The organism is Methylococcus sp. EFPC2 (assembly GCF_016925495.1).
GTDB lineage: Bacteria > Pseudomonadota > Gammaproteobacteria > Methylococcales > Methylococcaceae > EFPC2.
This window is the reverse complement of the sequence record NZ_CP070491.1, coordinates 402334-1325079: the sequence shown is the minus strand read 5'-3', so window position 1 is coordinate 1325079 and position 922746 is coordinate 402334. Positions and strand designations below refer to the sequence as shown.

Genomic DNA, 922746 nt, shown 5'->3' with positions numbered 1-922746 from the left:
GCCATCCCTGGACCTTGTCCATCCACGCCGAACCTGGCTTTCAGTCCCGCATCGGCCGGACCAAGCCGCTACTCATTGCCGGCACGGGCATAGCCTTCAGCGCTTTGTTGACGCTACTGGTCTGGCAATTCATGGCCCGCGGCCGGGCCTTGGCCCTGGCGGCGGAACGCGCCCAAAAATTCCAAGAAAGCGAAGCCCGCTTCCGCTTGATGGCGAATTCGGCTCCGGTGTTGATATGGCTGGCGCGCGCCGACCACCAGGCCGTGTGGTTCAACAAAAGGTGGCTGAACTTTACCGGCCGCACCATGGTGCAGGAGTTGGGGCAAGGCTGGTTAAGCAACGTGCATCCGGAAGACATGGAAATCGTGCGTAACTGCTATGCCTGGCATTTCGAGCATCGTCTCCCGTTCAATGTCGACTATCGCTACCGACGTCACGACGGAGAGTATCGCTGGATGGCCAATACCGGCGTACCGCGATTCGATAAAGCCGGTGACTTCGTCGGATTCATAGGCACCTGCATAGACATCACGGACCATAAGCTCATGGAGGCGGAATTATTGGAATTGGCCACCACGGACGCCCTGACCGGTTTTCTGAATCGCCGCTATTTTCTGATCCGGCTGCAGGAGGAGTTTGCACGGCTGCAACGTCACCCGGAGTTCCAGACTTCCGTGTTGATGCTGGACCTGGACCACTTCAAGCACGTCAACGACACCTATGGCCACGCCACCGGCGATGCGCTGCTGAAGCATTTTGCCAGGATCGTCCGCACTCAACAGCGCAAGACCGATCTCGTCGGCCGCATGGGCGGCGAGGAATTCGCCATCGCCCTGCCGGGCACCGGGCTGGACGAAGCCGGTGTTTTTGCGGAACGTTTACGCCAGCATGTTGCCGATACCTTGCTGCAAACCGATCGGCACAGTATCGCCATCACCGTGAGCATAGGCATCGCCTTGATGAACTCGGCCAGCATCAGTCCCGATGGCGTTTTAACCCTTGCCGACCACGCGCTCTATGCGGCCAAGAATGCCGGGCGAAATCGGGTTCACGTCGGCAATGCCGCATGAGGCGGTTTTGCCTTCGCTCGCTTTTCCCGGACGGATGATTACGGCTGCGGCCTGGACTCGGGCACGGCAAATGGACGTATCCGGTTCATCAATTGATGCGCGGTGATAAGCGGCATGAACCCCATGGGGTAAGCGCCCGCCTCCAGGGCCCGCGCGGTCCACGCGTTGCAGGTATTGAGCAGGCTGAAATGCCCCCGGGCGGGATAAAAATAACTATTGCGGATCAGACCGGGGCCTATCGGTCCGACCCGCGCCGCGCCCTCCCGAACGAAGCTTTGATGGATGTAGTCCGCAAGGCCGGCATACCCTTGCGCCGTCAGCGACAGCCGCACGATGTCCCGGCCTCCGTAGTGCTGACGTATCGAACCGTACACGCCGATCACGTGCAGCACGCTGGCGTCGGACCAGAAAGCGGCTTGCAACATGGCCCCGAAACCGGGATCGTCCGCCCGGTAATAATCCCGGTCGCCCCAGCCCAATTCCAGATAGTCGGCGTTCGGAAAGTCCGCGCTTTCCGGCATTTTGCCGGCAGGCAGGTCCGCCGGATCGATCACCAAACCGCTGTGATAACCGTGATTTACGACGTAGACCGAGGCGTAGGGCTCAGCCTGGACGCGACCGGTGTCTGTCGGCCCGGCGCAGGCCATGGGCAACAGTCCGAGGGCGATGACAAACAGCGCAAAACGGCCGTTCATCGGCATGAGCTTGCCGCGGTCTTCGGGAGGATTGCTGGAGGTGTCATCGCCTGGTCATGTCTGTCGCCGAGGAATTTGGATCTGGGCGCGGCAGGACGTTGCGGCGAGGGGTCAAGGGCGATGCCACCACCGCCTTTCGGTCTTCGCCCGGACGGGGGTGATTTGGCGCACCTGACCGCCTTACTGCCGGATGAAGCGCACACCGGAAAACTCCAAAAACTCCGCGCCGTTCGCGCTTCGTTCGGCGCGCAAGGTCTCCCCCATGTCGTTCCATGCCCCCAAGACCAGGGCTTCGGTATCGGACACCGGTTTGATCGCCAGGCGCAGGGGCCGGTCCGGCTGCTGGACGAGGCGCACCTCCAGGAAGCCCATGCCGTTCTCAAAACCGGCATGGACCGACCGCACCAGGGGGCCATCCCGTGCGGTATCGCTGGGAACGTAATCGCCCTGCCGGACTAGCCAGGCTGCAGGCAAGGGAACCGGCTCGATCTTTTCCCCCAGCATCAGTTCCTGCCCGTTCCGGTGGGCGATCAGGATGTCGCGGCCCGCGACATGGTCCAGGGAAAACCCGATGGCATCCAGGGCATCGAGCTTGAAGGGGATCAGCCCCAGCAGGCGATACTTCAGCGCCAGCCGTCCATCGGTCCTCGGAACCAGGCGAAAAGTCCGGCCCAGGGCCTCCGCCTGCAACTGGTCGCCGTCGGCATATACGCGCACCGGTCCCATTTGGGTGGTGTAGTAGCCCGCGTAGGCTTGCCGGTCCGCCGGACTCAAGGGCGTGCGGGCGAGTTCCACCGGCTCGGCTACCGGTTGCCGTATGCCCGCCTTGATCTCCAGCGCCTGCGCCAGGGTCTCGGTCGCCAGCTTGTTGACGGTTCCGCGGGCACTATTCGAATTGGCCAGGACCACCACGCCCAGCTTATGTTCCGGCAGCGCGACCAGTTGGGAATGGAACGATACGGTGTCGCCGGCATGATGAGCCACGGTGCCGGCACCTCGAAGATCGATGTCGCCGGTGCCGCTCAACATCCAGCCCAAACCGATGCGTAAACTACGATCCAGTTCGACCCCCTGGTTTTGCGGGCTAAACATCGCATCCAGGGTCTCGGGGCGCAATATCCGGGTATCGCCGACCCGGCCTCCGGCAAAGACCATGGACAGGAACCGACTCATCTCGGTCGCGCTGGAAACCAGTCCGCCGGCGGGGATGTCGCGCAAGGCGGGATCGGCGGTCTCTTCGCCCTTGCGGTAACTGCGCGACATCAGCGGATGCGAAACCGGCGCGGCAGCCAGCGACGAACGGGTCATGCCCAGGGGCTGTAGCAGCCTCTGCTCCAGATGGGCCGCATACGGCGTTTGCGCCAGCCGTTCGATGACATTGCCGAGCAGGGAAACGCCCAGGTTGGAATAGGAGAAAACGCGATCCGGCGGCGCCACCAGCTCGATTCCTCGTATGGCCCGGATCAGGGAATCTGGATTGGAGTTCGGCGTCCACAGGCCTTGCAAATAATCGCGCGGCAGGCCCGAATGATGGTTCATCAGATTGCGCGGTGTGATGACCACCGGCCCGGCGTAGCGGGAACGTACCGAGAGCTCCGGCAGATAGCGTTGCAGGGGGCGGTCGATGTCGAGTTTTCCCTGCTCGGCCAACTGCATCGCGGCTGCGGCGGTGAACAGTTCGGTCATCGAGCCGAGCCGAAACAGGGTCTCCGGCGTGGCCGGCAAGCCTTTGGACTTATCGGCATGACCGAAGCCCCGGGCCCACACGACCCGCTGATCGTCGACCAGCGCAATGCTCAAACCCACGACATCGTGAGCGGCCATTTCCTTCTCGGCCAGTTGACTCACGTTTTGGATGAGTTGGGAGTAATCGGCGCGTACCGAGGCGGACGGCGGCGCGGCGGCCGCGCATGCGCCGGAGGCCACGAGCGCGAGCGCGGCAAAGAGACTCGTGCGGCGATCGATTTTTCGCGCGATGGCGGCGAGAGCATGCCGGTGCGGCTCGAGCGCCGGCGAACGCCCGGAAAGTCGCAGAGCCAGCCAGATGTTCATGTATTACTCCTTGGCGGCCACGCATCGGACCGCTGGTCGAATGGAATGCCTAGCCGCTTGCCTCCGGCTGAGGCGTCTGCCCCATCAGCAGGCAACACCCTATTTCGTTTCACGCCCATCAAAAGCGCGCCGGCCGGCGCCGTCAAGCGTACGTCACCGAGCTGGGTCTGCGCGACCGTACGGCAGACGGCATGCGCGCTTCCTTATCCGCTTGCCGCGCGGGCGGACCCGGTGGTCGGCGGCACGAGACCAGAGCCGGCGATACCGGCCTCAGCAAGGTTTGTCGTCTTTGGTAGCCATGCTATCCTGCTCCGGCTTCCGTCTTGTTTTGATACGCTACCTTCACATCGACTGTTGCACCGCACGAGCCGACCAAGCCGCCTCCTCCAAGGACTCAGCCCTAAGACCCGACGATGCAGACCCTAAGCCTGATCCTGTGGGCCCCCGCCGTGGGCTCGCTGCTCGCCGCCTTGATACCGGATAATCGAGCCCACCTGGTCCGCAGCCTGGCGTATGGCGTGTCGCTACTCACCCTGGTCCTGGCCTGGAGCCTGCCCTTCCGTTTCGACACCGCGTCCGGCGACCTGCAGTTCCAGGAATTGCATCCCTGGAACCCCGAACTCGGCAGTTTTTATGCGTTGGGGGTGGACGGCATTTCGCTGCCTATGGTGCTGCTGTCCACCTTGCTGTCGGTGATCGCCCTGCTCGCCTCCCATAGCGTCAAGACCCGCGTCAAGGGATACCACGTGTGCCTGCTGATGCTCGAATTCGGCATGCTGGGCGTCTTCATGGCTCAGGACTGGGCCTTGTTCTACGTGTTCTGGGAAGTCACTCTGATTCCACTTTTTTTCCTCATCGACCAGTGGGGCGGCGCGCGCCGGCATACCGCCAGTCTGAATTTCGTGCTCTACACCATGGGCGGCTCGATATTCATGTTGATTGGCCTGTTGATGATCTACGGCGGGTCGGAGGCACATTCCACCGCCATGCCGGCCATGAGCGAAGCCGCCAAGACCCTGCCCGTCGACAAGCAAATCCTGATTTTCCTGGGGCTCTTGATCGGCTTCGGCGTGAAGATGCCCAGCTTTCCACTGCACGGCTGGCTGCCCTTGGCCCATGTCGAGGCGCCGAGCCCGGTCAGCATCCTGCTTTCCGGCGTATTGCTCAAGATGGGCGCGTTCGGCTTGATCCGTTCGGTCGGCATGCTGCCGGAGGCCGCCCTGGCACTGCAACCCCTGCTCGCCGCGCTGGCCTTGATCAGCCTGGTCTACGGCGCGCTGCTGGCCTGGCGGCAAAGCGACCTCAAGGCCATGATCGCCTACTCCTCCATCAGCCACATGGGCATCGTGCTGCTGGGCATCGCAACCCTGAGCGAGACCGGCCTGCTGGGCGCCGCCCTGCAGATGAGCGCTCACGGTCTGATCGCCGCGGCACTGTTCCTGGTCGTCGGCCTGCTGTACGAACGCACGCACAGCCGCGAGACCGCCGATTACGCTTCCTTGATCAGCCGCGCGCCCCGCTTTGCCTTGTTCTTCACCCTGGCTCTGCTGGCGGGGCTGGGCTTGCCCGGCCTGGCGGGGTTTCCCGCCGAACTCCACGCCCTCGTCGCCGGTTTCGACCGCTTCGGCGGCTGGACCGTTTTCGCCAGCCTCGGGATCCTGATCGGCGTCGCCTATGCCATCCGCACCATCGCCACCCTGCTGAGCGGCCCCGCACCGACGAACAGGCGCGAATTCTCGGACCTGCGCGGTTTCGAACTGGCCGCCGCCAGCACCCTGGCCGCGGGCATCATTTTTCTGGGTCTGCTTCCCACCCCCGCCCTCAAGCTGATCGGCGCCTCGGTAGCGCAATTGAGCGCGGACCTGACTACAGGCGGAAATGGAGGCCAGCCATGAGCGCCGCGCTGGAGGAAAAGGACCCGGCCGATCCCCGCACTCGACTGATCGAGGCGGTGAGCTATCTGGATCACGTGCTGCCCGGCCAGGCGCCGCTGCTCGATTTCGTACACCACAACACCTTGCACGGTTATCAGCACCTGCCTTTCCCGGAAGCGCTGGCAGCGGCGGAAAGGCTGACCGGCAACCGCGCCTATCTGCCCGAAGAGGAATTCCGCCGTTACTACCGGCAAGGCCGCATCAACGACGCCGATCTCGCCTCCGCGCTGGATCGCGAACAGGCTGCCCGCGGCGCTGAAATCGTCGCCCGGGTTGCCGGTCGTGACATCGCGCGGCGCGAAATCTGGCTCACCGCCCTGATTCATGGCGTCGACGCCGGCAGCGCCCAGGAGCTCGACTGGCAGATAGCGGAATTGCAGGCCCTCGAGACCTTCCAGGCCGACGTGCCCGAAGAGATCCGCCGACGTTTCATGGGCTCGGCGCAAACCGAAGTCGTCGCGGAAGCCATAGCCGCGTGCTGGGCGACCTGCAGTGAGCGCTGCGACGTGGAGGTGGACTCCGTCCCCGGGCCGTCCGCCACGGATTACTTCGCCGACGTCGGAGACCGTCTGAGCCTGCGCGGCGCGCTCGCCGACCTGACCGGAGAGGACATCCTCGACGAGGTTCGCCCCGCCCTGATCCGCCTCTGCGCCTCGCACCTGGACGAAGGCATCGCCTCCTGGCACGCACCGGACCGACCGGACGGCCTTTATGCCGCCTGGAAAGCCTGCGCCGACCATGATGCCGGTCCGGCCCTGCAGGAACTCCCGGGCTGGCGCGCCGCCTGGGCCGAACTGCCCGAAGAGCCGGTCGATGCGGTGATGCTGGCGCTGCAGCGTCTGGGCATACCGGAACCGCGCTGGAGCGCTTATCTGCGCCGGCTGGCGCTGGAATTGCCGGGCTGGTCGGGGCTGTTCAACTGGCGCCAGCACAAGCCGGCCTATCCGGCGAATCGTATCGCCCCCGTGGCCTTGATGGACTATCTGGCGCTCCGGTTGTTGCTCGACGGACTCCGCATCGAGCGCCTCTGCCGTTCGACCTGGGGCCTGCCCGGCCGGCTGGACGCGTTGCAGGAACATTTCACCCGGCGCGAATCCGAATTCACGATCCGCCTGGCCCTGTTTGCCGGTAAATTGCCCGAAGATCTCGCCGTCGACACCCGCCAACTGATCGTAGACGGACGGCAGGGCGATGCGTTGCGGGCACGCTGGGATGAACTGCACGAACGCATGGTGAACCGCCGGGCGGCTGCGGAACGGTCCACCCCGCGTAAAGCCTGGCGCCTATTCCGCCTGGCCCAGCATCTGGGCCTGTCCGGTCCGGATATCGCCGCACTACAGGACGCCGAGCTTCATGGCCTACTCTCCGCCCTGGACGAGCTGGACGGCGGCCAGCGCGGCTATCTCTGGCTTTGCGCCTATGAGCACCATTACCGCAACGACTTGTTCGCCGCGCTCGCGCAAAACCACGGCCGCGGGCCTTGGGCCACGCGGGAGGGACGTCCGGATGCCCAGGTGATCTTTTGCATGGACGACCGCGAAGAAAGCCTGCGCCGCCACCTGGAGGAGTCGAACCCGGCGATCGAAACCCTGGGTGCCGCCGGCTTCTTCGGCGTGCCCATGAACTGGCGCGGACTGGACGACAAAAAGCTGACCCCGCTCTGCCCGGTCGTCGTCACGCCGGCTCACGAAGTGCGGGAAATTGCGCGTCCGGGAGCGGAATCCCGGCACGAGAGCCATGGCCGCAGGCTGGGCTTGAAAGCCCGGCTCGAACGGGTATTGAACCAGGAAATCCGCCGCAATCTGATCAGCTCCGAATTGCTGATAGGCCTGCTCGGCCCCCTCACCCTGGGCGCTCTGGCCGGCAAGATTTTCTTTCCCTTGAGGCACGCCAGATGGGCCCGTCATCTGAGCGATGCCTACGATCCGCCGGTGCCGACACGGCTGCATTTCGAGGCCTCGGCCGACAGCCCCGCCGCCACGCCCGAGCGGCCCCGGCTGGGCTTTACCGATGGCGAGCAGGCCGACCGGGTCGGCGCCTTCCTGCGCAACGTCGGCCTGACGGCCGGCTTCGCCCGCTTGGTCGTGATTGCCGGCCACGGCTCCATCAGCCAGAACAATCCGCATCTGGCCGCCTACGATTGCGGCGCCTGTTCCGGCCGCCACGGCGGACCGAATGCGCGGACCTTCGCCGCCATGGCCAATCGCCCGGAGATACGCGCCCTGCTCAAGGAGCGCGGTATCGATATCCCGCCCGACACCTGGTTTTTGGGCTGCGAACACAATACCGCCAACGAGGACTTCATCTGGTTCGACCTCGAAGACCTGCCCGCGGTATTTGAACCGGCGCTGCGACGCTTGCGCGCCGAACTCGACCACGCCCTGCACCTCTCCGCCCACGAGCGCTGCCGCCGGCTCGCCTCGGCGCCGCGCAAACCCAGCCTGAAACTAGCCATGAACCACATCGTCGGCCGCACCGTCGATTTCAGCCAGGCTAGGCCGGAACTGGGCCATGCGACCAACGCGGCGGCGGTGATCGGCCGGCGTTCGGTCACCCGCGGCGCTTTTTTCGACCGCCGCGTATTCCTGATCTCCTACGACCCGACCCAAGACCCGGACGGCCGCATTCTGGAGGGCATCCTGCTGGCAGCCGGACCTGTGGGCGCGGGCATCAACCTGGAATACTACTTCTCCACGGTCGACAACGAGCGTTACGGCTGCGGCTCCAAGGTGCCGCACAACGTCACCGGCCTCAACGCCGTGATGGAAGGCGCCAGCAGCGATCTGCGCACCGGCCTGCCGCGCCAGATGGTGGAAATCCACGAAGCCATGCGTTTGCAACTGGTGGTCGAGGCGAAGACGGAGGTCCTGGTCGAGATCTATAAACGCCAGCCCCCTTTGCGGGAGCTGATAGGCAACCGCTGGCTGTTGCTTAGCGCCATTGCCCCGGATACCGGCACCCTCAGCGTATTCGAACCCGAACGAGGCTTCGTGCCCTGGCAAGCGCCACACCAACCCCTGCCGCGCGTGGCGCGTTCGACGGACTGGTACGCCGGCCACAGCGCCCCGCGTCCGCCGGCGCTAATCGCCACCCCGGAGGACACGGCGCATGCTGCCTGAGAGCATCATCCTGCCGCCTTTCGCGGCGGCCCTGATATTGGGACTGGGCCAGCTCAGCGGACGCATAGCGGGCGAAGCCAGCGAGCGCTTCACCCGCCGCCTGTCCCTGTCGGCGGGTCTGCTGTCCTTGCTGGCGGTAGCGGCGGCCGTCCTCCTGTTTCTGCGCGGCGAACTGGCTGAATCGATGGTGCTGGGAGCCTGGCTGGAAAGCGGGCGCTACCGCATCCGCATCGAGTTCGGCTTCGACGCGCTCAACCTGATCATGTCCAGCCTGATCGCCCTCCTGTCGCTGATGGTGTTGCGTTTCTCGGTAAACTACATGCACCGCGAGGCCGGATTTCACCGTTTTTTCATGGTGCTGTCGCTGTTCGTGGGCGCGATGCAGCTGCTGGCGCTGGGCGGCAACGCGGTGCTGACCTTCGCCGGCTGGGAACTGGCGGGCGTGTCGTCCTTACTGCTGATCGCTTACGCCTACGACCGGCCCACGGCCGCGGCCAACGCGACCCGCGCCTTCGTCACCAACCGCATCGGCGATGCGGGCTTCGTGCTGGGCATCTTTCTGGCTTTTGCCTGGATCGGCGCCATCGACTGGCCCAGCATCACGGCCGCGACCGGGCAGTTGAGCGAGTGGCAGGCGGCTACCCTGGCCTGTGCATTTTTGCTGGCGGCTGTGGCCAAATCGGCCCAAGTGCCCCTGGCACCCTGGCTCGCCCGAGCGATGGAGGGGCCGACGCCGTCCAGCGCAATATTTTACGGTGCCTTAATGGTACATGCCGGGGTTTTTCTGGTACTGCGCTTGCAGCCCGTGTTCGACCAGGCTCCGCTGGCCCAGGCCTTGCTGGTCGCCGTGGGCCTGCTCACCGCACTGTACGGATGGTATTGCGGGCTGACCCAAAGCGACGTCAAAAGCGCGCTGATTTTTTCGACCTCGGCCCAGGTCGGGTTGATGTTCCTGGAGGCGGGCCTGGGCTGGTGGGATCTGGCGCTGTGGCATCTGTGCGCCCACGCCGGGTTCCGCGCCTATCAGTTCCTCTCCGCGCCTTCGCTGATGCACCAGATCGCCGGCAGTCCCGCTCGGCCGCCGACGGCCTCGCTGGCCCAGCGGCGCGGCCTTTATCTGGCCTCGCTGCACAGGCTGTGGCTGGAGCACCTGGGCGACGCGCTGGTCGTCCGGCCGACACAAAAATTGGCCCGGGATCTCGAGCGCTTCGACCGCCAGGCGATCCAGCGCGCCGCCGGCCTGCCCCTGGATGCGCTGCCTGAGCAAGCCGGCAAGCGCCCCGACGATACCGTGCGGGTCAGTGGCCTGGCCGGCGGCCTGGTCGCCGCGCTGGCCTCCTTGTCGTTCTGGTTCGAAGACCGCCTGGTCCTGCGCGGAATCGGCAGCGGATTGCAACGCGCCGGCCGCCGCCTGGGCTCCCGGCTGAATCATTTCGAAGGCTTGCTGAACCAGCCGCGCTATCTGGTGGTTTTCGTGCTCGCCACCCTGCTGGCGGTATTCTAGGAGTCGGCGGGCGATGAACGAGATTCCCTGGTTCGTGCAGGCCGGCGGCCCGGTCCTGACCTTGCTCCTCGCCATTCCCCTGACGGGCATGGCCCTCGCCTGGCTGGTCCGCTCCGCACGCCAGGCCTATCTGCTCGGCCTGGCCGGCAGCGGACTGGAGCTGGCCCTAGCCGGCTGGATCGCCGGCCATTTCCGCCACGGCACGGCCAATCTGCAATTCGTCGAGCATATCCCGCTGACGCCCTTCCTCTCCTACCACCTGGGCGTCGACGGCATATCCCTGCTGTTCGTCTTGCTCACGGCCTTGCTCACCCTGCTGGTGATACTGTACGGGGAGATCGTGCACGAACGCCCGGCCGGACTCTACATCGCCAGTGTGTTCGCATTCGAAGCCACCCTGATGGGCTTATTCCTCAGCATCGACGTACTGGAATTCTGGATCGTGTCGGTGTTGGAACTGATACCGGCAAGCTTCATCCTGACGCGCTGGGGACTCGCTTCCTCCCGGCGCCTGGCCGCCTTGCGCTATCTCCAGCATGCCGGCCTGGGACTGGGGCTCACGCTGGTCGCGGTGCTGCTGTTGGGCTGGCGGCAGGCCGCATCGACGGGAGACTGGTCTTTCGCGCTGACCGATCTGCTCGCACACCCGCTGCACAAGGACCAGCAAGCGCTGATTTTCGTGCTGCTCCTGCTCGGACTGGCACCGCGCCTGGCGCTCTTTCCGTTCCACGCCTGGCTGCCCGCGGTAGCCCAGCACGGTCCCCTGGCGACGCTTTGCGTATTCCTGGTGGGATTGAAGGTGGGCATTTACGCCCTGTTCCGCTTTGTGCTGCCGCTGGCACCCCATGCCTCGGATGCCTGGAAGGAATTCGTCGTGACCCTGGCCATCCTGGGGATTTTTTACGGCGCCCTGCTGGCCCTGATGCAAATCAATCTGCGCCGACTGCTCGCCTACGCCGCGGTCAGCCATGCCGGCATGCTGACCGTAGGGGTGTTTTGCCTGAACCGTGAAGGCCTGCAGGGCAGCCTGATCCTGACCGTCAATTTCGGCATGGCCGCCGCGGGATTGCTGTTCGCCACCGGCGTCCTGTTCCGGGCCACCCGCACCGCCCTGCTGCCGCGACTGGGGGGGTTGTTCGACGCCTTTCCCCTGCTCGGCCTGACCTTTCTTCTGGCCGCCTTGAGCACCATGGCCATGCCCGGCACCCCCGGATTCGACGCCGCCCACTTGATGCTGGAAGGCGCGATCGCGACTCACCCCTGGGCCGTGGCGGTGGCCGTGGCTTCCGGCAGCGTCGCTTCGGCCGCCTTCCTGCTTTGGGCCTTCCAGCGCGCCTTTCTGGCCAGACGACGAGACCGGGCCTTGCATCCGACGAAGATACGCCTGAACGCGGCCGAATTCGTCCTGGCCGGCACGGTCTGCGCCGTGCTGCTGGTCGTCGGCTTCTACACCCAGCCGTGGCTGGAACTGGTCGACGGCTCGCTCACCCACCTGGCCGGCAAACTCGATCGCCGTTAATGGAACAGGCCGTCATCGCCCAAACACGTCACGCCTTCTGAGAACCCCGCACTTGCATACATCACACCTTCCCGTCCTCAGTCTGCTGATCTTCCTGCCCATCGCGGCGGGTGCCGGCCTGCTGGCCTTGCGGGATCAAAAGCTGGCCCGCACGGCTGCCCTGGCCGCCGCCGCCGTCGAGCTTCTGCTCAGCATCCTGGCCTGTGGGCTTTTCGATGCCGACCTGACGGGCATGCAGCTGATCGAGCGCCAGACCTGGATACCGACGCTGCATATCGATTACTTCCTCGGCGTGGACGGCGTTTCGCTGCCCTTTCTTCCGCTGAATGCCCTGCTGACGGTCGGCGTGATAGCGGCGTCGTGGACCGGCACCCAGCAACGGTCACGGGCTTATTTCGCGCTATTGCTGGTGCTGGAAGGCATCACCCAGGGGATTTATTGCTCGCTCGATCTGGGGCTGTTTTTCATGTTCTGGGAACTGACCCTGGTGCCGCTGTTCTTCCTCATTTCCCTCTGGGGCGTGGGCCCCAGGCGCCGCCATGCGGCGACCCAATATGTGCTGTTCATGCTGGCCGGCGGCGTTCCCCTGCTGGTCGCCTTCATCCTGCTGGCTCTGAACAACGCGAGCGAGGCCGGATCGCCCGCTCGGCTGGGGCTCTCGTTCGATTATCTGAACCTGTTGCAAACGCCGATCCCCCTGGAACAGCAAACGGTGATCTTCCTCCTGCTGTTGCTGGGCTTCGGCATCAAAGCTCCGTTTTTCCCGTTCCATGTCTGGCTGCCCAACGTGGCGTTGGAAGGTCCGGTGGGAGTGAGCGCCCTGCTGATGGGGCTGAAACTGGGCCTGTTCGGCATCCTCCGTTACGCCGTGCCCTTGGCTCCGCAAGCGGCCAACCACTGCCGCGGATTATTGATCGCCCTGGGTGTCGCGGGCGCCTTGTACGGCGCCTTGCTGGCGCTGCGGCAAAGCAATCTGAGACGGTTGCTCGCCTATTCGGGCGTGAGCCATGTCGGCTTCGTCATGATAGGCGTCGCCGCGCTGAATCTGCAGGGATTGCAAGGGGCGGTCTTTCAACTGGTCAATTTCGGCATCGTCTCCAGCGGGCTCATGTTGATCGCGGGCTTCCTCCAGCGCCGTCTCGGTTCCACCGACCTGGCTAGCCTGGGCGGCATCGCCAGGCCCATGCCCAGGCTGGCCGCCTTGTTTTTCGTGCTGGGGCTCGCCAGCCTGGGGGTGCCGGGCACCAACGGTTTCGCCGCGGAACACCTGATCCTCATCGGCGCGTTCAGGTCACAGACCGGGCTGGGCCTGGCCGGCCTACTGGCCGTCATACTGGGGGCGGCCTATTTCTTGGATTATTACCGCCGGGCTTTCCTGGGCCCGGTCGTCCGGCCGGGTGTGGCAAACGCAGCCGATCTGCTCCCGCGGGAACTCTGGCTGGCCGGCACCTTGGCCGTGATGTCCCTGCTGCTCGGACTGTTTCCGCTAGGTCTGCTCAGGCTCAGCGAGCAGCCGTTGACCACCCTGGTGGCACGCCTCGAAACGGGTACGCCGATTACCCTGGCCGACGCCATTCAAGACAGGGGCCACCCGACCTTAAAGCCTTGATGAAGCCATGTCTGTCCGTCTAGCTCTTGCGCGTGGAGAACCATGCGAAAGGGATGGCGAAAGGCCCGAAAAACAGCCCCATGCTGGTCCAAAAGACCACGTCGCGAGCACCGCGCGAGCGCGCGATTTCGTGGCAGGCGACCGCGCCGACCAAAGACAGGATGATAATCGCAGCGCCCATGTAGACCTCTTGAGTTGTTGTGAACGGATACGGCCCGAGCCGGGGGGGCTGAGGCCCCCCGGCTCGGGATAGTGATAGTAGTGATCTATTAACGGGTCGTGGTGGGATGGGCCTTCAGGCCGCAATCTTCGCGGGCTTAAAGCCCGCTCCCACAGTTCTGGCCAGGGATCCCGGACCACCTTAATAGTCGAATACGGCCCACCAGACCGCCAGCCAGAACGCGACGGCGACGGCCAGCTTGGGCAGGAACCGCGTTCCATCGGCTTTGGCGTAGAACAGACTCAACAGCCCCACGGCCACGCCGCCGACGGGAACTATCAGGAAAACGCGCACACCCGCCAGCGGGTAAAGCGTGCCGATCGGAGCTACCCCGAGCAGGCAGAACCCACCGATCAGCACCAGCAGGTCGGCGGTCAATTGTATGCCCTCCCCTATGCCCAACGCGGCCAGCAGCGGACACATCGGAGAGCGCTCCGCACGCAGAGTCAGCTCCAGCCCGGCGACCTGGAATATCACCGGGACCAGGCCGGCCAATAACAGGCCCGCCGCCACGTGCGGCTGAAATCCGATGGCCTCCCAGGCCGTCCCGAACCAGGTGAGCGCGCCGACATAGGCCACCAGCGCCAGGCGGGTGGGCAACTGGCTCCATTGCGTCAGCGCCAGGATGGCTATCGTTGCCAGATTCAATACCGGCGGCAGCCGCTCGCCAATACGGCTGCCTTGCCAAGCGGAGCCCGACTTCAACAGCGTGCCCCAGGTCCCGCGATCGCGCAGACGCAATGCAGCGAGCGGACCTGCGACGAATAGAACAGGCGCGACGATATGCCCAAGCTCGGAACACAGGGCCAGCACGGCGAACAACGACGTCGCGGCGACGATCGCCGCGGCCGGAGACCCGCGCAGCACGAGCTGTTGGAGTAGCGGCCACTGAACGGCCAGGGCCAGGGCGAGCCCTGCGTTTTGCGATACGGCCCCGCCCGAAATCGCCAGCGCGATCCCATAGGCCACGAAGGGCAGCATCAGTATCAAGTCGGCGACCAGCAGTAGCGCGAAGTCGAGCGCGGTTTCCAGGCCCGCGATCCCCGGCAGCGTGCGCAAATAGCCCCAGGGCGCACCACCGCGCAAGGCGTCCGCCTGCACGGCGGTCCAGGCGACCGCCACCAGCGACATCGTCAACCAAGCGGCGACCGAATAGCTGGCGCTGCCGCCTTCGACGATCTTGCGCACCGGCGTGCCAGCAGCCTGAATTTGCACGGCCAATGGCATGGAAGCCGGAGAAAAAATCAAGGACGCGAATAACCAGGTCTGCCAGCGGCGGAGCAAGAGCTTCAGGGTCGCCGCGGCGTAATAACGCAGTCGCCAGCGCAGCAGACGGAAGAACAGACCGGATCTGGAGATGGATTCGGGGCCGAAATTCAAGCTATTCCCCGTCAAGACAGCGTCACGGTTTTTTCCGCCGTAATGCCCAAGGCCGCGTGTTGCGACGCCTCGTGGCAGGACAGGACGATCAGCCGCGTCCGCGCGAGCGTACGGACCGTGGCCTGCAAGGCCTCGAGCGAAGCGTCGTCGAGCGCATTGGTGGGTTCGTCCAGGATGTAAACCTCGGCGTCCGCTGCCAGGGTGGCGACCAGCATGAATTTCCTGGCCGTGCCCAGCGACAGGCGGTCGAATTTCGTGTCCAGGTAAGCCGGGAGTCCGAACGCCGCTATCAGCTCATCCATGAGCCCCCCGTTCCAGCCTCCGCGTACCGAGCGGACGAAGGCCAGCCACTCCCTCCCGCTGAGGAAGGGAAACACCGGACAATCGGCCGGGCAATAGCTCAGCCCCCTCAGCGCGCCGCTTCGCGACGTTTTCAGCGCTTCGCCGCCCACGCTCACCTCGCCCGCATCGGGTGCCAAGGCGCCCGAGAGCATGGCCAGCAGGGTCGACTTGCCCGCCCCGTTGGCACCAGCGATCCGGTGGACGCCGGGCTCGGACCAGGCGCAGGACCAGTCGTCGATGACCGCCCGTCCGCCGTAGCGCTTGGATAAGCCGACTGCTTTCAACATCCGTCGTGAGGCTTGCAGGGGGCTATTTCTTTGCGGCCGGGGTGGAAGTGGCAGGGCCTATGCCGACGATCTGCAGGATGGTGTCACCGTCCTTGGCTCCATCGTAATGGACTTCGTTGCCGTAATGGGTCACGAAGCTGCCCGCCGGCACCGGCTTGAGCTCGTCAGGCTTGTAGTCGCTACCCGTGCCCACCCACCAGGTGCCCGAGATCACGGTGATGAAGCGGTCGTTGGGATGGGAATGGGGCTTGCTGTTATGGTGGGCCTTCCATTTATTCAAGACCACGTAGAGACCCGGTTTCGACAGATCACCGACCAGTACGGCGGATTCCGAGCCGCTGGGATTGGCCACCCAGTTGATGTGTTCCGGCAGTTTGATGTTGATGGCCTTGGGGTCCAGCTCCTCGGCCGAGGCCTGAGCGAAACACGAGGCAAGCCCTAGCGCGAATGCGATACGCGCTATCCCTTGGATATTGAACAAGCGAGACATTATTCCTCCAGTGATCGAAATCATAATAAAGCCGGATGCCTGGCGACACCCCAACCGCCGGCATCCGCAACGGACGCCCACCGCATGATGCATGCACATGCCGGGCCAAAGCGGCGGTCCTTTCCCATCAAGGCGTTAGCGCCCAAATTCAAACATCCAGTGTTGGGTGAGCAACAGCGGATACCCTAGACTGCTGCCTGGCACGCAGCTTGGTGATCGAGAGAGCAGCAGGGAGAAGCCGGGGCTGATAATGCGACCGCCGCGCGCTGACGCGGATCCGTAACATTTCCGGGTTATCGTGGCTCGGCCTTCGCCCATAGCCCGATATCCCGATGCGCCTTGCCCGTTTGTCGCTCTGCACCGCCTTGTGCTTGCTCGTGCCTAGCGCGCGGGCCGCCGATCTTTGGTCCGGAGCCGAACTGAAATCCTTGTGCGAACGCCTGGAACCAGTTAATCCTGCAGCGCTGAGCCGGGCACTCGGTCCCTACCTGACTACCTTGCACGATATCGACCGTCTCTCCATCGGGAAGATGCGTACCCTGCCGCACGCCGAACTGGATGCCTTGCTGGCCCGCGCGTCACAATCCCGCCTGAGCGTGTTGGAGATATTCAGCCAGGCGGCTTTCGCGGCGCCGGACGGATGCGCGTTGTTCATGGACAAACAGACTCTGGCCGAGGCGAACAAGCGATACGATCTGCACGGCGTATGGCAACTCGCCGCCACATTGGCGGAAGATCCGACGCAGACTATGGCTATGGACTATATGATCGTCGGCCTGGGCCGGTTGGTGGTCGGCTATCCCAAGGCCGCGACCGTCGCCATCTCAGATGGCGAGGCCGTGACGGGAAACTACGATTACGCGCCGTATTTTTCCGCGCGCATCGTCAACTCCACGACGGACAGGGGGGTGGTCGGCATCCGCGCATTGACCGAACCCGGCGGGGATTTCAGCCCGTTCGTCGGGCCTTACGGGGCGGAGATACGCGACTTGATGCTGAAAGACGGCGCTATCCTGGTGAAATTCACCCTGGGGTTGGAACAGGAACGCCGCGCCCGCAATGTCGCCATCACGGTCCGCCGGCTGGTGGCCGTGGCTCCGTGAATTCGGCCGGCCCGGAAATTCCCGCGAAATCGCACGGGCCGCAAGGCGGCCGCAGCGGCGCGCGCGCCTTGCCGGAACTGCGCGAGCTGCTGTTCGTGGCCGATCACCTGGGCGGTCACGCCCGCGTCGAAACTCTTGCCACCCTGGAACACGGCGGCTTCGATTTTCCCTTAGTGGCCATTCATCTCGGACCGAACGACCCCCGCTGTCCCGCGCTCGCACTGTTCGGCGGCGTGCACGGCTTGGAGCGCATCGGCACCCGCGTGGTCACCGCCTATCTGCAGACCCTGGCGCAACTGGCAAACTGGGATCGCGGCACGCAGGCCCTGCTGGAAAGCACCCGGGTATTGTTGATTCCGCTGGTCAATCCGGTCGGGATGTATTTGCAGCGACGGGCCAATGGCAACTCCGTGGACCTGATGCGCAACGCGCCGGTCGATGCGGAGGATATGTCGCCGTGGCATTTGTTCGGCGGTCATCGCATCAGCCCTCGCCTGCCCTGGTACCGAGGAGCGACCGGCGCGCCGATGGAAACCGAGGCACAAGCGGTCTGCGACTGGGTGCGGCGGGAAATTTTTCCCAGCCGGGTGGCTCTCGCCGTGGACGTACATTCAGGCTACGGCAATCTGGACCGTCTGTGGTTTCCGTATGCCCGCAGCCGCACGCCGCTGGCCACGCTACCGGAAATCATGGCGCTCAAGAAACTGCTGGACCGTACCCATGCCCATCACGTTTATCGGATCGAGCCGCAGTCGTGCGAATACCTGGCGCATGGGGATCTGTGGGATTATCTCTACGACGAATACCGGGTGGCGCAACCGGAGGGTGTATTCACGCCCTTGACTCTGGAACTCGGCTCCTGGATCTGGGTGAAGAAAAACTGGCGGCAGGCGTTTTCGCCTTTGGGTATATTCAATCCCCGCTTGCCGCACCGGGAACGGCGTACCCTGCGCCGGCATATTTTCCTGTTCGAGTTCCTTCTGCGCGCAGTACGTTCGCCCTCGGCCTGGGCGGAGTTGTCTGCCGAACGGCGGGAGCGCTTGCTTAGCCAGGGATTGGCGTTGTGGTATGACTGAACCACACGATTGGCTGTTCTTGCGCGGCCTGGGGCGCGAATCGGCGCACTGGGACGATTTTCCCCAGTCCTTCGCCCAAGGTATCCCCGCTGCGCGCGTTCATTTGATCGACCTCCCCGGAAACGGGAGATTCCGGCATTTGGACAGCCCGGTTTCCATCCGCGAAATGCTTACCTTCGTACGCCGGGAGGCGCTGGCGGCTTCTCCCCTCCGGCGCCCATTCTTCCTCTTCGCGATTTCCCTGGGCGGCATGCTGGCGTGGGAATGGGCGCAGTCCTATCCCGAAGAATTGGCGGGCCTGGTGCTGGTCAACACCAGTCTGCGCGGTTTCAACCCATGGTATCGGCGTCTGGCCCCGGAGTGCTGGACCCGACTCGCCAGGATACTGGCATGCCGAGACGACAGGCGACGGGAGCGTTTGATCCTCGATCTGACCGCGCGGCCTCACATCGCCACGCCCGAACGCCTCGCCACACGGAGGCTGATCGCCCAGCGGCACCCGGTCAGCGCCGGCAACGTAGTCCGCCAACTCCTGGCGGCCGCCCTGTATCGTCCCAGCCCGGCCGCACCACTCGCGCCATTCCTGCTGCTGAACAGCCTGGGCGACCGCATGGTGGACCCCGCTTGTTCGCAAACGATCTCTGCCCGCCTGGGGGCACCGCTGGCCACCCACCCCGAAGCCGGCCACGATTTGCCCCTGGACGACCCCCTATGGGTCATCGCCCAGATCCGGCACTGGCTGGACAAAGGCAATTCGACATAAAGCGTCCCGGTCGCCTGGCCCCGCCTTAAACCGTACCAGCCTCCCGGGGCGCCCAGCAAATGACCCGAGCAGTGTTCAGGTCCTGGCTTACCGGATGGAACAAACGGAGGTTGCCACCCGTATCGCCAAATCTAGAAAGCTCGATCTTCTTCTATACCGATACGATATTTAAATTTCTTTTTTTATTCTTATTAATTTTTTGATTATTAGGTAAAGTATTAGGCATGTGAGTTCCCGATCGCGCACCGAAGAGCAGCAGGTTTTTTCGAGCTTCCGGTTGCGAGTAGCACGGCCCGATTCGGAACTTGGCCATTAGGCTTGAAAACAGGTGCTTAACCGACATGGAAACATCCACAGCAGATCCACAAATCGAGCATCCTCCGCTCTACCAGCGCGGGACCTTGTTGACGTTCGAGGAGCCGCGCTCGTTATCTTTGTCCGTCAGGGCCAGCGCGCTGGTTTTCGAGGACCCGGAATCCAAGCAATTGCTGGAACAGATCGAACGCATCGCGCCCAGCGATGCCACCGTATTGATCATCGGCGAAACGGGTACCGGCAAGGAGCTCATCGCCCGCCACATTCATGCTCTGAGTAAACGCGGACATGCGACTTTCGGCGCCCTGAACTGCGCCGCCCTGAGCGAGAATCTCATCGAAAGCGAGCTTTTCGGCCATGAACGAGGTTCGTTCACCGGCGCCTTGACCACCAAGGACGGCTGGTTCGAGACGGCTCACAAGGGCAGCCTGTTCCTGGACGAAATCGGCGATCTTCCGCTGGGCCTGCAAGCTAAACTGCTCCGCGTGCTGCAGGAGCGCGAAGTCGTCAAGGTCGGCGCGAGGAAACCCACACCGGTGGACGTCAGGGTGATCGCGGCCACCAACGTGAATCTGGAAGAAGCCGTTGCCGCCGGCCACTTCAGAGCCGACTTGTACTATCGCTTCAACGTGGCGACCGTGCGTTTGACACCCTTGCGCGAACGTCCCGGCGACATCCTGCCCCTGGCCCACCATTTTCTGAAAATCTACGGCGATCGCCTGGGTTATGCGGAGGCCAGCCTCAGCCCCGAGGCGGAACGTCTGCTGCTGCAATATGACTGGCCGGGCAACATCCGGGAACTGGAAAACGCGATCCATCGTGCGCTCCTGATATGCCCCGGCACCCGCTTACGGCCGGAAGATTTCAAACTGTCCGGCGTCAGGGTTCAAACGGCCGCACCGGTGGCCCCGACGACTTCCCTGCTGGAAACCGCACTGCGTCAGTTGTGCGAACGCTCGCCGTCCAAACTCTTCGAGCTGGTCGAAGAAACGCTCATCCGCACGGCATACGATTTCTGCGAACACAATCAGGTTCAGACGGCGCGGCTGCTGGACATCAGCCGCAACGTATTGCGCCACCGGCTGGCGGTATACGGCATGCTCTCGCCCACCCATGGCAACGGAAAGACTTTCGGCGCAAAAAGCCCGGGCCTCAGCTTAATTTCCGCTGCGGACGAGTGAGCCGCGAAATTCGCTGACGGTCTTGCGCGCATAAAAAAGGCCGGCGGCCCGATGGCTCGCCGGCCTTATTCATCACGTCCTTCAGCGCCGTAGATTGTAGGATCCACCCTGGATGCGCGAGACGGCCCGAGCCAACGCGTCGATCTCCTCGCAGGTGTTGTAAAACGCCAGCGAGGGACGGACGGTACTTTCCAAACCGAAACGCCGCAATATGGGCTGGGCACAATGATGGCCCGAACGCACCGCGATGCCTTCCCTGTTCAGGGCCTCTCCAACCTCTTCGGTGCGGAAGCCGTCGAGCACGAAAGACAATACGCCCGCCTTCTCGGCGGCCGTGCCGATGAGCCGCAAACCCGGTATGGCCGACAGCGCGGCCGTGGCGTAAAGCAACAGGCCGTGCTCGTAACGGGCGATATTCTCCATGCCCAGCCGCTCCACATAGTCCAGAGCCGCACCCAGCCCCACCGCGTCGGCGATGTTACCGGTCCCGGCTTCGAAACGGGCCGGCGCCGCCTGGTAGATCGTGCGTTCGAAGGTCACGTCCTGGATCATGTTGCCGCCGCCCTGCCAGGGTGGCGTGGCGTTCAACAAGTCCAGCTTGCCGTAGACCACGCCTATGCCGGTGGGTCCGAAGACCTTGTGACCGGAAAACACATACCAGTCGCAATCCAGCACTTGCACGTCCACGGGCATGTGCGACACGGCCTGTGCACCGTCCACCAGCACGCGGGCACCGTAACGGTGGGCTATCTCCACCATTTCCTTGGCCGGGGTGATGGTGCCCAAGGCGTTCGACACCTGGGTGAACGAAACCAGCTTGGTCCTGGCGTTGAACAGCTTTTCGTATTCCTCAAGCAGTATCTGGCCGCGATCGTCCACCGGCGCGACGCGCAGCTTCGCGCCTTTTTCCGCACAGAGCTGTTGCCAGGGCACAATGTTGGCGTGATGCTCCAGCCAGGAGACGATGATTTCGTCGCCCTCCGCGATGTTGCGGCCCCCCCAGGATTTGGCTATCAAGTTGATGGCCTCGGTGGTTCCGCGCACGAACACGATCTCATCGCTGGACGAGGCGTGCAGGAAACGTGCGGCCTTGTCGCGCGCCGCCTCGTAGGCATCGGTGGCACGCGCGGCCAGTTCGTGAGCGGCCCGGTGGATGTTGGAGTTTTCGTGGCTGTAGAAATACGTGAGCCTGTCGATCACCGCCTGCGGCTTTTGCGTCGTGGCGGCATTATCCAGCCAGATCAATGGCTTGCCGTGAACCTTCTCCTGGAGTATCGGGAAATCTCGGCGCACCAAGTTGATGTCGAAGCCCGGATGCAAGGAGCCGTTCCCGGCATCGACGTCGGCCGGACGGCGCTCGCTGGATTCGATGTGCGTCTCCCTGGGCGACCCGGCCACTGATCGCGACTCGCCCAGAAAATAGTAGGCGACGCTCGCCCCCTCGCCCGCCGACGTCTGCGGCGATCCCGCGTATCCCGCATCACGGGGCACTGCCTGCGGAGCCGCCGGAGCGGGCTGCGAAGCCGGAACGCTGGGCGGTTGGCCGGGCGCCGAAACCGCGCCCAAATCCGGATAAACCAATCCCAGGTCGGCCGGAGACAGTCTCAAATCGGCCGGGCGCACCTGTGCGAGATCGAGAAAATACAGCGACGACCCCTGATCGGCGGACGACTTCGGAGTGGCGCTGGCGGTGGGGCTCACCGGCCGCGGCTCGGCATTGGTGCCGAAGGCCGAGGCCGGCGGCACATGCCCCGCGACCGGCAAGGAACCGACTTCCACCGGTTGCGTGTAGGGCGGAGTCGAACCCAGATGTTCCCCCGGTACGCTGGAGCGCCCCGGCAAGGCCCTGGGACCGGCGGTCGACACGGCATTGGCCGGCGCCGAGCTCAAGGTCGGATCGATGCCTTGCGGATCGGGCCGCCAGGACGGCAATACGCCCGGCGTGCTCGGCTGTCCCGCCGCAAGAAAGTAGTAAGGCGTCGCCTCATCGACCGGAGCCGGCGGCGTCAGGAAAGTTTCCGGCCGCTGACCGGTCGCGCCGGCCAGCAAGGCGGGAATGCCGTGCAAGGCCGACTCGTCCGGATAGTTCGGCACCGCCGACTGGTTGACCGCCGGTGCGGGCGTGGGCAAGGTGGATAAACCCAAGCTACCCGACTCGCGCGGCAAGGCGGAGAAAAACGCGTTCGCCAACCCCGCCAAGGTTGCCGGGTCAGGCAGGCCGGCGGGAACCTCCGCCTGGCCGGCATCAAACCCTGCACCCCGCTCGGGCTGCGGCAGCTCCGTGGCCAGATTACTTGTACTGGGGCTTGTAGTCATGGTACTTGCCTACGTCCACGTTTTCGAGCACGGCCAAGGCATCTTCCGTCAGCACGGCGAGCGAGCAATACAGCGATACCAGGTAGGAGGCGATGGCCTTGCGGCTGATACCCATGAACTTCACTGACAGCCCCAGGCCCTGCTCGCCGGGCAAACCGGGCTGGAACAAGCCCACCACGCCCTGGCGGCTTTCGCCGGTACGCAGCAGCAAGATCTTGGTCTTGCCGTTCTCGATGCCGATCTTGTCGGTCGGGATCAAGGGGATGCCGCGCCAGGTGAGGAACGGCGAACCGAACAGGGTAGCCGTCGGTGGCGGTACGCCGCGGCGGGTGCACTCCCGGCCGAAGGCCGCGATGGCCTTGGGATGCGCCAGGAAGAAGGCCGGCTCTTTCCATACCTTGGTGATCAGTTCGTCCAGGTCGTCCGGGGTCGGCGGGCCGTCCAGCGACTGGATGCGTTGCCCCGGCGCCACGTTGTTCAACAAACCGTATTCCTTGTTGTTGAGCAACTCATTTTCCTGCCGTTCCTTGATGGTCTCGACGGTGAGGCGCAACTGCTCCTTGATCTGGTCGTGAGGACTGCTGTAGAGGTCGGACACGCGGGTGTGGATGTCCACCACGGTGGTCACGGCACTGAGGAAGTACTCGCGCGGATTTTCTTCGTAATCGACGAAGGTTTCCGGCAGGTCGCGTTCGTCCCTCTGGGAACACGCTGTCAGCACTCGGGTAGCGTCCTTGACCTTGTTCAACCGGTAGATGCCGGCTTCGACGCCGACCCAGGGCAGCAGGTGCACCAGCCAGCGAGGTGAGATGGTCGCCAACTGGGGGACGGTCTTGGTGGCATTGGCGAGCTGGCGGGCCGCCGCGTCGCCTAGAGCCAATTGGGTGTCTTGTATATCAGCCATGAAATTCTCCTCACAAAGAGTAATTAAGGAACAAAGACGCTACGGGTCTTCTAGTTATGCCCCCTTGGCAGTTTAGCCCGGAAACAGGCGATCAGATTCCCGCCCCGCCGTCGAAGATTTCGCTGCGCGTCTGGGCCTGGGAAACATGACTGTTGGCCGGCACGCTGCGCGTCAGCCAGACATTGCCGCCTATGGTGGATCCCGCGCCTATGGTGATGCGACCTAGTATGGTAGCACCGGCGTAGATAACCACATCGTCCTCTACGATGGGATGGCGGGCGTTGCCCTTGATCAGGACGCCGTTCTCGTCGGCCGGGAAGCGCTTGGCGCCCAGCGTGACGGCCTGGTATAGCCGGACGCGCTGACCGATGACGGCGGTCTCGCCGATCACCACGCCCGTCCCGTGGTCGATGAAAAAACTCGGCCCGATCTGTGCCCCCGGGTGGATGTCTATGCCCGTGTTGGAATGGGCAATCTCGGCGATGACGCGAGCCGTCAATGGCGCTCCCAAGCGGTGCAGTTGATGCGCGATGCGATGATACAGGGTGGCGCTGATGCCGGGATAACAGACCAGTACCTCGTCCACGCTCAAGGCTGCCGGGTCGCCCTCGTAGGCCGCGACGATATCGCTGTCGAGCAGCACGCGTATGTCGGGCAGCCGCGAGACGAAAGCGCGTACGATATTTTCCGCCCTTTCATCGATGCCGTCCACCGGGCTTCCCGCCTGCTCCGCGGAAAATTGCAACTCCCTCCGCACCTGCTGCTCCAGCACGCGGAAGCATTTGTCCAAGGTATAGCCGACGAAAAAGTCTATACCTTCGTCATCCAGTTCGTCCGCCCCCAGACGATGGGGAAACAAGGCGGCGGCGAGCTCCTCGACGACGGCGCCCAGCGCCTTGCGGGACGGCAGCCGGGGCGGGTTATTGATCCGTCGGCGGCTTTGCAGCGAGCGGACGCGCAATTCGCGCAAGGCGTCGACGACGGAAGCGATGTCGCTGGGACTGAGTCCTTGTGAGGTCATAAAGCCTGTCCATTGCTGTCGAAGATGCCTTCGAACAATACGGTGCTCAAATAGCGCTCGCCCGAGTCGGGCAGCACGACAACGATAGTCTTACCCTTGTTTTCCGGACGCTTGGCGAGGCGCGAGGCCACGGCCACGGCCGCGCCGCAGGAAATGCCGGCCAGTATGCCCTCCTCCCTCGCGAGGCGGCGGGCGTATTGCACCGCCTCTTCGTTGCTCACCTGTTCGATCTCGTCGACCAGGGACAAATCGAGGACGCCCGGCACGAAGCCGGCGCCTATGCCCTGGATCTTGTGCGGTCCGGGCTTCAACGGCTCGCCCTTGCGGGTCTGCGTGAGTACCGGGCTGGCTTCCGGCTCAACGGCTACCGAGACGATGGGTTTGCCCTGCGTGTGTTTGATATACCGCGACACGCCGGTGATGGTGCCGCCGGTGCCCACGCCGGATACCAGGATGTCGATCGCGCCATCGGTATCGTCCCAGATCTCGGGACCGGTGGTTTGTTCGTGGATGGCCGGATTCGCCGGATTGCTGAACTGCTGCAACAGCACGTACTGATCCGGCTTGGACGCGACGATCTCCTCGGCCTTGGCTACCGCGCCAGCCATGCCGCGCGCGCCCTCCGTCAGCACCAGCTTGGCCCCGTAGGCGACCAGCAGCTTGCGCCGCTCAACGCTCATGGTTTCCGGCATGGTCAAGGTGAGCGGGATATTGCGGGCCGCGGCGACGAAGGCGAGCGCGATGCCGGTATTGCCGCTGGTGGGCTCCACGATTTCCTTGCCGGGCCCCAGCAGGCCGCGCTTTTCGGCATCCCAGACCATGGCGGCACCGATGCGGCATTTCACCGAATAAGCGGGATTGCGGCCTTCGATCTTGGCAAGCACGGTCGCCGGGGCGCCATCGGTCACCCAATTGAGCCTGACCAGGGGGGTGCGCCCTACGGACAGGGAGTTGTCTTCGAACCAACGTGTCATGCGAATCTCCGGTCGGCCAGTATTAAGTGTGCGCCAGCGCTGCGATGGCTTATCGAGATTGGCTTGGCGTATGCTTAACAGTGTCTTCGTCTGCCCTACATCCGTCAATCCTCAGCATAGCGTTCTTGCTTACCATCAGAACTCGTAGGCCATGCGGAAATCCACGCGCTGCTGCCCCGGATCGACCGTTCCCTGACGGTAGAACGGATACCCCCAGTCGAACTCGCCGACGAAATGCTTGAGGATCTGCATGCGCAAGCCCATGCCGGCCGAGGCCAGGCGGTAGGCACCGGGATTGCCGGGCAATGGATCGAGTACCCACAAATAGCCCCAGTCGACGAATACCAGCAGCCGCAGATTCTGCACCGCCTCCCAGGCGTCCGGCGTGTGTTTGGGACTCTGCAGTTCCAGCGAGAGGTTGAGGCCATCGTCGCCCAATTGCTGGGTTTGATGGTAGCCGCGCACGCTCTGGGATCCACCCAGGGCGAATTGTTCGTTGCTGATGAGCGGCGATTCGGCGGCCTGCGCCGAAGCGCGGACCAACAAGCGGAAATCCACGGGTAGTTTCTGCTGGTGCTTCAGATCGGCGGAGAAATAGAAATAATTGGGCCGTGCCTTGTAGCGCCGGTCTTCGAACTCCTGCGCATCGTTGCCCAATCCGCGCACGGAAAAATGGGCCGCCAAGCTGAGGCTGCTGACGAACTCCTCCATGCGCCAGGTACCATCATAACCGATCGTGAACGGCGCGTAGGCAATGGGCGTAGACGTGAGATCCTGGCCCGCCACCGAGACTGCCTGATCGAAGCTCTTGTAGTCGAACCCCAGGCTCAGGCTGTGCAGATAGCTCTCGCGCTCGGGTAGTGGCTTGAGCAGACGCAGGCCGTAAATTGAGCCTGCACCCACCACCGCGGTGCCGCCGACGCTGGCACCCAACTGGGTACTGGAACTGATGCCTATGCCATAGAACGCCAACCGAGTGTCGGCCCAGCCGGTGGGCATGACATAGGTTCCAGACCACACGTCCACCTCGTCGGGACTTTCCGCAGAAACCTGGTATTGCAGGGAGGCACTGTGGAACTTCTGCCAAAGATTGTCATAGCGGATCGAGCCGATGACCCGGGTGCGCGTGGTGTTTTCGGTGTTGCGGCCGTTGACTTCCACACTGCCGTGCAGGGGAAGCTGGTCGGCGATTTTCAGCTCTACCTCCATCTTGCCGGGCGTCGATCCTGCCCGGAAGATAGGAGTCAGCTGGCGGTCCACCGACTCCTGGGCCAGGGCGTTGATCTGCTTCTGCACCGTCGGCATATGCGGAACCTGGCCCGCGGCAAGCGCCGGCACGCCCTCGCGTATCTTGCCCAAGGCGTAATAGCGCGACCCCGTGATGTGCAGGTATTCCACGCTGCCTTCGGTAATTTCCAGCCTCACCCTGCCCCCTTCCACGTCCTGTTCCGGTATGGACACCACCACCGTCGGGTAACCCGCCTGCCGGTAGGCGCCTTCAAGCGTCTGCCGGGCCAGCTCGACGTCGTCAATGCCCTTGCCCGGGCCAAGATGGGGATAAACCGCCTTTTCCACCGTCTCGACGTCCAGCACGGTATTGCCGTCTATCTGAAAGTCCAGGATATCGAACCGGGCCTGCTGCGTACCCGCTGCCGCCGCGCCGTCGGCGTCTTGCACGGGCGCCGTACCGTTCGGCCCGGCCCCATGGGCGCAAGACGCAGCCAGCAGGCCGAGCGGGATCAGCCACTTGGCGGCCGTCACGGCGCTTGCTCCTCATCCTCCTCGCCCTCTACAGCGGGTGGCGACTGGGCGGTTGTTTCCCGGGCCGGCCGGCTATCCTGGAACGGCGTGATCTTGAGGCTTTCCAGCTTGTAGCGGTATTCCTCGACGGCGTTTTCGGTGCTTACCTTGCCTATGCCGGTGAAGGGCTCGAGTTCGGCCAGTTCGTCCCAGAGCCCTTTTTCCTGATACTTGTCGACCACCTCGCCGACGACGTGGCGTAAAGTCCTGTTGCGTTCCCCGCACAGTTCCATCCATTGCTCGCGCTCCTTCACCACCTGTATCAGCAACTGATTGTCGGACCGCATGGCCTTGGCCTTGCCGACCACATCCCGGTACTTCGCCGTCAGAGATCGCTCCCGCTCCCGACCTTGAGAAATCTGCGCCTCCAGCCGGCCCTGAGTCGATGTCAGACGCTCGACTTCGCCCGGCAAAGCTTGCAGCTTGCGCAAGGCTTCTTCCAGCCCCTTCACCCGGTTTTCGAGCCCCGCCTTGTCGCTGGCCAACGCGGTATTCTCGGCTTCCAGTGCGGCTTTTTCCTGGACGATCTGGCGCAATACGCCCTGGGTCTTCTTCAAGGCCTGCACGGCCGCCGCATCCTGTGACTTGGGCTCTGCGCAAACCGTCTGTCCCGCCATCAGCACGGGCCCTATCAAAGCCAAGAAGCTGCGCGAGATACGGCCGGGGTTAGTAGACTTCATGACATCCCCTCAGAAACGGGCATTCAGGTCCAGGTTGACGGTGTCGATGCTGTAAGTCGGGCCGTCGATCACGTCCGTGCTGAGCCAGCGCAGGTTGAGCCAGGTGTTGGTGGCCAGGCCGTATTGCGCGCCGAAGACCCAGCCCTTCGCATTGGTGCCGCCCTGGTGGAAGATGGAATCGGTAAAGGCATCCAGCACCGCATCGGCCTCCACGTAGCGATAGGCGAACGAGACGTTCCAGTCCTTGAAGTGCTTGATCTGGGCCCTGCCCACGTCCAGACGGACCTGATAGGCATGGGTCCGCGGCTTGTTGCTCTCGTAGTTGAGAACGCCGGATACGAACTGGCGGTCGATGTAGTCCTGGTCGTAGCCGAGATTCTTGGCGTAGTCGGCGGTGAGCAGGACGTGCGTCGGGGCAAAACCGGCGTAATCGAACAGGGCCGTGGCATTGAATAGTTTGAAACCCGACGCCAGGCCGAAAAGACAGCCGCCGGGCTCGTTGCCGAAATAACAACGGGCCGTGGGATCGGTATTCTGGGCCGGCACGATCGCCACGATGGAATTGCCTTTCTGCATGAATTCCGGCGCGGTCCAGTCGTATTCGAAGCTGTTGAGCTCGTTCTGCCGGGCACGGACGTTCTTGTAGCTGTAATAGGACGTCGCAAGCTTCAGGCGCGATTCGTCGAACACCAGCCAGTCGGCGCCGATCTGGCCGCCGAACATCCACTTGTCGGAGGTGGATAGATTGACCTCCTGGATGGGAAATACGCCCAGGGTCGCAAACACGGAATCCGGCGTTTGCGGGCCCTGGTTGAGCCCGAAACGCGCCGTGGAATCGGGGGCGTGATAGCTGTGGACTTTCGGGTCTTCGCGGTTGAATCCCAGCCGGAATGTCCCGGCTACACCCTCGAAGCTCAGATCCGGATCGAACACCACGTCGGTGGATACGAAAGGATTGGCGAAACGCCCGCCCCACAGGGTGAACCAATCCCGCCCCTTGCCGTCGATGAAGTCGTATTCCAGGAAGGATCGGTCTATGGCGAACTGATAGGTCCGGCCGGTATTGCCCAGGGTCTGGTCGTTGGACACCGGGTTGTACAGATTGCTCGTGGCGAAACGGAAACCGGCCTTGATCGAGTCGGTGATCTGCGCGTCGAAGCCCAGGCGGAAGCGTTCGCGCAGTCGCAACCGGTCTTTCTGGTTGTTGAGGAAAGCCTGGTTCTTGGTGTAGGCGGCGCTGATACCTCCGTGCTCATTGATTTGCAGCCAGTCGTAGGCCAACGGGTTATTGAAACCGCCGAAATTGCCGGACCCGAAGAACTCGTCGGCCAGCCGGATACGCATGTCGAAATAGGGGTAGATATTGCCGACCCATGAGGGCAAAGCGGCCGGGATGCCCCATTTTTCCGCCTTGGCCTCGGCCTTCACATCCTTCACCACCTCGGTCTTCAATTCGGCGCGCACCTGGTCGCGGATTTCCTTCTTGATGAATTCCGGCACGTAGCTGACGTGCTGAGTCCTGCCGCCCTTCCCCGTCTGGGGCGATGGAGCTTCCGCCGCTTGTGCAGGCTGCGCGCCATGGTCGTACGGCGATTTCGAGATTGATGCCTCTCGCCGTTTTTCCTCCGCGGCGGCCTCTTCCGTGGCGGCCGAGACCAGCCCGTCGCCCTCCTGTTTGTCGATCACGCCGCGCTGCACCAGCAAATCGACCAGATTGACGAAGGTGGATTTTTTCACCTTGAGGATTTCCTCGCCTTGCGACGCTGCCGCCGTTGTGGCGAGGGTAGCGGCGAACACGGTCGTCAAGGGCTTGATCAGGGATTTCATGAGTATCGTCGCTGGCTTTTAAACTCAGATTCGCGAGCTCACGCGTATGCGTATCGGCTGCGGCATGTTCTCGGGCGGCGTCCTGCCCAATCCGAAACTCAAGCCGGGCAAGGCATCCTTGATGGACTTATCCACCTCGACCCTGCCGCTGCCGGACGACAATTCGGCCCGGCTGACCCGTCCGTCCGTACCTACCCACACCGCCACCACCACCGAATAACCGGCCCTGCGCGCCGGCGTGTCGGCCAGCAGGTTCTGCAACTCGATCTCCAACTGGCGCTGCACCTGCTGGCCATACCAGATGATGGCGTTGCCGCCGCCTCCGCCGATCAGGCCGCGACCGCCTTTCTTGCCGACCAGGCCGAAGCCGTCGGCGCCCGCTGTGCCTTCGGCATCCACACCCAGGTCCTCGGCCGGCGGCGCTTCGGCCGGCTGCTCGGGCTCCGGCTCGGGCTCCGGTTCCGGCTCTTCGATCTTTTCTTCCTTGACCTCGGGCGGCGGGGGCGGTTGCTCCGGCGGCGGGGGTGGAGGGGGCGGCGGCTGGATGACGGTGATCTGCTGCACCGTCTTCTTGGTCTGCGCGGGCTTTTCGAACAGGTCGCGGAAATACCAGACCGCCAAGGCGACGAGCAAAATCAATACGACGCCGATGGCCACCGGCAGGTGGCGCAGCAGACGGTGCTTGGGCGTCATCACTTCACCAGCTTTTGCGTGACCAGTCCGAGCTGGCTGATCTGCAACCGGGTGACGACGTCGAGCACTTCGATGACCTTTTCGTATTGGATGGCGGCGTCGGCCTTGAGCACCACCGGGAGATCCGGGGTGGCCGCCTTGTATTGGCTCAGCCGCGTCTCCAGCTCCTGGATCGAGACCGGATAGGTGTCGAGGTAGACGGTGCCGTCCTGGGTGATGGAGATGGCCTTGGTCTTCGGTTTCGACAGCGACGGCGTGGAACTGGCCTTGGGCAGGTTGACGCTGATGCCCTGTACGGTGGCGGTGGTCATGATGATGAAGATGAGCAACAACACATAGGCCACGTCGAGCATGGGCGTGATGTTGATGTCGTCGTAGACCTTGCCTTCTTCTTCGACTTTCATGGTTAGGCCAGCGTCAAAAATTGTTCTGTGAATCCGAAGGTGTATGCGGGTACCCAAACCAAGATGCACTTGGTTGAGTTCGCTACGCGAAAGCGGTTTGAATCCGGTTCTCGCACCGGATGGCGAGATACTTTCTTTTGCTTGGCCAAAAGAAAGTATCCAAAGAAAAGGCCACCCGGCAGCCGCAACTTGCCGCGCTCCGCAGTCCTGCTGCGCTTGCAAGCCCAGGGCAAACCATCCAGGGTTCGCCCGCTCGCCTTGCGGCTCGCCCCTTGCGCTTCTCGCTTACCGGTCGGGGTCGGCAGAAGGGGCTCCTGCCCCTCTGCCGACGCGCCGCATCCGTGCGGCACCCCGTTGGGCTGTTCCGCCCGGCAAGCTGCGATGCTCAGTGCGGCTGAACGGGGCGTGGGTCCCAAGAGCAAACGGCAAAATCGGGATGGCTTCCTGCTCAATGGCTTAACCCCGCTGCCGGTCGGCGATGCGTTCCTCGATGGTGGCGAGGAATTCGTCGGTGAACACGCGCATGTCGGCGGTGACGTCCTTGATCTGGGTGAGCAGGTAGTTGTAGGCAAACAGCGCGGGGATGGCGACGGCGAGGCCGGCGACGGTGGCGAGCAGGGCGCCGGAGATGCCGGGGGCGATGGAGTTAATGTTGACATCGCCGGTGGCGGCGATCACCGCGAAGGTGATCATGACGCCGAGCACGGTGCCGAGCAGGCCTAAGAACGGTCCGCCGGAGATGGCGATGGTGAGCAGCACCATGTTTTTGTTGAGCTTTTGCCCTTCGCGCACCACCGCGGCATCGAGCCGGGTGCGCACGACGTTGAGGGCCTCGGTGCTCAGATGGGTGGTGTCGGCGGTGTGGCTCAGGCGTTTCTTCAACTCGGCCACCCCGGCGTGGTAGACGTGGTAGATGGGCGAGCTTTGGAAGTGGTCGTGGTTGCCGACCAAGGCTTCGAGAAAGGCGGAGTCGGCGATTTCCTGTTCTTCTTCGGTTTCTTCCTGATCGAGCGTGGCGATGTCGCTGCTCGCGCCCATGCCGCGGTATTGCGCGAGGAAGGCGTCGTTGTCCTGGCGCGCGCGCTTGAGGCTTAAGCCCTTGGTGACGATGACCAGGGAGCTGATGACGAACATGACGCCGCACAAGGCGATGACCACCCAGCCGTCGACCGTGAGGCTTTGCAGGATGATGAGGAAGTAGTTGGGGCCGCCGGCGCTGCCCTTGCTTTCGTCCTGGCCGTAGGCGAGGACGTTGAAGTCGGGGCTTTGGCTGCGGAAAGCAAGCTTGATCCAGTCGGCGGGCCGGGCCAGGTTGGCGACCTGGATTTCGTCGAGCGAGCCGGTCAAACCCTGACCGAAGCTGAGGGCCGGATTGAGCGCGGCGAGATTGATGGGCACGCTGCCGGTGTTCACCCCGTCGACATAGAGTTCGAGCTTATCCTTGCGGGCGATCAGGGCGACGTGCTGCCACTTGGCCGAAGTGAGGTTGGCGGCCGGGGTTTGCGCCGCGGCACCCGTCCCCTGATAACGCGCGACCAGAGCCGTGCCCTGCACCGCGAGTTCCAGCGCGGAAGCACCGTCCTTGGCTTGCGCCAGCACGGCGTTGCCCTGCGCCGCATCGAGCTTGACCCAGGCCGAGAGCGTGTAGCCCTTCTCGGGCGTCAGGGCGAACTGCGGGGCGGCCGGCACGCTGATGCCGCCGGCGCCGCTGAACTTGGCCGCCGCGCCGATCCAGCCGGCCGCATCGACCGTGGCCTTGGAATCGGCGGCATGGGAGGCATAGGCCGTGGCGTCCTGCGGCAGGGTCTCGCCTTCGGCGAAGTGGTAGACCAAAGCCTGGTTGACGTCGTACAGACCCTTGGAATCGGAGCCTTCGGCCGCATTGGCGTTGCCGTAGTAGAGCCAGAAGCCGTCGGTGCTGACCCCGCCGCGCACCGTGGGCAACTTCACCCACACCAGGCCCAGTTCGTTGAGCGCGTCGACCTTCTCGATGCTGTGCTTCAGCGGCGTCTTGTCGTCCAGCATGAAACGGAGGTCCTTGCCGTTCTCCGCCAACTCGGCGAAATAGCCGAAATTGCCCGTGTGCAACCGCACCAGCAGGGGAAACTCGCTCAAGGTCTCCTGAATGTCCGCCCCCGTCACCCCCGCATCCACCGTCGCCTGACGACGCGAACTCCAGTCGTCGTTCCACCAGGCAAAACTCAGGCTAGGTAGCAATACGAGATATATGCCCCACTTAAGCGATTTGATCCGCATTATTTTCCCAAACGATCCCATGATTTGTATGTAAACGACCTGACGAACGAAGCTTGCCGGCGCCCGGCCCATACCGTCCCGACCGTCGGCCATGCGGCCAAAGCCGGTATACCCTTGCCGCGAGCATTTTTATATCGTTACGGATATAACGTAATGGAAGGCATTAAGCGCTGTCAATTTCCCAAGCAAGGCCATCTCGCAGCTCCAGCACGGGAGCGTAACCGGTTGAACAGCCCGGAATACGGCACATCCAATCGCAGATCGCCCCAAGCCTGTCATGCCCAGGAAATATTCATTTCGATATATAAAACAGATAGCGGTAAACGCCAAGGCATGAGCTCAAGACGCCCGTGCCTAGCTAGGCAGGGATCACTTGCCTAAGCACCGCACCGGACTTTGGCGTCCCTTGCGTCGACGAAGCTGCTGTTGCCATAGCTTCGCCATGCTGTCGGCGCCGCTCAAAGTTGAGGCGTTTGAAGGGGAGCCGCTTATGGGAAAGCGACGAGAGAAATTTCGTTCCAAAAAAAACCGGCAGCGCGAACGCTGCCGGTTACAAGTGTCCCCGCGAGATTAGCCGCGGGGACCATCGAGGGGAAAGTGGGAGCGCGACAGCGCGCGCCTCGCCGGTATGGGTTATTTCAAACGCCCCTTGATGCCGGTCGCCAGGGTTTCGATCTTGTAGGCGGCTCCGCGCCCGACGGCGTACAGTGTCTTCTTGTCTTCACCGGCAAAAGCAATGTTTTGCGGCTTCTTCGGCAAGGGGATCACGCCCAGCCCTTCGCCTTTATCGCTAAAGACTTCGATGCCGGCATTGGATGCGACGTAGAGGCGCCCGTTGTCGTCGGTCGCCAGGCCGTCCGCCCCGCTGGACCAGCCGCCTTCGCCGTTCGTCCAGCCTTTGAGCTTGGCAAAGTTTTTCTTCTCGCCGACCTTGCCCTCGCCCGTAACGTCGTAACTCAAGATGTATTCGCCCTGGGTGTTGGCGACGTACAGCGTTTTTTCGTCCTTGCTCAATTGGATGCCGTTGGGACGTTCGATATCGTTGGCCAAACGGACAAGTTTGCCGGCCGCGGTAATGTAATAAACGCCGGGAGTGGACGCCGGCGGAGTGGGATTTTCCTTGCTCGGGCGCGTGCCGCTGTCGGTGAAATAGACGCCGCCCTGCTTGTCGACGACCAGATCGTTGGGACGCTGGAAAGCCTGTCCTTCGTAATTCTCGGCAAAGACTTTTTCTTTCGCCGCCGGATAGATAATGCCGACCTTGGGCTTAAGCGTCTGCACGGCGATCAGTTCCCCGGCCGCGTTGAAACCCAGGCCGTTAGCACCGTTGGTATTTTCCAGGAAGGTCGAAACGTTGTTTTCGGTCGAAATCCGCACGATACGGTTGGCCTGGGTTTCGGTAAACAGCAGACTTCCATCGGTAAGACCGATCGGACCTTCGGTGCCGTTGAATCCTTCTTTGATCAGGGTGACTTTCGTGTTGGCCGCAATGACGCCGGGAATGGCCGGCGCGACGGTGTCTTCCGCCTGGGCCGCACCGGCCAGGGCGATGGCGCCGACGAGGGGCAGCAGATTTCTTAACGAGGATTTGAAGAGCATATTTTTCTCCATGAACAGACAACAGGGTTACTCGCATGTCGACGCGGGAACGTCGATGGACAACGGTATCGAGCGGCGGGGGGATCGACGGCGAGATACTTGGCAGACGGCTACGGCGCTGGGCACCGCGATTCCGATTCGGCCCAGGCCGTCGCACTCCGGGGCCGAACTCCCGCGCTCCTGGACGCAAGCCACTACAGCAGATAATGTGCCGGCCCAAACTCATCGTGTTTGTCGGCCCGGGACGGCCTGGGCGGACCCACCGACATACAGACATTTCCCCTGGTTTACCGGTCATACGGTAGCGCTCGCCAGGCAAAAAAGCCGGCAAGCGGACGATGGCCGGGACTCGATAGCTGTTGATTAAGCAACTAGGGTGTTTTATCGCTGTTGCGCAGCAAGCACCATCCGAGTGAAATCGCCTGGGGGAAGAGGCGAGCTCGAAGAACGAATGGCCGCTCGTCGGCTTGCTTCATCACGGCAATTTGGTAGACCGCAACATAAAGTCGCAAAATGCCGGAACACTCATTTGATCGCTGCAATGAATACTCTCAGGCACATTAATCCGGGCATCTGGTTTGTCGCCCCGGCGCTGACGCTGATCGTCCTGTTTTTCTTCCTGCCGGTCGCCGCCGCGCTGGTCTTGAGCTTCAGCGATTTCGACATCTACGCGCTGGGTGACCCGGACACCCTGCGCTGGATAGGCCTGGACAACTACACGCACCTGTTGGCCGACCCGCTGTTCTGGGTGGCGTTGAAAAACACCCTCTATTTCGTGATTGCCGGCGGCCCGCTGTCGGTGGCCGTATCGCTCGGAGCCGCCCTGCTGGTCAATCACAGGTTGACGCGCTTCAAAGGCCTGTTCCGCACCCTGCTCTTTCTGCCCGTGGTCACCACCCTGGTGGCCGTGGCCGTGGTCTGGCGCTATCTCTACCACCCACGTTACGGCTTTCTCAACTACGCACTGGGTCTGATCGGGGTCGCTCCCATCGATTGGCTGGGCGACCCAGACTGGGCGATGCCGTCCCTCATACTGATGGCGATCTGGAAGAATTTCGGCTTTAACATGATCATCCTGGTCGCCGGTCTGCAGAACATTCCGGCGAGACTGTACGAAGCCGCGGTGCTAGACGGCGCCAGCAATTGGCGGCAATTCCGCTACATCACACTGCCCATGCTGGCCCCCACCTTTCTGTTCGTGACCGTCATCACCATGATCGGCTACTTCCAGTTGTTCGCCGAACCCTATGTGATGACTCAGGGCGGCCCCGCTAACAGCACCCTGAGCCTAGGCCTTTTGATGTTCCAGGAAGGCTTCCGCTGGTGGAACATGGGCTACGCCTCCGCAGCCGCCTTCGTTCTTTTCGCCATCGTTCTGGCCGCCACCATGGCGCAACTGAAACTGCGCCGGTAGACCGCGCGCGGCCATTCCATGGCTGCCGCGGCTAACTAGAGCGAAAACCTCAGACGGGCACGCTGGCGCGCAGAGAATCGATGTGCGGAGCGTGGAAGGGCTGGGCGATTTCGAAGGCCCGCGCCGCCCGTAGCACGAGGGCGTCGGCGTGTGGAGGGCCGACGATGTGCAAGCCGACCGGCAGGCCGTTGAGGTCCACGCTGGCCGGTACCGAAGCGGCGGGTTGCTGGGTCAGGTTGAACGGCGACAGGAAAGGCGCGGCCGGAGCCGTGCCGACGCGGGGCACCGGTTGCGAGGTGACTGGGGTCACCAGCAAATCGTATTTCTGATGGAATCGCCGCAACTGCACCGCCAGCGCCCAGCGGCGCTCGTTGGCTTCCACCACGTCGGCGAGGGTGTGTCGCTCCGCGCGTTCGACCGACTCGCGGATTTTGGGATCGATCAGCGCCAGGCCGGCGTCGCCGATCTCCTTCCGCAGCCGGATCGCCCGCTCGGCCGCCAGGGCTTCGAGTATCGGAGACGGATCGCTGATGCCGGGATCCGCCTCCTCGACGATCGCGCCCAGATCGGCCAGCCGCGCCACCGCCTTGGCTACGATGGCGGCGATGCCGGGATCGACCTGCAGATAACCCAGGTTCTTGCTGTAGGCGATGCGCAATCCCTTGATGCCACCTTCGAGGTCGGCGGTCCAGTCGCGGTTGTCATAGGGCAGCGCGGTCCAGTCGCGCACGTCCGGGGCCGAAATGACGTTGAGCGCCAGAGCGGCATCCGTCACCGTGCGGGTCAGAGGCCCCAGGTGGAACAGATTGCCGTTGTGCGCCGGCGGAAAGCCGGGCACCCGGCCGTAGCTGGGCTTGAAACCGAACACACCGTTCACCGAAGCGGGCTGGCGGATGGACCCGCCGCCGTCCGTGCCGATCTGCAAGGGTCCCAGGCCCAGCGCGGCGGACACCGCCGCGCCGCCACTGCTGCCGCCGCTGGCGTAGTCGCTGTCCCAGGCATTACGGGTGACGCCGCCGAGCTCGGTCTCCGTCAGGCCTTTCCAGCCGAACTCGGCGGTCTGCGTCTTGCCCAGGATCACAGCCCCTGACTCCCGCAAGCGTGCCGCCGCCGGCGAATCTTCCGCTTGTGGTCTTTCCTGGGTTGCGACGCTGCCCTTGCGGGTAGGGAATCCCTTCACATGCAGCAAATCCTTGAAAGCCACCGGCACGCCGTCCAGCGACCCCAGCGGCTCTCCGCGCCGCCAGCGTGTTTCCGAGGCTTTCGCCTCGATCAGCGCGCCTTCGGCATTGACGACCCGATAGGCGTTGAAACGCGGCTGCAGCGCCTCGATACGCGCCAGCACGGCCTTGGTCACTTCGACAGGTGAAGCCGCCTTGCGGCGGTAAAGCGCGACCAGTTCGGCGGCGCTGTGTTGGGTCAGATCGTCGGACATGTTTGGACTCCTTGGTCAGATGTCCAGACAGGGCTAGCAATAATCGACCCAAATCCGTCAACCGAACCGAGGAGCTCGATAAAATCCTTAGATCGGCTCGGCCATTTCTCGTGCGGCTTTTTTCCCATGCCGGGCCCAAGCTAGGGATGAGTTCGAACCGTGTCAACGCCCGGCCGGCAAGGCCTATCCCCCAACCTCATACCATCCGGTTAAACCTGAGTCGATGAGGGGAAACAACGAGTATAAAACTAAATTTTAGGCCCCGTTCAATTATTCACGCTAAGCGCAATACAAGATCACGGGGAATTCAAGGCAAAATGAAATAGTTAAAAAAGATATTTCTCATATCTTCAGACTGATTAACTGATAACAGCCTTATACGATATTTTTCTTCAAATTCGACTGATTTTAAAGCCAGTCCTATAAGGGTGTAAGTTTGCCGCTCGGCGAGCTTTGCCGGAAGATCTCCGAGACGGATGGAAACGGTCGACTGATTTTGGGCCCGAGCGGGAATTACATAATTCCTGATACAATACTCCCAAATAATATTCTGCAAACTCAGAGATTTATTGTGAATTCGTATCTCGAGCAAATCATGATGCGTATCCTGAACCATTTTGGCACTCTCCCGCATTTTTATCGAACCACCAGCTCGTGCAACGATATCTATAATAATATATATACTGCGACCGAGTTTCATCAAAAACCGTTACGAGCGACACCCTTATAATCTGCACCCTTCACCGATGACCCCAAGTCGTTCGACTTGCCGATTCATCCGGCCCTCCCGGCTCTGTACAACTTTTTATACGGACGATGCTTCCAGCGGAGTGAACTTAAGCGCAGCAAGGACACACTCACTGAGGTGGCTCATGTCGGCATCCTTGTTTTTGATCGAAGGTTGGCTTATCGGCAGCCAAAAACTGTGAATAAGTTCACAGTTTTGTGGGATACCGTGAACGCGTTCACACTTTATGACTCATCAAAAACGGTCTCTTGCCCGCTCTCAGCGGGAAATGGGATTCGAAGTCAGCTCACGATGCGTGGAAATAATGCGTGAGTTTGTCGGGGTCGAATCGGTCGACCATGAAATAGGGCTCTCGCCCGTAAGGGGCGAAAAGTCGGGCGAGTTCCTCCCTGCGCTGCGTATAGCTTAGACGGATGTTTTCGCGTAGCGCCGGGCGCAGGAACAGGCGCCGGCGTCGGCCGGTTTCGGGATCCCGCAACTCCGCCAGGCCCCAGCGCGGCAGTTTCTCGTATTCGGCACTGTCCCATAACACCACCGGCACCAGGTCGTGTCCGGCATAGGCTTCCAGCAGTCCACGCAGTTCGGTGTCGGGCAGGTGAAAATCCGATACCAGGAAGATCAATGACTTCTCGCGGCTCATGTCATTCGGCACTTCCGCCAAACTGCGGGCATCAGACGCGGACGGGCGGAATCGGCGCAAGCGGTCGAACAAATCCTCGTCCAATCCTTTGTACGCCCTCAACGGCAGACTCAGATCCGGACGGATGCCATGGTCGCAGGCATACAAACCGAAATAGTCGCCGCTGCGCCAGGCCGACCAGGCGAGCGAGCGGGCAAATTCGGCGATCAGCTCCATCTTAGGCTGCGTGCCCGAAAATCCCATGGAGGCCGAGAGGTCGGCGACCAGATAGACCGGGATGGCCGCACGCTGTCGGTATCGTCTAACCATCAACTGCCCTGCGGGATCGGCCAGGGTGGCGCGGATGTCCAGGTGGCGCGGGTCGGGATGGTCGATCAGCGGGACATGCCCAAGGAAATCGAAGCCAGCGCCCGACTGCACGCCGGGATGCCTTCCCGGTCGGCTGCCGCGCGCGCGCCAGCCGACCCGGTAATAAAACTCCGCGGTCAAGGGGCCGCAACCTTGTCGAGGATGGCATCCACCAGCGGACCTATCAGGCCATCCCGGCGCATCTCGTAAGCCGGCGTGAAAAATATCCGGTGCGCGACCGTGGTGCGGAACACCGCACGGATATCCTCCGGCACGAGGTAGTCCCGGCCGTCCAGCCAGGCCGTCACGCGGGCGGCGCGCATCAGCATGCTCATGCCGCGCGCGCTCGCTCCGGCCAGGATCAGCCGGTTCATGTCCACGCCATCCAGCCCCACGCCGTAATCCTGCGGCCGGCGGGTCGCCAACCACAGATTGAGGGCATAAAGCTGGAGCGTATCGCTGGCCTGCACCTCGTGCTGGATGGCGCGGGCGATCTCGGCCAAGCCGGCGTAGGGCAGCACGTCCGGCTCGATGGTGTTGATGAGCCGATCCACATCGTGGAAGCGCGCATCGAACATGAGACGGCGCTGCAAATCGGGGTCTGTCGGGGTCGCGATGTGGACTTCCATGAGGAAGCGGTCGCGCGCCGCCGAGGGCATCTCGAAGGTTTCTTCGCGTTCCACCCGGTTGCGGTCGGCAAAGACCTGCAGGTGCGGAAAATGGTATTCGCGGTTGAAGGCGTTGACGCTGCGCTCCGCCATCACCCGCAGCAGGAGCGCATGCACTTGAGGGCGGGCACGGTTGACCTCGTTGAAGAAAAAGACCGACAAGTCTTCGCCGTGCTTGAGGATAGGGCCGGGGTCGACCTGGGGTTTGCCCGCCTCGTTGATATAGGTGTGATAGATGAGGTCGTTGGGCATCAGGTCCACCGTACCTTCGATACGCTCGTAGGCACCACCCAGGCCACGCGCCACGGCGCGCAGCAGCGTGGTCTTGCCGACCCCCACGTCGCCTTCCAGCATGACGTGGCCGCGCGCGAACACGGCGACGGTGAGGGCGCGCACCGCGTCTTCCAGGCCCAATACGACTTTGTTGATCTCGCGCTCAAAGTGTCCGGCGCGCTGGCGCCAATCGGCCAGCAACTGGCCACGATCGGTAATAATGGGTTTATTCATGCTTCGCCAGCCTCTGGTCCAACTCCCGCAAACGCGCTTCGGTGCCTATGTCCATCCAAAATCCGCCGTACAATTCTCCGCTCACCTGCCCGTCCGCCATGGCTGACCGGAGCAACGGCGCCAGGGGAAACCTGCCGGACCGGCGGCCGGCGAAAAGATCCGGGTGATAAACACCTATGCCGGCGTAGGTGCGACGCGGCTCCCCCTCGCTGCTCAAACGCCCTGCGTCCAAGGCAAAATCGCCGGCCGGATGGTGGCCGGGATTTTCGACCATCACCAGGTGCGCGAGAGAATCAGGATGCGCGCGAAGTCGGGCATAGGGGTAATCGCTGGCGATATCGCCGTTGACCACCAGAAACGGCCCATCGCCCAACAGCGGCAGCGCCTTATGGATGCCACCCGCGGTTTCCAGGGCCTCCTCGCCCTCGTCGGAATAGTCGATGTGGGCGCCCCAGCGGGCGCCATCGCCCAGATACTCGCGAATCTGGACGCCCCGGTAGGCCAGGTTGATGATGATTTCGTGGTAACCCTGCCCGACCAGGGCCATCAGGGTATGTTCGATCAGGGGCCGTCCGCCGGCATTCAACAAAGGCTTGGGCGTATGGTCGGTGAGCGGGCGCAGGCGCTCGCCCCTGCCCGCTGCCAGTATCATCGCTCTCATGCCGTATGCCCGCCGAGCGCCTCGCGCGCAGGCTCCAGCACGCGCCCCAACAGAAAATCACGAAAGCCGGCCAGTTCCGGATGGCGGGCACTCGCGCCGGTCACGTAATCCATCGTCCTGGGGATGTCACCGAGATAACCCGGCTTGCCGTCGCGCAGCTTCAAACGGGCGAAGATTCCTATGGCCTTGAGGTGGCGCTGCACGCCCATCAGATCGAACCAGCGCAGGAAACGCTGGGGCGCTGAGTTCGCCAGCACGCCTTCCGCGACCATCCTGTCGTGATAGGCCAGCGCCCAGCCGTCCACTCGGGCGCGTGGCCAGGCGATGTAGCAGTCGCGCAGCAGGGACACCAAATCGTAGGTAACGGGCCCTATCACCGCGTCCTGAAAATCCAGTACGCCCGGATTATCGCTCTCGGTCACCATGAGGTTGCGCGAATGGTAATCCCGGTGCACGCAGACCTTGGGCTGCTCCAGGGCGGAGTCGACGAGCAAACGCCACGTCTCGTCCAGAAGAGCCGCCTCGCCCGTCGTGAGTTCTAATCCGACCAGGCGTTCGAGAAACCAGTCCTTGAACAAATCCATTTCCCGCCGCAGCAGGGCTTCGTCGTAAGCGGGCAGTTCTGCCGCGCCGACGTCTACCCCCGTCTGCAGGCGTGCCAGAGCGTCGAGTGCGTCGCCATAGAGCCGTTCGACGCTTTCCTCGCTGAGGCGGTCCAGGTAGCTTGCGCTGCCGAAATCGTCCAGCAGCAGGAAACCACGGTCTTCGTCGGCGGCGTGCACCGCCGGTGTGTTCACCCCGGCCCGGCTCAACAGTTCCGCCGCCTTAAGAAAGGGACGCACGTCCTCGTGAGCGGGCGGCGCATCCATGGCGATGAAGCTGGCATCGGGCAGGGTCAGGCGGAAATAGCGACGGAAGCTCGCGTCGCTGGAAGCCGGCCGGAGCGCGCCGGCCGTGTGACCGAGCTCGCGGCTCAGCCAATCGGACAAGGCGGAAAGCCGCTCGTCCGGGACAGTCGTACACATGGGTCGCGGGGTCCTCGTCGAAAAAAGCTCGTAGAACTGGGAGCTTGCGGTAAAATGGCGACATTCTATCTCAATCAGCACCATTACCCATGCCCTCACGCCCTTGCAGCTCGAATTCCGCCGCGGCCTCTCCGCGCGCGGTGCAGCGAGCCCGGCCCTACTCCACTCCTACACGCTGAATGTCCTCGCCGATCATCCGCCGCAGCACTCTGGCCCTGTTGCTTAGCCCTTGGGCGGGCAGCGCTTTGGCAGCCACCGGTTGGGATTGTCAGCGCGGCGGAGCCGACGGCAAGGAATGGGTGTGTGTCACCGGGAAGAAAAAAGCCGAGACGCCGGCACCCGGCGCGGAAACCGAACGCACGCCAGTGGAACCCGTGCGCCGGGCCGAGACGCCCCGCGCCGTGGCCCGTCCGGAGCCGCCACCCGCCCCCGCCGCGGCGCCAACACCGACTCCACCGGCGAAGTCCGAGCCTCGGATCGCCGCGCCGGTTCGGCCGGTCGAAAAACCGGCCGAACCGGTCAAACGCCTGTCCGGCGTGACGGCCCCGCCCCTACCCGCCACGGTCGGCACCAAGCCCGCATCGGCGGAAAAACCGGGTTGGACCTGCAAGGCCAGCCCCGATCGCGCCTGGGAATGCGGGCTGGTAGGCGCCGATCCGCGCGGCCAGGCCCACCGGGTCGGCGAGGCCGGTGAGGCGAGCGAGAACTGGGCGGCGGCGGAAACCATGACCGACCAGGACGAGCTTCGCTTCAAAAGCATCATGGCTCGCCTGCCGGAGGATCCCTGGCGTTTGAGTTGCGGCAAGCACAAATCGGAAATCACGCCGTCCACCCTGTTCCTGATGACGGAAGAAGACCGCCTGCTGCGCGAATCCACGCCGTTGGAAATCGAATCCGACGCCGCCGAACTGGTCGGTGGCGAAGTCTCCAACTTCAAGGGTTCGGCCGACCTGCTGCGCGCCGATCAGCGCCTGTCCGGCGACTTCGTCACCCATAACAACGCATCCGGCGCGCTCAGCGCCCAGGGCAATGTGCTTTACCGGGAAAAAGGCCTGTCTTTCGCCGCCGACACGGCCTACATGAAAATGAAGACCGACGAGGGCGTGCTGCGCAACTCCCAGTTCGTGATCGAAACCGTTCCGGCACGGGGCACCTCACGGCTGACCCATATCGACAGCAAGACCGTTTCGCGCTACGACACGGTCAGCTACACGACCTGCCCGCCGGGCGATCAGTCCTGGATGATACATGCCGATAAGGCCGAGATAGACAAGGGCTCGGGCCGCGGCCTGGCCCGAAATGCCTGGCTGGAATTCAAGGGCGTTCCCATCCTTTGGACGCCGGTGATGAGCTTCCCCGTCGACGACCGCAGACAATCGGGCTTCCTGACGCCGAACTTCGCCTACACCAAGGTGGGCGGCTTCGACTTCTCCATCCCGTATTACCTCAACCTGTCGCCCAACTACGACGCCACCGTCTGGCTGCGCGAGATCACCAACCGCGGGCAATTGGTCCGCGGCGAGTTCCGCTATCTGACCGAAATGACACGGGGTGTGGTCGGCGGCGAGTACATGCCCCACGACGACGTCCGGCAAAGCAGCCGCGGCTTGTTCACCCTCAAGAACCAGACCCAATTCAACGAAAGCATTTCCTCGCTGGTGGATTTGAACTATGTCACCGACCCGCGCTATCTGAGCGAGTTGGGCAACGTACTGCACGTGCAGAACAGCCGCTTCATGCGCAGCAACGGAAGCGTGACCTATCAGGGCGAAGGCTACGCGGCGACGGCTTCCGCCGACCACTACCTCAGCATCGATCCCCTGGTCACCCAGGCGGCGAGCCCGTATTCGCGCCTACCCCAACTGACTTTCAATTCCGGTCACGGGGTCTTCGACACGGGACTCATCTTCGAAACCCAGGCCGAAGTTGTAAACTTCGCCCACCGCGCGGCGGAAGACCGGGTCACCGCGCAACGCCTCAACCTGCGCCCGCGGCTCTACTATCCCTTGCGTGGTGCCGCCGGCTACATCACGCCCAGCTTCGCGCTGCAGTACACCCAGTACTGGATGTCCTGGCCGGACACCGGTAGCGTCGCCGCCACTGAAATCGACAGGCTCAAGGCGCTAAACGGCGTGGCCTCGATACGCAACGACGTGAGCCGCACCGCCCCGGTATTTTCCGTGGACAGCGGGCTTTATTTCGACCGCGAGTTCGACCTGGCGGAAAAAGCCTGGACCCAGACACTGGAGCCCCGGCTGTTCTACCTTTATCGGCCGAAGATCGACCAAACCGACATACCGATCTTCGACTCGGCCGAATACGATTTCAATTTCTACCAGTTGTTCCGCGACAACGGATTCGCCGGCACCGACCGCTTGTCCGACGCCAATCAGATTACTCCGGCCGTAACCACCCGTTTCATCGACCACGAGAGCGGCCTGGAGCGCCTCAAGCTCAGTGTCGGCGAAGTGTTCTATTTCCGTGACCGGGAGGTCAACCTGCTTCCCACCACGACGGCGAAAACATCCGGGCGGTCGAATCTGGTGGGTGAATTGTCGTCCGCGCTGACCGACGTCTGGCGGCTGCGCACCACCGGGCAATGGAATCCCACGCGCAGCGCCATCGATCGCAGCGAGTTGAGCCTGCAATACAACGATCGCCGCAACCAGTTGCTGAATCTTTCCTACCGCTACCGGCGCGATCCCAATCTGGACCTGGTGCGGGTCGAGCAGACCGATGCCTCTTTCCGCCTGCCGTTCGCCGAAGGCTGGAACGTAATCGGCCGCTGGCAATACTCCCTGCTCAACCAGGTCACTACGGAAACCTTTTTCGGGGTGGAGCGCGAAACTTGTTGCTGGCGTTTCAGTCTCATCGGCCTGCGCTATCTGAACGGCAGCAGTACCGGTTCCGTGACCTCGGATGCACAGGTCAACAATGGCATATTCTTCCAGCTCGAATTCAAGGGCCTGACTCGGCTGGGCAACGAAGTCGACCAGTTCCTGTCTCGCAGCATCACCGGCTACCGCCTGGAAAACGAGTTTTAAGCCCATGTCCCACCGCCACCTCACTCTCCCGAATACCATGCCTAGCTTGCCCGGTTTATTGCTCACCCTGACGCTGGGCGTGTTCGCCCTGACTGCACAGGCCGAGCGCCCCGTGGACCGCATCGTCGCCGTGGTCGACGACGGGGTGATACTGGAAAGCGAGTTGCTGCAGAAACTCGACGGCGTCAAACGCAGCCTGAGGCAGGGCAATACCGCCCTCCCGCCCGACAGCGTACTGGCGCGACAGGTACTGGAACGCCTGATCGTCGACAAACTGCAGGCCCAGATGGCCGAAAAGGCCGGCGTACGGGTCGACGAAGAAACCCTGCGTACCGCCGTGCAGCAGATCGCCCAGCGCAACAACATGAGCGTGGAGGAGTTTCGCGAGTCATTGCGCCAGGAAGACATCGACTATGCCGACTTCGTCGATCAGATCCGCAACGAGATCGCCGTCAGCCGCTTGCGCAGCAGCCAGATCAATAGCCAGATCAAGATCAGCGACCGGGAAATTCAAAACTACCTGGAAACCCAAAATCCATCGGGCGCCAGTTCCGACACCCAATACCTGCTGGCCCATATTTTGATCGCCACTCCGCAGGCGGCATCCCCGGCCCAGGTGCAGAAGGCCAAGGAAAAAGCCGACAAACTGCTGGAAGACATACGCGCCGGGCTGGACTTCAAGCAGGCCTCGCTCAGCGCGTCCGACAGCGAGCAAGCCTTGAAAGGCGGCGAATTGGGCTGGCGCAAGAAGAGCGAAATTCCCAGCTTGTTCGCGGATCTGGTCGATCACATGAAAGAAGGCGGCGTGGAAGGCCCCATACGCAGCTCCAGCGGCTATCACCTCATCAAGCTGATCGGCGTCAAGGGTGGGGATCAGCACCTGATGACCAAGACCCGCGTCCGCCATATCCTCATCAAGCCCAACGAAGTGCTGTCCGACGACGACGCGAAGAAAAAACTGCTGGCGCTGAAAAGCCGCATCGAGAACGGCGACGACTTCGGCAGCCTGGCGCGCGGCCACTCCGACGACAAGGGATCGGCCATCAAGGCCGGCGAACTGGGTTGGGTACAGCCGGGAGCCCTGGTTCCGCCGTTCGAGGAGGCCATGAACAAGCTGGAAATCAACCAGTTGAGCGAGCCTGTGCAAACCCAGTTCGGCTGGCATCTCATACAAGTTCTGGAACGCCAGCAATCCGACGACGGCGACGAGTTCCGCAAAAACCGGGCGCGCGAGGAGCTATTCAAGCGCAAGGCCGACGAAGAAACCGAACTCTGGCTGCGCCGCATACGCGACGAAGCCTATGTGGAAATCCGCCTGGAGAGCGAATAGCCGGCCCGAGGAAGCTTGCCTCACCCTAGCAAGGACACGACCCCCGGATAATCCAACTTGCCGGTCGCCAGCAGGGGCAGCTTCTCGACGTACACGACCTCGCGCGGCAGATGCAGTTCACTAAGTCCGGACAGCCGCGCCTGTCCGGCCAACTGCACGCGGTCGGCATCCCGGTGTTCGGTCGCCAGCACGACAATCTCGCCTTTACGGGCATCCGGCAGGGCGATCGCCGCGTGCAGGGCACCGGGCCAGACCTGGCCGGCCAATTCCTCCACCGCGGCCAGTGAGATCATTTCACCGCCTACCTTGGCAAAACGCTTGATGCGTCCCTTGATGGCCACGTAGCCGTCCTCGTCCACCGCCACCACGTCGCCTGTGTCGTACCAGCCTGCGCCCTCCGATGACGCAGGCGGAACCAGTTCGCCGGGATGATCGACCAGCAGATAGCCCAGCATGACGTTGGCGCCGGCCACATGTAAACGGCCCCCCGGGCTCACGCCCGGCACGGGCTCCAGCCGGTAGCGGATCCCCGGCATCAGGCGACCCACGGTACCGGCGCGGCAGTGCATGGGCGTATTCGCGGCCAATATCGGACTGGTCTCCGTCGCGCCGTAGCCTTCCAGCACGCGCAGGCCGAATTTTTCCGACCAGATCCGGCGGGTGTCCTCCTGCAGTTTTTCCGCGCCGGCGAAGACATAACGCAGGCTGTAGAAGTCGTACGGGTGGGCGTGCTTGGCGTAACCGGCCAGAAAGGTATTGGTGCCGAACAGTATGGTGGCGTTCAGGTCGTAGGCCAGTTCGGGAATGATGCGGTAATGCAGCGGCGACGGATAAAGAAAGGTCTGCAAGCCGGACATCAGGGGCAGCAGGGTGCCGGCCGTCAGCCCAAAGGAATGGAACAGCGGCAGTACGTTGAGCACCCGGTCTTGGGCGTTGAAATCCAGCCGCGCGGCTATCTGGGCTCGGTTGGCCAGCAGATTGGCGTGCGACAGCACCACGCCCTTGGGCGTACCCTCGGTGCCCGAGGTGAACAAAATCACCGCGGCACCATCCGGATCGCCGTGGCCGCTGCGGCTAAGGTCGAGCAGCATGGCCCGCAGCCAAGCCCCTATCTTGTCCCAGAGGCCCAATTCGCTCGCCAAGTCCTCCAGATAAACCAGGCGCACCTGCATGGCGAGTTCGGCCAAATCGGCCTCCAGCTTGGCGATTTCCACGAAGCGCCGGGAAGTCAGGACGGTACCGACACAGGCCGCCTTACAGGCGGATTGCAGGGCGCGAATTCCGGCGCTGTAGTTCAGCAAGGCCGGAACACGGCCCCGCACCTGCAAACCGAGCAACGCGGCCACCGTGTTGTTGACGCTGGGCAACAGCAGACCGACCGCTTCACCCGGCGCCGTGATGCCGGCCAGCATGTCACCCAAGGCCAGCGTTCGGGCGATCAGGTGATTGTACGACCAAGGAGTGCGTTGCATGTCTTCCAGCACGCGCCGCCCGCCCCCATGAATCTTGCGTGCATCGAGCAAGGCCTGAAACAGCGTGCTGCGGTGGGACGTGGTGGCGAAGACCATTTCCGTCATCAGATCTTCCAGTTGCGTGCCCAGATGCTTGCGGCGCCGGTCGCCGCGCAGGTCCGCGGGGGCATCGAGTCGACGCGGCGGCAGCAGGTTGATCGAAATCTTGGGAAACCAGCGCAGGCGCAAGACGCCGCGCAGACGCGAGAAAGGCGTGTATTGGGCGCCATCGATACGTGCCGGCAACACCGTGGCCTCCGCCTTGTCGGCCACCAATCCCGCCCCATCGTAGATCTTCATCAGCGCGCCGGTGACCGTGATACGGCCTTCCGGAAAAATCACGGCCTTGCGGTCCTGCCGCAAATAGTGGGTGAGCGCCTTGACCGAAAGCGGTTGAGTGGGATCCATGGCGAAGGTGCGTACCCATTTCAGAGCCGGACGTACCCAGAACTGGCGGGCAATATGGGTATTGATCGCGAAAGTTACTTCTTCCGGCAGGAACGCCCACAACAGGATGGGGTCGAGGAATGAAGCATGGTTCGCGACGATGAGCGTGCGTTTGCCGGCCGCGGCGAAATGTTCCAGCCCGGAGATTTCAACCCGGTAGATCAGGCTGAGCAGCCAGCGTATGAAGATACGTGTCATGGGACGGCACCCGTTCATGATTAATTGAACAGTGTTCAATATATCACATCGACACGATTTGCCAAGCGCCGAAACGCTAAAGGCGGATAGAATGTACGACGTTCTCTGCCACCCTCGCGATGACCATGACATTCCGCGGCTTCGCCCGTTATGCCCGTACCGTTCTGCTGGTCATGCCGCTGCTAGCCTGCGGCCAAGCTCCGATTCGCTCCGGTCCCGCGGCGCGGCAGCCCGTCTTGGCCAGAGCCCATTTCGTCGCCTCCGACGGGGCGGTGCTGCCGGTGCGCGCTTGGCTGCCCAACGGCCCGGCCCGTGCGGCCCTGGTGGCCTTGCACGGTTTCAACGACTACAGCCGCTTCTTCGCTTCAACGGGCGAATTTCTCGCGCGCCACGGAGTGGCCAGCTACGCCTACGATCAGCGGGGATTCGGCCTCGCGCCCGGAAACGGTTCGTGGGCCGGAACCCCGATCTACACCCGGGATTTGAAGGAGTTCACCGACCAGGTGCGGCTACGTCATCCCGGCGTTCCGCTGCAGATACTCGGAGAAAGCATGGGCGCCGCCGTGGCCATCGCGGCGATGACCTCGCAGGATCCGCCTGCGGCCGACGGATTAATACTTTCCGCTCCTGCGGTATGGGGTCGACAAACCATGCCCTGGTATCAGAAGTGGGCCCTGGAACTGCTGGTGCGCCTGGCTCCCGGCCTGCGTCTGACCGGCGAAGGCCTGCACATCCGGCCGTCGGACAATCTGGATATGCTCAGGCACCTCGGGCGCGACCCGCTGGTCATCAAAGCCACACGTCTGGATGCGATTTACGGCTTGGCCGATTTGATGGGCCAGGCGCTGGATCAGGCGAAAAAACTCGAGGGGCCGGTCCTGATCCTATACGGCGAGCGGGACGAGGTGGTTCCCCGCGATCCCATTCGGCGCATGCTGGCGCGACTGCCGCCCACGGCACGGCACAAGCTGGCCTTGTACGAGGAGGGTTATCACCTCTTGTTGCGCGATTTGCACGCGGACCGTCCCAGAGAGGACATCTTGGCCTGGCTATTTAACCGCGGTGCGGAATTGCCATCGGGAGCCGACCGGCGGATGCTGGATAAGGCGGGCTGAGCAAAAAAGCAGCCCCGAGCCGGGGAGGATTCGGGGCTACGCCGTTCCTTCAGGAACGAATCAAGCGGCTTGAACGGGAATGGTATGTCCGATGCGAACGATCTGGTTGCTTTCGTTGACGTAAACCAGATTGGGATGGAAGTTCGCCAACTCTGCCTGGCTCAATATGGCGTAAGCGCAGATGATGACGATGTCGTTCGATGCGGCAAGACGAGCCGCCGCGCCGTTGACAGAAATGATGCCGGATCCGTCCTGCGCACGGATGGCATAGGTGGTGAAACGGGCGCCGTTATTGACGTTGTAGATGTGTATCTGTTCGTACTCCCTTATGCCCGCGCGATCCAGCAGATGGCCGTCGATGGCGCAGGAGCCTTCATACTCCAGCTCCGAGTGCGTCACCCGCGCCCGGTGTATCTTGGCCTTCAATAGGGTAGTCTGCATGAAATTAACCTAGTTTTCAGGGGAGCGGAATTATGCCGTAAGCCTCATGGCCGTCGCAACAAGCGGAGCGGAAAAGCCCATCTCGGCCGGTTTTTCTCAAATCCTGACCTGCAAATTGTCGATCAAACGGGTTTTCCCGAGCTTGGCCGCCGCCAGCACCACCCAAGCCTGCTCGTCGGTGTCCGGCAGGCCCAGATCCGGCACTCGCCGGATGGCGAAATAATCGGGTAGAAAACCGACTGATTCGAGCGCCCTCGCCTGCTCAGTCTCGATGGCCGCGTAATCCCGCCGGCCCCGCCGCAAGAACTCGCCCGCTGCCTGCAGGCAGCGATAGAGCGAGGCCGCCCGATGCTTCTCCTCTTCGGAGAGATAGCCGTTGCGCGAACTCAAGGCCAGGCCGCTTTCCTCACGCACCGTAGGCACCCCGACGACATCGAGGCTCATGTTCAGATCGGCGACCATGCGGCGGATGACGGCCAACTGCTGATAGTCCTTCTCACCGAACAAGGCCACATCGGGCTGCACGAGATTGAACAGCTTGCAGACCACCGTCGCGACGCCGCGGAAATGTCCCGGCCGAAAGCGGCCGCAAAGCTCCTCGGACAAGCCCGGCACGTCCACATAACTCAATCCTTCCAGACCGGCCGGATAGAGCTCGGCCGGCGCGGGCAGGAACAGCAGGTCGGCCTGCGCCGCACGCAATTTTTCGGCGTCTTCGGCGGGCGTGCGCGGGTAGGCCGCGAAGTCTTCGCCGGGACCGAACTGCGTGGGATTGACGAAAATGCTGACCACCACGCGGGTCGCGGCCTTCCTGCCCTCCTCCACCAGTCTCAAGTGGCCGGCATGCAAATTGCCCATAGTCGGAACGAAAGCGATCGTTTCGCCGTGTTTGCGCCAGTCCCGCAATACGGTACGCAACTCGGCCACGGAGTTCACGGTTTGCATGGGACGGGGTATCAGTAGCCGTGTTCCGCGGCGGGGAACTCGCCGCTGCGGACCGCGTCCACATAGGCATGTATCGCGGTGGATATGCCGGACGCCCCGGCCAGGAAGTTCTTGACGAAGCGGGGCTTATTCTCCGAACCCAAACCCAGCATGTCCTGCAACACCAGCACCTGGCCGTCGCAGCCGGCGCCGGCGCCTATGCCTATGACCGGTATCGTCAGCGCGCGGCTGACTTCCTCGCCCAGCAGGGCCGGCACGCATTCCAGCACCAACAGGCTCGCACCCGCCCCCTGGAGTATCAATGCGTCTTCCAGCAGCGTACGCGCGGAAGCTTCGTCGGTGGCCTGGGCGGCGTAGCCGCCCAGTTTGTGTATGGATTGCGGCAGCAGGCCCAGATGCCCGCAGACCGGTATGTTCTGGTCGACCAGAAACCGCACGATGGCTTCGCGCTGCCGGCCGCCTTCCAGCTTGACCATGCGGGCGCCGCCTTCGCGGATCAGCCGGGCGGCGCCTTCGGCCGCCGCGATCGGCGTGGGATAGCTCATGAACGGCAGATCGGCGATCAGCAAGGCGCGCCGGAGACCTCGTGCTACACAGCGGCTGTGATAAATCATGTGCTCCAGCGTGACCGGCAGGGTCGTCGCCTCGCCCTGCATCACCATGCCCAGGGAGTCGCCGACCAGAACGGCATCCACGCCGGCTTCGTCGAGTTCGCGGGCGAAACTCGCATCGTAGGCGGTGAGAACCGCGATCTTCTCGCCCCGCGCTTTCATCGCCGCCAAGGCCGGTACGGTCAACGGACGAAGGCGATCAGTCATCGGCGATCACCGCGAGGCCTCTGAGCGGACATCCGTCCAGCAAATCGGCGAGGCGCCCGTATCCGGGAATGTCCAGATCGGCGGGAGCGATCTCCGCCAGCGGATAGAGCACGAATTCGCGCTGCGCGATGCCGACATGCGGCACCGTCAAGCGGTCGGTGCAGATGACGCGATCGCCGTACAACAGAATGTCCAGGTCGAGGGTACGCGCGCCCCAGCGCTCGCCGGCCTTGCGCACCCTTCCCTGCGCCGCCTCGATGGCCTGCAGGGCGCAAAGCAAGGCTTCGGGTTCGAGCGTCGTCTGGACCGCCAGGACGGCATTGACGTAATCGGGCTGATCGGCCGGTCCCATGGGTGCGCTCCGGTAATAACGGGAACACGCGAACTCCCGGGTCTGCGGCAGTGCGGCGACGGCGGCACGCGCGTTACGCAATTGGCGCAAGGGATCGTCCAGGTTGCTGCCCAATCCCAAGTAGGCGATGACGCCTTCCGAACTCACCATGGTCTCCGCTTAAGCGCTGCCGGCGGATGCGCCACCTTTCCGGCGCCGGCGCGCCCGGCCGGAACGCCTGCGCCCGCCACCCTCACGGGTCATGGCTTTCTGCTCGGCATCGTCCGCCCGCTGGAACCGCGTCCACCAATCGGCCAGATCCGGATCAGCCTCGCCGGTTTCCGCCCGCAGAACCAGGAAATCGTAGGCCGCCCGAAAACGCGGGTGACCGAGCAAACGATAAGGACGGACGCCCTTGATGCGTTCGAAGCGCGGCTGCAAGGCCCAAATCTCGCGCATGGGCTGACCAATGGTGCGCGGAATGGCGATATAGCGCACTTGGCGAGAAATCACTTCGGCGGCCACTTCCTGATAAGCGAACACATCGTTGTCGCCCGACCGGATACGCTCCTGGGCCTGCGTCCTCACCGGCTCCCACAACAGGGCGGCGAACAGAAAAAACGGTGCCACCGACTTGTCTTCCTGTATGCGGTCGTCGGTCCGCTCCAGGGCCTTGGCCAGGAAAGTCAGGGGAAAGCCTTCGGGTTCGCGAGCCAGACAGGCTTCGGTCTCCGGGAACAGCGCGCCGAATAAGCGGTAATGGCGCAACTGCTCGAAGGTCTGCGCGGCATAGCCCGACATCAACAGCTTGACGACTTCTTCATAAAGCCTGGCCGGCGGGATGGAATTGAGCAGATAAGCCAGCTTGGGGATAGGCTCCGCGCAACTCGGGTGTATCGTGAAGCCCAGCTTCACGGCGAAACGGACCGCGCGCAGCATGCGCACCGGATCCTCCCGGTAGCGCCGGTCCGGATCGCCGATCAGGCGCAGCACGCTGGCCTGGTGGTCCTGCATGCCGCCGACATAGTCGACCACCGAAAAATCGTTGATATCGTAATAGAGGGCATTGACGGTGAAGTCGCGCCGCCAGGCGTCTTCTTCTATGGAACCGTAGACATTGTCCCGCAGTATCCGGCCGTCCCGCTCCAGCACCCGTTCGCCTTCGCCCTCCTCGTGATTGAGCGCGCGGAAGGTCGCCACCTCGATGATTTCCTGACCGAAATGCACGTGGGCCAGGCGAAAGCGTCGACCGATCAAGCGACAGTTGCGGAACACGCCCCTCACCTGCTCGGGATGAGCGTCGGTCACCACGTCGAAATCCTTGGGTTCGCGCCCCAACAGCAGATCGCGCACGCAACCGCCGACCAGATAGGCCTGAAATCCCGCCTTGCGCAAGCGATAAAGCACCTTCAAGGCGTTATCGCTGATCTGAGCGCGCGATATATTGTGGGCCGAACGGGGGTAGATGCGCGCCGACGAATCCGCAGACCTGACCGGCGGCAAGACTTCACCGCGTTCGCTGGGCCGGGCGGCACTAATTAACTTCTTGAAAAAATCGAGGATGGACAGAGGAATTACGCGGGGTGGTTAATTAAAGGGAACTGTGCCGCATATTACTCCAGCGTGGATGCCGGCTCAAATCGAGCTGGGCATTTCGCAGACATTTGAAAACGGCACCGTGGAGCCGGCGGGGGCTCCACGGTCGAACGTGTCAACCCAAGGTGCGTTGCAGCAGTTCGTTGAGCTTGCGCACGAAGGCGGACGGATCGTCCAGCTGCCCGCCCTCGCTGAGCACGGCCTGATCGAACAGGATGCCGGTCAGGTCGGCGAAACGCGGCTCGTCACCTTCGTCCTTCAAGCGTTGGATCAACGGGTGGTTGGGATTGATCTCGAAGATCGGCTTGGAAGCGGGCGCCTGCTGGCCGGCCGCTTTCATGATGCGCTCCATGGTGCGGCTCATGCCGTAGACCTCGCTGACCAGACAGGCCGGCGAGTCGGTCAGGCGGTGGCTGACGCGGACGCTGGCGATCTTGTCACCCAGAGCATTCTGGATACGCTCGACCAGGCCCTCGAAGTCCTTGGCCGTTTCCTCGATCTCCTTCTTGTCTTCCTCGTTTTCCAGGGTGCCCAGGTCGAGATCGCCCTTGGCCACCGATTGCAGGTGCTTGCCTTCGTAATCGGTGAGGTAGCCGACCAGCCATTCGTCCACGCGGTCGGACAGCAGCAGCACCTCGATGCCCTTCTTGCGGAAGATTTCCAGATGCGGACTGTTCTTCGCCGCGGCGTGGCTCTCGGCCGTGATGTAGTAGATCTTGTCCTGGCCTTCCGGCATGCGGGCGATGTAGTCGTCCAAGGACACGGTCTGCTCGTCGCTGCTCGTCGAGGCGAAGCGCAACAGCTTGGCGATGCGCTCCTTGTTCTTGAAGTCCTCGATGGGGCCTTCCTTCAACACTTGGCCAAATTCTTTCCAGAAGTCCCGGTATTTTTCCGGCTCGTTCTTGGCCAAATCCTCGAACAGGCCCAGCACTTTCTTGACTGCGCCGGAACGGATTTTTTCCAGCTGCTTGTTCTCCTGCAGGATCTCGCGCGAGACATTCAGGGGCAGCGAGTCGGAATCGATCACTCCACGGATGAAGCGCAGATAGCGCGGCATGAGTTTGTCGGCATCGTCCATGATGAAGACCTTGCGCACGTAGAGCTTGATGCCGTGCTTGGTATCTTTTTCCCACAGATCGAACGGCGCGTGGGTGGGCACGTAAAGCAGCAAGGTATATTCGTTAGTGCCCTCGACCCGACTGTGGATGCGCGCCAAGGGCTCCTGGAAGTCGTGCGAGACGTGCTTGTAGAACTCGGTGTACTGCTCGTCGGTAATGTCCTCGCGCGATTTGGACCAAAGGGCGGACGCGCTGTTGACCGTCTCATATTCCTCGGTCTTTTCTTCTTCCTCGCCGTAGTGCTCCTTCTTCATCTCGATGGGCAGAGAGATGTGGTCGGAGAACTTGCGGATGACCGAGCGCAGCCGCCAGCCGTCCAGGAAATCGTCCTCGCCCTCGCGGAGGTGGAGGGTCACCCGGGTACCGCGCTCGGGTTTCACGAAGCTTTCCAGGGTGTAATCGCCCTCGCCCTCGGACTCCCAGCGCACGCCGTGCTCGGCGCTGTCCCCGGCCTTGCGGGTTTCCAGCGTGACCTTGTCGGCGACGATGAAGGAGGAATAAAAGCCCACGCCGAACTGGCCGATCAACTGGCTGTCCTTGGCCTGATCGCCGGTGAGCGACTCGAAGAAATGCCGGGTGCCGGAACGGGCGATGGAGCCGATGTTGTGCTGAACCTCTTCACGCGTCATGCCGATACCGTTGTCGGTGATCGTCACGGTGCGCTTGTCCTTATCGAACTCGACCCGTATCTTCAGCTCGCTATCGCCCTCATACAGCGCATCATCGCTCAACGCGCTGAAGCGCAGCTTGTCGGCGGCATCCGAGGCATTGGAGATCAGTTCGCGCAGAAAAATTTCCTTGTTGCTATACAAGGAATGAATCATCAGTTGAAGCAGATGTTTGACTTCGGCTTCGAAGCCCAGGGTGACTTTGTTTTCGGCGACTGTCATAGCGTTAAAGATTCCTGTGAAGACGTTGGTAAACTGTGAATCTGCTGGGTCGATGCCAGCTCAGGCCAAATATGGGGCGCATGGCGTGATTTCAAGAGCACATCGCCCGATACAGGCAAATTACACCTCACTGGCCATGGTCCGAACTTGGAGCTTCCGTTCCGGTCTTAGGGCGCAGTGCCCGATGCTAATGAGCATGCTAGGCTCGCATACCCGATGCAATCCCTCATCTTTTAATCGTGGGGGCTTGTATGATAGCCTGCTAATGTTTGGTCATAACTTCCCGCTCTTCCCGTGATGCTGGCGCGGAAGGGAGGGGCGCGGCACCCTACGGCGCTAAGGGCCACTACTCTCGCTCATCCCGAGATACCATAATTATCAACCACATAAAAATGAGGGAAGAGATATGCTTAATTCAAGACTCGCCAAACTCCTGCTGCTGACCCTGAGCCTGCTCGCCACCCTGGCACCGGTCTCCAAGACCTGGGCTCATGGCGGCGCCAGCGTGGATGCCGATACCTGCCGCATCCTGGTGGGACCGCACATCGTCCACTTCACCGCCTATCAGCCTCAGATCAGTGGCACCACCGAATACTGCGACAAGATCCCCGATCTCGGGCAGGCCACCATCGTGTTCGACTACGAAGGCAAAGCCCTGCGCAACATGACGGTGGAAGTCGAGATTACCAAGGAGCCGGGCGGCACCCGCTTCTTCTACATCCCGCCGTCGACCCATTCGACCGGCAGCTTCAACACCACCCTTAACTTCACCGAGACGGGCTCCTACCTGACTCACGTGACCTTGATCAACGAAGGTCAGAAAATCGACGCCCACATTCCGTTCAAAGTCGGAAGTGCCTCGACCGAGCTCTCCAGCACCACCATCCTGGTGATCGTTGTCGTGCTGGGCGCCATCGGATACATCTTCTACCTGTCCAACGCCGGCTTCAAAGCGCTCATCGACCGCCTGATCGGCAATAAATCCAAAGCCTAAAGCCTGACCCGAAGCGGCCGCGGACTGTCCGTGGCCGCTTTTTCATGCCCGCCCTAGTCCACGGCTCAACGGTAGTTACGATGCATAAAAATTCGCTCGCTTTTCTGGTAAGCGCCGCCCTGACCGCAGTTTCCACCGGTGCGGGTGCGGTGTATTCGCCGCCTCCCAGCACCAAGGTCGAAATAGGCCAGGCAGAACCTTTCTGCAACAGCGGCGTACCGCCGGAATGGCGCGACGCGCAGTCACTGGAAGGTGTGGAGATCCAGGAATCGCGGATATGCAATCCCGACAATCCGGCCGACATTGCCGTGTTCGTCAAGGGCACCAACAATGTCTCCATGCAGACCTTGATGGACACCAATCTGGCCGCCGACGCCATCACCATGTCCAACGACATAGACGGCGACGGCGATCCGGACCATTACATCATCAAGCTGGAAGTCATGGAGCTCAACGGCCACTCCCCGGATTTCGCGGGCGTGGTACCGACCTTCGACATCGCGCCAGGCATACAGCCCGGATTCTGGGTATTCACCCCCAAGACGCGCGACATGTCCACCCGCAGCTTCGCCAGCGCGGAAGCCAACCCGCTGCTGCGTCTGCCGGCACCGGTGATCCGCGTGGAACAGGGTGACATCGTTTGGATCGTGCTGGAAAACACCCATTATTTCCCCCATTCCATTCACCTGCACGGGGTCGACCACCCCTACATGGACCATAGCGGCGAAGGCAACGACGGCGTCGGCCAGACCGGCCAGATGGACGTCATGCCGGGACAGAGCAAGACCTACGTCATCAAGCCGCGTCAGCCCGGCACCATGTATTACCACTGCCACGTGCAGCCGCACACCCATATCCCCATGGGATTGGCGGGCTTGTTCGTCGTCGAGGAAAACCGCCCCAACAACTGGGTGCAGGTGTTCAATGTCGGCGCCGGCCAGGTTCGCCATCCGTCCGTGGCCGTCAAGGAAAAATACAGCCAGGAATATGACATCCACTACCAGTCCGTGGACAAGGAACTCCACCAGCTCGTGCAAAGCGCCAACGATCCCCGCTTGATCGCCAAGGCGATGAACAATGAGTACGACATCACTGACGCCACCGACGATTACTATCTGCTCAATGGCCGCGCATTCCCCTACACGCTCAGGGAATCGCTGGTCGTCGTGCAGCCCAACGAAAAGATCAAACTGCGCATCCTGAACGGCCACACCGAACCGCTGGCCCTGCACACCCACGGCCACAAGGCCACCGAGACCCATTACGACGGCGTGTTGCAGAATCCGAGCGCGCAGATCACCCGCGACGTCTACTCCATCGCACCGGCGCAACGCCTGGATTTGGAACTGAACACGACCGACGACGGCCTGCACAGTTACGGCTCGGGCCTGTGGATGTTCCACGACCACACCGAAAAGGCGTTCACCACTGACGGCCAGGGTGAAGGCGGCAGCATCAGCCTGATCGCCTACAAGCAGTACCTCGACGAGAGGGGTACGCCCAAGACCCACGGCATGGATCTGAGCCCCTATTTCACCAAGGAATACTGGCAGCGCAAGCTGCCCGCCTGGCAGAACTGGGCCGACGATTGGGGCAGCCTGGGCGAACCGAGTTCGGGCGCGAAACCGGCCAAGTCCGCAGCGACGACCGGCAAAACGACGCCGCCTCCTGTGGCCCCGACGGAAGGCACACCCGGCTTCTGGGGGCCACTGTTCAAAGGCTTGCTGCTCGGCGTACTGGCTTATTTCGGCTATCAGCATCGGGAAAAGATCATAGCGACCGTCAAAGCGCTGATTTCCCGGTTTAAAGGCGACAAGTGAGGCTCGCGACCATGACTAAATTATTACCTGCTCTGGTATTGGCCCTGGCCGCGATCCAACCCGCGCTCGCCCAACAAGACAAAATCGTCGAACACAATGCCATGATGGACCATGGCGACGGCCACCTCATGGACATGGATGGCGCCATGGTCATGGGGCAGAACAAGGACAAGCTGCCCGCCGGCTGCGACCGCATCTCTGAAGATGTTCAGATCACCGTGCACGGCGGCCACAAATACAGCAAAAAGTTCCCAGGCACGATGTTCGCGTTCGACGACCAGGAGTGGCGAATCAAGCCTTGCACGCGTCTGACCGTCAATTTCATCAACGAGGACAACGTCCGTCACCAGTGGATGATGCACGGCTTGCCGAAATTCCTCTACGACAAGGGCATGTTCCATCTGGAAGTGAGCGGCCCCGGCAAGGTCAGCGGTACGCTCATCCTGCCCAACGAGGACAAGACCTATCTGGTGCATTGCGACCTCGCTCAGCACATGGAAAAAGGCATGAAAGCGCAGTTGGTCGTGGGCAAAGGAAGCGGGGTGTTTCCCAGCATACCCGGCCTGACCGACCCCGTTATCCCCGACGACTACGCCACCGGCAAAGCCAAGGAAGTCGAGATCGCCGCCGTCCCGGCCGGCACCAAGGACATCGGCTCTACGCTCGGTTCGGGGACGCCGACCGGGGGGGGCTCCGCGCCTTCCTCCCAATCTTCTTTCCTGAGCGGCTCGCTGGTGCTCGGGCTGGTGCTTGGCCTGTTCGGCACCCCATTCGCGATCCGTGCCGCTGGCGACCGTTTCAAGGGCAAAAGCACCGGCGAAGTACTGGCCTCCGGCCTGGAACTGCTGGGTGAATTGGCGAAACTGCTCTTGCGCTTCGTCCACTGGATCTACCGCCTTATCACTCGCCAGCGTTTTCTGCCCAAGCAATAACGACTGACCCGCGGAAATGGGTCGCCCTATCCCGGGCGGCCCAATAGACAAAGCTGCCTCCCCTGAATAAGGCCATGGACAGATCGATTTCGTTCATGGTTCTGCCAGCTCACAGCGCCGGGATGCTAGCTGCCGGCGATCGCCCTGAATAAGCCCCTCCCGTAAATTTCTAAGCTCGTTCGCGACGACGCGTATTCCGGGTTCGATGTAACCCATTCGTAATAAACATCCGCTACTTTTGGCAGGCCGCGCGAACCGTGCGCAACGACCGCCTTGTCCAATGTCCATACCACGCATCCAACGTGCGCCATCCCCCCGCGACTCGGCGTGCCTGACGCCCAGTGCGCGCACACTCTGCGATGTCGGCAAAGAGCATAGTGTCGGACAGATCCTCCAATACGTTCGCCCCATACGCTACGACGAAAACTGTCTGAAAGTGCTCGATCGCTTCCTGCACGACGACGAGCTTTACGCCACCGCCGTGATAGACAGTTGGATGAAACCGGTAGGGCTGATAGAACGGGGGCGGCTCATCGAGCTCTTCGTACGGCCCTACACACGCGACCTCCACCGGCGCAAGCCCATCGATCAGCTGATGGACACCGCTCCGGTCATCGTCGACATCGACACCGCCATTGACGATCTCGCCCGCATCATCCTCGACGCCGGCATGCGCCACATGGAAAACGGCTTCATCATCATCGAGGACGGGCGCTACGTCGGCATGGGCACAGGCCGGGCACTGCTGCAGCAAATCACCGAGCGCAAGCAGAAGAAGCTTTTCCACCTCGCACACTACGACCAGCTTACCGGCCTGGCCAACCGACTCCTGTTCGACGACCGGCTCCGCCAGGCCTGCCAACGCGCGGAAAGGCAGCAAACCTCGGCCGCCCTGCTATTCGTCGATCTGGACCGTTTCAAATATGTAAACGACACCTTGGGCCATGCCATAGGCGACAGCCTGCTGCGCGCGGTTGGGCACCGCCTGATGTCCTATGTGCGTGAAAGCGACACGGTAGCGCGTCTGGGGGGCGACGAATTCGTGATCATCATTGAGCGTATCCGCGACATCGCCGATACGGCGAAGCTGTGCGAGTCCATCGCCGCGGGCTTAGGCCAGCCGTTCATCATCCAGGACCATGAAATCCGGATCGGCGCCAGTATCGGCGTCGCAGTCTTTCCGCAGCACGATCCGACGCCGGAAGGCCTCGTGCGTAATGCCGACGCCGCCATGTACGAAGCCAAGCAAAATGGCCGCGGACGTCATGTCGTGTATTCGGAAAACCTGAGCCGCGCCGTGCTTGAGCGTTTGTCGCTGGAAAGTGAACTCCGCCATGCTATGGAAAGAACCGAGCTGAGCCTGTTTTATCAGCCGCAGATCCAGATCACCGATGGACGTATCGTCGGGGTGGAAGCTCTGATGCGCTGGCGCCATCCCACCCTGGGCTCGGTATCGCCGGCCAAATTCATTCCTGTCGCGGAGGAAACCGGCCTGATCGTCCCGCTGGGAACCTGGGCATTGCGGGAAGCCTGCAAGCAGCATCGTGCCTGGCTAGAGCAAGGCCTGCCGCCCATCCGCGTGGCCATCAACATTTCGGCTTTGCAATTCCGGCAGAAACAGTTTTTCGACCATGTCAAAGCCGTAATCGAAGAAACCGGTATCGACCCTCAATACATCGAACTCGAGCTCACGGAAAGCATGGTCATGAAGGATGCCGAACACACCGTCAGCGCATTGGCCGAACTGCGTACCTTGGGCGTCAAGCTGGCAATAGACGACTTCGGCACCGGCTATTCCAGCTTGAGCTATCTGCGCAAATTTCCGCTCGATCGCATCAAGATCGACCAGTCCTTCATCCGCGATATGCGCGAAATCCCGGCCAATCAAGCCATCGTGCGGGCCATCATCGCCCTTTGCGACAGTCTCGGTATCGAGACCATCGCCGAAGGCGTGGAAACCGAGGGCGACCTGGCGTGCCTTAAGTGCTATGCCTGCGAAGAAGCACAAGGCTACCATTTTGCCCGTCCAATGCCCGCTGCGGATTTCGAAGCCTGGTACAAGGGGCGCGCCGAACCCATCCCACCCAGTGAGCCTTGGCGACTCGACGTTCAGGAAACAGCCTGCCCCGAAGCCTGTTGTTGCCACGGCGAATGAAACCGGCGAGCGCCCAGGGCAGCGAACGCGAATCCGGCGGAGTAGAATTCCGGCACATCTCTTTCGGACATAGCCGCCATGGTTCAACTGCTGTTACTGGGTCTACTACTCCTGTTCGTGTTTTACGGAATGAACGCTTTCTTCCGCCGCGTCTCGCGGCAAACGGCAGCGGCATTGCGCCGCAGCATGTGGTGGGGAGTCTTGTTCATCCTGTTGATCCTGGCCGCGACCGGACGACTGAATTGGCTGGTCCCCGCCATAGGCGCGCTGGTCGCAGCGGCCACACGGCTCGGACCTTTGCTCTTACAGTTTGCACCGGTACTTCAGAAGCTGTTTCGCCAAACCCAGGCGGAGGAAAAGGACGGCGCGGGCGGGTACCGGCCGACATCGACGGGGAGGATGACCCGCGAGGAGGCCTATGAAGTACTCGGCTTGTCGAGTGGCGCCACGCGCGAAGAAATCATCGCGGCTCATCGCCGTCTCATGCAGAAACTACACCCGGACCGCGGTGGCTCGGACTTTCTGGCGGCGCAAATCAACAAGGCCAAGGACACGCTGCTCAACGCCTGACCCCCGCGTATCCGACCCTGGAGCGGGCTGCCCACGGAGGACTCGGCTCGCTCTCGGCACTCTCCCCACACGGCGTAAAGCCTCCGCCTACACCGCCGCGGGAAACTCCGTTCGCCGCCCCCGAGCGGGAGAATGAAAAATTTGTTTATGGTCTACACTAGGCCGCGGTCAATCGGAACGGCAACCCTTCTCACCTCGAAAACTACCAGACGCCTTGCTCAGACGCCGTGTTAAGGAACAGAAGACCTAGCGGAACACGGCCCCGACTTAGGCATTCGATACGGCTACGACAGAAACTGCGGGCCCAGCTCAACGTAGCGCCGCTGCGTTTGTATCGAGATGAGGGATGATATTTGAAAACATCTTTAAAAAAGCCTCTAAAGTATCGTGAAGAAAAGTCGCTATTCCTCGCAAGGCTATTGTTTGTATGCGTTTGAGTTAACCAGGCAGCACCGTTCTCAAACTCATCGGTCTAATTCAAGCAACCGCTTTCAACATCATCACTCATAGATTTATGGAGAACCAGGATGTCTGAGCTAGCCATAGACGCATTGTCTCCCTCTCTCGAGCACTCAGCCTTCGACGAGGCCGCGCCTTTCATCGCCGACCTCGAAGCCGAAACTGAATTCGCCGAAGAATTGGAAGAGGAAGAGATCGAAGAGCCATCCGGCGAATGGAATGAATCGGAGATGGGTGCCGCAGCCCCCGACTTCAATTACGACGCCACCCGGCTTTACTTGAAGGAATTAAGCTCCTCACACCTGTTGACCGCGGACGAGGAAAAGCACTATGGCCGCCTCGCGCAGCAAGGCGATGCGAGTGCGCGCAAGAAGATGATCGAGTGCAATTTGCGCTTGGTCGTCAAGATCGCCCGGCGTTATCTCAATCGCGGACTCCCCTTGCTGGACCTGATCGAAGAAGGCAACCTCGGACTGATTCGCGCGGTGGAGAAATTTGAGCCCGATCGCGGTTTCCGTTTTTCCACCTATGCGACCTGGTGGATAAGGCAAACGATAGAGCGCGCGATCATGAACCAGACCCGCACGATCCGACTGCCGATCCACGTCGTTAAGGAAATGAACGTATACCTGCGGGCATTCCGGCAACTCGCCAATCAACTGGACCGCGACCCCAGCGCCAACGACGTCGCCCGTCACCTGGACAAGCCGGTCAAAACGGTCGAGAAAATGCTCAAGCTCAACGAGCGCGTCACCTCGGTGGATGTTCCGATCAAGAAAGATTCCGAGAAATCTTTGATCGACTCCATCTCCGACGAAGACATCCCCTCCCTGACCGATGCGCTGCAAAACGAACGCATCGCCCGCAGCCTGTCCGGCTGGCTGGAGCAGTTGACCGAAAAGCAGCGCGAAGTGGTATCGCGCCGTTACGGATTGCGAGGATACGAAAGCTCCACCCTGGAAGAAGTCGCCAACGAAATGGGAGTTACCCGTGAGCGGGTCCGGCAGATCCAGATGGAAGGCATCAAACGGCTGCGTGAAATACTCGAAGTGGAGGGTATCACCGTGGACGCCGTGTTCCATTGACACTGGCATGAGCTGACGCTACTCATCACCGAACCATACGACGAGCAGTAAGGCCGACCGCCACAAGCGGTCGGCCTTTTGCGCTTTCAGGGCAAGCCAACTCGAACGAAAGCCGTTTTTTTGTAAAAATACCGACCGCCGCGCACTCTCATAAGGAAACTCATAACGATGTCAGCCGACAAGATCTACGAGGTTCCCCCGGAAATCGCCTCCAGTGCACAAATCGACGAAGCGAAGTACCGGGAAATGTACGACCGCTCGATCAGACAGCCGGAAGCCTTCTGGTCGGAACAGGCCGAGAAATTCCTCACCTGGATCAAACCATGGGAAAAGGTGCAGGACTGCGACTTCCACACAGGGCGCATACATTGGTTCCAAGGCGGCAAGCTCAATGTCAGCTTCAACTGTCTGGATCGTCACCTGGCCGAGAGAAGCGAACAGACGGCCATCCTCTGGGAAGGCGACGACCCAAGCGTCGACCGGAAGATCAGCTACCGGGAATTGCACGAGCAGGTCTGTCGTTTCGCCAATACGCTCAAGTCCCACGGGGTCGGTAAAGGGGATAGGGTATGCATCTACATGCCCATGGTGCCGGAAGCCGCCATTGCCATGCTGGCCTGCGCGCGGATAGGCGCCATCCACTCCATCGTTTTCGGCGGCTTTTCGTCGGAAGCGTTGAAAGACCGCATCCAGGATGCGGATTGCCGATACGCCGTCTGTGCCGACGAGGGCAGACGCGGCGGCAAGCACGTCCCGCTTAAGGCTAATCTGGACCATGCCTTGGAATCCTGCCCGAACGTGCAAACCGTATTCGTCGTCCGCGTCACCGGGGCACCTATCGATTGGGTCGAAAATCGTGATGTCTGGTATCACGAGGCGGTCGAACAGGCCTCAAGCGACTGTCCGCCCGAAGAAATGGATGCGGAAGACCCCTTGTTCATCCTCTACACCTCGGGCTCGACCGGCAAACCCAAGGGTGTGCTGCATACCACGGGTGGCTACCTGCTCTACACGGCGATGACCCATCGCTACGTTTTCGATTACCGGGACGGAGAAATCTACTGGTGTACCGCCGATGTCGGCTGGGTCACGGGTCATTCCTATATCGTGTATGGCCCTTTGTGCAACGGAGCGACCACGCTCATGTACGAAGGCGTACCGACTTACCCGAAGCCCGACCGCTTCTGGCAAATCATAGACAAACACCGGGTCAACATCTTCTACACGGCCCCGACGGCAATACGCGCCCTCATGGGGTTGGGCGACGACCTGGTTCGACACACCAGCCGGGCAAGCCTGCGCATCCTGGGTTCGGTCGGCGAGCCGATCAATCCCGAGGCCTGGGAGTGGTATTACCACGTCGTGGGTGATGGTCGCTGCCCTGTCGTCGACACCTGGTGGCAAACCGAAACCGGCGGCATACTCATCACCCCCTTGCCCGGAGCCACCCGCTTGAAGCCCGGCTCGGCCACCCTGCCCTTTTTTGGCATTAAGCCCGGCATCTTCGATGCGCAAGGCAATGAATTGGAAGGCGTGACCGAAGGCGTGCTGGTTCTCGATACCTCCTGGCCGGGCCAGGCACGCACGGTTTACGGCAATCATCAGCGCTTCGTTGAAACGTATTTTTCCACTTATCCGGGCAAGTATTTCACCGGCGACGGCGCCCGCCGCGACCAGGACGGCTATTACTGGATCACCGGCCGGGTGGACGATGTGTTGAACGTGTCCGGCCACCGCATGGGAACCGCCGAAATCGAAAGTGCGCTGGTGCTGCACGATGCCGTTGCAGAGGCGGCCGTGGTCGGCTATCCCCACGACATCAAGGGACAGGGGATATACGCCTATGTGACCCTGGTAAGCGGGATAAAACCCAGCGACGAGCTAAAAAAGGAATTGATACAACTCGTGCGTCAGGAAATAGGTCCCATCGCCACGCCCGACTATATCCAGTGGGCTCCTAACCTACCTAAAACGCGTTCAGGTAAAATCATGCGCCGTATCCTGCGCAAGGTAGCGGCGAACGACGTCGACAACCTGGGAGACACCTCCACGCTGGCCGACCCCGGCGTGGTGGACGACATCATCCATAATAGGGTCCGGCCCAATTAATGAAACCGAAGGAGCTACCTCATGAAGTTAATCACTGCGATCATCAAACCCTTTAAACTGGACGACGTGCGCGAAGCCCTGTCGGACATCGGCATCAGCGGCGTGACGGTCACCGAGGTCAAGGGATTCGGTCGCCAGAAGGGTCATACCGAGCTCTACCGTGGCGCCGAATACGTCGTCGACTTTCTGCCCAAGGTAAAAATCGAGATCGCGGTGACCGACGATGCGGCCGATCAGGCTGTGGACGCGATCATCAAAGCCGCCAACACCGGCAAGATCGGCGACGGCAAGATTTTTATCAGCAACCTGGAACAAGTCATCCGCATTCGCACCGGCGAAACGGGCGAACAAGCCATCTAAGACCGGCCATACCCGACGGGATATCCTTTTTTAGCCTTCAATCGGGTTTTCTGCGCCAACGCGGCCCGCTCAGCTTCCCAGCATGGACTTGAGCTGGGCCAGCGAGGCGCGCCCGCGCTCCTTTTTCACTTCGGGATCGACCGGATTACGGTCCGGCCATTCCAATTCTTCCGCGGGCAATTCGTCCAGAAACCGGCTCGGCCGGCAATCGGCCATCTCGCCATAGCGCTTGCGGTGGGTGCAATAGCTGATGCTGAGCTGCTTCTGCGCGCGGGTGATGCCCACATAAGCCAGCCGGCGTTCTTCTTCTATGGTGTTTTCCTCGATGCTGGTCTGGTGCGGCAACAGGTTTTCCTCGGCACCGACCAGATAGACATAGGGAAACTCCAGCCCTTTTGCCGCATGCAGAGTCATGAGGCTGACCCGGTCGCCGCTGTTTTCTTCTTCCTGGCGATCCAGGATATCCAGCAGCATGATGCGGGCGACGGTTTCCGCCAGCGACTTGTCCTGTCCCTCGTCGTCCTTGCCTATGCGTCTGAGCCAATCCAGCAATTCCCGCACATTGCCCATGCGGCGGTCCGCCTGGGCATCGCTGGTGCTGACCTCGCGTAGCCAGTCCTCGTAGCCCAGCGCTTCGATGAACTCGTCCAAAACGGCAAAGGTATCGCCACGACCGGCGCGATCGCCCACATCCGTCAGCCATTCGCCGAAGTGGCGCAGCCGTTGGACCGCATTTTCCGGTAACACCTGCCCCAAGCCCAGTTCGAAGCAGGCGGCGAACAGACTCACTTGGCGCCGGTTCGCGTATAGGCTGAGTTTTTCCAAGGTGGTCGGACCGATCTCGCGGCGCGGGGTGTTGACCACGCGCAGGAAAGCCGCGTCGTCGTCCGGATTGACCAGCAGGCGCAGATAGGCGAGCACGTCCTTGATCTCGGCATTGGCGAAGAAGGACGCCCCGCCGCTGATGAAATAAGGCACGCTATGTTCGCGCAAGGTGCGCTCGAACAGGCGCGATTGATGATTGCCGCGATACAGGATGGCGTAATCGGCAAAGGCGGTATTGTGGCGGAACTTGTGATGGACGATATCGGAAACCACCTGGCGCGCTTCCGCGATCTCGTCCCTGGCCTTGAGTATGCGCACGGGGTCGCCGTGTCCCAAGGCGCTCCATAGGCGCTTCTCGAATACGTGCGGATTGTTGGCGATGAGTTGGTTGGCGACCTTCAGGATGCGGCCGGTGGAACGGTAGTTCTGCTCCAGTTTGACCACTTCCAGGCGCGGATAATCGCGCTGCAGCTGGGCCAGATTCTCCGGCTGTGCGCCGCGCCAGGCATAAATGGACTGGTCGTCGTCGCCCACCACGGTGAATCGCCCCAACGTCCCGGTGAGCAGTTTGACCATCTGGTATTGAGTCAAATTGGTGTCTTGATATTCGTCCACCAGCAGATAGCGGATCTGCCTGCGCCACTTCTCCAGTACCTCGGGCTGATCCTGGAACAGCAGCACCGGCTGGAAGATCAGGTCGTCGAAATCAACCGCGTTATAGGCACGTATCTGGCGGACGTAATCGGCATAAATCCGGGCGGCGATCGCCTCGTCCGGCAACAAGTCGCCCAGGCTCGAGGCCTGCTCGGGGGTCAGAAACAGATTCTTCCAGCGACTGATACGCTGGGCGTAGAAATCCACCTTGTCGATGTCGTAGGCGGCGGGCCCGTGCTGGATCAGCTCCTTGAGCAATACCGTACGGTCGTGCTCGTCGAAGATGGAAATGGCCGGTTTGAATCCGAGCGCCTTATGCTCACGGCGCACGATGTCCAGCCCGAGCGCGTGGAACGTGGAAACACGCAGGCCGCGCGCGTCCTTGTCCGGCACCAGTTTGCTTACGCGCTGCTTCATTTCCCGCGCCGCCTTGTTGGTGAACGTCACCGCGGCGATATGCCGGGCGGGTGTGCCCTGACGGATGAGGTAGGCGATCTTTTCGGTGATCACCCGCGTCTTGCCGCTGCCAGCACCGGCCAGAACCAGCAGCGGATGCTCGATTTGGCGGACGGCGGCGAGTTGTTGGGGGTTTAAGGTATGGTGATTAGACATGTGGCGATACGCGCGCCCAATGAAGGCCCGCGGCTGGGCAAAGCGCGCCCCGGACCCAATCCTTAGGGACCATCATCCCGACCGCTGGCTTCGATGTTTACAGACTAAGGGCGTAAGCGCAAGTCTCCGCTTCCCCGAGAAGGGGGGCGGCCTCAGGCGCAAAGGGGGCAAAACGGGCTCGAACCCTTGATGTGCGTTTTTCCAGCTTACCCTACTTGCCGCCCCAAGGCATCACCGGTACGGTGGACAGACTGCTGGCAGGTGCGCCTTCGATGATCTTCTGGCTGACCGCGAGATAGACCAGGGTGTTGTTCCTGGCGTCGAACAGGCGGATCACATCGGTGGTCTTGAAGAAGACCGAGGTATCTTCCGAGAACACCTTTTCCCCGCTCCTCAGGCCGGCCGGCAAGCTGATGGGACCCGTCTGCCGGCAAGCCAGGCTGAACTTCGACGGGTCTTCCGCCAGGCCCACCGCGCCTGCGATCCCGCCGGTGCGGGCCTGGCTGATATGGCAAGTGACCCCCGGAATCTTGGGATCGGAGAAGGCGTCCACGCAGATCTTGTGGTTGGCGCCTATCAGCTTCCATGCCGTCGTGACGCAGCCGATTTCTTCGGCGCCGGCCGCGGTGGAAAACAGCAGCGCACACAAAAGGTGTTTATTCATGGAACTTGGCCTGTTATGAATGTCGAACCGAAGGTCGCGCCGCGTGCGCGGCGTTCGGTTCATAATTCGAATTGTCATGGGAACTCACGTGTCGAACAAGTCTATCGGTCTGGATGACGCACTTTACAACTACCTGCTGTCGGTGTCCTTGCGCGAACCAGAACCCTTGCGCCGTCTGAGGGACGAAACCGCAGGACTGCCGCAGGCCAACATGCAGATCGCGCCGGAACAGGGGCAGTTCATGGCGCTGCTGGTGCGCCTGACTGGCGCCAAGCGCATCCTGGAAGTGGGCGTATTCACGGGCTACAGCTCGTTGGCCATGGCCTTGGCCCTGCCTGAAGGCGGCCAGATCACCGCCTGCGACATCCACGAAGCCTGGACCACGATTGCGCGCCGGTATTGGGAGGAAGCCGGCGTGGCCGACAAAATAGAACTCCGCTTGGCACCCGCCCTGGACACGCTGGACGGACTCCTCGGGGACGGCCAAGCGGGGCGCTACGACCTCGCCTTTATCGACGCCGACAAGGTCAACTATGACGGCTATTACGAGCGCAGCCTCAAGCTTTTGCGCCCGGGCGGACTCCTGCTGATCGACAACCTGCTGTGGGACGGCCGCGTAGCCGACCCGAAAGCGAACGACCCGGACACGGCCGCCATCCGCGCGCTCAACGAAAAAATCCACCGCGACGAACGGGTCCACAGCAGCCTGTTACCGGTGGCGGACGGTCTGGGGCTGGTCATCAAGGCGTGATGCACCCTACCGATACGGGGCAGGGGCAGAGTCAAGCCCGCTCCCCGCGCCCGCGCCATCGAGAAAGTCAGCGGATTTTATTTCAGGTTCAAAATCCAGTTCGCCAGTTGCTTGGCTTCCTCGGGTTTCACAGCGGGATTCGGCGGCATGGGCAGAGTGCCCCAAGCCCCGGCTCCTCCTTGCACGATCTTGTCGCCCAACCTGGCAGCGGCATCCGCTTGCCCTTCGTATTTCTTCGCGACCTCCCGGTAAGCCGGTCCGACCTTCTTAACGTCGATCGCATGACAATTCAAACAGCCCTTGGCTTTTGCAAGCTCTTCGTTGGCGTAAGCCGTTCCGGCGCAAGCGAACACCAGAACACCGAGCATCAAACCGGTATTTTTCATAGCCAAACTCCTGCATTGATTGGGGATTCCGCAAACACAACATTGGCGCGTCGTCGCGACCCGCTCCTTAAGCGCCCGACCGTCGCGCTACCGGCCTTTCTACGACCAAACCGGCGGACTGGCAATAGCGCCTCGGCAACTTACCGGGTACGGCCGTTGCGCCATGCGGGTCCGAGCGTGGCGCGACTTGACACTCATCGGCCGTTACCTCATTCTCCGGTGCGCGCAGACCCCGGAGTCTGCGAGACTGAACACCACTGCCACCGGCACCCCCCGTCCAGCCGGCGCAAAGACCGACTAACCGAGTGTGGCGCATACCCTTACCGCAGATCCAGGGCGCCCGATTCCGATACTTCATCGATGAGTTTATTTCGCTTGCACCCACGCCTTCCCCACTACTTGAAGGCCGTGCTCTTACTCGTGCCGCTCGGGTCTCATCCGGTCTTGGCCGATTACGGTATCGCCCAATACGGCAAACTCAAATATCCGGCCGGATTCCATCATTTCGACTATCTGAATCCCGACGCCCCCAAAGAAGGGACTCTGGTGCTTCCAAATCCGGACCGGCGCACCAGTTTCGACAAGTTCAACCCCTTCACCCTCAAGGGAAACCCGGCGCCGGGCGTCTCGGAACTGATGTTCGAAAGCCTGGCGGTCGGCAGCAGCGATGAAATCGGCAGCGCCTATGGCCTGCTGGCGGAAGACATAGCGGTCGCGCCGAACAAGCTGTCGGTCCGCTTCCGCCTGAATCCGCAGGCGCGGTTTTCCAACGGCGACCCGGTGCTGGCTCAGGACGTCAAATATTCGTTTGACACGCTGGTGAGCCCGCTGGCGAGCCCGGCTTATCGCAGCTATTTCAGTGACGTGACGGCTGCCGTGGTGGAATCGGAACGGGTGGTGCGTTTCGACTTCAAGCAGGAGAATAGCGAACTCCCACTGATCGTTGCGACCGGGCTGCCCGTATTCAGTCCCAAATGGGGACTCAAGGCCGATGGTAGCGTCACGCCCTTCGACACGCTTGCGTTCGAACCTCCAATCGGCAGCGGCCCCTATGTGATCGAAAAGTACGACGGCGGCCGCAACATCAGTTTCAGGCGCAACCCCGACTGGTGGGCCAAGGATCTCAACGTGCGCCGCGGAATGTTCAATTTCGCGACCGTCACCTTCCATTTGTACAAGGACGACATAGCGCGGCTGGAAGCCTTCAAGGCCGGCGAATTCGACGCCGTCGTGGAAAACCGGGCCAAGAGCTGGGTGCGTCGCTATGAAGGTTCCCGATTCCGCAGCGGCGAACTTCTGAAACGCGAGTTTCCGCAACACAACGGTGCCGGCATGCAGGGCTTCATCATGAATCTGCGCCGCCCCCTTTTCGCCGATGTCCGGGTACGGAAGGCACTGATCCTCGCCATGGATTTCGAGTGGCTGAACAGGCAATTGTTTTTCGACCGCTACACGCGACTGGACAGCTACTTCGCCAATACGGAAATGGCGGCGAGTTCCACGCCCGGGCGCCTGCCGGATGCCGGGGAACTGGCCGTGCTGGAGCCTTTGCGTGGCCAATTGCCGCCTGAGGTGTTCGGGCCCCTGCCACCTCCGCCGTCCACGGCGCCCCCGGGCAGCCTGCGCGACAATCTGCGCCAGGCCCGCGAGCTCCTCGCGGAAGCCGGCTGGACCTATCGCGACGGTGCCTTGCGCGATGCCCAGGGTCGCCCGTTAGAATTTGAAATCCTGGAAGATGATGCTTCCATGTCGCGCATTACCGCGGCCTTGATCCGGAATTGGGAAAAACTGGGCGTGCGCGTCACCGAGCGGCTCACCGATTTCGCACTCTACGGCAAGCGTCTGGACAGCTTCGATTTCGACATGACGAGCCTGCGCTATCCGGACGTACAGAGCCCGGGTAACGAGCAAGTGGGACGCTTCGGCAGCGAGGCCGCCAAACAGCCCGGGTCGGAAAACTATCTCGGCGTGCAGTCACCCGCCGTGGACGCGCTGATCGACCGCCTGCTCCGGGCCGCCTCGAGAGACGAACAGGTGACCATCGCCCGCGCCCTCGACCGGGTGCTGATGCACGGTCACTACGTCATCCCGGACTGGTACCTGCCTACCCATTGGGTCGCCTATCGTCGCACTCTCGGATTTGCCGAAACCCTCCCGCTTTATTATGCGGCTGGCGACTGGATACTCACCACTTGGTGGCGTCAGCCCGAATCTACGAGCCAGCCCTGATATGTGGACTTATCTGCTCCGACGTTTGTTGTTGATGATCCCCACCCTGCTGGGAGTCATCGCCCTGACCTTCACCGTGATCCAGTTCGTCCCCGGCGGCCCGGTCGAACAATTGGTGCAGGAGCTAAGAGCCGCCCAGACCGGTCCAGGCGGCGGCGGTCCCGGGCTCTACAAAGGGCGGCAGGGTCTGGATCCGGAAAAACTCGAGGAACTGAAGGCTTTCTACGGTTTCGACAAGCCGCCGCTGGAACGATTCTGGCTGACGCTCAAACGCTTCGCGGTGTTCGACCTGGGCGAAAGCTACTACCAGCACCGCAGCGTGTGGGAGCTCATCCGCTCCAAACTGCCGGTATCCATCAGCCTGGGGCTGTGGACCTTCGTGCTCACTTATCTTATTTCGGTACCCCTGGGCATCGCCAAGGCGGTGCGTGCCGGCAGCCGCTTCGACGCGCTCACCAGCCTGGTGGTCCTGGTTGGCTACGCCATCCCCGGATTCGTGCTCGGCGTGGCCTTGCTGGTGCTGTTCGGCGGCGGCAGTTTCTTGCAGTGGTTTCCCCTGCGCGGCCTGACTTCGGACAACTGGGAGCAGTTCAGCCTAACGGGCAAGGTATTGGATTATCTATGGCATATCACCCTGCCCGTCACCGCGGAAGTGGTCGGCAGTTTCGCGGTGATCACCCTGTTGACCAAAAACGCCTTCCTGGAAGAAATCCGCAAGCAGTATGTGCTGACGGCGCGCGCCAAGGGCTTGTCAGAACGGACCGTGCTTTGGCGCCACGTCTTTCGCAATGCGCTGATTCCCCTGGTGACGGGGTTTCCGGCTGCCTTCATCGGCGCTTTCTTCACCGGCTCATTGCTGATCGAGACCCTGTTTTCCCTGGACGGCCTGGGCCTGCTTTCCTATGAATCGGTCATACGCCGCGATTACCCGGTGGTCTTGGGCTCCCTCTATCTTTTTACGCTGATCGGACTGGTCACCAAACTGATTTCCGATCTTTGTTATGTATGGGTAGACCCGCGCATCCATTTTGACTCCTTGGACTAAGTCCCGTGAACGCCCCCGTTTCCTCCCCGACCCCGGATATCAGACTGTCGCCCGGCGCCCGTGCTTGGCTCCGCTTTCGCCGCCACCGCCTGGGCTACTGGAGCCTGATCGCTTTTATCGTCCTGTTCGGCATCAGTCTGCTGGCCAACCTCATCAGCAACGATACCCCTTTGGTCGTGCGCTATGAGGGACAGTGGTATTTTCCTCTGGTCCATGATTATCCGGAAACGGTGTTCGGTGGCGATTTCCCCACCCCGGCCGACTATCTCGACCCGTTTATAAGGGAGCGCCTCGCCGAACCCGGCAACTTCGCGCTTTACCCGCTCAACCATTATTCCTACAACACCCTCAATTATTTCACCCCGTCGCCCAATCCGGCACCGCCCTCGGCGGAAAACTGGCTGGGCACCGACGACCGGGGTCGGGACGTGTTGGCGCGGCTGCTCTACGGTTTCCGGCTGTCGATCCTGTTCGGCTTGGCGCTGACCGCCATCGGCATAGCCATAGGCGTGTTCACCGGAGCCCTGATGGGCTTTTTCGGCGGGCGATTCGACCTGGTGGCCCAGCGCCTGATCGAAATCTGGAGTTCCATGCCCGAGCTTTACCTGCTCATCATCTTCGCCTCCATCTTCGATCCCAGCCTCTGGTTGTTAATCGTCCTGTTGTCGGCATTCGGCTGGATGGGTCTCTCCGACTACGTGCGCGCCGAGTTCTACCGCAACCGCACCCTCGAGTATGTGCGCGCCGCGCGTGCCTTGGGCTTGGGTAATGTTCAGATCATGTGGCGCCACATACTGCCCAACAGCCTGACCCCGGTGATAACCTTTCTCCCGTTTCGGATGAGCGCCGCCATCCTGGCGCTGACCAGCCTGGACTTTCTCGGCCTGGGCGTGCCGCCCTCGGTACCCAGCCTGGGCGAGTTGCTTTCGCAGGGCAAAGCCAATCTCGACGCCTGGTGGATCTCGCTGTCCACCTTCGCGGTGCTGGTGATCACCCTGCTCCTGCTCACCTTCATGGGCGAAGCCCTGCGCGACGCGCTCGATACCCGCAAGGCGGACGGCTTATGAGTACGCCTTTGCTGGAAATACGGCAGCTGAGCGTCGGCTTCAGCAGCGGCCAACACGCCTTCGAAGCCGTGCGCGAGGTGAGCTTGTCCATCCGGGCCGGCGAACGTTTCGCACTGGTGGGCGAATCGGGCTCGGGCAAGAGCGTCACGGCCCTGAGCATACTGCGCCTGGTGGCCAACGCGCGTACCAGGGGAGAGATCCTCTGGGCCGGCGAAAACCTGCTGGAAAAAAGCGAGCGCGACATGCAGGCCCTACGCGGTGCCGACATCGCGATGATATTCCAGGAGCCGATGACGGCCCTAAATCCGCTTTACCCGGTAGGCAAGCAAATCGTCGAAGCCCTGGAGCTTCATGAGGGACTAAGCCGCCGCGACGCCGTACAGCGCGCCATCGCCCTGCTGGCCCGGACCGGAATTCCGGAGGCTGCGCACAAATTCGACAGCTACCCGCACCAGTTGTCGGGCGGACAGCGGCAAAGAGCCATGATCGCCATGGCGTTAGCCTGCAAGCCCAAGTTATTGCTCGCCGACGAGCCGACCACCGCGCTGGATGTCACCATCCGGGCGCAGATCGTGGACCTGTTGCGCGATCTGCAGGAAGAATACGGCCTGGCCATCATGCTCATCACCCACGACCTCAATCTGGTGCGCTCGTTTGCGACCCGGGTCGGCGTGATGGAGCGCGGCCGGCTGATCGAATGTGAAGACACCGAGCGCTTGTTTGCCTCGCCCCAGCAAGCTTATACCCGCATGCTGATCGAAAGCCGGCCGCGCCGGGAGATCGTCTCCGTACGCCCGGACGCGCCCACGCTGCTGGAAGCACGCGGCGTGGAGGTCAGCTTCGCACGCAAACTCGATGGCATCAGGAACTGGTTCAAGAGCGGGAGTGTTCCCGTCGTCCGCGGCGTCGACCTCAAGCTGGGCCAGGGTGAAACCTTGGGCATCATCGGCGAATCCGGTTCGGGCAAGACCACCCTGGCCATGGCATTGCTGGGACTGCAGAAAACATCCAGCGGCTCCGTGACTTTTCGGGGACGGAAGATCGCCGCGTTGAGCGGTGCCGAAAGGCGCGCATTGAGATCCAGAGTTCAGGTGGTATTCCAGGATCCTTTCGGTTCCCTTTCGCCGCGCATGACCGTCGCGGAAATCGTCGCCGAGGGTTTGGCCCTGCATCAGCCCGAACTTTCGCCGGAAGCCCGGGAGCAGCGGGTGATCGACGTATTGGCCGAGGTGGGTCTGGATCCCGGCGCAATGCGACGTTATCCGCACGAATTTTCCGGCGGCCAGCGGCAGCGTATCGCCATTGCCAGGGTCCTGATTCTCAAACCCGAGATCGTGATCCTGGACGAGCCGACCTCCGCGCTGGACGTGTCCATCCAGCAGCAGGTGCTTCAACTCCTGTCCGGATTGCAGCAAAAATACGGCCTGTCCTATTTATTCATCAGCCACGACCTGGCCGTGGTGCGCGCCATGTCGCATCGCATCCTGGTGCTGAAGGACGGCTTCCTCATCGAGGTCGGTGAGACCGAGGCCTTGGTCGCCCATCCCAGCCACCCTTATACGCGTGCCTTGTTCGACGCGGCCGATTTGGCCAACCCTGGCCACGACTCCACCCCGCATTCCGTCCTCTGAATACCCGGCAAGCGGCCCCGGCTGCTAGACGCAGGACCGGCGGGATTTCAATACGCGCCAGAGCCGGTAAAATGGAGGGCTCCATACCCTAATGGGGACAGGGGCCATCCCTCCGCGCTGCCTCCAACCACCGGACTCATCCCGCCCCTTCATAACAAGTCAACCAGGAGAAATCATGGGATTCTTACAAGGTAAAAAGGTATTGGTCGTCGGCGTGGCGAGCAACCGCTCCATAGCCTACGGCATCGCCGACGCCATGAAGCGCGAAGGCGCCGAACTGGCGTTCACCTATCAGGGAGAAAAACTCAAGGAACGCGTGGAAAAACTGGCAGCTGAACTCAATTCGTCCATCGTGCTGCCATGCGACGTCGCCAGCGACGCCGAGATCGAGGCGGTGTTCACCGACCTGGAAAAATACTGGGACGGCCTGGACTGCATCGTCCATTCGGTCGCCTATGCGCCCCGGGATGCACTGGAAGGCTCCTATGTGGACGCCACCACGCGGGAAAACTTCCGTATCGCCCACGACATCAGCTCCTATAGCTTCACCGCCTTGGCGAAAGCCGGCCGCAAGCTGATGGCCGGCCGCAATGGTTCGCTGCTGACCCTGAGCTATCTGGGCGCGGAACGGGCCATCCCCAACTACAACGTCATGGGCGTAGCCAAGGCCAGCCTGGAAGCCAATGTGCGCTACATGGCGGTATCGCTGGGACCGGAAGGCACCCGCGTGAACGCGATTTCGGCCGGCCCGATTCGCACCTTGGCCGCGTCGGGCATCAACAACTTCCGTGAGATGCTGAGTAAGGCGGAACATGCCGCCCCGCTGCGCAAGAATGTCACGATAGAGGAAGTCGGTAATGCCGCGGCATTCATGGCCTCCGACTTGGCTTCCGGCATTACTGGAGAAATCTTGTATGTCGACGCCGGTTATAACATTGTCGGCTTGGCGAGCATCTGAACGACGGGCCCCATTATCGGGCAACAAAAAAGGGCGGTATGAACCGCCCTTTTGTTAACTGCCGTGGAGTTCAGCGAAAGGCTGATAACCCCGCCGCTTAATTTGCGCCGGGATTAGACTTCGAACTCTTCGAGATTGCGTCCTTGATCGATCAACTCGCGCAGCCATTTGGGTTTCATGCCGCGGCCGGTCCACTTGTCTGCCGGGTTCGCGGGATTTCTGTACTTAACGGGGACTCGCCCGCCTTTTCTCGATGCCGGCTTGCCGCCTTCGATGATTTCGACGCCGACATTGATGGAGGCCGCCAATTCGCGAATCTGGGCGATTACTTCCTTTCTTTTACCTTCCTGTTTGTCCTTGAGCGCTTTCTTGGCATTTTCGATTACGGCGGCCAGCTCGGACTCAGAAAGTTGGGATAAGTTATCGGTCATGGATTTCCTCAAGTTTATTGCTTAAACGGATACGGATGCAGACATCACGTGCATTAGTATAAGCAATACTTTGGATTCTTGAAAGAACCCTACCTATTAAAACCCAGACGGATCATCCAGTCGTTTACGTCGAGAAAAAACAATCCGGGAAGACAAAGCCGCCGACCCGGAACCGTAAATGGAGATTTACCAGGCCCGACGACACCCAGCCCGCACTGATAACACAATAACCTTTGTTCCACCCCTGAAGCGGATAAGCAGAATGCTCATAAAGAATCAAGCGCCGACGGATCAAGCAATTCATGACGCCTTACTGCGTACACGCGGTAAGGCCCGAGAATATTCGGGCCTCTGCTTCTGTCCCCAGATGCTTTTTCCCCTGCAAAAATAAGGGCCTCCCTCGGGTAAAATGGTGCTTGAACGACACCGGCCTTATTTGACTCCTGTTTCAACGATCCACGAGACGACAACCATGATCACTCCTCAAGAGCGCGATCTCCTCACGCAGTTTCTTAATCAACTCAAAGCCGCGCCCGCGCCGCAAAAAGAGAGCGAAGCCGACAGCCTGATACGCGAGGCAATTGCCCAACAGCCGGATGCCGCCTATCTCCTGGTGCAAAGGTCGCTTTTGCTGGAACAGGCTCTCGATGGCGCCAAGGCCCAAATCGCCGAACTCCAGGCTCAGGTACAGGCGGTTCAATCCGGACAAAATCGCGGTTTTCTCGGCAATAACCCCTGGGCCGGCCCGGCAAATACAGCTAATAGCACGAACTCCGTTCCCGGTTCCGGCCAATATCAAATACCTCGTTTCCAGCAAGCCTATGGCGGCGCGCAGGGAAGTACCGGCGGCGGTGCGGGATTCCTGGGAAATATCGCTTCAACCGCCGCAGGCGTCGTGGCCGGCTCGTTTCTATTTCAAGGTATAGAAAACCTATTGGGCCACCATACAGGCGGAGGGTTCCCCGGTAACGGCGATTATCCGCAACACGCCGGTGGCGATACGATTATCAACAATTATTACGAAACTCCACCCGACGACACATGGGCACGGAGCGACGGCGATAATGACTTTCTTGCCAGCGATAACGACGTCACCCCAGATGACGGCGACGACACCACATGGACATGATTGCACGCGGTTCATCACTCTTGGACAACTTCATATTCAGCCATCCCCGCTCTTCATCATGAGTAGCCCCAACGCGCCACCTCTATCCGATCTCCCCATTCCGACTAAGCCCGGCGAGCACACGAGCTGGCGCGGCCTATACGGCTGCGGCGACACGCTTGCGCTCGCCCAGGCCGTGCAAGCGCGGCCAGGCTTGTTCCTGGTGATAGCCCCGGACATGCAGAGTGTCCTCAGGCTGGAGCACGAACTGCGTTTCTTCCTACCCGATACCCTGCCCGTACTCCAGTTCCCGGACTGGGAAACCCTGCCGTACGACGTGTTTTCACCGCTGCCGGAAATCGTCTCGCAACGCATTCGCACCCTGGCCCTTCTGCCCGAAGTCAAGCGGGGCGTACTGGTGCTGACCGCCGCGACGCTGATGCAACGCATAGCGCCGCGCGGCCACATCCTGGCGCGCACCTTCGCCTTGACCGTGGGAGGGCGTCTCAGCCTGGAAACGACACGGCAACGGCTGGAGGCCGTCGGCTATCAATGCGTATCCCAGGTGATGGAACACGCGGAATTTGCCATCCGCGGATCCATCATCGACATCTATCCCATGGGCAGCCAGACGCCCTATCGGATCGAATTATTCGACGAAGACATCGAGTCGATCCGCACCTTCGACCCGGAAAGCCAGCGCTCGCTGGACAAGGTCGACAAGATAGCGCTCTATCCGGCGCGCGAGTTTCCATTCGACGAAGACAGCATCAAGCATTTCCGTCGTGCCTATCGCGCCCAATTCCCCGACCTGCCCACCGGCAGCGGCCTCTACCAGGACATCAGCAAAGGCATCCCGGCGGGCGGCATCGAGTATTACCTGCCGCTGTTCGTCGAGCATACGGAAACCCTGTTCGATTACCTGCCTGACAATGCCACGCTGGTACGGCATCGTGACGTCGACGCCGCCGCAGCCGAGTTCTACGAAGAAAGCCTGAATCGTTTCGCGCTGCGCAAAGGCAATATCGACCGCCCTGCCCTGCCGGTCGAGATGCTTTTTCTCGATCCTGCATCGCTCAATCAGCGCTTGCAGGGCTATGCGGGCATCCATATCGCGGAGAGCGCCGTGGAACCGCTAGGCGAAGCCAAGTCCACCTTAGCCTGCCGGCCCCTCCCCGAACTGGCCATCGATCCCAAACAGAAGCAGCCGGCGGCCGCGCTGCAAAACTTTTTGACCGAATTCGACGGCAAACTGCTCTTCGTCGCGGAAACCACTGGCCACCGCGAAGCGTTGTTGGATTCCCTGGGCAAACTGAGCATACGTCCACGCGTAATCGAACGCTGGAACGATTTCCTCGCCACCGATAACAAGCTGTCGCTGCTGGTAGCACCGCTCGACCACGGGCTGTGGCTGACCGACCCGCCGCTGGCCATCGTCACCGAGACCCAGCTCTCCGGCGACAAGGTCCAGCAGCGCCGACGCCGCCGCAAGACGATGGAGCGCGATCTCAGCGCGCTGATGCGCAATCTGGAGGAACTGGAGATAGGCTCGCCCGTCGTGCATCAGGATCACGGTGTGGGCCGCTATCTGGGCCTGCAACGGCTCAACGTGGGAGGCATGGACGCGGAATTCCTCGCCCTGGAATACGCCAATAACGATAAGCTCTACGTGCCGGTCTCCTCGCTGCACCTGATCAGCCGTTACAGCGGCTCGAGCGAGGAGACCGCGCCGCTGCACAAACTGGGCGGCGAAGCCTGGCAGAAAGCCAAGCGCAGGGCGATGGAGAAAGCGCGCGACGTGGCCGCCGAACTACTGGACATCTACGCCCGCCGCGAGGCCAAGCAAGGCCATGCCTTCCAGGCGCTGACCGACGACTATGCCGCGTTTGCCGCCGGTTTCCCCTTCGAGGAAACCCCGGACCAGGAAAACGCCATCCTCGACGTCATCAAAGACATGAGCTCGCCGCGCCCCATGGATCGCGTGGTCTGCGGCGACGTGGGCTTCGGCAAGACCGAGGTGGCCATGCGCGCGGCCTTCATCGCCGCGCACAATGGCCGCCAGGTCGCGGTGCTGGTACCGACCACCCTGCTGGCCCAGCAGCATTACCAGAACTTCCGTGACCGCTTCGCCGACTGGCCCATCCGCATCGAGGTCATGTCGCGCTTCGTCGGCAAGAAGCAGCAGGACGAATTCGCCCGAGCCGCCGCCGAAGGCAAGGTCGACATCCTGATCGGGACGCACAAGCTGCTGCAGAAAGACATCCAGTTCAAGAACCTGGGGCTGGTCATCATCGACGAGGAACACCGTTTCGGCGTCGCTCAGAAAGAGCACTTCAAGAAGCTGCGCAGCGAGCTGGACATCCTCACCCTGACCGCCACGCCGATACCGCGCACGCTCAACATGGCGCTGGGCGGTTTGCGCGACATTTCCATCATCGCCACCCCGCCGCCCAACCGCCATGCCATCCAGACCTTCGTGAGCGAGTGGAGCGATTCGCTGACCCAGGAAGCCATCACCCGTGAAATCAAGCGCGGCGGACAGGTCTATTTCCTGCACAACAAGGTCGAAACCATAGAGAAGATGGTGCGCGAGCTGGAAGCCTTGGTTCCGGCCGCGCGTATCCAGCATGCCCACGGCCAGATGCCGGAGCGCGAATTGGAGCGCATCATGCTGGACTTCTACCATCAGCGCTTCAACGTACTGGTGGCCACCACCATCATCGAATCCGGCATCGACGTGCCCAGCGCCAACACCATCCTCATCAACCGCGCCGACCAGCTCGGACTGGCCCAGCTACATCAGTTGCGCGGTCGTGTAGGACGCTCGCACCATCGCGCCTACGCCTATCTCCTAGTGCCTTCGAAGAAGCTCATGACCGCCGACGCCATCAAGCGCCTGGAGGCCATCGAAGCCTCCGGCGAACTGGGTGCCGGTTTCCTGATTTCTTCCCACGACATGGAGATACGCGGCGCCGGCGAATTGCTGGGCGGGGAGCAGAGCGGGCAGATCGAGGAGATCGGCTTCACCCTGTACTCAGAGCTGCTGGAACGCGCCGTGGCGGCGTTGAAATCCGGTAAGCAGCCCGAACTCGACGCGCCCCTGGACGGCGGTCCGGAAGTGGATTTGCGCGTGCCCGCGCTGATACCGGACGACTATCTGCCCGACGTGCATGCGCGCCTGGTGTTGTACAAGCGCATCGCCAGCGCCCGCAGCGACGAGGACTTGCGTGCCTTGCAAGTGGAAATGATCGACCGCTTCGGCCTGCTGCCACCGGCCACCAAAAACCTGTTCGCCTCCACCGAGCTGAAGCTTAGGGCGGAAAAACTGCGCGCTCGCAAGATCGAGGTGGGTGACACGGGCGGCCACATCCTGTTCAAGCCTCAGCCAAGGATCGATCCCGTCCAGGTCATCATGCTGATACAAACGCAATCCAGCGTTTACCGCATGGACGGCCCGGAAAAAATCCGCTTCATGCAGAAATTCGAAACGCCGGAAAACAAGATCGAGTTTGTGCGGGAGCTGCTGGAAAAACTCGCGGAAAAGGACGACTAAAGCCATCCCGGAAAATTCGGCAAAACGGCGCGCGCCGGCTCATGCCGGCACGCGCACCCATCTTCGAGCCAGCCAGGCGTCGAACCAGGCCAGGCGCGCCAGCGGCGGAACGAAGGAAAAGGCCAGGCCCAGCACGACTCCCAGGCTGTTGGCCAGCATGTCGTAAGGGTCATAGTGGCGCAGTCCGCTCCAGCCCTGAAGGAATTCCAGCCCCACACCCAGGGAGATCAGGCACACCGGCCAGCGCCAATGGCGAGCGAACGCCTGCCCGTACCAGAACATCAACACGCCGTAAGCGAGAAAATGCTGGGCCTTGTCCCATGTCAGAAATACGGGCGGCTCCGGTGGTGCCGGTGTGAGGCTGAGCCAGCAGACCAGAGCCACCAGCAGCCAGCCTATCGCCTGCCAAGTTCGAGTGAAATTGAGCGTAGGTATCATCGGGTAAGGAACCGCTTCTAATGTTCGTGTGGGGAAAATGCGCCCTGGGCATCTTGCAGCAAGTCCGGTGACGACGATGCGGCGTCCCTCACGAGCGAAAACATCCGACACAGGCTTGTTCCGATAGCCTCAAGCGGACGAATAATCCGGGCTTGACCGTATCGGCATCCTCTTCCCCGGCTTATTCTTTGGCTCCGTCGAGGCATAGCGCCAGCGCCTCCCGCCAGTCGGGCAGTCGCAATCCATAGTGGGCAGACAAGCGGTCGTTGGACAAAACCGAATAGGCGGGGCGTCGCGCCGGCGTCGGATATTCCGCACTCGAGATGGCTTCCAATCGCGCGCAGTTGTCCGACAGCAGTCCCTGGGCGATTCCGCGCTCGCGTATGGCCTGGGCGAAATCATGCCAGGAGGTCTGGCCGGCACAGCTCAGATGGTAGATTCCGTCGCGCCCCCCCGTGGCGAATCGTTCGCCTTCGCTTGCCTGGGCTATCAACAACGCGGTGGCTTCGGCGATCAGGCGGCTCCAGGTAGGCGCGCCGAACTGGTCGTTCACCACCCGTAGCACTTCTCGCTCCTTCATCAGGCGCAGCATGGTCAGCAGAAAATTATGCCCGCGCATGCCGTAAACCCAGGCGGTACGCAGGATCACGTGGGACGCTCCGACCTGGGCGATGGCGGTTTCGCCGGCCAGCTTGCTGCGGCCGTAAACCGACTGCGGGCCGGTGGCGTCGGTCTCGCGGTGAGGCTCATGTACATCGCCGGGAAATACATAATCGGTGGAGTAGTGGATCAAACCGGCATTCAGAGCCTTGGCCTGTTCGGCCAGCACCCCGGGTGCGACGGCGTTGACCGCGTAAGCCAGGGCCTGGTCGCCCTCGGCGCGGTCGACAGCGGTGTAGGCCGCGGCGTTGACGATGAGATCGGGCTTCACTTCCGCGCAGGCGGCCCGCAGGCTAGCGGCATCGGCGAGATCGACCGCCAGAGGATGCGAGTGGCGATCCAGGGCGACGACCTCGCCCAGGCAAGCCAGGGTGCGGCGCAACTCCCAGGCGACTTGGCCTTCACGGCCGATCAATAAAATTTTCACGGCACGTAAAGCGGCAGTTTGTCGACGGGGAAGTCTTTCAAGTTCACGGCCGCCTGATCCTTGGCCGAGAGCACCGGCGGGACGTCCAAAGGCCAATCGATGCCGAGGCCCGGATCGTCGTAACGCAGGCTATATTCAAACTCGGGCGCGTAAGGGCCGGTGCACTTGTAGGCGAACAACGCCATCTCGCTGAGTACGTAGAAGCCGTGCGCAAAGCCCTCGGGCACATACATTTGCAGATGATTTTCGGACGACAGCCGGGTGCCGAACCAGCGGCCGAAATGGGGCGACCCGTGCCGGATGTCCACCGCGACGTCGTAGACTTCGCCCTGCAGCACCTGAACCAGCTTGCCTTGCGGTTGCGGATTCTGGAAGTGCAGACCACGCAGTATGCCGCGACCGGAGTAGGAAAGATTGTCCTGTACGAAGTCGAGGTTGAGTCCGTGCTCGGCGAAAACGCGCCGGTTCCAGCTTTCCTTGAAATAGCCGCGGTGATCGCCGAACACCTTGGGCCGGATCAATAGAACGCCCGGCAGCGCTGTGTTTTCGACGATCATGACGGCCGCCCGACTTGCAGCAGGCGCCGCAGATAGGCCCCGTAAGCGCTCTTGTTGAGTGAGTCGGCCAGGACCGCCAGTTGTTCGCTGTCGATCCAGCCCTGGCTCCAGGCGATTTCTTCCGGACACGCCACCTTGAGGCCCTGGCGTTCTTCTATGGTCTGGATGAAGTTGGAGGCCTGCATCAGGGAGGTATGCGTGCCGGTGTCCAGCCAGGCGATACCCCGTCCGAGCTTGTCCACGCGCAACTGGCCCTGATCGAGATAGAGGCTGTTGATGTCGGTGATTTCCAGTTCGCCGCGGGCCGATGGCTTGAGGTGTCGCGCCATGTCCACGACCTGACCGTCATAGAAATAAAGACCGGTGATCGCGTAGTGCGAAGGCGGGTTGAGCGGCTTTTCCTGCAAGCTGGTGACCCGGCCTTCCGCGTCGAAACCGGCCACGCCGTAACGTTCCGGGTCGCTCACCCAATAACCGAATACGGTCGCTCCCTGTTCCCGACTCGCCGCGTCCATCAGATAATTTTGGAATCCGTGGCCATAAAAGATGTTGTCGCCCAGGATCAGGCAACTGGGGTGGCCGTCGACGAAATGCTCGCCGATGACGTAGGCCTGCGCCAGACCCTCCGGTTTGGGCTGTACGGCGTAATGGATGTCCATGCCCCATTGACCGCCGTCGCCCAGCAGGCTTTGAAACAGGGGGGCGTCCTGTGGGGTGGTGATGATCAGCACCTCGCGTATCCCGGCCAGCATGAGGACCGATAAGGGATAGTAAATCATCGGCTTGTCGTAGACCGGCAGCAACTGCTTGCTGACCACATGGGTCAGCGGGTGCAGACGCGTCCCGGAGCCCCCCGCGAGTATCAGTCCTTTACGCCCTTTCACGCTCATATGGCATCACCTTCCAGTCCCAGTCGCTCGCCACGATAACTGCCGTCCATCACCCGCTGCGCCCACCCGCGGTTGTCCAGGTACCAGGTCACCGTCTTGCGCAATCCGGTTTCGAAGGTTTCCTCGGGCTCCCAGCCCAGTTCGCGCCGGATCTTGCCGGCATCGATCGCATAACGCAGGTCGTGGCCGGGCCGATCAGTGACGAAACTGATGAGTTGACGATGCGGCTTGTGCGGCGATTCCGGCAACAACTCGTCGAGTAGATCGCAGAGGGTGTGCACCACGTCGAGATTGGTCTTCTCATTGTTGCCGCCGACGTTATAGACCTCGCCCGGCGTCCCCCCCTCCAGCACGCGTTCGATGGCCCGGCAATGATCTTCCACGTAAAGCCAGTCGCGGATGTTGGCGCCCTGGCCATAGACCGGCAGCGGCTTGCCGGCCAGCGCGTTCTGTATCATCAAGGGAATGAGTTTTTCCGGGAACTGGTAAGGCCCGTAATTGTTGGAGCAGTTGGTGGTCAGGGTCGGCAGGCCGTAGGTATGGAAATAAGCGCGCACCAGATGGTCGGAGCCGGCCTTGGACGCCGAGTAGGGAGAATTGGGCTGATAGGGCGTGGTTTCCGTGAACTTGCCGGTGGGGCCCAGGCTGCCGTAGACCTCGTCGGTGGAGACGTGCAGAAAGCGGAACTTTTCGGCCCGTTCCTGCGGCAAGGCTCGCCAGTAGTGCCGGCTGGCTTCGAGCAGATGGAAGGTGCCGAGCACGTTGGTCTGTACGAAGGCTTCGGGCGAGTCGATCGAGCGGTCGACATGGCTTTCCGCCGCGAAATTGACGATGGCATCCGGCTGATAACGGTCCAGCAGATAATCCAGCAGCGACCGGTCGCCGATCGAACCGAGCACGAAATGGTGGTCAGGGTGATTTTCTATCCGGCTCAAGGTATCCAGATTGCCGGCGTAAGTGAGCGCGTCCAGGTTGACGATTTGTGCGTCGCCGCGCGCGATTTGCCGCAACACGAAGTTGCCGCCGATGAAACCGGCACCGCCGGTAACCAGCCAGGTTTTCGAAGTCATTCTTATAGTCCGCCGCCTTTGCGTTGCATCATGCCTTTGGAAGGATTGTAACCGACGATGGCCGCCGCCAGGAAAATGGCCAGCGCGGCCGAGGTATAAGCGCAGGCGTACGGATCGAACTGTTCGTACAAGGCGAAGCGGATCAGTTCCACCGCCTGCGAAAAGGGGTTGTAGTGGGCCAGGGCATGCAGCAGTGCGCTGGATTCCTCGATTTTCCACAGCGGATAAAGCGCCGTGGACAGGAAGAACAAAGGGAAGATGACGAAATTCATCACCCCGGCGAAGTTCTCCAGTTGCTTGATGAAGGACGACAGCAGCAGCCCGAGTGCGCCCAGCATCAGTCCGGACAACAGCAGCGCCGGCAAGAGGGTGAGATAGCCGGCTGGCGGTGCTTGCACGTCGTAGAACCAGGCGATGGCCAGAAACACGTAGGCCTGCAGGACCGAGACGAGCACCCCGGCCAGCAGCTTGGCCACCAGCAGGAACCAGCGCGGCAAGGGGCTGACCAGCAGGGTGCGCATGCTGCCCATCTCGCGGTCGTAGACCATGGACAACGAACTCTGCATGCCGTTGAAGAGCTGGATCATGCCCAGCAGGCCGGGGGTAATGTAGACCTCGTAGAGCACGTAGGTCTCGTAGGGCGGGATGATGGCAACGCCCAAAGCGGCGCGGAATCCGGCGGCGAAGATGAATAGCCAGACTAACGGACGTACCAGGGCCGAGACGAAGCGCTCGCGCTGATGGACGAAGCGGAACAGCTCACGGGCCACGATGCCTTTGAGGGCGCGAAGATAATGCAGGATGCTCATGCGACCTCCCGCGTCAGGGCTTGAAACGCGCCGGCGATGTCGTCCGCATCCGTCAGCGCCAGCACCTCCGAAACCGTACCGAGGGCACGAATGCGGCCGCGGTGCAGCATGATAAGCTTGTCGCTCGCAGCGATCTCGTCGATCAAATGGCTGGCCCAAAGCACGGCAATGGAGCGTTCCTGGCACAACGCGTGGACATAGTCGACGATGGCCCGCCTGCTGGGGACGTCGAGGCCCACCGTCGGCTCGTCGAGCAGCAGCACTTGCGGGTTGTGCAGCAAGGCGCGGGCGATCTCCACCCGCCTCCGGTGGCCGCCGTTGAGTTGACGCACCTTTTCGCCGCGCCGCTCATACATGGCTTGCCGCTCCAGTTCTTCCTGGATGCGCGCCTGGGCCTGCCTGCCGCTCAGGCCGTGCAGGGCGGCGTGATAGCGGAGGTTTTGCTCCACGCTCAGATCCAGGTCCAGTGTCGGCTGCTGAAACACCACGCCCAGCCGGCTCAGGGCGCGCAGAGACTGGCGCTTGATGTCGAAGCCGGCGATGTCGATGTGGCCGTCCGGGCTTTCGTAGAGACGGGTGATCAGGGCGAACAAGGTGCTTTTGCCGGCGCCGTTCGGCCCCAGCAAGATGGCGCATTCGCCGGGCATGACCGTAAAGCCCACGCCATCCAGGGCTTTACGGGGACCATAGGCATAACTGAGATGATTAACCGCAAGGGCCGGATGATGATGATTCATTGAAGACAGGTTCGAGCCCGCGCGAGGGTATCGCGGGCGGTTGATGGTTCAGGGTTTGACGGCCACGCCCCAAGGATATTGGCCGACGGCGACCGACTTGAGCACCTTGTGCTTTTCCAGGTCGATGATGGAAATGTCGTTGCTCACGCCGTTGGTGGTATACAGCCGTTTGTAGTCCGGCGAAAACGCCAGGTTCCACACGCGCTGCCCCACCAGCAGGTAGTCGATCACTTCCAGCTTCTGCGCGTCGATGACCGCGACGCGGTTGGCCGGCCCCAGAGCCACATAGGCGTAACGGCGTTGCGGATCAATCTGGATGCCGACCGGCTGGATCTTTTCCTGGGTGACACCGGGTATCTTGAAGCCCAGCTTTTTCACCAACTGCCGGCTGGCCGTATCGATCACCGAAAGATTCCCGGCGATTTCCGAACTGACCCATAGCTGTTGGCTGTCGGCCGTGAACGAAGCCGAGCGCGGGCGCGGGTCGACCAGGGTGTTGTCGACGATATCCAGCGTCGCGCGATCGATCCAGTGCGCCATGTTGGTGGTTTCACTGGTGCTGACGACCCAGCGCCCGTCCGGGCTGACCGCGATGCCTTCCGGCTCCACGCCGACCGGGATCTGCTTGACCTGCTTGCTCTTGGCGATGTCGATGACGGTAACTAGGTTGTCGTCCTCGTTCGAAACGTATAGACGCTCGCCGGCCGGGTCGATGGCGAAAGTCTCCGGATCCTTGTCCGAAGGCAATTTGCCGACCACTTTCAGGCTAGCGGTGTCGATCACCTGGATGGTGTTGTCGTCGCTGACCGCCACGTAGAGATGCTTGCCGTCCTTGCCCAGCACGATGCCGCGTGGACGCTTGCCGATCTTCACGGTCTTGCTCAGTTTGCCGCTGGCGCCGTCGACGACGGCCAAGGCGTTGTCCTTTTCCAAGGTGATGTAAAGCGTCTCGGCCTGGGCGGACGCGACCAAGCCGCCGGCCAAAACCAGCCATAGCGCCGGGATCATTTTCATCTAGGTTTCCTGTGACGAAGTAGGAGCGGATGCAAGGGATATCAGGCCCTTATTTCACCATATCGGCGGCGGCGGCGGGAAACCGCGTGCGCGTGCCCCGCTTCGTTTCCACGCGTTCGGGAGTTTTTCCCGAAGCGGGCGGACCGGGCTCAAGGCCTGTTACGGCATAGTGTTTCGGGCTGATCATAACCCAGGGTGTCCAGCTCGTTCTTGGGATGCAGAAAACCCTCTATGGGCGCGACCGCCACGAGGGAACGCGGGCTCGCCAGCAAAATGGGCTGGCGCAGCTGGCCGTCCCAGGCACGGAATGAGAGCGGCACGCCCTTGAAGCCCGCCAGCGAAAATTCCGCGCCGGCGAAATAAGCCTTGATCTTGTCGAAATCCACCGACCGGGTACGGCTGGCCGCCTCGCCGATCGCGCGTACCGCCAGCCAGGCCGCATAATCCTGGTCGTTCATCGTGCGTCCGGTTTGTTCCCTGAAGCGATTCTGCAACTGCAGCGCTCCCCACATCTCGTGGGTGTAGTGCCAGGCGCTGGGAACCAAGCCTTGGCTGCCGACCACCGGTCTGGGCGACCAGGTCCGGTACGGAAGGTAATCGCCAAATAAACCGGCTTCGTCGGCCACCACCAGGACGTCGTGATCGGGACCCTGGGTAAACACCGGCACCTCGGACTCCGGCGTGCGACGCTCGTCGAAGCTATGCTGCCAGGTCTTTTCCGCCACGACCTTCAACCCGAAGCGTTGCGCCGAACGCTTGATGGCCGAAGCATAGAGGCGGTCGCCCTCGCCAGGCCCCACCGCGAGGAATATTTTCTGCCAGCGTTTCTTGTTCAGATACTGGGCCAAGGCGTCGGCCAGCATGGCCCGGCTGGGCAAGAGATGAAGCAGATTCGCCGCACAGCCTTCCGAGCGCAGACTGTCGTCGGCGCTGCCGACGTTGTAGATCAACACGCCTTGAGCCTCGGGTAGACGAGACAGCTCGACGACCCGGGTGCCCGGCAAATCGACCAGGATGTGGCGATAGCCCTCCGTGACCAATTGTTTGAACGCGACCACGACGTCGCCTTCGGACGGGAGTTGTATCTCCTTGAGCGCGTAAGTCTGGCGGGTAAAACGACCCGTGGTGTTATCGTCGACGATACCCAGACGCGCGCCTTGCGCGCCCCGATCCGTCGGCGCTTGCAGATAGAACGGCAACACCGGCGAATCGGCCGGGGCTTGTGACAGGTAGGCGATGCCGAGCTTATCGGTGGAAGGTGCCGGAGTGCTAGCCGCGGGTGGTTTGCTTGCCGGCGGTTTCTTGGTGGCCGCCAAGCCGAACGGCGTGTGGATCGAGCAGAGCAGGCCAAGGATGAGATATAAGGGCGGTCTGAACATGGCGCGGTGCGTTGTGGTGGTCTACGGGGCGGGAAGTCTGCCCGATTTTTGCCGGCGGAGGGAACCCGGGCGATCGGTCTGGCCGAAGACTGTAACGGTAACATAACGGTATCCGCCGTCGATCGCCAAACTCATGTCGGGCTCAGAACCAAGCTCCCCGCACATCCGTCCCTCCGCCGCCCGGCCAGGTCCATCGACGGTGCAGGCGGCGAGCAACCTAGCCGGCGCTTACCTCGACGGGGTCGTTCTAGGAGACCGCGACCCGATTACGCCCCATGCTCTTGGCCTTGTACATCGCCTGATCCGCGCGCTTCAGCAAGTCGTCCTGGCCCTCCCCTGCCGTCAGCGTTGCGACGCCCATACTCGCGGTGAGCCGCAGAGGCGGCTGCGTACCGACACGTACCAGAGTGCTTTCCAGCGACGACCGTATACGTTCGGCCAGCAGCGCCGCCCCGTCTTCCGCCGTGTTGCTGAGCAGGATGACGAATTCCTCCCCGCCGTAGCGGAACACGATGTCGCTGTCACGCACCGAATCCTTGATCGCGCCGGCAATGGCTTTCAGGACGGCGTCGCCGGCGTCGTGGCCGTGGTTATCGTTGACCGACTTGAAATGATCGATATCCAGCATGATGACCGACAAGGGCGAACCATGGCGGGAGGCGAGCTTCCATTCCCGGCGAAAGGTGCCCAGCAGCGCCGTCCGGTTACGGGTATTGGTGAGAGGGTCCACATAGGCGGACTGTAAGGCTTGACGATAGAGCAAAGCGTTGCGTAGCGGATACAGTATCCGGCACAAATAGGCCTCGATCGTCGCCAATTCCGTTTCGCTGTAGCGTTTCGCCCGCGCCAGCCGAATCTCGCCCAGCACGTCGTTTTCGAGCGTCAGGGTATACGCACAGGTATGCCGCCCTCCTTTGCCGGCGCGCCATTCCAGGTCCACGATCTTGCCGAAGAAAACATAGCTGTCGTGCGCCACGGCCGGCTGCAGATGTATGCTGAACAGATCGAGCAATTCATCCACCTGTAAGGTGGTCTGCAAAGCCAGCGTCATCTCATGCAAGGGATGGTCCAGCAGCTCGATTTTCTTTTCCGTCCTTATGTGGGAGAGCACCGCCAGATTGCCGTTTTTGGAGTTCATGTTCTTCTCGCGTCTGAGGGTCGGCTGGAGCCGTCACCTACTCTCAAGCGAATTTTGTGCCATAACAAAAACTATGAAATATCATTAGGATAATTCAAACTGGACCCGGCCCCGATCACGATTTGCCGGAAATTTGACTGCCGGCGGTGAATTTTTGCCGGCTGAAGCCAGGCCACTCGCGCGCTTCCCCAAGCCGAGTCAAGGTATGAGGGCTTGCTCGCTGTCGGCATTCCCCAAATTGTCCACCCAGCTGACCTTGACGGTCTCGCCGCTGAGCCCGCCCCGGAGCCGAACCGAAAGGTAGGGATCGCGGGAAACCGCCGTGCTGAACGTGCAGTCGGCGACGACGCGGCCCGCATGCTCGATTTTCACCGTACGGATGAAATGGGCGGGAACGGGCAGGCCGGTATCCTGATCGCGCCTGCGGCCGGTTTCCATCGGATGGCTGATCAGCAAGCGTATGAGCACCCCCGCATCGAGGCGTTTAATACGTATTTTTATACTGGACATAAACTCCCGCGCACCGATAATGGTTGAGCGCCCCAAGGCAGGTTAGCGGCCCGTGGCCAGGTACACAAGCGGAGACGATCTTCATGAGATTCACACGGCGAAGGTTTCTGGACAACGCCTGCAAATGCTTGGCCTTGGCCGGCGTGACCGGCGTTCCGGCCGGCTGGGCTGCCACGCGCGCAATCATCGGGAAGCCGCAAATCCCGTCCGCCGATCTCGAGGCGGCGTTCGCCCTGGAAACCGGCGGGCAGGCCTTGGTCGAAAGCGAACGCATCGTTCTGGATGCACCGGAAGTCGCCGAGAACGGCGCCATCGTTCCTCTCAGCGTGGAAACCTCCCTCCCGGACGTCAGATCCCTGGCCCTGTTCGTCGAAAAGAATCCCGCGCCCCTGGCCGCACGATTCGAGATAACGCCGGAGCTGGATCCCTTCGTATCCTTGCGCATCAAGATGAACGAAAGCTGCGACGTGATCGCGGTGATTCGTTCCGCTGACAAATACTACGCAACACGCAGAAAAGTCAGAGTGGTAATCGGCGGTTGCGGCTGACTCCGATCCCCATGCCTGTAGCGCATCCCCACCGTCTAGGGTACGACCGCCGTTTCCGGCGTACGCCCGCTTAATCATAAGCCACGGGATTGGTACAATTCTTACCGAGCCATTTACTTCAGCGCGCGTGCAGGGCGGCTCTTACCATATTCCTGCCGCGATCGAGTACGCGGAATATGAGGATGTGCGGCTCGGGCAAGGATTCTTACGGTCGCTTGCCGAATTCGGCTATGGCGCCGGAAAACGGCGTACCCCTGAATGACGACATAGCCACCATGAAACCTCAGTTCACCATTACCAGCGGCTCTCCCATCCCTCACGGCGTCTATCTATACAAGGGCGGCATCAACTTCACCTTGTTCAGCCGGCACGCGACCCGCGTGTCTCTCTTGCTGTTCGCTTCGCCGGCCGACACCGCCCCATGCCAGGTTATCGAACTGGACCCGCGCCATCACCGTACTGGCGACATCTGGCACGTGTGCGTCCAGGGCGCCAGCCGCGGCCAAGCCTACGCCTACAAGGTCGATGGACCGCACGAACCCAGCAAGGGGCATCGGTTCGCACCGCACCTGACCCTACTGGACCCCTACTCCACGGCCTTGAGCAGCCCGGAAGACTGGGACTTCTCGGCCAACTGCCTGGACTCGGAAGAAGACTCCGGCACCGTCGCCAAGGGCCTGGTCATCGCCAACGGCTTCGACTGGGAGGAAGACCGCCCGCTCAAACGCCCCTGGTCGGAACTGGTCATCTACGAAACCCATGTCCGCGGTCTGACCCTACATCCGTCCTCGCGGGTACGGGAGCCCGGCACCTTTTTGGGTCTGATCGAAAAAATCCCTTATTTCAAGGAACTGGGGATCAATGCGCTCGAATTGATGCCCTTGCAGGCCTTCAACCCCCGCGAGCTCACCGCGACGGATCCATTCACCGGCGAGCAACTGGTGAATTACTGGGGATACAACACCATCGGATTTTTCGCTCCCCACGAGGGTTACGGCAGCCGGCGTTATCCCGGTTGTCAGGTGGACGAATTCAGGACTATGGTGAAAGCACTGCACGATGCCGGCATCGAAGTGTTGCTGGACGTGGTCTTCAATCACACGGCGGAAGGCGACGAAACCGGCCCGACCCTCAACTTCCGGGGTCTGGACAACAGCATCTACTACCTGCTGGAAGAAGACAAAAAGCGCTACAAGAATTATTCGGGCTGCGGCAACACGCTCAACTGCAACCACCCGGTGGTGCGCAACTACATACTCGATTGCCTGCGCTACTGGGTGGTCGAGATGCATGTGGACGGTTTCCGCTTCGACCTGGCCTCGATACTCGGCCGCGACCGCAGCGGTCAGCTGCTGGCCAACCCGCCGTTGCTGGAGTCGATCGCGGAAGACCCCATCCTGCGCGAGGTCAAGCTCATCGCCGAGGCCTGGGACGCCGGTGGTGCCTTCCTGGTGGGGCGCTTTCCGGGCGAACGTTGGTCGGAATGGAACGGCCATTTCCGCGACGACGTGCGCCGCTACTGGCGGGGAGACCAGGGGCTGGCAGGCGCCATTGCCAGCCGGCTGTGCGGCAGCGCCGATGTCTACGAACATAGCGGCAAGGCGCCGATCAACAGCGTCAATTTCGTCACCTGCCACGACGGCTTCACCCTGAACGACCTGGTCAGCTATCAGTACAAACACAACCTGGCCAACGGGGAAGAAAACCGCGACGGCTCGGACGATAACCACAGTGCCAACCACGGTTGGGAAGGTCCCACCGACAACCCGGAGATCAACCGCCTGCGTTTGAAGCAACGCAAAAACATGCTCGCGACGCTTTTCCTCTCGCGCGGCGTGCCCATGCTGCTGGGCGGCGACGAATTCGGCCGGACCCAGCGGGGCAACAACAATGCCTATTGCCAGGACAACGAGATTTCCTGGTTCGACTGGTCGCTGCTGGATCGGAACCGCGAGCTGTTCGACTTCACCCGCGGGCTCATCGCCTTTCGCAGCAAGCACAAGCTGCTTTCACGCGAGCAGTTTTACCGCGCCGACGAGATCACCTGGTTCAGTCCGACGGGCCATGTGCCGGACTGGAGCGAGGAATCCGCCCTGGGATGCCACATCCACACCGGTCAGGCAGACGACGCCCAGATCTGCCTGCTTATCAACCCTAACGCCCATAACGTCGATTTTCCGCTTCCCGCAACACCGCGCGACCATGTCTGGCACAAAGCAATCGACACCAGCGCCGCCGCGGGGGACGACCTGTACGTCCACACCCCGGGACGTCCGCTATTGGGGCAACATTCCGTCGTAGTGCAAAGTCACACCCTGACCGTATTGCTGGCCGCCCGACTCTGAGCGCGCCGGTTTGCCGGCCGCTCAGAGGCTGCGCAGCCGATTGGCATTGCTCACCACGGTCACCGAGGACAAGGCCATGGCCGCGCCGGCTATCATGGGATTGAGCAGCAAGCCGAAGGCGGGATAAAGCAGGCCGGCGGCGACCGGTATGCTCAAGGTGTTGTAAATGAATGCGCCGAACAGATTTTGTTTGATGTTGCGCACCGTCGCCTTCGACAGCGCCATGGTATCCGTCACCTTGTGCAGTGAACCGCGCATGATGACGACATCGCCGCTCTCGATGGCGATGTCGGATCCGGCGCCGATGGCGAAGCCCACGTCGGCCTGGGCCAGGGCCGGCGCGTCGTTGATGCCGTCGCCCACCATGCCCACGACCTCGCCCTGAGCCTGCAGGGCGCGCACGACCTCGGCCTTGTCCTGCGGCAACACCTGCGCCCTGACCTCGGTTATGCCCGCCTCGCGGGCGATGGCCCTGGCGGTGATTTCATTGTCGCCGGTCACCATCAGCACCCGAACGCCTTGTTCGAGCAAACGGGCGACCGCGGCGCGCGAGTCGGCCTTGATCGGATCGGCGATGGCTATAATGCCCACGGCCTGGTCGTCGATCGCCAGCAAGACCGGCGTCTGCCCCCCTGCCGCCAGTTCGTCGATGCGGCCGTCCAGCGCGCCCGCCGCCACGCCGGCTTCCGCCAGATAGGCCCGGTTGCCCAAGCGCACGCTGTGGCCGTCGATACGACCGTACACTCCGCGCCCCGCCACCGCCTGGAAGTCTTCCACCGATTTGAGCGCCAAGCCCCGGGTTTCGATCTCGGACAGGATGGCACCCGCCAGCGGATGCTCGGAGCCCGATTCCAGACTGCCGGCCAATACCAGCACCTCGTCATCGTTCAGGCCTTGCCCGGCGACCACCGTCGCCACGCGCGGGCGGCCCTCGGTGACCGTGCCGGTCTTGTCCAACACCACGCAGGTCAGGCGGCCGGCGGCCTGCAAGGCATCGCCGTTGCGTATCAGTATGCCTTTCTGCGCCGCGCGCCCCACCGCGACCATGACCGAAATGGGCGTGGCCAAACCCAGGGCGCAGGGACAGGCGATGACCAGCACAGTCATCGCAGTGACGAAGGCATAGCCCAAGGCCGGCGTGGGCCCGAAAACCCACCACACCAGAAAGGTGAAAGCCGAGATTGCCACCACGACGGGCACGAAGACCGCCGCGACCCTGTCCGCCAACCTCGCGATGGCGGGCTTGCTGGACTGCGCCTGACGCACACTGGCGATGATATGGGCCAGGACGGTGTCGCGTCCTATGCGGGTCGCCTTGAACAGAAAGGTGCCGGACTGGTTGAGCGTGCCGGCGATGACCTCGTCGCCCACACTTTTTTCCACCGGTATGGACTCGCCGGTCAGCATCGCTTCATCGATGCTGGAATGCCCTTCCAACACCGTGCCGTCCACCGGGACTTTCTCGCCCGGCCGCACGCGCAGGGTTTCCTCCAGACCGATGTCGGCGATGGGCACGTCCAGTTCCCGGCCATCGCGTACCACGCGGGCGGTGCGCGGCTGCAGCCCGATCAACTGGCGGATGGCCGACGACGTCTTGCCGCGGGCGCGCATTTCCAGTGCCGATCCCAGATTGATGAAGGCCAATATGACGGCGGCCGCCTCGAAATAGGCGTGCTGGGACCCGGCGGGGAGTATGGACGAGAAATCGATGGCCACCGTCGAATAAAACCATGCGGCGCCCGTGCCCAGGGCGATGAGCGTATCCATGTTGGCCTGCCGCAGCCTGAGCAGCTTGATCGCGCCGCTGTAGAAATGCCCGCCGGCGTAATACAGCACCGCCAGCGTCAGCAGCGACACCACGGACCAGAACCGGCTGCCGGACGCGCTACCCAGGAGCGGAAACCAGCCCAGGTGCGCACCCAGCATCAGCGGCAAACCCAGCGCGCCGGCGACGCCCGCCTTGTTCAGCAGCACGCGATAGCGCTTCTCTTCCTGCTCTTCCTGCCCGCTCAAGTCTTCCAGTCCCTCCATGACGGCGGCATCATAGCCGGCCTCCTGCACCGCCTTCTTCAACGACTCGGGTTCGACGCTACCCTGAACCAGCGCGGTATGGTCGGCGAAGTTCACGTCCGCCGAAATCACTCCCGGCACCTCGCGCAAGGCCGTTTCCACCGCAGAAACGCAGCCGGCGCAACGCATGCCCAACACCGAAAGACGGATCGAGGTTGCTTGCTCGTTCATGGGTACACTCGTTCGATAGCCTGCAAAATGCCCAACCGGATTATCCGCAAGCAGCTCGCTCGCGGAAGCACCCATCGGGGCCGCTTGAAATAGTTAGAACCGCAAGCGGCGAAGAGGTTCGCGCGCCGGCGCGGCGACCGAGCTAGGCTGCCTCGGCGGGCGCCAGCAGGAGTTCCAGCGCGGAACGGTCCAGCAACTGCTTGTCGGCTTTGATATAGGCCACGCCGTCTTCGGCCACCACGACCGCTTCGGCCACCCCGGCGACGCCCAGCAACTGCTCGGACAACAGGCGGGCCTGATCCTCCGCCATGGCACCGACCCGCACCAGCAGCGTGCTGACATGGCGCGGCGCCCGCATGCCAGAAGCCAGCACCAGCCAGAGGCCGGCGACCGCCGCACCCAGTATGAATACCGCGTTCAGGCCGTAATGACCGTATATCCAGCCCCCGGAGGTTCCGCCGACGAAAGCGCCGAGAAACTGGGCTGTGGAGTAAACCCCCATGGCGGTCCCCTTCAGATCGGCCGGTGCGACCTTGGATATCATCGACGGCAAGGTCGCTTCCAGCAAATTGAAGCCGGTGAAAAACACGAAGAGCAGGAAGCCTATCCCGAACAGGCTGTCGTCCAGCACCACCAGGCCCGCTTCGGCCACAGCGATCAGGCCGATGAAGCTCAGGAATACCGCCTTCATCTTGCGCTTCTTTTCCGCCATGACGACGAAAGGCACCATGGCCAGCAAGGATAAGACGAATACCGGCAGATACAGATAACCGTGCTGCGGCGTTTCCAGATGCACGAAATCGCGCAACACCAGCGGCAAAACCACGAAGGTGGCCGTGAGTATCAGATGCAGGGAGAAGATGCCGAAATCCAGCCGCAGCAGTTCCGGCTCACGCAGCACCGTCAAGAACTGCGCCGGCAGCGCCTGGGTATCGCGATGAAAAACGCTCTCGGCCGGATTGGGCACCACCCAGTACAGTACGGCCAAACCCGAAAGCGCCAGGGCGCCGATCAACCAGAACAAGCCTTGCACGCCGATCCAGCCGGTGATGATGGGCCCGGCCACCATGGAAACCGCGAACGAGATGCCTATGCTGACGCCGATCAGCGCCATGGCCTTGACGCGGTGTTCCTCGCGGGTCAGATCGGCCGCCAAGGCCATCACGACGGCCGCGACCGCACCGGCGCCCTGGATGGATCGGCCGGCGATCACGCCGTAAATGGAATCGGCCAAGGCGGCGACCACGCTGCCGCCGGCAAACATCAGCAAACCGAAGGCGATGACCGGTTTCCGGCCCACCCGGTCCGACCACATGCCGAACGGGATGCCGAAGATCGCTTGGGTCAGGCCGTAGGCGCTGATCGCCAGGCCAATCAACAACGGCGTCGAACCGGCCAGGTCGCGGGCGTAGAGCGAGAACACCGGCAGTATCATGAACAGCCCCAACATGCGCAGCATATAGATCCCGGCCAGCGACAAGCTGGCGCGCAGTTCGGCGCGCGTCATGGGGGTATCGATTTCCAAGGCCGGCTTCAAGACAGCTACTCCTTAAATTTGTGTTGAGGCGTTTATGGTATCAGTTGGAGGCCGGCTACGCCTGAGCGGCGGAGCGACCTTGAGTTAACAGGCTGTTGCCCCGCAACCTGGCGAGCGGATCAGACGAGAGGCTCGAGAGGGCGGGCCCAGCCGGCGAGGAAACAGGCTATCAGGGTTTCCGCCAGTTTTTCCACATGGTCGGAGCCCGCCACTTCGAGGCTCTCCGTCGCCGCCAGGGTGCAGATGCCGTGCACGCCGCTCCACAGAGCGCGGGCGGCGAGGCGCACGTCTTCCTCGCTTTGCCGGCCGTCGAGCCGTCGCAATTGTATTTCGACCCGTTCGAACAAGGCCCGGACCTGGCCGCGGTACGATTCCGGCAAATTGTCCATTTCCTGGTCACGGCGGCGGAACAGCAGCGCCCAGCGCGCCGGATGGCGGGCCGCGTAGCGCAGATAGGCCCGCCCCAGGGCCACGATGCGACCGGTCGGCGCGGCATCGCGTTCCGCCGACGCGTCCAGTTCCCGGCCCAGACGCGCCAGGGTGCGAGCGTTCAGCTGCACGAACAGATCGTCCAGATTGGTGAACACCAGATACAGGCTGCCTGCGGTGTAACCGATCTCGCCGGCGATCCGGCGAGCGGTCAGCGCTTCCACCCCGTCTCTTTCCACGATGCTTTCCGCAGCGTCGAGCGCCAAGTCGCGCAACTCGTCGCGGCTGTGATCGCTACGCCGGGCCATGAGCGGCCGGGCATGATGGCGTGTTCTGTAATATCATGAGGAGGTCATCAACCCGTCCGCAAACCGAGGGAGCGTTCAACATGTCACGCATTATCGCATCGTTGCTGTTGGTTTATGCCGCCCAGGCCGGCGCAGTGGAAAAATCCCCCGCAGACCGGCTGGAGCCGCTGCCGGAAGTCCCCGATCTGCCGCCGCAGGTGCAAAGCGGCGAGAATATGGAGCCGGACGTGACCATTATCCGCAAGGGCAAGGATCTCATCGAGGAATACCGCGTCCATGGCCATCTCTATATGGTGAAGATCAAGCCCAGCATCGGCCCGGCCTATTACCTCGTCGACACCGACGGCGACGGCAACCTGGAAACGCGCCGGCGTGACGTCGAAAAACAGATGCAAGTGCCGCAATGGGTCCTGTTCAGTTGGTAGCGCTCCTGCCGGCGACGGCGCCCTCCGCCTTGTTATAATCGCCCGCCCGGAACCCCGCCCCGTCACAGCGACTCGGATTTTTATCACTTGAACATCAACATCGATCACCGCCTGGGCCTGTTAGCCCAGGCCGGACAACTGCATTTATTGAACGGTGGACTGAAGGGGTTGGAAAAGGAGAGCCTGCGCATTACGCCCGAAGGTCGCGTCGCCCAGACCCCTCATCCGCACGATCTGGGCGCGGCCCTCACTCATCCGTGGATCACCACCGACTATTCGGAAGCGCTGATCGAGCTGATCACCCCCCCCTTCGCCGACGCGGCCGACACGCTGGACTTCATGGCCGAACTGCACCGCTTCGTCTACCGCCACATCGGCGACGAAAGCCTGCTGGCCACGTCCATGCCCTGCGAAATCGACGGCGATGCCAGCATACCGATCGCCGAATACGGCCGCTCCAACATCGGCAAACTGAAACGCGTCTACCGGCAGGGCCTGCAATGGCGCTACGGGCGGGCCATGCAGGCGATCGCCGGCATCCATTTCAACTATTCGGTCAACGAAGCGCTCTGGCCGGCACTGCGCGAAGCCCTCGGAATCAAACAATCGCTGGAGCATTTCGTTTCCGACCAGTATTTCGGCCTGATCCGCAACATACACCGGCACGGCTGGTTGATACTCTACCTGTACGGCGCCTCGCCGGCCTTCTGCGCGTCCTTCTTCAAGGGACGTGAAACCCTGGCCCAGGGCTTTCCCACCCTCGGTCCGGCCACGCTCTTCCGGCCCCATGCCACCTCGCTACGCATGAGCGACATCGGCTACCGCAACGACAGCCAGGCCGGCCTGGAAATCTGCTTCAACCACCTGGAGGCCTATGTCGCCAGCCTGAGCCGGGCGATCCACACGCCCTACCCCGCTTACGAAAAGATCGGCGTGAAAGTCGACGGCGAATACCGCCAGCTCAACGGCAACATTCTGCAGATCGAGAACGAATATTACAGCCCGGTGAGGCCCAAGCAGATCGCGCTGTCCGGCGAGAAACCCACGGCCGCCTTGCGGCGGCGCGGCATACGCTACGTCGAACTGCGCTCGGTCGACCTCGATTGCTACGCGCCGGCCGGCGCCAGCGCCGACCAGTTGCGCCTGCTGGAAGTGTTCCTGCTGACCTGTTTGCTCCTCGAAAGCCCAGCGCTGAGCCATGAAGAAAAGTCCGTCTGCGACCGTAACGCCCTCTCGGTCGCCTGCTGTGGACGCACCCCCGGCTTCACCCTGCAGCGGCGCGGCGGCCCGGTGGGCTTGAAAAGCTGGGCCGGGGAGCTCGCCGCGGCGATGACGGCCGTAGCCCATGCCATGGACGACGGCAAGGACACCAAGCCCTATGTAGACAGCCTGCGCCGGCTGAACGAGGTGCTGGCCGACGACGAAAACACCCCGTCGGCGCGGGTGCTGGCGGATTTGCAGCGGGAAAAACTGTCGTTCGGCGAATACGCGCTGAATCTGTCCAAGGGACACGCCGCAGGCTTTCGCGCCCAGGTGCCCCGCGACGAATTCTGCGAGAAGCTCCGGCAAGAAGCGCGGGAATCATGGGACGAGCAAGCCCGCATCGAGGCCGCGGACGACGTGGATTTCGACACATTTCTGCACCGCTATCTCGCGCAACCTTAAGAGGCATGCCCATGAGCGATCCCTCCTTCGACCTTGCCGGCCTGCAAACCGAACTTTCCGGCGCCAGTCCACGCGCCATCCTGAAGGCGGCGTTCGCCCGTTTCGAAAACATCGCCATATCCTTCAGCGGCGCCGAGGACGTGGCGCTGGTGGACCTGGCCTCCCGCCTCAAGCCGGGCGTCAGGGTCTTCACACTGGACACCGGACGGCTGTACCCGGAGACCTACCGGTTCATCGAAACGGTGCGCGAGCGCTATGACATCCGCCTGGAAGTGCTCTGCCCGGACGCCGTGGCCCTGAGCCGCCTGGTCGACGAGAAAGGCCTGTTCAGCTTCTACCGCGACGGCCACCACGAATGCTGCGGCATCCGCAAGGTCGAGCCGCTGAAACGGCGGCTCGCCACCCTGGATGCCTGGATCACCGGCCAGCGCAGGGATCAGAACCCGACCCGGGCCGAAGTCCGTGAAGTGGAGTTGGACAGCAGCTTTTCATCCCCCGAGAAACCGCTCTACAAGTTCAATCCGCTGGCCGGCTGGAGCTCTTCCCAGGTGTGGAATTATCTGAGCGCCGGTGAAGTGCCCACCAACGAACTGCATCTGAAGGGCTATGTCAGCATAGGCTGCGAGCCCTGCACCCGGCCCGTGCTGCCGCACCAGCACGAACGCGAAGGGCGCTGGTGGTGGGAGGAGGCGGCCGAGAAGGAATGCGGCCTGCACGCGGGCAACCTGGAAAACGGCGGCTGAGACCGTCCGGCCCATTCGACGATGTCCGACGATTTTCGCCGCCAACTGTCCGCCGCCCAGGCCTGGGCGCGGAAAACCCACGCGGAAGGCTGGCTGGACGCGGGCGCCGTCGGCGCTCTCGACGCCCTGACCGATCAGTCGCCGGCCAGCCTGTTCGACGACGCCAGCCACCGCCCCCTGGTCGTGGCCTTGTTCGGCGGGACCGGCGCGGGCAAGAGCACCCTGATCAACCGCCTCGCCGGCCAGGCCATCGCGCGCACGGGCGTGGAGCGCCCCACCTCGCGGGAAGTCTCGCTCTATCTGCACGACAGCCTGGACCTCAAACGCCTGCCGGAGCATTTCCCGCTAGAACGCGTCCGCACCGCCCGGCACCACGACGAAAGCCTGCGGCCGGTGCTGTGGATAGACATGCCCGATGTCGACAGCATCGAAACCGGCAACCGCGACACCGTGCTGGCCTGGCTGCCCCATATCGATCTGCTGATCTACGTGGTCAGTCCGGAACGCTATCGCGACGACCGCGGCTGGCGGATCCTGCTGGAGCAGGTGCAAAGCCACGCCTGGCTGTTCGTCATGAACCACTGGGATCACGGCCATCCGCAACAGCTCGAAGACTTCGGCCGATTGCTGCGGCAAGGCGGTTTCGAGCAGCCCATCCTGTTCCGCACCGACAGCCGGGAACCCGCCGAGCGGCGCCGGCCGGACGATTTCACCGAACTGGCCGACCAGGTGAAATCCCTGGCCGACCGCCACGTCATCGACCAGTTGGCGCAACGCAACCTGGCGCTGCGCCGCGCCAAGCTGACCGCCGCCCTGCACGGCGCGCTGGCCGGCCTGGGCGCCGAAGAGCGGATCGATGCCTTGCCCGAGCGCTGGGCGAAAATCTGGCGGGAGACGGCGAAAAGCCTGCGCGCCGGTCTGGAATGGCCGGTTCAGGAAGTGGCGCGCGGTTTCGTCGCGCGCGAGGCCAGTGCGCTCGACAAGCGCATCAGCCTGGACGAACCTCCGGCGGATCGTCCCGAACCCGACGGCGTCTTATGGGACGAATGGGCCGGCATGGAGTTGCAGGATGCGCTCGACCGGCTGGTGCTGGAATCGGCCGGCGAGCTTCCCGTTGCACCGCTGCGTACGCGTCTGAGCGAAATCGCCCCGAAGGCCCGGCGCCTGGTGCTGGGCGAAGCGCGGCGCGGCTTGCGCCACGCCCTGGCGCGACCCGGCGGCAACCTCAGGCGATTCTGCCTGCGTCTGTCCGGTCTGAGCGCTTGGCTGCTGCCGCTCGCGGCGATCGGCTGGGTGAGCTGGGACGTGGTGAACGCGTTCTACCAAAGCGAAAAGACCCACAGCGGCTATCTCGGCACCGATTTCGCCATTCATGCCGGCCTGCTCATCGCCATCACCTGGCTGCTGCCCTGGTTCGTACATCAGCGGCTCAAGCCTTCGGCGGAAAAGACGGCGTTGCAAGGCCTGCGGGCGGGCGTCGAAGCTGGCTTGCTGGCCGTGGAACTGGCCGTCCGCGACGCGCTCGACCGTTATGTCGAGGACTGGCGGACCCGCGCCCGGGAAGGAACATCGCTTTTACCGGCGGACGAAGCAAAACTCCCGGCACCGGAATCGGCCAGCCTCGCTCGGCTGATCCCGAAAGCCGGGCGGGCCGGCGACTATCGCCCGAGCCACTCCGCTTCCAGGTAATCGCCGCTTTCCGCCAAGCCGGTCAGACATGCGTCGCCGATACGCTTGCTGGGGTCGTATCCCGGCGGAAACCAGGCTTCCACCTTCAGATAATTGCTCGTATAGCCCGCATACCGTCCCCGGCCGTCCGCCAGGCTTTCCCGCCGGTGCTCCCACAGCACCGGGAGCTCGCGGCCGACGAAACGGGCGAGCGTGTCCCGCTTGTGGCGCTCGGCCAGTTCGTGCAAAACCCGGGCGCGCGCCTTCTTCACCGCGCCGTCGACCTGGCCGGGCAGGGTCGCGGCCTTGGTCCCCTCGCGGATGGAATAGGTGAAAACATGGACATGGCCGAAGCGCATGGCTTCGATGAATGCAAGGCTTTCTTCCCACTCTTGTTCCGTCTCGCCCGGAAAACCGACGATGATGTCGGTGGTGATGTTGAGATCCGGGACGGCGGCGCGAGCCTTGGCCGCCAGTTCGGCGAACTCCTGCGTGCGACAGCGCCGGGCCATGCGGCGCAACACCGCGTCCGAGCCGCTCTGCAAAGGCAGATGGAGATGCGGCATCAGGCGGGAATGGGCGAGCAGCTCGAACAATCCGTCGGACAATTCCCAGGGTTCCACCGAACCCAGCCGTATGCGGGGAATGCCGGTCCGCTCCAGCAAAGCCCTGACCAGGTCTTCCAGATTCAAACCGTAATCCGCGCCCCAGCCGCCCAGGTGCACGCCGGTCAGCACGACTTCCTGGATGCCTTGCGCCTCCAATGCGGCAACCTCACGCACGATTTCGTCGATAGGCCGGCTGCTCTCCTCCCCCCGCGCCACCGTGACGATGCAGAAGGTGCAGCGGTAGCGGCAGCCATCCTGCACCTTGACGAAGGCGCGCTGGCGACCGATGGCGAACAGCGAGGCTTCGCCCGGTTCGGTCGAATAGGCCGGCATCGCACGCAGGTCCAGTTTTTCCTTGGCGATGTCGATGAGCCGCGCCTTATCGGCATTGCTCACGACCAAATCGACGCCCAGTGCTTGGGTGATTGCATCCGGATCGAGGGTCGCGTAGCACCCGCTCACCACCAGCTTGGCCTGAGGATGCGCCCGGTGAACCCGGCGTATCAGGTTGCGCGATTTGCGCACCGCGTCCTGGGTCACCGCGCAGGTATTCAATACCACCAAATCGGCTTCGCCGTTCTCCGGCACGATGTGATGGCCTTCGGCTTGTAATTGAAGCGCCCAGGTTTCCAGTTCCGCCTCGTTGAGACGGCAACCCAAGGTCTTGAGATGTACGCGCATTAGAAATTTCCGAATCGAACGGCGGTATTGTAAATGAGGCGCGCGGTTTGCTTATATCCCGGCTTTCGGCGATGCGGGATAATGCGCCACCGCGCCAACCAACCCCCACGAAACCTCGCCATGTCCCTTCCACACTATTTCATCGGACTGATGTCGGGCACCAGTCTGGACGGCATCGATGCCGTCCTGGTCAGCTTCACGGACGAGCGCCCCGAAGTGCACGCGACGTATTACCGGGCTTACGAGCCCGAATTGCGGCAGGCGCTGGCCAGGCTTTGTTACGCCGAAAAGGTCGAAATGCGGGCACTGGGCGAAGCGGACGCCCGACTGGGACTGCTGTTCGGGGCTTGCGTGACACAATTGCTGGAGGAGGCCGGCATTGGCCGCGATCAAGTCGCGGCCATCGGCAGTCACGGTCAAACCGTGTTCCATCACCCCCAGGGTCCCCATGCATTCAGCCTGCAGATCGGTGATCCCAGCCGCATCGCGCAAACCACAGGCATCACCACGATCGCCGATTTCCGCCGCCGCGACATCGCCGCCGGCGGCCAGGGCGCGCCCCTCGCGCCCGCCTTTCATCGCGCCGTGTTCCAAAGCCGCGAGGAAGAGCGCGTCATCGTCAACCTGGGCGGTATCGCCAATCTCACAGTGCTGCCCAAGACCGGAGACGGTCCGGTGTTCGGCTTCGATTCCGGGCCCGGCAACACCCTGATGGACGGCTGGGTCGCGGAGCATTTGGGGCATCCGCGCGACGACGACGGGACCTGGGCGCGCAGCGGCCGGGTGGACGTTGCGTTGTTGCAAGCCCTGCTGAGCGATCCGTATTTTGATCGTCCTCCGCCCAAGAGCACGGGACAGGAGTATTTCTCCCGCCGCTGGCTGCATGAGCATTTGGCGGAACGGAGTCTGCGGTCGGAAGACGTGCAAGCGACCCTGTGCGAACTGACCGCGTCGAGCGTAACGCAAGCGATCTCGCGTTATGCGCCGGACGCCGGCCGGATCCTGTTGTGCGGCGGCGGGGTACATAACGGGTATCTGCGGGAACGCATCGCCGGCCTGGCGCACGGGCCGGTCGCATCGACCGCAAGCCTGGGCCTGCATCCGGATTGGGTCGAAGCCGTGGCCTTCGCCTGGCTGGCCCGGCAAACCTTGAACGGCCTGCCGGGCAATCTGCCCGAAGTCACCGGTGCCGGACAGCCCGTGGTATTGGGCGGGATCTACCGTCCCTGAATCAGACCGAGAACGAAGAGCCGCAGCCGCAGGTGGTCGAGGCGTTGGGATTGCGGATGACGAACTGGGCTCCGGACAAATCGTCCTTGTAATCGATCTCCGCGCCGGTCAGGTATTGTATGCTCATCGAATCGATCAACACGGTCACGCCATTCTTCTCGACGCAGGTGTCGTCGTCGTTGACGGTTTCCTCCAGGGTAAAACCATACTGGAATCCGGAACAGCCGCCGCCCTGCACATAAACGCGCAGTTTCAGGTCGGCGTTGTGTTCATCGGCGATGATTTCGCTGACCTTGGCGGCGGCGCTGTCGGTGAAATGGATGGGATCTTGTGTGGTGCTCATGGATTACTTGCTCACTGGCGAGAAAAAGACCGAAGAATTATGTTTATCCCCAGCTTATTGGTCAAGAATTAAGCCAACCGGAATTCGGCGCGAGGAGTCGCATGAAAACGCATTACGGAATTTTGCTGATGGCATTGTGCATGCTTACCCAAGAAGCCTGGGCCTTGCGCTGCGATCGGGAGCTGGTCCTGGCGGGCGACGCCAAGATACAGGTACTGCGCAAGTGCGGCGAACCGGCCCTCACCGAGCACCGGGTGGAATACCGCTCGTACCGGCAGAGAGGCTCCGGCTTGCAGCAGCCGGGACTCGATTTCGAATATCAAGTGCCGGTGAACATCGACGAATGGACCTATAACTTCGGCCCGCATCGGTTCATGCAGCGTCTGATTTTCGAAAACGGTCGCTTGGTGAAAATCGAGGATCTGGATTACGGCTTTTGATGCGGGAATCCGGTCAGGAATCGCCCAACTGGACGATTTCGAATTGGACCATGGCGACACCCGCCCCGACGAAGCGGAGTTCGCTCGCTGCGCGACGGGAAAGATCAAGAACCCGCCCTCCCCGCAAGCGATGGCGGTCATTGACCCTGACCTCGACGCTGCGATGATTTTGCAGATTGGTCACCCGGAGCACCGTGCCGAACGGCAGGAAGGGGTGATCCGCGGTAAGTGCGTTGCGGTCGTATCGCTCGCCGCTGGCGGTGCGCCGACCGTGAAATTTATCGCTGTAATACGATGCTTTGCCGATTCGTTTGCCTTCTGAAAGGCCTTCGGGACCTGCCGTTCTGGCATGACCTAACGTACAGAAAGACGCCAAACCGATAGTCAGTAGGCTGTGAGCCAACCATCTACGTTTATGCATCCGTCACCTCCGTTTTGGTTGTTTGGAACATAAAGCGGTTCCGATAATAACCGAAGGCAGCAGGAACGCAAAATTTTTATATCGCAACAATATAAAGATTTCGCTAAGGAATACGCCGGAGCCCTTGTATTGCTAGCAGGAATACCAACAGCAGCGAGACGACCGGCCAATCGCCGTAGTGGACGTAAGGCGTGGCCCCTTGCCGGGGCTGGATTTCGGCGGAGACGGCGGTGCGCTCGAACAAGGGGGCCTGAGCGACGATGGTTCCGTTTGGGCCGATGACCGCCGTCACGCCGGTGTTGGTGGCGCGCAACAGGTAGCGCCCGCTTTCCAAAGCCCGCATGCGCGCCATCTGCACATGCTGATAAGGCGCGATGGAAGTGCCGAACCAGGCGTCGTTGGTGACGTTGACCAGATAGGTAGCCTCAGGCAAGCCCGCACGGGACTCGTGACCGAATATGTCCTCATAACAGACGGAAGCGACCAGCGGGTGGCCTGCGGCCGTCAACAGAGGCTGATCCTCGGCTCCGCGCGAAAAATCCGCCAGTGGGATCTGCAGCCACTCCAGCACGAATCCCAATACGGGCCGCAGCGGCAGAAATTCGCCGAAAGGCACCAGATGGCGCTTGAAATACATGTCCCCGCGGCTCAGGCCGACCAGGGCGTTGTAATACTGGCCGCTTTCGGGATTCAGCACCGGCATGCCGATCAACAAATCGGTACCGTGGGTTGCCGCCTCGGCCTTGAGTTCCTTCAGCCAGGTATCCTTCACCTGATGGAAGAAGGCCGGCACCGCGGTTTCCGGCCAAATGACGAGACGGGCGTCCCAATGCTCGCGCGTCTGGGCGATGTAATTTTCCAGGGTCGCCCGCTGAAAAGCAGGCACCCATTTCTGGTCCTGGGCAATATTGCCCTGCAAGAGCGCGACCTTGAACGGCTCGCCGGCGGCCTGGGTCCAATCCACCCGCTCGGACCAGGCACCGACCACAAAGATCGAGGCCATTCCCACCAGCGCGCCACGCCGCCGCCAGTGGCGGCGATCGATCAACAGTATCGCCAGAGCCGCCAGCACCGCGACCGCCAGTCCCACGCCGAAAACGCCCGCAACGGGCGCTATGCCGTTCCCCAAGGGAGTGTCGGTCTGGCTGGAACCAAATTGCAGCCAGGGAAAACCGCTGAGGAACCAGCCTCTAAACCACTCCATGAGCACCCAGACGGCCGCGTAGACCGACACGCGGCTTCGCCCCAGGCGCGCCGGGCTCAGACGCACCGCCAACCATCCGGCCACAGCCGGATAAAGGGCCAGAAACAGGACAAACAAGAGCGTAAGAAGGCTGGCTTCGGCGACGCTGGCGCCCCCAAAGTCGTGCATGCTGAGGTACACCCAGGACACCCCGAAGCCGAACTGCCCCAAGCCAAAGAGATATCCGCGCGCGGCCGCCTGGGCCGGCGTGGCTGCGAGCCAGGATATGAACAACAAGGCGAGGGAAACTAAGGCCAGATAAGGCCAGTCGAACGGCGAAAACGCCAGGGGCGCGATCAGGCCGCCGGCCAGCGCCAATACTTCGAACAACACGGGCAGGATCCGGTCTGAATTAGGGTTTAATCGGGTCGCCGTCGGTATCGGACTGCACCGACAGCTTCAGCGAATGTACACGGCGGCTGTCTGCCTGCAGGACGGTGAAGCGGAATGCCCCGATATCCACCCGTTCGCCGCGGTGCGGCAGATGGCCGAGATGGTGGACGATCAGCCCGCCTATGGTATCGAACTCTTCATCGCTCAGGTCGGAACCGAAGAATTCGTTGAAATCGTCTATGGGCGTCAATGCCTTCAGGGTATAGTCCTGCTCGCTCTTGCGGAAGATGTATTCTTCCTCGCCGAAGTCGTGCTCGTCTTCGATATCGCCGACGATCTGCTCCAGCACGTCCTCGATGGTCACCAGTCCGGCGGCCGCGCCATATTCGTCGACCACGATGGCCATGTGGCTGCGGGTGGCGCGAAAATCGCGCAGTAGGACGTTGAGCCGCTTGCTTTCCGGCACGAACTGCGCCTGTCGCATGACGTCGCGCACCAGCAAGGACTTGCTCTTCAGGCCATGGGCGAGCAAGTCCTTCACGAGCAGTATGCCCACCACTTCGGCACGGTCTTCGCCGATCACCGGATAACGCGAATGGGCGGATTCGGTCACCAGCGGCAAGATCGTCTCCAGTTCGGCATCCTGCGGCACCACCACCATCTGGGCGCGGGGAATCATGATGTCGCGCACCCGCAGTTCGGAAAACTGCATCACGCCTTCTATCATCGCCAGCGCTTCCGGGTCGATGACGTGGCGCTTCTGTGCGTCGCGCAGGAAAACCAGCAAATCCTCCCGGTCCTCCGGCTCGCCAGTCAGGAAGTGACCCAGGCGTTCCAGCCAGGAGCGGTGCTCATTCGCATGCTCGTCGCTCATGCTTCCTCCGCTTCCTCGTACGGGTTTCCGTAGCCCAGGCCGCGCAATAGGGCGACTTCCTCGGCCTCCATGCGCTCGGCCTCCGCTTCTTCGATATGATCGTAACCCTGCAAATGCAGAACGCCATGGACCACCATGTGAGCCCAATGGGCCGCGGGCGTCTTGCCCTGCTCTCCGGCTTCGCGCTCGACCACCGGCGCGCAGATCACCAGATCGCCCAGGATGTCGGTATCGACACCCGGCGGCGCCTCGAAAGGGAAACTCAACACATTGGTCGGGCCGGCCTTGTGGCGGTATTGCTCGTTCAACTCGGCGCTCTCGTCCTCGTCGACGACGCGGATGACGATTTCGGCCGCATCCCGCTGCACCGCCGTAGCCGCCCAACGCCGGAACTCGTCCTCCGACGGTACATCGGCCGAGGCGCTGGCATTTTGGATTTCCACCTCGATCATGAGGACGGATGGGCGCGTTCGTGCGCTTCGTAGGCTGAAACGATGCGCTGCACCAACGGGTGGCGCACGACGTCCTTGGCCGTGAAGAAGGTGAAGCTGATGCCCTCGACCTCGCGCAAGACTTCCAGCACGTGGCGTAGCCCCGACTCCTTGCTGCGCGGCAGGTCGATCTGGGTGATGTCGCCGGTCACCACGGCTTTCGAGCCGAAGCCCACGCGGGTGAGGAACATCTTGATCTGCTCGATGGTGGTGTTCTGCGCTTCGTCCAGGATGATGAAGGAATCGTTGAGCGTGCGCCCGCGCATGAAGGCCAGGGGCGCGACCTCGATCACGTTGCGCTCGATCAGCTTGGCCACCCGCTCGAATCCCAGCATCTCGTAGAGTGCGTCATACAAGGGGCGCAAATAGGGGTCGACCTTCTGCGCCATGTCGCCGGGCAGGAAGCCCAGCTTCTCCCCGGCTTCCACCGCCGGCCGGGCCAGAATGAGACGGCGCACCTGCTCGCGCTCCAACGCCTCGACGGCGCAGGCCACGGCCAGATAAGTCTTGCCGGTGCCGGCCGGACCGATGCCGAAATTGATGTCGTTATGCTGGATGCTCTTGAGATAAAGCTGCTGGTTGGCTCCTCGCGCCTTGATCACCCCGCGTTTGGTGCGTATCAGTCCGGCCTCGTCTTCCACCGGCACGGACGGGGATTCCAGCAAGCTCGCGATATTGGCGTCCTGCAAGGCGAGATGGACGCGCTCGGGGGTGAGAACCTCGGTCACGGATGCCTGGAACAGGCTTTCCAGCAGTTTGTGCGCCGCTTGGGCCGGGCGCGCGGAACCGATGATCTGGAAACGGTTGCCCCGGTTGGCGATTTCGACGCCCAGCCGGCGTTCGATCTGGCGCAGATGCTCGTCGAACTGGCCGCAAAGGCTGGCGAGCCTCTCGTTGTCGTCGGGTTCCAGGGTGAATTGAAGCTGATTGGGATGTGTGGACAAGTTAAAGCGAGGCGGTTTTTGAAAAAGAAGTATGCAGCAGGTCGTTTGCGGATTCGTCCAGCAAGCGACCGCGCAGGGAATTGGGCAGCGCTTCGGTGATCAGCACGTCGACGAACTGGCCGACCATTTTCGGATGCCCGGCGAAATTCACCACCCGGTTATTTTCGGTGCGTCCGCTCATCTGCGCATAATCCTTGCGCGAAACGCCTTCGACCAGGACGCGCTGCGTGGTGCCCACCATGCCGCGCGAGATGGCCGAGGCCATATCCAGGATACGCGTCTGCAAACGGGACAGACGCTCGCGCTTGCGTTCCAGCGGCGTGTCGTCGGCCATTTCGGCGGCCGGGGTGCCGGGTCGGGCGCTATAGATGAAGCTGAATGAATGGTCGAAGCCCAGGGTTTCGATCAGATCCATGGTCTGCTCGAAATCCTCGTCGGTCTCGCCGGGGAAGCCGATGATAAAATCCGACGACAGGCTGATGTTCGGCCGTATCTGGCGCAGGCGGCGAATCTTGGCCATGTAGTCGGCGCGGTTGTGGCCGCGCTTCATCAGGGCGAGTATGCGATCGCTGCCGCTTTGCACCGGCAGATGCAGATGGTCGACCAGCTTGGGCAGCTCGGCATAAGCCTCGATCAGGCTGTCGGAAAACTCGACCGGATGGGAGGTCGTGTAACGGATGCGCTCTATGCCGTCGATCGCCGAGACGTAATAAAGCAACAGCGCCAGATCGGCGGTCTCCCCGTCCTCTGTCTCGCCGCGGTAAGCGTTGACGTTCTGGCCCAGCAGATTGACCTCGCGCACGCCCTGGGCGGCCAACGCGGTAATCTCGGCCACCACATCCGCCACCGGCCGGCTGATTTCCTCGCCGCGGGTGTAGGGCACGACGCAGAAAGTGCAGTATTTGCTACAGCCCTCCATCACGGAGACGAACGCCTTTGGGCCTTCCGCACGGGGTTCGGGCAGCGAATCGAATTTCTCGATCTCGGGGAATGAAACGTCCAGCACGGGGCGGTGGTTGGCCCTGACCTCATCGAGCAACTGCGGCAGGCGATGCAGCGTCTGCGGCCCGAACACCATGTCGACGAAAGGCGCGCGCTTCTGCAAGGCCTCGCCTTCCTGACTGGCGACGCAACCACCCACGCCTATCATGACGTCGGGGCGCTTCTCTTTCAGGGGGCGCCAGCGGCCGAGTTCGGAAAAAACCTTTTCCTGGGCTTTTTCGCGGATCGAGCAGGTGTTGAGCAAGAGCACGTCGGCCTGCTCGGGATCGGATGTCAGTTCATAGCCGTGGGAGGCCTGCAACACGTCCCGCATCTTGGCGGAATCGTATTCGTTCATCTGACAACCGAAGGTTTCGATGTACAGCTTTTTGGACATGGAGTGGGTGCAAGACCCGGGTGTTGACTGGGGATGGACCGCATTCTACCAGAATGTCTTCCCAAGCTTTACATTCCGGACAGCGTATGGCGGAAAACACGCGGGCTCGAAAATCCACTTTGGCGTAAGGCTTCCCGCCGACTTAGCCTGGTGGGCACAGTCCCACAGAACGAAACAGCCGTATGCGATGGCCGTCTGCGGACAAGTCTTATTGCGGCAAAATCGAATGGAATGCGATCCATCGCGGTATCGCTTTGCCGGGTACGCTCGGGTGGGTCATCCCTCTCCGACCCCTTTTCAGCAGGCAACAAAAAACCGTCTCAGGCCAGTTTCTCGCACACAAGTTTCCGACTAGTCTCCGATTTCGTTTAATCTCACCAAACGCTCCAACCAGCGTGGCGGAGTTCTCGCCTCGCCGTAGTAGGCGCCGGCGATCTGTCCGCAAATGGCGGCAGTGGTTTACGGAAGCGGTCGTCGCGGGACTGGGGCGCAATTTTGGTCATACTGTCGCGATCGAATCCCGCGATGGCGAAGAAGTGCTGCGTAATTCGGCTTATCTGCCGACACGGAAAGCACTTTAGAACGTCATGCCTCACCGGCGCGAGACCCGCCGCGGGTCTCGCGTACGTTTGGCGGCGATTGCTCGACAGTTGGGGTGTAAGCGCGGAAAACGAATCCCCACCTCGGAATCGCGTTGCGATAGGCCGCCCACTCTCGGCCAAATAGGCGCTCCATCTGTTTTTCTTCGTAAATCACTACGCGAAGGTGGAAGATGAGCGGAATCAGGACGGCATAGCCATAATTCCATGGGCTGCCCGTGCAGAGCGCCCACCCGATCACCACCCATGTAACCCCGACATACATGGGATTCCGGTTGAACCGGTAAAGGTCTTGAACCACCAAGTGCCGCGGCGGATCCCAGGGAGCGAGTGTTCCTCGACCGCGACGGTAGAACGAAACGACCGACGCAAGCAGAATGGCGGTGCCGAACACCATCAAGGCGGCCCCCCAATCCGTCCGGAAGATGATGACCGCTGGAATCCGCGAGATGAACCAGGGGAATACCCCCGCCACCAGGGCGGGCAAGGACAGAAACGCCAGAATTGCTCGCAGTAACATAGAGCCTCCGGTGATGTTGTTGGGCCATGTCGTAGCGTCGCTGAGCGACTTCCAGGAGCGGGCACGCCGGAATGGATAGCCGCGTTACTCATGCGGCGGTTTCCGATAATGAGCGGGCCGAAGACGCGCGGAGTCCCCCGACGAACCGCGCCAGCGCCGCGCCGATTTCGTTGGGCGCGTCTTCCTGCAGGTAATGGATGCCCGGCACGGTGATTTCGGTCTGGTTCGGCCATTGCCGACAGAATTGGCGGGCACGTTCCCCCAGTAAAGCCCCCGGCTCGGCGTTGACGAACAGCTTAGGAATATCACTGGCCGTAAGCCAAGCGCCGTAGTCCTCGACCACTTCGGTGACGTCCGCCGGTTCCCCTTCGATGGGCAGTTCGCGGGCCCAGGCCAGCGTCGGCAGCCGGGACTCCTGTGTACGGAAGGGGGCCCGGTAGGCCGCCATTTCCTCCTCGGTCAAACTCCGCAAGACGCTTTTCGGCAGCACGGTCTCGACGAAAAAATTCTCTTCCGCCACCATGCGGGCGCCGTCGTCCGATCGCAGAACGCGGAACAGATGCTCCCGCGGCGGGGGGAAATCGGACCACAACCGCACCTGCACCAGGGCCTCCAGGTAGGCGATGCCTTGTACCCGGTCCGGATGGCGGCGAGCCCAATGGAAGCCCAGGGCCGAACCCCAATCGTGGACCACCAGGACCACCCGGGGGCCGATGCCCACGGCCTCGAACCAGGCGTCCAGATACTTCACATGGTCGAAGAAACGGTAGCCCGACCCCGGCCCGGACTGGCCCATGCCCACCAGATCCGGGGCCAGGCAGCGGCCGAGATCCCGGACATGAGGGATGATGTTGCGCCAGAGATAGGACCAGGTCGGGTTGCCGTGCAGGAAGACGATGGGATCGCCTGCGCCGACGTCGACGTAGCTCATCTCGGTATCCAGGACCGGCACGCGCTTCCTGGGGTGATGATCGGCAGCGGAAATCGTGGAGACGGACATGATCGGTACTCCTGATTAGTGACCCAGATCGAGTGGGACGAGGCCTTGCTCGGCACAGGCTCGGCGGTATTCCTCGGCGTTGCTGGCGGCCGTTTCCCGGCGCAGGACGGAGCCGTCCGCGGCCAGATACTCCACGGCGCCACGCACGAAGAACAGGCTCACGAAGGCTTGATCGCCTGATGCGGTCCAGGTGTCGACGTGACCAGCCGGCTCGTATTCGTAATCGCCGGGACCGAGTAGTCGTCCTTCCGGTTCGAGGCGCCGGCCTCCGCTCAGTAGGTAGCCGTGAACTTCGCCCTGGTGCCTATGCAGGGGGATGCGCGCTCCCGGCTCCAGGCGCAGCAGCGTGACCCATTCCCCCCGCTCGGGGAACAGGGCCAGCAGCTTCTTGGATATGCCGGGACCGACCGGAATCCACGGCAGCTGCGGATTGCCGGCGACGGCGGGTATGAGCGGTGCGGTAGCGGACATGCGATGCTCCTTTTCTGGTGATGTGACGGTGCTGGCACAATAGGGCGGCGACTGACGCCCGAAAAGGACCACAAATGGCAAAAATCAGGGAGCCACTTTTCGATCTGCCCATCACCCTGCCGCCCAAGGCTTCCCGTGATCGGCTGCGCGCCGTGCACGCCCAACTGCGGGCAGCGATCCTCGACGGCCGGCTCCAGCCCGACACCCGGCTGCCTTCGACGCGGGGCTTTGCCGCAGCCCTCGGGGTTTCCCGCAATACCGCGCTGGCGGTCTACGACTTATTGTTGAGCGAGGGCTATCTGGTCGTACGGCCGAGTTCCGGAACCTATGTGGCGGCCATCTCGCCGCGCCCGGCCCGGCGTCCGCCCGGCGAATCCGAAGCGGACGGCCGGCTGAGTGCAGCCTGGCGCCGGGCTCAACCGGTACTGCCTGCGGTCGACGGATCTTTCCGCTTCGACTTCAGGCTCGGGCTCCCCGACAAATCGGCCTTTCCCTTTCCGGTCTGGGGGCGCCTGTCCGCCAGGGCACTGAGGGCCTGGTCTAAGACAGCGGCAGCCTACGATCATCCGCAGGGCCGCCCGGCGCTGCGGGCGGCGATCGCCAAGCACGTTTCCTACGCCCGGGCGGTTTCCTGCTCGCCGGAGGACATCGTGGTCACGGCAGGCGCCCAGCAGGCCTTCGACTTGCTGGCCCGCATCCTGGTCACGCCGGGCCGGACGGTGGTCGCGGTGGAGGAACCGGGCTATCCGCCGCTGCGGGACGCTTTCACCGCCGCCGGTGCCAAACTGGCCGCCGTCCCGGTCGACGAGGAAGGCTTAAGGGTCGATCGCCTGCCGGCCGACGCCCGGATGATCTGCGTCACACCTTCCCACCAGTTTCCACTCGGCATTACCCTGTCCGCCCGGCGCCGCGTCGCCCTGCTCGAATTCGCGCAGGAGAGGGGCGTGGTCATTGTGGAGGACGATTACGACGGCGAATTTCGCCTGGGTGGCCGCCCCTTGGACGCATTGCAAACGCTGGACCGGGCCGGTTCGGTCTGCTACGTCGGAACCTTCTCCAAGAGCCTGTTTCCGGAACTGCGCCTGGGCTTCGTGGTGGCGCCACCCTGGGCACACGACGCCCTGGTCGCCGCCAAGGCCTGCGCCGACTGGTATTGCCCGACGCCGTCCCAGGACACCCTGGCGGCCTTCATCGACGAGGGTCATTTGGTGCGCCATGTGCGCAAGATGGGCAAGGTCTACGGGGAGCGGCGTGGTGCGTTGCTTCGAGCCTTGTCGCGATACGGCGGCGAGCGCTTGCAGCCCATCGGCGACGCGGTGGGCTTGCATCTGGCGGTGAAGCTGAGCGAGGAAATTCCAGCCGACGAATTGGTAAGCTCAGCGGCAGCAGACGGCATCCGACTCCATGCCCTCGAACGATACGCGCTCGGGAGGCCGGCGCCCAACGGCTTGGCTTTGGGCTACGGTATGATCCCATCGGAGCAGATCGACGCCGCCGTTGCGCGACTGGGGCAGATCATGAGCCGCCTCGGATGACGGCTGCTGCCGAGCGTCAAGGCCGGCTACCGCCGGTTATGCCCATCGTGCGCTGCAACGGCGTCAAACGCTGAGCGCGCCGCTTGTGTGCATGCGCCGGCCTAGGCCCCTCTCGAAAGCGGAACCTAGGCCGGCGAGTACACGGCCGGCTATGCGGGCCCATCCGATCTTCACCTTCTAGGCGCGTAGAATGGCGCTTATTGCCGGTGGAGCGTGGTTTTCATGGAGTGCCCTGCCCCGAAAGTAAGGTGAGGGTATAGCCGATGCTCTGCGCCCCGGCGAACCGGTTGAAGCGCAGACTTTCCACAATACTTTGGCCTGGGCGAAGCACGCCGTCGGTCAGGTAGATCCGGCGATAGGGTTCCCCCGCTTGGGTGATGCCGTCGCCGTTCACCAGGCGAACCTGTCCGGGGAGACCCTTGGCGACCAGGAGCAGGTGGGTGTCAATCGGCGAGGAGCCGCTATTGGTGATCCTGTACACGTCCTCCCGCCGGTTGTCGCCAAGGCGTTTCGAGGGGAGCCGTGCAATCTGCACATCGGCAGTCACATCCAGGAACTCCAATCCCCTATCACGTCTGGATAGCGGGTCGTCGTTGTCCTCGGCCCGGCCGCTCAAAGTGAGGCCGTCGGTGGCGCCCAGCGCCGCGAGATCCGGCCGGTAGACCGAGTACTGGACGTCTGGCGGGCTCAGCTGGAACATCCGGGTTGGCGACTTGGGATCGTAGTGGACGAATGCGGGATCGTAGAGGCCGTTCTCCAGAAAGTCGGCGAGGTCGTCCACTTGGTCGGCGCTCAAGCCCAGGCCATCGGGCCAACCTGGCCCGCGCGGATGGGTGAACCGCGGCGTGAGCGTACCGGCCGCGGCAGCCTCGGCGTCCTGCGGCACGCCGGCGTTGAAATACCGCACCACGTCCTTGACGCTGGTGAGCAGGCCATTGTGGAAAAAGAAACGGGCGTCTTTGAGCTGGCGCAGCGTCAATACCCGGAACTTGAAGGCATCGCTGTCACGGCCCGTGATTTCCCGCCTTCCATCATCGCGGAAGTCGGGCTGATTCCGCCCCACCTTGTTCAGGGCCTGGAGCGGGTGGTCGGCAAGACCCAGGTTGTAGAAATTCTCTTCCACGAACTGACCAACGCCGGCCACATCGGGGTCGTTCACCTGCTTGTTGAGCATCGGGCCGCTATGGCAGGCGTAGCAACCGGCGCCGCCCTTGCCATCGCTGGCAGGGGTGAAGAATAACCTAGCCCCTCGTCGCTGCGCGGGCGTCAGCGCACCGTTATCGCCGGCCAGGAACCGGTCCCAGGGGGTGTCCCGCGTGACGGTGGTGCGCAGAAAGGTCGCCGTTGCCCGCAAAACGGTGACGTCGTTAATGAGGGCATCACAACTTCCAGGCGCGGGAGGAGATTGGGGCGAACAATCGGGCGCCTGGGCGGCTTCCGCGGGAAACGCGTCCTGGAACAGCTTTACAAAGGCAGGGACCTTTTGCAGTTCAGCCGACTGGTCTTCCAACATCCGATGGGCATCCAGCAGCAGCAGGGCGACGTTTTCCTGCGCCGGATGCCCGAACGGATTGAGGCCGCCGGGCGACGCGTCAGGCTCGCCTGCAAACCCACCCAGCAAGAGCCGGTTGTTGTAGGCGGCACCGATCACACCCGGTGCATTACGCGCGACGCTGTCCAAGGCGTCCAGCCGACCGGTCGCCAGCAAGCGCCCGGGGTCCGGAAGTTTACGACCCCGCGCGGGACTACCTACCGCGAATTCGTAGATGTCCGTAAGAGTAGGCAGTTGGTCCACCAACTCATCACCGGGGAAAAGCGGGGTGGTCCTCAGGACCGGCAGGATATCGGTGCGCGGCCGGCGACGTGGAATGAAGTTGCCTTTGGCATCCGTATAGTGCCTGCCCTCGCCGCCCACGGCGAAATTCAGCAGCGTGCCGGCCTTGGACGCCGATTCGCCCTGGTGACAACTCCCGCACGAGGCGGTCTGCCGGGTGTCGAGGACGCCTCCGAATTCCTGCCGAATCCTGGCCGTTCGCACGGGGTCGTGAAACAGCATTTTCCCAAGGTAGCGCTTCGCTTCAGTGGTCTGAAAGTAGGGATCGGGCTTCCCGTCGGCAAGCCGGGGTTGGGGCAGGTCGGCGTCGTTCGCTGGAACCGTCAGCTTCTCGATGCCGCCGACCTGCCGGGCAATGAAGCGGCGCAACTCGCCGGCATCGTTGCCGTGGGCGGCAGCGACGGTGCCGTAGAGCAGTAAGACACTCAGGACGGCGCCCATGGGTAGCTTCCGGAGCGCTCGTCTCACAAGCGGATTACCGGGCTGGAAACGGCGTGTTGAACTGCCGAGGCCAGCCAACTGCCGGCCCTCACCCTTTATAGGTTCATCGTTGTTCATGTTCATTTGCCTCCTCAGGTTGCTGATGGCTGCGTTTTCTACGGATCATTCGGAACGAAGCCCGGCAGCCGTTGCCGAAACGACGACCGGTCGGTCCCTTGCTTGTGGTCGGATCACACGAACACGGCTTGAGTGCGGCGACGGTGACGAGAAGCAAAATACAGCCACCATGCCAAAACCTCGCATGGGGTCTAAGGAATTGAATTTACTGGGATAGAAATGAAATTCTTGGACGGGAGCGGACGACTTCGGGACTATGGGGCCACGAATTTCAACGGGAAGCCACAACTATTGGTGGTCACCTGCGGAGGGATGACGGGCGGCGGTTTTCCTGCTTGACGATGTGTCCGGTCATGGAACCGTCCAAACGTTGGGTGGTGTGCGTATCGAGGTTGGTCGCTGCCAAATTTTGATATTGCAACGCTTTTCTTGGCACCCGTCTTCCTTAGGCGGCCATTCGAGCTTCAAAGTCACAGGGTAACAGGTAGTCGCGCGTCGAATGCCGCCGTTTCCGGTTATAGCAAGACTCGATGTATTCGAACACGGCCTTCGCCTCTCCCCGAGTGGCGCAGCTCTTTCGCTCGGTCTGCTCGACCGTGAGGGAGTGGAAGAAGCTCTCCCATTGCCGCATCATCGCAGCAATCTCTCCGTTGCGGCTCACGCTGCCCAGGAAGCCATGGCGATTCAGCAATCGCTAGTCGTCTCTGGAGGCATACTGACTGCCTCGGTCGGCATCGGCGATGAGGCCTTGCTGAAATGCATCCGCCCAGTACTCATCACAACGCGCAGGGACGGTCCGTTCTCATTCGACCAGCAACGCCGAGCGGGCGAAACGGCGCAGCGTTTCGTCCAGCGCCGTTTCCAGTATCCGATCGAGCGCGGCCGTTTCCTTTACGGGATTTCCCTGCTGTCGAAAAGCCAACTCGCCGGCCTCGACGCGGCATCGGAGCGCAGTGAGCAGTTGGCTCCGGTCGCGGCTGCCATCCAGCAGAATGCCGAGCTCGCGGGCAAATACGTCGAGCTCGCCCGCTTCGTGCCGCTGATTGATGATCGAACTCCCCCGGGTGGCTTGATAAGCGGCGATGCGACTGATCCTGGGGCGCTCGCCTACGCGCGTCGTGAAGTCGGCTTGCCAGGTATGCAGCTCGAGGGCATTCGAGACATAGCATTGGAGCAGATCGCCCAGCAACAAGGCGCGTTCGTCCTCGCTACCCTCGCCGTATCCGGTATCGCCCAGACGCCGTCCGGCCTCGGCATACAAATAATCCAGTTCCAGGGCGCGCGGCCAGTGGTCGCCCAGCGCCACGAGCGCCGCCTTGGTCAGAGGGAAATCGGTGCTGATGACCTTGCCCTCGGGCATGCGGAATCCCTGCTTTACGCCGGGCGACAAATCGGCGGCGTCCGTATCCGGGCGGAGAGCCGAAGCGAAGAGAAAACCTTCCATGTTGGAAGCACCCAGCGCACGTTTGGGAACGAGGTTGTCATGGCACAGCAGGGTCTGGCGGAAAAAACGGTTGCGCAGGAAGTCCATATACTGCTCGGTCCGTATGATGTTGGGACTGATCTGCTTCAGCGTCCTGGCGGTCTCCTCGGGAAAGCCGCTCGTCAACATGGTCGAGAAATCGGATTCGGCCAGATACTGCAGGCCTTTTTGTCCGGCACGCTCGATGAACTGGTAAAAATAGATGGGGACGTTGACGAGCTCGAGATGGTCATGGAATAGATACCAGTCGGGATGTTCCTGGATGTTGTCGAGCTCCCGTTTGAGCAGCGATCCGTAGTAATCATTGGTGGATACGGAGTTCGCCAGAAAATCGACCAGGGCTCTGGCCTGACCTATCTGCCGCGCGGTATCCTCGAACTGGTCCGCGTGGTAGCGCATCATATGGCGGAGCATTTCGCGCATATGCCAGCCGGGATAGGTGTTGTAGCTCACATAAGCGATGCCGTGCGGCGCCAGATTCTCTGCCGATACCGCGAGTATCTTGTCCTGGACCTCGCCAGGTACCCAGGAATAGACGCCGTGGCAGATGATGTAGTCGAAACTCCCCCAGGAGGCATCGATATCCAGAATCGAGGCATGCATGATGCGGATATTGCGCAAGCCCAAATCGCCTATAGTCTCGTGCGCCATTTCCACTTGCCGCCGGGAGGTATCGACGCCGACGAATTCGCTGCCCGGCAGCTGAAATGCCATGGGAATGAGATTGCCGCCGCTGGCGCAGCCGAGTTCCAGCACGCGGCAGGCGGTGACCGGTGCAGGGCTCAGGCCAAACAATCTCGCCAGGCTGGCCAGGCGGTCGGGATGGGTGTCGGCGAAAGGCTGGCTCTCGTAGGGTAATTCGTCGTAGGTGTTCCTGCTGGGCGATTCAACTCTGGCCATGGCCGCGCTTCGACTCCGGATCGATAATGAAAGAAGACCGTTTCCACATGAAATCGGCCCGGCGCTCATTCAGCATGAACTACCGAAAGCGCCGAAATAGACGGTGAGAAAATCCCTTCCCTGCCGGTCGGTACCGCCGGACAGATGACCCACGATTTGGTCCTGAGCCCAAGCAAACGCGGCATCGGCATCATCCAGTGGAATGCGGAAATATTCAGCCATTTCCATCAGGATATCGCGCAGCTCGCTTACCCTCATGTTGGCCCTGTATAGGTTGATGTCGTAGGAATGCCTCGGGTTTCCGTCCTCGAGGACCTCGGCGTAGATAAACTCGTACTCGCCCACCCGCTCCGCCGCGCGCGCTATGAGCTTGCGGGCGATCGTCGCCAGTCTGTCCCGTCCCTCGCCATAAAACGCCGTCAACCTGTCCTGTATGGCCTGCATGGAAAGCAGCGGATGACAGGTATAACGGGCGATGGATGACCTGCGGTTATCGAATGCATCCCACTTGTAGCCCGCATGGATCTGGAAGGGCACAGGATTTTCCAGGGACATATTTTTAAGGTTACCGCCGAATTCTAGATAGGCCTTGTAGAGACAGGTCGTTTCATTTTCTTCGAACCCGAACAGCACGATATTGGCCGCACCGATTTGCGCTGCAAAAGCCTCTATCGATTCCTGTGGCATGTCCAGCCGTCTGCACAAATCGCATAAGGCCTCATGCAAGCCGGCGGCGCCGGCGTCCACCCGGAATCCGACGAGCAAGCGATTGCGCAGTAGCCTTTTGTCCAGCAACTTATAGGAATGCTCCAAGCCATAGGGGAGGCCCAGACCCTGCACCTCGGCCAGCCATAGCCGGGCCTTTTCGGCGCCGCCTTCGATGGCCGAAGGCAAGGGCAGTGCGCCATGCGGAGACGTCGCCCCGCTTAATCCTTGCGATGGCGAGCCGGCCGGCTCGGCAAGCGCCTCGCCGAGCCGTGCGTGCAAGGCTTCGGCGAGTTCGCGCGTCAACACGATGCGATCGGTCACGGGCAGACTCCGGCCACATTCGGCGCCCGGCTGCCGGGCGCCGAATAATACGCTGACAGTCTCGGCGTCTGCCGACACCTTGAACGCATCGGCGCGGATATCTTTCATCGAATCTGGCCTCTGTTCGCCCTATGCTCGGCCCACCGCGTCAATTGCCGATTCGGCTGACGACAGGATGCAGGCTGTCCTGCTCCAAGCCGTATTTGCCGACATAGGCGGTATTCAGCCCCAGGCACTCCTTCGAGCCGCATCGTTCCCGATGAACGCATTGATAAAAACCGTTGCGGCCGAATTCCTTCCAGAACGCGGGATCGATGAACAGTTGCGGCTGCGTGTTGACCAGGGCCTCACCCTCCTCGCCGAGCAGACATTCCGGGAAGTTCTTGACTTCCACGTCGCGGCCATACCCGCGGGCCTTGGCGATCGCCTGTCTGAGATAGGGGAGCACGTCCGCGTGCCGGGCGATCAGATCCTTTTCATCCCGTTCGCTCATGGGCCAATACAGCCAGTATTCCATCTGCGTCAGCCGCTTGAGATGCGCGAGGCGATCGACCACGGCGGGCAGAAGCCGGTAGCTTTTCGCCGTGACCACGGTATTGGTGATGGAATGTACATGCTCGTAGGCTTCGAGGTTTTCCAACCCCCGCAGCATCCGGGTAAAGGAACCCGCCACGCCGGTGATCTCATCGTGACTCTCCTCGTCCGGCCCGGCGACGCTCACGAAAAATTCGTCGACCCCGGCCTCGACCAGCTTGCGGCAATAGCTTTCCTGGGCCAGGTGCATGCCGTGTGTCTGAATGCGCACGTGCTGAAAACCGGCCTCTCTCGCCATGCGGGCCATGTCGGGGAGATCGTGGTTCAGGGTGATCTCCGAACCGGTCATGATGAGTCCTTTCCACGCCCGGTGCTGGGCATTGTATTGCAGCAGCGCCTGGAACCGGTCCTGCGATTCGGGCTGCAGGCGATCCATGGTCCCTTCTATCATGCAATGCACGCATTTCAGGTTGCAGCGGAACTCCAGCGTCATCGAGACATACTGGCTATGGTCATAACGTCCCATGAGGCATCACCTCCCCAGGCGCCCGGTGCGGACCGGACGGAAATCAAAAAACGCCATACCAGCTGCTCTTCAATACCCTGATCCCGCCCTGCTCCATCACATAATCGAAGGCGACATCGTAGCGCATGTGATCGAGACGATGCCGATTGGCCTCGGCGTAGGCGACCAGTGCGGGCGGATAGTCCATACGCTTTAGAAACCCTATCAGTTGTCCGATGTCCACCCTGGAAAAATAGATTCCGTCGTTGAATTTCTTGTTCGCCACGACGACGGTCTTGCAGCGGGTCAGCTCCGGCCAGAAAATTTCGCGTGTATCCAGAGCGACCGGGTCCAGATAGACCGAGCAAAGGGCTTTTTCGATGGCCTTATCGAGTTCCGTCGCGGCATCGAAGAAGAAATAGAAGTTGTCCAGCGCCAAACCGCCCGCGGTCAGGGAATAGCAAATGCCGGATGACACCGTGCTGCCGGGATTCCCCAGGTAGACGTTGATCTCGTCCAGCTCCCCTGCCCCGCCTATCAAAGCGGGATCCAGATCGATGGAAAACATGAAATAAGGATGCTGGCCGGGGTAATCCAGGCCGCATTTCACATAGGGCGACAAGAGGGCCGTCATCCGCTCGATGGAGACTTCCCGGTTCAACCGCTTGTAATCGTAAAAATAGAACTCCCAGCTCAGTTTGTCGGCAATTTTTTTCACGCCCCAGACTGTTCTCCACGGGCCTATACCGTCCCGTATGGCCCGGCAGATTTCGACGATCCCGGGGTCGACGCCTGCGACCTCGAACGATTTGTAAAGCAGGTTGACCGAGCGGTATTTGCCTTCGGGAGACGACAGCGGCTGATACTCCCACAGGCAGAAATCGTAATAGCGATCGTCAGGCGCGCTGAACTCCAGAAGCTTATCGGCCGATATCATGCGATGCCTGCTGCCGTTCGCCCAAACCCGATGTCGCCGCGAAACCGCGAATTGAGCCTAGGGAACATGTCGTCTTACGCCGTAGTAGAGGGTACAAAACTCATGGCCGTTGCGCCCCACCCCGCCCGAAAAGTGTCCCAGTTTTTCCTGCCGGATCGGCGCTATGAGCCGTCCGAGCTCGTCGTCGGCCAGCTTGAAATAGCGCCCCAGCGCCAGAATTTCCGGCTCGGTTTCGGCCAGGGTGAAACCGGCATCGTAGACGCAAAGATCGAAGGACGCGCGCGGATTATCGTCCTCCTCGACGGTCAGGAAAAACAGCGATTCCGCAGGCACCCTCGCGACCGCCTTTTCCAGCAAGCCTGCTGCGAATCGACGGGCCGCCGAGCCGGGACTATCGGCATAGAGCTCGGCCAATCTTCCCTGCATTTCGCCGACACCCCATCCCGGATTGCCGGTATAGCGGGCGATCGTGTGCAGGCCCCCTTCCCGCGGCTCCCATTTGAACGCCAGGTGCAGCAGCGGCGGGCGGCATGATGCGCCGGCGCTTCCGAGTGCCTGCCTGAACTTCCGGGCGAACTCCAGATAGAGCTTGTAAACGCACGTGCCGGCGCCCTCCTCCACCCCGAGATGGAGGTTGTCCGCCTCGTGCAGGTGCGCGGCTATCGCCTTGCGATGAGCGGCCGGGACGGCGAGCGTGTCGCAGATATGCGCCAGCAGGGATGACGGATCGGGTCCGAGGTGGGCCATGCGTAGGCTGATCAGCAAGCGTTGATCGTAAAGCGCGTGGTCGGCCAGCTTGAACGAACGCTCGTACAGATACGGCGCGTTCAAATCGTTCGCCAGGCGCAGTATTTCTTCTGTCAAACTCAGTACCCGACTCGGTGTATCGCGGGGCTCATCCGTGTCGGCGCTTCGTCGCCGTGACCAGATTAAAAGGCATTTCCAGCTCGATTTCCTTGATTTCGACCGACTCGAATCCCAGTCTTTTCAGGCATTCGCCGTAGACGCGCGGATCGCGGAAGAAATGCAGAAACAGGAGATTGGGTATCATCGAATAAGGCATGCCCGCCTGGTTCACGCGCAGCGATGCCCGCTCGAAGATCACCATCGTCCCGCCGGGACGCAAGGCCTCAGCCGCCTTGGCGAGAAACTGCAGGGCCAGGCTTTCCGGCCAGTCGTGCAGAAATGATTTGAACGTGACGGCATCCTGCCCGCCGGGCAGCGGATCGCAACGCAGGTCGCCCTTCACGAAGTTCACGCGCCCGGCCGCATTCAGCCCCTTGAGATGTTCCGCGCCGATGTCGCATACCAGAGGCAGATCGAACACCGTGGCTTCGATGTCCGGATGCTGCTCGCAGATGCGAAATGCAAACTCCCCGCTGTTGCCGCCGATATCCAGCAGCCGCCGGTAGGGGGAAAAGTCGTGGTTGCGCAGGCAGGCCCGGGCCTCGTAACGGGTCAGCGCCGTCGTGTAGCGCATCCAGTTCCGGGTCGCATGGTAGTTGTCCGGACTGGGGTCGAAACAGCGGTCGTAGCGGAACAGATTGAAGGTGCGCGAACGGCGCATGAACTGTTCGGGCCGGGCGATCAGCAGCGTGAACAGCTCGGCGAAGTCGGGCAGCACCGTACCGGCGAAATCCAGTTTCGTCTCCAGCAGCTCGCGGAACTCCAGCGCGCCCATGAAGCGCCCGCTCAGTCGCACCCGGCCATCCTCCTCCTGCTCGATGACGCCGGCGACGCTCAGCAGATCCAGCAGGAACGCGAGCCCCGCCGGCCGCGTGTCCAGCCGGGCGGCCAGTTCGGTCGGGGTCGCACGGCTTTTCAGCAAGGCGTCGATGACACCCAGTTCGAATGCGCTTTGCAAGGCTCGGGCATCCACCAGGGTTTGCATGAATTCGTCGACGCAAAGATATCGCCGCACATCCTCCTCGACGATGGTCACGGACTCCATCCATGCCCATCGTCTATCCGGTTCGGCGATATCGTCCGGCAAGTCATACGCTTCAGCGCGACTTGTCCCACTGTATCCCCGCCTTGGACACCGCGCCCTTGCGTCGACCCGCCTGATACTCCTCCGACTGCTCGTACTGGGCCCAAAACAAGTCCTCGCTCGTATCTTCCAGGTCGAAGCGTTTGCTTGCCGGCTGATCGTGGCTGCCGGACAGCATCACGAACTCGTCGTCCTCGCCCCTGGCCCCGGCGTGAGCCGGTGCCACCGGATGGAACCCTCCCTGTACGGGGTCGAAGTAGCTCACGCTTACCGTCCGATCGAGCGCTTCGGGCAACAGTCGGGTACCGGCATCCAGGACCCCGTCCATGAGCTCGTGGCTAGCATTTTCCGCACTGTGATCGTAGCCCAGCACGTGGCCGATCTCATGAGCCACCGCCGTCAGCAAGTCGATTTTGCCGAAGGCGGCGGATTCGGTCCCGGCCGTCAAGCCGTTCGTGCCCGCATCGACGAACTCTTCGTTGGTGGTGGGCGTGGGATCGACGAACCAGCCCCAGCCGGCGGCATCGTTATCCAGCGTGATCACATTGCCCTCGGCCTGCCCCAGGCGCAGGCTGCCCTGCGGTCCAAGATCGGCCACCTGCACGCGCACACCGTCCAGTTCCGCGGCACTCGCCAGCCCCGAGGCCAGCCACTGCTTCTTCGCTTCCTGAACCACCGCGTCCAGCGACTGGGTGCCGACCAGGGCCACGCCCCGCTTCGAGCTGGCCGGAGCCGCCGCCAGCAGAGGCTGGGCGATGAAGGCCGTGTCGTTGGTCTTGACCGTGACGTTGTCGAAGCTGCTGCCGGTGCTCCCCCTGGTAAACAGGCCGAAACGCCCGTTCACCGTCGCCGCGTTGAACGCGTTGCCCAGCACCGTCTGCGAATTGAGGGTCAGGCTGACCGTCGTCCCGCGCAGCACCACACCGAGCGTGTAGTCGACGCCGGCGGCTATGGCCCTGGACACCGCCTGATCTGTGACCCAACCGCTTTTCACGGTGTAATGCCCGATGACCACCTGGTCGGCTGCGGCATCGATCGCCGCGAACTTGAAGTTGCCGGCGTCGTCCTGGTCGAAAATGAAGCCCGCCCGTGTCGCCGTGTTCACCACGGCGGTCAGGTCGAGCACCGAATTGACCTGGATGTTGTCCACGCCGGGCAGCTGGATCAGCCGGTACGCCAGGCTATTTCCCACAGCCGGCGCACCGGTATAACGGCCGTTCTGGACCTTCCAGTCGCCCGAGCCGCCGGCAGTGAACAGATCGGCTGTGCCGTCGGCGAAGTCCTCGGTATTCTGGTAGGTGATCTGCGGCGGCAGCACCTGCACCGCGATATTGTCCAAACCGCCCCGCGAGTTGTCCGAACCGAAGCCGATCAAGCCCCAGTTGAGCCCGTAGCTATAGCCGTCCACGACACGCGCCGCGTAGGTCTGGCTGAACACCGTCGTGTTGTTCACGAGCAAGCTGGCCGTCAGGCCATTCACCGCCAGCAGGAGGTTGTAATTGGTCCCGAATTTCGCACTGAACGGACTCTGCTTGTCGACGATCCATCCGGTCGCATCGCGGTGCCCCATGACCAGCTTGTTGGTGGAAATATCCAGGCCGGCGAACTTGAAGTCATGGGCTCCCTGATAGTCGAAAATGACATAGGAGTTCGCCTTCCAGCCGGCCGTGGGCTTGATCACGTTGATCGTAGCCTGGACCTCGAAGTAGCCCGGCAGCGGCTCCCCGGTGGCATAGACCGCTACCGCGTCGCCATGCAGCGAGGTCGCCGATACCTGCATGGCGCCATTCTGCACCTGCCAGGTACCGCTGTCTGGCGCGAAAGCCTGCATCTGGCCGTCATTAAAGCTCGACGAGCGCAACACGTCGCGCGAACCGCCCGGGATATTGCCCGGCTGGGGATCGGCCGGCGCCCCGGTCTGATCCCGCCAGGCGAAATCCTGCTGGCGAACCAAGCCCAGCTCGCCTTCCGGCTCGCCGTTGCGCAGCGGATCGGCGCCGGTATCGGCGGCCCGGGTGGGATCGGCGCCATCGCTGGCCGACAAGGCATACAGGAACTCGGCCAACTGGGGTTGCAGGGAGCGGCTCACCGTGCCCAGCCCGAAAGGCGCGAACGGCACGATGTAGCTGTTGAACTCGCCGGCCCAGTCGATCAGCCGGTCGCCACCGGTGTTGCCGATCAGCACATCGCGGCCCGCACCGCCGAAGGCCCGGTCCTCATAGGACGGGTGGGTATCGGGGGAATTGTTGAGCCCGCCGTCGGTGTCCTGGTTGTCGTCCGCGTTGAGCAAGTCGTCGCCCCAGCCGCCGTACAGGTTGTCCCTCCCCGTTCCGCCCACCAGCCAGTCGTTGCCGAGATCGCCGAACAGCTTGTCGTCGCCGTCGGACTTGACCGTGCCATAGGTGCTGCTGACCTGGTCGACGCCTTCCGTCGCGCTGAAGTTCAGCAGGAAGTCCACGATCTTGGTGCGCGGATTGTATTCGTCATAGGCCGCGAACTCGCCCGTGGCCGGGTTGTAACCCAGCACATTGCCCGGGTTGACCGGCTTCGCGTAGAAACCCGCCAAGGCTTCGCCACCCGAGACGGCGTCGTCGCCCGAACCGCCATGCAGACTGTCGTTGCCCAGGCCGCCATAGACGATGTCGTCTGCCTGAGCCGGACGGTACAGCGGATTCTGCCCCTCGGTGTTGGGATCCACATTGAAGGGCGTCAGGTCGACCGTCTTCTTCAACTGCCCCGTCACATTCAAGTCGGCCTGCTGTACATCGCCCGGCGTGCTGATGAAGCTCTGAGTCGTGGCAACGACGCCGTACAAAGGCTCGGCCTTGCCGTTGCGGCTGGTGTAGATGCGTCCGTCGTCGCCGAGCACGCCGTCGTCGCCGGTGCCGCCGGATATCCAGTCATTGCCCCAGCCGCCGATCAAGTCGTCGTCCTGCCCCTCGCCGAACAACACATCGTTGCCGGTCATGCCGTAGACGAAGTCGTCACCGGATTCGCCGTGCAATTCGTCCGCCGCCCCCTTGTCAGTCAGGGCCACGGTACTGTAGTCCGGACCGCCCGGTGTGTAGTCGAGCAATGCCGCGGCACGCACGACGATCTTGCTCTGCGTGCCGCTTCCGGAGTTGTAGTCGTCGTAGTTGTAGCCGAGCAACTGGCCGCTGTCGGCCCGATTGGTGCCCACGAGACGATAGATGTTGCCGTTGTCGCCGAGGATAGTGTCGGAGTCGCGGGCATGACCGGTGACCGAGACATCGCCGGCATCGTTGCGGCCGATGTCGGTTCCCGCGCCGCCGAAGATCAAGTCGGCACCATCGTTGCGCTGGCCGGCGCTCGCCAGACCGAAGAGGCTGGAATTGCCGCCGACGATGTCATCCTGACCCAGGTTGCCGAATAGCGTATCGGCTTCGCCGCCGCCCTCGATGTAGTCGTCGCCGTCCGTTGCGGCCTCGGCGGACGCGCGGACGACCAGGTTGCCCGCGGCGTCGCGGTAGGCGCCCACACCCGAGCCGCCGTTGAGCCGGCTGAGGATGGAGCCGTCGCCCTGGACGGTGTCGTTGCCGCGCTGGCCGAACAGCGTGTCGTCCTGCGCGCCGCCGGCGATATAGTCGTCGCCGTAGAGGCCATCCAGACCGTCGCCGACCGTGAGGGTCCAGTTGCTCCATTTCGGCACGCCGGCTGCCGGTCCGCCGAACTGCTGGCTGATGTCCACCAAGGGCTCGCCTGCGTTCGAATAGAGCAGTGTGCCCTGCAGCGCCCGGTATCTCGGGTTGGTGTTCACCCCGTCGGCGCGGCTGGTCAAGGTACCGTTATCGCCCAGGACCAGGTCACGCCCGCTATTGCCGTCGACGATATCGCCCCCCACGCCGCCGAGCAGCACGTCGTCGTCTTCGTTGCCCTCCAGCGTGTCGCCGGCGCCGGTGCTATTGACGGTATCCGTGGTGCGCACACTGGCGGCCCGCAAGCCGGACAGGCGCACGACATCGGCGATTTCGCCGTTGTCGCCGATCAACAGGTCGGCATCACTCACCGTGATTGCCGTGCCGGAAGAGCCGTTGCCGCCGTACAGCTTATCGGCACCGTATCCGCCCAGGACCAGATCGTCGCCGGCGTTGCCGTAGACGGTGTCGTTGCCGCCCAAGGCAGGATGGGTCGTGCGCACGAAGTCCAGCGAGGCGGGATCGGGCGCACCGGCCGCATCGAACACCAGCTCGCCGTTGTCGCCGATGCCGATGTCGTTGCCCGCCCCCAAGGCCAGCGTATCGCCCGCGAAACCGCCCAGCACGATGTCGTTGCCGATGCCGGTGGTGATGCCGTCGCCGCCACCGTCTCCCGCTTCGACCGTTTCGATTCGGCCCAGCGTGATCGGCTGGCCGCCCGGCTGCGGCGCATTGACGATGGCCGCCATGATCCGCCCGCTGTCGCCGATCACCCAGTTGACGCCGTCGCCGGCGTTGATGGTGTCGTCGTAGCGCCCGCCGATGACGATGTCGCCGCCGCCGTTGGCGGTGATGGTGTCGCTGCCGCCGCCCGCCGCCGTCGAGGTACTCGCTATCAGGTCGATGTCCGAGCGATCGCCATCCGCTATGACGTAGTCGATGACGCCGTCGTCGCCGAACACGATGTTGTGATCCGCTCCCGCATCGATCCGGTCGCCGCCCCGGCCGCCGAAGATGCGATCGTTACCGGCGCCACCGTCGAGGATGTCGTCGTCGCCATTGAGGAAAACGTCACTCGCGATACGCGTCACGTTGCCGGTGTTTATCAGGCGCAGCGTGCCTGGGGCTTGAGCGATGATGCCGTGGTCGCCGAAGACGATGTCGTCTCCGTCTCCGCCGTAGATGGTATCGCGGCCGGCCAGCAGACCGTCGCGCGTCGCCGCCGTCGCGGTATCGACGGTCGGTACGGTCAGCAGGCGGGCGACGACCGCCGCATCGCTAGTATCCTTCCTGATGTCGAAGGCGAGGTTGAAGCCGGAATCGCCGTAGATGTGGTCGCCGCCGCCGTTGCCATAGATGCTGTCGTCGCCCGAGCCGCCGGCCAGATGATCTGCGGTCTGGCTGCCGCGGATCGTGTCGTTGCCCGCGCCGCCGTAGATCGTCACCGTCTGGCCGATCGCGCTGGCGTCGATGACATCGTTGCCGGCGTTGGCGTAGTGGAGCGCGTTGCCGGTGAAGATGCCCAGATCCGGCCGCGCATCGTAGCGGCGTCCGTCCTGCGCCGTATCGCCGTAGATCACGAGCGGGGAAGCTACCCCGCCGCCACCGGTGACGGTGATCGTGTCGCCGCCCATCGTGCCATCGGCCAAGCGCTTATTGCCGCCGCCGTGCACCACGGTGACGAGCTTGTCGCCCGCACCGGGCGTGCCGGTGCTGGTCGCGGCGATATTGAACCGATCATTGCCCTGGCCCAGTAGGATCTCGGTGACTTCGATGTCGTCGAAGGTGATGCCGCCGGGAATGATGATGTTGCCGCTGCCGTCCTGATTTTCGCTGATGTCGACCACCAGGTCGGCGCTTCTGCCGTCGGCGCCGGGCCGCATGCCCAGGCCCGACAGATTGATGGGACGCACCTCGTTGGCAAGGTCGGCGTCGCCGAGCTTGACCACGTCGTTGCGCAACTCCACCGCGCTCATCCAGCCGCTATCGTCGGCGGTGCTGGAATCGTTGAACACGTTCAGGCGGTCGGCCTGCTGCGTCTCGTCGGTCGCGTTGCTGATGTCAAGCGGCAGCGCGGCATGCTCGGTCGGCAGCATCACCGCCGCACGGACCGAGCGATCCTTGCCTTCGGCCACGCCGCCCTCGATGATCAGCGGGCCAGCAATGCGGTTGACCACATGCTCGCGTACCGGCTCGTTGCGGACGAACTGGCTGGCGGCATCCGCTACGAAGTCGGAATCCGCGGCCACGGACACCCTCACCTCCTGCGCCCAGTTGGCCGAATCGAACCGGACCGCGTAGGTCATGCGCTGCAGGGTCACCGATACGCCGTTGGCGTCGGTCACGGTTCCTGCGGTAGTCAAGGTGATCGTGCTGCTGATCACGCCGTCGCCGCTCGTCACGTCCGTGATGCCGTTGACCTTGTATAGCGTGTTACCGCCGTCCATCTTGAACAGCGTGCCCACCCGGAAACCGTCGTCCGCCCAGCTCGCGCCGCTGCGGGTGATCGTGTCCGCCGCCGTGCCGTGGCTGGCGAGGTCCACCGTGTAGGTCTGGGCCGTGCCGAGATCGCGCAGCAGCAGGCGGAAGTCCGCCTGTCCGACGGTGTTGGCGCCGGTGAATACCGTCTGGCCGTCGCCGTAGAGATTGACGAAAACCTCCGCGCCGGGGTTGCTCACCAGACGCAGGCTGTAGTCGTCGCCGGCACCGTCCTTGACCACCCGGGTATCGCCGTTGCTCTCGGTGACCAGCACGCGCGCCGACTCGTTGTCGAACACATGCACTTCGAGTTCGGCAGTGTCCGCGTCGGCGAAGACCGGATCGCTGGTGCTGAAGCTGTGGCGCACGGTGACCACGCCGGTGTTTTCGTCCGCCGCGTCGTCCACCGCCTTGACGATGAGGGTGCGCCAGTCGTTGTTGCCCGGTCCGAAAGTCAGGCGGGTGATGGCCACGTTCGGATCCGCCGCGTCGAAGATCTGGACCTGGCCCAGCACGCTGAAGTCCAGATCGACGCTTACCGCCTCGGTGGGATCGACCGAGAGCTTGACCTGGTAGGTGTCGACGATCGCACTCTGGGCGTCGCCTTCCAGCACACGGGTGGCGTTATCGCTCTCGCGGATCAGCAAGGCCCCCGCGTCGTCGTCGAGCAGGCGCACTTCCACGTTCGGGATGGCCACGCCGTCGAACAAGGCCTTATCGGCCGCGCTGGTGCCCACCACCAGCAAGCTGTGGCTGATCATGACCTTGCGCTCGCCCTCGCGCGCATCGTCGTGAGCTGCCTTGACCAGCACCGTCTGCGGCGTTGCCCAGTCGGAAGCCGTGAACTTCAGCACCGCGGCGTGGACCCAGGTGGCGCCGTTGTCGATCGACACCAGGACCGAATCGGCCTCGTGCGGGCCGCCGTCGGCGGTGTTGCGTTGCGCCAGCCTGCGATCGTAAGTCGACGAGACACCCGCCGACACCGTCAAATACGCCACCGTATTCGAGTCCAGCGTGCCGGGATCGAATAGCGAGATCTGGTAGGCATCGGTGGCACCGGCATCTTCCAGCAGTTCGGTGTAGCCGTCGCTTTCGCCAATGACCACCTTGCCCTGGGTTTGATCGGCGATGCTCACCGCCACGCCGTCGACCAGCAGTTTGTCGTAAGGATTGCCGGCCGTGCTGCTGGTCCCCTGGTTGATGATCGCGCTGCGGCCGTTCAGATCCTGGCTGATGACCGTCTGGGTGACGTCGCCGGCGACGTTGAAGGTATCGCTGCCCAGACCGCCGATGACCGTGGTCACCACGTCGCTGCGCGTGCCGAGCACGAAGAAGGTATCGTCGCCTTCCAGGCCGTCGACCTCGACCGCTTCTTCCACGCCGTCCAGCCGGATGTTCAGGCCGGCGCCGAAGATGCCGTCTTCGGTGACGATGAAGGCGTCGTTGCGCTCGGTGCCGATCGCGACCACGCTATCGAAACCGAGCCCGCCGTTGATGCTGACCGGCGCGTTGATGTTGTATTCGAACTTGTCGTCGTCGCCGCCGCCGTTGGCGATGATGGCGTCTTCGGCGATGAAGGCGCGGATCACGAAGTTGTCGTTGCCCGATTCACCCTCCAGCCTCAGCACCGCCTTGTTGCTGTAGACATTGAAGGTATCGTTGCCTTCGCCGCCGGCCGCCGTCAGCGCATAGCCGATGCCCTGGCTCAACCAGCCGCGCGTGATGCGCAGCAGCTCGATGTCGTCCCGGTCGGAGCTCAGGTCGATGTTCTGCGTATCGTCGGCCACCACACGGATGTCGTCGGGCCGGTCACCCGGCGGATAATCGTAGCCGTTCGGGTTGGAGCCGAAGACCTGGCCGATCTGGAACAGGTCCTTGCCCAACCCGCCATCCAGGGTGGTGATGGTGCTGTTGTCGTCGGCGTAGAACTGATCGTCGCCGTCGCCGCTGCTCACCACCAGCCGGCCGTTGATGCTGCCGTCGTAGTTGATGCGTTCGACCTCACTCGCGAAGATCGGCCGGCCGCTCGCATCGGTGCCGGTCTGCTCCAGCGAGGCGACGAAGTGCTGACGCAGCAGGAATACGTCGTTGCCGGCCGTGCCGTTGATCGTCAGCGTATCGGCCCCCCGGTCGGGCGCTCCGCTGTCAACCACGTTGATCAGCGTGCTGGTCAGGCCGTCGCCCACCACGTTGACGATCACCGCGTCGGTGAGGTCGCCGCCGTCGATGTCCAGGGTGTCGCGCACCGCGCCATCGCTACCGTTCGCCAGCAGGTGATACGGCCGGTTGTGGCTGGTGGTCAGCGTCGGCTGGCGGTCGATGATGACGAGGTCTTCACCGCCCAAGCCGAGTATGCGGGTGTGTCCGACCAGCCCGACCATCTGGCGCAGTTCGATGCGGTCGGCTTCGCCGTTGCCCTGGATGACCACGTTCTGGCCTTCCACGATGCCTTCAATCAGGATGCTGGTGCCCTGAGCATCGGCATCGCCGCCCGTATCGCCCTCGATACGGACGTAGTTGAGACGGTCACCGCCGACGTAGTCGCTGTCGAGCGCGCGGACGATGCCGGTGCGCGACAGGTAGACATCGTCGCCGGCACGCAGCAGGACGTCGCCGGTATCGGCCGTGACGCGGGACACACCGGTAGCGGAATCGATGACGAGGCTGTCGCCGGCGATCAGGGACAGGTCGATCCTCGCGCCGATGCTGCTGCGGTCGAGCACCGACACATCCGCTAAGGCCTGCCCGCTCACCGAGCCGGTCAACGCGGTGACCGCGGCATCGTCTGCCACCGTCAAGGCGCCCGTCTGCGCCGTCAGCTCGACATCGGTATACGCCTCGACCAGCGATAAATCGGCCACATCGATGTTCGTCTTCGCGCTGCCCCGGACGTTCAGTCCGCGCGCGCGCACGGTCGAATTACGGGTCACGCTGAGCGCACCGTTGTTCGCGGTCAGCAACACGGCGCCGCCCGCCGTCATGGTCGACGCCAGATCGACCGTGACGGCGGTGCCGGCCTCGCCGGTCACGTCGCCGGTGTTGGCATCGACCTCGGCGTGGTCGCGCAAGGTGATCGCATCCGCGAGGGCGGTCAGGTCGACGAAGGTTTCGGCCCGCAGGAAGGAAATCTGCTCGACCAGAATGTCCGTCGCCGCGTCCACGGCGATGTACTGCGTATCCGCCGTGACGCCCGTCTGGTTCAAGACCTGCACCTGGCCGGCGATCGCGTCGATGTCGACGTAGGTGTGCGCCCTCACGTCGGTTTGATTGCGCAGTATCACATCGGTGCCGGCCGTCAGCTTGACGAAGCCGCCGCTCGCATGCAGCGTGGCGTGGTCTTCCGTCAGACTGCCGGACGCGGCTGCCGTAATCGAGCCGCCGCTGCTCAGCGTGGACCTGATCAAATTCAACTGGCCGCCGCTGGCGGTCACATTGATCGAGCCCGCCGTCGCCGTCAGCGACGAGTCGGCCACCGTCAGATTGGCGCCTGCCGTCAGGGTCAGATCGGCTCCCGCCGTGAGCAAGGAAGCGGTCTGCACGACGATATTGGCGGATGCGGTGCCGGTGATCGAGGCGCCGGCGGTCAGCGTAGCCGTAGTCAGCGTCAAGGCCCCGCCGTTGGCGGCCAGGTCTATCGAGCCTGCCGTCGCCGTCAGCGACGAGTTGGCCACCGTCAGATCGGCGCCGGCCGTCAGGCTCAGGTTCGTGCCGGCCGTAACCGACGAAGCCTGCACCGACACTTCGCCGGTCGCGCTTCCCGTGACCTCGGTGCCGGCGGCTAGGGTCGCGCCAGTCACGGCGATGGAGGCCGTGGCCGCATCGACATCCGGCCCGCCCGATGCATGACCGGCGATGTCGCCCTGCCAATCGGCGGCCAATTCGATGAAGGTCACCGCCTGGACCACAGCACCGGCTTCGAGGCTGAGATCGTCGCCGGCCAGCAGCCGGACGCTGGATCCGGTGCTGATGATGCGGATGTTGCTCCTGACGATCAGGAAGTCGGCATCGTCGTCCACGCCGGGCGTGGCCGTGCCGTCGGCATCGCTGTCCAGGTTGTCGTCGTGGGCGACGACCAGGATGGCACCCGCCGCCTGCTGGTTTTCCGTGACGGTGATCGGACTGGAAGCGGACAGCGTGATGGAACCGCCCGCCGTCATGCCGGCGGGATTGTCGACCGCAGGGACGACGCCGCCGACCGTCAGCGCGCCGAAATTGCTCACCCAGGTGCCGCCCGCTTTCGACCAGGACTCGATGTTGCCGATGACCGTGGTGATGGACGCCGTGACGGAGCCGATATCCTGCGCCGCGACCAAATAGGTCATGCCGCCGGTGATGTTGGCGCCATTGGGGTCGCTGTTGCCGTCCAGGATGCTGCCGCCCGGCACGGTGACGAAGGCGGTCTTGCCGGCGCCCGTGCCGATCTGGTTGAGATACAGATCGCCGGCGGTTTCGATGATATAGGCATTTTCGGCGCTGCTGGCCGTGAGCACGCCGGTCGCGGACGAGTGGCGGCTGTCGATGTCCAGATCGTTTCCACTCAGGCCGATGAAACCGGCGATTGCCGTTAGGGTGATGCTGTTGCCGATGATGTCGGCCGCAGGCAGGTTCGCCGGACCGCTTGCTTCGGCACTGGTTTCCGGATGGTAGGGATCAACCAGATCGACGGCATCCAGGATGCTTACCTGCGCCTTCAGGTCGACGTCGCCGGTCTGGGACAACACGTTGCGGACGTTCAGGTCGCCGAAGGTCTCGGCGATCCAGATGCTGCCGTTCGCGGTCGCGGTGAGGTTGGAGCCCGGGTTTTCGACGCCGGCGCCTATGGTATCGATTTCCAGATAGTTCGGAACGCCGCCGGTACCGGCATCGCCTATGCTTCCGCCCGCATTCAGCACGATGACATTGGCCTGGATCTTGGTGAAATCGCTGTTCAGCGCGTCGAGGATGGAACCTTGCGCTTCCAGGAAAGCGCCGCCCGCCTTGACATAGACCGATTCGATGTTCATGTCGCCGGACTGTTCCAGGAGATAAACCCCGGTCTTGGCCCGCGCCGTCAGGCTAGCGCCGTCCGCCAAATCGATGACGAAGACCTTGCTCGCGGTGCCGATGGAACCCTCCCCCGCCTCCAGGATCAGGTCGCCGCTGACCACATTGGCCACACCTGCGCCAGCGGCATTGAAGATGCTGCCCGAGGTCTTGATGCGGACATCGCCGCCCGCCACCACCTGATCCACATCGAGGTCGGATTCCGAACCCAGGTAGGCCTTGCCGCCGGCCTCGACGCGGACGACGCCGCTGATCTCGACATCCACGTCCTCGCGTTCGTTGATCTGGATCGCGCTGACGTTGGAGACGATCTGGTCGACGGTGATCCGTTTGCCCGTTTCTGCGACCAGGGCCACGCCATCCAGGGTGATTTGCGTGTCGCTGACCGCGGTGATGGTGCGATAGGCGGTGCCCGCCGTGGCATTGGCGGTATCGCCGATCAGGGCCACGGCCATGCCGACCCGATAGCCGTCGTCGAGCCAGCTGCCGGGCGCCGCGCGGGTGACCGTGTTGCCGCCGAAATCGACCGTCGTGGTGATATCGATGCCGCGCGGATCGAGGATGACTTGCCTGATCGTGACACTGCTGCCCGACTCATTCGCCAGATTCACCGGCGCGCTGAGGGTGAGGACATTGCCGGCCACGCTCTCGATGCGATAGGAGACGCCGTCCTCGGTGAGGTTGGCCGTGCCGCCTTCGATCAGGATGTTCATGCCCGCCGAGAAACCGGTCCAGTTGCCGTCGGTGCGGGTAATGGTGCGTGTGGCGGCGTCGAAGTTCACCACCGCCGCGGCCTGGGCGCTGCCCAGGTAGACGATGTCGTCCCGTTCGGCCGCCGCCAGTTTGACCCGTTCTTCCGGCGACAGGCCGGTCGTCGGCAGGGTGATGTAGGACTGACCCTCGGTCTTGCCCACGTTGCCGGAAACCGTCAACTCGAGGCTGGCGCCGACGATGTTGGGATCTTCGATGGTGGTGGTGGTGTCCGATACCGCCTTGAACAGGCCCGCGCCTATCAGGTTGAGCAATTCCTGCTCGCTCCATTTCTTGAAGATGCCGTTCTGGCTGAACCGGGTTTGTTCCTCGGTCGTCAGGGTATAGGCGAAGCTGGCGTTGTAGGTGTTGCCGTACTGCCCGTACTGGCCGTGCAAGGTGTGGTATTGCAGGGTACGCGAAGCCTCCAGGGTATCGATGGCGTTCTGCACGAAGGTATCCAGTTCCGCGCCCGATTTACCCTGCGCCGTCCCCTGAACGGTGTAGAACTCGGTGTAATAAGCCAGTTCATCGACCGAAAGATTCAGGGTGTGGTTGGCGTCGTAGACCGCCGGATTGGCCTGGGTGTTGCGGTACTGCCAGTAGGTCCGGTACTCCGCCTGCTTGGCGGCCTTGTAGGCCGCGATGGTGTCCGCGACCTTCTGGTCGAATGCCGTGCCGGTCAGTTGCAGATCGCTCCAGACCCCGGCCCGCAGTTCTTCCACGGTGCGCTCGTCGACTTCCTGGACGAGGTTGCCGTCGAGCAGATTGCCCGCGCTGACGGTGATATCCACCACGCCGCCGGCGGTGATAGTTTCCGCGCGCAAATCCCCTACCCGCTCGCGCACATGGATTTCGCCCGCCGCGGTGATATTGACCTTGTCCGCGGTCAGATCGCCGGAATCGAGCACCAGCGGGGTCCCCGCCACACCGACGCTGCCGCCGGCGACCAGATCGAGGGAACCGCCCTGAATAAGGCCAAGCTTGCCCTGCGCGACCCGGATGTCGCCCTGGGCGCCGATGATCACGTCGTTGCCCTGACCGGCGACGACCTGGCCGATGGCGAGATCGTCGACGATCTCTTCGATATAGATGTCCCCTGCCACCGTGCTGGCGTCGAGGTAGGCACCGGCCTTATCGGCCTGATCCGTCAACAGTTCCTGACCTTCGCCGCCTATGCCCAATCCGGCGATCAGCTCGATGCCGGCGCCGCCCACATAGGCGCCATCGTTCAACTGCTCGATGCGGGCATTGGTCTCCAGATGCGTGACACCGGTGTCGTTGAGGATGGGACCGCCGAGCAGGATGCTGCCGCCCTGGTTGGACTTCACCGACACGCCGCCCTGCTCGTAACCGATGAAATTGACGGTGATGGGATAGTCGGCCTTGATGGTGTGGACGTGATGCACCTCCTGGCCTTCCTCCGACTGGATCAGGCTCTTGTAGGTCGTGGTGCCGTACCAGGTGGTTTCCTCATCGTGCCACACCTCCACCGGCGTGGTTTTTTCGGAGGTGATGTCGGTGCTGGTGGAATAGATGTAGGGATCCGTCGCGTGGGCCGCGTCGAGGAAGTAATAAGGCCCTTCGTCCGACAGCGTCGGTATGCCCTGAACCTCCACGCTATCCCACTCGATGTTGCCGGGATCGGCGGCCAAGGCATCGATGCCGATCCATGCGCTGCTCTGCAAGAGCTTGCTGTAGATCACCTTCTGCTGCACATCCACCTGCCAGCCATAGCGCCATCCCGAAGTCGTGGCATATTGCTTGTTGGCCGACGTATTGAAACTGGCCAAGTCGTTATACGTGCTGCTGCTTGCAGTGCCCCCGTTGTCTCTGGTCACGGTCACGCGACCGTCGGCGCCGACCTGATAAAGCGTCACGTAAACATCCAGCAACTGCCACTTGGTGACGTCGCCGTAGTCCTCGGTTCTCAGATTCAGGGTGGTGGTGAGCGGACTGGGCGCTGCATCCGTGCCGCCGTGGGCGACATATTGGTAATAAGCGCCCGGCTTGCCCTTGCTGGCGTCGTAGTTGGTGGCGAGCTTGACGATGTCGCCCGTCGTCACCGACCGCGATCCATCGCCGGACTGGAAGTCCGCGGCCGGCGGCTGGGCCTGGAACTTGGCCCTGTCCTTGATGAGCAATACGCCCGCGCCGCGCTCGGCGACGTCCAGGCGCTTCACCAGGATGTCATAGTTCGTGTCGTTGACGATGTCGATCTTGCCGTAGCCGCCCAGTACGCGGATCTCGCCCTTGGCGGTGTTCATGACACGGCCTTCCAGTTCGATGTGGCCGCCGCTGACCCGCACTTCCTCCACCTCGATACGGCGGGTGGCGGTGTTGAAGCGCACCAGGAACTGGCCGGTGCTGACGCTGTTGAGTATCAGCTTTCCGCTCTTGCCGGCGGCGAGATAGCCGTCGATCTCGGCTTGCGCCGCTGCATTCAGGGTCAGCGTGTAGTCCTGCTCGCCGCTCTGCATGATGCCGCCGACATTGATGTATTCGGCGCGGATATCGATGTTGTCGGCCAGGATGCTGACGCCCGAGGGCAACTGCGCCAGCGCGGCGCTCACCGCCCCCGGTTTGCTGTCGGCGTCGGCGACATAAGGCGCATAAGTGGGGCTTACGGTGCCGGTGTAGGAGCCGGTGGTCGCATCGGCCCAGCGGCCGTAGCCGTCCCCGCCGACCGACTGCTCCGTGACTCCATCGACGAAGAAGGTGTCGCCGGCGATCACGTTGAAGTGCTTGGAACGGACAGTGCTTTGGATGACGACGTCTCCGCCGGCCTGGCCTCCACCGTACGGAGCGATGATGAAACTGACGGTGCCGTTGATATTGCTCACCCTCCCGGCGACCGTGATGTCCGGCGGCGGGTAATCGCCCGCACGCGGATCGTTGGCACCCAGCTCAGCCTCGGTATGCAACAAGGCATTGAAATCGTTGGTAATGGTAATGGTCGGCCCGGGACCATTGCTATCCGTGGCGGCGACCTGGGTAATCTGGGCAAAGGCGGCAGTTTCCTTGATGAATGGGGAAAGCCCCTCCGCACTCAGCAGGCTGTTGTCGAGACTCAGGTTGGCCGCATTCAGTCCGTCGATGGCGGAATTAAGCGTTAGATGGGTGGCGTCGAGCAGAGCATCGCCCAGCTTCACGCCATTGAAGAACGTACTGCCGTTGGTCTCCGGTATGGTGATGCCCAAGAGCTTGAGGAAGGCCGGCGTGTGGTTGACGATGGTGACACTGGCGTCGCCCGGTGCGTCGAACACGCCATTGCCCTGCAACTGGTCGGCGCGCACGTCGATGTAGCCGGCCTCGGCCCAGGTCGGATCGACGGTGACGGTGATGACGGTCTGACTGACGGCGTCCTGACCTTCCACCAGTCCCGTGTTCGGGTTCAACCTGTCGTTCAGGAAGCCTTCGGCCTTGAGTTCCGCCTGGATGCGGGCGATCTCGCTTTCGTAATAGGTCTTGAGGGTGGTGTTGTTGCTGAATTCGGCCAGATTCTCCTGCGCACGTCGCAGTTCCTGAACCAGATCGTTCTCGATCAGTTCGGGGGCGGCGGTGAAGGTGATGCCGTTCGCGTCGTAGTCAGTAATGGTGCCGGTGGTCCGATCCCAGCCCGAGGCGATGCCCGTAGTCGTGTCCACCGAGCCGAGGATCAGCGACTTGTGGCGATCGAGGCCGGTGCGCACCGTGCCGTCCATGTCCACTATGCCTTGGGATACGGCCAGCAGATCGCCGGAATACTGTTCCAGGCCGGTGCCCCCGCCGAACAGGGAATTGATGGCGTCGCGCACCGCGCTGACCCAGCTCACCGCCTTGGCCTGGGCCTCCATTTCCACCGGTATGCCCAGGCGCTCGGCATGCAGCCTGGCCTTGCGGGCGGTCTCCAGTTCCGCGCCGCTTTCTACGGCGATGGTGTTGGTCTGGATCAGATAGCCCCGGGCCAGCAGGTCGTCTATGGGTATCAGCGATCCGGCGAAGGTGTCGATGCGGCTATGGATGCGGTACTCGTCCCGCTGGAATGCCGTGTCGGTTCCGGCGGAGAGGTTGAGGTCGCCGTCGGCATGCAGGGTGGCGTCGCCGATGACGACCCGGTTGTCCGGCCGCAACTCGACGATGGCCTCGCCCAGGGCGACGGTGCCTATGCCGTAGGTTTCGGCATAGGCCTTGAGGTCGACGTCGGCCTGGCCACGCGCGGAGATATCGAGATCGCCCACGCTCTTCAGGACCGCGCCGTCGCCGATTTCGACCTTGGCCAGCTCGTTGGTGGTGCGGATGTCGGCGTAGGCACCCGCCCCGGACAGGGCACCGGCGGTGAGCAGCTTGATCTTCTCGTGCAGATCCAGATCGTTCAGCGCGCGCAGCTCGAAGATTTCCGGCGCGGCCAGGCGGTTTCTGACTTCCAGATGGGCGTGGTCGCCGACCGTCACCCGGGTGGTGAAGTTGATGCGGATCTCGCTATCCGCGCTGGCGCCGCTGACCAGGCCGCCGGTGGTGCCGTCGATGTTCTGAGCGCTCAGCTCGGGCTTGTCGGCCCGGTTGACGGCGTCGACGGCGATGTCCTTGGCATAGACCACGGCATGGCTGCCGATGGCCGCCTCGACCGTGGAAATGACGTCGTGGTCGCTCTCGGCCCCTGCGCCGGCTATCAGGCCGACAGAGGTGGCCCTTACCTTGGTGTTGAAGGTCGCGGTATGTTCCGCCGAGACATCCAGCGTACCCGCTCCCCGCGTGCTGAGTTCCACGGTCGTCGGCGTGGCCGCGCTGCTCTTGATCTCCGCAATAGTGCTGCTGCTGTTGCTGGTCCACGGCCGGGCCGATGTGCCGGTGACGATGCCGCCGGAACCGGGGGTGGTTTCGGCGTAGTTGTTGTCTTTCCCGTTCGCCGTGATGCTCAGGCTGGAACCGGTGAAATGGACGCCCTCGCCCAGATAGGCATGGGTGAGGGTATTGGAAGACGCCGACGCGCTGGTGGCGCCCACCGCCACCAGCAGTCCGACGGTGACGCTGTCGGAAACGGCTTTCTGGCGTGTATCGCCGAGCGCGGAAATGGCAGTGGCGCCGGCGATGTCGAGCGTCGTGCCGCCGGCGACGTAACTGCGGACCTGGGCGTTGTTGGACACTTCGGTCACGGTGGCGTCGACGCCGATCAACAGCCCGCCGGTAGAACCGGTGGCCTTCGCGTTCGCAGAGTCGCCGACGCTCGGCAGACTGTTCCTGGCCTCGACGGTCAAGGCGTTGGCCGTGATGGTCTTGCCGGCGCCGCCGAAATAGGCGTTCACCGTGGGTGTCACGGTCGCCGTAGCCTTGGAGACGCCCACCGACACGCCGGTGCTGACGGTCAGGCTCTGGGCCTCGACGGTCGCCTTGGGCCTGGCTTGGGCGCTGATGGCGATCACGTCCGCCGTGACGTCTGACCGGCCGACATAGGCCTCCACCGTGGGCGTCACGGTGGCGGTGGCCACCGAGCCCGATGCTGCGACGGCGATCACGCCGATGCTGACCGAGTTGGCCCTCACCCTGGCGGTGGCGGTCGTGGTGCTCTGCGCGTCCACCGAGAGGTCGTCGCCCAGATGCAGCGTGCTCTGGTCGACATAGGCACGGGTGGTGGTCCGAACCGTGGCGTTGGCGGCCGCGCCGCCGCCCGACAGGGTGACGCCCAGGCTCACGCTGGCGGCGACCGCGGTCGCCCCGGAACTGGCGTCGATGGTGGCGTTTTCGAGGGCCTTGACGCGCAGATCGCCGGTGGTGGTATTTACCGTCGCCGACAGCACATAGGCCTCGACCACGTTGGCGATGGTGTTGTCGGCCAAGCCCACGCCGATGGCAACGGCCCCGCCGACGAGTCCCACCGACCCGGCCACCGAAGCCGCGACGACCTCGGCGCCGATATGGGACGTGTCCTGGGCCTGCACGGCGATGTCGCGCGTCGCAGCGACGTCGCTGCCGGCGATATAGGCTCTCACCGCCACGGCCGACTGGTTGTTTACGTCCGCGCCGGCGCCGCTGGCCGAAACCCCTACCAGGCCGCCGCTGAGCGCCACCGAAACGGCGTCGATTTGCGCCGTAATGGTGTCGTTGGCCATCGCGCTCAGGCTGAGGTCGCGACCGGCGTCGACGCTGGAACCCTGGATGTAGGCGTCCACTTCGGCCAGAGGCTGGCCGTTGGGCGCAGTATTCCAGCCGATCCGGTTGCTGGCCGTCGCCGCGCCGATGGACACGCCCACGCCCACGATACCGCCGCCCACGCTGGCCGACACGCCCACCACCTCGGCGTCTATGGTCGCGCCGCTGCTGGCCGTGACCGCCACGTCACGCGCCGCATCCAGCGTGCTGTCCGCCACATAGGCCTTGGTCTTGGTATTGATGATGTTGTGCGCATCCGCGCCGGCGCCGCTCACGCTGACACCCGCCCACAAGCCGCCGCCGACGGCGGCGGAAGCGGCGACGCTGACCGCATGGATATTGGCCGTCTCGCTCGCGGTGACCACGATGTTGCCGCTGGTACTGCCGGTGCGGAACACCTTGAACGCACTGCCCTGCTTTTCCAGGGCATAGGTCTGGCTGTTGCCGAGGTCCGTGATCGTCCAGACCGATCCAGCCACCACGGTAGCGAGCCTCAGCTCGCCCGCGACGGCAATCGACCGGGCCTGGAACTGATTCTTCAGCGCCTGGAGCAGGAAGAAATCACTCGCAGCGTCGATGGTGGTCTCGTTGGCGCCGTAAGAGTCGTTGACATTGGCGTCGAGTACCGCGGCATCGTCGAATGCCGAGCCGTTGAATGCCGGCGTGGCGGTCGCGGTGTAGTTCGCCGGCAGGTCGACCAGGAAGGTATCGGTGCCGCCGACTCGGGTATAAAGCTTGAGCGTCGGCCCCGTTTCCTTGATGGCGAACACCGCATCCGGCGTCGGCACGCGGTCGGTGACCGTCCACACGCGGCTGCCCGGCGTGCCGTTCTCGATGGCTATCGTCAGCTTGTCGGAGACGGTCTTGCCGTTGGCGGCCAGCACGCCCCGCAATGCGTTGAGCACCTGACCGTCGCCCTGGGCGTCAAGCCTGTCGCCCACTGTCGTCGCCGCCGCATCGTCCAGCGCATCCGCCGACAGAGGGGTCGTCACGGAGGCCGAACCGCTCGCGGGCAGGTCGAACAGATGGCCGGCCGTCACGCCGCTGTCTGGATTTTTGATATAGGACTCGACGATGTTCTCGATCCGGTTTTCGGTCAGGGCCACGCCTATCGAAACCGCGGCGCCCGCCGCGCCGATGCCTATGCCCACCGCCAGCGAGGCGCTGCCGACGGTGGCGTCGATCCTGGATTTGTCGGTCGCGGACAGACTCACATTGTCGGCCAGGATGCCGCGCGGCCCCGTAGCGTCGTTGCCCGGATCGTCGCCGTCGATATACGAGCGCACCGCGACCTCGATCCGGTTGGTGGCGCTGCCGCCGGCGCCGCTGAGGCCGACGCCCACCTGGCCGCCGCCGGACACGGCGACCGAGCCGGCGAAGACGAAGGCGTCTATGGTCTGCTGGTCGGTGGTAGCCACCAGGTTCAGGTCGCCGCGGGCGAGGATGCTGGAATCCAGCACATAGGCCTGCACCTCGCTCAAGGGTTGGCCGCTGGCGTTCCAGCCGATCTCGTTGCGGGCGACTGCGGCGCCGATGGAGGCGCCGACCCCGGCGGTGCTGCCGCCGATGGCGACGGCGAAGGACGCGCTGACGATGGTCGCGCGGATTTCCGACGCATTGGCCGCGCGGATGACCACGTCGTCGGCGCTGTTGAGCACGCTGTCCGAAACGTAGGCATTGGTCCCGGTCCGGATGATGTTGGTCGCCTCGGCCCCCGCACCGCTGAGGCCCACGGCGATATTGCCGCTGAAGCTCGCGGAGAAGCTTGCCGCGGCGGAAACGGCTTTGATCTTGGCTCGTTCGCCGGCGCTCACGGTGATGTCGCCGACGGTCGTCTCACCGCCGTCGTCGACGTTGGCGATATAGGCGGCAACATCGCTGGTGATGGTGTTCCGGGCCACGGATGCCGCGATGGACAGACTCACGCCGGCAGTCCCACCGCCGAAGGCGACGGCCAGCGAGGCCGCGCCCGCCGTGGCCGAGATGGTCGAATTGTCCAGCGCCGTCAGGGTGATGCGATCGGCCTTGAGACCGCTGGTTTCGCCGTTGCCGATGGCGGTATCACCATCGATATAGGCTTGGACATCCATGCCGATCTTGTTTTCGGTCGACACGCCCGAACCGCTGGCGCCTATGCCTATGCCCGCCCCGCCCACGCCCACGCCGACCGAGCCGGCGAAGACCAGCGCACTGACGGTTTGCGTGGCGGTGGCGGTCTGGGTGATGTCGCCGCCGGCATCGACGCCGACGTTCTCCATGTAGGCCCGCACCTGGGCGCGGGGCTCGCTGCCGTCGGGCGCGTAGCCGATAAGATTGTCGGCCACCGCCACACCGATGGATACGCCGGCGCCGGTCTGGCCGCTGCCGCCGATGCCGAGGGAAACCGCGACCACGGTGGAACTGATGGCCGAGGTGCTGGCGGCGGTGACCGTCACGTCCGCCGGGGTCTGCAGCCGGCTGTCTTCGACATGGGCGTTGGTGTCGGTGAGAATCACGTTGCGCGCCACCGCGCCGGCGCCGCTGACGGCGACGCCGATCTGGCCACCGAAGCTGGCGGCCAGCGAAGCCGCCGCGGAAACCGCGTTGATATTGGTCTGCGAAACTTTGAGCCGGCTGGCGTCGGCCGGATCCAGTTTCAGGATGTAGGACTTGCCTTCGCCGTCCACGGCCAGCCAGCCCGCACCTTCGCCGAGACTGGAGATCCTCAGCGCCGGCACCTTGCGCCAGAGCGAAGCGTCGGTGAAATTCGCGGTCTTCAGATCGACCGCCACCTCATCCACGGAACCGCGATAACGGAATACGCTGCCGTCGGCCAGCCGCACGGTGTCGCCGCGCTGCACGTCCTGCTGCCCGTCTTCGACGGTGAAGGTGGACGCGCCGGAGACGGCGTTGTAATCCGCCAGTTGCACGCCCAATGCGCCTTCGATGGCGTCCTGGATCTTGTTCAGGATGTCGGCATCGGCGTCGGCGTCGGTGCGGGCTTCATCCGCATCGCTGTCGGGATCGTCCTGGTCGGCCTTGACCGCATCGTCCAGCGCGGCGACGCTAAGACCCGCCGTGCTCAGGCTCAGGCTGTGGGCCGCCTTGCCCTGCGAGGTCGCACCGATCGTGATGTCGCCGGCGGTAGCGGTGATGCCCTGGTCGGCGTTCCTGATATAGACGTCGACGTCGTTGCCGATTTCGTTCAATGCGATCGACAGACCGATGGATACGGAGACGCCCAGGTTGCCGCCGCTGATCGATCCGGCCAGGGCGGCGGCGGCGGTGATCGCCGAAATGGACGAAGAGTCGTCCGCGTTCAGGCTCACGCGGTCGGCGCTGATGCCGTCGGTGGCCGTATCCAGGCCGTCGCCGTCGATGTAGGCCTTGATGTCGGCGTTGACCTTGTTCTCGGAATACGAACCGGCGCCGCTGACCGCGACGCCGGTGTTGGTGCCGCCCGCCAAGCCCACGGCGACGGCCACCACCTTGGCGTCGATGCTCTGATCGGCGACGGCGTCCGCCGTCAAGTCACCGCTTGCGGTGATGGCGGAATTTTCGACATAGGCCTGCACCTGGGCGGCCGAGTCGGTCAGGTTCACCTGCTTCCACAGGCTGGGGTCGGAGTAGTCCTCGGTGCGCAGATCCATGCTCACCACTTTCCAGTCGGACGTGTTGAAATCGGCCGCCGCCAGATCGATGGAAGCCGCCGATCCCAGGTATTCGTAAATGCTGCCGACGTTGCCGCTGGCGCCGGCGTAGCCGGGCTTGACCTCGATGCGGTCGCCCGGATTCACGAACCGGACCTTGGTCGTCTGGCCGGACGCCAGTTCCGTGGTGTCGGTGGCCGTGGGTTGGGTCCGGTTCGGCCCGAGGTATTCGTAGACGTCGCCCGCTCTCGCCCCTTCGGCGATCTTGACCTTGTCGTGCGTATGCAGCGTCTGCCCCTGGGCGAGGCCGGTGTCGGTCGCGTAGTCGGACGGGGTCGATTCGTTGACCTCCACGCCGATGAAATTGCGCGCGACCGACACGCCGATGGCGACGCCCGCGCCGGTGGTCGTACCGAGGCTCAGCGAGGCCGAAGCCGCGGCGATGGTGGCGTCGACGACGGAGGTATTGCGCGCGTCCAGATCCACGTCGGCTACCTGGGTGACGCTGCTGCCGGCGATAAACGCGTTGATTCTGCCCGTGACCTGGTTGGTCGATACGCCGCCGCCGCCGCTCACGCCCACGCTGGTGGTTCCCTGGCTGGAGGAAAGGGTCGCGGCGACCGCCGTCGCCTTGATGCTGTCCTGGGCGAGGGCTGAAACGAGCACGTCGCCCGCTTCCACCTTCACCAGCGGCGAGTTCTCGATGGCCGCAGTGACGTCGTTGTCGATCTCGTTGAGGGACAGCGAGACGCCGACCGCAATAGCCGCCCCGGTGCCGCCGCCCGACTGGGCGAGGGCGATAGCGGCGCCGATGGAGTGGGCGGTGATGGTCGAGGTGTCACTGGCATCGATATCGAGGTTGCCGCTCTTTACCGTGATGCGGCTATTTCTGGCTTGCGCGCCGACGTTCGTGCGTATGATGTTGACGCCGGCCACGCCCGCGCCCGCCAAGGCGCCGGTGAAACCGCCCGAGCCCTGCGTGCCGGACAGCGCGCCGCCGATGGCCAGGGCGTCGATGGTCGCGGTGGACACCGCCGTGATGGCCAGGTCACCCGAGCCGACTTCGAGGGTCGCGTTGTCGGCGTAGGCCAGCACCTTGCGCGGGGCATCGCCGCCGATGTCGTTGATCGCGATCGAGGCGCCGATGGAGCCCGAAACCTTGGCGCCACCGCTGCCGCCGGTCGATACGGCGATGGCGAAACCGCCCGCGTCGGCGGTGATCCGGGTGCCGTCGGTGGCGCTGAGCGTGAGTTTGCCGCCGGTCCTGATGCCCGGGCCGCGGGTATCGGCGGTGCTGTTGGCGACATAGGCCTCGACGCCACCGCTGATGGTGTTCACGGAAACGGCACCGGCCACGGCCACGGAGGCCTTGCCGCTGCCGCCCGCGCCGGCTCCGCCGATGGCGACGGACTTGATGACGGCGGTGTCCGTGGCCGTCACGCTCGCGTCGACCGTGGCGTCGACATCGGCGCTGTCGATGTAGGCCCGGGTGGTGCTGGCTATTGTGTTGAGGGAAACCGAACCGGTCGCCGAAATGGCGGCGGTGCCACTGGGACTGGTGAGCGCGGCCACCGCGACGCCCACGCTCACGGCGAAGATGTCGCCGTCCCGGTTTGCGTTCACGGAGACGTTTTTGACCCCTTCCACATCGGCCCCGGCGAGGAAGGCCTCGGTCGTCATGTTCAGCTCGTTGATACCGATCGCCCCCGCGACGCTGGCCGCGACCTTCTGGCTCGCACTGGGCTTCACGGGAACGACGAAGGCGGCCGCGCCGGACACGGCGAACACGGACGTGTGATTTTGGCTGTCGATGCTGAGATTGTCGCCCAGCGTGATCTTGCCCCGGTCGTTGACGTAGGCCTGGGTGTTGTCGGTGACGAGGTTTTCGTTGTAGACGCCGGCGATGCCGATGCCGAACTTGTTCTGGCTCTTGTTCTTGGTCTGGACGGACAGGAAGGGAATGTCCGACACCACGGCGGCGGCCACCCCTATCCCCATGATGCGTCCGTCGTTGCTGGCGTCCAGCGTGAGGCTGGCGGCGTCGATGACCGTGCCGTTGTCGCCTATCGTGGCATCGGTCTTGGTGCGGCGTTTGCCGACCACGGCCTCGGTGCTGCGCACGACCTCGGAGCTGCCGACGCTGACGCCGATGCCGACGCCTTTGGCCAGCTGAACCGCGCCGACCAGGTTGATGTAGTTCACCACGCTGTTCGCGTCGACCGTGATGGGACCCCCTTCGTGCCGGAGACCGCTATCGACCTGGGCTAGCGTCTCGCTGAGCTGATCGGCGAACGAGAAGCTGCCGCTGACGCCGATGTTGCCGGAGTTACCGCCGGCCTGGGCAAAATCGAGCGACCAGATGTCCTCGGCGGCGGTCACCGACAGTGCGCCGTTGACCAAGGTAGGCTGGGTGGAACCTTCGATCTTGGCGATGGTGTGGTTTTCGACGGACTGAACCAACACCGACCCGCCTATGCCCAGCATGCCGGCCTCGTTGCCGAACAGCGAGAAGGGCAAACTCTTGCTCTTGGCCAGTTGCTTGAGGTTTTCCGGCCGCATGTCGAGCTGAATGATGCCGGCGACATTGACCAGTTCCATCGTGGTCTTGGCATCGACGGTGACCGACTGGTTCGAATTCTGGTAGGCCGCCTTCTGATTGATCTTGGTGCCCGCGCCTATGATGGCCTCGGATCGATTCGTATAGGAGGTGACGCCGATGGAGCCGGTGATCGTCAGCTTTTGCGACTGTTTTCCCTTGGCATCGGAAATCCTGCCCTTGGTGGACGCCCAGACATTCATCATGTTGTTCAGGCCCAGCTTGCCGTTCAGGGCGGAAGCCAACTCGTCAATGACGCTGCCTTCCGACGGATCGCTGAGATCGAAACGATCCTGATGGAACGGCAGCGAATCGACCAGCAAGGGATAGGTGATGTCCGAGCTCACCGCAATCTCGCCCCGGGCGTCGAGCTGGGCGCCGCCCTGAACCAGGGCCTGCACGGTGCTGTCGTAGGTGCCCGTGGCCACGGCGATGGACATGGACCCCAGTTTTCCTTTCCCCTTCTTGATGGCCTCGCTCGTCACCGTGCCTTCCGCGCTGACTTGCACCGACTGCTCGGCCGAGGCGTTGACGGTGATGTTGGCGCCGGACTCCAATTCCGCGGTCGATCCGACCTGGGCGAGCACGTCGTGATCGAACGCCGCCACGGCGACCGACGCGGACAAGCTGAACTTGGCCGCCTTTTTCACGTCGAGGAATTTCCCGCCGCCGGCAGCGATGGCCTTGGCGGTTTTCGGATCCTGCGCCACGTTGGCGGTGAGGAAGTCCGCCAGAGTCGGCGTACCGCCGATACGGGTTTGGGCAATGGCGCGGTTTTCCGACTCCAGGCCGGCGATCACGTTGATGCCGGCTTCCTCGCCGGGGGCCTGGAGGGTGTGGGTCAGCGTGAGATCGTTATCCGAGGGCGCGCGAAGGTCGACCGGCAAGGCCGCCTGGGCCGTCAGCGGGGACTCGGACAAGCGAATGGTGTGGTCGTCCACCTTGGTGACGAAATAGATCTGGCCGTCGATCAAGCCACCGATGGCGGTGTCGCCGTGCACGGCCGTGGATGCCCGTTCGAATCCGTGCCGGTCGCCGGTGGCCACGCCGGCCGTGAGGGCAACGACGGTCAATTCGGACAGCGGCTTGGGCGTGTTGGGATCGCCATTCAGCCAGTTGGCGGAAAGCGTCGCATCGGCGAGCTGGAAGCTGCTCTCCCCGGTGGGTATGACGAAATAGTCCCGGCCGTTCACCAGGCCGCCGATGGCGGTACCGCCGCCGGCCAGATAAGTCACCCGTTCGCCCGGTTTGAAGCGGTGCTCTCCTGTTAGCTGGATGGAGTCGTTGGCGTCGTCGACCGCGGGTATCGGGGTCGGGTCGAACGTGGCGATTTTGCTGCCGTCCGCCGTCTCCAGGGAATGCGGGCTCAGTCCGGTCGTGGCGCCGGCCGTCAGGTCGAGCACATAGACGGTCTGGTCGCCGTTGACCGTATGGGATTCCGCGGTGGCGCCGGTAGCGTTCTGGTCGGTCGTGGCCAGCTTGACATGATTGGCGTCGACCACGACGACGACGTAGGTGTTGCCGGCCTGCAGTCCGCCGATGGCATCGCCGTCTCCGCTGGAATAAATGACGCTTTCGCCGTCGACCAAGCCGTGCCCGGTGATTTCGATGGCGTTGGCGGTCAGGTCGACGGCCGGCGCGGTGCGCCCGCCGTCGAACAGCATCACGACGGTGTCGCTCATCAGGCTGTGGGTGCCGGTGGCGCCGGCGCCCGCGATCAGATTGACGGCCGTTCCCGTCAGGGCGTTGGCTCGGGTCGTGGCCAGCTTCAGCAGGTTGTCGCTGACGCGGATGACGTAGTAATCGGTCTGCGCCGTCAGGTTGCCGACCGCCGTTCCGCCGTCGGTGAGATAGGTGATCTTCTGCCCCGTTTCGTAGCCGTGACCGGTGCTGACGATGAGATCGTCCGTCAGATCGACGGGATTGGATGTCAGGCTGTGGGCGCTGCCCGAGCCGGTGGACGTCAGGGCGATGGCCGTGCCGGCCAGCGCATTCGCCCGGCTGCTGGCCAATTGTATCCGGTCGTCGGCGACCGCGATGACATAGTAATCGGTGTTGTCGACCAGCCCGCCCAGGGCGTTGCCACCGCCACTGGAATAGTGGATCCGCTGGCCGGTCACGTAGTCGTGTAGGCCACCGAACACGATGGCATCCTTGATGTCGTCGTCGGCATCCTCCAGGATCATGTCGATGACGGGTTCGTCGTCGGCCGTGAGGCCGCCCGGATTGAAGCTGACGGTGGTATTGCCCGGCGCGAAATTCGCGTAGCGGGTCATGCCGACTTCGTGGCGGATGGTCGGATCGAGGCGATACACCACCGCATCGCCGGTTTGCAGGCCATGGGGCTGGGTGAACGTCAGATTGCCCGAGCCGTCATCGGCCACCGCATCCGCCGGCTTGAACGAAATCGGCGGTTCGTCGTAGCTCAACACATGGATGTGCTGCGCGGTGAGGCTGTGCTGGCTGCCCGTACCCGTCGCGGTAAGGTTAATCGCGGTCCCGGCCAGGGCATTGGCCTCGGACGCCGCGAGTTGCACCCGGTCGGCCCGGCCGGCCACCCGGATGACGTAGTAATCGGTGTTGTCGGTCAGGCCGCCGATCCCCACATTGGCGCTGTCCCCTTTGGAATAACTGACTTTCTGGCCGGTCACCAGATCTTCGGCCGCGATTTGCAGGGTATCGGCCGACAGGTCGACGACCGCTTCGTCGCCCACCGTGGCGGCGGGATCGAAATCCAGCGTGGTCGAAGTGCTGCCCGTCAGCGACAAATCGATCACGTGGAGCGTCAGTGCGCCGACGGTACGGGTTTCCCCGGTGAGGAACTCCGCCGTCGCATCGGTCGTCGCCAGCTTGATGTGCGTCGCATCCACCTTGACGGCGTAATAGCTTGCGCCGCTGGTCAGGCCGCCGATGGCGGCGCCGTCGCTGGTGCCGACCAGATAGTCCAGCACTTGGCCGTCCACGAAGCCGTGCGGCTGAGCGAAGGCGAGGGTGTCGTTGGCCGCGTTGACCGCGGTGGCCGGATCCAGGCTCTTGAGCTCCCGCCGGCTCAGGGTCTGCGTGGCATCCGGGTCGGCCCGCGCGGCGTCCAGCTCGATGGTCGAACCCCGCGTCAACTGGATGTGATCCTTGTCGACCACGATCACCCGGTAGGCTTCGCCGCTCTCCAGTCCCAGGATCGAGTTCAGCGCCGTATCGGGCGCGCTCGGGTCCGCCGCCAGGTACAGCAGTTCCTGCCCCGGAGCCAGGCCATGATCGAGGATTTCTATCGTGTCCGTGGCGTAGTCGATATCGCTCAGCTTGAGATCCAGGGCCTTGGACTGGACCGCCTTGGCGGTGATCTTGCCGTCCACCACGGATTGAACGTCCGTCTTGTCGGTGCCGACCGCCACGCCTATGCTGCCGCTGCCATCGATGAAGACCGCCACGCCGGCATTGGCTCCGTTGGAAACCTCGCCGGTCGCGTTGACGTTGACCGTACCTTCGGCCGTGATCGTCACGCCCTGGCCGACGAGGGTCTTGGCGACGGTGATGGAATCGGTGATGGCAACGGCGACCCCGATGGCCTCGTTCGGGTTCTTGATGATCTTGGCCCCCTTGCTGCTTTTCGGGGCCGAGTTCAACACCGTGCTGGCCGCCACCTCGGCGGTCGTCGAACTGGTCGATTCGATGGTGACGTCGTTGCCGGCGGAAATCGTGGTCGTGCCGCTCACGTTGATCTGGGCCGAACCGTCCGCCTTGGCGTACCCTGCACTGTAGGGGGTGTATTCGATGGGATTTTTCTTGTAGCCGCCCTTCTTGCCGGGATCCATGCCACCGGCCGCCGAAGCCAAACTCTGCACGGTGGTATTGGACGTGATGCTCACATCGCCGCTGCTGACGATGCTGGCGTCCGTCAAATCGATCGAGGTATCGGCCGTCCGCGTAACCACCGAAACGGCCTGCAGCACGGGAGGAATGCCCAGCAGGGTCGCCACGTCGAAGAAATTAAATGCCGGCTGGAGCCCGTAGCTGTTGAACAGCGCGGCATCTTCCTCGAGGATGTTTTCGTCGGCGGCTTCCGCCTCGATGGTGACCGAGCTGCCTTCGATGGTGGCACCTGTGATCGAGACGGTAGCCGACTTCGACTGCACGCTGACCAGGGTTATGGGCAAAATCGCCGTCTGACTGGTCTTCTGGGCGGATACACTGATCTCCGCGCCCTTGATGAGCGCGCCCGCGGCGACCGTGATGCTCACGTCCGGCGTCGGGATGACGTCGATGGGCAAGGCGCCGGAGAGATCCTTGACCTCGACGGCCAGGCTGATGTCGCCGGCCAGATAAGTGCTGCCGACATCGACCTCGGCGAGTAATTGGGCATTGGCCCCGACGGATATAGCTTGGGCGGAAAAGTCGATCTTGCCCGAATCGCCTGCGGTATGACCGCCGGCATTGACGTTGCGGGTCGAGACCACGGCGTCGCCGTTCACCGTAATGGTTTCGGCAGCCGCGGTCAGATTGTGCCCTTCCAGGTCGATGTTGCCGGCAAACTTGATTTCGTCCGACCCATCCAGAAACCACGCATCGCTCTCGTAGCCGCCGTAGGCGTATACGTCGGCACCCACATCCAGATCGCGCACCGTCAGGGTATCGTTACCCAGGCCCAGGTAAACCTTGTAAACCTGGGCGCTATCGACCACGGCCCATGAGCGGGAATCGTCCGCCTTCCTGATCTCAAGCTGGCTGGCATCCTTCCTGTCCAGCACGAGATCATCATTTCCAAGACTGGCGACGAATACCTGGGTATTGGCATCCCCGACCCAAAAGCCGTTGAACGTGTCCAGCAAGTTCCTGATCTCGCTGATCGTTTGATCGGCTATGGCGCTGATGCCCGCGGCGGCGTCTGCCGCCCAGCCCTCCACCTGGGCGAAAAACTCGCTCACACCGCCGAACTCGTCCTGGAGTATGACCAGGGGATCGATATCGAGGCTGGAGTAGGTGAGCGTCTGGGTACCGTTGAGCAGCACGCTGCCGCTGTCCGGGCTGGTGGGACTGTAATCTACCGAGCTGTAGCCGTTGAGCGTGAGTGTATCCGTGCCTGCGCCGCCCGCAATGTCCAGCCCCCCGGCCCAGCCATTGATCGTGAAGGCGTTGTCGCCGCTGTCACCTTCCAGCTTGGCACTCTCGAATCCGCCGATCCCGAAGGCATCGCCACCTACGGTGAGGGAAGCGGCCGAGAGCGTTAAATCGGCGCCCGTCTGCGATGGTGGCGCCTTGGCGACCAGGCTGTCGTTGCCGCCGCCTGACAGGTTGATGCCGAGGGACGGCAGACTGAGGGCGTCCAAGGCGGTTCCCAGGCTGGCGATATCCAGCGTCAGGGTATCGTTACCTCCCGTGCCCGTGATCGTAACTCCGCCGCTGGCCGCGTCTGCCACCAGGTCACTGGAAATGACATTGTTGGCGGCATCGACCAGTTGGAAATTGGTGCCGGCCGCATCCAGGGTCAACGTCAATTCGCTCGCCGCTCCCTGACCGGCGCCGTAAGACAAGTCCGCCGACAACAACACGCGCGGCTCCAGCGTTTCGAACAGGAAAGACCTCGGCTCGGCTGCGCCCGTTGGACGCACTATCTTGGGGCCACCCCCTCCCAAAACAGACTTGGCTTTATCCCACCAGCGCAAAACCGGCTTCTGACTCTTGCGATGGGCGAGGTCTTTCTTGATCTGCTCGAATGGGTAGGCCATGGCTGGATACTCCTGTAAGAGCACTCGGGGCCGCTCATGTCGTCAGCGGAACTCGACGTGTTCTTGGCTTTCGAAAACGGAAGTCGGCGGGCACAAAAAAAGCCTGGCTGCTTCCCTCCACATATAGAGGTGGCAACCCGGCTTTCTTAATCCGCACGGAGGATACAAGATCGGCACGACTCCGAAGCGGATCGAGTGGCGACTATCAAACGCCTCGTTCCAGTTCGGCCACAGCGCGTTCTTCTTCGTCCCATTGCGTGGTAAGACCCGTGGCTTTCCGTCCCTGCCTCACGACAGGTTTGGCGAACGCTCCGAAATAGCCAAGGACAAAACCGCACACGCGAACCTGCCTGCATCCGATGTCCCCGTCCCCTGGCATGGCGAAAGAAAAACTTCCTACTCCGGCGCTGTGTAATGGCACCATAAGCAACCCCCGTTTGCAAGAATTCTTATCACTCGGTTTTGTCCCTTGAGCCGAAGTTTTCCTGCCCGATTTGCGCCCACGGAAACCCCGAATTCCGCCCGCCTTGCCTGGCTGGCCGCAGCTTTTCGTGCTAGGTTTCCACGCGCTCGGCTCCCTCCGCCCCGTTCAAGCTCTCATCCTCGAGGAACAATCGCTTATGGCTACGCAATTGCTGATATACGAAACCGCCGTTCCGGTCACCCAGACAAGACACGGGCAGTGGTCCGTAGACACAGCGGGCGGTTTCGCTTTCTGCCGCAAGGTGAACTCGGTGCCGCTGATGACGGTCGAGTTTCCTCGCACCGCGGCCGAATATCCCATCGTTTTTGCCGGCAATGGAGAACACGTGATGCCTGCCGTGATCCTCGGGCTGCGGGCCGGCGAGAACCTATTCCTGACCGAGCAAGGCGGCTGGGATGGCAAATACATCCCGGCCTTCGTGCGCCGCTATCCCTTCGTCTTCTCGAGCAGCAGCGACGGCACCACGTTTTCCCTGTGCATCGACGAGGCCTATGCGGGCTGCAATCAGGAAGGCCGAGGACAGCAGTTGTTCGACGACAACGGCAAGCCGACGAACTATGTGCAGGATGTGCTTCGCTTCCTTCAGGGGTATCAGGCCGAATTCCAGCGCACCCAGACGTTTTGCAAGAAACTCAAAGAACTGAACTTGCTCGAACCGATGCAGGCCCAGATCACTCTGGATTCAGGGCAGATCGTATCCCTCACCGGTTTCCTGGGCGTGAACAAGGACAGGCTGAAGGCACTCTCGGGCGACACCCTAGCCGATCTGGCGCAAGCCGACGAATTGGAGTGGGTGTTCCTGCATCTTCTATCCTTGCAGCATTTCGAAAGCCTGAAGGAACGCCTCGCCGGCACGGCCACCGGCGAAGCGCTGTCGGTCAAGAAAAAAGGCAACGGCGCATCGGGCGCGTAAGCGCTGCGTCATGAACGATGCGTTAAGCCGTTGTTGATGTAGTCGTAACGCGTCTGCGCGAAATCCAACTTGGCGCGATGCAGATTGCGCGGGGTGGCGAGCACGTCGACCACGGTGCGGGTCCCACCCGCAAGCCCTCCTCCGCCGCGACCCGCGGGATGTCTCATCTTGGCGGCAAACCTGCCGTTGGGGCACCTCAGTATGGATATCGGGTGAGCATTGCACAGTGAGCGCCGGCTTATGCTGAGAAGGTCTCCACGCCATGTCCGGATGGCGACGCATCACCGCCCGGATCGGGCCGAGGATGGAGGCCGCTTATAAGCGCTTCCAGCTCATCGATATAGTCCAGAAGTATTTTGTTGAGGTCGATGCAAGCGAGGATGGATTTTCGGGTTTCCCAGTCGACGGCCGGGTCGGCCGTGAGTTGGCGAGCCGAATTTTCGAGTGCGCTCAGCAATGGCCTGCCGTCGGGTGGTGGCGCGGCGGGGTGCTCGCACACGTGCTGCGCCAGGGAGAGCAGCCGCTCGCAGCAGGCGTTGTCGAGCCCCCGTTGCTGTTCCAGAAGCACTTCCGTCCGGGACCGGAAATTCCGTTCCCGATAATAATGGTGGCGCGCCTGCGTCACTCGCGCGACGCCGTGCACGGCGCCTATGATCAAATCCAGCGCGAGGATGCGCGCGGCGGCGTCCGGCCGGCCGGTGCCCGGTTCTAAGGCGGCGTGCTCCCGCAAACCCGCGGCTTTTTGCAGTTCGCCGTCTATGGCGCGCATCAGGTCGGGGTCCGAGCGGGTGTTGCCGACCCCCGCTGCGTCGAGCATGACGAAACGGCTCAGCATGCGCAGGCTAATGGCGAGGCGGTTCATCGCCAATTGCTCGGAGCGTTGCGGCCAGAGAGCATAATCGATGACGCCGATGATGATGATGCCGATGAGGATGCCGAACACACGGTCCCAGGCGATGTCCAGGTTGATCGCCGGCCCGTAGCCGGGCAGCACCGCGTTGGCGAACGAGAAACCGATTTGCGTGCCCACATAGGCGATGCGGGGGCTGCCCGATCCCACCCAGGCGGCGAGCCAGCACACCGGGGCGATGGCCAGCATGAAGCCGGCGACCGTTTCCAGCGCCGGTTGCAGCACGATGATGAACACGTAGGCCAGCAGGCCGCCCAATGTGGCGCCCAGGATGCGCAATAGCGAGATGCGGTAACTGGCACCCAGGCTCGGTTGAGCGACGATCACGCAGGTCAGAATGGCGGTGGCGATTTCCGGCCAATGCAGGGCCTGGACCAGAAACAGGCTGATCACGACGGCCATCGCGTACTTCATGCCGTAATGCAGCGAATCGATGTTGTCGAGCCAATAGTCCTTCCGCACATAGGTGCGCCAAAACGCCGTTGCGCCGGCCGGCTCGGTCGTCGGACTGGAAATCTCAAGCGGCGACACGGGGCCGTATACGCCGGCCAGGGTTTTCCGGATCCTCAGCGCGGCGTCGTCCAGCCGGTGCAGAAAATGGGCGACCGGCGGGTCCGTATCGATGGGGGACCGGCCGTCTTCGGCCGGTCTTAGATCCGATAGGGCCGGCGGCTGGCGGGCAGCCAGAAAATCCGCGCGCAAGGCCCGGCATTCGGCCAGGTTGGTCTGCAGCCTCGCAAATTCGCTGCCGCTGAAACGGCGCCGGGCATCCGTCCGGGCCATGAGGCGCGTCAAGGCCGCGGTGTTGTTGAACCAGGTGTCCACCTCCGCGATAAGGTCCACCCATTCCAAATGCTTGAGCCTCAGTTCCGGATGGGCCAGTTCGGCGTTAGTGAGCAGGTGGAAATGGCGGGACACGGCGCCGGGATAAGGCCGCTCGCCGCTGTCCGCTCTTGTCTCCGAATCCGCGCCCCGTTCCACCAGGCTTTCCAGCATGCGGATGATGGCCTCGAAGCGCTGGGCGATATGCGCGTGCAGCACGGCCAAGGGATCCTGGCGCCACAGCACCAGGTGGGCCAGCACGGCGGTGCCGTAGGTCAACAGCACCAGGGTCGGGAACAGCCACAAGGCGCCGTAGACGTTCTGCACCGGCTGCTCCGGCTTGAACAGCACCACGGCGACATAAAGCACGGCGGCGATGGCCGGAGTACCGTTGACCCGCGCGTAGAAGAGCAGCAGCGTGATCAGCGTGAACGACCAGGGCACCAGGAACCAGGGCTGGTCGCCCCATAAACCGAGGCTGACGACGCTGAGCCCGATGGCGAGGAGCACCAGTTTTACCAATTGCAGCGCGGTGAGCAGGGTCATCGTGTAGTCGGTCATGGCCGCGCCGAGCATCATCACGAAGGCGAAACTCAAAGCCACCGTGGCCGGCGGGCGCAGGGTGACGCTGACCAGGCTGATGACCATCAGGATGACGAACAGGCGGACCGTCAGGATTCGGCGCGCGGGCGTCCAGCGCAGCTCGGCGCGCAGGAATTCCGCAGGCGGCAGGCCCAGCCAAAACTTGTTCCACAAATCCCGCATGGCTCAATCCGCGCCTGGGATGGTGACTCGGGTGGCTGGCTCAGACATTCACGGCCGTTGCCTGGGGTCGGCAGCGGGTTCGCCCGCAAACCCCAGGACGGTGGTGAACGCTGTCATGCCCATGCGGAAGGGATACTGCGGGTCGCGCTCCAGCAGCTTGATGCGCACCGGGAAGCGGGAGGCCAGCACCACCCAGTTCAGCGTCCTTTCCACGGTCGGCAGCGAACCCTGCTCCTTGATGTTGTCTGGATAGTTGGCCCAACTGATGCCCTGCACTTCGCCGCGGAAACGCTTGCCCGGATAGGGGGCGAGAAACACGTCCACCGCCATGCCCGGCTTGATGTCCCGCAGATAGGTTTCCTTGTAATCGGCGATCACGTACCAGGTCCGGTCGTCGACCAGCGCGAACAGTTTCTGCCCGGGCTGCACGTATTGTCCGACCGAGATGTTCAAGTTGGTCACATAGGCATCGAAGGGCGCGTAAACCGAGCAGTATTCCACATCCAGTTCGGCACTCTGCACCTCGGCGCGGGCGGCTTCGATCTTGGCATAGACGTCGCCGAACTGCGCCAGCTTGGCCTCCTCCTGCAGATGTTCCTTGTGGGCGAAGTCGACACCCATGGTCGCCGCGCGCTGCCGGGCCAGCGCGTCTTTGACCGCCGCCGCCGAGGCATCCCGTGCCGCCGTCGCCTCGTTGACCTTGTTGGCGGTGACGAATTCTTGCTTTAGCAGCGGCTGGATGCGTTGCAGATAGCTTTGGTCGTACTCCGCCTTGGCCTTCATCCGGGCGATTTCCGCGTCGGCGGCGGCCTGTTCGTGCTCTGCCTGTTTCACCTTGGCGTGGCTGGCCTCGATGGACGCGTGGTCGGCCTCCACCTCCTTCTCGGCCAGCTGCAGCCTGGCCCTGGCCCGGGCGAGGGCCGCCTGATAAGGGCGCGGGTCGATGACGTAGAGCAGCTCGCCCTTTTTGACCCACTGGTTGTCGGCGACATGCAGTTCGCTGATGCGGCCGCTGACGTGCTGGGGCATGATGTCCACGATATTGGCCCGTACCATGGCGTCGTTGGTGCGGGGGTGCGCGATGTTTTCATTCCACACCACAAGCCCTGTCAGAACGGCGCCGAGAGCGATGGCTCCCCCGAGCAGACGGCCTAACAGGATTTTCGTTTGTTCATTCATCGCCGCTTGCCAAGGTCGTTCGGAGGGGCTATTGGGCATAACCGATCAGCCAGGTGCTGAACGTCAGCAAGGCCCACAGGCAGGTATAAACGATCACGGGGTGGCCCAGATACGGGTCTATCCGGATTGTCGTGAAAACCAGGGACATCGCGGTCGTCAGCACCATGCCGGATACGATGCAAACGATCCAGGGCGGCCAGAACGAACCCTGTATGGTCAACAGGGGGTCGCAGGCACTGAGCAGGAAAGTCTGCAGGGCCAGGAGGCCGAAAAGGGCGAGCCGTTTCATGATCATGGGTATCCGAAGGGCTGAAAACGTCGCTGAAATGATGGCAGGTCTCGGCGCGAGGCCCGCAAGGCCGGAATCCGCGCGGCGCAGCCTGTCGCTCCGCGCCTATTGCCTGTCGTTTGAGTCGCCGGATGCATAAACCAGCGCCGCCGCGGCCTGCAGCAAGGCCGTGCGGCTTTCGATTTCGGTGTCGCGAGCACTGCTCAGGTTACGCTCCGCGGTCAGCAGTTCGATGACGGTGGAAAGCCCGTTCGCATAGCTTGCCTTGAGGGCATAGTAGGACTGCTCCGCGGCCTGCAACAGGGCGATGGCGAATTCGCGCTTGCGCAAGGCGGTTTTGACATCGGCATAGCTTTTCCACACGTCCTTGATGATCTGCAATTGCAGCGCGTCGAACTCCGCCTGAGCCTCCCCGCGTTTGGCCGTGGCTTGGCGGACGGCGTTGGTGCTGGCCCAGCCCTCGAACAGATTCCACTCGAAGCTGATGCCGGCCCCATAGTCCAGATAGCCCGCCCGAATGTTATTGGGCAAAGGCGCCGGGCCGGAGAGGTATTGGTAGTCGAAAATGGTCGAACCGGCCTTGGCATTCAGCGACACGGTGGGCCAGAACGCCGCCTCCGCTTTCCTGATTTCCGCTTCCCTGGCCCTAAGTTCCGCCAGGCGGGCGGACAGGTCGGGGCGCTGGCTCAGGGCCTGGTCGATCAGGCCGTCGGCGGTGGGCTCTATGGTTTCCGGCAGGGGTAGCGCTTCTATCCTTGCCACTTTCAGCTCGATGTCGGGCGTGATGCCCAAGCTCTCCGCCAATTCCGCACGACTATGCGACAGTTTACCCCGCGCCGCCTGCAGTTCGTAGTCGGCCTTGGCCTTGTCCTGCACGGCAAGCAGCCATTCCGGCCGGGTCGCCAGGCCGTTCGCCAACTGGGCCCGCACGGATACGGCGTTTTTCTCCGTCTGCCGCACCGTGGCCTCGGCGGCATCGATCTCGGCCTGGGTGGCGACATAGGCAAAATAGGCGCGCTGCACCTCGTAGGCGACCTTCTGGTGGGTGCGGTTGAAGTTGAAATCGGCGGCCACGAGCCGCTGCGCGGCCTGATCGATCTTGGCCGGGCGCCCGAAGTCGAATAGCGTCCAGGAAAGTCCCAGGCTGGGGGTGGTGGTAAAGCCGCGAAACAGGAACACCGCCTCGGTCTGCTGACCGTAGCCGGCATTGGCTTTAGCCGTCAAGACGGGAAGCCAGGCCGCCTCGGCCATGCCCAAACCGGCCGCCGCCGCCCTGGCCTGCTCCCATGCCGAGCGGGTAGCAGGATTGGCGCGCAGCCCGAGATCGACCAGATCGGCCAAGCCGTATTCTTTCTTCGGATCGACCAGGGCCCGCCCCACCGCTGCCGCATCGGTCTTGTCCACCGGTGAGTCATCCGGTTCGATCGTCCTGGGGCGCCATCTGCTGTGGCGCGTGGCCGGAGCGGCCTGTTGCGGGGCCAGGACGTCCCCGACTTCCGGTTTATAAGGCGGCAGCGCGCAAGCGGCCATGGACAGAACGACGGTGAACAGGCTGGCCCATACCGCCAACCGTGTGGACCAGAGCATGGGATCAGCGACTATTTCCGGAAAACGGTTCAGCGGTCGGTGCGGTTCGGTTTTAGGCATGGGGAAACGGTGCCTGAGCTCGGCTAGGGACGAACGGCACTTCCCCTGTAGTGTCTCGCAACGAACGGATATCGGCCGCCGCGCCTGATAACCCAGTCATCAAAAGCACGGGGACTTATCCGCGGGCTTGCCGAGTGAGCCTCTGTAGGAAAGCATGAATGTTCAGTATCGGCACGGGCTAGCCTCTCCGCACATGAAGTCATCGCCCGCCGCACACGTCGAGCGTGGCATCCTAAGTTAAGACATAGGGCACCCCGGCCGCAAGGTCCAAGACGGCAGCCCGCATTCTATATGAAGACTCTGATTAACGGTCGTGTCTGCGATGCCGGCAGTTTCTGGAGTCCTATCAATCAAAAAGAGAACCTTCCGATCGACGGTAGGGGAGGTCTACGGCCATACTTGCGCCAGTTTACGGGGGATCGAGCTGCTGACAGGCTCCGTTGGTCGAAGGGGCGCAGCCGCTTTGGTATTGCGTGAGATATCAGCGGTTGGCAGCTCTCCATTGGCAGGAATGAGCGCACGCCGGGATATCGGACCCGGAGTTAGTAGATCCCGGATCGATCCGGCCTTCCGCGCCGATTTTTCGCCGGGAATCCCCGCGATTTTTGCGTCTGGAATAAAAGAATTAAGCCGGTGGTCAACTGCCGGATTGGGGCTGACCGAACTCCTGTCCGCAGGCTTTGCAGCGAAGCCGGGCAAACCTTATCCCATCGGCCGATGCTTGGGTTTCGGTGGGCTCCCACTCTGTGGAACCGCAGGCGGGACAGGGCCGTGTCAGGGAAGCGCCCGACAGTTCCTCATCCAGCGCCGACAATCTGGTCATCAAGACATCGACCCCGCCCCGCTGCCGGGCGATTTTGTTAGCCAGCCTGATGCAAGCCAGGACCGTTTTGAATCTGCGGTAACTGTCCATCAGCGTCCACTCCGAGAAAATAACCGGATCGATATAGGTACCCTAGACTTCGCCGATCGCCGTTTCCATGACGGCCGGGCGGCAGCCGTTTTAACGGTTTCGCGCGAACGTATAGACATCCACCTCGTTCGCGAGCGCCTGCAGCAGTGCGGCGACGTGAAGCGGGTAAGGGGGCGCGGCTTCCAATGTCCTCAGAGGCTCGGGCAGCGCCGCGATCTGCGCCGCGGCGGACTCGCGTATCTCGCTCAGTGCAAGCGCCGGCGACAGGCGTCGACCGCTTTTCATCATCGGCTGCAACAAGGGCGCGCCTGGCTGAACATCGCCGGCGGTGGTCAGCACGTCGCCGAGCATCGTCCCGTCATCGTCCCATTGCCGGTACACCTGCTTGCGGCCCGGCCAGTTGATCTTCCCCTCCGAGCGCTTGCGCTTGGGTTTGCCGGCATAGTCCTGCAGTTTGTAGGCGCAGTCCAGATAGGGCGCGTCCGCGGAGGTATTCATCCGCGTGCCTATGCCGTATCCATCGATTGGAGCCCGAGCCACCAGATCGGCGAGTCTGAATTCGTCCAGATCGCCGCTGGCGAATATCTGCATATCCCCCAATCCTCCGGCGTCCAGGATGTGGCGCACCTGCCTAGCGTGCTGTCCCAGATCACCACTGTCGATGCGTACGCCGCTGACCCGGATCCCGCGTTCGCGCAAGGCCTGCGCCAGCGGTACCAGCTTGGCCGCTGCATGCTCCGTGTCGTAGGTGTCGATCAGCCAGGTGCAGGCGTCGGGGAAGGACAGGGCAAAATGTTCGAACGCCTCCAGTTCCGTGTCGTGCGCCTGTACATAGGAATGGGCCATGGTGCCGTAGAGCGGAATGCCCCACAGCTTGCCCGCCAGCACCGTAGCAGTCCCCGATAGGCCCGTGAGGAAACCCGCGCGCGCCGCCAGCAGTCCCGCCTCGGCGCCATGCGAACGGCGCAGGCCGAAGTCGACCAGCAGTTTGCCCGGCGCGGCCAGGGCCATGCGCGCCGCCTTGGACGCGACCATGGTTTGATACTGCAATAAGTTGATCAGCCGGGTTTCGACCAATTGCGCCTCGCGGATCGGCGCCTCCACGCGCAGCAGGGGTTCGTCCGGAAAACAAACCGTTCCCTCCGGCATGGCATAGACGTCGCCGGTAAATGCGAAGTTCGCCAGCGTTTCCACGAAATCCCCGCGGAACAAGCCGCAGCCGGCCAGCCAATCCAGTTCTTCCGCGGTGAAACGCAAGGTTTCCAGGTATTCGAGTACTTGTTCCAGCCCCGCCGCGACCAGAAAGTTGCGCTTGATCGGAAGTTTCCGCACGAAAAACTCGAAAGCGGCCCGTTCGTTCTGGCCGTGGTCGTAGTAAGCCTGCAGCATGGTGAGCTGGTAAACGTCGGTGAGGAGCGCGCTGGCGGCCGGCAGCATGCTCAAGCTCCCACGTCGGCGATGGCGATAGGGAGCGCACCCGCCTCACACATCCGTTCCAGCGCCGCGGCACCGTCGCCGGGATGTACATTCAGCGCGGCGATGGCATCGGTGAGCACAAAAACGCCATAGCCCAAGGCGAGGGCCTGGATGACCGTGTGCAACACACAGTAATCCGTGGCGATGCCTCCTATGAACAGCCGGTCGACGCCGGCATTTTTGAGACGGCAATCCAGGTCGGTGCCGTCGAAAACCGAATACGCCTCCCTGTCCCGCGCATACGCCTTGTCGAGAAAGATCGCACCATCCGGCCAGCGCAGGCCGGGCGGGAACCTAGCGCCCGGTGTACCCGCCACGCAATGAACAGGCCAGGGGCCACCGTGGGAGCGGAACGAACAGTGATCGGACGGATGCCAGTCGCGGCTCGCGAAGACCGGGAGCCGATGGGAACGGAAGCGGTCGAGCCAAGCGTTCGCCGCTTCCACGACCGGCACCGACTCGGATACCGGCAAGGCGCCGCCCGGAAGAAAGTCGTTCTGCAAGTCGATCAGCAACAATGCGTCGCGGCGACCTAGCTCGAGCGGAAAACTCATCACACAGCCTCCTCGGTTCTGGTTGAACTCGACGACGCGTTCCGCGCTGATAAGCAGCTGCGGAACAAGATTCGCCACGATCGCACGGCTGTCCTTACTCTGTGGTTTTAGACATGAATATCGGGCATATATCCCTGGCGCTTGCCATATGCGAATCAAGCTCGAGTCCGATGAACAGGCCGCGGGTGAGTCTGATCGGTCTGATGGGAGGCAATCGCTAGCGATCAGCCGAAATGAGGAGCGCAACCGGAAAATGGCTCAATACCTCGCCGATGCGTAACAGACGCCTGCCATCCTGCGCCATCGTCGTCACATGCCGGTCACTTAGCACCTCTTTGAAGACCGTGCCCCCGGCGCCATCGGGCAGGGGGATAAAAGTGTCGCCCCACACCGCCGTTCCGAGGGGAAGACCATCCCGCCCAAGCAACAGGCGGGCGAACCAGCGGGCGGCGATGACCAGGATCGTGATTTGCTCCCGGCGGCGCGCGAAAGAGCACAAATGCTCGGCCTTTTCGCCAACGGACTCTAGGGGCAGGTAATCGCCCCAGGCGAAGACATCCGGGTAATCCCGCCTCAGCGCGAGCGTTTTGCGGATCAGATGGAGCTTTGCTCGACCCTCTTCGAGACGCTCGATCAGGCTGCGCAAGTGATCGGGCGCGACGTCCGTATCCCTCAGGCTGCGCAAGGTCCGCTCACGCAGATTGAAATCCACCGGGCCCCGGTTGTCGGGATCGACCAAAGTAAAACTCCACAATTCCGTCCCTTGATAGATATCCGGCACGCCGGGCGACGTCAGTTTCAGGAGCGTCGCGGAGAGACTGTTGTACAAACCGAAGCGCGCCACGCGCTGCTGGAAGGGCAGAAAATCCGCCAGGAATGCCTTACCCGCGGAGGCATCCAGCAGTCCACGCACGAATGCCGTGACGGCCGCTTCGTAAGCCTCGTTCGGGTTGATCCAGGAGGTATGGATCTTCGCCTCCCTGAGCGCCTTCAGCATGTAAGCCTCGATCCGCGCGCGGAATTGCTCCAGCCCCGATGCGTCCAGGGGTTCGACGGGCCAGGTGCCGAGTAGGGTTTGGTAGAGCAGGTATTCGTCGTTGCGGGACGGCGCCGGCGCATCGTCCACCGGCCGTTTCTTGCGCCGGTTCAACCGGCTCCAACGGGTGAGCATCTGAGGCCACTCGTCGACGAGTTCGCTGATCACGTCGAGGCGGGCGCGCACGTCCTCACCGCGCTTGCTGTCGTGCGTGGAGGTGTTGAGCATCGCCCGCGGCCAGTGCCGCAAGCGCTGCTGATTGGTCGTGTGGAACGCGGCGGGACTCACCCCGAAACGGCGCGGGTCGCCGCCCACCTCGTTCAGCGCAACCAGGCGGTTGTACACATAAAAAGCGGTGTCCTCCATGCCCTTGGCATTCACCGGCGCCGTGTATTGCTGAAAGCGCATGGCGAAGCGCAGCACCCGGCCTCGATAGTCGGCCTCCCGGTTTTCGAGCTTGCTCAGCAGCAGAATGTCGCGGATGAAATCGAAGACCGAAGTGTCCGCCGCGGGGCTGCGCCGCTTCGCCTGCGCCACCGCCCAGTCGACGAAGCGGCGATCGTCCTCGCTGACGGATTCGGGCGTGACATAGGTGCGATAGACCGGAAAGCAGGCCACCACCTCGGTGAGCGCCTCGCGCAGGCCGTTCAGCGTGTAGTCGCGCGTATCCCGACCGGCCTGGGCGATGCCGTCGAGCAGGTTGGCCAGCACGGTCAGTTCGCTGGAAAGCTGGGAGCGGATGATCTCCCGTTTGCGGTCGTACCACACCTCGTCGAACGTGCTGCGGATGCCGGTGAAGCGCGCGTACAGCCGGGTCAACTCGCGTTCGGACCCCGGGTAGATGAACAATCCGTTGACGAGGTTGGCGTACGCATAACCCGTGTCGCCGTCGATGGCCCAGTCCTCCGGCAGATGCTCGTAGCCGGCGAGGATCTTCTCCGCCACCAGATAGAGCGGCTTGTCTTCCCGGGGCGTCGCCGTACCGGGAAGACAGTCCCTGCCCCGGCAGGCCTCGTCCTGCAGCCGCCGGAAGTAGGCCCGGGGATCGTGCAATCCGTCCGGGTGGTCGACGCGCAAGCCATCCACGCTGCCGTCGGCGATCAGCGCGAATAACAGTCTGTGGGTGGCATCGAAGACCTCGGAATTTTCCTGGCGCAGGCAGACCAGTTCGTTGACGTCGAAAAACCGCCGGTAGTTGATCTCGTCGGCCGCCACGCGCCAGTAGGCCAGCCGGAACGACTGCTGCTCGAGCAGGCCGTGCAGCAGGTCGAAGGATCCCTGATGCCCCGCAGCACCGTTGTAGACGGCAATTTTTTCCTCGATGAACGCGCGCACCGACGGCGACCGCTCGAACAGCGCGGCCAGGCACTGCTTGCAGGCGGCGCTGGCGCGCAACCGTTCGGTCGGTACGCCGCGGGCGGCGCGGAGCCGCTCGAAATCCGCGACCAGGCCGTGCCATTCCGTCATCGCGTGGCTTTCTTCCGCGGCGCGCGCGGCGAGACTGTCCATTTCGTGGGCAAGAATGACCGGGTAGGTTTCCGGATCGAGCGGAAAACGGTGGTCGTAATAACGTATGGCGAATTCGCCGCGCCGGCTGTCGAAGGCGAGCGTGAGCTCGCCCCTTTCCAGAACCTCACCGTATTGAGCGCCCAGCACGGGCAGCAGCACCTTGCTACGCAAGGCCTCCTTCACCGGATGCCAGTCGATGTCGAAATAGGCGGCGTAGGCCGAGGACTGGCCATGCTCCAGGACGTCCAGCCACCAGGTATTTTCCCCGCCGGCGATGCCCAAATGATTCGGCACGATATCCAGGATCAAGCCCATGCCGTGGTCGTGTAGCGTATCGACGAAATGCTCGAATTCCTCGCGACTGCCGATTTCCGGGTTGAAGGCATTATGGTCGACGATGTCATAACCGTGCAGGCTGCCGGCACGTGCCTTGAGGCATGGCGACGCATAGACATGACTGATGCCCAGCGCGGCGAGGTAAGGCACCCGGCGTGTCGCCTCCACGAAGGTGAAGTTCCGGTTGAATTGCAGCCGGTAGGTCGCGCGCGGCGTGACTTTTTCGTTCATGTATCCGGCACTTCCCGTATGAACCAGGCCACCGACCAGCCCGGTAGGCCAAGAAGGGGCGATGGGGTGGCCAGCGCTTCCGGCAGAGCGAACAAAAGCCGCCCCTCGGGCCATTCGATGGCGGGCGTCGCATCGGGCCCCAGATTGGCGAGCAGCACCAGTTGCGAGTCGTCGCCGAGCAGCCATCGTACGAGCAAGCTCCGCTCGCCGAACGCGCGAAAGTCCGCCGCATTCCCCCGGATGCCGGCGAGACGGGGGACGATTTCCAGGCGGCGCAGGCTCAGTAGCTCACGGTGCCAAGCCAACCATTGCCGGCCTTCGGTGGTTTCCGCCGTTTGCCAATCGAGCGTGGAGTCCCGGAAGGTTTCCTCGGCGGAAGGGTCGGGGATCGAATCCAGCGAGACCGGGTCGCGGAATTGAGGAAGCCCGGCGAATTCCCGCCGGCGTCCTTCGGTCACCTGTTCCGCCAATGCCGGCTCGAAGTGGCAAAAAAAGGCGAACGGTTGGCGGCTGCCCCATTCCTGTCCCATGAACAGGAGCGGCGGCGAGGGCGCCAGGAGCAGTATGGCCATCGCGGCCCGCACCGATTCGGCGGATGCAAGCTGGGTGATGCGCTCGCCGAATGCGCGATTGCCGATCTGGTCATGGTTCTGCAGGAAGCTCACGAAAGCCGTCGGCGGGAGATGCCGGCTCGGCTCGCCGCGCCGGTTGCCATTTCTGTGAGGCGAGGGCTCGCCCTGATACGCGAATCCCTCGCTGAGACAGCGCCCCAATTGATCCATGGGACGATCCGAATAATCCCGGTAGTAGCCGCCCGCTTCGCCCGTCAGGAGCACATGCAGGGCATGGTGGATGTCGTCGTTCCATTGCGCCTGGTAGCGGCGCGCACATCCGCTTTCATCGCGTTCGAGATAAGCGGCGATGTTATCGTCGTTCTCCAGCACCAGATGGACGGTTCGATTGCCGCCGATGCGCTGCCGCACCGCATCGGCGATTTCCTCCACGATGCCCGGCTGCGAATCGTCGTGGATCGCGTGTACGGCATCCAGACGGAGTCCGTCCAGATGGTATTCCTCGAGCCAGTAGAGGGCGTTGTGGACGAAGAAGCTTCTGACCCAATGGCTGCCCTCGCCGTCGAAATTGATGGCATCGCCCCAAGGCGTCCTAGGCTCCCGGCTAAAGAACGCCGGCACATAGAGATGGAGGTAATTGCCTTCCGGTCCGAAGTGGTTGTACACGGCATCCAGGAAGACCATCAGGCCCAGCTCATGGGCCGTTTGCACCAGCTCTTTCAGATCATCCGGGCCGCCGTAGGCGCTTTCCACCGCGAACTTGAGGGCGCCGTCGTAGCCCCAGTTACGCCGGCCCGGAAATTCGGCGACCGGCATCAGCTGGATCGCCGTTACGCCCAACTGGTGCAGACGATCAAGCCGCCGACTGGTAGCCTGAAACGTCCCCTCCGAGGTGAAGGTCCCCACGTGCAGCTCGTAAAATACGGTCTCCTCCCATGGCCGTCCTCGCCAGCCGTCGTCGGACCATGCAAACGCGGCCGGATCGACGACCCGGCTGGAACCGTGCACGTCCTCCAGCTGAAAGCGCGAGGCCGGGTCGGGCACCCGGTGCCCGCCGTCGATGCGGAACAGGTAAGCTGTGTCGCGGGTCGCCTGGTCGGTGGTCACCTGGCGCCAGCCTTCCGCTTCCGACGCCATGGATATGATCGCTTCGGGATTTCGGTCCACCAGGCACAGATCCACCCGTTGCGCTTCGGGCGCCCAGAGCCGGAAGCGCACGCGCCCGTCGGGAAGCACTTCGGCCCCGAAGGGCATGGGGTGATATCGACGCACCATCTTCCTTCTCCTGGCGCAAAGACGCTGCTCAAAATAGTTCGATCCTATCCCGCCCCCCGTTGAGGAGTATCAGCATCATCGTCAGGTGCTCGCGCAGTTGTCGCGTGATGAGAAAGTTTTCGCGCACGAACTCCCTGGCCTTCTCCCCCATTTTCGCCAGCTTTTCCGGCTGGGCCAGGAGATAGCGGATGCGCAGGGCCGCGCCTTCCGGCGTGTTGACCAGGAAGCCGGTGTGATAATTGACGACCTGCAGACGTATGCCCCCCACGTTCCCGCCGATAACCGGCTTGCCTTTCCATAAGGCTTCCGTCACCGTGAGGCCGAAGCCTTCCTTGACGGATTTTTGTATGACGAGGCTCGCGGCCCGCTGCAATGCGTTGATGGTCCGATGGGCGTCGGGCGCCAATAACAGCACATGGATGTCGGAGTCTTCCGCCGCGGCGGCACGAACCTCCTGCAAAACCGCTTCCCCTTCCGGATCGTCGGTCGCACTACCGCCCGCCAGTACCAGCTGGATTCCGGGCAGGAATCGCTTGGTCAACTCGTAGGCGCGGATTACCCCGACCGGATCCTTGAACCGGTCAAACCGCGACACCTGCACCAGCAGCGGCCGCTCGGGGTCCAGCCCAAAGTCCTGAAAGACCGGCTCGATCTCCGACCGAGACAGCTCAACGTTCTTTTCCGCCAGTGGATCGATGCTCGGAGGAATGATGTACTGGGGGTGCGGCAGGGTCTGGGCAAAGGCCGCGAGGGAAAAGATACTGGCGTCGTACTGCGCGACGTGATCGCGCAAATACTTCCATACCGGACGGTAGGGATGGCTGGCATCGATGTGGCAGCGCCAGATCCATTTCCCCTTGCGATCGGGGCAATGCCCGATCAGCGCCGCCGGTTGAGGGTCGTGCACGATCACGAAGTCTGCATCCTGCAAAACCGGGCGCAGGCGATCGGCATTGGCGGCGTTCGTTTCTTCGTAAACCTTGAGCAGGCCTTCGCCTATTCTTGCGCGATTCCCTTGCAATGCGTTGTGCATGCCCTTGGTGCATTCGAAGAATTCGCTTTCGCCGGTAATGACTTCCCAACTGGCGTCGATGTCCAACGCCTGGGTTAGTGGCACCAGCTTGGTCAGTATCTCTGCGACCCCGCCGCCCACTCGCGTCGAATTCACATGTGCGATCCGCTTGCCGCGCAGCGGCCTCGCCAACTGGTACAAGTGGTCGACCACGTCTTCGCCGGCCGTCTGTGCATAATCGTCGAGCAGACCCATTACCCTCCCTCCCCGAAGTAAGCGCTCAGCATGTTTGCGAGCCGCTGCCGCAATTCGCCCAGACTGCCGAAGTAGGGATCGACACCGGCAAGCTGCCGGGCCAGATCGTCAAACCGACCGCCGAACGCGGCCAGCCAGGCGCTGAAATCGTCGACCCTGATCGGAGATCGACGGCGGGCATCGATGAAGTGGTAAAACACGGTGCCGATGGAAAGATGAAGCATCAGCTGGGCCAATGCCTTCGGCTCGGCCACCCGCGTGCGGGTATCAAATACGATGATTTGGGACTGGAGGAACTCGAAGGGACGGTTCGCCACCAGCCACGTCAAGCGCTCGCTCTCGTCGAGACGTTCCTCGATGATCTCGATGAGTTCCCTTCTCAAGTCTTCCAGGGGTTCGAAATCGGTGGGATCAACGGCGGCCAGGCGTTCTCCCAGCACCGCATCGTGCAACCCGTGTTGGGCCCAGGCGGCAAAATCGTTGTTGTATTCCCGTTCTTCGAACCGCGATTGCAGGAGTCCGCCCCAGAAGTGGTAATAGATGCTGCCGGGGTGGATTACCTGGAGTCCGTCCCGAAATTCCTTTAACGTCGCCGCCTTCGTACCCGTCGCGATGGCGATGAGCGTGCAGTCCCGGACTTGAAAGACATTTTCATCCGTCGAAACGTCCACGGTCGATACGCTTTCGGCAGGCATGATAGAACCCTCCCAACGATTACGGTGACCCCGCTTACCATCCTGTTTCAGACTGGGCTCCTGCCAAACCTCGCCGCCTTGGTTCAGGGCTTTCAGCCGTCCGGATGCAGGCTAGCCTGCCAAGCTCCCTTACCTCTCCTCGATCTGTATGAGCAAGGCCAAGGAACGGCCCTTGAGCGGATAACTCCCCCCGCTCGGGTAATTCGCGGCAATTTTCTTCCCGACCGGATAACCGGTATCCAGCACTACTTCCCAGCGGCTATCCGACCGATAGCCCGGAAGTACGAAGACAATTTCGCCGTCATGCGCGTTCATCAGGAGCAGGAAATCGTCATCCAGGATCGGCTCGTTATGCTCATCGCGATCCTCCAGCGCCTCGCCGGCGAGATACATTCCCAAGCAACGGGCGAAAGACTGTTGCCATTCCTCGTCGTTCATCTCGCCGCCATCCGGGTTGAGCCAAACGATGTCCTTGACACCTACCCCCTTGATCGAGCGCCCCTGGAAGAAATGACGCCGGCGAAAGACGGGATGCTGTTTGCGGCACTGGATCATCCGCCGCACGAAGGCGAGCAGCGCCTGATCTTCCGCCTGTAAATCCCAGCTCACCCAGCTGATCGCGCTGTCCTGGCAATAGGCGTTGTTATTGCCCTGTTGGCTGCGGCCCATCTCGTCGCCCGCCAGCAGCATCGGGACTCCTTGGGAAAGCAGCAGCGTGGCCAGGACATTGCGCTTTTGCCGGGCGCGTAGGGCATTGATTTCCGGTTCGTCAGTGGGGCCTTCCACGCCACAATTCCAGCTGCGACTATCCTGGGCCCCGTCCCGGCCGTTTTCCCCATTGGTTTCGTTGTGTTTTTCGTTGTAGCTCACCAGGTCGTGCAGGGTGAAGCCGTCGTGCGCGGTGACGAAGTTGACGCTGGAATAAGGTCTACGGCCGCTGCGCTCGTAGAGGTCGCTCGAACCGGTCAGACGGTAGGCCAAGTCGTCGATCAATCCGCCCTCGCCTTTCCAGTAGGCGCGGACGACATCGCGGTATTTATCGTTCCATTCGACCCAGCCGATCGGAAAATTGCCCACCTGATATCCCCCCTCTCCCAGGTCCCAGGGCTCGGCGATGAGCTTGACCTGGGACAGCACGGGATCCTGGTGGATGATGTCGAAGAAGGCGCCGAGTCGATCGACCTCATGCAGTTCGCGCGCGAGCGCCGAGGCGAGATCGAAGCGGAAGCCGTCCACGTGCATCTCCAGCACCCAGTAGCGCAGACTGTCCATGATCAACTGCAAAACGCGCGGATGAGTCATGTTGAGGGTATTTCCGCAACCCGTGTAATCCATGTAAAAGCGCGGATTGTCCGGCGTCAGTCGATAGTAGGCCGCGTTGTCGATACCCCGGAACGACAGGGTGGGGCCCAGATGGCTGCCCTCGGCGGTATGGTTGTAGACCACATCCAGGATCACCTCGATGCCGCTGGCGTGCAGGGTCTTCACCAGCGTCTTGAACTCGCTCACCGGGTCACCGGACGCATAACGCCCTTCCGGGGCCAGGAAGCCGATGGAGTTGTATCCCCAGTAATTGCGGAGGCCCTTCTCCACCAAATGGCGGTCGTCGACGAAGGCGTGCACCGGCATCAACTCCACCGTCGTCGCGCCCAGCTTCCTCAGGTGCGCGACCACGGGAACCGTCGCCAGGCCGGCGTAGGTACCGCGCAAGGCAGGCGGGACCTTGGGATGCTGCATGGTATAACCTCGCACATGCAGCTCGTAGATGATCGTGTCATGCCAGGGAATGGCGGGCGGGCGGTCATCGCCCCAGGCAAAAGCCGGATTGATGACCTGGCATTTCGGCATCCCGGCGGCGCTATCGCGGCGGTCAAAGGACAGATCTTCCCGCTTGTGCCCGATTTTGTAGCCGAACGGGGCGTCGCTCCAGCGCAGGGTTCCAAAGATCGCCTTGGCGTAGGGATCGAGCAGCAATTTGTGGGGATTGAAACGAAGTCCCCGTTCGGGATCATAGGCGCCGTAAACACGGTAACCGTAAAGTAAACCGGGACGCACCTCGGGCAGATAGCAATGCCAGACCTGGTCGGTCTGCTCTTGCAGCGTGACGCGCTGCATCTCGCGCCGGCCTTTGGCGTCGAACAGGCAGAGTTCCACCTTCTCGGCACGCTCCGAAAACAGGGCGAAGTTCACGCCCTCGCCATCCCAAACCGCTCCCAGGGGGTAGGGTTTGCCCGGCCAGACGGTCGTCATCGACTCGGCCATGGGATGTTGTTCCTGGCTGAGTGATGGGCCTAGCGTAACCCCAGGATGCCCGTGACGATCAAATAGATCGCCACGATGTATTCAGCCAGACGGGACGCACGAGGATGAGGACGCCCGCGGTGATGGATAGGATGGCATGCAGACTCACGTACATGGCCGATCTCCCAAGGCGATGGTGGCAACGGACGGTAAGCCGTTGACACTTGGGCAAAGTGAGCGGTCGCTCACTGGTTCTTGCGGTCTATGACAGGCAGACGATGGACCTGTGGCGGTGCGCTGTCAAGGAATCGCCCCTCGAGCCAACCGATTCCGCTGCACCACGAATCCCGCTCCTTCATGACCGTATGACTTGCATCAGACGGCGCGCGGCTTCGGGATGCACCTAATGGGGGAATTACCCCCGGACGCACCGAGGAGCCTACCCGACAAAGCCGAAGCGAGCCGTGCCCGACGCGGGCAGCACAAATGCGATACCTCCTGATTTATGGACTCCAGCCGGTCTGCGGGGAAAGGCTTGAAGTGTGCCTTTGGCTTGCTCGCACCCAATTAATCAGGCCGCCCGCCAAGACCGTTTCGACCTGGCGCTTGGTCATCCTATGCTCCGCTTCATAGGTCTCGTTTTTCGTTCGATTGATCACCTTTACCCTGTTTCCCTGACGGATGGAATCGCGAAGCTCGGGAATAGAAAGCACGTCGCCTTGCGCGATTCGCTCCCAATCATCCGGACTGGAAAAAAGCAGCGGAAGGATGCCGAAGTTGCTGAGATTCTGCAGGTGTATCCTGGCAAAGCTTTTCGCGATGACCGCCTTAAGGCCCAGATAACGCGGGGCCAAAGCCGCATGTTCCCGGCTCGAGCCCTGGCCGTAATTGGCCCCGGCCACGACGAACGAACCCTGGCTGCGGCAGGCCATGGCCCTGTCGTAATAAGTCTCGTCAATCGGGCTGAAAACAAACTTGCTGATGGCCGGTATATTGCTGCGGAAAGGTAATACCTTAGCCCCGGCCGGCATGATTTCGTCGGTTGAAATAGCATCCCCCACCTTCAATAGAACCGGCCCTTCAAGTCGATCGGGCAGGGGTTCCAATGGGGGCAGCGGTTTGATATTGGGGCCCTTCTCCAGTTCATACGATTGATCTTCCGCAGCCGGGGGCACCAGCATCTCGGTATTGAGGCGAAGGGTCTCGGGCTCGTTGTAGCGCGGGTACTTCATGCCCAGCGTGCGCGGGTCGGTTATCACCCCGGTCAGGGCCGAAGCGGCGGCGGTTTCCGGACTGCACAGATAGACCAGATCGTCCTTGACGCCCGAGCGGCCGGGGAAATTCCGTGGAACGGTGCGTAGGCTGATACGTCCGGTGGCCGGAGCCTGTCCCATGCCGATGCAGCCACCGCACCCCGCCTGGTGGAGCCGGGCCCCTGCATGGATGAGTTTGCCGAGCAGGCCCGATTCGACCAGGTTTTCCAGGATTTGCCGGGAAGTGGGGTTGATGTCGAATGACACCCGGTCGTGTACCTGTTTGCCGTCCACGATCAGCGCTGCGATGGCAAAATCCCTCAGCCCCGGGTTGGCGGACGATCCGATATAAGACTGGTAGATTTCCCGGCCGGCGACTTCGCGGACCGGCACCACATTTCCCGGGCTGCTGGGCAGCGCAATCAGCGGTTCGATCTCAGCAAGGTCGATTTCCTCGTATTCGTCGTAGCGCGCATCCTCGTCCGCAACGATTTCCTGCCAAACGTCCTCCCGTCCCTGACTTTTCAGAAATAACCTGACCGCCTCGTCGGAGGGAAAAACGGTCGTGGTGGCGCCGAGTTCGGCCCCCATGTTGGCGATCACATGGCGGTCCATGGCGCTCAGGCCCTTCAATCCGGGTCCGTAATACTCGATGATCTTGCCGAGCCCCCCGTCCACATCGTGGCGACGCAGCATTTCCAGGATCACGTCCTTGGCGCTCACCCACTCGGGCAGTTCTCCAAGCAGTCGTACACCCCAGATTTTCGGCATATCGACGTAAAAGGGCTCGCCCGCCATGGCCATGGTCACTTCCAGTCCGCCCGCCCCGATGGCCAGCATACCCAAGGAACCGGCGGAACAGGTGTGGCTGTCCGAACCGAGCAGGGTTTTTCCCGGCATGCCGAAGCGCTCCATGTGAACGGGATGGCTTACACCGTTGCCGGGGCGGCTGTACCAAAGACCGAATTTCTTGCAGGCGCTACGCAAAAAAAGATGGTCGTCGGGGTTTTTAAAGTCTTCCTGGAGGAGGTTATGGTCCACATACTGGGCGGAAATCTCGGTGCGGACTCGGGGAATGCCGAGCGCTTCGAATTCCAGCATAACCAGAGTGCCCGTCGCGTCCTGAGTCAAGGTTTGATCGATTTTTAAACCGATCTCCTCCCCCGGATTCATACGGCCTTCGACCAGGTGACTTTCGATCAATTTCTGCGTCACGTTTTTGACCATGGCCGTTTCCCCCTGGATAGAATGGGATCAGATAGTCTGAGACCTATCACCGCTGCTTGGATCGGTGACGCCATGCTCCGGTTCCGCGTTGCAGCAGGCCTGGCCGCGGAGCGCCGCTCGGGCGACCGGGGTCAATTACGCACTTTCAGTTTCCTGATCTCGGCCGGCGCGGCTCTTCCTTGCGACGATACCTTGTCGTAGACCTCATCGTAGGCCTGCCTGCAATAAGGCAGTTGCTCCCTCAACCGGTCATAGTCCTTGTGATCGAACATGGTTCTGAAGTCCTCCCGGCTCAGGGTCGTTTGCGCGTACAAGGCCTGATAGCCGTGGTTCTCGATCACGAATTTTTCGAGCAAGGGCAAGGCGGCCCGATTGTCGAAATCCGCTTTGCGTGGCACCCCGTAGACGCCGATATCGACGAATAATTCGTCCACGGCGCCGTCCTCGTCCCGGTAGGGATGTATGAAGCCGAGTTGCCGCTCGTTGTCGTAAACCGCCATGGGCGACAGCCACAAGGGATAAATGGCGTAATGCTCGGCGAAGTATTGGAGTGATTTTTTTAGATGCCGTATGGGCATCAGCATGTCCTGGACGACGTGCAGCCTTTCCCTCAGCCGCCGGGTCGTCTCGGTTTCCGTGTACTTCAGCAGTGCGATGCTCGGCGGCAAGGCCCAGCCCAAAAGAGCTCGGTACAAGGGATGATTGCCGAAGGGTATGATTTCCTCCATCGCCCAGAAGTAGCTGCGCGTGTGCCGATGCAAATAATCCCGCAAGGGCAGGTATTCGATACCGCTGCGGCGCTCCCTGAGATAGCTTGCGGCGTGGCGGTAGAACCAGGGCTTGAACCATCGCCCCAAGGCATTGATCGGCCCATCGGACGCGGGTTCGTCGATCAGGGTGCCGCGTAGGATGACCGCAGTATCCTGGCTGTATACCAGGCCTTCGACGAAATCGTATTGCCCGGGTTCTCTGCACGATTTCTCGAAGACATCCACCATCTCGGCCAGCGTATAGACCGGTTGATAGTGGAGCCTGACGTATTGACGCGCCGGGATGATTTTCAACTCGGCAGCCACCAGGAAACCCAAGGTCCCGTGGCTCCAGGGAATCAGATAATAAAGCTCGGCATTCTCCGTTTTGCTGCACCGGAGCAGCTTGCCTTCGGCCGTGACGATTTCGAAGGACTCGCAGATATGCTGTATCAGTCCGTATTTGTGGCTGCTGGTTTCCACCCCGAAACCCATGATCAGCCCGCCCACCGTCAAGTCGTCCAGTTCCGGCACAACCGGCAGTATCCAACCTTGCGGAATCAGGCTGCGCGAGAGTTGTCCCATGGAAACCTGGGGCTCCACCCTGATCGTGCCGCGCTGCTCGTCCAGTTCGAGGATGTCGTACATCCCCAAGGCTATCCGGTGGTGGGTGAGCTTGTATTTCGGCACCAGTTCGCTCATGGATTTCCAGCCCGATCGCGCCGTACACAATTTTTCCCGGCAGCCTTGATCCTGCCAATCCTTGATTTGCCGTACCACTTTCGCGACCCGGCGCGCGTGTTGGCTCGGCGCGCGCCCGAAGCGCCAGGCCAGTTGGCGGCGGACCGTCCTGTACGCGTCGTACACAGCCGAAACCGGCAGCAGGACGATGGTGGCGAACAAGCCGCGGTGATGGGTGAGGATGTATTCAAACCAGTTCGATGTCATCGCGATCTCCCGTTTCACTCAAGGCCGGCCGGGCCCTCCATGGGCCCCCTGCCCTGCCGAAGCCGCTCAGTCCTTGCCGACGATGCTGATAGCCCGCGCTGGACAGAATTTCTCGGCCGATCTTGCCTTTTCGAGGAGCTCCGACGGGATGTCTTCGCCTGCCGGCAGCGTGAGCCGGCCTTTTTCGTCGACCAGGAATAGCTCCGGGGCTTCCGCCGCGCAGTTTCCATGGCCCTTGCAAAGATCCCAGTCGACTTGCACACGGAATGTCCGATCGCCCTTTTCCGGCCGAAGCGCTTGCTCATCGAACTTGCCGGCCGCGGCGCGCAGGTCCTGCCGTTTGCGGTAGCGGATGGTGCAGGGCGAAGCCGGCTCGATCACCATTTTCTGGTAGTCGTCGCGGTAGCTGTCCGACGGCAAGGCCAGCTCGAATTCGTAGCGCCGCAGCAAGACGCAGAAAATCGCCTTGATCTGGAACAGGGCGAAGGCGTTGCCTGAGCATTTGTGCCGTCCGCCGCCGAAGGCCTGCCAACCGTATAGATTCTTGTCCTCGCCACGCTCCTCGGTATAGCGGTCGGGATCGAAGGCCGTGGGGTTGGGAAAGAGTTCGCCGATGCGGTGGGTGACCGAAGGCGCCGCGCAGACGAACTTGCCGGCCTTGATGACAGAGTCCTTGACCCGGAAATCCTGCATCACCTTGCGCATCAGGATGATCAGCGGCGGATGCAAACGCAGCACTTCCTTGATGGCGTTCTCCAGCTTGGGTAGTTGGCGCAGGGATTCGAAACTGACCTCGCCGTCGGGTCCGAAGCGTTCGTCGATTTCCGCCTGCACCGCTCTCAGGCGTTCCGGATGGCGCAGCAATTCGATCAACACCCAGGCGGTGGTTCCGGAACTGGTGTGATGACCGGCGAAGACGGCGGCGATGAGCATACCGGTGATTTCGTGGGCGCTGAGTTTGCTGCCGTCTTCGTAGCGGGCATCGATGAGCGCTTGGAACACATTGGCCTTGTTGTCCGTCTGCCCTGCCCGCTTCTCCATGATGTTCGTGACCAGTTCCACGAGGCGCACGCGCGCCTTGTCGCGGCGGCGGAATACCGGCAGGGGCAGATAGGGAAACACATAGGCGATGGGCTGGATGCCTTGCTCCAGGTCGTGATAGATGTCTACGAACCGGGCGTTCAGCTCGTAGCGGAACTCGGGACCGAGCAGGCAATGGCTGGAGGTGTAGAGGGTCAGCTCCTTGGTGAATTCCAGGAGATCGATTTCGCCTTCCCCGCCCCAGTTCCCGATCAGGCTTTCCACTTCACGGACGATGATGTCGGAATAGGTCCGCATGGACTTGTCGCGCAAGGCCGGCATCAGCATCTGCAGTTGTTCGTTCTTGCGCCGTATGGGCGCGTCGAACACCACCCCCTCGCCGAAGATCGGCGTCATGATCTTGTAGGCCGGGCCCTGATCGAGCACCTCGTCGGGCGCGCGATAAAACGCTTCGCTGGCCTCGGCGCCGGTCAGCAACACCATGTCCTGATGGAATAGCTTGAATTCGGCGACATCGCCCAGTTCCTCGCGCAGCCGCATCATGAAGGCGTGGGGGTTCTTGCCGAAACCGAGGATATGTCCGACCAGCGGCAGCGCGCCGGGCAGTCTGGGCGGTTGCTTGAAATTGGTGAGGGCCATGCGGTGTGTTCGCTCCCCGGCGAAGTCATCCGCCGACTGAAAAGGTTATGATGATGCTGCGTCGAAGCACTCATGAGAACATCTTTTCTCGCAGCCTTAAACCTCTCCCGCAACAAACCCAGGAATCCCCATGCCCGCTTATCCCCGAGCCGAACTGCAGGAAATGATCGATCGCTGGCTCGCCGCCAACCGCAGGGCCGAGACGGAAGGCGACTGGATCAAGCACCTCGGTCCCATGTATGCCGAAGATGCCGAATACTCCTGGAACATGGGTCCCAACCGGGAATTCATCGCGCGGAGCAGGAAGGAGATCGAAGACTGGGCTTTGGGAACCCACATGGAAGGTTTCGAGAAATGGCGCTACCCCTACGAGAAGATACTAATCGACGAGGAACAGGGCGAAGTGATCGGCATCTGGCGGCAGGTCGCGCCGGTGAAGCGAGCCGACGGCAGTGATTACGAGGTCGCGGGCGTCGGCGGTTCCTGGTTCCGTTATGGCGGCGACTACCGGTGGCAGTGGCAGCGGGACTTTTTCGACCTGGGCAACGTTAAGTCGATGTTCATGGAATTGGCCGCCGACGACAAACTGGAGCCGCCCGTCAAACACCGGCTCGCCAGGCTCGCACGAGGCCAGCAACTGCCCGGCGTCTACCCGATACATGCCAAGCTCGGCTTGGCTCGTCAACTCAAAGGCCTCCTCGCCATGTTGCGCATCGTTCTGCTGGGGAAGTAAGGAGGCCAGTCGGACCCGACAAGGCATGCGAAGCTGGACGGCGCGACGAGGTTCCCACAAAATGGCGCCATCTTGGCGGAAAAAGGGCTGCTACTCCTTAGCGGACCATCCCAGCTGGACGTATGCCGCGTCGAGGCCGGCGCAGATACCCTCTTTGGCCGCCGGCATGGGCGGCCCGCATGACAGTGAGCTGATTGCCTAAGCGACCGGCCTTCCTGCCGCCATTTCGTTCCGCATGCGTCCGGGCACATCCGGCGCAGCGGTTTGTTCAAACACCGCTGAGCTATCGATCGACGCGTCCCTTGAAACCCCAAGAAAATATTGCTTACGGCGGAAACCGCAATCCAGCGCCCGCCGATCGGGACGCGCAGACATCCAGCGAACGGGCTTTGCTCCACCTTATCGGTCTGCAGCGTGCCGGCGGTGATTGGGAAGGGGAAATGGTGTGGTGCACCATGATCCTGGCCCAGGCGGTCATCGCCCGCACGGTGGTTGGCCGGCCCTATGGCGAAGCCGAGAAAGCGGGCATCCTCAAGCATTTCCGGTACTACCAAAGGCCGGATGGTTCTTGGGGCATGCACCCCGAATCGCCCGGCTATGTCTTTTTCACCACCCTGGCCTATGTGGCGCTGCGGCTGCTGGGTACGCCGTCCGATGAGCCGATGCTGGCCCGGACCCGGGATTGGCTGCATTCCCAACCCGGCGGAGTGAAAGGCATCCCCAGTTGGGGCAAGTTCTGGCTGGCCATGCTGGGACTTTATGAATACGAGGGACTCAACGGCATCCCTCCAGAGATATTCCTGTTGCCCGAGTGGCTGCCTTTCCATCCCCGCCGCTATTACTGCCACACCCGTCAGATCTACTTGGGCCTTGCCTTCCTTTACGGCAAGCGTTTTAAAGCGACCTTGCCAGATGGTTTGCGCGATTCCCTACGCGGGGAACTCTACCCGGAAGCTTATGTAGCTATCGATTTCCCGGCGCTGCGCAACTTCATCGCGCCGGGGGATGTGTATGTCCCCGTCAGTGTCTGGCTGCGCCTGGCCTACCGCTTGCTGTCGGCCTACGAGAAAGTCCATAGTACCGCATTGCGCGAGAAAGCCCTCGGCGTCTGCCTGGAGCGCATCGTCTACGAACAGCGGATCAGCCGTTATCAGGGCGTCTCGCCGGTCAGCGGACTGCTCAACTGCCTCGCCCTGTACGCCCACGACCCCCACCACCCGGATTTGGGACCCAGCCTGGACGGCGTCGAAGCCTGGCGCTGGGAGGACGAGGAAGAAGGAATCCGCTATGTCGGTGCCCGTTCCAACACCTGGGATACCGCGTTCGCCATTCAGGCCCTCGTTGAATCGCCGGCGCCCGTCGCAGGCTCGGAACTCGCGCTGGAAAAGGCCCAGGCATTTCTCAAGTCTGCGCAAATGACGGAGGAACTGCCCGGTGGCCGCGCGGCTTGGCGCGATATCGCCCTCGGCGGCTGGTGTTTTTCCGACGGGCAACATCGATGGCCCGTGAGCGACTGTGCGGCCGAGGCGCTGAGTGCACTGCTCGCGATCGCGGATCATCCGGGCTACGCCGCCGCGGTGGCACCCGAACGCTTGAGTCTGGCCGTGGATTTCATCCTGTCGCGGCAAAACCGCGACGGCGGCTTCGGCACCTACGAGCGCCGGCGCGGCGGCAAACTACTGGAGTTCATCAATCCGTCGGAGATGTTCGGCCAGTGCATGACCGAACTTTCCTACATCGAATGTACCGGTTCGGCACTCGGGGCGCTGGCCCATTACCGCAAACACCATCCGGACCGGTCAGACGGAAGCATCGATAGCGCGATAGAGCGGGCCGTCGCTTTTCTGCGTGGCGGCCAGTTGGACGATGGATCCTTTCCGGGCTTCTGGGGCATCAATTACACCTATGCCATCTTCCACGTCGCCAAAGGATTACGCATGGCCGGCATTCCGGCGGCGGACTCGGCCCTGCAAAGCGCCGCCCGCTGGCTTATAGCCAAGCAGCGCGGCGACGGCGGCTGGGGCGAGCATTACACCGGTTGTCTCGAAGCTCGCTATGTGGAACACGGCGAGAGCCAGGTCGTCATGACCAGTTGGGCACTGCTGGCCCTGTTGGACATCCTGCCGCCCGACCTGGACGAAATTCGACGCGGCATTCGGTGGTTGATGAGCCGCCAGCAGGCGGATGGCGGTTGGCCCCGGCAGGCGGTCAACGGCGTCTTTTTCGGCGCTGCCATGCTGGATTACCGCCTCTATCACACTTATTTTCCGGCATGGGCGATGGCTCGCTATGCCCGACTGGTCGGTGCGTCTCAGGACGGCCGTGAATGAATCGGAAGGTCCTGGGCGGCATCCCCCGCCTTGGGCCGCATTCCCTCACTAAGGGCATGGGATTATGCAAGAGCACATGAATGACCGGAACAACGTGGACGTCTTGATCGCCGGCGGCGGAGTGGCCGGAGTGGCTGCCGCCGCGGCACTTTCGCAACTGGGGCTGCATGTCCTCATCGTCGAGCCCCTGCCCGCACAGGGCCGGCGCCTGGCGGGCGAACTGATCCACCCTCCGGGCATCGAGGGTCTGCGCGAACTGGGCCTGTTGGACGACGAACTGGGTGCCGTGGTCAAGGGCTTCGCCATCTTCCCGGGCGTGTTCAGGGACGATCCGAACCCTATGCTGCTGCCTTACGCCTCGAGCGGCGACACCGACCATTGCGGCCGGGCTATCGAGCACCAGGTTCTGAAGGAGCATCTGCTGGACAAGGCCCGCCGCCTGCCGGGTGTCGACTCGTGGCTCGGTGCGCGGGTCACCGGGATGGAAGGCGGGGCCGACCGGCCATTTACCGCGCTGGTGCAATACGAAGGCCGCGAACAGCGCGTGAGCGCGCGCTTGATCCTGGGGGCCGACGGCCCTATGTCGCAGGTGAGGAAGATGGTCGGCATCGGTCACCGGACCCAACGCTATTCGGGGATGATGGGGGTGGAGGTCGAGGACACCCATCTGCCCCATGCGGAGTACGGCAACATTTTTCTAAATCCGGCCGGCGTCGCCTACGCCTACGGCATCGGCGGCGGACGGGCGAGAGTCATGCTCGAGGTACTCAAAGATGCCGATTCCAGGGAATCCATCCGGTCCCACCTGAGCTTCTTCCCGGAGGTCTTTTGCAAGGACATAGAGCGGGTCCTGGCCGCGGGCAAACCCCTGGCGGCAGCCAATTACTGCATCATTCCGGAAGCCAGCGTCAGAGGCAATTTCGCATTGATAGGCGACGCACGCGGCTGCTGCCATCCGCTCACCGCCTCCGGCATCACCGCCGCCGTGAAGGATGCGTTGATCCTGAGGGACGCGCTGCGCGAGAGCCGACTCGACGTGCGTGCCGCGCTGCAGCGTTATTCCCGCGTTTGCGGACGATTGGAACTGACCCGAAGGACCCTGGCGGAAGAACTGCGCGAGGCCTTCCTGGCGCAGACCCCCGAGGATCTGCTGCTGCACCAGTGCATTTTTTCTTACTGGCGCACCAGCCCCCAGGGACGTGTGCGTTCTATGGCCCTGCTGTCCACCCTCGACAGCAGCATCTTCTCGCTAGCGGCGCAATACACCATGGTGGCGCTGCATGCTTTTCGCCTGTTGCCTCGCTGGCTTCGCCGTAAGGCCCTGGGCAACTGGAACCGAGGAATGCTCAAGCTATTGCTCAAGAGCCTCGTCTTCCAACAAACGGCCATCAGCCAATGGTTCAAGGAGCATTACGCGAAGCTCGGAGCACCTGGATGATTCCCCGGAATCGCAAAGACCGGGCCTGCTGCGCCAAGACTTGCAACTTCCCGGTTGCACATGCCTCCACCGGAGGCCAGCCTACCGGTTATGCGCTTGGGATGACAAACCCCGACGCCTCGTAGCTAGGGACTTCGGAGGCCAGAATCCGGGCTTTGAGGGGCGTTGGGCAACAAAAAACCCGCTAAGACTTAACATCCTAGCGGGTTTCAGCTCGTCTTAGACAGACTGGAATTTGGTGCCGAGGAGAGGACTTGAACCTCCACGAGTCGCCTCACATGTACCTGAAACATGCGTGTCTACCAATTTCACCACCTCGGCAGAGAGTGTGTGACGCTGTACCCTGACAGCACGAGCATTATGCTGGCAGCAACTAAGCATGTCAAGCGTTATCCACCCGATATCGGCGATGACCCGATGACTCGTCCAGCGGACGCCGACGAAGTCTAGCTATGCCCGGGGGTCTTCAGCCTTGTGACCACACCGGACCCGACCGCCTCATCGCCCACTGAAGACGGCAAATCCCGCATCATGCCAAATGGCCTGGGCTCGCCCAAGGCATAGCCCTGAGCGTAGTCGACGCCAATTTCCTTCAGCATGCTGATTATGCTTTGGGACTCTACAAATTCCGCTATCGTTTTGATGCCCATGACATGGCCGACGCTATGGATGGCTTCGACCATGGCATGGTTGATGGGGTCGCGAACCATATCTTTTACGAAACACCCATCGATCTTCAAGAAATCGACGGGTAAATCTTTCAGATAGCGAAAGGAACTGAGGCCGCTGCCGAAATCGTCCAAGGCAAAACGGCAACCGCCGGGTTTAAGCGCCGCGAAAAAGCGCCTGGCGTGGCTCAAATTGCTGATCGCCGCGGTTTCCGTGATCTCGAAGCATATCCGATCGAGCGGAACTGCGTGATTTTCGACTTCGTCGGAAACGTACTGAAGAAATTGCGGATCCCCCAGCGACTGGCCGGACAGATTGATCGCCAAGCAAACCGAGTGCGGAACGATACCCGGATCGCAGAGCGCCGCGAACACATTTCTCACGACCCAGCGATCGATCGCCTGCATCTGGTTATAACGCTCGGCCGCGGGAATGAATACAGACGGCGGCGCCAGACTGCCTTCTCGGTTGACCAGCCGCAAGAGTACCTCGCAATGCATCTGGTCCGCCCGGTTAAGGGGGACTATGGGCTGAAAAAACAGCATGAACCGATTCTCGGCCAAGGCTTCCTGTATCCTCGGCACCCATTGCATCTGGCCATGCCGTTGGGCGAGCTCCTGGTCACCGGTCTGGAAAACATGGACCCGGTTGCGGCCCTGCTCCTTGGCCGCGTAGCACGCACTATCGGCGGCCCGCAACACGGAAGCCAGATTGTCGTTGCCGGGCCGGATCGGCACCACGCCTATGCTTACGCCGACGGAAAAGCTCCTGTTTTCCCAGACGAAGCGGAAATTATGCATCGCCGTGCGCAATTTATCGGCAATCACCAGTGACTGATCCGGGACACAATGCTCCAGCAAGACGCCAAACTCGTCGCCGCCCAAACGCGCCAGCGTGTCCCGTTTTTGCACCTCTGGCCCGAGCACCAGACTAATTTGCCGCAGCAACTCGTCGCCAGCGGCATGCCCGCAGGTATCGTTGACGATCTTAAATTGATCCAGATCCAGGTAAAGCAGCGCGTGCGACTCTTCCGCCGTTGCTGTACTCAGCACGCGCTCGAGACGCCGCTCAAACTCCTGGCGGTTGACCAAACCGGTCAGCGGGTCGTGAGACGCCTGATAGCTCAAGCGTTTGGTGGCCTGCCGGATGTCGGTGACATCGCGGCAAACCAATACGGCCCCTCGCACCCTCGCGGCGCGATCGGATATCGGGGCGGCGGAAAGATCTATGGAGCGTTCCGGCCCGTTACCGCCGATCGCCAAGGCGCAATTGGCGACTTCGATGACCGTGCGATCCCTGATGCACTGGGCCACCGGATCTTGTGCCGGGAGGCCCGTGTTCTCATCGATAAAAGCGAAAGTTTCCGCCAGAGTAGAGCCGATCACCCGTTCCTTGGGCCGTCCGGCGAGCATTTCGGCGCTCCGGTTGAGATATTCGATGCGTCCGCTAACGTCGGTCGTGATCACCGCATCGCCGATAGACGCCAATGTGACCTGGATGCGTTCCTTTTCGTGAAACAGGGCCCGTTGCGTCCGCCGTCGCTTGCCGATCTCGGTTTGCAGTTTTGCGACCATGCGTGCCAGTTCAGCCGTTCGCGACGCGACGCTGCGCTCCAGGTGACGCTGCGTTCCGGCAACCTCCGTCGCCATTTGATCGAAAGCCCGTCCCAGATGCGCCACTTCGTCTTTGCCACGCAAGTTGGCGCGCGCGTTGAGATCACCCGCGGCAAATCGGGTCGTCGCCTTGACCAGGAGACCGAGGCGGCGACTGACGAAAAAATGAACCAGAACACCCAGCGTCAGCGCCAAGCTCGCCAACATTGCCACCATTTCGGCCGTGTGCTGCGCGATGGCTCCCCGCGCGCGCGCGAGATCCCTGGCAAGATCCTTTTGCACCACCAGTACGCCCACCCGGTCGGGCCCCAGTACCACTGGATAGGCCCCCACCACATAACGCCCCTCGGCGATAACATGGACCTCTCCCCCCGCCTGCGCTCGCACGCGGTCCAGTAGAATCCCCACGGGTTCGTTGCGAAAAACGGCCAACTGCGTTGCACTCAAGCTATACAAGGGTTGGCCGACCCATTCCCGACTGGTGGCCGCCAGCACTTGCGAGTCGTCTCCGGCCAGCAGCGCTTGCTGGGCTTCGCCCTCGCCCGCGATCAAGGCGATATCGTCCATGATACGGCCTCGGTTCCCCTGGGCCCACGCGTCGCTGACCCGCTTCTGCAGTTCCCCCATGCGATTGATCATGTAGCTTACCGCTTCGCCGCGTACCACCGCTTCTGCGGAGGCCCGGTCGCGGTGCACCGTGTAGGCCGCGAGAGCCGCCGTAAAAGAAATAATCAGAAGCGGGATTCCATAGCGTAGGGACACCACCGGACGCCTCGCCGCCGATTGAACGGTGTCGACCGGCCGGCTTATCGGCTAAAGCACCTCCTGGTCCCGTTGATGACCGTGCAGTAGTAGGAGTCGGGATCCCTGCCGAGTTGCACTTCCACCGGTAGAAACTGCAAATTCCCCTTGGTGCAAGCAGCCGGGGTTCCCGGCGGCACTTCCGTTCCCGTTCTAAGGTTAGGGTCGCAGGCGGTAAAGCTGGCGCCTTCGCAACTGCACGTGGTGACCTGCCAGTTTTGCGTGTTGTCCGCGGGCTCGTCGAACTTGGTCACGATACGTGCCTGGACCGAGGCCGGATCCTGGTCGCACAAACGGACATCGCAGGTGGGCAAAGCGGTGGGCGGCGTCGGGACGAAAGGCCCCGACAATCCATAGCAGAAAGAGACGGCGACGATATTGGCCGGCGCGGTGTCGTCGGTTTCGTTGGTGTCGCTGTACACGCCTGGATTGCTGAAATAGAAGGCATGACCGCCGGCGCTTCCGGCTTCCTTTGCTATGACGAAATTGACCGGCTTGGCCGTGCCTAAACTGGGGTCCGGACCGCTGACGCTCCATACGGCAATCTTTTTGGCATCGTTCGGATCCAATTTGTACGTAAATATCTGCCCATCGGGGCCCGTTACGTGATCGTAACCGCTGGCGTCGGGCACATAGGAAGTGTCCTTGGCCTGCAGCACGGAATTGACCGAAAGCGAACTGCAGGTGGCGTTGCCCTCCACGTCGATGGCGGCGACGCTGTTGCTGGCCAGAACAGGAAAGACCGGCGCCAGCACGAGCAGCGCGAATGCAACTAAACGGTGATGACAGGTTTTCATTTTTGTACACCTCTTGGCTAGTGTGGGGAACGGTGATCTCACGGTTCCGTCAGAAATTGAGGACTATGCGCCCCATAACGATCCGGTCCGGAAAATAAGGCCCGGTGGCGGGCTCATCCCTGAATTCCCGATAGCTGTCGTCCTGATAGCGAAAGCGCGAGTCGAGCAGATTCTTGACCCCGACGCTCACGGCACCCAGTCGCCGTGGCAGGCGATAGCCAAGGTCCGCATCCATCAGGAAGAAACTGTCGTTGCCGGAAATCTGGGGCGCGGTCGCGGCGCGCAACACCCGCTGATGCACGAAGCTGCCGCCAAGCCGGCCGAAAAAGCCGGTCGGGTGGAAATAGCTCAAGGTAACGGGCGCGGACAAGGTTTCGGAAAGCTGAGGGATTTGGCCACTGTCCGTCACGACACCGGGTTCGCTGCGGTAGCGGTCGTACACGAACTGGGCCTTTACCGCCCACCGCTCCTCGGGCGTCCAGAATAGATAGAGGCTGTGAACCTCTTCTCGGCGATCCTCGAGATCGGCGGCTTGGCCGCCGTCCGGAGTGAATTTGAGTACGGGATCGTCGAGATGACGCCAGCTGATTTCGCCGCCCAGGAATAAGCCTCGGGTGAGTCGCCAGTCGAAGCCACCGGCATAACTGGTGGACTTCGTCCCATTGATGTCGTCGATAAACTGGTTGAAGCCGGCGACTTGGGTGGGCTCGATCGTGCGGTTATTAACCAACGCGGGCTTGACCGTGGTGAACGTCGCTGCGCGTAAGCGAAAATCCTCGCTGAGGTCCCACCGAACGCCGAATTTTGGATTGAAATTCGATACCGACACCAGTCCTTCCTGGTAGTCGGCATAGTTGAAACCCAAGGTCCAGGTGATCGGCGACGGAAACCTGAAGTGGCCGTACAAATAGCCGCTCGTATATCGGATTTCTCCTACGGAATCGAAGCTGTTGACGATGGGCTCGGGAAAGGTGGTATCAAAGAATGTCACAGCGCCATCAGCACGCTGAGCGACCAGACTATGCGCGAATCCGGCGACCACATTGAGGCGCTCGCGCTGATAAAGATATTGCCCTTCGTACTGATCACCCACGTCATTCCCTCGTTGGTTGGAGGAAAGCGTGGTGGTGGGATCGATCGGCACCGCGTCCACTTGCTCGCGCTGAGTCCGGTCGCTGTGTATGTAGGAGAACAGGAAATTGGAGTTCTTCTCCGGCGTGTAACGCAGGCCCAAGCGGGTCGTGTCCTGCTCCCGGTGGTTGGTTTTATCACGTAGAAACTCAGCGGGATCGAAATTGAAGGCGAGGTCTCCTTCTTTCGATACCCGACGTCGAAACTCGACCTGAACGTTGAATTCCGGACTAAGCGCTGTCTGGGCAAAAATGTCGTAGACCTGCTGGTTCAAACCATTGTTGGGGCGCCAGCCGTCCGATTGGTAATGGAAAGCGCCGGCGCCGAAAGAAAAGCGGTCATAGAGCGCCGTCACCGAACCTTCCCCGCCATAAGTACCATTGCTCCCCCCGAATCCCGAGGTATCGAGCTTGACGCTATTGCGCTCGAAAAGCGGTGTGAACTCGTTAAAGCCGACCGCGGCGGGCCCGCCAAAACTGATGATGTTCAGATTGGTTTCGGCCAGACTGGGCTGGATCGGATTGAGGTTCACGTCCTGCATGAGCTGGGCTTGCAGCAACTCGCTGACACGCGAGATTTCCCGGCGGCGGACGCCTTGATAGGAATCCGATAAAAAACGGTGCGCGGCCGCGCTGTCGGGCTCCAGATCCAGTGAACGGCCGGCTTCTCGCAGACCCAGCTCGGTGAAGCCCAGATCCCGGTAAGCCCGCGCCAGACTGGCTCCGCGCGCCGCGCGATCCTTATCGAGCAGCAAACGCCCACGATAGACGGCCCGATAGTCATTGCGGTCGATCGAGGCCTGCAGGTCGCGCAAAGCTTCCACCGGCCGGTTCTCGGTCTGTTTGCGGATGCCGTCATATAGATAGGCCGTGGGATCCAGCTCATCCAGCGATTTCGCCAGCTGCAACTGGGTCGCGTCCAGCGGTGCCCGTTTCTCGGTGAAATAGGCCTTGCCCAGATAAGCCCGGAGCAAGGCGCTATTCGAGTCGAGGGCGACGGCGATTTCGATCTCCCTCCGTCCCTCGACCAATTCACCGTCGCTGATTTTGGCTAGACCCAAGCCCAGATGTGCCAAGGGCTCCGCAGAATCGAGCGCGATCGCCCGGGCAAACGATGCCTTGGCTTCGCTACGCCGGAATTCCGCCAAGGCGCTGAACCCCAGAACCAAATGCGCGCGCGCCGAATTTGGCGACAAGGCGACCGCCTTGTGAACGGCCTCCAGCGAGGACCGGCGATTCCCGAGCATAAGATCCAGCTCGCCCAAGCGGGCCCAGGCCAAGGATGCATCGGGATAGGTCCGTACCGCGGCGGACAGTTCGTCGCGTGCGGCCTCGAGTTGGAAATCCGCCTGCAGCGCGTACGACAAGGCGATCTTGGTGGCGACACTGGAAGCGAGCCCATCCGCCCGACGGGCGTCTTCTAGCGCTTGTTTTTTCCGGTTTTGTACAACTGCGATGAGCGCGCGCAAGGCATAGGCGAGAGCGGAATCGCCATCCCGCCGCAGGGCTTCGCGAATATCCGCGGCACTTTCCGCCGCACGCCCTACCGAGAGTTGCAACGCCGCCCTATAGAGGAAGAAACGGCCATCGCGCTCGCTGAGCGGGAGTTGCGCCAGTGTCTTGAACGCCGATGCGGTGTCGCCCACGCCGGCTTGCTCGACAGCCTTAGCTAAGAAAGCCGGCAAATCTTTTGGTAAATGTCCGCCGTGGCCATCGAGAACTGCGAACAAGGGGGGATAGTAGAGCGCCCACTGCACGGCGTCGCGTGGATGAACCACCGTGCGCAACCGGGGCTTGGCACCGTTTTCCGCGACGACCTCGCTTCCCGGCATGGCCATCACTGCGCCCTGCTCATTGGAGACCTGCACGCTCCCTTCCAATACCGACAGGTACGAGCGCTCGTCTTCCGCGCGCACATAGAATTCGGTCCCCTTGATAAGCGCCATCAGACTGCGCGTGATCACCTTCAGCCGCTGGGGCTGGCGGCTGAAAGTGTAAATGGCGCCTTTGCTCAGATCTACCCAGGAAATTTCCTCACTATTGGTGGCGATATTGACCAAACGAACCTGAGTGTCTTGGTCTATGCGCAACACCGTGTTATTGACCAGCAACACCGCCACGCGGCCATTCAAGCCCACTTGTATGGTGTCTCCTTCACAGAGCGGCGCGTCCGGATCCCCTGGATGCCAACTGCCGCCCGCCTCACGCAAAACCTCGACTTCTCCCTCTATGCTGGCAAATCTTCCCGCCGTCTCTTCGCACTGTTCGAGCGCGCTGCCGTCAGGAGCCCAGGCAATAAGCACCGAGGCCAGGAGGAATAGGGGCCCGCAACGAAAAAATCTCATGACAAGATGCTCCAGCAAGTGCCAGATCCGACCGGCGTACGCAAGATGAAAAATCCTGGCGGGTCCCACCTTGATTTAATCCGCAACATCCAAATGCTTGGCTTATAGCGCGGCACTACCTCTGCCCCTAAACGCAGGTCCGCGAGGCGTAGTCCGCAACGGTCACGGAGCATCCCCTCACCAGCCATTCCCGCAGGTTTTCGTCCGCCGACGCCACCCCGGTTAGCGACACCCGGCGCCGGTCGCAAGGATTTTGCAACCGCTATCATCGACCTATTCCGAGCGCGGCATAAGGTCTTGCGCCCGAAACCATGTTTTAACTCATCCATATTGCAGAACTGGCGGGATTATCGGACGGGCGCCCGGTCCAGGCGCCGATAGGCGATGGCCTCGCTCAAGTGGGGCAGCGCTATCGCCTCGGCGCCGGCCAGGTCGGCAATGGTACGGGCGACTTTGAGTATGCGGTGGTAGGCGCGGTGTGAAAGACCAAGCTTGCTCACGGCCTGCTCCAGAACGCGCTGGCAACCGTCGTCCAGCCGGCAATATTGCTTGATCAGCGGCGGCGTCAGCCAAGCGTTGGCGCGGCCGGTTCGTGCCAAGGCCCGGCTGCGCGCCTCGACGACACGGGCACGTATCATTTCGCTGGACTCCTCTCCGCCCGGCGTGCCGTCGCGCAGCATTTCCTGGGAAACCCGCGGCACTTCGAGATGCATGTCGATACGATCCAGCAAGGGCCCCGAAATCCGGGCCCGATAGCGCTGCACCTGTTCGGACGTGCAATGGCAGCGACCCGAAGCGTCGCCCAGATAACCGCAGGGACAGGGATTCATCGCCGCGATCAACTGGAAGCGGGCGGGGAAATCCGCCTGGCGGGCGGCACGGGAGATGGTGATGACGCCGGTTTCCAGCGGCTCCCGCAAGACTTCGAGCACCTTGCGGTCGAATTCCGGCAATTCGTCCAGAAACAGCACGCCATGGTGGGCCAGCGAAACCTCGCCGGGGCGTGGATTGCCTCCACCTCCGACCAAAGCCGGCGCCGATGCGGAATGGTGCGGCGAGCGAAACGGCGGTTGCCGGAACAATCGGGGGTCGAAACTCAGATCGCTGACGGAAGTCACGGCCGCGCGCTCCAAAGCCTCCTGGTCGGTCAGTGGAGGAAGTATGCCGGGCAGGCGCGAGGCGAGCATGGATTTGCCGGTCCCCGGCGGGCCCAGCATGAGGAGGTTATGGCGTCCGGCGGCGGCAATTTCCAGCGCGCGCTTGGCCTGATAATGGCCATGGACGTCGGCGAAATCGGGCAGTTCTACCGAAGTGGGGGAATCGAAACCGGACGTGTCGGGCTCGAAAACGATGGCCTTCTGGCCATTGAGATGAGCGCAGATTTCCAGCAGATGGCCCGCGGGAATAATCTCCGTGCCCTCGACGAGTCTCGCCTCCCCCGCATTGGCGCGGGGCAGAATCAAACCGCGGCCGGCCTCACGCGCCTGCATGGCAACCGGCAGGGCACCGGTGACGGGTCGGATTTCACCACCCAGCGACAATTCGCCGAGCACTTCGACCGACTCCAGGGATTTTGGGCTGAGCTGTCCCGAAGCGGCGAGTATGCCGAGGGCGACGGCCAGGTCGAAACGCCCGCCCTCCTTGGGCAGATCCGCCGGCGCCAGATTGACGGTGATGCGCTGGGCTGGAAATTCGAATTGGCAGTTGAGCAATGCACCCCGTACGCGGTCCTTGCTTTCCTTCACCGCCGTTTCAGGCAAGCCAACGATGGAGAGGGCCGGTAGCCCGTTGCTGATGTGCACTTCCACCGTCACCAGCGGGGCATCGATGCCTTGCCGGGCCCGGCTGTAAACGACCGCGAGCGTCATGGCATCCTGCCCGCCGGAGAACTATTCGCCCGAGAGGCGCTTTTCCAGTTCGGCAACCCGGGTTTCGAGTTGTTCCAGCTTGGCGCGGGTTTTGGTCAGCACGGCGCGCTGCACCTCGAATTCTTCCCGGCTTACCAAGTCCATTTTTTCGAATCCGGCTTGGAGTATGCCGCGGAAAGTTTTTTCGAGATCGGCTCCCAGCCCGCTCAATCCGGGAGGGACGGCGGCGCTCAGGTGGCGGGTGATTTCGTCGAGATTGAATTTGTCGATCATGCGAACAGGATAGCCGAACGCCGACCTCGACGTCCATTCTCCGAATTCGCGCCGAGTTGGTGCAGCGTATATTAAGCGCACTCCGATGGGGCGAAATTCTCGGTCGGATCGCGGCTTGTATCCTTACAAACCACGGTTTATGGGCGCTAGGAAACGCTGGCACAGCTTCTGCTCTTTGGGATACGAGTCGTTTCAACTTCACCTATTCCGGAAGAGGACCCTGCAATGAAATTAGTGACCGCCATACTCAAGCCCTTCAAGCTGGACGATGTCCGCGAAGCCCTGTCGGAACTGGGCGTCTCCGGCATCACCGTGACCGAAGTCAAGGGCTTCGGCCGGCAGAAAGGGCATACCGAACTTTATCGCGGCGCCGAATATGTCGTCGACTTCCTGCCCAAAGTGAAACTAGAAGTCGCGGTAACCGATACCCAACTCGATGCCGTCATCGACGCCATCGTGAAAGCGGCCAACACCGGCAAGATCGGCGACGGCAAGATCTTCGTCACCAATTTGGAACAGGTGATACGTATCCGTACCGGCGAAACCGGACCTGAAGCACTCTGAGGAGCCCCTGATGAAATCCCTAAAACACTTTGCATTGAGCTTGATGCTGACCAGTTTCAGCGGACTCGCGGCGGCCGAACAAGCCGCGGCGCCCGTCCCCAACAAGGGCGATGTCGCCTGGATGATCGTCGCGACCGTGCTGGTGATCCTGATGATCATACCCGGCCTGGCCTTGTTCTACGGCGGCATGGTGCGTTCCAAGAACATGCTGTCGGTGTTGATGCAGGTCTTCGTGATCTTCGCCCTGACCGCCGTGCTGTGGGCGGTCTATGGCTACAGCCTGGCCTTCACCGAAGGCAGCGCCTTTTTCGGCGGCCTCAGCAAGATTTTCCTGAAAGGCGTGACGCCCGAATCGGTGGCGGCCACCTTCAGCAAAGGCGTCGTGGTGCCGGAATACATCTATATCGTGTTCCAGCTCACTTTCGCAGGCATCACTCCGGCGCTGATCGTCGGTGCGTTTGCCGAGCGGGTCAAATTCTCGGCCGTATTGGCCTTCATCGTGTTGTGGTTCACCTTCGCTTACCTGCCGATAGCCCACATGGTCTGGTATTGGGCCGGTCCCGATGCTTATACCAGCGCCGAGGCGGGTGCCGCGGCGGGCGCCACCGCGGGCTTCATCTTCCAGAAAGGCGCTTTGGACTTCGCCGGCGGCACCGTGGTGCACATCAACGCGGGCATCGCCGGCCTGATCGGCGCTCTGCTGATCGGCAAACGCATCGGTTACGGCCGCGAGGTCTTGAAACCGCACAGCGTGACTTTGACCATGGTCGGCGCATCCCTGCTGTGGGTGGGCTGGTTCGGCTTCAACGTGGGCTCCAATCTGGAAGCCAACGGCGTCGCCGCCCTGGTGTTCGCCAACACCCTGCTCGCCACGGCCGCCGCGACCTTGTCCTGGGTCGCCGCCGAATGGCTGGCCCGCGGCAAGCCCTCGATGCTGGGCGCCGCGTCCGGGGCCATCGCCGGCCTCGTGGCCATCACGCCGGCCTGCGGTTTCGTCGGTCCCATGGGTTCCATCGCGCTCGGCCTCATCGCCGGCGCCCTGTGTTTCTGGGCGGTTTCCGTCCTGAAAAACAAGCTGGGTTACGACGATTCGCTGGACGTATTCGGCGTACATGGCGTCGGCGGGATATTGGGCGCCCTGGGGACCGGCGTGTTCGCCTCCCCTGCCCTGGGCGGCACCGGAGTCTACGACTATGTAGCCAATGCGGTCGGCGAATTCGACATATTGGCCCAGGTCACCAGCCAGGCTTGGGGCGTCGGCGTCACCATCGTCTGGACCAGCATCGTCTCGCTGGTCGCCTACAAGATCGTGGACGTCACCATAGGCCTTAGGGTGCCGGAAGAATCCGAGCGCGAAGGACTGGACATCCGCGAACACGGCGAGACGGCCTACCATCTCTGATTCCGGATCGATGCGACAGAGGAAAACGGGCGCCCAGGCGCCCGTTTTTCATTCAGCTTTGAAAAGGCCCGCCCGCCTGATACATGGGCTGGTCGCGGGCAAGGTTGGACCAGCCCTGCGCGATGCGGTAAATCATCCAGATCACGTCAGCGATCACGATGAAATAGCCGACGCCCCAGAATAGGGTGAAGCCGCCGACGAAACCCCACAGCAGGCTGTACCAGAACGTGTTGATCTGCCACTGGAAATGCGATTCCAGCCAGGTGCCGGCGACTACGGGCCGCTGCAGATAATTGATCAATATCCCTATGAAATAGGTGAAACCCAGCAGGAAAGAGGCTGCCTGCAAGGCATACACCGTCGTCACGATTTTTTTCTCCCCGCTCAAATCATGTTCCGGCACTGTCGAAGAACGGGATGTAAAAGCGTTCATCTCACACCTCCTCGAAACGACGAAAAAACCGCGTCATCGAAACCCGCCCGCACTCTCGCGCCAGGCGACTAGAACCGGCGCCGCAGGCACCAGATACGCTAACACTATGGACCAATAAATCGAACACTTGTTGCGCTCATGGCGGCCGGATAAGCTTCGGCCCAAACACCTCGCAGCATTCCGCGCGATTCGATCATAGGCACTCGGCAGCGACGTCCGCATGCCGATGAATGGCCGCGAATAGGCCAACTTGGCCAAACGGCGGACGATGCGGTATAGAACCCTTCAGGAGCAGAACATGCGTATTTCGACAGCCGGTGCGCTAATACTCGCTTGCGGCCTCATCGCCTGCGGCAAACAGGATCACGCGCAGGTGACGGCGGCAAGCGCCGACCAGTTCATCAAGACAGTCAATGCCGAACTGCTGACCAAGCGGCCCTTGTGGAACGCCGCGGGCTGGGTGGCAGCAACCTATATCACCGAAGACACCCAACGCCTGTCGGCCGCGGCCACCGAAGAGGGCTTGGCGTTCGACAGCCGCAACATCGAAGAAGCCAAACGGTATAACTCGGTCACGGGGCTTGCGCCTGACACCGCGCGCTCCCTGCTGCTCATCAAGCTGGGCTCGTCCATGCCCGCGCCCAAGGATGCGGCCAAACGCGCGGAATTGGCCAAGATCGCCACAAAAATGGAGGCCAATTACGGTTCGGCCAAGTGGTGCGCCCCGGACAAGTCAGATAACGCCCGCTGCCTGACTTTGCAGGAAATCGAAAAAATCATCGACAACAGCGATTTTTCGCACAGTCCGAAGGAAATCGCCACAGCCTGGAGCGGCTGGCATGCCACCGCCAAGCCCATACGCGCGGATTACCGGCGTTTCGTCGAGCTGATGAACGAAGGCGCGAAAGAGATCGGTTTTGCCGATACCGGCGAGTTATGGCGGGGCGGTTACGACATGACGCCCGCCGAATTCGACCGCGAAGTCGAGCGTCTCTGGTCCCAGGTGCAGCCGCTGTACGAACAGTTGCACTGCACCGTCCGCGCCAAGCTCAACGAAAAATACGGCGACGACGTGGTACCCGAGCACGGACCGATACCGGCGCATTTGCTCGGCAATATGTGGGCGCAGCAATGGGGCCATCTCTATCCGCTGCTGGAGCCGTATAAAAGCGTGGCGAACACCGACATATCGAGCAGTCTGAAAGCCTTGCGCGATGCGGACTATCAGCAGCGGCTCAAGGCCTACAAAGGCAAGCCGAGCGCCATCGAGCAATCCGACATGGCGCACGCCGCGGATGGCGTGGTGGCGGAAAAGATGACGCACATCGCCGAGGACTTTTATACCTCGTTAGGCCTGCCCCATCTGCCGGACAGTTTCTGGAAAAAATCCTTGCTGGTGCGGCCGCGCGACCGCGACGTGCAATGCCATGCCAGCGCCTGGGATCTGGATCTGAACACGGCGGACGTGCGCATCAAGCAATGCATCGAGCCGACCGAAGCGCAGCTCACCACCATCCACCATGAGCTCGGCCACATCTTTTATTATCTCGCCTACAAGGATCAGACGCCTTTGTTCCAGCGCGGCGCGCACGACGGTTTCCATGAAGCCATCGGCGACACCGTGACGCTATCGCTGACGCCGGCCCATCTGCAAAAGATCGGCCTGGTGAAGGAGGCCCGGACGGATGAGCGCGCCCTCATCAATTCGCAGATGAAGCTGGCCTTGGACAAGATCGTGTTTCTGCCTTGGGGCAAACTGGTGGACCAATGGCGCTGGAAAGTGTTTTCCGGCGAAATCCGGCCCGAGCAATACAACAAAGCCTGGTGGGCCCTGCGCGAGAAATACCAGGGTGTGGCCGCGCCGGTCGCCCGCGGCCCCGAGGACTTCGATCCCGGAGCCAAATACCACGTGGCCGGCAACACGCCTTACACGCGTTATTTCCTGGCTTTTGTGCTGCAGTTCCAATTCCACAAGGCGCTGTGCGAGGCGGCTGGCCACCACGGGCCGCTGGCGCAGTGCGACATCTACGGCAACAAGGCAGCCGGTGAGAAATTCCAGGCGATGCTGGCGGCGGGCGGCTCGCAGCCTTGGCAGGATACCTTGGAAAAACTCACCGGCAGCCGCCAAATGGATGCCTCGGCCATCATCGAATATTTCCAGCCGCTGATGAGCTATCTGGCGCAGCAGAATCAAGGCCGGAGCTGCGGTTGGGACGTGAAAAGCGGGATCTGAACATCGCGCACGAAGCCGTCAGGGCAAACTCCGCGCCGGCCCGGGTGCTCCACCGAACATCGCCCTATTTACATCGCGCGCCAAAAGATTGACATTACGGATCGTGCCCTTTTGCCGGCACGCGAGAGCCCGGTTCACAAGCGTGGTGCGAACACACGCCAAGAACTGCTCGGCGCTAGTCGAGTATGCCGTCAGGCTCTTGTGCTTCCAATGTTCTTAACAATAAAGACCAAGGAGACGAGACGATGAAACAGTACAGCGCTGAATTTCTGGGTACGTTCTGGTTGGTTCTGGGCGGTTGCGGCAGCGCGGTGCTCGCCGCCGCATTCCCGCAGGTCGGCATCGGCTTGCACGGCGTAGCACTGGCCTTCGGCCTGACCGTGCTCACTCAGGCCTACGCCTTCGGGCACATTTCCGGTGCCCATTTCAACCCCGCCGTATCCATAGGCTTGTGGGCCGGAGGACGTTTTCCCGCGAGCAAACTCGCTCCCTACATCGCCGCCCAGGTCGTGGGGGCGATCGCCGCCGCCGGCGTGCTCTATGTCATAGCCAGCGGCGCGGAGGGATTCGACGTCGCCAAGGGTTTCGCCTCCAACGGCTACGGCGAGCATTCGCCCGGCCATTATTCGCTGCTGGCCGCCCTGGTCACCGAAGTCGTGTTGACCGCGTTCTTCCTGATCATCATCCTCGGAGCCACCGACAGACGCGCGCCCGCCGGCTTCGCGCCCATCGCCATCGGTCTGGGCCTCACGCTCATCCATCTGATCAGCATTCCGGTCACCAACACCTCGGTGAATCCCGCCCGCAGTACCGGCGTGGCCTTGTTCGTCGGCGACTGGGCCGTCGCCCAGCTTTGGCTGTTCTGGTTCGCGCCCATCGTCGGCGCGGTGGTGGGCGCTTACGCTTACCGCTTCGTCGGCGGCGAGGAAAAATGACGCTTCTACGCGGCAGACCCGCTTAAACGCATCTGCCGCGCCTTCGCTCGCCTAGCTCATGGGCTCACTTAACCAGGCTGCGCGTAAACAACGCAGCCGGTCGTAGTCGTACTGACCGTTCAAGGCCTCGTACAGGGGCTTGAGCGCCATCTTCTGTTCTTCAGGCAGGGCGCGCCAGGCCGCTTCTATCTTTCGGGCCTCGTCCCGGCTCAATCTGGCCACCTCAGCCGCATCGGCCTGACCGCGGGCGATGGCGTGGGTCAGATGGCCATAGACCGTGGTCGGCTTCAGTCCACGCCGCGCCGCGATCTGTTCCACGCGCAAGCCTAGCCGGAACAGGTCCAGGCTTTCTTCGGCAGTCGCCGTATCCTGGGTTTCCCCGCTGCCGCCCTGCCCCTCATGCTCCGCTATCACGGCGAGAAACTCGTCGCCGTACAAGGCCAGCTTGCGCTCGCCTATGCCGGGTATGTGCCCCAGTTGCCTATGATCACGCGGGCGGCGCTGGACCATTTCCATCAGGACCGCATCATGCAGGATGACATAGGGCGGCACGTCCTGATCGTCGGCCAATCGTTTGCGCAATGCCCGCAAGGCCTGGAACAGGGCTTCGTCGGCCGGATCGGCAAAGCGGACGGCCCCGCGCCGAGCCTCGCGCGGGGATTTGACCGGCGCCTCGGCGTCCAGGCGCAGATGCAGGGAGCGCTCACCGCGCAGTATGGGCCGACAGGATTCCGCCAGCCGCAAAGCGCCGTGCGCCTCCCAGTCCACCTGGAGAAATCCTTGGGTGACGAGTTGGCGAAATACCGACAGCCACTGGGTCTCCTTCAGTTCCTTGCCGATGCCGAAGGTGCTGAGCTTGTCATGGCCATAGCTGAGGACCTTCTCATTGGACTTGCCCTGCAGCACCTCGATGAGATGACGCGCGCCGAAGCGCTGGCCGGTGCGAAACACGCAGGACAAGGCCTTGCGCGCCGCCTCGGTGGCGTCCCAGGTCTGCACCGGTTGCAGACAGTTGTCGCAGTTGCCGCAAGGCTCATCCAGCACATCGCCGAAATAGCCCAGCAGCGTCTGGCGCCGGCAGGAGGTGAGTTCGCAATAACCCAGCGTGGCGTCCAGCTTGTGGCGTTCCACCTGCTTGTGTAATTCGTCCGCCTCGGACGATTCCACCATGCCCCGCCGGGTGATGACATCTTGCAGACCATAGACCATCCAGGCGTCGGCCGGCAGCCCGTCGCGCCCGGCGCGGCCGGTTTCCTGATAATAGGCCTCGATGCTGCTGGGCAGGTCCAGATGGGCTACGAAGCGCACGTTGGGCTTGTCTATGCCCATGCCGAAGGCGATGGTCGCCACCACGATGACGCCCTCCTCCTGCAGGAAACGGTGCTGATTGCGCTGCTTTACCTCCGACGGCAACCCGGCATGATAAGGCAAGGCGGTGAGCCCCTTGCTGCCGAGCCATTCCGCGGTTTCTTCCACTTTCTTGCGCGACAGGCAATAGACGATACCGGCATCGCCGTCGTGCTCGCGGCGGATGAAGTCCAGCAATTGCTGGCGGGCGTTATGCTTGAGCGTAATCGCATAACGGATGTTGGGCCGGTCGAAACCACCGCAGTATTGACTAGCCTCCTGCAGCCCCAGGCGTTCGGCGATTTCCTGCCGGGTGCGCTCGTCGGCGGTGGCGGTGAGCGCGATGCGGGGGACCTGGGGGAAACGCTCGTGCAGCAGCGAAAGCTGCCAGTAATCGGCGCGGAAATCGTGGCCCCATTGAGATACGCAATGCGCCTCGTCGATGGCGAACAGGCTGACCCTGGCCCGGTCCAGCCGGCTCAGGAAACGCTCGGTCAGCAGGCGTTCGGGGGCGACGTAGAGCAGATCCAGTTCGCCGGCCATGAAGCGGTTTTCCACCTCGCGCTGTTCGTCCAGACCGAGCGAAGAATTGAGAAAGGCGGCCTTCACACCCAACTGGAGCAATGCGCTGACCTGATCCTGCATCAAGGCGATGAGGGGCGAAATCACCACGGCGGTGCCGGGCCGCAGCAAGGCCGGAATCTGGTAGCAAAGCGACTTGCCGCCGCCGGTCGGCATCAGCACCAGCGCATCGCCGCCGCTCGCGACCTGTTCGATGATGTCCGCCTGCAGGCCGCGGAAGCGCTCGTAACCGAATACGGTGCGGAGTATCTGGAGGGCGGGGTTGGAAGAGTCGGTCATGCGGCTGTGACAAGGTCCGCGGCAAAGCGGACGGGAAAGTCCGGCATTGTCCCGGCGTATCCGGCGCCGTTCAAGCCCTATCCGGCGAATGGTATGCTTTGCGGTCACTCACTCGATACGCCCGGAACCGCCATGACCGACCCGAATGCCAGCCTCCGTTTCCGCCGCCTGGCCATCCTGACCCTCGCCGCCGTCTATCTCGTCATCCTGGCCGGCAGCATCGTGCGGGCCTCCGGCGCCGGCATGGGCTGCCCCGACTGGCCGACCTGCTTCGGCCAACTGATCCCGCCCACCAGTGAGTCCCAGTTGCCGGCCGATTACCACGCCATCTATGCGGCGCGCGGCTATGCCAACACCGATTTCAATCCCGTAAAAACCTGGACCGAATACGGCAACCGGCTGATCGGCGCCACCACCGGCATCCTGGTATTCCTGACCCTGCTGCGGTCGCGCATCTTTCTGAAATCCGACCGCGCGATATTCTGGCTGTCCTTATCCGTGTTCCTGCTGATCGGCTTCCAGGGCTGGCTGGGCTCGGCGGTGGTCGCCAGCAATCTCAGGCCGGCCATGATCACCGCCCATATGGTCATAGCCTTCGTCCTCGTCTGCCTGCTGATCTACACGATCGCCCGCTCGCAGAGGGAATCCCTGATCGGCGTCGATACCCGCGGGCTGCCGCCTCGATTCAAGACCGTCCTGCTGGCCGCCCTGGGCATGACCCTGATCCAGATCGCAATGGGTACACAAATTCGCGAAGCGGTAGATGTGATTGCCGGTCAATTCGAAGGCGAACGTTCGATTTGGCGCGAGCACTTCCCCATCATCTTCTACGTGCATCGCTCGTTTTCTTCCATCATCCTGTTCACCAATCTCTGGCTGGCCTGGAAGGTGGTGAAGCATGTCGCCCGCGACACGCTGATCTTCCGTTTCGCGCTCATCGTCGCGGCGCTGGTGGTCACCGCCATTCTCACCGGCGTCACCCTGGACCGGCTGGGCTTCCCCGCCTTCGTGCAGCCCGCCCATCTGTTGCTGGCCAACCTGATCTTCGGCGCACAATTCTTCCTGTACATCGGCTATCGCTATGCTGCTTGACTCACGACACTACTTCACCTGCGCAAAGAGCAGATCGACCGGATGGGCGATCCGTTGTTGGCCTTAGAGACCCACATCGACTTTGCCGCCTTCGCCGCGGCAGTGGATCCGGTGGCCCCCCGGTAAGCCCGCAAGGTGGCCGCCCGCCGTTTCCCACCGAGACCATGGTACGTATCCTGTTTCTCAAGCGGGTCAACGACCTTTCGGACGATAAAGACGGAATACCAACTGCTGGACCGGATGAGTTACCAGCGTTTCTGTGGCCTGAGCGAGTCGGCCAGTATTCCGACCACACCACAGTGTGAACGTTCGAGAACCGTATCGGGGAGGCCGGCTCATAAGCGCTGTTCGACGGGATCGAACGGCAGTTGCTCAAACGCAGCTACATCGCCCGCGGCGGTCGCATCATGGATGCCACCCTGGTCCCTGCGCTGAAGTAGCAGTTCAACAAAGACGATAAGGTATGCAGCTCAAGCAAAACGCCATGCCGGCAGATTGGAGCCCGGCGAAGCGCCGGCATAAGGACCTGGAGCCAACCTGGGCCCAGAAACATGCTAAGAGCCACCACGGCTACAAGCTCTCCTTCAACGTGAACAAGCGCCACAAGCTCATCCGTAAGATCGAGACCGGCACCGCCGCCACCCATGACGGCCAGGATTTCGAAACCGTGTTGAACGCCAGTAATACCAGCCGGGATGTCCATGCAGACACGGGTTACCCGAGTGCGGAGCGGGAAGCCCAGCTCAAGGAAGCTGGTTGCCGGCTCTCGTAACCACATCCACAGCAAGGGCCAGCGCGATCACCCTCTTTCGGAATGTCAGAAGCAGCGCAACCGGAGAATTTCCCAGGTCCGTGCGCAGGTCGAGCACCCGTTTGCCGCCATTGCCCAAATGGGCGGCAAGTTCATTCGTACCATCTATCAGGCACGGGCCAACTTCGCGACGACCCTAATGGCCGCGAGCTACAATCTGAAACGGCTGGTTTACCTAAAACAGGCAGGTGTGACGGCCGTTTAAGGCCATGCCTTCCCCGAAAAGCCCCCAATGAGCGGCAAATCGGGCGACAACCCCAAAGGGAATCTCCACTGAATGTTGAGGAAGTCGGGCTGGTAATTTCAGCCCGACTTCCATGAAAACCGCGGTTTTTCGATGTGCCCTAAAAACCTGGACGGTACTTTTAAGATTCCAGCACATTACCCCGGGGAAGTCCCTCCAAGGACTTTTCATCCCTGACTCTGCTCAAATGGCGGCGCCAGGGTCTACTAATAGGTCTAGCCGGGGCCTCCTCGGCGATTTAGCAAGCTTATAAAAGTGGTGACCAGACCACCCATCCAAATCCAGTTGGATCGGAGCCCACTCTATTAACCAGCTTTATGCTGAACGCAACGTCCGAGATAAACCCAACGAAGCAACGTTTCCCGAATAAAACTTATAGTTTAACCACAACAGAGTCTTTTGAAAACTTGGGCAGAAATATCGCTGCTTTCACTTCGGCATTTTACATCTACGCCTTGTCAACACCGATGGAAACAGCAATCCTGACAATAGTAATCCTATCGTTTGCGGTATCGGTACCGCCGTCATGGAAAAGGAGAAGTTGGATCCAACCGTAACACCCGCCCCATGATCACTCGCTACACCGTAGAGCAACTCATAGGCACCTGCTGGTAATGCCATGCGGAGGTCTGCTGCGCCGGGCGGAGAAATAAATTGGATACCGTCGTATACATCATTCGGGTCAAGGGTATTATCGCACTCCCCAGTACCATACCCGTTACAAGCAACCATAGCATGTCCGGTAGCGTCCCTAATAAGCAAATAAGCATTGATGGGCGACCACGACGCTGCCCCTCCCACGCGCCAGGACAGGTCGAACAAACCTGGGCTGTCGAGCGTAAAAGAGGTCGTTCCCCGCACCGAAGGTTGCGACCAGGTTTCAAACACGCTATCTAAACGCGGTTCGGTATAACTGAAATAGCCATAACCGAGCGCCCGAGCCACGATAGAAATACTCAAGGGCGAATAAAGGATATTTTGCTCAGTTCGCCCTACCTCGGCGTTATCATTGAAAGTAAATTCTTCATTTACAAACCCTGACACCTTATCCCTAATCAATGTAGTTTCAGAGTAAGACCCATAGCCATGAAACGGACCATTGAAAGACACGCTAGTAGGTATAATTGCGGCATAGGCAGTCGGCGCTGCACACAAAACAATGGCAACCCCCCCAGCGGAAATCCAGCGCATGAACCATGCGCGAAGCGATGACGCCCTGTAAGCAAACTGATAAAACACATCTTTTTGAACGTTCATTTATACCTCCATTATTTAACATAACTCCACGCCTGTCGAGCGGTATTGCTACTATCATACTACTCCTAATTGTTTCAAGAACTGACTAAACAAGCACAGCCTAGCTACTGGTGCCTATTTTTTAATCAGATTTGTCCGGAACATTTGAGCGTCTATATCTCGAAAGGCCATAGAGACCAATCGAACACATTCCAAACAGCCAGATACTTGCAGGGATAGGAACGATAGCAAGCTGAAAAGAAAACTCTCCTGGAAAATTTAATCCCATGCCATGACCAGCACTTACATCTGCGACAAACTGATAATTCCCAGCAGGAAGCGCCAAAGTGCCTGACGACGGACCTAAATACTTATCTCCGCCATTGATTCCGCAGGATGCGTTGCTATAAAATTTTATACATTCTAACTCTATACCCTCTGTGAAATTTTTTTTAAAAACAGCAATGGACGCGTCGCTATCTTCTCCTATATTACCTGACCAAGTGAACCTGACCGAACTCGTCGCAGTTAAATCGAAGCCGATTTCTGCATGCGCGCTACCGAGAATATAGCTTTCGTAGGACGGAGGAGCAGTGAAAAACGAAGCACCATCAGCGCGACCTGTGACCAAGATAAAGCTTGGGCGAATTTCGCTCGAAAGTCTTGAAAGATCTCTCGATACGAGCTCTGGTATTGGGTAATGTTCGGCGTCAACTGCGGCAAACTGATACGTACCAGTCACAGTGTAATTTCCATATCCTGAATTGATCGGAACAGTAGATAAATTTGCAGAAATGGCTCCCCCCGTCGGAATTATCACCGCCGCCTCCGAATTATTAAAAGGCAGCAGTACTGCAACGTATAAAGCTGTAGTCATAAGTCGCACCATCGCCATGACTCCTTCGTAATTTTAACGCGTGATTGAAATTAACATTTTATGATTCGCCGCCAAACAATTAGAGATACGTTTATTTGGTACAAAAATAACGTATGCCACTCCACATGCACCAAGGATTATTAGTAGTCAAGCAAGCACTGTTCGTGCGAGTAATTGAATCTCATAAACACATATAAAATCTTGGACTCTACTCTATAAATCATCGTGTCACTTTTCTTGGGCTGTTGCAATAAGTCAGCATGTTATGGAGCCGGAGTTATACCAGTAAAATACCTCATCTACTTTTTAAGGCTCTTCCGTAGAAGACGTTACTAAAGCTGTTGGTTCAGTTACATCAGCCTAGAGGGGCGGATACTAAGAAATTCCTCCTCTGCATAAGCTGCGGCTGTCAGTCGATGCCGCGCTGGACTCCCTATCAATTGAGTTCAACGCATGACGCAAAACTTACCCGGAAGCGCGGCTTCACAAAAAATGCGAATCCACCGAGGCCAAGGTGCTCTGCCCCACCCATACAATTGCCAACAGTTGTACCGTCCGAGGCACGGTCGGTGCCGACAAGGGCTACAATCAGGCGGCTTTTACGATTAACTTTGAAAGACCGAAGCGTCAATCCGCGGGACGGTGCAAGAAGAACGGCAGCGCCGTCGACAGGCGACCTGCCGGGGGCCTATTAGCTGAACTTAAGGTGTCGTAAGACGACCGAAGACGCCGTTGGCTGGAGCAAGACTGTCAGTAGTGCGCAAAACTGCGCCAGCGTGGTTTCGCCAAAGTGTTCGGCCAAGTGCTGTTCCGTTTTACTGCTTACAACCTCGCGTCGCTCATTAGCCTGTTACGGCTAACAAAGCTCAAGCGTTAGGTTCAGGCGGCCTGATGCCGAGATCTACCCTGAGCCGCCCGTAAAGAGCCGGGGTAATTCGAGCCCCAAGAACGGGCTAGCAAGGAGCAAGAATGCCTACGAACCCGTCGGATTTCGGCTTGAAAATATTTTCCGGCGATGGGGAAGCAGAATATAGGGGATATTTTTCTTCGTTCTGCTAATGCGACGATCAGCCACTCAGTGTATCAACCGGGATTCTGCCCATGACCCATCGGCACTCCGTCAACCTGACGGAACCCTTAATCGACCGAGTTGTTGCCGCATCAGATCGGCGCTTGCTTCTTAAGGGCCCGTGGAATCTGCGCGGATTAGCCGTGGCGCCCTATCTGGCGCGCAAGTTGGCTTCTTTTGCGGGAGAAGAAAGCTTACTTTGGGACTTGCGCGAGACATCGACCCTCGACAGCGCCGGCGCCTACCTGCTGTGGCGTGCCTGGGGCGAGCGGCTACCGACGAATGTGCACATCTCGCCGGAACAGGCGCTCTTGTTCGAAAGGCTGGAAAACCGCACCATCCGCGAGCTGCCGCCACCGCGCCCCTACCCGCCGCTTCCGCAACGTCTCCTCGGCGCCCTGAAACGCGGGTTCGATCATCTGCTCGGCGCGGTCATCCTGCTCGGTCAGCTCTTGCTGGACCTATTCCATCTGATACGCCATCCGTCGGACATCCCCTGGCGTGAGATCTCCTCCCACATCCACGAGACCGGCGGCCGCGCGCTGGGCATCACCGCCCTGGTCGGCTTTCTGATCGGCATCGTGGTCAGCTATCTGTCCTCGCTGCAATTGCAGACGCTGGGCGCGCAGATCTACATCGTCAACATCTTGGGCATGAGCATCATCCGTGAGCTGGGGCCGCTGCTAGCCGCCATCCTGGTGGCCGGGCGCTCGGGCTCGGCGATGACCGCCCGGCTGGGCGTGATGCGCGTGACGCAGGAGCTGGACGCCCTGGAAGCGATGGGCATTTCCCGCTCGCTGCGGCTGATCCTGCCCAAGGTGGTCGCCCTGGTGCTCGCCCTGCCACTGCTGGTGGTATGGACCGACATCATCGCCCTGTTGGGCGGGGCGATCTCCGCGCGGGTGGAGATGGACATCAGCTATCTGCAATTCATCCTGAAACTGCCGGGGGCCGTGCCGGTTGCCAATTATGTGATCGGCCTGGCCAAGGGCGCCGTGTTCGGGCTGCTTATCGCCCTCGTGGCCTGCCATTTCGGCCTGCGCATCAAGCCGGACACGGAGAGCCTGGGCAACGAAACCACCAATTCGGTGGTCGCGGCCATCACCTTGGTGATACTCAGCGACGCGGTCTTCGCCATCCTCTTCCGCGGCGTGGGCATGCCATGAGCGAACCCGTCATCCGCCTGGAGCACGTCTGGACCCGCTTCGGCGAGCATGTGGTGCACAGCGACATCAGCCTGGTCTTGAATCCGGGGGAAATCCTCGGGCTGGCCGGCGTATCCGGCAGCGGCAAGACCGTACTCATGCGCGAAATGATAGGCTTGCAGATACCCAGCGAAGGCCAGGTCTTTCTGTTCGGCGAACCTTTGCTTGAACTCACCGAAGAGCGCCGCCAGCAATTGCGTAACCGCTGCGGGATGCTGTTTCAAAACGGGGCCTTGTTCAGCGCCTTGAGCGTTTTCGACAACATCGCCTTCCCCTTGCGCGAATTGCGTTGCCTGGACGAAGACGCGATCCGCCAGCTCGTGCTTTTGAAGCTGACCATGGTGGGCCTCAGGGCAGAAGATGCTACGCTGATGCCGGCCGAGCTTTCCGGCGGCATGGTGCGCCGCGCCGCCCTCGCCCGCGCCCTGATCCTGGAGCCGGAGTTGCTTTTTCTGGACGAGCCGACCTCCGGCCTCGACCCCGTTTTGAGCGAGGAATTCGTCAACCTGCTGGGTGAACTGCACCGGCAACTGGGATTTACCGTGGTCATGATTACCCACGATCTGCATGTCTTGAACGATTTGTGTAGCGAAATCGCCTTGTTGGCCGACCAGCGTCTGATCGCTTACGGCGATCTGGCGACGGTCATGGCCTGCGAGCACCCGTTTGCCCGCAGCTTCCTGCACGGCAAGCGCGCATTGCGTGTGCTCGAGGGAGCGGACCGCCATGGGTAGGGAAAGCCATGCTCTGCTGGCCGGCCTGTTCGTGGTGGTCCTGGGCACCGCGCTGGTGCTGATCGGCATCTGGCTGGGCAACGTGGGCAACGAATACGACACCTATGTGGTGACCACCCGCTATGCGGTTTCCGGTTTGCGTCCCGAATCGACCGTCTATTTCCGCGGTGTGGAGGCCGGCAAGGTGTCGGGCATAGAAATCGATCCCGCCGACCCGCAAAACATCCGGGTGTTCACCCATTTGAATAAGGGCTTGCCCATCACCGACCATACCTACGCCAAACTCAGGGTCCAGGCCCTCACCGGCCTGGCCCAGGTGGAACTGGACAACGCGCCGGGCGACGCCGAAGCGCTGCCGACCCGCGAGAAAGAGCCCGCCGTGATACCCATGCACCCTTCCCTGCTGGATCAGCTCGCCGGCACCGGGGAGGATCTGTTGGGCCAGGCGCAACAACTCCTCATCCATTTCAACGAATTGTTCAACCAGGAAAACCGCGACCGGCTGCAGCAGATCGCAGCCAATCTGGGAAGCGCATCGGCCCGGCTGATCACCCTGGAAGACCGCCTGGACCGCGCGCTGGCCGAAGTGCCGGCGGTGAGCGCCGACGCACGCAAGACCCTGGCGCGCATCGACGGCTTGACCGGCGACATCAAGACATTGTCGCGGCGCATGAGCGAATTGACGGAGGATGCGCGCGGCCTGGTCGCGACGGGCAGGACAGCCGGCGATGCGCTGAGCAAGCACACCCTGCCGCGTCTCGACACCCTGCTGGAAGAAATGCAGTCCGCCGCGACCCGCGTGAAACGCCTGTCCACCCAGTTGGACGAGGATCCGCAATCGCTGTTGCGGGGAGCGGCTCCGGAAGAGCCCGGCCCCGGCGAAGCCGGTTATCGGGAGCCCCAATGAAATCTTCGGCCATTTTCGCAATGCTGCTGAGCGCGGCCGTCGTCGGATGCAGTCCTCTCTCCCGTCACCCGGCACCGGCGCTTCACGACTTCGGCCCGACATCCGCACAAACCGGGATGCCCGTCACGTCCGTCGCGGTGGAAGCGCCGGACTGGCTGAAAGATCCGCGCATCCATTATCGGCTGCTCTACGCCGACCCCACCCGGGTACGCTTCTACGCCGACAACCGCTGGCTGGCGCCACCGCCGGACCTGCTGGCGCAACGGCTGGCAGCGGCCGGCGCAGGTCGGCCTTATCGTTTGCGCATCCGCCTCAGGGAATTCGAACAGGTTTTCGATACGCCGGACCGCGCCCGCATCGTCCTGGGTATTGTCGCCAGGGCCGAGTCGCTCGAGCATGGGGAATTCGTTGCGGAACGCCGCTTCGATTTTGCCCTCTCCACGTCCAGCCCGGACGCGCAAGGTGCGGTGCAAGCCTTCTCTACTGCGGTGGACCAGGCGGCCGGCGAAATCGGGGCGTGGCTGGAATCGCTCGCCAACCGGCCTGGACAGCCCGCCAGTCCCGCGCCCTAAACCATGGCGGAGTCATCGAAGCGCGCTTACTCCTTCCCCGAGGCACGAATTCGTGGCGTGCTGCACAGTCTGAAAAAATGGCTGCACGTCCTGATGCGCGAGTTCGACGAAGGCGGGCTCAAGCATCGGGCGATGAGCCTGGTGTACACCACCCTGCTCTCGCTGGCGCCGGTGCTGGCTGTGAGTTTCTCCATCCTCAAGGGGTTCGGCGTGCATAACCAGATACAGCCCCTGCTCCTCCAGGCGCTGGCCCCGCTGGGGCCCAAAGCCGGGGAGCTCACGGCCAACATCATCGCCTTCGTCGAAAACATCCAGGTCGGCGTGCTCGGTTTCCTCGGCTTCCTAATGCTGTTTTACACCGTCGTCTCGCTGCTGGAGCAGGTGGAAGACTGCTTCAATCACATCTGGCGTATCGCCAAGCCGCGCTCCCTTTATCGCCGCTTCAGCGACTACCTCAGTATCGTCCTGATCGGCCCGGTGCTGCTGTTTTCCGCCGTGGGCATCGCGGCCTCGATGAGAAACGCGGCCATCGTGCAAGACCTCATCGCATTGGAGCCCTTCGGCACCGCCTATTACCTGGCCGGAAACATCCTGCCTTACCTGCTGGTGGTCGCAGCGTTCACCTTCGCGTATTCCTTCATTCCCAACACCCCGGTGAAATTGCGCCCCGCGCTGGTCGGCGGGCTGTTCGCCGGCCTGACCTGGAAGGCCACCGGCTGGCTGTTCACCCGTTTCATGGCCGATTCCGCCCAGTACAGCGCCATCTACTCGGGCTTCGCCGTCATCCTGCTCTCCATGATATGGCTGTATATCAGTTGGCTCATCCTGCTGTTCGGCGCCGTCGTCGCCTTTCATGTCCAGCATCCACGCTACCTCGGCTACGGCAGCCGGCGCCCGCATCTGAGCATCCAAACGCAGGAGCGACTCGGCCTGTTGCTCATGGTTTCGATCGGACGGCACCACGCCCACGGCGAGGCCGCCTGCATCCTGCAAGTCCTCGCTGAAGAATTGAACCTGCCCTGGGAACCGGTCGCGGAACTGCTGGAGTGTCTGAAGCGTAGTGGCCTCTTGGTGACGCTCGATGGCGAGGTGAAAGCCTATGTCCCGGCGCGCGACACCGATCAGATCCTGCTGCGCGACATCGTCCAGGCCATACGCTCCGCAGGCGACAGCCCGACATTGGCCGTGGACCGCGTGGAACCGGGAATGCTCACGGATTTATTGGGCGCCTTGGACGAAAGCCCGGCCAGGACGCTGGAGGACCATACCCTACGGGACGTCCTCATGGCGGAAGCGCCGCCTGCCTGATCGGGATGCTCATCGACGCCGTTCAGACACCCCGTCTGCAAGAGCGGCTTTCAGTCCGCGATCTTCGTGGGCTAAGGCCCGCTCCCGCCGAGGGGCAACTCAGGTATGCGCCCGTATGGCATTGCTCAGGACATAGCCGAGATCGGCGAATGCCAGGCCGATCAGGGTAAAAATCGTCACCTGCATGCCCGCTATCCGGTAGCGTAGGTTTTCGGTCAGCAAACCTCTGGCGTGCGAGATTCGGCCTGCGAGCAGCGCGATGCCGCCGAGATGTACAAGGGCCACATGCCCGCCGTTGAATTCCAGGAAAAAGAGCAGGATCAGCGAGATGGGCAGATATTCGGTGGCGTTGCCTTGAGCCCGGATCGCGCCCTTGAGTTCGGCGTCATCACCATCACCGAGGCGAATACTCTTGATACGGCGCAGTTTGATGACCCGAAGAGACAACCAGACGATGAGCAGGGCCGCGAGCGCGGCGTAGACGGTACTGATCATGTTTCTTCCCTGATTTGGGTTATGGGGTGGAAATACGGCAGCGCCCCTGGAACAGGTTAGTTCGGAACGACAGGCTTACCGCCTCGCAGCAGGGGATAATCCGAGCAGGTAGTCTCTCAGCGCCACCGCCTGGTTGCAATCGACATCGCGGGCCGAATACAAAAGCGTCAGCCGCCCTTCCCTCGCCAGCTCACGGAGCCTCTCCACCGGCCCAGATTCAACGCCAAGTTCCAGAAAGTAACGGCTCCTGAATTCCTCCCACTTCGCCCGATCATGCCCGAACCATTGGCGCAAGCTCGTGCTCGGAGCGACCTCCTTCAACCACAGCCCGGCAGCCACTTGCCCCTTGGTCAGTCCCCGTGGCCATACCCGGTCCACCAGGACGCGAAACCCATCCTGCGGATCGGCCGGCTCGTAAACCCGTTTGGTGCGTATGTCCATCGTAGTGATCCATTCGACCGGCGTAAGAGTAACCATAGTTTGGGAGACATGATCCCTCCGCATCGGATTATGCCTGCGGGGTCAAAATAACGTCAGGCTAAACAGATTATGTGAAGGAAGCGCCGAAAAGAGCGATCTTGCCTGTCATAGACTCCCGAAGTGATCAGTTCAGGCATACGTTCTCACTGTAATTGCAAGGTAGCGGTCCGCCCCAAGTTCACACATTGTTTTCCCCACATGCCTAGGGCTGGACTCGAACCAGTAAGAGACGTAGATTGGAATTAACGATGGGAAAACCAACGAACAGTCAGAGCAAGCTGGAATTCACTTTCACTTACTCCAGCTACGGGGTCTTCCACAAAGTTTTTGGAGTTAATCCATTGACTGCCAACCAATATTTAAACCGCTCTAGCTTTTCTGTGTATACGAGGGCGTACAGAGTTTGTTGATACAAACTAAATAATAAGGAGCTATCGCCACGCTGTGATCCTTTATGTAAGCGTGTTACAAAACCATACATGAGAAGTTCATCACCGAGATCAGGCCGGGGGCGTCAGAATTTCTGTGTGTGAGGCGTGAGTGAGCCTGTCAGAAATTTTGTGTGTGAGGCATAACATGTTGTTAAGGAGCATGTATGCCAAGCAAGACGAGCAAGAAGAAACCGGCAGCGGCGCTGCCCAGCATTCCGAAAGAACTCATAGACCAGATGGTCAGTGGCCCGATGGACGCCGAGGCGATCAATGCCGCCTCGATGGCGTTCAAGAAGGCGCTGATCGAACGTGCACTGGGCGCCGAACTCAGCCATCACCTGGGTTACCCACCCGGCGCCGACAAGCCCGGCGAGGTGGGCAATCACCGCAACGGGGTGACCGGCAAGACGGTGCTGACCGAAGACGGGCCGCTTCGGATCGACATCCCGCGCGACCGTCAGGGCAGCTTCGAACCCCTGCTTATCCCTAAGCACGAGCGGCGCTTCACCGGTTTCGATGACAAGATCGTGGCCATGTACGCCCGGGGCATGACGGTGCGCGAGATTCAGGGCTTCCTGGCCGAGCAGTACGGCACCGAGGTTTCACCGGAATTCATCAGTTCAGTCACCGATGCGGTGATGGCCGAGGTCACCGCCTGGCAGTCACGCCCGCTCGAAGCCATGTATCCGGTGGTGTTCTTCGATGCTCTGCGGGTCAAGATTCGCGAGGAGGCGGTGGTCCGCAACAAGGCGATCTACCTGGCCTTGGCTGTTCTGCCAGACGGCACGCGCGACATCCTCGGGTTGTGGATCGAGAACACCGAGGGCGCCAAGTTCTGGATGAAGGTCTTCAATGACCTCAAGACGCGCGGTGTGGTCGACATCCTGATCGCCGTCACCGACGGCCTGAAGGGCATGCCCGAGGCCTTGGCCGCCGTTTTCCCAGCGACCACGCTGCAGACCTGTATCGTGCATCTGATTCGCAACAGCCTCGACTACGCGAGTTGGAAGGACCGTAAGGCACTGGCGGCAGCGATCAAGCCGATCTACACCGCGCCCAGCGCCGAAGCCGCGCTGGCCGAACTCGACGCGTTCGAGCAAGGCCTCTGGGGTGAGAAATTCCCGACCGTGGTCGCCGCCTGGCGGCGGGCCTGGGACCGGGTGATTCCCTTCTTTGCCTTCCCGCCCGCCATCCGCCGGGTGATCTACACGACCAATGCCATCGAGAGCATCAACGCCCGACTGCGCAAGATCCTCAAGACGCGTGGCCATTTCCCGAGCGACGATGCTGCCAGCAAGCTGATCTGGCTGGCCTTGCGCAACATTACGGCCGACTGGGGACGGGCGGCCAAGGATTGGAAGGACGCCATGAACCAATTCGCCATCCTCTACGCTGAACGCTTTGAAGCGGCTCGCGGATAAAATGACCACCGACTTTGCCACCGCGCCCTCTGCCTACGGTCTGAACGGACCTTCGGCAGCCGTCACCGTGGAAAAGTCTACTCACGCCTCACACACAGAAATTCTGACGCCCCCAAGTCAGCTGTCATTCCCGATCGCGTGATACCAGCGACTAGCTTGGGAGTGAAACGGCGCCGAACTTTCCCGGTAATCTGCGTGCCGAAGGTCTTTGAGCACATGGATAAACTATTGATCGAACACGATCATCATGGCCGAAACGGGTAATTTCCGGCTCTGACGTTGGAAAAACTTCCACGCTGCTCAACACGAGAATTCTGAAAATATCGACAACACGTCCAGAAAACTCTTTTCCGGCTCAGTTTTCAAATACAGTCTCTCACCGCTGACCGGGTGCCGGAAAATGATTTCGGTGGCCGCCAACATCAACCGGCCTTGGCCGAAGCGTTCGGCAAAATAGCGGTTGTGGCGGCCTCGTCCGTGGTTGGCATCGCCGATGATGGGGTGGCTGATGTGCTTCATGTGCCGGCGTAGCTGGTGTTTCCGGCCGGTTTCGGGATACAGCTCGGCCAGACTGTAGCGGCTGGTGGGATGACCTTCGATGGCGACGGGAATTTCAGTGGTCGCCAGGCGCCTATAGCGGGTGCGGGCTTCGCGCACCCGCTGCGGCTCGCCCTTGCGCCGCCGGTCGTCCGGCTCATCGCGAAGCGGGTGGTCGATCAGTCCTTGTTCCGGCAACCAACCTCGTACCATCGCCAGATAGGTTTTGCTCACCTCGCCGGCCATCATCGCGTTGCCCAATGTGCTGGCGGTTTGCGGATCACGGGCAAAGACCAACACGCCGGATGTTGGCCGGTCCAGTCGATGGACCGGGTACACATGCCCACCGCCATTCATCGCCCGGGCATATTGCAGGGCAAACTCGGTTTCATGCTTGTCTATTGGGCTGCGATGAACCAGCAACCCCGCTGGCTTGTGAACCACCAACAGCCACTGGTCGCGATAAACTTCCGTGAGCGGGTTCTCCGCCGGCACAGAGCGACTCTCCTTTTGATCATGACTTGACATCAATACACCTTGAAAGACACCGAGAAAATTCGCGAGCCGGTTGCGAACTTTCGATCAAACTAAAAAGCTGGCCGGTAAAAGTTCAGGTGTATTTTGCAAGGGCTAGTTTGAGCATGGCGATGCGAATCATGTTTTCGGCGCTGGTAGTGAGGATTTCGACATCCCTGGTGAGGCGGCGGAACATACCAAGCCAGGCGAACGTGCGCTCAACCACCAACGCTTGGGCAAGACCGCAAAGCCGTCTTTGATCTTCTCGGAAACATGCAGCGTCAACCCCAACGTCCCGTCGACAAACCGAACGGCCGTGCCGCGATACCCTGCATCGCCGGAAAAGGCCTGTAGGCTCGGATGCTTTTCCGCGGCGCGACGCAGGACTTCGCAGGCGCCGACCGTGTCGTGGAGGTTGGTGGCATGAACCTGAACGGCGTTCCCTACGCCGCACGGCCGCACTTGCGGGACGGTTATTGCCTTCGGCGCCCCAGCCGTCCCCCGTCGACTCGCTCCAGCGACCTTAGAGCCGTCGCCTCCGCATCGCTCCGAGATGACTCTACGGCCTGTTCGGGATACCTTGCAGGTCACCGTGCGCCTGCGGTGCCCCGCCCGACCATGGGCCTTCTGGGGGGCATGGAAAACATCCCGGTCTACCCGTTGCGCGGCTGACCTTTGTTTTCCAGCTTTACTCCCACAAAAAAAGCCGCATAGAGCGGCCTTTTAGATTTGCTGCGTGCTGACGGGGGCGAAAGCCCTTCGCCTAATGGCCACCGATACGGCCATCCATTTCAGACATTCACACTTTTGCGGTTAGCTGAGCGCCGATGATATCTCGTAACTCATTGATTTGGCGGAGAGGGAGGGATTCGAACCCTCGTGCCGCATTTCTGCGACCATCCGATTTCGAGTCGCGTGTAATAGCATATCCGACGATCTCAGGATGTTCAATGTGTTTCATAATACATTGATACATAAACATATGCACCTTGTCGTTGAGTCTCATATTGCACATAAAGTCCTCTTTGGCGCATAGTGCCATGCACTACAGCATGCACTACGGATGAGGTCATATGGCTGCGTTCTCAGATAAAAATATCAAAAGCTTGGTGATCACAGGTGTCAATTATCGGCGTTACGAAGGGGGCAGTGATCCCGGTTTCGGTGTTCAGGTTACCGCCGCCGGCGTGAAGACGTTTTTTTATCAATACACGCACGATGGGCGCAGGCGTTTTCTGCGCCTAGGCACGTACCCTGATACAACACTTGCAGAAGCAAGGCAGCGTGCCAGGGCTGCCAGATCCCAGGTTGACCAAGGGGTCGATCCCCAAGAAGACGTTAAGAAACGTGTCCGCGAGGCAAAGTCTCGGGGCTCCGTGCAGCAATTGACAGACGCTTTCATTGAACACATGAAGGCGAATGGCCGCCGATCCGCCGACGAGGTGAAGCGCTGCCTTGAAAAGGACGTACTGCCGCATATCGGAGCCATGGCCGCCCGCGACGTCTCACCGGCACATATTCGGGAAATTCTCTATCGGCTTATCAGCCGAAAGGCAGCAGTTCAAGCGAACAGGGTCCGTTCCTACCTGCACACGATGTTCAAATACGGCATCCATCATGATAACGATCCACGAAGTCTGGGAGCAGAAGTCCTGTTTGGAATTGCCCATAATCCCGTCGAGGCGGTACCGAAGAACGCCGCTGTGGAAAACGCCCATGATCGGAATCTATCGTGGGACGAGATCCGGACGATTTGGAATACGGAGGGCATTCATTTGCCTTATCGCCTGGCTATTCGTCTGTTGCTGGCCACTGGTGGACAGCGTTCGGGCGAAGTCACTCGTGCTGCCTGGTCAGAATTCGATCTCGACGCAGGCCTCTGGCTACTTCCCGCGGCCAGGGTAAAAAATAAACGGGATCATCTAATTCCCCTGACGAGTCTGGCCGTCGACATTCTGAATGAGCTGCGGGGCATCTATCCAGGAAGCAAGTGGCTATTTCCTGGTCGCCACAATCCGTTGGCATTGAAGCCCTGGAACGAATCGACTTTGCCACACGCCGTTCAGGACTACTGCACGGAAACCGGGATGGTCCCTTGGACGCCCAAGGACCTTCGACGCACTGTAAAGACGCGGATGGGCGAGTTGGGTATCGATAAACTGGTACGCGACCGAATCCAGAACCACGCGTTAAATGACGTTTCAGCGAAGCACTATGATCGCTATGACTATGTCGCGGAAAAACGCGCAGCGCTCGAAATTTGGTGTCGTCAGCTTGGCCAACTGACGTCGAGCGAATGCATGCGACCAAATTTGTCGGACAGCCCTGATAGACTATATCTGCGCAAAGTCTCAAGTTGAGAATGTTCGCGTACGCAAAAGAGGGGCGACGACCTCATTTCCATTTTCGGGTGGACCACTTGTTCGTAGCCCGCAACATAGCGTCAAGCCCGCCACGAGTCCTACATTAAGGAGTTGGATCACGGAATGTCAGTACAAAACAACACCGTCGTCAGCTTGATCGTCCACAAACTGGTGAAGGAACCACATGGACCAGCAAGCATTGAGCTGCGCGATGCGGTCGTCGCGATTAACCCGTCATCTCAACGGCTGATCGATCACTTGCATAAGCTTTACTCCGAACGGCCAGGGAAAGGCTATGGGAAATTCGAAAATGACGAAAACAACTTCCCAATGCGGAGATACGTCCGGCAGCATTTCCTCGACAAGGAGATCGACTTTCTTTATCTGAGCCGATTGATGATGGAGCATCTCCAGGCACGGGCTACTACGGAACAGCTGGCTACCGGTGGCTATGTGCTGATCGCACACGTGAACAACGGAGCGACTGACTTTCTATTGGCAGCCATTGTCACCGAAGTGATAGGAACGGCAATTACCGACGGATTGGAAATTGTCGACAGCGTTCATCTCGATATGAACCATCTTCGGGTCGCTGGAAGAATTGACTTGACGGCATGGCAAGCCGCCGCCGATAGGTACATCAGCTTCTTGAAGGGGCGCGGTGAAGTCTCCAACTACTTTAAGCTGTTCCTGGGATGCAATGATGTACTCATTGCATTGCGCGAGACACAGAAGCTCGTCGAAGGCTTCGAACAGTTTGCCGACGCTCAAAATCTTGAGCCATCGGTTCGTGACAACCTGTTTGAGCAGGCATTTGGTTACCTGGATGACCTTGGGCGAAATAATAGTCCGATAAGCCTAGAAGCAGTCGCCAACCGCCTTTGGCCTGAGTCTCCGAACGCTTTGCTCGAAGCCCTCACGGATGAGAGCTTAGAGCTTTCCGATGGTTTTGTTCCAGATCGCCGCGCAATCAAGAAGCTGGTGAAGTTCAAGGGGACTTCCAAGCATTGGAAGATTGAGTTTGACCGCGGTGCATTACGATGCGGGGACGTGCAGTACGACCGCGAAAACGACACGCTGATACTAGCGAATATCCCAAAAGCGTTGCGTGCTGAGCTATTAGCAGAGCTAGACGATGGATAACGTTGGGTTCGACCAACTGGTTACCCTGTGCCGCGCTATCGAGTTCAAAGAGAACTCCCGTGAGGGGTTGCTCACAATTGCTGATGACACGCAACGTCAATTATTGGACTCGCTTATCGCGGACGGAGGCGAAGAATTCGGCTTAAGCCTTCGGTCGGGAGATCCGTACACCTCATCAATCGGGGATACGATTGAATTGGAAGTGGGGGATCCCCGAATTCGCCTCGGCATTATCGCTACTGATCTGGATAATCTTCTAATCGCTCCCAAGGCTCAACTGAGAGAACCAAAACGTTACTTTCTCATTGACAGTAAATTTAGTAATTCAGACGAAACTGTTCCTGACGCAATAATCCGCTATCGCCAAGTTCTAGCACTGATACGCCTGCTCAAGGAAGCAGCCGCTTTTTTGGATGAGGAAGCCGGTGATTTTATTTTTGTCGATGATGGCAAGTTCCAGTTGCCTATTCGGTACACCAAGAACGACTTGCAGCAGATAGACATAATAGTAATCGAGCGTTTACTGGAATCTTTCGGGAACGATACGCACCGCGAGCAAAAAATAGCAATTTTGGCCAAGTCCGTACGAACAGTCTGCGGCTCTGCAATTCCAAACGAGAGATTCAGTACGCTACTGAGGCATCTGTCAGACTTGCAAAAAAGTTTCTCAGAAGGTTATCGCCTCTTTGTTGCAGATTTTTCTTACGACAAGATTGCCAACCAGTTAGAGACGGCGAAGCTTGAAGAGATAACCAAGATCCACAAGACATTCTCGGATATTCAAAATCAAATTCTCGGCATTCCGGTTGCCACCGTCGTTGTTGCCACGCAGATGAAGCAGGTAACTGGTATTGGTTATGAATTCTGGGTTAATACAGCTGTCTTAATCGGTTGCTGGGTCTTCGTTGTATTGAGCGCGCTTATGCTTAGAAACCAACTGCATACGCTTTCGGCGATCGGTGATGAGATCGACCGTAAGAAGACTCAGATGTTGACAGAGTACCAATCCATCGCGGACCTGATTACTCGAAGCTTTCCATTTCTTCAAAAGCGCTTACGAGTGCAGCGATTTGCCTTTTATGTCGTCGCTGCAATATTGGGCGTTGGGTTGGTCGTTGCACATGTGGTTTATTTCATGATCACCATTCCTGCAAAAGAAAGACTTGAGCATCTGCTTTCATATTTCGCCTGTTTATCACCATAACCACTCCGCGTTAGCAAGGTCACCGAAATTCCCGGTTTGATCTGATGCGGATGGATTGATATTAGCCAAATTGTGTTGGCTAAAGAAATTCTATGATCGGTTTTAATACACCACAAAGGCAGGAGTTGAATTTTCGATGACACGCTACCGCCGCCGTTATTCGCGAAACCGGCGCTCTGGAATGATTCAAGACACTGTGGAAGTCGCCAACAAGCTACCGTGGTGGGGTGCTGCCTTTTTAGGGGTGGTCTTCTTCAGTCTCTTCTATTGGGTGCTTCCGGCCTGGATGCACTCAAAAATGGACGAGCTCCAAGGGAATATGTTTCGTCCGCTTGTGGAAGCTATCTTCATCAGGCGGACGCATTGGGTGCAGTGGACGGGCATTGCCATCGGAACGGTGTGCGCGTTCTTCGCTATCCGTAACTATTTTGCCATACGGCAACTTGACCGCAGAGAACAGCAAAACATCGGTTGGCTTGCCCGACTTTTGGCTAGGTTTCTAGACTGATGAATGCCTTGGAAAGTTTGCCGATGTTTCAAATCGCTGGATGAACGGTTTCCCTTGTTTACAACGAAAATGCAAAGAGTATAGCGAAGCATATTTGCCAACTTTCAGAGATGAATGGGATGTTGAATCTTGATAAGCAGCAACTTGAATTCCAATGCCCATATTGTAAGTTCTGGAATCCTTTTTTCTACAAAGAGGCCCGACTGCGTGACGTCGTTATTTGTCGAGGGTGCAAAAACAATGTCAGGCTGGATGACAATATGAATACTTGCCGCAAGGCTAGGCGTTCTATGAATCGTGCACTTGCTGAGTTTGAGAATGCTCTGAAAGGTCTTTCAACCAAGATCACCATAAAAATTTAGTAAATCATGGACAGCGATTATTTACAGAATCTCCGTTATAAATTGCAGAAAAGGGTTAGGCGATTAAATTCCGCCGATCACACAATATTCCCGGTCTTGCTGAAGCAGTGGTGGGGGTTTCTTCAGCAAAATTCATTTTTTCAGGGACTGAAGGACAAGCTAGCATCAGAGGCTGAGCGAGTAAATCATGAAGTCCAAAATATGTTGCAGAGCTCGTATGTACAACATATCCCTGGTTTCGATGATGAATTATCACATGTCTTAATGAGCTATATAGTGTTGAAGGCTTGCGCTCAACAGCCTGATCAAGCTCAAAGTATTGTGCTGAAATTCCGGGGCCTTTCTCATGGTTCCAACAAAGTAAATGATACCTTAGATGCGTTCAGGGAAATGTTCCTCGAACCATTTTATGACTACCTCGACGAAGGCTTGGATGATGCTGCCGCAGTATTGGGGTATCTGAAGCGCTATAAACATCGCTGCGAGTGGTTCCGACGGGAGGAACTCTACAATCTTTGGACTTCTGATAGTAAGCGCGGCGAAAAGCATCTCGCACTCGATCTTTATGAATATCTGTTCGAACAAGGCATCGACTTTAGTATTGAGCCTACTTCCGCTTCCGGGGAAGCGGATTTGGTGTCTTCACAGCAGGGGGAGAACAGGCTGATAGCTGACGCCAAGATATTCAACCCGGAAAAAGGCAAGGATAAACGTTATTTAATCAGCGGGTTTAATCAAATATATACCTATACCCTGGATTTCAATGAGTCGGTGGGATATTTGATCATCTTCAAGACCTGTGGAGCCGATCTAAAATTAGCGGTTTCGGAAAGCACCTCGCATATCCCATTCATTACACACAATAATAAAGTAATCTTTCTTCTGGTCATCGATATATTTCCGTATGAAGAGTCCGCTTCGAAACGTGGTGCGCTCAAGACCATAGAAATAACCGAGACAGATTTTGTCCAGCTCATGGCTGGATCGGGTGAGGAATAATCCCCATGGCCAAACTCGCCGACCTGATCTGGAAAAATGCCGAACTGCTGCGCGGCGCCTACAAAGAGAACGAATACCGCAAGGTCATCCTCCCGTTTACCGTGCTGCGCCGGCTGGATTGCGTTCTTGAATCGACCAAGGACAAGGTGCTTGAGCAGTGGGAGACAGTTTCCGACCGAGGCTACAGCCGAGAGATGCAGGATGCTTTTATGACGAAGGCTTCGGGGTACAGTTTTTACAACACTTCTCGCTTCACCCTGGCTAAGGTACTGGAGGATCCGACGGGCGACGTGGTCCGCGACAACCTGGAGAACTACGTCAACGGCTTTTCGAAGAACGTCCGGGACATTTTCGAGAAATTCGGTTTCATCCAGGTCATCGACAAGCTTTTGGAAAAGCGGCGGCTTTATCTGGTGCTGCAGCGTTTCGTGGAAACCGACCTCCATCCGGATGTCGTCAGCAATATCGACATGGGGCAGGCTTTCGAGGAATTGTTGCGCCGTTTCAACGACGTGTCCCCGGCCGGTGAGCAATACACCCCGCGCGATGCCATCAAGCTCATGATCAACATCCTGATGGATCCGGACGACGAGGCTTTGTCGGTACCTGGAGTGGTTCGCAGGTTTTATGATCCGACCGCCGGCACCGGCGGCATCCTGTCGGTGGGCGAGGAACACATCAAGCAGCTCAATCCCCGCGCCAAGGTCACTTTGTTCGGGCAGGAACTGGAGGATGAGACCTACGCCATTTGCAAGGCGGACATGCTGATCCGCGGCCAGGACCCGGCCAACATCGCGCTGGGAGACACCCTGGCATCCGATCATCACGCCGGCCAGCGCTTCGACTACATGGGCGCCAATCCACCCTATGGCGTTGAGTGGAAGGCGGCCGAGGATGTCGTCAAAGCCGAGCACAAGAAGCGCGGCTACGGTGGTCGTTTTGGGCCCGGCCTTCCGGCGATTCGCGACGGGCAAATGCTATTCACCTTGCACCTGCTTTCCAAAATGCAGCCGGTCGTCGACGGCAAAGGCGGCAGCCGCATCAGCGTGGTCCACAACGGTTCGCCGCTGTTCACCGGCGATGCCGGCGGCGGAGAGTCGGAAATTCGCCGCTGGATCCTGGAAAACGACTATCTCGAATGCATCGTCGCCCTGCCGACGGACATGTTCTACAACACCAACATCGCGACCTATCTGTGGTTCCTGACCAACCGGAAGGAAGCGCACCGCAAGGGCAAGGTTCAGCTCATCGATGCCACCGATCTGTTTCAGCGCTTGCCCAAGACGCTCGGCAAGAAACGCAATGAACTTTCCGAAGATCACATCGCCGAGGTCACTCGCATCTATCACGATTTCAAGCCGGGACCGCGGTCGAAGATTTTTGAGAACCGCGATTTCTTCTACCGCAAGGTCACCATCGAAAGGCCGCTGCGTCTTCGCTTCGAAGTAACGCCGGAACGCATCGAATTGCTTCAGTCTGACAACGCTTTCAGGAAGCTCAAGCCGGATGTCGCCCAAGCTCTCGTCGATACCTTGCATGTCCTCGTCGATCGAGGGGCTTGGTTCAGCGCCGAGGAATTCCGCGCATCGCTTCAGACTGCTGCCAAGAGCCGGGGCAACAAGCCCCTGAGCAATCCCCTATTGGCAATGGCGCGGAAATACATGGGCGAGAAGGACGAGAACGCGGAACCGGCCACCGACGAAAAAGGTGAACGGTTGCCGGATGTAGCCTTGCGCGACGCCGAATACGTGCCGTTCGGCAGGGACATCTACCGCCACTTCGAGCGGGAAGTCTTGCCGCACTGGCCGGATGCCTGGATCGACGAGACCACCCGCGACGAGAAGGACGGTCAAATCGGTATCGTCGGCACGGAAATCAACTTCAACCGCTACTTCTACAAATATCAGCCGCCCCGCAAGCTGAAGGACATCCATGCGGACATCGTGAAGATGGAGGAGAAGTTCACGGAGCTACTCAGGCGGGTAGCGCAATGAAGCATTATCCGGAATACAGAAACAGCGGCATCGATTGGCTGGGCGAAGTCCCCGAAGCTTGGCCGGTGAAACGGCTGAAGTTCGAGGCGACTTTGAATCCTTCCCGTCAGTCGATCGCCCACATGGACCGAGACGAGCAGGTTTCCTTTCTTCCCATGGAGGCCATCGGCGATGACGGATCACTGCGGCTTGACGAGACTCGACCGATTTCCGAGGTAGAAAACGGCTACACGTTTTTCCAGGACAGTGACGTCACCATCGCGAAGATCACCCCCTGCTTCGAGAATGGCAAGGGTGCGCACATGCGAGGGCTGGCGAACGGTGCCGGATTCGGAACAACCGAACTCATCGTGGTCAGATCCGGCAAGCGATGCCGACCGGATTTCCTCTACTACCTGACCCAAGCGTCCCATTTCCGGAAGCGTGGAGAGGGCTTCATGTACGGGACGGGCGGGCAAAAACGTGTGCCGGACGACTATGTCAGAGATTTTCCCGTAGCCTGGCCATCACCGGATGAGCAAGTCGATATTGCAGATTTCCTGGCTGACCAGACGCGGGAAGTCGATGCACTGATTGCCGAGAAAGAAGAACTACTCAGACTCATGGCTGAGTTTAGGGCCACCGGTACAACTGAGATTCTGACCAAAGGACTCAATCACGAAGCGCCAATGCGAAAATGCGATTTGCCGGGTTTAGAGGAAATTCCCGCGCACTGGTCCGTCTTGCGTCTGAAGTTTCTAGCCGAAGTTCAATCAGGAATTGCGAAGGGCAAGGATGTCGATGGTATCGATACGGTCTCCATGCCGTATCTCCGGGTAGCGAACGTGCAGGACGGCCATCTCAATTTGGAGGAAATATCCTACCTGCCAGTTGCGAAATCCGAGGTTTCCCGCTATCTGCTGAAGCCATTCGACGTGCTCATGAATGAAGGCGGTGACTATGACAAACTCGGACGAGGAACAATCTGGCATGGGGAAATTGAGCCCTGCATCCATCAGAACCATGTGTTTGCCGTTCGCTCTCATGAAAAAGAAGACGCCTATTGGCTTGCGGCAATTTCCCGGACCAGCTATGCAAAGTTCTACTTTATGGGACGAGCCAAGCAGAGCACCAATCTGGCATCAATCTCACAAAGGAATATCGTCGAGTTTCCAGTTTTGCTGCCGCCGAGGGAGGAACGAAATGAACTTCTCAGAGCGGTCACTGACCATGAAGCGAAGGTTGACGCTCTTGTCGAGCATGTAAAGGAACACATCGAACTTCTCCGCGAATACAAATCTGCCCTGATTTCCGAGGCCGTCACCGGCCAGATCGACGTGCGCGGTTATGCCGCGACCTCTTCCGAAGCTTCCTTTGAGGGGCAGGCAGCCTGATCCAGCCGAGGACAGTAATTACCAAAAGCCGCTAGGGCGTATATACTACTGTCTATATCCATGAGATGAGAGAGCAGCTATGCCCGAAACGCGCATTGCCAAGTTGTTCAAGAACGGCGCCAGCCAGGCGGTTCGACTGCCCGCCGAATTCCGCTTCGAGGGGGATGAGGTTTACGCTACCCGGGACGAAGCGACCGGAGACGTGGTCTTGTCTTCCCGTCCCGGCGCAAAGACTTGGGGCGATTTTTTCGAGATGTTGCATTCCATCGAAGTCCCCGAGGATTTCATGGAGGATCGGCCCATGAACGCCGTGCCCGTCGAGCGTGACGTATTCGGAGACGAAGAGCCGTGAGCGTGCTGCACATGCTGGATACGGATATCGCGAGCTATGTAATCAAAGGCCGCTCCCCCGTCGTCGAAGCGAAACTGATGGCGATCGTGCCGTCCATGGTTTGCATTTCGGCGGTGACCCGCGCCGAACTCATGTACGGTCTGAAACGCCTTCCTGCCGGCCACCGTCTCCAGCTGGCGGTGCGCCAATTTCTAAAGATCGTGCGCGTTCTGTCCTGGGATGCCGAAGCGGCGGACTACTACGCGGACATCCGGCATCAACTGGTTTCCAGCGGCCAGCCCATCGGTGAGATGGACATGATGATCGCAGCCCATTCACTGTCCGCCGGCTCCGTGCTGGTGACCAACAATGTCCGCCATTACAGCCGGATCGAGGCGCCGTTGACGCTGGTCAACTGGGCTTAACCCGAGGGAAGACAAGAACCGTGGCGGACATACACACCGAAAGCGTCTTCGAAGTCGAAATCTGCGCACATCTGGCCGGGCACGGCTGGCTCCACCGGAACGAAAAGCCCTTCGACCTGGGTTTTGACAGACGCCTGGCACTGTTTCCGGGAGACGCGCTCGCCTGGGTGAAAGATACCCAGCCTGACGCCTGGGCCAAGTTCGAGGCCAATCACAAGTCCAATCCGGATGCGGTATTCCTGAAGCGTCTGGCGGAGGAACTGGATCGCGTGGGCGCGCTGGATGTGTTGCGCAAGGGATTCAAGGACATCAACGCCACGTTCAAGATGGCCCAGTTCGCCCCGGCGAACGCCCTCAATCCAAAGACGACCGAGGACTACAGGAAGAACCGGTTGCGGGTGGTTCGCCAACTGCATTACTCGGAGCACAACGAGAACTGCATCGACCTGGTGCTGTTCCTCAACGGCATCCCCGTCGCCACCCTGGAACTCAAGACCGATACCACCCAGCCGGTCTGGAATGCCATCCGCCAGTACAAATACGACCGTCTGCCGGTCGATCCGAAGAGCCGGGAGAAGGAACCGCTACTCCAGTTCGGCCGCCGGGCCCTGGTACATTTCGCGACCTCGTGCGACGAGGTTTACATGGCCACCAAGCTGGAAGGGAAAAAGACCTTCTTCCTGCCGTTCAACCGCGGCCGCGACGGCGGTGCCGGAAACCCCGCCAATACCAACGGCTACGCCACCAGCTACCTTTGGGAGGAGATTTTCCGCAAGGATGTTTGGATGCTGATCCTGGGGCGCTATCTGCATCTGGAGCGCAAGGAGACGGTCGATTCCATAACCGGCAAGAAATCGACCAAGGAAACGCTGATCTTTCCGCGCTTCCATCAGCTCGACGCCGTTCGCGCCTTGCTGGCCCAGACCAAGTTCGAGGGTGTCGGCGGAACCTTTCTGATCCAGCACTCGGCCGGCTCGGGCAAGTCCAATACCATCGCCTGGTCGGCACACCATCTCGCCAGTCTGCACGATGCCGAGAACCGCAAGATTTTCGGATCGGTCATCGTCATCACCGATCGCAAGGTGCTGGACTCTCAGCTGCAGGACACCATTTACCAGTTCGAGCATCAGCATGGCGTCGTTCAAAAGATCGACGACAACTCCCAGCAACTCGCCGATGCCTTGAACGCCGGCAAGCCCATCATCATCACGACCATCCAGAAATTTCCCTACGTGCTGGAAAAGGTCGCCGGGCTCAAGGACCGCAAGTTCGCGCTGATCATCGACGAGGCGCACTCCAGCCAATCCGGCAAGGCCGCCCACAAACTGCGGGAAGTGCTGACTTCGGAAGCCATCGAGACGCTGAAGAAAGAGGAAGGCACCGAGCAGGAAGAGGATCTCAGCATCGAGGACATCCTCAATCAGGTGGTCGCCTCGCGCAAACGTCCGGCCAACGTCACCTACTACGCTTTCACCGCCACGCCTAAGGCCAAGACCATCGAGCTATTCGGGCGGCCGGAACCGGACGGCAAGCCGGCGCCGTTTCACGTCTATTCCATGCGCCAGGCCATCGAGGAGGGTTTCATTCTCGACGTGCTCAAGCACTACACCACCTATGACGTGTTCTGGAAACTCTCGCAGGTCGGTGACGACAAGCTTGTGGAATCCGGCAAGGCAAGGAAGCAGATTGCCCGCTACGTGAAGCTGCATCCAACCAATATCGCCCAGAAGGTCTCCATCATCGTCGAGCATTTCCGGGAAAAGGTCATGGCCAAGATCGGCGGTCGGGCCAAGGCCATGGTGGTGACGGATTCGCGCCTCGCGGCCGTGCGGTACAAGAGGGGGCTCGACGATTACCTCAAGAAAAACGGCTACGCCGACTGCAAGGCGCTGATCGCTTATTCCGGCGTGATTACGGACAAGGAAACCGGAACCGACAAAGCCAGTGAGGGTGACCTGAACGATAAGGGCCAGAAGGACGACCGCATCAAAGAGGATTTCGCTACCGACGAATACCGCATCTTGCTGGTGGCGAATAAATTCCAGACCGGATTCGATCAACCCTTGCTGCACACCATGTATGTCGACAAGAAGCTTTCAGGGGTGTTGGCGGTACAGACCCTGTCGCGATTGAACCGGACCTGCCTCGGCAAGGAGGACACGTTCATCCTGGACTTTGTGAACAAGGCGGAGGACATACTCGAGGCCTTTCGCCCGTATTACCGGACGGCGGCGCTGTCCGACGTGACTGATCCGAATCTCGTGCATCGCGTCAAGGCGAAGCTGGATGCCACCGGCGTCTATCTGCAATCCGAAGTGGATGCCTTGGCCAAGGCATTCTTTGCCAAGAACGGTAGCCAGGCAGCCCTTCAGGCGCAACTCAAGCCCGCAGCAGACCGCTACAAGTGCCTTACCGAAGAGAAGCAAGAGCTTTTCCGCAAAGACCTGGGCACCTTCGTGAGGGCCTACGAGTTCCTCTCGCAAATCGCGCCTTATGAGGACATCGAGTTGGAAAAGCTCTACGTCTACGGCCGCTGCCTGTTGCCGCGATTGGCCCACCAAGACGACGGCGACGATTGGCAGGTGGACGACAGTATCAACCTGACCCACCTGCGAGTCCAAAAGCGTGGGGAACAGGCCATCAAGCTTGAGACCAGTGAAGTCAAGGAGCTCAAGCCGCTTTACGAGGCCGGGAGCGGCAAGGCGCACCCCGGCGAAGAGGAACCGCTATCGGCCATCGTCAAGAAGATGAACGAGCTGTTTTCCGGCAACCTTACGGATGCCGACAAGCTCGGTTACGTCACTCATCTGGTCGGAAAGATGCTCGAAAGCGAAACCTTGCAGGAACAGGCCCAGGCGAACGACAGCATGCATCAGTTCGCCAACGGGGATTACAAAACTGTCCTCAAGGATTCCGTCATCGATGCCATGACCAGTCATACGGCGATGGCAGATCAAGCATTGCGGGATGAAAAGGTGCTGGCTGGCTTGGCAGAACTGCTTTTGCCGGTGGTGTATAAGCGATTGCGGCTCGCCGGTGGTCAACCAACGCCGCCGATGTAGCAGATAGAAGCTTGGGGTAGCTGATGAGGGCCTGCACCCAATGTGGCAAATGCTGCACCAAGTATGGCGATGCGGGGCTCGGTTCTGCTTCAGACGAAGAGGTCAGAATGTGGCGCCGGCATCGACCGGACGTTTTGCGCTACACGGACGCCTTGGGCGACTTGTGGCTTAGCCCAACGACTGGGGAGGAAATGCCGCGTTGTCCCTGGTTGCGCAAACTGCCTCGGCAAGAGAAATACATCTGTAGGATTCATGAGTTTCGCCCGGATTGCTGCCATGGCTATCCCGTGAATATTGATCAGATGATCAGGGATGGCTGCGAAATGCTCGAGCCGGGTGATCTCAATCGTCCTATAGAAGATTTGCAACGAGACCTCCAGGCTTTACGCGGATCCAGTGATCCTCCGTCGGCACAATATGGAAGGCGGCAAATTCGAGGAAACGGCAGACGCTAGGTGCCAGTCAGTATGCCCATATTCGCGTGATGACGCGAATTCTTCGGCCCACCAAAATCTTTCCGAACACTCCCTCGCGATAAAGCCAAGATAATCGCCCAATGAATCGGCGATCCTGGCTCCTGTGTTTTTCCTACCTGCTGTTGGCACCCCACTTGGCCAGGGGATCGGACTTCGGTTCGGCTCCTGAGCCTCCTTTTTTCATCGACAAAGAGCGGGGATGGTTTTGGCGGGAAATCGAGCCTGAACCCAGGAAGCAAGCCAACACCAAACCGACACCCGAAATCAAGTCTCCCCTTCCAGATTCACCCCCAATCACTTCGACAAAATCCACCAAACCGGAACCAGCCGCGCTAACCGCCGAATGGTTCCGCAAAAACCTCGAACGTTATCGGGACAAGGCTATCGACGATCCGTCCCCGGAAAACGTCGCGGCTTACTACTACCTGCAGCGCGTCATGATGGACAAGGCCCAGCGGTTCACCGATGTGGCCCGGCACGTGGTTATGTCCGATCCGCTGTTGGACGAGAACCAGCGCCGGCCCATCGCCACCTTTGCCGCCAATGAGGCCAACCATCAGGCGGGGCGGGCCAGCGAACAGGCACTGGGCTTGATCGCTCGGCAGGCCGGCATCCTGTTTTTCTTCCGCTCCGACTGTCCCTATTGTCATATTCAGGCGCCGCTCCTTTCGCTGCTGGAGAAGCGCTTTGGTTTCAAGGTTTACGCGGTTTCCCTCGATGGAAAACCCATGCCGGGCGGACTCTATGCTGACTTCCACATTGACCGAGGCCAAGCCCATTTGCTGGGTGTGGTGTCCACACCGGCCCTGTTCATGATGAAGCCGCCGGCGGAGATCGTTCAGTTATCCCAAGGCACGCTTTCCCTGGATGATCTGTCCGGGCGCATTCTCCTGGCCGCCAAGGATTCCGGCTGGATCGACGAGGCGACGTTCGAGGCGACCCGCGGCGAGCGGACGGTTCCAGCCATCATGCCGCCGTCTTCCATCATCACGGCCGAGGCCATGAAAAGTCCTGCGGACCTCATCAGCACCTTGCAATGGCAAGCGGGGCTGCCGTCCAGTGACTGGTCGCAATTCCCCGTGTTCGGGAGTCCATGATGCGTTCTCGTCCGATCCTGCGAATCGCTGTTCTCCTCGTGGCCATCCTGTTGTCGGCGGAAGCCTTCGCCGATCTGCAGCAGGAAATGGATGCCATGTTCGGCACGATGACCAATGTCACGTCGCCTACCGCCCATCTCGGGCAGCGCCGCGGCGTGATCACCGGGGGTTCCATGGTGGCGCGCAATCGGGTCATGAGTGCCAACATGGTGTCCTTCGTTCCACCCTCGTTCAGCGCCGGTTGCGGCGGCATCGACCTGTTCAGCGGCTCGTTCTCGTTCATCAACATGAACCAGTTTGTCGATCTGATGCGGGCGGTGGCGGCCAATGCCGCCGGCTATGCCTTCCAGTTGGCCATCAACGCCATGTGTCCGGACTGCGGCAACATCATGTCGGACCTGCAGAAGAAGGTGCAGCAGCTCAACCAACTGTTCTCCAATTCCTGCCAACTGGCCCAGGGCCTGGTGAACGACGCCGCCAGTGTACTGCCGGGGAAAGTACAGAACGACATGAAGATGTCGACCATCTCCTTCTCGAAAGGCGTGACCGATGTCTTCGGCGCATTGACCAATTCCAGCTCCCAGGGAGATCCGGTCCAGCAGGTGAAAACCAACGCCGCCACGGACATGGAGAAGGTGATCCAGGGCAACCTGGTCTGGCGATCATTGAATCAGAACAGCGCCGGCAGCTGGTTCAAATTCGGCGGCAATGAATTCCTGCAGGCGGCAATGAGCGTCACCGGTTCCGTGATCGTCAAGCCGCCGGAGGCGGCGCCGGACGGCAAGGGCGAGAGCAATCCGGTCATCACCCTTCCGGACCTGCTGCGGATCAAGGATCTGCTGAACGGCTCGGGCAGCTCCGAGTACCAGACGGTCAACATCTACGAGTGCGACACCACCGACGTCGACGGCTGCCTGAACCCGACTTCGAAGAGCGTCACCCTCGTCGGGCTGAAGAAGCGGGTGCGCGACATTCTGGTCGGCACCGGCGGTGGCGACGGTCTGATCTACAAGTTCGCCACCAACACCGGCCCGCTGACCGCGGATGAAATGGCCTTCATGGAACTGGTACCCGGCGCCATCAGCGCCATGATCCGCAACCTGGCCCGCGAGGATTACGGCATGGCCCGGCTATTCGCCGACGAGGGATCGCCGGTGATCGCCCTGGAGATGGCCCAGCTGATGATCCAGGGCATGCTGGACGCGGTGCGGCAAGCCAGCTCCCTACAGGATCACGCCTACGCCACCAAGCTGGCGGACACCCTCGACAAGGCTCGGCTCGACCTTCAGTCCGAGTCGGCGGAACTGTCCGGCCGCTACGGCAATCCGCAAACCCTGATGCAGTTCTACACCAACTTCATGACCGGCTCAAAGGCCAGGGACTACGGCTCCTTCACCCAGACGCCGGGTTCCCAGGCTGCTTATCCGGTGCCCTGAACTTCCCTGTATGGTCTTCGAGATCTTTTCCATCGGCGATTCGGCGTTCCTCGCCGCCATCCTCAATGCCATCGCGATGATCGCCGGCACCGGCCACTACACCATGGCCGCCGGCATCGGCGCGGTGCTGGGCGTCATCATGACCCTGGTGCGTGGACTCACCCAGTACGACGCCCGTGGCATCCGTTACCAGGACATGATGGCCTCGATCCTGATCTATCTGATCCTGTTCGCCCCCGGCGTGAAAGTCACCGTCGAGGATGCCTACACCGGCCAGGTGCAGGTGGTAGACAACGTGCCCATGGGCCCGGCGGTGGCGGGCTCCATCCTATCCAACCTGGGCTATCGGCTCACCCGCCTGTTCGAGCAGGGGTTCTCCACACCCAGCATGACCGAGCACGGCTTTGCCGATACCCTCCAGGTCATGACCCTGGTTCGCAAGAACCTGCTGTCCCGGGTGGAACTGGGCAAGGCAAACTCGCCCAATGCCGGCGGCGATCTGGAAAACTCCCTGGTCAACTACCTCAAGGAATGCACGCTCACCGGCGTGGACCTGGGGCTGCTGACGTTGGATGGGATCATGCGCCAGGCCCAGGTTCTCGACGCCATCAAGTTCGACTCCAACGTCTACACCACGGAGATCCATGTCGGCGGCGCCCCGAAGATACAGGACTGCACCGATGCCTGGGCGACGCTGGACACCTACGTGAAGACCCTGGTGGTGCCGGAGGTGGAAAATGTCCTGAAGGAAGCGCTGAAAGTCGCACTGCCGGACGACGTGCAACCGCGGATCGACGATGCCCTGACGGTGCTGACCGGCGGCAGCGTGAGCGCGCTGGACTACATGCTGGCCTCGCTGATCACGCCCATGTTCGAGAAAGGCGTGGTGGGGCGTCATGAAGACGGCATGAAGTGGAACAAGGCAGCCATGGTCGAACAGGCCATCCAGCAGCGCAACACCCAATGGGCCGGCGAGCAGAACCTGTTCACCCGCATCGTGCGGCCGATGATGACCTGGATCGAGGGCTTCAGCTATGCCATCACCCCGCTGATGGCCTTCGCCGTCATGCTGGGCGCGCAGGGCATCCGGATCACCGGCCAGTATTTCCTGATGTTGCTGTGGATCCAGCTCTGGATGCCGATCCTGGCGGTCGTGAACCTCTACATCACCATGGCCGCCGCCGGCAAAATGGCCGCGCTCGATGCCGCGCAGTTCAATCTGCCGTCGATCTACGGCATCTACCAGATGGACATGGCTATTCAGGAATGGCTGGGGGTGGGCGGCATGCTGGCCTCGTCGACACCGGCCATCGCCCTGATGCTGGTCTACGGTGGCTCGGTCACCGCCACCCATTTCCTGGGGCGCATGCAGGGCGGCGATTTCGTCAACGAAAAGATCGGCTCTCCGGACATCGTCAGTCCCGCGCCGGTGATGAACATGCAGCCGAACTATCAGCACGCCCCGCTGACCGGAGCGACTCTGTTCGGTGCGGAAAAGGTCCTGTCGTCCTTCCAGGCCGGCAAGGATCTCAGTGCTGCGGTTTCATCGGCATCCATGGCCATGCAGCAGGCCTCCAGCAGTTTCATGGAGAGTCTGTCGAACACTGCATCCCGATCCAGCGGACTGTCCCAAGAAGGCTTCGACGCGCACTCCGCAGGCAGCCGTATTGCCAGCAGTACCAGTCAGACCGACAAGTTCATGCGCGCCACCGGAGAGGACCTGGCGCAGCGTTACCGGGACACCGGCATGTCCGGCGACGATTTTGCCGCCGTGGTGGGCGGTTCTGCGGGGCTGCCGAAGGGTTGGTTGCCGCTGTCCGTGTCCGGGCAACTGCAGAACCAGTTCCGCGTCAGCCAATCACGGGCTGACGAGATCGCCTCCGACATTTCCCGACGAGTGACCGAGGACCATGGCTGGCAGACCGACCTGGCGCGCAGCGTAGCGGCCGACGCGCAATCGGGAACTCGGGAGGTGGCCTCTTTGGGGTTGCAGAAGCAGGACTTGTCGTCGCTGCAGAAAAGCGCCACGGACACGGTCTCGGCCACGGAGACCTACAACCAAACCGTATCGGCGCAGATGCGCTTTGGTGCTTCGGCGAGCTATGGCGCCGCCGAAACGGGACGGCGCTTCGCAGGCGATCGGAACCTGATGTCCGGGTTGGACGCGGCGCTGGACCGGTTCGGGCTTCGAGGGGATGCGCAACGTCTGGGCGCTGAGTGGCGGGCATCCGGCTTGATAGCGGATAAGGACCAGGCGTTTGCCGCCGCCGGCATGTCGCTGCTCGCGGGATACTCATCCCCCATGTTCAGGCGACTGGATGGGCACGAAGCGAGGTTGGCCGAGGCTACCGGCTATCAGCTATTGGGTGACGCCTGGAATGCGCCGTCACCTTCCGGCCAGACTCCCGAGCGAAACGCCGACCTGACTGCCCGATCTCCGGAATTTGGGACAATCCGGTCCCTCGTTGATCGGGCGGGGTTCCACGATCCAAGAAACGAAGCGGCAGGTTTGGATGGTCGCGTGACGGGCAGTATACAGGCGACCAACGGACGGGTTGCCGGCGGAGAGCGCATGGTCAATTCGGCCTATCAGACTGGACAGGGACAGGTTCATGGCGTATCGAACCTGGAATTCGCCGGCATGCATGCCGAAAAGGCCGAACACCTTCGAGCCGAGATCAGTAAAGCTGCCAACAGTCAGCAGTCGGCTGCAGAACTGGAATACGATGTGGTCGGCGGCAGCATCTACAACGCGGCCCAGAACATCTCGGGCATCGGCGCATCCGGCGCAGGTTCGGTCAAGGCATTCATCGACGAGTTCGACGCCGCGCGTGGGCATGGGCTATCCCTTGGCCAGGCTTTCCAGTCTGCGCTGAATGCTGCCCCTGAAGGTGGACAGAAAGCTTTGGATGCCTGGGCCGATCAGCGGGTGGCCGAAGCTGGAAGCCGGCTGACGCCGACGCAGCAGGCCTACTACCGCGCAGCCATGTTTGAGTCCTTCGCCGGGGTGTCGATGTCCGGGGACTACAATCCTTACGTCGGTCAATCAAACCAGTTGCACGAACAACTCCGAAATGAACATGGCGATTCAGTAGGTGCCGACATAGCCAGCCTGCTGCGCCGCGCGGCGGGTCAAAACCGGTCGGATCTCCTCAATCTGGTGAGTACTTACAACGCTGCCAATCAAATGAGGCGGTGAGCAATGAGTAGGCCAATATTGGGTGTTCCCCAGTTGTCACGTACCACAAGCGTTGCGTTATTCACCGCTTTCTTTTAGACACGCGCACGTGCCCGTTCACGCGCCTGCAACTGCGCGCGAATCTGCGTGTAAAGACGAGCTTCCTGGTTTTCCCGATCCGCTAGGCGAATGACCAAGGCGTAAGGTTCTTCTGTTTCCGTCAGGGCCATACCCCATCCATGGTCGTTCCGTGTCACCACTACATACAGCTTGGCATCACGACTCTGCTTGATTGTCCATGTGGAGGACTGGACGGTGCCGTAGGCCCGACGTTGGGCGCCGTATGTGCCCTTGTTGCACTTGAGTTCTTCGATGCTCTCCACCTCTTCCGCGGTCGCTTTGTCGAAAGCGGCTGCGGCTTCGTCCAACGAGGTCGCCTCGACCAAACGAAACTGAAATCGGCTCGCTTTGTAGTCGAGGCGCGTCGTTCTGACCGGCGGACAATACGCCAGGCTTACCGTGATCTCCCGCAATCGGCGCTTCTTGCCCCCGTAGAAGCTTTCTGGAATTGGTACTTCATAGAAGTGGTTGTGCTTGTCTATCAACGCCGATTCGGCGATCAGGAGCACCTGCTCCTCAGTGGAACGGTAGAGATGGGAGTCATCCACCATTCCATATCCCACAACTTGCGCCAGAAGTTCTTCCTTGCCGCTTAGCAAGTCATAGGTCGCCGCTGGTACCCTTCCATTAGCCACTAACAGTGCACGGAGTAGATTGGCGCTCGCGCTTGGAAATTCACCCAGTACCCTGGCCGCGGCATGGGCCACATGCGGGGCAGCAAAGCTGGTACCAATTTCTGACTTGAGCAATCGCCCTTCCGCAAAGTCCTTGCAAGTGGAAAGCTCACCAAGCCACCGATCCGTAACAGAGTCCGTATGCGGGTCTATGGAAAAGTTACCGCCATAAGCGACCAATTCGGGTTTAACCGCCCCTTTTACGGAACTACCGCAGCGAGTGAAAGGCGAAGGTTGGTCACGTTGCGCGACAGGGGTGTGAATGTCATTGGGGTGACGCCACGCGTTCGCACTACGATCCCAACGAGCTAGACTGCCGACCGTAAGCACGTTCAAGGCAGGGGCCGGATCGAGAAGCCTAGCCTCGTTTTTCAGAAGGTAATGGGGGTAGTCCTGTTTCAACCACTGCACCGGGGCATCGTGGAAATTCCCCGTGGGAACGACGAAGAGAACATCCAGTTCACGCGCCAGGCAGTCGAGGACGTAGGCCAAGCCACCAACGCGACCACCGAGAAAGGGTTTGTTGCAGTCGCCGTAGGATAGATTGAAGACTCGGCAGTTGTAAGCGTCATGGAAATAGCGAACTGCCTCATCGACAATGTTCGCCATGAATCTAGGATTAGCGCTGTTGTCAGCGTCGAACACCCGTCCGCTCAGAATTCTGAGCTGTGGGACGAATACTTTGGCCAGGGCGCAGGCCTCAACATCGCCATAGAGGGCGATTCCTGCCACCAACGTGCCATGGCCATGGGCATCGTGAGCTTCGCGATGGGGATCGACGAAACCTTGGGCATCACCTAAAGCCGGCCCGATTAGTGGATGGCCACCGGCGATGCCGCTATCGAGGATCGCCACTACAGGAGCATTACCAGGTGGTGGCGCCTGGTGGACGTCTTGGATATCGAGTTGCAGGACGCCTAGTTCGAGGCCTAGCTTCGGGGGCAGGTCTACGCTGCGCACGTCACGGTGGTTGAGCAGGTATTTCCCCATCTTCGGGGTAACCCGAAGTCGATAGGCGAGATAGTCACCCAAGCTGACACGATCGAGTGCCTGCACCCCCTCATGACTCAGCCAGGCCCCGAAGGAAGCAAGCATGGCGTCGCGCTCGTCTCGCCGTGCAAGCGGCCAAAGTTCGATATCGAGAACGAATTCGCCCTTGCGCGGAAGGCCGTCCCTTTTTAGCGCCCAGCCCATGCGGTCTTCTGGACGCCAGTGGTCGAAGGCCTCCAGGGCATAGAGGATGTTGGCGTACTTGGGCGTCTGGCCATCGGCCAATTGACTGAGTCTGGCCTCGAATTCGTCCAACGCGCGCTTGTCGGCGAACGCCAGAGCATACCCACCATCTTCCTGGCTCACCACTTCGATACCGGGAAACCCCTGCTCGATCTGTTCGGGGGGCAGGGTTCCGACCTTCAGCTTAAAAAGGGGGCGGTCGTCGAATCCGCCCAGATCTTTGCGCGCTTCCTCAATGGCCCTGGTTAGGCTCTGCTTTAGTCCACGCGCGTGGGCGGGAACGTCGGCGGGGATTTTGATGCGGGGAGGCTGGCCGGGGCGTTTCTGATTAATGGGTTGTTCACGCTCGATCCTGAGGTGTGGGTAGGCTTCCATTGCTCGTTATATCCCCGAAAACTGCTGCCTTCTGCTTGTTTCGCGTCGCTGGGCCTTTTCCAGATGACGGCATTGAAGGAACTCTTCGCCTTTCAGGATCATTTCCTTGATGGCGCGGCGCAGCACCCTTTCAACATCTGCATGGGACATCTCTGCAAGAAGCGAGAGTACCCGCTCATCGTCCCGCTCGAACTCCCTGCGCACGCCGCGCAGTTTGATGCTCAAGAGTTGAGACAACTGTTCTTTGTTAGGTGGGCCGAAAACGAGCACTTCTTCGAAACGCCGCCAAATGGCCGAATCGAGCATCCCCTCATGGTTTGTGGCAGCAATGATCAGGCTTCTGCCTTGATAAGCATCGAGCATCTGCAAGACGGCATTTATCACACGCTTCAATTCGCCATGCTCGCTCGTATCCGCCCGCTCCTTGCCCAACGCGTCGAACTCGTCAAACAAAGCAACCATCGGTGAAGACTCAATAAAGTCGAATACCTTGCGCAAATTGGCTGCGGTCTCGCCAAGATATGAAGAGACCACGCTGTCGAGACGGATCAATGCGAGCGGCAAGCTCAATTCCGTAGCTACTACTTCGGCAGTTAGCGTCTTGCCGCAACCCGGGGGGCCGCAGAACAGAACTTTGTCAGTCGGGCGAAGGCCGTAGCTCCGGAGCACCTCGGCCCGGCGGTGTTGTTCAAGGATATCTTCGACCACCTGTAGGGCCTCGGGGGTGAGTACAACCTCTTCCAGACCCCGCGATGGTTCGCGAAGGATTAGAAGTGGCAGGCCCCGTTCCTTGTCAACGGGGATGCGTTCCCGAAGCCCGAGGGTGGCATCCGAAGAGGCTTTGCGGGGCGTGCCGTAAAGGATCTGTTCTAGATCGTTCGCAAGTAGGTGGTGCTGCTTCTGGCGTTCTTCGCGAATGATGGCTTCCGAGGCTTGGAGAAAGGCTGCACTATCCCCAGTCGCGCCCGCTTTTACGATTTGTCTCAATACTTTGCCGCTAGCCATGGCGTTTTTTCGATCCGATTTTAGTTACTCTGCAGCCTCACTTCAGTAGGCTGACCGCCCAATGTTATGCGAATGGTGAAGTCGGGGTGAGTCGACGTCAACTGTGAGCATCGAGAATTCAAGGCGGTTCGGAAATAGTCCGCGGGAATTCCAAGCTATTCAAGGGGCCAAAAGGCACTATGGCAATGGCGGGCAGGAATGTTTCTTCGGTCACGAGCATGATCAATGAGGACATTACTGCACCTAAGTTGCCGATTTGGTCAGTTAGCCTCCGTTCGCCGAATTCCACTTGCCAGTCGCCGGGTACATTTCACGAGCTTGGCAACGGCCGGCGCCACGAGAATCATGCCCAGGATCATCGAGCCAATGTTGGAATCCCGCTGCTCCGTCATCAAGAAATAGAACCCGATCAATAACGTCATTACGTAGGCGGAGAAAAATGCGACCCGGATAATCATCTCCAGGAATATCCCTACAGGGCCCTCTCTGAAAAAGTTCCGAACTTCGCCGCCGCAATAGGGACAAAACGACCGATTCGGCCGGCCGTACCAAAATGTGATCCGAGGCACGATTAATTTGCTGCAATAGGGGCACGAAATCCGCCCATCCGAATAAGTGCGGCCGACTTCCAGCAGGGAATCGGGATTGAGACGGACGCCGACGGCACGGGGACCCTTGCGGTCTTGCCGGGGTTCGAAAAAAATGAAGTTGCCGGTTTTCGGCGAGAAGTCGCCCACCGTGTCCGCCACATGAAAAAATCGGCGAATGCCGTCATTGCCATCGATGAAGCCATAACCCTTTTCCTGCGAGAACCATTTGATCGTTCCCTTCTGGGTCTCTGCTTTCTGGTCCTGTCCGGTCGTCCATCTCATGGGAGTACCCTTAGCCGCGTCTATGCACCTGTGTACCGGCAGAGTACCCGCCGAATCCAGCTTGGCGTTCTCTGCGGCGTATAGGTTCTCACAAGGTTTTGTCTTGGCAAGTGGCAGCCTGAGATGGGAAGCACGACGATCATGATTTGATAGCGTGCCCGGAGTTAGACTCGCCGTCGACTCGCACGGCCAACGGCGAGAAATCACTGCGGAACATATCCTTACGGTCGCTGGTAACGTTGCTGCCGTCTGAAAGGCAGCCGATGCATAAAGGCAGCTTAGGTGGTCAGGCATTCACTTCCCGGGTGGTACTTGCGCTTGTCGACCGCTTGCGTACCAATGATGAACCCAGACCTTAAGCCGCGATGATCACAGTGGTTCTAGGTTCTCAAGGGTGAGACTACCGTTTCGGTCGTTGTTTCCTCGCCGTTTTCGAGAGGCCGCACTTGACCCCCTGCCCTGCCGCGAAGCAGATCGGACAGTTGGGCGGCAATCGGCAGTCGCCTGCCACCAGATAGGGCGAGCAACATTTCGAACAGCGGTGCATCCGCGCCGTCTTTGACCGCAGATCGCGTGCCACCACCCAAGCCTCCGTGGGATTGGCCGGGCGTTTGCGTGGCAGATGGACGGTCAGCGTCGAAAACAGGTCCCAAGCTTCCAGAACCGCATGGATGTCGATGTCCTGGAATACCTTCTTCCCGCCCACCCTCAGATACAGCGCGGCAAACAGCGACACGTAGATGTGACTGTTCCGGTTCGGAAGCAGCGTGGATACGGAAGGTAGAAGCCCGGCGCTGGGCGAGCGCCCGTGGATTTCCCGGTACCAGTCCCTGATGTCCGACAGCGGTATCTGGGTGTGCAGATGTATGATGGGTGTCCGCAGATTTCGCCGAATCAACTCCCGCGCCAGGGCGCGCCGCTCATGCTGCGCCGTGATCGTCGTCATGTCCCTGGCCTTCCGCAGCAATCATCAACAAGACCCGAGCCCTCACTAGCTCCTCGTCCATCTCGGTGTTCTCGAATTCCTTCCATAACTTGTCCGGCAGCCTCGATGTATAGCAAAGAGCACCCGACCGGGCCAAGGCCCTGATCTTCTCGAAGGACAAGCCCGGCAGACGCTTGACGTTATCCTGCGAGATCCCCATGACCAGGGACGCCGTTTGAGACTGTCCTTTGAGTGCCATCTCCCTTGCCTTGAGCAAATAGAACAGGTTCAGTTCATACAGATCCAAATCAATGTTCATTAACACACCTTATCGTCAGCCCCCTTGCGGGGATGTGAATAGTTCACTGAAACCGATGCCGGGCATCGATAACATTTCCCGTGAATTCAGCGACACATGGGCTCACGACAGGACGTTCGGATTGAGTGATTATGCAGGGGCCGTCCTGCAAGTAATCTTTTTCCGTATTCATCGTGAGATAGGCAAAGTTCGTACCTACTGCTCTTCGCCATCCCGAATGCAGGGCATGACTGGCTATCCATGGTCAAAGCAGCCATCGGAGTTGCTGGGCGACGGCCAACACACGCCGACCGTAACGGTAAGCGTCCGCATCGTTGCGCCACCCTGTGTGATATCGCCCAATGCCCAGGGTCAGGTCGCCGGGTGCCGAGTCAATTGCCTCAGTCAGCACGTCGGCGCCTACCCGTATGTTGGTTTCCGGATCCAGCAGATCGTCGGGGCGACTGACGCGATGACCGTTCCAGCGGACGTTCACTTGCATCAGGCCGACGTCGATGCCGCGGATACCCTTGCGCAGGGTGTCGTTGAGGATGCCCCTTGCTTCAAGCCGGGAGGATGGAATGATGGGACGGCCTTGCCTGTTGAGTGCCCAAGGCCAGGGTGTCGCCAGACGGCCGTTGATCTGGGCGGACTCGACCAAAGCCACCGCGTAGAGGATGTAAGGATCCAGCCCGCGTTCCGTGGCGATCTGCCACCAGGCTGTGCCTTGTAGGATGTCCCGGGGGATGGCCCGGCTTTGGGGAGCCGGTAAGGTCGTGTTGTCAGCGGTATTGGGTAAACTGTCTTCGCAGAAGCCAACCGAGGGCGACAGCAAGAGCGTGGCGGCAAGAGCAATGCCACGGCGCTGATTTTTGGATTTTGCTCCACCGATAAATGTCTTCACACGCCTCCAGTTCCTTGGTGGATCTGAACCGACGCGCTTGAAATGTTTTCCCCAGCCACTCATCCCAGCATTCCTTCCTTCAAGCGATCACGAACCTGGCGGAAGCCGCTGACCGTTGTGCTGGTCGGCCGGTCTTCGCCCAGGGCGCTCGCTCCAGCGGCAGGAGCACCAACGGTCCCCGAGCGCAGAACGGTCATCCCGAGGCTCGCAAGCAGTCTCACTCGTTCGGCACGCTCGCGAGGTGGGATCTGTTCGAGATCAGCCAGCAATTCGGCGTAGGCCCGGCTCGGAAACTTGACGACGATCCGCATCATTCCGCCCCGAAGTAATAGAAGCCACGGGCGTTGGCCAGCTCAGGGTGATCCGGAACGAAAATCGGATTGGACGGAAACAGGCTCTGGGCGACCGGTTCGTAAAGCGCCGCACCGCCGCCGGTCAGCAAGACCGCATCCACGCTGCCCGATTCCTTGCGCAGCGACTGACGCAACGCCTCAAGCGCTACCGGCGCCACGCGTTCAGCCGCCTTTTCGAGATAGGGTTGAAGGTCGACCGGTCGCCCGAAGAGCAGGACGCGGTCGCGGCGCGCTCGCAAGGCTTCTTCCAGGCGCTCCACCGGTGCGGTCCCGCCGTGCTCGTCGGCCATCAATCGGCTGGCGTGGTCCAGCAGTACCGACATGGCTTCGAGACTGGTACCGCTGGAGGACTTGCGGATGTCGCCTTCTTCGACCAGCACCCAATCGACCGAGAAGAATCCCGGGTCGATGATCAGTACCCTGCCTTCCTCCAGAACGCTTTCGCCCGGTCTGGACCAGAGCAGATCGAGATAGCCACCGATTGGCTGGGGTACCACCCTGACGGTAGCCACCTCCACTTCGCGTTTTGGAGTGACGCGGTGTCGTCCGGCCAGGTCGGCGACGATGGCTTCACGCCTTGAACGTTCCAGCCAGTGTGAAACCGGCAGCCCGGTGATCAGGCAGTCGACCGTATCGTGTTCGGCCAGCAGCAGCGAGGCATGGAACAAGGCCCGGTAGGAGGCGGTCTGGGCGTATTCCTGGTGTAGCGCCCGGTTCCACATCGCAAATTTCCCCGGATTCACGCAGGCCGCCCATAGGTCGTCGTCCACACTGACGCGCAGGGCGTCCTCCTCCTTGCCGATCGACTCGGGCAACCGGTCAACGGGTGCGGCGCCGGCCGGATACAGTGAGACCGCCGGTGGACTGCCCGACTCACCCATAGCCAATTTCAGATTCGAATATCCAATATCCATTCCCAATACAAACATCGTTTATCCACGCTCGGTTGTGACCGTTCAAACAAGAAAGCGGTATCCGGCAGGTCTGCTGGAGTAACCCTTATTGGCTGGTCAGTTGGATGGAATCAGGCCGGGTATTCAGCAGGCGCTCTGCAGGACCGAGGCGAGTCTATCAACGCGTTTATCGGGGCAGTGTCAAAAATGTTGGGCCAAATCGGCCATCTTTTCGGGCACCGGTGATGCCGGTTCGGTGCTAGATTGCGGCCGCTCTGGACGACAGGTGACAGGTGAAAGCCAATTCACGCCATGCGCTACGACACATCAGAAGGGATCGGCGATCCATCCCAACAGGAGTTGGGAATCGCATGGCGGATGCGCATGGGTACCCGGCTATTCCGGCGCCAGTGTGCGGAATACATGGAACCCATGGCGGTAGTGAATAGGTATTCCATTACCCGACGTAAATAGCCCGGTAAATCCCAACTTGAGGTTGGCATTTTTGGTAACGCCATTCCCTTGGGATTTGCGGTCGTCCAGATAGTTAAACCAGCGAGATCTTGGACAACCAAGCCGGTTGGGAATACGGGGTCTAATCCCAACAGATAGGTAATGGGGAAACAGCAATGGAAAAACCAGCAACGATAGAACCGCAAACAGCCGACCTGCCCGTAGTCTCAGTCCCGGTCTGCAAGTGGGTTGCAACCCGACTGCACGACTTGCAAACCGAGGCGAAGCTCCTGGTGGACGATTACTGGACGCGTCTGAAGCAGGGGCGGGCCGGTCAGAAGCGCTATGCTCGGGGCAAACTGGGCGTGAGGCTGCGTGCCCGCGACACCGGCGCCTTCAGCATCGAGTGGTATGAGATGGGGGTGTTGGGCGGCACTGGCCGCTCCATCGCCAGGAAACAACTCAACAAGGGGCGTGCTCACCGCTATGCACTGGATCAGACCCTGAAAAGCGAGCCCGAGTGGATTGCGAACCTGGTGCAGGAGGCGGAAGACGCCTTTGCCGAGATCCGCAAGCGCCAGGCCCTGCTGGTGGAGATCCGCGATGCCCTGGTCGCCTATGAGTCGGAAGTCAGCGGCAAGGCGGTGACGGCATCGATGATCGTCGGTCGCGGCCTTGATGCGGGCGGGAATGCGCCTGCGAGCCAGGAGGCACCATGAACGCGCAGCAGAATAAACGACAGAACCGCGCGGAGGCGATCGAATGCCTGGTGGTCCACGAAGCAGACGGGCAAACAGGCCCTTTCGAGCAATGGGTGGTCGCCAGCGAACTGTGTCGATTTCTGGCGCTGGATCGGGACTTTCCCGTCTGGATCGAGGATGCCATCAACGAGGGAGGCTTTCAGCAAGGCCGGGACTTCATCCCGGTTCCCGATGAATCCATGGAGACTTCTGCGGATTACCACCTCGGTCTGGACATGGCCTTGTTTGTGGCACTCAACCAATACAGCGGACACGGCCAACAGGCGGCGCGGTACATCGATGCTCGCCGCCGGCGATACGAAACGACCAGGCGGACAACCCTTATTGCGAAGGAAGACAGCATGAAAAGATCGATCGTACAAGGCGTGGTGGAGTCCGAGAAAGACCGCCGATCAAACGGCGATGTTCAATCTCCGACAGACGATAAGCATGACGATCAGGGAGAACCGCGAACGGGAGCCTTGCAGTCGGCGGCACAAGCCATCACCCTCGACTTTGGCGGGCGTCCCTTGCGGGTGGTCATGCGGGAGGGGGAGCCGTGGTTCGTCGCCAAGGACGTCTGCGATGCCCTGGAACTGGCGAACTCTCGGATGGCCATTCAGGCCTTGGACGATGATGAGAGGGGTGTCAGTTCAACTTACACCCCCTCCCGGAATCAGCATGGCGAACTGGAGAACCAGGAGCAAGCGGTGAACATCGTCTCCGAATCGGGGTTCTACGTCTTGGCGCTCCGCTGTCGGAATGCGATGAAGCCGGGGACCACCGCGTACCGGTTCCGCAAATGGGTCACCCGTGAGGTCCTGCCGGCGATCCATAGGCAAGGCCGCTGCGAAGCGAAACCCGAAGCCGCCACCGGCCCCGCGGAATCGCCATGGCTGTACGTGGGGTCGCCGGATAACCTGGACCTGAAGGTTCCGCGCATGCCCTACGTCGAAGGCGGCTACGTGTTCCTGCTGGAACTGTCCACCGGCGGCGTCATGTTGTGCGCCTCCAACGAACCGGGCGTCAACGCCCACAACATCGGGCGAAAGCTGGCGGAATTCGAGGTGGGCATCGTCGAGGTGGCCGTCACCCGGCCGCACCCGCAATACCTTCTGCTCAAGAACCGGATCCGGCAGGCGCTGTCGGACCTTCCTGCCCACCGCAGCACTTACACGGGCTTGGACATTCCCACGGTTCAGCTCCGAGCCGAACCCGTGTTGGCCGATGCGTTTGCGGGGCGGGTAAAAATCCTGGGATCTGCCGGTAGCAAGGAGGCGAAGCTCGATGACATGCTCGATGAGGCCTCACGGCTGCTGGACAGGCTCCGCAACGCGGTTGATGGTCCGGCACCGTGAAGACGGCTCCTCCCGGTGACGAACACTCAGGGAAGCTAACCTGACTCAAAAACGATGCTGGCCTAGAGCCGGGCGATTGCCGCGGTCGGCAGCCAGAGTGTCAGCGGAGAGTCCGGAAAACGCTCAAACTCGAAACGCTCATAATACCGCCTGGCGCGTTCGTGCTTGGCGTCGACCACGACGCCGACCATGCCGATTTCCTCCGAAAGTCGCAGACACCGGGAAAGTGCATCGGCGAGAAGCAGTTCGCCCAGTCCCTGCCTCTGATAGCGCTGGTCGACCGCCAAGCGGGCCAAGCGGGCGACCGGCAGGGGGTAGTTGGGGAACCGGGATTGATAGGCAACGGGCAGCTGGTCCTTCCGAATGGCCGACATCGCCAGGCTGTAATAGCCCAGGATCGTGGCGCCGTTCGCGGCGACATAGGTCCGGCTGACCTTGGCTGCCGCATGCTGGCGGGCAAATCGCTTGAGATAGCCGTCCAACTCTGAATCGCCGCAGGAAAAACTGCGGCGATCGTGGCGAGCGTCCAGCGTCTCGATCGCTTCCGGAAGACCGACCGTCACGAGGCATCACGTTCGGCTTGCCAGTCGCGATGTCGCTGCATGGCCGCGGCCAGCTTCGGCCGCGGCTTGTCAGTATGGTCCAGGGCGGCAAAGAAAGCGTCCCAGTCACGTGGCGACAGTGTCATCAATTCCGCCTCGCTGAGCACCTGTTTGGCGCGTTCCTGCGCGGCGCACAATAGAAACGCGCTGACGGACACGCCGGCAGTCGATGCGGCACGAACGATCAGCTCCTTGATTTCCGGAGACGTACGCAGGTCGATGCGCTCGTAAGGGGGGGTGGCAGTGGTCATGGTAATCTCAGTCACTGATACGGAAAACATACGGATCGAGTCTATAACATGCCAGCTGCATCAGCAAGGTTCCGTATGAATGCCGTATTCATTCCAGGCCATGTTCGACGGCCACGGTCAGTGGTGGCTGTCAATCGCCACCCAGGCAATGCGCCAACATGTGGCCTTTGGCCACGACCTCGCCGACCCCGTCACGCTCATAGAGATTACCCGATCGGGCCGCGTAAGCCGCGGGCGAAGGGAAATCCTCTCGGCGGTCATTCATGGCCTGAGCAAAGTGTTGACAGAACTTGGTGCTGAGTGAGACGACCTGAATTCCCGTGACCCGTTGCGTTTCACTATCGACCAGTACCGCGCTCAACAGCCAGCGCTGCGGCGGTAATGGCTCGGGGGGCACATAACCTTGCGCGGCTATGGGATGAACCGGGCATTCCTGCCAGCCGATGGCCTCGCGATGCTGCCACTTACCGTCGACTGTGACGGTCTATCCGAATCGGATGCAGACGAACGGGATGTTCTCCAACTCCACCAGGATGGCTTCGAACACGCCCTTCTGGAATCCCAGTCGTTCTCGCTCCGTTGGACGGTCGAAACCCATGATCAGTTCACACTGGGGAGCCAAGGCGCTATTGACGTCATCCACCGATGGGGCGTAGTTGAATTGGCAGCCCGTTTCGACCGGTCGGTAGAACGGTTGTCCGACCGTGACGGCTACCCAATCGGGTTCTGTGTCTGCGTGAAACATACGTTGCGTTACCTTGAGGTCTGGATGACTTCCTGGGCGATCAGGTCCACGATGCGCGCGGTGACCTTGCCGTTTGAGAAAATCAGCTCTCCCGCCGTAACCGGCAGCTTGAAGCGGCGCGGCCCCGCGCTGCCCGGATTCACGTAGAGCACGCCTTCCCGCTCCTCGATGCGCGGCCGGTGCGAGTGCCCCGACACCACGATGCGAAAGCCGGCGGCGCCTAGGTCGATGTCGAGCTCGGCGAGGTCATGCAGTACGTAGACGAAGTACTCGCCGACCTGCAACGCCTCAGTTTCCGGCAACGACTCGGCCCAGGCACCCTTGTCGTTGTTGCCGCGGACCGCGGTGACCGCAGCCAGGGCGCGAAGTTCATCGAGAATGCCTGCATTCCCGATGTCGCCACCATGGATGATGATATCGCTACCCTGGAGAAACCCGATGGCTTCGGGACGCAGGAGTCCATGCGTATCGGAGATGAGTCCCACACGAACCATTCAGGCTGTCAGCGTCCGGGTAACATCACTTCCACGCTCTTGCCACCATAGCCGTGCTTGAGGTCCCGCGCCTGCACGATCACCGACCGCACCCCTGCCGGTATGTCCACCCCGTACAGATTCCGCGTGAACGGTTGTTCATTGGTATGGTCATGAAGCAGTTGGCGTTCGCCATAGGTCCGGCCATCGGCACCGGAGACGCGGAAGGCATCGGCATAACGCTGCGGCGTATCGTAGGGCGAGGAGACCGTGACGTCGAAATCGAATCGTTGGTCGCCGCGCGCCTGGACCTTGACGTTCAAGACGTCCGGATACTGCGGAGTTGCCGAGTCTTGTGGCTGGGCGGATGCCAGTCCCGACACGAGGATGAGCGAGGCAGTGGCGATGGATATCAGATGACCTTGCATGACGACCTCCTCCTGTTGGGCTATTGGTTTCCGGGCTGAAAGTTATCCACAGAAACGCCATATATAAATATCTTTAGGGAGAAAGGGAAAAGATCTTTTAAGGGAAAAAGGGAGAGCTCGAAAACTGCCTAAAAAGCGCTTCTGAATCAGTTGGCTGCGAAAACGAGCGCGACCCAGAATCCCCACTTCCGCGACCTAGAGTACCTACCCGGGTTACTTCGGCGGTTTGACCGCGACCCAGAGTACCTACCTTTTCGGCCAAGTGCGACCTAGAGTACCTACCACCGCGACCCAGAGTACCCACCTTTTGGGGCAAGCGCGACCTAGAGTACCCACCCAAACCGGCGATTCTGCAGACCATCTGTGGATAACTTTGACGAGTGCGACCTAGAATCCCTACTTCCGCGACCCAGAGTACCTACCCGACGGTCTCATCCCCGGCCTTGCGATCCCGCTGCCGACGATTGGCCGCCACGACCTGTCGGACGAATTCAGCAGTCGGGTTCAGCGTGTAGCCCACATCCACGATGCGGCGTCCGTCGAGAACGGCCTGGCATTCGAAGGACCGGATGACCGGGAAGGCCGAATTCGAGAGTTCCTTGAGGGCGCTTTCCACCTCACGGCCGCGATCGCGAACCCGAGCATGGTTGAGCAAGCCGCTGTTTTCCTGGATGGCGGAGAGCAGGAGCTTGTACGGCTGGGTCATGCCGGCGTTGAGGTACACGGCCGCAAGGTGTTTGTGGAGCCAGCGCGCCAGCGAGGAGCGGTAGCCCATGGTGACTTCGTAGTCGTATTGGCGATAGGCCATCGCCGAAATACTGCTGGCCACCATGGGATGGAAGTGCGCCGCCCACAGGGTGAGCGGGTCTCTCAGGTAGTCCTCGCGGCTGATCGCGGTGAGGCTGGAGAGGATGGTATTGCGGTGCATCGCCGTGCGCCGATGTGCATAGGCGATCTCCACCATGCAGCCGGACATGATCAGCAGGGATTCCACCAGGGCCGCATGGCGGATGCCATGGCCGTAGCGGGACAATTCCCGGCGCAACAGACCTAAGGAGAACCGGACGCCGAAGATCGGCTGCTCCTCCAGGCTGCCCACGAACCCCAGTTGTTGCTGGACCGCGATCTTGCGCAGAGCATCCTCGATCAACTCCTCGCGGGCGGTGGGAAAGCGGTAGACATTCCGGCCGTTGCCATCCCTGATCAAGGCTGGGGCGACCGACACCCGAAACACGGTACCCTTGTAGCTGAAGGTCCGCTCCAGAAAAACGGCCGGGCAATCGGTGACGTCGGCGCGCCGGCAAGGCGTTGCATACTTGGGGGCGGCGTCCCAGATGTCGATGACATTGGACAGCCGGTCGCGGACCGGGGGCGAAGCGTAGAAAGTCTGGAACAGGGAAAGCTGACGCCGGGCAAGGGGTGTCGGTGACTGCAGGATCGGTGGTGCTGCGCCGGCTACCCCGTCCGCGCTTGGGTCATCCGGTTGATCATCGCGAGGCTCCGCCATGCTACTTCAGCAGATTCGCGGTATGGCAGTTGCCGAAGGCCCATACCGGAACCGGCGTATCCCGGATGATCTGCCGGTCGCGTTCGGTCATATCCAGCCGATTGCGGCAGAACTTGCGCCAAGCGCGTTCGACTTCATCGTTGGAATCGAACGGTGATGGGAGCGGGGATAGGGTCGGCGTTTCGGCAGAGGCAAGCGGTCCCTGGAGCAATTTCCGGTGTACGACATGCTCGAGGCCAGCGGAACGAATGGCCGCCCCACCCATTCCGCCGGGCAGCCACGCCGCACCGAGCCGCCAGGACGGCTCCGAATAGGGCTGAATCAGCGAGTTGATGACGGCTTGAGAAACGTCGGTCGGAATTCGTGGCGTTGCGCAGCCAGGCAGCAGCGCGGCGATGGCCAGGGAGGGCAGTAGCAGTCGGAAAGGAATCATGGCTAAGGGTTCCTGAGTTCAAGAAACAGGACACCTTAAAAGTCCCAAAAGGATGGTGGTGTGCGGAAAGGTTCGTCGGCGGAAGTATCTATTCGGCCGCAGAGAACTTCCGCGGATGGCACCCTATGCGGCGATGAAATCCTGGTTCTCCCTATTCAAGCCGCCTGCTATTCCGACCTTGGCAGCCGTCGCCGAATCGACGCCGTCACGGACGGACGAAGAGGACATTCCACGCTATCCCCCCTTCGCCAAAGGCCTGCCGGCCGCCTCCGTCGAGCGCATTCTCGCCACCCAGACCGAGTTGCTGGACGCCATTCGCCATACCCTGGCGCTGCCCGCCGAGGCGTTTCAGACCGTGGTCATGCCGGTCATCGCCCGCTATGCCGCCTTCACGCATCTGCTGCCGGCCTCGGAAGCCCACCATCACCGCGGCGCCGGCGGCTTGTTCCGGCATGGGCTGGAAGTGGCTTATTGGGCGGTCATGGCGTCCGAGGGCGTCCTGTTCGGCATCGGCTCGACGCCCCTGGAGCGTAAAGGCCAGGAACCGCGCTGGCGTTTGGCGATGTGCCTGGCCGGTCTGCTGCACGACATCGGCAAGCCGGTGTCCGATCTCTGCATCCTGGACAGGGACGGCAGGACGCAATGGAATCCGTATCTGGAGAACCTGACCGACTGGGCCGCCAAGAACGGCGTGGACCGCTATTTCCTGCGCTGGCGCGACAAGCGCCACCAACGCCACGAACAGTTTTCGGTGCTGGTGACGGAACGGGTGCTGACGCCCGAGTGCCTGTCCTATCTGACCCAATCAGGCCCGGAAATCATGCAGGCCATGCTGGAGGCCATCGCCGGGGTGGATCGCGGGGCGATGTTTCATACCCTGGTCATGGAGGCCGATCGCAAGAGCGTGGAACGGGACCTCAAGGCCAATCACATCCCGGTGGATACCTCGCTGGGCGTCCCGGTGGAAAAATACCTGCTCGATGCCATGCGGCGGCTGATCGGCGGCGGCCGGTGGACCGCCAACACCCGCGGTGCGCGGGTCTGGCGTTTCGCCGACGGACTGCACGTGGTCTGGAAGGCCGGTGCGCAGGAAGTCAGCGAACTGCTGATCAAGGACCGGATTCCGGGTATCCCCAGAGATCCGGACACCCTGGCCGACATCCTCATCGAGCGGGGGCTGGCCTTACCGCGGATGACCGCCGACGGCAGAAGCTTTCGCTATTGGCGCATGGCGCCGGCTGAGCTGGACATGGCGCTGTACATGCTCCGGCTGGCAACGCCGGAGCTGATCTACAGCGGTGAGCCGCCCGTCGTCGTCGAAGGCCGTGTGCTGGATGAAACGGGAAGGGAAACGGTCCTGTCCGAGAGGGACGCAGCGGACCTTGCCGCGAGACCAGGTACCACCAACATTCCAATGGCGCCAACTTCGCTGAGTGCTGTTGCTGACTCGGCGCCTGTTTCCGAGGTAGCCGAGAAATCGAAGTCGGATGCCAAGGCCGAAGTCGTCGACCCAAATGGACGAGCTGATGCTGTTGCCACCCCATCGGCCCTGCCGAGCGAGGTTAATCCTTCCGCAGACAATGGCACCGCGGTGGGAGAATCGGGTATTCGGCGCAAGCCACGAAAATCGGCAACGGCCGAGACGCCGAAATCCAAGCCAGACAACCAGCTCTCTCGATCCGAAGCTTGTGCCGTGCAGGCTGATGAAGTTAACGCATCCTCCGGAAAGGACAGCTATCGGACAACAATTCAAGCGCAAGCCACCGAGTGGCTGGCCACACAGGGCCAGGCCGGCGAATGGCTGCGCGCTGCCATCCATACCAGTCGGGAAACACCGGAACTTGCCCCTCGCATCATCAACGGATCGGTGTTCCTTCCCCATCCGGGCACGGCTCGGCGACTCGGCCAGGATCCCGGTGAGTCACTCCGATTCCTGGAGGCGGCTGGCTGGATCGAAACCGACATGCGCGCTCCGATGCGCAAGGTGCGCGAGGTCGACGGCGTACGAGGCATTCTGCTGAACCGGGAAGCGAGCCGCTGCTGGCTGGCCTTGGCGGGCGAACCGGAAGTCGCGAAGGCAACTTCAGCTGCCATCCCCAACGGCCCGGCGGCTACCATTGGAAAGCCGCCGGATGAAGCGCAATCGAGAATGGCTGCCCCGGCCAGTCAGCCGGACAATGCGGTACCGGCAGTGGGCCAGGTGAAGGGCGACCCTGGCCCTGAAGCCGGGTTCATCAAACCTACGTTAACCGAACAGACCAAACAGGCGACTGGAGAGCCTGCGAGATCCGCGACTCCCGCCAAGACGCCAACGGCAAGTCCCTCGCTTCCTCTGGACAGGGAGTCCGAACCGGGCTCGGCCGAGGATCTCATCCGGAGGATACGGGAACGCCACGGTGTACCGCGTACGATCACGGAAACGCCGGAAGGGCTGTCCGTGCCGAATACCGTCCTCGACTGGTACGTGGCGATGCACCCGGAACTCACCCGTTCACGGTTGATCATCGCGCTGCACCGTCATCCCGATGCCCAACTGCAAGGCAACACGTTGCTGATCGCCTGCAGGGACGTCGCAGGCTAATGTGAAAAACGACTACGACTACCAGTTGCCCTGGCGGCCCAACTTCGAGGTTCAGGCCATTGCCGGCTGGCTCTGCGGAATCGCGCTGGCCTATCTCGCCAGGCGCTGGTCAGGGCTCCCTTGGACACCATTTCTCTGGCTGATGATCCTGTGTGGAATCATGGCGGCCTGGCGGTTGCCGGCGGCGGTGGGCGTCTGGTACCGCAAGCGGCGGCTCCACCGATTCACGTTCGAATATCTGGATGTCGAAAGACTCGAACGGACGGTGCGCCGGCAGCCGGACAAGCTCTGGCTCGGCTGGGGATTCGATTGGGGCCAGCGGCACGCCCAACTCGCCTACGAAATCCTCAAGCGCGATTCCTCCGCCATCGTCCCGGTCGATCACGAGCGCATGGGCGCCACCTGGGTGCACGGGCTGGAGACCCGCGAAGAAGGAGTCTTTCAGCCCATTGCCCATACGGCGGGTCATACCCTGATCGTCGGCACCACCGGCGCCGGCAAGACGAGGCTGTTCGACACCCTGGTGACTCAGGCGGTACTACGCGAGGAGGCGGTGATCATCATTGATCCCAAGGGCGACAAGGATCTCAAGTGCTGCGCCGAACGCGCCTGTCGGCTGAGCGGACATCCGGAACGCTTCGTGTATTTCCATCCGGCGTTTCAGGAAGACAGCGTGCGGCTGGATCCCCTACGCAACTTCAATCGCTCTTCTGAGGTGGCCAGCCGCATCGCCACGGTGATTCCGGGGGACAACGGCGCCGATCCCTTCAAAGCCTTCGGCCAGAAGTCCCTCGACAACATCGTGCAGGGACTGTTCGCCATCGAGCAACGGCCGACACTGGTCAAGCTCAGGCGCTACTTGGAAGGCGGACCGGGCACGCTGGTCGCCCGTGCGCTGGAGCGGTATTTCGATTTTGCCCTTGGGGAAACTTGGCGTGGCCGCGTTGCCATCAAGGGTCGGGATACAGACAACAGGGCCGCCGCTCTGGTCCGGTTTTATCGGGATGTAGTCCAGGCCGATTATCCCAACATGGATCTCGAAGGGCTGATTTCCATGTTCGAACACGATCGCACCCATTTCGGCAAGATGGTGGCCTCGCTCCTGCCCATCATGAACATGCTGACCTCGGGCACGCTCGGGCCCTTGTTGTCTCCGGACCCGAGCGACGTGGACGACCGTCGTCCGATCACCGATTCTGCGCGGATCATCAACAACGCCCAAGTGGCCTACATCGGCCTGGACTCCCTGTCCGACGGCATGGTCGGCAGCGCCATCGGTTCCATCCTGCTGGCGGATTTGGCCTCGGTGGCCGGCGATCGCTACAACTACGGCGTCAACAACCGGCCGGTGAACATCTTCGTCGACGAGGCGGCGGAGGTCATCAACGATCCGTGCATCCAGTTGCTGAACAAGGGGCGCGGCGCGAAATTCAGGCTGTTCATCGCCACCCAGACCTTCGCCGACTTCTCGGCGCGCACCGGCTCCGAGCCCAAGGCCCGCCAGATCCTGGGCAACGTCAACAACCTCATCGCACTGCGCGTGATGGACGCGGAAACCCAGGAGTACATCACCGACAACCTGCCGAAGACGCGGCTGAAATACATCATGCGCACCCAGGGCGTCTCCACCCATTCCAGCAACCCGGCGGTGTTTTCCGGCAACATCGGCGAACGCCTGATGGAGGAGGAAGGCGACCTGTTCGCCCCGCAATTGCTCGGGCAGTTGCCCGACCTGCACTATATCGCGAAGCTCTCCGGCGGACGGATCGTCAAGGGACGTCTGCCGGTCCTGCGCTCGCGCCTCGATGGCCACATGACCTCATGACATGAAGATCAACCACAAGCCAACTTCAAAAACCGCTGATCCGCTTTGGTTATGGCGCAGCCAGCATGCCCGCGAGAGCAAGATCATCGCGGTGCTCGAAACCGACTGGCCCGGCACCCGGGAGCTGTGTCGCAATACGCTTGACTACGTGGCGCAGCGGGTACCCGATCCCGAACGTCGACACCAGGCGGTCGAAAACAGCCTGTCAGCCGCTCTCCATGCCTACCGCGGCGCCATAAACTGCCATGCCGGCTCGGACCGGGATCGCTTGCAGGTATTTCTCGACACGCTGATGCGGGGCCTGGAAAAGCAGTTGCCAGCCGCGCCGGCGGCAAGTGATGAACTGATGCCATGGTTGGTCCCGGCGAGTCTACGAGACATCCTGGTTAGACCGGTCGAGGATAGGGATGCCGCGTAGCATCTTGCTGAGCCTGATGCTCTGGCTGCTGGAAATCTTCTTCGTCGCCGCTCTGGTGTCCGTCGACTGGCTGCGTTCGGTTCAACGCACCGAGGACGCCATGATCGTCCGCTATTTGGGGGTGGCCAAGGATGCCGAAATCAGGCGAACGGCCCAGAACTGGTTCGACCGGTTGTTCGTGCGCACCGGCGCGCGGGAGAGCGTGTATCGCTATTTCATTCCCAGCGAACAGGAACGCCAGAGCTCCGTGGGCTTTCAGGATGTGGGACGGGATAACCTGTTCCCCTTCATCGCGGGGCGGATTCAGGTGCTTTGGGACAGCGTCCATCAGACACTCCGGCGATTCTTTCTGCTGCTGGCCTGGTGGCCATTCCTGCTCGCCGCCATCGTTCCTTTCGCCGCGGATGGCCTGGCGCGGCGCAGGATCAAGCAGTCGAACTTCGATTATTCCAGCCCGTTGGCGCATCGCTACAGCCTCTTCGCCCTGTTCGGCATCCTATATCTCCTCTTGGTCGGGCTGACTTTTCCATTCCCCGTGCCGCCACAAGTGATGCCGATTGCCGGTGTAGCGCTCGCGTTCGCCCTGAACGTCTATTTGGCACACACTCAGAAGAGAATCTGAGGCAGGCTGTCTCCAGGGCTACCAATTGGCCATGAGCCGCGCCTCATTCTCCTTGCAGCGAGGCGATCAATGGGCAAGCTACCGTGCCCTCGGTCTCACGGCAATAGTCGATCAGGGTGGTCAGCGCGGTTTCGATCCGTGCCAAGTCCGCCATTCTCGCTTTGATATCAGCCAGCTTGTGCTCGGCGATGAGTCGAGCTTCATCGCAGCGAGTGCCATCTTCCAACTGCAGCAATTGGCGGATTTCCACGAGCGTAAAGCCGATGCGTTGTGCGGCCCTGATAAAACGGATGCGCGCCACGTCACGCTCGCCGTAGCGGCGCACGCTGCCAAGAGGCCTTGGCGGCTCGTGGATGAGGCCCTTGCGTTGATAGAAACGAATGGTTTCGACATTCACGCCGGCCGCAGCGGCCAGCTTGGCAATGGTCAACATGGAACGCTTGACTCCGTACTCAGGTACGGAGTTTATGTTACGCGCATGTTTCCGCGGTGGGGTAGCGAAATGAATGCGAACATGACCTTGCTGGCCGGCGCACTGGCGACAGTGGGTGCGTCATTGTGTTGCGTAGCACCCTTGGTGCTGGTAACGCTTGGGATCGGAGGCGCGTGGATGGCGATTCTGACGAAACTGGAGCCGGTTCGTCCGCTCTTCGTTCTGTTGGCCTTGGGTCTGATCGTCCTGGCCGGGCGCAAGCTCTATCGCGCCGCCGAGGCGTGTGAGCCGGGCATGCCCTGCGCGGATCCGCGTGTTCGGCGGCGGCAACGGCTCGTTTTCTGGTGGGTCAGCATCCCGCTCGTTGGGCTGCTGGCCTTTCCCTGGTACGCCCGCTGGTTCTATTGAGGTCCCGTGATGAAGTCCATGATCATCGCCATGCTTTTGATCGCAAGCCTGTCCGACGTATGGGCCACGCAGCGGAGCGTCATCTTGTCCGTCCCCGGCATGAATTGCGCCGCCTGTCCGATCACGATCAAGAAAGCGCTGGAGAAGGTCGAGGGCATTACGGCTGTCACGATCGATCTCGAGAGGAAACAAGCCACGGTGACATTCGATGACACCCGAACGGCAACAGCCAAGCTGATCCAGGCAACCATCGACGCAGGCTATCCGTCGAACCTCCTGGAGAGCAGGCAATGAGCCGGGTAATTCTCGATTCGACCCTGACCTGTCCGCACTGCGGGCACGCCAAGACCGAACGCATGCCCACCGACGCGTGTCAGTGGTTTTACGAATGCGAGGCCTGCCACGCACTGCTGAAACCGAAACCGGGTGATTGCTGCGTGTTCTGCTCCTATGGCTCGGTCAAGTGTCCGCCTATTCAACAGGAGAAATCATGTTGCGCCAGAAGCTGATTTCAGCCATGTCGCCAGACCTTTACCGCCGAGATTACCAGTATCAAGGCTAGGAGTGGCTGCAGCGCGGCTCCCGGAATCATCCCGAGCAACTGCCCCCCACAAATGCGCCAAGCAGTAACCCGGCAGCCATCACCAGCACAACGTCGCGGTTTTGACCAATCACGGCAAAACTCTTGTCACTACTGTAGCGGGAGACTCCTGTCAGCATAGTGGGCAGACTGATTGCAAGGAGAGGCTACCGGCCTCAATCACAGGATGGTGCGCTTTAATCTCAATGCATTGGCAATCACCGACACCGAACTGAAGCTCATGGCCGCCGCGGCGATCATGGGCGACAGCAGGAGGCCGAACCAGGGGTAGAGCAGGCCGGCGGCAATGGGCACGCCCAGCATGTTGTAGATGAAGGCGAAGAACAAATTCTGGCGGATGTTGCGCATGGTCGCCCGGCTCAGCCGCACCGCCCGCAGGATGCCGTTGAGGTCGCCCTTCACCAGGGTCACGCCGGCGCTCTCTATGGCCACGTCGGTCCCGGTTCCCATGGCGATGCCCACCTCGGCCTGGGCCAGCGCCGGGGCGTCGTTGATGCCGTCGCCCGCCATGGCGACCTTACGGCCTTCGCCCTGCAATCGCTTGACCGTCTCGGCCTTCCGGTCGGGCAACACTTCCGCCTCGATCCGATCTATCCCCAGGCGGCGTCCCACAGCCTCGGCGGTAATCCGGTGGTCCCCGGTCAGCATGACGATCAGCAGGCCTTCCCCGTGCAGGTCTGCAATGGCTTCCGGCGTGGAAGCCTTGATGGGATCGGCGACGCCCAGCAGGCCGGCCAGCCGGCCGTCCACCGCTACCAGCATCACCGTTTGCCCTTCCTGCCGCAGGGATTCCGCCATATCGGCCAGGCTGGTGATTTCGACGCCCAGCTCGCCCATGAGCAAGGGATTGCCCAGCGCGACGGAATGGCCTTCCACCTGGCCGGTCACGCCCCGGCCGGTCAGGGACCGAAAGTCCTCCACGGCGGCGGGCCGGAGCCCACGCTCATCCGCCGCTTGGAGGATGGCCGCCGCCAGGGGGTGTTCGCTGCCCCTTTCCAGGCCGGCTGCCAGGAGCAGCAGGTCCGCTTCATCGGTACCTTCCGTGGGGACCACGGAGACCAGCCTCGGCTTCCCCTCGGTGAGGGTGCCGGTCTTGTCCACCACCAGAGTGTCGATGTTTTCCAGCACTTCCAGTGCCTCGGCGTTCTTGATCAGCACACCCGCCAGGGCGCCTTGCCCGGTCCCCACCATAATGGACATGGGCGTCGCCAGGCCCAACGCACAGGGGCAGGCGATGATGAGCACGGCCACGGCGTTGACGATGCCGTGGGCAAGGCGAGGTTCCGGCCCCCAGACCCACCAGGCGATCAGCGTGGTGACGGCAATCGCCACCACGGCCGGGACGAAATAACCGGCCACCGTATCCGCGAGCTTCTGGATAGGCGCCCGGCTGCGCTGTGCTTCCCCCACCATGTGGACGATCTGTGCCAGCAAAGTGTCGGCCCCGACCTTCTCGGCGCGCAGCAACAGGCTGCCGGTTCCGTTCACCGTGGCACCGATCAGCCGGCTGCCGGCGGTTTTTTCCACAGGGATGGGTTCACCCGTCACCATGGATTCGTCGACGGCACTGGTACCCTCCAGAACCGTTCCGTCCGCGGGGATCTTCTCGCCGGGCCGCACCCGCAACACCTGGCCCGGCTGTACCTGCTCCAGGGGCACATCGCGTTCGCTGCCGTCTTCCAACACGCGCCGGGCAGTCTTCGGGGCTAGTCCCAGCAGCATTTTGATGGCGGCGCCGGTACGGTTGCGGGCGCGCAACTCCAGCACCTGACCCAGCAGCACCAATGTGGTGATGACCGCGGCGGCCTCGAAATAGATCGGCACGACGCCCTCGGCACCATGCAGCGTGGCCGGAAACAGGCCGGGCGCCAAGGTCGCCACCAGGCTATAGAGCCATGCAACGCCGATACCCAAGGCGATCAGGGTGAACATGTTGAGGCTGCGGTTGACCAGGGAGACCCAGCCGCGCGCGAAGAACGGCCAGCCGCCCCACAGCACCACCGGCGTGGCGAGCGCCAATTGAAGCCATGGCAGCAGGCGCGCGTCCAGGAAGCCGGGCAGTGCCGCCGGATAAAGGTCGTGGCCCATGGCGAGCACGAACAACGGCAGGGACAGCGCCGCGCTCACCCAAAAGCGCCGCGACATATCCTTGAGCTCGCGGTCTTCTGTTTCAAATTCTGCACTTCGCGGTTCCAAGGCCATGCCGCAGATGGGGCAGTTCCCCGGTCCTTCGCGGACCACCTCCGGGTGTATGGGGCAAACGTATTCGGTTCGAGAATCGGCTACCGGCCCGGCGATTTTCTCCAAGGCCATTCCGCACTTGGGACAACTGCCGGGCTTGGACTCCCTGATTTCCGGATGCATCGGGCAGGTGTAAAGCGACGATTTCGCGGTGGATGGTTCGATGGTCGTTGCCATTTTCAAATCCTCCCCGAGGTCTAATGATTTACCGCGCGCCTTGGCACGGTTGTCGATGGCGGTAGCCAAGAAATAGTCGGCGATGCGGCGCTGCAGCATCGCCTCCATCCTGTGTTCCTCAATGCAACTCATCTCCCTATAGAGATCGAGCGCGATCGTCGAAAAAACCCTCACCAACTGTGGGTCGAAGTGACTGCCGCTGTCCCGTTCGAGCGTGACGATGGCCTCAAGCACAGGCCACGATTCCTTGTAGGGGCGTTTGGAGGTCAGGGCGTCGAACACATCCGCGATGGCGAATATCCGCGCGTTCAGGGGAATCGCTTCACCCTTGAGCCCCTGCGGGTAGCCGGCGCCGTCGTATCTCTCGTGGTGAAATTCGACTACATCCCGCGCTCCGCTGAGCCAACTCGACTTGCTCAGAATATCCACGCCCAACGACACGTGAGTCTTCATGACCTCGAACTCTTCCGAGGTCAGCTTGCCCGGCTTGAGCAGGATCGGGTCGCGGATGCCGATCTTGCCGACATCGTGCAAGAAGGCCCCGACAATCAGGCCGCGCATGTTTTCAGGGGAAAGCCCGATCGCTTCGCCCAGCCGCAGCGCGTAATAGGTCACACGATAGTTGTGGCTGTTGGTATCAGAGTCGCGTTCGGCAATGGCACAACCGAGCACATTCATCAATTCCAGATTGCCCCTCAGCAAATCGCCGGACAGTTTGATCAGTCCCCGGTTGAGCGTCAGGATGATGGGATACATCAGCAGGGTGGTAAAGGTGATGCCGAGGGTGACAAACAGCAACGTACGCAGCAGATCGTTCTTGATCGAGTCGAGTGTTTCTCGATCGACCTGATAAATACCCTCGAAATAACCGCTCAACGCATCTTCGGCGCCTTTCAGCGGAACTAGGATGACCAGCAGCAATTTGCCGCGAATGAGGTGGAACTCGTGGGAAAAGTCTCCGACCTCTGGAAATCGGTGGAGATAACGATCGATGTCTTGTTCGGCGACCTCTTGGCCTTGCCGAACGGCTTCAAGCCGGAGTTGTTCGTTGGCATCATACAGCTCGACTACGAGAAAGTGTTGATTAACCAGTTGCTGCGCCAACTTCGTCAGATGTTGGTGGGAAGCGAGGTCGAGCCGTTCAAGATTGTGTGCGGATTCTCCGCTGAAGGTCGAGGATTCCCTAAGCGCGAGTTCGTGCACGAATTGCTGGATGCGATTGACCTCAAGCCATGTGACGGTACCGCCTATCGCTGCGCAGAGGAACAACCATCCCAGAAACAGCTGAGTCAGGATTTTTCGGTGAATGAGCCGACTTGTGGCCAGTGCCGCTTCCGAATCCTCTCTGACGTTATCGACCTTCGTTGCTTTATCCACGGTGATGCTTGATAGCCTGCGCTGTGACCAGGGAGGTTAAATATCTGCGAAGCTCATCACCGCCCGGGTTAGCTGGGTCGTTTCTCGCTCCTCCAATCTCAAGAGATTACTGAATACTTCCTTGACCTTGTAATCATTTACCTTCTCGGCTACCTCACGATAAAGCTCCACCAAGGTCTGATCAAAATCGAGTGTGATGCGAACAACATCGTCGTATGTTGGATGGTCCGGAATGACGCATTTAGCCATTGCGGCTTCAATGTCCAAATCGGGGGAATATTCTAGCCAAGCCTCCAAAATGCCGCTCCGTGAATCCTTCTCGAACCGGACCAATGCCTCCTCCAGAAGATGTTCATGTCTCGCAAGGTAGTCGAGCAGCATTTGGACTCGCTCCAGATCTGCCTGCTCATTTATTTGTTCGAGGAGTTTTGCGGTTTCCCCGTGCAACTTCTTACCGAACTGGACAAAGTCTCTCACTTGTTTGCAGCAACTACGCATCGAGCCTCCTAATTACCTGAAGTTAGCATCCCCGTTATTAAGGATAACGATCTCGAGCATCTGTCTTAAACTGCGCCTTATTTACCCCGTTCAGGAATGCTCAATAATAATTGGTCTCCCGCAGCCCAAATAGCCGTATTGCCCCTTTTCTCATTTGTTAGCATTCCGAATATCCCGCCCTCTCGTCCGACCACACAAATACTCGTGTCCCGCCATAGGCGCGTGCCCTTCTCCTTGTCATAGAGAAAACCTGACACCTCCGCCTTGTCGGCATTGCCACTCACGTTTAGGTCAATAAGGGCTAAGACCATGATCCAGCGTGCTTCGGGTGGGCCGAGGCGTTTGATCAAGGCCGGGTCAGCGGCGCGCAGCTTATCGTTCGTCAGTTCAGCGGTTTCGCGCGTGGCGTCACTCAGGAGTACCGCGTATCCCTTTCTCTTAAGAATCTTTGCCGCCACTTTGCGTAACCTATCTTCAAGATTTACCGCAACGGTTTTGTCGATTCGCGCATCAACCGCTGGCAGTAGAGCAATTTGAATTATGGATTCCGGCTTGAAATCGGGGGCTCGGTAGAATGCGGGCTGGGTAACCGCACATCCAGCCAGCAACCAAGGAATACCGATTAAACAGGCGATTGCTATCGACTTATGCCAATGGATTGTCATGTTTCACTCTCCTCTTTGCTTTTGCCGTTCGCCTTTCCAGCGCGATTCACGGCAATGGAACTGGGAATTCACCTAGAACGAACCACTATTTTCTGACTCGACGACTCGATATGAGCTGAATGATGCAAAGCGCTATCAGTCCCGTGAAACACAACGCAACCCAGAAAGGCATGCTCAATCCGAACAACGACCAGACAATTTGTCTGCAATCGCCGGTTCCCGTGAGGAACATGCGAATGGCATTAGCGAGATCCATGTGTTTGAGGATGTAGGAGGCACCCGGTCCGCAACTGGCAAGTTCGTTATTGGGTAGGAGCTGGATCACAAAGTGGTAAGTGGCAACCCCAAACCCAAACATCGTGACAAGAAGTCCAAGGCCTGAGTAAACGCGAACACCGGCGCGTTCAGGGTTATGGATTGCGGCAACCAGAAACACCACGGCGGCCACAAAGATGATCATCCGCTGCGTAATGCAGAGCGGACACGGCTCCAGCCCCACCACGAACTGGAAGTACACCGCCGAGAGTTCCATGGCGACACAGCCAAGAAACCCCAGGAAAAAACGCTGTCTGTCAGAAAGCCATTCCATGAACTTTTCGATAACAATCATGAGGATTTACCTCGCAGTCGAGACAAGGTTGATAAAAGTTTCAGGTGACAAGCAGTTAACCCGTCTCCTCATACGCAATTAACTTGATGTCCCTGTGCCAACGCCAAATCACGTAAAGCGCCGGTATCACCAGCAGCGTCAGCAGCATGGCCGAGCCGATCCCGCCGATCATCGGCGCCGCCAGGCGCTTCATCACGTCGGCGCCGGTACCGGTCGCCAGCATGACCGGAAATAAGCCGACGATGTTGGCCAGTCCGGTCATCATCACCGGCCGGATGCGCTCCATGGCACCGGTGTGCACGGCTTCCAGCAGATCGGCCAGTGAATTCAGCTTGCCCGCTTCCTGCCGGCGGCGCACGGCTTCGTCCAGATAAGACAGCATCACCGCGCTGGTCTCGGCGGCGACACCGGCCAAGGCGATCAGCCCCACCCATACGGCGATGCTCATGTTGTACCCTAGCCAATAGAGCACCCATACGCCGCCGACCAAGGCCAACGGCACCCCCAGCATGACCATCAGCGTTTCTGTTACGGAACGGAAGGTGAAGTAATACAAGATGAAGATGATGGCCAGGGTCAGGGGCACGAAGATCTTGAGCCGCTGCTGCACCCGCTCCATGAATTCGTATTGCCCCGACCAGGCCAAGGTGTAGCCGGCCGGCAGTTCGATCTTTTCATTCACGATGCGCTTCAAGTCGTCCACATAACCGCCGATGTCCCGACCGGCCATATCCACATAGACGTATCCCGCCAGCATGCCGTCCTCGTCCCGGATCATCGCCGGGCCGCTGACCATGCGCAGCTCCGCGAGCTGGGCGATGGGCACCTGTGCACCACTGGGCGTGCTGACCGTCAACCGGCCCAACTTGTCCAGGTCGTCACGCAGCTCCCGCAGATAGCGCAGATTGACCGGATAGCGCTCTCGTCCTTCGACGGTGGTGGTGATACTTTCTCCACCGATGCCGGATTCGATGATCTTGCCCACGTCCATGACGGTAAAGCCATAGCGGGCAATCTCATCGCGCTTGATGACGAAATCCAGAAAATAGCCGCCCGATACCCGTTCCGCGTAAACGCTGCGGGTGCCGGGAACTTCCTTGGCGATCATCTCGATGGCCTTGCCGATCTCCTCGATTTTTTTGAGGTCTGGACCGAATATCTTGATGCCCACGGGAGTACGCACACCGGTGGTGAGCATGTCGATGCGCGCCTTGATCGGCATGGACCAGGTATTGGTCACGCCTGGAAACTGCAAGGCACGATCCATCTCGGCGATCAGGTCCTCGTAACTCAGGCCTGGACGCCATTGCTCCTTGGGTTTCAGTTCGACCACCACCTCCATCATGGAGAAGGGCGCCGGGTCGGTGGACGTCTCGGCTCGGCCGGATTTGCCGAACACCAGCTCGACCTCGGGAAACGCCTTGAGCTTTCGATCCATCTGTTGCAGGAGTTTCCCGGCTTCCGTGACCGAGATGCCCGGCAGCGTGGTTGGCATGTAGAGGATCGTGCCTTCGTACAGCGGCGGCATGAATTCCGAGCCCATGCGCTGATACGGCAGAGCGATGCTGACGATGAGCAAGATGGCAAGTGCGACCAGTATTGTTCGGTAGCGCAGCGCAAGCCTCAGAATAGGCGCGTAGGCCCACTGCAGCAGGCGGCTGACCGGGTTGCGCTGCTCCGGGATGATCCGGCCCCGGATGAAAATGGACAACAGAGCCGGAATCAGCGTCACGGCCAGCACTGCGCTCATGGCGATGGACAGGTTCTTGGTCAAGGCCAGCGGTTTGAACATGCGGCCCTCCTGCCCCTCCAAGGTGAAGACCGGCATGAAGGCAATAGCGATCACTAGCAGCGAAGCGAAAATAGGCGGACCGACCTCTTTGGCGGAATCGATGAGGACCCGGTTACGGTCGCCCACCCGGCCATTACGCTCCCATTCTTCCAAGCGCCGGTGGGCGTTGTCGACCATGACGATGGAGGCGTCCACCATGTCGCCGACGGCGACGATGATGCCGCCAATGGACATGATGTTCATGCCGACCCCAAGAAAATACATCGGGATGAAGGCGATCAGGATGGCGATGGGCAAGGTGATGATGGGTATCAGGGCGGAGCGGAAATGCAGCAGGAAGACGATGATCAAGACGCTGACCGTGATCAACTCCTCGATCAGGTTTTCATTGGCGGTGGAAACAGCCTCTTTGATCAGGTCGCTACGGTCGTAGGCATTGACAATCTTGACGCCGGCGGGCAGGGACGGCTCGATCTCCTTGAGTTTGGCCTTGATGCGATCAATTACCTCCAGGGTATCCTGGCCGAAGCGCATGATGACGACGCCGCCCACCGCCTCGCCTTGACCGTCCAGTTCCGCGATACCGCGCCGCATGTCGGGCCCCAAACTAACCGTCGAGACATCGCGCAGCAGGATGGGAGTGCCGTTCAGGTTCACGCCCACGGCGATTTGCTCGATGTCAGCGGTGGATTTGATGTAGCCGCGCCCGCGGATCATGTACTCGATGCCGGAGAATTCGACGACTCGCCCGCCTACGTCGAGGTTGCTTTGGCGCACCTTGTCGACGATCTCATTCAGGTTGAGTCGGTAAGCCAGCACCTTGGTGGGATCGAGATTGATCTGGTACTGACGTACGAAGCCGCCGACACTGGCGACTTCGGCAACGCCGTCCACGGCGCGGAGCCAGTAGCGCAGATACCAGTCCTGGAACGAGCGGAGCGAAGCCAAATCCTGCTGTCCCGTCGTATCCACCAGCGCATACTGAAACACCCAGCCGACCGCCGTGGCGTCCGGCCCGAGCTGCGGCGTCACGCCTTCCGGCAGTTTGCCGGACAACTGGTTCATATATTCCAAAACGCGGGACCGCGCCCAATAGATGTCGGTGCCGTCCTTGAATAGCACATAGACGTAGGAGTAGCCGAAGTCCGAGAACCCCCGCACCACCGTCACATTGGGTGCGGACAGCAGGGCGGTGATGATGGGATAGGTGATCTGGTCTTCCATCAGGTCCGGCGAGCGGCCCGGCCACTGGGTATAGATGATGACTTGGGTGTCGGACAAATCCGGCAGGGCATCGATGGGGGTGTTCTTCATAGCCCACAAGCCGCCAGCGGCCAGACCGAAGACCAGAAGAAAGACGATGAAGCGGTTCTTGGCGCAGAACTCGATGAGTTTTTCTACCACACGGTTACCTCATTGTTCCGATGCGAAGGTTCGCATTAGCGTTAACTTGCCGCTCTCATCTCCGCCTTTGCGGCGGCTATGACGCCAAGGGCGGAGCGCATCAGGAGCAGCGCGAGACAGGAGGCGACGACCAGATCGGGCCAACCTGAGCCGGTAAACCAGACCGCGCCGGCCGCGACAAAAACGGACAAATTCGACGCGATGTCGTTTCGCGAACACTCCCACACTGAACTCATGTTCACGTCGTCACGCCGATGACGCCATAGCAGGAACAGGCAAAGGGAGTTGGCGGCAAGGCCAAGCAGACTGAACGTGCCCATGACCTCGAAGAGGGGGACGGTGGGCTCAAGCAGTTTGAACGCCACTTGAGCCGCCACGGCGCAAGCGGCTAGAAAAATGAGTCCGCCCTTGAATAAGGCTACTTTGGCCTTGACGAGAGGCTCCCTTGAAACCGCGTAAAGACTGAGACCATAGGTCAACGCGTCTCCAAGATTGTCGAGACTATCGGATAACAGGGCGGATGATTGGCCATACAAGGCTGCGGCAACGATGACCAGAAACATCGCGGCATTGATACCGAGAACGATCTGTAGCGTTCCGCGCTGTTGCTCTCGCATCCGATCTAATGAACAACCCTGATCACAACAACCAGTCATATTGAAGTTCTCTATGGTTAATGATTAGTGCTTCATGCCCGGCATGCCGCCGACCGCCGCCTTCAGTTGGCTTTCGGAGTCGATGAGGAAGTTGGCCGAGGTCACCACATGCTCGCCTTCCTGTACGCCCTCCAGGAGTTCCACCCAGTCCCCGCTGCGCAGGCCAACTTTGGCATTGCGCCATTCCAGCCGGCCGCCGCCGAGATGGATAAAAACGATCTGCCGCTCACCGGACTCCAGGATCGCATCCTTGGACACGGCCAGCCTAAGCCCTAGCGGAACCTTCAGTTCCAGGTTGGTGTACATGCCCGGTTTGAGCCGCTCGCCCGGATTATCCAGTTCAAAGCGGACCTTGGCAGTGCGAGTCTGCGGATCGACCGTGGGATAGATAAAGCCGATGCGCGCCTGCAGTGGCGCATCCGGTGCATAGGATAAGCTCACGTTGGCGGTCTGGCCGATGGCGATGAGGGGCATCTCGTACTCGTAGATATCGCCGACGATCCAGATGCGTGACAGGTCGGCGATGGTGTACAACTCGTCTCCCGGTTTGGTCTGCAAACCTTCCACGGCCATCTTGTTGATCACCGTGCCACTGCGGGGCGCGTGGATCGGCAAGGTGGTCAGCACCTTCCCGGTGCGCTCCAGATCGTGGATATGGCTTTCCTCGATGTTCCAAAGCAACAGTCTACGACGTGATGCCTCCAGCAGTGCTTTGGCACCGGCGGCGACTTCCGGAAACTCGCTCTTCCCCAGCGTCCGGCTGCTGCGCAAGGCGATCAGGTATTCTTCCTGGGTAGCCAACAATTCCGGGCTATAGAGCGTGAATAGCACTTGGCCCTGTTTGACCTGTGCACCCGTGTAATTCACGAATAACTTGTCTATCCATCCTTCCAGCTTGATGGTGACACGGGAAACTTGGCGCTCGTCGACTTCCACCCGGCCTACGGTGCGGATCGCTCGCTCCAGGGGCCGCCTAACTGCGGGTTCGAACTTGACGCCTATGGATTGCAGCCTTTCCGGGCTGATAACCATGGAATGTTCCGCGGAGGGCGACGGCAACTGCCTATGGGCTGCGTGTTCTTCTGCCACCGCCTGAGTTCCGACCGTTCCGTCATCTGCCTTGTGAGCCGATGCTTCGAGCGGCGGGGACGATGAAGGCATGGATGCCGGAGGCTGTTGCCGCAGGACAAGGAAGGCGACCAGGCTTACCAGGATTCCCAGTGCCGCACCCAGAAGTAGGTCGCGCAATCGCGTGCTCATGGCGTTTCTCCGAGGATGCCTTCCAGTCGGGCCAGGGCCTTCTCGTGTTCGGCCAGTTCGCTGTGAAATTCCAGTTCGTTTTCCTGCAGGGTCAGCAGGCTATTGAGCAGGGTCAGGAAATCCACCTTGCCCACGGCGTAGCTGGCCTGGGCCGAGGCCAGGGTAAGGCGCGATTGCGGGACGATGGCGTCCTTCAACAGCTTGACCAGCTTTTCCGCGCGTTCGGCCTGGGCCAGGTTGTCGCGGATGCGGGACAGCAGTTCCTGACGCAGCGCCTGCAAATCCTGGAACGAGGCTTCGCGCCCGGCCACCGCCTCATTCACGCCTTCCCGCTGCTTGGTAGCGAAGTAGAGGGGCACTTTGACGTTGAGCATCACCTGGTAGCCATCGGTCTTCATGGCATTGTCGTGCAGTCCCCGCGCGTCCAGTTCGAAGTCCGGGTAATACTCCCGCTTGGCCAGGGCAATGGACTGATCGCCGCGCTCCAGGGTTTTCTGCTGGCCATGCAGCAAGGGCGAGGACTGATCCAGCAGCGCGTTCAGTTCGGCGGGTAAATGGCGCAGGGGCGTGAACTCAATTTCGCCCGGCGGAGCGAGCGGGTCATTGGGCAACCGGTTGAGAATCCGGTTGATGTCGGCGTGGAGGGACTGCCGCTTCTGTTCCAGCGAAGCCAGGCGCGCCAGGAGACGCGAAATCTCGGTCTGCGCCCGCAACACATCCTGCTGGGCCGCCTGGCCGACCGAGTAGCGGGACTGGGCCGTGTCCTCGAATTCCTCCAGCAACTGCTTGGTCCGCCCAAGCACATTGATGGAATCGTGAACAAAGTGCAGGTCGTAGAACGACTCCTTGAGGCGGGCGATGACGGCCAATTGCGTTGCCAGGTAATCCTGCTCCATGCGCTCCGCATCACGCGTGGCGATCTCGCCCTTGAGCCGGAGTTTGCCCGGAAACGGCACTTCCTGGCTCATGCCATACATCACTTCCCGGTTCGGAGTCATGTCCCGGTAGCCGAGGAGCACCTTGGGATCGGGCAGGGTCTGAACCTGGGGGATGACCGCCTTGCCGGACTCCCAGCGCTGGCGTCCGGCCATGATGTCCGGGTTGTGCGCCCGCGCTTCCTGAATCAGTTGCTCCAACGACGCCCGCTCGCCATTATCCTGGGCCAATGCCCCCAAAGGCCACGCCAAGCTGGCCCACAGCAAGGTGCGGAACTTCATCGTGGTTCTCCTCTGCGATGACTTCATAGGACATCTCCTATTGGTTTGCAGGCCTTATGCAAAGCGATGGCGCCGAATACCGTGCGATAACGGGCGGTTTCTACCACCGGCCGGAAACCGGCTTCGACCATAAAAACCGGTAACAGCCCCTGAATGTTGTCATGTATTTCTTCGGCCCAACGTATCAGCAACGAGAACAACCACATAACCGTATCCTGTGGTTCGCCAAAATCCGCCACATGGAGTTCGCCGCCGGACTTGAGCACGCGGAATATTGCGCCGAACGCCTGCCGTTTCTGCTCCCGCTTCAGATGGTGCAGCATCAGGCTGGTGAACACATGATCGAAGCATCCATCGGGATAAGGCAGATCGGTTGCCGTACCCTGTTGAAGTATGAGGACATCTCCCGCTTGGCCGGCCTTCCGGCGAGCGATGTCGAGTATTTGTTGATCGACATCGAGTCCGTGGACGGCGGCGTCCGGATGGGTCTTTTTGATCAGCAGCGCGAGCGTTCCCGTCCCGCAGCCCACGTCCAACACGGAGTGGCCGGATTGAATGCCGGCTTGCGCGATCAAGGCTTCTTTCACGGCAACTTCCGCAAACAGGCAACCCACGATCGGGTCGTACCAGGGTGTCAGCCAATGGAAATGAAAGGCCGGGATATAGGCGTCGTCTTTTTTCATCTCCAGGATCCTCGATGATTTGCCGACATTTCAGCGGACAATGCCGTGCGCCGCTCCCGAAACTGACGCCGCACTTTGAGCGCCTCCAGGACCAAAAGCGGAATGAAGCCCAGCCCGAACCAGGCAGTGCATTGATACAGCGTGATCGGCTCGGTGCCGAACAGGGTTTGCAGCGCCGGGATGTGGTGTATCGCCAGTTGCAGGGCAAAGCTGGCCGCCACGATCAGACACAACCGCAGGTTGGTGAACAATCCCAGTTGCCAGACGGTGCGATAGCGGCTGCGAGCGCCGAAGGAACGTATTAATTCTGCGATGACCAGCGCGGTGAATGCGGCATCTCGAGCTTGATCCAGGCTGGTGCCTCTATAAAACTCGTAGGCGAAGGCGCCGAAGGAGACACTAGCGGTCAAAAATCCAGTAAGCAGGGTCAGTTTGAGAAACTTCCGATCCAGCAGCTCGGCCTGGGGGCTGCGCGGCGGCCGGCTAAGCACATCGGTATCGATCGGATCGGTAGCTAGCGCCAGCGCCGGCAATCCGCCCGTTACCAGGTTGATCCAGAGTAGATGCAGGGGCAACAATGGCGATGGCCAACCGACCAGCGCCGCGAAGAGCATGATGGCCAGTTCGGCGGCGGCAGCAAAAAGCAAATAAGCCAAAGTCTTGGCGATATTGTCATAGATGCCTCGGCCTTCCTCGATCGCCGCGACAATGGAGGCGAAATTATCATCGGTGATGATAAGGTCGGCGGTCTCTTTGGTAACCTCAGTGCCCGTAATGCCCATGGCGATGCCGATCGACGCCTCCTTGAGCGCCGGTGCATCATTGACGCCATCGCCGGTCATTGCCACGACCGCGCCGGTCGCTTTCCAGGCCCGCACGATCCGCAATTTGTGTTCGGCGGTGACGCGGGCGTACACCGCGATCCGCCGCACCTGCTCCTGGAGTTCGTCATCGGACATCATCTCCAGTTCGGCACCTAAAGCCACTTCGTCTTCGTTATCAAGAATCCCTAGTTCGTGAGCGATGGCCTTGGCGGTATCCGGATGATCGCCGGTAATCATCACGGTCTTGATGCCAGCCCGTTTGCATTTGGCAATCGCGTCGCGAACCTCGCCGCGCGGTGGATCCTGTAAGCCGACCAAACCCAGCAACACCAAGTCCTGTTCAATTTCGGCTTCATCAAGCGGTGCTGAAGGATCGCTCGGGAAAGATTCCAGCACCCGTTCGGCGATGGCCAGGACGCGTAGCGCGTCGCCGGCCAGCAAGTCACCGGCTCGGATCATGGCGGCGCGCTCCTCGGCGGTCATGGGTATGATGCCTTCCCGCGTGCGTATGAACGCGCAACGTTCCAGGATGACTTCGGGCGCTCCCTTGACGAAGGCCCGGGTTTCCTCTTCCCAGCGGCGGATGACGGTCATCCGCTTGCGGTCCGAATCGAACGGCACGACGGCCACCCTGGGCATCTCGGTCTCGACAGTGACGCGGCGGATGCCCCATTTCATGGCCGCCACCAGCAAGGCTCCCTCGGTCGGATCACCCACGATACTGGGGCGCCCATCGGTCAACTCGGCATCATTGCAGGCAGTAGCTGCCCATAACAGGGCGAATAGGGCAGGATCGTCGCGTTGTTCCCGTCCGCCAGAGATGAATACGCCGGACGGCTGATAGCCTTCTCCGGTTACACTGAACAAGCGTTCTTGAGTGACGATCTTGCGCGCAGTCATGGCGCCGACGGTCAGAGTGCCGGTCTTGTCCGTGCAGATGACCTGGGCGCAGCCCAAGGTTTCCACTGAGGGCAAACGCCTGACCAGGGCATTGCGTCTGACCATGCGTTGCACGCCTAATGCGAGCGCCACCGTTACCACTGCCGGTAGTCCTTCCGGAATCGCCGCTACCGCGAGGCTGATGGCGGTACGGAACAATTCGAATGGATCATTGCCACGCAGCAGACCTAAACCGAACACCAGCGCCACGATGCCTAAACAAATCCACAACAGACGACGTCCCACCTTATCCAGCCGACGCTGCAACGGCGTTTCGTCTGCACCCGCCGATTGCAGCAGCTGGGCGATATGCCCGACCTCGGTGTCCATGCCGGTCGCCACCACCAAGGCCCGACCTGAACCACCGACGATGCTGGTGCCGAGAAACACCATATTGTGCCGATCGGCCAAGGGAGTTTCCTTCGGCAGCATCGCGACCCGTTTCTCCACGGACTGAGACTCGCCGGTGAGTGGCGCTTCGTTCGCGCGCAATTGCGAGGTATCCAGAAGGCGGGCGTCCGCCGCTACCAAGTCGCCGGCCTCCAATAACAGAATGTCGCCACTCACGATCTCGGCGGCGGCAACTACGGCGGCGTGCCCGTCACGGACCACACGGGCTTTGGGAGTCGTAAGACGCGCCAGCGCTGCCGCGGCCTTTCCCGCACGGTATTCCTGGAAGAAACCGATGACTGCATTCAGGATCACGATCGCCAGGATGGCACTGCCATCGACCCATTCGCCGAGCGCGATGGAAACGAGTGCCGCGCCGATCAATACCCAAATCACCAGACTTTTGAATTGCCCCAAGAAGAGCATCAAGGGAGAAATGCCTTTGGCCTTGCGCAATTCGTTCGGTCCCTGTTGAGCCAAACGCTTCGAAGCCTCTTGGGGGGATAGCCCAAGATCGGCATCCGTCGCCAGTCGATCAGCGATCTCAGGAATCGGTTGCTCAATCCAAGTTTTCTTCATTGCCATGTCCAATACCGCTCATTCGTGGCGCGTCCCTTAACTTCCTGACTTGAACTCGCTAACGCCATGGTCGGAACACCTCGTCTTCTCATGGCGTTCCCATTCCGATCCATGTCTAATGCGATTCCATGGCCATTTGTCTATGCATCCGCGCCATCTCCGCGTTCGACTTGGCGACTTGCTGGTAGGAGCGAATCAGAGCCTCGCAGTGGGACTGGAACGACATGGCCTGCTTGCCATACAGGTAGCTGCGCGCCTTGTATTGATCCAGGAGCTTTTTATGCTCCTCGACCTTGGCCTCGGCATCCTTGGCTGCCTGCTCATAATGTTCGGCCAGCGCCTGATGGTCGGTGGGGGTTCTGGCGTTTTGGATAGCGGCCGTCATGTCCATGGGATGAGGATTCGGCTGGGCGCAGCTCGCCAGCAATCCGAGGGTCAGAGAAACGGTCAGTAATGCTTTCGTGATGTTCTTCATGGCATAACCTCATTGATGGATGTTGGATGAAAAGCTTATTCGTGGCGTGTTGCTTCATTTCGCAAATAGCCTCATGAACGCCATGGGCAGGAAACCTCGGTATTCCCCATGGCGTTAACACAGCGGGAAGTCAAACTGACTCTCTCTACCGTTCACTTCCACTCCCCCGCCTGCTGATCGCTCCCGCCGCCATCTGCCGGTGCATCTTCGCCATCTCTCGATTTTCTGCGGCGGCCCGCTCGTAGATATCGATCAACCTCTGGCAATGGCTTTCGAAGTTCCCGCCCAGATAGCTTTTGGGATAGTCGTGGGGATCCTTTTTGAAGTCCGCGAGAATTTGTTGATGTTCCTCGACCATGGCATCTGCCTCTTTGGCTGCCTGTTCATAATGCGCGGCCAACGCCTCGTGGTCTGTTTTGGTCTTGGCGCTTTGAACGGCCACAGTCATGTCCATGGGGTGAGGATTCGACTGGGCACAGCCTTCCAGCAGTCCCAGAGTCAAGGCAACGGTCAGTAACGCTTTCGTGATGTTGTTCATGGCACACCTCATTGATCGAAATTGGAAGAAATGTCGGTTGGTGTTATGAGAGTGAGTTGTCTACTGATCACTACCTCCTGCTTGAAAGTCGGTTAAAAGTTGTTTTCTCTGGATGAAATGCCCTTTGACCAGGGCATAAATTGCCGGGATGACGATTAAGGTCAACAGGGTGGAGGAGATCATTCCGCCCACCATCGGCGCGGCGATGCGGCGCATCACCTCGGAACCGGTGCCGGTGCCCCACATGATGGGAAGCAACCCGGCGATAATGGCGACCACGGTCATCATCTTGGGCCGGACCCGCTCCACCGCACCCTCACGGATCGCCGCATACAGATCGGCCACTTCCAACCCTTTCCCTTCCGGCTTTTGCGCCTTGGTCCTTGCCAAGGCATGGTCCAGATAAATCAGCATGACCACTCCGGTTTCGGCCGCCACACCGGCCAGGGCGATGAAGCCCACCGCCACCGCCACACTGAGGTTGTAGTCCAGCCAGTACATGAGCCACACGCCGCCGACCATGGAAAAGGGCAAGGACAGCATGACAATGAGCGTTTCGGTGATGCGCTTGAAGTTGAGATAAAGCAGCAGAAAAATGATGAAGAGGGTCATTGGGATCGCGATGGCCAGTTTGGCCTTGGCACGCTCCATGTATTCGAATTGCCCGCTCCAGGTGACGTAGTAACCGGGTGGAAACTTGACCTGTTCCAGCACGGCCCGTTGGGCATCGGCCACGTACCCGCCGATGTCGCGGCCGCGGATGTCCACGAAGATGTAGGCCGACAGCAACGCGTTTTCGGTTCGAATGGCCGGGACCCCATTGGCGAGACTGACCTGCGCCACCTGCCCCAAGGGAATCATGGCGCCGCCGGGAGTCGGGACGAGGACTTGGGAAGCAATCATCTCGGGCGAATCCCGGAGTTCACGCGGATACCTCACCATCACATTGAAGCGCTCCCGGCCTTCGACGGTGGTGGTCACGCTTTCGCCGCCCAGGGCGGTCGCGATCACATCCTGAAAATCCCCGACGCTGAGGCCATAACGGGCCAGTTTCTTTCGGTCCGGCGCGATGGTGAGGTAATAACCGCCGGTAATGCGCTCCGCATAGGCGCTGGTCGTTCCGGGCACGGTTTTGACGACGGATTCGATATGCGTGGCGAGCCTTTCCATCTGCGCGAGATCATTGCCGAACACCTTGATGCCGATCGGCGTCCGGATGCCGGTCGACAGCATGTCGATGCGATTCTTGATCGGCATGGTCCAGGCGATGGTGACACCGGGCATTTGCGTCGCCAGGTCCATTTCAGCGATCAATTTCTCGGTGGTCATGCCAGGTCGCCACTGGTCCTCGGGTTTGAGGTTGACCACCGTTTCGAACATTTCCAGCGGCGCCGGATCGGTGGCGGTGGAGGCCCGTCCGGCCTTGCCGAACACCGATTCGACTTCCGGGAACGTTTTAAGTATGCGGTTATGGGTCTGCATGATTTCCGCCGCCTTGGTGACGGAGAGCCCCGGCAGACTCATGGGCATGAACAGCAGCGTGCCTTCGTTCAAGGTCGGCATGAACTCGCTGCCCAGCTTCGACAGGGGATAAACGGTCATCGCCAGGATGGCGGCAGCCAGGGTGATGGTGAGTTTCTTCCAGCGCAGTACCCCTTCGATGATCGGGCGGTAAAGCCAGATCAGCACACGGTTAACGGGATTGCGTTTTTCGGGCAGGATGTGGCCGCGTATGAACAGAAACATCAATACCGGCACCAGGGTCACCGACAGCAGGGCGGCGCCCGCCATGGCGAAGGTCTTGGTGAATGCCAGTGGCTTGAAAAGCCGGCCTTCCTGTTCCTCCAGCACGAACACCGGCAGGAACGACACGGTGATGACCAGCAGGCTGAGGAACAAGGCCGGACCCACCTCTTTAGCAGCCTTGATCATCAGTTCCAGGCGATTTTCCCCGGGTTCGGCCCGCTCAAGGTGCTTGTGGGCGTTTTCGATCATGACGATGGCGGCATCGATCATGGCGCCGATGGCGATGGCGATCCCGCCGAGACTCATGATGTTGGAGTTGATGCCCAGGAAATGCATGACGGTGAAGGCGATGAGTACACCGACCGGCAGCATGACGATGGCCACCAGCGCGCTGCGCACATGGACCAGGAACACCACGCACACCAGCGCGACCACCAAGCTTTCCTCGATCAGCTTGTCGCGCAGGTTTTGGATGGCTTTCAGGATCAGTACCGACCGGTCATAAACGGGCTCGATGGACACGCCGGCCGGCAGACCGGGGGCGATGTCGCGGAGCTTGGATTTGACATGCTCGATCACATCCAAAGCATTTTGCCCGTAGCGGGCAATGGCGATTCCTGAGACCACCTCTCCCTCGCCGTTCAGTTCGGTGAGTCCTCGCCGCTCATCGGGTCCGAGTTCAACGCGGGCCACATCGCGAATCAGCACTGGCGTGCCGCCCTCGGCTTTAAGCACCAGGTCTTCAATATCTTCGATGCCACGCAAATATCCTTCGCCCCGCACCATGTATTCGGTTTCGGTCATTTCCACCACGCGCCCGCCCACGTCCCGGTTGCTGGCTGCGATGACCTGGCTGACCGTCGACAAGGGGATACCGTAGGCTTGCAGTTTGCGCGGCTCGACAATGACCTGGTATTGCTGGACGAAGCCACCGACGCTGGCGACTTCCGCCACGCCATGGGCCTTGGTGAGTTGATAGCGGATGAACCAGTCCTGCAGGGTTCGCAGTTCCGCGAGGGAGTGCTGGGCCCCCAGCACGGCATACTGGAACACCCAGCCAACTCCGGTGGCATCCGGGCCGAGACTGGGCGTGATGCCTTTGGGTAATCGGCTGGAGGCGAAATTCAGGTATTCCAAGACCCGCGAACGTGCCCAGTAGACATCGGTGCCGTCATCGAAAATCACGTAAACGAACGAGACGCCGAAGAAGGAAAACCCGCGCACGACCTTGGAATGGGGAACACTCAACATCGCCGTGGTCAGGGGATACGTCACCTGATCTTCCACCACTTGCGGGGCCTGACCGGGATATTCCGTGTAGACGATGACCTGGGTGTCGGACAAATCGGGCAGGGCGTCGAGCGGCGTTTTGAGGATGGCGTAGATACCGGCAAAGATCAGAAAAACCGTCGCCAGCAGGACGATAAAAATGTTGCGAGCCGACCATTCGATAATTCGTCCCAGCATCTCACCGTCCCCCGGCCGCTTTAGTCGTGGCGCTGCGCCCATGTCCGGCGTGACCCGTGGCCGGTGTCGCGGCGGAGGGGGTCTGTTGCGGTGTCATCTCGGCACCAGATCCCAACTTGTTAGCCTGGCTATCGAAACTACCGAGTGCCGCTTTCAGATTGCTCTCGGCATCGATCAGGAAGTTCGCACGGGTCACCACCTGCTCCTGTTCGCTCAGCCCCTCCAACACCTCGGTCATGTCATCGCCTCGAATCCCGAGTTTCACCGGGCGAGGCTCGAAGCGACCTTCGCCTCGATCGACCAGGGCCAGAGTGCGCCGGCCGCTCTCCAAAATCGCCGAGCGCGGTACCGCTAGCCCCCGATGCGCCTCGGTGGCGATCTCAAGCTGGGCATACATCATCGGCCTGAGTAAACCCTTGGGATTCGGCAGTTCAATCCGGACCTTCGCGGTACGCGTGGCGGGATTCAGCGAGGGATAAACTAAAGCCACCTTGCCTTGGAAAGTCCGACCGGGAAAGGCGTCGAGCCTGGCCTGAACCTCCTGTCCCAGTTCGATCAGGCCAATATCCTGCTCATAGATTTCGGCCATGACCCACACCTGGGACAGATCGGCGATTTTGAACAGTACATCTCCCGCGGAGGCTCGGCTCCCGGCGATAGCCGATTTTTCCATGACGACGCCGGCTGCCGGGGAGCGAACCACCAAGCCGTGACGGGACTTGCCTTCGTGTTCAAGGCTGGCCAGCTCAGCGTCTGAAATCCCCCAGTTGCGTAGCCGTTCCAGGCTGCTTTCCGCCAGATCCTGCATTCCCGACTGAACCCATGGTTCGGCCTTGGAAAGCGCCGCCTGGGCGCTTTTAGCGGTCAGGTATTCGCGTTGAGCGGAAACCAGGTCCGGGCTGTAAAGTTCGAACAAGGGCTGGCCATGCGCCACGGCTTGCCCGGTGGTGTTGACGAACAGCTTCTCGATATAGCCATCGAACTTGAGGGTCACGTTATACAGGCGTCGCTCGTCAGCCTCGACGATACCCACGTTGCGGATGGTGTGCGCGATATCCTGGCGTTCCACCGGAGCCGTCTTCACGCCGAGTTTTTGAATCTTCTCGACGCTCACCCGGAGCGTCTTGGCATCGCTCGCACTCGGCGTATCCTCCTCGGCATAAACCGGGGTGTAATCCATACCCATTGAATCCTTCTTGGGGATCGGCGAAGTATCGGCAAGCCCCATGGGATTCTTGTAATAGAGAATCTTGGGTTTCAACTTCGCCGGACTACTGGGCGTCGGATTCGATTCATCGGCATACACCGGGAGGTAGTCCATCCCCATGGAATCTTGCTTCGGAACCGGCGAGGTATCGGCAAGTCCCATCGGGTTTCGGTAGTAAAGAATCTTTCGCTGCGGAGGTGTCGCATCCGTTTTTGGCGTCACCTGCGATTCGGCGTTTGGCGCAACCTCCTGGTAGACGGGGATGTAATCCATACCCATCTCGTCCTTGGTTGGTACCGGTGAGGTGACCGCCGGATTCATGGGATGACGGTAAAACAGCGGCTTATTTTCGGCTTGTGCCGTAGTGGGTAGACTTGCCTTGATGGCTTGCAAGGCCAGCCAGTAGCCCCCCGAGGCACCCAATCCGATAGAAAACACGGCCGTCCAAAATAGGGTCTTGTTCATGGGGCCTCCTTCCCGGCAGCGGCCATCAGTCGGGCCAAAGCCTGGTGGGCGTCCGCCAAGGCCTGCCAATACTGCATCCGGTAATCGAACCAGGTATTTTCGGCGCGGATGACGTTGAGAAAGTCGGTCTTGCCGACCTGATAGGCGGTCAGTGCGGACGCAACGGTTTGTTGCGCGAGGGGGAGGATGTTGTCTTCAAAAAGCCTGAATTGTTCGCGGTCGCCCCGATACACGGCCAGAGAAGAAGCGATCTCGGTCTGGGTTTTGCGCTCCGCTTCATCCAGGGCATAACGTTCCTTGAGCAACTCGCTGTTGCGCTGGTCAATGGCCTTCGATTGCTTACTGTCCGCATAAATGGGTAGATTCAGACTGAGCCGAAAGTTGGCGAAATCGCTGCGGCTTTGACCCGTGGGGGTATTCTGGCGAAAGGCGTATCCGGCACCCAGCGTGAAGTCCGGGTAATAATCCTTTTTAGCCAGCTCAAGCCGGGTTTGCGCCGCGTCTATCGCGTGCTTGCGCTGCGCCAGAAGCGGACGCGAGCGCTCGGCCGTCGCCAGCAAGTCCGCTTCCGACTGAATATCCGGCAACGCCGTGTCCACCTCGCCCGGCAAGCGGATGGGGCTATCCATGGACCGGTTCAATAAAGCATTCAGGCGGGCGATCTCGCTCCGATGCATGCCGACGTGCTGGGCTCTTTGTTGGCCCAGCTTGGCCAACTCCAATCGCGCCGACAGGACGTCCTGCTGCAGTCCCTCGCCCACCCGGTATTTGGCGTCGGCGATTTCGACTAGTTGCTGGAGCAAGCGCTCGGTGTCTGCGATGATGATGAGCGAGCGATGCATGTACATCAGTTGCCACCAGCGGATTTTCACATCGCGGGCCAGACGCAGGCGCGCTTCTTCGACGGTGTTGGCCGCAGCTTCCGCTTCGAATTCGGCGGCTTTCTCCTTTAGCGTCAGCTTGCCGGGGAAGGGAATGGCCTGGCTGAGTCCGACTTCCATCATCGTCATGTCCTCCTTGCGGAGGTTCAAACCGTTGGCGGTGGGTAGATTGAGCGCGTCGAGATTCAGGGTTGGGTCGGGCAGCGTCCCTTCCTGAGAGGGGATGGCCGCCATCGCCTCGGCACGCGCCTTGATTTGGGCAAGACTCGGATTGCCTTCCAAGGCTAGGGCGACGGCCCTTTCGGGCGACAGGATGGGCTCGTCGGCGTGCGCACCGCCTGAGATTGCGGCGAGATAGATCGCCACCGTCACCGACGTCAAAGACGCGCGGTGGGGCGGCCACAGGGACATAAAAAACATCAAGTTCTCCTCGATTGCAGAAACCGAAGGCCCTGCCAGGCGCAGAAACCCTCAATCGCCAGTTAACGGCGCATTTCGAGCTCGGGAGAACGGGCTAATTCAGAAGCGTACAGAACTGATAGATCAGCGGGATTCGCCGACCGTCGGGGGGAGCGGTGACGCGAGGAATACGTTGAGCTTGAACGGGAAGGAATAAACTTCCAATGATCCAGATCAAGGACAGAATGAAAACCGGGATCTCCGGCTTATCCAGCTTGTATCCGAAAACCGGGTTGGGTTGGGAGTCGAGACAAGGCTTGAAAGAACAGTCTTGAACGGGCTCGGACTGGTGATCTTGATGCTCTTGCGCGTGGTCTGCCGATTCAGAACACCCCGTTGACATTGTCTCCACCGAGGCGATACGCCAGGGTGTAGGCATGGCGCAGGTTGAAAACATAAGCACGGAAACCAGGCTTACGAGCAGCACGTACACCAAAGCGTGCAGGTAAGGACGGTTTCGTTGGGCGAGCAAGGCTTTCAACACAAAGGGGAGCTCGGAGAAAAACTAATTAATAATCAAACTAGCACATCAATGCCACAAGTTGAAGTGGCAATAAGCTAAGAATAGCTGGAGGGGCCGCGTCCATACAAAGCTCGCCGAGATGACCTCCGCCGAGCTTTGACCGGATAGGAAGCTTACTTTGATTGCTCTTTTTCCTGTAAGTGGGTAGCTGCCTTACCAGCGGCAGTGCCGGCTTCCTTGCCATGTCCCTTTTTCGCGTGACCGGTGGCCTTTCTCATCTGGTCGAAGGTGGCTTTATCGTGCTCTGCCTTCGGGTTCTCGCCGGTGATTTGTTTGGACGGCTGGGTGTAGGGGTGTTCGGCATTCTGCTCGATCACATGCTTTTGGGCTTCTTCGGTATGGACGGCAGCCCCTGCCGCATCACCCTTCGTGCCTCTTTCCACCGCTTGATCGAGGTGCTGGGTGGCTTCTTGGCCATGTTCTTCCGCAAGAACTGGATTCCCCAAGAGTAGAGTTGTGCCGATCAATAACATAACGGTTGTTGTTTTCATTTTTTTCTCCTCGGTTAACAGAAACTTAGGTTTACAAATCAGATTGGATGGAATCGTCCGATGTTGTGATCATTCGATCGTCAGAAAATTTGTTATTTCCGGCAAATGCTGCGCCTATTCCATTTGTTAATAAAATTATCAACTTAAGAGGTTACAGCTTGAGTATGATTGACATTTTTGGTGCATGAGTCTCTTTATTTGGTGCGTAAGTAATAACCGTCCGACATCCCGAGAGCACGAGCAGCGATCTGCGAATCAGCCGTCGGCAAATAGGAGTGGAAACAAAATCTCGGCCGTCTCGCTCGGAAAGCGCAGCGACACGGGCCCTTTGGGCGTTACCGATCCCAGAATGCCATGTTCCACCAGACCGGCGAGCACCATGCGCGCGCTCCGTTCCTTGAGTCCTGTGATCCGTCCGGCTTCGCCGCGCGGCATTTCGCCTTGCAACAGTACGCGCTCCAATATGTGGAAGGCTTCCGGCTTCATGGCCGTACGCTCCACGTAGACGTTGAGCCGCCCGGCGAGGTGGTCGAACTCGAACAAGCCGGTCATGAAGTTCACCTGATCCAGGCACACGCGCAGAAACCAGTGGATGAATTCGATCAGGGCCTTTTGCGATAGATTGCCGCGGCCGTCGAGATCGCCCTGCCTGTGACTATCGGCATAGTCCATCATCTGTTTGTATTCCTGCCGGCTTTGCAGTCCGCGGGCGAGACCGCGCGACACCGACCACAACCAGCCCGCGCCGATGCCCGCCATGAGGCCCATGGCATGGCTCATCAATCAGCTGACCCGTCCGTTGCCGTCCGGGAAGGGGTGGATGTAGTTCAGGCGGTGATGGGCGGCGGCCAGGGCGATGATGCGCCCGCCTTTTCCCATGGATGCCAGGCGATAGCGCTGCTCGAAGTACCGCATGAAGTCTTCCACCCGCTCGCTGCCGGGGGGAATATGCCGGCCGACCGTCACGTCTTGCTCTGGGAAGGTTCGGAATTGGCCCGGCTCCATCCGGAATCGGTGCCCGGCACCCTCGACCCAGAGCATGGCGTCCGGTGCCTCCTCATAGAACTCGCGGTGCAGCCGGCGCAGGAAATCCGCGGAAGCCGGCTCGGGCAGAGTGCCCTCCGCATAGCGGCGATCGATCATCCGCTGCACGCGGATATGCGTCCGCGCCTCGACCTGCAGATTGCGGCGGGTTTCTTCCCCATCCCGGTCGTTCTCCAGGGCGCGTTCGATGTCCCTCGGCGTGGTGGTATGCCCTTCGATCAGGTTCGAGTAGTAGCAGTTCATGATCCGGACCAGGTCGGCGAGGTTGGCAACGGTGCTCGGGTGCAACCGGTTGCTCAGCCTTTCCGCCGCCGCGGTCAGGGCGGCGAGGGTATCGGCGACCTCTACGGGTACATTTTCCGACAGGCAGGGTTCGATGCGGGAGGGAGTTTCAGCGAGTTCAGCCATGCCGATCTTAGGTTCGCGTAAGGCATTGTTGCAACAGACCTTAGTCTACACGATTCGCTGAATACTGCCGATCCTTGTGCCGATCGGCGAGTCAGCCCTAACTTCCTGATCGGACAATTGAATTCGTATCAAACAGGGTAAGCCGTTGCCGATCCGGCGGGCGGCGTCTCCCAGATCAGCAGTGTCGCCGGGGGAGAGAGCATCCGTATCCTAGGTAAACGTCAGAGACGGTGGCTCGACGCATTCACAGCGTTCCAATAAAGATGCGTTGAACCGAGCATCTATTTGGACACTCCTCCACTTCCGGCTCCGGACAATGACTCGACGTTTTCGAGGAATTGATATGGAGCCTGTGAGCATACCCAAGCACATCGACGATCCGGTCACCCTGCTGATCTGGAGCGCTGATGAATTCGCGCCGGCCGCCTTCCTGCTGATCCTGGGGATACTGATCGGCCAGGTGACGATCATGCTGGTGTTGGCGGTCGTCGCCATCAAGGCCTATCGCCGCTTCCGCGACAATCGCCCGGACGGGTATCCCCTGCACGCGGCCTATTGGATCGGGTTATTGCCCAGCAATGCCATCACCATCCCGAATCCCTTCATCCGGGCGTTTTACCCGTGAAGCTTACCCATCTCTTGGAGTCCTGGCGTATCGTCCAGGCCGAGAACCGGCTGCACCGGGTCGTGTTGATCGGGCTGGTCATCACCAACGGCATCAGCGCGCTGGCAGCCTTGCGTACCGAACGTGCCGTAGTGTTGGTCCCGCCGAACCTAACCAAGGAAGTCGAGATCACCCGCAACACCGCCTCCAGCGAGTTGAAGGAATCCTGGGGACTCTATCTGGCGGAACTCCTGGGCAACGTGACACCCGCCACCTCCGAATTCATCGCCAACGCCCTCGCGCCACTGCTCTCCACTGAGATCTACCGGTCGGTCATGGATGCGATGTCGGAGCAGATCAGCGCCATCAAGATGGACCACATCGCCACCAGCTTCAAACCGCGCCAGGTCAATTACGAAAGCGAAACTGACAAGGTCTTCGTCACCGGCGAGCTGACCACGCAGGGCCCCAATTCCAAGGCGGAAACCCGCAACCGCACCTACGAGTTCGTGCTTTCCACCCGCAACTATCGGCCCCGCCTGGATTATATCGACGTGTACCCGGACGAGCCGCGCACCGTGGAACGCCTGAAGGTCCTCAAACAACCGCAGGAACGCCCAAGATGAAGTCGCTCCATCGACAAACCGCCGCAATCCTGTACGCGTTGGCTGCGAGTGTGCAGGCCGAGCCCACCACCGTGGAAAGTCCCGCGGTACCGGCAAACGTGCTGACCGAGTCCAAACGCGATTCCGCTGTTTCCACGGCGCCCCAGACGATCCAAATCGTTCCCGGCGTCAACGAGATCATTCCCGTCGCCGTCGGCCACCTGAACCGCATCATGACCCCGTTCGACCGGCCCCATGTGCGCACGGTCAGCCAGGCGACGACCCAGGTCGAAGGCAATGTGCTCTACGTGGCCACGCCCGACGAAACGCCGGTGACGCTGTATATCACCCCCGGCGACACCGAAGAACTGGCCCTGTCATTGACGCTGGCGCCTCGGCGCATCCCGCCGCGGGAAATCCGCCTGACTCTCGATGCCGGCCAGTACAAGAAGCTCGGCTCGCTGCAGAGCACCGAGAAAAGCATGGGAGGCCGGGTCGGCAATTCATCCCAGGACTATATCGCCGAGCTGAAGGCCACCTTTCGGATGCTTGCCCAGATGAAGACGCCCAAGGGTTATGCCCTGCGCGAGCCCGGCGCGGGCGAGCAGATTCGCTGTACCCAGCCGGGCTCGCAAACCCGGACGGGACAGGCTCTGGAAGGGCATGATCGGGTGTTGCTGGTCGGTGTCGCCCACAATACCGGCCCGAATAGCCTGGAACTGGATGAGCGCTCCTGTGCCGATGCCGGCGGTGAGGTGCTGGCCGTGGCCGCCTGGCCCAAGGTTCTGCTCGAAGCAGGCGAAGCCACCGAACTGTATGTCGCGATCCGACGACCACGGGATGAAGACACCACGGTGCGTCCCTCGCTGCTGAAAGGGTCCGGTCGATGATGCAAAGCTTCAAGGACCGTTGGGACGCCCTCGGTCCCAGCGCGAAACGGGGCCTCGCCGTCGGCGGCATCGTTGCGGCGGGCCTGGGCGTGGTCACTGCCATCGCCAATTTCGCGCCGGAACCGGCTCAAAAGGCCGACAAGCAGCAGGTCGTCAAACACATCCTGACCGACTCGGATCCGCGATCTTTAGGTATCGACGGGCTGGCGACCCAGTTGAAACAGGTCGCCCAGAAAAACGAGGACCTGTTGCGCCGGCTGGCCGGACTCGAGGAAGAACAGAAGCGGTCCCGTCTGTCGGACGAGGAGCGCCTGCGGCGCATGAACGAGGAACAGGCGACCAGCCATCAAGGCCAGATCGAGTCCCTGCGATCGGAAATCGACAGCCTGCGCCGGGCCAAGGAGGCCGTGACGGAGAAATCCGACACTACCGGCACTCAGCCCATCCTGCCGCCCGCCGAGCGCGAGCGGCTGCCGCGGTTACCCGCGGCAAAGTCACCGACTCATCAGGACCTGGACGCGCTGTTCGCACAGCCACCAACGCCGGCGCCATACGGCGGCTCGGCCGGCGGCATGGGTCCCGGCCAACCTCAGACTGCCGGCCAGAACAAAGGCCGCTTGGAGATCCGTGTCATCAAGCCGAAACCGACTAATGAATCCTCTCCTGGACAGGATGTTCCGGCATCACAAGGCCCGACGTCCCAGACGGAGGTTTTCATCCCCGCCGGCAGCATCCTGTCGGGCAATCTCCTGAACGGTTTGGATGCCCCCACCGGCAAGGGTGCGCGCAAGGAGCCGTTCCCGGTACTGGCGCGCCTGAAGGACGAGGCCATCCTGCCCAACCGCTACCGGGCGGACGTGCGCGAGTGCTTCCTGGTCTCGGCCGGCTACGGCGATCTCAGTTCGGAGCGCGCCTACATCCGTGGCGAATCCATTTCCTGCGTGCGGGATGACGGCGGTGTGATCGAGGTGCCCATCGATGCCTATGCCGTCGGCGAGGACGGCAAAGTTGGCATCCGCGGACGGGTTGTCAGCAAGCAGGGGCAGTTGCTGGGCAATGCCTTGCTGGCCGGATTCCTGCGCGGCTTCTCCGACGCCTTCGGGCGCAACCAGACCCAGGTGCTGGCCTTGGCCGGCCCGGCCGGTGTGGCGACCACGCCGTTCCAGCGCTCCTTCAGCGAATCGGCGATGGAGGGCGGCGCCCTCAAGGGCGCCGGCTATGCCATGGACCGGCTGGCCCACTACTACATGGACATGGCGGAGAACCTGTTCCCTATCATCGAGGTGGATGCCACCCGCAAGATCGAGTTTGTCGTGCAGAAGGGAACACCCCTCAGGCTTTATGCCCGCAGCGATGCGCGCAATCCCCATCCGGCCCACTGAACGCAACTTATCGGTATCGCTTCCGCCAATCACCTGAGGACACCATGACATCACGCCTATTACCGACTCTGCTGCTTTGCGCCCTGGCGGGCACTTCTTTGGCAAATAGCGCCCACGATTCATCCACCGTTTCCGACACCGCCGATCTGCTGGCCAAGGCCAAGATCGAAGGCATGAAGGCGCTCCCCATCAACGGCCTGCAGATGGTCAAGGCTGGCGGCCGGACCTTCTTCATGTCCGGCAATGGCCGTTTCGTCATTACCGGCACCTTGATGGATGTCTGGAACCGGGTGGCGGTCACCGAACTCGATCAGGTCGACCGGGTCGCCAACCGTATCGATCTGGCCAAGATGAAGCTGAAGATCGACGATCTCGGCCCCGTCAGCTACGGCACCGGCAAAGAACAGGTCGTGGTCTTCGTCGACCCGCGTTGCCCGTACTGCGGCAAGGTGCAGAAACAGATGGAGGCACTCAAGGCGCGCTACACCTTCAAGCTGGTTTCGGTGCCGGTCCTGGGGCCGGAGTCGCAGAACCTGGTGATGAAGCTCGGCTGTGAGCTGCAAACGCCTTCGAAGGACAAGGCCCGGGAGGCCTTGCTACATCAGACCTACGACAGCCTGCCGTCCGAGATCGACGCGAAGTGCGACCGCGAGCCCATGCAGCGGGCTCTGGTCACCGCTCATCTCTTCGGCATTGAGGCGGTGCCGTTCCTGATCGCCCCGGACGGCCGCACCTTCAAGGGCGCCCCGGGCAGCCTGGCCGACTGGCTGGCCAACAAGCCGCCGTCGAATCCGACTCATCCCAACGAACCTACGACTCAAGCCGAAGGCGAAAAGCCGGCTGCCGGGAAGGAGGACGTCCAGCCATGAAGCGGCTCACCCTTTTCATCGTTGCGGTTTCCCTGACCGGCTGCTCGGCCAAATACGGCTGCAAGGGCATGCCGGACGATCCGACTTGCATCTCGGCGGTTGAGGCCTACAAGGCGACCGACAAGGCGAAGAGCACCGTCCATTCATCGGACACAGCACCCACTGCATCGGAAACGGCGGCGACGGCTATGCCTGAAATTTCCACGGAACCGGCTCCAATTCCCAAGATCGACGATCCCACCCCGATTAGAACGCCCGCCAAGGTGATGCGCATCTGGGTGGCGCCTTGGGAGGATGCCGACGGGGATCTCAATGTCTCCGGCTACGTCTTCACCGAACTGGAACAGCGCCGCTGGATGATCGGCCGGAGCGCCCCAGCCCAGAGTCCTACGATATCGCCTTTGCAAGTCCTGCATCGCGCCAAGGAGGATCGACGGCCGTCCGCTTCCACGGCCGAGGACGGAAAGCCAAATCCGTTCTCGCCCCTGAATGCTGGGTCCGATGCGGCGAATCCCTGAAACCACCGGCTGCGCAGCGGCGCAGGCGAGCCATGGGCGGGAAACCGCCCCATCAACCGGAAGGCATGCCTTTCGAGGCCCGGCGGGCAACCGCCATCCACTTGAGAGTAGTGAGATGAATCATGCCATCCCCTCAATCTAACGGCCGCGGTTTGTTGCTGGCGGCGCTCGTCACCCTCGCCGCACTGCTGATGCTGGTCACCGCCGACTCCTTCGCCGGCACTGGCGGTTCCACCGAGTTCGGCTCCATCTACACCATGCTGACCGGCTGGCTGCAGGGCACCCTCGGCCGCATCATGGCCGTCACCTTCGTCGCCGTCGGCCTGGTCGGCGGCGTCATGCGCGGCAGCATCATGGGCTTCGTGGTGGGCATCGCCGCGGGTCTGGGCGTCTACACGGCACCGACGGTGATCGACGCCATCGTGACCGCGGTGATCTGAGCCTCGGCCACCGGAGGATGCATCCTCCGAGGCACGGCGGGAAACCTCCGACATGACCCCCTCGATCAGGTTCCGCATGTCCAACGTACTTGTTTTCGGCGCCGATGGTGAAGCCCTGGCGCCCTGTCATCCGGCCCGCGCCCGGCAACTGCTGCGGAAGCAGCGCGCCCGGGTGCAATCCCTCCAGCCTTACAGCATCCGGTTGATACCGCCAACCGGAAATGGGAAGCCGGATCCCGGAACCACACCGGTTGCTCCCTTGTATGCTGAACCGGGCGATGACCAAGCCACTGGAGTGATGTCATGAAGACGGAACGGCATCATCGAGCCAGCCAGCTCTTTTCCATCCTGGCCTACGATGCCGATGACGGCCTGTTTCTGGGGGAAGACCACAGCCTCGGCTTCGGCTTTCTCTGCCAGCCGCTGTCCGGCGCCGATCCGGCCGTGGCCGACCGCGTCAACGTGCTGCTGAACCAGGAATGGCCGGTGGATACCCTGTTGCAGGTCAGCCTGTGGACCTCGCCGGACATCGACGCCACCCTGGCGCTGATGCAGGCGCGACGGCTTGACCAGCAGCAGCCGTTTTACAAGGACATGGTGCGGGCCAGCATCGACTTCCTGAGCCATGGCACCCAGGCGCCCCTGGAACACGGCGCCGGCACGCGCATACGCCGCACCCATGTCCTGGTGACGGTAAAGCTGCCGATGGCCGGATTCAAGCCCGGCGAGCAGGATTTGCAGCGCGCCGCCGAACTGCGCCTGTCGACCTTTCAGTCTTTGAGCACCATCGGCCTTCGGCCGGAGCCCCTGAGTTCGGATCACTACGTCCGCCTCATGATGACGATGCTGAATTGGAATCCGGAGGCCGGCTGGCACGATCAGGTGGTGCCCGAGTGCGATCCCACCCAACTGATCCGCGAGCAGTTGTTCGACTACGACAAGGACCTTAGAACCGATGCCCGCGGCCTCTGGCTGGGCAACAAGCGCGTGAAGACCCTGTCGGTGAAGCGCTATCCGGATCGCGTCTATTTCGGATCGGCGATGAGCTATCTGGGCGATGTGTTGTCCGGCACCCGCGGCATACGTCAGAACGCGATTCTGACCCTGACGCTGCATTACCCGGATGCCGAGGACACTCGGGCGGCACTGGACACCAAGCGCCAGTGGGTCACCAACCAGGCCTACGGTCCGATCCTCAAGTTCGTTCCCCATCTGGCCACCCGCAAGCAGAATTTCGACACCCTGTTCGAGGCGTTCATGGACGGCGACCGGCCGGTTCAGGCCTATTTCGGCGCCGTCCTGTTCTGCAATCCAGACGAGGAGGCCCAGGCGGTTTCCAATGCCCGCGTGTATTTCCGGGAACTGGGCTTCCAGCTGATGGAGGATCGCTTCTTCTGTCTGCCGTTCTTCCTCAACTGCCTGCCGTTCGGCGCCGACCGCCAGGCCATCCGCGACAGTAATCGCTACCGCACCCTGGGTACACGGCATGTGATTCCGCTGTTGCCCCTGTTTGCCGACTGGCCGGGTACCGGCACGCCGACCCTGAACTTCGTGTCCCGTAACGGCCAGTTGATCAACGTCTCCCTGTTCGACTCGGGGTCCAACTACAACTGCTGCATCGCCGCCCAGTCCGGCTCCGGCAAGTCCTTCCTGACCAACGAGATCATCGTCAGCTATCTGACGGAAGGCGCGCGCATCTGGGTCATCGATGTGGGCCGCTCCTATCAGAACCTGGCCGAGACCCTGGACGGGGATTTCATGGAATTCAGCGCCGAGAAGCAGATTTGCCTCAATCCCTTCGAGCTGATCCACAGTTGGGCGGAGGAAGCCGACGTGGTGGCGGGACTGGTGACCGCCATGGCGGCGCCGACCGAGAAACTGTCCGACTACCAAACCGCCGGGCTCAAGCGGGTGCTGAAAGCCGTCTGGGACGACAAGGGACAGGCCATGACCGTGGATGACATTGCCGAGCGGCTGTGTGCCGAACAAGACCGTCGCATCGTTGACGTCGGCGAGCAGTTGTTCCCATTCACCACCCGGGGCGAGTACGGCCGCTTCTTCAATGGGCAGAACAACATCCGTTTCGCCGGCGATTTCACGGTACTGGAACTCGAGGAACTCAAGGGTAGAAAGCATCTGCAACAGGTAGTCCTGCTTCAGCTGATCTATCAGATCCAGCAGGAAATGTATCTGGGCGAGCGCGACCGCCCCAAGATCGTCATCATCGACGAGTCCTGGGATCTGCTGAGCATGGGCGATGCCGCCACCTTCATGGAGCATGGCTACCGGCGTTTCCGCAAATACGGCGGGGCGGCCGTCACCCTCACGCAATCCGTCAACGACCTCTACCGCTCGCCGACCGGCCGGGCCATCGTCGAGAACTCCGCCAACATGTATCTGCTGGGCCAGAAGGCAGAGGCGATCGAGGGCATGAAGGCCGACAAGCGCTTGCCGCTGTCCGATGGCGGCTACGCCCTGCTGAAGACCGTCCACACCATCCCCGGCGTGTACTCGGAGGTCTTCTTCATCACCGAGCGCGGCACCGGCATCGGCCGGCTCATCGTCGATCCGTTCAAGCGCCTGCTGTTCTCCACGCGGGCGGACGACGTCAACGCCATCAAGCAACTGCGCCGCCAGGGCTTGAGCCTGCAGGAGGCGATTCGCCGGCTCCTTGCCGAACGGGAGAAATCCCGTGTCGCCTAACGCCATCTGGTTCGTTGCCATCCTCCTGTTCTCGGCCCTGAGTTCTCTTGGCGGTTACTACGCCACAAGCCGGGCGCTCGCGGAGCCTCTGCACAAACTGAGCATGACCACGCCGGTGCTGGTCCTCGACCGGGCAGCGCTGGTCAAGTCGCTGCCGCCCGAAGCGCCGCCGGAGTTGATCCGCAAAGCCATGGATGAATGGCGCCAGAAAGCCGAGCAGTTGGCACGGGCCGGTTATCTGGTCATCGATTCCGGCATGGTGGTCGCCGCACCGGAGGACGTGTATGTCCGCTCCGAACCCTGATCGGCTGCCGTTCATGACCGCCAAGGCGCTGTTTCTGCTCAAGGCCATGCCTGTTTTGGCAGCGATACTCAGCCTGGGCGCCTACCTGGGCGACCGTTTCCATCTCGGCATCGACGACCAGAAGGAACTATGCCTGCCTGGCGATCATCGCTGGTTCCTCATCGATCGCCATGACCAGAACATCTGGCGCGGCGATCGGGTGGCCTTTGAGGCCGATGAACGCATGACGCCCTGGTTTCTCCCCGGCCGAGTGGTGGTCAAGATCGCCACCGGCGTCTCGGGAGATCATGTTCAAGTCGATCTGAACCAAACCGTCGTCAACGGCAAAACCGTCTCGAATGGCTTGGCGCTGAGTGAAAAGCTGGGGAAGACACCCAGCGACTACACCCGGCAAGTGAACATCCCCGGCAATGCGATCTGGGTCACCGGCTCGCATCCGCGGAGCTTTGACTCTCGTTACTGGGGGTTCGTGTACGAGCGGCAGATCATCGGGAAGGCGTATGCGCTGCCGTTCTGACAGGATTCTTCGCTTGGCGATGATGGTCCTGGGTGGACTGTGGGCGACCGTGTCTGTGCAAGCCGAAGAAGACTGGCTGGCACGGTCCCGCGGGATCCTGAATGCCGTAGAACACCAGTCTCGACCGGGCTGGCTGAACGGCGATTCGGCGGCCACGGATATACGTCGGCAAGCCAGGAAAGCTCTGCAGGAAGCGCAGACGGTACGGTCGTTCGAGGGCACTTCGCCATCATCGGTCGACGCCAATGCCGGCCCAAAAACCTTCGTCATCTATGCCTCGACCTCCCTGGGCGAAGCCGGCTTGCTGGACATTCTGGAGGAGGCATCCGGTCGGGACGATGTCCTGGTGGTGTTTCGGGGCATGAAGCCAAGCCAGAAGGTTCAGGCCTTCATCCGGGAACTGCATTCCCTGGCCAGGCGGTTCGATGCGCAGAAACAACCCCACATCGTCATTGATCCCACGCGGTTTCGTGCCGCCGGGGTTTCGGTCGCGCCGACGCTGACCCTGGAAGAAAACGGGCGGGTGTTAGCCAAGGTTCAGGGGGTGACCGGCACAGGCTGGTTGCAGTTCAGGATGGACGGGGCCTTGGGCGATGGGGCGAAAACGCTCGATCTTGGAACCCAGGGCCCCACCCGCGAGATCGCTGAGGTGGATCTGATCGAGGAGATGCAGCACAGAGTGGCGCAGATTGATTGGGCGGGCAAGAAGCGCGAGGCCCTGGCGCATTTTTGGGAGCGTACGACATTCCACGAACTCCCGGAAGCCACCGAAGACCGCCTACGCCAGATCGACCTGACCGTGACAGCGCCACGGGAGATCACCTCACCCGATGGCACGTTGATCGGCCGTGCCGGACAGCAGGTCAATCCACTGGACAGGCTGCCATTTACCCAGCGCCTGGTGATCTTCGATGCCACCCGGCCGGCCCAAGTCGAACTGGCCAAGCACCTGGGACCTGAATCCGCTCCGCGCCGGGTGACCTACATCGCCACCCGCCTGGACAGAGATGCCGGCTGGGCGGGTCTGGACAAAATCGAATCGGCTTTGGGCGCGCCGATCTATCTGCTGCCGCCGGACCTGCGCGACCGCTTCCGGCTGGAACGGGTGCCTGCCGTGGTCGAGGCGAAGGACGGGCGATTTTCGATTCGGGAATTCAAGGTCGGTTCAATTCCCGAACGTGTGGGTGCATTGACGGAATGGCTGCGATCGATGGGCGCGCTGCTTTCCGGCGTCATTCCCCAAGCGCGCGCGGCGGAGACCACGTCCACGAAAACCCTGGATCCGCTCTGCCCCGACGCCGAGGTCTGGTCCGGCAAGCTCATCACGGACATCTGTTGGGCCTGTTTGTTTCCCATCCGCATCGCCGGCGGGGCGATGGGAGATGGGGATTACCCCTCATCGGCCACGGATCAGGTGTTCTGTGTCTGCAACGATCCCAACGGCATTCCCAACGTCGGCATGACGCTGGGCCTTTGGAGTCCGGCGCGGATGATCGAGCTGGTGACCACGCCCTGGTGCTCGCCGGCCCTGGGCGGCATGAAGTTTGGTTCCTCGCCGTTGCGCCTGCGCGGTACCACCGGTCAGGCCGAATACGACAACGGCGAGATCGCCTTCTTCAATTACCACTACATCGCCTTTCCCCTGTATATCATGTTGGACCTGTTCTGGGACAACCGCTGCAACGCGGATGGCTACAAGGACTTCGATCTGATGTACGTGTCCGAGCTGGATCCCACCTGGAACAACGACGAGCTGGCCTTCTTCACCAATCCGGAAGTGGCGCTGTTCGCCAACCCAGTGGCGATTTCGTCCTGCGTGGCGGACGGTGCGGCGGCCACGGCGGGGCATCCGATCGATGCGATGTTCTGGTGTGCCGGCACCTGGGGGTCGATGTATCCCTTCGCGGGGTTAGCCAATCCCACCGTGGGCGCCGACCCGCGGCTGACCAGTTTGTTCGCGATCCGCGCCACCGCCGCCTTGCATCGCCGCGGCCTGGCCTTCGGCACGGTGGGCAACGATGCCCTGTGCGGCGGCAAGATCGTGCCGTTCATCCCCAAGTCCCAGTACGGCATGACCATGTTCTATCCGGTCGCCGACACCGACCGCCGTCACGCCATCGGCGAGAGCACCTTCCGCTGGGGCATGGGGCATACCTATCCGGGGCCGGGTGACAGTCATGTCTACGTCCTGTTCAGGTGGCAAGACTGCTGTTCCGGAATCTGAACCATGCATTCGGGTGTAGCCTCATTCAATCAGGATGGATTCTTCCTGCGAGGCAGTCGGGTGAGGAGTGCGATCGCTTTATGCCTGACCATCGCTTTGTTCTTCACCCATCTCCAGCAAGCCGTGGCCGATGCCATGCAGGACAACGCCCGGCTGGGCCAGGAGGCGGCCCGGCAGAGCGTGTCGAGCTTTCCGCTGCCTGCCGTCAATGAAAGCGGCGATACCCTGACCCTGTTCCCGGGCACGGCGCAGTCGCTGGACATCCAGGCGAAGGAACTGTTTCCCGACGCGGAGTCCGCTACCGCTTCCGACTACACGGGGCTCTACGGCAACGATCCAGCCGCGGTCGCCGCCGGCCTCGATGCGGAAGGTCGCCTGAAGACCGAGACCAGTCACACCGGAGAGGCCTACCGGACCCTGACTCACGGTGCCCGCCGTTCCCATCCCGATCTGACGAATGATCCGGTGTGGGGCAGTACGGACTATGTGTTCGGCAACTACGACCTGTTCGCCGAGAGCTTCGCCGACTGTACTTCCACCACGGTGTTCCGTGACGGCGAGAAGCCCGTCAACGTGCCGGACTACCGCACCTGCGTGCGCGGTCCCAGTCCGCCACCCAATTGCACCGCTCAGCGTCTGCTGCAGGTCTCAGAATACAATGCCACGGTGAGCGTCGGCACCGACGGCTGGGACATCAACACCTGGGTATTCGATCTCAAGACCGGCACCGGGCGTCACATTGCCCCTTCGGACGGCAACAGCTTTGTGCAGCAGGTGGACACCCTGGATTACGACGCCGTCTGCGGTTCCGGTGCGCCCTATCGGGTCCGTCTGGCCAAGATCGTGGACTGGCCGGAAGCCCCGGTGCCGGCGGACTATGACGCCTCCTATGCCGCCACGGTGATCCAGAAACCGACCTGCACCAACGGCCTGGTGGGCAAGGTGCGGCTGGATGACGACGGCGGTGAGAGCTACTACAAGTACGCGGCGAAGTTCTTCTTCACTTTCGAGCGGGTCGACTCGGACTCCTGGCAATGGTCTAACGCCCATTGTCCAGAACTGATCACCGCCATCGGGGACGGGATGTGCACCAGCCCCGTCGCGACCTGCACCCACGATCCGGGCAAACCCCATCCAGAGCGCGGCGAGCGCTGTTTCACCCACAACGGCGTGCTGGTCTGTGCTTCAGATCTGCAGCCGCCCCCGATGGCCGGACTGCCGCAGACCTGCATGAGCCTCGAGGTGTCAGCCACCTGCGATTTCGGCGGCACCGGAGCCAGCTGCTGGACCGATCTCAACGGGGTACAGCATTGTCCCGGCGAGACGCCCGGGGTGACGGAGACCTGCAAGGCCCTGGAGTCGCGGGGCTGTGCCTTCATCCGCTCGGATTGCGTGGAGGGATCGGCCGAAACCGGCAGCGGCACCTGTTATCTGTTCAAGGATCTCTACGACTGCGGCAGCACCACGACCATTCCCATCCTGGAGGGCACCAGCTCCCATAGTTGCTCGGGGCCGGTGCGCTGCATGGGCGAGGAATGCGTCGCCGTCGAACGCCAGTCGAGCAAGGACTTCGTGCGCGCGGTGGCGTCCCTCAACGCAGCCCAGCAAGCGGCCATGGACACGCAGTGCGAGAGCGCCGACGGTAGCCTGGGCGGACACTCCGACATCAAGACCTGCACGGTGTTCAAGGGCGATGCCCGTACCTGCAAGCGCATCGGCGGGCTCATCACCTGGGTGGACTGCTGCAATACCCCCACGGCCGTGGGACTGGGTGCCTATCTGGATCTGCTCACCAATGTCAGCCAGATCGACAACGCCATCAAGGGACTGGATGCGGGCAATGCAGTACGGGCGGCCTACGAGACCCTGCGTGATCCCCTGGTCAACCAGTGGACCGAAGTCTCCAAGCCCTTCGTCGATTTCGTCTCGGACATCGCCGCCGACGTGGCCGGCACCGCCAGCGACATCGCCAAGGAAGGGCTGATGGATGGGCTCAAGACGCTGTTGATGAGGGAAGTCGCCACCTGGGTGGGCGAAACCTTCGGCGCGGCGGCGGGGAACCTCCTGTTCAGTGCCGCCGGCAGCGGTGCGGCAGCCTACGATTCCACCGGCGCCTTGACCGCCGAGGCCTCCAGCGGCGGCGTGCAACTCGGCGGTGGTGCGGCGGCGGTAGGCACCGCCCTGAGCGTCATCGCCATCGTCTACACCGTCTACGTCGTCATCCAGATCCTCGCCACCATCATCTGGGAGTGCGAGCAGTCGGAGTTCGAACTGGCGGCGAAGAAAACGATGCGTGCCTGCGTCTATCTGGGCACCTGGTGCACCGGCCACAACGACTGGGGCAAGTGCATCGGCGACAAGGAAAGCTATTGCTGCTTTGCTTCGCCCCTGGCGCGCATCCTCCAAGAGCAGATCCGCCCGCAGCTGGGCCTGACCTTCGGCGACAAGAAGGACCCCGACTGCAGCGGCATTCTCATCGAGAGTCTGGCCAGGGTGGACTGGAACAAGGTCAACCTGGACGAATGGATCGCCATCCTCAAGGAAACCGACCGCCTGCCCACCGCCGCCAATGCCGCCCACAAGCTCAATCTGGAAAGATTGACCGGCAAGGGTAGCCGCTTCAACGCGGACGGTACCCGGCTCGATACCCTGGATCGCAACATGAAGCGCATGGCGCCGCTGGACGTCCCGAGCATTCGCAGCCAGGGCGAAGCGCAGGGCTGGTCGCTGGGGCCGAAGCCGTGAAGGAAAGACAGGGCAGCAAGCCTTCCCGCCACTACGAAATCAGGATGCGGACGGTGTGTAAGACGCTCAACATCTGACTTCAGCACCTTGCCACCAAGCCCGACATTGCCACCGGACGGACCTTTGTACGTTCGAGAAAACTGCCAAGAAATTTGGCATTGCTGCACTTTTGGCCTTCAGAGGAGTGTCATGTCTGGATTTCGGTTTCTGTTTGTGCTCTTTTTCACCTTTGCGATCCAATGGCCTGACCGTGCTTCGGCGGTCGAAACCTGGGCGCCTTGGGAGGCAAGTCTCACCAGCACTCGGCCGTATGCCAACCCCTATGCCAACGTGACGGTTTCAGTGACCTACACGGCGCCAACCGGCGAGCACACGACAGGCAAGGCCTTCTGGGATGGCGGCAGCACCTTTCGCCTGCAAGCCATGTTCCCCAAGCCGGGCGTCTGGACCTGGCGAACCACCGCCTCCGATGCCGCCAACGCCGGGCTTCACCACCGCACCGGGACGGTGACCGTGACCCCCTTCGCCGGAAGCAACCCGCTCTATGCGTCTGGATACCCGAAGGTCAGCGCCGATGCGCGCTATCTGACCTACGCAAACGGCAAACCCTTCCTGTGGCTGGGCGATACGGCCTGGTCCGCTCTGATCGCCGCCTCGCCATCGGAATGGGAGTCCTACATCGACTTGCGCAAGAAGCAGAACTTCAATGTCATTCAAGTCCACACTGGGCAAGGTTGGGTGAAGCGGTCGAGGGACCGCAGCGGCAATGCGCCGTTCATGGGGTCGGGTCCGAGCCTCCAGTGGAACCCGGCCTACTGGCGGGAAGTCGAGAGAAAGGTACGCTATGCCAACAGCCAGGGCCTAATGGTCTACTTCACGGCGATCGCCGAACCAGGCCCCGGATTTCCCAAGACGAACACCACGGAGGTGCGCCGTTTTGCCCGTAATCTCGCGGCGCGCATGAACGGCTATTTCGTCGTGTATGCGCCGGTGGCTGACGGCATACCCACGCCGCAGATCGATGCTGCCGGCGCCGAACTCGCGGCCAGCGCGCCCGGACATCTTGTTTCGGCGCACCCACGGGTCAAATTTGACCCCGCGCAAGCTTTTCATGACAAGCGCTACACGGATTTCGCCGGCTTGCAGTCCGGCAACGGCTGGGTCCATGATCCCTATCTCAAGGAGCCTCGGAAAGCCTTTTCCGCGCCGGTGGCCGTCCAAAACGCGATCGACTGGACTCTCGCGCTGTATAACCAAGCACCGCGCAAACCGGTCATTAACATGGAGGGAGTGTACGACAGTATGCGGCTGCAAAACGGAGAAAACCTCTACTACCAGCAGCCCTATCCCGTTCGGCTGCCGCGGAGCATGGCCTATCTCGCGATGCTGTCGGGATCCAAGGGCATTACCTATGGCGCCGGTGGCGTCTGGAACTGGGGCAATACGGGCAACCAGGCAACGATCGGCTGGCCGCTCGATACCGCGCTCGCCCGACCCGGCGCCACCCAGATGCGCTATTGGTTCGACTTTTTCTCCGGCATGGCCTGGTGGAATCTGGTTCCCCAACATCAACTCATTTATGACCAGTCGTCGAACCCGCTAAACCGGATGGCTTTCGCCAAGACGCCGGACGGCCGTCTGGGGGTGGCCTACCTCCCCGAAAACTGGCAGATCACCCTGGACCTGAGGGACTTCGCCGGACCGGTGAGCGCGAAATGGTACAACCCGGTCAGCAACGCCTGGAATACCACCGCGGAGCCTAGCCTTGTGGCCAACCGCGGCATCTATGCATTTCAGAAACCATCGGGCTGGGAGGATGCGGTTCTGCTGCTGACGGTGCAATGAGGCCGAGAAGTGGGGAGAAATTGAATGCGACTCAACGATCACCGGCTTTCAGTCGGTGGTTGTTGTGACTGACGGCTGCATCGTTTCAGGCAATTTCCAATAATTTGTCCGCCGTCCCCCGGGTTCTTTGTACGGACTGGAGTGAGGTTCCGTCAGCTCTCTCGGGCGCAGCGCGCAGCTCTGCAGAGTGGTCCTGATTCACTGCAGCCGCTGGGTTTCCTGTCTACCGAGTGCTCCGATTCAGGGGAGAGGTTGGAAACGCTGAAGTGGATTGGGTTACAGAAAGGATATGCCGCCAAGGACTTCCCGGACTTCGAATCGGCGCTCGTTCGTGCCGGGTTGGCCTTGCGCCGGCAGAAGCACTTCGGTCGCGATGCGGGCTGACGGGCAGCCAACGGCCGATTGCGTTGAAAAACTCCCTTTGCTATCGCGGGTGGCGAGTAACCGATGATAGCTTGGCGAGCCATTTCGGCGACAGTCGATCGGTTTTTCCGGGTAAGGCGGGCTTGTCCCGCCGTTATGCGGGTACTTCGACGGCTTTTGGTGCCATTGGCATCAGCCATTTCGCCATTCTTCGCAAATTCTGGGCAGTCGCCGCCAACAGGAACTCGTCGCTGGCGCCGCTGAAGCCACGCAGACGCAGCTTGTCGAGCCGGAGGATGCGCTTGAGATGGGCGAACAGCATTTCCACCTTCTTGCGCTCTTTCATGGATCGCCGGTAGGCACCGGTCGTGGCGATGTTCCGGGCCACCTCGCGCGCCTTCTCATGGATGCTGCGGACGATCTTGCGGAATGTGGTGTTCGGGCAGCAGCGCGCCTTCAGCGGACAACTCGCGCAGTCTCGCTGACTGGAGCGGTAAATGATGGTGTCGGCTTGGGTGATGTGCGTACGCGGGTGCTTGAACGGTCGCCATTCACTCCGCAGCGGCTTTCCTGCGGGACAGCGGTATTCGTTTTCTTGCTCGCACCAGTCAAAGTCGCTGCGCGAGAAGGTGCCGTCCTGACGTTCGGACTTGTCCCAGACCGGCACGTGCGGGGCAATCTGTTTCTCGTCGACCAGCCAGGCGAGCATGGCGGCCGAGCCGTAGTTGGTGTCGCCGACCAGGCGCTCCGGCTTCAAACCGAATTGTCCTTCCACCCGGTTGATCATCGTGCGCGTGGCCTCCACCTCCGCGGTCTTGTTGACCGAAGAGGCTTCGACGTCGACGATGATCCCCGCCTCCAGGTCGACCAGGTAATTGGTTGAGTAAGCGAAGAACGGAGCCCCGCCGGCCGCGCCGGTCCAGTTCGCCGCCGGATCCGTGGGCGACAGGACCTTCGGCGGATCGGCAGGGGTATTGACCTCCTCCATGGCCTGCTCGGGATCACCCCAGTCGATCTCTTCACCCGACACCCGGCGTTGCCGCTGCGCATCGGCCTTGATGATACTGGCGTCGGTGGCGAAGCCTTCGCCCTTGACCAGCCCTTCCGCCATGCAGCGCTGCAGCACGGTCTCGAACACGTGACGGAAGACACCGCTTTCGCGAAAGCGCCCATGGCGGTTCTTGGAAAAGGTGGAATGATCCGGAACGGGATCCTGCAATCCCAAGCGGCAGAACCAGCGGTAGGCCAGGTTCAGGTGGACTTCCTCGCACAGCCGGCGTTCGGAGCGGATCCCGAAGCAGTAGCCGACGATCAACATGCGGATCATCAACTCGGGATCAATGGAAGGACGTCCCGTGTGGCTGTAGAACCCGGCCAGATGCTGACGCAGGCTGCCGATATCGAGAAAGTGGTCGATGCCTCGTAACAGATGGTTTGACGGGACATGATCCTCGAGGCTGAAGGAATAAAACAGCTGTTCCTGACCCCACACCTGCTGCCCCATCATGCTTCCGGCTCCGATTTGGATGAGGCTTCATTTTACCAGTTGGGCCCCCGTCGGCAGGTGTTTTTCAACGCAATCGGCACTCGGCTGACGTTGGGGTATGGCAACGATTCCTTCATTTTGGGGCCACAAGCTCAGAAGCCGTGTGTTTCATGCCCCGTAGAAGGCCCAGCGATCAGCGCCTAACGTCTTTCCGGACTTGATGGGCCATAGTGACGCCCCTAAACACCGTCAGGATAGGTTCAGTACCACGAAACCCAACCCGCTAGGCCAACCGTGGTACTCAGATTTCATAGATCAGTTTTCTGGTACGAAAAAGAGCCTTAATTCGGTCGGAATTAGGCTGTTTCGAGTCCGGAACGAGCGATACCAAACTAACGGTCGTTATTTTGGGATGGGAAGTCATGCATCAGCTTCGTTGCTTATGGCCTCAAAATGGAAGGAATCGTTGTCGTATGCCTGTTTGAACGGCTTGAACCGCCGCATCGGCCGCTCTTTCTACTGGATCGGTTTGGTGAAAACCATTCCGCCCGGTTGTTGAGTTGAGTCCCTTGTGTTGCCGGTACTCGTCCTCGTCAGTTTCGGTCGGCGGGATGCCGGCAGCGTCAGACCGCGGCGAGGGCCTGTTCGAGGTCGGCAAGGATGTCGTCGATGTGTTCGATGCCGATTGATAGGCGCACTGTGTCCTCAGTGACGCCGGCCTTGGCTAGTTCCTCGGCGGACAACTGACGGTGGGTGGTCGAAGCCGGGTGGCAGGCCAGGGACTTGGCGTCGCCAATATTCACGAGGCGCGTGATCAGTTTCAGTGCATCCTGGAACCGGGCACCGCCTTCGCGGCCGTCTTCGACGCCGAAGGTCAGGATCCCCGAGGGTCGGCCGCCCAGGTACTTCTGCGCCAGGGCATGGTCCCGGTGCTCGGGCAGGCCGGCATAATTGACCCACTTCACCCTGGGGTGGCTCTTGAGGAACTGCGCCACCTTGAGCGCATTCTCGGTGATCCGCTCCATGCGCAGCGCCAGGGTCTCGATGCCCTGCAGGATCAGGAAAGCGTTGAACGGGCTGATGGCGGCGCCGGTGTTGCGCAGCGGCACGACGCGGGCGCGACCGATGTAGGCAGCCTCGCCCAGGGCCTCGGTGTAGACGACACCGTGATAGGAGGGATCGGGCTCATTCAGTCGGCGGAATTTGTCCTTGTGCTCGACCCAGGGAAACTTGCCGGAGTCCACAATGGCGCCGCCGATGCTGTTGCCGTGGCCGCCGAGGTATTTGGTGAGCGAATGCACGACGATATCGGCGCCGTGCTCGAAAGGCCGCAATAGGTAGGGCGTGGGCACGGTGTTGTCGACGATCAGCGGGATGCCGTGGCGGTGGGCGATGGCGGCGATCCTCTCGAAGTCGGTGATGTTGCCCAGCGGGTTGCCGATCGACTCGACATAGACGGCCTTGGTCTGGGTGTCGACCAGCTTCTCGAAGGTGTCGGGCTCGCGGTAATCGGCGAAACGGACCTGAATGCCAATCTGCGGCAGGGTGTGGGCAAACAGGTTGTAGGTGCCGCCATAGAGCGTCGAGGCCGAGACGAGGTTGTCGCCGGCTTCGGTGATGGTCAGGATCGAGTAGGTGATGGCCGCCTGGCCGGAGGCCAGTGCCAGGGCGGCAATGCCACCCTCCAGCGCAGCGAGGCGCTTCTCCAGCACGTCCTGGGTCGGATTCATGATCCGCGTGTAGATGTTGCCCTGGACCTTGAGATCGAACAGGTCGGCACCGTGCTGGGTATCGTCGAAGGCGTAGGACGTGGTCTGGTAGATCGGCACGGCGACGGCCTTGGTGGTCGGGTCGGGTGTGTAGCCGGCATGTACCGCAAGCGTTTCGAGCTTCATGGGTTCCCCACTGGATTGAGCCCGGCGGCGGGCCTGGCGATAAGAGAAGATTAGGTCGGCCGGGGACGGGGGCCAACGAATAATTCCGAATATGCATATGCCGCAGGCGTGCGGCTCACGGCGCGACCGCAGAGGAAAGCCGTTCGATCGCCGGAGCCGTCCGGCCGTTCGTGGCGCTGCAGAGAAAACCTGATACTTCCCCCTGATCGTTGCTTTTATATTGACCGAGGTCAGGCCAGATCTCTCGCCCTTAGGATAGCCCTACCTGAAGGGCGCCAATGGTCAATATCAGTAAATTAGTTATAACAAAATGACAATGTATTCTTTTTAAGAATAAAAAGACCTACTTATACTCCAAGCCCAATGGAGTTCCACTATTGCCAAAGGTTGGCGGCAAGCCGGATTGACTGGGGGGATATCCCTGAACATCCCCAACCGGGTTGTCATCCGGCATTGCTTTCCCCCTTTCATCTTTGGAGATCATTCGATGCTTAACCGTACCGTTCATCCCGCACCGTCTGCCGTTCAAGTCCCTGTACCCTATCGGCTGGCGCAGCAGCTCAAAACCCAAGGCTACGATCTCAACCGCTTGATCCGTGAGCTGCTGGAGGACTTTGCCGCCTCTTCCGGCAAGCTTGATACGCAGGCTTTGCAGCGTGGACATTTAATTGCTTCGGATGCGGCTTGAAAACGATGCAAACCCAAACCGCCGAATTTTCCGGACACCCGATGCATGCCTCTTGCTGTCAAAGTTGTTGACCATTTTCCTGAAGTTCCAGGCGTCAAAAGCTCAACCCAACCTTTGCCAGAAACTATGTCATCTCCCTCCGTATTTCGCGCCTTAAGACGAGGCAACCGCTCAAAGCGCACAACGAGCTGCAAACATTCTGATGCCGCGCGGAAATTTCGGCGGTTTGGGGTTGCATCCCCTAGACCTGATTCAACCTTCTGGGCCCGATGTCGCTGCTGTCTTGGCGTGGCGGAGTCCAATTGGCTCTCCTACCTTTTCGATGCCATTGCAAAATCCATTGGCGGGAGACATTCACTCATCACGATAGCGGCTTCGAATCGAACGGGGGATTGGCCTCGCTGAATTGGACTTTTACTGTGAGCAACGGTCGGCTGTATCGATTGTTTTGTAAGGGTTTTTTCGGGTCGTCTGATTGATGCTGACCGGATAGCCGGAAGCCAGTGGTTCATCACGAATCGCTGGCTTTTTTTTCAGACTCTCAAGAAGAGGTATGGTGCTTCACGGCCAGTATTGGCGCCAATAGACGGTCAAGGCCGCCAAGGAAAAGGCTGTGAAGCGTCGTTCTATCACGTTGTGGTTTTCACAAATCGATCAAGGAGAAACACGATGGCAAACCTGACTTTCAAAGTGGAATCCGCCTGGTCTGGTGAGGGATTTGGAGTAGAGATCAAGGCGCGTCAGCACCGCCTGCGGACGGATGAGCCAGAAGCCCTGGGAGGCAAGGATCACGGCCCCAATCCGGTGGAACTGGTGCTCGGCGGCCTGGGCAGTTGCTTGGCCGTGCTGGCAGCGCTTTACGCGCCCAAGTATGACGTGGAGTTGCAGGCGTTTTCCGTCCAAACCGAAGGCGAGATCGACCCTGACGGCTTCCTTGGCCAGGCGCCCGTCAGGCCCGGTTTCCAGGGCATCCGCTACAGCTTCAAGGTGGTGAGCCCTTCGCCGCGTGAAGCGGTGAATGCTTTGCTCACCCATATTCAGGGCCTGTGCCCAGTGAAGGACACCCTCGCCGGCGTGCCGGTCGAAGTGGACCAGACCGTGATTGATTCCAACGAAGAGGAAATCCATAACGCCGTGGCGGCCTGACTAGCCGATGTCCTCTCGTCACAAGCATGGCCTAGCCCATTCCTTGGACGCCGGAGCGAGGTGGATGGGCCCCAGGACAGCGATCTGGGGAAATCACTGGCTTTGGGGGGTGATCCGGTAGGCCCGCCCGAGGTTTTGTCTTGGGAAGGACGCATCTCACCCTGGCACCGGATTAAGACCGGTCCGCATGCGGAAATCCGCCTCGCTTCCCTTGGAGATCCCGGAGCGCAGCGACGAGGCCATCAATATCGTCGGTGGTGTTGTACAGCGTCAGTGACGGCCGGACCGTGCTCGCTAGACCGAAGCGGCGCAAGATCGGCTGCGCGCAATGATGGCCCGCGCGCACCGCGATGCCTTCCTTGTCAAGGGCGTCCCCCACCTCCTCGGAACGGAAGCCCTCGAGCACGAAGGAAAGCACCGATGTTTTCTCCCGGGCCGTGCCGATCAGACGGAGACCGGCAATCGGCTGGAGCGCCTCGGTTGCGTAGACCAGCAATTCATGCTCGTAGCGCGCGACATTCTCGATACCCAGTGCACTCAGATAACCAAGAGCGGCTCCCAGACCGACCGCATCGGCGATGTTGTTGGTTCCCGCTTCGAAGCGGGCCGGCGCGCGCTGAAACGCGGATCTTTCGAAGGTCACGTCTTCGATCATATTGCCGCCCCCTGCCAGGGTGGCATGGTGTCGAGCAGTTCCTGCCGGCCCTGCAGGACCCCGACGCCGGTCGGACCGAAGACTTTGTGTCCGGAGAAGACGTAGAAATCGCTGCCGAGCACCTGCACATCCACCGGAAGGTGGGACACCGCCTGTGCGCCATCCACCAGCACCCGGGCGCCATAGCGGTGCGCCATCTCGACCATTTCCCCGACCGGGGTGATCGTGCCCAGGGCGTGGGAGACATGGGTCAAGGCCACCAGGCGGGTGCGCGGCCCAAGCAGTTTTTCGTACTCGTCCAGAAGCACCTGGCCGATCTCATCCACCGGCACCACCCGCAGCCGTGCCCCCTTTTCGGTGGCCAGCAGCTGCCACGGGAGGATGTTCGAATGGTGTTCGAGACAGGTCAGGACGATCTCATAGCCGGCTTGCACGTGGCGGCGTCCCCAGCTTTGCGCCACCAGGTTGATGCCTTCGGTCGCACCGCGGACGAAAATGATCTCGCGGGCCGATTGGGCGTTGAGGAAACGCGCCGCCTTGTTGCGGGCATCCTCATAGGCGTCGGTGGCGCGCGCCGCCAAGGCATGGGCCGCCCGATGGATATTGGAGTTCTCGTGGCGATAAAAATGCGCGATGCGGTCGATGACCGCCTGAGGCTTTTGGGTCGTGGCGGCGTTGTCCAGCCAGATCAGCGGCCGCCCATGCCCCCGTTCCTCGAGAATGGGAAAGTCGCGGCGCACGGCATGGGCATCGAACGGTCGCCGAATCGCGCCAAGATCGGCCGGGTGCTGCGACGGTACGCTATCCGAGGCGGCGGAGGATGCTGTCGCCGGGCCGGACAGCCCCCCGTGCTCGTTGAGGAAATATAACGATGCCGCAGAAGCTTCATGCGCGGACGGAGCAGGAGCCCTCGGGAAAGGTTCCGAATCGTGGGATGCAAGGGATGAGGCCGGTACCACGCCAGGCGATGCGGGCGGGGTGTCAAGAAAATGGAAGGGAGGACCGCCACCGCCTGCGGTTGGAACTGCGACAAAGGCCCCGGGCGCGGATCTTGCCGGGAAAGCCGCGGATCGGCGCCCGAGGCCGTCGCGGGGGAGGGAACCCCTAGCGCCGAGTCGAAGTCCGGTGGGAGATCTGGGGCTGGCAGGGCGCCGGGCGAGGCCGGCTCGGCCGCGGTCAAGAAATAAGGGAGCGCCTCGGCCAAATCCGGCGCCAGCGCAGTGACGGCGGGCTGAAGCGAGAATCCCGTCGCACCGGCCAATAGGGCGGGCAGATCGCGCAGCTCCGCCTCGCCGGGCAGCGAAGGCCGGATCAGGATGGAAGTCCCCCGAATGCCCCGGCAGGGCCGCGAGCGCTTCGTTGACAAGCGCCTCGAGCGCCGCCGGGTCCGGCGGCAGGAAGGCGCCATCGGCAGACATACTCGCTCCTTCCTGCCCTTTGACACCGGACGTAGAAGTCGTCTGGGGGGCCGGCGCAGGGCCGGCATTATTTCCGATATTCGTGTTTGTAGTCATGGTACTTACCTACCTCGACATTCTCGAGCACCGCAATGGCATCGTCAGTCCGGATCGCCAGCGAGCAATACAGGGAGATCAGGTACGAGGCGATGGCCTTGCGGTTGATGCCCATGAACTTCACGGCCAGGCCGAAGCCCTGCTCGCCCGGCAAGCCCGGCGGCTGATAGAGGCCCACCACACCGCGGCGGCTCTCGCCGGTGCCCAGGAGCAGGATCTGGGTCTTGCCGTTCTCGATCTTCAATTTGTTGTTCGGAACCAGCGGCAGGCCGCGCCAGGTGAGGAACGGAGAACCGAACAGGGTGATGGTGGGGGGCGGCACGCCGCGGCGGGTGGCTTCCCGCCCGAAAGCGGCAATGGCCGTGGTATGGGCGAGAAAGAATGCCGGCTCTTTCCAGACTAGCGAAATCAGCTCATCCAGATCGTCGGGGGTGGGTGCGCCGGTAAGCGTCGAGATCCGCTGCCCCGGCACGATGTTGTTGAGCATGCCGTAGTCATGGTTATAGAGGAGTTTGGCTTGCTGCCGCTCCTCTGAACCGCGGCAAACCGGTTGGTGGACAGGCCGCGCGCGGCAGTGCGGGCGGCCCGTTCGAGTGCGGCGACGATCTCGCCGAGAAAGGCCTGCGGCTCGGCGAGCAGATCGAGCCGGCTATACGCTTGGTTGCGAGTCGCCTGCCCGCGCCGTTCGTCGTAGACGAGGTTCCAGAACGACGCATGTTCGCGGCTTTGGGCCAGAAACAAATTGCCGGCTCGGAGCGTATCCCGGATCGCGAAGGCGAGAGCAATCTCCCAGATGTGACGGTCGACCTTGCCGTTCTTGACGAGATAGAGACGCCAGGCGGCAGGAACGAAACCTTGCGGATCATCCGGTTGGACCGTCTGCTCGCCATCTGCCTCAGCCAACGCATCGACGGCGCCGAGCAGTCGGTCCAGGCCGCTGCGGGCCCGCCGGCGCAGCACGCGCTCCTTGGCCTTGACTGCGTTTTGGGCGCGGCGGTTCATACCGGTCAGGAACTGGTCATTCATCTCGACCAATTGGTCGAGCAGGGTCTTGCGCGCCTCGATGAGGTAACAGCCGACGAGCGCATCGCGCTTCGGCTTGGCAAAGCGGCGCAGATCGCCGGCGTCATAGCGGCGGCCGAGTTGGCCAAACTGACGGATGATCTTGGGATCGATCTCGGCGAGATCGTTACCGTCGGCCAGCAGTTCCTCGATCAGGTGAAGCCGCACGATGTCACCCTTGATCGTGCTGGCCTTGGCATTCTTTGGGTAGTCCTTGAGGCGGAACAGGCTGGAACGCGCGTCGCCTTTCGGCACTTCGATCAGGAGATCGATCGCCGCGCGCAGGCCATCAGGCAACTGGTTAGCAACCGTATCGAACAGGGCGGTCGTGGCCCGGGCCGCTTCGGAGGTGACGATCCGATCAAGTGTGCTCGGCGCCGGGAGGACAATCTGCCAATCTCGCAAGCGGTCTTCCACGCGGGCCAGCAGCTCCGCTACGTTGCGCCCATCGAGTACACCTTCGCGCAGCCAGTCCCTGAGACGGGCCTCGGCATCTTCGTCAAAGCTTTGGAGCCCGAGATAGCGCCGAATACGCAACGCCTGCTCCCGCTCGGTTTGTGCGCGATCGGGGTGATCGAGGACCAGCACGGGAGCCAGTTGGAGCTGGCGCGATAGATGATTGACGATCCGGAGCGGCGCCTGCCGGTAATCGTCCAGAAACCGGCCGTAAGTGCGCAACATGCAGAGCCGTAGGGCGTACCGGCGCCGCTGGTCGTCGCCGCGGCAGTGGCTGGTCTCGACCAAATCGGCCGATGCCAGGCTCCAGTTCCGGGCGAGCTCATCCTCGCTGGGCTCGGCCGGAAGGGCTAGTCGCCGCCGCCGGACCGTTTGCTGGCGATCGTCATCCGTCGACATTGAGATGCTAGCGCTCCAAGTCAGCTGCGAGGTCGTCTCGGGACGCTCGCGTGTAGATCGCGGTGGTGTCGAGCGAATCGTGACCCAGGAGACTCGCGAGCTCGACCAGCTTGCCTGGATTGTCGCGCAGATAGGCCAGCGCAAAAGTGTGGCGCGGCGTGTGGGCAGAGACCGGAATGCGGAAAAGTCGGGCACGTCGGGCGATGCCGGAGATCACGGCCTGGATGGAGCGAACCGGCAGTGCGGAATCACGGCGACTGAGAAACAGCGGCTCGCCCGCCCCGGCGCCGGGATGCTCGGCGAGGTATTGTTTCAAGGCGCGTCGTGCCGTCGCATTGAGCGGCACCTCCCGGTGCTTGAGCCCCTTGCCGTGACGGACATGAACGCCGCCAGAGCGGTCATGCAGGGTGACATCGGCTATGCGGAGGGCGGCCACCTCGCCGACCCTGAACCCGGTCTGAAGCATGAGCTGGACGAGCGCGTAATTGCGGCGGGCAAGGCCGTGGGTCGAGGCACCGGCGGCCCGCAGCATCGCATGGGCCTCGGCGTCGAGAAGGCCGTTGGGTTGAGGATGGCGCGGCAGCCGGATGCGCCGAAGATCGTGGGCAATATTGGTGGCTATCGTCCCTGTCCCTTGCGCCCATCGGCACAGGCGGCGGAGCGCATCAAGCCGCCGGTTTACCGTAGTCGGGCGTGACCGGCTGCGACCATGGCTTGGCGATAAGCGATCAGATCGAACTCATTCAGCCACTCGACCCTGGCGGGGTGACCTTGGATCGTTTTATGCCAAGCCAGAAAGTGCCGAAGATCGTAGCGATACCCACGCACGGTCGCGTCGGAGAGGTCTTCCCGTCGGAGACTGTCGACGAAGCTAGACAGCCAGTCTGGATCGTCGGATGTGGCGAATTGCACGCAATGTGATCCCCCGCGTTAGCCCCCTCGTTTGTTGCGTACAATTTGCCAGAAGAAATCTCGATATTCCAGCCAATTACAGTTGGACGTAATAATTGCACGCAATAAACCGGTGAATTGCCGGAAATCGGGCTTATTAACCACTGGTCAGCATTCAATTAGGGAAAAAGCGGTTCCTTAGCGTGCTTTATCGCACGTTTGGGCCTTCTGGCCTAATTGCCGGTCATTACACTTATGGCCTAAAAATGATGGTCGTCAGAATCATGGTCATCGTGACATGTGGCGGTGTGGGGATGGGTGCAGTCGTCCCATGGTGGAGGTGTGGAGCTGGGTGCACGGGTGCAATGGGAAAAGGGTTCGCCCCAAAACCCGTCACAGTGGCTTTGGGCGTTATTTTGAGTGCCGACCAAGGCGGGATCGGTCGCGTTAGGCTGCATCCATGCCCATCCCAAGTCAACCTGGTGAATCGCCGCATCGGCATAAAATCCATGCCTCAAGTGACAGGCCACCCAGCCGTCACTGAAACCGGTGCCGGGATTGTCGATGGAGACCTGGACGCGGCGGTTTAGGCAGAGTTTGGCCAGCTGGGCGCGCGATTTTCTGAACCCACGTTGGTGCGCCTGCGGCGCTTCTATTCCCGTCAGGTGAATTCTGACCTTTTGATGGTCGTGCCGAACGGTCAGACGATCACCGGATTGGATCGAGATTACCCTGCCGGTCCAAGTGTCGGAAAAGGCAGCAACGGGCAGGGCGAGCGTCAGGGCAATGAAAAGCCGAATCGCATTCATCGTCGATCTCCATCGTACGGAAAAGTATAAAAATAAGACGCCATGGCCACCCAAATGGTTCCGCCCTGGCGTCAGCAACTTCCGGCGCCGTTGACTCAGAGTCGCTAATATTTCCGCGTCGCCAATCATTTGATGTCCTTGACGCCATATGACCTTCCAATTTGCAATAGCCGCAGTCCATTGAAGATCACCAGCAGGGAAGTACCCATGTCTGCGGCGATGGCTGCCCACAAGGTGGCCGAGCCCAGGAAAGTCAGCGTCACGAAAAGTGCCTTGACTGCCAGCGAGAAACCGATGTTCTGACGGATGACGGCGAGGGTGCGCCGGGAGTGGCGGATCAGCCAGGGCAGCTTGGCGAGGTCGTCGGACATCAGGGCGATGTCGGCGGTCTCGATGGCGGCATCGCTGCCTACCGCGCCCATGGCAACACCTAAGCTGGCCCGCGCCATGGCCGGGGCGTCGTTCACGCCGTCGCCCACCATGGCCACCTGACCATACCGGGAAACCAGCGTCTCCACGGCCGCCACCTTGTCCGCCGGCAGCAGTTCGGCGCGAACCTCGTCCACACCCGTCTCGCGGGCGATCCGCTGCGCTGTCCCTGCGTTGTCGCCGGTGAGCATGATGAGATGCTCGATGCCGGCTTCGCGCAACGCCCGGATCGTTTCGACGGCTTCGGGGCGGACTGCGTCGGCCAGGGCGATGAGGCCGCAGACGTGGGTTTCATTGCCCACCACAACCACCGTTCTTCCGGCCTGCGACAAGCTCTCCAATTGCCGATGGGTTTCCTCGATCTCCTGCCCTCGTTCCTCCAAGTAACGGTGGGAACCGACCCAATAGGTCTTGCCATTGAATTGCCCGATGGCGCCCTTGCCCTGAAGGATTTGCACCTCTTCGGCGGGGCGGATCGTCATCCCGCGTTCCTCCGCATAACCCAGGATCGCGCGGGCAAGAGGATGATCGCTGCGCATCTCTAACGCAGCGACCCGTTCCAGCAGCTCCGCTTCATCATGGCCGCCCAAGGGAACCACATCCACGACTTTCATTCGGCCTTCCGTCAACGTGCCGGTCTTGTCGAAGGCAATCGCTTTCAAGTGCGCCGGCGCCTCGATGTACAGTCCGCCCTTGATCAGCACACCGTTGCGGGCCGAAGCGGCTAGCGCCGCTACGATACTGACCGGCGTGGAGATCACCAGGGCACAGGGGCAGGCGATGACCAGCAGGACCAAGGCGCGGTAGAGCCATTCCATCCACGGTTCGCCCAAAAGGAGTGGCGGAATCAGCAACACCGCGACGGCCAGGCCCATGACGGAAGGGGTGTAGATGCGGGCGAACCGTTCCACCCACTGTTCCGACGGCGCCCGCTTGCTTTGGGCTTCCCCCACCAGGCGGATGATGTGGGCCAGGGTGGTGTCTCCGGCGGGCTTGGTGCATTCGATTTCCAAGGCGCCGTTGCCGTTGACCGTACCCGCGAACACCTCACTGCCGGCTTGCTTCTCGACCGGTACGCTCTCCCCGGTGATGGGCGCCTGGTTGACTCCGCTGACACCTGCCCTGACCGTCCCATCCAAGGGAATCCGTTCGCCGGGTTTCACCACGAATAGCGCACCCACCGGCACGCTTTCCGGCGCTACCTCGACCTCGCGGCCATCCTCCCGCTTCAGCCGGGCGATGGGCTGTGCCAGCCCCATCAAGGCGGCGATGGCGCGGCGGGCGCGTCCGACGCTCCAGGATTCCAGCAGATGGGACAGCGCGAACAGGAACGCCACCGTGGACGCTTCGAACCATTCCTGGATGCCCATCGCTCCGATGACGGCCACCGTCATCAGCAGGTTCATATCGGGCGAAAGACGCTTCAAGGCGAACCCGGCTTTCGGCAGGATGTACCAGGCGCCCGCAAGCGCACCCAAGGCGTACAACGACTTGGCCACCGGCGGTACGTCATGCACCAAGCCGACTCCTTCGGACCCCAGCGCGTCGGTGACTCCCCCAGCCAGGATAGCGTGGGTGAGAAAGCCGGCCAGCGTCAGCAAGCCGCTGACGGCGGTCAGGACGGTTCGGCCGTGACGTTTCCAGAAAGACTCGTCGGAGGAGAGTTTCGGTTCGGACAAAAGCTTTGCCCGCATACCGGTGCGGGCGACAGCCCGGAGAATGGCGTCGGCCGAGACGGGGCTTGCGTCGCCGCCCACGCTCATGGTGCCCTCCAGCAGATTGAACGCGAGGCGGTCTTCACCACCCACCAACGGTCCCAGTTCCCGCTTGAGCACGGCGACTTCATCGGTGCAGTCCATGCCATGGATTCTGAATTGCATGTTGACGATCTCCTACGATTGGCTTAATGGGCTCCCTTAGGGGATGTTCCCGCGCGGCGTGTACATAATGACCATCACGCCAGCAACGCACAGGGCTGCGCCGAGCACATCCCATCTGTCTGGGGTCTTCCCGTCGATCCACCAGCCCCACAGCAGGGACATGAACACGAACACGCCGCCATAGGCGGCATAGACGCGTCCAAAGTGGGCCGGCTGAAAGGTAGGCACGATGCCATAACCGATGAGTACCACTGCCCCTAGCAAGCCTACCCACCACGGGTACCGGTCACGCAGCCAGAGCCAAACAAGATAGCCGCCCCCAATTTCCATGAGACCGGCCAAGAGGAAGTACAGTATCGACAGTACCGCTGGTGTAATCATGGTTCGCCTCCTGTTGTCACGGTATTGGCGTCCTCCTCCCTTTGGGTCAGCCGATAGATCACTGGCAGTACCAGCAGCGTGAGCACCGTGCTGGAAATCAGCCCGCCGATGACCACCGTCGCCAACGGCTTCTGCACTTCCGCCCCGGTGCCGGTGGCCAGTGCCATGGGCACGAAGCCCAGGGAAGCGACCAGCGCGGTCATGAGGACCGGGCGCAGCCGGGTGATGGCGCCCTGCATAATCGCCTGTTCCAGCGGCAGCCCCTCTTTTCGCAATTGGTCGATGAAACTCACCATGACCAGGCCGTTGAGCACGGCGACCCCCGAGAGGGCGATGAAGCCCACCGCCGCCGTGATCGAGAAGGGTATCCCCCGCAGCCACAGGGCCAACACGCCGCCGATCAGCGCAAACGGCACTCCGCTGAAGATCAGGAGGGCCTGCTTGACCGAGTTGAAGGCGCTGAACAACAGCAGGAAGATCAGAAAGAAGCACACCGGCACCACGACCAGCAGCCGCGCCTTGGCCTTGACCAGGTTCTCGAACTGACCGCCCCAATCCAGCCAGTAGCCGGCGGGCAACTTGAGTTCCACGTCGAGACGCTGTTCCGCCTCGGTGACGAACGAGCCGAGATCGCGTCCCCGGACATTGGCCTGAACCACGATGCGCCGCTTGCCGTTTTCCCGGCTCACCTGATTGGGGCCTTCGGCGATCTCGATCCGGGCGACTTCGCCGAGCGGAAGATAGTTAGGCTGGCCTTGACTGGCAGCGGCACTCTGCGGCAGCGGGATGGGCAGTTGCCGGAGCGCCGCCACATCGCCGCGCAGGGTTTCCGGCAGACGGACCACCAAGGCATAGCGGCGGTCGCCCTCGAACACCAGGCCGGCGTTCCGCCCGCCCACGGCGACGGCGAGGACGTCCTGCACGTCGGTGATGTTGAGGCCGTAGCGGGCGATGGCGGCTCGGTCGACGATCACGTTCAGCATCGGCAAGCCGCTGGTTTGCTCCACTTTGACGTCGGCCGCGCCGGGCACATCCTGCAACAGCCGACCGATGCGCTGGGCCAAGGGCTGCATGACGTTAAAGTCGTCGCCAAAGAGTTTGACCGCCACGTCGCTGCGCACGCCGGCGATCAATTCGTTGAAGCGCATCTGGATCGGCTGGGTGAACTCGTATTGATTCCCGGGCAGTTGTTCCAGCGCCTGTTCCATCTGCTCGACCAATTCCGCCTTCGGTTTGTCCGGCTCCGGCCATTGTTCATGTGGTTTGAGCATCACAAACGTATCGGAGGCGTTGGGCGGCATGGGATCGGTGGCCAGTTCCGCGGTACCTGTCTTACCGAAGACGTAAGCGACCTCCGGAAATCGGGCAAGGGTTTTTTCCACCTGAGCCTGCATCCCCATCGATTGAGTTAGGCCGGTACTGGGAATGCGCAGAGCCTGAGCTAGGATGTTCTTTTCGTCCAGGGTCGGCATGAATTCCTGGCCCAGGCGCGTGAACAGCCCGAGCGCTCCGACGAAGACGAGCGTCGCCACCGCCACGACCCGCACGGGAGATCGCAGGCCAGCGACCAACAGAGGCGTGTAAGCGGTCTTGACGGCGTGCATGAAACGGTTGTCCTTTTCCTCCACGTCGCCCCGGAACACCAGGGCCACCATGGCCGGCACGAAGGTCAGCGATAGCACGAAGGCCGAAAGCAGTGCCAGGATCACGGTCGCCGCCATGGGGTGGAACATCTTGCCCTCGATTCCGGTCAGGCTCAGGATCGGCACGTAGACGGTGATGATGATCGCCTGACCAAACACGGACGGCTGGATGACCTGCTTGGCGGACAGGGCGACCTCCTTGAGCCGCTCGTCGAGCGTCAGGCGGCGTCCCAGCGCATGCTGGCGTTCCGCCAGGTGGCGCAGGCAGTTCTCCACGATAATCACGGCGCCGTCGACGATCAGGCCGAAGTCCAGGGCGCCGAGGCTCATCAGGTTGCCGCTGAGGCCGCCACGAACCATGCCGGTCGCCGTCATCAGCAAGGCCAGCGGAATCACCAGCGCGGTAATCAAGGCGGCGCGCAGATTGCCGAGAATCCAGAACAGCACGGCGATCACCAGGGCCGCCCCTTCCATCAGGTTGGCGCCTACCGTCTTGATGGTGGCATCCACCAGCAGGGTGCGGTTCAGCACGGGCTTGATGCGCACGTCCGGCGGTAAGGCCTTGCCGATGGCTTTCAGTTTTTCGTCCACGGCTGCCGCGACTGCGCGGCTGTTCTCGCCGATGCGCATGATCGCGGTGCCCACGACGACCTCCTCGCCGTTTTCGGAGGCCGCGCCGGTCCGCAATTCCTTGCCGATACCCACTTCCGCCACATCGTGAACATGGATGGGGGTTCCGTCGCGCGTTGCGACGACGATGTCGGCGATCTGGTCGACGTTGGCAATTCGGCCGTCGGAACGAACCTGAAGCGACTCCCCTTGGGTTTCGATGTAACCGGCGCCGACACTGGCGTTATTGCGTTCCAAGGCGGTGATCAGGTCTTGGAACGTCAAACCGTAGGCCAGTAGTTTGGCGGGATCGGGCTGTACGTGGTATTGCTTGACGTAGCCGCCGATAACGTCCACCCCGGCCACGCCCGCCACGTTCTTGACCTGGGGACGGACGATCCAGTCCTGGACGGTGCGCAAGTACGCGGCCTGCTCGAAGGAGTGACGAAGCAACTGGCCTTCGGACGTGAGATAGCTTCCGTCGCGCTGCCAGCCCGGTGCGCCGTCTGTCGTTTCCGTGTCCCGGCCATTTGGATGCATGTATTCCACCGTCCACATGGAGATCTCGCCGAGTCCGGTGGCGATGGGTCCCATCTTGAGTTCGGCGCCGGGCGGCAGACTCTCACGCGCTTCGAGCAGGCGCTCATTCACCTGTTGGCGGGCGAAGTAAATATCCACCTCGTCGTGGAACACCGCCGTCACTTGGGAAAAGCCATTGCGCGACAGCGAGCGGGTGTAATCGAGGCCCCGGATACCGGCCAGGGCGGTCTCGATGGGAAAGGTGACCTGCTTTTCGATGTCTGTGGGCGAAAGGCCCGGGGACAGGGTGTTGATTTGCACCTGCTGGTTGGTGATGTCGGGCACCGCGTCGATGGGCAGCCGGGTGAGCGAATAGCCGCCCACCACGGCCAGCGCCAGGGTGGCCAGTGCCATCATCACGCGGTGGCGGATGGAAAACCCAAGGAGGCGCTCAAGCATGGCGGACCCCCAAAGGGTGGAACAGAACGGCACGCGGCGATTTAATGTTCATGTTCGGCCTCGCCTTTTTCCAGTTCGGCCTTGAGGATGAAACTGCCGCTTTCCACATAACGCTCACCGGGCTTGAGCCCCTCGACGATCTCTACCTGGCTGTCGTCACCGCGGCCGAGGGTCACGGGGCGCGCTTCGAAACCTTCTGCCTCTTGAACGAACACCACGGGCTTGTTCTGGATGGTCTGTAACGCGGAACGGCCCACCCGAAGCGGCACCTCCACCGCGCCGGATTGCAGCCGTCCAGTGACGAACAAGCCCGGTTGCCAGCGGCCATCCCGATTGTCCACTTCGACGCGGGCGAAGGTACGGCGCGTCTCTTCGCTCACCAGCGGCTGAACGTGGATGATTTTTCCCTGGGCTTCGGGGCCGCTCTCGCCGGCGCGGATCGAGACGGTTTGGCCGGTCCGCACCGCCGAAAGGTCCTTGGGGTAGACGCTCAAATCCACCCACACTGTGTTCAGATCCCCGAGCAGAAATATAGAGGCGCTGGACTCCACGGCTTCCCCCAAAGTGATATGCCGTTCGAGGATGGTGCCGCTGAAAGGCGCGGTGATGTCGTAGCGCCCCAAGACCTCATGAGGATGGAGAGATTCCAGGGAGTGATGGGTCAGCGCCTCCAGCTCTCGCAGTGAAATCCCCATCGCCAGGAGTTTCTGTTCCGCCGTATGTTCCTCGACCCGGGCGACCGCCAAGGCTTGTTTGGCTTCCTGGTAGAGCTGTTTGGAGGTGATTTGGTCCTTCCACAGGGATTCTTTGCGCTGGAAGGTAGCCGAGGCCAGCGCCGCCCGCTCCCGCGCCACGAGATAGATGGCGCGAGCTTCGGCCAGTTCGCGGCTGTCGATCACCGCCAGGACCTCGCCGGCCTTGACGCCGTCGCCGAGCGTTTTTTTGACCTCGCGCACCACGCCCGCTACGCGCGGCACCACGTGGGCGAGCCGGTCGGTGTTGATCATCACCTGGCCGGGGAGATTCAGGTTCGTGGCCAACTGGCCTGGTCCCGCCGTTTCGACCCGGATGCCGTTTTGTGCGAGCTGGTCGGCGCTCAGGCGAACGATGTGTTCTTCCTGGCGGCCAGCTTCATGTTCGTGGACTTCGCCCCGCGCTGGGAAAGGGAGTTCCATTAAACTTCCCACCAGAGCGATACTCGCAATGATCAATGGGTTCTTGCCTGTCATTTCGACCCCTCGGAATTTTCGACGACGGCGAGCCGTTCGCCGATAAGCCGCTCCACTTCGGCGACCCCTTGGTGATAGGCGGTGAGCGCGCGGAGGTATTGCGCCCGGGCGGTGAATAGGGTGCGTTGGGTGTCGAGGACATCCAGCAGGGCGAACTCACCGAATCGATACCCCTTCCGCACCGCCTCGAACGCGCTCTCGGCGCCCGACAAGATAGAAGTTTTGTACGTCTCCGCTTCCGCATAGGCGGCGGCGAGCGCCTGATAGGCCGTGTTCAAAGCCGTGCCGACCCGCACCTCGGCGGCGCGGCGCTCGTCCTCCGCCTTGCCGCGCCGGCGCTCCGCTTCCAGAATGCCGCCCTGATTGCGGTTGAAAACGGGCAGCGGCACCGATACGCCGGCCAGGAGGACGTAGTCATTATTCTGCCGGTAGTAGCTCGTTCCCACGGTTGCAGTAACGTCGGGGATGGCCTGGGTCTTTTCCAGATCGACCAGGGCCTGTCGTTGCGCCAGTTCCGTAGTCCAACGGGCCAGCTCGGGATTCTGGTGAATCCTTACCTGCAATCGTTCGAGGCTGGGGATGGGCGACAAGGATTCGAGTTCACCGCGTGCCTTGGCAAAACGGGGCACGACACTGCTCCAGAAGGACGCCAAGCGCCTTCGGGCGGCCTCCAGCTCCCGTTCCGCCCGCGTCAAATCGGTGCGGACGGTGGCGAGCGCGACCCTCGTGCGGGTTTCCTCCACCGGGGATACCTCGCCAACCTTCACTTGATTCCCGACCGTCGTGGCCACTTGATCCGCGAGTTCCGTTGTCTGCCGTGCCAGATCGAGCCGCGCCTGGGCGCCCAGCACTTCCGTGAAGGCCTGGGCGACCTGGGTCGCTACCGCAATGCGCACGGTCTCATAATCCCAGCCGGCAAGTTCCTGCGTCTGTTGCGCCGCCTCGATACGGGCGGCGCGCTTGCCGCCCAGCTCAATCAGTTGGCTGAGCTCCAGGGTCACGACATCGCCGTCGAATCCCTTGGCACGCACATTGGCGAAATTCGCCGCGTTAGCCCCGAAAGTTGGGTTCGGGAACAGTCCCGCCTGCAGCACCGCCGCTTCGCGGGCGCGGGTTTCCTGCGAGAAAGCGGCGAGTTCTGGGTTTCTTAGCAATGCCGCGGCGAGCGCCTGCATCAGGGTGATGTCCCCGGTAGGTTCTTCCGTGGAAGCCATCTTGATGGGTACGGCTGGCGCCGTGAGTGCAACCGTTGTGGCACCCTCGGCGTTGCTATCGAATGGAAGGAAGCCGGTCAGCACGAAGACTGCCGGTATGGTGAATTTATTGAGCACGGATGATTCTCTCAAGCGGATGGAGCGCTCTGCCGTGCGGCACGCACACGACAGCCCCTAGTGCCTTTCGACGGGCAAAGACCGCTTGGAGACCTAGATCAGCAGCACGACGCTGCGGCGGAGAAGGATGCGGGAGTCGAGGAGAGGGGGACTATGAGCGCGGAAAACGGCGATGGCCGTCCGGACGAGAGGAAGCAGGATGAAACCAAACACGACGAGCACGGCCCATCCCACATCACCCAAGCCCTTCCCGAATTCGGTGAAAGGCGTGTGCGAGCCGTGATCGTCGCTAGCAACCGGGATATCGACACAGGAAGAATCAGCGTTTTTCAGGGCTGTTTTGCCTGAGATGGCCTGATCCAAATCACGATGGCTCAGGCTGCGATGGTCATGGCCGGCGCGTTCCACCGCAACATGCCCATCCGCTCCGAAACATAGGACATAGGCCGACTGTTCGAGAACGCCCAGAGTGAAGTGCCCCAGCACCGCGACCATGAGCCACAGGCTGAGCCAGTTCTTGGATCGGCGGTCGCGACGTAGGAGCACTGACATTGAACGATTGGGATAATTTGAGAGGCAATGACTAGCGCAACGCTACTTTTTAGGCTCATGGCCCATCATGGACTGGTTTCCCTGGCAGCAGCCCATGTCATTCATCATGTCACGCATGTGTTCCATGTGTTGATCCATCATATGCATGCGCTCCTGGGCATCCTTCGTCTGGCGCATTTTGGCCAGTTCCTTTTCCATCTGCTTCAGGCGGTCCTGGGTCTCCTTTTCGGACATGGGCTGCTGTTGTTGTTCTTGAGCGGACAATGCGAAGGGGCTGAGCGATAAGAGAGCAGCGACGATCAAAAGAATGTGTGTTTTCATGATGGTCTCCTCAAGGATTGCTAGTCTACTGGCACTGGGATTTTGAACGCTCTCTCCCTAAGCGCAACGCTCATTCATGCGTATTGTGCGGCTTTCTCAATTGCATAATAATGCAACTATGTATGTAGTCAATCTTCAAGCTGAACATTTATTTCAAGCTCTGGCAGACCCTACGCGCATCCGCATCGTGCGCCTTCTTGCTGTGACGGGCGAGGAGGCATGTCTGTGCGAGCTGGTGGACAGCCTGCTGGAACCTCAATACAAGCTGTCACGACACGTAAAAATCCTACGCCAGGCGGGTTTGTTGTCCGCGGAGAAAGAGGGCCGGTGGGTTTATCATCGTCTGGTCACCGGAGCCGGTCATCTCAAGCACCTGTACGACATGGCGTGTGCGCTACCGGACGCGAATGGCCTATTTGCCGGCGACCTTGACCGTTTCGAAAAGCGCAAGGAGTTACGGGTCGGAGGACGCTGCCGCGTCGGCATTCAGAATCCTGAACTCGCGACGCAGCCAAATTAAAGCTTGCGGAGCTTTGTCCGCGCATCGGGGGTCGTGAAACGTCAATGAGTTCTCACGACACAAGTCGTTAGACGCCTCAGAAAGGGATTATTGTTGTGAAATCGCTACCGATAATTTGGCAGAGGCTCGTGAGCTTGGACGGGAAGACGTGTGACCGCTGCAACGCCACCTATCAGGAGATGGAGCAGGCCGTCAGTAAACTCAAGGAGGCTCTCCGCCCCTTGGGCATTGAGCCAACCCTTGAGCTCAGAGAGATAGACGAAAAATCATTCAACGCCAACCCCTCGGAGTCCAACCGCATTTGGATCGCGGGTAGACCCATGGAGGAATGGCTCGGTGCGAGAGTTGGGAGCAGTCGTTGCTGTTCTGTTTGTGGCGACTCAGAGTGTCGAACGGTAGAGGTAGGGGGAACTACGTTCGAGATTATTCCCGAGAAACTCTTTCTCAAAGCTGCTTTGGTCGCTTCCTCTCAGTTGTTGGACCTCACACCGGAAGCGCCTCCGCGTTAAGGTGAGTATCGGTGCTGCGATGCCTGAGCCATTTAAAGCATCTGTACGACATGGCGTGTGCACTTCCGGACCCGAATGGCCAGTTTGCCGGGGCGCGTTCCATGAATTCGAATTGGCCGCTCCAGGTGACGTAATAGCCGGGCGGAAACTTCACCTGTTCCCTAGCAATGCCCTATGACAATGTAAATTTGATTTCAGGTGGGTAACGGGGTTTGATGCCAAGTCAGCTTCGAGTGCAAATTAGCGACTATCAGCCTGTCACCCTGCTTGATTTACTCAGCAGCGTGAGCGGCCTTTGCAGACTGGTTATCGTCAGCGTCGCCGACTTCCGGCGCTGAAACGTCGATCTCCGTGCCCTCGGCGACTTCGCCCGTAGCCTCACGAACCTCAGCTTCCTTTCCCCGCCTTCCCGCCGACGCTCTTGCCCGGCGTTCGATCGCCACGATGCGCCGGCCGAGGCGCAGCAGCCTTTGCTGCCACTGATAGACTCCGTCAGAGCGCTGCTTGTTGCTCAGCACCCCGCACAGCCATAGTGCGTCCAGGGCGATCATCAGTTCGTCCATCTTCTGCAGCAAAGCCACGAACTGGGCGACCTGGGGCGAGACGATGCGGATTTCCACCTGCTCTGGGTTGGTGTAGCGCGGCGAGGCCGTGATGCCGTTGTCCTCGCGGAGTTTCTCGATGCGCCCCTTCTCGTTCTGGATGTCCTTGGCGCAATCGCCGATCATGGCGCCAACCAGGCCCTCTACCTCGTCGATCTCCCGGTCGTCGCCGATGATGCGAAGGATCACGTCGATCGCATAAAGTGAACTCACCACCCGGGGAAACTCCCGTTCGAACACCCGCTGCGCCTGTTCGCTCTGGATGGTAATGCGCTGGTCGAATACGGGCCGGCTGTAGGCGCGGTTCTTGGCTTCTGCCATGGGGTTGTCCTCGGGTCGCTGATGAATGCCAGTTCGCGATCCTAGCCCGAACCGTCTCCCTCCGGCCGCAGAAAAACTGCGTTGAAAGCCGCAACTATTCCGACACAGCCCCGCATACCAACGCGGTACAACATCCCTCGATTTTGATCCCCGTTTTTGGAAGATCCGAACCCTGCGGCTTTCTTCGCAGAGTCTCAGGGAGCGCAAGCTGGGCGCTCGACAAGAACAGCCATTCCTCATCAACCCCACCCGGGCGTCATGCCCGGACCGGGGTTCATGGCGCTCGCCCACTCAGGAGATCGCCATGAAAGCCATCCTTTCTCGGCGTCACTGTGACGGCCGCTGTCGTTCTGGGCAGCCAAGCGGTCGACCGCGTCACGAGCCGGGCGGAACGCCTGGAGCTGGCGGTGGACGCGGCAACCCGCTAGCGCTCAAACCCTGACCAGAAGAGTCTACCTCCCTCTCCAGTAGGGATGTGGGCATCCCGAATGCCGGCGATCCGCACGCACCGGCTCTTTCTCTCGATTTCCCGAGTGCGGCGGGGGGAGTCCACCCATGTTGAACAAGGCACAACTCATCGGCCGCTTGGGCCGTGATCCCGAGGTGCGTTACACCCCGGAAGGCAAATGCGTCGCCAATCTGGCGCTCGCTACAGCCGAGTCCCACAAGGACAAGAGCACGGGCGAGGTGAAGCAGGCCACCGAGTGGCATCGGGTCGTCCTGTTCGGGCGTCCCGGCGAAGTGGCGGGCGAATACCTGAAGAAAGGTTCACTGGTGTTCATCGAGGGGCGCATCCGCACCCGGAAATGGAAGAACCAGGCCGGACAGGATCAGTACACCACGGAAATCGTCGGCCACGAGATGAAAATGCTCGGTAGCCGTTCCGAGTCGAGGGCGTCTGCCCCAGCCGCAAATTCCGGCCAGACCGGAGGCGGTGGTTCCATAGCCACACCGACGGACGAAGGCTTCGACTTCGAGGACGATGACATTCCCTTCATTTCCGCCATTGCCGTGAAATGCGATCGACTGGGCCGTCCCAGATTCGCCGTCTGACAGTCATAGAGCGTTGAGCTGCCCGGCCGAGGGGCCGGTAATTTTTCGACGACTTCATCAACCCGAACCGGGGATATCCTCCCCGGCGGGGTCAGGGTGTCCCCTCACAGGAGATCCCCATGAACAATAAGCTGATCCAGAAATTCGCTGAACGCTTTTCCGTCGACCAGACCAAGGTCATCGAAATCCTCAAGGCCACCGCATTCCGGCAAAAGCCCGGCTCCACGCCGGTGACCGACGAGCAGATGATGGCCTTGCTGATCGTGGCCGACCAATACGGCCTGAATCCGTTCACCAAGGAAATCTACGCCTATCCCGACAAACAGAACGGCATCGTGCCGGTGGTCGGGGTGGACGGCTGGGCGCGGATCATCAACCAGCACGCCAACTTCGACGGCATGGAATTCAGTGCGTCGGACAACCTCGTGGAACTGCCCGGCGCCAAGCCCTGCCCGGAATGGATGGAGTGCGTGATGTACCGCAAGGACCGCAGCCATCCCATCGCCATTCGGGAATACCTCGACGAGGTGTACCGCGAGCCCTTCACCGGCAACAAGGACGGTCGCAACTACACCGTCAACGGTCCTTGGCAGACCCACACCAAGCGCTTCCTGCGCCACAAGACCATGATCCAGGCCTCGCGGTTGGTGTTCGGGTTTGTGGGCATCTTCGATCAGGACGAGGCCGAACGAATCCTGGAGGGCCAGGCCGAGCCCGTCATATCCGGAACCGATCTGGCATCTTACGCCGGAGGCGAGGCCAGCCCGGAAGCCAAGCGCATGGCGCCGAAGCTCATCGCCCGGGCGGAAAAAGCCGGCGCCTGGCAGGCGGCGCTCGATTACGCCGCCGAGCACTTCAGCGGCGTCGACCTGAGCTACGTCACTGCGGAGATCAACCAGGCTCGCCAGGCCAAACTGGCCGCTGTGCCGGTCAACGCTGATGGAGCGGCGGCATCCGGCCACGAAGCGCTGGCGGACGCCAAGAAGACGCTCAATCCGGAACCGGCCGAAGCCTGATCCGATTCTCTAAACCCTACCCGGGGCGCCATCCATCGCCCTTTGGGGGATGGGTCATGGCCGTCCCTTCTGGAGGATGCCATGAACGATTCAAACCCCACCAAATCGGCCAACCGGTTGCCGCTGCACACCGACTGGGAACGTTACGAAACGCCGGCCGCGGTGCGCAAGCACGGACGGCAATTCCTGGAACGGATCTGGCGGCAACTCGAAGGCGAACGGCCCAGATCGGATCTGGAATGCATCGCCCAGCACTTCGGTGCTCGCAGTTTCGAATCCGAGGATGCGACGCTGCTGTTCTTCGAGGACGTCGAGCAGGCTGCGGCTTGCGCCCGTTTATTGCGGCAGACGGAGGAAGCCTTGGCTATCGAAGTTCAACTGAGCGTGCGAAGACGAGATCGCGTTGGCACTCCCGACGCAACTGTCCTCGATGGGAGGACGGCATGAAGATCGTGGACCTGAAGCAACGCACGCCACAATGGCATGCCTGGCGCAACGCCGGCGTCACCGCTTCCGAGGCGCCGGTCCTGATGGGTTCGCCCTACAAGACGCCTTGGCGTCTGTGGGCGGAGAAGCGCGGCCTGGTGCTGCCGGAAGACCTTTCCGGCAATCCCCATGTCCAGCGCGGCCTTCGGGAGGAACCGATCGCCCGCCGGCGCTTCGAGGATCGGCACGGTGTCCTGCTGTTGCCGATCTGCGCCGAATCGACCGGGGAGCCCATACTCCGGGCTTCGTTCGACGGGCTCACCGATGACGGACATCCGGTCGAACTGAAGGCCCCGACGGAGGCGAGGTTTCGCGAGGCGCAGGCCAACGGCACCGAATCGGAACTGTACCGGCGCTATTACACCCAGGTACAGACCCAGATCTACGTGGCCGAGTCCGACAAGGCCTTTCTTTCGCTGATCTTCGGCGAGGAGGTGCTGGACCTCGATGTTCCCCGCGACGACGACTGCATCGTCCAAATCGTCGAGCGGGCCCGGGTCTTCTGGGAATGCATCAAGACCGGCAAGGAACCGCCCTTGGATCCGGAGCGGGACCTGTATGTACCGAGAGGTCCGGAACTGGAAGCCTGGCTCCGTCTGGCCGCCGACTATCGGCAGCTCGATGAGAAACGGTCGCCCTACGTGGCCGAACTCAAAGGCATAGAGAAGAAGATGGCCGAGCTGGAGCAGCGCTTCCTGGCGATGATGGGCGAGTTCACCCTCGCCGAATCGTCGGGTGTACGCATCAGCCGCTATCTCAGGCGCGGCGCCATCGACTATAGGGCTACCTTGCAGCAGTTGCGACCGGATGTCCAGGAGAGCGATCTGGAGCCGTTCCGGCGCAAAGGTGCCGAGCAGGTTCGGCTGACTCTGCGCGACGACGAGGACCGCAGAACCGAAGTGCCGTTCGAGCCGGAAGCCCTGAAACGGGTGGCCGGTCTCGATTACTGGTTCTGATGATTCAACCGCCCCGGTATTGACCGGGGCTTTTCCCTTGGCACTTGTCCGCGGCAGGCGTCAGCGGAAAAGACTGGTTACTGACTTTTGGCGCTTTCCGATTGGAAACGCCGAAATCCTGCCTAGTGCAGGCGTTCCGTCCTAGGGCGGCGGCGAAGGGGTTCCTTCGCCGTGCCGGGTGCGTCAAACCCGGTTCAACCCGCCGCAAGGCCATTCACCCATAGGGGAGACATCTCCCCTGTGGGAGAGCTGTCTCCCTTGATTTTGAATCAGGAGGCAGTTATGAGCAGAAACCACGATCGATTGGCCGTGAAAGCGGCCCAACTGGCAGCCGAGAACACCCTGCTGGACCTGGCAACGGAAAAACCCGCCACGGTGGCCGGTGCCTTGCTGGGCCATCCCGACATCTTCCGGGAGTTGCACGACGACATGGCGCGCATGCTCCTGCTTGCGCTCATGGACCGGGGGCAGGCGGAAACGCTGCGCCAACTCCTGGGACTGAAGGCCATCGGTCGCCGCAAGGCTGCGCTGTTGGCCGAACTACTCCTTCGGGATGCGTTCGGCGAGTAAAACGGCCTGAAGCAACCGGGAGGCGGGACTGTCGTCTTCGTCCATCCAAGCCAAAGCCGCGCGCTCCAGGGCGCCGTTGTGCTCGTCCACGGTGGCCGGTGTCTGGTAGACGCCGGTCATCTTGCGGAAAGCGCCGAGTTCGCGTTCGCTGAGTCGCAGCTTGTCGCCCAGTTTGATCATGATGGGATGTCCGTTACCGAAAGCTTCATCGTAACGCGGCATCCTCAATACGCAACCCCGACGGGGAGGTTCAGCCTTTCCTTCGGGGGAGACGTGAGCCTTCATCGCGGGTGTAACCCTGCAAAGGAGGTTCCCATGTACCAAGCATTTCCCGTATCCACCACCTTCGGCGTGCCGGCGCCGGCCGCCATGGTCGTCGAAGGCTTTGCCGATGCGTCCCACCCTTTCGTGCCGCTGCGGAAGGACTACATCTTCCGCAAGGATCACTTGCGGGACGTGTTGGCCTTTCTGTCCGCCCCCAAGGGGGATGGGCTGTTTATCACCGGTCCCACGGGCTCCGGCAAGACCTCGCTGATCGAGCAAGTCGCGGCCCGGCTGAACTGGCCGGTGCAGACCGTCACCGGCCACGGCCGGCTGGAACTCAATGACCTCCTGGGGCAATACATGCTGCTGGGCGGTGGCGAGATGCGTTGGGTCGACGGGCCGTTGACCCTGGCGGTCCGTCACGGACACATCTTCCTGGTGAACGAGATCGACGCCATGGAGCCGTCCGAACTGATCGGCCTCAACGACATCGTCGAGGGCAAGCCGTTGACATTGCCGCAAACCGGCGAAGCGGTAAAGCCCCATCCCAAGTTCCGCCTGGCGGCCACCGGCAACAGCGCCGGTTCCGGCGATCAATCGGGACTCTACCAAGGCATCCTCAGGCAAAATCTGGCCTTCCTGGACCGGTTTCGACTGATGGAAGTGGGTTATCCGGACCCGGCTGAGGAAATGCAACTGCTGGTCGACGTGGTACCCACCATGCCCCAGCCGGTGATGGAAAAGATGGTCAAGGTCGCCAACCAGATCCGCAAGGTCTTCCTGGGCGGACAGGATGGTGCGGGCGAGTTGTCCGTCACGCTGTCAACCCGCGGTCTGATCCGATGGGCCAGCCTGGCGGCGACCTTCAAGGGAGCGCCCAACGCCCTGGCCTATGCCCTGGACAGGGCGCTGACCCTACGGGCCGAGCCGGCCGAGCGCGAAGCAATCCATCGCATCGCCTCGGATGTCTTCGGCGAGGACTGGGGAGGTGCCTGATGGCTGAATTCGAGCTTTATCGATACAGCCATGCCGACGGTTCGTCCAAGGACTGGGCGATCCGGCTCAACGGCGACGGCAGCTTCACCACACGGTGGGGCCGGACCGGATCCCGCTTGCCCCAGGACAAGACTAAACCCCTGCGGCATCCGGACGAGGTTCACCACCTGAAGCAGGCCAAACGGCGCAAGGGTTATGAACTCGTCGGCCGCGTCCAGATCGATGCGGCGGGCAATCTGCTGACGCCAATTCAAGGCGTTACGCCGGCCACTCCGCCAGTCCGCCCTCGCATCAAGGCGGTGTACTGGAGCATCGAGCTCACAAACCCGGGAAAACCGGCGGTTCGAGATCGGCTCGGCAACCGGGTTCAATCGTTGATCGGACTGATCAAGGCGGCCGGCGACATCGAGGCGTCATCCAGATGGGACGGCTGGCGACAGTTGATCGACCTGACCGAGAGCGATGCCCTTGTGGAGCTTTCCGGCAAGATTCGCCAAGGTCACGGAGTCATTCCGCTGCTGTTCCTGTTGGCCTTGCGGCAATCGGAACTGGACAATGTGCAAATCGGTATCGCCGGCGAAGAGGCCCGTGAGATCGGCGATCTCAAGGCCGAACCCGAGCTGTTGGCCTGGTTCGGTACCGATCTGGAATCGGTGAGGCCCTTGGCGGAAGCCCTGGAACTCCTGCAGCCTAGGATCAATTTGACCACATTGGTCGGCGACAATTTCTACTTTTAAAGTCATCGCCGAATTCGTTCAACCCCCATGGGGCGCATCGTTCGCCCCTGGGGGCGTGGTGCGTCCCTTCACAACCTAAGGAGACGTACCATGCAAGAAACCACATTGATTTTGGACCGCCTGCTGGTGGTCAAACTGGATGCCACCATCTGGGGCGGGCGGAAGAAACTCCGCAAGGAGGATTTGATTCTGGCCGACGGTAGCGTGTTGCCGCCGGAGGACTTGGCGTCGCTGGGCTCGAAGAAGATCGCCGACCCCGGCGAGCTGGCGGTGTTCAACCGCCTCAAGAAGGAAGCCGAGCGGATTTGTCTCAAGGTCGGCACCCGCTTCCTGGGCGGTTTCGCCGTGCCGGAAGGCGCCATCGGTTCGATTCGGTGCGAGCTGGATCGGATCGCCTCGAGCTTCGAAACCGCGCGCGGTGAGTTCCTGTCCCGTTACGACGAGTCCATCTCCGACTGGGTCGCCAAGCATCCGGCCTTCGCGCAAGCGATCTGCCGCGCGGTGGATCCTGTCGATGTGGTGGCGGCCGGCCTGCGGTTCGACTATGTGGTGTTTCGGGTTTCGCAGCCTGAATCGCTCGAAGGCGAAAGCTCGCAGGAGATCGCCGAAAGCCTGAGCCGTAAGGTCGAGTCTATGAGCGACAACCTGTTCCGGGAAGTCGCCCAGGATGCCAACGATCTGGTGGAACACTCCCTGCTGGGACGGCAAAGCGTGACACGAAAGGCCTTGAGTCCCTTCAAGCGGATCCGCGACAAGCTGGACGGGCTCGCGTTTCTGGATCATCGGGTGAGCCCGGTGGTGCAGTCCATAGACGCCTTGCTGTCCCGAGTACCGAAGGTGGGCGCCCTCGATGGCGTCTACCTCCAGGAAGTCTTTGCCTTCGCCTTGCTGCTGTCCGATCCGGAAAAGATCAAGCGGCACGGGGAGGGGCTGAGCCAGGAAGCGCTGTCGCCGTCGGTAACGGAAAGAAGGGCTCCCCCAATGTCCGTCCCGGACGAGGAACCGCACGCCGAGCTGGACACCTTGACCACACCGGACAGTCCATCGGAATCCTCGGCCATCGACCGATTCGGTCTGTTCGAGGGTATCGAGGAGGAAATGGACACAGATGAGGTTCCCGCCGAAGCCGCTTCGGTAGAGGCAGAAGTCTTGATTCCTGCGTTGAAACCCGAACTTGATTCGGCATCCCTGGTTGAATTTTGGTTCTGACAGCGAGCGCCATGAAAACCGTCAGAATCATCGACTGCGGCCGTCCTCCGGGAGGCTGGCAAAGGGAGTTCGGCGTGGTTGGGCCGCAAGGCCTTTTCCACAAGACGCAAGGCTTCGTGACGAGTAACACGCACGATGCCGCCCGTCGGGAAGCGCAACGCCACGGTCTCGAACATTACATCGATGAAGCGGGGCGCAGCATTCCCGTCGCTCCCGTCGATACGTTGTAGTCATCGACCTTAACCCCATAGGGGCAAACTCTGCCCTTGCGGCTTGGTTTGCCCCGTTTTCTTATCGGAGGCAAATCATGAACGAGCTTATTCGTGCCGGGTCCATCGAGGATCTGGTCGCACACCGTGACCGTTGCCTGGAGCTGGTAGAACGAGGATTCAGCCTGTTGGCCGATGCCTCGCGGGAATTCGCCAAGGCGGCGCCTTCTGCTAAATATGTCCGCTTGTATTCCGGCCTGGACCGTCAAGCTTTCTATCAACTGGATCAGGGAGATGTGCACGACCTCGTTACCGTTGTTCGAGCCTGCCTTGATCGGGAAGCCTGGGCGCATCTTCGCGATGCGCTCGGGCTGAAGGCAGTCATGGATGCCCAGGCGCTCAAAGACTTCAACGAGTCACTGAAAACGCCGCCCGAGTTCACGCTCGACAATGCGGCCATGACCTTTCGGGAGATGGTGATGAATGCCGAGCGGATCTTCGAGCGTGGCGTGATCACCGTGTTCCAATCCCTGAACAGGCAGGCCTTCCGACGCAACAACGCATTCCGCGTCGGCGAGAGCCTGGTCATGAAGGGCGCCTTGGGTGATTACGGATTCAATCATTACGGCGAGCGGGAGCAACAGGTCCGCGACCTGGACCGCATCTTCCTTCTGCTGGACGGAAGGACACCAAAGGAACCGCTCTGCGATGCCGCTGCACGGGTCTCGCAGGCCTCCCGAACAAAGCCGGCCGTGGTCGAAACCGACTACCTGCGGTTCAAGCTCTACAAGAATCAGAACCTCCATGTCTGGTTCAAGGACCGAACGCTATTGGACAAGGTCAACCGGATCATCGCCAGGCACTACGGAGCGGTGCTACCGGACGATCGAACGACTACGGCGGTGTGATCACACGATAGGCGCCGCCATCCTACAACCCCACCGGGGCGAACTTGCCCCTCCGGGCATGGTTTGTCCCGCTCTCAAGGAGCCAAACCATGAAAGATAGAACCCTGAACAGGGCATTTCCCATCGTAGCCGCCGCCATCGGCCAGCGCTTCGGCATCAAGGTCCGAGTCGGTGGCGACCAAGCCTATACCACGGGAGATGCTATCCAGTTGCCCGGCTATGACGGCGACGATCCGGATTACAAGGATTACGCCTGGGGGCTGCTGGCTCACGAGGCATTCCACATTCGCCATTCTGACTTCTCGATCGATTACGGGCGTTCGGTCATCCGCCGACGCCTCTGTGGCGCCATCGAGGATGTTCGCATCGAGCACGAAGGCGCCAAGGAATTTCCCGGTACCCGGCTGACCATCCGCAGGACCATCGAAAAGATGATCGCTCAGGGCAAGTTCAAGGCTCATACAGAGCAGGATCATCCCGGTGACATCCTCCACGGCTACGTGCTCAAGAGCCTGCGTGCCCGGGTGCTGGGGCAGACCGCCCTCACGCCGCTGGTGACCGAAAGCGAGAAAGCCCTGAGGGCCCGATTTCCCAAGGGCGCCGTGATCCGCCTGAAGGGTTTGCTGTCGGAAGTACCGGAAGGCCTTTCCTGCGAGCGCGACTGCCTATCTCTGGCAGACCAGATCCTCGAGATGATCGAGGACGAAGTCCGGAAGGAAAAGGAAGCCGAGGCTACAAGTCCGGCAAGCGGGTCCGATTCGGACCGGGACGATGGTACCAATCCGGAAGCATCCGATAGAGGTGCTGGCGAAGAGAATTGCCGGCCGGAGTCTGGACACGACGAAACGGCAGACACCAACCCGGATGACGGCCAAGCAGGCCAAAACACGGATCGGGCAAGTCCTGCATCGGGCGGTGCCGCCGGTTCGGAGCAACCCAACCCTGACGACGACGGGCTTCAGCCCGCCGGGATCGACACCGCGGCTTTGGAGACACTGCTTCAGCAAATCCTCGGCGCCGACGAAGACGACCTGGAACAGGATGTCTTCGAGGCGGTAAAGGAGGCGCTGAGGATCGACGACGCCCAGGTGGTTCCTGTCTGCCTGCCCGGCGGCGATGATCCCGGGCGCAACGAAGCCATGGGTCTGGCTCTGCACCGCAAGGTTCAGGGGGAATCCGGGAAGATCCGGGCAGCCCTCCAGGGTGTGGTGCAGTCGCATCGTCGTAATCGGCCCGTCCGCAAACGCTGCGGTCAGCGGATCGACAGCGGGCAGCTGCATAGGCTGCCCGCCGGCGAAACCCGAATCTTTCTGCGCCAGGCGCACAAGGTGAATCCCAACACGGCGATTCACCTGCTCATCGACCGCTCGGACAGCATGGGTTATCAGGCCCACGACACGGCCGGCCGCGCGATGGGGGCGCGGATGCCGCTAGCGCTGGATGCATCCATGGCGTTGGCGCTGGCCCTGGAAGGCATACCGGGCGTGAATCCGGCGATCACCGCCTTTCCGGGCGGGGATGAACGGTCGGTGTATACCGTGCTCCGTCATGGCGAGAAGCTCCGTCCAAACGTCGGGGCTTTCGCCTTGACGCCGGGCGGCAGCACGCCGATGGCCGAGGCGATCTGGTACGCCGCCGCGTCGTTGTGCCGGTGTCGCGAACCCCGCAGGGTGGTGATGGTCCTGACCGACGGCCAGCCCGACGACCGTTTGTCGACCCTGGACATTCTGGCGCGCTGCCAGCGCTCCGGTATCGAAGGGGTGGGGATTGGTTTAGGTATCGACGTGAGTCACCTTTATCCGAAGTCCATCGTGATCAACGACCTTGGCGAGCTGCGAACCCGGTTGTTCGAACTGGCGAAGGATCTGCTGATCAATCCATGAACCATGCGCCGACCTCGTGTCGGCGCCTTCTCCCTGTCGATCTCCTTCAGGTCGGCATGGAGAAGGCGAACTCCTGTACGGCACCCTGGCGGTTCGTACGCGATGATCCCAGCTGGGGATCGAAAACAAGCAGCCACCCGATCGTCATGCCGAAGGCCTCGCTTTCGGCAGGACCCTTACCATCCCGCACGGGGAGTTACGACTCCCCTCGGGGCGTGTTTCTCCTCGCGCTTCAACGACAGGAGAAACCCATGTATTTCCTCTTTGGATTGATCTTTATCGCCGCCGCGATGGCTTCCATGCTGGTCGTCGGCCGGGCGTCGATGGCTCTCATCGCATTCGGGGCCATGGTATGGCGGCGTGTGTATCGGTGGCATCGCGCCCGACGGGCGATCCCCATCCTGCGGATGCCCACGCCGAAGCTGGACTGGGAGGTGCTGTCCCGCCAAACGCGGCAACGCCTTCTTGAGCGGGGACCCCGGGCCAGTCGGGAAACCATCCTGCTTTCCGCGCTCGACCTGGAAATCGCCGTCGAGCTGAAGAAACAGGAACTGCAACGGCTGAAGCTGGAGACCGCCGTGCTAAAGGCCCAGTCGGCCAAGCCCCGCAAGGGCAGGAAAGCCGCCCAAAGCGACTTGCACGGGGCGGCTACGCATGAACCGACGACAGCGTGGGGCGTCGCATCCGCTGACGATAACGTTCCGACGCCCAGCAATCGATCCGACGGATCTCGGGATCGTCCTGATCCGCTCGCTCAAGGGCAAACATCAGTTCGTCCACGAGCCCTTCAAAGCGGTCATTTCCGCCATTGAAGACCTGAAGCCTCCGGCCGTCGATGGCGACTGTCCTGACCGGATGGGTCTCTGGGGTCTCTTCCAACGCCAGGAGATTCCAGGCCGCAATGGCCTGGATCTTGGCCATTGCCGGTGCGAGGCCGAAAAGCCGCTGGAGGTCGGCGACCAAAGCTCGGTCGGATGTGTCCTGCAGATCGACCTCAACGTGGGATAGCTTGTCGGACAGGTCGGCCATCTCACGAAAGTAACGATTGCACTCGTCGAGTTTCTCCCGGGCTTCCGCGCGGATTTGCTCCGGAGAAGGTTCGCGCTGCCATCGGTTGAACCATTTCTTGAACATAATCGGGAACTCCTGGTGTGTCAGGTCTCCACCCGAACATACCGTAGAAATCCTGTTTAGCAAGACCCACCCAGCCTCGCGTTTTCCGAAAACGCCTGGCTTTCATCCACCCCGAGGGGCAGTTCGTCCCTTGCAGGGTCAGTCTGCCTCTCAACTCACGGAGCAGACCATGACGAACCCTACCCTGTACGTGCTGGACGCGGCCGGTGTTTACCGGCTGGCCGACACCCCGATCATCATTGCCGAAGCCAAGCGGCGCCTGGCTTCCAGGTTCCGCCGCGGCGCGGCCTTGTCCTCGCCGGCGGCGGCGAAGGAGGCGATTCAGTTGAAATTGTTGGGACGCGAGCACGAAGTGTTTGGTTGCCTGTACCTCGACAACCGGCACCGCGTGATCGAATTCGCCGAACTGTTTCGCGGCACCATCGACGGCGCCAGTGTTTACCCCCGCGAGGTGGTCAAGGCCGCGCTGGGGTGCAATTCGGCGGCCGTGATCTTCTTTCACAATCATCCGTCGGGCGAGGCATCTCCCAGCGAAGCGGACAAGACCCTGACCCATCGCCTGAGAACGGCGCTGGCGCTGGTGGACATCCGTGTTCTGGACCACTTCGTGATCGGCGGCGATACGGTCTATTCGTTCGCGGAAGCCGGTCTCTTGTGAGACCGAGCGCTTTAGCAACCTACAACAGACCGATCATCAGAAACCCTGCCGGGGGAGTTCCTCCGATCAGGGGAAAGTCCTCCGGATCACCCAGGAGGACATATGACCATCAAGTTCAGCCGACCGCCGCCTCGGGCGGTTCCGTCCGGCAAGGCCGTTCCAACCGATATTCGCGGCGGCTTCGCGCAGGAATGCGCGCAATGGTCGGACGCGGACGTTCAAGCCCTGCGCCGGGGGATCCTCATCCAGGCGATCGAGGCACTGGACAATCCCCGACTCGGCACGCAAGCGCGATCCGAACTACTCGATTGGATCGGTCGCGACGGCATCGCACCGTTTTCATTCACGGCCTGCTGTCTTGCGGAAGGAGTCGATGCGGATGCTTTACGTGACTTGCTGGTTGGCTGGTTCCGCCGACACCGACAAGTTGCGTAGCCATTTCAATCACGCTTTTCACGCGGATGATCCCCAAAAGCATCAACCCGGCCGGGAAGAACGCATCCCTGGTAGGGAGCGTTTCCCCCGGCATTTCCCAGGAGAACGTTATGAATCCGAAAGTCTTGATCGTGGTGTCGGGCGGTGTCGCCTATGCGTACGCCGATTCCGGCGTCGATGTGGTCATCGTCGATTTCGATCACCTAAAGGCGACCGACCCGACTGATATCCAGCCGATCCACGCTCGTTTCCAAGCACTGATGGCATTGGCCGGCATCGCTGGCGACTGGCCGGTGAGCGAGAACGGTGCCGTCAACGACGCACTTCGCCAGCCGGAAGTTGAGGGAGGTGTTGCATGAGCGCGATCTACAGCTGCACGGCCGAAATCCATCTGCCGCTTCCCAATGCGGAGAACCATAGGGTCATCGAAAAACTGGGCAGGCGTCTCGAATGGGTCTGCGATGCTCATATCGAACAGGAGTCCGCAAGCGACGGCACGGTCTGGCTAACCGTCCACTGTCCGGAACAGAACTGCGCTCATGCCTTCATCGAGGATCTCGATGCCGCATTCGCCGAACTGGCCCGGCACGCCATCGAAGGTTTTGCCGTCGATTACGTGTACGAGGGCGACCGGGGTGCCGACTTCCACGGGCCCACGCCGGGGTCAACAGCCGTTGCCAAGCAAAACTGGAATTTCGCCAAGGCCGCGTTCTATCTGGAACAGGAAGGCATTGATCTTCATAGGCTGCTGGAACTGCCTATAACTGCGTCCGCCGTGCAAGGTGGCTTAGGGAATGGGCCAGGGTCATGAGTTAAAGGAGACCCGCCTGGACTGGCTCGATTTGGCCTACAGCTACCACCTACGGGTGGAGCGGCTGCAGAGGATCACCCTCAACGACCGATAAGGTCATCTTACTCACCCGCCGGGGGATGTCGCCCCCTTTGGGTTCGGCGTGCTCCGGCTTTTTTCAAAGGAGAAAAAGGAGAAAACGGCCATGCACATGCTGCATTTCATACTGATTCAGTCCGACCGAGACCTGGAAGCCGGGGAGGTCTTCGTCCTGGCGGCCGACGCCATCGAGCCTTTTCGGGACGAGGTGTTCGACTGGCACGCCGAGGGGCCCGGTCGCTGGGGGCAGGAATATCCCGCTCCGCTGTCGTTCAGGAAGGATCCGGATCGATTCCGGTCCGAATTGGCCAGCATCATTTCTGGGATCGAATGCAGTCGGCACGATGCTCTCGACTATCTGGTGCGCCAGTTGGGGCTGAGATCGGACAGCCCGGCGGAGTCCCTGGGACGGGTCCTGTTCGGCAACGCCGGATCGCTGCCGGAACATACCCTATGGGCCGCAATCCGGTTCCTGAAGCTGATGCGCGGGGACTATGTCCCGGACAGTGGTTTCTACGACGCCATCGAAGGCTCCGCCAGGATGACGAATCCTGAGCAAATCCTTCAACGGGACCTCGGCGAGACCGAGGACTTCTACCTGGTGCCCATGGACTTGCACGGCTAAGGGGGAAACATGAAAACCTTACCGAACCCACTGGACTCGACGCCGATCCGCTTGGCGGCGAGGGGTCGATGGCTGGCGATACTCGGGGATCTATGCCCCGAGCTGGAACCCGTGTTGGCGAAGCCCGGTCGGCACCACGCTTGTCCTGTCCACGGCGGACGAGACGGCTTTCGCCTGTTCCGGGATGCGGAGGTGTCGGGCGGTGGCATTTGCAACTCCTGCGGCGCCAAGCCGGATGGCTTCGCGTTGCTGATGTGGCTGCGGAACTGGCGCTTCCCGGCCGCTTTGGCAGCTGTGGCTCAAGTGCTGGGCGGTGGATCGAAATCCGGGCAATTGTCCGCTCGACCGCCTGTTCGCAACGACGATCTCAACCGGCAAGGGACAGATCAGCGGATCAAGGCGCTGCTTCGCCATACCTGGACAGAGGCATCTTCCTGGGACGCTCCCGAGTCCGGGCTGTTGCGAACCTATCTCCGTCATCGCGGCCTGGTACCAGAAGTGCTTGGCAGGCAGTTGCCGCTGCGTCTCCATTTGTCTCTCCCGTACCTGGAAGACGGGGTCTGCCTCGGACGTTATCCGGCCATACTGGCGCTGATGTCCTGTGCGGGTGGCCAACCGGCGACAATACACCGCACCTTTTTGACTGTAGATGGAGGGAAGGCACCGGTTTCATCTCCCAAGAAACTCATGCCGCATGCTTCCGACCGCTCCTTGATCGGCGGGGCCGTGCGTTTGGGACCTGCGTCATCCGTTTTGGGAATCGCCGAAGGCATCGAAACGGCTTTGGCGGTTCATCAGGCCACCGGGATGACCGTCTGGTCTGCTTTGAGCTGCACGTTTCTGGAAAGGTTCGCTCCTCCGGATGGCGCCGAACGGATCGTCATTTGGGCGGATCGGGATGAAAACGGGGCAGGTCAGCGGTCGGCCGAAGTCCTACAGAAGAAGCTGGAAGCCAAGGGCATCCAAGCATCCATCCTGCTGCCGCCCGGCAGCGGAATGGATTGGTTGGATGTGCTGAACCGATGTGGCGTCGAAGGATTTCCAATCCGGTCCGGCTAAACGACTTGGCCGATGCCGCTTGAAAGAACAAGCAATCCGGCCGTTCGAAATGTGGAAGGCGGAATCGAGCGAGTGAGGGTGTAATGTACTTGGAAATAATGGGCAAGCTATTCACCGTCGATGCTTACGAAAGCCCGCTTTGATCTTTTGATCGATGAAAACGAAAAGCCCGCAGATCTCACGATTTGCGGGCTTTTTTATCGAAGGGGAGAACGCACATCGGTAACGCGAACATCGAACGCGGTACAGCCGAGTTGGCGATGTAAAAAGCGTGGAGAAAAGCAGGAACATCAGACGTCTGCCATAGGTGCGGTCAGTCGTTGTACGGTCAGTTCGGCGCGTTGTTCGATCAGGACCATGATCCGCTCGACGATGGTGCGGCCGGCAAATTCCGGCGCAGCCTGGAGTTTGCGGGCGATAACGGGCAGCCGCTTCGCCAGTTCCAGAACGCGCTTGCGTGTTTGCGCCTTGGCGAGACCGGCCGCTTCCGCAAACTGGTCCCAATGGCGTGCTTGTACTTCGCCGAACGGGTATTTGCTGCCGGGCTTCATGGCCATTTTGGGCGTGAGGTCCGAGTACACCGCGGTCGACAGCGCGTCGTAGAGCGGGGCCAGGACGGGCGCCATGCCGGCATAGAGCAGGGAGAAATTCTTGGCGTGGGCATCGTGGTTGCCGATCAGCGTGTTGAACGCCACGTAGTCGAGCAGACGCAGCACCTGCGGCGCGCTGGGCCGGGTGGCGCGGCGCACCAGTTCGAAACATTGCGCGAGATCGGGGCCACCTTCGTTCTGGTATTTCATTTCGGGCACCACTCCCAATGCTTGGCAGAAGTCTTCCTGATGCCAGCGGTGAATCCGGCGTGACCCGTCGCTTGTTCGGTCATAGCGCTCCACCAGGAGGAACCGGCGATCAAGGATCGACTGGATCTTTGAGCGGGCGGCAATGATCTGCAAGGCTTCGGCCAGCGCCAAGCAAAAGCCTTCATTGGTGACGCTGTCCTCCACTCCGTGTATAGCCGGCTTGAGGATATGGGAGCTAGGTGTGCCATGGCGGGGCAACCCAATTCGGTCACCGTCGACCACCACCGGCAATTTGTCCTGTACGCCAGCCAGCGACAGGCGTAGGCCATCCCGTCCCGCCAGCATCGGGCGGCGGGGCAGTTCGTCCAACAGGGCAATGACCGCCTCATCGCTCAGCCATTCGATTTCACCTTCGCCTGCGGGATTCGGAGAGTTTCCCAGTTCCAGCAAGGTGACGGCTCCTGCGCATTCGCCGCCGATGCGATCCAGCAGGCCAAAGTCATTCTGCCCGGACACCTGGAGTTGTTGGGCGATCAAACGGCGCAACCGGCCTTCCGGCAACAGACCGGCGAAGAAGGGGCGCGCCCGGTGATCGTCGAAGGGTTCGGTCTGCAGCGGCAACGAACACGACAACGCGAGGGCGTTCGGTTGTTTCAGCCAAGGGTCTGCATAGCGGAAGCTCAGCCTTCCGTCGATCAGCGCCAAGATACCGACGCGGTCGGAGAACAGCCAGACCTCGAGCTCACGGGCCATCGTCGCTGCGTGAAGTTGCCGTCGGCAGGCCGCTCAGTGAAAGCTCGCCGCCCAGAGATTCGATGACCCGCAGGACGGTTTCCAGACGCAGTGTGGGCTTTCCGGCTTCCAAATCGACGATGAAGCGCAGGCCGCAGCCCGCCGCCAACGCCAACTGGGATTGGGTCAATCCCAGTTGCTTGCGCGCGATGCGCAGCGCCTGGCCGAGCTGTTGGGTGGAACGAATGTTGATCATGATTTTCCCGTTCGGGAAATTGTCGGGCAGAATTGACAGCAGCACCAGAAGAATTTTACCGAACGGGAAAGTTGGTTCGCGGCGGTTATGCCATACCCTGGAATATTCCCGAACGGTAAAGTGATTCGGGCAGCCCGGCGAAGCGTGGGCCACACACCTCGACCTTTCGGAAATAGGGTGGGGCTAGTTATTGTTGGCTCTTTTCGCTGATCTTTCGCGTCACCGCCTTTTCTGATGCCCTGTACGATGCGGACAGCCTGAACTTCATGAAACATGAAAGCGATTCGTCAAGCCAGGCTTTTACAGTAAGGGATCGTCAAATGAGAAGTGCGATGAGCGAAAGAACGTTGGTAACGATTACGGATGCGGCAAAGATCATCTGCGTGAGTCGAGCGACAATCTACAGAATGATTCAAGCCGGTGACTATGATCGGCAAATCGCGCAAGGCACCAAGTCCAAAGAGGACGTACCGCGTGCGATTCGAGGGTATTTGGGGTGCCGATTCCCCGGGATGATCAGATTGGGTCCCCGTTGTGTGCGCCTGAACCGGGCGGAAGTGGAGGCGTGGGTGGCTTCGAAAGCGTTCTGAAGCAAGTAACGCCATGCACTATGGCATGCACTACGGTAACTTCAGGGCAACTGGTTCAGGGAGCGTCAATATTGCGTAAGCTATTGAGTTGGCGGAGAGGGAGGGATTCGAACCCTCGTGGGGATGTTAGTCCCCCATCCGATTTCGAGTCGGCGCCGTTATGGCCACTTCGGTACCTCTCCTGAAAAAAGGCTGGTAGTATAGACCACGGTTCTTACAATTCAATCGGTACGAGACATGAATTCTAAAAAAATCATGCCTATCGGCCATTTTGCAGGATGCGAAATCGTTGATGTATGTGAAAGACCAGCAAGAAACGCACAATCGCAAGGCTACATGGGGGCTCGCTCAGGTCGAGCCAAGATGCTTTTCTTCCTGTTCTTTTTGTTTCCGCTAAGCGGCTGCGTCGAAAAGCCGGCCAAACCACTCAGTCATCTGCAGCGAGTCAAACAGGCAGGTGAGCTTAAGATAGCGACCCGCTATGGTCCAACCTCGTATTACGAAGGGCCGGACGGGTATGCGGGTATCGAGCACGACCTGGCTCAGTTGTTTGCGAAAAAACTGGGCGTGACGGCCCGATTTATCGTACCGGACTCACCGCGTCGGATCACTCACATGGTGGAGAAGCGCGAAGTGGACTTCGCGGCCGCCGGCCTGATGGTCACCGAGGCGAGGCGAAAGAATCTGCGTTTCAGCCCATCCTACCGCAGTGTCGCAGAACAAGTGGTCTATCGCGCCAATCAGCCGCAACCGCGCTTTCTCAACGATTTGCAGGAAGGGCTGTTGCAGGTAGCGGCCGGAGGCTCCCATCTCGAAACGCTCAAGTCACTGCGGCACTCGCATCCCGGTTTGAACTGGAGTTTGAATTACGAGCGGGATGTGGACGGCCTGCTGATGTTGGTCAACGAGGGCTTGCTGGATTACACCCTGGTGCAGTCCGACATGATGCTGCGCATGCGGCGCTATTATCCGAATCTGAGAGTAGCCTTCGATCTCGGCAAGCCGCGCGAATTGGCCTGGGCGTTCTCCTACGATGAAGACTCCAGCCTGTACCGCGAGGCGGTCCGCTTTTTCGAGGAGATACGGGAAAACAAGCAACTCGACCAAATCATCGACCGATATTACGGTCATTCCGCTTCATACGATGCAGCCCTGGACAGTTCGCTCAGGCTGCATTACCGGCAACGCCTCCCCAAATACAAGAAGATGTTTCAGCGAGCCGCCGAGCAATCCGGTCTGGATTGGCGGTTATTGGCGGCGGTGGCTTACCAGGAGTCTCAGTGGGATGGCCGCGCGGTATCCGCGGAGGGGGTGCGAGGCATGATGATGTTGACCGGCGACACCGCCCGCGATCTGCACGTGACCGACCTGTTCGATCCCGGCCAAAGCATACGCGGCGGCGCGTCATATCTGCATGACACCCTGGCTCAGATTCCGCCGCAGATACAGGATCCCGACCGGACCTGGTTTGCCTTGGCGGCATACAACGTCGGATGGGGACACATAGAAGACGTTCGTGAATTGGTGAGGGAGCGAGGCGGCGACCCGGACAAGTGGATCGATGTGAAAGCCGCGTTACCGCTGCTCGGCAAGCGGACCTGGTACCGCAAGACCCGCCACGGCAAGGCACGGGGGGCATTGGCGGTACATTACGTCAACAGCATACGCCGTTATTACGACCTGCTGGTGTGGCTCACGGGAGATGAGGAAAATCACCGCATCGCGATATCACAGGGCAATAAACCCAGAGAAGGTGGCGCCTGATCCCGCGGGGTGAAATCAGTCCGCCCCGCTTCTTTTTCTATGGAAAAAACGCTTGAGCTGCGCGGCACAGGCTTCTTCCCGAAGACCGCCGTGCCACTCGACCCTATGGTTCATAAACGCCGCCTCGGCCAGACTCAGGGCGCTGCATACCGCGCCCCGTTTGGGATCGAAGGCGCCGAACACCAAGCGCTTCACGCGCGCGTGCACGATGGCCGTCATGCACATCGCGCAGGGTTCGAGGGTGACATACAAAGTCGTGTCGATTAGGCGATAGTTACCCAGCAAGGGACCGGCTGAACGCAACACAAGCATTTCCGCGTGCGCCGTGGGGTCGTGAGTGGCGATAGGGCGATTCCAGCCTTCGGCAACGATCCGATCATCCTTTACCAGCAGCGCGCCCACCGGAACCTCGCCGGCTTGCTCCGCCAGATCGGCCAACTCCATCGCGCGTTGCATCCAAAATTCGTCTACGAGCGCTCCAGACGGAAGCCGGGGGGAGCTCAACACCAATTCATTGGTGGGATGCGGAGCTTCGCTCTCGTTCAAGTTTACAGCGGGCAGGGTCAGAGGCATGGAAGTGTGATGCTCGGGTACGCAGCTCAATGATGAAGAACATGGCCTTAGGATAGCAAGCAGGCGCCTCGGTCCAGCGTCACTTGTCGCGAGTCAACGCGGAAAACTTATCCGGACTTTTCACGGGTCAACATGGCGATTACTAGGGCGGCCCGAGATCCCTGCCCAGTCATTCGTTGGAGCGCGCTTTGCTTCGCGTAGATCGCGGTCTGAAGTCCGCTCCATTTGTACCGGGCTCTAACGCAGTCGGATCCGGCGCTCCCGGCAGGAGTAACGATGACGATGACGCTTCAATACCTTCCCCCCTTCCGGTAAACTACCGCGCCTTTGCCTCGGGCCGTCTTGCCCTCCACTTCCACCCTTGGATCGCACATGAGCCAATCTGCCAAAACCCTCATCGAAAACTACTATGCCGCCTTCAACGCCGGTGACATGGACACCTTCCTGCGCCTTTTGACCGAGGATGTCGTGCACGACATCAACCAAGGCCCGCGTGAAACGGGCAAGGCGGCTTTCGTCGCATTCATGGATCGCATGAACCGCAATTACAAGGAGCAGTTGGTCGACATCGTGGTCCTGACCAACGAGGACGGTACCCGCGCGGCCGCCGAATTCGTGGTGCTGGGCGAATATCGGGTGACCGACGAAGGCCTGCCAGAAGCCAAAGGGCAGAAGTACCGCCTGCCGGCCGGTGCATTCTTCGACATCAAGGACGGCAAGGTGGCGCGCATCACCAATTACTACAACCTGGAAGACTGGATCCGCCAGGTCAGCCAGTAAGTCGCATGGCCGAGATCGAAATCAAGCATCTGGCGGGTCCGGAGCTGGGCCCCTGGCTGTCCGACCTGGCGCGCCTGCGCATCACGGTATTCCGGGACTTTCCCTATCTCTACGACGGCACGATCGAGTACGAAGAGCACTATCTCCAGACCTATCTGAAATCGGCCGACAGCATCGTGGTGCTGGCGCTGGACGGCGAGCGGGTAATCGGCGCGTCCACCGGCCTGCCGTTGGACCACGAAACCGAGGAATTCCAGCGGCCTTTCGTCGAACAGGGTTACGATCCTGCCACGATCTTTTATTGCGCCGAGTCGGTCCTGCTGCCCGAATACCGCGGCAAAGGCATCTACAAGTCATTCTTCACCGGCCGCGAAGACCAGGCCCGCAAGCTGAAGCGCGACTGGGCCACCTTCTGCTGCGTGCAGCGTCCGGCCGACCATCCCTTACGCCCGGCCGAGTACGTGCCTTTGGATGCAGTCTGGGGCAAGTTCGGTTATGTCCGCCATCCCGAACTTCAGACCAGCTATCACTGGAAGGACGTCGACCGGCTTGAAGAAACCGACAAGCCCATGGTGTTCTGGCTGAAGGATCTGCGCGAGGCAGGCTCATGAGCGCGTTTCGTCTGGCCACCGCGCAATACGACATCGGCTTCCTCGCCAATTGGGCGGACTACCAGGGCAAGGCTCAGCGCTGGGTGGCGGAAGCGGCCGGGCAAGGTGCCAAGCTGCTGCTGTTCCCGGAATATTTCAGCATGGAGTTGGCTTCGTTGTTTCCGGAGTCCGTCTACAAGTCCCTGTCAGGGCAGTTGGAAGCGCTGCAGACCTTGTTGCCGCAGTTCATCGGCCTGTACACCCGGCTGGCGCAGCAGTATGACGTGACCATACTCGCCGGCAGCTACCCGGTACGGCAGGCCGACGGCGGCTACCGCAACCGGGCCCATTTGTTCCGCTCCGACGGCAGCAGCGACTTCCAGGACAAGCTGCAGATGACCCGTTTCGAGAACGAGCATTGGCTGATCACGGCAGGCGACGAGATCAAGGTGCTGGACACCGAGTTCGGCAAGATCGGCGTGAATGTCTGCTACGACAGCGAATTCCCGATGATCGCCCGCAAGCAGGTGGAACTGGGCGCCGATCTCATCCTGTGCCCCAGTTGCACGGACACGGTGGCCGGCTACCACCGCGTGCGCATCGGCTGCCAGGCCCGGGCGTTGGAGAACCAGTGCTACGTGGTGCAATCGCCGACCGTGGGTCTTGCGCCCTGGTCCGAGGCCGTGGACGTCAACATCGGCGCGGCGGCGGTCTACACGCCCGTGGACTACGGCTATCCGGACAATGGCGTACTGGCCATCGGCGAACTCAACCAGACCCAGTGGGTCTACGCCGACATCGACCTCGCCACCATTGCCAAGGTGCGGCAAACCGGCCAGGTCTTCAACTATCGCGACTGGCCGGGGCAGTTCCGCTGCCTGTGACGGCAAGGACTGGCCGATTTCTTTAACGCCGAGTCCAGGTGACGAGGCGTTCCCGAACGCCCCCATTGTTGGGTTACGGCGCAAAGAGATGCGCCTAACCCAACCTACCCCACATTCAGGAACTACATGTCATTCGATACCCTCGGACTCAGCCCCGAACTGCTGCGCGCCGTCGCCGAACAAGGTTACGCCCAGCCCACTCCCATCCAGAAACAAGCCATACCCGTAGCCCTCGAAGGCCGCGACCTGCTGGCCGGGGCGCAAACCGGCACCGGCAAGACCGCCGGATTCACCCTGCCCATCTTGCAACGGCTTTCCGAAGCGCCCCCGGCGCGGGGTGAAAGCCGGGCGATCCGGGCGCTGATACTCACCCCTACCCGCGAGCTGGCCGCCCAGGTGCACGAAAGCGTGGCCGCTTACGGCAAGCACTTGTCCCTGCGCAGCACCGTCGTATTCGGCGGCGTCGGCATGACCCCTCAGGTCGACCGTCTGCGCAAGGGCGTGGACATCCTGGTGGCCACCCCCGGCCGATTGCTCGACCACGCCCGACAGAAGACCGTGGCGCTGGACCGGGTCGAGATCTTCGTGCTCGACGAAGCCGACCGCATGCTGGACATGGGTTTCATCCACGACGTGCGCAAGATCATGAGCCTGCTGCCCCGGCAGCGGCAAAACCTGCTGTTCTCGGCCACTTTCTCCGATGAAATCCGCTCGCTCTCCGGCCAAGTCCTGCACAACCCAGTCGAAGTCGAAGTGGCACGGCGCAATGCCACCGCCGATACGGTGGACCAGCGCATCTACCCAATAGAAAAAGAACGCAAGCGCGCCCTGCTCTCCTGGCTGGTCGGCGACGGGCAATGGAAGCAGGTGCTGGTATTCGCCCGCACCAAGCACGGGGCGGACCGCTTAGGGAGGCAGTTGGAACAGGATGGCATCCGTGCCGCTGTGCTGCACGGCGACAAGAGCCAGGGCGCACGCACCAAGGCGCTGGAAGGATTCAAGAGCGGCAAGGTGGCCGTGCTGGTGGCCACCGACATCGCCGCGCGCGGCCTGGACATCGACCAGTTGCCGCATGTGGTGAACTACGAACTGCCCAACGTGCCGGAGGACTACGTCCACCGCATCGGCCGCACCGGGCGGGCGGGCGCCAGCGGCCAGGCCGTGTCGCTGGTTTCGGAGGATGAAGCCAAGCAGTTGAACGCCATCGAGCGCTTGCTGAAACGCGAACTGCCGCGCGCCACCGCCCCCGGTTTCGAACCGGGATTCACGCTGAGCAGCCGCCCAGGCAATCCGGCCGGCCGCCGGCCGCGCGAACACCACGACGGCGTCCGCCGCTCGCCGCAGGCCGAAGGCGCCCGCCGTAACCCGGGAAATACGAACCGGGGCTCAGCCCGCGCCGGCGGACATCGCGGATAAGACCGCTTGCTGCCGGCGATGCCCGCATCGCCGGCAGCGCCCCATCAGGCTTTTTCCTCGGCAAACACCAGCGCGGGCCGCGTCTCGCCCTTGCCGACGGTCAGCAAATCCCAGATCAGCAGGCCCAGCCCGGCGGTCGTGATGACCCCGCCCAGCAGACGCCAGACCATGGCCTCCTTGAACCAGGGATGGTTCTGCGCGGCGAAATAGCCTTCCCAGGTCGATCCTTGCACGGCGCGCTCGATGAAGGATTGCTCGTAGCCCGCGATCAGCAGCGCCACGGTCATCACCAGCACGCCGAAATTGAGCAGGCCCAGCGACCATTTCCACTTCCAGCCGTTATCGGGCAGATCGCCGCCCATCCACACGTCGCCGCGCCATTTCTGGATGGCCAGGTAAAAGAACGCGATGTTGATGGTGGCATAGGCGCCGAAAAACGCGAGGTGGCCATGCGAAGCCGACCATTGCGTGCCGTGGGTGTAGAGGTTGATCTGCGGCAAGGTGTGCATGAAGCCCCACACCCCGGCGCCCAGGAAATTGCCGAAGGTGTGGGCGATGATCCAGGCCAGGGCGGGATGGTTGCTGCTGTTGAACTTGTGCACGCCGGAGTCGTAGATCGAGTGCACCACCATCGCCACCAGCGGGATGGGTTCCAGGGCCGAAAAGAAACCGCCGATGGAGAACCAGTAATCGGGCGTGCCGATCCAGAAATAATGGTGGCCTAGCCCTAAGATGCCGGAACCGAACATCAGCGCCACCTCGATGTACAGCCAGGTCTGCACGATCTTGCGTCGGGCCCCCAGCAAATGCATGAGGCTCCAGGCCATGATGCAGCCCACCAGCACTTCCCAGGTGGCTTCGACCCACAGATGCACGACCCACCACCACCAATATTGGTCGACGGTGATGTTGGTCACGTAGAACATGCCGGCCAGATAAAGCCCGGCCAGCGCCACCAGATCCAGGGTCAACACCCCGGCGATGCCGGACCAGCGACCCTTGGCGAAGGTGGCGGCGACGTTGTAGAAAAACACCAGCATCACCGCGACGATGCCGATGTCCGCCCACCGCGGCGCTTCGATGTATTCGCGCCCCTCGTTGATGAACCAGATGCTGGTATCGTTGCCTGCGCCTATCTGCACGAACAGATAGACCAGGACGACCACGGTGACCGCGGCGGTCAGCACCCAGAACGCCAGATTGCCCAGGCCGAGGCCCGCGATCCCGGTGCCGCTCTCATCTTCCAACAGCCAGTAGACCGCACCGATGAAGCCGTACAACAGCCAAACGATCATGGCATTGATGTGCACCATGCGGTTGACGTTGAAATCCAGTAGCCCAAAGAGGAAATCCGGCAAGACGAACTGAATCGCCGCCAACAGACCAAACAGCAACTGGGCCAGAAACAGGATGACGGCGACGCTGAAATATTTGATCGCGAGCTTCTGCCCGCCGTTGAGATGCTGGGAATTAACGGTAGCCATGTTCTTTCCTCTCCTCGCTAGCATCGTGCTCGGGACGGCTGGGCGCATGTTCGTCTTCGTCGTGCGAGGTCAGCGTCACGAAATTATGCGGAAAGCCGTTGGTGTCGATGGCCGACATCCATTTCAGGAAAGCGACGACGCCCCTGGCCTCAGCCTCGGTGATGCCCAGGTTCGGCATCTTGCGGCCGCCGCTGAAGGTTCGGGCGTTTTTTTCCGGATCTTGCAGGAAGGACAGCAAAAGATTTTCCCGATTGCTCGGATCGATCCATCCGGGATCCAGCCAGGCTTTGGTGAGATCGGGCGCGTAATAGGCGCCGTTGCCCAGCAGGGTATGACAGTTGATGCAGTTCTTGGCCTGAATGGTTTTCTTGCCCAGGGTCACCAGCTTTTCCGCTTCTTCCTCGCTCAAAACTCTGCCGAATAGCGGTTCGTCACCGCCGATTACCGGTATAAAGCGGTTTTGCTTGGCATCGAAGCGGTAATCGATGGCCTTGTTGACGACGCTATAGGCCTGCACCCGACTGCCGCCGGCCTGGACTTTGGCCAGGGAATCGAAGGTCAGGAAAATGAGGATGACGAAAGAACCCGACGTCACCCAGATCGCCACTTTCTTCCAGAAATCCTCGCTGGACCAGCGAGGCGGTGCACTGCTCATGATCGCTCCTTCCCCTAGGGGTCATGGTGGTGAAACCTGGCGTCACCCTAAGGCGGCTGACCCAGCGCGTTCATTCGTCGACATGAGTCGCTGAGCATAGCCGCCAAATGCCGTATGGAGCAAACCAATAGCCGAGCAGCAAAAGGAGAGTGAGGGCCGTCCACGGTCCGTTCAGGTTGGCGGTCCGAGCCAATATCAGGGAGCTGGCTACGAGTGCCGCATAAAAGCCGTAAGCCAGCCAAAACCAAGCTTTCCGGCGGCGTAGTTTCGCCCAGGCGAACGCCGCCGCGTAAGCCGCGCCGAAAAGGACGACTAATGCGGATGAAAAAAACGTGAGGAAAAAATCGCCCAAAGCCACGGGTTCTATCATGTCGGCACTTCCAGTCCATAGCGGATATAGGCCGTTAGCCGAAGGCTTCCGATTCGGGTTACGGACTCAAAAAGCCCCACCCCGCGCGCGGGACGCTGGGATGTGCTCTGAATGTGCAGACGCCGTAGACGCGCAGGGAGTCGATGACCTGTTGCGCTCTCCCATCGGCACGAGTTCGGAGCCTAAGCCGCCTGAGCATCCCGCGCCAGCACAACCACGAAGGTCGGATCGCCCCGGGGGAGCAGGAGGCAACGATCCGATCGGCCACCGGCCTGGAGCAATCCGAATACACCTTAAGGCCGTGGTTTTTCGGCCGCGGGCAATCGAGACCATGCCTCCAAAGTGCGATTTAGAAGCAGACGTTAACGCGCAAGCGGCTCAACTCGCCAGACCTTCAGTCAGTCGGGATAGGGCTTTTTCCAGATTGCTCATGCTGGTGGCGATGGACAGGCGCACATGCCCGGGGCAACCGAATGCGGAGCCGGGCACGACGGCCACACCGGCCTGTTCGATCAGGTATTCGGACAGGGCAACGTCGTCCGCCAAGCCCTTGCGTTCGATCACTGCCTGCACGTTCGGCAGGACATAGAAGGTCCCGTCGGTTTCCAACGCGCTGACGCCCGGTATGGCGTTCAGGGCGCCGACGACATAGTCGTGTCTTTCCTTGAAGGCCTTGACCATGTCGCGGATGAAAGATTGATCGCCGTTCAGCGCCGTCTCGGCCGCGACCTGGGAAATGGAGGTCGGGTTGGAGGTGCTCTGCGACTGGATATTGGTCATCGCCTCGATGAGCTTTTCCGGGCCCGCCGCATAGCCGATGCGCCAGCCGGTCATGGAATACGCCTTGGAAACGCCGTTCAGCACGATGGTGCGGGCGTAGAACTCCGGATTCGCATTGAGGATGTTGACGAAACTGCCTTCCTTCCAGACGATGTGCTCGTACATGTCGTCCGTGGCGATCAGCACGTCGGGGTAGCCTTTCAACACTTCGCCCAGTGCCTTGAGCTCGTCGGCGCTGTAGGCGATGCCGGTCGGATTGGAGGGGCTGTTGATGACGAACAGCCGGGTCTTGGGCGTAAGGGCGGCGCGCAACTGAGCCGGCGTGATCTTGAAGTTCTGTTCCTGCGGCGCATAGACGATGACGGGAACGCCCCCGGCCAGCAGCACCATGTCGGGATAGGACACCCAGTAAGGCGCCGGAATGATGACTTCGTCGCCCGGATTCAGCAGTGCCTGGGCCAGGTTGTAGAAACTCTGCTTGCCGCCGCACGAGACCAGCACCTGCTTGGGCGTGTAGTCGAAACCGTTCTCCCGCTTGAACTTGGCGACGATAGCCTGTTTCAGGCTCGGCGTTCCCCCCACGGCGGTGTACTTGGTGAAACCCTCGTTGATGGCCTTGATCGCCGCCTGCTTGATGTGATCGGGGGTGTCGAAATCCGGCTCGCCAGCGCCCAGGCCGACGATGTCCTTGCCGGCCGCGCGCATGGCGGCGGCTCGGGCGGTGACCGCCAGGGTGGGAGAGGGTTTGATCGATTGCACGCGGTCGGAAAGTAATATGGTCATGCTGCTGAGGTTGGAAATATCAAGCTAAGTTAGTGGATTAGGGGCCGGGCCGTCCCGGCCAGAAACGGGCGTAATTAAAACGGGATGTCGTCGTCGAAACCGGCATCCATGTCGTTGCCGTAGGAGGACGAAGGCTGGGGCCGGCTGGGCGCCGCTGGCGCAGGTGCGTAACGTTCCTGATCCCCTCCCCTCCCCCCTTGATACGAAGATGCGCCCTCCGGCGCACCGCCGACGCGGTCCAGCATCTGCATCTCGTTGGCGACGATGTCGGTGCTGTAGCGCTTCTCGCCGTTTTTCTCGTATTGGCTGGTCCTGAGGCTGCCTTCGATATACACCTTGCCGCCCTTCTTGAGATATTCGCCGGCGATTTCCGCCAAACGGCGGTAAAACACCACGCGGTGCCACTCGGTGCGTTCCTGCTGCTGGCCGGACTGATCCTTCCAGGTTTCGCTGGTGGCCAGGCGGATGGTGGTGACGGCGCCGCCGTTAGGCATGTAGCGGACTTCGGGGTCGGCGCCCAGATTGCCGATGAGTATGACTTTATTGACGCCGCGACTGGCCATCGAGAATTCTCCTGAGAGGGGCTAAAACGGCGCTAACCATATCAAAATGCCACCCCGAAATCGACCGGTAGGCGCCTAAACTGCGCCGTGCAAGGCCCGAATCAGCCCGCGTTTGCGGCCTCTCCCGGCTTTTTTGCCACCTTGTCGCGCAGATAGACCGGTTGCGCCAATTCGGCGCTCACCGCCCCGCCTTTTCGGAACAAGGAGGCTCCCAGTCGAGCGATACATCCGGCGCGAGGAAAGCGATCTGCCAAAATGCCGGTCAGCCTGGCCTCCCCGAGTCGATCGGTCAGCATTTCCCGATAGGTGGCCCAGCCGCTGCCTATCCCTGAACCCTTGGCCACATCCGGGAAACTTACGTGGTCCGCGGGAGTCACCGTTTCTTCGCCGACGAGTTCTACATGACCGTCGTCGCTCCGCCGGTAAACACCCCAGTAAACCTCGCCCATACGCGCGTCGATGCAGGGAAACGCATATTCGTCTCCAGTCTCGTCGAAAGCCTCCTGAGCCAGGGCCGCAAGCGTCGAAACCGGCGCGACCTGCAAGTCGGCTCCGAACGCCAAACCCTGCGCCACGCCCGTCGCGATGCGCACGCCGGTGAACGAACCCGGACCCCGTCCAAATGCCAACGCATCCAGGGAAGCCAGGGACTTGCCGGCCTCGGCCAGCAGACCCTCGATCATGGGCAGGATCAGCCGGTTATGCTCCCGCGGTGCCAGCTGGTAGCGTTCGAAGATCTTGCCGTCGAGCAGCAAGGCGGCCGAGCAGGCCTCGGTGGCGGTATCGAGCGCAAGTATCTTCATCAGCGTCCCTGCCGCCGCCAGCGTTCCACGATACCGTCCATGTCTATGTCGTCCGGCCCCGAATTCCAATAGGTATGAAAATCCACGTCGTTGCTGTTGGGCTGCGGATCGGGTTTGTATATTTGGAACCGCACCGGCAGTGGCGTCGCCTCACCCAATATCATCGCCTCGCCGCGCCCCAGGGCGGTGAGGATGTCGACCAGATCGCTCTCGCCTTCCGGCACCAGTTTCTTGACGTAGTCCTGATCGTCCGGATTGGTGATGCGCAAACAGATATAGGTGCCGCACTGCGACAATACGGTTTCCGAAAGTTCGTGCGGGCGCTGGCTGATCACCGCCAGGCCGACGCCGTACTTGCGCCCTTCCTTGGCGATACGCTCCATGGACTTACGCGTGCCTTCGTAGCCGCCGACCGTGGAACTCGGGATATAGGCATGCGCTTCCTCGCAAACCAGCAGAATGGGGAACTCACGGTTGCGCGGATTCCAGTAGTTGAATTCGAAGGCCAGCCGGCCGATCTGGGCGGATACCGTGGGGCGGACGTCGAAAGGCACCGGGCTCAGGTCGATGACGGTGATCTGGCACTTGGGCTCGCCGAGTCCGACGAAATCGCGCAACAAACCGACCAGCGACTCGGAGTTATTGCGTTTCTGCGGGTTGAGCAGGAAATCGTAGCGCACGTCGCTCATCCGACTGTAAAGCTTGATGAGGAACTCATCGAACTGGCCGAACAAGGGGCCCTTGGTCTTGCCGAAGTCCGTCCGCATCTCGTTGGCTTCCTTGAAGCCGTTGTAGACGTCGGTGAGGGAAAAATAAACCGGCGAATCGATGGATACCGACGGCATGCCCAGCTTCTCCGCCGTCTTCTTCTTGAGGGCGTAAATGGTCTCGCGCAGAAACGCCGTCTGTACCGAAGCGCCTTCGTCTTTGTGGTCAATCAACAGATCCACCAATTCGGCGAAGGTCATCAGCCAGAAAGGGATTTCCAGCTTGCGGGCATCGAGATAGCGCGCGTTTTTCAGATCGAAGGCGGACTGCAGCTCGCCCTTTTCGTCGCGCCAGCAGTATTCGCCGTGCAAATCCAGCAGGATGATGTGCGCCTTGGGCATGGCGGCGACCACGTGCTGGATCAGGCTGGTCACCGACCAGGACTTACCGGAGCCGGACTGGCCCAGTATCGCGAAATGGCGGCTGCACAAGGCCGAGGCGTCTAGGTAGACCCCCGTGGACGGATGGTTCTTGAGATAACCCAGGTTGAAACGCTGATGCCGATGTTTGACGAAGATGGCGTTGATCTCCTCGGGAGCCACCACATGCACCTCGGCACCCGGAACGGGAAAACGGCGCACTCCGCGCTGGAACTGATTTTTCTCGTTCAGCTCACCCAAAGGCGTCAGCGTGAGGAGGCAGCCGGCGGCGGAGCGGCAGGCGAGGCCCGGCGGGGCTTCGATACGGTTGACCAGGGCCAGTACGCGATAGTCGTCCTGCCGTATCGAGACATAAGCGCCCACCTGCCCGACGGTTTGAATTTCGCCGCTCACGGTGATTTGCGCCTGAAATCCTTCGTCTTCGCTCAGCAAGCGCGCCATCATCTGGCCGCCGCGCACATCGATGAGACGCCCGATCAAGGTCGCCGATTCATTACTCATCCACACTCTCCCGTGTTCTCATGCTCATTATTCCGGCCGGCTTACCAATTGCTGTCTTCGTCGTCATAGGGCTGGGGCTTGACCGTATCGGGCGGCTTGGACGATTTGGCCGAGCGCAGGAGTAACATGGCATTGCCGACCAGCACCAGCACGATCAACGCCAATATCAGCCAGAAAATGTCCATGGTGCGCCTCTCTTCAAAAATACCGGCGAAAGCCCTAGCATAAGTCATTGATCAATACGGAGTGCCCCCATGCCTCGCTCGTTCCCTTTATCCACCGGCCGTCGTTCATGAGCACCCAGGTTTGGCGCATAGGCCAGTTGCTCAATTCGGTACAAAGCACTTTCATCGGCCTGCTCCGGGTCTGGTCCATCCCCATCGTGCTGTCATTGAGCGTCGCCTCCGGCTATACCACCTATTATGGCATGTCCTTTTTCATCACCGACTGGATCGCGCTCATCGTCACCGTGGCGGTACAATCCATCGTCGTCATTTGCACGCTGGAACTGGCCGGCACTCATTGGCGCGCCAATCTGCCCCGATTCCTGAGCATCGGCGCTTCGCTGCTGGTTGCGCTGGTCGTATCGGTATCTTTTTCATATTTCAAATTCTACGAGTTTTCCCAGCACGACCACCTGCTGGACCAGCGGCAGCAAACTTTCAGTCGGCAGATCGAGAGCTATCTCGATGCACTCGCGCGGCAAAAATCCGAACTCATTGCCGCCCAGCAGAAACGCGCCGATGCCGTGGCCCAGGAAGCCAACCAGGCGTTTCTAGGCGACCACCCGACCATGCCGGAGGAACTGCGCCACCGGGTGGGGCGCGGCCAATTCTGGGGTCATTACGACGAAATCCGGCAACGTGAAGAAGCCAAGCTGGAAAAGCTCCAGCAAGAAATGACCAGGCTCGACGCCCACATCGCCGAACTTCGCAGCGAGTTGCAGGCGTTTTCTTTCCGCGGCAACGAGGTGTCGGTTTACGAAAAGGTGCTCAACCGCTACGGCACGGTACATACGGCCGCCGATGCGCTCGCGGCGACCTATGCCCAGGCGCCGGTACCGCCCCCCACCCTGCCCTCCTACGGCGAATTTCAGCGCGGCATCACCCCGAGCTTCGCCATGTGGGAAGACATCTCCTGGTTCGCCCTGGCTTGTGCGGGCATGGTGGATTTTTTCACCGTCATCCTCTCTTATCGACTGGAATCCACCGCGCCGGGTCCGCTGACGGACGAGGAAAAAGAACTGGCCTACGCGGGCCTCCGGCAATTCAGCGAGTTCACCATCAACCGCAACGACGAGCTCGAATTCAGCCTGGAAAGGACCGAATTGGAACGCGCGCGCAGAATTCCGGACTGGAACCGCATGTTCACGGTCTCATTCCTGCTCAACCGCGGTTATCTGCGCAAGATCAGCGGCAAAAGAGTCGAGTTCGCTCCCAACCTCTATCCGGTCATCGCCGATCGCATGAAGGCCCGGCGCGATGCGGAACTGCGCTCGACCCCGGCCAACGACGACAAGCTGAGTGTCGCCATGGAGCGCAAACTTCATGGTTGAGTACGAAGACTTTTATGCGCCGGACGAGCATTGGGACGCCGGCTTCGAAGCCGGGCGCAGCATCGTACTATCCCGTCTCGGCCCCTATCTGCGCGTGTATGCCCGCCCCGCGCGCTATGTCCCGCGCTTTTGGCACCGGGTGCACGAGCTGCCGGTTTACGACTGGACCATCGATCCCGAACCGCTGCGGCTGGGCGCGTTCTGCCGCATCGGCGCACGCTTGCAGATTCGCTTTCAGCCCACCCTCGGCTATGCCCGCGCGCATTTGGAGGCCCTCTCCGAACTGGACAGGCAAATACGCGAAAACCACGCCGCGCTTTTGCACGACCTGGTGGAACAGGAAATGCGCTGGATGGAAACGGATGCCGGCTGGCTGGAAAGCGGCTGTGCCGGCACCGAACGCGCAATAGAACAGGGGGTACACGAACTGCTGGCCCTGCGCAGCATTCAAAGCCGCTGCCGCTGCCAAATCGAGGCCCAATTCGACACCGAAGCCCTAGCGGACGCGGCAGCCACAAATCCCTGGTCGCGGCACCGGACAGTCTATGAGGCCCTGCGACGCCGCAGCCACGCGGAAGAAGCCGAACTCGCGCGCGAACGGGCCGAACAGGCTCTGGCCGAGCAACGTGCAAAGCTGAAGCGCGAGGAGGAATTGCTGGAGATCAAATGCCATGAAGAGGCGATCCGCAGGCAGCAGTTGCAGCGGGAAATCGAACGCCTGCGCGCCGAGTTGGAGGCGGAAGAAACCAAGCGAAACGCGGAGCGGGCCAGCGAAGCCCGCCAGGGCGAAGAGCAGATTCGCCATATGGCCCAGTTGCGCAAGCTGGAAATGGAGTCCGACCTGCAGGATCGCTACCGGCGCGCGGCCGGCATGGACGAAATGGAAGAACATCTGAAGCGCGAGATCGAGTTGCTGGCCATGGAACGCCAGCGCCTGATGCTGGAAGACGAGATACGCGAAGTGCGCCTCGCCAAGGCGCGCGGTTGGGTCATCAACGCGGAAAAACGCTTTCCGCTGGGCGAGCGGGAAAACGACGCCTCACACGTCTTCCCGCCCGAGTCGAGCGAAGACTGAGCCGCGCCCCCGATTAATGGTGGGCCGGCTTGGGCGCGGCGCCGCCGAGCTGGGGCGCTTCCTTTTCGATGAGGACGCGATCGTCGACGCGCAACAGGGTGATGCCTTGATCCATGACGTAGCGGCATTCGGCCCTCTTCACCGTACCCACGTTGTTCCAGATCAGCGTAGCGTTGGTGGTGTGATCGCCCGAAGATTCGCTGGGCGTGTAGGGGTGGGTACCGGCCTCTTTACGCACGGCGTCCGTGCACTTTTCCAGCGCCAGCTTGCTCAACAGGCTGGAAGTCTGAAGAAACGCACCCTGCAGTTTCTCCTGCGGGCTTTCACGGGTGGTCGCCACGATGCCGAAACCGACCGCCATCACGCCTATGAATGCCAAAAACAGTTTGAAGGCTTGCGACTCCATGATGATCACCTTTATCGTTGTGGGGTTATCGAGGTGGCGGACTATATCAAACAGGCTTGTGCGGCGTCACGGTCGGCGCTTGCGACGAAGCCCGGACGCTCATCGCGTCAGCGTCGAATCAAACCGGCGGCTTGAGCTTGTCCCAGTTTTCCACCAGGTAGTACGTCCAAGCGATGTAGTGTGACAGCACGATGGCCCAGAAGATACGCAAATAGGGACCTTTCTTGTTTTTATGGCGCAACTTCCTTTGCGCCAGCAAGGCGCCCGGCCACCCCCCCATGAACTCCAGGATGTGCAGATAGAGCTCCGGTATGCGCCAGCTTCCCCGCAAAGCCTGTTTCTTATCCAGGCCATAAAACAGGATGGCCAGCATGGTCAGGAACAGATAGGAAGCAAACGGCAGCACATTGCGCGTCCGCCACAGCACGAACATGGCGAGCAGGAAAGGAATCGACACGACCGCCGTCACGGCGTGTTTGACCCAAATCGGGTCGGCGAGCTCGATCGCCTCCGGGGATCGTTCGTAAGGCATCCCGTCGATCTCCGCGCGAACGATGCGCCGCTTGTCAGGCGATTTGCGGTCCTCGAGGTACAGTATCCGATCGCCGACCTCGGGCCGACGGCTCATGCCCTTGCGAAACGCGCTGATATGGACGAAGTAGTCTTTGTCGCCGGATTCCGGGCGCACAAAACCGAATCCCTTGTCGTTGTTCCATAACACGAGGTGGCCGATACTGGCGGTTTTAGACATAGGCTTGCGCTATCCCCGGCGACGCCATGCGCTTCAGCACGCCCATCTCAATGAGGCGGTATGCACCGGCGCATCCCACCAGCGGATGAGTTCATCGTCGAGCAGGGTCAACGTGACGGAACAACCGGCCATGTCCAGCGAGGTGGTGTGGTTGCCGACCAGGGAGCGGGCAATGACGACGCCCCGGTCCTGGAAAAATTGCGCGGCGAGATGGTAGATCAGATAGAGCTCCAGCAAGGGCGTAGCACCGAAGCCGTTGATATGCAGCAGAGCGGACTGATTGCGCTCGGGTTTGAGCTCGTCGGCTATGGTCGTGGCGATCTGGTCGACGATCTCCTTCGCCGTGGCCAGCTTCATGCGCTCTCGCCCACGCTCGCCGTGTATGCCCACCCCCATTTCCATTTCGTCGCCGGCGATCTCGAAGGTCGGTTTTCCCAGGGCAGGCACGGTACAGCTGGTCAAGGCCACACCCATGGATGCGGTGGCGTGCACCACCCGCTCTCCCAGCGCCAGGCAAGCCGCGAGATCGGCGCCCGCCTCGGCGGCAGCGCCGACGATTTTCTCCACCATTAGCGTGCCGGCTACGCCGCGACGTCCCATGCCCTGATGTTCGGGTATCGACACATCGTCATGCACCAGGACCGAGCCATGCGGGACCTCCAGCAGTTCGGCCGCCATGTCGAAATTCATGACGTCGCCCGCGTAGTTCTTGACGATAAACAAAATGCCGCCGCCGGTATCCACCGCTTGCGCGGCGGCCAGCATCTGATCCGGGGTGGGCGATGTGAATATCTGTCCCGGACAGGCGGCGTCGAGCATCCCCACTCCGACATATCCGCAATGCAGAGGCTCATGGCCCGAACCGCCGCCGGAAATCAACGCGACTTTGCCCGCTGGACCGATTTGCGCCCGCCGGATGAAGCGGGGTTCCGGGTTGTATCGCACGATATCGCCATGAGCCAGGGCGAAGCCGCTCAAGCTGTCATGTAGCAGGGTTTCCGGGGTATCGATGAATTTTTTCATGGCGGCGCTTTTCCTCCGAACATCGTGCCTGGGCGCGCCGTAGAATAGCAGGACCAAACCGTCCACCGAACGCGCCGATGATCAATTACAACCCGAAATCCTGGTGGGGACTGATATTCAAGTTCCACAAGAGCGATACTTTCCGTCAACTGCTGCCGGCCATGGCCACGGTGGCCTTGTACAGCGGAGGCATCGCCTATCTCGAGCAGATCGTGCTCTTCGACCAATGGCGAGGCACGACCTTGGTGCACTCGCTGCTGGGATTCGTCATTTCCCTGCTGCTGGTATTCCGCACCAATACGGCGTACGAACGCTGGTGGGAAGGACGGCGCCAGTGGGGCGCCTTGGTCAATGCTTCCCGCAATCTGGCCCTCAAACTCGACGCCGGCCTGCCGGAACGCCATATCGCCCGCAGCCGTTTCAGCCGCCTGATCGCCAATTATGCCGCAGCGCTGAAGCTGCATCTGCGCGACGGAATAAGCCGCCGCGACGCCGGCATCCGCCACGCGCCCAACCGGATAGCCGCGGGCCTTTTTCGGGAGCTGGAGAAACTGCGCCGTAGCGGCGACATCGACCGTGAACGCTATCTGGCGCTGGTCCCCGACCTGACGGCCTTTACCGACGTCTGCGGTGGCTGCGAACGGATACGCAAAACGCCCATTCCCTATTCCTACAGCTTGTTCATCAAGAAGTTCGTCTTCGTGTACATCGTCACGATGCCGTTCTGCTTTGCGCACGATTTCGGCTACTGGACGATCCCGTTCACGACCTTCGTATTCTACGTCCTGGGCAGCCTGGAGCTTATCGCGGAAGAAGTGGAAAACCCCTTCGGTCTGGACGCCAACGATTTGCCGACGGACGAAATCGCCGTGACCATCGCCAGCAACGTGGACGAGATCCTGAACGCGGGCCCCTCGCGCTAGATGCGCCTGCCCTCTTGCTATCTCACCGGCAGCTCGACGTGGCTGAACAACTCGTCGACCTCGTGTTTTTCGCGCAAGCTTATGGCTTCCTCGACCAGATTCCGGGTCAGGTGGGGAGCGAACAGCTCAATGAAATCGAAAATGAATTTGCGGATGTACATGTCGCGGCGCAAACCGATCTTGGTGATGCTGGCGCCGAACAGATGGCTGGCATCCAGGGCGATCAGGTCGCCGTCTATTTCCGGGTCGTACGCCATGTGGGCCACGATGCCCACGCCCAGTCCCAGGCGCACATAGGTCTTGATCACGTCCGCATCGACCGCGGTCAGGGCGATCTGCGGATGCAGGTTGTTGCGCTCAAAGGCCTGATCCAGTTGCGACCGGCCGGTGAAGCCAAACACATAGGTTATCAGCGGATACGCAGCCACCGCTTGCAGGGTCAGCTCGGACAACTGCGTCAGCGGATGGTCGCGCGGCACCAGCACACAGCGGTTCCACTGGTAGCAGGGCAACATGACCAGATTGTCGAACAACTCCATGGCCTCGGTGGCGATGGCCATATCGACCACCCCCCTGGAGGCCAGTTCGGCGATCTGCATGGGCGTGCCCTGGTGCATGTTGAGTTTGATGCCCGGATAACGCGCCATGAAGGTTTTCACCACGCTGGGCAGGGCGTAGCGTGCCTGGGTATGCGTCGTCGCGATGGCCAGGGCACCGACCTTGTTGTCCCTGTGCTCTTCGGCGATATGGCGAATATCCTGAACCTTGCCCAGGATTTCACCCGCAATCGCGACGATCTGCTTGCCGGCCGCCGTGATTTCGGTCAGATGCTTGCCGTTGCGGGCGAAGATCAGCGTGCCGAGTTCGTCCTCCAGCAAACGAACCTGCTTGCTCACACCCGGCTGAGACGTATAAAGACTGTCGGCCGTGGCGGAGACGTTTAGTTCGTGCCGGGATATTTCCCAGATGTAGCGTAATTGCTGGAGTTTCATGGCGTTAGTGAGCGGATTTGCGCGGCCGAGCGCCAGGAAAGAGGGGCCTTCCAGGCCGCAGCGGGCTTGCGGAAGGAGGGGGAGAAGCATCCGTCCTTCCGCAGGGAGCTTTGGTTATCTTTCGAGATACTGCCGTTTGCCCGGCTGGTCCTTCCACTCGTCAGCGTCCGGCAGGGCCGATTTGACTTCGCTGATGGTGGGCCAGGATTTGGACAGCTCGGCGTTGAGCTGGATAAACTCCTCCATACCGGCCGGAACTTCGTCTTCCGAGTAGATCGCATGTGCGGGACATTCCGGCTCGCACAGCGTGCAGTCGATACACTCGTCAGGGTCGATGACCAGGAAATTGGGGCCTTCGTGGAAACAGTCCACGGGGCAGACATCGACACAATCGGTGTACTTGCACTTGATGCAATTCTCGGTAACTACGAATGCCATTGGGTTATCCTTCAGTCTAGGGATGGTTCGGTCTCGCGCCGACTCGGGTCGCCCGAATGCCCGGCATTGCGCCGACCACGGTACGATTTGGCGTACTTAGAGCCGGCGATTTTACATCGTCGCAAGTTATTTCCCAACTGCCGGCGTCAGCTAGGCTCAGTGAACGAACATGCGGCTGGGCATCAATACGTCAAGCACGTCCAGGAAGTGCTCGTTGGCGGCGTTCAATACCGCTTCGCTCGACTCTTCCGCGACGCCGGCGTAGTCCCATGCCCGAGGGTCCACCCGCGGCTCGCAAACATCCAGCTGACGTCCCGGCTCCAGCCGGTTGGCGATGAAGTTGCCGAGGTGGAGCAGGCTGGCCTCCAAACGGTAGTTAAGCGCTGCACCGGGCTCGTGATGAAATGCAACAGCTTCCTGCAAGCTGTCAGGCAGGCGCCAGCTCGCCAACAAGCGGGCGCCGACGTCCGCATGGGTATATCCGAACACTTCGCGTTCGGCGCGGAACATGCCGTCATCCACCGGCTCGGCGCTGGACAAGGCTTGCACGGAAAGTTCAGGGCAACGCTGATACATCAGCAATTGCCCGATATCGTGCACGAGCCCCGCGACCAGCATGCGTTCGTGATGCAGCAATCCGCTCAGCTTGCCGAACTGGCGCGCCGCCAGGCCGCAATAGAGGCTGTGATGCCAGAAGGTGGATAGATCCACCAGGTTCGTGGACACCTTGTCGAAAACCCGCAATACCACGGTGGAGAGAACCAGATCGCGCAGCACGTTGCGCCCGAGCAAGGTGATCGCGTAGGAAATGCGGTCCACCCTGGCACTGGGGCTGTATAGCGGACTGTTGGCGATGCGCAGCAGGCGCGCCGTGAGATTGGCGTCACTTTCGATCACCACCCCTATGGTCTTGGAATCGGAGCGGGGATCGTCCAGCAACTCCTGAGCCCGGTAATAGATCTCCGGCAAAGTCACCAATTGCTGCGTGTCGCGGATCAGATCGTTCAGTTCCATGTTGTCGTTCTCATCATGCGGGGTAACTAGGCCGGAGGGGAATTATGCCCGGCCAGCCAGGATTTCCATTCTTCGAACAAGGCCGGATCGCCGGCGGCAACCACCGAGCGGGCCTGCAAGGCATCGCTGAACACCGGTTCGCCGGCCAGGGTCTCTGCGTGCCCTCCCGCCTCAGCCAATATCAGCGCGCCGGCGGCGTAATCCCATAGCTTCTGCCGACCGTGCAGGTAAACATGATAGCGGTTGGCCGCGAGCCAGCACCATTCCAGCACGACGGCGCCGAGGCTGCGTTGCGAGCCGTATGGCGGTCGGACCGCCAGGGCGGAGACCAGACCGGGAATGCGCTTGAAATCGACCATCGCCAGGCAGCGTCGCAACGGCAAGCCGGCGGCCGTACATCGCAAGGGGGCGCCGTTCAGGCGGGCGCCCTTGCCGGCTTCAGCCGTATAGCATTCGTCGCGTATGGGGTCGTACACCAGGGCGAGGATCGGCCGCCTGTGCTTCAGCAAGGCCAGCGAAACGCCGAAGAACGGCAAACCCGCCGCGAAGTTGCTGGTGCCGTCGAGCGGATCCAGGCACCACAGTCCACGATCTCCCGACTCGATCAATGCCCGCTGTTGATCTTCAGGCATTTCCTCGCCCAGCAGTGCGTATTCCGGAAACAGACGAGCGAGTTCCGCGGTCAATCGCTGCTGCATCGCCAGATCGGCCTCGGTCACGACGCTGCCGTCGCTTTTATAACGGCGTTCCGCCACGGAAAATCGGGAGAGCAACTCCTCGCGGGCGGCGGTTCTCACGAGAGGAATCAGCGCGGCTAACATCGGCGATATTCCGAAAAAGGGCGGCTATTGCAATGCCGCCAGTTTATCACCGCCACCCGGCGGCCGGGATTACAAGACGCGCAGATTGCGCAAAAAGTACGACATTTCCATACCCAGCTCGACGTCCAGCGCGCAGGCGGTCGCCGCATAAGCCGATGGGGTAACCGACTGGAAGTTTTCGCCCAGACCCAAACCGATCACGTTGCCGCGATTGGGAACGGCAAGCCGCATGCAGCGGCCCGGAAAACATAAACGCAAGAGTTGATTGGAGGTACGCAGGGCGACGGCATGCGTACCCCACAGATTGATCGTCAGCACGCCATCGCCGTTGATCGAGCCGGCACAATCGCGAAAGAAAGCCTCGGCATTGATGGAGCCGTCCATGCCTTGGTGGTCGTAGGCATCCACCAGCACCAGATCGTAGGCTTTGGGCAGACAACGGGAAACGAAATCCGTGGCTTCGCCTACATGAACGGCCAGCCGGTCGTCGCTGGGCAGGCCGAAATAATCGCGGGCGATGCTGACAACGGCCGGTCGTCTTTCCACGGCGTCCACGCGGCACTCCGCATAGTGGTCCAGGATGAATTTCGCCAGGGTGCCGCCCCCCAAGCCGAGGATCAATACACGGCTCGGTCGAGGCACAAACAACAAGCCGCTCAACATCGCCCGGGCATAGGCCAGTTCCAAACGCCGCGGCTCATCCAGGGACATCGCGCTTTGCTTGGGCGAGGTGCCGAAATGGAGTGCGCGAACACCGTGTGTCTCCACGACTTCGAGCGCCCCTTCGGCATCCCGTGCGTGATAAATCAGGCGACCGCCGTAACGCCGGTTATTGTTTGTCATGATACATCGCAGCCCCGTGGGATTTCGCATCACGATGCGTCATATGACGCATCTCGGGTGACGGCCGCGCCGACTATAAAGCGCCATCCTATTGATTCGGCGACTAAAAAACAAATGGCACAGAGCCTGCTGGATAGGAAGGGCATAACCTCTTCTTCGAGTTGAAGCACTAGGAACCGGCCCACCGCTAACCTTATCCATATCCGCTACTACCAGCTCACCCTCCAACCTTCTGCATTCCCCCCAACACCGTTCCTAGTGAATTTTTTGGGCGCCGCTCAAAACCTCCGGCCGCGCGCCTCACGGTAACTCCTCACCACCATACGGAAGGCCAGCATGTCGTAACAGGCATGGATCAGAATCGGGATCAGCAGATTCCTTTCGCCGCCGAGATCCAGGGACAGCCCCAGATAGGTTCCGGTCAATCCAGCCAGCACGGCATACAGGGGCGTCACCGCGTGAACCAGCGCGAACAGGAGATTGCTGGCGATCAAACCCGGCCATGAACCCATGCCCGACTCCATCAAGGGCTGTATGACACCGCGGAACAACACCTCTTCGGTTACACCGGCCAGCAGCCCCAGATAAACCAGTTCATGACCTCGGCATCCGTCGAGTACCGGCCCCATGCGCTCGATCAGGAAATCCTTGACCTGCCGCATAGGCTCAAAGGACTGGGCCTGCCGATAACACGCATGCGAGGCAAGAAACAGCGGCAGGGTTGCCGCCAGACCATAAAGCCAGCCTAGGGCATCGAAGCGCAGATCGGCCCAGGGGTCCACGCCGCCGAGCCAGCCGATGACATACGCGACCAGTACCAGACTGCCTTCGAACAGCGTGGCGAGATGGAGAAAGCGCCGGGCGCTGATCTCGCCGGTCGATCGGATCGGGGCGTCGCTCATTCAGGCTTCCTGGCGAGTCAGGATCATGATCGCCGAACGGGGTCGCTGGGGATGTCCCGCCATTTCACCTCCCTATTTTTTGGCCAATAAGGCTTTTAATTCGTAGAGCAAATCCAGCGCGCTGCGCGGGCTCAGGTGATCGGGCTCGATCTTCTCCAGGCGCAGAAGCGCCGGACTGGGCTCCGGTTCGGCGAACAGGTCGAACTGGTGTACCCCGCCCGATTTTGCCGGGCTTGCGCCGGCCTTCTCTTCCAGATCGCGCAACCGCTCGCGCGCGCGCTCGACCACGGGTCGGGGTACGCCGGCCAGCGCCGCGACCTGCAAACCGTAGCTTTGATTCGCCGGCCCGTCCTTGACGGCATGCAGGAACACGATGTTATCGCCGTGTTCGACTGCGTCCAAATGGACATTACGGATATCGGCATACTCCTCGGCCAGCACGGTCAGTTCGAAATAATGCGTGGCGAACAAGGTATACGCCCTGATCTCACGGGCCAGATGCTCGGCGCAGGCCCAGGCCAGGGAAAGGCCGTCGAACGTGCTGGTGCCGCGTCCGACTTCGTCCATCAGCACCAGGCTGTTGGATGTGGCGTTGTGCAGGATGTTGGCGGTTTCCGTCATTTCCACCATGAAGGTGGAGCGCCCACTCGCCAGGTCGTCCGAAGCGCCGATGCGGGTAAAGATACGGTCTATCGGTCCAATCTCGGCGTCGTCGGCAGGTACGTAACTGCCGATATGGGCCAGCAGGACGATCAGCGCGGCCTGCCGCATATAGGTCGATTTGCCGCCCATGTTGGGGCCGGTAAGAATCAGCATGCGGCATTCCGGAGACAGCATCAGGTCGTTGGGTACGAAGGGCTCGTCCGTCAAGCGCTCGACCACCGGATGACGGCCTCCACGTATGCGTATGCCCGGCTCCTCGACCAGGCGCGGCATGTTGAAGGCCAGCGTGGCGGCGCGCTCGGCCAGACAGGTTAGCACGTCGGTTTCGGCCACCGCGGCGGCGCTGGTCTGGAGACGGAGCAAAGACTCGCCCAGGGTATCCAGCAGGGCCTCGTACAACGCCTTCTCGCAGGCCAGCGCCTTTTCCCGCGCGCTCAACACCTTGTCCTCGAAGGCTTTCAGCTCCGGAGTGATATAGCGTTCCACGCCCTTGAGCGTTTGCTTGCGGGTATAGTCGACCGGCACCTTGTCGGCCTGGGTACGCGACAGTTCGATATAAAAGCCCTGGATGCGGTTGTAACCGAACTTGAGATTGGCGATACCGGTACGCGCCCGCTCACGCTGTTCCATCTCGATGAGAAATTGATCCGCGTGCTGGCTCAAGTTCCGCAACTCGTCCAAATCGGCATCGTAGCCGGCCCGTATCACGCCACCGTCGCGGATCAGCATGGGCGGGCTGTCGACCAGTGCGCGTGCAAGCAGGTCCAGCAGATCGGGATGTTCACCTATCCGCGCATGCAAGTCCGCGAGTAGAGGGCCATCACAGGCGGCCAGAGCGTCCCGCAAACCCGGCAACGACGTCAGAGAGTTGCGCAAGGTCGCCAGGTCGCGCGGGCGGGCGGTCTTGAGCGCGATCCGCGCCGCGATACGCTCGATGTCTCCCACTTCCCGCAATTGCTCGTGCACGGGCTGAGCCGCTTGGCTTAAGGCATCGATCGCCTGGTAGCGGCCTTGCAGAACCGTGCGGTCGCGCAGCGGACCGTGCAGCCAGCGGCGCAACAAGCGGCTGCCCATGGCGGTGGCCGTGCGGTCCAACACACCAAACAGGGTAAATTCGAGTCGCCCGCTGGGGTGATAGTCGAGCTCCAGGTTGCGCCGGCTGGCCGCGTCGAGAATGATGCCTTCGGCGCCGGTTTCCAGGCGCAAGCTGCGCAGGTGGGGCAGCGCGCTTTTTTGCGTTTCCTGCACGTACTGCAGCAGACAGCCTGCCGCGGCGATGGCGGCTTCGGCCCGCTCGCAGCCGAAGCCGTCCAGGTCGCGGGTCTGGAACTGGCGCAGCAGCAGGTTGCGCGCGGTCACCGGGTCGAAATGCCAGGGTGGGCGGCGCGTCAAGCCTCGACGGCTGGCCAAGGTGGCCGGCAGCGGCCATTCTTCGCTGACCAGGATCTCGGCCGGATTGAGTCGCTCCAGCTCGCCCAGCAAATGCTCGGCCGTTTCCGGCTCCTGCAACAGGAAGCGGCCGCCGGCCAGATCCAGATAAGCCAGGCCGAACCGGCCCGACGCCGGTGCGACGGCCAGCAGCAGATTGTCGCGCCGCTCTTCGAGCAGGGCTTCGTCGGTGACCGTGCCCGGAGTGACGATGCGCACGACCTTGCGCTCGACCGGTCCCTTGGATGTGGCCGGATCGCCGATCTGCTCGCAAATCGCAACCGACTCGCCCAGCTTGAGCAAACGGGCCAGGTAAGTTTCGGCCGCATGGTAAGGAATGCCGGCCATGGGGATGCGCACGCCCGCCGATTCTCCCCGGTGGGTCAGGGTCAGATCCAGCAAACCGACGATCTTGCGGGCGTCGTCAAAGAACAGTTCGTAGAAATCGCCCATGCGGTAAAACAGCAGGCGGTCGGGATGCTCCGCCTTCAGGCCCAGATACTGCCGCATCATGGGCGTGTGTCGACTCAAATCGGTGTCTTTAAGCATCGGGGGACGTGCTGAGCGCGAGAGCCAGGCGCCGGTTGGAGGCCGGGCAGGCGGCGCCGAAGCGCGGGGTCACCATGGCCGCCGTATGGAAGGCGATGGGGAGGTGTTTGAGGAAAATCCGCAAGGTGGAGCGATTCCTTTGTATGAGCCGACGAGGCGTTTCGAAGCGGGCCGTCAAGACGCGCCAAGGCGACCTTTATATCATCGGCGGCCCGAACACGCCGCGCGATAGACCTCGGCGTAACGAGCCACGCTGAGCGCCCAGCTCCGCTCGTTTTCCACATAGCTGCGTCCGGCCTGGCGGATCGCCGGCCAGCGATCCGGCCGGCCCAGCAGCTCGAGCACCTTTCCGGCGAGGTCGTCGGCGTCGCCCGCCCTGAACAGCAGGCCGGTCCGGTCATTTTCGATCAGCTCCTTGTGTCCGCCGACATCCGATGCCACCACCAAGCGCCCTTGAGCCATGGCCTCCAAGGGCTTCAATGGCGTCACCAGATCGGTGAGGCGCATGGAATAGCGGGGATATACCAAAACGTCGACCTGATCGTAATATTTCTGCACCAGGTCGTGCGATACGCGACCCGAAAACAGGACGCGGTCGCCCAGCCCCAATTGTTGGGTCAAGGCACGTAGCGCCGCTTCCTGAGGCCCGCCGCCGACCAGCAACAATCGGACGTCCGGCCGTGTTGCCGCAATCCTCGGCAAGGCTTGCAGTAATAGCGGCAAGCCCTCGTAGGCATAAAAGGAGCCTATGAAGCCCAACACCACTTTCCCGGCCAGGCCCAGGTCGGCGCGCAAGACGGGATCCGCCTCGGTTCCGTAGCGGAACTTTTGTACGTCCACGGCGTTGGGAATCACCGTGACTTTATCGGCCGGTATACCGCGGGCGATGATGTCGGTCCGCAGGCCCTCGCAGATGACCGTCACGGCCTGAGCCTTGCGGAAAATATGGGTTTCCAAGGCACGAGTCGCGCGATAACGCAGGCCGCCCTCGCGGCTGGTTCCATGGTCGACGGCGGCGTCCTCCCAGAATGCGCGACACTCGTAGACCACGGGCAAACCGTGCCATTGAGCCACCCGCAGGGCCGCAAGGCCATTGAGGGCCGGAGAGTGGGCATGCAGAATGTCCGGGCGCACTTCTTCCACGACTTCGTCGATCCGCGTGGCCAGGCTGTCGACGATCGCGAACTGGTTCAGGACGGGCAGTTTCGACAGCCAGCCGCTCGGTTGCCGGGAACGGTAGAAGCGAAAACCGTCGACATCTTCCACCAAAGCACCGGAACCTTTGTGCTTGGCGGAAGTGACGTGGAACGTCTCCCAGCCCAAAGCGCGCTGCTGTTCGAGGATGGCGCGCGTGCGGAAGGTATAGCCGCTGTGCAGCGGAATGGAGTGATCCAGAATGTGGAGTACGCGCATGACGGGGTCAGGCATTCAGTCTCAGGAAGGAATCGTACATCAGCAGGGACCACAGGCTGGCGCTATAGTCGCGTGTTCCCGCTTGGTGTTGATCGACCATGGTCTTGAGAAAATCCATGTCGAAATAACCGGAATCCGCCATCACCGGGTTCAGCACCGCATCACGCAGGGTTTGCTTCAAAGGCCCGCGGAACCAGCCCGCCAGGGGAACGGCGAACCCCATCTTGGGACGATACAGGATATCGTCCGGCAAAAACGGCTCCATGGATTTCTTGAACAGGTACTTACCTTCCTTGCCCTTGAGCTTAAACTCGGGCGGTAGGGAGGAGATCCACTCCACCAGTTCATGGTCCAGAAGCGGTACGCGGACTTCCAGGGCATGCGCCATGCTGGCGCGGTCGACCTTGGTGAGGATGTCGCCCGGCAGATAGGTCTTCATGTCGAGGTACTGTACCAGAGACAGAGGATGCTGGGTCGGAGAACGCTCTGCGTGCCCCCGCAGCACCTCGACCGCGGTATAGCCCTGCAGTTCACTGCGGAAGCGCGGCGTGAATACCTGCGCGCGCAATTGATCGTGCATCACCGAAACGCCATGGAAATAACCTTCCACCGTGTCCCGGGCAAGCGCCTCGAAGGTCGATTTGGCGCGAAATATCTTGGGCGCCCAATCGGCCTTGGGATACACGCGGCCCAGCCAGCCGAACAGCGGACGCCGCAAGCCGGATGGCAGCAGGCCACGCAGCCTTTCCTCATAGGTATGCCAGCGATAGCGGCGATAACCGGCGAGGTTTTCGTCTCCGCCGTCGCCCGACAAGGCGACCGTGACGTCCTTGCGTGCCAGTTCGCACACCCGATAGGTCGGCAGGGCCGAACTGTCGGCATAAGGCTCGTCGTACAAGCCTGCCAATCGGTCGATCAAGGAAAAATCTTCCGGATCTACCTGCTCGACCCGGTGCCGGGTGTGATAGGACTCGGCCACCGTCTGGGCGTGCTTGCTTTCGTTGAAAGCCGGATCGCCGAACGAAATCGAGCAGGTATTGACAGGGTCCTTGGATAAGCCGGCCATCATGGCGACCACGGCGCTCGAATCCACCCCGCCGGACAGAAATGCGCCCAGCGGCACGTCCGCCACCATGCGGATGTCGACCGCCTCGCGCAGGCGAACGACCAGTTCGTCCTTGGCGGTCTCCTCGTCGATGGTGGTATCGACACGAAAAGGCACGTCCCAGTAAGGCTCGGGGGCAAAGCCGGACCGCCCTCGACGCAGGCTCAGACGGAATCCCGGCGGAAGCTTATAAACGTCGCGATAGATGGTCTTGGGATCCGGCACGTAGCCGTAAGCGAAATAGTCTTCGACCGCACGCGGATCGACACGGCGCGGCAGCCCCGGATGTTGCTGCAGGACTTTCAGTTCGGAGCCGAAGATGAAAAAGCCGTCGGCCAGTTGCGCGTAATAGAGCGGCTTCACGCCCAGACGGTCGCGCGCGAGAAACAGGGTCTCCCGGTTCCGGTCCCAGACGGCGAAGGCGAACATGCCGCGGAATTTTTCCACGCAGGCTTCGCCCCAGACTTCCCAGGCGTACACGATCACCTCGGTATCGCAGTGCGTGCGGAACCGGTAGCCCCGTGCCTCGAGTTCTCTGCGGATGGCCTTGAAATTGAAGATCTCGCCGTTATAGGTGACGACCACGCTGCCGTCGCGGTTGAGCAAGGGCTGCTGGCCGCTGGACAGATCGATGATGGACAGGCGCCGGTGCGCGAGGCCCAGTCCAGGCTCGGTGTGCAAGCCGCCTTCGTCCGGTCCGCGGTGATGCTGGACCTCGTTCATCCTCCCCAGCAGTTCGCGGTCGATCTCGCGCCGCCCGTTTAAATCGAATATGCCTGCGATCCCGCACATGCTCGTATCGTTCTCAACTCGTAGCCATCAATTCGTCGTATACAGCCAAGTAACGCTGCACCATGCCGTCCAGGCTGAACTCATCCCTCACCCGGGCCAAACCCGCCCGGCCCTGTCGGGCGAGGCGCTCCGGATCATCGAGATAGCCGGCCAAAGTCACCGCCAACGCTTGGGGATCGCCGGGCGGCACCAAGCTGCCCGTGACGCCGTCGATCACCAGGTCGGGATTGCCTCCGACGGAGGTGGCGACCACCGGCAAACCGGTAGCCATGGCCTCCAATATCGTGTTGGAAATGCCTTCAGCCCTGGAAGGCAGTACAAACAGGTCTAGCAGCCTCAGGATGTCCGGGATGTCGCTCCGTTCGCCCGGCAGCCAGGCCAGCTCTTCAAGACCTGCCGCGATCAGCTCCGACCGTGCCTGCTCGCGCAAGGGCCCCTCGCCCACGAGCACCAGGCGCGCGCGATCTTTCGCGCTCGGCATGAGTTCGCACAGCCGTATGAAAGCTCTTGCCAGGGTGAGTTGGTCCTTAACGCCGTGCATGCGGCCGATCGTGCCGAGTAAAACTAATCCGCGCGCCCCGGCATAGGGACATTCTGGAATCTCCACCCGGTCGCCGCCCGGCGGGTGGAACACCTCGGTGTCGACACCATTGCATATCCTTCTGATCTTCTTCGCCGGCACCCCGACCTTGCCCCGCAGATAGCTTTCCAAATGCCGCGAAAGCGGGATGTAACGCTGGATCAGGGGCCGATACAAGCGCCGGAGCCATTGATATTTTCGGTTCGATCCATCGGGGTCGAAGACATCCCAGCCGTGTTCGCCATGCACCCGGTGGCGCGCACCCGCGAGCCAGGCGGGAGCCTGGCATTCCAGCGCGGCCAGGTTGCGCGTGTGCACGATAGCAGGCTTGAGCGTCCTCAGCAGGCGAAACAGCCGGATAAACATTCCGATATCCTGGCCTTCCTTGCGATGCAGACAGTATACGGGCACCTCCCGGTCTTGGATGCGCAGCCTGAACTCGGTGGCATCCTTGAGGCAAATCACGGCATGTCGGTAGCGCCCCGGCGGACTACGATTGATCAAGTTCACCAATCCGTTTTCCAGTCCTCCAACGCCGAGACGATAGATGATGTGGGCGACGAGCGGAGTATCAGACGTCATTCGGCGCCCGCGCGAACCAAGCTTTGCTCGATGGAAGGCCACATGTCATCGACGAAGCGCTGAAGCACGTCGGCCGCCGGGCGGGTGTCATCCTCATAATCGGTGGCGATCACGATACCGGCCGCATCCTCTATGTTTCCCGCCAGCTTTTTTCCAGCCTCCAGCGCCTTGGCCCAATATTCGTTGACCGTATTGTGCCCACCGGCTACCCGGTTCCAGCGCCACACGAGCAGGTTTTGTCCCGCGGACTGCACGCGGCCCTGCAAAACTTTCAGATCCCGCCCGCTCAGCCGCACCGAAACGGGCCGCTCTTCGGGCATGCGCCATTCAGGGTGCTTCTGGGGAACCAGCACGTTTTGCGAATTGATCAACTCGTGATCCTGATTTTGTCGCCGGTAATACAAGACATAAACCGCCACGGCATGCTGACCGTCGCTATAAGTGGCCGCTAGCTTCGCATCCGGGTTGACATAACGCGGCTCCCATCCGGTCAGACGGGATGATGCCGGTTGCCACGGTCCCGCCGGCGCGGGCGCGGACAGCCGGACCACTGCCGGGCTGCTTAGGGACAAAGCATCCAGATAGTCCGCTCGCAACGGCCATACGACGCTGAAACTGAGTGCCGCCAGTGCGATGATGCCGGTGTTAAGGCGATCGACTCCCCGGAAAGGCGCGGCCCGGTGAACGCCCACGGAGTCCGTACCAAGCACCTCTTCCGGCTCGCTCCAAAGCGAGCCTAACCAGAACAGCAGAAGCATGACCAGGCCGAAGAACACCCAACCGTAAATGTAATGGTCAACGCCCAAGGCCAACTTCATGTCGCTCAAATGCGCGATCATGACGATCATGTAGGCCCGAAGACCGTTGGCGATAACGGGAAAAACACAGGCCAGAGCAATGAACGCCAGACGCCGCAACAGCGAGTGGTAACTGAGATAAGCGTAAAGAAACCCTAAGGTGATGGAGGCGATGAGATAACGCAACCCGCTGCAGCCCTCCACCACGGACCAGTCACCGCTCGGAATGCTGAAAAAAGTGCCCTCCCGGTAAACTGGGATGCCAGTCAATTGCAGCATGCCTACGGTGAAATCGGCGGTGAAATTCATCATCGGCGGGATCAGAAACTCGCCGAAAGGCACGCCGAACAACAAAAAGCCCAACGGGAAGGCGATTTCCCTGGCGATCACGAAACCCGACACGGTGCAGACCCAGGACGCGATCATCCCCACCAAGCTGGCCTGCTCGACCACCAAGACGCCGGCCAAACGGGCGAGCAACCAGATCAAGCCGAAGCCGACCAGCAAGAGTAGCCCCCTTGCGTCGGGTTGCGGCGTAAGCCGGACCAGCGCAGACCGCCGCCGCCAAATCAGGTAGGCGGTAATCGGGAATATGAGAAAACCATGGGCGAATGTCTCCGACCGCTCCCAGATCGTGATCATCGACATCAGAGTGGAGCGATAGACCAGCAACAACAGGACCAGACCCACGCCCGAAATCGCGGCCGTATGTCGCCAAGCTAGCTGAGCGTTGCGGATTACCGTCATAATTTTTCCACAGAGTCTTCTCGCCAACAGGCGTCCAGCCTCTCCAAGCTGCGCGGCCAGCCGTAGCGATCGACGACAAAGGCGCGGTTCGGGGCAGAACGCACCGGTAGGGGATGGACGCTGTCCTTCGCCGCGAGCAACGCGCTCACCCAAGTTCCCGCATCATCGAGCACGCGCAAGTCCAGACCTTCCGCACCTTCGATACCCTCCATGGCCTGAGGACTGGCAAGCAGGGATTTGCCCATCGCCATCGCTTCCAGCACCTTGTTCTGTATCCCGCGAGCAATACGCAATGGAGCAACCGCCAGACGGGCGTGACTGAGATAAGGGCGCACGTCTTCGACAGCTCCGGTCACCTTGATCCCGGGGATCGCCGCGAGGTCGCGAACCGCTTGGGCAGGTCGGGAGCCGACGATGAAAAACTCGACTTGCGGCTTGATTTCCCGAAGCTTGGCAAATACTGCACGTGCAAACCAACTGACAGCATCGATATTGGCCCAATAGTCCATGGCACCGGTGAACACCAAAACCTCGGCACCCGCCGTATAGGGATTCGGGTAATCCCTGTCGGGGTCGAAATAGCCGGTGTCCACCCCGTTCTCGACCGCCACCGTCTTGGCTGCCGATTCCGGTGCCAGACGGCGAAACAAAGCCGCCTCGGCTTCGGAAACGAAAACACTGCGATCGAAGCGCGCGGCGACTCCCCTATCATATTCCAGCAGGCGTTCCGCCTCGCGCCGGTACACCCAATTGGCAGGCCAGGGCTTCCCATCCGCGTATTGACGCCACTTATCCGAATCGACGTCTACAAAATCGATCACCCGAGGGAGATGACCCAGTCCTTCCGCGTACTGCGCCATAGCCGAGGAAAACACCAGGACACCGTCCAGCGAGCACTCGGCCGCAGTTTTCTCGACCCATACGCGCATGGCTTTATCGGAGTAATAAGGCACGGTAAGGGCCTGCCCCGAGAGCAGGCCTTTTAGGCTGCGGAGCCTGCCTCGCAGAGGACTTAGCGGCACCAAACAAATTGATTTGCAGTAGGCCTGCAAAACGTCTAGATACCGATAGTCGTCAGGGTCGTCGACAAATGCCCCCAAATGTATCCGCCACTTCGCCGACAAATGTCGCAACAGGTTGAATGAGCGAATCTTGTCGCCCTTATTCGGCGGAAACGGAATACGATGAGCGAGAAACAACAGATCTTTCAAGGCCGGCCCTACCGCCTTACTCAACCCAGACTGCGTGCCAGCCACGGCCCGACCAGCTTGCTGACCGGCAAAGGCAGCCGTTTCCAGGCCGCGATAAAGAATCGATACTTAGGATTGAGCGGGTTGATATCGGGTATATCCGAGGCTTTAACCAGATCGTACTCATAATGCAACGGTGCCGGTTCGAAACCCCAATGCGTTTTGAACCGGAAGGAACCGGTATCCCGCTTGCTTCGACCAAAATCGAAAACTCGCACACCACGCTCCACCGCCCGCCGCATGACCTCCCAGTACATGAAGTCATTGGCGTAGTTTTCCCGAGCAGCGGCGGTACCCCCGCCGTAGTAAGGCAAAACTTCGTCGCGGAAATAGAAACTCATCACGCTGCTCAATACCCGCCCCTGGTGCTCTACAGTCGTTATCTCGCAAGCCGGGCCAAATACATCCTTAAGGATTTGAAAGAGGCGCTTGGGAAACACCGGCGTGCCCAGATTGCGTACACTCTCCGCGTACACTTCGTAGAAGCGGTCCACCGATGTATCTATGACGCTGCGCAGGCCGACAGAAATACCCTTCCGCACCACCGCGCGCTGCTTCCGCGGAATAGCGGACAGATTTTTCTCGGGATCGGGATCCAGTGTCTTACGAAAGGTCACGTAGAGCCCCTTACTCGGGCGCCCGCTTTCTGATGGAACGAGATTCCGATATTCGACATAATCGGCCTCTAACTTGGTGGCCAAATTCCTGGCGGCACTTTCCAAAGCGGCGCGTACCTGCCCGGAATCCGCGACAACCCCACCATAGACACAGAAAGGGGTCGACGACAGGGAATTGCCGAATAATCGGCTTTTCACATGCCCGAGCGGAAGTATTCCACAAATCCGCCCTTCAGATTCGGCATACAGGAAATACGCACGATGCCCCAAACCTTTTTCCAGAACCTCACGCCAGCCGGACTTATGAAAAAAGGTCGCCTCGGCATGGTGATCAACATACTCATCCCACAACGCACGATCTTTGTCTTCGAGATATTTGATTTCCACTCGATAAATCCTTAGTCCTGCAGCCTTACTGCGTGCGCACGAAAACCTTATCCATCGTATTCCAACTGAAATCCCGCAATAACCTTCGCAAGCGGGACTCCGTCCGACCCAGGTTAAGATAGTGTCGAAATCGGGTTTTCATGCTGATATCCCGTTGACGAGGCTGCTCAGGATCGATTTCCCAGGGATGGAAATAAAATATGGCCGGTTGGCCGTCCTGGCGATTGACTCTGTCGATAGCCCACCTGGAAATCCAGTAGGGAAACAGCCGAAAATAACCGCCGCCGCCCGCTGGAAACTTATGACTACCCAACTCGACCGTGGTCACCGGAATTTCCAATAAATTGGGCGCGTTTTCCGGCCTGAACTTGAAGCGCGGAGCGTCCGGCATGCCGTAAAGGTCGTGCTTCACTGGATATATACTGGAACTATAGGTAAACCCCAACTCGGCCAATACTTCCAACGCCCACAAATTTTCCGCTCCTATGGAGTAGCTCGCCGCACGATAACCTCGAACGGCGACGCCCCCGGCCTGTTCCAGCAGGTTTCTGGACTTTTCGACATCTGCCCGAAATTCGAACGGGCTTTGACGGTTTACGCGTATATGCGAATAACCATGGCAGGCTAGTTCGTGCCCTCCTTCCACGATGCGCCGCACCAAGCCAGGATAGCGTTCCGCCACCCAGCCTAGCGTAAAAAAAGTGGCCTGCACACCATGCTCAGCGAATAAAGCAAGGATGCGATCAGTGTTCCGTTCTACTCGGGAAGGCAGTAACTCCCAGTCGCTGCGAGGGATATAGGGCTCGAACGCCGAGACTTGAAAATAATCTTCGACATCGACGGTCATTGCATTCGTTGGCATAACAGATGGGGAACGAGTCATGCGCTTAGGATTGTTGGCTTGCGTCAAACGACGCATCGTCGTAAATCTCGTCGAGGTCCAATTGTATCAAGATCGCTTTCCGCAACAGGGCACGTTCCTTCTGCATACCGCGCCGCATCGCGCTCACCGTGTTTTCGAGATAGGCCAAGCGATCCTCCAGACTGCCCTCAATCGGCGGCGCATAGCTCGTATCAGCACGTGGTGAAACATGGGAATAGCCTGAACTATGTTCGATGCGAACCTCCGGAGCATTTTGCTGCTTGACGGAGTCCTGCTCTATCTCATGGATAACCAGCGCGACCGCATCGTGATTGATTTCATGAATCTCTTCCAAAAAGCCGTACAACAATAATCGATCACACACGGTATTGATACGCCGTGGAACGCCACCGGTGTAACGATGCACTTCCTCGTAAACCTCGTCCAAAAACTTAGGATCATTTTCCCATCCGGCGGTTAGCAGGCGATGTTCGATATACTCTCGACTTTCCTCGACATCCAACGGTCGCAGATGATAGGTCGCCGTGATCCGCTGCCGTACCTGCTCCATATTGTCGGACTGTAGCATCAACCTCAGTTCGTCCTGCCCCAGCATGAAAACCTGGAAGATGGCTCGGCCATCGAGTTCGAAGTTCAGCAACATTCGAAGCTCTTCCATGGATTGATAAGGCAGGTTCTGCGCCTCGTCGACGACTAGCAATACCCGTTTACCCTCCCTCGCCTTAAGCTTGAAAAAATTCTCAAGGTTTTTCAGCAGCACAGCCTTCGCGTCGCCGTCATAGGACAGACCGAAAGTTGCGGCGATGATGCGTAGAGTATCCTCAGCCCCTACTTGGGAAGTGACCATCAGGCCAGCGACGACCTCTTCTCCTCGAATATTTTCGAACAGTTCCTTGACCAGCATGGTTTTCCCGGTACCTGGGGCGCCGGTTACCACGATAAAACCTTCCCCCTGAGCCAGACCATACCGTAGATAGGCTAGCGCCCGTTTATGGACGGCACTATTAAAAAAAAACGTCGGATCGGGATTAAGCTGAAACGGTTTCTTCTTGAGATTATAAAAAGTATCGTACATCAATCCGCCTAGAATGTTACATTAACACTCGCCGTAACCCGATTTTCGGTCGACTTCCCCAAGCTGGTATTGTTAGTGACGCCTAGCGCGCCATCTTGCTGAAAATGACGAAGCTCCAACGCCCCATTGAGATGAGATGTGATTCGACGATTGAGTATCCAGCCTATATTGAAATATTCGTTCTTCTGTTGGCCGCTTGTAGCGCTCTCGGTCACGGTGTCAGTTTGCTGCCAGCTACCCTGCAACGTAGAACTCGTCAATTGAGTGAAACGCCAGTTCCAAGTCGCCGTCAAGCCTAAGACATCTTGCTCGTTAAGACCGGAGCTATAAGTACGGTTTTCTTGATACCCCGACAAAGTGAGCGTGTTCTTTGAAAACGAATGACTGACCGCCAACTGCGCCCTTTTCCGGGTGATTACGTCGTCGGTCAAGGACGACAAACTGTTGTCTCGCAGATTTACTACCGGGTCCGAATTGGTATCCGTGCCGTTCATGCCAGGCGTACTGAATACCTGTTGATCTTGCAGAACCTGCTGTATCGTGGTTGTACTTACATTGTAAGTGCCAGACACGGTCGTGTTCCGCATGCGGTGCTGGAGCACTCCGTTCCAGGTAGTTCCGGTATTACCTCCACCCAACTGGCCGTAAGGGGAACTATATCCCCCTGGACCGCCTAGATATCCTGTCCCTAACCCTCCGCCATAATTCTGCGAGCCAATACCAGAACTATACGGCGAGCCGCCAACACGGCTCTGGCGAACTTGAACATTAAGGGTGGTTCGCTGAGAGGGAGTCCAACGCAGAAAAGCGAAGTAATTGTTTTTTCCGTAGCCAGCCGAAAGGCTGAATTTTGGACTGGGTGTCCAACCGGCGCCGGCTGTGTAATAACTACCATTTCTAGATCGACTGGTCGAGTTCGGCCCCGGAAAATTATTATCATACATCCCAGCTTGGATAAAGACACTATACTCTGTTGTCAACCTATAACTGAGCTCGCCATTATAGTTTCGAAAGCTGACATCATTGCTGTTAGCATTTACACTGGAGGCCGACTGACTTCGATACTGATCCTGGTTGGAGAAGTTCACCCGCCAGCCAAACGGAAGAGTCGCATCGCCGTTTCTAAAATTGGCATATTCCTGGATAGTATTAGAATCGGAAATTCCGCTATCCCCTCCCTGGTCAGTACTGAACGTAGCATAAGCAATCCTTACCTCGCCGTCTGCGTACCGACCTAAATGTGGCCGCCAATAAGGGCTTAGCCGAAACGTCCTAAACTCGGTAGTATTGCCGCTAGCCAGAGTATTATCATAGTTGTAACGCCCGTTAGAGCTTGTATTAGTCTGACCTATCGAGCTCGTAGAGTCGACGAAAATCGAGTCATCGACCAATTCCGTTTTGGAAGTCATCTGCAGTTGGTTATTAACCGAAGGATCGCGATCATAGCCTTCGTAATAGATGGTCTGTAAACGATAGTTAAGATCGAATGTCGACCGACTGCCTTCTCGCTTGAGCCGGAATCCCGGATTTAATTGCGTGATAAAGGCATCGTTCCGGTTACCGGATGCATCCAGAGCTATGTTATCCGAATACGACTGACGAGCCGAAAACGACGGTGTAATCCGCCAATCTCGAGCTTTCACGGGCAAAGGATGAGAAATGAGAGAAACAACGAGGATAGAACTCAGCGTTAAACCGGATGAACGACAAGTTCCATCACGATCTATGATGAGTTGCACGCTACGCTTCTTCGTTCTTTTGCTGGCCATAGTATCCGTAGCCGTAGCCGTAGCCGTAGCCGTAATAAGTAAAACCAAAACCCTTCTTAGTTTTATTGAGTATACAGCCAACCACTTTACATGCCTCGAGCTTAGATGCAGACTCCTTAACAATGTATTGCGGAGTTACGTCTGACTCGACCACTAATACTACCTGACCGACTAGGTTAGCCAGCACGGAACCCTGGGTCGCAGCCAATAGGGGGGGAGAATCAAAAATAACGATACGGTCCGGGTAGCGCTCAGAAAGTTCGCGAGCCAGTTTTTTCATAGCCTGACTTGCTAACAATTCAGTGGAGTGTTGATGCAGGCGACCGGCTGGCAAAAGGCTGAGGTTGGGTATATCCGTTTTCAGCAGGACATCGGAGACCTTCACATCCGGTCGTTCTAGCAGGTCGATCAACCCTGCCTGCTCCCGAATTCCGAGTAAGCGGGAAATCGATGGCTTGGCGACATCGGCATCTACCAACAAAACGGTCCTATCACGCTCCATGGCAATACTCAATGCCAAGTTCACAGCCGTGAATGTCTTTCCCTCGCCGGGAACACTACTGGTAACCAAAATAAGATTGGCGCGCTCAATTCCATTGGAGCCATCCGGAAAAGCGTTCATCAACAAAGGACGCTTAATCAAACGATATTCTTCTGCCATCTGGCTACGTGCCATTTCGGGCACCAACATTCCCTTGCTCTGCAAAACCTTCCAATTTATCGAATAAATTTTCTTTTCCGGTTTAGCCGCGACCACAGACGCTACAGCATCACCGGTTTTTGGGTCGGCGGGCTGAGATGCGGTGTTATCGTACCTGGGGCGGGAAGCATCTACGGGATTATCACTAGTTATAGGTGCGGGAGGTACAGCTCGCCCCCCCATTTTCTCCAGCGCTTTTTCTATTATGCTCACAACTAGTTCCTGCGGCTCAGTGCGAAAACCGGTGCAGATTGATACCCTTTATCTCCAGCAATACGATACCGAGGTACATAAGCAAGAGAAAACCGAATGAGGTGCTGTAAATCAAGAATTCTTTCCACTTCCTCTGCTTAATCTCAGGAATCCAGTTCATGGACACGGTACCGAGAACCGGAAACTGTGTTCCATCTCTCAATTTTTGCGTACTATTGAAACAAGGCCTAAGCAACGACAAGAATATTGCTGCTGCTACACCTGTAACCAAAGAGGCCAACAATACGGCACTGGACAGCAGGATGCGGTTGGGCGCAGAAGGCTTGGAGGGAACCTGCGGAGGATCTACGATCCGAAATTTAACAGTATCGGTATTTTGTTCAACATTTTCCGATAATCTCGCCGTTTCCCGCCTTCCGAGCAATGAGTTGTAATTGCCTTTGATAGTATCGTAGTCCCTATTTAAGTTCTGAAGCTGGGTTTCCACTTTGAGACGCTCGTCCATTTGCTGTTTCATTTTTTCTATTTTTTCTTCGTAGGATTTTACCCTAGAATTTAAAGCAGCGACGTTCGCGTCCGCCTCGCTCAAAGCAATCTTCATCTGTTGGTAAACGGGGTTGGCTTCGCCCTTTCCAGCAGCGCCCGCGCCCAAGGAATCGTCTCCGCCGCCGGACGCCTGTTGGGACTGTTCCTGCTCGCGCTTCTGCTTTTCAAGATCAGAGATACTTTTCTTTAATGCAATGACATCCGGGTGATTTTTGGTATATCGCAGCAACAAATCATCTAATTTGGCTTGCATGGCCTGCACCCGAGCATCCAGTGGGCTGGCAATGCCCCCCGCCTCACCGCCGCCGAAATCCGTTAAGGTTGCATCCTCGTTCTCTAATTGAGCCTTCAACTCATCGCGCCTATTAACGGCATCCTGAGCGGCCATTTTGGCCTCTTCGACCTGTTGCGCAAGCCCATTTAACTGAGTGTATAAATCACCGCCCTGTCCTGGCATTAATCCGTAATGTTCTCGCCTAAAGTTTTCACGCGCCAACTCGGCTGCCTGCAGACGAGCTTCATACTCTTTAATTTGCTGATCGAGAAACTTCTGCGCGGCATTAGAATCTTCGCGTGTCTCACCCAAAGTCTGCTCGACGAAGATGGTCAGCAATGACTGCACAAGTTTTTTCGCCACCTTGGGATCGGCGTCGTTTGCGGCTATGGTGAACAAATTGTTTTCCCCACCGCCAATGGTCATGGAAGCCTGTAGACGCGCTACCAGCTTTTCCATAGCCTTGTCGTCTTTTGCCCCAAGGTCGAGATCCGTCATTCGGGCAACCTTCTCCAAGTTGGGGCGACTGAACATCAATTTCTGCATCAACCGAACCTGACCGGATATGTCCGGCTGGATCGCCAAACCACTTAACAAGGGCTTCAAGACCGAGCGCGTATCAACGTGAACGCGCGCCTCGGCTCGAAACTTGTCGGGCATTTGCGAAACGAAAACCCAGCCCCCCAAGCACACTAACCAGGCGGTCAATAAGGCCAGCCATTTATAACGAGTAGCGTTCTGAACGTATGAAAGCAGCTCGGTGACGAGTTCATGCATGGGGATAAAACCTTACTTAAAAATAGGCTTCAGGAACAATCAGAATATCACCAGGCAACACGTTTACATTTGCACTAATATCGCCATCTTCCAGCAAATCATCAATTCGCAACCTGAACTCCTGTTGGACCCCATTTATCCGCCGTATTATTACCGCACGATTTCCGGCTGCGAACTGGGTTACCCCCCCCACCTGTATCATCAAGTCGAGCAGCGACATGTTTTCCTTATAGGGTATCGCTTGAGGCTTTGCCGCCTGCCCGAGCACCCTGATCTGTTCGCTATAAGGCCCATTAAATCCACCCACGATGACCGTGACCAAAGGGTTTCGAATATATTTAGATAGCGCTTTTTCAAGTTCACGCGCCAACTGATAAGGGGTCTTTCCCGTAGCGGGTAACTCCTCGATCAGAGGTGCTGATATTTTTCCATCAGGCCGCACCGGAACCGAGCGCGAGATCTCAGGGTTGCCCCAAACAAACATTTCGATGTTGTCTCCCGGGCCTATGACGTAGGTATAGTCTGATAGCGGCTCTACATTAGGAGCCAATGGTGCAAACGAACACCCCGATATAACAAAGGCGAAAGCCAACACAATAATATTTAAGTGATACTCACGCTTCACTTTATTGCTCCATTCACGATTGGCGGGGGTATAAGAAGTTGAAAAACGTCTTGACGAGTTAACAGGACTCGATGAAAAGCTTGGTATTGTCACTATGTGCAAGGAACCGCGCCCAGCCTTTGAGGCTTTCGCTTGGCCAAGTCTAGCATAAGATGCTCGATGATAGACTCTTGACCGATAGAGGCGTTTGGTCGGACATAACAGTTGCCAACCTTGAGGGAAGGCAGCCCTGTCAATCCCAGATTAATGAGGACGCCGAGATCGCGCAGGAGAGGAGATTGGTTTCGGAAGCTTTCCCCGGCCACTCAACAGAACCTCCTTTGTCGAATAGTTCCTATAGCGCGAAATAGCGGAATCCCAGACAAGTGAGCGGGCCAAATGCCGTTTCTGCTGGGAAACCGACTCAGTCGTAGAGCGGACCTGCTCTTGAGTCCCCCTTCACCTTCCTAGGGACGAGGAGGAGCATTCAATCCATCCGCCTCCCGTATGTTCACCTTCCTTAGTTACTCAAATGCTGCGCGCAAAGAGCTTGCAGGCCTTTCCATTCGGCCGTCTCCTGACATGCAAACTACTTGATGCATCGCGGTTGAGAAGGGCTCAGGCTCAGTCGATGACACGAGGACGGCCATGATCACGCCACTTAATTTCGGCTCGCCCGCTTCAATTGCTGGCGTGGTCTTCCTTGTCCAGCAGTTTCGCCAATTGAGCCGCTCCGATGTAGCCAGGTATCACTTCGCCTTTGCCGGTGACCATCATGGGCGTGCCGTTTGCGCCCATGGCCAGACCCAAATTCATATGCTGCTCGACCGGATTTTCGCATTGTTTGCTCTCCACGGCCTCGCCTTTTTTTGCCTTAGTCAGCGCGACATTACGATCCTTCGCACACCAAACGGAGACTGCCTTGGTCCAAGAGTCGGTATTTTTTCCAGAACGCGGGAAAAACAAATAGCGTATTTCGATACCCTCAGCCTGATATTGAGCCATTTCGGAATGTAGCTTGCGGCAATAGCCGCAGTCGATATCGGTAAACACGTAAACGACATGTTTGGAGGTCTTGGGCTTGAAGACGATCATGTTATCCAAGCCAACCTTGTTGAGCGCATTCACGCGCGCCGCTCCTAGGCGCTGTTCAGTCAGGTCCGATCGGGTTTCCAAATCGATAAGCGAGCCCTGAACGATGTATCGACCATCCTCCGACACATAAAAAACCTTGGGGCCCACAGTCACCTCGTAAAGCCCTTTTAGCGGTGCAGGCACTATCGTATCCGGCTTCAATTCGGGCAGCGCCTTTTTCAACGCGCCCTCGATGACCTGAGTCGAAGCTCCTGTCGCATCGGCGAGTGCAGGCGCAATGTTTGACATCAGGATGGCACATAGCGCCAAGCGAACAACTTGCCTATTCATTTGGTGGGTCCCTATATGTTTAAAAGAAAGAATAAGGCTGAACGCGCGCCTCAACCGATCAACCGCCCGATATCGAGATAAAAGGCTAATACCATCAAGGTGAGCAAAATAAAAATTCCAACCTGCTGGCAGGCCGCCTGTATGCGCTCAGACACGGGGCTGCCTTTAATGGCTTCGATCGTATAAAAAGCCAAATGGCCGCCGTCCAGTACCGGGATCGGCAACAAGTTCAACACCGCCAGACTGACGCTGACAATGGCGAGCACTCGGAGAAAATAGGTGAATCCATGTTCGGCGGCTTGTCCCACGATCTGCGCGATGCTGATGGGACCACTCAGGTTTTGCACTGACGCACGACCGATCAACATTCGCCCGACCATTTTTAAGGTCATGAGGGAGTCGCCGCTAGTCTTCTCGACAGCCGCGATCAATGCGGGAACGATACTCAACCGGTAATCGACCTGCATATCCTTGAGATAATCCTCAGGTACGCGCACCGAGGCGCCGATTTGTCCGACTTTTCCCGCCGCACCGTCAACGGCAAGGGGGGTTATGACCAAATTGACCAACTGACCTTCACGCTCAACCGTCAGATGCAGTTCCTGGCTTGGCCGTTCGCGCACGAACTGCACCCATTGCCGCCAATCACCGATGCGAGTCCCATCGACGCTCGCCAACAGATCGCCGGGTGCTAACCCCGCCTGTTCCGCCGCACTTCCCGGCAGCAGTTTATCGATCACCGGCAAGAGCGCCGGTTGCCAGGGTTGTAGACCGAGCCGCTCATGCAGATGGTCGGGTTGATCGCTGAGATCGCTCGGTACCGTCAGAACCCGAACGAGTTTCTCTCCCTCGGCCGTGCGCACGTCGACCGACACGCGGTCCCGGTCTATCAGCCCGGCTATCAATTCGCCGATTGCGAGATTCCACGTAGGGGTCTCTTCACCATCGACCGCGAGTATTTCATCACCCTCGCGGAACCCTGCCTGTTCGGCCAGCGTAGATGTTTCGACCGGCCCCAGCACCGGCCGAATGCCGGTTTCGCCCAACATGAATACCGTCCAATAAATCAGGATGGCCAACATGAAATTGAACAGTGGCCCCGCAGCCACAATGGCGAAGCGGCCGGGCAGAGGCTGTCGATTGAAAGCATGCGGCAGGTCGTCGGGCGACACCGCCCCTTCGCGCTCGTCGACCATTTTCACGTAGCCGCCTAAGGGCAAAATGCCGATTACGTATTCGGTATCATTCGGAGATTTTTGATAACGCCAAAGTGTCCTGCCGAAACCGATGGAAAATTTCAGCACCTTGACGCCGACGAACCGGGCCACGATGAAGTGGCCATATTCGTGGATAGCGATGAGCACCGTTAGCGCCGCGAGAAAATAAATCAGGGTATGTAAAAACGGCGGCATTGTAGGTGTCGGATTATGTGAGCGTGGCGATATAGTCGTGGGCTATCACGCGGGCTTGGTGGTCTGCTTCCAGGACCTCCTCGATGCTTTCCGCCCGTTGTACGGATAGGGACTGCATGGTGTGATCGATGATTTCCGGTATGGCCGTAAACCGTATCCGAGCCTCCAGGAAACTCGCCACCGCCACTTCGTTGGCGGCATTCAGTATCGCCGGCATGGTGCCGCCCGAGCGAACTGCTTCATAAGCCAGCCGCAAATTGGGGAAACGGCCGAAGTCCGGCGCCTCGAAGTTCAGTTGTCTGACCGAGAACAAGTCCAAGGGTTCCGCACCGGACTCGAAACGTTCCGGCCACGCCAGCGCATGGGCGATGGGTATGCGCATATCCGGATTGCCCATTTGTGCCAGCACCGTGCCATCGACGTAATCGACCAGCGAATGGATCACGCTTTGCGGGTGTACGACCACTTGAATTTGCTCGGGTGGCATGTTGAACAGCAGGCAGGCTTCGATGACCTCCAGGCCTTTGTTCATCATGGTCGCCGAGTCGACCGAAATCTTCCGTCCCATGACCCAGTTGGGATGTGCGACCGCCTGATCGGGAGATACATCATGCAGCTCCGACAGCGCCTTGTTTAGGAAAGGCCCTCCGGAAGCGGTCAGCAGGATGCGGCGGACTTCGCTCGCCCTGCGGCCGGCATGATAATTAGCCGGCATGCATTGGAAGATGGCGTTGTGTTCACTGTCTATCGGCAACAGCTCGGCGCCATATTGGACCACGGCGCGCATGAACAGAGGCCCCGACATAACCAGAGCTTCCTTGTTGGCCAGAAGTATGCTCTTGCCGGCCTTGGCGGCCGCCAGCGTAGGCAACAACCCCGCTGCACCCACAATCGCGGCCATGACGCTGTCGACTTCCGTCAGAGATGCGACTTCTTCCAGCGCGCGCGTACCGCACAATACCTTGGTGCCCATCAGCCCCTCAGTAGCCAAGCGAGCGCGGAAATCCTCGGCTTTCGCTTCATCCAGTAGCGCCACATAGGAGGGCTTATGGACCCGGCATTGTTCCAGCAATCGATCGAGATTATTGTTGGCGGTGAGGGCCACGACCTTGTAGCGGTCGGGGTGCCGCGCGACTACGTCCAGCGTGGAAACACCGATCGATCCGGTGGAACCCAGTATGCAGATACCTTTCACAGCAGTCCCTCCGGCCGGCCGGCCCCGTCATGCATCAGCGCAACCGAAGCATAAAGGCGCTCAAGCTGCTCCAGCATTCCGGTCTCATCGGGTACGATCACCGGGATGGTATTGACCGATCCAAGAAATACTTCCAGCAGGAATGAGCCGGCGTAGAACACCGACACGGCCGCGATCAGGCTATCAATGCGGTCCAAAACCCCGCCATGGCCAGGCAAAACGGCGCCGCTGTCTTTCACCCCGCGCAGACGCTTCAGCAGACTCTCGAACAAATCGCCGGTGACGGAAAAAATCACGGTGACAATGGAAAGCAGCACGAAATCGACCGTTTTGATCGCGTCGTAACCTTGATAGAGGCCCACCGTCACGGCGAACGCCAAAGCGACGGCCAGCGCCCCGTACAAACCCTCCACGGTTTTGCCAGGACTGATCTCCGGTGCTAGCTTGGTGGTTCCGAATCGCTTGCCGGTGAAATAGGCGGCGACATCGGCCGACCATACCAGCAGCAATAGATAAAGCACCTGCAAGACGCCGAAATTTACGCGCGTCCAGACCAGCAAGATCCAGGCGGAAGCCAGGACGAACAGTCCCACCAGCAGTTTGACGAAAAGCGGATATTTCCAGGACAACAGCTTCGCCGGTATCCGTCGGAGCAGCAGCCCAATGACAAACCACCAAGCGACCACCGGCCAGGCCAACCAGTCCAGAGCATAGTCGGCCCAACTAGGGCCGGTCGCCATGAGTCCGCCGAGTATCACAACCAGAGCGACCCTGCCGCCCGTCGGTTCCAGACCGGACAATCCGCTCCACTCCCAGGCCGCCAACAAGATGATCGCTCCCCAGGCAACAGCGAACCCCAAGGGAGGAAGGAACCACACCGCCAAAAGCGCGAGGGGAGCGATGACGAGAGCGGTGATGACACGATTCTTCAACATAGTTTCTTCTTCTTGGTTAGGCACGAACGTACTCAGCCCGTTCGCTCATGTTCGTAAAGGCCGTTGGGAAACCGATCCCGCACTTTGAGCCCACGCCTCTACCTGCTCACTCGTGTGTCCGAATCGGCGCTGGCGTCCTGCATAATCGTCGATGGCTCTCTCCAATTCCTGTTCATCGAAATCGGGCCACAACGTGGCGGTAAAATAAAGCTCGGTATAGGCCAGTTGCCACAGAAGGAAATTACTGATGCGCCGTTCTCCCCCGGTGCGGATGAAGAGGTCGGGCTCGGGAAGATCGGCCAGGCATAACTCCGACTGGAACAAGTCCGGATTGATGTCTTCCGCCCGGATCCCGCCGCCCTGCACGCGCTCCGCCAGGCGCCGGGCAGCCTGCGCGATGTCCCAGCGTCCGCCATAGTTGGCCGCGATCACCAAGTTCAGGCCGTCGTTGCCTGCCGTCAGCTTTTCGGCCGCGGCAATCCGGGCCTGCAACTCCGGGGCAAACGCGGTGCGGTCTCCGATGACACGCAAGCGGACATTGTTTTCGTGCAACTTGCGGGTTTCCTTTTCCAGCGTGCTCAAAAACAATCCCATCAGGACCGACACTTCCTGTTCCGGTCGACGCCAGTTTTCACTGCTAAAGGCGAATAGGGTAAGCGCTTTAACTCCCTTGCGCGCGCACCACTCCACCGCCTTGCGCACGGAACCCACTCCCGCCATATGCCCTGCGGTTCGGGGAAGCAGCCGGTTTCTTGCCCAACGTCCATTGCCGTCCATGATGATAGCGATGTGTCGGGGCAGATTGCCGGGGCTAACGGTTACGCTCGCAACTTCCACGATGATCCTGTGAATTCGGGCTGAAACGAATTAAATCGCCATCAGGTCGGTTTCTTTTTCCTGCAAAACAGCGTCGACTTCCTTGATGTACTGGTCGGTCAGTTTCTGAATCTGTTCCTCGCTACGCTTTTCCTCGTCTTCCGATATCAGCTTGTCCTTCAAGGCCGACTTGAGTTCGGCATTGGCATCGCGACGTATGTTGCGTATAGCCACCTTTCCGTTTTCACCTTCGTGGCGCACGATTTTGACGAGATCCTTGCGGCGCTGCTCGGTCAAAGGAGGTAGCGGCACACGGATCACCGTACCCGCATTGCTGGGATTCAGTCCTAGATCGGAGGTCAATATGGCTTTTTCGATGGCCTGCACCATGGTTCGCTCCCAGGGCGTGATCGCCAGCGTCCGCGCATCTTCCACCGTGATATTGGCCGCCTGCGAGAGAGGAACCTCATTGCCGTAATAGTTGACGTAGACATGCTCCAGCAAGCTCGGATGAGCCCGGCCGGTGCGTATCTTGGCCAATTCCTGTCTGAGCGAGTCGATGGATTTCTTCATGCGCTCGCCGGTTCGTTTTTGTAAGTCTTGAATCATCAGGATTTCCCGGTTTCAATCAATGAGCCGATATCTTCACCCTGTACCAAGCGCATCACCGCCCCGGGCTGAAACACGTTCATGACGCGCAGAGGCATGCGGTGGTCGCGACAGAGCACCAGGGCGGTGGCGTCCATCACATTGAGCCTCTGATCCAGAGCCTCGTCGTAAGTCAGGCGAGCGTAAAAACGCGCGTTCGGGTCTTTCAACGGGTCAGCGGAATAGACGCCATCGACCTTGGTGGCCTTGATCAGGAGATCGGCCTTGATCTCGATGGCACGCAGACTCGCCGCCGAGTCCGTGGTGAAAAAAGGATTCCCGGTACCGGCCGCGAACACCGCAACCCGCCCTTTTTCCAGGTGGCGCACGGCGCGCCGACGGATGTAATCTTCGCAAACCTGATTGATTTTTAGCGCCGACATGACGCGCACCTGACGTCCCACGTGTTCGAGCGCGTCCTGCATGGCCAGGGCGTTGATCACCGTGGCCAGCATGCCCATGTGGTCGGCGGTGACGCGCTCCAAGCCATCGGAAACCTTTTCGGCCCCGCGTATGAGGTTTCCCCCACCGATCACCAGTCCGACTTGCACACCGGCTTGGCACAACTCATCTATTTCGCCTGCCAGCCGCTGTATGGTGTCCGGGTCGATGCCACCCGCCTGCTCGCCCATCAACGCTTCGCCGCTGAGTTTGAGCAGAATTCTCTTGTACTTTGGCTCGCTCATAGTGTGCTGAAATGCTCCGTTTAAGGGGACGTGCCAAGACGACGCCCGGCACGCCGCCTTGAGTCAACGCAGAGTAAGGACTTGCCCAGCAAGCACAATCAACGGACTTAACCGCCGAACGCCTGGGCCATTACTTCCTCAGCAAAATTGCTTTCTTCCTTCTCTATGCCTTCGCCCACTTCGAAACGAACGAAACGGCCGACAGTGGCACCCTGGGCCTTGAGCAAGGCGCCAACGGTCTGGTCCGGATCCTTGACGAACGGCTGACCGACCAAGGTCACTTCCGCTAGGAACTTCTTGATGCGGCCGTCCACCATCTTTTCGACGATGTTGGCCGGCTTGCCGCTGGCTTCGGCCTGGGCCGAGAAGATCTCCTTTTCCTTGGCGATGGTCTCGGCCGGAACACCGGACTCGTCCACGCAGATCGGTTTGCTCGCGGCCACATGCATGGCGATATCCTTGCCCAGCTCGTGGCTGCCGCCGATGATTTCGACCAGCACCCCGATGCGGCTGCCGTGCAGATAGCTCGCATTGAGGCCATTCTCCGTCACGAAGCGCTCAAAGCGGCGGACATTGATGTTTTCCCCCAGTTTGGCGATAAGCTCCTTGCGGCGTTCGTCGGCTGACACGTTATAGGCGGGCAAGGTCGACGCCAATACCTCTTCGACCGATGCGGCGGAAGAGATCAGCACGCTCTCGGCGATTGCCTGTGCAAAGGCAACGAAATCATCGTTCTTGGCCACGAAGTCGGTCTCACAGTTGACTTCAACCAGCGCCGCCTGTTTGCCGTCGGCGCTGATCTTCACCGCGAGGATCCCTTCGGCCGCCGTGCGGCTGGATTTCTTGTCGGCCTTCGCCAATCCCGCCTTGCGCATGATTTCGATGGCGGCTTCCAGATCGCCATTGGCTTCCACCAAGGCCTTCTTGCATTCCATCATGCCGGAGCCCGTGCGCTCACGCAGCTCTTTTACCATCGATGCGGTAATACTCATAAACACAACCTCTTAAAGAAATACTTGAATTCAACTTGCTTATGAAAACGCCCCCGTGTAGGAGGCGTTTCCAGGTTCACTCATTTACCCGTGGGCGCGTATAAAATGGCGCACCAGGCGTCACTCACCCTGACCAGCGTCCTCGGCTGCCTCGACGAATTCGTCTTCGCCGCCGGCCGAGAAAGTCGCTCCGCTGGCCTTGCCTTTGAGTATGGCGGTGGCAGCGCCCTGAGCATAGAGATGCACGGCACGTATGGAATCGTCGTTACCGGGTATGATGTAATCGATACCCAGAGGACTGTTATTGGTGTCGACGACGCCGACGACGGGAATGCCCAGCTTCTGCGCTTCGCTGATGGCGTTCTTCTCGTAACCGACATCCAGCACGAACAAGACGTCGGGGAGGCGATCCAGATCGCGTATGCCACCCAGACTCAAGGCCAGCTTGTCCAGCTCGCGCATCATGTTCAAGGCTTCTTTCTTGCTGAAGCGGTTCAGGCGGCCGTCGTCGCGCATGGCCTCCAGGTCCTTCATGCGGGCCACGGACTGTTTGATGGTCTTGAAATTGGTCAACATGCCGCCCAACCAGCGATGGTTGACGTAAGGCTGACCGGCACGGGTCGCCTCATCTTCGATCACCTTGCGCGTGGTCTTCTTGGTGCCCACGAACAGGATGCGGGCGCGATCGGCGGCCTTCTGCTCCAGATACTTCAACGCGTCGTTGAACAGCGGCAGGGTTTTTTCGAGATTGATGATATGAATCTTGCTGCGGGCACCGAAGATATAAGGCGCCATGCGCGGATTCCAGTACCGCGTCTGATGGCCGAAATGTACGCCGGCTTCGAGCATCTGGCGCATGGTTACAGTCGACATAAAACGATAACTCCTGATCAATTTGGAGGCGCTCGTGTAGCGGCCTCACTAGGGTTGAGCCTCCACTTGCCCCATCCGGCGACCGGGCCGTAAGGCCTCGGCACCCCGCAGGATGTGACGGTCAAGTGTGTGTGGTTGCTAAAATTAGCGCGGCTTTATACCATGGACTGCCGTTGTTCGACAATCCACAGCGACGCGGGATCTTTCATCCCCCACACATACTCAGGCATGAGCATACTTCTCAAAACCCCCGACGAAATCGAAAAAATGCGCGTCGCAGGCCGCCTCGCGGCCGAAGTATTGGAAATGGTCGAGCCCCATGTAAAACCCGGCGTCAGCACCGATGAACTCGATCGCATCTGCCACGACTATATCGTCGAAACCCAAAAGGCCATTCCCGCCCCCCTCAATTACAAGGGCTTTCCCAAGTCGATCTGCACCTCGGTCAACCACCAGGTCTGCCACGGAATTCCGGGGCCTAAAAAGCTCAAGGAAGGCGATATCGTCAATGTCGACATCACCGTCATCAAGGACGGCTATCACGGCGATACCAGCAAGATGTTTCTGGTCGGCGAGGTCAACATCCGCAACAAGCGTCTGGCACGCGTCACGCAGGAGTGTTTGTACCTGGGCATCCGCCAGGTCCGACCGGGAGCTCGCCTCGGCGATATCGGCCACGTCATCCAGAAGCATGCCGAATCGGCCGGATACTCGGTCGTCCAGGAGTTTTGCGGGCACGGCATCGGCAAGGGATTTCACGAGGAGCCGCAGGTGCTGCATTACGGAAAACCCGGCACGGGCGTGGTGCTGGAATCCGGCATGATCTTCACCATCGAACCCATGATCAATCTGGGCAAGCGCTACGTCAAAATCCTCCCTGACGGGTGGACGGCGGTGACCAAGGACCACAGCCCGTCCGCGCAATGGGAACACACCGTGCTGGTCACCCCTGACGGCTATGAAATCTTAACATTGCGTCGGGAGGAGCAGCTTGAATTCGACCAACCCAAGCTCAAGATCGCCGCAAGCTGAAACGATCGATTCCATACGCCTGGACAAAGCGCAAATCCAGGCGCACACCGATGAACTGATCCGCCGCTTCGAGGCCGACGAAGGCATCGAAAACCTCATACGGGCGCATGCCGACTTCATGGACGAGTTGCTCAAGGGAGCCTGGCGACGCCGGGTTTCCAGACTGAACGGCCGGCCTGCGCTGATTGCCGTGGGCGGCTACGGAAGGCGCGAGTTGCATCTGCACGCCGACATCGACCTACTCGTATTGATCGAGGAACGTGCGCCGAACCAGGCCGACCAACACGAGGCCTACGAACAGACACTCGGTGCGTTCTTCAGCCACCTCTGGGACATCGGTCTTAAACCGGGACACAGCGTCCGTACCGTGTCGGAATGCGTGCAGGCCGCGCATGACGATCAAACCATCATGACCAACCTCCTCGAAGCCCGCCTGATCGACGGTACCCCCGGGCTCTTGTCGACCCTGCAGGCCCGCTTGGCGGCAGAGCGGCCATGGTCTTCCGCGCTGTTTTTCGAAGCCAAGCTGGCCGAACAGCGCCTGCGTTACGCCAAATACCACAATACTGCCTACAAGCTGGAACCGAACATCAAGGAAGGTCCCGGCGGTTTGCGCGACATACAAATCATCGGTTGGATCATCAAGCACCATTACAATTCGGCCGACCTGCGCCACCTCGTTGCGTACGGTTGGCTGACCGAAGCCGAATTCGCCGAATTCATAGACGCGCGCAATTTCCTCTGGAAAGTGCGTTTCGCCCTGCACGCCCTCACCGGAAAGTGTGAGGACCGGCTGCTGTTCGATAACCAGGAGATATTGGCCGAACGCTTCGGCTACCAGGCGAAAACCGTCAATCAGGCGGTGGAACCCTTCATGCAGCGTTATTTCCGGACGGTGATGGGCCTGGAGCGGTTCAACGAAATGGTCCTGCAGTTGTTCAAGGAGGTGGCTCTGGGTAATCCGGAGGAAGCCCTGATTACCCCGATCAACAGCGGTTTCCAGGCCGTCAACCAATTCATCGAAGTGCTGCACCCCGCCGTGTTTCAAGAGCGCCCCGCGGCGCTCATCGAAATTTTCCTGCTCCTGCAGCAAAACACCGCGCTACAGGGCATACGTGCGACGACCATACGCCTGATACGCCAGTCCCTGCCGCTGATCGACGAGAATTTCAGACGGAATCCCGAGGTATGCGGTCTGTTCATGCGCATTCTGCGCAAATCGACGGGCATCACCCACGTCCTTAGACGCATGAACCGCTACGGCGTGCTCGCCGCTTATCTGCCTGAATTCGCCCGAGTGGTCGGACGCATGCAGTACGATTTGTTTCACGTCTATACCGTCGACGAACACACCTTGTTCGTGATCCGGAATCTCAGGCGCTTCGCCTTGAACCGCTACCGGACCGAGCACCCGTTGTGCAACGAGGTATTCAAACTCATCGAAAAACCCGAACTGCTCTATATCGCCGGACTGATGCACGACATCGGCAAGGGTAGCGGCGGCGACCACTCGCAGGTCGGCGCGGAGCTGGCCGGCGAATTCTGCCGACGCCACGGCCTGGGCCAACGTGACACCGAACTGGTGCAATGGCTGGTGCGCCAACATTTGCTGATGTCCATCACGGCCCAGCGCAAGGACATCTCCGATCCCACGGTCATCCATAAATTCGCCGAGGTGGTGGGCGACTCCAACCACCTGCACCACCTCTACCTGCTGACCGTGGCGGACATCTGCGCGACCAATCCCACCCTCTGGAACGCATGGAAAGGCGCATTGCTGCGCGAACTCTTCACCTCTACCCGGCGCGCGTTCCGCAGCGGCCTGGAAAAACCGCCCGACCTGGACATGCGGATACGCGTCAACCGAGAGGAGGCCCGCAGCCAATTGACCCGACTGGGTTTGAGCGAAACGACCCTGGGCCGCGTCTGGGAAACCGTCAGCGAGGACTATTTCCTGCGCACCCAGCCGGACGATATCACTTGGCATACCGTGGCGATCGCCGCCACGCGCGAAGACGAGCTCCCCCTGGTCCTGCTGCGCCCCATCAACCAGCGCGGCAGCGCGGAGATCTTCATCTACGCCCGTAACGTCGACTTCCTGTTCGCGCATACGACCGCCGTGCTCGACCAGCTCGGCCTCACCGTCTACGATGCCAAGCTCATCACCACCATCAACGGTTACGCGCTGAACAGCTATCACGTCCTGGAGAACTCCGGCGAGCCCATCAAGGAACAACGCCGACAAATCGCCATCTGCGCCAAATTGCGCCAGGCCCTGCTAAACCTCGACCATGAACCCACGCCGGTGCAGCGGCGCGAAGACCGCCTGCTGCGCCATTTTATGGTGCCGACCGAAATCTATTTCCGCGACGTGCCCGAGCGGAGCCAAACCCTCCTGGAGTTGATCGCGACGGACCGGCCAGGTTTGCTGTCCAAAGTCGGGCTGGCCTTCCGCCGTTGCCAGATCCGCGTCCACGATGCACGCATCTCCACGGTCGGTAGCCGGGCGGAAGACTTTTTCCTGATCACCGACCGCCAAGACCGCCCTTTGAACGCCCCCGAACAGCGCCGGCAACTGCACGATGCGCTCATAGAACTGGTCGGCGAAAGGTAAGCTTTAATCCCGAATGCTATGCTGAACGACGACGGTGTAACATGGACTCGCTAAGGCCAGGGGCTTGCATCAGCCCACTGACCTTCGATCCGGTGTACAAAGCCTTAACTCAGCCAACGAGTAAGAACATGAACGCCATAGATCCCATTTTGGATAACTGGTACGAGGACGCTGCATCCGGAAGGACTTTCCGCGTCGTCGCACTCGATGAGGCCAACGAAACCATCGAAGTGCAATATCTCAATGGCGACCTCGGCGAATACGACTGTGCCTCATGGAACGAGTCGGCCATCGTGCTCGTCGAGGCTCCCGAAGACTGGAGCGCGCCATTCGATGACGTGGAAACGGACGACCTCGGATATTCCGACCCGGACACACACGGGCGCGATATCGGCGACATCACCCTGAACGATCTGCTCGAAGGAGAAGAATGAGCGTCGGCCACCGGCACAACACAGGCGCTAAGCCGCCGGCCGTCGTGGAATCTCCCTCACGCATTGCGGTGCTCATGTATCACCGAGTGGACGACGCCAAGAGCGACGGGGAATCCCGCTACGCCGTCGAACCCGAGCGTTTCGCCGCGCATATGCATGCTTTGGCACAAGCTGGATACCGTGCCATCCGCATCGACGATCTCACCGGCTGGCTGGAAGGCCGGCTACCAGGCCTGCCGGAAAAGTCCTTCGTATTGACCTTCGACGACGGCTTTCTGGGCGTACACGACCACGCCTGGCCGATATTGCGCGAATTGAACTGGCCCTTCACCGTATTCCTGGTATCCGACCTGATCGGCAAGACGGACGAATGGACGCGCAAGGAAAATCCAGGCCGTATGGGCCACCCGCTGATGAGCGTGGACCACATAGGCGCCATGCAGGCGAACGGCGTGAGTTTTCATTCCCATACCCGCCATCACGCCAGCCTGACCAGCCTGGATGACGAAACGCTAGCCGACGAGTTGGCGGGATCGCGGAAAATACTGGGCGAAGTCTTGGGGATACCCGCCCACTTTCTCGCCTACCCTTATGGACACGTCGACGAGCGGGTCGAAAAAGCCGTCCGCGCCGCCGGCTATCAGGCCGCCTTCTCCACTCAGCCCGGCTTCAATCGGGCAGACGTCAACCCTTTCCGCATCCGCCGCCTCGACGTCTACGGCACCGACACGGCGGCCGCGTTGGTGCGCAAGATCAAGCTCGGCAGCAACGAAGGCGGACTCAGCCCCATTCTTCGTTACTACTGGAACCGGGCCCTAGCGAAGCTCGGTCGCAAAGCCGCCTGACACTACGACCGTCAAAGCTCGACCAGCTTGACCCGCGGCATCACGTTGCACAGCAAGACATAGGGTATCGTCCCGGCGTGGCGGGCGATCTCCTCCACCGGCAGGCCCTCGCCCCAAAGGGTCACTTCGTCGCCCACCCGGGCCTCGGGCAACTCGCTCAAGTCCAGCGTGACCATGTCCATAGACACCCGGCCTATCAGAGGCGCCCGCCTACCCCGCACCAGCACCGGGGTACCGGAAGGCGCCTGGCGCGGATAACCGTCACCATAACCGATGGCCGCCACGCCGACCCGCGTGGAATGCGGACAGACCCAGTCTCCACCGTAGCCGATGGCTTCGCCGGCCGGCAAATTCCTGATGGCGATCAGCCGCGTGCGCAGGGTCATCACCGGCTTCAAACCCTCGTCCGGACCGCTACGATCCGGAAACGGCGAAGCACCGTACAGCACCAGACCGGGCCGCACCCATTCCGCATGGGCACGCTCCCAGGCCAACAGGCCGGCGCTGTTGGCGACGCTGCGCTCGCCCGTCAAGCCTTCCAGCGTGTCGCCGAACAGGTCGAGCTGCTGACCGGTCAAAGGATCGGTGCGCTCGTCCGCATTGGCCAGATGGGTCATCATGGCCAGGGGCTGACGCACCGCGGCGCAGTTCTGCAGACGGCGATAGCAGGCTTCGAACTGTTCGGGATTCAATCCCAGCCTATGCATGCCGGTATCCAGCTTGAGCCAGACCGCGATCGTACGATCCAGCACGGTGGTTTCAAGCAGGTCGACCTGCAAAATTGAATGGATCACCGGTTCCAGGCTGTAACGGGCGTAAAGCTCCAATTCCTCCGCGCAGGTATAGCCTTGCAACACCGCGACGCGCTGACTGACGCCGGCCATGCGCAGACTGACGCCTTCATCGACGCGCGCCACCGCGAAGGCGTCGGCATCGGCCAGGGCGCGGGCGACGCGCACCAGGCCATGGCCGTAGGCATTGGCCTTGACCACCGCCATGACCTTGGCGTTCGGCGCGCATTCACGCACGCGCGCGAGATTGTGGACGATCGCCGTCATGTCGAGCACGGCGTGGGCGGCCGGCAACATCAATAAGCCTCGTCGGAATACGGGTCGGAGATGAAGTTTTCGAAGCGGGTATACTGGCCCAGGAAGGTCAGCCGAACAGTACCGATCGGGCCGTTACGCTGCTTGGCGATGATGATTTCGGCCGTTCCCTTGTCGGCGCTTTCGGGATTGTAGACCTCGTCGCGGTAGATGAAGATGATGAGGTCGGCGTCCTGCTCGATGGCGCCCGACTCGCGCAGGTCCGAAGGCACCGGCCGCTTGTTGGGACGCTGTTCCAGGTTGCGGTTGAGCTGGGAGAGCGCGATCACCGGCACGTTCAGCTCCTTGGCCAGCGCCTTGAGCGAACGGGAGATCTCCGAAACCTCGTTGACGCGATTCTCGGAGTTTCCGCCACCTTGCATCAACTGCAGATAGTCCAGCACCACCAGGCCCAGTTGTCCGTGTTCGCGGGCCAGGCGGCGGCAGCGGGCGCGTACTTCGGTCGGTGTGAGCGCCGGGGTATCGTCGATGAATAGTTGCGTGTCCGCCAGGATGTTGATGGCCGAAGTCATGCGCGGCCACTCGTCGTCCTCCAGCTTGCCGGTGCGTACCCGGTGCTGGTCGATGCGACCCAGCGAGGACATCATGCGCATGGCGAGCTGTTCGCCGGGCATTTCCATACTGAACACGGCCACCGGCTGCTTTTCCTTGATGGCGACGTTTTCCGCGAGATTCATGGCGAAGGTGGTCTTGCCCATGGAAGGTCGGCCCGCCACGATGATCAGATCGGAGGCCTGCAAGCCCGAAGTCATCTCGTCGAAATCGGCGAATCCGGTGCTCTTGCCGGTGATGTGGCCTTCCTTGTGGAACAATTCCTCGATGCGGTCGACGGCACTGGCCAGCAGGCTCTTGATGGGCTTGAAGCCGGTTCCGGACTTGCGCCGCTGATCGGCGATATGGAAAACTTTCTGCTCCGCCGTTTCCATGAGCTGAGCCAGTTCGCGCCCTTCCGGCCGGTAGGCCGAATCGGCGATCTCCGCGCCCACGTGGATGAGTTGGCGCAGCACCGAACGCTCGCGCACGATGTCGGAATAGGCTGCGATGTTGGCCGCGCTGGGGGTGTCGCGCGCCAATGAGCCCAGATAGGCCAGTCCGCCCACCTCCTCCAGCCAGCCCAGCGATTCGGCCACTTCGGCCAGGGTGACCACGTCGAAGGGCGACTGCTTCTCGGCCAGCACCTTGATGGCCCGGAAGATCAGCTGATGATCACGGCGGTAGAAATCTTCTTCGCCCAAGCGGTCGGCGACCGTGTCCCAGGTCTGGTTGTCCAGCATCAGCCCGCCGAGCACCGATTGTTCGGCCTGTACGGAATGCGGAGGGACCTTCAGTGCGTCGACTTGGCGATCTTCGTAATAAGGCGGGGCAGGTTCGTAGTCGTAATCAGGCATGACGCAGGGATTCGATGATGCGGGTGGTCGAGTAGCCGTCGACGAACGACAGCAGGCGGACCTCGCCGCCATGGGCGAGCACGCAGTCGTGCCCGGCGATGTCCTCGATGCGGGAATAATCGCCGCCCTTGACCAGTACGTCCGGCAGGATGCGGCAGATCGCCTCGCGCGGCGTGTACTCATCGAAAGGCAAAACCCAATCGACGCATTCCAGGGCCGCCAGCATGGCCATGCGATCGGCCAGCGGATTGACCGGACGACCGGGGCCTTTCAGCCGAGCTACGGACTCGTCGCTGTTCACCAGCACGATCAAGCGATCGCCCAGGGCCCTAGCCTCCTGCAGGTAGCGCACATGGCCCAGATGCAGAATGTCGAAACAACCGTTGGTCAGGACGATTTTTTCGCCCTCGCGGCGGGCGGCCGCCAAGGTTTTCAACAACTCATCCATGCCGATCACGCCCCGTGCGTGGGCCCTGGGCCCGTGCAGGGCTTCGTTCAATTCCTTCTGCGTCACGCTAGCGGTACCGAGCTTGCTGACCACCAGGCCGGCCGCCAGATTGGCCAGGGCGGTGGCCTCGTCCAAAGGCGAACCCGCGGCCAGGCAACCTGCCAGCACGGAGATGACCGTGTCGCCGGCGCCGGTCACATCGTAAACCTCGCGCGCACGGGTCGGCAGGTGCAAGGGGGCGTGATGGGGTCTGAGCAGGCTCATGCCCTGCTCTCCACGCGTGATCAACAAGGCACCGAGATCCAGTTCGGCCAGCAAGCCGCCACCTTTTTCTTCGATTTCGCGCTCGTCGCGGCAGCGGCCCACGACGGCTTCGAACTCCGCGAGGTTGGGCGTAAGCAGATCGGCCCCGGCATATTTGGCGAAGTTGCTGCCCTTGGGATCCACCAGGATGGGCTTGCCTGCCGCGCGAGCCAGACGGATCATCGCGGGAACCGCGCTGAGGCTGCCCTTGCCGTAATCGGACAGCACCACCAGGTCGGCACGGTCCAGATCAGACTCGTAGCTGTTCAACAAAGGCTGCGGGTCGACGGACTGGAACGACTCCTCGAAATCCAGCCGCAGCAACTGCTGGTGACGGCTGATGACGCGCAGCTTGGTGATGGTCGGCAGGGTCGTGGGACGCTGGATGTCCAGCTTGATCCCCGCACGATCGAGCAGTGCCAAGAGCGCATCGCCGGTTTCATCGCGGCCCACGTAGCCCAGCAGCCTGACGTCCACGCCGAGCACCGCCAGATTCAGGGCCACGTTGCCCGCTCCGCCGGCCCGCTCCTCGTTGCCCTGCACATGGACCACCGGCACCGGTGCCTCGGGCGACACGCGCGCCGTACCGCCGCGCCAATAGCGGTCGAGCATCAAATCGCCCGCAACCAGCACCTTGGCGCTTTTGAAATCAGGAAGTTGCATTTAGGAAGGGGGTAGAAAAGGCCTCATAGCATAACACAGCGCACCCTGTGGACGACGCGCTTTGGCCGTGTGGTACACTGCCCGATGCGAGTAACAGCGTTAAAGGTAGGGGAATACCCGCCTGCGCGCTGACCGCACGACACAATACCAACAAGGGGTGCCCGGTCGACACCACGTGGCCGGAGAAAAACCCGTTCACTGTAAGGAGGAAACATGCCAACGTTCAAGTTCGACAAAGAGATTTTCCTGGCTTACCCGGTGCATACCGCTGTATTCGTCAGCGATTTCGCCGTGCTCCTGTTCCTGCCGCTCGTCCGCCCGCCGGTTGTGCTGGGCATCTTGCTGATCGGCCTCCTGGTTTACCTCTCCATGTTTTTCGGCGCGAAGCTGAACGTACCGGACGTGAGCGAGAAAACCTCGTGATTCGCCCGGGCCCGGCCGGTCCCGGCCGGGCCCCTCCCCCTCTGCCATCATGACGCACATCCATACCCCCGCCGGCCTGCTCGTCCGCTTAGGGGCCATGCTCTACGACGCACTCCTCCTGCTCGGTCTTTATTTCGTCGCCACCGCGCTGCTACTGGCCTTCCGCCACGGCGAGGCCATCCGCCCCGGCCAATGGGCTTACGGACTTTATCTGCTGGGGGTCGGTTTCGTCTTCTTCGGCTGGTTCTGGACTCACGGCGGTCAGACGCTGGGCATGCGCGCGTGGAAACTGCGTCTCTACACGGTCGACGGCGGTCCCGTAGGCTGGCGCCAGGCGGCGCTTCGCTATCTATGCGCCCTTCCCTCCCTGGGCTTGTTGGGCCTGGGATACTGCTGGGCCTTACTCGACGCCGAACGCCACTGCTGGCACGACCGGGCATCAAATACCCGGATCCTGCGGGAAAAGTCCTAGCTAGCGCTGCCGGGCGATGGCGACCGTAGCGGCCGTGAACACCAGCAGGGTGGGCGCGGCGGCGGCGACCAGCGGATTGAGTTCATAAATCAGGCCAAAATGGCCGAACATCCGGTCGAACAGATAAAACCCCAAACCGAGGGTAACCCCGACCACGATGCGTTGCCCCATGCTGGTTTCCCGCCGTATGGTCATGACGAAGGGCACGGCCACCAGCAGCATGACCAGGGTCAGAAAAGGGCTGACGACGCGCTGCCAGAAGGCCAGTTCCACCGGCAAGGATTTCTGGCCGTTTTCCGCCAGGTATCCCATATATTTCCATAAATCCGTCGCCGAGAGGTTTTCCGGACGGACCACGAAGATATTGAGCAAATCCGGCGCCAATATGGTCGACCAGTCCAACTTGTCGAGAGATTCCGAACTCACGGTCTCTCCGCCGAAATGCGTGCGGCGTATCCGGCTCAAATCCCAACGACCATTCTGGTAGCGCGCCTGGTCCGCGTGAGAGGCCTGCTTCAGGCGGTGACTCTCGTCGAGCTCATAGATACTGATGTCGCCGAGCGACTCCCCCTCGTTGATCTGGCGGATATTGATATAAACCTCACCGTCGCGTACCCAGAAACCGTATTTGGTGCGCGAGGCGATCTGCTCGTGGGTGGCGGTGGCCTTGAGCATTTGCGCCGAGCGTTCGGCGACCGGCGAGACATACTCGCTCACCCCCCAGGAAAACACCACGAGCAATACGCCGGCGCGCAGGACCCCGAAAATGATGCGGGTCTTGGATGCCCCGGCGGCCTGCATCGCGACCAGTTCGCGATTGTTCGCGAGCGTTCCCAGCGTCACCAGGCTGCCCAGCAGCGCGGCGGACGGTAGAAGGTCGTTGAAGCTCCTCGGGGTATTGAGCGTCAGGTAGAGGAAAATCTGCTTCAAGCCGTAATCGCCTTCCCCCATGTCACGCAACTCGTCGGCGAAGCTGAAGAAGTTCAGCAAGGCCAGGAGTATTAGCGAGGCGACCAGGGACCCTTTGAGCACTTCGCTGGCGATGTAGCGGTTCAAGGCCTTCATCGCGGTGCCCTCCCCCTGGCCGATTGGATGAGCCATTTCAGGCCGTAGCTGCGCAACAGATAAAACAGGGCAATCACGGTCATCAACGCATAAACGGCGGAATAACTCAGCCACATGGGCCATTTGCCGGTCATCAGCATGCCCTGGCTGACCTTTTGCAAATTCTCATAGACCATGTAAATGAGGAAGGCGACCGCCACGTTGCCGTAGACCCCGCTGCGGGGCGCCATGCGCGCAAGCGGTATGGCCAGAATCGCCAGCACCAGTATGCCCAAAGGCACCGCGATGCGCTTCTGCAGCTCGGCCAGTTCGCGCGGCGTGCTGGACACCCACAGCTTCAGGCTGGGCTCCGCCTCGCGCTTGGCCGCCGCCTCGGGGCTGCTGTCGTCCTCGATCTTGACGGCGTACTCGTCGAACTCACTGATCACGAAATCCGCCTGGCCCGGTATCCCCTGATAGCGGTGGCCATCGCGCAGCACCACGAAATGCTCGCCGGTCTCGGCCGTTTGCAGAAAGCCTTGCTCAGCCACCACGATGCCTGCCTTGTCGCCATCGCGGCTTTGCACGAACACGTCGGTCAAGGTGTTGTCGTCCGACTCCACGGCCTCCGCGTACAGCACCACGTCGCCCCGGCTGAATTCGTTGAAACGCCCCGGTTTGATGCCGCGCACGTCCGCGCTCTGCTCATCGCGGTGCATCAGGTCCTGCGACTGACGCTCGGACCAGGGCATCACCTCCAGCGCCAAATAAGCCGATAGCACACAGACCGGCAGCACGAAATAGAGGACCGCCCGGTACAACCGCATGAGCCCAACCCCTGCGGAGCCCAGCACGGTCATCTCCTGATCACGGTACATACGCCCGAATACCATCAACATCGCCAGAAACAGCGAAGGCGGCATCAGGATGATCAAGGCCGACAGCATCTTCAGGGCCAGCAGCACGAACAGGGTATCGGCGGCCACCTCGCCTTCGATGGCCTTGGTCAATATGCTCAAGAACTTCTTGCTGACGATGATGGTCACCAAGACCGCCAGCACCGCGAGGCTGGTACTGGCCAGCTCCGCGGTGATCATGCGGTCCAGCACCGGCAGCCATCGCCGCCTCGTACGCGTCAACGGCTTCGGTTCGACTACGGGAAAACTCATGTAACGCGACATCCTTACGATGAGCGCCGGGTGCCACCGTTGCGGGTGCCATCGCCAAACGCAGCTACTTACTCTAACATTGCGGCCAAAAAACAGCCGGCCCGCTTGGGGCGGGCCGGCCTTTCACTCAAACATCAGAAGGATACCATTATGGACTATTCGATCAAAAGCGAGGCACCGGACAAGATTTCAGACGATTGCCTGATCGTCGGCTTCTACGCGAAACGTAAGCTGGGACCGACCGCAGCCGCCCTGGATCAGTTGCACGACGGCCTGCTCACCCGCTTACTCAAACGAGACGACATCGAGGGCAAGACCGGCGACATCCTGCTGGTCAATCCCCTGCCGCACGGCAAGACCGAGCGCCTGCTCCTGGTGGGCCTGGGCAAGGCCGAGGAATTGAACATCGCCGCTTACCGCAAGGCCCTGGCCGCCGCCATCAAGGCGCTCAAGGATAATGCGGTGAAGTCCGCGGCCAGCGCCCTGCACGAAGCCGAGGTCAAAGGCCTCGCCCTGGACGGCAAGATCCGCCAAAACATTGAAGTTTTCGAGAATGCCCTCTACCAATTCACGCAACTCAAAAGCGACAAGACGCAGATCAAGCCGGCCCGGCTCGCCAAGCTGAACTTCCTGGTCGATGGCGACTCGCACCAGGCACAGGCCGAATTAGGCGTCAAACAGGGCAAGGCCATAGCCGACGCCATGCTGCAGGTGCGCGATCTGGCCAACCTGCCCGGCAACATCTGCACGCCATCCTATCTCGCCGAACAGGCCGTGAAGCTGGGCAAGGCACACAAGAAACTGAAGACCAAGGTGCTCGACGAAAGCGATCTGGAAGAACTCGGCATGGGGTCTTTCCTCTCGGTCTCCAAGGGCAGCCGCCAGCCGGCCCGCCTGATCGTGCTGGAATACCAGGGCGCCTCGGCCAAGACCAAGCCCTACGTACTGGTCGGCAAGGGCCTCACCTTCGACGCCGGCGGCATCTCGCTCAAGCCGGCCGCCAACATGGACGAGATGAAGTACGACATGTGCGGTGGCGCCAGCGTGATCGGCGCGCTCTCGGTCGCCGCCGAACTGGCCCTGCCGATCAACGTGGTAGGCCTCATCCCCGCCTCGGAGAACCTGCCGGACGGTAACGCCAACAAACCGGGCGACGTGGTGACCAGCATGGCCGGTTTGACGATAGAAATCCTCAACACCGACGCGGAAGGCCGTTTGATCCTCTGCGACACATTGACCTACGCCAAGCGCTACGACCCTGTCGCGGTGATCGACGTCGCCACCCTCACCGGGGCCTGCATCGTCGCTCTGGGCCGCCACCCCAGCGGCCTGATCAGCAACGACGACGAGTTGTCCGCGCAAATCACCGACGCCGGCGAGCGCGCGGCCGACCGGGTCTGGCGCCTGCCGCTGTGGGACGAATACCAGGAACAGCTCAAGTCCAATTTCGCCGATATCGCCAACATCGGCGGCCCGGACGGCGGCACCATCACCGCCGGCGCCTTCCTTTCGCGCTTCACCAAGGACTACAAATGGGCGCATCTGGACATCGCCGGCACCGCCTGGAAAACCGGCGCCGACAAGGGCGCGACCGGCCGGCCCGTGCCACTGCTGGCGCAGTACCTGATCGACCGGGCGCAATGACCAAGGTCGATTTTTACGTGCAAACCGGCCAGGACGCCAAGCAACGCTGGACCCTGGCCTGCAAGCTCGCGGAAAAGGCCTATCGCCTCGGGCTGAAAGTCCACATCCGCACGCTGAGCGGTGAGCAACAGACCATGGACGATTTGCTGTGGACTTTCCGACAAGGCAGTTTCATTCCCCATACCCGAACCGACGCCCCGGCCGACGAGCGGGCCGAAGTGCCCATACTGATCGGCCAGGAGTTCGGCGAGGGCGCCGACTTGCTGCTGAATCTGGCGCCCGATCTGCCGCCGGATATGTCGCCCTATCCCCGCCTCGCCGAACTGGTCAACGACGACCCGTCCACACTCATGGCGGGACGGGAAAAATTCCGCCATTACAAGGGCTTGGGACTGGAAATCGAAACCCACAAGCTGGGGGAATAAGTACCGCCATCGCTGCGACGAAGGCGGGCCGGCCGATTACGATCGGTCGCCGTCCCACGAACCCTACATGCCTTGTTTCGCCGCCCGATAAGGGGGATTCTATCCACAGGCTTCCAGGCAAAGCCGGCCAGCCTGCCGGGAGAAGCCGGACCGGGCCCGTGGGGAAGGATTGAGGGCACGCCCCACACCGTAGCTTCACACCATCCCCCATGGGGTAGGCATTACCAGCAGAGGTCTTGCTTATGGAACCTGCGCAAAGCGGAACAACACGATTCCACGCCCCCTTGGGCCGGCTCGCCTTGTTTCTCCCACTCATACTTTGCACCGAAGCAATGGCCCAAGACGCCGAGCGAGGCCGCCGACTGTTCGAGAACCAGTGCCTGGTCTGCCACCAAGACATCGCCAAACCCGGCCAAAAACACGCAGTGACAAATTTGCAAGACCTGCGTCAGCGCATACAAGGCTGGGCTTTCCACATGGGAGAGGATTGGGGGAAAAGCGAAGTCGACGACGTGCTGCTTTATTTGAACAGTGCGATTTACCGGTTTCAGGAACCCGCAAGATAAGTATTATCCCTAGCCATCAAAACTTTGTTTCCACATTCCTCTCGCTGAACCGGCATGACGCTTATGCCCCAGAGGGGCACATGAAGCCGTAAGAAGATTCCATCTCGGTATTGACGGCTGATTTAAGCCGAGCGCATCATCGATCCCGTCGTACGATAGGGCCCCGTGCCTTTTCCACCCGCCCTTATTCTCTTCCCTTACCTAATAACAACGGGAGGCACATGAATATGGCTAAGGCACACCGGCCAGGAACGGGCGGGATATTAAAAAGCTGGCATCGGCTGATCTTTTTATTTCTCCTGATTCCGTACCAATATACCGGGGCGGCGGAAATCCCGGGAGCAATACAGCCCGGCCAGATCGAAAAACAATTATCCCGACCTCCCTCGCCGCGCGCGACTCCGCCCGACATACCCCGTCCCGCGGTCCAGGCCGCACCTCACCCCGAAGGACCCGCTGCAAGCTTTCACCTTAGCGATGTCAGTATCGAAGGCGTCACCGCTTATAGTCCCGATATTCCTAAGGGATATTTTTCCGCACTGATCGGTAAAACAGTAACGCTCGCACAACTTAGAACGGCGGCAGAAAACTTAACCAGCCATTATCGCAACGACGGCTATGTGCTGGCGCAAACCCTGATTCCGACACAAACGCTTAAGGAAGGGGTAGTGACTATCAAGGTCGTCGAAGGCTTCATCGACTCGGTCAAATTCGACGGTGATCAGCCAAACGACTCGCGCGGCCTGGTCTTGGCGTACGCCGAAAAAATACGCGCCGCTCGCCCCCTGCGCCAAAGCGTGCTGGAACGCTATTTGTTGCTGATGAACGATCTTCCAGGTCTTGCCGCTTCCGCGTCCATCACGCCTTCGGCCACGCAAACAGGCGCCGCGGGATTACTGATCACCCTGAGCCGCAAGCGGTTTGGCGCGCAGGCTGGTTTCAACAACCGCCTGCCTAAACTGCTCGGCACTTACCGCGGCGAGGTCTACGTCGAGGAAAACAATGTGCTGGGCTGGCAGGAGAAGGCTTACGCACGGCTTTTCCAGTCTTTCGAAGGGAAAATGACGCTTTTGTCCTTGGGGCAGGATATAGACGTCGGTACCGAGGGCACGAAGTTCTCCGCCGTCGTTAACCAGGTCTGGTCGCAAAGCTCGATCTTCGACGTCTCCAACGGGCTTCGGTCCAACCTTATCTCCTTCAACCTCGCCGTTGTGCACCCCTTGATACGCACCCGCAACAGCAATCTTTCGCTGCGCGGGAGTTTCTCCGGGGTGGACTCGCAATCCGACGAGACGCTGTCCGGCACGACGCTCATCGACGACCGCATCCGCTCGTTCCGCGTCGGCCTGACCTATGACCTCGCGGACTCGTTTTTCGGCATCAATGTGGCTGATATCGAACTGAGTCAGGGCGCGCCCATCTTCGGCGCACGCGATCCCTCGGAGAGTTCGCGCAACGACGGAACCGCGAAACTTTCGACGGCCCATGGTCAGGTCGATTACACCAAGGCCAACTTGTATCTATCCCGCCTCCAGTCCCTCACCCAGCATCTATCCCTGCTGGCGGCATTTAATGGCCAATACACCGAAGACGTGTTGCTGTCGCCGGAACAGTTCGCCATCGGCGGCGAGCAGTTCCTGCGGGCTTATGACCCCTCGGAATTCATCGGCGACAAGGGCTGGGCGGCCAAGGGGGAACTGAGATACGCGATCGACGCCTGGGCGCCGGTCAACACCCTGCTTTATGGCTTCTACGAATACGGCGAAGTCTTTTTCAACGACCGCCGTCAAGCCAAAATCAGCGCAGCCGCGGCCGGCGCAGGCATCCGGCTCTCGTTCAACCCGTACTTCAGCGGCTATATCGAAGGCGCCAAACCCCTGCACCCCACGGAAGCCAGCGAGGGCAATCGGGATATGCGCCTGTTCGGCGGTTTCAGACTGACCTATTGAACCAGAGGAGGCACGCTCATGCATTCAGCTCCGAAGTCCTCCGCAATCTGGTGTCTCTCCCGCTGTATTTCATGTTGCGCCGCATGCTCGATACGCGGGATGGGAGCGGCCGCAACGCTGGGAATTCTATTCAGTGCATGCGCCCACGCGAATCCCGAAGGGGGGAGCGTGGCAGCGGGTAGCGCCAGCATATCCCAGTCCGGCAACCGCATGGACGTGAATCAGGCCAGCGAGCGCGCCGTGATCAACTGGAACAGTTTCAATATCCAGAGTCACGAGCACGTCAATTTCAATCAACCCGGCCGGGACTCGGCCGTACTGAACCGGATCACCGGCAACGACCCCTCGGCGATTGCCGGCAAGCTCACGGCCAACGGCCATGTTTATCTGGTCAATCCCAACGGGATCCTGTTCGACAAGACCGCCCAGATCAACGTCGGCGGACTCATCGCGAGCACCGCCAACATCAGCAACGCCAACTTCATGGCCGGGCGCCTGAACTTCGATCAGCCAGGAAGGCCAGGTGCGCTGATCAGCAATGCGGGAAACATCAGCGTACAACAAGGCGGTCTGGTCGCCCTGGTCGCACCGGGCGTGGAGAACCAGGGCGTGATCCAGGCCCGGCTGGGCAAGGTGACACTGGCGGCCGGCGATGCCTTTACCCTGGATCTCTACGGCGACCGGCTCATCAATCTCACCGTCAGCAAGGAGCAACTGGGGCAGATAACAGACGCTCAAGGCAAGCCACTGACGCACTATGTCGGCAACCGCGGCGAAATCATCGCCGACGGAGGCATCATTGCCCTGCTCGCCAGTACCGGCAAACACATCGTCGACAACCAGATCAACTTGCAGGGCCACATGCAGGCACGCTCGGTCGAAAACCGCAATGGCGTGATCACCCTGGTAGGCGACGAGAACACCAAAGTCAGCGTCTCTGGAACGGTCGACGTTTCCGGGCAAAGCCCCAACAGCGACGGCGGCAAGGTGGAAGTACGCGCCGGGACGGTGGCCCTGAACGACGGTACGCATATCGATGCCTCGGGCGATCGCAACGGTGGAACGGTGTTGGTGGGCGGGGATTATCAAGGCCAAGGCGCGGCGCCGAATGCTCAAACCACGAGCGTGTCCGGCAAGGTAAGGATCCAGGCAGACAGCCGCTCGGAAGGCAGCGGCGGCAAAGTGATCGTGTGGGCCGACGACCACACCCGTTTCGACGGCAGCATTAGCGCGAAAGGCGGATCGCGCGGCGGCGACGGCGGCCTGGCCGAAGTCTCGGGCAAAAAGCACTTGAATTACACGGGGCGCGTATCCCTCGATGCGCCACATGGGCGCGCCGGAACCTTGCTGCTGGACCCCGAGGACATCACGGTAGCGGACAGCGGGAGCAGCACCCTGACCGGCGATCCGGCGACGATATCGGCCTCCACCATTTCGACGACTTTGGGTAGCGGCACCAACGTATTGCTGAAGGCCACGCGCAACATCGATGTCCTGGCAAGAATCGATGCCCGCTTCGACAACGCGCCGTCGGGCGCCGGTCTGGATCTGACCGCCGGCAACGACATCAATATCGGCGCCGCCATCCTCACCAAGAATGGAGCGATCTCCGCGACCGCCACCAACGGCCAGATCACCATGGCCGACAACAGCTTCCTCTTTGCCGGCAACCAGAACATCACCCTGCGCGCTGGCGGCGACATCTCGACCCAACAGTTGGTGACTACCGGCGATGTGACCTTATCCTCGAGTCGTGGTTCGGTAACGCAATTACAAGACCTCGGCGGAATACCGGGGTTTAGCCTGGGCCGGATTCTCGTCGACGCCAACGGCGGTTACGTCAAACTGAAAGGCTTACTTTCGACCGGTGACATTCAGGTAACGGCTTTGCGGAATATCGATATCGATCGCCCCATCGACTCGGGAGGCTCGGTTCTGCTGGCCAGTTCGGGAAACAACTTGGATCGCTCGGCAATCAACCTCAATCACAATGTATATACCCATGGGGGTAATATCACATTTGCAGGAGATGTATTGCTTAATCCGCAAGCCGGAGAATTGCACGTGCCAATCACGGCTAAGACACCAGGATACCAAGGAAGCTTTGATACTTGCGCCACGAGCGTGTGTGCTCAGGAGCTGTGCCCTACGTGTAATGTGATCACGAACAATAACGAACAAGTTCTGGTACTTGACACGCTGTTCAAACAATTCATATTCGCAAATAGTGGGAACATCGTTGGGGCGACCTACCAGCCAACAAACTTTAATTTACGGCTACAAAAAAATGGAACCACTATCACAGGATACGATGGGACTAACCTTGATAAGACCCTTGCGGATCAAAGGGTCGCCGGCCTAGCCTCACTGTTCGAAGTACGCCAAATCACCGTCAATAGCAATGGGGGGAATATCACGTTTGCTGGAAAACTTGACCGTTATGCAGCTGACGCGAGGGAAAACTTTTCAAAAGCATACGCAGTGAACTACGACGACCCCACCGTAACCACCAATACCGCGACTCGTATGCAGGATTTCGATGTGGTTTTCGATAGCTTTGTTAATCATGGCTTGGAGTTGTCGGCGAATAGCGGGGGCATTGAGTTCAAGGGACAGATTGGAGATAAAAACATCTTGGCGCTTTCCCTATACCGAGACCAACACGCGGTCGATGGGGATAAAATCGGTTTTCAGGGTTTTTTTGATCTTAACAATTCCGGCGGGAATGGAGATACCCCAATAATTCCAGTTATAGGTACTTTTAACCTCGCACTGACAACCAGAGGCCAAATCAGATTTGAAAAAGATATTTTCATAAACACTTTAACGGTCAACGGCACGAACCAGACCTCTACCGACGCCCAAAACCGGGGGGCGGATAATGACAGTAAAATACAACTCGTCCCTGACGGACTCACGGGTTTCATAGCGCTAAACGCGAACACTATCTACGGTGCTACGACAGCCTCTCTTGCCGCTGCAGGCTTTTCCCCCGGCCAAATAGGCGGCGCGATCAGTCTGGGCGATAGTCCAGGCACACTCACATTTGCTAACACCGGCGGAAATACCATCGGCCAACTGCAGGGAGCGGTTGCAAGCGCCGGCCTAACTACTCGCGTCCAGCCGCAAGCGGAAGTGGCTTGGCGGACCGTGAAATGCAAGGGATCGCGAACTTTGGCCCAACGGGACGGGGCAGCCGGACAAGACCGCAATGGCGGCGACGGTTTGTACGTGATTGAAGCGCCGAATCAGCCGGCAGCAGCCGTGCGGAAGGGGCCTGACGGCCAAAAACCCACCGCTGGGTCGGGAGCGACCGACTGCCCCGCTTAAGGATGTATTCCCATGAACGGGGCCGGCCGTGTCGGACACGCTGAAACGATGGTATTCGAGCTGTCGGTCCCGTCAACACAGGCTGAGTCCGCGAACCTAGGCGGTTGGATCGACGGCGGCCGTGAACGTGACCGGTCCATGGTCTTTTTTCTTGTCTGCCTGATGTTTCTCGCCCTCGGATATTCGTACGGTGCATGGTCCGCGCCGCCATCCACTACTCCGGTATTGCGGGTGGAAACCGACATGCATACCGCGTTCATCAAGAAGCTCAGTGTGGACCGCATACACCGGCGGGTGGTCAGCGTTTCGGACGACAAGACCGCGCGGGTTTGGGACCTGCAAACGGGACGTTTAATCGCCACGTTGCGAATTCCGATCAGCGCGGCGGGCCACGAAGGGCAACTCTACGCCGGGGCGGTGTCGCCGGACGGCAAACGCGCTGCGGTGGCGGGTTATACCGGCTTGGCGGGAGAAAACGATACGACGGTCTATTTTTTCGATCTGGAATACGCTCGCCGGGCCTACACGCTCCGGCTGAATGACGCCGCCACGACCATCGACAATCTGGCCTATTCCGACGATGGGCGTTTTCTCGCGGTGTGTTTGTCGAGGGAAGGCCGCGCCTTTTTGATGGTTTTCGAAACACGAAACTTCCGGCGCATAGCCCTGGACGCCGCTTACCAGGATCACATTTTGGGCATCGATTTCAGCCCGGACGGGCGTCTGGTCACGACCTCGGTCGACGGTTATGCGCGCTTGTACGACGCCCGCTTCAAGCGCATCAAAGTCCGGAAAATCGGCAACGAACCGTTTCACGCCTATTTTTCGCCGGACGGGAGCGAGGTCGCCATCGGCTTCAACGACGCCCCTCGAGTGGCCATCCTCTCCGGGGTGGATTTGTCGGATCGCCATGCGGTGGACGTGACCGGCTTGGATAAGCAGAAGAATCTCATCGCGGTCGCCTGGTCGGATGACGGCCACTATCTCCATGCCGGCGGGGAATCCACCGGCGAAGGGAGTACGGCCATTTATCGGTGGGACAACCGGGGGCGAGGCCGCCGCGAACGATACGATGCCGGCCCCTACCGCATTTCCGATCTGCATGCGCTGCCAGACGGCGGCGTCGTTTATTCCACGGGAGCCCCGAGCATCGGGGTACTGAATGCCTCGGGAGACAAACGCTGGCATCGCGAACGCGATACGGCGGACTTCATGAGCGCGGCGCTGGATTTTCGGGTTTCGCCGGACGGATCGAGGGTGCAATTTCCCTACGGCAACGGCGATAAGCAATTTGGGCTGTTTTCGAGTTCGGATGGACTGCAAGTCGCCCGGAACTCGGAACTCGCGCTATTGCCACCGCTGCTGGCGAGTCCAGGAATGACCGTTTCCGGTGTCCATGACGGCGCGGCTCCAAAGCTGAATGGCCAGCCCCTGCCGATGGATAAGCACGAGTCCCCACTGAGCTATGCCCTGGCAGCCGACCCGCACCGTGTGTTGCTCGGCACCACCTGGGCGCTGCGGTTATACGACCGGGTAGGCCGGCAAATATGGGCCGTACCGCTGTCCCAGATGGCTTTGGCAGTCAATGTGTCCGCCAACGGCAGATGGGCCGTCGGCGCCTTATCGGACGGCAGCATACGGTGGTTCCGCATGGCGGATGGCTTAGAGGCTCTCGCGCTGTTCCCGCACCGCAACGGGCGGGACTGGGTGCTCTGGACACCTAAGGGCTTTTACCTCTCCTCCCCCACCGGAGACCAGTACATCGGCTGGCATCTGAACCGAGGGAAGGACAAGACCCCCGACTTCTACAAGGCCGTGCAGTTGGAGCGCTTGTTGTTCCGCCCGGAGATCGTGCAGAACTACGTCGCGAGCATGCACGCCGGCGCCGCGGCACCCTCCGTGCCTCCGGGCGATGTATTCGACATCAATCGGCTTGCCGAAACTGCGCCGCCCAGAATCGACATACTCTCAATAACGCCCGCTCCGGAAACACCGGGGCGAACACCATCCGCAACATTGCGGTTTGCGATTCAAGAGGGCGGAATTCCGATACGGGATTACAACGTTTTTGTAAACGGGATACCGGTGATTCCCACCCGTGATCGGATACTGAAAAACGGAGAAGAACACGCCCTGGTCAAGGAAGCGCCGCTTGAGTTATATGCCGGGGACAACCTCATCCGGGTGGAGTCGTCCAATGGTCAGTCGCTGGGCATCGCCGAGCGGTATTTGGCCGATTCCGGCGAGCCGCCGGCTACGGTTCCTCCGCCAGGCGATCTCTATGTGCTGGCCGTAGGTGTCAACACGTTTCCGGAGCTTGGACCCCGATGGCAATTACATTACGCCGCAAGCGATGCCGACGATTTCGCAAAGACATTCCGAAACCTCGGAGGCGCTTATTTCAAGCGTATTTTCACCAAGACTTTATCGGATAACCAGAGCGATAAACCCACCGGAGCCAGCATCGTGTCGGCCTTGAACTTCTTACAGCAGGCTCAGGGGCGGGATACCGTAATTCTCTACCTTTCATCCCATGGGATCAGCGATCCCCAACAGAATTACTATCTGGTGCCCAGAGACGCAATACCCGAACATGTCGAGCAAGTCGAAAATGGCCAGTCTTTTGAACACACGAGCCTCATCGCCTGGGAGACCTTTTTCGAAGCCTTGCGCAATGCGGCCGGCAAACGGCTTTTGGTTGTGGATTCCTGCAAGGCGAGAAACATCGGGGGCAGATTCGATGCACAGTGGGTGAAGAAAAGATCGGCGTCTGCGGGGTTCGCATTGCTGGTGTCTTCAAAAGGAAGCGAAAACTCCCTTGAGGATGCTCGCTTGGGGCACGGACTTTTTACCTACGCCCTGTTGGACGGACTGCAGAGCGCCTGCGATGGCAGATGCGAGGGGGACATCACACTCCGCCAATTATACGAATATGCCAGTTCTGTGGTGCAGCATTTGCGAAGCAAAGAGGCCGATCAACAAACTCCTCAACTCGAAGCGCCTGCGCAACTGGATAATATGCCGCTGCTTAAGCATACTCACCCTACCTGGGTATCCCGTTTACAAAGAGCGTGGCGACACTCGCTGAATTTCTTACCCTCCTGGAACGGTAATGGCTATTTTCGTGAAGCTCCTTAAATTTGCCCTCGCATTGCTTCTGATGGCTGCATTTTCAGGTTGCAGCGATCAGACACCGCCCTCCGCGGCGCAACCAAAGGGATCGGAGCCCGGAGGCCATGACGAGCACGCATTACCCGAGTTTCCCTGGCCCCCGCCCAAAGCCTCCGCCTTCGCCAGAATTCCGCGAGAGCTTGTAATCAAGCAGGGTCAACAAACCACCTTGCAAGATTTGGCCGAACGCTTGGAAAGGGCGTTTGATAGTGCCGGCTACTCCGAAAAGAGCTATCACGCCGTCCCGGGCGGATTTGCCCTGGCATCGCGCCTCGAACGAATCAAACTGGACGGCACCCCTCAGGATGGAACCGAGCGCTGGTCGGTGAATACGGAACGCCGGGCCATACTCTCGCTGTCCGACTACCTGAAGGCACTGTTCACCGCCCCCCAAGGCCATTACCGTCTTATCGTTTTCGTAGTTACAAACCGACCCTACGCGCAAACCGAAACCAAACCGACGCGCGATGATGCCATGGCTTGGCTCGATAGGGGCACCCTTGCCTTGCCCAAGGCATTGGGCCAGCAAATATATGCGGATGATTATTACACGACCGCGTTGATCTATGAGTTTGAAAAAGGGGCCAACCAAAGCGACGCGTTGCTCAAGCTGCCGAGCGATTTTCAGGGCAAGACCCATCTCGAAAAGTCGGGACTCTGGAAAGCGTTGAGTGGTTGAATGGCAAACCTGGTTCGCTCGGATAAAGCAAAAAAATACCTCGCCGTCGTTTGGTTCGTCGGCGCCGGGATATTGTTCGTCATTCTGGTGCTGCAAAGCACTGTGGGTGTCTATAGCCCGAAAACGGAAGATGTCTGGAACTGGTTCCTGCCCATATTCACGCCCACGCTGACCTTGATCATCGGCATCCTGGTTTCGGACGCGCTGGGCAAATCACAGGGCACGGGCAATGTGGACCGCTTCATCTATCGTCTGACGCTATCCCTGTCGGTTATCTATATCCTGATGGTAGGACTACCCATCTTCATAGCCCCCTTCTCGGCACTCCCCCCCTTGAAACTGATGGAATCATCCCGTCTTTGGCTGGTACCTTTTCAAGGACTCGTGAGCGCTTCTTTGGGCGCATTTTTTGTCAATAAAGGCTAACCGCACTTCGTCAGCATCATTCGAGACGCGACCATAGTCCGCCTCTATCCGCGCAACTTGAGCCGGTAGCCTAAGGGCTTTCCTGTCGCACGACGGCACGTGTTCCCGGTGTATTTGCGGCGCGTCAAATTCTTTCGCGATGTCCTGGAAAGCGAAGCGGTCACCGCTGTGTTTCTTCCGCTCGGACTGGATGCGACGCCACAGGATGATTGCTCGACGTGAAAACGCCAATAGCCGAGCGCCTAGATTAAATCGATAACGCCCCGCGGGGACGTCCATCACCGGCGGAGACCGATCTGCTGGCATCGTCGGTCTCCGCCGGACATTCTTCCGTGCAAATACATACGGGCTGGCAGAGCGCTGCGCTCATACGCGGAACGATCTACCCGGGTTGCTACCCCCAGCCCTCGAACATCACTTAATGGATTTCCTTCGTACGGCGAGGTACAGCCCCGTCAGAGCGGACATCAGCAAAGACAACGCGGGAGGCAGGGGTACCGGTTGGATTACGCCGAATTGACCACGGGTTTCATCGTCGGGACCCGCGGCAAAATACAGGCGATCCGGACTGCCTGCATTCCCACCGTTACCCGGGGTTATCCCCCACAGTCCCGGGATGCTCAATGCCTTCCCGTCCGCGCCGAGCAGTTGACCGAGGAAGGTGCTTGTGGTCTGGTCGTAGACGTTGATGGTTCCGTCGCCGAAATTTCCCACCAGCAGCTTACCGCCCAATTCGCCCCAGGAGGATGGTGCGAGTGCCAAGCCCCAGGGCGCGTTCAAACTGCCACCGGAAGCGATACGGGCAAGGAAGTTGCCGTTGAGGTCATAGCTATCCACGTAGCCAAAACCTGGTTGAGCGTCTTCATCCGCACTACCGGAGAGCTGCTTGGCGTAGGCAACATAGAGCTGACCGGCCAACTGTTGGATGTTGAATGGCGCATACCCTGAGGGCAGGTTGGGGTCAGTAAATGATCCCTCGAGACTGGGTGCCCCGGAACTACCTTTGACGTGGATACTGCCGCTATTAAAGTCGGCCGCATAGAGGTAAGAGTTGGAACCGATCGTGCCCAGCGCGCCGCCCTTAAAGATCGCACTGGGGTTGTTTTCCAAAATCTCGGCCTGAGTTCCCAAGGCGCCCCGCCAGCCAGAAATGGTTCCGTCCTCGCTGACGAAGAGGAAACGATCGCCGTTGAAGCCGCTGCCTCCGTTAAACACCTGTCCGGTCACCGCTCCGGTGCCGGGAATGGTCACCACCAGGGAGTTTATGGTCGTGGCGTCCGTTATGGGATTGACGGTATAGACGGTCGATGTGCCCGTCCCATTGGCCGAAACCCAAAACGGCCCCGTCGGCCCATACGAGACTCCCCAGCCGTTGACCAGATTACCATCCGCGATACCCGAGCTGCCGTCGTCGCTGATCAGCGTTCGAACATCGAATCGAATTTCAGCGGATACCGGGAGCGTATAGGTCAACAATTGGGCAAAGCATGCCGAAACGAGCAGCCTGCCGGGTAGAGAACGAGTCGATGAAGAAACAGTCATGATTCACTCCTTAGAATTGTCCGTGCATACGGTGAGCGACAAGGGTTTGTATTCGATCGTGAAACGCTGTTCGCAATTAACCCCACCGTCTTGGCGACCCATGCCATCTTTCCCTGTTCCGCTCACGTGGGGTTTGGTAAACGTCGACGCTTCGATCGCCACGGACTATTAATTCCCGGTTGCGGCCGTAGCGTTCGACGATCCCCAAAATATTTCGGGGTTCTCGCGGACGGGAGATAAGCCGACGAGTCTCATCCGTCGCTTACCAAGGCCGAATTCGCGTGTTCGGTGATCGCCTAAAAGTCCGGTTCCCGGCAATCCGGAATGGCTCGGAGTCGCGCCAGGACAAGACAGGCATCCACGACTTTCGGCCCGGATGACGTGTTCCCTGGGCCGGATACGTCGGACATGGCTGGAAAACAAAGGTCAGCCGCGCAGCGGGTAGACCGGGATGTTTTCCATGCCCCCCAGAAGGCCCAGGGCCGGGCGGGGCACCGCAGGGCGCAGGCTTTATTGCGTCCGTAGGTGACCTGCAAGGCATCCCGAACAGGCCGTAGAGTCATCTCGGAGCGATGCGGAGGCGACGGCTCTAAGGTCGCTGGAGCGAGTCGACGGGGGACGGCTGGGGCGCCGAAGGCAATAACCGTCCCGCAAGTGCGGCCGTGCGGCGTAGGGAACGCCGTTAGGCACAGCACGTCGTGGGACACGCTGCCGCAACACGGCCAAGGCTTCGGTAGCCGTCAAATCCGGCTTCAGCTCGTGCATCAACGCCAGGAGCCCGGTGATATGCGGAGCGGCGAAGGAGTTGCCGGACATGAAGTCATAGGTCGCATGGGGCAGCGTGGTGAGGATTTCGGACCCTGGAGCACTTAATCCGCCACCCCGGAATCCACCTCGCATCGGCTCCGGCGACTGCGACCGCACCGCAATCACCCCGTCCACACTGGCGGGAAAGCCACTGACCGCATTCCCCCCGGAATCCGAAGCCACGATGAGTATGCCTTTTTCGATCGCTGCCCGGATCAGCCGCGCCACCAGGGGATCGTCGGGACCGCTCAAGCTGAAATTGATGATCTGGGCACCGAGGCGGATGGCTTCGTTGACCGCCAGAGCCAAGGTGAAACTGTTGCACAAGGCGGCAGCCGCACCGGGGCTCTCCGGCCAACAAGCTCTGAGCGCATAGAGCTCCACCTCGGGCGCCACGCCCATGATGCCGAGTCCATTCCCTGCCTGGGCGGCGATGACTCCGGCTACCGCCGTACCGTGAACGTCCCGGGTTTCCTCGCCGGATTTCAATATCGCCAGGTTTTCTGCCACCGCGATCTGCCGCCGCAGGTCGGGATGATGCGTGTCCACCCCGCTGTCTATCACCGCCACGCGGACGCCCCGGCCGGTCGCGAAGCGGTGGGCAGCTTCCACGTTCATGGCCTGCATGTCCTTTTGCAGGCGGTAATATGGGTCGTCATGGTTCGCCGCGCTCGACGCTATTCCGCCCATCACGTGGAAGGTCTGCATGGCTTGCACCGACTCGACCTGTTGGTCTTTCGCCAGCGTCTGTAGCGCTTCGTCGACATTTTGTCCGGCAGGGACTTCATACACGACGCAGGCGACGCCCAGGACGGTGACCGGCCATTCCGCCACCAGCCGCAACCGATAGCGTTCCGCCAACTCTCCGGCAAGCCGGGAACTCCAGCTTGAACTCGCATAGGGTCCGCGCGGCAGGTAGCGGTCCTGAGTGCCGCCCGGCACCACCCGCCCGATGCTGTGGTCGACGAACGTGACCAGTATGCGTCTATCCTCACCGTGGACTGAAGGTTCGTCCAAGGCCGGATATTCGGTTTGCAAGGCACATCCGCTCCACGGGATCATCAGAGCCAGCAGCAGCGCGCGCATCAGTGTTGTCACGGCACGATCAAAGCCTTAGGGGTTGACGATTGGCTCCGCAAGCAGGATGCCTTCCTGTTGACGGAGGTAAGCAAGCGCGGCGTCTACATCCGGTTTACTCTCGATCGGGCCCGCTAAACGGATCGTATAAACGTTTCCTGGTCCGCGGCCACCGACGAGTTCACCGCCGATGGTCTTCAAAACCTCATCGATCCGTGAGGCCGCTACGCCCTCGTCGAACACCAGGTGCAAGTCCCCTCGCCCAGCCGCCGTGGTCGATGCGGAATCGGAAAGGGTACGGAAGCTTGGTCCCGCCATTTGGGTCAAATGCCGCCATCCCAGCGGAGCCAGCAGCAACAACACCATCGCCGCGAGCGCTAGTCGAGCGGCATAGTTAGGGACAAACAAGGATCGCCGTCCGACACGTTTCGGCGTTTGCTCTTGCAACGCCGTCCCGCGACCAGCGGACTTGCGCTGTTGGATGGTTTCGAGCAGGCGCCCGTAAGCCGCCTCAGGCGAGCGTTCCGGTATCGGTGCGCCGACCACTCGATCCGCCAGCACGCGCAAGCTAGCCAACTCCAGACGGCACGCCCGACAGTGTTCGATATGCACCTTTACCCGCCTCTGCTCCTCGCCATCCAATGTACCGTTGACATACCAAGGCAGCAAGGCTGCCACCTCGTCACAGGCGCCGTCTGACAACAGAGGGTTGCTGGAACTCATGGCTTTTCCTCGTAGCGGTAATCCTGTGGGTCCGAAATCAGATCCTTGAAAAACGGCTGCAGTTTCTTCCGAGCGTAAAACATGCGCGTCTTCACGGTGTTTTCCGGACAGCCCAGGATTTCAGCGATTTCCTGGTAAGGCAGCTCATGGTGATAAGTCAGCTCGACGACGGCTTGCTGCTCCGGAGACAAGGTATCCAGGGCAACCGCTATCAGATCGTCCAACTCTACCTGACTGACGGCGGAAGGTTTCCCGTCCGGGATGACCTCCGCGAGTTCGTCGATCGACAGCTCGGCGGCGGCTTGCGCTCCCTTGGACAAGGACTTGAGCGCCTTGCGGTAAGCGATACCAAAGACCCAGGTGGAAACCTTGCAGCGGTAATTGAAGCCCTGCGGCTTTTCCCAAACCACCAGCATCGTTTCGTTGACCAGTTCTTCCGTCAGATCCGGATGGCGTGTCATCCGGTAAATGAAACGGTAAAGACGCGGATAAAGTGCCGTGTACAAGGCTTCGAACGCCGCTGTATCCCTAGAGCCCACACGCTCCATGAGTTCGGCATCTCCACGGCTGGCGACCGGGGACTGGCTGATGTCGTTGGTGTCAAACAAAACCGCGATCGCACTCATCGGACCTGGGGGATACATGGACTACCCATAAATCCCTTCGTACGACCCGAAGGTTCAAACCGAAAGAAAATTCTTGCCGGCTAAAAGCCCACGGACAGCGAAAATACATAGTTACGGTCCAGGGCGGATAAGCTGAAATCGCCGTACACAGGGGTGTCGCGACGGTTTTTTACGCTGGAATCGACATAACGCACATCAATGGATACGTGGTGGCCGGCGTACCAAGTCAGGCCCGCATTCCAGAAGAAATTATTGTATTCCAGCAGTTGAGCGGCCTGGTTGTAACCCAGCCCGCCCGAGAAGACCAGGCTGTCGAACACGCTATAGCGCCCGAGCGCCTCATAGGCGAAGGTCGTAGCCTTTCGATCGTAGGTGTCGTAAGCGTAGGCAACCCGGGCTGTCGCCAGGTCCCGGTAATGTAACGAAGCGGCGAACTCGTTGTAATCCGCGTCGCGGCCGAACAGCTTGCCGGCATAGACATATCGGCTAGCCGAAAAATCGGCCTGCCAATGCGTCGCCAGCCCCCTTGCCCAGCCCAGGTAGGGGATCAATTCGACATCCGAGCGTTGGCCGTAGCGTTTATCGTCGAAGCTTACCTGCGACAGCGTGAGTCCTCCGAAAAAACCCGAGCTGTGGGCATAGTCCAGACTTCCCTGCGCGACGGGGTTCGCCCGGCTCTTGGAGTAACCGCGATACGCATAATCGCTGACCACGGTTACCGACGCTTTGATATCCGCCCAGGCTGGCAGGGTAAACGTCAGCAGGGCCAACATGGCCCATGAGCGGCCGAGGGGCATGGTCGAAGTCTGCTTCTTAGGGATTTCGTACATTCGAGAGTCGAAACGGGCGGCGCCTGCCGTCCGCTACCAAACGGCCACCGATCATCCTTGCTTGGACCCTAAGGCACGCTGAGGAACGCGACGCGCGCAATCTCCTGGCATGAATGCAACGGCTCCCGCCGGCTCGCCACTGAGGAATAGACTTCATCCGGGGTCTGGTCGTCAAGGCCGGCAGGCGGCCGATTCCGGCGGTGTCGAGCAAAACGGCTCGTCGCGGCGTGCATGGCTTGCCCCGCTCCGAGCCGCATCGGATTGTCGAAGCACCTACGAGGCCGACCGGCCCGACCGCCTTCGGCCGGGCCGGTAGTCCGGTTTAGCTCCTGATATCCCAATCCCCGTTCGGCAGGCGGCAGGCGACTTGCCGGCCGTCGCCGTATCCGGCGGCGCTTGTCGTGAATTCGCGACAAAGCATCCCGTCCTGCCGAAAACTCTGCAGAGGCATCAATTGATAGCCGATCCGGCTCTGCGGATTGAACCAGTTCACGCCTTGCCGATCCTGAGCGAAATCCAGCGCGCGTCCGGCACAGAATCGGTCGGTAGGGTCCATCATTTCCCCGACCCGCTCGCCGATGACCGCTCCCAGCACCGATCCGGCCACCACGCCGACCACGGCGCCGATACCGTTGCCATCGCTCATGCCCGAACCGAGCGCGCCGCCCAATGCGCCTCCGGCCACGCCGCCCAGCACCTGAGCCGCGGTATGGTTGTCGCAGCGGCCCGACCGCACTCCGTAATCGCCATAGTCATCGCGCTGATAATAAACCGGCGGAGGCGGCGGCGCCGGGTGATAATGCCTATGGATCACCACCGGCGGGGGTGGCGGGGGATAGTAATAACGCACCCCGTAATCGGCATGATCGTGATGATGATGCCCATGATGGCCGCGCCAGTGGCCGTGATGTTCGTGGTGTTCGTCATGGTCGGCGGACACACCGGCGGAAAAAGCACTAAGGAGAAAAAACAGGACAGACACATGCGCCAGGCGCAGGGTGTTCATATAAGCCTCGAGGACTTGTGATAGGGACTAACAATCAAGCAATTCGTCTGCCACGGGAGCGACGACGGCAGAAGGCTGAATTGCCGCCACCGAATTGATAGAATTCGTCGTTTTTTTCCAACGCCAGCAATCCCGCGTCAAGCACAGGAGATCCCATGTCCGACATCGAAATCGCCCAACAAGCCAAGATACGGCCCGTCATCGGCCTGGCCAAGGAAAGACTGGGCATCGATGCCGAACACCTGGACCCTTACGGCCATTACAAGGCCAAGCTGTCGCTGGACTACATCGACAGTCTGAAAGACAAACCCGACGGCAAACTGGTGCTGGTCACCGCCATCAGCCCGACGCCGGCGGGAGAGGGCAAGACCACCACCACCGTGGGCCTGGGCGACGCGCTCAACCGGCTTGGCAAGAAGGCCATGATCTGTTTACGCGAACCGGCCTTGGGGCCCTGCTTCGGCGTCAAGGGCGGCGCCGCCGGCGGCGGCTATTCCCAGGTCGTGCCGATGGAAGACATCAACCTCCACTTCACCGGCGACTTCCACGCCATAGGCGTGGCGCACAACCTGTTGTCGGCGATGATCGACAACCACATCCACCAGGGCAACGCACTGGACCTGGATCTGCGGCAGATCCAGTGGAAGCGCGTGATCGACATGAACGACCGCGCGCTGCGCGACATCGTCGTCAGCCTGGGCGGTACCGCCAACGGTTTTCCGCGACAGGACGGCTTCGACATCATCGCGGCTTCCGAAGTCATGGCCATTCTGTGTTTGTCCAGCAGCCTCAAGGAATTGAAAGAGCGCCTGGGCAACATCCTGGTGGGCTACACCCGCGGCGACAAGCGCCCGGTGTTCGCCCGCGAACTCAACGCCCACGGCGCCATGGCCGCGCTGTTGAAGGATGCCCTGCGGCCCAACCTGGTCCAGACCCTGGAAAACAATCCGGTCTTCGTCCACGGCGGGCCCTTCGCCAATATCGCACACGGCTGCAACACGGTGATCGCCACGAAGTCGGCGCTGAAGCTGGCCGACATCGTGGTCACCGAAGCCGGCTTCGGCGCGGATCTAGGGGCGGAGAAATTCATCGACATCAAGTGCCGCAAGGCAGGTCTCAAGCCCGATGCGGTGGTCCTGGTCGCCACGGTGCGGGCGCTCAAGTCCCACGGCGGTGTGCCGGTGAAGGAACTGACGACGGAAAACCTGGCCGCCCTGGATGCCGGTTTCGCCAACCTGGCCCGCCATCTGAGCAATGTGCAGGATCAGTTCGGCCTGCCCTGCGTGGTCGCCATCAATCATTTCGTCTCCGACACCGACGCCGAGATCGCCCTGCTGAAACGCAAGGTGGAGGAAACGGGCGCCAAAGCCGTGATCTGCAAGCATTGGGCGGAAGGCGGCAAGGGCGCGGAGGAACTGGCCCGCGAGGTGCTGGCCATCCTGGATTCGGGTAAGTCGAGTTTCCAGTTCCTGTACGACGAGAACGCCCCGCTGTGGGACAAGATCAAGGCCATCGCCACCCGGATCTACGGCGCCGCCGACATCGCCGCCGACATCAAGGCGCGCCAGCAGCTGGCCCAGTTGAGCGAGGAATACAGCCATTTCCCGGTCTGCATCGCCAAGACCCAGTCGTCGTTCTCCAACGACCCCAACCTCAAGGGCGCGCCCAGCGGACACATCCTGTCGATACGCGAAGTCCGTCCCTCGCACGGCGCGGAATTCGTGGTGGTCGTCTGCGGCAGCATGATGACCATGCCCGGCTTGCCCAAGGTGCCGGCGGCGGAGAAGATCGACATCGACGAACACGGGCGCATCACGGGCCTGTTCTAAGCGGCCGATCATGAACGAAATACTGGCGGCGAACAGCGAGCGCCGTTTCGGCGGCATCGCCCGTCTGTACGGCACCGTAGGCCTGGCCCGGCTGCGCGCCGCGCATGTCTGCGTTGTCGGCGTCGGCGGGGTGGGCTCCTGGGCGGCGGAAGCCCTGGCGCGCAGCGCCATAGGCCGCATCACGCTGATCGACCTGGACAACGTGGCGGAATCCAACGTCAACCGGCAGATCCACGCCATGGACGGGGAGTTCGGCAAGGCCAAGATAGACGTGATGGCCGAGCGCATCCGCGCCATCAATCCGGACTGCCGGATCACGCTGGTCGAGGACTTCATCAGCCACGACAACGTGCAGGAACTCATCGGTACGGACATCGACTGGGTCATGGACTGCATCGATACCTTCCGCATCAAGGCCGCCCTGCTGGCCCACTGCAAGCGCAACAAGATCAAGGCGATCACGGTGGGCGGGGCCGGCGGCGTGACCGATCCGACCCGCATCAAGGTCATCGACCTCAGCCGTGCCACCCAGGATCCGCTGCTGGCCCGTACGCGCGGCCGCTTGCGCGACTACCACGGCTTCACCCGCAATCCCAAGCGGCGCTTTTCCATTCCTTCGGTCCATTCGGAAGAACAAGCCGTCTATCCGACGCCGGAAGGCGGCATCTGCGCGCAGAAACCGGAAGGGGCGGCGGCGGGGGGCCTGAGCTGCGCCGGCGGCATAGGCTCGGTGATGACGGTGACGGCCACCTTCGGCCTGGTCGCCGCCTCGGTGGTGCTCGCCCGCCTGACGGAAAGCGAGCCCACGCCATGACCGGTCCCACATGCCTTTTCGACCATGCCGAACAAGTGCTGGGCGCGGACGAGGTTCAAGCCAAGGTCGAGCTGACCCGGCAGGCCCAGGCGCTGGCTCGGGCGGGACGATTGAGCCTGGCCGCAACGACTCCGCCCGTCGACATCACGGCAGCCCGCTTTCCCGCCCGCCCCGTGCTGGTCGATCCGCGCGAACTGCCGCGGCGCAAGCTGACCACGACCGAGGGCCGCGTCGCCTTGCTCCACGCGGTCGCGCATATCGAATTCAGCGCCATCCAGCTCGCCTGGGACCACCTCTACCGCTTCCGCGGCTTGCCGGACGCCTATTACTGGGACTGGCTGAGCGTGGCCGACGAGGAAGCCCTGCATTTCTCCCTGATCCGGGAACGCCTCAACGAACTGGGCGCCGATTACGGCGACCTGCCGGCCCACGGCGGCCTCTGGGGCATCGCCTGCGAAACGGCTTACGATACGGCCGCGCGCATGGCCCTGGTGCCGCGCTTCATGGAAGCGCGCGGCCTGGACGTCACGCCGGGCATGATGGACAAGCTGGCGGCCGTGGGCGACGACGCCAGCGTGGCCGTGCTCCAGCGCATACTGGACGACGAAGTCGGCCATGTCGCCCTGGGCACGCAATGGTTCGAGTGGCTATGCCACCAGCGCGGCGTGGATGCCGAGACGGAGTATTTCCTGTTGATCGAGCGGCACATGAAAGGCCAATCCCGCGGGCCTTACAACCTGCCGCTGCGACGCCGGGCGGGATTCAGCGAAGGGGAGCTGGCCCGCCTCTCGGCCCACAACTGATCCCTCGCCGTGCAAGGGAAACGGCGGCCCGTCCGGCGCCGGAATTTAGCTTTCCGCGGCACTCGCCGTAAGATAGCCCGCACACTTCACCCGGACCGAAATTATCGCCATGCGGGCCGAGATACCCGATAGATTAGCGACTCCGACACATGCCCAACACGCCATCCGACCCGCTAGAGCACTATTTCCGCCAGGTTAAGGACATCATCCTCGATCGTCAGGACTGGATCAGCGGCCTCTTGCCCGCCAGCACGGCCGTCACGGCCCACGGCAATTACACCGACGCCTGGGTCCGGGACAACGTCTACAGCATCCTGGCGGCCTGGGGCCTCGCGCTGTCCTATCGCAAGGCCGAGGACGGGCGGGAGCGCGCCTATCTGCTCGAACAAAGCGTGGTCAAGCTGATGCGCGGCCTGCTGACCGCCATGATGCGCCAATCCGCCAAGGTGGAAAAATTCAAGCACACCCAGGACCCGCTCGACGCCCTGCACGCCAAATATAAGACCGGCACCGGCGAGGTGGTGGTCGGCGACAGCGAATGGGGCCATCTGCAACTGGACGCCACCTCGCTGTTCCTGCTGATGCTGGCGCAGATGACCGCCTCCGGCCTACGCATCGTGTTCACCGTGGACGAAGTCAACTTCGTGCAGAACCTGGTGCACTACATCAGCCGCGCCTTCCGCACCCCCGACTACGGCATCTGGGAGCGCGGCAACAAGATGAACCTGGGTATCGCCGAACTGAACGCCAGTTCCATCGGCATGGCCAAGGCGGCCCTGGAAGCACTGGCCGGCTTCAATCTGTTCGGCAGGGACGGGGGCCAGACGGCCATCGTGCACGTCGTCGCCGACGACATCGCCCGCACCCGCATCGCCCTGGAATCGCTGCTGCCGCGCGAGTCGATTTCCAAGGAGGTCGACGCGGCGGTGCTAAGCATCACGGGCTTTCCGGCCTTCGCGGTGGACAATCCGACGCTGCGGGAAAAGACGGAGTCGCGCATCGTCGAGAAACTGCAAGGCCGCTACGGTTGCAAGCGCTTCCTGCTGGACGGTCACCAGACCGCCCTCGAGGACCACCGGCGTCTGCATTACGAGCCCCACGAATTGAAGGAATTCAGGGACATCGAATGCGAATGGCCGCTGTTTTTCACCTACCTGCTGCTCAACCATTTGTTCGCCGGACACCCGGAAGCGGCCGCCGATTACCGCGGGCGCCTGGACGGACTGCTGGTCGAGCGCAATGGTCAGAAGCTGCTGCCCGAGCTTTATCTCGTCCCTCACTGGGCCATCGCCGCCGAGAAACAGCATCCGCACAGCCAGGACCGCGTTCCGAACGAAAACGTACCCCTGGTTTGGGCGCAAAGCTTGTACATCCTGGGCTGTTTGCTACAGGACGGCCTGATCACGCCGGAGGACATCGACCCGTTGGGCCGCCACATCCCCCCGCAACGCTACTGCGGCTGCGGCCTGCAGATTGCCTTGCTGGCCGAGGACGAAGCGGTGCGCGACGAACTCGCCCGGCTGGGCGTGCCGGCACAGACCCTGGCCGAGATCGCGCCCATCCAGGTCCGCGACGGCAGCGAACTGGCCGCAGCCTACACCCAGGTCGGCCGCAACGACCGCATGGGACTGAGCGGACGGCCCTTGCGGAAATTGCGCACCCTGGCCACCTCCCGGCTGTATAGCCTGGCGGGCGAGGACTTGTTGTTCCTGCCGCAGTTCATGAATCAGAAAGGCTTTTACATCGCCATGGACAACCGCTTGCTGATCCAGCGGCTGCGGCTGGAACTGGCCTACATCTGCCGGCACTGGGACAACCCGGCGCCGCCGCTGCTGGCCGTCACCATCAAGCACAACCTGCTGGATGGCGAGGATAAGCAGGTGCTGCTCGATTTCATCGAACAATTGCGCCGGGGCACGGTACAAGGCGTGACCGTCCGTTTAGGGCTGTTGAGCGATTTCGCCGCCACCGCCGCCAGGGAAAAAATCGGCTATCTGCACGACTTCAGGTTTTCGCAAGCCCAGTGGGACGAGCAGGAGCGGCCCTACGCCCAAGTCCTGCCGGCCGGCGAACAGCCGCCGCAATCGCTGGACAACGTGACCTTGACCGAATGGGAAATCGGCGACGACGGCCGCTTGCTCGACCAGTTGCGCCACAACCCGAATCTTTACGCCCAGCTGGAAGTGCTGAGCCTGCTCAGCCAGCGCCATGGCCTGGACCACGACACGGGGCTGCGCACCCAGGATGGGCGGGTTTGCCGGATCCGCGACCTGCTGGAAGAAGTTTACGCCCGCGCCGGCGACCGCCATGTGTGGTATGTCGTGCGCCGTTGTGCAGGCCTTTTGGGCAAATACGACATCAACCTGGAGCAGGCGGCCACCGACATCCTGGTCCGCCAGCACGGCCTGACCGTGGGCCGAGCCTACAGCGGCAAGGCCACCCTGAGGCGGCCGGCCGACTCCTGGGATATCCTGCAGACCATCCGCAACTTCAACGCCAACGAAAGCAGCCAGCACATCATCATCCAGGAACTGATCATCTACTTGGGGATGCTGATCAAGTCCAAGCCGGAGTTGTTCACCGACATGCATACGATACGCGTCGGCCACATCCTGCAACTGATCGTCGCCCGGCAGAAGCGCTTGAGTGGGAGCTCGCTGGATCAGGCCTTCACCGAAATACTGGGATTGGCGCCGCACCGTCTGGTCGAACTGCTGCAGGACACTTTAGAAGATTACGGCGACAGTCAAACCCAGTTGGGTCTGGTGGAAAGCCTGCATTACGAAGGCCCGCAGCGGGAATTGAAGTCCGCGCGCTTTCCCGCCGGCATGGATCCCAAGGACCGGGGCGAAGCCGAAGACTGGTACGAATGGCGCGAACGGCAGGGCAGCGTGGGACGCGAGAGCGAGGCCTTCTTCGACCGCGTCTGGACTTTGCTGCAGCACTGCCGCGGCCTGATGGTGGGCGAGAAAATCAGCAGTAAGCGGCGCATCGACAGCGAATCCGTGCGTGCGCAGATGACCCCCGGTGAACAGACGTTCAAACTGCACGTCAACCATCTGCTGAACAAGATCCAGGCGCCGGTGTACCGGCAATTGACCGTGGAAGCCTTATGGGCGCTGGCCTCCATATTCCGCGACAATCCGGCGCTGCACATCGACGACACGCTCTACACGGACATCCTGATCGGCCATGCCGTCCGGCTGTGCTGGCTGCAAAACCATCCCGAACATAGCGATAATTACGAAAACTATGTCTCGCTGGCTTGGCAGGCCTTCTACCTGCTGCCGCCGCATGCGGTCGCCAACGGCATACTGGATGCTTTCAACCACCTGCTCAACCACCCCTTGTGAGGAAGCCCATGATATTAGCCGGCGACATCGGCGGAACCAAAACGGTCCTGGCCTCGATCGAAACACAGGCCGGCGGCTCGACCCATATCGTGCGGGAACAGACTTACGCCAGTGGCGAGTTCCGCACCTTCGACGAGATCATCGGTTTGTTCCTGGCCGACGGGGAGCAGATCGATGCGGCCGCCTTCGGCGTCGCGGGACCGGTCATCGATCAGCGCTGTCAGACCACCAACCTGCCCTGGTTGCTCGACGGCTCCGCCCTGAAGATCCGCCTCGGCACCGAGCGTGTCCGGCTGCTCAACGATCTCGAAGCGATGGCCGTCGGCATGCTGCACCTGGAAGAGCAGGACTTCATCGAGCTCAATCCGAACGCCGTCGAGCAAACCGGCAACATCGCGGTGATCGCGGCCGGCACCGGCCTCGGCGAGGCCTTGCTCTACTGGGACGGCGAGCGGCATCATCCCGTCGCCACGGAAGGCGGCCACAGCGACTTCGCGCCGCAAAACGAACGGCAGGACCAACTGCTGTCCTACCTGCGTGGCCTTTATCCCGACCACGTCAGCAACGAGCGCATCCTGTCGGGCAACGGCTTCGGCCATTTGTACGACTTCCTCGCGGCCAGCGGCTATGCGCCGCCCTGCCCCGCCGTTCCGGATCACGCCGCCCCCGATATAGACCGCAACGCCCTGATCTCCCGGCTGGGCATAGACGGCGAAGATCCTCTGTGCCGGGAAGCCGTGCGCCTATTCGCGGAGATCTACGGCGCCGAGGCCGGCAATCTGGCGCTTCGGTCCTTCGCTACCGGAGGAGTGTTCATCGGCGGCGGCATCGGCCCGAAAATCCGCTCCGCGCTCGAATCGGGCGAATTCATCCAGGCGTTCACCGCCAAGGGACGCTTCCGTCCCCTGCTCTCCACGCTGTCGGTAAAGCTCGCACTGAACCCGCGCACTCCGCTGCTGGGCGCCATGCATTATTTCGCCGCGCAATAAGCCACTGGACGCAGCCTGTCAGCCTGCGGTTCGGCAACCGGTCTGGATCGACGGCTTCGCCGACTGCCGACTTCGCCCGCCTCGCCGGCCTCTCAGTATCCGGCGGACGCCATGTCCAGGCCCGCCGGCAATTCCGCCACGCGTTCCACGCCGGTTTCTATCCGCCCGTCCGGGTAGAGCTCGATCCAGCGGTAGCCGGGCGGGAGCGGATCCAGGGCGAAATCGCCGCTGGCCGGCTTGAACTGGAAGCAGGTGGAAGGGGCGGCTATCAGCCGCAGATCGCCTATCCGCTCGTCCATGGCCTGGTGCACGTGACCGTACACGACCGCCCTAACCCGCGGATAACGGGCCAGCAAGGCGAGAAATTCCTCCGCATTTTCCACCCGCATGGTATCCAGCCACTGGCTGCCGGTGGCCAGCGGAGAATGGTGCAGGGCGACCAGGACATGGCGATCGGGATGGGCGAGCAAGGCATCTTCCAAGGCCGCGAGTTGCTCGTCGGCGAGGAAGCCTCCCGGATCGCCGGCTATGGTGCTGTCGAGGAAAACGATCTGCCAGTCCGGCAGCAGCAGCGTACGCTGATAGAAAACCGATGCGCCCGCCAGGTGTTCGGCGATCACGGCCGGTGAATCGTGATTGCCCGGCAGGCAATAACACGGCACACCCAGTTCCTCCAGGTAAGCGCGCAGCCGGCGATAGGTTTGCGGCCGGGCTTCCTGGGCCAGATCGCCGGTCAGCAGACAAAGGTCGGGCGGCCAGTGTGCCGCATGGGCCGCAGCCAACACCGAGCGAAAGCTTGCGTCGGTATTGATGCCCATCATGGCCTCGGCGGGATCGGCGAGCAGGTGAAAATCGGTGAGCTGAACTATGCGCACATATGGGCCGACCGGGTGGGGCAGGCGATCACAGGTCATGAAAAGACCATCCTCTGGCGGTTTCGGTTCGGAGAATAGGTAGTCGAAGTATCAGATCCTGTCCAATGACTTGAAGAGGATCTTGGAGTTGCGGTTGTGATTGTATAACGCGCGGCGCGCGCTCGGCAGGTCGTCCAGGCCCGCCGGTTCGAAGCCGTGTTCGCGAAACCAATGCGTGGTCTGGGTGGTGAGGACGAACAGCCGACGCAAGCCCCGCTCCCGCGCCCTCCGCTCGATGTAATCCAGCAGGCGATCGCCCCGCCCCTCGCCGCGATAATCCTCGTGCAAGGCGACGCAGGCCAGCTCTCCCGCGCTTTCCTCGGGATAGGCATGCAAGGCCGCGCAACCCACCACCATGCCGTCGCGTTCGATGACCGTGTAATCGTCGATCTCGGTTTCCAGGCGTTCCCGGGTGCGCTGCACCAGCACACCGGCCGCCTCCAGCGGGCGGATCAAATCGCAGATGCCGCCGATGTCGCCGAGTTGAGCGAGGCGCATCTCTTCGAACGGCGAGGTGCTGACCAGGACGCCGACCCCGTCCCGGGTGAATAGTTCGAGCAGCACGGCTCCGTCCTGATGGCGATCGACGAGGTGCGCCCGTTTGACCCCGCCGCGACACGCCATGACCGCGGCGCGCAAATGGGGCGCGATGTCGCCCGCCAAACTGTCCGACCGCGTCAGCAGCAGGTCGGCCTCATCCGTAGTGAGTTGGCGGAAGGCCTTGTCGTCCGCGGCCGCCCGGCATTCCTCCTCGGTCAGCAACAGCAGCTTGTCGGCATCCAGCGCGATGGCGACCGCCGTCGCCACCTCTTCCGCGCTGAGATTGAACACCTCGCCGGTGGGCGAATAACCGACCGGGGACAGCAATACCACGTTTCCCTGTTCCAACTGGCCCCGCACGCCTTCCACGTCGACCCGGCGGACCACGCCGGTCTGGCCGAAATCCACGCCGTCGCACACGCCGCGCGGCCTGGCCACCACGAAATTGCCCGACGCCACCCGGATGCAGGCGCCGGCCATGGGGGAGTTCGCCAGGCCCATGGACAACAAGGCCTCGATCTCCACACGCACCGCGCCGGCCGCCTCCTTCACGCAGTCGAGGGCGATCGCATCGGTGATGCGCAATCCCCGGTGATAGCGGGCTTCGATACCCCGCGCCTGCAAACGCTGCTCGATTTGCGGGCGTATGCCGTGGACCAGCACCAGGCGAACGCCCAGGCTGTTCAGCAGCGCGAAGTCATGAACCAGATTGGCGAACAGGCCATCGGCCACGGCTTCGCCGCCGAACGAAACGACGAAGGTCCGTCCCCGGTGAGCGTGTATATAGGGCGAGGAATCGCGAAACCAGCGAACACGGTCTGCGGGCACCGTGTTCATTTCAGAAAGGCTTGACGCTGGCCAGCAAGACGATGGCGATCAGGAAGAGTACGGGAACTTCGTTCATCCAGCGAAAGTAAACGTGGCTATGCCTGTTGCGGTCGTGCTTGAAATCCAAAAGCCATTTGCCGCACAGGAAGTGATAGGCCACCAGGAGAACGATCAAGGTCAGTTTCAAATGCAGCCAGCCCGCGGACGCATAAGCCTCCCAAGCATAATCGGCCAGCATCCAGATGCCGAAAATCAGCGTCAGCACCATACCGGGGGTCATGATGCCGTAATAGAGCTTGCGCTCCATGATCTTGAAACGCTCGATGCTGACCACATCCGAACTCAGCGCGTGATAGACGAACAGCCGCGGCAAATAGAACAACCCGGCGAACCACGTCACCATGAAAATAAGATGAAACGCCTTGAGCAGCATGTCAGGTCTCCGCCAGCATGGAATTAATCATTGATCTGAGCGCCTTCATGTCCGGCGGGCCGATTTTACGGAAGCGGATATCGCCTTCGGGCGAAAGCAGGAAAACCGAGGGCACCACGGTCACATCCTCGAAGGCATGCGCATGCTGGCCTTGAGGATCCAGTACCACGGGATAGGGCAGATCGCGTTGCGTAGCCAGCGCCACCACCTGGCTGGGCATATCGTACTGCATCGCCACGGCGATGACTTCCAGACCGCGCGCGTGATAGTCCCGATATAGCTCGGTGAGCCGGGGCATCTCATCCAGACAGCTTGCGCAATTACTGGCCCAAAAGGTGACCAGCACCGGCCGTCCTCGCAGGGCGCTCAATTCGATGCGCTCACCCTTCACCGTGGTGAAGCTGCTCTCCGGCGCATTGGAACACCCTGCCAGCAGGCCTAGTCCGGCGGCCAGCAGTGACATGCCCAGCATAAGCCGTCGTTTCATACGCCAGCCACTCCGCTGGGCACCTCGTGCTTGCTTGCCTTCAATCCTCCAGTTGCTGGATTCCATCCAGATACCAGGTCGGCTGCCGGCTCGAACGCGAACGGACGAAATGCCAAGCTTCGCGCACCCTCACGGCCTCGGCTCCGGGTGCTTCGCGCATAAGGACGTCGTACAACACACTGGCCGTGCGCTCGTCGCCCTGATCGCGCACATCCAATACGGTGGCTTCGACTTCGAGCAATTCCGTGTGGTTGGCTCCCCCGCGTTCGCGCAACTGCTCCTGCAATTCACAGAAAACCTTGTCGGTGGTGAGGGCCCGCAATTCGGCGAGGTCGGCCGCATCCCAGGCGGCCTGCAAATGGGCATAGGCCGCCTTGGCGCCGGAAAGGAACGCCGTTTTGTCGAAATCAGACGGCAACGCGGCCGGGGCATGCGGGATGGCGTCCACGCCGACGCCCAGGTTACGCCCCTTGCGGGACAGGATGTCGGTATCGAATCCCGCGCGATTGGCCGGTCCGGCATAAACCGGTTCGGCCCTGCGCTCGTAGCCTCGCTCGAAGTCGCTTCCGGGCTCCGCCCGATAATTCCCGGCGGCCGCGTGCGCCGAGCCGCCATGGCGTCTGCTGGCCAGCAGCTTGAACAGCAAAAAGGCGATCCCGGCAAAAATCAACAGATCGACGAAGTTGATGTGTTCGAATGCGCCGCCGAACAGCATGGCCCCCAGCAGCCCCCCCAGGGCCAGGCCGCCCAACATGCCCATCAGGCCACCGCGGCGGCTCAAGGATTCACGGGCCGCTTGGTTGCGCTGATAGGCGGGAGATTGATAGCCGGGCTGTGCCGGGGTGGCTTGGCTGTAGCCATTATTCGGGCTCTTGTAAGGCTGGCTGTACGACGGCCGGCTGCCGAACGATTTGCCGCCCCCCATCCGGGCGGCGAAGGATGCATCTATTCCCGTGAATAACAGGGAGAGTGCCAGGCCCAAAGTCAGCAGTAATCGACTCAGTCTGTTCATGATGTGCTCGAAGTGATGGATAAGTTGTCGGCGGGCTTTATATGCCGGCAGGCCCGAAAAAATCAACCGTTCATCCCGCAATTCCCCCCAATTCCGTTACGCGACCGAGTTCGCCGCTCGGCAAACTGGGTCTGCGGCTTCCGTACTGGCCCCGCTGGCTTTCGGGCCGAAGAGGCGGCTTATCGATATCATAAGATTGTCTGATAACTGAATCTAAATTTCTTTGCGATAATTGATACCGACTCAACAGAGCCGTTGCTTGACAAGACCCGCATCATCCGGTTCTAGGCGCTCGGGCAATGTTCTCCTCCTTTTTGGCGACCCTAGTGGTCGCCTTCTTTTTTGCTCGCACGCAGGGCATAAAAAAACCCGCACAGGGCGGGTTTACGCTTATTGTTGTTTTTGTAAGGCTAACGCATCGAACAAGCGACACATTGCAAGAGCATTGTTGTTTTTATGTGCGCCCTTACGGGCTCTCCTCCTCTTTGGCGACTCTACAATCGCGCCCCGTCCGTGAAGCTGCGGCAGAGTCTAAAGCAAAAATAAACGCTGTCCATATTTTGCGGGAAAAAAATCGCCGCATGCTTGGCGGACCGGACCCTACTCTCACAAAAATCAGCAAGATACCTGAACCTCGCGAAATCATCGATAGGCTCACCCAAGTAAATTAGTATGTTTTTACCCTATACTTTCCAGACACTGCGCGGCCTGGAAACCTTGACCGGACGTACGTAAGGCTGCTTGCGAGCCGGCTCCAGCCCCCCCTGACTTGAGAGAGGTTGAAGCCATGACGTGCGTGGACCGTAGCGGGATATACTCTGGTCTCACATTTTTTGACGACACGGGGGCGTTATGACTAGCGGAATCGCCGACATCGGCCTGATAGGCCTGGCCGTCATGGGGCAAAATCTGGCTCTCAACATCGCCGATCACGGCCACACCATCGCCGTCTACAATCGCACCGCGGAGAAGACCCGGGGGTTCATCGCCGACTGCGAAAAGAACGAACCTTCGGCGGCGCGGGTAATCGGTACGGAAAGCCTGCCGGAATTCGTCGCCGCCATCAAACGTCCGCGCAAGATCGTGCTGCTGGTCAAAGCCGGCACCGCCACGGACCAGACCATAGCCACACTGCTGCCCCACCTCGATCCCGGCGACATCGTCATCGACGGCGGCAACGCGCACTGGCTGGATACGATCCGCCGGGAGCAAGAACTGACGGCGCAAGGATTCTCCTTCATCGGTTCCGGGGTTTCCGGCGGCGAAACCGGCGCCCGCTTCGGACCTTCGCTTATGCCGGGGGGCAGCCCGGAAGCTTGGGCGGAATTGGAGCCCATCTGGCGCGACATCGCGGCCAAGGTCGATGAACAAACGGGCGCGCCACTGGAAGGCGCGGAGCCCGGTAAACCGCTGTCGGGCGGCGTCAGTTGCACCGCGCATATCGGCGCGAACGGGGCCGGACATTACGTAAAGATGGTGCATAACGGCATCGAATACATCGATATGCAGCTCATCTGCGAGGCTTACTGGCTCATCAAACACCTGCTCGGCTGGGAGGCCGACGCCATCGGCCAGGTATTCGCGGATTGGAATCGAGGCGAACTGTCCAGCTACCTCATTGAGATCACCGCAGACATCCTTCAGCAGCGCGATCCTTCCGGCGATGGATTTTTGGTCGACAAGGTGCTGGATACGGCAGGTCAAAAGGGCACTGGCCAGTGGACCTCGACCAGCGCCCTGGAACAAGGCGTGCCGGCCAACGCCATGGCCGAAGCGGTGTTCTCCCGCGCCTTGTCGGCGCTGAAGGATGAGCGCGTGCAGGCCGGGGATGCGCTGCACGGTCCAAAGCTCCCGATCGTAAACGACGCGCCGGCGTTGATCGCATCCATTCGCAACGCCCTCTATTGCTCCAAAATCTGCGCCTACGCCCAAGGTTTCCAACTCATGGCCGAGGCGCAGAAGACCTATGGCTGGAGGCTGGATTTCGGCACCATTGCCCAGATATGGCGGGGCGGCTGCATCATACGCGCGAATTTCCTGCAAAAAATCACCGACGCCTACATCCGTGATCCCGGCTTGAAAAATTTGATGCTGGATCCGTATTTCAGGGACGCGCTGCATTCCGGGCAGGAAAATTGGCGCGAAGTCGTGGCACTGGCGGTAAAGAGTGGACTGCCCGTCCCTGCGTTCGGTTCCGCGCTGGCCTATTTCGACGGCTACCGTAGCTCCCGCCTGCCGGCCAACCTGCTGCAGGCACAGCGCGACTATTTCGGCGCCCACACTTACGAGCGCACCGACCAACCACGCGGCAAGTTTTTCCACCTCGACTGGCCCGGCGATCCCAGGGTGCAAGTCGAGGTCTGAGGCACGACGTTGAATTCGGACGGTGTCCCATGGCCCTGGTGTTCCGCAGGCACCCGCCGCAAGGGCGAACCTGGGCTGTCGGGGTGATGATCCCGACAAGCTCCTCCGACGGCTGAGCCATTCGCCAATAAAGCAACGACTCATGGACTCCATCAGTGCGTTCGAGATCATCAAGGTCGGCATCGGCCCTTCCAGCTCCCACACTATGGGTCCGTGGCGGGCGGCAGCCTTGTTTTTGACGGAATTGGGCGATTTGGACCGAATCGAATCGCTCACCATCAGGCTGTACGGCTCGCTGGCCAAGACCGGTCTGGGCCATGGTACCGATGTGGCCATTTTGATGGGCCTCTCGGGTGAGGACTACACGCGGGTGGACACCGCGACCATCCCCGCCAAGGTCGCGGCGATCAAATCGGGCCTGTCGCTCCCCTTGGGCGGCAGGCGGAACATGCCGTTCGACTACGAGCGCGATCTGGTGTTCGAAACTTCCACCACCCTGCCGCGGCACGCCAACGGCATGAGTTTTTGCGCGGCTCTCAAGAACGGCGATATCATCGAACGTATCTACTATTCCCTGGGCGGTGGCTTCGTGGCCGGCGACGACGATGCATCGACCATTCAAGCGCCTCGCATCGTGACGCCTTACCCCTGCCACTCGGGTCAAGACTTGCTACGCAATTGCAAGGCGCTGGGTTTGTCCGTTTCCGATTTGACCTATCTGAACGAGCAAGCCTGGCGCAGTCGGGAGGAAATCGAAGCGCTGGCGCTGGCGCTGTGGCGGGAAATCCAGAACTGCATCTACCGCGGCGTGCACCGGGACGGTTACTTGCCGGGCGGCTTGCAGGTTCGCCGTCGAGCTGCGGAGATCCATCGGAAGCTGCTGCACGGGGCGAGCTACTCCACGGTGGCGGAATGGGTCGAATTGCTGCGGCGACAACCGCGTGATTTCTCCAGCGTCGACCGCTGGGTGGTGTGTTTCGCCCTGGCGGTCAACGAGGAGAACGCGTCTTTCGGCCGCATCGTCACGGCGCCCACCAACGGCGCGGCCGGGGTGATACCGGCAGTGCTGATGTATGCCTGGTGCTTCGTCGACGGTTTCGACGAGGACAAGGTGGTCCGCTTCATACTGACGGCCGGCGAGATCGGCACGCTATTCAAGAAAAACGCCACCATCTCCGCCGCCATGGGCGGCTGCCAGGCGGAGATCGGCGTGTCGTCCGCGATGGCTGCGGCCGGTCTGGCGGAAGTCTCGGGCGGAACGCCGGAGCAGGTGTTGCAGGCTGCGGAGATCGCCATGGAGCACCATCTCGGCCTGACCTGCGATCCGGTTGGCGGACTGGTGCAAATCCCCTGCATCGAGCGCAATACCATGGGCGCGGTCAAGGCCATCACCGCCGCATCCATCGCCCTGGATAGCGACCCGGCCGACGCCAAGGTCAGCCTCGACGCCGTCATCAAGACCATGTGGGAAACCGCGCAGGACATGAACAGCCGCTACAAGGAAACCGCCGAAGGCGGCCTCGCTATCCACATACCGGTGAACGTGCCGGAATGCTGAACGGCAGCCGCGCGGATTGCCTTTTCACATCGCGGTCGTAAACTCGGCTGCCCGACAGTTTGGTATACCCGCCCCTCATGACACCCAGCAGCATAGACCCCGCCGAAGTCGCGTTTTACGAAAGATTATCCTCGCTTTGGTGGCAGGCCGAAGGCCCGTTCTGGCCCCTGCACCGGATGAACGCGTTGCGCACCGCCTACATACGCGACCGCCTGATCGAACATTTCGGCGGCGATGCGGGGCGGGACGCCCCACTGCACGGTTTGCGCATCCTGGACATCGGCTGCGGCGGGGGCATACTCAGCGAGGCGGTGGCACGCCTGGGCGCCGACGTCCACGGAGTGGACGTGGTGGAGAAAAACATACACGTCGCGCGCCTGCATGCCGAATTGAGTGGGCTGCCCATCCACTATGAAACCGCCAGCGCGGAAATCCTCGCCGGCCGCGGCGACTCATACGACGCCGTATTGAACATGGAGGTGGTGGAACATGTGGCGGAACTGGACGTGTTCATGAGCGCCTGCCTACGTCTGGTCAAGCCGGGCGGTCTCATCTTCGTCGCGACCCTCAATCGCACTCTCGCGTCCTGGCTGGGCGCCATCGTCATGGCCGAATACGTGCTGCGCTGGCTGCCGCGCGGCACCCATCAATGGGGGCGCTTTCCCAAGCCCGTGGAACTGGAAAACATTCTGGAACAATCCGGCCTTAAAGTCATCGATCGCACCGGTGTCGGCGTACACCCGTGGGGCCTCAAGTTTCATTTCAGCCGCTATATGGGCATCAACTACATCCTCACCGCGGCCCGCCCCTGATCCGTTGCCACATGTTTTTCACCGCGCCGTCCATGGCGACATGCAGGGCCTGTGCTAGTATTTTCGGGCTTACATCCCCACCCGGTCCGGAATGAACTGTTTGGACGAACTTAATACGGAATTGCGCGTACTCCAGAGCCATCTGGATAACCTCATCGACTGCGTCAGACAAAACGACATCAAGTTGCATCGTTTCCAGACCCTGGAAATGACCATGCTGTCGTTGAACTCGTTGCGCGAACTGATCGAGCAAACGCTGCAAGACACGCGTCAGGTCTTCGAACTGGATCACGTCAGCCTGGCGTTGGTGGACGACAAAAAAGAACTGCGCAAGTTTCTGGAGGAAGACGGCCTGCCGCCGGATCAACTCGCCGAGTTGGTGTTGCTGGAGTCGGCTTCTGCGCTGGAAAAAAGCTTTGGCCGGCTGATGCGGCCCTATCTCGGCCCCTTCCGGCGCGAACATTGCGGGAGCCTGTTCAAGCGGCTGCCCACGCACCCCGATGCCAGTTTCGCCCTGCTGCCCTTGTATCGCAGAGGCCGCCTATTGGGCAGTCTCAATCTGGCCAGCGAAAATCCCGCGCGCTTCGGGGTGAGCATGGCCACGGATTTTCTCGATCGCCTGAGTGCCGTTTTGAGCGTCTGCCTCGAAAATACGCTGAATTTTGAACTGCTGCGGCGCACCAGCCTGATCGACCCCTTGACCGGAGTCAACAACCGACGCTTTTTCGATCAACGCATAGGCGAGGAAATCAACCGGGTTCTGCGCGGCGGCTCCTGTCTCGCCTGTCTTTTTCTAGACATCGATCATTTCAAGCGCATCAACGACACCTTCGGCCATCAAACCGGAGACTTGGTGCTCGGCGAGGTGGCCCGCGGCATACGCTCGCTGCTGCGCAACAACGACGTGTTGGCCCGCTACGGCGGCGAGGAGTTCATCGCCTTGCTGGAAGTGTCTTCGGAAGACAAGGCCATGGAAGTGGCCGAACGCATACGCCTGCATGTCGAAAGGGCGGACCTGACCTCCCGGGACGGCCGGCGCATACCGGTGCATCTGTCCATCGGCGTTGCCACGATGGAGCCGTCGCAATGGGCGGGCGATGAGAAGACCTATGCCGCCAAGCTGATCGATCTGGCCGACCGGGCGCTTTATCTGGCGAAAGGGCGCGGCAGAAATCGCGTGGTATCCGCTGGGCTACTCAGGCCCGAGCCCCGCAAAACCGCGGCGGGCACCCGCTAGCAGCTCGGACGCTTCCACTATCCCGAAAAACATCGGGGGCCCCTGAGGCCCCCGATCTACATCCGGTCGCTGCCCGCCTTTATTTGGCAGCCGGCTTGCTTACAGGCTTGTCGGCGGGTTTTTCCGCTTGCGGCTTGCCCGCTTCCAGGCTCGGCTGAGTTTCGGCCGGAGCCGGTGCTTGCCCTGCCGGAGCGGCCGGCTTCGAGGCGTCCTCCGCACCCGGAGCAGGCGGGGCTGCAGGAGCCTCTTCCTTCTTCGCCGTACGCTCGATCTTGGCGGCGCCCTTGATATCGGCGATGTGCTGCTGCAATTTCTGAGTCTGCAGCAGGTTCTTGATCTGATCCTTAACCTGATCGAAAGCGGGCGGCTGCTGCTCACGCACTTCTTCACGCTGGATCACATGCCAGCCGAACTGGGTCTGCACCGGCGCGGGCGTCACTTCGCCGTCTTTCAGCTTGCCCACCGCCTCGGAAAACGGCTGCACCATCTGCTGCGGGCTGAACCAGCCCAGTTCACCGCCGTGTTCCTTGCTGCCGGGGTCCTTGGACAGCTTCTTGGCCAGTTCGTCGAATTTCGCACCTTTCTGCAGCTTGGCCACGATGTCCTTGGCGGTGGCCTCGTTGTCGACCAGGATGTGTCGGGCGCGGTATTCGGTCGCCTTCATCGCCCCGATGCGGCTCTCGTATTCCTTCTTGGCTTCTTCATCCGACACGCTCGTGTTCTTGATGAAGTGCTCAGCCGCGATCTGCGACAGCAGGATGCGGGTCATACCGTCTATGCGGGCCAGATAGGAGGGGTCGACGTCCAGTTTTTGCGTGACGGCTTCCTGACGCAACAGTTCGCGCGAAATCAACTCCTCGATGACCTTGTCTTCCGGCGCCCCGTTGGGTCCGCGCCGCTGCTGGATTTCCGCGCTCATGACCGCAACGGCATCCTTGGTAATCGGCGTCCCGTTGACCGTCGCCACCACGTCTTCCGGCTTGGGCGCGGCGGGCACAGCGGCGGGCTTCGACCCGGCCCCCGGAGTCTGAGACTGGCCGCCGCCCTGATTATTGCAGCCTGCGAGCAACAAAGCGGAGGCGACCGCCGCCGCGATGAGTGAACTTTGTTTCATTCCTGATCTTCCTTTGTGTGATATTCAGAGGGGGTGTAAGCCTTGATGCTAAGCGCGTGGATGTCCGACTGCATCATTTCACCCAAGGCCCGATAGACCAACTGGTGACGCTGGACCGGCGACTTTCCCGCGAACGCGGCGGAGACGATTGTCGCATAAAAATGCCCGCCTCCGCTTTCCCTAGCGGCATAGTGCCCGGCGTGGGCGGCGCTGTGGTCGAACAACTCGAAATGAGTCGGCGCCAGGGCCTCCTGTATCAGTTGGCAAATACGTTCGGCACGCGGGTTCATGACGGCAGCACCTTACGGAAGGGCTTGACCGTGACCTGCGCATACACGCCGGCCTGACGGTAGGGATCGGCGTCGGCCCAGGCCTCGGCGTCGGCCAGGCTGGGAAACTCGGCGACGATAAGGCTGCCGGTGAAACCGGCCGGCCCCGGATCCTCGGCATCGACGGCGGGGTGCGGCCCCGCCAGCAGCAGGCGCCCTTCGTCTTGTAATATCCGGAGCCGCTCCAGATGGGCGGGACGAGTCTGTTTGCGTAATTCGAGGCTGCCTGCGACATCCTCGCTGATGATGGCGTAGATCAAGACCTTATTCCTCCGGTTTGGGTTCGGGCAGATGGCGGGACAGGTAAAGCGATTGGACGACGACGAAGGCGAAAGTCAGACCCAGCATGCCGAACAGCTTGAAATTGACCCAGGTTTCGGTGTCGAAGCTGTAGACCACCAGCAGATTGGCCACGCCGAGCAGCAGAAAGAAGCTGGACCAGCTCAGATTCAGCCGCCGCCAGATCGCCTGAGGTAGAACCAGGGTCGCCCCCATCATGCGCTCGATCATGGTCTTCTCGCCCAGCCACTGGCTGGCCAGGAAAACGGCACCGAACAACCAGTTGATGACCGTCGGCTTCCATTTGATGAACATCTCGTCGTGCAAATACAGGGTCAGTCCACCGAACACCACAATGATGACCAGGGTGAGCAAATGCATGGCCTCGACCTTGCGGCGGGTGAACCACGAAATACCCACCTGCACGAACGTGGCGACGATGGCGACCACTGTGGCCGCATAAATATCGACGAACTTGTAAGCGATGAAAAACAGCAGAATTGGGAAAAAGTCGAACAGTATCTTCATGTGAGTAGAACCGTGATGGGGTGTAGCCAGCGCCTCAAGCGTAATAATCAATGCCCAGCATGCGGCTGAGCCTTGCGCGTTCATCGTCCCGTGCCTGGAATAGTTGCTCCCGGTAGGCTTCCAGTCCCCTGCTCGCAGCCCGCTCCAGTCGTGTCGGCACGCGTGAGAGGGCATCGTCCGGAACACTCGTTCCACCTTCCAGGCGCTTCAACGCAGAGTGCCGCCGGTCATCGGGATCGTCATCCTCGAGCTTCCCGCTGGGGGATGCGGACGTGTCCTGCCGCCCGCCCGCAAGGCGCGAAACGGCTGGCGCTCGAACCGGCTGCGTCGGATGGTGAACGAAGAGAGTCTTGCGTATTTCCATGGTATAAAGCCGGCCGCGACTTTACCGCCCGGCAGGGGATGTAACAGAATAGCCGCTCTGACGGCGGCGAGTATACACCCGGCCCGCCTGCGGGTTTCCCACCTTATCATGACGCTTCCAAATGACTTCCGAAATCCAAACCCGAATCGAAGCGGCGGCATTTCGCCGGCTTTTGCAGCACCTGCAAACACATACCGAAGTGCAAAACATCGATCTGATGATACTCGCCGACTTTTGCCGCAACTGCCTGGCAAAGTGGTACAGTGCCGAAGCCAAGGAGTTGGGACTGGATATCGACTACCCAGCCGCTCAGGAAATCGTTTACGGCATGCCTTACGCTGCATGGAAGGAAAAATATCAAACCGAAGCCACGCCCGAGCAGTTGCGCGCCATGGAAGAGAGGCTGCGCCGTAAAGAGGCCGAAGGCCACTGATACGCCGGGCTCCGGAGCATTGCCCTCGATCCGGCCTCAATGCCTGCATAGCCGAAAACAGCCCCCCGCCCGGAACCTCTGGGCGACTTCCTCAGCTACTGGGGCATTAAATCTAGCGAGATAAATGCGTAACTTCATTTCCGCCCTACTCGTCGCCGCCGTTTGCCTGGCGGCGGCATACTATTGGTCAGGCAGCACCGGCTTGCTGATGGCGACCATCCTCGGCATCATGGAAGTCAGCCTGTCGTTCGACAATGCGGTGGTCAATGCCACCGTGTTGAAAAAAATGTCTCCGCGATGGCAGCAGCGCTTCTTGACCTGGGGCATGGTCATCGCGGTATTCGGTGTGCGTTTCCTGTTCCCGGTGTTGATCGTCGCGCTGATCACCGGCCACAGTCTGCAGGACGTGACCTTGATGGCCCTGCATCAGCCCGAGGAATACGCCCGGCACATCGATTCGGCCCATACCCAGATTTCCGCCTTCGGCGGCATGTATCTGCTGCTGGTCTTCCTCTCGTTCTTCGTGCAGGAGCACAAGTCCCTGCATTGGCTGGTCTGGCTGGAAAAACGGCTCTCCAGCATGGGCAAGCTGGAGTCCATAGAAGTGGTTCTGGCCTTGAGCGCCCTGCTGGCCACACTGGGCTTCCTGCCGGAAGCCGAAAGATTGCCGATGCTGATCGCAGGCATCGCCGGCGTCATCCTGTTCGTGCTGGTCAAAAGCGTGGCGACGCTGTTCGAGGGTAGCGAAGGCGGCCCTCAACTTCAGCGGGCCGGCTTGGTTTCATTTCTCTATCTGGAACTGCTGGATCTGTCGTTTTCGTTCGACGGCGTGATCGGCGCCTTCGCCATCACCCGCGATGTGGTCATCATCCTGCTGGGCCTTACCATAGGCGCGATGTTCGTGCGCAGCCTGACGGTCTTCATGGTGCGCAAGGGCACGCTGGATGAATATCTCTATCTGGAGCACGGCGCCCATTACGCGATCGGCGCGCTCGCCGTGCTGATGCTGGTGGACATATCGGTGCACGTGCCGGAAATCGCCACCGGACTGACAGGATTGGGCTTAATCCTGCTGTCCCTATGGTCGTCGGTCCGCGCGCGGGCCCGCCAGGCCGCTGGTGGAGCCGACTAGGCCCCACGAATCTGCTGGAAGCCGATCAGGACACCCTTGATGGGTTCCTCGAGCACGTTGATCTCGTCGACCCGCGCCATGGGCGGCCCCTCGGCGCACCAGTTCAACAAGGCCTGGATCGCCGACTCCTCGCCCTCCGCCACGAGTTCCACCCGGCCATCGGCCAGGTTTCTGACCCAGCCCATCAGCCCCAGCCGGTCTGCCTCGCGGCAAGTCGAGCCCCGATAGTAGACGCCCTGAACCCGACCGGATACCCAAACGCGTACCCTCTTGCGCATGATCTCACTCCTCTTCGATTAACAGGCGCACAGGATACGACGACGCCCGTTACAATGGATTATTCGCTTCCGGTCGGCAGTTGTTTATCATATGGCGGATAAACGCGCGGCGAACCGGATGAAATCCCCTTTATGATTCAGGAACATGATTAATGAGTAAATTGACCCGATCCAGCTCCACCGCGGCCATTTCCGCACTTGTCCTGCTTGCCGGCTGCGCGGGCGGTGGCGGATACAACCCCGGCGTGGCGGCTAATCCGTCACTGGGGGCGGTGGGGCAAGCGGCCCAGCAAGCGGCGGTAGGCGCAGTCCTCAACAGCGCCGTGAGCGGATTGGGCGGAACTCAAAGCAGCGTGATGGACGCTTTCATACAAAACATGGCGCGCAGCGTACTTTACGGTCAGATCGGCCAGCAAGTCGCCCCGGCGGACCAGAATTTTCGCCTGCAACAACTCGGCGGCCTGATGCAGTCGGGCGAATTCAACCAGCCCCAGCAATGGAGCAATCCGCAAACCGGGAATGTCGTATCGGTCAATCCCTTGGGCCAAGCGACGGTGGATCCGTATACCCGGCAGAATTGCCGCAACCTGGAGGAAGTCTTCACCTCATCCAGCGGACAGACCATCCGGGAAACCCGGCGCGCTTGCCAGGACGCCAGCGGCAAGTGGGTCTTGGTACAATAATTTTCCTGCCCGGACTTAGCCGTCACCGATACGCGGCGACTGGCGCCGTGCTCGCCACTGCATGACTCTATTCCCCGACGATCAAACCCTCTGCCGTTTCGGCCAGCGGGTCATCAGGATCGAAGCCGCCGCCGTTGCCGAACTGGAAACCCGCGTCGACCACCATTTCGCCGCCGCCTGCCGGCTGATGCTGAGCTGCCGCGGACGCGTGGTCGTGACCGGCATGGGCAAGTCCGGCCATATCGGCCGAAAAATCGCCGCGACCCTGGCCAGCACCGGCAGTCCGGCCTTTTTTGTGCACCCCGGCGAGGCCAGCCACGGCGATCTGGGCATGATTACCCCGCAAGACGTGGTTCTCGCCTTGTCCAACTCCGGCGAAACGGAGGAGATCGCGACGATACTGCCCTTGATCAAACGGATGGGCGCACGGCTGATCGCGATGACCGGCAATGCCGCTTCGACGCTGGCCAAACAGGCCGACGTGCATCTCGATGTGGGCGTGCGCGAAGAAGCCTGTCCGCTTGGGCTGGCGCCCAGTTCGAGCACGACCGCCGCCCTGGCCATGGGCGACGCCCTGGCGGTGAGCCTGCTGGAGGCCAAGGGCTTTACCAAGGAAGACTTCGCCCTTTCCCACCCCGGCGGCAGCCTGGGGCGCAAACTGCTGCTGCTCGTGAACGATGTAATGCACAGCGGCGAAGCCGTGCCCAAGGTCTCAGAAACCGCCTTGATCCGCGAAGCGGTGCTGGAAATGACCGCCAAGAAACTGGGCATGACGGCCATCGTGGACGCCGGAGAACGCGTGTTAGGCATATTCACCGACGGGGACTTGCGCCGGCTGTTCGAACGCGCAGGCGATATCCACAGCACGCCGGTTTCCCGCGTCATGACGCGGAGCTGCGCACGCATCGAGGCCGATAAGCTAGCCGCGGAAGCGGTCCACATCATGGAAGAAAAAAGCATCAACGCGCTTCTGGTGGTAGACGCCGAAAACCGCCTCATCGGCGCGCTCAATATGCACGACCTGCTTAGGGCAGGCGTGGTTTAGCCCCATACGAGGAACAAAATGCATGAATGACGTACGCGCCAAAGCCGCCCGGATCAAACTGGTCATCTTCGACGTCGACGGCGTGCTGACCGACGGCCGTTTTTATTTCGACGAACAGGGCCGCGAATACAAGGGCTTTCACGCCCACGACGGCTTGGGCATCAAACTGCTGCGCAAGACCGGCGTGGATGTGGCCGTGATCTCCGGCCGCGTCTCGGTTTCGGTCAGCAAGCGCATGGACAGCCTGGGGATAGAACGCGTGTTCCAGGGCTATCAGAACAAACTGCTGGCATTCGACGACATCTTGAAAGACACCGGATTTTCCCCCGAGGAAATCGCCCACGTCGGCGACGACCTGCTGGATCTCCCGCTGTTCCGTCGCGTCGGTCTGGCCGTCGCGGTTTCCAACGCCCATCCTTCCATACTTTCCCACGTGGACTGGCGCACACGGCAGCCGGGCGGGTATGGCGCCGCCCGCGAAGTGTGCGATCTGATCATGGAAGCGCAGGGCAAGCTGCAGGACATCGTCGAGCAACATTACTAGCGTGACAGTCTCCACACGGCAAATTTCCGCCTATCTGGCACTCGGCCTGATCGCCGTCGCGAGCGCCTGGCTGGCCGACAAACTGACGCCCGCGGAGGAAAACGGCGCGCGTCAGGAACGGTCGGTCGTCGACTACTATTCCAAGAACATCACGCGGACGGTGTTGTCGGCCGAAGGAAAACCGAGCCAGACGCTGGATGCCGAAACGATGACCCATTACAAGAACGACGACCGGACCGAGATGGAAAAGCCCGTGATGACGCTCTTTCAGGAAGGCAAAGAGCCCTGGGTCATCCGTTCGGAAACGGCAACGGCATTGAGCGGCGGAACGGCCGTGCTGATGAACGGCAACGTATTGATCACGCGTCAGACCACAGACGGCGAGATCAGGATCATCACCCGCAATGTCAAATACGATCCCAAGGCCGAATTTGCGGAAACGGCCGAGGACGTGATCATCCGCGCTCCGCAGGATGAGACTCACGGAACCGGCATGCGGGTCCACTTCAAGCCGCTACTTAATTTCACCATTCTCTCGGACGTACGGAGAAAGCATGAAATGCGTTAAATTCGCCCTGCCCCTGCTGGGCCTGCTGTCCCCGCTCGCCTGGGGTCTGGAAAGCGACGCCAAGCAGCCCATTTATATCGAGGCGGATTCGGCCACTTACGACGAAGCCAAGGGGGAAACCGTCTATGTCGGCAACGTGCATACCACGCAGGGCAGCCTGGAGGTGTTCGGCGACCGGATGATCGTGCTGCAGAAAAACGGCAAGACGGAAAAAATCCTCAGCTACGGCAATCCCACGCGCCTCAAGCAAACCCCCGAGCCCAACAAACCCGATTGGCACGGCACCGGCCAGCGCGCGGAATATTTTCCGGAAACCGGCATCCTGGTGCTCTACGAGAACGCCTTGGCCTGGCAGGGCAACCAGGCCGACAGCAGCGACCGCGTCGCGAGCGACCGCATCGAATACGACAGTCGGCGCTCCGTGATGAAAGCGGGCGTTCCGGCGGGCAGCCCCGGCGGCAAACGGGTACGCGTGACGCTGCAGCCCCAGGACGGCAAGGCGGCGGAGTAAGGGGATGACGACACTTTCCGCGCGTAATCTCGGTAAATCCTTCGGCAAGCGCAAAGTGGTCAACGGCGTTTCGCTGACCATGGAAAGCGGCGAAATCGTCGGGCTCCTGGGCCCCAACGGCGCAGGCAAGACCACGAGCTTCTACATGATGGCCGGGCTGATACGCCCCGACCAGGGCGAGATTTTCCTCGACGAGCAAAACATCACCCACCTGCCCATGCACGCCCGCGCGAAGCTGGGACTGGGCTATCTGCCCCAGGAGCCGTCGATATTCCGCAAGCTCACGGTGACCGACAATCTGCGCGCCGTGCTGGAGTTGCGGGACGATTTGACACGCGGCCAGCACGAACTGCTGATCGCCGAACTGCTGGAAGAGTTCAGCATCACCCATTTGCGCAACCAGCCCGCGCTGAGCCTGTCGGGCGGCGAACGCAGGCGCGTGGAGATCGCCCGCGCCCTGGCCTGCGAGCCCCGCTTCATGATGCTCGACGAACCTTTCGCCGGGGTGGACCCGATCTCCATCATCGACATCCAGAAGATCATCGATCACTTGCGTAAGCGTGGCATCGGCATCCTCATCACCGAACACAATGTGCGGGAAACACTGGGCATCTGCAGCCGAGCCTATATCCTCAACGAGGGACAGGTGATCGCCGAAGGCAAGTCCGATGAAATCGTCAACGATCCCGAGGTGCGCAAGGTCTATCTGGGTGAAAACTTTTCGCTTTGAGGCTCTCCCGACCTCCCCCCTTCCCTCTGTTTGATCTAGAATCGACAGCAAGAGTCGGACCACAAATGTCCGCAGCAAACCGGACTTGAGCCCTCATGAAACAATCCCTGCAATTACGCCTCGGACAAAACCTGGCGATGACCCCGCAACTGCAGCAAGCCATCAAGCTGCTGCAGTTGTCGACCCTGGACCTCCAACAGGAGATCCAGCAGGCGCTGGACTCCAACATGATGCTGGAAGTCTCCGACGAGGAAAGCGGCTTTACCGAACCGTCGGAACCGGCCGAAACCGTTCGGCAGGAAAACGACTATGGGGAACTGGGTAATCTGGATACTCCGGCCGACATTCCGCAGGAACTGGGCGTGGACAGTTCGTGGGAGGACGTCTACGACAACGTGCAGTCCTATACCCCCCCGCAGAACGACAGCGACAACGACGACTACCTGTTTCAGCGGGCACCTGCCGAAACCCTGCACGACCACCTGGCATGGCAGATGGAACTGACGCCCTTCAGCGAACAGGACTATGCCATTGCCACGGCCATCATCGACGGCATCAACGATGACGGCTATCTCACCTCATCCATCGAGGAGGTCCACCAAGGCCTGCTCAGCCAGATTGAGGATCTGGACCTGGACGAGGTCGTCGCGGTGCTGCACCGGGTACAGAACTTCGACCCGCCGGGTATCGCAGCGCAAAACCTGGCCGAGTGCCTGAGCATCCAGCTCAGACAACTGCCGGACGATACGCCATGGCAACGGCAGGCGCTGAATCTGACCGAGAACCACTTGGACGTGCTCGCCCGGCGCGACCTGAACAAACTCAAGCGCGCACTCGAAATCGGCGACGAGGAACTGAACCATGTCATCGCCCTGATCCGCACGCTGGAACCCAAACCGGGACGCACCATCGCAATCCAGGAAGCACAATATGTCATCCCGGACGTATTCGTCTTCCGGGTGGCGCAGGAATGGGTCGTCACCCTGAATCCCGACATCGCCCCCAAACTACGGGTCAATCCGTTCTATTCCGGCATGATCAAACGCGCCGACAACAGCGCGGACAACGTGACCATGAAGAATCACCTGCAGGAGGCCCGCTGGTTCATCAAGAGCTTGCAAAGCCGCAACGAAACCCTGCTCAAGGTCGCCCGTTCCATCGTCGAGCACCAAAAGGATTTTTTGGAGTATGGCGAGCGGGCCATGAAGCCATTGGTGCTGCGCGACGTCGCGGAAGAGGTGGAGATGCACGAATCGACCATTTCCCGCGTCACCACGCAGAAGTACATGCACACGCCCAACGGCGTTTACGAATTCAAGTACTTTTTCTCCAGCCACGTGTCGACGGATGCCGGAGGAGAATGCTCGGCCACCGCCATCAAAGCGTATTTGAAGGAGATGATAGAGCAGGAAGACCAGGCCAAACCCTTAAGCGATCATGCGCTTTCGGCCATGCTGAAGGACAAGGGGATACAGGTGGCCCGCCGCACCGTCGCCAAATACCGTGAGGCACTCAATATTCCGCCTTCCAACGAACGTAAACGGGTTTTTTGAACCCGTTCGTCCAGCCTTAAATAAGGAGTCCAGTCATGCAACTCAACATCAGCGGTCACCATATTGAGGTGACCGATGCCTTAAAGAATTACGTCACCGAAAAATTCCAGCGCCTGGAACGTCATTTCGATCAGGTGATCGACATCCAGGTGATATTGTCGGTGGAAAAACTCGCGCAGAAAGCCGAATCGACGGTACACGTCAACGGGGCCAACCTGTTCGCCGAAGATACCCAGGAAGATTTGTACGCCGCGATCGACGGACTGGTAGACAAACTCGACCGCCAAATCATCAAACACAAGGAAAAGCTGAACGAGCGCGGACGTTGAGTGTTCAGCAGCCTATGAAACTGGTGATCGTCAGCGGTTTGTCTGGCTCGGGGAAAAGTATCGCCCTGGAGACGCTCGAAGATTGCGGCTATTACTGCATAGACAACCTGCCGGTCGTCCTGCTGGATAGCTTCGTCCGGGAAGCCATGCTCGCGAACCGCGACATCTTCCGGAAAACGGCGCTGGGCTTGGATGCGCGTAACGAAAGCGAACTGCTGAGCCAGTTTCAGACGAGCTTGGCCGCGATGCGGCAGCATGGGATCGACTGCGAAGTGATCTATCTGCAGGCAGAACCGGCCACGCTTTTGAAACGCTTCAGCGAAACCCGCCGCAAGCACCCGCTGACCAGCGCCATGCACCCCCTCTCCGAGGCTATCGAACTGGAACGGCGGTTGCTGGAGCCGGTGGCGAGCATGGCGGACATGCTCATCGATACCACGCACACCAATGTCCATCAGTTAAGAGACCTGATCACCCGCCGGGTGGATCAGCGTCTCAATCATCTGATGTCCCTTTACTTCATGTCCTTCGGCTTCAAAAAGGGTACGCCGCTGGACGCCGACTTCATCTTCGATGCCCGCTGTTTACCCAATCCCCATTGGGAACCGCTGTTGCGCAGCAAGACCGGAAGGGATCCGGAAGTCGTCCAGTTTCTCCGCCAAAGCAACGAAGTCGTTCGCTACCTCGACGATATCAGCGACTTTCTTGACCGCTGGATACCCTGCTTCGAAGCCGAGAACCGCAGCTACCTGACCGTCGCCATCGGCTGTACCGGAGGCCAGCACCGCTCGGTCTATCTTGTGGACGCCCTGGGCAAGCGCTTCCAGAAAGGCACGCACGACATCCTGGTCCGACATAGGGAACTGCCGGCCTGATACGCCGTTTCGCCGCCGGTCAGTCGCCGGCGATGGTCATCTCCTCTATCAGGATGGAGCCGGTGCGAATATTGCCCCGCAAGTCCACATCGCGCCCTACCGCCAATATACGGCGATAGATGTCCCGCAAATTTCCGGCAATGGTGATTTCTTCCACCGGATAGCGGATTTCACCGCCTTCCACCCAAAATCCCGCCGCGCCGCGCGAATAATCGCCGGTCACCGTATTGACGCCCTGCCCCATCAATTCGGTCACCAGCAGGCCGGTGTCCATCTTTTTCAACAAGCCGGCCAGATCGAGATCGCCCGTGTCGACCGTGAGATTGTGAACCCCACCCGCGTTGCCGGTCGTTTTTAGGCCCAGCTTGCGCGCCGAATAAGTGCTCAGCACATAGGATTGCAATATCCCGTCTGCCACCAGGTCGCGCGGCCGGGTAACCACACCCTCGCTGTCGTGCGGTGCGCTTCCCAGGGCGCGGAGCAGATGGGGCTGCTCGTGGATATGGATGAAATCGGGGAAAATCTTTTGTCCCAAAGCATCGAGCAAAAAGGAGGATTTGCGATACAGATTTCCGCCCCGGATGGCGCCGACGAAATGGCTAATCAACCCACTCGCCACATCGGCGGCGAAAATCACCGGGCATTGGCGCGTCGTCAGGCTGTGTGCATCCAATCGACGCACCGTCCGTTCGGCCGCCTTCCTGCCCACGTCACCGGCGGCCTCGAGGTCGGACGCGGCGCGTGCAACGGTCCACCAGTCGTCCCGCTGCATGTTCTCGCCATGTTGGCCTATGACCGAACAACTCAGGCTGTGTCGGCTGGAAGGGTAACCGTGCAGGAATCCCAGGCTGTTGCCGAGCACCCGCACGCCCTGAAAGGTATGCAGGCTGGCTCCTTCCGAGTTTGTGATGGCGGCGTCGTAAGCCCTGGCCTCGTCCTCGCAGGTTTTGGCCAGATCGATCGCCCCTTCGGGCGTCAGCGCCCAGGGGTGGTACAAATCCAGGTCGGGGAATTCGGTTGCCAGAAGCTCCCGCTCCGGCAAGCCGGCATAAGGATCCTCCGCCGCATGGCGGGCGATTCGGCAGGCCGCGGCAACGGTTTCGCGCAAGGCTTCGGGGCGCAGGTCGGTGGTACTCGCCGACCCCTTGCGCTGCCCAATATAAACCGTCAGTCCCAGCCCCTGGCTGCGGTGATGTTCTATGGTTTCCACCTCGCCTAGACGCACCGAAACGGACAAGCCGGTGTCCCGACTCAAGCCCGCTTCGGCCGCCGTCGCCCCCTGCCTGGAGGCCTCATCGAGCACTTCTGCCACCATGACGCGCAGGCGCTCAAGCTCCTTGCCGGGATCATCTCCGCTGGAATCCGTCGATACACTCATTTTTCTAACTACCTATGGGTTTGAATTCGGCCAGCCCCACGAAAAAGGCCGCAACCCCGCCGTGGGAGTTGCGGCCTCAATCGATCGGGTTGGATCAGGCTCCTGCAAGACCGAGTATCAGCTTCACGATGCCGTATAGCGTGAGCACGAACAATACGGTCGCAATCACGCCGACGATCACATAGCTCTTGGCCGAACCGGCTACAAAATCCCGCTCGCGATTTTTCTGGCTTTGCACGCCAAAACCGGCGGCCAGCACGCTGGCAACGACCTGAAACAAGTTTGGTTTGGAGGGGGAGTTTTCGCTCATGCCTTATTCCGTATCGGACTTGGCCTCACCGGCTCCCGCCTGGCTTTGCTTCTTATCCTGGTAGAATCGGATGCCGTAAGCCCCGCCGCTCACCAATAAGGCCAGTATGATAGCGATGGCATTGCTGCTGATGACGTCTTCGTCGACGTTCAGCGCATAAGTCCGCACATAGGTGAACAGAAAGTAAAGCGTCTGTACGGTTGCGAACGAAATGCCGAAGGACAATATCACCTTGTCGACCACTGGACTTTCCGAGAAGCTGACATGGTCTAGAAACAGCTTAACGATCACGTAGCCCGGAAGAAACACTTCGAACAAGGTGATCACGAAACGCTCGACCCAGTAGAACGGCGAGGTCGTGGCGAACACGGACAGCAACACGATGAGTATGGCGCTCACCACGCCGATGCCGATCCACAACTTCTTGTCGTTGGGACCGAATGTAATGTATTTGATCATTTCTGCAGCCTTATATCTGGGAGTTCGAATTATTTTTTCTTGAAGAAATAAAAGCCTTCCAAGCCGCCTTGCAGTATCAAGGTATCGCCGGATTTTTCATAAACCGTGTAATCCAGGGTTTTGCCGGGGCGGCCGGGATTGTCGGTCTTGATCTTGCCGTCGGTCACTTGGTATTTGGTCGTCTGGGTATCGTCGCGGTTGAAATGGCGATTGAATCCCGAGGTTACGACCGTGCCGTCGGCGCGGAATTCCCAGGTCCTGTTTTCCGGTATCTTGGGCTTGTTCAAGCCCGGCGCGACCGACTCGAGCACCCAGGAACCCACGATCTCGCTGTTATCCTTCAGAGGCACCTCGGCCCATGCCGAAGCGGCAAACATCCCAGCCAGCAACGGCCCCACCACGATCCCGGACAGGCGCATCCACGGCTTGTTCAATCTCATCGCTGTCTCCTCCGACATACATCTAATTGTTATGTTCCGTCCCTTTACCTCGAACCGGGGCGGGCGGCCCGGATTGTCACACCATTCAAACGGTGAGGCAAGGAAAGGCCAAGCTCATGCGGTTTATCATGACTCGGCAAACCCCTAGAATAACCGCTTTCACCTACCCTGCCCCGTACCTTTTCCATGACCGAACACCACGCCCGCTCAGCCCTCCTGCGCCGACTCCTTGCCGAGCGCATCCTGTTTCTCGACGGCGCCATGGGCACCATGATCCAGCGCTACAAGCTGGAGGAGAAGGATTACCGGGGCGAACGTTTCGCCGACTGGCCGAGCGACATCAAGGGCAACAACGATCTGCTGTGCCTCACCCAGCCGCAGATCATTCAGGCCATCCAGCGCGCCTACCTTGAAGCCGGGGCGGACATCCTGGAAACCAACACCTTCAATGCCACCCGCATCGCCATGGCCGATTACGGCATGGAAGAACTGGTGTACGAGATCAACGTGGCGGCGGCTCGGCTGGCGCGCCAGGTGGCCGATGAGATCGAAGCGCTAAACCCCGACAAACCGCGCTTCGTCGCAGGTGTCTTAGGGCCGACCAACCGCACGGCCTCCATGTCGCCGGACGTCAACGACCCCGGCTTCCGCAACGTCAGCTTCCATGAGCTGGTCGACGCTTATTACGAGGCGGCCAGCGGCCTGGTCGACGGCGGCGCGAACATCCTGCTGATCGAGACCATCTTCGATACCCTCAACGCCAAGGCGGCGATATTTGCCGTCGAGAAATATTTCGACGACCACGGTTACAAGCTGCCGGTGATGATCTCCGGCACCATCACCGATGCTTCCGGTCGCACCCTGTCCGGCCAGACCACGGAAGCCTTCTATAACTCCCTGCGCCACGTCCAGCCCATCTCCATCGGCCTCAACTGCGCGCTGGGCGCCAAGCAACTGCGCCAATACGTGGAGGAGTTGTCCCGCATCGCCGACACCCACGTCTCCGCCCACCCCAACGCCGGCCTGCCCAACGAATTCGGCGAATACGACGAATCGCCGGAAGCCATGGCCAAGGAAATCGCCGACTGGGCCGAAAACGGCTTTTTGAACATCATCGGCGGCTGCTGCGGCACCAGCCCGGCGCACATCAAGGCCATCCACGACGCCGTCCAGCATTTCCCGCCGCGGCGCATCCCCGACATCCAGCCGCAATGCCGGCTGGCCGGCCTGGAGCCGATGAACATCGGTCCGGACTCACTGTTCGTCAACATCGGCGAACGCACCAACGTGACCGGCTCCGCCCTGTTCCGCCGGCTGATCCGCGAAGAAAACTACGAGCAAGCCCTCGACGTGGCGCGATCACAGGTGGAGAACGGCGCCCAGGTCATCGACGTCAACATGGACGAAGGCATGCTGGACTCCAAGGCCGCCATGGTGCGTTTCCTCAATCTGATCGCCGCGGAACCCGACATCGCCCGCGTGCCTGTCATGCTGGATTCGTCCAAATGGGAGATCCTGGAAGCCGGCCTGCAATGCATACAAGGCAAGGGCATCGTCAACTCCATCTCCATGAAGGAAGGCGAGGAGGCTTTTCTGCACCACGCCAAACTGGCCCGCCGCTATGGCGCGGCGGTCATCGTCATGGCTTTCGACGAGCAGGGCCAGGCCGATACCGAAAACCGCAAGGTGGAGATCTGCACCCGCGCCTATCGCCTGCTGACGGAACTCGGATTCCCGGCCGAAGACATCATCTTCGACCCCAACATCTTCGCCGTCGCCACCGGTATCGAGGAACACAACAATTATGGCGTGGACTTCATCGCAGCCACGAGAAGGATCAAAGCCACCCTGCCCCACGCGTTGATATCCGGCGGCGTGTCCAACGTTTCGTTTTCCTTCCGCGGCAATGATGCCGTCCGCGAGGCCATCCACGCGGTGTTCCTCTACCATGCCATCCAGGCCGGCATGTCCATGGGCATCGTCAATGCCGGACAACTGGCCATTTACGACGAGATCCCAAAGGAACTGCGCGATGCGGTCGAGGATGTCATCCTCAATCGCTTATCCGAAGGCACCGAGCGTCTGCTGGCCATCGCCGACAATTACCGCGCGGGCGGCGGACAGGCCGAGAAAAAGGAGGACCTCGCCTGGCGGGCATGGCCGGTCGCCAAGCGCCTGGAACATGCGCTGGTCAAAGGCATCGATGAATACATCGAGGAAGACACCGAGGCCGCGCGGCAGGAGGTCGAACGGCCGCTGCACGTCATCGAAGGCCCGCTGATGGACGGCATGAACGTGGTCGGCGACCTGTTCGGCGCCGGCAAGATGTTTTTGCCCCAGGTCGTCAAATCCGCCCGCGTGATGAAGAAGGCGGTGGCCCATCTCATGCCTTATATGGAGGAAGAAAAGGCTCAACTCGGCGAGGTCAAGTCCAACGGCAAGATCGTGCTGGCCACGGTCAAGGGCGACGTGCACGACATCGGCAAGAACATCGTCGGCGTGGTGCTGCAATGCAACGGCTTCGACGTGGTCGACCTGGGCGTGATGGTGGCGGCGGAAAAAATCCTGCAAACAGCCCGCGACGAGAAAGCCGACATGGTCGGCCTGAGCGGCCTCATCACGCCTTCCCTGGACGAAATGGTCCACGTCGCCAAGGAGATGGAGCGGCAAGGCTTCAAGATACCGCTGCTGATCGGCGGTGCCACCACCTCGCGCGCCCACACGGCGGTCAAGATAGAGCCGCACTACAGCCAGCCCACCGTCTACGTCACCGACGCCTCCCGCGCCGTGGGCGTTGCCGGCAGCCTGCTGAGCGAGGAATTGCGCGACGACTATGCGGCCCGGATCAAGGCCGAATACGAGGAAGTCCGCCTGCGCCACGCCGGCCGTCAGCAGCACACGCCCATGCATCCCATCGCCGCCGCGCGGGAAAACCGCTTCCACGGCAACTGGCAGGACTATGTCCCGCCCAAGCCAACCTTCATCGGCGTACGGGCGTTCGAGCGCTATCCCTTGGCCGAGATCGCCGAGTTCATCGACTGGTCGCCCTTCTTCCACACCTGGGAACTGGCCGGGAGTTACCCCAAGATACTGGATGACGAAATCGTCGGCGAACACGCCCGCAACCTGTTCCACGACGCCCAGGCCATGCTCAAACTACTCGTCGAGGAGGAATGGCTGCAAGCGAACGCCGTCATCGGATTCTTCCCGGCCCAGGCACGAGGCGATGACATCGTGCTCTACACCGACGAAACCCGGTCGGAAGAGCTGAACACCCTGCACCACTTGCGCCAGCAGCACATCAAGCCGCCTGGCCAGCCGAACTACTGCCTGGCGGACTATGTCGCCCCGGCGGACTCCGGCCGAGCCGATTATGTCGGTGGCTTCGCCGTCACTGCGGGCATCGGCATCGAACAGCATCTGGAACGATTCGCCGCCCAGCACGACGATTACTCCAGTATCCTGCTCAAGGCCCTCGCCGACCGTCTCGCCGAAGCCTTCGCCGAACTGATGCACAAACGCGTAAGGCGGGAGTTCTGGGGCTATGCGGCGGACGAGCACCTGGCCAACGAGCAACTCATCGCCGAGGAATACCGCGGCATCCGCCCCGCTCCCGGTTATCCCGCCTGCCCCGAGCACACGGAAAAATCCACGCTGTTCAGACTCCTTGACGCGGAAACCCATACCGGCATACAACTGACCGAAAGCATGGCCATGTACCCGGCCTCCTCCGTCAGCGGCTGGTACTTCGCCCACCCCGCCGCCCGCTATTTCAACGTCGGCAAGATCAATCGCGACCAGGTGGAAGATTACGCCGCTCGCAAAGGTATGGCCGTAAAGGATGCGGAACGCTGGTTGGGCCCGAACTTGGCCTACGAGCCGGAATAGACGCCACGCCCATACGCCATCGTCAAGCTCGCAGACGATGGCGGAAAATATTAAGGTGGCCCGATATCCCGGTCAGTTATTGGTGGGAGCGGGTTTTAGCGCGCGAAGATCGCGGCCTGAAGGCAACTCCCAACATGACCTATTTGGGCCGGATTAATAATATCCGGCCGTCTACACCGGAAGGTCGACCATGGGCTGCCCACCGTGCGCATTGCGATACTGACCAGAGCAGGGTACCGAAGCCGGTTATTCCTCGCCCAGGGCTTGGCGCGCATGATCAGCAAGCTAGGTTTCGAATGCGACTGTTTCCCCGAAGCGCTGCCCATGCTCGATCGCTACAATGCGAGGAATCTTTCGCTCAGAAACCGGGTTTATGCCCGGCTGGCCGACCTCTATTTCAACATTTACAAACTGCAGCGCTACGACATCATCATCGTGTCGGCAGTGGCGGCTGAACCGCAAAACCTGGCTTTTCTGAAAACCCTGAGTCGGCCGCTGCTTCACTACGAAGTGATAGACATCCAAGGTTCCAAATACTGGTACGAGAAAAACCGCGATTGGATCAGCAATAGCTTCAACGGTTTTCTCACGGTGAGCGGTATCCATGAAAATCCCCCCCTGCGCGAGATCCCGTCCTACGTCATCGGGATGGATATACGGGCTATGCAAAATTTCAGCCCAGACGACCTTTTACCGCCTTATTGGACTTCGCCCGCGAGGGCTACGAAGCCGAGCGCCGAGTGCAGGAAAAAGTGCTTGAGGCGCTCAAGATACCGACGATAGAGCTGCGCGGCGAATACAGCTTCCGAGAAATCGACCAAATCTATGCCCAGGTCGGCCTTGCCTTCGTAGCATTCCACGAGGCTTTCGGCATACCCATCGTGCAGATGCAAAATCACGGAGCCAGCATCGCTTCGCCGCATCCGGGATGGGTGAAACGCCACATTCTCAGAGAGAACGGGCATGTATACGATGAAACGCGGGACAGGGAAGCGTTTTCGAATAACTTTATTTTCTACGCTTCCGAAGAAGAACTCACCGAGAAAATCGCTCGCCTAAGAGCAAGCTTCAATCCCTGGGAATCGCGCCAAACCTTGGTGGACAAGCAAGCTGGGTTCGTCAACGGCAGCCTCGCCGATCTCCACCGAGCCTTGAAAAACTACGCTTGATCACTTGCCCAAACACCCGGGCCCGTGCGTAGACGACCCAGCGCATGAGGACGGATCCGCGCTGGCTCCGTAACCAGCCGACCGATCCGTTGTCTCGCCGGGGGACTTAGTTGACGAATCCCAGCCATTCCATCCACTGCGGTTGGACTCGGCAGTCGCCTACTTGCGGATTGCTGATGACATCCTGCCGGAAATCGCGGAAGGTCGGGCTTTGCAGTGCAATCCGGGAGATGCGGTTACCATTGAATTCGAACTCAAGGGCGGCGCCCTTGGCCAAGGGACTGTCCGCAGCCGTGGAGAACATCAGGATGGCGACGTTGGGCACGGGGCGGCCCTGCTCGTACGCCGGCCGGGCGCAACTCGTGTCGGCCACCTTGAGGCCCACGAAGAGTTGTGCAAGCTGAGCGGGATTGAGCGCCATGCCGTCGCCCGGCACCGGCGGTATGTTCAGCACGCGCTCGATGCCGAAATTACCGAGACGGTCTTGCAACAAGACGGTTCCGGCGACGAGCGGGAAGAGCTGCTTCTCCATTTCCGCCTGATTGGGGTTTCTGATCACGGCGATCAACTGCCGTTCCAGCGCGCGGATGGCCGCAAAATACGATTCCTTCTCGCGCAGTTGCTGCAAGGTGTTATCCCAATCCTTGGCCGCATTGACCGGCAGAGAGAGATGCTTCATCACCTCATAGTCATCCTCGACGAGGCAGCCGGCAAAATTGCCGGCCCGATACTCTTCGAGACGACTCACCGGCATGCCCGTGCCGACGACCTTTTGCCCGGCCAGGTTATAGTTCTTCCATGCCCGCGTCTTATCCAGGAAGTAATACAACACCGCGTTGCGGTCGTATTTGTTGAATCCCAGATCGCGCATGACCACCTTGAGTTTGCGGCAGTTGGCCTCCACCTCGGCGTAGTTGTTCCAGTCCGGCTGCAGGCTGGGACGATCCGGATGTTCGGCCTGCTCGATGTAATGCTGCAGGCTCAAACCCTCGGCACCGTTGCGTATGGTCGCGCGCCAAAGCTCTTCCAGCGACAGATCGCGGGCATCGGGCAGGCCGTTGGCGGCGGTCTTGAGCAACAGCGATGAACGGACATCCGCATACACGCTTAATTCGCCCAGGGGCTTCGGCTTCGCCCAGGGATTGAGCGAACCGGTTTCCGCCTCACGTACGGCGATGCTCATGCGGCTGAGAGTGGCCCGGTTGCCGGACGCGCTTACGATGGACGGAAGGGAGTGGTTTTCCTCGCGTTGCTTTGCCGCCGCGGGAGGAGCCGCTTGCCCGGCGGCCGCGGGCACCTGCGCGCTGCTGTTCAACATCCAGCCGGACGCCAGCTTGCCGACCAGCGCGACGCCCGTGCCTACGCCGGTGAGGGCCAGCACATTGCTGGCCAGATTGACGTCGTTACCCACCTTGGCGAGATCGAGGCCGTCGTCGCTGCCGGTAACGAAGCGGTAGTCCACCTGGGTGTCGGCACCGGCGTCCAGACGCATCCAGGGCGTCAGGTAGACCCGCTTGGCGTCCAGGCTGGAAGCGCAGCGCTCGGCGGTCGAGCGGTAAAGCAAACCGGGCACCTCGCGGTGCAACTTCAGGGTGGGATTGTTGATCTGGAACAGCACCAGCGAGTTCGCGCCGCCCTTGCGGTAACTGCTGCCCAGATCCCGGCAAACTTCTTCGCCGACATCGCTGCGGAATTGAAACTCGGAGAGCAGTTGAACGTAATAATCGTCGCCGTCGATGACGGTGGAACCGGCCAATACCGGCAGCGGTTCGGACTGGACGGAGGGACGACCAAGCCCGAGTTCGCGGCTCGTCGTGCAAGCCGTCAGGGTCAAAGCAAGCAAGGCTGCAGCCGTTGCGGGTCGTAAACTGTTCAACACATTCTCCAAAGCTGCCCAAAGGCAGCCCAAATTTCGCGGCAAAGCTGAATTTTACTATCGAGGAATTAGACGAGTAAGCCTTGCCGCAACCCGTCCCGGTACTTGGAAAGCGGAATCATCGAAGAAGCGGCCCTGCCCGATTGAGCCGGATGGGCAGGGCCGCGCTTTTGGGCGGGCCGCGGAACGGTGGTTTACGGACTTAGACGCCGCCTCGCCTACGCGGCCGTGCCCTCAAGGCCTGAGGATATCGTTACGAAGTCGAGCGGAGCTCAGGGCAGCAAAGATTTCGCCCCGTCGACTATGCCTTTTTTTGCCTTGCCCTTGGCGGACTTCGCCGCCTTGCCAGCCTCCTTCGGCGCTTTGCGGACTTTTTCGGCACTTTCCTCCGCCGCTTTCACAGTCTCTTTGGTCCCTTCCGGGACGACATCCTTGACGGCTTTTTCCGCCGTGCCGCGCGCCTCTTCCTTGATTGCGGCGGGAGCATTCTGCACCGCGTCCTTGGTTGCCTTGGCCTTGCGCGCCGTTTCGTCGACCGCCTTCACGCCTTGTTTCACCTCATCGGGCGTGGCGGACTTGACGGCATCTTCGGCCGCCTTCTTGCCTATCCCCTCGAGTTGATTGCCCAACGAGGGTGGATCAGCGGCGAGCACCCCGCCTGACAAGGAAGACAATACCAATACGGATAAAACCCAAAACCGTGTTTTCATTTTCGTGTCTCCTGCTATGACTGCTAGTTCGGGAAAATACTCGCCCAGCTGTTTGGCGGCCTTGTTCTGTCCGATGGGCTCAGGCGCATGATACGGCCAGGTCGGCTGCTTTACCACGCAATGGAGCAACTGTTGCTCAGGCAATACCCCGGCAGCAGCCGGTTCTGCCTCAGCAACAAGATTTCCCCATGGCGTAATTTCATAAGCGGGAAATTCAATGCCTTATGCGGTGGCAGGCAATGTGCTGTCAGGCTCCCGGTGCGTACTCCCCGCTTTGGCACGCCCGCCAAAACTCACCATGCCGTTTCGTCCAGCTCCCTCACATCCGCAACGGCATTGCAGCCTCCATGACCCGTAATTCCTAGAGAAATGACATGAGCGAACTCAAGATCACCCGGCGCGGCTTTTTGGGCTGGACGGTGGCAGGTACGGCGGCGGGACTGAGCGGCTTATCCGGTTGTGGGACCGTACGGAACGCCGACCGGGAGGCCGCAGGAGCAGGAGCGACAAGACGTTCCGCGCGGCCTCCCAACATCGTGTTTATCCTCGCCGACGATCTGGGCTGGGGTGATTTGAGCATCTACGGACGCACCGACTACGCCACTCCCAACATCGACAAGCTCGCCACGCAAGGTGTGCGGCTGACCCAGGCCTATTCGAATTCGTCGGTCTGCACCCCGACCCGCATCGCCTACCTGACCGGCCGTTATCAGCAGCGCTTGCCGATCGGGTTGCAGGAGCCGCTGGGCAACCGCAAGCAGTTGCGGGAACGGGGCCAGTTGGACCGGTTGGGGCTGCCACCCGACCATCCCACGATTGCCTCCTTGCTAAAGGCCGGGGGCTATGAGACCGCGCTGGTCGGCAAGTGGCACTCGGGTTATCTACCGACCTTCAGCCCACTGAAGAGCGGCTTCGATCACTTTTTCGGCATCTTCAGCGGTGCCGTCGACTACTTCACCCACAAGGATGGCAGCGGCGAGGCCGATCTGTGGGAGGACGAGACGCCGGTGGAGCGGACCGGATACATCACCGATCTCATCACCCGGCGGGCCATCGAATTTCTTGGCAAAGCATCGCGTTCGAAAGACCCGTTTTATCTCAGCCTGCACTACACGGCGCCGCACTGGCCCTGGGAAGGGCCCGGGGACGATGCGGTCAGCCGCAGACTGAAAAGCCTGTTCCACTATGACGGCGGATCCATCGAAACCTATGGAGAAATGGTCCGCTCACTCGATACCGGTGTGGGCGAAGTGCTCGCAACCTTGGATAGTCTCGGACTGGCCGATGATACCCTTGTGGTGTTCACCAGCGACAACGGCGGCGAACGGTTTTCGCAAATCTGGCCCTTCGTGGGCAGCAAGGGCGGCGTATACGAGGGCAGCAACCGGGTACCGGCCATCGTGCGTTTTCCCGGGCGGTTGCCGGCTGACCGGATCAGCCATCAAGTCGCCGCCACCTTCGACTGGACGGCGAGTCTGCTGGCCGTCGCCGGCGTGTCCCCTCATCACGACTATCCGCTGGACGGCATCGATCTGTTACCTTATCTCGCTCAAGCCGGCTCGGCCGCAAAACCCCTAGAGCGCGCCCTGTTCTGGCGCATCCACGGCCAACACGCGGCGCGCATAGGCGACCTGAAATACATCAAGCTGGCCCGACCCGAGCAGGCACAAATACCGGGCGGACTTGCCGCGCGCGGAACGGAATTTCTGTTCGATCTGTCCAGGGACGTACGAGAACAGGCCAACCTGAAGGACCAACGCCCCGGCGATCTGCAACGCCTCAGCGCCGCTTGGGAGGCCTGGAATGCCGAAGTCCTTCCGGAACCCGCGGCGGCCAAGCCGTAATGCCCTGAAAGCACGGCGCTTCCACGAACGCTCTAAAATCTTAAACGCAGCCTATCCGACCCCTATGAAACTCATCAAATCCATCATCGCAGCGCCCCTGTTGATCGTCGCGTCCGGAATCTGCCTCCAGGCACGGGCCGAACCGGCACATCAACACGATGCACATACCGAAGCAGAGACAGCGCACCACCATGACACGCCCGCCGAAGCGGCGCCGGCACATCATACTCATACCGAAACGGTGGCGGAACATCACCACGATGCGCAGACCGAAGCCGCGCCCCATCATCATCACGCCTCGGGACATCACTGGTCGGCCCCGAAGGCTGCGCAGAAACGGCGCAATCCGGTCGCAGCGGACGAAGTATCCATCAAGCAGGGCGAAACGCTGTTTCAAACCCATTGCTCCAGCTGCCATGGCGTAGGGGGAGAAGGCAACGGCCCGGCCGCCGCCGGGCTCGAAACCCCGCCGACCGACCTGAAGGCTATGGCCTCCCATCACTCCGACGGCGACCTGGCCTGGAAGATCGGCGAAGGCCGCGGCCTCATGCCCGGTTGGAAGGCACAGCTCCAAGCACCGGAAATCTGGAGCCTGGTCAACTACATCAAGCAGTTGCCCAGGCGTTGACGAGGGCGCCGGTTTCGGCCGGAACCGTTCCCACGGTTCGGCCAAGCCGGATCCGGCGAACTCAGGCGGCGGTCGGCACCAGGGAATAGCCACGCACCATCAGCGCGAAATTTTGCAGGCATAGGATGCCGCTCTTTTCCGCCTCCTCGCACCATAGGCGCAGGGCTTCCAGGCGCGTTTCCTGACTCAGCGAGGCCTGGCCCCATACGTCCTTCAACTGTTGTTTGAAGCGATAAACCGTCGCCAAGGCCTGGCTCGCTTCCAGCGCGGATTTGAGATCGCTGCCGAGGTGGTCGCCGCGCGCCAGGTATTCCCGGATCATCAAAGGACGTGCCTTCTTGAACAGCCTGCGGGTTTCGGCACTGGCGGTCCGGGCTTCGCCGCGCAGCACGGGCAGGATCACCTCCCGGCTATAGAGCGTGATGATGTGTACGCGATTTTGCAGTATCGCCATCACCGTTTCATAGTCGGGCACGGCCTTGTTCCACTCGATCCTGAATTTGGGCGCGCAGCGCTTGACGCGGGCGAGGCGGACCAACTCCAGGCTGCGGATGTAGAACCAGCCGATATCGAACTCCCACCAGTGATAGGAAAGCTTGGCGGAAGCCGGATAAGCGTGGTGGTTGTTGTGCAGTTCCTCGCCCCCGATGAGTATGCCCAAGGGCGAGATGTTGGTAGCCGCATCCCGGGTTTCGAAATTGCGGTAACCGGAATAGTGGCCCAAGCCATTGATCACGCCGGCGGCCCAGAAAGGTATCCAGATCATCTGAACGGCCCAGATCGTCAAGCCGAGCACGCCGAACAAGGCCAGATCGGCCGCCAGCATGAGGACTAGTCCGAGATACTGGAAGCGCGAGTAAATCCGGCGTTCCACCCAGTCGGCCGGAGTGCCCACGCCGAACTGCTCCAGCGTCTCCGCATCGCTGGCCTCTCGCCGATAAAGCTCCGCGCCTTCCAGCATGACCTTGCGGATGCCGTAGACCTGCGGGCTGTGAGGGTCGTCCGGCGTCTCGCATTTGGCGTGATGCTTGCGGTGTATCGCCACCCATTCCCTTGTGTTCATGCCGGTGGTGAGCCACAGCCAGAAGCGGAAGAAATGGCTTACGACGGGGTGCAGGTCCAGCGCCCTATGCGCTTGATGCCTGTGTAAAAAGATGGTCACGCTCGCGATGGTGATATGGGTCATCACCAGACCCGCGACGACGAGTTCCCAGACGGATAAATTCAGTAAACCATTTTGCATGGGTTAGCCTGCCGGATTGGATTTCAAGAGAGCTTAAGAAACACGACTGCGCAGGATGCGGCGTAGTCGTGCGGGGAGCGTAAAAAACGTGCTTGTACGGAGGCGAAAGCTGCCGGAGTTTCGGTATGCGCGGATTGTTATTGTCGGCGATAGGACATGATCCCCCACCTATGGTTCCATGCTACGCCAACCTGACTCGAAAAGCTTATGTCGACGTCAATATTTGTTTCCATGACCGCGGTTGGCTCCCTCCCCCATACGAAGCCGCCAGTTGCGCGAGGCACAGCATCATGAGTGAGAAATCAGTGCCTCCCGACAACCGACGCTTCAAGTCCATCCCAGTGAGGCCAGCGCGCATCGGTTACGTGCCGCCTGTTTTGCTTCATCGCACTGTGCATTGGCGCAGGCGTTTTCCAGCGCGGCGCTGCATTTGAGATGGGCGGGGCGGGGCCGTTTCCGCACGAATGCGGAACGGGCCAGATGGTAGCTCCGGTCCTCCCCCCAGAAGTTATGCTTCATTTCTTCCAGTTCTTCGCGCCGGTACTGCGCCAACGCCTTGACCCGCTCCTCGGCCTCCCGTTCGGCTTGCTTGCGGGCAAGCTGCGCGGCCAGCTCCTCGCCCCGCGCGAGACTTTCCGCAACCCGGATGATCTGGTCTCTGAACCGCTCGAAACTACCGTGCCCCAGATCGTCCTGAATCACGATGTCGTCGATCAAGCCCATCGTCTTGGCATCGTAGACACTGACCGGCAAGCATTGCTCGGTCAACTGCAACGCGCGTTCGGCCCCTACCCGTTTCGGCAGGCTGTAGGTCCAATATTCCGATCCGTACAAGCCTCCCATGCCCTTGTAATGCGGATTCAGCACGATGCCTTCCCGTGCCAGCACGCGGTCAGCGGCCAGCGCCAGCATGACTCCTCCGGCGCCCGCGCTGCCGTACATCGCAGCGACCGTTAGGTGATCGGTGGCCGCCAGCAAGCTGAGCACCAGGTCGTCCATGGCATTGATGTTTTCCCAGGACTCCTGGGCCGGGTCGTCCGCCGCCTCGATGAGATTAAGGTGTATGCCGTTGGACCAGAAATCCTGCCCGCCGAACAGCACGATCACCTTGGTGGGACGCTTGCTGGCGTACTGGACCGCCTGTTCCAATCGACGGCAATGATCGGTTCCCATCGCGCCGTTGTAAAAACGGAAATTGACGTAGCCGACGTCGTTGTGCTCCTCGTACCAGACATCGCGATAAGTCGCGCCGCGCGGCTCGGCGTGGATGGATAAGGGAACCTCGGGGACGCCTCGCAGTTGCTCGGCCACGACCATGGCGGACGGAAGCTTGAAATATTCGCTCGCCTGAGATCCCTTCATTTTAAGGTGGGAGATCCAGACCGCGCCGTCGACCGCCGCCCGGCAGATGGCGCCATGCCGCGTGGCGATGATTTCACCGGGCTTGCCGACCAGCGTACCTTCCTCATGGGCGCCGTAGAGATAGACCGGCATGCCGCCGATGTCGTCGAGTACGCCGGGAGCGCCATCGCCGGAACGGATTTTTCTGAGGATGGTCGCCACCCCATCGCATTTCCAGTCGACCTCCCTCTCCTCGGGTTTGACGAAGGGACGATAGCGCCCGCGCACGGCCGGTCGCGAATAGTCGAGCGGCGCCGGCACGAAGAGGCCGCTCTCGAAGCGCCGCACGGCGACCAGCATGGCCTTGACCGCCGCGCGGGTGAGTTCGTCACGATAGATGCTGCTCTTGCTCGCCGCCCGCATCTTGAACTCGTAGGTCGCCCAAATGGGACCGGAGTCCACGTGTTCCGCCGCCTCCACCGCGGTCACCCCCCATTCCGGTTCTTCATTCAGTATCGCCCAGTCGAGGGAATTGCCGCCGCGATCACCGACGATGCCCGGATGGAGGATGATGAAGGTATACCGTTCCCAGAGATCGCGGGGAATCACATGCGCCAGCATCGGACACAGCACCAACTCGGGCTGGAATTGATGCACGGCCTCGCGCATGGCATCCGCGGTGGTGCCGACCGCCACGCCGACCCAATGGCCCAAAGCCTTGAGTTCGACATGGGCGTGCTGAGTCAGGCTGTTATAAGCGCTGGAAAGTAACAGGATGCGCATGGCGGACCTCCATTGCTTGTTGTTTTTCTCGGGGTGCCTTACGGGATCAGGAATGAATGATACGCGCGCGCGGCGGCGGCAACCAAGTCGTCGCCTGGGCATGGTCCAGCGCATGCGTCGGAAGAGCCCGGTTCGAGGTAATACTCACGTGCGCAAGATCCTGCCCTATCGGTTGCAAGATCGCCGTGCGAATGGCGGTACACGCGATCAGGGAGGCGTTCATCTGGTGAGACTCCGCGAAGTCGACGGCTTATGTCTGAGTGGAACAGACGACACGCTCAAAATCGATCCAGAGTAGCCGCTACGGCAGCGACATGAGGTTCGGTCATCAACGGCGGCGTGGATAGTTCATGCCGGCCGCAGCGCTGCGGGGTTGCCCTGCTCCGGGCAAGGCCGATCCGGCTAGCCGATCTGCAACACCTTGGCGCCGCGTATGCGGCGGGATTTCAATTCGTATAACGCCCGGTTGGCGTCTTCCAGCGGATAGATCTCGACTTCGGGTCGCAAAGCCATTTCGGCGGCGTATGCCAGGAACTCGCTCACGTCCCGCCGCGCGACGTTGGCGACAGACTTGATCTCCTTTTCCATCCACAGGTGCTCGGAATAATCGATATCCAGCAAGGCGGTTTTGTCGCCTTCCTGTTTGCGGATCGCATTGATCACCAGGCGCCCGCCGGGGGCTAGGTTTTTCAAGGCGCAAACCACGGTTTTCCACACCGGCGTGGTGTCTATGATGGCGGCGCAGGGCTCGGGCGGCTCGTCTTCGCTGTCGCCGGCCCAGCTGGCGCCCAGTTCCAGGGCGAACGCCCGTTCCTCCGGGCTGCGGGCGAACACCAAGACCCGGGAATCGGGATAACGATGGCGCGCCATCATCAGAACCAGATGGGCGGATGCGCCGAAACCGGTGAGGCCCAGTGTCCGCCCGTTTTCCAGGCCGGTCAGCCGCAGGGAACGGTAGCCGACGGCGCCCGCGCACAGCAGGGGCGCGGCGTCCTGGTCGGACAGCGTTGGCGGGACGGCGTAGACGAAATCGGCCGGAGCGGTCATGTATTCGGCGTAGCCGCCGTGCCTGTCGCGCCCGGTGGCCAGAAATCGCGGACACAAATTCTCGTTGCCGGATTGGCAATAAGCGCAAACGCCGCAGGCCGAATGGATCCAGGCCACACCGACCCGGTTCCCGACCCTGCGGCTATCGACGCCGGAGCCGACGGCGACGATGCGTCCTACCGCCTGGTGGCCCAAGATCACCGGAAGTTGGGGCGGCGGCGTGCGACCCTCGATTTCGTCCAGTTCGGTGTGGCAGACGCCGCAGACCGTCACCTTGATCAGCACCTCGCCCGCCTCGGGTTCGGGTTTAGGCCAATCCGCCAGCGTCAAGGGACACGGACTTTCATCCGGACCGGCGAGACGGCTCAGTATCATGGCCTTCATGGCGCTCCACCTTCGGATCCGGCCGGCATGGTCCGCGGCCGGGAACCAGCCATTACTGGCTGGGCTCAGCCAAATAGTTCGGGAGCCCGTAAGCCACAGGCCAGACCAGGGTCTCGATGGCGGCGGAAAAAGGAAGCTGCGCCCCGGCGACCACGCGCTCGATCCCGCTACGCTCCGGGTTCATCTGGAAATCTTGTTGCAGGGCGGTCCTGTCGTTCGTCAACACCGCGTATTGCACGAGAGTATCGTGGAAGGCCACGGGAGGCTCGTCACGGGCGACCTGCCGAGGTGCACCGCAGGCGGACAAGCCGCCTACGGCGGCGATGAGGATGAACGTGGCGTAGGGTCTGAGCATGGGATGCACCGGTGGATGGAGATGGGCGATGGCCCATTCTCCCGCGATCGGGGCGCGCCGGCAAAGTCCCGCGAATTCTCGGGCTCCCCTGCCTTGACAGGGAACCGACGGCAGGCGCACTTTGTGCTTGTCCGTTTCGTCCGCCCAGCGTCAGGCGATCGGCGCGCGGGTGTCATTCGATCAATAACGAGTTGGTGAGGAGGTTACATGTTCAAGCGTTCGTGTCTTGCATTCTTTTTACCCTTGCTTTTGACGGCCGGTGGGGCGTCGGCCAGCGAAATCTATCAAGCGACTCTGAGCGGCGCCGCCGAAGCGTCGCCCAACGCCTCGCCCGGCACCGGAACGGCCTTGGTAAGCTTTGACGAAGTGGCCCACACGCTAACGGTCGACGTGAGTTTCGCGGGTCTGCTCGCCGGCAACACCGCCGCGCATATCCATTGCTGCACCGCCGTACCAGGGACGGGAACGGCCGGAGTCGCGACGACCACGCCGACCTTCACGGGATTTCCTACAGGAACTACGAGTGGCTCCTATACCCACACGTTCGACCTGACTCAGGATACGAGTTGGAATTCGTCATTCATCACCTCACACGGCGGCACTGTCGGCGGCGCCGAAGCCGCGCTGGGTGCCGGACTGGCCGCCGGCCAAGCATACTTCAACATCCACAGCAGCCTGTTTCCCGGGGGAGAAATCCGCGGTTTCCTCACGGCGGTACCCTTGCCGGGTAGCTTGTCCATGTTGGGTCTGGGCGTGAGCGCCTTGTTGGTCCTCGCCAAACGGCGCACTGGAGTTCTCCCGAACTAAGGAGATACGCTGCAAGCGCTCTTTTCTTCCCATCCAGACCCCTGGCCGGCGTCTGCACGCGCAGGCCAGGGATCCGGGTTGACTGCCGACTCGTGATATCGGGGATCCCGCATTAGTCGCCTCATGGCCGCTGCATCGCCCCGTACCCCGCCGATCCCGCCACCCGCATCCTTCCTCGACCCGTATTATGAGTTCATCCTCCAGCGCCTGGGGCGTCTTGCGCCAGCGCAATTTCACGCTTTATCTCGTTTCCCGCTGGCTGTCCGCCCTCGCCGTGCAAATGCAGGGCGTCGCGGTGGGTTGGCAGGTTTACGCCCTCACCGGCAATGCTCTGGACTTGGGGCTGATCGGCCTGGCGCAGTTCGCCCCCTTCGTGCTGCTGGTGCTGATTGCCGGACAGGTGGCCGATCGCGCCGATCGGCGGCGGATACTTTTTTTGTGTTACGCGGCGCAATGCGTGTGCGCACTGCTCCTGCTGCATTTCACCCTGAACGGGCTGACCGAGGCCTGGCCGGTGTTCGCGGTGATGTCCATCTACGGCTCGGCGCGCGCCTTCATGATGCCGACCAACCAGGCCATCCTGCCCAATCTGGTCGACTCCGCGGATTTTCCCCGCGCCATGGCCATCGCATCCACCGGTTTTCAGGTCGCCGTCATCACCGGACCCGCCCTGGGTGGACTGCTTTACCTCGCCGGTCCGCACATCGTTTATTTCGTCGTCTCGCTGGCGTTGACGCTCTCCATGGTGATGATAGGCCTGGCGCGTACCTCGCAGAGGGTAGCCGGCAAGGAACCGGCGAGCCTGCGCACCCTGTTGGAAGGGCTGCGTTTCGTCCGCTCCAGACCGGTAGTGCTGGGCGCCATCTCGCTGGATCTGTTCGCGGTATTGTTCGGCGGCGCCACGGCCCTGCTCCCGGCCTACGCCAGCGACATCCTGCACGTGGGACCGGACGGCCTCGGCCTCCTGCGCACCGCTCCCGGCGTGGGAGCGGCGATGACCGCGCTGCTGCTGACCTTTTTCCCCATCACCCGGCGCGTGGGCCATCGGATGTTTGCCGGGGTTGTCCTGTTCGGCACGGCAACCATCGTTTTCGGCATGTCCGAGCTGTTTTATCTTTCATTGGCCGCCTTGTTCCTGCTGGGTGCAGGCGACATGGTCAGCGTCTACATACGCCAGATGCTGGTGCAATCGGAAACCCCGGACGCCATCCGCGGCCGGGTCAGCGCGGTGAATTCGGTGTTCATCGGCGCATCCAACGAACTCGGCGAATTCGAATCCGGCATGGCGGTGGTGCTGTTCGGCCTCAAGCCCGCCGTCGTGCTGGGCGGCGTGGCCACCCTGCTGGTCGCCCTGCTGTGGATGCGCGGGTTTCCGGAATTGCGCACCATGGACCGCTTCCCCGAACTGGAGCGCCGCCCGTCCTAGCGCATGCGGCCGGATTTCACCTTGGATTAGAATGGCTCTTGGACACCGAACCGCCATGGGCCGCGGCTTGCCTTAGCCCGGCCCGGGCCTGTGCGGCATCCGAATGCCCGCCGCGCGCGTATAACGAACTGAATGGGCACTTATCCGATGGTGGAAAACGAAGAGGAAGAAGTGAGCGATTCCGGCGAGCGGGGGGACAGCCCGTTTCCGGAATGCGAGCTCGTTCCCGACACCTCCACCGCGTCGCGCTCATCCCCGCCGGCAGCCGTTTCCGCAGCAGTCGACGAAGGCGAATTGCGCCGGCTGTTAGCCTGCGTGGTCGACCAGGATCAGCAGGCCCTAGCGTCGATTTACGACCGTCTGGCTAGCAGGGTCTACCACCTGGCCTTACGCATCGCGGGACGCGCCGCGCTGGCCGAGGAAGTGGTGGAAGACACCTTCTGGCAAGTCTGGCGCCAGGCTCCCCGCTTCGATGCCGAACGGGGCTCGGCGATTGCGTGGATCATGACCATCGCCCGCAGCCGCGCCCTGGACGCCAGGCGGGCCGAGAAATCGGTCCAGGCCGAGACCGGCAGCGAGGACCTGGATCGGGTTCCGGCGAACCTCCCCGACCCCGCGGATTGGATCGGGGCGCTGCAGGATGGCCAGCGCCTGCGACAGGCCTTGTCCGACCTGGATGCGCTGCCGCTGCAACTGGTCGCGCTGGCTTTCTTTCGCGGATTGAGCCATGACGAGATCGCGGTTCAGACGAGTCTGCCGCTGGGCACCGTGAAATCGCAAATCCGCAGGGCCTTGCTGAAACTGAAGCAAGTCTTGAGCGCGGACGACACGAGTCCTTAAACGAATGAGCAATAAATCCGACATCGAAAAGCCCGGCGACGACGCCGAACAAGTGGACCTGGACTGCCTGCTGTGGGAAAACCTCGCGGAAATCCCGCCGCCGCAACGCGGCGTAGCCATCAGGCAGCGGCTCATGAGCAAGATCGCGCGGAGCGCCGCCGATAACGCGAATTTTTTGACGGTGCGCGGCAACCGTGGCGCCTGGTCACGCCTGCGCCCCGGCGTCCGCTACAAACCCTTGTGGAACGGTTCCGAGGGCAATTCGATGCTGCTGGAACTCGCGCCCGGCGCGGGCCTGCCCATCCATCGCCATCGCTGGATCGAAGAAGGCATCGTACTGGACGGCGGTTTGCAGATGGGCGACCTGGATCTCGGCCCCGGCGACTATCATCTTTCCCCGGCCGGCAGCCGCCACGGCCGCATCGCCTCCCGTCAGGGCGCCCTCGCCTTCCTGCGCGGTACGTCGCTCGGCGACACCGGCGGAGCGCTGAAAGAATTGCTCGGCGGCCTGCTGCCCCATGCCGGGGGGGCTCCGCTCACCGTCTATGGCCGCGACGAGAGCGGTTGGGAGGAACTCGCGCCAGGCGTCAGGACCAAGCCGCTATGGTCGGACGGCACGCGGCGCTCGTACTTCTGCTGCCTGGACCCCGGCGCCGAACTGGAAGGCCATGCCCACGCCATCGACGAGGAATGCATGATGCTGAGCGGCGATATCTTCTTAGGCGATTTGCTGCTGCGGGCCGGGGACTACCATCTGGCTCCGGCCGGCACCCGCCACGGCCCCATTTCAAGCGACACCGGCGCCCTGCTTTTCGTGCGCGGACAGGTAACGCCCTAGTCCGACGCGATCCTTCCGGCAAGGGCCAGAATTACGCGGCCTGCATCCGGTTTCCGAATTCCTCCGTAAGGCTTAGTGCAAACACACCCGCCTACGGAGGACATCATGCAACACGCTCATTTCAAGACCGCGGCCCTCGTCCCGGCTCTGCTGCTGGCCCTGTGCGGAGGCATCGCCCACGGCGCCAACCACCGCGAAGCCCCGCTGACCGCCTTGGACCCCAAGGCCGACATCACCGACTTCTTCGCCTTCGTCAGCTACGACGATCCCGGCAAAGTCACTTTGATCCTCGACGTGGACCCCTTGCTGGAGCCCGCCAACGGTCCGAACTACTTTCCTTTCGATCCCGAAATCCTCTACGCCATCCGCGTCGACAACAACAACGACGCGGTGGAAGACGTGGTCTTCGAATTCCGCTTCAGGACGGAGATCGGCCTGCCCGGCGTGTTCACGGCCTACGTGGGTGCGGGGACCGGATTTTTTGCGCCGGCCGGGTCCCCTGCGCCGGTCGCGCCGGGCACCCTGATCGTTCCGCCTGCCATCAACAGCCTCACCGATGCCGGCCTGAGCGTGCGCCAGCGCTACAGCGTGACCATGGTCAAGGGAGGCGTCCGCACCGTGTTGGGACACGATTTGATCGCGGTTCCCAGCAACGTGGGGCCGCGTACCATGCCCACCTACGACCAGCCTCTGGGCCTTTACGAGCAAGGTATCAGGCCCCTGGCCGGCGGCGTTTCGGTGTTCGCCGGCACCGTGGACGATCCCTTCTGGATCGATTTGGGGGCGGCCTTCGATTCCCTGAATTTCCGGGTATTGGGTTCAGGCGTGCCGGGCGTGCTGACACCGGCCGAAATCGCCGCCGAGCAGAATTTCGCCGCCGACGACGTGGCCGGCTACAACGTCAACGCCATCGCCATCGAGGTACCCATCGCACTCCTGACCCGCGACGGCAACCGGCATGCCGCCGGGGACCCGGCCGCCACCCTGGGCTTCTGGGGAACCACGTCCAGGCCCAAGGTGAAGACCTATTCCGGCAATCCCGGCGCGCCGGCGCTGGTTTCCTCTACCTGGACGCAGATCCAGCGCATGGGTCAACCGCTCTTCAACGAGCTCATTATCGGCACCGGCTCCAAGGACAAGTTCAGCATGAGCCAGCCCAAAAACGACGCCCAGTTCGCCTCGTTCGCGCTCGATCCGCTCCTGGCCCGCGTGATCAATGCGGTCTACGCCGTCCTCGCGCCGCCCGGCGTGTCCATACCAACTCCGCCGCGCACCGACCTGTTGCCCCTGGTTACCTACGCACCGCCCATCGCCGCGCCCGGCACGCCGGCAGGACCGGTGGCCGACCTGCTGCGCCTCAATACGGGCGTACCGCCCACCTCGCCGACCAGTCCGACATATAGCCGGCTCGGCCTGTTGGGCAGCGATCCGGCCGGCTATCCGAATGGGCGGCGCCTGGGAGACGACGTCACCGACATCGCCGCCCAGGCCGTGGTAGGCGTGTTCAATCCGGCTTTCAACGTGTTTCCCAATAACGCCATCGGCGACGGCGTGAACGACAACGACAAGCCTTACCGGGCGACCTTCCCCTACCTCGCCCCGGCCCACTCGGGCCGCGACAGCCGCCACATCGATCCGGGCGAGGCCGGCTGCACCGCGGGCGCGGGGCCGGCCTGCGCGTTCTGAGACCGGGCATGCCGCGGAGCGGGTGCGACTGCCTCCCGCTCCGCACTTGCCGGATGTGACGTAAAACCGATCGGGAGAAAATCATGAAACACATGCATCGCGGCCTGGCCGCATTTCTCTTGTGGGCGGCATCGAACGCCGGGGCCGTTCCGGTCGCCTACATCGACACCCAATACGACCTGCTCGGCTCGGCCGAAGTGGGAGACGCGCTCGGCGGTGCCATCGACAGCCGGTCGTACGCCGAGGCCGTCCCGCCAGGTACCGTGCCGGTATTCAGAGAAGCGGCGGCGAGCGGCGCGGACAGCAGCGCATACGCATTTGGCTCCGCCGAGGACGGCTTTGTTTCGATCGGCACGGAAAGCCTGGCTTTCGGAGACGAATCCGCCCGGGCCTCGTCCGTCGTGTCGTTCTCCGGCGATTTCGCCAATCCCGGCGGCCCCTTGCGCTTAGTCCTCGACCTGGATCTGAGCCAGGTCATCGCGGGGCTGGCCAGCATAGAACTGAGCTTCGCCGTCGGCGGCCTGGCGCCGGAAAGCCTGTTGTTCGATACCGGAGGCGGCGATGTGCTCAAGCTGCTGCGGACCTTCGCGCTCCCGGACGGGGTCGCGACGGGGACGCTGGATTTCCAACTCATCGCCGAATCCACCGGCGGCTCGTCCAATCTCGCCAATCTCGCTTTCCGCATCGAGACGGTGCCGGAGCCCGGAACCTGGTTGCTGCTGCCGGCAGGACTGTTGCTGATCGCGCTCCGTCGCCGGGACACCGGGGCATGAAGCGCTGGATCGCGATTTTGGGGCTGTGGCTGAGCACGGCGGCCTATCCCCAGGCCTATCGGCCCGCCGCCGACGACGAGGTGCTGGAGAAACTGCCTCTGCCCCGCCCGGAGCGCCGGGAACTGCGGGAGTTGCGGGCCGCACTCGGAGAGCGGCCGCAGCGCCGCGACCTGGCCCTCGCATTGGCCAGGCGCTACATCGAGGTCGGCCGGGCCGATTCCGACCCGCGTTTCTACGGCCACGCCGAAGCGGTGCTTACACCCTGGCTAGCCGGCACCGACCCGGAAGCCTTGCTACTGCGGGCCACGGTCCTACAGAACCGCCACGCATTCCAGGCGGCCTTGGCCGATCTCGATGCCGCGCTCCGCCTCAATTCTCGCCTACCGCAAGCCTGGCTAAGCCGGGCCGCCATCCTCGAAGTGCAGGGCGATTATCCCGGCGCGCTCCGGGCCTGTCTGACCCTGGGGCGCTTGACCGCCTCACCGGCGGCGGCGGTCTGCCGCGAGTCCGCCCTCAGTCTGTCGGGGAAGGCCCGGGCCGCTTACAAACGGCTCGTCCCCATCGTTTCCGAAGCGCCGGCGGATACCGAGGAGGCCGTGTGGACCCGTGGTGTATTGGCCGAATTGGCCGAAAGGCTGGGCAAACCGGCCGAAGCCGAGTCCTGGTACCGGTCGGCGCTAGCCCTGGCGCAGCGCAACGTCTACCTGCTCTCGGCTTACGCCGACTTCCTGCTGGAGCAGGACCGACCGGACGATGTCATTGACCTGCTGCAAGACGAAACCCGCGCCGACCCCCTGCTGCTGCGCCTTTGTCTGGCCGAAATGCGGGCTGGCCACCCGCGCCGGAGCGAACACGCACTGGCCCTGAAGGCGCGGTATGCGGCCGCCCGGGCGCGAGGCGACAGCACCCACCAGGGCGACGAAGCCCGCTACGCCTTGCATATCGAGGGCGACGCGCTGGCCTCCTTGCTTCTGGCCGCAGCCAACTGGCAGGTACAGCGCGAACCCAGGGACGCCCGCATCCTCTTGGAAGCGGCTCGCGCGGCGGGCCGACCCGACGCGGCAAGTCCCGTCCGCGAATTTCTCTCCCGCACCCGGCTGGAAGACGTGCGCCTGCAAGCCTGGCTGGCCGCCCCTGCCAAGGCGGAACCATGAATGCCTTGTTCCTGCTGTTGGCCCTCGTCACCACCGACGCCTGGGCGCACAAGCCCAGCGACAGCTACCTGACGCTCGATCTTGGCGCGGATGGCCTGAACGGCCGTTGGGACATCGCCTTGCGCGACCTGGACTATGCCTTGGGCCTGGATGCCAACGACGACGGTGCCATCACCTGGGGCGAACTGCGCCGGCGCAAAGCCGAAGTCGCGACCTATGCGCTGGCCCGGCTCACGCTGAGTGCCGGCGGCTCGGCCTGCCCGACGGCGCTGGCCGACATGCTGGTGGACGAACACACGGACGGCAAATACGCCGTGCTCCAGTTCGCTGCCCGGTGCCCGGGTCCGGTGTCGAAACTGGCCGTGGACTACCGCTTGTTCCGGGATCTCGATCCGCAGCATCGAGGACTGTTGCGCCTCACCCACGGCGCGGAAACGAAGACCGCGGTCCTGGGTCCGGACGACGCGCGCCGGGTTTTCGAGCTTGCCGAAAACGGCGGCAGGCTGGATGAACTGGCCGATTTCATCCGGGAAGGCGTCTGGCATATCTGGACGGGCTACGACCACATCCTGTTCTTGCTAAGCCTGCTGCTGCCTGCCGTGCTGGTCCGGCAGGACAAGTCATGGCGGCCCGCCGCCAACTTCCGCCACGCACTGGGCGACGTCGTCGCGGTCGTCACCGCCTTCACCCTGGCACATTCGGCCACCCTCAGCCTGGCCGCCCTCGGCTACCTCGATCTGCCCTCGCGCTGGGTGGAATCTGCGATAGCCGCCTCCGTCGCCGCCGCGGCGCTGAACAATCTTTTCCCCTGGTTGCACGGTCGGCGCCCCTGGCTGGCCTTCGTCTTCGGCCTAGTGCACGGGCTCGGCTTCGCCGCCGTGCTGTCCGCTCTCGCCCTGCCCGAAACAGCTCGATTGCGGGGACTGCTCGGTTTCAACCTCGGCGTGGAAATGGGGCAACTGGCCATCGTCGGCATCGTCTTTCCGCTCGCCTGGCGACTCAGCCGGCTGCGGCTCTATCGCACGGCCGTCCTGCAATCCGGTTCCGTCGCCATCGCCCTGCTGGCGGGCGTCTGGCTGTTGGAACGCGGACTGGACGTCCGGCTCCTGGGCTCTGCGGGCTGAAAACCTTCACCGTTTAAAGCATCGAACAGGCACGCGGGGCGTCGCAGAGCGGTTAAAATGCACCGCTGATCACATACGCTTTCAGACACCCAAACGAAAAACCTGCCCCATGAGCTTACGTTATCTGGCCACTCAAGAATCTCCCCTGGATTTGCCCTTGCGCCGGCGCGGCGTCCTTTACGGATGGATACGAGAGGACGTGAGGCCGGCGATGCCCGACATCGAGGATATCAAGCAGGCTTGGCAGCGGCACGAACCGGTTTTTCTGCCTTCCCTGCTGGTCGATGTGATCCCGAGCTTCCGCGAGGATATCGAACAAGCCCACCGCTTGTTCGAACAAACGCGTGACGGCGCCGTAGTTTCCGAGCTATTGGAGTCCGAGCCCTACGCGGAGCGCTTGCAGGCCGATTTCGACCTGTCGGCCTCCAGCTTCGAGGAACACGACGACCAAGGCATCGAAAAAGTGTATTTCGATGCCTGGCAGGACGACGACATCGTGGCCGACAACCTCTGGTGCAAGGCCTCCTGGCTGTCCTTCGACGAGAGCGACGGCAGCCTGCGCTTCCGCTTCTCTTTCGGCATGGAAGGCTATGAAGACGTGGCCTCCGATCAGGACAGCCAGCTCTGGGCGGCGAAACTGACGGATGTGATATTTCCGGAATCTGCGGCGGTGACCGGCCATGCCGGTCTGAATGCCATCCTCGCCCAGCTGCTGGGCAATAGCGCCGTCAACTACATGGAGCGCATCGTCTATTTCAACGCGCCTAACGGTGGCGCGCAGATGCATCACGACGTGGAGCGCGGACACAATGGCGTGGTATTCGCCCAGATGAGCGGATCGACCTTCTGGTTCGCCCTATCAAAACCCAAACTGATGGACGAGATCGCCGACTTCCTGGCGGCTGCGCCGGATGGCGAATGGGCCGAACTGCGGCCCCTGGTGGCCGACCGGCAGGCCTTTTCGGCCTATCTGGAGGAAGCGGATCACGAAGCGGCTGAAGCGCTGATCGACCGCAGCCCGGACTTTTTCCGCCATCTGCTGGAACGCGGCCATGCCTTTGTCCTGCAGCCGGGTGACGTATTACTGATGCGCCAGCACGATTTGGAAACCTGCGTCTGGCATTCGGTGATTTGTCTGGGCGGGGAAGCCGGCGAGGGGCTCAGCTTCGCTTTGAAGGTCCCGCGCTGAGCACTGTTGCTTTTCAGTCATCGACTGCTGATTCGCCACCACGCCAGCATCAAATGACCGGGCTTCGGACCGAAAGCACAGGGTCCGGGCCCTAAGCGTCCACTCCACGCCTGCCATCCCCTGTCACGGCATGAATGCTGCTTATTTGGCGGCACGTCATCTCATCGAAACCAAAATGACGACTCTCAATATCGTGCAAGTCGGCGACCCCGTGCTGAGGCTATCGGCGCGCGCCTTGACGCCCGCCGAGATACTGGGCCCCGAGATCCGGCGCCTGATCGAAAGCATGCGGGAAACCCTACGCGCCGCGCCCGGTGTGGGCCTCGCCGCGCCGCAAATCGGCCGGTCCTTGCGCCTCGCGGTGATCGAAGACCGGGCCGAATATCACCGCGGCCTGCCTGCCGAGGAAATGACCGCCAAGGGCCGGGTGCCGGTGCCATTTCACGTGATCGTCAATCCCGAGATCATCGCGTATTCGCCCGATGGCGCAAACTTCTTCGAAGGCTGTTTGAGCCTGAACGGCTACCTCGCGGAGGTCCGGCGTGCGCAATCGGTGCGGGTCCGCTGTCTGGACGAGCAAGGCATCGAAAAAACCATCGCGGCGTCCGGCTGGTATGCCCGCATCCTGCAACACGAAATCGACCATCTGAACGGCGGCCTGTACATCGACCGCATGGACTCCCGCACCTTCAGCAGCCGACAAAATTACGAGCTTTTTCGCGATCCGACTCCCGTAACCTCCAGACAGGAACCCCTAGCATGAGCATCAGTCCGTCACGCCGCATCGCCGACCTGCAACCGTCCGACATCCGTTACATGACCCGCGAATGCGAACGGGTGGGCGGCATCAACCTGGGCCAGGGTCTGGGCGACCTGCCCGCCCCCGATGCGGTCAAGGAGGGCGCCATCGCCGCGATCCGCGAAAACCGCAGCACCTACACGTCATCGGAGGGCATACCGGAACTGCGACAGGCCATCGCCCGCAAGCTCGCACACGACAACAAACTAACGGTGAACCCGGACACCAATATCGTGGTGACGGGCGGCACGACGGGTGCGTTCGCCGCGACCCTGACGGCCCTGCTCAATCCCGGCGACGGCATCCTGCTGCTGGCGCCTTATTACGGCTACCACCTCAACACCATCCTGCTGAGCGGCCTGGAAGCGCAGTTCCTGAATCTGGAAGCTCCGAGCTTTGCGCTGGAGGAACAGGCACTGCGGGCGGCCTTGCGCTCCAACACTAAGGCCATCGTGATCTGCACGCCGGCCAACCCGAGCGGCAAGATGTTCAGCGAGGCCGAGTTGCGCATCATCGACCGCGTCGCCGGGAACCACGATTTACTGGTCATCACCGACGAAATCTACGAATACATCACGTACGACGGCCACCCCCACATCTCGCCGGCCACCATCGGGAACCTGAAAGATCGGACCGTCAGCATCCAGGGCTTCTCCAAGACCTTCAGCATCACCGGCTGGCGGCTGGGCTACGTCGTCGCTCCGGAACCGCTGGCGCGCGCCATCAACCTGGTAGCCGACCTGCTCTATGTCTGCGCGCCCGCTCCCCTGCAATACGGCGTCCTAGCTGGGCTCGAAGCCTCCGGCGACGTCATCGGCCAGTTCCGTGCCAAATATCAGGCCAAGCGCGACAAACTGTGCGCGGGTCTCAAGGCCGCCGGCCTGAAGCCGTTGGTTCCGCAAGGCGCTTATTACGTGCTCACCGACGTCGGCGCTTTCGGTTATCCGGACTCGAAAACCGCCGCCCTGGCCCTGCTCCACCAAACCGGCGTGGCCTCCATACCGGGCTCGGCTTTTTACCCCGACGGCGGCGGCGAACACCTGGTCCGCTTCTGCTTCGCCAAGGAAGACGCCGTGCTCGAAGAGGCGATCCAGCGGCTCGGCCGTTTCCGCGTGTACGAAAAATCGGCCTGACAGACCGCCTCGAATGCGATTAAGGTGGCCCGATTGCCGGGTCATTATCGGGGGGAGCGGGCTTTAGCCCGCGAAGATCGCGGCCTGAAGGCCGCTCCCACCATGACCTATTGGAGCCGGGTTAAAGACCCCGCAAGGAATGGAAGGGCCTGCGGAGATTGCTAGATCACAGCGACTAGCCCGACGCTCAACGGCGCGGGCCGCTGTACGGCGGCGAGCCAGCGAATTCAAATTTCGAATGCGATACCGGCGGTTGCCGTCCGCGTCTGAAAACCCACGGCACAAGCGGCCCATCGGAAATAAAAAACCCCCACCGGTTACCCGGCGGGGGTCAGTTGAACCCGATTCGGTTCGGATGGGATGAGCCACCCCGCGCGGGGCGGCTCAGGCCCACCTTACAGGAAGGACGGGATCAGAGGCGCGTCGATCTGGACGATCTGGCGGGTGCCAGCGGCGTCGAAGAAGAACAGCAGACCGGCGAAACGGCTGTCCGGATCGTAGATGATGTCGGCCAGACGATAGACTTCCCATGCAGCGTCGGAAGCGGTGACTTCGACGGTGCGGGTTTCACCCGGAGCCAGCGGGCTGTTGTCGCTGACGCTCAGGCCGTCTTCCGCCAACAGGTCTTCCGGATAGCCGGTGGTGTCTTTGTAGACATTGGAATCCAGGAAGCGGACCGAGGCGGTGTAGAACTCACCCAGACGCACAGCGCTGGTGCCATTGTTGCTGATGGTCAGCTTGAAGCGAATCGCACGACCCGGCACACGGTAGGTGGCGTCTTCCACCTTGATCGCGATGGTCGGCTTCTTCTCTTCCAGCGCGTGGATGCCACGCAGAGTACCCGCCTGCAGAGGAATGGTGATCGGGTACTTGTTGTTGGTGGCGCTCATGGAAGCCACCACGATCAGGATGGTGCCGGCCAGGAAGGCGGCGCCTACCTTGCGGTCGGTCGGGGTGACGATTTCATTGGCGCGACCCGCATCAACCAACAGGATGCGCGGCAGGAAGACCGGACGGCGGACCCACCAGACGATCCAGGCGGTGCCGAACACTGCCCAGAATACGTGCCAGAAGGCGATGTTGCTTTCACCGTAGGTTTCCAGGTCGATGGTCTGACCGGTCAGGGTGGTCACCGGGTTCTTGAAGTTGGCCATGGAGCCTTCAATGGTGATCCATTTGCCGGGTCCGATGATCGGACCGCCGCCCTGGACGTTCAACATGGTGTGTACGTGCCAGTCACCCGGACGACGAGCGCGCAGTACGACGCGGAACTCGTAGGTGCTGCCGATTTCCAGACGCACGGAACGCGGCACCAGCTGACCGCCGATGTAGGATTCCTTGCGGATGAAGACGGGACCGGGGATACCGATGTTGAGGAACGATACATGCGGTTCGTCAACGGTTTCCGGCCAGCCTTCGAAGACGTGGAACTTACCGGTGATTTCAACGTCTTCGTTGACCTGCACCTTTTCTTTGGACCACTTCAGGTCGTACCAGTGGATGGTACGCATACGCATGAACGCAGCCTGCGATTTTTCACCGTGGGCCGAGGCGCTCGGCGCGTAGAAGCTGGTCGCGGCGAATGCCAACAACAAGCCGACCAAGGACCAGTGCGCGATCCTGTCTCTGATTACTTTCATAGTTCCTCCTCTTTCGAGAATGTTCGTTGTTTCCGCTACCCGGTGAGCCCGGCAGCGGTGTGCTCTTCTTGATGGTTCAGCGCATGGGTGCGGACGCCGCCGACACCCATCCGTTTATCTACTCGCAATTAGCTCTGCTGAATGAACTTGACGGAGCCGAACCAGCGGCCGACGAAGTGCCAGATGAAGTAGATGAGGATGGACATGAACGCAGAGAAGAAGGCCGATACCGGCGCTACGTCCTTACCGAAGGTACGCAGAGTGCCCTTTTCAACCATGCGGATGTACTCGGGGGTACCGGTACGGACATAGTTGTAGCCCTGCAAGTCGGCAACCGACAGCAGCATGCCGTTGTACTCGACCGGTACGTGGAACGGTGCGATGACCGGCCAGTTGCCCGGGTAGAAGATCAAGCCCCAGCCCATGGCGCCAACGATGGCGGTGAACAGGTAGCTGCCGCTCAACAACAGGACGGTGTCCAGGATGATGGCGCCCGGTACGATCTGGGAAGGAAATACCAGGTTGATCGGGAAGTAGGTCCAGCCCCAGAAGTTGAAGTAGCGGTTGATCCACTCACCCAACAGCAGGCCCAGGACCGCCACGGTGGCGCCCCAAGGCAGACGGAAGCGTTCCCACAGCACCGACTGCAGCGCCGCCGGGAAGGTGATCAACACGATCGGTACCACCGTTACCCACAGACGACGATCCTTCCAGTCAACCCAGAAGTCCCAGTCACCCATCGTCAACATGGCGTGAATGTGGTACGAGCCCACCACCACGAAGAAAACAACAAACAACAAGATATAGTCTACGGTCCGCGAGACCTTTACTGCTTCGGCGTGTGACCGAACCGCGGATTGAAGTGCGCTCATGTTACCTCCGATTAAAGAGAGTTATGGTAATTACAGTTCTGCGACTGTTTATTGTTCGGCCGTATCAACCATGAAACCGGAACCCCTGAGGGCTCGGTAAACGGTCGATCGACCGTGGCCCAGACCCTTACAGGTCCGGGCAGAGTTCCTTGCCTATCAGTTTGCCGAAACTGGCGGTGACCTGCAGCACGACGCCCAGGATCGCCAGAGCCAACCAACCGAAGAACACGAAGCCGTAGTGCAGCGGCGCTACGAACAACTCTTCCATGAACCAGAAGGTGTGACCCCATTCGTTCAGACCGACGTTCGGCAGAATCATGAAAGGACCGACCACCGTGATCAGGTAGGGCAGAGACAGACCCTGCGACCAGAACGGCAGACGGGTCTTCGCATACAGGAAGGCGCCGAAGCCGGTGATGATGTAGATCGGGTAGCTCAGGTAGAACTCGATGATGTGCGACGGGGTGAAGTCGGTGTCGCGCACGATCGTCTGATGCCAGGTGCCGTCCTGCTCGGTGAAGTAGGAAGCGCCCCAGTAGATGGCCCACGCATAAGCGAACAGCCAGATCAGGTGGGTGAAGTTGCGGCGCAGTTCTTCACGCGGGGTGATGGCGGCCAGGTTGCGGTCGCGGGTCTTCCAGATGTAGCCCCACAGCAGCGATGCGGTGACGATTTCCAGCACGATTTCGATGTACAGGAAGTTCATCCAGTAGGTTTCGAATTCCGGTGCGAAAGAATCCAGACCGGCGGACCAGCCGTAAACGCCTTCGTACCAGCGTACCCACACATAGAAAACGGTGTAGATCGCAAACGCAAAAGTCAGCCACTTCAGGTCGAGTAAGGGCTTCTCTTGCTCGGCTACGCCGCCGATGATTGTTGCAGCCATATGGATACCTCTTGCATTTGGATTAGCGCGGCTCGTTAAAAAATCCATTTAATCAAGCACTTATATTAAACCCCAGCCTGCCGATTAATTTGGGCGCAGGCCCATGAAGCTCAAGCGTGCGGCACTTTGTCACACCCCTGCTCCCACTGTCAATGCTGTGATTTCGTCACATCTGTTGTACCGAACCAACATGCTCTGAAGGTCGCAATTATCCTTGCTCCGGGCCCGCGGTCGCGGAGCTTTCCCGTATCCCGGCATTCATGTTACCGTCCGGCGAATCGAGGACTCTTACGCGACCGCATATACCGCCATGCTCCGCCGTACCCGTGGTTTCGGAAAACAGCGTTCCGCAACAACACTGCACACCGGGATGGAAGGAAAGAAATTTCCGATAGGCCTGCTGCTGGTCGTAAGCCTCGTGATCATGCCGCCTGCTGCACGCGCGCAGACGTCCGCGTCCCTGGCCACGAGGCCCGGCGCGAGCACCCTCGCACACGCTTGCGCCGGCTGCCACGGCACTTACGGGCACAGCCAAGCCGGAACACCGGCGATCGCCGGCATGAAAGAGGCGGATTTCATCCAGGCCATGCGTGCTTTTGCATCGGGCCAACGCGTTTCGTCCATCATGAACCGCATCGCCCGCGGCTACCGGGATGAGGATTATGCAGCCATGGCTCGTTTCTTCGCGGCGCACTGAATCATGCCCAAGTACGATCGACGAGGTTTTCTAAGACTGGCCGGCATGGCGGCGCTCGCCGGCTGGAACGGCGCGAGCCCGCGCGCACTCGGCAAGGCTAGGGTCGTAGTCGTCGGTGGGGGTTATGGCGGCGCCACGGCCGCCCGGTACCTGAAACTCTTCGAACCCGCGCTGGAAGTCGTCCTGGTGGAAAGGAGCAAGCGCTATCTCTCCTGCCCCGGCTCCAACGAAGTGTTGGCCGGCTGGCATGAACTGGACTGGCTGGAACGTTCGTACGACGCACTGGCAGCGAAATACGGTATCCGCATCGTGCGTGCGCAGGCTAGCCGCATCAACCCGGCACTCCGCACGGTCGATCTCGCGGACGGCAGCCGGCTGGCTTACGACCGGCTGATCGTTTCGCCGGGCATCGCTTTCCGCTGGGACGCCATCGAAGGCTACGACGAAGCCGCCAGCGCGCGTTTGCCGCATGCCTGGCAGGCGGGCGAACAAACCCTGCTGTTGCGCGAGCAGATCCGCGCCATGAAAGACGGCGGTGTGGTACTGATCACCGCTCCCGCCAACCCTTACCGCTGCCCGCCGGGGCCCTACGAGCGCGCCTCCTTGATCGCCCACTATCTGAAGCAACACAAGCCGAAAAGCAAGGTCGTCATACTCGATGGCAAGACCGCATTTTCCAAGCAAGCCTTGTTTCAACAGGGCTGGCGGTCCTTGTACCCCGGCATGATCGAATGGATATCGGCCGAACACGAAGGCCGGCTCGAACGGGTCGATGCCAAGACCTTGACCGTGCATACGGAATTCAATCAGCACCGGGCGGATGTGATCAACGTCATCCCCCCGCAGAAGGCCGGCGAATTAGCGACCTCGGCCGGGCTCGCCGACGCATCCGGCTGGTGTCCGGTCCACCCGGCCAGCTTCGAATCGCATCTGCGGCCAGGCATCCACGTGATCGGCGACGCCTGCAACGCCACGCCCATGCCCAAATCGGCATTTTCGGCCAACTCCCAGGCCAAGATCTGCGCGGCGGCGGTCGTCGACCGGCTCGCGGGGCGGGAGCCAGGACCACCCTCCCTGATCAACCACTGCTACAGCCTGCTGGCACCGGACTATGGCATTTCGATCAACGGCGTGTATGAATATTCGGATTCCGATAAGCAACTCGTCGCCACCGGCGGCGGAGAAACGCCCCTGGAAGCCGACAAGCGGCAGGAAGCCCGCTACGCGGAAAGCTGGCAGCGCAACATCGCCGCCGACACCTTCGAGTAGCCGTCACACGACGACCGATAAAGCGCGTCGCCCCGTGGACGCGCCAACACCAAGCCGAGCGTAACCATGAAGAAATCAACATACTCCCTCCTGATCACACTCGCGGCGATGGCGGGCACCGCACAGGCCGAGCGTATCGGCCATCACGGCGGTCCCTTGCTGCACTGCGAACCGCCCAGCTTCTTCGACGAAACGCCGGCACGGGACAGCAAGGCGGCGAGTTTCCAGGACTTTTCGCTCACCGCCTCGGACAACACCGAAGCCGAATCCGTCAAGGTCTGGGTCAACAACCAGCCGGTCGATGTAAGCGTCACGCCCGAGCGCAGTGGCCGATTGCTGATCAAAGGCCGCCTGAGCGCTCCCATCACCGCCGGCAAGGCCTGGGTACGGGCGACCGGCGACAGCAAGGACGGCTGCGACGAATTGTTCGTCTGGACCGTCTACCTGCCATGAAGCCCGCGCGCTCAGTAGACGTCTCCTCCCTGGCGCCGCAAGCCGTCTCGCGCGACGTCCTGCTGGAAAAATACGCCAAGGGCGATGAACAGAGCGCTACCGCCATCTTCGTGCGGGTCGCGCGCGCGCTGGCCCAGCCGGAATCCGAACCGGCCCTCTGGGAACCCCGCTTTCTGTCCGCACTGCAGGCCGGCTTCGTTCCGGCGGGGCGCATCATGTCCGCCGCCGGGGCCGGCATACAGGCCACGCTGATCAACTGCTTCGTGCAGCCGGTGGGCGACTCGGTGTCGGAAACGGTCGACGGCCGGCCCAGCATATACACCGCCCTGGCGGAATCGGCCGAGACCATGCGGCGCGGCGGCGGGGTCGGCTACGATTTCTCGCGCATACGGCCCAAGGGCGCGCGGGTCAAGGGCACCGCCTCGCGCGCCTCCGGCCCGGTGTCTTATATGCGGGTCTTCGACCGATCCTGCGAAACGGTCGAGTCGGCCGGCGCCCGCCGCGGCGCGCAAATGGGCGTGCTGCGCTGCGACCATCCGGACGTCCTGGATTTCATCCATGCCAAGGACAAGGCGGGAGAGTTGTCCAATTTCAACATCAGCGTCGCGGTGACCGACGACCTGATGCGGGCCGTCGAAACCGACGCCGACTGGACTCTGGTTCATGCCGCGGAGCCGGGCGATGAACAGAAGGCCCAGGGCGCCCACCGGCGCGAAGACGGTCTGTGGGCCTACCGCACGATCAAGGCCCGCGAGCTATGGCGGGACATCATGGCCTCGACGTACGACCACGCCGAGCCCGGCGTGCTGTTCGTCGATCGCGCCAACGCCGACAACAACCTGCACTACTGTGAAACCTTCGAAGCCACCAATCCCTGCGCCGAGCAGTGGCTCCCGCCTTACGGCTGCTGCTGTCTCGGCAGCATAGACCTGACCCGTTTCGTGCGCGATCCCTTCGCCGCGGACGCGGACTTCGATTTTTCCGGCTTCGCCGAACTGATACCCACAGCCGTGCGCATGCTGGATAACGTGCTGGAGACCACCTATTGGCCTTTGCCGGCACAGCGCGAGGAAGCGGCGGCCAAGCGCCGCATCGGCCTCGGCTTCACCGGATTGGGCGACACCCTCGCCATGCTGGGCCTGCGCTACGACAGCCAGGCGGCACGAGTCATGGCGGCCAGGGTTGCGGAAATCCTGCGAAATGCGGCCTACCGGGCGTCGATCGCGCTGGCGCGGGAAAAAGGGCCATTTCCCCGCTTCGACGCCGAACCCTACCTGGCCTCTGCTTACGCCGGGCGATTACCCGATGATTTGCGTGCGGAAATCCGTACGTTCGGCCTGCGCAACAGCCATCTCCTGAGCATCGCGCCGACCGGCACCATTTCCCTCGCCTTTGCCGACAATGCCAGCAACGGCATCGAACCGCCCTATTCCTGGCATTACACGCGACGTAAGCGGCAGGCCGACGGAACGACCCGGGAATACGAGGTCTACGACCATGCCTGGCGGCGTTACCAGGCCCAGGGCGGCGCTGTCGATCAACTGCCGGAGGCCTTCGTCACGGCCCTGGAAATCGCGGCGATCGACCACATGCGCATGTTGCAGGCGGTCCAACCTTATATCGACTCCTCGATCTCCAAGACCGTCAACGTGCCGGCCGACTATCCCTTCGACGACTTCCAGGATCTATACCTGGAAGCCTGGAAAGCCGGGCTCAAAGGTCTGGCGACCTACAGACCCAACGCCATCGTCGGCCAGGTGCTGGTCGCCGAACCGGCCAAGCCGGAAACCTCGCCGGCCGGCACGCGTCCGGATTTCGACGAATCCGATCCCGACCGGCGCCTGCGCCTGGAAAACGTGCCGGAACCGGCCCTCGCGTCCTTGCGCTGGCGGCGGCGTCCCCGGCCGCCGGGCGGCAATCCGGCGTGGACGTATTTCGTCGACCATCCGCTGGGCGCGTTCGCGGTCTTCATCGGCCATGTGGAAAACGGCGGACGCCACCCTTTCGAAGTGTGGATCAACGGCGCCGAGCAGCCCCGCGGCCTGGGCGCCTTGGCCAAGTCGCTGTCCATGGACATGCGCTCCAACGACCACGGCTGGCTCAAGACCAAACTGGAAAGCCTGATGAAGGCGCACGGCGACGACCGCTTCGCGCTCGCCTTGCCGCCGGACGGGGAATCGACCGCCGTGCCCAGCCTGGTCGCCGGATTCGCCCGTCTGGTCTATTACCGCTGCACCGAACTGGGTGCCTTCGAGCCGATCGGAGAAACGCCGGTGCTGGACGCGCTCATGTCCCCCAAGGAGCCTAAGACCGGCACCGAAGGCACGCTCTCCTGGACGGTGGATGTCCTCAACCCCGCCACCGGCGACGATTTCGTCATGGGACTGAAGGAACTGATACTGCCGAACGGGCAGAGGCGACCTTATTCCGTCTGGCTGTCCGGCGTCTATCCGCGCGTCCTCGACGGCTTGTGCAAGAGCCTGTCCTTCGACATGCGGGTCATCGACCCGGCCTGGATAGGCGCCAAACTGCGCCAATTGCTGGATTTCCCCGAACCGCGCGGCGATTTCCTCGCCTGGGTGCCGGGCGAGAAGCGCAAGGAGTCTTATCCTTCTACCGTCGCCTATCTGTGCCGTTTGATCCTGCACCGCCATCACCGGCTGGGCATCCTGGACGAGGACGGCTTCCCGCTGGATGAGATGGGCGCCATGCACTATGAGGGCAATGTCGTCCCCCTCAAGGCCCACCCGGTAGGCCCGGTGGAAACCCATGCCGGCCGGCGTTGCCCCGAATGCGGCCATTACGCGGTGATCCGCAGGGATGGATGCGATTTCTGCACCGCCTGCGGCGCGACGGGAACCTGCGGATGAACGCGGCCCGCGCCCTTCGCATAAGAAGGGCGCGGGAGTACGGCCGGCTATGGCCGGATCAAGGTTTGCCGGTCACAAAACTCAGGCCTTCGACATAAAAGCCCGCGCTGATCTTCCCCGACTCGTCGGCGCGCGGTTCTTTTGCGTGCGCGATGCGGTAGACCCCCAGATGCGTCAGCGCGATGCCAAACAGCGGAGTGGTCTGATCGGCGGCCAGCAGCGTCAGGGTTCCGCTGCGCTCCGCGGCCTCTGCATCGGCGGTGTCGGCGTGTAATTCTTCGTACCAGTCGAACACCTCGGTGCCGAAGTAATCACTCAATCCCAGCGTCAGCTTGGGCATTTCAAAGCCTGTTTCGCCGTCCTCATAGTCCCGATATTGCGGCCCGTTCCCTAGACCCGGATTGCCTTTGCGCACCAGGCTGAACGACTCGATACGCATGACCGCCCGGCTATCCAGGCCGGCTATATCCAGACGGAAATTCGCCGCGAGCCATACGTTCCGCCTGTCCCCCGCCTTAATGTCGCGATAGTTGGCCTTGCCCCCGCCCTTGCTCCATCTGGTTTGGCCGGCACTCAATTTCAGGCCCAGTGTGAAGCGCTCCCTGGAGGTGGCGTCCAGGGTGGAAAACCTCACTTCGTTCACGATAGCGTCGCTAAACTCGAAGACCCTCCGGACGTTGCCTTCCCAATCCAGGCTAAGCAGCCGGCCGTTCAAACGCTCCCCGCCCCGAGAGATTTGTCGTCCCAGGATCCCGAACAAGCGGTTATCCAGGCTTTGCGACAACACGACGGAGAACTCCTCCGGCGCTTGACTATCATGTGCGAAGTTGGTCGCCCCCTCGTAGCCCGAGCGTTCCGACTGTAGACGGCTGGCGTGTTCGAAGGACGAGACGTACGCCAGCGGAACGCCGCCGACCTCCAGCACGGCGTAGCCGGTCGAATAGGAAGGGCGCGCCGCCGCCGTCGCCTCATGGCAGGCGAAGGCGAGCAGAAACAGGGCAATTGCGGCGATGAGTCGAATGTGTGCGTTCATGATGATTCCTCTTGATGGGGATGGGGATGGGGCCGGTGTTCGTGCCGCCCAAGCGGCGCCGGATACCCCTTCGTATCAAGCGGGATGCCAGCTGCGAGCCATGACGCCAACTCACTGATATATCGAGTTTTATCGTCGTATCGACACAAAAACGGGGCCTGGCTGCCTGATCCGCTTTTACGGAATGCCGTGTTTTTACGATATTTCCAGCGTGCTCAGCGCCGTTACCGTCAGAGGTCTTGGCGGGATGCGCCTGGCCCGGCGGGCAGGAGCGTAGGGAAGATCAAAGACGAAATGTCGTAAACAGCCGATATTGCGTACATTTTCGACGCAACGGACGCGGCCCAGGAGCCCCGACTTCACCGGAGAGATGAATCAAAATATTCCGCTATTTCAATTACTTGAATCACATTCATTGCGCGTTTTCGAATTTGGCATCCAATCTGAATCGGTTCAGTACGGGAGCAAAATAACGGCACCCGGTACAACGAAAGACGAACCAGGAGGAATGTGATGAACGTAGACAGTCATTTCGGACCGGTCAAAATCAAGGACGAAAACGGACACGAAGTATGTTATCGGCGGATCGGGGGAGGAATCTGGCTGGCCATGGATGCCGAGCGTTACGTCTGGAGCGAAAACGTCGAGGTGCCCGATTCCGTGCTCGAACTGGCGCAGGAATATGACGATACGACCGTCCAAGAATGGGCCATCTGGATCTGGTAAGGCGTGTTTCCGGACGGCTGGAAAGACGCCGGGGCCGGCCTAACGGCCGCGCGTGATGCCCAGGCGCTCCATGCGGGAACGCAGCGTGGTCGACGGCATGCCGAGGATCACGGCGGCACCCTTCTCGCCGCTGATGCGCCAGCGGGTGTGTTCCAGGACCTTGAGTATGTGTTGCCGCTCGACGTCCTCCAATGCCGCCAGCGGACCCGGGAGCGGATCGGGCCCGGCCTGCTCGGCGAGATCCAGTGGCGCCAGCTCGCTGCCGGAGCTCAGGATGACCGCCCTTTCGATGACGTGCTGCAACTCGCGTATGTTGCCGGGCCAGCCATAACGGCCGACCCGGGCCAGCGTCGCCTCGGGCACGCTGTCTATGCGCTTGCCGAACTGGTTCGCGTATTTGGCGACGAAATGTCGAACCAGCGAAGGGATATCCTCCGCGCGTTCCCGCAAAGGCGGGAGATGGATGGGAAACACGTTGAGCCGGTAGTAGAGATCCGGACGGAAACTTCCTTCCCGTGCCATCTGCGCCAGATCCCGGTTGGTGGCCGCCACCACGCGAACGTTGACCTTGATGGTCTGCGTCCCGCCGACCCGTTCAAACTCGCCCTCCTGCAAGACCCGTAGCAGCTTGGCCTGCAGATCCAGCGGCAATTCGCCGACCTCGTCGAGGAACAAGGTGCCGCCGTTGGCGATCTCGAAGCGTCCCTGCTTACGCTGCAAGGCGCCGGTGAACGCACCCTTTTCGTGGCCGAACAATTCGCTTTCCGCGAGATTGGCGGGTATGGACGCACAATTCAGCTTGACCAGCACCTTGTCCTTGCGGGCACTGCGGTTGTGGATGGCGCGGGCGATCAGCTCCTTGCCGGTACCCGTCTCCCCCGTCACCAGGACGGCGGAGTCGGTGCCGGCCACCTGGCCGACCAAGGCCACCGCCCGACGCAAGGCCGGCGAACTGCCGATGAGGTCGTCCGGATTATGGACGGCCTTCAACTCCTCCTCCAGGTAGAGATTGACCCCCTGGAGCTGGCGGCATTCGGCTTCGGCCTTGAGCCGCTTCTGCCGCTCCTCGGCGTTGCGCAGGATCACCGTATACAGCCTTTCGCCGCCACTCTCGACGCGCGACACGGACCCCTCCACCGGTACGGGAAGCCCGTCGCCGCGCAGGACCTCCAGACCGTCGGGCAGCCAAAAGGCGGGCTCGGACGAACCGCCGATATAGTCCAGCAGCCGCTGCTTGAGCGTCGGACTCAGGAAACGATCCAGCGAACCGCCCAAGACATCCGCGCTCCGGCAGGCGAACATGGCTTCGGCAGCGGCGTTGAACAGCACGATGCGCCGTTCTTCGTCGGTTGTGACGATGGCGTCCAGGGCATAGGTCACGATGCGCGACAGGCGCTCCCGGCTGCTTTCCAGTTCGCCCCTAAGGCGCGCCAAGGTCAGATGGGTGTTGACCCGCGCCAACACTTCCTCGTGCTGGAAAGGCTTGGTGATGTAGTCCACGGCTCCCAGTCGCAAACCCTGGATCTTGTCTGCGGTGTCGTCCAGCGACGTGGTGAACAGCACCGGGATGGCTTCGGTGCGGGGCGACTCCTTGAGCCGCGCGCAAACGGCAAACCCGTTCATGCCCGGCATAACGACGTCGAGCAGGATCAGGTCGGGGACCGAACGCTCGGCCTGCAGCAGGGCGCTGGCGCCGCTTTCCGCGACGAGCACCTCGTAGCCCGCTTCGCCGAGCAGGGCATAGAGTTCGGCCAGATTGACCGGATTGTCGTCCACCATGAGGATGACGGGCTTGCGTTCGGCGCGGACAGTCATGGCTGGCTAGCCCGTAGATGGACGGACTTCGGCCGGGCGCCGCCCGAACCGGGGCACAAACGCCGCGTATCAGCCGGCATCGGACGTGTCCTCGGGATCGGGCGCCGCCAGGAACTGCCGGATCCCGGGCGCCAATTGAGCCATCGCGGCCTGCAACTCGCCGAAGAGGATGCGGGCAGCGTCGAAGTCCTTTGCCCTGGCGGCGTTTTCCAGGCGTTGGGCCAGTTCGGCCGCGGGCTTGGCGCACAGGGAACCTACCGAGCCCTTCAGGGTGTGCGCGGCCCATTCGAGCGCGGGGCCGTCGCCATTCCGGATCGCCTCCTCGCAACTGTGCAACAGTTCGTCCGACTGGTCGAGCACGATGCCGGCCAAATCCTTGAGCAATCCCCGCCGGCCCCGAACCCGCTGCAAGGCTTCGGTCAGATCGAACGGTGCGGTTTCCGCCATACCGGTATCACCTCTCTCGGTCGCCGGCGAAGCTGAATGCCATCGCTCGACGGTCGCCAGCAGTTCCGTCTCGCGCAAAGGTTTGGAAATGTAAGCATCCATGCCGGCCTCGAGGCAGCGTTCCTTGTCGCCCTGCAGGGCGTGAGCCGTCATCGCCACGACGTAAATGTGCTCGCCGCCGTATTCCCGTTCGTGTTCCCGCAATGCCTCCGTGGCCTGCAAGCCATCCATGACCGGCATCTGGACATCCATCAGCACGGCGTCGAAATCGTTTTGCGCCAACAGACGCAAGGCATCCTGCCCGTTGTTGGCCATGGTGACGATGTGGCCACGGTCTTCCAGCAATACGCGCACCAGCCGCTGGTTGACCGGATTGTCTTCCGCCACCAGGATACGAAGGGCCCGTTGCAGCGGGCGCATCGCCGCACAGTCGGAGCCGCCCGCCGAACAAGGCGCCGGCTGAGCCGTGCTCAGGGCTTCCTGGATCGCATCCAGAAGCTCGGAATACTTGACCGGCTTGCGCAAGAACCGGCTGATGCCCAATTGCCGCGACAGATCGGCCTCGCCCACCCGGTCGGCCGACGAGAGCAGCATGATGGTGGGCGGTGTGGCACCGGGATTGGCTATGATACGGCTGGCGACCTCGTAGCCGTCGATTCGCGGCATCATGGCGTCCAGCAGGACCAGCCGGAACGGCTTGCCCTGGGCTTCCGCCTCCCGTATGGCCGCCAGCGCGACCTCGCCGCCGTCCGCCTGTACCGGCTCCAGCCCCCATTGGGTGAGCATTTCCACGAAGATATAACGGTTGACGGCGTGATCGTCCACCACCAGGACGCGTATGCCGCGCAGGTCCGCCGGATCGCGCCTGACGTGCTCGGGCGCCTCCGGCGGTACCTGGAACGGCAGGGTGAAATGGAAGCAACTGCCCTGCCCCACCTCGCTGTCCAGCCATATCTCCCCGCCCATCAGGTTCACCAGACGGGACGAGATCGAAAGTCCCAGCCCCGTCCCGCCGAACATGCGGGTGGACGAGGCGTCCGCCTGGGCGAAGGCATCGAAGATCACCTGCCGCTTGTCCGCCGGTATGCCGATACCGGTGTCGCTGACCGAAAATTGCGGGCAGACCTTGTCCAGACAGCGCTCGCAGTTGCTGGTCACGCGCACCGAAATTTCACCCTTGGGGGTGAACTTGATGGCGTTGCTCACGAGGTTGATGAGTATCTGCCGCAGGCGGCCCTCGTCCCCCGCCACCAGTTCCGGAATCTGCGGGTCGATCAGATAGGTCAGTTCCAGACCCTTGGCATGGGCCTGGGGAGCCAGCAGTTTGAGGGTGTCGCCGACGGCATCGCGCAAATCGAAGCTTACGCATTCCAGCTCCAGCTTGCGGGCTTCGATCTTGGAAAAATCCAGTATGTCGTTGAGCAGCCTGAGCAGCGATTCGGCCGAGGACGCGGCCATCGTCAGGTATTCGCGCTGCAGCGGGGTCAGCTCCGTGCGCAGCGCGAGCTCCAGCATGCCGATGACGCCGTTCATGGGCGTACGGATCTCGTGGCTCATGTTGGCGAGGAATTCGCTTTTGGTGAGCGCCGCCTGCAGGGCCGCGTCACGCGCCTGCGTGAGGCCTAGTCGCATGCGTTCGAGGTTTTCCGCCAGGGCAGCGACCTCGACGATGCGCGTATGGCTGCCGAACTCGGTATCCAGGTCGCCGGCGGAAATCTTGTCCGCCTCCTGGCGCAGTATTTTCAAGGGCCGTACCAGACGGGTGCCGAGGGCGGCGGCGACGATCAAGGTCAGGCCCAGATAGGCGGCGACCAGGTAGATGCCGCGCCGATAGAGGTTGAAGAGTTCGCGCTGCACCGGGGTCTCGTCATAGCCCAGCCTCAGGACGGGCGCTTCTCCCGCATCCGCTTCGCCCAAGGGAACGGCGATGAAATAAACGCCGTCGTCGTGCTGTCCGAAGAAGAAGTCTTCGTCGAAAGGCTGCTTCGTTTCCAGCGGGACATTGGGATGTATCGATCTCGCCGTCGAATAAACTTCGGCGAAAACGAGCCGGCCGTTCAGCAGAAACTCGTCGAGCAATTCGGAGGTCTGCCGGGACTCGCCGGCCGCGACCTGGGCGGCGACCAGGTTGCCGAGCAGCAGGGCATCCGAACGCACCTGGTTGACGAACTGCCCCTGGACCCCGGGTTTGGCGATCAGATAAACGCCGAAGAGCAGCAAAGGCACCAGCAGCAGATGGACGCCTATCAAAGACAGCAGCAGGCGTCCGTTGAAGCTGCGCAGGAAATTCCTCAATTCGCCGCTCCGGTCCACAAGGTGCCGACGGGCTTGAGCCCGCGGTACGCGTTGAGATCGCTGGACCACATGAAGGTGACGGAGTCGGGCTGTTCCAGCAGCAAGGCATTCAGCCTGTGCTTGTCCCCTATCGCTTCCGGCCTTTGGCCGCCGAGGCGGAAGACGATGGACAGCACCTGTTTTTCGTAGGCCTCGGACGACATGAAAGTCACTTTCTGCAGGAAGACCTCGAACAGTAGGTTATCGCTGGTATTTAGCAAGGGTTTGAGGGTGACGCCGTTTTTCTCCACCGGCAGGCCGAGATAAAGCTTGCGGGTTTCCTGCACCGTGAGCCGGGGTATGTTGGCCTGCAAACTCGCCGCCAGTATCAGCTCGCGTGCGTCCGGCCCCATCGCCGCCGATGCGTGGCAGGCCAGCATTGCCGCCAAAACGATGTAAACCCACTTGGCCATGGCTAGGGAAACACCGCGCTCCATTGCAAACCGAGCTGACCGTAGTGGTCGTCGCGCACCCGCTCGCGGGCGAGTTCGAACTTGAGCGCCATCTTGTAGGGCAGCTCGTAACGCAGGCCACCTAGGTATCTTTCGCGCACGAAACTCCCGAAATGGTCGAAATAGCGGTCCCCGGCGTCGTTGAAGCTGCCTTCCACCCGACTGTACACGGTCAGATCGGGGGTCGCCTTCCACTCGCCCTGACCGTAGACATTGCCGATATTCGACTGCGCCTGCGCACCCTGGTAGTCGTTATGAACGAAGATAGCCTCGGTGAGGAAATTGAAGTCGTCCCAACGCCAGGTGGCGTAGGCGTTTGCGACCATCTGGTCGACGCGCTGAACGCCGATCGCCTGACCGGGGATTTCCGTATAGCTGAAGGAAAAACCGAACTCGTCCGACGCGAAGGCGGTCGGTTGATAACCGAGGCGCAGGGTCACGGCGGGGCGCCGGTCGCCTTCGGGATCCAGAATGTCGAAGGCATCGAGACGGCGCTCGGAGAGATCCGGACCCACACCCGCGTTCAACACGTAATAAAGGCTGGACTCCCCCAACTCCCGCGACCCTTCCAGATACAAGCCGGTGACATGCAAGGGCAGCGGGCCGCCGGAATTTTCGTAGGTCATCATCCCGGGCCGGGAGATGCTGGTCATCAAATACGCCCCGTGATGAAACCGGGTGTTCCAGTATCCGATGGGATTGTGCGTGCGGCCCAGCCAGAAGGTCGTGTCCTGCCAGCGCCAGCCCAGTTGCAGCCGCTGGATCTCCTGTGCGGAGCGGTCGACCAGCCATTCCAGCAAGAACCGCAAGCGGTCCTGATCGTAGGAATAGAAGAGATTCAGGCCGGGATTGATTCTTTGCTCGGGGAGCCGGGAATCATCTTTCAGATCGAAACGGCCGATCTGCGTCAGTTCGGGAAACAGTAGGAGGTCGCCGTAATGATCGGCCGAGGCGGTGGACCAGGCGAACAGCCCAGTGGCCAGCGTTATCAGGCACCGATACCCCTTCATACGGCTGCCGGACGAAGTCGAAAAGGGTCCATTCTTACCTGTCTTCGTGCTGTGCGCGGCCATCAGGCTATACGTCTTGTGCTATGCGTCCATGGAGCCGGCCCGGCCGGCGTCGAATAAAGCGGCAAAGGTACAACCAAACCGAGGTCAGAAGGAAGCCCCGCACGACGAAAATCTGGACTCCGCGCCGGCCAGATCAAACGCGGCGCTTTTGGCGGCTCTGGGCTGGTGAAAACCGCCGCTTTGGTCCAAGCTGAAACCAACTGAACAGGGGGGATTGAAGTGTCCCAAAAAACGCCGCTACACGCTCACCATCTCGCCGCCGGCGCTCGCATGGTCGAGTTCGCCGGCTGGGAACTGCCAGTCCACTATGGCTCGCAACTCGAGGAACACCGCCGGGTGCGTCGCGAACACGGGATGTTCGACGTTTCCCACATGCGGGTGATCGACGTGCAGGGATCCGGGGCGAGTGCCTTGCTACGCCGCGTGCTCGCCAATACGGTCGACAAGCTCAGGCAAGCCGGCGACGGATTGTATAGCTGCATGCTGAACCCCGACGGCGGCGTGCTCGACGACCTGATCGCCTTCCGCATCGAAGAAGAAGATTATCGCCTCATCGTCAACGCCGGTACCGCTGAGCAGGACATCGACTGGTTAAGCCGACAACGGGCGGCCCTGCCGGATGCCCACCCGACCCTCTCGCCTAGGCGCGATCTGGGCATGATCGCGGTGCAGGGGCCTTGCGCACGCGAGGCGGTCTGGCGGGCGCTGCCCGGCTCGCTGTTTGCCACGGAGAGGTTGAACCGCTTCCAGGCCGCCGAGTTCGAAGACATGACGATCTGCCGCACCGGCTATACCGGCGAAGACGGCTTCGAACTGATCGTACCCGGGTCCCGCATGACGGCGGTCTGGGAGGCCCTGTCCTCGGCCGGGGTCTTGCCCGCCGGACTCGGCGCCCGCGACACCCTGCGCCTCGAAGCCGGGATGAATCTTTACGGCGCCGACATGGACGCCAGCACCCACCCGTACGAATCCAATCTCGGCTGGACCGTCGACCTGACCGCGGGGCGCGATTTCGTCGGCCGTAACGCCTTGGAATCCTGCGACCGTTCGAAACGCCTAACCGGCCTGATACTGGAAGGTCGCGGGGTTCTGCGCCACGGCATGCCGGTGACGACCGCGCAGGGAGACGGTCTGATCACCAGCGGTTCCTTTTCCCCCACCCTGAACGCCTCGATCGCACTCGCCCGGCTGCCGTCCGCCGTCAGCCCCGGTGCAACGGTGTCGATAACGATACGCGACCTCGCACAGCCGGCCCGCGTCACGCCGCTTCCCTTCGTGCGCAACGGCAAGATACTCGTGTAAACCCGGAGCTACCCGCCATGTTAAACCTTCCGCTTGCGGTACTCGAACGGCGCGACGAATTCATGCACCGCCACATCGGCCCCGACGAAGACGAGGTTGCGTCCATGCTCGCCGCCTTGGGGCTGGACAGCCTGGACCAGTTGATGAATGAAGCCGTGCCCGCCGGGATACGACTGGCCGCACCCCTGCCGCTTGGCCCGCCTGTCCCCGAACAGGAAGCCCTGGCCAGGCTGCGCGCCATGGCGGCGAAGAACCGGGTGCAACGCTCGCTGATAGGCCTGGGCTACTACGGCACTTATCTGCCCAAGGTGATCCTCCGCAACGTGCTGGAAAATCCCGGCTGGTACACCGCCTACACGCCTTATCAGGCGGAGATCGCCCAGGGCCGGCTCGAAGCGCTGAGCAACTGGCAGCAGATGGTGATCGACCTCAGCGGACTGGAACTCGCCAATGCATCCCTGCTCGACGAGGCCACCGCGGCGGCCGAGGCCATGAGCATGGCCCGCCGGGTTTCGGCCAGCCCCTCCCGCGCGTTTTTCGTCGACGCGGGAGTTTTTCCACAGACTCAGGACGTACTAAAAACGCGCGCGAAATATTTCGGCTTCGACCTGATTTTCGGCGCGCCCGAAGAAGCCGGTAAGCACGCGGTTTTCGGCGCCTTGCTGCAATACCCGGACCGGCACGGCGAGGTACGCGATCTGACCGGCATCATCGCCGGGCTCAAATCCCGAGACGCCATCACCGCGGTCGCCACCGACTTGATGGCACTCGTGCTGCTGAAATCGCCCGGAGCCATGGGTGCGGACATCGCGCTCGGCTCCGCCCAGCGCTTCGGTTTGCCTTTGGGTTTCGGCGGTCCACACGCCGCATTTTTCGCCGTCCGTGACGAATACAAGCGTGCCGTACCGGGCCGCATCATCGGCGTGTCGATCGACGCGCGCGGCAAACCCGCCCTGCGCATGGCCTTGCAGACGCGCGAGCAGCACATCCGCCGGGAAAAGGCCACGTCCAACATCTGCACTTCCCAGGTACTGCTGGCCAATCTGGCTGGCTTGTACGCCGTGTGGCACGGCCCCGAGGGTTTGCGATCCATCGCCCTCCGCATCCACCGCCTCGCCGCCCTGTTCGCGGCAGGAATGCAGGCCGCCGGCTACAGCTTGCTGACCCGGTACTATTTCGACACCCTGGATATCGCCACCGGCGATCGGACCGCGAGCCTGCATGCCGCCGCGGGCGACTTGGGCTACAACCTGCGCCGTGTTTCGGAAAACGCCCTGGGCGTGTCTTTCGACGAGACGAGCTCCCGTGAAGATCTCGCGGCGCTCTTCCAATTGTTTGGCGTCGCCGCCGATCCGGAAGCGCTGGACATCCCGGCAAGCGGGCTGCCGGCCGACAGTCTGCGCAGCGATCCCATCCTGCGTCACCCGGTGTTCAATCGCCATCGAACCGAACACAAGATGCTGCGTTACCTTAAACGGCTGCAAAACCGCGACCTGGCACTCGATCACTCAATGATCCCGCTGGGTTCCTGCACCATGAAGCTGACGGCGACCAGCGAAATGCTTGCGCTGGGCTGGCCCGAATTCGCCGACCTGCACCCCTACGCGCCGCGCGAGCAGGCGCTCGGTTATTTGGAGATGATGAACGGGCTGGCTGGCCATCTCCGCGCCATCACGGGCTTTCCCGCAATCAGCCTGCAGCCGAATTCCGGAGCCTTGGGCGAATATGCCGGGCTGGTCCTCATACGCCGCTACCATGAAGCGCGCGGCGAAACGCACCGCGACGTCTGCCTGATTCCCCGCTCGGCCCACGGCACCAACCCGGCGAGCGCAGCGATGTGCGGACTGCAGGTGGTGACGGTCGACTGCGACGAGCGCGGCAACATAGACATCTCCGACCTCGAAGCCAAGGCCGGGCAATACCGGGATCGCCTGGCCGCATTGATGATTACCTACCCGTCGACCCACGGCGTGTTCGAGGCCGCGGTGAAAGAAATCTGCGCCGCGGTGCATCGCCGCGGCGGCCAGGTCTACATGGACGGGGCCAATCTCAACGCCCAGCTTGGCCTCACCTCGCCGGCCGCGCTCGGCGCCGACGTCTGCCACATCAACCTGCACAAGACGTTTTGCATACCCCACGGCGGTGGCGGACCCGGCATGGGGCCGATCGCGCTGGCGAGCCATCTCGCCCCTTACATGCCAGACCACGCCATCCAGCCGACCGGAGCAAGCGACCGCCCGAATGCCGGCCAGGGAGCCGTGGCCGCCACGCCCTACGGTTCGCCCAGCATCCTGACCATATCCTGGATGTACATCACCATGATGGGCGGCGCGGGGCTAGCCCGCGCGACCCGCGTGGCCATCCTCAACGCCAACTACCTCGCCACCCGGCTGGCTCCGCTTTATCCGGTGCTCTACACCGGCGAACGGGGACGCGTGGCCCACGAATGCATCTTCGATATCCGCCCCATCAAGGCCGCGAGCGGCATCGGCGAGGTTGACATCGCCAAGCGCCTGATGGACTACGGCTTTCACGCGCCGACCGTGTCCTTCCCGGTGCCCGGCACCCTGATGGTCGAGCCGACCGAATCGGAATCCAAAGACGAACTGGACCGCTTCGTCGCCGCCCTGAGCCGCATCCGGGAAGAAATCGACCAGGTGGAGCGAGGCGTTTGGCCCGCCGACGACAATCCGCTCAAACGCGCCCCGCATACCCAGGCCGACGTGATCGATGCCGAATGGAATCGCCCCTATAACCGCGAGGAAGCGGTTTTCCCCCTAGCCTACGTCCGGGAAAACAAATTCTGGCCCAGCGTGAACCGTATCGACGAGGTTTATGGCGACCGTCATCTATGTTTCGGCTGTCTGCCGGCGAGCGAGGCTAGCTCCGACTGATGCGGACCCGACGGCCTCAATCCTTGTCCGACTTGTCGGGCTTGGCGAGCTGCTTGACGATTTCACTGAACTCCTTGAGCCGCCGCTCGACCCGGCCGTTCACCGTGTCGGCGGCGAACTCCCCGGCCTCGTCGCGCACCCCGGCGGACTGTCCCGTCAGCAGCGCCAGGGCCTGGTCCACCGTTTCCACCGCGTAAACCTGGAACTGCCCGTTGCGCGCGGCCTCGACGACGTCCTGCCGCAACATCAGGTTCTTGACGTTGGAGGCCGGAATGATCACGCCTTGCCGGCCGTTGAAACCGAGTTCGCGGCACACATCGAAATAACCTTCGATTTTTTCGTTCACACCGCCTATCGGCTGCACCTGGCCGAGCTGGTTGACGGAGCCTGTGACCGCCAGCGACTGGCGTATCGGCAAACCCGACAGAGACGACAGAATGGCGCACAGCTCCGCCAGCGAGGCACTGTCGCCCTCGACCTGGCCGTAGGACTGTTCGAACACCAGGCTGGCGGCCACCGAAAACGGGCTGGTCGTGGCATAGCGCGAAGCGATGAAGCTGGAGAGGATCAGCACACCCTTGCTGTGCAGCGGCCCGCCCAGTTCGGTTTCGCGTTCGATGTCGACAATTTTCCCCGACCCCAAGCGCGTGGTCGCGGTGATGCGGCTGGGCTGGCCGAAACTGAAGTCGCCGAGGCCTATGACCGACAGGCCGTTGATCTGACCGACCACTTCGCCATCGACGGAAATCAGTATCTGGCCCCGGCGTATCGCTTCGTAGATGCGTTCGCGCACACGGTCCGAGCGCCTCACCCAACGGTCTATCGCCGCTTGAATATCGTCCCGGTTGATAAGTTTGGCCTGACGCGCTTCGGCCAGATAATCGGCTTCCTTCAGCAAGTCGTTCAGGCTACGCAGCCGAATGCTGAGTTTTTCCGCGTCTTCCGCCAGGCGGGCGCTGTGTTCCACGACGCGGACGACGGCGTCGCGATCCAAAGGCCTGAGCTTTTCCCGCAGGGCCAGGCTGGCGATCACGCGCGCGTAGTCGGCGCTGCTTTCCGGGCTGCGGGTGAGGCTTTCCTCGAAATCGGCGGCGATCTTGAATAGATCGGCGAACTCCGGATCGTAATAGCTGAGCAGGTAATACAGCAGCCGGTCGCCGGTGAGCACGATCTTCGCCTGCAGAGGTATGGGTTCGGGCTCCAGGCTGGTGGTGCTGATAAGCCCCAAGGTGCGCTCCAGGGATTCAATCCGGATCTCGCCGGTTTGCAGGGTCCGTTTCAGCGTTTCCCAGGCATAGGGCTGCATCAGCAATTTGTGGGCATCCAGAATGAGATAGCCGCCGTTGGCACGGTGCAAGGCACCGGGTCTGACCATGCTGAAATCGGTAACCAATGCGCCCATGTAAGCCTGGTGCTCGACCCGGCCGATCAGGTTGACGTGGCTGGGCAGGATTTCTTCGACGATGGGCGCACGCGCGCTGGCGGTGTGATCGACCAGGAGGTTGACCCGATAGCGTTGCAAGGGTGTGACGCGCGCCTGGGTGTTCAGCAGAGACATGACGCCTTCGGATTTGGGGAAAAAATCGTCGGCGTGCTCGATGATGTCCTGCTCGGCGCGATCCAGGTAGGCGCACACCTCCGCCAAGTCGGCGTAATTTTCCTTCAGGGTTTCGACCAGGTGGCTGATGGCGTAGACGGCGAACTCGCGGTTGAGGCTCTTCACCTTCTCCTTGGCCTCCTTCCGCCATGACGGAAACTGGCGCAACAGCTTCTGCAACTGCTGGTGCAGATGCGCCATCTTGTCGTGCAGCGCCTGCTGCTGCTCCTCGCTCAATTTCTCGAACTGATCGGGGGCCAGGGGCTCGTTTTTCTGGCCTATGGGCACGAAAGCAAAACTGTTGGATGTTTCGATCAACTCGATCTGCGCAGCCCGCGCCTCGGCCCGCAAGTGGTTCAGCGCCCCCTGCTCGCGGCGCCTGCCTTCGTCCTCGATCTGCTCGGCGCGAGTGCGGTATTCCTCGCCTTCGAAGGTGGCGGGTATAGAGACGCTCAGCTCCTCGATGAGACGTTCCATGGCGCGGGCGAACACGCCCCCCCGCCCGGCAGGCAGGCGCAAGGCCTTGGGTTTGGCGGGATCCTCGAAGTTGTTGACGTAACACCAGTCGTCTGCCGCCGGCAGCGCATCGGCCTCGCGACTGACGATGTCCCGCACCGCCGTGAGTTTGCCGTGTCCGGTAGGCCCCAAGGCAAAGATATTGAAGCCGGAGCGCTTCACGCCCAGGCCAAAACGGATGGCCTCCAGTGCGCGATCCTGACCTACGATCAGCCCGGTCTCGGCCAGCTCCTCGGTGGTGGAAAAGCTGAATAGCGCAGGATCGCAGGGCGTAAATAGCAAATCGGGGGATAAGGGCTGTTGCGACATAAGATTCCTTGCTGTACGGGATCGAGTGCGCGGGCTATCGCGAAAGCGACGAGCAAAGCATAGTGAGCCGAAGGCAGAAGCGACAAGCCTTTTTTGCCTATATTTCGAATCGAGGGAGGAGCCGGAGATGAACGATTACCTGATCGAGTTTCAAGGCTTGTTGATCGCGCTAAGCCTGGGCCTGCTCATCGGCCTGGAACGGGGATGGTCCGAGCGGGGCGGGGATGAAGGCAGCCGCGTGGCCGGCATACGCACGTTCGGGCTCATCAGCCTGCTGGGTGCGCTTTGGCAACTGCAGGGCGGGAATGCGCCAGCATGGCTGGTTGCCGGCCCATTCGTAGCATTCGCCCTGGTGCTGACGGCATCCACCTACCTGGAAATCAAGCAAAAAGGCGATTACAGCATCACCACCGCCGTTGCCGCGCTGATCACCTTCGTTCTGGGCGCCCTGGCCATGAGCCCGCACGTCAAACTGGCGGCGGCAACGGCGGTCATCGTGACCATCTTGCTGGGCCTGAAACCGGTACTGCACGGCGCGCTGCGCAAGTTGGAGCCGGTGGAGCTGGCCGCCATACTCCAGCTCTTGCTGATTTCCTGCGTCATGCTGCCCGTACTGCCCGACCGCGCAGTCGACCCCTGGGGCGCATTCAATCCTTACGAGGTCTGGTGGATGGTGGTCGCGATCAGCGCGATTTCATTCGCGGGCTATTTCGCCATCAAGCTCGCCGGACCCAGCCGGGGCATACTGCTGACCGGCCTGTTCGCCGGGCTGGTATCGTCTACCGCGGCCACTCTCAGCATGTCGCGCATGGCCAGAACCCAACCGGCCTGGCAGCGCCTGCTCGCAGCCGGGGTCATCATCGCCTCGACCACCATGTTTCCGCGCATCCTGCTGATCGTCGGACTGCTGCAGCCGGCGTTGATCAAACCCTTGTTATGGCCGCTGTTGCTGATGAGTGCATGCGGCTATGCCACCGCCTGGGGGCTGACGCGCAAGACCCCGGAAGTTCAGGTGTCCGGACGGGTGGAGCTGAAAAACCCGTTCGAATTCGGCATGGCCCTGCGCTTCGGTGGGCTGCTGGCCGCAATCATGGTGCTCACCCGGCTGCTCAAGGATACCTACGGCCATATTGGCGTCTTCCTGATGGCGGGCATTTCGGCCTTAAGCGACGTCGACGCCATTACCCTCTCGCTTGCACGCCTATCGCCCTCGCATTACTCCGTCGACCTGGCCTCACTGGCTATCGTCTTCGCCGCTCTCGTGAATACCCTGGTCAAGGGCGGATTGACCATCGCAATAGCAGGGGGAGCCATGGCGCGGATCGTCGCGGCGACCTTCATCGCGATGATCGCGTTGGGACTCGCCGTGGCCTGGGCCGATGGAGCGATTTCTCAACCGCTCATCGCTCTTTAGTAACCAGCGCTTAATTACACTCGCCCAATTCCAACTGTACGGTATCGAGCGCCGTTTGATCTGCCGGAATCTTCTTAATTCGGTCCTTGAGCGACTTGAGTTGATCCTCCAGTGGCTTGAGCTTGTCGCTGATTGCGTCCAGTTGCGGCGCCAACGTGCTCATTCTTGTTTGGTCGTGGGATTGATGTGCCACCAATAACTGTCCCCTGAGCCTTTGTTTCCTGCATTCGTCCGCATGCATCCTTTTCAATAGCTCCGTGGCTTCCGTGAGTTCTGTACTCGAAGCCGACACGGCAGAGGCTAAGACGAGAGAGGAAACCACCAACAGGAGGTAGGTCTTGAACATGATGAACCCCGATTTGATTATTGTTTTTGGGCTGAACGGCCGCGTGAGGACCGAACCGTTCGATACCTGAACGCCGGGTGAGGATAGAGAGCGCATCGTTATCGTGTCAACGAAAATCGGGCACGGCGCTACGCTCATCCGCCTTGCTCCGGTCCCGGCCCTGTACTAGGTTTAACGTCGCTCGGGCCGTCATGCCCAAGCCTCGAACGACCCTGCCGCCGTGGCCGGCTCCGTTTTTACAGGAGAGTCAAGCATGCCTACCCCTCTAATCCGCAAGAGCGGCACACTGTCGCTCATGATCGCAGCGCTCATCGCCTCACATGCCGCATTGGCCGAAAAGCCGGGCGGGCCGCGCGAAGGCAAGGAAAGGCACGAACGCAAGACGCACGAGCACCGGGAGCACGACCGGCACGAAAGCGGACGACCGGACCGGGATGATCAGATCGATCATGGCCGGCCGGACAGGGAGGTCGTCGAACGCGGGTATTTCGATGATCGCCAAAGGCGCTACGCCAACGACTATTTTGGAGCACAGTTCCGTTCCGGCGATTGTCCGCCCGGACTCGCCAAGAAGCATAACGGCTGCCTCCCGCCGGGTCAGGCGAAAAAATGGGCGATAGGCCGCCCCTTGCCGCGCGACGTGGACTATTACGATCTCCCCGCCTCCGTCGTCCTGCAACTCGGCATGCCACCGTCCGGTTATCGCTATGTGCGCGTGGCGAACGACATTCTACTAATGGCCACGGGCACCCGACTGATATTGGACGCGATCACCGACCTCGGCCGCTAGGCGTCCCCTAGCGCACACAGCGAAAACAAAAAGCCCGCCGGACCTTGCGGTCAGTGGGTTTCGCTGCGCCCAATGGCGCGGAACATGGAAGGAATTTCGCGAGTCCGAAGGCATGCAGCGCCAACCGTCGGCCTCCACATCCCCCAGCGCATCGCGTTGTCCGGACGAGGCGCCAAACCGCCAGCTCTGCAAGCGGGCGCTTCGATCCGAAGCGGCACTGACGTCGTCGTCCGTGCGGCGCGCTTCACGCGACTTGCCCGATTTCGCCCATACCCGAAGGCCGAACAGCGCCAGCCCTGTTGCCGACAGTACGCGCGTTGGCTAAGACCGCTAGACCGCCACGCCCCCGATGCCGGCCCCGGAAGATTGCGCGTTCACTCTCTAGAGTCCTCAGCCTCCCAATTGAAAAATTGGGCGTGTTCGGCACGTCGGAACATCAGGGAAGGTGGATAAGAGGACACTTAAATTTCGGCGAGCGCCGACATTGAACGCTGCCCGATACGGCGCTGGTCCATGGGAACATTGCCTTGCGGCGGTACAGCAGAGAAAAAAAATCCCAGCCTAGGCTGGGATTTTCAGTGGGCTTTACGAAAGCGTTGCGCTATCAGGCCATGTGGCATAACTCACCCGGCTTGCGAAGCTTGGGAACGATTAAAGCCAGCAAAACGAGGCCGATGACCGCCATCGCGATAAGTGGGAATTCGACCAGCAGCGATGCGCCCAACAGTGCCGCGATCAAACCGAAGACTCCAAACAATACCCCGAACGGGGCAAGCAACATCAAGAGCAAGAAGTGCATGGCAATCTCCATAATTTACAAATTTGAAACAATACCAGCTATTTCAGAAGAATTAGCTTGGTTTCAATTGTATACCATATAGGAATAATTACTGTGACAATTTCATGATTGTTTATTATGCAAACCATCACGATCGCTTATCGATGATCAACGGCTCGCATCAATGCCGCCGGCGTTTCCCGAAAGGCTATGTCTGCATTAGCCGTTGAAATGGTTTTTTTCGTCTCGCGCCGTGCCTAAGACCAAGGATTTCATCTGAAGTGATCCGCATGCCGCACCGCGCCAAGCCCCTTCCCCCTGCAAGGGGAAGGTCGCGACTGAAGCGACGTTGGCGATTGGAAGCTTGGGATGGGGGTTGTGCTTGAAACGGCCTCGCACCGAGGACTTGACGTAAGTATCGAACGTTCTGTCCCCTCCCTGCCCCCCTACGAGGGGAGGGGAGTGAAGACTTTTCAACCGTTAGCGCAGACATAAGCTCCCATAGCCTAGTTCTGACCTTACCTTCGATCCGGGAGACGGTAAGCGCTCTTAGAACGGCATAAGGAAGGGTTGCAGGAAAGTGGTGCGGATATCACATGGCAAGATTACTCGGGCAGCGCCAGGACGAATTCGGCCGTCAAATCGCCTATTATGGATTCGACCAGGCACCGAATACCCTGCGCGCGCTCGCCCGCCCCTACGAAACCATGACAGAAGCAGACACGCAAGACGCCTCCGCTCCCAAAAACGACACGCCGCCGCCCGCCACGATACTCATCGTCGACGACCAGCCGGAAAACCTGGTAGTGCTGACCGGGATATTGCAAAAGCACTATCGCGTGCGGGCAGCGAAATCCGGCCCCCTGGCCTTGCTGGCCGCAGGCAAGGAACCCAAGCCCGACCTGATACTGCTCGACATCATGATGCCCGATATGGACGGCTACACCGTTCTGTCGCAGTTGCGCCTATCGCCCTCGACCGCCGACATCCCGGTGATATTCGTCACGGCGCTGGATTCCGAGGAAAACGAACAAAAAGGCTTCCAACTCGGAGCCGTCGACTACATCACCAAGCCGCTGAAACCGTCCATCGTGCTCGCACGCGTGCAAACCCATCTCACCTTGCGCACGCAATACCGGGACATCAAGGTGCTCAACGGCAACCTGGAAAATCTGGTCAAGGCCAGAACGGAACAGGTGCACAAGAGCCTTGCGCTGCTGCAGTCGGCCCACAGCCAGCTCAAGTCGAACTTCGTCAGTACGATCCAGACCTTCGCCAATCTGCTGGAAATGCGCGAGCAGAGCCTGATGGGACATGCGCGCAGAGTCGCCCAGAACGCCCGCAACGTGGCTCATGCCATGAATCTGTCCGAGGTCGAGACACAGAACATCTTCCTGGCCGCACTGGTGCACGACATTGGCAAGATCGGCCTTCCGGACCGACTCTTCAAAAAGCCGTTCGAATCGCTCAAGGCGGAAGAGCGCGAACACATCCTCACCCACCCCATACGCGGCTGCGCCGTGTTGATGGGTCTGGAGCAACTGAGCGAAGTATCCAAACTGATACGCTGGCAGAATGAATGGTATGACGGCAGCGGTTATCCCAAACGGCTGCGCGGCGAGGAAATCCCGCTCGGCACCCGCATCATACGGGTCGTAAACGACTATGACGAACTGCGCAACGGGCTGCTGACCGTGAACACGATGACGCGCTCGCAAGCCATGAACTACCTCGTGCTCAACAAGAACAAGCGCTATGACCCCGCGGTGGTGGATGTGTTTTTCAACCTGGCGTCCTATGCAGACATAATCCGCAGCGAAGAGGACAATTCGGCCAACTCCCGTGCGTATGACGGCGCAGCCGGCGGCTCCTGGGATCTGCACAAAAGCTCGAAGCCCTTGCGCATCAAGCAGCTCAAGCCAGGCATGATACTGGGTAAATCCATCGTCCTCTCCGATGGCTTGCTGCTGCTGGCCGAAGGCCAGATCCTGACGCACAACGTGATCGAGCAGCTGGCTTTCCTGGAACAACAGGAAAAATATCCCGTGCACGTCGTTCACGTATCCCTGGACTCCACGATATAGCGTTGCCGCCGCAGACTCGCCGGAGCCTATGCATCGACAAGCTTTAGGTACGGCCCCGGCATTACCCGACTTTCGCCACTGGCGACACAGAGAACTCCGGCCCTATCGAACGGCCCCGGCCTGCTCCGTCACGCGGCTCAAGGCGTGGAGCGAGGCATGCCCGACTTCGACATCCTTCAGCCGCTGCATGGGCCAGCCCCGGACGTGGCAGAGCATTAGCCGGATGACCCCACCGTGGGTGATCGCCAATACCCGCCGCCCTTCCGCACCCCGCGAGAACAAATCCGCTTGTGCCGCCAGGACCCGGGCACGGAAAACGTCCATCGGTTCGGCTCCGGGCGGCGGGTATTGCACGGGATCATCGAAGAATCGCGTGACCGCCAGCGGCGAAGTCAACATCAGCTCGCCGTAACTCCGCCCCTCCCACTCGCCGAAGTGGATTTCCGCCAGGCGGGAATCGATAGACAAGGAGATGCCCCGTTCCGCCGCCAGTTCCTCGGCAAACGCCTTGCACCGTATAAGCGGTGAGCTGACGATTACCTCCCACGGTCCGCCCGACTCCACGGCTTCTCGCATCTGTCGCCAGCCGGCGGGCGTGAGCGGATCGTCCCGCTGGCCACGGAATCGCGTGCCGCCTTCCACTGCGCCATGACGCAGCAAATCGACCCCCGGATCGGCCCGGCTCATGGCGTTTTGCCCGCCACGCCGGCTTCCGCGAAAGTGGCCATGCCGGCGTGCAGCCGACAGGCCAGGCGCAGGAGCGGCAAGGCCACCGCGGCACCGCTGCCCTCGCCCAGGCGCAGGCCCAGGTCGAGCAAGGCATCGGCCTGCAAGGCGGACAACATCCGGACATGGCCCGGTTCCGCCGAGGCATGACCGAAGATGAACCAGACCCGGCATCCCGGACACAGCCTCTCGGCGACCAAGGCCGCCGCGGTGCAGATATAACCGTCGACCAGCACCGGCAGCCCCATCCGGGCCGCGGCGATATAGGCGCCTGCCAGTCCGGCGATTTCGTAGCCCCCCAGCCGCCGCAAGACTTCCAAGGGGTCGGAGAGATGCGGCGCATGGAAATCCAGAGCCCGGCGTATGACCTCGATCTTGTGCCGCACACCCGAGCCGTCCAGGCCGGCACCGGGCCCCGCCAGGTTTTCCGCGGCCTCACCCAGCAAGGCGCAGGCCAGCGCGGTTGCGGATGTGGTGTTGCCTATGCCCATCTCGCCGCCGATCAGGATGTCCGTGTCCGCCAGCCGGGCTCGCTCGGCCGCGTGGCGTCCCACGTTCAGCGCCCGCGCGACCTGATGCTCGCTCATCGCGGGCGCCGCGGTGAAATTGGCGGTACCCGGTCCAAGGCGTGCATCGATCACCCCCGGTACGGCCACGTCTTCCACCGTGCCCAGGTTCAACACCTCCAGGTCCGCTCCCAGTTCACGCGCCAGCACGGAAATGGCCGATCCGCCGCCCGCGAAGCAGTTCAGCATCGCCGTGGTCACCGACTGTGGGAACGCCGACACAGCTTCGGCGACCACGCCGTGATCGCCCGCGAACAACACGATGCGGACCCGCTCGACACCGGGCAGAGCCCTGCCCTGCATGCCGGCCAGCCTGATCGCCAGGGACTCCAGCTTGCCCAGGGCGCCGGGCGGCTTGATGAGTTGGGCCTGGCGCTCGGCCGCGGCTTGCGTCGCTTCGGCATCGAGCGGCGCGACGGGACCCCGCCACCAATAGTCGTTTTGCCCGCTCAAAGCGCAGCTCCTTTCAGCACCCAAGGCAGGCCGGCCACGGTGAGCATGACCCGGTCGCAGACCTGCGCGAGTTTCTGGTGCAAAACTCCGGCCTCATCGCAATATCGCCGACTCAATTCGCCCAGCGGCATGACTCCCATATTGGTTTCGTTGCCGATCAGGAGGATGCGCCCCGGCAAGGCCGGCAATTCTGCGAGCAAGGCCGACTTTTCTTCATCCAGCCGACTGGGCTCGACCTCGCACAGCAATTGCGTGAGCCACAACGTCAGGCAATCCACGATCAAACAGCGGTCCTCGGCCGCATGCGATTTCAGCGCACGGGCCAGCGCTATCGGTTCCTCGACCAATGTCCAATCGGCCGGACGCCGGTGCCTATGGGCCTCCACCCGTTTGCGCATGCCTTCGTCGCCGATGCGCGCGGTGGCGATATAGGTCACGGCCATACCGCTCTGAGTAGCCAGGCTTTCCGCCAAGCGGCTCTTGCCCGAGCGCACTCCGCCCAAAATCAATTCCCGCATGTGTTCGCTATCGATAGTTCGTGAATGAAAGACGGGCTCAGATGCACTTCCACCGCATCGGCCAAGCGTTCGATTTCCTCATCGCGCAGGGCGACATAATCCGGCGAGTTCGGTTCGGCCAATCCGGCCCAGTGCAGGATGGCATCGGCGGCTTCCCGCGACTCGAACAGGCCGTGCAGATAGGTGCCGCGGACGGCGCCATCCGGGGAGCACGCACCGTCGAACCCAACGGATTCCAGTTCGGCGAACGGTCTATCCAGCGCCGGTCCCGCGCTGATGCCGGCGTGGATCTCGTAGCCCGTCACCGGCACGCCCTCATGCAGCAACCGTCCTTCCACGTTGCGCAATTGCTTCTCCGGTTCGAGCGTCGTCGCCATGTCCAGCCAAGCAAATCCCGCACTGACGCCGGATTCGCCTTCCAGGCCCAGGGGATCGCGGATTTCACGGCCCAGCATCTGGAATCCGCCGCAGATGCCCAGCAGTTTGCCGCCGTAGCGCAGGTGTTTCTGCAGATAGGGCTCCCAGCCCTGCTGGCGCAGGAAAGCCAGATCGGCCCGCACGCATTTCGAACCCGGCAGCACGACCAGATCGGCGGGAGGCGGAGGCTCTCCCGGCGCCACGAATCGCAAATCGATGCCGGGATGCAGCCGCAGCGGATCGAAATCGGTGTGGTTGCTGATGCGGGGCGTGATGGGCACCACCACCCGCAGGGCGTCGGTCCGGCTCGCGGATTGCCGCGCTTCGACGGCGTCCTCGGCTTCCAGATGCAAGCCGTGCAGATAGGGCAACACACCCAGCACCGGCTTGCCGGTTTCGCGCGCCAGCCAATCCAGCCCCGGTTGCAGCAGGGCCAGATCGCCGCGAAAACGGTTGATGACGAAACCCCGCACGCGATTCCGTTCGCTCTCAGACAGCAACGCCAGCGTGCCGACGAGGTGGGCGAACACCCCTCCGCGGTCGATGTCGGCGATGAGAATCACCGGGCAGTCCACGGCTTCGGCGAAGCCCATGTTGGCAATGTCGCCCTCGCGCAGATTGATCTCCGCCGGGGAGCCGGCTCCCTCGACGATTACGGCCTCATAAGCCGCCGCGAGCCGGGCATAGGAGGCCAGCACGGCGCCTCTCGCCACGGGCTTGTAGCGATGGTAGTCGGCCGCATCCAGATTGCCGACGGCCCTGCCCTGTTTGATGACCTGCGCTCCGGTGTCCGTGTTGGGCTTGAGCAGCACGGGATTCATGTCCGTATGCGGGGCCAGCCGCGCCGCCTGCGCCTGCACGGCCTGGGCACGGCCGATCTCGCCGCCGTCGGCGGTCACGGCGCTGTTCAAGGCCATGTTCTGCGGCTTGAACGGAACCACCCGCACGCCGCGCCTAGCCAGTATCCGGCACAAGGCCGTGACCAGCGTGCTCTTGCCGGCATCCGAGGTGGTGCCCTGGACCATGAGGGTATACGCCCGCGCAGGCGCTTGCGCTGTCAAAGTTCCGCCGAACTCGGCATCGGCCCGGTGCCGCCGAATCGGCGGAAGCTCGCGTAAAAAGGCTGGCATGCTGGCACGGGCCTGCCTCCCGTCGCGGTTTCGGCCTTGCTTTGTGTCTTTGTTTCCAACGTCTTCAGAGTTCGTCGTTCCCGCTCGGCGTGGCCTAGGGTTTCATGGCGTGCTTCCGCAAGCCTTCATCCGCCCATTCTACCCTGCATTCGGTCACGGCTCATCGGCATCGAACCCGTGTCAGCCGCCGGCGCCGCATTTCCGGCGCAAGGCCTACGCGAGGCTTGCCCGCGCGTGACAGCAGCCTTCCGGCGTTCGGCCAATCTCGTAGCGGTCGTGGTGTCTGAGCCAGTTCTGTCCCTGGCCGCCCAGATCGGGCATTCCCCCCCAGCCTTCGCCGCGCCCGAAGGGCGTCAAGTCGAGATAATGGTACGCACCCAACAGGACTTCGAGGCCGCGCGCGTAAGTCGAATAGGTGTGGAACACGCGCTCGCCGTTGCGCAGGAAGACACTCAGACCGGGCAACTCGCCTTTCTCGTCCGGTATCTTGCCGGCCTGTTTGAGTTCCTGCGCACTCCGGTAATTCCATTCGAGGCTGCTTTTCGCTTCATCCAGCGTCACGTGGAAATCGTAATTGAAGTCGCTGTCGAAAGAGGAATACCAGGGCACGGTCCAGCCCATGCGCGCCTTGAACGGTGCGATCTTGTTCCAGGGTGCGCGGGAAACCAGCACGAGAGAGGTCTCGCGCGCATGCAAATGTGCCAAATGAGGGATCGAGTCGGCCACAAACGAGCAACCCGGACAGCCTTCGTCCCAGGGTGCGCCGGATCTGCCCTCGGGCGGATCGTGCGGATCGAACATGAAGTGATAGACGACGAGCTGGCGGCGACCTCCGAACAGATCCAACAGGCTCGCCGAGCCCTCCGGGCCGGAGAACAAATACGGTTTGTCCACGGCTACCATGGGGAGCCGGCGACGCTCGGCGTACAGCGCATCGATCTGTCTGGTCAGTTCCTTTTCATGCGCGAGGTGCTTCTTTCGTTCTACTAGCCATTCGTCCCGCGATACGATTTGCGGAAGCAGGATGTCGGTGTGGGTCATGAGTTTCTCCATTCAATTACGATGATACCCGGCAACCATCCGTAATCGAGGTTCCCGGCATACGCGAGGTCGCCCGGATTGCTACGTTCACGTCTTCGGCCTCTATGAGCGTGTAAGCACTCGTACTCTGTAGACTTGGCATTTCTCACCCGCAGAGTGATGGCGGATGCGGGAGGGAGCCAAGGCTTAAGGGGTTACACATCGCATAGTCGAGCGGAGCGCAGCGAATTCGACAGCCACGCGCCAAATGAATGTGGCTACCGCTCAATCCGGCAATTGGCGCAAGCGGCCTTCCAGAAAGCGTCGTTCAGGCTCCTGCCGTGCGAGAGCGAGTGCTCGCTGGAAGGCGGCGCGGGCTTCGGCGTATTGGCCCAAGCGCCGGCACAGATCCGCGCGCGCCGAATGGGCGAGGTGATAATCCGTCAGATCGCCGCGCGCCAGGATAGTATCCACCAGAACCAGACCCGCCGCAGGGCCATCGCGCATGGCCACCGCCACGGCGCGGTTCAGCTCCACCACGGGCGAAGGATCGGCCATGGCCAGCACATCGTAGAGTCCCACGATCTGCTCCCAGTCGGTTTCACCGGCACTGGCCGCCTCGGCATGCACCGCGACGATCGCGGCTTGCAAGGTGTAGGGGCCGAAGCGACGCGACAGCAGCGCGCGTTCGACCAGGGCGACGCCTTCGGCGATCAAATCCGCATCCCATAAAGTGCGGTCCTGCTCGTCCAGCAGGATCAGCTCGCCGGACGCAGAGGTACGCGCGGAACGCCGGGACTCGTGCAGCAGCATCAGCGCCAGCAGCCCCATCGCTTCGGGTTCCGGCAACAGTTCGATCAGCAGACGCCCCAGACGGATGGCCTCGCCAGACAGATCGCAGCGCGTCAGCGAGCTTCCGAAGGAGGCTGAGTAGGCTTCATTGAATACCAGGTAAATCACGCGCAGCACGGCATCCAGCCGTTCCGGCAATTCTTCGCGAGCCGGCACCTGGTAGGGAATGCGCGCATCGCGGATTTTCGCCTTGGCGCGCACGATGCGTTGGGCCAGCGTGGACGGGCTGGCCAGAAACGCCCGTGCGACCTCCTCGGTGGTCAGTCCGCACACTTCGCGCAAGGTCAGGGCAACCTGGGCGTCCGGCGCGAGGGCCGGGTGGCAGCAGGTGAAAATCAGGCGCAGCCGGTCGTCCTCGACGCTTTCTTCGTCCCAGGCCGGATCATTTTCGCTGGCCGGATCGACCGGGTCGGCGTCTTCGTCCAGCGGTTCGAATCGCGCGGATCGCCTAAGACCGTCGATCGCCTTGAATCGCCCGGCCGAAACCAGCCAGGCGCGCGGGTTGGCGGGCACGCCGTCGCGCGGCCATTGTTCCAGGGCGGCGCGGAAGGCGTCGTGCAATGCTTCTTCGGCGAGGTCGAAATCGCCCAGCAAGCGCACCAGGGTGGCAAAAATCCGGCGCGAGTCGGTACGATAGGCCGCCGCCACCGCCTCGCGCGCGTCGTCGCCAGACATTAAAGGCACCCGCCGAGGCCAAGCTTGACTGTCATCGGCCGATCTCCTTGTTCCATCACCACCTCGGGCGCGTCCTTAATAGGCCAACTCCCTTACCAGGGTATCGGCTTCGCTAGTCCAGGAGCGTCGAAGCCGTTTGGCGCAAACACCGTACAGGCTTAGCGCCGCCGGCAGGCGCCAGAAGAGTCGGGCCACGTCTTTATGCAGCGTCCGGCCGTCTCGGCCGTGTCCTCTTCCAGCCAAAACCGGCAAGGCCGGCACTCAGCAAAAGCCCGGTGGCCGGTTCGGGGACCGCCTGGAGGGCCCGGGGCTCCGCGTAGATAAAATCATCCATGACCACCACATCCACACCGCCTCCGTCGTTCGGACCCAAGGCACTGTTGCCCGTGAAGATTCTCACCCTGGAAATGGCCTCGTTGCTGAACCGCACGCCGAGGAAGGAAAGACCGTTGTTGAAAGAGTCGGCGAAAAATATGCCCAGCGAGTTGCCATTCGGGTCGAAAAATTGAATCGAAGTCGTATCCGCGAGGTCCACATCGGCGAAGACCAAGCCGAAGGCGGACACCGTCGCGGCGACGGCGCCATTGGTGCCGGGCAGGAAGAACAGACCATCGGTAACATTGCTGCCGACCGGAGTGAACAAACGCTCGTCGCTGAAGGTGGTGAAAATGCTGCCGTAGGTCGGATTGCCGAACAGGCCAGCCAATCCACCGGGCGGGAACGTTCCCGCATCGGCGGCAGGCGGGGCTTGGATAAGGCCAGTCCCCGGTGTGATGAATTGCGCGCCGCGGGTATTCAAGAACACGTTGAACGGCATTGCCGCGCTGGTGGTCGTGAAATTACCGCCACCGCCGTCCCAGTTGATCTCTCGCCGCCCCGAACCGAGAGGCCCCGGTGCGTTGCCGTTATTGGGACCGCCGAGCGCCGCACGGAAGCCATCGACGGTGGATTGGATCGTGGCGGCGTCCGCCCCGGAAACTGAAAAAACGATAGGAACGGCGCCGGCCGACGCAGGCACGCTCAGGAATATCCAGAATACAAACCTGATCCAGTATGGAAATCGCATATACATGGAAGCCTCCGTTTCGTATGGTGGGTGGATTAAAAAAAGGCTATGTCTGCGGTAACGGTTGAAACGGGCTCTGTGCGAATCGCGCATGGTCTACGCTCCCCTCCCCCAGAAAGGGGGAGGGCCAGGGTGGGGGTTGAGCCTTGATCTGTGCGCTGACCTTCGACGTTGCTTCTTCGCCTGAGCATCCCACCCCCATCCCAGCCTTCCCCCTTGCGGGGGGAAGGAGCGAAGGCGTCAGTCGACAAGGCATTATTGAAGCCGCTGCGGAGTGAAAGTCCGGTAACAGACTTACGGTATGCCGACAAGTCATTTCAACGCTTAATGCACACATAGCCTAAAAAACCCCAGACTCAGATACTTCATAACGCTTTTGGCAATACCTTGACTTGAAGGCAAAAACCCAGCCAGAAGCTTAAAACAATAATGGTTTCAGTGCCTTGTCGATTATTGGCACCGCTAGATATGTCGGTGTGTAAGTTTTTTCGACACAAAACCGCCCACATAATGGCCTTGTATGCCGGGCATCCGTAAAAAAGACTGGTTTTATGGGGGCTTTCCCTGATTTATGGCGCGGAACGAAAATACGCGAAATACTCCAATCGAATCGCTAAGCGGAGCCTATCCAGGCCCGAGCCCGGCACCTGCGATGCTCCCAAACACTACTGACAGAACGTTGTCAGGAGGGGCGGCGTAACCTAAGCGCTCCTTTCAACTCAACGGAGAAAATGAAATGAGCAACGTAGCAACCTGGTTCGAAATCCCCGTCAAGGACATGCCGCGCGCCAAGCGGTTTTACCAAAGCGTGCTGCATACGGATTTCAAAGACGAGGACATGGGCGCTTGTCAGATGGCGATATTCAACTGTGAAGCTCCGGCGGTCGGCGGCATGCTGGTGTCAGGCGAGCATTACGAGCCCAACCGGACCGGCGCGATCGTCTATCTGAATGGCGGGGAAGACTTGAGCCAGCCCTTGCAGCGGGTAGCCGAGCAGGGCGGCAGCGTACTATTGCCCAAAACCCCGATACACGACGGCGAGTGCGGCTATTTCGCGCATTTTCTGGACAGCGAAGGCAACCGCGTCGGCTTATACTCGCCGACCTGATCCCCCTGCGCAGGGACTTGCCAACTGACACGGCCATCGCGCCAAGGCATTTCCCCGACAGGAACATGAGTCGATGTCCGCGCTGCATGGCGTATGCCCTGCAGCGCTTTCATGCCTGTAAGCTGTCGCTTGGCCCACGCAGCGGCTTTGTAGTCTTTTGTCCTCATGAGCCGCCATGCGCCGCGCCGACCGCCTTTTCCAAATCGTACAAATCCTGCGCAACAAGCGCCTGATCACGGCCAGGGCGCTGGCCGAGCGCCTGGAAGTTTCCGAACGCACGATATACCGCGATATCCGCGACCTCAGCCTGTCGGGTCTGCCCATCGAAGGCGAAGCCGGGGTCGGCTATGCGCTGCGCCATGCCATCGACATACCGCCCATCATGTTCACCGCCGCCGAACTGGAGGCTTTGGCGATAGGCGCACGCATGGTGAAGGCCTGGGCCGGAACCGAACTGGGCCATTCGGCGCAATCGGTGCTGGACAAGGTAAGCGCCGTCGTCCCCGCCGAGCTTAAAACCAACCTCGAACGCAGCAAGCTGTTTTCGCTCCGCTTCCGCGAACGCGAGGACATCGACGTCACCCTGGATATCTGCCGGAAAGCCATAGACCGCAAGCATTTCCTGCAGATGGCCTATTGCCGCGCCGACGGTGAAAAAAGCGTGCGCCGGATACGCCCTTTGGGCCTCTATTTCTGGGGAAACGTCTGGTCGCTGGCCGGCTGGTGCGAGCTCAGGGGGGACTTCCGCAACTTTCGCCTGGACCGCATCCAGAGCCTTTTGCTGGAGGCGGAATCGTTCGAGGATGGTCCGGGGCAAAGCCTGCAGGACTTCGTCAAACGGATGACCGAAAACTCCTGAGCAAGGGCTGGCGGCGATCCGCGCGACCTTGCTCCGCATCGGAAGCGCGGTCGCGGGCCACTACCAGGGATCGTAGTTGCCAAACACCCACAGATGTCCTTCCGGATCGCGGCAAGTGAAGTCCCTGCCGCCGTAATCCCGATCTTCGATATCCACGACTATCCCGGCGCCTGTGGCCCTGGCGCGGGCATATAAGGCGTCGACGTCGGTGACCACGACGTAGGGCGTCTGCGTTTCCGCGTTTCCGATCTCGTCCGGCTGCCTGATCAAGCGCCCCCACTCACCTTCTGTTTCACGAGCCAATCCCAGCATCACCATCCCATTGCCGAACGTCAGCTGCGCGTGGGCGATGCTGCCGTCTGCATTCGTATGAACGGCTTGTTTCTCGAATCCGAAGGCCGAACACAACCAGGTTATGGCCGCCGGGACGTCGCGATAACGGAGGCAGGGGATGACGGTCGCTTTGGTATTTTTGGCTAGATCAGACATGACATTCTCCGTTGTTGTGGCCTGGCAGAAACAAAATGCGTGAGTGACGGGGTCCGACGCATGCGACCAGGACGCCTAGCGTTTCGCCAGGGACAGAAGCGGCCCATTCCTGCTTCTTCGCTACGCATCGTTTCATCCAGACGGTCCCCCGACTGAGTCAGCGTTTGATGGCTTGAGCCCGTCGCGCGAGTTCGGCAGGGGCTATGTCTTCCACATGGGTAGCGATCAGCCAGCGGTTGCCGGCCGGGTCCTGGATTCCACCCATGCGGTCTCCCCAGAACTGGTCGGCCAGTTCCATGATAGACACGCCGCCGGCGGCCAGGGCTGAGCGGTAGGTGGCATCGGCATCGGGCACATAGAGGTGAACCAGGGCCGGCGCGCCCCGACCTTCCGCCATGGCCTCACCCATCATGACGACGGAATCGCCGATCTTGACCTGGGCATGCATGACGCGACCGTCCCCGTCGTGAACCCTGAAACACTCGCTTGCCGCAAATGCGGCCTGGAGAAACTCGATCAGCCGGGGGACGCCTTCCACGGTCAAGAAAGGGGTTACGGTGTGGAAGCCATCGGGTATCGGTTTGACGCTCATTTTCGCTCCTTATGGTGACTGTATGAGTGTGGAATGCCGCCTGGATTGCCTTGTTCACCCGGCTTTCGCGCGACATTTACGCAAGAACGGGCATGCCACGGTTATTTCTCGGCGATCGCCTTAAGGTTCGCGAGGCCCGTCTCGAAATCCTTGCCTATCATCTTGTCCATGCTGAAGAAGACACTCATGAGCTTGGAGATATAGGGCATGGGGCCATGCATGGCCCAGGTGACCGCCGTGGCTTCGCCTTCGGGTTCCAGCGTAAATTCCACGGTGTTGCGGGCTTCGAAGGGCCGAATGAAATCCAGCTGGAAAACGAGCAGGGACGGCGGAAATGACTCCTGGATTTCCATACTGCCCGCACCGACGTCCTTGTTGCCGTCCCAGGCGTAAACCGCGCCCTTGCCGCTGGTCGTGCCGCTGAACGATCGCTTCATGGCGGAATCTTTCTTTTCGTAGGGCGACCATTCGAGCCAGGCGTGCAAATCATTGATGAGGGGAAAGATACGGTCGGGCACGGCCTTGATGCGCGTCGAACGCTGGACGCGAAACGTATCCGCTTTGGTGGCGGCGTAGATGAGCAGGGCGAGAAGCGCTATCACGAATGCCGCGGCGATGAGCTTGAACATAGGGCTCTCCTGTAAGGTCAGTGATTGCAGGGGGCATCGTCCCTTATTTTTCCGTCGCGGTTTCCAATTCGCGGAACCGCTCGATCGCCTCGCCGGGCTCGAAATCGTCGAGTTCATACAGTTGCCGCACTTCGATCTCGCTTGCCTTGCCGACTCCGGCAGGGTTGGGGAAACGCTTGGTCCATTCCAGCGCTTCCTCCCTGGATTGAACCTGGATGAAGGTGTAGCCGGCGATCAATTCCTTGGTTTCGGCGAAAGGTCCGTCGACGACGGAGCGTTTCTCCCCGGAATAGCGGATGCGCCAGCCTTTGGCACTGGGCTGCAAGCCGCTCGCATCCAGCAGCACGCCGGCCTTTTGCAGTTCTTCGTGGTAAGTCGCCATCTGGCTGATGAGCTCCTCGGAAGGCATTACGCCGGCCTCCGAATCCAGTGTGGATCTGACGATGATCATGAATCGCATCTTGTTGTCTCCTGATTGGGGTTTTCGAGACGGCTGCGGCCCCTTGTAAAACGGATGCCTAGCCCGGCTCTCAGCAGTCAGTCGAATGCGACATGGCCAAATCGACAGCGGACCGGCCGATTTCGAAAAAATATCGGCCGGCCTCTTCCGACGGAGGACGGTTAAAGCGCACGACCGTCGAAATGGTCCACGGGGAGAGACTGGAATTCGACGTGTTCCAGACATCGCACATTCACCGCCGCCATGCGATGGCCCTCGGAATCGACGCCTTCGCCGAACGGATGCACCCCGCAGTTCGGGCAGAAGCGGTGCTTGATGACGTGCTGGTTGAAGGTATAGGTGGCGAGATTTTCTTCCGGAGTAAACAGGCGGAACGCGTCTCTCGGTACGAACCAATGCAATGCGCCTTTGCGGGAACACATCGAGCAGTTGCACGCCAACACCCGCGTAAGCTCGCCTTCGACCTTGAAAACCACCCGTCCACAGTGACAACCGCCCTGGTAAATCATGACCCACTCCCTCTACGGAAACGATTCCGTTACGAAAACCTTGATCAAGCCCTCTGGCAGGTTCAACCCGGACGGCAGCGTGATGATTCCATACGGCTGAGTTTGTCGAACCATGGCTTATTCAGGGTTGCCTCATATCCAACTTCCCGCTCGGGCGTGGTGGAACCGGGCCGGGAAATGCGGAGGTGCCGCCGTCCGCAGCGCCTCCAGCAGTCGGCCTGTGCTCGGGCCGATGACACCTCCCCCCTAGAACTGGGGCTTCGAACACCGTCGCCCGGCGAAGCGCCGGATCTGCAACCCGATCATACAAGGCGCGGATACGTCCTGTGTATTGGGAGGGAAGCTTACGGCCGCGGTGGTCGAAGGCCTGAAGCTTTAGCCTTCCACGTAGATGATCCACCGCACGCCGAAACGATCGGTGAGCATGCCGAAACGCGGGGAGAAAAAGGTCTGGCCAGGCGGCATCTGCACCTGGCCGCCCGCACCCAGGGTAGCGAACAGGCGGTCCCCTTCGTTCGCCTCGGTCACCGTCAGTACCAGGGAAAAGCCTTGCAAGCCGGACGGCTCAGGCCCGCAGCCATCCGACGCCATGACCGTGCTGGCACCGATGCGCAGGTGCGCATGCATGACTTTTTCCTCCCAGCCGGCCGCCAAACGCCCTGGCTCAGGCGGTTCCGGGTTGTCCTTATAGCGCAGCAAGGCCAGCACTTCGGCGCCGAGCACTGCGCGGTAGAACTCGATGGCCTCTTCGCAGCGGCCGCCGAAAAACAGATAGGGTTGCAGATGCATTTTTTTCTCCTGAGGGTTGCGGTCAAGTATGGGCGGTTCAAGACGCGCAGACCGCGAGTTGATGCGCCAGGCGGTCGAAATTCTGCTCGTTGGCCTCGGTGCACAAGGCTCTGAACTTTTCGCAAACCTCCGCGGTTTCGAAAAGCATTAGCCAGTCGAGCCGCGTTCCTCCGGCCTGCTCGGTAAAATCGACCGTCATCTGGAACACGGGAGCGAAAACATGCCGGAAGACGATGCGCTCGGCTTTTTTCACCTCGATGAAGATATTTTCGTTGGGATAGTCGGTGCCGTCCGGACCGTGCATGATGAAATGCCAGCGTCCTCCGGGCCTGAGGTCGAATTCGTGAAAGGTGTTGGTAAAGCCCTCGGGGCCCCACCATTGTGCCAGCCGATCTGGATCGGACCACTCGGCAAACAAACGCTCGCGCGATACCTGGAAGTGGCGGGACGAGCGGATTTCGCGGTCGGCGGCAATTAAACGGTTGTTCGTGCTCATGGAGTCTCGCTTTCGGTAGGCCGGGACGCCTGTTTTTAAGGCATCCCGGCGGGTTACTCATATAGGTATGGGGACGATGCCCCCGCCATGCGTCCGATAGTCGGGCGGAGAAGCGCCAAATCGACAGGGACTCCGCATCCCGGCGATAAAAAGTTCCGGTCGTAGATTCCGAGGCACGCCATGATCGGCCCTCAGGGTGGATTCACTTGGCTATCGGCGGTTTCCGCGTCGCTGACGATGTGCCCGTCGATGCCACTGCCGCTGACGGAGGGGTGCACATCCTTGGGCAAATGTATGGTCGATCCGACCCCACTGAGCCGGATGGACTGGACCGACGCCCCGGCCGCAACGGTAATCCCGTGATTGGCGCCGCTGACCCGTAGCGTCCGGATGGCATTGCCGGCGGGAACACGAACGGTCTGGCCTGCTCCCGAGACGTCGAGGTCGAATAAACCTGGGTGGGCGACCCGCGCATGCTGACCGACGCCGGACACCCTGACCGTAGCTACGCCGTCGTATCCCGGCCAAACGGCGACACCGGGCTCCATGGCGCACCCCGACCCGCAAACCATCAGCACAGTCGCGATCACGGCACGACCCAGCCTTTTGGATTTCATGGCGCTACTCCGCGATCAAAACAAAGGGGTGGGAATATCGCCCCACAAGACATGGGCCGGCGGCGTGTCGACGCCGGTGACCCTGCCGGCTGCGATGTCGACCCTGACCACGATGATAGGATCGATGCCGTAAGCCGAGCGCACGATGCCCTTCCCCGCCGCTTGGGGGTCGTGGGTGCGAGCGCGGCTGAAAAGCAGCTTGTAGCGGCGCCGGTCGAAGTTTGCCGGGGTGTAATGGCCTCCGTGTTTCGTCGCGGTCTCCATCGGCAAATCGGCCAGATACCAATCCTCGGGCAGGACGTGGACCAGCAAAGACTTATCTCGGACATACGCCAGGGCCCGGCTTACCCGCACGTGCCCGGTTGCGGTCCGGTAAGCGGCGAGCAATTCGCCGTCGAGCAGGGCCGGCGACAGCACGGCCGCGTGCCCTTCGTAATACGCCGAGATCTGCGACAGCGTGTACTCTCGAAATCCCAGGGCCACCAGCAACGCGGCGAGAACCGCGATGAAGGCTCGCCCGGGCCGCGTGCAGGACAGCTGCGCGAGTTTCGCCCATGCGGCGGCACTACCGGGTTCGGGAAGGGACGGCGGCGCCCGACTAGCCATCGCCGTCCGACTTCGGTACTCGCGATAGGAGCGGCCGAACTGCTGCTCGCAACGCCGCTCCTCCGCGGCAGCGAGCAGCCTGTAGAGGAACAGCATCAGCACATAGCTGAGCAACACCAGAAACCGCGGCCACAGCAGCAAGCAGCCCAGGCCGAGCACGGCCAGTCCGATGTACTGGGGGTGACGACTGATGCCGTACAAGCCGGTAGCGACGACGCCCAGGCGCCGGAATTTGGCCCAGTAAAGTTGGGCGGCCGCGGCCAGGAAGCAGGCCCCACCCAGCATCACGCAGAAGCCTCCAATCCACGGGATCGCGTTGAGGATGCCGCTCCGCGTCGTCGAGATGTGCGGCAGAAAAAACTGGGTCAGCCAGGCGGTCACGGCGGCATGATCGAGTACGTTCAGGGAAGGCCCGTACAGCGCATAGAAATAGCCGGCGGCGGGGCTGATCATGAACAGGATTTCCAGCACTATGGCCAGATAGAACAGCCAGGCGGCGGGTCGCAGCCAGTTCGATGGAGTCCCGCCGGGGCCGGATTCGGGTAACGTAGTCATGGCTTTTGCCTCTTCCGTTAATGACGGTGAGTACGGTAAGCCTGGCGAGTAACAGAACGATTTCGCCAAAGACCGGTTTTTGTAACCGCAGGTTGCGCTCCCCTGCCCGGTAACTTTACGTTACAAAGCGCCGCCGCCGGGGCGGCAACGATTCGTCATAATGGATCCATGGCCCACTCTTCCCACATACTCATTGTCGACGACGACCGCGAGATCCGCCATCTGCTCACGGATTTTCTCGCCCGCCACGGCTTACGCGCGGACGCGGCGGCGGACGGCCGGGCCATGGCACGATGCCTGGCATCCGGCCGCTATGATCTGATCGTGCTCGATCTGATGCTGCCCGGCGAAGACGGCCTCGCACTGTGCCGGCGTCTGCGGGCGGACTCGAATCTACCGGTCATCATGCTAACGGCGCTCGCCGAAGATACCGACCGCATCGTCGGTCTGGAAATGGGCGCCGATGATTACGTGGTCAAGCCTTTCAACCCGCGTGAGCTTCTGGCCCGCATCAAGGCGGTACTGCGCCGCACCGGCTACTCCCCGGCCGGCCCGCAGGGCATGAAAAAAAACCTGAGGTTTGAAGGCTGGAAGCTCGACCTAGCCAAACGCGAACTGCATTCCCCGGAAGGCGTGCTGATGCCTATGACCAGCGGCGAGTTCGATCTGCTGGCGGCTTTTGCGGAACACCCCCAGCGTGTCCTGAACCGGGATCAGCTGTTGGACTTGACCCGAGGACGCGCGGCCACCGCCTATGACCGCAGCATAGACGTACAGCTGAGCCGGTTGCGCCGCAAGATCGAAACCGATCCGAACGAGCCGACGCTGATCAAGACGGTGCGCGGTGGCGGCTATTTGTTCACGCCGCGCGTCGAAAGCGATCCATGAGCGGCATGCGGCTGTGGCCCGACAGCATCGCCGGCAGAACCCTGGTGCTGCTATTTACGGGCCTGATATTGACGGTGGCGCTCAGCCTCTCGGTCTACCAGTTGGATCTTTTCCACGGCAAGGGATGGGACCGGACTTTTCGCAACCTGCAGCGCATTGCCATCATCGCTTCCCTCATGGATAGGGCGTCGCCCGAGGCCCGCTTCGCCTGGTTGCCCGCCTTGGACGAACCCGGTCTGTCGGTGATGTGGGAGCCTCACACCAAACCGCCGCCCATGCGCCGGGACGGCATGAGCCGACACCTGGCACGGGATGTGAGGGTCATGTCCGAGCCGTATGGCCCGGTGCGAGTCGAAGCGGGCTACCCGATCGGCAACCCCACGGCGAGCGGCTGGACGAGTCGGGCACCGGTCGAGGTCTGGATCGCGCTGTCGGACCAAAGCTGGCTGCGCTTTGTCGTCAGCGGCGAAGAAATCGGCGGACTGTGGAGCTTGCGTGTGGCGCTGTCCGGCGGCCTGTTCATCGCGGGCGTCGCGGCCCTGGGTGTGTGGGCCTCCCGCAGGGTAACCGCTCCGCTGACGCGATTCGCCCTGGCCGCGCAACGCCTCGGCGCAAACGTCGACTCACCTCCGTTGCGCGAAGAGGGACCCGGCGAAATTCGCTTGGCGGCGCGGGCCTTCAACGACATGCAGGCGCGCATCCGCCGCTTGATCGAAGACCGCACCCTGATGCTGGCGGCGATTTCCCACGATCTCCGGACGGCCCTGACCCGGCTGCGATTCCGCACCGAATTCATCGCCGACCCCGCTCAACGGCGCAAGGCGGTGGCCGACCTGGATCAGATGCAGGCCATGCTGCAATCGACCCTGGTATTCGCCCGAGACGATGCGGCCGACGAGCCCGTTACCCGACTCGACCTGGCCATGCTGCTGCAAAGCCTGTGCGACGATCTGCATGACGCCGGGAAAGTGGCCATTTACGAGGGCCCGCGGCATCTGAACTACGAAGGTTGCGCCGTTTCACTGCGCCGCGCGTTCGCCAATCTCATCGACAATGCCCTGACCTACGGACGGGAAGCGGTCGTGAGCCTCACCAGGCTTGACGACGGCGTCGAAATCGCGGTCGGCGACCGCGGTCCCGGTATCCCCGCGTCGCTGCGCGAGAAAGTATTTGTCCCGTTTTTCCGCCTGGAACCTTCCCGCAGCCGGGAAACCGGCGGCGTGGGATTGGGGCTGGCGGTGGCCCGCGCCGTCCTGCGTCGGCACGGGGGCGAGATCGCCCTAGAAGATCGCCCGGGCGGCGGCCTGTTGGTGAGAGTCGTCCTGCCCGGGGCGGACGCCACGCCCCTTTGATCCCATGGCGTCCAAGGGCTGCCGTTGCGGCATTTTCTCAACGTTTAGGTGCCGCCATAGCGGCTTTCCACCCGGAGCTCCTCCTCGATCGGCCTGACCTCGATGCTACCCAGACGCGCCGAGGGCCAGCGCGAGGCGATCCGGATGGCCTCATTCAAATCCTGAGCTTCGACCAGGAAAAAACCGCCCAGGTGCTCCTTGGTTTCAGCAAATGGGCCGTCGGTTACCGACAGTTTGCCGTTGCGCTGCCGCACGGTGGCCGCGGTGCGGATGCTTTGCAGGGCATGCGTGGCGATCAGGTAGCCGCTCTGCCGCAGTTCCTCGACATAATCGAGAGTCTCGCGCCTCAGCACATCCCATTCCGATTGCGACAATGCGTCGAGCACTGACTCCGCCTCGTAGGCCAGGCATAGGTATTTCATCGATATCTCCTTGAATGTTTGCGCCGCATAGACCGGAGCCGAGCCGCCAGCACTGGCCGGCCCGAGCCGTCCATCTACACGTTCAGGGCACGGACCGGCCGCACTTCGATGCTGCCCACCCGCGCCGGTGGAATCCTGGCGGCCAGTTGGATGGCTTCGTCCAGATCCTGGGCGTCGATCAGATAGAAGCCCGCGAGTTGTTCCTTGGTTTCGGCGAACGGGCCGTCGGTGACGGACAGTTTGCCGGCCCGGATGCGGACGGTGGTGGCGGTTTTCACCGATTCGAGCGGTTCGGCGGCAAGGAGATGGCCGCTACGTTGCAGAGTCTCCGCATACGCCATGCACTCGGCGTCGTCGGGACTGTCGGGGAGATCGTGCAGCTTGCTTTCTTCGCTATAGACCAGACACAGGTACTTCATGATAGCCTCCGGGATCGGGTGGAAGAGTGGAATAAGGACACTCATGCGATAGTCGAAAGAACGAGCGCCGATTCGACAACCAATCCCGGCTTGGAATCAATGTTTCCGGCTCTCGGGGCGACGCGATTGCTATAGCGGCGGAGCGAGCCGCGTGTCTTCATCAGCCGGCCAACCGGACCATCGCGGACCGGACGCACCCGGCCGTCGGCCGGGCCAGCTCAAGCCCGATTATTCAACGCCTCGACCAGCCTGTGCCATTGGCTTGCCTCACCTGGCAAACCGAAGCGCAGGGCGGCGGGTTGGTCGAAGCGGCGGACCCAGATGCCCTGCCGCGCCAGATGGTCATGGAAGCGAACGGCCTCGGGCGTCGGGCAATATTGGAACAGCGCCGTCCCGCCGGCCGACGGCAAGCCGCTCGCGCCCAGCAGTTCGGCGAGACGGGCCGAACTCGCGGTCAATCGCGGCCGCATGGCGTCCTGCCAGGTCCGGTCGGTCAGCGCGGCTTGCACGGCCCAGCGCGACGGACCCGCTAAGGCCCAGGGACCGAGCAAAGCCGCCATCCGGTCCAGCAAGTCCGCTTCGGCGAGCACGAAACCGGCCCTCGCCCCGGCCAGGCCGAAATATTTGCCCACGGAACGCAGCACGATCAACCCGGGCCGGCCGGCATGCGCCGCCAGGCTGTAGTCCGGCGTGGCGTCCATGAAAGCCTCGTCGACCACCAGCCAGCCGCCGCGCGCAGCCAGGCGTTCGTGCCAGGCCAGCAGGACCTCGGGGGATATGAGCCGGCCGGTGGGATTGTTGGGGTTGACGACTATCAGCACGTCGAGCTCATGGTCGCGGGCTGTAGCCTCCTCCCGCTTTGCCCCCTCGCCTTCTGGGAGAGTCGGCATAGTCCGTTGGGCTACGAATGGTGTCCCGAAACCTTCTTCTGTAGGCTGGGATGACCCTAAGGAATCCCAGCAAGCCCTGCCGTTTGCTGGAATTCGCTGCCGCACATTCCAGCCGACTTCGAGCGCTATCACCTCATGCCCGGCCTGCCGCCAGGCGTGGGCATGTTCGGCATAGGCCGGCACCAGGACGCCGACTCGACACGGCGGACGCAAGCGGGGCAATGCCTGAATGGCGGCCTGGGAGCCGGCCACCGGCAAGAGGAAGTCCGCGCCGTAATAGGCCCGCGCCGCGTGTTCCAGGCCGTCTTCCTCTTCCGGCAAACGGCGCCAGGCCTCCACGGGAACGGGAGGAACGGGGTAGACCTGCGGATTGACGCCGGTGGACAGATCCAGCCAATCGGATAAGGGAATGCCGTAACGCACGGCGGCCGCCCGAAGGCGGCCGCCGTGGTGCAACAAAGCACTCACCGGATCAGAAATCGTTGCTGGCGATCGCCTGGGCCCGCCGGCACAGCTCGCGGCCGTAGTCGGTCCACAAACCCTGGCCCCAGTAGCGGTAGCAGCTGGTCTGGGCGGTCATCAGATGGAACAGCGCCTTGCGGTAGGCCGGATGGTCGGTCTTCACGCCGGGCTTCAGCACCTTCTCGTAGAAAGCCGAACTGGCGTCCTCCATCGGCCCCAGCACGTTCTCGTAGCCTTTCACCCAGGAGATGTCGTTGGTCCAGCTGCCGCCTTCGACGTGGAAGCGGTGGTCTTCCTTGCGCAGCTCCTCGATCACCTTGGCCAGCTTTTCCGGGCCGTCGCCGGGGGCGATGCGGCTCCAGATCTTGTGCTGGTGGATGGGCTGGATGGCGGGCAGATCGTTTTCGGTGATGCCCAGCCCGAACAGGAATTCCAGGTATTCGCTGCCGTTCATCAGCGGCGTGTCGCTGCCGGAACTTTCGCGCACCACGTCGAGGAACTTACCGGGGAACTCGTTCATCATCACCCCGCCGTTCTCGCCGTCGGCGATCTGCGTCACCAAGGGCGGCACGCTCTTGCCCGCCAGTTCCCAGCGCGACAGGCTTTTGGCCTCGTAATAGGGTTGCATCTGCGCCACCAGCTTGGTGTCGCTACCCTGGGTCTTGATGAGGGCGATGATGCTGACGGTCTCGCCGTGCGAATTGCTCACCACCAATCTATGCGGCAGGTGTTTGCGCTCCAGGCCGTGGCCGGTGCCGACCTGTTCGACCGAGTGCTCCTGGATCAATACCCATTGATAGCCGTTGTCGCGCAGGGTCTTGATGTATTCGTAGGCCACGTCGGGATGATTGGGCAGCGCCATCTCCGAGGGCGAAAAGCCGCGCACCCGTTCCAGGGCTTCCAGGCCGAAGATGGCAGCGAAATGATGGCGCCAGGCCTGCACGTGCAGCCTATAGTCCTGCACCGGCGTGGACGGCGCGACCGCATGGCCCCAGGGAGCGCCCAGCCATTCCACGCCGCGCCGGTAGTCGGGGTTGACGGTGACGTTCTTCAGGCTGTCGATCACGTCGTGCAGGCCCATCTTGCGCAGGCCGTGGAACAGGGTGCCGGAATATTCCAGCATCACCCGCGGCTGCTTGCCTTCATGTATGAGCTGCGGGACGAATTCGCCGATGCGCTTGTAACACCAGTGGAAGACCGGGGCGTTGTGGTTGTCGCCTATGCCCTGGTTTTCCATCATGTATTGCAGGTTGCTGATGACATCGGCACTGTGCAGATCGCTGCCCCCGGCCGGGATCAGCGGCTGGTGCATGTGCAGGGCGATGGCGGCGGCGCTGCGCACATGGTTGAAATCGATGCCGCTCTCGCGCGCGTGCAGCGGTTTGGGCTCGCGGCCGACAGACGCGATCAAGTCTTCCTGACCGCAGATATTGGGCAGTCCATCCACGTATTCGGCTAGTTCCGTCATGGGGTACTCCTGGCTGGTGAAAGATGTGGGCAGTTTACACGATAGGCCTCCCGCAGATCCCGGCGCCGAACCGCCGTGCCGTGCGGCGGCTTATGACAGAGACCCGCGGCTATGGCATGCTTGCGGCGTGATGGGGGCGGGCGTGACCCGCTCAAAATACACGGGAATTTCCGATTTGGATGACGGAGGAGACATGAAAGCGATTTTCTGCAGGACGGCGGCCCTGGCGCTGCTCGGTACGACGGCCTATTCGGCGCAAGCCGCCTCGAGCTACTCCCTGGACGACCTTGCCGACCACAGCGGCGGCGGCCCCGAACTCGTGGCGCACGGCGGTACGCTGAGCGGCGGCACCTATACCTTCGGCGCGAACCAGGGCTTGAGCCTGAACTGGTCCGGCTTCAATCCGGCAGACTACACCCTAGGCGTGCGCTTCAGTTTCAACAGCCTGCCCGGCGGCTGGCTCAAGGTACTCGACTTCGCGCACTTGGGCCGGGACGAAGGCCTGTACGTCTTCGGCGATCATCTCCAGTTCGTGGTTCAGGCCGGATCCGATTTCCGTAACGGACCGGACGGAGCCTTCCACGACGACCAGTGGACCTACCTGAAAATAACGCGCGACGGCTCGACCCAGCGCTTCACCGCGTTTCTGGACGGCACGCAGCAATTCTCCTTCATCGACAGCACCGGCCAGGCGGTCTTCGCCGGCCCCCTTCCCCTCGCGACCTTCTTCGTGGACGACACGGCGACCGGCGGCGGCGAGGCGGGTGCCGGGCGGGTGGATGGCTTGGTCGTATCCTCCGTACCCTTGCCGGCCTCGGCGCCCTTGCTGCTGTCGGGCCTGGCCTGGCTGCGCACGCGGCGGCGTGCGGCCTGAGCTTCGCGGCCCAGCCTTAGCTACGATGGCGGGAACTCTCGCGTCCGTCAAAATGATGTCCACGGGCGCACGCCTCTGTTCCACGGCCGCAGGATGGACTCGTGCGTCCGTGGGAAACTTTTCTACGCGCGCGTATTGTTCTTATGCGGCCGTAGAAACCTTTCCGCGGCGCCGAGCAAGCGTTTCGGCGGGCGTAGATTTCCTTCCGGCGGCCGCCGGAAACTTTTTTACGTCCGTGGCTAGACTTTTTTCGGCCGTGGAAACCTTTTCCAGGCCTGTGGCAGGCTTTTCCACGGGCGCAGAATACCGCGCACGCCGGGGCCGCAGTCCGGGGCGATGTGCCATCTCTCCCACTTGAGAAAACGACCGTACCCCCCTCCATGTCGCGCAGTTCCCGTATCGGCCTGATGCTCTTCCTCACCGGCTGCAGCCTGCCTCTCCCGGCCGCGGACGTGCTGCGCGAGCAGGAACTCGCCCGCGAACTGGAAGCGCGTACCCAGGCCGGCGAGATGGTCTGGCTGCAAGCCCAGGGCACCCGCTTCCAGGCCCTTTATCGCGACGCCGCCACGCGGGAGACTCGCGGCGCCATCGTGCTGCTGCACGACGCCGATTCCCCGCTGGACGCTCCCGGCCTGCTGCGGGAATTGCGCAAGCGGCTGCCGGACCGCGGCTGGGCCACCCTGGCCCTGCAAGGGCCTCTGCGCGAAGCCGGCGCCGACGACTATCTGCCGCTGATGCCGGAAACCCTGACCCGCATCGACACCGCGCTGGGCTATCTGCAGGAGCGCAAACCCGACAACCTCATCTTGCTGGGCTACCGTCAAGGCGGGCTGGCCGTGCTGCGCTACCTGGAGGAAAAGTCGGATGCCAAGGTCGGGGCGGCAATCCTGCTCGACCTCCGACCGAACGGCGACCCGGAGCACGACACCGCCTTGAACGACGCGCTGGGCAAGGCGGAGCTTCCCCTGCTGGACATACTCGGCGGCAAGGAAGGCGTCGACGACGATCTGATCCAGCAGCGCCGCCATCTGATGAAGCACAACGCCGGTTACCGCATCGTCCCGCTAACGGACACGGACCACCGGCTGGAAGGCTGGAACGACATGTTGATCAACCGCATCCACGGCTGGCTGCGGCAATTGCCCACCAAGGATGCCCGGCCGCCCGGCCCCTAGGCGGGCGCGGCGGTGAAAAACCCAGCCCGGACGCAGCGGGGAATTCGAATGCGGCCCATCGGCAAGCAGCGACACCCTCTCCTGTTTGGCCGTGTCCTTCGGCCCCGCCAGTCCGCGGGTACGAGCGGTTGCATCGCGTATTGCAGCGGATGAAATGGCCATGCGGCGTAATACGGCTGACGCCTATTGCGCACGGGCTTCGCGAGCGATGCGCCTCCTGGCGTCGGCGGCATCCTATGGGGATGCGCAGCTTATCGCGTTGACGTTCGCGGCAACGTTTCAGCGGATTTGTGGGCTGGAACGGGACCAAAGGTGAAACCCATCCTGTGGACACCGAGGGTCGCCGGCTTGAAGCTCGAAGTGCTAGAAAAATGAGTTGCGCCCAGGCTGGCGTAGATCGGCGTCCTCCAGTCGGCGGCGCGTGGCGCCGTGAAGAGCGGGACGCATTGCCCCCGCTCCGGGAATAGCCTCGACCGGAGTCGAAATCGACTACGACGCCCCGCCAGCCGGCCAGTTTATGCGCGTTTTTCGTTGCACTTGCCTACGACCATGTGGGCTACACGGGCGGGTCGATCGCATACACGGCTGGCTGAGGACCGTGACGCCTCAGTCCGAGTCGCCGGCGGGCGATACGCCCTAGCCCACGGTCGGGGATCGCCCCGCCTGCCCATCGTGCGCGGGCGTTTGTTCGAGCCTCTACCGCGGATCGCCCTTCTGCAAGGTTTCGATGCGTCCGCGCTTGAGGAAGCGGGGATTGATGAAGGCGAGGTAAAACTGGGCCAGCAGCGTGCCGGCCAAGGGAACGGCGACGCGCAGCAGCAGGCGTTTGGCGCTTTGGTAATACGCCAGCGCGGTGCGCAGGAACTTGAGGGTGTCGAGCAAATCGGCCCATTGGCCCAACTTGGGCAGCTTGACCAGTTTGCCGCCCAGCGCGTCCAGGGCATACAAGGCCACGGCGCTCACGATCAGCGAGACCGGTATGCTGCTGCCCACCCATGACACCAGGGTGGGCCAGGCCAGGACCAGGGCGATGAGCACCGAAACGATCAGCCCGGCCAGCAGGGCCGGGAAGAGCAGCAGTGCCTTGCCGAACAGGAGGTGGCCGGTGCGGAGCTGGCGCAGATAGTCGCCCTCGCCGGGTTTGTCGATCCAGGGTTGGACGCGGAGAAACTGCCAGTCGATAGGAGCGGCCGTCGGTGCCGCCCGCAGTTCGGGGGCGTGCACGGTCTTTTTGAATGCCGTCAACTCGAGTTCACTCATGAGATAGCCATCCAGCATCAGGGAATAGGCTTCGACTTCGGTGAACGCGTCCAGGTCGGTGCGGATGTTGGCCAGGGCCTGCTGCACCGCGGGATCGACGCCGAACTTCCGAGTGTCCGGACCGATCAGGCCGGTGTCTTCCGCCGGCTGGCCTTCGGTATTGAGCCAAGCCAGTTCGCGTATTTCCAGGCCTTTGCGCAGATGCAGGAAGGCGATCTGTCCCCTGCCCTGGGTTTCGATCAGTCGGCTCAGGTTGCCGTCGCGCACGCGGTCCTGCAGGATGCCGCTGGCGCGCAGCAGGACCGAAGCCGGATCGACACCCGGCTGGTTTTCCAACGCCAGCCACCCCGACGCATCGCTGACCACGAATGCCGTGCACTCCTCGAACAACAAGGCTTGCACGCCCTGATTGTCGTGCACCCCGCCATCCACCAACTGCACGCGGATGTCTTCCTCGCCGTCCCGATAGAGCCCGCTGATCGCGAGGGGATGAAACAGCCCGGGCACGCAGGCCGAGGCACCCACGGCGTGGCCCAGCGGAAAGTCCGCCTGGTAAGGCACCAGGCCGGCATAGGAATCCGCCCGCCGCAAGCGCAAGGGCTTGGTATCGGTATCGTCCGCATGCGCCGCCGCCCTCGTGCGCAGATCCGGCTCGCCCATGGTTTGCGCGGTGAATTGCCAGTTGCGGCCGGTGTTGAGGGTCGTGGCATTGAGGATGAGGACCGGGACTTTCGCGCTGCGGCCGACGTTGTCGGTACGCGGATAGAAATCGGTCCGGCCGGGCGGGAATATCTTCAAGACCTGCATGGGGATGGGCTCGGCTTCCCGGCCGAACGCGGCGCGGTAGATCAGTTCATCGTAAAGCTCGGCGATCCGGTCGCTGCGCGAGTAATCGGGATGCCGCATCTTCCAGTTGTGCGCGAAACTGGCGAAGGTCTTCATGCGCAGATTGTTCTCCGTCGCCTTGAGGAAATCCCGTTCTATCGTCTGGATGATCGCCACATAATCCTCGTCCGTGACCGCTTCGTCGGGCTTGGATTCCAGCAGATTCTTGAGGTGCAGGTAATAGAGCGCGGCGATGATGGAACCGCCCGACACCGCACTGATCGCCTCCACATGGCGCAGCAGGCCTTGCCGCGCGAGTTGCGCGAGGACGCCGATGTGAAAAAAGGAAGCGCGCAAGCCGCCTCCGGACAAAGCCAGGCCCAGCTTGGCCTTCGCGCTTGCTTGAGTTCTCCGGGTCGTCGGACGAGTAGCCATGGCAATCCCTCCTGTGCATGCTTGTTGTTATGGATCGGTGGGAGCCCACGCGAACGCGGCGGCTAGCGGCGGGCTTCAGACGTCCGTCGCGGGCGAAATCCCCCTGATGGGAGCGCTCCTCGGGCAGCCGTATCTTTCCGCTGTTGTGGTTTCAGATCAATGAAGGATATTTCTTACAGCCAGCGCGCGATCTTCAGGCGCCAATACAAGCCGACACTGAGCGCCAGCAATCCGCCGAGTATGGCGGGATAGCCGTATTCCCAGTCCAGCTCCGGCATGTGGTGGAAGTTCATGCCGTAGAGGCTGAACACCATAGTCGGCAAGGCCAGGATGGCGCCCCAGCCGGCCAGGCGCTTGACGATCTCGTTCTGTCCCACGGTCATCAGTGCCAGATAGACCTGCATGGCGGCGAGCAGCATTTCGCGCATGCCGTCTATGGCCTGGCTGATACGCTCGGCATGGTCGGACACGTCGCGGAAATAGAACTGCCCGTCGCCCGCCAGGATGTCGCCGTGAAAATGCATGAGCTCATTGCAGATGTTTTGCATGGGCGATACGGCCGCCCGCAGACGCTGCAATTCGCTCTTGAGCTCGTAGAGTTGCTCCAGGGTGGCCTGACTGGAGCGGTTCTTGAAGATGTCTTCTTCCAGGCGGTCGAAGCGTTCGTCCAGACCGTGCACCACCGGCATGTAGTGGTCGACGATGAAGTCCATCAAGGCATAGAGGGCGAAACCGGTCCCCTTGGCCAGCCGGTCGGGCATCTGGTCGCAACGTTCCCGCACCTTCTGATAGCTCAGCGAGGAACCGTGCCGGATGGTGATAAAAAACCGGGGACCGACGAATACATGGGTTTCACCGATGCGCAAGTCCTTGCCGATGAACTGCGCAGTTTGCAGCACAACGAACAAGCTTTCGCCGTAGGCTTCCAGCTTGGGCCGCTGGCGGGCGTTGCGGGCGTCTTCCACGGCCAGTTCGTGCAGACCGAACTCCGCCTGGATCTTTTCCAGCAAGGCCTGGTCGGGCTCGCGCAACTCCATCCAGACCAGGGTGTCCGGCTCTCCCACGACCTCGCTGATATCCTCTATATCGAGATCGCCGACGCGCCGCCCCTGGCGATAAAGCACACAGGACATCAGCATGGACGAGTAGGCTTTGCGTGCGGAGCTGGGGGTTAAGGCCGACTGGCTCATGCGATTCACTTGGAGATGGTTATGGCGGGCGCGCCCAGCCGGGGAAGTTCGGTCATGGTCATCTGGAACAACTGGTAAAGAAGCCGGAAAGCCTCCCGGTTCCACGGATAGCCCTTTTCCGGCCTCACCGCGTAATAGCGCCCGTTGAGATTCACGCTCCAATCGACCCCGTCGGGTTCGCTGTCGCTTTCCAGCAGAGCCAGCGTTGACATTGGATTTTCCCGTACCGGCGGCGTCCTGGGGTCGGGTTCGACGGGATATTCGCTTTCCTCGGCCACCCCTCGCCCAAGAAAATTCAACGCGTTATGAAAGCTGCGGAGCCGAAACCGGCCGCGTATCGGCCATGCGCCGCCCGGATAACCGGAACGGATATCGATGGCCACTTCGTCCGGCGGATTCCGGTCGGCCAACTCGTGCAAACGCTGGCGTTCATCTTCGCTCAAGGAACCGGGATCGTAATTGGTGATCAGGATGCGCCCGCTGACCCGCTTGCGCAGCCGCCAGACACGCTCCTGCGCATCGTAGTCCGCCGTGATCTCCGGCGGCAGGTCTTTCAGGTCTTCCGCCTTCACGCCGTCGGCGGGCAAGGTCCAGCGATGCTCGAAATTCAGCGGTTCGAAATACAGCCGGTTGCGGTCCTGTATCGAGGACAGATGCAGGACCACGCGGCGAAACTGCGAATAGCCCTCGTGGTCCGCCGGCAGATTGTGGAACGATATCGACTCTTCGCCATCCGGCCGGAACTCGCTCGCCATCAGACGCAGCAGCAAATCCACATCCACGCCCTGACGCAACAGCATGATCAGCTTGGTTTCGCTGAACGGGGCCAGCAGGCGCTTGGTGAACTCCTCCCCTTCCATAGGCACAATGCTGATGGTGGGGTTTTCCCCCACGCCGGCGCCGAAAACCGGTACCAGTGCCGTTCCGGAACTGCCCGTGAGCGCGGGTGTGGCGCCGGCGCTGAACTGGAAGTTATAGCTCGCGGCGATATTGGCCACGCCGGTGAAATGGATGGGCAGGTGCTGGTGGGCTCGGGCGATATTGAGCAGCAACTGCCTCGACGTCAGATCGGTGACCGATTGATCGTATGCCAGGGTCGCCCTCTCCAAAGTGGCCGGCGCCACACACGCCGCTAGATGCAATGCGAATGCCGCGAGCGGTACCCATTTTGCCAAGACCATTTTCAACCGCATATATAGGCTCGCAGACCCGCTTAACGAGACGCCCATTCTGCCAGAACAACACGACGATTTGCGTGGCAAGGCCCGATGCTCCCGGCCGGTTAGCGGATACGGCCGGGCCAGCGTCGTCCCAGCCACTTCTCCACGCCGATGACCACGTAGGTGATCCAGCTCGCCGCCAGTATCAGCACCCATTCTTCCAGGCCTATGGCTTCGCTGCCGAACCACAGGTTCATGAACGGCGCATAGGTGAACAAGACCTGCAAGGCCGCCATGAGGCTCACGCCGCCGATCACCCAGGGGTTGGAGAACAGGCCCACGTGCAGCATGGAGTATTCCAGCGAGCGGCAGTTGAACAGATAGAACAGCTCGCCGAACACGAACACGTTGACCGCCACCGTGCGCGCCTTGGCCAGGGGTTCGCCCTGCGCGAGCTCCCATTGGAACAGGCCGAAAGCGCCGGCCAGCAGCAGCAGGCCCACCAGGAAGATGCGAAACACCAGGCGCCGGGTCAACAGCGGCTGGGCCGGGTCGCGCGGGCGGCGGGCCATGATGCCGGGCTCCTTGGGTTCGAAGGCCAGCATCAGGCCCAGCAGCACCGCCGTGCTCATGTTGATCCAGAGGATTTGCACCGGCAGGATGGGCAGGGCGGCGCCGGCGAACACCGCAGCCATGATGACCAAACCTTCGCCGATATTGGTCGGCAGGGTCCAGGCGATGAATTTGACCAGATTGTCGAAGACTCCCCTGCCCTCCTCGACCGCCGCTTCGAGGGTGGCGAAATTGTCGTCGGTCAGCACCATCGCGGCGGCTTCCTTGGCCACTTCGGTGCCGGACTTGCCCATGGCCACGCCGATATCGGCCTGGCGCAAGGCCGGCGCGTCGTTCACCCCGTCGCCGGTCATGGCGACCACCTGACCCAAGGACTGCAAGGCGCGCACCAGGCGCAGCTTCTGCTCCGGTGCGACCCGGGCATAAACGTCGCACTCCTGCACCAGTTTCCGGTACGCCTCGTCGTCCAGGTCCAGGAGCTCGGCGCCGGTCAACACGGGTCCGGTCGGGGCGATGCCGAACAAAAGTTGCAGGCGGCGCGGCCGCAGCAGGCCCAGGTCGCGCGCGATGGCGCCGGCCGTGCCGGGGTGGTCGCCGGTAATCATCTTCACCCGTATGCCGGCCGCCTGGCAGGCCGCCACCGCGCGCACGGCCTCCGCCCTCGGCGGATCGATCATGCCCTGCAGTCCGAGGAAGACCAGGCCCTCCTTCACTTCGTGATGGTCGACGGTTTCATCTTCGCTGGCATGGTCGCCGCGTGCGAAGGCCAATACGCGCAAACCGCGTGCGGTCAGCGCATCGACTTGCGCGTGGATGGCCGCCGCGTCCAGGGGAACGCGGTTTTTGGCGGCATCGTAAGCGGAGTCGCAGCGGCTCAGCAGGCTTTCGACGGAGCCCTTTAGGCAGACGTAATGGGCATCCTCGTCCACGGCGTGGTGCAGGGTGGCCATGAACTGGTGCTGGGATTCGAAAGGAATGGCGTCCAGCCGCGGATAGGCCTCGTGCACGTGCGGCTCGTGAAAGCCGGCCTTGCGGGCGGCGACCAGCAAGGCGCCCTCGGTGGGATCGCCTTCGATGCGCCAGCCCTTGTCATCCGTGACCAAACGGGCGTCGTTGCACAGCACCCCGGCCCGAAGACAGCTCATCAATGCAGGATGGTCCTGCGGCTCGATGCGCCGGCCCTGTCGGCGAAATTCGCCCTCCGGCGCATAGCCGCCGCCGCTCACTTCGAACAATTCGCCGCCGGCGTAAACCGCCAGCACGGTCATCTGATTCTGCGTCAGCGTGCCGGTCTTGTCGGAGCAGATCACCGTGGTGCCGCCCAGCGTCTCCACCGCCGGCAGCTTGCGGATGATGGCGTGCCGCTTGGCCATGCGCGAGACGCCGATGGCCAGGGTGATGGTCAGGGCCGCCGGCAGGCCCTCCGGTATTGCTCCCACGGCCAGGGCCACAGACGCCATGAACATCTCCAGGGCGGATTCGCCGCGCAGCCAGCCCACCGCGAAAGTGATGGCGGCGAAGCCGATGATGATCCACATCAGCAAGTTGCTGAACTCGGAAATCTTCTGCGTCAACGGCGTGTCCAGATCGGTCGCGGAGGCGATCATCCGGTTGATACGGCCGATTTCCGTGCGGTCGCCGGTTTCCACCACCACGCCTGTGCTGCTGCCGTAAGTGACCAGGGCCGAGGTATAGGCCATGCAGGCACGGTCGGCGAGCAGCGTGCCTTCCGCCAGCGGGGCCGAGTGTTTTTGCACCGGCACCGATTCGCCGGTCAGGGCGGACTCGTCGATCTGCAGATCGCGGGTGCGCAGCAGGCGCAGATCCGCGGGCACCTTGTCGCCGGAGAGCAGGAACACGATGTCGCCCGGCACCAGTTCCAGGGCCGGGATCACCCTCCGCTCGCCGTCGCGCAGCACCGTGGCGGACACGCTCAAGGTATGGGCCAAGGCCTCGATGGCCTTGAGCGCATTTGCCTCCTGGATGAAGCCGATGATCGCGTTGACCAGCACCACGCCGAAGATGACGCCGGAATCCACCCATTCCTGCAGGAAGGCGGTCACGGCACCGGACACCAGCAGGATGTAGATGAGCGGCTGATGAAACTGGAGCAGAAACAGCAGCAGCGGGCCCTTGCCCTTGCGCGGCGTCAGCCGGTTCCAGCCGGCCTGCTCCCGCCTGCGGGCAACTTCCGTTTCCGTCAGGCCCGAAACGGTATCCGAGCCCAACGCCGCGACGACATCGTCCGGCTCAGCGGCATGCCAGAGGGTGTTCGCGTGGCTGGAAAATGGCTGGGGCATGGCGGCGGTCTCGTCCTGATGCGATGGTAGCGAATTCTACGTCCAAATACCGCCGGATTACCCGACCCGGGCAAGTCTGACCGATTCCTTGTCATTACCCCCGTGCAAAAATGTTATGGCGGGAGCGGCCTTCGGACCGCGATCTTCGCGGGCTAAAGCCGCTCCCACAAATAAAGACCAGGGAGCTCGGGCCGCCTTGGTAAGGTTTCAAGTCGCCCCGGCAGGGAAGGGTTGCGGTTAAAGCAACCGTTTGCGATTGGGATGCCGGGGTCCAGAGGCCACGGATGGCTGAAGCGTCATACATCCATGTAACCTGGATTCCGGCAGTCCATGCCGGAATGACGGCTTAACTTAACGGCATTGCCCCCTACCCAGGAACCTTCCTACGAAACGGTGTCTCCGGTAGGGTGGGCAGGCTCTATCTGCCCACCGAAAAGCGGTGGGCAAACTAGAAGCCGTTTACCCACCCTACGGTTTGGTTCCTGGGAACAATTCGGTGCGCTTGGCACACAGGATTCTCTCCCTAAGGTAGAGGGGCTTAACCTGACGGCATTGAGCCCTCATCTCCGTCCCTCCCTGGCATGGCCCCATACTCTCGAAACAATCCGTCATTCCCACGGGTAAAAAACCTCGGCCGGTAGGTCGGGAAGAGCACTCCACCGGAATTTCACCGCTGAGCGCTGCAAGAATACCGGTGATTGCGAGACGGTCACCGGTTACCATCACACGATCACCGGCAACGGTGACATAAAAACCGGTGCCCATGACATGATCACCGGTGATGGCGACGTGAAAACCGGTGACCGCGACAAGGTACGCGGTGATCGCCGGAGGGTAAAAGGTATTCGTGACGTGGTAACCGGTTTTTTTCCGACGGTCACCGGTGCCCACGGCTTGGTAACCGGTGACCACCGAGTGAAAACCGGTGATGACCAGACAATCACCGGTAATCGCCGGAGAACAAGCGGTGATCATCCTGTGACAACCTGATTCCACGTCGTTTGCACCGGTCACCGATAAGGAAAAACAGGTGAATTGCGGCATAAATATCTTTATCACCAAATAATTCTTGCGCCCGGCGAGATGGGATGGCTAGGATTCGGCTGCGTTTGCATGTTTTGGAACATTGGAATTGTTTTAAGGAGGACACACACCATGCCGAATGCTACCGCCATTCCTCGCGACGATAACGGCAAGCTGGCTCTGCTCCAGCACCTGAATAACCATCTGCCCAATTACGCCGCCTTGCTGGAAATCAGCGCCGACGATCTCGCCCTGGTGAAAACCGGCGCCGATTGGTTCGACCATGTTCTGAAAGCGCAAGACACCGCGCAAAAATACACCGACGCATTGTTCGCGTTCAAACGCGTGCTGCGCGACGGTCCGAAAGGCGCCGCGGTGAGCCTGCCGCCGCCTCCGGTGACGGTGGCCGCCCCGGCGGCCGAACCTTATGCCGACATCTTCGGTTTCATCGGCGGCTTGATCGTCCGCATCAAGCTACACCACAACTACACCGAAACCATAGGCCGCGCGCTCAACATCATCGCCGCGCAAAGCAACGGCCACGACCCGGCCGAACTGCAACCGGCGCTGAGCTTCGCCTACCAGGGCGGCCACCCCGTCATCAACTGGAAAGCCAACGGCGCGGACGCCCTGGAACTGGAAGCCGACCACGGCACCGGCGCGTTCAACCTGCTCACCATCAAGATGTCCCCCGGCTACCAGGACAACTCCCCCCTCCCGCCCGCCGGCACCGCCGCCATCTGGAAATACCGCGCCATCTACCGCATCCGCGACGAGCGCGTAGGCCACTGGAGCCAGGTTCTGGAAGTAAGCGTCAAGGGCTGAAGGAAGCAAGTACGCACGATCGAAGGGCTCGGCGTTGGCCGAGCCTGCTTTTTTGAATGAGAGGATTTCGGCCAAAGCGTTCGTTCACTCTGTCCGAGACATGCTGTTCACGAACGTCGGCGTTTCCAAAGATTGAACGAGGACTGTGGGCTATTGCAGGGCCGTAAGGCGCAATAGCGAAGCGTATTGCGCCATATGAAAGGTAAACATTCGGCGGAATACGCTGAGCTATTCCGCCCTACGCGGGCTTATCCCCCGAGGTTGACGACACGAAAGGCATAAAGGTAGCCTCGCGAAAAAGTGGCAAATCATGGATGTCAGGCCGGCAACTCGAACTACACCCATATACCAGTGTAGAGGCTATACAGAATCTGTATAGCGCTCTAATTAACGATTCTGCCAAGTAAAATGTTATGTTTCAGGAGAGCTGTGTGGCAGTTGATGAAATATCTACATATCTATCTCCAATTACGGTTGGGTTTATTGCAGCTTATCTTGGTTCACGTTTAGCTCTAAATAAGTTCAAGCAAGAAAAGCTATGGGATGAACGAAGGGCTATATATAAAGAAATTATTGAGGCGTTTGAAGAGTTGGGGCATTGGTCAGAATATATAAGAGCCTCTCATTACTGCGAACCAACCATTGAGGTAAGCGTGAAATTTGACGAGCCTTTGCGCACAATCTCAAAGCACAGTGCAACCGGAAGTTTGTTTTTGTCAGAGGATTTTAAAATAATTCTGGAAGAGGCAAATGTAAAGCTGATGCAAACTCGGTTTCAAATAAATGAAGAAAGTATACCTGACATGCATTCTGAGCAAGATCAGGCGGAGTGGTTGCTTACGCTATCTATGGAAATTAAAGAGGTGATTGATAACTATCTGCCGAAGTTAATATCAATAGCCAAAAAAGAAATTCAAGATGAAACATAACCTTCCGCTCGAGTTCGTCCCCTTCGGGGGCTGGGACGCGCCGCAAGCGTCGCGCCCCTCAGGTTCAAGTTAGGCATAAAAATAGCCTGAAGGGATGGCCCAATGTCATTACTGAATAAACTGATTCCAAGGAAGCAGACTAATCCTGCAATCAACAAGATTCCTCCTTATCGAAAGGAACTCTTATTCATTTCTTATGAAAAGCCGAAGAGCCATGGCTTTGGCCTGCAATTTACCATCTCGATTTCTGAAGCTGGTGACGTCGGTCTCAATCAGGAAGTGCCGGATGATCCAAGCACTATATACGCGGTATTGCCAGCAGTAGACCCACCTTCCCCAGAAAAAGTCGAAAAGCTCTCGTATTTTCCTTCATATAGTGAAATGAATCCAGAACAAAGGGGCTTGTATCTACGATGGCTTTATGATGTTACGAAAGAAATAGATATTGGCTATGTGTTCGTATATTACTATGGGCTTGAACGGCATTTGGTTAATGGAAATTTCGACGCAGCATTTGATGAAATTCAATTATTAAGAAGGCATCATGATAACGGGTCATTTCAAGGGTATAGTGCGTCCGCTCTTGTGCATTCATGTCTATTGCGTAAAAGAGCGGATAAGTTGCAGGAGCTATACTCTACAGGAGAACTTGACTATTTTGGCAACTCAAACCTTCTGATTCTCTATTACAACAATCTAGATATTCTCCCTGATATGATGTTTCAATTAGCCACTCGTCTATCGGGTGTAAATAGACGGTACATCAAACTAAAGCCTGAGTTGTACAAAGAAAAAATTAACGAGGTATTGATAAACAAATTTGGGAATGCTGGTTACCCATTGGCGAAACGATTGACGTTGGATGATGTTGAGGGTATACCCTATCCAATATTCGCCAATATTTCATTTCCTCCCGATGTTCGCACACCACGGTTGCCGAATTTACTGCGGCATGATGCGTTTGCAAATGAAATGGGTGTCATTTTCCAAGAGATTCACGAAGCAGTTAAAAGTGAATCGAAGCGGAAGAGATAAAATGCTTAACAATGCATAAACTCGGACCCAAAAAGCTGCGCTGCGTTCCGCTTTTTGGGGCCGGTTATGGCTGGCGTTAGGCCTACATAAGGAGGGAGTCATGAAGAATGTTATAACAATGCTTCTATTGCTATTTTCGGTAACTGTATTGGCGTTAGACGTAGATATTTCACTTAAATCAGACGGCTCAGATAATCTTAAAATTACTGGCACCACGAATTTACCGGACGGTATTGCGCTAATGGCGACACTTACTAGGCCTGAAAGTGCATATGCAGCACAAGCACAAACAGTAGTAAAAAATGGAATATTTGAAATAGAGCCATTTTCAAAAGGAGATTCAGGTTTAGAGCTTGGAGAATATACAATTGAAATTTCAATGCCTATAGCGAGCCTTCAGCCAAAAGAAACTTTGCCAATAATTGGAAATAGTGGAGAAAACCTGAGAGGAAGCCTAATTAAAAAGAATGTATTTGGCGAAAACGCCGTAAATTTCAAGAGTAAAGTTATTGTTGAAAAAATTGCACACAAAGAAAATTTAGACTATGAGCAATTCAGAAATAAATTCTCAGAAATTGGGCTATGCATGGCCTGTGCAGATAATATTGCACAGTACTATACGAAAAAACCCGATTCCCAGTGCGGAAAGCTTGCAAAGCAAGCACTTGAAGGCAATCCAAGCGCTATTAAAGAAATCAAAGCGTCTCCATCTTACTGTGTTTGGGATTATGAAAAAAATTCAAACGTTGAAAACACTCAAGAGGAAAAAGACAAAATTACAACTACAAAACAGGAGGGGCACGTGTATGAACTTATGCGCCAAGCGGCTGCATATCCTGTGACTGACGTTTCTGCATGTATTGGTGGCGTAAAAATTGCGGCATCAACATATGGCGATCTTCTTCGTCAAGGAGCATTGCAAAGCGATGAATACACAAAGTTTTCAATACAAAATCAGTTTCGATTTGCATTTGAAAATGGTACGCCTGTTGATAAGAACGCGTTCTGGATCATGTTTGAAATGTTAAGAGTTAACAATGCTTCATGGGCTGAAGTGTCTGAGAATGGCGGGAACGATTATTCTCAACAGGTTGCGCTATGGGAGGCAATTACCTGTAAGTTTAATTCCAGTTATGCTGGAATTTCTAAGCGTGGGCCACTTCAGAAAGACGCAGTTGTTAAGCTTGTTGATCTTTTGATTTCAGATCCAAAAAAAGAAAAATAATAAGCATTAACACACTAACAGAAATCAAGCCCGCGTAGGCGGAATAGCGCAGCGTATTCCGCCGAATGTTAACCTTTGCGCAATACGCTTCTCTATTGCGCCGTGCAATAGCTACACTGCCCTCGTTCAATCTTCGGACGTTCGTGAACGGCATGTCTCGGACAGAGTGAACAAACGCTGTGGCCGAAATGCCGGCATTCATAGCCCCCCGTGCGATTATCCGGCAATTGCTTTATCCAGACCATGGATTCATGGCACCTGATTTACACGCTTGCTATCAGGCGCGACCTGAACCTCATCAATCGGCACTGTAACGGGAGTTGGCACCTGACCAAAAATGGCGCCACCACCGGGCGCAGAGGTGAAACCTACTGAGCAACCGGCAATGCCGTTCTGTTAAGCCCTTCTTGCTCCCTCGCCCAGCCGGGGGAGGGCCGGGGTGGGGGCGAGATCATAAGCGCTTGATGGTTTGGATCGCCCCCATCCCATCCTTCCCCCGTCGGGGGAAGGAGCTTAACTAAACGGCATTGCCCCTCTGGGAGAGGGTAAGGGTGAGGGTCTGGACGCCCAATGTTTGCAACGAAGTTATTGAAACATCACGCGCTTTAGCCCTCACCCTGCCCTCTCCCACAATGCCGTTAAGTTAAGCCGTCATTCCGGCATGGATTGCCGGAACCCAGGTTACAGGGAGGTAAAACGCCTCAGCCGTCCGTGGCCTCTGGACCCCCGGCATTCCCTGCCGGGGTGACGATGCGCCTCTTAACTTAACGGCATTGCCCTCTCCCAGAGGGAGAGGGTTCCTTATTTCAACAGCATTGCCCCCTACCCCTCTCCAATCGCAAACGTCGCTTTAGTCGCGACCTTCCAATCGCAAACGTCGCTTGAGTCGCGACCTTCCAATCGCAAACGGTTGCTTGAGTCGCAACCCTTCCCAAAGGTAGAGGGGCTTAACTGGCCGGCATTGCAATTTGCCGCAGGCCCTTTTGGCCGGGCGCGGGAATGTGAGTTCTCAGGGCTCGCGGCAATTGATAAAGTGAAATCATTCACCTCCATCGCCGCGATCTCATTTTATGTATCCACACGCATCGCCCGGCTCCGCCGGCAGGCTCTCCCGGCCCGATTCGGGCCCGGCCCCCATGACAGACGACGAAGAGCCCTTCCGTTTCGACTGGCCTTATATTCGCCGCATCGCGCTGGAACACAAGACCGAACTGGTCCAGGCGCATGTGGTGGCGATATTGTCCGCCCTGGCCGCCGTGCCCGTCCCGCTGCTGATGCCTCTGCTGGTCGACGAGGTGCTGCTGAACAAGCCGGGTGCGACGGTGAACCTGATAAACCGGCTCGCACCGGCCGAATGGCAGGGTCCACCGCTCTACATCCTGATCCTGCTGGCCCTGACCTTGCTGCTGCGGGTCAGCGCGGCACTGCTCAACGTCTGGCAGACCCGGCAATTCACCCTCATCGCCAAGGATATCGCGTTCCGGATACGTTCCCGGCTGATCCACCGTCTGGAACGCATCTCCATGGCCGAGTACGAAAATCTGGGCAGCGGCAAGGTGGTCAGCCATCTGGTCACCGACCTGGACACCCTGGACGGCTTCATCGGCGGCACCATCGCCAAGCTGCTGGTCGCCATCCTTACCCTGGGCGGCACCGCGGCGATATTGCTGTGGATGCACTGGCAACTGGCCTTGTTCATCCTGCTGCTCAACCCACTGGTGGTTTATTTCACCAATGTATTGGGCAAAAAGGTCAAACACCTGAAGAAGCACGAGAACTCGGCCATCGGCATCTTCCAGCAAGCGCTGAGCGAAACCCTGGAAGCCATCCACCAGATCCGCGCCGCCAACCGCGAACGGCACTACATGCATGGCCTCCTGGATGCCGCCGCCGGCATACGGCAACACTCGGCGGCCTTCCAGTGGAAGAGCGACGCCGCGAATCGCATGAGCTTCCTGGTCTTCCTGTTCGGCTTCGACGTGTTCCGCGCCCTGGCCATGTTCATGGTCATCTACTCCGGGCTCACGATAGGCGAAATGATGGCCGTATTCGGCTACCTCTGGTTCATGATGTCGCCGGTGCAGGAGATATTGGGGATCCAGTATGCCTTCCACGGCGCCCGCGCCGCGCTGGAGCGCATCAACCAGTTGCTGCAGCTCAAGCTGGAGCCACGCTATCCGCACCATGCCGACCCTTTCGCCGGCAAGCCGACCGTGGGCATCGCCATACAGGATTTGCATTTCAGCTATCCCAACGGCAAGGAAGTGCTGCGCGGGGTCAACATGGACATCCGTCCGGGCGAGAAAGTCGCGCTGATCGGCGCCAGCGGCGGCGGCAAGTCCACCCTGGTGCAGGCGCTCATTGGCCTCTACCCGCCCAGCGGAGGGATGATCGCTTTCGACGGCGTGGCGATGACCGAAATCGGCCTGGACGTGGTGCGCGAGCATGTGGTCACGGTGCTGCAGCACCCCGCGATCTTCAACGACACGGTACGCGCCAATCTCACGCTGGGCCGGGACCGCGACGACGAGCGACTCTGGCAGGCCCTGGAGATCGCCCAGCTCAAGGAAACCGTCGAAGATTTTCCGCTCGGCCTGGATACCCTGGTCGGCCGCACCGGCATGCGGCTGTCCGGCGGCCAGCGGCAGCGGCTGGCCATCGCCCGCATGATCCTGGCCGAACCCAAGGTGGTCATCCTGGATGAAGCCACCTCGGCCCTGGACAGCGAAACGGAATCGCGTCTGCACCGGGCCATGGCGCATTTCCTGGCCGGCCGCACCACGCTGATCGTGGCGCACCGGCTCAGCGCCATCAAACAGGCCGACAAGGCCTATGTTTTCGAGGACGGCGTGATCTGCGAGGAAGGCCAGCACGATGCGCTGATCGCCGGCGGCGGACTGTATGCACGCCTGTACGGAGAACACGAGCTTCCGGCGGCCTCCTCCGTGACTGCACTCGTTGAGGCGATGGAGGAACCGGCGTGATATCCCGTGCCGACCGCCACCAGCAGCAATCGCCGCCCCGTTTCGGCGTGCCAGGCCCCAACGGCGGCGGAATTTGCCGATCAAAGCACGCACCCTCCGACTTAATCGACCCGATTACGCAATACAGTGCTAACCGTGGCCCTATTCCACTCTACGCCGCGCCTGTTTAGCCTATTCAATGCGCGCAGCAGTTCACACTTAGCCCGGCTTATTCGATGAGCGACGATTACGAACGAGATCTCACATTCCGCATCCGTCAGTTGACTACCTTGTTGACCGGGGTGCTGAAGTCGCAGGCCACGGCCGAAGTATCGGCGGCGATGCGGCAGTTGCAAAAGGCTTTCGCGGACCGCGATCACCGCGACGACGACAGCAAGCGCGCGAAGCTGATGGCCACCGTCGAAGACTTGAGCCCCAGCGCGCTCAGCCAGGTGGTGCGGGCCTACACGCTTTATTTCAGCCTCATCAGCATCGCCGAGGAAACCAGCGGCCTGAGCATACGGCGGCGGGAAGCGGCGCGCGGCGGGCACTTCTGGCCCCATTCCTTCCACGACTCCCTGCTTCAGCTCAAGCACGCGGGCCTGGATAACGAGCAGTTGCAGACCCTGCTGGACCAGTTGCTCTACATGCCCGTGCTCACCGCCCATCCCACCGAGGCGAAGCGGCGCACGCTCAAGAGCGCGCTGCGGGAGGTGTTCCTGACCGTCGAGGACCTGGACGATCCGCGCGTCAAGGGCTACTACCGCACGCAAACCCTGGAGAAGCTGCGCACCCAGATCGAGGTGTTGTGGAAGACCGAAGAGGTCAGGGCCCGGCACATGGGCGTGGAGGACGAAATCGCGGCCGGCCTGTTTTATTTCCCCCTTTCCCTGTTCGAAGCCACGGTCCAGGTATACCGCAATTTCGAGAGCTCCCTGGCCGACGTTTTCGGCGCCAACGAACTGCGGCTGCCGAGTTTCCTGCGCTACGGATCGTGGATAGGCGGCGACCGCGACGGTAATCCCTTCGTCACGCCGGAAATCACCGCCCTGGCGGTGCGCATGCAGGCGCGTACCATCTTGCGCGAATACATCCGGCGACTGGACAACCTCGGCGGGGAGCTTTCCCATTCCTACGGACTCTGCCAACCCAGCGCGGACTTCCTGCAAGCGCTGGAGGCCGACCGGGAATTGCTGGGCCCGACCATCGCGGCGATGGAAAAGCCTTATCTGCAGGAACCCTACCGCCACAAGCTCACGCTGATGAAATTCCGCCTGAAGCTCAAGCTGGAAGAGATCGGACGCACCGTGGACGGCCTGGCGATTGGCGACGACGCCCGAGCCTATACCCATCCCGGCGCCTTCCTGCACGATCTGCAGCTCATCCGCGACTCCCTGCTGGGCCACGGCGATCAGGCCGTCGCGGAACGCGGCCTGCAGGACGCGATCCGGCTGGCGGAAACCTTCGGCTTCCACCTCATGCAACTGGACGTGCGCCAGGAATCCGGGCGCCACAGCGCGGCCGTCGCGGAAATCCTCCGGCACGCATTGGGCCTGGACTACGCCGCCCTGACCGAGGAGCAGCGCCTGATCGTACTGTGCGAGGCCATCGTGCAGCCGGGCGGCATCGTTCACGATCCCGCTACCCTGTCCGAGCCGACCCGGGAAACCTTGCGGGTATTCGCGGTCATGGCGCGGATGCGGCGCGAGATCGGCCCGGAATGTTTCGGCCGCTACGTCATCTCCATGACCCATGCCGCCAGCCACGTGCTGGAAGTGCTGTTCCTGGCCGCGCAGGAAGGGCTGGTCGGCCGCGTGGGCGGTCATTGGCATTGCCAGATCGGCGTCAGCCCGCTGTTCGAGACCATACAAGACCTCGCCCATATCGAGCCGGTGCTGGCCGCCTTGCTCGACACCCCGGTGTACCGCGACCTGCTGGCCGCGTCAGGCAACTGTCAGGAAGTGATGTTAGGCTACTCCGACTCCAGCAAGGACGGCGGCATCCTGGCATCGGCCTGGAATCTGTACCAGGCGCAGAAGAAGATCGTCGCGCTGTCGCAGTCGCGCGGCGTCCAGTGCCGGCTGTTCCACGGGCGCGGCGGCACGGTGGGCCGCGGCGGCGGCCCCACCCACCAGGCCATCCTGGCGCAGCCGCCGGACACCGTGCGCGGACAAATCAAGTTCACCGAGCAGGGCGAGGTCTTGTTCTACCGTTACAACAACATGGAAACCGCAGTCTACGAACTCACCATGGGCGTCACCGGCCTACTCAAGGCCAGCGTAAGCCTGGTACGGCCAACGCCGCCGGACCGCGCCGACGATTTGGCGGTGATGGACGAATTGTCGCGCATCAGCGAGCGGCACTTCCGCGAACTGACCGAGCACACGCCGGGCTTCCTGGACTATTTCTACGAATCCACGCCGGTCAGCGAAATCGGCCTGCTCAACCTCGGCTCGCGGCCCTCACACCGCAAGAAGCAGGACCGTTCCAAGCAATCGGTGCGCGCCATCGCCTGGGTATTCGCCTGGGCCCAGTCGCGGCAGACCTTCCCGGCCTGGTACGGCATAGGGACGGCCCTGGAAACCTGGTGTGCGGGCGACGACAGCCGTCTGGCGCGGCTGCGCGCCCTGTATCGCGACCTGCCGTTTTTCCGCAATTTGCTGAGCAACGCGCAAATGGCCTTGTGCAAGTCCGACATGGCCGTCGCCCACTCCTACGCCGCCCTGTGCGCCGACGCCGAATCGGCGGGACGCGCTTATGGTCTCATCAAGGAGGAACACGAGCGCTGCGTGGACTGGGTGTTGAAGGTGGCCGAGGTGGACAGTCTGATCGCCGACAACCCGTCCCTCGCCGCCTCGCTGCATCGGCGCAATGCCTTGCTGGGGCCGCTCAACACCATCCAGGTCGCCCTGCTCAAGCGGGTGCGTCACGAGCAGGAGGACGGCTCGGAGCAAAGCCCCTGGACCTTGCCCCTGCTGCGCACCATCAACGCCATCGCGGCGGGCATGCGCAATACCGGCTGAGCACCGCGTGCCGCCCGCATCCCCTAAAACTCGCGCGAGACGATAACCCCTACTTGAGGCAGACCCATGTTCGAAGGAAAGAGCGTCCAGATCGGACGGTTGAGCCGGATGGCACGTAACCTACCGGCCGCCCAACGGAAATTGACCCTCCTCGCCCTGGCCGCGGGCGCGATTTGGCTGTTCGGCGATGACCTCCTGCATCTGCTTCTGCACTGGCTGCACCTGGCATTGGAAGTCATCGAAAGCCTGCTGGACGATTTCTTCATAGAGGTCGTCGGCCTTTCGCACCACAGCGGAGAAGTCGCGACCGCTTACACGGGTTTGTCGCTTGCGCTTTATCTTCTGTACAAACTGCTGCGCCGGGTCTATTCGTGGTGGATGAAAGCCAGCGCCGCCTTGCTGGATTATTCCGGTTTGCTGCGGCAAACCCGCCAGGCGCGCTGGGTCGAACGAAACTGGCGGCTCGTCGCCATTGCCACGGCCGCTTCGACGTTCGCCTATTTCTTCATGTTCTGAACCTGGATATCGCCCGCTGCGGGTAATTGCCCGGACTCGCGCGCCGGCGCCGACGCGGGACGGCGAAAGCGCCGCACCTAGCGGGAATGATCGACCGCGGATGATTGGCGCAGATCTGTCGCCGGGGCGTCGAGTAGCGCAAAGCCGTTTGCCCTGAACGCGCGTAGTCCTCGCGACGGCCGCTGCAGAAGGTCATGGGGAAGAACGAGACCGCCCGTCTCCCCGTCGTCGGCGCCAAGACGGAATCGACCCATGGTGTCCGACAGCATCGCGACTTGCGCCTCGAGCGACTTGGCGGCGGCCGCCGCCTCTTCCACCAGGGCGGCATTGTGTTGGGTGACCTCATCCATCCCCGTTACGGTTCTGTTCACGTCCTCGATACCACGGCTCTGTTCCGCCGTGGCTGCGGCAATCTCCGCCATGAAATCGGTGACCCCGCTGACGGAGGCGACGATTTTTTCCATGGTCTGCCCGGTTTCCTCCACCAACTGTGCGCCGTTTTGCACTTTGCCTACGGAATCGCCTATCAATGACTTGATTTCCCTCGCCGCCGCCGCCGAGCGTTGGGCCAGGCTGCGCACCTCGCCCGCGACCACCGCGAAACCGCGCCCCTGTTCTCCGGCGCGAGCGGCCTCCACCGCCGCATTGAGGGCCAGAATGTTGGTCTGGAAAGCGATGCCGTCGATGACGCCGATGATGTCGGCGATCCGCCCCGCACTCTCATTGATCTCCCCCATGGTGGCCACCACGCTGCGCACCATCTGACCGCCCTGGCCCGCCACGTTCGATGCCGCCATCGCCATGGCGTTGGCCTGAGCGGCTCTGTCGGCATTCTGTCGCACGGTCGCCGCCATCCGGTCCATGGTCTCCGCCGTTTTTTGCAGACTGAGGGCCTGCTTTTCGGTGCGCTGCGAAAGATCGGCATTGCCGGCCGCAATTTCCCGGGCGGCGGCTCCGATTGCGTCGGTCGCTTCCTTGATGTGGCCGACGCTGTTCGCCAAATTGTTCACGGAGGTGTTGACGTCATCGCTCAAGCGGGCAAAGGTGCCGCGATGACCGGCCGCGATCTTCTGGCCGAGGTCGTTCCGGGCCAGGGCGGCCAGCACCCTGACCACGTCGTCGATGGGGACCACGATGGCGTCGAGCGTGTCGTTGATGCCCTGTACGATCTTGCGGTACTCGCCGTGCAGCCGGCTTGTATCGGCCCGTACGGCGAGGTCGCCGGCCGTGGCGGCCCGCACCAAATCGTCGGTCTCGACCACCAGAAGCTTGATGTTGTCGATGGCCAGGTTGAGGCTGTCCTTGAGCGTATCGAAATCGCCCCTGAAACCTCCGGTGATCTTCTCGGGCATGTCGCCGCGGGCGATCGATTCGATGTAGCGGGCGGCCAGACTGATCGGCGAGGTCACCGCGTCCAGGGTCTCGTTCACGCCCTGCACGATCTTGGCGTAGTCGCCCTGATGCTTGGAAGCGTCGACGCGGGTGGACAGCTTACCTTCCACGGCGGACCGGGATAGCAACAGGGTATCGGCAATCAAGGCATTGACGTTGTCGATGGCCTGGTTGAGGTTGTGCTTGAGCGTGTTGAACTCGCCGGGATAGGACGCGGTGATTTTGGGCGGGATGTCGCCCCGCCCTATGCGCTGGACATAGTCTGCCGCCATGGCCAGCGGCCCGATCACGGCATCCAGCGTGTCGTTCAAGCCCTGGGTGATCTTGCGGTAATCGCCCTGATGCTGCGAGGGATCGGCACGGCGTTTCAACTCGCCGGCGATCGCCGCCTCGGTTTGTCCGCTGATTTCGGTGATCAGCGATTGCAGCGTACTTTGTATGCCGTTCAATGCATCCAGCATCTGGCCGATTTCGTCATCGCGCCCATAGGATGCGATACCGGACGAAAAATCCCCCCGGGCGATTTGCCGGGCGCGGGCGACACCCACCATCAAGGGCGCCAAGGCCTTTTTCTGGTATCGGTAAAGAAGATACAGCGCGAACAGCGTGATGACGGCGGTGCCGACGTAAGCGCTAAGGCTGAACAGGGCGCGCGCCCGGTAGTAGTCGGTTTGATCCTTGACGCTGACCAGATGCCCGACCGCCAGATGGTCCAGATTCCGGATTGGCTGCATACCGACGGAGTAAACGCGATCCCCGCGCTTGGCGACGACGAAGGCCTTTTCACCCGCCTCCGGCATGTCGACTTCCAGGTCTGCGGGTAGCGATGGGGGCTGGGATTCTCCTCCGGAGAGCACCCGGCTTTCCGACTGATCGAACTGGTTCAATAGATTCAGCGGCGCATCCAGCCGGCTGACGAACAAGGCTGCGCCGACGATTTCATGCTCACGGCCCATTTGCAGGGGGGCGGCCAGGACGTTGACCGGCCGGCCATGGGCATCGGTCGCCAGACTGCTGAGCGGCTGGCCGGTCCGCACGGCCCGTTCGATCAGCGCGGCGTCGGACAGGCCGGGTTGTTCATCGGGAGCGGAAAACACGGCCTTGCCGTTGACGTCGAATATCTGGATGCCGTCGAACCGGCCGGTATCCTTCATCAGTTCGTACGCGGTTCGCGCGCTGTCCTGCAAAGCCGCGCCGTCGTTTTCTTTCAGGGCCTTGCGGATGTTGAAATCCTCTTCGATTTCCTTCATCCCGGCCTTCATGGAATCCGTCTGCTCCAACAAGGCATTCGACCAGAGGACCGACCGATTCTGGTGGACCGCGGCGATCAAATCCTCCTCGGCCCGGTGCGTGGTGACGCTGCCTATCAGGGCCAGCATGCCGGCCAGCAGCGCTACCGTGACGATGACGCCCAGTATGACCTTGTGTCGAATAAGCACCCGCTGACCCCTTATGGAAAATCCTTCACGCCGCCATGGCTTCGAACGCGCGAGTCTAGCGCCTGAGCCATTACAGGATGATGACGCGCAGCGGCGGCCACCCCGACGAAACGCCGTGCGCGTCCGCCGCGACGCCAGACTCAGCGGATCGAATGCGATGCCCGCCGAGTGCATAAGGAGCAAGTTTCCCGTCCGCCCGAGCGGACGGGGACGCGGCTTATTTCGCCGCCTTCAGCGTGGTGTAGCTGGTGATCAGGTTGCGGTAGTCGGGGATGTGGCTGGAGAACAAGGCGCCCAGGCCTTCGACGTCGTTGCGCCAGTCGCGGTGCAGTTCGCAGGCGACCCCAAACCAGGTGATCAACTGGGCGCCCGCCGCCGACACGCGATCCCAGGCGGATTTCCGGGTGAGTTCGTTGAAGGTGCCGGAGGCGTCGGTCACCACGAATACGTCGTAACCTTCTTCCAGAGCCGACAAAGTCGGGAAAGCCACGCAGACCTCGGTGACCACGCCGGCGATGAGGAGCTGCTTCCTGCCCGTGGCCCTGACCGCCTTGACGAAATCTTCGTTGTCCCAGGCATTGATCTGACCCGGCCGGGCGATATACGGTGCATCCGGGAAGGTTTCCTTCAGCTCGGGTACGATGGGTCCATTAGGGCCATCCTCGAAGCTGGTGGTGAGGATGGTCGGCAGCTTGAAATACCTGGCCAGATCGGCCAGGGCCAAGACATTGTTCTTGAACCGGTCGGGCTCGATATCCCGGACCAGGGACAACAGGCCGGCCTGGTGATCGACCAGCAGGACGGCGGCATTGTTCTTGTCGAGACGAACGTAGGGTTTACTCATGCTTAAAACTCCTTTGCTAAGGTTGAGTGGCGCGTAGGCACCGGATTGCCCGGCCGCCCTGAGGCGGCCGGGCGGAAGCTAGCTCTCCATCCGGCCGAAGCGGCCGCCGTTGAAATCGGCGATGGCCTGCTCGATCTCTTCCCGGCTGTTCATCACGAACGGCCCGTAACCGGCGATGGGTTCGTTTATGGGCTCGCCGCTCAGCAGCAGCACCGAGGCGTCGTTGCTGACCTCGACAATCAGGCCGTCCCCGGCCTGATCCAGCACGACCATCTGCGCTTCCCGAGCGACCGTGCCGTCGTTCACCGAAATCGTACCGTGCAGGACGATCAGCGCCGCGTTCCATCCCTCGGGCAACGCCAACTCAAGCGTGCCGCCTTGTGTCAGCCGGATGTCCCAGAGCTGCATGGGCGAGAATGTCCGGGCCGGGCCGGCATGCCCGCCATACTCGCCCGCGATCACGCGCAAGGCTCCGGCGCCGCCGGGCAGATCCACGGTCGGGATGTCGCGGGCCAGGATGGCCTGGTAGCCCGGCGCGGTCATCTTGTCCTTGGCCGGCAAATTCACCCACAGTTGCACCATTTCCAGCGCACCGCCCGATTGCGTGAACGCCTGGGAGTGGAACTCCTCGTGCAGGATGCCGGCGCCCGCCGTCATCCATTGCACGTCGCCGGGGCCGATGACGCCGCCTTGGCCCGTCGAATCGCGGTGCGCCACTTCGCCCTTGTAAACGAGGGTGACCGTCTCGAAGCCGCGATGCGGATGCGGCCCGACTCCGCGCGGCCTGTCGGTGGGCGTGAAATCGGCCGGGCCGGCATAGTCGAGCAGCAGGAAGGGGCTGAGCTGCTTGCCGTGGCTGGAATAGGAAAAAAGGGAACGCACCGGAAAGCCGTCGCCCACCCAGTGGGGGCGGGGCGCGCTGTAAACACCGAGGACTCTTTTCATCTTCATCTCCTGACGTGCGCTTAACTTAAGCGTTGGATAGATGATACTAATGAGACGACGGGATCAGTAGTCGTTACTATTACGCTTCAAAGTCTCATAAATGGAACGATAAGGCCCATGCAAGACCTGAACGATCTCTACTACTACGTCCAGGCGGTGGATCACGGCGGTTTCGCGCCGGCGGGCCGTGCCTTGGGCATGCCTAAGTCCAAGCTCAGCCGCCGCATCGCGCTGCTGGAAGAGCGGCTGGGTGTGCGTTTGATCCAGCGATCGACCCGTCGGTTCGCCGTGACCGAAATCGGCCGCAGCTACTACGAACACTGCAAGGCCATGCTGGTGGAGGCGGAAGCGGCCCAGGCGGCGGTTGAGATGACGCGTGCGGAACCTCGCGGCACCGTCCGCGTGACCTGCCCGATCGCCTTGCTGCACGCCCACGTCGGCACGATGTTGGCCGATTTCATGGCCGAGCATCCCCATATCACGGTGCATCTGGAAGCGACCAATCGCCGCGTCGACCCGGTGGGCGAAGCCATCGACGTCGCCATCCGGGTGCGGCCGCCGCCGCTGCAGGACAGCGACCTGGTGATGCGCGTACTGGCCGACCGTGGCCAATGCCTGGTCGCCGGTCCGGCGTTGATCGGGCGTCTGGGCGTACCGCAAACACCCGCCGACCTGGCGGAATGGCCCAGCCTGGGGCTGGGCGATCCGCAGCAGGAATATGTCTGGAATCTGTTCGGACCCGACGGAGCGCAGGCCGCGATCCACCATAGGCCGCGTTATGTCACCGGCGACATGATCGCCCTGTGCGGCGCGGCACTCGCCGGCGTCGGCATCGTGCAACTGCCGGTGATGATGGTGCGCGACCGGTTGGCGGAGAATACGCTGGTTCGGCTGCTGCCGGACTGGGCGCCGCGGCGGGAAATCATCCATGCCGTATTCCCGTCCCGACGCGGCCTGCTGCCCGCCGTGCGGGCGCTGCTCGATTTTCTGGCCGGGCGTTTTTCGGCGCTGGACGAAGACTAGGCGTGAAGGTTTACGCCCATGCGCGGCTCAGTTGGCTGTCGACGAACTGCTTGATGACTTGCTGGCCTTCCATGTCGATGTCGGTAAATTCCATCCGGCAGCGGTAGCCTTCGTTCTCCTTGTCCGGTGGCGCGACGATGCGCGCGTACACATCGCGGGTCAGGTCGCCGAGCAGTTGGAGCGAGAGCGCCATCTTGATCTCGCCTCGAGTCTCCAGAGGCACGGGACTGATCATACCCAGGCCGTGATAGCCCAAATCCACCACTTGCCCCCGATGGACGGGCGCAAGCACGCTTTTCTGCTGCAGGCGCTGGAAATGGCAAGGCATGCGGATGGCGACCCGCGGGCTTTTGCGCAGTTCGCAACGGGGCACCGTCCTGTGCTCGGGGCGTTGCATACCCAACAGTTCGTAAACCGTGATCGTCTCCGAACGTCCTTTGACCTGCAGCGCAATGGGCTCGCCGACCATCACGTCACCCCGCGCGGCGGCGTAGGAGTTTTCGCTGATGAGGATCTGCCCTCGCATGCTCTGAGCCTCTATGCGCGCGGCCAGGTTCACTTCGGAGCCGATCACGGTGTATTCCCGATGCCAGTCCGCGCCTATCAATCCGGCGAACACATTCCCGCTGTTGACGCCTATCCCCATGTAGATCGGCGGAAGGTTCCTCGCCTGCCTCTCCTGATTGGCCCGCGCCATGGCTTGCTGCATCTCCACTGCGCAACTCAACGCCCGTTGGACATGGTCTTGCTGAGCCGTCGGGGCGCCAAACAAGACCATGATGCCGTCGCCCATCAGCTTATCGATGCTACCCCCGTGCCGCGCGATGATTTCCGACATCATCGCCACGTGACCGTTGAGCATCTCGAACATGACGTCGGCGGGATAGCGTTCCGACAGCGTCGTGTAGCCTCGTATGTCCGCCATCACGATGGTGATGGCGCGCCAATCGGGTGCCAGTGCTTCGCCGCGGCCATGCTCCAGGATGCGCTGAATACGGTGCCGAAGTTGGCGTTGCTGTGTGGCCGCGAGCGTTTGCGGAAGGCTGAGCTGAATTTCCAGCATGAGGCGTTCAACGACGCGGAGTATCGCTTGTTGCCCTTCGTCCATACCTGCTTCCTCCTGATGGGGCCCATGCCCGCGCCGACTGTAAACGCCTCATTCTAATCGTGTCGCGACCCGCCAAGGCAAGCTGGCGTCCAGGTCGGCCGGCTGCCTGCAAAAATCATAGCGCGGCAAGGGGTAAGGCCGTGGTACCGATCTCCGTCGCCAGCCTGACAGCGTTTATTGTGGCCCGAATTGCGAGAGTTCCTTGATTTTGAGATCTAGCAGTTTGATGGACGGATGCTGTGGGGTATAGCTTTTCAATAAGCGCCGGCGCTCGCTGAAGAGCGCCGAAAGCCGGGCACTCTGGTCTTGCTCGTTCGAGGGATGTGCATCGGCGACGGCGGAGCTGCGCTCCGCATGGAATTGCCTCACCTCGCGCTCCAATTGCGCGACGCGCTTTTCCAGTGCCAAGCTTTCTTCCCTCGATGCAGGCAGCGCGCATCCGCTCAGCAGGAGCACACAGATGCAAAATCGGGAGACCGCTTTAATGCGGCAAAATGAATCGCGACGCTTCATGACGATCGGGGCGAACAGGATAAGAGACCCGTGTGACAGGCTTGTTGCGGGAAATGCGAGGCCGCACGGGTCGTCGAGCCACGCTCCGCGACCCCGCCATTTCATTCGGCCGGCCGCCCATGTCGCTTCATTTTTTCAGATCGGCCAGTATCTGCTGAGCCGCATCGATACCCGACAGCGCCGCGCCTTCCATGAACCCCTGCCACTCGTAGAAGGAGTTGGCATGTTCTCCGGCAAAATAGACGTTGCCGATCGGTTTTCCTTCATTGCCGGCGATGGTCGTGAACTGCCCTGGCCTGTAGCAGGTGTAGCTACCTTGCGCCAAGGGGTTCGATGGCCAGTGCTCCAGGTGCGCGAGGTACGCGTTGTCGGCGAGCCGGCTGGCGGTAGCGGATGCCCCCGGATAGACCCCGTCGAGATCGTTCAGGAAGCGGGCGACCTCGATCTGCGGAGCGGCCGGGTCCAGGCTCGCGCCCAGGTCGCCGCCGGTGTAGTCGGTCAGCACGGCATGCTCGGCCGTGGCCAGCGTGGGGTTGGTCTCCCAGGTGCTTTGCAGATGGGCCAGATCCGCATAGGAGGCGCCATCGCCTCCCAAACCGCGCCATGACGGTCCATCGAAGCCGACCATCAGCTTGGCATTGCTGCCATAGCCGAGTTGATGGATGGCATCGAGCTTCCACTGCGGAAAACCCAGGCTCGCATCCAGTTCGACTTCGCGCAGCGTCGTGAAGGGAACGGCGATGACCACGGCATCGAAAGCCTGGGAGACCGTTTTCGAGCCGGTGTCGAAGCTCAATTCGACCCGGCCGCCGGCCGTCTTGCGGACACGGAGGAGCTTCATGCCGAGATTGACCTGTCCCCCCAGCCGGCCGAGCAGACCCGAGACGACCTGGTCGTTGCCGCCGACGATGTGGTAACGCTCGTCGCTGAACACCCCGAACGGCGTGAATTTGGAGCGCTTGTCGGCATGGATGAACAGCAGCAGGTTCAAGGCGCTTTGCTGATCGGCCTCCAGCCCGTACTCGATGTTGTAGATGACGCTGATGAGCTTGTTGAGCAGAGGGCTCGCGCCGCGGCTATCGAGGTATTCCGCGATGCTCAGATTATCGATCCCGACGTCATAGGGATTGTGGCTGTCGGCGGTGGGCCCGTTGGACAACCGGGTCAAATCGGCCCGCATGGACCCGACGAATGCGCGGTACTCCTCGACCACCGTGGACTCGGGGATAGCTTGACCGTCGAAGAAGTAAACGACATCCCCCGGCTGTTTCGACAAGTCCTCCACTTGCAGGCCGAATTCCTGAACATAGCCGAGCATGGTCTTGCCGAGATTGTCGATCAATTCCCCGCCCCGTTCCGCGACCTGGCCGGGAAAAACATGGGGCAGCGACCAGCAGCGTCCGCCCGCACGCTCCCCGGCATCGAAAATCTGGGCTGTGAGGCCTTTCTTCTGCAAGGCATAGGCGCAGGAAAGCCCGGCCAGGCCGGCGCCGACGATACCGACGCTTGCGCTCACCGGCTGTGCCGCGAGTTCCCAGCGTCCCGGCACCATCAGGGTTCCCGCCGCCACACCGGCCATCTTCATGAACCGTCGGCGGTCCGCCCGGCACTGTTCCAGGGCCTCCAGCCCGGGCATGCCGCGCCGCTCGGCGAGATCCGCGACGCGCAGGGTTTGCATCAGTCGGGCGAACGATTTTGAGTGTGCCATGGCGATACTCCGTTTTCTGTAAGCTGTAACGCTTGGAAGCGCGAAAATGGCGCGCCGAGGGGGCTGCTCCCCGTCCGCACTCAGCGGGACGGGGTCGATTCGCCGGTCAGAAAGCGGATGTCGCAGCGCACGCCCGCCGGCACCTGGTGTTGCGGGTTGGGAAGCTCCAGGCGGATCCCAAAAGTTCCGCTCGCCGCATCGATGACCGTATCCACGATGCTGACCCGCGCCACATGCTTGCCGCCGACCGGTTCTTCCGGCCGCACCTCGCCCATCATGCCCTCGCGGATGGTGCCGTAGAGCGACAACGGCGCAATCACCTCGACATTGAGCGGATCGTCCTGCGCGATCTTCAGCACGGGCTGGTCCTCGACATATTCGCCCGGCGCCTTGTATCGCTTGACCACGACGCCGTCTATCGTGCTCGCCAGGGAGCGCTGTTTCAGCAGTTCGCTAGCGCGCTCCAGTTCCAGATGGGCGATTTGCTTGTCTTCCCTCGCCTTCTTGAGCTCGTATTCGGCGACGATTTTTTTGGTCTCCGCCTCGTCCGCTTCGGACAGGGGAACCATCTGCGTCTTGAACAATTCGCTGGTACGGCCATGCACCCGGGCATTCAGGTTAAGACGCGCCTGCGAGGCGTTGATCTCGCTGTTCAGCTCGGCCTGGGCGCGGGCCAGCTTGACGTTGGCCTCCTCGACGCCGGATTTCAGCTTCGCCAACACCTGGTTCTTGCTGACCCGTGCGCCGCGCTCCACCAGTATCTCGTCCAGCACGCCGGGCACCGGACTGCTCAATTCCACCGTCATCTTGGGTTCGATCACGCAATCGAGGCCCTTGGCATCCAGCGCAAAAGCCGGCCAGGCACCCGCCATCCACAGGCAGGCCACGGCCGCCCCGTTGCGTTTACCGCTCCACATCATCGTCATTCCGAAGTTCCCGAAAAAGCCAATAGATTTCTACGCTGCTCGTCCATCTTGAGCATGCCGCGCCGTATCCTGGAATGCGATTTCTCGGCGGCGTCCTGCGCCGAACGCATCAGCCAGCGGGCCGGTCGGGCGTCGTTGGCGCGCAGCGATCTCGCCACCAGTTTCCGCAGCAGCGCCCGGCCGTAGACCCGGACCAGTTCGTCGTCCAGCGCCAGCAGCATTTCATAACTGCCGGGATCGCCCTGGCGGGCGCCACGCCCGAACAACTGCCGGTCAATCCGGCCGGATTCGTGGATTTCCGTCGCGATCACATGCAATCCACCCAGTTCGACCACCCCGGCGGCCAGCTTGATATCGGTGCCGCGGCCCGCCATGTTGGTGGCGACCACGATGCTGCCGCGCTCCCCCGCGGCGGCGATGAGATCGGCCTCGTGGGCATCCTGGCGGGCGTTGAGCACCTGGTGCGGAAGTTTCCTGGCAATCAGCAGCCCGCTGAGGTGTTCGGACGCGGCGACCGAACGGGTGCCGACCAGCACCGGCCGGCCCCGGGCATGAATCTCGGCGATGCGCTCGACGATGGCCTGCCATTTCTCGGGGGCCGTCGGAAACACGCGTACGGGGTGAGCGACGCGCCGTATCGGCCGATGCGTGGGCACGCGCACCACGTTCAGCCCGTACACCGCCCACAGTTCGCCGGCGACCTCCTTGGCCGTGCCGGTCATCCCGGCCAGGCGGAGGTAGCGGCGGAAGAATTGCTGGTAACTGATCTTGGCCAGCGTTTCCTTGCGGCTGGTCAGCGCGCAGCCCTCCTTGGCCTCGATGAGCTGATGCAGGCCGCGCTCCCAGGAGCGGTCCGCCATGACGCGGCCGGTGAACTCGTCGACGATCTGTACCTTGCCGTCGGCGATGATGTAATGCCGGTCGCGCACGAACAGATGCAGGGCGCTCAAGGCCTGCACGACCAATTCCCGCTGCCTGCGCTTGCCGCGCCATATCCCGCCCAGCGACGCGGCCCGTTCGGCGACGCGCGTCTTGCCGTAAGGCGTCAGTTCGACGGTCCGCGCCCGTTCCATGAGCATGAAATCCTGTCCTTCCTGCAGGCCGCCCGCCAGTTCCAGCGCTTCCTGGTAGAGGCGCTGCTCGTCGAGCGCCGATTTTTCCTGGGAGATGATCAGCGGGGTGCGCGCCTCGTCGATGAACACGCTGTCGGCCTCGTCGACGATGGCGTAACACAGGCCCCGCAGCAACAAGGCCTTGTCCCGCTCGCGCTCCCGGCCCAAGCGTTCCATCTGCAATTGCAGCCGGCTGTAGGAACGACCCAGGGTCAAGCGGTCCTTGAGATAATCGAAAACCAGCTGGTTGCTGGTGCAATAGGTGATGTCGCAGGCATAGGCCTGTTGACGGGCGGGGCCGTCGAGCTCCTGGGTAATCGCGCCCACCGTCAGGCCCAGCGCCCGGCACAGGGGCTCGGCCCAGTTCGCGTCGCGCTTCACCAGATAGTCGTTGACCGTCACGATGTGCACGGGCACCCCGGCCAGCGCCGCGGTGCAGGCCGGCAGGGTGGCGGTCAGGGTTTTGCCCTCGCCGGTTTCCATTTCCGCGATCAGACCGTTGAGCATCAGCCAGCCGCCCATGACCTGCACGTCGAAATGCCGCAGCCCCAAGGTGCGGCGCGAGACTTCGCGGATCAGCGCGAACGCCCGGGCGACCACGTCGTCGCGTAAGCCATGGCGCACCAGATCGAAACGCACGCCGCGCAGTTTTTCCTCCAGCGCCGGGGAGGCGAGCGGAGCGACATCCGCCTCATGCCGATTCACCTCCGCCACGAAGCGATCCAAGCCGGAGATCCGGCCATAACGCCGCTGTCGCACCCAACCGACCGCCCCGTGGGCGAGGCGCTCCAGCACGCTGCGCTCGGACACCGGACGCTCGGGATAATGCCCCAAAGTAAGGCCCGGGCTCGGCAGCAGGATCTCGTGCATGGCTCAGACGCTGAACTTGCTGAGGAACAACTGCCGCAGTTTGCGATAAGCCTGCCAGGCCAGCGGTTCGCTGCCGTGATCGAAGCGCACGTAGACGCGGCCGCCCAGGTTGCGCAGCGCGCTCTGCTCGGGCAGGGCGATGTCGAACTGGAAGACGGTCTCGAAGGCCTTGGCGCCCTGCTTGTCCGACGGATCGACCGCGATTTCGCCCCCGCCCCCCTGCCCCAGGGCCGTGCTCGGCAGCTTGTCGGAGGCCGCCGGCACTTCGCGCTCTATCCGCCCCGGGTAGATGCGCGTCACGTCCTCCGCCAACCGCAGCTCCACGCTCTCGACGCGTTGGCGCATCAAGCCGATGCGGTCCTGGGTCACCACGGCCCGCACCGTGGCCACGGGATGACCCACCACGTAGGCGATCGATTCACCCTGCTTGAACCACTTGTCGATCAAATCCTCGGCCTTGGGCACAACGAGCACGCCGTCCTCGTGGCTGCGTATCGTCAGATTGGCCACCCGCTCGCGGGCCCGTTCCAACTCGGCGTTCACCGAGGCCAGTTCCTCGCGGATCAACTGGGCCTTGCCGTAATCCTCGCGCCATTCGGCGTTATAGCGGGCTTCGAGTTCGCGCTGACGGTATTCGAGCACCGCCAGCTGCCGGGCAAGCAAGGGATCCTCGGTTTCGAACAAGGCGTCGCCGCTCTTGACGCGACTGTTCGGCGCCACCAAAAGGCGCCGCACGAAACCGGCCGTCTCGGCGCGCACATGGGCCTTGTCCGGCAACCACACCACGCCCTCGGACTGCGTGTGTAGCGGAAACGGTGCGCCGAACAGGAGCAGAACCGCGGCCAGCAACAGGCCGGCGGTGACCGAGATCGCCCGCGCCCGTTTTTTTTCGATGGCCGGGCTGTTCAACAGGAAATGGATGTTCTTGCCCAACGGCACGGCGACCATGGTCGCCACCGCCCAGATGGCCAGAACGATACCGACCACGAAGAATTTGCCGGCGATGAAGAGGATGATGCTGAAGGTGACGAACAAGCGATAGGCGAACGACGCGACGCCGTAGACGGTCAGCCAGATGCGCTCGCCCTCCGTTCCGACATTCGACTTGGCGTCGTGCAGCCCGAACAGATAACGCTGCGCGAGATAGGCGAGATATTGGTTGGAGCGGCTGGCCAGGTTGGGGAGTTCGACCGCGTCCGCGAAAATGTAGTACCCGTCGAAACGCAACAGCGGATTGCCGTTGAAAAACAGCGTGGACACGCTGCCGATCAGGATGACGTTGAAGGCAACCGAGCGTACCAGACCCGGTTCGACGTTCAGCCAGACGAACAGTGCCAGCGAGGCGATGAACAACTCCACCAGCATGCCGGCGGCGCCGACCACCATGCGCCGGCGCTTGTCGCGGAAGGCCGAGGCGGCCGAGGCATCGACATAGGGCACCGGCATGAGGACGATGAGCATCACCCCCAGCTCGTGGACTTCCCCGCCCCAGACCTTGGTGGAAAAGGCATGGCCCAGCTCGTGCAGGCCCTTGATGAGGGGATAGACCAGAAACAGGATGAGCAAATTGCTGGGCGCCAGCACGCGGTCGGCCGCGTTCTGGGTGAGTTCGTTCCAGTGGGACGCGCCCAGCACGACCGCAGACCCCACCACGAGCAGCCACAACAGCGCACCGAATCCGCCGAACAGGGGACGCACCAGAAACTCCCAGCGCGTCAGGAAATGGTCCGGATCGATCAGGGGAAAACGCAGCGACAGCGGGCTCCACAGCCTTTGCAGCCATTTCTGCCGTTCCTGCCGGAGGAAGCGCCGGAACAACTCCAGGTTGTCCGGCGTGACGTCGCACAGCAGGAGGTCGCCGGCGTGCAACTGGCCGAGCAGACGGATCATTTCTTCCTGAGTGGGGGCGTCATCACCCAAGTGTTCCGTCGTCAGGGTCCAGATCGTCTGCAGTGTGCGCTGGCCGTCCATGAGCGAAATGACGTAGTGGGCGGCCGGCGTGAAGCGATGATAACGACCGGCGAGCGTGTCCTGCAGCACATACCAGAGCTGCCCGCGGTAATGGTGGCGATGGACCCGGGCATGACTGCGCAAGCGCGGCTGCAGCGACGCCACCCGGTACCAGGAAGGGCTGAACAGCGATTCGCTCATGACGACACCCGCCGACGCATCAAGGCCAGAAGCTCCAGAACCACAGCCGCAGCCAGTCGGTCAGGGTGTGGGTCCAGATCCAGATCAGCTTGCGTTCGCCGATCCCGATCTTGCCGACGCCCTTCATGCCGGGCGTCAGAAAGGACGGGGTACGGTCCAGCCGGGCCTCCACGCGGAAGAAATTTCGCCCTTCGCGCGACTCGGAAACCGGGGTGATTTTTTGCACCGCGAAAGGCAACAGCGCCGACGACTCTCCGGTCAGCACCAGTTCGCCGCGCTGCCCGGCGCGGACGTCTTTCATGTCCGCCTCGTCCACCTCCAGGATGACCCGGTAGGCGTCCAGCGGCGCCACCTCGAACAGCACGTCGCCGCGCGCGACCGGCGAACCCAGCGCCTGGCTCAGGTCGCCGCTGACCACCAGGCCGTCCAGCGGCGCCGTGACCCGGCTGCGCGTGAGTTGTTCATCGACCAGCGCCAGTTCGGCCTCGGCCTGGCCGACCTGCGCCTTGAGCACGCTCACATCGGCCCAGCCGGACTTGGCCAGCGCGTCGCGGTATTGGCGCAGGTATTGTTCGCGCTGACTGGACCACTTCATGCGCTCGAGCTGCAAGTCGCGGTCGTCCATGCGCGCCATCAGATCGCCCTGCTTCACCACGTCGCCGGCGCGGACCGGGGCCTCCACCACATAACCGTCCAGCGGAGCGGCCACCACGCGCTGGATCGCCCCCTCGATCTTGGTATCCGCCGCCACCCGGTAATCGCCGGTGGCGACGCTGAAAAACAGGACGGCCAACAGGCTCAGTCCCGCGCCCAGCTTCAGGCCCACATGGCCGGGGCCGATCAGGTGTTCCAGTTGGGTCTTGGCGGAATACCCGATCTTGACCGCGAGCCAGCGGTCGTCGCGCAGCCTGTCCTCCAGGATCGGCCCGGCCATGGACGCCACGGCCTCGCACAGCTCCACGGTATCCGCGTCGAAGGGCCGGTCGGCCGGACGCTCCAGGGTGAGGCCACCGATCACCTTGCCATTGCGGCTGATCGGCACCGTGCAGATGGCGCAGTGCCCGGACTCCTCGGACAAGAGGACCTGGCATTGGGTCAGGCGCAGCGCGTCGTCTTTCAGCGCGGGATAAACCAGCGTCGTGCGCTGATCCATGGCCTCGTCCATGGCGGAACCGATGCGTTCGATCAGGCTGGATTTGCTGGAAAAACTGGCGCTGTGCGACAAGGCGCGCACCCGGATGTTGCGGCCGGAGAGAAATCCGATGCTGACCCGCTCGCAGCCCAGGGCGGTGGCCATTTCGGTGACCAGGGCGGTGGCCGCATCCTGGAAATGTTCGCCCTCGACACAGGTGGCCAGCCAGTCCAGCACGGTCGCCAGACGCCGGTTCTGCGGGGATATTTGCCGCGTCTGTTCGCGGCGCAGCCGCGTTTCCAGCCAGGCCGCGCCCCATTGCAGTTGGCGCATCGCCGCGCGCAGCGCGGTTTCGGGTCGCGCCGTCAACTCCACGGCGACCACGCCGTACAACCGGCCGTCGATGAGGAAGGGAAACGCGATATGGCAGAAATCGCCGCGCGCATCCGTGGCGCCCTGGCGGGTATCCCGCAATATCCCCCGGCGTTCCTGGATCGCCAGTTCGGCCGCCGTGGTCAGGCCGAGGTTGCCGCCCTTCCCTTCCGGCCAGAACGACACCGGCGCGTAGGGCCCCTGGTCAGCCTCACCCAGCACGATGACGCCTCTCGAGGCGCCGGGAATCTGCGTGCATTGCAATATCAGCCAGCATTTGGCGAACACTTCGCGCGAACTGGCATCCTGCATCTGCCGCCAAACGGCCTGATCGAGGTAAGTGGGCGCGTCGTCAGCAGACCCGGCCGCCCCTACCGACCTGACTGGCGCAACGCCGGCCGACCCTTGTTCCACTATGACACCCGATTATTCTTGAGGGTTAGCCCCGCAGGCGCAGGGCATCCGAGGATTTCTTTATCCGGGAGGTCAGCTTACGGGTCGGGTCGAGACGCATCCGCCGAAAAAAGTCCTTCCACGGGTTCAGAGTAAAGGCCGGGCCAGGAAATATTTCAACGTCCGACAGGCAGTTGGCCGAAGCGCTTCTCGTACTCCTGGACGATGCCGGACAGCAGGATGGACAGACGCTTGGCCGCATAGGGATTGAGCACGATGCGATCGCTCAGTTGAACCACCACTTCCTGATCTTCCTTCAAATTCCACGTCTGATTCGTGCCGAAGAAAAGGGAAACTTCCTCTCGCGTGCTGGCGGCGTTCACCGCATTGGCGTAGGTGGTCTGCATCTTGGAATCGTCCCATTTCAAATGCAGATTCGGACGGACGGCATCTTCTCTGGTTTCTTGTGTAGCTGCATCTTCGCTCATTTTCTAATTCTCCTGGTCACTACCGAAAAATGGAACGCTTGGGAATCGCCGCTTACCCGGCCGCGGCCGGCCGGGTAAGCAGTATACATATTAACGATGGCCGGAACCCCAATGAATACGGGCCGGCGCCTTCCTGACTTTATTCAGGAGACTGGCCTTGACGGGCTGCCTCCCATGCTCGGTAACGTCCTCCGGCTCAAAGCCCTTCATATCGTACCAATCCGCTCGTGAAGAAGCTTGCGCCACCAGATTCGGGACAAACAGGAACTCGTCCTCGTCGGCCGCCCCGACTTCCTCACCGCGGTGCTCCCCGCGCCCGCTGAATCGCCCGTCGTTCGGATCGAAGTAACGGATGTCGGCGGAACCGAGGAACTCGCGTTCACCCGCAGCCAGAGTTTCGTCCATCAATTCGGCGGTCCGGTCCGTCGGCGTGTGGGCAAATCCGAGTACGTGGCCGATCTCATGGCCGAGCACGGTGAGCAGGTCCATGCCCCCGTAGGCCTGACTGCCCGGAGTAGCCGCCAGGGCGTTACGCCCGACGGGGCGGAGGAACTCCTCGTTCAGCCGCGGAGATGAATCGATGAACCATCCCCAACCCGCCGCGTTGTCATCGACCCAAATGATATTGCCGTCGGTACGAGCCAGCGTCGGGCCACCCAGATCGCCGATCTGGAAGTCGACGCTCCGCAGGGCCAGATCGAGCTGATCCTCGCCCACCAATCCGCTCGCCAGCCATTGTTCCCTGGCCACGGTCACTAGACCGCCCAACTGGGCCGGATCGAATAGCGTAGGCGCCGCGGCGGCCTCGGGAGTGGCCGCCGCCAGCAAGGCGGAGCCGCTGATCGCGGCGGCCGGAACCGCCGGGTCGTTGGTCTTCACCGTGACCGTGTCGAACGAGGCGCTCGCCGTCCTGGCGAAAAGACCGAAGCGACCGTCGACGCCCACCGCATTGTAAGCAAAACCCGCTACTGTCTGGCCATTGAGCGTAAGGCTGACCGTCGAGCCGCGTACCGAGACACCCAGGGTATAGTCGGAGGTGGCATTTAGCGTCGCGTTGCTGGCCGCTCGGTCGACGAACCACCCGGCGGCGGTCCTATGTCCGATCAGCACCTGCTTGCTGGCCACATCGATCGCGGCAAACTTGAAGTCGGTACTGCCGTACCAGTCGAAGACGAAGCCGGCCCTACCCGCCGTGCGGAAGGTGGAGCCGAGTTCCAGCAGCGAAGCGGTCTTCAGGTTGGTCACGCCGGACAGGTCGATCAGATTGACCGCAATGTCGCCGCTACTCGGCGGAACCGCCGACATCCGTCCACCCGCGACGGTCCAGCTGCCGGTGCTCAAGGTATCGAACATCGCCCCCGCGCCCGCGGAGAAATCGTTGCCGTACACCACGGTCGCGATCGGTGGAACGACCTGGACCGCGATGTTGTCGAGCGCGCCGCGCGCTTTGTTGGAACCGAAACCCACCATACCCCAGTTCAGGCCATAGCTGTAGCCATCGACCACGGTCGGCTGGAACGCATAGCTCAGATAAGTGGTGTTGTTGACCGCCAGCGTAGCCGTCAAGCCATTGACCGACAGCATCATGGAGTACCAGGTGTCGGACTTGATGCTGCCCGAGAAGGATGCTTGTTTGAGCACCTCCCAGCCGGCTGCGGTGCGCTGTCCCATCACCAGCTTGTTGGTAAACGCGTCGATCCCGGCGAACTTGAAGTTCGTCTTGCTTTGGTAATCGAAGACGACATAGCTGTTGGCCCCCCAGCCCCCGGTCGGCTTGATCACCTTCACCGTGGCCAGCACTTCGTAATACGAAGGCAAGGCATCGCCGACCTGATAAACGGCCACGGCGTCCGAAAGCGGCGACGTCGAGGCCACCTGCAGCGCACCGCCGGAGACCTGCCAGACGCCGCTGTCAGGGGCCAGCCCTTGCATCTGTCCGTTGTTCATATCGGCAGAGCGCAGCACGTCGCGCTTGCCGCCGGGCACGTTGCCGGCTTGCGGATCGGCCGGCGCGCCGGTCTGATCCTGCCACGCGAAGTCTTGCTGGCGCACGACCCCCAGTTCGGCATAGGGCTCGCCGTTGCGCGGATCGCCGACGCTGCCCAGGGTCTGGTCGGCACCGTCGTTCTTGCTCAGGGCGTAGAGGAACTCGGCCAACTGCGGCTGCAGGGTGCGGCTCACCGTGGCCTGGCCGAAGGGTGCAAACGGCACGATGTAGCTGTTGAACTCGCCGACCCAGTCGATCAGCCGGTCGCCACCGGTGTTGCCGATCAGCACGTCGCGTCCGGCACCGCCATAGGCGCGGTCCTCGTAGCTGCTGTTGGTATCCGGCGCTGTGTTCAGCCCGGTTCCGGTGTTCGGCGTGCTGCCGGTGCTGAGATCGTCGTCCGCGTTGAGGAGGTCGTCGCCCCAGCCGCCGTACAGGTTGTCTCGCCCGGTGCCGCCGACGATCCAGTCGTTGCCGTGGTCGCCGAAGATGCGATCGGCCCCGTCGTTGGTCGAGGTCGTCGCCCCGAAGGTCTCCGACGCATCGAAGTCCAGCACGAATCCCGGCAGGCGGGTCATCGGCGTGTACTCGTTGTACGCCGCGAACTCTCCGGTGGCGGAGTTGTAGTCGAGCACATTGCCGTCGAAGGCGGCGCGCTGGATCACGGGCCGCGCGTAATAGTCGTAGCCACTGCGGTCGAGCGCCTCGGCACCGGAGATCGCGTCATCGCCCCAGCCGCCGTGCATGAAATCGTCGCCCCAGCCGCCGTAGAGGATATCGTTGGCATAGTGCGCTTCGTAGAGCGGATCCAAGGCCGCGCCGAAGGGTTCCAGATCGACCGCTTTCTTCAACTCGCCGGCCACGTTGATGTTGGCAATCTGCACACTGCCCGGCGTCGATACCGTCTGCGGCGTGACCGCGAGCGTCACGCCGCTGAGCGGCTCGGTCGAGCCGTTGCGGCTGGTCAGGATGCGCCCGTCGTCGCCGAGCACGCCGTCGCTGCCGGTGCCCCCTGATATCCAGTCGTGGCCCCAGCCGCCGATCAGATCGTCGTCCTGGCCCTCGCCGAACAGCACGTCGTTGCCGGTCATGCCGTAGACGAAGTCGTCGCCGGACTCGCCGTGCAACTCGTCGCCCGCGCCGAGGTCGATGACCGCCGCGGGGTTCTGGTTGCCGGGCGAGTAGTCCAGCAGTTCGGCGCTGCGCACGACGATGGCGGCTTCTCCCGGGATCGCGGAATAAGCGTCATCGTAGGTGTAACCCAGATAGGCGCTACCCGAAACCAGGCGATAGACGTTGCCGTTGTCGCCCAGAATCAGGTCCGAATCACGGCCGTGCAGGCCATCGCCCGGGTTGTTGCGCGCGACATCCGTGCCCGCGCCGCCGAAGATCAGGTCGGCCTCGTCGTCGCGCAGACTCCGCTGATTCAGGCTGAAGAGCGTGGAACTGCCGCCGACGAGGTCGTCCTGGCCCAGATTGCCGAAGATGAGATCGGCTCCGGCATTGCCCTCGATGTAGTCGTCGCCGTCGGTCGCCGCCTCCGAAGAAGCATCGATGACGAGCAGACCGGCGCCATTGCGGCCGGCGCTCACCGTTTCATCGATCGAGCCGTCGCCCTGGATCGTATCGTTGCCGCGCTGACCGAAGATCGTGTCGCGCTGCGCGCCACCGGCGATGAAATCGTTGCCGAATTGGGCAGCCGACAGGCTCTGGTCCAGGGTGATCGTCCAGTCGGCCCATGCCGGCGCCGCATACGGCGTCGCCGCACGCGCACCGATCAACGGAGCGCCGTTGGCGTCATAGAGCGTCGCCCCACCCGGTGTGCGGAAGCGCGGCGTGATTGCGTCGCCAGACCCTGGATGCAGATCGAGGGTGACGTTGTCGCCGAAGATCAGGTCGTCCTGACTGCCGCCGTCGAGCGAGTCGCTGCCGGTGCCGCCGATCACGATGTCGTCGTCGGCGGCGCCGCCGATCACGTCGGCGCCGCCGGTGTCGCGCACCGTCGTCGCCAGCGTCTTCGCACGCGTCGGACCGTCGAGGCCGTCGGAGGCGTCGACGTCGAGCGTCTCGTAGTCTACCCTTGCGCTGTCGCCGATCAGCCGGTCGGCGCCGGCGCCGCCGTCCATCGTGTCGTCACCCTTGCCACCGAACGCGAGGTCGGCGCCGCCGCCCCCGTGTATCGTGTCGTCGTCGCCGATCTCGTCGTCGACGGTCCAGACAACGCGCGGGCCCCGGAACTGTCCGTCGGTCTGGTCTTCGGGGTAGGCCGAAACGCGGTAGTAGTAATTGTTGTCCGGCACGGGGTCGGGCAGCGGGTCGTTGAATACCGGAATCTGATCCCACGGCCGGTCGACGGTGATCGTATGCGCGTCGTTCGCCACGATGGTGCGGAACTGCACATGGCCTTCAGGCGAGATCGCCTGCACCGACAACCCGACGAGACCGCCGAAGTCGGTCGAGAAAGTCGCGTTCAGGTCGGTGAGCGTAGTCGCCGTCGCGCCGGTGACCGGCGGGTTGACCGGGTTCTGCTCCACCGTGTGGCCGAGTCGCGTGACGATCTGGTCGATCAGCCTGTCGGGCGTGCCGTCGTTGTTCGTATCGGTGTAGACCGTCTTCACGTAGTCGACACGGCCGCGGTCGCCGAAAAGGATGTCGTCGCCCGAACCGCCGGTGATGTCGTCCGCGCCGTCCCAGCCGAAGGCGACGATCGGCAGGCTGGACGCGCTGCCGTCGAGGCTATCATCGCCGGCGTTCAAGTTCAGCGAGAAAGCACCGTCGTCGCCGTCCTGCAGATTCACCGTGACCCGGTCGTTGCCGAGGCCGGTGTCGAGCATGGTCAGCATATGGAAGTCGCCGTTGCGCTTGGTCGTGTGGTCTTCGGCGTTGGTTGCGTAGTCGACCCGGACCTCGTCGTCGCCGCGGCCGAGGCTCACCTGCACGACCTCGAGGTCGCCGTAGGTGATGCCGCCGCCCTGCGGCCGGCCGGCGAACAGCACGTTCGGCCCCATGCCGAAGCCGGTGATGCGGCCGTGCGTGTCGCCGCCGGCGATGCGGAACTCACTGCGGTCGGTGGGCACGCCGCTGCCGCCCGCCTCGACCAGCGTCAGCGTCTTGAAGGTCGCGCTGTTGCCGGGGCCGTTGCCGATCGCCTGGATCGTCCACGCGCGCCCGAGCCCCGGCCCGACGGTGATCTCGAGCCGGCTGCCGACGAGATCGGCGAGGTCCGGCGGGGCGTTCGGGTCGAGCCTCGGCAGCACCTTGGCCACCGCGAGCAGCGCCGCGGTCTCGACGACCATCGCGTCCGGCGTCGCGCCGGCGTTCTCGGTGAAGGACTGCACCGCGCCGTCGGACGAGGTCAGCGCCCCCTTGTCGTCGGCGACGCTGTCGTCGTCGTAGACGAACAGGTAGTCGACCTGCTCGCGCTCGTCGGCGAAGAAGTTCTCGCTCAGCGAGGTCACGGCCCACGAGGTGTCGGCGGTCGGCACCGCGCCTTCGCCCAGCGCGGCCGGGTCGACCATCGTCGGGTTGCGCAGCGTCAGCTCGACCCGGTCGTCGGTCTCGTTGTTGATGGCGTCGTCGGGGTTGCCGACCACCTTCACGACGATCTTGTCGATCAGCCAGAAGCGGTTGAACAAGTCCTCTGGCCGCGACGGGTCGAGCATCACGTCGGTGCCTGGCCCCCGGCTCAGCTCGAGCGTCTTGCCTACCAGGTCCTGCAACTCGCCGATGTTGGAGTCCTCGAGTTCGAGCCGCGCCAACGCTTTCTTCAGGTCGCCGAGCGAGACCGTCATCGTCTCGATGGCGCCGCCGCCGGTACCCGGCGTGAAGCCGAGGACAGTGTCGCCGTCGGGCTTCAGGAAGTTCAGCTCGTGCGGCAACATCAGCGGCTTGGGCAGGCTCAGCGAGCCGGCGCCGGCCGCACCCTCGATGATCAGCGGGCCGCGGATCTTGTTGACGGTTTGCAACTCGGGGGCGAACACCTGCGTGTCGTTGCCGTCCCGGTAAGTGTCTTCGACCGCCGCAACCGTCACCGTGCGCGCGACATTCCAGTTGGCCGACGTGAAGGTCAGGGTCAGCGGATCGTTGTCGCCGTCGCTGTTATCACTCGTCGGCGCGACCTGCACCTTGAAATTCACGGTACGGCCGTAGGTCACGCGCGTCTCGATCGCGTCGAGATGAATCTCGACCGGCTGATTGACCTGCGGCGCACGTGACAGTTGCACCGTGTAGGTATCGGTATTGTCCGGGCGCAGCGGATCGGAGTCGCCACGCTCGATGACGTCGACCGCGCCGTCTTCCGGCGGGCGGACGATGACCATGGGCGTGTCCTCGTCGTAGAGAGCGACGACGCTGTCCTTAACGAAGGCGTGGTCGTAGCCGGGTTCGCGGTAGCTGTACTTGGCGTAGACCTGACCGGTGCGGAACTCCGGCGTCACGCCGTCTTCACCGAGGAAGGTCAGCGTGTTGCCGCTCACCTTGAAGCGGTTAGCCGCGAGCGTCTCGCTGCCGACCTTGATCGTGATCGGCAGGTCGGTGAGCGGGCGGTGCTGCAGCAGCACGTAGGAGGTCGGCTTCGCCTCGGGGATCGCCTGAATGCCAAGGCGGTCGAAGTCGCCATCGACGTTGATGAAACCGTCGGCATGGCCGCCGATGCCCCAGACCAGCGGGTCGCCGTTCAGCGGCTCCGGATCGGGATTCGCGAGCGGCGGCTCACCGTCGTCGTTGACGCTCTCCAGCGTGAAGCGAATGTAGTCGGTGTGGAATCCTTCGACCACCGTGTCGCTCTTGCCGGTGATCGTGATCGTGCGCTCCTGGTTCCAGGCGTTCGGATCGGCGTCGTTCGGGCTGAAGGTGAAGCTCCAGGTCTTCGTCGCCGCGTCGAACGCGAGGCCCGCGCCGGACAGCGTGATCTGGTCGTTGGCCGTGGCCATCTTCAGGGTGACGGCATCGGTCGGCTTGCGCGCCAGCCGCACCGTGAAATTGTCGGTGAAGCCGTCCTCGAGCACGGTGTTGTCGCGGCCGCTCGGCGTGACGATCAGACCGGCCCTATCGTCGTCCTCCATCAGTACCTTGACGCTGCGCATCTGGGCACTCTGGTAGTCCGGATCGCTGCTGTTCTGCAGCGTATGGTTGACGAAGACGAAGCGGCGCCCCTCGCTCGCGTCGTCGTGCGCCGCGCGGAAGCGGACGTACTGCACCTGGTCCCAGTTGTTCTCGTCGAAGCTCAGCGTCGGCCCGATCGCCGCGCCGGTGTTCGGATCGAAGCCGAGCGGCGCACTGAACGCCGCGCCGAACGAGGTCGCGGGCGCATAGAACTCGAGGTCCTTGTAAGCCTTCGCCTCGTCTTCCGGCGCCGGGCCGGCAAGCACCACATTGATCGTCACCACCTGACCGAGGCCGGGTCTGCGCGTCAGGCGAATACCATAACCGTCGTAGGCCCAGCCTTCGCCGCCGACACTCGCGTCCTCGACGACGCGCGTGCTGCCGCCGTGCTCGCTGACGATGACGAAGTCCTCCTCGTTATCGCCCACGTTGGCCGAAAGACCGTCGACCGGCAGCTTGTTCCAGTCCGCATCGCCGCTCTCGACGTTGTGCAGGATGATGCCGCTGTGGCCCCGGAAATCGTTGCTGATGACCGGCACCGGCGCGCGCGACGGGTTGCCGCCGACGAAGAAGGAATCGCTGCCGAGGCCGCCGTCGATCTCGGTGACGACCTCCAGTCCGGTGGACAGCACGAAGAAGCGGTCGTCGCCCTCCGCGCCGTCGGCTACCACCTTCTCGATGTTGACATAGCTGACGTTCAAGCCGGCGCCGAAGATGCCGGCGTCGGTGACGACGAAGTCGTCGGCGAACTCGGTGCCCACGATGCGCACGGTGTCGAAGCCGTCGCCGCCGTCGATGCCGACCGGCGCGTTGACGACATAGAGGATGGTGTCGGCGCCGCCGTCGCCCTTCATGTCGGTGCGCGCGCGCTCGCTGTCGGTCGAGCCCTTCAGTGCGAAGGCACGCACGGTGAACACGTCGTCGCCGTCACCGCCGTTCAGATTCAACACCGCGACGTTGTGGAACACGGTGAACTGGTCGTTGTCGTCGCCGCCGTTGACCGTCATCGGCCGGCTGATGCCGTTCGACAGCCAGCCGCGCGTGATCTCCAGCGTCGTGTATACATCCTCGGCGGTGATGTTGGTGATGAACACCTCCTGTCCGTTCTCGAACGGGTTCTTGACCCGCTCGGAGCGGAACACCTGACCGACCTGCATCCGGTCCTCGCCGAGTCCGAGATTGACCGTGGTCGCGGCGATCACGTCGTCGGAAACGACATAGTCGTTGCCGTCCAGCGTGTTGACGACCAGCCCTTCCATCTTGCGGTAGTTGAAGCGCTCGACGTTCTGTCCGCCATTGTTGATCAGCGCGACGAAACCGGTATCGGTGTCGATGCCGGGGATCTCGATCAACGGATCATAAGCGCCCAGGATCGCCGACTTCAGCGCGCCGGAGGTGGCCTGGGCAGACGTCAGCGCCGTCTGCAGCGCCGCCGGGGTCGCGTTTTCGTAAGCCGCACCGATGCGGTCGATGACGGTCTGCTTGCTGTCGGCGGCGTGATTGGCATCGAAGTACTTGTCGACGATCGCCAGCAGCCCGACCAGCCCTTCCGTCTGGTAGGCATCCTTAATCAGCTTTTCGAATTCTTTGTGGAAGGTCGAGGGCGGCAGCGGCGGCTCCTTCAGTTCCTCGATGTCGGGCTGGTAAGCGTTGGTGACGGCATCGCGCAAGGTCGGCGGCACCTGGATCTGGGCTGCTTCGTAGGCCTTGGTGATCGCGGTGCGGATCTCGTCGAGCTTGCGGTAGGTCTTCGAGTCGAAGATCTCGGTGACCCGCAGGTGCAGCGCCGCGAGCTGGGTGGCGTCCAGCTTCTGCTGTGCCGCCGCGTTGGCGGTATCGATCGCATTCAAGACCGGCTGTTGCACCGCAGCCTGGAACTTGTCGATCAGTTGCTCGACGAGCCCGGCCGGGATGTCGTGCGGACCGTAGGCGTCTTCCAGCGCCTGCAGAACCGCACCGAGTTTGTCCGGCTCGCCGGAATGGAAGATGCGATCGACGATGCCCTGGCTGGTCGGGTCGGCGTCGTTGCCGATCAGCTTCTCCAGCGTCGGGAAGTAAAAATCGGCCATCGCGCGCAGTAGCACCGTGTCGGCCTGCGGCGTCCCGACCAGCGTCAGGATATCGGTGTCGTTGACGCTCGTGCCGGTGTCGTACGCGGTCGTCAGCTCGGTGATGGAGCCGCCGCGGGCGGTGATGCGGTAGCTGTCGCTGCCCGCCTGGCCATCGAGTATGTCGGAGCCGTAGCCGCCGATCAGCAGATCGAGGCCGTCGCCACCGTACTCGCGATCGTTGCCCTGGCCGCCTTCGAGGATGTCGTTGCCGATGCCGCCGTAGAGCTTGTCGGGATCGGAGTTGCCCAGCAGCTCGTCGTTGCCGGCGTTGCCCTCCATCGTGTCGGCCCCGGTGCCGCCGAACAGGCGGTCGTCGTCGGCGTCGCCGAAGATCGTGTCGTTGCCGGAATCGCCGTGGACCTCGTCGTTACCCGCATTGCCGTGGATCGTATCGCCCTCGGTGCCACCGAAAATGCGGTCGCCGCGGTTCGTCTTGATCGGATCCTTCGCGTCGGCGCTGTTCGGGTCCATGCCGGGCGGCAGCGCCTCGAGCGGGTTTTCGTCGCCGCCGTTGATCGTATCGACACCCCCCTCGCCGTAGAGCGTGTCGGCGTCGAGGCCGCCGTTGATCGTATCGTCGCCCAGGCCACCCCAGACGCGGTCCTTGCCTGCATCGCCGTTCAGCGTGTCGGCGTACCCCTTGCTGCCCTTGCTCGTGTCGGCCACGGTGAGTACCAGCCGGCCGGCGTCGACCGTGACCTGGCCGCCCTCGCCGATCAGCACGTCGTCGCCGCCGCCGCCCTCCAGCGTGTCGCCGCCGCCGGCACCGAACAGCAGGTCTTCGTCGGCGCCGCCCAGCACATGGTCCACGCCGTCGCTGGCCTTGGCGGCAATGGTGATGACATCGCCGAGGATCGCATCCTTGACCTTGCCATCGCCGAACAGCCAGTCGCGCCCTCCCTTGCCGTCGAGAACGTCGTCACCGGCCTCGCCGAAGATCGTGTCCGCGCCGCCGCCGCCGGTCAGGACGTCCTTACCGGCGCCGCCGAGGATGTAGGCCTTGCCCTTGCCGCTGCCGGCGCTGAGCTCGTCGTCGCCCGAGCCGCCCTCGAGATCGAAATCGATGTCGGCCGTGACGCCCGACAGATCGACCTTGTCCTTGCCGTCGCCGGCGAGCGCGAGTATCAGCTTCGTCGCTTCGTAGGTCTGCGCCTCCGAGTCCTCATAACCGTCGCCGTCGAAGTCGACGAGTGTGGACCAGACCTTCACGTGGCTGGCGTCGTTGCCCTGCTTGACGATGAAGGTCTCGTCACCGTCGCTGAGGTCACCCTCGACGCGCTGTTCGGCGAACTTGCCCAGATTGAGCTGCAGCACGCCGTCGCCGAGTTCGGTGGCGAGCGTGGGCACGCGGGTGAAGTTGCTCTCGAAGTCCAGCAAGGTGATCGGGTCGGTGATGTGCCAGCGTTCGTCGATCTGCAACAGCAGCAGGTCGACCTTGACGAATGCGAACAGCTCGGCCGTCAGCTTGCCGGTGATGTCGAACACCGCGAGCGGCGCGGTCACCGGGTCGAAGTAGCGCGCCTGGTTGACGACGTTGGCCACCAGTTCCTTGATGCGCACGCGGCCGTCGCGATCAGGATCGTGCAGATCGAAGTCGATATCCGCGAACAGCCCGCCGCCGACGCCCCCGCGCGCGACCGCGAGGTTAAGCTCCGCCGCCGCCCACAGGCCGATGTCGAACTGCAGCTCGGGCACGTCCAGCTTGCCGCTCGGATCGGCGAGCTTCGCGAAGTCGAGATCGTCGACATAAAAGCCGTCGAACAGCAGCAGCGGACTCTTGAAGCCCGTGGAGGCGAACTCGGTGACGCCGAGCGTATCGTAGGCGAAGCGGAAGGGACCGAACTGCGCGGCGAAGTCGGCGTTGATGGAAACGCCGAGCGGGCCCAGCAGCGAAAAGAACGCGCTGAACGAGGCATCCAGTTCGAGCGCATCCATGCTGAAGGAAACGAGATCGGCCGGCTGGCCGAGCAGCATGCCGAAGATCTGCGAGGGATCGTCGATGACCGGCAGCTTGAAGCCGAAGCTGGCGCCGCCGCCGGGCAGCATCTTGCCGACCGACTGCTGCAGCGAGCTCGCGACGGTGCCGAGGGCCTCCTGTAGTTCCTCGGGTAAAAAGTCTAGGCCGGCCAGCAGTTGTGTCTTCAGCGCGCCGAGGTCGAGGTTCGGGTCGGACAGGTCTATGCCGCCCGCCGCCGCGGCGAAGCCCTGGGCCGGCGCCTGGTAGATCACCAGGCTGGGCAGGTACTGGTCGAAGTACATCACGGCGTTCTCGCCGGCCGGCACCGACAGCGAGTTGGCGATGTCGACGACCTGGTCGATCACCTGTATCGCCTTGACGATGCCCGGATTGACGAAGCCGGACATCGCGGCGATGTCGAGCAGCGAGGTCGGGCCAGCGAGCTGCGAGATGACCGGGATCGGGGCGGTCAGGAAGTCGAGGAAGGGCTTGACCGGCTCGGTGATCTCCTGGACCTTCGAAGCGATAGGCCCGATCAGGTCGGTGAAGTAGCTGCCGAGATCTAGCCCCACGTGCTCGAAGAGCACCGACTGCAGGCCGTTCTTCAGGAAGCTGCCGTCGAGGTCGGCCAGCGAGATGGTCTGGCCGGCGGCGCGGTCGCCGACGCCCCATTGGAGCGTGAAGTCGGCGACGACGCTGGGGAAATTGGTCGGCGCGCTTGGCACGAGGTCGCTGCTCAGCGCGAGCCGCATGTCGAGATCGACGACGGCTTCGGCGGCGATGCCGACATCCAGGCCGAGTTTGCCGAGTTCGTTGAATCCGAGCTTGGTGTCGGCGTGGTTGCTGCTGTTGAAGAGATCGACCGCAAAGCTGGCACCGAGGTGCGTATACAGATCGTCGCCGTCGGTGACATCGTCCTTCGCGCTCAACTGCAGGAAGCCGAGCTTGCCGGTGATGCCGCCGCCCGGCACGGTCAGGTCGACGTCGAGCGTCAATTCGTTCGGGCCGTCGAAGTCCTCGTCCAGGTCGTCGCCGACATCGAGATAGAAACCGTCGGTGGTGTTGAGGCCGAAACCGAAGGCCAGCGTCCAGCCTACCGTCAGGTTGACCGCGCCCTCGGTCTCCAGGCCCAGGCCGGGGATGCCGATGTCGAAACCTATGCCGGCACCGGCGTCGTAGCTGTCGCCGAGTTCGAAGTCCCAGTCGAAGAAGACCTTTTTCGGGTCGATTTCGGTCGACAGGTTGCTGAGGTAACGGATGTCTCCGGCATCCTTGTGGCCGTCCGCGTTCTGATCGACCAGCAGGCCGAGCCCGGCATCGCCGAGTAGCTTGCCGAGTATCTTCGAGATCGGGTCGGGTTCGGCGGAAGCCGCGGCGAGGCCGGCGCCTCCGGCGGCAGCCTGGAAGGCCGCGGCCGGATTCGCTAGGTCCTCGACCGCCTTACGGAAATCGACGATGAAACCGTCGCGGAACTTTCCTATGTCGTCCACCGCGCCGGCGAGCTTGTCGCCGATCAGCGGCAGCGAGACGCCGCCGACCTCGCCGTCGAGCACGTCCTGCAGCCCCTCGAGGAACAGGTCGACACCGTCGACGCCGAGCAGCAACTGATCGAGCAGGCCGAACTTGGACGGATCGAATGCGAACAACTCGCCGAGCCCGATCGGCGTGACGCCGTCGGGGCCGACGGCGCTCGGCGTCGCGCTGGCGTTCCACTCGCCGTTGGTCAGCGACAGGTTGGCGAGGAACTGGACGGTACCGGCGAGGATGGAATCGGTCGGGAAATAAACCGGCAGCGAGACGCTGACCTGGCCGCCGACCTGCGCGTTGAAGTCCGTGTCGAGGTCGATATCGCCGAGCAGCGAACGATGGTTGACCCAATCGGCATTGCCCAGCCCGATGTCGAACAGCTTGCCGCCGCCCAGCGTGCCGTTGATCTGCGCGCTGCCGCCGTCGACGAACAGGCCGAGCGGACCGACCGCGGCGCGGAAGCTGAGATTTTGTCCGGCGATGTTCAGCATGCCGTCGAGGCCGGTGCTGTCGTAGATGAAGACCTGGGTGGGGTCGTCGACGCGGATGCCGAAGTCGAACGACAGGTCGAGCGAACCGGAGGCCGTGAGGTCGGCGGCGCCGCCGAAGTCCACGGGCAGGTCGAGACCGAGATCGAGGGCGAGGTCGATGCCCAGCGTCTTGCTGAAGCCGGCGGAGACGTCGATGTCGAATTTCAGGACGCTGAAATCGTCCGCGGTCGAGAGGGTGTCGTTGTCGTCGAGTACGAGTTCGAGGTCGAGCAGCGGGCTGCCCTGCGGCAGACCGAAAGCGCCTTCGAGCTTGGTCTCGAGGAACTGCACGGTGGCGGCGGGGTTGGCGCGCGCCTCGTCGAGCGCATCGGCGAAGCGGTCGGCGAGGCCGATCAGGTCGTTGACGCTCACGTCGACGAGCGGCAGCGGCTCGTTGAGGAAGCCGAAGGACTCAAATTGACCGAGGAAATCGGCCAGCGCCTGCAGGCCGGCGAGGATATTCTGGAAGTTGAACTCGGGCGTCTGGAACGCGAGCAACTGATTGAGATCCGGGTAGACGAAGCTGATGTCCGGGGCCTGGCCGCTGAACGGGTCGCCGAGGTCGGCGACCACGATGCCGATCTGCGGCTTGGGGCCGAGGTTCAGCCCCGGCAACGTCGGGTTGACGTCGACGTCGAGCAGGATCTGCCCGCCACCGGTCAGCGACGGCGCATCGACGAGGGTGTCGAGATCGTCCAGCGCGCCGATCAGTTCGGCCAGCGAGATGCGGTTGCCGTCGGCGTCGCTGTTGTCGCCATCCGGGTCCTTCAGACCGAGCGCCAGCGTCGCGTTGAGCGTGCCGCCGCCCGCGACCTCGATGCCGACGAAGCCGACGCTCGCGGTGCCCGACAAGCCGTCGTCCTCGATGCCGTTGCCGTCCGGGTTCAACACGTTGCCATTGGCGTCGAGGGTCGGCGTGCTCAGGTGCAGGCCGATGTTGGCGCCGACGTTCTGCAGGAAGAAACGGTCGAGTGGCCGCAGGCCGGCGATGTCGCTGCCTTCGATGATGCCGTCGGCCTCCTCGCCCTCCTGCGCGTCGTCGCGCACGATGCCGAGCTTGATCGCGACGATCGCGTTGTTCGCCGCGCGCACCGTAAACAGCCCCGGGGTCGGCTGCGCCGGCACGGTCGTGTCGTGCAGATCGAGGCCGGTGCCGCGCGCGCCTATCGCCGCGGTGACGGCGTTGCCGGTCTGCTGGGCGATACGCGAGATCACGTCGTTCAGCGTCGTCGCGCCATCGAGCGTGATCGCATGCGTCGCGCCGTTACGCGTCGTGATGACGAAGTCGATGCTGTTGCCATGGGTCGTGCCGGCCGGCAGGCCCAGTTGCGACTGCGCGACCGCATTCGCGGCCGACAGGGTAAAGCTGGTCGCGGCGTCGACCGTCCAGAAACGCAGGCGGCCGGCCGAGTAGCTGACCTGGATGCGATTGACCGACTCGGTCGTGCCGTTGCCATCGAGGTCGAGATCGGCCTTGATGCCCGCCACCTTGTCGAGCTGCGCCTCGATGTCGCTGACGATGTCGAATGCGTAGCGGTTGCTCGCCGTGTCGGGCGCCGTCAGGGTGAGCGTGAACGGGCTGCCGCCGTTGACCGTGTCCGTGGCGAGGGTAAAGCTCGCATCCGCGGTCAAGCGGCCGCGCAAGGCCTGCAGATCTTTCGTCGCGGCGATCCGGAACGGGCCCGGCGCTCCGGTCTGCGACGTGGCGAAGCCGAGTACCGTCACCGCCGGATCGTTCGACGCGGCGCTCAGGCTCAGTGAGGCGAGCGATCCGCCGATCACTTCCTGCAGGCGGATACGTTGGCCGTCGAGCGTGGCGACGACCTTGCCGGCGAGCCCGGCGGCCGCGAGGGCGGCATTCAGGTCGGTGATCAGCTCGGCCTGCGTCGTATTGGTCTGGGTCGCCGACTTCGTCAGCGTCACCGTCTTGTCGCTGCCGTCGACCGTCAGCGTGAAATGCGCATCGGCGGCGAGCTTGCCGTCGCCGGATTGCAGATTGCCGCTCGCGACGATCTTGCGCGGGCCCGCCGCGCCCTCCTGCGAGGCGGCGAAGCCGATGTCCTTGACCGCCGCGTCGGAGGTCGACGCGGTGAGCTTCAGTGTCGTGAAGCTCGCACCCGGAGCCTTCTCCAACGCGATGCGCAGCCCGTCGGCCACGGCCACCACCTGGGTGTCTAGGCCCTTCGCCTGCAGCGCGGCGTTGATGTCGGCCGCGAGATCGGCCGCGGTCGCGTTGTCGTCGCTCGCCTGCTTCGTGACCGTGACGGCGACCGCCGCCGCGCCGTCGATGGCAAGGCCGAAATGCGCATCGCCCGAGAGCACGCCGTACACCGTCCGCACGTCCCCGGTTCCGTCGATGTGCAGGTCGGTCGAAATGTCGATGCCGCCGTTCAACTCGCTCAGCAGCTCGGTGCCGTCGAGCTTGGTCGACGCCGGGGCCTCGCCCAGGTAGACGCCTATCGTCAGGTTCAGGTTGCCGTCGGCCTTCAGCCGGATCACCCCGCCGGTCTGCAGTTTCAGGAATTCAGGCAGGTTATCGAGGGCGAAGTCGACCGGAAGATCGGTCTGCCCGAAAACGTCGGACAGGGAGAGCGTGAAGCTCAAGATCTGTTCGCTGGGGTTGTAAACGAGGAGGTTTTGCAGGCCGAGCACCTCGGCGAGCTTCAGCGCCATCTCGTCGACCGTCGCGAAGGTCGCGACGTTGTCGGCGTTCACCAGCTTCCAGCGGTCGTTGCCGAACTTGGTGTTGTCGGCCGTGTTGGCGGATTTCAGCGTGACGGCGACGGCCGGCGCACCGTCTATGACGACCTGGAAACTCGCGTCGGCGCCGAGTTTGAGATTCGGAGGCGTCGCGCTCGCGGTCAGTGCCTGGTACAGCGTGCCGGACGAGCTTTGGTTGCCGAAGCCGAGACCCGCGGCCGCGGTAACGCTGAAGCTCCCGATCGCCGCGTCGTTCGCGACGAGGCGGATCTTGCCGTTGTCCGGTCCGCCTACCACCGCCTCGGCGCGCAAGCGGTCGGCCAGATGGGCGTCTTCGAGCGCGGCGTTGAGATCGAATACCAGGCTGTTCGCTGCATCGATGCCGTCATCCCCGTCGTCGAGCAGCAGTTTGTCGCGGAAGGCGTCGGCGAATCCGAGCACCGAGTCCAGCGCCGTGCCGACCAGCGGGATGTCGAAGTTGGCGAACTGATCGCCGTGGCGGAAGTCGTCGAGCCAGTTCGTCAGCTGGCCCAGCAGGCCAACCAGGCTTGCGGCATCGATGTTGCCAAAGTTGCCGAGGTCGGTGAGTTTGGCGCCGAGCGTCACCGTCGAGCTCGAAAGATCGCCGAGATCGCCGATGTGGACCGTGATCGCATAGTCCGGATCGACCGGCGGCACCGCCGGCAGGCCGAGGAACGGAGCCTCGACCGGCAGAAACAGATCGACCGAACCGCTGAACTGCGTCGTCAACAGGGTGGCCGGATCGGCGATACCCTCTTTCAGCTCGCCGAGATCGATACGGCCGTCGTCGGCCTGCGTCTTCGGATCCTTCAGCGATACGGTCAAGGCGATCGGCGAGGGGGTCGTCAACGTGCCTTCGTCGACGCCGATCGACAGGAATCCGAAGCGCGCACTGGCCTCGATGTCGCTGGCCGTCAGGTCCACGCTGGCGTTAGCGCTCGGATTGCGGACGAAGAACCACTTGTCGGGATCACCGGAGGAAACCAGTTCGGCGATGTCGGCGCCGAAGACGATGTCGAGCCCCAGGCTGGCATCGACGGAGGCGTCCGTCTTGAATTTCAGGCCGGCGAGGCCGCCGGCGAGGTCTATGCCGTCGCCGAGCGCCAACTGCTGGTCGAGCACGCTCTGGCTAAGCTGCAGATGGTAGGTGAGCTCGGTCGACGACGAGTTGTAATCCAAGCCCAGCGCCTGCGGCTCGATACCGAGGTTGGCGGCGATGCGCTTGGCGAGCTCCTGCACCGACGGGATCGCCGCCGAGCCTCCGATGCCGCCGGTAATCGGATCGATGACGGCGGTCTGGAATTTGTTGACGAAGCCGACGATGGTCGTCAGCCCGTCGGAGAGGAACGGCACCTTCGCGCCGAGCGCATCGTCGAGCTGGTCACGCAGGGACGTGAGCTGCGTCGCGAACTGGGTCGCGTCGAGCTGCAGGAAGCGCATCAGCGCAGCGCCGCCGGCCGAGCCGACAGTCGCCTGGACGTCGACGTTGCCCGGCCCGTTGAGCAGCGGCGCCTCGATATCGTCCCAGGTGACGGTGGCGCGCGCGTCGAGCAGCGAGAACGGCGCCGCCTCTCCCGGCAGGAAGGCCGACACGCCGAAAGTGCCGGTCAGCGTCACGTCCCGGATGTTCGGCGCCGGGTCGCCGACCAGGTTCACCGCGGTGTAGTTCGCCAGGTTGGCGAGCAGGTCGGACACCTGGACGAAGGAGTCGCCGGCGTTGTTGATATCGATGTCGAAGTGCACGCCGGGCGCCATCGCGAGCGCCGCGTTCGTCAGGTCGACGCCGAGGAAACCGAATTGGCCGGAGGCCTCGACGCTGTCGAGGTTGCCCACGTGGATGTTGTCGATGACGATATCGTGGCCCGCGTTCGAACGGACGTAGAAGCCATTCGTGTTGTCGACGCCGAAGACCAGGTTCAGCGTGACGTCGGCGCTCACGTCGACCTTGCCGGCAAGCGAGATGTCGCCGCCGAGCAAATCGAGATCGACGTCGGCGCGGCCGCTCATCGTCTTGCTGATACCCGCGAGCGTCAGTTCGAAGCCGGTAAGCAGGTCGCCGCTGAAGCTCACCGAGCCGGTGCCGGACTGGTCGAGCGCGTCGAGCGCGTCGGCGAGTTGCTGCAGGGTCGTGAACGACGACAGGTCGGCGAGCGTGATCGCGCCGGGACCGGTCGTGAAGAAGCGGCGCAGGAAATCCTGCGTGTCGGTCGAAGCCTCGACCACCTGTTCGGCCTGTGAGGGAACCGCCTCGCCCGGCGTCGAGATCGGCAAGTCGTTGTTCAGCGAGACGTTGTTCAAGGCCCGCGCGAACGAGGTACCGAAGAACGGCAGGTCCTGCCCGAGACCGTCGTCGAAGGTCAGCAGGTCGAACAGGGACTCGAAGGCGCCGCGCACCGTGTCGAAGGGGTTGTCGAGGGGATCAGGCAGGCCGTTGTCGTCGATCGCCGCGACCTGCACGAAGTCGACATGCTCGCGCTTGCCGCTGAGATCGACGATCTCGCGGAAACCGGCGCCGCTGGCGCTCTCGGGCGCATCACCGCCGGTCAGCACCAGCGTGTTCTGGCCCGGCTCGCCGCCGTTGACGAGTATGCCGCCCGGCACCGCGAGCGCCCCGTGGCCGTGGTTGATCGTGAACGTGTCGTCGCCGCCGCGCAGCAACCCCTCGACCGAGTCGAAACTGTCGTAGCGCGCGGAGTAAACCACCGCGCCGCCCGCATTGTCGTCGACAACCTCGAAACGCAAGGGGTTGCTCGCGCTGATCGACAGCGTGAAGCTGTCCGCCGTGCTCGCGCCGAGGATCTGCAGCTTGCTCGGCTGCGCCAGGGCGAGGATGTCGGAACCGCCGATCGACCAGGCTCCGCGGCCCATCGTTCCGGCGACGAGCACGTCGTTTTGCGTGATCGTGCCGCTGCCATCGCGGTCGACGTACTCGATATCGCTGACCAGCGCACTCGGAAGGCCGCTGCCGACGCGCGACCAGTGTGCCGTGGCGTCGCTTGCGGTATCCGGGTTGAACAGCCGGGTGACGCCGCCGCTGCCGCCGAGCAGCAACAGGTCGCCTCCGGCGTTCTCCACGTATTCCAGGCTCAGCTGATCCTTCTGGCCGATCTGGCCGAGGTTGCCGCTGATGCGCACCCACGCCTTTGCGTTGTCGGTCACGTCGTCGATGCGGAACACGTTCGTACCGTCGGTCGCATAGACGACCTTCCAGTTATGCGGATCGACCGCTATCGCCTGGATGTTGCCGGCGCCGGTGACGGTGCGCGACGTGAACGCGGTGTTGACCACCTGGCGCACCAGCACCTGGCTGCCGCGTGCGGCGATGACGAGGTCAGCGTTCGCCGCGTTGCCGATGCGGCCGCCGTAGATCAGGTCGCGCACCGGCCTGCCGGCGACCGCCGGGTCTATCGTCGACACCTGCTCGAGCGGCAGCACACGGTTGGGTCCCGGTGCGAGATTGACGTTGATGCTCTCGTAGATGCCGTTGTAACCGATGACCATACGCGTACGGTCGATCGCATTCAGCGCCATCGGGATGCGGTCGAAGCCGAGGTTGCGGTCCAGCGGGTCGATGCCGCTGAGGCGCGCGGCGCCGGCTGCCGCGGAGCGCAGGCCGATACGGAACGACTGCGTGGTCGCGTCGGCCGGGTTGGCATCCAACTGCGTCGCGTTGGCGTCGAACTCGTAGACGTCGAGAAACTTGAAATTGTTGAACAGCGAATAGCGCAGCACCCGATCGTCGCCCGGCGTGCCATCGCTGTTGAAGGGCAACGCAATCTGGGCATTGCCGTCGCCGGCGGTATCGCCGGTCCAGAAGAAGCGTTCGTCCGCCTCGTCGACGGCGCCGTCGTTGTCGTTGTCGAGACCGTCGGCGTTACCCGTCTGGTAGGTCGAGCCGTCGTCCTGCGCGCCGATGAGGATCGTCCCGTTCAGCGTGTCGAAATCGAGGTCGAGCACCTCGGTCGAGCGCAGGTCGCGGTTCTGCGAAGTCCAGCGGCGCTCGCCCTGCGACACATCGTCGCCAACGGCCGGTTCATTGCGCGGGTTCTGCAACCGGTACAGTCCACCGTCGGTGATCTGCATCAGCTGGTAGTCGCCGACGAAGACGAGGCCGCGCGAATCGGCGTGTGGCGCCGTGATGTGCAGCGCGTCGCTGGTGTTCGAGCCGACGAGTTGCTCCCAGCCGCCGGCGCCGGCGTTCAGCGTCGGGTCGAAGCGGAAGATGCGGCCGGCGAAGTCGGAAAGGCCGAGCGAGTTGTTGGTCGTGGTCGGCTGGCGGTCACCGGCGACGTAGAGGATGTTGGGGTTGGTCGGATCGACGACCATCGAGAAGTGCGTGTCGCCCTGGCGTCCCGGGTGCAATCCGGTCACGACCCCCGGTGCGGCGCCGTCGGTCGACGTCGGCACCGCGATCGCCGACCAGTTGTCGCCGTGGTCGGTGGTCTTGAACAGGCTGACCAGGCCGCGCCGCTTGCCGGTGATGTCGAAGATGCCGTTGGCGTTGACCGGGCCGATCACGCCGGTATAGAGCGTGCCGCTCGCCGCATCGATCGCGAACTTGATGCGCGTCGAACCCTGCAGCAGGTCATCCTGCCCGTTGGCGTCGGTATCGCCCATCTGGAAATTGTTGTTGATCGCTACCCAGGACGCGTCACCCTCGGTGAAACGGAACAAGCCCTGGTTGATGTTGGCGGCATAGACGCGCACCAGCGCGCCGCTCGTATCCATCGCGAGGTCGGTGTAGGGGCCGCCCTGAAGCCCCGCCATGCCGCCGGCCCCGGAGATCTTCTGGAAGGCCTCGAGCGTGCCGTCGGCTGCCACCTCGAGCCGGAACACGCCGCCGCGGTCGTCGAGCACGCCGTCGCCGTCGCGGTCGACGTCGAAGGTCGAGACGAACACCACCTGCGCCCCGCTGGCCGTGGTCATCGTCGTCGGCAGCACCTTGGTGACGACGAGCCCCTGGAGTTCGTTGGCGGCGAGCGGCTGCCAGTGATCGCCCCGGTCGGCGCTAAACAGCAGGCCGTCAAGCGGACCGCCGAGTTTTTTGAAGCTGCTCGTGCGGGCGAGGCCGGCATAGAGCGTCTCGTGGTCGAGCGGACTGATCGCCAGCGACCCGATAGACAGCGACTGCATCTCGTCGGTCAGCGGCTCCCAGTTCTGAATCTGCAGCTCGACTCGGCGATTCTCGGCGGAGTGGCCGCTGCCGTCGTTTTTCGCGATCGGGCGCGTCTCGCCGTAGGCGACGACGTTCAGGCGGCTGGGGTCGATGTGCCGAATGTCGACGAGATAGTTGCGCACGTTGGTCGCACGCGTCAGCGACAAGGTCTCGTTGTCGGCCGCCAGGCCGCTGGAATCGGTATGGCCGCCGATCTCGACGGTCAGCGTCGGGTGCTGCTCGAGGAAATTGGCGAAGGCATTCAGCGTGTTCTTGTCGGCGAGGTCGAGGGTCGCGCTGTTCAGATCGAACAGCACCTCGGTGCCGCCGCTGTTGCGCCAAACCCCGCCGTTGGTCGTGCCGATGTAGGTCGTGAAGCGGTCCGCCGGGTCGACCACGATTGCCTGGATCGCGCCGGCCACCGGGTCCCACAGCAATGGCGTCGCAAGGCCCGTGGCATAGGGCCGGGGGCCTTGTTCGACCCATTGCGGCGAATTGGCGCTGAAAAACACCTGGCCGCTGAATCCGGCGGCATTGAGCGAACCGCCGCCGAGGTAGGCGCGCTCGACGCTGTCGAGCACGATCGTGTCGAGCGCAGTGTCGGTGAGGACCAGCGAACCCGAGCCGGCGAAGCGCAACGAATCGGTGTCGCCGGCGCCGGCGTTCACCGTATAGACCACGCCCGGGCTCAGTTCGGCGAGCGTGATATCGTCGTCCCCAGCTCCGGCCGCTATCGTCACCGGCGCCGTGAAGTCGGTATCGAGCGCCTGCACGACGATCGTGTCGTCGCCGTCGAGCGATTGGATCGTCAGCGAGGTAATGCTCGCCGCGGCGGTGAAGATAATGTCCTCGGCCGTATCGACACTGACCGCGAAGCGGCCGTCATCGGTCGCGCCCTGATCGAGCAGCGTGATGCGGTCGGACGAGCCCGCCGGCAATGCGGGCAGAAACAGCGTCTTGGCGCCGCCAGTCGCGTCTATGATGGGCTCGAAGCCGGTATAGCTCAGCGAGTCCGAGTCCCGAGCGATGGTGCCGGAATCCACGCCTGTCGCGACGAAGCTCACGTTGGCAAAAATGCCGTCGCTCAGTTCAATCAGGTCGTAACCGCCTTCGCCGCCATCGACGTATCCGCTCAGCTCACCCGCCGCCTGGAAGACGAAGGTATCCTGATTGTCGGCTGCGCCTGCGAGATTTTCGATACCGGCGAAGGCCACGTTGCCGACGGTTCCCGAGCCTTCGCCCGAAATCTGCCAGGTGGAGTCGGCCGCCGGTCCTTCCAGGGTGTCGTTGCCGGCACCGCCGTCGACGTCCACCGCACCATTCCAGCCATCGACGGCGAACGCGTTGTCCCCTGCCCCGCCCAGCAGAGAAAGGTTCTCGAAGCCGAACAGGTCGAAGGATTTGTCGCCGACGGCGAGGATGGTGCCGGACAAGTTGAAGCTCTCGTCGGCCCATGCCGAAGCGATCAGCGTGTCTGCGCCCGGGCCATCATCGAGCAGGGAGATATTGAGCGATTGCAGGCTTTGCAGATCGAGGCGCAAGGTGTCGGGAGAGGCGCTGCCGGCTATGGTCAGACCGTCGTCCGCCGCCGTGGCCGCGACCGAAGACAGGACTTGGCTCTGGGCGTCGACCAACTGGTACACGTTCGCGAGTTGATCGAAGCGCAGCGTCACATCCTGCGCGCCTCCACTGGCGAGGTCCGGCGCCAGATCCGCGGACAAGAGCATGCGCGGCTCCAGCGCTTCGAACATCACGCGTCCGGAACTGGCAGTGTCGTGCCTTGCACCGCCCGGCAGGGACATGGCCTTGCGTATGCGTCCCCACCAACTCGCGCTGCGATCAGCTGCCTTGGCGTTGGATAAATCGCGACGAATTTGCTCGAATGGATAGGCCATGACACATCTCCCGAATGAAACCACGTCCGGCCGCCCCGCCGGAATGCGCAGATTGAATTTGTTCTTCTGACCTCCCCTAAACCCGTCTCCTAAAACGCAAAAAGCCGGGTTTACGCATCTCCGATGAACTGAAGATGGCAACCCGGCTATCTTTGAAGTCGTTGAAACTCTTGGCTGCTGAACCGTCAACCCGAAAGGACGTCATCGCCTTTCAGTGGTCCGACGCTCCTGCCGGCAGAGCAACGAAGTTCAAAGATCCGTAGCTTTCCGTCCCTGCCTCGCGACAGGTTTGGCAGACTCACTGTAACGTTCTCCAAATACGAATCAGCATCGAGAAACTCGTGCGGGGCACATAAATATGCTTACTCAAAAACAAAGTCAATGGGCATTTTCATAGGCATTTATCGCACCATCCCACGAACGATAAGGAACCAAAGGCGCTACACGTATTCCGAGGCTTAGGGGGCACTGACGCAGGTGTGCGACTGCCGGCGCGTCCTGATATTTCGTTACAATGCGCGAAGCTCATTTGCCCTCCATCCGACTAGGCATGCCGCCATGAAATCCGTCGTCAGCGTGTTTGTCCGTCTCCTTCTGCTCGTCTGTCTGGCGGCCGCCCCTGCCCTGGCGGCCGAAAAGTCGGTGCGATTTTCCAGCCAGGTCGATGCGGGCAAATGGACCGGCGTCCGGTTCAGCAACCTCAATCGCGACGCCACCCTCCACGTCGTTCTCGAAATCAACGGCCGCGTGGGCGTCATGCTCCTGAGCGCTGAAGAATACCGCGAATATGCGCGCGTACAGACCACCCGAACAGCCTTGTTTCAGGCCCAGGTCAGCGACAAGACGGACTTTTCCATCGTCGCGCCGCGCAGCGGTGATTACTACCTCGTGGTAGACAACCGTCAGGGCGAGGCACCACGCTCGTTTACCCTCGACGCCAAGGCCTCCCTGGATACCCCGGCTATCCCTCGGCGCGAGGAATCGGGGGATGAAAAGGGCGCGCAAGCCGGCGCCAGGCTTACCGAGGCCTTCGCGCGCCTGACCGAAAACCTGCGCAAGGCCTTCGTGTTTGATGACCTAAACATCAACCTGGTGCGCTGCAACCGCGCCAACGCCTATGGCAGCCGCGACCAGGTTTATTTATGCCTGGAGTACGTCAAACAAGTCTCCGATGCGTTGGCGGATAAATCGAAGCTGAACGACCTCGTGCTGTTCATACTGATGCACGAAATCAGCCATGTGCTCTTCACGCAGTGGAAATACCCCTTCAACGACAATGAAGAACTCGTCGACGAATTTGCCACGGTGCTGCTCCTGCTCTTCAACAAGCGTGCGACCGTGGAAACCCAGGCCGATTTCTTCGCCACCCTGCCGCCCGAACCCGAAGTCCGCCAGCAGCTAAGCGGCGACGTGCATCATCCGCTGTCGGTGCAGCGTTCGCGCAACCTGCGCCGCTGGCTTTCCGAGCCGGGCCTGGTGGGAAAATGGCTGCCTTTCCTGATTCCCCACATGCAAACGCCCTTCCTGACGATGCTCAAGGAAAAAAAACCTGCCTGGCTCGCGAAGGATCTCATCGAGCGGGAACTCGCCGGCCGCCAGGCGCCTGCCGGCCCTAATTAGCCCGGGCTTGTCCGTGCCGCGGCCACGGAAAACCGCCTTCCCATTGCGCACCCCGTCGAGCTTCCTCCTGCCGAGCCCCAAGAGTGGGCTGTGTCATCCGCCTGCCTGATTATCAGGAGCTCCATTCGCTCTGAACCGCGCCGCCACAGTACGGTAAAGCAAAGCCGTTGCCAGTATCGCTCCGCAGCTGAGCAAGACCAACAAAACCGCCTTCCAGAAGACGTAATCCACCAGTGCCCTGGCATTTTCTTGGGTTTTCCGGGCCAAGGCGTCCAGTTGCGCGATCCGGTCGGATTCCAGGCTTTGGGTCAGGGAATCCAGCAGCCTGCCCAGTTGCTGCGCCGTGGCCCCGATTTCGGCGGCCGCCTCGGTATACTCGCGTATCCGGAACGGCTCCGAACCCGGCTCCCGGGGGCCCGAGGCGAACTTTTCCAGCACATCCTGGAAATTTTTGAGGGTACCGCTGGCGGCATCGGCCATTTGCGTGCCGGTGGCCATGGCCTGCCGGGCTTCGGTAGACAGGACGGTCAGGCCCAGAACCTCGGACTGGAGAACCCGGAGGATTTCTTCCCGCTCCTTCCCGATCACGGAAGGCAATCGCTCCGCGACACGGCTGATTCGATCTCCGGCTACCGCAAGCTGGCTGGTAGTGCCGAGCCATTGCTGGATTTCCGGCAGTTTCGCGGTGCTGAGCGTCAGCACCTCGGTTTCCCAGCGGATCAGCCTGGGCATGCGTTGAGCCAGGAACAGCGCTCGCTCACCCAAAAGTCTCGTCTCGGCCAGTTCACGGGTGGCCGGATCGAGGCCGGCCAGGGGATCGACGTTGAGCAGGTTGAAAACGCTGACAAACATCCCTTCCTTGGGCCGATTGGCTTTGGCCACTTCGGCCGCAAATCCCAGCGGGCGCACCGTACGCAACGCCTTGATATCGGGATGCTCCCTATGCCAAGTCGCGATGGCATCACGCAGTTCGGCCAATTGCTCGGGCCGCAGGGCGCCCGAAGCGATTTTCCAAATTTCGGCCTCCGCCGCCCGACTGACCTGCAGCAGAGGCAAAGCGGAAGCACCGTATTCCTTCGGCACCCAAATATCTTCCACGGTCATGCGGACCAGGTCGATCAGAACCACCATGTCCAGAAGGTTGGCAAAGGTATTCTGTCCCGTGGCGACCTCCAGCACATCGCCGGTATGCGTGAGCCTAAGGGTCTGCAGTTCCATGGGATCAAGACCCTCTCCATCGCGGTGCAACTGCCCCGTCGCGGTCCGGACGTCGTCGAGATAATTGTCGGCAAATCGTAGCAAGCGCGCCTGCAACTCGACCGGATCGACCGCCTTGCCGTCCTGGGTCCGCGGTAAAATGCTCGCGATCGCCTTGTCGGGAAGCTCGAAGGTGTTCTTAACCAGCCCACAACCAGCGAGGACTCCGCAGAGCAGCAGACTCAGCAGCAAACGCGTCCCGTATGACGACGCCTGTTCGCCCCTGATGCCCGCGCCGGAACAGATCGATTGCCGAAGCACTTTCATGTCACTGCCTACGCCATGGCGAGCGGGACGAAATCCGCCTTTGGCCGCCGCGGCTATTAACGGGTTACGGCGCTCGCGCCACCCCTGCCGATGAAAACACTCGCGCCACAAGCTGCTTCCCTCCCCCTCCCTAACCAGAAACCTTCGACCGAAGGTCGCTCCATATCTCCTTCTCCAATCGCAAAGCGTCGCTTTAGTCGCTTGGGAGAAGGTGGCCCGAAGGGCCTGATGAGAGAAGGTGCGCGGGACTCGACTGCCTTGTATGGCAGTCGCTCCCGTGAACGCTCGGTTCCAGGGCCACAATCCGCGGGCCATGGGGCATGGGTGGCCTCTCCCGGAGGGAGGGGGAAATCAAAGTGTTCGCTTCGCGACTTTCATGGCAACCCGGTCCCAATAAGTCATGGAGGGAGCGGCCTTCAGGCCGCGATCTTCGCGGGCTAAATCCCGCTCCCGCAGAGAAAGACCGGGGATCTCGGGCCATCTTGATAATCACTGCCCCGGAAAGCCTTTCGCCGCCATGCAGGAGGCATACGCCTGGTTGTAGGCATCGGAACCCTGCTGTTGCTGGGCCGCGGTCTGCCGGCGCTGCTGACGTTGCCTGGCCGCTCCCGCGGCGGCGCCCATTTTGGCGGCATCCTTCATTTGGTTCTTGGTGTATTCCTCGGCGACTTCATCGGGGACGTTGCCGTATTGGTTAGCCTTGCTTTTACCTTTGGCCGCGCCCGCCATGGCTCCGGCGGCCGCGCCGCGCGCCCGGCCTCCCGCCTGCGGCTGGGTCGTCGCGGCGCCTCCGGCCTGTTGCTGGGCAATGCTCTGGCATTCGGCCTGGGCCTGCTGCAGCGAAATTTCGCCTTGCGCCTGCGCCGAACCGCCAAGGACAACGCCGAAAACGCCGACGGCGAGACTTATGATGATGGAATTAGACATGGTTAATCTCCTAGGTAGTAGTCATCGCTTTTGTAGTTTTATCGGGCGTGGGTATACGACCACGCCCAACTGCACCTGAATTTGCCACCCGACAAGTCTTGTCGGAATCAGCAAGCCCTATCCAGGAATCTGCGACCGACGGTCGCTCCTTATCCCCTTCTCCCTCTGGGAGAAGGTGGCCCGAAGAGCCGGATGAGGGAAGAGACCGCTCGGTCCCTGGGCTACAATCCGCGGGCCATGGGGCCGAGCGGTCTCTCCCTGATGAAGCGGGGTGATCCGGGCTGGACCAAAGCCAATCCCGCTTTTCTTCCTACCCATCCCATTCGGGACCTATAGGTCCTTTTCCGCGTCATTGCGGGGCCGGCACGGGCACATACATGACGCCGTTTCCGCCATAGGCCTGGGTATACCAGGTGGAACCGCAGATGTAGTAAGTCACGCCACCGACCGTGCTGACCTCGGGATTACAGGGCAGACTGGCGCCGCCCGAGGAGGGCTGCGGCGCATAGACGACCGTGGAGGATGGGGCGGCTGTCGTGGTCGCCGAGGACTGCCCCGCCGCGTAGCCACCGACAGCGCCCAGCGCGGCCGCTCCGATCGCCACGGCTGCGACTTCGCCGTCGTCCCAGTTGTCGTGGTCGTCTTCGTAGTAATACCCCGACGGCGGCGGGGCACCGCGATACCCCTGGTAGGACTGCGCGGTCTGCTGGCGCCCGCTGGCCCTCTGAGTGGCTTGTCCTTGGCGGGTTTGCGTCCTGTCTGTGGAACCCTGTTGACGGGTTTCGACGTTCTCGCTTCTGGCCTGTTGCCGTTGCGCCTGATTTTCCGTCGAACTGCCCTGGCGGCTCTGCTGGGTCGCAGCCCGGTTCGTCGACGCGGTCTGTGCAGCCTCTGACCGGCTGGCCGATCGCGATGCTGAGGCAGCGGAACTCCCGGCGCCTAACGCTCCGGCCCGGGACGACGCAGCGCCCGCGCTGGACGACAAGCTGCCGCTCGCGGCGGCGCCGCTGCGGGAAAACCCGCCGCCACCGCCGCCGGCAAAGCCGCCCCCTCCCCCACCGCCGCGGGAAAAACCGCCGCCGCCGCCACCTCCACGGGCAAAACCACCTCCACCTCCGCCGCCGCGGGCGAAGCCGCCGGCTCTCGCCCCTCCGCCGCCAAAGTCACGGGCGACTGCCTCATCCACGGTGCCGATCAGAAAAACGAACGCAGCCGCCATGGCCGTTACGATCAACGAAAGTCTGGTGTTCATTTCTGTCCTCCCGTTTGTTCTGGGGATGCCGCCCCCTCAATCGAGATTTTGGGGACCTGCGCGAGGAAGCTAATCTTCTTCGCCCCTGCGGGCGGGGTGAAGGCAAACGTCGACTCCGCGATTTCAGGCGCCAGATTCCAGTCGGAAAACTGCGCCTGGAACTGGGGCTGGCCGTCCGCGTTCTTGTAGGTCAGCACCACGCGCAGCGGTAAGGGCTGGGCGCCTTCCGTGATCCAAACCTGATAATCGACCGTCTCGGTTCGTCCCGCGAGATGATGGAGCGGTACTCCATTGAATGCGGTCTTTTCCACGTAGTCGAGCGACTGCGTCCGCCTTTCGATCTCGGCCGGAAAGCGGCTGGTCAGGAGCACGGCGAGGGGGAGTTGCATGTGGAGGTCCTTGAGAAAATACACGACCGCTTCGTCGATGCCGCCCGGTTTGGACACCTGCGCATAAACGTTCTGCGACGGCGTGTAGGCCGTGATTTCCTTGCCGTCGTACAGGACGAGATGCTTGTCGCCGTCGCTATGTTCGACCTCGACGCGCAGCCCATTGGGCCGGCTCACGATGACCCTCCGGCCCTGGTTGAATTCGATCTTCTGCCCGGATTCCTGAACCACGTCGTAACTGCCCTGGATGTTCACGCTGAAACGCGGGGTTTTCGCCAGAAACTCGGCCATGCGCATCAGGATGGCGTGTGCGTCGCCCGGAGCTTCGGGCACCGCCTGCGGCGCCGCTGCAGTGGGCGGCGGTGCCGGGTGGACCACCGCCGGTTCCTTCGCGCATCCCGCTGTGCCTGCCAGGACCACCACACCCAGCGCGATGCGGAATGCCGGCCACCAGTTTGTCGTTTTCATAGCTGACCTCCGGTTATGTTCTCGATCATGATTCGATTTGCTCTAGCGAACTTGTTCGGGTCTGATCCAACCCTGCTGCAGAAAATATTTCGACAGTGCCGAAACGATCTTTTCCGCCTGTTGCTTGGCCTGCTGCGCAGCCGCGGAGCGGTAATTCTTGATCGTTCCCAGCGCGGCATTGGACGCCACGACTGCCGCCGTGCCGGCGCCCGCCGCGGCGCCGGCCGGCCCCATGACCGCGGCGCCCGGCATCGATCCGCTGTCAGTGTGGACATCGAAACCGATCAGCTCCCGGTACTCCCTTCCTCCCGGCGCCAGGACGCTGACCTGGGTGTCCAGGGACGATTGGCCCAAGCCGAGCCCGACCAGCGTCCGCCTCGCCTTGTTGCCTTCGTCGATGTTGACGAAGGCGCCGGTAACCAGAATCGTGCCTTCCGCCACCGTCATGTTGCGGGTCGAGCGGACGGCATTGAATCCCAACTCCTTGAGGCCTTCGGTCAGTTCGGTCGCCAGGGCGTCGGCCACTTCGCGGCCGATGGCCATTTGCTCCGCGGTCTGCTCGGAAGCACTCGAACTCCGCATGAGGCGCGCCAGCGGGCCGGAGTTCTGTTGTATTTCCGAAGGATTGACGGCGAAGTCGTACACATTGATTTGCTTCGGCCTGGCCAGGCCGGCGCTCGCAATCTCACTCCGCGTCTGAACCGCCGTGCCGGCACAGCCGGTAATCACCATGGCGAGCATCAGGTAAATCATCAGCTTGATCAGGCGTATTGCATGCATGGGCGTACCTCTCTTTAATTGCTATAACGCGGATTCCTAATTTCTGGCTCAAGTTCCGCCTGGCCGTCAGCCGTCAAATCTGCGGTCTTCTTGAGTTTCTAAAGTCCCGGCGGGGTTTTCTCCCAGCGATAGCCCTTGATGGCCAAGTCGTAGCCGGTCTGGAACAACTTGCGCATGTACTCGGTATCGAAGTCTTCCTTGTGCGGCGCGGTGAAGGTCTTCGGGATGTAGGCGAGGTTGTAGTCGATGCCATCCCGCAGAGCGGCGGTGTAGATCTTGTAGAGGTCGCCGACGCCTTGGGTCTGAATCAGCGATGAGATGGCTCGGCCGGCGATGCTCAGGGTGCGCCGTTCAACTTCGGCCCAATCGGGGTCCAGGCGGGCGTTGCGTATCAGATAGAGACGGCGTTCGCGCTCGACGCCCCGCTTCTTGGTCTCCTCGGACACATGGAGGGAAGGCGGGTAGACGAACACCTGGGCCATGGCGCCACCGTCCACGTGCATTTCCTGATAAGGTTTGCCACCGACTTCCACATCGATCATCGCCGGCGGGAAGGCGCCCGGAATGGCGGCCGAGGCCAGCATGATCTTATGGAACAGTTCCAGCGCTTCCGGATGGCCGCTGGCGGCGATCTTGCCCATGTTCCAGATCACCGCCTGGCGCGCATCCAGATTGGTGGTGGCCATCAGCAGCAAACGCCCGCGCTGATATTCCTGGGCGATTTCCTTGAGCATGTCGGCCGTCACGTACTTCTTCACGACGCGTCCCAGCGGGGCATTGTCGGCCAAGGCATCGTCGAACAGGGCGGCGGTAAACCCGCGAGGCTCCAGAATGTCCTTGGGCGCGCTATTGGTGTAGACCGCCTTGAGCACCGCGTCGTACTTCGGCCCCAAAAAAGCGAAAGGAGCGATCAGGGCGCCGGTACTGATGCCGGTGACCAGCTTGAAAGAGGGTCGATTGCCCGCCGCGGTCCAGCCGGACAAGAGGCCGGCACCGAAAGCGCCATCGTCTCCCCCGCCGGACAAAGCCAGGAAGACGGCCGGCGGCAGGCCGTTTCCTTGGCCATTACCGATACCCCGGGTCGCTTGGTAAGCAGCTTCTCGCTTGACGCTGTCCACTGCCTCCTGGACGACTTCCGGCATTTCGGCCTTTATCAGGTAACGCACACCCGGCAGACCGACGACCTCCGCGCGGTCAACATAGGCCTGGGGAACGGCGGGCCCGCGGCCCGGAACAGCGCAACCGGCCAAAGCCACGAGCAAGCCGAGCAGCCAGATGGCCAACATGGCGCGGAATGCCGCAAGCAAGTGAAGTTCGTGTCTCGGCATCATCAAAATTCTCACTTTGGGTTTCCTTTTACGCCGGCTGACCAGCCCCTGCTGCGCAACCGGCGCAAACAGGAATCAGGACCTGTGCGCGCCTATCGTCACGGTCTCTCCGTCCCGGAAGTCCAGGCAGAGAGCTTGTTTGCCACTTGTTCACTCCAAAAATTCATGGCGTTCTCCACATCGCCCCACTGCCACTGGAAACCGGTGGTGAAACTTCCTCCGCCCAGGCGCTTATCCACACCCGCGGCGAGCACCTGGCCGCTCACGGAATCGGTTATCTTCCCCTCAACCTGCGCGCCGCCGACGAAGGGGAAGGTGCCGGTGGCCAGATACTTGAGATTGCTGAGCATGTGCGCCTGGGGAACGATCATCGAAATACTGCGCAGGACCGGCGTGGCCGATTCCGCGTCGGTGAGGGCCACCGTCAGCGTCAAGACCCCGGGTCCCGGCTGATCGACGACCTGGAGCTTCTTGCCGACCTGTTCCCGCAGGGTTTGCTGGAAGTAGTTCACCAGCGTCTGCTGGTCCGACTGGGGAATCTTGGCCTCTTCGCCTCCCCAAAAGGTCACCGGAGCGATGAGCACCTTGTGGTACTGGCTCCACTTGGCCGCCGGGTTGACGTAGCGCAGAGCCATCTGCTCGTCAGTGCCCGTCGTGAGCATCCCGCAATATTTGCCGATCAGCCCGCAATTGAGCTCCACCTGCTTGACCGGGGCTTTCTGGACCGTCGTGCATCCACTCAGGAGCAGCAGCCCTAGCAAAACGAAACCGATGAATTTGTTTGCAAGCCATGGTTGGCTGATACGCTGTTTGTTCATTGATTTTCTCCTCTGGGTTTGGCCAGTGATATTTCCCCGCCTAGCGGTGTCATGGCGTTTGATCTGAGGAACGCTGACGATCGCTGGAAAAATTACTCCTGGCGGTTATCGCCGTTCGGTCTTGGAATCCCCTGCCCCCACGGCGAGCCGGATGGCCTGCAGCAACTCCTCGTCGGTGAAGGGCTTGCGCAGGAATCCCGCCGCGCCGGCTTGTTCCAGGCGCTGCGCCGCATCGGGATCATCGAACGCCGTGATGAAGATGACCGGCAGGCGGATGCCGCTGGCATGGAGCCGCGCCTGCACGTCGAAGCCGGTCATTCCCGGCATGTGGACATCCAGAATCACGCAATCCGGCCGCCCCCCCGCGAGCGCATCGATGAACTCGGCGCCTGAACCGAAGCACTGGACCTCGAGTCCGGCGGATCTCAGCAACCGGCCGACCGCCTTGCGTACCGGCAGTTCGTCGTCGACGATGGCAGCTAGGACTTTTGAGGATTCCATGGGCCGAACACCCTAACCAAGGCGATCGGCACGGTCTATTGGACTTTGGTCCAATGCGCTGGAATGCCCGGGAGGGATGAATGCGCACCGCGAAACAGCCGTGCGGCGCTCGATCAGGCGTCGGACAGCGCGGTAAAGGGGCTGGGAGCGTGGCCGGCGAGTTCGGCCAGCCGCACAAGCTCTGCGAGAGAATGCGCCTGCATCTTTTGCATGACCCGGGCGCGGTGGACTTTGATGGTCTTTTCGACGGTACCGAGTTCGGCGGCGATTTGCTTGTTGAGTTTCCCGGCCACCACGTGCTCAAGCACTTCGAGTTCGCGCGGCGTGAGCGAGGCAATGCGGCATAGGGTCAGGGCTCGTTCATGGCGGCTGAGCCTGGCCGCGGCATCGCGTTCGAGCGCTTCCCGTATGGTCGCGAACAGCACCTCGTCGGCCACCGGCTTGGTGAGAAAATCCACCGCGCCGCCCTTCATCGCCCGAACGCTGGCCGGGATGTCGCCGTGACCGGTGAGGAACACGATAGGCAGGCCGGCGCCGGTATCGCCGATCCACCGCTGCAGGTCCAGGCCGCTCATGCCCGGCATGGCGAGGTCCAGCAGCAGGCAACCGGCTTGTTCGGCATCGTATGAGTTCAGAAACGCTTCGGCACTTGCGTAGGCTGCGACGCGGTAACCGGCTGATTTCAGCAGGCGCTCCAGGGCCTTGAGCAGCGCCGGGTCGTCGTCGACCAGGAAGACGGTGGGCTCCGCGGGCGTCATCGGCCGATACTCTCCATGACCGGCAGGCTGACGCGGAACGTCGCTCCGCGATCCGCATTGTTGGTGAACGTGATCCAACCCCCATGCGCTTCGATGATGGAGCGGCAAATGGCGAGACCCATGCCGATACCGCACGACTTGGTGGTGAAGAACGGTTCGAATAGACGATCTGCCACGCTGGAATCGAGGCCCTTGCCCGCATCGACCACCTCGACCATGACTTCCCCGCCGTCGCCCCGCCCGGTGCGCACCATGAGCCGCCGGTCGTCCGGATGGTTCTCGGCCATGGACTCGCAGGCGTTGACGATGAGGTTGAGCAACACCTGCTGCAACTGCACACGGTCGGCCGAGACGGCCGGCAAGCCCTTCGCCAGCTCCTCGAAGAGCAGCACATGGCGGGTCAGAAGATCGCTGTGCATGAGCTTCAGGACTACGCCTGCGACCTCGCTCATATCCAGGGGCTGGCGCTGCAACTCGCCGCGGTTGAACAGCGAGCGCAGCCGACGAATGACCTCGACGGCCCTTTGATCCTCCTCGACGATGTCCTTGAATATGTCGCGGATTTCCTCCAGATCGACGGGTTCCTGCCTCAGTAACCGCTGCGCGGCCTGGGCGTTGGAGAGTATCGATGCCAGGGGCTGATTCAGTTCGTGGGCAAGGGACCCGGAGAGTTGTCCCAGGAGTCCCACGCGGGCCATGCGCACCAGCTCGTTACGGTGCTGCTCGGCCTCGAGCTCCGCGGACTTGCGGTCAGTGACATCGATGGAGACCCAGGCGATAGCGCCCGGCCGTCCAGCAGTGACGGACTCCACCTGCCCGTGCACCGAAACCCAGCGCACTTCGCCCTCGTGCGGGACCACCCGGTACTGCACCGAGAATTCGCGGCCATCGGCCAGGGCATTTTCGACGGCTTTTCGCGTGGTTTTACGGTCCGCGGGATGCACGCTGCGCAGAAACCGCTCGAAATCGATCGTCTCGGACTCCGTTATGCCGTACAGGGCGCGCGCCTGGGGACTGGCCCAGATGTCATCGCGGGCGATGTCCCACAGCCACATGCCCACGCCCATGGCGTTCGCGGCCAGACTCATGCGTTTCTCGCTCTCCAGCAGTTCGGCGCGGGTTTGCCTGCGCCGCCGACGCTCGACGAGGAGCGCGGCGATCAACACCGCCTGCACCACCATCACCGCAACTATGGCGATGATCCATCCGCGGTAGGTTTCCCAAAAACTCGGCTCTTTGCGGCGCGACAAAGGGTCGGACTCGATCGCGGTGGAACGGAGGTTTTCGTCGAAGATCGATCTGGCCGGCGACAGGTCGCTCTCGCCGTAGCCCATGAGCCCGGTCCGGAGCGGTCCGGCGGCCGCGGGCAGTGCCATACCCAGAAGGAGCAGCCCACCTGCCAGGGCCAACTTGCTACTCTCGGCGAGGCTGAACCGCTTAGCCTCCGCCGGTTTACTCACCCATGCCCCTAGCTTTGCGATAACCGTGCGCATATCACCCCGCCGCGAGCGTCTTGTTGTTTTCTATTGGCGAAAAGGTTCCGAACCAGGTCACGGACTATCTGTCCGAGCATTGCGTACTTCACCATTCCTGAGCTTGGCTCAGCGCGGCGGGGTGGCTAGCGCTCGGAAGAAAGCCGCTCTTCAGCGCCTTTGCTCGGTGCCGGCGCCGCGTACCACTGTGCCTTAGGCACCACCTTGAGCTGTTCGGGGTCGCTCACGTAGGCGGGCGTCATGATCTGCACCTCGTATTCGTTGAACACATCCAGGATGTTGCGATGGAGCGCGGTGTAGAGCGCCATCATCGCAGACGCGTCGTCGCAATGGACGTTGAGCTCGTAGTTGACCGCGAAGTCGCCGAGCGACTTTTGCAGGATGTAGGGGCGGGGCTCCTTCAGCAGGCCCGGCGTACGGTCCGCGGCCATGAGCAGCATGGCTTCCACCTGCCGCCAGGGCACTTCGTAGCCTATGCCCACCACGGTGTGCAGGACCAAGCCCTGCGCGTGGGCGAGCGAGCTGTAGTTGATGACCTGGCTGTTGAGTATCAACGAATTGGGAACGATGATTTCCTCGTTCTTGAGGGAGCGCAGATGCGTCACCTGCAGCCGCATTTCGATCACATCGCCGATCATGTCGTTGATACTCACCCGGTCGCCGAGCGTGAAGGCGCGCCGGTAGATCAAGGCGTAACCGGCTATCGTGTTTGCAATGACCGAGGACGAGCCCAGCGAGAACACCACGCCCAGAAACAGCGATACGCCTTTGAATGCGGCCGATTCCGAACCGGGAATGTAGGGATAGGCCACCACCAGGGCGAACGCGATGACGGCTATACGAAGTATCTTGTAGGTCGGCCACGCCCATTGAGGCTCGAACCCGGAAATTGATACCAATCGGCGTGCAACGCCGTCAAAGAAGAAGCGCGTCAGCTTCAGTCCGTAGCGGACGAGAATGATCAGGACGGCGAGGAAAGCCAGGTCGGGAATGTCGGCGACGATGCCGCGCACGATAGCTGCCAGCGGGTCGACCACCGTGGCCAGCAAGCCTTCGGCCAACTCGTGCGTCCAGGGAAACAAGGACAGGACGAAGTGCAGGTAGACCAGGCCGACGGCCAGAATGGCCAGGCCGCGCCCCGCACCCAACGCGCCGCTCAGCGCAGCCCAGACACGCTCGGCGCGCACGATCTCAAAGGATTGCACACCCAGGCCCTGGATATGTTTACGCCATCGTCGCTCCATGAGCGCATCGAGTCTGCGCGCCAGCCAGACCAGGAGGACCAGGGCGAGCGCCAGCACGACCGTGGCAAGCAAGGCGTAAAGTCCGTTTTTCAGCAAGACTTCGGGACTGCGGGCTCGACGGTAGTCCTCGATCGCTTTGCCGATTCGCCGTGCCAGGGCCCCTGCGAGTACCTGCCGCCTGACGCCCTCGATCTTGGCGTCCGCATCGATGACGCTCACGATGAGTCTATCCCCCGCCATGATCTCGGTCATGACGTCGGACTCCACGGTCCTGAGCATCTCGGCGCCGACCTCGGGATCCCGCGCGATGTTCTCGATACGCTCGCTGATATTACCGGCCCGTTCAGCGGCGGGGAGTGCCGATATGCCGCGCACCCGGAATAGGACGCTGCCGTCCAGTTTCACCGCAGCGGTGTCGAATGCGGCTTCCGGGCTCGCGGAATCGGACATGCCCGCGCCATCCTTGGCCGCCAGGCAAGCGGGCGCAGCCACGGCCAGAGCCCACCACAGCAGACCGATGATCAGGTGGCGGGAAAAGTTGGCCCAGTCCGGTTCGCCGCCGTAGATTTTGGGAGCCGATCTGCCGGAATTCATGGTTCATCCCCTCAGTCATGCGGTGGTGTTCTTTGCAACGCCGGTTGCCGTCACAGTTGAGCCGGGCGATGTCGGCTTCAACCCGTCGGTATCGTCACCACCGGGGCGGGCGTCTTATCGCCCGTTTCGACTAGGGTGAAGACGAACATCAGGAAGGAGAATCCACGCTTGGAATTTATGTCGCGGTCATCCAGCCAGTACCAATGATCCCGATAGGGGACTGCGATGAAGGCATTGCCGGGTTTATCGGGCGAGTTGTGGATACGCAGCAAGGGGACCAGCGGTTTACCCGCATGGTTCTCGGCCGGCAGCGTCTGATTGACGCGATTTTCAGCGACATGTTTGGCGGGTACTTCGATGTAGGAAGCCAGGTCGACGAGTATGTCCAGGATGGAACGACTCAGTATGGCGATCTCCTGATCATCCTTGGCGACCGACCCATACACCACGCGCAACTCCTTGGCCGCCGGGTTCAACCCCAGCAGGTGCCGGATTTCCTGCGTGGCGACCCTGGCCTCCTCATCCGCTTCCCCGCGGATGATCAGCAAAGATGCCGTCCGCTGGTCGATCTTGTCGAGACGCAAGCCGATGGCGTTACTCATCTGCTGTTGCCTCAGCAATTCGATCAACCGATAAAACCGGGGATCGGCCAATCTCGCTCGCGACTGGCCGCCATAGCGGTTTTGCAGCCCGTTGACCGAGTGTACGGTGAGACGAAACACCAGGTCAGCCGGATACCCGGCCTGGATCAGCGAAATGATCGCGGAAGGCGGCACCGGGGTCATCAGGCTGCGGGCGAAGCGCTCGCCGATCAGCGGACTGTAGGTGATGGTCGGCCTTTCCGAGTAGGTGCCCTGGCCGCCCAGAACTTGCGCCGGAAGCGTGGTGGGATTGGCGTACCAGGAACCGCTCAGGCTCAAGGAGCCCTGCAGCTGATACTGGGTGATGATGGAGGCTACATCCAGAAACACGGGCGCATCGCCGTAGCGAAGCTTCACGATGTTCAGCAGCATCTCGTCTTTCCAGGAGTCCGAAAGTGCGGCCGTATAGTCGAAACGGTCACGCGAGACCGAACCGGGCCCCAGGCCTGAACATCCGCTTAGCGCCAACAACAGCAACGCACCCAGGAAAAAAAGGATATTCCACATCGACTAGCCCTGTTTTTATGAGCAGCCCCGCCGCCGAAGGAAAGACGGGGGCGTCCTATCGTTCGCGGGAAACACCGTCCCGCCGGTAGCCATCATATGACGCCTATAAAGTCCCAGGAAAACCACGCCCGCGCAAGGGTCGACGGGACGACGTTCAAGGAACCGACAAGCTTTGCGCCTGGATCGCCGTGATCGCCACGGTGCTCACGATGTCGGTGACGCTGCAGCCCCGACTCAAATCATTCACCGGCTTGTTCAAACCCTGCAGCACCGGTCCGACGGCCACCGCGTTGGCCGCTCGCTGCACCGCCTTGTAGGTATTGTTACCCGTGTTCAGATCGGGAAAGATGAAAACCGTGGCCTGTCCAGCGACCTCGCTGCCGGGCAGCTTGGTCTTCGCCACCCCCGCATCCACGGCGGCATCGTATTGGATCGGCCCGTCGATTTTAAGGTCGGGGCGACGCGTCCTGGCGATCCTGGTCGCCTCCCGCACCTTATCCACCTCGACGCCTTTGCCGGATTCGCCGGTGGAATAGCTGAGCATCGCAACGAGCGGCTGGATGCCGAACAGGGCGGCCGTATCGGCGGAACTGACGGCGATATCCGCCAGCTGCTCCGGATCGGGGTCCGGATTGACGGCGCAGTCCCCGAACACCAGCACGCGGTCGGCCAGACAGATGAAAAATACGCTCGATACGATCGAACAGTCCGGCCGGGTCTTGATGATTTCCAAGGCCGGACGGATGGTGTGCTGGGTCGTATGGGCGGAACCCGACACCATGCCGTCCGCCTCGCCGAACTGGACCATCATGGTGCCGAAATAACTGACGTCGGCCATGAGGTCGACAGCCATCTGGGATGAAATTCCCTTGTGCTTGCGCAGTTCGTAATAGGCATCGGCGTATTCTTGCCGGCGCTCCGACGCCAGTGGATCTATCACCTTCACCCCCGGCAGGGTGATGCCGAGCTTGGCCGCTTTTTCGTTTATTTCCACGGCGTTGCCCAGCAAGGTGATATCCACCACATCGCGCATGCGGAGGATTTCCGCGGCGCGCAGGATACGTTCCTCGTCGCCCTCGGGCAGAACGATGTGGCGCCGCTCGGATCGGGCCCGCTGTATGATCTCGTACTCGAATACGAGCGGGGTGACCTTGGCGGGGCGACCGACCGACAACCGGCTCCTGATTTCGACCGCATTCACGTGGGCTTCGACGACACCGAGGGCCGCGGCGATCTTTCGGGGGTTGGAGGGCGAAAGCACGCCTTGCAGGGCACTCACTTGGAGGGCCGTGGTGTACGTATCCGTAGGCACCAGGATCACGGGCACCGGGGACGCCCGCAACCCGCCGATCAAGCGTTCCACCTGGGGCGCCGGTCGCAGCCCCCCGGTCAGGATGATGCCGGCGATGTGCGGGTAGCTATTCGACGCATCGGCGAGCAGGCTGCCGAGTATGATGTCGGAGCGGTCGCCCGGAACGATGATCAGGCTTCCCTCCTCGATGTGATCCAGATAGTGCGGCAGTTCCATGGCGGCGACCTTGAAGCTCCTGGCCTCGCGGGTGTAACTGTCATCGTCTCCGCTCAACCGTATGGCGCCGAGGGCCTGGGTAATCTCATCCACCGTGGGCAGACTGAGCACCGGCAGTTCGGGCAACACATAAACGGGAATGTCCACGGGCAGCTGACGCTTCAGCTCCACCGATAAGACCTCCAGAATTTCGGGCGACACCCGGTTGACCCACAGGGAGAGCAGATCACAGCCTCGTTCCCGCAACGAATCGATGATGGCCAGGCCGGCATCGACGAGTTTGGGCAGGTCCCGACCCAGGCCGTTGACGACGGGCAGTACGCTGCAGCCGAGATTGTTTGCCACCCTGGCATTGAAGTCGAATTCGAGCGGCGTGACCGGTCCGGTAAAGTCGGAGCCGGCGCAGACGATGATGTCGCACTCTTTTTCCAGGGCCTTGTATTTCTCCATGATGCGCTTGAGCAAGTCCTCCTCGCGGTCCTGCGCCAGCAATGCACGCGCGGTCTCATAGGTGCAGCCGTACATGCGCTCAGCGGGAATGGCCAGGTTGTATCGCTGGCTGACGAGTCGGGCGATGTTATCGGGCTGCTTGTCGTCGCCGATGATGGGACGAAAAAAGCCGATCCTGCCCATTTTTCCCGCGAGCATATCGACGATGCCAAAGACCACCACAGACTTGCCGCTGCGCGGCTCCGTACCGGCTATGTAGAGGCCTTTGGCCATTTCGGTGCTCCGTCCGACGGATTACGCTAGCTACGATCGCAGCCGACCGCCGAGGCTCACAAATTCTCCTCGATCAAGGCTTCGATGCGGCCCGACCGCTCCGCCGCCACCAGTGCCGCATGGTCCCGCGCGGTCTGGTCCGCGTAAGCCAAGGCAAAGTCTCCGATGGCCTGGTCGAAGACATCCGACTTGCCCAGATAGCCGCTGATGGTCGCCGCATCCCCCGATTTGGCGTGGGCGCGGGCCAGGGTCCAGCCGCATAATCCGGCGTACCGTTTCAGTTGCTTGGCCGAAATTTCTTCGATCGGAATGGAAAGTTTCATGTCCCGTATCTGGCGCCCGAAGAAATCGTAGCCGCGCCGGCCCCGGCACCAGCCCAGGAAGATGTCGCTGGAGGACTGCATCAGCCTTTGTCCGACGACCACCCGCTGGCCGTGATTCTTGTAAGCGCTCTTGCCTGCGTAGGGTTCGAGCACCGAGGGGCAGGCCTCCTTGAATTGCAGGAGCAGGGGATGATTTTCCGCCGAGAAAAACAACAGAACCAAACAGCGCGTTCCCACGCTGCCGATGCCGACCACTTTTACGGCACTGTCTGCCAGCCGATAGCGATCGAACAGGACGCGGCGCTCGTCGGGCAGGGATAGGCGATAGGCTTCCAGGGCCTCGAGAACTCTTTCTTCATGGTCCTCGTCGGCGACATGAAAAAGCACCGGCGGTTGATCGATCAAACGAGGGTGCCCGCCGACCGAGGTGGCAATCTTGGGGAAGAGGTGGTCGCCGATCCGTACACGGGCCTTTTCGGCCATCTCTTCCCGGTATTTTTTGACCTTGGCGTCAGGCGCCAGGGCAATGAGGGTTTCGGCGTCCAGGCGGTCATACCAGACTTCCAGAGGGCTCAGCTTCGAATAATCCCGCAGCTTCTCCCGGTAAGCGCCCGCACACGCAACGGCGGCGTCCCTGGCTTCCTCATCGGGGAGTTGGTTATCGCGCCCGGCCACCGCGAAACTGGCCGCCAGGCGTTTGACATCCCACTCCCAGGGTGCGGGCAGGGTTTCGTCGAAGTCGTTGATGTCGAACACCAGATTGCGTTCGGGGGTGGCAAACAAGCCGAAGTTGAGCAGATGGCAGTCCCCGCAGGCCTGCACGCGTACACCGGTGTTTGGGGTGGAGGACAAGTCATAGGCCATCAACCCAGCCGAGCCGCGCAAAAAGGTGAATGGGCTGCGCAGCATGCGCCCATAGCGGATGGGCACCAGCTCCGGCATGCGATCCTTGTTGGAATCTATCAGAACGTCGATGGGGTCGCGTCGGGCGGGTGGGGGTTTCCAACCGGCGTGGCTCTGACGCGGCACCTTGTCGCGCAAGCTCTTGCCGGCAACCAGACGTTCTTCGCGCGAGCGGAAGACCGGGGCTTGATCCTGGGCGGTGTTCCCGCCGGCAGTCGATCTCTTGGTATTTTTCTTGGTTGTATTCATGGGTTCGTACCTTACGGGAATGGTCCTAAATACAAACGAGAGAATAGTCCACCAGGGTCATTCGCGGCCTCATTCGTGCCTATCAAATTCGCCATCGCCAAACGCGAAATTTTGCCGAGTGAGGACGCTCATTGCGCCCTGCCCCTCTCACATGCCGCGACCCTAGCGGTTTTCCAGGCGGTTGTAATCGAACAGCGCGGCTTCGACCGGTTCCGCCTGCCGAAAGGCCTCGTACACGGCGTCGCTGTGAGCCCAAAAGCGCGGATCGGTACGGCGTATGGCAAAGCGTTCCGCGAGCGCCGCGTAGTCCTGGTCCGAACGGATATTGCCGGCGAGCTTCACGAAGGCCGCCAGCCGATGGCTGGGCACGCGGTAAAGAGCGTTGGGATAGGCGCCGATAAAGCCTCGAGCCACCAGGAGAGTATCCTCGTCCGGCAGGAGCCGCTTGTCCTCCGACAACAGCTCGGAGACATTGCTGTGGGCGCTGTTGCGGATCAGGGTGTAATTGCGATCGCGGCCATCCGCGCCGCGCACGGTCAGGAAACTGGATTCCGGAAAATGGGAAACCGCCCTGCCCCGCAATGCGGCAAGTTTATTGAGCAGGGCAAAACTCGTGTCGTCCGGTCCCTCTGCGCTCAGGTCGTAACGATGATCCAGCACGGGCGCCATATAGCCTTTCCACTGGCCATACAATTCGGTCAGGGAATCGCCGGTTTGGTAGTGAACGCCCGTATTCCCTGCGAAATAGGTTTTGCTGCCGTTCAAATACGCCTTCACATCGTCGCTCGCTCCCCGATACCACTGGTCGCGGACGGCGTTGCGGTCGTCTTTGGGCAACAGGGAGAGGAAATTCATTTCGCCTTCCATGCGCAGAAAATCCATGTAAAGGCGGGCCTCCAATTGATGCGCGGTGTTACCGTAGACGTCGAAGCCGGCCACCAGCAGATAGTGAATGCGCTCCAGCAAGGCATAACCGATGACGAGGGCGGTTTGTGGCCGGTCGCCGACCAGACCCTGCACCACGCTGGCGCTGTCGAAATGGCGGAATACCGTTAGGGCCGCGTTGCGATTGACTCCGTCCCCATCCCACAACATGGACAGCCTGGGACCGTCGTCGCCTCGGAAGCGCTGGTTCAAGAGCTCGGATTTGCGATGCAAATAATCGGTTTCTTCGCGCGAGTACGACAGCCATTTGATCAGGCGCGCGTTGCTTGCCTGTTCGACCGGCAAGTTGACGTTTCTCAATACGCTGGCCAGAAAGTCCGCGTTTTCGTTGAACAGCGGGACATCGGGATGGACGAAGGCGATCCAGAAATGGTCGGTGACGACGTTGAGCGCCACCTGGCCGCGGCAAACGGGCCCCTTGATGAAGCCCATGACGGTGAACTGAGCTTCGTCCAACATCAGCCGATAGCGGGCGTTCACCGGCAGTTGTTCGAAGGCGATGAATGGATTCGCCGCGATCTTGGGATCATAGGACGGCAGCGAAGTCACGGCGTAGGGTTCGTCCAGGAACCAGCCCTTGATGCGGGCCATACGCGCCGCATTGAGGGCGTAGGGCATGTGGGTCTTCGCAACCAGCGTGGAGGCGTGCGGACGCAAGCGGTAATAGACCCGCGCCGCGCCGGGATCATCGAAAGGACGGCGCGTAGCGATGAGATCGATGGGCTGCCCCGGCGGTGTCCGGGAGCGGACCAGTTCGAAGTAGTCGCCGAGGGGTAGATCGTCGAAATAGAGATGCGCCAGGAACCAATGCTCATAGATATACCGGCTCATCAATTGCGTCTTGAGATCCGCTCCGTTGAGCAAGGCCTCCCACTCGGCGACATGCGCGTTCTGCTCGGGCGTGAGCGCAGGCGCGGGAGACGCGGGAGCGCCCGCCTCCAGCCATTGCATCACGGTTTGATGTTCCTGCCCGGTCAGAGGCGGAAGACCGTAGGGCATGCCCCATTCCGGATGCTCCGACTCGAAGCGGTCGATTTCCTCGATGGCCGTACACTGCTGCTCGCGGTCGAGGGAAAAATCATAGCGCTCCTGCGGTAGCAGGCCACTATATGGAAAGTCCAGGCGGCGCTTGAGAGTCAGCAGGCGCGCCAACACGCCCACCTCGCGGTTGGCTTCGGGCGTTTGCCTGCGCTCGTTGAGCACCGGATGAAAACCTCGGTCACGCCATTCGGCGTTGGTCCGCGCATCCAGGAAAATGCGCGTCGGTTCCACCGCCAGCAGGCGCAAGGCATCGTATACCTTGTCCTTGTGGCCGCCGCGGGTTATGCCCTCGTAACTGCCGAGCTGCAACTGGCAGGGCGCGTCGTAGCAGGCATGGCAAACCACGCAGCGATTGTCGAGGATGGGTTTGACATCGCGCCGGTAATCCACCGCCGCGGCGAGGCGCTGTAGGCGATCGAAGCGCTCGGAATTGGCCGGGCCGTAGCGCTGGTCCCATTGATAGCGGCCGTATGTGGCGCAACCCGCCACTAGGACTACGAGGACAAGCGCGAGGAGCATACGCATCGGCTATCTCCGGGGTGACGGCGTGCGGGACATCGTTTGCATGCGATCGCCACGACACGCATTGGGGCAAAAAGTCCCTCCACACATGAGCCTGGACGGGATTTTCACGGAATGGAATCTTTCCCATACCGCTAAAACCTAGTTCACCAACCAGCGAGTCGAAGGGAGGCCGCCCTACTATCTGGGAGCCGCATCTTCAGTCCGGGCAGGAGGATAAAATCTAAACGGGGGCTTGCACCCTGGCCAGCGTTTCGCGGGCGATCTGCAACTCCTCGTTGGTCCGTATCGCCAACAGGCGTACGGCGGCGCCCGATCGCCCGATATCCCTGACCGCTTCCGCTCCCTCGCTCCCGGCGTTGGCGGTTTCATCGATCACTATCCCCAGCCTATCCAGGCCGCTACAGACGAGACTGCGCACGGCGGAGGCGTTTTCCCCCACGCCACCCGTGAATATCACGGCATCGACCTTGCCCAGGGCTGCGTAGTAGGCGCCCAAGTATTTCTTGATACGGTAGCCGTAAAGATCCAGGGCCAGCTTGGCGGCTTCGTCGCCGGACTCCGCGTTCAACAACACCTCGCGCAAATCGTTGGTTCCCGCCAGGGCTTTCAATCCGGCGTCGTGGTTCAAGGCGTGGTCGACCCCTTCCACGCTCAGATTCCCGACCCTTTGCATGTGCAAGGGAACCGCGGCGTCGAGATCGCCGCAGCGGGTCCCCATCACCAAGCCTTCGAGCGGCGTGAATCCCATGGAGGTATCGATACATTTCCCCCCCGCGATTGCCGCGGCGCTGGCGCCATTGCCCAGATGCAGGGTGATGAGATTGAGCTGGTCCAGGGGGCAGTTCAGGTAGCGGGCCGCCTGATCCGCGACATAGCGATGGGAACTGCCGTGAAAACCATAACGCCGTATCCGGTGCCGGTGGTACCAGTCCTGCGGCACCGCGTAACGGTAGGCCCAGGGCGGCATGGTCTGGTGAAAGGCCGTGTCGAAGACGGCCACTTGCGGTATTTGGGGAAAGCTTTCGCGGCAGACTTCGATGCCGAGCAGATTCGCCGGGTTATGCAGTGGTGCGAGAGGGATCAGGTCACGGATGGCCTCGATCACCTCAGAATCGACGAGGGCGGGGCGGGTGAACGTTACGCCGCCATGCACCACGCGATGACCGATGGCCGACAAGCGGGCGCCGTCGGTGAGCACGCCGGAAACACGCATGATTTCCGCTATGTGGCCGAATGCCTCGCGATGGTCGCGGGCCCTCACCTCGCGCGCGACTTCGACCAGTTCGCCGTTTTCGTTGCGCGACCGATGGCGGAGCCGGCTGTCGCCCTCGCCGATGCGTTCCAGCAGCCCTCCCGCCAGCAGACGCCCTTCGTCCATGAGCAGCAATTGGTACTTGATGGACGAGCTGCCGCAATTGATGACCAGCACATCGGCATTTTCCCGCACGCTCATGGTTTACACCCCCAACCTGAATCCTCGCCAGCCTGTGCGCCAGGCCGGATTTGCCCTTATGATGCCCGATCCCAGGCCGGGCGCGGACACGGAATCCGGCTACATTAGGGTCTATCTGCCCGGAACAGATCGGCCTTCGAACCCCATCCAGGAGACAGAGATGAGCGATCAGACGTCACGCCCCCTTGCCTTTCCGGTTCGCCTCGAAAGTCCGTCGGGTTTGACCGCACAGGTCAATTCGAACGGATCGGTACGCCGCATCGACCACCACGATATCATCCTCAACCTGTTTCCGGCCAACGAACTGGAAGGCGGACCCGCGAATATTTATCTGCGGCGCCTGGATGGACCGGTTCAGACCGTTCCGCTGCTGGGGCCGCGCAGCCCCGCGGTGGTTCGGATCGATGCACAAGGCCGTTTGCTCGCCTCCGGCGTATGGCTGGGGCTGCGCTTCGAGGCCGCGCTGGTGCTGGCGGAATCGGCCCCCGCCTGGTTCTGGCATGTATCGGTGGAAAACACCGGCGACCGAGCGGTCACCGTGGATTTGATCCATACCCAGGATCTGGCGCTGGCCCATTACGGCGCGGTACGCCTCAACGAATACTATGTGAGCCAGTATCTGGATCACACCCCGCTCCGGCACCCGAGCCGGGGCATCGTGCTGGCCACCCGGCAGAATCTGTCCATGGGCGGCCGCTATCCCTGGTGCGTCATCGGCTCGCTGCGGCAAGGCGTCAGCTTCGCCACCGACGCCCTGCAGTTTCACGGCCTGGCGACTCGTGCCGGCGAACTGCCCATCGGCCTGCGCGACGGACTTCCCGGCGCACGCCAGCAACACGAACACGCGCTGGCGGCCATACAGAATGCCCCGCTCAGGCTAGCACCGGGCGAGCGCCAGAGCGGCGGCTTCTTCGGTTATTTCGACCCGGATCATGTGCAGGCGAGTTCGGAGGCCGACCTGGCTTGCGTCGATCGCGCCTTGGCCCTGCCCGAATCAAACCCGCCCGATTTCGAACCGGCCGGTACGGCCATTTCGCCCGCCGCCCATCTGTTCGCCACGGCCCCGCTGCTGACCGCGGAGGAACTGGCGGAAAACGAAATTTCCGCGCTTTTCGGCGAGGCACGGCGGGAGGAAGAGCGCGACGACGGCGAGCTGCTGTCCTTCTTCACCGGCCGGCACACCCACGTGGTGCTCAAGTCCAAGGAGTTGCGGGTGCTAAGGCCACACGGCCACCTGTTGCGCAGCGGCGCCGCACTCACCCCCGATGAAGCCGCCTTGACCTCCACCACCTGGATGGCCGGCGTATTCCACTCCATGGTGACCCAGGGGCATGTCAGCATCAACCGCTTCCTGTCGACCACGCACTCCTATCTAAGCCTGTTCCGCACACACGGCCAGCGGGTTTTCGTGGAACTGGCCGGGGGCTGGCATCTCCTCGATGTTCCCTCCGCCTACGAGATGAGCCCGTCCGGCTGTCGCTGGATCTACCGCCATGCCGAAGGCCTGCTCGAAGTGCGCAGCGACGCGGCCACCGAGAAACACGAACTGGCACTGACAATCCGGGTGCTGGCCGGTCGGCCGGTGCGTTTCCTGATTTCCCACCATGTGGCCATCAACGGCGACGATGGGATCGATGCGGTTCCGGTTCATTTCCAGTCGGACGATGCGGGCGTTTCGGTTTACCCGGTATCCGAGTGCGACGTGGGCCGGCGCTTTCCGAATGGCAGCTTCCGCATCGAGCCTCTGGCCGGCACGACCCTGGAGCGGGTCGGCGGGGACGAATGCTTGTATGCCGACGGACGCTCCCGTTCGCAGCCTTTCTTCTGCCTCATAACCGAGCCCAACGAGTCGGTCGGCTTCCGCCTCACCGGCCGTTTGATCGCCACGAATGTTCCGGAGGCAGGCGGTCCGGATGCGGAGGCCTACTGGACGCAGATGACGGCTGGGCTGCGCCTGACTCCGCCGGCAGCGGGGCCCTATGTCCAAGCCGCTTCAAGGCTGGGCGAGATTCTGCCCTGGTACGTTCATAACGCTCTCATCCATTACCTCGCGCCGCGCGGCCTGGAGCAATATTCCGGCGGCGGCTGGGGCACCCGCGACGTCGCTCAGGGACCGGTCGAACTGCTGCTGGCCCTGGGAAAGTACGAACCCGTCCGCGACCTGCTGCTGCGCCTCTACCGCAACCAGAATGCCGACGGCGACTGGCCTCAGTGGTTCATGTTCTTCGAGCGGGAGCGCAACATCCGGCCCGGCGACTCGCACGGCGACATCGTTTTCTGGCCGGTGCTGGCGCTGGCGCAGTACCTCATTTACAGCGAGGACGCAGCCCTGCTGGACGAGCCGCTGAGCTTCTTCCATCCCGAGGGCGAAGAGCAGGCCGAGCGGGCGACGCTGTGGCAGCATATCGAGCGGGCCTTGCAAGTCATCGCTAAGCGGAGAATCGCGGGTACGCATTTGGCGGCCTACGGACACGGCGACTGGAACGACTCGCTGCAGCCGGTGGACCCCGCCATGCGCGAGAACCTGTGCAGCGCCTGGACCGTCACCCTGCATTATCAGACATTCACCGCCTTGGCTTCCGCCTTGCGGCGGTTGGGACAAAACGACCGGGCAGCGGCTCTGGAGTCCGAGGCGGCCGAGGTGCTGGCGGACTTCCAAAGACTGTTGCTGGTCCACGACGTACTCACCGGATTCGCGTATTTTCACGGCGACGGCCGCATCGCTTACCTGGTCCACCCGCGCGACCGCGACACCGGCCTTTCCTACAGCCTGCTGCCCATAATCCATGCGATCAGCAACGGCATGCTGACGCCTGAGCAGGCGCAGAAGCACCTGCGCGTCATCGAAGCCCATCTGCTTGGCCCAGACGGTGCCCGGCTGTTCGATCGCCCGCTGGAATACCGCGGCGGATTGCAGCGTTATTTCCAGCGCGGAGAGAGCAGCAGTTACTTCGGGCGGGAAATCGGTCTGATGTACACCCATGCCCATCTGCGCTATGCCGAAGCCCTGGCCTACTACGGCGATGCCGAGGGATTTTTCCGCGCGCTGTGCCAAGCCAATCCCGTCGCCATCCGCGAACTCGTTCCCAGCGCCGCCGCGCGACAGGCCAATTGCTACTACTCCAGCTCCGATGCCGCCTACACCGACCGCTATCAAGCCTACACGGAATACGACCGGGCCATTAAGGGCGAAATCCCCCTGGAAGGCGGCTGGCGTGTCTACTCCAGCGGCGCCGGCATCGCTGTCAGCCTGATACTGCGCACTTTCCTCGGCTTGCGGCAGGAGTCGACACGTCTGGTGATCGACCCCGTCATACCCAAAGACTTGGACGGGCTACAGGCCGAGCTGACGCTTTGGGAACATTCCTTCGAAGTCAGTTACCGGGTTGGCGAACGGGGCTGCGGCGTCACGGCCGTTCGACTCAACGGCGTCGATCTGCCCTTCGCCCGCCATTCCAATCCGTACCGCACCGGAGCTGCCGCCGTGTCCATGGCAGAAGTGCGCAAGCACCTGAAGGAAAGCGAAAACCGGCTTGTGGTGGAGTTGGAATAGGGTGGAGCGAGAAGCTTGTTCAACCTTGAACCGTGATTGGTACGAGGCAGGGTGACACCGGGACATCTAATAATTGACATGAGATGTATAAGAAAAGCCAAATATCACCCCCATAAAAATAGCGCATTCGTGTAACTTCAATGTCTCATGGAATATCATCTGTCTTATACCCCAGAAGTGGTGTTTTATAAGGCACCATTTAGGGTGTCTACTTCACGCTAGGCTTTGTAAATAACCTTCCCGTTTTCCAAAACATATCTAAGAGGGATTTTAGGGTTGTTTATGTCTTTGCCGCCATCATTATGCCATTTCTCTTCCCACCTGGAATAATATGACTCTAAGTCACTCGGTGTAAGTTGATGGATAGACAACAGTTTTATGCCTTCGTAAACAGCAAATATCCAGTCAACTTGCCGATACTTCCCAATGATGATTGGGTTCATATGGTGGTGAGTAGAAAAACTTTTAGTCAAAAGTGTATTGACTGACTTTAGCTCGTATTCATTCCCTTGAGCATCTTTTGCATCATTGCCCTCTCTGCCTGGCAATACTTCAAGCCCAGTTAGCAGTAGAACTTGTAGCAACTTACCGCCATTATCTTGAAAAATATCATTTATTCCGTGTTTCTCTGCCAGCTCTTGAAGTTTCAACACATGAGGGTAAATTTCATTGAACAATTTTATATCTGGGTGGCATTTACTCATCGTTTAGCAATTCTTTGATATTAATTTTCAGGGCACTTGCTAAACGCTCAATATTATCAATTGAAATATTTCTTTCGCCTCGCTCTACTGAACCAACGTAAGTTCTGTGTAGCCCGGCCATATCAGCAAGTTCTTCTTGGGATAGCCGATTTTTGCTCCGAAATTCCTTGAGGTTTCGAGCAAAAATCATTCTGGCATTATGGGTAGTATTCTTTGTCTGCATTGCGCTATAATTCATCAAATGATGACTATGCGTCTACAGACTATAAGTAGCGACCAACACAACTACAAACACAACTACAGAAGCCAAATGAAAAACTTACCTAAACTTTCTTCTTCACCTGCATACACCACTGATTGGGGTAGCGCATACTGCGGTGACTCATTAGATTTACTGTCTCAACTCCCTGATGACAGTATTAACTTGGTCATGACAAGCCCACCCTTTGCTTTATTGCGCAAGAAGGAATATGGCAACAAAGAACAGCATGAGTATATAGAATGGTTATCTGAATTTGCTAAATTAGTATTAAAAAAACTTACTCCAGATGGTAGTTTTGTACTTGATCTTGGCGGTGCTTACCAAAAAGGAGTCCCTGCTAGAAGCCTTTATAACTTTAGAATACCTATTCATTTTTGTGATGATTTAGGATTTTATTTATCTGAAGATTTTTATTGGTTTAATCCATCTAAGTTACCTAGCCCAATCGAGTGGGTTAATAAACGAAAAATTAGAGCCAAAGATTCTGTCAATACGGTATGGTGGTTTAGTAAGTCAGAATTCCCTAAAGCCGATGTTACCAAGGTATTAACCGAGTACAGCGATAGGATGAAAAAACTACTTGAAGACCCTGATAAATTCTATGACCCTAAAAAAAGACCGTCAGGACACGATATAGGAAAAGGATTTGGGAAAAATAATAGTGGAGCCATCCCGTCTAATTTGCTTCAAATACCAAATTCAGAATCGAATGGAGCCTATATGTCAGGATGCAAGGAAATCGGCATAAAGAGTCACCCTGCCAGATTTCCCGCAAAACTTCCGGAGTTTTTTATTAAATTTCTAACTGACCCTGAAGATATTGTTGTCGATATATTTTCTGGATCAAATACAACGGGATTTGTGGCTGAAACAGAGCGAAGAAACTGGTTTGCATTTGATATGGAAATAGAGTATATCGCCGCATCTGCATTTAGATTTCTTGATAAAGGGTGTGGTGCTGATGAACTATCCGAGGTTTACAATTTTATTAAACAAGGGCGCTCTGTCGATATAACAAAATACAGAAGACAGATGTGCATCTTTAGGGAAGAACAGGCCGAATACATTGCATAATTTGGTGTCTGCCTAACTTAATGCTCCAGCCGACTTCGCTAACGTTACGCGGCTGAGCTTTACGTTGAGGGTGTAGAAAAACACTCAGCCCGGAAAATAGTGGAGCATGGAGCCAGGTCTCACATTCCAACAAAGGGTAGGTTGGGGTAGCGGTCGGAACCTCACCTACAGCACTTTTCAGAAAGAGATCACGGCTTCGGCCGGACATTGCCGGATGCGGAAGCCGTCCTCCCTGCTGTCGACATGGAACGCCTCGCCGTTTACCTCCACCTGCTGAATCGGCCTTGGCAGCGGCGGCAGCACCACGATGCCGCCGAGGGGCGGCGTCAGTTCGCCGGATAGTTTCAGGCGCAAGCGGCCATCGGCTTGGTATTGCAAGGAATAGGACAGCTTGCCGTACCAGGTCGGCAGGTTTTCCACCGCGACTTCACCGCCATCCGCAAGCCACTCTTCGGAAACACCTGCCGCGATCACCAGGGACTCATCCGCTTCGCGCTCGTAAGCGAACAGGCTGCGGACGGACAGGATGTATTCGCCGCTGATCCAGGTGTGCGGCAGGTCGCCGATGAAGCTGGGGCCGTCGGGATCGCGCCAGGAGATTTCCGGCCATTGGTTCCAGGGTTTGATGCGCCGGTCGGCCAGCAGAAAGTCCAGCAGTTCCAGGGCGTCGGTGCGGCGTCCCAGGCGTATCAGGGCGCCTACGATGCGGATTTCATAGGCGCTGTAGTTGTTCCAGGCTACCTTGCCGGAGGCCCGTTCACGGAAGCCGGTCAGATAGCGGTCGAAAGTCCGGTTTATGGCCGCTTGGGGCAGGCGGTGAGCTTCGTCCACCGGCGTCAAGGCGATGGCGGTGGCGGCGGGATCGAAATCGGCGAATTCCACCGAACCGGGGACGAAATCGATGTCCCGTTCGGCGATGACGCGGTCCAGGGACAAATACAAATGGCGGCAGAATTCCTCGCGCCGGGCTGCCAGGCGCGCCGCCTCCTCGCCGTATCCCAGCGCCTCGGCCATCGTCACGGCATCCTTGAGGCCCCGCAACGCCCAGAAATCGTCCCAATAGGCGTGTACCGGATGCGCCATATAGCCTTCGTGGCTCATGGATTCGGGCAACAGTCCGTAACAGGCGAGTCTTTCCGCTTGTCGGTAGTCGTCGGTCAAGCGGCGGCGGCGCAGCGCTTCCATGTAGTCCAACGTTTTGCCCACCGCCGGCCACATTTCGGCAAGGAAGTCCCGGTCGCCGCTGAAACGCCAGTATTCCGCAATGCCGTAAACGAACTGGCCGTAGGCGTCGAACTCGGGCAGCCATTCGGTTTCTTCCGGGTCCATGCAATCGGGGAAGTTGCCGTCCTCGGTCTGGAAGCCCGCGTACCAGCGCATGAAATCCCGCAGCGCTTCGGCGCAGCCGACCCGCGCCAGGGCGGCGCCCATCAGCACTCCGTCGCGTATCCAGGCGCGGGAGTAACGCCGGGGCCCAGGATGCAGGGCCGGACCGTCCCGGTTGATCAGGATATGGGCGGCGGCGGTGCGCAGGGTATCGGTGAGATGCCGGAACCGGGGCGGTAGCCGGATATCGAAGGTACCCAGCTGGGTTTTCCATAGTTCGACGGCCCGCGCATAGGCGTCGGCCCCGGTGAGCGCGCTCAGACTTTCTATCGGTACCTCGGCCGCGTTGCCGAAGGGGATGGCAATATAGACCTCGTCGTGACTGGCGCCGGGTATCTGCAGATCGAAACGCAGGGCGGCGGAGCCGTAACCGAATTCATCCTGCAACTCGGCGTGCGATGGCAACTCACCCCGCCCCAGAAATTCCGTGACCGCGCCTTCGGCGAAGGCCGCCGCGCCGTATCCCTGCGGTGGCCTGAGGGGGGTGACAGCCTTGGTCGCATCGACCCACACGATACCGTCGCGATAATCGATATGCCTGACCGGCGTCATGCCGCCGAAGCTTCGCCAATGCTGCCAGGTCGGCGTGACCTGAAATGGGCGGATGGCGGCATACAGGCTGACCGGGCGCGCTTCGGCGGATCGGTTGTCGATGCGGTAACGGATGAACAGCACCGGCCGTCCGGCGTAATCGGCGGCGAAGGCGGTCGTCGTCAGCCGCCAGTCGTCGGTCAGCCATGCCGAAGAAGGAATCGGCAAATAGCCGGCTTCCAGCGTCTGGGTCCGCTCGGCGTCCGCCCAGCTGATCAGCCGGCCATCCGCGTAAAGGAAGGGCTCGATGGAAAAACGTCCCTTGTCCACCTCCACCAGGCCTTCTTCGTTGATCAAGGCTTGCGTGCCGCCGCTACCGGTGCCGACCGGTGTCCAATAGGTCTGACGGCCGGAGAAATATTTGGGATAAAAACCGGTAGGCCACTCGTGGGCAATGCCTTCGAAGAAACCGTTGAGGTCACGGGCAAATTCGAAAGGCTTGATCTCCACCTGGCGGATGCCGAATTCCGAGTCGCCTATGCCGCGTTTGAGTTGCAAGCGGACGTAGCGGCAGATCGTTCCGGGCAGGTAAACATAACTGCGCTCGCCGGCTCCCTGGGTGGTGCTGTAGGCGCTTTGCCAGCTTAGGTCGTCCGGGGAAGTCTCGACAGCGAATTCCCGTGCTCGCCGTTGCTCATCCCAATGGATCACCAATGCACCGAATTGCCGCTCCTGCTGGAAGTCTAGAGTCAGCCAGGCGGGATCGACGGTGGCGCTGCGCCAGACGGCGGCGTCGGGCGCCAGGACATTGCACGGCGCGCAATCCTCCGCCGAGGCTGAAGCCGAAACGAGAGGTGTCGCCCGGTAGGTATCGTCGCGAAACTGCAGCTCGGCGAAGCTGACCGAACCGGCGCCGCCCGGACCGGCCGCAAACACCAGCTCGATGGCCGCGATCTTGCGGGCGGGACCGCCGCCGAGCGGGCCCCAGGCGAAGTCGATCTGACTGTTGCGGATGCGCACGGTCTGCCAATCCGGCGGCAAGGGGAACGCCTCCACCCGATAGCGCCAGACGTTCTGGCCGGAGGCGTCCACCAGCTTGAACTCGAAGATGTTGGCGGGAGCGTCGCCCTTTATCTGGAAAGCGAAGGAATAACTCTCCGGCAAATCCAGCGGAAAGAGCTTGCGGGCGACCACGAAGCCTCCACCACCGCGAAAATCGAATTCGATCCGCATGGCGGACCCGGCAGGGCCGGTATCCGGTGACAGACGGGCCTGGACTTGCCCTGAACTGATGGCTGTCCAACCCGACAAATCACCGAATGCGTCGAGGATTTCGCCTTGCATGTCAGTTCTCCCGGTTAGTGGCGATAAGCGCCTGATGGATGTCTACTGCTAGGCCGTGATACTAGTCTACCGGGCGAAATTAGCCGTGTCCCTTATCGATGGCTTTCTTCGACCGGCCGAGCCGGATCGCCCGGGTGATCCGGCTCTTGCAGCGCGCGCATGCGAAACTAAAAAAAACGTGGCGCGCGGGCGGTCATCGGGTTTACAGTGCGCCACGGGTTACAAAAAGGAGGAGGAATAACCATGTTTACGTTCCTGCAACGAAGCGCGCTTTTCGTCTCCTGTCTTTTCCTCGCGGCCTGCTCCATGGTGACGGTCACTACCGACTACGACCACTCAGCCTCGTTCGCCAAATACCATACCTACACCCTGACCCCCTTGGCCCAGGAAGTGCCGCTTTCACCATCGAGTGAGACCGCCCTGCGCGAGTCATTGCGCGCTCATCTCGCCGCGCGCGGCCTGACCGAGGTCGAGGAAGGGGCCGACTTGCACATCGTCCGGCATGTTTCAGCCCAGGAAAAAATCGCGATTTCGCAATCGCCCGGCTGGGGGCCTTACGGCGGCGTACCATACCGGTACGGACGCTATGGCATGTGGGCCGGCGCCACTTACACGGACGTCTCTCAATATACCGAGGGTACGCTGATACTCGATTTCGTCGACGCCAAGACACAAAAGCTGGTGTTTCGCGGGATCGGCAAGGGCACCATCGGCGATCCCGAAACCAATGCCAAACGCATCAGGGAAGCCGTGGAAAAAATCGTCCAGAGTTATCCCGGCAGTTATGCCGCCGGTTATCCCGGCGCTCCCCATCCCTGATTCCCCATCGTCCCAGAGCCCCCGATCCGGAAGGGGGCTCTGGGCTGGCTGCTGCATCGGATGCTTTCGGTCAAACGAGGCGTACTGACATGAACAAGCCATACAACTTCACCGGCGCCACAGTCCTGACGGTATCCGCTGCCTTGTCGTTGCTGGGTCTCGCAGGATGTTCGGGAGTCCGCACGACCACCAACGAAGCCAAGGCCGTGGCGGTCCAACCGGCACCGGATGCCGGTTTTATCGAGCATCCCGAGCGGCAGACCCAGCGGGTCGATCTTCCGTTCCAGAAGGTTTGGATCAAGTCCGGATTCGATAAATCTCCTTATCGTTACCTGGTCGTCGCTCCCGTGAATACCCAGTACATGATGGAAATGGACTGGCTGCACAGCCTGGGCTCGGCCAACGTGGTCAGCGATGTGCAGAACGACATCGAGGAACTTGCACGTTACTTCCATCATCAAGTCATCACCGAGTTCAAAAACGACCCCCATCATCGCTTCACGATACTTTACGGGCCTCCCGCCAAACCACAACCGACCTTGAGACTGGAATTGGCATTGATCCAGATCGACCCGTCCCAGCCGGTATTGCACGCACTGGGATGGCTCACACCGGGGGGCGGCACGGCGGCAGGCGTCGTCAATCAGCGCCGGGCCGCGTTCGAAGGCCGTCTGCGCGATCTGAACACCGGCGAGGTGGTGGCCACGTTCGCCGATCGCGACATGCAGGACGCCGGGCCGCTCGACCTGACCCGTCTGACCTGGTACGGCCCCGCCAAAGGGATACTCGAACGCTGGGCCAAACAATTCGTGCAGGTCGCCAACCGCAAACCCGGCGAGGTGGTGACGGACCCGACGCCGTTTACTCTCCGTCCATTCTAGGTCCCGACCCGATCGCGCCGGAGGTGGGGCTGCATAACCTAACGGCACGAATCGATAGAACGTGGAAGAGCACTGTGTGCTCCCTGCGCGAACTTCCCCCGCACGGCCGCCTGCGGGTGCGCCAACGGATACCTGGGACAAGCGCGCATAACCCAGCCAAGAGCCGGCCCGAGTGCCGAGCAGGGATGGCCTCTTGGGGTGATCGGTGAACCGAGGTCCAAAGCGTTTGCTCCCGGAAGCTCGCCCGTCTGGAGGAAATATGACCGAATCCGAATCTACCGCCTTCTGCTCCCCGCGACTTTTTTACCGCGCGATGCTGATAGCGCTGGCCCTGTCGCCGGCCGGATGCGATCGGGACGAGCAACCGGGCGGCAAAGCGCCGACGACTCAGCCGCCCAACGTCGCGGCTCCGCCCCAACCCGCCGCACCGCCCGCTCCGGTTACGACGCCGCCCGTCGCGGTGACGCCGGCCGTTCCGTCCCCTCCCCCGCCGGCGCAGCCATTGAGCGAAATCGAATCTCTGGTGGCACCCATCGCGCTCTATCCCGACCCGCTGCTGGCCGAGCTATTGGTAGCCTCGAGCTATCCCCTCGAAGTGGTACAGGCGGCCCGCTGGCTGGAAAGCAAGCCCGACCTCGCCACGCTCAATAACAAGGACTGGGACGCCAGCATCCTGCGGCTCGCCAGCGTGCCTCAGGTCATCGGGATGATGAACGATCATCTGGACTGGACGACACGGCTCGGCGACACCTTCGCGGCCCAACCGAACGAAGTCATGGATGCGATCCAAGCCCTGCGTAAGCGGGCGACGGACGCGGGATACCTGAAGGACACGCCGGAGCAGAAAGTGACCGCCACGACCGTCGCCCTGGCCCAGCCGGCCGAAGCTGCCGTGGAAGGCGGGAGCCCCCAGGTAAGGCCCGCGGTCCTGAAGAAGGAAGTCATCGCCATCGCGCCGGCCAAGCCCGATACGGTCTACGTCCCCCAGTACAACCCGGAAACCGTCTACCAGGCACCGCTGGCAGCCCCACCCGCCGCAACCGCCTCCTACGGCTATCCCGTCGCCGCCGCCCCCGGCTATTACCCGGCCTACTATCCTGCGCCCGCCACGACCACCACCACCTCGACCACCGATCCATGGCTCAGCTTCGGCGCCGGCGCCGTGGTCGGCGGACTGCTGACCTGGGGCCTCATGGAATGGGCCGACGACGATGACTGGGACGATTATCATCACGTCGGCCATTACTACGGCAACACCGTCTGTCACGACGGCAACTGCTGGCACGGCGGCGGCGGATATTATGGCGATCGCGGCGACATCAACTACAACCGGAACGTCAATATCTCCGGCAACGAGATCAATGCCGGACGGGGCGGAATCTTCAGCCAAAACAACCTGAGGCCTTCCCAGCAGCCCGCCCGATGGCAGCCCGATGCGCGCCACCGGCGCGGGCAGGCCTATCCGGAATCGGTGCAACAACGACTCGGCCGAAACGAGCAACCGGCCTTGGCGGGACAACGGCTGGGCGCCGCGCAGACGCTGCCGGCGGGCGCGAGGGGGTTCGCCGAAACCGGCGGACGACCGACAGCCGGGACCCTGCCCGCCGAACGCAGGCCCTCCAGCACCGAAATCCAGCAACGCCTCGCGCAAAGGCCGGGCACTCAGGCAGGTCTGGCGGCGCGACAGGCCCAGCCGCGTCCCGCCGCCAGCGACATACAGCGGCAACTGGGCCAGGGCGCGGGCGGCAATGCCCTGGACGGCCTGCGACAGCCCGGACAGGCCGCACGCACCGAAAGCCGCCGCGGTGCCGAGAGCCGCGGCACGGCGGCGCCCAGAGCCCAAGCGGCGACCGGGAGGGAACGCTTCCCGCGCCCGCAGTCCGCGCAGCCACGGCAGATCCCGGCGGAAAGCCGCTCCGGCAACGCGGAACGGCGCGCCGGACTGACTCAGCAAGCCGAGCGGCGTCAAGGTTACGGGGGAGGCACGGCCATGCAGCAGAGGGAACTGCAACGCCGTTCGGAGTCTGCCCGTCCCTCCGCTTTTGACGGTGCACGCGATGCCCGTGCCACGCGGGATTTCAGTCAGCGTGGTGCCTTCAGCCGGCAGCCGTCAGCGGGCGCCGGGAATCGCCCCGGTTTCGGAGGCGGCGGGCGCTTCGGCGGCTCGTCCGCAGGCGGTGGTGGTGGTGGCCGTTTCGGAGGCGGGGCGGCAGGCGGTGGCGGAGGACGATACGGCGGCGGCGGAGGGCGACGCCGATGATGAACAGCGCAATATTCGGGGCACACACGGCATGAGCAGAGAGGTCGCGGCATCGCTCCGGCGAAATGCGCTACGCGCTTCCCCCCGTTTCATACAGGAAGACAAGATCGAGGTTCCCATGATGCTGAACAAAATCAGTACCCTAGTCCTGGCGGTGTTGGTTGCCGCGCCGGTGGCGATCTCCGCCGCCCCCGAAAGTTCGGCCGCTTCCGGTAGCGAGGTCGCGGCAGCCGAGGCACAACGCTTCCGGTCTCCGGATGAGGCGGCCAATGCATTGCTGGAGGCGGCGAGTGGCGATGACCGCAATCGGCTCGTCGCGGTGTTCGGAAGCCGTTATGCAGACCTGCTATCGTCCGGCGACGAAGTGGAGGACAAGAACAATCGCGCGAACTTCGTCACCCTGGCCGGGGAAAAGATAACGGTGGAATCGATCGCCGAGAACAAGGCCGTCGTGCACGTCGGCAACACGGACTGGCCCTTTCCCGTTCCTGTGGTGAAGAATGGCGATAGCTGGGCTTTCGATGCCGAGCAGGGGCGCGAAGAGATCCTCAACCGACGCATAGGCCGCAACGAATTGAGCGCGCTGGGGGCCATACGCGGCTACGAGGAAGCCCAGTTCGATTATGCCAATGCCGACCGGGACGGTGACGGCGTATCCGAATACGCGCAAAAGATGCGCAGCGAACCGGGCAAGTTCGACGGCCTTTACTGGGAAGCGGAAGGCGGGCAGCCGCAAAGCCCGCTCGGACCGCTGGTCGCCGAGGCGAAAGCCGCCGGTTACGGCGTCAAGGCGGCCAACGATAGTCCCACGCCTTACCACGGCTACTACTACCGCATCCTGACCCAACAGGGACCCGCCGCGCCAGGCGGCAAATACAACTACATCATCAACGGCAACATGATTGCCGGCTTCGGCTTGGTGGCCTTCCCCGCCCTGTACGGTTCGTCCGGAGTCATGACTTTCATCGTCAACCACCAGGGCAAGATCTATCAGCAAGACCTGGGGCCCAAGACCGCACAACTCGCTCCAGCGATAAAGGAGTACAACCCCGATTCGACCTGGGCGCCAGTCGCCGGCGGGAATTGAGCACGGACGCGATGAGCGGGCCCTGGCGTTTTTCTCCTTAAGAGGCCGGCCCAATGAAAAACACGTTCCTACCAGCTCTGACTTGGCTGGCCCGCTATGAGCGGAAGTGGCTTAGAACCGACCTATTGGCCGGATTGACCACCGCAGCCGTCGTGATTCCCAAGGCCATGGCATATGCCACGGTCGCCGGCCTGCCGGTCCAGGTGGGCATCTATACCGCGCTTGTGCCTGTGGCGGTATACGCCTTGTTCGGCACTTCACGCCCCTTGAGCGTCAGCTCCACCGCGACCTTGGGCATACTCTGCGCGACGGCGCTCAGCAATGCCGTACCCGACGACGATCCGGGCCGCATGCTCGCCGCTTCGTCGACGCTCGCCGTCCTGGTCGGCGCGATCCTTATACTCGCGCGCATCCTGAAGCTCGGTTTCGTCGCCAACTTCATATCCGATCCCGTGTTGACGGGCTTCAAGGCCGGCATCGGACTGGTGGTCGTAGTCGACCAACTACCCAAATTATTGGGCATACACATCCACAAGGTGGGGTGGATGCGTGACGTCGGCGAATTGATTCAGCATCTGCCGGACAGCTCGGTACCAACATTGACGGTGGGACTCGCCACCCTGGCGATAATAGTGCTCCTGGAACATTTTGCCCCCCGCTGGCCCTCGCCACTCATCGTGGTGGGTGGTGGCATCGGGGCCGCGTTTTTTCTGGAATTGCCCACAATCGGCGTCGCGACGGTGGGGCACGTACCGGGCGGCCTTCCGAATCTGATCAAACCGGAATTATCCCTCTTCGAATCGCTTTGGGCGCCGGCGGTGGCGATCGCCTTGATGAGTTTCACCGAAACGATCGCCGCCGGACGCGCTTTTACCGCGCCCGGCGAATCGCGGCCCGACGCGAATCAAGAGCTCGTGGCAACCGGTCTGGCCAACATGGCGGGAGGAATTTTTGGCGCCATGCCGGGCGGGGGCGGTACGTCGCAGACCGCCGTAAACCGCAAAGCCGGCGCACTGACGCAAATGGCGGCATTTGCATCCGCCGGTGTGGCGCTGGCGACCTTGCTTTTCTTGGCCCCTGTCGTTGGGCTCATCCCCCAGGCGACGCTGGCGGCCGTGGTCATCGCCTTCTCGGTAGGCCTGATTAATTTGGAGGACTTCCGCGAGATACGCCGGTTCAGGAGCCAGGAGTTCCAGTGGGCGCTGGTCGCCTGCGTGGGCGTCGTGTTGCTGGGCACGTTGAAGGGCATCGTCGCCGCCGTCATCCTCTCGATGATCAGCCTGCTGCGCATGGCCAACAACCCTCCCGTTTACGTGATGGGGCGCAAGCGCGACAGCGACGTGTTCAGGCCGCTCTCGCCGGATAACCCCGACGACGAAACCTTCCCCGGCCTGCTGATACTGAAGACCGAAAACCGCATCTACTTCGGCAACGCGCAAAATGTCGGCGACCGTATGTGGCCCCTGGTCAAGGAGGCTAGGCCTCAGGTGCTCTTGCTGGATTGCAGCGGCATCCCCGGCATCGAATTCACCGCGTTCAAAATGTTGTGCGATGCGGAAGCCAAGCTGCGCGAAGAAGGCACGGAGCTTTGGCTCGCGGCGCTGAGCCCCGAATCATGGCAGTTGATACAGGGCTCGCCGCTCCATGAAGTCCTGGGGAACGAAAGGCTGTTCTTCACCGTGCCGCAAGCCGTCGAGCACTACCTCGCGCAGGCGGCGGTCCGGCGGGACGGCGCCCCGTGAACCATGCAGGGAGATCCTGAGCCGGTCCAGGATCCCGAAACCCGCCGCATCCGACAGATCACAGGACTACTTCGTACTCGTACCTGCTTTGAGGATCCCGCGCAGCTTTTCCAGGCGCTTCACCATCTGATCTTTCAACTGGCCGCGGCCGATATTGTGCCGGACCCCACTCGCTACACCGGCGACCTGATCGGTGGACGATCGCTGACCATAGAACACGACCGTGCCGTCTCGGTAAGGCAAGGCGCCGACGACCAGATGATCGGCATTGTAAGAGTGCCCGGCGTAGAACTGCCGCGCGACAATCACCGCGCCGGTTTCGCCAGCCTGGAGGACGCGGTGCGCCAGGATGGCCGTCGGCCGGTTTTCGACCTTGCGGTTGAGCCAATAGAACTGCTCTTCGGTACCGGCCGGCAATCCGTTGGGATAGTTCAGCCAGCCCTGGTAGAGGGCAGGAAAATAACGCGCCAGAGTCTTGCTGTTTTCCGCCGCGATCTTCAGCTCGGCTCCGGGATCGACGGTTCCGCCGTCGCGCGCATAAGGCGCGATGCCCGCCAGTCCGCCCTTGCGATAAGCCTGCCAGCGCTGCAATAGAATTTCGCGGTAGCGCTGGGACACGCCTTCGACCAGGGATTTCTTGTCGGCATTCGCGAGCTTGTCCTTGAGCGCCGCGAAGCTTTGGATTTCCTGGGCGGAAAGATTGAAGCGGTCTCCGGCTTCCGCCTCCAACAGATCGGCGGCTTCATCGCTCTGCTTGGCGGAGAAGGCAAAGCCCTTAAAGGCGGAAATATCGGCATTCGCGGGAATCACGCCGCGCGCCGTGATATCCGGGTCTATCGCCGCCAAATTGCCGCGCCGGAAGTAGTCGACGACCTTGTCCAAGGGGACGGCCAGATAGAGCGCGGTCGTCATGGCCAACTCCTTGTCGGTCGCCTCACGCGCCTCATGGGTAACGATTTCCCCCCGAGCGAGGCGGGCCGACTGCTCCGCGGGCACGCCGATGAGCCTGAGCACCTCCTCCGCTGTCGGCGCGGGCGCGGCCATCGCCACGGGAAACGACAGCAGGCCGCACAGCCCATAAAGCCGGGCCAAGCCGAGGAGGCGGGCAGGCCACCATCCTTGTCCCAATCGAAGCGTCAAACGGTTGAACGTATCAGCGTGCATAACATACCTCGCATGGTGGTTGCCCGTGGTCGGAAGTGGTCCGTGACGGGGTGAAGATTCATCGCTCGTTTTCCCTCAGGAGGGCGCCGATATCGCCCTTGAAATAGTGCTCGAGTATCAGGCCAAGCTCGTTGCGGGCGTCGTCTTCGCGATTTCCGAACGCTAGATACAACGTTCGGGCGATGGGTTCGAACAAGCGAAGCAGTTCGGGATCGAAGTGCGGGCCCGCGCCGCGCTGCAGTATCTCCATGGCGTCCTCGAAAGGCAGGGCTTGCTTGTAGGGCCGCTCCGAGGTCAGCGCGTCGAACACATCGACGATGGCGAAGATGCGGGCGGTCACCGGAATCTCCCTACCTTTCAGTCCTTGGTAATAGCCCGAACCGTCGAACTTCTCGTGATGATGGCCGACCACCTCGCCGGCGTCCCGCAGCCACTGGCTGCGATTCACGATATCCAGCCCATGCGCGACATGGGTCTTCATGATTTCGAATTCGTCCGGTTCCAGCCGTCCCGGCTTGAGCAGGATATGATCTCGCACGCCGATCTTGCCCACATCGTGAAGAAAGGCGCCCTTGATGAGGGTGCGGATGATGGCCGCGTCGAGCCCCATGGCCTCCGCCAGGCGTACGGCATAGATGGTGACCCGATAATTGTGCGCATCCGTGTCGCTGTCACGCTTGGCGATGGCGCTGCCCAGCGCCTGCAGGGTTTCGAGATTGGCGTCGAGCAGATGGATAGAGAGCAGACCCAAACGATCCAGCAATCGGCTGATCACCGGATAATGCAGGCTCGTCACCAGAACGACGATCACCATCGACCCACCGACGGCCCAGGCGATGCGCTGCCAGTAGTGCGCCACCGTCTGCGGGGAGACGACGAACAGGCTTTTGATGATCGCTGTCCGCCTGCCTGCATCGTCCGAGACGGGGACAACCACGGCATAAGCCGATTTGATCCAGCCATCGCCCTGCGGCCTGATCGTCGCTTCCTGCCCGTCGACGAAAACCGTCTCGGCGGCTGCCTGAGCGATCAGGGCGTTGATCGCGGGGTCGCTCCCATCCGCCAGATTCGCCAGTTCCCGCCCGTCGGCATCCTTGATTTGGACCCAGGCGAAGCGACCCACGGTGCTCCGGGGCAGTATTTCGCTTAACTCCTCCACAGCCCTTTGCACGACGTTCTGCCAGGAATCGTGGGTCGACAGCGCGAGATCACGAACCCGAGCGCGCAGCAGCCGGGCGCCGATCGAACTCCAGTCGGCGACGCCGGCTTCGATGTCTTTTTTTTCCAGGAAGAAAGCGATGCCGCCTGCCGTGGCAGAAAGCAGGACGGCCAAGGCCGCCAGGCGGAGAGCCAGGCTCTTGCGGAGCGAGCGGGTACGGGATTGCATAGTGGGCTCTTCAAGGCGACTGGCCGACATCGGGCGCTTGCCAGCGCCATTGCCCGTCGCATCCGAGTTCCAGCTTGGCATCGTAGCGATCGGACCGGCTTTCCGCCTCGGCAAACACGACATAGCTGATGGAGCTCTCGGTCAGTCGCCGCAGCACCGGATCCAGTTGATCATCTTCCAGCGCCGTGGCGGGGCGATCCAGGAAAGCAAACCGCGGTTGAACGAACAGCAGCCTGGCAAAAACCAAGAGTTGTTGCTCGCCGAGAGGGAGTATGTCGTCCCAGTCATGCTCGGCGTCCAGCCCCCCGAACCGGGCCGGCAGCGATTCCAGTCCCAGCGCCGACAATGCGGCGACGATACGCGCATCCGATTGCGGCAGAATTTCCTGCCCGGGAACGCCCTTCGGGCTTACGCCCGCCGGGGGCGTCCCGCCCTGCGATTCAGGCGGGAAAAACAGGTCACGGAGCGTACCCGGATGTAAATACGGCTTTTCGGTGACGAACAGTATTTTCCCGAGCCCGGGTCGTATCACCGTTCCTTCGCCCTCGTCCCAAATCCCCGCCGTCGCCCGGAACAAGGCCGTGCGACTGGTCTCGTCCTCGCCGGTCACCAGGGTTCTCAGCCCATGCGGGATGGCCAGCGTGAGATTTTCGACCAGGATGCGGCCGCTGCGCGGCGAACGCAGGGTCAGGCCGGCATAGGCAACCCGGTCGACCTCTTCGGAAATCGCGATGGGCGAAACTCGACGAGCGCCTTCCTCATCGATGACCTCGCCGAAAGAGCTCAACCGTGCGAGCACGGCCGCGAACGATGAAATCGACTGGAACTGGGTCACGATCAGCGAGAACGCGCCCAGCAAGGCGGTAAACGCCATGGCCGACTGGGTGATCACACCGAATTCGACTTCGCCGGCTATGAACAGCGGCGCCACGAACAGGGCCGGAATGATCTGGATCAGCCAGTTGTAGAAGGTGGTGAAAAAACCCACGTTGCGGTTAATGCCGATGAGCGTGCGCAGGTTTTCCGCGAGTTCGTCCAGGCGCTGCAACAGCTTGCGGGTCAGCGGTCCTTCCCGGCCCGTCAGGGCGACCGCGTCCGCGTTTTCCCGCAAATAAATCAGGGAGGAGCGGAAATTGGCTTCCTTGTCCAACTGATCGAAATTCAAGCGCATCAGGGGACGACCCAGCCGTATGGTGAAATAAGACCCCAAGGCCGCATAGATCACGGCAACCAGCAGCAACAAGGGACTGATGGACCAAAGCACGCCGGAAAAAGCCACCACCGTGAAGCTGCTGTTGATCAGCATCAGGGCAAAGGACAGCGTCGAGGTGGTGAACGCCTTGATGTCTTCCGAAATCCGCTGGTCCGGATTGCCGATATCGGGACGTTCCAGCATGTGAAAATAAAGCCGGTTCCCCGTGTAACGGTGGACCGTCCGTTGTGCCAGGAATACCCGCCACAACAAGGCCATGCGTTCCTCCGCGTAGCGTGAAATCACCGAAACCACCGTAATCGCGGCAAAAACACCGATCCAGACCAAGGCGTACTGGATGAATCCGGCCCGATCGCGCTCCGCGATGGCGGTCATGAAGTCGCGGCCGACGTAGCTGTTGACCACGTTCAGGCCATTGATGCCGAACAGGAAGGCGATAAGCAAGGCGAACAATGTCAGGGCCTTGCCACCCTCCTCGGAACGGACCAGCAGACTGACGTGGCGCTGGAAACGTTCCCAGGCTCGGCGATCGAGGCGGACATCGCTGGTGTCGTTGGCGTTCATCGGCATCGTTCCTGGACAGTGTCACGGCATAGCGGAGGCCGGTCGCGTCCGGCCCCTTCCCCTTCGGCCCTAATGGCCGTCAATATGGCCATTTCCAGTTGTCGACATCCGGCTTGTCGGTTCCGTGCTTGTAGGCATAGTGACGGCACTCTATCTGGGTTTCACGCAGCTTTTCCTTTACGTGCGCACCGGCCACCTGCAGGCGCGGCACGCGGTTGATAACGTCGATCGCCAGGCTGAAGCGGTCGATCTCGTTGTTGATCGCCAGTTCCAGCGGCGTGTTGATGTTGCCCTTTTCCTTGTAGCCACGTACGTGCAGGTTCTTGTGATTGGCGCGCCGGTAGGCCAGGCGGTGGATCAGCCAGGGATAGCCGTGGAAATTGAAGATGATGGGCTTGTCCAAGGTGAACAGGCTGTTGAAATCCTGGTGGCTCAAGCCATGCGGATGCTCGCTGTGGGGTTGCAGCCTGAACAAGTCCACGACGTTGATGAAGCGTATTTTCAGGTCGGGGAAATATTCGCGCAGCAGGGCGGTGGCGGCCAGCGCTTCCTTGGTGGGGATGTCGCCGCAACCGACCATGACCACGTCGGGCTCTGCCCCCTGGTCGTTGCTGGCCCATTCCCAAATCCCCAGTCCCTTGGTGCAGTGCTTGATGGCGGCATCCATGTCCAAATACTGCAGGTGCGTTTGTTTGTCGCAGACGATGACGTTGATGTTGTTGCGGCTGCGCAGGCAATGGTCCGCGGTGGAAAGGAGGCAGTTGACGTCCGGCGGCAGGTAGATGCGGGTCACTTCCGGATTCTTGTTGACCACCACGTCGAGGAAACCGGGATCCTGATGGGTGAAGCCGTTGTGGTCCTGACGCCAGACGGTGGAGGTGATCAGCAGATTGATGGAAGACACCGGCGCGCGCCAGGGTATCTCGTTGCAGATCGACAGCCACTTCGCGTGCTGGTTGTACATCGAGTCGATGACATGCACGAAGGCTTCGTAGGTGGCGAAGAAGCCATGCCGGCCGCTCAACACATAACCTTCGAACCAGCCTTCCAGCGTATGCTCGGACAGCATTTCCAGCACGCGGCCATCCGGCGACAGTTCGCCGCCGTCGGCATCCTCGGGGAGGTAATCGGCGAGCCAGAGTTTCTTGCTGACCTCATAGACCGCGTCGAGCTTGTTGGAGCTGTTTTCGTCCGGACCGAACACGCGGAAATTGTCGAAGTTTTTGACCATCACGTCGCGCAGCAAAGCCCCCAGCGGCTTGGTATTAAAAGCGCTGATCTGCGCCGGCACGGCGACCGGCTGGGCGTAGTCGCGGAAGTCCGGCATGCGCAGGTCGCGGCGCAGCAAGCCGCCGTTGGCATGCGGGCTGGCGCTCATGCGTTTGGCGCCCTGCGGAGCGAGCGCCTTGAGTTCGGGCACGAGACGGCCGTTGGCATCGAACAGTTCTTCCGGCTTGTAGCTGCGCAGCCAGTCTTCCAACTGCTTCAAATGCGCCGGATTCTCGTGTATGCCGGCCAGCGGCACCTGATGGGCGCGCCAGTATCCTTCAACCTTGTGGCCGTCCACCTCGTTCGGACCGGTCCAGCCCTTGGGGCTGCGCAACACGATCATGGGCCAGCGCGCGCGCGCGGCCTTGCCGCTGGCGCGGGCTTCGGCCTGTATGGCGCGGATCTCCCCCAGGCATTGGTCCAGGGTCGCGGCCATCTTCTGGTGCATTTCCAAAGGTTCCGAGCCCTCGACGAAATAAGGCGTCCAGCCATAGCCCTTGAACAGGTATTCCAATTCCTCGTGCGAGATGCGCGAGAGCAGGGTGGGATTGTTGATCTTGTAGCCGTTGAGATGCAGGATCGGCAGCACCGCGCCATCGCGGATGGGATTCAGAAATTTGTTGGAATGCCAGGCGGTGGCCAGAGGTCCGGTTTCCGATTCGCCGTCGCCCACGGCGACCGCCACCAGCAGATCCGGATTGTCGAAGGCCGCGCCGAAGGCGTGGGAGATGGAGTAACCCAGCTCGCCGCCTTCGTGGATCGATCCGGGTGTCTCCGGCGTGCAATGGCTGCCGATGCCGCCGGGGAAGGAGAACTGCTTGAAGAAACCGCGCAGCCCTTCCTCGTCCTCGCTCTTGTCCGGGTAGATTTCGGAATAAGTGCCTTCCAGATAGACCGGCGCCAATACGCCGGGCGCCCCATGGCCTGGCCCGGCCAGGAAGATGGCATCGAGATCGTGCGCCTTGATCAGGCGATTCAGGTGCGCGTACATGAAGGAAAGCCCGGGGCTGGCCCCCCAGTGGCCGAGCAATCGGTTCTTGACATGCTCCGCCTTGAGCGGTTCCCGCAACAGGGGGTTGTCCTGGAGGTAGATCATGCCGGCGGCCAGATAGTTGCAGGCGCGCCAGTAGGCATTCAGCGTACGCAACTCATCGGCATTTAGCGGGGTATCGGTCTGGGTCGCAGTGGTCATGGCTTGATTCCTCATATGGGTTGACGGATTGACGGCGGGAGAATAAGCGATCGGACACTCTGGAGGCCGGTCTTCATTCCCGGCTTCGGTGTGAAATGAATGCCCCCACCAGGCTGGCGACCATGACGGCGAGATAAAGCTGGCCGATCACAGCCTCCAGATAAGCGAATGTGCGCGCCACCGCGCCAACCGGCGCAATGTCGCCGTAACCGAGGCTGGCCAGGGTGACGAAGCTGAAATACACCAGATCGGGAAACAGTTGCCGTTCCTCCTCGGTAATGTTGCCTGAAAACGATGCCCAGCCGTACAGGTGCAACAGCCTGAATAACACGGCCCAGATCAAGCCCATCAGCAGATAGACGCAGAAGGCTCCGACCAGCGAGTTGAAATCGGCCCGGTGCCAGATGAACACGTTGCGCGCGGCGATCAGGCAACTCAGGATCGCGAATATCAGCATCAGCAGGAGCCCAACCGGCTCCAGATAGTGGGCGCCCGAGAATAGACCGGTGCCGGTGATGACGCCAACTGCCAACACCAGCGCTATCCCTAAGCGGAAAACCCGGCGCGAGGCGGACAGGCTCCACACCCCGACCAGCATGAACACGCTGAATAGCAGGGTAAACGCGTATCGCCCCAGGTAGGCCATGCCATTCGTGAGCGGAAGCACCAGCAGGGTCATCAGCAAGCCGGCGAAAAGGTACAGGAAATTGCCGCCGGCGCGGGCCGGGGAGCTTTGCCGATTCGCCGCCTCGGGCTTCATACCTTGGCCATCATGTCACGGACCCGCGCCCCCGCGGCATGCCCTCACCGGGTGGCAGGCGCGACATCGGGGAGCGCCCGGACGGCTTCGGCAATCGCCCGGCTCAGCTCGCCCAGGCAGGCGCTTTGCGCCGCGGCGATACGGGCGTAGTCGGTGGTCGAAGCCGGTTGGCGGCAGGAAAATTTCCGCTGGGCCGGCCCCCCGTCGGCTGCCGTGAGCGTCCACAGCGCGCTCAAGCGCACCTGCCCCGCCGCATCCGCGTGAAACTCCTGTATGGTCACGCCGACCTGGGCGTCCACCCTTTGCTGGGCGGGCCAGGGATGAATCACGATCCGCTCCGTGGGAGCGAGGTTGGACAGATTCTCCGCCAGCACGCGCGTGACCGTGTCGTCCAGCCGCTCCGCCCAGCGCTGGTCCTCCGCAAGCTTGTATTCCTGGTTGGAGAGCGCCGTCACGATCTGTGGACGATCCAGGTAGGCGGGAATGCGCACCTGCCTAAGGCCGACGACCGGCGCTTCGACTCCCGCCGAAATTGCGGATACGGTCTGCGTAGCTGCGACAGGCTCCAGCAGGTAGAAATGGATGGGGGCGCTGTTGCGAAAACAGCCGCCAAGTGCCATCAGCAGGGTGAACAGGAATAGGCGTCGTATGTTCATCTTTTTGGGTGTCCTGATTCAGGGCTTGCCATAGAGCAGCGAATCCGGATGGCGCTCCAGGTAATCGGTCAGGTCGCGGATCGAGCGGGCGGCATCGCGCAACTCGATCAGTGCCTGGTGCAGCGGTGCGTCGGGCCCTGCCGCCGATTCCACCGCGGTGATGGCGCCCCGGCTGTCCTCCAGGACGGCGGTGGCCTTGAGCATGGCCCGCTCGGCGGCGGTCAGGACGGGGCGAACCTCCGTGCGAAAGTCCTGCATCAGTATGCGCGTTTCCTTGACGGTGTCGTGGGTTTCTTTCAGCAAGGGTCCGGCTTGCCGGTTGAAGGACACGATCAATTTTTCCGTTTCTTCCAGCGTATTCGTCAGCGCCTTGCGCGAACGCAAGGTTTCGTCCGATTTGACGATGTCGCGGATTTCCTTGAGCGTGGCCGAAAGGTCTTTGACCATTTCTTCCAGGGGAAGCTTGCGGATCTGGTTGACCACCTCTTCCGCGGCGTTTTTCAACTCGTCGGTGGTGGTCGGAATGCTGGGCAATTCCCGGAGGCCGTGGTAATCGATGCCAACCAGCCGTGCCGGTTTGTCCGGATAAAAGTCGAGGTCCACGTACAGCAGACCGGTGAGCAGGCTCTGCATTTCCAGACGGGCCCGAAAGCCGGCGTCGATAAGTTTTTGCACGTTCCTGCGCTGCGTCTCTTCGGTGCGGGCGCCTTGAATGGGCTGACCCTGCAAGTCGATAAAGGCCGCGGGCTCAAACTCGATGACCACGGGCTTGAGTACCCGTTTATTGGCTTCATCCATCTGCAGGACGATGTCCTTCACCGTGCCGACCTGCACCCCTTGCATCTTGACCGGTGCACCCACGTTGAGGCCGTTGAGCGAAGAATCGAAATAGATCAAAAACTCCCGGCGTTCCTTAAAGAGCTCGCCACCGCCGAAAACGAGCAAGCCCGCTATGAGCAGCAGCAGGCCGCCCAGCAGGAAGGCTCCGATGGCCGTGGAGTTGACGGGCTTGCTCATGGAAGAGTGCTCCTTCTTCTAATGTTCGGGGTGAACATCGCTTCGGTCTCGGGTCAGGAACCGGATGACTTTCGGATCCACAGACTCTTCGAGCAACGCCCGCGGCGAACCGGTGGCGATCATGGTCTTGCTCTCCGGATCCAGAAATACGGAATTGGTGCCGATGGCGAAGATGCTGGCCAGTTCGTGCGTGACCACCACGATGGTCGTGCCGAGGCTGCGGCAGAGGCCGAGTATCAGGTCGTCCAGCAATTTTGCGCTGACCGGGTCCAATCCGGCCGAAGGCTCGTCGAAGAACAGGATCTCCGGGTCCAGGGCCATGGCCCGGGCCAAGCCGGCCCGCTTCTGCATGCCGCCGGAAATTTCGGACGGGTAAAACTCTTCGAAACCGGCCAGTCCCACCAGAGCCAGCTTGTAGGAAACGACCTTGCGGATTTGCGTAGGGCTTAGGTCGGTGAATTCGCCCAGCGGGAGCGCGATGTTCTCGGCCAGAGTCAGAGAACTGAACAAGGCGCCGCTCTGAAAGAGAACGCCGATACGGCGCATCAAGCGCTCCCGCTCCAGTCCCTCCAACTCCCAAAGATTTTGCTTGCCGAACCACACGGCACCCTTGGCAGGCCGTTGCAAGCCGATGAGGTGCATCAGCAGCGTGCTCTTGCCGCAGCCGCTTCCTCCCATGATGACGAAGATGTCGCCCCGGTTCACGGTGAAGTTGAGATCGCGCTGGATCAGGAAGTCGCCGTAGGCCATGGTAAGGTTTTCCACCGTGATGACCACTTCATTCATCGTTCAAATTCCCAGCCGGTTGCAGATCAGGGTGATGATCGAGTCGGCCACCACGATGAACACGATCCCGGTCACCACCGCCGAAGTGGCCGCATCGCCTACCGCCGACGAACTGCGTCCGCACTGTATGCCGCGCAGGCAACCGGCGATGGCGATGAGGACGCCGAACACCGCGCACTTGAAGGTGCCGGTCAGGAAGTCGTATAGATGCACGGCATCCTTGGTGCGGTCGAGGTATTGCACCAGGGATACATCGAAAAAACTCACGCTCACCAGGCCACCTCCGATGATGCCCATCAGGTCGGCATACAGTCCCAGAAAAGGCATGATGAAAATCAGCGCCAGCATGCGCGGCAGCACCAGGAATTCCATCGGCGCGATGCCCATCACCCTGAGGGCCGCGATTTCGCTGTTGACGTTCATGGTGCCGAGTTGGGCGGCATAGGCGGCGCCGGTGCGTCCCGACATGATGATGGCCGTCATCAGCGCGCCCATTTCCCGGGTCATGCCTAGGCCGACCAGATCGGCGATGTAGATCTGCGCGCCGAACAAGGCCAGCTGCACGGCGCCCACGAAAGCCAGGATGAGTCCGACCAGCAGGCTGATGAGCGTGACGATGGGCAAGGCGGACGGCCCGCAATCCTGGATGTTCAGCCATAAATCCAGGACACGGAAGCGGGCCCGCCCGCGGATCAGCGCGACGGTGGCAAGGGCCGAGTCGCCCAGGAATTCCACCAGTGCCTGGAAATCTTTCCAGACGACGATCCCGGCTTCACCCCATAGTGCCAGCCAGGGTGTCTTGACGCTGTCACGGCGCGCGCCGCTGCGTTCTGGTACGGCATAGACCAAGTCGAGCAGGCCTCTGACGCCTTCCGGCAGAGAACCGGTGTCCACTTGCAGGCCTCGTTCACGGCAGGCGTCGATCAGGCCAATCAGATAAGTCATCAAGGCGCTGTCCCAACGGCCGAGTTCGCTGCCGTCCACGGTGACGGGACCTGCTGGGGAAGCCGCCGGCGGCAGTTGTGCGACAACGTCGTCGGCAGCCGGTATCGCCGCGTCCAGCAGCCAGTCTCCCTTGAGGACGAGGCATGGCCCACCCGTATCGTTGAAGCGTACGGAGGAGGTGGCCTGGCGCACGGAGCTCATGCTTATTCGGACTCGAGTTTGCGGCGCGCTTCCGCCAGTATTTGACGCTGCTCGTCGGTGACCTCGGGAAACTCCAGGTCCAAGCCTTGCAGGGTCCGCGTGACGATGTCGGCGACCAGGGTGCGGGTCGCCCATTTGTCGTCAGCCGGGATGATGTACCAGGGCGCCCAATCGGTGCTGGTCGCCGTGATCGCGTTTTCATAGGCGTCCTGGTAGTCGTCCCAAAACTCGCGCTCGGCCAGATCGGCGGCAGAAAACTTCCAGTTCTTCTCGGACCGGTCTAGCCGTTCCAGAAAACGTTTTTTCTGCTCGTCCTTCGCGACGTGCAGGAAGAATTTGAGGATGATCGTACCGTTGCGGACCAGATGCCGTTCGAAGGAATTGATATCGTCGTAGCGCGCCGCCCAGAAGGACTTGCCCCGTTTGCCGTCCGGCAACTGCCGCTGCAGTAATTCCGGATGCACCTTGACCACCAGAACGTCCTCATAATAGGAGCGGTTGAATATGCCGATGCGTCCGCGTTCCGGCAGGCAGCGCATGTAGCGCCAGAGGAAGTTGTGATCCAGGTCCTCGGCCGAGGGCTTCTTGAAGGCGAACACCTGGCAGCCCTGCGGATTCACGCCCGACATCACGTGCTTGATGGTGCCGTCCTTGCCCGCCGCATCCATCGCCTGGAGGACAATCAGCAGCGAGTAGCGGTCGTCGGCATAAAGCACTTGCTGGGCTTCCGCCAGGAGAGCCTGGTTCTCCGTCAAAATTTCCTTGGAGCGCTCCTTGACCTGTTCCTTGCCGGCCTCCTTCAGGTTTTTAGTCTGCGCCCAGCCGGTTTCGTAGTCCTTGAGCCGAACCTTGGTGCCGGGCTCCACCCTCAATTTCTTGATGAGCTCTTTCTTGATCATTTTTTTCTTTCCGCCGGGTTGGGTGGGTGGGATGGTCGAGCCCTCATGCCTCGGCAAGCTGGCCCGGATGTTCCGTAAGGACGCGGTATTTTTCGGCCAGACTTCCGATTTCCTGGCGATAACGCACGAATTCGGCACTTTCCGGATGGCTGTAATTCCAGTTCTTGTAAAGCCCGGTGATCTGGGTGAAGAAGGTTCGCGCTTCGTCCTTGTTCTGGAAACGATAATCCGCGTCTATCAGGTTTTTGAGCAACTGGAAACTTTCCTGCTGCCGCTCTCGGGGCATGCAGGCATCCACCTCGTCGAACGCGTCCTGCTGCAGATAGACCATGTCCAGCAGCAGGGATTTCTGCCAGTCCACGTAGTCTTCCAGGGTGATGCCTTCCTCGCCGGTCACCTGCATCATCTGGTAGATACCGTCGCCCCGCTCCAGCAGGGTCTGCATGCGCTTGACGTCGCGCACCCAGAAACTGCCCAGTTCTTTGGTGAACCAGGGGGAGAGCTGATCCAGATAGCGGGACCAGGAAATCAAGGGATCGATGGCCGGATAGAAGCGCCGGTAGGCGCGGTCGGCCGATAGCCCGAGGAAGGTCTTGACGGTGCCCAGGGTGGACTGGGTGACGGGTTCCTCGAAATTGCCGCCCGCCGGCGAGACGGTGCCTATCAGGGTCAGCGAACCGACCGAACCGTCCGGGCAGCGCAACACGCCGGCCCGTTCGTAGACGTTTTTGATGGACGAATCCAGATAGGCTGGGAAGGCTTCCTCGCCGGGTATCTCCTCCATGCGCCCGGAGGTTTCCCGCATGGCCTGCGCCCAGCGGGAGGTGGAGTCGGCGATCAGCAGAACGTGATAGCCCATCTGGCGGAAATATTCGCCCAGGGTGATCCCCGTATAGATCGACGCCTCGCGGGCGGCGACCGGCATGGACGAGGTGTTGCAGATGATGACGGTGCGGTCCATCAACGTGCCGCCGGTGCGCGGGTCCTTGGTGTTGGGATATTCGGTGATGGTTTCCACCACCTCGCCGGCTCGCTCGCCGCAGGCCACGATCACCACGATGTCCACTGTGGAGTAACGGGCGATGAGGCTTTGCAGCACGGTCTTGCCGGCGCCGAAAGGCCCCGGTATGCAGCCGGTGCCGCCGCGGGCGATGGGGAAGAAGGTGTCGATGAGGCGGGTCGAGGTGGTCAGCGGTTCGGTCGGATACAGACGCTCGCCATAGCGGCGACGCACGATGCCTTCCGGTATCGGCCGCCGTACCGGCCAGCGTTGCGACAGGGTGACTTCGTGCTCGACACCGGCCGAGTCCTTGTAGCGAGCCACGACCTCGTTCACCGACACGCTGCCCTCGCGTACCCAGGTCAGCTCGACCGCTTCCGGCTCCTTGAACGGCACCATGATCTTGTGGGCGAAAGGACCCTCCGGGACCGAACCGATCACGCCGCCCGGTGGCAGCTTCGCGCCGATGGCCGCCGCGGGCGTAAAAGCCCATTTCTTGTCCGGGTCCAGGGAGGGCACGGTGGCGCCGCGCGGCAGAAAGAAACCGTATTCTTTGGCCAGGGCGTTGAGCGGATTGAGCAGGCCGTCGAAGACCTGGCCCAGCAATCCGGGGCCCAGCACCACGGGCAGCATTTCTCCGGACAATTCCACCACGTCTCCCACCCGCACGCCCCGCGTGTCCTCGAACACCTGCATGTCCGCCGTGCGTCCGCGGATGCGCAGCACTTCGGCCTTCAGGCGTTGCTCCACGCCGTTCTCGGCCCTGTCCGCGGGCAGGTGGATGAAACCCACCTCGTTCTTGGTGATGGAAGCGCTCTCGTCGACTTCGATGAGCACCAGGCTTTCCTTCACCCCTACGACTTTGGCGATACGCGGGGCTTGCGATTCAGGATACATCGGTGACCTCCTTGATTAAGGCTTGAAACCGCGTTTTGGCGGCGGCCGGGCTGCGGGCCAGCCAAGCCCGCAGCAGGTCCCAGCGAAAAACGTAAGCGACCACGGCTTCGTATCCGAATGCGTTGCTCTCGGCCGTGCGGCTCAGCCAGTTCCACACCACGGTCATCAGCTGTCTTTCCAGCGCCAGGGCGTCCTGACGTTCCAGATAGCCGCGCGCCTCGGGCAGCCAGGGGTGAACCTTGGCCAGGCCGAAGTCCGGCTCGTTCCATAGCCGTACGATGGTCGGCAGCCAGGGGCCCGTGCCCCAGGCTTCGCCGCGGGCCGGTGCCGGTGCACCGACTTGCCGGCGGCGCAGCGCGGCCACCAGCGTTTGCAGGCCGAAGCGGAATTCCAGGAAGTCGCGCAACACGGGCTGCATGGAGTGCATGGCCTCCTGGTAGCGGGCCACCATATCCGCGTCGGTTTTGGGTTTGCTCAGAGTCATTTGCCAGGCCGCCAGCGTTTCTGCCCGTGCGAGTTGTTCGGCGTCTTCGGTCTCCAGCATGCGCAGGCGCTGTTCGAGTTTCAGACGGCTGATGGGCAAGCGCTCCGCCTGGTCGAGGCGGGGAAGGTGCGGCAGACTGCCGATCAGGGTGTAGTAAGCGGCGGCCATGGCTTCATTCGATGCCGTCGAGTATGCGGCGGAATCGGGGCACCATTCTTTCACCCAATAAACGGGTGATGGCCTTATCGGAAAGATCGATTTCCAACTCATCCTTGACCAGTTGAACCCGGGCGCCCCCGTCGATATCGGAGGCCGGTATCAGCTCTATCCCTTCGCGCAGCATGTCACTGGACAACTGGAGGATCATGTTCTTCCCGTGCTCCCGTATTTCCTCGTCGGGTATGCCGGTGAGGAGTACCCTGGACACCATGACGTGGATGTCCTTGTTCTGGATGACCTCCTCGACCGCTCGACCGGCGAGCACCAGCACCAAAGCTCTGATGAGTTCCTCGTCGCGGGTGGCGGATGTGACCAAGCGCTTGAGGAAAATCTCGAACGAGGACGCGATCCGCGATTTAAGGTGCAGGACCGCATCCCGCGCGGACAGGCGCAAGGCCTCATGAGCCGCCTGCTTGTCGCTTTCGATTTCCTTGCTCGCCAGCTCGCGCAGGCGGTCGGTCTCGGCTTTGGTATCGGCCAGCAACCTTGCCGCTTTGGCCTCGGCTTCGCGGACGATGCGGGCGGCCTCTTCCTCGGCGGCCTGCACGCCTTGATCGCGTATACGGTCGATGAGGGCCTGGACCCCTAGTGTGGTGGACTGGGCTGCTTGGTTCATCTGTATTCCCTCACGTCTATTTGGGCAGCCCGGCGGCCAGCACCAGGGCGAATACCATGGCGAACACCGAGAAGCCTTCCACCAGCGCCGCCGGGGCGAGCGAAATACCGAAGACTTCCGGCTTGCTCTTGGACGCATTGATCGCCGCCGCACAGGTGCTGCCCTGTTGGATCGAGCTCACCAGTAGCGCCAAGCCGGACAACAGGCCCAACGCGAAGATTCCGGCCGAGTTATCCAGAGTGACCTCGCGGCGTAGCGTCATGGTGACGACGATGCCGAATATGGTCTGGGAAGAAGGCATGGCGGCTACGCCGACGAACTTACCGTAGCCGCTCTCGACTTCGAGCAATGCGCCGCAAGCCGCCATGCCGGCACGCGCGCAGCCGAGGGAACTGCCGATGGCACCGAGCGCCAGTGGGGCATAAATGCCGATCCAGCCCAGGATCAGGATGAAAGCTTCCATGATGTCTCCTCGAAGGTAAAAGTGGTTTGAATGATCTAAGACCCGCGCGCCGTATTCGCCCGGTGCCTCACCCCGCGGGCGGATTAAGTTTGTTTCCGTCTGAACGGCTGGAACAGGCTTCCTTCTTCTTTCAGTCCCCAGTTGAAAAATTCGATCATGTTGAGACGCAGGCCGTGGATCACGGCGGCGGCTATCCCTAGGATGATGTTGAGCACATGCCCGAGAACCAGGATCAAGAGCGCGAACAACAGGCCGACGCCGGGAACGGCGTCCATCAGTCCGCTGGCCATGTGATTGAATTCGATGGCCAGGGACGCTCCCGCCATCCCCAAGGCGAACAAGCGGAGATAACTCAATACGTCGCCGAAAGCCCGGGAAATTTCGGTCAGGCCGTGCAGACCGCCCAGCATACGCTTCAGGGGCTTTTCGTGAGGTTCCGAGAAAAGCAGCACCAGAACCAGGCCGAATACGATAGCCCCGCTGCCCAGGGTTGCAAGCAGGTCGATCTGCAGCACGGAACCTCCGCCCAGGGCCAGACCGCCGGCGACGACCACGGCCCAGCCGACCGGAGCCAGGCTTTCGGCCCTATCCTGGCGTCGCCAGGCATCGCATAGATTGGCCAGGATGACGTGCACGCAGCCGATGACGATGGATATGGCCATCATCGTGTTGGAGTCCTTCATGTCGAGCAGATGGAATCGGCTCAGGAAGGTCCCGTGTTCGGGTTCCCATCCGAAGTAACTGCCGATCAGCACACCCCACACCGCGCCGCACACGACCAGGGCCGAACCGAGCGCGCGGTAGCGGCGCCCGCTTTCCGTTCCGCCCATTTTTTTCCAGTAGATCAACAGCAATCCGCCCAATACCGCGGCGTAGCCGGCGTCGGCCAGGATCATGCCGAAGAACAAGGCGAATGACAGGAACACCACGACGGAAGGATCCCAGGTACGGTAACCGGGCGTCATGTAGAAATTGACCAAGTCTTCCCCGGCCGATAGCCATGAGGGGTTTTTGAGATACGAGGGTGGGCGGTCGTCCGGTCCCGGATCTTCGGCGGCGAAATACAGGTTTTGTTCTTTGGCGTACTCGGCGATGGGCCCTGCCGATTCCGCCGGGGCCCAGCCGTGCAGGGCGAACAGCGGATCGCGCACATAGGTCTGCGCCTCCACCTTGGATCGCGCGGCGCGGTCTTCCAGGCCGTCCAGGCTGCGGCGCAGCAATTCGTACCAACGCGTCAGATAGGCGCGTTCGGCGGCCGCGTCTTCGAGAGCCAGTTCCACCTCGTCCAGCCGATCGTCCAGTTGACGCCGCGAGCGGTCGCCGAGATGCACCCGGACGCCTGGAAAATCGCGCGGCTCTTCGTGCGCGAAGGTCAGTACATAGGCCTGCCGCCTGTCGCGCGCGACGATTTCGAACACTTGGCCGGATTTCGCAATCGACGGAACGTCCTTCAGGGGCACCAGGTAAAACCAGATCCGATAGCCCGCCAACGCGCCGGAGGGAGGAAACTCGAATTCGCCCCAGGGAGCAAAAGCCTGAATGCGCTTGATCAGAAAATCGCGTTCGTCCTCCAAATCCTGGAGGCGACGCCTGACGTCCAGGGCCTGCCGCTCCACTTCGGCGGCATCGAAGCGGGCCGGATCGCGGACCTGACGCCGTTTATGCGGATGGCTGGCGAGAAACTGCAAGGCCGTGCGAGCCTCGGCCGACGAAGCAAGCTCAGGCTTGCCGCGGCCTTCGGCGTTCAGGGGAACGACATGCACGCAACCCATGGCCTGGATGTCTTCCAACAGCTTTGCCCTGTCGTCGGACAATCCGGCCAGCGTGATTTTTTGCAGTCTCACGATGCTCATGGCGCCCCCTCCTCCGCGGACCGGGCCCCCACCTGCTTGCTCTTGGCCAGCTTGGAGGTGACGACGCTCGAACGCTCGACATCGCCCAGATAGATACGGATGCGTTGGATATTTTTTTGCGAGGTGGGGATCAGTATCTTGTCGAACAGGTTGACCCGCTGGGTGATGCGCCGGACCTGTTGTTGCAGGATCGCCACCCGCCGGCCGGCGATATCGGCGCGCAGACGCTGCTCCGCCGCGTCCCTGAGATGCTGCACCAGCACATCCACCCAAGGCGGAGAGGCCAGGCGGGAGTAATCGGCCACCCGGCATTCGATGCTTTCCAGCAAGGGCAGGCGCACGCCGACGACGTTTTGTTCGCCGACCTTATAGCCCGTGACCCTTACCAGACTGCCGAGCTGGAACTCCTCGTCGGCGAGCATGGCCAGTTCCTCGCCGATGCGGGTTTCCAGCGCTTCGACCGCGGCCTTGGCCGCTTCGAATTCCGCCCGGGCTTTCTGCGCCTCGACGGTCAGCTGCCGGCGCTTCAGGTCCAGCGAGGGCAACAGGCGTTTGTAGAGCTTCAATTGCTCCTGCTGATGATGGAGCGATTGCTTGCTGAGCCGGAGTTTGGCCATGGCGATAGCTCCTCACGCGGCCGCGTCCTGCCCCTCGGCTACGCTCGGGGCTCGTTTGGGGAAATACTTGTCCACCAAGTTCTGCTTCATCAGCAGTTCCTGCGGCTCGAAGCATTCGGCCAGGGTTTGCCAGCAAAGATCCAGGGCCTCGATGACCGGCAGATTGGCGCGGATGTCCATGAAACGCTCGCGGAACAGCTGGGCGAACTTGAGCAACTTGTGGTCGAAGGGCGAAAGCTCGAAGGCCATGTCCTGCTTCTTCTGCGCTTCCACGCCACCGGAATAGAAGCGGATCATGGTGTTCATGATCTGGCCGTGGTCCTCGCGGGTGGCCTTGCCGATCACGTGCTGCTTGAGGCGCGACAGCGAGCCGAACGGGTCGATCACGCCGTTGTGCAGATAGAACTGGCCTTCGGTGATGTAGCCGGTATTGTCCGGCACCGGATGGGTTACATCGTCGCCCGGCATGGTGGTCACGGTCAGGATGGTGACCGAGCCGGCGCCCTTGAAATCGCAGGCCTTCTCGTAGCGGCTGGCCAACTGGGTATAGAGGTCACCCATGTAGCCGCGCACCGCCGGGATGCGTTCCTGGGCGACGGCGATTTCTTTCATGGCGTCGGCGTAAGCGGTCATGTCGGTAAGCAGCACCAGCACGCGCTTGTTTTCCTCCACCGCCATTTTTTCCGCCACGGCCAGCGCCATGTCGGGTATCAGCAGGCGCTCGACCAGCGGGTCTGAGGCCTGGTTGACATACATCACCGTGCGGGGGAATACCCCGTGTTCCTCGAAGGCGGTGCGGAAAAAATGATAATCGTCGAAGATCAGGCCCATGCCGCCGAACACCACGACGTCGGCGTTGGCCTGGAAGCCGATGCGCGCCAACAGTTCGTTGTACGGTTCGCCGGCGACCGAGAAAATGGGGATTTTCTGGCTCTCGACCAGGCAATTGAATAAATCGATCATGGGCACCCGGGTCTCGATCATGTGCGTGGGCATGACGCGCATGACCGGGTTGACGGTGGGGCCACCCAGCGGAATCTTGGGGTCGGTGGAGAGATCGGGGCCGCCGTCGACGGGCTCGCCGGAGCCGCGGAAGATGCGGCCGAGGATGTTTTCCGAATAGACCACTTCCTGGGGCCGTCCGAGGAAACTGACCCCGGCATCGGTGGAGAGTCCCTTGCCGCCGGCGTAAACCTGCAAACTGACGATGTCGCGGTCCAGATCGACCACCTTGGCGATGGAAACTTCGCCGTCGGTGTTTTCCACCCGTGCGACTTCCCCAAAAGCGACATCCTTGGCCTTGACCCTGATCGTGTCGCCCACGATTTCGGTCAAGCGGGTGTGGCGGATCAATTTCTCTATCATCGACCTACTCCCTTACCGGGCCGGCCGTCCTGGCCGTCGTTATGACGAGGCTATACGAAGTCGCCCCCCGCCCCGCCGAAGTCTCGGCTGACAGGTTTAGATCATAGCCTCGCGCGATTGGATGCTACGCGCAAGCCCCCCGAAAAAAAAATCCATGTTCTGGATTATTTCGTCGTAACTCGTCCAGAATGTATGCGGCACGACTGTCAACCCTTCGCGTCGCCGACCGGGCGACGAAGCGATTCGTTCGATCACAAGGGGAACGAAGAATGAAACCAATTCATCTCCTCGGTTTGTTGACGCGTTACGGCACCTGGCCGGTGCGACATCCGGCGGCATGCGCCGGGCTGGTGCTCGCGCTGCTCGGCAGCGGCTGCGAAAGGGCCAAGGAGCCCCCTCCCCCGCCGCCCCCGGTCGTCGAGGTGGCCGAAGTCCTGCAGAAGGATGTGCCCATCCGTCAGGAATGGGTGGGCACCCTCGACGGCATGGTGAACGCCCAGATCTTGGCCCAGGTCACGGGCTATCTGATCCGGCAGAATTACCAGGAAGGGCAGGCGGTAAAGAAAGGCCAGCTGCTCTACGAGATCGACCCGCGCGTGTTCCAGGCCGCGCTCGACGGCGCGCAAGGCACGCTGGCCCGGCAGGAAGCCGTGCTGAAGACCGCCCGGCTCGACATGGATCGCGTACAAAGGCTGCTGCCGGAAAAGGCGGTCAGCGTGCGCGACCGCGACAACGCGGTCGGCCGCGAAGCCTCCGCCCAGGCCGAGGTGCTGGCGGCCAAGGCGGCCGTGCAGAAGGCACGACTCGACCTCGGCTTTACCCGCATCATCTCGCCCATCGACGGCGTAGCCGGCATGTCCAAGGCTCAGATCGGCAACCTGGTCGGCCCCGGCAGCGCCAATGAGGTGCTGACCACGGTGTCCCAGGTCGATCCCATCAAGGCTTATATCCCTTTAAGCGAGCAGCAGTATTTGCAATTCGCCCGCGGCAAGGAGAACGGCGGCGAACGTCAGGGTGGTCTGCCGCTGGAGCTCATACTGGCCGACGGATCGACTTATCCGCATCCCGGCAAATTTTTCTTCGCCGACCGCCAGGTGGACGTCAAGACCGGCACCATCCAGATGGCCATCCTGTTCCCCAATCCCGGCAATCTGCTGCGCCCCGGCCAGTATGCCAGGGTGCGCGCGGTGGTGAAGCAGAAACCGGGGGCTTTGCTGGTGCCGCAACGCGCGGTGGCCGAGATGCAGGGCCGGCGTCTGGTGGCGGTGGTGAAATCCGACAACACGGTCGAAATCCGCCCGGTCAAGGTGGCCGAAACCATCGATGCGCTGTGGATCATAGAAGAAGGGCTCAAACCCGGCGAACGGGTGATTGTCGAGGGCGTACAGAAGGTGCGTCCCGGCAGCAAGGTCGAACCCAAACCCTATGCGGAAGCCTCCGCCGTTCCCGCGGGGAGGTAAGCCGCCATGGCCAAGTTTTTCATCAATCGTCCCATCGTGGCGATCGTCATCGCCATCCTGATGGTGATGATAGGCCTCGTCTCCATGACGGAACTGCCGATCGCCCAATTTCCCGCCATCGCGCCGCCGGAAATCCAGGTGCAAACCACCTACACCGGCGCAGACGCGGTCACGGTGGAACAGTCGGTCGCCACGCCCATCGAACAGCAGATGTCCGGCGTGGACAACATGAATTACATGTACTCCATCAACGCCAACAACGGGCAGATGACGCTGCGCGTCAACTTCGACGTGGCAACCGATCCGAACACCGACCAGGTGTTGGCGCAGATGCGCAAGTCCCAGGCCGAGTCGCAACTGCCGCAGGACGTGCGCAACTTCGGCGTCAACGTGCAGAAATCGACCGCTTCACCCCTGGTGATGTTCGCGCTGTACTCGCCCAAGGGCAGCTACGACAACATCTTCCTGGCCAACTACGCCTACATCAACATCAACGACCAGATGACGCGGGTGAAGGGCATCGCCAGCGTCTCGGTGTTCGGCGCAGGACAATACGCGATGCGGATCTGGGTCAAGCCGGATCAGCTCTCCAAGCTGAACATCACCATCCCCGAGATCGTCAGCGCGGTGCAGGCGCAGAACACCGTCAACCCGGCCGGCAAGGTCGGCGGCGAGCCGGTGCCCGCCGGGCAGGAATACACCTACGCCGTGCGCGCCCAGGGGCGCCTGCAGACCGAGGAAGAGTTCGGCAATATCGTGCTGCGCGCCGAGCCCAGCGGTTCCATCGTGCGCATCAAGGATGTGGGCCGCATCGAACTGGGTGCGCAGACCTACGACATGGCAGGCCGCCTCAACGGCAAGCCCGCAGCCCTCGTCGCCCTCTACCAACTGCCCGGTTCCAACGCCATCGAGGCGGCCGAAGGCGCCAAGAAGGTGATGGCGGAACTGAAGACCCGCTTCCCCGACGATCTGGACTACGTGGTCGCACTCGACACCACCCTGGCGGTCACTGAGGGCATCAACGAGATCGTGCACACCCTGTTCGAGGCCCTGGTGCTGGTGATCTTCGTGGTCTTCCTGTTCCTGCAGGGCTGGCGGCCAACGCTGATTCCTCTGCTGGCGGTGCCGGTTTCACTGATCGGCACCTTCATGCTGTTCCCGGCGCTGGGCTTTTCCATTAACACCTTGTCGCTGTTCGGCCTAGTACTGGCGATCGGCCTGGTGGTGGACGACCCCATCGTGGTGGTCGAGGCGGTGGAGCATCACATCGAGAAGGGATTGAGTCCCAAGGAGGCCACGCTCAAGACCATGCAGGAAGTGACCGGGCCCATCATCGGCACCTCGCTGGCCTTGATCGCGGTGTTCATGCCGACGGTCTTCATCCCCGGTATCACCGGCCGGCTCTACCAGCAATTCGCCGTCACCGTCGGCGTGTCGGTGATGATCTCCACCTTCAACTCGCTGTCGCTCAGCCCTGCCCTTTCCGCGCTGTTACTGAAACCCAGGGTGCGCGGCAAGGGGCCGGTGCAGAAGTTCTACGACGGGTTCAACAAGGTTTTCGGCATAACCAACGAAGGCTATGTGAATTGGTGTTCCGTGCTGATCCGCAAGAGCGTGATCAGCATGGTCTTCCTCGCAGGTCTCGCGGTTTTGGCCGGCGGCTTCGGCAAGAGCATCCCCCTGGGCTTTTTGCCGGACGAAGATCAAGGCTACCTGTATGCCGGCATCCAGCTTCCCCATGTGTCCTCGCTGCAGCGTACCGATGAGGTTACCAAGAAAGTCGAGGACATCCTCAAAAACACGCCGGGCGTGGAGTACTACTCCTCGGTCATCGGCTACAACATGCTCAGTCAGGCCAACACCACCTACAACACCTTTTTCTTCATTTCACTCAAGAAATGGGGGGAGCGCACCCAGCCGGAAGAGCAATACGAGGCGATCAAGCGGCATCTCAACCAGGAAATGGCCAAGATCCCCGAGGCCGTAGGATTTGCCTTCCCGCCACCGGCCATTCCCGGTGTGGGTACCTCGGGCGGCGTGACCATGGTGATCGAGGACAGGGCCGGCAAGGACGTGGCCTTCCTCGCAGAAAACACTCAGAAGTTCATCGAGGCGGCGAACAGGCGGCCAGAGATCGCCCGCGCAACGACCACGGCCCTGCCGTCGGTTCCGCAGATTTTCGTGGACGTGGACCGTGACAAGGTGCTCAAGCAGGGCGTGCAGCTCTCCGACGTCTACAAGACCCTGCAGGCTTACATGGGCTCTGGTTTCATCAACTATTTCAACCGCTTCGGACGGCAATGGCAGACCTATGTGCAGGCTGAGGGCGAGTATCGCAAGGACACCGATGCCCTAGGGCAGTTCTACGTGCGCAACAGCTCGGGAGACACCGTGCCGCTCGCCGCGCTGACCAGCGTGCGCAAGACCGAGGGACCGGAATTCACCATGCGCTACAACTTGTTCCGCAGCGCGCAGATCAACGTCACGCCCAAGCCCGGCTACAGTTCGGCGCAGGCCATGCGGGCGCTGGAAGACGTGTTCGCGGAAACCATGCCCAAGGAGATGGGTTACGACTATGTGGGCATGAGCTTCCAGGAAAAGAAAGCCCAGGAAGGCGTTTCACCGGCCGCGGTCTTCGCTTTCGCAATCTTCTGCGTATTTCTGATCCTGGCCGCCCTGTACGAGAGCTGGAGTCTGCCCTTCAGCGTATTGCTGGGCACGCCCATCGCCGTGTTCGGCGCCTTCGCCGGCCTGATGCTGGGCCATTACGAAAACAACCTCTACGCGCAGATCGGCCTCGTCATGCTGATCGGACTGGCCGCGAAAAACGCCATCCTCATCGTCGAATTCGCCAAGATGGGCGTCGAACAGGGCAAGTCCGTCCTCGACGCCTCGCTGGAAGCCGCGCGCCTACGCTTGCGGCCGATTTTGATGACGGCCTTGTCCTTCATTCTCGGCTGCGTACCGCTGGCCATCGCCAGCGGGGCCGGCGCCTTGTCGAGACGGGTGATGGGCTATGCGGTGATAGGCGGCATGACGGCGGCGACCTGCCTGGCCATCTTCCTCATCCCTGTCTCGTTCTACGTGGTCGAGAAACTCTCGCGCCGAGGCAAGGAAGAAGCAGCGGAGGAGAGCGGCCATGCGTAAACTCATGATCGTCGCGCTTATGACCGTCCTGGCCGGTTGCTTCAAGGTCGGGCCGGATTATCAGCAGCCCCGGATCGACGCCCCTCAACAATGGCGTTTCGCCGCCGGCGATGCCCGGGAAACCGCCAATCTCGCCTGGTGGGAGCAGTTGCGGGATCCGGCCCTCAACCGGCTGGTGGAGCAGGCCTTGCTGGGCAATCTGGATCTCAAGATCGCCGTCGCCAACGTGGAGCAATTCATGGGCGTCTACGGCACGACCCGCTCCGACCTGTTTCCGCAGATATTCGGCCAGGGTGGCTACGATCGGCGCCAACTGAGCGGAGCATCCCTCAGCGTGGGCGGCGGCGGCAAGCTGCCGGACACCAACTCGGCCCAACTCGGCGCCACTCTGTTCTGGGAGTTGGACGTCTGGGGCCAGTTGCGCCGCGCCAAGGAAGCCGCGTTCGCCGACGTGATCGCGCAGGAATCGGCCCGCGACGCGGTGGTGCTGACCCTGGTCAGTTCGGTCGCCCAGACCTATGTCACCCTCCGTTCTCTCGACCTTAGCCTGGAGATCACCCGGCATACCGTCGAGACGCTGGAGGAGGAACACCGCATCGCCCTGGCCCGCTTCAACATGGGTTATGCCTCCGAAATCGAGGTCAGTCAGACGGCGTCCGAACTGGAGCGCCGCCGCGCACAGATTCCATTCTACGAACAGCAGATCGCCCAGGCCGAACACGCCTTGAGCATATTGCTGGGCAGGAATCCGGGGGCCATAACGCGGGGCCTGACCCTGGACGAGTTGAGTCCGCCCGCGGTGCCGGCGGGGCTACCATCCGACCAGCTAGCCCGTCGCCCGGATATCACTCAGGCGGAACAAAACTTGATCGCCGCCAACGCCCGCATCGGCGTCGCGCGCGGCGAGTATTTCCCGAAAATACGGCTGACCGGCGATGTGGGACAGGCGAGCGTGGAACTGGCGCAATTGTTCGCGCCGGGAGCCAATTTCTGGACCATAGGCAGCCGATTGCTGACACCGATTTTTACCGCCGGTCGGATAGCCGGCCAGGTGCAAACCGCCGAAGCCGCGCAACGGGGCGCGCTGGCCGCTTATCAGAGAGCGATCATCTCGGCATTCCGCGAATTCGAGGACGCCCTGGTCGCCAGCGCCAAGTCCAACGACCGGCAACAGGCGCAGGCGCGCCGCGTCGAAGCCTTGCAGAATTATCTGCACCTCTCCCGCGTGCGTTTCGACGAAGGTTACACCTCCTACCTGGAAGTGCTCGATTCGCTGCGCCAATACTACGAAGGCCAGATCGAACTGGTGCAGGCGCGCAGCGACACCTTCACCGCGCTCATCCAGTTATATCGAGCGATGGGCGGCGGCTGGATCGTGTCCTCGGAACAGAAAGCCGACGTACCGAAACCGGAAGAGGCCGCCGTGTTTCCCTAGTGCAAAGCAGGATGCGGGTAAGAGACGACATGGCCAAAGGCCCGTCAGGACGATCCGCCAAGCAGCCAGCCGCGAAAAAATGCCTCATTCATCGCACGGGCCCGTGCGAACGCTCGTCACCGTGATTTCTTTCCCCCACCGGTACCGCCGCCACGTTTCGCCTTAAGCCTTGCAGGCCTCCTTCGGCATGCGATTTCCGGCCCGACCCGTTGGTCGCGATCCGCCACAACGACGCCCTAACACGTCGAATTGTAAGGTTTACGACAAAGCCCGGAGCGGATGTAACGCGCCACAGGCCGCGGATTTCCTCATATCCCCCTCATCAGCCATCTTGGTGCGAGTCTTGCGTATCGCCCTGGGTACACATTCCATTTTTGATACGGAGGGCTTGATTGTGACGGTAGCACCGGGATTTTTCGTGGATTGGAACGGCAATGCACGCCGGACCGAGGATGCGGGTGGGGATTTGGTGGTCGAGGTCGACCTGGCTGCGCGCTATGTCGCGCTCTACACCAAGACCGGAACCTTGATGCATGAAGCGACCTACTACAAGACACTGGACGATTTGGCCAAAAAGGGCATCAAGGCGGAATTGGTGGACGGGGCGACGCCCTGGGGCATGAAGAACGAATGGTAAGCACGCGGGCTGCGGGCGTCGGAGCGGCGACGCCGTGCCCGCAGGCACTTTATTCCTAATAACTGACAAGCGAGGTGCTAACGTGGATCAAATCGATGGCTGGGTATTTCAAGTTACCAGCGGTAATCCTAAAGAGGGCGCACAGGGTGTGGAGATGTACATCGTCTGGGATGCGTCCGAAGATGCCGCCGCGAACCTGCTCAAGGAAAAGTTTTCCCTGGGAGACGATGACATACTGGCTTCGGTGGAGGCGGTGACGGCGGATATACTTTCCGCCCAGGGCTTGCAGCCCGGCCAGGCGTCTGTTTTCCAGGAGCCGGACTGATTTTCGGTTTTGCCGGCTGCTCGACCACTGAGGGCTCGGGATCGCCGGTGTCACCCGGGTGAAGGACTGAAAGGGCCGGGGTTCACACCCCGACCCTTTCGCGTCGGCCGTTTCAACCGCCGGCGTTCTTGGTATTTGTCGCTCTTCCGCATTGGCCGAGCAAGGAGGTGTGCCCGATGCCGGCCTGCTGGGCTCTAGCCCCGTATGAAAGTTGATGACGAACGGTACGCAACGCGTTCATTTTCGGAGTCCGACCGGTTCCGGCGCTTGGTGGTACACTCAAGACCAAACCCGTATTGTCAGGCTCCGCCGAACTGGAGACGAAGTGCGGCATCGCCGCATTTCACCCGACCACGAGGCCGGCAGATTCCGGGTTGAGGCTTAATCGGCTTTTCCTAACCCCTTGGAAGTCCCCTCATGACCGAACCGTCGAACGGCTTACACAGGGCACTCATCGAGAGTGCGGGTATTCTGGTGCTGGTCGGACTGATAGGCGTGGCCTGCTTCAAGGTCGCCGTGCCTTTCTTGGTACCGTTCGTCTGGGCCGTGATCATCACCCTTTCCACCTGGGGTTTGTATCTCAAGCTAGTGAGTACACTGAAGGGGCGGCGCAAGATCGCCGCACTCATCATGGCCTTGCTGATACTGCTCGTGTTCGCCCTCCCGGTCAGTCTGGCCATCAACTCCGTACTGGACTGGCTGCCGTCCCTCCCCGAATTGACCGGCAAAATTTCCGCGCTGCGTCTCGGCGAACCGCCCGCCTGGTTGATCAAACTTCCCCTGGTCGGGGAGCGGATCGAAAATGCCTGGCGCGAGGGTAATCTGAGGAACGCCATCGATCCGGCGAGGGTCAGGCCCATGCTGCTGACCGCCGCCGGCTGGCTGATCAAGGAAGGCGCAAACATGGCCATGGCGGTGGTGTACCTCATACTGGCCACGATCATGGCGGGATTTCTGTATGTGCACGGCGAAAATGCCGGACAGGCCGCGGAGCGTTTCACCCTGCGCATAGGCGGGGCCAGCGGCCTCGGGGCCTTGCATGTGGCCGCGCACACAATGCAGGGCGTTTTCCTGGGGATCATCGGCACCGCGCTGTTGCAGGCGATATTGTCGGCTATCGGTTTTGCCCTGGCCGGCGTCCCGGGTGCGGCCGTGCTCGGTTTGATCTGCTTCATGACGGCCGTCATGCAGATCGGCACCGGCCTGATCTGGATACCCACGGCGATCTGGCTGTTTCACATCGATAGCCAAGGTTGGGCGGCGTTCACCGTGGTCTGGGGCATTTTCATCAACACCATCGACAATTTCATCAAGCCGTATTTCATCAGCAAAACCAGCGGCGAGCTCCCCATATTGCTCATTTTTGTCGGTGTCATCGGGGGGTTTCTGGCCTGGGGATTCCTGGGCATCTTCCTGGGCGCCACCCTGCTGGCGGTGGCCTACACGGTCTTCGGCGACTGGTTGAGCTCTCCCGACAAGACGGATAGTCCCTGAATCTCCACGAGGATGTCGCGATGCATCCGTGTTCGGAGAAGCGGCTTGACAACGCATCGGCACTCATGCACGGTGTTTGAGGAACGTTCCTGGATGGGCGTTGTATTTCCTATCCTTTCCATCAAGCGGAGACCAACCATGGGACAACGTTCACCACAACTGGGCTCCTATTCCTCCGCCAGGAAGCGGGTGGCGGCCATTTTCGCGGATCGATCTTCCCGGCAGTGGATAGTACAGGACCCCGAAGGCAGATTCTGGATCGTGCCTTCCGCCGATAATGCCTGGGATCATCGCCAACCTTTCCAGCCATCCGAAGAAACCGACCTCGAAGCGGTACCCGGTCACTACAAAGACATGCTCGGCTTGCCGTTCTGAGGCGATATGCCGATACGATAAGTCGGCGCCTGTAGGGTATTGCGAGGCATATCGAGATGTTCTAGTCCTAGTTCGGTAAGGCCAACGAGGCTAAGGAGACGGCTGTATGAACGCCGAAGAAGCCCGGCTCGAAGAGGCCAGGCAGCATAAAGCTCCCTGGAAGAAGTGGGGCCCCTATCTCAGTGAGAGACAGTGGGGAACGGTACGCGAGGACTACAGCGAAGGCGGCGATGCCTGGAATTATTTCAGCCATGATCAGGCGCGCTCGCGCGCCTATCGCTGGGGGGAAGATGGCTTGGCCGGCATTTCCGACGACCAACAGCGGCTTTGCTTCGCGCTCGCCCTATGGAACGGAAAAGATCCCATCATCAAGGAACGCCTTTTCGGGCTGACCAACAGTGAAAGCAATCACGGGGAGGACGTCAAGGAGTATTACTTCTACCTCGACAGCACCCCGACCCATTCGTATTTGAAATACCTCTACAAGTATCCTCAGGCGGCCTACCCTTACGGCGACATCGTCGAGACGAGCCGACGCAGGGGGAGGAACGAATCGGAGTATGAACTGCTCGATACCGGTGTGTTCGATCAGGATCGTTACTGGGATGTGTTCGTGGAATATGCCAAGGCGTCGCCCGAAGACCTCCTGATCCAGATCAGCGTTCACAATCGTGGTCCAGAAGCGGCCAAGCTGTATGTCCTCCCGACACTCTGGTTCCGCAATCAATGGTCATGGCATGGCAGTCCCGACCGGCCCGCTCTTGAGCAACTCGCGGGGGTTTCGGCGGGGAACATCATCAAGGCGGTGGATTCCGGGCTGGGGGAACGCTACCTCTACTGCGAGGGCGACGCGCCGTTCCTGTTCACGGAAAACGAAACCAATACCCAGCGCATCTTCGGCATCCCCAACCGCAGTCCCTACGTCAAGGACAGCATCAACGAATATATCGTCCACGACCAAGAAGGGGGGCTGAATCCGGAGAAAAAGGGTACCAAGGTAGCGGCGCATTATTGCCTGACCGTGAACCCAGAAGAATGCCAGATCATCCGGCTTCGATTGTCCGATGTCTCACCGGCCGCCTTCGCAACAACCCGGGGCGAAGGGGCCGGCCCGTTCGGCGGTCATTTCGAGAAGGTATTCCGGGCTCGGCGCAACGAGGCCGACGAGTTCTACGCGGCCATCACGCCACCCGCTCTCGGCGCGGACGCGGCGAACGTGATGCGGCAAGCCTTGGCCGGCATGCTGTGGTCCAAACAGTTCTACCACTACGACGTGGACAAGTGGTTGGAGGAACGCGGCTCCGATCCCTTCAAGCCTCGGCGCAAGGTCGCGCCCCGCAACGACCACTGGCACCACATGTACAACGGCGACGTGATCTCCATGCCGGATAAGTGGGAGTATCCCTGGTACGCGGCCTGGGACTTAGCCTTCCATGTGATCGCCTTGACCCTCGTGGATCCCGATTTGGGCAAACAACAACTGAAGCTCATGCTGCGGGAGCGCTATATGCATCCCAACGGCCAAATCCCGGCCTACGAGTGGAATTTCGGCGACGTCAATCCGCCGGTGCATGCCTGGTCCACCATCTTCACCTATCACCTGGAAAAAGCCGAAAGGGGGGAAGGTGACAAGGACTGGCTCAAGAGCTGTTTCCAGAAGCTGTTGCTCAACTTTACCTGGTGGGTCAACCGCAAGGATCGCTCGGGTCGCAACGTCTTCGAAGGCGGCTTCCTGGGACTGGACAACATCGGGGTGTTCGACCGTAATGCCCCGCTGCCCACCGGAGGCTACCTCGAGCAGGCCGACGGCACCGCCTGGATGGCGCTGTTCTCGCAAAACATGCTCGAAATCGCCGCCGAGTTGGCGCCGACCGATGTGGACTACGCGGACATGGCGCTCAAGTTCCTCGAACACTTCCTGTGGATCGGTGGGGCGATGGCGCATCTGGGCGAGGACACTGGCATGTGGGATGAGGAGGACGGCTTCTTCTACGACGTGCTTCGCTTGCCTGACGGCCAGGCCCAGCGGCTCAAAGTCCGATCCATGGTAGGCCTTTTGCCCCTGTGCGCCGCTACCGTCTTCGAGGGGGAGGTGATGGCGAAATACCCGGAAATCGGGGAACGGTTTCAGTGGTTCCTGGATGCCCGCCCCGAACTGTGCGCTGCGGTCCACGACCCGCGCATGCCCGGTGTGGCCGGTCGCCGGCTCGCTTCCATCCTGGATGAAACCAAGCTGCGCCGTGTGCTGAAAAAGATGCTCGACGAGAATGAATTCTTGGGTCCCTACGGCCTGCGTTCTCTGTCGCGTTACCACGCAAACCACCCTTATGTCATACAGGCAGGCGGCCAGGAATACCGCGTCGCCTATCTCCCGGCCGAGTCCGACACCGGCATGTTCGGCGGCAACTCGAACTGGCGGGGGCCTATCTGGATGCCGGTCAACGCCCTGATCATCCGGGCCCTGCTGCAATATCATCTTTACTATGGCAACGACTTTACCGTGGAATGCCCCACCGGTTCGGGCCGGCACATGAACCTGTATCAGGTCGCCGAGGAAATCTCGCGCCGACTGGCCAGCATCTTTTTGCAAGACCAGGATGGCCGGCGGCCGGTCTACGGTGGGAGTCGAAAGTTTCAGGAGGACCCGCACTGGCGCGATTGCCTGTTGTTCTACGAATACTTTCACGGTGACAACGGGACAGGCCTGGGCGCCAGCCACCAGACCGGATGGACCGGCGTAGTCGCGCGTACCCTGCATCTGTTTGCCAGCCTGACACCGGAACAAGCTCTAGAAGGTGGCAATAAGGCCTACGCCGAGACTGCCGCGGAAGAGCGCAGCGATCGGGGGGCCACCGCCGTCAAGAACACCGGTTCATAGCGTCTTTCCCGACGGGAGTGAAAGTCATGGAACACGCCCCCTATCCTTCGCTGTACCAGATCAACACCCGCGTCTGGCTGACGGAATTCTCCCGCGAACTGGGCCGGCCCGCTGCGCTGGATGACATTCCGGACGCCGAGCTGGACCATCTGAAGGAACTGGGTTTCGACTGGATCTGGATGCTGAGCGTCTGGCAGACCGGTCCCGCCGGGCGTCAGGTTTCGCGCGGTAACCCCGAATGGCGCCAGGAATTCCAGGAGACGCTGCCGGATTTGCGGGAAGAGGACATCGCCGGTTCCGGTTTCGCCATCACCGGCTATGCCGTGCACGACCATCTGGGCGGGGACGCGGCCCTGGCGCGCCTGCGGGAGCGGCTCCGCCTACGCGGCCTGAGGCTGATGCTGGATTTCGTCCCCAATCACACCGGGCTCGATCACCCCTGGGTGGAGGATCACCCCGAGTATTACATTCCCGGAACCGAACTGGATTTGGCTCAGGCGCCGAAGAACTATACCTGGGTAAAGCGCAGACAAGGCGACCTGCTCCTTGCCCACGGGCGCGATCCGTACTTCCCGGGCTGGCCGGACACCCTGCAGCTCAACTACGGCAACCCTGCCACGCAAGTAGCCATGGCAACGGAACTGTTGAAGATCGCCGGGTGGTGCGATGGTGTCCGCTGCGACATGGCCATGCTGGTGCTGCCGGACGTCTTCGAGCGGACTTGGGGTCTGCAAGCCCAACCCTTCTGGCGGCAAGCGACCGAGCGAGTTCGGGAGCGGTTTCCGGACTTCTGCTTCATGGCCGAAGTCTACTGGGACATGGAATGGACCCTGCAGCAACAGGGGTTCGATTACACCTACGACAAGCGCTTGTACGACCGGCTACGGGACGGTCGTGCCCGCCCCGTACGCGAGCATTTCCGCGCGGGGTTGGAATACCAGAACAAGCTGGCGCGCTTCCTTGAAAATCACGACGAGCCGCGCGCTGCGGCGACGTTCCCGCCGGAAGTCCATGAAGCCGCTGCCGTTATAAGCTTCCTGGCTCCCGGCCTGCGCTTCTTTCACCAAGGGCAATTCCAGGGACATACGAAGCGGATCTCGCCCCATCTCGGTCGAGGCCCGGACGAATTCGTCGACCAGAATCTGGAACGGTTTTACGATCAGCTACTCGCCGTGCTACGTCGGCGGGTCGTGCGTAACGGCGTGTGGCAACTGCTGGAATGCGCGTCCGCCTGGGAAGGCAATTGGACCGTCGATTGTTTCCTGGCTTTCGCCTGGCAAGGCCTCGATGGCGAACGATTGCTGGTGGCTGTGAACTATGCGCCCAACCAAAGCCAGTGCTACGTTGCCCTGCCGTTCGAAAAACTTGCGGATCATCGATGGCGATTCTCGAATCTGCTCGATAGTGCCTCCTACGACCGCGAAGGAAACGATCTGGCCGCACACGGCATATTTCTGGACCTGCGTCCCTGGCAGGCCTGCGTGTTCGCCGTGGAGAAACTTGGAAAGCTTGAATGACCGAGATGGTCCGTATCGATTCGTACCTTATGGTGATGGCCCTCAATCCGAAGGAAAACCTATGCCCTATCAACTGATGAAATCACTGGATCAAGAGATATGGATCAAAATCACCGGTCGAATCACTCCTCGTGATCTGCAGGAATGTCAGGCCTTGGCGGAGTTGGGAGCCGAGTGGTTCCACCAGGCGAAGGTGTTGATTGTTCTCGATGATTTCCAAGGCTGGAGCAAGGATGATGACTGGTCGGATACTTCCTTTCTCCCTGATAGCGAAATTGCCAAGATGGCCGTCGTGGGCGACAGGAGATGGGAGGAGGAGGTTTTTCTTTTTGTCGGAAAGCCGATGCGCACAACGGAAATGCGGTTTTTTTCCACCGATCAGCTGGATGAGGCGAAGGACTGGCTGGCGCAGTGAGGATGCCCAGCCAACCGAATCCACGTTCCAATCAGGGCAAATGGGCTGCATGGCATGATCATCTGGATCAAACCCTATCTTCCTGACTGGCTGCAGGGTTATCGATGCGCGTGGTTGGCCAGTGACCTGCTAGCCGGGTTGACGTTGGCCGCATACGCCATTCCCGTCGCCATCGCCTATTCGTCCATGGCAGGATTGCCGGCGCAATCGGGTCTTTACGGCTACCTGTTTGGCGGCTTGGGGTACGCCTTTTTCGGCACGTCGCGCCAATTGGCCATAGGCCCCACGGCGGCGATTTCGCTTGCCGTCGGCACTTCGCTGGCTAAGTTCGCGCCGCACGATCCCGAACGCATCGCGACTCTGGCAGCCCTGACGGCACTGGTAACGGCAGTGATGGGAGGGTTGGGCTGGTTGTTACGCCTGAGCCAACTGGTCAATTTCGTTTCCGAAACGGTGTTACTCGGCTTTAAAGCCGGCGCCGCCCTCAGCATTGCGGTTACCCAGTTGCCCAAACTTTTCGGCCTGCCGGCCGGTGGACATGACTTTTTCAGTCGAGTTTACTCCCTGTGTGAGCACCTCGGGGATACCAATCCCTATGTACTCGCATTCGGCCTGGTGGCAGTTCTGCTGCTCATGGCGGGCGAAAAATGCTTGCCCGGCCGGCCCCTTGCCCTGCTCGTGGTCATCGCCTCCTTGCTGGTGATGTCCTTGTCGTCGCTCGATGTACGCGGCATCAAGGTCGTGGGTCTATTGCCCCAGGGGCTTCCGGCTCTCGCGCTTCCCGAGGTTACGCGTGAAGAAATCAGCGAGATCGTTCCCCTGGCTCTAGCCTGCCTGCTGCTCTCTTATGTCGAAAGCATTTCGGCCGCCCGAACGTTTGCGGCCAACCACCAGTACCGGATCGATCCGCGACGGGAGCTACTAGCCTTGGGCGCGGCCAATTTGTTGGGCGGGCTTGCCCAGGCTTATCCGTTGGCCGGTGGATTATCCCAGTCGGCCGTCAACGACAAGGCTGGAGCCAAAACGCCCATGGCCATTCTTTGGGCCTCTGGCATGATAGGTTTGGTCCTTTTATTCATGACCGCCCTATTTCAAAGTCTGCCGGAGGCGGTGCTTGCCGCCATTGTTCTGGTGGCCATCAAGGGCCTAATCGATATCCGTGGGCTGGCTCATGCCTGGCGTGTAAGCCGTTTCGACTTCAACGTCGCCATGGGAGCGCTGATCGGAGTGCTGTTCCTGGGGATACTAAAAGGCGTCTTGCTGGCATCCATATTTTCCATCCTACTCTTGCTGAGACGGGGGTCATACCCTCATGTGGCCTTCCTGGGGCGGATTCCGGGCTCGGATCAGTTTTCGGACCTTGCCAGGCATCCGCATAATGAAACCATACCGGGTGTGGTCATATTCAGGGCAGAGGCTCCCTTGCTCTATTTCAACGTGGAGCATATCCAGGAGAAAGTGTTGGAGCGCCTCGCTCAGGAAGGGGAATCCGTGAAGCTCGTGATCGCCGATCTGTCCAGCTCGCCCAACCTGGATTTGGCGGGGGCACACATGCTGGCTACATTACAGACCCAACTGGCCAGCGAAGACCGCCTGTTGCGGCTGGTCAACGCACATGCCAATGCCCGCGATCTGCTACGCGCCGAAGGTTTGGAGGCGAAGATCGGCAGTATCCGACGCGAGGCGACCCTCGCCGACCTGATTGAGGGTTTTGAGGAGGGCAATGCGGCTTCTTAGCGTCGGGCCGCACAATCTCATCCGCCCTCGGCAGCCTGTCGAGCGCCGGTTTTCGGCACGTTCAAGCCGACTACGGCCGGTGAGCGTCGGCCATTTCGGAAAAGATGGTAAGCGTGGAGGGTTATGCCGAGAGTGATGCAATAAAAAACCCCCGTCTTGATTTTAAGAGCGGGGGTTTAGGGGTTAGGTGCCTGGCAGTTCCCTACTTTCGCATGGGGGTCCACACTATCATCGGCGCTAAGCGGTTTCACTTCCGAGGTCGGGATGGGATCGGGTGGTTCCCGCTCGCTCTGGCCACCAGGCAAAACTGGTTAAGCTTTTGGAGCTTTTGTTGTTCATCGGCAAGGCCTTAGGCCTTGTCGATGTCTTGGAAAACGTACACTTCGCGGATGTCAGACACCCTGTTGGCTTTCACCAAACTGTTTGGGTGTTATATGGTCAAGCCACACGGGCAATTAGTATTGGTTAGCTTCACGCATTACTGCGCTTCCACACCCAACCTATCAACCTGGTGGTCTACCAGGGCCCTTCAGGGGACTCGAGGTCCCAGGGAGATCTTATCTTGGGAGGGGCTTCCCGCTTAGATGCTTTCAGCGGTTATCCTGTCCGAACATAGCTACCCGGCAATGCTTCTGGCGAAACAACCGGAACACCAGAGGTTCGTTCACTCCGGTCCTCTCGTACTAGGAGCAACTTCCCTCAAATCTCCAACGCCCACGGCAGATAGGGACCGAACTGTCTCACGACGTTCTAAACCCAGCTCGCGTACCACTTTAAATGGCGAACAGCCATACCCTTGGGACCGACTACAGCCCCAGGATGTGATGAGCCGACATCGAGGTGCCAAACACCGCCGTCGATATGAACTCTTGGGCGGTATCAGCCTGTTATCCCCGGAGTACCTTTTATCCGTTGAGCGATGGCCCTTCCATACAGAACCACCGGATCACTAAGACCTACTTTCGTACCTGCTCGACGTGTTTGTCTCGCAGTCAAGCGCGCTTTTGCCTTTACACTCTGTGCGTGATTTCCGACCACGCTGAGCGCACCTTCGTGCTCCTCCGTTACTCTTTGGGAGGAGACCGCCCCAGTCAAACTACCCACCATGCACGGTCCCCGATCCGGATTACGGACCTGGGTTAGAACTCCAAATAGACCAGGGTGGTATTTCAAGGTTGGCTCCACGCAAACTGGCGTCTGCGCTTCAAAGCCTCCCACCTATCCTACACAAGTCGATTCAAAGTCCAGTGCAAAGCTATAGTAAAGGTTCACGGGGTCTTTCCGTCTAGCCGCGGGTACACTGCATCTTCACAGCGATTTCAATTTCACTGAGTCTCGGGTGGAGACAGTGTGGCCATCGTTACGCCATTCGTGCAGGTCGGAACTTACCCGACAAGGAATTTCGCTACCTTAGGACCGTTATAGTTACGGCCGCCGTTTACCGGGGCTTCGATCAAGAGCTTCGCCTTGCGGCTGACCCCATCAATTAACCTTCCGGCACCGGGCAGGCGTCACACCCTATACGTCCACTTTCGTGTTTGCAGAGTGCTGTGTTTTTAATAAACAGTCGCAGCCACCGTTTCACTGCAACCTCGTTGGGCTCCATGAGCAAGTCACTTCACCTACTTGAGGCATACCTTCTCCCGAAGTTACGGTATCATTTTGCCTAGTTCCTTCACCCGAGTTCTCTCAAGCGCCTTAGAATTTTCATCCTGCCCACCTGTGTCGGTTTTGGTACGGCCTCTTACAACCTGAAGCTTAGAGGTTTTTCTTGGAAGCCTGGCATCAATCACTTCTGCTCTTACGAGCTCGTCATCACGTCTCGACATTAGGGTTCCGGATTTGCCTAAAACCCCTGCCTACACGCTTAAACCGGGACTACCAACACCCGGCTGACCTAGCCTTCTCCGTCACCCCATCGCAGTTGTAACAGGTACAGGAATATTAACCTGTTTTCCATCGACTACGCCTTTCGGCCTCGCCTTAGGAGCCGACTAACCCTGCGCCGATTAACGTTGCGCAGGAAACCTTGGGCTTTCGGCGTGCGGGTTTTTCACCCGCATTATCGTTACTTATGTCAGCATTCGCACTTCCGATACCTCCAGCCAACCTTACGGTTGACCTTCTCAGGCGTACGGAACGCTCCTCTACCACTTGACGCTGAGCGTCAAATCCGCAGCTTCGGTACATGGCTTGAGCCCCGTTGAATCTTCCGCGCAGGCCGACTCGACCAGTGAGCTATTACGCTTTCTTTAAAGGATGGCTGCTTCTAAGCCAACCTTCTGGCTGTCTGTGCCTTCCCACATCGTTTTCCACTGAGCCATGATTTTGGGACCTTAGCTGGCGGTCTGGGTTGTTTCCCTTTTCACGACGAACGTTATCACCCGCCGTGTGTCTCCCGTGCTTGCACTTCTCGGTATTCGGAGTTTGCAACGGTTTGGTAAGTCGGGATGACCCCCTAGCCGTAACAGTGCTCTACCCCCGAGAGTGATACACGAGGCGCTACCTAAATAGCTTTCGAGGAGAACCAGCTATCTCCGAGCTTGATTAGCCTTTCACTCCGATCCACAACTCATCCGAATCTTTTTCAACAGATCCCGGTTCGGGCCTCCAGTGCGTTTTACCGCACCTTCACCCTGGTCATGGATAGATCGCCCGGTTTCGGGTCTACTCCCAGCGACTGAATCGCCCTATTCAGACTCGCTTTCGCTACGCCTCCCCTAGTCGGTTAAGCTCGCCACTGAAAGTAAGTCGCTGACCCATTATACAAAAGGTACGCAGTCACCTAACAAAGTAGGCTCCCACTGCTTGTACGCATACGGTTTCAGGTTCTATTTCACTCCGCTCACCGCGGTTCTTTTCGCCTTTCCCTCACGGTACTGGTTCACTATCGGTCGGTAAGGAGTATTTAGCCTTGGAGGATGGTCCCCCCATGTTCAGACAAGGTTTCACGTGCCTCGCCTTACTCGATTTCACATTAGTAAGATTTTCGTGTACGGGGCTATCACCCACTATGGCGCGACTTTCCAGACGCTTCCACTAATCTTACTGATGCTTAAGGGCTGCTCCCCGTTCGCTCGCCACTACTTGGGGAATCTCGGTTGATTTCTTTTCCTCGAGGTACTTAGATGTTTCAGTTCCCTCGGTTCGCTTCCAGCAGCTATGTATTCACTGCAGGATACCTGTCTTATGACAGGTGGGTTTCCCCATTCGGACATCTCCGGGTCACAGGTTGTTTGCCACCTCACCGAAGCTTTTCGCAGGCTGCCACGTCCTTCATCGCCTCTTACCGCCTAGGCATCCACCGTATGCGCTTATTCACTTGACCATATAACCCCAAAAAGTTTGAAGTCATACAGCAATGCTGACATCTCGCGTGTTATGCTTTCGCTCCAATGGCTCAAGGCCATCTTCACTGAGCATTACAGTGTACGTTTTCCAAATTGTTAAAGAACAGTCATCCACAAATGATGACTCGCAAGCATTACTCGGTTCATACTGCTTGCGGCTCATCAATCGCCGATCACTTGAGTTATGGTGGAGTCAGGGAGGATCGAACTCCCGACCTCCTGCGTGCAAGGCAGGCGCTCTCCCAGCTGAGCTATGACCCCTCAATGGTGGGTCTGGGAGGACTCGAACCTCCGACCTCACCCTTATCAGGGGTGCGCTCTAACCACCTGAGCTACAGACCCGAGCTCTTCGTCTTGATCAAATAATTTGTTGTGGACACTTACGCTCCGCATTGAAGCGAGCTTATATAAGGAGGTGATCCAGCCGCAGGTTCCCCTACGGCTACCTTGTTACGACTTCACCCCAGTCATGAATCACACCGTGGTAAGCGCCCCCCTTGCGGTTAGACTACCTACTTCTGGTGCAACCCACTCCCATGGTGTGACGGGCGGTGTGTACAAGGCCCGGGAACGTATTCACCGCGGCATTCTGATCCGCGATTACTAGCGATTCCGACTTCATGCAGTCGAGTTGCAGACTGCAATCCGGACTAAGATCGGCTTTGTGGGATTAGCTCCACCTCGCGGCTTGGCTGCCCTCTGTACCGACCATTGTAGCACGTGTGTAGCCCTGGCCATAAGGGCCATGATGACTTGACGTCATCCCCACCTTCCTCCGGTTTATCACCGGCGGTCTCCTTAGAGTTCCCGACTTTACTCGCTGGCAACTAAGGACAAGGGTTGCGCTCGTTACGGGACTTAACCCAACATCTCACGACACGAGCTGACGACAGCCATGCAGCACCTGTGTTCGCGCTCCCGAAGGCACCCCCGCATCTCTGCAGGGTTCGCGACATGTCAAGGCCAGGTAAGGTTCTTCGCGTTGCATCGAATTAAACCACATGCTCCACCGCTTGTGCGGGCCCCCGTCAATTCATTTGAGTTTTAACCTTGCGGCCGTACTCCCCAGGCGGTCAACTTAACGCGTTAGCTGCGCCACTGAGAACCTAATTGCTCCCAACGGCTAGTTGACATCGTTTACAGCGTGGACTACCAGGGTATCTAATCCTGTTTGATCCCCACGCTTTCGTACCTCAGCGTCAGTGTTGGTCCAGGTAGCCGCCTTCGCCACTGGTGTTCCTTCCGATCTCTACGCATTTCACTGCTACACCGGAAATTCCACTACCCTCTCCCACACTCGAGTCTGACAGTATCCAATGCAGTTCCCAGGTTAAGCCCAGGGCTTTCACATCAGACTTATCAAACCGCCTACGCACGCTTTACGCCCAGTAATTCCGATTAACGCTCGCACCCTCCGTATTACCGCGGCTGCTGGCACGGAGTTAGCCGGTGCTTATTCTGCAGGTAACGTCAATGCAAAAGGGTATTAGCCTTCCGCCCTTCTTTCCTGCTTAAAGTGCTTTACAACCCGCAGGCCTTCTTCACACACGCGGCATTGCTGGATCAGGCTTGCGCCCATTGTCCAATATTCCCCACTGCTGCCTCCCGTAGGAGTCTGGGCCGTGTCTCAGTCCCAGTGTGGCTGGTCGTCCTCTCAGACCAGCTAAGGATCGTCGCCTTGGTAGGCCTTTACCCTACCAACTAGCTAATCCTACGCAGGCTCATCCACCGGCGCGAGGTCCGAAGATCCCCCGCTTTCCCCCGTAGGGCTTATGCGGTATTAGCTCTCCTTTCGGAGAGTTATCCCCCACCCGTGGGCAGATTCCTACGCGTTACTCACCCGTCCGCCACTCGTCAGCGCCCGAAGGCCTGTTACCGTTCGACTTGCATGTGTTAAGCATGCCGCCAGCGTTCAATCTGAGCCATGATCAAACTCTTCAGTTTAATGGCTTCGCCAGGTTACCCTGGACTTTATCTTGAATCGACTAAGCGCGTGTTACGCACTCACATCGAAATTTATTAAGACTGGCTTAATGCATTCGAACGCAAGCGCCCACACAAATTATTTGATCAATTTTTTAAAGAACCCGGCACCGTTAGCTCCGTGCCGTTCAAGAGCCGCTCATTTTACAGCACCCAACCCCCTTGTCAACCCCTTCGTCCCGAAGCCGCCAACCCAACCAGCTCCAAAACCCTCTTCCCTAAGCCCACTGCAAAACCTCAACGCTCCCACCCTCCCGCTTCAGCGCCTAGCACCTCACCGGAAGAGCTGCGTATTCTGAACGTCATGAAGCGCATTGTCAATACACCACGGACACGCGTCAGTAAGACCGGCCAAATGGAGTGTCTCGACGCGATGAAACAGGACAACCGTGCAGGGATGCACTGCGGCCTTCCAAGGTAGACTAAATTGCAGTAACAGCGGACTCGCCGTCGGCAAACTTCCTTCAAGCGTCCATCTCTTGGTAAAAGCGGAGCTAAGCTCACCTACCTGTGCAGAGCCAAAGCGGGGACGAAAGCTCCCACTGTCCTGTGTTGACAAGGGCTAGCGGGGTGCTCGTGCTCGCCGCCGGGTTACGGCAGTAACCTCCTTCAAACCCTCGAGCTTTTCGGCTCGCCGGCTTAGGCCGCCGGCGGAAACGATTGCCGATTTGACGATCACCGCGAGGACATACAATGAACGAAGAAAAATACGGAATGACTCGGCGCGGTTTCACCCGTTTCTGTATGAAGGCCGCTGTCACACTCGGTGCCTGGCTGAGCGGCTGTGCCGCTCCACTGCGTCAGCGGACGACGGTGACCTGCGATCCCGCGGTGCCTGCTGCGGATACGGAATTCGATTACATCGTGGTAGGTTCGGGCGCAGGCGGCGGCCCCCTGGCCGCCAATCTGGCCCGCAGGGGTCATAAGGTCCTGCTGGTGGAAGCCGGCGACGACGACGAGGGGCCCAACTACCAGATTCCATTGTTTCATCCGCTGGCGTCGGAAGATCCGCAAATGCGCTGGGATTTCTTCGTTCGCCATTTTCAGGACGAGACCCGCTCGCGCAAGGACAGCAAATTCCGCCCCGACCAGGATGGCGTGCTCTACCCGCGCAGTAGCACCCTGGGCGGTTGTACCGCCCACAATGCGATGATCCTGGTCTACCCCCACAATGACGATTGGGACTACATCGCCGAACTCACCGGTGATCCATCGTGGCGAGCCGACTCCATGAGAGCCTATTTCGAACGGCTCGAGAACTGCCAGTACGCTTCGTCCCATGGTGACAACCGAGCCCGTCACGGATTCTCCGGCTGGCTGCCCATCAGCCTTCCGAGCCTGGATACCGTGCTCGCCGTGTTGCGCGACCGGGAAATGCGCGACGTGCTGCTGGGCAGCGTGCTTACGGCGCTGCAGCTACATCTCGGCAAGCCGCTGGATTTGCTGAAATCCCGCTTCGACCCCAACGATTGGCGTAGCGTCGTCGCTCGCAGCGAAGGCCTGTGCAAAGTGCCCCTCACTACTCACAAGGGCCGGCGGGCGGGGCCTCGGGACTATATCCGTGACGTACAGCGCAGTTGCGGTAGTCGATTGACTGTGAAGCTGAACACCCTAGTGACCAAGGTAATTCTGGAAGACGTCCGGCCGGCGGATGGTCCGTCGGTACGCAAGATGGCCGTGGGTATCGAATACTTGCACGGCAAGCGGCTGTACCGGGCCGACCGCCAGGCTGCAGGGGAGGCTCCCGCCACCGCCGGTTCGGCGCGGGCGCGGCGGGAGGTTATCCTGGCCGGCGGAGCCTTCAACACGCCGCAGTTGCTGATGCTCTCGGGGATCGGACCGGAGCGCCACCTGCAGAACCTGGGGATACCGGTACAGGTGGACCTGCCCGGAGTTGGGGAGAATCTTCAGGACCGTTACGAAATTGCGGTGGTCACCGAAATGAAGAACGAATTTCCGATGCTGCGCGGATTGGACTTCAAGGTTCCGCAGCCGGGTGAACCGGACAATCCGTTTTACCGGGAGTGGCTGGAAGGGGAAGGGATTTTTACCACCAATGGGGCGGTCATCGCCTTCACCAAAAAATCTACGGCGGAGCAAGCCAATCCGGACCTATTCATCTTCGGCATGCCTGGTAGTTTCGCCGGCTATTTCCCCGATTATTCCAGGTTGGTTGCCGCCGATCAGAAGCACTTCACCTGGGCCATCCTCAAGGCCCATACCAATAATACCGCGGGGGTGGTGCGACTGAAATCCACCGACCCCCGCGAGCGGCCCTACATCAATTTCCGCTATTTCGACGAAGGTAACGACCATGCCGGAGAAGATTTGCAGGCACTGGTTCACGGCCTGCAATTCGTGCGGGCCATCACCCGAAGCGAGCGTATGAGCGAGCACATCGCCGCTGAGGTGGTGCCCGGGCCGACGGTGAATAGTCCCGAACAGCTTGCCGAGTTCGCCAAATTCAACGCCTGGGGCCATCATGCCTCCTGCAGTTGCCGGATGGGGGCGGAGGATGATCCCCTGGCGGTTGTGGACAGCCGCTTCCGGGTGCGCCAAGTGGACCATCTTCGCATCGTCGATGCCTCGGTTTTCCCCCGGATCCCGGGCTTTTTCATCGTCAGCGCCGTTTACATGATCAGCGAGAAAGCCGCCGAGGTGATCGATCGTGACGCCAGGGCCGCCTCGCGATCTACCGTAACTGCATGAAAACAGTTTTCGGTGAACGCCCCCCTGACCTCGTGATATGAGAGTTATTCTTATTGACACGAAATCTTCCTAGCAGTACGGTCGATTTCGCCAGCCTGGCCAAGACCCGGCGGCGACACGTTCTTTAAATGTCATAAGCGCTTTGAGGCGGCGATGAGTCCGACCGGATACGCTGCTCCCGGTCACTTTCGTTGCTATGCCGCAGGGACCATGCAGTCCCTGCGGCGTCTACGGCGCATTGTGGGCTGATGAAAGGACAGGAGAAGTCGCATGAAAATAAGAAAACTTTTCGGGGCTTGGTCGTTGTTGTCCGCGATACTGCTAGCGATGACGGCATGTCAGATCGAACGCCGGGCGGACGAAAAACTCGTCGACCTCATCAACCCGGTCCGACCCGAATGCGGCAAGGGATCAGGCGGGGTCAGGGACGAAGCGCTATGTGCCGGGCGTACGGCGGAGAGTTTTCCTGCCGCCGACGAAGATTATTTCGGCGATATGGATTACGGCGTCACCAAGGACCCCAAGGCGGTGGCGGCGGAATTGCTTCCCTATGTCCCCGAAATCACTCCAGAGCAAGCCGTCAAGGCCGCGGCCATCGGCCGCAACAACTGGATCGTCTGGAGCGGCGGCAACGACCGTTTCTGGGATCAACTCTCCCGCGACAGCGTCGGCAATCTGGACTTCCTCAAGACCCTGTCCAGCCACCCCAGCCAGACCCGCTACAGCCGCGACAACCGCTGGCAATACCTGGGCCTGGTCAACGAACCTTGTTTCACTAAGGCTACGGCTCCCCGCGCCGACCGCTTCGGCCTATGGCTGGACGTGCGCAGCGCCGATTGCCCGCCCGACCCCTTCGAGAATGAAACCAAATATCCCGGCGTGAAGTTCGGCGCCCGCGGCACCACGGTGCCGATCGGGTCGTTTTACGGCTACGCCACCGGCGTTGTTGGCCTGCGCCTGTTCCCCAACCCGGACTTCGACGAGGAAGCCAAGAAGCGTTGGGATCCGGAGCGCTATTACACCGATCCCGGCTATTACAACGACAAGAAACTGGTGAAACCCTACCGGGTCGGCATGAGCTGCGGCTTCTGCCACGTCGGACCGAACCCGTCCAATCCGCCCAAAGACCCGGAACATCCCAAGTGGGAGAACCTGAATTCCAATCCGGGCGCTCAATACTTCTGGGTGGACCGCATCTTCACGGTGGACGCCGATCCTTCGAGCTTCGCCTATCAGCTATTCCACACTTCCCATCCCGGCGCGCTGGACACCTCCTTCGTTTCCACCGACTACATCAACAACCCGCGCACCATGAACGCGGTCTACAGCCTGGGCGCGCGCATGGGGTTGGCGCTGAAGTCCGGCAAGGAGACCCTGGCGGGGGGCGAGCAGCTCAACTCCCAGCTCAATACCTACGTGCCGCCCAGCTCAGTGTTGAATGCCTTCTACCAGGCGCCGGACACCACCTTCACCCCGCGGGTGCTGAAGGACGGCTCCGATTCTGTCGGTGCCCTGGGAGCGTTGAACCGGGTGTACGTGAACATAGGACTGTTCAGCGAGGAATGGCTGCAGCACTTCATCCCCCTGATCGGCGGCAAGAAGATCACCCCCTTCGCTATCGCCGATGCCGACCGGAATTCCGCTTACTGGAACGCCACCAAGGCCCAGACCCCCGACCTGGCGCTGTTTTTCCTGGCCACCGGCAAGCCCGACTACCTGAAGAACGCGCCCGGCGGCGAAGCTTATCTGACCAAGGACGCCAGCCAACTGGAACGGGGCAAGGTGGTATTCGCCGAAACCTGTGCCCGCTGCCATTCCAGCAAGCTGCCGGAAAAGGCCTACAGCTTCTTCCCCGACAAAGGCTGCAACGGACCCGGTTACCTGGGCTGCTGGAATCGCTATTGGGCCTGGACCAAGACCGCGGAGTTCAAGAACGCGGCCAAGAAGATCGTGCTGGCCAAGGATTTCCTGAACGACAACTACCTCTCCACCGAACTGCGTGTGCCATCCACCCTGCTGGAAACCAATGCTTGCAGCCCGCTGGCCACCAATGCGCTGGAAGGCAATATTTGGGACAACTTCTCTTCCCGCTCCTACAAGGACCTGCCGTCGGTGGGCAAGGTGATCGTCCACCATCCTCTGACCGGGGAACCGCGCGAGTACGAAATGCCCGCCGGCGGCCGCGGCTACACCCGTCCCGCCTCCCTCATCAGCGTCTGGTCGACCGCACCCCTGCTGCAAAACAACCGGCTGGGACCGTTCTACTGGAGTGGCTCGGTGGAAGATCGCATGAAATCCTTCGATGCTTCCATCGAGCAGTTGCTATGGCCGGAGAAACGGGAGGGCGAGCGCAAGTTCGTGACCCTCTCCGGCAAGCGGGTGCCCGGCATCATCGACACCACCACGGCCACCAGCTACCTCAAGGTACCGAAAGGTTTCCTGCCCGATTTCCTGCAGAAGGAACCGTTGTACGGCCTGCTGGAACGGAAAGCCGGCTGGGCGCTGGGCGAGAGCGGCGTGGAGATCGGCCCCATCCCCAAGGGCACCCCCATCAATCTGGTGTCCAACATAGACCTGGAACAGCGGCTGGCGGTGTTCAAGGTGCTGGTGAAAGCCAAGCACGACTTCAAGTCACTGCCGCCCGATCCCAGTGACGAACAGGCCAAGGCGGCGCTGAGCGATCTGGTGGAACCCCTGCTGGAGGTCAGCAAGTGCCCGGATTTCGTGGTCAACAAGGGCCACTACTTCGGCACCGACTACGCCCAGGACGAAAAGGGCCTGAGCGATGCCGACAAGCGGGCGCTGATCGAGTTTTTGAAGACTCTGTGAGCATTGCGGGACGGCGGGTTACGGCAAAGCGCTGTAGGGTGGGACTAGACGCACCATCACGATGATGGCTCCGTCTAACCCCTGCCCTTGCGGTGCGTCGCAGCCCACCACCTAAAGCCGGCGGGCTGCGACGCACGCACAGGCTCTCGGTATCTTTGAACCGATCCGAATGTGCGCCGAACTGACCCTACGCAATGTGACAACACATTTGTATCCTAAGGAGAATCAAGTCATGAGCTACACCGTACCGGATCTATTGGCGATGACGCAGGAGCAGCTGGACGACGTATTCAAGGCCAGCCCCGCAGGAGACATTCCCAACGGCGAGGCCCAGGGCACGGCCATCATCGCGCCGGGGACCCGTTATTCCGGGCCCATCGCCAAGATCGTCTACTGGCTCGTCTGGCAGGGCAAAGTGTTCGACGCCGAAAAGGGCTATCTGAAAAACAAGATCCTGTTCTTCGGGCTGAAGGCCATCGTCGCCAAGATCTACAAGGCCGACAGCTGGCTGGACGGCAAGGAGTGCATCGTGCTCGACTACTCCGAGACCTCCCTGGTCGCCCGCCGGATCCGCGACGAAATCCGGCCGATCGGCCCCGGCCTCTACCTGGGTAAGGTGTATTGGGGCAAGAAACGTCTGATCGATTTCGCCCTGCAGTTCTAACCAGCCATGACCCCGCAATCCCCTTTCATGGTGGTCGCCACGGTCGAAGGGGGCCGCGAGGATGCCTTGCGGCAATTGCTGGAAACCATGAACGGCAAACCCGGCATGGCCGACCCCGACAACGCCCTGCTACCCTTCGGCCGGTTCGAAGGTCTGCATTACGCCCGCTTCGTGATCCTGGCCGATCCCACTCTGGGTGACATGGAGGTGTACCGTCTGCCCAAGCCGGAACTGCCGACCTACTTGGCCTTCTTCGGCGACGTGGACGGGTCCGCCGAACCCTTCCTGGCGGAACTGGTGCGGGAGGCGGAAGCCGGATTGCGGCAAATTTTCTCCCACTGCGACGACTTCGGCGACGGCACCGAACTGGCCACTTGGCTGCGTGACCACCTACGTCCGGTGGGCGCCAACTACGTCAACACGGTGGGCCGTACGGTACGGCAAATCAGGGAGGAAGCGGCCCTGCACCGGGCGCTGGCAGCCCAGGTTCCGCGCGAGGCCGTGGCTTCCGCCGACGAGGCGCGGAAGCTGCGCTGCGAACTGGTGGAATTCAGCCGCGCCGAGGTGCGAGCCGGACGTCTCCATTTCACTCGGGAAGAGCCGACTCCATGGGAATGGCTGATCCGCCATTATCTGAATCTGCTGGCCATTCCCTTGATCGGGCTGCTGGCCGCCCCCTTCCTGTTGCTGTTCTCCCCGATCCTGCTCTTCTGGCTGCGCCGCTTGGAGAAGACCGACCCGGAAATTTGTCCGCGGCCCGACGTCAACTTTCTGTTGACCCTGAAGCGGCTGGAAGACCACGACGTCACCAACCAGTACACCGCCTTCGGACTGGTGAAGCCCGGCCTGTTCCGGCGCTGGCTGCTGACCGCCGTGGTGGCGCTGATCGACTGGGGCGCCCGCCAACTGTTCGCCCGTGGCCATCTGGCGCGGGTGCAGACCATCCACTTCGCCCGCTGGGTATTCCTCGACGACAAGCAGCGGGTTCTGTTCGCCAGCAACTACGACGGCGGCCACGAGGCGTATATGGACGATTTCATCAATAAGGTGGCCTGGGGCCTCAACCTGGTGTTCAGCAACGGCCTCGGCTGGCCCCGCACCGACTGGCTGATCAAGCGAGGTGCCCGAATCGAACAGCGCTTCAAGTATTTCCAAAGGCGCCACCAACTGCCCACCCAGGTCTGGTACAAGGCCTATCCCGGCCTGACCCTGACCGACATCCGCCGCAACCGGAAAATCCGGGAGGGTTTGTCCTGCGCGCCCATGCCCGACGACCAGGTGCTGGCCTGGCTGAGGCTGCTATGAGCCGGGAGGTGGAACTGGACGACATCCAGGGCCTGGTGCGCTTCGCCTACGGCCACTTGAAGCAGGCTTGCTTCGTGCTGCTGCGGGTCAAGGAGCAAAAGCAAGAGGCGGCCCGCACCTGGCTGGCTCAGCTCCCCGTCACCAGCGCCATCGACGCCAGCCCGCCACCGGACAGGGCGCTGCAGGTGGCGTTAAGCTGCGAGGGGCTGCGTGCCCTGGGGGTGGGCGACGACATCCTGCAAGGCTTTTCCGTGGAATTCGTGGCGGGCATGGCGGGCGACGAAAACCGCTCGCGCCGCCTGGGCGACGTGGACGACAGCGCGCCAACCGTCTGGCAATGGGGCGCGTCCAAGAAGCTGCCCCATGTGCTGGTCATGCTGTACGCCAAGCCCGATGCCCTGGAGACGTGGAAGCGGCAGGTGCTGAAAGGCTGCTCGACCGGTTTTCAGATCTCGTCCGAACTGGACACCTCGGACATGGATGGGCGCGAACCCTTCGGCTTCGTCGACGGCATCTCCCAGCCCAAACTGGACTGGAAACGGCAGCGGGCGGTGCGGGATCAGGAGCTGGAGGAGTACACCAATCTGTCCTGCCTGGGTGAGTTCCTGCTGGGCTATCCCAACGAGTACGGGCTCTATACCGATCGCCCCCTGCTGGACCCGCAAGGCGCCGCGGCGGAACTGCCCCGCGCCGAGGACGTTCCGGAAAAGGCCGACCTGGGGCGCAACGGCAGCTATCTGGTTTTCCGCCAGTTGCACCAGGACGTCGCCGGCTTCTGGCAAACGCTCGACCGGCAGGCCGAAGGCGACGCGACACTACGCACGCGCTACGCCGAGGCCATGGTCGGCCGCAGCCTGGACGGCAAGCCACTGGTGCAATCCGACGGCCTCAACGGCTTCGACTACCGGGCCGATACTCAGGGCCTGCGCTGCCCCATCGGCGCCCACATCCGCCGCGCCAATCCCCGCAACGGCGACATTCCGCCGGGGAAACCGGGACTACTGGGCTGGCTGTGCAGGATCTTGGGTTACGACGCCAGAGCCCGCGAACAGGACCTGATTGCCTCCACCCGCTTTCACCGCCTGGTGCGGCGCGGCCGGGAATACGGCCAGCCGATCACCATCGACCAGGCTTTGACCGGCACCGAGACCGAGGCAGGGCTGCACTTCATCTGCCTCAACGCCAACATCGCCCGGCAGTTCGAATTCGTACAATCGGCCTGGCTGACCGGGACCCGCTTCGGCGGGCTGGACCGGGAGGGCGATCCGCTGCTGGGGGCACGAACCAAGGACCTGAACGGCGGCACCACCGACCATTTCTCCATGCCCCAGGCTTACGGTGCCGACCAGCGTCTGGAGGGCCTACCCCGCTTCGTCAGCGTAAAGGGCGGCGCCTATTTCTTCCTGCCGGGCATACGCGCCCTGCGCTACCTGGTCACCGCCACCTGAGGACGCCGCCATGGATTCCAACGCCAGCCGACCGGTCCCGCCCGCCGACACCGGTTACCCCATACTCGACTGGATCAGCGACACCGCGCTGAAGCTGCTGCAACTGGAACACCGCATCGAACCGTTCTGGCGGCCGATCTTCGACGCTACCCTGCGCGACCCCATCGCTCGGCTGGTAACGGCACTGATCAACCTGCCGCGCAGGAACGAGGGCCTGAAGATCGCCGAGGAAAAGCCGCTGCCTGACGAAGAGGCCTACATCGACTCCATCATCTGCAGCTTCCGCGACCAGATGCACCGACTGTGGAAGGCCGGCAGCTTCGAGCGCGGCGGTAACACCAAGACCCACGGCATCGTGCGCGCCGAATTCATCGTCCACGACAACCTGCCCGCCGAATACCGCCACGGCATCTTCGCCGAACCCAAGACCTACCGCGCCTGGGTCCGCTTCTCCGGCCCAGGCCCTTACATCACCCCGGACGTCGACGATGTCGGCTTCATGAGCATCAGCATCAAGCTGCTGGGCGTGCCGGGCGACAAGCTGATGGACGAGGAACAGCACACGCAGGATTTGTTCGGCGTTTCCACCCCCACCTTCGTCACCCCCAATACCCGCGAGAACGCCAACCTGCAGCAGTGGAGCTACAAGAACGCGCAGATATTCCACTTCATCAACCCGTTCAATTCCCACCTACTGGACGGGATCATGCAGTTCCTATGGATCACGGTGCAGAGCAGCCCCTTCGAGGCCCCCTATTTCAGCTGCGTGCCTTATTTGCTTGGGGAAGGCCAGGCCATGCAATATTCCGTTTGGCCCAAGACCAAGCGCAAGAGCCGCATCCCCTGCCTGCCCTTCAACCGGCCGCCGGACGACTACCTGCGCCAGGCCATGGTGAACGCCCTAGACGAGGGCGACGTGGAACTGGATTTCCGCATCCAGCTGCAAACCGACTCCCACCTCATGCCCCTGGAAAACGCCGCGGTGCTTTGGCCGGAAAAACTGTCGCCGCGGGTGTCGGTGGCGACCCTGCGCATCCCCAAGCAGAAATTCGACTCCGCGGCACAACTGGCCTTCGCCCGCAAGCTCTCCTACAACCCCTGGCACTGTATCAAAGAACACCGTCCCCTGGGCAACCAGAGCCGCGCCCGCCGCCGTATGTATCTGGAATTGTCGACCTTGCGGCACCGCATGAGCAATGTCCCCCATTACGAACCAACGGGAGACGAGGTTTTTGATTAACCGTTTTCGGGCCTGGACAGGCCTCCCCGCCAGGTCGATAGCGCTCGCATAGTTTTCTCCATCTCTCCGGGAAACAGCGTATTGGGCAGAAAAACGGGCTGGAATCCTGGGGGAACTTCGATCGTCAGAGCCCGCTACGGGAAAACCACCGAGTGTCGGGCAAGCTTGGTCGGTCGTGGGCGCAGGCAGCGACGGCCGACATGGTTCCGGCGCCGCCGATAAGGTTCAATCTTCAAGCTCCATGGCGCGTTCAGTCACTTGCAAGCACCGAACGCGTTGGCGCCGGCCCACGCCGACCGAGGTGTGCGGTCGTCGCTCCCCGCGTCGCGTCGCCCGAGTCGATCCGGCTACGTTAGCGCGCGGTCCGCGACGCATCCGCCGCGCAGCATTTCGTCAGCGACTCGACTTGATAGCCGGTCGCTGCGCCGGCAGTGATCGCACGACGGTAGTTTCCAGCCCAGCCGACGCGGGTCAATTCCTCGCGAGTGGTTTTCGGCAGCACGAAGCCGAGAACGGCCGGAATTTTGACGAGCAGTATTGTGGGCAGCCGATAACCGATACTCAGCGTATCATGCTGACTTTCATGAGGATTCGGGTTTACCGCGGGGTTCGTGACTTTGTTCAGATCCAGGCAGAGACCTCGTGCACAGGCTTTTTGCGCCATCCAGTCCAGGGCGACGTCAGCCAATCCGGTTTCCGCATAGCCGCCGCCGACATCGGAATGGACACCGGGAAACCAGCGTTCTTCGAAGTCGGCCGGATCATGCGAGGAACTGAGCTCCCAAAGCGTCGGACGAAACGGCCAGCGCTGTTCGTCGATCGCCACGGCATGGGCCGCGGAGCGGATAGTGGCGCTGAGCTTGGTATCATGAAAACTGCATTTGAACAGCTTGTCGATGATCCAGCCGATCACCACGCCATAGGGCGCCCCCAGCGCGCCGACCGTGTCCCAGACCCCCAGAAAGTGCACACTCTTTTCCGGCCACCCGTGATCTGCTTGAAATTTCTCGGCGCTCTCGGAGCCCGGGCGCCAATCCGGTGCTGTGTCGCGATAATGGTCGTAGGCTTCGTCGATCAGGTAGAACTTGGCACGCTTCAGAATACCGAGATTATGGATAAACCCCGCGATACTACGAGCGGTAAACGCCCCGCGGCTGAATCCGAAAAGAAACACACGGTCACCCGGCTGATAGTTGCTGCAAATGAATTTGTAGCCTTCCTTGACGTTGTCGGAAATCCCGTAGCCGAACCCGCCACCGCGGATACGTTCCCATGTGCGGGTTCCCACACCCCGAATATAGGTCACGATTTGCGGATTTCCTGTCGCGTCGAACGGATAAACCGCTTCGAACAGCTTGGCGACATTGGTGGGACAGGGAATGCCTTTTGACTGCTCGTTCGGCGTATTCCAGGTACCGTCGCAGAATACGACGATATTTTTCGGACGATCGGCTGTTTCGCAGACTATGTCGGTGCTCATGGCATCTTCCCCGTGTTATTTGGCCAAGGTATATAGAAGTTTACGATAGTTGGTCGCATGATGCTGGGTAAAGATGCCGTCATGCCGGATACTCGGATCGTCGGCGCCGGATACCGCGATCAGGTTGCCGGCTGAAATATAGTTAATCGAGTCTGCCGTCGCTGCCGGCTCGCCGGCCGGTTTGCTTGTGAAGAAATGTTCATCGAGGTTTTTGAAATAACCTTGAATTTTCCCTTCCACGCGGTCTTTTACCCTCTCGGCGACCTGCGCCCTAAGTATTTTAAGGCCACCGATTCCGGCTTCGACAACCTTACGCTCTGCTACCGGCAAATCATGAATATATTCTGCTGCAATGTCGCGGAGCGGCTCGTCGATAAATTCGACGGTGATCGGTAACTGTGGTACCCAATCAAGCGCGTTGTTGACGACATAGGAAAGCCCGCGGTTAGCGGCGATCTTCGCGAAATCCATACTGTATTGCCAATTGCCCGGTTTGGGTTGAGCAAACAAATAAGACTTCAAACCAAAACCCTGCAAGCCGTAGGTCGGATCGCGCATGGCGTAATGAAGAAAGGAATGCGTTAGGGTGGCGAGCGCGGCCCCCTGGCTATGCCCGGTGATATATACCCGGCTGCCGGCCGAAACCAGTTCCTTGAGTTTCCTCAGAATGCCGAGTTCCTTATGAAACATCAATACCGCCATACCGTAGCTGAAACCCAGGTGGGCTTCCGCACCGCTCGTTCCCGCCAATACCAGCGGCAAAACCCGATTTTGCCCGAGCGTGATTTCGGCATGCGTGGCGTTCAGCGAAGTCGCGAGCAGATCTTCCTTGATACTGTTCCAGTCTTCGATGGTTCCGCGGATCGCAATCGCAAAGACATTTTCCGCACCTTGTTTTTTCCAGAGCTTCCACGCGTTGTTGTACGGCCCAACGCCTTTTCTGCCGGCCTCTTGCGAGCCATCGAATTTCAGCTCCCAACCCGCGGCGCGGGAAGGGGTGGATGGTTCGCTCAGATCAATACAAAGCTCGATCATGTCTTTGGCTTCGGATATATCGAAACCTGAAGGCATGTCTTTGTCGAAATCGACCGAGGCCGGCGGCGCCGTTGTGACGGTTAAGGGAGTATTGGTTACGCCGGGTGGCGATGTCGATTTAACTTGGGTGCAGGCGGTGCCGCTCAAACCGAGTGCCAATATCACGCCCAGATCAAGGAATTTTTTCATTATGAGTCTCCGGGATGCGCTGATCGATGCAATTGCCCTATTATTAACCAGGCGCAAATGGCCGCACCCGAATGACACCCAAGTCATTGACATAGCGTTATCCATGAACATGGTATGGTATTAAAGGGCCACCTTAATAATATCCTGGGCCGGCCCAAGTTAATATCGAACACTGCGTGGTCGTTCCACGGACAGGTTGGTGTGTGCATTTCTGGGGTTCGAAACATGCCACCGCACTTTCATCCGGCCGCCAGAACCCCCATGCTTTCCAGCTATTCCACTGCCGATAAATCCACATAACTCCCAGAAGCACAAGGAATGTCATCGAATTTCAGCATCCTGGCAGGCCTCAGCCCGGAGCTCGCCAATTGGGTTCGCGTGCCGAGCGCTATTTTCCGGATGCCCCCAATACCTCGAAAGACCTCTACGAGGAAGTGAAGTCCTTCCTGCCAGCGCTGGGCGATGATGTGCAGGAGAAGGAACTGCAAAACTACTTTGCATTCCGCCGCATCAAGAATTTCGCCTGTACCGAGGTACACCCCGAAGCGGGTAAACTGTTGATCTAAGCGAAACTAACCCCCAAGAACATCACATTGTAGAAAGGCTTTATGAGGGACGTGACGGATATTGACCATTTCGGGACGGGTGATCTGGAAATCACCCTGCAGAATCCCGCCGACTTCGAGAAAGCCAAGCCATTGCTGATTGCCAGCTACGAAGCAAGCTGATCACTGTGGAGATTCGATGATGAAGCCAAGGACGAAATCCCCCATCAAAGCCAAACCCCTGCGCTATCCAGGGCAGTCGCTTGATAAACAGCGAGACGATTTGGTCTATGACAAGATTTGGGGCCATACATGATTGCCGGATTCACGGTCCTACTCGCCGGCCTGGAATGGTGGCGATACTTTCATCCGGCGCCGTTCAACCCCATTGTTTATTCCGCATTTGCCATCTTGTTCGTGTTCTACGCGGCGTGGCAAACCTGGCGCACCTTGCCGACACTTCGGAAGCTTCGGCAGGCAAGCGAAGGCGAAAAGGCAGTAGGCCAGTTCCTGGAACGTTTGCGGGAAAATGGCTATCAGGTTTTCCACGACGTGGTTGGCCAGGGGTTCAATCTGGATCACGTGTTGATCGGCCCTGGCGGGATTTTCACGGTTGAAACTAAAACGCTGAGCAAACCGGCACGGGGCGAGGCGAAAATTTTGTTCGACGGTGATAAGGTCACGGTGGCCGGATGTGAACCCGACCGCAATCCCATCATTCAGGCCAAGTCACAGGCGAAATGGTCGTCTGAACTTCTACACATGACTGGGTGCGAACTGGATCGCTATTGTGAAAGAACGTCGCGAATTACCGAAATAATCGCCTCGGGTTTTTCCAGCGGAATGCCATGGCCACTGTCAACCCATATCTGTTTGCTGCCAGGATAAAGGCGCGCAATGTCCTTGCGTTTCTCGTTCGCGTCATCGGCCAATGTGGACTTTTCCTTCATGGGTTGCAAAGCGCTTAATACGGCTACGGGTTTTCCGGTGAAGCTTGCTAGCCGCAAAATTTCTTCTCCCGTGACATCGATTGCATTTAGCTCTTCTTTTTCCACGGACGACATCGCCACACCGAACATGACTCGCAACCAGATAGGCCAGTTCTCGAAGGAACCTGCGCCTTTGAGTTGTTCAGGATGGGTGGAGTCAACCAGCACGAGAGCGCTTACTTCGTCGGGGTAGCGCCGAGCAAACAACTGCATGTACAAACCGCCCAACGAATGTCCCACCAGAACATAAGGAGGATTCAAATCCTTGCTTTTCAGCAGTGAGCGCAATTCATCGACGATGTGCATGCCGTCGCGCGGCGTTGATACAGGATCGCTTTTCCCGTAACCGGGCCGGTCGTAGGCGAAAGCGGTGGTGTTTTTCGCGACCTCCGGAAAGACCTTCGTCCACCAATCCATCGTTCCGCCAAGGCCATTTTCAAAGACGACCGTCTTGTTTCCGTTTCGGGTTAGTGCGTACTCAACGCGTCGGTTGTCGATTTGAGCCGTGGTCTTGTCCGGCAACGACGCACAACCGGACACCATCGTCGCCAGCAACAGGGAAATTGTGAATCTATTCATTGGCCATTACTCCATTTCCACGCGCACCCCATAATCGTCGCCATGTAGCAACCTCGCTGGTCACATAGAACAGGTAGAAAACGGGCATTCCCAAATTCCCTATTCTGGCTTGGCCAACCGGGACTATAAGGATTTTTCAAAAATGAATTCGATGATCTTGTTTTTCCGCTCAAGACACTCCCATCGTCTGAAGCACGGAAAAATGGCATTTTCGCTATCCGAATCACGGCTCAAACGATTTGTAGAGCGACACCAGACGTTGCTCGAAATCAATATATCGCTGCTCTGCGCCGGTCGCAGTCAGGAATGCGAGATTCATTTCATGGCGTCCGATATAGTCCATGGGAACATCCCAATCCGGCTTGCGAGAACCGTCAATCGTGGAAAACTCGGGTGAGGGACCGATAAAATCCAGATAATCCTTGTCTGCAAGCTGCCCCGCAGCTCGTAGTTTTTCGGCTACCGAAACGAGTTCGGAATATCGAATATTACGCGGGCTTTTACCGGCCATGATTTGAGCGACCGCTTCGCGATCAACAATGCGATCGTCTCTTTCACTCAACGATTTTCCTAATGACGAGATCGTGACCGTAGCCGACGCAACGGCTGTTAGTTCCCGTGAAACAGCCGGTCGAGCCCTCGCTATAGTGCTCATTGCAGTCTGCAATAGAGGGCTGCCGGGAATTTTCATCAGTTTGACCTCAGCATTAAGAACTCATGCGACGCCGTACGAAACCCAGCACGGCGAGCCCCCCGGTAAACATCATCCAGCTCGCCGGCAACGGCACGGCGCTGACCGCCTCGTATGTCAGGTCGTCGATCGAAAAGCCTTCGAAACCGCCTCTGAAGTAAATTTTATCGACGAGTCCGGAATAGTCAGACGCCAGCCATTCCAGGCCAAGAGGAGAGCGCAAATACTGGAGGCTGTGTACCATTTTGCCCTGGTACCAAAGCTCAATTGCCGTCAGGGGAAACTCATCCTGGGGCACGGCATACGCCTTGTAATACGTGCCTTGAAACACTACCGGCGAATGATCGAAGCTGACCATACCTTCATGTCCATAAAATGTTTTTAGGCCATTCCCTCCCAAGTCCTTATCAGCGATACCGACGCCACCCAACGAGGCCCATCCCAATATTCCGCCATACCCATCCGTCAGATCATTCGGAGATATATCTTCGAATGTCACGACGGTTGATGCATGTGCCGACATGGATAGCCCTAAGGTAAGTACCGAGGCCAGAAGCCTTTGTTTTTTCGTCACCATTTCTACTCCTATCAAGTCAGTAACAAACCATCACAAGTTCAACACATAGCGAAATTCAATCGCTGAATATCTGTGTATTGCCCCTTAGCATTTCCCCGCTCTTTTAAGTAGTGCATTGCAATTATTAACAGCGCCCTTGCCACCGAGCTCGTTGCAAATTGCATCGGAGGATTCTCTACCCGAGGCATAGGAAAAATAGCCTTCCACATAGCAGGTGTACTTTTTCCCTGCCTTGGTCGTTGCCAGATACGTCGCCTGCGCTCCATCATTCTGGCGATCGGAAATGGTAAATTCGCTTTTATCCAGCCCCAGAGCGAACGCGGTGCGTTTAACGATCACATCATCCGTAGCCAGCGTCGCACACCCCGTCGCTGCAACAGTAACAAGCACTGAAAATAATCTTTTTATTTTCATTTCTTAACTTCTCTTATCGATAATTGCGCACGTTTCTCATCCCTCGATCCCGACGACGGGATGTACGGTTAGAACGTATTTCTTGAATGCCACATAGTGAGCACAGGAGGTACCAACTGTGTAGTTGGTCGCATTGTAAAAACAGATGCTTGCAAATTCTCTTCAATTTCTTTCAACCGTCGCCATGGGACGGCGGAGGAGAAAAAATTCTGCGAATAGCGATTAATCGACGACGAACTGCACTCGAACAAGTGCCTGGGAAGGAGATAATGCCTACATGAATACGACTGCCGACATTGCCGTCACCACCGACGACACAACAGTATCCTGCGGCATCATGCAGGCCGCGCTACGACTCAATTTGCTGTACTGGCTTTGCATGTTTGTCGCGGACAGCATCCTGGGCTACTTCATCAGCATCGATCCGATCGAATCCGCCCCGCTCAAAGTCGTGCTATTCGGAATAAGCGCGGTAATGACCTACCTGATGGCGAGGTTGTTAATACGCATGCGTCATCGACTGTCATTCTTGCAAAAGGCGCTACTGTGCTTTCTGATGACGGCCGTCACCGCCCCGATCTATACGGCAATCGACTTCATCAACTACACCATTTGCCAATATCCCAAAACCGTCGCATTCGACCCGCTTTACTCCGGCTACACGCTGATTGAAGGCGCCTCCATGCTGTTCGGATGGAGTTGTTTATTTGTCGCGGTGCTCGACAACTTTGAAGTGCTCGAACGCGAACGACTTCTGGCCATTGCACGTAAAGAAGCGCTTGCCGCTCAGATGCAGGCCCTCCGCTACCAGATCAATCCGCATTTTCTGTTCAACACGCTCAACTCCATTGCCGGGCTGATTGAGGAAGGAGCGGCCACACGCGCCGAACGCATGGTGCTGTCACTCTCGACCTTCATGCGCACCACGCTCTCGCTCGACCCCATGCACGATGTGTCGCTCGCCGATGAAATCTCCCTCCAGGAAGAGTATCTGGAGATTGAACGCGAGCGATTCTCCGACCGCATGACATTCAAGATCGACATCCCCGATAACGTGGGCAACGCGCTCGTGCCCAGCCTCATCCTCCAACCAGTGATCGAAAATGCCATCAAGCACGGCGTCGGTGCCACCAGCGGCCCTGTCGAGATCGTGCTCAGTGCCTACTGCAACGCCGACCGACTGCGCATCACCGTAGAAAACGATATGCCGCGCGACGATGCGACAGAAAACCGCTCTCCGGGCATGGGCGTCGGACTGCGCAACGTCGAAGAACGCCTGCGTGCCAGGTTTCAAGAAGAGGCGCACTTTTCAGCCGGATGTATTTCACCAAGCCGCTACCGCGTCGCCATGGACCTCCCCTGGAGGCAAGCATGACGGGGCTCACCGTTCTCGTTGTGGATGACGAACCGCTCGCCCGGCGCAGGCTGGTTCGTCTGTTGGGCAAACTGGATTGGATCGGCCGCATCGAACAAGCCGCGGATGTGATAGAAGCCCGCCTTAAAACACTCCAATTACAGCCGGACATCCTGCTTTTGGATATCCTGATGCCCGGAGGCAGCGGTTTCGACGTATTGGAACAATTAGGCCCGGAACCACCCATCGTCGTCTTCGTCACCGCGTTCGATCACCATGCGTTGCGTGCATTCGAAGCCAACGCCGTCGACTACCTCACCAAACCCATCGAACCCGGTCGTTTTGGGTTGGCGATGGAACGGGCAAAATCCGCCGTCGCCGCGCGCAACCAAACCGACCGTATCGCCGAATTGCAAGAAACCATCGCCGCCCTCAAACGCGCCCTGTGTTCACAAACCAAGCAAAACCACGAATTCTGGGTCAAGGTTCGTGGAGAACACATCCGCATTACGCAAGACCACATAACCAGAATCCAGGCCGAACGCGACTATGTGCGCATTCATGTCAAAGGGACGGAATACCTCTACCACGAAACGCTGACCGCCCTGGAACAACGCCTAAACCCGGAAGACTTCATTCGCGTCCACCGCAGCGCCATCGTGCGGCGCAACGCCATTGCGCGCATCAAAAAAGCGCCGTTCGCCGCCATGATCGCCGTCATGAAAGACGGCGCCGAAGTTAGGATAGGCAGGACTTACGCCACCGTCGTGCGGAACCAACTCACCAAGAATCGGGAAATTAATCCAGCAAACGAACCACGTTTATAGAACGGGGTTTTGCCTGATGCACCCGAGAGGGGTGCATCAGGCAAAACCTTGAATAAGAAATATATCCAGTTGGGTGTGGCCGATGTGGATATCAGCTTTGCGCCTTCAACGTGGTGTAGCTGGTGATCAGGTTGCGGTAGTCGGGGATGTGGCTGGAGAACAAGGCGCCCAAGCCTTCGACGTCGTTGCGCCAGTCGCGGTGCAGTTCGCAGGCGACCCCGAACCAGGTGATCAACTGGGCGCCCGCCGCCGACACGCGATCCCAGGCGGATTGCCGGGTGAGTTCGTTGAAGGTGCCGGAAGCGTCGGTCACCACGAACACGTCGTAACCCTCCTCCAGTGCGGAGAGTGTGGGGAAAGCCACGCAGACCTCGGTGACCACGCCGGCGATGATGAGCTGCTTCCTGCCTGTGGCCTTGACCGCACTCACGAAATCTTCGTTGTCCCAGGCGTTGATCTGGCCCGGCCGGGCGATATACGGTGCATCCGGGAATATCTCCTTCAACTCGGGCACCAGCGGACCGTTGGGGCCGTCCTCGAAACTGGTGGTGAGTATGGTCGGCAGCTCGAAGTATTTCGCCAGGTCGGCCAGGGCCAGGACATTGTTCTTGAACCGGTCAGGCTCGATATCCCGCACCAGGGACAACAGCCCGGCCTGGTGGTCGACCAGCAGAACGGCGGCATTGTTCTTGTCGAGACGAACATAGGGTTTACTCATGCTTAAGACTCCTTTGCTAAGGTTGGGGGGTGCCTGGGCACCGGATTGCCCGGCCGTCCTCGGGCGGCCGGGCGGAAGCTAGCTCGCCATCCGGCCGAAGCGGCCGCCGTTGAAATCGGCGATGGCCTGCTCGATCTCTTCCCGGCTGTTCATCACGAACGGCCCGTAACCGGCGATGGGTTCGGCTATGGGCTCGCCGCTCAGCAGCAGCACCGAGGCGTCGTTGCTGGCCTCGACAATCAGGCCGTCCCCGGCCTGATCCAGCACGACCATCTGCGCTTCCCGAGCGACCGTGCCGTCGTTCACCGAGATCGTACCGTGCAGGACGATCAGCGCCGCGTTCCATCCCTCGGGCAACGCCAACTCAAGCGTGCCTCCTTGTGTCAGTCGGATGTCCCAGACCTGCATGGGCGAGAATGTCCGGGCCGGGCCGGCATGCCCGCCATACTCGCCCGCAATCACGCGCAAGGTTCCGGCGCCGCCGGGCAGATCCACGGTCGGGATGTCGCGAGCCAGGATGGCCTGGTAGCCCGGCGCGGTCATCTTGTCCTTGGCCGGCAAATTCACCCACAGTTGCACCATTTCCAGTGCGCCGCCCGATTGCGTGAAGGCCGGGGAGTGGAACTCCTCGTGCAGGATGCCGGCGCCCGCCGTCATCCATTGCACGTCGCCGGGGCCGATGACGCCGCCTTGGCCCGTCGAATCGCGGTGCGCCACCTCGCCCTTGTAGACGAGGGTGACCGTCTCGAAGCCGCGATGCGGGTGCGGCCGCCGCCGCTGCAGGACAGCGACCTGGTGATGCGCGTGCTGGCCGACCGTGGCCAATGTCTGGTCGCCGGTCCGGCGCTGATCGGACGTCTGGGCGTACCGCAAACACCCGCCGACCTGGCGGAATGGCCCAGCCTGGGGCTGGGCGGTCCGCAGCAGGAATATGTCTGGAATCTGTTCGGACCCGACGGAGCGCAGGCCGCGATCCACCATAGGCCGCGCTACGTTACCGGCGACATGATCGCCCTGCGCGGCGCGACGCTCGCCGGTGTCGGCATCGTGCAGTTGCCGGTGATGATGGTACGCGACCGGTTGGCCGAGAATACGCTGGTTCGGCTGCTGCCGGACTGGGCGCCACGCCGGGAAATCATTCATGCCGTGTTTCCCTCCAGGCGGGGGCTGCTACCCTCCGTCCGGAGCTTGATCGACTATATCGCGCAGCGTTTTGCCATCATGGGCGAGGACTAAACCGTGGGTATCCGGCGCAAAGAGCGCTGACAGGCGTCCGCCATCCTTGGCGTCGGATTACGGCAACCGGAACTGACGGTCCCCTACCGCCTTTGTGGCTGGCCTTGACGCAGTATTTCTCCACATCGTCATCACATCCGCCATTTTCCGTGGCATCACTACTTTCCTCACTTTGGAAACAACACAGTGACGGTGAAGCGATGCCCGAAGCCGGGCTGCCTCGGGATTTCTCCGGGTAATAGCGTCTGCCGAGAGAAAAGGCGCCCGGATTCTGCAATTGCTTCGACAACTCCGCTTCGCTGGCTTGGATGTCATGGGGCCGGATTAATATTTCCGAAACGGAATGCGAGCTAATTTACCCGACCGACGTTACGGCCAGTTATGCAGTTTTCGTCAAAAAGCTGGTATAACGAAACCGCTGGAATAAGCCCTCAACCAAACATGGATGCGCCTATGCGCGAGAGAGCGTTTTACAGTCCACCCGGGGATTCCTGGGTACCAATATTGGCAAGAACCGGTCGCTTCGGAACTGACGACCCTTTTCTGCACGAAGAAGCCGTGCGGCCCATAGAGGTGATCTGCACCCCTCTGGGCCGAAGGTACCGGTTCGACATGGCCTATCTCGTGACCCCCAATGTGATGCTGCATCACGCCAGCATCGGCGCGCCACTCCGGGGGCGCGGTTCCTTGCCGCCGGGCATGCTGACATTGTGCGTGCCGGTGCGCCTGGCTGCAGCTAGCACTTTCGGGAAATCGCCGTTGCAGGAACCCGAGATGCCCTGTTCGATAGGCGGCGCGCTGGATGTGGTGTTCGCCGAAGGTCAGACCCACTTCGTCGTGATGATAGCCCTGGATCTGCTGCGGCGATCCCTGCCCGACGATGACTGCAAAACCCTGGAGCGCACCGCGGCAACCCTGTTGCTGCCAGCTTCCACCGCCTCGCTGGAACGGTTCGCCAGTTGGCTGCGCCGGGTATTGTCGGAAGCGCTGATCCACCCGCAAATGCTGCACTTCCCGGAGGCAATACGGTCATTCGAGGAAGACCTGGTAAGGCAATTGGCCGCAGCGATCGACTACCGGCCGCCGAAACCTTTGACCGAGAGGCCTTTCAACCGAGCTCGTGGACTCGACCGGGCGCTGGATTACCTTCACTCGAGGGAACTCAATGGGATTTCGCTGCCCGCTCTGTGTGAAGCGGTGGCTGTGAGCCAGAGAACGCTGGAGCGGGCGTTCCAGGATACGTTCGACATGAGCGCCCGCGACTACCTGAAGCTAAGGCGCCTCCACGCCGTCCGCCGCCAATTGATGGCGACCGACAAGGGCGGGGCGAAGATTGCGGATATCGCTTTTGCGCATGGATTCTACGAGCTGGGCCGATTCGCCGTCGTTTACGCGCAGCTCTTCGGCGAGCGTCCATCGGAGACTCTCGGCCGCACATTTCCGGAGCCCCGAGCGGTACTCATAGGGGCCTGAGCCGGGTCTAACCTTCCGCGAGTATCGAATCGGCCTGGGGTTCGCCGCCGACTGCCGACTCCGGTTCCCGCACTCCCGCCAGAACCACAGCCCCCGCCACCAGGAATAACAGCAGCGACAGCAAGCCGGCTTTGGGCGTTCCGGCGGCGGCACTGAGGGCGCCAAACAACGCCGGGCCCACGGCCGCGGACAAACGCCCCGCGAAGGCATTGAAGCCAAAAAATTCGGCGGCCTGGCCGGGAGGAACCAATCGCGCGTACATGCCTCGCAGTAGAGCCTGGGTGGAACCCATCACCGTTGCCAGCAGTGCCACGACCAGGACCGCAGCGGGCAAACCTTGTCCGAATGCCATCACACCGATGGCCGCAACCCAGAACCCCAAGGTAGCAAGCAGGGCCGTGCCGGCCGAGGTCCGATGAGCGAGGATGCCGAACAAGGCGGTCGCCGGCAATGCGATCACGTGGTAAGCCATCGCCAGCCACAGCAGATGGGTGACCGAGAGCCCGAAGATGTCGCGGAGATAAATCCCGGTGAAAAACAATACGGTGACAATGGCGTCGTTGATTAGGTAAGCGCCCAGCAAAAAGCGCATCGTCCTGCGATGGGAACGCCAGGCACGCAGCGTCTCCAACGGACGCAGCAAGGGGTGCCGTTCCGCCTCCGATACGGGTGCTGCGGGGACCCGGCGCAGGCCGCGACAGGCCGGAATGGCCAACAGCGCGAACAGGAGAGCAACCCAAGGGAAGGAGTCGATCAGCCCGGAAGCCTGTCCGCCGGACACATTGGGACTGCTCATCCCTATCGCGACCGACAACGCGGCAATCCCGCCCAGGAAGCCCAGTGCCCAGCCGAAACTCGACAGCTTTTCAGCGCCGCCCCACAGATTGCCCAAGCGCTCCACGTAGGCGTCATAGATCGCGATGGCGACGGTAAAACTCACCTGGGCCACGATGAACAGCGCCGCGGCCTGCAGGATCTCGCCGCGTCCCGCCAGCGGAAGCAGGGCCGTCGCGAGGCAGCACAGCAGGCTGAAGGCGGCTAGCACGGCAGCGTGCGTCCGCCGCCCGTCGGCAAGGGCCCCCGCAAATGGTGCCACCATCCCGGCCATCAGCACCGAAATGCCGGCCAGACCTCCCCAGAGCGCCTGGGCATCCGGCCGACCCTCAGCGACGACCGAGGTGAAATAAAGTGGAAGCAGTCCGGCGGGGACCACAGCGCCATAGGTGGAACTGGCGATATCGTACAAAGCCCACGATGCTAGGGTCTTGCGGTGTTGCGCAGGTATCTTTTCTGTCATCCTTAAAATCCGCTAAGGGTGATCAACCGGCTGGTTCGAAACATGGGAATGGGAGCCGGGCCAAAAGTTACGGCGTACCAAGAATGCCCCAAGCCGCCGCGGGGAAAGGTTTTGCCTTCCGCGAAAGCGTATTGATGGGAGGGACGCTCACTTCGCGCCGTGAGCGTCCCTCCCATGACTGGTCTTCATACGCGGGGCGACGAAAGAGCCTTCATGACTATCAAGTTGAATCAAGTACTGCTTATCCTCCACCGCGCCATTACTTGATCACTTTCAGTTCCACGCGGCGATTCAACGCCCTGCCCTCGTCCGTGTCATTGTCGGCGACCGGCCTGCTTTCGCCGAAACCTTGCGCGGTCAGACGGTTCGGCGCGACGCCATGACGGATGAAATAATCGCGAACCGCTTCGGCACGGCGTTGCGACAGATCCAGGTTGTGCGCCTCCGAAGCCCGGCTGTCGGTGTGACCGTCCACTTCCACGCGCAGCCCCGGGTTGACTTCGAATACCCTGGCCGCGTCGTCGAGCTCGGGATAGCTGACCGGCTTGATGGTAGCCTTATCGGTATCGAACAGAACATTGTTGAGCACCCAGCAGCCTTTCCGGTTCACCTTGGCTCCCCTGGGGCTGTCCGGGCACTGGTCGTTGCAATCGTTGACCCCGTCGCCATCGGAATCGCGGATCGAGCAGTCATCGACCACACCGGGCTTGAGGAAGACTTTCGTCACGAAATCGGCAGCGCCGGCACGGGATGCGACCTCACCAGCAGATGAGCTTGTCCCGCATCCGGCAATGCTAGGCAACGATCCCATCAGGGTCTGGCCCGGTTCGCCCGGATTGCCAACCCAGACCGTGTGCAGACAGAGTCGATCACCGTACTGCTGTTTCAGCTGTTCGACCGCTTTATGGGGGTCGCCCGTGGTTTGCTTGCCGTCACTCACCAGGATGATCGCGGTCTTACCCTGGGCGGTCTGCAAATCGCCGGCGGCCGCATTCAACGCATCGGCCATCGGCGAGCCACCACTCGAACATTCCTGGCTGTCCAAGGCGCTCTGAAACGAAGTCGGAGAATATGCCGCCAGCGGCGCGTTCAATCGGGTGAAACTCCACCCCAAACACGGTCCGAAGCCGAAGGTTCGAAGACCGGAGTTGAGTTTCAGGGCCGGGATGGTCTTGTTCACTCGGCTCAGTAATTCCTTTTCGATGTTGAACTTGTCCGCCGAGGAAGTTTCGGGAAAACCGGCGCCGAAATAAATGTCATCCATAGACCCGGAGGCGTCCAGAATGACGAGGAAATTGTCGACTTTCTGCTTGTACTCGCCCGACTTGACCTTAGGGTTGAGATCCTCGGGAGTGAATGCCTGAAAGCTGGCCAGCGGCTGACTGGCACAGCCGGAAAGCATGGCCAGTATCGCTGGCAGCAAAATTCCGCACAGTTTGAGCGGGGTTCTTTTTCGTGGGTCGTTCATGGCCTTGTCCTGTCGTCTTATTCGTGGTTGTTGATACCCAGGAGGCTGCGTCCTTCGAACGCGAGCGAGCGAATACTGATGGTTTCGGCAATACAAGATCTTGCGAGTTAAATTGTGTGGCTTCCCCCTTAAAAATTATTCAATTCAAGTGCTCGACCTGAAACAGCCCATGCGCAATCCCTCCTCCCCGCTTGACCAACTGATCGGCCCGGGAAGTTAACGCCCGGCGTCACGGCGACCCTGCTCGTAGGCACGGTTGACCGACTCCTTATGCTTGCCGTAGGCGTATCCGCCCAATGCCCCGGCGCCAGCGCCTATAGCGGCACCAAGCCCGGCATTCCCGGCGATCGCGCCAATGGCGGCACCGGCGGCAGCGCCGCCTAGAGAGCCAGTCATCGTGCGCTGTTGGGTGTCAGACATCCCGGCGCAACCGCTGAAAGCCGTCAGCAACGCCAGGGCCAAGCAGGCAACCAGGGTCTTGTTGTGGGTCTTCATGGGTTTACTCTCCCCGTCGTAGTTTCTTGAAGTAAAGGTCAGCGGCTATCGGCGGAACTGCCTTTGGAACACGGATAGGTCTCGCTCAGATACTTGATCAGGACGTTGCCGACGGCCTCCTGGTCATATTCCGGATGGGCTTTCGCATAACCCAGGTAGGTTTCCACGGCCTTAGCGCGGGTCAGGGACTTGGGCAAACAGAAAATCGGCTCGACGTCTTTGCCTTCCTGCAACGCCTCCTGGTATCGGACCAGGCCGACCCCGATCCCATGACAGAAATGAATCGCCGCGATGTAGTTGGGATCGGCGGGCTGCGTCGAGCACACGGCCGCCAAGTCGGCATTGTTCCGAATCTCGAAGTTGATGGGCTCGACGGCAAGGCTGACTGCGGGCAGGACTGCCAGTGCGAGTGCCACGGCAGCGGATGAGAAATGCGAAGCGTGAGGCATGGATCTCTCCTGTTTTGTTGATATTTCACGGCTCGTCGGACGAGGAAGAATCACCTAACACCGTTATGCCAGGGTTCCCAGCAACTTCAGCAACAAGTCCTTGATCGGAACCTCGATGGCGAACAGCGCCAGCATCGGAATCGCGGCGGGCACAGCCACGGCGAGGAGCGCCGCCTTGCCGATGGGAGCCACCCGCATCTTTGCTACGGCGTCGTAAAGGCTCACGGTATCTGCCACCGGGCCAATTTCCGGCGCCTCCAGCAGGGGCGGATCGTCGAGCGTTTCTCGCAGGATCCAACGGCGCTGGACGAGACGGCCGTGCTCACCGACCAGGGCACCGTATTCCAGCAGCGCTCGCCGCCTGGCGCCGGCCAGGGTGGGAATGAACACCATGAGCGGCGCCAGGCACAACAGCACCAGAACGATCAGGAATACCGCCACCACTGGTTTCAGAGACTGCACGTGCACGCCGTGATAGATCACATCGTGTGCCAGCCGGGATGCCACCACGGCGGATATGGCGAAAGCAAACAGGCTAAACGCCGTAGGAAGTTTTTCGAGGAAACCGAGGCCGCCGGCACGGTCGGGGTGGGTCGGAACGATTTGGAGATTCAGAGCGGCGATGCGTTTCAGCAGCAGGACCATCAGTACCAGCCGCCAAAGCCAGGCACAGATCAGGGCGAGAAATATCGGCCGGGCCACATAAGCCATCCACCAGCCTCCGAATCCCAAGTGGAGAAACACCGGTTCACCGACATTGGCCCACACGAGTTCATGCTCCACCTCATGGGGCTGCTGCAACCCCACCCCGGCGACAATGATGGCCCCGATCAGGACCCATGGAAGAGTGCTGTTGCGCAGACGGACCATGCCCCGAAGTATCTCCCTGAAGGCCTCCCGCTGCTCGTCCCGCACCAGGCCGGAGGTTTGAAAGTGAGGGATGAGGCGGGTGGTCAGGCCGTGCACCATGCCTTCCCCGACAATCAGCAAAGGCAGCGCGACCAGGAAGCGAACGTGGATACCGAAATGCTGCAGCAAGGGCTCACCGACGGTACCCGGCAACGCCCTGCCGTTGACCAGCGCCCACAGCGCGATGGGCAGCCAGGCCAGCAGGGCGAATAAAATCGCCCGCCGAACCAGGCCCATGCCATGTTCCGGGATCAGGCCGATGCGGCGCTGCAGTCGAAACAACAAATCGTCCCGAACCAGGGAGATTCCTAAATCCGATTCTTGTGCGTTCATCTTTTATCCCGACCTTGCCCATCCGACGTTATTTGATGAAATAACCGCGCTGTTGCATGCACGCGGCAAAGGCGCTGCTGGTTTTGCTGGCGAGCTTTTTCCCGCGCCGCCTCCGCTGCCGACCACAGCGCCTATGGCCGCCCTATTCCAAAATCGCCAGGCAACCCGTTGCTCCCTTCGCCGGCGATTGCGTCCCGTCCTTTTGTGGGCTAGGGTGCGAAAGGTGCCGCTACTGCGGGACCTGGCCTAAAGTCCGGTCCGGCCGCAGTCGAACCGGATGGGAGCCGTCGCCACCGGTCCCGGCGCCCGGCAAACCCGGCGGTTGCTTGAACCAGTGGTAGCCATGACTGGCCAGCCGGTATCCGGTATCGAAGAGCACGGTCATCACGTGGGTGTCGAACTCGTCGGAACGATTGGTATCCATCGCGTCCGGGATGTAGGCCAGGTTGAAATCCAGTCCATCCTGCAGCGCCGAGACGTAGATGCGGTAGATATCGCCGACGCCTTGCGCCTTGATGAGGGAGGAGACCGACCGCGGAGCGATCTTGCGCATCAGTGGCGTCATGTCCTCCCAGGCCGGTTTGATTCGGGTGTTCCTAAGGACGAACGCGCGGAACTTCCGACGCGGCTTTGCCAACCCCAAGTCGTCGCGGGCCTTGGCCGCGTCGAACATGGGGCCATAGAGAAACACCTGGTTGGCGACGCCTCCGTCCACGTGCATCTCGTCGTAGCGCCTGCCGCCCGCCTCGACGTCGAAATAGGCGGGCGGGAAGGCCACCGGGACAGCGGCCGAGGCGATCATGATCTTGCGGAACAGCGCGGCGGCGTCGGGGTGGCCGGACGCGGCGATGGCCCCCATGTTCCAGACCACCGGCCGCTGAGCGTCCAGGGCGGTGGTGCCGATGTATAGCCTGCGCCCCTTGGCGTGTTCCGCGGCGATGTCCTTGATCATCTTGTCGTCCACGTATTCCGCCGTCAGCTTGGCAAGGGGATCGCTGAGGCTGATGGAATCGCCCCGCAGCATGCTGAACACGGACTTGAGCTTCAGGATGTCGTTGGACGAAATCGTCGTGTAGACCTTTTTCAGCTTGTCGTCATAGGCCGGCCCCAGGAAAGCGAAGGGAGCCGTCAGCGCCCCGGTGCTGACGCCGGTTACCGCCTTAAAGCTCGGCCGGTCACCGGCCGCGGTCCAGCCGCACAACAGCCCGGCCCCGAAGGCCCCGTCCCCGCCGCCGCCCGAGATGGCCAGGACGCTGACCGTATCCCCGTCCTTGAACAGTCCGCTCTGCTTCTCCTGTTGGATGGAGGCGATCGTGTCGTTCTGAAAAACCGGGCTGAATTCGTCGCCCCATACTCGGACGTTAGGAATGCCGGGCACCTGAACTTGCGGCTCCAGCGTAGCGGGTGGCGGCGTGTGAGGCCTCAGGGCCCCGCATCCAGACAGCTCCAGGGTAATGAGCGCGGCTAAGAAAAGCCGTACAGCTCGAAAATGTAATGCTCGAGTCTTGGTTTTCATCACTTGGCCGAACATAGTTGGGAAATGCCTTGCGGAGCACCACCCTGTCATACCGTAAATCGGACTTTCGAAAATCCAGGTTTCCAGTTCACACCCCGCCGAAACCGGTGCTGCGGGTAGCCCAGACCATCCAAATTCGGAAAAGCCTGTGTGAGCGGCGCTAAACTAACCGACCGCCAAGGCCAACCACTATGCACTTTTCGCCAAAGTGGCCCATAGCGGCAAAACTGTCTTTCGGGTCATCTTCGAGTCCGTGCATAATTCCCGGGTACGAGGAAACTAGTTGTTGTCGAGTCTAGCCGGCGTGTTGATCCTGGATCCGGCAAGCCCTCGCAATCCAGGAAAGCCAATTCAAAAGCTGGTCTCTCCTGACATCGTCACAGGAAGCCCTATGGAAGATGACACCCGATCGCTTAGATCTATGGTTCGCCCCCTGCAATGCTTGTTGCTTCTGAGCCTACTCTGGTGTCGACTCGCATCGGCCGATACCGTTGGCATCGTTGGTGGACAGCATGGTTTCCAGGCGCCGCCGGAAGCGGCGGTGACCGTGTGGGGACGCGAGATCGTGATCCTGCGTGCGCCATTCGACGATTTGTCGCCGAAGGATCGCGCGGTGGCGTCGGCGGCCCGCCTCCTGGCGATACCGAAAGGGGCATCGGAATATAGGATCGAGGCGGCAGACGCCGAGGAAGGGAAATATCAAGGAGCCTGGATCAAGGTCAATGGAATACGAGTCTTGGGGGTGCTGAGGGACGACGTCGATATGGCTGCCAACGAGTCCTTCGAACAGTACAAAGCAAATGCCATCGCCAAGTTGAAATCATGGCTGGCGGTCCGCGAAGAGCAGACGCGCTGGCCCATGTTGCTCAAAGGGACTGCCTTATCCGTGCTGGCCACCGTGCTTTACGGCGCCACCCTCATCGGCATGGCGCACCTTGCCCGCCGCTGGTTTGCCCGCCTGGGCGAGACGCCATCCAGACGCCGCATCATGTTGGGGGATGTGAATCTGCGTCCCTATCTGGCCTCGCTGGAAATTGCCACCGTGCGCTTGTCTCTATGGGGCGTGGGGCTGGGATTCGGTTATCTGTGGCTCACCTTCGTCTTCGATCAGTTTCCCTACAGCCAGCCCCTGGCGGCAAGTCTGCGGGGATTTCTGGTGGAACAGTTCCAGAAACTGGTGCAAGGTGTGGTGCAAGCCATGCCGGACTTATTCACCGTGGCGCTCATCTTTCTTTTAACGCGGCTGGTGGCCGGCGTGGTGGCAGCGTTTTTTCGCAGCGCCGAATCCGGCGGCGTGCAGTCGCTCTGGCTGGAACCGGAAACCGCTCGCGCCACGCGGCGCATCCTTGTGGTTTTGATCTGGGTTTTTGCCCTTGTCCTGGCCTATCCCTATATTCCCGGTTCGCAGACGGAGGCGTTCAAGGGCGTTAGCGTCTTCCTGGGCCTCATGGTTTCCCTCGGCTCAGCCGGGATGGTGGGACAGGTCGTCGGTGGGCTGGTGGTCGTCTACACCCGGGCCTTCCAGACCGGCGACTACGTAAAAGTGGGAGAGCACGAAGGCGTGGTTCGCGAAATCGGCGTGCTGTCCACCAAGATCGCGACGCCACGGCGCGAGGAAATTACCATACCCAACGCCGTACTCCTGGCCGCGACCACCATCAATTATTCGCGGCTAGCAAAAACGGACGGCGCCATCGTCACCACCACGGTCACCATCGGCTACGACGCGCCCTGGCGTCAGGTCCACGCCATGCTGGAAATGGCGGCCGAACGCACCCAGGGGGTTCGCGCGGAGCCTAAGCCCTGGGTATTGCAGAAATCCCTGTCCGATTTCTATCCGGTCTACGTGCTGCTATTTGCCATAGACCGGCCGGAAATGCGCTTTATCGTGCTGTCGGAACTGCACGGCCAGATCCAGGACATCTTCAACGAATACGGCGTGCAAATCATGTCGCCCAACTTCGAATTGCAGCCGGATCAGCCGGTTCTATCCCCCAAACAGACTTGGTATGCCTCGCCGGCGCGCCGGGAAACGCCCCCGCGTGGGGCTCGACGTGAACCGGGAAAATCCCAGGCTACCTGAGACAGAGGGCTTCTTTCATAGGTCTTCCTCTATCAACGTCTCGACGCGTCCGACCTCCGCTGCCGCCGCCAGGGTACCGTGATCGCGCTGCGTCTGGTCCGCGTAGCTCCGCGCGAACTCGCCTATGGCCTGATCGAAGGTATCCGACTTACCCAGATAGCCGCTGATCGTCGCGGCGTCTCCCGCTTTGGCGTGGGCGCGGGCCAGCGTCCAGCCACACACTTCGGCGTATAGCTTCAACTGCTTGGGTGTACAACCCTCAATCGGGACGGATATCTTCATGTCCCGCAGCTGGCGGCCGTAAAAATCATGACCACGCCGATTCTTGGTCCAGCCCAGGAAGATATCACTGGAGGACTGCATCAGGCGTTGTCCCATGACCACGCGCTGTCCCTGATTCTCATAGCGGCTTTTGCCCGCGTAGGGCTCGAGCACCGAGGGGCGCGCCTCCTTGAATTGAAGCAGCAAGGGATGATTTTGCGGGGAGAAAAACAGATCGACGAAACAGCGGGTGCCCACGCTGCCGATGCCGACCACTTTCAGGACCGTGTCTTCCAGGCGAAAGCGATCGAGCAGGACGCGCCGTTCGTCGGACAACGAAAGGCGATAGGCCTCGAAAGCCTCGTTCACCTCCGCCTCATAGTCCTGATCGTTTACATGAAAAATCAGCGGTGGCTGATCGATCAAGCGGTGCCGCCCTCCGGCGGTCTCGCTGATCTTGGGAAATAAGTGTTCGCCGACCCGCTGTCGCGCCTTTTCGGCAAATTTCTCGCGGCGCTTCTTGATCTTGGCGTCGGGCGCCATGTCGATCAGGGTTTGCGCATCAAGGCGCTCATACCAGACTTCCAGGGGATTCTTTTTCGAATAATCGCGCAGACGCTCCCGGTAAGCGCGAACGCTTTCAACGGCCGCGGCCCTGCCCTCCTCGTCGGAGTGATCATTGTCGCGGGCGGCCACGAAAAAGCTGGTCGCCAGACGTTTGACATCCCATTCCCAAGGCGCCGGCAGGGTTTCGTCGAAATCGTTGATGTCGAAGACCAGGTTGCGCTCAGGTGTGGCAAACAGGCCGAAATTGAGCAAATGGCAATCGCCGCAAGCCTGTACCTGGATGCCACTGTTCGGTGTGGTGGCCAGATCGTGGGCCATCACCGCGGCGGAACCTCGCAAAAATGTGAAGGGACTGCGCAGCATGCGTCCGTAGCGGATGGGAACCAGTTCGGGCACCCGACCCTGATTCGACTTCTCCAGTATGTCTATCAGATCGCGCCCTAGGCTCGACGGTTTCCATTCCGCATGGCGTTCGAGCGGCACGTTTTCGCGCAGCGCCTTGCCGGCGGCCACGCATTCCGCGCGCGGCCGGAATACCGGACGCGGCTCTTGAGACGGTTCTTCGATGACATCCGTTTTCGCGGACTTCTTCTTGGCTGTTTTCATGGTGCACCTCCAATGTCTAGCCCCATACGAAAGGCAGCACGACATGTTTCTGTCCGACTCGCTATTTTCGAACAGGCATCGTAAGGATCGCGCCCGACGGATGATTGCGTGGCCGCCTTATTGCTTATTCCAGACACCCCGCTGCCAAATACTCAGCCCGGGGTGTCTCAGAATTTGATCCTCAATTAAACCGCAGCCCACGGTTGAGAGTTTCGCCCGGCTGCTGCTCGCCTAATAGCTGCAACAGCCGCGCGACGGTACCGGTCCAGCCGGTTTGATGACTTGCGCCCAAACCGGCCCCGCTGTCGCCGTGGAAGTATTCGTAGAACAGGATGTAATCGCGCCAGTGTGGATCGGTTTGGAATTTCTCGGCGCCGCCGTAGACCGCGCGGCGCCCGCTCTCGTCCTGCAGAAAGATGCGCGTCAGCCGGGTGGCGATCTCGCGCGCCACTTCCAGCAGCGTCAGCATATTCCCCGATCCCGTCGGGCACTCGATCTTGAACCCGTCGCCGTAGTATTCATGGAACTGGCGCAAGGCCCGGAGCAGCAACAGGTTGACCGGCATCCAGATCGGGCCGCGCCAATTTGAGTTGCCACCAAACATGCCGGAATCCGATTCTCCCGGTAGATACTGCACCTGATACTGGGCACCGTCCACATCGATCTGGTAGGGGTGTTCAAGGTGCCAGCGCGACAGCGATCGGATGCCGTAGGGACTGAGAAAACGCTCTTCGTCCAGCATGCGCGCGAGAATGCGGCGCAGTTTGTCTTCGTTCACCACAGCCAGCAGCCGCCTGCCCTGCACGCCGGGCTGGGTGAGCGGATGGATGTTCGCCACCAGATCGGGGTGCTTGGCGATAAAGGCACGCACACGGTCGGCTATGTCCGGGAACTCGTCGATCACTTCCTGCGGGATGAGAGCCGTCGCCGTCAGTGGCAGCAAGCCGACCATGGACCGCACCTTGAGGCGTTGCGCATGTCCGTCGGGCAGGGTCAGAACGTCGTAGAAGAAGCCGTCCTCTTCGTCCCACAGTTCGTCGTGGTTGTCGCCAACGCGGTCCATGGAACCCGCGATCCATAGGAAATGCTGCACGAACTTCAGGATGAAATCCTGGTAGGTTGGATCTTTCCGGGCGATCTCGATCGCCATCTCCAGCATGCACTGGCTGAAAAACGCCATCCAGGCCGTGCCGTCCGCCTGATCCAGGTAGCCTCCGGAGGGCAGCTCCGAACTGCGGTCGAACACGCCGATATTGTCCAGGCCCAAGAAACCGCCACTGAAGACATTGCGTCCCTGCGGGTCCTTGCGGTTGACCCACCAGTTGAAATTCAGCAGCAACTTGTTGAAGGTGTTCTTGAGGAAGGCCAGGTCATATTCGCCGGGTTCGCGGGCGATGCCGTAATTGATCAGCGCCGCCCAGGCATGCACGGGCGGATTTACGTCACCGAAGTTCCACTCATAGGCCGGTATCTGGCCGTTGGGATGCAGATAGAGATCGCTCAGCATCAAGCTCAGCTGATTTTCGGCGAAGTCAGGATCGACCATATTGAGCGCCGACGTATGGAAAGCCAGATCCCAGGCCGCAAACCAGGGATACTCCCATTTGTCCGGCATCGAGATGATGTCGCTGTTAACCATGTGGTACCACTCGCGGTTACGAAATTGGCGCCGGCCGCCGAGTATGGGGTTGGCTTCGTGCTCCTCCAGCCAGTGGTCGAGATCGAAGTAGTAATATTGCTTGGTCCAGAGCATGCCGGCCAGCGCCTGGCGCAACACGTTCGCCTGATCCGCATTCAACTTCGGAGGCGTGATGGCGGTATAGAATTCATCCGCCTCCTGTTTGCGGGATGCGAAGGTTTGCTCGTATTCCCGGGTAAAGGGGCCCTGGTCTGCCGAGGGCGCCACGTCACTCAGCCGCAGCCGTATCACCTCGGTTTCGCCCGGCGCAACGGTCAGCTCGTAATGCGCCGCCGCCTTGGTGCCCACCAGGTCGGGGTTCACTTTCTCCCGCCGGCCGTGGACGACGGCGTCGTTAATGCCATCCTTGACGTAAGGCGTCGGATTAGGCACGCCGAACAGCCGTTCGGCGTTGGTCTCGTTCTCGGTGAATAAGAACTCGCCTGCGCCTTCGGCGTACAGGTAGCGCACGCCAAGGTCGGGGTGCGACGCCTCGACGACCAGCGCCTCACCCTTGTTCGGCAGCTCGCGCAACGCGGGCCGAGGCGCCTCGGGATTCAGCCACCAGGTATTGCGGAACCACAGGTGAGGCAATACGTGAAGCGTGGCCGTATCCGGGCCGCGATTGGCGACGCTGATTTTGATGAGTATGTCTTCGGGCGCGGCTTTGGCGAACTCGACAAATATGTCGTAGTAGCGATCTCCTTCGAACACGCCGGTGTCGAGTAATTCATACTCCATTTCGGTGCGTGTGCGTGCTGCGTTGGTTTGCACGATATCCTCGTATGGATACGCCCGCTGCGGATACTTGTAGAGATACTTCATGTAAGAGTGCGTCGGCGTACTGTCGACGTAGAAGTAATATTCCTTCACGTCCTCGCCGTGATTGCCTTCCGCATTGGTCAGGCCAAACAGACGTTCCTTGATGATGGGGTCCTGGCCGTTCCAGACCGCGAGCGACCAACACAAACCTTGCCGATCGTCGGAAATGCCGGCGATTCCGTCCTCGCCCCACTTGTAAGCCCGCGAGCGAGCCTGATCGTGCGAGAAATAGCTCCAGGCGTTGCCGTCGTCGCTGTAATCCTCGCGCACGGTACCCCACTGCCGCTCGCTCAGATAAGGTCCCCATTTCTTCCACGCAATCTTCTTTTCGCGCGCTTCGTCCAAGCGTACTTGTTCCCGTGTCGATGTAAGCATGAATACTCTCCTGTTTCCCTTGTGATCTTGATAAGTGGGATTCCGCCCATGCGTACTCCCGGACGCACTTAGCCTCGGGGGTGAACGTGCCGGCTTTTACGGGTTGCCTGTACCTCGATGTAATTGCACCAATCGCGGTTCAGAAATCCAGCGCTACCGACAGCATGCCCAGCTCACCCTTGAAACGGTTATTCACGTCATATTCGTGTATCCACTTGCCGATGAAGCTGACGCGCTTACCGCCGATTTCTGGGCTGTAGAGAATGGCAGGGCCTATGCCGGCCGCCTCGCCCCGGTAGCCGTCGACACCGGGCAAATTCAGGAAGCGGCGGGCCTGGTCGAGACGGTCGAGGAGCGGGGATTTGTCGTCGCTCAGCTGGGTGTAGTAGTAGCCGGTGACGCCGACGCCGAAGGCCTCGGAGAGATACTGGGCAACGGTGTAATCGATGTGAAGCTCGTCGCCGCTTTGGTAGTCGGTCGCAGCGTTACGGGTATTGCTGATGAAGCCGATGTTGAAGGAAATTTCGTGTCCGCGGTCGGCGTCCAGCCAGGTCAGGCCGGCGAGCGTCTCGAAAGACCAGCGGTTCAGCCCCAGATTGACGACCTTCTCGGCAGCGTAATCGCCCGTCGGAAGGAACACGAACTGGCTCAGGTTGACGTGGACGTCCCCCCACTTCCAGGTCAGGGAAAGCGGGGCGACTGCGATGTCGCCGATGCCGCCGTTGTTGTTGCGCCCCGAAACCTGATGGGGACCGAACTGGATGGACCCGGAGAGGTTGAAATCGAAAACCACCGGCAGGATCAGCGCGGCGCCGTAGCGGGCGCCGAGAACTTCGAAATCGCTGGCCCAGGCCAGCTTGAAGTTGTTCAGCCAGAGATCCTGGTCCAGATGGACCGCGCCGAAACGGCCGAGGGTCGTCCCGTCGGGAAACTGCGCCCAGTAATAGGTGAGATCGTCGCGGAAGTAGAAGCCGGGCGGCACCTGCAGGTTCATTCCGAAGTCGTTGTAAGCGCCGGGAAGATAATGACTGGCGCCGCCTTCGATGGCGAGGGCGGGATTCAACGGCAGAACCGCGGTGAGCGCGGTTGCCGCCGCGATGACGGTTTTGAAGCGAAGTAATGTCACGAAAGCTCTCTAGTCTGGTAAAGGTCGCGGTGGCAAGGGGAGGCGAAGCGGCGATCTGCGCTGCACCTCGACTCCCCTCTTCTCTTCCTCCAAGGAAACTGCGTGCCGGCTCGGAAGCTCGATTAGCTCTCGATCCGTTTGACCGGCGGGGGCGCCCAGGAACCATCGAGCACCTGCGCCTTGGGCCAGTAGAGCCTGAGGTTCATGGTGAAGGGGCCCTCGGCAGGCGCAGGCAGCCAGTTCGGCTCCCTGTCCTTGCCCGGGGATTCCCGCTGGATGTAAAGGTCCAGCGAACCGTCGGGATTGAACTTTAGCGGGTCGCGGTCGCCGATGGCGTAGCGGCCGATGGGATTGGCCGTGAATAACTGGCGCTGGTCGTACATCGTCAGTGACCAAAACCCGCGCACCGGGGGAATCTGGTCCTTGTCGAAGTGCAGGACATAGCGCTTGGTGGCGTCGAACGGCTGGCCATCGGCGTCGGCGAAAGCCGATGGATAGACCGCATCCTCTACCGCATTGGCGCCGTAACCGCCATAGGCGACGCCGGCGCGATGCAGGTAATCCGTCCCGTAGGTGCCGATCGCGGTCATGTTGGTGCGCCAACCGTTGCTCAGCACACCGGCCTTGCTCCAGGCGGCCTTGATTTGCGGCAGTGCCTCGGCTGGAGCGGCGTTCAGCGCCTCTTGAACTTCCTTGGACGCCGAAGCCAGGGAGAAGCTCTTACCGGGCTCGATGCCGATCCGCTTCATACGGTCGAGAATCGGATGGTCGTTGGCGTGCGGCGGGTTCTCCTTCATCAGCCCCGCGAACAGGCCGAAAAACGTGGCCGCGTCCATCTTGTCGATCTGGTCGGGGGGCGAACTCATGTCCTGCTTCGGATCGACCTTGCCCTTGGGCGGTATGTACGGCTTGCCGTAAGCGTGGAGCGGCACCGCCTTCATGCCGTCCTGGAACTTGTGGACCGCCTCGTAGTCGGCCTTGCCGTTGGTCTGCGTGCGCCCGATCAGCAAGCCGTGGGTTGTGGGGCTCCGGTATTCCTTGACGCCGGCCGGGAGCTTTCCCTTCCAGTTCGGGCCGACGATGGCGAAGGTCTGGGCCTCGTTACCCGTGGTCCGCGTTCCGGGAACCGTGAACACGTCGCTCCACATGTCCATCCAGGGCAACAGGAAGTAACGGTCTCCGGATGCGGGAACGCTGACGACCAGCGGCTCCCTGGAAACGTCATAGCTAAGCGGCGAATACAAGGTGTCGGCGTTGGGACGGACCACGATGGTGAACGACGGGTCGGGAAATTCCCGTATATGCCCGAATTGATTGACCGGCGCCAGGCTGCTGGTCGGTTCCGCAACGTTTGTCCCCACCCTAAACGTCACTTCGGACAGCACCAGCGGGTAGGCATAGATATACGCCTCGCGGGCGATTTCCCGGGCCTCCCCGGCGGAGACAGCCTGCTGCGCCTGGGCGCTCGACGCCCACAACGTCACGCCGGCCAATGCGCCGGCCGTCAAAAATGCTTTCATCGTCTTTTCCCTCTCGATCGGTTTTTGGGAGCGGCATGATGGCCGGGGCGAAGCCCGACCCTCGGGTTTCTCAGTTGACCTTCCTGAACGGCGGCGGCGACCACGTGCCGTCCAATACCGCGGGGCGCGGCGAATAGAGGCGCATGGTGGGCTGGAAGGCGCCCTTAGGCGCCGGCAGCCAGTTGGCTTCCTTGTCCTTGCCGGGCGAGTTCGCCTGCACATAGATGTCGAGCGAGCCGTCCGGGTTATAGGCCAGCTTGTCGTAGCTGCCGATGGCAAAGCGGTCGATGGGGTTAGGAATCTGGAAACCATCCTTGTCGTACATGGTGATGGACCAGAAGGCATTCGCCGGCGGTGTCTTGCCTTTTTCGAAATGCAGCACGTATTTGTTCGCGCCGCTCAGCGGCTTGCCCTTGCCGTCGACGAAGGCAATTGGGTAGACGGCGTCCTCGACCAGATTGGCGCCAAGCCCGCCCAGGGCGATGACGGCGCGCCTCAGGTACCAGGTGCCGTAGGTACCGAGGTTGTCGCGGCCGATGTTCCAGCCGTTGACTTTGTCGCCGCTCTTGGTCATCGCCACCTGCATGTATTCGAGCGTCTCCTTCGCCGCCTTGTTGACGACGGCAGCCGTTTGCGGATCGAGCTTCGCGGCGTCGAAGGGCTTGCCCGGCTCGATGCCGAGTGCCTTCAGGCGGAACAGGAGGGGATAGTCGTTGGCATGCGGCGGGTATTTCGCCATCAGCTCCGCGAGCTTCGACAGCATGGCGACGCCATCGAGGCTGTTGACCTGTACCAGCGGCGGCGTCTTATTGTCGACCGACGGATCGGTGGGCAGGTTCTTCGGCGGCGTGTAGTCCTTGCCCCAATGCGACAGCGGCGTCAGCTTGTAGCCGTCCTGCACGGTGTGGACGTTGTCATAGTCGGCCGGACCGTCGGTCTTGGTACGGCCAAGGATCCAGATGACCGGTGTCGGCGCGACGATCTTGGTCACACCGGCCGGCAGGGCGCCGTTCCAGCCGGGTGCCACGATGCCGTAATGGCCTGCTTGGTTGCCGGTGGTACGGCTGCCGACGACGGAGAACACCTCCGACCACATGTCCAGCATCGGCAGCAGGTAATAGCGGCCCTGGGTGTCGGGGACGGAAAGGATGACCGGTTCGTAGGTGAGGTCGAGCCAAGCAAATGAATAGAGCGTGTCGAAGTTGTACCGCACAACATCCTTTTCATCGGCACGCGGATAGGCACGCGCATGGGCGAACTGATTGACCGGCGCGCGCATGTTGACCGAGGCCGTATCCGGCACGTTGGTCGCCTGGCGCAGGGTCGCGTCCATGCTGGCGATGGGATAGGCGTAGAGATAGGCGTCCCTAGCGAGCGCGTAGGTCTCCTCGGCCGACAGCGCAGGCTGTGCAGCAGCGATCCCGTGGAAGCCTACGGAGAGCCCGAGAGCCAGCAAGGCATTGCGGAAAGTTGTTCTTGCGGTAGAACCCATGGCGATTTTGTCTCCCATGTGAAGTGGCGATGTTCCTGTTTTTGATCTGGGACGCCGGCAGGAGGCGCGGTTTCAGCTCTGCCAGCCGCGACAATCAATGTCGATCGATGACTTCCCAGGTCAAGTTCCGCTCTTGAACGTGGTGTAGCTGTTGATCAGGTTGCGGTAGTCGGGGATATGGTTCGAGAACAAGGCGCCCAGGCCTTCGACGTCGTTGCGCCAGTCGCGGTGCAGCTCGCAGGCAACGCCGAACCAGGTCAGCAGCTGGGCCCCCGCCGCCGACATGCGATCCCAGGCGGATTGCCGGGTGAGTTCGTTGAAGGTGCCGGAGGCGTCGGTCACCACGAACACGTCGTAACCTTCCTCCAGTGCGGAGAGTGTGGGGAAAGCCACACAGACCTCGGTGACCACGCCGGCGATGATGAGCTGCTTCCTGCCCGTGGCCTTGACCGCCTTGACGAAATCCTCGTTGTCCCAGGCATTGATCTGGCCCGGCCGGGCGATATACGGGGCATCCGGGAATATCTCCTTCAACTCAGGCACCAGCGGACCGTTGGGGCCGTCCTCGAAACTGGTGGTGAGTACGGTCGGCAGTTTGAAGTATTTCGCCAGATCGGCCAGGGCCAGGACATTGTTCTTGAACCGGTCGGGCTCGATATCCCGTACCAGGGACAACAGGCCGGCCTGGTGATCGACCAGCAGGACGGCGGCGTTGTTCTTGTCGAGACGAACGTTGGGTTTACTCATGCTTAAGACTCTTTTTCTACGATTGGTTGGTTCATAGGTCTGTTTGCCATCTGGTCAAAGGTTTCTTGAAGCAAACAAAGTTCTGCTCGAGCTTTTGACCGATGTTCCCGGCGGTTTCATCTTCCCCCGGTAGCAGATGAGTGATTCTGAAAAACCGGGAAGTTATGCGACGCATGGGCCGGCTTATCCGCAACTTTGTCGAACCTTAAGTTAGCGGACGTAAGATGCGGTCCGTTATGCAGTTTTCGCCAAAAACCCGTGTAAGCAACGGGCTGCCTCTTACGACATTGGCAGCAGGGTAAGCAACGCGTACCCTGGCGGTTAAGCCGGCAGGGTCATTCAACCTTATGAAAACCTTCACCCTCCAGTTGCGCGACGCCACCCATGCGGAAACCGTGGCGGACGTGGAAGCTTTCGTGGGACAGGATGCGAGCGGCAGTTTTTCCATCTGGGCGGGACATGCACGATTTCTCACCGTGCTGGTATTCGGGCTGGCGCGCTACCGTCGGGTGGACGGACTGTGGCATTACCTGGCGGTGCCGGGGGCCGTGGTTTATTTTTGCGACAATGCGCTGCGGCTCGATACGCGCCGTTATCTGATCGACGACGACTACGGGAGGGTGAGCCGACGGCTGACGGACGAACTGCTGGCGGAGGAAAGGCAGTTGGAGACCATGAAGGCCCATCTGCGGCGCATGGAGGATGAGTTTCTCAAGCGTCTATGGCAAATCGGCCAGCAGGGGAGAGGCTTATGAACACCCGTCCAAGCGTTTGCAGCAACAGGTGGAAAAGCAGGCCGGGCGTATGCGCAAGGCCGAGCGGGAGCGGAAAACCTTGCTCGCCCAGACGCTGTTCGTCGGTTCCTTGGGGTTGATGATGGGCATCCCGGTGGTGCTCGGTGCCTACCTGGGCCTTTGGCTCGACGGTTTCAGCTCAGGCTATAGACCGGGGCGCCGGATTTTGCGCGAAGCTGCTGGAACGGCTCGCCGGCCCCGAATTGCACGAGCGTCTGGTGGACGTGGCCATCGAAGATCTGCACGCCTTGCCGGAACCGCGCCGCGCGCAATTCAAGGAAGGCTGGCGGGATGGCAATCCTGGCCGAGGGCCCCAATGAGCAGGTGCCAGCAGGAGAACCGGTGGACTTGCAGATTAAGCGATCTGTTCCGGCAGACAGAGGCCGTGACGCCGAGGGCGAAAAACTGCGACGTGAGGGCTTGGAACGCCTGCCCAAGGCCGCCGCGCTTCACCACAGCCGGGGGCTGCTGCCGGTGAGGCAGAGTAATTCTCCGGCGTGATCGGCCTCGTTTAGGCGCGCTAAGGAACTGGCGCCGAACGATGCGCGCTTCGCCTATGTCTACAACGCATTCTTCTCCATATCGCTGAACCCGCCACACCTCCGCCGATTTCACCGGCTCGCGCGCCCCCTGGGGGCAGGCCTTCGCTTGGGATCAATCCTCCGGCTACGACTCGGAAGCGGCCGAACCATCGCTTGAGTTCGGACTCGGTTAAACGGTCGGTTTGGTAGACTGTCTGTTTTAAGCGCGTCGCGCCGACTCGTTGGTGGGCGCCCGCCGCCGCCCCTCTCCGGACCGCCACAAAGGTGCGTGGCGAGACTTCCGACGACTCACTTTCCCCCGTCCAACGCCCAAGAAAAATGGCCGGGCATGCTCTCTCCCGGATCGATCGGGCTCGTTGACACGTCCCCACCACAGGCGCATCCTTTTTGCCCACTGGGTCGGAGCGTCCATTGAATTTCCTTCTATGAGGGAAGCATCTCATGGCGAAACATGCTGTATTGACGGTGATCTGCGCGGTTGGCTTGTACGCTTGCGATGCCGGTGAGACGATCGACGTCGTGGAGATTCGCGTCGATCCGGCCTTAAAGCCTTTCGTGGACTCGGTTGCGGACTTGACTGGCGCGCCGCAGCCAGTGGCGGCGGTGCGCGCGAGCGACGGGAAACAGGGAGCACTCGTCGAGGGCGTTCTTCGCCTCTGGCCGCAATCGGACGCTCAACGCAACGAGTTCCTTTCACGCTTCGGGGGCGTGATCATCGACAACAATGAGGTCGCACAGCCCCCGCCGGAACGGGGAGTCACACTAACTGAGGCGCAGCGCAGAGCAACCGAGTTCGTCGTGCGCATCGACCTGCAGCGGGTGGGCCTATCCAGCCTGGAGCAACAAGCGTATCAAGCCGGCTGGCGCGGCCGAATCACCTTCTCATCGGATGCTGGACGCCGCACCTTCGCCGCTGCCCTCGCAGCGCGCAGCGTCGGATATGAGGTGGACGCCAATTTCATCGGACAAGGCGCTCAAGAGGTTCTCCTGCGGACACAAGAGAGACCTACCGGCCCAGGAATCTTTTTCGACGCACTCACCGAGCCCCGCTACGGAGCCGGCGGTGACGCGGCCCAGGCCAACATCGGCCTCGCCTGGCAGTTCTTCAAGGCACACGGCGCCACTGATTCCGACACGGAAGTCGCGATCGTCGATACCGGCTTCTACCTAACGCCTCAGGGGACGGCGCTTGGTACCGATTCGGATTTTCCCCTCGGACGCATCTGGCAGACGAATATCTCGGCGGGCGGAGGGATGGTCGACGGTCCCGCCCCGAACGGCTTCTGCGGTGGTAACAATTGTGCTTGGCACGGGACTGGAAGCACGGGCGTCGCCGTCGGGGTCATGAACAACGCATTGGGGCGGGCGGGAACCGGGTCCGTCGCCGCGACGCCGATGCTGTACAAAATCAACGCCAGCTTGGCCACTTGGGACAAGGCGATGCTGGCCGCAGCCGCTTGGGGGGCCGACGTGATCACGCTGAGCGTGAACTCGGGACTCAGCTCGGTCTCGCTCACCCAGCAACTCGAAGCCCCGGTCATGGATCGCATCCTCGCCCGTGGTTTCAATCCGATTTTCGTCGCGTCGGCGGGCAACCAAGGCGTCGACGTTGGCTACTACTTTCGCCAGAACGGCCAGCTCGTAGCGACCGGAACACCGCAATATCCGTGCGTGGCGCCTCACGTGATCTGCGTTGGCGCGCTAAACAACAACTCGCTAAACCCCGCAACCTTCACTCCGCCGCCTCCGAGCGCAGGCTCAAATTTCGGCGTCGGCGTGGACATCTTCGCGCCTACCAACATCCCAATCATGTCCATGCCGGACAACAACAACGTAGGCTACGGGCCGCAAACCTTCGGCGGAACGAGTGCCTCGGCGCCTTTCGTCGCTGGCGTTGCGGCGATGATGAAAGCAATCAATCCCAAGCTATCGAGCGACGATGCCGCAGCCATCCTGATCGCGACAGGCACAAATGGAAACGGCCAGGCAAAGCGCGCTGTGAACGCCTACGCCGCCGTACGTCGCACAGCAGAAGGGATCCCGATCGTTCCTGATCGCTTGGAACCTAACAACACTATCGAGATGGCGCGGGACCTCGGTGCGGGACCGTCGCACAGCGTGTTCAACATGAATCTCGATGCGACCGACCGCGACTTCTTCGCGTTTACCGCGCCCGGCCCCATGATCGCAACGATCGACCTTCAATATCCCCAAGGCCTCGGCCCCATCTCCGTCCGCAACCTTCATCGCGAAATCGGCTTCCCCGGCGCCTGCCCGGAACCCAGTTTTATCAGCCGGACACCCCACGGCGACAACACGGGGTATAGCGAGGCACACTACTTATCTTCCGGCCGACACATCTTCGAGGTACGAGCCAACGATGTGAACGCCTACAACTTGACCGTAAGCCTGGCAGGCGGCGCCGTTCCGATGGATGACTACGAGTTCAACGACACCGTCGCGAGCGCGACACGCGAACCGTTCTTCCTGCTCCGACCTACCGGCGGATTCGCCGACAGAATTAGCCTGCGCCCAATACGTAACGTCTCGTGGCACGCGACGATTGACTCACAACCACGGGGCGCGCCGCCGGCCACTTCCACTGACGCCGACTACTACTCGATCCGAGGCCTGGAGATCGCTCGTGGAGCCGGGTATGCTACCTATAACGCGCTCTTCTTGCCGTTTTCCGGCGTGCGCGTCTATGGGAATGAGGCACCAGTCACCCTGTCAGTCTATCGTCGCAACAAGGATGGGAGTCTCGGTGCGCAAGTCGCCGGCAGCCCCGTCTCCACAGGTCCCTGCGGCGCAAACGACGCCGTGGTCGAACTTACACCCGGCGAAAGTTACTACGTACAGGTGACCGGTGCACCCGGCCGTTACTCGGTGCACAATGGAACCCAGGCGAGTCGCATCGCGATTCCTTGGCTACAGCGCAGCCGCATCTATATCATCCTCAACCCCGGCGAGCCAATCGAGCAGCGGATTCGCAACCTGGATCGATACTTCATCACCGTCGCCGACCGCGCATTCGCAGGCTTGAGGGCGAGTAAAGCGGGCGTCCATTTGCGGCTTCTGGACGTGAATCAGGTCGTGGTCAGCGAAGGAACTGCCGCCGCAGCCCAAATCGGTGAATCACTCAGCTTCGCGAACACAAGAGCCGGCGAGGTTTATGTCGTCGAGGCGACGGCCACGGACCCTGGCGAGCAAAGTTTCCAGCTTTCTTGGGAGCGCGCGGAATCGCAAAGGACTAGCGACAACCTCATCGTCAATAGCGGAGCTGAAGCTGGTGCCCCGGAATCCATTGAACCGGAAGGCTGGATGCCAATGACTGGCCTGCCGCCCGCCCGCATTGCCGCGTACTCTGAAAGCGATTACGCACCACCATCTTCCGCGCCAGGCCCGGAAGATCGCGGCCGCCGTTTGTTCGTTGGCGGGGAGGGCGCGCGGAGCGCGCTGCGCCAGGTGATCCACATTAATTCGGAGTGGGTCGAGCCGATCCGCAGTGGGCACGTGAGCGCGCGGTTCTCAGCCTATCTCGGCGGCCACCGCGACAAGGACGACGCGGCATCGGCGGTCGTGACGTTCCTCGACCCCAACCTGCAGAGCCTCGGTTCGATCTCGCTCGAGCCGGTCACGTCGGCAGAGCGGGGCGGGGTGACAGGCCTACTTCGCGTCGAGGCCGAAGGGTCGATCCCGGTCGATACGGCCTCCCTCTCCGTGGAGTTCTCTTTCCGCGCTGCGACAGAAGGCATCAACAACGCTTACGCGGACAATCTGGAGCTCACCTTGTCCGAGCATGCGGAGTAACGACAACGGCGCGGCGACCGCCCGAACGCATCATTTTGTCAACCAACACCTAGGCCACAATTTGGAAAGGTGCGCCAGTAGTGTCGATGCGCGCCGAAAAATGACCAGTGTGTTCAAGTAGTAGCCGCCCGGTAACGAGCCTGTCAGAAATTTTGTGTGTGAGGCATAACATGTTGTTAAGGAGCATGTATGCCAAGCAAGACGAGCAAGAAGAAACCGGCAGCGGCGCTGCCCAGCATTCCGAAAGAACTCATAGACCAGATGGTCAGTGGCCCGATGGACGCCGAGGCGATCAATGCCGCCTCGATGGCGTTCAAGAAGGCGCTGATCGAACGTGCACTGGGCGCCGAACTCAGCCATCACCTGGGTTACCCACCCGGCGCCGACAAGCCCGGCGAGGTGGGCAATCACCGCAACGGGGTGACCGGCAAGACGGTGCTGACCGAAGACGGGCCGCTTCGGATCGACATCCCGCGCGACCGTCAGGGCAGCTTCGAACCCCTGCTTATCCCTAAGCACGAGCGGCGCTTCACCGGTTTCGATGACAAGATCGTGGCCATGTACGCCCGGGGCATGACGGTGCGCGAGATTCAGGGCTTCCTGGCCGAGCAGTACGGCACCGAGGTTTCACCGGAATTCATCAGTTCAGTCACCGATGCGGTGATGGCCGAGGTCACCGCCTGGCAGTCACGCCCGCTCGAAGCCATGTATCCGGTGGTGTTCTTCGATGCTCTGCGGGTCAAGATTCGCGAGGAGGCGGTGGTCCGCAACAAGGCGATCTACCTGGCCTTGGCTGTTCTGCCAGACGGCACGCGCGACATCCTCGGGTTGTGGATCGAGAACACCGAGGGCGCCAAGTTCTGGATGAAGGTCTTCAATGACCTCAAGACGCGCGGTGTGGTCGACATCCTGATCGCCGTCACCGACGGCCTGAAGGGCATGCCCGAGGCCTTGGCCGCCGTTTTCCCAGCGACCACGCTGCAGACCTGTATCGTGCATCTGATTCGCAACAGCCTCGACTACGCGAGTTGGAAGGACCGTAAGGCACTGGCGGCAGCGATCAAGCCGATCTACACCGCGCCCAGCGCCGAAGCCGCGCTGGCCGAACTCGACGCGTTCGAGCAAGGCCTCTGGGGTGAGAAATTCCCGACCGTGGTCGCCGCCTGGCGGCGGGCCTGGGACCGGGTGATTCCCTTCTTTGCCTTCCCGCCCGCCATCCGCCGGGTGATCTACACGACCAATGCCATCGAGAGCATCAACGCCCGACTGCGCAAGATCCTCAAGACGCGTGGCCATTTCCCGAGCGACGATGCTGCCAGCAAGCTGATCTGGCTGGCCTTGCGCAACATTACGGCCGACTGGGGACGGGCGGCCAAGGATTGGAAGGACGCCATGAACCAATTCGCCATCCTCTACGCTGAACGCTTTGAAGCGGCTCGCGGATAAAATGACCACCGACTTTGCCACCGCGCCCTCTGCCTACGGTCTGAACGGACCTTCGGCAGCCGTCACCGTGGAAAAGTCTACTCACGCCTCACACACAGAAATTCTGACGCCCCCCCCGGTAACCGTTGCGGCTGTCTGTGCGTTCGCCGGGCTGCCCCCCCAGGAATTCAGTCATCTCGCCCTCCAGGACGGTCTGCAACGCCTCCCGCATCAACTCCTTTAGCAGGTCACGTTCCCCCGTCACCCGTTCCACGAGCGACAACTTCGTCTTATGCTCCTTTATGGTCATGGTTTGCCCTCCTTCGGGTCTTGGTCGATCTCGTCAATCAACCTCTTACCATGACCACCCCACATCTTCTACTCAGAAGTGCTTTTGCACATAAGTCGGGACACTACCATCATCCACAGGAACTGGGAGCCAGGGTTGAATGCCCGCAAAGGCCGAGAAGCATTCGTTGGTCTAGCTGTCACTTCCGGCGGCAGTTCGGCCTTAATGGCCATTCGAAGTAGGAGTTTAACTCTGTTCGAAAGGCGGCTTTTGGGAGCGCCCTCGAACCTTTCACTGTCGCCCCCCATGCGAACCCCTCCGCAGCGGAACAATCGGTCTTGATTATCGCGCTGATTATCGTCTTCGGTGTAGTACTGTCGCTCGTTGTCTTGGCGCTGCTGTTGAGCAGCATCCCCATACCCCACGGCCTGCAATTAGCCCAAGACTGTCTTTGCCTTGGGGGGTTGTGTATTCTTTATCTTCGGTGCAAACGCACATGCCCAATCTCTTCGGCATGGAAACCGGCCATCTTCTGCTTAGCCGACTGGCCGTCTCCTGGAGTTTGCCTTGAGCCGCCCACGTCATGGGTAGCGCCAAGAACCAGGTGCGCCGAACAGTTTTCCCCGATGGCTACTGCGATCGGCGCCGCATGGATTTCACCTATTATCCTTCACTTTCTCATCCCCCTTCCCTTGGAACCATGTAAAAGCGTTGCAAAAACATAGATCGAAATGAGGGTAAGCCCATAGATGCTTCGGCTTGCAATTTTCCAAGGATCACCCTGACGGACAGCAAGCGGCACCAACCAAACACCCCCCACACACGGCGGCTATTGCGCCCAATAAAGCGCTAATCGTATTGAAACGCTCAGCCTTATTTTTCAATACGACTCCAACCCAGCCATTTCTGCGTTTCGAACTGGATAAAGTAGAACCCAGCGCCATACAGTATCTCAGCGCCCTTATCGCACGGGCGATGGTCAATTTAGCTCGATCGTCTTGAGAAACTCCTTGAACGGTCCTTTCAGTTCGGAATGTTTCAAGCTTTGTACCACCGTAGCGGTCAGAAAGCCGAGCTTCGAGCCGCAGTCGTAGCGCCTTCCTTCGAATTCGTAGGCGAGCACCATTTCATCCGCCAATAGCATGGCGATCGCATCTGTCAACTGAATCTCGCCACCCGCGCCCCGTGGCACGTCTTTCAATTTGTCGAATATCGAGGGGGTCAAAATGTATCGCCCTATCACTGCCAAATTGGATGGCGCTTGGTCCGGTTTGGGCTTTTCGATGATCGCATCAACCTTGCCTAGACGATCACCCATGGCGGAAACGGCAACAATGCCGTAGCTTCCGGTTTCCCAGGGCTGTACCGTTTGAACGCATAGCACGGGGCACTGCCGATCCTCGAACACTTTTACCATTTGAGCCAGACAGCCCGAATGTTCGTCGTCGATCATGTCGTCAGCCAGAATAACGGCGAAAGGCTCGTCGCCGATGACGGCCTTCGCGCAGGCCACCGCGTGCCCCAGGCCCAAAGCTTCGGCTTGTCGTATGTAAACGCATGTAACATGAGGCGGCACGATGTTCTGAACGATGGTCAGGTTTTCCGTCTTGCCGCGACTGGTTAACTCGGCCTCCAATTCATAAGCTTTGTCGAAATGGTCCAGAATGGCTCCTTTACTGCGTCCGACGATGAAGACCATCACGTCGATACCCGCCGCCACGGCTTCCTCGACGGCATATTGAATTAGCGGCTTGTCCGCCACCGGCAGCATTTCCTTCGGACTGACCTTGGTCGCCGGCAAGAAGCGGGTACCCAGTCCGGCTACGGGAAACACCGCCTTCCTGACTACCTGTTTTCTTTTGGCCAACGGATGTTCCACAGGGCGGTGAAGCGCCGCCGACGGGTCCAAGATGCCAAGATTCTTGGCAAGCTGTTGCCGTTGGAGCGGACTCAATTGCTTCACCTGTTCGAGCAAGCCCTGAAATTCTTCTGTGTTCATAACGCCCCGCCAAGTCTCGGAAACACTGAAAAAGTCATCCGGTACATCTTCAGTGATGGGAAGTGAAAATGCGGCATGCACTTCCCTGTTTCAATCGCGCTCCACTCGCGTAGCCGGATCGTAAGCTTCTAGCCCTTCCTGCTCGCGAAAAGCAGGAGCCCGCCACCGGCGACTACCGCACCCACGCCGACCCATATCGGAACATTGACCGTCTGCGTGTCTTTAACCGAAAGCTCAATAGGGCCTATCTTGGCTTCCTGAGTTTCTCGGGTATAGCTGAAACCTCCATACACCAGCCCTAATAGGCCGGCTATGATCAGCACAATGCCCACGAGTTTGACTGCGCTCATCTCTTTTCTCCTATAAATGGTGCCGACGCGGGTTTCCGGACTGGTTATCCTTGCCAGATAAGCAGTCCGGCCGACACCGCGTGACATTAGTACTACAGTGGCCTTCGGCCTTGAATAACGCGAAGCACGATCACGACAATCGCGATGACCAATAGTATGTGAATAAACCCGCCCAGGGTGTACGAAGAGACCAAACCTAGCACCCAGCCGATAATCAATATGACCGCAATAGTTTCGAGCATTTTTGCTTCTCCGATGAGCCGTCCATAGCTGATATTTACACTACGTAATTGGCAGCCAATGCCGCCGCCCAACACAGGCCAGAGCTATTCGCATATGAAATTACAAGATAGCCCCTAGCCTGAAATCAATGACTACGGATTCCCGATATGGATCTGAGGCAGCCCGCTCAAAATTCCGAATGCACTGAGCAGCCATAGAATCACCGCGATGATGACTACGATATTCAATATCTGCTTGATGCGCCCGTCCATAGGAATGTAACTGTTAACAAGCCACAACAGGAGTCCGACGACGACAAGGGCCACCACTACTGAAATCAACGCCCTCGGGAACATACTCAACACGCCAAATGCACTCAGTAGCCACAGAATCACCGCGATGATCACCACGATGTTGAGGATCTGCTTGATGCGGGCTTCCATCGGTATGTAGGTGTTAATAGCCCATAGAAGTACACCAACGACAATAATAGTTACCACTAACGAAATTAGGTCCATGGCCTTTCCCCTAAAAATCAAAAGTATTATTAACGTACAATACCGTAGCCAACAGAACTATACTGACGACTGTAATGCCTAGAAATACTGAAATTAAGTCCATTATATTTCCCCTTATAGTTAAAATAGCGATAAACATGTAAAGCCAATAAAAAGCAAGTTCAACCCAGAACCACGCGGACCTTATGCGCCTGTCCGTCATCCCGTAACGCAATACCACTTCCGACGGACTGCCGTTCTCCATCCAGCTCTATGGTGGCGACGCCGTGGGCCACGCCGTTTGGGTTTTCAATCGTGATTTCATAGAGGGTATTATCGTGCCGATAAATAATGCTATAACTGTGCCAGTTTCTTGGAATACAGGGATTGAAGACCAAGCGATCGGCGCGGACTTGTAAACCCAAGATCCATTCCAACCCGGCACGGTAATACCAACCCGCGGCGCCCGTGTACCAGGTCCAGCCGCCACGTCGCACGTGAGGTGGCTCGGCATAGATATCCGCTGCCAACACATATGGCTCGACCTTGTAGGCATATACGCCGGTGCGGGTGGCCGTGCGCTTGATCGGATTCAGCATGCGCAGCAAATCCGCCGCTTGGTCGCCTTCACCTTGCATGGCATAGGCGATGACGGACCAGATTGCCGCATGGGTATACTGGCCGCCGTTTTCCCGCACGCCAGGGGGGTAGCTCTTGATATATCCGGGGTCGCGCTCGGTCTTTTCGAAGGGCGGAGTGAACAGCAAAACCAGGTCGTCGCCGTAACGAACGAGGTATTCCCGCACCGAGTTCATCGCCCGCTGTGCTCGCTCGATGTCTGCGGCACTGGAAATAACCCCCCAACTCTGGGCGATCGAATCGATACGACACTCGGCATTGCCGGCGGAACCTAAAGGGCTGCCGTCGTCGAAATAAGCGCGCCGATACCATGCCCCGTCCCATCCTTCCGCTTCCACCGCCGTCTTCAATTTGATGTCGTGCTTGCGCCAGCGGAGGGCTCGTTCGTTATCTCCGCGCGCCTCGGCTATCGACGCAAATTCCGAGAGCGTGGCGATTAGGAACCATGCCAGCCATACACTTTCGCCCTTTCCCTGATTGCCGACCCGATTCATGCCGTCATTCCAGTCGCCGCTTCCCATCAGTGGTAGGCCGTGTGCGCCGGTTTCCAGACTCAGGTCGAGCGCACGGGCGCAATGCTCGTACAAGCTCGCTTTTTCATTCGACAGTGTCGGCTCGTAATACGCGTCATCCTGCTCCGGCAGCAGCTCTGGTCCCTGCAGAAACGGCACAAGCTCATTCAGTACGTCGGCGTCGCCGCTCACCTTGAGATACTGAGCTACGGCATAGGGGAGCCAGATGCGGTCGTCGGAAAATCGGGTGCGTACGCCGCGACCAGTGGGCGGATGCCACCAATGTTGCACGTCGCCTTCGCCGAACTGGCGCGCCGCCGCGCGCAACAGGTGAGCGCGGGTCAGATCGGGCCTGGCAACCGCCAACGCCATGCCGTCCTGCAATTGATCGCGAAAGCCGAACGCCCCTCCCACCTGATAGAAAGCGGCCCGCGCCCAAATCCGGCAACTCAGGGTTTGATAAAGCAGCCAGCGATTCAACAGCAGGTCGAGTTCCCGATCCGGCGTTTTCACCTGAACCTTGCCGAGCACTTGATCCCACGATTGAGTGACCTGGGCAAACGTCGTTGCCACCTCAGTTGCGCGATAGCGCCGGACCAGTTCGCTGGCTTGCGCGCGATCCTTGCCTTGTCCCAGCAGGAAGACAATCTCGGCGCGCCCGTCGGGCTCCAACTCGATCACCGTCTCCAGGGCCGTACAAGGGTCCAGTCCCGCGCCAACGCGGTTTTTCAGCGCCTTGGGATTCAGCAAACCCGCCGGTGCATCCAGACTCCCGTTGCGGCCGATGAATTCGGCCCGATTTCCGGTCCAGCTGGTCTGCTGGCCGACGAGATCGGCGAAGGCCACGCGCTGGCCAAACTCCAAGCTCCAGGGGTTGTAAGCGAACAAGGCACGGGTTTCCGGATCCACTTCGGTAACGATGTGCGGTGCGGTCACGCTACGCGAGGCGCCGAGCACCCACTCGACGTAGGCCGCGACCGTCAGTCTGCGACTTCGGCCGGAAACATTGGTCAGGGTCAACGACGAAATCTTGACCGGATCGTCCGGGCTGACGAATTGCAGCAGCTCGCTGTGTATTCCATGGGAGGCGTGTTCGAAACGGCTATAGCCTTGCCCGTGGCGTATCAAATAGCTCGCTTGGTCGACCCGGATCGGCAGGGCGGTCGGGGTCCACAGTTCGCTGGTTTCATCGTCACGTAAATAGAAGACTTCTCCAGAAGGATCGCTGACCGGGTCGTTGGACCAGGGCGTCAACTGGTTTTCGCGGCTGTTGCCACACCAGGTGCAGCCGCTGCCCGAGGCCGAAACCATGAAGCCGAAGTCGGGATTGGCGATCACATTAATCCAGGGGGCCGGTGTCCACTGGCCCTTGTCGAGCACGATCACGTACTCGCGGCCGTCTTCGGCAAAACCACCGAGCCCATTGAAGAATTCGAGTGGGGGCAGCGTCAACGCGGGCGTATCGGCTTTGCCTTTTGGTAAGACCGGTGCCGCAACGAAAGCGGCCGCGGGTCGGGGATGCCGCAGCAGTTGCTCGGCCAAGGTGCCCCGATTGCTTACCAGCACCGCCCGCGCGACCGTTTGCAGCAGCAGCTGTTCTTCTGCCGAGAGCTGATCGACCCGCATAAGAAAAATCGCTCCGTGTTCTGCGTGCACATGATGGGCCGAAAGCACTTGGCTCTCCCTTACCATGCCCTCCAATAGCGTCTGCAGGTCCTCGACGTAGGACACTTCCTTGTCGTTCAAAATGACGAGGTCGGCAGCAAGACCCTTGATGCGCCAGTACTCGTGGGCGCGCAGCAATTGCTCGATGATGGTCCTGTCTTCAGGCTCCGCGACGCGCAGCAACACGATGGGCCGATCTCCCGAGATGCCGTGCCGCCACAGCCCTGTGACGTTCAAGGTATTCATCTGCAACACCTTGCCTGTAGGCCGTAATGAGGGGTCGGTATAGAGCAGGCGGTTGGCCAGATCCTGAAACAACTGGGCCTCGTCCGGCCGGGTGCGCAAATGGCGCAGTTGCACATGGGCATGAGTCCACGCCAGTGAAGACACGCGGTCGAACGCCGCCACGTGGTGGTATTTGTCGGCCAAGTCCTCCACCCCTTGGCGTGAAGTGGCGACCAGGGTGGTGAACGTCAGGTGTTCGGTCGCTCCCGCTTCGATCTGAACCCGCGTGCGCAGACTGAATATCGGATCGAGCACGGCGCCCACGGTGTTGCTCAGCGGGCGGCCATCCATCACCGCGATGGGCCCCCGTAGGGTTTGTCCACGCCCGACGAAGCGAGCCCGGTCGGTTTCGTATTGCAGCCCGTCGCCGGTTTGGCGGCCGGCCAGCACGTGGGCCGCCCAGATTTTCGGGTCGCTGGCCGCGCGCCGGCGCCTTACGGCGATGAGCGCACGCGTCTGGGGCAGATACTCGGTGTGCACGAACAGATTGGAAAAAGCCGGATGGGCGATGTCCGCGGGCATCGCCGCGAGTACCACCTCCGCATAGGAAGTGACTTCGATTTCCCGAGCGCGGCTGCCGGTATTGGTCAAACTCAGGCGGCGGATTTCCGCGTCGTCCTCGGGCGAGACGACGATCTCCAGCGCACTGACCAGGTTGCCGTCCGACCGGATGATACGCGCCCGGTCTTCGACGAACACCACCTCGTAGTGGTCAGGCGCCGCTACCGTCGGCTGGTAGCCGGCGGACCACACCTCACCGTTTTCGACATCGCGCAGATAGATAAAACTGCCGCTAGCATCCCGCGTCACGTCTTCGCGCCAGCGCGTCACCGCGAGATTCTGGCTAAGGCTGTACCCCGAGCCGGCGGCGGTGATCATCACTGCGTAACGGCCATTGGACAGCAGGTGCGCGGAAGGCACGGTAGACGTGGGCGAAGGCACGCGCCGGACCGGCGGCTGCACGGATTGCTTGGTTTCGGCAAGGGCCTCGAGCATGGGTAGGCTGCTGGTCTCCGCACCGTGCGGGATACGTTCCTGCAGCAACAGGTCGGCTGCCTGTATAAAGGGAGCGCGATGGAAGCGATGACGCATCGCCCCGTCATGCAACACATTGGCCAAGGCTACCAGAGACATGCCCTGGTGGTGGGCCATGTAGCAACGCACTACCGCGACCCGTTGCCCCTCCGCGAGCCGGGTCGGGGTAAAGTCGAGCGCTTCATAATAACCGTAGCGTCCCGCCGCGCCTTGCCGTTCCAGGCGCTCGAAGTTTTCCATGGCGGCATGAGGAAAATACATCGCGGCCAAGGCCGTGGCATAGGGGGCAATCACCAAGTCGTCGCCGAGTCCCCGTTTCATCCCTAAGCCGGGCACGCCAAAAGCGGAGTACTGATAGGTCAAGTAGAGGTCTCGGCCATTGAAGGCCGACTCCGATACACCCCAGGGCACACCACGCTCTTTGCCATATTGGATCTGTCGCTTCACCACCAGGCGACAGGTCTGGTCGAGCAGGCTGTAGCGGGGGGTAAAGTTCACCAGGGAGGGCATCAGGTATTCGAACATCGATCCCGACCACGACAGCAGCACGGTGCCATGCGCCGCGCGTGTCACCCGGCGGCCAAGATGGAACCAGTGCGTGCTCGGCACCTCGCGCTTGGCGATCGCAATGAAGCTGGAGAGGCGTGCCTCGGAAGCGAGCAAATCGTAATAGCTGGGATCGAGAGTGCCTTCCGCCACGCGGTAGCCGAGCGCGAACATGTGCCGATCCGTGTCGTAGAGGAAGCGGAAATCCATTTCGTGGAACAGGCTATCCATCTGAGCGACCATGTTTTCCAGGCGCCGGGTGAGCTCTGCGGCCTGCTCACCGGCACGCCGCAGCAGCGCAGCCAGGGCTTCCAGATCGCCGGGTGCCAAAGGCCCTTCAGGCGATGCCTCGAGGTGAGTCAAACCCAGTTCGTAGCAGTTGGAAAGATCGCCTAGGCAGGTTGTCAGGGTCAGTTGTTTGCGGAACGCAGCCAGATGCGGGCACTGAGTTTTCGGCGCCAAATAGGCGTCGAGGCGGCCCGCGAAATGGATCCAGGGAAGCAGGCACTCCACGTCGCGCGCGTGAGAGCGGATGTCGTCGCACAGCAAGCTCGCCCAAGCCAGCACCTCGCTGTCGGCTTCGCCGCGTTCGGACGTATAGGCGCGTGCCAGGTCCAGCAGCGTGTCGGCGCAGCGGGTCAACTCCCGCCACAGATGCCCCCATCCGTCCGGGTCGGCCGGATGGCTGGCCAGAAGTTTGCCGAGTACGGCCACTTTCACCCGCATTTCGCTCAAGGTAACGGTGAGCGTACGCCGGTCGTCGTTGATAGTGTCGAGCGCGGCCGCGAGCAGGCTATGAGTATCCGCCAGGCCCGCTAACGCGTTGGCTAAATCGAGCGGTCGCTCCCGCATTTCCCGACAGGCCTGAGCCAGGGCCAGCAGGTGGCCCGCCAGATTACCGCTGTCCACGGTCGACACATACCGCGGCTCCAGCATGTGCAGGTCGCGGGTGTCGTACCAGTTGTAAAAATGGCCGTGCAGACGCGGCAGCCCGACGAGCGTCGTCAGCGTGGCCTCGAGCCGCTCGACGGTATCCACCAAGCCGAGCCAGCCGAAATCCCTGGCGGCCACGACGGACAACAGATAGAGGCCGAAATTGGTGGGCGAACTGCGATGGGCGACGACGGGCTGAGGGTCTTCCTGAAAATTGTCCGGTGGCAGATAGTGTTCCTCCGCCGTCACGAAGGTCGTGAAAAAGCGCCAGATACGCCGTCCGATCAAACGCAGGCGCACCGTATCCTCGGGCAGCAGGGATTCGGCCCGATCCAGTCTGGGCGGCAGGCTCAAGGCGCGGGCCACGACCGGCGCCAACCACCACAACAGCAGGAACGGGGCTGCCAACGGTAGACCCGCAGGGTTAAAGATCAGCACCACCGCGCCGGTTACGATGACGATCGTAGACGAGCTGCCCAAAGGCCGGACGAGGCTCCGCAGCGCGTGGCTCGCCGCTGTCTTCGCCTGGTGTGCGGTAACCCACATCAGCAATTGGCGCCGCGTTATGAACATCCGCACCAGAGTGCGGGCGATGGCGTCCAGCATCAGCCAGGCGTGCTGTGCGAGCAAGGCCAACGCCACCAGGCTGTTGCCGACTCCCCACAGCACATTCTCGCCCGCCGCCCGTAGATGGGTGAGCAGCGAGATGCCGCGACGGGACGAGGTGAACCCGCTCATGGCCGCCAGGATCGCGGGAAAGGCCAGTGCCGTCAGTACGAAGCCGGTCAGGATAGCCTGCGGGGCATTCGGGATGGCCCAGGCGGCGACCAGAGCGAAGAAGGCTCCCGGGGCCGAGAGGGACCGGCGCAAATTATCGAGCATCTTCCAGCGCCCTATCATAGGCATGCCCTTGCCGAGCGGCCCGAATATCCAGGGTAAAAGCTGCCAGTCGCCGCGTACCCAGCGGTGCTCCCGCGAGGCCGCCACCTCCGAGTGGGAAGGAAACTCCTCGAAGAATTCGATATCGCTCACCAACGCGCAACGTGCGAACAGGCTCTCGAACAAGTCATGACTGAGCTGGGTGTTCTCCGGCACTCGTCCGGCCAACGCGGCTTCGAAGCTGTCCACGTGATACAGCCCCTTGCCGCTGTACGTGCCGAGTCCGAACAGGTCCTGATAAAGTTCCGATACCTCGCCGGCATAGGCGTCGATGCCGGAAGCGCCGGCAAAAATCTGGTGAAACAGCGAGCGCTCCCGCCGCTGCGGCAGGGTCGGAGTCACACGCGGCTGGAGGATGCCGTAGCCATCGACGACACACTGGGATACGGAGTCGAACACCGGCTGGTTCAGCGGATGGGCGGCCACACCCACCAAATGAGATACCACGCCCATGGGCAACTTGGTGTCGGTATCGAGGGTAATGACATAACAGACGCCGGGCGGCGCGGCCGCCGGCTGGCCGCCTATCGGTAGAAAAGATGTATCTTCGGCGCCACGCAGCAGACGGTTGAATTCGTGCAGCTTGCCGCGCTTGCGCTCCCACCCCATCCATTTGCCTTCGCTGGGATTCCACAAACGCTTGCGGTGGAACAGAAAGAATCGTTGCTCTCCGTACTTGGCGTTGAGCGCGGCCACCGCGCTAGCGGCTAAACTCAGCAGCCGGTCGTCGTTCGGCAGCGTTTCCTGGTCCGCGTCCGCCCAATCGGACAGCAGGGCAAAGCGCACCTCACCACCTGGATTGGACAGATAGCGGATCTCCATCTGCTCGACCAGTTCTTTGATCCCGGCCTCGCTGACGAACATCGTCGGAACGACGACGAAGGTACTCAGCGTCTGCGGCACGCCGCCCTTTAAATCGAGCCGTGGCAGGTGGAAGGGCGGCAGGCCCGCAATGATGAGCCGGTTAGCCAGGCCGACGACGATATCCGATGCCGGAAACAAGCCGAACAGCGTAAGCAGGAACAGCGGAACTCCGCTGAGCCCCGCCGCGAGGGCTGCATTCAAAGGCAGTGCGAGCAACAGCAGGGTCAACAGACTGAGGGTTCCCACATACGCTAGCCCCGCTCGGGAGACATAGGCGCGCAACAGCCGTTGCTTCATCGTCGGTTGAAAGTCGACGTCGCGTTCGAAGGCGTAGCGGCCGGCACCGATCAAGTAGTAGCCCGGTTCTTCCTGTCGTCCGTCGGCGGTGCATAGTTCACAGGCCTGCCGCACCTTGGTCATCACCCGTCGAGCGATCTCCACTTCCGAATACAGCGAGCGCTTGGCCAGATCCTCGACCGCGTGGCGGTAACGATCCCGGGTCAGAAAGTCCATCGCAGCATAGCCGTCGTGAGCGCGCAAGCACTCGTCCACCAGACTCACATCCTCGACGAACTGAGGCCATTCGAACGCGGAAATGGCGCGCATGCTGATGATGATGTTGCGGACCGTCCAGTTATCCGCGATCTGGTCGGCATGTTCCTGATGCACGATTTCATCGAGGCCGACGCCTTGTTCATTCAGCCAGTCAGTCAAAAAATCGAGGGAGATCGCGGCGGCCGGATGCGGGTCGTGCAAGCGTTGCAGAATCTGGACCGCATAGGCCTGACGCAGCGGGGCGGCGGGTATTTCCGGCACTGGAATAGCCAGACCCGGCGTATCGAGCTGAGCGGCGACCTGTTCGACCTGGTCGACAAACTCATCCGCCAGCCGACGGCCGGTTTGCGAACGCATGATGCGTACCGCCAGGCGACGCAGGTTTTCGACCAGCAACACGCGCAGCGTACTGGGTATCGCCCAGAGTTCACCGAGGGTAAGGGGATCGACGGTTTGATAGGCCCGCACGAATAGCGTCAGCAATTCCGGGGCAAAGCGACTGTCGGTATGGGCGACCAGTGCCCAGGCGATGCCGTAGACTCGGGGGTAGCCTTCGAGTACGCCTACCGACAGCTTGGGCAGCTCCCGGTAATAGCTTTCAGGCAAGTCGACGAGGATGTCACCGACCTGTTCTTCGATCACATGAAAATTATCCAGTAGCCATTCCGCCGCAGGCGTGATGGCGTGTTGCTCGCGCACCGCCTGGGCGACGGCGTTATAGGCATCGAGCAAGACGCGGCAATTCTCGCGTACCCTCGGGATGAGTTTTCGTCCCTTTTTAAGGCGACTGACTTTTTGCGCCTTTGCCAAACTCACCGCGTGCTCTTCGAGTCGCTCGGTATTGAACAATTCGAAGCGGATGGGGGCTTCCTCGCCGCCCGGATGGTCGACTCTAGCGTGTCGCCTATGCTCTCTCCGCTTTGTCATGGACCGATACTCCGAGCGCAAATAAAAAAGACCGCCGGCCGGTTGGGATTGCTCATTTAAGCTCCGATCCCGGTAGGGCTAAGCGCAATGCCGTTAAGTTAAGGGGTTTAGTCCCCTCTCCCACTGGGAGAGGGCTAGGGTGAGGGCGAAGTGCCCAATTGTTTCAATAGGGTCATCGCAAGCATTTCGTGCTTTAGGCCCTCATCCCAACCTTCTCCCAGAGGGAGAAGGGGCTTAACTTAACGGCATTGGGGCTAAGCGTAGGAAAGCTAAAGCTTCCCGCTTACCGTGGCCACTACAAACCGAGCTTAGGTATGGCTGCCCTCATATTCGAATGAAATGACTCGCGCAGGCTTGCGCTCATGCGTGCTAACGGTAACTCTATTGATTCCCTACTAGAGTCTGCCCAATAAGACCAGTACCAGTAAGATGATCAGTATCAGCCCGAGCCCTCCGCTGGGCCCATAACCCCATCCCCGGCTATGAGGCCAGACCGGAATTACGCCTAGAAGTATCAGGACAAGAACGACGAGTAAAATTGTTCCAAGTGACATGGCAGTGCTCCTGTTAGATAAATAACGTTAACCAAATACCCACCAACAATCGCGTACCTTGGTACTTGTGCTTGGATATGCCATATCAAGTGAGGCCATGACTCATTATCCCCAAAATTCCCCGGACGATCAGATAGACGGCCACGAAGTAATTCAAAAACCTGGGCACCAGTAAAATCAATATTCCTATCACAAGCGACAGTACGGGTTCGATTGCGATATTCATTGCGAATATCCCTTAAATTAAGGACAGGCATAGCTTAGCGGCGAGATCGGGTTTGGTCTGTACGGTGTCGTACATAAGGCGGATGGTTCGTCGGTAATTGCAGCGCCATGGATATAGCTGAGTGCTGTTTCGGTTCAATGCGCGACAAAGGCACTGCAACCCCCGTAAGCTGAATTGGCTGATCACATCGCTTTTCGAAGATGCTATTTCTACTAAGAAGGGTATTAGCAGGCTGGTGAAAAAGTCCCAGCCCTTGGCGGGTGCGGTATTGCGGGCAGGGAGTCGGTAAAACACGAAACGATCGCGGTCACGGTAGAACATGGGCACGACCGCCTGCTCCAGCTTGTCGTAGAGCGCCACCGCATCGCGTGGCGACCGGTCTTCGTCGAGATCGGCGATGCTAGGCAACTCGGCGATGGCCCAGCCGGTAACCCCTTCGATGCAGCCTTCGATCCACCAACCGTCGAGGATGCTGAGACTGGGCACGCCGTTGAGGGCGGCCTTCTGCCGCTGGTTCCGGACGCATCGAGCGTGGGCTGCGGGGTATTGAGCCAAACGTCCACGCCCGCGGTCATCAGCTGCGCCAGTGGCCAATCATAATTGGGCAGATAGGCAATCTTAACCTGTGTCTTGAGGGAGTCTCGGGCCTGAAAGATGCGCTGGATGTCGGCGCGGAGCACCGCTAAGTGCGGTATCGGACAGACCGCTAGAAAGCGAGCGAGTATAGAGATGCAGATCTACCTTCCATTGCTGCAGATTTAGTGGGAGGTATACGGGACGGTTAGGCAAACTTGACCATTCCAAACGAACTTCAGGAGAAATACCATGAACAATTTAATCGCTGAATTAATCCATTCCTCCCAAGGCTATTTCCACGAAACCGCCGGTGTGATGGTTGGCTTCTTCAACGATCCGGAACAGGCCCGTCGTTGCGCGTCTCAGATAGCGGCAACGACCGGCAAAACGGCCGAGGTCTGCGGCAACCAGCTATCGATCTCGTTGTAAGCGAGTTCGCAGGGCAGCTTCCTGAAATAATCGGCCGATTTCTGGTAGATGGCCGTCTTCGGGAATCAGCCGTTTGGAGAGCCGCCATTTTTTGCAAAGCCCGAGGGCGCCAACCCGGTTTCGGAAGCAAAGTAGGCAGCGACTTTGCCTACGGCTGCCCGCGTTCATCCTGTATCCGACCCGGATAATGGCCATTCTAGGAAAGGGATGTCATGGCGCCGGACTGCTTATTTCAGTATCCACAACCACAGGGTAATCCCTTTTTTCCGGCCGCGGGATCGATAGTCGCGGATAGGGCGGAGTGCCCGCTATTCCTTCCCTACCAACCTGATCTTGCTGATATCGGTCAGAGCGACCCGTAACATCGGCGGTGAACCCGCGGGCTCCCTTCGTAGGCAGTCGAGATAGGCATAAAACGTGGTCCCATCGGCACGCGACATCTCCAGAGCGAAGCCTTGCTTCTCGACTTTGCTGTGGCCCATCATGTTCATGGACAGGCGATGCCAAAGGTCTCTGTTTTCGGAAGCGACAAACTGAGAGAAGCGACGGTTGATGAGTTTTGTGCGCTCGACACCCAGCAATGCAGATCCGGTTAGATTGATCTCGCTGATCAAGCCTTCCCGATTGAGGGTGATGTAGCTGACCGGGGCAAACTCGTATAAGTCCGCATAGCGATCACGCGCTTCTTCCATGGCCGTATGGGCTCTGCGCAACTCTTCATTCTGAATTTCCAGTTCAACCTTATGCACGAGCAGTTCGTGTATCAGTATATCCGCCGGATGTGCCTCCGTTATTTCCGGAGATAATCCGACCACCATGTCCTCGGCCTCCGTTCTCAGCGACCTGCGCCGCTCGATGTTATCCCCTTTCCGTTTCATGGCTTATTTTCTACCGTCGATTCATCGCCTAATTCTTCGGCCGTCAACAGGATCAACGACGGTTCGCTTGTCTTGCCGACTATCCTGCGGGCATTCAACACTATCGTGCGGCGACCGATGACTGGAAAGTCATGCTGTACTACATATCCTTCGACGGCCTGGTCGCGTGGCAACACGATCTCCAAGAGTTCTCGCAATACCGGGATATTCCACTGGCCGTTACCCAGGTCGTAAATTTTGCGTCCTACCGTGTCCGCGAGCAAAACTTGAAAATACTGGTAGAAGGCACGGTTGGCGGACACAATCTGCAAATCGCTATCCAGCACCAGCAGCGGTTGGCGTATGGTGTCGACGATGCTCTCGGCCAGTTCGCGCGCGACTTGGACGGCCGCTTCCGCCGCGATGCGCTTGCTGATGTCGGTGAAGGTCAGCACGACACCTTCGATCACGTTCTCCAGGGTGCGATAGGGCTGAATTCGCACGAGATACCAGGCCCCGTCCTGAACGCGCATCTCCTGCTCAAACGGCACCAGCGACTCCAGGACGGACTGTGCCTTGGTCAGCAATTCTTCCCCGTCGAGATTGGTCTTGATATCGAGCAATAGACGGCCCACATCCGAAGGGACCAGCCGGAAGATATTGGTTGCCTCGCGGGTGAATCGCCGAATCACCAGTTGTTCGTCGAGGAACACGATACCGATATTGATATTGTCGAGCAGATTCTTCATGTCGTTCTGCATGCCGGCCAACTGCTCGATTTTGGCCTGGAGCTCCGAATTGACGGTAATGAGCTCTTCGTTGACCGACTGCAATTCCTCTTTGGATGTTTCCAGTTCTTCGTTGGTCGATTGCAGCTCCTCGTTGGTGGACTGCATTTCTTCATTGGTGGACTTGAGTTCCTCGTTGGCCGCCTGCTGCTCCTCGACGGTGGCCTGATGGCTTTCTTTCAGGTAGGCGAGATCGCGCTCCAGTTCTTCGATGCGAGTAAGTTCGGCCGGCTTCGGCGTCCGTTTGCGGCCTCGCTTTGCGGGGGGAGTGGGGATGTCCTGAAAGCTCGCCAGCAGCAGGTTTTGGCCGCCTTCCTGGCTGGGCAGCGGCCGGACGCTGAGGCCGACCGTCGTGAAGCCGCCGTTGGTCTTGACCTGCAGTTCGCGGTTCAAGGTAGGCGTGCCCTCGCTGGCCGCGGCGCGGATGGCGGCGCGCAATTCCAGCTCCAGTCCCTCGCGCGCCATGTCGACCACGTTGAGCGTGGCTTGTCCGGGGGCCGGGCGCAGATATTTGCCGGTTTCACCGTGGATATAGAGAATCTCGCCCTTGAGGTCGGTGATCACCGAGGCGGGGGCAAAGCATTGCACCAACGCGCGGCGGGTGAGCTCGGCAAAGTTGGTTTCCACAGGCTTGATGCTGGCGTCCTCGGAGGATTGCCTGCCACTATCGGCGGTCCAAGTCAGAGGCGGGGACATTATCGTACGGGGTGTGGCCGCGCGATGGATGGCGCAATAGAACTTCCATTTGCGATCGAGCGTTGAGAACAATTCGACATGGTTACCGATACTCTCGGATGAAGACAGGAAAAGTACGCCGTTCGGCTTGAGTGCGTAGTGAAATAGCGAGATCAGCCGGTTCTGCAGTTCCGGTTCCAGATAGATCATCAGGTTGCGGCAGCTGAGCAGATCGAGTTTGGTGAAGGGCGGGTCTTTAATGGCACTTTGTACGGCGAACACCACCATCTCGCGAATTTCCTTCTTTATCCTGTATCCCCCGTCTTCCTTGATGAAGAAGTGGCGCAGCCGGTCGGGCGTGACATCCTGGGCGATCGTGGCGGGATAGAGGCCTGCGCGCGCAATGGCGATGGCGTCTTCATCCAGATCGGTGCTGTAGATCTGCACCTTAAGTTCCTGATGCGTCTCGTCCATCACTTCACGCAACAGTATGGCGATGGAATAAGCCTCCTCGCCGGTGGCGCAGCCTGATACCCACACGCGGAACGGGTAACCGTCCTTTTTGTCCTTGCACAGTCGCGGCAGAATATCCTGACGCAACACGGCGAACGCTTCCGGGTCGCGGAAGAAACTGGTGACATTGATCAGCAGTTCCTTGAAAAGGATGTTGACTTCGGCCGGGTTCTCTTTGAGGTAACGGACATAGACCTCGGTGTCTTCGATATTGTGCTCCGACATGCGCCGCTCTATGCGACGGGCAATGGTGCTTTTCTTGTAGAGTGCAAAGTCATGGCCGGTCGTGCTGCGCAAATGCATCAGGATACGGTTTATTCCGCTTGCCGCCTTCGCGGCGATGCGTACTCGGGTGTGGCGGCTGCCGGTAGGATTTGCGTCCAGTAGAAGCGCTTGCCGCATTTTTTCGACCGGCAGGACGTGGGTCGCGTTACCCGCCTGAATCGCGCTGGACGGCATGCCGTCATATTTCGCGGTGGACGGCTCCTGTACCAGCGTGATGCCGCCTACGTCGCGGATGGCGCCTAAGCCCCGCGTGCCGTCGGTACCGGTGCCGGACAGGATGATGCCTATGGCATTTTCCTGCCGGTCGTCCGCCAATGAGCGCAGGAAGACGTCTATCGGCATCCGCTGCCCGTGCGGCTCGTTCGGCACGCTCAATTGCAGGGTACCGTGGAAGATGGTCATGTCGCGGTTGGGCGGTATGACATACACGCAGTTGGGTTCCACGGGAACTTGATCCACAGCCTCGATCACCGGCATGGTGGTTGTGCGTTGCAGGATTTCAGTGAGCAGGCTGGCGTGACTGGGGTCCAGATGCTGTACCAGCACGAAGGCCATGCCGCTATCGCTCGTGGCGTTGCGGAAGAATTGCTCCAAGGCTTCCAAACCACCGGCGGAAGCGCCTATGCCGACGATAGGGAAAGGAGCCCCGCCGGCCTCCGGGGGCTGATTGGAAAGAGGCTCTGGCGATGATGGAATCGTGGCTTTCAGAACGGCCCCTTAACAAGTTGAATCGAGTGTATGAGTTATTCTATTACTTCGCCGGTCGCATGTAGATGACGAGATAAGGTCGTCCACATGCCATCACGGCCATGGTATCGAGCGCTTCGAGATTCTTAATCGAGAGCCCGCAAACAGGTACCCCGAGGAATCTGATCGGGTCGACGGCGGGAGTCCTGCTCTTGCCTACTCCAACCAGAAACAAGGCTACGCATGACGGACCAACATGATCCTCGACAGAACTGTCTCCTTAATGCCTTGCCCGAAGCCGACTACGAGCGACTGGCGCATCATCTCGAACTGATTCCGATGGCACTCGGCGATGTCCTGTACGAGTCCGGGGACGAGGTGAGTTATGCCTATTTCCCCACGAGCTGCATCGTGTCCAAGCTTTACGTCATGGAAAACGGCGCTTCGGCGGAAATTGCCGTGGTCGGCAACGATGGCATGCTGGGTATCAGCCTCTACATGGGGGGCGGAACCGTGCCTCATCGGGCCGTCGTACAGAGTGCGGGCCACGGCTACCGTTTACGCGGGTATCTGCTAAAACAGGAGTTCAACCGCATTGGGGGACGCCGAAGCGGGGCGCTACACCATCTATTGCTGCGCTATACCCAAGCCTTGATTTCCCAAATGGCCCAAACGGCGGTCTGCAATCGGCATCATTCCGTGGACCAGCAACTCTGTCGCTGGCTGCTGCTCAGCCTCGATCGCCTCCCGTCGAACGAATTGACCATGACCCAGGAGTTGATCGCCAACATGTTGGGAGTACGCCGCGAAGGGGTCACCGAAGCCGCGGGGAAATTGCAACGCGCAGGACTGATCGAATACAGCCGCGGCCACATCAAGGTGCTGGACCGGCCGGGCCTGGAGGCCAGAGTATGCGAATGTTACCAGGTGGTCAAAGCGGAATTCGACCGCCTGCTCCCCCCCCCGCCTGCACAGGGTGACTTTTCGGATCAGCCGTTTGACACGGCGTCCTGAGTCGTATCGCGTGCCGGTCCGTATGCTGGCGAACCGACGGTCGCGAAATTTTCGGGTAGCTTGAGCTTTTGGCAATGCGGGCATTCGTTACCGGCCCGTCAAACTCCCACCGGGACGACATGGCCGGCTTATCCGATGCTGCCGGTGTGCTTTCCCGCTACTTACCGGAGAGTCGCCGTGCCGTCTACCCAAGCCGCCCCTGCCCACAATCGTCTGCTGGCCGCCCTTCCCGGCAAAGACCGTCAACGCCTGCTGAAGAACGCCGAGACGGTCGAACTCGGATTGTCCGATGTGCTGGGCAACTCCGGCGATCCCATAGGCTACGTCTACTTTCCCACCGGCAGTGTCATTTCCTTGGTGATGCCTATCGAGGGCGGCGCGGGCCTGGAAGTGGGGCTGGTCGGCCATGAAGGCATGCTCGGAATTACCCTGATGCTGGACGTCGACGTCGCGCCGTTTCACGCAGTTGTTCAGGGCGCGGGCGCCGCATTGCGCATCGCGGCGCCGACGTTTCTCGGCGAACTCGAACGCAGTCCCGCGCTGCAGCGGCAGCTGAAGCGCTACCTCTCCGTGTCACTGACCCAGCTCGCGCAAACGGCGGCATGCACCCGTTTCCATGTGGTGGAGGCGCGCCTCGCCCGCTGGCTGTTGATGAGCCAGGACCGGGCGCACTCCGACACTTTCCATGTCACGCACGTATCCCTGGCCACCATGCTGGGCGTACGGCGCGTAGGCATCACCAAAGCGGCGAACTCCCTGCAACAGCAAAAGCTCATCCGCTACCGCCGCGGGGACATCACCATACTCGACCGCACCGGTCTGGAGGCCGCTTCGTGCGAGTGTTATCGGGCTTGCGAAGAAATCTACCGGCGTACTCTGGGCTAGGGCCGAGCACGCCCGAACAATTTTTCGAACAAGGGCCCGGCTGCGGAATTGTCGACCTCGGCGGCGGCCGGTTTGATTTGTTGGGGCTGTGTGCGCTCTGCTATTTCCCAACTGCCCGAGCGGTCGAGCTTCAACACGCGGTCGTGATATTCGATCAGGGTGGTGCGGTGTCCGACGCTGATGAAGCCGATATGGGATTCCTTGAGTAGCTGATACAAGCGGGCCTGATTGTCTTCGTCGAGCGCGCTGGTAGCCTCGTCCAGAAATGCAAACCTGGGTTTGCGCAAAAAGAGCCGCGCGAAGGCCACGCGCTGTTGTTCGCCTATCGAAAGCACGTTGATCCAGTCCATCACGCGATCCAGATCGCTGTCCACGCGGTCCAACACATCCGCCAGATTGACCTTGCCCGCAACCTCGAGAATTTGCTCGTCGCTTACATCCTCATCGGGATACGGATAGCGCAACTGATCGCGCAGGTTGCCATCGATCATGTACGGACGCTGGGGGAGGAACATGATCTCCCGCAGCGGCGGACGTTCGAGCGCGCCGGAGCCGATGGGCCACAGCCCGGCGATGGTGCGCAGGACGGAGCTCTTGCCGGTGCCGCTGGCGCCCATGATCAATAGACTCTGATTGCGGCGCAGCTCGAAGGTCAGATCATTCACCAGCGTTTTCGATCCGTCCGGCGTGCGCACGATCACCTTTTCCAGATTCACCCTGCGGCTTTCATCGTCCACCTCCTGGCTTCCATTGAGTGCTACCCGAGCTTCCTCCGCATCGAATTCATCCAGCTCGTCCCACAACATGCCCAGGCGCTGGACTACCGCGACGTAGGCGCTCAAGCGCCCGAACTGCGTGATAATCAGCGACACGGCGGCCAAGACCTGGGCGAACGCCCCGGCCGATTGGGTGACGACGCCGAATTCCACTTCTCCGCGCATGAACAGCGGGGCAACGATCACCACCGGCAGAACGAGGGCGGCGTAGTTGTAGGTATTGACGAAGAACGCCAGGTTGCGATTCCAGCCGATGATGGTCAGCATGTTCAATACGGCCGCCCCCAGGCGGCTCACCAGGTCCCGCCGCTCCCGCTTTTCCCCGCGATAGAAGGCTATGGATTCGGCGTTGTCGCGCACGCGCACCAGGCTGTAGCGAAAATCCGCCTCTTTCTGATACTGGCGATAGCTCAAACCGACCAGCCGACGGCCGATGAGGATACTCAACCCGGTGCCGGCCACGGCGTAAACCAGCAGCACGCCGACCAGGGTAAGAGAGATGGCCCAGAGCACGCCGATGAATACCACCACCGTCACCGTAGCGTTCAGCAGGATGAGCAGGAAAGCCAGCGAGTCGAGGGTGAAGTTGCGCACGTCCTCGCTGATGCGCTGGTCCGGGTTATCGATGCTGGCCAAGCCGCGCAACCGGTAGTAAGCGCGGTTGTAGAAATATCGCCGGATCAGGTGCTGCGCCGTCCATTCCCGCCACAGCACGGCCAGCCGCTCTTCCGTCCAGCGGTAATAAACCCCGAGCGGGACCGCGAGGGCGAGGGTGCCAAGATACCGCCACAGAGAGAACCAGTAAGCGGGTACGTCCTTCCGCGCGATGGCGGTCATGAAGTCCCTCGCCACATAGCTCATGACCACCTGCGCGCCCCCTACGCACAGAGCCAGGGCGAGCAGGGCGAAGAAAAACCTGAACGCCCGGTGTCGGCGCTCGGATTTGAAAAACGCCTTGGAGATGATCCAGAGCTGCCGGCAGGTCTTGCGGAACGATGCCTTGTTGGCGGCGCTGTGGTCTTGTGGTGAGGACGGGGCCATACGCGCGACTCTCAGATATTTCCCGGGGTGGGCTGGAACACCTCGTTGAGGGTGCGCTCCAGGTTTCCTATCGCCTCCTCGCGTCTACTGCGCCATATCCTTTGCCGCGGGAAAGACCAAACGCAAGTCGCGCTGCCGGCGTTTGCTTTCCAGCATGGCGATGAAGACCGTCATGTCATCCGCACTGATCTTGCCGATGGGACCCGCCACCGCCCGGCCGGTGGCGGCCGCAAGCAGGTGGACATAGCTGGGATGGGGGCCACCCGCCAGATCCGAATGGACCAGCGCACCGTCGGTCTCCGACGGCTGCTCGCCCTTGCTGGCGAGAGTCCCCGGATTGCACGAGTCGATGACGATCAATCCGCTTTCCGAGACCAGTTTTCGCAAACCGGTGGCGAACAGCATGAAACGGTCGGGGGCCAAGCCTTCGGCCGACTTAGCGCTGAACAGCGGGTCCCGGCACACCCATTCGCAGGCCGCGATCTTGCCGCTGTCCCCCGCCGCATCCGGCAAGCAGCGGCGGGCGCAATCCGGGTCCAAAGGCTGAAACCGCGCCTCCAGCGCTTCGATTTCGCGCACGGGATCGCTGCCCAGCTTAAGAAGTTCCTGCCAGTGCGTCGCGATGAACTCGCTGAATGCCCGATTGCCGGCGATGTCGTAGGTGATCGTCACGGACTCCTGTAAGCCGGGCTGAGGCTCTATGCCCCGGGTCAGCGTCGCTACCCCGGCTACCACGACCCGGTCGGAGCGGACCAAGGTCCTGTCCAAAATCGGTCCGTCGAAGCCGCCATGACCTATCAATATGATGCGGTCGAAGATGGCCGATTGCTGCGCTAATTGCTCTATTTGCCGGTAATAGTCGGTCCACAAGCGGATTCCCGGCAGCCACTCCACCCGCGCGCGGTAGGTGTCTCGATAGAAGCGCGCGATGCCGGCGGCCGGGCGCTCAGGCCAGCGTTCGCTTTCTTGGGTGCCGTCGCGCTTGTGCAAGAGTGGGACGATCAGCACCCGCTCCGGCCGTCCTAGGCCAAAGGCAGCGCTCGTGCGCTCGCAAGCCGCAGCCGCGCAATATGGCTCTTGAGCGGCTACGCGGCTGTGCCCCAAGCAAAAGAGCGATATCGACAATATCCATGCGCCGAACTGCCCATACCAAGACGGTATCCGAAAGCCGCACCACGAACGGCGGCTCATACGCATTTCCCGGTCGTTGCTGTACGCATCCATAAAACCGCCGCTGACAAGTGGAAGAGTTCCCCAGGCTTAAGCGAAGGAATACGCGAAAAGGGCATTTCGGTCGGTACGGCAGCGAACAGACCCGATCTGTCAAACGGCCGATTTACAGTAAGGTCCGCGCTTCACCTGGGCGCGAAACCGGCGGAGCGATCCGGTTTATAACTGCTCGTTGCGGTAGCGGGCGAGAGCCCAGATCGGAAAATATTTGTCGTAGCCGTGATATTTCAGGTAGAAAACGGTGGGAAAGCCAGGCGCGTTGAAGCTCTCGTCCGTCCAGAGGCCGTCCGCTTGCTGGGTTTTAAGCAAATAATTCACCCCGCCTGCGACTTCAGGGGAGTCTGCTTCTCCGGCCGACAGCAAGCCCAACAGAGCAATCGCGGTATGGAATGCCGTGCTGCCGCCATATTCGCCGCGGTATTTGCTGTTCTGATAGCTGAAGTTATCTTCTCCCCAGCCGCCGTCACCGCGTTGCTTGGCCTTCAGCCAAGTCACAGCCTTGCGTATGGCCGGGTCGTGCTTCGCAACCCCGGCAGCTTCGAAGCCCGTCAGCACGGACCAGGTTCCGTAAATGTAATTGGTACCCCAGCGCCCGAACCAGCAGCCGTCAAGTTCCTGTTCGCTGCGCAGATAGTTGATGCACTTTTTGATGACGGCCTGATATTCCGGGTGGCGGTCTATCAATTTGCCCAGGAGCATGATGCAGCGACCGCTGACATCGGCGGTCGGCGGATCGATCAGGGCACCATGGTCGGCAAACGGAACGTGGTTGAGATAGTGATGGGTGTTGTCGGCGTCGAAGGCACCATAGCCGCCGTTGCGGGATTGCATGCCTGCGATCCAGGCGCCCGCGCGTCGGACGTTCTCGGCAAAATCCGGGTTGCCGGCCTGATCCAGGGCATAGGCCACGACCGCCGTGTCGTCGACGTCGGGGTAGTAGCTGTTGCCGAACTGGAAGGCCCAGCCACCGCCCGGCAGATTGGGGCGCCGGTGTTGCCAGTCGCCCGGTTCGTCCTTCAATTGTTTGCCGGCCAGCCAGCGCCGGGCGGATTTAAGGGCTAGTCGGGTGCGTGGATCGCGCTCGCGGCGGTCGACCTCCTGCAAGGCCAGAACCGCCAAGCCGGTATCCCAGACCGGAGAGACACAGGGCTGGCAGTAGGCCCACTCATCCTTGACGACCAGCAAGCGGTCGAGTGCCGCTCGCGCGATCCGCCGCTGTTCATGGTCGACGGGGAGCCCTAAGTAATCCATGGCTTCGTAGGAGTTCACGATGGCCGTGAATATCCCCCCCAGGCCATCGTAACCGTTCAATCGTGCCATGAACCAGTCGCGCGCCTTGACGGTCGCCTTCCGGCGGACATAGCAGGGAATCAGAGGCTCCAGCATCCGGCCGATGCGATCGAGTGCCAGGATGGCCTTGCCCAGCGGCGTTTTGACGTGGGAGAAATAATTTTTCTCCTTCTCCGGAGGCGTAACGAACAGTTCGGCGATGCCGATTTTGTAGGGGTTGCGCGCCTTGACCCGGTAGGTGCAAAGGATGGATAGCGGAACTATCACGGTACGCGACCAGTAGGAAATCTTGTCCAGATGAAACGGGAACCAGCGGGGCAGCAACATGATTTCCACGGGGATCAAGGGGGTCGCTCGCCAGGGAAGCTGCTCGAACATCGCCAGCAGGATGCGCGTGAAGACATTGCCCCTGGCAGCACCACCCCGGGGGTGTATCCACTCGCGGGCCTTGATCATATGCGCCGCGTGGCGCGAGTCGCCGGCCATTTTCAGGGCGTAATAAGCCTTGATGGTGCAACTGATATCGCCTGCGCCGCCGGTGTAAAGCGGGTAGCTGCCATCCGCAATCTGCCTGGTGCGGAGAAAGTTGGCGATCTTGGCCTGGAGCCCCTCGTCGATCTCATCCATGTAGTTCATGAACAGGATGTACTCGGACGGAATGGTGCAGTCTGCTTCGAGTTCGAATACCCAATAACCGTCTTCCCGTTGCAGGCCGAGGAGACGCACCTTGGCTCGTGCAATCGCGCTGTCCAGAGTTGACGGTGCATGGGAGTAAGCGGTGTCAGCGGAATCCGCCGCGGAACGCGAAAGGATCAGGCTCGACATGCCGGCGTTTCCTTCGATTTCACTTTACTGATGGATCGGTCGGCGGCGGCGTACCGGTATCGGCGCTACCTAAGCATTCCTTCCGGGCCAGGGTCGTGAAAGCTTCCGGCGACATCGCGGCGCTGTGGTAATGGCCTTGATAATAGTCGCAGCCTTGCGTCCGCAGGAAGTCGAGCTGCTCCGCCGTTTCGACTCCTTCGGCCAGCACTTTCAAACGCAGGATATGGCCCATGGCGACGATGGCAGCGGCGATTTCCCTATCGTCCTGTTGCTTCGGAATATCCTCGATGAAGGTCTTGTCGATCTTGATCACGTCCAGCGGGAAGCGCTTGAGATACGCCAGCGAGGAATAGCCGGTGCCGAAGTCGTCGATGGCGAGACGCACCCCCAGGGCCCGCAAACTCAAAAGGATCTCGACGACTTCTGCCTCCCTTTCCATCAGGGCGCTTTCGGTCAGCTCCAACTCCAGGCACGCGGGGGGGTAGCCGGTTTCGCTCAGGACGTTCGCCACCGTCGCACTGATGTCGCCATGGCGGAACTGGTGCGACGACAGATTGACGGCCAGTTTCAGCGGCGGTAGACCGGCCTCGATCCACCGTAGGCCCTGGCGGCAAACTTCGCGCAGTACCCAACCGCCGATCATCGCGATGAGGCCGGTCTCCTCCGCCACCGGGATGAACTGACTTGGCGGGATCAAGCCCTCGGTCGCGTGATGCCAGCGCACCAAGGCTTCGGCACCGACGATACGGCCGGACGCGATCTCTATCTGCGGCTGGTAGTAGACCCGCAGTTCGTCGTTGGCGATGGCGCGACGCAACAAAGACTCCAGTTTGATCCGCCGACGGGCGGCATAAGTCAGGTCGTCCGAGAAATATTTAAAATTGCCGCGCCCCTCGGCCTTGGCCATATAAAGCGCGGCATCCGCCTGCTGCATAAGCTCTTCCGAGGTCTTTCCATGCTCGGGAAACAGGCTGATACCGACACTCGCGCCGATGCGTACTTCCACGCTATTCGACAAGCGCCAGGGCTCTGCGAGGGCATCGATGATCTCGGCTGCGACCAGTGCCGCATCCTGAGGATGCGATAAATCGTCCAGCAACACGGCGAATTCGTCGCCGCCCAATCGCGTTACCGTGTCGATGCCGCGTAGCCGATTCGTCAGGCGGTGGGCCACCTTTTGCAACAATTCGTCGCCGGCCAAATGGCCGAAACTGTCGTTGACGTCCTTGAAGCGGTCCAGATCCAGCATCAGCAGAGCCAGCGATTTTCGCTCGCGGCGGGCAGCGTCCAGGCTGTGTTCGAGGCGGGCGAACAGCAACAGGCGATTGGGCAGGCCGGTGAGCGGATCGTGATGAGCCAGGAAGTCGAGCTTGGCGGCTGCATCCTTGAGTTGGCTGATGTCGGAAAAGACGCCGACATAATGGGTGAGCCGGCCGTTTTCGTCTTTTACGGCCGTGATACTCAGCAACTGCGGATACACTTCTCCATTCTTGCGGCGGTTCCAGACTTCGCCATGCCAATACCCGCTTGCATCGATCTCGGCCCATCGGGTGGCGAAGAAGGCGGCATCGTGACGGCCGGACTTGAACAGCCGCGGGGTCTGTCCGAGCACTTCCGCTGCGGAATAGCCGGTGATTTCGCTGAAGGCCTGATTCACGATGAGTATGCGTTCTTCCGCATCCGTTACCATGACGCCCTCGCGGGCGCTGTCGAACATGGCAGCAGCCTGGCGCAAGCGGTCCTCGATGGCCTTCCGTGCGGTGATATCGCTGACCGCGATGCGGCACACGGTGGCGCCATCAGGGCTTTCCGCGCGGTTTGCTTCCAGCCGAGCCCAAAATGGCTGGGCGCCCTGCCGGATCAGCCGCAATTCGACGACTTGCGGCTCGCCGCACGCCAACAACTGCTTGCGGTGCAGGTAGAAAATGTCTTGATCGGCGGGAAGAATGCACCGCGACATGGGCTGATTTATCAAGGTGTTACGCGTCATGCCCAATAAATCGGCGACGGTGAGATTGGCTTCCAGGATCAAGCCCCGCTCGTTGAGGGTGAAATAACCCACTGGCGCCTGATCGTACAAATCGAAATAACGCGCCCGCGAGGCTTCCAATTCCGCCTGGGTACGGCGCAACTCCTCGTTCTGCATTTCCAGTTCGATCTGATGCACCCGCAGTTCGTGCAGCAGTTGCCGCGCCAGCTCGGACGAGAGCGATTCGGGGATTTCGGTCAGTAATGCGGCTTTTGCTCGGGCGATATCCTCGGCGCGGCGACGCAACGGCAAGCCGGGCGCAGGTTTTTCACCGTATTTCGTTCCGAACGTTTTTTCGACCATGGCCTGCTCCTAGGCTGCGTGAGCCTCCTAAGTTCTAAAGCACCCGAACGCATAAGCGAATGTCGCCGACGTTACACAGCAGCGGGCTGTGCCGAATTGGGCGCAGCGGAGGTCGCGTGTTCAGCTTACTCTCTACGCGCAAATATTTTCCGAATCTATACGGGTTGGACGCGGGGTAAATCGTCGACTTCAGCCGCTGAAGCTATTCCATCCGGGATTTCGGCGACCTCTACCACTACTTGCATCACAGGCGACTGACGGGTGGCGGCGAGGAACGAACCGGACACGGGGGGCACCGACTCCGGATGCCGGCCGACGGCCAAAACGATGTGCTCGTTCCCGACAAGCTGGCCGTTGGTGGAGTCGAAGCCTTTCCAACCGGCACCGGGCAGGTAAACCTCGGACCAGGCATGGGTAGCGCCCAGGCCGCGGGCGTATAGGGGTGAGCACTGATAACCGCTGACAAAACGCGCCGCCAAGCCCAGGTAGTGACAGGACTCGCAAAACAAAGCCGCAAAGTCGCGGCAGGAGCCTGCGCGTTTGGCCAGGGTGGTTGCCGGCGTTTGCACGCCCGGTTCGTCACGTTGCCGATAGGTGAAGTCGCGTGCTATGGCGCGGTTGATCCGGTCGAGCAGAACATAGGTTTCCACCCCCTGACCGGGTTGCCAGAACGCTTGCAGCCACGTATTCACCAGCGGTTCGGCCGGAGAATAGATCGGCAAAATATACGCGCATAGATCGGCATACTCGGCGGGATCGTAGAGGAAGGGATAGCGTACGGCGTGATCGGCCACCCAAAAATCCAGAGGCCGATCGTCATAATGCTGGAGGACGATGCGGCTGTCGATGCAGAGCCGATTGCCCGGTTCGGTAAAGGTCGCGACAGCCACGGTGTTGTCGTAAACGTCCCGCTGCCATCGCAGATCGTGCGCCGGATAAATCGCCAGGTCGTTGGATTCGATACGGACGTCGTGTCCTTCCCTTGGATGCAGGAGCAATTTGTGCGGGAGCAGAGTTACCGTCTCCGCATACTGGTAAGTGGTGACATGCTTTATTTGCAGGCGCCGCATGGCTGTCGCTCCCGAATACACGGCCAAGTCGCTAGGCATTCCGTCAAAATATTCTGGCCGTGTCTATATCAATATCATCAGAAATGATAATGCGCGCCTAAGCCGATATATTCCACTTTTTCTTTATAGAATTGACCGCTTGGCGTATAGCCATTGTAGTATTCGGCGAGAATCTGCAGCTTGCGTCCCAATACTTGCAAGGTATCATTGTCGAACTCGACCCCCGCCCTGGCCGATATGTCGGTACTCCAGTTGTTTTCATCGTAATTCTTGATATCGGTGGCAATGACCGGACGCAAGGATGCAAAATCCAGGCGCCAAGGGCTGCGGAACTCGATACCGTATTGCGCCGACCAAACCCGGAGGTTCGATGGCTCCCTATGGAACAAGCCGCCCCCGCCGCCGTAGATGCGCACCCCGAATGGAAGCTCGTAAGAGAGCTTCAGGTCCGCGCCTTCGTAGCTCAGATTCACTCGCTCGAACTTGGAATGTATCCGCCGCAGCAGAAACTCGTCGCCTAGATGCGAGCTCTGATGATAAATACGCCCAAAAGCCGAAAACTGGCCCGCGCGCGCGCTCGAATAGGCTGCCGCGATAAAATCGGTATTGATTAAATCGGAAGACGAGGCATTCAGGTTGAAGTCGCTAAATACCCCGGCCTGGATGCCGGCTTCCCATTGTGCGGTGGATTGTCCGAAGTTGCTGCGGTAGAAAGGTATCGTTTCACCGAAGCTAACGGAACCTATGTCCCTGCCGTCGAAATTGCTGCTCTGGTAGTTGCGGTAAGCCGCCGAGAAATGAGCCCAGCGCGTATCCGCCAATAACGGCTTGAATAAATGACCGGATGGTAATAAACCCGTCGACAGGATAATCTGTTCGTTTGATGATGCCGACACGTCACCGGGTCTCCGGGTCGACGTCATGCCATCGGTGGCCGCCGATATTTTCACCGCCTTAACGCCGGGGATTTCCGAGATTATCCTTACCGCTCGGTCTCGATCGCTTGCAGGTAAACTGTCCGCCGGCAGGGTAATAACGCCATCCCGTACGGTCAGAGACGGCATATTGAGTTTTAGGTCGTGCTTCAATACCCCGGCGGCATAACCGGAAATATAAGCGTCGTCTGCGATGTCGGCATGGGCAAGCGATGCGCACACCAGGGCCGCCGCCAAGGCTGTGATATGTCGTAAATCTATCATTTTTCGCTCTGTAAGCGCGTATCGACAACCAGGTCGGTGTGCACCGATTTGACATTTTCTTGGCTCCAGGCGATTTCCGACGCTCGACCTATGTTCAGTTCGGAGTCCACTTTCCCACTGAGCTTTACCACGCCGTTGACCGTAGTAACCTCTATACGCGATGCACCGAGCAAGGGTTCGTTTGATATCGCCGTTTTGACCTTCAGGGTAATAACCGAGTCGTCGATATATGCGTCGGTTTTGTCGGCCTTTTTGTCCAATGACTCCTTGGCGGCTTCAATACTTTTCTCGACTCGCTTGGCCGCACGATCTATTTCTTGCCCAGCCTTTTCCGCCGTTCCTTCTTGTTGGCAAGCTGTCAGACCAAGAATTGCGGACAAACAGGTAATCGAAAGACAGCCCTCCAGCGGATATATTCGCTTGTATCCATTCCTCGTTTTCATGATTTATTCCTTATGCAGGTGTCTCTAAAAATAAAGCGTTCGTGGGAAAGAGACATTACGGAAAACAAATCCGCCGTGTTCGGAACGAGCGCAGTGCACTGAAAACTCGTTGGGATTTTAGCTACAAAATAACGTGCACTCTGTGCGGAAGCACACATAGGGCAATCGACAATTAGGTTACCGATCAGATCACCGACCCAGATAACCCGCGTTTGGGCCTAGGACGCGACCGAGAATGGGAAAGAAGACCCACACGAGTCACTCGTGTGCGGCGATTCGGCCGCACCCCGGCGTCCGCGGCGATCGCCGTCGCGGCACGATAGACAGGGGCGGAGAGAGTCTGCCGAAAATCTATGCGCGCTAGCGTACCGACTTGAGGCCAGGGTGCGCGTAGCCTACTCAACACGGTCATAGCCGATTGTGCGATAGCGATGGTCGGACTTGGCCGACGCCGATTTATCGTCGGTTGCGGTTCGCCATCCGAAGGCTTGCTCTCGAGCGGTGGGCAGCTTTCGTAATTGAAGCGGCTTGAAGAGTCATCTTTTGAGCCCTGTAAATAAGGCAGCACTTGGTTTCTTCACCTTGGGAGAACGACATGCATCAGCCAGCCCTCACCGAACACGCCATGCAAGCCTGTATAGAGGCTTGTAGCCATTGCCATCAAATCTGCCTGCATACCGCCATGAACCATTGCCTCAAGGCGGGCGGAAAACACGTTAAAGCAAAACACTTTCGTCTCCTCATGAACTGCGCCGAGATCTGCCAGCTATCGGCCAATTTCCAGCTCGGCAGCTCCGTTTTTCAGCATCGCCTTTGCGCGATCTGCGCCGAAGTCTGCGAGGCATGCGCAACGGACTGCGAAGAAATCGGCGATATGGATGAATGTGTCCAGGCCTGCCGGGAATGCGCCGAGAGTTGCCGGCAAATGGCGGCCGTTGAGCATTAAGGGTTTATCGGATGGATCGTGGCTCGCTCCTATGGCCATGTACCCAACACGTGCGTTGCTGCTCGCAGCGTTGGCGATAGCCGCTACTGCCTGCGGCGAGTCGGCTAAATTGCCGTTCGCAGCCGGCGTCGGCACTCATCCCCAATTGCCGCCGCCCAACACCAGCCTGATTCCCACGATTAACATCGCGCGGGCTGTGGGCTGGCCTGCGGCTGGGAAACCGGTGACGGCGAATGGGCTGACCGTAAATGCCTTTGCCGGCGGACTGGACCACCCTCGCTGGCTTTATGTGCTGCCGAACGGCGACGTATTGGTGGCCGAAACCAACGCTCCGGCCAGGCCCGAAGATGGGAAGGGCATCAAGGGCTGGGTCATGAAATGGGTCCTGAACAAGGTCGGCGCGGGCGTACCCAGCGCGAATCGCATCACGCTGTTGCGCGATGCCGATGGCGACGGTATGGCGGAAACCCGGACGGTGTTCGTCGAAGGGCTCAACTCGCCTTTCGGCATGGCGCTGCTGGGTAACGACTTCTACGTGGCCAACACCGATGCATTGGTGAGATTCCGCTACACGCAAGGCGAAACGCGGATCGCTGGGCCCGGAACCAAGGTGCTGGACCTGCCGGCGGGCCCGATCAATCACCACTGGACCAAGAATCTCCTCGCCAGTCCCGATGGGACCCGGCTCTATGTGACCGTGGGGTCGAACAGCAATGTCGCCGAGAACGGCATGGAACAAGAAGTCGGCCGCGCTGCCATCTGGGAGGTGGATCCCGAGCGCGGCAGCCATCGCATTTATGCGACGGGGCTGCGTAATCCCAACGGACTCGCCTGGGAACCGCATAGCGGAGCGCTTTGGACCGTGGTCAACGAGCGCGATGAACTCGGCAGCGATCTGGTGCCGGATTACCTGACTTCGGTAGTCGACGGCGGCTTCTACGGCTGGCCTTACAGCTACTTCGGCCAGCATCGGGACGAACGCGTGCAGCCTCACCGGCACGACCTGATTGCCACGGCACGCGTGCCCGATTATGCGCTCGGATCGCACACCGCTCCGCTCGGCCTGGTTTTTTCCGATGCCGCCGTATGGACGGCGCCGTTCGACAGCGGGGTTTTCATCGGCCAGCACGGTTCCTGGAACCGCAATCCGCCGAGTGGCTACCGAGTCGTCTTCGTGCCTTTCCGGGGCGGCAAGCCGCACGGCGAGCCTATTGACGTGTTGACGGGCTTTCTGAGCAGCGATGGTGAAGCGTATGGGCGACCGGCGGGCGTCGCACTCGACCAGCGATCGGCCTTGCTGATCGCCGACGATGTCGGCAATACGGTCTGGCACGTGACGGCGTCGACCGCACCCGCTGGCGCCGGCTTGCACCGGCAACGTCGGCGTCAAGCAGAGAACCTCACTCAAACGATGGGGAAATCCAGCCATGAGCACGATCACCACCGATGACGGCACCGAAATCTACTACAAGGACTGGGGCGCGGGACCGGCCGTAGTCTTCAGCCACGGCTGGCCGCTCAGCGGAGATGCCTGGGAAAGCCAAATGGTCCATCTGGCATCGAACGGCTACCGCTGTATCGCCCATGACCGGCGCGGTCATGGGCGGTCGGCTCAACCCTGGAACGGCAACGAGATGGACACCTATGCCGATGATCTGTCGGAGCTCATCGAAAGGCTAGAACTGACCGGCATCACCTTGGTGGGACACTCGACCGGCGGCGGGGAGGTCGCGCGCTATATCGGCCGCCACGGAACCCGGCGGATCGCCAAGGTCGTACTTATGGGCTCGGTGACGCCGCTGATGCTCAAGACGGACACCAATCCCGTCGGTTTGCCGATCAAGGTGTTCGATGATATCCGCGCCAATGTCGCCGCCGACCGCTCGCAGTTCTTCAAGAATCTCACGACGCCATTCTATGGTGTCAACAGGCCTGGCGCGAAGATCAGTCAAGGCATCCGCGACGCATTCTGGTTGCAGGGCATGCAGGGCGGCCTCAAGAACGAACTCGACTGCATCAAGGCGTTTTCCGAAACGGACTTCACCGATGACCTCAAGAAGATCGATGTGGCTACGCTCATAATCCACGGCGACGACGACCAGATCGTACCGATCGGCGCTTCGGCTCACGCCACCTCGCAACTCGTCAAAAACGCGACGCTTAAGATTTACCCAGGTGGCCCGCACGGACTGGCCGACACGCACAAAGAGCAGCTCAATGCCGACCTGCTTGCCTTTCTCAGGGCCTGAGGATGGCCCCTGCGCTGTGGATAATGCCGGGTATATCCCGCGCTCCGCGGATGGCACTGCGCAAAATATCCCGATGCGTTGGCCCTGTTCTCCCTATAACTCAGACGACACGGGGAAAACCGGCCATGCCAACTCAACACGACACCCCAGGAAAAAACCATGAACACGATAGCCAAAACGATGACTGCTCTGCTGTGCCTTACAGTCTTTAGCACTGCCACATTCGCCGAGGAGAAAAAGGTCAGATCCGATCGGTAACTGTTTCATCTTATGTGTGCTGACGAACAGACCTTTTTGTCCAGAGGAGACATAATGTTCACGTATAGTAGCAGAGAAGCACTAGAACCGGAGCTACCAGTGAGCTATGTGCCGGAGTATGTAGATAGGTTATTAAACGCAATACACTTGAAGGCGAAAGCTATGACCCGAAAACGAAACGAAGCAATGCAAATAAATGCCCCGCAATCCGTGGAGATTGACTACGATCTTTATCGGCAGTCCGTCGCCGAAGCGGCCTATTACAAGGCCGAAAAAAGGGGCTTTATCCCGGGATTCGAAGCGCAGGACTGGGTGGAGGCGGAAGCCGAGTATTCTTTGCCGGCTTCCGGCGGCGCAGCGTCAAAGCAGTATGAATCTTAAGCCGGATAGCCAGAGCCTGCGGCTATGCTATGAGCGGCCCTTTCCTACGGCGAGACCATTTTACTGCCATAGGACGGCGGTAGCGATTTCAGCCCATGGGCACCTCGAAAAACCCCGGTTTTCATGAAAATCGGGCTGAAATGACCTGAGCGGGCCGGGGTTCGTCCCGACTTTCTCACCCTTCAGTGGCGATTCCCTTTGGATGGGTCGCCCGGTGGCTCCTCATTGAGGACTTTTCGGGTCAGGATGGGCCTTAAAAGTCCACCACACCCGCCTGTTTCAGGTAAACCAGCCGCTTCAGGTTGTAGCCGGCAGCCATCATGGTCATGGCGAAGTTCGCCCGCGCCTGGCCGATGGTGCGGATGAACTTGCCGCCCATTTGCGCGATGGCGGCAAAGGGATGCTCGACCCGCGCACGGACCTTGGCGATCCGTTGGTTGCGCTGCTTCTGACATTCCGAAAGCGGGTGATGGCGTTGGCCCTTGCGCTGGATGTGGTTGCGATAACCCGCTTCCTGGAGCTTGGCCTCCCGTTCCGCACTCGGATAAGCTTTGTCGGCATAGACGTCCCGGCTGGTATTGGCGGTGTTCAACACCGCCTCAAAGTGCTGGCCGTCATGCGTGGCGGCGGTGCCGGTCCCGATCTTGCGGATAACCTTGTAGCGCTTGTCCACATTGATGGAGAGCTTGTAGCCATGGTGGCTCTTGCCATGTTTCTTGGTCCAGGTCGCGTCCAGATCTTTTTGCCGCCGCTTGGCCGGGCTCCAATCTGCCGGCATGGCGTCTTGCTTGAGCTGTACCTTATCGTCCTGGCTGAAGCGCTGCTTCGGCGCAGGGACCAGGGTGGCGTCGATGATATGGCCGCCGCGGGCGATATAGCCATGCTTGAGCAACTGCCGTTCGATGCCGTCGAACAGCGCCTGGGCGCCGGCCTCGCCGATGCGGTTCTCGAAGGTCCACACCGTGGTGCGGTCCGGGATGCTGGCCGAATCCGTCAAGCCGCAGAAGCGCTGGTAACTCATCCGATCGAGCAACTGGTATTCCATCTGCTCGTCCGAAAGGTTGTTGACCCGCTTGAGAAACAGGATGCGCACCATCGTCTCGGTGGGAAAAGGCGGCCGGCCGCCTTGCAGGCTCACCGGGCGGGGCGCCACCCGATCCACTTCCGCGGCCAAGGCGGCAAAGTCAATGTGGGTCTCGAAGGCCACCAGCGGATCGCCCATCCGATCAATCTTCTCCTTGCGCAAATCCGCCGCAAACAGGTCGGTCTTGATCGCGCTCTTTGGCGACTTCGGCATCTTCGGTTTAGTCATGTCTGGGACTCAACACACTGATCGACTACAAGTCCTATTTTACCGGGCGCGGCGCGGACAAAGGAGGTTTTTCGAGGTGCCCCCATTTCGGCCCGAGTCAAAAAAGTTGAATTATCGGCAAGCATTTCCATTTTGACGCGTTCAGTCATCTATAGACTCGGCCGTAAATTCGATGGGTCCCGTTTGCGCCGAACTCGTCGAAATCCGCCTTTCGACATGCGCAACAGAAACTACATTTCAGGGCTGAGTAATCACTTGCGACCGTTTTCGCATATCAGGACAGCCTGCTCTTCAGGTCGATATTTCGAACCCCCACGCCAGAAAGTTTTCCTCGGGTTGCAAACTCGTAAGGCGTCCCGTTCTTTCGCTTATGTACGATACCGTACCGACCTAGGTCGATTTTACGGATACTATGCTTGCCAGGTCGTCATCGTATAGCTTGTCTTTACGCAAAGCGACTCTGCCCGAACCATCACGTACCGACTATAGCGCATATCAACTATTAAACCGGTCATAATTATCCGTACAAAAATACCGTGCGGAGCCCAGCAAGTCTGGACTATCCGATATGCGATATTTTGTGGCCAGATTAATATGAAGGGAAGATCAAGGGAGGCAACGCCTTGATATCCGTACATACGGATAACTACGAAGAGTGTTCGAAGGCAAAGAAAGTTTTCTAACATGCCCAAGCGGAAGACGTCTCATCGACTGGCGAAAGTTCGACATAAGCGAATAGATAGTCCAACCCTATTGGGTAGGGAGTCCGCTAAGCACTGAACCAGTTTTGGGAGTTTCGCTTGATCATTAGTCGAACTGGTTAATGTGTTTAAAACTTGTCGCGACAGGCCGGCCGTCCTGAAGCCAAGCCTGCCGGGATACGTATTTAAGGAGATTTAGTCATGAAATACCTTATTAAAATTATTTCGGCATTTTTTCTGGTCCTTACCTTGCTGACTGCCGTGGGTTGCGCATCCACGACTAAGCACGAAGGAACCGGGGAGTATGTCGACGACAGCGTCATCACCGCCAAGGTCAAGGCACAATTGTTCGATGAACCCGATTTGAGATCGGGGCAGATCAATGTAGAAACCTTCAAAGGAGTGGTTCAATTGAGCGGCTTTGTCGGTTCTCAAGCCAATATCAACCGTGCGGTCGAGATCGCGCGTAGCGTCAGCGGCGTGAAGTCGGTCAAGAATGCCATGCGTCTCAGATAGAAGAGGAAACGATCATGGAAACAATAGACACTGTATCTCATTCGGCGCACGAGGCGGTCGATAAGATTGCCAATGCGACCAATAAGGCTGCGGAAGCGCTGGGTGAAAAGGGAGAACAATGGAAAAATGCCGAGCAGCGCTTGGCGGAGAATTGCCGAACTTATATTCGCGACAATCCCGTAACCTCGCTGGGTATCGCGGTAGCGGCCGGCTTTCTGTTGAGTCGATTGTTGAGCGGACGTTAAATCGTCAAGCGACATAGAGCCGGCATCCAAAATGGATGATATGCCGCGGCACGACAGGACGCGCGCCGATCAGCAAAGCGGTTCCGGCGTGCTGGAAATGGCGCGGTCCTTATGGCATGAGCTGCGGGGGCTAAGTCACGATCGCCTTCGGCTCGCCGGGCTGGAGACTAGGAGGGCGGGCGAGAGCCTGGTGGTCATGATCGCGTCGGCTTTGATGCTTGCCGTGCTGCTTAACGGCGCATGGATTGGACTGGTCGCTGCTGGAGTGCTGGAGTTGATCGAGCATGGTGTCACGGTGACTGACGCCATATTGTTCGCCGTCGCCTGCAACCTGCTGCTTGCCTTGATCCTCTGTGGCGTAATACGGCGCAAGAGTCGTTATCTACAGTTCCCTGCGACACTCCGCAGTCTTGATCCATTACCCATGGAGCGCCAAGAAGGGGAGAGGGTATGATGGCGACTTATTTCTCAAACCGAAGCAAATCCAAATTTCTGACGGCTCAAATCCGGGATGCGGAGCGGCAAGTGATGTATCGTCGACAGGCGGTCGGCGATCGCTACGCGACGCTGGTCCAGACGACACACCAACAGATGACCGCGCCGGCCAGTTTGCTGCTGGCTGCCGGCATTGGTTTTATCATTGGTGAGCTCACCCGGCGTCAGAGCACCAGTCTCCGCATTGCTGCAGATAAGGCGCCTGCCACCGAGACAACACCTTTGACGAGCGCACTGAATCTATTCACCACCGTCCGCACTTTATACATGGCCTTGCCACTCGCCTGGCTGATGAAGCTCCTGCGTTCTTTGGGTGCGCCGGGACCCGCGCCCGAGCCGCAGTCGAAGACCCATCGGATCGCTCGTACCGCTGCATCTTGACGAGTGCGAAAGAGCCCAAGCGCTGAACTGCTACTCGGACATGCTATTTCGCATTGAACGGGGATAAAAAAGCGCAGCATAAGCTGCGCAAAACGTCGCCATAGCAAGTTATACGAAGAGCTTCCTGGAGTGGTGTTCCTTTCAGATTTATATTTCAGGATACTATTTTCGTGTGTCGTCCTTTGCTTTGTTATTCACGATAACATAATTAACAAGGCTCAAAAAATAAACGGCCAAAATATACCTGCGTCATTAATATTGCGTTACCTTTGGCCGGTATATTAAAGCGCCTTTTTAATAAAAAGGTCTAACTGAGTCGCCTGTCGTCCCTTACGATACCCAGAAAGCCGACGTTTATCTATTGTGCGGCCTTTAGATGTTCTACCGCTTCTCCAGCAGATTTCTTCGCCGCATCAACCTCCCCAAGCTTGCCATGCTTCACGGCATATTCGAGACTCTTGATACCTGCATCCAGATGTTCATCCGAGATTTTTGCATGGCTGCTCGCTGTTTCCGCATGTTCGGCGATAGCCTTCTCATCGGTGGCTTTGGCCGCCGCTTCCGCATGTTTGAGCGCTTCTGCGACGTGATTTTCCGCGGCATAGGCGCAAAACGTGGCCAAGGTCAAAGCGATACCTGCCAATAAACCGGTTATTTTCATATATAGTTCCTATAAAAATGGATTTAACGGCATCTATGTACGACTGTGACGCAGCCCATCAGCCCATCATGTATGGACTTGCACCGCAGAGCGTGTTTTAACGGCCCTTTTTAATATCCTTGATTTCCTCCTTGATATCCTGCTTGAGATCACCAAAGCCCGCCCGCACCTTGCCGACGTTCTTTTGGACATTCCCTTCAAGCTCCAAATCCTCGTCGTCCAGTATCTTGCCGGCGACTTCCTTGACTTTTCCTTTTGCTTCTTCGACTCGGCCTTTCACTTGATCTTTGTTCATGAGTATTTCCTGGTAATTGTTAGGTATGAGCGGCACGTGGGGTGATGTTTCCCGTCGCTCGCTTGCAACAATGCACGGAAAACCGAATGTGGTCGGTGCGGCAACGCACCAATACGGATTAGGCTTACATAATAGAGGGTGCGAAATGCCGGGGCCTTTATTGGCTGCATACCCATTGAGGCAGCGTTTTGTCGATATCACGTGGGATTTCATCGCGGTGATGCAAGTAAGCGAATTTCAGGCATTCGAGGGGTATGCCATCGAGCGCGACCTTATGTTCGATACCGTACCGACGATCTCCAATGGTTTGCTTAGGCTTACGTCCGGCACGTAAAACGGCGAACCGACTTGCGACCTAAACATCGAGTTTGCGATAGGCGGCATGGCGCCCGAGCGAGTCCCTACAGTTTTTTGGAGGAACAATAGATGAGCCAATCTGCAGCAGACTTCGGGGCACCAGCCCAAGACGGCCTCTATCAGCTGATTCAAAAGCAGGTATCCGGTGGTAAGGTCCAAATCCCTTTGGAAATCCGGTTGTGGGGGGGCCGGGTTTATCGTTTTGGAAGAGACGAACCGGCGGTAAAGGTCTTGGTGAAAGATCGCAAGGGCTTGGACGCTTTGCGCCGCCTGGACGAATTAAGGATCTGCGAGGCATATATGAACGGCAGCCTGGACGTCGTGGGCGATATGCTGGGCTTCGTCAGCCTCCGGCGGGCCTTGAGCGACAGCCATCCCCTGCAATACCTGTGGGGACGGATTGCACCGTGGTTCATAGGGCGGGTTCCGGCCGACCGACAGGCCATCGCGGCCCACTACGACTTCCCCAGCGAGTTTTATCTCCAGTTCCTGGACAGCACCCGCTGTTATTCCCAGGCGGTTTTCGAACGCGATGACGAAGCCCTGGAGACCGCCCAGCGCCGCAAGCTGGACTTCGCCATCGACGCCTGTCGCTTGAAACCAGGAGATCGCGTGCTGGATGTTGGCGGCGGCTGGGGCAGTTTCACCGAATACGCCGGGCAACGCGGCATTCAGGTAACCTCCCTGACGATATCCCGCCAGTCCGAGGCGTTTCTCACGGAGTTGATCCCCCGCGCCCAACTGCCCTGCCGGGTGCTGAATCAGGACTTCCTGGCCTACGCCCAGGCCGAACCCTACGATGCGATCGTCATACTGGGCGTGATGGAACACCTTCCCGATTACCCGGCTGTGCTGCGGCAATTTCAGCGCCTGCTGAAACCTGGCGGACGCGTCTATCTGGACGCCAGCGCATTCCGGGAAAAGCACGTTAAACCAACTTTCATCACCCGCTATGTGTTTCCGGCGGACCATGCCTACTTCTGCCTGCACGACTTCCTGACTGCGGCAGCCAAGACCCAGATGGACGTGCTGGCGGTTCATAATGATCGCCACAGTTATTACCTTACCTGCAAGGCCTGGGCCGAGAATCTGGAGGCCGCCCGGGATGAGATCATCCGTCGTTGGGGCGATGCGCTCTACCGTCGTTTCCGACTCTATCTTTGGGGTTCGGCCTATGCCTTTCTCAGCCGCGGCATGGAAGCATTCCGAGTTGTTCTGGAAAGGCCCAAGGAGGCTTAAGCCATCGGGCTTGGCCCCCTGTCCGGAGAACTTTATCGAGACCAGTGGAATCCCAAGCAATCCACTCCACTATAAGGAGAAAAATGGGGCACTGAAAGCAGCGAGTGGTCGCGACGTACGCTGTGACACTCGAAAGTTACCGACACACCGATCGCTTTACTGAACTGGAGGATAGTACTGACAGCCAGCTACAACTCGATGCCTCGAAATCCGTATAAATGCTGGTTTCAACCTTATGAACGTTCAATAGCAAAAGAAAGACCAGAGAGGAAAATAGCCAGGAAAGCTGCCGAAATCAGGGGCTGAAGGAAATTGGTGCTCAAGAGGCTCATTCGCGACCGTTCGGCCAATAGGCATGGCGCTTGCCGCCGAACGCACGTGTATCGGCACTAGGATGAAAGCGGGGCAGCCGGGGTTTATTCGTCGGTCTTTCCATAAAGGCTCAGGGTAAATTCTTCGGCCACCCCTTCCAGTCCGGAATTGGGTTGCCTCTTCCCGTCGTTCTCCGGAAGCAGAGGGTTTCAGCAGGGAATGGTGGTTTTGGTCATCCAGCGGTCCAGGTTATTTGATAAGCAAGTATGAGCTCTAGCTGATAGAGACTAACTACCGCTACCGTAGGGGCGGGTTATGACCTCAAGCAAGTGACCGTTGGGATCTTCGAAATACATACCTCGTCCGCCGTATCCATGATTGATCGCCTCCGGAAGTTGCTTGCCAGGATCTGCCCAGTATTCGATCCCGAGCGCCCGGATGCGACTAAAAACATGGTCGAAGTCATCCTCTCCGATCAGAAATGCATAATGCTGTGAGGTAATCGGGCCTTCTTTCTCCTTGAAATCAAGGGAAATACCGTTGCTGAGTTCGACGACGAGAAATGGGCCGAATGGCTTAGGCTCCGGCAGCCCCAGAATATCAGTAAGAAAAGACGCCGACTTTGGTTTGTTAGTGCACCAGACGATGGTGTGGTTGAGTTGAATGCTCATGTGAAAGACTCCGCTGTTACCGATTTGTGATCCCCCGACTTCCTACGAGATTGATCAGGCTACCTGCCAGCACCATTTCAATCTGCCATTCGCTCAGCCTGTGCAGGGTTTCGTACGTCTGATCCTTGCTGCGTTTGCTCAGTTGGACGCGGTTGCCCTGGCGGATGGCTGAACGCACTTCGCCGATGGTCAACATATCGTCCTGATCGATCTTATCCCAGTCTTCGGGATCCACGAATACCAGCGGGAGGATGCCGAAGTTGCTCAGATTCTGCAGGTGGATGCGGGAAAACTCTTGGCGATGACCACCCTCAGCCCCAGGTAGCGCGGGGCTAGGGCCGCGTGTTCGCGACTCGAACCCTGGCCGTAATTGTCCCCGCCCACCACGAAGAAAATCTGGCGTTGATGGGCCATGGCTCTATCGAAAAAGCTCTCGTCGACCTGGCTGAAAAAGTCAGTACCGTACCCTTGAACAAGGAAGCAAAGGAAGCCCTGCTTTCCCGGCAGGGTTTTCGAGAACGACACTGCCGCGAGAGTACGTGGGTGTTTTCTCGGCAGGATGGAAAGCGGTTAATCACCCTTCGCCGCTCTTTTAAATCGGCTTTGAAAAAAGCTGGGATAGAAAACTTCAGGATACACGATCAACGTCATACTCTGGCGAGTTGGTTGGTCATGGAAGGTGTGCCCTTGTACACCGTTCGGGATGTGCTGAGGCACAGCTCGGTAAAGATGACCGAGCGTTATGCTCATTCTTAGCCCGGAAAATGCGCGGGCCGCGCTGAGCATGCTGGATGAGTCACGAGAGTCACGTTGGAGATCACGAAGGATCACCAAAAGGCGACTAAGTTGTTGATTTATATGGTGCCCCGGATACGATTTGAACGTACGACCTTCCCCTTAGGAGGGCGTAGAAACCCATATTTGGCAACAAGCCGCAACACGCTAAAGCAATAAAAACCAATCACTTAGAAAAATCTACTTGCTTTGGCTTGTTGTCAGCTTTTGTCCTTTTTTGCCCCTCAGTGTCCCGCCAGTGTCCCACGGGACAAGCCTCTCTGAGGTGCCCTGTCATTCCCTCAGTGCGGCGTAAAACTCCTTCTTGGACACTCCCGCTTGCATGGCCATGTAGCGCACCAAGTCGGGGCCGAAAGGCTGCTTCGGACAATCCACGGTGACCTTGTACAGCTTGCCGCCCTCTTGCTTCACCCATTGTTCATGGGAAGTCCCTTTCTGCGGCCTTGGGGTGAAGCCAAGTTTGCCCAAGATTTCCTTAACCTCCTTGCAGGTCAGCGGGGGATAAGCCGAACTCATGCGTGACCGTAAGGGGTCAGCGGCACGACCTCAGTGATAAGCGCGTGCTTGAGCGTGTTCCCCATGTGCATGACGTTGTGCAAGAACGCCAAGCCGTAATAAACGGCCCAATCCTTGAGCGGGGCGCTTCGTTTCAGTAGTTGCGGTGCATGCGCCTTGTCTTCCCCCACCAGTGCGTCATACAGGTATTCACGGATGACGGCATCCAGCTTCGACCGGGCCTCATCCAGCGTTTCACCGGTCGCGTACAGGGTGAAGTCCAGGCAGTAGGCGGCCCAATAACCGCCGGCTTCTCGCTTGGCGTAGCAATGAAGTATGAGGTCACTGGTTTTCATGACGGCCTCTTGTCGGCACTCGTTGATTAGTTGGGCGTAAGGCTACCATAACCGGCCCAGGCGTTCAGGGGTGCGCCCGGTGGTGAGATAACCCCTTCCGAAAAAGAAGGGGTTTTTTGAGTCCTTCAGACGGGTGTCCGGTGCTGGGATAGCCAGGCCTCGAAGCCATCCGCGTCAAGCAGCACCCGCCGGCCTATCCGCACCAGCGCCCCGGACTCGCTCAAGCCATTGCCGGGCAGCGTGCCCCGGCTCGACTTGCGCGGCGCGGCATTGAATATCAGATTCCGCAAACTGGCGGCGCTGAACGCCGGGTAAGCCTCGGCGGCCTGCCTCACCGTGTATAGGCGCTTGCCCGGTGGATTGGGCATGGTGGGTGCAGTCAGGGCCTCCACTTGGGCACTGAGGGTTTCCACGCGCTGTTCCAAGGCCATGCGTTCACGTTCGGCCTGTAAGGCGATTTCCAGCAATTGCAGGCGGGTGACGTGGGCAGGAACTCCGGTCACCATGGCGTCATAGGCGCGGATAACCTGAAGATGGAATTTCGGACTAATCCACATGGCGTAGGCGTAGACCAGTTCTTTGCATACATAGGTTCCACCGTTTCGGCCTTCCACAGAAACTACCGGAATCCCGGTAGTTTCTAATTCGGCCATAAGCTCCTTGGTTTGTTGATTGGACAGCCAGTAGCTAGCCCCATGTCTTTTCTCTCCGCCAGATGCTCGATGCAAATCGTTGAGAGAAAACCGACCATCGGGGTCCTGCCTTATGGCCGTGTTGGCAATGGTCATCGCTCGTCCATTATCGGCCTGGTTATGCTGTATGGCCTCGCTAAGTCGCCGGACTGGGCGGGATTTTTGCGTTTCTGGCCTCATGCCGCCTCCTCCCTGAACTCCCGCAAAAACTCCGTTACATCTTCCGGCTTCATGTCGGACAGAAGCTCCAAAATCGCCGCGTCCTTTTCCTCACTGGTCATCTTCTCGACTTCGGCTTTCCGTCTGGCTTTTTCGTCAGCGGTAGCCATCAAACGCGCGATTTCGGCCTCGATGTCGGACTCGCTCAACTGGTCGAGACTGGCTCCGCCGACTTTGACGGCGTGGCGTAGCCAGCAATCTAGCCGTGAGAAGAACCCCACGATGACACCACACTCCGCGCCACGTTTGGCGATGTCGAAAACTATGTATTGCAGGCATGAAAGCCCGTCCGGGTTGTTTTCTTCGCGCAGGTGCTTCAGGAACGCCAGCGCCAACTGATTGCCAATTTTGCAGCTTACCCCGTATCTATCCGACTGGTCTTCCACGGGAATCGGCGGCACATCGAACCAGTTGATTAGGTCGTCTGGGTTGGCTTTCCGATTGACTGTGACGAAGGGCAAGCGGTGTACGGCACACTTTGCTTTTGGCTTGTAACGCAGCAGCTTTTGACCCTTGGTGGTAGCCGCTTTGGCGCTTCGCTGGGTGGTCAGGACGGATTGCGGGCGGATTGCGCCCTTGGTGGGAGTGTTCATGGTTTGGCTCCAATACGGGGGTGTGATTCCCGCTACCAGACGCCAATCTGGTGGGCGGGACCGGGTGGGTTGGCGTGCCGATGGAGCATCGGTGAGCCTTGCGGCTCCCCACACGGCCCGCCCATATTTGGCTTGCCATGCGAATGCGCACAAAAAAACCGCTTTCGCGGCTTGTGCCGCTCCAATTCGGGACGCCAATCCCGGCCCTCGATGCGTCGAAGGCGGGAACATACTGCGGGGTGGTGCTGGGTTCCGTCAAGCCTTTGCGGTTGCCGTACCGGCTAACTGAGTCGAAACCTCGCGCAGTTCTTCAATGAGCGGTTGCACGGAAAGATGCGCGGAAACCTGCGCACTAATTACCGCCTAAAACAGCATTAATCCTGCGCCGGTCCTGAGTTTCGGTGTTCGGAAATGTGCGCGGAAATTGCGAACTTTCCAGGTCATTGAATCGCATAGACCCCGCGCCGCCCTTGGGTTCCTCTGCGAACCACTTGCGCGGAATCTGGAACGCATATGGTCGGCTGGACGATGATGAAAAGGGCGTGAGTTCAATTCACACGCTGCTCCTCGCGCACGCCACATGGAACCGAACCGCCGATTAAAACGCCGATTGCGCCGCCGATTGCGTGGGATGGGGTAACGTTTGCTTACCCCATCGGTGACGCGCGCCTTCTTTTCTGGCCTCCGAAAACCCCGTTGACTGACGTAACAAAACAACACTATTTTTTTCCGGTGCCGGTCAGCGTTCCGTCACCATTTCCAGCGTGTCCAAAAATTCCGTGACGGCCGCGCCGGGATGCGTATCGCGGATTTGCTCGCGTAGGTGCGGGTACAGCTTGCGCCATGTCTTAGGGTCAAGCCAGATATCAAGACGGCGATAGCCCGCTTTGCGTTGAGCATCGCGCCATGCCTTTTGGCGTTCAGCCCGTTCTTGCCGGATGGTTTTCACGTCAGCCATCGTCTCACCTCGCTAGGATTGGCTAGGATGTAAACTCCGGTGACATATTAGCAAGCTCTAATGTAACGGTGTAACAGTTGATGCAACACCCAAGCAAGGCCCGCAATGCACGCTAGGTGTTGGAATTACACGTCGATGCTGATGATGTCGCAAAACGCGACACCATTACTGAACTGCGCGAATCAGCGCAGTTGCGCCCGATGACGTCCAGAAATTGGACGTCATCGACTTGGTTTTCACCCTAGGTTTTTCTACGGTCCCATGGGCTTCGCCCTGTCGCAGTCGGCAAAACCTCGGAATTAGTCGCGCGGAATGTCAACTTTTGCCTAGTCTTCAAGGGGTTCGCCGGGCTTGTGCCCGTTCTGGGCTGATTTCGCCTTGCCTTCCACCGTCCTCGGCCCGGTCGATAATCCGCCATGGAACTTGCACCGGCCGTTGAGGTAAATGCTGGTGAGCTTGCAGGGCGTGCCGGCTCGGGTTTTTGCCCCACAGGCCAGCCCGCGCAATTCATCGGGGAATGGTGGGTACCGTGGTGGCGGGTATTGATAACCCCGCTCGCGCCACGCCTCGGAAATCCGGCTGCTTTCGGTGTGGTACTGCCGCCACAGCTTGCGCTTTTCGTCGTCGGTCATGGCATTGCCTCACGCATTACGGAGCAATATCCATAGCGGGCAGGTTTGGCACCCCCGGCCCGCTGGACGGCTTAATACTCGCCTGTGTCGTCGCCGTCTTCATCGTCATCCGTGCCGTGGTGAGTCTTAAGGCCATAGCTGCGATAAGGGTCAAGGGTGAGGTAGTCATACAGGCCGGGCCATGAATCACCGTCGTCCTCATTGGCCCAGAGGTAGGGCAGCCCGCCTTGGTTCGCCTTGTGCTTCAACGGCGGATATTGAGCGGCAAGCAACGCCTTAACCAAGTCGATGCCTTGCTGACGTTTGTCATAGTCTCCCGGCGTGCCGTGCTGGCTTAAAAGCCAATTGGCCTTGCTCATCAAGGCATCGTTGTAGCCGCTTCCGATGCTCGGCATAGGTAAGCCGGCTACCCGGTTATATCCCCGCTCGTACGTCCCACCAGCCCTCAGCGTGCCCATGCCGGCGCGGTGGCGTGCCGCTTCATTGCCGGGAACTTGTTCATCAGGGCGGGTCTGGGCGTCATGCGTGGCGATGCCCGGTAGACCTAGCCCCAAGGTGCCGCTTGCTTGAGGCTTGAACGGGTTTGACGCGTTAAAGCCGGTAGGGGGCCGCAATGCTGGTGGGGAAAGTTGCGGTGTCTTGTAGGGCTGGCTCAATGGGGGTGCGCCAAAAATGCCTGTGTCCGTCTTGCCGCCAAAGCGCCCCGGCTCGGAGAGTGGCACCGTTCCGGGTGGTTTCGGGGGCGATGGTAGTACCGGCGGCTTGATGGCTGGCACTCCAGCGGGTGCGCCAAGCGGCCAGTCCGTTACGGGCCCGCCGTCGGCATAGCCAGGAATGGCAGGGGTCCAAGATAGAACGAATGGGCCGCCGTTGATGCGAGAGTTAACCATGGTTTGACGCCTCAGGCTTGGTCATGGAAATTGAATTTCTAAAGCCCCCAAGTCGTGGACAAAACCCACAAAACCCCCTCCCTCGGTGGCTGTAACCTGGTTTTGTGGCTTTTGTCCCTGACTCTGGCCCTCTGAAAGATGAAAAGGGGCGCATGATTACGCCCCCATCGTTACAGATGGATTGACCTCGTAGGCTTTGCTCGGCCTGCCCCCCTGTGGCTTTCCTTGCATGGCAAGCGGGCGGATGTAATGCCGCTCGGTCAGCACGTCCAGCACCGGCCCCAACTCATCGGCTCGCCTGAAACGGGACTTATGGGCATAGTGGCAATCCCGAAAGGTGAAGGTTTCCAGGCGTTCACGGCGTAGCCACCCCAGCGCCACGCGGGCACCGTCTAGCGCCGGGTCTGCGCCCATCAGGTCAAACACGGCCAAGGCATGGGCGCTCAGGGCTTCCGCCATACGTAGCGCGGCGCTCATGTCCTCACCGCTGATTTCGATCGATTCCGGTCCCCTGAATATGTGGCGGGCGATATGGAAAAGGCCGGCTATCCGCACCACGGCACCCGGCAGTTTGCCCCCCCAATCGAAGCAATGTTCGTACATGCCACCCGGCCCCAAGCCGGCCTCGACGCGACACCAGAACGCTTGCCATGCCTCGAAGGCTCCCCGACTCAATTTCAGCGTATGCGGGCAAGGCTCGCCGTCTTGGTCGGTTGCCGGCTGCGCGTTCAATATGGCCTCGATGCGCCCGGCGTAGCGAAGGCGCAAGTCTTCCGACAGCGGGCGCGTGTTACCCGTGCGGCGGCCCAGGTTCGACGCGGGCAGGGCATAAAGGAACCGCGCCAGCAGACCGCGCGCCCGAAAGCTGGGCTTCTCGGTCAGCCCTCGCAACACATCCGGTTGCGGGCTTATACCGATGGTGAGCGTGGCGTTCCGCATGAACACGGGCGGGCGGCTTCCTCTGTCCACCTTGACGGCGGTTCCCGCGTGGCCCTGCAAGTAAATGTCAATGTTCGGTATTCCGCCCGAATAGCGCCCACCCATCATTTCGAAAAGTCCGGCCTCATCCGACAAAATGGCCATCCGCTCGCCGTTGTCGGCCATGACGGTTCCCAGGTTCTCGGGTGTTATGTCGTCGGCCCACGCCTTGGGCGGTTTGGGGATTTCCGGCAAATTGGCTTCCATGTCTGCAATGTCCGCCTTCATCTGGTCGAACTCCGGCCCCTTGGCCTTGGCTGCCACCTTGCGCAGCGTGGCGATGCGTTCCGTTATCGTCTTGTGGTCGCTTTCGGCCTGCTTGATTTCGGCCTCCATCGCGGTGCGTTGCTTGCGCTCCCAATCGGTGAGGGGTGCAGTTGCTGCATTCTTGACGGCGGTCTTGCGGCTCCCAGGCACCAGCGCCGGACAGGTCCAGACGTTGACCGGCTCGAAGTAGCCCGGCTTCACGTTGACCTGATACTTCCCTTGGGCGGCAGCCCCCATCACGGCCAGCACCATCAGGGCGGGCAGCTCGGGCGGGGTTTCCGTCGCTTCCGCAAGCCCCGACACATAGTCTTGGAACACGTCGGGGAAAACATCGTCCGGCCAAACTGGCAGGGCGGCGGCCTCCAAGGGGATAGGCGCTTGCCAGTCATCGGCGGCGGGTTCTTCGGGCATTATCCACTCGGCGGGTACCGGCTCGGCATGGGCTTTGATGACCTCGCGGAACGCCCGGTAAAGCCGCTCGCGCTCGCTATCTGGTATGGGGTCAACGCCGTTCCAGTCAGGGCAAAGCGATTGCAGCCAGTCCACCACATCACCCGCCGGCGGCAGTTCCGGCAGTCGCACCACGGACAGCGCGGGCGGCGCTTCCAGGGCTTGCAGGGCGGCGCACACGTCGCGCATGTACGCTTCGCCCGGCTCATCGTTATCGGGCAGCAGGTAGGCTTTACCGTAGCCCGACAGCGTGCCCCAATCGGTCTTGCTGGCGGCCTTGCTTCCACCTTGGGAAGTCACTGCGCACAGCCCCAGCGATTGCAGACCGGCGGCGCATTTCTCGCCCTCAACGATGACCACGGCGCGGCGGTCGGCATCCTTGGCGAGATATTCCAGCCCAAACAGCGGGCGCGGGTCTGGTGCGGCCCCAGCCGTGAAGCCGTGCCCGTTCATCCTGAAGAACGGCACCACCTCCTTACCGTTCGCGCCCTGGTAGCGCCCCACGATGCCCAGCGGGGCACCATCGGCGGCGCGGTAAGTCCAGGCGTGAAGTAAAGGCTTTTCGTTGAATCGTTCGGGTATGCCGTGCATGGTCACACCTCCCAATCATCGGTCAGCTTGGCCAGGGCATCATGAAAACTCAGCCCCTCCCTTTGCTGGACAAAAGCCACAATATCCCCACCCTTGGCCCCGCAGGCGAAACAGCAGAACGCGCCGGTCTCCAGGTGAACGCGAAAGGAACCGGCCCGGCCATCCGCATGAAACGGACACAAACCACCGTCGACCCATCCCCCCGCCATACGGCGGGGTTCTTTCATTTCGGGCAATTCGGCCTTGTAGAACGACCGGGGATTAACCCCGGCCTTGATGGTTGCGGCGTCTGGACGGCGCTTCATGTCCACCCCCATACCAGCAGCAGGGCGACAGCCAAAAGCAGCGCGGCCCCTGGTAGAATCGGCATCGCGGTAATTATGAAAGCCTTCATTCCGCACTCTCCCTTTGCTCAGGGGCGGCACCACCCGCCCCGGCTTCAAGTGATTGCCTCGAGTTGTCGAATGCGGCTCGCCTTTTCTCCTTTGCGCGAGCCTCGAAGTCGTCAACTGCCTTACAAAATGCACCGATCCGCTCAAGCAGTTCCGGCGTGAACTCCGCGAACAGTTCATAGCGGGTGAATTTCGCCTTTCGGGGAACATCATCCCCGGTTGACGCAACCTCATCGTGGTCAACGATGGTCCAGCCCTTTTCACGCAATTCGTCGATAAAGCTGCCTAGCCGATAACTATGTGAAGCCGAATCAAATTCCCGGTGCGACAGCATCGAACCCGCTGGAAATAACCGCCGCAATGCTCGGGCTTGAAGGCTTTTAACACGGGGCAACACCACATTTTCCGAGCCTAGCATGGGTTTCCGGTCACCGTAATCCGCTCGGGTAATATGGCGGCGATGGTCGCGAATGACTTTTGAAATAATCATTACGCAGCCTCCTTACCGTTGATGCGGTCAATCCAAGAAAAAAAGGCGCTTTCGTCGATAAGGATTTTTCGTCCGACGCGCACCATGCAGGCATCGAATCCATTACCTGGAATCGTGCCTTTACTGGTGACTATGGGTTTACTTTTGAAGATGTAATTACGAAGTGCAGCCTGTGAAAATGCCGAGTGTTTATCGGCAAGCTGCTTGATGGTGAGAAGATTTCGGGTCATTTCTGTTTACCGTGTTTGCCCTGCTTGATGCAGTGGCGACAAAATAAACAGCGGCCCTAGTAGGGAGTCGAAGTGGGGACTCTTGGGTTTCTTGGGGGCAAGGAGGAGCTACTTTCCGCGCTTGGCAAAGCTGGCGTGGTGCGCCATTTTCCAATCAATACCTCTGCCGAGCTTCCATCGGTTTTCGAATGAAGTATCCCCGTCAAAAATCTCGGGGTAGTCATTTTCGCAAATAGTCTTCAGGATTCCCCTTCCACCGGTTGGAATCTTCATGGGGTCATATTTCTTCAAACGAATCGCGGTCAGGATGGCGCAGCGCTGCTTTTCCCCTTTGGTCAGTTCCTGGTCATTTCGCCAATTGTCGGCGCTCACCTCATCCACCACCGTCGAAGCTGGCGCGGGTTCTGGCTTGGTTTCAGCGGGTTTTAGTTGAGGATTTCCTTCCTCGTAGCCAAGGATGAACGGTAGAGAATAGACCGCGTCATCGGGCAGCGTGCTTACCCAAGTAATCTTGCTCGTGTCGAAGACGCGAGTCTTTGCCGATAGGTCGGTATCGTAATCACTCAGGTCTGGCGGTATGCCGAACTCATGGCCCCAGCCAATTTCCCGAACATGGAAGGTCTCGCCATTCTTGCAAGGAACAAGCTCTTCATGGCTGGCCAACTCATCGAGATAACTGTTGTTATCCAGACCCCAGCGATGACGTAATTCGGCAACGGTTAAGTATTTGCCCATCGCGCGCGGATAACGTTTATTAGGCGACTCTTGTTGTTGATTGATGACAGACACGCAAGTGGGCGGTATTTTCTCGCTGTGATATTTCGGCAACATCGCCATATGTGCCCGCTTGAAGTCAATCTGCTTCCGCAGATTCTCGATTTTCGATTCAAGTACCACCTCCTCGGAGGGAGGCATCTTCTCTGTGCTTAATCTGCGTACAAGCCCGTCGTGCTCAAGCTCAAGGTCTTTTAGGTCCAGAAATTCTTGCTTCATGGCGTATTCCAGCCCTTGAGGCAAAATCCAGCCTTGCGACTCCGCCCAAATAATCCATTCATGCGGCTTGGATTTGTCAAAAGTGAGCACGCCGCCTTGTCCATTTTTATCGGGCAATGCTTTTTGAATCGCAGCGACTTCCGTTTCGTAGTATTTGGGTAATTGATGTTCCCGGCTTTTATCGGGCACTCGACCCTTCAACCAGCACAAGGCCTCTGTGGCAGTCCAAGAGTCCTGTTTCAACGCATCCGCGAAATCGTCGTCGCTGGCAGCAACCCCAAACCCTTTGGCTGAGTTATGAAACTCCAAGTCGAGCCAAGCAAGCTCCGCTTCCATGGTTTGGGTATTTATTCGCGCCCATGGGAATGTCGAGCAACCCGCCGTGCGATAAGCGTCCGATACATCGAAGCGGCGCACGATGTAATTTTTCTCTTCCGGCAGATACTTTAGGTAGTCCCAATCCCCATCAACATCTTCCGAGAACCACTCCAGGTCTGCTTGTTGAAGTTTCTCGGCTAATTCCGAAGAAGGGACTGGCTCTCCTGCTTGGTCGATTATGGGTAGGCCATGCTCGGAAATTAGGGTATGTAGGCGGTCAAGGGGGCTTTGGTGCTCGTGAGCTTCCTCAAGCACGCCAAGAAAACCCTTGAGCGACATCGTATCCGGGCCTCTCGCCGGGAAGTATTTTTGTAGCTCAAGGGCTAGAATCTCATCAGCCATGACAAGCCCTCCTACGGCTTGGTCTTGGTCAGGTCACCGGGGCGGCGGCTACCGTCCCGGTTTCCGGTTTAGTGCTTATGCCTGTCTACCAGCTCCGTCGCTGATGAGTTCAGCCAACTGCTTAACCTCTTTCGCCAGACTAGAGCACCCCCACAAGTAATTCTCTTGAGTTTCCCCGTTACATCCCGCGAATGTTTCATACCCGTTGCCCGAAATCATGGCCAGCATCGACGCAAGCTTTGAAGCCTGTGCAGTCAACTGGTCATAAACGGCTAGCTGGTCATCGGCGTTGATGAGATACACGCCACGGGAACAGGTAAATTCATCCTGCAACAACCTAGCGGGCTTGTCGTGAGTGGTAGAATTTTCAGTAGACATTGCTTTGACTCCTTGGAAGTCATGGTGATGTTTAGGGGCGTTTGGTGTTCGTAGCACCATGCGCCCCGCTCTTGCTGGCGATAACCCGCACCAGCACGGGACCGGATAGGTTTTGTGGGTTTTGTCCCGTGCTTGGCCTATCCGAAAATCTTGGCGTTCATCCGCTCCACCACGCTGGAAACATGGGCGTCGGACAGGTGGGAATAGCGTTTCACCATTTGCAGGGTCTTATGGCCTAAGGTTTCGGCTATTTCGGCCAAGCTGGCGCCGTTCATGGCCAGATAAGACGCGGCGCTATGTCTCAGGTCATGAAAGCGGAAATCTTCGATTTCTGCCCGTTTCAAGGCGGCTTCCCAAGGTTGCCTAAGGTCTATGGGTTCGTTCGGGTCAACCTTGCCAGGAAACAGTAAGTCGGTACCCAAGCGGCGGACCTTGGCCAGTTCCTTGACGCTCTCCAGGGCATGGCCCACCAGTGGAACCACTCGGCGCTCTCCGTTCTTGGTCAGGTGTAGTGTGATACGCGCGGCGGCTACATCCACCACGCCCCAGGCGCGATGCTCGGGCGGGCGCTTGGGCTCTCGCCAGTAAAGCCCCAGAATTTCACCTTGACGCATTCCGGTAGAAAGTCCCAGCACCACGGCGGGATAAAGTAGGGCGTTCGATGACTCCCGGCAGGCTTGCAGCAGCGCGGCCCGTTCATCGTCGGACAGGAAGCGCACCCTGCCGCGCGGCGGGCTTGGCTTCTTCACCTTCCGCATGGGGTTATCTTCCAGCCATCCCCATTCATTCACCGCAAGGGATAGAACGGCGCTTAGGGCATTCATATAACTGGTGACGGTTGCCGGCCCTCTCGGCTTGCCTCGTGCCGTCTTTTCGTTCGATAGCTTGTCCCTTACTGCGACAATCGCGGCGGGTGTGAGGTCCGAAAGCAGGGCATGGCCTAGCTCGTCCTTCCAGCGGGCGAGGTTGGTTGTCTTCTTCGCGCGCTCCTTGGGCTTCTCGTTTGGCAAGACGTCCCGCGTGTAGCGGTCTATTAGTTCACCAAGGGTGTGCTTCTTGGCTTCGGCGGTTTTGAAGTGGCGACCTTCCCGAATGGCGCTTTCGGTCGCAGCGGCCCACTTCTTGGCATCGGTCAGCCGGTCGAAGGTTTCGGACTGCGCGGGGTAGCCTTTCAGCCGAACCTTGACCCGGTAGCTTGACTTGCCGTCTTGTGTCTCGCGTTTCTCGATGGTTGCCATGGTCGCGCCCTCTCGTTTGCCTTGGCCAAAAGACTAGAACAAGGCGCAACAAAAGGCAACATCCCATCATCAATGGGATGAAAGAATGGCATAACACATTGAAAAGCAGTTCAAATAATCCGTATGGCCTTGCTTGTGGGACACTCACGGGGCAATTAGTCAAAAAATGGGGCACTCATGGGACAGTTTGCCGGTCTGGTGTCGGTGAAATGACGGGCATGAAATGCCGCTTATGGCAGGGTAGAAAAGGCGCGTTTTATCGTGGTTTGTTGCGGGTGAGTGTCCCGCCAGTGTCCCACAGGCAATAAAAAAGCCCTACGTTTTAGCGTAAGACTTTGTTTTTATTGGCGCCCCGGATACGATTTGAACGTACGACCTTCCCCTTAGGAGGGGGATGCTCTATCCAACTGAGCTACCGGGGCGGGGTGGGTGGGGCGAGCGATGCCGCCCTATGTGTCGCGGATTAGTCTAGCACCTGCCAAGGGCATGACACCAGCCCGAGTCCGGCCGCCCTGCCCCGTGCGTGCGCCTTGTACAACGGCAGCGATGATTACGGTGTCGATTCCAAGTTGGCGATATTCGCTTGCATGACGGAGAGAAAGTCACCTTGTTCAGGGCGCTGGGCACAAGGATCAAGCACCGCGCTACTCACGCCTTTTTCCTTTAGGCGGGCAGCGATTTCCGGGCTGGGTTGCGCCTCCCAGATCATGGTCCGGGCGGGGTGACGGATCAACGTCTCATCCAGCGCCACCCATTCCGCGGCCGGCGGCATTTCGTTCGGCTCCCAGTGGACGGATTTCAGGTTCAAGCCGTAACGGCGCGCCAGGTATTGATAAACCGGATGGGAACCCAGCAAAGGCTGATTTTTCTTGGCCTCGCCCAGTTTTAAAAGCTCATCGTCCAGGACCTTGAGGTCGGCCTGCAGTCCGCTCAGATTCTCCAGAAAAACGGCCTTCAGCTCGGGTCGCTTGCGTATCACGCCCAGCGCCAGCGCTTCGGCCTGCTTGCCCGCCTGGGCTAAATCCAGCCAGGTGGTGAAGGCGATCCCGTCGTGGGAATGCTCACCGCCCGGTCCGTGGCTGTGGGTCACGGCGTTTTCGATGCGGATATAGGCCGCCTTGAAACCGGCCGAGGTGTCCACCTGCTTGAGCCTGGGCAGGCTGACGCGGTTGAGCCATTTCTCGTAGTCGGCGCCGTTCAGCGCGATCAGATCGGCCTTCTGCATTCGGCTGATCGCTTCGGGATCGGGCCGCCAAAACGCGGGATCCTCCCCTGCCGGCACGGGCAAGCTCACTGCCACCCGATGGCCGCCGATACGCTCGGCGAAATAGGCGAGCGGATAATTGGAGACGAACACTTTCAGCTTGCCGTCCTCCAGATCGGCAAGGGCCTCACAGGAAAAACCCGATATCAGCGCGAGCCATGCGGCACTGAGTAACCCACGAACTAGCTTCACACGGATCTCCTTCAAGAAATGAGCGCGTAACGCACGATATCGCCGGCATAGCGCCGGATGGCTTCGAGCAGGACCAGACACAGGCCGCCGCTGACCAGTAACAGTAAGACCAGTTCCGCGGCGAGCAGCCTGGCCACCATCAGACGCCCGCAGCCCAGCAAGGTATTGGTCCGGATTTCCCCTTGCCGCAAGCGCAGGGATAAGGCGAACACCAGGCCGAGCGCCAAAGAAGTCACGCCGCCGACCACGGCCAGGAGTCCATCGAACAAGGCGCCCACGCGGAATATGTTGTCCAGCAGGCCGCGCAGGTTTTCCTGGGGTTGGACGATCTGAATCTTCTCGCCTTGGTCGACATAGCGGCCGCGCAGCAAGGTCGCTGATTTACGGTCATGCGGGAGGGCGATGACGGCGCTGATGGGAAATCCGCCCGGATCGCCGTGAAAATGGAATGAATCGATGTTGTCCGCCGTGATTTCGGTATAGGTCGGTAATTTGCCATCGGCCGCCCGATTGATCTCGGCAAACCCGAATGGACCCGCACTGCGCTCGGGCAGATTTTTTTGCTCAGCGTGTCCGTGACCGATGCCGTCGATCACCCAAGCGGTCTGCAAGTCGATGAAGATCGCTTGGTCGTCCGGCGTGTGGGTGCGGGCCAGCACACCGGCCACGCGCAGCTTGAGCGGGTAGTTGCCGGCCAGGTCGAACAGGCTTTCCGGCGGCGTCGGGAGGCTGTCGCCCGGCTTCAGCTTCAGGGCTTCAGCCGCTGCGGCCCCCAACACGCACTCGCCCAGCATGGCCAGCATCTGACCTTGCGCCACACGCAAACCACGGTAGTCGAAATAGTCCAGGGTCACGCCGACCAGAGGCTGCCCCAGCACGCGCAGGCGAGAGTAGATGGGCAACGCGTCCGCCCAACCCGTCGCAGTCACCTTGTCGGCTTCGACCAGGGTGATGGATGGGGAAACGGCACCGAAGAACAACGCGTTCAGGGTCAAATCCAGGGCGCTGCCTCGCGCACCGATCAACAAAGGCGTCGCCGCGGCGCGCGTCGTCATCTGCCGATTGCCCTCGTTCAACAGAAAATGCAAAGCCACCGGCAGGATGGCGATGAGGCTGAGACAGGTGACGATGATCAGCGTGCGCGTCTTGTGAAAGCCCAGATAGCGCCAGGCGAGGTAGAAATCGTTACGCATCCGCTCGAGCGTGAATCTGGCGGAAATCGAAAATCCGGTCGAACCGGGGCAACAGTTCGTGGTCGTGGGTCACCGCAAGCATGCTGGCATTGCGCCTGTCCGCGGCACGGAACAACAAGTCCAGGATTCTGCTCTTGTTGGCCGGATCGAGATTGCCGGTCGCTTCGTCGGCGAATATGAGCGCCGGTTCCGGCAGCAGGGCGCGGCACACCGCAACCCGCTGCCGTTCGCCCTGGGAAAGCTCGCGCGGCATGCGCTGCAGTTTTCCACCCAGGCCGACATCCTCCGCCAGAGCCGCCGCGCGGTCCCGGACCATGCGGTCGAGCTTGAGCACCCGGTTGATCCGATAGGTATGGATGATGTTGTCCCACACATTCAGGTATTCGAGCAGTTCCAGTTCCTGAAACACGAAACCGATGCGGGTGATGCGAAAGTCGCGCCGTTCGGCCTCGCCCATGGCGTGCAGGGGCGAGCCGTCGACGGCTAAGCGGCCGGCCTGAGGCTGCAGGATGCCGGAGATCAACTTCAACAGCGTGGTCTTGCCGGCGCCGCTGGGCCCTACGATGGCCAGCTTTTCGCCTTCAGCCACATGAAACTCCGGCAATTGGAGCGAGAATCCGGTATGCGGATAGGCGAAAGACAGTTGCTGGACTTTGATCATCGGCTGGCCAGCGATTGCATGTCCTGCCCGTCGACGAAGTGCAGGGCGACGATTTTCCAGGCCCCCTCTTCATCCCCGTGTATCCGCAGCCGGGCTTCGTAGTAGTTGTCGCGCGGGTGGGAATGGCCCCAGTGGGCAACCACGCCGTGCGCGATCCAGCGTACGCGAACTTCCGGGTCCGAGCGGTTGGGGAAGGCCAGCGCATGGGCCTCGGTGATAGTGACGCGTTCCACCCGCCCTACTCCACCCAGTCCCTTGGCCCGTTGCAGCAAGGCGCGTCGGTGCTGCAGGTAGGTATCTTCCAGCAGCGGGCCGTCCAGGCTCTTGGCCAGCCGGTCGTACACGGCCTCCTCGTCGCGTAGCTGAAAGGCGCGATAAGCGTTGTGCAGCAAGGGACGGAGCATATCCTTGAGCCGTGCCTCGTCGGTAATATTCAAGACGACCGACGGTTGGAGACCAGCCGACGCGGCATCGTCGCCGGCGGAATCGGCCACCGGCTCGAAGGCCTCGTCGCGCGACCACGTGTAACGGGGCTGTTGCCGGGTGACATAGCCGTCGAAAGTCTCCCGCCCGTGTAGGACGCTGACTGCTCTCTTGTCACTACCGTCCGGAAACAGATCCCAGTCGACGCTGAGCGTTTGCGCGGGCCGCTCGGTCAGATAGACCTGGATGACGCCCAGCACAGCCGTGGCCGTCTCCAGCCGACCGGCATCGTCCACCGGGCGCAAACCCGCCGCGCCGTAAGCGAGAAACTCGACGCGGTCCAGCTGCCCCGGCAGGTTCCGGCCGTCTATCGTCAGCGCATGCTTGGCCGCCATGAAGGCGCCGATTTTTTCTTTCACCCCGTCGAGCTCCGTCGGCTCGACGAAGCGGGCATCTTTCAATCCCAGATTCAGGTAGGGCTCCAGGTCGCTCAGGCGCAATACCGATTCCTGCCGGACTTCGTAAGCTTCGAGATACACATAAGTGCGCGGCTCGGCATGACGGCGGACCAGCTCGGGGTCGTCGAAGCGGGAGCGCCAGGGATCGGCGTGATTCACGTCCAGTTTCACCGGCTTGTTCAAGGGAAACAGGTCGCCGACCGGTATGCCCCGATGCAGAAAGACCAGGCCTAGCGTCTTGTCCGCCAGGCCGTCGGCCGGTTTGATGGTCAGTTCCGCCGGCTCGCCGTCGAGCGCGAACTCCAGTTCGGCCTCGACGTAAGCCTCGGCCGCCGATCCCGCGGAATCGGGATCGACCCGGCGAACGGCGGCCGGTGTGCCGTTCGGCAGTTTGCCGGAGCCGTCCTGGAAACGAAGCAAGCGAGCGGCGATCATGCCGGCATCGTCCGAAGCGACGCCGGTTCGGCGCGCCAGATCCGGCATGGCCACCGATTTGATCTTGAGGTTCACGCTGAGCCTCCCCGGCACCAGGCGCGCCTCGGCGACCGCCTGGTACTGCGAGAACCCGCTCCAGTCCGCGCCCGCGAGCGGACTATGTCCGGCCCATAGAAGCAGTCCCGCGACCAGTGTGCTCGCCCATCGCAACGCCCGGCACTTGCGCCGTACGCTTTCGTGCCGCTTGGCCCAATAGCCGCCGTTCATCTCATATCACCGTCTCGCTCGTCGCTAGGCAAGCCAGGGACCTCAGCCGACTTTGGCCTCGACCGCATCGTCGTCCGCGACGCTTTTCCGGGTCTTGGGCCGGTAAACCCGGAAGGTCCGGTAACCGATCACGCCCATGACCGCGAAAAATGCGATGGCCAGGCCGCCGGTGAATTTACCGAACAGGGTCGAATAGCTGGGGCTGACGGGGAGTCCCACGGTGAAAGGGATGCGCAGCCGGTCGTCTTCGCTGATCGCGCCGTCCCCTATGGTGGCGATCAGGGCGTAATGGCCGGGTTTGTCGATCATCAAATGGGTGTCGGCGGTACCATTGCGGTAAATCCTGGCGGGCACTTCCGACAAGGTGCTTTTGATCTCGTGCGTGCGGCCGTCGTCGCTGACGCTTTCCTCGATCACCCGCAAACTGATGGGCGTGGTGCGCACGTCCCTATCCAGCAGATCGATGCTCAGAAAGGTCTTACCGATCGCGGGTATCTCCTGGCAATACTTGACGAAGGGTGTGTTCTCGCCTTTTTGCTGGCCTTCCTGGATGGCGGTGAAATGCACCGCGTAAAAATCGTTGGCGATGAGGCAGCTCATGTTGGAGCTGGTATACGACTGCCGGCCGTTGGAATTATCGCGCGGCGTGCCGGCGGCCAATCCCTGTTGGCAGCAGGCCAGCATCGTCAGCACGGCCAGCGGATTCTTTAGGTTCGAGATGGGGAATCGACGGTTCATGGTTGCGACCTCTTTCATTTCGCCTGCACGTTGAAGAAATATTTCCCGCTCACCACGTGGCCGTCGGCGGACAAGACCCGATAACGCACCATGTAGCGGCCTGGCACCAGCTTTTCGACCGAGGCCCTCAGATGAGAGTGGTCGGTGAAGTCCTGCCGCGCGTCGTGCTTGTCGACCCGCTTGCCGGACTCGTCGACGACGGCCAGGGCCAGGAACTCCTGGCCGACGCCTTCATTGAAAGTCAGCAGTATTTCTTCCGGCGCGTCCGACACGACCGCTTCCTTGTCCGGCAGCGCTTGCACCAGGATGGCGTGGGCCAGGAGGACGGGTGTTTCCGGCCGGGACGCCAGTGCGAAGGGATCGGCGTAGGCCGACACATCCGCTTGAATTCGCCCAAGCTCATGCGCGGCCATGGAAAAAGGCGCCTGGACCGAGTTCGCGCTCTTCTCCGTCGCCCCCATTTGGCCTTCACGCAGACCAGCCTCGGCCGTACAGGAAAGCAGGGCCAGTAGGGGCCACGCCCGTTTCATCGATATCTTCATGTCCGGTTCACCCATCGCTTAAGCTAGCCATTGCCAAGACGCGTCCCGCACCGGTCCGGTGCTCGGTCCAGAACGCCGCGATACCGCCCGCGCCCTCACCCAGGATGCGGGGATGATCAGCCTGGGTAGCCGAGGCGCTGATGCGTCGCGCCGGGGTCCAGTGTCCGCCGCCGTCCTTCGTGTGCACGTAATACACGGCACTGCCCTCCTCCGCCGGCCGGGTGTAGACGATGCCTACGCCCGCATCGCCGTAAACCGCGATGTCCGCCTCGCGGCTGCTGGCATCCGCGATACGCCGGGGCACGGACCAGGTTTTGCCCTGATCGGCGGACGCCAGGTAATACAGACCGGCGGCATCCTCCTTGCCGGTCCAGACCACGCTGTGCAGCACGGTTCCGTGCCGGGTGCGCGCCGTCGCCAGTCCGCCGCCACAGTGCGGACAACCGGCGAAATCCCAGTTGAATTCGCCGACGGCGCCCAGGCCCTGCCAGCGTCCATTCGCGGCCCGCAGGGCCAGCCTCATGTCGTGCGGTGCGTCGTCCCGGTAGAGCACGGCGATGCTGTCGTCCGGCAGCACCGTCAACCGGTTCCAGCAACAGGTACACACTGCCGCATCCACTGTGGCCTCCTCCCGCCAACTGCGGCCGCCGTCGCTGGAAATCGCGTGGCGCAAGCCCTGGGTGTTGCCGTTCTCCTCGCGATCGTCCAGCCACACCAGATGGAAACGGCCGCTGCGGTCCGCGGCGAGATCCATATAGGACTGCTGCTGGGTCGGATCCTCGGACTGGGGTGCCTGGGCCTGCTGCCAGGTAATGCCGCCGTCGCGGGAATAGGCCGCCGCCATCGGACCGGACCCGGGCGGATCCCCGCTCCGCTGCCACGCCACCGCCATCGTCAAACCATGCACCGCCAGTTGCGCATCGTTGCCCAGCCGGGATGCCACGAGCGTCCCGCCGCGATCAACCACCGACGGCTTGCGCCAGGTTCTCCCGCCGTCCGCCGTGATCGTGTAAACCAGCCGGGGCTGAGCGGCGGCTTGGGTCTTGCCGACGGCCAGCACGTGGATGCCGCGCGCGTCGGCCGCCACGTCCAGGCTCTGGATGTCGTACAGGCCGGCGATATCCGGTAACTGCCTGGCGCCATCGCTCCACGCCATCAGCGGTGCGGCGGACAAAACCAGTCCCGCGAACAGGATCCAGGCGCTCATACATGGCTTCTCTGTCGTGGCGCGGCCATGGTTCTAGAAACTCAGCGAGGCCGTCACGCGCACCATGCGCGGCTCGACGGGATGGCGCAGCAAACCGGGATTGCCGGGCTCGTCGCCCGCCCTCGGACAGGTCTCGGTGCGCGTGCACGCGTTGTAGTAGTAGGCGATGTCGCTGGCCCTCGAATCGAAGGCGTTGAACAAATCGAGTTCGACCTTGTAGTCCTTGTACCGGTAACCGCCGCCGAAACTCACCAGGGTCGTGTCGCCGGCCCATCCGGTGTTGCCCTCGGTCAGGGCGACCTGGCCGAAATGGCGTACCCGCGCGGTGAAGAAATAGCCTTGCGGCAAGTCGATCACCGCGCCCGCGCTGATGACCCGCCCGACCGAATTGGGGATGTTGTTCGCGTTACGGGCAACGTGCGTGTAACCGGACGAGGTAAAGGCGAGGTCGGCGTCCAGGGTCAGCCAGTCGGTGGGCTGGTAGTAATTGGTCCATTCCACGCCGTAGCGCTCGCTGCGCCCGGTCGGCTCGGTGGTGCCGGCGTCGCCGACGAAGACCAGCTCGGAATTCATCTGCAGCCACCACAACGCCAAGGTGGTGTTGAGTCCGGGTACCGCCTGGCTGCGCAAGCCGATCTCGCCGCCGCGCGACCAGACCAGCGGATTGACCGGCGACACGGCGTCGCCGCTATTCGGATCGATGCGCTGCACGGTGCCGCGTGCATCGTTGGAGTGATAGCCGTAGCCCAGATTGAGGAAATATTCGGTGTCGTACCAGGGTCCAATCACGAAGCTCAGCTTGGGGCTGATCAGGGCCGCGCCCTTGTCGCCGGAATTGCGGCCGTCGCTCGGCGATTTCACGTCGAAGTCGACGAAGTCGCTGCGCAATCCGGTGATGGTGCGGAACTTCTCCAACCAGTGCGTCTGGTTCTTGATGTACAGCCCTAAGCTGGTCTCGCCGACGTCGTCGCGGCGGATGTTTTGCAGCGTTTCGCGGGCTTGCGTGTGGTTCAGCGCGAGCCCCATGACTTCATCGTGGCGCACCTGCAGGCCGACGGTGTTGTCCATGTCGAAGCCGAACCAGCGGTCGTAATGCGTGAGCTCGCCGTTGCCGCCCACCACCACGCGGCGTTCCTGCTGCTTGATCTGATCGCCGGCCGGGTCGATGTAGCCGGAGAAATTGGAATAAAGCGCCAGGTCGGTATAGACGGCGTAAACGTTGAAATCGCTCTTGTAGGCGTCGCCGCGCTTCCAAAAATTGCTGGCCAGACTGTAGCGATTGGAATTGCCGCCATCGCTCGGATCCAGGCTGCCGTACAAATCCAGGCTGCGGTCACGGATGGCGCGGTCGGGAATCTGGTTGGTGGCGGTCCAGTTGGAGTGATAAGCCTTGCCGTTGACCGACACACCCCAGTCTTCTTCGTCTACGGTGTAGCGCAACATGCCGTTGTATTTGTCGAGATCTTCCGGCTGCTTCCAGACCCCATCGTAGAAATGGACCTCTCCGCCGTAGAGCAGTTCGCCCGGGCCGATCTTGTGCGAGTTGGCCAGCACCGTCCGGTAATAACCGAATTCGCCGCCGGTGAATTTCAGCAACCCTTGCGACAGGGTGTGCAGGGTGTGCATGCGCGCGTAGCCGGCCGAAGAGAAATCGCCGACGTCGGCGTAATAAGGCCCCTTGCCGTATTCCACCTTGTCCACCAACTCCGGGATGATGCTGTTCAAATCCAGGTAACCCTGGCCGTGCGCATGAGTGGGCATGTTCATGGGCACGCCGTCCACCAGCACGGAAAAATCGGTGCCGTGATCCAGATTGAATCCGCGCAGAAAATACTGGTTGGCCTTGCCGGAGCCGCTATGCTGGGTCGCCAGGGCGCCGGGCACCACTTCCACCAGTTCGCCGACGCGGGCCAGCGGGCGGAATTTGAATTCGGGCTGGCCGACCACACCCTGCGAGGCCGAACCGGCAACGCCGAGCAAATCGGTCGCACGGCCCTCCACCTCGATCGTGTCCAACGTCTTGATCTCGCCTTCCGATTCTTCGGCCGGCGGCCGGGAGTGAGCGAGCGCCTGCTCTACCGGGGCTCCCGACCAAAGGGCGCAATGCAGCGCCGGCCAAACGAAGGTACCCCGATGCTTAAGCTTGGGTAAGCGATAATGTCGCATATTATGGTTCTCCGTTCTTATCATCGACCTAGGCATTTAATCACGATGGCCTTGGATATACGGAGTTAGCCGGGAAACAGATGCAGCGACCACTGCGGTTTTTTCGGGCCCGGCGTATTACCGAACGGTCCTTCGTTGCCGCAGGCGAAAAGACAAAAACTCATCACTGTAATAATGGCGTAGCGCCATCTCATCATGCGCATGACGACCTCAGCCCGACCGGGCGGATTCCCGCCCGGATCAATATGCTAGAACAGAGCAAAATTCCTGGTAGGGACGCCCGATCAATACTCAATAAATCGGGCGCCATATAGCCGACTCTTTATTTGATCTTTCCTTCTTTTTTGTAGTATTCGATCTCTTCGTTGAGCTTCTGTATGGCATGCTCGACTTTGGAGCCCGCTTCCGGCAGGTTATTGGCTTCCAGGGCCGCAATGGCCTCCTTCAAACTGCCGGATGATACCTGCATGGGCATCGTGCTTTTTTCTTTGTAGGATTCGACGGCCAGCTTGCGCCCCTGTTTCGCGGCGTCCAAGGCGGCGGACTGATTGCCTTGTTTAATGGCTTCCGCCGACTGCTGGCTGAATTTGAATACCTCGACCAGGTTCGCGGGCGGATCCTCGTAGCGGCCGCCGGCAAAACCAGCATTGAAAACAGCACTTAAAGCCATCAGCGTAAGAACACGCAATACCATAGATTTCATAGAAAAACTCCTGACAAAGTTATACCCATAGCGGATAGCGGCGCCTTCGAATCCACAAGCCAATCACCTAAGGATTTCTCCGACCGGACCGAATAATTGCTTCAGTGGACGCGATAAAGAGCAATTACCCCGTTCAATATGGCAATCGCCATGCCAGAAACCCATCATCCCTACAATTCAAATAGATAAGTATTATCGGAGCGCATATACCTGGTTTCTTTGGGGGATAAACCAGGTCAATTAACGCAAAGCGCGGGGTAAATCACTCACTGACGAGAAACCCGGAAGGCGAATTCCGTGTCGGTAACCGGGCCAGTCGAGTGGAGGGAGGTCAAGCTGAGACAGGCTGCGAGGATGCAGCGCGGGACGGAGACAGGGACCGACGGTGGCGAAAACGGATGGCAGAACGGGGCGGCAGAATCGGGCGATGGCGGCCACGCGAGGCCGAGCGGCCTCATCCACGGAGGCTTGAGTCCGGTGAACAAGCTTGCCAAGATAAGCCTCACCTCATAGCCGGACGCCCCCCATGCTCCCTCCCCTTGCCGCTCGCTCAGCCGGGCGGGCGATTTTGCTGTCCTCGATACTTTCCCTGCCGGCCCTGGCGCTAGCGTCCGCGGTGACAAAGCCCACCACCGGGGTGCCGCGGGCCATAGGTCAGACCAGCAACGGTTGCATCGCCGGGGCCGTGGCCCTGCCCAAGGACGGCACCGGCTATATGGTGATGCACCTGGAACGCAGGCGTTATTTCGGCCATCCCGACTTGATAGCCACCCTGCAGGATTTGGGAGGGCAGATGCAGAAGCGGGGCATCGGCCGATTACAGATCGGGGATTTGGCCCAGGCGCGCGGCGGCCCCATGCCTACCGGCCACCGCAGTCACCAGACCGGACTGGACGTGGATGTCTGGTTCAACCTCGATCCGCGCATCTACAGCGACGCCGACGCCTTGCGCGCCAATGTCAATGCGCCGTCCATGCTGGCGAGCGACGGCAAGGGGCTAAACCGGGGCTTGTGGAGCGAGCATCACGTCGAGATGCTGGAGCTGGCCGCCCACCAGCCACGGGTGGACCGCATCTTCGTCAACCCCTGGATCAAGCGGGAACTCTGCCGCACGATCCACGGCAAGCGCGACTGGCTGCACAAGATAAGGCCCTGGTATTACCACGACGATCATTTCCATCTGCGCCTGGCCTGCCCGGCCGGCGATCCCGACTGCGACGACCAGGACCCTATCCCCCAGGGCGACGGCTGCGACGCCAGCCTGGACTGGTGGTTCGAACCGCACCCGCCCGCTCCGGCCGTCCCCCCGGCCGCCAAACCGCCCCTCCCCGCCGCCTGCGCCGCCGTGATGGATCAGCCGTGAAAACGGCTCGACGCGGCTAAGCCGCCGATAGCCGCGAGCCCCAGCCGCAAGCGGCTCTCGAGTCAGAAGCCCGACGGCGACCGGAGCCGGCCTAGTCAATTTTCGGCAAGGGTGCCAATAGGGCGGCGATGTCGTTTTCGTTGAATTTGGAGAGTTCTCCGGCGTCCTGGTTGAGGATGCCGGCGGCGAGGGCGGCCTTTTTGTCCTGCAAGGCCATGATTTTCTCCTCGATGGAACCCGCCACCACCAGCTTGTAGACGAAGACGTTCTTGTCCTGGCCGATGCGGTGGGCGCGGTCGGTGGCCTGGTTCTCCACGGCCGGGTTCCACCAGGGATCGTAATGGATGACGGTGTCGGCTGCGGTGAGGTTGAGCCCCACACCGCCGGCCTTGAGGCTGATGAGGAACAGCGGAACCTTGCCGGCCTGGAACTGCTGGACCGGTTCGGCGCGGTCCTTGGTGTCGCCGGTCAGTTTGACGTAGGGAATCTCGAGTTTGTCGAGCTGCGCCTCGATGAGCTCCAGCATGGCGGTGAACTGCGAAAACAACAGGATGCGCCGGCCCTCGTCTATCAGCTCCGGCAGCATTTCCATCAAGAGTTCGAGCTTGGCCGACTGCTTCACCCTGCGTGCCGCCGGCAGCTTGACCAGGCCGGGATCGCAACAGACCTGACGCAGCTTGAGCAGGGCGTCGAGGATGACGATGTGGCTGCGCCGGTAGCCCTTGTCGGCGATTTCCTGGCGCACCTTGTCATCCATGGCCACGCGCACCGTCTCGTAAAGATCCCGCTGGGCCGCTTCCAATTCGACGGTGCGCACGATGACGGTCTTGGGGGGCAGTTCCTTGGCCACGTCTTCCTTGCGCCGCCGCAGAATGAAGGGGCGGACCCGGCGGGCGAGCAACTCGGCGCGCACCCGGTCGCCGTGTTTTTCGATCGGTGTGCGCCAACGCTTGGCGAAATCCTTCCCGTCGCCGAGGAAACCCGGCAGGAGGTAATCGAACAGCGCCCACAACTCGCCCAAATGGTTCTCCAGCGGTGTGCCCGTGAGCGCCAGCCGATGGCGGGCCTGCAGACGGCGGACCACACCGGCGGCCTTGGAAGCGGCATTCTTGACCGTCTGCGCCTCGTCCAGGATCAGCAGGTGGAATTGGTGTTCCTTCAGGACCTCGGCGTCGCGCCAAAGCAAGGGATAAGTGGTCAGCACGACGTCGTGCTCGGGTATGGCAGCGAACGCGTCCTTGCGCGCCAGACCGTGCAGGGTCAGCGTTTTCAGGCTGGGCGCGAAGCGCGTCAGCTCCTGGGCCCAGTTGAACAGCAGGGAGGTGGGCATCACAACCAGGGCCGGCCGATCTAGCCGCCCGGCTTCCTGCTCGCTCAGCAGATGCGCGATGGTCTGCGCCGTCTTGCCCAGTCCCATGTCGTCGGCCAACACGCCGGACAAATCCTGCGAACGCAGATATTGCAGCCAGCGCAGGCCGTCGAGCTGGTAGGGCCGCAACTGCGCATGCAGGCCCGCCGGCACTCGGGCCTCGGGCATTTCTTTCCCGTTCAGCCGCTCGGCGAGCTGGACCACCGCATCCTGCCCCTTGAACTGCCAGCGCTGCTTGTCGGCCAGGAGGGCCAGTTCTTCCAGGCGCGCGGCATCCCAGCGCGACACCTTAAGGTGCTCGCCCTCCTCGCCCCGGTCGAACAAATCGATCAGGGTACGCACGATGGGTTTCAGCCGGCCGGCCTGCACACCGATACGGCCGATACCCGGCGCCAAAAGCACGATGGGTTCCTTGTCGAGTATGGTCTTCAGGCCATCCGGCGCCAGCCAGCGCGCGTCGCGGGAAAACAATTCGCTCAGCAGCGGCTGCAAAGCCAGGCGCTGCCCGCCCACCTCGATGCCCATGGCCAGGCTGAACCAGCCGTCTTCGCCCTCTTCCAGTTCGCCGTGCCAGGCATCGATCTCCATCACGGCGTGACGGAAACTGTCGTCCGGCTCGATGCGCCACCCCTGTTCGCGCAGGCGCGCGGCTTCCTCGGTCATGAAGTGGACCCAGTTTTCCGGCCGCGCCAAGCCGAAACTTTGCGTCGCGACGGACTGGTTGGCGAGGTAGATGTCGATCTCCGTTTGCGGCTTGAATCCCAGCGATTTCAGCGTCCCGCTCACCTTGGCCTCGAACTTGGCGTGGCGTTTGAGCTGCACCGGATCGCCGTTGGCATCGGTCATGAACTGGTCGCGCTTGCCCGGCTCCAGGACATGCTCGCCGTAGGCGAACAGCAGCCGGGCATAGTCCAGATAATCTTCGAAATACGGCGGATAAGCGACGTAACGGCGCTTCTTGAGCGACGCGAGCCTGAGCACCGGCACCGGTTCGAGATCGACCACGCGCAGGCGGGCGGTGGCCTCGGCCGGCGGAGCGTAGGCCCCCAGTCCCTTCTCCCTGAGCACCTGGGCGACCAGCGGGGCCTCCTGGGCCGTGAGCGCGGGCGCGTGCATCAAGGCATCCAGCCAGGCGCCGTCTCCGTCCTCCAGGTTGGCGGTGCCGATCTGCGACTGCTCGAAATCGACATACCAAAGCGGAGAGGTCAGCAGCAGTTTTCCGCCCGGCTCTATGCACACCTCGGGCGCCCAATGGCCGCTCGCCTGCATGCGCCAGCTCAGACGAGCCCGTCTGGGCTCGCCCCGGCAAAAGCCTGCGCCATGCGGCACCACGCCGCCGCGGTTGCTCGCTTCGGCCTCCCGGTCCGACACCAGCAAGCGGCCTGTCGCCAGCGCCGCTTCCAGCACTTTCGCCGCCCCCTCGCCCGTGAGGGTGAACTCGGACCACGCCCAGTCTTTGGCCGGCGCGAGCTGGTACAGCGCGAGCAGGACCGGCATGTCTTCCTCGCCGACGAACTTGGGAGGGGATTTGAGCGCGCGCTCGATGTTGGCCCAGGTTTCACTCGCCTGCCAAAGGCCCTCCGCGCCCAGCCGGGCCTTCCAGGCCGACAGCTTCAGCTCGCCGCCCTGACGCCGCACGAAATAGAGCAGATGCTGCGGCGCCTGAGGCTTGGCCGGCTTTTTTCGCGGGCCGTCCTCCGCGGGTTCGGCCGCACCCGGCCGACTGCTGATTTCTTCCAGCCATTCCAGCACGGAGGCGCGCGGGCCGACCGGTGCCGGCTTCGCCTGCAGACCTTCCAGGCAATGCAGAAAACCCGCCGCGATATGCTTGCAGCGCCGTCCCACCGGACAACTGCATTCCGCCTCGAAGCGGGCTTTCGACCAGGCGCCCACGACCTCGTACGGATTGCGGCCTGTGCCCTGTATGCGCGCGGCAAACCAGCCCGGTCCCCGCTCGAACTGACGTATGCTGTTCAGGTAAGCCCTGCCCTTGGCAATCTCGTTGGCACCGAGCCAATGGGTCAGGTCGTCCAGCGTGAACGGTGCGGCCTTGCCCCCGGACACGGCGGGCTGATCGGAAGTCTTCATGTACTACGAAAAATGTGAACCAGACCCGCCATTGTACCCTCAGCAATTGCGCGATCGCCGCGATTTTTTCATCGGCTCCGCGTCACGGCCGACAAGCAGCGGCATGATAGACTGCACCCCTTTCCCTATCCTGCTGAACATGAGCGCTAGCCCGGCCGGTCAAGACTCGAGCGCCGCGTTATGTGCCGCGGTGGCCGCCGCGGCGCGCACGCGCGTGCCACTGTGCATCCGCGGCAGCGGCAGCAAGGCGTTTTACGGCCGGGCCGCCGAAGGCCAAACCTTGGATGTGCGCGGGCACCGGGGCATCGTGCACTACGAGCCGACCGAGTTGGTGCTGACGGCCCGCGCGGGCACTCGACTGGCGGAGATCGAAGCGGCGCTCGCCGAACGCGGCCAGATGCTGGCTTTCGAGCCGCCCCATTTCGGCCCCGACGCCACCTTGGGCGGCACCCTGGCCTGCGGCCTGTCCGGACCGCGCCGGCCCTGGTCCGGATCGGCGCGCGATTGCGTGCTCGGCGTGCGCATCGTCGACGGACGGGGCGAAATGCTCCGCTTCGGCGGCGAGGTGATGAAAAACGTGGCCGGCTTCGACATCTCGCGGCTCATGGTCGGCGCCTTGGGTGGCCTGGGTGTGTTGCTGGACATTTCACTCAAGGTTCTGCCCCTCCCCGAGGCGGAAATCACCCTGACTTTCGAACTGCCGGAAGACGAGGCGATCGCGACGGCCCAGCGCTGGGCCGGGTCCTGCCTGCCCTTGTCCGCGGTCTGCCACGACGGCACCCGTTTGTTCGCCCGCCTGGCCGGAGCCGAGGCGGCGCTGAGGGAAACCCGGCGCGTACTGGGCGGCGAGGAACTGGCGCATGGCGAAGGTTACTGGGGCGATCTGCGCGAACAGCGCCTGCCTTTCTTCGCCGGGGACGGCGACCTCTGGCGCCTGTCGGTTCCCCCGGCCAGCCCCGCCGCGGACTTGCCGGGCACTCGGTTCATCGACTGGGGCGGCGCGCTGCGCTGGCTGAAAACCGATGCACCCGCGGAAGCGGTTTTCGCGGAGGCCCGCAAGCTCGGTGGACACGCCACGCTGTTCCGCACGTGCGCATCGGCAAACGGGCGATTCCAAGCCCTGCCGGACAAGCTGCATGCACTCCACGTGCAATTGAAGCGCGCCTTCGACCCGCAAGGCATCCTCAATCCCGGCCGGCTTTATCCTGACTGCTGAACATGCAAACCCGACTGGCCGAATTCATCAAGGCGACTCCGGACGGCGACGAAGCCGAAGCCATCCTGCGCTCCTGCGTCCATTGCGGTTTCTGCACCGCGACCTGCCCGACCTATCAATTGCTGGGCGACGAACGGGACGGCCCGCGCGGACGTATCTACCTGATCAAGCAGGTCCTGGAAGGGGAACGACCCAGCGCCAGGACCCGTGGGCATCTGGACCGCTGCCTGAGCTGCCGGTCCTGCGAAACGACCTGCCCTTCGGGCGTGCGCTACGGTCATCTGCTGGACATCGCCCGCCGTGTCGTGGACCAGCAAGCCCCTCGTCCGTGGCCGGACAAGCTGGTCCGCCGGGCTTTGCGCGCCGTCCTGCCGTATCCATCCCGTTTCGCGCGGCTCGCCCGGCTCGCATCGGGGCTGCGTCCGCTGTTGCCGGCCTCGCTGCGCGGCAAGCTCCCCGCCCTGCCCGGGCCCGATGCGTGGCCGGCCGGCCGGCATGCCCGCAAGATGCTGCTGCTGGAAGGCTGCGTGCAGCCGACCTTGGCGCCCGCCATCAATGCCGCGACGGCGCGCGTGCTGGACCGCTTGAACATACAGGCGATACGGGCGGAAGGCGCGGGCTGCTGCGGCGCGCTAAGCCATCACCTTTCCGCGCACGAGGAAGGGCTCGGTTTCATGCGCCGCAATATCGACACCTGGTGGCCTTACCTGGAGCAGGGCGCCGAGGCGATCGTCATGACGGCCAGCGGCTGCGGCTTGATGGTTAAGGAATACGCCGAGGTACTGAAGCACGATCAGGCGTACGCAGAAAAGGCCTCCCGCGTGTCCGCCCTGACGTTCGATCTTGCCGAAGTCCTGGCGCGGGAGGATACGAGCCGCCTGACTATCCGCCCGCGCCGGCTGGCCTACCAATCTCCCTGTACCCTGCAGCATGGCCAGAAACTGGCCGGCGCCGTGGAAGACCTGTTGACCCGACTCGGCTTCGAGCTGACGCCGGTCGCCGACCCGCATCTGTGCTGCGGTTCGGCAGGCAGCTATTCCTTGCTCCAGCCCGAACTGGCCGGACGTCTGCTCGATAACAAGCTGGCGGCCTTGCAGGCCGGCCAACCGGAACTCATCGCCACCGCCAATATCGGCTGCCTCAGCCATCTTCAATCGGCCGCCCGAGTGCCGGTGCGTCATTGGGTCGAACTGCTGGATCCGCAAACGCCGGGGCCGGCCTGACACGCCGCTCCCGTGCGACGAATCAGCCGGCCGACGCGAAGCGCTCCGCCACCCCGGGGAACTTCCATCGCCCCGGCCTTGCCTGACCCCGGACGGGGTGTTTTGGTAACATGATGCTTTCGAAATCCCTCCGCGTCCGCCCTTCACCCACTCGGCACCCCATCCCTTGAATTTTTTACGGAAAATCATCGTATCCGAACCGGACCAGTACAAGGGCACCCGTCCCACGTCCTTGCCCGGCCGCCTCTTCGGACGCTTGTTCTCGTTGAAAAACCTGCTCGCTACCGGCTTCCTGGCGACCATGATCCCCGTGTTCATCGCCCTCACCTACGCCGGCTTGGGGATGCGGGAGACGGCGAGACTGGGAGAAAAGGCCCTGTACCAGACCGCCGAGCAAATGAAGGTGATGCGGGTGGCGCTGCAGAAGGCCAACGACCTGGAGCGCAAGGCCAAGCTCTTCGTGCTGCTGTCCGACCCCGCCCTGCGCCAACCCTACGAGCGGGAATCCTACGAGAACGTCCGCAACTCGTTCCGCCAGACCCTGAACGAGCTGCTGCAACAGCCCGCCCTGGACAGCCGGCTCACTCTGCTGGTGAATGAATTGCTGGAAAAGGAAAGGCTGATCCACGAGCAGATCACCGGGTCCGACGCCACGCCCAAGCTGCCGGTGGAAGACGCATTCCGCGGCCTGCGCGACGCGGCCAACGGCCTGTGGCAGGAAATCAGCGTGCGGGTCGACCGCCAGGTGGAATCCTTGCACCGGCAGTCCTTTGAACTGGAGCAACGCATGTGGGTGCGGACCGCCAGCCTGATGGGGGTGTCCCTGGCCTCTTTCCTGCTCATCCTGACCGTGCTGAACCGCTCGATCCGCCAGTTGGACACCGCCATCCGCCGCCTGGGCGCCGGCCGCTTCGCCGAGACGGTGAACGTGAGGGGCCCCAAGGACCTACGCCACCTGGGGGAACGGCTGGACTGGCTGCGCGGCCGCTTGCTGAACCTGGAGGAGGCCAAGCAGCAGTTCATGCACAACGTCGCGCGGGAAATCGAGGTGCCGCTCGCGAGCCTGAGGGACGACTCGGCCCTGCTCGTCCGCGAACTGCCGGACGCGGGTCCGGCGCAAGCGGCATGCGCGCGGCTGCAATCGCGCGTCGACCAGCTCAAGGCCGTATCCGACGAACTGGTCCGCTACAGCCGGGTCAACGAGAGTCCCATACTGAGCGAACGCAAGGACACCGATCTGAAGACCCTGCTGGAAGGCGTGCTCGCCGACCAGCGCGAACATCTGCAAGCCAAGTCCCTGCGCACCAAGGCCCTGATCCAGCGCGTGCCTTATCACGGCATCGTCGACCAGTTGCGCGGCATCTTCGAGCAGCTGATCTCCAACGCCGTTAAATTCTCCCCCGAAGGCGGCGAAATCCGCGTCATGCTGCGGGTCCACGGCGACGCCATCGAATTCGAGGTGGAGGACGACGGACCCGGCATAGACGCGGACGAGCGGGCCGACGTGCTCAAACCTTTCCATCGCGGCCATGCCGCCTTGGCGCTGAACACCGAGGGACCGGGGCTGGGCCTGGCCATCGCCGCCGAATACGTCGCCCATGCCCTGGGCAGGCTGGAAATCCTCGACCCGCGCCAGGATCAAACCGGCGCCCGCGTACACGTATTGATACCCCGAGTCGATGTGAACTGAATGAAATCCGCAATCCCCCTCTTGTTGTGTACGTCCCTGCTCGCCGGCTGCGCGGGCAATCAATACGGCTTTCCCGTTCAGCAATTCGGCACCAGCGGACCTAATGTCGGCGAATTGATCGACTTCCAGCGCGATTTCGCCGCCCGCTCGGCCACCGCGCGCGCCGAGGAATGCCGCTGGCTGAGCCAGCGTCAGAAAGAAACGCCCCAGGCCAGTTGGCTGTTGCGCCTGATGATGGGACGGGCGTTGTCGGACAACTGCGGCGACACCTCCCGGCTGCTGTCCGCTTACGAAGACCTGGCCCGGCAAAACACCCTGGATGCGCCCGTCGCCGGCATGGCCGCCTACCAGGCGGAAATCCTCAAACGATTGGGCAGCGGCAGCAGCGGGCGCCGGGCGGCCGCATCGGAGCGCCGCGCCACCAAGGGAGAAGCGGAACCCAAGGCCAGCAAGGACGAAACCAAACTGCTGAGAGAAAAACTCGAAGCCATCCGCTCGCTGGAAAAGAAAATGGACGAAGACAGCGCCGCGCCGGCCGAACGCTAGGGACCGGACGGGCATACGGCCCCGCCTCCGTACCCGTTCGCCAATAGCGCGTCATGTTCATCCAGCCGTGATACGCTGACGGTTCCGGAACTTCATGGAGGTCGACGATCATGTCCAATGAAACCAAACCAACCGAGGTATCCGCTCTTCGGGAAGATACGCTCGAATCCAATGTCAGGCTCGCCGTCGAAGGCGGCGAAGACGTCGAAGAAACCGTGCGCCAGGCGACCTACGACGCCTTGAGCGAAAAGCCCCTCGACCTGGAATCATTGCGCCGCATCATCACGTCCGTGGTCGAAGGCGCGCGCCACGGCGCACAGCGCGAACTGCAGCAAACGGCGGAGCAGGCTCAGCTCGCCCGCTCACGCTTCGAGCAGGCGATCGACGGGCTGGATACCGCCTTGGCGCAGTTCGCGGAGGCGGCCAAGCTCACTCTTGAAGAAGCGGTGGGACGGGCACAAACATTCGGCAGCGAGGACCTCGCCAAGGTGCGCTCCGATCTCGAAAGTCTGGAGTCGCTTTTCCTGGAGACCCTGAAAACCACCGCAACGGCGACTCAGGGCTTCGTTGCGGACACCCTGCGCGGCATCCTCGAACACTCCGAGCGCCAGGGCACCGCCGTGGGCGCGCAACTACAGGAAACCCTGGCAAGCTTCGGCCAGCACGTCGCCGGCACCGGTTTCAGCGGCATCGGGACCGGCGTACAACTGGCGCACGCCACCGCCGACTTGATGCGCGACATCGCGGCCGGCGTACTGGCCGGCCTGGCCGACCGACTGCAGCCCCGTCGATACGACAAAGACCGGCCCGACTGATGTTCTGGCAGGCGCTGACGGCGGCCCGCGACCTCGGGCGCCTGCACGAAATCGCCGCGATCCTGATCCGTTACGGATTCGGGGCGATGGTGCGCAACATGGGGCTGGCCCGTCTGCTGGAAAAGGCGGGCCGCGCGCTGCACTGGGAGGAAATGGAGGATGTGTTCCAGCTCGACGCCCCCACCCGGGTGCGGCGCGTGCTGGAGGAACTGGGTCCGACCTTCGTCAAGCTCGGCCAGGTTTTCGCCACCCGCGTGGACATTTTCGATCCCGAGTGGATCGCCGAATTCAGCAAGCTGCAGGACAGCGTGCCGGCCGTGCCCTACGAGGACATACGCCGGCAACTCGAAGAAGATCTGGGCGCTCCGCCGGAAACCCTGTTCGCCTGGTTCGACGAGCAATCCCTGGCGGCGGCCTCCGTCGCCCAAGTGCACCGCGCCCGCCTGGACGACGGCAGCGAAGTCGTGGTCAAGGTGCGCCGCCCCGGCATACGCCCGCAGATTGAAGCCGATTTGCGCTGGCTGAGCCGCCTCGCCCTGCTGATCGAGTCGGAAACCCCGGAACTGCGCCAATTCCATCCGGTCGAGATCGCCGGACAATTCGCCCAGTCGCTGCGGCGCGAACTCGATTTCGCCGGCGAATGCCGCAACGCCGAGCGCATCGCGGAAAACTTCGTCGGCTACGTCGATGCCGACACCCCGGTACTCCAGCCCGGTGCGCCGCCGCTCATCGTGATTCCCCGCGTCCACTGGGAATGGACCTCCGAGCGCGTCGCCGTGCTCGAATACATAGACGCCATCCCCGGCCGCCAACTGGACGCCGCCGAAGCGGCCGGACTGGACCGCAAGCTGCTGGCCCGCCGCGGCGCGCACGCCGTGCTCAAGATGGTCATCGAAGACGGCTTGTTCCACGCCGACCCGCATCCGGGCAACCTGTTCTACCTGCCCGGCAACCGCATGGCTTTCATCGACTTCGGCATGGTGGGCAGGCTGACCGAGGAACGGCGCGACGAACTGACCCGTCTGCTGTTCGGCATGTTCAACCTGCAGCCCAGCCTGGTCACCGAAGTCATGCTCGATTGGGCCGGCGGCTCCAATACCGCGGACGAATCCAGCCTGACGCTGGACGTGCAAACCTATCTCGACCAGTATCACGGCCTCCCGCTCAAGCATCTCAAGCTCGGCGCGATGCTGACGGATTTCGCCCGCCTCATGCGGCAACACCATCTCACCCTGCCGCCCGACCTGGTCCTGCTGTTCAAGACCTTCATCTCGCTGGAAGGCATGGGCCGCGAGATCGACCCGGAGTTCGACATCCCGGCGGAAATGCTGCCGATGTTGAAACACGCCATCGAGGCGCGTTATGCGCCCTGGACCCTGGTCAGGCGAGGCTGGCGTTCGGCGGCGGAAGGCCTGAACTTCCTTGGCGTCCTGCCCGGAGACCTGAACCGACTGATGCGGCGCATACGCCGGGGCAAGCTGGACATCCACGTCGAGGTGAACCACATCAGGCGGGTCGGCGACCAATTCGAAAACGCCGTGAACCGCCTGGCGCAAGGCCTCATCGTGGCGGCGCTCATCATAGGCTCGTCCATCATCGTCACGGCGGCGGGCGGTCCGGCGCTGTCGACCCTGGGGATCATAGGCTTCGTAGCGGCCGCGCTGGGCGGCCTGTGGGTCATCTTCCCCAAGGGCGGCGGCAGACGATAGAGAGAAATGACGCCGGGGCGGCTGAGCTTCAGCCACCCCGGCGCAGGATCGCGGGCCGGTCGCTAAACCGGGAGAACAGCAGGCGCCGGCACCCGACGCTTCCCGATCACGGTAATCACGCCTAGGACCGAGCCGAACAGCCAGACCGCCGCCGGCGCGGGGACCGTCTGGACCGCGGCATTCGTCGTGTCCGGTGCGAAATCGGAAATGGCGGGGAAGCCCGTGCCCGAGGCGCCGTCGCGTGGCCACAGATTCCACGTGTAGTCCGATTTGGCCAAGCCGGCCGAGGGCAACAATGCGCCGGCGATATCCGCGGACAAGCGCTTGCCTTGTATCGTGATCGCGCTCGGGAGCAACGGAGTCACGGTCGCCGGATCGGTATTCAACAGATTGATCAAGCCGGTCCCAGTACTGCCGAAACGTATCACGGTGTCGAAAAGCACATTCGGCAATCCGTTGGCGGCAAAACGGGCAGTCCCGGCGCCGCGATTTATGCCCAGCACATAAAACCCGGCCGGCGTAGTGCCCACATCCGCGCCGTAATTGCTTTCGAAATGGAATATATCGGTGCTCGGGTTATAGGTCAGCGAGGCGCTGAGCACATCCAGATCCCCCGCTGTGCTGCCCGTATATCCTGACAGATAATCCCCAACCGGATCGGTGATACCGGCGGCCTGAGCCTGGAGCGGACCGCCGATCACCGCGGCCATCAATAAATACCTTACGTCGTTGAGTCTCATAAATCTTCCCTAAGTTAAACTTTTACATCGGTATCAGTCGGCGATCGAAAACCGGCTCGGCAACTGACGTCGTGGCTCATGCAGGCCCCCGGGATGCGTTAACTACGCCGTATGAGCGCACCAGGAGATATCCTTATATCGGCCGCTCCACTGCGAACCGGCAAGGGTATATACCCGCTCCATCCCTGCGTCCTTATTCCCTGAGCATAATCATCAACATTCATGCCACTAATAGGCGAGGCCACTATACAATTGGGGGAGATACAATTCCATACTAAAAATCCGTCAACTCCTTCGGCTAATCCGGAATATATGCCCACCCGCCCAATCTGAACCCAGCGATAATCCGCCCGCAAAGCCGCAGCCGGTCGGGATTTATGTCAGCAGCCCTGGACTGAATAGGATAATTTCGGACTCCCGCAGCCCGGTTTGTCATGCCGACCACAAACTGTTTCAAACCAAGCAAACTGCACCATGGCTGCTGTATTCCGGGCAGCGATTCGAATCCGGCCTATTTGCGCCTATCGGGCAATATCCGGCACGTGCCTAGTCGTTATCCGTTCGAGATTCCCTTGCTTATGCCGAACCGGCCTTTCCGCCTGCAATAACCCTAAGGCGACGGCCATTAAAAAGCGGAATAATCCGGATAGCTATCCCTGAACCCGGGAATGCAGGTGTGCGGCCAGGCGCTGCATGGCCGCCGAGGCGTCGGTCTGCGGCAGGTGGACGTTGATGATGCTGGGCTGGGTGTGCTCGGCCAGCGCGCCGAGCAGCGCGATTTCGAAGGACTGTTCGTCGGGCGCGTCGTAGCCCCGCAGGGGACCGAACACTTCGCCCAGACGGTCGAAGTTCCAGGACGCGATGTCGTTGAACGGACCTTCGAGGATGAAGCGCTCCGTGCTATAGCCGCGGTTGTTGAACACCACCACGATGGGCGCCAGACCGTAACGCGCGTGGGTGGAAAGCTCCGTGCCGGTCATCTGGAACGCGCCGTCCCCCACCAGGATCAGCGCCCGGTGATCGGGCCGGGCGATCTGCGCGCCGAGCGCGGCGGGCACCGCGTAGCCCATGGAGGTGTAGAAGGCCGAGGCGAGGAATTCGCTGCGTTCGTGCACCCGCAGATCGAGGGCGGCAAACAGGCAGTCGCCGACGTCGCACACCACGATCATCTCCGGCGTCAGCGCGCGATCCAGGCGGGCGATCAGGCGCTCCACGGCCATGGGCCGATTCGGCTCGGGAAAGCCGAACTCGGGCACGGCCGGGGCGGCCGGGTAGGCGTCGGCGCGCGCGCCTGCCGATTGCGCCAGGCTGAGGACAAAGTCCGCCAGGGCGACGCGCGGATAGCGGTGGTGATGGATGACGACTTCGTCCTGCGAGGCGCGGACGATGCGCCGCGGATCCAGCCGCGCGGTGTAGATGCCGGTGTCCACGTCGTTCAGGGTGACGCCCAGCATGAGCAGCAGATCGGATTGCTCCACCGTGTAGCGCGCGCCTTCCGCGCTCATCGCGCCTTCGTAGATGCCCAGATAGGCGGGGTGACGCTCGGCGATGACCGATTTGCCGGTGAGGGTGGCGGCGACCGGCAGATGCGCCCGTTCCACCAGTTCGATCAGGGCATCCTGCAGGCCGCGCCGGTGCAGTTCAACGCCGGCGACTAGCATGGGCGAGACCGCCTGGCCCATCAATTCCACGGTTTCGGCGACCGCTTCGGCCAAGGCCGCGGCATCGCTGGCCGGCTCTTCCTCGAACGCTTCCGCCGGCACGGGATAGCCCGGCGTTGCCACCCGGTCGCGCGGTATTTCGATATAAACCGGCTTGCACTGCCGGCGCGCCGCCACGAGCACCCGATCGATCTGGCGCAAAGCCATCAGCGGATCGTCGAGCACCGCCGTGGCGCAAGTGATGCGTTCGAAAATCTCGCGCTGAAAATTGAACGGACCGAAACGGTGGTGCAACAGGGGGTCTTCCCGCTGCTCGCGCACACCCGGCGCGCCGCTGATGACCACCACTGGCGCGGATTCGGCATAAGCGCCGGCCACGGCGTTGACCGTATTCAGGGCGCCCACGCCGTAAGTGACCGCCAGCGCCCCCAGGCCGCGGCAGCGCGCGTAGCCGTCCGCGGCGAACGCGGCGGTGTCCTCGCGCGTGGTGCCTATGTGGCGGATGGGGCTGTTGGCCATCAGATCGTAGAAGCCGAGCACGTAATCGCCCGGTACGCCGAAGATGTCTCGCACACCCTCTTCGTACAGACGCTGGAGGAGATACCGACCTATCGTGTCCGATTCAGCGGGGCTCATCTCGATCTCCTGATTGGATAGTGCCAGCCGCTAGCGTCTCATCCTTGTTACCCGCCCGGCAAGGCCTGCAAGTCGGTCGTGCCGGAACGCTGGGCTAGCGTATGTAAACACCCCTGGCCAGGGAGAGAAAAGCCCGGCATTCGGCCTCGGTCGGCGCCCAGCCGCCGTGTCCGTCCGACAGTTTGACCGTCACGCTTTCGATCAATTCACCGATCTCCTTCCACGGCTTGCCCAGCTTTTCTTCCAGGCTCCGGCGCGCGTCATCATCCATGCTCCGCATAGAAAAGCCGGCCGTGTGTTCCACCAGTCCTTCATTCAAATGATGCAAAGCCGCCAAACCGACCAGCACCGACTCGCGCATGACTTCGTCGTCCGGCATCCGCATCGCCTCCACCTGCATGGAAAAAAGCCTGGCCCGGTTGACGAAACGCTTCACCCCGCGCGGCGTGGGGTCGCCCAGGCGGATGATGTCGCGCCAGGCGTCCAGGGTGGTAACGAATTCGTCCGAATCCACCGTGCGCTCCGGCAGATCGAACAACTCCTTGCGGTAGCCGTACAGCCAGAACGACGAGAGCGCGACCAAGCCGACGAAGCCCAGAGGTAGCCTCAAGGCCTTGGCCGGATCATACGTCTGCGCCGCCATGACGCCGACCGGGCCGCTGTCTTTCCTTTCCGGCGCCTGGGCTGTTGCGGTATCGCCGGAATTTCCCCTATCCGCCGCGCTCACCGACGCCTGCGCGACCACCGGCTCGGCGAATTCGAGCGGCTTGGGCGCCTCGCGTATCAACAAGCCCCAGGCCAGCACGGCGCATAAGGCCAGCGGCGGCGTAGCGGGCAGAACGAAGCCCAAGCCCTGCGAAACCCGGGACCATGCGATGTTCATGGCGGAACGAGCCCGCTGCGACAGCGCAGCCGCAAGATTCATGACCGATTCGTTCGCTCCCCGCCGCCGCAGCCAGGCGAGGACCGCCGTATGGCCCGGCTTCTTTTCCGCGCCCTTGGATGCACGGGCACGGAAACCTTCCAGCAACTTGCCGATCCCCTCCGCCGTGGCCAGGGGAACCGGCGCCTCGATGTTGATGAGCTTTTTCAGATATTGCTTGGCGTATTCGTCCTGGTTCTGCGTCTTGTCCTTGGGTTCGATGCAGGCCTCGACGTGCTCCATGGCCATGCCGAGCACGATGAAGCACTGCCCGGCGCTGACCAAATAGTTCACCAGTTCCAGCACTTCGCGCACGGTTTCCGGGGTACACCGGTCCAGGTCGTCGATGAACAGCACCAGCCGGCCCTTCAGCGCATGGGTCAGCAGTTCGAACTCGCGCCGATAGTGCTCCAGCGTGCCGACCGCGGCCTTCGGCGCCTCGGCCCCGCCGTCGGTCAGGAAACGGCGCACCCAGGGCAGCAAGTCCAGGCCATACACGGCCAGGCCTTTGCCCATCAACAAGGCCAACAACGGGCCCAGCAGCGCGACGATCACCGTGAGATGCGGAAACAATTCTGCCGGCGGCAAATGATGGGCCGCGGCCAGTACCGCCGTTTGCTCCTCTTGCGACAGGGAACGTTTCAGCAGGGATTTTTCCAGGCTCTCCAGCAGATGGCCCGGCGACTCGAACACGCAAGCGGTGGCGTTCCGATCGGCCGACTTGGCCGTGCAGCCGCCCTGCCCGGCCGGCACCTGCCAAACGGCGCGCTGCTTGAGCAGCGTGAGGTCCGCCTCGTTCAATGCGCCGTCCTTTTTCAGCTTTTCCAGGCTGGTCTGGGTCAACACGGTTTGCGGTTCTTTCAGTACATAGCTGCGCCAATGCGCCTTCAGCATATCCTCGTGCCCGGCCGCATCGCCTACCCCGACGACCAGAACGGCGAGCGTCAGGCCCAGGATCATCCGATAGCCCCAGCCGCGGGCCCAAAGCAGCCGTATGCGCAGCCAAAAACCGGCCGGCGTGTACCAGGCACGGATGGCCTGCCGGCGCATCGCGCTGAACATCGAGGCCAGTTGCCGGCCTTCCTGCTGGTGATGCCAGGCGTTGAACCAGGCGGGACGGAAATGCGCATGTTCCAGGTCGTGCTGCAGGCGCTTCATGATGGAGCTCTTGCCGGAACCCCAGGACCCCGTGATCGCCAGCGTCAATCCGGGCTCGGTATTCTCGTTGCGCAAGAAGCGGCTCAAACCGACGGCGAGAGCCCCGTGTCCCAGATGATCCGGATCGCCCGGTTTCCAGGGCTGGTCCGACACGAAAATGCCGGCTGCGCCGTGGTTTTCGTCGTTAGCCGCGTTAGGTTTTGTTCGACCCGGCAGACTGACGGGAGCCGGCGGAGCGAACCCACGCACAAATGCGAGCAGACAGACCGCCAGTCCCAGGTAATACCAGGGAGCGGGTAAGCGCTGGTATTCGATATCGCTCCAGGTACTGCCGCCGTCGCGGGTCAATAGTATGGTATGACCGTCCCCAACGGCACAGCCATGTCGGGCATCGACAAAATAGACCGAACGAAGATTTGCCTGAGTGCGGCTCGGCTGCGGTTTCCAATCCGCGCCCCCGTTCGCCGTGACGACTATGACTCCGTTGTCCCCCACGGCCCAACCGTGTTGTACGTCGACGAAGCGGACCGCCCGAAGATGGGTTTGAACCGTGCTCGTCTGCGGCTTCCAATTCGCGCCACCGTTGATCGTGGCAATGATTTTCCCGTCATCTCCCACCGTCCAACCGTGTCGATCATCGACGAAATAAACGGAACGAAGTAACGCTGTAGTGCCGCTCGTCTGCGGCTTCCAGTTTGCGCCGCCATCCGCAGTTGCGAGTATGTTCCCTTCATCTCCCACCGCCCAGCCGAGTTTTCCGTCTACGAAATGCACGGACATCAGATCTACCCGGACAGTACTCTTTTGCGGCTGCCATCTCCGCCCTCCATCCGGGGTTGCGTAAATGACCCCGCTTTTGCCGACCAGCCAACCGCGATCTGGGTCGGCAAAGGCGACTGCATGGAAATCCCTTATCTCGGGAGGGTCGTGTTCGACCGTTTGTTCCCCCCAACTACGTCCCCCGTCTATCGTATGGAATATGTCGGCGCCTTTACCGACAGCCCAGCCGCGTTGAGCGTCGACAAACATCACGGACATGACGTCCGTAGTGAGTTCGGATTCCTTGACTCGGGACTGGGGAGTCCACCGTGCGCCTTCATCGGAGGCCGCAAAATTTGTCCCTTTTGTCCCCAAAGCCCAGCCGTGTCCGAGACCGGAAAAGTACACTGACTGCAAGTCGCTCTCGCTGCCTGTGCTTTGCAATGTCCAGGTTAGTCCGCCATCCGTGGTAGCGAGTATGGTGCCGTCGGTTCCGACTAACCATCCGTGCCGCAGATCGGCGAAATGGACAGACTCGTACCAGTTCTCGGTACCGGTGTTCCTTGCGTTCCAGGTCTTCCCACCGTCCTCGGTCGCCAAAATTCTGCCGCTCCAGCCTACGGCCCAACCATGCTGCTCGTCGATGAAATGAACGGAGGTGAGAGCCACCTGGCTGTCGTTGGACTGCAGTTCCCAACTTTCGCCACCATTGCTGGTTACGAGAATAACGCCGCCCGCCCCTACCGCCCATCCATGAGTGTCGTTGAGAAATTGGATGGCGCGAAGCTCCCACCGAATATCACTGTCTTTTTGCCCCCAGTTCTTACCGCCATCGATAGTGGCGAGTATCGTGCCCCCCTCACCTACAGCCCAGCCCTTTTGCCCTCCGCTGGAAAAGAAGACCGAGCGAAGCCCGCTTTGAGTGGTGCTGACTTGCTTGGTCCACTTTTCGCCGCCGTCCGTAGTCGAGAAGATCACGCCCGCTGCCCCGACGACCCAGCCCTGATTCTCCGTGACGAAGTAGACCGATGCGAAACCCGCTGGAGTCTCAGTTTTCTGCGGTGTCCAGTGCGCGCCACCGTCGCGGGTCGCCAGGATGGTGCCGCTGTCCCCCACCGCCCAGCCGTGGGTGTCATCGGCAAAGTAAATGCCGTTCAGTGTGACCCGTTGCGGCGTTTGAGGCGGTGTCACGCTCTTCGGCTGATCCTCTACCGTTTTTGCCGAAGTCTCTTTTTCCGTCGTCCCGATTTGGGATTTTTCCGGGTCGGTGGCCGGCTGCTCCGGTGCCTTAACCGTGGTATCCGGCTTGGCTGGCACCGAGCGCTCTATGGCCGCTTTCTTTGCGAGGGACGCTTTTCGGTCTTGCAATGCCTGATCGGTCGAAGGCTTGCGCAACACGCGTTCCGCCTTCGAGTCCGGATAAGCCGGATTCGGCGCGTTATTCGCGAGTTCCGCAGCCAACACGGGACGGGCCAGCCAGTCCAGCCAAGGGGCGGATGCTTGGGTCGGCTGCACCGCTACGGGCGGATACTGCTGTTCCCAGTGAGCGCCGCCATCGGACGAATGAACGATCAAGCTGCCCTCGCCCACCGCCCATACCTCGCGCCCGTTCGGGCGGGCATGGACGCTATTCAAAGCCCCGTGTATCACGGGCAGCCGTTTAAAGGCGTTGTATTCGACGGGGTAGCGCCATCCGTCGAGGCTGGTCAGGTGCCATCCCTGCGTCGTGCGCCAGGGGTCGGGGTGGGGCGGCTGCAAGACGGCGCCGGCGCTGAGCGTCAGCAACAGCGCGAGGGAGAACCATAACCAGCCTGGCCGATACGCACGGCGCGCCGGCTTAGTCTTGGGGCTAGGGTGTGCTGCTATTTTTTGCTTTGTTTCGTGCGGGTTCATCGGCCGCTCCTTCAGGCAACTCGACGATACACCGCTTGCACGCGCACCGTCTCTAAGGCTTCTCCTTATCCATGGCCGCTCGCTCGCGGTGCTACCATGGGCCGGATTTCACGCATCCATCGCGCATCCGCACATGCTCATCCTCCACCACGGCAACCGGCTCGAAAACCTGGCCGACGAACTGGCGCAACTTCTGGCCGAAGAGCCGGCCCCGCCCCTGCAGGCCGAGGTCGTCATCACCCAGAGCCGAGGCATGGCGCGCTGGCTTGCTCTGCGGCTGGCGGACCGGCTGGGCGTGGCGGCGCATGTGCGGTTTCCCCTGCCCGGCGCCTTCATCTGGGAAATATTCGAACGCCACATCGGCGGCGCTTCCGACGTCTATCAACGGGACGTATTGGTTTGGCGCATTTACGACCGCTTGCCGGAGCTGCTGCCGCAAGCCGCTTTCGCCCCCCTGCGCCACTACCTGGCAGACCCGGGCGACGAGTTGCGCCGCTATCGCCTGGCCCGGCAGATCGCCGACGTGTTCGACCAGTATCAGCTTTACCGCGGCTCCCTGCTGCTGGCCTGGGAAGCCGGCGAAGACAGCGGCGATTGGCAGGCGCCGCTGTGGCGGGCACTGGTGCAAAAGACCGGCGATGCGCCGCACCGCGCGAGACTGTTCCAGCGCCTGGCGAACCTGGCCCCCCAACCCGGCCTGTTGCCGCCCCGGCTCAGCGTGTTCGGCCTGAGCAGCCTGCCGCCGGCTTATCTGGAAGTCCTGGAATGGCTGGGCGAGGTGTGCGACATCCATGTTTTCCTGCCTAATCCCTGCCGGCAATACTGGGGCGACATCGAGGACCGCCGCACGCTGGAGCGCTGGCTGGCCCACCGGCCCGACCGCGCCCTTCATCAGGAAATCGGCCATCCCCTGCTGGCCTCCCAGGGCAAGCAGGGCCGCGACTTCATCCGCCTGATCTACGCGGCCAACCGCGAGCTGGACGAACGCGAGCATTTCGTCGAACCCGGCGACGACAGCCTGCTCCGCCTGGTCCAGGGCGATATCCTGGATCTGCGGGAAAACGAACCCGCGCCGGCCGAACTCCTGAACGACGACAGCATCCGCTTTCACGCCTGCCACGGGGCCATGCGCGAGGTGCAAGTGCTGCACGATCAATTGCTCGCCTTGCTGGAAGCGAATCCCGCACTGAAGCCGGGCGACATCGTGGTCATGACGCCGGCGATCGAGCGCTACGCCCCGCTGGTGGAAGCGGTCTTCGCGGTGCGCGAGCGGGGTGGCCGCGAGGGGGGAACCGGGCCGCGTCTGCCCTGTGCCATCGCCGACCGCGCGGCGCGGCGCGAACACACCCTGCTGGATGTCTTTCCGCGCCTGCTCGAACTGCCCGAAAGCCGGCTGGACGCGGCGGCGGTGTTCGAGTTGCTCGCCACGCCGGCGGTGGCCGCGCGCTTCGAACTGAACGGCGACGACCTGGAAACCCTGCGCCGCTGGATCGCGGAAACCGGCATACGCTGGGGGCTGGACGGCAAGGACAAACAGGCCTGGAAAATTCCGGCGGACGATCTGCATACCTGGCGCTTCGGCCTGGACCGCATGCTGATGGGTTACGCCCTTGCACCGGAAACCGAGCTCTGCCGGGATATCGCCCCCTACCCCGACGTGGAGGGACAGCAGGCGGAAGCGCTGGGGCGTCTGGTCCGGTTCATCGACCGTCTGGAGGAATTCCGCCACCGCCTCGCGGCCAAACGGTCGGTCGCGCAGTGGATAGAGGAATTGCACGCGCTGCGCGAGGCCTTCTTCCGGCCGGGCGAGGAGGAAGACGCCGCGCTGCCCATCCTGCTCGACGCACTGGACGCGCTGAACCAGATCAGCGCCAGCGCCGAATTTGCCGGCGAGATCGGCCGCGCGGTCATCGCCGACTTCCTGCAAGGCCATCTGGACGAGCCGCACCAGGCCACAGGCTTTCTCACCGGCCGCATCACATTCTGCTCGCTCATGCCCATGCGCAGCATCCCGTTCGAGGTCGTCTGTCTGCTGGGCATGAACGATCAGGATTATCCCCGCCGGCGCTACACCCCCGGCTTCGATCTGATCGCCCGCGACCCGCAGCCCGGCGACCGTTCGCGCCGCGAGGACGACCGCTATCTGTTCCTAGAGGCCCTGCTTTCGGCACGCAGCCGGCTGTACATCAGCTACGCCGGCCGCAGCCAGCGCGACAACAGCGAGTTGCAGCCATCGGTGCTGGTCAGCGAATTGCAGGAGCTGATCGCCGAACGCCTGGACTTGCCGTTCGAGGCCGACGGCAAAGACCGCATCGGCCAGCTCAGGGAGCTGGGCTTCATCGTCGAGCACCCCTTGCAACCCTTCAGCCCGCGCTATTTCAGCGGCGTCGAGCCACACTTGTTCAGTTACGCACCGCTTTGGGCCGAGCGCGGCGCGGCCTATGCGCCTTTCGTCTCCGGCGCACTCGCCGAACCGCCCGATTCGGCCCTGCTGGACATCGATCTGGAATCCCTGATCCGGTTTTTCCGCAACCCGGCCGCGCATTTCCTGCGTCACCGGCTCGACCTGCGCTACGACGACGAGACGGAAGTGCTGGAAACCAGCGAACCGTTCGCGCTGGATCCGCTCACCCGATACGCGTTGACCGGGGAGTCCGTAGCAAAGCGGCTGGTCGACGCCTACGACGAAGCGGAGGCCCTTAGGCTCCACAAGGCGAGAGGGGACTTGCCGCAAGGCGTGTTCGGCGAACTGGGATACCGCAGCCTGGAGGCCGAAGCCGGGGATTTCGCCGAACGACTGCGGCCCCTGATGCCGCCGACTTTCGAGTCCACCCCGCCGGTGACCCTGCGGGTAGGCGATCTGACTTTCTCGGCACGCGCCATGCGCATCGGCCCCACAGGCTTGTTCGGTTACCGGGTCGGCCGGCTGAGACCTCAGGACCGGCTGGAATTCTGGCTGCAACACCTGGTCGCGCAACTGGCCTGCGAAGGCCGCGAGCCGTGCCGGAGCCTGTTCGTCAGTCGGGATACCCTGCTGGCCTTCCCGCCCTTGGAGCCGAAGTCGGCCCGCATCCACCTGGTCGAACTGCTCGGCCTGTACCGCAGCGGACTGGATGCGCCGGCGGCGTTTTTTCCGCAGTCCTCCTACGCCTACGCCGACGCGATCAACCGGAAGCGGACGGAGAAAGAGGCTGTGGCGGCGGCCTATAAGCTATGGGAAGGCGATCCCTATAACGATCGCCAGGGCGAAGGCGAAAACCTCGCCACCGCCCTGGCCTTTCGCGGACGCGACCCGTTTTCCGGCGCTACGCTGACGGAGTTCAAGACCCTGGCCCTCACGGTCTACGACCCGCTGCTGAGCGCCTCCTCGCCCTGAAACCGGTCACCCTAGTCGGCCACACCCGTCGCAATCCGCATCGATCAGCCATGCAAACCCTGGACATCAAGACCTTGCCGCTGAGCGGCATCAGCCTCATCGAAGCCAGCGCCGGCACCGGCAAGACCTACGCCATCGCCCGTCTGTATCTGCGCTTATTGCTCGAACGCGGCCTGGACGTGCGCGAGCTCCTGGTCGTCACCTTCACTCGGGCGGCGGCCGGGGAGTTGCGCGGGCGCATCCGCGAGGTATTGCGGGAGACCTTGCACCGCTCGGAAAGCGGGGCGGAAATACCGGCGGGAGATACGATTTCCGAACTGCTGGCCCGTTGCGAGAACCCGGCGTTGGTGCGGGCCCGCCTGAAAGCGGCGCTGCTGGGCATGGACGAGGCGGCGGTCTACACCATACACGGATTCTGCCAGCGGGTGTTGCAGGAAAGCGCGGTGGAAAGCGGGGCGCCGTTCGACCCGACCTTCCTCGAAAGCGAGGCCGAGTTGCTGCCTGCCGTCGTGGAAGATTTCTGGCGGCGGACGTTTTATCCCGCCCAGGCCGCCGGCCTCGCCCGCCTGGTCAGCACGGCGTATTCCGGTCCGGCATCCCTGCATACGGCAATCCGGCCGCACCTGGCGCGGCCTTGCGAAATTCTGCCGGCCATCCCGTCCGAAACGGTATCGCCCGAGGCCTACCAGTTGGCGCGCGCCCACCTGTTGCGGATTTGGTCCGATCAGGCCGCAGCCATCAAGACCCTGCTGAACGAGGACAAAGCCCTCGGCCGAGCGGAGAAGAGCTACCGCCTGGACCGGCTGGAAGCGGCCTACGCCGCCATGGACGCGTACGCAGGGGCCGAGCCTTGCGACTATGCGCGCCCGGAAACCCATTTCGAGCTGTTTTTCCCGGCCACCCTGGAAGGCGCGGTCTCCGACGCCAAGCGGAAAAAGGGCGCCGTCGCGCCCCGCCATCCCTTTTTCGACGCCTGCCGGGACCTGAACGAGCTGTGCGAGCACCGGCTGCAGCGTCTGTTGTCCGACGCGATCGACGAGTGCCGCGCGGATTTGCAGTCGCGTAAACAGGCGCAAAACGCCCTGGCTTTCGACGATCTGATCGCCGGCCTGCTGGACGCCCTGCAAGGTGACGGCGGCGACGTGATGGCGGAGACCCTGCGTCGGCGTTATCCGGTCGCGCTGATCGACGAATTCCAGGACACCGATCCCGCGCAATACGCAGTGTTCAACCGCATCTATTCCGACGCGCCGGACTGCGGCCTGTATATGATCGGCGACCCCAAGCAGGCGATTTACGGCTTCCGCGGCGGTGACATCTACACCTATATGCAGGCCCGGCGCGACACCGGCCCCGGCGGCTCGCACTACACCCTGGACACCAACTGGCGCTCGTCCACCCGCCTGGTCGAGGCCGTCAACCAGGTCTTTGCGGGTGCGGCGGCGCCGTTTCTCTTTCCCGGAGAAATCGACTTCCATCCGGTCAAAGCCTCGGGCCGGGCCGACCGGGAACCGTACACTCAGGACGGACAGTCGCCTGCGCCCCTGTGTCTGTGGTACCTGCACAAAACCGAAGACAACGCCACCCGCGGCAAGTTGGAAAACCCCGTTTCCAAAGACAAGGCCAGGACTGCGATCGCTCAGGCGGTGGCCGGCGAAATCGTCGAGCTGCTGACGGGGGCTACGCGCATCGGCGACCGGCCCCTGCGGGCCGGCGACATCGCCATCCTGGTGCGCAACCGCTACGAGGCGGCCGACCTGCGTCAGGCGCTGACCCAGCGAGGCACGGCGTCGGTATTCCTCAGCCAGGAGAGCGTGTTCGCGACGGAAGAGGCGCGCGAGCTGCAAACGCTGCTGGCCGCCGTCGCCGAACCACTCGACGCCGGCCTGATGCGGCTCGCCTTGGCCGGAGCCTTGATCGGCATGGATGCCCAGGATCTGCAGCGCCTGGCCCGGGAAGAATCCGAATGGGAAAAACGCCGCGAGGATTTCCAGCGCTACCACCGGCTTTGGCTGCGCCAGGGCTACATGGCCATGTTTCAGGAGTGGCTGGCCGATTACGCGGTTCCCTCACGCCTTTTGGCCGGGACGGCCGGAGAGCGGCGTCTGACCGACCTCCTGCATTTGTCCGAACTGCTGCAGGCCGAATCGGGACGCGGGATGGAAGGACTGTTGCGCTGGCTGGCCGACCGCCGCCGCGAGCCCGACGGCGCGGCCGAAGGTCAGCAATTGCGCCTGGAAAGCGACGAGAACCTGGTCAAGGTCGTCACCGTCCACAAGAGCAAGGGGCTGGAATACCCGGTCGTTTTTCTGCCCGGCCTATGGGACGGCCGGCCGCACGCGGGCAAACCACCCTTCGTCTTTCACCGGGAGGATACTCGGGCGCTCTGCCTGGAACTGGGCTCGGACGCCTTGGACGCCCATCACGCACTCGCCGACCGGGAGCGTCTGGCCGAGGAACTGCGCCTGCTTTACGTCGCCCTCACCCGCGCCCGGCACCGCTGCTATCTGGTCTTCGGCGATATCGGCGATGCGCGCACCGGTGCACTCGCCTATCTGCTTTATCAAACACCCGGCATGGAGCAGCCGGTGCGCGAAGCGCCGGCTCATTTCGCCGCGCTCGACGAACCGGCGCGCCGCGCGCGCCTGGAAAAACTCGCGCTCGACAGCGCGGGCGCCATCGCCCTGGCCGACCTTCCCACCGACGCTCACGCCCGTACCGAAAAAAGGGCGACGGCATCCCAGAGCTTGAAAGCGCGCCCGTTCACGGGGCGCATCGACACGGACTGGCGGATCGCCAGCTACAGCGCCCTCACCGCCCGGGGACGGAGCGAGGCGGACTACGATGCCGAGCCGGCGGAATGGGTGGAGGTCGAAAGCCGCCCCGACCGCTGGGGATTTCCGCGCGGCGAACGGGCCGGCCGCATGCTGCACGAACTGCTGGAACGGCTCGATTTCACCCAGACCGGATCGGACGCCCACAGCGAAGAAGCGAGCCGTGTCCTGCGCAAATACGCCTACGACGAAGCCCTTTGGCTGCTGCCCCTCGTACGCTGGATGGACGAAGTGCTCGACACCCCACTCCCCTGCGGCCTCAGATTGCGCGACTTACCCAACGACCGCCGGCTCAACGAGCTGGAATTTCACTATCCCCTCGCGGCGAAGCTGCGGCCCGAAACGCTGCAGGGGATATTGCACGGTCTGGGCGACTATCGCCCCGACTCACCTACCCTGCGCTTCGAGCCCACGCGCGGCGTGATGCACGGCTACATCGACCTGGTCTTCGAACACGAAGGGCGTTATTTCCTGGCCGACTACAAGTCGAATCACCTGGGCTCGACCCTGGACGCCTACCGCAGCGACCCCGAGTTGTGCGAGACCATGAATGCGCACCGCTATGATCTGCAATACCTGCTCTACAGCGTGGCCCTGCATCGTTACCTGGGCTGGCGGCTCGGCGCGGACTACGACTACGAACGACATTACGGCGGGGTGTATTACCTGTTCCTGCGCGGCATGAGCCCCACCAACACGGGAGCCACCGGCATCTACGCCACGCGCCCGCCCCGCGGCTTGATAGACGCGCTGGATCGCTCCCTCGCCGGGCATTGATCACCGGCTATTTACAATCGCGGATCATCGAGCTAAATAGGCGCATGGCCCACATCGGCCACCGGGTGGAAGGGCCGCCTCCCGGGCTAGCATGGGTGCCGCCGGATTCCGGCGGCTTCGACCATCCCTCTATAGCGAGTATCGTCATGACGGTCATCGAACGCGATTTCGGCAAGAAGAAACGCGACACGGTTCGGCGCTTCCGGGAGCTTTTGTCCCTGGACGCCCTGCACGAACACAATATCCAGGCCAATCCGCTGCCCTATCTCGAACGGGCCAGCGAGCGCATATTCCAGCTGGAGCGGGCCTTGTTCGAAGCGGCACAGGTATTCACCGGCCCGGTGGAAGAAACGCCCTCCGGCGAGACGATACGGATCGACAAATTGGAATACGAACGCCTGCTGCGCTGCCGCGAGATCGTCGAGCAGGCCCTTACCGAATACAAAAACGACGAAGAACTCTGATCTTCACCGCCGCGTAGCCAGGCGCCGGCGGCGCGGAGAAGGATACAGGCCCGGCGCTGCCGCACCGCCTCGAAGAGGAGTATGCCCGTCGCCACCGACAGGTTGAGGCTTTCGACCTGGCCCAGCATCGGTATCTTGATCAGGAAGTCGCAGCTTTCCCGCGTCAGGCGGCGCAGGCCCTTGCCTTCCGCGCCGACCACGATGACCAGCGGCAAGAAGCGGTGAATCGCCGCCATGGACGACATGCCGACCGAGGGGAATGCTGGGGAACGATGGCCGCAACAGTATCGGTCTTGACCATGCCGCACCCAGCGAGGAAGATGCGCCCTGGTCTCGACCAACGTCCCATTCATGGATCGCATATCAATGCGCAGCGATGTAAGGCAAAGTGGGATCAGGAATAACTGAGGAGCGATCGATGGAAACCACAGATCTCCGCATTCAGCTTGCCGGGGCCACAATCGAGAAACACAAACACTGGCTGGCTACTGTGCCGGGGGTCAGTGCGGCGGCCGTGGGCTTCAAGGAAATCCAAGGGCAGTCTACGCGTGAAATTGCGCTGCTGGTTTTCGTAGGGCAAAAAACTGCGAGCCCGCGATCGGAGCATCGTGTTCCGCTGGAGTTCGATGGCGTACGCACCGACGTGATCGAGCAAAGCTTTTGCTTTGCCGACGTTGGCACCGATCCTCACCATTTCTCGGCGCGCATGTTCAGTGGGCTCGCAATCACTGCCGAAGAGGACCCGGCCGTCTGCGGAACCCTAGGATGCTTTGTGCGTACGACGGGGAAGGTCCATCCTCCCATTCCGCGGGGCGTGTACCTACTCACGAACTACCATGTGGTGATGGTCGCGGATCCCGCTCGGGGAGGTAACGGCACCGTGATTCAACCGGACACATCAAACAAAGCAGCCGCCGCAGGCTTCAGTTGTGGCACCTTCGCGGGTGGATACAAGGACGCGTCCCACGACTGCGCGATCGTGCAGTTGGATCAAGGGCGCTCCTGGGTGAACGAGGTCCCCAACCGGCCGGGTTGGCCCGGGCACCGCCGTCTGGTTGTGAATAGGCTCCCGCGTGTGCATGAAACCGTCTACAAGTTCGGTGCGAGCACCTTGTACACGACCGGACGCGTCTGTTTCCTGCATTACAACAGCATGGACGGGGCGGTCAGCAACGCTATCTACATTCGCAACGACAACCAAGAACCGTGGGTGGACGGTGGAGACTCCGGGTCGGTCGCGGTTGGGAGGGACGACGACCATGTCGTAGGCTTGAACTTCAAGGCCGACACGAATTGTAAAGCCCCGCGCCACCCGGGATACTATGCCGGGCTTGCCTATCCGATTCAGGATCAGATGGGAATGTTCTGCGACCGCGGCGGGAGTTGCACGCTTGCCTAACGCCGCCGCTATCGTCATGGCATCGAGTACCGGGGCTCCGGAGATCGGCTCTCCGGCGTGCAGTGGCCTAGCTATCGCGGAAGACTTCCAGGCGACTACTGGCCCAGCCGGCTAAGCGGACACCAATCGGCCTGCTACCGTCGGGAACGCTGACGTACCGCCTCGAACAACAGGATGCCGGTGGCGACGGAGAGGTTGAGGCTTTCGACCTGGCCCAGCATCGGGATCTTGACCAGAAAATCGCAGCTTTCCCGGGTCAGGCGGCGCAGGCCCTTGCCTTCCGCGCCGACCACGATGGCCAGCGGAAGGTTCAGATCGGTTTCGTACACGGATTTCTCCGCCTCGCCCGCCGCGCCCGCCAGCCATATCCCGGCGTCCTTGAGCCAGCCCAGGGCGCGGGCCAGGTTGGTGACCTGGTAAAGCGGGACCGTCTCGGCGGCGCCGGAGGCGATCTTGCTCACGGTCGGGGTGATGCCGACCGACTGATCCTTGGTCACGATCACGCCCTGCACACCGGCCGCGTCGGCGCTGCGCAGACAAGCCCCCAGATTGTGGGGATCCTGCACATGGTCCAGCACCAGAAAAAACGCCCGGCTATCCGCGCTGTCCAGCGCATCGCGCAAGGCGGACTCGCCCAGCTCCCGCGGCAGTTCCACCTCGACGATCGCGCCTTGGTGATTGCGGCCCTCGGACAACTGGTCCAGTTGCTTGCGATGGGCCGCCTGAACCGAAACGCCCAGCCGCTCGAGCTCGGTGCGCAATTTGAGGATACGCTGGTCGGCGCGCTGGACGTCCAGCCAGGCCGTGACGACCTTGTCCGGCGTATGTTCGAGCGCGGCCTGAACCGCGTGCAGACCGACGATGCGGCGGCGGCCGCTCATGATTTCCTGCTGCGGCGGCGGCGCTTATGCCCCTCGCCGGTCCGGCTCGCTTTCTCTGCGCGGTTGCTCGCTTTCACCAGCTCGAAGTCCATCTTGCGCTCGTCCAGATCGACACGGGCCACGATCACCTGCACCGTGTCGCCCAGGCGGTAAACGACGCCGCTGCGTTCGCCCTGCAGGCGATGGCCGATGGGATCGTAATGGAAATAGTCTCGGTCCAGCGTGGAGATGTGCACCAGGCCTTCCACGAAGATATCGGTCAGTTCCACGAAGAAACCGAACGAGGTCACGGACGATATGACGCCGAAGAACTCCTCGCCCAGCCGGTCCTGCATGTATTCGCACTTGAGCCAGCTCACGACATCGCGGGTGGCTTCGTCGGCACGGCGCTCGGCGGCCGAGCAATGCTCGCCGAACAATACCATGTCGTTTTGCGAATAACCGAACAGCGTCGGCGCCCGCTCCTCGTAGGCATATTTGATGGCGCGGTGCACCAGCAGGTCGGGATAGCGGCGGATCGGCGAGGTGAAGTGGGTGTAAGACTCCAGCGCCAGGCCGAAATGGCCCTTCTTCTCCGGGCTGTAGACCGCTTGCGACAGGGAACGCAGCATGACGGTCTGAATCAGATGGGCATCCGCCCGGTCCTTGATCTGCTCGAGCAGGGAAAAATAATGCTTGGGTTCGGGCTCGTCGCCTCCACCCAGATGCAATCCCACTTCGCCCAGGAAGGTCCGCAGGTCCGTGAGCTTTTCGTCCGACGGCCCTTCGTGGATGCGCAGCAGATGCGGCAACTTGGCCTTGGCCAGGAATTTGGCGGCCGCGGTGTTGGCGGCCAGCATGCATTCCTCGATCAGGCGGTGGGCGTCGTTGCGTACGACCGGCACGATCTCTTCGATCTTGCGGTCCTTGCCGAATACGATCTTCGACTCCTGGGTGTCGAAATCGATCGCGCCGCGCTCTTCGCGCGCCGTGCGCAAGACCTGGTAGACCTTGTACAGGTTTTCCAGATGCGGGATCAGCGCCTGGCGCTGCTCGCGCAGCTTTTCGTCGCGCTCGACCAGGACGCGAGCGACCTCGGTATAGGTCAGGCGGGCATGGGAGCGCATGACGGCGGGATAGAACTTGGAGCGGCTGGTCCGGCCATCGGCGCTGAGGAGCAGTTCGCAGACCATGCACAGCCGGTCTTCCTCCGGATTGATGGAACACAATCCGTTGGAGAGTATTTCCGGCAGCATCGGTATCACCCGTTCCGGAAAATAAACCGAGGTGCCTCTTTTCTGCGCCTCCCGGTCCAATGCCGTGCCGGGCCGCACATAATGCGACACGTCGGCGATGGCAACGTAAAGCTTCCAGCCCTTGGGAGTCGGCTCGCAGTAGACGGCGTCGTCGAAATCCCGAGCGTCCTCGCCGTCTATGGTCACCAGCGGCAAATGGCGCAGGTCGATGCGCCCGGCTTTGGCCTCTCCCGGCACTTCGCGTCCCAGCCCCGATATCTCGCGCTCGACTTCATCGGGCCAGACGTAAGGCAAATCGTGCGAGCGTATCGACATCTCGATTTCCATGCCGGGCGCCATGTGGTCGCCCAGCACTTCGACGATGCGCCCGACCGGTTCGCGCCGGCGGGTGGGGTATTCGAGGATCTCGACGACGACGATCTGTCCCAGTTGGGCGCCGGCCAGCCCTTCCTCGGGTATGACGATGTCGTGGGTGATGTGTTTGTTGTCGGGGGTGACGGTGGCCAGGCCTCGCTCGCGGTAGAGCTTGCCGACCAGGTGCAGGGTGTTGTGTTCCAACACCTCGATGACCGCCGCCTCGCGCCGTCCGCGCCGGTCCACGCCGCGTACGCTGACCACCGCGCGGTCTTCGTGCATCAGCATGCGCATTTCGGTCGGCGGGATGAACAAATCGTCCCCCCCTTCGTCGGGACGCAGAAAACCGAATCCGTCGGGATGGCCGATGACCCGGCCGGCGATCAGATCCTTGTGGTTGACGTAACAATAGCGGTCGCGCCGGTTGCGCAGGAGCTGGCCATCCCGTTCCATCGCCTTGAGACGACGACGCAACGACTCGACATCGTCCTCGTGATCCAGGCCCAGCAACGGCGCCAGCTCTTCCAGGTGCAGCGGCGTGCCCTGCTCCTTGATGATCTCGAGTATCAATTCCCGGCTGGGAATGGGGCGCTCGTATTTCTGCGCTTCGCGCTCGGCGAAAGGATCGTTGTATTTGAAGTTATCGGCCTTCGGCTGGGAAGGTGAGGTCATGTATGGGCAATCCTATTGATTTTTCTTGAGTATCTCTCGGCGCGCGCATAAGCAGCGACTGAAGTCTGCCCATGATAAAACAGTTGCCGCCCTTTGCGTTCGCTCTACGTCGAATTGGCGTATTTCTCTTCGGGATCGACATGCCATTACGGTACCACAAAGGAATGCCGGTTTTTTTCCAGCGGGAGGAAAAGGTGGGGAGGCGAACCACAGGAAAGCCCGTGCAGCGGCGGACTCCATCCGGCCGGCACTGCAACGTCGCACCCACTGCCCTTGCGTCCATCATCGTCCGGAGTGAGATGCGCGGTCTCGACCTGGGCGAGCAAGCACCGTTAATCGACGAGGAGAAACACCATGAAAGCTAGAGTCCATATCATCGGTTTGAGCGTCGTCTTGGCCTGCATTTCTGGAATTCCCGGCGCAGCGCTCGCCGATCTCGGCAACTTCAATGCCACCGACAACTGCCCCGCCACCAAAAGCCTACGCTCGAACGATAACCCGGGACATGTCACCGTAAAATCCGGAGCAAGTTACACCGCCGTCAATCTGAACAAGCCTGGCGGAGCTTATGTGCTGTTGCGGATAGCCGGCGCCCATCCCGAAGAGCGCTGGGTCAAACTGAGCTGCGGCAAGCTGGGTGACGGCCCGGTGAGTGGCGGCGGCGACCAACCGCCGACGGGGGGCGAACCCGGTGCAAGCAGCAAATCCGGCAAATTTCTGTTGAGCGCCAGTTGGCAACCGGCCTTCTGCGAAAGCGGCGCTGGCCAAAACAAGGACGAATGCACCACGGAAACCAACAGCCGCTTCGACGCGACTCACTTCACCCTGCATGGCCTGTGGCCTCAACCCAAAGGGAACTATTACTGCAAGGTATCGGCCAACGATAAGCGCAACGATGACAACCACAATTGGGACGCTCTGCCGGAGCCGCCCCTATCACCCCAAGCTCGCGCCGAGCTGGACAAAATCATGCCCGGCACCCAATCCAATTTGCAGCGTCATGAATGGATCAAGCATGGCACCTGCTTTGGAACCGGCCCGGAAGCTTATTTCCGAACCGCCGAGTCATTGTTGAGCCAGCTTAACAATTCGGAGCTTCAACGCCTGGTGGAAACCCATGTAGGCAAGGAAGTACCCACCGCCGATCTGCAAACCGCTTTTGAACAAAGCTTTGGACCGGGCTCGGCCAATGCGTTGGCCATCGAATGCTCCAAAGACGGAGCGCGCACATTGATTAGCGGCATTTCGATCAACTTACAGGGCGTTCTCGATCCCGCGACCAAGCTGCAGAGTGTTTTGGATGTCTCACAGCACCCCAAAGCCCAATGCGCCAAAGGTGTAATCGATCCGGTGGGCGCGAATTAAGCGCCGCAGGATAAATCGCAACACTGTTAAGTTAATCCGTCCGCTGAGCGAAGTCGAAGCGAATCAGGCGTGCGGCTGGCTTCGGCTCCTCTCAGCCAGCGGGAACAGCTCTTAACTAAACGGCATTGAGATAAATCGAGGGGGAAAGTCTTGCTTTTTGCTCCCGCATTCCACTTGTTGGCAATGCACAAGATAAGCTGCTCCCGAGACTGCAAAAGGCAAGACCTGACCCAGTTTACTTTCTATTTACTCAACGAGTGAGATCAAGCTCGTGAAGTTCGCTCGCGAAATGGCGGAGAAGGAAGACTCGATCGAAGGGCGTCTTGAACCTTCCGGCGATGACTGAACGCTCAAACTTGTACCAAGTAGACATCGTACTGATGTCGGCATTGATTACCAGCCAAGCCTGATCGCACTTCGCTCGGTACACGGAGTACTTGGGGTTCTTTGCCGAAAGGGCGCGCTCAATATCCGACGCAGCAAGCGGAATAACCCAGGTCGATCCGGGCGAACTGAAAAAGTTCTCGGTAATCTGATCGAGTCGATGTACGGTTACTGTATCAAGAACTTCTGGAAAATAGGCACGGTTTACCCAATCGTAGGATTCGCTACGTGACTGGTTGGAACCAGGAAGATTTCGCTCAGCAATCTTCGCGACGGCAGTAGCCAGAGCCTCAACTTGATCCTTCTTGATGTGCTGCTCGCGTATAAAAACTGTGCATCGGATTGGAGGAAGACCAGCAACCGTATAGAGTTCCTGTGCTCGTCGAACTACTCGATTACGCATCGCCTCTGCTGCCTGCAGAGGCACCGTTCCGGCCGGAGCCTCACGATGTAGTTCAGTGAGCTCGATTCCGATGGTCAAGCTTTCGCCTTGCACCAAGAAGTCCGGCTCCTCGGTCTGCACGATGACGCCATCAGGGAAGCCGACCAGTAGGCCCTTTACCCGCTGGAGGTATAGCGCCTCGATGTCTTTCTTAGACAGGGGCAAGATGGCGCTCCAGTTGCGGGGTCTAATTAGGATGGTGAAACTCTGCAACGGCCCATCATGACCCACCGCTCGGCGGAGCTAGTCCTTCAATCCGAGCACGTCCTGCATGTCGTATAACCCCGGTCCGCGCGCCATGAGCCAGCCGGCGGCGCGCACCGCGCCCTTGGCGAAGGTCGTGCGGCTGGAAGCCTTGTGCGTGATCTCCACACGCTCGCCTTCGTCGGCGAACATCACCGTGTGCTCGCCGACGATGTCGCCGGCGCGTATCGTCGCGAAACCTATGGTCTTACGGTCGCGTTCGCCGGTGATGCCCTCGCGGCCGTAGACCGCGCAGTCCTTCAACTCCCTGCCCAGCGCGCGGGCGACCACTTCTCCCATGCGCAGGGCGGTTCCGGACGGTGCATCGACCTTGTGGCGATGATGCGCTTCGACGATTTCGATGTCGGTGTAATCGCCCATGACGCGCGCCGCCACATCCAGCAGCTTGAGGCACAAATTGACGCCTACGCTCATGTTGGGCGCGAGGACCACGCCTACCGCTTCTGCGGCCTGGGCGATGCTTGCTTTTTGCTCGTCGGTGAAGCCGGTGGTGCCGATCACCAGGCGTTTGCCGGCTTGCACACAGAGTTCTAGATGGCGCAGGGTGGATTCGGGCCGGGTGAAGTCGATCAATACGTCGATGTCCGCGATGACCGCCGCCAGATCGTCGACCACGGTGACGCCGCCACGGGCGAGGCCCGCGACTTCACCGGCATCCCGGCCGATGGCGGGACTGTCGACCCGTTCGATGGCCGCCGCCAGAACCACGCCTTCCGCCTCGCCACAGGCCTTGATCAGCGATTGCCCCATGCGCCCGGCCGCGCCCACGATGCCGATTCTTATCATTTTTACCCTCGGTTGCGGACAGGCGTTTCCACCTCCCCGTTCGGAATATGCGATTGCCGGGCTACAAGCCCAGCTTGTCGAAGAACTGCTTGACCCCGTCCAGCCAACCATGGGCCTGCGGGCTGTGCGTGCTCCCGCCGCCGCTCAACGACTCGTCGAGCTTGCGGATCAAATCGGTCTGTTCGCGCGAGAGATTGACCGGCGTTTCCACGCGCACCCGGCAAATCAAATCGCCGACCGCGCCGCCGCGCACCGGTTTCACGCCCTTGCCGCGCAGACGGAAGGAGCGACCGGTCTGCGTCTCCGGCGGAATCTTGAGCATCACCTTGCCATCCAGCGTCGGAACCTCCAGGTCGCCTCCCAGGCAGGCCGTGGGAAAACCGATGGGCACTTCGCAGTAAAGATTGGCGCCGTCGCGGGTGAATATCGGGTGCTCCTTGACATTGACCTGCACGTACAAGTCACCCGACGGACCTCCGCCCTCCCCGGCTTCGCCTTCGCCCGCCAGGCGTATGCGGTCACCGGCGTCGACACCCGCGGGAATCTTGACCGATAGCGTCTTGGTGTCCTGGACCCGCCCCTGGCCATGGCACGCGCGGCAGGGGTCCTTGATCTGCTGGCCGGTTCCGCGGCAGGACGGACAGGTCTGCTGCACCGAAAAAAAGCCTTGCTGCATGCGGACCGCGCCCTGGCCGTGGCAGGTCGAGCAAGTCACAGGCCCGCTGCCTTTCTTGGCACCGGTGCCGCCGCACTCGTCACAGCCCACGTAGGTCGGCACGCGTATCTTGACCTCGGCGCCCGCGACCGCCTCTTCCAGGCTCAGATCGAGGTTGTAGCGCAGGTCGGAGCCGCGCTGCGCGCGACCGCGCCGGCGAGCCCCCCCGCCCCCACTGAAGATGTCACCGAAGACGTCGCTGAAGATGTCGCTGAAACTCTCGCCGCCGAAGCCGCTGAAACCTCCAGCGCCGCCCATGGACGGATCGACGCCGGCATGACCGAACTGGTCGTAGGCCGAGCGCTTCTTCTGATCCGAGAGAACCTCGTAGGCCTCCTTGATCTTCTTGAACTTCTCCTCGGCGTCCGGATTGTCCGTGTTGCGGTCGGGATGATATTTCATCGCCAAGCGGCGAAAGCTCTTCTTGATGTCGCTATCGCTCGCGTTGCGCGGCACGCCCAGCAGTTCGTAATAATCTTCTTTGGCCATAACGTAATACGCCGCGGACCGGGGTCCGCGGCTGATTCAGGGGGTTGATGGAAAACCTGGGTTACGCAGGCGGCCTATTTTTTGTTGTCTTTCACTTCTTCGAACTCGGCGTCGACCACATCGTCGCCTGCCTTGCTTTCCTCGGATGAGGACGCTCCGGCTGAAGGTCCGTCGGCGCCCGGGGCGTCGCCGCCACTTTGCTGGGCATAAAGACGTTCGGCCAGTTTACCCGATACTTCGGTCAAGGCTTCGGTCTTGCGCTCGATCGCTTCCTTGTCGTCACCCTTGACGACCTCTTGCAGCTCCTTGATGGCGGATTCGATCTTTTCCTTTTCGTCGCCGTGCACCTTGTCGCCCAACTCGTGCACCGTCTTGTTGGCCGCGTGTATGACCTGATCGGCGTGGTTGCGCGCGTTGACCAGTTCGTGCAGCTTCTTGTCTTCTTCCGCGTGCAGTTCGGCCTCCTTGATCATGCGCTGGACCTCGTCGTCCGAAAGACCGCTGGAGGCCTTGATGACGATCTTGTTTTCCTTGCCCGTGGCCTTGTCCTTGGCGCCGACGTGCAGGATGCCGTTGGCGTCGATGTCGAAGGTCACCTCGATCTGCGGAACACCACGCGGCGCCAGCGGGATATCGCTCAGGTCGAAGCGGCCCAGCGATTTGTTGCCGGACGCTATTTCACGCTCGCCTTGCAACACATGCACGGTCACGGCCGACTGGTTGTCCTCGGCGGTCGAGAATACCTGGCTGGTCTTGGTCGGGATGGTGGTGTTCTTCTCGATCAGCTTGGTCATCACGCCGCCCAGGGTCTCGATACCCAAAGACAGCGGAGTAACGTCGAGCAGCAACACGTCCTTGACTTCGCCGCCCAGCACGCCGGCCTGGATCGCCGCGCCCAGCGCGACGGCTTCGTCGGGGTTGACGTCCTTGCGGGGTTCCTTGCCGAAGATTTCCTTCACGAAATCCTGCACCTTGGGCATACGGGTCTGGCCACCGACCAGGATGACCTCGTCGATTTCCGACGCCTTCAGGCCGGCGTCTTTCAGGGCCGTGACGCAGGGACCCTTGGTCCGGTCGATCAAGTCCTCGACCAAAGCTTCCAGCTTGGCGCGGGTCAGTTTGATGTTCAAATGCTTGGGACCGCTGGCGTCCGCCGTGATGTAAGGCAGATTGATTTCGGTCTGCTGCGACGAGGACAGTTCGATCTTGGCCTTCTCGGCGGACTCTTTCAGCCGCTGCAAGGCCAGCGAATCGTTGTGCAGGTCGATGCCCTGCTCCTTTTTGAACTCGTCGGCCAGGTAGTCGATGATGCGCAGGTCGAAGTCTTCGCCGCCCAGGAAGGTATCGCCGTTGGTGGACAGCACTTCGAACTGGTGCTCGCCGTCGACCTCGGCGATTTCGATGATGGAGATGTCGAAGGTTCCGCCGCCCAGGTCGTAGACCGCGATCTTCTGGTCGCCGCGCTTCTTGTCCATGCCGTAGGCCAGGGCCGAAGCCGTCGGTTCGTTGATGATGCGCTTGACTTCCAGACCGGCGATGCGGCCCGCGTCCTTGGTGGCCTGGCGCTGGGAGTCGTTGAAGTAGGCCGGAACCGTGATGACCGCCTCGGTGACTTCCTCGCCCAAATAGGCTTCGGCGTCCTTTTTCAACTTCATCAAGACACGCGCCGAGATTTCCGGCGGCGCCATCTTCCTGCCGTTGACGTCGACCCAGGCGTCGCCGTTGTCGGCGCCGGTGATCTTGTAAGGCACCATCTTGATGTCTTTCTGTACCACGTCGTCCTTGAAGCGACGGCCGATCAAGCGCTTGATGGCGAACAGCGTGTTCTTGGGATTGGTCACGGCCTGGCGCTTGGCGGACTGCCCCACCAGGACCTCGCCGTCGCCCGAATAAGCGATGATAGAAGGAGTGGTGCGGGCACCTTCGCTGTTTTCGATGACGCGAGCCTTGCCGCCTTCCAGGACCGCCACGCAGGAATTGGTGGTGCCCAGATCGATGCCGATAATTTTGGCCATTAAGATGTCTCCAGTAATCAGTATGATGTGTCGGTTATAAACGCTGACGGCTTTATGGGGTGGCCCCGGCCTGTTTTCAAGCCTGCTCGTCGAGATGCACGTCTTCCGCCGGCGGCTGGGCGATCACTACCATGGCCGGGCGCAGCAAACGGTCGTTCAGCAGATAACCTTTCTGGAATACCTTGACCACCGTACCGGGCTCGGCACCGACGGTCGGCTCGACCGCCATGGCTTGATGATGTTCGGGATTGAATTTCTGCCCCGCCGGGTCGACCGGGAGCACGTTGAATCTTTCCAAGGCGCTTTGGAGTTGTTTGAGCGTCAGTTCGTTGCCCTCGCGCAGCTTGGCCACTTCGGGGGCGTCGCCGGCGGCAGCCTGTATGCCCAGTTCGAGGCTGTCCACGACGGCCAGCAATTCCTTGGCGAATTTTTCCAGCGCGTATTTATGGGCACTCTGCAGTTCCTTTTCGGTGCGGCGGCGCAGGTTTTCCATTTCGGCCTGGGCGCGGACCAGCTTGTCCCAGTTCTCTTCGGCCTTTTGCGTGGCGGCCTCCAGCTGCGCGATCAGTTGCTCCACGCCGACCGTCTCGGTAGCGGCAGGAATCTGCTCCGGCTCGGCCGCGGGTTCTTCCTGCACGATTTGCTCTTCACTCATTTATTTGCTCACTCCTGTCAAAACGACACCGGCCTGCTCGATCGGGCAGGCGATGGATAAGGGATAGGGATTTGGCCGGGCTTAAGATGGGGTCAGCGCTTTCTGATTCAAGGCCGCGCTCAGCATTTTTGCGGTCAGGTCGACCAGGGGGATCACCCGCTCGTATTCCATGCGGGTGGGGCCGATCACGCCGAGCACCCCTATGGTCTGCTCATCGATTCCGTAAGACGCCGTCACCAGGCTGCACTGGTCCAATGCCCGGTAACCGGATTCCTCGCCGATATAGATTTTCACCCCGGTACTCTCCAGGCAGCGGTCGAGGAGATGGACGAGGTCTTCCTTTTGCCTGAAGGCCGCGAACAAGCCGCGCAGTCGTTCCATGCTGGCCAACTCGTCGAAGTCCATCAAATTGGTTTCACCGGCCAGCACGAAGGGTTTGCGCTTCCTGGCCTCCCGGCTGCCCAGCGCCAAATCGGCGATTTCGGCGGCATGCAGCGCCTCCTGGTTCATCTGCTCGCGAGTGCTCTGCAATTCCTGCAACAGGCTGGTCCGGATCGCATTGAGATCCTTGCCGGCATAGACCGCATTCAGATAGTTCGCGGCCGCCGTCAACTCGGCTGGGCTGAAGCGGCGAGCGGGCGAGATGATGCGATTTTGCACTTCCCGCTCGTTGGTCACCAGGATGACCAGGATACGCTGCTCGGACAGCGGCAAAAATTCGATCATGCGGAAAGTGACCGTCTCCACCCGCGGCAGACTCACCAAGCCCGCCATGTGAGTCACATCGGCCAACAGACGAGAAGCGGTTTCGACGATTTCTTCCGGATCATGCAGTGGACCCATTTCGCGGCGAAACTGTTGCACGACCTCCTGCTGCAAGGGCTTGATCGTCAACAAGGTATCGACGAACAGCCGGTATCCGCTCACCGTGGGCATGCGCCCGGCCGAGGTGTGAGGCGCGGTAATCAAACCGAGGTCTTCCAGGTCGGCCATCACGTTGCGTATGGTGGCCGGGCTGAGATTCAAGCCCGCGTCGCGCGACAGCGCGCGGGAACCGACCGGCTGCCCCTCGTAAATGTAGCGCTCGACCAATACCTTCAAGAGGTGCTGGGCGCGCTCATTCAACTCGGGTCTTTTCTGGGGCCGGCTCATGGCTACGACGATTAGCACTCTGGTTATACGAGTGCCAAATTATCAATGGGAGGCAAGTGTGTCAAGAATCCCAGCCGGTCGCCGGAACTGCGACCGATGCGGCCGGCGCCCGAACTCCCGCAGGAAGGCGAAGGCATTAAAAAACCCGCTCCGCGAGGACGGGGAGCGGGTTTCGAAGCGACCTTGCGGTGCGCTTACTTCAGTTCGCCGGCAGGAACGGTGCCATCGGAACGGCCCTTCACGTAGGCGTAAAGCGCGTCGATGCCGTTGGCGATCTTCGGATTAGCCTTGTTGGCCGGCATGGCGTTGCGACCATTCAGTACCACGTTGGCGAAGTCTTCCTTGCTCAGTTTCTTCAACGAGTTGAGCAGGTTGGGGAAAGCCGCACTGCCTTCGCCCGTCTGGCCGTGGCAGGTTTCGCAGCGCTCGCGCTTGTAGAGCTTGTAACCTTCGGCGATTTGCGGATCGACTTCGGCGAAAGCCGGCGCGGTGGCACCGAACAGCAGGGCTCCGGCGATGATGATGGGCGATTTTTTCAGACTCATTTTGCCTCCTGGAAGGGACAGAAAATTGGGTATGTCGAGACTGCACAAGCACAGGCCTTGCAGCCGTTATAGCTGGCTTATTATGCGGGGAACTGAACCACCGCCTTCCTCAAGAAGCCGCGTCTTGGCGAAGATGACAAATTCCGCTAGCCGCGCGCCGCCGTGTGTTATGCATGGTGCCCGACGGCGCGGCGCGATTATATTTCCGGCGTTTCAATGTGCGCAAGCCGCACGACGCCGGCAAAGGGCCGTTTTTCGCCTGACGGCATTCGATTCGGGAAGGAATCCCGAATCCCGCTACTTTTCGCCCTTGCCTATGGCTTCCAATTTGATGAGTTTGCGGAAGTCGACCGAAAACTTCAGCCCCAGGAAACGCGCCGTCACTTTCTGCAATTCATCCGATGCGGGGTCGAAATAAAGCTTGGCGTAAGCGAAACGACGATCTTCGTAATCCGGCTTGACGTATAAGGTATCGGTCTGGAAACGATAGATGCTCAACGTCTTCCCGCCATCCTCGGACACTTCCGACGGCGGACCGAGGGCCGCTTCGACCTGGGCTCGGCCGGGCGGCTTTTCGTTCAGCCGGGGCAGGTCTTCGGGATTCACCCGCAACTGTTTCTTGCCCTCGTCCACCTTGCCCTTGCCTAGGGAGCGCAGGGAAGCTTCGAGAAACCGGCCCGGGATCATCGCGATGAACGCCGGCGAAAAGTCCCAGCGCTTGAGCCGTTTCTCCTCGTCGAAGTCCAGGGTAAAAACGATATCCACGCCGGGCACCGTTTTGCCGCCCGCGTCGACCTTGTGGAATATCTGCTTCCAGCGCGGCCCCGTCGGCAAGCTCTCCTTTAGGCTGGGCTCCACCTTGGCCAGGGTCAGGTAATCTTCGTCGTAGAGCACGGGATGGAGAAAATCGAGGACGAAATGGCCGTTGTTTTCCACCCGGAAATTCTCGTCGAAATGGCTCAGCTGCCCTTTCATTTCCAGCATCCGCAGCCATACGCAGCCCGTCAGCAACAAGACGAGCGCCAAGATGAACAACCGTCGCAAGAGTTTCATGTCGAGCCGGGAATGTGTGGGGATGGACGGTCGATTGTAGGGGACTCGACCGGGTTCTCGCCACGCCGACCGGCGGAAACCGCGCTTTCATCGGGCTGGAAACACCCGCACGCTCGCTCCGGTATTGACTAATCGACTGCAAACTGCAAAATGCCGACCCATTCGGCCGCTCGGCCGCCCCACACGACACCCGCCGGTTCTCCCTTGAACGATCTGGTTCTCTACGAGTTTCCGTTGAACGAACGGATCCGCGTGTTCATGCGCCTCGAACAACTATTCCTCCAGGCCGACCATTTCATGCAGGGCAACTCCGTGTGGGACAGCCGCGCGGTCATCGCCACCCTGCTGGAAATCCTCGCCCTGTTCAGCCGCAACGACCTCAAGTCGGAAAGCCTCAAGGAACTCGACCGCCACGCCGGCGTATTCGGCAAACTCGCCAGGAGCCAGGGCATCGACGCGGCCAAGCTGAGCACCCTGCTGAGCCAGCTGGAAAGCCTCAGCGGCCGGCTGTATGCCTCGGCCGGCAAGATCGGCCAGCCGCTGGCCGAGAACGAATTGTTCAAGGCCATCGCCCAGCGCAGCGCCATACCCGGCGGCACCTGCCCCTTCGACCTGCCCGCCTACCACTACTGGCTGCAGCAGGGCGATGCGCTGCGCAAGCGCGATCTGGAAGACTGGCTGGCGCCCTTCGCGACCATCCGCGCCGCCATCGACCTGGTGCTCAACACCATCCGCCGGAGCGGGGAGGCGAGCGAGGAGGTCGCCCCGGGAGGCTTCTTCCAGAAGACCCTCGATCACGCCCTGCCCTTCCAGCTTTTGCGCGTGGCGCTTTCCAAGGATCAGGCCTGTTTCGCCGAAATCAGCGGCGGCAAGCACCGCTTCACCATCCGCTTCATGACCGCCCATACCCACGAAAGACCCGTGCAGAGCAAGGAAAACGTCGGGTTTAGCCTGGCCTGCTGCATGCTTTGAAGCGGCGCCTGTGATTACAGGCGGCTCTTCACCTCCTGATAGATCTCCTCCATGGCAACCTCCATGCCGGTCAGGATGGCATTCAGTTCGCTGATGCGCTCGTGCACGAAGTGCTCGTCGCGGATGGCATTCGTGTTGACATAGACATTCAATGCGGCCGACTTGAGCGCGGCATAACCGGCCAGAACCGCGACTCCGGCATCGCTGACCACATTTTTGTTGCCTTTTTCGGCCACCGCCCGGCTCAGCTCGATCACTTCCGCGCAAGCCTTGGCGCAAGCCAGGGGTACGTCGGTGGCGACTTTCAGGGCATCCTGTATTGCCGCGCTGCGCGCGGCTTTTTCCTCGTCGCTCTCTTTGGGCAGCCCGTAGGCCCCCATGACCAAGTCGAACGCCTCGGCGTCGGCCCGTATCATATCGGTCAGCCTGGCGCGCAGCGCTTCCGAGGCTTGCAGGGCGGCCTTAATGTCGTCTTCGACGGCTTCATACGCTTTCTTACCCAGCGTGAGATTGCACACCATCGCGACCAGGGATGCGCCCATGGCCCCCATGATGGCCGCCGCGCCCCCGCCGCCCGGCGTGGGGGCCTTGCTGGCGAGTTCGTCGAGAAACTGTTGTATCGGCCGGTCTTTTAACATGCTCGGGCTCTCCAAAATGCGCTGCGCTGTGCGTAAACTAAGCGGCCGATTATAAGCCAGCGCCTACGCGGAGAGCTAAAACTCTCCGCCCGGCGTTCATGTTCAGGTAGCCATGAAAAAATTGCTGTTCCAGTTCGATACCGACCCTCAGCCCTCCGTTTTCGACACCGTGGTGGCTTACGACGGGGGCGCCGATCACGTCATCCCCCACGGCGGGCTCCATCCCGAGAATGTCGGCGCCTTGGTGGAAGGCGCCATCTTCACCAGGGCGCCCAAGGACAAGAAAAACACGGCCATTTTTATCGGCGGCAGCGACATGCTGGCCGGCCAGGAACTCCTCAAGGCGGTGAAGAAAAAGTTTTTCGCCGACTTTCGCGTGTCGCTCATGTTGGACAGCAACGGCAGCAACACCACGGCCGCCGCCGCCGTGGCCAGACTGGCCGGCAGCGGGGTACTGGCCGGCAAGAAAGCGGTCGTGTTGGCCGGCACCGGACCGGTAGGCCAGCGTGCGGCGGTCATACTGGCCCGGGAAGGCTGCCTGGTCAGCCTCAGTTCGCGGCAACTGGAGCGCGCCGAACACGCTTGCACCGCCATGCGCGACCGCTTCGGCGTCGAGCTGACCCCGCTGGAAGCCAGCGACCACGAGGCCCGTGCGCGCGCCATCGAAGGCGCGCATATCGTACTCGCCTGCGGGGCGGCGGGGGTTGAACTCCTGCGTGAAGAGCACTGGCGCGACCTGCCCGACCTGGAACTGCTGGCCGATGCCAACGCGACGCCGCCATTGGGTCTGGGCGGAACCGACATGATGGACCGCGGCGCCGCGCGCCACGGTAAAATCGTTTGGGGCGCGATAGGCTTCGGCACCCTCAAGCTGGCCTTGCACCGCGCCTGCATCGCCCGGTTGTTCGAACAGAACGACTTGATACTGGACGCCGAAGAAATTTTCGCCACCGCCAAACAAATGGCCTAAAACCGAAACAGGAAGAAACCGTGCCCGAATTCAAGAAATACGTCTGCGCAGTCTGCGGTTACATTTACGACGAAGAACTGGGTGACCCCGAAAACGGAATTCAACCCGGCACTCGCTGGAAAGATGTTCCCGAGGACTGGTCCTGCCCCGATTGCGCCGCGACGAAAGCCGACTTCGATCTCGTGACCATCTAAAGACCGTCCATGCATACCGTCATCGTCGGCTCGGGCATCGCCGGAATCAGCTTCGCCGAGGAATTGCGCAAACGGTCGCCCGAAACCGCGGTGACCTTAGTGAGCCGGGAAACCGACGGCTATTATTCGCGCCCGCTGCTGTCCCATGCCTTCACTCGCGCCGACATCGAAACCAGGATCGTACTCCGCACTTTCGATGATTTGGCGCAATCTGCCGGCATCGAGGTTCTGAGCGGGACCGAAGCGCTTGCCCTCGACGCCCGCGCCCAAACCCTGGCCTGCGAAAAAGACGGCAAGGCGTTGCACCTCGATTATGACAAGCTCATCCTCGCTCAGGGATCGGACGCTTTCGTTCCTCCGCCCTTCCGCGCTCAGGCGAATCTTTTCCATGTATTGAACAGCCTGACCGACCTCAAGGCTCTGCGGCATCTGCGTGACGAACACCGCAGCCGTGTCGCGCAAGTTCGCTGGGCCGTGGTGGGCGGTGGATTGATCGGCTGCGAGATTTCCGCCGACCTCGCGGGTTCCGGCGATCAGGTCAGTTTGTTCCACGCACTGCCTCGCCTGATGGAGCGACAATTGGTGGAAGAAGACTCCGCCGAATTGCTGCGCCTGCTCACCGAACACTATCGTATAGACGTCAGGCTGAATTGCGCTGTCCAGGGCTTTTCCGGTCAACCCGGAGCACTGACGGTCGGGGTCGACGAAAAGTTGGAAAGCGGATTTCACGGCATCATCCTCGCCTGCGGATTCAAACCTCGCATTGAACTCGCCGCGTCCGCCGGACTGGATACCGGCCGGGGCATTCGAGTCGACGGCGCGCTGAAGACCTCGAACCCGAACATCCATGCCATCGGCGACGTCGCCGAACTCCCCGACGGCAAGCTTTACGCCTATGTCACCCCGGTACGCAGCCAGGCGATCTGGCTGGCTCGATACCTTACGGGTAGCGACGAAGCATCCTGGCAGCCCCCCGCTTTCAAGCCCAAGGCCAAGATTCCCGGCTTCAACGCGAAACACGACTACCTCTTTTAGGGCGCACCTTCCGAAAGCTCGCCTTCCGCAGCCGACGGCATACCGTTCCCGACCAACTCCGATGATGTATGGCGGCCCGGGAAGACGCCCGTCTCGGCGAATGCGAACCGGGCGTCGTTGAGCGCGGCGACCCTAGCCTTCCTTTATCCGCTCCTGCAGGAAGGCCACGATATCGCCCAGTGCGACTTCCTGCGACTCCGCATCCCGCCGGCCCTTGTATTCCAGCTTGCCGGCCTCCAGGCCGCGGTCGCCGATGACCACGCGGTGCGGAATGCCGATGAGTTCCATGTCGGCGAACATGACGCCGGGGCGGGCCTTGCGGTCGTCGAACAACACGTCGATACCGGCGCCGCGCAGCTCGGCGTAGAGCTTTTCGGACGCGGCCTGCACGCGTTCCGAGGTGTGCATGTTCATCGGCAGCAAGGCCACCTGGAACGGCGCCAGGGCTTGCGGCCAAATGATGCCCTTGTCGTCGTTGTTCTGCTCGATGGCGGAGGCGACCACGCGGGAGACGCCGATGCCGTAGCAGCCCATGATGGTCACCTGGTTTTCGCCCTGCTCGTTCTGCACCGTGGCCTGCATGGCCTGGCTGTATTTGGTGCCTAGCTGGAAGATGTGGCCGACCTCGATGCCGCGGGCGATGCTCAGCGTGCCCAGGCCGTCCGGACTGGGATCGCCTTCGACCACGTTGCGGATGTCGACGACTTCACCCGGCAGCGCCACGTCGCGCTCCCAGTTCACGCCGGTGAGGTGGAAGCCCGCCTCGTTGGCGCCGGCGACGAAATCGTTCAGCACCGCGGCGGCGCGGTCCAGATAAACCGGGCCGAGCGCCGCGACCTCGACGGGGCCAATATAACCGGGCCGGCAGCCGAAATGGCTTTCGATTTCCTCGTCGGTGGCGAAGCGGAAAGTCCCCAGCAGCTTGCCCAGCTTGACGAGGTTCAACTCGTGATCGCCGCGCAGGTAGACCTTCACGAAAACCTCGCGTGTCTCCCCTTCCGCATCGACCACGGTCTGGATCACGGCCAGGGTTTTGAGCACCTTGTCGGGCGTCACGCCGAGAAATTCGCTGATTTCGGCGATGGTCTTCTTGCCGGGAGTGGCGACCTTCTGCAAGGCCTGCGTCGCGGCCGGGCGCGGATAAGTCGGTGCCAGCGCTTCCGCCTGCTCGACGTTGGCGGCGTAGTCGCTGCCGTTGGAGAATGCGATCGCATCCTCGCCGGAATCCGCCAGGACGTGGAACTCGTGCGAGTGGCTGCCGCCTATGGCGCCGGTGTCGGCCAGCACGGGACGGAACTTGAGCCCTAAGCGGCTGAAGATATTGCTGTAGGCCACATACATCGCGTCGTAGGTCTGCTGCAGCGATTCCTGGTCGAGATGGAAGGAATAGCCGTCCTTCATGATGAACTCGCGCGCCCGCATCACGCCGAAGCGCGGGCGGATCTCGTCGCGGAACTTGGTCTGGATCTGGTAGTAGTTGATGGGCAACTGCTTGTAGCTCTTCAGCTCGTTGCGCGCCAGCTCGGTGACGATCTCCTCGTGGGTCGGCCCCAGGCAGAATTCGCGTTCATGGCGGTCCTTCAGGCGTGCCAGCTCCGGGCCGTATTGCTCCCAGCGGCCGGATTCCTGCCACAGCTCGGCCGGCTGCACCACCGGCATCAACACTTCCAGTGCGCCGGCCCGGTTCAGCTCCTCCCTCACCACCTGCTCGACCTTGCGCAGCACCCGCACGCCCAGCGGCAGCCAGGTATAGAGCCCGGCGGCCAGCCTGCGGATCAGGCCCGCACGCAGCATGAGTTTGTGGCTGACGACTTCGGCGTCGGCCGGGGTTTCCTTGAGGGTATTGAGCGGGAACTGACTGGTGCGCATGGGAGGTTGGAATTCGTCGAATGTAGGAAAGGAACGGCCATTCTAACGAACGCCGCTCCCCCGGTCAGCCCGCGCGGAAAACCGGCCTCCGCTCACGAGGCAGCCGCGGCCCGAAACATCGACGTCCCGACCATCCGCGACTCAGCCGTCGGAGCCGACCTCCCTCTCCGCCTCCAGCCAGTCCAGGATCTCGAAACCCGGCGCGAAGCCGCGTTTTTCGGCCCGGAAATAGGCCGCCTCGGCGATCATCGCCTGCTGGCTCCGGCGGCTCGGCCGGTAGGTGCGTTTGAATCCGAAGCCGAACAACTGGATGAAATCGAGCTCTTTCACGAAATCCAAACCGAGTTTTTGCGGCGTCGATTCGGCCAAGGTGCCAAACATCCTGTCCCAAAGGGAAAACACCGCGCCGTAGTTACGGTCGTGCTCCTCGCGCCGGACCGAATGATGGACCCGATGGAGGCCGGGGCTGACGATCAAACGAGCGAGCCGGCGTTCGCCGGGCAGCGTGATGTTCGCATGGTGGAACATGACGAACAGCGTAACGATCACTTCGTTGGCGAGCACGACCGACGCCTCAACACCGATCGCCACGATGAACAAAGCCTTGCCCAGCGCGGTCAGGAAGACCTCGCCGAAATGCGAGCGGAATGCCGTCGACACATTGATGCAGCGGTCGCTGTGATGCACTTTGTGGAACATCCACAACACGTCGACGCGGTGGCAGGCCCAATGCCACACATACAGGCCCAGATCGAGCAATACGAAGGACAGGAAGGCCGCCCAGCCGGAACTCGCTACGGAACCGAGCAGTCCCCATGCGGCGTAGCGATCCGCTATGAAGTACAGCGATGACACCGACAGGACGGACATCAGCACATCGTTCAGGAGGAAGGTGCCCGCGTTGGTCAGATAGGACCGGCGAACGGTTTTCATCGGGCTATCCCTGCGGCCGTGTTTAGCCTCGACGATCAGAAGAACCGCGAAAGCCACGAGGATCTCGAATGGACGTAGATCGGCGGGATCGAATTCCGCGCAGCCCGACTCACAAACAGGCAAGGAATAGAAAGTATGGATATCGCTGAACATCGACTTTACCTCCTGCGAACCCTGCATTTCGGCACCGTGGTGCCGTTCGAGAAAGTCTTGTAGGCCTACACTGATCCAATTCGGAAACAATGTAAACCGCAGTAACTAACTATTTCTATATAGGCAACACTTGTTCCCGCCACTATCCACTCCGACCTTGCCCCACCAAGGAAAAACGGGAACTGCGGCTCGTGCGCACCCGAAGGGAAAGAGCGGTCGATGCATACGGCCGAGCCGAAAAACAAAAACCCCGTGCTCCTGCGGGAGCACGGGGTTCGCATCAGGGAGCCCCAGACTTGCGGGCTAGGCTTCAGGCCGCGAAGTTCTTGGCGGCGAAGTCCCAGTTCACCAGTGCCCAGAACGCTTCCAGGTACTTTGGGCGCAGATTGCGGTAGTCGATGTAATAGGCATGTTCCCACACGTCGACGGTCAGCAAGGGAATTTGATCGGTCGTCAACGGGGTGGCCGCGTTGCTGGTGCTGACCAGGGCGAGGCTGCCATCCGCGTTCTTCACCAGCCAGGCCCAGCCTGAACCGAAGGTGCCGACGGCGGTCTTGGTCAGTTCTTCCTTGAACTTGTCGAAAGACCCGAAAGCCTTGTCGATGGCCGCAGCCAGTTCGCCGGTCGGTTGGCCGCCGCCGGTGGGCGAGAGGCTGTTCCAATAGAAGGTATGGTTCCAGACCTGAGCGGCGTTGTTGAAAATCCCGCCGGAAGACTTCTTGACGATGTCTTCCAGAGACAGGCTTTCGAATTCCGTGCCCTTGATCAAGTTGTTCAGGTTGGTGACATAGGTCTGGTGATGCTTGCCGTAATGGTATTCCAGCGTTTCTTCCGAAATATGCGGAGCCAGAGCGTTCTTGGCATACGGCAAGGCAGGCAGTTCGTGTGACATGTTTTCTCCATTTAACGATGATGGTGTGGAAACCGGTGCGTCCAGCCGGAACGGCCGGACGATAACCCAGCAAGAAAGTCTGGATTTGCAGTCTATCACCGCGCGCCCCGCCGGATAAAGTGCGCACATCGGTGCATGGGCTATTTGATATCGGGAAACTTCATCGCCAAAATACGCGCCCACGACCCCCGAGACTTCCCCGCCAGCAGCGCCCATGTCGAAGATAATCACCATCAAGCTCGCCGACCGATCACCCGAACACTTGGTCGGCAAAGCCCGAAACCAGGCGGGCCAGAACGGACTGAACTTCACCGGAGATGTGAATACCGGACACTTCCACGGACGGGGACTGGAAGGCCGATACCACATACACGGCGACCATCTGCGCATCACCATATTGCGCAAACCCCTGATACTGCCGTGGTCCCTGGTGGAAACCACCATCCACCAATTCTTCGCCTGAGCGTATCGCCGCTTATTTCTCGGCTTGACGTCCTGCCGCGAACAAGCGGCCGTAATGGACCCGGTTTTCCTTGCGGTCGAATCGCTTGAAGTGTTCGCCGAACTCCCGGCGCAGGGTTTCCTGGCGTTGCTCCAGACCGCCCAGCAGGGCGCCCATGGCGAGCAGCGTGCCGGCCGAGACGCCGGGCCGCTTCCGCAAGCGGGCCGCGGTTTCCCTGAGCCAGGCGAGCTGGGCGTGGACGTCCTGGAAATCGCCCAGGTGCTCTTGAAACAGCTTGAGTTGGCGGATCGCGGGCTTGATGTCGTCGGCCGGATAGAAGGCCTGGAAAAACTCCAGCAGATAGCGCAGCTTCTTGCAGGTCTTGCGCAGTTCGTGCAGATATTCCGCCGGCGTGTCGGACTTGATGGCCCGGCCTTGCTTTAACACCCGGCGAAACAGCTTATGGATGCGGCGGTCCGCCAGGGTCTTGGCCGGCAGGCGGGCGTTGGCCGCACGGGGATGCTTCGCTTCCGGCCGGCCCAGAAACCGGCCCCAGCCTTCGATCAGATCCCGGAAACGGCGGGACCCCAGGCGCCGGGCCAGGTCCGCGTAAGCCCGGTCGAGCCCGGCGCTCAACTCGGCGCGCAGGGGCTCGAGGTCGCCGCGCATAGAAGGGGGAACCAGGTTCGCCCAGGCATCGAAGCCGAGCAGATGCACTTCCAGATCCCTGGCCTCCCCGGTGATCTGCCCCAGCCAGAAAAAACCGTTGGCATAACGGCGCGTGGGCCGGGCGGGAAAAACCTCTTTAAGCTGGCCCAGGGCCGAGCGGGTGCGCCGCACGGCGACCCGTAGGTTGTGCAGATACTCGCTGTCCAGGCGAGCGAGGGTTCCGGCCAAATGGTCTTCGATGGCGGCCAACTGGCGTAGCAAGATCGCCCGCACCGCGCTATCGGCCCTTAACTGAGGGCTGATATCGCCGCCCTCGGGCGAAATCGACGAAGATTCGGCCATGTCATCCTCCAGGTCCGTGGTCCCCGGATTCTGCCACAGGCCGGTACTCATGCCCACGCACCGTGCGAAGTGCGCGGAGCCGGCGAATTTCAGCGTGAGGATGCGCCGCTATCTGGTTTACAATGCCGCCTTCTCAAATCCCGACGGTAGGTTAGAGCCATGTATAGCAAGGGTATGGAAATCGCCGGTTTCGACGATGAATTGTGGACCGCGATACAGGACGAAGATCGGCGCCAGGAAGAGCATATCGAGCTGATCGCCTCGGAGAATTACGCCAGCCCCCGCGTACTGCAAGCCCAGGGCACGGTACTGACCAACAAATACGCCGAAGGCTACCCCGGCAAACGCTATTACGGCGGCTGCGAAAACGTCGACGTCGTCGAGGATTTGGCCATCGCCCGCGCCAAGCAACTGTTCGGCGCCGATTACGCCAACGTCCAGCCGCATTCCGGCTCGCAGGCCAATGCCGCGGTCTACATGGCCCTGCTGGAGCCGGGTGAGACCGTGCTGGGCATGAGCCTGGCCCATGGTGGCCATCTCACTCATGGCGCCAAGGTCAATTTCTCCGGCAAGATCTACAACGCGGTGCAGTACGGGCTCAACACGGCCACCGGCGAGATCGACTACGAACAGGTCGAAACGCTGGCCCGCGAATACCGGCCCAAGCTGATCGTCGCAGGATTCTCCGCCTATTCCCGCGTGGTCGACTGGCAGCGCTTCCGCGACATCGCCGACGAAGTGGGCGCCTACCTGCTGGTGGACATGGCCCATGTCGCCGGCCTGGTGGCGACCGGCCATTATCCCAACCCGGTGCAGATCGCCGACGTCACCACCACCACGACCCACAAGACCCTGCGCGGCCCGCGCGGCGGCCTGATCCTGGCGAAGTCCAACCCCGAACTCGAAAAGAAGCTGAACTCGCTGGTCTTCCCCGGCATCCAGGGCGGCCCGCTGATGCATGTCATCGCCGCCAAGGCCGTGGCCTTCAAGGAAGCGCTGCAGCCCGAGTTCAAGCACTACCAGGCCCAGGTGGTCGAAAACGCCCGCGCCATGGCCAAGACCTTCATCGAACGCGGCTACAAGATCGTCTCCGGCGGCACCGACAACCATTTGTTCCTGGTCGACCTGATCGACAAGGGCATCACCGGCAAGCTGGCCGACCAGAAGCTGGGCGAGGCTAACATCACCGTGAACAAGAACGCGGTGCCCAACGACCCGCAGTCGCCCTTCGTCACCAGCGGCATCCGCATCGGCACCCCGGCGGTCACCACCCGCGGCTTCGGCGTGGAGGAATGCGTCACCCTGGCGGGCTGGATCGCCGACGTGCTGGACGATCCGGAAAACGACGCGGTGATCGAACGCGTGCGCACCGAGGTGCTGCATTTGTGCCGCAAGTTCCCGGTCTACGCCGATTAAGGCCTTAGCGTCGGGCGCTGCCGCCCGTCATCGCCCGCCGGCCTGACGAATCCGCCATGCGTTGCCCCTTCTGCGGCGCCCAGGATACCCGCGTGGTCGACTCCCGCCTGTCCCAGGAAGGCGATCAGGTGCGGCGTCGCCGCGAATGCGGCGAATGCAAGGAGCGCTTCACCACCTACGAGGTCGCTGAGCTGAATCTTCCCCGCGTGGTCAAGAGCAACGGCAATCGCGAACCCTTCCGCGAAGACAAGCTGCGCGCCGGCATCCTGCGTGCGCTGGAGAAACGGCCGGTCGGCAGCGACCGCATCGAGGCGGCCATCACCCGCATCAAGAAGCGTCTGCTGGCGAGCGGCGAGCGGGAAGTTCCGAGCCGCCTGATCGGCGAAAGCGTGATGAACGAACTGGCCGGTCTCGATCATGTCGCCTACGTGCGCTTCGCCTCGGTCTATCGCAGTTTCCAGGACGTCAACGAGTTCCGCGAAGTCATCGACCGGCTGGAGAGCCAACCGCCGGAAACCGAGTCATCCGTATCGGCTCAGACCGACGGCTAAACGGCTCTTTGCCGATTCCGGCCCATGTCCTCGCCATCGATGCTGCCATACACCCCCGCAGACGCGCGCTACATGGCCCGCGCCCTCAGGCTCGCGGAAAACGGACTGGACACGACCCACCCCAACCCCCGCGTCGGCTGCGTGCTGGTCAAGAATGATCGGATCGTCGGCGAAGGCTGGCATCAACGGGCCGGCGGCCCGCATGCCGAGATCGAGGCCTTGCGCAGGGCGGGCGAGGCGGCTCGAGGCGCCACAGCCTACGTGACCCTGGAGCCCTGCTGCCATCACGGCCGCACGCCGCCCTGCTCGGATGCCCTGCTGGCAGCCGGCGTCGCGCGCGTGGTCGCGGCCATGACCGACCCCAATCCCAGGGTTTCCGGCGGCGGTCTGGGACAACTGCGGGAGTCGGGCGTGGAAGTCGGCTCCGGCTTGCTGGAAAGCGAAGCGGAAAAGCTCAACCGCGGATTCATCAAGCGCATGCGCACCGGCAGGCCTTATGTGATCAGCAAACTCGCCATGAGCATGGACGGACGCACCGCGATGGCCTCGGGCGAGAGCCAGTGGATCACAGGGCCCGAAGCGCGCCGCGACGTGCATCGTTTGCGCGCGCGCAGCTCTGCCATCCTGACCGGGGTGGATACGGTGCTGGCCGACGATCCGGCCCTGACCGTGCGTATCGACGATTTGGAAACAGTGCGGCAACCGCTGCGCGTGGTACTGGATTCCGCCTTAAGGACCCCCGCCTCTGCTAAAATGCTCGCCCCGCCCGGCTCGACCCTGATACTGGGATGTCAGCACGGAGAAAAAGCGGAAGCCCTGCGGACCGCCGGAGCGGATGTGCGGGTATTGCCCGCGAGTGCCGACGGACGTGTCGATCTGCACGCCGTGCTGGACGAACTGGGCAGGCTGGAATGCAACGAACTGATGGTCGAAGCCGGCGCCACCCTGAACGGCGCGCTATTGTTGGCGGGACTGGTCGACGAATGGTGGGTCTACCTCGCCCCCTGCATTCTGGGCGACCGGGGCCGCGGCCTGTTCCATCTACCCGGGCTGGAGCGCATGGCCGACCGGTATGATTTGACCTTGGCCGACAGCCGGCAGGTGGGAAAGGATATGCGGATGAAGTTTTTGAAAAACCCTTAGGACGGATGGAGCACAGCACGACCCACGCGGCTCCTGTGGGTCACGGCTGCCCCCTTCACCCATCCTCCGAAATCACATCACACGAGCGACCATGTTCACCGGCATCATCCAGGCCATAGGCACCATCGAACACCTCGAAACACGCGGCGGCGACTGCCGCCTGAGCATCGCCACCGGCAAGCTGCCGCTGGCCGGCGCGGCGCTGGGCGACAGCATCGCGGTCAGCGGGGTGTGCCTCACGGCCATCGCCCTGGGCGAAAATCAATTCAGCGCCGACGTCTCGCGCGAAACCCTGGCGCGCACTACCCTGGGCGGACTGAAGGCCGGCTCGCGCGTCAATCTCGAATTGGCCCTGACTCCCGCCACCCGGCTGGGCGGCCACATCGTCTCCGGTCATGTCGACGGCGTGGGCGAGGTGGTGGAGAGAAAAGCCGATGCCCGCTCGGTGCGCTTCGTCATCGAGGCGCCGGCGAATCTGGCCAAATACATCGCCGAGAAAGGCTCGATCTGCGTGGACGGCGTCAGCCTCACCGTGAACGATGTGAACGGCCGCCGCTTCGACCTCAACATCGTCCCCCATACACTGAGCGAGACCACGCTGGACGAATTCCAGCCCGGCCGGAAGGTCAACCTGGAAGTCGATCTGCTTGCCCGTTACCTGGAGCGTTTGCTGCTGGGCGACAAGGCCGCGGAAAGCGGCGGCGTCAGCGCGGAATTACTGGCCAACAGCGGATTCATCAAAAACCTTTGACATGAACAGCATCGAAGAAATCATCGACGACCTGCGCCAAGGCAAGATGGTCGTACTCATGGACGACGAGGACCGCGAAAACGAAGGCGATCTGGTCATGGCCGCCACCCATGTGCGGCCGGAAGACATCAACTTCATGGCACGCTACGGCCGCGGCCTGATCTGCCTGACCCTGACCCGCGAGCGCTGCCAGCAGCTGCGGCTGCCGCTGATGGTCAACGAGAACAAGACGCCCCACTCCACCAACTTCACCGTCGCCATCGAGGCGGCGACCGGCGTGACCACCGGCATCTCCGCCGCCGACCGCGCCCGCACCGTGCAATGCGCGGTGGCCAAGGACGCCAGGCCGGAAGATTTGGTGCAGCCGGGCCACATCTTCCCATTGATGGCCCAGCCCGGCGGCGTGCTGAACCGCGCCGGCCATACCGAAGCCGGCTGCGATCTGGCGCGACTGGCCGGCTGCGAACCGGCGGCGGTGATCGTGGAGATCCTCAACGAGGACGGCTCCATGGCGCGCCGGCCGGACCTGGAGATATTCGCCCAGCAGCACGGCCTCAAGATCGGCACCATCGCCGATCTCATCCATTACCGCATACAGAACGAAAAAACCGTCGAGCGCATCAGCTCCTGCGATTTTCCCACCGAATACGGCCAATTCCGCCTGCACGCCTACCAGGACCAGATCGACAACAAACTGCATCTCGCCCTGACCATGGGCCGGGTGTCCGGCGACGAACCGGTGCTGGTGCGGGTGCACGGGCGCAATCTGCTGTGCGATTTGTTCGGCGCCCGACGCGAAGACAGCGGCCTGCCCCTCCGCCGCGCCATGGAGAAGATCGCCCGCGCCGGATGCGGGGTGCTGGTGGTCATCCGCCGCGAGGAAGACACCAAGTCGCTGGTCGAACGCATCCATCAATACAGCATGGAAGACCACGGCGTCGTCCCGCAAAGCAGCGAGGAAAGCGGCGACGACTGGCGCACCACCGGCACCGGGGCGCAAATCCTGGCCGATCTCGGAGTACGCAAGCTGCGCGTGATGGGCGCGCAGAAAAAATACCTGGGCCTTTCCGGCTACGACCTGGAAGTGGTCGATTACGTTTCGTGCGACTGATCCGGTCCACGCCCCCCACCTTACGGAGACCTCAATCATGTCCCACATCAAGACCTACGAAGGCCATTTGAGCGCGACCGGCCTGCGCGTGGCCATCGTCGCCTCCCGTTTCAACAGCTTCATCGTCGACCAGCTCGAATCCGGCGCCATCGACGCCCTGGTCCGCCACGGCGCAAGCCGCGAGCAGATCCACGTCGCCCGCACGCCCGGCGCCTACGAACTACCCCTGGCCGTGCAGAAAATCGCCGCGAGCGGCCGCTACGACGCCATCGTCGCCATCGGCGCGGTGATACGCGGATCCACACCGCACTTCGACTACGTGGCCGGCGAATGCGTGAAAGGCATCAGCAGCGTCTCGCTGAAACACGGCATCCCGATCAGCTTCGGCGTGCTGACGGTCGACAGCATCGAACAGGCCATCGAACGGGCCGGCACCAAGGCCGGCAACAAGGGCGCCGAAGCCGCCCTGTCCGCCATAGAAATGGTCAACCTGCTGCGGGACCTGGACCAGGCATGAGTACCCCCACCCAAGCGCGCACCAGCGCGCGCCGTTCCGCCGTGCAGGCGCTCTACCAGTGGCAGCTCACCGGAGCGGACCTGAGCGAGATCGAACGGCAATTCATCGAAGAACACGGCCTGGGCAATGCCGACGTTGCTTATTTCAACGAATTGCTGCACCAGATTCCGCAGAAACTGGACGAAATCGACGCCGCCCTGGCCCAGTTCGTCGATCGCTCCATCGCCAGCATCGATCCGGTGGAGCGCGCGATCCTGCGCATCGGCGCCTACGAGCTGCTGTTCCATCCCGAACTGCCCTACCGCGTAGTGCTCAACGAAGGCATCAATCTGGCCAAGGGCTTCGGCGCGGCGCAAAGCCATAAGTACGTCAACGGCATCCTCGACAAGATCGCCCACGCCAAGCGCACGGTTGAAATCCAAGCCGGCCGCGCGAAGGGCTGAAGCAGTCGGCATCCTGTGAGCCTCGGCGAATTCGAGCTTATCCGCCGCTATTTCACCCGCCCGCCGCGCCGCGCGGACACCTTGCTGACGGTCGGCGACGACTGCGCCCTCCTGGTGCCGCGGGCCGACGAGCGCCTGGCCGTCAGCACCGATACGCTGGTCGCCGGCGTGCACTTCCTGGCCGATACGGATCCGCGCCGGCTGGGCCACAAATGCCTGGCGGTCAACCTCAGCGATCTGGCCGCCATGGGCGCTGATCCCGCCTGGGTCACCCTGGCCCTGACCCTGCCGCGAGTCGACGAAGCCTGGCTCGAACGGTTCGCCGAAGGATTTCTGGACCTGGCTCAGCGCTACGGCGTCGACCTAATCGGCGGCGACACCACCCATGGGCCTTTATCCATCACCGTGCAGGCCATGGGCTGGGTTTCCGCAGATAAGGCCTTGCGCCGCGACGGCGCGCGCGCGGGCGATGCGGTCTACATGACCGGGGAACTAGGGCTGGGTGGATTGGGCCTGCGGATCGCCTTGGGCAAATGCGCGATCGATGCGCCAGCCGCGGTGGAGCGGCTGGAAAAACCCGAGCCTCGAATAAGTGCCGGGTTGGCGCTCGGCGGATTGGCCAGCGCCTGTATCGACATTTCCGACGGACTGGCGGCCGACCTGGGCCATATCCTGACCGCCAGCGGGGTGGGTGCGACCCTGGATTACGCCGCCCTGCCCTTGCCGGAACCGGTGCGCCGCCATGTCGAAGAAACCGGCGACTGGAGCATGCCGCTCACGGCTGGTGACGATTATGAACTCTGCTTCACCCTCGCGCCGGAACATGAAGCGGAACTGGCGGCGCGGGGAATCTCCTGCACCCGCATCGGCCACATCGAGGCCGAACGGGGATTGCGCATCCTGCGCGACGGGCAGCGCCTGGAACTAGGCGCGGGCGGTTACCGGCATTTCTGACGACACTCAGGGGCAGGCCTGCAAGGCCACGCCCTGCACGCCTATCAGCCGTTCCAGCTCGGTACGGTCGCCCGGCCACTGCAACTTTATCCAGGGCGCCTCGTTCCTGACCATGCGGGGATGGACTTCCACCGCTGCGATGCCTTGCGCCCGGAACTGCTGGGCGGCCGCCTCGGCACGCTCGCGCAAGGTAAACAGCCCGAGGGAAATGGCGCCCTGCAACTCGCCCTTGTCGAACACCCAAAGATCGCGCACGCCCTTGTCCACCAGCATCTGGCGATTGACCCGGGCGAGTTCCATGCTCTCCGCCTTGGGATAAAGCACCCAGTAGCCGTTCGGCACTTCGCCGGAGCGCCGATGGACCTCGGCCTCCTTCAGTTCGGCCGGCAAGGCCGCCAGCACCCGGCGCGCGTCGCCGTCGCTTTCGTAGGGGCCCAGCCAATAACACGCCGGCACGAGCGGAACCGGCGCGGCGTCCTTCACCACCTCGGGTTCGACCGGTTTTTCCGCCGGCTTGACGGGAGGCGGCTCGGGCGGAGCAAGCGGTTTCGGAGGGGCGGGTTTTTTCGGTATCGAGGGCAATTCCGCGATCAATACGATGCGCTCGCCGGCCGACGGCGGCAGCTTCAGTTCGGAATTGACGATGCCCGCGCTGCCCTGGCGGGACTCCCACAGATAGAACACCACGTTGACGGTCAGCAACAGGGCAAACAAATATTTCATCGGGTCTCCAGGGCCATTATCCTCAGGCCGTCGAGTATCAACTCCGGCACAAGCTTCGCTTCATCCCAGGCCGGTGCCAGCCTCTCGCCATCCCCTCCGGTCAGGATCAAGCGCGGCAGCGAACCCAAGCGCTTCGCCGCCGCATCGCGGGTCCATTCGATCAGCCCCGCCGCCGCGCCGTATACGCCCGCCGCTATGGCCGACTCCGTCTCGCGTGCAAGATCGAAAACCAACGCGCGACCGGCCGGACTCAAGGCATGGGTGCGCTTGCCGAGCGCCTCGTTCATCAGCGCCAAGCCCGGCGCGATAACGCCGCCCAGATGCTCACCCGACGCGCTCAACACGTCCACGGTGATCGCGGTGCCGCAATCGGCCACGCAAAGCGGACCGGCATAGCGTCCACGGGCACCGATCAGGGCCAGCCAACGGTCCACGCCGAGGCGGGCGGGTTCATCGTAGCCGTTGATCACCCCGCAGGCCCGAGCTTCGCTGCGGGCGAAATGCGCATCCAGGCCCCATCGCCCGGACACCCAGTCCCGCAGACGTTCGGCGTATTCGGGGCCGGCGACATTGGATATCCAGACGGCGGATGGCCGGGGCAATCCGCTCCACGCCGCGGAAAAATCGGAGCCCACGAAAGGCTCGCCGGGAGCGATACCGCCCGCATCGGCCCAACCCCATTTGATGCGGGAGTTGCCGATATCGATCAGCAGTAAGGCAGCGTCAGACATGAGCCACCCGCACGCGCACGTCGCCGGCGGCGAATTCGCGCCGCGCGCCGTCTTCGTCGTCGACCAGCAGCAGGCCTTCGGCGCTCACGCCGGCCACGCGCCCGTGTATCAGGCTATCGCCCAGTTGCACGCTCACCGGCCGGCCGTGCAGACTGTGATGCGACCGCCATTCGTCCAGATAGGCGCTCAAGCCCGCCTGTCCGAAATCGGCCAGCAGCCCCAACAATTCGTCCAGCAGGCTGGCGACCAGGCGGTTGCGGCCGGCCGCGATGCCCTGGTCGATCTGCCTCAGGTCCACCCAGGCCTGGTCTATGGCCTGGCCGCTCTCCGCCGGGATGTGCAGGTTCAAGCCCAGTCCGATCACCACCGCGCAGCCGCCATGCGCCTCGCCGCTGGCCTCCAGCAGGATGCCGCCCAGCTTGCGGTCGCGCCATAGGATGTCGTTGGGCCACTTCAAACCCGCACCCTCCACGCCCATCCGACCCAGCGCGCGCATGACGGCCACGCCCACCGCCAGGCTCAGCCCGGCCAGTCGGGCGATATCGTCGTAGCGCCAGAGCACCGACAGCGCGATACCGCCGCCGAAGGGCGACAGCCAGGTGCGCCCCAGACGACCCTTGCCGGCGCTCTGGCTCTCGGCCAGGCAAACCGCGCCGGACGGCGCGCCCCGTCGAGCACGGTTAGCCAAATGGGTATTGGTGGAATCCAGCCTGGGGTGTATCTCCAGCTCGGCCAGCCAGCGCCGTGCCGATTCAGACAGCGAGCCCCGGATGAAGTTTTCGTCCAGCAACTCGAGCGGCTCGGCCAAGCGATAACCCTTGCCGTGGACGGCATGGACTTCCAGGCCCAGTTCGCCGAGTTCCCGTATCAGGCCCCAGACGCCCGCGCGGCTGAGCCCCAAGTCGGTCGCCAGATGGCTGCCCGAGTGAAACCGGCCGTCAGCCAGGCACTCGATGAGTATTCGGTGTCTATCGTGAAAATGCACGCACTAAACCGGTCGTGGCGTCATCCCGCAGCGGGCCCGGCATTGCGCCGGATGTCGTTGTTTGTTCATGGAATTAGGGTATCACGAAGCAGGGCCGCGATTTTATGATTAACGGCGCCAAAATTCCGTTCATCCTGAGCCTGCCGAAGGACTTAATCGGCGTTTCCTTGAAATTAAGCCCCTCTAGCGTTGGGAGTGGAATCCAAGTGACTTAACGTAGCGGCATTATTTCCACCCTCTCGGCTCGCGATGGAAGATAGCCCGCTACAGCGTAGTCACTGCGCGTTTCCGCAGCACACTACGCCTGTTCCGGGACCCGCCCCCACCCAAGAGGTCCCGATGACAATTAGCCTCACCCTTCCGGCGCATTGGCAACCTTCCCTGACCGGTACCCTGTACATCGTGCTGGCCGCCTTCGGCTTTTCGGCCAAAGCGATCCTGGTCAAGCTGGTTTATGGCTATCGGGTCGACGCGGTCACGTTGCTGGCGCTGCGCATCGCCTTCTCCCTGCCGTTCTTCCTGCTGATGGGTTTGTATGCCGGCGTGAAAAACGGCCAGTGACGGATCACACCGACGGGTTGGATCAAAGTCGTCGGCCTAGGCCTGTCGGCTATTACCTGGCCAGCCTGCTGGATTTTCTGGGGCTGGAATACATCTCCGCTGGCTTGGAGCGGCTGATCCTGTTCCTCTACCCTGGTCGTCGTGTTCTCATGGGCTTTTCTCGGCCGACGCATCGACGGCCAGGAAATAGCCGGCCTGATCCTGAGTTATCTCAGCGTGGCGCTGGTGTTTTGGCGCCAGACCAACGCGCCTCAGGGCGAAATCGGGATAGGCGCCGGCCTGATCTTCGCCAGCGCGATCAGCTACGCGCCGTATCTGATGGGCAGTTCCCGCGCTATCGCCGCCTTCGGCGCATCGCGGTTCACGGCTTACGTGATGACCGCAGCCTGCTGGCCTGTCTGATCCAGTTCGCCCTGACGCATCCCTGGTCGGTCCTGCAGGCTCCGACCGAAGTCTATACGCTCGCGCTGGGCATGGCGGCGTTCTCCACCGTACTGCCGGCCTAACGGTGCTGCCGCTGGGCATACAACGCATAGGTGCCAGCCGCGCCTCCCTGGTCAGCAGCCTGGGCCCCGTCGCCACATCGCGATGGCTTATGTGTTTCTGGAAGAAGTGATGACCGGGGAACAGTTATTGGGCTCGCTGCTGGTCGTAACCGGGGTGTTGGTGGTCAGTATGGGCAAGAGCTGAGCTTGTAAGGGCGATAAAGTCGGTCGTAAGCCTTGCCCGCCGTCGACTGATACTTTTTTCCGCATCCGGTTAGAATCGCCGCCACAGGCAGGATTTCGGCCATTGCCGCCATCCACTTCTTCAGTGTCGAGGGTCTGTTAACGGTCACATTCCTGCGACCTCCCTTGCGAAGCGGCTAAATCAATATCGCGCATGCATTGTGGAAATGCTAGGGTACAATCACTTGAATACTGATATTGGAGTGCCTATGGCATCGGATCATCCAGAACGGACAATAGTACATGTGGAAAAGGAAACGTTTTACCTCTTTCCTGACTCGGCATGTGCCGTACATACATTTAGCAGTAAGCCGAATGCATTGATCTTGGTGAAACAATGGCGCCCGTTCCATGGTGTTTATACGATTGAGCTTCCCGGTGGGCGAGTAGAATTAGGAGAGACCTCTGAAGAAGCAGCGGTTCGAGAACTTTGGGAGGAGGCGGGGATTGTCGGGGAGGCAATAGGGCGTATGGTGAAACTTGATATGGATTTTTCCGCCTCTAAGCATTGCACGCAACTTATAAGAACGCATTCGCAAGAGCCTTTAGAACTTAGGGACGGAGTACTACTGCTTGATTTGAATGATGCTCAGGATGCGTTAAGGTCGGGAAGTATTTCACATGCCCCGACTGTTGCCGCGATTTTGTCTTTGATAGCCGAGAGATTGATTAATGGGTGAGTTATTTGATCTATCAATAAGTGATTGGCGGGGGGCTATTGCCGGTTCTATATTAACTTTCCTTTTAGGCCTGTTCTATCGGGTTGTGACACGCTTAAAAGAAATTAGGCATAATTGGTTCGCTAGGAATTTATGGAAACCATTCCTGAGCAATCCACGCGCAACATGGGTCGTCTTGACCACAAAAAGCAGTAGCCGCAAAAGTGGCACTCAGAAAGTCAGTTTAAGCGAGGTGCAAGCATTTTCTGAGCTAAGGAACACTTTGTCACGCCTAAAAATAGATACTGAATTAATTCAAGACCCTAGCGCCGATTTAACAAGACTAAAAGGTAGGCACGTTATTTCCATTGGTGGACCAAAAAGCAACAATGTGACACAAGATATTCTGGCACTAGCTAAGAGTAAATACAGGATTCCTTTTCTTTATGACCCTGATTCAGAGAGCCTACTGGACGGTGGCAATAAATATAAAAGTGAGTTAGCCCAGGATGAAACGCTTTTAAAAGATTTTGGTTTAGTTATAAGAATAACGGGGTCGAACGGAAACGCGACGTCATCTTATTTGGTCGCTTTTGGGCTACGAGGCAGGGGGACGTGGGGTGTAGTAAAAGCTCTGACCACAGACGATTTTTTAATGAAAAATATTGACTCACAGGTGGGAAAAAGTGATTTTGCGATGCTTATGGAGTTTAATTTTAATAACAATAATTTGATTGACTCAAAAATATTGGCCGCCAATATCTTAATTAAGGTACCATGAAGCTATTGATTATTGGAGGCTCCACTCTTGGCTTAACCGTCGCGGAAATTGCCAAAAGAACTGGAAGCTTTAGTGTTGAAGGCTTTATTGATGATTCACCTGAGAGTCTGCCACCAATCTCGGCGTCTCTTTTCTGGGGAAAAACTAATAACCTTTCTGCCAGCAAAATAAAAGACAAAAAACTGGTAATTGCCGTTGGGGATAATAAAAATAGGCGCAAATTGTGTTCGCTCATTAATTCTAGGGGCCTTGAATACTCCATGGCAACCATAATTGATCCAGCAGCCATTCTCCTTGGTAACATATCTATTGGATACGGTAGTGTTATTTTTCCTGGCGCCATAATAGGGCCTGGGGCAGTACTTGGAAAATACGTCCTAGCTAATTCCAATGCTTTCATAGGCGCAATGAGCAACATTGGCTCCTTCACCAACATCTGTCCCGGCGCATGTATTGGATCATCCACATGTATTGGCGATGGAGCATACGTCGGCATGAGGGCGAGTATTATTCAGAATTTGAGCATTGCTCCCGACGTCGTAATTGGCGCCGGAGCATCAGTGATAACAAACCTTAGCGAGACTGGTACTTTTGCGGGAACGCCAGCCCGACAGATTTCTTTGCGTTAGCTTAATAATCGTGCGCGTAATACTAATTCGCCATGGAGAAAGCAAGAAGAATCTTATTGATGTTATCGGTGGTTGTGGCGAAAGCCTAACGGCTAGAGGGTGCTTGGCCGCAAGACTCGCGGGCGGGTACCTTCAGCGGCAAACCCCTCCGATCGAGCATCTTATATTCGCCCCAACTGCGCAAACTCGACATACCGCTACCTTGATTGCGGAAAAATTGCATAAATGCAAGATGTACGAGTCTCCTCTCCTAAAACCTATCGATCTTGGAAAATTATCTGGCTTACAAGTTGATGAGGCCAAAGCCAAATATCCCTACGAAATGGACACATTAAGCCGCTGGAATCGTAGGGAGATCGAAATATCTGATGTTTCAATTCCTGGCATGCAGGATATGTCCAGCTTCTTTTGCCAAGGTCTTCAACTACTATGTTCTATAAATAGATCGCAAGTTACTAGCATTTGCATTGTTGCTACACGGTCTTCCTTAGTTCTCTTAAAAAATATTAAGTTACGGCGTACTCCCGAAAATGGTGGCAATTATTACAACCTTCATTTCGATTACACGCGCCCGGTATCCTTTCGACTAACAACTCAGGATTTACATTGGATCCGAAATCAGCTTCAGGCCAGATCGTAGCAGAGTGGGATTTTGGGGTGTATAGCGTCAAATCTTTCGACGCTGATAGGGGAAACGGCGCTACGAATCGGTTCAACGTATTGAAATGCCCTGATTGGGTAAACGTGTTGGCAATTGTACCCTCTGGACAGTTTGTCTTTGTGCGACAGTTTCGCTATGCCTTAGCCAGAGAAACATTGGAACTGCCAGGTGGTATCGTCGAAGATGGGGCATCCCCTCTGGAGTCAGCGCAGGAGGAATTATTGGAGGAAACCGGGTATGCGGGAGGAGAGTGGTTCATCCTAGGCAATTATCTAGCGAATGCTGGTCTCCAAAACAACTATGTGCACTCGTTTTTCTGCCGCAATCCCTCACCAAAATTAGGAGTGGTACCAGAGGATGGGACAACTGTCCAATTGTTATCTACCGAAGAGGTCCGGCAAGCACTCTATGGCGGCGAACTTTGCCAAGCTTTCGCTCTCGCTTCTGTACTTCTGGCTTCAAGACAAGGCTTGGTTACTATGTCTTGATAGGAGCCGAATTCAATTTCATTGACCAGACTTCTCATCGACACACCGAATGGCATCAAAGGGATGTAAATCTGTGGCAGCAGCGGTTTTTACCCAGTGAAGGCATTCGCCGAGGGGCACCTTTGAGAAACTGCCTAGAATGACTGGTCTACTTTATCCGCCATTCAACCTCTGCTGACACAAACAGCAGCAGAGGGGAAGGATGTTTTATCTTGACTGAGCAGAAAGCTTGCCTACAGCCTGCCTATCAGCAACTGGCTGCATTGCTGACGCTGCTCGGAGCTATTCAACAGGCGGCAATGGCCGAAAAAGTGCCAATCGTCTTCTATCGGGCATATACGCCAAAGCTATGTCCACAGCCCTTTAGACGGCAGCTAACGCGGCCTTCAGGTCACTGCGGTAAGTTCAAACCGCCTCCAATCCCTCCACCCGCTGGAATCCGCGCGGCAGCGGGTTGCCGCGGCGGCCGCGCGGGCCTTCGTAGTGGGTCAGATCGGCGCCCTGCAAAGTCAGCGTGCGCTTGCCGGCGGTGACTTTCAGGCTGGCGCCCGGCGGCAGGCTGGCCAGGGCGATGAGGGTGTCTTCTCCCTTGGCCAGTTCTGCGGACTTGATGTCGATCAGCTTGTTGCCCTTGCCCTTGTCGAGCACCGGCACCTCGCTCAGCGCCAGTATCAGCAGCCGCCCCTGCTGGGTGACGGCCGCCAGGCGGTCGGTTTCCGGATTGCCCACGCGCACCGGCTTCATGACGGTGGACTTATCCGGCAGCGACAACATGGCCTTGCCCGAGCGGTTCTTGGTGTTGAGCTCGCCCAGACGGGTGAGGAAGCCGTAACCGGCACTGGACGCCAGCAGATAGCCGTCCTCGTCCGCGCCGGCCAGCAGATGGATGAAGGTCGCGCCGGCCGGCGGATTCAGGCGTCCGGTCAAAGGCTCGCCCTGGCTGCGCGCGGACGGCAGATCGTGCGCCGACACGGCGTAGGCCCGCCCTGTCGAATCCAGAAAATACGCCGGCTGGCTGCTGCGTCCCTGGGCGGACGCCAGGAAGGCGTCGCCGGTACGGTAGGCCAAGGTCGTGGGGTCGATCTCGTGGCCCTTGGCGGCGCGTATCCAGCCTTTCTCCGACAAGATGATGGTGACCGGCTCGTTGGCGATCAAGGCGGTCTCGTCGATAGCCTGGGCGCTCTGCCGCACCACGATGGGCGAACGGCGCGCGTCGCCGTGCTTGTCGGCGTCCTGGGTCAGCTCCTGCTTGATGAGTTCGTGCAGCTTCTCGCGCGAACCCAGGATCTCCTGCAAGCGCTCGCGCTCCTGTTCGAGTTCGTCCTGTTCGCCGCGGATCTTCATTTCTTCCAGCTTGGCCAGGTGGCGCAGCTTGAGCTCGAGGATGGCCTCGGCCTGGATGTCGGTCAGCCCGAAGCGTTCCATCAACACCGGCTTGGGCTCGTCCTCGTGGCGGATGATGGCGATCACTTCGTCGATATTGAGATAGGCGATCAGCAAGCCTTCGAGGATGTGCAACCGGGCCAGCACCTTATCCAGCCGGTGCTGCAGACGCCGGGTGACCGTGCGGGCGCGGTAGACCAACCATTCGCTCAGTATGTCCTTGAGATTCTTGACCCGTGGCTTGCCGTCCAGGCCGATCAGGTTGAGATTGACGCGGTAGCTCCGCTCCAGATCTGTGGTGGCGAACAGGTGCGACATGAGCTGGGCCGCGTCGATGCGCCTGGACTTGGGCATGATGACCAGCCGGGTCGGACTCTCGTGGTCGGACTCGTCGCGCAGATCCTCGACCATGGGCAGCTTCTTGGCCTGCATCTGCGCGGCGATCTGCTCCATCACCTTGGCGCCGGACACCTGGTAGGGCAGCGCGGTGACGACGATGTTGCCGTCTTCCTGCTCGTAACGGGCGCGCAATCGCACCGAACCGTTGCCGGTCTGGTAGAGGCGCAGCAGATCGGGGCGCGGGGTGATGATCTCCGCCTCGGTGGGAAAATCCGGGCCTTTGACCAGCTCGCACAAGGCTTCCAGGGGCGTTTCCGGCTCGTCCAGCAGACGGATGCAGGCGCTCACCACCTCGCGCAGATTGTGCGGTGGGATGTCGGTCGCCATTCCGACCGCGATGCCCGTCGTGCCATTGAGCAGCAGGTTGGGCAGGCGCGCGGGCAACAGGGCTGGCTCATCCAGCGTGCCGTCGAAATTGGGTATCCAGTCCACCGTGCCCTGCTCCAGTTCGGCCAACAGGGTCTGGGCATAGGGCGTGAGCCGCGCTTCCGTGTAGCGCATGGCGGCGAATGACTTGGGATCGTCCGGCGAGCCCCAGTTGCCCTGCCCGTCTATCAGGGGATAGCGGTAGGAGAAAGGCTGGGCCATCAAGACCATGGCCTCGTAACAGGCGGAATCGCCGTGCGGATGGTATTTACCCAGCACGTCGCCCACGGTGCGGGCGGATTTTTTGTGCTTGGACTGCGCTGAAAGCCCCAGTTCGGACATGGCGTAGACGATGCGCCGCTGCACCGGCTTGAGCCCGTCGGCGATGTTGGGCAGGGCGCGGTCGAGGATGACGTACATGGAATAATCCAGGTAGGCCTTCTCGGTGAAGTCCTTGACGGGTAGGGTTTCGTAATTGTTGGCGGTGCTCATGGGGCGAAAAAGGCGGTCGTGCGGCCGCGCATCTTGGCGCAAACCGGCATGACGAGGCAAGCGCTGCGGTGGGGCGCGCAGGTTTCAATGGCCGCCGGTGCGGCGACTTTACGCACTATGGCCCGGCAAGACCTCGAGGGAACTGAAGGGAATCATCAAAACGCACGAGGGCAAGCGCCGCATCATCGGTCGCCCGCGGGAAACGCAAAACGGCCCTGACCCGATCTGCGGGGCCAGGGCCGCTGCACGCGACGTCTGGAAGGCAGGCACCCTGCGCTTCCTGCTTCGGTCGAAATCGATGCGGGCCTGGTAGGCCCGATCATCGACTCGAGAGTTAGGCGGTGCGGGTCGCTACCCGCACCGCTCCCCTCTTAGTAACGGCGTCCGCCGCCGAAACCGCCGCGTCCCGCGCCGCCGCCAAAGCCGCCGGAACGCTCTTCGCGCGGGCGGGCTTCATTGACGGTCAAGTTGCGGCCGTCCAAGTCCTTGCCGTTGAGCGCCGAGATCGCCGCTCTGGCTTCCTGGTCGTTACGCATCTCGACGAAACCGAAGCCCTTGGAACGCCCGGTATCCCGGTCGGTGATGACGCTCGCGGATTCGACCACGCCATGCGCGGCGAACAAGGCTTCGAGTTCGCTGTTGTTTACGCTGTAGCTCAGGTTGCCTACATATAGTTTTTTGCTCATGAAAATTCCTAAGGATTTGAAAATGAAAAAGGGGGTGCCGATCGGTTCGATCAGCCGTTAACGACGTCCTCTACCTCCCGTCCGCCCGCGCGGACGTTCTTCGTTGACCCGCAGGCATTTGCCCCGCAGGTTGGCGCCATTCAAGGCACCGATCGCCGCCCTGGCCTCGTGGCCTTCCATTTCGATAAAACCAAAGCCGCGACACCGTCCGCTAAAAATGTCGCGCGCCAGTTGAAATCCGCGGACTCGCCCGTGCTGGGCAAACAAGTCCGTAAATTCTTTTTCGGTCAGATCCTCCGGCAAATTTCCGGCGTAGATTCTCAGCATGCTGTTTCTCTCCTGCGAAGTGGGAGTGGCTTACGACAAAAAGCGGGGGGCTGCCGGGGAACGGGTCGCCGCAGCTCCGCGACGTCCGGACTTGGGGCGCGGCGGCGCCCGATGCACCGACGGCTCGGCTTTCCCGCCCGCTTGAGCAGCCGCGGACAAGGGATGGAACGGCAGTTTCCGCCCCAGCAGACGCTCGATGTCCCGCAATTGCGGCGCTTCGTCGGCCGACACCAGGGAGATAGCTTCGCCTTCGGCTCCCGCCCGGCCCGTGCGGCCTATGCGGTGCACATAATCCGCGGGCACGTTGGGCAATTCGTAGTTCACGACATGCGGCAACTGGTGGATGTCGATACCGCGCGCGGCGATGTCGGTCGCGACCAGCACCTGCACGCGATTCGCCTTGAAGTCACCGAGCGCCTTGGCGCGCGCCGACTGGCTCTTGTTGCCGTGGATCACCGCGACCCGGAAGCCGCCTTCGCCGAGCTGGTCGGCCAGCCGGTTGGCGCCGTGCTTGGTACGCGCGAATACCAGGGTCTGTCCGCGCCCTTCTTCGCCGAGCAGGCGGGCCAGCAGCGCCGGCTTATCCGCTTTCGGGGTATGGCAAACCGACTGGCTCACCCGCGTGGCCGGCGCGTTGCGCGGCGCAACGTCGATGCTGAGCGGATCGTGCAGGAAGGCACCGGAGAGTTCGCGGATTTCATCGGAGAAAGTGGCCGAAAACAGCAGGTTCTGCCGGGTTTTCGGCAGCAATCCGAGGATGCGCTTGATGTCGTGGATGAAGCCCATATCGAGCATGCGATCGGCTTCGTCCAATACGAGAACTTCAATTTTCGCCAGGCTGGCATGGCGCTGCTTGATCAGATCGAGCAGACGCCCGGGCGTCGCGATCAGTATGTCAATGCCGCGGCGCAAAGCATCGATCTGCGGCTGCAGCCCGACGCCGCCGAAGACGACCGCCGCGCGGACCTGGGTATAGCGTCCATAGAGGCGCACGCTTTCGCTGACCTGGGCGGCGAGTTCGCGGGTCGGCACCAGCACCAGCACGCGAGGGGCCCGTCCTGCGGACGGCCGATCAGCGGCTTGAGGGGCGTCGGTCAGACGCTGCAACAAAGGCAGGGTGAACGCGGCGGTTTTGCCGGTGCCGGTCTGGGCCGCCGCCAGCAGATCGCGACCGCCAAGCACGGCCGGAATGGCTTGAGATTGGATAGGAGTGGGTTGCGCATAGCCTTGTTCGGCCACTGCGCGCAAGAGGGCCGTAGAAAGCCCGAGAGAAGTAAAAGGCATGAATTTTCCTGGCCCCCGCCTACCGTGACGAGCACGATATCGATCTAAGCGCGGGCTTATGAGGTGGAAAGACCACAGGGCGGCTCAAAGGAGCGCACCGCGTGCGGTTTGGCAGAAGGAGGCGGAGGCTAGCAGGTGCCGGAAGGCACTATCTGGAGAAAGTGACCGTATCCTCGGCGCGAAGATCGATACTTCGTGCCGCGACAAACTGGGGACACCGTACGCTCATTTCTCGAGCTTGTCCACAGGAAACAATAAATTCCCAGCTCTGGACCAATAAACTGACACGGATTGGTTGCGCCATGCCGCGTGCAGAACCCCAAGCCCTATCGGACTCCCAACAGCGACACAAGCCGACGCGCTCCGAGTGCACCCTGGCTTCGTTATTAAGGTGGCCCGAGACCCTGGTCAGTTCTTCGTGGAAACAGCCTTTAGCCCGCGAAGATCGCGGCCTGAAGGTCTCTCCCACCTGACATATCCTATGGACCTTGTATCAATCGGAGGGCCCGCGTACGATCAGCCTAAGGACGAAGCTTATCCTAACAGCCTAGAAACTCCGACTCGTCGGGTCATGACCGACAGAACCTTTCTAGGGCAGATATTTATAGAAGTCCGATGGAGGCCATGATGTTGACTCCAATTCAACTCAAGCCAAACCGCATTCTGGCGGGATTGGCGCTCACCTTTACTCTTGCTTTTTCGGATGCACCCTCGGCGGCCTTAGTCGATGTTGGTGACGGACTGATCCATGACACAGATCTCAACGTTACCTGGGCTCAGGACGCCAACTTGTTCAAGACTCTGGCGACCGCTTCAGGCAACGCGGCAATTTTTGTCACGACGGTCATCAACTCGGTAGGCGGCGTAATCCATGACACGCCAAACTCGTTGGATACTCCCGCCCACAGCGGCGCCTACACCCTGACTGCGGGTGATTTCAATGCCGCGACCGGCCAGTTGAGTTGGTGGGGTGCTCAGGCCTGGGTGGGTTACCTGAACAGTATCAGCTACGGTGGTGAAACCGGTTGGCGTTTGCCAATTACTCCGATCGAGATTTCGGGTTATGAGATGACCGATAGTGAGCTAGGGCATTTGTTCTACACCGAGCTGGGCGGGCTAGCAAATACGCCCATTACGACTAAGCACAACTCCAATTACGACTTATTTTCCAATGTGCCGGATAGCGTGTACTGGTATTGGTCGGGTACGGAGTTCACGGCCGATCCCAGGCACGCGTGGAGCTTCTATACCTATTTTGGCACCCAGTTTGATCAGTACAAGGACAACCAGTTCTTTGCTTGGCCAGTGCGCGCAGTGCCGGTGCCTGCAGCGGCGTGGTTGATGGGTAGTGCTTTGCTGGGGTTGGTGGGGCTAAGGCGTAGGCGAACAGTGGCTTTGCTGGAAAACTAAGTTCGGGGCATGCATGCAAGAACGCGATGTTTCCCATACCCGCCTTCTCCCCCAAGAGCGCCTAATACTTTTTTTACAGCACCAGTAACGCCGCCGCTTCGGCCAGGGCCTTTTCCTTGCGGTTCAACCCGCGTTCCAATCGCTGGTTCTCCGCCTCGCCTTAAGGGCCCGAAGCTCCGCCGCTTTTTCACGCCGTTCCGGGTACTTGGCTTGGCGGCAAAAATCGGCTTTCCACACAACCTGTTTCCCTCACCCCGTCCCTACCCAGCAACCGGCGACCGAAGGTCGCTCCTTATCCCCTTCTCCCTCTGGGAGAAGGTGGCCCGAAGGGCCGGATGAGGGAAGGTGAATGGGAAAGTCGACTGCCTTGAATGGCAGTCGACTTCCCGTGAACGCTCGGTTCCAAGGCTACAATCCGCGGGCCATGGGGCCGAGCGGTCTCTTCCGGAGGAGAGGGAGATCGAAGTGTTCGCTTTGCGACTTTATATGGCAACCCCGCCCAAATATCTCATGGTGCGAGCAGCCTTTAGGCGGCGATTACCGCGCCGTACGCGAATTTCCCGCCGGAACGAACCGCACAATATCGACTTCAAATGCCGGATAGGCCACCGCATCCTTATCGCCCTCCCTATTGCTTAGTTTCTTGCGTTCGGGGCGGGGATACGAAAAGTTAGACGCACGGGTAATGCAAAGTACATTGAGCGCCTGACAGCACTAGAAAAAACCGTGCAGGAACGCTGTTGCTTCATTGGAGATACCGACGATCTTGTTCGTTGCCTGGCGATAAAACTTGAAATTGAGTTCAGTCTCAGGACGTCCGTCGCTCCAGTCGCTATAGGGCTTTAGCTCACTTCGGCCCAGTCGCCGCTTCGCTACGGCTGTGCGCTCGACGGTGATGCTTACTCGTGGCGTTTGACGTTCGATGCCTTGTTTTCTTGGTATGGCTTCAGCCGCCGTAACAACCCCACTCGCGACCAGCCCCACACCACCTTCGTTCTCGCTTGCGAAGACAAAGATCAGGTCGCCTTCACAGACATGCCTACCGCCATACATTGTCTTCTGCTCGCTGAAGACCCACGACTTGGCTCCCGGATCGCTCACTTTGGCTTTGATCGCGAACATATCGTGCACCACTCACCACTTAAGACGGCCAGCCCCATATTGGCGAAAGTTCCCACCGGCAACGCTACGGTCGGTGCCGGATTTTGCGACGCTCGCCATGGGCATGACCGGATTTACGAGTATCCAGGCCTTCCGCACCGTGGCATCGCGTTTGCCTAACTCACGGAACCGGTACCATCATTGTTTTCCACGGCTAGCGTCTCAAGCTACGCCATATCCACCAAGCTTTCCAAACACATGACGAGGATGAAGGAAAACCCTGTTTTGGGTGATTTTCACGAGGCCAATTAATTGATTTGTTGAGTACAGTTTTTACGAGAAAGGGTTTTCCCACAGCCTCGACATTCAGAATAACTGGCGGCACAACGCGGTGTCGGCGGAGGCATTCCGCGTTGCGCCGTCCGTGTCGATGACATTGATAGCCGGTGATGCTTACCTCAACTCATAGATTCTAATGCTTGAAATAAACGGATTGCTTTGCGCCAGTTTTTCAGCAGCATCAAGGTCTTCTGCTTCGATAATGTTGTAACCCGTAATGGACTCGATGTTCCAGGGGAGATCTTTGGTTCCATTCTTTGAGATTTCTCGACCACCGGCGAATCCACCCTGCTCTATTTGCTTGTCTGAAATGGATTCGAACCAGACCTGCCATGCATTCATGATTTCCGGGGTAGGTTTTTCAAAGCCGTAATGCAGAAACATAAACTTTTTCATTGATCTCTCCTTTTGGAGTATCGCGGTTTATCCTTGGTTTTTTCTGACTTAGGGGGAAGCGTGCTAACATAATTCAGCGCCATTTGCAGCCAACTCGCAAGCGCATCGTCTTGGCGTATTCCATCAGGCTCAATTGAAATGAAACCGGGCATGGGATGGCCGGCACCGTCGCAACGCTTTGCCATGGGATGGGCAAGCGCCTGGGGCTCCGCATCTTTGCCAACGCGAGCCATCACGCCTTTTTTCGAGGCGCAGCACAGCACGTTTCCATTGAGCAGGAAGCTTATGCCGCCAAACATGCGCTTCTCGGAAACCGGCAAGCCGATGAGATAACTGCGGATTCGCTCTTCAAGACTCGCGGGACAAGAAGGTTGGTGCGCATTCATCACGGACTACCCCTCTTGAGGAGCCATGGGGGGCATTTCCTTGAAGGCAGGTAATGCCGGGTCCAGGTGATCCCACGCCAGTAACCGCTTGGTGTAAACCGCCATTTGCGGCGATATGGCGGCAGGGGAGTCCAGGCTTGCCACTCTGAATGTCACCATGCCCGGCATGCCGGAACTCTTCCCGAACAAGGGACTGCCACAGGTGGGGCAGAAGCCGGCGATAACGCTGTTCCCGCTATCCGCCTTCCATTCAAATTCGCGGACGTTACCGCTGATCGTCAAGGCTGTTGCCGGTACCAGGGCGTGAAAAGCATGCCCTGAACCGCTGAGCTTGCGGCAACTCTCGCAGTAACAAAAACCCGCCATAACCGGGGTGGCACTGACTTCATACCGCACGGCGCCGCACAGGCAGCCGCCTTTTATATCGACTGAGGTATTTATCGCTGTGTTCATGCGCTTAATCTCCTTATCACATACTGTCGCTTGCCAATTGCAAGCGACAGTACCATGGCACATAATCTTGCATTTTGCAAGTGACTAAAACAGGATAACAAACATGCGCAAAGAAGTTGGCGTACCCGTATTCCGTTCTCCATGTCCAGTCGCTGCGTCGCTCGATCTGCTGGGTGACAAATGGAGCTTGGTCATCGTGCGGGACTTGATGATCCGCAAAAGAAAATACAAGGACTTTCAGGATTCGCCAGAGGGCATTCCGACAAATATCCTCGCAAACCGCCTACGTAAACTTGAGGAAGACGGAATCATAGAAAAACACCCTTATCAAGAGAAACCCGTGAGGCATGAATATGCGTTGACCCGCAAGGGGGCCGATCTGCTACCGGTATTACAACAGCTGGCACTTTGGGGACATAAGCACATTCCAGGAAGTTGGTCCCCTCCCGACTGGTTTTTGAACGCAAAGCCGGGTGACCTTCCGGCGGAATAGTAGTCTTGTGATTCGCTAAGTTATGGCTAACAAGTGATTGAATCGCTTTATAACTTCCCCGAATGTCTATCACGCCATCCAATTTTGGTAATTTTGGGGTCAGCCCTCGTAAGGCAGAATAGCGCAGCGTATTCTGCCTTACGGCCCTTGCATGGCAGCAAGTGGGCCTTGCCGCCGGTTTCCTCCGGACGAGGCAATGTGTTATAAGCGAGTTGCCCCCACAGAAACTCGCGTGTTTTGTAGGCTCCTCGCTCGGCGCATCGCCTAGCCTTTTCCTCCAGGCGCCTACCTCGCAACCTACCCTGCACCCGCCATCGCCACGGCCGACGACAGGCCTCGCGAGCGTTCGATCTACCCCGCCGGCAAACGTTATCCAGCCATAACGTCCGGAGGGCCCATTTAATCCGATCCGGACTCCATGAGGTTGAAATGCACACCGACAGCTTGCCATCACCATCGCCCGAGCACCGCCTTTCAACTGCCAACTTTCGACATACCTGCGGCTACTGCGGATGCGTATTCCGCGTCGATATCACCTGGCAGGCGGCCTATCACTCCAAGGCGGTGTCCCTCACGAAACCCTATTCCTGCCCGGAATGCCGGCGCGACAGCCGGGTCAAGACCTCGACCGAGCCGCGGATTACCCTAGTTTCCAAACGCACCGACGGCCGGTCGGACTATTTTCCGGAGCGTGGGCTATAGGGGCCTGCACGCAGCTTCCGCATCGCGTGTTTAAAGCACATAGGCCCTTGAAGATGAACGCCATGAAACACTATGCCCTCAGCCGCCGCATGTGCGAGTGGGAGCGGCTGGACGAATGGCGCGAAAAGGTGCGCGATGCGCTGGCCAGAAAAGAAGCCGGAACGGTGGCCCCGTTTCATTTGCTTTCTCTCCCCGGCATGAGCGCCGCCGAGCAACGCGCCTGCGCCGAATTGTGGATGCAGCCGCGCATAGCCGCATCGGCGGTGGAGCGGGAAGATTTGAGCTTTAGCTTCCCCGCCACGGGCAAAGCGAAGATACGACTGGGCTACCTTTCATGCGACTTTCACGAACACGCGACCTCACGCCTCATGGAGGAGTTGTTCGAAGCGCACGACAGGGAACGGTTCGAGATCTACGCGTATTCCTATGGCGCGGACGACGGTCAGAGCATGCGCAAACGGCTGGAAAAAAGCTTCGACCGTTTTTTCGATATCCAGACCTTGTCGACGTCGGAATCCGCGCGCCACATACACAGCCACGACGTCGACATACTGATAGACCTGAAAGGCTATACCGCGGGGACACGGACGGTCATCCTCACCTACCGCCCCGCCCCCATACAGGTGAATTACCTCGGATATCCGGGCACGCTGGGCGGAGACTTCTGCGACTATATCGTCACCGACCCTTATCTGACGCCTCCGGGCACCGAGGTCGACTACAGCGAGGCGTTCGCTTACCTGCCCCACAGCTATCAGCCCCACGGGCGACACGCCCGAATCGGCCGGCGCCCCGGACGCGCGGAGGCAGGATTGCCGGAGCGGGGCTTCGTGTTTTGCTGCTTCAATCAAGCCTACAAGATCACGCCGGAAATTTTCGACGTCTGGTGCCGGCTGCTTGCCAATGTTCCGGACAGCGTACTGTGGCTGCTCGACAGCACTACGGCGGAAGGTAATTTGCGCGACGCCGCCTGCCAACGCGGCATTGCCCCTGCCCGGCTCGTTTTCGCGCCGGACCAAGCGCAAAACGAACATCTGGGGCGCCTGGGGCTCGCCGATCTGGTCCTCGATACACTGCCGTACAACGCCCACACGACCGCCAGCGATGCCTTGTGGGCCGGCGTACCCGTCGTCACCTGCGCGGGCGACACCTTCCCATCGCGAGTGGCCGGCAGCCTGCTGCATGCAGTCGGCCTGCCGGAACTGATCGCCGCCGATCTCGACGGCTACTACGAACTAGCCCTAGAACTGGCGACATCACCCGAGCTATTTCGTAAGCTGAAGCGCAAACTCGATACGAATCGGCTGACCACGCCGCTATTCGACATCCAAAATTACACCCGCCATCTGGAAACCCTCTACGCCACGATGTGGCGGCGCTACCTCGACGGCAAGCGACCCTCCGCCATCGGTCATACGACCGGCCTCGAATCCGCATCCCACTCGACGCGTTAAACTAGTCGCGGCACAAATCTCGCACTGAGGAATTTCGTCCTCTGCCAGTTCGTCACTGTGGGAGATACCGCATGAAAACCGCAGACATGATTGCCTGGGCCTTCCTATTGCTCGCCCTTGCGTGGATGGCGCACGACCGACAGGCCGCCTACCCGTCCGCTGAGTGTCAGGACTACGACCGCATCGGCAACGGCCTGGGCTGCGAAGGACCGGACATCGGCGACCGCTGACCTGGCGGTTCGCGCTATATCTTCGCAGGAGCGGGCTTTAGCCCGCTCCCACACCAACTTCTGATCTCCGCATCAATCTTGGGCATTCCGCCCTCTTTTTCCTCCTCTTGGTGCAAATTCGGGTCAGCCTAAGACTCCTTCCGTTCTGGGCCATAGCCAGTTCTCAGGCTACATCGGCGTTCGGCCCATTCTTGGGTCCTTGGCACGTCGAGTGCATTTATACAGGCAAATCGGAGTCATCAAGGTTTGGTGTTCTCCCTTAAGGGCAACGGCGTCCTCACCTCATCCAGAGTCTGGGTGGGGACGCCGCAGCCCTTTTTTTATGCCTGGAATTTAAGGAAGCCCATCGTGTACGCACAACGCCAACCCCTACGCGAACCGGAAAAAGCCGCGCTCACGCTCGGCTATATCCCGCTCACCGACTGCGCCCCCCTGGTGGTTGCGCTCGAACAGGGCTTTTTCGCGCAATACGGACTGGACGTGGTTCTGTCCCGCGAACCCTCCTGGGCCAACATCCGCGACAAGGTCGGCATCGGCCTGCTGGACGGCGCGCAAATGCTGGCCCCCATGCCCCTGGCCTCCAGCCTGGGCGCGGATGCACTGGCCCAACCCATGGTCGTCGGTCTGTCCCTGGGACTGAACGGCAACGCCATCACCGTCTCGCAAGCGCTCTATCGGCGGCTGGTCGAACAGGATCCGCACGCCATGGCGAATGAGCCTATCACCGCGCGGGCACTGCGCAAGCTGCTGGCCGCGGACCGTGCGGAAGGCCGCGAGCCGCCGACCTTCGCCATGGTCTACCCCTACTCATCGCACAACTATCTGCTGCGTTACTGGCTGGCGGCGGGCGGCGTGGACCCGGATCGCGACGTACGCCTGATCGTCGTGCCGCCGCCGCGCATGGTGGAACAGCTCGAAGCCGGACGCATCGACGGCTATTGCGTCGGCGAACCCTGGAATTCGGCGGCGGTCGCATCGGGCGTGGGCAGGGTATTGCTGGCCAGCTGCGATATCTGGAACAACCACCCGGAAAAAGTTTTCAGCGTTACCCAAAGCTGGGCCGAACAACATCCGGCGACCCACCAAGCGCTCATCATGGCCCTGATCGAAGCCTGCCGCTGGCTGGACGATCCGATCAACCGCCTGAAGGCCGCCTCGCTCCTGGCCCAGCCGGACTACCTGGATACCCCGGAATCGGTCGTGCTGGCCGGCTTGACCGGCCGTTTCCGCCAGGCGGCCGGTGAAGGCGAACGCTATCTGCCCGATTTTCACGTCTTTCACCGCTACGCCGCCAACTTCCCCTGGCTGTCGCACGCCGAATGGATCGTCACCCAGATGCTGCGCTGGCACCAGATCGAAGCGCCGGCCGATTGGCCCAGGCGGGTCCGTGCCGTCTATCGCCCCGATCTCTATCGCGCGGCGGCCGACGCTTTGGGACTGCCCTGCCCCGCTTTCGAACGCAAGAGCGAAGGCGCGCACGACGAACCCTGGCAGCCGGATGATGCCTCGCCGACCCTGGGGCCGGATCGCTTCATCGACGACCGCATCTACGACGAACGCGATCCGCTGCTTTACCTGCACAGTTTTTCACCCGACCCCGGCGCCGCGAACGGCGACGTCCGCTCCTGACCCCGTCCACCCTACGCACAGGATTAACCATGAACAAGAAAACGACCGAGACCTCGACGACCCTAACGCCCGAATCGCCGTCACGCCGCAGCTTCATCAAGAACGGCGGCCTGCTGCTGGGCGCCGGCGCGGCCCTGGGGCTGGCGCCGGGCCTGAGCCACTACGCCTGGGCGGCCGGCTCCGACGCGCCGGAAAAGACCGAGGTGAAGATAGGTTTCATCCCCCTGACCGATTGCGCCTCGGTGGTCATGGCCGCCGAACTGGGCCTGGACAAGAAATACGGCATCAAGATCGTGCCGACCAAGGAAGCGTCCTGGGCCGCGGTGCGCGACAAGCTCATCAACGGCGAGCTGGATGCCGCCCACGTGCTCTACGGCCTGATTTACGGCGTACAGCTCGGCATCGGCGGGCCGAAGAAAGACATGGCGCTGCTGATGACGCTAAACAACAACGGCCAGGCCATCACGCTGGCCAACAAGCTGCACGAGAAGGGTGTGAGCGACGGGGCCGGCCTGGCCAAGCTGATCAAGGACGAGCCGCGCGAATACACCTTCGCCCAGACTTTCCCCACCGGCACCCATGCCATGTGGCTTTACTACTGGCTCGGCGCCAACGGCATCAATCCGGTCAAGGACGTCAAGACCATCACCGTGCCGCCGCCGCAGATGGTCGCCAACATGCGGGTGGGCAACATGGACGGCTATTGCGTGGGCGAACCGTGGAACGCCCGCGCCATCGCCGACAAGATCGGCTTCACCGCCGTCACCACCCAGGAAATCTGGAAAGACCACCCGGAAAAGGTGCTCGGCAGTACGCTGGAATTCGCGCAGAAATATCCCAACACCGCGCGCGCCGTGATCATGGCGGTGCTGGAAGCCTCCATGTACATCGACGAGATGAAGAACCGCGAAAAGGTGGCCATCACCATCGCCGGCAAGCCCTACGTCAACACCACCGCGCAAGTCATCCAGGGCCGCATGCTGGGCGATTACGACAACGGCATCGGCAAGAAATGGAAGGACGACAACTACATGAAGTTCTACAACGAAGGCCGGGTGAACTTCCCCTATCTCTCGGACGGCATGTGGTTCCTCACCCAGCACAAGCGCTGGGGCCTGCTCAAGGAGGACCCCGACTACCTGGCCGTCGCCAAGCAGGTCAACCAGATCGAGCTGTACAAGCAGGCGGCCAGCCAGTTGAAAGTGCCGGTGCCGGCCGATCCGTTCCGCTCCACCACGCTGATCGACGGCGTGAAATGGGACGGCAAGGACCCCAAGGCCTACGCCGCAAGCTTCCAGGTCAGAGCATGAAGCAGTTCGGGTCTGGCACGGCGCCATCGTGCCGCAACCCGACCAGCGTATGTGCCGAAAACGTCGCCCGATCTACGGAGGAAACACGACGATGAGCAGCATCCCTTTGAGAAAAGACAACGTGGTCATCATGAAGCCCAAAACAGAGCAAGCCGACAAACCGGTCGCAACGGCTCCCGAACGCCTGGCGGCCGAGCGCGACGTGAACCTGGAAAACGGCAGGAAGCGGTACGCCGCCGGGCTGGAGTTCTTCTTCAAGACCCTTTTCCCGCCGCTGTTCGGCCTGGCCTTGTTCACCCTGGTGTGGGCGCTGGTCGCGCAAACCAGCGACGGCCGCCTGCCCGGCCCGGTGAAAACCTGGGACTCGGCGGTCGAGCTGTTCAGCGACCCGTTCTACCGCAACGGCCCGAACGACCAGGGCATAGGCTGGAACATCCTCAATTCGCTGGAACGCGTCGGAATAGGTTTCGGCCTCGCCGCACTCGTCGGCATCCCCTTGGGTTTCATGATCGGCCGCTTCGAGTTCCTGAGCCGCATGTGCGCGCCCATCATCGGCCTGCTGCGCCCGGTCAGTCCGCTGGCCTGGCTGCCCATAGGCCTGCTGGTGTTCAACGCCGCCCATCCGGCGGCGATCTGGGTGATCTTCATCTCCAGCATCTGGCCGATGATCATCAACACCGCGGTCGGCGTCAGCCGCATCCCGCAGGACTACATGAACGTGGCGCGGGTGCTCAACCTGTCGGAATGGAAGATCTTCACCAAGATCCTGCTCCCGGCCGTTCTCCCCTACATGCTGACCGGCGTGAGGCTATCCATCGGCGTCGCCTGGCTGGTCATCGTGGCGGCGGAAATGCTTACCGGTGGCGTCGGCATCGGCTTCTGGGTGTGGGACGAATGGAACAACCTCAACGTCGAACACATCCTCATCGCCATCTTCGTGGTCGGCATCGTCGGCCTGGCGCTGGAGCAAGCCCTGATCGTCCTGGCCCGCCGCCTGACCCATGGCGCCGAGGCGTGACCGTAGACCGTAGGGTGGGTTAGGCGCAAGCCGTAACCCACCATCGAAGGCCGGTGGGTTACGACGCGCCACCAGGCCAACGCGAGATTTGAGACCGGGTGGAAATGCGCGTCTAACCCACCCTACCGAGGAACCGAACATGAAAACCCGCTACGTCCAACTCGAAAAGATCGACATGATCTTCAACACCCGCAAGGGCCGCTTCGCCGCGTTGCGCGACGTCAACCTCGACATCGAACAGGGCGAATTCATCTCCATCATCGGCCATTCCGGCTGCGGCAAGTCGACCGTGCTCAACGTCATCGCAGGCCTCTTGGACGCCACCGGCGGCGTGGCGCTATGCGCCGGGCGCGAGATCAAGGGGCCCGGCCCGGAACGCGCCGTGGTCTTCCAGAACCACTCCCTCCTGCCCTGGATGACCTGCCAGGAGAACATCTATCTCGCCGTCGAGCGGGTCTATGGCCGCGATGAGAACAAGGCCCAACTCAAGCAACGCGCCGCCGACGCACTGGAATTGGTCGGCCTGGGCCACGCGGCGCACAAATATCCGCACGAGATTTCCGGCGGCATGAAACAGCGCGTCGGCATCGCCCGCGCCCTGTCCATGAATCCCAAGGTATTGCTGATGGACGAGCCTTTCGGCGCACTCGACGCCCTCACCCGCGCCCATCTGCAGGACGAGCTGATGCGCATCACGGCCGGCACCGGCAGCACCGTGGTGATGGTCACCCACGACGTGGACGAGGCGGTGCTGCTGTCCGACCGCATCGTGATGATGACCAACGGCCCGGCCGCCACGGTGGGCGACATCCTGGCGGTCGACCTGCCCAGGCCGCGCAAGCGCCTGGAACTGGCCGACGACCCGGCCTACAACCACTACCGGGCGGAAGTTCTGAAGTTCCTCTACGAGCGCCACAAGCAACCGGAAGCGGCCTAACAGAAAAAATGTAGGGCGGGTTAGCGCAACCCGACGAACAACTGAACGAGGTCCACCATGAAGCCCAAACTCATCCTCATCGGCAACGGCATGGCCGGTGTACGCACGCTGGAAGAACTGCAGAAAATCGCGCCCGGCAAATACGAAACCACCGTGTTCGGCGCCGAGCCCCACGTCAATTACAACCGCATCCTGCTGTCGCCCGTGCTGGCGGGCGAGAAAACCTTCGACGAAATCGTCATCAACGACCGGAGTTGGTACGACGACAACGAAATCACCCTGCACACCGGGCGCAAGGTTGTCTCCATAGACCGCAAGCACCGCGTCGTGCTGGCGGAGGACGGCACCGAAGCGAGCTACGACCGCTTGATCCTGGCGACCGGCTCCCAGCCCTTCATCCTGCCGGTGCCGGGCAAGGAACTGGAGGGGGTGGTCGGCTTCCGCGACATCCACGACGTCAGCCGCATGCTGGATGCCTCGCAGAAACACAAGCACGCGGTGGTCATCGGCGGCGGCCTGCTGGGACTGGAAGCGGCCAACGGCCTGCTCAAGCGCGGCATGCACGTGACCGTGGTGCACCTGCTCGACACCCTGATGGAACGTCAGCTCGACAAGCCCGCCGCGGCCCTGCTGCGGCGCTCGCTGGAAGATACCGGCGTCAATTTCCTGCTGGAAGCCCAGACGGAAGCCATCCTTCCCGCCCCCCGTGCACTGGCGGAAGAGCCACCCCGGGTCGGCTCCATACGCTTCAAAAACGGCACCGAGATCCCCGCCGACCTGGTCGTGATGGCCGTCGGCATACGCCCCAACATCGAGCTGGCGAAATCCTGCGGCATCCATTGCGAGCGCGGCATCGTGGTCAGCGACACCTTGCAGACCTACGACCCGCGCGTCTATTCCGTGGGCGAATGCGTGCAGCATCGCGGCAATCTGTTCGGCCTGGTCGCCCCGCTGTTCGAGCAGGCCAAGGTCTGCGCCAACCACCTGGCCGAATACGGCATCGGCCGCTACCAGGGTTCGGTGACATCCACCAAGCTCAAGGTCACCGGCATCGATTTGTTCTCCGCCGGCGACTATCTCGGCGGCAATGGCTACGAAGAACTCGTCTTTCAGGATCCCACGCGCGGCGTCTACAAGAAGCTGGTGGTCAAGGACAACAAGGTGAAAGGGGCCGTGCTGTACGGCGACACCGTGGACGGCTCCTGGTATTTCCAGCTCATGCGCGAGAACACCGACATCGCCGACTTCCGCGAAACGGTGATGTTCGGCCGAGCCCACATGGCCGATTCCGGCCGCGAAGGCCAGAGCGTGATGGGCATGAGCGCGGACGCGGAGATCTGCGGCTGCAACGGCGTGTGCAAGAAGACCATCGTCGACGCCATCGTGGGCAAAAAGCTGTTCACCCTGGACGAGGTGCGCGCCCACACCAAGGCCTCGGCCTCTTGCGGCTCCTGCACCGGACTGGTCGAACAGATACTCGCCGCCACCGTCGGCAACTATGACCAGACGCCGAAAGAAAAACCGATGTGCAAGTGCACCGAGCATGCGCACGACACCGTGCGCGCGGCCATCGTCGAACAGGGATTGAAGACCATGGACGCCGTCTTCAAGGCCCTGGAATGGAAGACCGCCGACGGCTGCCATTCCTGCCGCCCGGCGCTCAACTACTACCTGCTGTGCGCCTGGCCGGACGGCTACAAGGACGACCCGCAATCCCGCTTCATCAACGAGCGGGTGCACGCCAACATCCAGAAGGACGGCACCTATTCCGTCGTGCCGCGCATGTGGGGCGGGCTGACCACGCCGAACGAACTGCGCGCCATCGCCGACGTGGCCGACAAGTTCAAGATACCGACGGTCAAGGTCACCGGCGGCCAGCGCATCGACCTGCTGGGCGTGAAAAAGGAAGACCTGCCCAAGGTCTGGGGCGACCTCAATGCCGCCGGCATGGTGTCCGGACACGCCTACGGCAAATCGCTGCGCACGGTGAAGACCTGCGTGGGCTCGGAATGGTGCCGCTTCGGCACCCAGGACTCCACCGGACTTGGCGTGAAACTGGAAAAAATCACCTGGGGCTCGTGGACGCCGCACAAGTTCAAGATGGCCGTGTCCGGCTGCCCGCGCAACTGCGCCGAAGCCACCATCAAGGATTTCGGCGTGATCTGCGTGGACTCCGGCTACGAGGTCCACGTCGGCGGCAACGGCGGCATCAAGATCCGCGGCACCGACCTGCTCTGCAAGCTCGGCACTGAAGACGAAGTGAAGGAATACTGCGGCGCATTCATGCAGCTCTACCGCGAGGAAGCCCGCTATCTGGAGCGCACCGCGCCCTGGATAGAACGGGTCGGCCTCACCTACGTGAAGTCGCGCATCGTCGAGGACGAGGAAGGACGCAAGGTGCTGAACGAGCGCTTCCTGGTCTCGCAGCAAACCGCCCAGGTCGACCCCTGGGCCGAGCGCGTGCAGGGCAAGGAGCAGGAGCTTTTTCAGCCCCTCAGAGCCCTTGCGTAGGATGGGTGTAGCGTAAGCGCAACCCATCATCGCCCGACCTTAGCTGGGTTACGGCTGCCGCCTGCACCCATCCTACCCGAACCACTCAGGTTTTAACGATGAACGACTGGCTACCCATAGGCACCCTCGACGACATCCCCCGCCTCGGCTCGCGGGTGGTGGAAACCGTCTTCGGCGACATCGCCCTCTTCCGCACCGCGGCGGACGAGGTCTTCGCCCTGCGCGACCGCTGCCCGCACAAAGCCGGCCCCCTGTCGCAAGGCATCGTCCACGGCAAACGCGTCACCTGTCCCCTGCACAACTGGGTGCTGGAACTGGAATCCGGCGCGGTCGTCGCACCTGACGTGGGGTGCGCACAGCGCTTCGAGATCAAGCTCGAAGACGGCCGGGTTTATCTGGCGCGAAGCTAAGACGCATCCGATGAACGACAACGCCACGATCAAGACCACCTGCCCCTACTGCGGCGTCGGCTGCGGCGTTGCAATCAGCCGCGAGGCCGATGGCCGCATCGCGGTGCAAGGAGATGAGCAACATCCGTCCAATTTCGGCCGGCTGTGCTCCAAGGGCTCGGCGCTGGGCGACACGCTGGGCCTGGACGGACGACTGCTGCATCCCGAGATCGCAGGCCGCCGGGCGAACTGGGACGAGGCGCTGGCCCATGTCGCCGAAAAATTCCGGCAGACCATCGCCGAACACGGACCGGATTCGGTGGCCTTCTACGTCTCCGGCCAGTTGCTGACCGAAGACTACTATGTCGCCAACAAGCTGATGAAGGGATTCATCGGCTCCGGCAATATCGACACCAATTCCCGGCTGTGCATGTCGTCCTCGGTGGCGGGGCACAAGCGCGCATTCGGCGAGGATCTGGTGCCCGGCTGCTACGAGGATCTGGAACTGGCCGATCTGATCGTGCTGGTCGGCTCCAATACCGCCTGGTGCCATCCCATCCTCTACCAGCGCATCGCCGCCGCCAAGCAAAGCAATGCCAAACTAAAAGTCGTCAGCATCGATCCCCGGCGCACCGCGACCTGCGACCTGGCCGATCTGCACCTGCCGCTCGCGCCGGGCAGCGACGTGATGCTGTTCAACGGCCTGCTCAACTATCTGCGCCGCCACGACCATCTGGATTACGCCTATCTCGAATCGCATGTTTCCGGCTATGCGGCGGCGCTGGCGGAAGCCCAGCGTAGCGCGGCCGACATACCGGCGGTGGCCGCAGCCTGCGGCTTGCCCGAGAGCGATATCGCGACTTTCTATCAGTGGTTCGCCCGCACCGAGAAGACCGTCACCGCCTGGTCGCAAGGTGTGAACCAGTCATCCAGCGGAACCGACAAGGTCAACGCCATCATCAACGTGCATCTGGCCACCGGCCGCATCGGCAAGCCCGGCATGGGGCCGTTCTCGCTGACCGGCCAGCCCAACGCCATGGGCGGGCGGGAAGTCGGCGGGCTGGCCAATCAACTGGCCGCGCACATGGAATTCGACAATCCGGCCCACTGGTATACGGTCGCCGAGTTCTGGCGAGCCCCCCATCTGGCCCGCAATCCCGGCCTCAAGGCGGTGGAGATGTTCGAGGCGGTCGCCGAGGGCCGCATCAAGGCCTTGTGGATCATGGCCACCAATCCCGCCGTGAGTCTGCCGGACGCGAACAAGGTGCGCGCCGCGCTGGCGGGCTGCGAATTCGTGGTGGTGTCCGACTGCGAGGACCGCACCGACCTCACGCCTTATGCCCATGTGAGATTGCCGGCCGCCGCCTGGGGCGAGAAGGACGGCACGGTGACCAATTCCGAACGGCGCATCTCGCGCCAGCGGGCCTTCCTGCCCCTGCCGGGCGAGGCCAGACCGGACTGGTGGATCGTCAGCGAAGTCGCCCGCCGCATGGGCTGGGCGGAGGCATTTCCCTACCGCGAGGTCCGTGAAATCTTCGTCGAACACGCGGCCTTGTCCGCTTGCGGTAACGAGGGTGAACGCCATTTCGATCTTAGGTCGCTCGCCGCGCTCGATGCCGCATCCTACGACGGCCTGCCTCCGCAACAATGGCCGCTCGGCACCAGCCGGCTGTTCGCCGACGGCCGCTACAGCCACGCGGACGGCAAGGCCAAAATGTTGGCTCTGTCACCCAACGCACCCGCGCATGCCCTCGATGCCGATTATCCGCTGGCGCTCAACACCGGCCGCATACGCGACCAATGGCACACCATGACGCGGACTTCGCGCAGCCCCAAGCTTAACCGGCACAGTCCCGAACCCTACGCCGAAATTCATCCGACCGATGCGGCTAGCTTCGGACTTCAGGCTGGTGCGCTGGCAAAACTGGAAAGCCGTTGGGGAACCACATTGGCGCGGGTGAAGATCAGCGAGGATCAGCGGCCCGGTTCGGTGTTCATGCCCATGCACTGGGGTGATCGCAACAGCCGGCAAGCGCTGGCCAACGCCCTGGTCAACCCGGTGGTCGATCCGTTCTCCGGCGAGCCGGAATCCAAACATACGCCGGTGCGCATCGCCGCTTACCGACCCGCCTGGCACGGCTTCCTGATCAGCCGGGACAGCCTGCCCGCCATCGCCGAGGCGGCATGGTGCGTCACGGTCCGCGGCGACGGCTACTCGCTCTACGAACTGGCCGGCGAACAACGTCCCGAGAGCTGGTCGCACTGGCTCAAATGCCTCATCGGCGGGAAGGAAACAACGGGAGACGCTGAGCAATGGCTGGAATTCGGCGATCCCGCCCGCGGCCGTTATCGCGCGGCCCGTTTGCACGACGACCGGCTCGCCGATTGCTTATTCGTCGGCCCCGACCATGAATTGCCCTCGCGCGACTGGCTCTGCGGCCTGTTCGGCGAAGCGACCTTGTCGCCCGGCGCACGCGCCAGCCTGCTGGCCGGCAAACCGGCTTCCGCCGACGACGACCGGGGGCGCACGGTGTGCGCCTGTTTCGGCGTCGGCATCAAAACCCTGCAACAGGCCATCCGGCAACAGGGTCTGAGCACGCCCGAGCAAATCGGCACCGCCCTCAAGGCCGGCACCAACTGCGGCTCCTGCATCCCGGAATTGAAAAGCCTGCTGCGGGAAGCCGGCGTCTAATCCCGGCACTCTCTCGCTCCCTTCAGAAACGGCGCCTAAGCCTGAAGCCGCAGGCCCCGCTCGCTGTGCGGTCTGTCCTCATCCTCGTCCTGTACGGCAACCGCCCTCCCATGAGGTGCGCCATGCCGGGTTCAGTGCTCGTACACCTGCCCTATTTCACGCCGTTTTGACTCGTCATGGTGCATCGTTTTCGCCCCTGACCGGCGAACCACGCGACCGACCGGCCATATAGATAAGCAATTTCAGCAACTTATATTCACGGCACGAATATCGCTTCTATGTCGGTGACAGGTGTGCCGACGTAGGCATGCCAATGGGGCAACGGCGTCCGCGTCATTCGATTCGTCATCGGGTGTACGCTCGACGCCTTTTTTTTTGCCCGATTGGCAGGCTTCCCTGAAAATCGGGCACGCGTAAATCAGCGAGGAGATCAATTTGCGTGTTTTGCTAGTCGATGGTGACGCCGGTCGCGGCGCCCTGCTGGAACAGGCCTTGTCCGATGCCGGCCACAAGGTCGTCGCCCGCATTGCGGACGACGCCGAGTTGCTGACCCGCGTCGGCGAGTTTCAGCCCGACATCATCATCATCGACATGGACGCTCCGGGCCGCGACACCCTGGAGCAATTGCGGGAAATCAGCCGTGACCAGCCCAAGCCGGTCATCATGTTCTCCGACAACCGCGACGGCGAATTCATCCGCCAGAGCGTACAGGCCGGCGTCAGCGCCTATATCGTCGACGGCTTGAGCCGGGAACGCGTCATGCCCATCGTCGAGGTGGCCATCGCGCGTTTTCGGGAATTCCAGGCCTTGCGCCGGGAATTGGAGGAGACCCGCAACCAACTCGCAGACCGCAAGATCGTCGACAAAGCCAAGGGCATCTTGATGCAGAAGAAGAAGATGAGCGAAGACCAGGCTTATCAATTTCTGCGCAAGACCGCCATGAGCCGCAACACGCGGCTGGTCGAAGTCGCCCGCATACTGATTTCGCTGGAAGAAGGCCTGTGACGAGCCGCTGCCCCCTGAGTCCCACTATCCCAACACGAGCCCCCGGAGCAGCCCATGTTTACCCGCGACAGCCATCGTCCATCCGCCAACCCGCATTCACTGCCCACTGCGATCCTGAGTTTCTGCCTGCTTCCCTGTAGCGCGCTCGCGGCGGAGCCAGCACCCCCGCCGACCACTCCTTACGATGAAACCATCGAAAAGGCATTCAATCCGGCAGGCGGAAAATACGGCAAATTCAGCCTCGATCTGCGCTGGCGCTACGAGTACGTGGACCAGGACAATGTCAACGCCGCCGGCCGCGTCACCACGCCCGATACGGCCAACGCCTCGACCTTGCGCGCGCGCTTCGGTTATCTGACGCCCCAGTTCTCCGGGCTGCAGGCGTTCGCCGAATTCGAAGGTCTGCAGGACGTCGGCGCCAACGACTACAACGACAACCCGGCCGGCAACGGCAACGGCAAGACCCGCTTTCCGGTGATCGCCGACCCCGCGGAAAGCGAGGTCAACCAGCTCTGGGTGGGGTATTCCGGGCTGCCGGCCACGCAGGTCAAAATCGGCCGCCAGCGCATCGTGTTCGACAATCACCGCTTCGTCGGCGACGTGATCTGGCGGCAGATGCAGCAGACCTACGACGCCGCCACGGTTACCAGCACCTATATCCCGCGCACCAGCATCACGGCGGGTTATCTCATCGGCATCCAGGACATCTATTCGCGCCATGTCGAGCTGGATGCGCCCATCCTCAACGCCAGCTTCGACACCGGCTACGGCAAGCTGATCGGCTACGGGCTGTGGCTGGATTACAAGAACCCGACGGAAAGCCGGAATTTGACTTATTCCAGCAAAACTTACGGCGTGCGCTTCGACGGCGGCACGCCGGTAGTGGACAACCTGAAGGCGCTCTACACCCTCGAATACGCCCATCAGCAGAATTACGAGAGCAATCCGATCCAGTACGAAGCCGACTACTGGCTCGCCGATGTGGGGGTCAACCTTTACGGCGTTACGCTGCGGGGCGCGATGGAGGAACTGGGCGCCAGCAACGGCATAGGATTCAGCACCCCGCTCGCCACCCTGCACGCCTTCCAGGGCTGGGCCGACCTGTTCCTGATCACCCCGCCCAACGGCATCCGCGACCTCTACGGCGTCGTCAAATACACCGTCCTGGGCATCGACCTGGCGGCCGTCTATCACGACTTTTCCGCCCCCGACACCGGGCTGAGTTACGGCCACGAAATCGATTTGCTGGCGGAGAAAAAATTCGGCAAGCACTATTCCGTGCTGCTGAAATTCGCTGACTACGACGGCGACCGCGATGCCAACCGGCCCGGCCACAACATCCTGGACAAGGCCGATACGCAGAAATTCTGGCTGCAGGGATCGGTGAGTTTTTGAGCCTCGGCGGTTGGATCGGGCTGGCGCCAGCCCGACCAACCCGGAAAAACTATGTCTTTTGCAGGCGCAGCGAATTGAGCACGACCGAAACGGAACTCAGGGCCATGGCGGCGGAAGCGATCATGGGGTTGAGCAGCCCCAGGGCGGCGACCGGGATGGCGACGGTGTTGTAGCCGAAGGCCCAGAAGAGATTCTGCCGGATGACGCGCAGGGTGAACTTGCTCAGCGCCATGGCCTCGGCGGCCTTGGCGATGTCGCCGTTGACCAGGGTAAGGTCGGCGGTTTGCAGGGCCACGTCGGCGCCGCCGCCTATGGCCAGGCTGACATCGGCCGCCGCCAGGGCTGGAGCGTCGTTGATGCCGTCGCCTATCATGCCGACCTTCTCGCCTTGCGATTGCAGCCGGCGGATGATCTCCAGCTTGTCTTCGGGGCGGGCCTGGGCGATGACCTCGGCGATGCCCACCAGCCCGGCCACGTGATTAGCGGCGGCGGATATGTCGCCGGTCGCCATCAGGGTCTTCACTCCGCGCCGGTGCAAACGTTCTATGGCCGAGCGGGCATTGTCGCGCGGCCGGTCGGCGATACCCAGCACGGCGGCGGGGGCGCCGTCCACGGCCAGATAAATGGGCGTCTTGCCGTGACCGGCGAAGTTTAGCGCCGCCGGCTCCAGCTCCAGCGAGGCGATGCCATTTTCTTCCAGCCATAGGCGGTTGCCGATCAAAACCGTGCGCTTATCCACTTGCGCGGTGATGCCCCGGCCCGGCGTGCTCTGGAAATGGGTGGGCTCCAGCAAGATCAGCTCGCGCTCGCGCGCGGCCTTGACGATGGCCTGGGCGAGAAAATGCTCGGAATGCCATTCCGCCGACGCGGCGAGCGACAGCACCCGGTCGTCATCGAGCGGAGTAACGTTGACCAGGTCGGTCAGGCGGGGCTTGCCCTCGGTGATGGTACCGGTCTTGTCGAACACGATGGCGGTGAGGCGCGAAGCCATTTCCAGGCTTTCGCCGTTGCGGATGTAGATGCCGCTCCGCGCCGCCTGGCCGGTACCGACCATGATGGCGGCGGGCGTGGCCAGCCCCAGCGCGCAGGGACAGGCGATCAGCAGGACGGTGATGGCATAGCCGAAAGCCGTGGCCGGCGCCGCGCCCACCGCGAGCCAGCCGGCGAAGGTCAACACCGAGATGCCCATGACCGCCGGCACGAAAACGCCGGAAACCCGGTCCACCAGTTTCTGGATAGGCAGCTTGCTCGCCTGCGCCTGATCGACCATGCGCACGATGCCGGACAGCACGGTATCCGCGCCTACAGCCTTGACCTGGATCTGCAGGGCGCCGTTACCGTTGATGCAGCCCCCGGTGACCGTGTGGCCCGGCTCCTTTACCACCGGCATGCTCTCGCCGGTGATCATGGACTCGTCCACCGTGCTGTGACCGACCGCGACCACGCCGTCGGCCGGGATGCGCTCGCCGGGCCGCACCAGCAGGATGTCGCCGACCTGAACCTCGTCGATGGTCACGACTTCCTCCACGCCGTTGTTGAGGCGGGTGGCGGTGTCCGGCTGCAGATCGACCAGGCGGCGTATCGCCTCGTGCGCCTGGCCGCGGGCGTGTTCGTCGAGATAGCGGCCCATCTGTACGAAGGTGACGATGCCGGCGGCGGCTTCGAAATAGTATTCGCGCCGGCCGATCAACAAGGCCACCAGGCTGTAGGCGAAGGCGCTGCCCACGCCCAGGGCCACCAGGCTGTCCATGTTGGCCGAACGCTGGCGCGCCAGCGCCCAGGCCTTCTTGAAGATCGGCTTGCCGCTCCACAACACCACCGGCGCGCTCAGTCCCAGCTGTATCAGCCCCAGGAAAGGCGTGTGCGGCGCCAACATGCCCAACGCGATGGAGGGCACGGCGAACAGGCCGGCGCACCAGAATCGGCGCCAGGCCTCGGCGATGCGGGAGTTTTCCCGCTCGATCAGCAAGCGCCGCTGAGCGAGGCTGTCCAGCGCGATGGGATGGTAGCCCATGCCCTGCAATCGGGCGTAGAGCGTGTCCTTGTCCATCCGCGCACGCACGCGCAGGGTCTCGGTAGCGAAATTGACCTCGGCTTCGAGCACGCGCGGATCGCGCCGCAGCAGCATCTCGATCAGCAAGGCACAAGACGCGCAGGTCATCCCTTCGATGGCGAGCTGATAGTCGCGGACGGGGGCGTGCTCGTCGAGAGCCGCGGCCACTTGGGGCGAGCTGGCCACCTGCCGACCCAGATTGCCGAGCACGGTGTCGAGCAGACGCAGAACCGTCTCGCGGGGCGTCTTCCCGACATCGAAATAAACCGCCACCGAGCCCAGTTCCGGCACCGCCCGCACCTGGCGTATGGCCGGATGCTTGCGCAGCAGGATCTCGTAGATATACGACCGCTCGGCGTCCTTCCTCAGGGTCGGCGCAACGATGCGCAAGCGGCGGGCGGTCTGGTGAACGACGCGGCAGTGCCGGGGAACGTATGCTTCCTGTGCCATGGACACGCTTAGGGTTTGGGTCGTTTCGAACGGACCAGCAGGAAGATCAGATACCAGGTGGCCAGCCATTCGTACCGGTATTGCCAGGGGCGGCGCAGCCAGTGCTGGGTGAGCATGTGCCAATGCACCTTGATCAAATACAGGACCAGGATGTCGGTGAAGAACTCGAGGGCGAATTTCTCGCCGCCGCCTGGCGGGACGATACGCCTTGCGACGATGCCCGCGGCCTTGCCGGTTTCCTTCGCTTCCTGGTATCGGGCCTGCAACCAGCCGTTAGCGGCCGGCGGCTTCGGTGGGACGATCAGCGCCGTGCCATCGTCGCCGGTTGCCGCGCTCTCTGCCTCATCGGCCAGGGTTTCCAGCGTCGAGACCAGTTCCTGGAATTCGCCGACGCCGTCGATGTAGCGCACCGCAAGCTTGCCCTGGCGGGCATACACATCGACCCGGTAGACGCCGTCCACGCGCGCCAATTCCTCGCGCAGCCGTTCCAAGACGGAAGCCGAACACAGCGCAGGCGGGATGGAAAAACGCAAATGGCCGCGGTCGCGGTAACGCAGAACGATTTGTTGCCGTATCGACATGGCTGGAAACTCGAAGGCGAGAGAGGGGAACGCTAGGGTAACGCGCCCCGAAATGCGGAACCAGCACCCCGTCACCGGGGCGGGTTGCGGGCCCTCCTCGTCGCGGCGGGCCCGCCCGAGCAGGGTTACTCTTCCTTGACCTCGCGGCTTTCCGCCACCAGGTCTTCCAGGTTTTCACGCTGCTGCAACACGAAGTCCTTGCCCAATTCGCCGGCTCTTTCGGCGCCGGCGATAATTTCCTTGCGGTACTTATGGACCAGATAACCGGCGGTCACGCCCGCCGCAAATACGACCAAAGGATGTTTGAGGATGGTACTCACGAAAGATCTCCCGATGTATGAACTGGCGGAGGCCAGTGCGCCGGAAGCGGCGGCGCTCTTGGCCACATGATGAATCACGGACGCGGCATGACCGGCGGCCGGGTGTTCGGTGGTTTTCCCCAGGCCAGCCTGGACCAGATGATTGCTGACGGCGGTCTTCGCCGCCCCGTGGACATGCGCCATTTAACGCTCGCGACTGGATTAAGAGGCCAGGATTATGCTTTAAGCCTCAAGAGGCGGGCAAATCCGACGCCGCCCCGCCTTCGGCGACGACTTCGGCCTCGTGCAGCATGCGGTAAATGCCCTGGCAGGCATCGCAGCAGAATCGCTTGGGGCCCTGCAGGGTCAGCAGGGAAAAATCGGGCACTTGCACGGGCAGGCCGCACAGGTCGCAGGCGTATTGCGGGATTTCACTCATTCGTAAAAAAGCTGGGAAAAGTGGGAGCGTGAAGCGGATTCCCGACGCGTATGGCCGTGGGATACCCCGGCGGGGGCAGATTACGGCTGACGGGAACGGGAGCGATTATACAGCCCCCGCAGCGGTGTTCGATGGCGGATCGGCGGGGTCGATGCTAAGGCTTGCGGCCGGCTCCGGTGACCACCCGGTTCGAGGCTTTCATCAGCGCCATGCGCAAGGCGCCGGCGACACTGGGTGCCAGCCCCATGGACGTCGCGAGGGCGGGCACAAGTATGAGGGAGGCGAAGGCCAGGCTGGTGCCCAGCAAAAGCGAACTCGACTGGCTGGCTTGCTCGACGGCGGCGATCTGTTTGTTCATATCAGGTCTCGGGGGCACTTTTGCGGCGTTTCGATCACAACCCTGGGATGGGGCTTCCTGCCAGGAAACGCATTATTTAACAAACAAACTCCATGCCTATTATGTAAGCAATTGATATAGAAAGAGGAGCGATTCCACAAATAAGCTTCTTTTGTATTTTCTAAGGCTTTTCACGGAATCGACTGCGTGATTTCACACACTCGATCCGATGCGCTGGGATTTTCCGTGGAAACCGCCGCGGCTTGCGTCCTCGACCCGCAATTTGATGAGATGATGGTTTTCTAGAGAGCCTGACACCCGGAGTCCGCCATTTCGTGAATAGTCCAATTTCGACCGCGCGTACCTTGCCCGCATCCAGCCGCTCCCGCATCCTGTTCAATCGCGCCCTCGGTTCTGTCATCGGTCTGGCCGGCATAGCGCTCATCCTTTATCTGGACGCCCGTCTGCGCGCCAACACGGACCTGCCCGATCTGGGCCGCGACCTGAGCTACGGATTGCTGTTCACCGTCGGCCTGCTCACCGGCTTCCATTGCGTAGGCATGTGCGGCGCCCTGGTGCTGGGGTATGCGACACGCTGCACCGCCACCGGCAAGCTGCGCTTCAGCGGCCATCTTTATTACGGCCTGGGCAAGACCTTGTCCTACACGGCAATCGGCGCCCTGTTCGGCCTACTGGGCGGCGTGATTGCCTTCACGCCGGAAATCCGGGGCGCGATAGGCATAACCGCAGGCGTTTTCCTGATCTTGTTCGGCTTGAGCCTGATGAATATCTGGCCGGGTTTGCGCAATTTCCACATCAAGACGCCGCCCGCGCTCTTGCGCTTCATCGGTGCGCAGGCGCGCAAATACGGCCACCCCTTCGTGATCGGCCTGCTGAACGGCCTGATGGTCATTTGCGGGCCGCTGCAGGCCATGTATGTGATGGCCGCCGGCAGCGGCAGTGCGCGCGACGGCGCCCTCATGATGCTGGTTTTCGGCCTGGGCACCCTGCCCGTAATGATGGGTTTCGGCGCATTGACCAGCCTGGCGTCCGCCCAGCTCGCCCCTAAGATCATCCGGGCCTCCGCGCTGATCGTGGTGGTGCTCGGCACGATCATGCTCAACCGCGGCCTGGTCCTGAGCGGCAGCGGCTATGATTTCACCACCGGACTGGCCTGGGTGAACGCCCATCTGCGTGATCGGGTAGGCCTCGATTTCGCTGCCCTGGCCCCCGGCTACCAGATCGTCGAAACGGAATTTTCCGCCGCGGGACAAAACGTAGGCCAGGTGGTTCTCCGCAAGGGCGTGCCGGTCAAGTGGAAGATCAACAACCTGGATCACCAATCGTGCATCGACGGCATCGTGGCGCCCAGGCTGGGGCTCAATATCCCGCTGAAAAAAGGGGAACAGGTGATCGAATTCACCCCTCAGCAGGAGGGCATCGTGACGTGGTCATGCAATATGGGCATGACCACCGGCAGCTTCGTCGTGGTCGACGAACCGGCGCACTGAACCGGCGGAAATTTGACGGATCGGGCACTAGCCGACGCAAGAACTTGATCTACATGGATTTAATCTCAGGCCTTATTTTTGCTAATCACATTTAGAAACGCTTAGAGGATCAGTCATGGCCGAGAAAGAAAAACTCGACTTGGGCGACGAGAAAACCAAGAAATCATCCAAAGGCATCATACTCGCCGTGGTCGGCACCATCGTGCTCACCCTGGCCGTGGTGGCCGGCACCCTTTATTTCCTCGGCATATTCCCGCCCAAGGAACACGGTTCGAGCGAGCGCGCCCAGGCGGGCGCCGAAGGCTCGCATGAAGAAGCGGCCAAGGCCTCCCATCCGCTCGTCTATCTGCCGCTCACCCCGCCTTTCACCGCCAATTTCAAGGGCGATCCGGAAGTCCGCCTGATTCAGGTCGAGATCACCGTCGCCGCTACCGATAAGGCCGTACTCGACACCGTGACCAAGCACTCGCCAATGATCCGCAACAACCTGCTCTTGCTGTTGAGCTCCCAGGATCCGGCCGTGCTGAAAACGGCGGAGGGCAAGGAGACTTTCCGCGGGCAGATCAAGGAGTCGATCAAAAAAGTGGTCGTTGAACAGTCGGATAAGACGACCGGCGTGGACGAGGTTTTCTTCACCGGCTTCGTCATGCAATAACGATGTCCATACACGATTTATTAAGCCAGGACGAAATCGACGCGCTGCTGCATGGCGTCGACGACGGCAAGGTCGACACCACGCCGGAGGAGGTCAGCTCCGACGGCGTGAAACTCTACGACTTCGCCAGCCAGGACCGTATCGTCCGCGGACGGATGCCCACCCTGGACATGGTCAACGACCGTTTCATCCGCCATTTCCGCGTCAGCCTGTTCAACCTGCTGCGGCGCGCGGCCGAGATTTCGGTGTCCGGCGTGCAGACCAAGAAGTTTTCCGAATACGCCCACAACCTGTTCGTCCCCACCAATCTCAACCTGATCCGCATCAACCCCCTGCGCGGACGTGCCTTGCTGGTGATGGAGCCGACCCTGGTCTTCACCGCGGTGGACAACTATTTCGGCGGCAGCGGACACTTTTTCAACAAGATCGAAGGGCGCGAATTCTCGCCCTCCGAGATGCGCGTCATCCGCATCATGCTCGACCTCATCTTCAAGGATCTCAAGGAAGCCTGGTCGCCGGTGCTTTCGCTGGAATTCGAATATCTCAACTCGGAGGTCAATCCCCAGTTCGCCAACATCGTCAGTCCGACCGATGTCGTGGTGATCTCGACCATCCACATCGAACTGGAAGGCGGCGGCGGCGATCTCCACATCACCATCCCCTATTCGATGCTGGAGCCCATCCGCGAATTGCTGGACGCCGGCATCCAGAGCGACCGGGGCAGCGCCGACGACCGCTTCAAGCAGTCCTTGCACACCGAAGTCATGGATGCGGAAATGGAGTTGAACTGCACGCTCGCGGAGAAATCCGTCAGCCTGCACGAGATACTCCAGTGGCAACCCGGCGACGTCATCCCCTTGGAACCGCCGGACAGTCTGACCGTCGGCATCGAGGACGTCGCGGTCTTTCGCGCCCAACTCGGTACGTCCCGAGGCAAATACGCCTTGAAGATCGGGGAGAAGATCAGGCGGCCTCCCCTGGAAGAAACTAGGCTGGGCATTCCAGCTCCCGCGCTAGACCACGAGGATACCAATACATGAGCGACATCGACGCTGACGACATACTGGCCGGGCTGGGCGCCGGCGGCGAGGAAATCGCCGACGACTGGGCGGCAGCCTTCCAGGAACAGCAGGCCGCCAACGGCAAGAAGACCGAAAGCCCGCCGGCGCCGGATACTCACGCCCACCCGGGATACACGGACGGCCACGCCGAAAGCAGGTTCAAGGACATCAACCTGGACGTCATCCTCGACGTGCCGGTGACCATCTCCATCGAGGTCGGCCGCAAGCGACTCAACATCCGCAATCTGCTGCAGCTGACGCAGGGCTCCTTGATCGAACTGGACCGCCTGCAGGGCGAGCCCATGGACGTGCTGGTGAACGGCACCCTGGTCGCCCACGGCGAGGTCGTGGTGGTCAACGACAAATTCGGCGTACGCCTGACGGACGTCCTGAGTCCTTCGGAGCGGGTGAGAAAACTGAAGTGAACATGACGGCGACCCAGACGCTGCTCGGTGCCGCGGCACTGCTGGCGGCCGGCCCTTCCCTGGCCCAGGAGACGGTCAAGAGCGGGGGCGGGCTGCCGATCGATCTGCTGGAATGGTTCGCGGGTCTGGCCACGGTGCTGATCGCCATCCTGGCCCTGGCGTATGCCCTGCGCAAGCTGGGCCGGTTTTCCCGGATAGACCAGGGCAGCTTCCGGGTCCTGGCGGCCGTTTCCGTCGGAACCCGCGAACGCGTGGTCCTGGTGCAGGTCGGCGAAAAACAGTTGGTTCTCGGCGTCGCCCCCGGGCGCGTGCAAAACCTGTGCGTGTTGAGCGGCGAAGAAACCCTCAAGCCGGCCGAGCAAAGCGACGCGCCCGGTTTCGCCGAACGCTTGGCATCCTTGCAGATGGGCAGGCCCAAATGAACCGCCGTACGTTCTGGACTATGGCGGCACTGCTCGGCCTGGCCCTGGCGCCCTGGCTGGCACATGCCGCACCGGCCGGCATCGAGGCTTTCGCGATCGCGCCGGACGGCAAGGGCGGCCAGAAATACACGGTCACCATCCAGATTCTGGCCCTGATGACGGCGCTGACCTTCCTGCCCGCCGTCCTGCTGAGCATGACCTCCTTCACCCGCATCATGATCGTGCTGGCCATCCTGCGCCAGGCCCTGGGCACCGCGCAGACGCCGAACAATCAGGTGTTGATGGGGCTTTCGCTGTTTCTGACCCTGTTCACCATGGGACCGGTGCTGGACAAGGTCAACGAACAGGCCCTGCAACCCTACCTCAAGGAACAGGTGGCCGACTCGGTCGCCCTGGAGCGGGCGCTCGACCCCTTCCGCCAGTTCATGCTGAAACAAACCCGGGAAACCGACCTGGAGCTGTTCGTGCGCATCTCCGGCAAGCCGGCCATCGAATCGCCCGAACAAACCCCCTTCAGCCTGCTGGCCCCGGCCTTCCTGATCAGCGAGCTGAAAACCGCGTTCCAGATGGGTTTCCTGCTGTTCCTGCCCTTCCTCATCATCGACCTGGTGGTCGCCACCATCCTCATGTCCATGGGCATGATGATGCTGTCGCCCATGGTGATCTCGCTGCCCTTCAAGCTGATGCTGTTCGTGCTGGTGGACGGCTGGGCGATGGTGGTGGAAACCCTGGCGGCGAGCTTCTTCGTGGAATAGGGAGGAAACGATGAACGCCGACTCCATCGTCGAACTGGGCCGACAAGCCATCATCATCTCCGTGCAGCTGACCGGCCCCATCCTGCTCGCGACGCTGGCGGTAGGCCTGCTGATCGCGATGTTCCAGGCCGCCACCCAGATCAACGAAATGACCCTGACCTTCGTGCCCAAGCTGATCATCATGGCAGTGATCATGCTGTTGGCCGGCCCCTGGATGCTGGAAGTCCTGGTCGACTATACCCGTGAGCTCATCCGCAACATCCCCAACCTGATCGGCTAGCGCCATGCGTTTTTCCGAAGCGGAACTGCTCGAACTGGTCGCCCGCTTCGTCTGGCCCCTGGCGCGCATCGGCGGCCTTTTAGTCGCCATGCCCATCCTGACCGGCAACGCCGTACCGCCCCGCGTCCTCGGCCTGCTGGCGCTGGGCGTCACCGTGGCGCTGATGCCTGCCCTCCCGCCCATGCCTGCGGTTCCGCTGTTCAGTCTCGGCGGATTTCTCATTACCCTGGAGCAGGTGTTGATCGGCGCCTTGTTCGGGCTGATCCTGCATTTCGTATTCGCCGCCATCGTATTCGGCGGCCAGAACGTGGCTTACAACATGGGTCTGGGTTTCGCCTCGCTGATCGACCCACAGACCGGTGTGCAGGTGCCGGTCATCGCTCAGTTTTACCTGATCCTGGCCACCCTGTTTTTCCTGGGCGTGGATGGACACTTGCTGGTGATACAACTGGTGGCCGACAGTTTCCGCGCCATCCCGGTGGATTTGGGCGGCCTGAGCCGGGATCGCCTGTGGGGCGTCATCGTCTGGAGCGGCCGGCTGTTCGCCGCCGGCGTGCTGATGTCGCTCCCGCTGGTCGCCGCCCTGCTCCTGGTCAATCTGGGCTTTGGCGTGGCCAGCCGGTCCGCGCCGCAACTCAACATATTCTCGGTGGGCTTTCCGGTCAGCCTGCTGCTGGGCCTGCTCATGGTTTCCATCAGCCTGCCCGACGTCATGGCTCTGTTCGGCGACTTCCTGGACGAAGGCTACCGGATCATGTCGCAGATGATGAACTAGGGAAGACCATGGCCGAAGACAGCGACCAGGAACGAACAGAAGAACCGAGCGCGAAACGGCTCAGCGAAGCGCGCGAGAAGGGCCAGATTCCCCGTTCGCGCGAACTCAACACCCTGGCCATGCTGTTGAGCGGCTCGGTGGCGATGTTCATGTTCGGCAGCTATATCGTGCAGACCCTGTGGAAGTTGATGGAAGGCGACTTTCGCCTGAGCCGGCACGACCTGCTCAATCCCTCCGCCATCGGCGAGCACCTGCTGCGGGATTTCTGGGCCACGGGCAAACTGCTGGGGCCTTTCCTCGCCCTGACCGTGCTGGTCGCCCTGGCGGCCCCGCTGTCGCTGGGTGGCTGGAACTTCAGCAGCGAAGCCTTCGAACCCAAGCTGGAAAAGCTGGATCCGCTCAAGGGACTGGCGCGCATGGTATCTCCGCAAGCCCTGATCGAACTGGTCAAGGCCTTGCTCAAGTTTCTCCTGATCGGAGGCGTGACCGCCCTGCTCTTCCGGCATTATTTTTACGATTTTCTCCACCTCAGCCGGCAAGGCCTGGAGCCGGCCACGGCGCGCGCGGTCGAACTGATCATGTGGTGCCTGCTCTTTTTGTGCGGCTCGCTGGCCTTGATCGCGGCCATCGACGCGCCGTTTCAATGGTGGAACTGGAAGCGGCAATTGCGCATGACCAAACAGGAAATCCGCGACGAGGCGCGCGACCTGGAAGGCAAACCGGAAGTGAAAAGCCGCATCCGCAGCCTGCAGATGGAATACGCCCGCCGCCGCATGATGGAAGAAGTGCCCAAGGCCGATGTGGTGGTCACCAACCCCACCCATTACGCCGTCGCGCTTAAATACGACCAGGGCCGCATGGGCGCCCCGCGGGTGGTTGCCAAGGGTGCCGACCTGATCGCCGCGCAAATCCGCAATCTCGCCGTCGGCGCCGGCGTACCCTTGCTGGCCGCCCCGCCGCTGGCGCGCGCCCTGTATTTTTCCACCGACGTGGAAAAAGAAATCCCCGCCGGGCTCTATCTCGCGGTCGCCCAGGTCCTGGCCTACGTCTACCAGCTCAAGGCCGCCCGGCAATACGGTGGCGACATTCCGGTGCCGCCGGAGGATCTGGAAGTACCGGACGAATTCTTGCGGGAAACCCGCTGATTCCACTGCATTTTTTCGATGAACGACTGAAAGCCGACGCCATGCATCATCCACCCCAATTCGCCAGTGACAACTGGTCCGGTCTGTGCCCCGAGGCGCTGGAATATCTGGTCCAGGCCAATGCCGGCAGCGCTCCGGCTTACGGATACGACGAATGGACGGCCCGCGCCGCCGACGCGGTTCGCGAGCTGTTCGAGCACGATGCCGACGTGTACTTCGCCTTCAATGGCACGGCGGCGAACAGCATGGCCCTGGCGCATTTGTGCCAGCCCTATCAGGCCATCGTCTGCCATGCCTGGTCGCATATCGAAACCGATGAATGCGGCGCGCCGGGATTCTTCTCGCACGGCGCCAGACTGCTGCTCGGGCAGGGGGACGACGGCAAGCTGAGCCTGTCGTCCGCCCGGTCGCTGGCCAGCGCCCAAGCCGATCTTCGCTTTCCCCGCCCGGTCGTCCTCAGCCTGACGCAATCCACCGAGGTCGGCACCGTCTATACCCCCGGGGAACTCTCCGCCCTGTCCGGACTGGCCAAAGAGCACGGCATGAACGTGCACGTCGACGGTGCCCGCTTGATGAACGCCGTGGCGGCACTCGGCGTGAGCCCCGCCGAGCTGAGCTGGAAAGCCGGGGTGGACGTCTTGAGCCTGGGCGCTTCCAAGACCGGCGGCGGCATCGGCGATACGGTGGTGTTCTTCGACCGCGACCTGGCGCGCGGCTTCGACTTCCGCTGCAAGCAAAGCGGGCAACTGGCCGCCAAGATGCGTTTGATGACCGCGCCCCTGCTGGGTCTGATCGAGACCGGCGCCTGGCTGCGAAATGCCCACCATGCCAACGAATGTGCGGCATATTTTGAAGAACGATTGGCCACAACCGGCATCAAACCGGCGTTCCCGCGTCAGGCCAATGCCGTGTTCATCCGCCTTGCGGAATCCGAGGGCGAAAGTTTGCGCCGACGCGGCTGGCCCTTTTACGTCAGCGCTTGTCACGGCGCGGCGCGTTTCATGTGCGGCTGGGACGCGACGCGGGAACGGATAGACGCCTTGGTGGAAGACATCGGGCATTCGATCGATCCGGACGCCCGGCAACGACCGGCTCCGTAAGCTAGCGCCCATAGAACCCGATCACCGAGATGAATCACACCGATCCAGACAGGAAAAAAGACATCATTTGCCGCTGCAGCGGGACGACCACGGCGCAGATCATGCGGCTCATCGATACGGGAATCGACGACCTGGAAAGCATCTCCCGAGCGACCGGAGCCTGTTCGGGGTGTGGGGCTTGCGATACCGACGTTCTGGCGTTTATCGCCGACTATCTGCGCGCTACCACAGGATCTCCCGATGAACGTCCCCATAGTCACGCCGAGCGCTAGAGACGCCCTCATGCCCGGCCCTTGCAGGCGAGCCTGAGAACGAGGTCGTCGGGCTAGCGTGGAACCGCTTGCAGCACGAGCATCTGCCCGAGCGACGCCAGGCGCACGATCTCCCGCAGGCGCAAGCCGCTGCGCTCGAAGAGGCTGTTCCACTCGGCCAGGGTGCGCTCCCGGCCCTCGCTGTTCACGAACATCTGCATGTCGAGCGAGCTAGCCGCGAGATCGGCACGGCAGTCGGCCAAGACCATTTCCATCACCACCACCCAGGCCCCCTTCGGAGCGGCGGCCTGCGATACGTTGCGCAGGATGTTGATGCAGGCGTCATCTCCATAGCCGTGCAGCAGTGCGCTGAGCAAATAGACATCTTTGTCGCTCGCGGCCGCGGGCACCGATCTCAGCGCGTCGCCAACCTCGAACCTCAAACGGGCGGTCAAGCGGGTGGGCTCGCGTGCGGCCCAGTATTCAGCCGCGCCTCGTATCGCCTGGGCACGGTCCACGACCAGCGCCTCCAGGTGGGGGTGTCGGCGCAGTATCGCCACGGACTTGGCGCCCCGCGATCCACCGACGTCGATCATCCGCGTAAACGGGCGCCAGTCGAATTCGGTCGTGAAACTATCGCCTATCAAGGCTTCCACGCTGTCCATCGCCTGGCCGAAGAGCGCGTCGAAGTCGGGGTGGGCATCCATCCAGGCGTAGAGTTCCTGGCCGTGGGTCAGCCGAAACGGTACCTCTCCGGTGCGGATCCCCTGCTCCAGTTGCTCGTACCACGGACGACTGGTTGCGTCCGAGTTGTGCATCAGAATCATGGGACGAACACATTGGAGATGCCCGGTCCGCAGGCAACTGGAAAGCTTGTTGTTGCGGTAGAGGCCTGCAGACATTTCGCGGAATACGCCGACACTCGCGAGCATGCGCAGCAGCCTATGCAAGGCGTCAGGGTCGGCCCCGGTCCTGCCGGCGATCTCCGCGACCGAAAGCCGGTCATCCCCGAGGATGCCGGCGATGTCCAGCCGGGCGGCGACGTACAGGGCTCGCGACTGCCAGAATGCCGAGCCGATTTGCATGAGTCGAAACGGTGCGGGCGTCAGGCGATTCGGAAGCGTGGACAGCCAGGCCGCAATTTTGAACGCTGCGCCGAAGGCGTACACGGCGAGGGAATGTCGTTGCAGGCTCATGGTTCGGCTCCGCTCGCGGGGTGCAGCATGGCAGACAGCCCTGCCGCCATCAGCCGGCCATTGAAGCTCGCCAGTTGGTCGAGGAATTCCGCGTCCATAGCGCGTTCCATTTGCTCCTCGAAAATGCTCTTCAGCAACATGGGCGTCATGGCCAGGCTGACGAAGGCCATCCGCACGACGTCGGGGTCGAGATCCGGGGCGGCCTGCCCGGCATTCTTCAAGTCTTCCAGCCTTTCCGCTCCGCGGGCTCTGCCTCGCGCCAGCAGTTGCCGAACGAACCGGCGGCCGGGCCCCCGATTCAAGGCGAGTATCTTGAGGATGAGTTTCGGGAATTCGGGGGTCCGCTGCATGGTTTGGTAATACAGGCGCAGGTACTCGGCAAACCCCTCCACGGACGACAGCAGGCGACCGTCCAGCACTTCGAGCAGAGGATGCAGCGTTTCGCGGATCATTTCCTCGTAAAGCCCCTCCTTGCTGCCGAAGTAGTAATGAATCATCGACACGTTGGCGCCGGCCTGCTCGGCGATCCGGCGTGTGCTGACGTTGTGGTAGTCGTCAGCCAGAAAACTGATCTTGGCGGCCTCGAGCAAGCGAGAGCGGACGGTATCGGAGTGCGGAGTTGTGGCGGCGTTCATAGAGACTCTGCTCGGGTAATCTCGTCGCAGCATAGCCAGGCGGACGAAACGGAGCGAGCAAATCCGTCAATCAATTCGGGCCTTGTGTTTGACCCGGCGTGCGGGGATACGCCGTCATCTAAGGCGTGGCGCAACGGTCGGCGCACACCTTGTTCGGCGCCTCAGCCGAGCGCTAAGGGGGAGACCGTCGGTCGCGGGTTCTCCTGGGTAGGCTTCAAGCTTCCCGGTTGATCATGTGGGTGGCGAGGTTGGCGAGGGCTTCGTGTAGGCCGGCGCGCAGTTCCTCGTCCATGGGGGTTTCGGCGAGGGCCTTGCTCATGCAGAACATCCACTGGTCGCGCTCGTCCTGGCCGATAGCGAAGGGGAAATGGCGCATGCGCAAACGGGGATGGCCGAACTCCGCCTGGTAAAGATCGGGGCCACCCAGCCAGCCTGACAGGTATTTGAACAACTTGGTCTTGGCGCCGCGCAGGTCGGCCGCGTGCATCTTGCGTATACCGCGGGCCTCGGGCAAATCGTTCATGTAGCCGTAAAAGCGTTCGACCAGGTCGTACACGGCTTCTTCGCCGCCGATGAGTTTATAGGGCGTCACGGGCTCGCTCATGGTGCGGGTCTCTTCAATCGATAAAGGGCGGAGATGTCTTCGTCGCCGTGATTGCGATCCATGAGTTCGGCGTAGTCGTTTAGCGTCTGTACACTCAGCGGCAACGGTATTCCTAAGGATGCGGCCATCTCCAGGCAGATTTTCAAGTCCTTGTGATGCAGGGCGAGTTTGAAGCCGGGGGCGAAAGTACCGCGCGTCATGGTCGGGCCGCGCTTGTCGAGGAACCAGTTGCCGGCGGCACCGCCGCCGACCACCTGGATCACCTTGTCCATGTCCAGGCCTTGCGCGGCGCCGAAGGCCAGGGCCTCGGTGACCGCCTGGTTGATGCCAGCACACATGATCTGGTTGACCGCCTTGGTGGCCTGGCCCGCGCCGACCTCGCCCATCAACACGATGCGCGCGGCCATGGCTTCCAGCACCGGACGCACGCGCTCCAGCGCCTCGGCATCGCCGCCGGCCATCATGGCCAAGTTGCCGTTTTTGGCGCCTTCCACGCCACCGGAGACCGGCACATCGAGAAAATCGGCGCCCCGGCCGCGTACGCGTTCGGCCGCCTCGCGTGCGGTGTCGGCGGCGACGGTGGAATGATCGACCACCACTTTGCCCGAATTCAAACCGGGCAACAGCGCGTTGACCACGGCCAGGACGTCGGCATCGGCCGAGACGCAGAGGCAGATCACGTCGACCTGCCCGGCCAGTTCGGCGGGCGTAGCCGTCGCGGCCACGCCGAGTTCGCCGGCCAGGTCCTGTGCCACACTCACCGTGCGGTTCCACACCGCCGCCAGCCTACCGGCCCTGGCCAAATTACGCGCCATCGGAGCACCCATGGCGCCCAATCCTGCAAACCCGACTCTCATCACCACCCTCTCCCCAGTCTCCGAAAACACACTAAACCAGGTTCGCCTTCAGCTCGTTTAGCAAGCCGCGCGCGGCTTGCTCGACCAGGTCCAGTACCCGCTCGAAACCCTGCGGTCCGCCGTAATAAGGGTCGGGCACCTCGCGCACCTTCTGCTTGGGCGCATGATCCAGGAACAGCTTGAGCTTGTGGTGCTGAGTGGGGGGACAGACGAAACGCAGGGCGTCCAGGTTCTCGCGGTCCATCACCAGTATGTGATCGAACTCCTGGAAGTCCGCATGCACCACCCGCCGTGCGCGCTGACCGGACAAATCGATGCCGCGACCGCGCGCCGCCTGCTGGGCGCGCTTATCCGGCGGCTCGCCGACGTGATAGGCATGGGTACCGGCCGAATCGATCGCTATCCGATGATCCAGACCCTCGTCCTCGACCAGCTTGCGGAACACGCCTTCCGCCGTAGGCGAACGGCAGATGTTGCCCATGCAGACGAAAAGGACGCTGATTTTTTCTTGGCTCATAACCTCAACCTTTTTGTGCCGCTGACGCGACGGTCTCAATTTGAATCGGGGTCTCGCCCCCGAAGGCGAGTTACTTTTCTTTGCTTGCCCAAAGAAAAGTAACCAAAAGAAACGGCACCCGGCAGCCGCGAAAGATCTTGCGCTTCTCGCTTGCCGGGCGGGAGGCGATCAAAGGGGCCTCCTGCCCCTTGACCGCCGCGACTCGTCCCTGAGTCGCCCCTTCGGGTCATTCCCGCCCGGCAAACTGCGATGCTCAGCGCGGCTGAACGGGATCGGAAAGTCAAATACGAAGAGCACACAAGTCATCGCCGGGGGCCTCATGTCTTTCGTTTTCGGATCCCGTTTGCCGCGCCGAGCAGCGGAGCTTTCGCCGGGATCAGCCCGAAGGGGAGCCGCAGGGATGCGGCTCGGAGATCGAGGGGCAAGGAGCCCATTCGATCACCCCCCGGCGAAAGCGAGCAGCGCAGGGGCTCTCGCGGCAATCGGGTGGCCTTTTCTTTGAATACTTTCTTTTGGCCACGCAAAAGAAAATATTCCGCCCTCGGGTGCGGGCACCCGATCCGAATAAGCCGTCGCGTCAGCGACACCTTGCAAAAGCCCCTCACCCACCCCTCTCCCAAAGAGAGAGGGCAAAAAACTAGATAGTGTCGTCATAAGATAGCGGCCCAAATAGCAATGCAGCGAATCTGCACCGCCGCCAAGAATGAAGCGGTATTTTTGGCATAACGGGTTGCAATACCACGCCAGCGCTTCAGGTGTAGAAAGGCGTTTTCCACCAAATGCCGAAGGCGGTAAAGGTCTTGGTCATACGCGCGAAGTTCGGTGCGATTTTTCTTCGGCGGAATGACAACCGCCATATGGGCAGCTTGTGCTTGGGCGACGATGGCGTCCGTGTCGTAGCCTTTGTCCGCCAGCAGATGCTGGGCATCCAAACCCGCGACCAAGGTTGAAGCCTGCGTACAATCTGCCACGGTACCTGCTGTAACAATGACTCTGAGCGGCATACCATGCGCATCCACGGCCAGATGTATCTTGCTGTTGAGCCCCCTTTTGTGACCCCCATATCCTGGCTGCCCCCTTTGGCGCCCGCCGCATGCGGGTGGACTTTAATGTGGCTGGCATCAATCATCAGCCATTCATAGTCAGGTTCGATCACCAACTGTTCCAACAAGGATTCCCATATGCCTTTATCGCGCCAACGGCAAAAACGGCGATGGGTGTTTTTCCAATCGCCGTAGTCGGGCGGCAAGTCTCGCCACGGCGCGCCAGTGCGCAAAATCCAAAAAACCGCATTGATAAATCGGCGGTTATCGTGCGCTTTACCACCCCAAGCACCTTCTCGCCCCGGCAACCGCGGCTCCAATAATTGCCAGACTCGATCCGATATATCGTGTCGCCGATGCCCTGAATCCGCCATCTTTCCTTTCAAAGAAAATTTGAGATAGAACTATTCTCTCATAATCTTGTGACGACGCTATCTAAACCTCCCGCCGCATATGCGGAAACAAAATCACGTCGCGGATCGAGGGCGAATCGGTGAGGAACATGACCAGGCGGTCTATGCCTATGCCCTCGCCCGCCGTCGGCGGCAGGCCGTATTCCAGCGCGCGGATGTAGTCCGCGTCGTAGTGCATGGCTTCCTCGTCGCCCGCGTCCTTGTCCTCCACCTGCTTGCGGAAGCGTTCGGCTTGGTCTTCAGGATCGTTCAACTCGGAAAATCCGTTGGCCAGTTCGCGCCCGCCGACGAAGAACTCGAAACGGTCGGTGACGAAAGGGTTTTCGTCGTTGCGGCGCGCCAGGGGCGAGACCTCGGCCGGATATTCGGTGATGAAGGTCGGTTCGTCCAGCCGATGTTCGACGGTCTTTTCGAAGATTTCCGTCTGTATCTTGCCCAGTCCATCGCCGGGGCTGACCAATATGCTCAAGCGTTCGGCGACCCTGCCCGCCGCCTCGCGCGTCGCCAGGTCCTCGGCGGTCAAATCCGGGTTGTAGTGCAGAATGGATTCGAGCAGGGTCAGACGCCTGAACGGCTGGCCCAGGTCGTAATTCTTGTCCTGATGATGCACCACCGAACTGCCCAACACGTCGTTGGCGAGACCGCGCAGCAATTCCTCGGTCAGGTCCATCAACTCGCGGTAATCGGCATAAGCCTGGTAGAACTCCAGCATGGTGAACTCGGGATTATGCCGGGTCGACAGGCCTTCGTTGCGGAAGCTGCGGTTGATCTCGAACACCCGCTCGAAACCACCCACCACCAGGCGCTTGAGATAGAGCTCGGGCGCGATGCGCAGGTACAAGTCCATGTCCAGCGCGTTGTGATGGGTGACGAAAGGCTTGGCGCGCGCGCCGCCGGGAATGACCTGCATCATCGGCGTCTCGACCTCGACGAATTCGCGCGCCGTGAGGAACTGGCGCACGTAGGCCACGATGCGGCTGCGCAATTTGAAGACCTGACGCGCCTCCTCGGTCACGATCAAGTCCACGTAGCGCTGGCGGTAGCGGGTTTCCTGATCGCTCAGACCGTGGAACTTCTCGGGCAAAGGCCTGAGCGACTTGGTCAGCAGGCGCAGGGACGAGGCCTTGATCGACAGCTCACCGGTCTTGGTCTTGAACACCACGCCTTCCACGCCGACGACGTCGCCGATGTCCCAGGTCTTGAAGGCCTCGTATACGCCTTCCGGCAGGCCGTCGCGCTGCAGGAAGATCTGGATGCGCCCGGACATGTCCTGGATGTGGGTGAAACTGGCCTTGCCCATCAGACGCTTGGCCATCAATCGGCCGGCCAACTTCACCGCCACCGCCTGCTCCGCCAAGGCCTCGGCATCCTGATCCTCATAGCGGGACAACAGATCGGCCGCCAGGCTGTCGCGGCGAAAATCGTTGGGGAAGGCCACGCCTTCCGCGCGCAGGGCCGCCAGCTTCTCGCGCCGCAGCGCGATCAATTTGTTTTCGTCTAATTGTTCCGACATTTCGGTAACTCGAATACTTTGTTGGTAAGGCGGATGCCCGCGAGGGCGATCCGCCATCGGCATGGATTGGAGGCGGATCGCCCTGGCGGGCATCCGCCCTACACTCGAATCACAATCCGCTCTTCAAACTGGCCTCGATAAACATGTCCAGATCGCCGTCCAGCACCGGTTGCGGATTGCGGGTTTCCACCTCGGTGCGGAGATCCTTGATGCGTGAGTCGTCCAGCACGTAGGAGCGTATCTGGCTGCCCCAGCCGATGTCCGACTTGGTCTCTTCCAGGGCTTGTTGCTGCGCCGAGCGCTTCAACATCTCCAACTCGTACAGCTTGGACTTGAGCTGCTTCATCGCGGTGTCGCGGTTCTTGTGCTGCGAGCGGTCGCTCTGGCACTGCACCACGGTATTGGTGGGCAAGTGGGTGATGCGCACCGCCGACTCGGTCCGGTTGACGTGCTGACCACCGGCGCCGCTAGCGCGGTAAACGTCCACCCGCAAATCGGCGGGGTTGATCTCGATGTTCACGTTGTCGTCCACCTCGGGCGACACGAACACGGAAGAAAAAGACGTATGGCGCCGGTTGCCCGAATCGAAGGGCGATTTGCGCACCAAGCGGTGCACGCCGGTCTCGGTACGCAGCCAGCCGAAAGCATATTCGCCGTCGAATTTGATGGTGGCGCTCTTGATGCCCGCCACTTCGCCGGGCGAGGCTTCCATCAGCTCCACCTTGAAGCCCTTGCGCTCGCCCCAGCGCAGATACATGCGCAACAGCATTTCCGCCCAGTCCTGCGCCTCGGTGCCGCCGGAACCGGCTTGGATGTCGACGAAAGCATTGTTCGGGTCCATCTCGCCGGAAAACATGCGGCGAAACTCCAGGGCGGCCACGTCGCGCTCATAGCTTTCCAGATCTCGGGCAACCTGGTCGACCGTGGCCTCGTCTTCTTCCGCCACCGCCATTTCCAGCAGTTCCTCGGCGTCGGCCACCCCGCGATCCAGATCGAGCAGCGTGTTGACCACCTGCTCCAACTGGCCGCGCTCCTTGCCCAAGGCCTGCGCCTGTTCGGGCTTATCCCAGATCTTCGGGTCTTCCAGTTCCCGCAAGACTTCGGTCAAACGCTCCTGTTTGGTTTCGAAGTCAAAGATACCCCCTGAGCCCTTCCTGGCGGGCTCTCAAATCCTTGATCAGGTTGTAAAGCGGGTTGAGTTCGCGCATAGCCGTTTGTTTTTGCTTGAAAAAAGATCGCGCATGGTACACCAGTTGCTTCTCGGTGAACAATCGCCCTCGCCCTGCGAATCGAGAAACAGATTGGGTATACTGGCGACAGCCCAATTCGCAAGGACCGTCCAGCATGAGCATCACCGCACTCCACCTCTACGAGCAACTCACCGAAGCCTCCGACGAAAAAGCGCGCGCCAAAATCATCGCGGAGGCCTTCGGCCAATTGGAAGAGCACTACCCGCAACTCAAGGAGGTGGCGACGCAAGGTCAGGTTCGCGAAAGCGAGCTGCGGCTGCAAAAAGAAGTTGAAGGCGTCAGGCTGGAAATCAAGCAAGCCGAAGGCAGGCTGCAAAAGGAAATCGAGGGCGTCAGGCTGGAAATCAAGGAAGTCGAAGGCAAGCTGCAAAAAGAAATCGAAGGCGTCCGCCTCGAAATCAAGGGTGTCGAGATCAAGCTGCAACAAACAGAGATTCGTTTGCTGGGAGCAATACACCGGCAAACCTTCTGGGTAATCGGTTCAGTCGGCACCATCATCGGTTTCATACGCTTGCTGGACTGGCTGCTAGTCCACATTCCGCGATAATCCCCCACCCAGTTACCCCCCGGCCGCCGGATCGGCCCTCATACGCATGACACACTCCCCTACTCTCGCCCTCGCCTGGAAACTGCTGCGCCGCGATTGGCGCAGCGGCGAATTGTCCCTACTTCTGACCGCGCTGATCATCGCCGTGGCCGGCGTGACGGCGGTCAGCCTGCTCGGTCACCGCATGAACCGCACCATGACCGCGCAGGCCGCGGAGTTCATGGCCGCCGACCTGCTGGTGCGGGCCCGCGAGCTGCCACCGGCGGACTGGTTCGCCCGCGCGGAAAGCCTGAGGCTGCGCCATGCAAGGCTGGTGGAGTTCCCCAGTGTGCTGGTGGAAGGCGATGAGATCCTGTTGTGCGGCATCAAGGCGGCCGGCCCCGGTTATCCCCTGCGTGGTGCATTGAAGACCCGCGACTCGGTGGACTCGGAAGAATCCCTCGTCACCGAGGGACCGCCGCCCGGCGAAGCCTGGGTGGAACAACGGGTGCTGGCGACCCTGCATCTAGCGATCGGCGGCACACTGACGGTGGGCGAAAAGCGGCTGACCGTCACGCGTATACTGACGCACGAACCCGACCGGCGCGGCGAGCTTTTCAGCCTGTCGCCCCGCGTCATGATCAATCTGGCCGATTTGGACGCCACCGGCGTCATCCGCCCCGGCAGCAATGTGCAGCACTACGCCTTGTTCGCGGGTGACGAAGCCGCGGTGCGCGAATTCAACCAGTGGATCAGGCCCACGCTGCATCCGGGCCAACGACTGACCGACGTGCACGAGGACCGCCCCGAAATCGGCAATGCCCTGACCCGCGCCGAGCGCTATCTGGGCTTGAGCAGCGTGGTCATCGTGCTGATCGCCGGCGTGGCCATCGCCATGAGCGCGCGGCGCTACGGAGAGCGGCATTTCGACCAGACCGCCCTGCTCAAATGCCTGGGCGCCACAGAAAACCAGGTGCTGATACTTTATCTCGCGCAGTTCTTGCTGATCGGCCTGCTCGGCGGGCTGCTGGGCTGTCTGGCCGGATGGGGCGCCCAGGAAGGTCTGGCCACGCTGTTGCGCCGTATGCTGCCCAATGCCCTGGCCGCCCCGGCCTGGTATGCGGCGCTGTTCGGGCCATTAGCCGGCCTGCTGGTATTGCTGGGCTTTGCCCTGCCGCCGGTGTTGCGCCTGAAACGGCTTTCGCCCTTGCGCGTCCTGCGGCGCGATCTCGATCCCCTGCCTTCCAGCGCGCTCAGCGTCTACGGCCTGGCCCTGCTGACCCTGGCTCTGCTGGTGTGGCGTTTCACCGGCGACGGCCGCCTCACGGCATTATCCCTGGGAGGAGGCGCGGCGGCCCTGGCCCTGGTGGGCGCCCTGGCCTGGGTCAGCCTGAAATCGCTCGCTCCGCTCATTCCCAAACTGGCGCTGTCCTGGCGCTTCGGCTGGCAGAACCTGACCCGCCGGCCCAAACTTGGCGTCAGCCAGATCGTCGCGTTCAGCCTCACGCTCACCGCCATGCAGCTCAGCGTCCTGGCGCGCAGCGAACTGATGCAGGAGTGGCGTTCACAATTGCCGGTCAACGCACCCAATCATTTCGCGCTCAACCTGTTCGAGACCGATTTGCCGGCTTTCAAGTCGTTTCTCGCCCAGGAGGGCATCGAAGCCAGCCGCATCTATCCCATCGTGCGCGGACGGCTGACCGCCATCAACGGCGCGGACGCCCATGGCGTCGCCCGCCGCGACACGCCGGGCGAAGGCGCCATCAACCGCGACCTCAGCCTGACCTGGGCCACCGAATTGCCACCCGACAACCGCATCACCGCGGGAAACTGGCCCGGCGCCAGCGCCGAACCCACCGTATCGGTGGAAGCCAAGCTGGCGGAAAGCCTGAACATCCGCCTAGGCGACCGGCTGACCTTCAACCTGGCCGGCCAGATCCTCGAAGCGCAGGTGGACAGCCTGCGCTCGGTGCGCTGGGACACCATGAATCCGAACTTCTACATGATCTTTCCACCCGGTGTGCTGGACGGCTATCCCGCCACCTATCTGACCAGCTTCCATCTGCCGGCTGAGCGCAAAGCCTGGCTGACCCAGCTCGTCAAAACCTTTCCCGCGATCACCTTGCTGGAGGTCGACGTCCTGCTGAGCCGTTTCCAGTCCATCATCCTACAGGTCAGCCTGGCCATCCAGAGCGTGCTGGTTCTCGCGCTGCTCGCCGGCTTCACCGTGCTGTTTGCAGCGGTGCGCGCCAGCCTGGACGACCGCTTGCGCGAAGACGCCCTGCTGCGCGCCATGGGCGCCGCCCGCAAACTGCTGAACCGCAGCGTCTGGACGGAATTCATGACGCTGGGATTCCTGTCGGGATTTCTGGCTACCGCCATGACCGAGTTGCTCGCCTGGATCCTGTTCAGCCGGATATTCGATCTGGTCTGGCGCCCTCATCCGCTGCTGTGGCTGGCTACCCCCGTACTGAGTGCCGTGGTGGTCGGCGTGTGCGGCTATCTGAATTCCCGCGCCGTGGTACGCACCAGCCCGGCGGCGATGCTGCGGGACGCGGCGTGATGAGCAGCTCACCCCAACCACCAACGACTGACGCGCAAGATCGGACTGTAAAGCCGGCTTTACACATATCCGATCCGCTTCACCCGTGCAGGGACCAAATTAGCTGGCTCATGCCGCTCAAATCATGGTTTAACGGAGCGATGGCGCGAATTTCCGCGATTTTAAGCAGGCCTATCGAGAACCGCACGCAATTACCGTCCTTTCCACCTTCCTCGTCGATAACCCTACTGTAAGTCAGTCTTTACAAAACATGTCACGGCCGCGTTAAAACGCGCTGCAGGCCACATGAAGCCGGGCTCGCCGTAGATTGGCCCTCTTATTGCTGAAGTTGCATTTCGGGCACCTGCCCGCAACTCGTCACTTTCAGTGTCATATCGAGGAACGAAACTAATGAAGCTGAACTGCAAACAAGCCTCTCTGCTCCTCGCCGGAGCATTCGGCGCCGTCTCGCTGATTGCCGCCCCCGAGGCATCCGCCAGCGCCGTGCAAATCATCGGCTCGCTTGGCAATTTCGACGTTTACAACCGTACTGGAAATTCCGTGGACGGTTTCGAAATCGAGATCCATGGACTGTCTCAAGGGGGTTATTTGGGATCATGGAACTATTCCTACTTCGGGCGTCCGACTGAAACCTATTATTCCGATCTCGGCGACGGCAGTAGCGGCTACCGCATCGTTTACAGCAACAACCTGAATCCATCCCAAAGCCTGCTGAGCGGCGGACTGACGCACTTCGGCATCCACTATTCCGGCTCCACCACGGGCATCAATTACGACTGGCTCAAGCGGGATGTGTCGAACAACCTGGTTCGTGTGGCTACGCCTCCGCCCAGCACACCGCCCACTCCCGCCTCCCCGCCTCCGCCTGCCCCGGCTGTTCTTCCCACCCCGGTGATTGAGGTCGAGAACGAAGACCCGGTGACGCATGCGCCCCTGCCGCAACCGCGGGTGACCTATACGGTGCGCAACGAGAACGACCGGCCGATATGGGTGCTGGCCGGCAAGGTTCCGGTAAACCTCGTCGGCAATGCCGAATTGGGCAATCTGATGGCCAATCCTTCGGATTTGCTCCAGGATCCGGACGCCCCGACCGGCGGCGATGCTCCCCCGGCGCTTTTTGAAGGTTTATCCTACGACCTGTTCGATCCGGACTGGGAATTGCTCGATCCGGGTGAACACTGGGCGCAGAGCACGGGCGGCGCGCAGGAAGAAGTCGACGACGATCAGACCACCGCGACGGCGGTCATATTCTGGGCGTATGACTATACGGGCGATCTGAAACAGGAAGATAACGATCCGCGCTTTTACAAGGATTGCCGCGATTGCACCGTGGCGCTGACCCGCGGCGCACTCAACGGCACCATGATGGCGGCCGTCAATACCGCGCCCGTGCCGGTACCGGCTGCGCTCTGGCTGTTCGGTTCGGCCCTGGGTGGTTTCGGCCTGCTCGCCCGCAAGCGCAAAGCGTCTTCGGCGGCTTAAGCTCTGCTGGTTACGGGTTCCCAAGCACATGCCAGGGAACCCGAATCCCGGAATCTCCGGCCTCACGAGCCCCTAATGAACGCTTCGGCGTCCAAGGGATGGTTCCAGAGGCGAAGCTCGGGACCGAGCTGAGTTCGAGCCCTCGCCAATAATTGATCTGTGGAAGCGGGCTTCAGCCCGCTCCCAAAAACTTTCCATGTCCGACTCCCATGTTGATCGCGGGCAATACTCGGACGTAAACAAACATCCCGAGTTCGTGCAGATTCCGATCGACGGCAAGATTCATCCGCCGTGTCGACGGCCGTTTGTGGGATAATGGGCGGTCTTTAGCAAGCACCCCCATCCATCGGCCATGGCTCAATACATCTTCACCATGAACCGGGTGAGCAAGATTGTTCCCCCGAAGCGCGAGATCCTGCGCAACATTTCCCTGTCTTTCTTCCCCGGCGCCAAGATCGGCGTGCTGGGCCTCAACGGCTCGGGTAAATCCACTCTGCTGCGCATCATGGCCGGCGTGGACCAGGAGTTCGACGGCGAGGCGCGGCCGCAGACCGGCATCAAGATCGGCTATCTGCCGCAGGAGCCGGAACTCGACCCGAACAAGACCGTGCGCGGCAACGTGGAAGAAGCCGTCGGCGCCATCAAGGACAAGCTGGCCGAACTGGATGCGATCTACGCGGCCTATGCCGATCCGGACGCCGATTTCGATGCGCTGGCCGCCAAACAGGCCGAACTGGAAGCCTTCATCGAGGCGGCCGGCGGGCACGACCTGGACCGCACACTGGAGATCGCCGCCGACGCCTTGCGCCTTCCCGACTGGGACGCCGACGTGACCAAGCTGTCCGGCGGTGAGAAGCGCCGAGTGGCCTTGTGCCGCTTGCTGCTGTCCAACCCCGACATGCTGCTGCTGGACGAGCCGACCAACCACCTGGACGCCGAGTCCATCGCCTGGCTGGAACGCTTCCTCCACGACTACAAGGGCACCGTGGTCGCCGTGACCCACGATCGCTACTTCCTCGACAACGTCGCCGGCTGGATCCTGGAACTGGACCGCGGCCACGGCATCCCCTGGGAGGGCAATTACTCGTCCTGGCTGGAGCAGAAGGAGAAGCGCCTGGAGACCGAGGAGAAGCAGGAATCCGCCCGCCAGAAGGCCATGAAGGCCGAGCTGGAATGGGTGCGCAGCAATCCCAAGGGACGCCACGCCAAGAGCAAGGCGCGTCTGGCCCGTTTCGACGAACTGACTTCGCAGGAGAGCCAGGCGCGCAACGAGACCAAGGAAATCTACATCCCGCCCGGCCCCCGCCTGGGCAATGTGGTGGTGGAAGTGGAAGGCCTGAGCAAGGGTTTCGGCGACCGCCTGCTGATCGACGATCTCACCTTCAGCCTCCCGCCCGGCGGCATCGTCGGCATCATAGGGCCGAACGGCGCCGGCAAGACCACCCTGTTCCGCATGATCGCCGGGGCCGAGCAGCCGGACGCCGGCGGCCTGCGCTACGGCGAGACGGTGCAGATCGCCCACGTCGACCAGACCCGCGACCACCTCGATCCCAAGAAAACGGTTTGGGAAGAAATATCCGACGGCCTGGACATGATCACCGTCGGCACCTACCAGACGCCCTCGCGCTCCTATTGCGGGCGCTTCAACTTCAAGGGTTCCGACCAGCAGAAACGCATCGGCGACCTTTCGGGCGGCGAACGCAACCGCGTGCATCTGGCCAAGCTGCTGCGCTCGGGCGGCAACGTGCTGCTGCTGGACGAACCGACCAACGACCTGGACGTCGAAACCCTGCGCGCGCTGGAAGAAGCCCTGCTGGACTTCCCCGGCTGCGCGGTGGTCATCTCACACGACCGCTGGTTCCTCGACCGTATCGCCACCCACATGCTGGCCTTCGAAGGCGACAGTAAGGTGGTCTGGTTCGAGGGCAACTACGCCGATTACGAGGCCGACCGCCATCGCCGACTGGGCACCGACGCCGATACCCCGCACCGCATCAAGTACCGGAAACTGCAGGGGTAAGGACATGTAGGGTGGGTTAGACGCGCATAACGCAAACCGCCTGTCGTCTACGGTGCTTTGCTGCGCGTCGTAACCCACCAACGGCGTTGGGCGATATCCAAGGCGCCATTCGGTGGATTAGGGTGCGCAGGAGGCCCGAGTCCTACGACAGGCACGCCGCAGCGCGCACCTAATCCACCCTACGCCCTGGCATAACTAGAACGCATCGACACGAGGACTTTGCTTTGACTCAGCTTCATTTCCCTACATCGTTCAACCTGGTCTTCTTCGGCGGCACCGGCGACCTGGTCACGCGCAAACTGCTGCCGGCGATGTACCAATGCCATCAATACAATCAACTGGTCGAACATGGTCGCATTTACTGTCTCGGGCTGGAAAGCTTTTCCAGGGATGAGTTTCTGGCTTTCGTGGAAAGCAAGGCCCGCGAATTCGTGCCCAAGGACGAGTGGAACGACGCCACTTGGGCCACGTTCCAGGCCCGCCTCGCCTACGACAAGCTCGACGCCACCAAGCCCGAGGAATACGCCGCGCTGAAAGCGAGGCTGGAGCAGACCCCGGCCGAGGTGAACGTCTTCTACCTGTCCACCGCGCCCTTTTTGTTCTCCATCATCTGTGAAAATCTCGCCCGCCAAGGCCTCAACGATTTCAACAGCCGGGTGGTACTGGAGAAGCCGCTGGGCCATGACCTGGCTTCGAGCAACCAGCTCACCGCCGAGGTGGGCAAGCACTTCGACGACCGTCAGGTCTATCGCATCGACCATTATCTGGGCAAGGAATCGGTGCAGAACCTCATGGCCCTGCGCTTCGGCAATCCGCTGTTCGAGCCGCTGTGGCGCCGCGAATGGATCAGCAACGTGCAGATCACCATCGCCGAGGAAGTCGGCATTGGCACGCGCGCCGGCTTTTATGACGGCGCCGGCGCCCTGCGCGACATGCTGCAGAACCACCTGGTGCAACTGCTGTGCTTCGTCGCCATGGAACCGCCGCACAGCCTGGACTCCTGCGCGGTGCGCGATCAGAAGCTCAAGGTGTTGCAATCGCTGCTGCCCTTCACCGAGGCGGACGTGCATGCCAAGACCGTGCGCGGCCAATACCGCACCGGCGTGACGGGCGGCAAGACCGTGCCCGGCTATCTGGATGAAGAGGGCATCCCGGCGGACAGCAAGACGGAGACCTTCGTCGCCGTGCGTGCCGACATCGCCAACTGGCGCTGGGCCGGCGTGCCGTTTTATTTGTTCACCGGCAAGCGCCTGCCGGCCCGCTTCACAGAAATCGTCATCCATTTCCGCGACGTGCCGCATCCCATTTTTCCGGTCTCCGAGGGGCAGGCGCCTCAACCCGCCAAGCTGGTCATCCGCCTGCAACCGGAAGAATACATCCGCCTTTATCTGTCGGTGAAAACGCCGGGCGACAACATGGAATTGCAGCAGGTCTACCTCGATCTGGACTTCGCCAGCAAGTTCAAGGCGAGGCGCGAGGAAGCTTACGAGCGCCTGTTGCTCGACGCCATCCGCGGCAACCAGGCGCTTTTCGTGCGCCAGGACGAACTGGAAGAAGCCTGGGTCTGGGTGGAACCCATCCTCAACACTTGGGCCGCCGATCCCAAGGGCCCACTGCCTTACGCGGCCGGTACCTGGGGCCCCAGCGCGTCGGCCGATCTGCTGTCGCGCGACGGCTACGGCTGGCACGAAGACAGCTAGGCCAAGGGGCCGACAAGCTTCGCTTCCCCGCAAGCCGGCGCCTTCGAGCCTGGCTTGCGGACGCCCGCCCTGCCACATTCACCCGGCTCCGCTGTGCCGCGCGGCGGCATGGTGCATAATTAAAACTTAGTCAGTTACTGGGTTTATCGATCATATGCGCATAGACACACTCATCAAGGCTCGCTGGGTCATACCCGTGGAGCCGGAAGGTCTGGTACTGGAAGACCACGCGCTCGCCATCCATAACGGCCGTATAGTGGATATATTGCCCACGCGCGATGCCGAATCGCGCTATCAGCCGGACCGCCTGGAAGCTCTCCCGCATCACGCCCTCATCCCCGGGCTGGTCAACGCCCACACCCATGCCGCCATGGCCTTGCTGCGCGGCGTGGCGGACGACCTGCCCTTGCAGGTTTGGCTGGAGCACCACATCTGGCCGCTGGAAGCGCGCTGGGTGAGCGAAGTCTTCGTGCGCGACGGCACACAGTTGGCCATGGCCGAGATGCTACGCGGCGGCGTCACCTGCTTCAACGACATGTATTTCTATCCGGAAATCACCGCGCGCGAAGCGGCCTTGGCCGGCATGCGCGCCGTAGTCGGCATGATCGTGGTCGACTTTCCGACCGCTTGGGGCTCGGGACCGGACGAGTATCTGCACAAGGGCCTCGCCCTGCACGATAGCTTGCGCCATGAGCCGCTGATCGAAACGGCCTTTGCCCCGCACGCCCCGTATACGGTCTCCGACGACCCGCTGGTACGGGTGCGCACCCTGGCCGCGGAGTTGGAGCGCCCCATCCACATGCATTTGCACGAAACCGCCGGCGAAATCGAACTCGGCAAGGCCAGCCACGGCATGCGCCCGTTCAAGCGTTTGCAGCAGTTGGAATTGCTGGGCCCCGGCTTCATCGCGGTGCACATGACCCAACTCGAAGACGAGGAAATTGCCGCTTTCGCCCAATTCGGCGGCAGCGTGGTGCATTGCCCGGAATCCAATCTCAAGCTGGCGAGCGGATTCTGCCCGATCGCCAAGTTGCTCGCGGCCGGGGTCAACGTGGCCCTGGGAACCGACGGTGCGGCCAGCAACAACGACATGGACTTGCTCGGCGAGATGCGCACCGCCGCCCTGCTGGCCAAAGGCGTGGCGGGCGATGCCAGCGCCGTGCCGGCCGCCCAGGCCTTGCGCATGGCCACGCTGAACGGCGCCAAGGCGCTGGGGCTGGACCACGAAATCGGCTCGCTGACGGTCGGCAAGTCGGCAGACATCGTCGCCATCGACATGGACCACATCGAGACCCAGCCCCTGTTCAATCCCTTGTCCGATTTGGTCTACGCCGCCAGCCGGCATCAGATCAGCGACGTCTGGGTGGCAGGCCGGCAAGTGTTGAAAAAGCGCGATCTGATCACGCTCGACCGCGCCGCCATCACCGAAAAAGCCATTGCTTGGCGCGAGCGTCTAAGCGCTCCGACCACCGCCTAACGGAGCCGACCATGACACATAGCGAAAATGTGCACGCACACGAAATCCACAAATTCGGCTCGCAGGCCGAGCGCTGGTGGGATACTCAGGGCGAATTCAAGACCCTGCACGCGGTGAATCCCCTGCGCATCCAGTTCATCCGCGCCTACGCCGACATCGCAGGCAAACGCGTCGTGGACGTAGGCTGCGGGGGCGGCATTTTGAGCGAGGGACTGGCCCGCGCGGGCGGCGAGGTGCTCGGCATCGACCTGAGCCCCGAACTGCTCGATGTCGCCGATTTGCACGGTTTGGAGTCCGGCGTGAAAGTCGATTACCGCAAGATCAGCGCCGAAGCGCTGGCCGACGAGCAAGCCGCGAGCTTCGACGTGGTGACCTGCATGGAAATGCTGGAGCATGTGCCCGACCCGGTTTCGGTCATCCAGGCTTGCGCCAAGCTGGTCAAACCGGGCGGCAAGGTATTCTTCTCCACCCTCAACCGCCATCCCAAAGCCTGGCTGCTGGCCATCGCGGCGGCGGAACACGTGCTGCGCATGATACCCAAGGGCACCCACGACTATAAAACCTTCATCAAGCCTTCGGAGCTGAGTTCGTGGGCACGGGCGACCGGCCTGGAACTGCTGGGCATCGAAGGTGTGAGCTACAACCCCCTGACACAGCAGTTCGCCCTGGGCAAAGACGTGGACGTGAATTATCTGGCGGCCTTCCTGCGCCCCGAGGCCTAAAGAATGGGCAAGAGTATGCCCCTGCAAGCCGTGCTGTTTGACCTGGACGGCACCTTGCTCGACACGGCCCCCGATCTGGTATCGGCCTGCAACGCCGCTCTCGTCGAAGCGGGGCAGCGGGCCTTGCCTCACGACGACCTCAAGCCCTACATATCCGGCGGCGCCTCCGCCATGCTGCGCCACGCCCTGACAATAAACGCCTGCGCACTTCCGATCGAACCCTTGCTGGAACGCATGCTGGCGGTATACGAGGACAACATCGCCGTGCATACCCGTCTATTCGACGGCATGGAAGCGGTGCTCGACGAACTGGAAGCACGCGGGCTCGCCTGGGGCATCGTCACCAACAAGGTCACCCGCTTCACCGAACCGCTATTGCGCGCCCTGGATTTGTCACAACGGCCCGGCTGCGTCGTCAGCGGCGACACCTGCGCCGAGAGCAAGCCGCATCCCTTGCCCATGCTGGAAGCTTGCCGCCGCATCGGCCGCGCGCCGGAAACCTGCGTGTACATCGGCGACGCCCGGCGCGACATCGAAGCCGGCCACAACGCCGGCATGAGTACGCTGGCGGCCCGCTATGGCTATGTGCCGGCCGACGATCCTGCCCATCGCTGGGGAGCCCACGGATTGCTGGACCGACCCGAGGATCTGCTGAACTGGCTGGAGGAGCGCTCATGAGCCGTCCCGCCGAATCTGCTTCACTGGCCGGCCGGTGCATCCTGATAACGGGTGCGGGCGGCGGACTCGGCGGCGTGGCGGCCAGAGCCTGCGCCGAGCGGGGCGCGCAACTGGTGCTGCTGGACCGGGTAGTCAGCAAGCTCGAAACGCTTTCCGACGAATTGGTATCGCATGGTCACCGTCAGCCGGCCTTGTATCCGCTCGATCTGGCCAAGGCGGGCGACGCCGACCATGCCGAACTGGCGGACATCCTCCTGGGACAGTTCGGCGGACTACACGGGATACTGCATTGCGCGGCGGCCCCCGGCAATCTCGGGCCGCTGGCCGACTTGACCCAGGCCGGTCTGGAACATTTGCTGCGGGTCAACCTGAGCGCGGCCCATGGCCTCACGCGCGCCCTGCTTCCGCTGCTGCGGCAAACCGGCGATGCGGCCGTCGTCTTCACCAGCGACGCCTCGGCCCGCCGTGGTCAGGCCTATTGGGGCGGATACGGATTGGCCAAGATCGCCCTGGAAGCCCTGGCCCGCATGCTCGCCCAGGAACTGGAAGGCGAAGGCCGGGTGCGCGCCCACCTGCTGATTCCGGGAGCAATAGACAGCCCCATCCGCCGGCACACCCACCCCGGCGAGCACCCCGAACAACGCCGCAGGCCCGACGATCTCGCGGAAACCCTCGCCAGCCTGCTCGGATCGGCTACGACGGCCCCTAAAGAGTGGTTGATTGACCGCTCCTGAACCATCCCACGCATCTATACCCGGAGTTCCCCATGTACGGTCGTGAAAGCATCGTCCTGCAACGCGATGTCAATGTCGTTCAAATTCCGGACGGCTCCCCCACCGTCCTGCCCCAAGGCCACGTCGTCACGCTATTTCAATCCCTGGGCGGCAATTTCACCGTCACCACCGAGCGGGGCTACATGGTACGCATCGCCGGCGCGGACGCCGATGCCATCGGCAAGGAACCGCCCAGTCTCAGCCATCTGGAGCCGGGCGAAGATGCCGAAACGGTGGAGAAGAATGCCTGGGAAGTCATGAAGACCATCTTCGACCCGGAAATCCCGGTCAACATCGTCGACCTGGGACTCGTCTATCACTGCAAGGTCAAAGCGCTTCCGGAAGGCGGCCACGCCGTCGACGTCACCATGACCCTCACCGCGCCCGGTTGCGGCATGGGGCCCATCCTGCAACACGATGTCGAGTTGGCGGTAAAAAACCTGCCCGGCGTGGCGGCGGTGAACGTCGAGGTCGTGTTCGACCCGCCCTGGTCGCGCGACATGATGTCGGAAATCGCCAAGCTGCAACTGGGGATGATCTAGCGATTTCCCGGCGGCTGCGGCGGGACGCCGAAAGGCTGAGGCGCTCTCGCCGGCGGCGGGGACGAGGGCCTGGGCGCATCGGGATGCCGATGCGGCATGCGCGGTTGCTGCGGAATATAGATGGGATAAGGCCAATAAGGCGAATTGTCCTGCCGGTACTGATCCGCCTGGCGCTGCTTCAACAGCCGCACCTCGTCCTCGGCCGCGCGGGCCCGCCGCCGGGCGGCCTCCGCTTCCGCTTCGCGCGCACGGATCAGGCGTTCTTCGCGGGTTTTTTCCTCGTTGATGCGGACTTCCTCGTCCTTGCGCCTCTTTTCTTCCTGCACCCGCCTGACGTCTTCCGGGCTGGGTTCGTCGACCTTCACCTCGACAGGTTGGCAATTGGACAACCCGGTCGGATTCGCCACATAAGCCGGCCGGCCGGAAGCGCTGACGCAGCGGTAGATCGGTTCCGCCCAGGCCGGCGTTCCGACCATGCAGCCTAAACCCGCCAGCAAGACGCCTAGGCATCCGCTTAGAATCGGCAACCCTATACGTCGCTTCATGGGAATCCCGCAACGTTACCATCGAACGGGGCTTAGCATAATGGAAAGTGCGGACCGGAGTTTCGCCCGCCACAAAAAAACCGGCACTAGGCCGGTTTTTTTGCTTCCCCCTGATACGAAGGATCAGGGGGCGATGCCGTGCTCCTGCATGGCGCGCAAGACGGTTTGGCCGATGTGCGCGGGATTGCGGGCGACATAGAGCCCCAAGGCCTCCATGGCGTCCATCTTGGCAGCGGCGGTGTCGGCCTCGCTGGAAATGATGGCGCCCGCATGACCCATGCGGCGGCCGGCCGGAGCGGCGACGCCGGCGACGAAGCCGATCACCGGTTTCTTCATGTTTTCCTTGGCCCAGCGTGCGGCGGCGACTTCCTGCGGCCCGCCGATCTCGCCGATCATGACCACGGCCTTGGTTTCCGGGTCGTGCTCGAAAGCCCGCAGCACGGTCACGAAGTCCATGCCGTTGATGGGATCGCCGCCGATGCCGACCGAGGTGGTGATGCCGAGGCCGAGAGCCAGCATCTGCTCGGTCGCCTCGTAGTTCAGCGTACCGGAGCGGGACACGATGCCGACATTGCCCTTCTTATAGATGTGAGACGGCATGATGCCGACCTTGCACTCGCCGGGCGTGATGATGCCGGGCGTGTTCGGACCGATGACCAGGGTATCCCGTCCGACGCGATAGCGCTGCAGGCGGATCATGTCATGGATGGGGATGCCGTCGGCGATGGTGACGGCCACCTTGATGCCGGCGTCTATGGCTTCCATCAGCGCGTCGGCATTGAAGGGCGGCGGCACAAACACGGCGGAAACGTCCGCCCCGGTCGCCTTTACCGCCTCGGCCACGGTGTCGAAAACCGGCAGGCCCAGATGGGTGGTGCCGCCTTTGCCGGGCGTGACGCCGCCGACCACGTTGGTGCCGATCTTGATGGCGTCCTGGGCGTGGAAGGTGGCGTGTTCGCCGGTGAAGCCCTGGAATATGACCTTGGAGTTCTTGTTTACAAATACGCTCATTGCTTCACCCGTTGACGATTTCGACGGCCTTGGCCGCGGCGGCATCCAGATTTTCCACCGTGATGAATGACAGGCCCGATTCCGCCAGGATCTTACGGCCCTCCTCAACGTTGGTGCCGGCCAGGCGCACGATCAAGGGGACCTTGATCTGCAAGGCGTTGCAGGCCTGGATCAGGCCCTGGGCGATCCAGTCGCAGCGGTTGATGCCGGCGAAGATGTTGACCAGGATGCATTTGACGTTGGCGTCCTCCAGCACGATACGGCAGGCGTTGGTGACCTTCTCCGGCGAGGCGCCGCCGCCGACGTCCAGGAAATTGGCCGGCTTGCCGCCATGCAGGGTGATCGCGTCCAGCGAGGCCATGGCCAGGCCCGCGCCGTTGACGATGCAGCCGATGTTGCCGTCCAGGGCGATGTAATTGAGGCCGTGACCGGTGGCCTCGACCTCTTTCGGATCCTCCTCGGCCAGGTCGCGCAGTTCGGCGACTGCCGCCTGGCGGTACAAGGCGTTGTCGTCGAAGTTGAACTTGGCATCCAGCACGATCAAACGGTCCTGACCGTCCGAAGACACCACGGCCAGAGGATTGATTTCGGCCTGCAAGGCGTCGCGGTCGCGCATGCAGCGGTAGATGGATTTCATCAGCTTGACGGCCTGCTGCATCAGCTTGCCCTTCAGGCCGATGGACGTGGCGACCTTGCGGCACTGAAAGTCGAGCAGGCCGATGGCCGGATCGACCACTTCCTTGATGATTTTTTCCGGATGATGCTTGGCGACCTCTTCGATCTCCACGCCGCCCTCGGCGGAAGCGATCAAGGTGATGCGCTGGGTGGCCCGATCGATGACGAAGCCCAGGTAGTATTCCTGCTTGATCTGGCTGGCCTGCTCTATCCACACCCGCTGCACCAGCGTGCCTTCGGGGCCGGTCTGATGGGTAACCAGGTGCGTGCCGATCAGCGTGTCGGCAGCCTTGCGAACCTCGTCGATGCTGTCGACCACTTTCACACCGCCGGCCTTGCCGCGGCCGCCGGCATGGATCTGGGCCTTGACCACCCAGCGGCTGCCGCCGATTTCCTCGGCCACCTGGGCCGCCTGCTTGTCCGAGTAAGCCACCGCACCGGCGGGGACGGATACGCCGTAGGTTTTAAGCAGTTCCTTCGCCTGATATTCATGAATATTCACGGATTGCAATCTCCTCAGAGGTAGGGTGGGTTAGCGCAGCGTAACCCACCGTTCAAACAATTCGGCGGGTTACGGCTGCGCCTAACCCGCCCTACCAGATTAAGCGGACTCTCTAGCCTGTATGGTCTTAACCTGACGCACCACGTTCTCGGCCATGCGGATGGAAGCCGCGTCGATCAGGCGGCCATCCAGGGAAACGGCGCCCTTGCCTTCTTTCGCGGCCTGCTCCATGGCTTCCAGGATACGGTAGGCGCGGGTGACTTCCTTTTCCGTCGGCGTGTAGATTTCGTTGCACAAGGCCACCTGCGAGGGATGGATCGCCCATTTGCCCTCGCAACCCAGTGCAGCCGCGCGCCGAGCGGCGGCGCGGAAACCTTCCGGATCGTTGAAATCGCCGAACGGTCCGTCGATGGGACGCAGGCCGTAGGCGCGGCAGGCGGCAACCATGCGGGAGATGCCGAAGTGCCACTGGTCGCCCCAGTGATAGGCGCGCGCGCCGTTTTCGTCGGGGTCGGTCAACAGGCCGTAATCCGGGTTGGCCCCGCCGATGTTGGTGGTCCTAGCGCGCACCGAAGCGGCGTAGTCGGCCACACCGAATACCATGGCCTCCATGCGCTCGGGGCAGGTGCGGGCGATCTCCTCCACGTTGGCCATTCCCAAGGCGGTTTCGATCAACACATGGATGTTGATTTGCTTGTAGCCTTTATAGGCTTCGATCTGCGACAGCATGGTTGCGACGAACAATACGTCGGCGGCCGAGCCCACTTTGGGGATCAATATGGTGTCCAGCTTGTCGCCGCAGGCTTCGACGATATCGACCAGATCGCGGTAGGCGTAATGGGTGTCGAGACCGTTGATACGGATGGAAACCGCACATTTGGACCAGTCGTAAGTGTTCAGCGCCTCGATGATGTTGACGCGCGCCTGTTCCTTGTCATCGGGCGCGACGGCGTCCTCAAGATCGAGGAATACGATGTCGGCACCCGCGTCCGGCGCTTTTTCCAACATACGCTTGTTACTGCCCGGAACCGCGAGTTCGCTGCGGTGCAAACGGTCTTTCACAGCCATTTCTGCCTCTATTTCAGTGTGTTTCTGCGCCATGAACGAAGCCCTCGAAACGCCTCGCCCGCGCGTAAAAACGCGCATTATAAACGCAACACGGCCATTTTCTCATGTTGCCTGACCGACTGTTTCCCGTTTCAAACAGTTGGACACACCGGCACTATCGATGCCATGGCACCGAATCCAGAAACCCACGAGTACCGTTCAGACAGCACTCACACTACGGCCATGCTAAAACCCAGCCGATCGTATCGCGACCTTCTATCTATCGGTTGGGGATAAACAAGCATCGACCCGGATGGAAGCTTCGATAGGAGCGCAGTTAACGAAAGCTGTGTGATAAATCCTGGGATTTCTCAGGCCATCCTCGCCCGGACATGCTCCAACTATTCGTGCTTTTAACAACATCCCGTTTGTCGCTTTGTTTGACCTAGCTCATTGTTTCGCTTGAAATTTAAGCATTTTTCCCTATAAGTCATCCGGGCAGGTTGTTGCATTTATGATCTTCTGCTACAGTCTTGACCGTACTGCAACTTTTTGTTGCATTATTACAACGGATAAAAAATCCAAACCAAGCTGAGGGAGGTTAACCCTAATGAACAAGATGAAAACCGGTTTGATGACCGCCGCTGCCTTAGCGGCGGTCGCCATGGCACCGCAAGCGGCTACTGCCGCCGACAAGAAGGCCTCTCCGGCCCCGACCGTCCAGTCCGCACTGGAAAAGCGCCTGATTCAACTCGAGCAGGAACTGACCGCGCTGCGCTCAGAAGTAGCCAAGTCCCGCGCCGAGACCAAGGCCGATGTCAAAGCCGCAACTGCCAAGGTTGAAGCTCATCAGGCTCAGGTGGATCAGAAGTTCGCCGAAGCCGAAGAGCATGAAAAGAGCCATCACGACCTGCTGTTCTTCCGCGGCGGTTACGCAGCTTTGGAACATGCCCGCACCAATGAATTGCTAGTGGATAACGCCACCGCTGGCGTTACCACCCATGACAAAGATGGCGACGGCTGGTATGTCGGCGCCGGCTTCGACCACCGCCTGACCGACGATCTCTGGGGCTTGACCGATTTCGCTTCGGTGGATGGTGAAGTGATGTTCGAATACAAGAACTATGGCACCAGCACCAATACGTTGGTTGCAGCGGCGGCTATCGGAGACGGTGCCGGCGGTACCGTAGGAAATGTTCTTGGTACTATCGAGAACAAGATCACCCAGTTCACCCTGACCGCGGCGCCCAAGATCAAGTTCAACCAGTTCGGCGACTTCCGCCCCTGGATCATCCCGTTCGGCCTGGGCATCCATGTCATCTCCCCGCCGTCGTCCGGCGTAACCGTGCTGAATCCGGGCCTGATGGTCGGCACCGGCGCGGAATACCGCATCTGGCGTGATCTGTATGCCGGCCTGGACTTCCGCTACCACTTCACCGGTGACGATCTGGACATCAAGAACAAGAATAGCGGCGTGACGCTCAAAGGCGTCGACACCGACGGCTTCACCACCGGTGCCTACCTGGGCTTCGGCTTCTAAAGCCCATACACGCAGGTCGGGTTGGCGGCTTCATCGCGCGTAACCCGAACTGGGGTGACAAAAAAGGCGGATCGATCGATCCGCCTTTTTTCGTGCCCTCCATTCCACAACCCTCGTCACCCCGCTTCGCCCTTCTTCGCCGCCCGGTTACGGCGAGCTTCCTTGGGATCGGCGATCAGCGGGCGGTAAATTTCCAAGCGATCGCCGGATTTCACCGGCTGATCCAATTTGCAGGGCTTGCTGTAAATACCGATCTTGGCCTGTTCCAAATCGATTTCGGGAAACCGCTCCAGAATACCGGACTGCCGGATGGCCTGCTCCGCCGTGCTTCCCTCTAGCACATCCAAGGCCAGTAAAACTTGCTCGCCCGGCTTGGCGTAGGCCACTTCAATTTTCATCTTCTTCATGATGGTAGATGTAGAGCGCCTTGGCGCGATCGCAGAATGCCGTCACCATGGTATTGCAGATCTGGTTGAAAATGGCGCCGAAAGCCAGGCTGGCCAGCTTGCCGGACATTTCGAACTCCAGATCCAGGCTGATCTTGCTGGCGTCGTCCCGCAAAGGCGTGAAGGTCCATACGCCGCTCAAATGTTCGAACGGCCCGCTGAGCAGGCTCATGCGGATCTCCCGCGGTGCGACAACGGTGTTGCGCGTCGCGAAGGACTTATGAAAGCCACCCCGCGCGACGTCCAATTCCGCATCGACGACGTCGCCGGAACGCCTGAGGATGCGACTGGCGCTGCACCACGGCAGGAACTTCGGGTAGGACGCAATATCGTCCACCAACTCGAACATCAGATGCGCCGGAAACCGCACCAGCGCGCTTTTTTGCACTGTGGTCATGACCTACAAAACTCCGAAGGCATCGAGAAATACCATCAACACGCCCAGCGGCGCGACATAGCGTATCAACACCCGCCAGGCCGGATAAGCCCTACCCTCACCGAGTTCCAGTTCGGCCTCGCTGATCTCGCGCTTCATCACCCAGCCCGCGAACAGGGCCACCAACACGCCGCCCAGCGGCAACATCAAATTGGCCGTGAGGAAATCGACCAGTTCGAACACGGTCTTGCCGAACAGTTTCACCTCCGACCAAATATTGAAGGAAAAAGCGCTGCCCAGCCCGATGAACCAGCAGGCGGCGCCGGCATAGAGACTGGCCTGCTTGCGGCTCAATCCCAGGTTTTCCGACAGCCAGGCGACGGCCGGCTCGATCAGGGCCACCGCGGACGTGATGGCTGCGAAGAAAACCAGCACGAAGAACACCATGCCGAACAACCAGCCGGCAGGCATCTGGCCAAACGCTATGGGCAGGGTTTGGAAGATCAGCCCCGGCCCCATGCCAGGCTCCAGTCCATGAGCGAAAACCAGGGGAAAAATCGCAAGACCGGCCATCAGAGCAACCACGGTATCGGCCGACGCGACGAATAGACTGGAGCGGGCGATGGATACGTGTGACGGTAGATAAGACCCGTAGACCATGATGGAACCCATGCCTAGCCCCAAGGAAAAAAATGCCTGCCCCATGGCCGCCAACACCCCCTCCCCCGTCAGCTTGTCGAAATCGGGATAAAACAGAAAGGCGAAGCCGCGGCCGAACCCTCCGGAATTCATGGCGTAAACATCCAGCGCCACCAGCATGGCGAACAGCGCCGGCATCAGATAGCGGCTGGCTCGCTCCAGGCCGCCGCTGACTCCGCGGCTGACAATGGCCACGGTGGCGATCATGAACAAGGTGTGCCAGATCGACTGGAACTCCGGCGACGACTTGAACGCTTCGAAAAAGCGGCCGGTCTGCTCGGCGTCGATATTCACAAACAATGCGCTATTGATCTTGAAGATATAGGCCATCGCCCAGCCGGCGATGACACTGTAATAGGACAAGATCAGAAAACCGGCGGCCACACCCAGCCAGCCCGTATAGCGCCAATAAGGACTGGCCTTGGCCTCTTCCGCGAGCGTCAGCATGGTGTTGATGGGACTCTGCCGCCCGCGACGGCCCAGCAGGGTCTCGGCGATCATGATCGGTACGCCGATCAAGGCCACGCACAGCAGATAGGTGACCACGAAGGCACCGCCGCCGAATTCGCCGGCCAGATAGGGAAACTTCCAGATATTGCCCAGCCCGATGGCGGAACCGCTGGCGGCCAGGATAAATGCCGTGCGCGAAGACCATTGCGCATGAAGCAAGCGTTGATCGGTCATTAAGATTTTCCCCGAATGTTCTTATATCTGCGTCTGTCCCGGGAGGGCAGGCGTTATTAGCGGATGAATAGCTCGCCTTCCTGTACTCGCGGAACAAGCCCGCGGCTCGGCGAATGAAGTAAAATAACAAAAATCATATCGACCAGTCAGAAAATTCCACTCTCAACCTAATGGCCAAGAAAAACACGCCGGGTGACTCCACCATCGCCCTGAACCGCCAAGCCACCCACGACTACTTCATCGAGGAGCGGTTCGAAGCCGGCTTGGCGCTGGAAGGCTGGGAAGTGAAGAGCCTGCGCGCCGGGCGCGCCCAGCTCAAGGAAAGTTATGTCATCCTCAAGAACGGCGAGGCTTTTCTGTTCGGGTCCCACATCTCACCGCTGACTTCGGCCTCCACGCACGTCAACCCGGATCCGGTGCGATCGCGCAAGCTGTTGCTGCATGCCCAGGAACTGAGCCGGCTGATCGGCCACGTCGAACGCAAAGGCTATACTCTCATCCCGCTGGCCCTGTACTGGAAGCGCGGCCGCGCCAAACTCGAGATCGGCCTGGCGCGAGGCAAAAAACAGCACGACAAACGCGCGAGCGAAAAGGACAGGGACTGGCAGCGCGAAAAACAGCGGGTAATGAAGGAGCGCTAAGGCTCCGCCATTTACGCCGCAACCCCATAAAACCCAAGAAGAATCCAGCGATAGTCCATGCCGTTTCCGCGTTACAGACGATCAACATTTACCCTGATCGCACTGATCCTCCTGTGCTTCTCCAAATTGCTATCTGCCGCCCCCTATTCCGGACTCGTCGTCGAAGTGGAGTCCGAACGGGTACTTTACTCGCGCAACGCGGATGAGATCCGTCACCCCGCCTCGCTGACCAAGATGATGACCTTGTATCTGGTCTTCGAGGCCATATCACGCGGTGAACTGTCCTTGAACGACCGACTGAGCGTTTCGTCCTACGCGGTTTCCCGACCGCCGTCCAAGCTCGGTCTGCGCGCCGGAGACAGCATCGCGGTGGAAGAAGCGGTGCTGGGCCTGGTGACCCAGTCCGCCAACGACGCCGCGACCGTGATCGCCGAAGCCCTCGGTGGCAGCGAGTCCAATTTCGCCCTGATGATGACCCAGAAAGCCCGCCAACTGGGCATGAACGGCTCCCTGTTCCACAATGCCTCGGGCTTGCCCGACCCCACCCAGGTCACTACCGCCTGGGATATGTTCCGGCTCGGCAAGGCCTTGCTCAAGAACTTCCCGCAATACTACGGCTATTTTTCGACCGGGCAGTTTCAATTCCGCGGGCGCAGCTTCCACAACCACAACCACCTGCTGGAAAACTATGCCGGAACCGACGGCATCAAGACCGGCTTCGTCAACGCATCCGGCTACAACCTGGTCGCATCCGCACGGCGCAACGGACATCGATTGATCGGCGTGGTCTTCGGCGGCAATACCCACGCGGGCCGGGACGCCCACATGCGCGATCTGCTGGACGCCGGATTCGCCCAGCTCGACGGCAGGGAGTTCGGCAGCATACGCATGGCCGGCGTCGGACAGCCGGAATTGCTGCGCCGGCCGCAAGAACTCGAACCGCTGCCGCTGCGAAAACTGCCCCGTAAGGAAAGGCTCGCCCGGCGAGATCGAAATACCGCCCAGGGCGATATCGCCGAGCGCAATTCGGGCGGAGAAAAAGCGGGTTGGCAGATCCACGTCGGCGAATTCCCCCTGGAGAAAACGGCGGAACAACGCATCAGCCAGGCGACCAAGTTTGCCGCCTTCGCCTTGCGCCATGCCAAAGCTGCCGTTTCCACCCGCACCCGCCGCGGCAAGAAGAGCTACCTGGCCTATTTCAAGGGCTTGACCCAGGAGGACGCCGGCCTCGCCTGCAAGGAACTCAAACGCCGCAAGCTCCAGTGCGGACTGGCCCGGGTAGCCGGCTGACATCCCGGGCATACCCTCGATTCGGAGGATGACCATGGCCGACAACGCTGGGCCGACAGACCGCAAACGCATACTGTACGTCGAGAACGGCATCGGCTACGGCGGCGCCATCATCTGCCTGCGCCACCTGGTGCGCAATCTCGACCGCACGCGCTTCGAGCCCTTGGTCATTACCGGCCGAGGCGATGCGCTGTACCGTGACATTGCACAAGAAGCACCGTGGCGGCATGTGCCGGACCGATTGATCGATCTGGCGCCTTTCAAACGACGGCTCGACGCCGCGCACTGGCCCGACAAACTGCCGGGCCTGCGTTTTCTTCTGGGTCAATTTCTGGCCCGAGCCGATGACTTGTGCAATTTCCTACCCAGCTTCCTGGGCACTTTGTGGGTCGCGCTGCGCTTCCAGCCCCATCTTATCCACGCCAACAACGAACCGCTGTGCAACCGCTCGGCACTTCTGGTCGGCAAGCTGCTTAACATACCCGTCGTGTCCCACGTGCGTGGCGATCAGCAGGGCTCGGCGATGATGCGCTGGTTCTACCGCATACCGACGCGTTTCATCGCCGTGTCTCGCTGGGTATCGGACAGTCTGGGCCGGCTAGGCATCGCGGAAACCAAGCGCGGCTATGTCTACGACGGCATCGAACTCGACAAGCTCGATTTGCAGGCCGACGGACTCGCCTTCCGGCGGCGCTATGGCGTACCCGACCAAGCGATCGCGGTCGGTCTGGTTGGCCTGCTGATACCCTGGAAAGGCCAGCGGCTGTTTCTCCAGGCCGGGCACGAACTGCTGGAACGCCATCCGGATCTCTACCTGCTCATTGTCGGCGGGACACCGGCGGAATGCGTGGACTACGAGCGCGAACTGCGCGCAGAAGCCGCCTCGGCACGGCACGCCGAGCGCATCATTTTCACCGGCCACCAGACCGGCATGCCGGCGGTCTACAAAGGGCTGGACGTCGTAGTATCCGCCTCTACTTCGCCCGAACCGCTGGGTACCATGATCATCGAATGTCTCGCCATGGCGCGCCCCTTGATCGCGCCCGACCATGGAGGGGCCCTGGAGATGGTGGAACACGAACGGACCGGGCTGCTATTCGAAGCCGGCAATGCCTCCGACCTCGCCGCCGCCATCGAAAGGCTCTGTTCGGATGCGTCGCTGCGGCGGATCCTGGGCGCCGCAGCGCGCCAACATGCACTTGAAACTTTCTCGATCGAACAGCATATCAACGCCGTACAAAACGTTTACGACGACGTGCTCGGTGCGACCCGGCAAGCCGGTCACGACGCCCAACCGAGTTGACGATGACTGATAAAGCAGAAGACGACTATTCCATCAGCGTAATCATCCCCGCCTACAATGCCGAGCGCTTTTTGGCGGAAACGCTGGAGAGCGTCTATGCGCAAACAAGGTTGCCCTTGGAAATCATCGTGATAGACGACGGATCGAGCGACGGAACGGAAGCCGTGGCCAAGGGCTTCGAAGGCCGGACACCCGAATTGATTTACGTGAAGCAGGAAAACGCCGGGCCTTCCCGCGCGCGCAATACCGGCATCGGACTTGCTCGCGGTAACTGGCTGGCTTTCCTGGATGCTGACGATTTGTGGCTAGCCGATAAGCTGGAACGGCAGATCGATGTCCTGCGGCTACACCCCGAAGTAACGCTGCTGAGCAGCGATGCGAGCCAGTTCAATGAAAAAGGCGAATTCATCACCTCTTCGCACCTAAGATTCGGCTACACCGATTTTTCGGGCATCATTGATGAACCGTTCCTACGCCTGCTGGAAGCCAATCCCATATTCACCGCGACGGTCCTGCTGAAAACCGACTGGGCCCGCAAAACCCGGGGATTCGACGAATCCATGATATACGCGGAGGATTACGACTTATGGTTACGTGTCGCGTATGCCGGCGGCGTCATTGCCTGCCAGCCCGACACGCTGATGCGCAAGCGTGCCCACGATACCAACCTCACCCGCAACGACGAACCTTTTTACCATGCCAAAGTCAGTATATTAAAAAGGCTTTGCCAAACCTTACCGAAAAACCACGAATTTGGAGACGACATACGGTGGCATTACGTTAATTCCAGAAAATCCGTCAGTTATTATTTTTACCTGCACAAAAGGTATTTCCGCGCTGTAATCGAAGGTATCAGATATCTATTGTCGGCGGCCTGGCTGCTCCTGACCGGGCATCGCCCTGACCCGGCACGGCGCCGGCACGCTTAAGGCGCTCTCTGCCCACTGATCCCGACTCGAGCCGCACACCATCATCGCATGGCTGTCTAGCGGACGGAAAAGCCGCCTCTGGCCAAAGCCGGGTGTATTTGTTTTAATGATTTCAATCAGGCCGCTCGCGTAGAGCAGCCCACACAATAAGGAGAACGAAAAATGTCCAAAGGGCAGAACCTGCAGGATCCCTTCCTGAATGCTCTCAGAAAAGAACATGTGCCGGTGTCCATCTATCTGGTCAACGGCATCAAGCTCCAGGGCAAGGTCGATTCTTTCGACCAGTACGTCGTGATGCTGAAAAACACCGTCAGCCAGATGGTGTACAAACACGCCATTTCCACCATAGTTCCGGCCCGTCAGGTGCGTCTGCCCCACCAGACCGAAGGTGGGGATGACGAAGAATAAGCCGCCCATTCCCTTCATATCGGGCGCAGAGTCTGTCCGCAAACTCTGCGCCCTTCTAGTTTCCGGAAAGCCAATTTGTTCGACCGTCCCGACGCCGGCGAGCGCGCGCTGCTAGTTCATCCGCACACGGAGAGCGACGAAGAGGATTTCGCCGAATTTCGCGAACTCGCCCTGTCCGCAGGCGCCGATCCGGTTGCCGTCGTTACCTGCCGGCGGCAAACCCCCGATCCACGCCATTTCATCGGCAAGGGCAAGCTGGAAGAAGTCCTGCTGGCCGTCACTGAACACGATGCCGAGTTGGTCCTGTTCGACCACGCCCTGACTCCCAGCCAGGAGCGCAACCTGGAGAAAGCCCTGTCGGTCCGGGTGGTCGACCGCACCGGTCTGATACTGGACATTTTCGCCCAGCGCGCCCGAACCTTCGAAGGCAAGCTGCAGGTGGAACTGGCCCAGCTCCGACACCTCGCCACCCGCCTGGTACGTGGCTGGACCCACCTGGAGCGGCAGAAGGGCGGCATAGGCCTGCGCGGACCCGGCGAAACCCAGCTCGAAACCGACAAACGCCTCCTGGCCGATCGCATCCGATTGGTTCAGAAACGCCTGGAAAAGGTGGAGCAGCAGCGCAACCAGGGGCGTCAGGCGCGTAAACGCGCCGAGGTCCCCGTGGTCGGCCTGGTGGGTTACACCAACGCGGGCAAGTCCACCCTGTTCAATACCCTGACGCAAGCCAGTGTGTACGCCGCCGACCAGCTCTTCGCCACCCTGGACCCCACCTTGCGCCGTCACCACGTGGCACCGCACCTCGCGGTGGTGCTGGCCGATACCGTGGGCTTCATCCGCCACCTGCCCCACGAACTGGTGGCGGCGTTCCGCTCCACCCTGAGCGAAGCGAGCGACGCCGACTTGCTGCTGCACCTGATCGATGCGGGCGACGAGCGGGTCGACGACACCATCGCGGAAGTCGAAGCGGTGCTGGGAGAAATCGGCGCCGACCGGGTACCGAGGATCAGGGTCTACAACAAGATCGATCTGACCGACAACCCCCAGCCCCGCCTGGAGCGCGACCAGGAGGGCAAGCCCATACGCGCCTGGATCTCGGCGCGCGACGGCGTGGGACTGGATTTGCTGAACCAGGCCATCGTCGAACGGTTGAGCGGGGCCACGGTGTCCCGCACGCTGCATATTCCGCCGACCCAGGGAGCCATTCGGGCAAAACTCTACGTGGTCGCGAAAATATTGCGCGATGAGGTCGACGAAAATGGCGGCTGGCACATGGAGGTCGAAATCCCCCAGCGTGATATCGGGGTGCTGAAATCTCTGGAAGCCCCAGTGGATCAGTCCGCGTTGGACACACCCTAGATGCGAAAATAGAAGCGGCTCACGCCTTCAGCAATTCGCCCACATGCGCCGCTACGCTGTCGGCCAGGGCGCGGAGTTCGTACCCGCCCTCCAGGGTCGAAACCAGTCGGCCTTGGGCATGCCGCTTTGCCAAGGCAAGCAGTTCGGCGGTAATCCAGGCGAAGTCGTCTTCCACCAGGTTCAGGGAGGCCAGAGGATCGTCCCTGTGGGCATCGAATCCGGCCGAAACCAGCACTAGTTCGGGTTGAAACTTGTCGACCGCCGGCAATATCCGCTCGCGCATGGCGGCGCGGAATTCCGCCGAACCGGCACCGCTACGCAGCGGCGCGTTGAAGATGTTGCCCACCCCCGTCTCCGTCGCGGCGCCAGAACCCGGATACCAGGGATATTGGTGGGTAGAGGCGTAAAGCACTTCCAGGTTCTTTTCGAAGGCGGCCTGTGTGCCGTTTCCATGATGGACGTCGAAATCGACGATGGCGACCTTGCGTATGCCGTGCCGCTGGCGTCCGTGCTCGGCGGCGATGGCGACGTTGTTGAACAGGCAAAATCCCATGCTGGTTTCCGGCGTGGCGTGATGGCCTGGCGGCCTGACGCCGCAGAATGCGTTGCTGGCTTCACCGGCGAAAACCGCGTCCACGGCGGCGCAAACCGCGCCGGCCGCATGCAGGGCCGCTTCCAGGGAAAACGGCGAGACCGGCGTGTCGGGATCGAGATAGATGATGCCTTCCTTCGGGATGAAGTGGGCCACCTTGTCGATCTGTTTCTGCGCATGCACCAGGTGGATCTGATCCAGCGTCGCGCGCGGCGACTCCTTGCGGATCAGGCTGGAAAACTCGGGCCGCTTCAGCGCGGCATCGATGGCGCGCAAGCGCTCCGGACTCTCCGGGTGACCTGCGCCGGTGTCATGCTCCAGAAACACAGGATGCGTATAGAAATGAGTGGTCATGGCGGTGCCGCGTGATTGTTACCGTTCCGCTTCATATAATAGCCCCGGGTTTCGCATAACCGCGACGCTCCGGCCGCGGCCAGGCCCTATGCTCGAAGATCGCGAGCACGGGCGGATCTCGTCGACATCACAAGCACACACTCACAAGGCACTCTTACATGCTGGAAGACTATCGCAAGCACGTCGCCGAGCGCGCGGCGGATGGCATTGTAGCCAAACCCCTGAACGCGGAGCAGACGGCTGCCCTGGTGGAACTCATCAAGCAACCGCCCGCCGGCGAAGCCGAGTTTCTGCTGCACCTGCTCGCCGACCGGGTGCCCGCCGGCGTGGACGAAGCCGCCTACGTCAAGGCCGGTTTCCTGGCCGCGATCGCCAAGGTCGAAGCGGCTTCCCCCATCCTGTCGCCCGAGCGCGCCACCGAGTTGCTGGGTACGATGCTGGGCGGCTACAACGTGGCGCCGTTGATCGACTTGCTGGAAAGCCCGACTCTCGCCCCGCTGGCCGCCAAGGGCTTGTCCCACACCCTGCTGATGTTCGATGCCTTCCACGACGTGCAGGAGAAGGCCGAGGCCGGCAATGCCCAAGCCCAAGCCGTCTTGCGCGCCTGGGCCGAGGCCGAGTGGTTCACCAGCCGTCCCCAGTTGCCCGAAAAGCTGACCGTCACCGTGTTCAAGGTGACGGGCGAAACCAACACCGACGATCTTTCCCCTGCCCAGGATGCCTGGTCGCGACCCGACATCCCGCTGCATGCCAAGTCCATGCTCAAGGTGCCGCGCGAAGGCGTGCACAACGCCGAGCAGCAGATCGCCGAACTGAAAACCAAGGGATATCCGGTCGCCTACGTCGGTGATGTGGTCGGCACCGGTTCCTCGCGCAAATCCGCTACCAATTCCGTGCTCTGGTACACCGGCGACGACATCCCGCACGTGCCCAACAAGCGCGCCGGCGGGGTGTGCCTGGGCGGCAAGATCGCGCCCATCTTCTTCAACACCATGGAAGACTCCGGCGCCTTGCCCCTCGAGGTCGACGTCACCGGCTTGGCCATGGGTGACGTGATCGACATCTACCCGTACGAAGGCCTGATCCGCCGCCATGATACGGGCGAGGAAGTGGCCCGCTTCGCGCTCAAGACCGACATCATCCTCGACGAAGTTAGGGCCGGCGGGCGCATCAACCTCATCATCGGCCGCGGCCTGACCGACCGCGCGCGCAAGGCGCTGGGCCTGCCGCCTTCCACCATCTTCCGCCGTCCCCAAGCAAAAGCCGATACCGGCAAGGGCTACACCCTGGCGCAGAAGATGGTGGGCAAGGCCTGTGGCGTGGCCGGCGTGCGCCCTGGCACTTATTGCGAACCGCACATGACCACCGTCGGTTCGCAGGACACCACCGGGCCCATGACCCGCGACGAGCTGAAAGACCTGGCTTGCCTGGGTTTCTCGGCCGACCTGGTGCTGCAATCGTTCTGCCACACCGCCGCTTACCCCAAGCCGGTCGACGTGCAGACGCACCACACCCTGCCCGATTTCATCATGACCCGCGGCGGCGTATCGCTGCGGCCCGGCGACGGCATCATCCATTCCTGGCTCAACCGCACCCTGCTGCCGGACACCGTCGGCACCGGCGGCGACTCGCACACCCGCTTCCCCATCGGCATCTCATTCCCGGCCGGATCGGGTCTGGTCGCATTCGCCGCCGCCACCGGGGTGATGCCGCTGGACATGCCGGAATCGGTACTGGTGCGCTTCAAGGGCAAGCTGCAACCCGGCATCACCCTGCGCGACCTGGTCCACGCCATCCCCTACGCCGCCCTGCAGCGCGGGCTGTTGACGGTAGAGAAGCAGGGCAAGAAGAACGTGTTCTCCGGGCGTATTTTAGAGATCGAAGGTCTGCCGGATCTGAAGATCGAGCAGGCCTTCGAGCTGGCCGACGCCTCGGCCGAACGCTCGGCCGCGGCCTGCACGGTCAAACTGAATCCGGAGCCCATCGCCGAATACCTGCGCTCCAACATCACCCTGCTGCGCTGGATGATCGCCGAAGGCTACGGCGACGTACGCACCCTGCAGCGCCGCATCAAGTCCATGGAAGCCTGGCTGGCCAATCCGGTGCTGCTGGAAGCCGACGCGGACGCCGAATATGCCGAGGTCATCGAGATCGACCTGGACCAGATCAAGGAACCCCTGCTCTGCTGCCCGAACGATCCGGACGACGTGAAGCCCTTGTCCGAAGTCGCCGGCACCCATATCGACGAAGTCTTCCTGGGCTCCTGCATGACCAACATCGGCCACTTCCGCGCCGCCGGCAAGCTGCTGGACAAGTTCGGCAAGCAGATACCCAGCAGGCTATGGATCGCCCCGCCGACCAAGATGGACCAGGCCCAGCTCAGCGAGGAAGGCTATTACGCCACCTACGGCAAGGTGGGCGCTCGCACCGAAATGCCCGGCTGCTCGCTGTGCATGGGCAACCAGGCGCGCGTGGCCGACAACGCCACGGTGGTCTCCACGTCCACCCGCAACTTCCCCAACCGGCTGGGCGCCGGCGCGCAAGTCTTCCTGGCGTCGGCCGAACTGGCCGCGGTGTGTTCCATCATGGGCCGCATCCCCAGCCTGCAGGACTATATGGAATACGCCCGCCAGATCGACGAGAGCGCGGACGACACCTACCGCTACCTGAACTTCGACCAGGTGCCGGAATACGCCAAGAAAGCCGAAGGCGTGGCGGAGGCGGTTTGAAGTTCACTGTCGGTCTATTAAGCCCCTCTCCCTCTGGGAGAGGGGTTGGGGTGAGGGCACTAGCGCACAAGGCTTCCGGCAGCATTGTTGTACTCGCAAGCAATGCCTCCCTCACCCTGCCCTCTCCCAGAGGGAGAGGGTTCATTTCTTCGACTTTATCCGGCTTGAGCCTGATCGGCGGCCCATGCCGCGCTTAGCCCTGGGTATCGAATACGACGGTTCCGCATTCGCCGGCTGGCAGATCCAGCGCGACCGGCGTAGCGTGCAGGAATGCGTGGAAGCCGCTGTTGGCCAGGTGGCGAACGAGCCGGTGGACGTGGTCTGCGCAGGCCGCACCGATGCGGGTGTGCATGCTTACGAGCAGGTCGCGCACTTCGACACCCAGGCGAAACGCGATCTGCGATCCTGGCTGCTGGGGGTTAACACGGCCTTGCCGGACGACGTACGCATCCTCTGGGTCAAGGAAGTCGAGGCGGACTTCCACGCCCGCTACAGCGCCATCGCCCGCTTCTACCGTTACACGATATTGAACCGGGCGATGAAATCGGCCCTCCAGCGCCGCCAGGTGACCTGGTGCTTCAGGCCGCTAAATGCCGAGAAAATGCACGCAGGCGCCCAGCATCTGATCGGCGACCACGATTTTTCATCCTTCCGCGCCCAGAGCTGTCAGTCCCACAGCCCGCAACGCATCATGCATTTCATCCGGGTCAGCCGCGAAGGTGAATGGGTCCACATCGACCTGTCGGCCAACGCCTTCGTGCATCACATGGTGCGCAACATCGCCGGGGTGTTGATCGATATCGGCTCAGGCAAGCATCCGCCGGACTGGGCGCGGGAGGTGCTGGAAGCCCGCGACCGCGCGCTGGGCGGCGTCACCGCGCCGCCGGACGGGCTTTATCTGGGCGGCGTCTTCTACCCCGAACCGTTCGGCCTACCCAAACATCCCATCTTCGATCTGCTTCCGCCCGATGCGCGGCGCTTCACACCACCCGTGGACGACGGCGGCGAATAGCCGGCATCAATCGAACAAAGACAAGTAGTCGCCGTAACCTTCCGCTTCCAGATCCTCTTTCGGAATGAAGCGCAAGGACGCCGAATTGATGCAGTAGCGCAAACCGGTCGGGCCGGGGCCGTCGCTGAACACATGGCCCAGATGGGAGTCCGCCTGCCCGCTGCGCACCTCCGTGCGAACCATGAAATGGGAGATGTCCTTCTTCTCCACCACTTCCGTGCCCGGCACGGGGCGGGTAAAGCTGGGCCAGCCGGTGCCTGAATCGAACTTATCGCGCGACGAAAACAAAGGCTCGCCGGATACCACGTCGACATACAAACCTTCGCGGTGATTGTCCCAATAAGCGTTCTGGAACGGAGGCTCGGTGCCGCAGGCCTGGGTGACGTGGAACTGCTCGTCGTCCAGGCGTAGACGCAGTTCTTCGGGGCTGGGTTTTACATAAGTGGGTTCGGATTTGGACATGGGAGCTGACTTCGGGTAGATGCGGATTAGGCGGCCGAGATTATCTTAAGCGGGGACACGACGCTATGGCTCACGCTCCTTATTCGACACCGTACGTAGACGTCCGGCCACAACCAGCGGTCGAATTCGGTTAGCCTGGTTTTAACATCGCTCCAGGTAGGCGAGGTTTTCTTGATCACCATCGGTCACCCGTTCTCCGTGGTTTTAGGCAATACCTTAGCGGCAGCCTCCAACATCTTCAGGTTTTGCTCGGCGCCCTCGGCTTCCAGCAGCGTGCGGCGCGCGGTGGCGTATCGGGCGTATGCCTCTTCGGCGCGAGCATCCGCCTGTTTCTTGGAAATGTTACCGGCGTTCGGCAAAACGTTGCGATCATTGAATTTAAGGAAAGCGTCGAGCTTTTCTTCCCAATCTTTCAGGAAGATTTCCTTGCGCCGGCGGGCCTGGTCTTCGGCGAAGTCCAGCCACATCACCACGATGCGGTTGAGCTCGCTGATTTCATGCTCCAGGAAAGATGTTCTCGAACGACAGCTTTGCGGAGGGTCCGCGAACTGGCGGAAAGGCCAATTTCGGACCCCGACGCCTCTGTCCTAAGCGGCAGCAGGGGAATGCGCGCCTGTCATTCGCGTTGGCCCGAGAAACTGACTGCAACCTGTCTTAGATAGTGTCGTCATAAGATAGCGGCCCAAATAGCAATGCAGCGAATCTGCACCGCCGCCAAGAATGAAGCGGTATTTTTGGCATAACGAGTTGCAATACCACGCCAGCGCTTCAGGTGTAGAAAGGCGTTTTCCACCAAATGCCGAAGGCGGTAAAGGTCTTGGTCATACGCGCGAAGTTCGGTGCGATTTTTCTTCGGCGGAATGACAACCGCCATATGGGCAGCTTGTGCTTGGGCGACGATGGCGTCCGTGTCGTAGCCTTTGTCCGCCAGCAGATGCTGGGCATCCAAACCCGCGATCAAGGTTGAAGCCTGCGTACAATCTGCCACGGTACCTGCTGTAACAATGACTCTGAGCGGCATACCATGCGCATCCACGGCCAGATGTATCTTGCTGTTGAGCCCCCTTTTGTGACCCCCATATCCTGGCTGCCCCCTTTGGCGCCCGCCGCATGCGGGTGGACTTTAATGTGGCTGGCATCAATCATCAGCCATTCATAGTCAGGTTCGATCACCAACTGTTCCAACAAGGATTCCCATATGCCTTTATCGCGCCAACGGCAAAAACGGCGATGGGTGTTTTTCCAATCGCCGTAGTCGGGCGGCAAGTCTCGCCACGGCGCGCCAGTGCGCAAAATCCAAAAAACCGCATTGATAAATCGGCGGTTATCGTGCGCTTTACCACCCCAAGCACCTTCTCGCCCCGGCAACCGCGGCTCCAATAATTGCCAGACTCGATCCGATATATCGTGTCGCCGATGCCCTGAATCCGCCATCTTTCCTTTCAAAGAAAATTTGAGATAGAACTATTCTCTCATAATCTTGTGACGACGCTATCTAGTTCTCGCGAATTCTTTATTTTCTCGATGGGATATTCAAATGTGAGAACAGGCCCCGTGGGTGCATGAGGTTGCCGCCATCGACGGGATATTCCGCGTACAACCCGGAGGCCACCGGCTTGTTGCCAAAACTACATCAATTCCCTTCCGATGGCCGAAATGACTATTCATGCTACCTCCCTGATCAATTGGACTCGTTGACAAGGCCCCACCACGGGCGCATCCTCTGCTCCCAGAAAACCGCTGAACCCATTGAAATTCCTATCCTTTTTCTCGATTATCCCCGGTTCTAGGTTGATCGAACCAATACCGGCAACCATCAGAGGAGCCGACCATGGATGAAAAAAACAAATCGGAATCGGATGAGACGATGAAATCCGTCATCGGCCAGGATCTGACCGGAACAGGAGCACCATTCCTGTTGCTGGGTTTGTTGTGGAGCGCCGTCAGCATTGCCCTGACAGCCTTTGGACTGGTCAACGGCAAACGCGACGAGATCGTGGCATTGATCGAAAAATGCGGTAGATGCCCGGATAAGATCATAGGCCCCGAGTCACTCTATTTTTCCAATTTACTTCCGCTTTCTTTCGGCGTATGCCTGATTTACGGGATTTTGTCCTACGCCATGTGGAGCATACGATCGTCTTCCAAGGTGAGGACAAGGGTGAAGAGAACCACGGCGGTGATCGTGATGTTACCGCTTTACTGCTGCCTAGCGTTCGCCTTCGGTGCCGTGTTTGACGCAATCATAATTTTCACCCACTTATGAGCAGGCAGGTCGATTCCACCGGGTGGTGTTCGATGGCTAACCGTGTTGCCTGCATG

The 922746-nt window shown here is 61.3% G+C and carries 752 protein-coding genes, 5 tRNA genes, 3 rRNA genes, 4 pseudogenes and 2 riboswitches (2 of these 766 cut by a window edge); of the genes and pseudogenes, 328 read left to right on the top strand and 436 right to left on the bottom strand.

Annotated features, from left to right (window positions below):
• Positions 1-1070, top strand: partial view of a CHASE domain-containing protein gene (locus JWZ97_RS05575; RefSeq protein ID WP_205433818.1) — the 3' portion only. The gene continues 886 nt to the left of window position 1, outside the view; the window shows 1070 of its 1956 coding nt (coding positions 887-1956); its start codon lies off the left edge, out of view; its stop codon occupies positions 1068-1070.
• Positions 1071-1108: 38 nt separating this feature from the next.
• On the opposite strand, the gene JWZ97_RS05570 is transcribed toward JWZ97_RS05575, so the two are convergent.
• Both JWZ97_RS05570 and JWZ97_RS05565 read right to left on the bottom strand, forming a co-directional pair.
• Positions 1109-1765 (bottom strand): DUF2459 domain-containing protein, encoded by a 657-nt coding sequence (locus JWZ97_RS05570; RefSeq protein ID WP_205433817.1) that lies wholly within the window; start codon positions 1763-1765, stop codon positions 1109-1111.
• 180 nt (positions 1766-1945) lie between these two features.
• Complete coding sequence (locus tag JWZ97_RS05565; RefSeq protein ID WP_205433816.1) at positions 1946-3817, bottom strand: serine hydrolase; 1872 nt, start codon at positions 3815-3817, stop codon at positions 1946-1948.
• A 413-nt stretch (positions 3818-4230) separates the two neighbouring features.
• On the opposite strand from JWZ97_RS05565, the gene JWZ97_RS05560 reads away from it, so the two are divergent.
• From JWZ97_RS05560 to JWZ97_RS05540, 5 genes are read left to right on the top strand one after another with little or no spacing between them, the layout of a single operon-like run.
• On the top strand, positions 4231-5712 hold the full coding sequence (locus tag JWZ97_RS05560) for a NuoM family protein (RefSeq protein WP_205433815.1): 1482 nt from the start codon (positions 4231-4233) through the stop codon (positions 5710-5712).
• Complete coding sequence (locus JWZ97_RS05555; protein WP_240342502.1) at positions 5709-8870, top strand: DUF2309 domain-containing protein; 3162 nt, start codon at positions 5709-5711, stop codon at positions 8868-8870. The genes JWZ97_RS05560 and JWZ97_RS05555 overlap by 4 nt, the downstream gene beginning before the upstream one ends.
• Positions 8860-10374 carry an NADH-quinone oxidoreductase subunit L gene (locus JWZ97_RS05550; protein WP_205433814.1) on the top strand — a complete coding sequence of 505 codons (1515 nt, stop codon included), beginning with the start codon at positions 8860-8862 and terminating at the stop codon, positions 10372-10374. The genes JWZ97_RS05555 and JWZ97_RS05550 overlap by 11 nt, the downstream gene beginning before the upstream one ends.
• A gap of 13 nt (positions 10375-10387) precedes the next feature.
• Positions 10388-11893 carry a NuoM family protein gene (locus JWZ97_RS05545; protein WP_205433813.1) on the top strand — a complete coding sequence of 502 codons (1506 nt, stop codon included), beginning with the start codon at positions 10388-10390 and terminating at the stop codon, positions 11891-11893.
• Positions 11894-11945: 52 nt separating this feature from the next.
• On the top strand, positions 11946-13502 hold the full coding sequence (locus JWZ97_RS05540) for a NuoM family protein (protein WP_205433812.1): 1557 nt from the start codon (positions 11946-11948) through the stop codon (positions 13500-13502).
• Positions 13503-13521: 19 nt separating this feature from the next.
• Here the strand turns inward: JWZ97_RS05540 and JWZ97_RS05535 are convergent, their stop codons facing one another.
• The 4 genes from JWZ97_RS05535 to JWZ97_RS05520 form a co-directional block, all read right to left on the bottom strand.
• On the bottom strand, positions 13522-13683 hold the full coding sequence (locus JWZ97_RS05535; protein ID WP_205433811.1) for a hypothetical protein: 162 nt from the start codon (positions 13681-13683) through the stop codon (positions 13522-13524).
• A gap of 180 nt (positions 13684-13863) precedes the next feature.
• Complete coding sequence (locus JWZ97_RS05530) at positions 13864-15102, bottom strand: hypothetical protein (RefSeq protein ID WP_205433810.1); 1239 nt, start codon at positions 15100-15102, stop codon at positions 13864-13866.
• An 11-nt stretch (positions 15103-15113) separates the two neighbouring features.
• Positions 15114-15731, bottom strand: a complete 618-nt coding sequence (locus JWZ97_RS05525) for an ABC transporter ATP-binding protein (protein WP_205433809.1) — start codon at positions 15729-15731, stop codon at positions 15114-15116.
• Positions 15732-15753: 22 nt separating this feature from the next.
• A complete protein-coding gene (locus JWZ97_RS05520) occupies positions 15754-16212 on the bottom strand; it encodes a cupin domain-containing protein (RefSeq protein WP_240342501.1) in 459 nt (152 codons plus the stop codon).
• Positions 16213-16553: 341 nt separating this feature from the next.
• Between JWZ97_RS05520 and JWZ97_RS19995 the strand changes: the two genes are divergently transcribed.
• The 4 genes from JWZ97_RS19995 to JWZ97_RS05505 all read left to right on the top strand — a co-directional run bounded on the left by JWZ97_RS19995 (position 16554) and on the right by JWZ97_RS05505 (position 20659).
• Entirely contained in the window at positions 16554-17324 is a 771-nt protein-coding gene (locus JWZ97_RS19995; protein WP_240342500.1) for a hypothetical protein, read from the top strand.
• Positions 17321-18400 (top strand): DUF2817 domain-containing protein, encoded by a 1080-nt coding sequence (locus tag JWZ97_RS05515; protein WP_240342499.1) that lies wholly within the window; start codon positions 17321-17323, stop codon positions 18398-18400. The genes JWZ97_RS19995 and JWZ97_RS05515 overlap by 4 nt, the downstream gene beginning before the upstream one ends.
• Positions 18393-19163, top strand: coding sequence for an alpha/beta fold hydrolase (locus JWZ97_RS05510; protein WP_205433806.1), 771 nt, complete (start codon positions 18393-18395; stop codon positions 19161-19163). The genes JWZ97_RS05515 and JWZ97_RS05510 overlap by 8 nt, the downstream gene beginning before the upstream one ends.
• Before the next feature lie 341 nt (positions 19164-19504).
• Positions 19505-20659 carry a sigma-54-dependent Fis family transcriptional regulator gene (locus JWZ97_RS05505; protein WP_205433805.1) on the top strand — a complete coding sequence of 385 codons (1155 nt, stop codon included), beginning with the start codon at positions 19505-19507 and terminating at the stop codon, positions 20657-20659.
• 81 nt (positions 20660-20740) lie between these two features.
• Here JWZ97_RS05505 and JWZ97_RS05500 read toward each other — a convergent pair whose 3' ends face one another.
• The 11 genes from JWZ97_RS05500 to JWZ97_RS05450 all read right to left on the bottom strand — a co-directional run bounded on the left by JWZ97_RS05500 (position 20741) and on the right by JWZ97_RS05450 (position 35133).
• A complete protein-coding gene (locus tag JWZ97_RS05500; RefSeq protein ID WP_205433804.1) occupies positions 20741-22975 on the bottom strand; it encodes a family 2A encapsulin nanocompartment cargo protein cysteine desulfurase in 2235 nt (744 codons plus the stop codon).
• Positions 22950-23879, bottom strand: coding sequence for a family 2A encapsulin nanocompartment shell protein (locus JWZ97_RS05495; protein ID WP_205433803.1), 930 nt, complete (start codon positions 23877-23879; stop codon positions 22950-22952). The genes JWZ97_RS05500 and JWZ97_RS05495 overlap by 26 nt, the downstream gene beginning before the upstream one ends.
• 91 nt (positions 23880-23970) lie before the next feature.
• On the bottom strand, positions 23971-24900 hold the full coding sequence (gene epsC, locus JWZ97_RS05490) for a serine O-acetyltransferase EpsC (protein WP_205433802.1): 930 nt from the start codon (positions 24898-24900) through the stop codon (positions 23971-23973).
• Positions 24897-25874: a cysteine synthase A gene (gene cysK / locus JWZ97_RS05485; protein WP_205433801.1), complete on the bottom strand. Its 978-nt coding sequence runs from the start codon at positions 25872-25874 to the stop codon at positions 24897-24899. Before cysK ends, epsC begins: the two co-directional genes overlap by 4 nt.
• 135 nt (positions 25875-26009) lie before the next feature.
• On the bottom strand, positions 26010-27635 hold the full coding sequence (locus JWZ97_RS05480) for a ShlB/FhaC/HecB family hemolysin secretion/activation protein (protein WP_240342498.1): 1626 nt from the start codon (positions 27633-27635) through the stop codon (positions 26010-26012).
• A complete protein-coding gene (locus JWZ97_RS05475; RefSeq protein WP_205433800.1) occupies positions 27632-28354 on the bottom strand; it encodes a hypothetical protein in 723 nt (240 codons plus the stop codon). The genes JWZ97_RS05480 and JWZ97_RS05475 overlap by 4 nt, the downstream gene beginning before the upstream one ends.
• Before the next feature lie 9 nt (positions 28355-28363).
• Positions 28364-30181, bottom strand: a complete 1818-nt coding sequence (locus tag JWZ97_RS05470; protein WP_205433799.1) for a putative porin — start codon at positions 30179-30181, stop codon at positions 28364-28366.
• 24 nt (positions 30182-30205) lie between these two features.
• Positions 30206-30874 carry an energy transducer TonB gene (locus tag JWZ97_RS05465; protein WP_205433798.1) on the bottom strand — a complete coding sequence of 223 codons (669 nt, stop codon included), beginning with the start codon at positions 30872-30874 and terminating at the stop codon, positions 30206-30208.
• Complete coding sequence (locus tag JWZ97_RS05460; RefSeq protein WP_205432384.1) at positions 30874-31278, bottom strand: biopolymer transporter ExbD; 405 nt, start codon at positions 31276-31278, stop codon at positions 30874-30876. Before JWZ97_RS05460 ends, JWZ97_RS05465 begins: the two co-directional genes overlap by 1 nt.
• A 456-nt stretch (positions 31279-31734) precedes the next feature.
• The gene (locus tag JWZ97_RS05455; protein ID WP_205433797.1) at positions 31735-33534 is read right to left on the bottom strand and encodes a DUF2341 domain-containing protein; all 1800 of its coding nucleotides are present in this window, start codon (positions 33532-33534) and stop codon (positions 31735-31737) included.
• A gap of 633 nt (positions 33535-34167) precedes the next feature.
• On the bottom strand, positions 34168-35133 hold the full coding sequence (locus JWZ97_RS05450) for an SMP-30/gluconolactonase/LRE family protein (protein ID WP_205433796.1): 966 nt from the start codon (positions 35131-35133) through the stop codon (positions 34168-34170).
• A gap of 541 nt (positions 35134-35674) precedes the next feature.
• On the opposite strand from JWZ97_RS05450, the gene JWZ97_RS05445 reads away from it, so the two are divergent.
• On the top strand, positions 35675-36547 hold the full coding sequence (locus JWZ97_RS05445) for a carbohydrate ABC transporter permease (RefSeq protein WP_205433795.1): 873 nt from the start codon (positions 35675-35677) through the stop codon (positions 36545-36547).
• A 49-nt stretch (positions 36548-36596) separates the two neighbouring features.
• On the opposite strand, the gene JWZ97_RS05440 is transcribed toward JWZ97_RS05445, so the two are convergent.
• The 6 genes from JWZ97_RS05440 to JWZ97_RS05415 all read right to left on the bottom strand — a co-directional run bounded on the left by JWZ97_RS05440 (position 36597) and on the right by JWZ97_RS05415 (position 42579).
• Positions 36597-37982, bottom strand: coding sequence for an amidase (locus JWZ97_RS05440; protein WP_205433794.1), 1386 nt, complete (start codon positions 37980-37982; stop codon positions 36597-36599).
• Positions 37983-38289: 307 nt separating this feature from the next.
• Positions 38290-38682 (bottom strand): hypothetical protein, encoded by a 393-nt coding sequence (locus JWZ97_RS05435; RefSeq protein ID WP_205433793.1) that lies wholly within the window; start codon positions 38680-38682, stop codon positions 38290-38292.
• 334 nt (positions 38683-39016) lie between these two features.
• Positions 39017-39859, bottom strand: a complete 843-nt coding sequence (locus JWZ97_RS05430; RefSeq protein ID WP_205433792.1) for a DUF58 domain-containing protein — start codon at positions 39857-39859, stop codon at positions 39017-39019.
• Positions 39856-40893, bottom strand: a complete 1038-nt coding sequence (locus tag JWZ97_RS05425) for a MoxR family ATPase (protein WP_205433791.1) — start codon at positions 40891-40893, stop codon at positions 39856-39858. Before JWZ97_RS05425 ends, JWZ97_RS05430 begins: the two co-directional genes overlap by 4 nt.
• Complete coding sequence (gene murU / locus JWZ97_RS05420) at positions 40886-41554, bottom strand: N-acetylmuramate alpha-1-phosphate uridylyltransferase MurU (protein ID WP_205433790.1); 669 nt, start codon at positions 41552-41554, stop codon at positions 40886-40888. The genes JWZ97_RS05425 and murU overlap by 8 nt, the downstream gene beginning before the upstream one ends.
• Positions 41551-42579 carry an aminoglycoside phosphotransferase family protein gene (locus JWZ97_RS05415; protein ID WP_205433789.1) on the bottom strand — a complete coding sequence of 343 codons (1029 nt, stop codon included), beginning with the start codon at positions 42577-42579 and terminating at the stop codon, positions 41551-41553. The genes murU and JWZ97_RS05415 overlap by 4 nt, the downstream gene beginning before the upstream one ends.
• 179 nt (positions 42580-42758) lie before the next feature.
• Here JWZ97_RS05415 and JWZ97_RS05410 point away from each other — a divergent pair, with 179 nt between their 5' ends.
• Positions 42759-45623 carry an LPS-assembly protein LptD gene (locus tag JWZ97_RS05410; protein WP_205433788.1) on the top strand — a complete coding sequence of 955 codons (2865 nt, stop codon included), beginning with the start codon at positions 42759-42761 and terminating at the stop codon, positions 45621-45623.
• 37 nt (positions 45624-45660) lie between these two features.
• A complete protein-coding gene (locus tag JWZ97_RS05405; RefSeq protein WP_205433787.1) occupies positions 45661-46953 on the top strand; it encodes a peptidylprolyl isomerase in 1293 nt (430 codons plus the stop codon).
• Between the two features lie 20 nt (positions 46954-46973).
• Here JWZ97_RS05405 and JWZ97_RS05400 read toward each other — a convergent pair whose 3' ends face one another.
• Complete coding sequence (locus JWZ97_RS05400) at positions 46974-49109, bottom strand: AMP-binding protein (RefSeq protein WP_205433786.1); 2136 nt, start codon at positions 49107-49109, stop codon at positions 46974-46976.
• A gap of 125 nt (positions 49110-49234) precedes the next feature.
• On the opposite strand from JWZ97_RS05400, the gene JWZ97_RS05395 reads away from it, so the two are divergent.
• Positions 49235-50224: an alpha/beta hydrolase gene (locus tag JWZ97_RS05395; protein WP_240342497.1), complete on the top strand. Its 990-nt coding sequence runs from the start codon at positions 49235-49237 to the stop codon at positions 50222-50224.
• A gap of 60 nt (positions 50225-50284) precedes the next feature.
• On the opposite strand, the gene panD is transcribed toward JWZ97_RS05395, so the two are convergent.
• The 6 genes from panD to htpG form a co-directional block, all read right to left on the bottom strand.
• On the bottom strand, positions 50285-50665 hold the full coding sequence (panD, locus tag JWZ97_RS05390; RefSeq protein ID WP_205433784.1) for an aspartate 1-decarboxylase: 381 nt from the start codon (positions 50663-50665) through the stop codon (positions 50285-50287).
• Between the two features lie 96 nt (positions 50666-50761).
• Complete coding sequence (gene panC, locus JWZ97_RS05385) at positions 50762-51610, bottom strand: pantoate--beta-alanine ligase (protein ID WP_205433783.1); 849 nt, start codon at positions 51608-51610, stop codon at positions 50762-50764.
• 11 nt (positions 51611-51621) lie between these two features.
• Positions 51622-52428, bottom strand: a complete 807-nt coding sequence (gene panB, locus JWZ97_RS05380; protein WP_205433782.1) for a 3-methyl-2-oxobutanoate hydroxymethyltransferase — start codon at positions 52426-52428, stop codon at positions 51622-51624.
• On the bottom strand, positions 52421-52927 hold the full coding sequence (folK, locus tag JWZ97_RS05375; protein WP_371822599.1) for a 2-amino-4-hydroxy-6-hydroxymethyldihydropteridine diphosphokinase: 507 nt from the start codon (positions 52925-52927) through the stop codon (positions 52421-52423). Before folK ends, panB begins: the two co-directional genes overlap by 8 nt.
• Positions 52928-52939: 12 nt before the next feature.
• The gene (gene pcnB, locus JWZ97_RS05370) at positions 52940-54298 is read right to left on the bottom strand and encodes a polynucleotide adenylyltransferase PcnB (protein ID WP_371822612.1); all 1359 of its coding nucleotides are present in this window, start codon (positions 54296-54298) and stop codon (positions 52940-52942) included.
• Positions 54299-54470: 172 nt separating this feature from the next.
• Entirely contained in the window at positions 54471-56363 is a 1893-nt protein-coding gene (gene htpG / locus JWZ97_RS05365; RefSeq protein WP_205433780.1) for a molecular chaperone HtpG, read from the bottom strand.
• A gap of 406 nt (positions 56364-56769) precedes the next feature.
• On the opposite strand from htpG, the gene JWZ97_RS05360 reads away from it, so the two are divergent.
• The 8 genes from JWZ97_RS05360 (at position 56770) to glnK (JWZ97_RS05325) (ending at position 66847) form a co-directional block, all read left to right on the top strand.
• Complete coding sequence (locus JWZ97_RS05360; protein ID WP_205433779.1) at positions 56770-57357, top strand: hypothetical protein; 588 nt, start codon at positions 56770-56772, stop codon at positions 57355-57357.
• An 80-nt stretch (positions 57358-57437) separates the two neighbouring features.
• On the top strand, positions 57438-59177 hold the full coding sequence (locus JWZ97_RS05355; protein ID WP_205433778.1) for a multicopper oxidase domain-containing protein: 1740 nt from the start codon (positions 57438-57440) through the stop codon (positions 59175-59177).
• A gap of 11 nt (positions 59178-59188) precedes the next feature.
• On the top strand, positions 59189-60109 hold the full coding sequence (locus JWZ97_RS05350; protein WP_205433777.1) for a copper oxidase: 921 nt from the start codon (positions 59189-59191) through the stop codon (positions 60107-60109).
• 280 nt (positions 60110-60389) lie between these two features.
• A complete protein-coding gene (locus tag JWZ97_RS05345) occupies positions 60390-62264 on the top strand; it encodes a bifunctional diguanylate cyclase/phosphodiesterase (protein WP_205433776.1) in 1875 nt (624 codons plus the stop codon).
• Between the two features lie 78 nt (positions 62265-62342).
• Entirely contained in the window at positions 62343-62834 is a 492-nt protein-coding gene (locus JWZ97_RS05340; protein WP_205433775.1) for a DnaJ domain-containing protein, read from the top strand.
• A 527-nt stretch (positions 62835-63361) separates the two neighbouring features.
• Complete coding sequence (rpoS, locus tag JWZ97_RS05335) at positions 63362-64378, top strand: RNA polymerase sigma factor RpoS (RefSeq protein ID WP_205433774.1); 1017 nt, start codon at positions 63362-63364, stop codon at positions 64376-64378.
• Between the two features lie 168 nt (positions 64379-64546).
• Positions 64547-66487, top strand: a complete 1941-nt coding sequence (gene acs, locus JWZ97_RS05330; protein ID WP_205433773.1) for an acetate--CoA ligase — start codon at positions 64547-64549, stop codon at positions 66485-66487.
• A gap of 21 nt (positions 66488-66508) precedes the next feature.
• Entirely contained in the window at positions 66509-66847 is a 339-nt protein-coding gene (gene glnK, locus JWZ97_RS05325) for a P-II family nitrogen regulator (RefSeq protein ID WP_205433772.1), read from the top strand.
• Between the two features lie 69 nt (positions 66848-66916).
• Here the strand turns inward: glnK (JWZ97_RS05325) and rep are convergent, their stop codons facing one another.
• Together rep and JWZ97_RS05315 are read right to left on the bottom strand one after the other, a co-directional pair.
• Positions 66917-68938, bottom strand: a complete 2022-nt coding sequence (rep, locus tag JWZ97_RS05320) for a DNA helicase Rep (RefSeq protein ID WP_205433771.1) — start codon at positions 68936-68938, stop codon at positions 66917-66919.
• Between the two features lie 211 nt (positions 68939-69149).
• A complete protein-coding gene (locus tag JWZ97_RS05315) occupies positions 69150-69602 on the bottom strand; it encodes a CreA family protein (protein WP_205433770.1) in 453 nt (150 codons plus the stop codon).
• Positions 69603-69690: 88 nt separating this feature from the next.
• Here JWZ97_RS05315 and JWZ97_RS05310 point away from each other — a divergent pair, with 88 nt between their 5' ends.
• Entirely contained in the window at positions 69691-70353 is a 663-nt protein-coding gene (locus JWZ97_RS05310) for an O-methyltransferase (protein WP_240342496.1), read from the top strand.
• A gap of 77 nt (positions 70354-70430) precedes the next feature.
• Here the strand turns inward: JWZ97_RS05310 and JWZ97_RS05305 are convergent, their stop codons facing one another.
• The gene (locus JWZ97_RS05305; protein WP_240342495.1) at positions 70431-70739 is read right to left on the bottom strand and encodes a c-type cytochrome; all 309 of its coding nucleotides are present in this window, start codon (positions 70737-70739) and stop codon (positions 70431-70433) included.
• A gap of 360 nt (positions 70740-71099) precedes the next feature.
• On the opposite strand from JWZ97_RS05305, the gene JWZ97_RS05300 reads away from it, so the two are divergent.
• The 5 genes from JWZ97_RS05300 (at position 71100) to JWZ97_RS05280 (ending at position 77669) form a co-directional block, all read left to right on the top strand.
• A complete protein-coding gene (locus tag JWZ97_RS05300) occupies positions 71100-72968 on the top strand; it encodes an extracellular solute-binding protein (RefSeq protein ID WP_205433768.1) in 1869 nt (622 codons plus the stop codon).
• A gap of 1 nt (position 72969) precedes the next feature.
• Entirely contained in the window at positions 72970-74013 is a 1044-nt protein-coding gene (locus JWZ97_RS05295) for a microcin C ABC transporter permease YejB (RefSeq protein ID WP_205433767.1), read from the top strand.
• 38 nt (positions 74014-74051) lie between these two features.
• A complete protein-coding gene (locus JWZ97_RS05290; RefSeq protein WP_205434559.1) occupies positions 74052-75080 on the top strand; it encodes an ABC transporter permease in 1029 nt (342 codons plus the stop codon).
• The gene (locus tag JWZ97_RS05285; protein ID WP_205433766.1) at positions 75077-76711 is read left to right on the top strand and encodes an ABC transporter ATP-binding protein; all 1635 of its coding nucleotides are present in this window, start codon (positions 75077-75079) and stop codon (positions 76709-76711) included. Before JWZ97_RS05290 ends, JWZ97_RS05285 begins: the two co-directional genes overlap by 4 nt.
• 175 nt (positions 76712-76886) lie before the next feature.
• Complete coding sequence (locus tag JWZ97_RS05280; RefSeq protein ID WP_205433765.1) at positions 76887-77669, top strand: enoyl-ACP reductase; 783 nt, start codon at positions 76887-76889, stop codon at positions 77667-77669.
• Positions 77670-77782: 113 nt separating this feature from the next.
• Here JWZ97_RS05280 and JWZ97_RS05275 read toward each other — a convergent pair whose 3' ends face one another.
• The gene (locus tag JWZ97_RS05275) at positions 77783-78100 is read right to left on the bottom strand and encodes an H-NS family nucleoid-associated regulatory protein (protein ID WP_205433764.1); all 318 of its coding nucleotides are present in this window, start codon (positions 78098-78100) and stop codon (positions 77783-77785) included.
• 472 nt (positions 78101-78572) lie between these two features.
• Here JWZ97_RS05275 and JWZ97_RS05270 point away from each other — a divergent pair, with 472 nt between their 5' ends.
• Positions 78573-79229 carry a DUF2076 domain-containing protein gene (locus JWZ97_RS05270; RefSeq protein WP_205433763.1) on the top strand — a complete coding sequence of 219 codons (657 nt, stop codon included), beginning with the start codon at positions 78573-78575 and terminating at the stop codon, positions 79227-79229.
• A 58-nt stretch (positions 79230-79287) separates the two neighbouring features.
• Positions 79288-82761 carry a transcription-repair coupling factor gene (gene mfd, locus JWZ97_RS05265; protein WP_205433762.1) on the top strand — a complete coding sequence of 1158 codons (3474 nt, stop codon included), beginning with the start codon at positions 79288-79290 and terminating at the stop codon, positions 82759-82761.
• Between the two features lie 39 nt (positions 82762-82800).
• On the opposite strand, the gene JWZ97_RS05260 is transcribed toward mfd, so the two are convergent.
• The 11 genes from JWZ97_RS05260 to soxZ all read right to left on the bottom strand — a co-directional run bounded on the left by JWZ97_RS05260 (position 82801) and on the right by soxZ (position 92390).
• Entirely contained in the window at positions 82801-83199 is a 399-nt protein-coding gene (locus JWZ97_RS05260; RefSeq protein ID WP_205433761.1) for a VanZ family protein, read from the bottom strand.
• 181 nt (positions 83200-83380) lie between these two features.
• The gene (rfbD, locus tag JWZ97_RS05255) at positions 83381-84382 is read right to left on the bottom strand and encodes a dTDP-4-dehydrorhamnose reductase (protein WP_240342493.1); all 1002 of its coding nucleotides are present in this window, start codon (positions 84380-84382) and stop codon (positions 83381-83383) included.
• Positions 84283-84843: a dTDP-4-dehydrorhamnose 3,5-epimerase gene (gene rfbC / locus JWZ97_RS05250; protein WP_205433759.1), complete on the bottom strand. Its 561-nt coding sequence runs from the start codon at positions 84841-84843 to the stop codon at positions 84283-84285. Before rfbC ends, rfbD begins: the two co-directional genes overlap by 100 nt.
• Entirely contained in the window at positions 84840-85733 is an 894-nt protein-coding gene (gene rfbA / locus JWZ97_RS05245; RefSeq protein WP_205433758.1) for a glucose-1-phosphate thymidylyltransferase RfbA, read from the bottom strand. The genes rfbC and rfbA overlap by 4 nt, the downstream gene beginning before the upstream one ends.
• Entirely contained in the window at positions 85730-86803 is a 1074-nt protein-coding gene (gene rfbB, locus JWZ97_RS05240; RefSeq protein ID WP_205433757.1) for a dTDP-glucose 4,6-dehydratase, read from the bottom strand. The genes rfbA and rfbB overlap by 4 nt, the downstream gene beginning before the upstream one ends.
• A gap of 2 nt (positions 86804-86805) precedes the next feature.
• Positions 86806-87612 (bottom strand): ABC transporter permease, encoded by an 807-nt coding sequence (locus JWZ97_RS05235; RefSeq protein ID WP_205433756.1) that lies wholly within the window; start codon positions 87610-87612, stop codon positions 86806-86808.
• Positions 87609-88349: an ABC transporter ATP-binding protein gene (locus tag JWZ97_RS05230; protein ID WP_205433755.1), complete on the bottom strand. Its 741-nt coding sequence runs from the start codon at positions 88347-88349 to the stop codon at positions 87609-87611. The genes JWZ97_RS05235 and JWZ97_RS05230 overlap by 4 nt, the downstream gene beginning before the upstream one ends.
• A gap of 48 nt (positions 88350-88397) precedes the next feature.
• Positions 88398-89363 (bottom strand): PQQ-dependent catabolism-associated beta-propeller protein, encoded by a 966-nt coding sequence (locus JWZ97_RS05225; protein ID WP_205433754.1) that lies wholly within the window; start codon positions 89361-89363, stop codon positions 88398-88400.
• 149 nt (positions 89364-89512) lie between these two features.
• Entirely contained in the window at positions 89513-90742 is a 1230-nt protein-coding gene (locus tag JWZ97_RS05220; protein WP_205433753.1) for an ABC transporter substrate-binding protein, read from the bottom strand.
• Positions 90743-90989: 247 nt separating this feature from the next.
• Positions 90990-91880, bottom strand: coding sequence for a GGDEF domain-containing protein (locus tag JWZ97_RS05215; protein WP_205433752.1), 891 nt, complete (start codon positions 91878-91880; stop codon positions 90990-90992).
• A gap of 198 nt (positions 91881-92078) precedes the next feature.
• The gene (soxZ, locus tag JWZ97_RS05210; RefSeq protein WP_205433751.1) at positions 92079-92390 is read right to left on the bottom strand and encodes a thiosulfate oxidation carrier complex protein SoxZ; all 312 of its coding nucleotides are present in this window, start codon (positions 92388-92390) and stop codon (positions 92079-92081) included.
• Between the two features lie 83 nt (positions 92391-92473).
• Between soxZ and soxY the strand changes: the two genes are divergently transcribed.
• Both soxY and glgX (JWZ97_RS05200) read left to right on the top strand, forming a co-directional pair.
• A complete protein-coding gene (gene soxY, locus JWZ97_RS05205; protein WP_205433750.1) occupies positions 92474-92938 on the top strand; it encodes a thiosulfate oxidation carrier protein SoxY in 465 nt (154 codons plus the stop codon).
• 275 nt (positions 92939-93213) lie between these two features.
• A complete protein-coding gene (glgX, locus tag JWZ97_RS05200) occupies positions 93214-95283 on the top strand; it encodes a glycogen debranching protein GlgX (RefSeq protein ID WP_240342492.1) in 2070 nt (689 codons plus the stop codon).
• A gap of 21 nt (positions 95284-95304) precedes the next feature.
• Here the strand turns inward: glgX (JWZ97_RS05200) and JWZ97_RS05195 are convergent, their stop codons facing one another.
• From JWZ97_RS05195 to JWZ97_RS05185, 3 genes are all read right to left on the bottom strand, one after another.
• The gene (locus JWZ97_RS05195) at positions 95305-97524 is read right to left on the bottom strand and encodes a heavy metal translocating P-type ATPase (RefSeq protein WP_205433748.1); all 2220 of its coding nucleotides are present in this window, start codon (positions 97522-97524) and stop codon (positions 95305-95307) included.
• A gap of 142 nt (positions 97525-97666) precedes the next feature.
• The gene (locus tag JWZ97_RS05190) at positions 97667-99061 is read right to left on the bottom strand and encodes an MFS transporter (protein WP_371822598.1); all 1395 of its coding nucleotides are present in this window, start codon (positions 99059-99061) and stop codon (positions 97667-97669) included.
• A 119-nt stretch (positions 99062-99180) separates the two neighbouring features.
• Positions 99181-99798 (bottom strand): TetR/AcrR family transcriptional regulator, encoded by a 618-nt coding sequence (locus JWZ97_RS05185; protein ID WP_205433747.1) that lies wholly within the window; start codon positions 99796-99798, stop codon positions 99181-99183.
• A gap of 80 nt (positions 99799-99878) precedes the next feature.
• Here JWZ97_RS05185 and JWZ97_RS05180 point away from each other — a divergent pair, with 80 nt between their 5' ends.
• The 4 genes from JWZ97_RS05180 (at position 99879) to JWZ97_RS05165 (ending at position 104320) form a co-directional block, all read left to right on the top strand.
• A complete protein-coding gene (locus JWZ97_RS05180; protein WP_205433746.1) occupies positions 99879-100223 on the top strand; it encodes a DUF2782 domain-containing protein in 345 nt (114 codons plus the stop codon).
• A gap of 87 nt (positions 100224-100310) precedes the next feature.
• The gene (gene gshA, locus JWZ97_RS05175) at positions 100311-101888 is read left to right on the top strand and encodes a glutamate--cysteine ligase (RefSeq protein WP_205433745.1); all 1578 of its coding nucleotides are present in this window, start codon (positions 100311-100313) and stop codon (positions 101886-101888) included.
• An 11-nt stretch (positions 101889-101899) separates the two neighbouring features.
• A complete protein-coding gene (locus JWZ97_RS05170; RefSeq protein ID WP_205433744.1) occupies positions 101900-102631 on the top strand; it encodes a phosphoadenylyl-sulfate reductase in 732 nt (243 codons plus the stop codon).
• 21 nt (positions 102632-102652) lie between these two features.
• Positions 102653-104320 (top strand): GTPase domain-containing protein, encoded by a 1668-nt coding sequence (locus tag JWZ97_RS05165; RefSeq protein WP_205433743.1) that lies wholly within the window; start codon positions 102653-102655, stop codon positions 104318-104320.
• On the opposite strand, the gene mtaB is transcribed toward JWZ97_RS05165, so the two are convergent.
• Positions 104290-105588: a tRNA (N(6)-L-threonylcarbamoyladenosine(37)-C(2))-methylthiotransferase MtaB gene (gene mtaB / locus JWZ97_RS05160; RefSeq protein WP_205433742.1), complete on the bottom strand. Its 1299-nt coding sequence runs from the start codon at positions 105586-105588 to the stop codon at positions 104290-104292. The genes JWZ97_RS05165 and mtaB overlap by 31 nt on opposite strands.
• A 120-nt stretch (positions 105589-105708) precedes the next feature.
• Here mtaB and JWZ97_RS05155 point away from each other — a divergent pair, with 120 nt between their 5' ends.
• Positions 105709-106818, top strand: coding sequence for an anhydro-N-acetylmuramic acid kinase (locus JWZ97_RS05155; RefSeq protein ID WP_205433741.1), 1110 nt, complete (start codon positions 105709-105711; stop codon positions 106816-106818).
• A 1-nt stretch (position 106819) separates the two neighbouring features.
• Here the strand turns inward: JWZ97_RS05155 and erpA are convergent, their stop codons facing one another.
• Positions 106820-107161 (bottom strand): iron-sulfur cluster insertion protein ErpA, encoded by a 342-nt coding sequence (gene erpA / locus JWZ97_RS05150; protein WP_205433740.1) that lies wholly within the window; start codon positions 107159-107161, stop codon positions 106820-106822.
• 101 nt (positions 107162-107262) lie between these two features.
• Here erpA and JWZ97_RS05145 point away from each other — a divergent pair, with 101 nt between their 5' ends.
• Positions 107263-107601, top strand: a complete 339-nt coding sequence (locus tag JWZ97_RS05145) for a DUF2845 domain-containing protein (RefSeq protein WP_205433739.1) — start codon at positions 107263-107265, stop codon at positions 107599-107601.
• Positions 107602-107614: 13 nt separating this feature from the next.
• On the opposite strand, the gene JWZ97_RS05140 is transcribed toward JWZ97_RS05145, so the two are convergent.
• The 9 genes from JWZ97_RS05140 to JWZ97_RS05100 all read right to left on the bottom strand — a co-directional run bounded on the left by JWZ97_RS05140 (position 107615) and on the right by JWZ97_RS05100 (position 115875).
• Positions 107615-108022 (bottom strand): septal ring lytic transglycosylase RlpA family protein, encoded by a 408-nt coding sequence (locus JWZ97_RS05140; RefSeq protein ID WP_205433738.1) that lies wholly within the window; start codon positions 108020-108022, stop codon positions 107615-107617.
• Positions 108023-108125: 103 nt separating this feature from the next.
• Positions 108126-109598 carry an apolipoprotein N-acyltransferase gene (lnt, locus tag JWZ97_RS05135; RefSeq protein ID WP_240342491.1) on the bottom strand — a complete coding sequence of 491 codons (1473 nt, stop codon included), beginning with the start codon at positions 109596-109598 and terminating at the stop codon, positions 108126-108128.
• A gap of 19 nt (positions 109599-109617) precedes the next feature.
• Positions 109618-110472: an HlyC/CorC family transporter gene (locus JWZ97_RS05130; protein WP_205433737.1), complete on the bottom strand. Its 855-nt coding sequence runs from the start codon at positions 110470-110472 to the stop codon at positions 109618-109620.
• Positions 110469-110924: an rRNA maturation RNase YbeY gene (gene ybeY / locus JWZ97_RS05125; RefSeq protein WP_205433736.1), complete on the bottom strand. Its 456-nt coding sequence runs from the start codon at positions 110922-110924 to the stop codon at positions 110469-110471. Before ybeY ends, JWZ97_RS05130 begins: the two co-directional genes overlap by 4 nt.
• Positions 110921-111907 carry a PhoH family protein gene (locus tag JWZ97_RS05120; RefSeq protein ID WP_205433735.1) on the bottom strand — a complete coding sequence of 329 codons (987 nt, stop codon included), beginning with the start codon at positions 111905-111907 and terminating at the stop codon, positions 110921-110923. The genes ybeY and JWZ97_RS05120 overlap by 4 nt, the downstream gene beginning before the upstream one ends.
• A 1-nt stretch (position 111908) precedes the next feature.
• A complete protein-coding gene (gene miaB, locus JWZ97_RS05115) occupies positions 111909-113285 on the bottom strand; it encodes a tRNA (N6-isopentenyl adenosine(37)-C2)-methylthiotransferase MiaB (protein WP_205433734.1) in 1377 nt (458 codons plus the stop codon).
• A 585-nt stretch (positions 113286-113870) separates the two neighbouring features.
• Positions 113871-114371 (bottom strand): isoprenylcysteine carboxylmethyltransferase family protein, encoded by a 501-nt coding sequence (locus tag JWZ97_RS05110; protein ID WP_205433733.1) that lies wholly within the window; start codon positions 114369-114371, stop codon positions 113871-113873.
• A gap of 121 nt (positions 114372-114492) precedes the next feature.
• Positions 114493-115404 (bottom strand): haloalkane dehalogenase, encoded by a 912-nt coding sequence (locus JWZ97_RS05105; protein WP_205433732.1) that lies wholly within the window; start codon positions 115402-115404, stop codon positions 114493-114495.
• A 15-nt stretch (positions 115405-115419) separates the two neighbouring features.
• On the bottom strand, positions 115420-115875 hold the full coding sequence (locus JWZ97_RS05100; RefSeq protein WP_205433731.1) for a 2,4'-dihydroxyacetophenone dioxygenase family protein: 456 nt from the start codon (positions 115873-115875) through the stop codon (positions 115420-115422).
• A 74-nt stretch (positions 115876-115949) separates the two neighbouring features.
• Between JWZ97_RS05100 and JWZ97_RS05095 the strand changes: the two genes are divergently transcribed.
• Positions 115950-117410: a PLP-dependent aminotransferase family protein gene (locus JWZ97_RS05095; RefSeq protein ID WP_205433730.1), complete on the top strand. Its 1461-nt coding sequence runs from the start codon at positions 115950-115952 to the stop codon at positions 117408-117410.
• 220 nt (positions 117411-117630) lie between these two features.
• Here the strand turns inward: JWZ97_RS05095 and JWZ97_RS05090 are convergent, their stop codons facing one another.
• The 9 genes from JWZ97_RS05090 to JWZ97_RS05050 form a co-directional block, all read right to left on the bottom strand.
• Complete coding sequence (locus JWZ97_RS05090; protein WP_205433729.1) at positions 117631-119685, bottom strand: cytochrome-c peroxidase; 2055 nt, start codon at positions 119683-119685, stop codon at positions 117631-117633.
• Between the two features lie 562 nt (positions 119686-120247).
• The gene (locus JWZ97_RS05085; RefSeq protein WP_205433728.1) at positions 120248-120493 is read right to left on the bottom strand and encodes an IS3 family transposase; all 246 of its coding nucleotides are present in this window, start codon (positions 120491-120493) and stop codon (positions 120248-120250) included.
• Positions 120494-120604: 111 nt separating this feature from the next.
• The gene (locus tag JWZ97_RS05080; RefSeq protein WP_205433727.1) at positions 120605-122185 is read right to left on the bottom strand and encodes a methyltransferase regulatory domain-containing protein; all 1581 of its coding nucleotides are present in this window, start codon (positions 122183-122185) and stop codon (positions 120605-120607) included.
• A gap of 69 nt (positions 122186-122254) precedes the next feature.
• Positions 122255-123322, bottom strand: coding sequence for a hypothetical protein (locus JWZ97_RS05075; protein WP_205433726.1), 1068 nt, complete (start codon positions 123320-123322; stop codon positions 122255-122257).
• A 40-nt stretch (positions 123323-123362) separates the two neighbouring features.
• Positions 123363-124274: a radical SAM protein gene (locus JWZ97_RS05070; protein WP_205433725.1), complete on the bottom strand. Its 912-nt coding sequence runs from the start codon at positions 124272-124274 to the stop codon at positions 123363-123365.
• 43 nt (positions 124275-124317) lie between these two features.
• Positions 124318-125190 (bottom strand): hypothetical protein, encoded by an 873-nt coding sequence (locus JWZ97_RS05065; protein WP_205433724.1) that lies wholly within the window; start codon positions 125188-125190, stop codon positions 124318-124320.
• Between the two features lie 57 nt (positions 125191-125247).
• Complete coding sequence (locus JWZ97_RS05060) at positions 125248-126054, bottom strand: hypothetical protein (protein WP_205433723.1); 807 nt, start codon at positions 126052-126054, stop codon at positions 125248-125250.
• A 31-nt stretch (positions 126055-126085) separates the two neighbouring features.
• Complete coding sequence (locus tag JWZ97_RS05055) at positions 126086-127141, bottom strand: methyltransferase (protein WP_205433722.1); 1056 nt, start codon at positions 127139-127141, stop codon at positions 126086-126088.
• A gap of 52 nt (positions 127142-127193) precedes the next feature.
• A complete protein-coding gene (locus JWZ97_RS05050; protein ID WP_205433721.1) occupies positions 127194-157184 on the bottom strand; it encodes an LEPR-XLL domain-containing protein in 29991 nt (9996 codons plus the stop codon).
• Positions 157185-157312: 128 nt separating this feature from the next.
• Positions 157313-157498, bottom strand: a riboswitch (cyclic di-GMP riboswitch).
• Positions 157499-157804: 306 nt separating this feature from the next.
• Here JWZ97_RS05050 and JWZ97_RS05045 point away from each other — a divergent pair.
• On the top strand, positions 157805-158581 hold the full coding sequence (locus JWZ97_RS05045) for a SapC family protein (protein WP_205433720.1): 777 nt from the start codon (positions 157805-157807) through the stop codon (positions 158579-158581).
• Positions 158582-158589: 8 nt separating this feature from the next.
• Here the strand turns inward: JWZ97_RS05045 and JWZ97_RS05040 are convergent, their stop codons facing one another.
• From JWZ97_RS05040 to JWZ97_RS04965, 16 genes are all read right to left on the bottom strand, one after another.
• Positions 158590-158748 (bottom strand): hypothetical protein, encoded by a 159-nt coding sequence (locus JWZ97_RS05040; protein ID WP_205433719.1) that lies wholly within the window; start codon positions 158746-158748, stop codon positions 158590-158592.
• A gap of 71 nt (positions 158749-158819) precedes the next feature.
• On the bottom strand, positions 158820-161078 hold the full coding sequence (locus JWZ97_RS05035) for an FUSC family protein (RefSeq protein WP_205433718.1): 2259 nt from the start codon (positions 161076-161078) through the stop codon (positions 158820-158822).
• Between the two features lie 48 nt (positions 161079-161126).
• Positions 161127-162257, bottom strand: a complete 1131-nt coding sequence (locus JWZ97_RS05030; RefSeq protein WP_205433717.1) for a biotin/lipoyl-binding protein — start codon at positions 162255-162257, stop codon at positions 161127-161129.
• Positions 162258-162285: 28 nt separating this feature from the next.
• Positions 162286-162546 (bottom strand): YtcA family lipoprotein, encoded by a 261-nt coding sequence (locus JWZ97_RS05025; protein WP_205433716.1) that lies wholly within the window; start codon positions 162544-162546, stop codon positions 162286-162288.
• A gap of 105 nt (positions 162547-162651) precedes the next feature.
• A complete protein-coding gene (locus tag JWZ97_RS05020) occupies positions 162652-164193 on the bottom strand; it encodes a TolC family protein (protein WP_205433715.1) in 1542 nt (513 codons plus the stop codon).
• A 1003-nt stretch (positions 164194-165196) separates the two neighbouring features.
• A complete protein-coding gene (locus JWZ97_RS05015; RefSeq protein ID WP_205433714.1) occupies positions 165197-166543 on the bottom strand; it encodes a nicotinate phosphoribosyltransferase in 1347 nt (448 codons plus the stop codon).
• A 2-nt stretch (positions 166544-166545) separates the two neighbouring features.
• A complete protein-coding gene (locus JWZ97_RS05010; RefSeq protein WP_205433713.1) occupies positions 166546-167136 on the bottom strand; it encodes an isochorismatase family protein in 591 nt (196 codons plus the stop codon).
• 217 nt (positions 167137-167353) lie between these two features.
• On the bottom strand, positions 167354-170248 hold the full coding sequence (gene treY, locus JWZ97_RS05005; protein WP_205433712.1) for a malto-oligosyltrehalose synthase: 2895 nt from the start codon (positions 170246-170248) through the stop codon (positions 167354-167356).
• Positions 170245-172095, bottom strand: coding sequence for a malto-oligosyltrehalose trehalohydrolase (gene treZ, locus JWZ97_RS05000; RefSeq protein ID WP_240342490.1), 1851 nt, complete (start codon positions 172093-172095; stop codon positions 170245-170247). The genes treY and treZ overlap by 4 nt, the downstream gene beginning before the upstream one ends.
• Before the next feature lie 28 nt (positions 172096-172123).
• On the bottom strand, positions 172124-173362 hold the full coding sequence (locus JWZ97_RS04995) for a glycosyltransferase (RefSeq protein WP_205433711.1): 1239 nt from the start codon (positions 173360-173362) through the stop codon (positions 172124-172126).
• Positions 173362-174057, bottom strand: a complete 696-nt coding sequence (locus JWZ97_RS04990) for a DUF5752 family protein (RefSeq protein WP_205433710.1) — start codon at positions 174055-174057, stop codon at positions 173362-173364. Before JWZ97_RS04990 ends, JWZ97_RS04995 begins: the two co-directional genes overlap by 1 nt.
• A gap of 129 nt (positions 174058-174186) precedes the next feature.
• On the bottom strand, positions 174187-176319 hold the full coding sequence (gene glgX / locus JWZ97_RS04985; protein WP_205433709.1) for a glycogen debranching protein GlgX: 2133 nt from the start codon (positions 176317-176319) through the stop codon (positions 174187-174189).
• Positions 176320-176348: 29 nt separating this feature from the next.
• A complete protein-coding gene (locus tag JWZ97_RS20315; protein ID WP_371822611.1) occupies positions 176349-176393 on the bottom strand; it encodes a hypothetical protein in 45 nt (14 codons plus the stop codon).
• Positions 176394-176801: 408 nt separating this feature from the next.
• Positions 176802-178778 (bottom strand): aconitate hydratase, encoded by a 1977-nt coding sequence (locus JWZ97_RS04975; protein ID WP_205433707.1) that lies wholly within the window; start codon positions 178776-178778, stop codon positions 176802-176804.
• A 131-nt stretch (positions 178779-178909) separates the two neighbouring features.
• The gene (locus JWZ97_RS04970) at positions 178910-180475 is read right to left on the bottom strand and encodes an FAD-binding protein (RefSeq protein WP_205433706.1); all 1566 of its coding nucleotides are present in this window, start codon (positions 180473-180475) and stop codon (positions 178910-178912) included.
• A 66-nt stretch (positions 180476-180541) separates the two neighbouring features.
• A complete protein-coding gene (locus tag JWZ97_RS04965; RefSeq protein ID WP_205433705.1) occupies positions 180542-182155 on the bottom strand; it encodes a cytochrome P450 in 1614 nt (537 codons plus the stop codon).
• A 130-nt stretch (positions 182156-182285) separates the two neighbouring features.
• Between JWZ97_RS04965 and JWZ97_RS04960 the strand changes: the two genes are divergently transcribed.
• From JWZ97_RS04960 to JWZ97_RS04950, 3 genes are all read left to right on the top strand, one after another.
• Positions 182286-182888, top strand: coding sequence for a nuclear transport factor 2 family protein (locus tag JWZ97_RS04960; RefSeq protein WP_205433704.1), 603 nt, complete (start codon positions 182286-182288; stop codon positions 182886-182888).
• Between the two features lie 302 nt (positions 182889-183190).
• Positions 183191-185218, top strand: coding sequence for a 2,3-oxidosqualene cyclase (locus JWZ97_RS04955; RefSeq protein WP_240342489.1), 2028 nt, complete (start codon positions 183191-183193; stop codon positions 185216-185218).
• 76 nt (positions 185219-185294) lie between these two features.
• Complete coding sequence (locus JWZ97_RS04950; protein WP_205433703.1) at positions 185295-186656, top strand: NAD(P)/FAD-dependent oxidoreductase; 1362 nt, start codon at positions 185295-185297, stop codon at positions 186654-186656.
• A 236-nt stretch (positions 186657-186892) separates the two neighbouring features.
• Here JWZ97_RS04950 and JWZ97_RS04945 read toward each other — a convergent pair.
• The 6 genes from JWZ97_RS04945 to JWZ97_RS04920 all read right to left on the bottom strand — a co-directional run bounded on the left by JWZ97_RS04945 (position 186893) and on the right by JWZ97_RS04920 (position 196152).
• Positions 186893-186977, bottom strand: a tRNA-Leu gene (locus tag JWZ97_RS04945).
• 125 nt (positions 186978-187102) lie between these two features.
• The gene (locus tag JWZ97_RS04940) at positions 187103-189700 is read right to left on the bottom strand and encodes an EAL domain-containing protein (protein WP_205433702.1); all 2598 of its coding nucleotides are present in this window, start codon (positions 189698-189700) and stop codon (positions 187103-187105) included.
• A gap of 44 nt (positions 189701-189744) precedes the next feature.
• Positions 189745-190536 (bottom strand): hypothetical protein, encoded by a 792-nt coding sequence (locus tag JWZ97_RS04935; RefSeq protein WP_205433701.1) that lies wholly within the window; start codon positions 190534-190536, stop codon positions 189745-189747.
• A gap of 49 nt (positions 190537-190585) precedes the next feature.
• Complete coding sequence (locus JWZ97_RS04930) at positions 190586-194011, bottom strand: FecR domain-containing protein (protein ID WP_205433700.1); 3426 nt, start codon at positions 194009-194011, stop codon at positions 190586-190588.
• A gap of 347 nt (positions 194012-194358) precedes the next feature.
• Positions 194359-195879, bottom strand: coding sequence for a YifB family Mg chelatase-like AAA ATPase (locus JWZ97_RS04925; RefSeq protein WP_205433699.1), 1521 nt, complete (start codon positions 195877-195879; stop codon positions 194359-194361).
• Between the two features lie 21 nt (positions 195880-195900).
• Positions 195901-196152 carry an accessory factor UbiK family protein gene (locus tag JWZ97_RS04920; protein WP_205433698.1) on the bottom strand — a complete coding sequence of 84 codons (252 nt, stop codon included), beginning with the start codon at positions 196150-196152 and terminating at the stop codon, positions 195901-195903.
• 225 nt (positions 196153-196377) lie between these two features.
• On the opposite strand from JWZ97_RS04920, the gene glnK (JWZ97_RS04915) reads away from it, so the two are divergent.
• Entirely contained in the window at positions 196378-196716 is a 339-nt protein-coding gene (glnK, locus tag JWZ97_RS04915; RefSeq protein ID WP_205433697.1) for a P-II family nitrogen regulator, read from the top strand.
• A 43-nt stretch (positions 196717-196759) separates the two neighbouring features.
• Positions 196760-198118: an ammonium transporter gene (locus tag JWZ97_RS04910; protein WP_305799117.1), complete on the top strand. Its 1359-nt coding sequence runs from the start codon at positions 196760-196762 to the stop codon at positions 198116-198118.
• A gap of 52 nt (positions 198119-198170) precedes the next feature.
• Here JWZ97_RS04910 and JWZ97_RS04905 read toward each other — a convergent pair whose 3' ends face one another.
• Entirely contained in the window at positions 198171-198551 is a 381-nt protein-coding gene (locus JWZ97_RS04905) for a hypothetical protein (protein WP_205433695.1), read from the bottom strand.
• A gap of 298 nt (positions 198552-198849) precedes the next feature.
• On the opposite strand from JWZ97_RS04905, the gene JWZ97_RS04900 reads away from it, so the two are divergent.
• Positions 198850-200784 carry a M2 family metallopeptidase gene (locus JWZ97_RS04900; protein WP_205433694.1) on the top strand — a complete coding sequence of 645 codons (1935 nt, stop codon included), beginning with the start codon at positions 198850-198852 and terminating at the stop codon, positions 200782-200784.
• Between the two features lie 245 nt (positions 200785-201029).
• The gene (aqpZ, locus tag JWZ97_RS04895) at positions 201030-201719 is read left to right on the top strand and encodes an aquaporin Z (RefSeq protein WP_205433693.1); all 690 of its coding nucleotides are present in this window, start codon (positions 201030-201032) and stop codon (positions 201717-201719) included.
• Positions 201720-201770: 51 nt separating this feature from the next.
• On the opposite strand, the gene recQ is transcribed toward aqpZ, so the two are convergent.
• A complete protein-coding gene (recQ, locus tag JWZ97_RS04890) occupies positions 201771-203927 on the bottom strand; it encodes a DNA helicase RecQ (RefSeq protein WP_205433692.1) in 2157 nt (718 codons plus the stop codon).
• A gap of 132 nt (positions 203928-204059) precedes the next feature.
• On the opposite strand from recQ, the gene JWZ97_RS04885 reads away from it, so the two are divergent.
• Positions 204060-205019 carry a heme A synthase gene (locus JWZ97_RS04885; RefSeq protein WP_205433691.1) on the top strand — a complete coding sequence of 320 codons (960 nt, stop codon included), beginning with the start codon at positions 204060-204062 and terminating at the stop codon, positions 205017-205019.
• Positions 205020-205037: 18 nt separating this feature from the next.
• Positions 205038-206035: pseudogene (locus JWZ97_RS04880) on the top strand (IS5 family transposase).
• Positions 206036-206503: 468 nt separating this feature from the next.
• Here the strand turns inward: JWZ97_RS04880 and JWZ97_RS04875 are convergent.
• Complete coding sequence (locus JWZ97_RS04875; RefSeq protein WP_205433690.1) at positions 206504-207331, bottom strand: hypothetical protein; 828 nt, start codon at positions 207329-207331, stop codon at positions 206504-206506.
• Between the two features lie 121 nt (positions 207332-207452).
• Entirely contained in the window at positions 207453-208187 is a 735-nt protein-coding gene (locus tag JWZ97_RS04870) for a hypothetical protein (RefSeq protein ID WP_205433689.1), read from the bottom strand.
• Between the two features lie 1101 nt (positions 208188-209288).
• Between JWZ97_RS04870 and JWZ97_RS04865 the strand changes: the two genes are divergently transcribed.
• The 5 genes from JWZ97_RS04865 (at position 209289) to JWZ97_RS04845 (ending at position 213982) form a co-directional block, all read left to right on the top strand.
• Positions 209289-210422: an ABC transporter permease gene (locus JWZ97_RS04865; RefSeq protein WP_205433688.1), complete on the top strand. Its 1134-nt coding sequence runs from the start codon at positions 209289-209291 to the stop codon at positions 210420-210422.
• A complete protein-coding gene (locus JWZ97_RS04860; protein WP_205433687.1) occupies positions 210419-211195 on the top strand; it encodes an ABC transporter ATP-binding protein in 777 nt (258 codons plus the stop codon). Before JWZ97_RS04865 ends, JWZ97_RS04860 begins: the two co-directional genes overlap by 4 nt.
• Positions 211188-212102, top strand: coding sequence for an MlaD family protein (locus JWZ97_RS04855; protein WP_205433686.1), 915 nt, complete (start codon positions 211188-211190; stop codon positions 212100-212102). The genes JWZ97_RS04860 and JWZ97_RS04855 overlap by 8 nt, the downstream gene beginning before the upstream one ends.
• A gap of 116 nt (positions 212103-212218) precedes the next feature.
• Positions 212219-212674, top strand: coding sequence for an ABC-type transport auxiliary lipoprotein family protein (locus JWZ97_RS04850; protein ID WP_205433685.1), 456 nt, complete (start codon positions 212219-212221; stop codon positions 212672-212674).
• Between the two features lie 3 nt (positions 212675-212677).
• On the top strand, positions 212678-213982 hold the full coding sequence (locus tag JWZ97_RS04845) for a YhjD/YihY/BrkB family envelope integrity protein (protein ID WP_205433684.1): 1305 nt from the start codon (positions 212678-212680) through the stop codon (positions 213980-213982).
• Between the two features lie 99 nt (positions 213983-214081).
• Here the strand turns inward: JWZ97_RS04845 and JWZ97_RS04840 are convergent, their stop codons facing one another.
• The gene (locus JWZ97_RS04840; protein ID WP_205433683.1) at positions 214082-214477 is read right to left on the bottom strand and encodes an MAPEG family protein; all 396 of its coding nucleotides are present in this window, start codon (positions 214475-214477) and stop codon (positions 214082-214084) included.
• 75 nt (positions 214478-214552) lie between these two features.
• Positions 214553-214918: a DUF488 domain-containing protein gene (locus tag JWZ97_RS04835; protein WP_205433682.1), complete on the bottom strand. Its 366-nt coding sequence runs from the start codon at positions 214916-214918 to the stop codon at positions 214553-214555.
• A gap of 634 nt (positions 214919-215552) precedes the next feature.
• Here JWZ97_RS04835 and JWZ97_RS04830 point away from each other — a divergent pair.
• Positions 215553-216809 carry an IS256 family transposase gene (locus JWZ97_RS04830; protein ID WP_205428540.1) on the top strand — a complete coding sequence of 419 codons (1257 nt, stop codon included), beginning with the start codon at positions 215553-215555 and terminating at the stop codon, positions 216807-216809.
• Between the two features lie 300 nt (positions 216810-217109).
• On the opposite strand, the gene JWZ97_RS04825 is transcribed toward JWZ97_RS04830, so the two are convergent.
• A complete protein-coding gene (locus JWZ97_RS04825; protein ID WP_205433681.1) occupies positions 217110-217841 on the bottom strand; it encodes a pseudouridine synthase in 732 nt (243 codons plus the stop codon).
• Positions 217842-218935: 1094 nt separating this feature from the next.
• Here JWZ97_RS04825 and JWZ97_RS04820 point away from each other — a divergent pair.
• The 14 genes from JWZ97_RS04820 (at position 218936) to JWZ97_RS04755 (ending at position 237834) form a co-directional block, all read left to right on the top strand.
• Positions 218936-220222 carry a site-specific integrase gene (locus JWZ97_RS04820; protein WP_205433680.1) on the top strand — a complete coding sequence of 429 codons (1287 nt, stop codon included), beginning with the start codon at positions 218936-218938 and terminating at the stop codon, positions 220220-220222.
• 126 nt (positions 220223-220348) lie between these two features.
• On the top strand, positions 220349-221368 hold the full coding sequence (locus tag JWZ97_RS04815) for a nucleoid-associated protein (protein ID WP_205433679.1): 1020 nt from the start codon (positions 220349-220351) through the stop codon (positions 221366-221368).
• A complete protein-coding gene (locus JWZ97_RS04810; RefSeq protein ID WP_205433678.1) occupies positions 221361-222572 on the top strand; it encodes a hypothetical protein in 1212 nt (403 codons plus the stop codon). Before JWZ97_RS04815 ends, JWZ97_RS04810 begins: the two co-directional genes overlap by 8 nt.
• A 136-nt stretch (positions 222573-222708) precedes the next feature.
• On the top strand, positions 222709-223080 hold the full coding sequence (locus JWZ97_RS04805; RefSeq protein WP_205433677.1) for a hypothetical protein: 372 nt from the start codon (positions 222709-222711) through the stop codon (positions 223078-223080).
• A 368-nt stretch (positions 223081-223448) separates the two neighbouring features.
• Positions 223449-224441: a hypothetical protein gene (locus JWZ97_RS04800; protein WP_205433676.1), complete on the top strand. Its 993-nt coding sequence runs from the start codon at positions 223449-223451 to the stop codon at positions 224439-224441.
• 5 nt (positions 224442-224446) lie between these two features.
• A complete protein-coding gene (locus JWZ97_RS04795; protein ID WP_205433675.1) occupies positions 224447-226435 on the top strand; it encodes a class I SAM-dependent DNA methyltransferase in 1989 nt (662 codons plus the stop codon).
• Positions 226432-227808, top strand: coding sequence for a hypothetical protein (locus tag JWZ97_RS04790; protein WP_205433674.1), 1377 nt, complete (start codon positions 226432-226434; stop codon positions 227806-227808). Before JWZ97_RS04795 ends, JWZ97_RS04790 begins: the two co-directional genes overlap by 4 nt.
• Positions 227809-227887: 79 nt before the next feature.
• Positions 227888-228160 carry an antitoxin gene (locus JWZ97_RS04785; RefSeq protein ID WP_205433673.1) on the top strand — a complete coding sequence of 91 codons (273 nt, stop codon included), beginning with the start codon at positions 227888-227890 and terminating at the stop codon, positions 228158-228160.
• A gap of 11 nt (positions 228161-228171) precedes the next feature.
• On the top strand, positions 228172-228564 hold the full coding sequence (locus JWZ97_RS04780) for a type II toxin-antitoxin system VapC family toxin (RefSeq protein ID WP_240342569.1): 393 nt from the start codon (positions 228172-228174) through the stop codon (positions 228562-228564).
• 20 nt (positions 228565-228584) lie between these two features.
• On the top strand, positions 228585-231626 hold the full coding sequence (locus JWZ97_RS04775; protein WP_205433671.1) for a type I restriction endonuclease subunit R: 3042 nt from the start codon (positions 228585-228587) through the stop codon (positions 231624-231626).
• Between the two features lie 23 nt (positions 231627-231649).
• Positions 231650-232081 (top strand): YkgJ family cysteine cluster protein, encoded by a 432-nt coding sequence (locus tag JWZ97_RS20310; protein WP_205433670.1) that lies wholly within the window; start codon positions 231650-231652, stop codon positions 232079-232081.
• A gap of 101 nt (positions 232082-232182) precedes the next feature.
• Positions 232183-233199, top strand: a complete 1017-nt coding sequence (gene traF, locus JWZ97_RS04765; protein WP_205433669.1) for a conjugal transfer protein TraF — start codon at positions 232183-232185, stop codon at positions 233197-233199.
• On the top strand, positions 233199-234635 hold the full coding sequence (locus JWZ97_RS04760; protein ID WP_205433668.1) for a conjugal transfer protein TraH: 1437 nt from the start codon (positions 233199-233201) through the stop codon (positions 234633-234635). Before traF ends, JWZ97_RS04760 begins: the two co-directional genes overlap by 1 nt.
• A 10-nt stretch (positions 234636-234645) precedes the next feature.
• A complete protein-coding gene (locus tag JWZ97_RS04755) occupies positions 234646-237834 on the top strand; it encodes a conjugal transfer protein TraG N-terminal domain-containing protein (RefSeq protein WP_205433667.1) in 3189 nt (1062 codons plus the stop codon).
• Between the two features lie 74 nt (positions 237835-237908).
• Here JWZ97_RS04755 and JWZ97_RS04750 read toward each other — a convergent pair whose 3' ends face one another.
• From JWZ97_RS04750 to JWZ97_RS04715, 8 genes are all read right to left on the bottom strand, one after another.
• The gene (locus tag JWZ97_RS04750) at positions 237909-240215 is read right to left on the bottom strand and encodes a S8 family peptidase (RefSeq protein WP_205433666.1); all 2307 of its coding nucleotides are present in this window, start codon (positions 240213-240215) and stop codon (positions 237909-237911) included.
• 6 nt (positions 240216-240221) lie between these two features.
• Complete coding sequence (locus JWZ97_RS04745; protein WP_205433665.1) at positions 240222-241220, bottom strand: AAA family ATPase; 999 nt, start codon at positions 241218-241220, stop codon at positions 240222-240224.
• A 260-nt stretch (positions 241221-241480) separates the two neighbouring features.
• Complete coding sequence (locus JWZ97_RS04740; RefSeq protein WP_205433664.1) at positions 241481-242092, bottom strand: cold shock domain-containing protein; 612 nt, start codon at positions 242090-242092, stop codon at positions 241481-241483.
• A 400-nt stretch (positions 242093-242492) separates the two neighbouring features.
• Positions 242493-243038, bottom strand: a complete 546-nt coding sequence (locus JWZ97_RS04735; protein ID WP_205433663.1) for a FlhC family transcriptional regulator — start codon at positions 243036-243038, stop codon at positions 242493-242495.
• Positions 243013-243336 (bottom strand): flagellar transcriptional regulator FlhD, encoded by a 324-nt coding sequence (locus JWZ97_RS04730; protein ID WP_205433662.1) that lies wholly within the window; start codon positions 243334-243336, stop codon positions 243013-243015. The genes JWZ97_RS04735 and JWZ97_RS04730 overlap by 26 nt, the downstream gene beginning before the upstream one ends.
• 244 nt (positions 243337-243580) lie before the next feature.
• Complete coding sequence (locus JWZ97_RS04725) at positions 243581-244219, bottom strand: lytic transglycosylase domain-containing protein (RefSeq protein ID WP_240342488.1); 639 nt, start codon at positions 244217-244219, stop codon at positions 243581-243583.
• 59 nt (positions 244220-244278) lie between these two features.
• Complete coding sequence (locus JWZ97_RS04720; RefSeq protein WP_205433660.1) at positions 244279-244533, bottom strand: hypothetical protein; 255 nt, start codon at positions 244531-244533, stop codon at positions 244279-244281.
• Positions 244530-245501, bottom strand: coding sequence for a ParM/StbA family protein (locus tag JWZ97_RS04715; RefSeq protein ID WP_205433659.1), 972 nt, complete (start codon positions 245499-245501; stop codon positions 244530-244532). Before JWZ97_RS04715 ends, JWZ97_RS04720 begins: the two co-directional genes overlap by 4 nt.
• 593 nt (positions 245502-246094) lie before the next feature.
• Here JWZ97_RS04715 and mobI point away from each other — a divergent pair.
• Together mobI and JWZ97_RS04705 are read left to right on the top strand one after the other, a co-directional pair.
• A complete protein-coding gene (gene mobI, locus JWZ97_RS04710; RefSeq protein ID WP_205433658.1) occupies positions 246095-246637 on the top strand; it encodes a conjugative transfer protein MobI(A/C) in 543 nt (180 codons plus the stop codon).
• Positions 246634-248016, top strand: a complete 1383-nt coding sequence (locus tag JWZ97_RS04705) for a BRO family protein (protein WP_205433657.1) — start codon at positions 246634-246636, stop codon at positions 248014-248016. Before mobI ends, JWZ97_RS04705 begins: the two co-directional genes overlap by 4 nt.
• Before the next feature lie 62 nt (positions 248017-248078).
• Here the strand turns inward: JWZ97_RS04705 and JWZ97_RS04700 are convergent, their stop codons facing one another.
• Entirely contained in the window at positions 248079-248579 is a 501-nt protein-coding gene (locus JWZ97_RS04700; protein ID WP_205433656.1) for a GNAT family N-acetyltransferase, read from the bottom strand.
• Positions 248576-248869: a DUF1778 domain-containing protein gene (locus JWZ97_RS04695; RefSeq protein ID WP_205433655.1), complete on the bottom strand. Its 294-nt coding sequence runs from the start codon at positions 248867-248869 to the stop codon at positions 248576-248578. Before JWZ97_RS04695 ends, JWZ97_RS04700 begins: the two co-directional genes overlap by 4 nt.
• A gap of 79 nt (positions 248870-248948) precedes the next feature.
• On the opposite strand from JWZ97_RS04695, the gene JWZ97_RS04690 reads away from it, so the two are divergent.
• Complete coding sequence (locus JWZ97_RS04690; protein WP_205433654.1) at positions 248949-249173, top strand: hypothetical protein; 225 nt, start codon at positions 248949-248951, stop codon at positions 249171-249173.
• A 180-nt stretch (positions 249174-249353) separates the two neighbouring features.
• Here JWZ97_RS04690 and JWZ97_RS04685 read toward each other — a convergent pair whose 3' ends face one another.
• From JWZ97_RS04685 to JWZ97_RS04665, 5 genes are all read right to left on the bottom strand, one after another.
• Positions 249354-249614: a hypothetical protein gene (locus JWZ97_RS04685; RefSeq protein WP_205433653.1), complete on the bottom strand. Its 261-nt coding sequence runs from the start codon at positions 249612-249614 to the stop codon at positions 249354-249356.
• An 8-nt stretch (positions 249615-249622) separates the two neighbouring features.
• Positions 249623-250108, bottom strand: coding sequence for a metallophosphoesterase family protein (locus tag JWZ97_RS04680; protein WP_205433652.1), 486 nt, complete (start codon positions 250106-250108; stop codon positions 249623-249625).
• 8 nt (positions 250109-250116) lie between these two features.
• Positions 250117-250515 (bottom strand): hypothetical protein, encoded by a 399-nt coding sequence (locus tag JWZ97_RS04675; RefSeq protein WP_205433651.1) that lies wholly within the window; start codon positions 250513-250515, stop codon positions 250117-250119.
• 418 nt (positions 250516-250933) lie between these two features.
• Entirely contained in the window at positions 250934-252022 is a 1089-nt protein-coding gene (locus JWZ97_RS04670; protein WP_205433650.1) for a hypothetical protein, read from the bottom strand.
• 1 nt (position 252023) lies between these two features.
• Positions 252024-252455: a hypothetical protein gene (locus JWZ97_RS04665; RefSeq protein ID WP_205433649.1), complete on the bottom strand. Its 432-nt coding sequence runs from the start codon at positions 252453-252455 to the stop codon at positions 252024-252026.
• 115 nt (positions 252456-252570) lie between these two features.
• Here JWZ97_RS04665 and mobH point away from each other — a divergent pair, with 115 nt between their 5' ends.
• From mobH to JWZ97_RS04645, 4 genes are read left to right on the top strand one after another with little or no spacing between them, the layout of a single operon-like run.
• On the top strand, positions 252571-255036 hold the full coding sequence (gene mobH / locus JWZ97_RS04660; RefSeq protein WP_205433648.1) for a MobH family relaxase: 2466 nt from the start codon (positions 252571-252573) through the stop codon (positions 255034-255036).
• Position 255037: 1 nt separating this feature from the next.
• Complete coding sequence (gene traD / locus JWZ97_RS04655) at positions 255038-256861, top strand: conjugative transfer system coupling protein TraD (RefSeq protein ID WP_205433647.1); 1824 nt, start codon at positions 255038-255040, stop codon at positions 256859-256861.
• 1 nt (position 256862) lies between these two features.
• On the top strand, positions 256863-257279 hold the full coding sequence (locus JWZ97_RS04650) for a hypothetical protein (RefSeq protein ID WP_205433646.1): 417 nt from the start codon (positions 256863-256865) through the stop codon (positions 257277-257279).
• Positions 257269-257901: a DUF4400 domain-containing protein gene (locus JWZ97_RS04645; RefSeq protein WP_205433645.1), complete on the top strand. Its 633-nt coding sequence runs from the start codon at positions 257269-257271 to the stop codon at positions 257899-257901. The genes JWZ97_RS04650 and JWZ97_RS04645 overlap by 11 nt, the downstream gene beginning before the upstream one ends.
• A 43-nt stretch (positions 257902-257944) precedes the next feature.
• Here the strand turns inward: JWZ97_RS04645 and merR are convergent, their stop codons facing one another.
• Positions 257945-258334, bottom strand: coding sequence for an Hg(II)-responsive transcriptional regulator (gene merR / locus JWZ97_RS04640; protein ID WP_205433644.1), 390 nt, complete (start codon positions 258332-258334; stop codon positions 257945-257947).
• A gap of 45 nt (positions 258335-258379) precedes the next feature.
• On the opposite strand from merR, the gene JWZ97_RS04635 reads away from it, so the two are divergent.
• The 3 genes from JWZ97_RS04635 to JWZ97_RS19975 are packed head-to-tail and all read left to right on the top strand — an operon-like array spanning position 258380 to position 259251.
• Complete coding sequence (locus JWZ97_RS04635; RefSeq protein WP_371822596.1) at positions 258380-258742, top strand: mercuric transporter MerT family protein; 363 nt, start codon at positions 258380-258382, stop codon at positions 258740-258742.
• 9 nt (positions 258743-258751) lie between these two features.
• Positions 258752-259036: a mercury resistance system periplasmic binding protein MerP gene (gene merP / locus JWZ97_RS04630; protein WP_205433642.1), complete on the top strand. Its 285-nt coding sequence runs from the start codon at positions 258752-258754 to the stop codon at positions 259034-259036.
• The gene (locus JWZ97_RS19975) at positions 259033-259251 is read left to right on the top strand and encodes a GDCCVxC domain-containing (seleno)protein (RefSeq protein ID WP_240342486.1); all 219 of its coding nucleotides are present in this window, start codon (positions 259033-259035) and stop codon (positions 259249-259251) included. Before merP ends, JWZ97_RS19975 begins: the two co-directional genes overlap by 4 nt.
• 251 nt (positions 259252-259502) lie before the next feature.
• On the opposite strand, the gene JWZ97_RS04625 is transcribed toward JWZ97_RS19975, so the two are convergent.
• Complete coding sequence (locus JWZ97_RS04625; RefSeq protein ID WP_371822592.1) at positions 259503-262682, bottom strand: heavy metal translocating P-type ATPase; 3180 nt, start codon at positions 262680-262682, stop codon at positions 259503-259505.
• 24 nt (positions 262683-262706) lie between these two features.
• Here JWZ97_RS04625 and JWZ97_RS19965 point away from each other — a divergent pair, with 24 nt between their 5' ends.
• Positions 262707-263150 carry a hypothetical protein gene (locus JWZ97_RS19965; RefSeq protein ID WP_240342485.1) on the top strand — a complete coding sequence of 148 codons (444 nt, stop codon included), beginning with the start codon at positions 262707-262709 and terminating at the stop codon, positions 263148-263150.
• A 24-nt stretch (positions 263151-263174) separates the two neighbouring features.
• Here the strand turns inward: JWZ97_RS19965 and JWZ97_RS04615 are convergent, their stop codons facing one another.
• The 17 genes from JWZ97_RS04615 to JWZ97_RS04535 form a co-directional block, all read right to left on the bottom strand.
• Complete coding sequence (locus JWZ97_RS04615; RefSeq protein WP_205433641.1) at positions 263175-263519, bottom strand: hypothetical protein; 345 nt, start codon at positions 263517-263519, stop codon at positions 263175-263177.
• Between the two features lie 194 nt (positions 263520-263713).
• Positions 263714-264301, bottom strand: a complete 588-nt coding sequence (locus JWZ97_RS04610) for a hypothetical protein (RefSeq protein ID WP_205433640.1) — start codon at positions 264299-264301, stop codon at positions 263714-263716.
• An 85-nt stretch (positions 264302-264386) separates the two neighbouring features.
• Positions 264387-264911, bottom strand: a complete 525-nt coding sequence (locus JWZ97_RS04605; protein WP_205433639.1) for a disulfide bond formation protein B — start codon at positions 264909-264911, stop codon at positions 264387-264389.
• A 55-nt stretch (positions 264912-264966) separates the two neighbouring features.
• On the bottom strand, positions 264967-268107 hold the full coding sequence (locus JWZ97_RS04600) for an efflux RND transporter permease subunit (protein WP_205433638.1): 3141 nt from the start codon (positions 268105-268107) through the stop codon (positions 264967-264969).
• Positions 268108-268148: 41 nt separating this feature from the next.
• A complete protein-coding gene (locus JWZ97_RS04595) occupies positions 268149-268724 on the bottom strand; it encodes a cation transporter (protein WP_240342484.1) in 576 nt (191 codons plus the stop codon).
• 63 nt (positions 268725-268787) lie between these two features.
• Positions 268788-270023 (bottom strand): efflux RND transporter periplasmic adaptor subunit, encoded by a 1236-nt coding sequence (locus JWZ97_RS04590; protein WP_205433636.1) that lies wholly within the window; start codon positions 270021-270023, stop codon positions 268788-268790.
• Entirely contained in the window at positions 270020-271240 is a 1221-nt protein-coding gene (locus tag JWZ97_RS04585; protein WP_205433635.1) for a TolC family protein, read from the bottom strand. Before JWZ97_RS04585 ends, JWZ97_RS04590 begins: the two co-directional genes overlap by 4 nt.
• 23 nt (positions 271241-271263) lie before the next feature.
• On the bottom strand, positions 271264-271923 hold the full coding sequence (locus JWZ97_RS04580) for a class I SAM-dependent methyltransferase (RefSeq protein WP_205433634.1): 660 nt from the start codon (positions 271921-271923) through the stop codon (positions 271264-271266).
• Positions 271920-274655, bottom strand: coding sequence for a cation-translocating P-type ATPase (locus tag JWZ97_RS04575; RefSeq protein WP_205433633.1), 2736 nt, complete (start codon positions 274653-274655; stop codon positions 271920-271922). Before JWZ97_RS04575 ends, JWZ97_RS04580 begins: the two co-directional genes overlap by 4 nt.
• Before the next feature lie 115 nt (positions 274656-274770).
• The gene (locus JWZ97_RS04570) at positions 274771-275130 is read right to left on the bottom strand and encodes a hypothetical protein (RefSeq protein WP_205433632.1); all 360 of its coding nucleotides are present in this window, start codon (positions 275128-275130) and stop codon (positions 274771-274773) included.
• Between the two features lie 145 nt (positions 275131-275275).
• Positions 275276-275668: a hypothetical protein gene (locus JWZ97_RS04565; protein ID WP_205433631.1), complete on the bottom strand. Its 393-nt coding sequence runs from the start codon at positions 275666-275668 to the stop codon at positions 275276-275278.
• Positions 275669-275728: 60 nt separating this feature from the next.
• Positions 275729-278881 (bottom strand): efflux RND transporter permease subunit, encoded by a 3153-nt coding sequence (locus JWZ97_RS04560; protein WP_205433630.1) that lies wholly within the window; start codon positions 278879-278881, stop codon positions 275729-275731.
• 1 nt (position 278882) lies between these two features.
• Positions 278883-280481 (bottom strand): efflux RND transporter periplasmic adaptor subunit, encoded by a 1599-nt coding sequence (locus JWZ97_RS04555; RefSeq protein ID WP_205433629.1) that lies wholly within the window; start codon positions 280479-280481, stop codon positions 278883-278885.
• A 68-nt stretch (positions 280482-280549) separates the two neighbouring features.
• Positions 280550-281854 (bottom strand): TolC family protein, encoded by a 1305-nt coding sequence (locus JWZ97_RS04550; protein WP_240342483.1) that lies wholly within the window; start codon positions 281852-281854, stop codon positions 280550-280552.
• Positions 281855-282529: 675 nt separating this feature from the next.
• Positions 282530-282907 (bottom strand): small metal-binding protein SmbP, encoded by a 378-nt coding sequence (gene smbP / locus JWZ97_RS04545; RefSeq protein WP_205433628.1) that lies wholly within the window; start codon positions 282905-282907, stop codon positions 282530-282532.
• Between the two features lie 255 nt (positions 282908-283162).
• Positions 283163-283675: a hypothetical protein gene (locus tag JWZ97_RS04540; protein WP_205433627.1), complete on the bottom strand. Its 513-nt coding sequence runs from the start codon at positions 283673-283675 to the stop codon at positions 283163-283165.
• Positions 283676-283690: 15 nt separating this feature from the next.
• Positions 283691-284359, bottom strand: a complete 669-nt coding sequence (locus tag JWZ97_RS04535) for a Fic family protein (protein WP_205433626.1) — start codon at positions 284357-284359, stop codon at positions 283691-283693.
• Positions 284360-284702: 343 nt separating this feature from the next.
• Here JWZ97_RS04535 and traL point away from each other — a divergent pair, with 343 nt between their 5' ends.
• The 15 genes from traL (at position 284703) to JWZ97_RS20175 (ending at position 300389) form a co-directional block, all read left to right on the top strand.
• Positions 284703-284984 (top strand): type IV conjugative transfer system protein TraL, encoded by a 282-nt coding sequence (gene traL, locus JWZ97_RS04530; protein WP_205433625.1) that lies wholly within the window; start codon positions 284703-284705, stop codon positions 284982-284984.
• Entirely contained in the window at positions 284981-285589 is a 609-nt protein-coding gene (locus JWZ97_RS04525; RefSeq protein ID WP_205433624.1) for a TraE/TraK family type IV conjugative transfer system protein, read from the top strand. Before traL ends, JWZ97_RS04525 begins: the two co-directional genes overlap by 4 nt.
• Positions 285586-286458 carry a type-F conjugative transfer system secretin TraK gene (locus JWZ97_RS04520; protein WP_205433623.1) on the top strand — a complete coding sequence of 291 codons (873 nt, stop codon included), beginning with the start codon at positions 285586-285588 and terminating at the stop codon, positions 286456-286458. Before JWZ97_RS04525 ends, JWZ97_RS04520 begins: the two co-directional genes overlap by 4 nt.
• Positions 286455-287840, top strand: coding sequence for a TrbI/VirB10 family protein (locus tag JWZ97_RS04515; protein ID WP_240342482.1), 1386 nt, complete (start codon positions 286455-286457; stop codon positions 287838-287840). Before JWZ97_RS04520 ends, JWZ97_RS04515 begins: the two co-directional genes overlap by 4 nt.
• A 44-nt stretch (positions 287841-287884) precedes the next feature.
• Positions 287885-288709: a DsbC family protein gene (locus JWZ97_RS04510; protein ID WP_205433622.1), complete on the top strand. Its 825-nt coding sequence runs from the start codon at positions 287885-287887 to the stop codon at positions 288707-288709.
• Positions 288706-289227, top strand: coding sequence for a TraV family lipoprotein (locus JWZ97_RS04505; protein ID WP_205433621.1), 522 nt, complete (start codon positions 288706-288708; stop codon positions 289225-289227). The genes JWZ97_RS04510 and JWZ97_RS04505 overlap by 4 nt, the downstream gene beginning before the upstream one ends.
• Before the next feature lie 122 nt (positions 289228-289349).
• Complete coding sequence (traA, locus tag JWZ97_RS04500; protein WP_205433620.1) at positions 289350-289667, top strand: TraA family conjugative transfer protein; 318 nt, start codon at positions 289350-289352, stop codon at positions 289665-289667.
• Positions 289668-289719: 52 nt separating this feature from the next.
• Positions 289720-289974: an RRXRR domain-containing protein gene (locus JWZ97_RS20305; protein WP_205433619.1), complete on the top strand. Its 255-nt coding sequence runs from the start codon at positions 289720-289722 to the stop codon at positions 289972-289974.
• On the top strand, positions 289971-292370 hold the full coding sequence (gene traC / locus JWZ97_RS04490) for a type IV secretion system protein TraC (RefSeq protein ID WP_205433618.1): 2400 nt from the start codon (positions 289971-289973) through the stop codon (positions 292368-292370). Before JWZ97_RS20305 ends, traC begins: the two co-directional genes overlap by 4 nt.
• Entirely contained in the window at positions 292360-292674 is a 315-nt protein-coding gene (locus JWZ97_RS04485; RefSeq protein WP_205433617.1) for a hypothetical protein, read from the top strand. The genes traC and JWZ97_RS04485 overlap by 11 nt, the downstream gene beginning before the upstream one ends.
• Positions 292655-293191, top strand: a complete 537-nt coding sequence (lepB, locus tag JWZ97_RS04480) for a signal peptidase I (RefSeq protein WP_240342481.1) — start codon at positions 292655-292657, stop codon at positions 293189-293191. The genes JWZ97_RS04485 and lepB overlap by 20 nt, the downstream gene beginning before the upstream one ends.
• 19 nt (positions 293192-293210) lie before the next feature.
• Positions 293211-295415, top strand: a complete 2205-nt coding sequence (locus JWZ97_RS04475) for a TrbC family F-type conjugative pilus assembly protein (protein WP_240342567.1) — start codon at positions 293211-293213, stop codon at positions 295413-295415.
• Between the two features lie 3 nt (positions 295416-295418).
• The gene (gene traN / locus JWZ97_RS04470) at positions 295419-298160 is read left to right on the top strand and encodes a conjugal transfer mating pair stabilization protein TraN (RefSeq protein ID WP_205433615.1); all 2742 of its coding nucleotides are present in this window, start codon (positions 295419-295421) and stop codon (positions 298158-298160) included.
• A gap of 213 nt (positions 298161-298373) precedes the next feature.
• On the top strand, positions 298374-300005 hold the full coding sequence (locus JWZ97_RS04465; RefSeq protein ID WP_205433614.1) for a DUF4038 domain-containing protein: 1632 nt from the start codon (positions 298374-298376) through the stop codon (positions 300003-300005).
• Between the two features lie 252 nt (positions 300006-300257).
• Complete coding sequence (locus JWZ97_RS20175; RefSeq protein WP_256438379.1) at positions 300258-300389, top strand: hypothetical protein; 132 nt, start codon at positions 300258-300260, stop codon at positions 300387-300389.
• A gap of 133 nt (positions 300390-300522) precedes the next feature.
• On the opposite strand, the gene JWZ97_RS04460 is transcribed toward JWZ97_RS20175, so the two are convergent.
• Positions 300523-301875 carry a transposase gene (locus tag JWZ97_RS04460; RefSeq protein WP_205433613.1) on the bottom strand — a complete coding sequence of 451 codons (1353 nt, stop codon included), beginning with the start codon at positions 301873-301875 and terminating at the stop codon, positions 300523-300525.
• A gap of 602 nt (positions 301876-302477) precedes the next feature.
• Entirely contained in the window at positions 302478-303749 is a 1272-nt protein-coding gene (locus tag JWZ97_RS04455) for an O-acetylhomoserine aminocarboxypropyltransferase/cysteine synthase family protein (protein WP_205433612.1), read from the bottom strand.
• A 487-nt stretch (positions 303750-304236) separates the two neighbouring features.
• On the opposite strand from JWZ97_RS04455, the gene JWZ97_RS04450 reads away from it, so the two are divergent.
• Complete coding sequence (locus JWZ97_RS04450) at positions 304237-304437, top strand: hypothetical protein (RefSeq protein WP_205433611.1); 201 nt, start codon at positions 304237-304239, stop codon at positions 304435-304437.
• Between the two features lie 669 nt (positions 304438-305106).
• Positions 305107-305583: an OsmC family protein gene (locus JWZ97_RS04445; RefSeq protein ID WP_205433610.1), complete on the top strand. Its 477-nt coding sequence runs from the start codon at positions 305107-305109 to the stop codon at positions 305581-305583.
• Between the two features lie 172 nt (positions 305584-305755).
• Here JWZ97_RS04445 and JWZ97_RS04440 read toward each other — a convergent pair.
• The 13 genes and pseudogenes from JWZ97_RS04440 to JWZ97_RS04385 all read right to left on the bottom strand — a co-directional run bounded on the left by JWZ97_RS04440 (position 305756) and on the right by JWZ97_RS04385 (position 320722).
• A pseudogene (locus JWZ97_RS04440) lies at positions 305756-307656 on the bottom strand (family 2A encapsulin nanocompartment cargo protein cysteine desulfurase).
• Positions 307657-307723: 67 nt separating this feature from the next.
• Entirely contained in the window at positions 307724-308239 is a 516-nt protein-coding gene (locus tag JWZ97_RS04435; RefSeq protein ID WP_240342480.1) for a hypothetical protein, read from the bottom strand.
• Positions 308161-309669 (bottom strand): DUF4158 domain-containing protein, encoded by a 1509-nt coding sequence (locus JWZ97_RS19960; RefSeq protein ID WP_240342479.1) that lies wholly within the window; start codon positions 309667-309669, stop codon positions 308161-308163. The genes JWZ97_RS04435 and JWZ97_RS19960 overlap by 79 nt, the downstream gene beginning before the upstream one ends.
• Positions 309670-309676: 7 nt before the next feature.
• Positions 309677-310201, bottom strand: a complete 525-nt coding sequence (locus JWZ97_RS04430) for a site-specific integrase (RefSeq protein ID WP_205433609.1) — start codon at positions 310199-310201, stop codon at positions 309677-309679.
• A 146-nt stretch (positions 310202-310347) separates the two neighbouring features.
• A complete protein-coding gene (locus JWZ97_RS04425) occupies positions 310348-310581 on the bottom strand; it encodes a site-specific integrase (RefSeq protein ID WP_205433608.1) in 234 nt (77 codons plus the stop codon).
• A 239-nt stretch (positions 310582-310820) separates the two neighbouring features.
• Entirely contained in the window at positions 310821-311369 is a 549-nt protein-coding gene (locus tag JWZ97_RS04420; protein ID WP_205433607.1) for a thermonuclease family protein, read from the bottom strand.
• A 125-nt stretch (positions 311370-311494) separates the two neighbouring features.
• Positions 311495-313678, bottom strand: coding sequence for a cation-translocating P-type ATPase (locus JWZ97_RS04415; protein WP_205433606.1), 2184 nt, complete (start codon positions 313676-313678; stop codon positions 311495-311497).
• A gap of 36 nt (positions 313679-313714) precedes the next feature.
• Complete coding sequence (locus tag JWZ97_RS04410) at positions 313715-314059, bottom strand: YnfA family protein (RefSeq protein WP_205433605.1); 345 nt, start codon at positions 314057-314059, stop codon at positions 313715-313717.
• Positions 314056-317289, bottom strand: coding sequence for an efflux RND transporter permease subunit (locus tag JWZ97_RS04405; protein ID WP_205433604.1), 3234 nt, complete (start codon positions 317287-317289; stop codon positions 314056-314058). Before JWZ97_RS04405 ends, JWZ97_RS04410 begins: the two co-directional genes overlap by 4 nt.
• Before the next feature lie 41 nt (positions 317290-317330).
• On the bottom strand, positions 317331-318464 hold the full coding sequence (locus JWZ97_RS04400; RefSeq protein WP_205433603.1) for an efflux RND transporter periplasmic adaptor subunit: 1134 nt from the start codon (positions 318462-318464) through the stop codon (positions 317331-317333).
• Between the two features lie 50 nt (positions 318465-318514).
• Positions 318515-319849: a TolC family protein gene (locus JWZ97_RS04395; RefSeq protein ID WP_240342478.1), complete on the bottom strand. Its 1335-nt coding sequence runs from the start codon at positions 319847-319849 to the stop codon at positions 318515-318517.
• 93 nt (positions 319850-319942) lie between these two features.
• The gene (locus JWZ97_RS04390) at positions 319943-320344 is read right to left on the bottom strand and encodes a hypothetical protein (protein WP_205433602.1); all 402 of its coding nucleotides are present in this window, start codon (positions 320342-320344) and stop codon (positions 319943-319945) included.
• Between the two features lie 99 nt (positions 320345-320443).
• Complete coding sequence (locus JWZ97_RS04385) at positions 320444-320722, bottom strand: hypothetical protein (protein WP_205433601.1); 279 nt, start codon at positions 320720-320722, stop codon at positions 320444-320446.
• Positions 320723-320840: 118 nt separating this feature from the next.
• Between JWZ97_RS04385 and JWZ97_RS04380 the strand changes: the two genes are divergently transcribed.
• Together JWZ97_RS04380 and JWZ97_RS20300 are read left to right on the top strand one after the other, a co-directional pair.
• Positions 320841-321242, top strand: a complete 402-nt coding sequence (locus JWZ97_RS04380; protein WP_205433600.1) for a metalloregulator ArsR/SmtB family transcription factor — start codon at positions 320841-320843, stop codon at positions 321240-321242.
• Positions 321243-321337: 95 nt separating this feature from the next.
• Positions 321338-321751 (top strand): DUF2703 domain-containing protein, encoded by a 414-nt coding sequence (locus tag JWZ97_RS20300; RefSeq protein ID WP_205433599.1) that lies wholly within the window; start codon positions 321338-321340, stop codon positions 321749-321751.
• A 272-nt stretch (positions 321752-322023) separates the two neighbouring features.
• On the opposite strand, the gene JWZ97_RS04370 is transcribed toward JWZ97_RS20300, so the two are convergent.
• Positions 322024-322674 (bottom strand): hypothetical protein, encoded by a 651-nt coding sequence (locus JWZ97_RS04370; RefSeq protein ID WP_205433598.1) that lies wholly within the window; start codon positions 322672-322674, stop codon positions 322024-322026.
• A 555-nt stretch (positions 322675-323229) separates the two neighbouring features.
• Here JWZ97_RS04370 and ssb (JWZ97_RS04365) point away from each other — a divergent pair.
• The 5 genes and pseudogenes from ssb (JWZ97_RS04365) (at position 323230) to JWZ97_RS04345 (ending at position 326755) form a co-directional block, all read left to right on the top strand.
• The gene (gene ssb, locus JWZ97_RS04365) at positions 323230-323727 is read left to right on the top strand and encodes a single-stranded DNA-binding protein (RefSeq protein ID WP_205433597.1); all 498 of its coding nucleotides are present in this window, start codon (positions 323230-323232) and stop codon (positions 323725-323727) included.
• A gap of 119 nt (positions 323728-323846) precedes the next feature.
• Positions 323847-324653: pseudogene (gene bet, locus JWZ97_RS04360) on the top strand (phage recombination protein Bet); the annotation flags it as partial.
• Between the two features lie 171 nt (positions 324654-324824).
• Complete coding sequence (locus JWZ97_RS04355; protein WP_205433595.1) at positions 324825-325190, top strand: hypothetical protein; 366 nt, start codon at positions 324825-324827, stop codon at positions 325188-325190.
• On the top strand, positions 325187-326185 hold the full coding sequence (locus tag JWZ97_RS04350) for a YqaJ viral recombinase family protein (RefSeq protein ID WP_205433594.1): 999 nt from the start codon (positions 325187-325189) through the stop codon (positions 326183-326185). Before JWZ97_RS04355 ends, JWZ97_RS04350 begins: the two co-directional genes overlap by 4 nt.
• A 282-nt stretch (positions 326186-326467) precedes the next feature.
• Positions 326468-326755, top strand: a complete 288-nt coding sequence (locus tag JWZ97_RS04345; RefSeq protein WP_205433593.1) for a hypothetical protein — start codon at positions 326468-326470, stop codon at positions 326753-326755.
• Here JWZ97_RS04345 and JWZ97_RS04340 read toward each other — a convergent pair.
• Complete coding sequence (locus tag JWZ97_RS04340; protein WP_205433592.1) at positions 326726-326935, bottom strand: hypothetical protein; 210 nt, start codon at positions 326933-326935, stop codon at positions 326726-326728. The two genes, JWZ97_RS04345 and JWZ97_RS04340, sit on opposite strands and share 30 nt — an antisense overlap.
• A gap of 135 nt (positions 326936-327070) precedes the next feature.
• Here JWZ97_RS04340 and JWZ97_RS04335 point away from each other — a divergent pair, with 135 nt between their 5' ends.
• From JWZ97_RS04335 to JWZ97_RS04310, 6 genes are all read left to right on the top strand, one after another.
• Positions 327071-328015, top strand: a complete 945-nt coding sequence (locus tag JWZ97_RS04335) for an AAA family ATPase (RefSeq protein WP_205433591.1) — start codon at positions 327071-327073, stop codon at positions 328013-328015.
• Positions 328015-328752, top strand: coding sequence for a WGR domain-containing protein (locus JWZ97_RS04330; RefSeq protein ID WP_205433590.1), 738 nt, complete (start codon positions 328015-328017; stop codon positions 328750-328752). Before JWZ97_RS04335 ends, JWZ97_RS04330 begins: the two co-directional genes overlap by 1 nt.
• A gap of 90 nt (positions 328753-328842) precedes the next feature.
• Positions 328843-329961: a DUF3150 domain-containing protein gene (locus JWZ97_RS04325; protein ID WP_205433589.1), complete on the top strand. Its 1119-nt coding sequence runs from the start codon at positions 328843-328845 to the stop codon at positions 329959-329961.
• Between the two features lie 11 nt (positions 329962-329972).
• A complete protein-coding gene (locus JWZ97_RS04320; protein WP_205433588.1) occupies positions 329973-330191 on the top strand; it encodes a hypothetical protein in 219 nt (72 codons plus the stop codon).
• A gap of 77 nt (positions 330192-330268) precedes the next feature.
• On the top strand, positions 330269-331078 hold the full coding sequence (locus JWZ97_RS04315; protein WP_205433587.1) for a DUF4942 domain-containing protein: 810 nt from the start codon (positions 330269-330271) through the stop codon (positions 331076-331078).
• A gap of 89 nt (positions 331079-331167) precedes the next feature.
• Positions 331168-332961 (top strand): VWA domain-containing protein, encoded by a 1794-nt coding sequence (locus JWZ97_RS04310; RefSeq protein WP_205433586.1) that lies wholly within the window; start codon positions 331168-331170, stop codon positions 332959-332961.
• Positions 332962-333609: 648 nt separating this feature from the next.
• Here JWZ97_RS04310 and JWZ97_RS04305 read toward each other — a convergent pair.
• Positions 333610-334095 (bottom strand): hypothetical protein, encoded by a 486-nt coding sequence (locus JWZ97_RS04305; protein ID WP_205433585.1) that lies wholly within the window; start codon positions 334093-334095, stop codon positions 333610-333612.
• Between the two features lie 169 nt (positions 334096-334264).
• Here JWZ97_RS04305 and radC point away from each other — a divergent pair, with 169 nt between their 5' ends.
• From radC to JWZ97_RS04275, 6 genes are all read left to right on the top strand, one after another.
• The gene (gene radC, locus JWZ97_RS04300) at positions 334265-334753 is read left to right on the top strand and encodes a DNA repair protein RadC (RefSeq protein WP_205433584.1); all 489 of its coding nucleotides are present in this window, start codon (positions 334265-334267) and stop codon (positions 334751-334753) included.
• A gap of 102 nt (positions 334754-334855) precedes the next feature.
• Positions 334856-335188, top strand: coding sequence for a hypothetical protein (locus tag JWZ97_RS04295; protein WP_205433583.1), 333 nt, complete (start codon positions 334856-334858; stop codon positions 335186-335188).
• A 110-nt stretch (positions 335189-335298) separates the two neighbouring features.
• Positions 335299-335547: a hypothetical protein gene (locus JWZ97_RS04290; protein ID WP_205433582.1), complete on the top strand. Its 249-nt coding sequence runs from the start codon at positions 335299-335301 to the stop codon at positions 335545-335547.
• Entirely contained in the window at positions 335544-335999 is a 456-nt protein-coding gene (locus JWZ97_RS04285; RefSeq protein ID WP_205433581.1) for a hypothetical protein, read from the top strand. The genes JWZ97_RS04290 and JWZ97_RS04285 overlap by 4 nt, the downstream gene beginning before the upstream one ends.
• A 184-nt stretch (positions 336000-336183) precedes the next feature.
• Complete coding sequence (locus JWZ97_RS04280) at positions 336184-336702, top strand: hypothetical protein (protein WP_205433580.1); 519 nt, start codon at positions 336184-336186, stop codon at positions 336700-336702.
• Between the two features lie 111 nt (positions 336703-336813).
• Positions 336814-337761: a toprim domain-containing protein gene (locus JWZ97_RS04275; RefSeq protein WP_205433579.1), complete on the top strand. Its 948-nt coding sequence runs from the start codon at positions 336814-336816 to the stop codon at positions 337759-337761.
• Positions 337762-338051: 290 nt separating this feature from the next.
• On the opposite strand, the gene JWZ97_RS04270 is transcribed toward JWZ97_RS04275, so the two are convergent.
• From JWZ97_RS04270 to JWZ97_RS04260, 3 genes are all read right to left on the bottom strand, one after another.
• A complete protein-coding gene (locus JWZ97_RS04270; RefSeq protein WP_205433578.1) occupies positions 338052-339314 on the bottom strand; it encodes a type II toxin-antitoxin system HipA family toxin in 1263 nt (420 codons plus the stop codon).
• Positions 339304-339702 carry a helix-turn-helix transcriptional regulator gene (locus JWZ97_RS19955; RefSeq protein WP_240342477.1) on the bottom strand — a complete coding sequence of 133 codons (399 nt, stop codon included), beginning with the start codon at positions 339700-339702 and terminating at the stop codon, positions 339304-339306. The genes JWZ97_RS04270 and JWZ97_RS19955 overlap by 11 nt, the downstream gene beginning before the upstream one ends.
• A 526-nt stretch (positions 339703-340228) precedes the next feature.
• Positions 340229-340321: transfer RNA gene (locus tag JWZ97_RS04260), tRNA-Ser, on the bottom strand.
• A 181-nt stretch (positions 340322-340502) separates the two neighbouring features.
• Between JWZ97_RS04260 and mltF the strand changes: the two genes are divergently transcribed.
• Positions 340503-341903 carry a membrane-bound lytic murein transglycosylase MltF gene (gene mltF / locus JWZ97_RS04255; protein WP_205433577.1) on the top strand — a complete coding sequence of 467 codons (1401 nt, stop codon included), beginning with the start codon at positions 340503-340505 and terminating at the stop codon, positions 341901-341903.
• 15 nt (positions 341904-341918) lie between these two features.
• On the opposite strand, the gene tadA is transcribed toward mltF, so the two are convergent.
• The gene (tadA, locus tag JWZ97_RS04250) at positions 341919-342359 is read right to left on the bottom strand and encodes a tRNA adenosine(34) deaminase TadA (protein ID WP_240342476.1); all 441 of its coding nucleotides are present in this window, start codon (positions 342357-342359) and stop codon (positions 341919-341921) included.
• 489 nt (positions 342360-342848) lie between these two features.
• Between tadA and JWZ97_RS04245 the strand changes: the two genes are divergently transcribed.
• The 4 genes from JWZ97_RS04245 (at position 342849) to JWZ97_RS04230 (ending at position 346146) form a co-directional block, all read left to right on the top strand.
• Positions 342849-343256: a ketosteroid isomerase-related protein gene (locus tag JWZ97_RS04245; protein ID WP_205433575.1), complete on the top strand. Its 408-nt coding sequence runs from the start codon at positions 342849-342851 to the stop codon at positions 343254-343256.
• A gap of 5 nt (positions 343257-343261) precedes the next feature.
• Positions 343262-343867: a GNAT family N-acetyltransferase gene (locus JWZ97_RS04240; protein ID WP_205433574.1), complete on the top strand. Its 606-nt coding sequence runs from the start codon at positions 343262-343264 to the stop codon at positions 343865-343867.
• Positions 343864-344730, top strand: a complete 867-nt coding sequence (locus tag JWZ97_RS04235; RefSeq protein WP_205433573.1) for a carbon-nitrogen hydrolase family protein — start codon at positions 343864-343866, stop codon at positions 344728-344730. The genes JWZ97_RS04240 and JWZ97_RS04235 overlap by 4 nt, the downstream gene beginning before the upstream one ends.
• Positions 344731-344856: 126 nt before the next feature.
• A complete protein-coding gene (locus JWZ97_RS04230) occupies positions 344857-346146 on the top strand; it encodes a DEAD/DEAH box helicase (protein WP_205433572.1) in 1290 nt (429 codons plus the stop codon).
• 44 nt (positions 346147-346190) lie between these two features.
• Here JWZ97_RS04230 and JWZ97_RS04225 read toward each other — a convergent pair whose 3' ends face one another.
• From JWZ97_RS04225 to JWZ97_RS04195, 7 genes are all read right to left on the bottom strand, one after another.
• Positions 346191-347630, bottom strand: a complete 1440-nt coding sequence (locus tag JWZ97_RS04225) for a cbb3-type cytochrome c oxidase subunit I (RefSeq protein ID WP_240342475.1) — start codon at positions 347628-347630, stop codon at positions 346191-346193.
• Positions 347617-348285, bottom strand: coding sequence for a cytochrome c (locus JWZ97_RS04220; protein ID WP_205433570.1), 669 nt, complete (start codon positions 348283-348285; stop codon positions 347617-347619). Before JWZ97_RS04220 ends, JWZ97_RS04225 begins: the two co-directional genes overlap by 14 nt.
• Positions 348286-349033: 748 nt before the next feature.
• The gene (locus JWZ97_RS04215) at positions 349034-350218 is read right to left on the bottom strand and encodes a pyridoxal phosphate-dependent aminotransferase (protein ID WP_205433569.1); all 1185 of its coding nucleotides are present in this window, start codon (positions 350216-350218) and stop codon (positions 349034-349036) included.
• Between the two features lie 74 nt (positions 350219-350292).
• Positions 350293-350781, bottom strand: coding sequence for a single-stranded DNA-binding protein (gene ssb, locus JWZ97_RS04210; RefSeq protein WP_205433568.1), 489 nt, complete (start codon positions 350779-350781; stop codon positions 350293-350295).
• 101 nt (positions 350782-350882) lie between these two features.
• Complete coding sequence (gene tsaB, locus JWZ97_RS04205; RefSeq protein WP_205433567.1) at positions 350883-351584, bottom strand: tRNA (adenosine(37)-N6)-threonylcarbamoyltransferase complex dimerization subunit type 1 TsaB; 702 nt, start codon at positions 351582-351584, stop codon at positions 350883-350885.
• Positions 351584-353233, bottom strand: a complete 1650-nt coding sequence (locus tag JWZ97_RS04200; protein WP_205433566.1) for an ATP-binding protein — start codon at positions 353231-353233, stop codon at positions 351584-351586. Before JWZ97_RS04200 ends, tsaB begins: the two co-directional genes overlap by 1 nt.
• Positions 353234-353274: 41 nt before the next feature.
• Positions 353275-353418 carry a hypothetical protein gene (locus tag JWZ97_RS04195; RefSeq protein ID WP_205433565.1) on the bottom strand — a complete coding sequence of 48 codons (144 nt, stop codon included), beginning with the start codon at positions 353416-353418 and terminating at the stop codon, positions 353275-353277.
• A gap of 107 nt (positions 353419-353525) precedes the next feature.
• Here JWZ97_RS04195 and JWZ97_RS04190 point away from each other — a divergent pair, with 107 nt between their 5' ends.
• A complete protein-coding gene (locus JWZ97_RS04190) occupies positions 353526-354788 on the top strand; it encodes a hypothetical protein (protein WP_205433564.1) in 1263 nt (420 codons plus the stop codon).
• The gene (locus tag JWZ97_RS04185; protein ID WP_205433563.1) at positions 354781-355863 is read left to right on the top strand and encodes a hypothetical protein; all 1083 of its coding nucleotides are present in this window, start codon (positions 354781-354783) and stop codon (positions 355861-355863) included. The genes JWZ97_RS04190 and JWZ97_RS04185 overlap by 8 nt, the downstream gene beginning before the upstream one ends.
• A gap of 13 nt (positions 355864-355876) precedes the next feature.
• Here the strand turns inward: JWZ97_RS04185 and JWZ97_RS04180 are convergent, their stop codons facing one another.
• The 3 genes from JWZ97_RS04180 to dhaK form a co-directional block, all read right to left on the bottom strand.
• Complete coding sequence (locus JWZ97_RS04180) at positions 355877-356269, bottom strand: hypothetical protein (RefSeq protein ID WP_205433562.1); 393 nt, start codon at positions 356267-356269, stop codon at positions 355877-355879.
• Between the two features lie 118 nt (positions 356270-356387).
• The gene (locus JWZ97_RS04175) at positions 356388-357020 is read right to left on the bottom strand and encodes a cold shock and DUF1294 domain-containing protein (protein WP_205433561.1); all 633 of its coding nucleotides are present in this window, start codon (positions 357018-357020) and stop codon (positions 356388-356390) included.
• Positions 357021-357053: 33 nt separating this feature from the next.
• Complete coding sequence (gene dhaK, locus JWZ97_RS04170; RefSeq protein ID WP_205433560.1) at positions 357054-358043, bottom strand: dihydroxyacetone kinase subunit DhaK; 990 nt, start codon at positions 358041-358043, stop codon at positions 357054-357056.
• A gap of 77 nt (positions 358044-358120) precedes the next feature.
• On the opposite strand from dhaK, the gene JWZ97_RS04165 reads away from it, so the two are divergent.
• The gene (locus tag JWZ97_RS04165; RefSeq protein WP_205433559.1) at positions 358121-358966 is read left to right on the top strand and encodes a bestrophin family protein; all 846 of its coding nucleotides are present in this window, start codon (positions 358121-358123) and stop codon (positions 358964-358966) included.
• Between the two features lie 17 nt (positions 358967-358983).
• On the opposite strand, the gene cysB is transcribed toward JWZ97_RS04165, so the two are convergent.
• The 29 genes from cysB to rpsB all read right to left on the bottom strand — a co-directional run bounded on the left by cysB (position 358984) and on the right by rpsB (position 390709).
• Complete coding sequence (gene cysB / locus JWZ97_RS04160; protein WP_205434548.1) at positions 358984-359958, bottom strand: HTH-type transcriptional regulator CysB; 975 nt, start codon at positions 359956-359958, stop codon at positions 358984-358986.
• A 114-nt stretch (positions 359959-360072) separates the two neighbouring features.
• Entirely contained in the window at positions 360073-360396 is a 324-nt protein-coding gene (gene fdxA / locus JWZ97_RS04155) for a ferredoxin FdxA (RefSeq protein ID WP_205433558.1), read from the bottom strand.
• A 156-nt stretch (positions 360397-360552) separates the two neighbouring features.
• Complete coding sequence (locus JWZ97_RS04150; protein WP_205433557.1) at positions 360553-361410, bottom strand: HDOD domain-containing protein; 858 nt, start codon at positions 361408-361410, stop codon at positions 360553-360555.
• A 26-nt stretch (positions 361411-361436) separates the two neighbouring features.
• Positions 361437-362231, bottom strand: a complete 795-nt coding sequence (locus tag JWZ97_RS04145) for an inositol monophosphatase family protein (RefSeq protein ID WP_240342473.1) — start codon at positions 362229-362231, stop codon at positions 361437-361439.
• Between the two features lie 69 nt (positions 362232-362300).
• Complete coding sequence (locus JWZ97_RS04140; protein WP_205433556.1) at positions 362301-363074, bottom strand: hypothetical protein; 774 nt, start codon at positions 363072-363074, stop codon at positions 362301-362303.
• 278 nt (positions 363075-363352) lie between these two features.
• Positions 363353-363976, bottom strand: a complete 624-nt coding sequence (locus tag JWZ97_RS04135; protein WP_205433555.1) for a CPBP family intramembrane glutamic endopeptidase — start codon at positions 363974-363976, stop codon at positions 363353-363355.
• 72 nt (positions 363977-364048) lie between these two features.
• Positions 364049-366616, bottom strand: coding sequence for a DNA mismatch repair protein MutS (gene mutS / locus JWZ97_RS04130; RefSeq protein WP_205433554.1), 2568 nt, complete (start codon positions 366614-366616; stop codon positions 364049-364051).
• A complete protein-coding gene (locus JWZ97_RS20170) occupies positions 366609-366740 on the bottom strand; it encodes a hypothetical protein (protein ID WP_256438378.1) in 132 nt (43 codons plus the stop codon). The genes mutS and JWZ97_RS20170 overlap by 8 nt, the downstream gene beginning before the upstream one ends.
• A gap of 77 nt (positions 366741-366817) precedes the next feature.
• Positions 366818-368044: a TIGR04063 family PEP-CTERM/XrtA system glycosyltransferase gene (locus JWZ97_RS04125; protein WP_240342472.1), complete on the bottom strand. Its 1227-nt coding sequence runs from the start codon at positions 368042-368044 to the stop codon at positions 366818-366820.
• Positions 368037-369926, bottom strand: a complete 1890-nt coding sequence (locus JWZ97_RS04120; protein WP_205433553.1) for an XrtA/PEP-CTERM system amidotransferase — start codon at positions 369924-369926, stop codon at positions 368037-368039. The genes JWZ97_RS04125 and JWZ97_RS04120 overlap by 8 nt, the downstream gene beginning before the upstream one ends.
• A gap of 13 nt (positions 369927-369939) precedes the next feature.
• A complete protein-coding gene (locus JWZ97_RS04115; RefSeq protein ID WP_205433552.1) occupies positions 369940-371088 on the bottom strand; it encodes a TIGR03088 family PEP-CTERM/XrtA system glycosyltransferase in 1149 nt (382 codons plus the stop codon).
• Entirely contained in the window at positions 371085-372632 is a 1548-nt protein-coding gene (xrtA, locus tag JWZ97_RS04110) for an exosortase A (protein WP_205433551.1), read from the bottom strand. The genes JWZ97_RS04115 and xrtA overlap by 4 nt, the downstream gene beginning before the upstream one ends.
• On the bottom strand, positions 372629-373867 hold the full coding sequence (locus JWZ97_RS04105; RefSeq protein ID WP_240342471.1) for a TIGR03087 family PEP-CTERM/XrtA system glycosyltransferase: 1239 nt from the start codon (positions 373865-373867) through the stop codon (positions 372629-372631). The genes xrtA and JWZ97_RS04105 overlap by 4 nt, the downstream gene beginning before the upstream one ends.
• On the bottom strand, positions 373864-374886 hold the full coding sequence (locus JWZ97_RS04100) for a FemAB family XrtA/PEP-CTERM system-associated protein (protein ID WP_240342470.1): 1023 nt from the start codon (positions 374884-374886) through the stop codon (positions 373864-373866). Before JWZ97_RS04100 ends, JWZ97_RS04105 begins: the two co-directional genes overlap by 4 nt.
• A 25-nt stretch (positions 374887-374911) precedes the next feature.
• Positions 374912-375733, bottom strand: a complete 822-nt coding sequence (locus JWZ97_RS04095; protein ID WP_240342469.1) for an XrtA system polysaccharide deacetylase — start codon at positions 375731-375733, stop codon at positions 374912-374914.
• Positions 375734-375773: 40 nt separating this feature from the next.
• Positions 375774-376844: an XrtA/PEP-CTERM system-associated ATPase gene (locus JWZ97_RS04090; RefSeq protein WP_205433550.1), complete on the bottom strand. Its 1071-nt coding sequence runs from the start codon at positions 376842-376844 to the stop codon at positions 375774-375776.
• 8 nt (positions 376845-376852) lie between these two features.
• Positions 376853-378583 (bottom strand): TIGR03016 family PEP-CTERM system-associated outer membrane protein, encoded by a 1731-nt coding sequence (locus JWZ97_RS04085; protein WP_205433549.1) that lies wholly within the window; start codon positions 378581-378583, stop codon positions 376853-376855.
• A gap of 1 nt (position 378584) precedes the next feature.
• A complete protein-coding gene (locus JWZ97_RS04080) occupies positions 378585-379526 on the bottom strand; it encodes an XrtA-associated tyrosine autokinase (RefSeq protein ID WP_240342468.1) in 942 nt (313 codons plus the stop codon).
• Between the two features lie 16 nt (positions 379527-379542).
• On the bottom strand, positions 379543-381123 hold the full coding sequence (locus tag JWZ97_RS04075; protein ID WP_205433548.1) for an XrtA system polysaccharide chain length determinant: 1581 nt from the start codon (positions 381121-381123) through the stop codon (positions 379543-379545).
• A gap of 16 nt (positions 381124-381139) precedes the next feature.
• Positions 381140-381748 carry an XrtA/PEP-CTERM system exopolysaccharide export protein gene (locus tag JWZ97_RS04070; protein ID WP_205433547.1) on the bottom strand — a complete coding sequence of 203 codons (609 nt, stop codon included), beginning with the start codon at positions 381746-381748 and terminating at the stop codon, positions 381140-381142.
• A gap of 660 nt (positions 381749-382408) precedes the next feature.
• Positions 382409-383152, bottom strand: coding sequence for a DsbC family protein (locus JWZ97_RS04065; protein ID WP_240342467.1), 744 nt, complete (start codon positions 383150-383152; stop codon positions 382409-382411).
• A gap of 50 nt (positions 383153-383202) precedes the next feature.
• Positions 383203-384564, bottom strand: a complete 1362-nt coding sequence (gene rseP / locus JWZ97_RS04060) for an RIP metalloprotease RseP (RefSeq protein WP_205433546.1) — start codon at positions 384562-384564, stop codon at positions 383203-383205.
• A gap of 13 nt (positions 384565-384577) precedes the next feature.
• Positions 384578-385759, bottom strand: coding sequence for a 1-deoxy-D-xylulose-5-phosphate reductoisomerase (gene ispC, locus JWZ97_RS04055; protein WP_205433545.1), 1182 nt, complete (start codon positions 385757-385759; stop codon positions 384578-384580).
• Positions 385756-386694 (bottom strand): phosphatidate cytidylyltransferase, encoded by a 939-nt coding sequence (locus JWZ97_RS04050; protein WP_205433544.1) that lies wholly within the window; start codon positions 386692-386694, stop codon positions 385756-385758. The genes ispC and JWZ97_RS04050 overlap by 4 nt, the downstream gene beginning before the upstream one ends.
• 45 nt (positions 386695-386739) lie before the next feature.
• Positions 386740-387471 (bottom strand): polyprenyl diphosphate synthase, encoded by a 732-nt coding sequence (gene uppS / locus JWZ97_RS04045; RefSeq protein WP_240342566.1) that lies wholly within the window; start codon positions 387469-387471, stop codon positions 386740-386742.
• 90 nt (positions 387472-387561) lie between these two features.
• Positions 387562-388119: a ribosome recycling factor gene (gene frr, locus JWZ97_RS04040; protein WP_205433543.1), complete on the bottom strand. Its 558-nt coding sequence runs from the start codon at positions 388117-388119 to the stop codon at positions 387562-387564.
• Positions 388119-388844 (bottom strand): UMP kinase, encoded by a 726-nt coding sequence (gene pyrH, locus JWZ97_RS04035; protein ID WP_205433542.1) that lies wholly within the window; start codon positions 388842-388844, stop codon positions 388119-388121. The genes frr and pyrH overlap by 1 nt, the downstream gene beginning before the upstream one ends.
• A 107-nt stretch (positions 388845-388951) precedes the next feature.
• Positions 388952-389836 (bottom strand): translation elongation factor Ts, encoded by an 885-nt coding sequence (tsf, locus tag JWZ97_RS04030; RefSeq protein ID WP_205433541.1) that lies wholly within the window; start codon positions 389834-389836, stop codon positions 388952-388954.
• A 120-nt stretch (positions 389837-389956) separates the two neighbouring features.
• On the bottom strand, positions 389957-390709 hold the full coding sequence (rpsB, locus tag JWZ97_RS04025; protein ID WP_205433540.1) for a 30S ribosomal protein S2: 753 nt from the start codon (positions 390707-390709) through the stop codon (positions 389957-389959).
• Positions 390710-390937: 228 nt separating this feature from the next.
• On the opposite strand from rpsB, the gene map reads away from it, so the two are divergent.
• The 4 genes from map to JWZ97_RS04005 all read left to right on the top strand — a co-directional run bounded on the left by map (position 390938) and on the right by JWZ97_RS04005 (position 395634).
• A complete protein-coding gene (map, locus tag JWZ97_RS04020) occupies positions 390938-391741 on the top strand; it encodes a type I methionyl aminopeptidase (protein WP_205433539.1) in 804 nt (267 codons plus the stop codon).
• On the top strand, positions 391701-394355 hold the full coding sequence (gene glnD / locus JWZ97_RS04015; RefSeq protein WP_240342466.1) for a [protein-PII] uridylyltransferase: 2655 nt from the start codon (positions 391701-391703) through the stop codon (positions 394353-394355). Before map ends, glnD begins: the two co-directional genes overlap by 41 nt.
• 128 nt (positions 394356-394483) lie before the next feature.
• Positions 394484-394789 (top strand): DUF6763 family protein, encoded by a 306-nt coding sequence (locus JWZ97_RS04010; RefSeq protein WP_205433538.1) that lies wholly within the window; start codon positions 394484-394486, stop codon positions 394787-394789.
• Positions 394786-395634: a polysaccharide deacetylase family protein gene (locus tag JWZ97_RS04005; RefSeq protein ID WP_205433537.1), complete on the top strand. Its 849-nt coding sequence runs from the start codon at positions 394786-394788 to the stop codon at positions 395632-395634. Before JWZ97_RS04010 ends, JWZ97_RS04005 begins: the two co-directional genes overlap by 4 nt.
• A gap of 11 nt (positions 395635-395645) precedes the next feature.
• Here the strand turns inward: JWZ97_RS04005 and alr are convergent, their stop codons facing one another.
• Genes alr through hldE form a run of 3 tightly spaced genes read right to left on the bottom strand, consistent with a single transcriptional unit; the run spans position 395646 to position 399542 of the window.
• Positions 395646-396722: an alanine racemase gene (gene alr / locus JWZ97_RS04000; protein ID WP_205433536.1), complete on the bottom strand. Its 1077-nt coding sequence runs from the start codon at positions 396720-396722 to the stop codon at positions 395646-395648.
• Positions 396722-398128 carry a replicative DNA helicase gene (gene dnaB / locus JWZ97_RS03995; protein ID WP_205433535.1) on the bottom strand — a complete coding sequence of 469 codons (1407 nt, stop codon included), beginning with the start codon at positions 398126-398128 and terminating at the stop codon, positions 396722-396724. The genes alr and dnaB overlap by 1 nt, the downstream gene beginning before the upstream one ends.
• Positions 398121-399542 (bottom strand): bifunctional D-glycero-beta-D-manno-heptose-7-phosphate kinase/D-glycero-beta-D-manno-heptose 1-phosphate adenylyltransferase HldE, encoded by a 1422-nt coding sequence (gene hldE, locus JWZ97_RS03990; protein WP_205433534.1) that lies wholly within the window; start codon positions 399540-399542, stop codon positions 398121-398123. Before hldE ends, dnaB begins: the two co-directional genes overlap by 8 nt.
• A gap of 213 nt (positions 399543-399755) precedes the next feature.
• On the opposite strand from hldE, the gene JWZ97_RS03985 reads away from it, so the two are divergent.
• Positions 399756-399965 carry a hypothetical protein gene (locus tag JWZ97_RS03985; RefSeq protein ID WP_205433533.1) on the top strand — a complete coding sequence of 70 codons (210 nt, stop codon included), beginning with the start codon at positions 399756-399758 and terminating at the stop codon, positions 399963-399965.
• 49 nt (positions 399966-400014) lie between these two features.
• The gene (locus JWZ97_RS03980) at positions 400015-400437 is read left to right on the top strand and encodes an RDD family protein (RefSeq protein ID WP_205433532.1); all 423 of its coding nucleotides are present in this window, start codon (positions 400015-400017) and stop codon (positions 400435-400437) included.
• Here the strand turns inward: JWZ97_RS03980 and lptG are convergent, their stop codons facing one another.
• Both lptG and lptF read right to left on the bottom strand, forming a co-directional pair.
• Positions 400438-401538: an LPS export ABC transporter permease LptG gene (gene lptG, locus JWZ97_RS03975; protein WP_240342465.1), complete on the bottom strand. Its 1101-nt coding sequence runs from the start codon at positions 401536-401538 to the stop codon at positions 400438-400440. It abuts the gene before it with no gap.
• Entirely contained in the window at positions 401499-402650 is a 1152-nt protein-coding gene (gene lptF / locus JWZ97_RS03970) for an LPS export ABC transporter permease LptF (protein ID WP_205433531.1), read from the bottom strand. Before lptF ends, lptG begins: the two co-directional genes overlap by 40 nt.
• Before the next feature lie 150 nt (positions 402651-402800).
• Here lptF and JWZ97_RS03965 point away from each other — a divergent pair, with 150 nt between their 5' ends.
• The 8 genes from JWZ97_RS03965 (at position 402801) to JWZ97_RS03930 (ending at position 414840) form a co-directional block, all read left to right on the top strand.
• Positions 402801-404294, top strand: a complete 1494-nt coding sequence (locus JWZ97_RS03965) for a leucyl aminopeptidase (RefSeq protein ID WP_205433530.1) — start codon at positions 402801-402803, stop codon at positions 404292-404294.
• Complete coding sequence (locus tag JWZ97_RS03960; RefSeq protein WP_205433529.1) at positions 404291-404719, top strand: DNA polymerase III subunit chi; 429 nt, start codon at positions 404291-404293, stop codon at positions 404717-404719. The genes JWZ97_RS03965 and JWZ97_RS03960 overlap by 4 nt, the downstream gene beginning before the upstream one ends.
• A gap of 242 nt (positions 404720-404961) precedes the next feature.
• Positions 404962-405285 carry a hypothetical protein gene (locus JWZ97_RS03955; protein ID WP_205433528.1) on the top strand — a complete coding sequence of 108 codons (324 nt, stop codon included), beginning with the start codon at positions 404962-404964 and terminating at the stop codon, positions 405283-405285.
• Between the two features lie 227 nt (positions 405286-405512).
• Positions 405513-407234 carry a ShlB/FhaC/HecB family hemolysin secretion/activation protein gene (locus tag JWZ97_RS03950; RefSeq protein ID WP_205433527.1) on the top strand — a complete coding sequence of 574 codons (1722 nt, stop codon included), beginning with the start codon at positions 405513-405515 and terminating at the stop codon, positions 407232-407234.
• A gap of 18 nt (positions 407235-407252) precedes the next feature.
• A complete protein-coding gene (locus JWZ97_RS03945) occupies positions 407253-410564 on the top strand; it encodes a filamentous hemagglutinin N-terminal domain-containing protein (protein ID WP_371822564.1) in 3312 nt (1103 codons plus the stop codon).
• Positions 410565-410807: 243 nt separating this feature from the next.
• Positions 410808-413702, top strand: coding sequence for a caspase family protein (locus JWZ97_RS03940; RefSeq protein ID WP_205433525.1), 2895 nt, complete (start codon positions 410808-410810; stop codon positions 413700-413702).
• Positions 413677-414414 (top strand): hypothetical protein, encoded by a 738-nt coding sequence (locus tag JWZ97_RS03935; protein ID WP_205433524.1) that lies wholly within the window; start codon positions 413677-413679, stop codon positions 414412-414414. Before JWZ97_RS03940 ends, JWZ97_RS03935 begins: the two co-directional genes overlap by 26 nt.
• Positions 414415-414840: a hypothetical protein gene (locus JWZ97_RS03930; RefSeq protein ID WP_205433523.1), complete on the top strand. Its 426-nt coding sequence runs from the start codon at positions 414415-414417 to the stop codon at positions 414838-414840.
• A 414-nt stretch (positions 414841-415254) separates the two neighbouring features.
• Here JWZ97_RS03930 and JWZ97_RS03925 read toward each other — a convergent pair whose 3' ends face one another.
• The 6 genes from JWZ97_RS03925 to JWZ97_RS03900 form a co-directional block, all read right to left on the bottom strand.
• A complete protein-coding gene (locus JWZ97_RS03925) occupies positions 415255-416382 on the bottom strand; it encodes a TIGR03118 family protein (RefSeq protein WP_205433522.1) in 1128 nt (375 codons plus the stop codon).
• Positions 416383-416892: 510 nt separating this feature from the next.
• Positions 416893-418287, bottom strand: coding sequence for a S8 family serine peptidase (locus JWZ97_RS03920; RefSeq protein WP_205433521.1), 1395 nt, complete (start codon positions 418285-418287; stop codon positions 416893-416895).
• Positions 418288-418302: 15 nt separating this feature from the next.
• Positions 418303-418989 (bottom strand): zf-HC2 domain-containing protein, encoded by a 687-nt coding sequence (locus tag JWZ97_RS03915; protein ID WP_205433520.1) that lies wholly within the window; start codon positions 418987-418989, stop codon positions 418303-418305.
• The gene (locus JWZ97_RS03910) at positions 418986-419615 is read right to left on the bottom strand and encodes an RNA polymerase sigma factor (protein ID WP_205433519.1); all 630 of its coding nucleotides are present in this window, start codon (positions 419613-419615) and stop codon (positions 418986-418988) included. The genes JWZ97_RS03915 and JWZ97_RS03910 overlap by 4 nt, the downstream gene beginning before the upstream one ends.
• Before the next feature lie 80 nt (positions 419616-419695).
• Positions 419696-420445, bottom strand: coding sequence for a TorF family putative porin (locus JWZ97_RS03905; protein WP_205433518.1), 750 nt, complete (start codon positions 420443-420445; stop codon positions 419696-419698).
• A gap of 322 nt (positions 420446-420767) precedes the next feature.
• Complete coding sequence (locus JWZ97_RS03900) at positions 420768-421451, bottom strand: hypothetical protein (RefSeq protein ID WP_205433517.1); 684 nt, start codon at positions 421449-421451, stop codon at positions 420768-420770.
• A 155-nt stretch (positions 421452-421606) separates the two neighbouring features.
• Between JWZ97_RS03900 and JWZ97_RS03895 the strand changes: the two genes are divergently transcribed.
• The 5 genes from JWZ97_RS03895 to glk all read left to right on the top strand — a co-directional run bounded on the left by JWZ97_RS03895 (position 421607) and on the right by glk (position 429239).
• Positions 421607-423280, top strand: a complete 1674-nt coding sequence (locus JWZ97_RS03895; RefSeq protein WP_205433516.1) for a formate--tetrahydrofolate ligase — start codon at positions 421607-421609, stop codon at positions 423278-423280.
• Between the two features lie 10 nt (positions 423281-423290).
• A complete protein-coding gene (gene tcdA, locus JWZ97_RS03890; RefSeq protein WP_205433515.1) occupies positions 423291-424094 on the top strand; it encodes a tRNA cyclic N6-threonylcarbamoyladenosine(37) synthase TcdA in 804 nt (267 codons plus the stop codon).
• The gene (locus JWZ97_RS03885; protein ID WP_205433514.1) at positions 424091-424897 is read left to right on the top strand and encodes a ferritin-like domain-containing protein; all 807 of its coding nucleotides are present in this window, start codon (positions 424091-424093) and stop codon (positions 424895-424897) included. The genes tcdA and JWZ97_RS03885 overlap by 4 nt, the downstream gene beginning before the upstream one ends.
• 149 nt (positions 424898-425046) lie before the next feature.
• Positions 425047-428250 (top strand): glycoside hydrolase family 15 protein, encoded by a 3204-nt coding sequence (locus JWZ97_RS03880; protein WP_205433513.1) that lies wholly within the window; start codon positions 425047-425049, stop codon positions 428248-428250.
• A gap of 8 nt (positions 428251-428258) precedes the next feature.
• Positions 428259-429239: a glucokinase gene (gene glk, locus JWZ97_RS03875; protein ID WP_205433512.1), complete on the top strand. Its 981-nt coding sequence runs from the start codon at positions 428259-428261 to the stop codon at positions 429237-429239.
• Positions 429240-429331: 92 nt separating this feature from the next.
• Here the strand turns inward: glk and cpdA are convergent, their stop codons facing one another.
• The 5 genes from cpdA to JWZ97_RS03850 are packed head-to-tail and all read right to left on the bottom strand — an operon-like array spanning position 429332 to position 433453.
• Positions 429332-430153 carry a 3',5'-cyclic-AMP phosphodiesterase gene (gene cpdA / locus JWZ97_RS03870; RefSeq protein ID WP_205433511.1) on the bottom strand — a complete coding sequence of 274 codons (822 nt, stop codon included), beginning with the start codon at positions 430151-430153 and terminating at the stop codon, positions 429332-429334.
• A 51-nt stretch (positions 430154-430204) separates the two neighbouring features.
• Positions 430205-431530, bottom strand: coding sequence for an amino-acid N-acetyltransferase (gene argA / locus JWZ97_RS03865; RefSeq protein WP_205433510.1), 1326 nt, complete (start codon positions 431528-431530; stop codon positions 430205-430207).
• A gap of 1 nt (position 431531) precedes the next feature.
• Complete coding sequence (hemJ, locus tag JWZ97_RS03860; RefSeq protein ID WP_205433509.1) at positions 431532-431954, bottom strand: protoporphyrinogen oxidase HemJ; 423 nt, start codon at positions 431952-431954, stop codon at positions 431532-431534.
• Between the two features lies 1 nt (position 431955).
• Positions 431956-432441: a TlpA disulfide reductase family protein gene (locus tag JWZ97_RS03855; RefSeq protein ID WP_205433508.1), complete on the bottom strand. Its 486-nt coding sequence runs from the start codon at positions 432439-432441 to the stop codon at positions 431956-431958.
• A 40-nt stretch (positions 432442-432481) separates the two neighbouring features.
• Positions 432482-433453, bottom strand: coding sequence for a Tim44 domain-containing protein (locus JWZ97_RS03850; RefSeq protein WP_205433507.1), 972 nt, complete (start codon positions 433451-433453; stop codon positions 432482-432484).
• A 299-nt stretch (positions 433454-433752) separates the two neighbouring features.
• On the opposite strand from JWZ97_RS03850, the gene JWZ97_RS03845 reads away from it, so the two are divergent.
• From JWZ97_RS03845 to JWZ97_RS03825, 5 genes are all read left to right on the top strand, one after another.
• The gene (locus tag JWZ97_RS03845; RefSeq protein ID WP_205433506.1) at positions 433753-434124 is read left to right on the top strand and encodes a hypothetical protein; all 372 of its coding nucleotides are present in this window, start codon (positions 433753-433755) and stop codon (positions 434122-434124) included.
• 181 nt (positions 434125-434305) lie between these two features.
• On the top strand, positions 434306-435817 hold the full coding sequence (gene gndA / locus JWZ97_RS03840; RefSeq protein ID WP_205433505.1) for an NADP-dependent phosphogluconate dehydrogenase: 1512 nt from the start codon (positions 434306-434308) through the stop codon (positions 435815-435817).
• A gap of 142 nt (positions 435818-435959) precedes the next feature.
• Positions 435960-437375, top strand: a complete 1416-nt coding sequence (locus tag JWZ97_RS03835; RefSeq protein WP_205433504.1) for an L-serine ammonia-lyase — start codon at positions 435960-435962, stop codon at positions 437373-437375.
• A gap of 77 nt (positions 437376-437452) precedes the next feature.
• Positions 437453-438187, top strand: a complete 735-nt coding sequence (gene ubiG / locus JWZ97_RS03830; protein ID WP_205433503.1) for a bifunctional 2-polyprenyl-6-hydroxyphenol methylase/3-demethylubiquinol 3-O-methyltransferase UbiG — start codon at positions 437453-437455, stop codon at positions 438185-438187.
• Positions 438188-438287: 100 nt separating this feature from the next.
• A complete protein-coding gene (locus JWZ97_RS03825; RefSeq protein ID WP_240342463.1) occupies positions 438288-439424 on the top strand; it encodes a diguanylate cyclase in 1137 nt (378 codons plus the stop codon).
• 79 nt (positions 439425-439503) lie between these two features.
• On the opposite strand, the gene JWZ97_RS03820 is transcribed toward JWZ97_RS03825, so the two are convergent.
• Genes JWZ97_RS03820 through JWZ97_RS03805 form a run of 4 tightly spaced genes read right to left on the bottom strand, consistent with a single transcriptional unit; the run spans position 439504 to position 441674 of the window.
• The gene (locus JWZ97_RS03820; protein WP_205433501.1) at positions 439504-440538 is read right to left on the bottom strand and encodes a peptidylprolyl isomerase; all 1035 of its coding nucleotides are present in this window, start codon (positions 440536-440538) and stop codon (positions 439504-439506) included.
• Positions 440535-440828 carry a BolA family transcriptional regulator gene (locus tag JWZ97_RS03815; protein WP_205433500.1) on the bottom strand — a complete coding sequence of 98 codons (294 nt, stop codon included), beginning with the start codon at positions 440826-440828 and terminating at the stop codon, positions 440535-440537. Before JWZ97_RS03815 ends, JWZ97_RS03820 begins: the two co-directional genes overlap by 4 nt.
• On the bottom strand, positions 440825-441127 hold the full coding sequence (locus tag JWZ97_RS03810) for a YciI family protein (RefSeq protein ID WP_205433499.1): 303 nt from the start codon (positions 441125-441127) through the stop codon (positions 440825-440827). The genes JWZ97_RS03815 and JWZ97_RS03810 overlap by 4 nt, the downstream gene beginning before the upstream one ends.
• A gap of 4 nt (positions 441128-441131) precedes the next feature.
• Positions 441132-441674 (bottom strand): septation protein A, encoded by a 543-nt coding sequence (locus JWZ97_RS03805; protein ID WP_205433498.1) that lies wholly within the window; start codon positions 441672-441674, stop codon positions 441132-441134.
• Between the two features lie 485 nt (positions 441675-442159).
• On the opposite strand from JWZ97_RS03805, the gene JWZ97_RS03800 reads away from it, so the two are divergent.
• Complete coding sequence (locus tag JWZ97_RS03800; protein WP_205433497.1) at positions 442160-442471, top strand: DUF1244 domain-containing protein; 312 nt, start codon at positions 442160-442162, stop codon at positions 442469-442471.
• A 124-nt stretch (positions 442472-442595) separates the two neighbouring features.
• Entirely contained in the window at positions 442596-443603 is a 1008-nt protein-coding gene (locus JWZ97_RS03795) for a DUF475 domain-containing protein (RefSeq protein WP_205433496.1), read from the top strand.
• On the opposite strand, the gene JWZ97_RS03790 is transcribed toward JWZ97_RS03795, so the two are convergent.
• Positions 443600-443881, bottom strand: a complete 282-nt coding sequence (locus JWZ97_RS03790) for an acylphosphatase (protein WP_205433495.1) — start codon at positions 443879-443881, stop codon at positions 443600-443602. The genes JWZ97_RS03795 and JWZ97_RS03790 overlap by 4 nt on opposite strands.
• 152 nt (positions 443882-444033) lie before the next feature.
• Here JWZ97_RS03790 and JWZ97_RS03785 point away from each other — a divergent pair, with 152 nt between their 5' ends.
• The 9 genes from JWZ97_RS03785 to rapZ all read left to right on the top strand — a co-directional run bounded on the left by JWZ97_RS03785 (position 444034) and on the right by rapZ (position 450719).
• Complete coding sequence (locus JWZ97_RS03785) at positions 444034-444564, top strand: RT0821/Lpp0805 family surface protein (protein WP_205433494.1); 531 nt, start codon at positions 444034-444036, stop codon at positions 444562-444564.
• 61 nt (positions 444565-444625) lie between these two features.
• Complete coding sequence (locus JWZ97_RS03780) at positions 444626-445609, top strand: KpsF/GutQ family sugar-phosphate isomerase (RefSeq protein WP_205433493.1); 984 nt, start codon at positions 444626-444628, stop codon at positions 445607-445609.
• A 22-nt stretch (positions 445610-445631) separates the two neighbouring features.
• Entirely contained in the window at positions 445632-446153 is a 522-nt protein-coding gene (locus JWZ97_RS03775) for an HAD family hydrolase (protein WP_205433492.1), read from the top strand.
• Between the two features lies 1 nt (position 446154).
• Positions 446155-446721 carry an LPS export ABC transporter periplasmic protein LptC gene (gene lptC / locus JWZ97_RS03770; RefSeq protein ID WP_205433491.1) on the top strand — a complete coding sequence of 189 codons (567 nt, stop codon included), beginning with the start codon at positions 446155-446157 and terminating at the stop codon, positions 446719-446721.
• On the top strand, positions 446708-447232 hold the full coding sequence (gene lptA / locus JWZ97_RS03765; RefSeq protein ID WP_205433490.1) for a lipopolysaccharide transport periplasmic protein LptA: 525 nt from the start codon (positions 446708-446710) through the stop codon (positions 447230-447232). The genes lptC and lptA overlap by 14 nt, the downstream gene beginning before the upstream one ends.
• A 4-nt stretch (positions 447233-447236) precedes the next feature.
• A complete protein-coding gene (gene lptB / locus JWZ97_RS03760; RefSeq protein ID WP_205433489.1) occupies positions 447237-447962 on the top strand; it encodes an LPS export ABC transporter ATP-binding protein in 726 nt (241 codons plus the stop codon).
• A gap of 95 nt (positions 447963-448057) precedes the next feature.
• Positions 448058-449515 (top strand): RNA polymerase factor sigma-54, encoded by a 1458-nt coding sequence (locus tag JWZ97_RS03755; protein WP_205433488.1) that lies wholly within the window; start codon positions 448058-448060, stop codon positions 449513-449515.
• Between the two features lie 35 nt (positions 449516-449550).
• Positions 449551-449844 (top strand): ribosome hibernation-promoting factor, HPF/YfiA family, encoded by a 294-nt coding sequence (gene hpf / locus JWZ97_RS03750; protein WP_205433487.1) that lies wholly within the window; start codon positions 449551-449553, stop codon positions 449842-449844.
• A gap of 14 nt (positions 449845-449858) precedes the next feature.
• Positions 449859-450719, top strand: coding sequence for an RNase adapter RapZ (gene rapZ / locus JWZ97_RS03745; protein WP_205434537.1), 861 nt, complete (start codon positions 449859-449861; stop codon positions 450717-450719).
• Positions 450720-450738: 19 nt separating this feature from the next.
• On the opposite strand, the gene pmbA is transcribed toward rapZ, so the two are convergent.
• The 4 genes from pmbA to JWZ97_RS03725 form a co-directional block, all read right to left on the bottom strand.
• On the bottom strand, positions 450739-452097 hold the full coding sequence (gene pmbA, locus JWZ97_RS03740; RefSeq protein ID WP_205433486.1) for a metalloprotease PmbA: 1359 nt from the start codon (positions 452095-452097) through the stop codon (positions 450739-450741).
• Between the two features lie 94 nt (positions 452098-452191).
• Positions 452192-452407 carry a DUF2970 domain-containing protein gene (locus JWZ97_RS03735; RefSeq protein ID WP_205433484.1) on the bottom strand — a complete coding sequence of 72 codons (216 nt, stop codon included), beginning with the start codon at positions 452405-452407 and terminating at the stop codon, positions 452192-452194.
• Positions 452408-452410: 3 nt separating this feature from the next.
• Positions 452411-452866 carry a hypothetical protein gene (locus tag JWZ97_RS03730; protein ID WP_205433483.1) on the bottom strand — a complete coding sequence of 152 codons (456 nt, stop codon included), beginning with the start codon at positions 452864-452866 and terminating at the stop codon, positions 452411-452413.
• 29 nt (positions 452867-452895) lie between these two features.
• Positions 452896-453306: a lipocalin family protein gene (locus JWZ97_RS03725; RefSeq protein ID WP_240342462.1), complete on the bottom strand. Its 411-nt coding sequence runs from the start codon at positions 453304-453306 to the stop codon at positions 452896-452898.
• Positions 453307-453492: 186 nt separating this feature from the next.
• On the opposite strand from JWZ97_RS03725, the gene metH reads away from it, so the two are divergent.
• Positions 453493-457194, top strand: a complete 3702-nt coding sequence (gene metH, locus JWZ97_RS03720) for a methionine synthase (RefSeq protein ID WP_205433482.1) — start codon at positions 453493-453495, stop codon at positions 457192-457194.
• Between the two features lie 285 nt (positions 457195-457479).
• Here metH and JWZ97_RS03715 read toward each other — a convergent pair whose 3' ends face one another.
• The gene (locus tag JWZ97_RS03715) at positions 457480-457800 is read right to left on the bottom strand and encodes a hypothetical protein (protein WP_205433480.1); all 321 of its coding nucleotides are present in this window, start codon (positions 457798-457800) and stop codon (positions 457480-457482) included.
• A gap of 134 nt (positions 457801-457934) precedes the next feature.
• Between JWZ97_RS03715 and JWZ97_RS03710 the strand changes: the two genes are divergently transcribed.
• Complete coding sequence (locus JWZ97_RS03710; protein WP_205433479.1) at positions 457935-458363, top strand: hypothetical protein; 429 nt, start codon at positions 457935-457937, stop codon at positions 458361-458363.
• A 106-nt stretch (positions 458364-458469) separates the two neighbouring features.
• On the opposite strand, the gene JWZ97_RS03705 is transcribed toward JWZ97_RS03710, so the two are convergent.
• Both JWZ97_RS03705 and JWZ97_RS03700 read right to left on the bottom strand, forming a co-directional pair.
• Positions 458470-460239, bottom strand: coding sequence for a hypothetical protein (locus tag JWZ97_RS03705; protein ID WP_205433478.1), 1770 nt, complete (start codon positions 460237-460239; stop codon positions 458470-458472).
• Between the two features lie 272 nt (positions 460240-460511).
• Positions 460512-460949 (bottom strand): hypothetical protein, encoded by a 438-nt coding sequence (locus JWZ97_RS03700; RefSeq protein ID WP_205433477.1) that lies wholly within the window; start codon positions 460947-460949, stop codon positions 460512-460514.
• A gap of 374 nt (positions 460950-461323) precedes the next feature.
• On the opposite strand from JWZ97_RS03700, the gene JWZ97_RS03695 reads away from it, so the two are divergent.
• Positions 461324-462793, top strand: coding sequence for a sulfatase (locus tag JWZ97_RS03695; protein ID WP_205433476.1), 1470 nt, complete (start codon positions 461324-461326; stop codon positions 462791-462793).
• Positions 462794-462857: 64 nt separating this feature from the next.
• On the top strand, positions 462858-463421 hold the full coding sequence (locus tag JWZ97_RS03690; RefSeq protein ID WP_205433472.1) for a cytochrome c: 564 nt from the start codon (positions 462858-462860) through the stop codon (positions 463419-463421).
• Positions 463422-463482: 61 nt separating this feature from the next.
• Here JWZ97_RS03690 and JWZ97_RS03685 read toward each other — a convergent pair whose 3' ends face one another.
• From JWZ97_RS03685 to JWZ97_RS03670, 4 genes are all read right to left on the bottom strand, one after another.
• On the bottom strand, positions 463483-464664 hold the full coding sequence (locus tag JWZ97_RS03685; protein ID WP_205433471.1) for a fatty acid desaturase: 1182 nt from the start codon (positions 464662-464664) through the stop codon (positions 463483-463485).
• Between the two features lie 327 nt (positions 464665-464991).
• Positions 464992-466788 (bottom strand): enoyl-CoA hydratase-related protein, encoded by a 1797-nt coding sequence (locus JWZ97_RS03680; RefSeq protein ID WP_205433467.1) that lies wholly within the window; start codon positions 466786-466788, stop codon positions 464992-464994.
• A 402-nt stretch (positions 466789-467190) separates the two neighbouring features.
• Positions 467191-468219, bottom strand: a complete 1029-nt coding sequence (locus JWZ97_RS03675) for a zinc-dependent alcohol dehydrogenase family protein (protein WP_205433465.1) — start codon at positions 468217-468219, stop codon at positions 467191-467193.
• A 52-nt stretch (positions 468220-468271) separates the two neighbouring features.
• The gene (locus JWZ97_RS03670; protein WP_205433463.1) at positions 468272-468574 is read right to left on the bottom strand and encodes a hypothetical protein; all 303 of its coding nucleotides are present in this window, start codon (positions 468572-468574) and stop codon (positions 468272-468274) included.
• Between the two features lie 207 nt (positions 468575-468781).
• On the opposite strand from JWZ97_RS03670, the gene JWZ97_RS03665 reads away from it, so the two are divergent.
• The 11 genes from JWZ97_RS03665 (at position 468782) to JWZ97_RS03615 (ending at position 480343) form a co-directional block, all read left to right on the top strand.
• Positions 468782-469381, top strand: coding sequence for a CHRD domain-containing protein (locus JWZ97_RS03665; RefSeq protein ID WP_205433461.1), 600 nt, complete (start codon positions 468782-468784; stop codon positions 469379-469381).
• 187 nt (positions 469382-469568) lie between these two features.
• Positions 469569-470807: an MFS transporter gene (locus tag JWZ97_RS03660; protein WP_205433459.1), complete on the top strand. Its 1239-nt coding sequence runs from the start codon at positions 469569-469571 to the stop codon at positions 470805-470807.
• A gap of 132 nt (positions 470808-470939) precedes the next feature.
• Entirely contained in the window at positions 470940-471647 is a 708-nt protein-coding gene (locus JWZ97_RS03655; RefSeq protein WP_240342461.1) for a sigma-70 family RNA polymerase sigma factor, read from the top strand.
• Positions 471648-471651: 4 nt separating this feature from the next.
• Entirely contained in the window at positions 471652-472485 is an 834-nt protein-coding gene (locus tag JWZ97_RS03650; RefSeq protein ID WP_205433458.1) for a cupin domain-containing protein, read from the top strand.
• 105 nt (positions 472486-472590) lie between these two features.
• Positions 472591-474171, top strand: coding sequence for a DUF4331 domain-containing protein (locus JWZ97_RS03645; protein ID WP_205433457.1), 1581 nt, complete (start codon positions 472591-472593; stop codon positions 474169-474171).
• Positions 474172-474254: 83 nt separating this feature from the next.
• A complete protein-coding gene (locus tag JWZ97_RS03640) occupies positions 474255-474944 on the top strand; it encodes a PEP-CTERM sorting domain-containing protein (RefSeq protein WP_205433456.1) in 690 nt (229 codons plus the stop codon).
• The gene (locus JWZ97_RS03635; RefSeq protein WP_205433454.1) at positions 474941-476098 is read left to right on the top strand and encodes a lipopolysaccharide assembly protein LapB; all 1158 of its coding nucleotides are present in this window, start codon (positions 474941-474943) and stop codon (positions 476096-476098) included. Before JWZ97_RS03640 ends, JWZ97_RS03635 begins: the two co-directional genes overlap by 4 nt.
• On the top strand, positions 476095-477222 hold the full coding sequence (locus tag JWZ97_RS03630) for a HupE/UreJ family protein (RefSeq protein ID WP_205433453.1): 1128 nt from the start codon (positions 476095-476097) through the stop codon (positions 477220-477222). Before JWZ97_RS03635 ends, JWZ97_RS03630 begins: the two co-directional genes overlap by 4 nt.
• Before the next feature lie 109 nt (positions 477223-477331).
• Complete coding sequence (locus JWZ97_RS03625; protein WP_205433452.1) at positions 477332-478411, top strand: hypothetical protein; 1080 nt, start codon at positions 477332-477334, stop codon at positions 478409-478411.
• A gap of 175 nt (positions 478412-478586) precedes the next feature.
• Positions 478587-479174, top strand: a complete 588-nt coding sequence (gene def / locus JWZ97_RS03620) for a peptide deformylase (protein WP_205433451.1) — start codon at positions 478587-478589, stop codon at positions 479172-479174.
• The gene (locus tag JWZ97_RS03615) at positions 479171-480343 is read left to right on the top strand and encodes a pyridoxal phosphate-dependent aminotransferase (RefSeq protein WP_205433450.1); all 1173 of its coding nucleotides are present in this window, start codon (positions 479171-479173) and stop codon (positions 480341-480343) included. The genes def and JWZ97_RS03615 overlap by 4 nt, the downstream gene beginning before the upstream one ends.
• Before the next feature lie 395 nt (positions 480344-480738).
• On the opposite strand, the gene amoB is transcribed toward JWZ97_RS03615, so the two are convergent.
• The 3 genes from amoB to amoC form a co-directional block, all read right to left on the bottom strand.
• Positions 480739-481983, bottom strand: a complete 1245-nt coding sequence (gene amoB, locus JWZ97_RS03610; RefSeq protein ID WP_205431325.1) for a bacterial ammonia monooxygenase, subunit AmoB — start codon at positions 481981-481983, stop codon at positions 480739-480741.
• A 128-nt stretch (positions 481984-482111) separates the two neighbouring features.
• A complete protein-coding gene (gene amoA, locus JWZ97_RS03605; RefSeq protein WP_205431323.1) occupies positions 482112-482855 on the bottom strand; it encodes a bacterial ammonia monooxygenase, subunit AmoA in 744 nt (247 codons plus the stop codon).
• 127 nt (positions 482856-482982) lie between these two features.
• The gene (gene amoC, locus JWZ97_RS03600) at positions 482983-483741 is read right to left on the bottom strand and encodes a bacterial ammonia monooxygenase, subunit AmoC (protein WP_205433449.1); all 759 of its coding nucleotides are present in this window, start codon (positions 483739-483741) and stop codon (positions 482983-482985) included.
• Between the two features lie 370 nt (positions 483742-484111).
• Between amoC and JWZ97_RS03595 the strand changes: the two genes are divergently transcribed.
• From JWZ97_RS03595 to JWZ97_RS03580, 4 genes are all read left to right on the top strand, one after another.
• Entirely contained in the window at positions 484112-484438 is a 327-nt protein-coding gene (locus tag JWZ97_RS03595; RefSeq protein WP_205433448.1) for a hypothetical protein, read from the top strand.
• A 3-nt stretch (positions 484439-484441) separates the two neighbouring features.
• Positions 484442-485707, top strand: coding sequence for an NAD(P)/FAD-dependent oxidoreductase (locus tag JWZ97_RS03590; RefSeq protein ID WP_205433447.1), 1266 nt, complete (start codon positions 484442-484444; stop codon positions 485705-485707).
• Between the two features lie 66 nt (positions 485708-485773).
• Positions 485774-486160, top strand: a complete 387-nt coding sequence (locus JWZ97_RS03585; protein WP_205433445.1) for a hypothetical protein — start codon at positions 485774-485776, stop codon at positions 486158-486160.
• Entirely contained in the window at positions 486157-489030 is a 2874-nt protein-coding gene (locus JWZ97_RS03580; RefSeq protein WP_240342460.1) for an adenosylcobalamin-dependent ribonucleoside-diphosphate reductase, read from the top strand. The genes JWZ97_RS03585 and JWZ97_RS03580 overlap by 4 nt, the downstream gene beginning before the upstream one ends.
• A gap of 58 nt (positions 489031-489088) precedes the next feature.
• Here the strand turns inward: JWZ97_RS03580 and JWZ97_RS03575 are convergent, their stop codons facing one another.
• Complete coding sequence (locus JWZ97_RS03575) at positions 489089-490063, bottom strand: hypothetical protein (protein ID WP_205433444.1); 975 nt, start codon at positions 490061-490063, stop codon at positions 489089-489091.
• Between the two features lie 513 nt (positions 490064-490576).
• On the opposite strand from JWZ97_RS03575, the gene JWZ97_RS03570 reads away from it, so the two are divergent.
• On the top strand, positions 490577-490789 hold the full coding sequence (locus JWZ97_RS03570) for a hypothetical protein (RefSeq protein WP_205433442.1): 213 nt from the start codon (positions 490577-490579) through the stop codon (positions 490787-490789).
• Positions 490790-490828: 39 nt separating this feature from the next.
• Here the strand turns inward: JWZ97_RS03570 and JWZ97_RS20210 are convergent, their stop codons facing one another.
• The 4 genes from JWZ97_RS20210 to JWZ97_RS03550 all read right to left on the bottom strand — a co-directional run bounded on the left by JWZ97_RS20210 (position 490829) and on the right by JWZ97_RS03550 (position 496847).
• Positions 490829-492604: a sigma-54-dependent Fis family transcriptional regulator gene (locus tag JWZ97_RS20210; protein ID WP_205433441.1), complete on the bottom strand. Its 1776-nt coding sequence runs from the start codon at positions 492602-492604 to the stop codon at positions 490829-490831.
• A gap of 69 nt (positions 492605-492673) precedes the next feature.
• Positions 492674-495346 carry a response regulator gene (locus JWZ97_RS03560; RefSeq protein WP_205433440.1) on the bottom strand — a complete coding sequence of 891 codons (2673 nt, stop codon included), beginning with the start codon at positions 495344-495346 and terminating at the stop codon, positions 492674-492676.
• The gene (locus tag JWZ97_RS03555) at positions 495343-495798 is read right to left on the bottom strand and encodes a hypothetical protein (RefSeq protein ID WP_205433439.1); all 456 of its coding nucleotides are present in this window, start codon (positions 495796-495798) and stop codon (positions 495343-495345) included. The genes JWZ97_RS03560 and JWZ97_RS03555 overlap by 4 nt, the downstream gene beginning before the upstream one ends.
• Positions 495799-495800: 2 nt before the next feature.
• The gene (locus JWZ97_RS03550; RefSeq protein ID WP_205433436.1) at positions 495801-496847 is read right to left on the bottom strand and encodes a hypothetical protein; all 1047 of its coding nucleotides are present in this window, start codon (positions 496845-496847) and stop codon (positions 495801-495803) included.
• A 282-nt stretch (positions 496848-497129) separates the two neighbouring features.
• Between JWZ97_RS03550 and gcvT the strand changes: the two genes are divergently transcribed.
• Positions 497130-498212: a glycine cleavage system aminomethyltransferase GcvT gene (gcvT, locus tag JWZ97_RS03545; RefSeq protein WP_205433434.1), complete on the top strand. Its 1083-nt coding sequence runs from the start codon at positions 497130-497132 to the stop codon at positions 498210-498212.
• Between the two features lie 17 nt (positions 498213-498229).
• A complete protein-coding gene (gene gcvP, locus JWZ97_RS03540) occupies positions 498230-501106 on the top strand; it encodes an aminomethyl-transferring glycine dehydrogenase (RefSeq protein WP_205433432.1) in 2877 nt (958 codons plus the stop codon).
• Positions 501107-501122: 16 nt separating this feature from the next.
• On the opposite strand, the gene JWZ97_RS03535 is transcribed toward gcvP, so the two are convergent.
• Positions 501123-503528, bottom strand: a complete 2406-nt coding sequence (locus JWZ97_RS03535; protein ID WP_205433431.1) for a Lon protease family protein — start codon at positions 503526-503528, stop codon at positions 501123-501125.
• Positions 503529-503655: 127 nt separating this feature from the next.
• Between JWZ97_RS03535 and JWZ97_RS03530 the strand changes: the two genes are divergently transcribed.
• Complete coding sequence (locus JWZ97_RS03530; RefSeq protein ID WP_205433429.1) at positions 503656-504942, top strand: MgtC/SapB family protein; 1287 nt, start codon at positions 503656-503658, stop codon at positions 504940-504942.
• A gap of 10 nt (positions 504943-504952) precedes the next feature.
• On the opposite strand, the gene JWZ97_RS03525 is transcribed toward JWZ97_RS03530, so the two are convergent.
• Positions 504953-505288, bottom strand: a complete 336-nt coding sequence (locus JWZ97_RS03525) for a hypothetical protein (RefSeq protein WP_205433427.1) — start codon at positions 505286-505288, stop codon at positions 504953-504955.
• Between the two features lie 253 nt (positions 505289-505541).
• Between JWZ97_RS03525 and JWZ97_RS03520 the strand changes: the two genes are divergently transcribed.
• Entirely contained in the window at positions 505542-506078 is a 537-nt protein-coding gene (locus tag JWZ97_RS03520) for an RcnB family protein (RefSeq protein WP_240342459.1), read from the top strand.
• 604 nt (positions 506079-506682) lie between these two features.
• On the opposite strand, the gene JWZ97_RS03515 is transcribed toward JWZ97_RS03520, so the two are convergent.
• Positions 506683-506877, bottom strand: coding sequence for a hypothetical protein (locus JWZ97_RS03515; protein WP_205433426.1), 195 nt, complete (start codon positions 506875-506877; stop codon positions 506683-506685).
• 575 nt (positions 506878-507452) lie between these two features.
• On the opposite strand from JWZ97_RS03515, the gene JWZ97_RS03510 reads away from it, so the two are divergent.
• A complete protein-coding gene (locus JWZ97_RS03510) occupies positions 507453-508940 on the top strand; it encodes an HD domain-containing phosphohydrolase (RefSeq protein ID WP_205433424.1) in 1488 nt (495 codons plus the stop codon).
• 102 nt (positions 508941-509042) lie between these two features.
• On the opposite strand, the gene JWZ97_RS03505 is transcribed toward JWZ97_RS03510, so the two are convergent.
• The 7 genes from JWZ97_RS03505 to JWZ97_RS03475 all read right to left on the bottom strand — a co-directional run bounded on the left by JWZ97_RS03505 (position 509043) and on the right by JWZ97_RS03475 (position 516369).
• Positions 509043-509627 carry a histidine phosphatase family protein gene (locus tag JWZ97_RS03505; protein WP_205433423.1) on the bottom strand — a complete coding sequence of 195 codons (585 nt, stop codon included), beginning with the start codon at positions 509625-509627 and terminating at the stop codon, positions 509043-509045.
• Positions 509624-510685 carry a nicotinate-nucleotide--dimethylbenzimidazole phosphoribosyltransferase gene (gene cobT, locus JWZ97_RS03500; RefSeq protein ID WP_205433421.1) on the bottom strand — a complete coding sequence of 354 codons (1062 nt, stop codon included), beginning with the start codon at positions 510683-510685 and terminating at the stop codon, positions 509624-509626. The genes JWZ97_RS03505 and cobT overlap by 4 nt, the downstream gene beginning before the upstream one ends.
• Positions 510682-511203 carry a bifunctional adenosylcobinamide kinase/adenosylcobinamide-phosphate guanylyltransferase gene (cobU, locus tag JWZ97_RS03495; RefSeq protein ID WP_205433414.1) on the bottom strand — a complete coding sequence of 174 codons (522 nt, stop codon included), beginning with the start codon at positions 511201-511203 and terminating at the stop codon, positions 510682-510684. Before cobU ends, cobT begins: the two co-directional genes overlap by 4 nt.
• Complete coding sequence (locus tag JWZ97_RS03490) at positions 511191-512750, bottom strand: cobyric acid synthase (RefSeq protein WP_205433413.1); 1560 nt, start codon at positions 512748-512750, stop codon at positions 511191-511193. The genes cobU and JWZ97_RS03490 overlap by 13 nt, the downstream gene beginning before the upstream one ends.
• Positions 512751-512963: 213 nt before the next feature.
• Positions 512964-513791, bottom strand: a complete 828-nt coding sequence (locus JWZ97_RS03485) for a DUF899 domain-containing protein (protein WP_205433411.1) — start codon at positions 513789-513791, stop codon at positions 512964-512966.
• A 264-nt stretch (positions 513792-514055) separates the two neighbouring features.
• Positions 514056-515297: an RNA polymerase sigma factor gene (locus tag JWZ97_RS03480; protein ID WP_205433410.1), complete on the bottom strand. Its 1242-nt coding sequence runs from the start codon at positions 515295-515297 to the stop codon at positions 514056-514058.
• Positions 515298-515496: 199 nt separating this feature from the next.
• Complete coding sequence (locus JWZ97_RS03475; protein ID WP_205433408.1) at positions 515497-516369, bottom strand: PEP-CTERM sorting domain-containing protein; 873 nt, start codon at positions 516367-516369, stop codon at positions 515497-515499.
• A gap of 730 nt (positions 516370-517099) precedes the next feature.
• Here JWZ97_RS03475 and JWZ97_RS03470 point away from each other — a divergent pair.
• On the top strand, positions 517100-517471 hold the full coding sequence (locus JWZ97_RS03470) for a VOC family protein (protein WP_205433407.1): 372 nt from the start codon (positions 517100-517102) through the stop codon (positions 517469-517471).
• 175 nt (positions 517472-517646) lie between these two features.
• Positions 517647-518330: a YafY family protein gene (locus JWZ97_RS03465; protein WP_205433406.1), complete on the top strand. Its 684-nt coding sequence runs from the start codon at positions 517647-517649 to the stop codon at positions 518328-518330.
• A gap of 60 nt (positions 518331-518390) precedes the next feature.
• Here the strand turns inward: JWZ97_RS03465 and JWZ97_RS03460 are convergent, their stop codons facing one another.
• From JWZ97_RS03460 to JWZ97_RS03420, 9 genes are all read right to left on the bottom strand, one after another.
• On the bottom strand, positions 518391-518819 hold the full coding sequence (locus JWZ97_RS03460) for a VOC family protein (RefSeq protein WP_205433401.1): 429 nt from the start codon (positions 518817-518819) through the stop codon (positions 518391-518393).
• Between the two features lie 157 nt (positions 518820-518976).
• Positions 518977-519411 carry a glyoxalase/bleomycin resistance/extradiol dioxygenase family protein gene (locus JWZ97_RS03455; RefSeq protein WP_205433399.1) on the bottom strand — a complete coding sequence of 145 codons (435 nt, stop codon included), beginning with the start codon at positions 519409-519411 and terminating at the stop codon, positions 518977-518979.
• A 101-nt stretch (positions 519412-519512) separates the two neighbouring features.
• Positions 519513-520040 carry an SRPBCC family protein gene (locus tag JWZ97_RS03450; protein WP_205433394.1) on the bottom strand — a complete coding sequence of 176 codons (528 nt, stop codon included), beginning with the start codon at positions 520038-520040 and terminating at the stop codon, positions 519513-519515.
• Between the two features lie 43 nt (positions 520041-520083).
• Positions 520084-520500, bottom strand: coding sequence for a YciI family protein (locus JWZ97_RS03445; RefSeq protein ID WP_205433391.1), 417 nt, complete (start codon positions 520498-520500; stop codon positions 520084-520086).
• Positions 520501-520661: 161 nt separating this feature from the next.
• Positions 520662-521009, bottom strand: a complete 348-nt coding sequence (locus tag JWZ97_RS03440; protein ID WP_205433390.1) for a GFA family protein — start codon at positions 521007-521009, stop codon at positions 520662-520664.
• A 375-nt stretch (positions 521010-521384) separates the two neighbouring features.
• The gene (locus tag JWZ97_RS03435) at positions 521385-521798 is read right to left on the bottom strand and encodes a VOC family protein (protein WP_205433389.1); all 414 of its coding nucleotides are present in this window, start codon (positions 521796-521798) and stop codon (positions 521385-521387) included.
• A gap of 37 nt (positions 521799-521835) precedes the next feature.
• Entirely contained in the window at positions 521836-522294 is a 459-nt protein-coding gene (locus JWZ97_RS03430) for an SRPBCC family protein (protein ID WP_205433388.1), read from the bottom strand.
• 191 nt (positions 522295-522485) lie between these two features.
• A complete protein-coding gene (locus tag JWZ97_RS03425; protein ID WP_205433387.1) occupies positions 522486-522911 on the bottom strand; it encodes a hypothetical protein in 426 nt (141 codons plus the stop codon).
• 15 nt (positions 522912-522926) lie between these two features.
• Positions 522927-524072: an isoprenylcysteine carboxylmethyltransferase family protein gene (locus tag JWZ97_RS03420; protein ID WP_205433386.1), complete on the bottom strand. Its 1146-nt coding sequence runs from the start codon at positions 524070-524072 to the stop codon at positions 522927-522929.
• A 168-nt stretch (positions 524073-524240) separates the two neighbouring features.
• On the opposite strand from JWZ97_RS03420, the gene JWZ97_RS03415 reads away from it, so the two are divergent.
• Both JWZ97_RS03415 and JWZ97_RS03410 read left to right on the top strand, forming a co-directional pair.
• A complete protein-coding gene (locus JWZ97_RS03415) occupies positions 524241-524960 on the top strand; it encodes a response regulator (protein WP_205433385.1) in 720 nt (239 codons plus the stop codon).
• Positions 524957-526312, top strand: a complete 1356-nt coding sequence (locus tag JWZ97_RS03410; protein ID WP_205433384.1) for an ATP-binding protein — start codon at positions 524957-524959, stop codon at positions 526310-526312. Before JWZ97_RS03415 ends, JWZ97_RS03410 begins: the two co-directional genes overlap by 4 nt.
• Positions 526313-526356: 44 nt before the next feature.
• On the opposite strand, the gene JWZ97_RS03405 is transcribed toward JWZ97_RS03410, so the two are convergent.
• The 4 genes from JWZ97_RS03405 to JWZ97_RS03390 all read right to left on the bottom strand — a co-directional run bounded on the left by JWZ97_RS03405 (position 526357) and on the right by JWZ97_RS03390 (position 529973).
• Positions 526357-526734, bottom strand: coding sequence for a YciI family protein (locus JWZ97_RS03405; RefSeq protein ID WP_205433383.1), 378 nt, complete (start codon positions 526732-526734; stop codon positions 526357-526359).
• A 74-nt stretch (positions 526735-526808) separates the two neighbouring features.
• On the bottom strand, positions 526809-527153 hold the full coding sequence (locus JWZ97_RS03400) for a YciI family protein (protein WP_205433382.1): 345 nt from the start codon (positions 527151-527153) through the stop codon (positions 526809-526811).
• 218 nt (positions 527154-527371) lie between these two features.
• On the bottom strand, positions 527372-528511 hold the full coding sequence (gene cobD / locus JWZ97_RS03395; RefSeq protein WP_205433381.1) for a threonine-phosphate decarboxylase CobD: 1140 nt from the start codon (positions 528509-528511) through the stop codon (positions 527372-527374).
• Positions 528512-528515: 4 nt separating this feature from the next.
• Positions 528516-529973, bottom strand: a complete 1458-nt coding sequence (locus tag JWZ97_RS03390; protein WP_205433380.1) for a glycosyl hydrolase family 57 — start codon at positions 529971-529973, stop codon at positions 528516-528518.
• Positions 529974-530166: 193 nt separating this feature from the next.
• Here JWZ97_RS03390 and JWZ97_RS03385 point away from each other — a divergent pair, with 193 nt between their 5' ends.
• On the top strand, positions 530167-530847 hold the full coding sequence (locus tag JWZ97_RS03385) for a hypothetical protein (protein ID WP_205433379.1): 681 nt from the start codon (positions 530167-530169) through the stop codon (positions 530845-530847).
• 380 nt (positions 530848-531227) lie between these two features.
• Complete coding sequence (locus JWZ97_RS03380; protein ID WP_205433378.1) at positions 531228-532022, top strand: DUF3530 family protein; 795 nt, start codon at positions 531228-531230, stop codon at positions 532020-532022.
• Between the two features lie 696 nt (positions 532023-532718).
• Here JWZ97_RS03380 and JWZ97_RS03375 read toward each other — a convergent pair.
• The 4 genes from JWZ97_RS03375 to JWZ97_RS03360 form a co-directional block, all read right to left on the bottom strand.
• Complete coding sequence (locus JWZ97_RS03375; RefSeq protein WP_205433377.1) at positions 532719-534542, bottom strand: patatin-like phospholipase family protein; 1824 nt, start codon at positions 534540-534542, stop codon at positions 532719-532721.
• Positions 534543-534715: 173 nt separating this feature from the next.
• Positions 534716-535732 carry a magnesium and cobalt transport protein CorA gene (locus JWZ97_RS03370; protein WP_205433376.1) on the bottom strand — a complete coding sequence of 339 codons (1017 nt, stop codon included), beginning with the start codon at positions 535730-535732 and terminating at the stop codon, positions 534716-534718.
• Between the two features lie 5 nt (positions 535733-535737).
• Positions 535738-536856: a hypothetical protein gene (locus JWZ97_RS03365; RefSeq protein WP_240342458.1), complete on the bottom strand. Its 1119-nt coding sequence runs from the start codon at positions 536854-536856 to the stop codon at positions 535738-535740.
• A gap of 158 nt (positions 536857-537014) precedes the next feature.
• A complete protein-coding gene (locus JWZ97_RS03360; protein WP_205433375.1) occupies positions 537015-539765 on the bottom strand; it encodes a cation-transporting P-type ATPase in 2751 nt (916 codons plus the stop codon).
• Between the two features lie 729 nt (positions 539766-540494).
• Here JWZ97_RS03360 and JWZ97_RS20295 point away from each other — a divergent pair.
• From JWZ97_RS20295 to JWZ97_RS03320, 8 genes are all read left to right on the top strand, one after another.
• A complete protein-coding gene (locus tag JWZ97_RS20295) occupies positions 540495-540755 on the top strand; it encodes a hypothetical protein (RefSeq protein WP_371822610.1) in 261 nt (86 codons plus the stop codon).
• A 165-nt stretch (positions 540756-540920) separates the two neighbouring features.
• Positions 540921-541613 carry a hypothetical protein gene (locus tag JWZ97_RS03350; RefSeq protein ID WP_205433373.1) on the top strand — a complete coding sequence of 231 codons (693 nt, stop codon included), beginning with the start codon at positions 540921-540923 and terminating at the stop codon, positions 541611-541613.
• Between the two features lie 431 nt (positions 541614-542044).
• Positions 542045-542542 (top strand): hypothetical protein, encoded by a 498-nt coding sequence (locus tag JWZ97_RS03345; protein ID WP_205433372.1) that lies wholly within the window; start codon positions 542045-542047, stop codon positions 542540-542542.
• Between the two features lie 102 nt (positions 542543-542644).
• Complete coding sequence (locus JWZ97_RS03340) at positions 542645-543577, top strand: TerB N-terminal domain-containing protein (RefSeq protein WP_205433371.1); 933 nt, start codon at positions 542645-542647, stop codon at positions 543575-543577.
• Between the two features lie 100 nt (positions 543578-543677).
• A complete protein-coding gene (locus JWZ97_RS03335) occupies positions 543678-544802 on the top strand; it encodes a hypothetical protein (protein ID WP_205433370.1) in 1125 nt (374 codons plus the stop codon).
• Between the two features lie 1136 nt (positions 544803-545938).
• The gene (locus JWZ97_RS03330) at positions 545939-547786 is read left to right on the top strand and encodes an ABC transporter ATP-binding protein (protein ID WP_205433369.1); all 1848 of its coding nucleotides are present in this window, start codon (positions 545939-545941) and stop codon (positions 547784-547786) included.
• 215 nt (positions 547787-548001) lie between these two features.
• Positions 548002-550788: a phosphoenolpyruvate carboxylase gene (ppc, locus tag JWZ97_RS03325; protein ID WP_205433368.1), complete on the top strand. Its 2787-nt coding sequence runs from the start codon at positions 548002-548004 to the stop codon at positions 550786-550788.
• Between the two features lie 108 nt (positions 550789-550896).
• Entirely contained in the window at positions 550897-551304 is a 408-nt protein-coding gene (locus JWZ97_RS03320; RefSeq protein WP_205433367.1) for a hypothetical protein, read from the top strand.
• A gap of 77 nt (positions 551305-551381) precedes the next feature.
• Here the strand turns inward: JWZ97_RS03320 and JWZ97_RS20205 are convergent, their stop codons facing one another.
• The 3 genes from JWZ97_RS20205 to JWZ97_RS03305 all read right to left on the bottom strand — a co-directional run bounded on the left by JWZ97_RS20205 (position 551382) and on the right by JWZ97_RS03305 (position 555924).
• Complete coding sequence (locus JWZ97_RS20205; RefSeq protein WP_205433366.1) at positions 551382-554135, bottom strand: methyl-accepting chemotaxis protein; 2754 nt, start codon at positions 554133-554135, stop codon at positions 551382-551384.
• Between the two features lie 217 nt (positions 554136-554352).
• On the bottom strand, positions 554353-554979 hold the full coding sequence (ycaC, locus tag JWZ97_RS03310) for an isochorismate family cysteine hydrolase YcaC (RefSeq protein ID WP_205433365.1): 627 nt from the start codon (positions 554977-554979) through the stop codon (positions 554353-554355).
• A gap of 78 nt (positions 554980-555057) precedes the next feature.
• Positions 555058-555924: a pirin family protein gene (locus tag JWZ97_RS03305; protein WP_205433364.1), complete on the bottom strand. Its 867-nt coding sequence runs from the start codon at positions 555922-555924 to the stop codon at positions 555058-555060.
• 117 nt (positions 555925-556041) lie between these two features.
• Between JWZ97_RS03305 and JWZ97_RS03300 the strand changes: the two genes are divergently transcribed.
• Positions 556042-556947 (top strand): LysR family transcriptional regulator, encoded by a 906-nt coding sequence (locus JWZ97_RS03300; RefSeq protein ID WP_205433363.1) that lies wholly within the window; start codon positions 556042-556044, stop codon positions 556945-556947.
• A 10-nt stretch (positions 556948-556957) separates the two neighbouring features.
• Here the strand turns inward: JWZ97_RS03300 and JWZ97_RS03295 are convergent, their stop codons facing one another.
• From JWZ97_RS03295 to JWZ97_RS03255, 9 genes are all read right to left on the bottom strand, one after another.
• Entirely contained in the window at positions 556958-558055 is a 1098-nt protein-coding gene (locus JWZ97_RS03295; RefSeq protein ID WP_205433362.1) for an adenylate/guanylate cyclase domain-containing protein, read from the bottom strand.
• Positions 558056-558229: 174 nt separating this feature from the next.
• Positions 558230-558568: a hypothetical protein gene (locus JWZ97_RS03290; protein ID WP_205433361.1), complete on the bottom strand. Its 339-nt coding sequence runs from the start codon at positions 558566-558568 to the stop codon at positions 558230-558232.
• A 127-nt stretch (positions 558569-558695) separates the two neighbouring features.
• On the bottom strand, positions 558696-560276 hold the full coding sequence (locus JWZ97_RS03285) for an NAD(P)/FAD-dependent oxidoreductase (protein WP_205433360.1): 1581 nt from the start codon (positions 560274-560276) through the stop codon (positions 558696-558698).
• Positions 560277-560356: 80 nt separating this feature from the next.
• A complete protein-coding gene (locus JWZ97_RS03280; protein ID WP_205433359.1) occupies positions 560357-561202 on the bottom strand; it encodes an efflux RND transporter periplasmic adaptor subunit in 846 nt (281 codons plus the stop codon).
• Positions 561199-563184 (bottom strand): preprotein translocase subunit SecA, encoded by a 1986-nt coding sequence (locus JWZ97_RS03275; RefSeq protein ID WP_205433358.1) that lies wholly within the window; start codon positions 563182-563184, stop codon positions 561199-561201. The genes JWZ97_RS03280 and JWZ97_RS03275 overlap by 4 nt, the downstream gene beginning before the upstream one ends.
• Before the next feature lie 3 nt (positions 563185-563187).
• Complete coding sequence (locus tag JWZ97_RS03270) at positions 563188-565335, bottom strand: hypothetical protein (protein ID WP_205433357.1); 2148 nt, start codon at positions 565333-565335, stop codon at positions 563188-563190.
• 19 nt (positions 565336-565354) lie between these two features.
• Positions 565355-567253, bottom strand: coding sequence for an HlyD family efflux transporter periplasmic adaptor subunit (locus tag JWZ97_RS03265; protein WP_205433356.1), 1899 nt, complete (start codon positions 567251-567253; stop codon positions 565355-565357).
• A gap of 155 nt (positions 567254-567408) precedes the next feature.
• Positions 567409-567720, bottom strand: coding sequence for a DUF3467 domain-containing protein (locus JWZ97_RS03260; RefSeq protein ID WP_205433355.1), 312 nt, complete (start codon positions 567718-567720; stop codon positions 567409-567411).
• A 90-nt stretch (positions 567721-567810) separates the two neighbouring features.
• Positions 567811-590706 carry an OmpA family protein gene (locus JWZ97_RS03255; RefSeq protein WP_205433354.1) on the bottom strand — a complete coding sequence of 7632 codons (22896 nt, stop codon included), beginning with the start codon at positions 590704-590706 and terminating at the stop codon, positions 567811-567813.
• 133 nt (positions 590707-590839) lie between these two features.
• Positions 590840-591010: riboswitch (cyclic di-GMP riboswitch) on the bottom strand.
• A gap of 254 nt (positions 591011-591264) precedes the next feature.
• On the opposite strand from JWZ97_RS03255, the gene JWZ97_RS03250 reads away from it, so the two are divergent.
• Complete coding sequence (locus JWZ97_RS03250; protein ID WP_205433353.1) at positions 591265-592326, top strand: DUF4344 domain-containing metallopeptidase; 1062 nt, start codon at positions 591265-591267, stop codon at positions 592324-592326.
• A gap of 93 nt (positions 592327-592419) precedes the next feature.
• Here JWZ97_RS03250 and JWZ97_RS03245 read toward each other — a convergent pair whose 3' ends face one another.
• From JWZ97_RS03245 to JWZ97_RS03170, 16 genes are all read right to left on the bottom strand, one after another.
• Entirely contained in the window at positions 592420-593850 is a 1431-nt protein-coding gene (locus JWZ97_RS03245) for a hypothetical protein (RefSeq protein ID WP_205433352.1), read from the bottom strand.
• Between the two features lie 489 nt (positions 593851-594339).
• Positions 594340-594777: a hypothetical protein gene (locus JWZ97_RS03240; RefSeq protein WP_205433351.1), complete on the bottom strand. Its 438-nt coding sequence runs from the start codon at positions 594775-594777 to the stop codon at positions 594340-594342.
• Positions 594778-595126: 349 nt separating this feature from the next.
• Positions 595127-596029, bottom strand: a complete 903-nt coding sequence (locus JWZ97_RS03235) for a hypothetical protein (protein ID WP_205433350.1) — start codon at positions 596027-596029, stop codon at positions 595127-595129.
• On the bottom strand, positions 596026-596886 hold the full coding sequence (locus JWZ97_RS03230; protein WP_205433349.1) for a DUF2092 domain-containing protein: 861 nt from the start codon (positions 596884-596886) through the stop codon (positions 596026-596028). The genes JWZ97_RS03235 and JWZ97_RS03230 overlap by 4 nt, the downstream gene beginning before the upstream one ends.
• 42 nt (positions 596887-596928) lie before the next feature.
• Positions 596929-597666: a DUF4410 domain-containing protein gene (locus JWZ97_RS03225; RefSeq protein WP_205433348.1), complete on the bottom strand. Its 738-nt coding sequence runs from the start codon at positions 597664-597666 to the stop codon at positions 596929-596931.
• Positions 597667-597764: 98 nt separating this feature from the next.
• The gene (locus JWZ97_RS03220; protein ID WP_240342457.1) at positions 597765-598973 is read right to left on the bottom strand and encodes a patatin-like phospholipase family protein; all 1209 of its coding nucleotides are present in this window, start codon (positions 598971-598973) and stop codon (positions 597765-597767) included.
• A 119-nt stretch (positions 598974-599092) separates the two neighbouring features.
• A complete protein-coding gene (locus tag JWZ97_RS03215) occupies positions 599093-599812 on the bottom strand; it encodes a DUF3313 domain-containing protein (protein ID WP_205433346.1) in 720 nt (239 codons plus the stop codon).
• 105 nt (positions 599813-599917) lie between these two features.
• Positions 599918-600313, bottom strand: coding sequence for a response regulator transcription factor (locus JWZ97_RS03210; RefSeq protein ID WP_205433345.1), 396 nt, complete (start codon positions 600311-600313; stop codon positions 599918-599920).
• Between the two features lie 113 nt (positions 600314-600426).
• Positions 600427-601071 (bottom strand): response regulator transcription factor, encoded by a 645-nt coding sequence (locus JWZ97_RS03205; protein WP_205433344.1) that lies wholly within the window; start codon positions 601069-601071, stop codon positions 600427-600429.
• Positions 601068-602531, bottom strand: coding sequence for a sensor histidine kinase (locus JWZ97_RS03200; RefSeq protein ID WP_205433343.1), 1464 nt, complete (start codon positions 602529-602531; stop codon positions 601068-601070). Before JWZ97_RS03200 ends, JWZ97_RS03205 begins: the two co-directional genes overlap by 4 nt.
• 158 nt (positions 602532-602689) lie before the next feature.
• Positions 602690-604402: a mechanosensitive ion channel family protein gene (locus JWZ97_RS03195; RefSeq protein WP_205433342.1), complete on the bottom strand. Its 1713-nt coding sequence runs from the start codon at positions 604400-604402 to the stop codon at positions 602690-602692.
• A gap of 77 nt (positions 604403-604479) precedes the next feature.
• Positions 604480-605550, bottom strand: coding sequence for a hypothetical protein (locus JWZ97_RS03190; RefSeq protein WP_205433341.1), 1071 nt, complete (start codon positions 605548-605550; stop codon positions 604480-604482).
• A gap of 154 nt (positions 605551-605704) precedes the next feature.
• Positions 605705-607801 (bottom strand): phosphate acetyltransferase, encoded by a 2097-nt coding sequence (gene pta / locus JWZ97_RS03185; protein ID WP_205433340.1) that lies wholly within the window; start codon positions 607799-607801, stop codon positions 605705-605707.
• Between the two features lie 56 nt (positions 607802-607857).
• Positions 607858-609276 (bottom strand): DUF2252 domain-containing protein, encoded by a 1419-nt coding sequence (locus tag JWZ97_RS03180; RefSeq protein WP_205433339.1) that lies wholly within the window; start codon positions 609274-609276, stop codon positions 607858-607860.
• Positions 609277-609438: 162 nt separating this feature from the next.
• Positions 609439-611787, bottom strand: coding sequence for a fatty acid cis/trans isomerase (locus JWZ97_RS03175; protein WP_205433338.1), 2349 nt, complete (start codon positions 611785-611787; stop codon positions 609439-609441).
• 220 nt (positions 611788-612007) lie between these two features.
• Positions 612008-613240: an acetate/propionate family kinase gene (locus JWZ97_RS03170; RefSeq protein WP_205433337.1), complete on the bottom strand. Its 1233-nt coding sequence runs from the start codon at positions 613238-613240 to the stop codon at positions 612008-612010.
• 160 nt (positions 613241-613400) lie between these two features.
• Here JWZ97_RS03170 and JWZ97_RS03165 point away from each other — a divergent pair, with 160 nt between their 5' ends.
• The gene (locus tag JWZ97_RS03165; RefSeq protein ID WP_205433336.1) at positions 613401-616793 is read left to right on the top strand and encodes a GH36-type glycosyl hydrolase domain-containing protein; all 3393 of its coding nucleotides are present in this window, start codon (positions 613401-613403) and stop codon (positions 616791-616793) included.
• 218 nt (positions 616794-617011) lie between these two features.
• Here JWZ97_RS03165 and JWZ97_RS03160 read toward each other — a convergent pair whose 3' ends face one another.
• The gene (locus JWZ97_RS03160) at positions 617012-617497 is read right to left on the bottom strand and encodes a hypothetical protein (protein WP_205433335.1); all 486 of its coding nucleotides are present in this window, start codon (positions 617495-617497) and stop codon (positions 617012-617014) included.
• Positions 617490-617720 (bottom strand): helix-turn-helix domain-containing protein, encoded by a 231-nt coding sequence (locus JWZ97_RS03155; protein WP_205433334.1) that lies wholly within the window; start codon positions 617718-617720, stop codon positions 617490-617492. The genes JWZ97_RS03160 and JWZ97_RS03155 overlap by 8 nt, the downstream gene beginning before the upstream one ends.
• A gap of 87 nt (positions 617721-617807) precedes the next feature.
• Between JWZ97_RS03155 and JWZ97_RS03150 the strand changes: the two genes are divergently transcribed.
• Positions 617808-618833 carry a site-specific DNA-methyltransferase gene (locus JWZ97_RS03150; RefSeq protein WP_205433333.1) on the top strand — a complete coding sequence of 342 codons (1026 nt, stop codon included), beginning with the start codon at positions 617808-617810 and terminating at the stop codon, positions 618831-618833.
• A gap of 177 nt (positions 618834-619010) precedes the next feature.
• Here JWZ97_RS03150 and JWZ97_RS03145 read toward each other — a convergent pair whose 3' ends face one another.
• A complete protein-coding gene (locus tag JWZ97_RS03145; protein WP_205433332.1) occupies positions 619011-622094 on the bottom strand; it encodes a discoidin domain-containing protein in 3084 nt (1027 codons plus the stop codon).
• A gap of 243 nt (positions 622095-622337) precedes the next feature.
• On the opposite strand from JWZ97_RS03145, the gene JWZ97_RS03140 reads away from it, so the two are divergent.
• The 5 genes from JWZ97_RS03140 (at position 622338) to JWZ97_RS03120 (ending at position 628883) form a co-directional block, all read left to right on the top strand.
• The gene (locus JWZ97_RS03140) at positions 622338-622913 is read left to right on the top strand and encodes a DUF4136 domain-containing protein (protein ID WP_205433331.1); all 576 of its coding nucleotides are present in this window, start codon (positions 622338-622340) and stop codon (positions 622911-622913) included.
• Between the two features lie 89 nt (positions 622914-623002).
• Positions 623003-623794: a DUF3313 family protein gene (locus tag JWZ97_RS03135; RefSeq protein WP_205433330.1), complete on the top strand. Its 792-nt coding sequence runs from the start codon at positions 623003-623005 to the stop codon at positions 623792-623794.
• Positions 623795-624053: 259 nt separating this feature from the next.
• Positions 624054-626054: a DUF3300 domain-containing protein gene (locus JWZ97_RS03130; protein WP_205433329.1), complete on the top strand. Its 2001-nt coding sequence runs from the start codon at positions 624054-624056 to the stop codon at positions 626052-626054.
• Positions 625978-627141, top strand: coding sequence for a DUF2950 domain-containing protein (locus JWZ97_RS03125; protein WP_205433328.1), 1164 nt, complete (start codon positions 625978-625980; stop codon positions 627139-627141). Before JWZ97_RS03130 ends, JWZ97_RS03125 begins: the two co-directional genes overlap by 77 nt.
• Before the next feature lie 53 nt (positions 627142-627194).
• Positions 627195-628883, top strand: a complete 1689-nt coding sequence (locus JWZ97_RS03120) for a SulP family inorganic anion transporter (RefSeq protein ID WP_205433327.1) — start codon at positions 627195-627197, stop codon at positions 628881-628883.
• 66 nt (positions 628884-628949) lie between these two features.
• Here JWZ97_RS03120 and JWZ97_RS03115 read toward each other — a convergent pair whose 3' ends face one another.
• The 17 genes from JWZ97_RS03115 to JWZ97_RS03035 all read right to left on the bottom strand — a co-directional run bounded on the left by JWZ97_RS03115 (position 628950) and on the right by JWZ97_RS03035 (position 648450).
• Positions 628950-630047, bottom strand: coding sequence for a hypothetical protein (locus tag JWZ97_RS03115; protein ID WP_205433326.1), 1098 nt, complete (start codon positions 630045-630047; stop codon positions 628950-628952).
• A 58-nt stretch (positions 630048-630105) separates the two neighbouring features.
• On the bottom strand, positions 630106-631434 hold the full coding sequence (locus tag JWZ97_RS03110; protein ID WP_205433325.1) for an HD-GYP domain-containing protein: 1329 nt from the start codon (positions 631432-631434) through the stop codon (positions 630106-630108).
• 10 nt (positions 631435-631444) lie between these two features.
• On the bottom strand, positions 631445-633211 hold the full coding sequence (locus JWZ97_RS03105; RefSeq protein ID WP_205433324.1) for an ABC transporter ATP-binding protein/permease: 1767 nt from the start codon (positions 633209-633211) through the stop codon (positions 631445-631447).
• 79 nt (positions 633212-633290) lie between these two features.
• Positions 633291-635672, bottom strand: a complete 2382-nt coding sequence (locus tag JWZ97_RS03100) for a phosphoketolase (protein WP_205433323.1) — start codon at positions 635670-635672, stop codon at positions 633291-633293.
• Positions 635673-635745: 73 nt separating this feature from the next.
• Positions 635746-636432 carry an ion channel gene (locus tag JWZ97_RS03095; RefSeq protein ID WP_205433322.1) on the bottom strand — a complete coding sequence of 229 codons (687 nt, stop codon included), beginning with the start codon at positions 636430-636432 and terminating at the stop codon, positions 635746-635748.
• A 44-nt stretch (positions 636433-636476) separates the two neighbouring features.
• Complete coding sequence (locus JWZ97_RS03090; protein ID WP_205433321.1) at positions 636477-637088, bottom strand: membrane integrity-associated transporter subunit PqiC; 612 nt, start codon at positions 637086-637088, stop codon at positions 636477-636479.
• Between the two features lie 18 nt (positions 637089-637106).
• Entirely contained in the window at positions 637107-638105 is a 999-nt protein-coding gene (locus JWZ97_RS03085) for an MlaD family protein (RefSeq protein WP_205433320.1), read from the bottom strand.
• Positions 638106-638123: 18 nt separating this feature from the next.
• Positions 638124-638891 carry an ABC transporter ATP-binding protein gene (locus tag JWZ97_RS03080; protein WP_205433319.1) on the bottom strand — a complete coding sequence of 256 codons (768 nt, stop codon included), beginning with the start codon at positions 638889-638891 and terminating at the stop codon, positions 638124-638126.
• A gap of 3 nt (positions 638892-638894) precedes the next feature.
• Entirely contained in the window at positions 638895-640037 is a 1143-nt protein-coding gene (locus JWZ97_RS03075; RefSeq protein WP_205433318.1) for an ABC transporter permease, read from the bottom strand.
• A 2-nt stretch (positions 640038-640039) separates the two neighbouring features.
• A complete protein-coding gene (locus JWZ97_RS03070; RefSeq protein ID WP_205433317.1) occupies positions 640040-640936 on the bottom strand; it encodes a polyphosphate kinase 2 family protein in 897 nt (298 codons plus the stop codon).
• Positions 640937-640979: 43 nt separating this feature from the next.
• Complete coding sequence (locus tag JWZ97_RS03065) at positions 640980-642833, bottom strand: V-type ATP synthase subunit A (protein ID WP_205433316.1); 1854 nt, start codon at positions 642831-642833, stop codon at positions 640980-640982.
• Positions 642823-643485 (bottom strand): DUF2764 family protein, encoded by a 663-nt coding sequence (locus JWZ97_RS03060; RefSeq protein WP_205433315.1) that lies wholly within the window; start codon positions 643483-643485, stop codon positions 642823-642825. The genes JWZ97_RS03065 and JWZ97_RS03060 overlap by 11 nt, the downstream gene beginning before the upstream one ends.
• Before the next feature lie 4 nt (positions 643486-643489).
• On the bottom strand, positions 643490-644152 hold the full coding sequence (locus JWZ97_RS03055; protein WP_205433314.1) for a hypothetical protein: 663 nt from the start codon (positions 644150-644152) through the stop codon (positions 643490-643492).
• A 16-nt stretch (positions 644153-644168) separates the two neighbouring features.
• Entirely contained in the window at positions 644169-644615 is a 447-nt protein-coding gene (locus JWZ97_RS03050) for an ATP synthase subunit C (protein WP_205433313.1), read from the bottom strand.
• A gap of 83 nt (positions 644616-644698) precedes the next feature.
• A complete protein-coding gene (locus JWZ97_RS03045; protein ID WP_205433312.1) occupies positions 644699-646468 on the bottom strand; it encodes a V-type ATP synthase subunit I in 1770 nt (589 codons plus the stop codon).
• Entirely contained in the window at positions 646465-647085 is a 621-nt protein-coding gene (locus JWZ97_RS03040) for a V-type ATP synthase subunit D (RefSeq protein WP_205433311.1), read from the bottom strand. The genes JWZ97_RS03045 and JWZ97_RS03040 overlap by 4 nt, the downstream gene beginning before the upstream one ends.
• 12 nt (positions 647086-647097) lie before the next feature.
• Positions 647098-648450, bottom strand: coding sequence for a V-type ATP synthase subunit B (locus tag JWZ97_RS03035; RefSeq protein ID WP_205433310.1), 1353 nt, complete (start codon positions 648448-648450; stop codon positions 647098-647100).
• 269 nt (positions 648451-648719) lie between these two features.
• Here JWZ97_RS03035 and JWZ97_RS03030 point away from each other — a divergent pair, with 269 nt between their 5' ends.
• From JWZ97_RS03030 to JWZ97_RS02980, 11 genes are all read left to right on the top strand, one after another.
• A complete protein-coding gene (locus JWZ97_RS03030) occupies positions 648720-649910 on the top strand; it encodes an efflux RND transporter periplasmic adaptor subunit (RefSeq protein ID WP_205433309.1) in 1191 nt (396 codons plus the stop codon).
• Positions 649911-649916: 6 nt separating this feature from the next.
• Positions 649917-653057 carry an efflux RND transporter permease subunit gene (locus JWZ97_RS03025; RefSeq protein ID WP_205433308.1) on the top strand — a complete coding sequence of 1047 codons (3141 nt, stop codon included), beginning with the start codon at positions 649917-649919 and terminating at the stop codon, positions 653055-653057.
• Positions 653050-654492 (top strand): efflux transporter outer membrane subunit, encoded by a 1443-nt coding sequence (locus JWZ97_RS03020; RefSeq protein WP_205433307.1) that lies wholly within the window; start codon positions 653050-653052, stop codon positions 654490-654492. The genes JWZ97_RS03025 and JWZ97_RS03020 overlap by 8 nt, the downstream gene beginning before the upstream one ends.
• A 394-nt stretch (positions 654493-654886) precedes the next feature.
• Entirely contained in the window at positions 654887-655129 is a 243-nt protein-coding gene (locus JWZ97_RS03015; RefSeq protein WP_205433306.1) for a hypothetical protein, read from the top strand.
• An 82-nt stretch (positions 655130-655211) separates the two neighbouring features.
• Positions 655212-655454 carry a hypothetical protein gene (locus tag JWZ97_RS03010; RefSeq protein ID WP_205433305.1) on the top strand — a complete coding sequence of 81 codons (243 nt, stop codon included), beginning with the start codon at positions 655212-655214 and terminating at the stop codon, positions 655452-655454.
• A 417-nt stretch (positions 655455-655871) separates the two neighbouring features.
• Positions 655872-656948: an AI-2E family transporter gene (locus tag JWZ97_RS03005; protein WP_205433304.1), complete on the top strand. Its 1077-nt coding sequence runs from the start codon at positions 655872-655874 to the stop codon at positions 656946-656948.
• A 138-nt stretch (positions 656949-657086) separates the two neighbouring features.
• Positions 657087-657323: a hypothetical protein gene (locus tag JWZ97_RS03000; RefSeq protein WP_205433303.1), complete on the top strand. Its 237-nt coding sequence runs from the start codon at positions 657087-657089 to the stop codon at positions 657321-657323.
• A 106-nt stretch (positions 657324-657429) separates the two neighbouring features.
• Complete coding sequence (locus JWZ97_RS02995) at positions 657430-660201, top strand: glucosidase (protein WP_205433302.1); 2772 nt, start codon at positions 657430-657432, stop codon at positions 660199-660201.
• Positions 660202-660227: 26 nt separating this feature from the next.
• On the top strand, positions 660228-661718 hold the full coding sequence (locus JWZ97_RS02990; protein WP_205433301.1) for an alpha-amylase family glycosyl hydrolase: 1491 nt from the start codon (positions 660228-660230) through the stop codon (positions 661716-661718).
• Between the two features lie 61 nt (positions 661719-661779).
• Positions 661780-662133, top strand: a complete 354-nt coding sequence (locus JWZ97_RS02985; protein WP_205433300.1) for an STAS/SEC14 domain-containing protein — start codon at positions 661780-661782, stop codon at positions 662131-662133.
• A 54-nt stretch (positions 662134-662187) separates the two neighbouring features.
• Positions 662188-663870, top strand: coding sequence for a SulP family inorganic anion transporter (locus tag JWZ97_RS02980; RefSeq protein WP_205433299.1), 1683 nt, complete (start codon positions 662188-662190; stop codon positions 663868-663870).
• Between the two features lie 189 nt (positions 663871-664059).
• On the opposite strand, the gene rrf is transcribed toward JWZ97_RS02980, so the two are convergent.
• The 5 genes from rrf to JWZ97_RS02955 form a co-directional block, all read right to left on the bottom strand.
• Positions 664060-664172: ribosomal RNA gene (gene rrf, locus JWZ97_RS02975) — 5S ribosomal RNA — on the bottom strand.
• A gap of 132 nt (positions 664173-664304) precedes the next feature.
• Positions 664305-667198 (bottom strand): 23S ribosomal RNA (locus tag JWZ97_RS02970).
• Positions 667199-667405: 207 nt separating this feature from the next.
• A tRNA-Ala gene (locus JWZ97_RS02965) sits at positions 667406-667481 on the bottom strand.
• A 4-nt stretch (positions 667482-667485) separates the two neighbouring features.
• Positions 667486-667562, bottom strand: a tRNA-Ile gene (locus JWZ97_RS02960).
• 66 nt (positions 667563-667628) lie between these two features.
• A 16S ribosomal RNA gene (locus tag JWZ97_RS02955) occupies positions 667629-669164 on the bottom strand.
• The 16S, 23S and 5S rRNA genes sit together here with 2 tRNA genes alongside, the layout of an rRNA operon.
• A gap of 732 nt (positions 669165-669896) precedes the next feature.
• On the opposite strand from JWZ97_RS02955, the gene JWZ97_RS02950 reads away from it, so the two are divergent.
• The 6 genes from JWZ97_RS02950 to JWZ97_RS02925 all read left to right on the top strand — a co-directional run bounded on the left by JWZ97_RS02950 (position 669897) and on the right by JWZ97_RS02925 (position 679398).
• Complete coding sequence (locus JWZ97_RS02950) at positions 669897-671912, top strand: GMC family oxidoreductase (protein WP_240342456.1); 2016 nt, start codon at positions 669897-669899, stop codon at positions 671910-671912.
• 270 nt (positions 671913-672182) lie between these two features.
• A complete protein-coding gene (locus tag JWZ97_RS02945) occupies positions 672183-674741 on the top strand; it encodes a hypothetical protein (protein WP_205433298.1) in 2559 nt (852 codons plus the stop codon).
• A 232-nt stretch (positions 674742-674973) separates the two neighbouring features.
• A complete protein-coding gene (locus JWZ97_RS02940) occupies positions 674974-675405 on the top strand; it encodes a hypothetical protein (RefSeq protein WP_205433297.1) in 432 nt (143 codons plus the stop codon).
• 6 nt (positions 675406-675411) lie between these two features.
• Positions 675412-676710, top strand: a complete 1299-nt coding sequence (locus tag JWZ97_RS02935; protein ID WP_205433296.1) for a hypothetical protein — start codon at positions 675412-675414, stop codon at positions 676708-676710.
• Positions 676707-678158: a peroxidase gene (locus JWZ97_RS02930; protein WP_205433295.1), complete on the top strand. Its 1452-nt coding sequence runs from the start codon at positions 676707-676709 to the stop codon at positions 678156-678158. The genes JWZ97_RS02935 and JWZ97_RS02930 overlap by 4 nt, the downstream gene beginning before the upstream one ends.
• Positions 678159-678168: 10 nt before the next feature.
• Entirely contained in the window at positions 678169-679398 is a 1230-nt protein-coding gene (locus JWZ97_RS02925; RefSeq protein ID WP_240342455.1) for a catalase family protein, read from the top strand.
• A gap of 352 nt (positions 679399-679750) precedes the next feature.
• Here the strand turns inward: JWZ97_RS02925 and JWZ97_RS02920 are convergent, their stop codons facing one another.
• Both JWZ97_RS02920 and JWZ97_RS02915 read right to left on the bottom strand, forming a co-directional pair.
• The gene (locus tag JWZ97_RS02920; RefSeq protein WP_205433294.1) at positions 679751-680878 is read right to left on the bottom strand and encodes a DUF2235 domain-containing protein; all 1128 of its coding nucleotides are present in this window, start codon (positions 680876-680878) and stop codon (positions 679751-679753) included.
• 15 nt (positions 680879-680893) lie between these two features.
• On the bottom strand, positions 680894-682102 hold the full coding sequence (locus JWZ97_RS02915; RefSeq protein ID WP_205433293.1) for a hypothetical protein: 1209 nt from the start codon (positions 682100-682102) through the stop codon (positions 680894-680896).
• Between the two features lie 368 nt (positions 682103-682470).
• On the opposite strand from JWZ97_RS02915, the gene JWZ97_RS02910 reads away from it, so the two are divergent.
• Both JWZ97_RS02910 and JWZ97_RS02905 read left to right on the top strand, forming a co-directional pair.
• Complete coding sequence (locus JWZ97_RS02910; protein ID WP_205433292.1) at positions 682471-682668, top strand: DUF5655 domain-containing protein; 198 nt, start codon at positions 682471-682473, stop codon at positions 682666-682668.
• 291 nt (positions 682669-682959) lie between these two features.
• Positions 682960-683535, top strand: a complete 576-nt coding sequence (locus JWZ97_RS02905) for a nuclease-related domain-containing protein (RefSeq protein ID WP_205433291.1) — start codon at positions 682960-682962, stop codon at positions 683533-683535.
• Here JWZ97_RS02905 and JWZ97_RS02900 read toward each other — a convergent pair.
• The 4 genes from JWZ97_RS02900 to JWZ97_RS02885 form a co-directional block, all read right to left on the bottom strand.
• Entirely contained in the window at positions 683433-684215 is a 783-nt protein-coding gene (locus JWZ97_RS02900; protein WP_205433290.1) for an alpha/beta fold hydrolase, read from the bottom strand. The genes JWZ97_RS02905 and JWZ97_RS02900 overlap by 103 nt on opposite strands.
• 223 nt (positions 684216-684438) lie before the next feature.
• Positions 684439-684777 (bottom strand): hypothetical protein, encoded by a 339-nt coding sequence (locus tag JWZ97_RS02895; protein WP_205433289.1) that lies wholly within the window; start codon positions 684775-684777, stop codon positions 684439-684441.
• 145 nt (positions 684778-684922) lie between these two features.
• Positions 684923-685483, bottom strand: a complete 561-nt coding sequence (locus JWZ97_RS02890) for a VPLPA-CTERM sorting domain-containing protein (RefSeq protein WP_205433288.1) — start codon at positions 685481-685483, stop codon at positions 684923-684925.
• Between the two features lie 84 nt (positions 685484-685567).
• Positions 685568-685897, bottom strand: coding sequence for a hypothetical protein (locus tag JWZ97_RS02885; RefSeq protein WP_205433287.1), 330 nt, complete (start codon positions 685895-685897; stop codon positions 685568-685570).
• Positions 685898-686174: 277 nt separating this feature from the next.
• Between JWZ97_RS02885 and JWZ97_RS02880 the strand changes: the two genes are divergently transcribed.
• Together JWZ97_RS02880 and JWZ97_RS02875 are read left to right on the top strand one after the other, a co-directional pair.
• Positions 686175-687272, top strand: coding sequence for a sensor histidine kinase (locus tag JWZ97_RS02880; RefSeq protein ID WP_205433286.1), 1098 nt, complete (start codon positions 686175-686177; stop codon positions 687270-687272).
• Positions 687215-688078 carry a LytTR family DNA-binding domain-containing protein gene (locus JWZ97_RS02875; RefSeq protein WP_240342454.1) on the top strand — a complete coding sequence of 288 codons (864 nt, stop codon included), beginning with the start codon at positions 687215-687217 and terminating at the stop codon, positions 688076-688078. The genes JWZ97_RS02880 and JWZ97_RS02875 overlap by 58 nt, the downstream gene beginning before the upstream one ends.
• A gap of 91 nt (positions 688079-688169) precedes the next feature.
• Here the strand turns inward: JWZ97_RS02875 and ycaC (JWZ97_RS02870) are convergent, their stop codons facing one another.
• Together ycaC (JWZ97_RS02870) and JWZ97_RS02865 are read right to left on the bottom strand one after the other, a co-directional pair.
• Positions 688170-688796 carry an isochorismate family cysteine hydrolase YcaC gene (ycaC, locus tag JWZ97_RS02870; RefSeq protein WP_205433285.1) on the bottom strand — a complete coding sequence of 209 codons (627 nt, stop codon included), beginning with the start codon at positions 688794-688796 and terminating at the stop codon, positions 688170-688172.
• Between the two features lie 78 nt (positions 688797-688874).
• Entirely contained in the window at positions 688875-689579 is a 705-nt protein-coding gene (locus JWZ97_RS02865) for a pirin family protein (protein ID WP_240342564.1), read from the bottom strand.
• On the opposite strand from JWZ97_RS02865, the gene JWZ97_RS19925 reads away from it, so the two are divergent.
• Complete coding sequence (locus tag JWZ97_RS19925) at positions 689487-690032, top strand: LysR substrate-binding domain-containing protein (RefSeq protein WP_240342453.1); 546 nt, start codon at positions 689487-689489, stop codon at positions 690030-690032. The genes JWZ97_RS02865 and JWZ97_RS19925 overlap by 93 nt on opposite strands.
• 612 nt (positions 690033-690644) lie before the next feature.
• Complete coding sequence (locus tag JWZ97_RS02855) at positions 690645-691505, top strand: helix-turn-helix domain-containing protein (RefSeq protein ID WP_205433282.1); 861 nt, start codon at positions 690645-690647, stop codon at positions 691503-691505.
• 7 nt (positions 691506-691512) lie between these two features.
• On the opposite strand, the gene JWZ97_RS02850 is transcribed toward JWZ97_RS02855, so the two are convergent.
• The 6 genes from JWZ97_RS02850 to JWZ97_RS02825 all read right to left on the bottom strand — a co-directional run bounded on the left by JWZ97_RS02850 (position 691513) and on the right by JWZ97_RS02825 (position 697834).
• Positions 691513-692802, bottom strand: a complete 1290-nt coding sequence (locus JWZ97_RS02850) for an MFS transporter (RefSeq protein WP_205433281.1) — start codon at positions 692800-692802, stop codon at positions 691513-691515.
• A 259-nt stretch (positions 692803-693061) separates the two neighbouring features.
• A complete protein-coding gene (locus JWZ97_RS02845; protein ID WP_205433280.1) occupies positions 693062-694270 on the bottom strand; it encodes an OmpA family protein in 1209 nt (402 codons plus the stop codon).
• Between the two features lie 216 nt (positions 694271-694486).
• Positions 694487-694765, bottom strand: a complete 279-nt coding sequence (locus JWZ97_RS02840) for a YMGG-like glycine zipper-containing protein (RefSeq protein WP_205433279.1) — start codon at positions 694763-694765, stop codon at positions 694487-694489.
• A gap of 38 nt (positions 694766-694803) precedes the next feature.
• Positions 694804-695214, bottom strand: coding sequence for a Rap1a/Tai family immunity protein (locus JWZ97_RS02835; RefSeq protein ID WP_205433278.1), 411 nt, complete (start codon positions 695212-695214; stop codon positions 694804-694806).
• A gap of 63 nt (positions 695215-695277) precedes the next feature.
• On the bottom strand, positions 695278-696456 hold the full coding sequence (locus JWZ97_RS02830) for a hypothetical protein (RefSeq protein WP_240342452.1): 1179 nt from the start codon (positions 696454-696456) through the stop codon (positions 695278-695280).
• 229 nt (positions 696457-696685) lie between these two features.
• Positions 696686-697834 carry a patatin-like phospholipase family protein gene (locus tag JWZ97_RS02825; RefSeq protein WP_205433277.1) on the bottom strand — a complete coding sequence of 383 codons (1149 nt, stop codon included), beginning with the start codon at positions 697832-697834 and terminating at the stop codon, positions 696686-696688.
• Positions 697835-698417: 583 nt separating this feature from the next.
• Here JWZ97_RS02825 and JWZ97_RS02820 point away from each other — a divergent pair.
• Positions 698418-700055, top strand: coding sequence for a mechanosensitive ion channel family protein (locus tag JWZ97_RS02820; RefSeq protein WP_205433276.1), 1638 nt, complete (start codon positions 698418-698420; stop codon positions 700053-700055).
• Between the two features lie 15 nt (positions 700056-700070).
• Here the strand turns inward: JWZ97_RS02820 and JWZ97_RS02815 are convergent, their stop codons facing one another.
• From JWZ97_RS02815 to ycaC (JWZ97_RS02790), 6 genes are all read right to left on the bottom strand, one after another.
• The gene (locus JWZ97_RS02815) at positions 700071-701489 is read right to left on the bottom strand and encodes a DUF2252 domain-containing protein (protein WP_205433275.1); all 1419 of its coding nucleotides are present in this window, start codon (positions 701487-701489) and stop codon (positions 700071-700073) included.
• A gap of 181 nt (positions 701490-701670) precedes the next feature.
• The gene (locus JWZ97_RS02810) at positions 701671-704364 is read right to left on the bottom strand and encodes a glucosidase (RefSeq protein WP_205433274.1); all 2694 of its coding nucleotides are present in this window, start codon (positions 704362-704364) and stop codon (positions 701671-701673) included.
• Between the two features lie 139 nt (positions 704365-704503).
• Positions 704504-705490: a transporter gene (locus JWZ97_RS02805; protein WP_205433273.1), complete on the bottom strand. Its 987-nt coding sequence runs from the start codon at positions 705488-705490 to the stop codon at positions 704504-704506.
• Between the two features lie 122 nt (positions 705491-705612).
• The gene (locus JWZ97_RS02800) at positions 705613-707010 is read right to left on the bottom strand and encodes a DUF1254 domain-containing protein (protein ID WP_205433272.1); all 1398 of its coding nucleotides are present in this window, start codon (positions 707008-707010) and stop codon (positions 705613-705615) included.
• Positions 707011-707080: 70 nt separating this feature from the next.
• Complete coding sequence (locus tag JWZ97_RS02795; RefSeq protein WP_240342451.1) at positions 707081-708520, bottom strand: DUF1254 domain-containing protein; 1440 nt, start codon at positions 708518-708520, stop codon at positions 707081-707083.
• 102 nt (positions 708521-708622) lie between these two features.
• Positions 708623-709249, bottom strand: coding sequence for an isochorismate family cysteine hydrolase YcaC (gene ycaC, locus JWZ97_RS02790; RefSeq protein ID WP_205433271.1), 627 nt, complete (start codon positions 709247-709249; stop codon positions 708623-708625).
• Between the two features lie 347 nt (positions 709250-709596).
• On the opposite strand from ycaC (JWZ97_RS02790), the gene JWZ97_RS02785 reads away from it, so the two are divergent.
• The 4 genes from JWZ97_RS02785 (at position 709597) to JWZ97_RS02770 (ending at position 715841) form a co-directional block, all read left to right on the top strand.
• On the top strand, positions 709597-710004 hold the full coding sequence (locus JWZ97_RS02785) for a F0F1 ATP synthase subunit epsilon (RefSeq protein ID WP_205433270.1): 408 nt from the start codon (positions 709597-709599) through the stop codon (positions 710002-710004).
• 143 nt (positions 710005-710147) lie between these two features.
• The gene (locus JWZ97_RS02780; RefSeq protein WP_205433269.1) at positions 710148-710363 is read left to right on the top strand and encodes a hypothetical protein; all 216 of its coding nucleotides are present in this window, start codon (positions 710148-710150) and stop codon (positions 710361-710363) included.
• 663 nt (positions 710364-711026) lie between these two features.
• Positions 711027-714395, top strand: a complete 3369-nt coding sequence (locus JWZ97_RS02775; protein WP_205433268.1) for a S8/S53 family peptidase — start codon at positions 711027-711029, stop codon at positions 714393-714395.
• A 189-nt stretch (positions 714396-714584) separates the two neighbouring features.
• Positions 714585-715841, top strand: a complete 1257-nt coding sequence (locus JWZ97_RS02770) for an IS256 family transposase (RefSeq protein WP_205428540.1) — start codon at positions 714585-714587, stop codon at positions 715839-715841.
• Positions 715842-715929: 88 nt separating this feature from the next.
• Here JWZ97_RS02770 and JWZ97_RS02765 read toward each other — a convergent pair whose 3' ends face one another.
• The 9 genes from JWZ97_RS02765 to JWZ97_RS02725 all read right to left on the bottom strand — a co-directional run bounded on the left by JWZ97_RS02765 (position 715930) and on the right by JWZ97_RS02725 (position 729412).
• Positions 715930-716130, bottom strand: a complete 201-nt coding sequence (locus JWZ97_RS02765) for a transposase (protein ID WP_205433267.1) — start codon at positions 716128-716130, stop codon at positions 715930-715932.
• 958 nt (positions 716131-717088) lie between these two features.
• The gene (gene galU / locus JWZ97_RS02760; RefSeq protein ID WP_205433266.1) at positions 717089-718108 is read right to left on the bottom strand and encodes a UTP--glucose-1-phosphate uridylyltransferase GalU; all 1020 of its coding nucleotides are present in this window, start codon (positions 718106-718108) and stop codon (positions 717089-717091) included.
• A gap of 128 nt (positions 718109-718236) precedes the next feature.
• Entirely contained in the window at positions 718237-718458 is a 222-nt protein-coding gene (locus JWZ97_RS02755) for a hypothetical protein (RefSeq protein WP_205433265.1), read from the bottom strand.
• A gap of 92 nt (positions 718459-718550) precedes the next feature.
• Positions 718551-718700, bottom strand: coding sequence for a lmo0937 family membrane protein (locus JWZ97_RS02750; protein WP_205433264.1), 150 nt, complete (start codon positions 718698-718700; stop codon positions 718551-718553).
• A 132-nt stretch (positions 718701-718832) separates the two neighbouring features.
• Positions 718833-719198: a Thivi_2564 family membrane protein gene (locus JWZ97_RS19920; RefSeq protein WP_240342450.1), complete on the bottom strand. Its 366-nt coding sequence runs from the start codon at positions 719196-719198 to the stop codon at positions 718833-718835.
• A gap of 161 nt (positions 719199-719359) precedes the next feature.
• Entirely contained in the window at positions 719360-728077 is an 8718-nt protein-coding gene (locus JWZ97_RS02740) for a GH36-type glycosyl hydrolase domain-containing protein (RefSeq protein WP_205433263.1), read from the bottom strand.
• Between the two features lie 395 nt (positions 728078-728472).
• Entirely contained in the window at positions 728473-728631 is a 159-nt protein-coding gene (locus tag JWZ97_RS02735; protein WP_205433262.1) for a DUF3309 family protein, read from the bottom strand.
• Positions 728632-728716: 85 nt separating this feature from the next.
• Positions 728717-728857 (bottom strand): DUF3096 domain-containing protein, encoded by a 141-nt coding sequence (locus JWZ97_RS02730; protein ID WP_205433261.1) that lies wholly within the window; start codon positions 728855-728857, stop codon positions 728717-728719.
• A gap of 12 nt (positions 728858-728869) precedes the next feature.
• Positions 728870-729412, bottom strand: a complete 543-nt coding sequence (locus tag JWZ97_RS02725; RefSeq protein WP_205433260.1) for a hypothetical protein — start codon at positions 729410-729412, stop codon at positions 728870-728872.
• A gap of 270 nt (positions 729413-729682) precedes the next feature.
• On the opposite strand from JWZ97_RS02725, the gene JWZ97_RS02720 reads away from it, so the two are divergent.
• Entirely contained in the window at positions 729683-729862 is a 180-nt protein-coding gene (locus tag JWZ97_RS02720) for a hypothetical protein (protein ID WP_205433259.1), read from the top strand.
• A 308-nt stretch (positions 729863-730170) separates the two neighbouring features.
• On the opposite strand, the gene JWZ97_RS02715 is transcribed toward JWZ97_RS02720, so the two are convergent.
• A complete protein-coding gene (locus JWZ97_RS02715) occupies positions 730171-730740 on the bottom strand; it encodes a PAS domain-containing protein (RefSeq protein WP_205433258.1) in 570 nt (189 codons plus the stop codon).
• On the bottom strand, positions 730737-733574 hold the full coding sequence (locus JWZ97_RS02710; RefSeq protein ID WP_240342449.1) for a CheR family methyltransferase: 2838 nt from the start codon (positions 733572-733574) through the stop codon (positions 730737-730739). The genes JWZ97_RS02715 and JWZ97_RS02710 overlap by 4 nt, the downstream gene beginning before the upstream one ends.
• Positions 733575-733910: 336 nt before the next feature.
• Here JWZ97_RS02710 and JWZ97_RS02705 point away from each other — a divergent pair, with 336 nt between their 5' ends.
• Together JWZ97_RS02705 and JWZ97_RS02700 are read left to right on the top strand one after the other, a co-directional pair.
• Positions 733911-734681, top strand: coding sequence for a Crp/Fnr family transcriptional regulator (locus tag JWZ97_RS02705; protein WP_205433257.1), 771 nt, complete (start codon positions 733911-733913; stop codon positions 734679-734681).
• A 177-nt stretch (positions 734682-734858) separates the two neighbouring features.
• On the top strand, positions 734859-735566 hold the full coding sequence (locus JWZ97_RS02700; protein WP_205433256.1) for a Crp/Fnr family transcriptional regulator: 708 nt from the start codon (positions 734859-734861) through the stop codon (positions 735564-735566).
• Here the strand turns inward: JWZ97_RS02700 and JWZ97_RS02695 are convergent.
• The 7 genes from JWZ97_RS02695 to JWZ97_RS02665 all read right to left on the bottom strand — a co-directional run bounded on the left by JWZ97_RS02695 (position 735563) and on the right by JWZ97_RS02665 (position 745772).
• Entirely contained in the window at positions 735563-737383 is a 1821-nt protein-coding gene (locus JWZ97_RS02695; protein ID WP_205433255.1) for an ABC transporter ATP-binding protein/permease, read from the bottom strand. The two genes, JWZ97_RS02700 and JWZ97_RS02695, sit on opposite strands and share 4 nt — an antisense overlap.
• Before the next feature lie 84 nt (positions 737384-737467).
• Complete coding sequence (locus JWZ97_RS02690) at positions 737468-738391, bottom strand: hypothetical protein (protein ID WP_205433254.1); 924 nt, start codon at positions 738389-738391, stop codon at positions 737468-737470.
• 381 nt (positions 738392-738772) lie between these two features.
• Complete coding sequence (gene shc / locus JWZ97_RS02685) at positions 738773-740728, bottom strand: squalene--hopene cyclase (protein ID WP_205433253.1); 1956 nt, start codon at positions 740726-740728, stop codon at positions 738773-738775.
• Positions 740729-740747: 19 nt separating this feature from the next.
• Positions 740748-743060: an EAL domain-containing protein gene (locus tag JWZ97_RS02680; RefSeq protein WP_205433252.1), complete on the bottom strand. Its 2313-nt coding sequence runs from the start codon at positions 743058-743060 to the stop codon at positions 740748-740750.
• A 155-nt stretch (positions 743061-743215) separates the two neighbouring features.
• Entirely contained in the window at positions 743216-744130 is a 915-nt protein-coding gene (locus tag JWZ97_RS02675) for a transglutaminase family protein (RefSeq protein WP_205433251.1), read from the bottom strand.
• A gap of 77 nt (positions 744131-744207) precedes the next feature.
• Complete coding sequence (locus JWZ97_RS02670; RefSeq protein WP_205433250.1) at positions 744208-745329, bottom strand: DUF1207 domain-containing protein; 1122 nt, start codon at positions 745327-745329, stop codon at positions 744208-744210.
• Positions 745326-745772, bottom strand: a complete 447-nt coding sequence (locus tag JWZ97_RS02665) for a BON domain-containing protein (protein ID WP_205433249.1) — start codon at positions 745770-745772, stop codon at positions 745326-745328. The genes JWZ97_RS02670 and JWZ97_RS02665 overlap by 4 nt, the downstream gene beginning before the upstream one ends.
• 595 nt (positions 745773-746367) lie before the next feature.
• Between JWZ97_RS02665 and JWZ97_RS02660 the strand changes: the two genes are divergently transcribed.
• The 4 genes from JWZ97_RS02660 to JWZ97_RS19915 all read left to right on the top strand — a co-directional run bounded on the left by JWZ97_RS02660 (position 746368) and on the right by JWZ97_RS19915 (position 749606).
• Positions 746368-746718: a four-helix bundle copper-binding protein gene (locus JWZ97_RS02660; protein WP_205433248.1), complete on the top strand. Its 351-nt coding sequence runs from the start codon at positions 746368-746370 to the stop codon at positions 746716-746718.
• A 37-nt stretch (positions 746719-746755) separates the two neighbouring features.
• Complete coding sequence (locus JWZ97_RS02655; RefSeq protein WP_240342448.1) at positions 746756-748168, top strand: sorbosone dehydrogenase family protein; 1413 nt, start codon at positions 746756-746758, stop codon at positions 748166-748168.
• Positions 748146-748967 (top strand): alpha/beta fold hydrolase, encoded by an 822-nt coding sequence (locus JWZ97_RS02650; RefSeq protein ID WP_205433246.1) that lies wholly within the window; start codon positions 748146-748148, stop codon positions 748965-748967. Before JWZ97_RS02655 ends, JWZ97_RS02650 begins: the two co-directional genes overlap by 23 nt.
• A gap of 420 nt (positions 748968-749387) precedes the next feature.
• A complete protein-coding gene (locus JWZ97_RS19915; RefSeq protein ID WP_240342447.1) occupies positions 749388-749606 on the top strand; it encodes a DUF2934 domain-containing protein in 219 nt (72 codons plus the stop codon).
• A gap of 253 nt (positions 749607-749859) precedes the next feature.
• Here the strand turns inward: JWZ97_RS19915 and JWZ97_RS02640 are convergent, their stop codons facing one another.
• Complete coding sequence (locus JWZ97_RS02640; protein ID WP_205434524.1) at positions 749860-750903, bottom strand: IS5 family transposase; 1044 nt, start codon at positions 750901-750903, stop codon at positions 749860-749862.
• A gap of 917 nt (positions 750904-751820) precedes the next feature.
• Between JWZ97_RS02640 and JWZ97_RS02635 the strand changes: the two genes are divergently transcribed.
• Genes JWZ97_RS02635 through JWZ97_RS02620 form a run of 4 tightly spaced genes read left to right on the top strand, consistent with a single transcriptional unit; the run spans position 751821 to position 753256 of the window.
• Entirely contained in the window at positions 751821-752135 is a 315-nt protein-coding gene (locus JWZ97_RS02635) for a BON domain-containing protein (protein WP_205433244.1), read from the top strand.
• Between the two features lie 14 nt (positions 752136-752149).
• Positions 752150-752380, top strand: a complete 231-nt coding sequence (locus tag JWZ97_RS02630; RefSeq protein ID WP_205433243.1) for a YqjD family protein — start codon at positions 752150-752152, stop codon at positions 752378-752380.
• Between the two features lie 31 nt (positions 752381-752411).
• A complete protein-coding gene (locus JWZ97_RS02625) occupies positions 752412-752834 on the top strand; it encodes a phage holin family protein (protein WP_205433242.1) in 423 nt (140 codons plus the stop codon).
• Positions 752831-753256 carry a hypothetical protein gene (locus tag JWZ97_RS02620; protein WP_205433241.1) on the top strand — a complete coding sequence of 142 codons (426 nt, stop codon included), beginning with the start codon at positions 752831-752833 and terminating at the stop codon, positions 753254-753256. Before JWZ97_RS02625 ends, JWZ97_RS02620 begins: the two co-directional genes overlap by 4 nt.
• A 358-nt stretch (positions 753257-753614) precedes the next feature.
• On the opposite strand, the gene smbP (JWZ97_RS02615) is transcribed toward JWZ97_RS02620, so the two are convergent.
• Positions 753615-753917: a small metal-binding protein SmbP gene (gene smbP / locus JWZ97_RS02615; protein WP_205433240.1), complete on the bottom strand. Its 303-nt coding sequence runs from the start codon at positions 753915-753917 to the stop codon at positions 753615-753617.
• A 97-nt stretch (positions 753918-754014) separates the two neighbouring features.
• Complete coding sequence (locus tag JWZ97_RS02610) at positions 754015-754212, bottom strand: CsbD family protein (RefSeq protein WP_205433239.1); 198 nt, start codon at positions 754210-754212, stop codon at positions 754015-754017.
• A gap of 25 nt (positions 754213-754237) precedes the next feature.
• Between JWZ97_RS02610 and JWZ97_RS02605 the strand changes: the two genes are divergently transcribed.
• Together JWZ97_RS02605 and JWZ97_RS02600 are read left to right on the top strand one after the other, a co-directional pair.
• Positions 754238-754546, top strand: coding sequence for a hypothetical protein (locus JWZ97_RS02605; protein ID WP_205433238.1), 309 nt, complete (start codon positions 754238-754240; stop codon positions 754544-754546).
• Between the two features lie 257 nt (positions 754547-754803).
• Positions 754804-755808, top strand: a complete 1005-nt coding sequence (locus JWZ97_RS02600) for a class I SAM-dependent methyltransferase (protein WP_240342563.1) — start codon at positions 754804-754806, stop codon at positions 755806-755808.
• A gap of 599 nt (positions 755809-756407) precedes the next feature.
• Here the strand turns inward: JWZ97_RS02600 and JWZ97_RS02595 are convergent.
• From JWZ97_RS02595 to JWZ97_RS19905, 3 genes are read right to left on the bottom strand one after another with little or no spacing between them, the layout of a single operon-like run.
• Positions 756408-756791, bottom strand: coding sequence for a VOC family protein (locus tag JWZ97_RS02595; protein ID WP_205433236.1), 384 nt, complete (start codon positions 756789-756791; stop codon positions 756408-756410).
• 16 nt (positions 756792-756807) lie between these two features.
• Positions 756808-757026 carry a hypothetical protein gene (locus JWZ97_RS19910; RefSeq protein WP_240342446.1) on the bottom strand — a complete coding sequence of 73 codons (219 nt, stop codon included), beginning with the start codon at positions 757024-757026 and terminating at the stop codon, positions 756808-756810.
• A gap of 29 nt (positions 757027-757055) precedes the next feature.
• Entirely contained in the window at positions 757056-757205 is a 150-nt protein-coding gene (locus JWZ97_RS19905; protein WP_240342445.1) for a hypothetical protein, read from the bottom strand.
• On the opposite strand from JWZ97_RS19905, the gene JWZ97_RS20290 reads away from it, so the two are divergent.
• The gene (locus tag JWZ97_RS20290) at positions 757197-757547 is read left to right on the top strand and encodes a site-specific integrase (protein ID WP_371822560.1); all 351 of its coding nucleotides are present in this window, start codon (positions 757197-757199) and stop codon (positions 757545-757547) included. The two genes, JWZ97_RS19905 and JWZ97_RS20290, sit on opposite strands and share 9 nt — an antisense overlap.
• A gap of 312 nt (positions 757548-757859) precedes the next feature.
• Here the strand turns inward: JWZ97_RS20290 and JWZ97_RS02580 are convergent, their stop codons facing one another.
• The 24 genes from JWZ97_RS02580 to JWZ97_RS02465 form a co-directional block, all read right to left on the bottom strand.
• Positions 757860-758102, bottom strand: a complete 243-nt coding sequence (locus JWZ97_RS02580; protein WP_205433234.1) for a type II toxin-antitoxin system HicA family toxin — start codon at positions 758100-758102, stop codon at positions 757860-757862.
• Positions 758099-758437 carry a type II toxin-antitoxin system HicB family antitoxin gene (locus tag JWZ97_RS02575; RefSeq protein WP_205433233.1) on the bottom strand — a complete coding sequence of 113 codons (339 nt, stop codon included), beginning with the start codon at positions 758435-758437 and terminating at the stop codon, positions 758099-758101. Before JWZ97_RS02575 ends, JWZ97_RS02580 begins: the two co-directional genes overlap by 4 nt.
• A 125-nt stretch (positions 758438-758562) precedes the next feature.
• Entirely contained in the window at positions 758563-759225 is a 663-nt protein-coding gene (locus JWZ97_RS02570) for a KilA-N domain-containing protein (RefSeq protein ID WP_205433232.1), read from the bottom strand.
• A gap of 80 nt (positions 759226-759305) precedes the next feature.
• A complete protein-coding gene (locus JWZ97_RS02565; protein ID WP_205433231.1) occupies positions 759306-759941 on the bottom strand; it encodes a hypothetical protein in 636 nt (211 codons plus the stop codon).
• A 739-nt stretch (positions 759942-760680) separates the two neighbouring features.
• A complete protein-coding gene (locus JWZ97_RS02560; RefSeq protein ID WP_205433230.1) occupies positions 760681-760899 on the bottom strand; it encodes a hypothetical protein in 219 nt (72 codons plus the stop codon).
• A gap of 326 nt (positions 760900-761225) precedes the next feature.
• On the bottom strand, positions 761226-761531 hold the full coding sequence (locus JWZ97_RS02555; RefSeq protein ID WP_205433229.1) for an HGGxSTG domain-containing protein: 306 nt from the start codon (positions 761529-761531) through the stop codon (positions 761226-761228).
• Positions 761532-761602: 71 nt separating this feature from the next.
• Entirely contained in the window at positions 761603-762187 is a 585-nt protein-coding gene (locus tag JWZ97_RS02550; RefSeq protein ID WP_205433228.1) for a hypothetical protein, read from the bottom strand.
• Between the two features lie 390 nt (positions 762188-762577).
• Positions 762578-764707, bottom strand: a complete 2130-nt coding sequence (locus tag JWZ97_RS02545) for a YfjI family protein (RefSeq protein ID WP_205433227.1) — start codon at positions 764705-764707, stop codon at positions 762578-762580.
• A 2-nt stretch (positions 764708-764709) separates the two neighbouring features.
• The gene (locus JWZ97_RS02540; protein ID WP_240342562.1) at positions 764710-765012 is read right to left on the bottom strand and encodes a CHC2 zinc finger domain-containing protein; all 303 of its coding nucleotides are present in this window, start codon (positions 765010-765012) and stop codon (positions 764710-764712) included.
• A gap of 85 nt (positions 765013-765097) precedes the next feature.
• A complete protein-coding gene (locus tag JWZ97_RS02535; RefSeq protein WP_205433225.1) occupies positions 765098-765589 on the bottom strand; it encodes a hypothetical protein in 492 nt (163 codons plus the stop codon).
• Positions 765589-765819: a hypothetical protein gene (locus tag JWZ97_RS02530; RefSeq protein ID WP_205433224.1), complete on the bottom strand. Its 231-nt coding sequence runs from the start codon at positions 765817-765819 to the stop codon at positions 765589-765591. Before JWZ97_RS02530 ends, JWZ97_RS02535 begins: the two co-directional genes overlap by 1 nt.
• Positions 765820-765927: 108 nt before the next feature.
• Complete coding sequence (locus tag JWZ97_RS02525; protein ID WP_205433223.1) at positions 765928-767532, bottom strand: hypothetical protein; 1605 nt, start codon at positions 767530-767532, stop codon at positions 765928-765930.
• A 75-nt stretch (positions 767533-767607) separates the two neighbouring features.
• Positions 767608-767910 carry a hypothetical protein gene (locus tag JWZ97_RS02520; RefSeq protein ID WP_205433222.1) on the bottom strand — a complete coding sequence of 101 codons (303 nt, stop codon included), beginning with the start codon at positions 767908-767910 and terminating at the stop codon, positions 767608-767610.
• 137 nt (positions 767911-768047) lie between these two features.
• Entirely contained in the window at positions 768048-769148 is a 1101-nt protein-coding gene (locus JWZ97_RS02515; protein WP_205433221.1) for a site-specific integrase, read from the bottom strand.
• A gap of 345 nt (positions 769149-769493) precedes the next feature.
• A tRNA-Arg gene (locus JWZ97_RS02510) sits at positions 769494-769570 on the bottom strand.
• Between the two features lie 128 nt (positions 769571-769698).
• Positions 769699-770604, bottom strand: a complete 906-nt coding sequence (locus JWZ97_RS02505; RefSeq protein ID WP_240342444.1) for a metal ABC transporter substrate-binding protein — start codon at positions 770602-770604, stop codon at positions 769699-769701.
• 11 nt (positions 770605-770615) lie between these two features.
• Positions 770616-771797, bottom strand: a complete 1182-nt coding sequence (locus JWZ97_RS02500; RefSeq protein ID WP_205433220.1) for an ABC transporter permease — start codon at positions 771795-771797, stop codon at positions 770616-770618.
• The gene (locus tag JWZ97_RS02495; RefSeq protein ID WP_205433219.1) at positions 771790-772458 is read right to left on the bottom strand and encodes an ABC transporter ATP-binding protein; all 669 of its coding nucleotides are present in this window, start codon (positions 772456-772458) and stop codon (positions 771790-771792) included. The genes JWZ97_RS02500 and JWZ97_RS02495 overlap by 8 nt, the downstream gene beginning before the upstream one ends.
• The gene (locus tag JWZ97_RS02490) at positions 772455-774041 is read right to left on the bottom strand and encodes a hypothetical protein (RefSeq protein ID WP_205433218.1); all 1587 of its coding nucleotides are present in this window, start codon (positions 774039-774041) and stop codon (positions 772455-772457) included. The genes JWZ97_RS02495 and JWZ97_RS02490 overlap by 4 nt, the downstream gene beginning before the upstream one ends.
• Positions 774042-774083: 42 nt before the next feature.
• Positions 774084-774779, bottom strand: coding sequence for a hypothetical protein (locus JWZ97_RS02485; RefSeq protein ID WP_205433217.1), 696 nt, complete (start codon positions 774777-774779; stop codon positions 774084-774086).
• 14 nt (positions 774780-774793) lie between these two features.
• The gene (locus tag JWZ97_RS02480) at positions 774794-775309 is read right to left on the bottom strand and encodes a copper resistance CopC family protein (protein WP_240342443.1); all 516 of its coding nucleotides are present in this window, start codon (positions 775307-775309) and stop codon (positions 774794-774796) included.
• Between the two features lie 19 nt (positions 775310-775328).
• Entirely contained in the window at positions 775329-776528 is a 1200-nt protein-coding gene (locus tag JWZ97_RS02475; protein ID WP_205433216.1) for a sialidase family protein, read from the bottom strand.
• A gap of 33 nt (positions 776529-776561) precedes the next feature.
• Entirely contained in the window at positions 776562-778694 is a 2133-nt protein-coding gene (locus tag JWZ97_RS02470) for a TonB-dependent receptor (protein WP_205433215.1), read from the bottom strand.
• Between the two features lie 322 nt (positions 778695-779016).
• Positions 779017-779397, bottom strand: coding sequence for a hypothetical protein (locus tag JWZ97_RS02465; RefSeq protein ID WP_205433214.1), 381 nt, complete (start codon positions 779395-779397; stop codon positions 779017-779019).
• 526 nt (positions 779398-779923) lie between these two features.
• On the opposite strand from JWZ97_RS02465, the gene mepA reads away from it, so the two are divergent.
• Positions 779924-780760, top strand: coding sequence for a penicillin-insensitive murein endopeptidase (gene mepA, locus JWZ97_RS02460; RefSeq protein ID WP_205433213.1), 837 nt, complete (start codon positions 779924-779926; stop codon positions 780758-780760).
• 91 nt (positions 780761-780851) lie between these two features.
• On the opposite strand, the gene JWZ97_RS02455 is transcribed toward mepA, so the two are convergent.
• Positions 780852-784217 carry a DEAD/DEAH box helicase gene (locus tag JWZ97_RS02455; protein WP_205433212.1) on the bottom strand — a complete coding sequence of 1122 codons (3366 nt, stop codon included), beginning with the start codon at positions 784215-784217 and terminating at the stop codon, positions 780852-780854.
• 103 nt (positions 784218-784320) lie between these two features.
• Here JWZ97_RS02455 and glcE point away from each other — a divergent pair, with 103 nt between their 5' ends.
• The 6 genes from glcE to JWZ97_RS02425 all read left to right on the top strand — a co-directional run bounded on the left by glcE (position 784321) and on the right by JWZ97_RS02425 (position 791416).
• Complete coding sequence (gene glcE, locus JWZ97_RS02450) at positions 784321-785433, top strand: glycolate oxidase subunit GlcE (protein ID WP_240342442.1); 1113 nt, start codon at positions 784321-784323, stop codon at positions 785431-785433.
• Positions 785434-785435: 2 nt separating this feature from the next.
• A complete protein-coding gene (glcF, locus tag JWZ97_RS02445; protein WP_205433211.1) occupies positions 785436-786656 on the top strand; it encodes a glycolate oxidase subunit GlcF in 1221 nt (406 codons plus the stop codon).
• A gap of 166 nt (positions 786657-786822) precedes the next feature.
• Positions 786823-788346: a HAMP domain-containing sensor histidine kinase gene (locus JWZ97_RS02440; RefSeq protein WP_240342441.1), complete on the top strand. Its 1524-nt coding sequence runs from the start codon at positions 786823-786825 to the stop codon at positions 788344-788346.
• Positions 788347-788892 carry a hypothetical protein gene (locus JWZ97_RS02435; RefSeq protein WP_205433210.1) on the top strand — a complete coding sequence of 182 codons (546 nt, stop codon included), beginning with the start codon at positions 788347-788349 and terminating at the stop codon, positions 788890-788892.
• Positions 788893-789002: 110 nt separating this feature from the next.
• A complete protein-coding gene (locus tag JWZ97_RS02430; protein ID WP_205433209.1) occupies positions 789003-789707 on the top strand; it encodes a DUF6781 family protein in 705 nt (234 codons plus the stop codon).
• On the top strand, positions 789707-791416 hold the full coding sequence (locus JWZ97_RS02425; RefSeq protein ID WP_205433208.1) for an AarF/ABC1/UbiB kinase family protein: 1710 nt from the start codon (positions 789707-789709) through the stop codon (positions 791414-791416). The genes JWZ97_RS02430 and JWZ97_RS02425 overlap by 1 nt, the downstream gene beginning before the upstream one ends.
• A gap of 62 nt (positions 791417-791478) precedes the next feature.
• Here the strand turns inward: JWZ97_RS02425 and JWZ97_RS02420 are convergent, their stop codons facing one another.
• The 3 genes from JWZ97_RS02420 to JWZ97_RS02410 all read right to left on the bottom strand — a co-directional run bounded on the left by JWZ97_RS02420 (position 791479) and on the right by JWZ97_RS02410 (position 799185).
• Positions 791479-792156, bottom strand: coding sequence for a hypothetical protein (locus tag JWZ97_RS02420; RefSeq protein WP_205433207.1), 678 nt, complete (start codon positions 792154-792156; stop codon positions 791479-791481).
• Positions 792157-792806: 650 nt separating this feature from the next.
• Positions 792807-794453, bottom strand: a complete 1647-nt coding sequence (locus JWZ97_RS02415) for an alpha-keto acid decarboxylase family protein (RefSeq protein ID WP_205433206.1) — start codon at positions 794451-794453, stop codon at positions 792807-792809.
• 94 nt (positions 794454-794547) lie between these two features.
• Entirely contained in the window at positions 794548-799185 is a 4638-nt protein-coding gene (locus JWZ97_RS02410) for a YCF48-related protein (RefSeq protein WP_205433205.1), read from the bottom strand.
• Positions 799186-799318: 133 nt separating this feature from the next.
• Between JWZ97_RS02410 and recC the strand changes: the two genes are divergently transcribed.
• Genes recC through JWZ97_RS02395 form a run of 3 tightly spaced genes read left to right on the top strand, consistent with a single transcriptional unit; the run spans position 799319 to position 806636 of the window.
• Positions 799319-802561, top strand: coding sequence for an exodeoxyribonuclease V subunit gamma (gene recC, locus JWZ97_RS02405; protein ID WP_205433204.1), 3243 nt, complete (start codon positions 799319-799321; stop codon positions 802559-802561).
• 50 nt (positions 802562-802611) lie between these two features.
• The gene (gene recB, locus JWZ97_RS02400; RefSeq protein WP_205433203.1) at positions 802612-806172 is read left to right on the top strand and encodes an exodeoxyribonuclease V subunit beta; all 3561 of its coding nucleotides are present in this window, start codon (positions 802612-802614) and stop codon (positions 806170-806172) included.
• Positions 806173-806216: 44 nt separating this feature from the next.
• The gene (locus tag JWZ97_RS02395; RefSeq protein ID WP_205434734.1) at positions 806217-806636 is read left to right on the top strand and encodes a hypothetical protein; all 420 of its coding nucleotides are present in this window, start codon (positions 806217-806219) and stop codon (positions 806634-806636) included.
• 53 nt (positions 806637-806689) lie between these two features.
• Here the strand turns inward: JWZ97_RS02395 and JWZ97_RS02390 are convergent.
• Positions 806690-806851, bottom strand: a pseudogene (locus JWZ97_RS02390) (TrmH family RNA methyltransferase); the annotation flags it as partial.
• 203 nt (positions 806852-807054) lie between these two features.
• On the opposite strand from JWZ97_RS02390, the gene JWZ97_RS02385 reads away from it, so the two are divergent.
• Complete coding sequence (locus JWZ97_RS02385; RefSeq protein WP_205433202.1) at positions 807055-808035, top strand: hypothetical protein; 981 nt, start codon at positions 807055-807057, stop codon at positions 808033-808035.
• A 134-nt stretch (positions 808036-808169) separates the two neighbouring features.
• Here JWZ97_RS02385 and rlmB read toward each other — a convergent pair whose 3' ends face one another.
• Complete coding sequence (gene rlmB / locus JWZ97_RS02380) at positions 808170-808916, bottom strand: 23S rRNA (guanosine(2251)-2'-O)-methyltransferase RlmB (RefSeq protein ID WP_205433201.1); 747 nt, start codon at positions 808914-808916, stop codon at positions 808170-808172.
• The gene (gene rnr, locus JWZ97_RS02375; RefSeq protein WP_205433200.1) at positions 808913-811177 is read right to left on the bottom strand and encodes a ribonuclease R; all 2265 of its coding nucleotides are present in this window, start codon (positions 811175-811177) and stop codon (positions 808913-808915) included. Before rnr ends, rlmB begins: the two co-directional genes overlap by 4 nt.
• Before the next feature lie 71 nt (positions 811178-811248).
• Between rnr and JWZ97_RS02370 the strand changes: the two genes are divergently transcribed.
• Together JWZ97_RS02370 and JWZ97_RS02365 are read left to right on the top strand one after the other, a co-directional pair.
• Complete coding sequence (locus JWZ97_RS02370; RefSeq protein WP_205433199.1) at positions 811249-811542, top strand: hypothetical protein; 294 nt, start codon at positions 811249-811251, stop codon at positions 811540-811542.
• The gene (locus tag JWZ97_RS02365) at positions 811532-812542 is read left to right on the top strand and encodes a hypothetical protein (protein WP_205433198.1); all 1011 of its coding nucleotides are present in this window, start codon (positions 811532-811534) and stop codon (positions 812540-812542) included. The genes JWZ97_RS02370 and JWZ97_RS02365 overlap by 11 nt, the downstream gene beginning before the upstream one ends.
• A 250-nt stretch (positions 812543-812792) precedes the next feature.
• Here the strand turns inward: JWZ97_RS02365 and JWZ97_RS02360 are convergent, their stop codons facing one another.
• From JWZ97_RS02360 to JWZ97_RS02325, 8 genes are all read right to left on the bottom strand, one after another.
• Complete coding sequence (locus JWZ97_RS02360) at positions 812793-813533, bottom strand: hypothetical protein (protein ID WP_205433197.1); 741 nt, start codon at positions 813531-813533, stop codon at positions 812793-812795.
• A gap of 78 nt (positions 813534-813611) precedes the next feature.
• A complete protein-coding gene (dapB, locus tag JWZ97_RS02355; RefSeq protein WP_205433196.1) occupies positions 813612-814418 on the bottom strand; it encodes a 4-hydroxy-tetrahydrodipicolinate reductase in 807 nt (268 codons plus the stop codon).
• A gap of 61 nt (positions 814419-814479) precedes the next feature.
• Positions 814480-815622 (bottom strand): molecular chaperone DnaJ, encoded by a 1143-nt coding sequence (gene dnaJ / locus JWZ97_RS02350; RefSeq protein WP_205433195.1) that lies wholly within the window; start codon positions 815620-815622, stop codon positions 814480-814482.
• Between the two features lie 74 nt (positions 815623-815696).
• Positions 815697-817637 (bottom strand): molecular chaperone DnaK, encoded by a 1941-nt coding sequence (gene dnaK / locus JWZ97_RS02345; protein ID WP_205433194.1) that lies wholly within the window; start codon positions 817635-817637, stop codon positions 815697-815699.
• 76 nt (positions 817638-817713) lie between these two features.
• Positions 817714-818292, bottom strand: coding sequence for a nucleotide exchange factor GrpE (gene grpE, locus JWZ97_RS02340; RefSeq protein ID WP_205433193.1), 579 nt, complete (start codon positions 818290-818292; stop codon positions 817714-817716).
• An 81-nt stretch (positions 818293-818373) separates the two neighbouring features.
• Positions 818374-819444 carry a heat-inducible transcriptional repressor HrcA gene (hrcA, locus tag JWZ97_RS02335; RefSeq protein ID WP_205433192.1) on the bottom strand — a complete coding sequence of 357 codons (1071 nt, stop codon included), beginning with the start codon at positions 819442-819444 and terminating at the stop codon, positions 818374-818376.
• A 194-nt stretch (positions 819445-819638) separates the two neighbouring features.
• A complete protein-coding gene (locus tag JWZ97_RS02330) occupies positions 819639-819989 on the bottom strand; it encodes a cytochrome c (RefSeq protein ID WP_205433191.1) in 351 nt (116 codons plus the stop codon).
• Positions 819990-820286: 297 nt separating this feature from the next.
• Positions 820287-821042 carry a hypothetical protein gene (locus JWZ97_RS02325; RefSeq protein WP_205433190.1) on the bottom strand — a complete coding sequence of 252 codons (756 nt, stop codon included), beginning with the start codon at positions 821040-821042 and terminating at the stop codon, positions 820287-820289.
• A 150-nt stretch (positions 821043-821192) separates the two neighbouring features.
• Here JWZ97_RS02325 and zapD point away from each other — a divergent pair, with 150 nt between their 5' ends.
• Positions 821193-822014, top strand: a complete 822-nt coding sequence (zapD, locus tag JWZ97_RS02320; RefSeq protein WP_240342440.1) for a cell division protein ZapD — start codon at positions 821193-821195, stop codon at positions 822012-822014.
• 14 nt (positions 822015-822028) lie between these two features.
• On the opposite strand, the gene fchA is transcribed toward zapD, so the two are convergent.
• Positions 822029-822652 (bottom strand): methenyltetrahydrofolate cyclohydrolase, encoded by a 624-nt coding sequence (fchA, locus tag JWZ97_RS02315; protein ID WP_205433189.1) that lies wholly within the window; start codon positions 822650-822652, stop codon positions 822029-822031.
• Positions 822653-822764: 112 nt separating this feature from the next.
• Between fchA and JWZ97_RS02310 the strand changes: the two genes are divergently transcribed.
• The 3 genes from JWZ97_RS02310 to JWZ97_RS02300 are packed head-to-tail and all read left to right on the top strand — an operon-like array spanning position 822765 to position 824851.
• Positions 822765-823622, top strand: coding sequence for an NADP-dependent methylenetetrahydromethanopterin/methylenetetrahydrofolate dehydrogenase (locus tag JWZ97_RS02310; protein ID WP_205433188.1), 858 nt, complete (start codon positions 822765-822767; stop codon positions 823620-823622).
• 20 nt (positions 823623-823642) lie between these two features.
• Positions 823643-823816 carry a rubredoxin gene (locus JWZ97_RS02305; RefSeq protein WP_205433187.1) on the top strand — a complete coding sequence of 58 codons (174 nt, stop codon included), beginning with the start codon at positions 823643-823645 and terminating at the stop codon, positions 823814-823816.
• Positions 823817-823825: 9 nt separating this feature from the next.
• Positions 823826-824851 (top strand): NAD(P)/FAD-dependent oxidoreductase, encoded by a 1026-nt coding sequence (locus tag JWZ97_RS02300; RefSeq protein WP_205433186.1) that lies wholly within the window; start codon positions 823826-823828, stop codon positions 824849-824851.
• Between the two features lie 132 nt (positions 824852-824983).
• Here JWZ97_RS02300 and JWZ97_RS02295 read toward each other — a convergent pair whose 3' ends face one another.
• The 3 genes from JWZ97_RS02295 to sodB form a co-directional block, all read right to left on the bottom strand.
• Positions 824984-826720, bottom strand: coding sequence for a proline--tRNA ligase (locus JWZ97_RS02295; RefSeq protein ID WP_205433185.1), 1737 nt, complete (start codon positions 826718-826720; stop codon positions 824984-824986).
• A gap of 141 nt (positions 826721-826861) precedes the next feature.
• On the bottom strand, positions 826862-827653 hold the full coding sequence (locus JWZ97_RS02290; RefSeq protein ID WP_205433184.1) for a sterol desaturase family protein: 792 nt from the start codon (positions 827651-827653) through the stop codon (positions 826862-826864).
• Between the two features lie 463 nt (positions 827654-828116).
• Complete coding sequence (gene sodB / locus JWZ97_RS02285; protein ID WP_205433183.1) at positions 828117-828698, bottom strand: superoxide dismutase [Fe]; 582 nt, start codon at positions 828696-828698, stop codon at positions 828117-828119.
• A gap of 214 nt (positions 828699-828912) precedes the next feature.
• Between sodB and JWZ97_RS02280 the strand changes: the two genes are divergently transcribed.
• A complete protein-coding gene (locus JWZ97_RS02280; protein ID WP_205433182.1) occupies positions 828913-829161 on the top strand; it encodes a hypothetical protein in 249 nt (82 codons plus the stop codon).
• A gap of 12 nt (positions 829162-829173) precedes the next feature.
• On the opposite strand, the gene JWZ97_RS02275 is transcribed toward JWZ97_RS02280, so the two are convergent.
• Complete coding sequence (locus tag JWZ97_RS02275; RefSeq protein ID WP_205433181.1) at positions 829174-830202, bottom strand: CHAD domain-containing protein; 1029 nt, start codon at positions 830200-830202, stop codon at positions 829174-829176.
• Between the two features lie 108 nt (positions 830203-830310).
• Here JWZ97_RS02275 and glyA point away from each other — a divergent pair, with 108 nt between their 5' ends.
• The 8 genes from glyA to thiL all read left to right on the top strand — a co-directional run bounded on the left by glyA (position 830311) and on the right by thiL (position 837037).
• Positions 830311-831567: a serine hydroxymethyltransferase gene (gene glyA, locus JWZ97_RS02270; RefSeq protein WP_205433180.1), complete on the top strand. Its 1257-nt coding sequence runs from the start codon at positions 830311-830313 to the stop codon at positions 831565-831567.
• Positions 831568-831623: 56 nt separating this feature from the next.
• Positions 831624-832118, top strand: coding sequence for a transcriptional regulator NrdR (gene nrdR / locus JWZ97_RS02265; protein WP_205433179.1), 495 nt, complete (start codon positions 831624-831626; stop codon positions 832116-832118).
• A gap of 24 nt (positions 832119-832142) precedes the next feature.
• Complete coding sequence (gene ribD, locus JWZ97_RS02260) at positions 832143-833261, top strand: bifunctional diaminohydroxyphosphoribosylaminopyrimidine deaminase/5-amino-6-(5-phosphoribosylamino)uracil reductase RibD (protein ID WP_240342439.1); 1119 nt, start codon at positions 832143-832145, stop codon at positions 833259-833261.
• A gap of 91 nt (positions 833262-833352) precedes the next feature.
• On the top strand, positions 833353-834012 hold the full coding sequence (locus tag JWZ97_RS02255; RefSeq protein WP_205433178.1) for a riboflavin synthase: 660 nt from the start codon (positions 833353-833355) through the stop codon (positions 834010-834012).
• A 1-nt stretch (position 834013) separates the two neighbouring features.
• Complete coding sequence (gene ribBA, locus JWZ97_RS02250; protein ID WP_205433177.1) at positions 834014-835123, top strand: bifunctional 3,4-dihydroxy-2-butanone-4-phosphate synthase/GTP cyclohydrolase II; 1110 nt, start codon at positions 834014-834016, stop codon at positions 835121-835123.
• Between the two features lie 37 nt (positions 835124-835160).
• A complete protein-coding gene (ribE, locus tag JWZ97_RS02245; RefSeq protein ID WP_205433176.1) occupies positions 835161-835640 on the top strand; it encodes a 6,7-dimethyl-8-ribityllumazine synthase in 480 nt (159 codons plus the stop codon).
• A complete protein-coding gene (nusB, locus tag JWZ97_RS02240) occupies positions 835637-836083 on the top strand; it encodes a transcription antitermination factor NusB (protein ID WP_205433175.1) in 447 nt (148 codons plus the stop codon). The genes ribE and nusB overlap by 4 nt, the downstream gene beginning before the upstream one ends.
• A 15-nt stretch (positions 836084-836098) precedes the next feature.
• Positions 836099-837037, top strand: coding sequence for a thiamine-phosphate kinase (gene thiL / locus JWZ97_RS02235; protein WP_205433174.1), 939 nt, complete (start codon positions 836099-836101; stop codon positions 837035-837037).
• Positions 837038-837043: 6 nt separating this feature from the next.
• Here thiL and JWZ97_RS02230 read toward each other — a convergent pair whose 3' ends face one another.
• The 3 genes from JWZ97_RS02230 to birA are packed head-to-tail and all read right to left on the bottom strand — an operon-like array spanning position 837044 to position 839476.
• Positions 837044-837760 carry a hypothetical protein gene (locus JWZ97_RS02230; RefSeq protein ID WP_205433173.1) on the bottom strand — a complete coding sequence of 239 codons (717 nt, stop codon included), beginning with the start codon at positions 837758-837760 and terminating at the stop codon, positions 837044-837046.
• Positions 837757-838491: a type III pantothenate kinase gene (locus JWZ97_RS02225; RefSeq protein ID WP_205433172.1), complete on the bottom strand. Its 735-nt coding sequence runs from the start codon at positions 838489-838491 to the stop codon at positions 837757-837759. The genes JWZ97_RS02230 and JWZ97_RS02225 overlap by 4 nt, the downstream gene beginning before the upstream one ends.
• The gene (gene birA, locus JWZ97_RS02220; protein ID WP_205433171.1) at positions 838484-839476 is read right to left on the bottom strand and encodes a bifunctional biotin--[acetyl-CoA-carboxylase] ligase/biotin operon repressor BirA; all 993 of its coding nucleotides are present in this window, start codon (positions 839474-839476) and stop codon (positions 838484-838486) included. The genes JWZ97_RS02225 and birA overlap by 8 nt, the downstream gene beginning before the upstream one ends.
• 339 nt (positions 839477-839815) lie before the next feature.
• Between birA and JWZ97_RS02215 the strand changes: the two genes are divergently transcribed.
• The 7 genes from JWZ97_RS02215 to JWZ97_RS02185 all read left to right on the top strand — a co-directional run bounded on the left by JWZ97_RS02215 (position 839816) and on the right by JWZ97_RS02185 (position 843983).
• Positions 839816-840037 (top strand): hypothetical protein, encoded by a 222-nt coding sequence (locus tag JWZ97_RS02215; RefSeq protein WP_205433170.1) that lies wholly within the window; start codon positions 839816-839818, stop codon positions 840035-840037.
• A gap of 141 nt (positions 840038-840178) precedes the next feature.
• On the top strand, positions 840179-840439 hold the full coding sequence (locus JWZ97_RS02210; RefSeq protein WP_205433169.1) for a hypothetical protein: 261 nt from the start codon (positions 840179-840181) through the stop codon (positions 840437-840439).
• A gap of 511 nt (positions 840440-840950) precedes the next feature.
• Entirely contained in the window at positions 840951-841445 is a 495-nt protein-coding gene (locus JWZ97_RS02205) for an NUDIX hydrolase (RefSeq protein ID WP_305799098.1), read from the top strand.
• Positions 841438-842205 carry a hypothetical protein gene (locus JWZ97_RS02200; protein ID WP_205433168.1) on the top strand — a complete coding sequence of 256 codons (768 nt, stop codon included), beginning with the start codon at positions 841438-841440 and terminating at the stop codon, positions 842203-842205. The genes JWZ97_RS02205 and JWZ97_RS02200 overlap by 8 nt, the downstream gene beginning before the upstream one ends.
• On the top strand, positions 842202-842834 hold the full coding sequence (locus JWZ97_RS02195) for a NeuD/PglB/VioB family sugar acetyltransferase (protein WP_205433167.1): 633 nt from the start codon (positions 842202-842204) through the stop codon (positions 842832-842834). Before JWZ97_RS02200 ends, JWZ97_RS02195 begins: the two co-directional genes overlap by 4 nt.
• A gap of 10 nt (positions 842835-842844) precedes the next feature.
• The gene (locus tag JWZ97_RS20285; protein WP_205433166.1) at positions 842845-843474 is read left to right on the top strand and encodes a histidine phosphatase family protein; all 630 of its coding nucleotides are present in this window, start codon (positions 842845-842847) and stop codon (positions 843472-843474) included.
• Entirely contained in the window at positions 843441-843983 is a 543-nt protein-coding gene (locus JWZ97_RS02185; protein ID WP_240342438.1) for an NUDIX hydrolase, read from the top strand. Before JWZ97_RS20285 ends, JWZ97_RS02185 begins: the two co-directional genes overlap by 34 nt.
• Before the next feature lie 405 nt (positions 843984-844388).
• Here JWZ97_RS02185 and parC read toward each other — a convergent pair whose 3' ends face one another.
• From parC to JWZ97_RS02165, 4 genes are all read right to left on the bottom strand, one after another.
• On the bottom strand, positions 844389-846623 hold the full coding sequence (parC, locus tag JWZ97_RS02180; protein ID WP_205433164.1) for a DNA topoisomerase IV subunit A: 2235 nt from the start codon (positions 846621-846623) through the stop codon (positions 844389-844391).
• A 371-nt stretch (positions 846624-846994) separates the two neighbouring features.
• Positions 846995-847309 (bottom strand): RNA-binding protein, encoded by a 315-nt coding sequence (locus JWZ97_RS02175; RefSeq protein ID WP_205433163.1) that lies wholly within the window; start codon positions 847307-847309, stop codon positions 846995-846997.
• Between the two features lie 57 nt (positions 847310-847366).
• The gene (locus tag JWZ97_RS02170) at positions 847367-847636 is read right to left on the bottom strand and encodes an RNA-binding protein (RefSeq protein ID WP_205433162.1); all 270 of its coding nucleotides are present in this window, start codon (positions 847634-847636) and stop codon (positions 847367-847369) included.
• 30 nt (positions 847637-847666) lie between these two features.
• Positions 847667-848920, bottom strand: a complete 1254-nt coding sequence (locus JWZ97_RS02165; protein WP_205433161.1) for a DEAD/DEAH box helicase — start codon at positions 848918-848920, stop codon at positions 847667-847669.
• 627 nt (positions 848921-849547) lie between these two features.
• Between JWZ97_RS02165 and JWZ97_RS02160 the strand changes: the two genes are divergently transcribed.
• A complete protein-coding gene (locus tag JWZ97_RS02160; RefSeq protein WP_205433160.1) occupies positions 849548-850330 on the top strand; it encodes a DUF1566 domain-containing protein in 783 nt (260 codons plus the stop codon).
• Positions 850331-851044: 714 nt separating this feature from the next.
• Here JWZ97_RS02160 and JWZ97_RS02155 read toward each other — a convergent pair.
• The 4 genes from JWZ97_RS02155 to JWZ97_RS02140 form a co-directional block, all read right to left on the bottom strand.
• A complete protein-coding gene (locus JWZ97_RS02155) occupies positions 851045-851452 on the bottom strand; it encodes a hypothetical protein (RefSeq protein ID WP_205433159.1) in 408 nt (135 codons plus the stop codon).
• Between the two features lie 432 nt (positions 851453-851884).
• Positions 851885-852166 carry a hypothetical protein gene (locus tag JWZ97_RS02150; protein ID WP_205433158.1) on the bottom strand — a complete coding sequence of 94 codons (282 nt, stop codon included), beginning with the start codon at positions 852164-852166 and terminating at the stop codon, positions 851885-851887.
• A complete protein-coding gene (locus JWZ97_RS02145) occupies positions 852163-852552 on the bottom strand; it encodes a TfoX/Sxy family protein (protein ID WP_240342561.1) in 390 nt (129 codons plus the stop codon). The genes JWZ97_RS02150 and JWZ97_RS02145 overlap by 4 nt, the downstream gene beginning before the upstream one ends.
• A 6-nt stretch (positions 852553-852558) precedes the next feature.
• The gene (locus JWZ97_RS02140) at positions 852559-853005 is read right to left on the bottom strand and encodes a GFA family protein (RefSeq protein WP_205433156.1); all 447 of its coding nucleotides are present in this window, start codon (positions 853003-853005) and stop codon (positions 852559-852561) included.
• Between the two features lie 103 nt (positions 853006-853108).
• On the opposite strand from JWZ97_RS02140, the gene JWZ97_RS02135 reads away from it, so the two are divergent.
• The 13 genes from JWZ97_RS02135 to JWZ97_RS02075 all read left to right on the top strand — a co-directional run bounded on the left by JWZ97_RS02135 (position 853109) and on the right by JWZ97_RS02075 (position 868770).
• Positions 853109-853498: a helix-turn-helix domain-containing protein gene (locus tag JWZ97_RS02135; RefSeq protein WP_205433155.1), complete on the top strand. Its 390-nt coding sequence runs from the start codon at positions 853109-853111 to the stop codon at positions 853496-853498.
• Between the two features lie 429 nt (positions 853499-853927).
• Positions 853928-854200 carry a hypothetical protein gene (locus tag JWZ97_RS02130; RefSeq protein WP_205433154.1) on the top strand — a complete coding sequence of 91 codons (273 nt, stop codon included), beginning with the start codon at positions 853928-853930 and terminating at the stop codon, positions 854198-854200.
• Positions 854201-854262: 62 nt separating this feature from the next.
• Complete coding sequence (locus tag JWZ97_RS02125; protein WP_205433153.1) at positions 854263-855654, top strand: UDP-N-acetylglucosamine-peptide N-acetylglucosaminyltransferase; 1392 nt, start codon at positions 854263-854265, stop codon at positions 855652-855654.
• 71 nt (positions 855655-855725) lie between these two features.
• A complete protein-coding gene (locus JWZ97_RS02120) occupies positions 855726-855884 on the top strand; it encodes a hypothetical protein (protein WP_205433152.1) in 159 nt (52 codons plus the stop codon).
• Between the two features lie 348 nt (positions 855885-856232).
• The gene (locus tag JWZ97_RS02115; RefSeq protein WP_205433151.1) at positions 856233-857513 is read left to right on the top strand and encodes a CmpA/NrtA family ABC transporter substrate-binding protein; all 1281 of its coding nucleotides are present in this window, start codon (positions 856233-856235) and stop codon (positions 857511-857513) included.
• Positions 857514-857542: 29 nt separating this feature from the next.
• On the top strand, positions 857543-858823 hold the full coding sequence (locus JWZ97_RS02110) for a CmpA/NrtA family ABC transporter substrate-binding protein (protein ID WP_205433150.1): 1281 nt from the start codon (positions 857543-857545) through the stop codon (positions 858821-858823).
• A gap of 91 nt (positions 858824-858914) precedes the next feature.
• Positions 858915-859841 carry a nitrate ABC transporter permease gene (gene ntrB, locus JWZ97_RS02105; protein WP_205433149.1) on the top strand — a complete coding sequence of 309 codons (927 nt, stop codon included), beginning with the start codon at positions 858915-858917 and terminating at the stop codon, positions 859839-859841.
• Between the two features lie 139 nt (positions 859842-859980).
• Complete coding sequence (locus JWZ97_RS02100) at positions 859981-860778, top strand: ABC transporter ATP-binding protein (protein ID WP_205433148.1); 798 nt, start codon at positions 859981-859983, stop codon at positions 860776-860778.
• 57 nt (positions 860779-860835) lie between these two features.
• A complete protein-coding gene (nirB, locus tag JWZ97_RS02095; RefSeq protein ID WP_205433147.1) occupies positions 860836-863289 on the top strand; it encodes a nitrite reductase large subunit NirB in 2454 nt (817 codons plus the stop codon).
• Between the two features lie 98 nt (positions 863290-863387).
• On the top strand, positions 863388-863699 hold the full coding sequence (gene nirD, locus JWZ97_RS02090; RefSeq protein WP_205433146.1) for a nitrite reductase small subunit NirD: 312 nt from the start codon (positions 863388-863390) through the stop codon (positions 863697-863699).
• 10 nt (positions 863700-863709) lie between these two features.
• Positions 863710-866370 carry a nitrate reductase gene (locus JWZ97_RS02085; RefSeq protein ID WP_205433145.1) on the top strand — a complete coding sequence of 887 codons (2661 nt, stop codon included), beginning with the start codon at positions 863710-863712 and terminating at the stop codon, positions 866368-866370.
• 435 nt (positions 866371-866805) lie between these two features.
• A complete protein-coding gene (locus JWZ97_RS02080) occupies positions 866806-867375 on the top strand; it encodes an ANTAR domain-containing response regulator (RefSeq protein WP_240342437.1) in 570 nt (189 codons plus the stop codon).
• 54 nt (positions 867376-867429) lie between these two features.
• The gene (locus tag JWZ97_RS02075; protein ID WP_205433136.1) at positions 867430-868770 is read left to right on the top strand and encodes an alginate export family protein; all 1341 of its coding nucleotides are present in this window, start codon (positions 867430-867432) and stop codon (positions 868768-868770) included.
• A 49-nt stretch (positions 868771-868819) separates the two neighbouring features.
• On the opposite strand, the gene JWZ97_RS02070 is transcribed toward JWZ97_RS02075, so the two are convergent.
• The 5 genes from JWZ97_RS02070 to JWZ97_RS02050 all read right to left on the bottom strand — a co-directional run bounded on the left by JWZ97_RS02070 (position 868820) and on the right by JWZ97_RS02050 (position 872950).
• On the bottom strand, positions 868820-871273 hold the full coding sequence (locus JWZ97_RS02070) for a cation-translocating P-type ATPase (protein ID WP_205433133.1): 2454 nt from the start codon (positions 871271-871273) through the stop codon (positions 868820-868822).
• Between the two features lie 8 nt (positions 871274-871281).
• A complete protein-coding gene (locus tag JWZ97_RS02065; protein WP_205433132.1) occupies positions 871282-871854 on the bottom strand; it encodes a cation transporter in 573 nt (190 codons plus the stop codon).
• 125 nt (positions 871855-871979) lie between these two features.
• Positions 871980-872357, bottom strand: a complete 378-nt coding sequence (locus JWZ97_RS19900; protein WP_240342436.1) for a hypothetical protein — start codon at positions 872355-872357, stop codon at positions 871980-871982.
• Between the two features lie 46 nt (positions 872358-872403).
• Positions 872404-872592 carry a heavy metal translocating P-type ATPase metal-binding domain-containing protein gene (locus tag JWZ97_RS02055; RefSeq protein WP_205433131.1) on the bottom strand — a complete coding sequence of 63 codons (189 nt, stop codon included), beginning with the start codon at positions 872590-872592 and terminating at the stop codon, positions 872404-872406.
• A 154-nt stretch (positions 872593-872746) separates the two neighbouring features.
• Positions 872747-872950, bottom strand: a complete 204-nt coding sequence (locus tag JWZ97_RS02050) for a hypothetical protein (protein ID WP_205433129.1) — start codon at positions 872948-872950, stop codon at positions 872747-872749.
• Positions 872951-873264: 314 nt separating this feature from the next.
• On the opposite strand from JWZ97_RS02050, the gene JWZ97_RS02045 reads away from it, so the two are divergent.
• From JWZ97_RS02045 to JWZ97_RS01995, 11 genes are all read left to right on the top strand, one after another.
• Positions 873265-874440, top strand: a complete 1176-nt coding sequence (locus JWZ97_RS02045; RefSeq protein ID WP_240342435.1) for a sulfite exporter TauE/SafE family protein — start codon at positions 873265-873267, stop codon at positions 874438-874440.
• Between the two features lie 115 nt (positions 874441-874555).
• A complete protein-coding gene (locus JWZ97_RS02040) occupies positions 874556-875095 on the top strand; it encodes a flagellar basal body-associated FliL family protein (protein WP_205433127.1) in 540 nt (179 codons plus the stop codon).
• A 2-nt stretch (positions 875096-875097) separates the two neighbouring features.
• Entirely contained in the window at positions 875098-876135 is a 1038-nt protein-coding gene (fliM, locus tag JWZ97_RS02035; protein ID WP_205433119.1) for a flagellar motor switch protein FliM, read from the top strand.
• Entirely contained in the window at positions 876132-876581 is a 450-nt protein-coding gene (fliN, locus tag JWZ97_RS02030; protein WP_205433117.1) for a flagellar motor switch protein FliN, read from the top strand. The genes fliM and fliN overlap by 4 nt, the downstream gene beginning before the upstream one ends.
• A gap of 2 nt (positions 876582-876583) precedes the next feature.
• A complete protein-coding gene (gene fliO, locus JWZ97_RS02025) occupies positions 876584-877003 on the top strand; it encodes a flagellar biosynthetic protein FliO (RefSeq protein WP_205433116.1) in 420 nt (139 codons plus the stop codon).
• The gene (gene fliP, locus JWZ97_RS02020; RefSeq protein ID WP_305799097.1) at positions 877000-877758 is read left to right on the top strand and encodes a flagellar type III secretion system pore protein FliP; all 759 of its coding nucleotides are present in this window, start codon (positions 877000-877002) and stop codon (positions 877756-877758) included. The genes fliO and fliP overlap by 4 nt, the downstream gene beginning before the upstream one ends.
• A gap of 10 nt (positions 877759-877768) precedes the next feature.
• Positions 877769-878038, top strand: a complete 270-nt coding sequence (fliQ, locus tag JWZ97_RS02015) for a flagellar biosynthesis protein FliQ (protein WP_205433113.1) — start codon at positions 877769-877771, stop codon at positions 878036-878038.
• A gap of 4 nt (positions 878039-878042) precedes the next feature.
• Complete coding sequence (gene fliR, locus JWZ97_RS02010; protein WP_205433112.1) at positions 878043-878813, top strand: flagellar biosynthetic protein FliR; 771 nt, start codon at positions 878043-878045, stop codon at positions 878811-878813.
• 8 nt (positions 878814-878821) lie between these two features.
• Positions 878822-879958: a flagellar biosynthesis protein FlhB gene (gene flhB / locus JWZ97_RS02005; RefSeq protein ID WP_205433111.1), complete on the top strand. Its 1137-nt coding sequence runs from the start codon at positions 878822-878824 to the stop codon at positions 879956-879958.
• Between the two features lie 41 nt (positions 879959-879999).
• Complete coding sequence (locus JWZ97_RS02000) at positions 880000-881058, top strand: low specificity L-threonine aldolase (RefSeq protein ID WP_205433110.1); 1059 nt, start codon at positions 880000-880002, stop codon at positions 881056-881058.
• Positions 881059-881087: 29 nt separating this feature from the next.
• Positions 881088-881330, top strand: a complete 243-nt coding sequence (locus JWZ97_RS01995) for a (2Fe-2S)-binding protein (RefSeq protein ID WP_205433109.1) — start codon at positions 881088-881090, stop codon at positions 881328-881330.
• A 53-nt stretch (positions 881331-881383) separates the two neighbouring features.
• Here JWZ97_RS01995 and JWZ97_RS01990 read toward each other — a convergent pair whose 3' ends face one another.
• From JWZ97_RS01990 to JWZ97_RS01950, 9 genes are all read right to left on the bottom strand, one after another.
• Positions 881384-882505 (bottom strand): methyltransferase, encoded by a 1122-nt coding sequence (locus JWZ97_RS01990; protein WP_205433108.1) that lies wholly within the window; start codon positions 882503-882505, stop codon positions 881384-881386.
• The gene (locus JWZ97_RS01985) at positions 882502-883140 is read right to left on the bottom strand and encodes a TetR/AcrR family transcriptional regulator (protein WP_205433107.1); all 639 of its coding nucleotides are present in this window, start codon (positions 883138-883140) and stop codon (positions 882502-882504) included. The genes JWZ97_RS01990 and JWZ97_RS01985 overlap by 4 nt, the downstream gene beginning before the upstream one ends.
• Before the next feature lie 214 nt (positions 883141-883354).
• Positions 883355-883744, bottom strand: coding sequence for a group II truncated hemoglobin (locus tag JWZ97_RS01980; RefSeq protein ID WP_205433106.1), 390 nt, complete (start codon positions 883742-883744; stop codon positions 883355-883357).
• Positions 883741-884601, bottom strand: coding sequence for an NAD(P)-dependent oxidoreductase (locus JWZ97_RS01975; RefSeq protein WP_205433105.1), 861 nt, complete (start codon positions 884599-884601; stop codon positions 883741-883743). Before JWZ97_RS01975 ends, JWZ97_RS01980 begins: the two co-directional genes overlap by 4 nt.
• 31 nt (positions 884602-884632) lie before the next feature.
• Positions 884633-885118: a low molecular weight protein-tyrosine-phosphatase gene (locus JWZ97_RS01970; RefSeq protein ID WP_240342434.1), complete on the bottom strand. Its 486-nt coding sequence runs from the start codon at positions 885116-885118 to the stop codon at positions 884633-884635.
• 650 nt (positions 885119-885768) lie between these two features.
• Positions 885769-886535 (bottom strand): IS5 family transposase gene (locus JWZ97_RS01965; RefSeq protein ID WP_205434511.1). Its coding sequence is split into 2 segments (ribosomal slippage): positions 885769-886160 and positions 886160-886535, totalling 768 coding nucleotides; the frame shifts between segments, so codons are not numbered across the junction.
• Positions 886536-886596: 61 nt separating this feature from the next.
• Positions 886597-888087 carry a lysine--tRNA ligase gene (gene lysS / locus JWZ97_RS01960; protein WP_205433104.1) on the bottom strand — a complete coding sequence of 497 codons (1491 nt, stop codon included), beginning with the start codon at positions 888085-888087 and terminating at the stop codon, positions 886597-886599.
• Positions 888088-888196: 109 nt separating this feature from the next.
• A protein-coding gene (gene prfB / locus JWZ97_RS01955; protein WP_205433102.1) for a peptide chain release factor 2 occupies positions 888197-889295 on the bottom strand; the annotation gives its coding sequence in 2 pieces (ribosomal slippage) (positions 888197-889219 and positions 889221-889295; 1098 coding nt in all).
• Positions 889218-889439, bottom strand: coding sequence for a hypothetical protein (locus tag JWZ97_RS01950; RefSeq protein ID WP_205434733.1), 222 nt, complete (start codon positions 889437-889439; stop codon positions 889218-889220). The genes prfB and JWZ97_RS01950 overlap by 78 nt, the downstream gene beginning before the upstream one ends.
• On the opposite strand from JWZ97_RS01950, the gene JWZ97_RS01945 reads away from it, so the two are divergent.
• The 10 genes from JWZ97_RS01945 (at position 889432) to sufT (ending at position 901820) form a co-directional block, all read left to right on the top strand.
• Positions 889432-889884 carry a hypothetical protein gene (locus tag JWZ97_RS01945; RefSeq protein ID WP_205433099.1) on the top strand — a complete coding sequence of 151 codons (453 nt, stop codon included), beginning with the start codon at positions 889432-889434 and terminating at the stop codon, positions 889882-889884. The two genes, JWZ97_RS01950 and JWZ97_RS01945, sit on opposite strands and share 8 nt — an antisense overlap.
• Positions 889885-889930: 46 nt before the next feature.
• Complete coding sequence (locus JWZ97_RS01940) at positions 889931-892426, top strand: ABC transporter permease (RefSeq protein ID WP_205433098.1); 2496 nt, start codon at positions 889931-889933, stop codon at positions 892424-892426.
• 390 nt (positions 892427-892816) lie between these two features.
• On the top strand, positions 892817-893908 hold the full coding sequence (locus tag JWZ97_RS01935; RefSeq protein WP_205433096.1) for a VPLPA-CTERM sorting domain-containing protein: 1092 nt from the start codon (positions 892817-892819) through the stop codon (positions 893906-893908).
• A gap of 352 nt (positions 893909-894260) precedes the next feature.
• The gene (ettA, locus tag JWZ97_RS01930) at positions 894261-895928 is read left to right on the top strand and encodes an energy-dependent translational throttle protein EttA (RefSeq protein WP_205433094.1); all 1668 of its coding nucleotides are present in this window, start codon (positions 894261-894263) and stop codon (positions 895926-895928) included.
• Between the two features lie 224 nt (positions 895929-896152).
• Positions 896153-897628 (top strand): glucose-6-phosphate dehydrogenase, encoded by a 1476-nt coding sequence (gene zwf / locus JWZ97_RS01925; RefSeq protein WP_240342433.1) that lies wholly within the window; start codon positions 896153-896155, stop codon positions 897626-897628.
• A gap of 154 nt (positions 897629-897782) precedes the next feature.
• The gene (locus JWZ97_RS01920) at positions 897783-899105 is read left to right on the top strand and encodes a TRZ/ATZ family hydrolase (protein ID WP_205433089.1); all 1323 of its coding nucleotides are present in this window, start codon (positions 897783-897785) and stop codon (positions 899103-899105) included.
• An 11-nt stretch (positions 899106-899116) separates the two neighbouring features.
• The gene (gene ubiG, locus JWZ97_RS01915; RefSeq protein ID WP_205433088.1) at positions 899117-899827 is read left to right on the top strand and encodes a bifunctional 2-polyprenyl-6-hydroxyphenol methylase/3-demethylubiquinol 3-O-methyltransferase UbiG; all 711 of its coding nucleotides are present in this window, start codon (positions 899117-899119) and stop codon (positions 899825-899827) included.
• A 3-nt stretch (positions 899828-899830) separates the two neighbouring features.
• Positions 899831-900505: a phosphoglycolate phosphatase gene (gene gph, locus JWZ97_RS01910; RefSeq protein WP_240342432.1), complete on the top strand. Its 675-nt coding sequence runs from the start codon at positions 899831-899833 to the stop codon at positions 900503-900505.
• Positions 900502-901239, top strand: coding sequence for an SDR family NAD(P)-dependent oxidoreductase (locus JWZ97_RS01905; protein ID WP_205433080.1), 738 nt, complete (start codon positions 900502-900504; stop codon positions 901237-901239). The genes gph and JWZ97_RS01905 overlap by 4 nt, the downstream gene beginning before the upstream one ends.
• Positions 901240-901271: 32 nt before the next feature.
• Positions 901272-901820, top strand: coding sequence for a putative Fe-S cluster assembly protein SufT (sufT, locus tag JWZ97_RS01900; RefSeq protein WP_205433076.1), 549 nt, complete (start codon positions 901272-901274; stop codon positions 901818-901820).
• On the opposite strand, the gene JWZ97_RS01895 is transcribed toward sufT, so the two are convergent.
• The 4 genes from JWZ97_RS01895 to JWZ97_RS01880 all read right to left on the bottom strand — a co-directional run bounded on the left by JWZ97_RS01895 (position 901817) and on the right by JWZ97_RS01880 (position 905621).
• A complete protein-coding gene (locus JWZ97_RS01895) occupies positions 901817-902365 on the bottom strand; it encodes a hypothetical protein (protein WP_205433074.1) in 549 nt (182 codons plus the stop codon). The genes sufT and JWZ97_RS01895 overlap by 4 nt on opposite strands.
• Before the next feature lie 123 nt (positions 902366-902488).
• Entirely contained in the window at positions 902489-903376 is an 888-nt protein-coding gene (gene sucD, locus JWZ97_RS01890; RefSeq protein ID WP_205433072.1) for a succinate--CoA ligase subunit alpha, read from the bottom strand.
• A gap of 4 nt (positions 903377-903380) precedes the next feature.
• The gene (gene sucC / locus JWZ97_RS01885; RefSeq protein WP_205433070.1) at positions 903381-904553 is read right to left on the bottom strand and encodes an ADP-forming succinate--CoA ligase subunit beta; all 1173 of its coding nucleotides are present in this window, start codon (positions 904551-904553) and stop codon (positions 903381-903383) included.
• Positions 904554-904652: 99 nt separating this feature from the next.
• A complete protein-coding gene (locus tag JWZ97_RS01880) occupies positions 904653-905621 on the bottom strand; it encodes a CoA ester lyase (protein WP_205433069.1) in 969 nt (322 codons plus the stop codon).
• A 589-nt stretch (positions 905622-906210) separates the two neighbouring features.
• Between JWZ97_RS01880 and JWZ97_RS01875 the strand changes: the two genes are divergently transcribed.
• Positions 906211-907140 (top strand): hypothetical protein, encoded by a 930-nt coding sequence (locus tag JWZ97_RS01875; protein ID WP_205433067.1) that lies wholly within the window; start codon positions 906211-906213, stop codon positions 907138-907140.
• A 116-nt stretch (positions 907141-907256) separates the two neighbouring features.
• Here the strand turns inward: JWZ97_RS01875 and JWZ97_RS01870 are convergent, their stop codons facing one another.
• Genes JWZ97_RS01870 through JWZ97_RS01860 form a run of 3 tightly spaced genes read right to left on the bottom strand, consistent with a single transcriptional unit; the run spans position 907257 to position 909345 of the window.
• Positions 907257-907538, bottom strand: coding sequence for an RnfH family protein (locus tag JWZ97_RS01870; RefSeq protein WP_205434508.1), 282 nt, complete (start codon positions 907536-907538; stop codon positions 907257-907259).
• Positions 907528-907983, bottom strand: a complete 456-nt coding sequence (locus JWZ97_RS01865; RefSeq protein WP_205433065.1) for a type II toxin-antitoxin system RatA family toxin — start codon at positions 907981-907983, stop codon at positions 907528-907530. Before JWZ97_RS01865 ends, JWZ97_RS01870 begins: the two co-directional genes overlap by 11 nt.
• A gap of 3 nt (positions 907984-907986) precedes the next feature.
• Positions 907987-909345, bottom strand: a complete 1359-nt coding sequence (locus JWZ97_RS01860; protein WP_205433063.1) for a sodium-dependent transporter — start codon at positions 909343-909345, stop codon at positions 907987-907989.
• A 170-nt stretch (positions 909346-909515) separates the two neighbouring features.
• Between JWZ97_RS01860 and smpB the strand changes: the two genes are divergently transcribed.
• From smpB to hflX, 6 genes are all read left to right on the top strand, one after another.
• On the top strand, positions 909516-909986 hold the full coding sequence (gene smpB, locus JWZ97_RS01855; protein WP_205433061.1) for an SsrA-binding protein SmpB: 471 nt from the start codon (positions 909516-909518) through the stop codon (positions 909984-909986).
• A gap of 57 nt (positions 909987-910043) precedes the next feature.
• Positions 910044-911276 (top strand): D-alanyl-D-alanine carboxypeptidase family protein, encoded by a 1233-nt coding sequence (locus JWZ97_RS01850; RefSeq protein WP_205433059.1) that lies wholly within the window; start codon positions 910044-910046, stop codon positions 911274-911276.
• A gap of 34 nt (positions 911277-911310) precedes the next feature.
• On the top strand, positions 911311-912579 hold the full coding sequence (locus JWZ97_RS01845; protein WP_205433058.1) for a glycosyltransferase family 4 protein: 1269 nt from the start codon (positions 911311-911313) through the stop codon (positions 912577-912579).
• Positions 912580-912581: 2 nt separating this feature from the next.
• A complete protein-coding gene (locus JWZ97_RS01840) occupies positions 912582-913508 on the top strand; it encodes a glycosyltransferase family A protein (RefSeq protein ID WP_240342431.1) in 927 nt (308 codons plus the stop codon).
• 162 nt (positions 913509-913670) lie between these two features.
• Positions 913671-913916, top strand: a complete 246-nt coding sequence (gene hfq / locus JWZ97_RS01835; RefSeq protein ID WP_205433056.1) for an RNA chaperone Hfq — start codon at positions 913671-913673, stop codon at positions 913914-913916.
• A gap of 75 nt (positions 913917-913991) precedes the next feature.
• The gene (gene hflX / locus JWZ97_RS01830; RefSeq protein ID WP_205433054.1) at positions 913992-915275 is read left to right on the top strand and encodes a ribosome rescue GTPase HflX; all 1284 of its coding nucleotides are present in this window, start codon (positions 913992-913994) and stop codon (positions 915273-915275) included.
• A gap of 19 nt (positions 915276-915294) precedes the next feature.
• On the opposite strand, the gene JWZ97_RS01825 is transcribed toward hflX, so the two are convergent.
• Positions 915295-916221 (bottom strand): histone deacetylase family protein, encoded by a 927-nt coding sequence (locus JWZ97_RS01825; RefSeq protein ID WP_205433043.1) that lies wholly within the window; start codon positions 916219-916221, stop codon positions 915295-915297.
• 158 nt (positions 916222-916379) lie between these two features.
• Here JWZ97_RS01825 and acnB point away from each other — a divergent pair, with 158 nt between their 5' ends.
• Positions 916380-918950: a bifunctional aconitate hydratase 2/2-methylisocitrate dehydratase gene (gene acnB, locus JWZ97_RS01820; RefSeq protein ID WP_205433042.1), complete on the top strand. Its 2571-nt coding sequence runs from the start codon at positions 916380-916382 to the stop codon at positions 918948-918950.
• Positions 918951-919134: 184 nt separating this feature from the next.
• Positions 919135-919962: a tRNA pseudouridine(38-40) synthase TruA gene (truA, locus tag JWZ97_RS01815; RefSeq protein WP_205433041.1), complete on the top strand. Its 828-nt coding sequence runs from the start codon at positions 919135-919137 to the stop codon at positions 919960-919962.
• Between the two features lie 6 nt (positions 919963-919968).
• Here the strand turns inward: truA and msrB are convergent, their stop codons facing one another.
• The 3 genes from msrB to JWZ97_RS01800 all read right to left on the bottom strand — a co-directional run bounded on the left by msrB (position 919969) and on the right by JWZ97_RS01800 (position 921858).
• Positions 919969-920424 (bottom strand): peptide-methionine (R)-S-oxide reductase MsrB, encoded by a 456-nt coding sequence (gene msrB, locus JWZ97_RS01810; protein WP_205433040.1) that lies wholly within the window; start codon positions 920422-920424, stop codon positions 919969-919971.
• Positions 920425-920609: 185 nt separating this feature from the next.
• Positions 920610-920891, bottom strand: coding sequence for a RhuM family protein (gene rhuM / locus JWZ97_RS01805; protein WP_205433038.1), 282 nt, complete (start codon positions 920889-920891; stop codon positions 920610-920612).
• A gap of 200 nt (positions 920892-921091) precedes the next feature.
• A protein-coding gene (locus JWZ97_RS01800) for an IS5 family transposase (RefSeq protein WP_205434506.1) occupies positions 921092-921858 on the bottom strand; the annotation gives its coding sequence in 2 pieces (ribosomal slippage) (positions 921092-921483 and positions 921483-921858; 768 coding nt in all).
• 397 nt (positions 921859-922255) lie between these two features.
• On the opposite strand from JWZ97_RS01800, the gene JWZ97_RS01795 reads away from it, so the two are divergent.
• Together JWZ97_RS01795 and JWZ97_RS01790 are read left to right on the top strand one after the other, a co-directional pair.
• Positions 922256-922690, top strand: coding sequence for a hypothetical protein (locus tag JWZ97_RS01795; protein WP_205433036.1), 435 nt, complete (start codon positions 922256-922258; stop codon positions 922688-922690).
• Between the two features lie 32 nt (positions 922691-922722).
• On the top strand, positions 922723-922746 hold the start of the coding sequence (locus JWZ97_RS01790; protein ID WP_205433035.1) for an alpha/beta fold hydrolase. The gene runs 927 nt beyond the window's last position; the window shows 24 of its 951 coding nt (coding positions 1-24); the start codon lies at positions 922723-922725; its stop codon lies beyond the right edge, outside the window.

What these genes read in the sequence shown, in the direction of transcription:
- JWZ97_RS04410 (WP_205433605.1), bottom strand. Translation starts at nt 314,059, where the DNA reads ATGATTACACCAGCGGTACTGTCGATACTGTACTTCCTCTTGGCCGGT.
- recC (WP_205433204.1), top strand. Translation starts at nt 799,319, where the DNA reads ATGCTCATCCTCCACCACGGCAACCGGCTCGAAAACCTGGCCGACGAA.
- JWZ97_RS05570 (WP_205433817.1), bottom strand. Translation starts at nt 1,765, where the DNA reads ATGAACGGCCGTTTTGCGCTGTTTGTCATCGCCCTCGGACTGTTGCCC.
- JWZ97_RS03095 (WP_205433322.1), bottom strand. Translation starts at nt 636,432, where the DNA reads ATGAAGCCCGAGGCGGCGAATCGGCAAAGCTCCCCGGCCCGCGCCGGC.
- parC (WP_205433164.1), bottom strand. Translation starts at nt 846,623, where the DNA reads ATGAGCACCGCCAACAATTACGAAACCCTACCCGTCAAGGACTTCACC.
- JWZ97_RS02395 (WP_205434734.1), top strand. Translation starts at nt 806,217, where the DNA reads ATGGCCCACATCGGCCACCGGGTGGAAGGGCCGCCTCCCGGGCTAGCA.
- rfbB (WP_205433757.1), bottom strand. Translation starts at nt 86,803, where the DNA reads ATGACTTCGAAAACCTGGCTGGTTACCGGCGGTGCCGGTTTCATCGGC.
- JWZ97_RS04750 (WP_205433666.1), bottom strand. Translation starts at nt 240,215, where the DNA reads ATGGAAGCCTACCCACACCTCAGGATCGAGCGTGAACAACCCATTAAT.
- JWZ97_RS04190 (WP_205433564.1), top strand. Translation starts at nt 353,526, where the DNA reads ATGAGCACCCAGGTTTGGCGCATAGGCCAGTTGCTCAATTCGGTACAA.
- JWZ97_RS03100 (WP_205433323.1), bottom strand. Translation starts at nt 635,672, where the DNA reads ATGACCACTGCGACCCAGACCGATACCCCGCTAAATGCCGATGAGTTG.
- JWZ97_RS04705 (WP_205433657.1), top strand. Translation starts at nt 246,634, where the DNA reads ATGAACGCGCAGCAGAATAAACGACAGAACCGCGCGGAGGCGATCGAA.
- JWZ97_RS02290 (WP_205433184.1), bottom strand. Translation starts at nt 827,653, where the DNA reads ATGAAAACCGTTCGCCGGTCCTATCTGACCAACGCGGGCACCTTCCTC.
- JWZ97_RS04435 (WP_240342480.1), bottom strand. Translation starts at nt 308,239, where the DNA reads ATGCTCAACAACATCGTGCCGGGGCAGCGGATCTCGACGCTTACCGGC.
- mfd (WP_205433762.1), top strand. Translation starts at nt 79,288, where the DNA reads ATGAGTAGCCCCAACGCGCCACCTCTATCCGATCTCCCCATTCCGACT.
- ubiG (WP_205433088.1), top strand. Translation starts at nt 899,117, where the DNA reads ATGACACATAGCGAAAATGTGCACGCACACGAAATCCACAAATTCGGC.
- JWZ97_RS03790 (WP_205433495.1), bottom strand. Translation starts at nt 443,881, where the DNA reads ATGCGCAAGAGGGTACGCGTTTGGGTATCCGGTCGGGTTCAGGGCGTC.
- JWZ97_RS04445 (WP_205433610.1), top strand. Translation starts at nt 305,107, where the DNA reads ATGGCAAACCTGACTTTCAAAGTGGAATCCGCCTGGTCTGGTGAGGGA.
- JWZ97_RS04175 (WP_205433561.1), bottom strand. Translation starts at nt 357,020, where the DNA reads ATGTCTAAAACCGCCAGTATCGGCCACCTCGTGTTATGGAACAACGAC.
- JWZ97_RS03115 (WP_205433326.1), bottom strand. Translation starts at nt 630,047, where the DNA reads ATGCACGCTGATACGTTCAACCGTTTGACGCTTCGATTGGGACAAGGA.
- JWZ97_RS03195 (WP_205433342.1), bottom strand. Translation starts at nt 604,402, where the DNA reads ATGAATTCCGGCAGATCGGCTCCCAAAATCTACGGCGGCGAACCGGAC.
- JWZ97_RS03915 (WP_205433520.1), bottom strand. Translation starts at nt 418,989, where the DNA reads ATGAGTTCCAGCAACCCTCTGTTGTCAGACGGCGCCTGTGACGAGGTG.
- JWZ97_RS03160 (WP_205433335.1), bottom strand. Translation starts at nt 617,497, where the DNA reads ATGAGTAAATGCCACCCAGATATAAAATTGTTCAATGAAATTTACCCT.
- JWZ97_RS02225 (WP_205433172.1), bottom strand. Translation starts at nt 838,491, where the DNA reads ATGTCTGACGCTGCCTTACTGCTGATCGATATCGGCAACTCCCGCATC.
- JWZ97_RS03305 (WP_205433364.1), bottom strand. Translation starts at nt 555,924, where the DNA reads ATGAAAAGAGTCCTCGGTGTTTACAGCGCGCCCCGCCCCCACTGGGTG.
- JWZ97_RS04315 (WP_205433587.1), top strand. Translation starts at nt 330,269, where the DNA reads ATGAACGAGCTTATTCGTGCCGGGTCCATCGAGGATCTGGTCGCACAC.
- smpB (WP_205433061.1), top strand. Translation starts at nt 909,516, where the DNA reads ATGGCCAAGAAAAACACGCCGGGTGACTCCACCATCGCCCTGAACCGC.
- JWZ97_RS03625 (WP_205433452.1), top strand. Translation starts at nt 477,332, where the DNA reads ATGAGCTTACGTTATCTGGCCACTCAAGAATCTCCCCTGGATTTGCCC.
- JWZ97_RS03270 (WP_205433357.1), bottom strand. Translation starts at nt 565,335, where the DNA reads ATGAGCGAATCGCTGTTCAGCCCTTCCTGGTACCGGGTGGCGTCGCTG.
- JWZ97_RS04910 (WP_305799117.1), top strand. Translation starts at nt 196,760, where the DNA reads ATGCTGACCAGTTTCAGCGGACTCGCGGCGGCCGAACAAGCCGCGGCG.
- JWZ97_RS02000 (WP_205433110.1), top strand. Translation starts at nt 880,000, where the DNA reads ATGCATCATCCACCCCAATTCGCCAGTGACAACTGGTCCGGTCTGTGC.
- JWZ97_RS04270 (WP_205433578.1), bottom strand. Translation starts at nt 339,314, where the DNA reads ATGGCCCGTGAGCTCGAGGTCTGGCTGTTCTCCGACCGCGTCGGTATC.
- JWZ97_RS03555 (WP_205433439.1), bottom strand. Translation starts at nt 495,798, where the DNA reads ATGGCCAAGTGGGTTTACATCGTTTTGGCGGCAATGCTGGCCTGCCAC.
- JWZ97_RS03055 (WP_205433314.1), bottom strand. Translation starts at nt 644,152, where the DNA reads ATGAACCAAGCAGCCCAGTCCACCACACTAGGGGTCCAGGCCCTCATC.
- JWZ97_RS05225 (WP_205433754.1), bottom strand. Translation starts at nt 89,363, where the DNA reads ATGAAAATGATCCCGGCGCTATGGCTGGTTTTGGCCGGCGGCTTGGTC.
- JWZ97_RS03925 (WP_205433522.1), bottom strand. Translation starts at nt 416,382, where the DNA reads ATGACTGTTTCTTCATCGACTCGTTCTCTACCCGGCAGGCTGCTCGTT.
- JWZ97_RS03575 (WP_205433444.1), bottom strand. Translation starts at nt 490,063, where the DNA reads ATGAACGCACACATTCGACTCATCGCCGCAATTGCCCTGTTTCTGCTC.
- JWZ97_RS03085 (WP_205433320.1), bottom strand. Translation starts at nt 638,105, where the DNA reads ATGAGCAAGCCCGTCAACTCCACGGCCATCGGAGCCTTCCTGCTGGGC.
- JWZ97_RS03025 (WP_205433308.1), top strand. Translation starts at nt 649,917, where the DNA reads ATGGCCAAGTTTTTCATCAATCGTCCCATCGTGGCGATCGTCATCGCC.
- smbP (WP_205433628.1), bottom strand. Translation starts at nt 282,907, where the DNA reads ATGAAAACAACAACCGTTATGTTATTGATCGGCACAACTCTACTCTTG.
- JWZ97_RS02050 (WP_205433129.1), bottom strand. Translation starts at nt 872,950, where the DNA reads ATGAACAAACAGATCGCCGCCGTCGAGCAAGCCAGCCAGTCGAGTTCG.
- JWZ97_RS03815 (WP_205433500.1), bottom strand. Translation starts at nt 440,828, where the DNA reads ATGAACCCGCGTGCCGAACGTATTTGCCAACTGATACAGGAGGCCCTG.
- JWZ97_RS04680 (WP_205433652.1), bottom strand. Translation starts at nt 250,108, where the DNA reads ATGGTTCGTGTGGGACTCATCTCCGATACGCATGGACTCCTGCGTCCC.
- JWZ97_RS04580 (WP_205433634.1), bottom strand. Translation starts at nt 271,923, where the DNA reads ATGAAAAAAGACGACGCCTATATCCCGGCCTTTCATTTCCATTGGCTG.
- acs (WP_205433773.1), top strand. Translation starts at nt 64,547, where the DNA reads ATGTCAGCCGACAAGATCTACGAGGTTCCCCCGGAAATCGCCTCCAGT.
- JWZ97_RS02455 (WP_205433212.1), bottom strand. Translation starts at nt 784,217, where the DNA reads ATGAAGACTTCCGATCAGCCCGCCGTGTCCGGGGGCAAGGCCGCACCG.
- JWZ97_RS05455 (WP_205433797.1), bottom strand. Translation starts at nt 33,534, where the DNA reads ATGCGGATCAAATCGCTTAAGTGGGGCATATATCTCGTATTGCTACCT.
- gph (WP_240342432.1), top strand. Translation starts at nt 899,831, where the DNA reads ATGGGCAAGAGTATGCCCCTGCAAGCCGTGCTGTTTGACCTGGACGGC.
- JWZ97_RS01945 (WP_205433099.1), top strand. Translation starts at nt 889,432, where the DNA reads ATGAGCATCACCGCACTCCACCTCTACGAGCAACTCACCGAAGCCTCC.
- mepA (WP_205433213.1), top strand. Translation starts at nt 779,924, where the DNA reads ATGCTCCCTCCCCTTGCCGCTCGCTCAGCCGGGCGGGCGATTTTGCTG.
- JWZ97_RS01825 (WP_205433043.1), bottom strand. Translation starts at nt 916,221, where the DNA reads ATGACCACTCATTTCTATACGCATCCTGTGTTTCTGGAGCATGACACC.
- glgX (WP_240342492.1), top strand. Translation starts at nt 93,214, where the DNA reads ATGAAACCTCAGTTCACCATTACCAGCGGCTCTCCCATCCCTCACGGC.
- JWZ97_RS03965 (WP_205433530.1), top strand. Translation starts at nt 402,801, where the DNA reads ATGGACTATTCGATCAAAAGCGAGGCACCGGACAAGATTTCAGACGAT.
- JWZ97_RS05180 (WP_205433746.1), top strand. Translation starts at nt 99,879, where the DNA reads ATGTCACGCATTATCGCATCGTTGCTGTTGGTTTATGCCGCCCAGGCC.
- map (WP_205433539.1), top strand. Translation starts at nt 390,938, where the DNA reads ATGAGCATACTTCTCAAAACCCCCGACGAAATCGAAAAAATGCGCGTC.
- JWZ97_RS04670 (WP_205433650.1), bottom strand. Translation starts at nt 252,022, where the DNA reads ATGGCGGAGCCTCGCGATGATCAACCGGATGACCCAAGCGCGGACGGG.
- JWZ97_RS04570 (WP_205433632.1), bottom strand. Translation starts at nt 275,130, where the DNA reads ATGAAGAACATCACGAAAGCATTACTGACCGTTTCTCTGACCCTCGGA.
- tsf (WP_205433541.1), bottom strand. Translation starts at nt 389,836, where the DNA reads ATGAGTATTACCGCATCGATGGTAAAAGAGCTGCGTGAGCGCACGGGC.
- JWZ97_RS02055 (WP_205433131.1), bottom strand. Translation starts at nt 872,592, where the DNA reads ATGAGTGAAATCCCGCAATACGCCTGCGACCTGTGCGGCCTGCCCGTG.
- glcF (WP_205433211.1), top strand. Translation starts at nt 785,436, where the DNA reads ATGCAAACCCGACTGGCCGAATTCATCAAGGCGACTCCGGACGGCGAC.
- JWZ97_RS03065 (WP_205433316.1), bottom strand. Translation starts at nt 642,833, where the DNA reads ATGTATCCTGAATCGCAAGCCCCGCGTATCGCCAAAGTCGTAGGGGTG.
- JWZ97_RS02835 (WP_205433278.1), bottom strand. Translation starts at nt 695,214, where the DNA reads ATGCCTCACGCTTCGCATTTCTCATCCGCTGCCGTGGCACTCGCACTG.
- JWZ97_RS04855 (WP_205433686.1), top strand. Translation starts at nt 211,188, where the DNA reads ATGGGTAGGGAAAGCCATGCTCTGCTGGCCGGCCTGTTCGTGGTGGTC.
- JWZ97_RS05035 (WP_205433718.1), bottom strand. Translation starts at nt 161,078, where the DNA reads ATGCGGGATTTGTGGAACAAGTTTTGGCTGGGCCTGCCGCCTGCGGAA.
- JWZ97_RS04390 (WP_205433602.1), bottom strand. Translation starts at nt 320,344, where the DNA reads ATGGTCGCGGTGCTGGGGCACTTCACTCTGGGCGTTCTCGAACAGTCG.
- JWZ97_RS04900 (WP_205433694.1), top strand. Translation starts at nt 198,850, where the DNA reads ATGCGTATTTCGACAGCCGGTGCGCTAATACTCGCTTGCGGCCTCATC.
- JWZ97_RS04715 (WP_205433659.1), bottom strand. Translation starts at nt 245,501, where the DNA reads ATGTTTGTATTGGGAATGGATATTGGATATTCGAATCTGAAATTGGCT.
- JWZ97_RS02150 (WP_205433158.1), bottom strand. Translation starts at nt 852,166, where the DNA reads ATGAAAAAGTTTATGTTTCTGCATTACGGCTTTGAAAAACCTACCCCG.
- ycaC (WP_205433271.1), bottom strand. Translation starts at nt 709,249, where the DNA reads ATGAGTAAACCCAACGTTCGTCTCGACAAGAACAACGCCGCCGTCCTG.
- JWZ97_RS04140 (WP_205433556.1), bottom strand. Translation starts at nt 363,074, where the DNA reads ATGACAAACAATAACCGGCGTTACGGCGGTCGCCTGATTTATCACGCA.
- JWZ97_RS01940 (WP_205433098.1), top strand. Translation starts at nt 889,931, where the DNA reads ATGACACACTCCCCTACTCTCGCCCTCGCCTGGAAACTGCTGCGCCGC.
- JWZ97_RS19900 (WP_240342436.1), bottom strand. Translation starts at nt 872,357, where the DNA reads ATGGCGCATGTCCACGGGGCGGCGAAGACCGCCGTCAGCAATCATCTG.
- lptB (WP_205433489.1), top strand. Translation starts at nt 447,237, where the DNA reads ATGACGACACTTTCCGCGCGTAATCTCGGTAAATCCTTCGGCAAGCGC.
- JWZ97_RS03020 (WP_205433307.1), top strand. Translation starts at nt 653,050, where the DNA reads ATGCGTAAACTCATGATCGTCGCGCTTATGACCGTCCTGGCCGGTTGC.
- JWZ97_RS19975 (WP_240342486.1), top strand. Translation starts at nt 259,033, where the DNA reads ATGAGCCGGGTAATTCTCGATTCGACCCTGACCTGTCCGCACTGCGGG.
- JWZ97_RS01995 (WP_205433109.1), top strand. Translation starts at nt 881,088, where the DNA reads ATGAATCACACCGATCCAGACAGGAAAAAAGACATCATTTGCCGCTGC.
- JWZ97_RS03280 (WP_205433359.1), bottom strand. Translation starts at nt 561,202, where the DNA reads ATGACGATGATGTGGAGCGGTAAACGCAACGGGGCGGCCGTGGCCTGC.
- JWZ97_RS03300 (WP_205433363.1), top strand. Translation starts at nt 556,042, where the DNA reads ATGCAAGACCTGAACGATCTCTACTACTACGTCCAGGCGGTGGATCAC.
- fchA (WP_205433189.1), bottom strand. Translation starts at nt 822,652, where the DNA reads ATGTTAAAAGACCGGCCGATACAACAGTTTCTCGACGAACTCGCCAGC.
- traA (WP_205433620.1), top strand. Translation starts at nt 289,350, where the DNA reads ATGCCATCCCCTCAATCTAACGGCCGCGGTTTGTTGCTGGCGGCGCTC.
- JWZ97_RS02660 (WP_205433248.1), top strand. Translation starts at nt 746,368, where the DNA reads ATGCATCAGCCAGCCCTCACCGAACACGCCATGCAAGCCTGTATAGAG.
- JWZ97_RS03930 (WP_205433523.1), top strand. Translation starts at nt 414,415, where the DNA reads ATGGCAAACCTGGTTCGCTCGGATAAAGCAAAAAAATACCTCGCCGTC.
- JWZ97_RS04840 (WP_205433683.1), bottom strand. Translation starts at nt 214,477, where the DNA reads ATGATCAGTACCGTCTACGCCGCGCTCGCGGCCCTGCTCATCGTCTGG.
- nirD (WP_205433146.1), top strand. Translation starts at nt 863,388, where the DNA reads ATGAACGACTGGCTACCCATAGGCACCCTCGACGACATCCCCCGCCTC.
- glgX (WP_205433709.1), bottom strand. Translation starts at nt 176,319, where the DNA reads ATGGCCGAGTCGATGACGACCGTCTGGCCGGGCAAACCCTACCCCCTG.
- JWZ97_RS02920 (WP_205433294.1), bottom strand. Translation starts at nt 680,878, where the DNA reads ATGAGCACCGACATAGTCTGCGAAACAGCCGATCGTCCGAAAAATATC.
- JWZ97_RS03940 (WP_205433525.1), top strand. Translation starts at nt 410,808, where the DNA reads ATGCATACCGCGTTCATCAAGAAGCTCAGTGTGGACCGCATACACCGG.
- JWZ97_RS04475 (WP_240342567.1), top strand. Translation starts at nt 293,211, where the DNA reads ATGATGGTCCTGGGTGGACTGTGGGCGACCGTGTCTGTGCAAGCCGAA.
- amoB (WP_205431325.1), bottom strand. Translation starts at nt 481,983, where the DNA reads ATGAAAGTAATCAGAGACAGGATCGCGCACTGGTCCTTGGTCGGCTTG.
- JWZ97_RS03505 (WP_205433423.1), bottom strand. Translation starts at nt 509,627, where the DNA reads ATGAGCCGGGCCGATCCGGGGGTCGATTTGCTGCGTCATGGCGCAGTG.
- cpdA (WP_205433511.1), bottom strand. Translation starts at nt 430,153, where the DNA reads ATGACCTGTGATCGCCTGCCCCACCCGGTCGGCCCATATGTGCGCATA.
- JWZ97_RS02730 (WP_205433261.1), bottom strand. Translation starts at nt 728,857, where the DNA reads ATGAATATCGCAATCGAACCCGTACTGTCGCTTGTGATAGGAATATTG.
- JWZ97_RS04505 (WP_205433621.1), top strand. Translation starts at nt 288,706, where the DNA reads ATGAAGCGGCTCACCCTTTTCATCGTTGCGGTTTCCCTGACCGGCTGC.
- JWZ97_RS02325 (WP_205433190.1), bottom strand. Translation starts at nt 821,042, where the DNA reads ATGAAACTCTTGCGACGGTTGTTCATCTTGGCGCTCGTCTTGTTGCTG.
- JWZ97_RS03755 (WP_205433488.1), top strand. Translation starts at nt 448,058, where the DNA reads ATGAAACAATCCCTGCAATTACGCCTCGGACAAAACCTGGCGATGACC.
- JWZ97_RS02135 (WP_205433155.1), top strand. Translation starts at nt 853,109, where the DNA reads ATGCGCAAAGAAGTTGGCGTACCCGTATTCCGTTCTCCATGTCCAGTC.
- JWZ97_RS02555 (WP_205433229.1), bottom strand. Translation starts at nt 761,531, where the DNA reads ATGACCGACGACGAAAAGCGCAAGCTGTGGCGGCAGTACCACACCGAA.
- JWZ97_RS02810 (WP_205433274.1), bottom strand. Translation starts at nt 704,364, where the DNA reads ATGCTTACATCGACACGGGAACAAGTACGCTTGGACGAAGCGCGCGAA.
- gcvP (WP_205433432.1), top strand. Translation starts at nt 498,230, where the DNA reads ATGTTAAACCTTCCGCTTGCGGTACTCGAACGGCGCGACGAATTCATG.
- JWZ97_RS03040 (WP_205433311.1), bottom strand. Translation starts at nt 647,085, where the DNA reads ATGGCCAAACTCCGGCTCAGCAAGCAATCGCTCCATCATCAGCAGGAG.
- JWZ97_RS02875 (WP_240342454.1), top strand. Translation starts at nt 687,215, where the DNA reads ATGTATTTCACCAAGCCGCTACCGCGTCGCCATGGACCTCCCCTGGAG.
- JWZ97_RS04005 (WP_205433537.1), top strand. Translation starts at nt 394,786, where the DNA reads ATGAGCGTCGGCCACCGGCACAACACAGGCGCTAAGCCGCCGGCCGTC.
- JWZ97_RS02840 (WP_205433279.1), bottom strand. Translation starts at nt 694,765, where the DNA reads ATGAAGACCCACAACAAGACCCTGGTTGCCTGCTTGGCCCTGGCGTTG.
- JWZ97_RS04090 (WP_205433550.1), bottom strand. Translation starts at nt 376,844, where the DNA reads ATGTACGATACTTTTTATAATCTCAAGAAGAAACCGTTTCAGCTTAAT.
- dhaK (WP_205433560.1), bottom strand. Translation starts at nt 358,043, where the DNA reads ATGAAAAAATTCATCGATACCCCGGAAACCCTGCTACATGACAGCTTG.
- lptF (WP_205433531.1), bottom strand. Translation starts at nt 402,650, where the DNA reads ATGAGTTTTCCCGTAGTCGAACCGAAGCCGTTGACGCGTACGAGGCGG.
- JWZ97_RS04320 (WP_205433588.1), top strand. Translation starts at nt 329,973, where the DNA reads ATGAAAACCGTCAGAATCATCGACTGCGGCCGTCCTCCGGGAGGCTGG.
- JWZ97_RS04735 (WP_205433663.1), bottom strand. Translation starts at nt 243,038, where the DNA reads ATGACGACGATCACGGCGCAGCATGAGCGGCGCGCCCTGGCGCGGGAG.
- JWZ97_RS02145 (WP_240342561.1), bottom strand. Translation starts at nt 852,552, where the DNA reads ATGAATGCGCACCAACCTTCTTGTCCCGCGAGTCTTGAAGAGCGAATC.
- lptG (WP_240342465.1), bottom strand. Translation starts at nt 401,538, where the DNA reads ATGGCTCATCCAATCGGCCAGGGGGAGGGCACCGCGATGAAGGCCTTG.
- JWZ97_RS04345 (WP_205433593.1), top strand. Translation starts at nt 326,468, where the DNA reads ATGAGCAGAAACCACGATCGATTGGCCGTGAAAGCGGCCCAACTGGCA.
- JWZ97_RS01870 (WP_205434508.1), bottom strand. Translation starts at nt 907,538, where the DNA reads ATGAAAATTGAAGTGGCCTACGCCAAGCCGGGCGAGCAAGTTTTACTG.
- JWZ97_RS04430 (WP_205433609.1), bottom strand. Translation starts at nt 310,201, where the DNA reads ATGCTGCGGGCCGCCGGTGCCTCGACCCACGGCCTTGCCCGCCGCAAT.
- JWZ97_RS04995 (WP_205433711.1), bottom strand. Translation starts at nt 173,362, where the DNA reads ATGGGTCTGCTCGACGATTATGCACAGACGGCCGGCGAAGACGTGGTC.
- JWZ97_RS04635 (WP_371822596.1), top strand. Translation starts at nt 258,380, where the DNA reads ATGTTTCCGCGGTGGGGTAGCGAAATGAATGCGAACATGACCTTGCTG.
- JWZ97_RS02770 (WP_205428540.1), top strand. Translation starts at nt 714,585, where the DNA reads ATGCCAAGCAAGACGAGCAAGAAGAAACCGGCAGCGGCGCTGCCCAGC.
- JWZ97_RS02720 (WP_205433259.1), top strand. Translation starts at nt 729,683, where the DNA reads ATGAACAATTTAATCGCTGAATTAATCCATTCCTCCCAAGGCTATTTC.
- JWZ97_RS03480 (WP_205433410.1), bottom strand. Translation starts at nt 515,297, where the DNA reads ATGTCTGGCGACGACGCGCGCGAGGCGGTGGCGGCGGCCTATCGTACC.
- JWZ97_RS03515 (WP_205433426.1), bottom strand. Translation starts at nt 506,877, where the DNA reads ATGCACTTCTTGCTCTTGATGTTGCTTGCCCCGTTCGGGGTATTGTTT.
- JWZ97_RS04550 (WP_240342483.1), bottom strand. Translation starts at nt 281,854, where the DNA reads ATGTTTTTTATGTCCCTGTGGCCGCCCCACCGCGCGTCTTTGACGTCG.
- JWZ97_RS02065 (WP_205433132.1), bottom strand. Translation starts at nt 871,854, where the DNA reads ATGTCGATACGGCAACAAATCGTTCTGCGTTACCGCGACCGCGGCCAT.
- JWZ97_RS05170 (WP_205433744.1), top strand. Translation starts at nt 101,900, where the DNA reads ATGAGCGATCCCTCCTTCGACCTTGCCGGCCTGCAAACCGAACTTTCC.
- JWZ97_RS03255 (WP_205433354.1), bottom strand. Translation starts at nt 590,706, where the DNA reads ATGGCCTATCCATTCGAGCAAATTCGTCGCGATTTATCCAACGCCAAG.
- JWZ97_RS05040 (WP_205433719.1), bottom strand. Translation starts at nt 158,748, where the DNA reads ATGAGACATCCCGCGGGTCGCGGCGGAGGAGGGCTTGCGGGTGGGACC.
- traN (WP_205433615.1), top strand. Translation starts at nt 295,419, where the DNA reads ATGCATTCGGGTGTAGCCTCATTCAATCAGGATGGATTCTTCCTGCGA.
- zapD (WP_240342440.1), top strand. Translation starts at nt 821,193, where the DNA reads ATGCCGACCCATTCGGCCGCTCGGCCGCCCCACACGACACCCGCCGGT.
- JWZ97_RS03210 (WP_205433345.1), bottom strand. Translation starts at nt 600,313, where the DNA reads ATGGAATCCTCAAAAGTCCTAGCTGCCATCGTCGACGACGAACTGCCG.
- hemJ (WP_205433509.1), bottom strand. Translation starts at nt 431,954, where the DNA reads ATGCTGCTCAAGGCGTTTCATCTTATTTTCATGGTGACGTGGTTCGCC.
- JWZ97_RS01850 (WP_205433059.1), top strand. Translation starts at nt 910,044, where the DNA reads ATGCCGTTTCCGCGTTACAGACGATCAACATTTACCCTGATCGCACTG.
- JWZ97_RS03050 (WP_205433313.1), bottom strand. Translation starts at nt 644,615, where the DNA reads ATGGAAGCTTTCATCCTGATCCTGGGCTGGATCGGCATTTATGCCCCA.
- JWZ97_RS03725 (WP_240342462.1), bottom strand. Translation starts at nt 453,306, where the DNA reads ATGAGATTGAACAAGCCGTGGATGCGCCTGTCCGGGATCGTGGTGGGG.
- traF (WP_205433669.1), top strand. Translation starts at nt 232,183, where the DNA reads ATGAATCGGCGATCCTGGCTCCTGTGTTTTTCCTACCTGCTGTTGGCA.
- tadA (WP_240342476.1), bottom strand. Translation starts at nt 342,359, where the DNA reads ATGCAACGCGCGATGGAGTTGGCCGATCTGGCGGAGCAAGCCGGCGAG.
- JWZ97_RS03735 (WP_205433484.1), bottom strand. Translation starts at nt 452,407, where the DNA reads ATGAGCGAAAACTCCCCCTCCAAACCAAACTTGTTTCAGGTCGTTGCC.
- JWZ97_RS03580 (WP_240342460.1), top strand. Translation starts at nt 486,157, where the DNA reads ATGAAGCCCGCGCGCTCAGTAGACGTCTCCTCCCTGGCGCCGCAAGCC.
- JWZ97_RS02530 (WP_205433224.1), bottom strand. Translation starts at nt 765,819, where the DNA reads ATGACCCGAAATCTTCTCACCATCAAGCAGCTTGCCGATAAACACTCG.
- JWZ97_RS02085 (WP_205433145.1), top strand. Translation starts at nt 863,710, where the DNA reads ATGAACGACAACGCCACGATCAAGACCACCTGCCCCTACTGCGGCGTC.
- JWZ97_RS04305 (WP_205433585.1), bottom strand. Translation starts at nt 334,095, where the DNA reads ATGTTCAAGAAATGGTTCAACCGATGGCAGCGCGAACCTTCTCCGGAG.
- JWZ97_RS03685 (WP_205433471.1), bottom strand. Translation starts at nt 464,664, where the DNA reads ATGCAAAATGGTTTACTGAATTTATCCGTCTGGGAACTCGTCGTCGCG.
- JWZ97_RS02705 (WP_205433257.1), top strand. Translation starts at nt 733,911, where the DNA reads ATGACGGACCAACATGATCCTCGACAGAACTGTCTCCTTAATGCCTTG.
- JWZ97_RS02545 (WP_205433227.1), bottom strand. Translation starts at nt 764,707, where the DNA reads ATGCACGGCATACCCGAACGATTCAACGAAAAGCCTTTACTTCACGCC.
- JWZ97_RS05440 (WP_205433794.1), bottom strand. Translation starts at nt 37,982, where the DNA reads ATGTCCGACGATCTGACCCAACACAGCGCCGCCGAACTGGTCGCGCTT.
- JWZ97_RS03635 (WP_205433454.1), top strand. Translation starts at nt 474,941, where the DNA reads ATGAAGCGCTGGATCGCGATTTTGGGGCTGTGGCTGAGCACGGCGGCC.
- JWZ97_RS02310 (WP_205433188.1), top strand. Translation starts at nt 822,765, where the DNA reads ATGAAAAAATTGCTGTTCCAGTTCGATACCGACCCTCAGCCCTCCGTT.
- lysS (WP_205433104.1), bottom strand. Translation starts at nt 888,087, where the DNA reads ATGTCGGAACAATTAGACGAAAACAAATTGATCGCGCTGCGGCGCGAG.
- JWZ97_RS02905 (WP_205433291.1), top strand. Translation starts at nt 682,960, where the DNA reads ATGATTGCCGGATTCACGGTCCTACTCGCCGGCCTGGAATGGTGGCGA.
- flhB (WP_205433111.1), top strand. Translation starts at nt 878,822, where the DNA reads ATGGCCGAAGACAGCGACCAGGAACGAACAGAAGAACCGAGCGCGAAA.
- JWZ97_RS02885 (WP_205433287.1), bottom strand. Translation starts at nt 685,897, where the DNA reads ATGAAAATAAAAAGATTATTTTCAGTGCTTGTTACTGTTGCAGCGACG.
- JWZ97_RS04975 (WP_205433707.1), bottom strand. Translation starts at nt 178,778, where the DNA reads ATGGTCAAAAACGTGACGCAGAAATTGATCGAAAGTCACCTGGTCGAA.
- JWZ97_RS04970 (WP_205433706.1), bottom strand. Translation starts at nt 180,475, where the DNA reads ATGACATCGAACTGGTTTGAATACATCCTCACCCATCACCGCGGCTTG.
- JWZ97_RS03955 (WP_205433528.1), top strand. Translation starts at nt 404,962, where the DNA reads ATGGAACCTGCGCAAAGCGGAACAACACGATTCCACGCCCCCTTGGGC.
- JWZ97_RS02665 (WP_205433249.1), bottom strand. Translation starts at nt 745,772, where the DNA reads ATGAAAACGAGGAATGGATACAAGCGAATATATCCGCTGGAGGGCTGT.
- JWZ97_RS04115 (WP_205433552.1), bottom strand. Translation starts at nt 371,088, where the DNA reads ATGACGTCTGATACTCCGCTCGTCGCCCACATCATCTATCGTCTCGGC.
- JWZ97_RS05195 (WP_205433748.1), bottom strand. Translation starts at nt 97,524, where the DNA reads ATGAACGAGCAAGCAACCTCGATCCGTCTTTCGGTGTTGGGCATGCGT.
- JWZ97_RS02470 (WP_205433215.1), bottom strand. Translation starts at nt 778,694, where the DNA reads ATGCGACATTATCGCTTACCCAAGCTTAAGCATCGGGGTACCTTCGTT.
- JWZ97_RS02855 (WP_205433282.1), top strand. Translation starts at nt 690,645, where the DNA reads ATGGCCTATCTCGTGACCCCCAATGTGATGCTGCATCACGCCAGCATC.
- JWZ97_RS01905 (WP_205433080.1), top strand. Translation starts at nt 900,502, where the DNA reads ATGAGCCGTCCCGCCGAATCTGCTTCACTGGCCGGCCGGTGCATCCTG.
- JWZ97_RS04065 (WP_240342467.1), bottom strand. Translation starts at nt 383,152, where the DNA reads ATGAATAGGCAAGTTGTTCGCTTGGCGCTATGTGCCATCCTGATGTCA.
- JWZ97_RS05235 (WP_205433756.1), bottom strand. Translation starts at nt 87,612, where the DNA reads ATGAGCATCCTGCATTATCTTCGCGCCCTCAAAGGCATCGTGGCCCGT.
- JWZ97_RS05400 (WP_205433786.1), bottom strand. Translation starts at nt 49,109, where the DNA reads ATGACACGTATCTTCATACGCTGGCTGCTCAGCCTGATCTACCGGGTT.
- JWZ97_RS02985 (WP_205433300.1), top strand. Translation starts at nt 661,780, where the DNA reads ATGCCCTATCAACTGATGAAATCACTGGATCAAGAGATATGGATCAAA.
- JWZ97_RS02215 (WP_205433170.1), top strand. Translation starts at nt 839,816, where the DNA reads ATGACAATTAGCCTCACCCTTCCGGCGCATTGGCAACCTTCCCTGACC.
- JWZ97_RS04565 (WP_205433631.1), bottom strand. Translation starts at nt 275,668, where the DNA reads ATGAACAACATCACGAAAGCGTTACTGACCGTTGCCTTGACTCTGGGA.
- JWZ97_RS04355 (WP_205433595.1), top strand. Translation starts at nt 324,825, where the DNA reads ATGAACGATTCAAACCCCACCAAATCGGCCAACCGGTTGCCGCTGCAC.
- JWZ97_RS04610 (WP_205433640.1), bottom strand. Translation starts at nt 264,301, where the DNA reads ATGACAATCCATTGGCATAAGTCGATAGCAATCGCCTGTTTAATCGGT.
- JWZ97_RS03370 (WP_205433376.1), bottom strand. Translation starts at nt 535,732, where the DNA reads ATGAGCCAGTCGGCCTTAACCCCCAGCTCCGCACGCAAAGCCTACTCG.
- JWZ97_RS03855 (WP_205433508.1), bottom strand. Translation starts at nt 432,441, where the DNA reads ATGAAACGACGGCTTATGCTGGGCATGTCACTGCTGGCCGCCGGACTA.
- JWZ97_RS05305 (WP_240342495.1), bottom strand. Translation starts at nt 70,739, where the DNA reads ATGAAAAATACCGGTTTGATGCTCGGTGTTCTGGTGTTCGCTTGCGCC.
- JWZ97_RS04150 (WP_205433557.1), bottom strand. Translation starts at nt 361,410, where the DNA reads ATGGAACTGAACGATCTGATCCGCGACACGCAGCAATTGGTGACTTTG.
- recQ (WP_205433692.1), bottom strand. Translation starts at nt 203,927, where the DNA reads ATGACCGACTCTTCCAACCCCGCCCTCCAGATACTCCGCACCGTATTC.
- JWZ97_RS04460 (WP_205433613.1), bottom strand. Translation starts at nt 301,875, where the DNA reads ATGATGGGGCAGCAGGTGTGGGGTCAGGAACAGCTGTTTTATTCCTTC.
- JWZ97_RS05090 (WP_205433729.1), bottom strand. Translation starts at nt 119,685, where the DNA reads ATGGGCGCCGTCCTGAGTGTCTTACTGCTCTACGGCACCGTCGCTGCC.
- JWZ97_RS03535 (WP_205433431.1), bottom strand. Translation starts at nt 503,528, where the DNA reads ATGTCGCAACAGCCCTTATCCCCCGATTTGCTATTTACGCCCTGCGAT.
- JWZ97_RS04665 (WP_205433649.1), bottom strand. Translation starts at nt 252,455, where the DNA reads ATGATTCCTTTCCGACTGCTACTGCCCTCCCTGGCCATCGCCGCGCTG.
- JWZ97_RS02625 (WP_205433242.1), top strand. Translation starts at nt 752,412, where the DNA reads ATGGATGATATGCCGCGGCACGACAGGACGCGCGCCGATCAGCAAAGC.
- JWZ97_RS01860 (WP_205433063.1), bottom strand. Translation starts at nt 909,345, where the DNA reads ATGACCGATCAACGCTTGCTTCATGCGCAATGGTCTTCGCGCACGGCA.
- JWZ97_RS02515 (WP_205433221.1), bottom strand. Translation starts at nt 769,148, where the DNA reads ATGGCAACCATCGAGAAACGCGAGACACAAGACGGCAAGTCAAGCTAC.
- JWZ97_RS04535 (WP_205433626.1), bottom strand. Translation starts at nt 284,359, where the DNA reads ATGGCTGAACTCGCTGAAACTCCCTCCCGCATCGAACCCTGCCTGTCG.
- JWZ97_RS03070 (WP_205433317.1), bottom strand. Translation starts at nt 640,936, where the DNA reads ATGATCAAGAAAGAGCTCATCAAGAAATTGAGGGTGGAGCCCGGCACC.
- JWZ97_RS04280 (WP_205433580.1), top strand. Translation starts at nt 336,184, where the DNA reads ATGCACATGCTGCATTTCATACTGATTCAGTCCGACCGAGACCTGGAA.
- xrtA (WP_205433551.1), bottom strand. Translation starts at nt 372,632, where the DNA reads ATGACGGTAATCCGCAACGCTCAGCTAGCTTGGCGACATACGGCCGCG.
- JWZ97_RS04135 (WP_205433555.1), bottom strand. Translation starts at nt 363,976, where the DNA reads ATGAGCGACGCCCCGATCCGATCGACCGGCGAGATCAGCGCCCGGCGC.
- JWZ97_RS02560 (WP_205433230.1), bottom strand. Translation starts at nt 760,899, where the DNA reads ATGGCTGACGTGAAAACCATCCGGCAAGAACGGGCTGAACGCCAAAAG.
- JWZ97_RS05155 (WP_205433741.1), top strand. Translation starts at nt 105,709, where the DNA reads ATGTCCCTTCCACACTATTTCATCGGACTGATGTCGGGCACCAGTCTG.
- JWZ97_RS04415 (WP_205433606.1), bottom strand. Translation starts at nt 313,678, where the DNA reads ATGCAATTCAGAATCCATGGCATGGACTGCACCGATGAAGTCGCCGTG.
- JWZ97_RS04870 (WP_205433689.1), bottom strand. Translation starts at nt 208,187, where the DNA reads ATGACTACAGCTTTATACGTTGCAGTACTGCTGCCTTTTAATAATTCG.
- JWZ97_RS04595 (WP_240342484.1), bottom strand. Translation starts at nt 268,724, where the DNA reads ATGCGAGAGCAACAGCGCGGAACGCTACAGATCGTTCTCGGTATCAAT.
- JWZ97_RS02175 (WP_205433163.1), bottom strand. Translation starts at nt 847,309, where the DNA reads ATGAGCAAAAAACTATATGTAGGCAACCTGAGCTACAGCGTAAACAAC.
- murU (WP_205433790.1), bottom strand. Translation starts at nt 41,554, where the DNA reads ATGAGAGCGATGATACTGGCAGCGGGCAGGGGCGAGCGCCTGCGCCCG.
- JWZ97_RS02300 (WP_205433186.1), top strand. Translation starts at nt 823,826, where the DNA reads ATGCATACCGTCATCGTCGGCTCGGGCATCGCCGGAATCAGCTTCGCC.
- JWZ97_RS02670 (WP_205433250.1), bottom strand. Translation starts at nt 745,329, where the DNA reads ATGATAGATTTACGACATATCACAGCCTTGGCGGCGGCCCTGGTGTGC.
- JWZ97_RS02575 (WP_205433233.1), bottom strand. Translation starts at nt 758,437, where the DNA reads ATGAAAACCAGTGACCTCATACTTCATTGCTACGCCAAGCGAGAAGCC.
- nrdR (WP_205433179.1), top strand. Translation starts at nt 831,624, where the DNA reads ATGCGTTGCCCCTTCTGCGGCGCCCAGGATACCCGCGTGGTCGACTCC.
- JWZ97_RS02195 (WP_205433167.1), top strand. Translation starts at nt 842,202, where the DNA reads ATGAAGCTATTGATTATTGGAGGCTCCACTCTTGGCTTAACCGTCGCG.
- JWZ97_RS02940 (WP_205433297.1), top strand. Translation starts at nt 674,974, where the DNA reads ATGAGCTACACCGTACCGGATCTATTGGCGATGACGCAGGAGCAGCTG.
- sufT (WP_205433076.1), top strand. Translation starts at nt 901,272, where the DNA reads ATGTACGGTCGTGAAAGCATCGTCCTGCAACGCGATGTCAATGTCGTT.
- rpoS (WP_205433774.1), top strand. Translation starts at nt 63,362, where the DNA reads ATGTCTGAGCTAGCCATAGACGCATTGTCTCCCTCTCTCGAGCACTCA.
- JWZ97_RS02140 (WP_205433156.1), bottom strand. Translation starts at nt 853,005, where the DNA reads ATGAACACAGCGATAAATACCTCAGTCGATATAAAAGGCGGCTGCCTG.
- JWZ97_RS05055 (WP_205433722.1), bottom strand. Translation starts at nt 127,141, where the DNA reads ATGGAGTCCGTGACCATCGTCGAGGAGGATGTGCGGCGATATCTTTGC.
- JWZ97_RS03730 (WP_205433483.1), bottom strand. Translation starts at nt 452,866, where the DNA reads ATGATCAAATACATTACATTCGGTCCCAACGACAAGAAGTTGTGGATC.
- acnB (WP_205433042.1), top strand. Translation starts at nt 916,380, where the DNA reads ATGCTGGAAGACTATCGCAAGCACGTCGCCGAGCGCGCGGCGGATGGC.
- JWZ97_RS05145 (WP_205433739.1), top strand. Translation starts at nt 107,263, where the DNA reads ATGAAAACGCATTACGGAATTTTGCTGATGGCATTGTGCATGCTTACC.
- JWZ97_RS04930 (WP_205433700.1), bottom strand. Translation starts at nt 194,011, where the DNA reads ATGAGATTTTTTCGTTGCGGGCCCCTATTCCTCCTGGCCTCGGTGCTT.
- JWZ97_RS05555 (WP_240342502.1), top strand. Translation starts at nt 5,709, where the DNA reads ATGAGCGCCGCGCTGGAGGAAAAGGACCCGGCCGATCCCCGCACTCGA.
- JWZ97_RS03150 (WP_205433333.1), top strand. Translation starts at nt 617,808, where the DNA reads ATGAAAAACTTACCTAAACTTTCTTCTTCACCTGCATACACCACTGAT.
- JWZ97_RS05280 (WP_205433765.1), top strand. Translation starts at nt 76,887, where the DNA reads ATGGGATTCTTACAAGGTAAAAAGGTATTGGTCGTCGGCGTGGCGAGC.
- JWZ97_RS04335 (WP_205433591.1), top strand. Translation starts at nt 327,071, where the DNA reads ATGTACCAAGCATTTCCCGTATCCACCACCTTCGGCGTGCCGGCGCCG.
- JWZ97_RS05505 (WP_205433805.1), top strand. Translation starts at nt 19,505, where the DNA reads ATGGAAACATCCACAGCAGATCCACAAATCGAGCATCCTCCGCTCTAC.
- JWZ97_RS03880 (WP_205433513.1), top strand. Translation starts at nt 425,047, where the DNA reads ATGCCCAACACGCCATCCGACCCGCTAGAGCACTATTTCCGCCAGGTT.
- JWZ97_RS05230 (WP_205433755.1), bottom strand. Translation starts at nt 88,349, where the DNA reads ATGAATCATCATCATCCGGCCCTTGCGGTTAATCATCTCAGTTATGCC.
- JWZ97_RS04950 (WP_205433703.1), top strand. Translation starts at nt 185,295, where the DNA reads ATGAATGACCGGAACAACGTGGACGTCTTGATCGCCGGCGGCGGAGTG.
- JWZ97_RS04145 (WP_240342473.1), bottom strand. Translation starts at nt 362,231, where the DNA reads ATGTTAGCCGCGCTGATTCCTCTCGTGAGAACCGCCGCCCGCGAGGAG.
- JWZ97_RS03175 (WP_205433338.1), bottom strand. Translation starts at nt 611,787, where the DNA reads ATGCGTATGCTCCTCGCGCTTGTCCTCGTAGTCCTAGTGGCGGGTTGC.
- JWZ97_RS03455 (WP_205433399.1), bottom strand. Translation starts at nt 519,411, where the DNA reads ATGAGCGTCAAACCGATACCCGATGGCTTCCACACCGTAACCCCTTTC.
- JWZ97_RS05140 (WP_205433738.1), bottom strand. Translation starts at nt 108,022, where the DNA reads ATGCATAAACGTAGATGGTTGGCTCACAGCCTACTGACTATCGGTTTG.
- JWZ97_RS04690 (WP_205433654.1), top strand. Translation starts at nt 248,949, where the DNA reads ATGCCGTATTCATTCCAGGCCATGTTCGACGGCCACGGTCAGTGGTGG.
- JWZ97_RS19915 (WP_240342447.1), top strand. Translation starts at nt 749,388, where the DNA reads ATGACCCGAAAACGAAACGAAGCAATGCAAATAAATGCCCCGCAATCC.
- metH (WP_205433482.1), top strand. Translation starts at nt 453,493, where the DNA reads ATGACCGAACACCACGCCCGCTCAGCCCTCCTGCGCCGACTCCTTGCC.
- glyA (WP_205433180.1), top strand. Translation starts at nt 830,311, where the DNA reads ATGTATAGCAAGGGTATGGAAATCGCCGGTTTCGACGATGAATTGTGG.
- JWZ97_RS04810 (WP_205433678.1), top strand. Translation starts at nt 221,361, where the DNA reads ATGGATAACGTTGGGTTCGACCAACTGGTTACCCTGTGCCGCGCTATC.
- dnaB (WP_205433535.1), bottom strand. Translation starts at nt 398,128, where the DNA reads ATGCCTGATTACGACTACGAACCTGCCCCGCCTTATTACGAAGATCGC.
- fliM (WP_205433119.1), top strand. Translation starts at nt 875,098, where the DNA reads ATGTCCATACACGATTTATTAAGCCAGGACGAAATCGACGCGCTGCTG.
- ycaC (WP_205433365.1), bottom strand. Translation starts at nt 554,979, where the DNA reads ATGAGTAAACCCTACGTTCGTCTCGACAAGAACAATGCCGCCGTCCTG.
- JWZ97_RS04800 (WP_205433676.1), top strand. Translation starts at nt 223,449, where the DNA reads ATGGACAGCGATTATTTACAGAATCTCCGTTATAAATTGCAGAAAAGG.
- JWZ97_RS02580 (WP_205433234.1), bottom strand. Translation starts at nt 758,102, where the DNA reads ATGAGTTCGGCTTATCCCCCGCTGACCTGCAAGGAGGTTAAGGAAATC.
- JWZ97_RS04215 (WP_205433569.1), bottom strand. Translation starts at nt 350,218, where the DNA reads ATGACCATATTACTTTCCGACCGCGTGCAATCGATCAAACCCTCTCCC.
- JWZ97_RS03665 (WP_205433461.1), top strand. Translation starts at nt 468,782, where the DNA reads ATGTTCAAGCGTTCGTGTCTTGCATTCTTTTTACCCTTGCTTTTGACG.
- JWZ97_RS03715 (WP_205433480.1), bottom strand. Translation starts at nt 457,800, where the DNA reads ATGGATACCGCTCACCGTGAGAAAACCGTTGAAGCTATTGCTGATCCA.
- JWZ97_RS04370 (WP_205433598.1), bottom strand. Translation starts at nt 322,674, where the DNA reads ATGGCAGAAGCCAAGAACCGCGCCTACAGCCGGCCCGTATTCGACCAG.
- JWZ97_RS03520 (WP_240342459.1), top strand. Translation starts at nt 505,542, where the DNA reads ATGCCTACCCCTCTAATCCGCAAGAGCGGCACACTGTCGCTCATGATC.
- JWZ97_RS04075 (WP_205433548.1), bottom strand. Translation starts at nt 381,123, where the DNA reads ATGCATGAACTCGTCACCGAGCTGCTTTCATACGTTCAGAACGCTACT.
- JWZ97_RS03110 (WP_205433325.1), bottom strand. Translation starts at nt 631,434, where the DNA reads ATGCAATCCCGTACCCGCTCGCTCCGCAAGAGCCTGGCTCTCCGCCTG.
- JWZ97_RS05300 (WP_205433768.1), top strand. Translation starts at nt 71,100, where the DNA reads ATGAGTTTATTTCGCTTGCACCCACGCCTTCCCCACTACTTGAAGGCC.
- JWZ97_RS03630 (WP_205433453.1), top strand. Translation starts at nt 476,095, where the DNA reads ATGAATGCCTTGTTCCTGCTGTTGGCCCTCGTCACCACCGACGCCTGG.
- JWZ97_RS02435 (WP_205433210.1), top strand. Translation starts at nt 788,347, where the DNA reads ATGAAATCCGCAATCCCCCTCTTGTTGTGTACGTCCCTGCTCGCCGGC.
- pmbA (WP_205433486.1), bottom strand. Translation starts at nt 452,097, where the DNA reads ATGAGTGTATCGACGGATTCCAGCGGAGATGATCCCGGCAAGGAGCTT.
- JWZ97_RS20210 (WP_205433441.1), bottom strand. Translation starts at nt 492,604, where the DNA reads ATGACTGTCCGCGCCGAACGCAAGCCCGTCATCCTCATGGTGGACGAC.
- JWZ97_RS04515 (WP_240342482.1), top strand. Translation starts at nt 286,455, where the DNA reads ATGATGCAAAGCTTCAAGGACCGTTGGGACGCCCTCGGTCCCAGCGCG.
- JWZ97_RS03910 (WP_205433519.1), bottom strand. Translation starts at nt 419,615, where the DNA reads ATGAGTGCGATCGCGGTTTTGTTTGACACCAACGACATCAGCCAGTCC.
- JWZ97_RS02170 (WP_205433162.1), bottom strand. Translation starts at nt 847,636, where the DNA reads ATGCTGAGAATCTACGCCGGAAATTTGCCGGAGGATCTGACCGAAAAA.
- JWZ97_RS03695 (WP_205433476.1), top strand. Translation starts at nt 461,324, where the DNA reads ATGAGCGAACTCAAGATCACCCGGCGCGGCTTTTTGGGCTGGACGGTG.
- glcE (WP_240342442.1), top strand. Translation starts at nt 784,321, where the DNA reads ATGATAGACTGCACCCCTTTCCCTATCCTGCTGAACATGAGCGCTAGC.
- JWZ97_RS02775 (WP_205433268.1), top strand. Translation starts at nt 711,027, where the DNA reads ATGGCGAAACATGCTGTATTGACGGTGATCTGCGCGGTTGGCTTGTAC.
- JWZ97_RS05550 (WP_205433814.1), top strand. Translation starts at nt 8,860, where the DNA reads ATGCTGCCTGAGAGCATCATCCTGCCGCCTTTCGCGGCGGCCCTGATA.
- JWZ97_RS05415 (WP_205433789.1), bottom strand. Translation starts at nt 42,579, where the DNA reads ATGTGTACGACTGTCCCGGACGAGCGGCTTTCCGCCTTGTCCGATTGG.
- JWZ97_RS03885 (WP_205433514.1), top strand. Translation starts at nt 424,091, where the DNA reads ATGACCGGTCCCACATGCCTTTTCGACCATGCCGAACAAGTGCTGGGC.
- JWZ97_RS20305 (WP_205433619.1), top strand. Translation starts at nt 289,720, where the DNA reads ATGACCCCCTCGATCAGGTTCCGCATGTCCAACGTACTTGTTTTCGGC.
- JWZ97_RS04730 (WP_205433662.1), bottom strand. Translation starts at nt 243,336, where the DNA reads ATGAACATTGATTTGGATCTGTATGAACTGAACCTGTTCTATTTGCTC.
- JWZ97_RS04290 (WP_205433582.1), top strand. Translation starts at nt 335,299, where the DNA reads ATGAATCCGAAAGTCTTGATCGTGGTGTCGGGCGGTGTCGCCTATGCG.
- JWZ97_RS02385 (WP_205433202.1), top strand. Translation starts at nt 807,055, where the DNA reads ATGGAAACCACAGATCTCCGCATTCAGCTTGCCGGGGCCACAATCGAG.
- JWZ97_RS02330 (WP_205433191.1), bottom strand. Translation starts at nt 819,989, where the DNA reads ATGAGTCTGAAAAAATCGCCCATCATCATCGCCGGAGCCCTGCTGTTC.
- JWZ97_RS02750 (WP_205433264.1), bottom strand. Translation starts at nt 718,700, where the DNA reads ATGCTCGAAACTATTGCGGTCATATTGATTATCGGCTGGGTGCTAGGT.
- JWZ97_RS04795 (WP_205433675.1), top strand. Translation starts at nt 224,447, where the DNA reads ATGGCCAAACTCGCCGACCTGATCTGGAAAAATGCCGAACTGCTGCGC.
- JWZ97_RS04185 (WP_205433563.1), top strand. Translation starts at nt 354,781, where the DNA reads ATGGTTGAGTACGAAGACTTTTATGCGCCGGACGAGCATTGGGACGCC.
- JWZ97_RS02890 (WP_205433288.1), bottom strand. Translation starts at nt 685,483, where the DNA reads ATGGTGACGAAAAAACAAAGGCTTCTGGCCTCGGTACTTACCTTAGGG.
- JWZ97_RS03420 (WP_205433386.1), bottom strand. Translation starts at nt 524,072, where the DNA reads ATGACTACGTTACCCGAATCCGGCCCCGGCGGGACTCCATCGAACTGG.
- JWZ97_RS03385 (WP_205433379.1), top strand. Translation starts at nt 530,167, where the DNA reads ATGAAAGCGATTTTCTGCAGGACGGCGGCCCTGGCGCTGCTCGGTACG.
- JWZ97_RS03475 (WP_205433408.1), bottom strand. Translation starts at nt 516,369, where the DNA reads ATGTATATGCGATTTCCATACTGGATCAGGTTTGTATTCTGGATATTC.
- JWZ97_RS04095 (WP_240342469.1), bottom strand. Translation starts at nt 375,733, where the DNA reads ATGACCGTCGATGTCGAAGATTATTTTCAAGTCTCGGCGTTCGAGCCC.
- JWZ97_RS04295 (WP_205433583.1), top strand. Translation starts at nt 334,856, where the DNA reads ATGACCATCAAGTTCAGCCGACCGCCGCCTCGGGCGGTTCCGTCCGGC.
- JWZ97_RS03800 (WP_205433497.1), top strand. Translation starts at nt 442,160, where the DNA reads ATGACTTCCGAAATCCAAACCCGAATCGAAGCGGCGGCATTTCGCCGG.
- JWZ97_RS05260 (WP_205433761.1), bottom strand. Translation starts at nt 83,199, where the DNA reads ATGATACCTACGCTCAATTTCACTCGAACTTGGCAGGCGATAGGCTGG.
- cysK (WP_205433801.1), bottom strand. Translation starts at nt 25,874, where the DNA reads ATGACACGTTGGTTCGAAGACAACTCCCTGTCCGTAGGGCGCACCCCC.
- JWZ97_RS02110 (WP_205433150.1), top strand. Translation starts at nt 857,543, where the DNA reads ATGAACAAGAAAACGACCGAGACCTCGACGACCCTAACGCCCGAATCG.
- JWZ97_RS03570 (WP_205433442.1), top strand. Translation starts at nt 490,577, where the DNA reads ATGAACGTAGACAGTCATTTCGGACCGGTCAAAATCAAGGACGAAAAC.
- JWZ97_RS03400 (WP_205433382.1), bottom strand. Translation starts at nt 527,153, where the DNA reads ATGAAGTACCTGTGTCTGGTCTATAGCGAAGAAAGCAAGCTGCACGAT.
- JWZ97_RS03680 (WP_205433467.1), bottom strand. Translation starts at nt 466,788, where the DNA reads ATGCGCATCCTGTTACTTTCCAGCGCTTATAACAGCCTGACTCAGCAC.
- JWZ97_RS03460 (WP_205433401.1), bottom strand. Translation starts at nt 518,819, where the DNA reads ATGTCTGATCTAGCCAAAAATACCAAAGCGACCGTCATCCCCTGCCTC.
- JWZ97_RS01935 (WP_205433096.1), top strand. Translation starts at nt 892,817, where the DNA reads ATGAAGCTGAACTGCAAACAAGCCTCTCTGCTCCTCGCCGGAGCATTC.
- JWZ97_RS02255 (WP_205433178.1), top strand. Translation starts at nt 833,353, where the DNA reads ATGTTCACCGGCATCATCCAGGCCATAGGCACCATCGAACACCTCGAA.
- JWZ97_RS05445 (WP_205433795.1), top strand. Translation starts at nt 35,675, where the DNA reads ATGAATACTCTCAGGCACATTAATCCGGGCATCTGGTTTGTCGCCCCG.
- JWZ97_RS05105 (WP_205433732.1), bottom strand. Translation starts at nt 115,404, where the DNA reads ATGTCCGTCTCCACGATTTCCGCTGCCGATCATCACCCCAGGAAGCGC.
- JWZ97_RS02480 (WP_240342443.1), bottom strand. Translation starts at nt 775,309, where the DNA reads ATGAAACGGGCGTGGCCCCTACTGGCCCTGCTTTCCTGTACGGCCGAG.
- JWZ97_RS02815 (WP_205433275.1), bottom strand. Translation starts at nt 701,489, where the DNA reads ATGAAAACAGCCAAGAAGAAGTCCGCGAAAACGGATGTCATCGAAGAA.
- sucD (WP_205433072.1), bottom strand. Translation starts at nt 903,376, where the DNA reads ATGAGCGTATTTGTAAACAAGAACTCCAAGGTCATATTCCAGGGCTTC.
- msrB (WP_205433040.1), bottom strand. Translation starts at nt 920,424, where the DNA reads ATGTCCAAATCCGAACCCACTTATGTAAAACCCAGCCCCGAAGAACTG.
- JWZ97_RS01865 (WP_205433065.1), bottom strand. Translation starts at nt 907,983, where the DNA reads ATGACCACAGTGCAAAAAAGCGCGCTGGTGCGGTTTCCGGCGCATCTG.
- JWZ97_RS03435 (WP_205433389.1), bottom strand. Translation starts at nt 521,798, where the DNA reads ATGCATCTGCAACCCTATCTGTTTTTCGGCGGCCGCTGCGAAGAGGCC.
- grpE (WP_205433193.1), bottom strand. Translation starts at nt 818,292, where the DNA reads ATGAGTGAAGAGCAAATCGTGCAGGAAGAACCCGCGGCCGAGCCGGAG.
- JWZ97_RS04380 (WP_205433600.1), top strand. Translation starts at nt 320,841, where the DNA reads ATGTATGTAGTCAATCTTCAAGCTGAACATTTATTTCAAGCTCTGGCA.
- JWZ97_RS05355 (WP_205433778.1), top strand. Translation starts at nt 57,438, where the DNA reads ATGCATAAAAATTCGCTCGCTTTTCTGGTAAGCGCCGCCCTGACCGCA.
- JWZ97_RS01980 (WP_205433106.1), bottom strand. Translation starts at nt 883,744, where the DNA reads ATGAGCGAGCCCGTGACGCCCTATAAACTCATCGGCGGCGAAGAAGCC.
- JWZ97_RS03215 (WP_205433346.1), bottom strand. Translation starts at nt 599,812, where the DNA reads ATGAACAAACAGCGTATCAGCCAACCATGGCTTGCAAACAAATTCATC.
- JWZ97_RS02950 (WP_240342456.1), top strand. Translation starts at nt 669,897, where the DNA reads ATGAACGAAGAAAAATACGGAATGACTCGGCGCGGTTTCACCCGTTTC.
- JWZ97_RS02565 (WP_205433231.1), bottom strand. Translation starts at nt 759,941, where the DNA reads ATGAACACTCCCACCAAGGGCGCAATCCGCCCGCAATCCGTCCTGACC.
- fliO (WP_205433116.1), top strand. Translation starts at nt 876,584, where the DNA reads ATGACGGCGACCCAGACGCTGCTCGGTGCCGCGGCACTGCTGGCGGCC.
- fdxA (WP_205433558.1), bottom strand. Translation starts at nt 360,396, where the DNA reads ATGGCATTCGTAGTTACCGAGAATTGCATCAAGTGCAAGTACACCGAT.
- JWZ97_RS02795 (WP_240342451.1), bottom strand. Translation starts at nt 708,520, where the DNA reads ATGGGAGACAAAATCGCCATGGGTTCTACCGCAAGAACAACTTTCCGC.
- JWZ97_RS05495 (WP_205433803.1), bottom strand. Translation starts at nt 23,879, where the DNA reads ATGGCTGATATACAAGACACCCAATTGGCTCTAGGCGACGCGGCGGCC.
- JWZ97_RS03950 (WP_205433527.1), top strand. Translation starts at nt 405,513, where the DNA reads ATGGCTAAGGCACACCGGCCAGGAACGGGCGGGATATTAAAAAGCTGG.
- JWZ97_RS03980 (WP_205433532.1), top strand. Translation starts at nt 400,015, where the DNA reads ATGACGCACATCCATACCCCCGCCGGCCTGCTCGTCCGCTTAGGGGCC.
- JWZ97_RS02275 (WP_205433181.1), bottom strand. Translation starts at nt 830,202, where the DNA reads ATGAGTACCGGCCTGTGGCAGAATCCGGGGACCACGGACCTGGAGGAT.
- gndA (WP_205433505.1), top strand. Translation starts at nt 434,306, where the DNA reads ATGACTAGCGGAATCGCCGACATCGGCCTGATAGGCCTGGCCGTCATG.
- JWZ97_RS05475 (WP_205433800.1), bottom strand. Translation starts at nt 28,354, where the DNA reads ATGAAGTCTACTAACCCCGGCCGTATCTCGCGCAGCTTCTTGGCTTTG.
- JWZ97_RS04755 (WP_205433667.1), top strand. Translation starts at nt 234,646, where the DNA reads ATGGTCTTCGAGATCTTTTCCATCGGCGATTCGGCGTTCCTCGCCGCC.
- JWZ97_RS04585 (WP_205433635.1), bottom strand. Translation starts at nt 271,240, where the DNA reads ATGAAGTTCCGCACCTTGCTGTGGGCCAGCTTGGCGTGGCCTTTGGGG.
- JWZ97_RS05565 (WP_205433816.1), bottom strand. Translation starts at nt 3,817, where the DNA reads ATGAACATCTGGCTGGCTCTGCGACTTTCCGGGCGTTCGCCGGCGCTC.
- JWZ97_RS03245 (WP_205433352.1), bottom strand. Translation starts at nt 593,850, where the DNA reads ATGAAAGTGCTTCGGCAATCGATCTGTTCCGGCGCGGGCATCAGGGGC.
- mobI (WP_205433658.1), top strand. Translation starts at nt 246,095, where the DNA reads ATGGAAAAACCAGCAACGATAGAACCGCAAACAGCCGACCTGCCCGTA.
- shc (WP_205433253.1), bottom strand. Translation starts at nt 740,728, where the DNA reads ATGTCGAGCCTGATCCTTTCGCGTTCCGCGGCGGATTCCGCTGACACC.
- cysB (WP_205434548.1), bottom strand. Translation starts at nt 359,958, where the DNA reads ATGAAACTCCAGCAATTACGCTACATCTGGGAAATATCCCGGCACGAA.
- htpG (WP_205433780.1), bottom strand. Translation starts at nt 56,363, where the DNA reads ATGACAGTCGCCGAAAACAAAGTCACCCTGGGCTTCGAAGCCGAAGTC.
- JWZ97_RS02230 (WP_205433173.1), bottom strand. Translation starts at nt 837,760, where the DNA reads ATGAAATATTTGTTTGCCCTGTTGCTGACCGTCAACGTGGTGTTCTAT.
- JWZ97_RS03700 (WP_205433477.1), bottom strand. Translation starts at nt 460,949, where the DNA reads ATGAAAACACGGTTTTGGGTTTTATCCGTATTGGTATTGTCTTCCTTG.
- JWZ97_RS02070 (WP_205433133.1), bottom strand. Translation starts at nt 871,273, where the DNA reads ATGGCACAGGAAGCATACGTTCCCCGGCACTGCCGCGTCGTTCACCAG.
- JWZ97_RS19995 (WP_240342500.1), top strand. Translation starts at nt 16,554, where the DNA reads ATGCGCCTTGCCCGTTTGTCGCTCTGCACCGCCTTGTGCTTGCTCGTG.
- JWZ97_RS03470 (WP_205433407.1), top strand. Translation starts at nt 517,100, where the DNA reads ATGAGCAACGTAGCAACCTGGTTCGAAATCCCCGTCAAGGACATGCCG.
- JWZ97_RS04865 (WP_205433688.1), top strand. Translation starts at nt 209,289, where the DNA reads ATGACCCATCGGCACTCCGTCAACCTGACGGAACCCTTAATCGACCGA.
- JWZ97_RS04990 (WP_205433710.1), bottom strand. Translation starts at nt 174,057, where the DNA reads ATGCCTGCCGAAAGCGTATCGACCGTGGACGTTTCGACGGATGAAAAT.
- JWZ97_RS04350 (WP_205433594.1), top strand. Translation starts at nt 325,187, where the DNA reads ATGAAGATCGTGGACCTGAAGCAACGCACGCCACAATGGCATGCCTGG.
- JWZ97_RS02995 (WP_205433302.1), top strand. Translation starts at nt 657,430, where the DNA reads ATGAACGCCGAAGAAGCCCGGCTCGAAGAGGCCAGGCAGCATAAAGCT.
- JWZ97_RS04850 (WP_205433685.1), top strand. Translation starts at nt 212,219, where the DNA reads ATGCCCGTCACGTCCGTCGCGGTGGAAGCGCCGGACTGGCTGAAAGAT.
- JWZ97_RS04685 (WP_205433653.1), bottom strand. Translation starts at nt 249,614, where the DNA reads ATGTTTCACGCAGACACAGAACCCGATTGGGTAGCCGTCACGGTCGGA.
- JWZ97_RS03850 (WP_205433507.1), bottom strand. Translation starts at nt 433,453, where the DNA reads ATGAACAGACTGAGTCGATTACTGCTGACTTTGGGCCTGGCACTCTCC.
- JWZ97_RS04935 (WP_205433701.1), bottom strand. Translation starts at nt 190,536, where the DNA reads ATGAAAACCTGTCATCACCGTTTAGTTGCATTCGCGCTGCTCGTGCTG.
- uppS (WP_240342566.1), bottom strand. Translation starts at nt 387,471, where the DNA reads ATGGACGGCAATGGACGTTGGGCAAGAAACCGGCTGCTTCCCCGAACC.
- JWZ97_RS04965 (WP_205433705.1), bottom strand. Translation starts at nt 182,155, where the DNA reads ATGGCCCTCACCAATTTCAAGCAACCGCCCAGACTGCCCGGCGCGCTG.
- JWZ97_RS01985 (WP_205433107.1), bottom strand. Translation starts at nt 883,140, where the DNA reads ATGAACGCCGCCACAACTCCGCACTCCGATACCGTCCGCTCTCGCTTG.
- JWZ97_RS20310 (WP_205433670.1), top strand. Translation starts at nt 231,650, where the DNA reads ATGAGGGCCTGCACCCAATGTGGCAAATGCTGCACCAAGTATGGCGAT.
- JWZ97_RS05465 (WP_205433798.1), bottom strand. Translation starts at nt 30,874, where the DNA reads ATGACGCCCAAGCACCGTCTGCTGCGCCACCTGCCGGTGGCCATCGGC.
- JWZ97_RS03000 (WP_205433303.1), top strand. Translation starts at nt 657,087, where the DNA reads ATGGGACAACGTTCACCACAACTGGGCTCCTATTCCTCCGCCAGGAAG.
- JWZ97_RS03415 (WP_205433385.1), top strand. Translation starts at nt 524,241, where the DNA reads ATGGCCCACTCTTCCCACATACTCATTGTCGACGACGACCGCGAGATC.
- JWZ97_RS03350 (WP_205433373.1), top strand. Translation starts at nt 540,921, where the DNA reads ATGCCGAATGCTACCGCCATTCCTCGCGACGATAACGGCAAGCTGGCT.
- JWZ97_RS02500 (WP_205433220.1), bottom strand. Translation starts at nt 771,797, where the DNA reads ATGCGTAACGATTTCTACCTCGCCTGGCGCTATCTGGGCTTTCACAAG.
- JWZ97_RS02935 (WP_205433296.1), top strand. Translation starts at nt 675,412, where the DNA reads ATGACCCCGCAATCCCCTTTCATGGTGGTCGCCACGGTCGAAGGGGGC.
- JWZ97_RS03090 (WP_205433321.1), bottom strand. Translation starts at nt 637,088, where the DNA reads ATGAACATACGACGCCTATTCCTGTTCACCCTGCTGATGGCACTTGGC.
- JWZ97_RS04720 (WP_205433660.1), bottom strand. Translation starts at nt 244,533, where the DNA reads ATGATGCGGATCGTCGTCAAGTTTCCGAGCCGGGCCTACGCCGAATTG.
- JWZ97_RS03005 (WP_205433304.1), top strand. Translation starts at nt 655,872, where the DNA reads ATGACCGAACCGTCGAACGGCTTACACAGGGCACTCATCGAGAGTGCG.
- JWZ97_RS04745 (WP_205433665.1), bottom strand. Translation starts at nt 241,220, where the DNA reads ATGGCTAGCGGCAAAGTATTGAGACAAATCGTAAAAGCGGGCGCGACT.
- JWZ97_RS03595 (WP_205433448.1), top strand. Translation starts at nt 484,112, where the DNA reads ATGGAAGGAAAGAAATTTCCGATAGGCCTGCTGCTGGTCGTAAGCCTC.
- erpA (WP_205433740.1), bottom strand. Translation starts at nt 107,161, where the DNA reads ATGAGCACCACACAAGATCCCATCCATTTCACCGACAGCGCCGCCGCC.
- rfbA (WP_205433758.1), bottom strand. Translation starts at nt 85,733, where the DNA reads ATGAGCGTGAAAGGGCGTAAAGGACTGATACTCGCGGGGGGCTCCGGG.
- fliP (WP_305799097.1), top strand. Translation starts at nt 877,000, where the DNA reads ATGAACCGCCGTACGTTCTGGACTATGGCGGCACTGCTCGGCCTGGCC.
- JWZ97_RS04330 (WP_205433590.1), top strand. Translation starts at nt 328,015, where the DNA reads ATGGCTGAATTCGAGCTTTATCGATACAGCCATGCCGACGGTTCGTCC.
- JWZ97_RS02540 (WP_240342562.1), bottom strand. Translation starts at nt 765,012, where the DNA reads ATGAAGCGCCGTCCAGACGCCGCAACCATCAAGGCCGGGGTTAATCCC.
- ubiG (WP_205433503.1), top strand. Translation starts at nt 437,453, where the DNA reads ATGACACCCAGCAGCATAGACCCCGCCGAAGTCGCGTTTTACGAAAGA.
- JWZ97_RS03795 (WP_205433496.1), top strand. Translation starts at nt 442,596, where the DNA reads ATGCGTAACTTCATTTCCGCCCTACTCGTCGCCGCCGTTTGCCTGGCG.
- JWZ97_RS03440 (WP_205433390.1), bottom strand. Translation starts at nt 521,009, where the DNA reads ATGATTTACCAGGGCGGTTGTCACTGTGGACGGGTGGTTTTCAAGGTC.
- JWZ97_RS03340 (WP_205433371.1), top strand. Translation starts at nt 542,645, where the DNA reads ATGTCATTACTGAATAAACTGATTCCAAGGAAGCAGACTAATCCTGCA.
- JWZ97_RS03075 (WP_205433318.1), bottom strand. Translation starts at nt 640,037, where the DNA reads ATGAGCTCCGTGCGCCAGGCCACCTCCTCCGTACGCTTCAACGATACG.
- JWZ97_RS05270 (WP_205433763.1), top strand. Translation starts at nt 78,573, where the DNA reads ATGATCACTCCTCAAGAGCGCGATCTCCTCACGCAGTTTCTTAATCAA.
- JWZ97_RS03485 (WP_205433411.1), bottom strand. Translation starts at nt 513,791, where the DNA reads ATGACCCACACCGACATCCTGCTTCCGCAAATCGTATCGCGGGACGAA.
- dnaJ (WP_205433195.1), bottom strand. Translation starts at nt 815,622, where the DNA reads ATGGCCAAAGAAGATTATTACGAACTGCTGGGCGTGCCGCGCAACGCG.
- JWZ97_RS03045 (WP_205433312.1), bottom strand. Translation starts at nt 646,468, where the DNA reads ATGAGCATCGTGAGACTGCAAAAAATCACGCTGGCCGGATTGTCCGAC.
- rep (WP_205433771.1), bottom strand. Translation starts at nt 68,938, where the DNA reads ATGTCTAATCACCATACCTTAAACCCCCAACAACTCGCCGCCGTCCGC.
- JWZ97_RS02715 (WP_205433258.1), bottom strand. Translation starts at nt 730,740, where the DNA reads ATGAAACGGAAAGGGGATAACATCGAGCGGCGCAGGTCGCTGAGAACG.
- JWZ97_RS04225 (WP_240342475.1), bottom strand. Translation starts at nt 347,630, where the DNA reads ATGGCTACCGTTAATTCCCAGCATCTCAACGGCGGGCAGAAGCTCGCG.
- JWZ97_RS05410 (WP_205433788.1), top strand. Translation starts at nt 42,759, where the DNA reads ATGTCCTCGCCGATCATCCGCCGCAGCACTCTGGCCCTGTTGCTTAGC.
- JWZ97_RS04420 (WP_205433607.1), bottom strand. Translation starts at nt 311,369, where the DNA reads ATGAATGCGATTCGGCTTTTCATTGCCCTGACGCTCGCCCTGCCCGTT.
- JWZ97_RS04760 (WP_205433668.1), top strand. Translation starts at nt 233,199, where the DNA reads ATGCGTTCTCGTCCGATCCTGCGAATCGCTGTTCTCCTCGTGGCCATC.
- panB (WP_205433782.1), bottom strand. Translation starts at nt 52,428, where the DNA reads ATGACTGATCGCCTTCGTCCGTTGACCGTACCGGCCTTGGCGGCGATG.
- fliN (WP_205433117.1), top strand. Translation starts at nt 876,132, where the DNA reads ATGAGCGACATCGACGCTGACGACATACTGGCCGGGCTGGGCGCCGGC.
- JWZ97_RS04235 (WP_205433573.1), top strand. Translation starts at nt 343,864, where the DNA reads ATGAGCGCGTTTCGTCTGGCCACCGCGCAATACGACATCGGCTTCCTC.
- nirB (WP_205433147.1), top strand. Translation starts at nt 860,836, where the DNA reads ATGAAGCCCAAACTCATCCTCATCGGCAACGGCATGGCCGGTGTACGC.
- JWZ97_RS04820 (WP_205433680.1), top strand. Translation starts at nt 218,936, where the DNA reads ATGGCTGCGTTCTCAGATAAAAATATCAAAAGCTTGGTGATCACAGGT.
- JWZ97_RS03030 (WP_205433309.1), top strand. Translation starts at nt 648,720, where the DNA reads ATGAAACCAATTCATCTCCTCGGTTTGTTGACGCGTTACGGCACCTGG.
- ybeY (WP_205433736.1), bottom strand. Translation starts at nt 110,924, where the DNA reads ATGATCGAGGTGGAAATCCAAAATGCCAGCGCCTCGGCCGATGTACCG.
- JWZ97_RS04960 (WP_205433704.1), top strand. Translation starts at nt 182,286, where the DNA reads ATGCCCGCTTATCCCCGAGCCGAACTGCAGGAAATGATCGATCGCTGG.
- rhuM (WP_205433038.1), bottom strand. Translation starts at nt 920,891, where the DNA reads ATGTGGCTGGACTTCGCCGAAGACCAGGCCCGCCGGCGCAAGGAAATC.
- JWZ97_RS03225 (WP_205433348.1), bottom strand. Translation starts at nt 597,666, where the DNA reads ATGCATGCAATACGCCTGATCAAGCTGATGATTTACCTGATGCTCGCC.
- JWZ97_RS02740 (WP_205433263.1), bottom strand. Translation starts at nt 728,077, where the DNA reads ATGACAAAGCGGAGAGAGCATAGGCGACACGCTAGAGTCGACCATCCG.
- amoC (WP_205433449.1), bottom strand. Translation starts at nt 483,741, where the DNA reads ATGGCTGCAACAATCATCGGCGGCGTAGCCGAGCAAGAGAAGCCCTTA.
- JWZ97_RS02695 (WP_205433255.1), bottom strand. Translation starts at nt 737,383, where the DNA reads ATGGCCCCGTCCTCACCACAAGACCACAGCGCCGCCAACAAGGCATCG.
- JWZ97_RS03290 (WP_205433361.1), bottom strand. Translation starts at nt 558,568, where the DNA reads ATGAAGCGTCGCGATTCATTTTGCCGCATTAAAGCGGTCTCCCGATTT.
- truA (WP_205433041.1), top strand. Translation starts at nt 919,135, where the DNA reads ATGCCGCGCTTAGCCCTGGGTATCGAATACGACGGTTCCGCATTCGCC.
- JWZ97_RS04220 (WP_205433570.1), bottom strand. Translation starts at nt 348,285, where the DNA reads ATGAGCAGTGCACCGCCTCGCTGGTCCAGCGAGGATTTCTGGAAGAAA.
- JWZ97_RS04830 (WP_205428540.1), top strand. Translation starts at nt 215,553, where the DNA reads ATGCCAAGCAAGACGAGCAAGAAGAAACCGGCAGCGGCGCTGCCCAGC.
- JWZ97_RS04560 (WP_205433630.1), bottom strand. Translation starts at nt 278,881, where the DNA reads ATGCTGGGACGAATTATCGAATGGTCGGCTCGCAACATTTTTATCGTC.
- JWZ97_RS03275 (WP_205433358.1), bottom strand. Translation starts at nt 563,184, where the DNA reads ATGCACGAGATCCTGCTGCCGAGCCCGGGCCTTACTTTGGGGCATTAT.
- JWZ97_RS02370 (WP_205433199.1), top strand. Translation starts at nt 811,249, where the DNA reads ATGATAAAACAGTTGCCGCCCTTTGCGTTCGCTCTACGTCGAATTGGC.
- JWZ97_RS03405 (WP_205433383.1), bottom strand. Translation starts at nt 526,734, where the DNA reads ATGAAATACCTATGCCTGGCCTACGAGGCGGAGTCAGTGCTCGACGCA.
- soxY (WP_205433750.1), top strand. Translation starts at nt 92,474, where the DNA reads ATGAGATTCACACGGCGAAGGTTTCTGGACAACGCCTGCAAATGCTTG.
- JWZ97_RS05165 (WP_205433743.1), top strand. Translation starts at nt 102,653, where the DNA reads ATGTCCGACGATTTTCGCCGCCAACTGTCCGCCGCCCAGGCCTGGGCG.
- JWZ97_RS04925 (WP_205433699.1), bottom strand. Translation starts at nt 195,879, where the DNA reads ATGACGCTCGCGGTCGTTTACAGCCGGGCCCGGCAAGGCATCGATGCC.
- JWZ97_RS02125 (WP_205433153.1), top strand. Translation starts at nt 854,263, where the DNA reads ATGAAACACTATGCCCTCAGCCGCCGCATGTGCGAGTGGGAGCGGCTG.
- JWZ97_RS03465 (WP_205433406.1), top strand. Translation starts at nt 517,647, where the DNA reads ATGCGCCGCGCCGACCGCCTTTTCCAAATCGTACAAATCCTGCGCAAC.
- JWZ97_RS04240 (WP_205433574.1), top strand. Translation starts at nt 343,262, where the DNA reads ATGGCCGAGATCGAAATCAAGCATCTGGCGGGTCCGGAGCTGGGCCCC.
- merP (WP_205433642.1), top strand. Translation starts at nt 258,752, where the DNA reads ATGAAGTCCATGATCATCGCCATGCTTTTGATCGCAAGCCTGTCCGAC.
- JWZ97_RS04540 (WP_205433627.1), bottom strand. Translation starts at nt 283,675, where the DNA reads ATGGGCCTCATGGCGGGCATCGGCGCGGGCTGGTTGTGGTCGGTGTCG.
- JWZ97_RS01920 (WP_205433089.1), top strand. Translation starts at nt 897,783, where the DNA reads ATGCGCATAGACACACTCATCAAGGCTCGCTGGGTCATACCCGTGGAG.
- JWZ97_RS02880 (WP_205433286.1), top strand. Translation starts at nt 686,175, where the DNA reads ATGAATACGACTGCCGACATTGCCGTCACCACCGACGACACAACAGTA.
- JWZ97_RS04920 (WP_205433698.1), bottom strand. Translation starts at nt 196,152, where the DNA reads ATGATCGACAAATTCAATCTCGACGAAATCACCCGCCACCTGAGCGCC.
- JWZ97_RS03285 (WP_205433360.1), bottom strand. Translation starts at nt 560,276, where the DNA reads ATGGCACACTCAAAATCGTTCGCCCGACTGATGCAAACCCTGCGCGTC.
- JWZ97_RS03410 (WP_205433384.1), top strand. Translation starts at nt 524,957, where the DNA reads ATGAGCGGCATGCGGCTGTGGCCCGACAGCATCGCCGGCAGAACCCTG.
- JWZ97_RS05070 (WP_205433725.1), bottom strand. Translation starts at nt 124,274, where the DNA reads ATGGGACGTTATGACCATAGCCAGTATGTCTCGATGACGCTGGAGTTC.
- JWZ97_RS03895 (WP_205433516.1), top strand. Translation starts at nt 421,607, where the DNA reads ATGTCCGACATCGAAATCGCCCAACAAGCCAAGATACGGCCCGTCATC.
- recB (WP_205433203.1), top strand. Translation starts at nt 802,612, where the DNA reads ATGCAAACCCTGGACATCAAGACCTTGCCGCTGAGCGGCATCAGCCTC.
- lepB (WP_240342481.1), top strand. Translation starts at nt 292,655, where the DNA reads ATGTCCGCTCCGAACCCTGATCGGCTGCCGTTCATGACCGCCAAGGCG.
- glnK (WP_205433772.1), top strand. Translation starts at nt 66,509, where the DNA reads ATGAAGTTAATCACTGCGATCATCAAACCCTTTAAACTGGACGACGTG.
- rseP (WP_205433546.1), bottom strand. Translation starts at nt 384,564, where the DNA reads ATGCCGCCGTTTTTACATACCCTGATTTATTTTCTCGCGGCGCTAACG.
- JWZ97_RS03935 (WP_205433524.1), top strand. Translation starts at nt 413,677, where the DNA reads ATGGCTATTTTCGTGAAGCTCCTTAAATTTGCCCTCGCATTGCTTCTG.
- JWZ97_RS05510 (WP_205433806.1), top strand. Translation starts at nt 18,393, where the DNA reads ATGACTGAACCACACGATTGGCTGTTCTTGCGCGGCCTGGGGCGCGAA.
- ycaC (WP_205433285.1), bottom strand. Translation starts at nt 688,796, where the DNA reads ATGAGTAAACCCTATGTTCGTCTCGACAAGAACAATGCCGCCGTTCTG.
- JWZ97_RS03430 (WP_205433388.1), bottom strand. Translation starts at nt 522,294, where the DNA reads ATGAGCACGAACAACCGTTTAATTGCCGCCGACCGCGAAATCCGCTCG.
- JWZ97_RS02675 (WP_205433251.1), bottom strand. Translation starts at nt 744,130, where the DNA reads ATGCGGCGCCTGCAAATAAAGCATGTCACCACTTACCAGTATGCGGAG.
- JWZ97_RS04785 (WP_205433673.1), top strand. Translation starts at nt 227,888, where the DNA reads ATGCCCGAAACGCGCATTGCCAAGTTGTTCAAGAACGGCGCCAGCCAG.
- JWZ97_RS04450 (WP_205433611.1), top strand. Translation starts at nt 304,237, where the DNA reads ATGCTTAACCGTACCGTTCATCCCGCACCGTCTGCCGTTCAAGTCCCT.
- JWZ97_RS04590 (WP_205433636.1), bottom strand. Translation starts at nt 270,023, where the DNA reads ATGAGCACGCGATTGCGCGACCTACTTCTGGGTGCGGCACTGGGAATC.
- JWZ97_RS05275 (WP_205433764.1), bottom strand. Translation starts at nt 78,100, where the DNA reads ATGACCGATAACTTATCCCAACTTTCTGAGTCCGAGCTGGCCGCCGTA.
- JWZ97_RS01990 (WP_205433108.1), bottom strand. Translation starts at nt 882,505, where the DNA reads ATGAGCCTGCAACGACATTCCCTCGCCGTGTACGCCTTCGGCGCAGCG.
- JWZ97_RS04010 (WP_205433538.1), top strand. Translation starts at nt 394,484, where the DNA reads ATGAACGCCATAGATCCCATTTTGGATAACTGGTACGAGGACGCTGCA.
- JWZ97_RS04310 (WP_205433586.1), top strand. Translation starts at nt 331,168, where the DNA reads ATGAAAGATAGAACCCTGAACAGGGCATTTCCCATCGTAGCCGCCGCC.
- hfq (WP_205433056.1), top strand. Translation starts at nt 913,671, where the DNA reads ATGTCCAAAGGGCAGAACCTGCAGGATCCCTTCCTGAATGCTCTCAGA.
- JWZ97_RS02490 (WP_205433218.1), bottom strand. Translation starts at nt 774,041, where the DNA reads ATGAACGGCGGCTATTGGGCCAAGCGGCACGAAAGCGTACGGCGCAAG.
- JWZ97_RS03205 (WP_205433344.1), bottom strand. Translation starts at nt 601,071, where the DNA reads ATGACGCCCGCGGAGCCCACCGTCTTCCTGGTCGACGACGACCCGGCG.
- JWZ97_RS02525 (WP_205433223.1), bottom strand. Translation starts at nt 767,532, where the DNA reads ATGGCTGATGAGATTCTAGCCCTTGAGCTACAAAAATACTTCCCGGCG.
- JWZ97_RS03650 (WP_205433458.1), top strand. Translation starts at nt 471,652, where the DNA reads ATGAGCAATAAATCCGACATCGAAAAGCCCGGCGACGACGCCGAACAA.
- mutS (WP_205433554.1), bottom strand. Translation starts at nt 366,616, where the DNA reads ATGCTTAAAGACACCGATTTGAGTCGACACACGCCCATGATGCGGCAG.
- JWZ97_RS02635 (WP_205433244.1), top strand. Translation starts at nt 751,821, where the DNA reads ATGAAATACCTTATTAAAATTATTTCGGCATTTTTTCTGGTCCTTACC.
- radC (WP_205433584.1), top strand. Translation starts at nt 334,265, where the DNA reads ATGACGAACCCTACCCTGTACGTGCTGGACGCGGCCGGTGTTTACCGG.
- JWZ97_RS04200 (WP_205433566.1), bottom strand. Translation starts at nt 353,233, where the DNA reads ATGAGTAATGAATCGGCGACCTTGATCGGGCGTCTCATCGATGTGCGC.
- ettA (WP_205433094.1), top strand. Translation starts at nt 894,261, where the DNA reads ATGGCTCAATACATCTTCACCATGAACCGGGTGAGCAAGATTGTTCCC.
- nusB (WP_205433175.1), top strand. Translation starts at nt 835,637, where the DNA reads ATGAGTACCCCCACCCAAGCGCGCACCAGCGCGCGCCGTTCCGCCGTG.
- JWZ97_RS05360 (WP_205433779.1), top strand. Translation starts at nt 56,770, where the DNA reads ATGCTTAATTCAAGACTCGCCAAACTCCTGCTGCTGACCCTGAGCCTG.
- JWZ97_RS03945 (WP_371822564.1), top strand. Translation starts at nt 407,253, where the DNA reads ATGCATTCAGCTCCGAAGTCCTCCGCAATCTGGTGTCTCTCCCGCTGT.
- JWZ97_RS02165 (WP_205433161.1), bottom strand. Translation starts at nt 848,920, where the DNA reads ATGCCTTTTACTTCTCTCGGGCTTTCTACGGCCCTCTTGCGCGCAGTG.
- JWZ97_RS05525 (WP_205433809.1), bottom strand. Translation starts at nt 15,731, where the DNA reads ATGTTGAAAGCAGTCGGCTTATCCAAGCGCTACGGCGGACGGGCGGTC.
- JWZ97_RS02945 (WP_205433298.1), top strand. Translation starts at nt 672,183, where the DNA reads ATGAAAATAAGAAAACTTTTCGGGGCTTGGTCGTTGTTGTCCGCGATA.
- ribBA (WP_205433177.1), top strand. Translation starts at nt 834,014, where the DNA reads ATGAACAGCATCGAAGAAATCATCGACGACCTGCGCCAAGGCAAGATG.
- JWZ97_RS03080 (WP_205433319.1), bottom strand. Translation starts at nt 638,891, where the DNA reads ATGAATGAAGTGGTCATCACGGTGGAAAACCTTACCATGGCCTACGGC.
- JWZ97_RS03135 (WP_205433330.1), top strand. Translation starts at nt 623,003, where the DNA reads ATGAACAAGCCATACAACTTCACCGGCGCCACAGTCCTGACGGTATCC.
- JWZ97_RS03615 (WP_205433450.1), top strand. Translation starts at nt 479,171, where the DNA reads ATGAGCATCAGTCCGTCACGCCGCATCGCCGACCTGCAACCGTCCGAC.
- JWZ97_RS01975 (WP_205433105.1), bottom strand. Translation starts at nt 884,601, where the DNA reads ATGAGAGTCGGGTTTGCAGGATTGGGCGCCATGGGTGCTCCGATGGCG.
- JWZ97_RS03590 (WP_205433447.1), top strand. Translation starts at nt 484,442, where the DNA reads ATGCCCAAGTACGATCGACGAGGTTTTCTAAGACTGGCCGGCATGGCG.
- JWZ97_RS01880 (WP_205433069.1), bottom strand. Translation starts at nt 905,621, where the DNA reads ATGGCTGTGAAAGACCGTTTGCACCGCAGCGAACTCGCGGTTCCGGGC.
- fliR (WP_205433112.1), top strand. Translation starts at nt 878,043, where the DNA reads ATGCGTTTTTCCGAAGCGGAACTGCTCGAACTGGTCGCCCGCTTCGTC.
- JWZ97_RS05010 (WP_205433713.1), bottom strand. Translation starts at nt 167,136, where the DNA reads ATGAGTTTTCCGCTCGAGCTAGGTCGCCGCGACGCATTGTTGCTGATC.
- traC (WP_205433618.1), top strand. Translation starts at nt 289,971, where the DNA reads ATGAAGACGGAACGGCATCATCGAGCCAGCCAGCTCTTTTCCATCCTG.
- JWZ97_RS03835 (WP_205433504.1), top strand. Translation starts at nt 435,960, where the DNA reads ATGGACTCCATCAGTGCGTTCGAGATCATCAAGGTCGGCATCGGCCCT.
- def (WP_205433451.1), top strand. Translation starts at nt 478,587, where the DNA reads ATGACGACTCTCAATATCGTGCAAGTCGGCGACCCCGTGCTGAGGCTA.
- JWZ97_RS02655 (WP_240342448.1), top strand. Translation starts at nt 746,756, where the DNA reads ATGTACCCAACACGTGCGTTGCTGCTCGCAGCGTTGGCGATAGCCGCT.
- JWZ97_RS04455 (WP_205433612.1), bottom strand. Translation starts at nt 303,749, where the DNA reads ATGAAGCTCGAAACGCTTGCGGTACATGCCGGCTACACACCCGACCCG.
- ribD (WP_240342439.1), top strand. Translation starts at nt 832,143, where the DNA reads ATGTCCTCGCCATCGATGCTGCCATACACCCCCGCAGACGCGCGCTAC.
- JWZ97_RS05015 (WP_205433714.1), bottom strand. Translation starts at nt 166,543, where the DNA reads ATGCTGCCGGCCGCCAGCGCGCTCCTCACCGACGTTTACCAGCTCACC.
- JWZ97_RS03450 (WP_205433394.1), bottom strand. Translation starts at nt 520,040, where the DNA reads ATGTTCAAGCTCATCGCCGCGGCATTCGTGATAGCGCTTCTCGCCCTG.
- JWZ97_RS02650 (WP_205433246.1), top strand. Translation starts at nt 748,146, where the DNA reads ATGAGCACGATCACCACCGATGACGGCACCGAAATCTACTACAAGGAC.
- JWZ97_RS03155 (WP_205433334.1), bottom strand. Translation starts at nt 617,720, where the DNA reads ATGCAGACAAAGAATACTACCCATAATGCCAGAATGATTTTTGCTCGA.
- JWZ97_RS05545 (WP_205433813.1), top strand. Translation starts at nt 10,388, where the DNA reads ATGAACGAGATTCCCTGGTTCGTGCAGGCCGGCGGCCCGGTCCTGACC.
- JWZ97_RS02610 (WP_205433239.1), bottom strand. Translation starts at nt 754,212, where the DNA reads ATGAACAAAGATCAAGTGAAAGGCCGAGTCGAAGAAGCAAAAGGAAAA.
- epsC (WP_205433802.1), bottom strand. Translation starts at nt 24,900, where the DNA reads ATGACCTCACAAGGACTCAGTCCCAGCGACATCGCTTCCGTCGTCGAC.
- JWZ97_RS04510 (WP_205433622.1), top strand. Translation starts at nt 287,885, where the DNA reads ATGACATCACGCCTATTACCGACTCTGCTGCTTTGCGCCCTGGCGGGC.
- JWZ97_RS03330 (WP_205433369.1), top strand. Translation starts at nt 545,939, where the DNA reads ATGACAGACGACGAAGAGCCCTTCCGTTTCGACTGGCCTTATATTCGC.
- JWZ97_RS02280 (WP_205433182.1), top strand. Translation starts at nt 828,913, where the DNA reads ATGTCGAAGATAATCACCATCAAGCTCGCCGACCGATCACCCGAACAC.
- JWZ97_RS02100 (WP_205433148.1), top strand. Translation starts at nt 859,981, where the DNA reads ATGAAAACCCGCTACGTCCAACTCGAAAAGATCGACATGATCTTCAAC.
- ssb (WP_205433597.1), top strand. Translation starts at nt 323,230, where the DNA reads ATGTTGAACAAGGCACAACTCATCGGCCGCTTGGGCCGTGATCCCGAG.
- JWZ97_RS04815 (WP_205433679.1), top strand. Translation starts at nt 220,349, where the DNA reads ATGTCAGTACAAAACAACACCGTCGTCAGCTTGATCGTCCACAAACTG.
- JWZ97_RS04605 (WP_205433639.1), bottom strand. Translation starts at nt 264,911, where the DNA reads ATGATTGTTATCGAAAAGTTCATGGAATGGCTTTCTGACAGACAGCGT.
- JWZ97_RS03445 (WP_205433391.1), bottom strand. Translation starts at nt 520,500, where the DNA reads ATGCGATTCATGATCATCGTCAGATCCACACTGGATTCGGAGGCCGGC.
- JWZ97_RS04405 (WP_205433604.1), bottom strand. Translation starts at nt 317,289, where the DNA reads ATGCTTGAGCGCCTCCTTGGGTTTTCCATCCGCCACCGCGTGATGATG.
- JWZ97_RS02430 (WP_205433209.1), top strand. Translation starts at nt 789,003, where the DNA reads ATGTCCAATGAAACCAAACCAACCGAGGTATCCGCTCTTCGGGAAGAT.
- miaB (WP_205433734.1), bottom strand. Translation starts at nt 113,285, where the DNA reads ATGTCCAAAAAGCTGTACATCGAAACCTTCGGTTGTCAGATGAACGAA.
- JWZ97_RS03640 (WP_205433456.1), top strand. Translation starts at nt 474,255, where the DNA reads ATGAAACACATGCATCGCGGCCTGGCCGCATTTCTCTTGTGGGCGGCA.
- JWZ97_RS02155 (WP_205433159.1), bottom strand. Translation starts at nt 851,452, where the DNA reads ATGTTCGCGATCAAAGCCAAAGTGAGCGATCCGGGAGCCAAGTCGTGG.
- JWZ97_RS02570 (WP_205433232.1), bottom strand. Translation starts at nt 759,225, where the DNA reads ATGACCATTGCCAACACGGCCATAAGGCAGGACCCCGATGGTCGGTTT.
- JWZ97_RS05470 (WP_205433799.1), bottom strand. Translation starts at nt 30,181, where the DNA reads ATGAAATCCCTGATCAAGCCCTTGACGACCGTGTTCGCCGCTACCCTC.
- hpf (WP_205433487.1), top strand. Translation starts at nt 449,551, where the DNA reads ATGCAACTCAACATCAGCGGTCACCATATTGAGGTGACCGATGCCTTA.
- pyrH (WP_205433542.1), bottom strand. Translation starts at nt 388,844, where the DNA reads ATGAGCGAGCCAAAGTACAAGAGAATTCTGCTCAAACTCAGCGGCGAA.
- JWZ97_RS02735 (WP_205433262.1), bottom strand. Translation starts at nt 728,631, where the DNA reads ATGTCACTTGGAACAATTTTACTCGTCGTTCTTGTCCTGATACTTCTA.
- JWZ97_RS03120 (WP_205433327.1), top strand. Translation starts at nt 627,195, where the DNA reads ATGAAAAACACGTTCCTACCAGCTCTGACTTGGCTGGCCCGCTATGAG.
- JWZ97_RS05050 (WP_205433721.1), bottom strand. Translation starts at nt 157,184, where the DNA reads ATGGCCTACCCATTCGAGCAGATCAAGAAAGACCTCGCCCATCGCAAG.
- treY (WP_205433712.1), bottom strand. Translation starts at nt 170,248, where the DNA reads ATGAACGAAAAAGTCACGCCGCGCGCGACCTACCGGCTGCAATTCAAC.
- JWZ97_RS02200 (WP_205433168.1), top strand. Translation starts at nt 841,438, where the DNA reads ATGGGTGAGTTATTTGATCTATCAATAAGTGATTGGCGGGGGGCTATT.
- panD (WP_205433784.1), bottom strand. Translation starts at nt 50,665, where the DNA reads ATGCAGACTACCCTATTGAAGGCCAAGATACACCGGGCGCGGGTGACG.
- JWZ97_RS05020 (WP_205433715.1), bottom strand. Translation starts at nt 164,193, where the DNA reads ATGCCTAAAACCGAACCGCACCGACCGCTGAACCGTTTTCCGGAAATA.
- ssb (WP_205433568.1), bottom strand. Translation starts at nt 350,781, where the DNA reads ATGGCCAGTCGCGGCGTCAATAAAGTCATACTCATCGGCAATCTGGGC.
- JWZ97_RS04695 (WP_205433655.1), bottom strand. Translation starts at nt 248,869, where the DNA reads ATGACCACTGCCACCCCCCCTTACGAGCGCATCGACCTGCGTACGTCT.
- JWZ97_RS05220 (WP_205433753.1), bottom strand. Translation starts at nt 90,742, where the DNA reads ATGTTCAGACCGCCCTTATATCTCATCCTTGGCCTGCTCTGCTCGATC.
- JWZ97_RS02040 (WP_205433127.1), top strand. Translation starts at nt 874,556, where the DNA reads ATGGCCGAGAAAGAAAAACTCGACTTGGGCGACGAGAAAACCAAGAAA.
- JWZ97_RS03900 (WP_205433517.1), bottom strand. Translation starts at nt 421,451, where the DNA reads ATGAACACCCTGCGCCTGGCGCATGTGTCTGTCCTGTTTTTTCTCCTT.
- JWZ97_RS03190 (WP_205433341.1), bottom strand. Translation starts at nt 605,550, where the DNA reads ATGTGGAATATCCTTTTTTTCCTGGGTGCGTTGCTGTTGTTGGCGCTA.
- JWZ97_RS03785 (WP_205433494.1), top strand. Translation starts at nt 444,034, where the DNA reads ATGAGTAAATTGACCCGATCCAGCTCCACCGCGGCCATTTCCGCACTT.
- JWZ97_RS04860 (WP_205433687.1), top strand. Translation starts at nt 210,419, where the DNA reads ATGAGCGAACCCGTCATCCGCCTGGAGCACGTCTGGACCCGCTTCGGC.
- JWZ97_RS03140 (WP_205433331.1), top strand. Translation starts at nt 622,338, where the DNA reads ATGTTTACGTTCCTGCAACGAAGCGCGCTTTTCGTCTCCTGTCTTTTC.
- JWZ97_RS05030 (WP_205433717.1), bottom strand. Translation starts at nt 162,257, where the DNA reads ATGAATGAACAAACGAAAATCCTGTTAGGCCGTCTGCTCGGGGGAGCC.
- JWZ97_RS02295 (WP_205433185.1), bottom strand. Translation starts at nt 826,720, where the DNA reads ATGCGCACCAGTCAGTTCCCGCTCAATACCCTCAAGGAAACCCCGGCC.
- JWZ97_RS04340 (WP_205433592.1), bottom strand. Translation starts at nt 326,935, where the DNA reads ATGATCAAACTGGGCGACAAGCTGCGACTCAGCGAACGCGAACTCGGC.
- JWZ97_RS02990 (WP_205433301.1), top strand. Translation starts at nt 660,228, where the DNA reads ATGGAACACGCCCCCTATCCTTCGCTGTACCAGATCAACACCCGCGTC.
- JWZ97_RS02800 (WP_205433272.1), bottom strand. Translation starts at nt 707,010, where the DNA reads ATGAAAGCATTTTTGACGGCCGGCGCATTGGCCGGCGTGACGTTGTGG.
- JWZ97_RS03130 (WP_205433329.1), top strand. Translation starts at nt 624,054, where the DNA reads ATGACCGAATCCGAATCTACCGCCTTCTGCTCCCCGCGACTTTTTTAC.
- JWZ97_RS04520 (WP_205433623.1), top strand. Translation starts at nt 285,586, where the DNA reads ATGAAGTCGCTCCATCGACAAACCGCCGCAATCCTGTACGCGTTGGCT.
- JWZ97_RS03295 (WP_205433362.1), bottom strand. Translation starts at nt 558,055, where the DNA reads ATGGACGAAGGGCAACAAGCGATACTCCGCGTCGTTGAACGCCTCATG.
- JWZ97_RS05045 (WP_205433720.1), top strand. Translation starts at nt 157,805, where the DNA reads ATGGCTACGCAATTGCTGATATACGAAACCGCCGTTCCGGTCACCCAG.
- alr (WP_205433536.1), bottom strand. Translation starts at nt 396,722, where the DNA reads ATGTTGCCGGCCGCCCACGCCGTGCTCGACATGACGGCGATCGTCCAC.
- rfbC (WP_205433759.1), bottom strand. Translation starts at nt 84,843, where the DNA reads ATGATCGTCGAAAACACAGCGCTGCCGGGCGTTCTATTGATCCGGCCC.
- amoA (WP_205431323.1), bottom strand. Translation starts at nt 482,855, where the DNA reads ATGAGCGCACTTCAATCCGCGGTTCGGTCACACGCCGAAGCAGTAAAG.
- JWZ97_RS03805 (WP_205433498.1), bottom strand. Translation starts at nt 441,674, where the DNA reads ATGAAGATACTGTTCGACTTTTTCCCAATTCTGCTGTTTTTCATCGCT.
- JWZ97_RS20290 (WP_371822560.1), top strand. Translation starts at nt 757,197, where the DNA reads ATGGGCCATGGCTCTATCGAAAAAGCTCTCGTCGACCTGGCTGAAAAA.
- soxZ (WP_205433751.1), bottom strand. Translation starts at nt 92,390, where the DNA reads ATGTCCAGTATAAAAATACGTATTAAACGCCTCGATGCGGGGGTGCTC.
- JWZ97_RS03375 (WP_205433377.1), bottom strand. Translation starts at nt 534,542, where the DNA reads ATGGCTACTCGTCCGACGACCCGGAGAACTCAAGCAAGCGCGAAGGCC.
- JWZ97_RS03180 (WP_205433339.1), bottom strand. Translation starts at nt 609,276, where the DNA reads ATGAATACAACCAAGAAAAATACCAAGAGATCGACTGCCGGCGGGAAC.
- JWZ97_RS03905 (WP_205433518.1), bottom strand. Translation starts at nt 420,445, where the DNA reads ATGTACGAAATCCCTAAGAAGCAGACTTCGACCATGCCCCTCGGCCGC.
- JWZ97_RS05025 (WP_205433716.1), bottom strand. Translation starts at nt 162,546, where the DNA reads ATGAAACGGCTCGCCCTTTTCGGCCTCCTGGCCCTGCAGACTTTCCTG.
- dnaK (WP_205433194.1), bottom strand. Translation starts at nt 817,637, where the DNA reads ATGGCCAAAATTATCGGCATCGATCTGGGCACCACCAATTCCTGCGTG.
- JWZ97_RS03425 (WP_205433387.1), bottom strand. Translation starts at nt 522,911, where the DNA reads ATGAAATCCAAAAGGCTGGGTCGTGCCGTGATCGCGACTGTGCTGATG.
- JWZ97_RS02160 (WP_205433160.1), top strand. Translation starts at nt 849,548, where the DNA reads ATGTTGACTCCAATTCAACTCAAGCCAAACCGCATTCTGGCGGGATTG.
- JWZ97_RS05295 (WP_205433767.1), top strand. Translation starts at nt 72,970, where the DNA reads ATGTGGACTTATCTGCTCCGACGTTTGTTGTTGATGATCCCCACCCTG.
- rpsB (WP_205433540.1), bottom strand. Translation starts at nt 390,709, where the DNA reads ATGTCGACTGTAACCATGCGCCAGATGCTCGAAGCCGGCGTACATTTC.
- JWZ97_RS05075 (WP_205433726.1), bottom strand. Translation starts at nt 123,322, where the DNA reads ATGAAAGATATCCGCGCCGATGCGTTCAAGGTGTCGGCAGACGCCGAG.
- JWZ97_RS04325 (WP_205433589.1), top strand. Translation starts at nt 328,843, where the DNA reads ATGCAAGAAACCACATTGATTTTGGACCGCCTGCTGGTGGTCAAACTG.
- JWZ97_RS05285 (WP_205433766.1), top strand. Translation starts at nt 75,077, where the DNA reads ATGAGTACGCCTTTGCTGGAAATACGGCAGCTGAGCGTCGGCTTCAGC.
- JWZ97_RS02520 (WP_205433222.1), bottom strand. Translation starts at nt 767,910, where the DNA reads ATGTCTACTGAAAATTCTACCACTCACGACAAGCCCGCTAGGTTGTTG.
- rapZ (WP_205434537.1), top strand. Translation starts at nt 449,859, where the DNA reads ATGAAACTGGTGATCGTCAGCGGTTTGTCTGGCTCGGGGAAAAGTATC.
- JWZ97_RS03690 (WP_205433472.1), top strand. Translation starts at nt 462,858, where the DNA reads ATGAAACTCATCAAATCCATCATCGCAGCGCCCCTGTTGATCGTCGCG.
- JWZ97_RS03145 (WP_205433332.1), bottom strand. Translation starts at nt 622,094, where the DNA reads ATGCAAGGCGAAATCCTCGACGCATTCGGTGATTTGTCGGGTTGGACA.
- JWZ97_RS02785 (WP_205433270.1), top strand. Translation starts at nt 709,597, where the DNA reads ATGAAAACCTTCACCCTCCAGTTGCGCGACGCCACCCATGCGGAAACC.
- JWZ97_RS02640 (WP_205434524.1), bottom strand. Translation starts at nt 750,903, where the DNA reads ATGCCGAAGTCGCCAAAGAGCGCGATCAAGACCGACCTGTTTGCGGCG.
- JWZ97_RS04615 (WP_205433641.1), bottom strand. Translation starts at nt 263,519, where the DNA reads ATGCTGCTCGACTACCTTGCGAGACATGAACATCTTCTGGAGGAGGCA.
- dapB (WP_205433196.1), bottom strand. Translation starts at nt 814,418, where the DNA reads ATGATAAGAATCGGCATCGTGGGCGCGGCCGGGCGCATGGGGCAATCG.
- JWZ97_RS02900 (WP_205433290.1), bottom strand. Translation starts at nt 684,215, where the DNA reads ATGAATAGATTCACAATTTCCCTGTTGCTGGCGACGATGGTGTCCGGT.
- JWZ97_RS05405 (WP_205433787.1), top strand. Translation starts at nt 45,661, where the DNA reads ATGCCTAGCTTGCCCGGTTTATTGCTCACCCTGACGCTGGGCGTGTTC.
- JWZ97_RS04905 (WP_205433695.1), bottom strand. Translation starts at nt 198,551, where the DNA reads ATGAACGCTTTTACATCCCGTTCTTCGACAGTGCCGGAACATGATTTG.
- JWZ97_RS03660 (WP_205433459.1), top strand. Translation starts at nt 469,569, where the DNA reads ATGAGTTCATCCTCCAGCGCCTGGGGCGTCTTGCGCCAGCGCAATTTC.
- sodB (WP_205433183.1), bottom strand. Translation starts at nt 828,698, where the DNA reads ATGTCACACGAACTGCCTGCCTTGCCGTATGCCAAGAACGCTCTGGCT.
- JWZ97_RS04780 (WP_240342569.1), top strand. Translation starts at nt 228,172, where the DNA reads ATGCTGGATACGGATATCGCGAGCTATGTAATCAAAGGCCGCTCCCCC.
- mtaB (WP_205433742.1), bottom strand. Translation starts at nt 105,588, where the DNA reads ATGCGCGTACATCTCAAGACCTTGGGTTGCCGTCTCAACGAGGCGGAA.
- rlmB (WP_205433201.1), bottom strand. Translation starts at nt 808,916, where the DNA reads ATGAGCGGCCGCCGCCGCATCGTCGGTCTGCACGCGGTTCAGGCCGCG.
- JWZ97_RS03585 (WP_205433445.1), top strand. Translation starts at nt 485,774, where the DNA reads ATGAAGAAATCAACATACTCCCTCCTGATCACACTCGCGGCGATGGCG.
- JWZ97_RS02620 (WP_205433241.1), top strand. Translation starts at nt 752,831, where the DNA reads ATGATGGCGACTTATTTCTCAAACCGAAGCAAATCCAAATTTCTGACG.
- tsaB (WP_205433567.1), bottom strand. Translation starts at nt 351,584, where the DNA reads ATGAAGATACTTGCGCTCGATACCGCCACCGAGGCCTGCTCGGCCGCC.
- JWZ97_RS01875 (WP_205433067.1), top strand. Translation starts at nt 906,211, where the DNA reads ATGAACAAGATGAAAACCGGTTTGATGACCGCCGCTGCCTTAGCGGCG.
- JWZ97_RS04740 (WP_205433664.1), bottom strand. Translation starts at nt 242,092, where the DNA reads ATGAGATGGACGACCGGACAGGACCAGAAAGCAGAGACCCAGAAGGGA.
- JWZ97_RS03335 (WP_205433370.1), top strand. Translation starts at nt 543,678, where the DNA reads ATGAAGAATGTTATAACAATGCTTCTATTGCTATTTTCGGTAACTGTA.
- JWZ97_RS04180 (WP_205433562.1), bottom strand. Translation starts at nt 356,269, where the DNA reads ATGGAGTCGCAAGCCTTCAAACTGTTTTTGGCATTCATAGGCGTGATG.
- JWZ97_RS02850 (WP_205433281.1), bottom strand. Translation starts at nt 692,802, where the DNA reads ATGACAGAAAAGATACCTGCGCAACACCGCAAGACCCTAGCATCGTGG.
- JWZ97_RS05345 (WP_205433776.1), top strand. Translation starts at nt 60,390, where the DNA reads ATGTCCATACCACGCATCCAACGTGCGCCATCCCCCCGCGACTCGGCG.
- JWZ97_RS04400 (WP_205433603.1), bottom strand. Translation starts at nt 318,464, where the DNA reads ATGGAACTCCCTTTCCCAGCGCGGGGCGAAGTCCACGAACATGAAGCT.
- JWZ97_RS03235 (WP_205433350.1), bottom strand. Translation starts at nt 596,029, where the DNA reads ATGAACACCAGACTTTCGTTGATCGTAACGGCCATGGCGGCTGCGTTC.
- JWZ97_RS02410 (WP_205433205.1), bottom strand. Translation starts at nt 799,185, where the DNA reads ATGAACCCGCACGAAACAAAGCAAAAAATAGCAGCACACCCTAGCCCC.
- JWZ97_RS03060 (WP_205433315.1), bottom strand. Translation starts at nt 643,485, where the DNA reads ATGGCCGCCGCTTACTACACCCTGATCGGCAGTCTGCCGCACCTTCCC.
- JWZ97_RS02465 (WP_205433214.1), bottom strand. Translation starts at nt 779,397, where the DNA reads ATGAAATCTATGGTATTGCGTGTTCTTACGCTGATGGCTTTAAGTGCT.
- JWZ97_RS02420 (WP_205433207.1), bottom strand. Translation starts at nt 792,156, where the DNA reads ATGAGACTCAACGACGTAAGGTATTTATTGATGGCCGCGGTGATCGGC.
- JWZ97_RS02630 (WP_205433243.1), top strand. Translation starts at nt 752,150, where the DNA reads ATGGAAACAATAGACACTGTATCTCATTCGGCGCACGAGGCGGTCGAT.
- frr (WP_205433543.1), bottom strand. Translation starts at nt 388,119, where the DNA reads ATGATTCAAGACTTACAAAAACGAACCGGCGAGCGCATGAAGAAATCC.
- cobU (WP_205433414.1), bottom strand. Translation starts at nt 511,203, where the DNA reads ATGCGGGAATTGATTTTGGGCGGAGTGCGCTCGGGCAAGAGCCGCTTG.
- panC (WP_205433783.1), bottom strand. Translation starts at nt 51,610, where the DNA reads ATGCAAACCGTGAACTCCGTGGCCGAGTTGCGTACCGTATTGCGGGAC.
- JWZ97_RS03525 (WP_205433427.1), bottom strand. Translation starts at nt 505,288, where the DNA reads ATGTTCAAGACCTACCTCCTGTTGGTGGTTTCCTCTCTCGTCTTAGCC.
- JWZ97_RS03820 (WP_205433501.1), bottom strand. Translation starts at nt 440,538, where the DNA reads ATGAAACAAAGTTCACTCATCGCGGCGGCGGTCGCCTCCGCTTTGTTG.
- JWZ97_RS01795 (WP_205433036.1), top strand. Translation starts at nt 922,256, where the DNA reads ATGGATGAAAAAAACAAATCGGAATCGGATGAGACGATGAAATCCGTC.
- JWZ97_RS01840 (WP_240342431.1), top strand. Translation starts at nt 912,582, where the DNA reads ATGACTGATAAAGCAGAAGACGACTATTCCATCAGCGTAATCATCCCC.
- JWZ97_RS05435 (WP_205433793.1), bottom strand. Translation starts at nt 38,682, where the DNA reads ATGAAACTCGGTCGCAGTATATATATTATTATAGATATCGTTGCACGA.
- JWZ97_RS02765 (WP_205433267.1), bottom strand. Translation starts at nt 716,130, where the DNA reads ATGACCATAAAGGAGCATAAGACGAAGTTGTCGCTCGTGGAACGGGTG.
- JWZ97_RS03775 (WP_205433492.1), top strand. Translation starts at nt 445,632, where the DNA reads ATGAATGACGTACGCGCCAAAGCCGCCCGGATCAAACTGGTCATCTTC.
- JWZ97_RS03530 (WP_205433429.1), top strand. Translation starts at nt 503,656, where the DNA reads ATGAACGATTACCTGATCGAGTTTCAAGGCTTGTTGATCGCGCTAAGC.
- JWZ97_RS03960 (WP_205433529.1), top strand. Translation starts at nt 404,291, where the DNA reads ATGACCAAGGTCGATTTTTACGTGCAAACCGGCCAGGACGCCAAGCAA.
- JWZ97_RS02495 (WP_205433219.1), bottom strand. Translation starts at nt 772,458, where the DNA reads ATGATCAAAGTCCAGCAACTGTCTTTCGCCTATCCGCATACCGGATTC.
- JWZ97_RS05065 (WP_205433724.1), bottom strand. Translation starts at nt 125,190, where the DNA reads ATGATATCGGCCGATAAGCTTCTGGAGTTCAGCGCGCCTGACGATCGC.
- JWZ97_RS04675 (WP_205433651.1), bottom strand. Translation starts at nt 250,515, where the DNA reads ATGCAAGGTCATCTGATATCCATCGCCACTGCCTCGCTCATCCTCGTG.
- tcdA (WP_205433515.1), top strand. Translation starts at nt 423,291, where the DNA reads ATGAACGAAATACTGGCGGCGAACAGCGAGCGCCGTTTCGGCGGCATC.
- JWZ97_RS03380 (WP_205433378.1), top strand. Translation starts at nt 531,228, where the DNA reads ATGTCGCGCAGTTCCCGTATCGGCCTGATGCTCTTCCTCACCGGCTGC.
- glk (WP_205433512.1), top strand. Translation starts at nt 428,259, where the DNA reads ATGATATTAGCCGGCGACATCGGCGGAACCAAAACGGTCCTGGCCTCG.
- JWZ97_RS03230 (WP_205433349.1), bottom strand. Translation starts at nt 596,886, where the DNA reads ATGAAAACGACAAACTGGTGGCCGGCATTCCGCATCGCGCTGGGTGTG.
- JWZ97_RS05395 (WP_240342497.1), top strand. Translation starts at nt 49,235, where the DNA reads ATGACATTCCGCGGCTTCGCCCGTTATGCCCGTACCGTTCTGCTGGTC.
- JWZ97_RS04165 (WP_205433559.1), top strand. Translation starts at nt 358,121, where the DNA reads ATGATCAATTACAACCCGAAATCCTGGTGGGGACTGATATTCAAGTTC.
- JWZ97_RS03360 (WP_205433375.1), bottom strand. Translation starts at nt 539,765, where the DNA reads ATGCCCCAGCCATTTTCCAGCCACGCGAACACCCTCTGGCATGCCGCT.
- JWZ97_RS02130 (WP_205433154.1), top strand. Translation starts at nt 853,928, where the DNA reads ATGCACACCGACAGCTTGCCATCACCATCGCCCGAGCACCGCCTTTCA.
- JWZ97_RS02415 (WP_205433206.1), bottom strand. Translation starts at nt 794,453, where the DNA reads ATGAGCCCCGCTGAATCGGACACGATAGGTCGGTATCTCCTCCAGCGT.
- JWZ97_RS02680 (WP_205433252.1), bottom strand. Translation starts at nt 743,060, where the DNA reads ATGGTCGAAAAAACGTTCGGAACGAAATACGGTGAAAAACCTGCGCCC.
- pta (WP_205433340.1), bottom strand. Translation starts at nt 607,801, where the DNA reads ATGGCCAAAGGCCTCTACATAGCCGGTACGGAGCCGCGCAGCGGCAAG.
- JWZ97_RS04650 (WP_205433646.1), top strand. Translation starts at nt 256,863, where the DNA reads ATGAAGATCAACCACAAGCCAACTTCAAAAACCGCTGATCCGCTTTGG.
- JWZ97_RS03985 (WP_205433533.1), top strand. Translation starts at nt 399,756, where the DNA reads ATGCCAACGTTCAAGTTCGACAAAGAGATTTTCCTGGCTTACCCGGTG.
- JWZ97_RS04120 (WP_205433553.1), bottom strand. Translation starts at nt 369,926, where the DNA reads ATGTGCGGGATCGCAGGCATATTCGATTTAAACGGGCGGCGCGAGATC.
- JWZ97_RS05080 (WP_205433727.1), bottom strand. Translation starts at nt 122,185, where the DNA reads ATGGCCAGAGTTGAATCGCCCAGCAGGAACACCTACGACGAATTACCC.
- JWZ97_RS05535 (WP_205433811.1), bottom strand. Translation starts at nt 13,683, where the DNA reads ATGGGCGCTGCGATTATCATCCTGTCTTTGGTCGGCGCGGTCGCCTGC.
- ppc (WP_205433368.1), top strand. Translation starts at nt 548,002, where the DNA reads ATGAGCGACGATTACGAACGAGATCTCACATTCCGCATCCGTCAGTTG.
- JWZ97_RS01845 (WP_205433058.1), top strand. Translation starts at nt 911,311, where the DNA reads ATGGCCGACAACGCTGGGCCGACAGACCGCAAACGCATACTGTACGTC.
- JWZ97_RS03390 (WP_205433380.1), bottom strand. Translation starts at nt 529,973, where the DNA reads ATGACGGAACTAGCCGAATACGTGGATGGACTGCCCAATATCTGCGGT.
- JWZ97_RS02980 (WP_205433299.1), top strand. Translation starts at nt 662,188, where the DNA reads ATGATCATCTGGATCAAACCCTATCTTCCTGACTGGCTGCAGGGTTAT.
- JWZ97_RS02845 (WP_205433280.1), bottom strand. Translation starts at nt 694,270, where the DNA reads ATGAACGACCCACGAAAAAGAACCCCGCTCAAACTGTGCGGAATTTTG.
- JWZ97_RS03170 (WP_205433337.1), bottom strand. Translation starts at nt 613,240, where the DNA reads ATGAGCGTGCGGGAAAATGCCGATGTGCTGGTCATCAATTGCGGCAGC.
- JWZ97_RS02075 (WP_205433136.1), top strand. Translation starts at nt 867,430, where the DNA reads ATGTTTACCCGCGACAGCCATCGTCCATCCGCCAACCCGCATTCACTG.
- glnK (WP_205433697.1), top strand. Translation starts at nt 196,378, where the DNA reads ATGAAATTAGTGACCGCCATACTCAAGCCCTTCAAGCTGGACGATGTC.
- JWZ97_RS03165 (WP_205433336.1), top strand. Translation starts at nt 613,401, where the DNA reads ATGAGCGATCAGACGTCACGCCCCCTTGCCTTTCCGGTTCGCCTCGAA.
- JWZ97_RS02930 (WP_205433295.1), top strand. Translation starts at nt 676,707, where the DNA reads ATGAGCCGGGAGGTGGAACTGGACGACATCCAGGGCCTGGTGCGCTTC.
- JWZ97_RS03240 (WP_205433351.1), bottom strand. Translation starts at nt 594,777, where the DNA reads ATGTCTAATTCCATCATCATAAGTCTCGCCGTCGGCGTTTTCGGCGTT.
- smbP (WP_205433240.1), bottom strand. Translation starts at nt 753,917, where the DNA reads ATGAAAATAACCGGTTTATTGGCAGGTATCGCTTTGACCTTGGCCACG.
- JWZ97_RS04885 (WP_205433691.1), top strand. Translation starts at nt 204,060, where the DNA reads ATGACCGACCCGAATGCCAGCCTCCGTTTCCGCCGCCTGGCCATCCTG.
- JWZ97_RS03645 (WP_205433457.1), top strand. Translation starts at nt 472,591, where the DNA reads ATGCAACACGCTCATTTCAAGACCGCGGCCCTCGTCCCGGCTCTGCTG.
- JWZ97_RS03510 (WP_205433424.1), top strand. Translation starts at nt 507,453, where the DNA reads ATGGCAAGATTACTCGGGCAGCGCCAGGACGAATTCGGCCGTCAAATC.
- JWZ97_RS02120 (WP_205433152.1), top strand. Translation starts at nt 855,726, where the DNA reads ATGAAAACCGCAGACATGATTGCCTGGGCCTTCCTATTGCTCGCCCTT.
- JWZ97_RS04875 (WP_205433690.1), bottom strand. Translation starts at nt 207,331, where the DNA reads ATGAACGTTCAAAAAGATGTGTTTTATCAGTTTGCTTACAGGGCGTCA.
- JWZ97_RS05450 (WP_205433796.1), bottom strand. Translation starts at nt 35,133, where the DNA reads ATGCTCTTCAAATCCTCGTTAAGAAATCTGCTGCCCCTCGTCGGCGCC.
- JWZ97_RS03490 (WP_205433413.1), bottom strand. Translation starts at nt 512,750, where the DNA reads ATGCCAGCCTTTTTACGCGAGCTTCCGCCGATTCGGCGGCACCGGGCC.
- JWZ97_RS05215 (WP_205433752.1), bottom strand. Translation starts at nt 91,880, where the DNA reads ATGAACTCCAAAAACGGCAATCTGGCGGTGCTCTCCCACATAAGGACG.
- mobH (WP_205433648.1), top strand. Translation starts at nt 252,571, where the DNA reads ATGGCACCCTATGCGGCGATGAAATCCTGGTTCTCCCTATTCAAGCCG.
- traL (WP_205433625.1), top strand. Translation starts at nt 284,703, where the DNA reads ATGGAGCCTGTGAGCATACCCAAGCACATCGACGATCCGGTCACCCTG.
- JWZ97_RS02475 (WP_205433216.1), bottom strand. Translation starts at nt 776,528, where the DNA reads ATGAGCGCCTGGATCCTGTTCGCGGGACTGGTTTTGTCCGCCGCACCG.
- JWZ97_RS02485 (WP_205433217.1), bottom strand. Translation starts at nt 774,779, where the DNA reads ATGAACCGTCGATTCCCCATCTCGAACCTAAAGAATCCGCTGGCCGTG.
- JWZ97_RS04195 (WP_205433565.1), bottom strand. Translation starts at nt 353,418, where the DNA reads ATGGACATTTTCTGGCTGATATTGGCGTTGATCGTGCTGGTGCTGGTC.
- JWZ97_RS19960 (WP_240342479.1), bottom strand. Translation starts at nt 309,669, where the DNA reads ATGTCGACGGATGACGATCGCCAGCAAACGGTCCGGCGGCGGCGACTA.
- JWZ97_RS02915 (WP_205433293.1), bottom strand. Translation starts at nt 682,102, where the DNA reads ATGAAAAAATTCCTTGATCTGGGCGTGATATTGGCACTCGGTTTGAGC.
- JWZ97_RS05350 (WP_205433777.1), top strand. Translation starts at nt 59,189, where the DNA reads ATGACTAAATTATTACCTGCTCTGGTATTGGCCCTGGCCGCGATCCAA.
- JWZ97_RS02595 (WP_205433236.1), bottom strand. Translation starts at nt 756,791, where the DNA reads ATGAGCATTCAACTCAACCACACCATCGTCTGGTGCACTAACAAACCA.
- merR (WP_205433644.1), bottom strand. Translation starts at nt 258,334, where the DNA reads ATGTTGACCATTGCCAAGCTGGCCGCTGCGGCCGGCGTGAATGTCGAA.
- JWZ97_RS05130 (WP_205433737.1), bottom strand. Translation starts at nt 110,472, where the DNA reads ATGAGCGACGAGCATGCGAATGAGCACCGCTCCTGGCTGGAACGCCTG.
- JWZ97_RS04845 (WP_205433684.1), top strand. Translation starts at nt 212,678, where the DNA reads ATGGCGGAGTCATCGAAGCGCGCTTACTCCTTCCCCGAGGCACGAATT.
- JWZ97_RS03105 (WP_205433324.1), bottom strand. Translation starts at nt 633,211, where the DNA reads ATGAACGCCAACGACACCAGCGATGTCCGCCTCGATCGCCGAGCCTGG.
- JWZ97_RS04575 (WP_205433633.1), bottom strand. Translation starts at nt 274,655, where the DNA reads ATGAAGAAAACTTGGATTGAGCAACCGATTCCTGAGATCGCTGATCGA.
- fliQ (WP_205433113.1), top strand. Translation starts at nt 877,769, where the DNA reads ATGAACGCCGACTCCATCGTCGAACTGGGCCGACAAGCCATCATCATC.
- hldE (WP_205433534.1), bottom strand. Translation starts at nt 399,542, where the DNA reads ATGCAACTTCCTGATTTCAAAAGCGCCAAGGTGCTGGTTGCGGGCGAT.
- JWZ97_RS03845 (WP_205433506.1), top strand. Translation starts at nt 433,753, where the DNA reads ATGTTCTCCTCCTTTTTGGCGACCCTAGTGGTCGCCTTCTTTTTTGCT.
- JWZ97_RS02425 (WP_205433208.1), top strand. Translation starts at nt 789,707, where the DNA reads ATGTTCTGGCAGGCGCTGACGGCGGCCCGCGACCTCGGGCGCCTGCAC.
- JWZ97_RS04835 (WP_205433682.1), bottom strand. Translation starts at nt 214,918, where the DNA reads ATGGACATACGCACCAAACGGGTTTACGAGCCGGCCGATCCGCAGGAT.
- JWZ97_RS03035 (WP_205433310.1), bottom strand. Translation starts at nt 648,450, where the DNA reads ATGATAGAGAAATTGATCCGCCACACCCGCTTGACCGAAATCGTGGGC.
- ribE (WP_205433176.1), top strand. Translation starts at nt 835,161, where the DNA reads ATGTCCCACATCAAGACCTACGAAGGCCATTTGAGCGCGACCGGCCTG.
- JWZ97_RS04050 (WP_205433544.1), bottom strand. Translation starts at nt 386,694, where the DNA reads ATGTTGAAGAATCGTGTCATCACCGCTCTCGTCATCGCTCCCCTCGCG.
- JWZ97_RS02925 (WP_240342455.1), top strand. Translation starts at nt 678,169, where the DNA reads ATGGATTCCAACGCCAGCCGACCGGTCCCGCCCGCCGACACCGGTTAC.
- JWZ97_RS03320 (WP_205433367.1), top strand. Translation starts at nt 550,897, where the DNA reads ATGGCACGTAACCTACCGGCCGCCCAACGGAAATTGACCCTCCTCGCC.
- JWZ97_RS03670 (WP_205433463.1), bottom strand. Translation starts at nt 468,574, where the DNA reads ATGCTCAGACCCTACGCCACGTTCATCCTCATCGCCGCCGTAGGCGGC.
- JWZ97_RS01950 (WP_205434733.1), bottom strand. Translation starts at nt 889,439, where the DNA reads ATGCTCATGCTGGACGGTCCTTGCGAATTGGGCTGTCGCCAGTATACC.
- JWZ97_RS03780 (WP_205433493.1), top strand. Translation starts at nt 444,626, where the DNA reads ATGACTCTATTCCCCGACGATCAAACCCTCTGCCGTTTCGGCCAGCGG.
- mltF (WP_205433577.1), top strand. Translation starts at nt 340,503, where the DNA reads ATGCTTTTCTTCCTGTTCTTTTTGTTTCCGCTAAGCGGCTGCGTCGAA.
- JWZ97_RS04125 (WP_240342472.1), bottom strand. Translation starts at nt 368,044, where the DNA reads ATGCCTGACCCCGTCATGCGCGTACTCCACATTCTGGATCACTCCATT.
- JWZ97_RS04645 (WP_205433645.1), top strand. Translation starts at nt 257,269, where the DNA reads ATGCCGCGTAGCATCTTGCTGAGCCTGATGCTCTGGCTGCTGGAAATC.
- JWZ97_RS19920 (WP_240342450.1), bottom strand. Translation starts at nt 719,198, where the DNA reads ATGGACCTAATTTCGTTAGTGGTAACTATTATTGTCGTTGGTGTACTT.
- JWZ97_RS05340 (WP_205433775.1), top strand. Translation starts at nt 62,343, where the DNA reads ATGGTTCAACTGCTGTTACTGGGTCTACTACTCCTGTTCGTGTTTTAC.
- argA (WP_205433510.1), bottom strand. Translation starts at nt 431,530, where the DNA reads ATGAACACGGTGCCCGCAGACCGTGTTCGCTGGTTTCGCGATTCCTCG.
- treZ (WP_240342490.1), bottom strand. Translation starts at nt 172,095, where the DNA reads ATGGTGCGTCGATATCACCCCATGCCCTTCGGGGCCGAAGTGCTTCCC.
- JWZ97_RS01970 (WP_240342434.1), bottom strand. Translation starts at nt 885,118, where the DNA reads ATGAGCCAAGAAAAAATCAGCGTCCTTTTCGTCTGCATGGGCAACATC.
- lptA (WP_205433490.1), top strand. Translation starts at nt 446,708, where the DNA reads ATGAAATGCGTTAAATTCGCCCTGCCCCTGCTGGGCCTGCTGTCCCCG.
- JWZ97_RS05185 (WP_205433747.1), bottom strand. Translation starts at nt 99,798, where the DNA reads ATGGCCCGGCGTAGCGATCACAGCCGCGACGAGTTGCGCGACTTGGCG.
- JWZ97_RS05095 (WP_205433730.1), top strand. Translation starts at nt 115,950, where the DNA reads ATGGCAAAAATCAGGGAGCCACTTTTCGATCTGCCCATCACCCTGCCG.
- JWZ97_RS05560 (WP_205433815.1), top strand. Translation starts at nt 4,231, where the DNA reads ATGCAGACCCTAAGCCTGATCCTGTGGGCCCCCGCCGTGGGCTCGCTG.
- JWZ97_RS04285 (WP_205433581.1), top strand. Translation starts at nt 335,544, where the DNA reads ATGAGCGCGATCTACAGCTGCACGGCCGAAATCCATCTGCCGCTTCCC.
- JWZ97_RS04805 (WP_205433677.1), top strand. Translation starts at nt 222,709, where the DNA reads ATGACACGCTACCGCCGCCGTTATTCGCGAAACCGGCGCTCTGGAATG.
- JWZ97_RS02365 (WP_205433198.1), top strand. Translation starts at nt 811,532, where the DNA reads ATGAAAGCTAGAGTCCATATCATCGGTTTGAGCGTCGTCTTGGCCTGC.
- JWZ97_RS05460 (WP_205432384.1), bottom strand. Translation starts at nt 31,278, where the DNA reads ATGAAAGTCGAAGAAGAAGGCAAGGTCTACGACGACATCAACATCACG.
- JWZ97_RS01895 (WP_205433074.1), bottom strand. Translation starts at nt 902,365, where the DNA reads ATGAAGCGACGTATAGGGTTGCCGATTCTAAGCGGATGCCTAGGCGTC.
- JWZ97_RS04790 (WP_205433674.1), top strand. Translation starts at nt 226,432, where the DNA reads ATGAAGCATTATCCGGAATACAGAAACAGCGGCATCGATTGGCTGGGC.
- JWZ97_RS02535 (WP_205433225.1), bottom strand. Translation starts at nt 765,589, where the DNA reads ATGATTATTTCAAAAGTCATTCGCGACCATCGCCGCCATATTACCCGA.
- JWZ97_RS04230 (WP_205433572.1), top strand. Translation starts at nt 344,857, where the DNA reads ATGTCATTCGATACCCTCGGACTCAGCCCCGAACTGCTGCGCGCCGTC.
- JWZ97_RS03260 (WP_205433355.1), bottom strand. Translation starts at nt 567,720, where the DNA reads ATGAGCGAAGATGCAGCTACACAAGAAACCAGAGAAGATGCCGTCCGT.
- JWZ97_RS19905 (WP_240342445.1), bottom strand. Translation starts at nt 757,205, where the DNA reads ATGGCCCATCAACGCCAGATTTTCTTCGTGGTGGGCGGGGACAATTAC.
- JWZ97_RS03655 (WP_240342461.1), top strand. Translation starts at nt 470,940, where the DNA reads ATGGGCACTTATCCGATGGTGGAAAACGAAGAGGAAGAAGTGAGCGAT.
- JWZ97_RS02830 (WP_240342452.1), bottom strand. Translation starts at nt 696,456, where the DNA reads ATGAACGCACAAGAATCGGATTTAGGAATCTCCCTGGTTCGGGACGAT.
- JWZ97_RS04385 (WP_205433601.1), bottom strand. Translation starts at nt 320,722, where the DNA reads ATGAAAACACACATTCTTTTGATCGTCGCTGCTCTCTTATCGCTCAGC.
- galU (WP_205433266.1), bottom strand. Translation starts at nt 718,108, where the DNA reads ATGAACACAGAAGAATTTCAGGGCTTGCTCGAACAGGTGAAGCAATTG.
- JWZ97_RS05425 (WP_205433791.1), bottom strand. Translation starts at nt 40,893, where the DNA reads ATGAATAAACCCATTATTACCGATCGTGGCCAGTTGCTGGCCGATTGG.
- JWZ97_RS05100 (WP_205433731.1), bottom strand. Translation starts at nt 115,875, where the DNA reads ATGTCCGCTACCGCACCGCTCATACCCGCCGTCGCCGGCAATCCGCAG.
- JWZ97_RS02605 (WP_205433238.1), top strand. Translation starts at nt 754,238, where the DNA reads ATGAGCGGCACGTGGGGTGATGTTTCCCGTCGCTCGCTTGCAACAATG.
- JWZ97_RS04245 (WP_205433575.1), top strand. Translation starts at nt 342,849, where the DNA reads ATGAGCCAATCTGCCAAAACCCTCATCGAAAACTACTATGCCGCCTTC.
- rnr (WP_205433200.1), bottom strand. Translation starts at nt 811,177, where the DNA reads ATGACCTCACCTTCCCAGCCGAAGGCCGATAACTTCAAATACAACGAT.
- JWZ97_RS03250 (WP_205433353.1), top strand. Translation starts at nt 591,265, where the DNA reads ATGAAATCCGTCGTCAGCGTGTTTGTCCGTCTCCTTCTGCTCGTCTGT.
- JWZ97_RS05500 (WP_205433804.1), bottom strand. Translation starts at nt 22,975, where the DNA reads ATGACTACAAGCCCCAGTACAAGTAATCTGGCCACGGAGCTGCCGCAG.
- JWZ97_RS03675 (WP_205433465.1), bottom strand. Translation starts at nt 468,219, where the DNA reads ATGAAGGCCATGATACTGAGCCGTCTCGCCGGTCCGGATGAAAGTCCG.
- JWZ97_RS05315 (WP_205433770.1), bottom strand. Translation starts at nt 69,602, where the DNA reads ATGAATAAACACCTTTTGTGTGCGCTGCTGTTTTCCACCGCGGCCGGC.
- ntrB (WP_205433149.1), top strand. Translation starts at nt 858,915, where the DNA reads ATGAGCAGCATCCCTTTGAGAAAAGACAACGTGGTCATCATGAAGCCC.
- hrcA (WP_205433192.1), bottom strand. Translation starts at nt 819,444, where the DNA reads ATGAGCCGGCCCCAGAAAAGACCCGAGTTGAATGAGCGCGCCCAGCAC.
- aqpZ (WP_205433693.1), top strand. Translation starts at nt 201,030, where the DNA reads ATGAAACAGTACAGCGCTGAATTTCTGGGTACGTTCTGGTTGGTTCTG.
- JWZ97_RS02755 (WP_205433265.1), bottom strand. Translation starts at nt 718,458, where the DNA reads ATGAGCGCAGTCAAACTCGTGGGCATTGTGCTGATCATAGCCGGCCTA.
- JWZ97_RS03550 (WP_205433436.1), bottom strand. Translation starts at nt 496,847, where the DNA reads ATGAAGGGGTATCGGTGCCTGATAACGCTGGCCACTGGGCTGTTCGCC.